The following is an 899,344-nucleotide window of genomic DNA, read 5'->3' as shown; positions in this document are numbered from 1 at the left end:
AAGCGGCGCTAGGGCGAGCAGCCACCCGGCGCGCTGATCCAGCCGCGCGGCAAGAGGCGGCGCCGCCAGCATGGCGAACGCGATCAGTCCTATGCTGGCCAGCACGGCGCACCCTCGCACGGCAGATTCATGGTCGTCCCCCCGAAAGAATGGGCGCCGACCGCTTCGCGCGTGGCGCCCGTGTTTCTATTTAGGGAAAACTGACCGCTCTGGCTGGCTCAGGTTCCTGCGTCAGTGGCCGACCTTCTCCTCGCGATGTACGCCGAAGCCCTTCTGCGAAGGCTCAGTGCACCGCCGCGCCTGCGCGCGGCTGGCCGTGGGGGCCGACTTCCGGATGGGCTTCATAGAGGCCGCTCTGGTGGGCGAAGCAGGCGGCGAGCGGGCACTCCTGCCCGGGTGGGCAGCCGTGTTCGCAAGCGCATTCCTTGCGGGTTTCGTCCAGCAGCACCATTTGATGCATGGCTTCGCAGCGGGCGATGGGGGCGTCGAACGTGCACATGATGGTCTCCTCGGTATTGCCTTGCGGTGCGGTGCCTTGTGCGCCGTACCGTGATCGATTTCACGCTGAACTTGATTTCAATCTAGTTTGTTGCATGAAAAATGCAGGGGTAGTTGAAGGAGGGTTGACCTGGGTCAACACCTTCGCGCTGTGTGCGCTTGCGACAGAGTGTCGGCATTTCGCAACGCGTGCCGGGACGCCCTGGGTTCGCGCGCACGCCAACGGACCCTGCAGTCCCTCACTCGGCCCGCAGCGCCTCCACCGCATCGAGCCGTGCCGCCCGTCGCGCCGGCAGCACGCCAGCGGCCAGGCCGACCACCAGGGCCACCCCCTCGGCGGCGAGGGCGAACTGCCAGGGCGTGGCCACCGGCATCGCCGGCACCAGCAGTCCGACCAGCTGCGCGAGCCCGGCGCCTGCGAGCAGGCCGAGCAGGCCGCCGATGCCGGCGAGCACCACTGCCTCGCCGAGGAAGAGCGCGAGGATGGTGCGCCGGCGCGCGCCGAGTGCGACCAGCAGGCCGATCTCGCCCGTGCGCTCGGTGACCGCGATGCTCATGATCGTGACGATGCCCACGCCGCCCACCACCAGCGAGATGCCGCCGAGCGCGCCGACTGCGGCAGTGAGGATGTCGAGGATGTTGGACAGCGTGGCGAGCATGTCTTCCTGCGTGAGCAGGGAGAAGTCCTCGCGGCCGTGGCGGGCGATCATCAGCTGCCTGACCGTCGCGGCAACGCGTGCGGCGGAGGCCTCCGGGTCGTAGGTCAGCGCGATCTCCATCAGACCGTCGCGCTGGTAAAGCGCCAGGCCGCGCACCACCGGGATGTAGGCGGCATCGTCGAGGTCGATGCCGAGGAACTGACCCTTCTCCTCCATGATGCCGACCACGCGGAAGCGCTCGGCGCCGATCTCGACGCGTTCGCCGAGGGCGTTGGCGCTGCCGAAGAGCTCGCGCTTGAGCTTGGGTCCGAGCACCACGAAGGCGCGTGCGCTGGCGGCCTCGTCGGGCGGCAGGAACTGGCCGACGCTCACCCGCATCGAGTACACCTCCTGCATCTGCGGGCCGACGCCTAGCACGGTGGCCCGCCGCACCCGGCCCTGGGCGCGGACCTCGGCGTTGCCGCTCACCGAGCCGCTGACGTGGCGGACATGGGGCAGGCGGGCCAGGGCCTCGGCGTCGTCCAACGTGAGGTCGCGCGCGGTCGAGGGCAGGCCGGGCGGACCGCCGCGTGCGCCCTGGCGGCCGGGGTGGATGTTGATGACGTTGGTGCCGAACTGGCTGAACTCGGCGAGCACGAAGCGGTTGAGGCCTTCGCCGATCGAAGTGAGCAGGATGACCGCGGCGATGCCTACGCCGATGCCGAGCAGGGTCAGGAAGCTGCGCAACCGGTGCGCCGTGATCGCGCGCAGGGCGAGGTGGAGGGCGTCGCGCCAGCGCATGCTCGCTACCGTCTGGACAAGGCTTGCACCGGATCGAGCCGGGCGGCGCGGCGTGCGGGCAGCACGCCGAACAGCACCCCGGTGCCGAGCGCGGTGGCGAGCGCGGCGATCACCGCCCAGTCGGGCGGCCATGCCGGCAGATCGGGAAAGGCCAGGCGCACGCCCCAGGCGCCGGCGTGGCCGAGCGCGAAACCGAAGAGCGCGCCGGCAAGCGACAGCAGCGCCGCCTCGGCCAGGAAGGCTGCGCGGATGGTGCGTGCGCGCGCGCCCAGCGCCTTGAGCAGGCCGATCTCGGCGGTACGCTGGGTGACCGCGACCAGCATCACGTTCATCACCAGGATGCCGGCGACCGCGAGGCTGATGGCGGCGATGCCCGCCACGCCCAGGGTGAGCGCGCCGAGGATGCGGTCGAAGGTGCCGAGCAGGGCGTCCTGGGTGATCACGGTGAAGTCGAGCTCGCCGTCGCGCCGCGCGCGCAGGTGTTCCTCGATCTGGCGTTGCGCGGCCGGCAGTGCTTCGCGCCCGCGGGCCTCGACGAAGATGCGGAACAGCCCGCTGGTGTCGAACATCGCCTGCGCGGTTGCCACCGGCACCAGCACCAGCTCGTCGGTGGTCATGCCCAGCCCGCGCCCGGACGGCGCGAGCACGCCGATCACGCGCAACCGGGTGTCGCCGACGCGGATCATGCGGCCGACCGCGTTCTGGCCCGGGAACAGTTCCGCGCGCAGCGCGTCACCGATCACCGCCACCGCCGAAGCGCGGTTGAAGTCCTCGCGCGGCAGGAAGCTGCCCTGGCCTAGCGCGAGGCCGCGCAGCTCGAGGAAGTCGGTGCTGGTGCCGACCACCATGACCTCGCGCAGCCGGCCGCCGACTGCGATCTCGGCGTTGCCCACCGCGAGCGGCGCCACGCGCTGTACCAGCGATAGTCGCAGCAGTGCCGCGGCGTCCGTGTTGGTGAGCTCGCGCGGGGTGCTGCTGACGAAGCTGCCGGCATTGACGCCGCCGGTCTCGGTGCGTCCGGGCAGCACGATCAGGAGGTTGGCGCCGAGCGCGGAGAATTCGTTGACCACGTAACGCCGGGCGCCATCGCCGAGCGCGGTCAGCACCACCACCGCGGCGACGCCGATCGACATCGCGAGCATCATCAGCGCGGTGCGCAGCGGCCACGCGGTGGCGGCGCGGGTGGCGAAGCGCAGGGTGTCGGCGGGGCTCATCGCGGCGGCGGGGCGGAAACAGCGCCAGGGGCTTCGGGCGCTGCCGCCGCGGCCTGCAGGTCCTGCCGGATCGCGCCGTCCTCCATCAGGATGCGGCGGTGCGCGCGCTCGCCCATCGCCGGGTCGTGGGTGACGACGATCAGCGTGGTGCCGGCGGCGTTGAGCGCCTCGAGCAGCGCGGTGACCTCGTGGCCGGTGGCGCGGTCGAGGTTGCCGGTGGGTTCGTCGGCGAGCAGCACCGCCGGCCGCATGATGGTGGCGCGCGCGATCGCGACGCGCTGGCGCTGGCCGCCGGAGAGCTCCTCCGGGCGGTGGTGGGCGCGTCCGCCGAGGCCGAAGTCCTCCACCGCCTGCGCGATACGCGGTTCGCGCTCGGCGACCGGGAGACCGGCGAGCACCAGCGGCAGGCCGATGTTCTCGGCCGCGGTGAGGCGGGGGACGAGGTGAAAGCTCTGGAACACGAAGCCGATGCGGGCGCTGCGCACGGTGGCCTGCTCGTCTGGCGAGAGCGTGGTGACGTCGCGGCCTTCGAGCCGGTAGGCGCCGGCGTTGGGGCGGTCGAGCAGGCCGAGCAGGTTGAGCAGCGTGGATTTGCCGGAACCCGATGGCCCCATGACCGAGACGTACTCGCCGGCCTCGATGCGCAGCGTGATGTCGCGCAGGGCGTGCACCGCGCTGTCGCCGAGCTTGAAGATGCGGTCGATGTGATCGAGTTCGATCTGGGCCATGGTGTGTTTCCGGGTCGGGCTCAAGGCCTTGGCGTTTCTGTTGTTACGTGGGCGGATTCAAACCTTCTTCGCTTTACGGCTCGCTGCTGCGGATGCGCACGAGGTGTCCCTTCCGGGGCTGCACCGCTGCGCGGTGCTTTGCGGAGGGTACGCAAATGAGCGCCATCGCTGCGCTCGGCTCGGACAGTCCTCGCCCCTTCAGGAATACCCCGCGCGTCCCTGGCGGATCGTCGCCCTGTTCCCGTCAGGTCCCCTTACGGTTGGACGACCACCGTCGCCCCAGGCCGCACCCCCTCCCGCTCCAGCGATGTCACCACCCGTTCCCCCTCCGCCAATCCCGATACCACCTCCGTGAATTCCCAGTTCGCGACCCCGGTCTGCAGCGTCCGCTCGACCAGCGTGTCGCCTTCCACCACCAGCACCTTGCCACCCTCGCGCAAGGCGCCGGTCGGAATCCGCAGCACGTCCGCACGCGTCGCCAGCACGATCTCCACGTCCGTGCTGTAGCCCACCAGCATGCCGCGCGCGTCGTCCTGATTCACGAAATCCACGTCTACCGCCACCGTGCGTGCCTGCTTCTCCACCGCGGTGATGTAGGGCGCCACCCGGCGCACCGTGCCCGCGAACACCTTGCCGGGGACAGCCTCGAGCGTGATGCGCACCGGCAGCCCGGGCTGGATCTTCGGTGCGTCGATCTCGTCCATCGGCGCCTTCACGTACAGGCAGGAGTCGTCGATCAGGTCGATCGCCGGCGGCATCGGCACGCCGGGCGGCGAAGGGGTGGCGTACTCGCCGAGCTCGCCGCTGATCTTGGCCACGGTGCCGGCGAAGGGGGCGACCAGCACCAGGCGCTGGCGATCCGTTTCGGTGGCCACGAGCTGGGCCTCGACGGTGGCGACGTCGGCCTGCACGGTGTCGCAGGCGGCACGGCGCGCGCGTGCGTCGGTGCGCGCCTTCTCTTCGGCGCTGGCGGAAACGAAGCCGCGTTTGACCAGTTGCGCCTGACGGGCTGCCTCGCGCTCGGCGTTGGCCGCCATCGTGCAGACCTCATGCACGCGCTGGCGCGCGGTGGCGAGCTGGGCACGGGCGACCGCCGCGCGTGCGTCGAGGTCGCCATGCCAAAGCCGCATCAGCACCTGCCCGGCCTCGACGCGATCGCCTTCCTCCACCCCCAGCCACTCGATGCGCCCGCCGGCGATGGTCGCCATCTTCGCGCGCTGGCAGGCCTCGACCTCGCCGGCGCGGGTGTTGGTCAACGTGGCCTCGACCGTGCCGCGGGCCACCTCGTGCACCACCACCTCGACCGGCTTCGGGCGGGTCATCCACCAGATTCCCGCGCCCACCAGCGCGGCGAGGAGGGCGAGCAGGAGAAGGGGGCGCAGGGTCTTCATGGAGGGGGGGCGTTTAGAGGTCGTCGAAGAAGTCGGTGTCGAGGCGCTTCAATTCGATTTTGCGCTTCACCGACACGCCGACGTTGTGTTCGACCGCGAGCCGGGCGAGCTCTTCGCCATCGATCAGGACCAGCCGAAGGTGGGGCAATTCGACCGCACGCCTTGCGTCTTGCGTAAATCGACTGGTGGTGACGAAGACGCCGCGGTTGGCTCCGTGCTTTGCGAGTGCGCCGAGGAATCCGTTGATGTCCGGGCCGCCCACGGGTGCATCCGCCCAGCGCTTCGCCTGCAGGTAGATGCGGTCGAGCTTGAGCCGGTCCTCGTAGATCACGCCGTCGATGCCTCCGTCGCCGGAGCGCCCGGTCACTTCGCCGACGCCGTACCCCATGGCGGCCAGCAGGCGGACGACGAAGCGCTCGAAGCTTGCCGGGTTGATCGACCGAAGCTGGGTGAGGACTTCCTGCTCGAGCGCGTCCTGGATCTCTGTCAGCATTTCCTCGATCCGCTCTTCCGGGGTCAGTGCCTCGTCTGCTCTCGCATCGACCGCCTCCGTCGCGTTGGGTGCAGTGGCGGCCTTCCAGCTCCCCATCCCGCGTGCTTCGAAGTATTTCCGATCGAGCTGGAGTGGGAGCTCAGGTAGCTGGTTGCGACCCTTGTCCGAGATCCTGAACAAGCCACGACCGCAGCTTTCGATGAGCCCTGTCTTGTTGAGATCGCTTTTCGCCCAACCAACCCGGTTCAGGTAGCGCGGATAGCCACTGGGGAGGGTTTCGGACAGATCTTCGTCGCTGAGCTGCAATCGTTCTGCAAGCTCTTGTGACGCTTCTCGTAGGTTGCGAGGACGTCCGTCGGCGACGAGGTCGAGCAGGGGGCGAATGAGTTCGTGGTACTTCGGGACGGTCATCGTGGGGGTGCCTCAAGCCTGCGCGAGGGATGCGTGCGTGGAGTTCCTTCCGGGGCTGCGGAACTCGCTTCGCTCGGACAGTCCTCGCCTCTCCAGGAACCCCACGCACGCATCCAGGAACCGATTTCGCCGGCCGACCCGCAGAAAAGATCCCATCAGGATCCTGTTCTGTGCCGATGGAACCCCATGGCGTGAGCCGGGGATGCGTGGGGTGTTCCTGGCGCAGGCGAGGACTGTCCGAGCCCGAAGGGCGAGTTCCGCAGCCTGCAGAAGGAATGCCCCGCGCAGCCCCGGCGGATTCCTTGCGCCGGGCGCGGTAAAGGCAGTCCGCCCGACCCGCTCGAGGGGCCCGACCCGATGTGCGAGCGAGGTGGCCATCACGTCGGTCGAACCCTTCGTCGCCATCGTCGCTCTCCTGTCAGATCAAGCCTGCTTACCGCCCTTGGCCCACGAATCCTTCAGCGTGACCGTGCGGTTGAACACCGGCGCGCCCGGCTTCGAATCGACGCGGTCGGCGACGAAGTAGCCGTGGCGTTCGAACTGGAAGCGGTCTTCCGGCTGGGCCGCCTTGAGCGCGGGCTCGAGGTAGGCCGTGATCACGCGCTTGCTGTCGGGGTTGATGTCGTCGAGGAAGTCGCGCTCGGCGTCGGGCGCGTCGCCTTCGCGGCGCTGGCCGGGGTGGGGGTGGGCGAAGAGGCGGTCATAGATGCGGACCTCGGCCTCGTAGCCGTGCGCCACCGACACCCAGTGCAGGTTGCCCTTGACCTTGTAGTTGTCCGCGCCGGGGGTGCCGGACTTGGAGTCGGGCATGTACTCGGCGAGTACCGCGGTGATGTTGCCGGCGGTGTCCTTCTCGCAGCCGGTGCACTTGACCACGAAGCCGTAGCGCAGGCGCACCATGTTGCCCGGGTAGAGGCGGTGGAAGCCCTTGACCGGCTCCTCCATGAAGTCCTCGCGCTCGATCCACAGCTCGCGCGAGAACGGCATGTCGCGCTTGCCCAGCTCGGGCTTGAGCGGATGGTTCGGCGCCTGGCACAGCTCGGAGGCGCCTTCGGCGTAGTTGGTGATGACCAGCTTCAGGGGGTCGAGCACCGCGACGCGGCGCTCGGCGGCCTCGTTGAGGTCGTCGCGCATGCATTCCTCGAGCACGCTCATGTCGATCCACGAGTCGGCCTTGGACACGCCGATGCGCTCGGCGAAGCGGCGGAAGCCGGCGGCGGTGAAGCCGCGGCGGCGGGCGCCGATCAGCGTCGGCAGGCGCGGGTCGTCCCAGCCGGCGACGTGGCCTTCATTGACGAGCTGGATCAGCTTGCGCTTGGAGAGCACGACGTAGGTCAGGTTGAGGCGGGCGAACTCGATCTGCTGCGGCAGCGGGCGCGGGAAGTGGCCTTCGGTGGCGAGCGCATCCAGCAGCCAGTCGTAGAACGGGCGCTGGTCCTCGAACTCGAGCGTGCACACCGAGTGTGTGATGTTCTCGATCGCGTCCTCGATCGGGTGGGCGAAGGTGTACATCGGGTAGATGTGCCAGGCGTCGCCGGTGCGATGGTGGGTGGCGTGGCGGATGCGGTAGATCGCCGGGTCGCGCAGGTTGATGTTGGGGCTCGCCATGTCGATCCTGGCGCGCAGCACATGCGTGCCCTCGGCGAACTCGCCGGCGCGCATGCGCGCGAAGAGCTCGAGGTTCTCGGCGACGCTGCGGTTGCGATAGGGGCTGTCCTTGCCCGGCTCGGTCAGCGTGCCGCGGCTGGCGCGCATCTCCTCGGCCGACTGCGAGTCGACGTAGGCCTTGCCGGCCTTGATCAGGCTCTCCGCGCAGGCGTACATGCGGTCGAAATAGTCCGAGGCGAAGTACAGGTGCTCGCCCCACTCGAAGCCGAGCCACTGCACCGCCTCGATGATGGCGTCGACGTACTCCTGCTCTTCCTTCTCGGGGTTGGTGTCGTCGAAGCGCATGTGGCAGACGCCGCCATAGGCTTCGGCGAGGCCGAAGTTCAGGCAGATCGACTTGGCGTGGCCGTAGTGCAGGTAGCCGTTGGGCTCGGGCGGGAAGCGCGTCTCGACGCGGCCACCCCATTTGCCGCTGCGCTGGTCCTCGTCGATGATGTTGCGGATGAAGTTGGAGACGACGGGGGCTTCGGCGGCGGGGGATTTTTCGGGTTTCATCTGGAATTCGGGCTTGGAAAGAAGCGGCCTCGGGCCGGTATGCGCAATGCCCGGATTGTAGCCCATCGACCGCCGGCCTTCGGCGCGTGGCACACCGGCTGCGGGCGGTGGCGGACGCACTGGTTAGAATGGCGCCATCGCGCGCGGGCGGTCCGCGCACGGCGCCGAGGACGGGGCATGGAGGCGTGGGGATGAGTTTCGCGGCATTTGCGGCGGTGGGCGCGGGGGCGGCCTGCGGCGCCTGGTTGCGCTGGGGGCTGGGGGTGTGGCTGAACCCGGCATTCGCGCTGGTTCCGCTCGGCACGCTGGTCGCCAACCTGCTCGGGGGGCTGCTGATGGGGCTCGCGCTCGGGGCGGTACAGGCCTGGCCGGCGCTGCCGGCGGCGGTGAAGCTGCTGATCACCACCGGCCTGCTGGGCGGGCTCACCACCTTCTCGACCTTTTCCGCCGAAGCTTTTCACCTTCTGCAACGCGGTGCGCTTGGCTGTCTCGGCTTGCACGTCACCGCGCACGTGCTCGGATCGGTGTTGATGACCTGGGCGGGCTATGCGCTCTTCAATGCGCTGCGCGCCTGAAAACCGCGCCGCGTGGGCGATTCCGTCATTTTCTGTTGCACACGAATGGGCTAGAGTGAAAGCGCAGCGCGGCCATAATCGTCCATCCCGCAACTCAACGGAGGCAAACAACATGAAGAAGATCATCGTCACCCTTTCCGCAGTGTCCCTCGCCATGGGCGGTCTGGCAGGTTGCGCCAACATGTCCGAGACGCAGCGTGACACCGGCATGGGGGCAGCCATCGGCGCGGTCGCGGGCGGCCTGATCGGCGCCGCCACGGCCGGTGGCAACAAGGGCAAGAGCGCTGCAACGGGCGCAGCGATCGGTGCCGCGCTCGGTGCGGGCGGCGGCTACCTGTGGTCGCAGAACATGCAGAAGCAGCGCGCAGAGATGGAGCAGGCGACCGCCGGCACCGGCATCGGCATCAGCCAGACGGCGGACAACCAGCTCAAGGTCGACATTCCGGCGGACGTCTCCTTCGACGTCGGCCGTTACGCGATCAAGCCCAACATGCGTCCGGTGCTCGATCGCCTGGCGTCCACGCTGAACCAGCACCCGGTCACCACCGTGACCATCATCGGCCATACCGACAGCACCGGTTCGGACGCGGTGAACGATCCGCTGTCGATCAACCGCGCCGCGGCCACCCGCGACTATCTGGTGCAGCGCGGCGTGTCGGCGCAGCGCATCGCGATCGACGGTCGCGGCTCGCGTCAGCCGGTGGCGGACAACTCGACCGCGGCGGGGCGCGCGATGAACCGCCGGGTGGAGATCTTCATCGCCGAGCCGGCGCAGCGCTGAGTCTCACGGCGAGGACAAGCCCGGTCCGGGTTCGCCCGGCCGGGCTTTTTTACGCCCATGGTTTCATGCGGAGCGGGCTTGTGGGAGCGGGCTTGGGGAGCGGGCTTGCCCGCGAAGCTGCGCGCTGCATTCGCGGGCAAGCCCCGCTCCCACGGACAGCTGTCCGGACGGGCGGCGGCGCCCGCTCAGCGCGCGGGCGCCGGCAGTGGCGCGAGCAGCGCGGCGATGTCCGACTCGCCGAACTTGGCGAGCGCGTTCCCGTCTTCCGACAGCACGCTCTCGGCGAGCGCCGCCTTCTTCTCCTGCAGGGCGAGGATCTTCTCCTCGATGCTGCCGGCGCACACCAGCTTGAACACGAACACCGGCTTGTCCTGGCCGATGCGGTGGGCGCGGTCGGTGGCCTGGTTCTCGGCCGCCGGGTTCCACCATGGGTCGTAGTGGATCACGGTGTCGGCGGCGGTCAGGTTGAGGCCCACGCCGCCGGCCTTCAGGCTGATCAGGAACACCGGCACGCGGCCCTTCTGGAAGTCCTCGACCGGCACGCGGCGGTCGCGGGTGTCGCCGGTCAGCGCCACCCAGCCGATCTTCGCCTTGTCGAGTTCGGCGGCGATCAGGCCGAGCATGGTGGTGAACTGCGAGAACACCAGGATGCGCCGGCCCTCGTCGATGAGCTCGGGCAGCATGTCCATCAGCAGGTCGAGCTTGGCGCGCTCCTTGACGCGCGCGGCCGCGGGCGACTTCAGCAGGCGCGGGTCGCAGCACACCTGGCGCAGCTTCAGGAGTGCGTCCAGGATCACGATCTGGCTGCGCGCGAAGCCCTTGCCCGCGATCTCGGCGCGCACCTTCTCGTCCATCGCCGCGCGCACCGTCTCGTAGAGGTCGCGCTGGCCACCCTCGAGGCCGACGCTGCGCACGATGATGGTCTTGGGCGGTAGCTCGGTGGCGACGTCCTCCTTGCGCCGGCGCAGGATGAAGGGGCGCAGGCGGGCGGCAAGGAGGTCGCGCCGGTCGCTGTCGCCGTGCTTCTCGATCGGCGTGCGCCAGGTCTGGGTGAACTGCTTGTGGCTGCCGAGGAAGCCCGGCAGCAGGAAGTCGAACTGCGCCCACAGCTCGCCGAGGTGGTTCTCGAGCGGCGTGCCGGTGAGCCCAAGACGGTGGCGAGCCTTCAACTGGCGGATCACCTGCGCGCCCTTGCTGGCGGCGTTCTTCACCGTTTGCGCCTCGTCGAGGATCAGCAGGCTCCATTCGCGCGCCTGCAACTGTTCGGCATCGCGCCAGAGCAGGGGGTAGGTGGTCAGCGCCACGTCGATCTTGTCGCCGCCGGCGCCGCCCGCATCGAGCTCGTCGAAGCGCGCATGACGGTCCGCGCCGTGCAGGTTCAACACCTTCAGGTCGGGGGCGAAGCGCTCGGCCTCGGTCTGCCAGTTGAACACCAGCGAGGTCGGCAGGATGACCAGCGCTGGCACGTCCAGCCGGCCGGCGTGCTTCTCGGTGAGCAGGTGGGCGAGCGTCTGCGCGGTCTTGCCGAGGCCCATGTCGTCGGCGAGGATGCCGGCGAGGTCGTGGCGCACCAGGTGCTGCAGCCAGGCCAGGCCCTCGAGCTGGTAGGGACGCAGCTCGGCGCGGAAGCCCTTCGGCGCCGCGACCGCGGCGATGCCGGCGGCGTCGCGCAGGCGGCTGGCGAGCCGGGCGACGAGCTCGTGGCCGCGGCCGGGCAGGTCGAGATCGGCGAGCCGGGTGGCGTCCAGCTTGGACAGCCGCCAGTCGTGGTCGGGGCGGTCGAATAGGTCGACCAGCGCGCGCACCAGCGGCTTCACGCGTCCGGCGCTGATGCGCAGGCGGCCGAGGGTCTCGTCCTCGAGGATCAGCGCCTCGTGGTCGTCGATGTCCTCCAGCCGGCCCGACAGCCAGCGCGGGTCGTGGGCAAAGAGGCCGGCGAGCAGCGGCGCCAGCGGCAGGGCCTTGCCGTCCACCTCGATGCCGGGCGATAGCCCCAGCCAGCCGTCCTCGTGCTCCTCGATGTCGAGCATCAGCTCGTCGATGTCGATGGCGTTGTGGCGGAAGTCGGTGGGGAAGGCGATTTCCCAGCCTTCGGCACGCAGCGTCGGCACCGTGCTCGCCATGAAGGCCGACCAGTCCGTCTCGCTCGCCAGGCCGAGCGCGTCGGTGGGCAGGGGGCCGAAGCTCGCCTGCACCGCGCCGGGCGGAATGCGGGTGAAGCCGGCGGCAGCGAGCCTTTGCGCGGCGGCGCGCTCGGTGGCCTCGTCGCGGGTGAGGCGGGCGCTGCGACCGTCGGGCAGGGGGTGGAAGAGACGGCCGTCGCTGGCGTCCACGGTCAGCGGCCCGTAGCGGAAGGCGAGCAGCGCGAGATCGAGGACGTAGGTGCCGTAGGCGGCGTAGCTGCGATAGCGCACCTGCAGCACCGGCCGCGACTCCAGGCGCAGCACCGGCACCGGCACGCCGCCGAGCTCGATCGGCGGCTCGCCGCGCAGGGTCGGCACGGGCAGGGCGGGGGCGACGTCGGCAAGCGTTTCGGCGACCAGTTCGGATTCGGTCTGGGTGAGCGGCGGCAGCCACAGCATGCGCTGCACCAGTTCGGCCGGGACCTCTAGCGTGACTGGGCCGGCGGTCGCCGTGGCGCTGTCCACGTACCAGGGCGGCAGCAGCGGCAGGACGTGATCGGCGGCGGGCTCGAGCTTGAGCACCGGCGCGCGCAGGCCGTCGGCGGTGAGCACCCAGTCCGGCGTGCCCGCGCGCGGTTCACCGGCCCCGAGCACCGGGTGGGCGAGGCCCTCGTAGTGCGTGCGGCCGCTGGCGAGCAGGGCCGCCATCAGCTCGGCGCTGTGCTTGCCTTCGAGCATCACGCCTTCGTTGAGCAGCGGGCGGCCGCGCGGGCGGTGCGCCCACAGCAGGCGCAGGATCTCGTGGTCATCGTCCTCGACGAAGGCGGGCGGGGCCTGCAGCGCGCGCTCGATGTTGCTCCAGCGCTCGTGCTGGCGGATCTGTCCGTGCTGGTCGAGGCGCACCTTGTAGCAGACGACGCGGTGGTCGCTGCTGTAGGCGTCGGGCTCGATGACGTAGTGCAGCGCGTGCAGCGTCTTGCTTGCCCTGGACTTGTCGGTCGCTCCGCTGCCGAGCGTGCGGGCGAACAGCCTGAAGCCCTCGACCCAGGCCCGTACCTGCTCGCGCGGGCGGTCGGGGCGGCCGCGCTGGTGCAGCCAGACCAGCATCATCGCAGCCACGTGCTTGCAGTCGTAGCCCATCGGGCAGGTGCACGAGCTGACCAGCGCTCGGCGATCCTCCTCCTCGATGACGTTCGCGAACACGTCGTAGGGCGTGCGCTGGCGGCCCTTGACCAGAGCCGACACCTCGCTGCCATCGGCCGCCAGTGCGCTCACCCGGCTCAGATAGCCCAGCCCCTTGGCCACGGTCTCCATGCCGAGCTGGGCGATCAGGTCATCCTGGGTGAAACGGTCGAGCGGGGTCATGGGCAAGAGACAGGCCCGAGGCGGGCGCGAGCGGAAAACCCGTCAGTTTACACGCCGGATGCGCGCGCTGGCGCCTGATGCTCGGCAAAAGCAGACGGGCCGCATGTGCGGCCCGTCGATGCTCAAGCGCTGGCGCAGGCCATCACACGTTGCGATACACCTCGGCGCCGCTCTTGACGAACTCGACCGCCTTCACCTCCATGCCCTTCTTGAGCGCCTCGGCTTCGTCCAGGCCCTGGCTCGCGGCGAAGTCGCGCACGTCCTGGGTGATCTTCATCGAGCAGAAGTGCGGGCCGCACATCGAGCAGAAGTGCGCCACCTTGGCCGAGTCCTTGGGCAGGGTTTCGTCGTGGAATTCCTTCGCCTTGTCCGGGTCGAGGCCGAGGTTGAACTGGTCTTCCCAGCGGAACTCGAAGCGCGCCTTGGAGAGCGCGTTGTCGCGGATCTGCGCGCCCGGGTGGCCCTTGGCGAGGTCGGCGGCGTGCGCGGCGAGCTTGTAGGTGATGATGCCTTCCTTGACGTCCTGCTTGTTGGGCAGGCCCAGGTGCTCCTTGGGCGTCACGTAGCACAGCATCGCGGTGCCGTACCAGCCGATGGTGGCCGCGCCGATGCCGCTGGTGATGTGGTCGTAGCCCGGGGCGATGTCGGTGGTGAGCGGGCCCAGGGTGTAGAAGGGCGCTTCCTTGCACCACTCGAGCTGCAGGTCCATGTTCTCCTTGATCAGGTGCAGCGGCACGTGGCCGGGGCCCTCGATCATGACCTGCACGTCGTGGCGCCAGGCGATGTCGGTGAGCTCGCCCAGGGTTTTCAATTCACCCAGCTGCGCCTCGTCGTTGGCGTCGTAGATCGAGCCCGGGCGCAGGCCGTCACCGAGGCTGAAGGCCACGTCGTAGGCCTTCATGATTTCGCAGATGTCCTCGAAATGGGTGTAGAGGAAGCTCTCCTTGTGGTGCGCCAGGCACCACTTGGCCATGATCGAGCCGCCGCGCGAGACGATGCCGGTCATGCGGTTGGCGGTCAGCGGCACGTAGCGCAGCAGCACGCCGGCGTGGATGGTGAAGTAGTCCACGCCCTGCTCGGCCTGCTCGATCAGGGTGTCGCGGAAGATCTCCCAGGTGAGGTCCTCGGCCTTGCCATTGACCTTTTCCAGAGCCTGGTAGATCGGCACCGTGCCGATCGGCACCGGCGAGTTGCGGATGATCCACTCGCGGGTCTCGTGGATGTTCTTGCCGGTGGACAGATCCATCACCGTGTCGCCGCCCCAGCGGATCGCCCAGGTCATCTTGTCGACTTCCTCGGCGATGCTGGAGGTGACGGCCGAGTTGCCGATGTTGGCGTTGATCTTGGTGAGGAAGTTGCGGCCGATGATCATCGGCTCGCTCTCGGGGTGGTTGATGTTGTTGGGGATGATGGCGCGGCCACGGGCGATCTCGTCACGCACGAACTCGGGCGTGATCGTCGCCGGCAGGCTGGCGCCGAAGCTCTGGCCCGGGTGCTGGCGCAGCATCATGTCGGCCATCTTCTGGCCCTTGGGGCCGGTGGCACGCAGCGATTCGATGTAGCGCTCGCGGTTCAGGTTCTCGCGGATGGCGATGTATTCCATCTCGGGGGTGATGATGCCGCGCCGGGCGTAGTGCATCTGCGTGACATTGGCGCCCGCCTTGGCGCGGCGCGGGGCGCGGTGCAGGCCGGGGAAGCGCAGCTCGTCGAGCGCCGTGTCGGCGGCGCGGGCGCGGCCGTACTCGGAGGACAGGCCGGGCAGCACCTCGGTGTCGCCGCGCGCCTCGATCCACTGCTGACGCAGCGCGGGGAGGCCCGAGCGGATGTCGATCTTCGCCGCCGGGTCGGAGTAGGGGCCCGAGCAGTCGTAGACGAAGATCGGCGGGTTGGGCTCGGCGCCGAAGGAGGCCGGGGTGTCGGACTGGGTGATCTCGCGCATCGGCACGCGGATGTCCGGGCGCGAGCCCTCGACGTAGATCTTGCGCGAGTTTGGCAGCGGGGCGATCGCGGCCGCGTCCACATGGGCCGTGGCGGCGATGAATTTTTCGTTGGCGTTCATGCTGTCTCCTGGGGAAGGGTGTGGGGTTTTGGTCTGAAGTCCGGTTCGTGCGCGAGGGCTGTCGGTGTGATCAGACGCTTGTAGGGGCGGTCCCGTCCACGAACGGTGACGCGTCCGTGGGAGCGGGCTTGCCCGCGAATACGGCGGTCGGTCGGCGCATGTTCGCGGGCAAGCCCGCTCCCACGGGGCGAGCGCGGACGGTGTTGGTACTCACCGCTTCCACAGCGCGTGGAAGTGATGCACCGGTCCGTGCCCGCTGCCGACCGCGAGCTCGCCCGCATGGGCGATCGCGCCCAGCAGCCACTGGCGGGCGTGGCGCACCGCGGCCTCGACCGGGCGAAACTGGCCTTCGGCCTGCGGCAGCAGCGCGGCGATCGCCGAGCTGAGCGTGCAGCCGGTGCCGTGGGTGTTCTTGGTCTCGATGCGCTGCGCGGGCAGTTCGACCATGCGGTCGCCGTCGAACAGCAGATCGACCAGCTCGTTGCCGGGCAGGTGGCCGCCCTTGAGCAGCACCCAGCGCTCGGAGGACAGCGGCAGCAGCTCGCGCAGGCGCTCGGTGGCGCGGTACATCTCCTTGACCGTGTCGGGCGCGCGCTGCTCGAGCAGCACGCCCGCCTCGGGCAGGTTGGGGGTGATCAGGAAGGCCTGGGGGAACAGCGCTTCACGCAGCGCGGCGATCGCACTCCTTGCCAGCAGGCTGTCGCCGCTCTTGGCGACCATGACCGGGTCGAGCACCACGTTGGCCGCCTTCCAGTGCGCGAGGCGGTCGGCGACGGTGGTGGTGACCTCGGCGCTGCCGAGCATGCCGATCTTGGTGGCGTGGATGGCGACGTCGGCGAACAGGGTGTCGATCTGCAGGCGCAGGAAGTCCGTCGGCGGTACATGCACGCCGGTGACCGCCCGGGTGTTCTGCGCGGTGAGCGCGGCGACCACGCCGCAGCCGTAGGCGCCGAGCGCGGAGAAGGCCTTGAGGTCGGCGAACACGCCGGCACCGCCGGACGGGTCGACGCCAGCGATGGAGACGACGTTCGGGATGCGGGACGAATGCGTCGAAGAAGCGGCCGACGCGCTGCCTGCGGCAGCAGCGGGTGATGCGGACAGACTCATGACTTACGTTTCCCTACGCCGGTGCGAGCCGGATCAGGTTCCAAGGGTGTTTCTCAGCCCGTGCGCGGCGGGCACCCCCAACGAGAGTCAGGGAAGATACTGGATGCCCCCGGTCGTGGCAAGGTGCTCAAGATCTGCGCGCCGAGGTCGATTAGCATGGTGGAACCTTCGATTGGCCAACGCTCATGCCGCTCCTTCGCCCGCTCCTTGTCGCCCTGCTGCTCGCCCAGACCGGCGCCGTTGCGTTCGCCGCCGACTGGCAACTGGTCCTGAGCGATCGCAACCGGCGCGTCGAGATAGACCGCAGCAGCATCCTGTCCTCGGACGCCGGCACCAAGATCTCCTGGGGGCGCGTGGTGCTGACCTCGGATGAGGCCAAGGCCTCGGGCTACGCGATGATCAAGGCCCTCAATCGCTACGACTGCCGCAACCGCAGCTTCGTCACCATCAAGCGCGTCTATGTGGATGCCGAGGACAATATCGTCCGCGAGGAGCCGGTGCCCGACCAGAGCCCGCTCACGGTGGCACGGAACTCGGTCGACGAGCGCATGTGGCGGGAGGTCTGCGATCCGCCCTCGGCCGCCGATCTGCAAAAACTCGCGAGCGAGGCGGCGCGCCTGGCCTCTGCGCCGGCGGGCGCCGCTGGCGCACCCGCCCAGCCCCCCGCGCCCGCAAGCCCCTCCGCGATCGCAGCGCCGACCCCTGCCGCCACGCCGATGCCGCCGGCGAAGGTCGCGCGCGCCGAGCCGCCGGCGTCACCGCGCGCGCAGGCGGGTACGGTGAGCGCAGCGCCGCCCCTGGCTGCGGCGCGTCCCGATCCGGCAACACCGCCCGCGCTCGTGCGCGCCGGCGAGACCTCTGCTGCTGCGCCCTCGACCGCGCCGCCGTTCGAGACCCATGTGGAGATCCCGGCCAAATTCCTGCCCGGTGGCGCGCCGGCGGGCGAGCCGACGCCGCCGCGCAAGTCGATCCTGCCGCCCCTGCCCGGACTCGCGGCCAAGGCCGATGCGCCCCCGAGTCCGCCGCCGCCCGCGCCGGCCGCCGAAGCGCCCAAACCGGTGCCTGCCGCCGCGCCGGCGGGCAAGCCCGCCGCTCCGGTGCGCACGCCGCCGCGGGCGGCGGAGCGTCCCGCGCCCGCGCCGAGCGCCGCCCCCAAGCCCGCGCAACGGCTCGCCCAGGCCGCGCCGGCCGAGGAGCCACGTCCGCGCACGACGCCGGTGCGCAGGGCGCCGGACGCCGAACGTAAACCGCCGAGGCCGACCCCGACCCCAGCCCCGACCCCAGCCCCGACTCCAAGCTCGACGCCCAGGCCGGCCCCCGCCCCGGCGGCCGCACCGGTGGCAGCGCAGATGCCCGCGGCCACGATGCCGCCGAGCGCCGCCGGCTGGAGCTACGACGGCGAAACCGGTCCGCAGAACTGGGGCAGGCTGCGTCCCGAGTGGCGCCTGTGCGGCGAAGGGACGCGGCAGTCGCCGATCGATCTGCGCGACGGCATCGCGGTGGATCTCGAGCCCGTCCGCTTCCATTACGGGCGCAGCGGTTTCCGCATCCGCGATACCGGCAACACCTTGCAGGTCGACGTGGGCGAGAGCATGGGCATCGTCGTCCGCGGCGAGCGCTATGCGCTCGAACGCTTCACCCTGCACCGCCCCTCGCAGGACCGCGTGGGCGGCATGGCGCACGACATGGCGCTCTACCTCGAGCACAGCAATGCCGAGGGCAAGCGGGTGATCCTGTCGGTGCTGCTGGCCGCGGGCGGTGAGGCGCACCCGGTGCTGCAGACCTTGTGGAACAACCTTCCGCTCGACCGCGGCCGGGCGTACACGCCCGACGCCGTGATCGACCTCGCCAGGCTGGTGCCGGCCGATCCCGGGCATTTCCTCTATACCGGTTCGCTGCCCACGCCCCCGTGCACCGAGGACGTGTTGTGGGTGGTCATGAAGCAGCCGCTGCCCATCGCCGATGACCAGCTGGCGGTGTTCGCGCGCCTCTATCCGCGCAACGGGCGGCCCATCCAGCCGAGCAACGGCCGGCTGCTGCTCGAGTCGCGCTGACCGGGGGCGCATCGGTCGGGCGCGTTCGGGCGGGGCGGCGAGGCGCTACACTAGCGCCCTTCCAGCGCGACACTGGTTGCAGTCGATGCGACCGCCCCTTGCGAGCTACCCGATGCCCATCCGTAACGTCCTTGTCATGCTGGCAAGTGCCAGCGTGCTCGTGTCCTGTTCCGCCCCCGCGCCCGAGGTGCCGCCGCCGCGTGCCGTGCTGGTGCGCACCGTGGCAGAGGCGGTGGCGCCCGCCGAGCGGGTCTACAGCGGCGAGGTCCGCTCCCGCATCGAGTCCGACCTCGGCTTTCGCATCGGCGGCAAGCTTGTCGCCCGCAAGGTGGACGTCGGCGCCGAGGTCGTCCCGGGTGCCGTGCTGGCGCTCCTCGACGCCGCCGATGCGCGCCTCGCGGCGGACGCTGCACAGGCGGCACTCGCCGCGGCCGAGGCCGACCTGGCGCTGGCGCGCACCGAATACGACCGCGCCGAGGAGCTGGCCGCGCGCAAGTTCGTGTCCTCCTCGCTCCTGGATGCCCGGCGCACGGCGCTGCAGGCGGCACAGGCACGACTGCGCCAGGCGCGCGCGCAGGCTGAGACTGCCGCCAATCAAGCCGGCTACACCCGCCTCGAGGCGCCGGCCGCCGGCGTGGTGACCGCCGTGCTCGCCGAGCCCGGACAGGTCCTCGCCGCCGGCCAGCCGGTGTTCCGGCTCGCCCGACCCGACGAGCGCGAGGTCCTGATCCATGTGCCCGAGGGCCGCGCCGCGGACCTCCAGCCCGGCATGGCGGCGCGCGTTCGCACCTGGGCGGCGCCCGAGCGCGAATACGCCGGTCGCGTTCGCGAGGTCGCGCCCGCCGCCGATCCGGTCACGCGCACCTACGCGCTGCGCGTCGCAGTGCCCGAGGCCGACGCCGGTCTGGCGCTCGGGGCCACCGCCAGCGTGGCGCTCGCCGCGCCCGCGACGGCCGAGCATGGCGTGCGGGTGCCGCTGGCCGCCGTGACCCGCGCCGCCGACAAGCCGGGGGGCGGCACGGTGTGGGTGGTCACGGCGGATGACACCGTGCGCCCGCTCGCGGTCGGCGTGCTGGCATGGCGGGAGGACGGCGCCTTGCTGCGGCCCGATCTTCCCCCCGGTACGCGCCTGGTGCTCGCGGGCGTGCATACGCTGGTCGCGGGCGAGACCGTGCGTGCGGTCGAGGAGGGCGCGCCGGTGATGCTGGACGTCGCGCGATGACGCACCCGGACGAGGCGCCGATCGGGCGAAGCCGCTTCAACCTGTCCGAGTGGGGCCTGCGCCACCGCTCGCTGGTGCTGTATTTCCTCGTCGTCAGCACGCTCATCGGCATCTTCGCCTACACCCGCCTCGGCCAGTCCGAGGATCCGCCGTTCACCTTCAAGGTCATGGTGGTGCGTGCCGAATGGCCGGGCGCCAGCGCGCGCGAGGTCGAGCAGCAGGTCACCGACAGGATCGAGAAGAAGCTGCAGGAGATCGCCCAGGCCGACGTGATCCGCAGCTACTCCAAGCCCGGCGAGGCGATGGTGTTCTTCCTCGTCAAGGACAACACGCCGTCGCGCGACATCCCCGCCATCTGGTACCAGGTGCGCAAGAAGATCGGCGACATCGCCCACACCTTCCCCACGGGCGTGCGCGGCCCCTACTTCAACGACGAGTTCGGGGACACCTACGGCAACCTGTTCGCGCTGCTTGGGGAGGGCGTGAGCCACGCCGAGCTCAAGCGCCACGCCGAGGCGGTCCGCAGCGAGCTGCTGCGGGTGAAGGACGTCGCCAAGGTCGGGTTCTTCGCCGAACAGCCGCAGCGGGTCTACATCGAACTCTCCAACACCAAGCTCGCGACCTTCGGTCTGCGCCTGGACGACATCGTCGGTGCGCTCGCCGGGCAGAACGCGGAGACCGGCGCCGGCTTCTTCGAGACCGCGGAGGACCGCATCTGGCTGCGCCCGAGCGGGCAGTTCGCGGATCTCGACGCCATCCGCGCCACCGTGATCCGCGCCGGCGGGCGCAGCTTCCGCCTCGGCGACGTGGCCGAGGTGCGCCGCGGCTACGCCGACCCGCCCGCCGAGCGCCTGCGCTACATGGGTCAGGAGGCGCTCGGCATCGGCGTGTCGATGCGCGCCGGCGGCGACATCGTCGCCCTCGGCCGCCATCTGGACGAGGCGGTGGACAAGATCGTCGCCCAGCTCCCCGCCGGCATCCGCCTGGAGCGGGTGGCCGACCAGCCACGCGCGGTCACGCGGGCGGTCGACGAGTTCGTCAAGGTGCTCGCCGAAGCGGTGCTGATCGTGATGGCGGTGAGCCTGCTGTCGCTGGGTTTTCGCACCGGCATCGTGGTGCTCGTGATCATTCCGGTGGTGCTGGCGATCACCTTCATGTTCATGCACCTGTTCGACATCGGCCTGCACAAGATCTCGCTCGGCGCGCTGATCATCGCGCTCGGCCTGCTGGTGGACGACGCGATCATCGCGGTCGAGATGATGGCGAGCAAGATGGAGCAGGGCTGGGGCCGGGTGCGCGCGGCGAGCTACGCGTGGACATCGACCGCGATGCCGATGCTGTCCGGCACCCTGGTCACCGCGGCGGGCTTCCTGCCGGTGGCGCTGGCGGCGTCCTCGGTGGGCGAATTCACGCGCTCGATCTTCCAGGTCACGGTGACCGCGCTGCTGGTGTCGTGGGTGGCGGCGGTGATCTTCGTACCCTATCTCGGCTACTACCTGCTGCCCGACTTCAGCAGGCGTGCCGGCGAGCCGTCGGTGCTGGCGCGGCTGGTCGGCCGCGTCTGGCCGGCGCTCGGGCGGCGCATGGCGGAGCGCGACATCCATGCCCGCGAGCAGCATGACGAGTTCGCCATCTATCACACGCCCTTCTACAACCGCCTGCGCGCGCTGGTCGATGCCTGCGTGCGCTTCCGGTGGACGGTGATCGTGCTCACGGTGGCGATCTTCGCCGGCTCGCTGTTCGTGTTCGTGCGCTTCGTCCCGCAGCAGTTCTTCCCCGATTCGACGCGGCCCGAGCTGCTGGTCGACCTGCGCCTGGCCGAGGGCGTGTCGCACCAGGCCACGGAGGCGGCGGTGAAGCGGGTCGAGGCCTTCCTGCGCGACCAGGAGGGCATCGACAACTACGTCGCCTGGGTGGGCAGCGGCAGCCCGCGCTTCTACCTGCCGCTCGACCAGCAGCTGCCGCAGACCAACTTCGCGCAGCTCGTGATCCTCACCACCGGGCTGGCCGAGCGCGAGGCGCTGCGCGCGAAGCTGATCGAGCTCTTTCGCGCCGAGCCGTGGCCGCTGCATGGCATCGTCAACCGCCTCGAGAACGGACCACCGGTGGGTTTCCCGGTGCAGTACCGGGTGAGCGGGCCGGACTTCGACGAGCTGCGCCGCCACGCGCATGCGGTCGCCGCGGCCTTGCGCGGCAATCCGCACCTGTCCAACGTCCACCTGGACTGGGAGGAGCCGTCGAAGGTCGTGCGTCTGGCGATCGACCAGGACAAGGCGCGCCTGCTCGGCGTGTCGTCCCAGGACATCTCCAACCTGCTCGCGACTTCCTTGCAGGGCATGACGGTGACCCAGTTCCGCGAGGGCACCGAGACCATCGGCGTGGTGTTGCGCGGCGCCGGGTCGGAGCGTGCGCACCTGTCGCTGCTCGCCGATCTGGCCCTGCCGGTGGCGGGCGGGCGCAGCGTGCCGCTGGGGCAGGTGGCGCGCCTGGAGCACGATTTCGAGCCGGGCGTGATCTGGCGGCGCAACCGCATCCCGACGGTGACCGTGCGCGCCACGCTCTACGACGGCACGCAGCCGGCGGTGGTGGTCGGGCAGCTCGCCGGCGAGATGGCGCGCATCGGTGCCGGGCTGCCGCTCGGCTATCGTCTCGATGTCGGCGGCGCGGTGGAGGAGAGCGCCAAGGGCAGCACCTCCGTGGGGGCCGGCATGCCGGTGTTCATCCTCACCGTGCTCACCGTGCTGATGCTGCAGCTGAAGAGCTTCTCGCGCACGGTGATGGTGGTGCTCACCGCGCCGCTCGGCATGATCGGCGTCACCGCCTTCCTGCTCGCCTTCGGCAAGCCCTTCGGCTTCGTCGCCATGCTCGGCACGATCGCGCTGTCGGGGATGATCATGCGCAACGCGGTGATCCTGGTGGACCAGATCCGCCAGGACGTCGAGGCCGGGCGCACGCAGTGGGAGGCGATCGTCGAGTCCGCGGTGCGCCGCTTCCGCCCGATCATGCTCACCGCGGCCGCGGCGATCCTGGCCATGGTGCCGCTGTCGCGCAGCACCTTCTTCGGACCGATGGCGGTGGCGATCATGGGCGGGCTGACGGTGGCCACCGTGCTCACCATGCTCTTCCTGCCCGCGCTGTACGCCGCCTGGTACCGGGTGAAACCTGGCGCCCGATGATCGCCCGGGCGAGCGGACGCGATTCGCCGCTTTGGTGTAGCCTTCGCCCTTTTTTGCCCACGGGGCGGCGGAATCGGGGATGACGCAGGCTGTGCCGCGAACGCGTTTCAACAGTGCCGGGCTGGTGCGGCTGCTCGCCGAACTCGCCGTGGCCGAGGTCGCGGACCCGAAGCAGGATCTCGCCGCGCGGCTGGGCGAGTGGGTGGACCTGAAGGATGCGCTGGCCCTGTATTCGGCGCTGCATGCAATCCCGCCCGAACCCGCCTCGCGCGCGATGCCGGTGCCCTTTCTGCGCGCGGAGCTTGCGCGCGTGCGGGCGGCGCTCGCCGCCGCGATCACCGCCGATCCCGCGCAGCCTGGCGCTTCCGCGCTGGCCCTGCCCACGCCGCTGCCTCACGACACGCCCGAGACCGCGGCGGATTTTGCGCCGTTCCAGCGCTACTACCAGGCCCATCAGCGCGCGATGGGCGCCGGCATCGCCCCGCTGCGGGCTGCGGTGCGCACCGCGCTGGGCCGGGAATCGAGCGCGCTGCGCCAGCTCGCCGGGCTCGATGCGGTGATGGAGCAGGCACTCGCGGCGCGCGAGGCGAGCCTGCTGGCGACGGTGCCGGCGCTGCTCGGCAGGCGCTTCGACCACCTCCTGGAGGCCCATCGGCGCACGCGTGACGCGGCGCAGGAGGACGATCCCGCGCGCTGGATGGAGGCGGGGGGCTGGCTTGCGCGCTTCTGCGCCGAGATGCGGCGCGTGCTGCTGGCCGAGCTGGAGCTGCGCTTGATGCCGGTGGTCGGGATGCTCGCCGCCCTGGAAACGAAATCGACGGAACTGCAATGAACAGAAGCTTGAGCGTGGCCGCCTTCGTGCTGGGCGCGGCCGTGGTGGGATGGGTGGGGGGCGGCTATGTCGGACTCAGCCCGCTGGCCCTGGGCATGACCGTGCTGATCGGCGTGGTGTATCTGAGCGGAGCGCTCGAGCTGCTGCGCTTCGATCGCGCCACGGCGGCGCTGCAGCGTGCGCTCGATACCATCCCGCCCGACATGGCGGACGCCGGCGCCTGGCTGCGCAGCCTGCCGCCGTCGCTGCAGAACGCGGTGCGCCTGCGTCTCGAGGGCGAGCGCGTCGGCCTGCCCGGCCCCGCGCTGACCCCCTACCTGGTCGGCCTTCTCGTGCTGCTGGGCATGCTCGGTACCTTCCTCGGCATGGTGATGACGCTCGACGGCGCGGTCATCGCGCTCGAGACCACCACCGACCTGCGGACCATCCGCTCCGCGCTGGCTGCGCCGGTGAAGGGTCTGGGCGTCGCGTTCGGTACCTCGGTGGCGGGCGTGGCGGCCTCGGCGATGCTCGGGCTGATCTCGGCACTGGTGCGCCGTGCGCGCGTGCAGGCCTCGCAGGTGCTCGACAGCCGCATCGCGCGCGAGCTGCGCGGCTTCTCGCTCGCGCAGCAGCGCCTCGATGCCTTCCAGGCGGTGCAGGAACAGGCGCGCACGCTGCCGGTGCTGGTCGAAACCCTGCAGGCGATGATGGTGCAGATGGAGCGCCAGCAGCTTGCATCGCACGAGCGCATGGCGAACGAGCAGCAGCGCTTCCACGACGAGGCGCGCGGCAGCTACACGGCGCTCGCCGCCGCGGTCGATGCCTCCCTGAAGGCGAGCCTGGTCGAGAGCGCGCGCCTCGCCGGCCGGAGCATCGAGCCCCTGGTGGCCGATGCCATGGCCGGCATCGCGCGCGAGACGAGCGCGCTGCAGCAGTGCGTGGCCGATGGCGTGCAGGCGCAGCTCGATGGCGCCTCGCAGCGCCTGGACGCAGCGGTGGCGAACGTGTCCGCGCACTGGGCGGCCGCGCTCGCCGACCACGCGCAGCGCAGCACGGCGCTGTCCGACAGGCTGGATGCGTCCTTCGCGGCCTGGAACGGCGGCTTCGAGCAGCGTGCCACCGCCCTCCTGGCCTCCGTCGAGCGCGCCCATGGCGAGCTGCGCGCGTCGCTTGCCGACACCGCGGGCGCGCTCGCCGCGCAGACCGCCGCGATGCACGGCCGGGTCGCCGATTCGGTGCAGGTCCAGCTCGATGCGTTGATCCAGCGCCTCGATGCCACCGCCGGCAGCCTCGCCGAGCGCTGGACGCAGGCGCTCGCCAGCCAGGAACGCAGCGGCCAGGCGGTTGCCGGCGCCTTGCAGGACAGCCTGCAGGGCTTCGCCGACACCTTCGACCAACGCTCCGCCGCCCTCGTCGATCAGGTCTGCGCCACGGTGAGCGCGCTGCAGGCGGAGCTCGCCGCCAGCATGCAGGCGCAGGCCAGCCGCAGCATCGAGCAGGCCGGCGCGCTGATGCAGACCGCTGCCGAGGCGCCACGCGTGGCGGCCGAGGTCATCGGCGAGCTGCGCGCGGAGCGCTCCGCCAGCATCGCCCGCGACAACGCTGCGCTCGACGAGCGCACGCGGATCATGGAGACCCTGCGCGAGCTGCTCGATGCGATCAACCACGCCTCGTCCGAGCAACGCCAGGCGATCGACGCCCTGGTGGCGTCCTCGGCTGCGGTATTGCAGCACGCTGCGGCGGGCTTCGAGCAGCGCATGGAGACCGAGGCCACGCGCCTCGCCGACACGGCCGGGGAGCTTGCCGGCGGGGCGGTCGAGGTCGCCAGCCTGGCCGAAGGCTTCGGCCTTGCCGTGCAGCTGTTCAGCGACGCGAACGCCAGGCTGACGGCGAGCCTGGAGCGCATCGAGGGTGCGCTGGAGAAGGCGATGACGCGCAGCGACGAGCAGCTCGCCTACTACGTGGCCCAGGCGCGCGAGCTCATCGACCTCAGCCTGATGTCGCAGCAGCGGATCGTCGACGACCTGCAGCACAGGCCCGGGCGCGCGGCCGCCGGCGCCACCGAGGCCTGACGATGGACGAGCTTCATGGCAGCGATGGCGCGATCGAGCAGGCGGCGCCGGCCTGGGGGGTGTTCGGCGACCTGATGTCGGGTCTGCTCGGCGCCTTCGTGCTCATCCTCGTCGGGGTGCTCGGCGTGCAGCTCGAGCTGGCGACCACGCTCGAGGCCGAGGTGCACAAGCGCCGCATCGAGGAACAGCGCCGCGAGGCGCTGGAGAGGGCGCTCGCCGTACCGCTGGCGAGCGGGCGGGTGACGCTCAACGATGGGCGGATCGGCATCAGCGGCAGCGTGCTGTTCGCGCTCAATTCGGCCGAACTCCAGCCCGAGGGCAGGCAGGTGCTGCAGAGCCTGGCGCCGCCTCTGGCCGCCTATCTCGCCACCCGCGACGAGCTGCTGATGGTGAGCGGCTTCACCGACGACCGTCCCGTGCTCGACACCAACCGGCGCTTCGCCGACAACTGGGATCTCTCGGCGCAACGCGCGCTGACCGTGACACGGGCGCTGATCGAGGAGGGCGTGCCGTCGACGGCAGTGTTCGCCGCGGCCTTCGGGTCCGAGCAGCCGGTGGCCTCCAACGACGACGCAGAAGGTCGCGCGCGCAACCGGCGGGTGGAGATGGCGCCGGTGCCGAGGTCGGCGCAGACGGTCGCGAGGCAGGATGGCTGAGGTCCAGGCGCCCACCGCGTCCCCGCCCGGCGGGAGGGCCGCCGAGGCACTGCGCGCGCACCTGGAGGCGCGCGTCGAGGACATGCGCGTGCGCGGTGCGGCGCGCTTCGACCCCGTGGGCTGGCGGGTGATCGAGGCCATGATGCGGCGGCTGGATGTCTTCGCCGGGCCTGCGCGCGTGGCCCTGGTGCGCAGGATCGAGCGCCGCCTGGCGGGTCTGCGCGTGGACGTCGAGCATGCGGGGGGCACGAACCCGTTGCCGGCGCGGCGCCGGCCGCTTGCCGAGCTGCTCGAACATGTGGCGCGCCAGGCCGGCGTCGCCGACCCGGACGGCGGCCTCGCGGGGACGGAGGCGCAAGCCGCGGCCGAGCTCAAGTCGGTGCGCCAGTTCCGCAGCACCTGGTCGCGGCTGAGCCTCGAGCAGCAGCTGGCGCGCGCGCGCGCCGCGGCGCCGGACAACGCGGGCCCGCTCAACTCGCACCACCTCGCCCTGCAGGCGCTGATCCGCATGGGCGACATTGCGCCGCAGTACCTCGAGGGCTTCATCGCCCAGGTCGATGCGCTCCTTTGGCTCCAGCAGGCCGACGCCACGCGCGGGGCGGCCCAGCGGACCGCGGTGCGAAAAGGCGAGGCCCGGACATCGGGTGGTCGCGGCGGCCGCGCGCGCAAACCGTCGGCCCCGGGCGGGGGCTGAAGCCGCGCGGCGGGCGAGGCCTTGCAAGGGCGGAAATCCAGCCCACCGCGCGCGGATCGCGGTGCAGCAACTGCGCTAGAATGACGCGGTTTTGCCTTTTTGGATAACGCTATCCATTAGCGTGTGCTAATATTTCGCCGGGAGTCCCTGATGAATTTCGAGAAAGCGCGCTTCAACATGGTCGAGCAGCAGATCCGCCCCTGGGAGGTGCTGGATCAGGACGTGCTCGACCTCCTGATGACGGTCAAGCGCGAGGAATTCGTGCCCGCCGCATATCGCGATCTGGCCTTTACCGAGGTGGAGATCCCGATCGGCTGCGGTCAGGTCATGCTCAAGCCGGTGATCGAGGGCAAGGTGCTGCAGGCGCTGCGCCTGGCGAAGTCCGATTCGGTGCTCGAGATCGGCACCGGGTCCGGCTACTTCGCCGCGCTGCTGGCTGCGCGCACCGAGTGGGTGCGCACGCTCGAGATCGAGCCCGAGCTGGTGAAGCTGGCGAGCGCCAACCTCGCCCGCAACGGCGTCGAGAACGTGGTCGTGGTGCAGGGCGACGGCGTCGGTGGCTGGGCCGAGCGTGCGCCCTACGACGTCATCGTCGTGTCGGGTGCGCTGCCCTTCGTGCCGCAGGCGCTGCTCGAGCAGCTCAAGGTCGGTGGCCGCCTGTTCGCCTTCGTCGGCGAGGCGCCGGTCATGAAGGCGCGGCTGATCACCTGCGAGAGCGAAGGCCGCTTCCGCACCGAGGACATCTTCGAGACCGTGGTGCCGATGCTCAAGAACGCGCCGCAGCGCGACAGCTTCAGCTTCTGAGACGGCCATGCATCAGATCAGTCCGACTCAGCTCGCCCGCCGCCTCGAAGACGCGCAGCAGCCAGCGCCGCTGCTGCTCGACGTGCGCGAACCCTGGGAGCTGGAGATCTGCCGCATCGAAGGTTCGGTGGCGATGCCGATGGGCAGCGTGCCGGCGCGCTTCGCCGAACTCGACCGTGACCGCGAGACCGTGGTGATCTGCCATCACGGCGGGCGCAGCGCGCAAGTGTGCATGTTCCTCGAACGCCAGGGTTTCTCCAACGTCATCAACCTGGCGGGCGGCGTCGCCGGCTGGGCGGCGCAGGTCGACCCGGGGATGGCGCAGTACTGAGCCGGCGGCGTCCCTCAACAGCGGAGAACACGATGAAGCGAATCCTGGCAGTTTGTATCGCGGGCCTGTTTTCGGGCGGGGCGCTGGCCGCCGACCTGATGGCGGTCTACCAGGAGGCGCTTGCCAACGACGCGAAGTTCTCCGCGGCGCGGGCGCAGTTCGAGGCGGGCCAGGAGAAGGTCGTGCAGGGCCGCGCCGGGTTGCTGCCGCAGATCGGACTGGCGGCGGACACGACCTACACCGATGCGGACTTCCGGACGCGGGTTCCGCCCGGCTCGTCGTCGCCGTCCTACAACAGCAATGGCTACGGGGTGCAGCTCACCCAGCCGCTGTTCCGCTGGCAGAACTGGGTGCAGTTCAAGCAGGGCGAGCTGCAGACCGCACTCGCCGAGACCCAGTTCGGGCTTGCCCGCCAGGACCTCGTGCTGCGCGTGGCCGAGGCCTATTTCAACGTGCTCAACGCCCAGGATGCGCTGGCCGCGGTGACCCAGTTGCGCACTGCCGCCAGCGAGCAGCTCGAGCTGGCGAAGACCAGCTTCGAGGTCGGCACGGTGACGATCACCGACGTGCATGAGGCGCAGTCGCGCTTCGACCTCGCCTCGGCGCAGGAGATCGCCGCACAGAACCAGCTCGAGGTCGCACGCCAGAGCCTGGCACAGATCATCGGCAGGCAGCCCGAGCCGCTCGCCGGGCTGCGCGAGGGCGTGGCGCTGCAGCGTCCGCAGCCGGAGAACGTCGCCGACTGGGTGGCCGCGGCCGAGTCCGGCAGCTTTGGCGTGCAGGCCCAGCAGCTGGCGCGCGAGATCGCCGCGCGCGAGGTCGAGCGCGCGCGCGCCGGCCATCTGCCTACGGTCGACCTCGTCGCCAGCCACGGCGTCAACAACCGTCCGCAGCCGAGCACCGACCGCTCCGAGGCCACCGCGATCGGCCTGCAGCTGAACGTGCCGCTCTATGCCGGCGGGCGCGTGTCCTCGGTGTCGCGCGAGGCGGCGGCGCTGCGCATGAAGGCCGACGCCGACCTCGAGGATGCGCGCCGCAGCGCTGCGCTCGCTGCGCGCCAGTCCTGGCTCGGCGTCACCAGCGGCATGGCGCAGGTCAAGGCGCTGGAGGCGGCGCGCGTGTCGTCGACGTCCGCGCTCGAGGCCAACAAGCTCGGTTATGAAGTCGGGGTGCGCATCAACATCGACGTCCTCAACGCCCAGACCCAGCTTGCCGATACGCTGCAGCAGCTCTCCCGTGCGCGCTACGACACCCTGCTCGCCCAGCTGCGCCTGAAGGCGGCGGCGGGGACGCTCGGCGAGGAAGACGTGCACGCGATCAACACGCTGCTCGCACCCTGAGGGTCTAGAACTCGCCGGCGTCCTTGTTGCGCTGCGTTCAGCGCGCCGTCGCGCGGGCGCTTCCCTGCAGGCTTTCGAGGATCGCCACGCTGCGTGCGGTCGCGCCCTGATGGGTGGTGGCGAAGGCGCGGCCGGCGGCAGCGAGCGCGCTGCGGCGGGCCTCGTCGCCGAGCAGGGCCACCGCATCGCGCATGGCGGTGTCCGGGTCCGCGGCCCGCAGCGCCGCGCCCGCGCGCACGGCGTCGTCCGCCACCGCCTGGAAATTGAAGGTGTGCGGGCCCACCAGCACAGGGGTGCCGACCGCGCACGACTCGATCAGGTTCTGCCCGCCGAAGGGCAGCCAGCTGCCGCCGATCAGCGCGACGTCGGCAGCGGCGTAGTAGGCGAACATCTCCCCCATCGAATCGCCCAGCAGCACGCGGGTGCTACCGGCGACCGTCTCCTCTGCGCTGCGCCGCTGCAGCGTCAGTCCGCAGCGGCCGACCTCGTTGGCGACCGCATCGAAGCGCTGCGGGTGCCTTGGCACCAGCAGCAGCAGCGCGGTGGCCGGGGCGTGGCGCGCGAAGGCTTCGAGCAGCAGGCTCTCCTCGCCCTCGCGGGTGCTGGCGGCGAGCACCACCGGGCGCACACCGATGCGCGCGCGCAAGGCTTGGCCGAGGGCAAGCATGGACGGCGGCGGGCTGATGTCGAACTTGATGTTGCCGGTCACCGTCACCCGCCGCGCGCCGAGCTGGGCGAGGCGCGCGGCGTCGGCAGCGGTCTGGGCGCCGATTGCGGCGAGCGCCTTCATGGTGAGCGCGGTGAGCGCCGGCAGGCGCGCGTAGCGGCGCGCCGAGCGCTCGGACAGGCGCGCATTGGCCAGCATCACCGGGATGCCGCGGCGGCGGCAGGCGGCGAGCAGGTTGGGCCACAGCTCGGTCTCCATGATCACGCCGAACAGCGGCCGGAAGTGGCGCAGGAAGGCGTGCGCGAAGCAGCCGACGTCGTAGGGCAGGTAGGCGCGCAGCACGCGTGGCTCGTCCTTGAACAGGGCGCGCGCGGTATCGCGCCCGGTCGGCGTCATCTGGGTGAGCAGCACGCTGTGCTCCGGCCAGCGCGCGAGCAGGGCGCGCACCAGCGGCTCGGCGGCCCGCGTCTCGCCCACCGAGACGGCATGCACCCAGATCACGGCGAGCGGCGCGCGCACCCGATAGCGACCGAAGCGCTCGCCCACGTGCCGCAGGTAGGCGGGCTGGCGGCGCGCCCGCCACAGCAGGCGCAGCACCACCAGAGGCAGGGCGAGGATCCACAGCAGGGTGTAGGGCAGGCGGGTCAGCATCGAGTCAGGGTGGATCGCGACCGCGCAAGTATAAGCAAGCTTGCCCTGCGACCGCTGCGCGCTCGGCGCATGCGCTGCAAGAAACCCGTCACATCTGCGCACCGTTCCCGCATGCGATAATCCCGGCGCATTTCGATTTTTCGCCCGCTCTCCACTCGGCTCGTCCCCTCCATGAAAATTCTCGTCACCGGTGCCGCCGGCTTCATCGGCATGCACACGTCCCTGCGCCTGCTCGCCCGCGGCGATGAAGTCGTCGGTCTCGACAACCTCAACGACTACTACGACCCCACCTTGAAGGAGGCGCGGCTGGCCCGCCTCACGCCGCACGCGGGCTTCCGCTTCGTGAAGATGGACGTGGCCGACCGCGCCGGCATGGAGGCGCTGTTCGCCGCCGAGAAGTTCGACCGCGTGATCCACCTCGCCGCCCAGGCCGGGGTGCGCTACTCGCTGCAGAACCCGCACGCCTACATCGACAGCAACGTCGTCGGCTTCATGAACATCCTCGAGGGCTGCCGCCATGCCAGGGTGCAGCACCTCGTCTATGCATCCAGCTCGAGCGTGTATGGCGGCAACACCAAGATGCCGTTCTCCGAGGCCGACAGCGTCGACCATCCGGTGAGCATCTACGCGGCGACCAAGAAGGCCAACGAGCTGATGGCGCACACCTACAGCCATCTCTACGGCCTGCCGACCACCGGCCTGCGCTTCTTCACCGTGTATGGGCCGTGGGGGCGGCCGGACATGGCCCTGTTCCTGTTCACGAAGGCGATCCTGGAGGGGCGGCCGATCGACGTCTTCAACCATGGGCGCATGAAGCGCGACTTCACCTATGTCGACGACATCGTCGAGGGCGTGATCCGCACGCTGGACCACGTCGCGGCGCCGGACCCCGTCTTCGACGCGCTGCAGCCCAACCCGGGCACGAGCGATGCGCCCTTCCGCGTGTTCAACATCGGCAACCACGACCCGGTCGAGTTGATGGACTTCGTCGCCGCGATCGAGGACGCGCTCGGCGTCACCGCGCAGAAGAATTTCCTGCCGCTGCAGGATGGCGACGTGCCTGCGACCTATGCCGACACCGCTGCGCTCAACGCCTGGACCGGCTTTGCGCCGGCCACCAGCGTGCGCGACGGGGTGGGGCGCTTCGTCGCCTGGTACCGCGAGTACTACAAGGTATAGGACCCGAAAGGGGCGGAGCGGCCGCCGCTCCGCTCTCACCGCAAACGCTCGAGGCGGGCCGGCTCGTCGCCGGCGACTACAGGAAGCGATGGCTACATACGCAATCGGAGACATTCAGGGCTGCTACGCGGCGCTCGACCGGATGCTCGACAGGCTCGCCTTCGATCCCGCGCGAGACCGGCTATGGATCGTTGGCGATCTCGTCAATCGTGGGCCGGAGTCGCTGCGCGTGCTGCGCTTCCTGCGTGACCTCGGCGATGTGGCCCGCATCGTGCTCGGCAACCATGATCTGTACCTGCTGATGGTGGCTGCGGGACTCAAGCGCAGAGACAGCGACGACACCCTTTACCAGGTGCTCGAGGCGCCCGACCGCGACGAGCTGCTCGACTGGCTGTCCTGCCTGCCGCTGCTGGAAGTGCATGGCGAGCACGTGCTCGTGCATGCAGGTCTGTTGCCGGGGTGGACGGTGACGCGTGCGCAGGCGCTCGCGGGCGAGGTCAGCACCGCCCTGCGCGGCACGCGGGCGCGCAGTTTCCTCCTGCACCTGGCAGGCAACCAGCCGGAGCGCTGGTCGGACGGGCTCAAGGGCTGGGACCGCCTGCGGGTCATCGTCAACGCGCTCACCCGCCTGCGGTTCTGCAGCGCCGACGGGCGCATGGACTTGCGCGCCAAGGGTGCGCCGCACAAGGCGCCGCCCGGGATGATGCCGTGGTTCCGCGTGCCCGACCGCTTCAGCCGCACGCACACCGTCGTGTGCGGCCACTGGTCGGCGCTGGGGTTCTATCGTGAGCCGGGCCTGATCGCGCTGGATTCGGGCTGCGTATGGGGGGGCAAGCTCACCGCGCTGCGCATCGAGGACGATGCCGTGTTCCAGGTACAGGGCTGAGCGGGCGTTCGCAGCACGAAGGCGAGGCGTTCCGGCCGGGGCCGGCTGGTGTCGCTCAGTGGGCGCGAGACGACGCGTCACCCGGAAGCGCTGGCGCAGCGTCCGCCACTCCGATCACCCGGGCGATCTGCGCACGCGTGCGGCTGGCGAGGCTGCGGCGGTCGCCGCCGTCGGCGGTCGCGATCGGGGCGGCCACGGTGACGCGTGCCACCGTGCGGCGTGCAGCGAGGATGTTCGCCACGCACTGGCCGAGGCTGAGCTCACCATCGTAGGCCGGCGCCCGCGTGAAGTGGCCGGCGGGCGTCAGATACTGCAGGGCGAGCGGCTGCACCGGATGCGCGCAGGCGATCGCCGGTTGAATCAGCGCGGCATGGAAGTGCAGCAGGCGGCTACCGTCGGTCGTGGTGCCCTCCGGGAAGATCGCGACGTTGCAGCCTGCGTCGAGCAGCGCGGCCGTCTCCGCGTTGATGATGCGGGCGTGGCCGCGGCTGCCGCGGCGCAGGAAGATGGTGTCGTTCTTCGCCGCGAGCCAGCCGATCAACGGCCACGCGCGCACCTCGGCCTTCGACACGAAGGCCGCCGGCGCGAGCGCGTTGATGACGAAGATGTCCACCCAGGAGATGTGGTTGGCGACCAGCATGCAGCCGGGGGCGACCGCCTCGCCACGCGTGTCCAGCTCGATACCGAGCACCTTCAGCAGCGCGCGCGACCAGCGCCGGCGCAGGGCCTGGTGGGTGGGGCGGCGGGTGAAGGGGTAGACCAGCGCGATCGTCAGCGCGCCCAGCACGAGGTGGAGGACGAGCCGCAGACAGCGCCACCCGCGAAGCAGGGCCGGGGCGGGGCGGTCGAGCGTGCAGGCCGGCGCTTCGACGGCGTGGCCGGCGTCGCGACGTGCCGCTGCGGCAGGCGTGTCTGACATGGGCTGCGGGCGCGGGGTGCGGGCGTCTTGGTTCAGTCCTGGCGTCCCATGAAATGGCGGGCGTAGCGTGCATCCACCTTGTTGATCGGCATCAGGATGGGCAGGTCCGCGGTGTTGAAATCGGGATCCCAGGCGGGTGCGCCGCAGATCCAGGCGCCGGCGCGCAGGTAGCCCTTGATGAGCGGCGGTGCCTCGGCGTCGAGGTCGCCGCGCAGGCTGGCCAGCGGCAGGGGGTAGCGCGGGAACACGTGGTATTCCAGCGGCGCGAGGTGTCGTTCGCGCAGGCGATTATACAGGCTGGCCGCGGTGTGCCCGCCGTCGGCCATGCTGATGGAGGCGCAGCCGATCAGGTAGTCGTGGCCGTTCTCCTGCATGTAGCGCGCCAGGCCCGACCACAGCAGCGCGATCACCGCTCCGCTGCGGTAGTCGGGGTCGATGCAGGAGCGTCCGATCTCGACCAGCCGGCTGCGCAGGTGCTGCAGACGGGTGAGGTCGAACTCGTTCTCGGAGTAGTAGCCTCCGACCCGGCGCGCAGCCGTGGGTGACAGGATGCGGTAGGTGCCGACGATGCGGCCGGCCGCTTCGTCGCGCACGATCAGGTGAGAGCAGAACGGGTCGTAGATGTCGCGATCGACGCCCGGCGTGCGCGTGGGCAGGCGGGCACCCATCTCCTCGGCGAAGACGCGGTAGCGAAGCTTCTGAGCTTCGAGGATCTCGGTCTCGCAGGTGGCGAGGCCGACGTGGAGTGCGCGTGATGCGTGCGCGCGGCCGTCCTGGCGGGGCTGGAGGTGCTGGAGCATGGCGTTCTTCCGTCCTGTTCGGGTGGCGCCATTCTCGAAAGCCCGCGTTGCGACGCGGTGACGTGCTGGTTACGATGCGATGACGATCCAGCCCGGGAGCCCTCGCGGATGAGCACGCCCACCCAAGCCGACAACTGTGTCTTCTGCCGCATCGTGAGCGGCGAGCTGCCCGCCTCGCGCGTCCATGAGGACGAGCACACGCTGGTGATCATGGACATCCAGTCGGTGAACCCCGGCCACATGCTCGTGCTCGTCAAGCCGCATCGCGCCAATGTCTATGCGCTCGACGACGAACTCGCCGGGGCGGCGTTCCGTACCGCGGCGCGCATGGCACGCGCGGCCAAGGCGGCCTTCGGCTGCGAAGGGGTGACGCTCTTCCAGGCCAACGAGAAGGCCGGGGCGCAGACCGTCTTCCACTTCCACATCCATGTGCTGCCGCGCTGGGAAGGCGATGGCATGGAGCTGGCCTGGCCGGTGAAGAACCCGCCGCGCGCGGCGCTGGAGGACATGGCGGTCAAGCTGCGCGCGGCGCTGCAGTCGGCGGCCTGAGGCCGCCTGAGGCGCCGCGTATAATCGGCGCTCAGCCAACAGCCCGCCTGCGTGCCGCCCATGTCCATCCTCGTCTGCGGATCGGTCGCCTACGACTCGATCATGGTCTTCAACGACCGCTTCAAGAACCACATCCTCCCCGAGCAGATCCACATCCTCAACGTCTCCTTCCTGGTGCCCGACATGCGCCGGGAGTTCGGCGGCTGCGCGGGCAACATCGCCTACAGTCTCAAGCTGCTCGGCAGCGATCCAGTGATCGTCGCCACCGTGGGCGAGGACGCGGGCCCCTATCGCGCGCGCCTGCGGGCACTCGGGCTGCGCGAGGATTTCGTGCGCGAGGTGGCGGGCACCTACACCGCCCAGGCCTTCATCACCACCGACCTCGACGACAACCAGATCACCGCCTTCCACCCGGGGGCGATGTTCCACTCTCACCTCAATGACGTGCGCAGCGCGAAGGGTGCCGAACTGGGCATCGTGTCGCCGGATGGCGCCGACGGCATGCTGCGCCACGCCGATGGTTTTTCCGCGGCGGGCGTGCCTTTCGTGTTCGATCCGGGCCAGGCCCTGCCGATCCTCGGTAGCGAAGCGTTACTGAAATGTCTGCAACAGGCGCGTTACTGTACGGTCAATGACTACGAGGCACGCCTGATGTGCGACAAGACCGGGCGCAGCGAGGAGGCGCTCGCGCGCGAGGTCGAAGCCCTGGTCGTGACGCTCGGTGCCGAGGGATCGCGCGTGCATTGGCGGGGTGAGGTGTTCACGGTGCCGGCGGTGAAGGCAGATGCGATCGTGGATCCGACCGGTTGCGGGGACGCGTATCGGTCAGGGCTGCTGCACGGTTTGGCGAACGGCTGGGACATGCGCCGGAGCGCGCGTCTGGCGGCCGTGATGGGCGCGATCAAGATCGCGCATCGCGGCGGGCAGAATCATCAACCGACGCGGGCGGACGTTGGACGCCGTTACCGCGAGGCTTTCGGGGAGGAACTCTGGTGAATCGGACGACGATGAAATTGCGCGCGATGGCTGCCGCGGCGGTTGCGGTGCTGGTGTTGGGCGGGTGCGCACAGGGTCTGGGAGGCGGGACGTATTCCCGCACCGAGGCGCGGCGTGCGATGACCGTGCAGTTCGGCACGATCGAGTCGGTGCGCGGTGTGCTGCTCGAGGGCACCAAGACGCCGATCGGCTCGGTGGCGGGTGCTGCCGTGGGCGGCATCGCCGGCAGCACGATCGGCGGCGGGCGTGGCCAGGCGGTGGCGACCGTGATCGGCGCGGTGGCGGGCGGCCTGGCAGGCGCCGCGGTCGAGGAGGGCGCGACCCGCACTCAGGGGGTGGAGCTCACCGTGCGCCTGGACAACGGCCAGTTCCTCGCGGTGGTGCAGGCCGACGAAGGCGAGGGCTTCCGGGCCGGAGATCGCGTGAGGGTGCTGCGCGACGGCGGTACGACGCGCGTCTCGCGCTGAACGGTCGAGGTGCCCGCTCGGCATGCAGGGCCCGCTGGGTCCTGCATGCGTTCACGGGTAGAAGGCGTAGATGCGATAGCCGGTCGGCGCCTGCCCTTCGACCTGGAAGGGCAGGCGGACCTCGATCGCCGTGCGTGCGGGAAAGGCTTCGCCGGTCTCGCCGGCGGGCAGCCAGTCGGCGGGTGGCAGCACCCGGCGCGACATCGGATTGTCGCCCGCGTCGGTGAGGGTGAGCTCGAGTTGCGGCCACTGCTGCGGGTACTCGGCGCGGTTGTTGAGCGTGGTGTGCAGCAGGTAGTGACCGGGGCGGCCCGGCTCGGCCTGGAGGTCCGAAGCCTCGATCGAGATTCGTTCGGCATCCTGAGGATAGGGCACCGTGCAGCCGGCCTGCATGCAGGCTTCGGTGAGAAGAGGGCGCAGGCCGGGGAGCTCGCGTGCGATCTCCATACGGTAAAGGTAGAGGGTCTGTGCGCCGAGCAGGGTGGTCAGCACGACGACGAGCAGGCTGCCGAGTGCGCCGAGTGCCGGATGCACGCGCTTCGGCGGGCGGCCGTAGGTGGCGTCGAGGCGAGCGAGGTCGGGCTCGGGGCCGGCGGTCTCGGCTGTGGCCGGATCGGGTGCCGGCGCGGTCTCATCTAGGCTCCCGACACTGGCGGGTACGGTGGGTGTCGAGGCCGGCTCCAGCGCGGCATCGGGGCGCGGCGGCTCGGTCCTGGCCGCGAGCGGCTCAGCCGACGGTGGCGGACGGCGTCCGCTGCGCAGCACGCCGGGAAACGCGCGTGCGGGCGAGGCATCGGTGTCTTCGGCCAGTGTTTCGCCATGACCGGACAGTGGCGCTGCGAACGTTGCGGGCGCGTACGTGGCCGGTCTGGCTGCGGGCCCGATTCCAGCGCCTGTGGCGTCGGCCTCGCGAGGAGCGGGGGGCGGTGCCGGTTCGGCCTGGGCCGCGGCGCCGTCAGCGGCATCGGTATCGGCGCTCGATTCGAGTTCGGGTATGCCGAACTCGAGCATCGCCGCGGTCGATGAGCGCATTGGGCCCGTAGCCGGCCTGTCCTCCAGGATGAGGAAATCCGTCGTGGTGGCGGCGGGCGGTGGCGCGGTCGGCGGCGCGGCGAACTCCGGGGCGCCGGACTGCTTGAAGCTGTCGGCAGGAGCGGCGGGGGGCGTGCCGCGGGCGCGCTGCGACAGCGCATCCGGAGGGGGCGGTGGGGCCGGCGGCATCCCGTCAGGTAACTCGAGTGCATGCTCGAGCGCATTGAAGGGGTGGAAGCAGTGGCCGCAGCGCACCTCGCCCCGCCGCGCGTGCAGTTGCTCCGGGCGTAGCCGGAACACCGTCTGGCAGGCGGGGCAGCGGGTGAGCATCATGGCCCGGGGCGACGGCCTTCCAGGCGGATCCAGCCGTCGAGCGTGGCGCCGACCTGCAGTGCGATGAGCGGCGCCCACGCCTCGATCACCTGCCCGGCCTGGGTTTCCAGTACGCCGGACAGTGCCACCCGGCCGCCGGGCGCCACGCGCGCCGCGATCGCGGGCGCCAGCACGCAGAGCGGGTTGGTGAGGATGTTGGCGACCACGATGTCGAAGGTGTCGCCGAGCGGCACCGCCGAGTGTTGCAGGCGCAGCGTCGCTTCGTTGCGCGCGGCATTGTCGCGTGCGGCTTCGACCGCCTTCTCGTCGATGTCGATGCCGAGCACGTCGCCGGCTCCGAGCTTTGCGGCGGCGATGCCGAGGATGCCCGAGCCGCAGCCATAGTCGAGCACGCTGCAGCCGGGCTGCACGGCGTCGCACAGCCACTCCAGGCACAGCCGCGTGGTCGGGTGCGAGCCGGTGCCGAATGCCATGCCGGGGTCGAGCTCGATGTTGATCGCTTGCGGGTTCGGTGCCTCGTGCCAGGACGGCACGATCCACAGCCGGTCGGTGATGCGGATCGGGTCGAACTGGCTCTGGGTGAGCTGCACCCAGTTCTGTTCGGCGATCTGCTCAGTGGTGAACGGCGGCACGGCCGGGAGTCCGGCGGTCCGACTGGCGTCGGCGAGCGCGGCTTCGAGCGCTTGCCGATCGGTGTCGCCGTCGAACAGCGCGATCACCCGGCTGTGGTCCCAGAGACCGGTGGGCAGGTGGCCGGGTTCGCCGAACTGGGGCTTCTCGGCCTCGGTGCCGGCGTCGGCGTCCTCGATCGAGACTGACAGCGCACCCGCCTCCATCAACGCGTCGGACAGCGCCTCGGCCTTTTCGGCGTCGGCCTGAAGGGTCACCGAGATCCACATGGCGCGCTCAGTCGTGGACTTCGTTGCGATCCGCGAGCTTGTGCTCGAGGTAGTGGATGCTGGTGCCGCCTTCGTTGAAGCGCGGATCGAGCATCAGCGTCTGGTGCAGCGGGATGTTGGTCTTGATGCCCTCGACCATCATCTCGGACAGCGCGATGCGCATGCGCCGGATCGCCTGGTCACGCGTGTCGCCGTAGGTGATCAGCTTGCCGATCATCGAGTCGTAGTGCGGCGGCACGGTGTAGCCGTTGTAGACGTGCGAGTCCACGCGCACGCCGGGGCCGCCCGGTGTGTGCCAGTTGGTGATGCGTCCCGGCGAGGGGGTGAACTTGAACGGGTCCTCGGCGTTGACCCGGCATTCGATCGCGTGGCCGCGGAACGCGATGTCGCGCTGGCGGAACCACAGTTTCTCGCCGGCGGCGATGCGGATCTGCGCCTGCACGATGTCGATGCCGGTGATGAGCTCCGTCACCGGGTGTTCGACCTGAACCCGCGTGTTCATCTCGATGAAGTAGAACTCGCCGTTCTCGTAGAGGAACTCGAAAGTGCCCGCGCCGCGGTAGCCGATCTTGCGGCAGGCCTCGGCGCAGCGCTCGCCGACCTTGGCAATGAGCTTGCGGTCGATGCCGGGGGCGGGCGCCTCCTCGATCACCTTCTGGTGGCGGCGCTGCATCGAGCAGTCGCGCTCGCCCAGATAGACGGCGTTGCCGTGCTGATCGGCCAGCACCTGGATCTCGACGTGGCGCGGGTTCTCGAGGAACTTCTCCATGTACACCACGGGGTTGCCGAAAGCGGCCTGCGCCTCGGCCCGGGTGGTGGTCACGGCGTTGAGCAGCGCCGCCTCGGTGTGCACCACGCGCATGCCGCGCCCGCCGCCACCGCCGGCGGCCTTGATGATCACCGGGTAGCCGACGGCGCGTGCGATCTTGACGATTTCCTTCGGGTCCTCGGGCAAGGCGCCGTCCGAGCCGGGCACGCAGGGCACGCCCGCCGCCTTCATCGCGTCCTTGGCCGAGACCTTGTCGCCCATCAGGCGGATGGTGTCGGGGCGGGGGCCGATGAAGACGAAACCGGACTGCTCGACGCGTTCGCCGAAGTCAGCGTTCTCGGACAGGAAGCCGTAGCCGGGGTGGATGGCCTCGGCGTCGGTCACCTCGGCCGCGGAGATGATCGCCGGGACGTTGAGGTAGCTCTGCGCGGAGGGCGGCGGGCCGATGCAGACCGATTCGTCCGCCAGGCGCACGTACTTGGCCTCGGTGTCGGCGGTCGAGTGCACGGCAACGGTCTTGATGCCGAGCTCCCTGCAGGCCCGCAGGATGCGCAGGGCGATCTCCCCGCGGTTCGCGATCAGGATCTTTTCGAACATGGGCGCGCTCAGTCGATGACGAAGAGGGGTTGGCCGTATTCCACCGGCTCGCCGTTCTCGACCAGGATCGCCTTGATGACGCCGCCGGCGTCGGCCTCGATCTCGTTCATCAGCTTCATCGCCTCGATGATGCACAGGCGGTCGCCCTCTGCGACACTCTGGCCGAGCTCCACCAGCGGCTTCGCGCCCGGCGCGCTCGCGCGGTAAAAGGTGCCGACCATCGGCGACTTGACGACGTGACCGTCGGGCAGGCCGCTGCCCTCGGCGGCGGCGGGGGCAGCCGCTGCGGCAGGCGTCGGTGCGGCGGTGGGCGCCGAGGGGATCTGCGCGTAGTAGGTGGCGGGTGCAGCGGCCGCGTGCTTGGCGATGCGGACCTTCTCCTCGCCTTCGGTGACCTCCAGTTCGGAGATGCCCGATTCCTGGACGAGGTCGATGAGTTTCTTCAGCTTGCGCAGATCCATGTTTTTCTCCAGACGTGATCGCGTCACCGAATGCGGTGGCGATCGTGGGTGATCAGAATGCGTGGGACGTATCGCCTTGCGTGGAGGCGACGGCTGACGTGCGGGGGCGGACGGTCGAGCTCGGCGCGGGGCGAGCAGAGGCGCGCCGGCGCTGAGCGGTTCGACAGCGAGCGCAACGGTCGTGGTCAACCACCGCGCTTGTGCAAAGCGTGAGGTCATCGCCGGTGGCGAAAGCGTGCCTTAAATGCCTTCCACGCGTGCGTCGGTGCGCCGCGGGTCGGGTTTGAAACAGGCGTGTTGAACGCTTCATGGCGGCGAGTTTGCCGCAAATCGCTGCATCTTGTCCACATCGGGCGCGAGCGGCGGCAGGCGGATCCGGCGTCCACGAGGGCTGCGTTTCGCGGATTCTGCGCCCGAGTCGGGTGCGCCGCAAGCATCGCCCATCCGTGCCGTGCGTCCGCGTGCGGCATCCTCGGCACGATTCCGTGGGGCGCTCCGCCGTCCGGCGAGGGTGCCCGCACGGAGGCGGTCGTCCGTGCGCTCAGCGCGGTCCTTCGGTGGGTGCGTCCGGTGCGGCGAGCAGGGCCTCGACCTGGGCCAGGCGCGCGCGCTCCTGGCCGCGGCGCACGTTTCGCTCGGCTGCCGATGGATACACCGAGAGCTTCACCGGCACGTCTTCCCAGTCGAAGCTGAGAATGGCTTCGGGCGTGTAGGGGGCCGGTCGGCGCGGTTCGCGATGCTCGTACGGGAAATTCTGGTTGAGGAAGAAGATCTCGATGTCCTTGGTGCTCTCCGGGAAGACCTCGATCTCGAGCTCGGAGTAGCGCCCGGCCGTGCCGTCGAGCGCTCCGCCGGTCAGGTAGGGGCGGAAGTCTTCGAGCAGGCGCATCACCTGTACCGCCGCACTGCGCATCTCGCGCAAGCGCTCGGGCTGTTCCTCGTCCTGGTAGAGCGCCTGCCAGGCGCGCAGCTCGGCCTCGATCTCGGTGTTGTTGGGCAACGCGTCGGCGTCGGTGGCGCCGAGCTGGCGGGCCGCCTTGCGCTTGGCGAATCCGAAATCGCTGATGCCGTCCTCGGCCATCATGCGCGCGGCGAGGGCGGCGATCTCGCGTCGCAGGCTGGTGCTGCGGGGAACGTGGGCGTGTGAGGGCATGATGAGGCTCGGGTAGAATGCCGGGCCATTCTACACGGGCCGGTTTCACGCAGATGAAGGCCCTCCGGAGCTTCTGAACCTCATGCACATCCACATCCTCGGCATCTGCGGCACCTTCATGGGCGGCGTCGCGCTGCTGGCGCGCGCGGCGGGTCACCGCGTCACCGGATGCGACGCCAATGTCTATCCGCCGATGAGCACCCAGCTCGAGGAGCAGGGCATCGGCCTCATCGAGGGTTATGACGCCGGCCAGGTGGATCTCGCGCCCGACCTGTTCGTCGTCGGCAACGCGGTGTCGCGCGGCAATCCGCTGCTGGAGGCCGTCCTCGACCGCGGCCTGCCCTACGTGTCCGGTCCGCAGTGGCTGGCCGAGCATGTGCTCGCCGGGCGCTGGGTGCTTGCGGTCGCCGGCACTCATGGCAAGACGACGACGACCTCGCTGCTGGCCTGGATGCTGGAGGATGCCGGCCTCAACCCGGGTTTTCTCGTCGGCGGCGTGCCGGAGAATTTCGGTCTGTCGGCGCGTCTCACCGAGTCACCGTTCTTCGTGATCGAGGCCGACGAATACGACACCGCATTCTGCGACAAGCGCTCGAAGTTCGTGCATTACCGGCCGCGTACCGCGATCCTCAACAATCTGGAGTTCGACCACGCCGACATCTTTGCCGACCTCGCGTCGATCGAGACCCAGTTCCACCATCTCGTGCGGACCATTCCCGCGACCGGACGCATCCTCGCCAATGCCCGCGAGGACAGTCTGAAGCGGGTGATCGCGCGTGGTTGCTGGTCCGAGCTCGAATGGTTCAACGACGATGCGAAGTGGACCGTGACGACGGGTGCGTCGGAGGCGGAAGCGGTGTTCAGCCTCGGCGGTGTCGAGCTCGGGCGGGCGGAGATGCCGCTCGCCGGCAGTCACAACCGCGAGAACGCTCTGGCTGCGATCGCGGCGGCGCGCCACGTCGGTGTCGCGCCGGCGCAGGCGATTGCCAGCCTGGCGCGGTTCCGCGGCATCAAGCGCAGGCTCGAGCTGCGCGGGACGGTCAATGGCGTGCGCGTGTATGACGATTTCGCCCATCATCCGACCGCGATCGCGCTCACCGTCGGCGGACTGCGTCGGCGCGAGCCGCAGGGACGCATCCTGGCCGTGCTCGAGCCGCGCTCGAACACGATGAAGCTCGGGGTCATGAAGGCGCAGCTTCCGGGCAGTCTCGTCGAGGCCGACGCCGTCTTCTGCTACGTGGGGGGGCTGGGCTGGGATGCCGCGCAGGCACTGGCGCCCCTGGGCGCGCGTGCGCGCTGCCACGACGCACTCGACGCGCTCGTGGCTGACGTGGCCGCCTTTGCACGTCCCGGCGACCACGTGCTGGTGATGAGCAACGGCGGCTTCGGTGGCGTGCACCAGAAGCTGCTCGACGCCCTCGCCACCGGCTGAGGGCGGTGGTTTTTCGCCCGCCGCCCTGCCTCCGCCTTATTGCTGGCGACGCGCGCCGGTCGGGTTGTCCAGCCTGCGCGCCTCTTCGTCGCTGATGTATTCGAATACCCGCACCACCTTGCGCACGCCCTGGCTGGTGCGTGCCACCTCGGCTGCGGCATCAGCCTCCGCACGGGTCACGATCCCGAGCAGGAACACCACATTGGCCTCCGTGACCACCTTGACGTTGTGCGCGGAGAAGCGCTGGGCATCGACGAAGCGCGCCTTCACGTTCGAGGTGATCAGCGCGTCGTTGCCGCGCGCCGTGAGCGAGGAGTTGGGGCCGACCACGACCTCGTTGATGACGCCACGCACGTGTTCGACGCCGGCCACGATGCGATCGAGTTCGGTGCGCACGGAGTCGCTGGGCGCCTCGCCGGTGAGCAGCACGTTGCGGTTGTAGGAGGTCACGTTGACGTGGGCGCTGTTCCCGAAACGCTCACGGATGCGGCTCGAGACCTTCCACTCGATGCCTTCGTCCTCGACGTAGGTGCCGCTGGTGCGCCGGTCCGAGACCATCGCTGCGCCTGCGCTGACACCGGTGGCGACCACCGGGAAGCAGCCCTGCAGCATGGGCAGCAGCGCCGCGGCGCCGAGTCCGAGGAGCAGCATGCGGCGGGGCTGGCGCGGGCGTTCGGCGGCATTCGCGGGGAGCTGGTGGGGGTGAGGCGTATTCATCAGTCTTCCACTCCGAGTAACAGACAGTCGATACCGTCGCACAGGCAATGCAGGATGAGCAAGTGCAACTCCTGGATGCGGGCGGTGCGCTCGGCGGGTGCGCAGAGGAGGATGTCGCCCGGTCCGAGGGCCTCGCCGGTGCGGCCGCCATGCGCCCCGGTAAGTGCGATCACGCGCATGTCGCGCTCATGTGCGGCGCGGATGGCGCCGAGCACGCGTGCCGAGTCCGGGTTTGCGGACAGGGTGAGGAGGATGTCGCCCGGATGGCCGAAGGCGGCGATCTGCCGGGCGAACAGGGCTTGCGGATCGAGCTCGGCGGCGACCGGGGCCAGCGTCGAGGTGTCGGCGCTGAGCGCCATCGCGGCGAGCGCAGGGCGCTCGAGTTCGAACCCGTTGACGAGTTGTGCCGCGAAGCGGCGCGCATCGCCGGCCGACCCGCTGCCGCTGCATACCAGAACCTTGCCGCTGTCGAGCAGGCTCGCGGTGATGAGCTCGACCGCGCCGGCGATCGGCGCCGCGAGCAGCTCGAGCGCCTCGAGCGTGCCGCGCATGTTGTCTTCGAACTGGTGTGAAATGCGGTCGATGAGGTTCATGCGGCGTGGATCATGTGCTGGGCCGGCGAGTCTAGCACGCAGCTTCAGCCCGCATCGAAGGCGCCCGGGAGCCAGGTGAGGCGGTTGGCGTCGAGGGCGTCGAGGAGCACGGCGTCGAATCGGCAGGCGGCGCCCCTGAACCGCCGCCCGGCGCCATTGAGCCACCATTGCGCCGCGAGTTGCACGCGCCGGCGCTTCGCCGCGGTGATGCTCTCGGCCGCGCCGCCGAAGCGCGCGCTGCTGCGCAGACGCACCTCGACGAAGACGAGGTGGCTGCGATCGAGGCAGATCAGGTCGACCTCGCCGCCGCGGCAGCGCACGTTGCGCTCGATCACGCGCAGGCCATGCGCTTCGAGATGCGCGGCAGCCAGGGCCTCGGCCGCCGCGCCGCGCGCTTGCGCCGGCGTGCGGCGAGCGCCGATACTGTCCGCCTCAACGCCCGGGGTCGGGTCGCAGCCGTCGCGCGCGGATGGTGCGCGCCGTCTGCCGCGGCTCCGTGCCGGAAAATCGAAATCATCCATGTCTGCCACTGCCTCCCTTCCCGAACGGTCTCTTTCAAGTACGGCGTCATTGTATGTGGTGGCGACGCCGCTCGGTAATCTGCATGACATCACGCTGCGTGCGCTCGCCGTGCTGGGCGCGGTCGACGTGGTGGCTGCGGAGGACACCCGTCACAGCCAGCGCCTGCTCGATGCCTTCGGGCTGAGACCGCGCATGGCTGCGGTCCATCAGCACAATGAACAGGCCGCGGCTGCGCAGCTGATCGCTCATCTCGAGGCAGGGCGTCACGTTGCGCTGATCACAGATGCCGGCACGCCGGCGGTCTCGGATCCGGGCGCGCGGCTGGTTGCGCGCGTGCGCGCGGCGGGATTCCCGGTGGTGCCGCTGCCTGGTCCGTGCGCGGCAGTCGCGGCGCTGTCGGTGGCGGGCTTTGCCGAGGGCGGGTTTCGCTTCGTCGGTTTTCTGCCCGCCCGTGCTGCCGCGCGGCTGGAGGTGCTGTCGGGGCTGGGCGACGAGCGTGAGGCCATGGTGTTCTACGAGGCGCCCCACCGCGTCGTCGAATGCGTCGCCGACCTTGCGAAGGTGTTCGGTGCGGCAAGGGAGATCCTGATCGCGCGCGAGATGACCAAGCTCCACGAGCAGATCGTGCGCATGCCGCTGGGGGAGGCTGCGGACTGGTTCGCAGGCGACGTGAACCGCGTGCGCGGCGAATTCGTGCTCGTGGTGGCGGGGGCGCCGGCAGGCGAAGGGCTGGACGCAGAGGCGGTGCGCGTGCTCGATCTGCTGCTCGGCGAACTGCCTGTGAAGTCCGCTGCGCGGCTGGCTGCCGAGATCACCGGCGCTCCGCGCAAGGCGCTGTACGCGCTTGCCCTCGAGCGCCGGCGCGAGGATTGAGCGGTGGCGTGACGGATGCACGGCGAACGCGGGCCGCGGATGGGAGAAGCACCTATAATCGGCGGCTCAAGAGAGGATGTTCCATGCAATCGATAACCCTTGTCCGCCCCGACGACTGGCACCTGCACGTGCGCGACGATGCCGCGCTCGAGGCGGTCGTGCCGCATACCGCGGCCCGCTTCGGGCGCGCGCTGATCATGCCCAACCTCAAGCCGCCGGTAACCACGACCGCGCAGGCCCTGGCCTATCGCGACCGCATCCTGGCTGCGGCGAGAGGGACCGGCTTCCAGCCGCTGATGAGCCTGTACCTTACCGACAACCTGCCGGCGGACGAGATCGATCGGGCCTTGGAGAGCGGTCACATCGTCGCCTGCAAGTTGTATCCGGCGGGCGCCACCACCAACTCCGACGCCGGCGTCACCGCGATCGAGAAGGTTTATCCGGTCCTCGAGCGCATGGAGAAGCTCGGGATGGTGCTCTGCGTCCACGGCGAGGCCACCGGGCATGACGTCGACGTGTTCGATCGCGAGCGCGTGTTCATCGAACGCACCCTGTCGCCGCTGGTGCGGCGTTTTCCGGGGCTGAAGGTCGTGTTCGAGCACATCACGACGGCCGACGCGGCGCAGTTCGTGCGCGCCGCGGGGGCCAACGTCGGTGCGACCGTCACCGCGCACCACTTGCTGCTCAATCGCAACGCGATCTTTGCCGGCGGCATCCGTCCGCATCATTATTGCCTGCCGGTGCTCAAGCGCGAGACCCACCGCGAGGCGCTGGTGGCGGCGGTGACCTCGGGCAATCCGCGCTTCTTCCTCGGCACCGATTCGGCGCCCCATGCGCAGAGTGCCAAGGAGAACGCCTGCGGCTGCGCTGGCTGCTACACCGCGCATGCGGGCATCGAGCTCTACGCCGAGGTGTTCGAGGCGGCGGGTGCGCTCGATCGCCTCGAGGCGTTCGCCAGCCTCAATGGTCCGGCCTTCTACGGTCTCGCGCCCAACGCCGATACGATCACGCTGCAGCGCGAATCGTGGTCGGTGCCGGCCAGCTATCCCTACCTGGCCGACGATCCCCTGGTGCCCCTGCGTGCTGGTGAGCAGGTGGGCTGGAAGCTCGCCGTGCGTGGAGCCCAGCCATGAAACCGGGGGCGCGCATGCTGCGCATGCTGGCGGCAGCCGGCCTGGTAGGCGTGCTGGCGGGCTGCGAGAACAGCGCGACCCCGTTCATGATCGAAGGCAGCCAGCACGCACTCATTCTGGTGCGCGAGCAGAAGTTCTTCTGGGAAGATGAGCTCCGGCAGGCGGTGGTCGTTTCGCGCCTGCCTGCGTGCCAGAAACGCGTCCGCATCCACCCCGGCTCCACCGAGCTCGTCGAGATGCGCGTCTATGCCGCCGGCGACGGCCTGTGGGCGCTTCATCAGGGCAATCGCTGGTACCTCGCCGGTACCGAGACCTGTCAGTTGCAGGACTGGGACAACCCTTCGGGCCAGCCCCCCGGCGCCCTCGTCGGCAGTTTCGTGCTCAAGGACGGCGCGCCCGCCTTCGTGCCGGTGCCGGCGGCGAACTGAATCGGACGGGCGGTCCCGGCGGGCGTATAATCCGTGGCGGGAAGTTCGCCAGGCAGTCGCTGCGCACCTCGTCGTGCGTGGAGGAAAGTCCGGGCCCCGCAGAGCAGGATGCCGGCTAACGGCCGGGCGCCGTGAGGCGACGGAAAGTGCAACAGAGAGCAGACCGCCGATGGCCCGTGCAGACGGGATCAGGTAAGGGTGAAACGGTGAGGTAAGAGCTCACCGCAGGACTGGTGACAGGACTGGCACGGCAAACCCCATCCGGGGCAAGGCCAAATAGGGGAGCATCGGCGTGGCTCGCGTCGCTCCCGGGTAGGCTGCTAGAGCTTCACGGCAACGTGTCGCCCAGAGGAATGACTGCCCGATGTCGCCGGCTCGCGCCGGTGGCATTCGACAGAACCCGGCTTATCGGCGGACTTCCCCACCATCCTCTCGTTTTTCGCGCCCAACGGCGTGTCCGCGTGCCCCGCATCGTCCGTGTGGCACCAGGGAAGCGGCCGTTCGCGCGCTTGTCCGGCCTTTGTCGGACGTTTTCCCCCACGCTCTCCCACTTTGGACTCAGATCGCGCCGTGTTCGCGCGGTGCGTGAGCCAGTCCCGCATTCTCCTTGATTTTTCAGGCTTTCTTGCGCTGATTCGAGTGTGACATAAGTCATTGTGTCACAACGGGAATCCGCGCTCGTCGCCTTGACCGGGGATAGCCTTTCCACTAAAGTGGGTTCAAGTGGAAAAAAGTGGGGGAAAGTGTCATTCCGGCGCTTTTCCGATGCCGTCAGGGGGGACGATGTTCCAGGGAGCCACCGCGCTCAATCTCGATGCCAAGGGTCGTCTCGCGATCCCTGCGCGGCATCGTGACGCCCTGGCCATCGACAACGGTCAGTTGGTGCTGACTGCCCATCCGCACGGCTGCTGTCTCGTTTATCCCGTTCCGGCCTGGATTCCGATTCGCGATCAAGTGCTTGCGAAACCGAGCCTCGATCCGCAGTCGGCGATGCTCAAGCGTCTGCTCGTCGGCTTCGCGCAGGACGAGGCGCTCGACGCCGCCGGCCGCGTGCTGGTGGCGTCGTCCTTGCGCAAGTTCGCCGGGCTCGACAAGCAGGTCTGGCTGGTCGGGCAGGGAACGCATTTCGAACTGTGGTCCGACGAACGCTGGGAGAAGCAGCAGGAGGCAATGCTCAACCTGGTCAATACCGGGTTGCCGCCCGGGTTCGAGAGCCTGGCCCTGTGAGCGCGGCGCAGCCACACGTCAGCGTCCTGCTCGCCGAGGCAGTCGACGCGCTCGCGATCCGTGCCGACGGCGTCTATGTCGACGGCACCTTCGGGCGCGGCGGCCATAGCCGGGCAATCCTCGAGCGCCTCGGGCCGGCCGGCAAGTTGATTGCGTTCGACCGCGATCCGGCGGCGATCGCATCGGGGCAGGGGATCGGCGACGCCCGGCTGACGCTGGTGCATTCGGCGTTCAGTGCGCTCGACGAGGCGCTCGGGCAGCTCGGTGTGGATGTAGTGGATGGCGTACTGCTGGATTTGGGGGTGTCGTCACCCCAGCTCGACGATGCCGCGCGTGGCATGAGCTTTCGCTTCGATGCGCCGCTCGACATGCGCATGGATACCAGCCGCGGGCAGACCGCGGCGGATTGGCTGGCGGACGCGACCGTCGGTCAGATCACGGAGGTCATCAGGGATTATGGAGAGGAACGGTTTGCTCATGCGATTGCAAAGGCGATTGCAGCTGCTCGGGCAGGGGGGGCTGTCGCAACCACTGGACAACTTGCCGCGCTCGTGGAAAAGGCGGTCCGCACACGCGAGCCGGGGCAGCACCCGGCGACACGTACCTTCCAGGCTCTTCGGATTTTCATCAATCAGGAGCTCGAGGAGCTGACGCGCGTGTTGCCCGACTGCGTGAGCCGCCTGCGACCGGGCGGGCGCCTGGCGGTGATCAGCTTTCATTCGCTCGAGGATCGCATCGTGAAGCGCTTCATGCGTGATGCGTCGCGTCCGCCGGTGTTGCCGCGCCGCCTGCCCGTGCGGGCGGCGGACCTCCCCGCACCGCGTTTGCGCCTGGTCGGCAAGGCCGTGCGTCCGGGCGAGGTCGAGGTGGCTGCCAATCCGCGTGCCCGCAGTGCGGTGATGCGGGTGGCCGAGCGCACGGAGGCGCCGGCATGATCCGCGCCGATGCGGTGCTTGTGGCGCTCGTCGTCGCCAGCGCGCTCGGCGTGGTGGCGGCGCAGCATCAGTCGCGTCGACTGTACGCCGCATACGAGCGGGAGCAGTCGCGCGCGCAGGCGCTCGAGGTGGAGTGGGGTCGGCTCCAGCTCGAGCAGAGTACCTGGGCCACTCATGGCCGGGTCGAGAAGCTGGCGCGCGAGAAGTTGGGCATGCGCCAGCCCCCTCAGGGCCAGGTGCTCGTGGTGGAGCCGCAATCATGAAGAAACAGCGTACCGTCACGTTCAATCACAACCCCTTGCTCAAGCGTGAGCTGCCCGCGTGGCGTTCGCGCGTGGTCATGCTCGCGCTCATGGGCTGCTCGCTCGCGCTCACCGGGCGTGCGCTGTATCTGCAGGGCGTGAACGACGATTTCCTCCAGGCCAAGGGTGAGTCGCGCTACGCCCGTACCCTCGAGGTGCCGGCCACCCGGGGGCGCATCACCGACCGCCATGGCGACATCCTCGCGGTGAGCACGCCCGTGCGATCGGTGTGGGCGATTCCACCGGATGCCCAGCTCGAGCCCGCGCAGGCGCGGGAGCTCGCCCGTCTGCTCGAGATGGATGTCAAGGAGCTCAACAACCGGCTCGCGACCGGGCGCGACTTCGCCTACCTCAAGCGGCAGGTGCCGCCCGAGATTGCCCAGGAGGTCGCCGCCCTGCGCCTGCCCGGGATCCATCAGCAGCAGGAGTACCGTCGCTACTATCCCGGCGGCGAGGTGATGGCCCACATCCTCGGTTTCACCGATGTCGAGGACAAGGGCCAGGAGGGTATCGAGCTCGCCTTCGACAAGCGTCTCTCGGGCCGGCCCGGCGTGCGTCGCGTGATCAAGGACCGGCGTGGCCAGATCGTCGAGGACGTCGAGGCCATCCGCCCGCCGCGCGACGGCGAGGACGTCGCGCTGTCGATCGACGGCAAGATTCAATACCTGGCGTGGTCCGCCTTGCGTGACGCGATGCATCAGCACAAGGCGCAGGCCGGCGCGGTGGTCGTGCTCGACGCGCGCAGCGGCGAGATCCTCGCCCTCGCCAACGCGCCCACCTTCAACCCCAACAACCGCTCCAACCTCAGCGGTGCACAACTGCGCAACCGGGTGTTCACCGACGCCTTCGAGCCGGGGTCGGTCATGAAGCCCTTCATCGCCGCGCTTGCGCTCGAGCGCGGCAAGGTACGTGTGGATACCCCGATCGACACTGGCAACGGCCGCATGACGATCGGCACGGCGACGATCTCGGACACCAAGCGTCACGGCATGATGACCATGGCCGAGGTGGTGCAGAAGTCGTCGAACATCGGCACCGTCAAGATGGCGCAGCAGTTCAGTCCCGACGAGATGTGGCATCTGTTCGATCAGCTCGGCTTCGGTACGCAGCTCAATCTGGGCTTCCCGGGCGAGACCTCCGGTCGCCTGCGTCCTGCGAAGAGCTGGCGTCCGATCGAGCAGGCGACCATGTCCTACGGCCATGGCATCTCCACCAGCCTGATCCAGATGGCCCGTGCCTACATGGTGTTCGCACGCGATGGCGAGCTCGTCCCCCTTTCGCTCACCCGCGTCGACGGCGTGCCGTCCTCGGGCCGCCGGGTGTTCTCCGCCGAGACCGCGCGCCAGATGCGCACCGTGCTGGCGATGGCGGCGGGTCCCGGCGGCACGGCACCGCGCGCCCAGGTGCCGGGTTATACCGTGGCGGGCAAGACCGGGACCGCGCACAAGCTCGAGGCTGGTCGCTATGCACGCAAGTACGTGTCGTCCTTCGTCGGCTTTGCGCCCGCGACCAATCCGCGCATCGTGGTCGCGGTGATGATCGACGAGCCGTCCGCAGGCCAGTATTTCGGCGGCACGGTGGCGGCGCCGGTGTTCTCGCGCATCACCGAGGGATCGCTGCGCGCGCTCGGCGTCGCGCCCGACGTGCCGCTCACGCCGCTGCAGCTCGCCCGCCGCACCGCCGACGAGGCTGCTGCCGCCACCAGTCGGGAGAACATGTGAGCGCAGCACAGGCCTTGTCGCTCCTCGAGCACCTGCGCTCGCAGGGCGCCGTCGCGCACGACATCACCGCCGATTCGCGCAAGGTGGGGCCCGGCTGTGTCTTTGCCGCCTGGCCCGGCCAGCGCACCGACGGTCGGCGCTACCTCGGCGATGCGGTCGCGCGCGGCGCGGCGGCCGTGCTCTGGGAGGACGGCGACGGCTTCGCTCCCGAGCCCCCGGCGATACCGGGCTGTGGCGTCACCGGACTGCGTGAGCTCGCCGGCCATCTGGCGCACGAGATCCATGGGCGGCCCTCGGAGTCCCTCTGGCTCGCCGGCGTGACGGGTACCAACGGCAAGACCACGGTCACCCAGATGCTGGCGCGCGCGTTCGGCGAAAGCGGCGAGCGCTGCGGCATCGTCGGTACGCTCGGCTGCGGCTTCCCGGATGCGCTCGAGGAGGGTGTCAACACCACGCCCGATGCGCTCGAGCTTCATCGCTGGCTTGCACGGTTCCGGGCAGCGGGCGCAAGCGCTGCGGCCATGGAGGTTTCATCCATCGGTCTCGACCAGGGCAGGGTGAACGGCGCGCAGTTCGACGTCGCCGTGTTCACCAACCTCAGTCGCGACCACCTCGACTACCACGGAACCATGGAGGCCTACGGCGGGGCGAAGGCGCGCCTGTTCGCCCGGCCCGAGCTACGCACCAGCGTCATCAACATCGACGACCCCTTCGGCCTGATGCTGGCCCGCCGTCTGGTCGGAGAGGGGCGCGAGGTGATCGCGTGCACGCTGCACGGCGCGAATGTGGACGCCGTCCCCGGTGCCCGCGTGCTGCACGCCGATCGCCTGCAGGCGGCGCCCGCCGGGCTGCGTTTCGCACTGAGCTGGCAAGGTGGCGAGGCGGACGTCAACGTGCGCATGGTGGCACCGTTCAACGTGTCCAATCTCGTCGCGGTGGCAGGCGCGCTGCTCGCCCGCGGTGCCGACTTCGACAGCCTGGCTTCCGTGCTCTCGCGCCTGGTCCCTCCGCTCGGACGCATGCAGCTCGTCGGTGGCGTGTGCGAGCCGCTCGTCGTCATCGACTACGCGCATTCGCCCGATGCGCTCGCGAAGGTGCTCGAAGCCCTGCGCGCCACCGTGCGCACGCGCGGCGGCCGTCTGGTGTGCGTGTTCGGCTGCGGGGGCGATCGCGACCCGGGCAAGCGCCCGATGATGGGCGAGATTGCACGTGGGCTCGCCGATCGCGTCGTGATCACCAGCGACAATCCGCGCTCCGAGGATCCGTCGCGCATCATCGCCGCGATCGCGGCTGGCGCCGGGCCCGCAGCCGAGCAGGTGATCGACCGCGCGCAGGCGATCGAGCGCGCAGTCCGCGAGGCGGGGGCGGACGATGTCGTACTGATCGCCGGCAAGGGGCACGAGCCCTACCAGGAGATTCTCGGCCAGCGGCTGCCGTTCTCCGATCTGGAGCAGGCGCGCGTGGCGCTGCGTGGCTGGCAGTCGGGGAGGAAAGGACAATGATGACGCTGCACGACGCGGCGCGCGCGCTTGTCGCGCATGGTGCGCAGTTCACGGCGCTGGCGCGGTTTGAGAGCGTGGGCACGGACAGCCGCGCCATCGCTCCCGGCCAGCTCTTCGTCGCCCTGCGCGGCGAGCGCTTCGACGGCCACGACTTCGTGGCTGCAGCGGCCCGCGCCGGCGCCGCTGCAGCGATGGTCGACTCGGCCTGGGCAGTCGGTCAGGGCGATGCAGGCCTGCCGCTGCTGGTCGTGGACGACACCCGTCTCGCCCTGGGGACGCTCGCGGCGGCCTGGCGCGCGCGCTTCGCGATGCCGGTTATCGGCGTCACCGGCAGCAACGGCAAGACCACCGTCAAGGAAATGTGTGCGGCCGTGCTGCGGGCGCAGTCGCGCCGCGAGGGCTTCGGCGAGGAGTCCGTGCTCGCGACCCGCGGCAATCTCAACAACGACATCGGCGTGCCGCTCACCCTGCTCGAGCTGCGCGACTTCCACCGCGCGGCGGTGATCGAGATGGGCATGAACCGCCCGGATGAGATCGCCTACCTGAGCGGGCTCGCGCAGCCCACCGTAGCCCTGGTGAACAACGCCCAGCGCGCGCACCTGCAGGGCTTGGGCACGGTCGAGGACGTCGCGCGCGAGAAAGGCGCGATCTATGGCGGCCTTGGGGCGGCGGGCATTGCGCTGATCAATGCGGACGATCCCCATGCGGCCTACTGGCATGAGCTCAACTCCGGGCGTCCGATTGTGACATTCGGTATCGATCGCGCAGCCGATGTCCATGGCCGGTGTACCCTGCGCGGCCTCGGCTCGCGGCTCGAACTCGACACCCCCCAGGGGGCGATCGCGTTCGCCCTGCAGGTGCCGGGTCTGCACAATGCGCGCAACGCGGTGGCGGCGGCGGCGGCCTGCCTCGCGGCAGGGGTGACGCCGGAGGCGGTGACCGAGGGGCTGGGCGAGTTTGCCGGTACGCGGGGTCGGTTGCAGCGACGCGCGGGACCGAACGGCGCCTTGATCCTCGACGATTCCTACAACGCCAATCCTGATTCGGTGCGCGCCGGCATCGACGTGCTCGCGTCCATGCCCGGCCACACCTGGCTGGTGCTGGGCGACATGGGCGAGGTCGGCGAGATCAGCGCCCAGGTGCACGACGAGGTCGGCGGCTACGCCAAGAGCAAGGGGGTCGACGGCCTCTTCGCCCTCGGTGAGATGACTGCCGTGGCGGTGCGCAATTTCGGCGAGGGCGGGCACCATTTCGCGTCTCCCGAGGCGCTGGTGAAAGTGCTTGCGCCGCGCCTGGATGCGGATTCGGTGGTGCTGGTGAAAGGCTCGCGTTTCATGCGTATGGAAAGGGTGGCGGACGCGCTTGCGGCAATGCACAATTCCGCCCCTTCGAACGGAACCGGCTCCTGACATGCTGTTGGAACTTGCTCTCTGGCTCGGCCAGGACATTCGTGGCTTCAACGTCTTCGGCTACATCACGCTGCGGACGGTGCTCGCCGCCCTCACCGCGCTGGCGATCTCGCTGATCGCCGGCCCCGCGGTCATCCGCTGGCTCGCCGCCAAGAAGATCGGTCAGGCGGTGCGCGACGATGGTCCCAAGTCGCACCTCACCAAGGCCGGCACGCCGACCATGGGCGGCGCGCTGATCCTGATCGCGATCGGCGTCACCATCCTGCTGTGGGGTGATCTCCGCAACGACTACGTGTGGGTGACCCTGCTCGTTACCGTGGGCTTTGGCGCGGTGGGCTGGGTCGATGACTGGCGCAAGGTCGTGCATCGCGATCCGAAGGGGCTGGCGAGTCGCTGGAAGTACCTGTGGACCTCGGCGATCGCGCTCGCGGCGGCGATCTATCTGGGTTTCACCGCGAGCACGCCGGCCGAGACCGAGCTGATCGTGCCCTTCTTCAAGGCCGTGGCCTATCCGCTGGGCATCTTCGGCTTCATCGCGCTGACCTATTTCGTCATCAACGGCACCAGCCACGCGGTGAACCTCACCGACGGCCTCGACGGCCTGGCGATCATGCCGACGGTGATGGTGGCCGGGGCACTGGCGATCTTCGCCTACGTCGCCGGTCACGTGGGCTTCTCGAAGTACCTCGGCGTGCCCTATGTCGCCGGCGCGGGCGAGCTGGCGGTGTTCTGCGGCGCGATCTGCGGCGCCGGCCTCGGTTTTCTGTGGTTCAACGCCTATCCGGCCGAGGTCTTCATGGGCGACGTCGGTGCGCTCGCGCTCGGCGCCGCGCTCGGCACGATCGCCGTCATCGTGCGCCAGGAGATCGTGCTCTTCATCATGGGCGGCCTGTTCGTCGCCGAGACCCTGTCGGTGATGGTTCAGGTGCTGTACTTCAAGGCCACCGGCGGCAAACGCATCTTCCGCATGGCGCCGCTGCACCATCACTACGAACTCGGCGGCTGGAAGGAGACGCAGGTCGTGGTCCGTTTCTGGATCATCACCATCATGCTGGTGCTGTTCGGGCTGTCGACGCTGAAACTGCGATGAGCGCACTGACCGGAAAACACGTCCTCGTTCTCGGGCTCGGCGAGTCGGGCCTGGCCATGGCGCGCTGGTGCGCATTGCGCGGTGCGCGCGTGCGCGTCGCCGACAGCCGCTCCAACCCACCCGGGCTGGATGCGCTGCGTGCGGACGCGCCGCTCGCCGAGCTCGTCGCCGGCAGCTTCGGTGCCGAGGTGCTCGAGGGCGTCGAGCTGGTGGCGCTCAGCCCCGGGCTCGATCCGCGCGTCGGCATCGCCGCCGAGGCGCGCCGGCGCGGCCTGCAGATCACGGGCGAGATGAGCCTGCTCGCCCAGGCGCTCGACGAGCTTGGCGTACGCGCGAACACGCGCATCCTGGCCATCACCGGCACCAACGGCAAGACCACCACCACCGCGCTCACCGCCGCGCTCGCGCAGTCGGCCGGCGTGGATGCGGTCGCCGCCGGCAACATCAGCCCTGCGGCCCTCGACGTGCTCATGGAGCGTCTCGAGATTGGCGCCGAGCTGCCCGCTTGCTGGGTGCTCGAGCTCTCCAGTTTCCAGATCGAGACCATGCGCGGGCTCGATGCCGCGGCAGCGACCGTGCTCAACGTGACCGACGACCATCTCGATCGCTACGCAGACCTCGCCGAGTACGCCGCCACCAAGGCGGCGATCTTCCAGGGCGACGGTGTGCAGGTGCTGAACCGCGACGATCCGCGCGTGGCGGCGATGGCGCTGCCGGGTCGGTCCATCATCCGTTTCGGTACCTCTCAGCCCGCCGGCCCGCACGACTACGGCCTCGTCGACGCCGAGGGCGGGACCTGGCTGATGCGCGGCGACGAGCGCCTGCTCGCGCTTGCCGAGCTGCCGCTTGCCGGCCGCCACAACGCCGCCAACGCGCTGGCGGCGCTGGCGCTGTGCGAGGGCGGCCTGGGGATCCAGCCGCGTCGTCTGATCAATGGGCTGCTCGCCTTCCGCGGTCTGCCGCACCGTGTCGAACTGGTCGCCGAGCGCGTGGATGGCGTCCGCTTTTACGACGACTCGAAGGGCACCAACGTCGGCGCGACGGTGGCGGCGCTCGACGGCATGGATTGCCCGGTGGTCCTGATCGCCGGTGGCGACGGCAAGGGCCAGGATTTCTCGCCGCTCGCCGAGGCGTTCGCGCGCAAGGCACGCGCCGTCGTGCTCATCGGGCGCGACGCCCAGCGCATCGAGGCGGTGGCTGCCGGTCGTGGCGTCGTGCTCGAGCATGCCGCCGATCTCGACGCCGCGGTCCTGCGCGCGAATGCCCTCGCCCGGCCGGGCGATGCGGTGCTGCTGTCGCCCGCCTGCGCCAGCCTCGACATGTTCCGCAACTACGCCCATCGCGCCGAAGTCTTCGTCGCCGCCGTGTGCAGGCTGGCGGAGGTGACGCCGCGATGAAGCTTGCCAGCACGCTGTCCGGCCTGTTCCATCGCGCCGAGCGCAAGGCCGACCCCGCACGCGCCGCCGCCGACCGGCTCGCGCGCCAGTCCGCGCCGGCGCGAGAGCTCGACCTGGTGCTGATCTGGTCGGCGGTCGGCCTGCTGCTGCTCGGCCTGGTGATGGTGTACTCGGCCTCCATCGCGATCGCCGAGGGCAGCCGCTTCACCGGCTACCAGTCGCACTACTTCCTGATGCGGCACGCGATCTTCCTCGCGATCGGCATCGGTCTCGGCCTGGTGTGCTTCCAATTCCCGATGGCACGCTGGCAGCAGCTGGCACCTGCGCTGTTCGTCGCCGGCGTGGTCCTGCTTGTCGTCGTGCTGATCCCCGGCGTGGGCCGCGAGGTCAATGGCGCGCAGCGCTGGTTGTCGCTCGGCCCGGTCAACCTGCAGCCCTCCGAGCTGATGAAGATCTTCGCCGCCCTCTACGCCGCCGATTACACCGTGCGCAAGCTCGACGTCATGGGCAGCTTCGTGAAGGGTTTCGTGCCGATGATGGCGGTGATCCTGCTCGTCGGCTTCCTGCTGCTGCGCGAGCCCGACTTCGGCGCCTTCGTCGTGATCACCACGATCGCCTTCGGCGTGCTCTTCCTCGGCGGCGTGAACGTGCGCGTGTTCGTCCTGCTGGCGGTGGTGGCCGTGATCGGCTTCGTGATCCTGATCTGGACCTCGCCCTACCGCCGCGATCGCATCTTCGGCTTCATGGACCCGTGGCAGGACGCCTTCGGCAAGGGCTACCAGCTCTCGCATTCGCTGATCGCGTTCGGGCGCGGGGAGTGGTTCGGCGTCGGCCTTGGCGGCAGCGTGGAAAAACTCTTCTACCTGCCCGAGGCGCACACCGACTTCCTGCTCGCGGTGATCGCCGAGGAACTCGGCTTCGTCGGCGTGATGACGGTGGTGATCCTGTTCGCGCTCGTGGTACAGCGCGCCTTCCTCATCGGGCGCGAGGCGATCAAGCTCGAGCGCTATTTCTCCGGCCTGGTCGCCCAGGGCATCGGGCTGTGGATCGGCATCCAGTCCTTCATCAACATGGGCGTCAACATGGGCCTGCTGCCCACCAAGGGCCTGACCTTGCCGCTGATGAGCTTCGGCGGCTCGGGGATCGTCGCCAACTGCATCGCGCTCGGCATCCTGCTTCGTGTGGACTGGGAGAACCGCCAGCTCATGCGGGGAGGGCGGACATGAAGACGCTGATGGTGATGGCCGGCGGCACAGGCGGCCACATCTTCCCCGGCATCGCGGTGGCCGAGGAACTGCGCGCCAAGGGCTGGCGCATCGTGTGGATGGGCAACCCCGAGGGCATGGAGGCGCGCATCGTCCCGCAGCGTGGCTACGAGACCGCCTGGGTGCGTTTCGGCGCGTTGCGCGGAAAGGGCCTGCTGCGCAAGCTGCTGCTCCCGGCGAGCCTGATTTCGGGTTTCTGGCAGGCGCTGCGCGCACTGCGCCGGATTCGTCCCGACGTGGTGCTCGGGATGGGCGGCTACATCACCTTCCCCGGCGGCATGATGGCGGCGCTGCTCGGCCGACCGCTCGTGCTGCACGAACAGAATTCGGTGGCCGGGCTCGCCAACCGCGTGCTCGCCAAAGTGGCCGACCGCGTGCTGAGCGGATTCCCCGATGTGCTCGAAGAGGCCGAGTGGATGGGCAACCCGGTGCGCGCAGACATCGCGGCGGTCCCGCCCCCCGCCGAGCGCTACGCCGGCCGCAGCGGTCCGTTGCGCGTGCTGGTGGTCGGCGGCAGCCTGGGTGCCGCGGCCCTGAACGAGACCGTGCCGCAGGCGCTCGCGCGCCTGGGGGCAGACGAACGCCCGCTCGTGGTGCATCAGGCCGGCGAGCGCCAGATCGAGGCGCTGCGCGCGGCGTATGCGCGCGTGCAGGTCGAGGGCGAGCTGCGGCCCTTCATCGACGACATGGCGAGCGCGTACGCCGATGCCGATCTGGTGATCTGTCGCGCCGGTGCGCTGACGGTTGCCGAGCTCGCGGCGGTGGGCGTGGCCAGCCTGCTGGTGCCTTTCCCGCACGCGGTGGATGACCACCAGACCGGCAACGCGCGCTTCCTCGCCGACCGTGGCGGCGCCTACCTGCTGCCCCAGACCGAACTCTCGCCCGCGCGCCTTGCGGGCATCATTTCCAGCCTGGACCGCGGCCGGCTGCTGCAGATGGCCGACAACGCACGGGCGCTCGCCAAGCCGCTGGCCGCGGTGGCGGTCGCCCACGCGTGCGCCGAACTGGCCGGTGGAGACGCGACATGAAGCACAAGGTCAGGAACATTCATTTCGTCGGCATCGGTGGCTCGGGCATGAGCGGCATCGCCGAGGTGCTGGTCAACCAGGGCTATCGCGTGAGCGGCTCCGATCTCGGCGAGAATGCCGCCACCCGCCGCCTGCAGAAGATGGGCGCGCGCGTGATCTGTGGCCACGACGCGACCAACGTTGCCGACGCCGACGTGGTCGTGGTGTCGACGGCGGTAAGGGCCGACAACCCCGAGGTCCTGGCCGCGCGCGAGCGCCATGTCCCGGTGGTGCCGCGCGCGCAGATGCTCGCCGAGCTGATGCGTTTCAAGCATGGCATCGCGATCGCCGGAACCCATGGCAAGACCACTACCACCTCGCTGGTGGCGAGCATCCTCGCCGAGGGCGGCATCGACCCCACCTTCGTCATCGGCGGCCGCCTCAACGCCGCCGGCGCCAATGCGCGTCTGGGCACCGGCGACTACCTGGTCGCCGAGGCGGACGAGTCCGACGCCTCCTTCCTGCTCCTCAATCCGGTCATCTCGGTGGTCACGAACATCGACGCGGACCACATGGACACCTACGGGCACGACTTTGGCCGCGTCAAGCAGGCCTTCGTGGACTTCCTCCAGCGCCTGCCCTTCTACGGCGTCGCGGTGCTGTGCGAGGACGACGCCAACGTGCGCGAGATCATCCCGCAGGTGTCCAAGCAGATCGTGCGTTACGGCCTGTCCGGGAGCGCGAACATCCGCGCCGAGAACGTCCGCGCCGACGGCGGGCGCATGCTGTTCGACTGCGTTCGGGTGAACGGCACGACCTCCAGGCTGTCGGTTACGCTCAACCTGCCCGGCATGCACAACGTGCTCAACGCACTGGCCGCGATCGCGGTCGCCACCGAGGTGCAGGTGCCGGACGCGGCGATCGTCAAGGCGCTCGCCGAATTCAACGGCGTCGGCCGGCGCTTCCAGCGCTACGGCGAGGTGGCGCTGCTCGACCAGGACGGTGACGAGGCCGGCAGCTTCACGCTGGTGGACGACTACGGCCATCACCCGGTGGAGATGGCGGCGACCATCGCCGCCGCGCGCGGCGCCTTCCCCGGTCGCCGTCTCGTGCTCGCGTTCCAGCCCCATCGCTACACGCGCACCCGCGACTGCTTCGAGGACTTCGTGAAGGTGCTGTCGACCGTCGATGCACTGCTGCTGGCCGAGGTTTATGCCGCCGGAGAGACGCCGATCGTCGCCGCCGACGGCCGTTCGCTGGCGCGAGCGATCCGCGTCGTGGGCAAGGTCGAGCCGGTGTTCGTCGAGGACATCGCGGACATGCCGCAGACGATTCTTTCAGCCGCCCGCGAGGGCGACGTGGTGATCACCATGGGGGCGGGCAGCATCGGCGCGGTGCCGGGCAAGCTCGCACGTATCGAGGAAGCAGTGTGAAGACGCGATTTGGCAAGGTTGCGGTGCTCTTCGGCGGTTCGTCTGCCGAGCGCGAAGTGTCGCTGATGTCTGGCAACGCCGTGCTGGCGGCGCTGCAGGCGGCCGGCGTGGACGCTCATGCCTTCGATCCGGCCGAGCGCGACCTGCACATCCTCAAGGAAGACGGCTTCGAGCGCGTGTTCATCGCCCTGCACGGACGGGGTGGCGAGGACGGGACGGTGCAGGGCGCGCTCGAGCTGATGGGCATCCCCTACACCGGGAGCGGGGTGATGGCTTCCGCGCTGTCGATGGACAAGTGGCGCACCAAGATGGTGTGGCTGGCCGCCGGCCTGCCCACGCCGCGCTACGCGATCCTGGAGCAGGGCACGGACTGGAAAGCGGTGGTGGCCGAGCTCGGGCTGCCGATCTTCGTCAAGCCCGCGCACGAGGGCTCGAGCATGGGCGCGACCAAGGTCGTCGAGGCCGCGCAGCTGCAGGCGGCCTGGGAACTGGCCGCGCGCTACGACACGCTGGTGATCGCCGAGGAGTTCATCGCCGGCGCCGAGCTCACCGCGCCCTTCCTCGAGGACCAGGCCTTGCCGCTCGTGCGCATCGTCGCACCCGACGGCAACTACGACTACCAGCACAAGTATTTCACCGACGACACCCGCTACGACTGCCCCTGCGGCCTGCCCGCGCAGCAGGAGGCGGAGCTGCAGGCGATGGTGATGAAGTCGGCGCGCGTGCTCGGCTGCCGCGGCTGGGGGCGTGCCGACCTCATCCTCACCGCGGATGGTCGCCCCTATCTCCTCGAGATGAACACCTCGCCGGGCATGACCGGCCACTCGCTGGTACCGATGTCGGCGCGCGTCGCCGGGATGGACTTCACCGCGCTGTGCTTGACGATCCTCGAAGGAGCCCGCCTTGGCTGACGTGCCTGCGCGCCCCGCCTCCATCCGTTCCGCGCGCCCCGCGGCCGCGGCGGGGCGGGCGCGCAACGGCACCGAGCGCGGCCTGTGGCATCGCCCGGCCTTGTTGAACCTGATCTCCGATCTGCTCACCCTGGCCGCCGCGATGGCGCTGGGCTGGGCGTTGGTGCTGTGGTTCCTGTCGCGTCCGCTGTTCCCGTTGCGCGAGCTCGTGGTGCTCACCAATCCGGCGCAGGTGACCGAGGAGCAGCTCGACTACGCCGCGCGCCTCGCCGTGCGCGGCAACTTCTTCACGGTCGACCTGGAGGCGGTCAAGGCCACCTTCGAGAAGCTGCCCTGGGTGCGCAAGGCCGAGGTGCGGCGGCGCTGGCCCGATGCCCTCGAGCTGCGCCTCGAGGAGCACGATGCGGTCGCGTACTGGACGGTCTCGGAGAGCGGCGACGCGCGCCTGGTGAACCGCCAGGGCGAGGTCTTCATCGCCGCGTCGAATGCCGACATGCCGCAGTTCGACGGACCGCAGGGATCCTCGGGCTGGCTGCTCGCGCGCTACGCCGAATTCTCCGGTCTGTTGCAGCCGCTCGGGGTGCGCTTGGTCGGGCTTGCCCTGTCGGCTCGCGAGGCCTGGCAGCTGCAGCTCGACAACGGCATGACCATCGTGCTCGGACGGGAACAGGAAAAGTCGCCGCTCGTCGAGCGGCTGCAGCGCTTCGTGGCCGTCTGGCCGCGGGTGCAAAGCGAGATCGACATCGAAATCAAGGTCGCGGACCTGCGCTACCCGGGCGGGTTCGCGCTGACGCCGACCGACGCCTCGGTGCTGCAGCAGCCCGTGGCGCCCGCAGGCAGGAAAGGCAAGCAATGAGCAAGGAATACAAGGAATTGATCGTCGGTCTCGACATCGGCACGGCCAAGGTCACCTGCATGGTGGCCGAGGTTCGCCCCGACGGCCGGCTCAACGTCGTCGGTCTCGGCACGCAGCCCACCAACGGGCTCAAGCGCGGCGTGGTGGTGAACATCGAGGCCACGGTCGATGCGATCTCGCGCGTGGTGCAGGAGGTCGAGGTGATGGCCGACTGCAAGATCCACGAGGTGTACACCGGCCTCGCCGGCAGCCACATCAAGAGCTTCAACTCCAGCGGCACGGTCGCGATCAAGGAGAAGGAGGTCTCGCCGATGGACGTCGAGCGCGTGATCGAGGTCGCGCGCGCGATGCCGATCCCCGCAGAACAGCAGATCCTGCACATCCTCACCCAGGAATTCATCATCGATGGCCAGGGTGGCGTGCGCGAGCCGATCGGCATGAGCGGCGTGCGCCTCGAGGTCAAGGTGCACATCGTCACCGGCGCCGTGTCAGCGGCCCAGAACGTGATCAAGTGCGTGCGCCGATGCGGGCTGGAGGTCATGGACCTCAGCCTGCAGCCGCTCGCTTCCAGCCATGCGGTGCTGACCGAGGACGAGAAGGAACTCGGCGTGTGCATGGTCGACATCGGCGGCGGCACCACCGACATCGCGGTGTTCACCCAGGGCGCGATCCGCCACACCGCGGTGATCCCGGTCGCCGGCGACCAGATCACCAACGACATCGCGATGGCCTTGCGCACGCCGACCTCCGAGGCGGAGGAGATCAAGATCCGCCATGGCGTGGCGATGCACCAGATGGCCGATGCGGAGGAGATGATCGAGGTGCCCGGCGTGGGCGACCGGCCGCCGCGCAAGCTGTCGCGCCAGGCGCTGGCCGACGTGATCGAGCCGCGGGTGTCCGAGCTGTTCGAGCTCGTGCAGGCCGAGCTGCGCCGCAGCGGCTATGAGGAGCTGCTGTCCTCGGGCATCGTGCTCACCGGCGGTTCGGCGGTGATGCGCGGCATGGCCGAGCTCGCTGAGGACGTATTCCACATGCCCGCGCGGGTGGGCGCGCCGCAGTACGACGGCGGGCTTGCCGACGTCGTCTGCCAGCCGCGCTACGCGACCGCGATGGGCTTGGTCATGGAGGGCGCCGCGCAGCGGCGCAGGGGGCTTCAGGCGCGCGAGACGCGCAGCGTGAAGCAGGTTTTCGGGCGCATGAAGGCGTGGTTCGAGCGCAATTTCTGAACCCGTCCTCGGGGCGCAATCAATTTGGATGATTGCCGGTTTACCGCAGGCTATTTAGTAGTAGACTGCTGGACTGATACTAGATGCAGGCTGACCGGCGTTCGGTGTTGAGCAGGGCCGTCAAATCAGGAGGCGAGGCAAATGTTTGAAATCGTTGAGAAGGAACCGACCGGGACGGTGATCAAGGTCGTCGGTGTCGGCGGGGCAGGGGGGAACGCGGTCGACCACATGATCCGCGAGGGCGTGAAGGGCGTGCATTTCATCTCGGCCAACACCGATGCCCAGGCGCTCAAGCGCTGCCTGGCGCCGACCAAGGTCCAGCTCGGCAAGACCGGGCTCGGCGCGGGCTCGAAGCCCGAAGCGGGCCGCGCGGCCGCGCAGGAGTCGCGCGATGACATCGCCGCCGCGCTCGAGGGCGCGCACATGGTGTTCATCACCGGCGGCATGGGGGGCGGTACCGGAACGGGCGCGGCCCCCGTGGTCGCCGAGATTGCCAAGGAGATGGGCTTGCTGACCGTTGCCGTGGTGACCAAGCCCTTCGACTTCGAGAACCGCATCCGCGTCGCCGAGAGCGGCATCGAGGAACTCACCCGCCACGTCGACTCCCTGATCGTCGTGCTCAACGACAAACTGCTCGAGGTCTTCGGCGACGACGCCGGCTTCGAGGAGTGCTTCCGCTCGGCCGACAACGTGCTGCGCTCGGCCGTGGGCGGCATCGCCGAGATCATCAACGTGCCCGGTCTGGTCAACGTCGACTTCCAGGACGTGCGTACCGCGATGGCCGAGATGGGCCGCGCGATGATGGGCTCTGCCGAAGCCGCCGGCCTCGACCGCGCACGCATCGCCGCCGAGCAGGCCGCGGTGTCGCCGCTGCTCGAGGGCACCGAACTGTCCGGCGCGCGCTGCGTGCTGATCAACATCACCGCCAGCAAGTCGCTGAAGATGTCGGAAGTGCGCGACGCCGTGAAGACCGTACAGGCCTTCGCCGCGCCGGAAGCCTTCGTCAAGTACGGCACCGTGTTCGACGACACGATGGAAGACCGCATCCGCATCACCGTGGTCGCGACCGGTCTCGGCGCGCCGCGCGCCGCGCGCCAGCCGGTGATGCAGGTGGTCCAGGGCACCGGCACCTACGGCCCGTCGATGGGCGGCGGCAGCGTCGACATGAACAGCCTCGACGTTCCCGCCGTGATGCGCAGCGGGCGTCGGTCGACGGTGGAAGCGATGAGCACGAGCGGCGTCGGCACCTACGACATTCCCGCCTTCCTGCGCCGCCAGGCCGACTGATCGCACTGCTCCGGACCCGCCGGCAGACTGTCGCCTCCAGTCTGCCGGCGGGTTTTTCTTTGCGGTTGCTGCTTTGCAACATTCGCTTGCGCAACAGTCGGCCTGCATTGGCGCGATAGCCTGGGGGTTCGTGGGCTGCGTGCTAAAATGACTGATCTGAAAAGGAAAAGATCATGATCAGGCAGCGCACCCTCAAGTCCATCGTCACGGCCACCGGTGTCGGTCTGCACGGCGGCCGCAAGGTGACCCTGACCCTGCGCCCGGCCGCTCCCGATGCCGGCATCGTTTTCCATCGTGTCGACCTCGATCCGCCGCTCACCCTGGCGGCGGACCCTTACGCCGTGTGCGATACGCGCATGTGCTCCGGTCTCGAGAAGGGGGGACACAAGGTCGGTACCGTCGAGCATCTGATGTCGGCGCTTGCCGGCCTGGGAATCGACAACCTGCATGTCGACGTCGATGCTCCGGAGATCCCGATTCTCGACGGCAGCTCGGCGCCCTTCGTGTTCCTGCTGCAGTCCGCCGGAATCGAGGAGCAGAAGGCGGCAAAGAAATTCCTGCGCGTAAAGAAGCCGGTCGAATATGTCGAAGGCGACAAGTGGGTCAGGCTCGAGCCCCATGACGGCTTCCGCCTGACGTTCTCGATCGTCTTCAACCACCCCGCGATCGACAGCACCTCGACCCAGGTCACGGTCGATTTCGCCGAGCAGTCCTATGTGCGCGACGTCGCGCGTGCGCGCACCTTCGGCTTCATGCAGGACGTCGAGTTCATGCGTGCGAACGGGCTTGCGCTCGGTGGCAGCCTGGAGAACGCGATCGTGATGGACGAGTACCGCGTCCTCAACGCCGAGGGCCTCCGCTACGCCGACGAGTTCGTCAAGCACAAGGTGCTCGATGCGATCGGCGACCTCTACCTGTGCGGACATCCGCTGCTTGCCGCCTATTCGGCGCACAAGGCCGGTCATGCCCTCAACAACCAGATCCTGCGCGTGCTGCTGGAGGACGAAGAGGCGTGGGAGATCGTCACCTTCGACAAGGAGGCGGCCACGCCCGCTGCGGTCTCCCGCCAGTTCGCGCCGCTGGTGTCGGCTTTCGCCTGAGCGCCGCGATGCGTGCCGTTCGCCCATTGCCCGCGAGGCGTGAAGACGCATGCTGATCATGCGCCTGCTCCTGCTGCTTGCGGTCCTGGGCATCGGCGGCTCGGTCATCCTGTATTCGCTGACCGGCAACCCGCGCTACAAGGCCTGGGCCTGGAAGGCCTTCCGCGCCACCGTGGTCGTCCTGTTCGTGTTCCTCGCGGTGTTCGCAATCGAGCGCGTACTGGCGCCGGTCGCCTGACCGGGCGCCTGCGCGCCTAATCCTTGCCGCGTCGGACCAGGCGTTCGAGTGCGGCACGCAAGGGGGCGTCCGCCGGCAGGGTGTCTGCGAAGGCGCGCAGCGTGGCCTTGGCGTCGGCCGAAATATGGCGCTCGGTCGGTGGGCGCCGCCATTCCACCTGCTCCGGAGTTCCGACTTTCACCTTGATCGAGTGAACGGCATGGCCGGCGCGTGCGAGATGCTCGATCACGCTCGGCAGCATCTGGCGCAATCGGACTGCCGCCGCGCCGCCGCGTGCACTGACCACCAGCACGCCGTCCTTGAGGTTGGCGACCTGGCATTGATCCCTCAGCTGCGGCGGCAGGGCGATGTCGAGCGCACGCTGAAGTCGCCGCAGGCGGGCGGCGTGGTCCTGCAGGCGGGCGAGGGCGTCGCCACTGCCGAGAAAGCGCTGAAGCAGCCGGGTCATTTGAGGGTGTGCGAAGCGTCATGGGGTGGTCGGGTGCGCCATGATAAACTCCCGCCTTTGCCGAATCGACGTCGAACCCAAAACATGATCTCCGGCCTGCTCAAGAAAATCTTCGGAAGTCGCAACGACCGCCTCGTCCGTCAGTACATGAATGCCGTGCGCAAGATCAACGCCCTCGAGGGCGAGGTCTCCGCACTGTCCGACGAGGCGTTGCGCGGCAAGACCGTCGAGTTCAAGCAGCGCCTGGCCGCCGGCGAGACGCTCGACGGCATCCTGCCCGAAGCCTTCGCCGTGGTGCGCGAGGCCGGCAAGCGCGTGCATGGCATGCGCCACTTCGACGTTCAGCTCGTCGGCGGCATGGTGCTGCACAACGGCAAGATCGCCGAGATGCGCACCGGCGAGGGCAAGACCCTGGTCGCCACGCTGCCCGCCTATCTCAACGCGCTGTCCGGCAAGGGCGTGCACGTGATCACGGTGAACGACTACCTCGCCAGCCGCGACGCCGAATGGATGGGGCGCATCTACGGCTTCCTCGGTCTCACCACCGGCTGCAACCTGTCGCGCATGACGCACGAGCAGAAGCAGGCAGCCTACGCCGCCGATATCACCTACGGCACCAACAACGAGTTCGGCTTCGACTACCTGCGCGACAATATGGTGTATGCGGTGCATGAGCGCGTGCAGCGCGCGCTCAATTTCGCGATCGTGGACGAGGTGGACTCCATCCTCATCGACGAGGCGCGTACGCCGCTGATCATCTCGGGCCAGGCCGAGGACCACACCGACCTCTACCTGAAGATGAACCAGGTCGCACCCCTGCTCAAGAAGCAGGAAGGCGGCCCCGACGACAAGGAGCTGGTCGGCGAGCCGGGCGACTACACCGTCGACCTCAAGGCGCACCAGGTGCTGCTGACCGAGCAAGGTCACGAGACGGCCGAGCAGCTGCTGGTGCGCATGGGCCTGCTCGCCGAAGGTGCGGGCCTCTACGACCCGGCCAACATCCTGCTGGTGCACCATCTCTATGCAGCGTTGCGCGCACACGCGCTGTATCACAAGGACCAGCAGTACGTGGTGCAGAACGGCGAGGTCGTCATCGTCGACGAATTCACCGGTCGCCTGATGCCCGGGCGGCGCTGGTCGGACGGTCTGCATCAGGCGGTCGAGGCCAAGGAGGGCGTGCGCATCCAGGCCGAGAACCAGACCCTGGCCTCGATCACCTTCCAGAACTACTTCCGCATGTACGGCAAGCTTGCCGGCATGACCGGTACCGCCGACACCGAGGCCTTCGAGTTCAATTCGATCTACGGGCTCGAGACGGTCGTGATCCCGACCAACCGCCCGATGCAGCGCAAGGACGAGAACGACAAGGTCTATCGCACCGCCAAGGAGAAGTGGGACGCGGTCATCGAGGACATCCGCGGCTGCGTCGAGCGCGGCCAGCCGGTGCTGGTGGGCACGACTTCGATCGAGACCAACGAGTTCCTGTCCTCGGTGCTGAAGAAGGCGAAGATCGAGCATCAGGTCCTCAACGCCAAGCAGCACGAGAGCGAGGCGCAGATCGTCGCCCAGGCCGGCCGTCCCGGCATGGTCACCATCGCCACCAACATGGCCGGTCGCGGCACCGACATCGTGCTCGGCGGCAACATCGAGAAGCCGGTCGCGGCCGTGCGCGAGGACGCGAGCCTGTCCGACGCCGACAGGGAAGCGAAGATCACCACGCTGCGCGCCGAATGGCAAAAGGTGCACGATCAGGTGATCGCCAACGGCGGCCTGCACATCATCGGCACCGAACGCCACGAGTCGCGCCGCATCGACAACCAGCTGCGCGGTCGCTCCGGCCGTCAGGGCGATCCGGGCTCGAGCCGCTTCTACCTGTCGCTGGAAGATCCGCTGATGAAGATCTTCGCCGGCGAGCGCCTGAACGCGATCATGGTGCGCCTGAAGATGCCCGAGGGCGAGGCGATCGAGCATGCGATGGTCACCCGCTCGCTCGAGTCGGCGCAGCGCAAGGTCGAGCAGCGCAACTTCGACATCCGCAAGCAGCTCCTCGAGTACGACGACGTCGCCAACGACCAGCGCAAGGTCATCTACCAGCAGCGCAACGAACTGCTCGAGACCGAGGACATCTCCGAGACCATCCGCGCCATGCGCCAGGGCGTACTGCACGACATCTTCCGCCGCTACGTACCGGTCGAGAGCGTCGAGGAGCAGTGGGAGATTCCCGCGCTCGAGCAGGCCTTGCTGTCCGAATGCCAGCTCAGGGTGCCGGTGGGCGAGTGGATCAAGTCCGAACCCAGTCTCGATGACGATGCGATCCTCGAGCGTGTCATCCAGGCAGGCGAGGAAACCTACGCGGCCAAGACCGCCATCGTCGATCCGGCCGCCTGGCACCAGTTCGAGCGCAATGTGATGCTGCAGAGCCTCGACACCCACTGGCGCGAACACCTCGCCGCGCTCGACCACCTGCGCCAGGGCATCCACCTGCGCGGCTATGCGCAGAAGAACCCGAAGCAGGAATACAAGCGCGAGGCCTTCGAGCTTTTCGAGCGCCTGCTCGACACCGTTCGCGCCGACGTCACCAAGGTCCTGATGACCGTGCAGATCCGCACCGAATCTCAGCTCGAGGAGGCGGAGAAGCCGCAGCAGGTCGAGAACGTGCAGTACCAGCACGCCGACTATGACGAGGCGCTGGGCGCGGGCGATGGCGCTGCCGAAGGCGGTGCGCGGCCGCAGGCCAACGCGGGTCCCAAGGTCGGCCGCAACGACCCCTGCCCCTGCGGTTCGGGCAAGAAGTACAAGCACTGCCACGGCAAGTTGAGCTGAGACCACCGCGCACGGAGATTCGCATGGCCGTCAATCTGAACACCCCAAACCCCGCCGATCTGTTGTCCGTCGGGGGCGTCCGCCTCGGCGTCGCCGAGGCGGGCATCCGCAAGGCCAATCGCCGCGACCTGACGGTGATCGAGCTGGCCGAGGGCAGTCGCGCCGCCGGCGTGTTCACCCGCAACCGCTTCTGCGCGGCGCCGGTTCAGGTCTGCAAGGAGCATCTGGCCGCAGGCGGCATCCGCGCGCTGGTGATCAACACCGGCGTCGCCAACGCGGGTACCGGCGAACCGGGGCTGGCCAATGCGCGCGCCACGTGCGCCGCGCTCGCCCAGGAGATGGGCCTGAAGGCCGCCCAGGTGCTGCCGTTCTCCACCGGCGTGATTCTCGAGCCGCTGCCGGTGGATCGCCTCGTCACCGGCTTGCCGAAGGCGGTGGCGAACCTGCGGGCGGATGGCTGGTTCGACGCGGCGCACGCGATCATGACCACCGACACGCTGGCCAAGGCGGTGTCCAGGCAGGTGGAGATCGGCGGTACGACCGTGACGCTGACCGGCATCAGCAAGGGCGCCGGCATGATCAGGCCGAACATGGCGACCATGCTCGGCTTCCTTGCCTGCGATGCGGCGGTTGCCCAGGCATTGCTGGACGGCCTGGTCAAGGAGGCGGCGGACCTGTCCTTCAACAGCATCACGGTAGACGGCGACACCTCCACCAACGACTCCTTCATCCTCATCGCCACCGGCGCGGCCGGCAACGCCGAGATCACCGACGCCGCCAGCGCCGACTATAAGGCGCTGCGCGATGCCGTGGTCGAGGTGTCGATCGCGCTCGCCCAGGCCATCGTGCGCGACGGCGAGGGCGCGACCAAGTTCATGGCCATCGCGGTGGAAGGTGGGCAGGATCGCGACGAATGCCGCAAGGTCGCCTATGCGGTTGCGCATTCGCCGCTGGTGAAGACCGCGTTCTTCGCATCCGACCCGAACCTCGGCCGCATCCTCGCCGCGATCGGCTATGCGGGAATCGACGATCTCGACGTCTCGAGGCTGCGCGTGTGGCTGGGCAATCCGGACGAGTCGGTGCTGGTCGCCGAGCATGGCGGACGCGCAGCGAGCTACCGCGAGGAGGCGGGCTCGCGGATCATGAAGCACGCCGAGCTGACGGTTCGCATCGATCTCGCGCGCGGCGCGGCGGCGGCCACCGTGTGGACCTGCGACTTCTCCTACGACTACGTGAAGATCAACGCCGACTACCGCTCCTGAGGTCCTCGCGCTGCGTCGCGATGCGCAGCAATCGCCCCGACATAACCGGCGCCCGCCCCGCAAGGCCGCGCCGGTTTGCTTTATGCGGGAAGGCGATCAGTGCAGCACACGCGGTGCGGCAAGCATGAACGGCGCGATGCTGGCCTCGAAGCGATGGTCGTCGGCTGCCACCATCTGGTAGCTGCCATGCATGGTGCCGACCGGCGTCGCAAGCACGCAGCCGCTGGTATAGCGGAACGTCTCTCCCGGCGCGAGCAGGGGCTTCTCGCCGATCACGCCCTGTCCATGCACCTCCTGGGTCTTGTCGTTCCCGTCGGTGATGATCCAGTGCCGCGCAAGCAGCTGCGCGGGTACCGTGCCGGTGTTGCGGATGGTGATGTGGTAGGCGAACACGTAGTGGTCGTCTTCGGGGCGGGACTGCTCGGCGACGTACTCGGCGATCGCCGTGACTTCGATCTGGTAGCGCTCGGAGGAGGACACGGTCTTTTGTTCTCGGTCTCGGAAGGGGGAGGCGTTAAAATAGCAGCTTTTTCCGGAAGCCCAAGCCATGTCGAACGCCGCACCGTCCCCGCTCACTGCCCTGTCTCCGCTCGATGGTCGCTACCACGGCAAGGTTGCCGGCCTGCGCGCGCATTTCTCGGAGCATGGCCTGATCCGCAATCGGGTCCGCGTCGAAGTCGAATGGCTCAAGGCGCTCGCCGCCGAGCCCGCGCTCGCCGAGATCGCGCCCTTCTCGGCCGCCACCGTGGCCGAGCTCGACGCGGTAGTGACGAGCTTCTCGACCGATGATGGTGAGGCGGTGAAGGCGATCGAGGCCACCACCAACCACGACGTCAAGGCCATGGAGTACTGGCTAAAGAAGCGCCTCGGCCACAACGCCGAGGTGATGAAGGTGTCCGAGTTCATCCACTTCGCCTGCACCTCCGAGGACATCAACAACACCTCGCACGCGCTGATGCTGCAGGAGGGCCGCGACCAGGTTCTGCTGCCCGCGCTCGACGCGGTGATCGCACGCTTCCGCGAGCTCGCGCATGCGCTCGCCGATCTGCCGATGCTGTCGCGCACCCACGGCCAGCCCGCCAGCCCGACCACGCTCGGCAAGGAGATGGCCAACATCGCCGCGCGCCTGATGCGCGCCCGCGCCGCCATCGCCGGTGTCGCCATGTGTGCCAAGTTCAACGGCGCGGTGGGCAACTACAATGCCCACCTGTCCGCCTGGCCCGCGTTCGACTGGGAGGGTTTCAACCGCCGCTTCATCGAATCGCTGGGGCTGAGCTTCAACGCATACACCATCCAGATCGAGCCGCATGACGCCATGGCCGAGCTGTTCGACGCCGTCGCCCGCGGCAACACCATGCTGATCGACGCCTGCCGCGACATCTGGATGTACATCTCGCTCGGCTACTTCAAGCAGAAGCTCAAGGAAGGCGAGGTCGGCTCGTCGACGATGCCGCACAAGGTCAATCCGATCGACTTCGAGAACGCCGAAGGCAACTTCGGCCTCGCCAACGCGGTGCTCAAGCACTTCTCCGAGAAGCTGCCGATCTCGCGCATGCAGCGCGATCTCACCGACTCCACCGTGCTGCGCAACATGGGTGTGGGCTTCGGCTACACCGTGCTCGCGCTCGACAGCTGCCTGCGCGGCCTGGGCAAGCTCGAAGCCGATCCGGCGCGCCTTGCAGCTGACCTCGACGAGTGCTGGGAAGTGCTCGCCGAGCCGGTGCAGACCGTGATGCGCCGCTACGCCATCGCCAACCCCTACGAGCAGCTGAAGGCGATGACGCGCGGCAAGGGCATCACCCGCGAGGCGCTGCAGGACTTCATCCGCAGCCTGGAGATCCCTGCCGAGGCGCGCGAGCACCTGCTGGCGATGACGCCGGCGAGCTACGTCGGCAAGGCGGCCGAGCTGGCGCGCCGCATCTGAGCGCGGACCGTGCGGGGCCAAAAGGCGTCCCGCAGGACTCTCCACGCGTGGGAGCGGGCTTGCCCGCGAACGGTGTCGGCCAAGCGCACACCTTCGCGGGCAGGCCCGCTCCCACGGCGACCGTTTCCCATTCCTGACGCCCGAATGTCGGGCCACTTCCTGGGGCATTGATCATGGCCTTTGCTGACAATCTCAAGACCCTGCCCGGCGTATCCCACCTCGCCGCGCTCAACCTGATCGACGCCGCCGATGCGGTCGTCGCTACCATCGAGAACAAGCCCGGCCAGGCTGGTTCGCTGGCGGTCTACAACCACCTCGCCCAGCTGTATGGCGCGATCAGCCCGGAAGCCGCAAAGAAGGGTCTGGATCTCTACGCCGAGCACACCGACGACGCCCGCGCCAACCCCGGCAAGCATCCCAACATCGACCGCCTGATCGGCCTCATCGAGCGCGGCGAGACGCTCAAGGTGAAGCAGGTTTTTGCGGTTTGAACGTCCGTCAAGCGAGGTTGTGGGGCCGGGGTAGGCGGCGCCAACTTCAAGAGCGCCGAGGAGGACGACCACTCGGGGGAAACAAGGCGACGCATGTTTGAGGCGCGCAGCGCCGAGTTTGCGTCGCCGCCCCCGAGCGGTTGTCCTCCGAGGGAAGCCGAAGGCCGCGAATGCAGGCGACGACGACTGCCCCGGCACCACAACCGGACCGCAGCCGCTCTAAGCCTTCGGCAGCCTAAAGAATGGGCTGCCCGGGCTTCTCCCGACACGGGCTTGCAGCCTCTGCGCGTCTGCCTGGCTTGAAAAGACAAAGGCGCCCGCAGGCGCCTTTGTCGTATCCGGAAGACCGCAGCCTCAGACCACCGCCTCTTCCTTCTCCTTCTTCGGCTTGATGAACTGCTCGCGCGATACGCCGAGCCACATCACCAGCGGGCTCGCCACCAGCACAGAGGAATAGATGCCGAAGCAGATGCCGATCGTGAGCGCGAGCGCGAAGTAGTACAGCGTCTCGCCGCCGAAGATCAGCATCGACAGCACCATCACCTGCGTGCTGCCGTGGGTGATCACGGTACGCGAGATCGTCTGCGTGATCGCATGGTCCAGCACCTGCGGCGTGGTCATGTTGCGCTTCTTCTTGAAGGTCTCGCGCACGCGGTCGAAGACCACCACCGACTCGTTCACGGAGTAGCCGAGCACCGCCAGCACCGCTGCCAGCACGGGCAGCGAGAACTCCCACTGGAAGAATGCGAAGAAGCCCAGGATGATGATCACGTCGTGGAGGTTGGCGATGATCGCAGAGATGGCGAAACGCCATTCGAAGCGCAGCGCGAGGTAGATCATGATGCCCACGATCACCAGCAGCAGCGCCATGGCGCCATCGGTGGCGAGCTCCTTGCCCACCTGCGGGCCGACGAATTCCACCCGGCGCAGCTCGGGGGCAGGGCCGCCGACCTGCTGCAGCGTCTTCATCACCGTCTCGGAGATGCGCGAGGTCTCGAGGTCCTCGCGGTTGGGCAGGCGGATCAGCAGGTCGCGGGCGCTGCCGAAGTTCTGCACCTGGGCGTCCGGATAGCCGCTGCTGGCCAGCGCGCCGCGGATCGGCTCGAGTTGCGGGGCCTCGGCGTAGCTGACCTCGACCAGCGTGCCGCCGGTGAACTCCACCGACAGATGCAGGCCGCGGGTGGCGAGGAAGAACACCGCCAGCACGAAGGTGAGCAACGAGATGACGTTGAACACCAGCGCGTGGCGCATGAACGGGATGTCTTTCTTGATGCGGAAGAATTCCATGGTCGTGTTTCCTGTTCGTTCGTCCGCTTACTTCGACTGCGGCTTCCACACCTGGCCGATCGACAGGCTGTCGACCTTGCGGCGGCGGCCGTAGATGAAGTTGACCAGCATCCGCGACACCAGGATCGCGCTGAACATCGAGGTGAGGATGCCCAGGCAGTGCACCACCGCGAAGCCGCGCACCGGGCCGGAGCCGAACACCAGCAGCGCGATGCCGGCGATCAGGGTGGTGATGTTCGAGTCGAGGATGGTGTCCCAGGCGCGGTCGTAGCCGGCCGCGATCGCCGCCTGCGGGCTGGCGCCGTTGCGCAGTTCCTCGCGGATGCGCTCGTTGATCAGCACGTTGGCGTCGATCGCCATGCCGAGCGTGAGCGCCATCGCGGCGATGCCGGGCAGGGTCAGCGTGGCCTGCAGCAACGACAGCAGCGCCACCAGCAGCAGCAGGTTGGCGGCGAGCGCGATCGACGACACCAGGCCGAACAGCAGGTAGTAGGCGCACATGAACGCGACGATGGCGAGGAAGCCCCACAGCGTCGAGTCGAAGCCCTTCTGGATGTTCTCGGCGCCCAGGCTCGGGCCGACGGTGCGCTCCTCGATGATCTCCATCGGCGCCGCCAGCGATCCGGCGCGCAGCAGCAGCGCGACGTCGTTGGCTTCGACCGTGCTCATGCGACCCGAGATCTGCACGCGTCCGCCACCGATCTCGCTGCGGATGACCGGCGCGGTCACGACCTCGCCCTTGCCCTTCTCGAAGAGCAGGATGGCCATGCGCTTGCCGACGTTCTCGCGCGTGACGTCGCGGAAGATGCGCGCGCCGGCGGCGTCGAGCGTGAGGTGCACCGCGGGCTCGTTGGTCTGGCCGTCGAAGCCGGGCTGGGCGTCGGTGAGGCGGTCGCCGGTGAGCACGACCTGTTTCTTGACCAGCAGGGGCGAGCCGCCGCGCTCGTTGTAGAGCTCGGTGCCGAAGGGCACGTTGCCGGCGAGCGCCTGCTCGATCGCGCCCGGGGTGTCGTCCACCATGCGCACTTCCAGGGTCGCGGTGCGGCCGAGGATGTCCTTGGCCTTGGCCACGTCCTGCACGCCCGGCAGCTGCACGACGATGCGCTCGGCGCCCTGCTGCTGGATCACCGGCTCGGCGACGCCGAGTTCGTTGATGCGGTTGTGGAGGGTGGTGATGTTCTGCTTGATGGCGAAGTCGCGCATGGTCTGCTGCGCCTGCGGCGTCAGCGTGGCGATCAACTTGAGGTCGTCGGCGGCGTCATCGCGGTCGGCGAGCTGCAGGTCGCTGGTCGAGTCCTGGATTGCGCGGCGGCCAGCCTCGCGCTGCTCGGCGTCGCGGAAGCGGATGACGACCGTGTTGCCCTCGCGCGTAATGCCGGCGTGACGGACGCTCTTGTCGCGCATCAGGGTGCGCAGGTCGCCGGTCGTCGAATCGAGGCGCTTGGTCAGCGCGCCCGGCATGTCGACCTCGAGCAGGAAGTGCACCCCGCCGCGCAGGTCGAGGCCGAGGTACATCGGCAGGGCCTGGATCGAGGTCAGCCAGCTCGGCGAAGCCGAAAGCAGGTTGAGCGCGACGACATGGGACGGGTCGGTCGGATCGGGGTTGAAAGCCTGCTCGATGACGTCCTTGGCGCGCAGCTGCGTATCGGTGTCGGCGAAGCGCGCGCGTACGCTGTTGGCGTCCGAGAAGATCCCGGTGTTGTCGATGCCGGCGGCCTTGAGGGCATTGGCGATACGGTCGGTGGTGGCCGCGGGGTCGAGCTTGAGCGTGGCCTTGGCGCTGGACACCTGCACCGCCGGCACCTCGCCGTAGAAATTGGGCAGGGTGTAGATCAGACCCCAGAGCAGCACGAGGCCGATCAGGATGTTCTTCCAGAGAGGGTAGCGATTCATCGTCGGCGGGAGAGTGGGTGGGGCAATGCCCGTTGCGCGCTGTGCCGGCCGGGCCGGCACCGGCATGCCCGTCCGCGGGGGACGGCGCCGATGACACGCAGCGGGCCTGCGGCCTTCCGGGCGCCGGAAGGCCGCGCAGGAGAATCAGAGCGCCTTCAGCGTGCCCTTGGGCAGGACGGTGGCGACGGCCTGCTTCTGCACGGCGACCACGGTGTTGGCGGCGACTTCGACCTGCACGAAGCTGTCGCCGACCTCGGTGACGCGACCGGCGATGCCACCGCCGGTGACGACCTCGTCACCCTTGGCGAGCGCCTCGACCATGGCCTTGTGTTCCTTCGCGCGCTTCATCTGCGGGCGAATCATCAGGAACCACAGCACCACGAACATCAGGATCAGCGGCAGCAGGCCCATCAGGCCTCCGGTGGGGTCGGCGGCGCCAGCGGCCTGGGCGTAGGCATTGGAAATCAGCACGTTGAAACTCCGGTTGGATGAAAAAAGCGATGAAGTATAGCAGCAGCCGGGACAGCGCCCCGGGGCGGGTGAGACGGCGGGCGCGGCGGATGGTTCAGCTCGTACCGGTCGCTCGCTCGCTGCGGAAGCGCTCGATATAGCGGACCAGGTCGCCCGCCGTGATCGCCGCGCGCAGCTCGGCGGTCAGGGTCTGGTAGTAGCGCAGGTTATGCACGGTGTTGAGCATGCTGCCGAGAATCTCTCCGGTGCGATGCAGATGATGCAGGTAGGCGCGGCTGAAGTTGCGGCAGGTGTAGCAGTCGCAGGACGGGTCGAGCGGCCGGGTGTCGGCCTTGTGCACCGCGTTCTTGATCTTGATGTCGCCATAGCGGGTGAACAGCCAGCCGTTGCGCGCGTTGCGGGTCGGCATCACGCAGTCGAACATGTCGATGCCGGCGGCGACGCCCTCCACGATGTCCTCGGGCGTCCCCACCCCCATCAGGTAGCGCGGCTTGTCCTGCGGCAGGCGCGGCGCGGTGTGGGCGAGGATGCGCGCCATGTCTTCCTTGGGCTCGCCCACCGACAGGCCGCCGATGGCGAAACCGTGGAAGCCGATGTCTTCCAGCACGCCCTGCGATTCGTCGCGCAGGTCCTCGTACATGCCGCCCTGCACGATGCCGAACAGCGCATTGGTGTTGCCCAGGCGGTCGAACGCGTCGCGCGAGCGTTTCGCCCAGCGCTGCGACAGTCGCATCGACTTGGCCGCTTCGTCGCGGGTGGCGGGGTAGGGCGTGCATTCGTCGAAGATCATCACGATGTCCGAGTTGAGCACCGTCTGGATCTGCATCGAGATCTCGGGCGTCAGGAAAAGCTTCGCACCGTCGATTGGACTGGCGAATTTCACGCCTTCCTCGCTGATCTTGCGCAGCGCGCCCAGGCTGAACACCTGGAAGCCGCCCGAGTCGGTAAGGATGGGCTTGTCCCAGGCCATGAAGCGGTGCAGGCCTTCGTGCGCGGCGATGATGTCCAGCCCCGGGCGCAACCACAGGTGGAAGGTGTTGCCCAGGCAGATCTGCGCGCCGATGTCGGCGAGCATGGCCGGCGTCATCGCCTTTACGGTGCCGTAGGTGCCGACCGGCATGAAGACCGGGGTCTCGACCACGCCGTGGGCGAGGGTGAGGCGGCCGCGACGGGCGCCGCCGTCGGTGGTGAGGAGTTCAAATTGCATCGTTGAGCTTGTCGTTCTCGGCTTCGTTGCGGCGGGTGATGAACATCGCGTCGCCATAGCTGAAGAAGCGGTAGCGCCGTGCGACCGCATGCGCGTAGGTGCGCCGGATGCTGTCCATGCCGGCGAAGGCCGACACCAGCATCATCAGGGTGGACTTGGGCAGGTGGAAGTTGGTGATCAGCGCGTCGACCACCTGAAAACGGAAGCCGGGCAGGATGAAGATCTCGGTCTCGCCGCTGCCGGCTTCGAGCGGACCTTCCTGTGCCGCCGCTTCGAGCGCGCGCATGCTGGTGGTGCCGACTGCGATCACGCGGCCACCTGCGGCGCGGGTGGCGGCGATGGCGTCCACCGTTTCCTGAGGGATCACGTAGCGCTCGCGGTGCATGCGGTGCTCGCCGAGGTCGTCGACGCGCACCGGCTGGAAGGTGCCGGCGCCGACGTGCAGGGTCAGCCACGCGCATTTCGCACCGCGCTCGGCGATGCGCGCGAGCAGCGCCTCGTCGAAGTGCAGGCCGGCGGTGGGCGCAGCCACCGAACCGGGCTCGCGCGCATACACCGTCTGATAGCGGTTCTCGTCCGCTTCCTCCGCTGCGCGCTGGATGTAGGGGGGCAGCGGCAGCTTGCCGTGACGCTCGAGCAGCGCGAGCAGGTCTTCGCCGGCGGGAAAGCGGAGGTGGAAGAACTCGCCGACGCGCCCGAGCACCTCGACCTCGAAGGCGTCGGCCAGGCGCAGCAGGCTCCCGGTCCTGGGCGACTTGCTCGCGCGTACCTGGGCGAGCGCCTCGTGGGGGCCGACCGCGCGCTCGATGAGCACCTCGATCTGGCCGCCGCTGTCCTTGACGCCGTGCAGGCGGGCGTGGATGACGCGGGTGTCGTTGAACACGAGCAGGTCGCCGGGACCGATGAGGCCAGGCAGGTCGGTGAAGCTGGCGTCAGTGAGGACGGGCGGGCGATCCGCGCAGGGCGTGGTCACCAGCAGCCGGCTGGCCGTGCGCTCGGGCAGGGGGGCCTGGGCGATCAGTTCGCCCGGCAGCGTGTAGTCGAAATCGTCTAGGGTGAGGGACATCTGGGTGTGGCGAGGCGCTGTCTGAATTGGGATGGGGCGTGGGGCGCGCAGTTGCGCCAGCTCGCTTGCCGCGCCGTGGCGTGTTCGTGGATAATGCGCGTCCCGTGCCGGGATGGCGGAATCGGTAGACGCAGCGGACTCAAAATCCGCCGCCGCAAGGTGTGTGGGTTCGAGTCCCACTCCCGGCACCAGCAGTTCGTCCTGAACTGTTCGGCCGCAGGTTTCGTGCGCCGCGTCGGTCTGTCCCGCGCTGGCCCGCGATTCTGGATTGCCCGCGGCCGAAAATCAAATCACACCCGGGTCACACCAGCTTCTGCTTCGCGGTCGCCGCTTCGCTGATTGCGCGTACGGCCGGGTGCGTCAGCCTGCGTTCGACCGAGATCGCGTAATAGGTCTCCGTGACGCCGGCCGCATCGCCCAGATGCACCATTCCCGATTGCCGGCAGAGCTGCTCGCCCACCAGCGACGCGCTTGGAAAGATGCCCGCGCCAGCCTCCGCGAAGGCGCGCATCAGGGCGCTGTCGTCGAACTCGCCGACGATGCGCGGGCGCAGCCCGGCCGCCTCGATCCAGCGCAGCAAGGGGCCGCGTACGCTGGCCTCCACGCCCGGCAGGAGCAAGGGTGCGCCGTCGAGCGTGGCGGGAAACGTGCCGGAGAGCCGTGCCGCGAGCGCAGGCGTGGCGTAGAAGCCGATCGTCGATTCGCCGAGTGCGTGGCTGAAGCCGCGTACGTCCATGTTGGGCGGCAGCGGACTGTCGGCGAGCACCACGTCGAGCTTGTGGATGGCGAGTTCGCCGAGCAGGGCGTCGAACTTGCCTTCGCGGCAGACGAGCCGCATCGGCTGCGGCAGGTCCATCGACGGCGCGAGCAGCAGCCACGCGATCGCCTTGGGCACCACGTCGGCGATGCCCACGCGGAAGGGCACCGCCCGTCCGGTGGCGCGGCTCTGCAAGGCCTCTTCGAGCTCGCTGCCGATGCGGAAGATCTCCTCGGCGTAGTCCAGCACCATGCGCCCCGTCTCCGTCAGCACCAGCCCGCGTCCCTGGCGCTTGAACAGGCTCACGCCGAGCTCGGTCTCCAGCGTTGCGATCTGGCCCGACAAGGTCTGCGGCGCCAGCCCGGAACGTTCTGCCGCGCGCACGATCCCACCGGCGCGGGCTACGGTCCAGAAGTGGTGTAGCTGCTTGTAGTTGAGCATGTAGGTATCCCCGTTGGCCGTGCGCTTCGATACTTCGAAAAAAACGGATAGAAATTCTGTTGAACTGAGATTTTATCGAACAGTCTGAGCTGTAGTATCCGTCGAGGCACAGGGCCCGACGGTCACTGTGCGACAACAAAAGGAGACTGGACATGCGTATCGACCTGCATTGCGATGGTGTGGAAGCGCCCCCGGGACTGCGTGACTACGTGGCCCGCCGGATGCGATTCGCGATCGGTCGCTTCCGCGACCACATCCAGTGGGCGCGTGTGAAGGTGGCGGACGTCAATGGGCCGAAGGGCGGCGCGGACAAGCGCTGCGTGGTGCAGCTGCGACTGCGCAACCTGCCCGACGTCGTATTCGCGATCACCCAGCTCGAAGTGCGGGCAGCGGTGGATGAAGCGGCCGACCGCGTGGCGCGGGTCCTGGCGCAGCGCGTACGCCGTCACCAGCGCCCCGCGCGCCAGGCTGGCGCTCCGGTCGCCGCGCTGCCGGCCTGACCCCGGCGGTCTCGTCGATCGAAGGCCAGCAGGATTTCTCGGTTAATGGGCGCCACGCCGGCTGGCGTGGCAGGCCCCCAAAACAACTCATCGATTCCCAACAGGAGGACACCTGACCATGGAAAACCGTCTCAGCACAATGACCCGCGCCGAAGCGTCGGTCCTGTCGACCAACAAGGTCATCCGCAACACTTACATGCTGCTGTCGTTGACGCTGGCGTTCTCGGCGCTGACCGCCGGCCTGTCGATGGCGATGGGGGCGCCGCGCCTGGGCATCATCGTCACGCTGCTCGGCTACTTCGGCCTGCTGTTCGCCACCACCAAGTTCCGCAACAGCAGCCTCGGCATCGTGTTCGTGTTTGCGCTGACCGGCTTCATGGGCTTCACGCTCGGCCCGATCATCTCCTCCTACCTGGCGCTCCCCAACGGTAGTTCGATCGTGATGCAGGCGATGGCCGGCACCGCGGCGATCTTCCTCGGCCTGTCCGCCTACGCGGTGACCACCAAGAAGGACTTCTCCTTCATGGGCGGTTTCCTGATGGTCGGCATCCTGGTGGCCTTCCTCGCCGGCCTGGGGGCGATCTTCTTCGAGATTCCTGCGCTCTCGCTGACCGTCTCCGCCGCCTTCGTGCTGCTGATGTCGGGCCTCATCCTCTACGAAACCAGCAACATCATCCATGGTGGCGAGACCAACTACATCATGGCCACGGTGTCGCTGTTCGTATCGATCTTCAACCTCTTCACCAGCCTGCTTCACCTGCTGGGCTTCGCCAGCAACGAGTGATGTCCGCGCCCGCCGTGCGGGTCCAGCGGTCGATCGGGGCGGTTGCCGCAAGGCGCCGCCCCGTTGTCATTGGGTGAGGCCGTCGCTGCGGCGGCGCAGCACGCGCAGCGCGCGCCGGCGGCGCGCTGGCGTTACAATGGCGCACATTTTTGACAGGGAACGGCTGGATGAAAACCTCCTTTCTGGATTTCGAGACGGCGATTGCCGAGCTCGAGGAGAAGATCGACCAACTGCGTTTCGTACAGGACGATCCCGCTGTCGACATCTCCGACGAGATCAAGCGGCTCGAGGCCAAGAGCCAGTCGCTCACCAAGGACCTCTACGCCAAGCTCTCGCCCTGGCAGATCGCCCAGGTCGCGCGCCACCCGCAGCGTCCCTACACGCTCGACTACGCCCAGCTGATCTTCACCGACTTCCAGGAACTGCACGGTGATCGCAACTACGCCGACGACAAGGCGATCGTCGGTGGCCTTGCGCGCTTCAACGGCCAGGCCTGCGTCGTCATCGGCCACCAGAAGGGGCGCGACACCAAGGAGAAGATCGCGCGCAACTTCGGCATGCCCCGCCCCGAGGGCTATCGCAAGGCGATGCGGCTGATGAAGCTGGCCGAGAAGTTCGCGCTGCCGGTGTTCACCTTCGTCGATACGCCGGGCGCCTATCCCGGCATTGGTGCCGAGGAGCGCGGGCAGTCCGAGGCGATCGGCCACAGCATCTACCTGATGTCCGAATTGAAGACGCCGATCATCAGCACCATCATCGGCGAGGGCGGCTCCGGGGGCGCGCTGGCGATCGCGGTCGCCGACCAGGTGTTGATGCTGCAATACTCGACCTACTCGGTGATCTCTCCCGAAGGCTGCGCCTCGATCCTGTGGAAGAGCGCAGAGAAGGCCGCCGATGCGGCCGAGACCATGGGCATCACCGCGGCGCGCCTTAAGTCGCTCAATCTCATCGACCGGGTCGTCGAGGAGCCGATCGGCGGCGCGCATCGCGATCATCGTGCGATGGCGGCCTCGCTCAAGCGCGCGCTTGCCGACGCCTTGCGCGAACTCGAGGTGCTCACCCCCTCGGAGCTCGTCGCGCAGCGCTACGAGAAGCTGATGAGCTACGGTCGCTTCAAGGAAAAGGCGGCCTGACCCGCGTTCGTGCGGCGATGACGGAGGGACGTGTCCGTCCGCGTCGCGCAGGGCGGGGCCGATCGGCAAGCCTTGTGCGTGTGCACGATGGCGCTTGACGAACTCGTCGCGGCGATCGCCGGCGTGCTGCGCGATGCTGGCGTGGGCGCGGAAACGCGCCTGTGCTGCGCTCTTTCCGGCGGAGTCGATTCGGTCGTCCTTTTCGAGGCGCTGCGGCGCTTGCAGCCCGCCCTCGGGTTCGCGCTCTCGGCGGCACATGTTCACCACGGCTTGAGCCCTCACGCGGATGCCTGGGCGCAGGCCTGCGCGCGGCGCTGCGCCGAGGCGGGCGTCGTCCTCACGCGCCTCGATGTCGCCGTCGAGCGCAACCATCCGCAGGGCCTCGAGGCCGCGGCGCGAGCGGCGCGCCATCGCGCCCTGGAGACAGTGGATTGCGACTGGCTGGTGTTCGCCCACCATCAGGACGACCAGGCCGAGACCCTGCTTTTCCGGCTTCTGCGCGGAAGCGGGGTGCGCGGTGCGGCCGCGATGCGCGCGGTGGTGGCTGGCGGCGACGGTCGGCCGGGGCGGCTGCGGCCGCTGCTCGGCGTGCGCCGCGCACGGATCGAGGCCTGGGCCCGGCACCGGGGCCTCGACTGGGTCGAGGACGAGAGCAACGCCGAACTCCACTTCGCCCGCAATGCCATTCGTCATCGCCTGTTGCCGGTGGCGAGCGAGCTTTTCCCCGGCGCGGTGCCCGCGCTGGCACGCGCTGCGGCGCATTTCGCCGAGGCCGAGGACCTGCTCGGCGAGCTTGCGGCGATCGATGTTGCCGCCTGCGGCGGCCCCATGCTGGATCGCCGCAGTTTCCTTGCCCTTGCGCCAGCGCGCCAGGCCAACCTGCTGCGCTGGCTGCTGCAGCGCCGTGGCCAGCCGGCGCCAGCGCAGGCGGTGCTCGACGAAGCGCTGCGCCAGTTGCGCGCGTGCGCGCTCGAGCATGCCCTGCAGCTGCCGCTCGGGGCCTTGGCCTGCTGCGCTTATCGCAACGCGATGTGGCTGGAGCCGCAGGCCGCGCCGCTGCCAGCCCGCCAACGCTGGCAAGGCGAACCGCTGATCGTCTGGGGCAACGCGGCGGTGCGCTTCGAGTCGGCGGTGGGCCAGGGGCTCGACCGCGCGCGGCTCGAGTGCGCCGCCGAGCTGTGGCTGGGAGCGCGGAAGGATGGCATGCGACTGCAGGTCGCGCCCGGGCGGCCGCGGCGGCCCTTGCGCAAGCTCTGTCAGGAGGCCGCCATTCCGGAGTGGCTGCGCGACCGCCTGCCGGTACTGTGGGTCGATGACGAGCCGGCCTGGGTCGGCTGCATCGGCATCGATGCGGCCTTCGCTTGCCCTGCCGGCGAGGCGGGCATCCTGCCGCGCTGGCAGCCGGCATCCGCGGCCTGAGCGTTCCGTCGTTGCGTCGAAGGCTTCGCAACGCTGCGGGCGGACTCAGCTGCGAAGGTTGGTCAGCAACTGGGCGAGCTCCACCGCCGAGCGCACGTCCATCTTGTCGAAGATGCGCGAGCGATGCGCCTCCACGGTGCGCATCGAAATCGACAGGTCGTCCGCGATCACCTTGTTGTATTTGCCCTCGAGGATCAGCTCCATCACCTCGCGCTCGCGCTGGGTGAGGGTGGCGAGCCGCGCCTCGATGGTCTCGCGGCTGGCGGCGGCGCGCTGGCGGTCGCGGTCGGCCGCGAGGGCCTTCTCGACCAGGTCGACGAGGTCGTGATCGTTGAAGGGCTTCTCGATGAAATGGAAGGCCCCCTTCTTGAGCGCCGACACCGCCATCGGCACGTCGCCGTGGCCGGTGATGAAGATGACCGGCAATTCGCAGCCGCGCGCGAGCAGGGCGTCGAAGCACTCCAGGCCGCTCATGCCCTGCATGCGGATGTCGAGCACGATGCAGCCGCGCCAGTCGGGCAGCCAGGCCGCGAGGAAGTTCTCGCCCGACGGCCACGCCCGGCAGGGCACGCCACGCGTCTTGAACAGCCACTCCAGCGCGTCGCGGATGGCTTCGTCGTCATCGATGATGTGAGTGCAGGGGGCGTTCATGCGGTCGGGTCGTCCAGCGGCAGCGACAGGGTGAAGATGGTACCGCCCCCCGCCCGAACTTCGAAGCCCAGGCGGCCATGGTGGAGTTCGGCGATCGAGCGGCAGATGTTGAGGCCCATGCCCATGCCCTCCTGCTTGGTGGTGAAGAACGGCTCGAACAGGCGGGCGGCGATCTCGGCCGGGATGCCTGCGCCGCGGTCGGCGACGGTGACCAGCGCGAAGCGCCCGTCGCGGACGGTGCGGACCTCGACCACGCGGTTGGCGGGCGGGGTGTCGCGCATCGCATCCATGGCGTTGCGCACGAGGTTGATGACGATCTGCTCGATCATCACGGCGTCGGCCTGCACCCGCGGCAGATGCGCCGTGAGGTCGGTGTGCAGCTGCATGCGGCGCTTGCGCGCATCGGCCTCGATGAGGGCGATGGCATCGCGGATGACGGCGTTGAGGTCGAGTGGTTCGCGCTTGGGCTCGGAGCGGCGCACGAAGTCGTGGACCCTGCGGATGATGTCGCCCGCGCGGCGGGCCTGGCGGGCGATGCGCGCGTGGACGTCGAGCAGTTCGCCGCGGTCGATCGGCCGCTCGTCCTGCAGGCGGTTGATGCAGCCCGAGTTGTAGCTGGCGATCGCGGCCAGCGGCTGGTTCAGCTCGTGCGCCAGCGTCGAGGCCATCTCGCCCATGGTGATCAGGCGCGAGCTCTGCTGCAGGCGCTCTTCCTGCTGGCGAGCCTGCTCGCGCGCGCGTTTCTGCTCGGTGATGTCGAGCACCGAGCCCATCCAGCCGGCATGGTGGCCGCTGGCGTCGATGAGCGGGGCCTCGAACACCAGCACGTCCAGGATCTCGCCGTTCTTGCGCCGCAGCCGCACCTCCGTACCCTCGGCGGCGCTGCCGCCGGACATGATCTCGCGGTGCAGCTCGAAGGTCTGCTCCATGCGCTCGGGGTCCCAGTAGGGCATCGGCGGCTTGAGGCCGATGAGCTCGTCCGGCGCGAAGCCGGTCATGCGGCAGAAGGCCGAGTTCACATAGTTGAGCCGCCCGTCGAGATCGCGGGCACGCATGCCGGTGAGCATCGAGTCTTCCATCGCCTTGCGGAAGGCCGACTCGGCGCGCAGTGCGATCTCCGCCTGCTGGCGGCGGGCGAGCTGGCGGCGCAGCTGCATCACGCTCCACACGATGATGCAGGCCAGCAGCACGATCGAGGCGCCGAGCAGCAGCGGGATCCAGCGCGTGTCCGATTTGTAGGCGGTGATCTGCAGCGTGAGACCGTGGCCGGGCGGGTCGAAGGGCATCGAGTACGCGAGCTGCGGGGACAGGGGTGCGACCTTGGACTTCGCGGCGACCTCGCGACCGTCGCCGTCGAGCACGGCGAGCCGGTAGCGCTCGGAAAACCACCACGGCAGCTCGCGCACGACCAGGTCGGTCAGCGAGTAGACCCCGACGATCACGACGGGGAGCGCGTCCTCCGACCAGATCGGCACATGCACCTCGAAATGATGGACATTGCCCATCACCGGGTAGGCGGGTCCGTAGACCGGCCGGCCGACACTTCGCGCAAGGCGGAAGGTGGATTCGCGCAGCGCCGCCAGCGACGAGGCGATGGCGCTGTCCGCGGTGCCCTCTGGCGGCGGGGCCGGAGCGGGGGCGTCGGACTGGGGTGGCATGGCGCCGATCACCCGGCCGTCCGCTGCGAGCCAGAGGATCTGCACCAGGCCGCGCTCCTGGTTGAGCAGGCTGCCCAGGCGGGCTTCGGTCTCGGGCGAGAGCGGTGTGCCCGCGACCAGTTCGCGGCCGATCTCCTGCAGGTGGATCTCGTTGCGATCGAGATGGAAGCGCAGGTTCTGCTCCATCCACAGCACGTCGTTGATCAGCGTGGTGCGTTGTTCGTCGGCGTCGTATTCGCGCGTCAGCCAGACGAGGGCGGCGATGGCGGCGAGGAAGAGCGCCAGGCTCAGATAGGGAAGCTGCTGCAGCCAGCGCTTGCGGGCGGCTGGAGGCGAGGAGGCGTGCGTTTCGGGTCGGCTGGTCATGGCTGCGGAGACCTGCGGGTGGCCGCGGTGGGCGGCGGGTTTGCGGTTGTCACGAATGCGGACATCCACAATAGCAGCCGTACGGGCCCCAAACGATACTGATCCCAGACACAGCGAAACTTATCGCGGTGCCGATAATCCGCCCGGCATTCTCCGGGCGGCAAGAAAACGCCTGGATGCTTTTCTCTCGGAGGAGATATTTTCATGAAGATTCGTGCGCTTCTGATGGGCCTGGTTGCCATGGGGCTGTCCGCTACCGCGGTTGCAGCCGACCCGATCGTGATCAAGTTCAGCCACGTCGTGGCCCAGGACACGCCCAAGGGCAAGGCCGCCGAAAAGTTCAAGGAACTCGCGGAGAAATACACCAGCGGCGCGGTCAAGGTCGAGGTCTACGCCAACAGCACGCTCTACAAGGACAAGGAGGAGATGGAGGCGCTGCAGCTCGGCGCGGTCCAGCTGCTCGCGCCCTCGCTGGCCAAGTTCGGCCCGCTCGGCGTGCGTGAGTTCGAGGTCTTCGACCTGCCCTACATCTTCGATGGCTACGAGGCCCTGAACAAGGTCACCCAGGGTCCGGTCGGCCAGCAGCTGCTCGCCAAGCTCGAGCCCAAGGGCATCAGGGGCCTGGCGTTCTGGGACAACGGCTTCAAGTCCTTCTCGGCCAACACGCCGATCACGAAGCCCGAGGACCTGCGCGGCAAGAAGATGCGCATCCAGTCGTCCAAGGTGCTGGAAGAGCAGATGCGCGAGGTCAAGGCGCTGCCGCAGGTGATGGCCTTCTCGGAGGTCTACCAGGCGCTGCAGACCGGCGTCGTCGATGGCACCGAGAACCCCCACTCCAACCTCTTCACGCAGAAGATGCATGAAGTGCAGAAGCACATGACGCTGACCGACCATGGTTACCTCGGCTACGCCGTGATCACCAACAAGAAGTTCTGGGACGGCCTGCCCGCCGAGATTCGCAGCCAGCTCGACAAGGCGATGGCCGAGTCGACCGTCTATGCCAACCAGATCGCCAAGGAAGAGAACGACAAGGCGCTCGAGGGCGTGCGCGCTTCCGGCAAGACCGAGATCCATACCCCGACCGCCGAGGAGAAGGCTGCCTTCAAGAAGGCCTTCGTGCCGGTGCACAAGAAGATGGAGTCGCGCATCGGTGCGGACCTGATCCAGTCCATCTACAAGGAAACCGGCTTCGATCCGGCCAAGCTCTGATCCAAGCCTCTTCACACCCAGCAGCGCCCGTCTGGCTCGTCATGAGCGACGGGCGTTTTTTCGGGGGAAAACAATCATGAACAAGCTTCTTGACCGCCTCGAGGAGTTCATCATCGGCGCCCTGATGGCGGTGGCGACGGTGGTGATCTTCATCTCGGTTGTACACCGCTACCTGTCCGGCTACGAGATTCCGGTCCTGCAGGACTGGCTGCTCGACATGAACGTCGGCTGGGCACAGGAGTTCTGCATCATCCTGTTCGTGTGGATGGCCAAGTTCGGCGCGGCCTATGGGGTGCGCACCGGCATCCACGTCGGCGTCGACATCCTGGTGAACAAGCTCACCGGCACCTCGCGCGCAGCGCTCATCCAGACGGGCCTGGTGTGCGGCGTGATCTTCACCGGTCTGATCGGCCTCTTCGGCGCGCTCTTCGTGTGGGAGAACGGCATGGCCTACGAGACGCTGAGCCTGTTCGGCCGCGATACCGGCGATTTCTTCGAAGGCCCGACCACGCCCGACCTCGAATGGCCGACCTGGATCGTCTATTCCGCGGTGCCGCTCGGTTCCTTCCTGATGTGCTACCGCTTCCTGCAGGTCATGGTGAGCTTCTCGCGCACCGGCGAACTGCCGACCCACGACCACGGCCACGTCGAAGGCCTGGACGAGGGCGACGACGAGAACGTGCTGCTCGAGGGCGAAGCGATCTCGATCGCCGAGGACATCGAACACACTCGCCGTGGGGCCGACGCCAAGCGTCCTGGCACGGACAACTGAGAGGGGATGACATCATGACCAACACGATTGCAATCTTCGGTCTGCTCGTCGTCCTCATGGCGATCGGCATGCCGGTGGGCGTGGCGCTCGGCCTCACGGTGCTGAGCTTCATGTTCATCTTCACCGACGTGCCGCTGGAGTCGGTGGCGCTCAAGATGTTCACCGGCATCGAGAAGTTCGAGATCATGGCGATCCCGTTCTTCATCCTCGCCGGCAACTTCCTGACCCACGGCGGCGTGGCGCGGCGGATGATCAACTTCGCGACCTCCATGGTCGGCCACCTGCGCGGCGGCCTGGGCATGTCGGCGGTGCTGGCGTGCGCGCTGTTCGCGGCGGTGTCGGGCTCGAGCCCGGCCACCGTGGTGGCGATCGGCTCGATCCTGATCCCGGCGATGATCAAGCAGGGCTACCCGGTGCGCTTCGGCGCGGGCGTGGTCGCTTCGGCCGGCGGTCTGGGCATCCTGATCCCGCCGTCCATCGTCATGGTGATGTACTCGGTGACGACCAACTCATCGGTCGGCGCGCTGTTCATGGCGGGGGTGATCCCGGGCCTGCTGCTGGCCTTCATGCTCGGCCTCACCACCTGGTACGTGGCGCGCAAGAACAACTACCCGGTGATGCCCTCGGTGAGCTGGGGCGAGCGCTTCGCGGCCTTCCGCAAGGCCTTCTGGGGGCTGATGCTGATCGTGGTGGTGATGGGCGGCATCTACTCGGGCATGTTCACCCCGACCGAGGCTGCGGCGATGAGCGCGGTGTACGCCTTCTTCATCGCGGTGTTCGTGTACAAGGACCTGACCTTCAAGCAGATCCCGCGCGTGCTGCTCGATTCGGCGAACATGAGCGCGATGCTGCTGTTCATCATCGCCAGCGCGGTGCTGTTCTCGTTCATCCTGACCAGCGAGCAGATCCCGCAGCGCATGGCCGACGCCATCGTCGCCAGCGGCATGGGTCCGGTCGGCTTCCTGATCGTGGTGAACATCCTGCTGCTGGTGGCCGGTGCGCTGATGGAGCCGTCGTCGATCATTCTGATTCTCGCCCCGATCCTGTTCCCGGTGGCGGTGGCGCTGGGCATCGATCCGATCCACTTCGGCGTGATGATCGTGGTGAACATGGAGATCGGCATGATCACGCCGCCGGTCGGGCTGAACCTGTTCGTCGCCAGCGGCGTCACCAAGGCAGGTCTCACCGAGATGAGCAAGGCGGTGATGCCGTGGCTGTACACGATGCTCGTGTTCCTGATGATGATCACCTACATCCCGAGCATCTCCACCTTCCTGCCCAAGGCGCTGGGCATGATGTAAGCGCTTGGTGGCGTGGCGCAGTATTGCGCTGTGGGAGCGGGCTTGCCCGCGAACGGGGTCGGCGGCCCTGTTCGCGGGCAAGCCCGCTCCCACAGTCGCTTGCAGACGACGCGCATCGGTGTCGCGCGAAACCTGCTAAAATTTCGCGCTTTTTTCTCAACCTCTCGCTTTTTTCAAGCGCAGTCCCGGAGTTTTTCATGGCAATCGAACGCACCCTGTCCATCATCAAGCCCGACGCCGTCGCCAAGAACGTGATCGGCCAGATCTACGCCCGCTTCGAAGCCGCAGGCCTCAAGGTCATCGCCGCCAAGATGGCCCACCTGTCCGAGCGCGAGGCCGGCGAGTTCTACGCCGTGCACAAGGAGCGCCCCTTCTTCAAGGACCTGGTGTCGTTCATGACCTCCGGCCCGGTGATGATCCAGTGCCTGGAAGGCGAGAACGCCATCGCCAAGAACCGCGAGCTGATGGGCGCCACCGACCCGAAGAAGGCCGACAAGGGCACCATCCGCGCCGACTTCGCCGAGTCGATCGACGCCAACGCGGTGCACGGCTCCGACGCCCCCGAGACCGCCGCCGTGGAAGTGGCTTTCTTCTTCCCGGGCATGAACGTTTACTCGCGCTGAGCGGTCCGTTCCAACGGCCCGTCGCGCACGCTTCGCGGTGCCTCCCGCACCGCGCGCGGCGTGTGCGGGCCGTTTGCATTACGGTCAGGCCGTTTTTCGCGGCCTCCGCCTTGAATGAGTGAAGTTTCAGGCATGAGCACTTCAGAGAAGGTCAATCTGCTCGACTTCGACGTCGATGGCCTCGTCGCCTGGTTCGCCGGGTTGGGCGAGAAGCCGTTCCGCGCCCGCCAGGTGATGCGCTGGATGCATCACGAGGGCTGTGACGACTTCGACGCGATGACCGACGTCGCCAAGTCGCTGCGCGCGAAGCTGAAGGACATCGCGGTGATCCGCCCGCCGGTGCCGGTACGCGATTCGATCTCGGCCGACGGCACGCGCAAGTGGCTGCTCGACGTGGGCAACGCCAACGCCGTCGAGACCGTGTTCATCCCCGAAACCCACCGCGGCACGCTGTGCGTGTCCTCGCAGGCCGGCTGCGCGCTCGACTGCGCGTTCTGTTCGACCGGCAAGCAGGGCTTCAACCGTAACCTGAGCGCGGCCGAGATCATTGGCCAGCTGTGGCTGGCCAACAAGCTGCTGGGCGCCGCGCGCGATGCGGCGACCGATCTGGAGGCCGGCGAGAAGGACAACGGCCGCATCATCAGCAACGTGGTGATGATGGGCATGGGCGAGCCGCTGGCCAACTTCGACAACGTCGTCACCGCGCTGCGCCTGATGCTCGACGATCACGCCTACGGCCTGTCGCGCCGCCGCGTCACCGTGTCCACCTCGGGCATCGTGCCGGCGATGGACCGCCTGCGCGAAGAGTGCCCGGTGGCGCTGGCGGTGTCGCTGCACGCCTCCAACGACACGCTGCGCGACCGCCTGGTGCCGATCAACCAGAAATACCCGCTGCGCGAGCTGATGGCGGCCTGCCAGCGCTACCTCGAGCGCGCGCCGCGCGACTTCGTCACCTTCGAATACGTGATGCTCGACGGGGTGAACGACAGCGACGCGCACGCCCGCGAGCTCGTCGCGCTGGTGCGCGACACGCCGTGCAAGTTCAACCTGATCCCGTTCAATCCCTTCCCGAATTCGGGCTTCCTGCGCTCCCCGGCGGAACGCATCCGCCGTTTTGCCGGTATCCTGATTGACGCCGGCATCGTCACCACCACGCGCAAGACGCGCGGCGACGATGTCGACGCGGCCTGCGGTCAGCTCGCGGGCCAGGTCCAGGACAAGACCCGACGTACGGTCCGCCTGAAACAGGTCACGGAGGAATGAGGATGATGCATCGCCCGCTACTGTTGTCGATGACACTTGCAGCCGCCCTGCTCGCGGGCTGCGCGACCGTGCCCGGTGGCGAGCCGGGCGCCGCATCGACGGTCAGCCGGCCGATGTCGGACATCACGCCCGCGACGCCCGCCGATGCGCGCGCGCGCGTCCATGTCGATCTCGGCATGGCCTATTTCGAAATCGGTCGCTATGACGTCGCCCTCGACGAGGCGCGCATCGCGCTCAACGACAGCGCCAGCTACGCGCCGGCCTTTCATCTGCTCGGCCTTGCCTACATGCTGATCGAGGAGAGTGCCGCCGCGCGCGAGAACTTCGAGCGTGCGTTGCGCGAGGCACCGGGCGACCCCGACTTCAACAACAGTTACGGCTGGTTCCTGTGCACCCAGGGGCAGGAGCAGCAGGGGCTGGAGCGGCTCGCGATCGCGGCGCGCAATCCCTACTACCGCCACCCGGGGCGCCCGTTGACCAACGCCGGCCTGTGCTATCTGCGGCTCAAGGATGACGCTGCCGCCGAAGTGCAGTTCGCACGCGCGGTGGCGGCCGATCCTGCCAACGCCCTGGCGCTGTACCAGCTTGCCGACATCGCCTACCGCGGTGGCCGCTACGATCAGGCGCGCACTCATCTGATCCGCCTTCACCAGCAGCTCAACCCTTCGGCCGCCTCCGTCTGGCTGGGGCTGCGTACCGAGCGCCGGCTCGGCAACCAGGACGCGGAGGCAAGCTACGCCTCGCAGCTGCGGTCCCGGTTCGCCGAGTCGGAGGAATATCAATTGTTGAATCAAGGGAAGTTCGAGTGAGCAGCACGCAGTCCGAGAATTTCGCTGCCGTGGCCGATGCGCCGCCCTCGCCGGGTGTGCAACTGCGTCGGGCGCGCGAGGCACGCGGGGAGTCGATCCACGAGGTCGCCTTCGCCCTCAAGCTCGCCCCGCGCCAGGTCGAGGCGCTCGAGCAGGACGACTTCGCGGCACTGCCCGGCATGGCCTTCGTCCGCGGCTTCCTGCGCAACTACGCGCGCTACCTCGGGCTCGATGCCGGGCCGCTGCTCGCCGCGGTCCAGCGCATGGGTGGAGAGGGTTCGCCCGACCTGTCGCCGATCCGCAATGCCGATGGCGATCTGCCCTCGGGCGGCGGTGGGCGCAGTGGCAGTTTTCCTGCCGGGGCGGTCGTCCTCGTGCTGCTGGTGCTGCTGGGCACGGGGTGGTACTTCGACTGGTTCCGTACCGAGCCTGCCGCGAGCGTCGAGACCGCGCTCGAGCCGGCGCCGAACTTCGCGCCCGCGCCGGTGCAGCCGGTCGAGCCGCCCGCCCTCATGGTCCCGATCACGACGCCCGAATCCGCCCCGGCTGTGGCGGGCGAGGGCGCCGAACCCGGTGTGGCCGCCGAGGCCGGCGCGCCGTCACCGGCGAGCCCGCCGCCGGATGGTGCAACGCCCGCACAGCCGGCCGCGCCCGCAAGCGCCGCTGCGGTCGACGCCGCGGCGGTTTCCGCGCAACCCGAGCCGGTCGAACCGGCCGCCACGCCGGCGGTCTCGGCCGCCGGCCAGCTCAGCTTCCGCTTTGGCGGCGATTCCTGGGTCGAGGTGCGCGACGCCGCCGGTGCCATCCTGTATTCGGGCACCAACCGCGCCGGCAGCACGCGCACCGTGCAGGGCACGGCGCCGTTCGCACTGGTGGTCGGCAACTCGGCCAACGTCACGCTCGAGCATGACGGCAAGCCGGTGGATCTGGCTGCGCACACCCGCGGCTCCGTCGCTCGATTCACGCTCCGCTGATGACCGAACCCATGACCCTGCAACACGAACCCGCCCCGATCGAGGCCCGTCCGCTCGCGCGCCATCGCACCCATGAAGTCCGCGTCGGCAAGGTGCGCATTGGCGGCGAAGCCCCGGTGGTGGTGCAGTCGATGACCAACACCGACACCGCCGACGTGCTCGCCACCGCGATGCAGGTCGCCGAGCTTGCCCGCGCCGGCTCCGAGATCGTGCGCATCACGGTCAACAACGAGGCCGCCGCGGCCGCGGTGCCGAAGATCCGCGACCGCCTGCTCGCGCTCAACATGGACGTGCCGCTGGTCGGCGACTTCCACTACAACGGCCACAAGCTGCTCACCGACTTCCCGGCCTGCGCCGAGGCGCTCGCCAAGTTGCGCATCAACCCGGGCAACGTCGGCGCCGGCCGCAAGCGCGACCCGCAGTTTGCCGCCATCGTCGAGCTCGCCTGCCGCTACGACAAGCCGGTGCGCATCGGCGTGAACTGGGGCAGTCTCGACCAGTCGGTGCTCGCCCGCATCATGGACGCCAACGCCAAGCGTGCCGAGCCGCGCGACGCCGGTGCGGTGATGCGCGAGGCGCTCGTCGTGTCCGCGCTCGAATCCGCGGCCAAGGCCGAGGAGTACGGTCTGGGCCGTGACCGCATCATCCTGTCGGCCAAGGTTTCCAGCGTGCAGGACCTGATCGCGGTGTACCGCGACCTCGCCCGCCGCAGCGACTACGCACTTCACCTGGGGCTCACCGAGGCCGGGATGGGCAGCAAGGGCATCGTCGGTTCCACCGCCGCGCTCGCCGTGCTGCTGCAGGAGGGCATCGGCGACACCATCCGCATCTCGCTCACGCCGGAGCCCGGCGGCAGCCGCACCCAGGAGGTCGTGGTCGCGCAGGAGATCCTGCAGACCATGGGCCTGCGCGCCTTCACCCCGATGGTCACCGCCTGCCCGGGCTGCGGCCGCACCACCAGCACCTTCTTCCAGGAACTCGCCTCCGGCATCCAGGACTACGTGCGCGCGCAGATGCCCGTATGGCGCGAGCAGTACGACGGCGTCGAGAACATGACGCTGGCGGTGATGGGCTGCGTGGTCAATGGGCCGGGCGAGAGCAAGCACGCGAACATCGGCATCTCGCTGCCGGGTACCGGCGAGACCCCGGCCGCGCCGGTGTTCGTCGACGGCGAGAAGGTCGTGACCCTGCGCGGCGACAACATCGCCGCCGAGTTCAAGGCGATCGTCGACAACTACGTCGCCACCAAGTACGTGAAGAAGGGCGCCTGAGCGCCGCAACGAACAACGACCACCGCGCGTGAGCGCGACACAGAAGAACAGAAACACATGAGCCAGACCTTGCAGGCCGTGCGCGGGATGAACGACATCCTGCCGGCCGACGCCGAAACCTGGGAATACTTCGAAGACATCGTGCGCGACTGGCTGCAGAGCTACGGCTACCGCCCGATCCGCATGCCGCTCGTCGAGCCGACGCCGCTGTTCAAGCGCGCCATCGGCGAAGTCACCGACATCGTCGAGAAGGAGATGTACTCGTTCGAGGACGCGCTCAATGGCGAACACCTGACGCTGCGCCCGGAAGGTACGGCCTCCTGCGTGCGCGCCGCCATCCAGCACAACCTGATCCCCGCCGGTGGTCCGCAGCGCCTGTACTACTACGGGCCGATGTTCCGCCACGAGCGCCCGCAGAAGGGCCGCTACCGGCAGTTCCACCAGATCGGCGTCGAGGCGCTCGGTTTCGCCGGCGCCGACACCGATGCCGAGCTCATCCTGATGTGCGCGCGGCTGTGGGAGGACCTCGGCCTCGAGGACGTGGCGCTCGAGATCAACTCGCTCGGCGCCCCCGAGGAGCGCGCTCGTCACCGCGCGGCGCTGATCGCCTATCTCGAGCAGCACCAGGACAAGCTCGACGAGGACGGCAGGCGCCGGCTGTACACCAATCCGCTGCGCATCCTCGACACCAAGAATCCCGAGCTGCACGCGATCGTCGAGGGGGCTCCGAGGCTCGCCGACTACCTCGGCGAGGAGTCGAGGGCGCATTTCGAGGCGGTGCAGGTCTTCCTCAAGGACGCCGGCATCCCGTATCGCATCAACCACCGCCTGGTGCGCGGCCTGGATTACTACAACCGCACCGTGTTCGAGTGGGTCACCACGCGCCTGGGCGCGCAGGGCACGATCTGCGCCGGCGGGCGCTACGACGGCCTGTTCGAGCAGCTCGGCGGCAAGCCGCAGCCGGCGGCCGGTTTCGCGATCGGCATCGAGCGCCTGCTGCTGCTGTGGAAGGAGTGCGGGGGTGAGGCCGAGCGCTCGGTGCCCGACGCCTACGTGGTCAGCGTCGGCGACACCGCCCAGCGTCTGGCCATGCGCGCCGCCGAGGCGCTGCGCGAGCATGGCTTCGCGGTGCTGATGCACTGCGGCGGTGGCAGCTTCAAGTCGCAGATGAAGAAGGCCGACGCCAGCGAGGCGCCGGTGGCGATCGTGATCGGCGAGGACGAGGCGCTGGCGGGCGAGGTCGGCCTCAAGCCGCTGCGCGGCGGCGGCGCCCAGCAGCGCGTCACGCTCGAGGCCCTGCCCGAGGCGATGGCGGCCTTGCTGTACAGCGAACAATCCGAACAGGACGAACAAGGGGCTTGACGATGGCGGTCTACGATCTCGAAGAACAGGAACAGATTTCCGAACTCAAGGCGTGGTGGGCGCAGTACGGCAACATCGTCGTCACCATCGCGGCCGTTGCCGCCCTCGCCTCGGTGGGCTGGCAGGGCTGGAACTGGTACCAGAACCGCAATGCCGGCGAGGCCGCGGTGCTCTATTACGGCGTGCAGCAGGCCGCCGAGCAGCAGGACGTGCAGAAGGCCCGCGAGGCAGCCGGCCGGCTGATCGGCGAGCATGGCGGCAGCGTCAGTGCCCAGCTCGGCGCGCTGCTGTCGGCGGCGCTGCAGTTCGAGTCCGGCGATCTCGCCAACGCACGCGCGCAGCTCGAATGGGCGGCCGACAAAGGCAAGGATGCCGCGCTGCGCGACCTCGCGCGTCTGCGCCTGGCCGCGGTGCTGCTGCAGCAGGGAGAACTCGACGCCGCACTCGCCCGCCTGCAGGCCGCACCGACCGCGGCCTACAAGGCGCGTTTCGACGATCTGCGCGGCGACATCCTGGCTGCCCAGGGCAAGTCCGCCGAGGCGCGTGCCGCCTGGCAGGCCGCCATCGACAGCCTCGCCAGCGAAGGCGAGGAAGCCGTCACCCTGCGCGAAGTCGTGCGCGTGAAACTCGAATCCCTCGGAGCCTGATCGATGAAAGCCTCGTCGCTGCGTATCGTCCCGATTCTCGCTGCCGTGCTGCTGAGCGCGGGGTGCGCGTCGCTGAATCCTTTCGCCAGCTCGGCGGCGAAGCCCGCACCGCTGGTCGACTTCACGCCTTCAGCCGAACTCGCAAGCGTGTGGCGCGCCAACATCGGGGAAGCGGGGCCCTACCGCTTCCAGCCCGCGGTGTGGAGCGATGCGGTGTTTGCCGCGAGCCATGATGGCGACGTCGCCCGCTTCGAGGGCGGCGGCCAGGTGTGGCGCATCGATACCGACACCCGGCTCTCGGCGGGTGTGGGCACCGATGGCCGTCTCGCCGTGGTGGCAGCAACCAGTGGCGCGGTGATTGCGCTCGATGCGGCCACCGGCAGCGAGCGCTGGCGCGCCGAGGTCGGGGCGGAAGTGCTCGCCCCTCCGGCGGTCAGCCTCGACCTCGTGGTCGTGCGCGCCTCCGACAACCGCCTGATCGCGCTCGATGCCCGCGATGGCAGCCGGCGTTGGGTGTATCAGCGCAACAATCCGCCGCTTGCCCTGCGCAGCTTCGCCGCGGTCGTCATCGAGGGGCCGGTGGTGCTCGCCGGCTTCCCGGGCGGCAAGCTGGCGGTGATCAACCTCGCCAACGGCGGCGCGATCACCGAGCTCAATGTCGCGGTGCCGCGCGGTTCGACCGAACTCGAGCGCGTCGCCGACGTCGCCGGCACGCCGGTGGTCGGACGTCGCGAGGTGTGCGCGGTCGCCTTCCAGGGGCGCGCTGCCTGCTTCGACACCTCGAACGGCAACGCGATCTGGGCGCGCGATTTCTCCAGCAGCGTCGGCATGGACCGCGATGCCCGCTTCGCCATGATCACCGACGAGCGCGATGCGGTGCAGGCGCTCGACGCCTACAGCGGTGCCAGCGTATGGAAGCAGGACGCGCTCGCCCGGCGCAAGGTGTCACGGCCGTTGATCGTCGGCGATCATGTCGCGGTCGGCGACGTCGAGGGCTATGTCCATCTGTTGAACCGCGAGACCGGCGCCTTCGAGGCGCGCGACCGTGCCGGCAGCGATGCGATCGCCGCCGACCCGGTGCCGCTCGGTCGCGGCTTCGTCGTCCAGGACCAGGACGGCGACATCACTGCGTACGAAGTGCGCTGAGGCACCCGAGCAAGTGAAACCCACCATCGTTCTGGTCGGCCGGCCCAATGTCGGCAAATCGACCCTGTTCAACCGCCTCACGCGCACGCGTGACGCCCTCGTCGCCGATCAGCCCGGTCTCACCCGCGACCGCCACTACGGCATCGGCCGCGTCGGCGACCGCGACTATCTGGTCGTCGATACCGCGGGTTTCGATCCCGTGGCCAAGGACGGCATCATGCACGAGATGGCGCGCCAGGCGGAGCAGGCGATCGCCGAGGCGGACGTCCTGCTGTTCCTCGTCGACGGCCGCGCCGGGCGCACGCCCCACGACGAGAACATCGCCGCCCGCCTGCGTCGCGCCGGACGTCCGGTGCATCTGGTCGTCAACAAGGCCGAGGGCCTCGACCGCGCGATCGTCGCCGCCGACTTCCATGCGCTCGGCCTCGGCGATCCGCTGCCGGTGTCGGCCGCGCATGGCGACGGCGTCAAGCAACTGGTCGAGCTCGTTCTGGCGCCGTTCCCGGCCGACGACGAGAAGCCATCGTCGGAAGACGAGGGGCCCAGGGTGGCGATCGTCGGCCGCCCCAACGTCGGCAAGTCGACCCTGGTCAATACCCTGCTCGGCGAGGAGCGCGTGATCGCCTTCGACATGCCGGGCACGACCCGCGATGCGATCGCGATCCCCTTCGAGCGTGGTGGCAAGCGCTACACGCTGATCGACACCGCCGGCCTGCGCCGACGTGGCAAGGTGTTCGAGGCGGTCGAGAAGTTCTCCGTCATCAAGACCCTGCAGGCGGTGCAGGAGTCCAACGTGGTCGTGCTCGTGCTCGACGCCGCGCAGGACATCTCCGACCAGGACGCGCACATCGCGGGTTTCGCGCTCGAGGCCGGTCGTGCGCTGGTGGTGGCGATCAACAAGTGGGACGCGGTGGACGACTATCGGCGGGAGCGCCTGAAGCTCGATCTCGGACGCAAGCTCGCCTTCCTGTCTTTCGCGCGTTTCCACCAGATTTCGGCGCTCAAGTCGGAGGGCATCGGGGGGCTGCTCAAATCGGTGGATGCGGCCTATGCGGCGGCGACTGCCGACCTGTCCACGCCGCGCCTCACGCGCGCGCTGCAGCAGGCTGTCGCCCGCCAGGCGCCGCCGCGCCACGGCATGGCGCGCCCGAAGATGCGCTACGCCCACCAGGGCGGCATGAATCCGCCGGTGATCGTGATCCACGGCAACGCGCTCGACGACATCCCTCAGTCCTATGTGCGCTACCTGGAGCGCTGCTTCATGGAGGCGTTCAAACTGCAGGGCACGCCCTTGCGCATCCAGTTCCGCACCACGCACAATCCCTACGCTTCAAGGGCCTGATCACTTTTTCCGGCAAGAACCCGTTTCCACACCCGGATTTCGTTGCATACTGCGATGCGGCAGTGCAGCAATGGCATCCATAACATTCTTATAAACACAAGATAAAGAGGTTCAGCAATGAGCAATAAAGGGCAACTTCTACAAGACCCCTTCCTCAACACCCTGCGTCGCGAACACATTCCGGTGTCCATCTACCTCGTGAACGGCATCAAGCTGCAGGGCCAGGTCGAGTCCTTCGACCAGTACGTCGTTCTGCTCAAGAACACCGTGACGCAGATGGTCTACAAGCACGCCATCTCGACCGTGGTGCCGGCCCGTCCGGTCGTCATCCAGCAGGAAGAGGGCAGCAACTGAGGCCGCTCATGACGCGGCGCGGCCGGCGCGATCCGGTCGCGGGAGGCACGCATGTTTGAGCGTCCCGCCTCCGGTGAGCGTGCGGTTCTCGTCCAGCTCGACCTCGGTCAGGGCGCGATCGACGAGCGCCTCTCCGAACTCAAGCTGCTCGTCCTCAGTGCGGGAGCGAGCGTCGAGGCCGTGGTGCAGGGCAAGCGCGCCGCGCCCGATCCGAAGCTCTTCGCCGGCAGCGGCAAGGTCCAGGAGATCGGCGAGGCCCTGCGCGCGCACGGCGCCGATATCGTGATCTTCAATCACGCGCTGTCGCCGGCGCAGCAGCGCAACCTCGAGCGCGAGTTGCAGTGCATGGTCATCGATCGCACCGCGCTGATCCTCGACATCTTCGCCCAGCGCGCGCGCAGCCACGAAGGCAAGCTGCAGGTCGAACTCGCCCAGCTCGAGCATCTGGCCACGCGGCTGGTGCGCGGCTGGACTCACCTCGAGCGCCAGAAGGGTGGCATCGGCCTGCGCGGACCGGGCGAGAAGCAGCTCGAGACCGACCGCCGCCTGCTCGGCAACCGGGTCAAGATGCTCAAGTCCCGCCTCGCGCAGATCGAGAAGCAGCGCAAGGTTCGCCGCCGCGCAAGGGAACGCCGCGACGTTCTGTCGGTCTCTCTCGTCGGTTACACCAATGCGGGCAAGTCGACGCTGTTCAATGCGATGACGAAGGCGGGGGCCTATGCGGCCGACCAGCTCTTCGCGACGCTCGACACCACGTCCCGTCGTCTGTATGTCGGCGGCGAGCAGGGTGGCGTCAATGTCGTGCTGTCGGACACCGTCGGCTTCATCCGCGACCTTCCGCATGCGCTGGTCGCGGCGTTCCAGGCGACACTCGAGGAAACCGCGCACGCCGACCTGCTGCTTCATGTGGTGGATTCGGCGAGCGAGGATCGTGACGCCCAGATCGAGGCGGTGAACCAGGTCCTTGCCGAGATCGGGGCGGCCGACGTGCCGCAGATCCTGGTGTGGAACAAGATCGACCTTACTCGGGCCGCGCCGGCGGTCGAGCGGGGCGACTGTGATAAGATCAGGCGCATTTTTTTGAGCGCCCGAACGGGGGAAGGTCTCGGCCTGCTTCGCGACGCGCTTGCCGAAGTGGCTCAGCAGACCTTTGGTGACAACGCCGTCCGGCTCGCCGGACTGGCCGACGAGCGACCAGAACAAACGTGATAACAGGCATTCTCATGTCACTCAATGATCCACGCTGGGGTGGCCAGGGCGGCGGCGATGGCGACCGCAACGACGGCAATCGCGGCGACGACAACCGCAACGACGACCAGCGCGGCGACCGCAATCGTGGCCCCAACCAGGGCCCGCCCGACCTCGAGGAGGTGTGGCGCGACTTCAACCAGCGCCTGACCGGCATGTTCGGCGGCAAGCGCGGCGGTCGCGGCGGTGGCGCCGGCGGCGGAGGTGGTGGCGGCGCGCCGCAACTGCCGAGCTTCTCCTTCAAGCAGTTCGGCGGCGGCATCGGCGTGCTGCTGGTGCTCGTGCTGGTCGTGTGGCTGGCGAGCGGCTTCTACACGGTCGATGCCAACCAGCGTGGCGTCGTCCTGCGCCTCGGCAAGTACGTCGCCACCACCGAGCCCGGCCTGCGCTGGCGCTTGCCGGCGCCCTTCGAAACCCATGAGATCGTCGATCTCACCGGGGTGCGCACCGTCGAGGTGGGCTATCGCGGTTCCGAGCGCAACAAGGTCCTGCGCGAGTCGCTGATGCTCACCGACGACGAGAACATCATCAACATCCAGTTCGCGGTGCAGTACGTCCTGAACAGCCCCGAGAACTACGTCTTCAACAACCGCTTCCCCGACGAGGCGGTGGCGCAGGCCGCCGAGACCGGCATGCGCGAGATCGTCGGCAAGAGCCGCATGGACTTCGTGCTCTACGAGGGGCGCGAGGAGATCGCGACCACCGCGCACGAGCTCATGCAGCGCATCCTCGACCGCTACGAGACCGGCATCCAGATCAGCCGCGTGACCATGCAGAACGCCCAGCCGCCCGAGCAGGTGCAGGCCGCGTTCGATGATGCGGTCAAGGCCGGCCAGGACCGCGAGCGCCAGAAGAACGAGGGCGAGGCCTACGCCAACGACGTCGTGCCGCGTGCGCGTGGTACCGCGTCCCGCCTCGTCGAGGAAGCCAATGCCTACCGCGAGCGCGTCGTCGCCAACGCAGAAGGTGAGGCGAGCCGCTTCAGACAGGTGTTCGCCGAATACAGCCGCGCGCCGGAAGTTACCCGCGAACGCCTGTACCTCGACACGATGCAGCAGGTCATGGCCAGCACCTCCAAGGTCATGATCGACGCGCAGGGCAACGGCAACCTGCTGATGCTGCCGCTCGACAAGCTCATGCAGCAGGCGGGCGCCAAGCCTGCCGCCGCGCAGCCGCAGCCCGACTCGCAGTCGGCCGCCGGCCTCGCGGCCAACGCGCCGGTGCCGGGCTTCGATCCGCGCAACCGGGAAGGAATGTTCAGTCGTGAGCGGGGAGTGCGCTGATGCGTGACAAGATGTCCCTGATCGGCGGCACGCTGCTGCTGATCGTCGTGATCGCTTCGATGTCGCTGTTCACCGTAGACCAGCGCCAGTACGCGATCGTGTTCCAGCTTGGCGAGGTCAAGGAGGTCATCTCCGAGCCCGGCCTCAACGTCAAGCTGCCCTTCATCCAGAACGTGCGCTACTTCGACAAGCGCATCCTGACGATGGACACGCCCGAGCCCGAGCGTTTCATCACCTCCGAGAAGAAGAACGTGCTGGTCGACCACTTCGTGAAGTGGCGCATCGTCGACCCGCAGCTCTACTACGAGTCGGTGGCGGGTGACGAGGCGCGCGCGCGGACCCGGCTCACGCAGACCGTCAATGCCGGCCTGCGCGAGGAGTTCGGACGGCGGACGGTGCACGACGTGGTCTCCGGAGAGCGGGATACGATCATGGAGCAGATGCGCGAGCGCGCCGACCGCGATGCCCGCACCATCGGCGTGCAGATCGTGGACGTCCGCCTGAAGCGGGTCGACCTGCCCAACGAGGTGTCCGAGTCGGTCTATCGCCGCATGGAGGCCGAGCGCAAGCGGGTGGCCAACGAGCTGCGCTCGCTGGGTGCCGCGGAGGCCGAGCGCATCCGCGCCGACGCCGACCGCCAGCGCGAGGTCATCATCGCCGAAGCCTATCGCTCCTCGCAGGAGATCATGGGTGAGGGCGACGCGCGCGCCACGGCGATCTACGCCGACGCCTTCGGCAAGGATCGCGAGTTCTACTCCTTCTACCGCAGCCTCGAGGCCTACCGTTCGAGCTTCTCGGGCAAGGACGACGTGCTGGTGCTCGATCCGAGCTCGGACTTCTTCCGCTTCATGAAGGACGCCGGAGGCGCGCCGCGCAACTGACGTCCTCATGGGAAGCTCGCTCCTCACGGCCTTCGCGCTGATGCTGATCATCGAAGGCCTGTTGCCCTTCATCGCGCCAGCCGCCTGGCGCGAAACTTTTTTGCGTCTCGCCAGCATGGCTGACGGTCAGATCCGTTTCATCGGCCTGACCTCCATGCTGGTCGGGACGATCCTGCTCTTTCTTTTCCTCTGACACGCTCATGCGCTGGGTACTGCCCGACCACATCCAGGACGCCCTGCCGTCCGATGCCCACCAGATCGAGGCGCTGCGCCGCCGGTTGCTCGACGCCTTCCGGGTGCGCGGCTACCAGCTCGTGATCCCGCCGCTGCTCGAGTATCTCGACTCGCTGACCACCGGCGCCGGGGAGGATCTCAAGCTACGCACCTACAAGCTGGTCGACCAGTTGTCGGGGCGCAGCATGGGTGTGCGTGCCGACATGACGCCGCAAGTCACCCGTATCGATGCGCACCTGCTCAACCGCAGGGGTGTTTCACGGCTGTGCTATTGCGGCAGCGTGCTCCACACCCTGCCGTCTTCGCTGACCGCCACGCGCGAGCCGCTGCAGCTCGGCGCCGAGCTCTACGGCCATGCCGGGATCGAGGCGGATGTCGAGATCCTGCGTCTGCTCGCCGAGGTGCTGCGCCTGGCCGAAGTGCCGGCGTCGCGCATCGACATCGGTCACGTCGGCATCTTCCATGCGCTGGCCGCGCGTGCCGGGCTGGTGCCCGGGCGCGAGCGGGAGCTGTTCGATCTGCTGCAGGCGAAGGACGTGCCCGAGCTCAAGCGCATGCTCGCCGACGTCGCCGAGCCGGCGCGCAGCGCGCTGCTTGCGCTGCCCGAGCTCTATGGCGGACCGGATGTGCTCGACGAGGCTGCGGCGCGTCTGCCGCAGGACGCGGAGATCGGGCGCCTGCTCGGCGAACTCCGCCAGCTGGCGGCGGCGCTCGCGGACCTGCCGGTGAGTTTCGATCTCGCCGACCTGCGCGGCTACAACTATCACAGCGGAGTCGTGTTCGCGGCCTATGGCGCGGAGTCGCCGGCCGCGCTCGCGCTCGGCGGCCGTTACGACCGTGTCGGGGAGGCCTTTGGTCGCGCCCGTCCGGCGGTGGGTTTCAGCCTCGACCTGCGCGAGCTCGTGTGGCGCCTGCCGAGCACGAGCACGATGGCCGGTGCCGTGCTCGCCCCGCTGGACGGCGATGGCGCACTCGCTGCCGAAGTGGCGGCCTTGCGCGCCCGTGGCGAGATCGTGCTCAACGCACTGCCCGGACATGATGGAACTTGGAACGAAGCCGGCTGCGACCGGCAACTGGTGAAGCGGGGCGATCGCTGGGCGGTCGTGCCGTTACAGGGAGAGTAAGAAAATGGCAAAGAACGTCGTCGTTGTCGGTACCCAATGGGGCGATGAGGGCAAAGGCAAGATCGTCGACTGGCTGACCGACCACGCGAAAGGGGTCGTGCGCTTCCAGGGCGGTCACAACGCCGGTCACACGCTGGTGATCGGTCAGAACGAGTACAAGCTCAACCTCGTGCCCTCGGGCATCGTGCGTGAAGGCGTGGCCTGTTTCATCGGCAATGGGGTGGTGCTCGATGCGCATCACCTGCTGTCCGAGATCCGCACCCTCGAGGCTGGCGGCATCAAGGTGCGCGAGCGCCTGCGCATCAGCCCGGGTTGCCCGCTGATCCTCGGCTACCATGCCGCGCTCGATCGCGCGCGCGAGGCCGCGAAGTCGGCCGGCGACAAGATCGGCACCACCGGCAAGGGCATCGGCCCGACCTACGAGGACAAGGTCGCGCGCCGCGCGCTGCGCGTCTATGACCTCTTCGACCGCGAGCGTTTCGCTGCCAAGCTCAAGGCCAACCTCGAGTACCACAACTTCGTGCTCACCCAGCACCTGGGCGCCGAGGCGGTGGACTTCCAGCCGGTGTTCGACCAGGCCATGGCGGACGCCGAGGAACTGCTGCCGATGGTGGCCGACGTCTCGGCCGAGCTGTACGCGATCAACAAGTCCGGTGGCTCGCTGCTGTTCGAGGGCGCGCAGGGCACGCTGCTCGACATCGACCACGGCACCTATCCGTTCGTGACCTCGAGCAACTGCGTCGCCGGTCAGGCTGCGGCGGGTTCGGGCGTGGGTCCGAGCCGCCTGCACTATGTTCTCGGCATCACCAAGGCCTACTGCACGCGTGTCGGGGGCGGACCGTTCCCGACCGAGCTCGACATCGAGACCAAAGGCGCGCCCGGCGAACAGATGTCGACCAAGGGGCGCGAGTTCGGCACCGTCACCGGCCGCAAGCGCCGCTGCGGCTGGCTGGATCTGGCCGCGCTCAAGCGCTCGATCATCATCAACGGCGTCACCGGCCTGTGCATCACCAAGCTCGACGTGCTCGACGGGTTGCCGGAGCTCAAGCTGTGCACCGGCTACATGCTCGACGGCAAGCGCATCGACCTGCTGCCGATGGGCTCGGAGGAGGTCACGCGCTGCGAGCCCATCTACGAGACCATGAAGGGCTGGAGCGGCACCACCTTCGGCGCGCAGAGCTGGGACGCGCTGCCGCAGGAGGCGCGTGCTTACCTGCACCGCATCGAGGAGATCTGCGAGATCCCGATCGACGTGATTTCCACTGGCCCCGAGCGCGACGAAACCATCCTGCGTCGCCATCCGTTTGGCGCCTGACCGGGCTTTGCCGGCCGAACGGTGCGCCGCGGTGGGCATGGGCACCGTGGGAGCGGGCTTGCCCGCGAATGTCACCTGCACCGCAGGTGTTCGCGGGCAAGCCCGCCCCCACGGCGCTCGCGGCACGCGCCTCGCGAGCTGGGCGGTGAACGAAAAAAGCCGGCTGTCAGCCGGCTTTTCCCTGCGTATGGTGCCCAGAAGAGGACTCGAACCTCCACGCCTCGCGGCGCTAGTACCTGAAACTAGTGCGTCTACCAATTCCGCCATCTGGGCAGGGACGCGCATAATAGCAAAGGCTTTGGCGTCGGGAAAGGATTTTGTTCCGTTCCGCGCCGTGAACAAACAAAAAAGCCGCTCTGAAGAGCGGCTTTCCCGTGAAACTGGTGCCCAGAAGAGGACTCGAACCTCCACGCCTCGCGGCGCTAGTACCTGAAACTAGTGCGTCTACCAATTCCGCCATCTGGGCAAGAAGACGCGAATTATAAGTACGAAAAGAAGATTGTCAATGACTCGCAAAACGAAAAAAACCGAAAAGAAGCACGGCGCCCGGACCCCCAGCCACAAGGCGGCCACCTCGTCCACAAGGCACTCGCCGCGCCGCGAACAGCCAGGCCGCGGGGGAGAGGACCTCGCGAGGTCCGCCGTCGAGCCTGCGCAGCACGCGGGCGCCACTGCGGTGCGCGGCCCCGGCCGCAGCCGCGCGGCGCGCAAGGCGGCAGCGGCGCAGGCGAGCGCCATCCGCCTCGCCGATCCCTTCCACGCCCGCGAGACCCTGCAGTACGAGAACCCGCTGCCCAGCCGTGAATACGTGCTGCAGATCCTCGCCGAGCGCGGCGTGCCGATGCCCTTCGCCGAGCTTGCCGCCGCACTCGACATCGCGCCGCACGAGCTCGACTTCTTCGACCGCCGCCTGCGCGCGATGGAGCGTGACGGCCAACTCGTCCGCAACCGCCGCGACGCCTACCTGCTGCCGGCCAAGGCCGACCTGATCAAGGGCCGCGTCGAGGGCCACCCCGACGGCTTCGGCTTCGTGCGCCGCGACGACGGCGAGCCCGACATCTTCCTCGGCCCCAAGGAGATGCGCGAGGTGCTGCACGGCGACCGCGTGATCGTGCGCATCGCCGGCCAGGACCGCCGCGGTCGCCCCGAGGGCAAGCTGGTCGAGATCCTCGAGCGCGCCAACTCGCGCGTCGTAGGGCGCGTGATCAACGAGCACGGCGTGATGATCGTCGTGCCCGAGAACCGCCGCCTGGCGCAGGACATCCTGGTCGCCCCGGGCGGGCGCAAGAAGCCCGAGCCGGGCCAGATCGTCACCGTGGAGCTGGTCGAGCAGCCCACCAAGTTCGCCCAGCCGATCGGGCGCATCGTCGAGGTGCTCGGCAACTACGCCGACCCCGGCATGGAGATCGAAATCGCGCTGCGCAAGCACGACCTGCCCTTCGACTTTTCGTCCGAGGCCAAGGCGCAGACGCGCAAGCTGCCCGACACCGTGCGCAAGAAGGACTGGGCCGGCCGCGAGGACCTCACCAAGTTGCCGCTGGTCACCATCGACGGCGAGACCGCGAAGGACTTCGACGACGCGGTGTACTGCGAGCGGCAGGGCAAGGGCTACCGCCTGATCGTCGCCATCGCCGACGTCTCGCACTACGTCGACGCCGCCAGCGCGCTCGACAAGGACGCCTTCGACCGCGGCAACTCGGTCTACTTCCCGCGCCGCGTCATCCCGATGCTGCCCGAGAAGCTCTCCAACGGCCTGTGTTCGCTCAATCCGCAGGTCGAGCGCCTGGCGATGGTGGCCGACATGGCCATCTCGGCCAACGGCGAAATCAAGAACTACCGCTTCTACCCCGCGGTGATCTGGTCGCATGCGCGCCTGACCTACACCAGGGTCGCCGCCGCGCTCTACGACAAGGACCCGGCGGTGCGCGCCGAACTCGGCGCGCTGCTGCCCCACCTTGAGAACCTCGACGCGCTGTTCCGCGTGCTGCTGAAGGCGCGCGCCAAGCGCGGCGCGATCGACTTCGAGACCACCGAGACGCGGATGATCTTCGATGACAACGGCAAGATCGCGCAGATCGTGCCCGAGGTGCGCAACGACGCCCACCGCCTGATCGAGGAGTGCATGCTCGCCGCCAACGTGTGCGCCTCCGACTTCCTCGCCAGCCGCGAGCATCCGGCGCTGTATCGCATCCACGACTCCCCCTCCGAGGACAAGCTCGCCAAGCTGCGCGAGTTCCTCAAGGAGTTCGGCCTCGGCCTGGGCGGGGGCGACGAGCCGCGTGCGAGCGACTTCGCAAAGCTGCTCGAGCAGGTCAAGGACCGCCCCGATGCGCAGCTGCTGCAGACCGTGATGCTGCGCTCGTTGAAGCAGGCGATGTACAGCCCGGACAACGTCGGCCACTTCGGTCTCGCCTACGAGTCCTACACCCACTTCACCTCGCCGATCCGGCGCTATCCCGACCTGCTGATCCACCGCGGCATCAAGGCCGCGCTCGGCGGTGAGCAATACCGCCCCGGCGACTGGGAGCAGATCGGCCTGCACTGCTCGATGACCGAGCGCCGCGCCGACGAGGCCACCCGCGAAGTGGTCGCCTTCCTCAAGTGCTACTTCATGCAGGACCGCGTTGGCGAGGAGTTCACCGGCAGCGTGTCGGCGGTCGTGCCCTTCGGCCTCTTCGTCGCGCTCGACGACATCTTCATCGAGGGCCTGCTGCACATCTCCGACCTCGGCAGCGACTACTTCCACTACGACGAGACGCGCCACGCCCTCATGGGCGAGCGCACCGGCAAGCAGTTCCGCCTGTCGGACCGGGTGAAGGTGCAACTGGTGCGCGTCGACATGGCGACCAACAAGATCGACTTCCGCCTGATCGAAGGGCCGCTGCCGGTCGCGCCGAAGGCGCCCGCGCAGCCCGCCGAGCCGGTGGCTGCGGCCGCCCTCCCGGAAGCCGGGAAGAAGGCGCGCAAGCCGCGCGCGAAGAAGGGCGCGGCCGAGCCGGTGGTCGACGCTGCGCCTGCGCAGCCCATCGAGGCCCCGACCGTGCAGTCGCCGGTCCCCGCTGCAGAGCCCGCCACGGCGAAGTCCCGCAGCAAGGGTGGGAAGAAGTCGGCCGCCGAGCCGGTGGCGGAACTCGCGACTGCGCCCGCCGCTGATGTCCCGGCCCGTGTCGCCGCGGCGGCCGAGCCCAAGGCGCGCAGCAAACGTGCGAAGAAAGCCGCCGCGAACCAGGCCGCCGAGGCGGCACCTGCGCCGGTCGAGGACGGCCTCGCTGCCGTTCCCGAGCCCGTTGCGGCCCAGAGCCGCAGCAAGCGTGCGAAGAAGGCCGCGGCGGAACCTGTCGGCGAGGTGGCGCCGGCGCCGATTGTGGCGCCTGCGGCCGTCGCCACGGCGTCCGCCACGCCCCCGGCGTCCAAGCCGCGTGCCGCGCGCGCGAAAAAGACGGCCGTCAACCCGGCCGTCGAAGTGCCCGTCGCCGTGCCGGAGGTGGCCGAACCGAAGCCCCGCAAGTCACGGGCGAGGAGGGCCGCCGTCGCGCCGGTCGTCGAGACGCTCGCCGCGGCGCAGGAGCCCGCTCAGGCGAAACCGCGCAAGGCAGGCGCAAAGAAGGCAGCAGCCGAAACGGCTGCCGCTCCGGTAGCCCCGGCTGCGCGCCCGGAGCCCTCCGAGCCCAAACCCCGCAAGGTGCGTGCAAAGAAGGCCGCCGCCGCACCGGTCGCCGCAGCCGCAGCCGAGGCGCTAGAATCCGCGCCCCCGACTCCGACTGCAGCCCCGGCCCGCCGAGCCGGCCGCAAGACCACCCCCAAGGGCTCCGACCGTGGCTAAGACACCCGACAATACCTCCACCAAGCTGATCTACGGCTTCCACGCCGTCTCCGCCAAGCTGCGCCACGCGCCCGATGCGGTGCTGGAGGTCTTCCTCTCCGCCGACCGCAAGGACGCGCGGGTGAAGAAGTTCCTCGCCCAGGCCGAGGCCGCCGGCGTGCGCATCAGCCAGGCCGAGGGCGACAAGCTCGATGGCCTAGTCGGCACCCGCCGTCACCAGGGCGTGGTGGCCAAGGTCGACGCCACCCGGCGCGACATCAAGCTCGCCGACGTGCTCGACAGCCTGGACGAGAACGCGCTCATCCTCGTCCTCGACGGCGTGCAGGACCCGCACAACCTCGGCGCCTGCCTGCGCGTGGCCGACGCCGCCGGGGCACACGCCGTGGTCGCGCCCAAGGACCGCGCGGTGGGGCTCAATGCCACCGCGGTCAAGGTCGCCAGCGGCGCCGCCGACACCGTGCCCTACATCACCGTCACGAACCTCGCCCGTGCGCTGCGCGAGATGCAGGAGGCCGGCGTGTGGGTGGTCGGCGCTGCCGGCGAGGCCGACAAGTCCCTCTACGACATCGACCAGAAGGTGCCGGTGGCCTGGGTGCTCGGCGCCGAAGGCGACGGCTTGCGTCGCCTCACCCGTGAGACCTGCGACGAGCTCGCCCGCATCCCGATGCACGGCAGCGTCGAGAGCCTGAACGTCTCGGTCGCCAGCGGCATCTGCCTCTTCGAAGCCCGCCGCCAGCGCGGCTGACGATCAATGGGGTCTGACCCCATTGATCTTGATCTTGCTAAGATTCGCGCTCGTTTGCTTCGGGGTGCCCGCGCCTGGCGCGGGAGAATCGGGAAGGCGGTGCCAGTCCGCCGCGCGCCCAGCGCCGTGAAGGGGATTGTCCGGGCGAGGTTCGCCCAGCCACTGGTCCGCGAGGACCGGGAAGGCGTCCGGACGAGATGATCCGCAGCCGGAAGACCGGCCTCGAAGCCTTGTCCGCAGCCGTCTGGTCGGCGGCTGCCCACTGCTCGTAGCCAAGGGGAATACTTCATGAGCAGCCCGACGCAGGCGCAGGCCGCGCCCTCGCGCGCCCACGCGCACGCCGACGCCGGCCCGGACGCGGCCGCGCCTCATTCATCCGGGGCGTCCGCTGGCCTTGCCGCGAACGCGCAACCGCGCTTCCAGACCGACCCGCGTTTCAGCACCGCCGAGCGCGACGCCGTCTACCGTGCCATCCACACCCGCCGCGACGTGCGCGGCGAGTTCCTGCCCGATGCCATCCCGGACGAGGTGCTCGCGCGCGTGCTCACCGCCGCCCACCATGCGCCTTCGGTCGGCTTCATGCAGCCCTGGGACTTCATCGTCGTGCGCTCGCGCGCGGTGCGGCAGAAGATCCACGCCGACTTCCTCGCCGCCCACGCCGAGGCCGAGCAGATGTTCGACGAGGCCAAGCGCGCCACCTACCGCAACCTCAAGCTCGAGGGCATCCTCGAGTCGCCGGTCAACCTCTGCATCACCTGCGACCGCAGCCGCCATGGCCCGGTGGTGATCGGGCGCACGCACATCGGCGCGATGGACGTCTACAGCGCAGTGTGTGCGGTGCAGAACCTGTGGCTGGCGGCGCGCGCCGAGAACCTCGGTGTCGGCTGGGTCAGCATCCTGCACCCGCAGGCCTTGCGCGAGGCGCTCGGCATCCCGGGGGAGATCATCCCGATCGCCTACCTGTGCATCGGCTACGTCCGCGACTTCCATGCCCAGCCGGAGCTCGAGGCGGCAGGCTGGCTGAAGCGCATGCCGCTGCCCGAGCTCCTGCATTTCGACGGCTGGCAGGGGCCGGCCGACGCCGGCAACGCGGGCCTGGTCGAGGAGATCCGCCAGCTTCGGCCGGGCGCGCGTTGACCCAGGTCAACGCGATTGCGCGCGGCGACAGAATCATGATTTTCGCCAGCGCGCGCTCGTGATCGCCCTCATGGCACGCCCCCGATTACGCGGATCCCGGGCGCTGCCGCCGCGGGGATGATGTGGGTGAGCCGGCCGCCGCGCCGGTTCGCCCACCATCATTCACGAGGAGACACATCATGCAATGGACCGACCCCGCGTACTGCGACATCCGGCTCGGCTTCGAAGTCACCGCCTACGTCTACGTGCGCTGAGCGCGCGCGGCCCGGCCGTCCACGGACGGCTGCGGGCCGCGGTCTCGCCCCGCGCATCGGCTTCCGCCACCGGGCTCATCACGCGCAGACGCCGCCGCGCCGCGCTCGACCTGCCCGCCCCCGCACCGGATGCACGCATGAACGACACCGCCCTCAGCCCGCCCGCCGCGGGCGAGCGCTACGCGCTCAACCCGATGTACCTCTTCCGCTGGGAGCCGACGCAGGATTCGCACGTCCTCCTCTACCCGGAAGGCATCGTCAAGCTCAACCAGACCGCCGGCGACATCATCGAGCGCTGCGACGGCCAACGCACCGTCGCCGAACTCGTCGCCGAGCTGCAACTGCGCTACCCGGGCGACGACGCGCGCGTGGCCGAAGGCGTCTACAAATTCCTGGAGGTGTTCCGTGCCAAAGGATGGATCCGTCGTCAGGCTTGACGGGCAGGGCAAGCCCTTGTGGCTGGTGCTCGAGCTCACCTACCGCTGCCCGCTGAAGTGCCCGTGGTGCAGCAACCCGGTCGATTACACCCGCGACGCCCAGGCCGAACTGAGCACCGCCGAGTGGAAGCGCGTGCTGCGCGAGGGCCGCGAGCTCGGCGCGCTGCAACTCGGCTTCACCGGCGGCGAGCCGCTGCTGCGCGAGGACCTCGAGGAACTCGTCGCCGAGGCGAGCGCGCTCGGCTACTACACCAATCTCATCACCTCGGGCGTCGGCCTGAGCGAGGAAAGGCTGCTCGCCCTCAAGGCCGCCGGACTCAAGCAGATCCAGCTCTCGCTGCAGTCGAGCGAGCGTGCGCTCACCGACGCCCTGGTCGGCGCGCGCGCCCACGAGCTCAAGCTCAAGGTCGCGCACATGATCAAGGCCCACGGTTTCCCGATGGTGCTCAACGTGCCGGTGTTCCGCCACAACATCGGCCAGGTCGAGGAGATCCTCGCGCTGGCCGAGGACATCGGCGTCGATTACCTCGAGTTCGCCAACATCCAGTACTACAACTGGGCGATGGTCAATCGCGACGAACTGCTGCCCTCGCTCGAGCAGCTGCAGACGGCCGAGCGCGCGGTGCAGGCGGCGCGCGAGCGCCTCGGCCAGCGCATGACGATCTACTTCGTGATCCCCGACTACTACGAGGGCCGGCCCAAGGCCTGCATGAACGGCTGGGGCGCGATCCACCTCACCATCGCCCCCGACGGTGTCGCCATGCCCTGCCAGGAGGCGCGCATCATCGAGGGTCTGGACTTCCCCAGCATCCGCGACAAGAGCCTGGCCTGGCTGTGGAACGAGTCGCCGACCTTCCGGAAATTCCGCGGCGACGAATGGATGAGCCCCACCTGCCGCAGCTGCGACGAGAAGGAGAAGGACTTCGGCGGCTGCCGCTGCCAGGCCTTCCTGCTCACCGGCGACGCGTCGAACACCGACCCCGCCTGCGCGCGCTCGCCGCATCACCACCTGATCACCGCGGCGATCGCCAGGGCGCATGCCCCCGGGCGCAGGGCCCAGCCGCTGGTGCTGCGCAACGATCGCAACGCGCGCCTGCTCGGCGCCAATGGCGGTTGCGCGACGGGTGGCTGCGCCGGCGGTGCCGCCGCGGGCAGTGACGCGGCCCTCGCCGTGGTGGAGGTCGATCATGTCTGATCTGCTGCTGCGCGTGTTCGACTCCTCGGTGGTGACGGTGGCGCTCGGCGTTGCCCTCACCGTGGCGCTGGCGCTCTTGCTGCGCCAGCTGATGTAGGGCGCACGACGATGGAGACCCTGTTCGAAGTGGCGGCGCGCTGGCTGCATGTCGTCGGCGCGCTGGTGTGGGTGGGGCACAACTACGCCACCGCGGTCACCCGCGCGCGCTACGCGCCCCTGAGCGCAGCCGACCTGTCCGACCCCGACAGCCCGCGCCAGCGCGCGCTCATGCAGCGCGAGCACGGCACCTTCCGCCATGCCTCGCTGCTGGTGCTCGGTAGCGGCGTGGCGATCCTGTGGCAGCGCGGCTGGCTCGCCGAGGCGCTCAGCCTGCAGGGCAGTCTCGCGCCGCTCGGGCTGGGCATCTGGCTGGCGGTGATCATGGTATGCAACCTGTGGTTCGTGCTGTGGCCGCACCAGAAGCGCGTGCTCGGCTTCGTCGCCGCGCCGGTGGACGAGCGCCTGCGCTGCGCGCGCATCACCTTCCTGTCGGCGCGGGTGAATACCATGCTGTCGATCCCGGTGCTGTTCTTCATGGCGGCGGGTGCGCATGGGATCGCACTGTTCTCCTGAGGCGAACGCTGCTGCGTCCGCGAGCTTCGCGGTCTGGCGCGCGCAGCGGGGATTCAGCTTCTCGGCCGCAGCGGGGCCGTTGCCGGCCGCGGTCGCGCATGAGGTCGCCGACGCCTGCCGGCCCGGGCCGGGCTCGATCCTGAGCCTGCCCTTCACCACGCCCGCCTACCGCACGCTGCAGGCGGAGACCGAGGCCTGCCTGCGCCGTCTGCTGGCGATCCCGGACGCGTTCGCCGTGCTGTTCCTGCCCGGCGGCGCGAGCGCACAGTTCGCCGCAGTGCCGATGAATCTGCTCGGGCGCGAGGGGGGCGCAGGGGCGGGTGCCCGGGCGAAGCGGGCGATCGGCGCGGACGCATGCGGTGGCGCCCGTGCGCGGGGCACGGCGACGCCTGCGGCCGCGCTCTACATCGACAGCGGATACTGGTCGCGACGGGCGATCGCGGAGGCGCAGCGCTTCGGGCCGGTGGACGTTCGCGAGCTCGCCGCCCTGAACCTGCCCGTGCTGGATGGGGACCCGGCGCAGGCATTCGCCTACGTGCATGTGACGCCGAACGAAACGGCCGACGGCCTGCAGTTTCCGCAGCTGCCGCTGACGCGGGCGCCGCTGGTGGCCGACCTGAGCTCCGAGTTCCTTACCCGTACGCTCGACTGGCAGCGCCTGAGCCTGGCCTATGCCGGCACGCAGAAGACGATCGGCACGCCCGGACTCACCCTGGTGGTGATCCGCCGCGCGCTCCTCGATCGCGCGCGCACCGACGTCCCGCGCGTGATGGACTACGCTGCCCAGGCCGCGGCCGATTCGCGCCTGTGCACGCCGCCGGTGCTCCCGGTCTTCGTCGCTCACCGCATGCTGCACTGGATCGAGGCCGCGGGCGGGGTGGCGGCGATGGCTGTCCGGCTGCAGCGCCGTCATGCGCTGATCGCGGCCGCGATGGCCGCGGGCGAGGCGGCCGGGCTCTACCGCTCGATGGTGCCTGCAGGTTGGCGCTCGCGGGTCAATCCGTGCTTCCAGCTGCCCGATGGCCGCGCCACCGGGCGCTTCCTGGCCGCTGCGGACGCCGCCGGACTGCGCGACCTGTGCGGCCATCCGGAGCGCGGCGGCGTCCGCCTCAGCCTGTACAACGGCCTTGCCGATGCGGCCGTGGAGGCGCTCGCCGGCTTCCTGGCCCGGTTCGCGCGCGGTGTCGGGGCGGACGCGGGCATGGCCAGTCGCGGCGGCGAGGCATGATCGCCGGCCCGACGCCGCGAGCGCTGCGCAGCCGCTGGTCCGTGCAGCGGCTTGCCCGGCGCGCCGCGCACGCCCCCTGTGCGCGCACTCGCGCCTGCACAGGCGATGCATCGGGCGCGGGCGTCCGCGGCGCGTCGTCGTCGTCGCCGTCGCCGCCTGCGGTCGAGGCGATGGGGCTGCGTTTCGCGACGCCGCTGCTGCTCGCGGCCGGCTTCGATCGCACGGGGCGCTTGCTGGCGGTTGCTGCGGCACTGGGTGTCGGCGGGGTGGAGACCGGCAGCCACCGTCCGTCAGCGCAGGGTCAGCTGCCACTGCTGCGGATCGCAGCGCTGCGCCATCCTGGTCGGGGCGCGGTCGCACGTCCGTGCCACGGCCTCAGCCTGCTCGTGCCCCGTGTGGAGGACGCCGGGGCGGCGGCGTGCCGCGGACGGCTGCGCGCTGCGCTCGCCGCGTGGCAGGCGTCTGCCGACTACGCGGTGCTCAACCCCGGGCGCAGCGGCGCCTCGCCGGCGCACTGCGTCGATCTGCTCGCGAGCCTTGCCGAAGTTCGCGACCGCCTGCCGCGCGTCCGGCGCCTGGCGCTGGTGGCCAAGCTGCCCGCCGCATGGATGGAGCGCGCGGACGCCGCGGTCTGGGCCCGGCACCTGGTCGAGGCGGGCGCCGACGGACTGCTGGTGTCGGCCGAGGGCGCGCCGCAACGCGCAGGCGAGCGACTGGCCGCGCTCGCCGATGCGCTCGGCGCCGAGGTCTGCCTGATCAGCGTGGGGGGCATCGATTCGGTGCGGGTGGCGGCGGCGCGCCTGGCTGCCGGCGCACGCCTGGTGCAGATCCATCGCGCGCTGCTGGCCACGCCGGAGCGCGTGCTGCCGCTGCTTGCCGGCATCGCGGCGCTCGGCCGCGGCGGGCGCTGAATCCGCGCCGGCTTCGCCGTGTCCCGCCCACGCCCGTCGTGCCTTGCATGGGTCTTGCTTGGGTCTCCCCTGTGGCTTGCCCGGTTGCCCACCTGGCGGCCCCCGCACCCCCCACGCTGGAGCCCCAATGGATTCGATGCTCGCCTTCCTCGTCGCCGCCCGCCGATGTGAAATCCACGACCTCGAGCAACTCGCGCGCAGTTGCGAACTCGTTCATGCGGTGAGCGAACTGGTGCATCGGCTGCAGGCCGAGCGCGGCGCATCCAACCTCCACCTCGCGTCCGGCGGCGCCAGCTTTGGCGCCGAACGCGCTGCGCGGGTCGAGGCCAGCGCTGCCGCGGAGGCTGCGGTGCGCGCCTGGCTGGCTCAGCCGGAGGTGTGCCAGGCGGAACCTGCCCAGGCGATGCCAGGCGGCGCACGCCTGTTCACCCGGGTCGCGTTCGCGCTTCATGCCCTCGATGGGCTGACCGGCACGCGCGCGGCGGTCGACGCGCTGCGCTGCACCGCGGGCGAGGCCACGCAGCACTTCAGCCGCGTGATCGCGGCCCTGCTCGCGCTGGTGTTCGAGGCCGCCGACGTGGCTGCGGAGCCGGCGGTGTCGCGGCTGCTGGTGGCGCTGTTCAACCTCATGCAGGGCAAGGAGCTCGCCGGCCAGGAGCGCGCCAGCGGTGCCGCGGCCTTCGCCGCAGGGGGTGCGGCGAGCGCGGGTGCGGGCGGCGAGCAGGCGCTGCTGCACCTGATCGAGGCGCAGGAGGCCTGCTTCGAGCGCTTCGAGGCCTTTTGCCCGCCGGCGGTGCGCTCGTCGTGGGAGCAGGCGCGCGCGCGCATGCCGATGGCCGAACTCGAGCGCCTGCGCCGCAAGCTGATCGCCGCCGGTCAGGGCGCGGCGCTCGAGCCGGCGCTGGCCGAACCCTGGTTCGCCTGCTGCTCGCAGCGCCTGGAGATCATGCGCGAGACCGAGGCTGCGCTCGCCGACGGCCTGCGCGCCGCGTGTGCCCAGCGCATCGCCGCGTTGCGGGCCGATCCGGACGATCCCCAGAGCCTGCTGCGGGCGCTCGCCGGGCTCCCCGCTGCACCCGCAGCGCTGGGCGCGCTGGTGGGTCCCTCGGCGGGCGAAGCCGGTGCTGGCGTGCCAAACCGCCCGGCCGGTGATGAGCCGGCCGGCGGCGAGCCGATCGGCCCGCGGCTGACGCGCTCGATCGTCGATGTGCTGCAGGCGCAGTCGCTGCGGCTGCAGGCAATGAGCGACGAGCTTGCAGCGGTGCGTGCCACCCTTGACGAGCGCAAGCTGGTCGAGCGCGCCAAGGGCGTGCTGATGCGCCACCAGGGGCTGGCCGAGGACGAGGCCTATCGCCTGCTGCGGCAGACGGCCATGAACCAGGGCCGGCGCCTGGTGGACGTGGCGCAGGCCGTGCTCGCGATGGCCGAGTTGCTGCCCCGCCGGGCCTGAGCGCCGGCTGCCCCCGTCACCACCGACGCCGCACCCGCGGACGGGCGGGCAGGTCGTGGACGGCGCCCGTGCGATCGCCGGCGGCATCGTTCTCCCGACGCTCACCGGCGCACCGGGCTTGTGCGCCAAGACGATCTGCTGCACTGCAGCAGTGCATGGCCGAAGCCGGTCCGCCCTCGTCGATCGTGCGCGAAACCCAGCTGGCGCAAGGAAAAAGGAGGTCCTGAAAGACCTGGCACGAGTCGTGCGTAAGCTGAATCGAGGCGGAACCAAAGGCGGTTCGAGACTCAGTGTGGCGCCCGGCGCGCCACATCCCGGACAAAGGCGTCCATCCATTGCCAGTCTTAGCGCGGGCAGGGATGGGCGCCTTATTGCTTTCAGCGGTTCACATTCAGGAGTCGATCATGGGCAACAAGGCAATCAAGCAGTCGGACTTCAGCCGTCGTGACTTCATGCGCAGCGCCGCCGCGCTGACCGGGGCGGCGATGGTGGGTGGGTTGTGGTCGAGCCGGGCGCGGGCCGCCGGTGGCGCGCTCGAGACGACGAAGGCCAAGCTCGGCTTCATCGCCCTCACCGACGCCGCGCCGCTCTTCGTCGCCGACGAGAAGGGCTTTTTCGCCAGGCACGGCATGACCGAGGTCGAGGTGCTCAAGCAGTCGTCCTGGGGCACCACCCGCGACAACCTGGTGCTGGGCTCGGCGCGCAACGGCATCGACGGTGCCCACATCCTCACCCCCATGCCCTACCTGATCGCCAGCGGGGCGATGACGGCCAACAACGTGCCGGTGCCGATGTACATCCTCGCCCGCCTGAACCTGGCCGGGCAGTGCATCTCGGTGGGCAACGAGTACAAGGACCTCAAGGTCGGCACCGACACGACCGCGTTCAAGGCGGCGCTCGCCGCCAAGCGCGCCAGCGGCAAGCCGGTCAACGCGGCGATGACCTTCCCCGGCGGCACCCACGACATGTGGATCCGCTACTGGCTGGCCGCGGGGGGCATCGACCCCACGCGCGACATCTCCACGATCGTGGTGCCGCCGGCGCAGATGGTGGCCAACATGAAGGTGGGCAGCATGGACACCTTCTGCGTGTGCGAGCCGTGGAACCGCCAGCTCATCAACCAGGGCATCGGCTACACCGCCAACACCACCGGCGAGCTGTGGCACAACCACCCCGAGAAGGCCTTCGGTATGCGCGCCGACTACGTGGATGCGAACCCGAACGCGACCAAGGCCCTGCTCAAGGCGGTGATGGAGGCGCAGATGTTCTGCGAGGACCCCGCCAACCGCGAGGAGGTGGCGCGGATCTGTGCCAAGCGGCGCTGGATCAACGCGCCCTTCGAGGACATCGTCGATCGCATGCGCGGCGACTTCGACTACGGCACCGGCCGCGTGGTCGAGAACAGCCCGCAGCAGATGCGCTACTGGAAGGACCAGGCGTCCTACCCCTTCCAGAGCCACGACCTGTGGTTCCTCACCGAGAACATCCGCTGGGGCTACCTGCCGCGCGACTTCGACATGAAGGGCTGGGTGGCCAAGGTCAACCGCGAGGATCTGTGGCGCCAGGCCGCCAAGGAGCTCGGCGTGGCGGCAGCCGACATCCCGGCCTCGACCTCGCGTGGCGTCGAGACCTTCTTCGACGGCAAGGTCTTCGACCCGGCCAATCCCATGGCTTATCTCGACAGCCTCGCCATCAAGAGCGTGCGTGGCTGACGCCCGCGACCACACGCATCCCGCATTCGCAAGGAGTCCGCCATGAGCGACACGACCTCGATCGCCGGCCTTGCGCCGGCCCCCGCTGCGCCTCCGGCGTGGCGCATGCACGCCCTCGCGCTCTACCGGCGTTTCGCCCAGCATGTGCTGCCGCCGCTGGTGGTGCTGATGCTGCTGGTCACGATCTGGGAGCTGCTCTGTACCCGTCCCGGCGCAGCGCTGCCCCCGCCGAGCCAGGTGCTCTCCGACACCTGGGAGCTGATCATCGACCCCTTCTTCGACAACGGGGGCAACGACGTCGGCCTGGCCTGGCAGATCCTCGCCAGCCTCGAGCGCGTGGCCTACGGCTACCTGCTCGCGGTGATCGCCGGGGTGAGCCTGGGTGTGCTGGTCGGGCAATCGACCTGGGCGCTGCGCGGGCTCGACCCGATCTTCCAGGTGCTGCGCACGGTGCCGCCGCTGGCCTGGCTGCCGATCTCGCTGGCCGGCTTCCAGGACAGCAATCCGTCGGCGATCTTCGTGATCTTCATCACCGCGATCTGGCCGATCATCATCAACACCTCGGTGGGCATCCGGAACATCCCCGAGGACTACCGCAACGTCGCCCGCGTGATCCGGCTCAATGGCATCGAGTACTTCTGGAAGATCATGCTGCCGGCTGCCTCGCCCTACATCTTCTCGGGCCTGCGCATCGGCGTCGGCCTGTCGTGGCTGGCGATCGTCGCCGCCGAGATGCTGATCGGCGGCGTGGGCATCGGCTTCTTCATCTGGGACGCATGGAATTCGTCGCGCATCAGCGACATCATCCTCGCCCTCGTCTATGTCGGCGTCGTCGGCTTCCTGCTCGACCGTATCGTCGCCTGGGCCGGCCGGCGCGTCACCCGTGGCACCACCCCCGCCTGAGGAGCACCCGATCATGAGCCAAGCCTATCTCAGCATCTCCCGCGTCGACATGGCGTTCTCCCGCGGCGGCGTCACCAACCCGGTGCTCGCCGACGTCAATCTCGACATCCAGCGCGGTGAGTACATCTCGCTCATCGGCCACTCCGGCTGCGGCAAATCCACCGTGCTCAACATCGTCGCCGGCCTGCTGCGCGCGACCTCGGGCGGCGTCATCGTCGATGGGCGCGAGGTCAACGCGCCCGGACCCGACCGCGCGCTGGTGTTCCAGAACCACTCGCTGCTGCCCTGGCTGACCGTCTACCAGAACGTCGAGATCGCGGTGCAGAAGATCTTCCAGGGCAAGCGCAGCGCCGCCGAGCAGCGCGACTGGATCCTGCACAACCTCGAGATGGTCAGCATGAGCCACGCCCTCGACCGCCTGCCGGCGGAGATCTCGGGTGGCATGAAGCAGCGCGTCGGCATCGCCCGCGCGCTGGCGATGGAGCCCAAGGTGCTGCTGCTCGACGAGCCCTTCGGCGCGCTCGACGCGCTCACCCGCGCCCACCTCCAGGACGAGGTCATGCGCATCCAGTCCGAGCTGCACAACACGGTGATGATGATCACGCACGATGTGGACGAGGCGGTGCTGCTGTCCGACCGCATCGTGATGATGACCAATGGCCCCTCGGCCACCATCGGCCAGGTGCTCGACATCGACCTGCCACGCCCGCGCGACCGCCTCGAGCTCGCCGACGATGCGCGCTACACGCACTACCGTCACGAGGTGCTGAGCTTCCTGTACGAGAAGCAGCGCAAGGTCGAGCCGATCGGCAGCGCCCGTGCGCGCAGCGCGGCTACAGCCAAGCGTGAGTCTGCCGCAATGCGCGCCTGAGCCGCCTGCGCCTGGCCCCATAGGCAGTTTTTGTGATCGAAGCCCCGGAGGGAGCAGACGCATGAGCACATGCGCGATGGAGACAGCACGTGTTGGAGACAGGGTGGCCGACGCCGAGCTGGCGGGCCCGCTGCTGATTGTTGACGAGATGGCCCAGGCCGACTGGTCGTCACTGGTCAGCAGCAAGGCCACGCTGGTTTTTCGCGGCGGGATCACGCAGCTGCTGCAGATCGTTGCCCGCCTGATTGCGGCAGGGATGGCGCGCAACACCCCCGCGGCCGTGGTGGGGGCGGACGGTGCGGGCTGCGTGCCCGCGCTGCGTGCCAGCCTCGCCGAGTTGCCTGTTCGTGTTGCCGGCGAGCCGCTGTCCGCCTCGGCGTTGATCGTGGTGGGAGGCCTTGCCGATTCTTCCGAACAGCTATGGCCCGTCCTGACGGCGGCGGAGGTCCCGGTTCCGGGGCCCTCGATCCCGGTGTGTCGAATGCTTGCCTACTGAATCCGAAATCGCATCGTTGCGGAGAAGCGTTATGAAGAAGATGAAACTCGTGTTGGTCGGCAATGGCATGGCCGGCGTGCGCACGATCGAGGAGCTGCTGAAGCTCGCCCCCGACCTGTACGACATCACCGTGTTCGGCGCCGAGCCGCACGGCAACTACAACCGCATCCTGCTCTCGCCGGTGCTGGCCGGCGAGATGACGCTGCCCGAGATCATGCTCAACGATCTCGACTGGTACCGCGACAACGGCATCACGCTGCACGCCGGCAGGCAGGCGACGAAGATCGACCGCATCCGGCGCAAGGTGATCGCCGAGTCGAAGGACGGCAGCGTCACCGAGGCGGACTACGACCGCCTGCTGCTGGCGACCGGCTCCACCCCCTTCATCCCGCCCATACCCGGCAACGACCTGCCCGGCGTGCTCGGCTATCGCGACATCGCAGACACCGAGGCGATGATCGAGGCCGCGGGCAAGTACCGCCATGCGGTGGTGATCGGCGCCGGCCTGCTTGGCCTGGAGGCCGCCAACGGCCTGATGCTGCGCGGCATGGACGTCACCGTGGTGCACATCGGCGAGTGGATCATGGAGCGCCAGCTCGACAAGGCCGCCGCCGACATGCTGCAGGCCTCGCTCGAGGCCAAGGGCATGAAGTTCCTGCTCGCGCGCCAGACCGAGGCGCTGCTGCCGGCGCGCAACGCGGCGGGCGGCATGCGGGGCGAGGACGGTGCCGAGCGCGTCGGCGCGGTGCGCTTCAAGGACGGCATGGAGATCCCCGCCGACCTCGTGGTGGTCGCCGCCGGTATCCGGCCGAACTGCACGCTCGCCGAATCCGCCGGCCTCTACTGCGGCAGCGGCCGGGTGCGCGGCATCCATGTCTCGGACACGCTGCAGACGGTCACCGACCCACGCATCTACGCGGTGGGCGAGTGCGTGGCGCACCGCGGCGTCGCCTATGGCCTGGTGGCGCCGCTGTTCGAGCAGGGCAAGGTGTGCGCCAACCACCTCGCCAACTTCGGCATCGGTCGCTATGAGGGTTCGGTGACCTCGACCAAGCTCAAGGTCACCGGCATCGACGTGTTCTCGGCGGGCGATTTCAGCGGCGGCCCGGGCACCGAGGAGATCGTGCTCCACGACAAGCAGGGCGGTGTGTACAAGCGCGTCGTGCTCAAGGACGACCGCATCGTCGGCTCGGTGCTCTACGGCGACACCGCCGACGGCGCCTGGTACTTCCAGCTGATGAAGGACCGCCAGGACATCCACGAGATCCGCGACCACCTGATGTTCGGCCAGAACAAGCTCGGCGATGCCGGCCACAAGGGCGAGAACCGCGCCGCCAGCATGCCCGACACCGCCGAGGTGTGCGGCTGCAACGGCGTGTGCAAGGGCACCATCGTCAAGGCGATCAAGGAGCAGGGGCTGTTCACCCTCGACGAGGTCAAGAAGCACACCAAGGCGGCGTCCTCCTGCGGCTCCTGCACCGGCCTGGTCGAGCAGATCCTCGCCTCCACCGTGGGCGGCGCCTACCAGGCGGTCAGCGCCAGCGACAAGCCGGTGTGCGCCTGCACCGAGCATTCGCACAAGGTGGTGCGCGAGGCGATCTTCAAGCACCACCTCACCAGCAAGGAGGCGGTGTTCGAGACGCTCGGCTGGCGCACGCCCAACGGCTGCGACAAGTGCCGGCCGGCGGTCAATTACTACCTGATCTCGTCGTGGCCGCACGAGGCCAGGGACGATCCGCAGTCGCGCTTCATCAACGAGCGCGCGCACGCCAACATCCAGAAGGACGGCACCTACTCGGTTGTACCGCGGATGTGGGGCGGGCTCACCACGCCTGCCGAGCTGCGCGCCATTGCCGACGCCGCCGAGAAGTACAAGGTGCCCACGGTCAAGGTCACCGGCGGCCAGCGCATCGACCTGCTCGGCATCCGGAAGGAAGACCTGCCCTACATCTGGGCCGACCTCAACGCCGCCGGCATGGTCTCGGGCCACGCCTACGGCAAGTCGATCCGCACCGTGAAGACCTGCGTCGGCGCCGAGCACTGCCGCTTCGGCACCCAGCTGGCGATGGACATGGGGGTCAAGCTCGAGAAGATGCTGTTCGACATGTATGCGCCGCACAAGGTCAAGCTCGCGGTCTCCGGCTGCCCGCGCAACTGCGCCGAGGCCGGCATCAAGGACGTCGGCGTGATCGGCGTCGATTCCGGCTACGAGCTCTACGTCGGCGGCAACGGCGGCATCAAGACCGAGGTCGCGCAGTTCCTGTGCAAGGTCGGCAGCGACGAGGAGGTCATGGAGTATTCCGGCGCCTTCCTGCAGCTCTACCGCGAGGAGGGCTGGTACCTCGAGCGCACCGTGCATTGGCTCGAGCGTGTCGGCCTCGACTACGTCAAGTCGCAGGTGGTCGAGGATGGCGAGAACCGCCGCCGCCTGCACGCCCGCCTGCTCGACGCGCTGAAGGACGCCCGCGACCCCTGGGAGACCAGCCGCGAAGCCCAGGCCGTCAAGCAGTTCATCCCGATCAAGGTCGAGGCCTGAACGGCCCGCACATACGAGGACACGCCATGAGCAACTGGAAACGCATCTGCCTGCTGGACGACATCCCGCGCCTGGGCGCGCGCGTCGTGCAGCGCGCCAGCGGCGGCGACATCGCCGTCTTCCGCAACGCCGAGGACGAGGTCTTCGCGCTCCACGACAAGTGTGCCCACAAGGGCGGCCCGCTGTCGCAGGGCATCGTCCACGGGCGCAAGGTCACCTGCCCGCTGCACGGCTGGAACTTCAACCTTCAGGATGGGCAGGCGCTGGCGCCGGACGTGGGGGTGTGCGCGAGCTTCGAGGTCAAGGTCGAGGGTGGGGAGGTCTGGCTGGCGGTGTGAGGGCGCGCGGCCGAAGCGTTGAGCGATTGCGTGTGCGCCAGTCCGGCGTGCTGGCGCCCACTCGTGCGGCCTCGGCGAGGCTTACCCCGCCGCCCCCAGCCGCACCCGCTGCACCGGCACCCAGGCGATGAACGCCACCGCGGCGCTGCACAAGGCGACGCCGACGATCATCGGTAGCGCGCTGCCGTCCATGTTGGCGCCCACCCAGTACGCGGCGCCGAAGGCCACCACCATCATCAGGAAACCGGTGATCGCCGACGCGGCGCCGGCGGCCTTCGGAAACGGTGCGACCGCGCCACTCTGGCCGCAGGGCTGGTGTACCCCATGTCCGAGCATGAAGATGAAGGCCGGCACCATGATCGTCCATACCGTGCTCGCCCCGGCCAGCGCGAAGGCCAGCATCAGACCGCCGCCGCTCAAGGACAAGGCGCCGCCGATCATCACGCTGCGCTGCACGCCGATACGCAGGATCAAGCGCCGGCACAGGATCGTGCCGACGATGTAGAACGCGGAAAGCATGAGCAGCAGCATGCCGTAGAAGCTTGGCGAGGTGCCGAGCAGATTGATGAACACGAAGGACGACGCCGACAGGATGCAGAACAGTCCGCCGAAGGAGGCGGTGCAGAGCGAGGCATATGTCCAGAAGCTGCGGTTGCCCAGGATGCCGCGCGCGGTGCGCAGCAGAACGGCGGGCTGAAGTGCCTCGGGATTGCGTTCGTGCAGGGTCTCCCTGAAGGTCCGGAGCACGACGAGCAGCGTGATTGCGCCCATCACGGTCAGCGCGAGCAAGGTCGCGCGCCAGCCGAACCATTCCGCCAGCAGGCCGCCAATCCATGGGCTCAGGCAGGCTGCGACGCCCAGCCCGGAGAGGCCCTTGCTCATCGCCCGCGCGCCCTCCTGCGGTGCATAGAGATCGCGCACGATTGCCCGCGCGCACACCGTTCCTGCGCCCATGAAGGCGCCCTGCAGGGTGCGCCAGACCACCATCATCTCGATCGAGCCGGCAAGCGCGCTGCCGATCGCCGCCAGCGTGTACCCCGCCAGCCCGATCAGCAGCACCCTGCGCCGCCCGATCCGGTCGGATAGCGGCCCCCAGAACAATTGCGACGCGCCGAAGGCGAGCAGCAGCGCGGTCAGCGTGAGTTGCGCGTGGGGCGGGGCCACGCCGAGGCCGGCGCTGAGCGCGGGCAGGGCGGGGAGGTAGAGATCGGTGGTGATCGGCTGCAGGCCGAGCAGCAGCGAAAGGATGAGGATGACGAGGGGCGAGGACATTGAGCGCAAGAAATCGATAATCTGGGAAATATCGAGAAAATAGCACGTCTTGTGGCCTGCGGTGCCGTTCAACTTGCGTGAGCCGCGTGTCGCGGGCCGTGCTGCCTGCAAGCGCGCCGCCTGCTCTGCGGTGGCGTGCCCGCGCACCGATATTGTGCACTGCACACCAGGCTGGTGCATCGCCGCCCTCGAATCCAGAGCTCAAGCGACTGATTCAGAGGGGTTTCACAAGTGGCACGCACTTTGCTTTGTGCTTGTCGGAACAGCGTCAGTCCCGCCAATGGCGGCGGGGCGTCGGGCAACGGAGTCATGCGCTGGAAGTTCCCGCACCCCTGGTGCGCACGACGCATGACTCTGGAGCCCGACATGGACAAGAAATCCTTCCTGCAGGCCGGCCACACGCCCACGCTGATCGCCGCCTTCCTGTATTTCGACCTCGCCTTCATGGTGTGGGTCTTGCTCGGCCCGCTGGCGGTCGGCATCGCCGCCGACCTCGGCCTGTCGCACGCCGAGAAGGGCCTGATGGTGGCCACGCCGGTGCTCGCCGGGGCGCTGCTGCGCCTGGTGATGGGGGTACTGGTCGACCGCCTGTCGCCGAAGAAGGCGGCGATCATCGGCCAGGTGATCGTGATCGGCGCGCTCGCCTACGCCTGGGGGGCCGGCGTGCATTCCTTCGAGGCGCTGCTGGTGCTGGGTGTCTTCCTCGGCGTGGCCGGAGCGTCCTTCGCCGCGGCCTTGCCGCTCGCCTCGCGCTGGTATCCGCCCGAGCACCAGGGCACGGCGATGGGCATCGCCGGCGCCGGCAACTCGGGCACCGCGTTCGCGGCGCTGTTCGCGCCCGGGCTGGCGCTGGCCTTCGGCTGGCACAACGTGTTCGGGCTGGCGCTGATCCCGCTGGTGATCGTGCTGGTGGCCTTCTGCTTCATGGCCAAGGACGCGCCCGACGCGCCGCCGCCCAAGCGCTTCGCCGAATACCTGGCGGTGCTCAAGGACAAGGACGCGTGGTGGTTCATGTTCTTCTACGCGGTGACCTTCGGCGGTTTCGTCGGCCTGGCCTCGTCGCTGGTGATCTACTTCAATACCCAGTACGGGCTGGATCCGAAGATGGCGGGCTACTTCACCGCCGCCTGCGTGTTCGCCGGCTCGCTGGTACGCCCGATCGGCGGCAACGTCGCCGACCGCGTCGGCGGGGTGAAGTCGCTGACGGTGATGTACATCCTGGCGGCGATCTTCCTGGCGATCGTCAGCTTCGGTCTGCCGCAGGCGTGGATGGCGCTGGCGATGTTCGTGTGCGCGATGCTCGCGCTGGGCATGGGTAACGGTGCGGTGTTCCAGCTCGTGCCGCAGCGCTTCCGTCGCGAGATCGGGGTGATGACCGGGCTGGTCGGCATGGCGGGCGGCGTCGGCGGCTTCTACCTGGCCTCCTCGCTCGGCTACTCGCGCCAGCTCACCGGCAGCTACCAGGCCGGCTTCCTGATCTTCGCCGCGCTCGCCGTGTTCGCGCTGGTCGGCCTCACCGCGGTGAAGACGCGCTGGCGTACCACCTGGGGCGCGGCGCACCTGAGCTCGGCGAAGATCTGAGCCATGCACGCGCTGCAGGTCAGCCTCGGTCACGCCAGCCAGCAGGGGCCGCGGCCGCGCAACGAGGATTTCGTCGGCGCGGCCACCCCCGAGGGCGAGGAGCTCGCTGCCAAGGGCGTGCTGCTGGCGGTGGCCGACGGCGTGGGCGGCCATGCCCACGGCCGCGAGGCGGCCGAGCAGACCGTGCGCAGCCTGCTCGCCGACTACTACGCCACGCCGCAGACCTGGAGCGTGGACAAGTCGATCGACAGCGTGCTCGGTGCGGTCAATCGCTGGCTGCTCGGCCAGTCGGCCAAGTCGCGCGACTATGCCGGCATGGCCACCACGCTCACCGCGGTGGTGCTGCGCGGGCGGCGCCATCACGTCGCCCACGTCGGCGACTCGCGCGCCTACCGCTGGCGCGACGGCGCGCTGCTGCGCCTGACCGAGGACCACACCTGGGCCCACCCCGAATTCGACAACGTGCTGCGGCGCGCGATCGGGCTCGAGGCCCGGCTGCTGGTGGATCACGACGACGGCGAGCTGGCGCTGGGCGACTGCTTCGTGCTGGCGACCGACGGCGTGTGGGCCACGCTGGGCGACGCCGGCATCGCCGCGGTGATGGAGGCCCATGCCGACGCGCAGGCCGCTGCCGACGCCCAGGCCGCCGCCGACGCCCTCGTCCTCGGCGCGATCCGCCGCGGTACGGCCGACAACGCCACTGCGCTGGTCGCTCGCATCGACGCGCTGCCCCCCGACAACCTGCGTGACCGCCTCGCCGACAGCCGCCGCCTGCCGCTGCCGCCGCGGCTCAAGCCGGGGCAGGTGCTCGACGGCCTGCGCATCGACGAGCTGCTGCACGAATCGCGGGTGACGCTGCTTTACCGCGTGACCCGGCTCGCCGACGGTCTGGCGCTGGTGCTCAAGACCCTGCTTCCGGACGCCGACGACGAGGCGGCGAGCGCGCTGGTGCGCGAGGAATGGCTGGCGCGCCGGGTGCCGGGCAAGGGTTTTCCGCGCGTGTGCGAGCATGCGCAGCGCGACCACCTGTACTACCTGATGAGCTGGCACGAAGGCGAGACGCTGAAGGCCGCGCTTGGCCGCGGCCACCGCTACGCGCCGCACGAGCTGGTCGGCATCGGCCGCGCGCTGCTCGGCCGCGTCGCCGCGCTGCACCGGCTCGGCATCGTCCATCGCGACATCAAGCCGGACAACGTGCACATCGACCGCGCGGGCGAGCTGCGCCTGCTCGACCTCGGCATCGCGGCCTCCGACGCCGAGGACCTGGCCGAGATCAACAACCCCGGCACCCCGTCCTACATGGCGCCCGAGCTCTTCGCCGGCAGCCCCGCCACCCCCGCCAGCGAGTCGTCAGACCTCTATGCCTGCGGCGTGACGCTCTATGAGCTGCTCACCCGCAAATACCCCTACGGCGAGATCGAACCCTTCCAGCGCCCGCATTTCGGCGCGCCGGTTTCGCCCACGCGCTACCGCCCCGACACCCCCGCGTGGCTGGAGGCGGTGCTGCTGAAAGCCTGCGCGCGCGAGCCCAGGGAGCGCTTCGAGACCGCCGAGGAGTTCCTGCTCGCGCTCGAACGCGGCGCCAGCCGGCCGCTCGCCACCCGCCGTCACCTGCCGCTGGTCGAGCGCAACCCGCGCCTGGCATTGAAGGTGGTGGCTGGCGCGTCCCTGCTGCTCAACCTGGTGCTGCTTTTCCTGCTCAGCCGGCACTGAGCCCGGCGCGCACCCCGAGATCCAGACTGCGGAGACCCTGATGGAAACCAAGGCCACCTGTCCCTACTGCGGCGTCGGCTGCGGCGTGCTGATCGAGCACGACGGCGCGCGCATCACCGGCGTGCGCGGCGATCCCGCGCACCCGGCCAACTTCGGCCGCCTGTGCACCAAGGGCGCCACGCTGCACCTGAGCGCGCGGCCCGAGACCCGGCTACTCCATCCCGAACTGCGCGCGGCGCGTGGCGAGCCGCGCCAGCGCGTGGGCTGGGACGCGGCGATCGACGTCGCCGCGCAGCGCTTCGCCGAGGCCATCCGCACGCACGGGCCGGACTCGGTGGCCTTCTACATCTCGGGCCAACTGCTGACCGAGGACTACTACGTCTTCAACAAGGCCATGAAGGGCCTCATCGGCAGCAACAACGTCGACACCAACTCGCGCCTGTGCATGTCGAGCGCGGTCGCCGCCTACAAGCAGACCCTGGGCGCGGACGCGCCACCCTGCGCCTACGAGGATTTCGACCACACCGACTGCCTGCTCATCGCCGGCGCCAACCCGGCCTATGCGCACCCGGTGGCCTTCCGCCGCATCGAGGAGGCGAGGAAGGCGCGGCCGGACATGAAGCTGATCGTGGTCGACCCGCGACGCACCGACACCGCCGCTGCGGCCGACCTGCACCTGGCGCTGCGGCCCGGCACCGACATCTGGCTGTACAACGCGATCCTGCACGTGCTGCTGCGCGAAGGCCTGGTCGATACCGCCTTCGTCGCCGCCCACACCGAGGGCTTCGACGCCCTGCGCGCGCATGTGGACGCGGTGACGCCGACCGTGGCCGCCGAGAAGTGCGGCCTCGACGCGGCGGCCATCGTCACCGCCGCGCGCTGGTGGGGACGGGCGCCGGCGGCGATGTCGCTGTGGTGCCAGGGCCTCAACCAGTCGACCCACGGCACCCACAACGGCGCCGCGCTGATCGCGCTTTCGCTCGCCACCGGCAAGATCGGCCGCGCCGGCTGCGGCCCGTTCTCGATGACCGGCCAGCCCAACGCCATGGGCGGGCGCGAGGTCGGCGGGCTGGCCAACCTGCTGTCCGCCCACCGCGACCTCGCCAACCCCGCGCACCGCGCCGAGGTGGCGCGCCTGTGGGGCGTGGACAGCGTGCCCGACAAGCCCGGCCTGACCGCGGTCGAGCTGTTCCGCGCCGCGGCCGAGGGGAAGATCAAGGCCCTGTGGATCGCATGCACCAACCCCGCGCAGTCGCTGCCCGAGCAGGCGCTGGTGCGCGAGGCGCTGCAGCGCTGCGACTTCGTCGTGCTGCAGGAAGCCTTCCGCAGCACCGAGACCGCGCCCTTCGCCGACCTGATGCTGCCGGCCGCGACCTGGGGCGAGAAGGAGGGCACGGTCACCAACTCCGAGCGCCGTATCACCCGCGTGCATCGCGCGCTGCCGCCGGCGGGCGAGGCGCGCGCGGACTGGCGCATCGTGTGCGACTTCGCGCAGGCCCTCAGCGCCCTGATCGGCAAGCCGCAGGCGGCGGAACGCTTCGCCTACGACGGGGTGGAGGACATCTTCGCCGAGCACGTGGCCACCACTGCCGGGCGCGATCTCGACATCACCGGACTCGACTACGCCGTGCTGGAATCGGCCGGGCCGCAGCAGTGGCCCTTTCCGGCGGGGATGGCGGTGGCCGATGCAGCGCGCCGCACGCGCCTCTATGCCGATGGCCGCTTCCCGACGGCCACTGGCCGCGCCCGCTTCGTGGTGCCGGCGGGCGCGTCCACCGCGGAACAGGCCGATGCGGAGTATCCGATCGCGCTCACCAGCGGGCGCTTGCGCGACCAGTGGCATGGCATGAGCCGCACCGGCAAGGTCGCGCGCCTGTACAGCCATGTGGACGAGGCGCGCATCGAGCTGCATCCGGCCGACCTGCGCATGTTCGAGGTGGCGAGCGGCGAGCTGGTGAAGGTGTCGAGCCGGCGCGGCGAGATCGTGCTGCGCGCGCTTGCTTCGCAGGAGGTGCGCCGCGGGCAGGCCTTCGTCGCCATGCACTGGGGGCGCAACGTGCTCAGTTCGGCTGGCGTCAACGCGCTGATGGCGGGCGACTTCGATCCGTTCTCGAAGCAGCCCGAGCTCAAGCACGCGGCGGTGCGCATCGGCAAGGCGGCGCTGCCCTTCCAGTTGATGCTGATGCGGGTCGAGACCGCGGACCGTGCGGCCACCGAACTCGCCGAGGCGCTGGAGCCCTGGCTGGCGCGCTTTGGCTACGCCTCGCTCGCGCTCGCTGGCCGTGACGAGGCGGCGGTGGTGATGCGGGTCGCACATGAGCAGCCGATTCCAGGCGCGTGGCTGGACGAACTCGACGCGCTGGCCGGGCTGGACGTGGACGCGGCGCTGACCTACCGCGATGCGCGGCGCGGCGTCAGCAAGCGTGCGCTGATCGAGAACGAGCGCCTGGTCGGCCTGCGCCTGTGCGGCGAGACGGTCGCCGGGGGGTGGCTGCGCGACGTGATGGTCGAGCGCCAGTCGACCACTGAGCTGCGACGCTGGCTGCTCGCGCCGCTGGCCGCGCCGCCCGAGGGCGCGGGCGGACGGGGACGGATCGTGTGCAATTGTCTCGACGTGGCCGAGTCGGACATCCGCGCCGCGATCTCGGGTGGCGAGGATTTTGGTGCCATGCAGCAAAGGTTGAAATGCGGGACGTCCTGCGGCTCATGCGTACCGGAGATCCGCCGCATGATCATCGCGGGGAGCGCCTGACAAGGTACGAAATCACGGCGATGCGCAGATCGGGCGCTGAAAAGAAAAAAGCCCGGAGGTCTTTCGACTTCCGGGCCAAATCCACACCAAAGGAGGAGGGTGGAGGAGACGGTTCGAATACTAGCGGTGATTTTTGTGCGGCGCAACAAAAAATAATGCTTCAACTATAAATGCGCTTGATCCTTCGCCCGGTGTTCTTCGCAGCGTAAGCGTCGCCGTGATGGCTTGGCTGTGCTTGCTGTTCCGTGGGAGCAACTGTCTGTGGAAGCGGGCTTGCCCGCGAATGTCGCAAGATCAAGCGCCGCTTTCGCGGCCAAGGCCGCTCCCACGGGCGCCGAGGCCGTCGCAGGCCCTCGTGGGAGCGGGCTTGCCCGCGAACGCAGCGGTCCGGCCAGCGCAATTCGCGGGCAAGCCCGCTCCCACGGGCCGGCGGCGCTGATCCTCTCGCTATTTCTCGTGCACGTAGCGCCCGGGCGCCTCCTCCAGCGCGGGATAGCCGCGTTCGGGGGCGCCGAGGGCGGGCGGCGCGGACGGGGCGCCAGAATGCGCGCCCAGCCAGGCGGCCCAGGCCGGCCACCACGAGCCCTCGTGCTGCGGGCTGCGGCGCACCCAGTCGTCGGGCGGCACGTAGTTGTCGCCTGCGGGCCGGGTCAGGAGCTGGTAGGCGCGCCGTGGATGGCCGGGTTCGCTGACGATGCCGGCGTTGTGACCGCCGCTGGTGAGCACGAAGGTGATCTCGGTCGGCGTCAGGTAGTGCAGCTTGTACACCGAGCGCCACGGCGCGACGTGGTCGGTCTGGGTGGCCACGCAGAACACCGGCACGTCGACGTCGGACAGCGACACCGGCTTGCCGCCCACCGGGTAGCGGCCCTCGCTGAGGTCGTCGTTGAGGAACAGCCGGCGCAGGTACTGGCCGTGCATGCGCGCCGGCATGCGCGTGGCGTCGGCGTTCCAGGCCATCAGGTCGCTCATCGGCGCACGCTCGCCCATCAGATATTCGCCGACGATGCGCGACCACAGCAGGTCGTTCGAGCGCAGGATCTGGAACGCGCCCGCCATCTGGCCGGCGGTCAGGTAGCCGGTCTCGGCCATCTGCGCCTCGAGCAGGCTGACCTCGCTCTCGTCGATGAACAGCGCGAGCTCCCCGGGCTCGGTGAAGTCGGTCTGCGCGGTGAACAGCGTCATCGTCGCCAGCCGCTCGTCGCCGTCGCGCGCCATCGCCGCGGCGGCGATCGCGAGCAGGGTGCCGCCGAGGCAGTAGCCGGTGGCATGCACCTTGTACCCGGGCACGATCGCGTTGATCGCAGCGAGCGCGGCGTGGAAGCCGAGCTCGAGGTAGTCGTCCATGTCGAGCTCGCGCTCGGCAACGCCGGGGTTCTTCCACGAGATGCAGAACACGGTGTGGCCCTGGTCCACCAGGTATTTCAACAGCGAGTTGCGGGGCGACAGGTCGAGGATGTAGTACTTCATGATCCACGCCGGCACGATCAGCACCGGCTCGGGGTGCACCGTGGCGGTGCTCGGGGCGTACTGGATCAGCTCGATCAGGCCGTTGCGGAACACGACCCGACCGGGCGTGACCGCGACATCGCGGCCGACGACGAAGTCCTCGGCACCCGCAGGCGGCGCGCCGGCGAGCGCGCGCCCGAGGTCCTCGATCGCATGGACCGCGCCGCGGGCGAGATTGGTGCCGCCGCGGGCGAGCGTCTGGCGCAGCACGACCGGGTTGGTGGGCAGGAAGTTGCCCGGCGAGAGCATGTCGAGCAACTGGCGCGCGGCGAAGGCGACGACCTGCTCGTGATGGCGCGAGACCCCGGCCACGCCATGGGTGGCGGCGTCCCACCACTCCTGTGTGAGCAGGAACGACTGGTGCAGCAGGTTGAACGGCCAGGTGTGCCATTCCGGTGCCGTGAAGCGGCGGTCCTGCGCGGGCGGCGCGATGCAGTCGTGCGCGGGCGAGCCCGGGGGCGAGAAGGCGAGTGCCTGCGCGTAGCGCGCCAGGCGGCGCCCTTGCTCGAGCCCCAGGTCGGCGAGCTCCATGCGCTTGCCGGGCGACACGGCGAGGTGGCCGACCCAGTCCACGGTGGCGAGCAGCAGCGCGATCGGTGACACCGAGGCGGTGGCGCGGGCGATTGCGGCATGCACGCGGCGGTCGAGCGGATTGCGTTCGGGCGGTGGGGCGAAGGGCATCGCCGGGCTGCGCCAGATGCGAGGCGTGCGGTCGGGCGCCCCCGGGGCCGAGGCTGCAGATGCGGTGCCGGTGGGGGCCTGGCGTGTCCGCCCGGGACGGGGGTTTGCGGCTTCAGGTCGCGGCGCTCTGGGCTTCCGCTTCGATTCCGGTGTGCTCATCGGCTTCTCCATGTTCCGGGCGGGCCGGACTCAGTTCTGCATCGTCCCGATCGTATGGCGCAGGCGGTGGTGGGCGAGCGTGAGGAACAGCGCGCCGATCGCCGTCACCATCGCGAACGCTGGCCACACCATCTCGAGCCCCGCGCCGCGGAACAGGATGGACTGCGCGAGCGACACGTAGTGCGTGGTCGGTGTCAGCGCCATGACGGTCTGGATGGCCTCGGGCATGCTTTCGCGCGGGGTGACGCCGCCGGAGAGGATCTGCAGCGGCAGCAGCACGAGGATGGACATCAGCCCGAACTGCGGCATGCTGCGCGCGATCGTGCCCATGTAGATGCCGATCGAGGCTGCGGCGAAGAGGTAGAGCAGAGTGCCGGCGCCGAACAGCACGGCCGAGCCGGCCACCGTGATGCCGAGCACGCCCTTCACCATCACCTGCAGCGAAAACGAGGACGCCACCAGCACCACCACGCCCATCGACCAGATCTTGGACAGCATGATCTCGAGCGGCGTCACCGGCATCACCAGCAGGTGCTCGATGGTGCCGTGCTCGCGCTCGCGGATCAGGGCCGCGCCGGTGAGCAGGATGCCGAGCATGGTGACGTTGTTGATGATCGCGTTGATCGCCGCGAACCAGCTCGCCTGCAGGTTGGGGTTGAACATCGCGCGCGGGACGAGCTCGACCGGCTGCGGGGCCGGGGCGCGCACGCGCTGCACGAAGGCGCGCACCTCGTCGTTGATGATGCTCTGGATATAGCCGGCGCCGGTCTGCGCCTGGCTCTGGCGGGTGGCGTCGATGTTGAGCTGCAGCGCCGGGCTGCGGCCGGCGAGGACGTCGCGCTGGAAGTCGGGCGGGATGTCGAGCACGAAGGTGTGGCGGCCGGCGTCCAGCCCGCGGTCCATGTCGGCCAGGTCGACGTATTCGGGGGGCAGGAACTGCGGCGGCTGCAGGGCCGCGATGATGCGCCCGGAGAGCTGCGAGCGGTCCTCGTCCACCACCGCGATCGAGGCGCGCGAGAGACTCTCGGGCTTGGCGCGGGCGTCGGCATAGATCGAGGCGCTGAACATGAACACGATCAGGAAGACCATGGCGAGGTCGCGCGAGAGGCTGCGGAACTCCTTGATGCCGAGGTTCCAGATGTTGCGCAGGGGGCGCGCGCGGCTGCGATCGTCTGTCCGGGGCGGATGGGAGGCCATGGCGGGGCTCACTTGGCCTGCTTCTTCAGCAGCAGCGCCGACAGCAGGGTGAGGGTGGGGATGGCGAGCGCGAGCGGCACGAAGGAGCCGGCGAGCTCGGCGAAGCCGAGCGCCTTGGAGAAGGTGCCGCTGGCGATGGTGAGGAAGTGCGTGGTCGGGTAGACCGCGCCGATCCAGTAGCCGCCGCCTTCCAGCGCGCTCACCGGGTCCATCAGCCCGGAAAACTGGATCGCCGGCAGCAGGGTGCCGATCGAGGTGCCGGCCAGCGCTGCGACCTGGCTGCCGGTGAGCGTGGAGGCGAGCAGGCCGAGGCCGGTGGTGGCCGTGACGTAGAGCAGGGCGCCGGCGGCGAGGGCGAGGAAGCTGCCCTTGAACGGCACCTGGAACAAGGTGATCGCGAGCGCGAACAACAGCGCGAAGTTGAACATCGACAGCGCGACATAGGGCAGCTGCTTGCCGAGGAGGAATTCGAGCCGGGTCACCGGCGTGGTGTAGACGTTGAGGATGGAGCCGAGCTCCTTCTCGCGCACCACGCCCAGCGCCGTGAGCATGGCGGGGATGAACACCAGCAGCAGCGGGATCACCTTGGGCACCATCGCGACCAGGCTCAGCAGCTCGGGGTTGTAGCGGTAGCGCGGCTCGACGGTGGCGAGCGCGCGCACCGGGCCGGCGCCGGATTCGGCGATCACGTCGGCGAGCGTCTGTGCATGCACGCCACCGACGTAGGCGCGCGCGAGTTCGGCGCGCAGGGGCATCGAACCGTCCAGCCAGACGGCGATCTGCGGTGCCTTGCCGCGCGCGAGGTCGCGGCCGAAGCCGGGCGGGATCTCGATCGCCATCGCCAGCTTGCCCGCGCGCATGCGCGCGTCGAGGTCGGCGTGGCCTTCGAGCGGGGCCTGCTCGAGGAAGTAGCGCGAGCCGGCGATGCGCAGGGTGTAGCTCTGGCTGGCGACGCTGCGGTCGTGGTCGAGCACCGCGTAGTGCAGGTCTTCCACGTCCATGGTGATGCCATAGCCCATCACCAGCATCAGCACCAGGCTGCCGAGCAGCGCCAGCGTCAGCCTTACCGGATCGCGCCGCAGCTCGGTGGCCTCGCGTGCCGAGAAACTCAGCAGGCGGGCGAGGCTGAAGCGTGCGAGGCGCTCGGCCCGACGGGCCGAGGGGGCATCGGGCGCGCGCGGGTGCGTGCCGGCGCCGGCGCGGGGGCCTGTGGAGGCGCGAGCCCGGTCGTCATCGACTGCCGGGCCGGACGCGAGGCCGCTCGCTTCCTCCAGATAGGTGATGAACGCGTCCTCCAGGCGTGCGCACCCGCGTGCCGCGGCGAGCGCGGCCGGCGTGTCGCTGGCGAGGATGCGACCGGCGTGCATCAGCGAGATGCGGTCGCAGCGCTGGGCCTCGTTCATGAAGTGGGTGGTGATGAAGATGGTCACGCCGTCCTTGCGCGACAGGTCGACGATCAGTTCCCAGAAGTGGTCGCGCGCCACCGGATCGACGCCCGAGGTGGGCTCGTCGAGGATGAGAACGTCGGGGCGGTGCAGCACCGCCACCGCGAGCTGCAGGCGCTGGCGGATGCCCAACGGCAGGGCGTCGGGCTGGACGTCCATCACCGGGGCGAGATCGAAGCGGCGCGCGAGCTCGGCGATGCGCGCCTCGGCTACGTCGGTGGGCAGGTCGAACAGGCGCGCGTGCAGGTCGAGGTTCTGCCGCACCGAGAGCTCGCCGTAGAGCGAGAAGGACTGCGACATGTAGCCTACGCGGCGACGGGTCTCGATGTTGGTCGCGTCCAGCCGGCGCCCGAGCAGCAGGGCCTCGCCGGCGCTGGGCTCGAGCAGGCCGGTGAGCATCTTCATGGTGGTCGATTTGCCGCAGCCGTTGGAGCCGAGGAAGCCGAAGATCTCGCCGCGACGCACGGCGAGGTTGACGTCATCCACCGCGACGAAATCGCCGAACCGCATCTGCAGCCCGCGCGCCTCGATGACCACCTCTCCGCGCGCGATCGGCGGGATCTCCAGCCGGCGATGGTCGCGGCGGCGGGCTTCGGGCAGCAGGGCGATGAAGGCCTCCTCGAGCGTGTCGGCGCCGCCGGCCGCGCGCAGCGCGTCGGGTGTGCCGGTGGCGAGCACGCGGCCCGCATCGACCGCCACCAGCCAGTCGTAGCCCTCGGCCTCTTCCATGTAGGCGGTGGCGATCAGCACGCTCATGTGCGGACGGTCGGCACGGATGCGGTCGATCAGTTGCCAGAACTGCCGGCGCGAGAGCGGATCGACGCCGGTGGTGGGCTCGTCCAGGATCAGCAGGTCGGGGTCGTGGATCAGCGCGCAGCACAGTCCGAGCTTCTGCTTCATGCCGCCCGAGAGCTTGTTGGCCGGACGGTCGGCGAAGGCGGCCATGCCGGTGGCGGCGAGCAGCGCGTCGATGCGCTGCCGACGTTCGGCCGCGGGCTGGCCGAACAGGCGGCCGAAGAAGTCGATGTTCTCGAACACCGACAGCGTGGGATAGAGGTTCCTGCCCAGGCCCTGCGGCATGTAGGCGATGCGCGGGCAGACGCGGGCGCGGTGGCGGACGTCCGCCATGTCGCCACCGAGCACTTCCACCCTGCCGCGCTGGATCCTGCGCGCACCGGCGATGATGCCGAGCCAGGTGGATTTGCCGACGCCGTCGGGGCCGATGAAGCCGACCATGCGGCCGGCCGGGATGTCCAGCGTGAGCGCGTCGGCGGCGCGCGTGTCGCCATAGCGGTGATCGACGTCGACGAGGCGGGCGACCGGTGGCGCGGCATGCGTGCTCCGTGCGCCCGTGTCCCCGGCCTCGCACGGCGGCGCGTCGTCGCGTCCGGCGCTCACGGCAGCCTCACCTCGAGCTCGGGCGGCCACGCGCGCTGCGCGTTCAGACGCAGGTGGGCCACGCCGGGCAGGCCGGTCTTGACCTGCTCCGCGTGCCTCGCCAGCAACTCGGGGTCGATGCGCGCCTTGACGCGAAACACCATCTTCTGACGCTCGCTCTGGGTCTCCACGGTCTTGGGCGTGAACTGGGCGACGCTGGCGACGTAGGACACCTTGGCGGGGATCACGAGATGCTGGGCGGCGTCCAGCACGATGCGCACCTCGCTGCCGAGCGCCACCCTGCCGGCGGCCCTCTCGGGCAGGAAGAAGGTCATGTAGACGTCGCCGACGTCGACCAGGCTCACCACCTTGCCGCCGCCGGCCACCACCTCGCCCGGCTGCACCACGCGGTACTGCACGCGGCCGCTGCGCGGCGCACGCAGTTCGCTGTCGGCGATCTCGGTCTGCAGGCGGGCGACCACGGCCTCGGCGGCGCCGATCGCCGCTGCGGCCTGCTGCACCTGCGCCTCGGCCGCGCGCACGCCGGCGCGGGCGGCGGCGATCTGGGCCTGGGCCACACTGATGTTGGCCTCGGCGCTGCGCGCGCGGGCGGCATCGTCCTCCACCTTCTGCGCCGAGGTGGCGCGATCGGCGAGCAGCGCCCGCGAGCGCGCCGCGGTGCTGCGCGCAAGGTCGAGCTCGGCGCGGCGCTGCACCAGCACCGCCTCTGCCATCGCGACGTCGGCTTCGCGCTGGGCGACCAGCGCGCGCGCGGTCTCGCGGGCGCTGCTGGCGTTGGCGACCTCCGCCCGGGCCTGGGCGAGCTGCGCCTGCAGGGCCTTCACGTCCATGCGCGCGATCACGTCGTCGCGGGAGACGAAGTCGCCCTCGTTGACCAGGATCGCGTCCACGCGGCCGGGCGCCTTGGCGGCGACGTCCACCTCGGTCGCCTCGATGCGGCCGTTGCCGCGCACGAAGCTGCCATCGTCGGGTGGGGGGCGGAGGAGCTGCCAGGCAGCGGCCGCGACGAGGACGAGAACGCCGGCGCCCAACCAGGCGAGCCGGCTGCGTTGTGTCGTGTTCATGAAGGTCACCTCGGGATGACGCCGCTCGGGACGCCGTCGGCATGTTGCCGTGCATCGCCGCTGGCAACTTGCGGGCCTTCGGCGCCGCAGCTGAATGGCCGATTCCGTCAGGATGAATTGTGCGCCCTTTGGCTGCAGTGCATCAAACGCTAGCGAGCGCTGTTGTACCATCCTCGTCTCGCCGACCGAGCCGCAATGCATGCCAAGGGATTCCGAACACGCCGATTCTCGCGCGCCCCGTCCGGGTGACGCCGAACTCGTCATCGCCGACGACGGTGCGCTGTTGCGCGTGTCGGGCGACTGGACGCTGGCGCACCACGCGGCGCTGCGGGCGCGCGGCGCGGGCCTGCACACCCGCCTCGATGCCGCAACGCGACTCGACCTCAGCCAGCTCGGTGCGCTCGACACGGCGGGCGCGGGGCTGCTGCATGCGTTGCTCGGGGCCGAGCGGGTGGCGGCGCTGCTTGCCGACCCCGGCGCACTGCCGTCCGAGCGTCGCGCGCTGCTGAAGGCGGTGGCAGAGGCGATCGAGGGCCGCGAGCGCGTTCCGGCAGCCGGCGGCGGCAGCGCGCTCGGCGACCTGCTTGCCCAGATCGGCCACGCCATGCTGGTGTTCTGGCGCCATGTCACCGGACTGACCGGCTTCATCGGCCTGATCCTCGAGACCGCGCTGCGGGTGGCGGTGCAGCCGAGGCGCTGGCGTGTCACCGCGCTCGTCGCCAGCCTCGAGCGCACCGGTCTCGACGCGGTGCCGATCATCGCCCTGCTCACCTTCCTGGTCGGCGCGGTGGTGGCGTTTCTCGGCGCCACCGTGCTCGCAAGCTTCGGCGCCAGCATCTTCACCGTCGAGCTGGTGGCCTACTCCTTCCTGCGCGAGTTCGGCGTCATGCTGGCGGCGATCATCGTTGCCGGCCGCACCGCGAGCTCGTTCACCGCGCAGATCGGCTCGATGCGGGCCAACGAGGAGATCGACGCCATCCGCGTGCTCGGCCTCGACCCGGTCGAGCTGCTCGTGCTGCCGCGCGTGTATGCGCTGCTGATCGCGCTGCCGATCCTGAGCTTCGTCGCGATGCTGTCGGGGCTGGTCGGCGGAATGCTGGTCTCGGCGGTGAAGCTCGACATCTCGCCGGTGCTGTTCCTGTCGCGCATCCAGGACAACGTCGGTCTCATCCACTTCTGGGTCGGCATGGCCAAGGCGCCGATCTTCGCCTTCCTGATCGCGGTGATCGGCTGCCTGGAGGGTTTCCGTGTCGAGGGCAGCGCGCAGTCGGTGGGTGAGCACACGACCTCGGCGGTGGTGCAGTCGATCTTCGTGGTGATCGTCGTCGATGCGATCGCTGCGCTGTTCTGCATGGAGATGGGGTGGTGAGCGCGGTGAGGGATGCGGCCGCCAGGCCCGCAGACAACATCGTCGAGGTACGCGGCGTACGCAACCAGTTCGGCGCCCAGGTCGTGCATGACGAACTCGATCTCGACGTGCGTCGCGGCGAGATCCTCAGCGTGGTGGGCGGCTCGGGCACCGGCAAGTCGGTGCTGCTGCGCACCATCGTCGGCCTGAACAGGCCGCGTGCGGGCAGCGTGCGGGTGTTCGGCGAGGACCTGCTGGGCCTGCCCGACGCCCGCCGCAAGGCGGTCGAGCGCCGCTTCGGCGTGCTGTTCCAGAAGGGCGCGCTGTTCTCGTCGCTGACCGTGACCGAGAACGTGGCGCTGCCGCTGATCGAGCATGCCGGCCTGTCGCGGCGCGAGGCGGCGGAGCTGGCCGCGCTCAAGATTGCGCTGGCCGGGCTGCCGGCGATCGCCGGTGACAAGTTCCCCTCCGACCTGTCGGGCGGCATGGTCAAGCGCGCGGCGCTGGCACGCGCGCTCGCGCTCGATCCCGACATCCTCTTCCTCGACGAACCCACCGCCGGCCTCGACCCGATCGGCGCCGCGGCCTTCGACCAGCTCGTCCTGACCCTGCGCGATGCGCTCGGGCTCACGGTGTTCATCGTCACCCACGATCTCGACACCATCTACACCATCACCGACCGCGTCGCCGTGCTGGCGCAGAAGAAGGTGCTGGTCAATGCCGGCCTGGACGAAGTCGCCGCCACCGACGACGCCTGGATCCGCGAATACTTCCACGGCCCGCGCGGCCGCGCCGCCGCCGCTGCGGTGGCCGGCGCGCGGGCCGCGACCGCAGCAAGGGAGGAAACCTGACATGGAAACCCGCGCCCATCACGTGCTGATCGGCTTGTTCACCGTCGTCGTCGTCGGCGCCGCCTTGCTGTTTACGCTGTGGCTCGGCAAGAGCGACGCCGACCGCCAGTTCGAGGTCTATGACATCGTGTTCCGCGAGGCGGTATCCGGGCTCTCCCAGGGCGGCACGGTGGAGTTCAACGGCATCAAGATCGGCGACGTCGTCAGCCTGCGTCTCGATCCGGACGATGCCCACCGCGTGATCGCCCGCGTGCGCGTCGACAGCTCGGCGCCGGTGCGCAGCGACACGCGCGCGCGCCTGGTGCCGGCCGGCATCACCGGGCTGACGATGATCCGTCTCACCAGCGGTGACGACCCGAACAGCACCAAGCTGGTGGCCGAGGACGGCAGCGTGCCGCAGATCATCGCCGCGCCCTCGCCGTTCAGCCGCCTGCTCGCCGATGGCGAGGACGCCGTAACCAACGTCAACGAGCTGATGGTGCAGGCGCGTGCGCTGTTCTCGCCCGAGAACGTCGCCACCATCGGCCGTACGCTGGAGAACCTGGAGCAGACCACCGCCGCGCTCGCGTCGCAGCGCGACGACGTGAGCGCGGCGCTGCGCGAGATCACCCAGGCGAGCCGGACCGCCAACACCGCGCTGGCCGAGGCCACCCGCATGCTCGGCTCGGCCAGCCGCCTGGTCGAGGCGCAGGGTGCGCAGACGCTCGACAGCGCGCGCACCTCGATGCAGGCCTTCGAGCGCGCGATGGTGAGCGTCGAGCGCCTGGTGGCGGACAATCGCGAGCACCTCGACGGCGGCATGCGCGGGCTGGCGGAGATCGGTCCGGCGGTGGCCGAGCTGCGCACCACGCTCGCCTCGCTGCGCGCGATCACCCGCCAGCTCGAAGACCGACCCGCCGACTACCTGCTCGGCCTCGAACCGACCAAGGAGTTCACGCCATGAATCCCTCCAATCGCCCAGCCAGCCGGGCTGCGCTCGGGGCCGCGTTCGGCGCCGCCCTGCTGCTGCAGGCGTGCACGATCCTGCCCACGGGCGAGCCGGTCGACGTCTATCTGTTGCCGGCGGCGGTGACGCCCGGCGCCCACGCGCAAGCGGCGCTGGGTTCGCTGCGCATCGCACGTCCGGCGGCCGGTGTGCACCTTTCGGGCCAGCGCATCGTCGTCGTGCCCGAGCACAACCGGGTGAGCGTGTACAAGGGTGCGGGCTGGAGCGACCCCGCGCCGGTGCTGGTGCGCAACCGCCTGCTCGACGCCTTCCGCGCCGACGGCCGGGTGGCCGCCTTGAGCAGCGACGACCGCCAGCTGCAGGCCGACTTCGAGCTCGACAGCGACCTGCGCGCCTTCCAGAGCGAGTACCGCGACGGCCGCCCCGAGGCGGTGGTCCGCCTGGACGCGCGCCTGGTGCATACGGCCTCGCGGCGCATCGTCGCCAGCCGCAGCTTCGAGGCGCGCGCGCCGGCGAGCGATGTCGCCCTACCCGCCGTGGTGCAGTCCTTTGGCGTGGCCAGCGACCGCCTGGCGGCCGAGGTGGTGGAGTGGACGGTGCGCGAGGGCGCCGCTCACACCTCGCCGGCCGCGAGCTGACGGCGGATCTCGAGCAGCTTCGCGCGGCGCTCGGTGCTGGTCGGCGGGTAGCGCAGGTCGAGCGTCTCCAGGGTGTCGACCAGGATCTGCGACACGATCAGGCGGGCGTTCTTCTTGTCGTCGGCCGGCACCACGTACCACGGGCTGTCGGGCGTGCCGGTGGCGCCCAGGCAGTCGGCGTAGGCGGCCATGTACGCGTCCCAGTGCTGGCGCTGCTCGATGTCGCCTTCGTCGAATTTCCAGTTCTTCTCGGTATCGTCGATGCGCGCGATCAGGCGGTCGCGCTGCTCATCCTTGGACAGGTGCAGGAAGATCTTGACGATGCGGGTCCCGTTGCGGTGCAGATGGGCTTCGGCATCGGCGATCGAGCGCAGCCGGCCATCCCAGAAATCCGCTGCGGCCAGGGTGTCCGCGGGCAGCTTCTGCCCCTGCAGGATCTCGGGTAGCACGCGCACGATCAGCACCTCCTCGTAGTACGAGCGGTTGAAGATGCCGATGCGGCCGCGCTCGGGCAGCGCGAGGTGGGTGCGCCACAGGAAGTCGTGATCGAGCTCGGTGGCGCTCGGATGCTTGAAACTGAACACCTGGCAGCCCTGCGGATTGACCCCCGACATGACGTGGCGGATGGCACCGTCCTTGCCGGCGGCGTCCATGGCCTGGAAGATCACCAGCAGGGAATAGCGGTCGTGGGCGTAGAGCCGCTCCTGGAGCTCGCTCAGGCGCGCGGTGCCGGCTTCGAGGCGGTCCTTGTAGTCGGTCTTGCCGGCGTAGAACGGCGCCACCTTCGTCGGCCAGTCGGCGAGGTCCAGCTTTCTGCCGCCGGTGACGCGAAAGGCGGCGATGTCGATCGGTTCTTGCTTGCTCATTGGGGGCTCCGCTTGGGTGTCGGGTTGAAGCCTGGGCAGGCCGGAAGGGCGGGCGCGTCGCGCGCTCACAGCAGCAGCACGGTCGCCAGCCCGAGGAAGGCGAAGAAGCCGACCACGTCGGTCACGGTGGTGAGGATCACGCTGCCGGCGAGCGCGGGGTCGATGCCCATGCGCTCGAGGATGAGCGGGATGGCCAGCCCGGCGAGCGCGGCGCACAGCAGGTTCAGCAGGATCGCCGCCGCGATCACGCCGCCGATGCCCCAGTCGCCGAACCAAGCCACCGCCAGCGCAGCCACCACCGCGGCCCACAGCAGGCCGTTGAGGATCGAGACGCCGATCTCGCGGTTGAGCAGCACGCGCACGTTGCCCTTCTGCACCTGGCCGAGGGCGAGGCCGCGGATGACCAGGGTGAGCGTCTGGCTGCCGGCGATGCCGCCCATGCTGGCGACGATCGGCATCAGCACCGCGAGCGCGACGAGCTGCTCGAGGGTGCCCTGGAACTGGCCGATCACCCAGGCGGCGAGAAAGGCGGTGAGCAGGTTGATGCCCAGCCAGACCGCGCGCCGGCGCGAGCTCACCAGCACCGGGGCGAACATGTCGGCCTCGTCGTCCAGGCCCGCCATCTGCATCACCGTGCGATCGGAGTCCTCGCGGATAAGGTCGACCACGTCGTCGACGGTGATGCGGCCGATCAGCCGCCCCGCATCATCGACCACCGGCGCCGACATCAGGTCGAGATCCTGGAACAGGCGGGCGACCTCGCGGCTGTCGGTGCCGACCGCGATGCCGGCGATGTCGGTCTGCATCAGCGCCGCGACCCGGGTGTCGAGGCTGGCGGTGACCAGCGCGGACAGGCGCAGCGCGCCCTGGTAGTGCCCCCCGCGGTCGACCACCATGAGCATGTCGGTCTGCGGCGGCAGGGTCTCGAGCAGACGCAGGTAGCGCAGCACGGTGCCGGCCTTGACGTCGGCGCGCACCTCGATGGCGTCGGCGTTCATCAGGCCGCCGGCGGACTCCTCCGGGTAGGACAGCATCGACTCGAGCTGTTCCCGGCGCGCGCCGGTCGTGGCGAGCACCAGCCGGCTGCCGAGCGCCTGCGGCAGGGTCTGGATGAGATCGACGAGGTCGTCGAGCTCGAGGTGCTGGACGGCGGCGATGAGGTCGTCGAGGTCGAGTTCCTGCGCCAGCGCGGTGCTGATCTCGTCGTGCAGGAAGCTGAGCACGCGGCCGGCGCGTTCGGTCTCCACCATGCTCCAGGCCTGGCTGCGTTCGGCCGGCGGCAGCGCCTCGAGCAGGCCGGCGACCTTGGCCGGGTGCATGCGATGAAGCAGCTTGCCGACGCGCTTGAGCTTGCCGGCCTCGAGCGCCTCCATCAGCGCCTGCAGCTCGCTCCTGGCGTCGGCCTGCTCTGCCGGCGGGCGGCCGCTGGCGTCGGCGTCGATCGCATGCTCGGCGTCCTCGCGCGACTCGCGCATCAGGGTCGGACGCAGTTCGGCACTCAGATGGCCGAGCACGCGCTGCTCGAGCGGGTCGCCGACCTGCTGCCAGAGCGCGAGGCGCTGGGCCGGCGACAGGCGCTCGAGCAGCGCGGCGATCTTGGCCGGGTGCATGCGCTGCGCGAGCTTGCGCACGCGTTTGTTGCGGCCTTCCGCGAGCGCCTTGACGATCTGCTCGCTGAGCGAGCGCGGACGGTTGTCCGCGCCGGCGTCGGGACTCTTCGTGGCGTCGTTCATGCGCGCAAGGATACCTGCGGCAGCAGCGGCCGGGCGCCGACGCGGGACAGTGCCTCGCGTCCGCGCACCGTGAGATCGGAAACGAAGCGGAACTGCTGGCGCGGATCGACCGGGTAGGCGCGGATCATGTATTGGGTGCCCCAGGTCTGCTCCTGCACGACGACCGTGACCGGGGCGTCGAAGTACAGGTAGGGGCTGGTCATCGCCACGTCCTCGAGCGCCGCGCGCGCGCGGCGTGCGTCGTGCTCCGGGTGTACATGGAAGAGCGCCGCGCATTGCAGCACCGGGCTGCCGTTGTTGGCGTTGCGCACTGCCGAGGACCACAGCTTGAGGTGGGGGACGGTGATGGTGTCGTCGTCGGCGGTGACCAGCGCCACGGTGCGCATGCCCACATGCACGACCTCGCCATAATGACCGTCGAGCTCGATCCAGTCGCCGGGTCGGTAGGGCTGCTCGAAGGCCGAGACCACGCCGGCGATGAGGCTGCTGACGTAGTCCTTGAGGGCGAAGCCGATCGCCAGGCCGGCGGCGCCGAGCAGCGCCACCATGTTCTGCATCGAGGGCTCGATCAGGATCGGCAGCATCAGCACCAGGGCGATGCCGATCAGCAGCAGGCGCAGCAGGGGCACCGAGGCCAGCAGGTAATGGCGCGGGCGCCCGTGCAGGCGGTTGGCGATCCAGGGCAGGGTGCGCTGCACGACGCGGATCAGCACCATCGCTGCGGCGAGGATCAGCGCGAGCTCGAGCCAGTCGCCGCGATCGAGTTCGTTGAACAGGCGGGCAAGCCGGGGGTCGTCATCGGTCATGGTCGGAAACCGTCCGTGAGGTAGCTGCGGCTGCGCAGGAATTCGCGCACCGTCGGATAGGCGAGCGGTGCCACCTGCCAGCGCACGCCGTCGCGTACCAGCAGGTCGAGCGCCTGCAGCCGGAGCAGGTGAGACTGCAGCCGCCCTTCCGGGATGGGCTGCAGCGCGGCGAGCACGCCGTCCTCCAGTCCGCGGTGCAGGAGCAGGGCGTGGAGCAGGAAGGCCACGTCCTCGCCTGACTCGGCCGGCAGCGTGGGGGTCCGGATGCCGGGAGCGACCCAGACCACGTCGTCGGCTGCGGCAAGGCGCTGGCCGTCCTCGGCGGCCGGCGTGTCGCGGTGGCCGTCCGCCGCATGCGACTGCTGTCCGCGTTCGGGCGCCGCGCGCAGGCGCGCACGCCAGTAGTGCCAGGCCAGGCCCGGGTTGCCGCGGCAGTGGGCGGCGAGCTGGCGCAGTTCCGCGCAGGCGGTTTCTGCGCCCTGACGGTCATCGCCGTCGCCGGCGTCCTCGGGCATCAGGGGTTCGCCGCTGCGCGCGCTCAGGAAGCGAACGTGCCCGCGATCGGGGCGCATCAGATAGCGGGTGAGGGCGAGGCCGTCGAAGGCCTGCAGGGTCAGCGTGGGCGTGCCGGGCAAGGGCGAGATGCGCTCGATGAAGGCCAGCGCCCAGCTGTCGCAGCCGATCAGGCCGGGGCCGAGCGCCCCCGACAGGGCGCGCGCGAGGAAGCCGCGGACCAGATCCAGTCCGCTGGCATGACGCAGGAAGCAGCGCTCGAGCTCGGGCAGGACCCAGGGGCGGTCCGCGCAGGGCCCCAGTTCGTCGAGCCAGCGTCGATCGCCGGCGAGAATCTGCCCGGTGGTGGGCGGCTGGATCACGACGGCGCCGTGCTCCTGCGCCCAGTGCGCGAGGATCGCCGCATGCTCGCAGTACGGCTGGCCGATGAAGAGCCGCACCGGGGATGCCCGATCGCGGTCCGGCGTCTCCAGCGCATCCAGGGCGCGTGCGGCCGGTGCCCAGTCGATCGGCGGCGCGAGATTGGCGAGGCGGAGCTGGGGCAGCGCGCGCAGGTCGGCCTCGGCCCGGGCAGGCTGGGCGTCGTCATCGGCCTCGCCGAACAGCAGATGGACGAGCGCGTGCCAGCGGCGCTGCAGCGTGGCCGGCTGCGAGTCGGCGGGGACCTCGTAGTCCGCGGTCGGAACGATCCGCCACAGTGGGGGGGGCGGAGGCGGGGCGTCGGCGGTGGCGTGCTTGCTCATGGCGATGGCGTGTTCCTCAGAGCGGCCAGACGAGGACGAGCAGCGGGATCGAGACCGCTGCCACGAGCACTTCGAGCGGCAGGCCGAGCCGCCAGTAGTCCCCGAAGCCGAAGCCGCCGGGGCCGAGGATCAGGGTGTTGTTCTGGTGGCCGATGGGGGTGAGGAAGGCGCACGAGGCGCCGATCGCGACCGCCATCAGGAAGGCGTCCGCGTTGACGCCGAGCGCCGCGGCGGTGCCGATCGCGATCGGGCACATGACGGCCGCAGTGGCGGCGTTGTTCATCAGGTCGGACAGGAACATGGTGACGATGAGCACCAGGGTGAGGGCGAAGATGGCGTTGCCCTGCGCCACGCCGTCGAGCAGCGCATGCGCGATCAGGTCGGCGGTGCCGCTCGATTCCATCGCCCCCGCGACCGGGATCAGCGCGGCGAGCAGCACGATGACCGGCCAGTCGATGCTCTCGTAGACCGAGCGCAGCGGGATGGTGCGCAGGGCCATCGAGGCGAGCACGCCGAGCGCGAAGGAGATGGCCGCCGGCAGCAGGCCCAGCGCGGCGCCGCCGACCGCGAACAGCATGATCGCGCCGGCCGTCCACGCCTTGCGCCGGTCGGGGATGCGCAACTCGCGCTCGGCCAGGGGCACGCAGCCCGAATCCGCGGCGAACTCCGTGAGCGCCTCGAGCGGGCCCTGCATCAGCAGCAGGTCGCCAGCCTGGATCTTGAGCGTCCTCAGGCGCGACTTCGATCGGTTGCCGTTGCGCGACACGGCAAGCAGGTTCAGTCCGTAGCGGGTGCGCAGCGACAGATCGCGGGCCGAGCGACCGATCAGCACGGCCTCGGGGCGAACGACCAGCTCCATCAGCGTCACCTCGGCGTCGGCGCGGGCTGCGCCCTTTTCGTCCTCCTGCGTCCCCTCGTCAAGCACGGTTTCCCCCTTGTCACGCGGGTCTCGCGGCCCCTTGCCCTTCTCCTTGTGCTGGCCGTCCTGCTCCGCGTCTTCCCCGTCCTGCTGCGCCGCGTCCGCGCGCGATGAGCCGGCCTCCTCAAGCTGGAGACCAAGCGTGGACAGCACTTCGGGCAGGGCCTCGACATCGGCCTCGATGACCAGGATGTCGCCCGCCAGCACCTTGCGGCTCGACTGCGGGGCGGTCATGCGCACCTCGTTGCGCACCAGGCCGATGATCTGCGCGCCGGCCTCGTCGAGGCGGGCCTCGATCTCGCGCAGGAACAGCCCCGCCGCCTTGCTGTCGGGCACGACGCGGACCTCGGTGACGTAGGCGCCGGTCTCGAAGCCCTCGGTGCTCGCCTTCTCGCGCGCGGGCACCAGGCGCCAGCCGAGCAGCACGATGAACAGCGTGCCGACCACCGCGACGGCGAGGCCGATCGGCGTGAAGTCGAACATGGCGAAGCTGCCCGCCCCCGTCTGCGCGCGAAATCCGGACACGATCAGGTTGGGCGGGGTGCCGATCATGGTCGTCATGCCGCCGAGGATGGTGCCGAAGGCGAGCGGCATCAGCACCCTGCCGGGGGGGAGCTCGAGGCGCGTGGCCAGTTGCATCGCCACCGGCATGAGCAGGGCCATCGCGCCGACGTTGTTCATGAAGCCCGAGAGCAGCGCACCCAGACCGACGAGCGCGGCGAGGCTGAGCAGGATGCCGGCCCTGGCCGGCAGCAGTCTGGCGGCGAGCGCGTCGACCGTGCCCGAGACCTGCAGGCCGCGCGAGAGCACGAGCACGCAGGCCACGGTGACCACCGCCGGGTGGGCAAAGCCGGAGAAGGCTTCCTGGGGCGGGATCAGGCCGGCGAGCACGCAGGCGAGCAGGGCGCCGGTCGCCACCATGTCGTGCCGCCAGCGCCCATGGAGGAACATCGCCACGGCGATGGACAGGATGAGGAGAATCAGCAGTTGGTCCTGGGTCATCTGAGCCTTGCGCGAAGTGCGTGGGCAGGGTGCCTGCGGACGGGCCCCGGAACGGGGTTGGGGCCGGCTGAGCTGCCAGTTTAAGATGATCCGGCGGCCGCGTGGCCGCGGTGTGCATGATCAGGGAATGCCGTTGCGTGCGCCGCCGCGCGGCGCCGCGAGTGCAGGAGATTGCCGATGCCGCGACATCCCGAATGGATGGAAAGCCTTTACGAGCGCCTCGCCGAGGACGACGAGGGACGCGTGTGCGCGGCGATCAGCGAGGCGGCGTGCCGGGAGTCGCCCGGCAACTTCTTCCGCACGCTGCTCGCCAATACGCTCTCCAGCCTCGCCGACCGCCTCGCCAGCGCGAAGACGACGCTGCCCTGGTTGCTGCTGCAACTCGGTGCGCCGGGCTGGATGCTGAGCCTGCTCGTGCCGATCCGGGAGTCGGGCTCGATGCTGCCGCAGATGCTGATCGGTGCGGTGGTGCGCCGCCAGCCGGTGCGCAAGTGGGTGTGGGTCTGGGGGGGCGTGCTGCAGGGCCTGTGCCTGCTCGCCATGGGCTGGGCGGCGCTGGCGCTGCAGGGCGCGCCGGCGGGCGCGGCGGTGGTGGGGCTGCTGGTGCTGTTCAGCCTCGCGCGCGGGGCGTGCTCGGTGGCCTACAAGGACGTTCAGGGCAAGACCATTCCGAAGACGCGGCGCGGGCGCTTGTCGGGCTGGATCAGTGCGCTGTCCGGGCTCGCGGCGCTCGGCGTCGGCCTGGCGCTGGGTGGCCTGCAGGGGGAGGGCTCGCCTGTCCTGTTCGCCGGGCTGCTGGTGGGCGGCGCACTGCTGTGGCTGGCTGCGGCTGCGGTGTTCGGCCGCATCGTCGAGCAGCCGGGTGCCACCGAGGGGGGGGCGAACGGCATCGTGGAGGCCGTGTCCCGCCTCGCCCTGCTGCGCGACGATCGCCCCTTTCGCGCATTCGTCCTTGCGCGCGCGCTCGCCATGGGCTCTGGCCTCGCGGCGCCCTTCTACGTGGCGCTAGCGCGGGCGGAGCTGGGTGATGCGCTCGCCCTGCTCGGCGTGTTCATCGCCGTCGAGGGACTGGCCGGGCTGCTGAGCTCGCCGGTCTGGGGGCGCTGGGCCGACCGTTCCAGCCGCAAGGTGTTCGCGGCAGCGTGCGCGCTGGCGGGGGCGCTGACCCTGGCCGTGGCGCTGTGGTCGTGGCTGCCGATGCCGGCCTGGGCCGCGCTCTGGTTCTATCCGCTCGCCTTCTTCGGGCTGGGCATCGCGCACGCCGGCGTCCGACTCGGCCGCAAGACCTATCTGGTGGACATGGCCGAGGGCAACCGCCGCACCGACTACGTTGCCGTGAGCAATTCGGTGATCGGCCTGCTGCTCTTGCTCTCCGGCGTGATCGGCGGCGTGGCCGCCACCGTGTCGGTTGAGGCCACGCTCGCGCTGCTGGGTGGCGCGGGCCTGCTCGGCGCCTGGCTCAGCCTGGGGTGGCGGGAAGTGTCGGGCCGGAGCGGATGAGCCGCGGCGGGCCGGCCGGGTGTCAGCGCCGCGGCCTGCGCAGCGCGGCCTTCTCGCCCTCGATGACGAGAAACACCAGCACCCCGGTCACCAGCGGCGCGCCCCAATGATCGAGCGGTAGCGGGGTGGTGCCGAACCAGGCGTTCATCACCGGCAGGTAGACGAAGCCGAGCTGGAGCAGGCCGAGCGTTGCGACCGAGACGATCGCGCCGGGGTTGGTCAGCATGCGCGCGGGCGCCAGGCTGGACGCGGTGAGGAAGCGGCTGTTGAACAGGTAACAGGCCTGCGCCACCACCAGCGTATTGACCGCGAGGGTGCGCGCGGCGGCCAGTTCCATCCCCTGTGCGAGCGCGTACTCGAAGGACAGGATGGTGGCGCCGCCGATGAGCAGCGAAACGGAACCCACCCGCCAGAGCATCCTCGCGTCCATGATCGGGGTGCCCGGCTTGCGCGGTGGGCGTTCCATGACGCCCGGTTCTGCCGGCTCGAAGGCGAGCGCGAGCGCCAGCGTCACCGCGACCACCATGTTCACCCACAGGATCTGCACCGGCGTCAGTGGCAGGGTGAGGCCGAGAACCACCGCGGCGAGCATGACGAGGCCCTGAGCGCCGTTGGTCGGCAGGATGAAGAGGATGGCCTTCCTCAGGTTGTCGTAGATCGTGCGGCCTTCCTCGATCGCGCGCTCGATGGTGGAGAAGTTGTCGTCGGCGAGCACGATCTCGGCGGCTTCCTTGGTGGCCTCGGTGCCCTTGATGCCCATCGCCACGCCGACGTCGGCGCGCTTGAGCGCAGGCGCGTCATTGACGCCGTCGCCGGTCATCGCCACTACCTCGCCACGCGCCTGCAGGGCCTTGACCAGGCGCAGCTTGTGCTCGGGGCTGGTGCGGGCAAAGATGTCGCAGTGCTGGACGATCCGCTGCAGGTCCTCGTCGCTGGCGGCCTCGATCTCGGCGCCGGTGATCACCTTCAGCGACCCCGCCGTACCGAGGCCCATCTCGATGCCGATTGCGCGCGCGGTGCCGGCGTGGTCGCCGGTGATCATCTTCACGCGGATGCCGGCCGCGTGGCAGGAGCGGATGGCGTCGATCGCCTCCGGCCGCGGCGGGTCGATGATGCCGATGAGGCCGAGGAAGACCATGTCCTCCTCGAGGTCCTCGAGCGCCAGCGCGTCCTTGTCGTGCCCCACCTCGCGGGTGGCGGCGGCGAGCACGCGCAGGCCCTCGGCGCTCAGCGCCTCGATCTGCGCCTCCCAGAAGGCGCGGTCGAGCGCCTCGAATCCGCCCGTTGCGCCGAGCTCGAGGTGGCAGCGGTCGAGCAGGCGGTCGGGCGCGCCCTTGAGCAGGATGCGGCGCACCCCGCCGGGCGCGGTGTTGAGCGTGGCCATGAACTTGTTGGCCGACTCGAAGGGAATGCTGGCGTGGCGTTCGTGGGTGCCGGCGTCGAAGCCGGCCTTGTGGGCGAGGGTGCGCAGCGCGCCCTCGGTGGGCTCGCCGGTGACCTTCCACTGGCCGTCTTCCTCGGCGAGGTGGGTGTCGTTGGCGACCGCGATCACCTCGATCAGCGCGTGCAGGTGACCGTGGTCCGCGAGGCCGGCGACCTTGCCCTCCAGGGTGATCTCGCCTTCGGGACGGTAGCCGGTGCCGCTGACTTCGTAGAAGCCGCCGCGGGTGACGACGTGGCGCGCGGTCATCTCGTTCCGGGTCAGCGTCCCGGTCTTGTCCGAGCAGATCACGGTCACCGAGCCGAGCGTCTCGACCGCGGTCAGCTTGCGCGTGATCGCGTTGCGCTGCGCCATGCGCTGCACGCCGAGCGCCAGCGTGATGGTGAGGATCGCGGGCAGGCCCTCGGGGATCGCCGCCACCGCGAAGCCGATCGCGGCGAGGAAGACTTCGGCGAGCGGCTGCCGGTGCACCCCGGCGCCGATCGCCAGCATCAGCAGCGCGAGCGCGACGATGACGATCGACAGCAGCTTGCTGAAGCGCCCCATCTGGCGGGTGAGTGGGGTCTGCAGGGTCTCGACCTCGGCGATCAGGCGGTTGATGCGGCCGAGCTCGGTATCGCCGCCGGTGGCCACCACCACGCCGCTGCCGCGGCCGGCGGCGACAAGGGTGCCGGAGAAGGCCATGCCCAGGCGGTCGCCCACGCCGGCATCGGCATCGACCGCGTCGGTGCCCTTGTCGGCCGGCACCGATTCGCCGGTGAGCGCGGATTCCTCGATGCGCAGGTTGGTGGCCTCGAACAGGCGCAGGTCGGCGGGGACGCGGTCGCCCGAGCGCAGGCGGACGACGTCGCCGGGGACGAGCTGGTCGGCGTCGATCGCGCGCCAGCGCCCGTCGCGGCGAACGTGGGCGTGCACCGACAGCATCTTGCGGATGCCCTCGAGCGCCGCCTCGGCCTTGCCTTCCTGGACGAAGCCGATGATCGCGTTGATGACCACCACGCCGAGAATGACGCCGGTGTCGATCCAGTGGCCGAGCGCGGCCGTGATTGCCGCGGCCGCCAGCAGCACGTAGATCAGCACGTCGTTGAAGTGCTTGAGGAAGCGCCGGAGGAGACCCTCCTTCGCGGGCGCCGGGAGACGGTTGGGTCCGAAGATCTCCAGCCGACGCGCGGCCTCTTCCCCGGCGAGGCCCTGCGCGCTGCTGGCGAGCGCCGCGAGGACGCGTCCGGCGTCTGCGGCGTGGGGCGCGGCGGCCGTCGTGTTTCGATTCGGCGTCTGGCTCACGGGCGGAGCGGGCGGCGCGTTGGCGGGCGGACCCCGCGGCGGCGCGTCACTCGGTGTCGTAGCCGAGCAGGCGGCTCTCGATGATGCGCCCGGCGACCGCTTCGGGCACCTCGGCCTCCCAGTCGCCGCGCCCGCGCCGCAGGCGGGCGAGCACGTCGGCGATGTCGATGTGCAGATGGCTTTCGTCGTGCGGCTGCACGGCGACGAGCTTGTCGTTTTCCTTCAGGAAGGCGAGCAGGTGGCGCAGGTTGTCGGGTACCTGCACGTTGTCGAGGGTGACGGTGGCGGAAGCGTCGGTGCCGCGCGGACGCGAGGGATAGACGTAAACGTGGGTGTTGTCCGGGAACAGCTTGCCGAAGGCTTCCAGGATGCCGCCCTCGAGGCCCTCGTAGTACTTCTCGTCGAACAGGAAGGCGAAGTCGCGCACCGACAGCACGATGCCGATCGGCTTCTGGGTGTAGCGGCGCAGGTAGGCGCGCAGGCGGAAGAAGCGCACGTAGTCCGAGATCATCACCGTGTAGCCCTGCGAGGAGAGCAGGTCGATGCGGGCGAGGAAGTCGGCGCCATCGACGTTGTCGCCGCTGATCAGCGAGTTCATGGTGATCTCGGCGAGCGAGACGATCTCGTTGTCGTCCACCGCGGCGAGCTGGCTGAACTGTTTCAGGCCGGCGGCCATCATGTCCACATTGACCAGGGTGACCGGCTTGAAGCTGCCGCGCATCACCATCACCGGCTTGCGGTACAAGAGCTCGCCCGGCACCACCACCTCGCCCTTCGGGTTGAAGACCACCGCGCGCGTCAGCCAGCTGCGGATCAGGTGCAGGTTCATCAGCCGGTTCTCCACCTCCTCGAAGTAGGGGCCGGAGAAGTGGATCAGATCGACCTCGATGCGCTCGGAGCCGAGCCCGTCGGCGAGGCCCTCGACCACCCACTCCGGATTCTGGTGGTGGAAGAAGGCGCCGTAGATGAGATTGACGCCGAGGATGCCGAGGGCCTCCGACTGCAGTGCGTTGTCGTTGTCCAGCATGCGCACGTGCATGACGATGTCGCTCGGCTCGGCGCCCGGATGCAGCTGCAGGCGGATGCCGACCCAGCCGTGGCATTCGTTCTTCTGCTTGAAGCTGCGCGCGGTGACGGTGGCGGCGTAGGCGAAGAAGGTGGTGTTCTTCGGCCGCAGGTGGGCCAGCCGGGCGACGACCTGGGTGAACTCCTTGTCGAGCATCTGCAGCAGGCGGGCGCGGCTCACGTAGCGGTCCACATGGCCGTAGATGTCGTCGCTGACCGCCATGTCGTAGGCCGACATGGTCTTGGCGATGGTGCCGGCGGCGGCGCCGACCTGGAAGAAGCGGCGCGCCACCTCCTGGCCGGCGCCGATCTCGACGATCGCCCCGTACTTGTATTTGTCGAGGTTGACCGCGAGTGCCTTCTGATCGGTGTTGAGCGTGTTGTCGCGCTTGCGCATGGTGGGTCCTCGGTGGGGCGGCGAATGGGGCGGGTGTGCGGTACCGGCTACCTGAGCTTGAAGCCGAGCGTATGCAGGGCATCGACGAGGCGGTCGCGCCCCGACAGGCTCTCCGGGCCGGCGATGCGCTTGGCCGAATGCACGGCCCAGGTGCCATGCACGTTCATCTTCTGTTCCGTGTAGAAGTGCGCCATGGCCCGGTTGTAGGCCTCGATGCCCTCGTCCTGGCTGTCGAGCGCGTAACGTTCGTGGTGCAGCACCACGCGCTGCGGCGGGCGCGGCTTGACCGCGGCGGGCTTGGCCGGGTCGGGCGCGCCGACGCACATGCCGAACACGGCGAACACCTCGGGCGGCAGCGCGAGCAGGCGCGCGACTTCCTCGGGACGGTTACGCATGCCGCCGATATAGACCGTGCCGAGTCCGAGCGACTCCGCTGCGGCAGCGGCGTTCTGCGCGGCGAGCGCAGCGTCGATCACGGCAGTGAGGAACAGCTCGGTGTAGTCCAGTCCGGCCGATGGTCGCTCGAGCTGGGCAGCGACGCGGCGCAAGCGCGCGAGATCGGCCAGCCACACGAGCTGCAGCGGGGCGTCGCGCACGTGGGCCTGGCCACCCGCGCATTCGGCCAGCTGAGCGCGGGTGTCGGGGTCGCGCACGGCGACGACGCTCCACAGGTTGAGGTTCGACGAACTGGCGGCCGATTGTGCGGCGGCGACCATGGCGGCGAGTTGTGCCTCGGAGACCGGATCGGGCAGGAATGCGCGCACCGATCGGTGCGCGAGCAACTGCTCGATGAAGGGATTCAGCGCGTCTGCGGCAGGCAGGGCGGCATGGCCGTAGCGTGCGAGCAGGCCTGGATGAGAGCCGGACGGGGTGGGCATGAGCGCTCCGGACAAAGAGGATTGAGCCACGAAGTATACCGACTCGCTCGCAGCAGCCCTACACGTCGGCCACAGCGCAGGGCGCGGCCGGGAGCATGTTTGCTGCGTGTCCGGGTGGAATTTGATCTTCGTCGTTGAATTACGTTAACGTCAACGTAAAATGCCGTCCCTGAAGATGGCCGGCGCGTGCATCGCAGTCGCGCCGCCGAGCACGGCGGGGCATCATCGCCCCGGTCACGCGAATCCGATTTCAATGACGATCTGGAGAGGAGAGCACATGAGCGCTGTTACCGAGTTCCTGGCTGCACGCGACTTCCTGCTGCAGCACCGCAGCGACTACGCGACCGCATACGCCGGCTTCAAGTGGCCCAAGCTGAAGGAGTTCAACTGGGCCCTGGACTACTTCGACACCCTGGCCAGGGGCAACGAAAACCCGGCCTTGTGGATCATCGAGGAAGACGGTCGCGAGTCGAAGCTCTCCTTTGCCGAGATGTCGGCGCGCTCGAACCGCGTCGCCAACTGGCTGCGCAAGCAGGGCGTCAAGCGCGGCGAGCGCATCCTGATCATGCTCGGCAACGAAGTGCCGCTGTGGGAGACCATGCTCGCCGCGATCAAGCTCGGCGCGGTGGTGATCCCGGCGACCACGCTGCTCACCCCCGACGACCTCGTCGACCGCGTCGAGCGCGGCCAGGTCAAGCACGTGGTGATCGGCAAGGCCCACACCGAGAAGTTCGAGAACCTGCCCGGCAGCTTCGGCCGCATCGCCGTGGGCGGCGCGCCCGCGGGCTGGAAGGCCTTCGAGGAGGCCGCGGCCGAGTCCGACCAGTTCACCCCGGACGGCGTGACCCGCGTCGACGACCCGCTGCTGCTCTACTTCACCTCGGGCACCACCTCCAAGCCCAAGCTGGTGCTGCACACCCACCAGTCCTACCCGGTCGGCCACCTGTCGACCATGTACTGGATCGGCTTGAAGCCCAACGACCGCCACATGAACATCTCCTCGCCGGGCTGGGCCAAGCATGCATGGAGCTGCTTCTTTGCGCCCTGGAACGCCGGCGCCTGCGTGTTCCTGTACAACTACAACCGCTTCAACGCCAAGGCCCTGCTCGACGTGCTGGTCAAGTACGAGGTCACCACCATGTGCGCGCCGCCGACCGTGTGGCGCATGCTGATCCAGCAGGACCTGGCTTCGGTGAAGACCAAGCTGCGCGAGCTGATCGGTGCCGGCGAGCCGCTCAACCCGGAAGTGATCGACCAGGTGAAGAAGGCCTGGGGCATCACCATCCGCGACGGCTTCGGCCAGACCGAGACCACCGCGCAGATCGGCAACACGCCCGACCAGCCCTTGAAGCCCGGCTCCATGGGCCGCCCGCTGCCGGGCTACAAGATCGCGCTGCTCGACGCCGACAGCAAGCCCTCGGTCGAAGGCGAGGTGGCGCTGGTGATGGGCGAGCATCGTCCGGTCGGCCTGATGGTCGGTTACGCCGGTGACGCCGCCAAGACTGCCGAAGTGATGCGCGACGGCCATTACCGCACCGGTGACGTCGCCAGCATCGACGATGAGGGCTACATCACCTACGTCGGCCGTGCCGACGACGTGTTCAAGGCTTCCGACTACCGCATCAGCCCCTTCGAGCTCGAGAGCGTGCTCATCGAGCACCCGGCGGTGGCCGAAGCCGCGGTGGTGCCGAGCCCGGATCCGGTGCGCCTGGCGGTGCCCAAGGCCTTCGTGATCCTGGTCGCCGGCCAGGAGCCGAGCAAGGAACTCGCCAAGGACATCTTCGCCTTCACCCGCGAACGCCTGGCCCCGTACAAGCGCATCCGCCGCCTGTCTTTCGCCGATCTGCCCAAGACCATCTCGGGCAAGATCCGCCGCGTCGAGCTGCGCAAGGCCGAGGAGGCGCGCGGCGAGGCGGCCCGTGGCGAGCTGGAGTTCTTCGAGGAGGACTTCCCCGAGCTCAAGGGCTGAACGAGGGCGTGATCGCGGCTGCGGTGCGCGGTGTCCTTGCCGCACCGCAGCGGCCGGCATGCTGCTACAATGCCGGCCGTGGCGGGTCTCCCCGCATTGCAGCGCGGTGAACCTGGTCAGGGCCGGAAGGCAGCAGCCACAGCCGCTTCCTGCAAGTGCCGGGGGTCAGGCTCGCCACCCCGAACACGACAGGACGAAGGGCGCTCGATTCGAGCGCCCTTCGTCCTTTCCGACCTCCGCATCGCCCGCTCCGGGAAGTGCCGTGGACCAGACTCATGCGAGCATCGTGTCCATGAGCATCATCGTCACGAAGCCGACAATCAGGCCCGCGGTCGCGAGCGTCTCATGACCACGCCGATGCGACTCGGGGATGATCTCGTGGCTGACCACGAACAGCATCGCCCCTGCTGCGCCGGCCAGGCCCCAGGGCAGGACCAGCGCCGAGACGGACACCATCATCGAGCCCGCGATGGCGGCGACCGGCTCGATCAGACCCGAAACCGTGGCGACGCCGAACGCCAGCCAGCGACCGTAGCCGGCGGCGACCAGCGCGATGGCGACGATCAGTCCTTCGGGCACGTTCTGCAGCGAGATCCCCGCCGCGACCGCGTCGCCCGAACCGCCGCTGCCGTTGAGGCCGGCGGCAACGCCGATCGCGAGGCCTTCGGGCACGTTGTGGACCGCGATCGCAAACACGAATAGCCATACCGCCGCGCCGCTGCGCCGCCCCTCGGGGACGTGGGTGTGCGGCAACGCGCGGTCGAGGGCGAGCAGGCCGCCGGCCCCGAGCAGCACGGCGAGCCCCACCAGCACACCTGCGCCGGTCCGGGAGGCGGTCTGCGCCAGCGCCGCGTCGAAGCCGGGCAGCAGCAGCGAGAACACGCTCGCCGCGAGCATCACGCCCGCACCGAAGCCGAGCAGCATGCCCTGCACGCTTGCGCCGATCCGGCGCACGACGAGCAGCGGAAGCGCCCCCAGGGCCGTGGCTGCGGCGGCCATGGCGCCGCCGGAAACCGCACCCGCGACCGGCAGGTCGAAGCCTTCCGCGCTGCGCAGCAACTGCGCGGCCAGCAGGGCGAGCCCGGTGATCGCGATGAGCCAGCCGCTGAGGGCGCGCAAGGCACCTGCGGGGCTGGCGGGCTGGAAATGCAGGCGGGCAACTCTGTCGACCATGGCGGGACTCCTCGTGAAGCGTGGCAAGAAGGGTGTGCCCCGTTCTTGCGGATGGCTTCAGTTTCGGTTCAGGAGTGCGATAGATCAAATTGAAGATCGTAAGCTATGCGATAGCTGGTGCGTATGGATGCGCCGATCGCGACGCGGTTTGCTGCAGTGCGCTTCCGGTTCCGCAGGCAGGCCACTAGAATCTCCGGGTTCGTTCAAGGAGCTCTCCGATGACCCAGTCCGCCCCCCAGCAAGCCGTGAGCCCCGCACGCAAGGCCGAGATCCTTGCCGAGGCGCTGCCCTACATCAAGCGTTTCTTCGACAAGACCATCGTCATCAAGTATGGCGGCAACGCGATGACCGATCCGCACCTCAAGGACTGCTTCGCGCGCGACGTCGTGCTGTTGAAGCTCGTCGGCCTCAATCCCGTGGTCGTGCATGGCGGCGGGCCGCAGATCGAGACCCTGCTGGCGCGCGTCGGCAAGAAGGGCGAGTTCATCCAGGGCATGCGCGTCACCGACGCCGAGACCATGGAAGTGGTCGAGATGGTCCTCGGCGGCCAGGTGAACAAGGAGATTGTCAACCTGATCAACCAGGCCGGCGGCAAGGCCGTGGGCCTGACCGGCAAGGACGCCAGCTTCATCCGCGCCAAGAAGCTGCTGATGCAGAAGCTCGACGCCCCTGCCGGCGACCTGATCGACGTCGGCCAGGTGGGCGAGATCACCAGCATCGATCCCAGCCTGATCGCCTTCCTCGACCAGGGCGACTTCATTCCGGTGATCGCGCCGATCGGCGTCGGGGAAGAAGGCGAGACCTACAACATCAACGCCGACGTGGTCGCCGGCAAGCTGGCCGAGATCCTCAAGGCCGAGAAGCTGGTGCTGCTCACGAACACGCCGGGCGTGCTCGACAAGGCGGGCAATCTGCTCACCGGGCTCACGCCGCGCCAGATCGACGATCTGGTCGCCGACGGCACGCTGTCGGGCGGCATGCTGCCCAAGATCGGCTCGGCACTCGACGCCGCGCGCAACGGCGTGAAGTCGGTGCACATCATCGACGGCCGCGTCGAGCACTGCCTGCTGCTCGAGATCCTGACCGACCACGGTGTCGGCACGATGATCAAGAGCAAGTAAGCCGCGCCTGCCGGCATCCGCGCCTTGCGCGCGGGTCGTGAAAACACGAAGCCCGTCTCCGCTGCTGTGGAGACGGGCTTCTCGCTGACCGCGCGCTGAAGGGCGATCAGTCGATGTTCAGGCGCCTGGCCTGCGCTTCTGCCTTGCGCGGCAGGACCAGTTCGAGCACGCCGTCGCTGAACTTTGCCGAAGCCTTGGCCTCGTCGATCTCCTGGCCGAGCTGGAAGCTGCGCGACACCTTGCCGAAGTAGCGCTCGGTGCGCAGCACCTTCTCGCCTTCCTTGACTTCCTTTTCCTGCTTGCGTTCGGCGCTGATCGACACCACCGGGCCGTCGATGTGCACGTGGATGTCTTCCTTCTTCATGCCGGGCAGTTCGGCATGGACCTCGTAGCCCGCTGCCGTCTCCTTGACGTCGACGCGCATCTGCGGCGCTTCGGCGCCGACGTTGGCCACGGTGCCGCCGCCGAAGTCGACCGGGCGGACGAAGAAGCCACGGAAGAAATCTTCCAGCGGATCGGTACGACGGGTGATATTGCTGCTCATGTCGGTTGTCCTCCTCTAGCTCGAAGCTCGCCGGCGCAGTCCGGCCTCACAGCCAATATAGGACCGTGGGGCGTGTTTTCAAGACGCCGAGGCCGCGCGCAGGGAGCGCTCCGCCGGGAGTCGGTGCGAAGGGGAGATCGACTATGATCCGCGCGCCTGCAGTGCAGCCCGCGAAGGCGCGCGCGGATGCGGGCTGCCAGGCGATGGAGGACAAAAGATGCCGATGAGCGAACCAACCAACACCTGTCCGCGCTGCGGCGCGGCCTTCACTTGCGGCATGCAGGCCGGCGAACCGGCGTGCTGGTGTGCCGCCTATCCGGCCGCGTTCGCCGTCCCGGAGGCGGGTGCACTGCCGGCGGATGCCGGCTGCTACTGCCCGCGCTGCCTGTCTGCACTCATCGAGGAGCGGCGGGCGCGCCTGGCCCAGGAGGGCGGTCAGCCGCCGGCGCTTCGCTGAGTACGAATTCGAACGCGACCCCGGAGTGAGCCCAGAACTCGGCCGCCTCGGCGAGGATCTCCAGCGCGGTGTCCAGCGTTTCGGGCGCGGCTGCACGCAGCGCCTGGGGTTCGCAGAGCACGAGGCGGTAGTGTGGCGCCGGTAGCCAGCTGAGGTCGGTCAGGCAGTCGGACAGTGCATCCCAGTTGTGCCCGAACCAGTGCGGAAAGTGCAGCGCGCGCGCGAAGCGCGCGAGCAGTTCCGCCTTGTCGGTGCAGCCGGCGAGCTCGATGCGGATCTCCGCGCATGCGGACGCGGGGCGGGAGGGGGCTTGGCTCATGGCAGCGGCTCGATCTGGCGGAAGCTGCGGTAGTGGTCGGCGGTGTAGTAGAAGACCTCGGGCGGGTTGCCGCCGGCGACGATCCGGCGCGCGCCACGGTCGCGCGAGCCGGGCGTGGGCACGGTGTACTCGCGATAGTAGCCGCGCGGCTTGGCCGGCAGCAGGCGCTCGCGGTTCTGGAACGTGGTGCCGTCCTTGCGGTAGGGGAAGGGACCGCCGCGCTGGATGAGGCCGAGGGTCTCGATCGCCTCCGGTGGCAGGCCGGCGTGGGAGGGCAGGCCGCTGCCGGAACCGGCGGGCGGCGAACAGGCAGCGAGGCTGCCGACGAAGACGAGCAGGAGCGCGAGGCGCGCGAGGAACAGGCGAAGCATGGGCCTAGACCTGGCGCGCCTTGGGTGCGCTGCGGTTGGGGCCGATGCCGAAGCGTTTCATCAGGTCGTGCATGAACTCGGTGATTGCGGCGAGGCGGGGGTTGGCAGGCGCCATGCGCTGGGCGCGGTCGATGAGTGTGCGGGCCTGGGTGGCGAAGGCTTCGTTCCAGCCGCGATTCTCGATGTGGCGCAACAGCGCCAGGGCGGCATTGAACAGGACGTGCGGGTTGCCGGGCATCTTGCGCGCGGCATTCATCATCTCGGCCACCGCGCCGTCGAAGTCGCCGGCGTGGGCCTTCTGCGCGCCGGTGGTGACGAGCGCCTTCACCTCGGCCTGCACCTTCGCCTCGACCTCGCGCGACAGGTGGTCGAGTCCGCGCGCGCGCAGTGCGGCGCGTGTCGATTCGAGCGTGCGGTCGTCGCCGGCGGTGCGCAGCAGGTCGGCGAGCAGCTCCGTGCCCTCGTCGCTCATCTGCTGGTCATAGCAGGCCTTGAGCAGATCCTGGCGCAGGCCTACCGAGAGGTCTCGCAGCCGGGCCGGGTTGCGCAGCGCCGCCAGCATCGACTGGCGGGCGCCTGCCTGGTCGTGCTGATGGGCCTGGATCAAGGCGCCGCCGATCGCCGCGCACAGCTCGCCCTTGGGGTGGCGTGCCAGGCTGCGTTCGAGGTCGCCCAGGGTATCGCGCGCCTCGTCGAGCTTGTGCAGGGCGAGCTGCGCCTGGAGCAGGCGGACGTGATCTTCGGGGTCGCGGAACTCCGAGTACTTGCCGCGCTCGACGGCGTCGGCGAGGCTGCGTGCGGCGGTGCCTGCGTCCCCCGCGTCGAGCGCAAGCTCGCCGAGCCGGCGCAGGCGGGTGATGCGGTAGGGCGAGAGCTCCGCCGCACGCTGCAGGGCGGCGCAGGCCTCCTGTTGGCGGCCGGTGGCCTCGCGCAGGCTGGCGAGCAGTTCGTAGGCCTCGATGAAGCGGTCGTGGCGCGCGAGCAGCTCGGTGAGGATGTGCTCGGCCTCGACCCAGGACTTCTTCAGAACCAGCATGCGCGCGAGTCCGAGCGAGGCCCAGGGGATGGGGCGGGCGGAGAGGATCTCGCGGTACAGGGTCTCGGCCTCGGCGATCTGGCCGATCCCCGCGTGCAGTTCGGCCTGCAGGCGCATGAAGTCGACCAGATGCTGGGGGTGCTCGTCGCGGGCGATGCGGCAATACGCGATCGCGCCCACCGGGTCGCCGATCCTCATCAGCTGCCAGGCGGGCAGGAACGCATCGCGCTTTTCGAACGCGCGCAGCAGCCGCACGCGGAGGGTCTCCGCGGTCAGCGGCTTGAGGATGTAGTCGTTGGGAACGAGCTCGCAGGCACTGGTCACGCGCTCGAAGTTACGCTCGGCGGTGATCATCACGAACAGGGTGTCGAGCGGGATGATCTGGTGAAGGCGCAGGTCCTCGAGCAGGTGCTGGCCATCCTGGCCTTCGCCGAGGTTGTATTCGCACAGCACGAGGTCGTAGCGCTGCGCGCGCAGGCGGCGCATCGCCATCGTTGCCGACACGGCGAACTGCGGTGCCTCGATGCCGATCGAGGTGAGCATATTGCGCAACTGCGCACGCATGGTCGCCTGGCTCTCGACGACGAGGACATCGATTTCGTGGGAAAGCAGCATCGGACGGGGCACCGGACGCACGCGGCAGGCGTGCCATGACCGAAGATTACGGCAGGTGGCGAAAAGCCTGAAGCCCCTGCGACGAAGAAAGCGTGTTCTTCGTCGCAGGGGCTTCAGGCATGGGCGCCCGGAGCGGGCGCGGCGATGTGGGAGCGGGCTTGTCCGCGCATGCAGCGGCGCTGCGCAGGCTACGGGCGAGCAGGCCCGCTCCGACAGACTCGGGCCGGGCGCGTGATCAGCCGCGCTCGACCTCGACCTGGGTCTCGACCTTCTGGCGCAGGCGGATGTGCAGCTCGCGCAGCTGCTTCTCGTCCACCCCGCTCGGCGCGTCGGTGAGCAGGCACTGGGCGCGCTGGGTCTTGGGGAAGGCGATCACGTCGCGGATGGACTCGGCGCCGGTCATCATGGTGACGATGCGATCGAGGCCGAAGGCCAGGCCGCCGTGCGGCGGCGCGCCGTACTTGAGCGCGTCGAGCAGGAAACCGAACTTGGCCTGCTGCTCCTCGGGGCCGATGTGGAGCGCCTCGAACACGCGCGCCTGCACGTCGGCGCGGTGGATACGCACCGAGCCGCCGCCGATCTCCCAGCCGTTCAAGGCGAGGTCGTAGGCCTTGGCCAGGCACTCGCCCGGGTTGGTCTCGAGCAGGTCGATGTGCTCGTCCTTCGGGCTGGTGAAGGGGTGGTGGCAGGCGGTCCAGCGCTTGTCGTCCTCGTCGTACTCGAACATCGGGAAGTCGACCACCCACAGCGGGCGCCAGGCCTCGCCGGTCACATACCCCTTCTCATGGCCGAGCTTGATGCGCAGCGCGCCCATGGCGTCGTTGACCACCTTGGTCTTGTCGGCGCCGAAGAAGATCAGGTCGCCCGACTGGGCACCGGTGCGCTCGAGGATGGTACGCAGCGCGGTCTCGTGCAGGTTCTTGACGATCGGCGACTGCAGGCCCTGCTCGTTGGGCTGGCTGGCGTCATTGACCTTGATGTAGGCGAGGCCCTTGGCGCCGTAGATGCCGACGAACTTGGTGTATTCGTCGATCTCGCCGCGGGTGAGGCTGTTGCCGCCCGGCACGCGCATCGCGGCGACGCGACCGCCCGAGGTGGCGGGGCCGCTGAAGACCTTGAAGGCGACGTCCTGCACCGCGTCGGTGACGTCGGTGAGCTCGAGCGTCACGCGCAGGTCCGGCTTGTCCGAGCCGTAGCGGCGCATCGCCTCGGCGTAGGTCATGCGCGGGAAGGGAGCGGGCAGCTCGACGTCCATCGCCTCCTTGAACACGAAGCGGATCATCTCCTCGACCAGCGCGGTGATCTGGTGTTCGTCCATGAAGGACGTCTCCAGATCGACCTGGGTGAATTCGGGCTGGCGGTCGGCGCGCAGATCCTCGTCGCGGAAGCACTTGACGATCTGGTAGTAGCGATCGTAGCCGGCCACCATCAGCAGCTGCTTGAAGAGCTGGGGCGACTGCGGCAGGGCGAAGAACTGGCCCGGGTGCACGCGCGAGGGCACCAGGTAGTCGCGTGCGCCCTCCGGGGTGCTCTTGGTGAGCATCGGCGTCTCGACGTCGATGAAGCCGGCGCCGTCGAGGAAGCGGCGGAAGGCCATCGTGGTCTTGTAGCGCAGCATCAGGTTCTTCTGCATCTGCGGGCGACGCAGGTCGATGACGCGGTTGGTCAGGCGCACCGTCTCGGACAGGTTCTCGTCGTCGAGCTGGAAGGGCGGCGTGGCGGCGGCGTTGAGCACCTCGATGTCGTGACAGAGGATCTCGATCTCGCCCGAGGTCAGGTTGGCGTTCTCGGTGCCGGCAGGACGGCGGCGCACCTTGCCGCTCATCTTGAGCACGAACTCGCTGCGCACCGACTCGGCGGTCTTGAACATCTCGGCGCGGTCGGGATCGCACACCACCTGCACCAGGCCCTCGCGGTCGCGCAGGTCGATGAAGATCACCCCGCCGTGGTCGCGGCGACGGTGCACCCAGCCGCAAATGGTGACGATCTGGTCGAGGTCGGTGGCGGTGACTTTTCCGCAGTAGTGAGTTCGCATGGATGGATTCCGGCAGTTCTGGGTCGTGGCGCGCGGGCGTCGCACGGCGGTCTGAGAGAGGTGTGGGTTCTTACTCGTTGAGCAGCGCAGGCCGCTCGACACGGCGTGTCGGCGGGGCGACGACGCCCATCGAGATGATGTACTTGAGCGCCTCATCGACGCTCATGTCGAGCTCGACCACGTCTTCCCGCGGCATCATCAGGAAGAAGCCCGAGGTCGGGTTCGGCGTGGTCGGCACGTAGATGCTGACGTAGTCGCCCCGGAGGTGGTTGGCGGCATCCCCGCCGGGCTTGCCCGTGAGGAAGGCGATCGTCCACGAGCCCTGGCGCGGGTACTGCACGAGCAGCGCCTTGCGGAAGGCCTGGCCGCTGCTCGAGAACAGGGTGTCCGAGACCTGCTTGACGCTGTAGTAGATCGACTTCACCACCGGGATGCGGGCGAGCAGGGCCTCCCACAGCTTCACCAGCTTCTGGCCGAGCACGTTGGCGGCGATGAGGCCGGTAAAGAACACGATCAGCAGACTCGCCACCAGGCCGACGCCGGGTATGTCGAAGCCGATGTAGCGGCTGGGCTGGTATTCGGTGGGAAGCCAGAGCAGGATGGCGTCGAGCGTGCCGACGATCCAGGCGAGCACCATGAAGGTGATCGCCAGCGGGATCCAGATCAGCAGGCCGGTGATGAAGTATTTTTTCAAGTCAGTGGCACGCGCAGCCGCCGCCGCAGCTGGCTGCAGGCGCGGTGTCGGAAGAGGAGGACGAGGTGGCGGCCGCGGGCGCGGCAGACGAGCCGCCGCCCTTGAAGTCGGTGGCGTACCAGCCCGAGCCCTTGAGCTGGAAGCCGGCGGCCGACAGCAGCTTGGCGTAGCCGGTGGCGCCGCAGGACGGGCAGGCGGTCAGCGGGGCATCGCTCATTTTCTGCAGGTGTTCCTTCTGGAAACCGCAGCTCGGGCAACGATATTCGTAGATGGGCATGAGAAGCTCCCTGAAACAGGTGCGCAAGTCTAACGCAATGCAGCATAAGGAAAAAGCGCACCCCGATCGCCGGGGCGCGCTCGACAGATGAGGGCTGTGCGGGCCCGCTTCAAGCCCCTGCAGGGCAGCGGTCAGAGCAGGCCGAGATAGCGCGTGGTCAGCGCCTCGCCCCAGAACAGGGCGAGCACCCCGGCGGCCGCAAGATAGGGGCCGAAGGGAATCGGCACGTTGCGGCCGTGGCGTGCGAAGACGATGAGGGCGATGCCGACCACAGCGCCGACCAGCGAGGACAGCAGGATGGTCAGCGGCAACACCTGCCACCCCAGCCACGCCCCGATCGCGCCGAGCAGCTTGAAGTCGCCGTAGCCCATGCCTTCCTTGCCGGTGGCGAGCTTGAACAGCCAGAACACCGACCACAGCGCGAGGTAACCGGCCATCGCGCCGATGACCGCGGCCGGCAGCTCGGTGTAGGTGCCGGCGAGGTTGAAGGCCAGCCCCAGCCACAGCAGCGGCAGCGTGATGTCGTCGGGCAGCAACTGGGTGTCGAGGTCGATGAAGGCCAGCGCCACCATCGCCCAGATGAAGAGCAGGGCGCCGAGCGCGGCGAGGCCGAAGCCGAAGTGCCAGGCAGCATAGCCCGACAACGCTGCGGTGAAGGCCTCGACGATCGGGTAGCGCTTGCTGATGCCCGCGCCGCAATGACGGCAGCGCCCGCGCAGCAGCACGTAGCTGACCACCGGGATGTTCTCGAGCGCGCCGATCGCGTGGCCGCAGTGGGGGCAGCGCGAGCGCGGGGTGGCGAGGTTGAAGCGCTCGGTCGCCGGCGCCTCCTCGCCGCGCAGCTCGGCGGCCTGGGCGTGCCAGTCGCGCGTCATCATCTGCGGCAGGCGGTGGATGACGACGTTGAGGAAGCTGCCGACGAAGAGGCCGAGCAGGCTGGCGAGGGCCGCGAAGGCCGCCGGATCGTTCAGGAGCTCGCGCATTCAGCCGACGACCGCGCCAAGCTTGAAGATCGGCAGATACATCGCGACCACGAGGCCGCCGATGACGGTGCCGAGGAAGACCATGATCAGCGGCTCCAGCAGCTGCGACAGGCCGGCGACGGCGTCATCCACTTCCTGCTCGAAGAAGTCGGCGACCTTGCTGAGCATGCTGTCGAGCTGGCCGGACTCCTCGCCGATGGACACCATCTGCACCACCATGGTCGGGAACACGTCGGCGTTCTGCATCGCGATGGTGAGGCTGGTGCCGGTGCTGACTTCGCTCTGGATCTGCCGAGTGGCCACCAGATAGACGTAGTTGCCCGCGGCGCCGCCGACCGAGTCCAGCGCCTCCACCAGCGGTACGCCGGCGGCGAACATCGTCGATAGCGTGCGTGTCCAGCGTGCGACCGTGGCCTTGCGGATGATCGGGCCGATGACCGGGAAGCGCAGCAGCGTGCGGTCGAGCGCGATCTGCATGGCGGTGGAGCGCTTGTAGCTCCAGGCGATGAAGACGATCGCCCCGATCAGGGCGCCGAACACCAGGTACCAGGACTCGACGAAGAAGTCCGACATCGCGATCACCAGCATCGTGGGTGCCGGCAGGTCGGCGCCGAAGCTGGCGAAAACGCTCTTGAACTCGGGGATCACGAACAGCATCATCACCGAGACCACCAGGCCGGCGACCACGACCACGGCCGCGGGATAGAAGAGCGCAGACTTGATCTTGCTCTTGATCGCGAGGATCTTTTCCTTGTAGGTCGCGATGCGGTCGAGCAGGCTGTCGAGGATGCCGGCCTGTTCGCCGGCGGCGACCAGGTTGCAGAACAGCTTGTCGAAGTGCTGCGGGTGCTTCGCGAAGGCCTGAGAAAGGTTGAGGCCGGTCTCGACGTCGGTACGGATGTCGTTGAGCAGGCGCGACAGCGCAGCGTTGCCCGAACCCTTCATGGCGATGTCGAAGGCCTGCAGCAGCGGCACGCCGGACTTCATCATGGTCGCGAGCTGGCGGGTGAAGAGCGCGATGTCCTTGTCGCTGATGCGCCCGCCGCGGGCCATCTTGTGCTTCCTGACCTTGCTGACCTGGACGCCCTGGCGGCGCAGCATGGCCTGAACCATGGCCTCGCCGGCGGCGCGGATCTCGCCGCGCACGACCTTGCCCGTCTTGTCCTTGCCTTCCCAGGTGTACAGGTCTTCCTTCGGACCTGTGGCGCGCACCGCCCGGCTTGCTGTCGCCATGAGATCGAACGTCCTTTATTCGTTGGTCGTCGCCAGCACTTCTTCCAGCGAGGTGACGCCCTGTTTTACCTTGCGCAGACCCGACTGGCGCAGGTCGCGCACGCCGTCGCGCTGGGCTTGGGCCGCGATGTCCATCGAGTTGCCTCCGGTCATGATGATGTGGGCGATCTCCTCGGTGATCGGCATCACCTGATAGATGCCCACGCGACCCTTGTAGCCGCTGCCCTTGCAGCGGTCACAGCCGACCGGACCCATGGGTTGCCAGCTTCCGTCCAAGTCCTCGGCGCCGAATCCGGCTTCCAGCAGCGCCTCGACCGGGATGTCCACCGGCTTCTTGCAGGAGCATAGCCGGCGGGCAAGGCGCTGGGCCGTGATAAGAATCACCGAGGATGCGATATTGAACGGCGCCACGCCCATATTCTTGAGGCGCTCGAGCGTCGAAGGTGCGTCGTTGGTATGCAGGGTGGAGAGCACGAGGTGGCCGGTCTGCGCCGCCTTGATCGCGATCTCCGCAGTTTCGAGGTCGCGGATCTCGCCGACCATGATGATGTCCGGGTCCTGGCGCAGGAATGCACGCAGCGCAGCCGAGAAGGTGAGGCCGGCCTTTTCGTTGACGTTCACCTGGTTGATGCCGGGCAGGTTGATTTCGGCCGGATCTTCCGCCGTGGAGATGTTCACCCCCGGCTGGTTGAGGATGTTGAGGCAGGTGTAGAGCGAAACCGTCTTGCCCGAGCCGGTCGGCCCGGTGACCAGGATCATGCCGTAGGGGCGCTGGACGGCGCCGAGCAGCGCTTCCTTCTGGTCCGGGTCGTAGCCGAGCGCGTCGATGCCGAGCATGGCCGAGCTCGGGTCGAGGATACGCATGACGATCTTCTCGCCATGCAGCGTCGGCAGCGTCGACACGCGGAAATCGATCGCCTTGTTCTTGGACAGCACCAGCTTCATGCGTCCGTCCTGCGGCACGCGCTTCTCGGAGATGTCCAGCCGGGAGATCACCTTGATGCGTGCGGCGATCTTGTCCTTGAGCACCAGCGGCGGCTGCGCGATGTCACGCAGGATGCCGTCGGTGCGCACGCGGATGCGGTAGTACTTCTCGTAGGGCTCGAAGTGGATGTCGGAGGCGCCCTCGTTGATCGCGTCCACCAGCACTTTCTGGATGAACTTGACGACCGGCGCGTCATCGACCTCGTTGGCCTCCTCCTCGTCACGCTGCTGCGTCGGGCTGTCCTGCTGCAGCATGTCCATGTCGAAGGCTTCGCCGGTAAGCTCCTTCAGGGTGTCGGCGGCCGATTCGGTCAGGGCGTCGACCGTGCGCTTGAGCTTGTCCGCCTCGGCGATCACGAGGTCGAGCTGCATGCCGGTCTGGAAGCGGATCTCGTCAAGCGCGCGCAGGTTGGATGGGTCGGCGACGGCGAGCGTGATCCTGTTCTGGCGCTTGAGCAGCGGCGCGACCTGATGCTTGGAGAGCAGCTTGCGGTCTACCGCATCGCGCGCGAACATCGCCGGGTCGAAGGCCGCGATGTCGAGCAGCGGGTAGCCGAAGGTCTCGGCGGCGAAGCGCGCCATCGCGGCGCAACTCATCAGGCCGCGGTTGGCCACCTCAAGCATGAAGGCGTTGGTCGCCTCGCCCGCGTGAGCGGAGCACGCCGCGGCATCTGCTTCCTGCAGATGCTCGTGCTGGATCAACGCCCTGGCGAAACCGCTCAGGGCCGGTTTGGTGCTTGCGGCCATGCCTTGCCCGTGTTCGAGGTGCGGCCGATGTTGCACGCCGGGTGCAGGCTTGTAAAGCCTTGCGCGGCCAGGGGCGTGACCGGGTGCTTCATTGCTCTTCGGGGCGCGGCACCGGGCGGAACAGCCGCGCCGTGCGGACCATGCGGTCCTGGGTCTGCACGACTTCGATCGGCGTGTCGGCGATCTTCATCGAGACGCCGGTTTCGGGAATGTCCTGCAGGTGCTCGAGGATCAGGCCGTTGAGGGTCTTCGGGCCGTCTGTCGGCAGTTCGAGTTCGAGCTTGCGGTTGAGCTCGCGCAGGTTCGCCGAGCCGTCCACCAGCACGCTGCCTTCGTCGTTCCAAGCCATGCGGTCGCCGGCGTCCGGGGTGCTGGTCGTGAACTTTCCGATCAGCTCCTCGATGATGTCTTCCAGCGTGATGAGTCCGAGCAGCTCGCCATACTCGTCGACCACGAAGGCGAGTCGCTGCTGGTTCTCCTGGAAGAACTGGAGCTGCGAATACAACGGCGTGTCGGCGGGCACGAAGTAAGGGCGGGCGAGCAGTTCGCGGATGCGTTCGGCGCTGAAGGATTCGTCGAGCAGGTTGCTCAGCAGCCGGCGCTGGTGGAGCACGCCGACCACGTGTTCGCGGTCGCCGTCGAATACGGCAAGCCGGGTATGGAAGCTCGTGCCGATCTGGCGACGGATGTCGTCCTCGGGATCGGACAGGTCCACGCCTTCGATCGCGCCACGCGGCGTCATCACGTCCTCGACGGTGATGCTCTCGAGATCGAACAGGTTCATCAGGATGCTGCGGTGCTTGTGCGGGATGTACTGTCCCGACTCGATCACCATCGCGCGCAGCTCCTCGACCGAGAGCGCGCCGCTGTTGTCCTCCCTCGGCTTGAGTCGCAGCAGCGCCAGCAGCCCGCGCGAGAACAGGTTCACGAACCAGACCGCGAAGTAGAAGCTGCGCAGCAGCGCCGACAGCGGATAGGCCACGATCGGCGCCAGGCGATCGGCGTTGTTGGCGCCGATGACCTTGGGCGTGATCTCCGCGAACACCAGGATCGCGAACGTCACCAGCAGGGTGGCGATCCCGAGCGCCCAGCGCTCGTCGCCGAACAGCTCGAGCGTGATCACGCTCACCAGGGTGGCGGCGGCGGTGTTGACGAGGTTGTTGAACAGCAGGATGACGCCGAGCAGGCGGTCGGTGCGGGCGAGCAGGTCGATGGCGAGGCCTGCGCCGCGGTTGCCTTGCGCGGCCAGCGAGCGCAGTCGATAACGGTTGGCCGCCATCATCACCGTCTCCGACATCGAGAAGCAGGCCGACAGCACCAGCAACACGACGAGGGCGGCGATCTGAAACGTCAGGTGTATGTCCGACACGAGTGGCGCGGGAAGTCCATGGGGGGGCGAGTATTGGTGGGGGACGGAGTCGTGTCAATGACGCCGGCGCGCGTCCCTCAGCCCGTACGGTGGAGCACGACCTCGACCACGAAGCGGCTGCCCACGTAGGCGAGCATCAGCGCCACGAAGCCTGCCAGCGTCCACCGCAGGGCCACGCGGCCACGCCAGCCCCACAGCCAGCGCCCGACCAGCAGGCCGCCGAACAGTAGCCAGGAGATCACCGCAAACACGGTCTTGTGGTCAGCGCGCAGGGCCTGGCCGAACAGCGTTTCGGAGAACAGCAGGCCGGTGACCAAGGTCAGCGTGAGCAGCACGAAGGCGATGCTGATCAGCCGGAACAGCAGCGCCTCCATCGTCAGCAGTGGCGGCAATCCGGCGAGCAGCCGGCTGAAGCGCGCATTGTGCAACTGGCGGCTGGCAACCGACATCAGCATCGCGTGCAGCGCGGCGAGCGTGAACAGACTGTACGCCAGCATGGCGATGACGAAATGTACGCGGAAGGCCGGCGACGCCGCGTTGGTGAGCACGTGACCGCCTGGAAAGAACAGTGGTACGAGGCTCGCCAACGCGCCCGCGGGCATCACGACGGCATGAAGGCCGTCGAGCCGCGTGTAGAGGGTCTCGACCCAGTAGAAGCACACGGCCAGCCAAACCATCAGCGAAACCGCCACACCGAAGCCGAAGCGCATGTCGGTACCGGGGAAGATCGCGACATGGAGGCTTGCGCCGTGGGCGACGATCGCCGCGAGCAGCAACAGGCGCTCGCGCCTGCTCATGCATTCGCGCTGGCGCGAATGCCCCGCGCCGCCCATCACGCAAGTACGCCAGAAGATCAGCCCCACGGCGGCGTAAAGCGAGGCGGGAACCAGATGAAGTAGAATCGTGCCCATAGTTAGCCCGCAGTTTACTCCAAGTCACGCGACCAAGGCCTGTACGAACATGCTCGACAATCTGACCCAACGCCTGTCCAAAGTCGTCAAGACCCTGCGCGGGCAGGCCCGCCTCACCGACGAGAACATCCAGGACGCGATGCGCGAGGTGCGCATGGCCTTGCTCGAGGCAGACGTCGCGCTGCCGGTGGTCAAGGACTTCGTTGCCAAGGTCAAGGAGAAGGCCGTCGGCCAGGAGGTGATCGGCTCGCTGACGCCGGGGCAGGCCCTGGTGGGCGTCGTGCATGACGAGCTCAAGGCGCTCATGGGCGGAGCGCACGAAGGGCTGGACCTGTCCACCCAGCCGCCAGCGGTGGTGCTGATGGCCGGCCTGCAGGGCGCCGGCAAGACCACGACCACCGGCAAGCTCGCCAAGCTGCTGCATGAGCAGCAGAAGAAGAAGGTGCTGGTCGTGTCGACCGACGTCTATCGTCCGGCCGCGATCGAGCAGTTGAAGACGGTGGCTGCGCAGGCCGGGGTCGGCTTCTTCCCGTCCGAGACCGTGCAGAAGCCGGTCGACATCGCGCTCGCCGCGCTCGACTACGCACGCAAGCACCATGTCGACGTGTTGCTGGTCGACACCGCCGGCCGGCTCGCGGTGGACGAGGCCATGATGGCCGAGATCAAGGATCTGCACGCCGCGGTCAAGCCGATCGAGACCTTGTTCGTGGTCGACGCGATGCTCGGTCAGGACGCGGTCAATACCGCGCGCGCCTTCAACGAGGCCTTGCCGCTCACCGGTGTGGTACTGACCAAGCTCGACGGTGACTCGCGCGGCGGTGCGGCGCTGTCGGTGCGCCACGTCACCGGCAAGCCGCTGAAGTTCGCCGGCATCGGCGAGAAGCTCTCCGGCCTCGAGCCCTTCCACCCCGATCGCATGGCCAGTCGCATCCTCGGCATGGGCGACATCCTCGGCCTGGTCGAGGAGGCGCGCCGCGGTGTCGACGAGGAGAAGGCCAAGGCCTTCGCGCAGAAGCTCAAGACGGGCAAGGGCTTCGATCTCAACGACTTCAAGGAGCAGATCGCCCAGATGCGCAAGATGGGTGGTCTGGCCTCGATGATGGACAAGCTGCCGGCGCAGTTCGCCCAGGCCGCGGGCAAGCTGCAGGGCGGGGCGGAGGAGAAGGCGATCGGTCGCATCGAAGGCATCATCAACTCGATGACGCCGCTCGAACGCGCCAAGCCCGAACTCCTCAAGGCCAGCCGCAAGCGGCGGATTGCCGCCGGAGCCGGCGTCACGGTGCAGGAGGTCAATCGCCTGCTGAACCAGTTCGAACAGACGCAGAAAGTCATGAAGCAATTCTCCAAGGGCGGCATGAACAAGATGATGCGGGCGATGAAGGGCATGATGCCGGGCGGCCTCCCGGGCATGCCGCGTTGAGGATGCGTTGCCGATGAAGGACATCGTCGTCGCCTTCGGGCGGGCGGGCCGCAGCCTGACGCGGCGTGACATCTTCTGGCACCTGCTCTGGCCGGGGCTGCTTGCGCTTGTGATCTGGGCGGTGGTCGCGGTGATGCTGTGGACGCCCGTCACGGAGGGGCTGTACGGCTGGGTGAGCGGCTGGACATTCATCAACGGCTGGCTCACGGCCAGCGAGACCACGGCGGCGATCGTGCTGGTCCTGATCCAGATCGCGGTTGCGCTGCTCATCGTGCCGCTGGTGTATGTCACGGCGGCGATGCTGGTCGCCACCATCGCGCTGCCGCTGATGCTCGAGAAAGTCGCGCGCCGCGACTATGCGGATCTCGAGCAGCGGCATGGGGGGTCCAACCTCGGCAGCGCGTGGAACTCGATCCTCGCCGGCGTGCTGTTCCTGGTCGCCCTCGTCGTGTCCTTGCCGTTCTGGCTGATTCCGGGCGCTGGCCTGCTGATCTCGGTCGCGCTCACCGGCTGGCTCAACCAGCGCGCCTTCGGCTACGACGCGCTCATGTTTCATGCCGACAAGGCCGAACTGCAGCGTCTGCGCGAGGACTGGCGGCCGCAGATGCTGCTGCTCGGTGGTGGCAGCGCGCTGCTCGCATACGTGCCGGTGATCAACCTGGTGGCGCCGGCCTTCGCCGGCCTCGCCTTCGTCCATTACATGCTGGAAACCCTGCGCCGGCATCGGCTCAAGTACGGTGTGACCGTGCTCGATGCCGATGCCGGCGCCTCGACGCGGAAGCTGCCATGAACTTCGGTGCCCTCATCATCGGCGACGAGATCCTGTCCGGCCGCCGCAGCGACAAGCACCTCGCCAAGCTCATCGACCTGCTCGCCGCGCGCGGGCTCAAGCTGTCGTGGGCGCGCTACGTCGGCGACGACTTCGGGCGCCTGACCGAGACCCTGCGCCAGACCTTCGCCAGCGGCGACGTGGTGTTCAGCTTCGGCGGCATCGGGGCCACCCCGGACGATCGCACCCGCGAGGCAGCCGGTGCCGCGCTCGGCCTCGAGCTGGCGCTGCACCCCGAAGCCGAGGCCGAGATCCGCGCCCGCTTCGGCGACGAGATCACGCCCGAGCGCCTGCAGATGGGCGTCTATCCGGTCGGCAGCGCGATCATTCCAAACGCTTTCAACCGCATTCCCGGCTTCTCGATCCGCGAGCATTACTTCACGCCCGGCTTTCCGGTGATGGCCTGGCCGATGGTCGAGTGGGTGCTCGACACCCACTACGCCCATCTGCACCACGCCGAGGACTACGTCGAGCAGGCGGTCACGGTATGGGATGTCTATGAGGGTCAGCTCATCGGCCTGATGCGACAGGTCACCGCGGACTTTCCCGACACCACGCTGTTCAGCCTGCCGACCATCGCCGCCGAAGGTCAGCGTCGCTCGCTGGAACTCGGCATGAAGGGGGCGAGTGCACGCGTCGCGGAGGCCATGGCGTGCATCACGGCCGACCTGAGCGCCCGCGGCCTCAGCTGGGAAGACAAGGTTTGATCCTGGGCCGACGGCCGGCTGCGCAGGAGCGGGCGCACAGCCTCGTCATCGACGGCACGCGGGTCGACCTCGTCGTGCGGCGCTCGGCACGGCGCTCGTTCGCGCTGCAGGTCGATCATCGTGGCGCGCGGGTCGCCGCGCCGCTGCGCGCGCCGCTGGGCGAGATCGAGCGCTTCGTGTTCAGCCATGGGCGCTGGTTGCTCGATCGCCTGCAGGCGCGCGCGGCGGTCACGGCGACGCCTCCGGTCGAGATCGTGGATGGCGCGTCCCTGCCGCTGTTCGGGGAGGCGTTCGTGCTTCGCCTCCACGATGGGCGCAGCACGCGCTGGCGGCTGCGGCCCGAGGGCGGCGAGGAACTCCTGCTGCCGACCGCCGTCGATCCCCTGCGTGCGCTGTTGCGCGCCCTGCAGCTGCGCGCGCTGACCTGGTATCGCGGACGGGTCGAGGAGTATTGTCATCGCCTCGGCCTTGCCGTGCCTGCGGTACGGCTTTCCAATGCGCGTACGCGCTGGGGAAGCTGCAGCAGCCGCTCGGGCATCCGCCTGCACTGGCGGCTGATCCATCTGCCGCCAGACCTGATCGACTACGTCGTCGCGCACGAGGTGGCGCACCTGCTCGAGATGAACCATTCGCCGCGTTTCTGGGCGGTGGTCGAGCGGCTCTACCCCGACTGGCGCGATGCGCGCGCTGCCCTGCGCAGGGCGGCCGCAAGCCTGCCGGTGCTCGCCGCGGCGCCGGCCGCCGACAGCGGCCGCTTCGACGGCGAAGACTGAGATCCACACTCCAAGAGGAACCTCAACATGCGAATCCTTCACACCATGCTCCGCGTCGGCGACCTCGACCGCTCGCTCGCGTTCTACACCGAGGTGCTCGGCATGCGCCTGCTGCGGCGCCAGGACTACCCGGACGGCCAGTTCACGCTCGCCTTCGTCGGCTATGAGGACGAGGCCGATGCCGCGGTGCTCGAGCTGACCTACAACTGGGGCGTCGATCGCTACGAGCTGGGCACGGCCTACGGGCACATCGCACTCGAGGTCGAGGATGCGAGGAAGGCCTGCGACGACATCCGTGTGCGCGGCGGGAAAGTGGTGCGCGAGGCGGGTCCGATGAAGCACGGGACCACCGTGATCGCGTTCGTCGAGGATCCGGACGGCTACAAGGTCGAGCTCATCGAGCGCCGGCGCTGAGCGGGTTCATTGCTGCGGAACAGGGGCGAAGGCGGACTCGCCTTCGTCGCGGAAGCGCAGCCGGATGTCTTGCACCGCGTCCCAGCCCTGCAGCAGCGCATCGACGCAATCTGCATCGAAGTGCGAGCCGCGACCCTCGCGCAGCAGCGCGATCGCGCGCGAGAGCGGCCACGCCGGTTTGTAGGGCCGCGCAGAGGTGAGGGCGTCGAAGACGTCGGCGACGGCGACGATGCGTCCCTCGATCGGGATGGCTGCGCCGGCGAGCTGCTGCGGGTAACCCGTGCCGTCAAACTTCTCGTGGTGGGTGAGGGCGATCGAGGCGCCCAGGCGCAGGATGCTCGATGACGAGTCCTTGAGGATGTCGTAACCGATTGCCGGGTGCTGCTTCATCACCGCGAACTCTTCTGGGGTGAGCCGCCCGGCCTTGAGCAGGATGGTGTCGGGGATGCCGAGCTTGCCGACATCGTGCATCGGCGCGGCCATCATCAAGGCGTCGATGAAGTCTGGGGCGTGCCCGAGCTGCTGGGCGATCAGCGCCGAGTAGTGGGCCATGCGCTGGATGTGGGCGCCGGTTTCCGGGTCGCGGAATTCGGCCGCGCGCGCCAGCCGGGTAATGGTCTCGCGCTCGCGGTCGACGATGGCGGCCGTGGCCTTGCGCACCTCCTCGGCGAGCAGTTCGGCGCGTTGCCGGCTTGCCAGGTGCGCCTCGCGCAGCTTGAGCATGTTGCGGACGCGGACTTCGAATTCGCGGCCGTCGATCGGTTTGGTGAGGAAGTCGCTGGCACCGCAGTCGAGTGCCTCGTAGCGGACGGGGCGCTCGTGGCTCGCGGTGACCATGAGGATGGGCAGGTCGTCGCGGTTGCGTACGCTGCGCAGGCGGCGGATGAATTCGAGCCCGTCCATGTCCGGCATCATGTAGTCGACGATGACCAGGTCGGGCTCGTGCCGAATGCACCATGAGAGCGCCTCCGCCGGCCGCTCGAAGGCTTGGGCGCGGGTCTGGCCGAGGCGATCGACCAGCTTGCTCATCAGGATGAGATTGAGCGGGGTGTCGTCGACGACGGCGACCAGCATCGGACGGTCGGATGAGGAATTCATGCGCGGAGTATCCCGGCACGCGAACGGGCTGCCGAGGAACTATTCCGCATCCGCGCGCGTGCCGCTGAGCCGCGCGCGCGGTGTCTTCACTCGGGCAGGGCGATCTTGCCGTCGGTGCTGAACTGGTAGTCCCGGAATACGTGCTCGGCCGACAGAATCCGGTAGTCGCCGTTGTCCTCGCGCAAGGTGGTGTCCTTGAGGCGGTAGGTGTAGTGGCCGCAGGTCCAGCAGTCGAAGTTGCGCATGTGGGTGCACAGACAGGTCTTGTCGAACACCTTGACCTTCTTCGCGTCGGGGTGGGCCGCCACCTCGCGGTTGTAGGCCTCGATGTACTGGCAGTTGCCGGTGGAGTCGAGCAGGTATCCGTAGGCCTCGCAGTTGGGGCGGATGCCCGAGCCGATCGCCGGGCTGCTCTTCAGCATGCGCATCGGGTAGCCCGTGGGTGAAATCTGGTTGACCTCGATCTCGTCCTCCTCGGCCTTGAAATAGTCCTGCTTGACCTCGTCGGGCAAGCCGCATTCCTTCGTCACCGTGAATCGCGTCGCGACCTGCACGCCGGCGGCTCCGGCCTCGAGGAAATTCACCGCATCGGTGCCGGTGAAGATGCCGCCCGCGGGAATGAGCGGGATCTCGAGTTGCTGCTCGCGCATCCAGTCGCGGATCTCGGCGACGATGGTGGCGAGGTCGTATTCCGCCCAGTCCATGCCAAAGCCGAGGTGACCGCCAGCAAGCGGACCTTCGACCACGACGTAGTCGGGCATGCGCCCGGTGCGCGCGCTCTTCTTGAGGAAGAGCTGCAGCGCGCGCAGCGAACTGACGATGATGCCGAGCTGCACGTCGCGGAAGCGCGGGTGGTCCTCGATCAGCGCGAACGAGCCCAGGTGCAGGCCGGCGGCCAGCGTGATGCCGTCGATGCCGTGATCCATCGCGGTGCGAAGGCGAACGCGAAGGGTCTCCTTGGGCGCGTTCATCGTCAGCTTTTCCATGCAGTTGATGAACACCATGCCCGGCCCGCGCTTGCGCTCCATGGTGCGGCTGACGTGGGTCGCGGTCGCCTCGGCGATGAGGCCGAGGTCGAACTGCACCACGGACTTGTCGGCATTGGCAACGTTGAACTTGTACTGCTGCAGCTTGTTCTTGACGTACTTGGTGTTGTAGCGCCGGTCGGACACGGTCGGCAGCATGGCGTCGGAGATGTGCCCGATGCCTCCCAGGCGGGCGGCCTCGAGGGCGAGATCGGCGGTGGAAATATCCACCCCCATGCCGCCCACCATGATCGGCACGAGCTCGCTGGAACCCAGTTTCAGGCGGAAGTCATCAACACGCTTCATTGCTTCGAGTCCGTTAATTCGGCAGTCCGACATTATCACCCGACAGGCCGTTTCAGCCCAGTGCTGCAGCACGGTCCGGCGCTTCGGTTACCATGCGCCTTCGACTGGAAATAGGGCGAAGGGCGCGTCCAGTGGGAGCGTCGATGTGCAAGGCGATGCCGATCGAGAAGGACGACACACGCTCCCACCCTGGCGTCGCAAAGGGCGTCACGGTTCGCACACCGCTTGCGGGCAGGGGTGACCGCCGATCGCTGTCCAGAACTGCCCACGAACACTTCAGGAGAGTCCTGCATGACCGAACGCATCAGCCGCTTCAAAGTCCCCGAGCTTGCCGACATCCCCGAAGACGTCCGCGACCGCATCCTCGCCGTGCAGGAGAAGGCGGGTTTCGTGCCCAACGTGTTCCTGATGCTGGCCCACCGGCCGGCTGAGTTTCGCGCTTTCTTCGACTACCACGACGCCCTGATGGAGAAGGATGTCGGCCTCACCAAGGCCGAGCGCGAGATGATCGTCGTCGCAACCTCGGCGGCGGGCCAGTGCCTCTACTGCGTGGTCGCCCACGGCGCCGTGTTGCGCATCCGGGCGAAGAATCCGCGCGTCGCCGATCAACTCGCCACCAACTATCGCAAGGCCGAGATCACGCCTCGCCAGCGCGCGATGCTCGACTTCGCGCTCAAGCTCAGCACCCGTGGCGGAGAGGTCGAGGACGCCGACGTCGAGCTCTTGCGCGCGCATGGCTTCGACGACGAGGCGATCTGGGACATCGGCGCGATCACCGCCTTCTTCAGCATGAGCAACCGCCTCGTGCATCTCACCGGCACGCCGCCCAACGAGCCCTTCTACCTGATGGGACGGGTGCCCAAGGCTTAGCGTGGTGCGCCCGTGCGCCGCGGCGGTCGGAATTCCGTGTGCGCCTGCGGCGCGTTCCCTTGCGGATCGGGGGCTTGGCGTCGGTCGAGGCCCGCATTTGCTTACAAACGTGCTGGGCGTAAGCCATTGAATGCGGAGTGCGATCTGCGTAAGATCACGGCCATGGTTGTAATCCCGGCAATCTGGAGGCGTTCTGGACAGGGGTTCGATTCCCCTCACCTCCACCCAAGCGCATTCGGGAATGTGTTTGGGTGGGGGTGTACCGGTTTCGACAGGGCGGGCAAAGGTGAGCAGGCAACCCGAGAGGCGACGGACGTAATCCGCGCAAATCCATAAACGCCAACGATGAGCGTTTCGCACTGGCCGCTTAAGGCCTATGCCGAGGCTGCTTGAGCCTTGTTACCAAAGAAAAGCCGGTGGGGACTTCGGTCCCCATCGTCACGTCTACGGCGCGGCTTTTCGCTTCGACGCCGACCGATGTGTCGACGACTTCGACACCACAGCCCTTCGTGTCGATTGCCTCCCGATTTGACGACAGGCGAGCACGGCTGTACCGCGCATGACGAGATGGTGCTCCTGAAAGCACAACGCCAACCCCGAAGGGCTGGCGTTGTGCTTGATGCAGTTGGTGGGCCCCCTGGGAGTCGAACCCAGCACCAACGGATTATGAGTCCGCTGCTCTAACCAGGCATGAGCTAGAGGCCCGGTGCTACTGGAACCTCTATGCGTCGCTGTCGAGGAAGCTGCGCAGCTTCTCCGAGCGGCTCGGGTGGCGCAGCTTGCGCAGTGCCTTGGCTTCGATCTGGCGGATGCGCTCGCGGGTCACGTCGAACTGCTTGCCGACCTCTTCCAGCGTGTGGTCGGTGTTCATCTCGATGCCGAAGCGCATGCGCAGCACCTTCGCCTCGCGCTGGGTCAACGAGTCGAGCACCTCGCAGGTGGCGTCGCGCAGCCCGGAATACATCGCCGCCTCGGCCGGGGCCAGGGTGGCGGTGTCCTCGATGAAGTCGCCCAGGTGCGAGTCGTCGTCGTCGCCGATCGGCGTCTCCATGGAGATCGGTTCCTTGGAGATCTTCATGATCTTGCGGATCTTCTCCTCGGGCATCTCCATCTTCTCGGCCAGCGTCGCGGGGTCCGGCTCCTGGCCGGTTTCCTGCAGAATCTGGCGGCTGATGCGGTTCATCTTGTTGATCGTCTCGATCATGTGCACCGGGATGCGGATGGTGCGCGCCTGGTCGGCGATCGAGCGCGTGATCGCCTGGCGGATCCACCAGGTGGCATAGGTCGAGAACTTGTAGCCGCGCCGGTATTCGAACTTGTCCACCGCCTTCATCAGGCCGATGTTGCCTTCCTGGATCAGGTCGAGGAACTGCAGGCCGCGATTGGTGTACTTCTTGGCGATCGAGATCACCAGGCGCAGGTTGGCCTCGGTCATCTCGCGCTTGGCGCGGCGCATCTTGGCTTCGCCGGTGGACATCTGGCGGTTGATGTCCTTGAGTTCCTTGAGCGGAATGCCGATCCGGTCCTGCAGGTCGATGAGCTTCTGCTGCTCCTCGAGCACCGCGGGGTGGATCCGCATCAGGCCTTCGGCGTAGTTCTTGCCTGAGGCGATCTCGTCCTTGAGCCAGTCGAGGTTCACCTCCTGGCCGGGGAAGACCTTGATGAAGTGCTGGCGCGGCATGCCGGCGCGATCCACGCAGAGCTGCAGGATCTGACGCTCGTGGCTGCGCACCTGTTCGACCATGTGGCGCACCGAGTCGCACAGCTTCTCGATGGCCTTGGCGGTGAAACGGATGTTGAGCAGCTCGTCCGAGATCTGCTGCTTGAGATCGAGATAGGCCTTGTCCTGCGAATCCTTCTTGTCGAGGATCGCCATCTTCTTCGCGTACAGCGCGCGAATGACTTCGAAGCGGGCGAGCGCATCGTTCTTCAGCTGGAGCAGCGAAGCAGCATTGGCGCGTTCGGCGCTGTCGGCGTCGTCCTCGTCTTCGTCGCTGTCGTCGCTGCTGTCGTCGCCGCTCTCCTCGTCCTCGCCGTCCTCGTCCTCGGTGCCCGCGGCCGCTGCTTCGTCGTCGGCGCCTTCTTCGCTGCTGGCGTTGGGGTCGATCAGGCCGTCGACGAGTTCATCGATCTTGGCTTCGTCGCGGGAGATGCGGTCGACGATCTCGAGCATCTCGGCGATCGTGGTCGGGCAGGCGGAGATGGCCTGCACCATGTGCTTGAGGCCGTCTTCGATGCGCTTGGCGATCTCGATTTCGCCCTCGCGGGTGAGCAGCTCGACCGTGCCCATCTCGCGCATGTACATGCGCACGGGGTCGGTGGTGCGACCGAACTCGGAGTCGACCGAGGACAGCGCCTGCTCGGCCTCCTCCTCGGCGACGTCCTCGTCGACGTTGGTCGCGACGCTGTCCGACATGAGCAGGTCTTCTGCGGCCGGAGCCTCGTCATAGACCTGAATCCCCATGTTGTTGAACGTCGCGATGATGCCTTCGATCTGTTCGGCATCGGCAACGTCGTCGGGCAGGTGGTCGCTGATCTCCGCGTAAGTGAGATAGCCGCGCTCCTTGCCGAGGGTGATCAGGGTCTTCAGCCGCGTGCGCCGCACCTCCGCATCGAGCGGCGTTGCAGTGGGGCTTTCGACGAGGGGCGTTGCCTTGTCCTTGGCCTTCGAAGGGCGGCCCTTTGCAGGCGCGTCCTTGCGCGGGTCCTTGGCTTTTTCGCGTGCCATAGCACTCCTCAGGTGAGGGTGTAAGAAAATGGGAAACCCGAAATTGTACTATAAATCTGAGACTTTGCCGCCGGCGACCAGGTTCCGCTTCTCCAGCAGCAGTTCGCTCAGGCGGTGGCGTGCGCTTGCATCGAGGCCTTGCTCACGATCCCGTTGTAGCAGTGCGGCGATCTCGTTGCCCACACTGTCTGCATGGAGCTTGCGCAAGGCATCGTCGAACAGGGTCTCGACCACGGCTTCGTCGAATTCCGCGTCCACGAGTTCCGCGGCGACGCGCGAGAGCGTCTCTCCGTGCGGCGTGTCGCGAAAGCGCTCGATGAGTGCGCCAAGGCCGCCAGCCGGCACGGGCTCGCCGAGGCTGATCAGGTCGATGATCGCGATCAGGGCGAGGCCTTCCGGGCTGTCGCCGGGGATCAGGTCGACCGGCAATCGCGCCGCCCAGGTCGGATGCTGCAGGACCAAGCGCAACAGGGTGCCGGCCGTCGATGGCGGTTTGCGCCGGCCTCCGGGGCGAGGGCGGGGGGTGAAGCTCTGGGGGCCGGGTCGTGCCCTGGCGCCACGCCTGTCCTCCCCGGGGGCAGGGGAAAGGGCGGCGCTCGTCTCCGTGGGCGCGCGCGCGGCGGGCTGGGCGTCGGCGCCACGCCGGCGCGGCGCGCTGGCGGCGAGTTGCTCGAGGGCATATTCGACCTCGCCCTGGGTCATGCCTGCGGTCTCAGCGACCGACTTGACGACCTGCAGCTTGAGCAGCGGCGCGGCGATGCGCGTGACCAGCGGCGCCGCCTCATGCACGAAGGCGGCGCGCCCCTCGGCGCTGTCGAGTGCATGGCGGCCGGAAAGCTCCTGGATCAGGAAGCGCGCCAGCGGGGTGGCGGCGAGGGCTGCCTTGCGGAAGGCTTCGGCGCCCTCGGCGCGGACGAAGGAGTCCGGGTCGTGCTCGGCAGGCAGGAACAGGAAGGCAAGGGTGGCATCATCGCGCAGCGACTCCAGCGCGTTCTCGAGCGCGCGCCATGCCGCGCGGCGGCCGGCGGCGTCGCCGTCGAAACAGAATACGATGCGGTCGGTCTGGCGCAGCAGGGTGTGAACATGCTGTGGCGTGGTCGCCGTGCCGAGTGTCGCCACCGCGTTTTCGATGCCGAACTGGGCGAGCGCCACCACGTCCATGTAGCCTTCGACCACCACTGCGAAGCCGGCGTCACGGATCGCCTTCTGGGCGAGGAAGAGTCCGTAGAGTTCGCGCCCCTTCTCGAACAGGGGGGTCTCGGGCGAGTTGAGGTACTTGGGTTCGCCCTTGTCGAGCACGCGCCCGCCGAAAGCGATGATGCGGCCCCGGCGATCGTGGATCGGAAAGATGATGCGGTTGCGGAAGCGGTCGTAGCGCCGGCCCTGGTCGTTGTCGATCACCAGTCCGGCGTCGGCGAGCGACTTTGCCTGGTAGTCGGGGAAGACCTTTTCCAGCGCCTGCCATTCGTCGGGGGCGTAGCCCAGGTCGAAGCGGGCGGCCACCTGGCCGGACAGTCCGCGACGCTTGAGGTAGTCGATGGCCTGGCGTGCCGGCTTCAACTGGTCGCGGTAGAAGCGGGCGGCCACGGCCATGGCTTCGTACAGGCGCTCGCTGGCGTCGTCCTGCGCCGGGCCAGTCGCGCGGCCGTCGTCGGGTACCTGCAAGCCGACCTGGCTGGCGAGCTCCTTCACCGCGTCGACGAAGCCCAGCCCGCTGTATTCCATCAGGAAGCCGACCGCGCTGCCGTGCACGCCGCAGCCAAAGCAGTGATAGAACTGCTTCGACGGGCTCACCGAGAAGGATGCGGACTTTTCGCCGTGGAACGGGCAGCAGGCGAAGTAGTTTGCGCCGCTCTTCTTCAGCGGCACGTAGCGTTCGATGACGTCGACGATGTCGACGCGGGACAGCAGTTCCTGGACGAAGGACTGTGGAATCATCGCGCGCGCGAACATGTCGGGCGTGGTCGCGAAGCACGTTCAGACGTGCCGCGAGCGCCCGAGCGGTCGTGAAAAAGCATCACGCCGGGCGAGGGTCGAGTGACCTCCGGCCGGCGTGCAGGCAGCCCCGCGAGGCGGGGTGCGAGGAGAATCAGTACAGCTTCGGCGGCAGCGTCTGGCTGCGCAGGCGCTTGTGGTTGCGCTTCACTGCGGCGGCCAGCTTGCGCTTGCGCTCGGCGGTGGGCTTCTCGTAGAACTCGCGCGAGCGCAGTTCGGTCAGCACACCGGTCTTCTCGATGGTGCGCTTGAAGCGGCGGATCGCAACTTCAAACGGCTCGTTTTCCTTGACGCGGATACCGGGCATTGCGGACTTCCTTGGGTGTCTGGTGGGCAGAAAGACCGCGAATATAAACCACAAGCCTGCAGAAGACAAGGCCCGCGACCGTCGGAAAGTGGTCGCCGCGCGCTAAAATGCAACACCGAATCAAGCAAATGCACCCTTACCCCATGAAAGTCCTCGGCATCGAAACCTCCTGCGACGAGACCGGCGTGGCGCTCTACGACACCGACGCCGGCCTGCTCGCGCATCGCCTGCATTCGCAGATCGACCTGCACGCAGCCTATGGTGGCGTGGTGCCGGAGCTCGCCTCGCGCGACCACATCCGGCGCCTGCCCGTGCTGCTGAGACAGACACTGGCCGATGCCGGCCTCGATGCCGACGGGGTCGATGCGGTTGCCTACACCTCCGGTCCGGGCTTGGCGGGGGCGCTGCTGGTCGGGGCCAGCGTGGCGGAGGCCTTCGCGCTCGCGCGTGGCATTCCGGCGCTGCCCGTGCATCATCTCGAGGGACATCTGCTGTCGCCCCTGCTGTCGGCAGACCCGCCAGGCTTTCCCTTCGTCGCCTTGCTGGTGTCGGGCGGGCACACGCAACTGATGCGGGTGCGGGGCGTCGGCGATTACGCCCTTCTGGGCGAGTCGGTGGACGATGCCGCAGGCGAGGCCTTCGACAAGACCGCCAAGCTCCTCGGTCTCGGCTATCCGGGTGGCCCACAGCTGGCGAAGCTCGCCGAGCAGGGCGTACCCGGCCGTTTCCGGTTGCCGCGGCCGATGCTGCACTCGGGCGATCTCGACTTCAGCTTCAGCGGGCTCAAAACCGCCGTGCTCAATCAGGTCTCGGCGCCCGCCTGGAATGCCGAAGGCATCGCCGATCTCGCGGCGGAGTTCCAGCAGGCGGTGGTCGAGGTGTTGTGCGCGAAGGCGCTCGCCGCGCTGAAGAAGGTCGGCCTGAAGACGCTCGTGGTAGCCGGTGGCGTGGGGGCGAACCGCCGCCTGCGTGAGACCCTCGACGCGGCCCTCGCCAAGCGGGGCGGGCGGGTGCATTACCCGGAGCCCGCGCTGTGCACCGACAACGGTGCGATGATCGCCTTCGCCGGTGCGCTGCGACTCGCGGCGGGTGATCGTGGGTCGCGGGCGGGGGCGGTGCGCATCCGGCCACGTTGGCCGCTGATCGAACTTCGGCCGCCGCGGCCGGCGGATTGACGGTAGGGGAGGCCGCCGCCGACCCGGAGTCTTCCTGGTCAGGCCTCGGGCGGGTTGTCCTTCTTCTTGCCGCCGATCCTGCCCTCGGTTCCGGCGCGCAGGCGCGCAATGTTCTCCTTGTGGCGCCAGATCAGCACCGCCGACATGACGGCGAGCACGCCGACCGCGAGCTTTGGGCCGAGAAACATGAATGCGGCGACCGGGGCTGCGGCTGCCGCCGAGAGCGCCGCCGCCGAGGAGTAGCGCGAGGTGTAGGCGACCATCAGCCAGATGACCGCGCAGAAGATCGCGATCCGTGCGTCGACGCCGGCGAGCACGCCGAGCGCGGTGGCGACCCCCTTGCCGCCGTTGAAGCGCAGGAACATCGAGAATACATGGCCGAGGAAGGCTGCAAGCCCCGCGAGCGCCGCCTGGCCGAGGTCGAAGCCGAGTTGCGTTGCCGCCCATACGGCGAACCAGCCCTTGAGGCTGTCGCCGAGCAGGGTCAGCGCGGCCGCGCCCTTGTTGCCGCTGCGCAGGACGTTGGTTGCGCCCGGGTTGCCGGAACCGTACTTGCGCGGATCTTCCAGGCCGAAAAGCCTGCTGGTGACGATGGCGAAGGGGATCGAGCCGACGAGATAGGCGGCGATGAGCAGCAGCAGAAGTGACATCATGGCTCCACCGCCGGGTCGTCCCGAGCGGCTTGTCGATTAGGTGGTGCTTGGTTGTGGGCCGGCTGGGCTCCGCAGACCCCGCTGTGCTGCCGGGTCGAGGACGAAGCGGGCTTCGCTGCATCGTTATCCGACCGGCAGCTTTTCCGGGCGCGTGCGCGCTGGCGCGCTAGAATCTGCCGGATTCTAAACGGGAAGCAGCATGGATTTCATCTTCATCGAGGAATTGCGCGTCAAGGCGTGGGTCGGCATCTACGAGCGTGAGAAGACCGGGCCGCAGACCGTCGAACTCAATCTGACATTCGGCGTCCCCGAGGCTGCCGCCGAGCATGACGACATCGCCGACACCATCGACTATGCGGTGGTCACCGCACGCATTCGGCGCGAATTGGGGGAGCGTCATTTCAACCTGATCGAAAGCCTCGGCGAATTCGTGGTGCAACTCCTTTTCGAGGAGTTCGGTGCGCCTTGGGTGAAGCTGAAGGTTGCAAAGATTGGCGTGATGAAAGACGTGCGCCGGGTGGGCGTGCATATTCAGCGAAGTCGCGCGGGAGTCACGATTCCGCCTGCAGCATGAATAAAAGCCGCCGTTGCGGTGTTGATCCGCAACGGCGGCCTGTTGTCACGATGCAGACGACGCACGTGTCGCCGCCGGTTCCTTGAATCAGGCGGCGAGTTCGTCCAGCGACTTGCCTTGCGCGATCCAGTCGAGCGCCCACTGCGGTTTGCGCCCACGGCCGCTCCAGCCCTGTTCGGGATTGGCGGGGTTGCGGTACTTGATCACTGGCGCCGGCTTGGCCGCCTTTGCGGCCGCGCGTCGGCCGCGCTTTGCGACGGGCTTGGATTCGGTTGCAGCCACCGCACCGCCTTCGAGCAGGTCGTCGAGCGACAGGCCCTCATCGGCGGCCATCTTCTGCATGCGCTTGATCAGGTTGCGGCGGGTGACGTCGCTGCGACGACGAATTTCGCTTTCCACCTTGGCCTGAAGGCGGCGAAGTTCGGGAAGCGTATAGGTGGAAAGATCCATGGTGACTCCGGGTCAGAAGAGCGTGCATTTCGCCCGGGCGGGAGAAATGGATGAACGCGATGGCGGTTCAATGCCTTATTTGAATTGCCCGCAATTGTGCCACCTTTCAAAACCGGAATGAAAGTCCTTTCAATCCGGCAATCGAATTCGCAATCGCTCCCGCTGGGCCCCCCGAGTTCGACAGTTACGCTCGCAAGTGCTTGTTTTTGCTAGATCGCACTTTCAAAAATGCCACTACAACAGCGCCAACTGCTCCGGCGCCGCTGGTTTTTCTATCCCCAATGCATGAAGCACCTCGTTCTGTTCCGTGCTGAGCGTCGACACCCCCGCCACCGGCTCGCCGCCGTTCAGGCGCACGCGGTGATGCTGGATGCGCTGCAGTTGCTCGAGCGCCCGCTCGGGCGTGTAGCCCGCATTGGCCGCCTTCAGGCGACTGCGCATCACCCGGTGAAGGATCAGCGCCATGAAGCAGATCGACGCGTGCGCGCGGATCCGCTCGGGCAGGCGGTGATACACCGGGCCGATCTCGATCTCGGACTTGAGCACCTTGAAACCGCGCTCGATATCGGCGAGCGACTTGTAACGCTGAATCACGCTCTGCGCGGCGAGGCCCTCGGCGTTGGTGACCAGCAGCAGCTTGCCGTCCATCATTTCGGCAAGACGCTTCGCCTTGTCGTCGATGTGGTAGCTGAAGAGCTCCTCGCTCAGATCCACCTTGATGATGCGCGACAGGTGCGCTTCGCTGACCGCGTGGTAGAAGCGCGCCTTGGCGCCGCTGTCCGAGAGCTTGCGCCCTCGGTGCTTCACGCCTTCATCCTGCTCGGTGAGCTTGCCCGACCATTGGTCCGCCTGGCGGATCAGCGCGTCGACACGCTCATTGCGCTGCTCGGTCTTGGTTGCGGCCGTCGCGGGATCGTGCGCGACCACCAACCGAAGGTCGTTCCAGGTGTGCTCCGAGATGACCTCCTGCGTGGCGCCAGCGCACTGCGCTTCGTGGAAGGGTTCGAGCAGCTCGATGAACTCGTTGTAGCGCCGACCGGGCACGGCGACGATGAATTCGAGCGGCTTGCCGCTGGCCAAGCGCACGGCCTTCAGCGCTTCGAGATTGTCCAGGCTGAGCAGCCCCCGGTCGGCCACCAGCACCAGGCGCTGCACCGACGGGAAGCGCTCGAGCACCTGGGTGAGCGTGGGCAGCAGGGTGCGCGTCTCGGCCGTGTTGCCGTCGAACACCTCGTGGTAGATCGGCAGCCCTTCGGCGGTCTGCACCACACCCAGCATGAACTGGCGGGCAATCAGCCCCTCCTTGGCCATGCCGTACTGGCGCACGTCGCCGGCCTGCTGGCTGAGTCCTTCGCTTCGGATCGTCGTGAGGTCGTAGAAGACCACCGAGAGATCCTGATCGATCAGCGGGCGAAGCAGCCCGGCGACCACCGCATCGACCTCGTCCTGATGATCCATCAGCGCATCGAGGCTGCGCAGCAACTGCTGGTGCGTGACCGCCTTCGGCCCGAAGTCGGGCAGCGCCACCGTCTGCACCCAGCGCAGCACGCCGAGTTTGGATTCAGGGTCGCACAGGCGGTTGAGCACCATCAGCCGGATCAGCGCTTCCACGTCCGTGGTGCGGCGCGTACGGCGAAATACCCGCCGCAGCTCCGAGAAGCCCAGCGACTTCCACAGCTCGGTCAGCGCCCACACGTTACCGAGTGCCCGCGCGGACTCGAACGACACCGTGGGCGCCGGCGGCTTGGCGCCCATCGGTTCGCGACCGGTGATCTTCAGCAGGCCGTTGATGACCGCGTCGAGCGACCCATCGACCTGTTCGGCGCGGCCGAGCGTGGCGACGGTGCGCTTCTTCACTCGTCCCGCCTCGTCGCGATAGGACTCGACGAGTTGGACGTAGCGGCGGCCTCCGGAGGTGGTGAGCTTGACGTGCATGCCGCCACTTTAGCGACCTACAAAGTGCCGTCAAGTTTGGCGGTGGCTGTTACAAACGTGCCACCACAGCACTTTTGCGATCATGGCCTTCAAACCCGCGCCGGAACTGGAGTCACTTTCCGAAAAGGCGCGAAAATCGGGGTTAAGTGTCGAACCCTGGGGGCCCGTTCCCGTCAGCGATTCAATGACGAGATCAGTTGGCGACTTGAACCAGCTTGGGCTGCAGCACGCGCATCAGGTCGTGGGGATGAATGCCGACGAGGAAGCCGCGTCTGCCGCCATTGATATAGATGAGCGGAAGATCGAGGATGGTGCGCTCGATATAGACCGGCATTTTCTTGCGCGTGCCGAACGGCGACGTTCCGCCGACAAGATAACCGCTGTGGCGATTGGCGGTTTCGGGTTTGCAGGTTTCGACGTGCTTGCATGGAATCTGGCGTGCGAGTTCTTTCGTCGATACCTTGTGATCGCCGTGCATGAGCACGATCAGCGGCTGCGCGTTTTCGTTCTCCATGACCAGCGTCTTGATCACCGCGTGCTCGCTGACATTGAGTTCGCGGGCCGATACGCTCGTGCCGCCGTGTTCCTCGTACGCGTAAAGATGACTGGAAAATGCAATTCCGTGCTGGCGGAGAAATCGCGTGGCCGGGGTTTCCGGGGCGTGAATATCTTGTCTGCTCATCATTTATCCCGATTGGGAGGGGGCCTTGCGGCCGCGGCTCAGGTCAATTTCTTTCATTGCGCGCATCGTGGGCGGGCTCGGGCCCATGCGCCGCACTCGGCTCATGCGCGCGGATGGTGTCTTGCATGCAATTGCTTGAGGCGCTCGCGTGCCACGTGGGTATAGATCTGCGTCGTGGAAATGTCGGCATGGCCAAGCAGCAATTGAACCACGCGCAAATCCGCGCCGTGATTGAGCAAGTGCGTGGCGAACGCATGCCGCAGGGTGTGCGGCGAGATTCGCTCGCGGGCGATGCCGGCCTCGATTGCGTGCTGTTTGATGATGCGCCAGAACATCTGTCTTGTCATGCCGGCGCCCAATCGGGTGACGAAAACCTCGTCGCAGACCCTGCCAGCGAGCAGGGCGGGGCGTGCCTCGCGCAGATAGCGCTGCAGCCAGTCCACGGCGATCTCGCCGAGCGGGACGAGGCGCTCCTTGCTGCCCTTGCCCATGACGCGGAGCACGCCTTCACCGAGTCCGACGGCGAACACCTTGAGGCCAACCAGTTCCGACACCCGCAGCCCGGCCGCATAAAGCACCTCGAGCATGCAGCGGTCGCGCAGGCCCTGCGGCGTGGACGGGTCCGGCGCGGCGAGCAGCGCTTCGACCTGGGCCTCGCTGAGCGTCTTCGGGAAGCGTTCCGCGGGCATGGGCGAATCGAGCAGGAGGGTAGGATCCTCGGTGATCTCGCGATTGGCCAGCAGCAGGCGGTAATAGCGCCGCCATGCGGCGAGCAGGCGGCGCTGGCTGGCCGGTTTGGCGCTGCAGCTGAATTCGGCCAGATAGGCGGCGAGCTCGGCCGCGGTGGCAGCGGCAAGGCTGCGCCCGCGCGACTCGAGCCAGGCGGCGAAGCGCGCGAGGTCGCTGCGATAGCCTGCCAGTGTGTTGCGCGCGAGTCCGTGCTCGAGCCACAGGGCGTCGGTGAAATGATCCAGCGCGCGCCGATGGTGCGCCTGCAGTCCGGCTTCGACAGCCGGCGGACGCGCGCTCACAGCGCGCCTTCGAAGGCAAGCAGCCAGCGCTTGACCTCGAGCAACCAGCCCTCGCGTGCGTTGGCGAAGCCGCCCAGCCCGTGCGCCGCGGTCACGCGGTGGCAGGGTACGACGAGCGGGAAAGGATTGGCGCCGCAGGCCTGGCCGACCGCGCGCGGCGCGCTGCCGAGCCGGACGGCGAGTTCGCCGTAGCTTGCGGTCCGGCCGCGCGGGATGGCGCGGATGGCTGCCCATACGCGCTCGCGGAAAGGCGTTCCACGGACCGCCAGCGGCACAGGAAAGGGCTCATCGGGGTCCTCGATCCATGCGCGCAGGGCATGCGCAGCCGCACCTGCGGTGGCGTTGCGCGGGTCGAGCAGCGCCGTGCCCGGCGGCAGGAAGGTGAGCTCCTGGAGAACGCCGTCACGGGCGTGTATGCCGAAGGGGCCGAAGGGCAAGGCGATGACCGCATCGAAGCCGGCGCGCACGTCGCAGCCCGCTTCGTTCGTCGCCGGTTCGCGTTCGGCCGGCGCTGGCGTCGTTTTCATTGCGGCCGCTTGATGAGGGCGTTGCGCAGCTCGGGGTCGGCGGGGCGCTCGCCCAGCCAGATGCGCAACAGCGCCGGATACAGGCCCTTGTCCTCGATGTCCTCGCCTTGTTGCTGGCCATCAACGGAAAGTCGGGTGGCGCCGTTCCCGAGCTGGTCGATGTGGATCTCGGTCCCGGCCTTGACGGCGCCCACCGCGTTGAGGGCGGCAAGCAGCGCATCCGACGCGGGCTTGAGTGCGGTGAGCGCCGCAGCGTCATGGTTCTTTTCGAGTCCGGCGACGAGGGCGTCGCCGAACTGGCGGGCCTCGAGGTCATGAATCGGCACGATCCGGATACGCTTCTCGCCGCGATCGCGGATGATCGCCTCGGCGTCGGTGCGAGGGGCGCGCAGGTAGAGGCCCATCACATACACCTTGAAGCCGAGACGGGTGCGCACACCGGCGCCATTGAGCTGCAGCGCTTGCTGCTGAACGGTCTCGCGGGGCTTGAATTCGACATTGCCGAGCACGGTGGCAGCCTGGGCGAGGCCGGTCGAGAGCAGGGCCGCCGCGAGCAGGGGGCGGATGAGGCGAAGCATCGGATGTCCTGAACCTGAGTATCGTCGAAGCGTCCCGGGATCAGCGGCGCACTTCGCCGTTACCGAAGACGATCCATTTCTGGCTGGTCAGCCCCTCGAGACCCACCGGGCCGCGGGCGTGGATCTTGTCGGTCGAAATGCCGATCTCCGCGCCGAGGCCGTACTCGAAGCCGTCGGCGAAGCGGGTCGAGGCATTGACCATCACCGAGGAGGAATCTACCTCGCGCAGGAAGCGCATGGCGTGGGAATAGTTCTCGGTGACGATCGCTTCGGTGTGGCCGGAGCTGTAGGTGTTGATGTGGGCGATCGCCTCGTCGACCCCCTCCACCAGCTTCACCGCGATGATCGGCGCCAGGTATTCCTCGCGCCAGTCCGACTCGGTTGCCGCGACCAACCGGGCGGCGTCGACGCCGGCCGCGCCGAGCAGGGCGAGCGACTCCGCGCAGCAGCGCATCTCGACGCCCTTGGCTGCCAACATGCGGCCGATCTCGGGCAGGTAGATGTCGGCGACATCGCGCGCCACCAGCAGCGACTCGGCGGTGTTGCAGGTGCCGTAGCGCTGGGTCTTGGCGTTCTCGACGATGGGCACGACCTTGACGGGATCGGCCTCGTCATCGATATACACATGGCAGTTGCCGTCGAGGTGCTTGATGACCGGCACGCGCGCGTCCTTGGAGATGCGCTCGATCAGGCCCTTGCCGCCGCGCGGCACGATCACGTCCACGTACTCGGGCATCGTGATCATGGCGCCCACGGCCTCGCGGTCGGTGGTCTCGACCACCTGCACCGCGTGCTCGGGCAGGCCTGCAGCCAGCAGGCCTGCACGCACGCAGGCGGCGATCGCGCGGTTGGCGTTGATTGCCTCCTTGCCGCCGCGCAGGATCGCGGCATTGCCCGACTTCAGGCACAGCGCCGCGGCGTCCGCGGTGACGTTCGGGCGGGCCTCGTAGATGATGCCGATCACGCCCAGCGGCACCCGCATCTTGCCGAGCTGGATGCCGGACGGGCGGCGCTTGATGTCGGTCATCTCGCCCACAGGGTCGGGCAGGGCGGCGACCTGCTCGAGGCCCTGGGCCATGGCCTCGACACCTTTTTCGTTGAGCGTCAGGCGGTCGATCAGCGCCGGCTCGAGGCCGGCTGCGCGTGCTTCTTCAAGGTCGTGGGCGTTGGCGGCGAGCAGTTCGGCGCGGCGGGCGCGGATCTCGGCAGCCATTGCGATCAGCGCGGCGTTCTTGGCTTCGGTCGACGCCGCGGCGAGCACGCGCGAGGCGGCGCGGGCCTGGCGGCCGAGGGTCTGCATGTAATGCTGGATGTCCATTCGGGGGCGATTCCGGGCGATGTTCGGCGCAGCCTTGCTGCGCTGCGGATAGACCGGCATTAAAGCATCGAACACGGCGCGGATGGAACCGGTTCGGGCAGCGGCGGGCGTGTCGTCCGCTGTTCGAGCGTCTGCCGCCTCAGCATATCTGCGGGCAAGCCTGCTCCCACAGGATCCGCTGCTACGGTCTCTGGTGGCGCGCCGCAAGCCGCAGCGCGAGCTGGAGGAACTCGTCCCACACGTCCCCGGAGGCGAGGCCCTTGATGACGCGGTCGATGCGTGCGGCGTGCATCAGTGCGGCGCGCAGGCCGCCTTGGGTGAGTCGACTCAGGGCGCGGCCGATGAGCTGCTGGCGGCGCGGATCGAAGATGCGTTCGGCCTTGAACAGCGCGGGCAGCGGCTGGCCGGCGTCGCGGCCGGCGCACAGGCTGGCCAGGGTGCGCGTCTCGTTGGCGAGCGCCCAGAGTACCAGCGGCGGCGCCGCGCCTTCGCCCCTGAGACCGTCGAGCAGGCGGGCGCAGCGCGCCGGGTCGCCCTCGAGCACGGCCAGACGCAGCTTGTCGATGTCGTAGCGGGCGACGTTGAGCACGGCGTCCTGCACCTGCTCGAGCGTCAGCGCGCCCTCTCCGTGCAGCAGGCCGAGCTTGAGGATCTCCTGGTGGGCGGCGAGCAGGTTGCCTTCGACATGGTCGGCGATGAAGGCGAGCGCCTCCGGTGGCGCGGACTGCTTCTGCGTGGCGAGCCGGCGGCCGACCCACTCGGGAAGGCGCTCGCGCTCCGGGGCGTTGAGCTCGAGCGTGGCCGCAGCCTCGGCGAGCGCCTTGAACCAGCCCGTCTTGCGCGTCTGCCAATCCACTTCGGGGAGGGTGATCAGGGTCAGCGTCTGTGCCGGCAGGGCGGCGATGTAGCGCTGCAGGGCGTCGCCGCCATCGCGTCCTGGCTTGCCGGTGGGGATGCGCAGATCGATCAGCTTGGCGCCGCCGAACAGCGACATGTTGCCCGCCGCCAGCGTCAACGCGTCCCACTTGAAGCCCTGGCCCACGACCAGGGTCTCGCGCTCCTCGAAGCCTTGACGGCGGGCGGCGGCGCGGATCGCGTCGGCGGCCTCGAGCACCAGCAAGGGTTCGTTGCCGTGCAACAGCCACAGCGGCGCAAGCGGTCGCTCGAGCTGGACGGCGAACTGGTCTGGGCGCAGGTTCATGGCCTTGCGATCACGAGTGGGCCGTGCAGGCTTCACCCCGCGGCTGCCGCCGTGGGCCGCCGCGCATGCGCATCCCGCACTGCCCCGGCACGCTCACCTGCGCTCAGCGGGCACGCCTGGCGGCAGCGAGGCGGCGCATCATCTGCTGCACGAGGTCGTTCTGCATGTCACGGTAGAGCAGGGCCTCCTCCTGCTCCTTGCCCAGCACCTGACTGTCGTCGAAGGTGTATTCGCGTCGCGCCGACAGACTGGTGGGGGCGATCAGCGGGGTGCCCGACCTGTCGAGGAGCTGGAAGCGCAGGCTCTGCACGAGCTGGTATTCGCGCACCTTGCCTGCGCCGGTGAGGCTCAGGATCTCGCGCCCGCGGCTGTTGCCGAGGATCTGCAGGCGGGCCTCGGCGTGCTCGGCCTCCTCGATCACACGCGTGGTGCCACTGGTCGCGACCAGGCGACGCAGTTGCGCCCCGAGCTCGGTCTCCGGGGGGGTGTTGATGTGCAGGGTGGCGAAATCGAGCGCTTGCGGGCCGCGCAGGCGGAAGCCGCAGCCAGCCAGCGACAGCGCCGCGAGTGCGCCGCCGGCAAGCAGCACGCGGCGCCTGCACGTCGGTTGCGGTACGGACGAGGCCACCTCGTCGCGGGCGGCGGTGCGCATGCCGGCCTCGCCGGCATCGAGCAGGGGACGGCGGACGGACATGCGCGACTTCCTCAGACGACGATGTTGACCAGGCGGCCGGGCACGACCACGACCTTCTTCGGTGGCTTGCCTTCCATGAACTTCTGCGCGGCTTCGGATGCCAGGGCGAGCGCCTCGATGTCGGCCTTCGCGGCGTCGGCGGCGACCTTGATGCTGCCGCGCAGCTTGCCGTTGACCTGCACCACGAGTTCGATCTCGTCCTGCTTGAGCGCGTCCGCGGCGACCTCCGGCCACTGCGCGGCGAGGATGTCGCTGCCGAAGCCGCAGTCCTGCCACAGCGCGTGGCAGATGTGCGGGGTGATCGGCGACAGCAGGCGCAGCAGGATCGAGAAGCCTTCCTCGGCGACCTCGGCGTGCGCCGCCGGTTCGGTGTCGGCCAGATCCTTGTGCGCCTTCTCGAGCGCATTGAGGATCTTCATCGCCGCCGACACCACGGTGTTGAACTGGTGCTTGCCGAAGTCGTAGCTCGCCTGCTTGAGGTGGGTGTGGATCTCGCGGCGCACGTCGGCCGCCGCGGCGGGCAGCGTGCCGGCGGCGAGCGCGCGCGCGGCGGGCAGCGCGGCGCGCGTCCCGGTGGCGAAGGCGTGGCCATAGTTCCACACCCGGCGCAGGAAGCGCGAGGCGCCCTCGACGCCGGAGTCGGACCACTCGAGCTGCTGATCGGGCGGCGCGGCGAACATCATGAACAGGCGCGCGGTGTCGGCGCCGTACTGGTCCACCAGCGACTGCGGGTCGACGCCGTTGTTCTTCGACTTCGACATCTTCTCGGTACCGCCAATGACGACCGGCAGGCCGTCGGACTCGAGCTTGGCGGCGACGATGCGGCCGCGCTCGTCACGCTCGACCACCACGTCGGCCGGGTTGATCCACTGCTTCTTGCCGCCGTCGAGCTCGCGGTAGTAGGTCTCGGCCACCACCATGCCCTGGGTGAGCAGGGCGCTGAAGGGCTCGGACACATCGACCAGGCCGCAGTCGCGCATCGCGCGGGTGAAGAAACGCGAGTAGAGCAGGTGCAGGATGGCGTGCTCGATGCCGCCGATGTACTGGTCGACCGGCGCCCAGTAGTTCACACGCTCGTCCACCATCGCCGTCGTGCTGTCGGCGCAGGCGTAGCGCAGGAAATACCAGGACGACTCGACGAAGGTGTCCATGGTGTCGGTCTCGCGCCTGGCCGGCTTGCCGCACTTGGGGCAGCTGCATTCGTAGAACGAAGCCATCTTGGCCAGCGGCGAGCCGCGGCCGGTGATCTCGACGTTCTCGGGCAGCACCACCGGCAGTTGCTCGTCGGGCACCGGCACGTCGCCGCAGTCGGCGCAGTGGATCATCGGGATCGGGCAGCCCCAGTAGCGCTGGCGCGAGATGCCCCAGTCGCGCAGGCGGTACTGCACGCGCTTGGCGCCCAGGCCCCGGGCGGCGAGGTCGGCGGCGATCGCATCGACCGCGCCCTGGAAGTCCAGCCCGTCGTACTTGCCGGAATTCACCAGGCGGCCATGGTCGGCGTAGGCGTCCTGCCAGGGGGCGACGGTATCGGCGTAGGCGTCCGAGCCGACCACCATGCGGATCGGCAGCGCGTACTTGGTGGCGAAGGCGAAGTCGCGCTCGTCATGCGCCGGCACCGCCATCACGGCGCCTTCGCCGTAGCCCATCAGCACGTAGTTGGCGACCCAGACCTCGAGCGGCTCGTCGGAGAGCGGGTGGCGCACCTTGAGGCCGGTGGCCATGCCCTTCTTCTCCATCGTGGCGATGTCGGCCTCGGCGACGCCGCCGCGCTTGCATTCCTCGATGAACTCGGCGAGCGCCGGGTTGCTGGCGGCGGCCTGGGTGGCGAGCGGGTGCTCGGCGGCCACCGCGACATAGGTCGCGCCCATCAGGGTGTCGGCGCGGGTGGTGAAGACCTTCAGCGCGCCCTCGTGGCCGATGCTGGAGACATCAAAGGGGAAGCTGATCTCCACGCCTTCCGAGCGGCCGATCCAGTTCTTCTGCATCAGCTTGACCTGCTCGGGCCAGTCCGGCAGATCGTCGAGCGCGGACAGCAGCTCGTCGGCGTAGGCGGTGATCTTCATGTAGTACATGGGGATCTCGCGCTTCTCGACCAGCGCACCCGAGCGCCAGCCGCGGCCGTCGATGACCTGCTCGTTGGCGAGCACGGTCTCATCGACCGGGTCCCAGTTGACCGTGCCGAGGCGCTTGTAGATCAGGCCCTTCTCGAACAGGCGGGTGAACAGCCACTGCTCCCAGCGGTAGTACTCGGGAGTGCAGGTGGCGAGCTCGCGCGACCAGTCGATGGCGAAGCCGAGGCGCTTGAGCTGCGCCTTCATGTAGTCGATGTTGGCGTAGGTCCACTTCGCCGGCGGCACGTTGTTCTGGATCGCGGCGTTCTCGGCCGGCATGCCGAAGGCGTCCCAGCCCATCGGCTGCAGCACGTTGAAGCCCTTCATGCGGTGAAAGCGCGCGAGCACGTCGCCGATCGTGTAGTTGCGCACGTGCCCCATGTGCAGCTTGCCCGAGGGGTAGGGGAACATCGACAGGCAGTAGTACTTGGGCTTGCTCGTGTCCTCGGTGACGCGGAAGGCGTCGGTGGAGTCCCAGTGCTGCTGGGCGGCCGTTTCGACGGCGGCGGGCTGGTATTTGTCCTGCATGATGTCCTGCATGGCGGGCGTGCGGGCTGGATGGCGTTGAAAACACGCCAGTATACCCGGAACCGGATGCGCCCGCCGCAGGCGGTGGGCGCTCAGGGCTGACCGCGGTGGGCCGCAGGCAGGCAAAAAAATGGCACTCCGCCGCGAGGGGGAGTGCCGAATCTCCAATCAAGGAGGGAGGGAGACAACAAAACGTCTGGGCGCCGCCAGGCAGCGCCGGTGATCAGGCGACGCGACGCGTGGAGGCGGTCTGGCGCTGCCAGTTGGCGTGGACGGCCGCGAACACGTCTTCCATCGCGAGCAGCGGCAGGCGCCACATGCGGTTCTGTGCGCGCACGTAGGGCACGACGCGAGGTGCGCACAAGGTGGAGCGCTCTTCCTCGAGGAGTCGGGTGAAGTGATCCATCGCCGACCCCCAGTATTCGGCGTTGCCGACCCAGCCCGTATCGAGCGTGGCCTGGCGCACGGCCTTGCGCCAGAGGGTCTCGGCGCGTTCGATTGAGACACCCGCCTTGCGGGCATACCAAGGCAACAGCTTGGGCGTTTTCATGATGCGTTCTCCATTCGGTCCGGGGTACGGCGCCGTTTGTGGTCGGCCGCTTCCTGGGCGACCGATCCCTCATTGATGTTGTGGTGCAATGTAGGTAACGCACCACCAGTCTTCCTTGATTTTCCACAAATCCGACCAGGGGTGCCGTGAAAAGGTTCCGCTTTTCGGTCTGATTTTGTGCGGCGCACAATTGCAATTTAGCGCAATCTCGGCGGGCTGCAAGCACGCTGTTGCTGCCGTGCAACACTGTGGGTCCGAGGCACGGGTGCGGCGGTTTGCGGTGCTGCCGATACAATGGCCCGTCGAAAAGGAAAACCGATGTCCACGCTGCTAGCCAACCTGAATACCGAACAACTGCAGGCCGTGACCCTGCCACCGCAACACGCGCTGATCCTGGCTGGCGCCGGTTCGGGCAAGACCCGCGTTCTGACCACCCGCATCGCCTGGCTGGTCCAGTCCGGCCAGGTCGATGCAGCCGGCATCCTGGCGGTTACATTCACGAACAAAGCGGCCAAGGAGATGCTCGCCCGCCTGTCTTCCATGCTGCCGGTGAGCACGCGCGGCATGTGGATCGGCACCTTCCACGGTCTCGCCAACCGCCTGCTGCGCGCCCACCATCGCGACGCCGGGCTGCCGCAGCTGTTCCAGATTCTCGATTCGGGCGACCAGCTCGCTGCCATCAAGCGCCTGCTGAAGACGCTCAACGTCGACGACGAAAAATTCCCGCCGCGCGAGCTGCAGCACTTCATCAATGGCCAGAAGGAAGCCGGCAACCGGCCGCACGCGGTCGAGGCCTGGGACGACTACACCCGCCAGCGCGTCCAGCTGTATCAGGAGTATGAGGCGCAGTGCCAGCGCGAGTCTGTTGTGGATTTTGCGGAGTTGCTGCTGCGCAGCTACGAGCTGCTCGAGCGCAACGAGCCGCTGCGCCGCCACTACCAGCGCCGCTTCCGCCACATCCTGGTCGACGAGTTCCAGGACACCAACCGCCTGCAGTACCGCTGGCTCAAGCTCTTCGCCGACGAGGGCCGCGAGGGCGGTGCGGCGATGTTCTGCGTCGGCGACGACGACCAGAGCATCTATCGCTTCCGCGGCGCCGAGGTCGGCAACATGCGCGACTTCGAGCGCGAGTTCCGGGTGCACAACGTCATCCGCCTCGAGCAGAACTACCGCTCGCACAGCAACATCCTCGACGCCGCCAACGCGATCATCCGCCACAACGCCAACCGCCTGGGCAAGAACCTGTGGACCGACCAGGGCGCGGGCGAGCCGATCCGCGTGTTCGAGGCCTACGCGGACGGCGACGAGGCGCGCTGGATCGTCGAGGAGATCCAGTCGCTGGTGCGCGACGGCGCGCTACGCAGCGAGATTGCCCTGCTGTATCGCTCCAACGCCCAGTCGCGGGTGCTCGAGCACCAGCTGTTCTCGGCCGGCATCCCGTATCGGGTCTATGGTGGGCTGCGCTTCTTCGAACGCCAGGAGATCAAGCACGCGCTCGCCTACCTTCGCCTGATCGCCAACCCGGACGACGACACCTCGTTCGCGCGCGTGGTGAATTTCCCCACCCGCGGTATCGGCGCGCGCTCGCTCGAGGCGCTGACCGACGCCGCCCGCGTCTACAACACCAGCCTGTACGCCACCGTGCCCCACCTCACCGGCAAGCCGGGCACCTCGCTGGGGCAGTTCGTGCGCCTGGTCGAGGACCTGCGCCGGGACACGTCCGGCCTGCCGCTGCCGGAACTGGTCGATCACGTGCTCGAGCTCAGCGGTCTGCGCGCGCACTACAAGGCCGACAAGGAAGGCCGCGAACGGCTGGAGAACCTGGACGAGCTGATCAACGCAGCGGCCAACTTCCTCGCCGAGTCGCAGGCCGAGGCGGAAGCGCTGGCGCAGCCGCACGCGCTGCTGGCCGACTTCCTCGCCCACGCCTCGCTCGAGGCCGGCGACCACCAGGCCGACCAGGGCGCCGACGCGGTGCAGCTGATGACGGTGCATTCGGCCAAGGGGCTGGAGTTCAACGTGGTGTTCCTGTCCGGTCTGGAGGAGGGCCTGTTCCCGCACGAGAACAGCATCCTGGAAACCGACGGCCTGGAGGAGGAGCGCCGGCTGATGTACGTGGCGGTCACGCGGGCGCGCGAGCGGCTCTACCTGTCCTTCGCGCAGAGCCGCATGCTGCACGGCCAGACGCGCTACAACCTGCGCTCGCGCTTCCTGGAGGAAATTCCCGCGGAGCTGACGAAGTGGCTGACACCGCCGAATCCGCGCTCGGCCGCGGGCGGGGCGATGGGCGGCATGGGCGGCGGCTACTTCAAGCCGTCGGCGAACGGCGCGCAGGTGCAGCGCGCCCCGCGCCCGGGCTTCGCCACGCTGCCCAACGGCCTGCGCATCGGCCAGACGGTGGCGCATGCGAAATTCGGCCAAGGCGTGATCGTCGCGGCGGAGGGCAGCGGGAGCGACGCCAAGGTGCAGATCAACTTCGGGCCGGCAGGGGTGAAATGGTTGCTGCTTGCGGTCGCCAAGCTCGAGCCGGCGTGACGCAGGTGCGCCGCCCGTAGCGCGCGAGCGTGCCGGCGCTCAGGCCGGCTCCTCGCTGCCCTGGCGGTCGAAGCGGTAGACGAGGTCGTCGGCGAGGTCGTCCAGTTCAGTCGCCGAATAGCCGAGGAAACGGGCCGCCGCAGCACGTCCCTTGTCCCATTCGGCGTCGCGCCGGGTGCGCAGATGGGTGCCGGCGACGTATTCGCCGATCAGGTTGAGCGCGATCAGCGCGCGCGATTCGGTTTCCAGGCCCGCACCGTCTTCCAGCACCGAATAGTCGTGGTGGCACTGGATGCCGTCGCACACCGTGTCGGTGAGCCCCCATGAGCGCGCCAGCAGGTAGCCGATGGTGGCGTGATTGGTGTTGAAGGCTTCGTCCTCGATCTCGGTGAACCAGCGCTCGGTGGCCTGGTTGGCGAGGCCGAGCACCTGCTTGTAGTTGGCGAAGCGCTTGACCAGCAGCGGAATGCCGCAGTCGTGGAAGAGCCCGAAAGTGTAGGCGGTCTCGGGGCGTGCGGCCCCGGTCTTGCGCGCGGCCAGCGCACTTGCGGCGGCGGTGTAGCGCGAGTTGTCCCAGAAGCGCTCGAGCGCCGCGCCGGGGTCGGCGATCGCGCTGCGCAGCAGGGCCTCCTGGACGAGGTTGGCGAGCGTGCCGAAGCCGAGCAGGCGGATCGCCTCGTCCACCGAGCCGATCCGCCGGCCCGATCCGAACACTGGAGAGTTTGCCGACTTGACGACCACGGCGGCCAGGCCCACGTCCTTGCCGATCAATGCAGCGATCCGCTTGCCGCTCACCTGCGGCTGGCGCAGTTCGTCCATCATCTGCGCGAGCACGCCCGGGCAGGATGGAATGGGTACGGCCTTGAGGGCGTGCTCGAGATTGCGGTCGCTGCGCGCGGGTGTTTCCATCCTGCTCCTCTCCCTTTGGATCATGTCCAGAACGCCACGCTAGCACGCGTGTGCGCCTTCGACCGGTGGATTCGCGCGCCGTCCGTGCGGAATTGCGCGTCCCGCCACTTTTGCCGGCGCGCTTCCGTCAAAAGGGCAGCGCCAGGCCCGGCCAGACGCCGTCGAGGGCACGTCGGAAGGCCTGCTGGATCGCTGCCAGCGCATCGGCGTCGTCAGCCTCGAAACGCAGCACGACCACCGGCGTGGTGTTCGACGGCCGCGCGAGGCCAAAGCCCCGGGCGAACTCGACGCGCACGCCGTCGAGCGTGATCACCTCGCGTGCGTCAGGGAAGCATGACGGCGCAGCGAGCGCGGCCTCGCGCAGCCGGCGCACGAGCTCGAAGGGTTCGCCCTCGGCCATCTTCAGGTTGAGCTCCGGTGTGCTCACCGCATCAGGCAGCGCCTTCAGCGCCGCGTTGGCATCGGCACGCGCGGACAGGATCTCGAGCAGGCGGGCGCCGGCGTACAGCCCGTCGTCGAAGCCGAACCAGCGCTCCTTGAAGAACATGTGGCCGCTCATCTCGCCGGCAAGCGGCGCACCGGTTTCCCTGAGCTTGGCCTTGACCAGCGCGTGCCCGGTGTTCCACATCGTCGGCTTGCCGCCACGGGCGCGGATCCACGGCGCGAGGTTCCGCGTGCATTTGACGTCGTAGATGATCTCGCCGCCCGGCACGCGTGCGAGCACGTCCTCGGCGAACAGCATCAGCTGGCGGTCGGGGAAGATGATCTCGCCGTCCTTGGTCACCACGCCGAGGCGGTCGCCGTCGCCGTCGAAGGCGAGGCCCAGCTCGGCGTCCGTGTCGCGCAGCGCACGGATCACGTCCTGCAGGTTCTCCGGTTTCGACGGGTCGGGGTGGTGGTTGGGGAAATTGCCGTCGACCGCGCAGAAGAGCTCGACCACCTCGCAGCCGAGGCGGCGGAAGAGCTCGGGAGCGACGCCGCCGGCGACGCCGTTGCCACAGTCGACGACGATCTTCATCGGGCGCGCGAGCTTCACGTCGGCGGCGATGCGCTCGATGTAGGCCGCGCGCACGTCGGCCGTGCGCAGCGCGCCGGCGCCATGGGCGAGCTCGTCCTCGGCGATGCGCCGGCGCAGCCCCTGGATCATGTCGCCGTGCAGGGTCTGCCCGCCGAGCACCATCTTGAGGCCGTTGTAGTCGGGCGGGTTGTGGCTGCCGGTGACCGACACGCAGGAGTCGCAGCCGAGCTGATAGGCGGCGAAGTAGGTGAGCGGGGTGGGGACGCAGCCGATGTCGATGACGTCCACCCCGGCGGCGCGGATGCCCTCGGCGAGCGCGCCGGCGAGCGCCGGGCCGGACAGGCGTCCGTCGCGGCCCACGGCGATCGCACGCTGACCGCGGGCCACGGCTTCAGAGCCGAGCGCATGGCCGATGGCGCGCACGGCATCGGGTGTGAGGACGGTATCGACGATGCCGCGGATGTCGTAGGCCTTGAAGATCTCGGGAGCGGGCAGGGTGTAGCGCATGGCGTTCGGGGGCGGGTGAGGGGACGGTATGGGTCTGGGCCGGCGGAGCGCAGGGGCGCGCGATCACGGCCGACGCCGGATTCTAAGCTGCGCCACTCCCGTCGTACATGCGCCCGGAGGGTCGCGGGCGGTGGGGCGCAGGGGACGGGCGCGACTGCGCTGCGGTCGCGCTCGTTTACAATCGCCGCCATACGCGGGCCGAGCCGGCCCTTTCCTCGTTCGCGGAGCACGCTCGTCCATGAGTCAACGCAAGGGCATCATCCTCGCCGGAGGTTCCGGCACCCGCCTGCATCCGGCCACGCTCGCCGTATCCAAGCAGCTGCTGCCGGTCTATGACAAGCCTATGGTCTATTACCCGCTCGCCACGCTCATGCTGGCCGGGATCCGGGACATCCTGCTGATCTCGACACCGCAGGACACGCCGCGCTTCGAGCAGCTGCTCGGCGATGGCAGTCGCTGGGGCCTGCGCCTGCGCTATGCCGTGCAGCCCAGCCCCGATGGCCTCGCCCAGGCCCTGGTGATCGGCGAGGAATTCCTCGCTGGCGGACCCTCTGCCCTCGTGCTCGGCGACAACCTGTTCTACGGCCACGATTTCGCCGCCGAGCTGCGTGCGGCGAGCGCACGCGAGCGCGGTGCGACCGTATTCGCCTACCCGGTGCAGGATCCCGAGCGCTATGGCGTCGTTGAGTTCGATGCGTCCGGCCGTGCGGTGAGCCTCGAGGAGAAGCCTGCCCGCCCGAAGAGCCGCTACGCGGTGACCGGTCTCTATTTCTATGACGGAGGCGCATCCGCTCTCGCGCGCGGCTTGAGCCCGAGCGCGCGCGGCGAGCTCGAGATCACCGATCTCAATCGCCTGTATCTCGAGGCTGGCGCGCTCGACGTCCAGGTCATGGGGCGTGGTCACGCCTGGCTCGACACCGGCACCCACGAGAGCCTGCTCGAGGCGGGGATGTTCATCCAGACCATCGAGAAGCGCCAGGGCCTGAAGATCGCCTGTCCGGAGGAGATCGCCTGGCGTGCAGGCTGGATCGACGCCGGGCAACTGCGTGCCCTGGCGCAGCCGCTCGCCAAGAGCGGCTACGGCCAGTACCTGCTGCGCCTGCTCGAAGACCGGGTGTTCTGAGGAGGCCGCGGCGATGAAAGCGACTCCGACCGCACTGCCCGAGGTGCTGGTGCTCGAACCCAAGGTGTTCGGCGACACGCGCGGCTTCTTCCTCGAGAGCTGGAACGCGCGCAGCTTCCGCGAACTGACCGGCCTCGACGTCGATTTCGTGCAGGACAATCATTCGCGCTCGGCGTGCGGGGTGTTGCGCGGCCTGCACTACCAGCTCCAGCAGCCACAGGGCAAGCTGGTGCGGGTGGTGCGCGGACGGGTGTACGACGTGGCGGTGGATGTGCGTCGTTCCTCGCCGCGTTTCGGGCAGTGGGTGGGGGTCGAGCTGGGCGAGGACGATCACCGCCAGCTGTGGATTCCGCCCGGTTTCGCGCATGGTTTCCTGGTGCTCAGCGAGTCGGCGGACTTCCTCTACAAGACCACCGACTACTACGCGCCGCAGCATGAGCGCTGCATCGCCTGGGACGATCCGCAAATCGACATCGACTGGCCGCTGCACGGTGCCGTCCCGCTGCTGTCGGGCAAGGACGCGCAGGGCGTGCCCCTGGCCGCGGCCGAAGTCTACGGCGACTGAGTCAGGGCCCCACCGAGGTAGGGGTTAAGGCTGAATGCGCGTGCTCGAAATGCGCGAGCACGCGCGCGCACAGCCAGTCCTGGCTGCCGGGCCAGGGGCCGCCGAGGAAGCCGACGTGGCCGCCCGCCCGGGGGCATTCGAAGCGCACCGCTGGCGGCAGGTTCCGCGGGTCGGGCAGGGCGGTCGCGGGCACGAAGGGATCGTTGCGCGCGTTGAGGACCAGCGTGGGGACGCGGATGCCTGCCAGCCACGGCCGCGCCGAGGCGCGCCGCCAGTAGTCCGCGACGCCGTCGAAGCCGTGCGCGGGCGCGGTGTAGGCATCGTCGAATTCGGCCAGCGTGCGCGCCGCGGCGATGCGTCCGTCGTCGAAGCGGCCCGGGTGCGCGGCGCACTTGCCGAGCGCCTTGGCGCGCAGGGTGGCGAGGAAGTGGCGGGTGTAGATGCGATTGAAACCCTCGCCGAGCGCCGTGCCCGAGATCGTGAGGTCGAGCGGGGCGCAGATCGCCGCTGCGGCGTCCGCCACGCCGACCGCTTCGCCCTCACGCTCGCCGAGCCATTTGAGCAGGGCATTGCCGCCCAGCGACACGCCGGCAGCGAACAAGGGCGCGCCCCCGGCGCGCACGCGCAGGCGGCGCAGGATCCAGTCGATCTCGGCGCTGTCCCCAGAGTGGTAGGCGCGGGCAAGGCGATTGGGCGTCCCGCCGCAGCCGCGGAAATGCGGAACCACGCCCTGCCATCCGCGCGCCGCTGCCGCCTGCATCAGGCTGCGCGCATAGTGCGACCGGCTGCTGCCCTCCAGGCCATGGAACAGCACGAGCAGGGGCGCGTGTTCCCTGCGCGCGCCGGATTGGGGGGCGCGGGCGGGTGCGACCCAGTCGAGTTCGATGAAGTCGCCGTCGGGCGTCTCCCAGCGTTCGCGGCGATAGGCGGGCAGGGCGCGCTTGCGGGCAAGCGGAAAGATGGTCTGGGCATGGCCGCCGGGCAGCCACCAGGGGGCGCGGTAGGCGGGCAGGTTCAATGCACCACGCGCGGCGAGAGCTCGCCGAAGTCGGCGTGTTCGGGGACCGGCGAGGCGTGGTGCAGCACCATCCGCCAGCCGTTCGGGCCGCGCACATACACGTTGGTCGCGGCAAGGGTCGGTCCGCGCTGCAGCTGGCCCTCGGCGGCCACGCGCTCGAAGACGCAGTGCATGGCCATCATTGCGCTCGCGCTGACCACGGCCTGACTGACGTCGATCTTGATGCGGTTGCCTTCGGCGAGGAGCTGCCGCCAGGTCTCGCGCACGGCGGCGAGGCCGACGATGCGCGGTCCGCCGGGATGAACGCAGACGACCTCCTCCTCTTCCGACCAGACGGCCATCAGTGCGTCGAAATTGCCGTCGGCCAGCGCCTGGTAGAACGCCGCCTCGGCCTCTAGTGCGGTGGTGAAGTTTGCTTTGCTCACGGGCTTTCGTCGGGTTGGGGCCACAAAAGGCACGGGGGCCGAAGCCCCCGTGTTGAAGACTGCGCGACCGGCGCAGGGTTCAGTGGTGGCCCTTCGGGCGCTCACCTGCAAACACGTAGTGCGCGCTGCAGTACGGGCACACCGCTTCGCCGGTCTTCAGGATGTCGAGGAAGACGCGGGGGTGACGTGCCCACAGCGGCGCACCCGGTGGCGGACAGTGCAGCGGGAGGTCCTTGGCGGCGATGACGACGGCCTGGGTCTTGTCGGTGTTCTCAACCATGGCGGATTCCTGGGAGCGAGTGAAGATCAGACGTGGGCGAGCCAGTGGGCGTATTCCGGCGCGCGTCCGTTGACCACGTCGAAGAAGCGGGCCTGGATCTTCTCGGTGATCGGACCGCGCTTGCCCTCGCCGATCTGGCGGTCGTCGAGCTCGCGGATCGGGGTGACTTCCGCCGCGGTGCCGGTGAAGAAGGCCTCGTCGGCGAGGTAGATGTCGTCGCGGGTCAGGCGCTTGGTGCCGATCTCGTAGCCGAGCTCGCGGGCGATGACGTGGATCGAGTCGCGGGTGATGCCGGTCAGGGCGGAGGCGATCTCGGGCTCGTAGATGCGGCCGTCCTTGATGATGAAGAGGTTCTCGCCCGCACCCTCGGCCACGAAGCCCTGGTTGTCGAGCAGCAGCGCCTCGTCGTAGCCCATGCGGGTGACTTCGAGGTTGGCGAGGATCGAGTTCGGGTAGGTCGCGGCCAGCTTGGCGCGCGGCATCGTCGAGTTGACGTGGTGACGGGTGTAGGACGAGGTCTTCACGCGGATGCCCTTCTGCAGGCCTTCCTCGCCGAGATAGGCGCCCCACGGCCAGGCCGCGATCGCCACATGCACGGTGGCGCCGACGGTGGAGATGCCCATCTTTTCCGAACCGTAGAAGGCGATCGGGCGCAGGTAGCAGGACTCCAGCTTGTTCGCGCGCACGACCTCCTTCTGCGCCTCCATGAGTTCATCCTTGGAGTACGGGATGTCCATCATGTAGATCTTGCCGGAGTTGAGCAGGCGCTGGGTGTGCTCGGCGAGGCGGAAGATCGCGGTGCCGCTGACGGTGTTGTAGGCCCTGACGCCCTCGAACACGGCAAGGCCGTAGTGCAGCGAGTGGGTGAGGACGTGCGTGGTCGCCTCGCGCCACGGGACGAGCTTGCCGTCCTGCCAGATGAAGCCGTCGCGGTCAGCCATGGACATGATCAGAATCTCCGCCTGAATGAGTGTTCGCAGAATGGGTGTCAATTGCGCGCGCAGCCTGATCGCCGGCGCAAAGTGCGTGAATTCTAGCGTAAAGGCGCGACGATCACGCGCCTGGCGTGCGTGGAGCATGCGTGCGGCCGTCGAGCCCGATCGCCCGCCGCAGGGGGCGCCTGGGTGCGCGTCGGTGCGGCGGGTTAGAATGCGGGCCTTCGCGCATCCGGAGTCCGTCAATTGAAGGATCGCCCCTGGAAACCCAACGTTACCGTCGCGGCCGTGATCGAGCGCGACGGGCGCTTCCTGCTCGTCGAGGAGGAGACCCCCGAAGGCCTGCGCTTCAACCAGCCGGCCGGTCACCTCGAGGAAGGCGAGTCCCTGCTCGAGGCCACCGCGCGCGAGGTGCTCGAGGAGACGGCGCACCGCTTCGTCCCCGAATACCTCGTCGGCGTGTACCAGTGGACGCGGCCGCAGGGCGACATCACCTACCTGCGCTTCGCCTACGGCGGTCGGGTGGAGGCCGAGGAGACCGGGCGGGCGCTGGACGAGGGCATCGTCCGCGCGGTGTGGATGACACCGGACGAGATCCGCGCCACCGCCGACCGCCACCGCAGTCCGCTGATCCTGCAATGCGTCGAGGACTGGCTGGGCGGAGCGCGCCATCCCTTGGCGCTGGTGCACCACCATTGAGGTGAGGGTGCGCCAGCGAGGATGGAGGGCGCTGCTGCCGCTGGTGCTGGCGCTGGCGCTGAATGCGCTCATTGCCCAGGCGGCGATCCAGCCGGCCCACGCCGCGGTGGAGGTGCGCATCTGCTACAACTACGGCTGCATGCGCGAGGCGCGCGTGAGCATCCACGCGGCGACGCTGGCGCGCATGAGTGCGCGACTGGCGGGTGCGCGCGACGCGGCGGAGGAGCGCGCGCGCCTCGCGGAGGAAGTCGGCCGGCTCTACCGGCTGGCAGCCACGCAGACGCCGGTGGGTGCGGACCGCAGCGGGAATTTCCTCGACCAGGGTGTGGATGGGCGGATGGATTGCATCGACCACTCGACCTCGACCACGCGCCTGCTGGAACTGCTGGAGGCGCGCGGCGCGCTACGCTTTCACCGCGTGGTCGAGCCGGCGCGCCGCACGCGGCTGATCCTGCAGCATTTCAGTGCGGTGATCGAGGTGCTGTCGGCCGGTGAACGCATCGCCCGCCTGCCGCCCGGGCAGGCGCTGGCGAGCTGCAACTGCACCGAGGACGGGCTGGTGATCGGGGAAACCGGGAAGGTGGACGGCGAGGACCGTCCGGGACAACGTTACGTGGTCGACAGCTGGTTCGTCGACAATGGCGAGCCGGCCGTGGTGCTGCCGCTCGCGGAATGGCTCAATGGAGGTGGACCGAATGTCCAGTAGGCAGGATGGAGTGCAGGACGGGGCGGGGATGAAGGTGGTGGTCGGCATGTCCGGCGGCGTGGACTCGTCGGTGACCGCGCTGCTGTTGAAGCGCCAGGGCTACCAGGTGACCGGGCTGTTCATGAAGAACTGGGAGGACGACGACGATTCCGAGTACTGCTCGACCCGGCAGGACCTGGTCGACGTGGCCTCGGTGTGCGACGTGATCGGCATCGACCTCGAGGTGGTGAACTTCAGCGCCGAATACAAGGATCGCGTGTTCGCCGACTTCCTGCGCGAGTACGAGGCCGGCCGCACACCCAACCCGGACGTGCTGTGCAACTCCGAGATCAAGTTCCGCTGCTTCCTGGATCACGCCATGCAGCTGGGTGCCGAGCGCATCGCCACCGGCCACTATGCCCAGGTGCGCCCGTGGGCCAATGACGGCCGCACCGAGTACCAGCTGCTCAAGGCCGAGGACGGCACCAAGGACCAGAGCTACTTCCTCTATCGCCTCAATCAGGCGCAGCTCGCCAAGACCCTGTTCCCGCTCGGCGCGCTGTACAAGCGCGAAGTGCGCAGGATCGCCGCCGAGGCCGGCCTGCACGTGGCCGAGAAGAAGGACTCGACCGGGATCTGCTTCATCGGCGAGCGCCCCTTCCGCGAGTTCCTGATGCGCTACCTGCCGACCCAGCCGGGCGAGATCCGCGCCCTCGACGACGACCGCGTGCTCGGTGAGCACCAGGGCCTGATGTACCACACCATCGGCCAGCGCAAGGGCCTGCACATCGGCGGCATCAAGGGCAACCAGGACGAGGCGGGCGAGCACGAGGCCTGGTATGTCGCCGCCAAGGACGTCAAGGCCAACGTGCTCTATGCGGTCCAGGGCCATGCCCATCCGGCGCTGCTCAAGGACCGCCTGGTGGCGACCGACCTCAACTGGATCGCCGGCCGCGATCCGCACACCAACTGGGTGTACACCGCCAAGCCGCGTTACCGCACGCCCGACCAGCCGTGCGAGATCGACCGCATCGCCGACGGTCGCGCCGAGATCGCCTTCGCCCAGCCGCAGTGGGCAGTCACCCCTGGACAGAGCGTGGTGGTGTACGAGTCGAAGGTCTGTCTGGGCGGCGGCATCATCGTCTGAGCCTGCGGCCCGCGGGGCCGTGACGGGGCCGGCGGCCCCGTTCAGCGCGCGAGCGGCCCGCCGGCAACGGCGAGCGGCGGACGCGCTGCGGCCTGCACGCGGGCGGCGTAGGTTTCGCAGCGCTCGATGTACTCGAGCGCGCTCTTGGGCATGGTGACGCGCGCGCGGGTGATGTCGGTGACCAGGTTGCGTCCCTGCAGGATCAGGCGCAGGCCGTCGGTGGCGAGCTGGCGCTCGAGCTCGGTGGCCATCGGCGCCAGCGCCGGCACCACGGCGCCGAGGTGCTCGGAAGCGACGACGAAGTCCGCCCACACATCGAAGATGTCCGGATCCGTACGCAAGGTCTCGGCCTTGATCTTGGCGATGCGGCCGAACTCCTGGACCAGCGGCGCCACGCCCCGGAACAGCTGGTTGCCCGAGAAGGTGGCCGCGATGACCGCGGTGAGCCGGTCGATCTCGCGCAGGGCCTGGGCGATCTTGATGTAACGGCTCTCGTAGAAGGCTTCGACCGGAATCGAGAAGGCCCGGAACGGTTCGCCCCAGAGTTCGTCGATGCCCTCTTCGCCGCTGCGGTGGAGCACGAGGCGCCCGAGCTTGAGTGCCTCCTGCAGGCAGCCGCCGCATTCGCGCATCAGCGGGTTGTCGGTCTCGATCTCGATGCCGAGTTCCTGCAACTCCACCAGCTTGGTGAAGATGTCGGTGGCGCGGTTGAACATCGCGCCGGCGTACATCGCGCCCTTGACCCGCTGGCGCTCGGGGTCCTGCTCGGCCTCGTAGGCGCGGCGCGCATCCTCGAGCCGTCGGCCGGGGATGTTGATGCCGTGTTCGACGTGGTTGAACAGCCGCCGGGTCAGCGCCTGGATGAGCTTCTTCTTGGCGTCGAGCGAGTCGGCTGGCGGATCGTAGACCTTCAGCCAGTAACCGTCGTAGTAGATGCGCCGGATGCCGTCGATGAGTGCGACGGTGCCGTCCTCGATGGGCTCGTCCATGGCGATGGGGCGTCTGCGTTGAAGGTGGAGGGGGAAAAAGGATACGCCCGGCTTCAGGCGCTTCCAATAGCCCGCTGCCGCGCCTCGGCGGCGCGCAGCCGGCGCTCGCGCCGCAGTCGCCGCCACTTCGCGCTGACGCGCAGCCGCCAGAACAGCTGGGCACCCCAGTAGGCGATGATCGAGCCGGTTACCGCCATCATCAGCATGCCCAGCAGCAGGGGCTGGCCAATGCCGGTGAGCCAGGCCCATGCCTGGCCGAAGGAGTCCAGCATGCGCATCGGCTGCTCGACGTCGGCGGGGGTGAGATCGGCAGGCGTGTGCTTGCCGATGACGCCTGCCCCGAGGCGGTAGGCGAAGTAGTACAGGGGGCCGTAGGTGAGGGGATTGCTCACCAGCGTGGAGACCGCGGCGATCCAGAGGTTGCCGCGCAAGAGCAGGGAGGCGATCGCCGCCGCGGGGATCTGCGCGATCGGGATCATGAGGCCGAAGAACACGCCCATCGCGATGCCGCGCGCGACTGAACGCCGGTTTACATGCCACAGCAGGGGATCATGGATACGCGGCCCGAGCCAGCGCAGCATGCGGCTCTGCGTGATGGCGTCGCGGGTGGGCAAGAAGCGTTCGAGCATGGTCCGGTCCGGGGCGAAGACGGCATCTTACGCAATGCGCGACAAAGCACAAGCAGGCGCATCGCCGGCGTCTGGCGCGTGTCGCAACAACGCCGCAAGAGCATGATTCTCCGGGGTTCAGACCACGACCGCCGTGATGAATTCACTGCTCGGACGCCAGCCGGCCGTGCTCGCGCGCAGGCGCGCCGGGCTGCCTGCGCGTCCGGCGCGGATCAGGCGAAATCGCTCGGGATCACCGCGCGCAAGACGGTCTGTGTCTCGCCTTCGCGCACGCGGTTGGTAAACCACCAAAGCGCGCCCTTCTTGATCGTCCAGTCGGCCTCGGCGCCCGCCAGCAGCAGCGCGCACAAGCGGCCCAGCGCGGGCTGGTGGCCTACCACCAGGGCGGCGCCGCTGGCATCGGGCCAGCCGGTGGCGGCGAGGATGTCGGGCACGTTGCCGTCGGGCCCGAGGCTGCTGACGATCTCGAAGTCGTCCGCGAACGCTGCCGCCGTCTGGCGGGTGCGCATGGTCGGGCTCACCAGCACCCTCAGCTGCTTCGGCCGGTTGGTGTCGAGCCAGCGCGCCATGCGGCGTGCCTGCTTGAGTCCGCGCGGGGTGAGTTCTCGGGTGTGGTCGGGAGTGCCGTCCACCGCTTCGGCATGACGCCACAGCAGCAGGTCCATGTCCTTCATCCTGGGTTCGGGGGCGGGCATCATCGGCGATGGGTGTTTCATCATGATGACGCCGGCAACAGCGCGGCCGCATCCATTCCGCTCACCACGGCTTGCGGCCGCGGAGCAGCGGCGCGCATTCGGCGAGCACACGGCGGCGCAGGCGGGCGTAGCGCGGCGCGTGCCAGCCGAGCACGAAGGCCGCGGCAGGCGCGAGCGCGGGGTTGGCGCGCGACCACTCGCTCAGGCGCTGATGGGCGATGTCGACGTCCTGCAGGAAGCCGAGCGCGGTCTGCGCCTGCACCACGCGTTCGAGGTAGCGCGCGGTGGCGCGTTCGGGAAACAGCGGCGCGAAGAACTCGACGCCGTAGCGCAACTGCTTGAAGGCGATGCGCAGCGCGTGCAGGCGGCTGGGTTCGAGATTGGCCGCCGCCTCGGCGCTGCGGCGTGCCCGTCTGCGCAGACGGCTCAGGCGCAGGCGGGCGAATGAGCGCAGGTCGGCCGCTTCCGCGAGACTGCTGACCTGCAGGCGGTGGAGCGCGGCGGTGAAGTCGAGCAGCAGCCGGCCCTGGGTCGCCATGTCGAGCTGGTCTCCCGCGAAGTTGCGCGCTGCGGTGCGTGCCTGCTGCACGGCATCGAGCAGCGCCGCCATCGCCGCGCCGTCGGCGAGGCCTTCGGGCCGCACCGGCGCGAGCAGTTCGGTGTGAAAGACGTCGAGGTCGCGCGCGGCGCCGAAGCGGTTGGCGTTTTCGCGCAGCGTCGTGTTCCACTCGCCGGCGAAGCGTTCCGGCAAGGCCGGCGCGAACAGCTTGAGCAGCGCGCGCAGCCGACGCTGCGAGACGCGCAGCTGGTGGATGAAGTCAGGGTGGATGCCGTGCGGGTCGCCATGGGCGAGCGCGGCAGCGGCATTGCCCTGCCACTGGCGTACGCAGGCCAGCGCCAGGCCGCGGAAGGCCGCGATCACGTTCTGCCCGGGTTCGATCGCGGAGGCTTCGGCGCGCACCGGGGCGAGCGGGGTGTCGAGGAAGAGGCGATAGCCACGCTCCGCCTTGGAGACATCGGCCGGCATCAACGGCAGGTCCCGTGCGAGCGTGCAGGCCAGGTCGAGCAGGTCCTGGGCGCGCCCGCGCTCGAGCTCGAGCTCGAGTTCGCAGATCTCCGTCTCGCGCTCGATGCCCTCGGCCGTGCGCACATGCACGGCGCCGGTGTCGATCATCAGGAGGATGGACGCGCCCTCGTGCGTAACGATGCGCCGCGTCTCGCGACGGAAACGGGTGGTGAACACCGGCACCAGTTCGTCGCGATGGCGCTCGAGCAGGCGTGCGGTCGCGGGGTCGTCGACGGCGCTGAAGTCGAAGCCGCCGGTCCACGGCGTCTCCCATTCCGGCCGCTGCGACAGGCCGCCGCTGGACACCGCCGCGCACTTCACCGTCTGCAGCATCTGGCGGCCCTGGCGGCGTGTGCGCACCGCCACCTTGCGCGCCTTCAGCTGCAGCCTGGGGGTGTCGTAGTAGGTGTTGTCGAGGGTTACGGCGTTGCCGCATTTCTCGGCAGCCGCCACCAGCGGATGGCGGCGCAGCGCGGCGAGCGTCCGCCGCGGCAGGGCGAGCTTGAGTTCGATTTCGTGGTTCATGCATGTCGCCCCGAAACGGGCGCCCGGACAGGAGGCTGCTGAATTCTAGTCGGCGGCCCGCTGGGCGTCATGCGCGCTTTTGCGGCGTGAAATATTTCAGCCGCGAGCCGCGGTGGTGGCGGCTCACTCCCCGAACACCTGGCGCCACAGCGCGCGTACCGGCGCGCGCGCGGCTTCGGCCTCGTCCGGGTCTACCCGCGACGGCCGCTCGTTGAGGCGCTGGCGGTGCTGCAGCCGGCGCAGCTCGCGGTAGCTGTCGGCGCAGGCTGCAGCGAGCTCGCCAGGGATCAGGCCGAGCTCGCCGGCGATGCGCAGCAAGGCGATGTTGCCGAGGTTGCCCGTGAGCCGCGGATGGTCGTGGCTGTGGCCGAGCACGAGATACTGGATCAGGAACTCGACGTCGATCAGTCCGCCGGCGTCATGCTTGAGGTCGAACAGCTCCCCCTTGTTGCCGTGGGCGTCGCGCATCTTGTGCCGCATTGCCAGCACCTCGGCGCGCAGCGTGTCGAGATCGCGCTTCATGCTCAGCACCTCGCAGCGGATGCGCTCGAAGGCCTGTCCGATCGCGCGGTCGCCCGCTGAGAAGCGGGCGCGGGTGAGCGCCTGGTGCTCCCAGACCCAGGCCGACTTGAGCTGGTATTCGCGGAACGCCTCCAGCGCGCTCACGAGCAGGCCCGATTCGCCGTTCGGTCGCAGACGCAGGTCGGTCTCGAAAAGCTGGCCGGCGGCGGTCTGGCTCGAGAGCCAGGTGTTGGTGCGCTGGGCGAGGCGGTTGTATGCCTCCGGGGCCTCGAGCGCGTCGTCGTCATAGAGGAAGACGATGTCGAGGTCGGAGGCGTAGCCGAGCTCCTTGCCGCCGAGCTTGCCGTAGCTGATGACCGCGAAGCGCGGGTCGTCGCGATGGCGGATCTTGATCCTCCGCCAGCACAGCGGGAGGGTGAGGTCGAGCATGATGTCGGCGAGCTCGGAGAGGTGGTCGGCGAGCTTTTCCACCGTGAGCAGGCCGGCGATGTCCTGGGTGAGCAGGCGGAAGACCTGGGCGTGGTGGCGCTCGCGCATGACGTCCATCTGGCGTTCCATGTCCGGCTCGAGGGCCTCGAGCTCGGCGGCGAGGCCGATGCGGAAGGCGGGCCAGTCCGGCGCGCTGTCGAGGTTGCGTGCGTCGAGCATCTCGTCGAGCAGGATGGGGTGGCGGGTGAGGAAGGCCGCGCCCCAGCGCGAGGCGCTCATCAGGTCCGCCACCCGGCGCAGCGCCTGCGGGTACTGCTGGAGCAGGGCGAGGTAGGCACCGCGGCGGCCGATCGCCTCGATCAGGTCGAGCATGCGGGCGAGCGTCTCGTCGGCCTCGGGCGTGGCCACCGCGGCTTCGATCAGGCGCGGCATCAGCGCGTCGAAGCGGCTCTTGATGTTGTTCGGGAGCTGGCGGTAGCGCGGGCTGGCGTGGATCGCGGCAAGGCGCTCGGCACCGGCCTGCGGGCGGCGGTAGCCGAGCTCGCCGAGCGCCGCGGTGGTGGACTCGGTGTCCTCGGCGGTGGTCCATGTGGCGTCGAGGCTGTGGTCCTCCTCCGAGGGGTCGCCGAACACCGCGTCGAAGTGTCGGCTCACCACCTTGCGGTGGGCGTCGAGCCTCTCCAGCAGGGCGTCGTAGCTGGCGAAGCCCATCGCCTCCGCGATCAGCGCCTGGTCGGTTTCCCGGCCGGGCAGGTCGTGGGTCTGTGCGTCGTCGAGGTACTGCAGGCGGTGCTCGAGCCGGCGCAGGAAGTCGTAGGCGGCGGCGAGCTCCTCGACCGCCTGCTCGGAGAGGATGCCGCGCTCGGACAGCAGCGAAAGCACCTTCAGCGTCGGGCGCACCTGCAGCGGGATGTCGCGACCGCCGCGGATGAGCTGGAAGACCTGGGCGATGAACTCGATCTCGCGGATGCCGCCCGGGCCGAGCTTGACGTTGTTGGCGCGGTCGCGGCGCGCGACCTCGCGGCGGATCTGCGCATGCAGCTCGCGCATGGCGTTGATCGCGCCGAAGTCGAGGTACTTGCGGAACACGAAGGGGCGGGCGATGTTGCGCAGCTCCTGCCAGCGCTCGCCGAGCAGCACGCGGCCCTTGATCCAGGCGTAGCGCTCCCATTCGCGGCCCTGGGTCACGAAGTAGTTCTCCAGCATGTCGAAGCAGCACACCAGCGGGCCCGAGTCGCCGTTCGGGCGCAGGCGCATGTCGACACGGAACACCTGGCCATGCTCGGTGACCTCGTTGAGGGCCTGGATGAGCTGCTTGCCGAGGCGCTCGAAGAACTCGAAGTTGCTGATGACCTTTTTGCCGCCGGTATCGCCATCCTCGGGGTAGATGAAGATCAGGTCGATGTCGGACGATACGTTGAGCTCGCGCCCGCCGAGCTTGCCCATCCCGACCACCAGCAGTTCCTGTTCCCAGCCGGTGGGCGACAGCGGCTGGCCGTAACGCTCGACGAGGGCGGCGCGCAGCACCTCGTGGGCATGACGAAGCGCGACCTCGGCGAGCACCGTCATGGTCTCGGTGACCTCGGCGAGCGGAGCCTCGAGCGTGAGGTCGCGCACGATCAGGTGGCACAGCACCCACATGCGCAGCTGGCGCAGCGCCGGTCGCAGCGCGGCCTCTCCGCCGCCATGAGCCGCCTCGCGTGCGGCGATGAAGCGCTGCATGTCCGCTTCGCCGATCGCCTGCTCGACACTCGCGGCCAGGGCACTGCCCAGCCACGGCTGGCTGTCGAGCATGCGGGACAGATAGCGCGACAGGCGGCGTGCCGACTGCACGGACTGGGGCAGGGCTGCGGTGGGCGAGGACATGGCGTGGCTCCAGTGCGGGCGCGGATCGTTGGTAGAATGACGGCCGAGCCGGTATTCCACAGCAAGCGGGCGGTCAGCGTGCATTTTATCCGTCCCGGCAGGCACCCGGCATGTGTACATCCCCGCGTCAACGCATCGTCTCCGAGCAACGTCACTGAGCACGCCCGCGTCCCCCTTCCCCAACGGAGACCCCTCGCCGCCGGCCGCTGGCCGCAGGTCGTCCGGTGCAGCGCGCAGCGCCCGCGCCTGGGCGCTGCGCGCGCTCGTGCTGGCATGGTTCGTCGCCGCCGGCTGCGTGCTCGTGCTGCGCCACGTGCTGATGCCGGCGATGGGCGAATTCCGCGCGCCGGTCGCGGCGCTGCTCGGCGAGCAACTCGGGCTGCCGGTCTCGATCGCGCGCATCGAGGGTGGCTGGGCGGGATGGCGGCCGCGGCTGCGCATCGAGGGCCTGCGCATCGCCGACGGCGAGGGCCGCGAGGCGCTGACGCTGGAGGCGGTGGACGCGACCCTGGCGTGGTCCTCGCTCCTCCGGGGCGCAGCGCATTTCGACCGCCTCGATCTCCACGCTCCCGAGCTCATGCTTCGCCGCGCTCCCGGGGGCGTGCTCCATGTGGCGGGCATCGCCCTGCCCGCTGGCGGCGGCGAGGGGGACGGGGGCTTGGCGTGGCTGCTCGCCCAGCGTCAGATCCTCATCCACGGCGCCCGCGTCGTGTGGCAGGACGATGCGCGCGCGGCCCCTGCGCTCGTGCTCGAGCAGGTGGCCTTCCGCCTCGACCAGCGCGGCGGTCGCGTGCGCTTCGCGATCGACGCGCTGCCGCCGCCGGCGCTCGCCTCGGCCCTGGTCGTGCGTGGCGAAGTGCAGCACGCCGATCGCGCCCGCCCGGCGACCTCCGCTGGCCGCGCGTACGTCACCCTCGAGCGTGCCGATCTGGGGGCCTGGCAGGCGTGGGTCGACTACCCCGTGCCGCTTGCCGGCCGCGGCAGCGTGCGTGCCTGGCTCGATGCCGATGGCGAGGGGGGCTTCGCCCTGACCGCGGACGTGGCGCTCGACGGACTGAGGACGCGGCTCGGAGAGGATCTGCCCGAGCTCGCGCTCGATCGCGTCGACGGCCGCCTTGCGGTGCAACACGCACCGCGCATGACCCGTTTCTCCAGCGCCGGGCTGACGCTGGCGTCGGCCGGCGGCGCGACGCTCCGGCCCACGGATTTCGAACTCGGCCTCGAGCGCACGGCCGATGGCGCGCTCGCTGGCGGTTCGGTGCGCGCGAACCGGCTCGACTTCGCGGCGCTCGCCGCACTCGCCGCGCACTTTCCGCTTGGCGAGGGCGTGCGTGCGCGCCTGGCCCGCTTCGAGCCCGCAGGTCGTGTGGAGGATCTGCGTCTCGACTGGCAGGGCACGCCCGACGCGCCGCGCCGCTGGTCGCTGGCGACCCGCTTCGACGGCGTCGGCGTGCAGGCGCGCGAAGGCTTTCCCGGCCTGGGCGGGCTGTCCGGCGAAATCGAGGGCGACAGCGAGGGCGGACGCTTCCGTCTCGCGGGCGCGGCCATGCACCTCGACCTGCCGATGGTGTTCGATCCCGGCCGGCTCGATTTCGAGCGTCTGCGCGCGGCGGGCGGCTGGAAGCGGCGCGACGGCCGCCTGGAGATCGCGCTCGACGAGGCGGCGTTCGAGAACGCCGATGCCGCCGGCAGTGCGTCCGGACGCTACTGGCCGAGTGCCGGGGGCGCCGGCGAGATCGACATGCAGGCGCGCCTGAGCCGCGCCGAGGCCACCGCGGTGTGGCGTTATCTGCCCCGCGTGGTCAATGCGCATACACGCGACTGGGTGCAGCAGTCCATCCGCGCCGCGGGCGTGCCGGAGGCGCGCCTGCGCCTGCAGGGCAGGCTCGACGACTTCCCGTTCCGCAATGGCGAGGGGCGCTTTCTGGTCACCATTCGGGTCGAGGATGCGGTGCTCGACTATGCGCCCGGCTGGCCGGGAATCGACCGCATTCACGGCGAGGTGCGCTTCGAGGGCCCCGGGATGCGCATCAGCGCCGAGCGCGGACGCATCCTCGGTGTGGACCTGACCGGGGTGGTGGCGGACGTGCCCGACCTCGACGCGCCGGCGGGCGAGGTCATGACCATCACCGGACGCGCGCTTGGCCCGACCGCTGAGTTCCTGCGCTTCATCGCCGCCAGTCCGGTGTCGGAGCGGATTGGCGGCTTCACCGAGGGCATCCGTGCCGAGGGTCGCGGCGAACTCGCGCTCGAGCTCGAGATGCCGCTGCGCAAGGTGGTCGACACCCGGGTCGAGGGCGACTTCCGCTTCAGCGCCAATCGGATCGAGTTGCTGGCGGGACTGCCGGCGCTCGAGCGCGCGGCCGGCAGCGTGCGATTCACTGCCGACTCGCTCGCCATTCCGGAGGCGCGCGCGCAGATCTTCGGCCACCCCGTGCAGGTGGTCGCGCGCACCGGCGGCGATGGTGGGGTGCGCTTCGAGGCCCGCGGCCGTGCGGCCGCGGCGTCGGTGCGTGCGCACTATGACCAACCCCTGCTCGACGGCCTGGCCGGGGACACCGAATGGACCGCGGCGGTCGTCGTCGGCCGCGGCGGCACCCGTGTCGAGGTGGCGTCCGATCTCGTCGGGCTTGCGTCGAGTCTGCCGGCGCCGCTCAACAAGTCCGCGGGCACGCCGTGGCCGCTGCGATTCATGTTCGATCATCCCGCAGGGCGCGAGCGCGACGAGATCGCGCTCGAGCTGGGCGATGTGCTGCGTGCTGCGCTGCTGCGCTCGCGCACCGAGCCGGCCACGTTGCGCGGCGGGCTCGCGCTCGGGCGCGCAACGGCGGATCCGCCGCCGGCCGCGGAGCAGGGGGTGCGGGTGGCGGCGGTGCTCGACCAGCTCGACGTGGACGCCTGGCGTGACGTGCTCGAGGGCGCGCTCGAGGACGAAGCCGAGACGTCGGCCGGCGGTGGCCCTGCTTCCGCTGCCTGGGGACTGGCCGACCTCGCGCTCGCGGCAGACGAGCTGCGCGCCCTTGGCCACACCCTGAAGGCGGTCGACCTGCGCGCCACCGCCGACGCCGGCGGCTGGAAGGCGCGCCTCGAGAGCGACATCGCCGACGGCGAATTCGACTGGCGGCACGCCGGCAACGGCGCGCTGCTTGCCCGCTTCCGGCATCTGCACGTCGGCCAGGATGGCTCCGAGGTGCGCGAGGGAGGGGGCGCGGAGCGCGCGCCCGCGGCAGGGGACGGCGCCGCCGGCGAGGTGGACGAGGCCCCCCCGCGGCGGCTGCCCGCGCTCGACGTCGTCGCCGAAGACTTTCGTCTGCGCGGCATCGCCCTCGGCCGGCTCGAGCTGTTCGCGCGCAACCGCGGGGGGCTGTGGCAGCTGGAGCGCTTCGGGCTCGACAATACGGACGGCCGGCTCGCCGGCAGCGGTCAGTGGCAGGCGGCCGGACGCCAGCGCACCCGGCTCGATTTCCGCCTCGACACGCCGGACGTCGGCGGCCTGTCTCGCCGCCTCGGCTATCCCGACGTGGTGCGTGGTGGGCAGGCCAGCCTGTCCGGCCGCCTTGACTGGCAGGGCGCGCCCACCCGCATCGACTATCCATCGCTCAGCGGAAACATGACGCTCGAGGCGGGCGCGGGCCAGTTCAACAAGCTCGAGCCGGGGGTTGGGCGCCTGCTCGGCATCCTCAGCCTGCAGGCCTTGCCGCGGCGCATCACGCTCGACTTTCGCGACGTGTTTTCGGAAGGATTCGCCTTCGATCGTATTTCCGGTAGCATCGAAGTCGCTGACGGCGTGATGCGTACCGAGGATCTTGAGATTCGGGGCCCGTCGGCCCGTGTGAGGATGAGCGGCACGGCCAATGTCGTTGCCGAGACCCAGGACCTGCGCGTGCTGGTGCAACCCACGCTGTCGGAGTCGGTCGCCATTGGTGCCGCGGCGGGCCTGCTGAACCCCGCGGTCGGGGTGGTCACCTACCTGGCGCAGAAGATGCTGAGCGACCCGATCGAGAAACTGTTCGCCTTCGAGTACGCGGTCACCGGCGCTTGGTCGGATCCGCAGGTCGCCAAGCGCGCACAGCTGCCGGTGCCTGCTGCGCAGTGAGGGGCGGCGCCGTCACGCGCATCGCGGAGGACGCGGTGATCGCCTGCATCGCGGCAGGTCGCCGGCCCGACCCATCAACCAACGGAACTCGCTCCTTGCCGGAAGGCGGATCCCGGCACCCACCAGTACGATGACAGACCACACCCCATCGACCGCGCCCGTGCGCATCGCCGCCATCCAGACCGTCTCCGGCCCCGAGGTGCAGGACAATCTCGACCGTGTCGCCGAGCTCATCGCCGAGGCCGCCGCAGCCGGCGCGAAGCTGGTCGCGCTGCCCGAGTACTTCGTGCTCATCGGCCCCGACGAGACCGCCAAGGTGCGCATCCGTGAGGGTGATGGCGGCGGGCCGCTGCAGGATTTCCTCGCTGCGGTGGCGCGGCGCCATGGCGTGTGGCTGATCGGCGGCACCGTCCCGCTCGTCGCCGAGGCCGACGACAAGGTGCGCAACACCACGCTGGTCTATGACGACCAGGGGCGACGCGTCGCGCGCTACGACAAGATCCACCTGTTCGGCTTCCAGCGCGGCGAGGAGCGTTACGACGAGTCGGCGACCATCGAGCCCGGACACGCCGTCACGTGCTTCGATTCGCCGGCAGGGCGAGTCGGGCTTTCGGTGTGCTACGACCTGCGCTTTCCGGAGCTTTTCCGCGCCATGGGGGTCGTGGACCTGATCGTGCTGCCGGCCGCGTTCACCTACACCACCGGGCGCGCGCACTGGGAAGTCCTTCTGCGCGCGCGCGCGATCGAGAACCAGTGCTACGTGATGGCGCCGGCTCAGGGCGGGCGCCACCCCAGCGGACGGGTGACCTGGGGGCACAGCATGATCATCGACCCCTGGGGCGAGATCCTGTCCTGCCGCGAGGAAGGCTGGGGCGTCGTCGTTGCCGACGTGGATCCGGCCCGCATCGCGGCGGTGCGCGAGAGCCTGCCCGCGCTTCGCCACCGCTGCCTGCGCTGATGGCGACGCGCCCGGCCGGGCATCGCCTCGCGTGCTGCGTCACGCGGCGCCGATCGTTTTTGTCCGTTGCCGGTCGAACCGGCACGTGTTCCAAGGAATCCTGATGAGCAAGAGCCAGAACCCGATCAAGGTCGCCGACCGTTACCTGCTGTCGCCCTACGGCCTGGGCGAGGCGGAACTCGAGAAGACCTTCCGCAAGCTGATGCGTCACGACATCGACTTCGCCGACCTCTACTTCCAGTACCAGCGCTCCGAGGCCTGGAGTCTGGAGGAAGGCATCGTCAAGTCGGGCAGCTTCGACATCGAGCAGGGTGTGGGCGTGCGCGCGATCAGTGGAGAGAAGACCGCCTTCGCCTACTCCGACGATATCTCGCTCGACGCCCTCGTCGGCGCCGCCACCGCCACGCGCGCGATCGCTGCCGCCGGTGAGCGCCGCCGCGTCGCCATCCGTCCGCACAAGCTGAGGACGCGACTGTATCGTGCGGACGATCCGCTCGATTCGCTCGACGATACCGCCAAGGTGAAGCTGCTCGAGCGCCTCGAGAGCTTCGCGCGTGCGGAGGATGCGCGCGTGACCCAGGTCATGGCCCACATCGCCGGCTCCTGGGAGGTGGTGATGGTGGCGCGCAGCGACGGCCATATGGCGGCCGACGTGCGTCCGCTGGTGCGGGTGTCGATCACCGTGATCATGGAGGAGGACGGCCGCCGCGAGCAGGGCAGCGCCGGCGGCGGCGGACGCTACGACTACGGCTGGTTCTGCGACGATCGCCTGCACGACTACGCGCGCGCCGCGGTGCACCAGGCGCGCGTCAATCTCGGTGCCGACCCTGCACCGGCGGGCACCATGCCGGTGGTGCTCGGGCCGGGCTGGCCGGGCATCCTGCTGCACGAGGCGATCGGCCACGGCCTCGAGGGCGATTTCAACCGCAAGGGTAGCTCCGCGTTTTCCGGGCGCATGGGCCAGCAGGTGGCGGCCCGGGGCGTCACCGTCGTGGACGACGGCACGCTGCCCGACCGCCGCGGCTCGCTGTCCATCGACGACGAGGGCAACCCGACCGAGCGCACGGTGCTGATCGAGGACGGCATCCTCACCGGCTACATGCAGGACATGATGAACGCGCGCCTGATGGGCATGCCGCTGACCGGCAACGGCCGCCGCGAGTCCTTCGCCCATCTGCCGCTGCCGCGCATGACCAACACGTACATGCTCAACGGCGACAAGGACCCGGAGGAGATCATCAGGTCGGTGAAGAAGGGCCTCTACGCGGTGAACTTCGGCGGCGGCCAGGTGGACATCACCTCGGGCAAATTCGTCTTCTCCACCGCCGAGGCCTACCTGATCGAGGATGGCAAGGTCACCCGCCCGGTCAAGGGCGCGACCCTCATCGGCAACGGCCCGGATGCGCTCACCAAGGTGAAGATGATCGGCAACGACATGCGTCTCGATCCTGGCGTCGGAACCTGCGGCAAGGACGGCCAGAGCGTGCCGGTGGGGGTCGGCCAGCCGACCCTGCGTATCGACGGACTGACCGTCGGCGGCACGGCCTGAGGGGTGGGCCCGCCGCAGCCTCCGCGCCTGCCGGAAGGCGATGCGGCGCCACGTCGTTCAGAACAGCGCGAGCTGCGGCCCGGCCGCAGCCGGAGGGCGGAAGCGCGTGGTATTGAGGCTGGGGCGCATGCGGCCCATGCCCAGCCTGGCCTGCAAGCGGCGCAGGCGCTGGCTGTAGAGCTCGGCGAACACGCCCTCGCCGCGCATGCGGTGGCCGAAACGCGCGTCGTTGGCGCGCCCGCCTCGCACTTGGGCGATGCGGCTCATCACATGGGCCGCTCTGTCGGGGGCATGCGTCGCCAGCCAGTCCTCGAAGAGTGGCCTCACCTCCATCGGCAGGCGTAGCACCACGTAAGCTGCGCTGCGCGCGCCGGCCGCGTGTGCGGCCTCGACGACGGCCTCGAGTTCGTGATCGTTTAGCGCCGGGATCAGAGGTGCGCACAGCACACCGACCGGTATGCCGGCTTCGTGCAGGCGGCGCAGGGTTTGCAGCCGCCGTGCCGGGCGTGCCGCGCGCGGCTCGAGGCGGCGCGCCAGCGCATCATCAAGGGTGGTGATGGAGACCGTGACCTCGACCAGGCCGTCGCGCGCGAGCGCGGCGAGCAGGTCGATGTCGCGCTCGATCAGCGCCGACTTGGTGATCACGCTCACGGGATGCCTGCTCTCGAGCAGGACCTCGAGGATCTGGCGGGTGAGGCGGGTGTGGCGCTCGACGGGCTGCCAGGCGTCGGTATTCATGCCGAGCGCGATCGGCGCGCAGCGATAGGACGCCGCCGCGAGCTCGGTGCGCAGGACCGTCGGCGCGTCCGGTTTCCAGAACAGGCGGGTCTCGAAATCCAGCCCCGGCGAGAGGTCCAGCCAGGCGTGGCTGGGACGGGCGAAGCAGTAGATGCAGCCATGCTCGCAGCCGCGATAGGGGTTGATCGAGCGGTCGAAGGGGACGTCGGGCGAGGCGTTGTAGCTGATCACGCTGCGCGCGCGATCGACGAGGAGCTGCGTCTCCGGCCGCGGCCCATCCTCATCTCCCGCGTCGTTCCAGCCGTCGTCGAAGGTTTCGCGTCGATGGGCGAGATAGCGGCCGTCCGGTCGGCTTGCAGTGCCGCGTCCGCGCGCGAGAAATGCCACCTTTACGGCGGCCTCGGGTGGGTTGGGTGTTGAGCTGTTTTTATATACAGTCATGAGGCCGGAGTCTCCGCCTCATGACCGCATCCGTCAAGCTCGTCGGGGCGTTGCGCCGCTCAGGTCTGGGCAGGCTTGTCCTTGCGCTCGTCCGGCGTGGTGGTGGCCGGTTTGTCGCTGCTGCAGCCGGTGGCGACATTGAGGCGGGGGGCGTCGAGCAGGCGGGCTGCCTGTGCCGGGGTGGCGATCGAGTAGGCCATTGCGGTGGTGGTGAGGATGGCGGCGATGGTCTGGCGTTTGATCATGTCTGGCTCCTTGGGTGTTCTCGTTCATTGTTCGACATCGGGTCCGTCGCCGCGAAACAGGTCGGGCGTGAGGCCGTGTCGCTGCAGCAGGCGGTAGAACTCGGTGCGGTTGCGTTCGGCCAGCCGTGCAGCGTCGGAAACATTACCCGCAGTAAGTTTCAGCAGCTGTATCAGGTAGTTTCGCTCGAAGCGGCGCTTGGCCTCGGCGTAGCCGAGCGCCTCCATCGGCCTCACGCGCAGCGCGCGCTCGACCAGGGCGCGCGGGATCAGCGGCGTGGTGGCGAGCGCGCATACCTGCTCGACGACGTTGTGCAACTGGCGCACATTGCCCGGCCAGGGGGCGGTGGCGAGTGCCTCGAGCGCGTCGGCGGCGAAGCCGGTGAGGCGTTTGTCGTACTTCCGCGCCAGGCTGCGCAGGAAGTGTTCGGCCAGCAGCGGGATGTCCTCGCGGCGTTCGGCCAGGGTGGGCAACTCGAGGTGAACGACGTTGATGCGGTAGTACAGATCCTCGCGGAACTGGCCTTCGGCGAGGGCGGCGTCGAGATCGCGGTGGGTGGCCGAGACGATCCGCAGGTCCACCGCCTGTGCCCGGGTCGCGCCCACCGGGCGCACGGCGCGCTCCTGGAGTACGCGCAACAGCTTCACCTGCAGCGCCGCGGGCATGTCGCCGATCTCGTCGAGGAACAGGGTGCCGCCGTGTGCGGCCTGGATGAGACCGGTATGAGCGCTGGTGGCGCCGGTGAACGCGCCGCGCACATGGCCGAACAGCTCGGATTCGAGCAGGGGCTCGGGGATGGCGCCGCAGTTGATGGCGATGAAGGGCGCTGCTGCGCGAGGGCTGGCGAGGTGAATCGCGCGTGCGAGCAGTTCCTTTCCGGTGCCGCTGTCGCCACGGATCAGCACGCTGGCGTCCGAGGCGGCGACGAGGCGGGCCTCGTCGAGGAGGGCGTGCATGCGGCTGCTGTGGCTGATGATGGCTGCGCGCCAGGCGGCATTGTCGACGGTGCGGGGTGCGGCGGTTGGCGTCGAGCGCTGGAGCGCCTGGCGGATGCCCTGCAGCAGGGCCTTGCTGTCGAAGGGCTTGGTGAGGTAGCCGGCCACCCCCCGCGAGGTCGCCTCGACCGCGTCCGGGATGCTGCCGTGGGCGGTGAGCAGGATGACGGGCAGCGCCGGGTGCTGACGGCGGATGTCTTCGAACAGCGCGAGTCCATCGCCGTCAGGCAGGCGGACGTCGCTCACCACGAGATCGAAGCGCTCGACCCCGAGCCGCATGCGTGCTGCCTGTACGCAGTCTGCCGTGGCGACGCGGTAGCCGCTGGCCCGAAGGCGCATCGCGAGCAGCCGGAGTAGGTCGGCGTCGTCATCCACCAGCAGCAGGCGCGCCTCTGGCGCCCCGCCGGCGGCCTGCGGTTCGGTCCCCTGCGTCATTGCGGCGGACCGGGACGGGGGGGTGGGGCGGGCGGGGTCAGTCGGCGCTCGATCTCGGTCAGGGCATCGAGCTTGCGCCGCAGTTCGGCGTTCTGGCGCCGCAGCTCCCCGAGTTCGCCTTCTCGCTCGCCGCTATCGTGCTCGCGCTGCTCGAGCTCGCGGCTCAGGCGCTCGTTCAGGCTTGCCAGGCGCTGGCGTTCGCGCACCTGTTCGAGCAGCGCTCGCGCATAGGGATGGACGGCGCGTGCCTCGGGACGATCGTCGGCCAGCAGGCTCTCGAGGGCGCGCCGGGCCGTGGCGAGGCGGGCCTGACCGGGCTGGGCTGCCTGCACCGCGATATGAAGCTTCTGCTGAGCGGCCTCATGGGCACTGGCTTCGACGGTCGTTTCCGGTGTCGGGGCCTCTGCGGCCAGCCACTGCGGCAGCGTGCCGCAGCCGCCGAGCGCGACCGCGAACAGGGCGGCCGCGAAATGCATCGCAGCCGGCCGCGGCCACACGGGGGTACGCGGAAAGCGGGCGACGGAGGGCGAAAGGAAGGCGTGACGTTCAGGCATGCGGTAATTCGACCCGGAAGTGGGCGCCCTGTTCGCTCGGTAGCGCGCGCACCTGGCCGTGATGCGCGGTGATGAACTCGCGCACGATCGCCAGCCCGATGCCGCTGCCCTTGGTCGCACCGGGCGCGCTGCGCCGGCCCTGGAAGAACGGTTCGAAAATGCGCTCGAGCTCGTCGGGTTCGATCCCGGGGCCGTCGTCGCGGCAGTCGACGATCACGCGCTCGCCGGCGAGGCCGACCTCGACGCAAATGCGGCCGCCTGCGGGGCTGAAGGCGATCGCGTTGGCGAGCAGGTTGGAGAAGGCGATGCGCAGCTTGCCGACATCGGCATGGACGATCGGCGCCGTACCGGAGAACTCCATCGTGATGCCGCGCGCCTGGGTGATCAGCTGATGTTCGCCACCCACCTCGCGCAGCAGCGGCATCAGCGCGCTCGGCTGCAAGTGCAGCGTGCGGGCGTCGAACTGGCTCGCGTTGTACTTCAGCAACTGCTCGATGCGTTCCTGCAGTGCGCGTGCACTGTGCTCGAGGATGCCGGCGACTTCCCGCTGCTCGGCATTGAGACGGCCGAGCACGCCGTCGGCGAGCAGGGCGACGCCTTCGCGCAGGGAGGCGAGCGGGGTCTTGAGCTCGTGCGACACGTGGCGCAGCACGCGGTTGCGGTTGGCTTCCAGCTCGGCCAGGCGCAGGCGCAGCCAGTCGAGACGCTCACCGAGCTGGCGCAGGTCCGCGGGCCCGGAGATGCGGATTGGCTGCGCGAGGCGGTTCTCGCCGAGTTCGGCGATCGCGTGTTCGATGCGACCGAGCGGGCGCAGCAGCCACCAGCCGCTGATCGCCGCCAGTGCGCCGGCCAGCAGCAGGGCGGCGAGGATCTGAGCGGCGACGCCTTGGCGCTCGTCGTCGAGCGCGGCCATCAGGGCCTGGTTCCGCTGCGCGAGATGTTGCTCGACGTCGGCGACGAGTGCCGCGGCGAGGTGTGTGAGGCGATCGAAGTCGGCTTCGGGGGCAGGCGCCGCGTCGATTTCCGCGCGGCCTTGGGCGGTGGGCGAGTCGTCGGGCGGGGAGGCCTCGGCGCCGCTCGGCGTACCCGTGGTGGAGGCGGGCGCAGCCTCGGAGCCGTTTGCGGCGACGGCTGCGCTGGCGGCGAGTCGCCTCTCGATGGCCTGCGCAACCGTGCGCCATTCGGCGCTTCGCGCGGCCAGGGTGGCGTCGCCCCGTTCGACCGTGGCCAGGGCCGTGAGCGCGTCGGCGAGGATGAGCCGGAAGCGCTCGAGGAGCGCGGGCTCGCCCAGGACGAGGTACTGGCGCGCACTGCGCTCCAGATCGACCGTGCGTTCGCCGAGTTCGCGCGCTGCTGCGCTGAGGCCGAGCGCACGCCGGTTTCCATCCTGGATCGCGCGGGCGATCGCTTCCACACCGAGCCAGCCGCTGGTGGCCGCGGCCGCCAGCGTGCCGGCGATCAACAGGAAGCTCACCAGCAGGGTGCTGCGAAAGGACGGGCGAAGCATGGTGGGGGAAGCGCGTGGTGGCAGGCGGACTGCAAAGTCTAGGCCAGCATGGACGCGTATGCAGTCGGGGAAGTGCAAGCCGAAGTAAGCGAAGTGCCTTCGGCCATGTCGCCGTTCGGCGACATGGCCGAAGGCTGGCAAAACGGGGCATCCGGCGCTCGATACGGCGACGGCCGTCGGGCATGGGCGACAAGCTGCTTGCGTGCCGGCTGCTCGGGGCGGCTCCAGGGGGCGGTAACGAGCCTGCAAGTCTATGTTTGAATGGTGAAAATTTCTGTCCCTCCGCATCTGGCATGTGGCTTGCGTTCGGAAGGGCCGGACCGCAGCGCAGGGACTGCACCGCAATCAAGGAGAAAGCATGTTCAACAAGTCCAATCTGTTCCACAAACCCGCTGATTCCGCCGCTCTCCGCACTGCCCAGCGCCCGGTGGGCAGTAGCGTGAGCGCCACCAGCACGGCCGCTACGGCAGATGCGGTTGCCGCCAGCAGCGCGGCGACGGGCGCGGGCGAGCGCGTACCAAAGGGGGATGTGCAGGGCGCGCGCGAAGCCGAAAGCGTCGCCGAGACGACGGGTGTGGAAGCCACCGGCGAGAGCCGGCTGATCGTCGGTCCCGAGGTCAAGCTCAAGGGGGCCGAGATCCTCGACTGCGACACGCTGGTCGTGGAAGGCCGGGTCGAAGCCACGATGGACAGCCGGGTGCTGAGGATTGCCGAGAAGGGCGCCTACAAGGGTACCGTCGGCATCGACATCGCCGAGATCCATGGACACTTCGAGGGCGAGCTGACCGCGCGCAAGCAGCTGCTGATCCACGCCACCGGCCAGGTGAGCGGAAAGATCCGCTACGGCAAGATCCTGATCGAGGAAGGCGGGGAGTTGTCCGGCGACGTGCAGTCCCTGAGCGCGAGTGGCAAGGAGGGGTTGCGCGCCGTTGAAGCCAAGCAGCAGGACGCTCGCCCGCTCGCCGCGGTGGCGGGCTGAGGCGACACTCAGCGCGACCCGGCGATCGTGCCGGGTGCGCGCTGGGCCGCGGCTGCGAGCTGCTGCGGCGTCCAGTTCCAGTGTTTTTCCCAGGCCGCACGCACCAGGTTGGGATAGTGCGGCTTGCCCAGGCTGCCGTTGTAGCGGCCCAGGGCGCGGAAGAGATCGCCCTTCTCGATGTCGAGGTAGTGGCGCAGGATGGTGCAGCCGTAGCGCAGGTTCGTGCGCATGTGGAAGAGGTTGTCGTCCTCTCGGCCGATGACCTTGATCCAGAACGGCATCACCTGCATGTAGCCGCGCGCGCCCGCCGACGAGATCGCGTACTTGCGGAAGGCGCTCTCGACCTGGATGAGACCGAGCACCAGCTGCGGGTCGAGCCCGGCGCGGGTCGCCTCGTAATGAATGCTGGTGAGGAGTTCCTTGCGATAGGCCTCGTCGGGGATGCGCTTGGCCAGCCGGCGCGACATCTCGTCGAGCCACTGCGCGCGTTCGCCGGCATCGGGGATCGGCAGCGTCGGCGCGGCAGCGTCGCTGACCGCGGCGTGCAATGCGGCGCGCACGCTGGCGGCCATGGGCTCGTACTGCTGCGCGCCCGCCTGCACGCCCTGCGCCGCGAGCGCGAGTACGCAGGCGGCGGCGAACTGGCGGAGCGGGGCGGGCAGTCGGAGCATGGCCGATTCTTTGGAGGTCAGTCCCGTTTCAGGCGGTCGAGCACGTGGCCGAACACTTCGCCCACGGGCAGCTTGGCGGCCTCGGCATCACGCCGGCCCTGGTATTCGACCACGCCTTCCTTGAGTCCGCGGTCGCCGATGGTGACGCGGTGCGGCACGCCGATGAGCTCCCAGTCGGCGAACATCACGCCCGGACGTTCGTCGCGATCGTCGAGGATGGCGTCGACGCCGGTGGCGATGAGCGCGTCGTAGAGCTTCTGCGCCTCGTCGCGCACCGCCTGCGACTTGCCCCAGCCCACCGGGCAGATCACCACTTCGAAGGGCGCGATCGCGCGCGGCCAGATGATGCCGCGGGCGTCGTGGTTCTGCTCGATCGCGGCGCCCAGGATGCGGGTGACGCCGATGCCGTAGCAGCCCATCTCGAAGTGCTTGGGCTTGCCGTCCTCGTCGAGGAAGGTGGCGTTCATCGCCTTGGAGTACTTGGTGCCGAGGTAGAACACGTGACCGACTTCGATGCCGCGCTGGATGGCGAGCACGCCTTTGCCGTCGGGGCTGGGGTCGCCCTCGACGACGTTGCGGATGTCTGCGACCAGGTCGGGCTCGGGCAGGTCCCGGCCCCAGTTGGCGCCGGTGAAGTGGAAGTCCGCGTCATTGGCGCCGCAGATGAAGTCGGCCATGTGGGCGACAGTGCGGTCGGCGATCGCCTTGACCGGCTTCTTGAGCCCGATCGGGCCGAGATAGCCCGGTTTGCAGCCGAAGTGCGCGAGGATCTCGGCCTCGGTGGCGAAGCGGAAGCCCGCCTTGAGGCCCGGCAGCTTGCCGGCCTTGACCTCGTTGAGCGCGTGGTCGCCGCGCACCAGCAGCAGCCAGACGGTAACGCCGGCGGGATTGCCCTTGTCGTCGAGGTCGTCGGTGGCGAGCACCAGCGACTTCACCGTGGTCGCCAGCGGTACGCCGAGCAGTTCGGCGACGTCCTCGCAGGTGGCCTTGCCCGGGGTGGGCGTCTTCTCCAGCGCCTTGGCGGGCTCGGCGCGGCGGGCGAGCAGCGACACCGCCTCGGCGAGCTCGATGTTGGCGGCGTAGTCGGAGTCGGGGCAGTAGACGATGGCGTCCTCGCCGGTATCGGCGATGACCTGGAACTCGTGCGAGCGGTCGCCGCCGATGGCGCCCGTGTCGGCCGCCACCGCGCGGTACTCGAGGCCGATGCGGTCGAAGATGCGCTTGTAGGCGGCGAACATGATGTCGTAGCTGCGCCCGGCGGCTTCCTCGCTGCGATCGAAGGAGTAGGCGTCCTTCATCGTGAACTCGCGCCCGCGCATGACGCCGAAGCGCGGCCTGCGCTCGTCGCGGAACTTGGTCTGGATCTGGTAGAAGTTCTTCGGCAGCTGGCGGTAGCTCTTGAGCTCCTGGCGCGCGATGTCGGTGACGACCTCCTCGGAGGTGGGCTGCAGCGCGAAGTCGCGCGCGTGGCGGTCCTTGAAGCGCAGCAGCTCGTCGCCCATCTTGTCCCAGCGCCCGGTCTCGTTCCAGAGCTCTGCAGGCTGCACCATCGGCATGGTCAGCTCCATTGCGCCGGCACGGTCCATCTCCTCGCGGATGATGGTCTCGACCTTGCGGATGGCACGCAGGCCCATCGGCATGTAGCTGTAGATGCCGGCGGCGACCTTGCGGATCATGCCCGCGCGCAGCATGAGCTTCTGGCTGACGACTTCGGCGTCCGAAGGGGCTTCCTTGAGGGTGAAGAGATGGAACTGGCTGGCGCGCATGAGGGTCTTCGACTGAGTGACGAAAGGAACGTGGGCAAGCCCGCGATTCTAGCGCATGGCATCGGGGCGCGACGTTCTCTGCTGCCGCAGCTTAGCGGATGCACGCAGATGGTGCGCTTTCAAAGCATGCGCAAGTGTGAAAAAATCGCGACCAATCAACCGAATCTGAAGGTTACTCATGCTGGATCGTGAAGGCTTTCGCCCGAACGTCGGCATCATTCTGGTCAATGCGCGCAATGAGGTGTTCTGGGGCAAGCGCATCCGCGAACATTCCTGGCAGTTTCCCCAAGGTGGCATCAAGCACGGCGAATCGCCCGAGCAGGCCATGTACCGGGAGCTTTTCGAGGAAGTCGGGCTGCGCCCGGAGCACGTCAAGATCCTGGGCCGCACGCGCGGCTGGCTGCGCTACGAGGTGCCCAAGCACTGGATACGGCGCGAGTGGCGCAACACCTATCGCGGGCAGAAACAGATCTGGTTTCTGTTGCGCCTGGTGGGGCGGGACTCGGACGTCTGTCTGCGCGCGAGCACGCATCCGGAATTCGATGCCTGGCGCTGGAGCAATTATTGGGTGCCGCTCGATGCGGTGATCGAGTTCAAGCGCCAAGTGTACCAGCTTGCCCTGATCGAGCTCGCGCGCATCCTGTTCCGCTCGCGCAGCTTCGAGCTGCCCGAGAGTTATCGCCTCCCCGAGCCCGACGCCGGATTGGCGCCGGAGCCGGTGAGGGTGGTGATCGGGCAGCGTCCTGAACGGGGTACCGCATGAGCACCGCATGCAACCGGCCGTCCGAGTGGCCTGCGGCGGGTGCTGCCATCACGGTGAATATCGCGCGGAGAGCTGCGAACTTGAACTCGAGTCTGAATCGTTGCCTGCGCGGGGGGGTCATGGCGCTCGCCGTCGCTTCCAGCGCCGCACAGGCGGGTCTGCTCGTCGATGCCGACCCCGACTGGAAGGAGGGCGAGGTGTCGATGCCGCAGGCGCCGCAGCCCGACGGCCTGCGTGCGTTCGATGTCGGCTCGCCGTCCCCGAACGGCTTCTTCGTCGATGAGGCGAGCATCAGCGTCGGAGAGGATCGCGTCGTGCGCTACACGCTCGTGGTGCGTACGCCCGGTGGCGCGGAGAACGTGACCTTCGAGGGCATTCGCTGCGCGACCGGGGAGCGGCGGATCTACGCGAGCGGACGCAAGGACGGCAGCTGGGTGCCGATGAAGAACAGCGACTGGCAGCCTATCAGCGACAATACCTACAACCGGCCGCGCGCCGCGCTGGCTTACGACTACTTCTGCGACGGCCCGGCCGCTCCCCGCGATCGGGCTCACGCGCTGCGCTTGCTGCAGCAGCGGCGCGACCCGACTCGACCCTTCGGAGAACGATAATGCTCGACCAGGCCATCATCGAGTTCGACAAGGCGATGCGTACGGTCTTCGCGCCGGCCCGCAGCGTGCGGCCGGTTCCGGGCGAGGATGTCGCGGATGTCGAGATGAGCGCGACCGAGCGCGATCATGCGGCGGCGCTGATGCGTGTCAATCACGTCGGCGAGGTGTGCGCGCAGGCTCTGTATCAGGGGCAGTCGATCATGTCCCGCGACCCCGCGATCCGCGACACTCTTCGCCAGGCCTCGCAGGAGGAGACCGAGCACCTTGCGTGGACGGAGCGCCGCATCGCCGAGCTGGGCGGGCGGAAAAGTCTGCTCAATCCGCTCTGGTACGGCGGTGCGCTCGCGATCGGGCTGCTCGCCGGGCGATTCGGAGACCGCTGGAATCTGGGCTTCCTCGCCGAAACCGAACGCCAGGTCGAGCATCACCTGAAGGGCCACCTCGACACCCTGCCCGCCGCCGACCAGCGCTCGCGTGCGATCGTCGAGCAGATGAAGGTCGATGAGGCCGACCACGCCGAGACCGCCGTGCGTCTCGGCGCCCACGCGTTGCCGGCGCCGGCGAAGGCGGTGATGAAGCTGGCTGCTCGCGTCATGACCACGGTGTCGTACCGGCTCTGAGCGAAGCCTGCCCGCCCGGGGGAGGCTGCGCTGCGGCTCAGTCGGCGTCGATGAGCTCGACCTCATGGATCATCTCGGCTGTCTTGCCGAGCATGATCGAAGCGGAGCAGTACTTTTCTGCGGACAGGTGAACGGCGCGCTCGACCGTCTCGCGCTTGAGGTTGCGACCGCTCACGGTATAGACGAAACGGATGCGGGTGAACACCTTGGGGTCGGCGTCGGCGCGCTCTGCCTCCAGACGTACGCTGCAGCCGCGGACGTCGTGGCGTCCCCGCTTGAGAATCAGCACGACGTCGAAGGCGGTGCAGCCGCCTGCGCCCGCCAGCAGCAACTCCATCGGCCGCGGCGCGAGGTTGCGCCCGCCCGCCTCGGGTGCACCGTCCATCGCGACGATGTGTCCGGTGCCGGTCTCGGCGATGAAGCTCATGCCATCGAGCCACTTGATCGTGCATTCCATTCGCGTCTGCTCCCGGGGCGCGCCCCATGATGATGTTGATCGGACGAATCGCCGATTTTACCGCAGCGCGACATCGGCGCGCGGCCGGTCGGCGACGCGCGTGTGACGTCCGCGGGGCTGGGTGCTTGCTCAGGGTTCCCGGAGAGGGCGGTGCCATACCGAGGAGACAATACGGGCCCGTAGTGATGCAATGCACAAAATCAATGACTCACGCATTTTGTGGAGGCCTGCCGGCGGCGGCGCGGTAGCTTGATTCTGGCGAAAAATTGAGTTGAATCAAAAAGCTGCTGTTTGATAAAGCGAGCTGATGAAAAAATCAAAACTTTCATTCTGCGCCGCACAAATATCTGTTGCAGCGGGTCCGGGGTCACTGCATAATTCGTCCCAGTCGGATCGCTGACGCGTCGGCTCGGTCGTTAGGCCAGCATACATATCGCGCCGATCCAAATGGTGTCTCCTCCACCCTCCTCCTTTGGTGTGGATTCAACGCAGTCCGAAAAGGACTGCGTTTTTTTTGCCTTTAGCGCTTGATCAAGCGTGATCGCGATCCAGAGATTGACATGCTTGGGTTGTTGGTCTTAGGATTGCGAGCTTTCCGTTTGACGGCCATCTCCAACGGCCCGACAAAGATCGAGGATTCACATGAAGACGTTTTCCGCCAAGCCGCACGAAGTCAAGCGCGACTGGTTCGTTGTCGACGGCACGGACAAGGTGCTTGGCCGTCTCGCCGCCGAAGTCGCCCGCCGTCTGCGTGGCAAGCACAAGGCCATCTACACGCCGCACGTTGATACCGGCGACTTCATTGTCGTCGTGAACGTCGACAAGCTGCGCGTGACCGGCAACAAGGCGCAGGACAAGAAGTACTACCGTCACTCGGGCTACCCGGGCGGTATCTACGAAACCAACTTCACCAAGCTCCAGCAGCGCTTCCCCGAGCGCGTGCTCGAGAAGGCGGTGAAGGGCATGCTGCCGAAGGGCCCGCTGGGCTACGCCATGCTGAAGAAGCTGAAGTGCTACGCGGGTCCGTCGCATCCGCACACCGCTCAGCAGCCGCAAGTTCTCGAGATCTGAAGGAGCCGATAGATGGCTGTCACTTACAACTACGGTACCGGTCGCCGCAAGACTGCGGTCGCGCGCGTGTTCATCAAGCCGGGCACCGGCAACATCGTCGTCAACGGCAAGCCCGTGGACGAGTTCTTCTCCCGCGAGACCGGCCGCATGATCGTGCGTCAGCCGCTGGTTCTGACCGGTAACGAAGGCAAGTTCGACATCATGGTCAACGTGACCGGTGGTGGCGAGTCCGGGCAGGCGGGCGCCGTGCGTCACGGCATCACCCGTGCGCTGGTCGACTACAACGCCGAGCTCAAGGGCGAGCTGCGTGCCGCGGGCTTCGTGACCCGCGATGCCCGCGAGGTCGAGCGCAAGAAGGTCGGTCTGCGCAAGGCGCGTCGCGCGAAGCAGTTCTCGAAGCGCTGATCGCCGTTTGCTGCCGGATCTGCAGGAGCCGCCCCTTGGGGCGGCTTTTGTGCTTTGGGAGCTTGATTGACCCTGATTCATTCAGGGGTTTGGCGCGGAGGTGCTCGCACGCAGCCAGGTCGCATGCACTGCGTCGTATGGCTGACGGTGCGATAATCCGGACCTGACGTCTTTCGTTGCGAGGAGCAAGCATGATCAAGGTTGGAGTCGTAGGCGGTACCGGATACACCGGCGTCGAGCTGCTGCGCCTGCTGGCGCGGCACCCGGGGGTCGAACTCACGGCGATCACCTCGCGCGGCGAGGCAGGGATGGCCGTGTCCGACATGTTTCCCAGTCTGCGTCGGCGGGTGAATCTCAAGTTCGTCACGCCGCAGGATGCCGCCTTGGAGAAATGCGACGCAGTCTTTTTCGCGACGCCCAACGGCATCGCCATGAAGCAGGCTGCCGAACTGGTCGCGGCCGGCGTGCGCGTGATCGACTTGGCCGCCGATTTCCGCATCCGCGATGTCGCCGAGTGGCAGAAGTGGTACGGCATGGACCACGCTGCACCCGAACTCGTCGCCGAGGCGGTCTATGGCCTGCCCGAGGTCAATCGCGAGCAGATCCGTTCGGCCCGCGTGCTGGCCAACCCGGGGTGCTATCCGACCGCAGTGCAGCTCGGCTTCCTGCCCTTGATCGAAGCCGGGCTGATCGACACGGCTCAGCTGATCGCGGACGCCAAGTCGGGCGTCTCCGGTGCGGGGCGCAAGGCCGAGGTGCATACGTTGCTCCCCGAGGCGGCCGATACGTTCAAGGCCTACGGCGTGCCGGGGCATCGTCATCTGCCCGAGATTCGGCAGGGGCTCTCCCTGGCCGCAGGCGCGCCGGTCGGGCTGACCTTCGTGCCGCATCTGACGCCGATGATCCGCGGCATCCATGCCACGCTATATGGCCGCCTCAGGCCCGGAGTGGATGCGTCCGACCTGCAGGGAGTATTCGAGCGGCGCTATCAAGGGGAGGCGTTCGTGGATGTGATGCCGGCCGGCAGCCATCCGGAGACGCGCTCGGTGCGTGCCTCGAACCTGTGCCGCATTGCGGTGCATCGACCGCAGGGCGGGGACATCGTGGTCGTGCTGTCGGTCATCGACAATCTCGTCAAAGGCGCGGCCGGGCAGGCGGTGCAGAACCTCAACATCATGTTCGGCATGGACGAAGAAGCCGGGCTGGACATCGTTCCGGTCAGCCCCTGACGGGAACTTGCAACACGGACGACGATCCGATTTTGACGGTGGAGCCGCGGGCGGCGCATCATCCGCGGTACGCCCCTACAGAGGAGAAAACATGAGCGCAGAAGTCGAAACCCCCGAAATCATGGTCTTTACCGACAGCGCTGCGAACAAGGTTCGCGAGCTGATCGAAGAGGAAGGCAATCCTGAGCTCAAGCTGCGCGTCTTCGTGTCGGGCGGCGGGTGTTCGGGCTTCCAGTACGGCTTCACTTTCGACGAGGAAGTGAACGAGGACGACACCACCTTCGAGAAGAACGGCGTGATGCTGCTGGTCGACCCGATGAGCTACCAGTACCTGGTGGGCGCGGAGATCGACTACACCGAAGGCCTCGAGGGTTCGCAGTTCGTGATCCGCAATCCGAACGCGACCAGCACCTGCGGTTGCGGTTCGTCGTTCTCGGCCTGAGTCCTGCGCGGCCGGAAATGAAAACGGGGCGCTCCGGCGCCCCGTTTTATCTTCGTGCTCCGCCTGCAGATCAACGGGCGCTGGCGAGCTCGTAGTTGAGGAGCGCGAAGCGCTGGCGCAGGTGTGCGGTATCGCGCTTGAAGGCGGCGAGCTGCTTGTCGTTGAAGGAGTCGGCCATCGGCAGGGCGACCGTCATCGGGTCGGCGGGCACATCCTTGATGCGAACTTCGTAGTGCAGGTGGGGGCCGGTGCACCAGCCGGTGCAGCCCACATAGCCGATCACGTCGCCCTGGCTGACCGTCTGACCTTTGCTCAGGCCCTTCGCGAAGCCGTTGAGGTGGGCGTAGTGGGTGGTGATGTTGTTGCGATGTTTCAGCACGATCAGGTTGCCGAAACCGCGCTGGCTGCCGATGAAATCGATCGTGGCGTCCGAGCTTGCCATGATCGGCGTGCCGACCGGCGCGGCAAAGTCGGTGCCGTTGTGGTTGCGCCAGCTGCCATGGATCGGGTGCAGGCGGCGGCCGAAGTTCGAGCTTACGCGGCTGAATGCCAGCGGCGAGCGCAGGAAGCCCTGCTGCAGGCTGCGGCCGTCGTCGCTGTAGTACTGTTCCTTGCCGCTCGGTCCGCGGTAGAGCACGACCGCATGGCGCTCGCCGTTGTTGATGAACTCCGCGGCCAGGATGCGGCCGGCACGCACCGGGTTGCCCTCTTCATATACCGCCTCATAGACGACATTGAAGCGGTCGCCCTTGCGCAGGTCGGTGTGGAAGTCGATCCAGGTACCGAAGATGGTGGCGAGCTGGGTGGCGACGCTGTCGGGCAGGCCGGCATCGTCGGTGGCGCCGAACAGCGAGTGGGTGATGGTGCCCGAGCGCATCTCGACCATCCTGGTCTGGGTCGCGCTCGGCGATTCGCGCAGTGCGAGGCCGGTGTCGCCGCGTTCGATGACGACCTGCTCGGACGTGTTGCCCAGCGGCAGGCTGAACGACAGCACCTGGCCGCTGGGTGAGACCACTGCAGTGACCGAGCGACCGGCGCGCAACTGGCGGATCGCCTGCTTGCCGGCATCCGATGAGGACAGGAAGGCGAGGGCCTCGGCGTCGTCGATGCGCAGGCGGTTGAAGATCGCCTGCAGGTTGTCGCCGGCCTGGATGCGTTCATTGTGAACGAAGGGCAGGTCGCTGCCCGCGGTCGCGTCGATCGCCGCCGGCGCGGGCAGGGTTTCGACCACGCGCTCGAACAGGATGTCGGCGGGCGCGCTGCCCGGGGCGACGGCGGTTGCGGCGACCACGCCCATCAAGGACACGCCGGCGACGCCAGCGGTGATCCAGGTTCGGGGGCGGGAGAGGAGATGGGCCGGCAGATCGGCTAGAATTCGGGTTTTTCTGGCCTTCATGAGCTCGGTGGCTGGAATGCGGGAAAAAAGTTGCGGAAGTGTAGCAAAGGAAGTCCCTTGTTCGGGAAGGTATTTTTGGAGAAATTGAATGACTGATGTCCAGGCGGCGATCGACCTGATCAAGCGCGGCACGGATGCCGTGCTGATCGAGGCCGAACTGGTCGACAAGCTCAAGCGTGGCCGCCCCCTGCGGGTGAAGGCCGGCTTCGATCCGACTGCGCCCGACCTCCATCTCGGCCACACGGTGCTGATCAACAAGATGCGTCACTTCCAGGAACTCGGGCATCAGGTCCAGTTCCTGATCGGTGACTTCACCGGCATGATCGGCGACCCCAGCGGCAAGAACAGCACGCGCCCGCCCTTGTCGCGCGAGCAGATCCTGGAGAACGCGAAGACCTATCAGGACCAGGTATTCAAGATCCTCGACCCCGACAGGACCGAGATCTGCTTCAACTCGGCGTGGATGAACGATCTCGGCGCCGCTGGCATGATCCGTCTGGCCGCGCAGCAGACGGTGGCGCGCATGCTCGAGCGCGACGACTTCGCCAAGCGCTACGGCAGCAACCAACCGATCGCGATCCACGAGTTCCTCTACCCGCTGTGCCAGGGCTACGACTCGGTGGCGATGAAGTCCGACGTCGAGCTCGGCGGTACCGACCAGCGCTTCAACCTGCTGATGGGGCGCGAACTGCAGAAGCACTATGGCCAGGAGCCGCAGTGCGTGGTGATGGTGCCGCTGCTCGAGGGGCTCGACGGCGTCAACAAGATGTCGAAGTCGCTCGGCAACTACATCGGCATCGCCGAGCCGGCGAAGGAGATCTTCGGCAAGACCATGTCGGTGTCCGACACGCTGATGTGGCGCTACTACGAGCTGCTGTCCTTCCGCTCCAGTGCCGAGATTGCGCAGCTGCGTGCCGACGTCGAAGGCGGGCGCAATCCGCGCGACGTCAAGGTGATGCTGGCGCAGGAGTTCGTCGCCCGCTTCCACGGCGAGCGCGCTGCCGAAGAGGCACTCGCCGACTTCGAGGCCCGTTTCCAGCGCAATGCGATCCCCGACGACATCGCGCAGGTCAAGGTGAACGTCGGCGCCGACGGGTTGCCGCTGTTCCAGGTGCTCAAGCAGGCCGGCCTCACCGGCACGACCTCGGAGGCGATGCGGATGGTGGAGCAGGGCGGCGTGCGCATCAACGGCGAACGCGCCGAGGACAAGGGCCTGACCTTGCGCGCCGGCGAGACCGTCGTACTGCAGGTGGGCAAGCGCAAGTTCGCCTCGGTGGTGTTGCTTTGACCCTTTCCAGATCCTGCGGGAGAGGCGTGCAATGAGCGCGGCCGCTGCGTCGCGCCCGATCGGCGTCTTCGACTCCGGCGTCGGCGGGCTCACCGTGGTGCGCGCGCTGATGGAACGTCTGCCGCTGGAGAGCATCGTCTATTTTGGCGATACCGCGCGCGTGCCCTACGGCGTCAAGTCGGTCGCCACCATCGAGCATTTCACCGCGCAGATCACCGAGTTCCTGCTGCAGCGCGAGGTCAAGATGCTGATCATCGCCTGCAACACCATGGCGGCCGTGGCGGCCGAGGTGGTGCACCGGCTGGCCGCCGGCATTCCGGTGCTCGACGTGATCGAGGCCGGGGCGCGCGCCGCGGTGGCGGCCTCGTCGGGACGGCGGATCGGCGTGATCGGCACGCCGACGACGATCAACAGCAATGCCTATGCTCGCCGCATGCACGAACTCGATGCTGCGGTGCGGGTGTATTCCCAGGCCTGCCCGCTGTTCGTGCCGCTGGTCGAGGAGGGTTGGCTGGACCACCAGGTCACCCGGCTCACTGCGCAGGAGTACCTGCGACCGGTGCTCGCGGAGGAGGTCGACAGCCTTGTGCTGGGCTGTACCCACTACCCCTTGCTCAAGCCGCTGTTGCGCGACGTGGCCGGGCCGCGGGTACGGCTGATCGATTCGGCGTTGACGACGGCCGAACTGGCCGCCGAGCGGCTGCAGCAGGGGGGACTCGCGCGCACGGAAGGCGGCGTGGCGGATTACCGCTTCGTCGTGAGCGACGTGCCGCTGCGTTTCCAGACCATCGGCGAACGCTTTCTCGGTCGCTCACTCGGTCCGGTGGAGAAGGTCGACTGGTAAGCTGAGGGGGGCCTCGGCGCGGGGCGAGGCGGCCTCAGACGGGCCCGCGTGCCACCGGCCGTGCCGGATCGGCGCACCATTCGCTCCACGAGCCGCCATAGAGTCGCGATCCGGACAGCCCGGCCGCCTCCATCGCAAGCAGGTTGACGCAGGCGGTGACCCCGGAACCGCACTGATGCACCACCTGGCGCGGTGAATGCGCGCCCAGCAGGGCGGCGAACTCCTCGCGCAGCACCGAGGCTTGCTTGAAGCAGCCGCGCGCGTCGAGGTTGTCGCGAAAGAAGCGGTTGATCGCACCCGGGATATGGCCGCCGACCGGGTCGAGCACCTCGTTTTCGCCGCGGAAGCGATCGGGGCTGCGGGCATCGATGAGCACCATGTCTGGCTGGCCGAGGTGCTGGAGCACGTAGGCGGCCTCGACGTGGTCGGCGCGCAGGGCGAGGGTGTAGCTGCTCTGGCGCGGCGTCGGCGCCTCGTCGGTCAATGCCTGGCCCGCTGTCAGCCAGGCCTGAAGGCCGCCATCGAGTACGGCGACCCGGTGGTGCCCGAACCAGCGCAGCAACCACCAAAGCCGTGCGGCGAACATGCCGCCGGCGTCGTCGTAGGCCACGACCTGGGTGTGATTGCCCACGCCGCAAGCCTCGAGACGCGACACGAGCCGTGCGGGATCGGGCAGCGGGTGGCGGCCGTTGCGTCCCGACTTGGTGCCGGAGAGATCGCCGTCCAGGTCGACGAAGAACGCCCCGGGCAGATGGCCGCGCGCATACGCGCGGCTGCCGAAGGCGGGATCCGCGAGATCGAAGCGGCAGTCGAACACGACCCAGTCCGGATCGCGCAGCCGTTGGGCGAGTTCCACCGCGCCGATCAGGGTTGAATAGGATGCGCTCATGGGGACGCGTTTACGGCAGGCCTGCGCTCACTGCGCGGCTTCGGTGGCCTCGTCTGCCTCCAGCCAGGCGCGCGCCTCGTCCTCGTCGGCGAACACCCTGACTTCGGCATTGACGAAAAGCTGCGACACCCAGGCGCTCCAGGTCAGCCACTGATCCTCGGTGAGCACGGCGATGCGGCGGAAGTCACTCGCGTGCTGGCGCGAAAACTTGATCTCTTCCCAGGCCACGTCGAGTGTGAATCCCACCATCTGGCGCAGATCGAGGAGCAGGTCGAGCTGGCCGCCGAAATGGATGTGGTAATTGACCACCTCCTCGAACTCCTTGTAGTCAGCCAGGGTGAACTCGCCGAATACGGCAATGGCAACCATCCTGTCCGTGTTCTCGGTGCTGATCATGACTGCCTCCATGGGGTGGGCGCGGATGCCACCACTATAGTCCTGACGCCCGCCGGGCTCAATTGCACGCGACCGTGCCGTGGCCGGTGAGGCTTCAGGCGGCTTTGCGCGTACTCAGCGAGACCAGGATCGCGCCGGCGACGATGAGCGCAATCGCCAGCCATGCGCTCGGTGGCATGAGCTCGTCCCACAACAGCACGCCGAAAAGGCTCGCGAACACCACGGTGGCGTAGCTCAGGTTGGCCGACACGACGGTGCGCCCGTAGCGGTAGGAACGCGTCATGGCGAGCTGTGCCAGCCCGCCGAAGAGGCCGACGCCGAGCAGGGTTGCGAACTGCGCGGCATCGGGGCGGTGCAGTTCGCCCGCCAGCGTCCAGGCCAGACCGATGACCGTGGTCATCAGCGAAAACCAGAATACCGTGCGCACCTCGGGCTCTCCGGCGCGGCCGAGCTCGCGCAGGCTGATGTAGGCGAGGCTGGCGAGCGCGCCCGAGCCCAGGCCGGAGACTGCGCCGAGCCACTGCTCGGGGTGCAGGGCAGGGCGCAGCAGAACGACCACGCCGGCAAAGCCCATCATCACCGCCCCCGAGGCGAGCCAGTTCAGGCGCTCGCCGAAGAACAGCGCCAGCAAGAGGGCGACGAAGAGTGGCGAGGTGTAGTTGAGCGTGACCGCGGTGGCGAGCGGCAGCGTGCCGATTGCGAAGAAATAGCACCCCAGGGCGGTCGACCCGGACAGGCTGCGAGAGACGTGCATGCGCCAGTGTGGCGTGCGCAGCGCAATGCCCTGGGTGAGCGCGAGCGCGGCCATCATCGCCATGCTCACGACGCCGCGCCCGAGGACGATCTCCCCGGTGGAGAACGTGCTCGACGCCAGCTTCACGCACACCCCCATGCAGGCGAACAGGAAGCAGGAGGCGATCATCCAGAGGGCGGGCATGGTGTTTGTTGCGATGCAGCGAAAGGCTGTCATTGAACCACAACAGGCCGTATCGGGGGTGGCAGTGCGCAGCCGCTGGCGCTAGGCTGATGTCACTGCGGTCAGCCCCCTGTTCGGAGTCGCCATGGCCTATCTGCTCGCCCTCGACCAGGGCACCACCAGCTCGCGCGCCATCGTGTTCGATGCCGATGGGCGCGTCCGCGGGCTCGCCCAGCAGGCTTTCGCCCAGCACTTTCCGGCGTCCGACCGGGTCGAGCACGACCCCCAGGACATCCTGCGCACCCAGTTCGATTGCGCACGCGAGGCGCTCGCCAACGCCGGCGTGGCGGCGCGTGAGGTTGCGGCGATCGGCGTCGCCAACCAGCGCGAGACCACCGTGCTCTGGGAGCGTGCGAGCGGGCGCGCACTCGCCCCCGCGATCGTCTGGCAGGACCGACGTACCGCGCCCGAGTGCGCGCGTCTGCGCGCAGCGGGCTGGGCCGAGAGTGTGCGTGCGCGCACCGGGCTGGAGCTCGACCCGTACTTTTCCGCCACCAAGCTCGCCTGGCTGCTCGATCACGTCCCGGATGCGCGCGCCCGTGCCGAGCGCGGCGAGCTTGCCTTCGGCACCATCGACAGCTGGCTGATCTGGCACCTCAGCGGCGGCCGGCTGCATGTGACCGATCCGGGCAACGCCGCCCGTACTTCGCTCTTCAACCTCCATACCCTGGCGTGGGACCCCGCGCTGCTCGAGCTTTTCCGCATCCCGTCCGCACTGCTGCCGCAGGTCGTGGCGAGCAGCGGGGTGTGTGGCGAGACGGATCCCGCGCTGTTCGGTGCGGCGATCCCGATCGCGGGCATCGGGGGCGACCAGCAGGCGGCGGCCTTCGGTCAGGCCTGCCTCTCCCCGGGGATGGCGAAGAACACCTACGGCACCGGCTGCTTCCTGCTCATGAACACCGGCCATGCGGCGGTGGCCTCGACGAACCGTCTGCTGACCACGCTGGGGTGGTCCGGCGTGGAGGGGGCGTCCACCTATGCCCTCGAGGGCAGCGTGTTCATGGGCGGTGCGGTGGTGCAGTGGCTGCGCGACGGCCTCGGCCTGGTCAAGCGCGCGTCCGAGATCGAGGCGCTCGCGGCGAGCGTGCCCGACAGCGGTGGGGTGACGCTGGTGCCGGCCTTTACCGGGCTCGGTGCGCCCTACTGGGACCCGCACGCGCGCGGTACCCTGCTCGGCCTGTCGCGCGGCAGCGGGGCCGCGCACATCGCGCGCGCAGCACTGGAGGCGATCGCGATGCAGAGCGTCGATCTCGTGGAGGCGATGGCGCGCGACGGCGCCGCGCCGCTTGCCGAGCTGCGTGTCGACGGTGGGGCCGCAGCCAACGATCTGCTGATGCAGATGCAGGCCGACCTGCTCGGCGTGCCCGTACTGCGCCCGCGCCAGCTCGAGACCACCGCCTTCGGTGCGGCGTGTCTGGCGGCGCTCGGCTGCGGACTATGGACGCGGCCGCAGGAGATCGCCACCCACTGGCAGCTCGATTGCCGCTTCGAGCCGAACTGGGCGCCGGAGCGACGGGACGAAGCGCGCGCGCAGTGGGCACGAGCCGTCGAGCGCGCGCGGGCCTGGGTGCGCGACTGAGCGCCCCGCAGGTGATCGATTCCACCGTGGCCTGTGCGCATCCGCATGCCCGCAGCCGCCTGCTGGGGCGCCTCGCCGACATGCGGCAGGTCGACCTGGTCGTGGTCGGGGGCGGGGCCACCGGCCTGGGCTGCGCCCTGGACGCCGCAGCGCGCGGCCATTCGGTGCTGCTCGTCGAAGCCCGCGACTTTGCCGCCGGCACCAGTTCGCGATCGACCAAGCTGATCCATGGCGGCGTGCGCTACCTTGCGCAGGGCCGCATCGGCCTGGTGCGCGAGGCCTTGCGCGAGCGCGGGCGTCTGCTGCGCAACGCGCCTGCGCTGGTGCATCCGCTGCGCTTCGTGGTCCCTGCGCGCAATGTTGCCGAGCGGCTCATGCTGCGGGTCGGGCTCGGCGCCTACGAGGCGCTCGCGGGCGCGGATGGGCTCGGGGGGTGCAGGTTGCTCGATGCCGCCGCTCTGCAGGGGGCGCTGCCGGGGCTGCGCGATGACGGCGTGGACGGCCGGGGGCTGGGCGGCGGCGTGGCCTTCCAGGATGCCCAGTTCGACGATGCCGGGCTGGCACTCGCGCTCGCGCGTACCGCAAGTGCCCATGGCGCGTTGCTGATCAACCACTGCATGGCGCGCGAGCTGGTGCTGGAGGCCGGCAGGCTGTGCGGCGTGGTGCTGTGCGAAGCCGAGAGCGGACGCACGTACCAGGTCGGTGCGCGCGCGGTGATCAACGCCACCGGGGTGTGGGGCGATGCGCTGCGCCGGCGTGCCGACCCTGCCGCGCGCGCGCTGCTGCGTCCAAGCCAGGGCGTGCATCTGGTGGTCGACGCCGACTGCCTGCCGGGGGGCGATGCACTGCTGGTGCCGCACACCCCGGATGGCCGCGTGCTGTTCATGATCCCGTGGTGCGGGAAGGTGCTGATCGGCACCACCGATACCCCGCGCGCGGACATGCCTGCGGAGCCCGAGCCGCTCGCGGGCGAGGTGGACGCCTTGCTCGCGGCCGCGGCGCGCTGGTTGCGTCGTCCGCCGACACGCGAGGGGGTGCGCAGCGTCTTCGTCGGCTTGCGGCCCCTGCTTGGGGAGGGCGAGGGCGCGCGGGAGGGCGGTGCCACCAGCCGGCTCTCGCGCGAGCATCGGGTCGAGGTGTCGCCGCAAGGCCTCGTGAGCGTGCTCGGCGGCAAATGGACGACCTATCGCGCGATGGCCGAGGAGGCAGTCGATGCAGCCGAGGCGGTCGGTGGGCTCGCGCGGCGGCACTCACCGACCGCGACACTGGCGCTCGATTGTGGCGTGCGCAGCGGGGAGGGGCGCGACGGGGAGAAGGGCGAGAGCCAGCTGCCGGGTTCGCCGACCGGACTGCCGCCGGGCTTGCTCCCCACTGCCGCAGCGGTGCGGCGCGCGCTGCTCGAGGACTTCGCCCTCACCATCGAGGACGTACTTGCGCGCCGCAGCCGGGCACTGTTTCTCGATGCCGAGGCCGCTGCGAGGGTGGCGCCGGCGGTCGCCGCCATCCTGGCCGAGGAGCTCGGCTGGCGCGCGCAGCGGCGAGAAGCGGAGCTCGCCGCCTTCCTCGATCTCGCCGGCCGCTACCGTGCACGTAGCCGCACCACCGCCTCCAGCCCGCCCTCGGGGTGATTGCGTAGCGCGACCTCGCCGCCCTGCGCGTGCAGCAGGTTGCGGGTGATCGCCAGGCCCAGCCCGGTGCCGCCGGTTTCGCGGTTGCGCGAGGCCTCCGTCCGGTAGAAGGGCTCGAACACCTTCTCGAGCTCGTCCTCCGCCAGACCCGGGCCGTGATCGCGGATGCGGATCTCGCACGCCTCGTCCGTGCAGGCGAGCGCGATGTCGACCGCGCTGCCGAACTTCACGCCGTTCTCGACGAGGTTCCAAAGGGCTCGGCGCAGGGCTGACGGACTGCCATTGATGCGCCCTCGCGCGTCCTCCGGTACGCGCACCGCCCACCCCATGTCGCGCGCGTCTTCGCCGAGCGCGTGCAGCAGCGGGCCGAGCTCGATCGGCTGCGGCGGGCTACGCTCGTCCAGGCTGCGCGCGTAGGCCAGCCCCTCCTTCACCAGTCCCTGCATGGCGTCGAGGTCGGACTGGATGCGCCCGCGCAGACCCTCGTCCTCCACCTGTTCGGCGCGCAGGCGCAGGCGGGTGATCGGGGTCTGAAGGTCGTGAGAGATCGCCGCCAGGATGCGGGTACGCTCGGCGACGTGCTCGGCGATGCGCTGCTGCATCTGGTTGAAGGCGATGGCGGCCCGGGCCACCTCGGTGGGGCCGCGGATATCAATGGGGGGGCGCGTCGGATCCTCGCCGAGGGCGCGTGCTGCGTCGGCCATGCGCGACAGCGGCCGGGTGGCGATACGCACCGCGATCCAGGTGAGCAGTCCGACGCCGAGCGCGAGCGCGGCGAGCGCGGCCAGAAAGGGCCCTGGCCGATGCAGCATGATCGCGGGCGCCGGCGGGATCCCGGGCAGGCGCACCTGCAGCGGCGTGCCATCGGCGAGCGTAAGCACGATCAGCAGGCCGGGGTGGGGGCGGTCGTCGCGCGGATGCATGTAGAGGGCCGTTGGGCGCTGCGGCATTGCCGCGCGCAATGCCGCCTGCAGGGGATGCTCGTCGCCGAGCGGGCGCAGGTGTTCGCGCGGCGGGCGCAGGGCGAGGCGCAGCCGGCGGCGGCCGATGTCGTCGATCCAGCGCTCGCGCTCCGGTGGCGACATGTTGTCGAGCAGGTCGGCGACGCTGGCGATCTCTTGTGCCACGCCCTCGAACAGCGCGCTGCGGCCGATGCGCTCGCGCTCGCCGAGGAACAGCGCCAGGCTCACCGCCAGCACGAGCGCCATGCCGATCAGCCAGATCAGCATCAGGCGGGCGAACAGGCTGCGCGGCAGGGGAAGCTTCATCGCGGTGCGCTTCCGTCCGGTGTGACCACGCTGACCTCGGCGGCAAGCACGTAGCCTTCGTTGCGCACGGTCTTGATGATCGTCGACTCGCGCGCATTGTCGCCGAGGCGCTGGCGCAGCCGGCTCACCAGCAGGTCGATCGAGCGGTCGAAAACGTCGGCTTCGCGGCCCTGGGTGAGCTCCATCAGCTGATCGCGCGACAGCACCTTCTGCGGGTGCGACAGAAACACGCTCAGCATGCGGTACTCGGCGCCGGAGAGCGCGACTACGCTGCCGTCCTCGGCGACCAGGTGGCGATTGACGGTGTCGAGGCGCCAACGGGCGAAGTGCAGCTCGCGTGCGTTTGCCGGCGGCGCCGCCTCCAGGTTGGGTGGCAGCGCGCGCGTGCGGCGCAGCACCGCGCGGATGCGGGCGAAGAGTTCGCGCGGGACGAATGGCTTGGCTAGGTAGTCGTCCGCGCCCATCTCGAGGCCGATGATGCGGTCCATGTCCTCGCCGCGCGCGGTCAGCATCAGGATCGGCGTGTTCGCGTGGCCGCTGCCGCTCGCGCGCAGGTTGCGGCACAGGGTGAGGCCATCCTCGCCCGGCATCATGACGTCGAGCACGATGAGGTCGATGCGGAACTGCTCGAGGGCGGCCTTCATCTCGCGGCCGTCGGCGGCGGTGGTGCAACGCAGGCCCTGCTTCTCGAGGTAGTCGGCGAGCAACTGGCGGATGTCGCGGTCGTCGTCGACGATCAGGATGTGGTCGGAAGAGTGGTTCATGCGTGCTTCTCCATGGCCGGCATCTTACGGCTCACCCGGGGGGTGTTTGTATCCCAGCGTATCAATCGCCGCTGCGGAGACACGAGGCTGCAAATCGGGCCGTTGCAGACAAAGCCGGCTTACATCCCGGTGCTGTAATGGCTCCGTCGCCCGAACGGACGGGCAGGCAAAGTGCCAACCGACAGGAGAATCATCATGAAGAACTGGATCAAGACCTCGATCGCTGCCGCCCTCATCACCACCGGTGCCATCGGCAGCACGGCCGCACTGGCCTGGGGCGGGCATTGCGATGGCCCGCGCGGCGGCAAGGCCGGCTGGTCGCAGATGGAACCCGAGCGCATGAAGGCGAAGATGGCCGAGCGCGCCGAACTGCACCTGGCCCGGCTGGAGCTGGCGCTCGCGCTGGCCCCCGAGCAGAAGCCCGCCTTCGAAGCCTTCAAGGCCGACATGAAGGCTCGCGCTGAGCGCATGGCGGCCACCATGGCCGAACGCCGCGCCGCGGATGCGCCGAAGACCGCGATCGAGCGCATGCAGCGCATGGAGGAGATGAGCAAGCTGCGCCAGGTCGAGCTGGCCGACGCCCGCAAGTCGGTAGAGGCCTTCTATGGCACGTTGAGCGATGCGCAGAAGACCGTGTTCGATGCCGAGTTCCAGAAAATGGGGCCGCGCGGCGGCAAGGGCGAACGCGGCATGCGCGGTGGCATGGGTGACGGCCCGCGCGACGGCAGCGGCATGGGACCGGGTCGCGGCTGAGCGACGCGCATCGAGGTGCTCCCCGCGGCCACACGCGGTGAACGAAAAAAGGCCATCCCGCAGGATGGCCTTTCGTATCCTCCCCTGTTACCGGGGAAGCAGCCTCTTAGTGGAACTGCTCTTCTTCGGTCGAGCCGGTCAGCGCCTTGACCGAGGACGAGCCGCCCTGGATCACGGTGGTGACGTCGTCGAAGTAGCCGGCGCCCACTTCCTGCTGGTGCGACACGAAGGTGTAGCCCTGCTCGCGTGCGGCGAATTCAGGTTCCTGCACCATTTCGGTGTAGTGCTTCATGCCTTCGCCACGAGCATAGGCATGGGCGAACTTGAAGGTGTTGAACCAGTTGATGTGGATGCCGGCCAGGGTGATGAACTGGTACTTGTAGCCCAGCGCCGACAGCTCGTCCTGGAACTTGGCGATGGTCGCGTCGTCCAGGTTCTTCTTCCAGTTGAAGGACGGCGAGCAGTTGTACGACAGCAGCTTGCCCGGGCAGGCGGCATGCACGGCCTGGGCGAACTCGCGGGCGAAGCCCAGGTCGGGCGTGCCGGTCTCGCACCACACCAGGTCGGCGTAGGGCGCGTAGGCGACGCCGCGGCTGATGGCCTGCTCGAGGCCGTTCTTGACGCGGTAGAAGCCTTCCTGGGTGCGCTCACCGGTGAGGAAGGGCTTGTCGTTGGCGTCGTGGTCGGAGGTGATCAGGTTGGCGGCTTCGGCGTCGGTGCGGGCCAGGATGATGGTCGGCACGCCCATGACGTCGGCAGCAAAGCGGGCGGCGATCAGCTTCTCGCAGGCTTCCTGGGTCGGCACCAGGACCTTGCCACCCATGTGGCCGCACTTCTTCACGGCAGCCAACTGGTCTTCGAAGTGCACACCGGCGGCACCGGCGGCGATCATGTTCTTCATCAGTTCAAAGGCGTTGAGCACGCCACCGAAACCGGCCTCGGCGTCAGCGACGATCGGCAGGAAGTAGTCGACGAATTCCTTGTCGCCCGGGTTGATGCCGCGCGACCACTGGATCTCGTCGGCGCGCTTGAAGGTGTTGTTGATGCGGCGGACCATGGTCGGGACCGAGTCGTAGGCGTACAGCGACTGGTCGGGGTACATGGTCTCGGAGGTGTTGCCGTCGGCGGCGACCTGCCAGCCCGACAGATACACGGCCTCGAGGCCGGCCTTGGCCTGCTGCATCGCCTGACCGGCGGTGATCGCGCCGAAGGCGTTCACGTAGCCCTTCTTGGCGGCGCCATTGACGCGCTCCCACAGCAGCTTCGCGCCGCGCTGGGCAAGGGTGTACTCGGGCTGCAGGCTGCCACGCAGGCGGACGACGTCAGCGGCGGAGTAGCCGCGCTTGATGCCTTTCCAACGGGGGTTCTCGGCCCAGTCTTTTTCCAGAGCGGCGATTTGCTGTTCGCGGGTCATGGTCATGATGCGTCCTTATCAGTACAGAAGGGGTCAACCATCGCGGCGGGTTCAGGCACCGGTCGCGGTGTTCCGGCTGCAGCGGTTTCGAGGGAGAAAAACGCTGCAGATGGGAAGAGAGTATAGGAGGCATTCCGCGCAGCAGCAATATGTCTTATATAAGACATAAGAAAAAATCTTTATGTTTTAAAACAATGCCTTGCGCTTTTTGTTTTGTAGTGTGAAATGAAAGTGAGTCCCATGAAACGGACTTCGCCCTCCCGCCTGTTGCATTGCGATCGATTTCCGCTCGAGCGGCGTGGGGCCTTGCATGTCCTATTGCAAGCCCTCATCCATGGGCGTGGGGGGCGATTGACGTATGCCCGTCAGAGCAGGGGCGTGGCGCTCACCACGACGCCGTCCTCGTCGGCATAGACGTGGTGGCCGGGGTGAAAGGTGACGCCGCCGAAGGTGATCGGGATGTCGACCTCGCCGGTGTTGCGCTTGACGGTCTTCTTGGGGTGGGTGCCGAGGGCGAACACACCCAGGTCCATCTCGCCGATCGCCCTCGAGTCGCGGATGCAGCCATAGACGATGATGCCAGCCCAGCCGTTCTTCACTGCGAGCTCGGCGAGCTGGTCGCCGACGAGCGCGCACCGCATCGACGCGCCGCCGTCGATGACGAGCACCCGGCCGTTGCCCGGGCTTTCGACGGCCTTGCGGACGAAGGAATTGTCTTCGAAGATCTTGAGTGTCGACATCGGTCCGCCGAAGGCCGGGCGGCCGCCGTAGCTGGCAAACATGGGGGCGACGACGAGGAGCTTGTCTTCGTGGGCGTCGCAGAGGTCGGCGGTCTGGATGTTCATGCTGGCTCCTCGAAAGAAAGGGGGGGGCGGTGCGTCGGGTGGCCGACGAGGGAGCGCGCATGATAAACGACCGCGCTGCGAGCGCGGCGGTGTGGGCGCGGCCGGTGGGGGAGTGGCTGGTGTGGGAGCGGCCGGTGTGGGAGCGGGCTTGCCCGCGAACGAGGCGTCGACGAGGCGCCTCTGCGCGGGCGAGCCCGCCCCCACGGCAAATTCTGCGAACGCGTCACCGTAATGAAAAACGGCATGTTCCCCCTGGGTACATGCCGTTTCCCGTATGCGCCGGGCTTGCCCCGGCGAAGAGCGTTCAGGCCGCGGCCGTTTCCGTCTCCTCGAACACCAGCTTCACCTTGTCGTCCTCGTCGAGGTCGATGGTCACCTTGCCACCATTGACCAGGCGCCCGAACAGGAGCTCGTCGGCGAGCGCGGCGCGGATCGTGTCCTGAATCAGCCGTGCCATCGGACGCGCACCCATCAGCGGATCGAAGCCCTTCTCCGCCAGCCAGGCCTTGAGTTCGTCGCTGAAGTGGGCTTCCACCTTCTTCTCGTGCAGTTGCGCCTCGAGCTGCATCAGGAACTTGTCGACCACGCGCAGGATGATCTCGTTGTCGAGCGCCTTGAACGAGATCATCGCGTCGAGCCGGTTGCGGAACTCCGGCGTGAACAGGCGCTTGATGTCGGCCATCTCGTCGCCTGCCTCGCGCTTGGCGGAGAAGCCGATCACCGCCTTCTGCATCGACTCGGCGCCGGCGTTGGTGGTCATGATGATGATCACGTTGCGGAAGTCCGCCTGGCGACCGTTGTTGTCGGTCAGTGTGCCGTGGTCCATGACCTGCAGCAGGATGTTGTAGATGTCCGGATGCGCCTTCTCGATCTCGTCGAGCAGCAGCACGCAGTGCGGCTTCTTGGTGATCTGCTCGGTGAGCAGGCCGCCTTGGTCGAAGCCGACGTAGCCCGGCGGCGCGCCGATCAGGCGGCTGACGGCGTGGCGCTCCATGTACTCGGACATGTCGAAGCGCACCAGTTCGATGCCCAGCGTGTAGGCGAGCTGGCGCGCGACCTCGGTCTTGCCGACGCCGGTGGGGCCGGAGAACAGGAAGGAGCCGATCGGCTTCTGCGGGTTGCCGAGGCCGGAGCGCGACATCTTGATCGCCTTGGCGAGGGCCTCGATCGCGGCGTTCTGGCCGAAGACGACGTTCTTGAGGTCGCGCTCGAGCGTCTTGAGGGCGGCCTTGTCGTCGTTGGACACGGTGCGCGGCGGGATGCGGGCGATCTTGGCGACGATCTCCTCGATCTCGTTCTTGCCGATGGTCTTCTTCTGCTTCGACTTCGGCAGGATGCGCTGGGCGGCGCCGGCCTCGTCGATGACGTCGATCGCCTTGTCGGGCAGGTGGCGGTCATTGATGTACTTGGCCGACAGCTCCGCGGCGCTGGAGAGCGCAGAGTTGCTGTACTTGATGCCGTGGTGCTCCTCGAAGCGGCTCTTGAGCCCCTTGAGGATCTCGACCGTCTCGGCCACCGAAGGCTCGATCACGTCGATCTTCTGGAAGCGACGCGAGAGCGCATGGTCCTTCTCGAAGATCTGGCGGAACTCGTTGTAGGTGGTCGCGCCAATGCACTTGAGCTGTCCGGAAGACAGCGCCGGCTTGAGAAGATTCGACGCATCGAGCGTGCCCCCCGACGCCGCGCCGGCGCCGATCAGGGTGTGGATCTCGTCGATGAAGAGGATCGCGTTCGGGTTCTCGATCAGCTGCTTGAGCACCGCCTTCAGGCGTTGCTCGAAATCACCCCTGTACTTGGTGCCCGCGAGCAGGGCGCCCATGTCGAGCGCGAACACCTGGGCGTTCTCGAGGATCTCGGGCACGCGCCCTTCGACGATCCGGCGCGCGAGGCCTTCTGCGATCGCGGTCTTGCCGACGCCGGCCTCACCGACCAGCAGCGGATTGTTCTTGCGCCGCCGGCACAGGGTCTGGATCACACGCTCGACTTCCTTCTCGCGTCCGATCAGCGGATCGATCTTCCCCACCAGCGCCTGCTGGTTGAGATTCTGGGTGTAGTTCTCGAGCGCGCCGCCGGCAGACTTCTCTTCCTGCTCCTGCTCGCCCTGTTCCGACTCGCCGCGACCCTGCGGCTGGGCGCCCTGTGGCGGCGTCTTGGCGATGCCGTGGGAGATGAAGTTCACCACGTCCAGACGGGAGATGTTCTGTTTCTGGAGGAAATACACCGCGTGCGAGTCCTTCTCGCCGAAGATCGCCACCAGTACGTTCGCGCCGGTGACCTCCTTCTTGCCCGAGGACTGCACGTGCAGAATCGCACGCTGGATGACGCGCTGGAAACCGAGCGTCGGCTGCGTGTCGATCTCGTCCGTGCCTTCGATGCGCGGCGTGTGCTCGTTGATGAAGTTGGTCAACTCGCGACGCAATTCGTCGATGTTGGCGGCGCAGGCCTTGAGGACCTGGGCTGCGGACGGATTGTCCAGCAGGGCAAGCAGAAGGTGTTCCACGGTGATGAACTCGTGGCGCTTCTGACGTGCCTCTACGAAAGCCATGTGCAGGCTGACTTCAAGCTCTTGCGCGATCATTCAATTTTCCTCCATCACGCATGCCAGCGGATGTTGATGCTGACGAGCAAACGAGGTGACCTGCTCAACCTTGGTCGTGGCGATGTCCCTGGGAAAGACGCCGCATACCCCCATGCCCTCTCTGTGGACTTGGAGCATGACTCGCGTGGCACGTTCGCGATCCATGCCGAAATATTTCTGCAGGACGACGATGACGAAATCCATCGGCGTGTAATCGTCGTTAAGCAGCAGGACCTTGTACAGAGGTGGCGGACGAGTCCGTGTCCGCTTTGCTTCCAGAACGAGATCATCTTGTTTTCGGGTGCCCATAAATCCATTCTAACGATGCCGAAGCAGAGTGCAACACGCCTCGGGTCACACCTTCGTGGCGGTTCCATGCGGGGGGTGTGCTGTGGCGTCCGGCGCACAGACCGATCCGCTTTCGTGCGCTGCGTCAAAGAAGGTGTGCCGCACAAGATATGGAGTTCATTCAGAAACTCCCTTGTTGCGGCCATTCAGGCTGTTGCGCTGCGCCAAAAATGGGCGCGGAAAGACCGTTGACGCTGCATGGGCGAATGCGTAAAAGCTAGGACACGCGCCGGCTGGAGCTTGGTCCCGAGCAGTTTGCCGTTGGGTCGTCTGGTCCCCGTCAGCGCCGACACCGACCGTTCCGGTCATGCCGGGATGGCGTAACACGCAACCTTGAAGGATCCAAGCAATATGGCAACTGGTACCGTGAAGTGGTTCAACGATTCCAAGGGTTTCGGTTTCATCACGCCCGATGATGGAAGCGAGGACCTGTTCGCACATTTCTCCGCCATCAACATGAGCGGTTTCAAGAGCCTCAAAGAAGGCGAGAAAGTGTCCTTCGAGGTGACCCAGGGTCCCAAGGGCAAGCAGGCGTCGAACATCCAGCGCGCGTGATCCCGTAACGCTTGTAGTCGCATCCGCTGTCGCTCGCCGGTGGTGGATGAAAAGCGGAAGGGCCATCGGAAAATCCGATGGCCCTTCGTGTTTTCTGGAGCAGCTTCGTTTCGGCCGAGACGCGCGGAGCGTCTGCCGAGACGGATTACTTCAGCTTCACTTCCTTGTACGGGACGTGCTTGCGCGCGACCGGGTCGTACTTGTTGAACTCGAGTTTCTCAGGCGTGGTGCGCTTGTTCTTCGAGGTGGTGTAGAAGTGACCGGTACCTGCGGTCGACTCCAGCTTGATCTTTTCGCGGATGCCCTTGGCCATGGCGTTCTCCGTTCAGTTCGGTTGCTTACAGCTTCTCGCCGCGGGCGCGAAGCTCGGCAAGGACGACGTCGATGCCTTTCTTGTCGATCGTGCGCAGACCCGCGTTGGAAACGCGCAGGCGAATCCAGCGGTTCTCGCCTTCGCTCCAGAAGCGGCGGCTCTGCAGGTTGGGCAGGAAACGACGCTTGGTCTTGTTGTTTGCGTGGGAAACGTTATTTCCCACCATCGGTGCTTTACCGGTCACTTGGCAGACGCGAGCCATACGATGCTCCAGGGAATTCGGATTTCGGAAAACGTGCGAGGATAATGCAAGGGCAGCGGTCAAGGCAAGCCCCGCGCCGGAAAATGCGCGTGCGCTCGGCAGTCGGGGGTGCCGCGCCAGGTGATCGGGCAGCGACACGTCAGAGCAGCCCGCGTTCGGCGAATGATACCGGAGAACCGTGTGCCGGGACCACGAAATGGTCGAGCACGCGCACATCGACAAGGCTGAGTGCCTCCTTGAGGGCGCGGGTGAGGAGTTCGTCGGCAGTGCTCGGCTCTGCTGCGCCCGAGGGGTGGTTGTGTGCAAGGATGACTGCGGCGGCATTATGGGCGAGGGCGAGCTTCACCACCTCGCGGGGATAGACCGAGGTCTGGGTGAGCGTCCCGCGAAAGAGATCGACGGCCTCGATCAGGCAGTGACGGGCGTCGAGCAGCAGGATGCAGAAGGTTTCGTGCGGCAGGTGGCCAAGGCGCAGGCGCAGCCAGTCGCGCACGACCTGCGGCGAGTCGAAGAGCGGCCGTGCGCGCAGGGTCTCGAACAGCGCCCGTCGCGACAGTTCCATGACCGCCTGCAGTTGGGCATACTTGGCCAGTCCCATGCCGGGGACCGCCGAGAATTCCTGCGCCCCGGCGGTGCACATGCGGGTAAGGCTGCCGAAGCGCGCGAGCAGCGTGCGTGCAAGATCGACCGCGCTCTGGCCGCGGATGCCGACGCGCAGGAAGATTGCCAGCAGTTCCGCATCGGAGAGCGCAGCGGGGCCGCGTGCCAGCAGTTTCTCACGCGGGCGCTCGTCCGCGGGCCAGTCGGTGATCGCCATTGCGTTTCGGACTCCTGGGGATGCAGGGTGGGCGCCTTGACCACAAGGCATGAAATGCCGAAAGTATAAGTGAATGTCATGAGCATTTTGAAGGGTCGCAGAATCGTTCTCGGGGTCAGTGGCGGCATCGCGGCCTACAAGGCGGCAGAGTTGGTCCGCCTGCTGGTCAAGGGGGGGGGCGACGTGCACGTCGTCCTGAGCGAAGGCGGGGCGCATTTCGTCACCCCCGTCACCTTTCAGGCCTTGTCCGGCAACAGGGTGTGGACCGACCTGTGGGATGCGCGCATGCCGAACAACATGGCGCACATCGATCTCGGGCGCGAGGCCGATGCCATCGTGGTCGCGCCGGCGACGGCGGATTTCCTTGCCCGCTTGGCGCAGGGGCGTGCGGACGACCTGCTCACGACGCTGTGCCTGGCGCGCGACGTGCCGCTCGTCGTCGCGCCGGCGATGAACCGCCAGATGTGGGAGTCCCCGCCGACGCAGCGCAATCTCGCCCTCATCCGTGGCGACGGCGTGACGGTGTTCGGGCCCGGCGCAGGCGACCAGGCCTGCGGTGAGGTCGGCATGGGCCGGATGCTCGAGCCCGAGGAACTGCTCGAGCGCCTGGAGGGCTTCTTCGTGCCCAAGCTGCTCGGCGGGCGCAAGGTGGTGCTGACTGCGGGGCCGACCTTCGAGGCGATCGATCCGGTGCGCGGGATCACCAATATCAGTTCGGGGAAGATGGGGTACGCGCTGGCGCGCGCGTGTGCGCAGGCGGGCGCGGAGGTGGTGCTGGTGAGCGGCCCGGTCAGTCTGCCGGTGCCCGCCGGTGTGCGCTGCGTGCCGGTTTCGAGCGCGCTGCAGATGCGCGACGCGGTGCTCGACGCGCTGCCGGGCGCCCAGGTCTTCATCGCGGTGGCGGCGGTGGCGGACTACCGCCCGCTGGCGACGGCCGAACACAAGCTGAAAAAATCGGCGGATACGATGACCGTGTCGCTGACCCCGAATCCGGACATTCTTGCCGAGGTTGCGGCGCGCGAGGATGCGCCCTTCTGTGTCGGCTTCGCCGCCGAGAGCCGCGATCTGGACGCGTACGCCGAGGGCAAGCGGCGCAACAAGCGCCTCCCGATGTTGGTAGGCAATCTGGTCAGCGATGGCATGGGCGGGGACGACAACACCGTGATCCTCTACGACGATGCCGGGCGTCACCCTCTGCCGCGTGCGCCCAAGGCCGAGGTGGCGCGCGGAATCGTCGCCCACCTTGCCCGACTGCTGGCTGGCTGAGGCAGCCCGCCCTGGATCAGACCCGAATCGCACCTCGTCGCCTCATGCGGCTGGTGCGCAGGAGAGAGACGAGATGCACCGAATAGACGTGAAGCTGCTCGACGAGCGCCTCAAGACCCATCCGCCTGCCTACGCCACCGAAGGTGCGGCGGGTCTCGACCTGCGCGCGTGTCTCCCGGGGCCGATCACCCTCCATCCGGGCGAGACCACGCTGGTGCCGAGCGGCCTGGCGATCCATCTTGCCGACCCCGGTCTGGCCGCGATGGTGTTGCCGCGTTCGGGACTCGGTCACAAGCACGGCATCGTGCTCGGCAATCTCGTGGGGCTGATCGACTCCGACTACCAGGGGCAGATCTTCGTTTCGGTGTGGAACCGCGGTCGGGCGAGCTTCACCATCCAGCCCATGGAGCGCATTGCCCAGCTCGTGGTGGTGCCGGTGCTGCAGGTCGGCTTCAACCTGGTCGACAGCTTCGATGCGAGCGCGCGCGGTGCCGACGGTTTCGGCAGTACGGGGAAGCACTGATGCACCTTGGCATCCCAACCGGCGTGCATGTGCTCTGCGAGCGCGAGGGAAGGCTGCTGCTGATGCGTCGCGCCGGTACCGGCTTTTTCGACGGCCTGTACAGCCTGCCTGGCGGGCACGTCGAACCCGGTGAGTCGATCCGCATGGCTGCGCGGCGCGAACTGCGCGAGGAGACGGGGCTCGAGGTGGCCGAGGCCGATTTGCGGCTCATCGGTGTGGTGCACCGACTCTCGGATACCAACCGGATCGATTTCTTCGTGCGCGCGGAGCGCTTCGCGGGTGAGCCGCGCATCGTCGAGCCGGACAAGTGCGATCGCCTGGACTGGCACGATCGCCAGTGCCTGCCCGAGGCGCTGGTCGGGTACGTGCGCGCTGCGCTGGACGCCGGTGAATCGCCGTGGCTGCTCGAGCTCGGCTGGTCGAGCCGTGCCTGAGATCTTGCCGCCCCTCCGATGAGCGGCGCCCCCCGTCGAGCGCCGGGCGGGTCTGCCGGCGGGTACGACGATCGCGCGTCTGTTCAGTCTATCGTCAAAGTCTTATAAACTCGGCCGCGGGCGTCGGGTGGATGCCCGCATACACGATGACGCAAGGGAGGCGGGCATGAAGGCGTGGAGCAGGCTCTGGATTCTTGGTGCGATGGGGCTCGGCGTGCCGTGGGCGGTGGCGGCGGCGGAATTGCCGAAGGTCGACCTGGCGCGTGCCGCCGAGATCAGCGCCGGACGTTGCGCGCTCTGCCACGGCGCCGACGGCGACAGCTCCTCGCCGCTGTATCCACGCCTCGCGGGCCAGCACCACCAGTACATCGCCAAGCAGCTCGGCGACTTCCAGTCGGGCCGGCGCAAGAGCGACACCATGAACGGCATGGCGCAGGACCTTACCCCCGACGAGATGCTGGCGCTCGGCGTGTATTTCGAGCAGAAGCCGACCAAGCCGCGCGAGGCGCGAGACGCGGAGTTGGCTGCGGTCGGGCGCTTCATCTTCCATCGCGGCAACGAATACTCGGGTGTCGCTGCCTGTGCAGGCTGTCACGGCGACCAGGGGCACGGCACCGACCAGCTGCCGCGCCTGGCGGGGCAGGTGCCGCGCTACATCGAGGCGCAGCTGAAGTCCTTCAACAGCCGCGCGCGCACCAACGACAACGAGATCATGCACTCGATCGCCTCGAAGCTCTCGGAGCTCGAGGTGAAGGCGGTGGCGCTCTACATCAGCACGCTCGACTGAACAGCGGGGCCGCAGGCGCGCGGTAATAAAACGACGGGGTCCCGCGGGACCCCGTCTGCGCTTCGGCGCGCCGTCCGCCTCAGGCCAGCATGTCCGCCCAGATGTTGCGTGCCCAGGCGAGGGCGGTCTTGCCTTCGATCTCGTTGGCGGCTGCGGACAGTCCGCCGGCGCCGCTGACCGGCATCGGCTGGCGCTTGTCGGCGTCGAACTGATGCACGGAGGCGACGTGGATCACGTTCTTGCCGTCCACGAAGCTGTAGCAGGTGTTCATCACCACGGGCGCCGGGTTCGGCGGCAGGCCGGCGGCGAGGTTGAGGATGGCGGCGGCGACCACCTTGCCGTGCTGGTTCGCCATGTGGCCCGACTTCGGCATGGCCGGCGCCGGGAACAGTGCGTCGCCGATGACGTGCACGCCGGGCATGCCCTTGGCCTCGAGGGTGAGCCAGTCGACATCGACCCAGGCGTCGTTCACCAGCTGCAGGCCGGCGGTGGTGGCGATGTTGCCGGCGCGCATCGGCGGGATGACGTTGAGCACGTCCGCCTTGATCGAGTCGAACTCGAGCTCGGCGGTGAGGCTGGCGGCATCGACGCTTTGCAGCGCGCTGTTGGGGACGTACTCGATCAGCGCGCCATAGCGCTCGAAGGCCTGGGTGAAGAGGCCCTTCTTCGATTGAATCTCGCCGTTGGCATCGAGCACGAGCACCTTGGATTTCGGCTTCGCCTGGCGCAGGTAGTTGGCGACCAGGCAGGCTCGCTCGTAGGGGCCCGGGGGGCAGCGGTATGGGGCACGCGGGATGTGCATCGCGAACACGCCGCCGTCGGGCATGTCCTCGAGCTGCTTGCGCAGCAGCGTCGTCTGCGGGCCCGCTTTCCAGGCGTGGGGAATGCGTTCCTGGTTGCCTTCGAGGCCGCCGATGCGGCTGGCGACGAAATCGATGCCGGGCGACAGTACGAGGCGGTCATAGCCGATCGTGCCGTGGCGCGCGGTGGTGACGGTACGCCTGGCGACGTCGATCGCGGTCGCATCGTCGGTGATCAGCTTCACGCCCCACTTCGATTTCAGGTTGTCGTAGCTGACCGTGATGTCCTCGAGCTGCTTGAGGCCGCCGATGACGAGGTTCGACATCGGGCAGGAGACGAAGGCCGGATTGCGTTCGATCAGCGTGACCTCGACCGCGTCCTCGCCCCACATGCGCAGGTACTTCGCCGTGGTGGCGCCGCCGAAGCCGCCACCGACGATGACCACGTGCATGCGTGCCTTGGCCGTCGCCGCGGCGGCGCTGGCGATGGCGCCGGGGAGGGTGCCGCCGCTAGCCGCGGCCACTGCGGCCATCTTCAGGAAATCGCGTCTTTTCAGCATCTTGCTCGTCTCCGTCGTCATTTCTGCTCGGCAAACCAGGCGCTGATCAGCGCGAGCTGCTCGTCGCTATAGCCGGCAACGATCTGGTGCATGATCGTCGCCGGCTTGTCGCCGGAGCGGAAGTCGTTGAGTTTCTGCAGCAGTTTTTCCTTTGGTTCGCCCGCGAGCGACTCCATGCCACCCAGGCTCTTGCCATTCGTGCCATGACAGTTGGCGCAGGTGGCCGCCAGGTTGCGCGCGAGGTTGGGGTCCTGCGCATGTGCAAGGCCGGCGAGGCCGACGATGCCGAGCGCGGCGATCGCTATCTTCAGCTTCACAGTGGTGCTCCTCGGTGGGGAACTGGAACGGTTCGGGCCATGGCGGCCGGCAGCGCCGGCTCCGGCCCTGAACGGCGCGGGAGAGGCGAGTATAGCCCGCAGCCGAGACCCGGATGGCGTCCAGGCGCGTCCTGCGGCGAGTGACTGGGCTGAGGGGTGGGTCATGGTGCACGGCACAAATATAAGCGCTTGACTATATGAGTATATGGTTTTAGATTTGATTCAAGTTAAAAAAATGACCCCATCAAAGAGGCTGATATGGACGAGCTGGAGAAAGTCTTCGAAAGCGCTGCCGAGTATTTCAGCCTGCTGTCGGAACCGTCGCGGCTGAAGATCATGCATTGCCTGTGCGACGGAGAGCGTTCGGTGAACGAGGTGGTCGAGGCCTCGGGTCTGAACCAGGCCAACGCCTCGCGCCACCTCAACATGCTCTACCGCGCGGGCGTGGTCGGCCGACGACGTGATGGGGTGCAGGTGATGTACCGGCTGATCGACCCGGATTTCACCGAGCTGTGCCGGACGGTGTGCGTGCGGATTGCGTCGCGCGAGCACCTCAGCGCGCCTGAGCGCACCGGCCTGCTGAAGTTCGAGGACGACGCGGCGGACAACGACGAGTGAGTTTTCATCGTGCACAGAGACAACAAGGGGAGAGACAACGCATGGCGATGATCGATGCCCGGCCCGGCCGGGTCAGGCCTGCGCCGGAGAACTTCCTGACCGACGAGCAGATCGCGGCGGTCAAGGACGGACGGCGCGATTTTCTGCGCAAGGCATTCCTTACCGCTTCGGCGGCGATGGCGGCGCCTGCGGTGGCGCGCGCAGCGGCGGAGGGCGACCCGGCGATACTGGAGCTGCCGCAGTGGTCCACCACGCTCGGACTGCCGGTCGCCGCCAATCCCTACGGCATGCCCTCGAAGTACGAGCGCGGCCTGCAGCGGCGCGAGAGCCCGGGCCTGACCCGCGTCGGCGGCTCGTCGGTGGCATTCACGCCGCTGCAGGGGCTGTTCGGCATCATCACCCCCTCGGGCCTGCACTTCGAGCGCCACCATCAGGGCTGGCACGACGTCGACCCGTCGAAGCACCGCCTGATGATCAACGGCATGGTCAAGACCAATGCCGTGTTCACCATGGACGACATCATGCGGCTGCCCTCGGTTTCGCGCATCCACTTCATCGAGTGCGGTGCCAACACCGGCATGGAGTGGGGCAACGTCGCGGTGCCCACCGTGCAGTACTCGCACGGCATGCTGTCCTGTTCCGAGTTCACCGGCGTGCAGCTCAAGGACATCCTCGACATGTGCGGCGCCGACTACAAGAAGGGCCGTTTCGTGCTGGCCGAGGGCGCCGACGGTTCGTCGATGACCCGCACCATCCCGATGGAGATGATCGAGTCGGGCGAGGTCCTCGTCGCCTACGGCATGAACGGCGAGATGCTGCGCCCCGAGAACGGCTACCCGCTGCGCCTCGTCGTGCCGGGCGTGCAGGGCGTGAGCTGGGTGAAGTGGCTGCGCCGCATCGAGGTGGGCGACAAGCCCTGGGGGGCGAAGGACGAGGCGGTGCATTACATCGACCTCATGCCCGATGGCCTGCATCGCCAATACACCTCGGTGCAGGAGTGCAAGTCGGTCATCACCACACCCTCGGGCGGCCAGCTGTTGCTCGACAAGGGCTTCTACAACGTGTCCGGCATGGCCTGGTCGGGGCGGGGCAAGGTCGCCCGTGTCGATGTGTCCACCGACGGCGGCATCAACTGGCGCCAGGCGCGGCTCGAGACGCCGGTGCTGTCGAAGGCGGTGACCCGCTTCAACATCGACTGGGTGTGGGACGGCAAGCCCGCGATCCTGCAGTCGCGCGCGGTCGACGAGACCGGCTACGTGCAGCCGAGCTACGGCCAGCTGCGCGCAGCGCGCGGCACCAAGTCGATCTATCACAACAACGCCATCCAGTCCTGGAAGGTGGTCGAGTCCGGGGAGGTGAGCAATGTCCAGGTTCTCTAAGACGCTGATCGCGCTCCTGATCGCCGGTGCGGCCGGCTCGGCCGTGGCCTGGGACCGCTACCCCGGCATCGGTCGCGAGGCCACGCCTGCCGAGGTGAAGGCGTGGGACATCGACGTGCGTCCGGATCTCGTCGGGCTTCCGAAAGGGCGCGGCAACGTCGATGACGGCATGGCCCTGTGGGAGACGCACTGCACGAGCTGCCACGGCGTGTTCGGCGAATCGAACGAGGTGTTCACGCCCATCGTCGGCGGTACCACGCAGAAGGACATCGAGACCGGGCGCGTCGCAGCCCTCGTGACCGGTTCCTTCCCGCAGCGCACCACGATGATGAAGGTGCCGACGATCTCGACGCTGTTCGACTACATCCAGCGCGCGATGCCATGGACAGCGCCGAAGTCGCTGAATCCGGACGAGGTTTATGCGATCCTCGCCTACCTTCTGAACCTGGCGGAGGTGGTGCCGGCCGATTTCGAGCTCAGCGACGAGAACATCCGCGAGGTCCAGGAGCGCATGCCCAACCGCAACGGCATGACCACCGACCACGGCATGTGGCCGGGCGCATCGGCGGCGAAGGGCGGGATCGGCAACGGCGGTACGCCCGACGTCAAGAACGTCGCCTGCATGAAGGATTGCAAGAAGGAAGTCGTCATCGCGTCCGCCTTGCCCGAGTATGCGCAGGATGCGCACGGCAACCTCGCCGAGCAGAACCGTCCGGTCGGGCAGACGCGCGGCAAGCCGACCGCTGCGACGACCGAGAGCGGTGCGCAGGACGCTGGCCAGGGCGGCGCGGCGGCATCCGGAGCGGCCTCCGCCGAGGGCGCAGCCTCCGCAGCGGCAACGCTCGCGCTCGCCAATGCCAGGGGCTGCATGGCCTGTCATGGGGTGGCGAACAAGATCGTCGGTCCTGGGTACAATGAAATTGCACAAAAGTATCAGGGCCAGGCGGATGCCGAAGCCAAGCTCGTCGCCAAGGTGAAGAGCGGCGGCCAGGGTGTCTGGGGGGCGGTTCCGATGCCGCCGCAAGGGCACGTGAAGGACGAGGAGCTGGCGCAACTCGTCAAGTGGATTCTGGAAGGCGCGAAGGCGCAGTAACACCTAAACAAGGAGAGACGGGATGAACCATCAACGCAGGGATACCCTGAAGGCCGGCGGTGGCCTGGGCGTGCTCGGACTGCTGGCCGCGGCCGGCATGATCAAGCCTGAAATGGCGCAGGCCGCATGGAACAAGACCGCGTTCGAGGCCAAGAACATGGATGCGGCCTTCGCCGCCTTCAGCGCCGGCAAACCCGCCGAGAGCGCGGACGTGGTGATCACCGCCCCGGACATCGCGGAGAACGGCGCCGTGGTGCCGGTGGGCGTGGTCAGCAAGCTGCCCAAGACCGAGCAGATCGTGATCATGATCGAGAAGAACCCGAACATGGTCGCCGCCACCTTCACCCTGCCCGAAGGCACGGTTGCCGACGTGCAGACGCGCGTGAAGATGGGGCAGACCTCGGACGTCTATGCCATGGTCAAGGCCGACGGCAAGTTCTACATGGCCAAGAAGGAAGTCAAGGTCACCCTCGGCGGCTGCGGCGGCTGATCCGGAACACAGAGCAAGGAGAGAAAAGATATGGCAAGCCCGATGCGCATTCGCGCCGCCGCCAAGGATGGCGTCACCGAAGTCCGCGTGCTGATGTCCCACGTCATGGAAACCGGCCAGCGCAAGGATTCGTCCGGCGCCGTGATCCCGGCCCACTTCATCACCGAACTCACCGCCAAGCACAACGACAAGGTCGTGCTCAGCGCGGAGTTCGGCCCCTCGGTGTCCACCAATCCCTATCTCGCCTTCAAGTTCAACGGCGGCGCCAAGGGTGACAAGCTCAGCGTGAGCTGGGTGGACAACAAGGGCGACAGCCGCACCGACGAGGTGCAGATCGGCTGACGTCCGCCTGGCCGGCGCATGCCGGCCAGGCCGCAGTCCGTGCGGCTGGCCCGACACCCCTTGAAGGCAGGTAGCAGGGGTACGACCCTGGAGGAGAGACGATGAAAAAACAACTACTGTTCACGGCCGTCAGTGCCGCGATTGCGCTGACGAGCCCGGTGGCGAGCGCGGCGGACGACGAGCTGAACTTCGACGCCTACCGCGAGATGCTGGCCGACGGCAACCCGGCCGAGCTCTACGAGATGGAAGGCGAGGAGCTCTGGCGCACCGCGCGCGGGCCCAAGAACGCGACCCTGGAGCAATGCGACCTCGGCCTCGGCCCGGGCGTGGTCGAAGGCGCGGCTGCGCAGTTGCCGCGCTATTTCGCCGACACCGGCAAGGTGCAGGACCTCGAATCGCGTCTGATGCACTGCATGGAGACCCAGCAGGGCATCCCGTCGGCCGAGATCATCGGCGGCCGCTTCCTGCAGGGTGAGCGCGGCAAGCTCGCCGCGCTGGTCGCCTACGTGGTCACCCATTCCAAGGGCAAGCCGGTCGCGGTCGATCTCTCGCATCCCAAGATGAAGGAGATGTACGACATGGGCGAGCGCGTCTTCTACTACCGCACCGGTGTGATGGACTTTGCCTGTTCGTCCTGCCACAGCCAGGACGACAAGCGCATCCGCGCCACCCGGCTGCCCAACATCACCAAGCCCGAAGGCGCGGCCGAAGGCTGGAGTTCGTGGCCGGCCTACCGGGTATCGAACTCGCAGTTCTGGACCATGCAGCACCGCCTGTGGGATTGCTTCCGCCAGCAGCGCACCGCCGAGCCGGTGTTTGCGTCGGACGTGACCATCGCGCTGTCGGTGTTCATGGCGGGCAAGGGCAATGGCGCCGAGGCCAAGTGGCCGGGCGTGAAGCGCTGAGAGGGGGATGACCACATGAAGAAACTGTTCCTTGCCCTGCCGCTCGCGCTGGGTGTCTCCGTCGCAAGTGCCGACGAGCTGCAGACCAAGGTCGAGCAGATGATGGTGAGCTCCTTCAAGGCCAACGGCATCGCCAGCCTCGATCGCCAGAAACAGGACGCGGTGCAGAAGGCCTGCTCCAGCCCTACGCCGCCCGACGCCGAGACCATGAAGAAGCTCGAGGCCGCCGAGATGGCCACCATCAAGTGGCCGACCGACGGCAACTTCACCGGTGGCGACTGGAAGGAAGGGCAGAAGATCGCCGCCAGCGGCCGCGGTCTGACCTGGACCGACAAGACGCCCGACAACAATGGCGGCGGCTGCTACAACTGCCACGCGATGGACCCGAAGGAAGTCTCCGAAGGCACCATCGGCCCCAGTCTGGAGGGCTACGCAAAACTGCGCGGCAACTCGGAAGAGGTGGTGAAGTACACCTGGGGCAAGCTGTGGAACTCCAAGGCCTACAACGCATGCAGCGACATGCCGCGCAACGGCTTCGGGGGCATCCTCACCGAAGAGCAGATCCGCCACGTGATGGCCTACCTGTTCGATCCCGCCTCGCCGGTCAATCAATAAAGCGCGCGCAGCGCGCCGCGTGAAGCGGGCCCGCGGCCTCGGCCCCGGGCCCTTCTTTCATCCCGAGTGCGGAGGGGAGGCCTTCCCGCGTCCGCGCTCCCAGCATGCAAAGGTATCGCCATGTCGATGAACCGTCGTGAATTCATGCAGTTGCTCGCCGTCGCGGCGGCCGGCGGCATGAGCCTGCATTCGAACTTCGCGCGTGCCGAAAAGGCCGCCGAGGCACTCTACGACCTGCCGCCCTTCGGCAACGTCAGCCTGCTGCACATGACCGACTGCCATGCGCAGCTACTGCCGATCTATTTCCGCGAGCCCAACGTCAACCTCGGCGTCGGCAGCATGCGCGGCAACGCGCCGCACATCGTCGGCGAGGGTTTCCTCAAGCACTTCGGCATCAGGCCGGGCAGCATCGAGGCGCACGCCTTCACCTACCTCGACTTCGTGGAGGCGGCGAAGACCTACGGCAAGGTCGGCGGCTTCGCCCACCTGGCCACCCTGGTCAAGAAGATGAAGGCCAGTCGCCCCGGCGCGCTGCTGCTCGACGGCGGCGACACCTGGCAGGGCTCGGGCACCGCGCTGTGGACGGACGCGCAGGACATGGTCGACGCCTGCAAGCTGCTCGGCGTGGACGTCATGACCCTGCACTGGGAGTCCACCTACGGCGCCGAGCGCGTCAAGGAGATCGAGGAGAAGGACTTCGCCGGCAAGATCGACATCGTCGCCCAGAACGTGAAGACCACCGACTTCGAGGATCCGGTCTTCAAGCCCTACGTCATCAAGAACATCAACGGCGTGCCGGTGGCCATCGTCGGCCAGGCCTTCCCCTACACCCCGATCGCCAACCCGCGCTGGCAGACGCCCGACTGGAGCTTCGGCATCCGCGACGAGGACATGCAACAGGCGGTGGACGCCGCGCGCGGAGAGGGCGCCCAGGTGGTGGTCGTGCTGTCGCACAACGGCATGGACGTGGACCTCAAGATGGCGAGCCGCGTCACCGGCATCGACGCCATCTTCGGCGGCCACACCCATGACGGCATGCCGGCGCCCACCGTGGTCCAGAACGCCGGTGGCAAGACGCTGGTGACCAACGCCGGCTCCAATGGCAAGTTCCTCGGCGTGATGGACTTCGACGTCAAGGACGGCAAGGTCGCCGACTTCCGCTACAAACTGCTGCCGGTGTTCTCCAACCTGCTGCCGGCCGACCCCGAGATGGCCGCCTTCATCGACAGGACGCGCGCGCCCTTCCTCGAGAAGCTCACCGAGAAGCTCGCCGTCACCGAGGGCCTGCTCTACCGCCGCGGTAACTTCAACGGCTCGTGGGACCAGCTCATCGTCGATGCGCTGATCGCCGAGAAGGACGCCGAGATCGCCTTCTCGCCCGGTTTCCGCTGGGGCACCTCGCTGCTGCCGGGCGACACCATCACCATGGAGCACCTGCTCGACCAGACCGCGATCACCTATCCGTGGACCACGCTCACCGAGATGAGCGGCGAGATGATCAAGACCATCCTCGAGGACGTCGCCGACAACCTGTTCAACCCCGACCCCTACTACCAGCAGGGCGGCGACATGGTGCGCGTGGGCGGCCTGCAATACACCTGCGACCCCAGCGCGGCGATGGGCAAGCGCATCGACAACATGATGTTGAAGGGCAAGCCGATCGAGGCCGGCAAGACTTACAAGGTCGCCGGCTGGGCGCCGGTGTCGGAAGAGGCCAAGGACTCGGGGCCGGCGATCTGGGACGTGGTCGCCAGCTACCTGCGCGCGCAGAAAGTGGTCACCCAGCGCACCCTCAACCTGCCCACGCTCAAGGGCATGGACGGCAACCCGGGCGTGGCGATCTGATTCCGATCCGCCCCCTCCCGTCGACTTCCGCATACCTGAGTTGGACGCGCCCGCTGCCGTGAAGGATCACGGTCGCGGGCGCCGTCGCTCGTCTGTGCGACGGGGGCGGTGGCGGTCGGCAGGCGCACTTTTCAGCTTTCTGTAAGGTGCTGTAAGCGATAAGTAAGACTGATTTTTCTATAATCGCTCCACCTTTGCATGGCCGGGTTCGCCTCGTCCGCGCTCATGCGATGGCTGTGTTTCACATATATCGAGGAGACATGATGGAAAACAACAGCAAGACGTACTGGGGAACGGTACTGAGCCTGCTGACCAAGATCCTGATCATCTGGTTCGTGGTCTCGTTCGGTGCCGGGATCCTCTTCGCGCCAGCCCTCAACAGCATCTCGTTGGGTGGCTATCCGCTCGGGTTCTGGTTCGCCCACCAGGGATCGATCTACATCTTCATCGCGCTGATCTTCTATTACGCGAAGAAGATGGGCGACATCGACCGTCAGTTCGACGTTCACGAAGAATAACGAGGGGAGACTCATGGATCTTCAAACCATCACCTACCTGGTGGTCGGCGCGTCCTTCGCGCTGTACATCGGCATCGCCATCTGGGCGCGCGCCGGTAGCACCAGTGAGTTCTATGCCGCGGGCGGCAGCGTCCACCCGATCACCAACGGCATGGCCACCGCGGCCGACTGGATGTCGGCGGCGTCCTTCATCTCCATGGCCGGCCTCATCGCCAACATGGGCTACGGCGGCGGCCTGTTCCTGATGGGCTGGACCGGCGGCTACGTTCTGCTGGCGATGCTGCTGGCGCCGTACCTGCGCAAGTTCGGCAAGTTCACCGTGCCGCAGTTCATCGGCGACCGCTTCTACTCGAAGACGGCCTCGACGGTGGCGGTGATCTGCCTGCTGACCGCGTCGCTGACCTACATCATCGGCCAGATGACCGGCGTTGGCGTGGCGTTCTCGCGCTTCCTCGGCGTGTCGAGCGAAACCGGCATCTACCTCGGTATGGCGATCGTGTTCATGTACGCGGTGTTCGGCGGCATGAAGGGCATCACCTACACCCAGGTCGCGCAGTACATAGTGCTGATCTCGGCCTACCTGGTGCCGGCGATCTTCATCTCCCTGCAGCTCACCGGCAACCCGCTGCCGCAGCTCGGCCTCGGCTCGGACATCTCGGGTACCGACATGACGCTGCTGGCCAAGCTCGACCTGGTGGTCAAGGACCTCGGCTTCAACGAGTACACCACTTCGATGCCGGGCAGCATGCTCAACATGTTCATGTACACCTTGTCGCTGATGATCGGTACCGCGGGCCTGCCGCACGTCATCATGCGATTCTTCACCGTCCCGACGGTGAAGGACGCGCGTAGCTCGGCGGGTTGGGCGCTGGTCTTCATCGCCCTGCTGTACACCACCGCGCCGGCTGTTGCCGCGATGGCCAAGCTGAACCTGCACGCCACGGTGAACCAGGGCGTGGGTCTCGAGACCACTGCTGCCGGCAACCTGGTCGTGAATCCCGAGAAGGTGACGGCGAACGCCGACCTGTATGCGGCCGAGAACAGCCTGCAGTACGAGCAGCGTCCTGACTGGATGAAGCGCTGGGAAAAGACCGGCCTGCTGAAGTTCGAGGACAAGAACGGCGACGGTCGCATCCAGTACTACAACGACAAGACCGCCAACGCCGACGCCAAGGCCAAGGCCGAAGCCGCCGGCTGGAAGGGCAACGAGCTGACGGTCAACGCCGACATCCTCGTGATGGCGAACCCGGAAATCGCGCTGCTGCCCAACTGGGTGATCGCGCTCGTGGCTGCCGGTGGTCTGGCTGCGGCGCTGTCGACCGCTGCCGGCCTGCTGATGGCGATCTCGTCCGCGGTTTCGCATGACCTGATCAAGGGCGTGTTCAACCCGAACATCAGCGACAAGAACGAACTGCTCGCAGGCAAGATCTCGATGGCGGTCGCCATCGTGATCGCGGGCTGGCTCGGTCTGAACCCGCCGGGCTTCGCCGCCGGTACGGTTGCGCTGGCCTTCGGTATCGCCGCTTCCTCGCTGTTCCCGGCGATCATGATGGGCATCTTCTCCAAGAAGATGAACAAGGAAGGCGCGATCGCGGGCATGCTGGCCGGCCTGTTCATCACGCTGTTCTACGTGTTCGCTCACAAGGGCATCTTCTTCGTGAAGGGCACCGAGTACATCGACCTGATCGGTGGCGCGAACAGCTTCTTCGGCATCACGCCGGAAGCCTTCGGTGCGGTGGGCGCGATCGTGAACTTCATCGTCGCCTTCGTGGTCGATAAGGTCACCAAGGAGCCGCCGGAGCACATCCAGCACATGGTCGAAGCCGTGCGTATCCCGCGCGGTTCGAAGATGGTGGATGGCGCCCACTAAGCGCTAGCGTCAAACACGGGCAGCGTCGTCCGGCATCCAGTGCCGGACGACGCGACCGGGGCCCCGCCGGCAGCATTGGCGGGGCTTTTCTTTTTGTGGCACCTTGCCTGTCTGGCAAACATCCACCAGCACGCAGCGGAGTAGCACATGATCTTCAACGCAAGCATCGCCCTGAACTGGATCCTCTTCCTGGCCCTGTTCCCGATCGCCTTCTTCTGGTTCCGGCGGGCATGGCGCATCCTGTTCCGGCGCGACTTTTCCGAGGTGGCGCTCAAGCGTGGAATGCCGCCGGCCGATCCGGCGCGCTTTGCGCCCTACACCCTTGCGATCAACCTCATCGGTGGCGGGGTGGTGCTGTTCACCATTTTCGGCATCGTGACCGGGACGATGGACTTCGACACCTGGACGGCGACGGCCGGGGTCACGATCTGGTTCAAGTTCTTTGCCGACTACATCCTGAGCCGCCACGCGCACCCGATCGTGCCGAAGCGAAAGAAGCTCGAAGACGCGGAGCCGACCGCGCCTAAATGAAACGCACGGATCCTTGCGCCCGCCCCCAGGATCGGAACGGACGGGGCACGGCGCGGTAGCTCAGCGTCTGGCGCCGTAGCGGTACTGGCGGTCCATGCGGTTCATCACGAACACGTAGATCACGATGATGACCAGGTAGATCAGCAACGAGCCCTGGGCGAACAGATAGAAGCCGAGCGGAAAGCCCAGGAAGCTCACGGCGTTGAGCTCGGCGGCGAAATAGCCGCCGACGAAGGTCACGCCGAACCAGACGCCGAGCAGCGTCAGGGTGAGGGCGAGGTTGCGGCGCCAGTAGGCGCGCTGTCGTTCGTCGATCTTCATCGCTGTGAATGCGCGCGGTGGTGGTCCGGCCGCGCAGGGCCGGACCGGCGAGGCGTTCGTCAGTGCGCGCCGTTGCCGTTGCCACCGCTGCCGTGGATGCGGGCAAGTTCGGATTGTACGTCCTGAGGCGCCGGTTCATGGCCGCCCGCCTCGAGCACGAATTCGCTCTCGCCGGCGCAGATCGCCTTCAGCCGACTCTCGAAGCCCTCGAGCGCCGCCATCGGCACGCGCGCCGAGATCAGCGTCCAGCCCGGCGCCGGGCTGTCGGTCGCGGTGAGCCGTCCGCGCCGTCCGGCGAGCTCGGCGCTCACCTCGCCGAACAGCGCGTCCGCCACCTTCACCTGCACGTCGAGCAGCGGCTCGAGCACGATCGGTCGCGCGCCCAGCACCGCCTCGATCAGCGCATGACGACCCGCAGTGACGAAGGAGACCTCGTTCGAGTCCACCGCATGGTGCTTGCCGTCGGTGATCACCACCCGGATGTCCTGGAGCGGGAAGCCGGCGAGCGCACCCTCGGCGAGCGCCTGGCGTACGCCTTTCTCGACTGCCGGCATGAAGTTGGTGGGGATGGTGCCGCCCTTGACCTCGTCGCCCAGCTCGATGCCCGCACCGCGCGGCAGCGGCTCGACGCGCAACGCCACCTCGCCGAACTGGCCCGCGCCACCGCTCTGCTTCTTGTGGCGGTAGCGTGCCTCGGCGACGACGGTGATGGTCTCGCGGTAGGGAATGCTCGGAGTCGCGGTGTCGAGCTGGAGGTTCCAGCGTGCGGACAGCTCCTCGAGCACGATCTTCAGGTGCTGCTCGCCCAGGCCGCGCACGACGGTGCGGCGGTGGCGCGCATCGAAGCTGACTTCGAGGCAGGGATCCTCTTCCATCAGGCGGGCGAGCGCCTCCGAGAGCTTCTGCTCGTCGGCCGGCTTGCGCGTCATCAGCGCGAGGCCGAAAACCGGCTGCGGGAATCGGGTCGGCGCAAGATGGTAGAAGTCCTCGTCGTGCGAGTCGTGCAGCACCGCGTCGCGCTGGATTTCGTCCACGCGCGCCACCGCGCACAGGTCGCCGGGCACCGCGAGCGGGGTCTCGACCGCGTTCTTGCCCTGCATGCGCAGCAGGTGGGCGACCTTGAAGGGCTTGCGACCGTCGCCGACGTAGAGCTGCGAGTTGGGCGTGACCTGGCCCTGGTGCACCCGGAACAGCCCGAGCTTGCCGCGATAGGGGTCGTTGGCGATCTGGAAGACGTGGGCGACGACGTGGCGCTCGGGGTCGAGCGCGACCTCGACCGGCTCGGCCGCCGCCCCTTCGCCCTTCAGGAAGGCGGGCATGTTGGCCTCGGTGGGGTCGGGGGCGAGCTTGCCGAGGATGTCGAGCAGCTCGCGCACGCCTGCACCGGTGCGCGCGGAGACGAAGCACACCGGCACCAGATGGCCTTCGCGCAGGGCCTGCTCGAACGGGGCATGAAGCTGCTCGGGGTCGAGCGACTCGCCCTGCTCGAGGTACTTCGCCATCAGGTCCTCGTCGAGCTCGACGATCTGGTCGACGATCGCATCGTGGGCGGCCGACACGCTCGAGAACGCGGTGGCGGCGGCAGCGTCCGGGGCGAAGAAGCAGTCGATCACGCGGCCGCCATCGGGCGCCGGCAGGTTGATCGGCAGGCACTCGCGGCCGAAGGTCGCGGCGATCGCGTCCATCAGCCCGGCCAGGTCGGCCGCGGCGGCGTCGATCTTGTTCACCACGATCATGCGGCACTTGCCGCGCGCGGCGTCCATCATGCGCCGGGTGCCGCTCTCGATGCCGGCCGCGGCGTTGATCACCACGGCGGCGGTATCCGCGGCGGGCAGGGCGAGCAGGGCGCGGCCGGCGAGGTCGGGCAGGCCCGGGGTGTCGAGCAGGTTGATCCAGTGTCCCGCCCACTCCAGATGCACCAGCGCCGCGTGCAGGGAATGGCCCATCGCCTTTTCCTGCGGGTCGAAGTCGGCGACGGTGTCGCCGCGCTCGACGCTGCCTGCCGCGCCGATCTCGCCCGCAGCCGCGAGCAGGGCCTCGACGAGCGTCGTCTTGCCGCCGCCGGCGTGGCCGAGCAGGGCGAGGTTGCGGATGTCGTGTACCGAGCTGGGTGTCATGGTGATCCTCGCTGAGGGTTGAATGGCCTCAAGTGTCCGCCTGCCGTGATGCGAAGGCAATGCGTTAGGTCAATCCGCGCGGCGATCGGGGCGGGCGACTGACGAGCGGCGCGCTCATGCGCTGCGCAGCCCTGCCCGGCGGGTGAACAGGATCGCCAGCAACGGCAGCACGAGCCCGATCAGCGTCACCGTGAGCAGCAGCGTGCCCAGTTCGCTGTAGTCTGCCGGCGTGGTGATCGCCCCGGTGGCGGGGTCCTTGACCTCGCGCGCGATCGTGTGGAGCTGGTTCAGGTACTTGGTGCCCAGCTGCGAGGCCGACAGCGCGAGGTTGGTGAAGGAGGCCATCACCGCGAAGAAGGTCGCCTTGAGGTGTGCTGGCGCCGAGTTCGCGATCCACGCCAGCATCGGCACCATCGACACCTGGCCGAGCGGGGACTCGAGCGCGGTGTTGGCGATGGCGATGAAGCGCGCATCCACCACGCCGCCGGTGTGCGCCGCCGTCCATTCGTGCAGGCCGTGGAACATGCCGATGATCGGCAGCGACAGCGCGGTGGTGGCGAGGGTGAGGAAGATCACGATCTGCGCGATCGACTTCTCGGCCATGAAGCGGCGGAACAGGAACAGCCCGGCGAGCGTCAGCGTGCTGGTGATGAGGTCCAGCCGCGACAGGAAGCTCTGGTCGAAGCCGAGTTCGTCGATCATCCACCAGCTCGCCCCGGCGCCCGGGCCCGGCAGGGCGCGGAAGGCGAAGATGATGATCACGGTGCCGAGCAGGGTGCGCGCGGCCTCGGGCGAGAGCTCGCGCAGCAGGCGGCTGATCATGAAGCCGATGATCGCGAACGAGGTCGCGAAGATGATCTCCTGCCCGTACCTGAAGCCCGACAGCCCGACGCCGATGGTGAGCGCGACGAAGACCGCACTGCCGCCGAGGATCCACCAGTTGGGCGGGGTCTTCTCTTCCGGGTCGTGGAGCAGGCGGTCGATCTCGGCGCGGCTGCGTCCGAGCGCGGCCAGTCGCCTGGCCTCGCGGCGCTTGAGGAAACCACCGAGTAGCACGCCACTCACCGACAGCGCCGGAATGATCAGCGCGAGCTCGTAGATGCGCAGGTAGATCGCGACCTTGTCTGCCTCGGGCAGGGCCTCGGAGCCCTGGAACATCGCCACGTTTGCCAGCGAGACCAGCACCGTGCCGCCGATGATCGCCACCCGGCCGAGCATCTGCATGGTCGTGTGCATCAGGCGGATGGTGTCGGGCGGGATCGGCGCGCCGCGCGCATCCAGCCGCGGCACGGCCTCGACCGTCATCGCGTCGGCCACCGCGTCCTGCATCACGTAGCCGACCGGCGACAGCAGCACCGACAGCACGAACCAGGCCTCGATCGGCATCACCGCGCGCATCGCGTCCGGGCTGCCGATGAGCCCGATCATGATCAGCAGGCTGGCGGCGATCAGGCTGGCGCCCAGATAGACCAGCCCGGCCTTGTAGCGCCACATCAGGTCGACCAGGTGGCCGATCGGCATCTTCAGCGCCCACGGGATGCCGGCCCAGAAGCCGAGCGCGGCGAGGAAGGCGGCCGACAGGCCGAGGTAGTCCTTGACGAAGAAGGTACCGACGATGCCGGTGAGGCCGGACACCCCCGCCGCGCAATACACCATCAGCGGCGGCAGGTAGGAGAGCCGCATCTCGCGGCCGAGCTCGAGCAGGTTGCGGTCGATCCAGCGGTAGATGGCGTGCAGCACTTGGTCGGCCCCTCGTCGTCGGGTCTGGTCGGGTTCTGGCGGTTGCGGCAGCGCGCGCGCCCGGGGGCGGGCGTCAGCCGGCGAACAGGCGCTCCACCCAAGGCATGATCCATGGCAGGGACAGCGCGGTCAGCAGGCCGTTCAGTCCCATCGCCAGCGCGGCGAATGCGCCCGCCTGCTCGCTGACCTGGAAGGCGCGCGCGGTGCCGATGCCATGCGAGGCGAGGCCGATCGCGAAGCCGCGCACCGCGTGGTCGTCGATGCGCAGGCGATTGAGCACGGTGCGGCCGGCCACCGCGCCGATGATGCCGGCGCTGATCACCAGCACCGCGGTCAGCGAGGGCAGGCCACCCAGGCGCTCGGCCACGCCCATGGCGATCGGCGTGGTCACGCTCTTGGGGGCGAGCGACATCAGCGATTCGCGGCTGGCACCGAGCAGTGCGCCGATGCCCCAGGCCGACAGCGCCGCGGTCAGCGACCCGGCGACCAGTGCCAGCAGCAGCGGGCCCGCCATCGCCTTGAGTCGCGGCCACTGCGCATGGAGCGGAATCGCCAGCGCCACCGTGGCCGGGCCGAGCAGGAAGTGCACGAACTGCGCGCCGTCGAAATAGGTCTGGTAAGGCGTGCCGGTGACCAGGAGGAGCGTGGCGAGGATGGCCACGCTGATCAGCACCGGGTTGGCGATCGGATGGAAGCCGGCGCGCTTGTAGAGCCAGAACGCAGCCTGGTAGGCGAGCAGGGTGAGGGTCAGGCCGAGCAGCGGCGTGGTCGACAGGTAGACCCAGATTTCCTCGAGGTTCGGCGTCATCGGCCGGGCTCCTCCGTGGGGGTGTTCCGTCGCCTGCGCGTCAGCGCCGCAAGCGCGAGCGCGGTCACGGCGATGGCGAGGAAGGTGCTGAGGAAGAGCGCAACCAGCAGCGGCAGCCACTCCGCCGCGATGCGGTCGCCATAGAGCACGATGCCGGTGCCGGCAGGCACGAACAGCAGCGACAGGTGCTGCAGCAGCGACCCGGCGGTCTGGCGCAGATCCTCGCCCGGGCCGCCGCGCAGCATGAGGGCGAGGAAGAGAAGCGCCATCCCGATCACCGGTCCGGGAACGGGCAGGGCGAGGCCGCGGGCGATGACCTCGCCGACGAGCTGGAAGACGAGAAGCAGGGTGAGGGCGGCGATCATGAAGTGCTCCCTGGGAGAGTGGTCTCGCCGCTGCCGTCGTAGCGGGCGGCGCGGCGACGGTGGGGCCGATCCGCGCTCACAGCAGTCCGTGCCCGATGCTGCGTGCGGCGATGCCCACCACGGCGCCGAGCGCGGCCGGCTTCCACACCGTGGCCACGCGTCGTCCCGCGGAGATCAGCACCGCGACGCCGGCGACGTCGAAGGGATGGATCAGGAATCCGGCGCTGGCGTTGAGCGTATCCACCGTGGTCGTGCCCGCCTTCAGCATCTCGTCCATCACCCCCATCATCGCCGTGCCGCCGGCGATGTACTTGGTCAAGGTCAGCAGGATCAGCGCCGGGTCGAGGTCGAAGGCGCGCAGCGCCGGGGTGAGCAGCTGGGTGAGGGCATCGATGCCGCCGCTGGCACGCAGCGCCATCACCGCCACCAGCGCCAGCACCAGCATCGGAATCGCGCCGACGGAGATCTTGAAAGCCTCGGCGCCGGCGCGGTTGATGACGTCGAGCACGCCCTTGGCGTCGTCGGCGACGCGGTGGTGCAGGGTCTCGTCGAGCGGTGCCTCCACGGCGGAGAGCGCGCGGCCGAAGCCGTGGTAGGTCACTGCCGCCGCCACCAGGCCGCCGATCACCGACAGCAGCAGCGCGGGGCCGAAGGCCAGCCCGATCGCCGCCATCGGGAAGGTGACATTGGCTTGCGCCATCGCCATCACCATCGCCAGCGTGGCGGCGAGATGGCGGTCGGAGGCGCCGCGGCCTTCCATCATGGTCAGCGTGGCGACCGGCGCGGCGAAGCTCACGAGGTTGATCTGCAGCGCGGCGAACACGCCCAGCCCGCTGAGCCCCAGCGGTCGCAGCAGCGGGGCCAGGCGCGCGACGACCCAGTCGAGCACGCCGCGTGCCTCGAGCAGACGCATCAGAGAAAGCATCACCACCATGATCGGCAGCAGCACGAAGAGCGCCAGTTCCACGCCAGAGCGGCCGGCCTGAAGGATGATTGCGGTGAACTGGTCCATGGTTCGGCTGGGTCTCGAGAACGCGGATGTTGCTGTGCAAAACAGGCGGCATCATAGCGCGCCGGCGCAGGGCGCGGCGCGGGACGGCGGGACATTCGCCGCCACAAGGGGGGCGATTCCCGGCCGCAGCCGGCCTCAGCCGGTGGAGCGGGCGGCCTGGGGGCGGAACACGCGCACGCCGCCGATCACGCCCAGGATCAGCAGGGCGATGCCGCCGCCTTCGGCCAGCGTGGGCCAGCGGCCGTACCAGATGAACGCGTAGAGCAGGGCGGCGAGGGTCTCGAATACGATCAGCTGGCCGACGAGCGCAGCCGGCAGCAGCTGGCTGGCCTTGTTCCACAGCATCGTACCGAGCCAGGATGCGGCCAGCCCCAGCAGCAGACACATGGCTACGAAGAGCATCGGCCGCGGGCCGAGCGGCCAGGCGAAGCGCAGGCCGGCGCTCGCGAGCTGACCGTCCCACGCCCAATAGGCGAGCCCGGCGATGACGGCAACGGGCAGCGTCGCCAGGCCCTGGGCGGTTGCCCAGGCGCGGGCGAGCCCGGGGCCGCGCGCACGCAGCCAGCGGCTGTTGCGGATCGGGTACCAGGTCCAGCACGCCAGCGCGCAGAGCGCGAAGCCGAGGCCGACGAGGTAGTCGGTGCCGGCTTCGTCGCCTTGGGGAGCGGCGTTGTCCGCGTGCACGGCGAGCAGCCCGCCGAGGATGAGGGCGAGCGGCAGGGCGAGCTTTACCCAAGGTACGCTGTCCTCGCCGCTGCGACGGCGGTCGAGCAGGTTGGCGCTCACCGCGATCACCACTGGCAGCGTGCCGATGATCAGCGTGGGCACCGGCGCGCCGGCGAACTGGATCGCGCTCGCCAGCGTGGCGTAGTAGAGCAGGTTGCCGATCAGCGCGAGCTTGGCGGCCTCGATCCAGTCGGCGCGATCGAGTCGGGCGAGCGCCCGACGGTCGAGCCAGGCCAGCCCGAGCGCCAGCACGCCGAAGGCGAGATAGCGCCCGACCGCAAGCATGAAGCCCGGATAGTCATGGAGGACCAGCGGGGTCAGGAACACCAGGCCCCACAGCAACCCGGCGCCGAGCGCGGCGGACAGGCCCGCGAGCATGGCGTTCAGAGGGTCTTGCCGAAGTAGTACAGCGTGAGCAGGCCGCCGACCGCGATGATGAAGCGCCGCAGCCAGACCGCCGGCAGCTTGCGTGCCATCGCCGCACCCCAATAGCCGCCGAGGGTGGCGGTGACGAGCATGACCAGCGTATGAGGCCACGACACCGCGTTGGCGATCACGAAGGTGCCGACCGCCACGCTGTAGATCACCGCCGACAGCCAGTTCTTCAGCGCGTTGATCTCATGCACGTCCTTGAAACCCTGTATGGCGAGCGCGGCGATCATCAGGATGCCCATGCCGGCGCCGAAGAAGCCGCCGTACACGGAAACCACGAGCTGGAACAGGTAGCCGCCCGGACCGATGTGGCGCTCATCGGTGCCCGCAGGGGCGGGTTTCCAGCGCTTCACCAGCGTGGAGATCTGCGCGCTGAACGCGAACAGCACCGTGGCCACGAGCAGCAGCCAGGGAATGAGCATGGCGAATGCGGCGTTCGAGGTCGCCAGCAGCAGCAGGCCACCGGCGATACCGCCGACGAAGGCGACCACGGAGAGCATCGGCAGGCTGCGCGAAAAGCGTTTGAGTTCGCGCCGGAACGCCCACGCCCCGGCGAGGCTGCCGGGCCACAGCGAGACGGAGTTGCTGGCGTTCGCCACCACGGGCGGAACGCCGACGGCGAGCAGTGCAGGGAACGAGAAGAAGGTGCCGCCGCCCGCCACCGAATTCACCGCGCCGGCCGCGAATGCAGCGACGCCGATGAGGGCGATTTCGAAAAGGTCGAGGCCGAACATGCGAGGGGGAGGTTTCAGGGGCAAGGCGCAGGAGCGTGCGGACCGACGCTGGCGCGAGAGGCATGCGATGGCGCGGCTGCCGCGGGAGAGGGCATCTCCCGCGGCGCTGCGTTCTGTAATCGGGCTTGTCTCCTCCGCCCTGAATTGCCGCGCATTCTAATGGACTCTTCTTCGAAAAAGTAGATTGCCCTGAAAGTTTTTCTTATCCGCGGGCCGCACCCGGAAATCGCGCCCGGATGGTTGATGCGCTTCGTGCCTCTGCGGTATGATCCGCGCCCTCAGCCGGTGTAGCTCAGTTGGTAGAGCAGCGCATTCGTAATGCGAAGGTCGGGAGTTCGAGTCTCTTCTCCGGCACCAGTCGTTCAAGTCAAAAGGCCAGCCCTCACGGGCTGGCCTTTTGCAATTCCGGTGTCCGCCCGAGCGCGTTCAGGCGGGGTGGCTGTCGAAGAGATGCAGCAGTCCACTGAACGCTTCCGCACTCAGCGCGGGATCGTAGCGCGAGAAGAGCGCCTGCTGGCGTTTGCGCGTGGCACTCGACATGGCGGCCATCAGCGCCTCGCGCTCGGCGAGGATCTCGCCGCACATGCGCTCGGTCACGAACAGGAAGGGGATGGGCTGATAGAGCCCGTCGGCCTTTGCGGTATGGAAGCGGGGCAGTTTCATGGTCTCCTCCTCTGCGCCTGGATCACGGCGATCGGCTCCCTCTCTGCGGGGAGTGTGGGTTATCGTGTGCATGCCTGTTTCAATTATCGCAAGGCTTCCGTAGGCAAACCTTGATCACGCGCAGAATCCTGCGTGGATCGATGCGCGTCTGCCTGTGGTTGCGGCGCGATCAACCGGGAGTGCGTACATGAAGACATCCCTCATCCTTACCCTCGTCGGCCCCGATCGCCCCGGTCTGGTCAGCGCGGTTTCCGCGCGTGCGAGCCAGTGCGGGGCCAACTGGATGGAGAGCCGCATGGCTCACCTTGCCGGGCAGTTCGCCGGCGTGGTGAGGCTTGAGGCCGACGCCACAGCGGTCGATGCGCTCGAGGCCGCGTTACGCGGGCTTGAGGCCGAGGGCCTGCATGTGACGGTCGCACGGGGCGGGGCGCGGGCGGTGGTCGAGGCGGGACGGGCGTGCCTCGAGCTGGTCGGCCACGATCGGCCCGGGATCGTCCGCGAGATCTCGACCGTGCTTGCGCGCCACGGGGTCAGCATCGAGGCGCTCGAGACCGCCTGCGAGAGCGCCTCGATGAGCGGCGAAGCACTGTTTCGCGCGAAGGCCGAGCTCGCCCTTCCAGCCGCCGCCGATCTGGGAGCGATCCGCGCGGATCTCGAAGCGCTCGCCAACGAGCTGATGGTGGATCTGGTGTTGGGTGACACCTCCGGGGCGTCGCGCTCGACCTGACCGGGGGGATGCCGGTTGCCGCCCTGCGCCGCGCTTGCGTACGGCTAGTTGACGTTTACGTTAACGCGAACTAAGGTTCGTTCCGATTCGGCGGCTGGCGTGCTCCCATTGGCAGGCACGGGCGGCGCGTCGGCGACTTGTCATAGGAGAGAGTGCGAATGCAGATCCGGAACGGCGTTTTCGTGGTGAGTGGGGGCGGATCGGGCCTGGGGGCCGCCACCGCCCGCATGCTGGTCGAGGCGGGCGGCAGCGTGGTGCTTGCCGACGTGAACCGTGAGGCAGGCGAGGCCCTGGCGGCCGAACTCGGTGCCGCAGCGGTGTTTGCGCAGACCGACGTGACCGACGCCGAAAGCGGCAAGGCTGCGATCGATCTCGCCGTCAGCCGTTTCGGCCGCCTCAACGGCCTCGTGAACTGCGCCGGCGTGGCGCCGGCCGAGAAGGTGGTGGGGCGCGAGGCGCCGCACCGGCTCGAGAGCTTCGCGCGCACGGTGTCGATCAACCTGATCGGTACCTTCAACATGCTGCGGCTGGCGGCGGACGTCATGAGCAAGGCCGAGCCCGACGCCGGCGGTGAGCGCGGCGTGATCGTCAACACCGCCTCGGTCGCGGCCTTCGACGGTCAGATCGGCCAGGCTGGCTATGCATCCTCGAAAGCGGGCGTGGTCGGACTGACGCTGCCGGTGGCGCGCGAGCTCGCGCGTTACGGCATCCGCGTGATGGCGATCGCTCCGGGGATCATGGAAACCCCGATGCTGACCGGCATGCCGCAGGAGGTGCAGGATTCTCTCGGCAAGATGGTCCCGTTCCCCTCGCGCCTCGGCAGGCCCGCCGAGTTCGCTGCGCTGGTGCGTCACATCGTCGAGAATGCCTACCTCAACGGCGAGGTGATCCGCCTCGACGGCGCGATTCGCATGGCCGCCAAGTAATCCGGGCGGATCGCCGCGGCGCCTGCCGTCGGCGGATGCTGCGGCGCAATAGCCCGGGGGTGCGAAATGTGCTAAAACCCGGGCTTCCCCACGTTCCGCCTCGAACGGTCCGACCGTCCGGGGCGGCTCTGCGTTTGTGCCCATGACCCAAGCCGACCCGTCCGTTTCCGTGGCCGATGCCGTAGCCGATGCCGACTGCTATCACTGCGGCCTGCCGATCCCGTCGGAAACGCGGCACTACGTGAACGTCGATGGCCGCCGGCGCCGCATGTGCTGCACGGGCTGCGAGGCCGTGGCCCAGTCGATCGTCGATAACGGCCTGGTCGACTACTACCGCCACCGCGACGCCATGCCCGAGACTCGGCGCGAGGCGATGCCGGCCGAGCTGCAGGAGCTCGGACTCTTCGATCATCCCGATTTCCAGAAAAGTTTCGTCCGTCCGGTGGGCGAGCACGAACGCGAGGCAGCGCTGATCCTCGAGGGGATCACCTGCGCTGCCTGCGTCTGGCTCAACGAGAACCACGTCGCGCGCCTCCCCGGCGTGTCGGCGATCCAGATCAACTACGCCACCCGGCGTGCGCGCGTGCGCTGGGACGAGCGCAGCATCAAGCTCTCCGACATCCTGGCGGCGATCCAGGCGATCGGCTACCGCGCCTATCCCTACGATGCCGAGCGCTCCGAGCAGGTCGCCCACCGCGAGCGGCGCTCGATGCTGTGGCGCGTGTTCGTCGCCGGCTTCGGCATGATGCAGGTCATGATGTACGCCTTCCCGGCCTACGTGGCGGGCGAGGGCGACATGACCTGGGACATCGAGCTGCTGTTGCGCTGGGCCAGCCTGCTGCTCACCCTGCCGGTGGTGCTGTACTCGGCCGCGCCGTTCTTCCAGCGTGCCTGGCGCGACGTGCGCCTGCGCCGGCTCGGCATGGACGTGCCGGTCGCGGTGGGCGTGGGCAGCGCCTTCGTCGCCAGTCTGTGGGCCACGCTGACCGACGGGCCGGAGGTCTATTTCGACTCGGTGACCATGTTCGTGTTCTTCCTGCTCGGCGGGCGCTACCTCGAGATGATCGCGCGTCAGCGTGCGGTGCGCGGGGTGGAGGAACTCGGCAAGGCGCTGCCGTCCTTTGCCGAACGCATCGCAGGCTGGCCGCAACGGACGTCGGCGGATAGGGTGCCGACGTCCGAGCTGGTGCCGGGCGATGTCGTCCGCGTGCGTCCGGGCGAGGTGATCCCGGTCGATGGGACGGTCGTCGAAGGCGTTGGCGAGGCGAACGAGGCCTTGCTCACCGGCGAGAGCATGCCGGTGCCCAAGCGCGTCGGCGACCGTCTTACCGGCGGCAGCATCAACGTGTCCTCGCCCCTGCTCCTGCGTGTCGAGCAAGTGGGCGACGCCACCCGGCTGGCCGCGATCCGGCGCCTGATGGAACGCGCGGCGGGCGAGAAGCCGCGCGTTGCGACGGTGGCTGACCGGGTGGCGGTGTATTTCATCGTGACCTTGCTGGTGCTCGCGGGGTTGACCGGTATCGCCTGGTACGTCATCGATCCCGATCGCGCACTTTGGGTCTTCGTATCGGTGCTGGTGGTGGCCTGCCCCTGCGCACTTTCCCTCGCGACGCCGACTGCGCTCACCGTGGCGACCGATGCGCTGGCGCGCATGGGTGTGCTGGTTACCCGCGGGCATGCGATCGAGACCCTGGCGCGCGCGAATCACTTCGTTTTCGACAAGACCGGTACGCTCACCCACGGCCGCATGCAGCTCGAGGAGGTGCTGGCCCTCGGCGAGCGCGGCGACGACGCGCTGATCCGTCTTGCCGCCGCGATCGAGCAGGGCTCGGAGCACCCGGTGGCAACGGGCTTGCGCGCCGCTGCGGGTGAGCAGGCGTTGCCGGTGGCGATCGACCTGGTCGCACAGACCGGCGAAGGCATGAGTGGCGTGGTCGAGGGCGAGGCGATGTGGATCGGTCGCCCGGATTTCGTCGCAGCGGCGGCCGGCTTGGCCGCGCCGGCGGCGCTCGAGTCGTTCGCTGCCCAGGGTGGGACGGTGATCGCGCTGGCGAGCCGGGCGGGCTGGCTCGGATTGTTTCGACTGGGGGATCAGTTGCGTGCGGAGGCACCGGCGCTGGCTCGTCGCCTCGCAGGCGAGGGCGTGCCCATGAGCGTGCTCTCCGGAGATGCGCCGGTGGTGGTCGAGGGTATGGCAGCGATGCTCGGCATCCGTGATGCACATGGCGGACTGAGCCCGCAGGGCAAGCAGCAGGCGATCTCCGGCCTGCAGCAGGATCCTGGCGCCGTGGTGGCGATGGTCGGCGATGGCGTAAACGACGCGCCGGTGCTGGCTCAGGCGCATGTGTCGATCGCCATGGGGGGCGGCACGGACCTGGCGCGCAATCAGGCCGACATCGTGCTGCTCAACGAGAACCTGGCCAGCCTCGGGCGTGGCGTCGATCTCGCGCGCAAGACGCTGCGGATCATTCGCCAGAACCTGTGGTGGTCGTTCGCCTACAACTTCACATCGGTGCCGCTGGCGATGGCCGGGCTGGTGACGCCGTGGATGGCCGGCATCGGCATGGCGGCGAGCTCGCTGCTGGTCGTGCTCAATGCAATGCGCCTGCAGGGCGTTCCCGGAAAGCGCTGAGCGCACCGGCGGAGAAGACGATGGAGAGCCTATACCTGCTGATTCCGCTTTCGGTCGTGCTCGTGTTCGTGATCGGGCTGTTGTTCTGGTGGTCTTTGCGCAGTGGCCAGTTCGACGATCTCGAGGGGCCTGCATACCGGCTCCTGATGGACGATCGTGACGAGCCGGATGCTGCGGGCGAGCCCGAGCGCGAGATGAAGCGCAGCGGCGAAACGAAGGCGGGAGATACGGACGGACCTGCGCCTTCCTGATCGCCAATGTGACGTTGGGTTGACCTATGTCAACACGCCGGGGATGCCGGTTGGCAGAATGGACGCATGTTGATCGACCGGCATGGCATGCCGGTGGTCAGTCCGGTTTTTGTCTCTCTGTTGGGGTTGGGGGTGCGTTCATGCGCACCCTTTTTTTTGCGCCTCGAATTCGCGCCTTCCCCTCGATTGAGGCGTCTTTTTGCGAATATGGCGCATTCCGTCCGTGAATTCGCATCGAGTGTCCGGACGCGGTTTCCCGCGTCAGTGCCCGGATCGCTGTAACCCAATAACGGCGCAGGTTTGCGCGTGTTTCTGGACATCTTCCAATTTTCGCTTCCGCCCCCTGCTGTGCTGCAATACAATGTTGATCTGTGTCAAATTGCGTACTCGCGCCACCGGTATTCTCCCTGGGTTGGGCAAGATCCGTGGCGCCTCAGGGTTGCTGCGCAAGAAAGGTTTCTAAAACGAAGAGGTGACTCACATGCAATCGCAAGCGACTTATAACTATAAAGTCGTGCGGCAGTTCGCCATCATGACGGTGGTGTGGGGCATTGTGGGCATGCTGGTCGGCGTGATCGCCGCAGCACAGCTCGTATGGCCGGAACTGAACGTGCACGAATTCCTGCATTTCGGCAGGCTCCGTCCGCTGCACACCAACGCCGTGATCTTCGCGTTCGGTGGCTGCGCGCTGTTCGCGACCTCGTATTACGTCGTGCAGCGCACCTGTCACACTCGGCTGTTCGCCCCCGGCCTCGCGGCCTTCACGTTCTGGGGCTGGCAACTGGTCATCGTGCTGGCGGCGATCACGCTGCCGCTGGGCTACACCTCCTCCAAGGAGTACGCCGAGCTCGAGTGGCCGATCGACATCCTGATTGCGATCGTGTGGGTCTCCTACGCCGTCGTCTTCTTCGGCACGATCGCCAAGCGCAAGGTCTCGCACATCTACGTCGCGAACTGGTTCTTCGGCGCCTTCATCCTCACCGTGGCGCTGCTTCACATCGTCAACAGCGCAGCCATTCCGGTCTCGCTGACCTCGATGAAGTCCTACTCCGCCTATGCCGGCGTGCAGGACGCGATGATCCAGTGGTGGTACGGCCACAATGCGGTGGGCTTCTTCCTGACCGCCGGCTTCCTCGGGATGATGTACTACTTCGTGCCCAAGCAGGCCGACCGCCCGGTCTATTCCTACCGGCTGTCGGTGGTGCACTTCTGGGCGCTGATCTTCACCTACATGTGGGCGGGCCCGCACCATCTGCACTACACCGCGCTGCCCGACTGGACGCAGTCCGTCGGCATGGTGTTCTCGCTGATCCTGCTCGCGCCGTCCTGGGGTGGCATGATCAACGGCGTGCTGACCCTGTCGGGTGCGTGGCATAAGCTGCGTACCGACCCGATCCTCAAGTTCCTGATCACCTCCCTGTCCTTCTACGGCATGTCGACCTTCGAAGGTCCGATGATGTCGATCAAGACGGTCAATGCGCTGTCGCACTACACCGACTGGACGGTCGGTCACGTGCACTCGGGCGCGCTGGGCTGGGTGGCAATGATCTCGATCGGCTCGGTCTACTTCCTGCTGCCGCGCCTCTATGGCCGGACCGAGATGTACAGCGTCAAGCTGATCAACGCCCACTTCTGGATCGCCACCATCGGCATCGTGCTCTACATCGCCTCGATGTGGATTTCCGGCGTGATGCAGGGCCTGATGTGGCGCGCCACCAACCCGGACGGCACCCTGACCTACTCCTTCGTCGAGAGCGTCAAGGCCAGCTATCCGTTCTGGACCATCCGCTTCATCGGCGGCGCGCTGTTCCTGACCGGCATGTTCATCATGTTCTACAACATGCTGAAGACCATCGCCGGCCAGAAGGCCTACGACGCCCCGGTGCTCGCGCCTGCGGCTGCCCACGCCTGATCGGAGAACAAGAACATGGCTCAATCGAAACACGAAAAAGTCGAACGCAACGTATTCCTCATGATCGTGCTCACGCTGCTTACCGTGAGCGTGGGCGGTCTGGTGGAAATCGTGCCGCTGTTCTTCCAGCACTCGACCACCTCGCCGATCGACGGCAAGGGCAATACGCTCGACGTCAAGCCCTACGACCCGGTGCGTCTGGTTGGTCGTGACATCTACGTCCGCGAGGGCTGCTACAACTGCCATTCGCAGATGATCCGTCCGTTCCGTGCCGAGACCGAGCGCTACGGTCATTACTCGGTGGCGGGCGAGTTCATCTACGACCACCCCTTCCAGTGGGGCTCGAAGCGTACCGGTCCCGACCTGGCGCGTGTGGGAGGCCGCTACTCGGACGAGTGGCAGCGCGTGCACCTGCTCAATCCGCGTGACGTGGTGCCGGAGTCGAACATGCCGGCATTCCCGTGGCTCGATCGTCCGGTCAAGGCCGACGACATCCAGGACAAGATGCGTGCGCTCAACAAGGTCGGCCTGCACAAGTACAGCGAGGAAGAGATCGCTGCCGCGCCGGCCGCGCTCGAGGGCAAGACCGAGCTGGACGCCATCGTGGCCTATCTCCAGGGCCTCGGTACGGCGATTTCGAACTTCCGGTAAGGACGGGGCGCGCTGTGGATATCAACGACTTTCGGAGCCTGATCACGGTGCTCGGCCTGGTGTGCTTCCTGGCCATCTGCGCCTGGGCGTACAGCAAGCATGCGAAGGCCGGTTTCGACGAAGCGGCGCGTCTGCCTCTGAGCGATGATGACCTGCCGACCCAGGGCGGTCGGCAAGACCTTGAGGGAAAAACAAATGGCTGACTTTATCAGCGGTTTCTGGAACATGTATGTGATGGTCCTCGTGGCCCTCTCCATCCTGTTCTGTGTGTTCGTGCTGGTGTCGAACATGACCAAGCGCGAGAAGGGGCCGGTCGAGCTGCACGGCCACGTGTGGGACGAGACGCTCGCCGAGTACAACAACCCGCTGCCGCGTTGGTGGATGTATCTGTTCTGGATCACCATCTTCTTCGGCATCGCCTACCTTGCGATCTATCCCGGTTTTGGCAGCCTCAACCAGGGTCGCGGCCAATGGGCGCAGTACGAGGCCGAGATGAAGGCCGGCGAGGAGCGCTTCGGTCCGGTGTTCGCCAAGTACCGTGACATGGACGTGATGGCCGTCGCAGCGGACCCCGAGGCGGTGGCGATGGGGCAGCGCATGTTCCTCACCTACTGCCAGCAGTGCCACGGTGCGGCCGCGCAGGGTGCGAAGAGCTTCCCGAACCTCACGGACAGCGAGTGGCTGTGGGGTGGGGCTCCGGAGAACATCAAGGAAACCATCACCAACGGCCGCAATGGCATCATGCCGCCGTTCGGCCCCGCGCTCGGCGCCGACGGCGTGAAGGACGTCGCCAACTACGTCCGCTCGCTCAACGGTCTTGCACATGACTCCGTGCGTGCGCAGCGCGGCAAGGAGGGCTTCGAGTCCAACTGCGTCGCCTGCCACGGCGCCGATGCGAAGGGCAATCCGATGCTGGGCGCGCCCAATCTTACCGACAACAACTGGCTGTACGGTTCGTCGGAGGCCACCATCACCGAGACCATCACGCACGGTCGCAACAACAAGATGCCCGCGTTCGGCGAGTTCCTCGGCGAGGACAAGGTCCATATCCTTGCAGCCTATGTCCTGAGCCTGAGCAAGAAGTAAGCGTTTTGCCCGCAGTCTGAAGTCTCATCCCGGGAGGAGGGGGTCCTCCCGGGGTTTCGAAAATAACAAGAACAACAAAAAGTCATTGGTAAACAGGCCATGAACAGCCCATCCCCTTCGCCGCAGAAACCGGCGAACAAGCCCCAAGACTCCTCCACCCTGGACACGCTCTACGCCGCACGCAAGAAGCTGTACGTCCGTGCCGTGACCGGCGTATTCGCCAACTGGCGATGGATCCTGGTGTGGCTCACCCAGATCCTCTACTACGGCCTCCCCTGGCTGACCTGGAACGACCGTCAGGCGGTGCTGTTCCATCTCACTGAACGCAAGTTCTACATCTTTGGCTGGGTCTTCTGGCCACAGGACGTGTTCTTCCTCGCGCTGCTGCTGATCATCTCGGCGTACGCGTTGTTCTTCTTCACCGCGATCGCGGGTCGGCTCTGGTGCGGTTACGCCTGTCCTCAGACGGTGTATACCGAGATCTTCATGTGGATCGAGCAGAAGATCGAAGGTGACCACATGCGCCGCCAGAAGCTCGATCAGGCACCAATGAGTGCCGAGAAGGCGCTGCGTCGTGGTGGCAAGTATCTGGCGTGGATCGTGGTCGCGTTGTGGACCGGCTTCACCTTCGTTGCCTACTTCTCGCCGCTCGACGAACTGCTCGCCTCCTTCAACGGGCTCACCTTCGGGCCTTGGGAAACCTTCTGGATCCTCTTCTACGCGGGCTTCACCTACCTGTTCGCCGGCGTCCTGCGCGAGCAGGTGTGCAAGTACATGTGCCCCTACGCACGCTTTCAGGCGGTGATGTTCGATCCCGATACCCTCGTCATCACCTACGACGAGGAGCGCGGCGAACCCCGCGGTACGCGCAAGAAGGGCATCGATCCGCGTACGGTGAGCAAGGGTGACTGCATCGACTGCGGCATCTGTGTTCAGGTTTGTCCGACCGGGATCGACATTCGTGACGGTCTGCAGTACGAATGCATCGGCTGCGCCGCATGCATCGACGCTTGCGACCAGGTCATGGACAAGATGAACTACCCGCGCGGCCTGATCCGTTACTCGACCGAGAACGCGATGAAGCGGCACTGGGGCAGCAAGGAGATCCTGGGGCACGTGTTCCGTCCGCGGACGCTGGTCTATGGCGCGGTCCTGGTCCTGATCTGCGTCGGATTCGTATGGGGGCTGGCGGCGCGCGAGCCGCTGCGCGTGGATGTCATCCGCGACCGCTCCTCGCTCGGTCGCGAGGTCGAGGGCGGGCTGATCGAGAACGTCTACCAGCTTCAGGTCATGAACATGACCGAGGCGCCGCGCGCCTTCCGACTCGAGGTGTCGGGTCTGCCCGGGGTGCGCATCGGCGGCGAACAGCGAGTCGAGGTCGCCTCGGCCGCGACCCAGACGGTGACCCTGCAGGTGCTGGTGCCCTACGACTCGGGGCAGCCTGGTGCCAACAATATCGCCTTCCAGGTGACCGCCGAGGATGACGCGGCGCTCACCCTGAAGGAAGAAACCACCTTCCTGATACCACGATGAACATGCGCTCGACCCTCAGCGAGAAGTCCCGCGAGCCCTGGTACCGCCAGGGCTGGCCCTGGTTCCTGATTGCCTTCCCCGCGACCGCGGTCGTGGGTGGCATCATCACCATGGTGATTGCCATCAACACCTTCGACGGCATGGTGGTGGACGATTACTACAAGGAGGGTCGGGCGATCGTGCAGACGATCGGACGCGTCGAGCACGCGCGTGAGCTGGGTCTGCGCGCGGCGCTCAAGGTGCGCAGCGAGTCCCTGCGCATCGAGCTTTCGGCCGCCGAGGGCAAGAGCCTGCCCGAAAGCATCCGCCTGACGGTGGCCCACCCCACCCGCGGCGGGCTGGACCAGGAACTGCTCGTCGCCGGGGCTGGCGGCGTGTATGAAACCCCGCTGGCGCCCCTGAGTACCGGGCGCTGGCTGTTTGTCATAGAAGACGAGGCCCGCAGCTGGCGCATGGACGGGTCCGCATTCCTCCCCGCAGAGATGGAGATCACGATTGATCCGAATGTCTGATTTCTTTGGAGAGGAGGTAAGTCATGGCCTGGGAACTGTTGTTGACCAGTGATATCGGGCTGCTCAGCCTGTTCACGATCGTCTTCATCCTCGTTATGGCGGCGTATCTTTACCGCTTCGCGCGCCGTCATATCGCCGAGGATGAGCGGAAGGCGGGAATGAGCGGCCAGGGTTGATCCGGCCGGATTGGCAGCGAAAGAAAACGGCCCGCGATCGCGGGCCGTTTTTCGTTCTGCGCTGAGGCCGTCGCTCGTTCAGCGGTAGACCAGAACCGGCGTCTTGCTGTGCGTGAGCACCTTCTGTGTCTCGCTGCCGAGCAGAAGGCCGGCGATGCCGCGGCGGCCATGCGAAGCCATGAAGATGAGATCGCAGCCGTGACGGTCTGCGGCGTCGATGATCGCCTCGTAAGGCACCTCGTTCACCGTGGTGTCGCTGTCCGATGCGACTCCGGCCGCCTCGGCCGCGCCTCTTGCCTTGGCAAGGATTGCTTCCGCTTCGGCCGCCGCCGACTTGGAGAACTGTTCGGGCGTGGTCGGATCGATGAGCGCGCCCTCGCCATAGATCGGCATCGGAAAGTCGGGCTGGGCGTAGAAGAAAGTGATGCGTGCCCCGGCTTCCTTGGCGAAGGAAACTGCCCGTGCAACGGTGCTTTCGGACAGTGCCGACCCGTCGGTCGGAACCAGAATGTGCTTGAACATGACGGACGCTCCCTGTTGTGTGTCACGATTCGATTATAGCGATGTGAAGCGCCCGGCCATGATTGATCGTGATCAAACAGACGCCGATTCTCGGCGGGCGTGCGCAGTTTCCTCGGAGGCGTGCCATGAAGCTGACTTTTTTGGGTGCGGCGGGTGAGGTCACCGGCTCCTGTCTGCGAGTCGATCACGAGCGCGGCAGTTTCCTCGTGGACTGCGGGCTGTTCCAGGGCGGGCGGGAGGCCCACCGCAAGAATCGCGAAGCCCTGAGTTTCGAGCTACGCGACATCGCCTTCGTTCTCCTGACGCATGCGCACCTCGATCACACCGGGCTCGTGCCGAGGCTGGTGGCGCTCGGCTACAAGGGGCGGATCTTCGCCACCGCGGCGACCGTCGATCTGCTCGGCGTGATGCTGATGGATTCCGCGCACATCCAGGAGAAGGAAGCCGAGTGGGCGTTGCGTAGCCGGCGCGCGCGCAGGGCGGGCCGCGCCGGCGAGCTCGCGCCGCTGTATACGGTCGAGCAGGCACGCGCCAGCCTTGGACGGCTGCGCCACGCCGCCTTCGACGAGATGATTGCGCCTGGTGCCGGCGTACATTGCCGATTTCGCAACGCAGGCCACATCCTCGGCTCCTCGATCATCGAGATCGACGTCGAGGAGCGGGGGCATACCCGTCGCCTGGTCGTGTCCGGTGACCTTGGGCAGCCGATGCGCCCGGTCCTTCAGGATCCCGTGCCCATCCCCGAGGCCGATTATCTTTGCGTGGAATCGACCTACGGCAACCGAGCGCACCGCTCCTTCGCCGAGACCTGTGACGAGCTGGCCGAGGTGTTGCGGCGCACGCTCGAGGTGCAGGGGGGCAACGTGATCATCCCCGCGTTCGCAGTCGGGCGGACGCAGGAGCTGCTTTTCGTGCTCGCGGACCTGGTGCGGGCAGGGCGCATCGCTCGGCTCGACGTCGTGGTCGACTCGCCCATGGCGCTGGCAGTCACCGAACTCACGGTTCGCCATGACGACCTGTGGGACGACGAGACGCGCGAACTGTTTGCCTGGAGCCGGCAGCACGCCGACCGCTTCAATCTCCGCTTCGTCCAGGATGTCGAGGAGTCGATGGCGCTCAACAGCGTGCGCGGGGGACTGGTGATCATCTCGGCAAGCGGGATGTGCGATGCCGGGCGGATCAAGCACCACCTTCGCCACAACATCGGCCGGCGCGAGTGCGCGATCGTGATCGCGGGTTTCCAGGCGGCGGGCACGCTCGGTCGGCGCCTGGTGGACGGCGCCCGTCAGGTGACCCTGTTCGGCGAGCGCATTCCGGTGCGCGCGCGCATTCACACCATCGGCGGCTTGTCCGCGCATGCGGATCAGCCGGCGATCCTCAGCTGGCTGCGCGGTTTCCGCCGACCGCCCCGGCGTACCTTCGTGGTGCATGGCGAGCCGACCGCGGCCGCTGCCCTAGCCGGGTGCATCGAGCGCGATCTCGGCTGGCGCGGCGTCGAGGTCGCCGCGCCAGGCGTGTCTTCTGTCCTGTCCTGAGCGGCCGGGATGCGTTCCGGCCGGTCGGTCAAGCGTTGTAGCGCGACAACCGCGCGGGATCGCGCAAGGTGATGCGTTTGCCCGCCACGCTGATGAGGCCGGCCTCGCTGAGGTCGTGAAAGATCCGTGACAGGGTCTCGGGCGTCAGGTTGAGGCGCGAGGCGATCACCTGCTTGCTGGTGGGCAGGGCAATCTCGCACGGCGTGTCGCTGTCGGCCACCTGCAGCAGGTAGCCGATCACGCGCTGGGTGCTCGAGCGCAGGGAGTAGGTCTCGACGTCCTGGATCAGACCATGGAGGCGGATCGCCATGCCGGCGAGCAACTTATGGGCGAAGGTGGAGTCCTGATCGATGAGCTCGCTCACCACCGCCTGGCCGACGTGAACGAGGACGGTCTCGCTGAGTGCCTCGGCAAACACCGGGTAGGGATGGTTCATGAACATCACCGCCTCACCGAAGCTCTGCATCGGACCGACGATCTCGACGACCTTCTCCGTGCCCTGAGGCGAGGAGAACGCGAGCTTGACCTGTCCGGAGACGACGAAGTAAAAGCCGTGCGGCTGGTCTCCGCGCTGGAACAAGACCTCGCCGCGCGCGACGTGACGGTCGCGGGTGTAGCGGGTGACGCGCTGGATGTCGGCGTCCGAAAGCTCGCTGAAGAGCGGAATGCGCTTGAGCAGGGACGGAATGTCGAGCTGGGCGTGGGGGGGCATCGAATGGACTCTCCGTAAGGCGTCGCAATTTTAATCGAGCCGGCTCGCTGCCGGCTGCTCCCGGCTCTCGGGCCGGCTATCGAGAGGAGAACGAATGTATTACGCGATCAAGCACCTTCACGTCACCTGCGTCGCCCTCAGTGCGGCAGGCTTCCTGCTGCGCGGCTTGTGGATGATGACCGGCAGCCCGCTGCTGCAGCACCGCCTGACCCGGGTGCTGCCGCACGTCATCGACAGCCTGCTGCTGCTGTCTGCGATCACGCTCGCCGTGATGATCCAGCAGTACCCGTTTGCGGCCGGCTGGGTCACCGCAAAGGTTCTCGGTCTGCTTGCCTACATCCTGCTCGGTACCCTCGCCCTCAAGCGCGGGCGCACCATGGGCATGCGCATCACCGCCTTCACCGCGGCGCTGCTCGTCTATGCGTGGATCGTCTCGGTGGCCTTCACCAAGCAGGTCGCCGGCTTCCTGGCCTGAGGCGGCCACCGATCTCAGCGCACGCCCTGCTGGTGCTGGATCAGCCTCTTCAGTCCGGCAGGGTCGAGCAGCAGCACGTGCTTCTGCTGAACCGAGATGAGCCCGTCTTCCTGGAAGCGCGAGAACGCGCGCGACACGGTCTCGAGCTTGAGCCCGAGATAGGAGCCGATCTCCTCGCGCGTCATGCGCAGGTTGAACTCCTGCGACGAGAAGCCGCGCGCGTTGAAGCGCTGCGACATGTTGAGCAGGAAGGCGGCCAGGCGCTCCTCGGCGCGCATCGAGCCGAGCAGCATCATCACGCCGTGGTCGCGCACGATCTCGCGGCTCATGACCTTGTGGAACTGGAGCTGCAGTCCGTCGATCTCGTGCGAGAGCTGCTCGAGCTTGTCGTATGCGATCACGCACACCTCGCTGTCTTCGAGGGCGACGGCATTGCAGCTGTGGGCCTCGGTGCTGATGCCGTCGAGGCCGAGGATCTCGCCGGTCATCTGGAAGCCGGTGACCTGCTCCCGGCCGTCCTCCAGCAGCACGTCGGTCTTGAACGAGCCCGCACGGATCGCGTAGATCGCCTCGAAGGGGTCGCCTGCCCGGTAGAGGTTCTGCTGGCGCTTGACCTTGCGCCGCGCGCCCACGAGCTCGTCGAGACGGCTCAACTCGCTGTCGGACATGCCGAAGGGCAGGCAAAGCTCGACCAGGTTGCACTGCGAACAGGCAGTCTTCAACCCGTTCACGGTAATTGGCACGGTTGCCCTCATCTGCACGATAATCCTGCTTCCCCGACGAAAGACGCCGACATGGGCGCGAGCGGACTTTCAAGTCATGCCCGTTGACCCACGTCAACCAAAAAAATACGGTGTTCTGCCATTGTTCGGCACACACTGCCGCAGCAAGATCATGAAAAGCCAGAACGAACTCATCTTCGATCCGCAACTCATCCGTAGATTCGACATCAACGGACCGCGGTACACTTCCTATCCGACGGCGGATCGCTTCGTCGAGGCCTTCAATGCCGAGGCGCTGAAGTCCTGGCTCGCCAAACGAGCCGTGGGCGGCGTAAGCAAACCGCTCTCATTATACTTCCACATCCCGTTCTGCAACACGATCTGCTACTACTGCGCCTGCAACAAGATCATCACCAAGGATCATGGGCGCTCCGCCAAGTACCTGAAATATCTGGCGAAAGAGATTGCGATGCAAGCGGCTTGCCTGGAGGGAAGCCGCCAGGTCACGCAGTTGCATCTCGGCGGCGGGACGCCGACCTTCCTGTCGCACGACGAGATGCGCGAGCTGATGGCCTCGGTGCGCGAGCACTTCACGCTGGTCCCCAACGGCGAGTATTCGATCGAGGTCGATCCGCGCAAGGTCGATTTCGACACCGTCAAGCTGCTCGCCGATCTCGGCTTCAACCGCATGAGCGTGGGCGTGCAGGACTTTGCCGAGGACGTGCAGGCGGCGGTCAATCGCATCCAGAGCTACGACGAGACCAAGCTCGTCATCGATGCGGCGCGCGCGACCGGCTTCAAGTCGGTGAGCATGGACCTGATCTACGGCCTGCCCAAGCAGAACGTGATCAGCTTCAACCGCACGCTGGAGCAGGTGCTCGCGATCTCGCCCGATCGCATCTCGCTCTACAGCTACGCGCACCTGCCCGGCCTCTTCAAGCCCCAGCGCCGCATCAACAGCGGCGACATGCCCACCGCCGACACCAAGCTGCAGCTGCTGCAGCTCGGCATCCGCCGCCTCACCGAGGCCGGCTACGTCTACATCGGCATGGACCATTTCGCCAAGCCCGACGACGAGCTCACCGTCGCCCAGCGCCAGGGTCGGCTGCATCGCAACTTCCAGGGCTACTCCACCCAGGCCGAGTGCGACCTGCTCGCCTTCGGCGTGTCGGCGATCGGCAAGATCGGGCCGGTGTATGCGCAGAACGTGAAGACCCTGGACGAGTACTACGATGCGCTCGACCGCGACGAGCTGCCGGTGCTGCGCGGCATCGAGCTCACCGCCGACGACCTGTTGCGGCGCGCGATCATCCAGGCGCTGATGTGCCACTTCGAGCTGTCGATGCAGTCGATCGAGATCGCCCACCTGATCAACTTCCGCGAATACTTTGCGGAAGAGCTTGCCGACCTCGCGGAGATGGAGAAGGCGGGGCTGGTGAAGATCGAAGGCGACTGGATCAGCGTGCAGCCCGGCGGCCGCCTGCTCGTGCGCGGCATCGCGATGGTGTTCGACCGCTATCTGCGCGCCGACCGCGAGCGCCAGCGCTACTCGCGCGTGATCTGAAGACCGCGGCTCACGAGCGTAGAATGAGGCCTCGCATCTTCAGCGGGGCCTCGTTTTTCAATGCCTGAAACCGGTTATCTCGCCGTCTTCCTCATCGGCCTGCTGGGCGGGACGCATTGCGTGTCGATGTGCGGCGGCATCGTCGGTGCGCTCACCATGCAGGTGCAGACACCCGGCGGCAAGCCGCAGTGGCCGCTGCACCTCGCCTACAACCTCGGCCGCATCGGCACCTATACCGCGCTCGGCGCGGGGGTGGGCTTCCTCGGCTCGGTCGGGCTGCTCTACGACGGCATGCTGCCGGTGCAGATGACGCTCTATGTGCTTGCCAACCTGATGCTGGTCGCGCTCGGGCTCTACCTGACCGGCTTCACGCGTCTGCTGGCGCCGATCGAGCGCGTCGGTCACGTGCTTTGGCGCCGCATCCAGCCCGCGACGCGCCATTTCCTCCCCGCGCGCTCGGTCAGGCAGGCCCTGCCGCTCGGCATGCTGTGGGGCTTCATTCCCTGCGGGCTGACCTATTCGATCCTCGCTACCGCGCTCGTCACCGGTTCGGGCGCGCGCGGCGCCGGCCTGATGCTCGCCTTCGGCCTGGGCACTCTGCCCAATCTGCTGCTGGCCGGCATGCTGTTCAAGCGTTTCCGCGACTTCACCCGCAACCGCAAGGTGCGGATCGCATCGGGGCTGCTCGTGCTCGGCTTCGGGCTGTTCGGGCTCTACCACGCGCCCACGCTCGGCGGCGATCTGTGGAACGGGGTGGTGTGCGTGACCTGAGGCCCCGGCGGACCGGGGTTCGAATCATCGACGAGGAGTGGTGCATGAGCGAAGTGACGATCAAGGTCGAGGGGATGAGCTGCGGCGGCTGCGTCAGGAACGTGACCGGGGTGCTGAAGGCGCTGCCCGGTGTCGAGGACGCGCAGGTGTCGCTGGAGCAGGGCAGTGCGACCGTGCGTTTCGATCCGGCACGGATTTCGGTCGAGGCCTTGCGCGCGGCCGTGGAGGACGCCGGGTTCGACGCGCCGGCCTGACGGCGCCTGCGGGCGGGGGTGCAGTGCAAGACATTGTGGTTTCCCCCTATAATCCGCGCACAATTTTTCCACGGGAGGGATGTATGGGTTTCGATCTGGTCAGCGCCGGCAAGGACGTGCCGAACGACATCAACGTCATCATCGAGATCTCCGCTCAGGGCGATCCGATCAAGTTCGAGGTGGACAAGGACAGCGGCGCAGTCTTCGTCGATCGCTTCATGGGCACCTCGATGCGTTACCCGCTCAACTACGGCTACGTGCCGCACACGATCGCCGGCGACGGCGACCCGGTCGACGTGCTGGTGGTGACGCCCTTCCCGCTGCAGCCGGGCGTGGTCATCCGCTGCCGTCCGGTCGGCGTGCTGAAGATGGAAGACGATGGTGGCGTCGATGCCAAGGTCGTCGCCGTGCCGGTCTCCAAGCTGACCCCGCTCTACGACAAGGTGCAGACCACCGACGATCTGCCCGAACTGCTGATGAAGCAGACGGTGCACTTCTTCGAGCACTACAAGGATCTCGAGCCGGGCAAGTGGGTCAAGGTGCTCGGCTGGGGCACGGTCGAGGACGCCAAGCAGGAGATCGTCAACGGCCTCGCCGCCGGGAAGAAGTAACACGGGCGAGCGCATCGCCTGAACGCAAAAGGCCCGCTATCCGCGGGCCTTTTTTTTCGACGACATGGCTGAAGGGGGCAGCGTCGTCAGCCCGGGATGCGGGCCACGTGCAGCAGGTTGGTGCTGCCGCTCTTGCCGAAGGGCAGGCCACCGATCACGACCAGGACGTCGCCGGGACCGGCGAAGCCATGGCTGACCGCGGATCTGCCCGCGTGATCCACCATCTCGACGACATCGTGCACCTCCTCGAAGGGCACCGGATGCACGCCCCACGCCAGTGCCAGCCGGCGCGCGGTCGTGGCCTGCGGGGTCAGGGCCAGGATCGGCGCCTGCGGGCGCTCGCGGCTTGCGCGCAAGGCGCTGAACCCCGAGCTGGTGTAGGCCACCGTGGCCGCGGGCTCGAGCAGACCGGCGACGCGGCGCAGCGCGCAGCAGATGGCATCGGGTGTGTTGGCCGCGGCGGGGGTGTGGCTGGCTTCGAGACCGGCACGCCAGGCCGGGTCGCGCTCGACCTCGCAGATGATGCTGTGCATGATCGACACCGCCTCGATCGGGTACTGGCCCGAGGCCGATTCGGCCGAAAGCATCACCGCATCGGCGCCGTCGTAGATCGCGGTGGCGACGTCGGAGGCCTCGGCGCGGGTGGGCACCGGGGCGGTGATCATCGACTCCAGCATCTGCGTGGCCACCACCACCGGCTTGCCGGCGGCGCGCGCGGCGCGCACGATCCGGCGCTGCAGCACGGGCACCTGCTGCGGCGGCAGCTCCACGCCGAGGTCGCCGCGCGCCACCATGATGCCGTCGGCAAGCGCGACGATCGGCTCGAGCTCGTCGATGGCGGCGGGCTTTTCGAGCTTGGCCATGATCCAGGCGCGGTCACCGATCAGCTCGCGGGCCTCGCGCAGGTCGTCGGGACGTTGCACGAAGGACAGCGCGACCCAGTCCACACCGAGTGACAGCCCGAAGTCGAGGTCGGCGCGGTCCTTCGCGGTCAGGGGCGAGATCGGCAGCACCACGCCGGGCACGTTCACCCCCTTGCGGTCCGACAGCGGGCCGCCCACCAGCACCGTGGTGTCGGCAAAGTCGCTGCCGAAGGCGTCCACCCGCAGGCGCAGCTTGCCGTCGTCGAGCAGCAGCTCGGTGCCGGTCTCGAGCGCGGCGAAGATCTCGGGATGGGGCAGGTTGGCGCGGCTGGCGTCGCCGGCCTCAGGGTCGAGATCGAGGCGGAAGCGCGCACCGGGGGCGAGCGTCACCTTGCCTTCGGCGAAGCGGCCCACGCGCAGCTTGGGGCCCTGGAGGTCCATCAGCACGCCGATCGGTCGGCCGATCTCGACCTCGATCTCGCGGATCAGGCGGTAGCGCTCGGCGTGGTCCTCGTGGCTGCCATGGCTGAAGTTGAGGCGGAAGACATCTGCGCCGGCTTCGGCCAGCGCACGAATCTGTTCTCGGGTCGAGCTCGCCGGCCCCAGGGTGGCGAGAATGCGGGCGCTGCGTTCGCGTTTCATGTGCGGGTCTCCTCGGGTCAGGCGTTCGCGAAAGCAAGCAGCGCGGTCACGCCGGCGCGCGCCACCTGGGCGTCCTCGCCGGCCTTGACGCCGGATACGCCCACCGCGCCGATCACGCAGCCGTCGACGACGATCGGCTCGCCGCCCTCGAGCGGCACCACCGGCATCGCCAGCGCGGCGATGCGGCCGTTGTTGACCATGTCCTCGAAGGCCTTGCTCGGCTTGCCGCTGAGCACGCAGGTGCGCGCCTTCTCGGGGGCGACGGCGGCGCTCATCAGCGGCGCGCCGTCCATGCGCTGCAGCCACAGCGCGTGGCCGCCGGCGTCGCAGATCGCGATGCTGACCGCCCAGCCATTGGCGCGCGCCTCGGCTTCCGCCGCTTCGGCGGCGCGCCGTACATCGGCGAGCGTGAGTGCTTGAGTGGGTTTCATGTGCTGTCTCTCCAACGTTCTCTCAAGGCAGGACTTCGCCGCTCAGCGTTCGCCGAGGTCGGTGAAGCGGATCCATTGCGCGCCCTTCCACAGTACCGTGCGGCCCATCTCGTAGAGCTGATCGGCGCCTTCCACGACGGTCAGGAAGTGGTTGCCGGCGAGCTGGCCCATCTTGCTGGCGAAGCAGCTGCTCCCGTAGGCGAACAGGATTTCGGTCTCGGAGAAGCCGCCCGGATAGAGCAGGATGTCGCCGCGCGAGGGATGGCTGGTGTGGTTCTCGAAGCCGAGCCCGGTGTCGAACTCGCCGAGCGGCACCCACACCGCCTCGCCGCTCCAGCGCGAATGGATCACCTGGTTCGAGAACGGGAGCAGCTCGAGAAAGGCTGCACAGGTCTTGGGCGCGGCGGCCTGCTCCATGCGGGCGACAAAGCGGAACGAACCGACTTCGATGGCGAGATGACGCATCGTGAACTCCTTCGTGGGTGGGCGGCACGTCGGGGAGAACGTGCCGCCCGGGGGGTGCGCCGGTCGTTGCCGGCGCTTTCTGCTCTGGGGGTGGGGTGGCCGGCGCGCGGCCCCGGGGACGCGACGCGCCGGCCTGGACGAACGGCTCGGAACTCGATCGGGCTGGTCGCTCAGCGACCGCTCATTGCCCGATCTCGAAGTTGGCCATCTTCTCGAGCGCACGCACCATCGCCGAGTGGTCCCACTTCGAGCCGCCGTGCGCGCTGCAGGCGTTGAACAGTTCCTGCGCGGTGGCGGTGTTGGGCAGCGACACGCCGAGCTGGCGTGCGGTGGTGAGCGCGAGGTTGAGGTCCTTCTGGTGCAGCTCGATGCGGAAACCCGGGTCGAAGGTGCGCTTGACCATGCGCTCGCCGTGCACCTCGAGGATGCGCGAGTTGGCGAAGCCGCCCATCAGCGCCTGGCGCACCTTGGCCGGGTCGGCGCCGGCCTTGGCGGCGAGCAGCAGGGCCTCGCCGACGGCCTCGATGTTGAGGGCGACGATGATCTGGTTGGCGACCTTGGTGATCTGGCCGTCGCCGTTGCCGCCCACGAGCGTGATGTTCTTGCCCATCAGCTCGAAGAGCGGCTTCACCTTGTCGAAGGCGGCCTCGCTGCCGCCGACCATGATGGTCAGGCTGGCGGCCTTGGCGCCGACCTCGCCACCAGACACCGGCGCATCGAGGTACTCGCAGCCGAGCGCGTTGATGCGCTTGGCGAATTCCTTGGTGGCGACCGGCGAGATCGAGCTCATGTCCACCACGATCTTGCCCTTCGACAGGCCGGCGGCGACGCCTTCGGGGTTGAACAGCGCGTCCTCGACGTGCGGCGTGTCCGGCACCATGGTGATGATGATGTCCGCCTTGCGCGCGACCTCGGCGCCGTTGGCGCAGGGCTGGGCGCCAGCCTCGAGCAAGGTGGCCGGGGTGTCACCATGGGTGTAGGTGAACACGCTGTGTCCGCCCTTCAGCAGATGGCCCGCCATGGGGGCGCCCATGATGCCGAGGCCGATGAATCCGATGTTTGCCATGTTGCTGTCTCCTGATGTCTTCGAAATCGATGAAAGAAGATCAATGGGGTCTGACCCCATTGATCCGAAGCGCTCAGCCGGCGAGCGCCTTGATCCAGCCCAGGCCCTCGCGGGTGCCGGCGGCGGGCTTGTATTCGCAGCCGATCCAGCCGTCGTAGCCGAGCTGGTCGATGAAGCGGAACAGCCAGGCGTAGTTGATCTCGCCGGTGCCGGGCTCGTTGCGCCCCGGGTTGTCGGCGATCTGCATGTGCGCGATCTTCGGCAGGTGCTTGGCGATGGTGTTGGCGAGCTCGCCCTCCATGCGCTGCATGTGATAGATGTCGTGCTGCAGGTACAGGTTGCTTGATCCGACTTCCTCGATCAGCGCGATCGCCTGCGCCGTGCGGTTGAGGTAGAAGCCCGGGATGTCCCAGGTGTTGATCGGCTCGACGAGCAGGCGGATGCCTGCTTCCTTGAGCTTGGCGGCGGCGAAGCGCAGGTTGGCGACGAAGGTCGCGTGCACCGTGTCCGCATCGACATTGGCCGGAGCGATGCCGGCGAGGCAGTTCACCTGCTTGCAGCCGAGTGCGGTGGCGTATTCGATCGCACGCCCGACGCCGTCCTGGAACTCGCCGACGCGGTCCGGATGGCAGGCGATGCCGCGTTCGCCACCTTCCCAGTTGCCCGCCGGCAGGTTGTGCAGCACCTGCACCAGGCCGTGCTTGACCAGGCGCTCGGCGAGCGCGTCCTTGTCGAAGGCGTAGGGGAAGAGGTACTCCACGCCCTTGAAGCCGGCCTCCGCCGCCGCCTGAAAGCGGTCGAGGAAGGGGACTTCGTTGAACAGCATGGTGAGGTTGGCGTTGAACTTCGGCATGTCGGTTTCTCCGGTTTTCTGTTGCGGGCGAGGGCGGCCTGCGGGAGCGGACGTGCCGCCCCCGGGCTGCGCTCAGTCGAGCATCGAGATCGCGGTCGGGGCGTCGGCGCCCTTCTCGGCGAGTTCCTCGAACTCGTTGATGGCGTTGATCTCGGTGCCCATCGAGATGTTGGTCACGCGCTCGAGGATGATCTCGACCACCACCGGCACGCGGAACTCTTCCATCCACTGCTTCGCCTGGGCGAAGGCGGGCTGGATCTCCTCCGGCTTGCGCACGCGGATCGCCTTGCAGCCCAGGCCCTCGACCACGCTGATGTGATCGACGCCGTAGCCCTCGGTTTCCGGCGCGTTGATGTTCTCGAACGCGAGCTGCACACAATAGTCCATGTCGAAGCCGCGCTGTGACTGGCGGATCAGGCCGAGGTAGGCGTTGTTCACCAGCACGTGGATGTAGGGCAGCTTGAACTGCGCCCCCACCGCGAGCTCCTCGATCATGAACTGGAAGTCGTAGTCGCCCGAGATCGCCACCACCTTGCGCTGCGGGTCGGCGGCGCACACGCCGAGCGCGGCGGGCACCGTCCAGCCCAGGGGGCCGGCCTGGCCGCAGTTGATCCAGTGGCGCGCCTTGTACACATGCAGGAACTGCGCGGCGGCGATCTGCGACAGGCCGATCGTGCTGACGTAGCAGGTGTCCTTGCCGAAGGCGCGGTTCATCTCCTCATACACACGCTGCGGCTTCATCGGCGTGTCGTCGAAGTGCGTCTTGCGCTGCATCGTGCGCTTGCGCTGCTGGCACTCGGCGACCCAGGCGCTGCGGTCGGGGAGCTGACCGGCGGTCTTCATCTCGCGCGCCACCTCGAGCAGGCGGTCGAGCGCCGCACCGGCGTCGGAGACGATGCCGTAGTCGGGGCCGAACACGCGGCCGATCTGGGTCGGCTCGATGTCCACATGCACGAACTTGCGGCCTTCGGTGTACACCTCGACCGAGCCGGTGTGGCGGTTGGCCCAGCGGTTGCCGATGCCGAACACGAAGTCCGACGCCAGCATGGTGGCGTTGCCATAGCGGTGCGAGGTCTGCAGGCCCACCATGCCGGCCATCAGCGGGTGGTCGTCGGGGATCGTGCCCCAGCCCATCAGGGTCGGGATCACCGGCACGCCGGTGAGCTCGGCGAATTCCTGCAGACGGGCCTCGGCGTTGGCGTTGATCACGCCGCCGCCGGAGACGATCAGCGGACGCTCGGCGGCGTTCAGCATCGCCATCGCCTTCTCGGCCTGGGCGCGGGTGGCGGCGGGCTTGTACGCCGGCAGCGGCTCGTAGGTGTCGATGTCGAACTCGATCTCGGCCATCTGCACGTCGAAGGGCAGGTCGATCAGCACCGGGCCGGGACGGCCGGAGCGCATGATGTGGAAGGCCTGCTGGAACACGCGCGGCACCAGCGCCGGCTCGCGCACGGTCACCGCCCACTTGGTGACGGGCTTGGCGATCGACTCGATGTCGACGGCCTGGAAGTCTTCCTTGTACAGGCGGGCGCGCGGCGCCTGGCCGGTGATGCACAGGATGGGGATCGAGTCGGCGGAGGCCGAGTACAGGCCGGTGATCATGTCGGTGCCGGCCGGGCCCGAGGTACCGATGCACACGCCGATGTTGCCCGGGTTGGCGCGGGTGTAGCCCTCGGCCATGTGCGAGGCGCCCTCGACGTGGCGGCCGAGGACGTGGTGGAATCCGCCATTCTTCTTCATCGCCGAATACAGCGGGTTGATCGCGGCGCCGGGCACGCCGAACACCGTGCTCACACCTTCCTTGCGCATCACCGCCGCGGCGGCATCCACTGCTCTCATACGGGCCATCTTTGTCTCCAGTGCCAGGTTTGGTTGGGGGATGGCGCAAGATTAGGCGCGCAGCCGGCATACAAGAATCCCAGCATTCGTCGCTTCTATCGGTACTTCAGGTATCGAACGGGATGGTTTTGCCGCAGCTGGGCGTGATCGCGATCTGCCGGGCTGATATGCAATATCAGCGATGCGAATGGCCCGCGCCGGATCAGAGCCTAGAATCGGCGGGGCGGGCGAGCCGCCGCGGCACGCAGTCGGGGCGGCCGGCGCCCGTGTTTCGATACGGGGAGCTTGAGAATGAGCAAGATCGATCAGGACGACATTCGATATCTGCGCAGGGCGATCGAGCTGTCGCGCCAGGCGCGTGCAAAGGGCAACGGCGCCTACGGTGCGGTCCTCGTCCACGCAGATGGGCGGGTGCTGGCCGAGGCGGAGAACGATCAGGTCACCGGCCGCGACAGCACCGGCCATGCCGAGACGAACCTGGTGCGGGTCGCCAGCGAGCGATTCGATGCCGCCACGTTGGCCGGCGCCACCCTCTATGCGAGCGCCGAACCCTGCGCGATGTGCGCCGGGGCCGTGTTCTGGAGCGGCGTCCGGCGGCTCGTGTATGCACTCGGCAGCGAGCGCAACTACGCCTTGCTGCCGCCCTCGAACGATGAGTTGCGGCTGGGGTGCCGCGAGGTGCTCGCGCACGGCAAGCGCAAGGTGGAGGTCGACGGGCCGGCGCTCGAGGACGAGGCCGCGAGCGTCTTTACCGCCTAGGGGCCGGCGCGCCCGCGCGTGCCGCTCGATCGCGCGCGCCGGTGCCAGCGGCTAACATCGGGCCTACGCCGGAGGACGCGATGGACCGCTACACCGAAATCCGCAGTTTCACCCTCGTCGCCGAGAAGGGCAGCTTTGCCGCGGCCGCGCTGGTCGAAGGGGTGACGCCGGTCGTCATGGGACGCCGGCTGGACGCGCTCGAGCGTCGGCTGGGGGTCAAGCTGATGCACCGCTCGACGCGCGGCCTCACCCTCACCGAGCTGGGCGAGCAGTTCCTCGACCAGAGCCGCAGCCTGCTGCGCGAATTCGACGAGATCGAGCGTGCGGTCAGCGCCGGGCGCGACCTGGTGCGCGGCCACCTCGTCGTCTCCGCGCCGGCCGCCTTCGGCCGCCGCCACGTTGCCCCGCACGCGACTGCGTTCAGGGCCCAGCATCCCGAGCTGCGCATGTCGTTCAACTTCACCGACAGCGTGGTCGATCTGGTGCGCGAGGGCTACGACATGGCGATCCGCATCGGCGAGGTCACCGACCCCAACTACGTCGCCGTGCGCCTGTTCCCCAACCGCCGCGTGGTGTGCGGCACGCCCGACTATTTCGAGCGCCACGGCATCCCGCGCCAGCCCGAGGACCTGGTCCGCCACAACTGCCTCGCCTTCAACCTCGCCGGCGGCCAGCAGCGCGGCTGGTCCTTCCTGCGCGAGGGCAAGCTGTTCGCGGTGCGCGTCGAGGGCGACCTCGCCTGCAACGACGGCGAACTGCTCTATGGCTGGGTGAAGCAGGGCTTGGGCGTGGGCTGGCGCTCGACCTGGGAGATCCAAGCCGAGCTCAAGCGCGGCGAGCTGGTCACCGTGCTCGACGAGTTCGCGGTACCGAGCTACGACATCCAGGCGGTGTATCCGCAGCAGCGCCACCTGCCGGCCAAGGTGCGCCGCTTCATCGACCACCTGAAGGCGATCTACCAGCGCGAGGGCTACTGGGAGGGCTGAGGCTGGGCGTGCGGGGGGCGGTTCAGGGCTGTGTCGCGGCCGGTCGCCGGGCTTCGAGTTCGCGGCGGAACAGGTTGGCGAGCTTCTTCGCCGCGCTGCCGAGCGGCACCCCGCGCTGGGTCAGCAGGCCAAGCGGCATGGTGGGCGGCAGCGGCTGAAGCGGCAGCGGGCGCAGGCCGACGCCGACCTGCGGATCGGTGATCAGCACCTTTGGCCCGTAGCCGATCAGCTCGTTGCGGCGGGCGAGCTCGAGGATCAGGAAGGGCGACGAGCAGTGCAGGATGCGGCTCGGCGCCGGCAGGCCATGCTGTTCGAGCCAGCCGACCAGGTTCATGCTCTGGCTCCCGGCGCTCAGGTTCAGCACCCATTCGGCGCCGGCGACCGCCGCCCAGTCGCGCGCCTCGGCAAGGGGATGGCCGAGGTTCACGAAGGGGATGGCCTCGATGTCGGTCAGCGGTTCGAACTCGATCTCGTAGGGCAGATCCTGAGGCGAGGCGAGCGCGACCGCGAAATCGAGGGTGCCCTCGATCAGCCCGGGCAGGGCCGTCACCAGCAGCCCCTCGTGGAAGGTGAGTTCGGCTTCCGGCTGCGCCTTGCGGAACGCGGCCAGTACCCGTGGCATCACGGTTGCCGTGACCAGCGGGGTGATCGCCGCCTTGACGTGTGCGCCCGCGCCGCCGCGCATCTGGCGGATCTCGGCGCGTGCTTTCTCGATCGTCGCCAGCACGAGGCGGGCACGAATCAGCAGTGCGGTGCCTTCGGGCGTGAAGCCGATGCCCTTGTAGCTACGTTGCAGCAGCTCGGCGCCGACATCCTCCTCCAGCTCGCGCAGCGCCTTGGTCAAGGCGCTCTGGCTCAGGTTCATCGCCCGCGCCGCGGCGCGGATCGAGCCGCTATCCGCCACCTGCACGAGCGCTCGCAACTGGTGGTCCTTCATGGGCTTAATGAACTCTCCTGGTTGTCATCCACGAAAAAATATCGCCTTACGGTGTTCGCATCAAGTTCTTAATATCTGGACATGAACTAATTCTATTGGTGAGCCAGATGAGCACCCAAGCAGCTGTTGCGCCCGAGATCGATACCGAGCAGATGAAGGTGTGGCGCCATGCCATCCACCGCAACCCGGAGCTCGGCTTCGAGGAGCACGCCACCAGCGCGCTGGTGGCCGAGCGGCTGCGCGCCTGGGGCTACGAGGTGCACACCGGCATCGCCGTCACCGGTGTGGTGGGCGTGCTGCGCGTCGGCGACGGCAGCGGGCGCACCATCGGGCTGCGCGCCGACATGGACGCCATCCCGGTGCAGGAGATGACCGGCCTGCCGTGGGCGAGCGTCATCCCGGGCAAGATGCACGGCTGCGGCCACGACGGCCACACCGCGATGCTGCTCGGTGCCGCCCAGGCGTTGGCCGAGCGCGCGCGCAAGGGTCTGCTGGCGGGCAATGGCACGCTGGTGCTGATCTTCCAGCCCGCCGAGGAACTCGGCGGCGGCGGTGGCGCGCGGCGCATGATCGACGAAGGCTTGTTCGAGCGCTTCCCCTGCGACGCCATCTTCGGCATGCACAACTTCCCGGGCATCCCGGTCGGCGAGGTCCACGTTCGTCCGGGCGCCTTCATGGCCTCCTCGGACAAGGTGCTGATCCGCTTCGTCGGCCGCGGCGGCCATGGCGGCATGCCGCACATGGCGGTGGATCCGACCCTGCCGGCGGCGGCGACCGTGCTCGGGCTGCAATCCATCGTCGGTCGCAACGTCAATCCCAACCTCGCCGCGGTGATCAGCGTCGGGCGCATGCAGGCGGGCTCGGCCTACAACGTGATCGGCGAGACCGCCGAACTCGAGCTCAGCGTGCGCACCCTCGACCCCGACGTCCGCAACCTCGTCGAGCAGCGTATCCGCGAACTGGCCGAGAACCAGGCGCGCGCCTACGGCTGCACCAGCGAGATCCGCTACGAGCGCGGCTACCCGGTGCTGATCAACGCCGCCGGGCCGACCGCCTTCGCGGTCGATGTCGCACGCAGGACCTTCGGCGCCGCACATGTGTTCGCCGATGCCCAGCCGCTCACCGGCAGCGAGGATTTCGCCTTCCTGCTCGAGCGCGTGCCGGGCTGCTACGTGCTGGTCGGCAACGGCGACAACGGCCACGCCGACGGCAAGTGGGCGGGCGGCTGCATGGTTCACAACCCGCACTACGATTTCAACGATGCCTGCCTCGCGGTGGGCGCCCGGCTGTGGGTCGGCCTGGTCGAGCAGTATTTCCATAACTAAACCCTGTACGGAGGCAACATGAAACTCAGCAAACTCCTGGCTACCCTGTCCGCCGGCTTCGTCATCGCCACCGGCGCCGGCATGCCGGCCGCCCAGGCCGCCACCACCCTGACCATGTCGAGCTGGGTGTCGCCCACCCACTTCCTGACCCCCGAGGTCTTCCAGCCCTGGATCGAGGACGTCAAGCGCGTCACCGAGGGCCGCGTCGACGTCCGCATCCTGCCCAAGCCGGTCGGCGGCCCCGCCCAGCACTGGGAGCTGGCGCGCAAGGGCATCGCCGACATCACCTGGGGCAACTTCACCTACGAGCCCGATCGCTTCAAGGCGCTGTGGTTCTCGGAGATGCCCTTCATCGGCACCAACGCGGAAGCCTCCTCGGTGGCGCTGTGGGAGACCTACGAGAAGTACCTCGCCGGCAAGCCGGCCTTCGAGGGCGTGGTCATGCTCGGCGTCGGCCTCTTCGGCGGCGGCCAGATCCATCACGGCAGCAAGAACATCATCGAGCCCGACGACCTCAAGAACCAGAAGGTGCGCATGGGCGGCCCGATCCAGAAGCGCCTGCTCGAGGACCTCGGCGCGGTGCCCGTCGCCGGGCCGGGCCCGAAGGCCTACGAGCTGCTCGAAAGCGGCGTGGTCGATGCCTCGCTGCACACCATCGAGTCGGTGATCAACTTCCGCGTCGAGGAAAAGCTCAAGCATCACACCATCGTCCCCGGCGGCTTCTACGATGCGTCCTTCTTCATCGCCATCAACGAGGGCAAGTGGAACAAGCTCTCCGAGGCCGACCGCAAGGCGATCATGAGCGTGTCGGGCGAGAAGCTGTCGCGCCTGTGGGGCCAGCGCTTCGATGTGCAGAACCAGGCCGGCGAGGCCAAGCTGCGCGCCGAGGGCCACAGCTTCAACGCGCCCTCGGAGGCGTTGTTCGAGCGCATCGGCGCGGTGCGCGAGCGCATGCTCGCCGACTGGGCGGCCGAAGGCCCGAGCTACGGTGTCGACAAGCCGATGGAGATGCTCGAGTTCTTCGAGCAGCGCTACAAGTCCCACGCCGGCAACTGATCGCCCGCTGATCCCGGACGTGGCCGGCTCCGGCCGGCCACACCCACAAGGAGAATCACATGGACGCGTATCTGTCCCGCCTCCGCAAGGGCGTCGAGGCGCTGCTCATCCTCACGCTGCTGGGCATGGTCCTGCTCACCTTTGCCGACGTCATCGGTCGCCGGCTGTTCGGCACCCCCGTCTTCGGCGCCCACGACGCCACCGAGCACCTGATGGCGATCATGGTGTTCTGCGGCCTGCCGCTGCTGACCGCTGCGCGCGGACACCTGGCGGTGGACCTGTTCGACAAGTACCTGATGAAGCCCGCAATGGCGTGGTGGCACCGGCTGATCGCGCTGCTGATGACCCTGGTGCTGCTGCTGATCGCCTACGAATTCTTCAACGCCGCGATCGAGGCCAGCGAGATCCAGGAGATCAGCCAGGCGCTGTCGATCCCGCGCAGCGGCATGTACGCCTTCATCTCATTCACCTCGCTGCTGTCGGCCCTGGCCGCACTGCTGGGCTGCTTCGGCGCGCCCCCCTCGCATCCCCACGTGTCCCATTCCCACACCACCGAGGAGCGTGCCAAATGACCGTCGGTCTCCTTTCCCTGCTGGCCGTGCTGGTGCTGGCCTTCCTGCGGGTGCCGCTGGCCTTCGCGCTGCTGTCGGTGTCGCTCGCCGGCATCAGCGTCGTCATGGGCTTCGACGTTGCGCGCTCGCTGGTGCCGCTGACGATCTCCGAAGCCGTGTTCTCGTACGAACTGGCCGTGGTGCCGATGTTCATCCTGATGGGCAACATCCTCGCCCGCTCCGGCATCTCCGACGACCTGTTCCGCGCCGCCAACGCCTTCCTCGGCCCGGTGCGTGGCGGGCTGGCGCTGTCGACCATGGTCACCTGTGCCGGCTTCAGTGCGGTGTGCGGCTCGAGCCTGGCCACTGCCGCCACGATGTCCAAGGTCGCCTACCCGAGCATGAAGCGCTACGGCTACTCGGACCAGCTCGCCTCGGCCACCATCGCTGCCGGCGGCACGCTCGGCATCCTGATCCCGCCGTCCATCATCCTGATGATCTACGGCATCCTCACCCAGACCAACATCGGCGACCTGTTCGTCGCCGCGGTAATACCGGGCATCCTCGGCCTGCTGATGTACCTGGGCGTGGTCTACGCCATCGCCTGCATCAGCCCGCAGGACGCCCCGCGTGGCGAGCGCACGACCACCGCCGAGAAGCTGCGCTCCCTGCGCGGCGTGTGGCCCTTCACCCTGCTCTTCGTGGTCATCATCGGCGGCCTCTATGGCAGGCTCTTCACCGCCACCGAGGCTGCGGGCCTGGGTGCCGGCCTGGCGCTGATTCTGTCGATCGGGCAGCGTCGGATGACCTGGCAGAGCTTCCGCCAGATCTTCGTCGAGACCGCCACCACCTCGGTGATGCTCTACAGCGTGCTGTTCGGCGCGCTGCTGTTCGCCAAGCTGATCTCGTTCTCCGGTCTGGGCGAAGGCATCCTGGAGCTCGTCCAGCAGGCTGGACTCGGCCCGTACCAGACCCTGGCGGCGATCCTGCTCATCTTCCTGCTGCTGGGCTGCGTGATGGAGTCGCTGGCGATCATCCTGATCTGCGTCCCGCTCTTCCTCCCCCTCCTGATGAGTCATGGTTTCGACCTGATCTGGTTCGGCATCATCGTGGTCGTGGTGACCGAGATCGCGCTGATCACGCCGCCCATCGGCATGAACGTGTTCGTGCTCAAGGCCGCCCTGCCGCACGTCAGACTGGGCGCGATCTTCCGCGGACTGTTCCCCTTCGTCGGCATCGACCTGTTGCGCCTGCTGCTGCTGGTCGCCTTCCCGTCGATCACGCTCGGGCTGGTGGCGATGATGAAGTGAGCCCGGGCAGGCAGCGGCGGCGTGTCGACGGCCGATTGCCCAGGGCGTAAACGAAGAAAGGGGGCCGCTGGCCCCCTTTCCGCTTGCATCCCGTGTAAATGCGCGGCCGGCGTGCCGGCCGCGCTCCGGTCAGTGCGCTTCTGCAGCCTTCGCCGCTTCGATCGCGCCCGCCTTGTCCTCGCGGCCGCCATTGAAGTAGAGGTTCAGCACCACCGCCGAGATCGCCGTCAGCAGGATGCCCGACTCGAGCAGCGGGTGCAGGCCGTGGGCCATGTGCTGGGTCCAGCGCGGCGCCACCAGCGGCACCAGGCCGAAGCCGATCGACAGCGCGACGATGTACAGGTTGTTGCGGTTACCCTTGAAGTCGACGTTGGCGAGGATGCGGATGCCGGTCGCCGCCACCATGCCGAACATCACCAGGCCGGCGCCGCCGAGCACGAAAGTCGGCACCGACTCCACCAGCGCGGCCATCTTGGGCAGCATGCCGAGCACGATCATGATCGCGCCCGCCGCCACGCACACCCAGCGGCTCTTCACGCCGGTCACGCCCACCAGGCCGACGTTCTGCGAGAAGCTGGTGTAGGGGAAGGTGCTGAACATGCCACCGATCACCGTGCCCAGACCATCGGTGCGCAGGCCGGCGGCGAGCTCGGTGCGCGAGATGTGATTTCAATGGGGTCAGACCCCATTGATCCGCGAGGTCTTCCGTGGGAGCGGGCTTGCCCGCGAATACAGCGCTCGAGTCCGCGACATTCGCGGGCAGGCCCGCTCCCACAGACAGTTGCTCCCACAGGGTCCGCGAGGTTCGCGGGCCGCCTCGAAGCCTACAAGCTGATACCGCCTCGGCGGTCATGGAGACAGACATGGAAAACGAAAAGATCGACCTCAGGATCCAGCACATGGATCCCAGCCTCTATAACTCGGACCTCGCGCCGCTGCCGCCCGCGCAGCGCAAGTGGGGCTGGTTCGAGATCTTCAACGTGTGGTCCAACGACATCCAGAGCCTGTTCGGCTACACGCTGGCGGCCACGCTGTTCATCTCCTACGGCCTCAACGGCTGGACCGTGTTCGCCGGCATCATCCTCGCCGGCATCATCGTCAACGTGCTGGTCAACCTCACCGGCAAGCCGGGCGTGAAGTACGGCATTCCCTACCCGGTGATCGCGCGCGCCTCGATGGGCGTGCGCGGGGCCAACTTCCCGGCGCTGATCCGCGGCATCGTCGCCATCTTCTGGTACGGCGTGCAGACCTACTTCGCCTCGACCGCGCTCGCGCTGCTGTTCAATGCGCTGCTCGACAACCCGGGCGGCGGCACCTTCCTCGGCATGAACGCGGTCGACTGGGTGTCGTACGCGATCGTGTGCGTGTTCCAACTCGGCCTCTTCCTGCGCGGCTTCGACTGGATCACCAACTTCCTCAACTGGGCCGGCCCGCTGGTCTATCTGGTGATGATCGCGCTGCTCGGGGTGATCTGGTACAAGGCCGGCGGCGGCCTGGTCAATGAGCTCGGCAACATCTTCGACGGCCGTGGCGAGCATCCGGGTGGCCCGATCGCGGCCTTCGCCGCGGTGGTCGGCACGATGGTGGCCTACTTCGCCGCGGTGGTGATCAACTACGGCGACTTCTCGCGCTTCGTGAAGAACGAGTCGCAGATGAAGTGGGGCAACTTCCTCGGCCTGCCGGTGAGCCTGGCGTTCTTCTCCTTCCTCGCGCTCTTCATCACCGCCGGCACCGCGGTGCTGTTCGGCGAGATCGTCACCAACCCGGCCGAGATGGTGGCCAAGGTCGACAACCTGGCGCTGACCATCATCGCCGCGCTCACATTCTTCGCCGCCACCGTCGGCATCAACCTGGTCGCCAACTTCATCCCGGCGGCCTTCGGTCTCGCCAACCTCGCCCCGGCGAAGATCAGCGCGCGCACCGGCGGCATCATCACCGCGGTGATCTCGTTCTTCATCGGCGGCCTGTGGGTGGCGCTGATCAGCCACATCGGCATCGCCGGCTTCGTCGACACCCTGGGCGCGGTGCTCGCGCCGCTGTATGGCATCGTCGTCGCCGACTACTACCTGGTGCGTAAGCAGAAGCTCAACGTGCAGGACCTATTCTCCGCCGAGCCGGGCTCCACCTACTACTTCGACAACGGCTGGAACAAGCGCGCCCTGTTCGCCTTTTCGGTGGCCTCGCTGTTCTCGGTGGCCTCGGTGTGGACGCCGGCGCTGGCCGCCTGGGCGGGCTTCTCGTGGATGTTCGGCGCGCTGCTCGGCGCGGTGCTGCACCTGGCGCTGATGAGCCGCAAGGCGCCGGTCGTTGCGGCGCAGCCGATGTGAGTCCGGCCCCGGCGGGCGGGCATCGTGGCGGACGAACGCCGTTGCCCGCCGCTGCCGGGCCGATAAGCGCTATCAGCCTGGCCTTATGTCACCGCGTGCGTTGCGGTGCATAATCCGCCTCGCACTGTTACTCGCCGCCGTCTCCCCGGCGGCAGCCCTTCGGCCGCGGCCCCCCTCAGGGGCGCCGCGGCGTTTTCCTTTTGGAGGTCCGATGCCCGCATCCGGCACGCCCCGCTTGGCCCTGCTCGCGCTCGCCGCGCTGTCCCTGATCTGGGGTTACAACTGGGTGGTGATGAAGCAGGTGATCCAGTACGTGGATCCCTTCGATTTCTCCGCAATCCGCGCGGCGCTTGGCGCAGCGACCCTGTTCGTCGTGCTCGTCGCGCTGCGGCGGCCGATCAAGGTGGGTGCCATTCGCCAGGTGGTGCTGCTTGGCCTGCTGCAGACCGCCGCTTTCACCGCGCTCATCCAGTGGGCGCTGGTGGCGGGCGGCGCGGGCAAGACCGCGGTCCTGGTGTACACGATGCCGTTCTGGGTGATTCCGATGGCGTGGTGGGTGCTCGGCGAACGCGTGCGCGGGCTGCAATGGGGCGCGATCGCGGTGGCCGCGGCCGGCCTGGTGCTCGTGCTGCAGCCGTGGGCCATGGCGGGCAGTGGCTTCAGCAACTTCCTCGCGGTGGCCGCCGGCATCACCTGGGCCGCGTCGGCCGTGGTGGCCAAGCGCATGCGCCAGGATCACGACTTCGACCTGCTCGCGCTCACCGCCTGGCAGATGCTGTTCGGCGCGCTGGCCCTGTGCGTGTTCGCGGGGCTGCATCCGTCGCGACCGATCGATCCGACGCCGTATTTCTTCGGCGCGCTGGTCTTCAATTCGGTGTTCGCCACCGGGCTCGCCTGGGTGCTCTGGCTGTACGTGCTGCAGCGGCTGTCGGCGGGCATGGCCGGCCTGTCGGCGCTCGGCATCCCCCTGATCGGTGCGCTCGCCGGCTGGATAGAGCTTGGCGAGCGGCCGAACGGGGCCGAATTCACCGGTATGGCGCTGATCGTCGGCGCGCTCGCGCTGATGAGCCTGTGGTCGCTGTGGCAGTCCCGCCGGGCCGTCGGCTGAGCCAGGCGCCGCGGCCGCGCCGCGGACGCCTCACCTGACCAACCCCAGGATCGCCTCCGGCAATTGCGGCAGCGGCAGCACCCGGTCCACGCCGCCCAGCCGGATCGCCTCCTTGGGCATGCCGAACACCACGCAGGTCGATTCGTCCTCGGCCAGCGTGGCGGCGCCCGCGTCGTGCATCTCCTTGAGCCCGCGCGCGCCGTCGTCGCCCATGCCGGTCATGATCACGCCCACCGCGTTCTTGCCGGCGAACTTCGCGCAGGAGCGGAACAGCACGTCCACCGAGGGGCGGTGGCGGTTGATCAGCGGGCCGTCGACCACTTCCACCGTGTACTGTGCGCCGCTGCGCGCCAGCATCATGTGCTTGCCGCCGGGGGCGATCAGCGCGCGGCCGGGCATCACGCGGTCGCCGTGGCGCGCCTCGCGCACCTCGAGCGCGCACAGGCTGTTGAGGCGCTCGGCGAACATCGCGGTGAAACGCTCGGGCATGTGCTGGACGATGACGATGCCGGGGCACACCGCGGGCAGGCGGGTGAGCACGGCCTCCAGCGCCTGGGTGCCGCCGGTCGAGGTGCCGATGGCGACCACGCGCTCGGTGGTGCGCACCATGTTCGAGCCGCTGCCCAGGCCGGCGCCGAGGATGGCGTCGGCGCTGAGCTTGGGCGCGGGGGTGAGGGGCGCGGCCGCACGCGGCACCAGGCGGCTGGCGTTGGCGCGCGCGGCGGCCTTGACCGCCTGCACCACGTCGTTTGCGCTGTCCTCGAGGAACTGCTTCACCCCCATCTTCGGCTTGGTGATGATCGCCGCAGCGCCTGCGGACAGCGCATGCATGGTCGCGGCGGCGCCGCTTTCGGCGAGCGAGGAGCAGATCACCACCGGCGTGGGGCGCTCGGTCATGATCTTCTTCAGGAAGGTCAGCCCATCCATGCGCGGCATCTCGATGTCGAGCACGATCACGTCCGGCCATTCGCGCTGCATGTGGCTGATCGCGAACAGCGGATCCGAGGCGGCGGCGATCACCTCGATGCCGGCGTCGCGCTCGAGCGCCTGGCGCACCGTCTGGCGCACCACCGCCGAGTCGTCGACGATCATGACCTTGATGCGGGCGCTCATCGGCCGTGCTCGCTACGGGCGGGGTGGAGGGCGCGCGGCGCGGCGCGGTTCAGGCGATGGCGTTCGAGCTGCCCCTGCGCGTGCGGCCGGCAGTACAGCGTGGGGCGCAGCGCGCTCAGTTCGTCGGTGATGCCGGTCAGGGTCTCGGAGTGGCCGACGATGAAGGTGCCGTCCTCGCGCAGGTGGGGGACCATGTTGCCCACCACCTTGCGCTTGGTGTCGTTGTCGAAATAGATCATCACGTTGCGCAGGAAGATGACGTCGAACTGGCCGAGGTCGCGGGTCTCGGGGGCGATCAGGTTGATGTGGCGGAAGTCCACCCGCTCGCGCAGCCTGGGCACGACGAGGAAGTTGCCCTCCTGGCTGCGCACGCCCTTCAGGCAGTACTTCTTCATCAGCTCGGGCGGGATGCCGCGCCCGCGCTCCATCGGGTAGAGCCCGGTCTGCGCGCGCTCGAGCACGGTCAGGCTGATGTCGGAGGCGACCACCTCCCAGCTGGCACCCAGGCCGAGGGTTTCGGCGAGCACCATGGCGATGGTGTAGGGCTCCTCGCCGCTCGACGAGGCGCCGCTCCACACCCGGAACGGGCGGCCACGGCGGCTGGCGGCGAAGTCCTGCAGGAAGTCGAAGTGCGCCGCCTCGCGGAAGAAGTAGGTCTCGTTGGTGGTCAGCAGGTCGACCATCAGCTGGCGTTCCTGCGGCTGCTCGCTGCTGGTGACCATCTTGTAGTAGGCGCCGAAGCTGTCCAGGCCGTAGTGGCGCAGGCGGCGCGACAGGCGGCCGGCAACCAGCGGCTTCTTGCTGTCGGCCATGTTGATGCCCGCCAGCCGGTAGATGAGCTTCTGGAAGAGCGCGAATTCCGCGTCGGTGAGGCCGTTGTTGTCCATGTCTCGGGTGGGGCTCGCGCTCAGAAGAGTTCGACGTTCGATTTCGGCGGCGGTCGCTTCAGGGACTCGGCGTAGGCCTGCTCGGCCTTCGCCACCTCCTGCGCGCTCGCCATGGTGGTGGTCATGCGCCGGCAGTACGCGTCGCCGGTGGCAGGCACGAACAGCAGCTTGCGCGAACAGGCGCCGAGGAAGTCCGAGGCGATCAGCTCGATGCCCTCGCGCTTGAGCCACTCGCAGGCGAACTCCGCATTGCGCTTGCCGATCGCCGAGGCGGCGATGCCGCTGATGATGGTGCCGCCGCCGAAGGCCTTGGCCTTGATGCGGTGGCGGGCGCCGCCGCGACCGAGGATGCCGTTCAACAGCACCTCCATCGCATAGTCGCCCGAGAGCAGGGAGTCGACGTCGACCCCGCCCTCGCGCTTGCGCATGTTGGGCAGCATGAAGTGGTTCATGCCGCCCACGCCCACCGCGGGGTCGTACATGCAGACCGCCACGCAGCTGCCGAGCAGGGTGGAGATCGGGCGCTGCATGTCGACCGCCCACTCGCCGGGCGAGATGCTCTGCGCCCGGCGCTCGATCTCCTGCGGCGACAGGGTGTGCCAGTTGATCATGGCGTGCGTCCGCGCATCGGGTTCTACGCGACCCGCAGGCGGCGCGCGGCGCTGGCGTCGTCGATGGTGAAGAACTCCATCAGCTCCTGCAGCTGCCCGGCCTGTCCGCCGAGCTCCTCGGCGGTAGCGGCGAGCTCCTCGGAGGCCGAGGCGTTCTGCTGGGTGGCCTTGTTCAGCTGCCCCATGGCGTTGTTGATCTGTCCGACGCCTGCGGTCTGCTCCTGGCTGGCCGAGGCGATCTCCTGCACGAGGTCGGAGGTCTTGTTGATCGAGGGCACGATCTCGTCGAGCAGGGTGCCGGCGCGCTCGGCCAGATGCACCGAGTTGCCGGCGAGCTCGCCGATCTCCTGGGCGGCGACCTGGCTGCGCTCGGCGAGCTTGCGCACCTCCGCCGCCACCACCGCGAAGCCCTTGCCGTGTTCGCCGGCGCGTGCCGCCTCGATGGCGGCGTTGAGCGCGAGCAGGTTGGTCTGGTAGGCGATGTCGTCGATGATGCCGATCTTGCCGGCGATGTTCTTCATCGCCTCGACGGTGGATTTCACCGCCTGTCCGCCTTCGCCGGCCTCGGAGGCGGCCTTGGTGGCCATCGAGTCGGTGATCTTGGCGTTTTCGGAGTTCTGGTTGATCGAGGCGCTCATCTGCTCGATCGAGGCCGAGGTCTCCTCCACGCTGGCGGCCTGCTCCGAGGACGACTGGGAGAGGCTCTGCGCGGTGGCCGAGACCTGGCCGGCGGCGTTGGTGAGCGCATCGGCCGCGCCGCGGACCTGCTCGATGATCTCGGCGAGCTTGTCCATCGAGTCATTGACCGCGTTCTGCAGCACCTGGAAGTCGCCGGCGTAGTCGTCGGTGATCTTCTGGGTGAGGTCGCCGCCCGAGAGCGCGACCATCACGCGCTTGACCTCGTCGATCGGGGCGATCACCGCGTCGAGCGTGGCGTTGACGCCCTCGACGATGCGGCGATAGTCGCCCTGGTGCTTGGCGGCGTCGGCGCGGGTCTCGAGCCGGCCTTCGACCGCGGCCTGGGCGAGCATGACGGCGTCGGCGACCAGGCCATTGACCGCGTCGATGGCGGTGTTGAGGTTGTTCTTGATGGTGTTGAAGTCACCGTTGTAGGTGTCGGTGATCCTGGCCGGGATGGCGCCCTTGGCGATCCGGTCCACGTAGTCGGCGGCGACGTTGAGCGGGCCGATCACCGCGTCGAGGGTGTCATTGACGCCCTGCACGATGCGCCGGTAGTCACCCTGGTGCCTCGAGGCGTCGGCGCGCGTCTCGAGCCGGCCGTCCACCGCGGCCTGGGCCAGCATGCTCGCGTCGTCGATCATGGCGTGCAGGTTGGTCTGCACCTCGGCCAGCGCGCCCTCGATCTCGCCGAGCTCGTTCTGGTGGTGCACCTCGATCTTCTCGTCGAGCCTGCCCTGCGCGATGCGATGCGCGGCCTCGGCGTTGCCGCGCAGTCCGCGCAACAGCCCGGTCACCTGCAGCCCGAACAGTGCAGCAGCGATCAGCACCGCGATCGTCATCGCGATCGAAAGCGCCAGCTGTGTGGACGAATCCGCGTTGAGCATCTGGGCGCGGTTCATCAGCGCAGCGGCGAAGCGGTCTTCCTCGACCTTCATGAGGTCGATCTTGCGCGTGATGGTGGCGAACCAGCTCGCCGGCTCCACGCCGAACTCGCCCTGTTCCATGCGATCCAGCGCGATCTGGCGCAAGCGCGCGGTTTCGCGGCCGGGCTCGCTGTCGAGCACGCGCTGCAGCGCGTCCTGCCATTCCTGTGCTGCCAGCGAGCGGAAGGTGGACAGGTAGGTGTCCTGTGCGGTGAGGATGGTGATGATGCGGCGGTGCAGGGCGAGATCGGCGGCGGCGTTGGCCGCGAACAGGCCATTGACCGAAGCGCGCTCGCGCCCGGCCTGCTCCTTGGCGAGCACGAACATCAGGTAGGCGTTCATGCCGCGGGACAGCTCGACCTCCTCGGCGGCCGATGCCGCGATGTTGATCACGGTGATCAGGCGCTCGATCGTGCCGGTGAAGTAGTTGAAGGACTCGGGGCCCGGAATGCTCAGCCCGTTGACCCGGCTACGCACGGCCTGCAGCTCGGCCATGCGCGTCTGGGCCTCGGCGAGGGCCTTCTCGATCTGTCCGCCCAGCGTCTGGCGCTCGGTTCCCGCGAGCCAGGCGTCGAGCGCGGCGCGCACCTTGTCGGAGTCCTGCTGCTGGGTGGCCAGCTCGGCCTTGAAGCGCCCGCCGCGCGAGCCGATGAAGCCGGCCGACAGGCCGCGCTCCTTCTGCAGTTCGTGCACCACCGCGTTGATCTGCACCGAAAGCTGGCTGTACTGCACACCGCGCGCCATGGCGTTGCGCGTGGTCCACTGCGTCATGACGTCCGTGATGGCATAGAACAGCACCGCTGCAATCACGATCGCGAAAAGAAGGAACAGGCGCAGGCGAATCGAGCGCCAGCCGTAGGACTGAGTGTTCATCTCGGGTATTCCGTTTTGCGTGCGGGGGGCGCCTGCCCGGCGCCCGCCCGCCTTTTCTTTCAAGCTTCTTCGGAGGTGCTGCCGTTGCTGCCCATGCTCGCCAGCATGGCGATCTCCTGGGTAGACAGCACGCGATCGACGTTGAGGATGATGACGAAGCGGCCCTCGACCTTCCCCATGCCCTGGATGAAGTCGGCCCGGATCTTGGCGCCGAAGCTCGGCGGGGGCTCGATGTCCGCCCGCGGGATCTCCAGCACTTCATTGACCGCATCGACGATCACGCCCAGGTCCTGGCGCTCCTCGCCATCGCCGAGCTCGACGATGACGATGCAGGTGCGGCGCGACACGGTGGAGGCCGCGCCGCCGAAGCGCGCGGAGAGATCGATCACCGGCACCACCGCGCCACGCAGGTTGATCACGCCGCGGATGAAGGCCGGCATCATCGGGATCTCGGTGACGTTGCCGAACTCGATGATCTCCTTGACGTTGAGGATCCCGAGCGCGAACACCTCGCCACCGAGGCTGAAGGTGAGGTACTGCTGAGGGCTGCCGTCCATGCCGGCAGCGAGGGGGCTCTTGCTGTGGGTAAGGCTCTGGCTCATGGCCTGGCTCCTGCTACTTGGCGTGTGCTCAGAATTTCTCGAAGTCGCTTTCGCTGAAGCTCACCGGCTTGCCGACCGCCAGGCGCACGGCCGAGCGCGCCGACTTTGCACGCGGCGCCGCTTCGGCTGCCGGCGCATGGCTGGGCTTGCTTGCCGCGCTGCGCTTGTGCGGGACGGGCGCGGACGAACCCACGCTGAAGAAGCCCATCAGCTCCTGCAGCTGGCCGGCCTGTCCGCCGAGCTCCTCGGCGGTGGCGGCGAGCTCCTCGGAGGCCGAGGCGTTCTGCTGGGTGGCCTTGTTCAGCTGCCCCATGGCGTTGTTGATCTGTCCGACGCCTGCGGTCTGCTCCTGGCTGGCCGAGGCGATCTCCTGCACGAGGTCGGAGGTCTTGTTGATCGAGGGCACGATCTCGTCGAGCAGGGTGCCGGCGCGCTCGGCCAGATGCACCGAGTTGCCGGCGAGCTCGCCGATCTCCTGGGCGGCGACCTGGCTGCGCTCGGCGAGCTTGCGCACCTCCGCCGCCACCACCGCGAAGCCCTTGCCGTGTTCGCCGGCGCGTGCCGCCTCGATGGCGGCGTTGAGCGCGAGCAGGTTGGTCTGGTAGGCGATGTCGTCGATGATGCCGATCTTGCCGGCGATGTTCTTCATCGCCTCGACGGTGGATTTCACCGCCTGTCCGCCTTCGCCGGCCTCGGAGGCGGCCTTGGTGGCCATCGAGTCGGTGATCTTGGCGTTTTCGGAGTTCTGGTTGATCGAGGCGCTCATCTGCTCGATCGAGGCCGAGGTCTCCTCCACGCTGGCGGCCTGCTCCGAGGACGACTGGGAGAGGCTCTGCGCGGTGGCCGAGACCTGGCCGGCGGCGTTGGTGAGCGCATCGGCCGCGCCGCGGACCTGCTCGATGATCTCGGCGAGCTTGTCCATCGAGTCATTGACCGCGTTCTGCAGCACCTGGAAGTCGCCGGCGTAGTCGTCGGTGATCTTCTGGGTGAGGTCGCCGCCCGAGAGCGCGACCATCACGCGCTTGACCTCGTCGATCGGGGCGATCACCGCGTCGAGCGTGGCATTGACGCCCTCGACGATGCGGCGGTAGTCGCCATGGTGCTTGGTGGCGTCGGCGCGCGTCTGCAGGCGGCCTTCGACCGCGGCCTGGGCGAGCATCACGGCGTCGGCGACCAGCTCGTTGACCGCGTCGATGGCGGTGTTGAGGTTGTTCTTGATGGTGTTGAAGTCACCGTTGTAGGTGTCGGTGATCCTGGCCGGGATGTCGCCCTTGGCGATCCGGTCCACGTAGTCGGCGGCGACGTTGAGCGGGCCGATCACCGCGTCCAGCGTGGCATTGACGCCCTCGACGATCTTGCGGAAGTCGCCCTCGTGCTTGCTGGCGTCGGCGCGGGTGGCGAGCTTGCCGGCCACGGCGGCATCCGACAGCATGCCGGCATCGACGATCATGCGCTTGACGCTGGCCTGGACGTCGGCCACTGCGCGCACGACCTCGCCGACCTCGTCCTTGGCGTCCGACTTGAGGTCGAAGTTGAAGTCGCCGCCGGCCATCTTCTTGGCGGCCGCGCTCACCTCGGCCACCGGACGGGTGATCGAGCGGGTGATGAAGATCGCGAAGGCGACGCCGATCAGCAGCGCGATTAGGGCCAGGCCGATCAGCAGCGTCACCGACTGTTCGCCGAGCGCCTCGGCCTGGCGGCCGGTCTCCTGCATCAGGTCGGTCTGGTAGCTGATGAACTTCTTCAGCGCATCCAGATAGGTGAGGTAGGCAGGACGGTAGGTCTCGGAGAACACGCTGGTCGCAGCCTCGAAGTTGCGCTGCTGGATCAGGTTCTCGAACTGCTGCTGGACCCCGATGAAGGACTGGCGTGCCGATTTGATGTCGCCGAGCAGTCGTTCGCCCTCGTCACCGAAGGACATCGCATCGAGCGCTTCCAGCTTCTTGAGCAGATTGGCGCGCTCGTCCGCGACGCCCTGGGCAAAACTGCGCAGATCCTCATCGCTCTTCATGATCAGCATATTCCGGTGCAGCAGGCCGATCATGTTGACCGAGTCGATCATGTCGTTCGAGGTTGCGACCTTGACGTTCTTGTCGCTCACGACGTCCGTGATTTCAGCCTGCAGGCTGCTCAGCCGCAGACTTCCGATCACCGCTATGAGCACGAGCAGGGCGAGTACGACGGCAAAGCCAATGCCGAGCCGGGTGCCGATCTTCAGGTTCTTCATGATTTACTCCAGGGGAAACTCGGTAATTCGCTTGGGGAAACGCTTCAGGGGCGGGCGGTGGCCGGCAGCGCGCGCGCGGCGGCGCCGGTGCGCTGCTCTTCAGTGCTGGCGCAGCGTTGCACGAGGGCCTGGACGTCCAGGATCAGTGCCACTTCGCCGCTGCCGAGGATGGTCGAGCCGCCAATGCCGCGGATGTTGCGGAAGATGCTGCCGAGCGGCTTGATGACGGTCTGGAACTCGCCCATCAGCTGATCGACGACGATGCCCGACTTGGTGCCGGCGTACTGGACGACGACCACGTTCTGCCGCACCGGGGCCTCGCCGTCCATGGCGAAGAGCTGGCGCAGGCGCACCAGGGGGAGCACCTCGCCGCGCAGATTCACGTAGTCGCGGCCGCTGCCTTCCTCGGCGAGCTCGACGCACTCGACCACGCTGTCGAGCGGGATCACGTAGGCCGCATCGCCCACACCGACCAGGAAGCCGTCGATGATCGCGAGCGTCAGCGGCAGCCGGATCGCGAAGCGCGAGCCCTGGCCGGGCGTCGAGCTGACATCCACGCTGCCGCGCAGGCCCTGGATGTTGCGCCGGACCACGTCCATGCCCACACCCCGGCCCGAGATGTTGGTGACCTTCTCGGCGGTCGAGAAGCCGGGTTCGAAGATCAGGTTGTACACCTCGGCGTCGGACAGCGCCTGGCCGGCTTGCGCCAGGCCGCGCTCGACCGCCTTGGCGAGGATGCGCTCGCGGTTGAGGCCGGCGCCGTCGTCGGCCACCTCGATGACGATGCTGCCCGAGTCGTGGAAGGCGTTGAGCTCGAGCCGTCCGCGCGCCGGCTTGCCATGGGCTTCGCGCACCGTGGGCTGCTCGAGACCGTGGTCCATGGCGTTGCGTACCAGGTGCATCAGCGGGTCGCCGATCTTCTCGACCATGGACTTGTCGAGCTCGGTCTCGCCACCGGTGATCACCAGCTCGATGTCCTTGCCCAGCTCGCGCGAGGTGTCGCGCACCACGCGGTTGAAGCGGTTGAAGGTCTCGCCGATCTGCACCATGCGCAGCTGCAGCGCCGCGTCGCGGATGCTCTCGACCAGCCGGCTGGTGAGCGAGGTGGCCTCGACGAGCTCGCCCAGGCCGCTGCGGCTGGCGAGCAGGCTGACGCTCGCGCCGGCGATGACGAGCTCGCCGACGAGGTCGATGAGGCGGTCGAGCTTGTCGGCCTGGATGCGGATCAGGCGGGCCTCGGCGGCCTTCTTCTCGCTGACCTGCTTCTGCTTGGCGACCGCGGCCTCCACCAGCTCGGGCTGCACCACCTTCTGCTCGACGAGGATCTCGCCGATCTGGGGCTTGGCCTCCTCAGCCGGCGCGCTGTCCTCGGCGGCGCGGCCGTCGTCGGTCTGGGCCTCGCCGGGTCCGGCCGTGTTCTGCAGCTGCAGGCCTTCGTCGAGTTCGGCCTGGGTCAGCGCACCCACCTTGACGAGGATCTCGCCCAGGCGCATCGCGTCCTCGGGCAGGCTGTTGATCAGCGCGACGTAGTCCGACAGGCGGCTGTGCGGCGGCAGGATCTGCAGCGAGCATTCGTCGCGCACGAAGTCGAAGACGCGCTCGATGGCGGCCTTGTCGGCGTCCGAGGAGAAGCTGATCTCGAAGCCGAGGTAGCACGACTCCGGGTCCATCTGCCCGGCCTCGGGCAGGGTGTCGGTCAGCGTCTCCAGGCGCTCGATGCGGCCGATGGTGCCGAGGTAGCGCAGGAAGGAGAGCGGGTCCATGCCGTTCCTGAGCACGTCGGGACCGAAGCGCAGCGAGATGTGCCAGCAGTCGGTCTCGACCGCGCCGCCGCCGCTGCTGTGGATCGGCGGCGGAACGGCGGCTGGCGGCCCGGAGCGCGAGACGCCTTTCTCGCCGGAGAGCCAGTCGCGCTGCAGGCGGGCGAGCAGGGCCTCGCCGTCGGTGGCGAGCTCGGCGTCGGGGCCGGGGGCGCCGGCCTCGAGCACGCCGAGCAGGTGGCCGATGTGGTCGGAGCAGGCCAGCAGCAGGGCGATCAGGTCCGAGTCGAGGGTGATCTCGGCGTTGCGCAGCTTGTCGAGCACGTTCTCGACCACGTGCGTGAAGGCGACGATGTAGTCGCATTCGATGACGCCCGCGCCGCCCTTGATGGTGTGCGCGCTGCGGAAGATGGCGTTCAGGGTGTCGTCGTCGCCGGGCTGGTTCTCCAGCTCGAGCAGGGCGGCTTCGAGCGCGGCGAGCTGCTCGCGGCTCTCGGTTACGAATACGGTGGTGATTTCATCCATGGTCGGGAGGGGGCCGGGTCAGGCGCTGGCAGCGGGGATCAGCAGGGGGTCGCCGAACGCAGCGGCCATGTTGTAGAAGTCGAGCAGGTCGCGCACGGCTTCGCTGTGCGCGACGATCCGGGCTTCCTTGTCGAGGCGGCGCGCCTCGCGCTTGAGCAGTACCAGCAGCTGGAAGCCGGCGGTGTCGATCTCGCTCACCGCGGACAGGTCGACCTCCAGGCGGTCGGTGGCCTGCAGGGCCTCGAGCAGGCGCTGCTTGTGCGCGGCGGCGTTGTAGATCGTCATGTCTTCGGCGATCACGAGCGGGGGGGCGGTTTTCTTCTTGCGGGTCGCCATGGCGGGACTCAGAACAGTTCGATCTTGTTGCTGGAGGCGCTCGCCGCAGCCGCCGACGCACCGCCGACTGCGGTGGCGTGCGTCTGGCGCTGCTGGTCCATCACGTAGCGGCCGTAGATCTCGTCGAGATGGTGGGCGAGCGGGGTGTAGGTGAAGCCGGGATCCTCGCTTTGCTCGAGGCGGTCGGCGAGCACGCCGAGGTGGTCGTCGAGGCGGGTCAGCGACTCGACGGTGTGTTCGATCTGCTGGCGGGTGACGTCCTGGAACTGCACGCTCGCCAGCGCATCCATGAACATCGCCGCGAGCTGCTCGCTGCTGCCGCGCACGGTCTCGATCGTGCTGGCCTGGCTGCGCAGCATCTGTTCGTAGCTCGCGCCGAGCTCGGTGAGCTGGTCGGCGAACTGCGACAGCGCGGTGCGCTCCTCGTCGGGGGCGGCGCGCTGGATGCGCTGGTGGAGCTGCGACTCGATCGTGCCGGCCACGCCCAGGATGCCCTGGTTGATCGCCGTCACCGCCTTCTCGGTCTCGGCCGACAGCTTGCGCACCTCGTCGGCCACCACCGCGAAGCCGCGCCCGCTCTCGCCGGCGCGGGCGGCCTCGATTGCGGCGTTGAGCGCGAGCAGGTTGGTCTGCGAGGCGATGTCCTTGATCAGCCCGGTGAGCGAGCCGAGCGAGCGCGCCTCATTCACCACCTGGCTCACCCGGGCCTCGTCCTCGTGCGCCTGCTGGATGCGGAAGTCGATGTACTCCTGCATGCGCGTGATCAGCTGCTGGTTGTTGGCGATGCGCGCCTCCGAGTCGTGGGCGAGCTCGGCCGACTCGCTCGACACCTGGGCGACGAAGGCGTTGAGCTCGCCGACCACGCCGTCGATGGTCTGCAGGCGGCTGGTGATGTCGTAGGCCGCCTGCTCGGTCTGCTGCACCACGCTGTCGAGCTGGCCGCGCAGCACGCCGCTGTAGGCCGGCACCCCGCGCAGCTCGGTGGCCACCTCGCGGCAGGTCGCCACCGCCTGCTCGCGGGCATGGCTGCCCTGCTTGAGTGCGGTGTCGCGGCCCATGGTCATGTCGCGGAAGAAGGCCAGCGAGACGAGCCGGATGGCGACCGACACGGTGGCGACGATGAGCATCGAGCCGAGCGCATCGCCGAGCGGCTGCGCAATGCCGAGGGCGGTGAGGAAGTCCTGGTGGAACCAGTCGTTGAGGACGTACACCGTGACCCCGACCGCGAGTGCGATCGAGACCTGGATGTACAGCGTCCGGCGCAGGAAGGTCGTGGAGTTCATGATCAGCGCATGACCAGCTTGATGGTGTTGAGCAGCTCGTCGGCCGAGGCCGGCTTGACGATCCAGCCCGAGGCGCCCGCCGCCTTGGCTTCTGCCTTCTTCGCCTGCTGCGACTCGGTGGTGAGGAACAGGATCGGCATGAAGCGGTAGGCGGGCAGCTTGCGCACCTCCTTGATGAAGTCGATCCCGTTCATGCCCGGCATGTTGAGGTCGGTGATGAGCAGGTCGACCTTCACGCCGGCCTGGAACTTCTTGAGGGCGTCGAGGGCACTGGGTGCCTTCTCGACGGCATAGCCCGCCTTGCTCAGGATGCCCGAGATGGACAGCAGGATCGTGGCGGAGTCATCGACGAGAAAGATTGTCTTCATTGCGTTTCAACCGTTTTTTCTGTTGCGGTGGGGGCGGACCAAGCCTGCGCAGGTAGGCATTGAATCAAGGGAGCTGTGGTGCGCGCTTGATCAGGATCTAATGTTCTTGCGGTCCGGAAGGTGAGATGAGCGCGAGCGTGATCGGCATCACGCTGCTATGAGCCCTTGTTATTGGCTATCGGCTGCATGGCGTCGAACTTGATGGTGCGAGTGGAGAGAAAGACGGCTGCCCGAGAGCGTGCTACCCGGAATGGGGTGCGTGGCTGGGCGTGAGGCCGCTCCCGGGACGTCTTCGGCACGCCGGTGTTTCCGCACACGGTTTGCTAGCGCGGGCTCGGCCAGTTCTCGATCGGTGTCGGCCTGCCGAAAAGATAGCCCTGGAACATCTCGCAGCCGCGCGTCAGCAGCAGGTCGTGCTGCTCCTGCGTCTCCACGCCCTCGGCGACCACTTCGAGCTCGAGCGAGCGGCTGATGGCGAGGATGGCGCGCACGATCGCCTCGCTGCTGTTGTCCGTCGCCATGTCGCGCACGAAGACCTGGTCGATCTTGAGCTGATCGAAGGGCAGCCGCTTGAGGTAGGACAGCGACGAGTAACCGGTGCCGAAGTCGTCGAGCGCGAAACGCACGCCGAGCGCCTTGATCCTGCGCATCCGCTCCACCGTGGCTTCCAGGTCGCCGAGCACGACGCTCTCGGTGAGCTCGATCTTCAGCCGGTCCGGGGGCACGTGGTGGCGCTCGATCGCGCCCCGCACCTTGTCGAGGAAGTCGGGCTGGTGGAACTGCTTGGCGCTGACGTTGACCGCCACGCTGAGGTGGCAGGTGCCGGGGTCCTGCTGCCAGCTGCCGAGCTGCGCGCAGGCGGTGTCGAGCACCCATTCGCCGATCGGCACGATGAGGCCGGTTTCCTCGGCGAGCGGGATGAAGGCGGCGGGGGAGATCATCTTGCCCCCGGCGTCGAAGCAGCGGATGAGCGCCTCGGCGCCGGTGACTCTGCCGTCGCGGTTGACCTGGGGCTGGTAGAAGAGCCGGAAGCCGCCCTCGGCCAGCGCGGTGCGCAGCTGGAGCTCCAGCCCGGCGCGCGCATCCACCACCGCCTGCATGTTCTCGTTGAAGAAGCGGATCGCGTTGCGGCCGTCTTCCTTGGCCTTGTAGAGCGCGACCTCGGCCTGCTGGAGAACGGATTGGGGGGTGCTGCTGCGTCCGTGGAAGAGGGTGATGCCGATGCTCGGCGTGCTGCGGTAGGGGCCGCTGGGCAGGCCCAGGTCGAAGGGCTGCAGCAGGGCGGCGTGCAGGTGCTCGGCGATCCCCTTGGCATGAGCGATGGCGAGCTCGGCATCCGCTCCGAGCGCCTCGACGATCACCGCGAAGTCGTCGCCGCCGAGACGGGCGGCGGTGTCGTCGGCCCGCAGGGCGCCTTGCAGGCGTCGGGCAAGCTCGCGCAGCAGCGCGTCGCCGGCGTCGTGGCCCTGGGTGTCGTTGAGGACCTTGAACTGATCGACGTCGAGCAGCAGCAACATGCCATGGGTTTCGCTGCGCTCGCTGGCGAGGATGGCCTGCTTGAGGCGGTCCTGCATCAGGCTGCGGTTGGGCAGCCCGGTGAGGGTGTCGTAGTAGGCCAGCTGCTGGATGCGCGCCTCGGTTTCGCGCCGTTCGGTGATGTCTTCCTTGACCGCAACGTAGTGGCTCACGTGGCCGTCGGCCTGCTTGATCGGGGCGATGGTGGCAAGCTCGATGTAGGTGCTGCCGTCCTTGCGCGTGTTGTGGAACTCGCCGCGCCAGACCTCCCCCTGGGTGAGGGTGGCCCACAGTTCCTCGTAGGTTGCGCGCGGCGTGTTGCCGGCGTTGAGCACGCGCGGATTCTTCCCGACAACCTCCTCGGGGGCGAAGCCGGTGACCTGGGTGAAGGCCGCGTTGACGTATTCGATGACGGCCCGCGTGTTCGTGATGACGATCGAGTTGGGGCTCTGCTCGACGGCCTGCGCGAGCTGGCGAAGGCGCAGCGCGTCGTGCTTTTCCTGGGTGATGTCCTGGCCGATCGAGTGGATCTCGGCGCAGCGTCCGTGCTCGTCGAGAACAGGCTGGTCCACCCAGCGGATCCAGCACGAACGCCCTTCCGCGCACTCGATCTCGCGCTCGGTCGTCAAGGTGCCGGTGCCGGTCTGCAGGGCGCGAATGTCTTCGCGCGCGCGCTCCTGCTGCGCCGCCGGGATGAAATCGATCCAGCGCAGGCCGCGCGCCTGCTCGGCGTCCGTGCCGAGCAGTTCGGCATAGCGGGCGTTGCACGACAGCACGGTGGTATCGGGTAGCCAGACGCAGCTTGCATCGCGCCGGCTGTCGATGAGGGTGTCGAACTGGTACTGCTTGCGGGCGAGCTGGGCGCGGCTCCGGTCCAGCCTGTACTGCAGCGACAACAGCAGCGCGAGGGTGAACAGCGCCAGACCCGCGGCCACCATGCCGTTCTGCCGCCACGGCGCGAACTGCTCCTCGACCCCGTGGCCGACGAGCAGGAAGAAGGGGTAATCGTCGAGCGCCTGAAACGCGACGATGCGTTCGACCTGGTCCGACACGCCTGCGTAGCGCACGGTGGCCGAGCGCGCGCCCGCCTGGATCATGCCGAACGAGGGGATCTGGGGGGCGGGCTTGTCGATATGTGCCGGCGCCTCGGGCCAGCGCACCAGCAGGCGGCTGTCGTCGCTCCTGCGAATGCTCACCATGCCCTGGTTGCCCACCGCGATGCCCGAGAGCAGGGACTCGAAGCGCGCCAGGTCGAGCGCGATCGAGATCACGCCCTCGAACGCCCCGGCCGGGCTGCGCAGGGCGAGATAGCCGATCACCGCTGGCGTGGGTGCGCTCCTGGCAACGAGCGGCGACGAGAACTGCGTGAGATCGGACGGCCGCGCGCGTGCGTCCTGGAAATAAGCGCGATCGCTGACGTTCCAGTCCGGCGGCGTGGGTAGCGTGCTGGCGCGGATATTGCCGTGCGCATCGGTGACGATGATCGACAGGGCTTCGGGAAAACTGCGCGCCAGCTGCACGAGGTGGCTGCGCAGGTGCTCCGCTTCGGCGTAAGCGGCAGCCGGGTGGGCCGGATCGTGCCGGGCCGTGCTCAGGTACTGGTCGCGGATGAACGAGAGGGTCATGTCCACCCGGCGCAAGGTGTCTTCGAACTTGATGGCGAGCAGCTGGGCTTCCTTGCGCGCGCGCTCCTCGACCGCCGCGCTCGTCGCGCGGTGGGAGAACAGCAGGAAGGCCAGCAGCAGGCCGACCACGACCGTGATCACGACGACCGCATGCAGGCAGGAGGGGGCGAGGCGGCGCGGGGTCGTGGTGTTGAGCGGGGGCATCGGGTGCGTTTGGGCGGGGTGCAGCGAGTGACGCGTCTCGGGGGGCGTCGCAAGAACCTTGGTCGTCGGTGTGATGTGCCCGCAATCCGGGCCGGCGGTGTTGTCGAGCGCCCCATTATGGGGAGCGCACCGGCGCGGTCAAGCAACTGGATCACGCCGTGCCGGCGAATCAGCGCAAGCCCATGCCTGCCTGCACCGCCTCCACCGCATCGAGGATCGCCTCGGGCGTCGCCGGCGCGCGCAGCGGCGGGTTGATGCGCCCGTCGCCGGCGGCGGCGATCGCGTCGCGGATCGCGAACCAGACCGAGAAGCCGAGCAGCAGCGGCGGCTCGCCCACCGCCTTCGAGCGCAGGATGGTGTCGGCGCGGTTGGGGCGGTCGAACAGGCGCACGCGGAAGTCCGGCGGGCAGTCGTGCACCGCCGGGATCTTGTAGGTCGAGGGGGCGTGGGTCAGCAGCCGCCCGTCCGCGTCCCACACCAGCTCCTCGCAGGTGAGCCAGCCCATGCCCTGGATGAAGCCTCCTTCGACCTGACCGCGGTCGATGGCCGGGTTGATCGACCGGCCGGCGTCGTGCAGCAGGTCGGCGCGCAGCAGGCGCCACTCGCCGGTGAGGGTGTCGACCAGCACCTCGGACACCGCGGCGCCGTAGGCGTAGTAGTAGAAGGGGTGGCCGGTGAGCGTGCGCGCGTCCCAGTGCAGGCCGGGGGTGGCGTAGAAGCCATCCGACCACAGCTGCACGCGCGCCTGGTAGGCCTGCTGCACGAGCTCGGCGAAGGGCAGGCGTCGGGCGCCGACGTGCACCCCGTCGTCGGCGAAGGCGATGTCGGCCGCGGCCACGCCGTGGCGTTCCGCGGCGAAGGCGGCGAGGCGGTCGCGGATCTGGCGTGCCGCGTCCTCGGCAGCCTTGCCGTTGAGGTCGGCGCCGCTGGAGGCCGCGGTGGCCGAGGTGTTCGGCACCTTGCTGGTGTCGGTGGCGGTGGCGCGCACGCGCGTCGGCGCCACCCCCAGGGTATGCGCCACCACCTGGCAGACCTTGGTGTTGAGGCCCTGGCCCATCTCGGTGCCGCCGTGGTTCACCAGCACCGAGCCGTCGGTATAGACGTGGACCAGCGCGCCCGCCTGGTTGAGGTGCGCCAGGTTGAAGGAGATCCCGAACTTCACCGGCGTGAGCGCGAGGCCCTTCTTCAGCACCGGGCTGGCGGCGTTGTAGGCGGCGATGGCGTTGCGCCGGGCGCGGTAGTCGCAGCTCGCCTCGAGCGCATCGACCAGCTCGGGCAGCACGTTGTCGGCCACGGTCTGGCCGTAGGGCGTGGTGTCGCGTCCGGGGCCGCCGTAGAAGTTGGCGCGGCGCACGTCGAGCGGGTCGCGGCCGAGCCGGCGCGCGATGCCGTCGATCAGGTACTCGATCAGGATCGCGCCCTGCGGCCCGCCGAAGCCGCGGAAGGCGGTGTTCGACTGGGTGTGGGTGCGCGCGAGGAAGGCGCTGATGTCGGCGGCGGGCAGGTAGTAGGCGTTGTCCACATGGCAGATCGCGCGCGTGGCCACCGGACCGGAGAGGTCGGCGGAGCAGCCGGCGCGCAGGGTCATGTCGGCGCGCAGGGCGAGGATGCGGCCTTCGGCGTCGTAGCCCACCGCGTAGTCGTAATGCACGTCATGGCGCTTGCCGGTGATCAGGATGTCGTCGTCGCGGTCCGGGCGCAGCTTCACCGGGCGCCGGCACAGCCAGGCCGCCACCGCCGCCACGCAGGCGAACAGCGCCGACTGCGACTCCTTGCCGCCGAAGCCGCCGCCCATGCGCCGCACCTCCACCACCACCCGGTTCGAGGCCAGCCCCAGCGCCTGCGCCACGGTGTGCTGCATCTCGCTCGGGTGCTGGGTCGAGCACCACAGCTGCAGCCCGCCGTCCTCGCGCGGCACCGCACAGGCCACCTGGCCTTCGAGGTAGAAGTGCTCCTGGCCGCCCACCGCCCACTCGCCCTCCAGCCGGTGCGGCGCCGCGGCCAGCCCGGCGGCGGGGTCGCCGCGCACCAGATGCATCGGCGGCAGCACGCTCGACTGCTGTGCACGCGCGCTGCGGGCGTCGAGCAGCGCCGGCAGCGGCGCGTAGTCGATGCGCGCACGCCGTGCGGCGCGGCGGGCGGTGTCGTGGCTGTCGGCGATCACCGCGAACAAGGGCTGGCCGACGTAGCGCACCTCGCCATCGGCGAGGATGGGGTCGTCGTGGACCACCGGGCCGCAGTCGTTGGTGCCGGGGATGTCGGCCGCGGTGAGCACGCGGATCACCCCCGGTGTGGCGCGCACGGCATCGAGGTCCATGGCGAGCACGCGTGCATGGGCGACGGTGGCCAGGCCCAGCGCGGCGTGGGCGGTGCCGGCGAGCTCGCGCTGGTCGTCGACGTAAATCGCCTCGCCGGCGACGTGCAGATGGGCCGATTCGTGGGCGAGCCCGGCCGAGCGTGCCGCCGGGCGCGGGCTGGAGCCGGTGAGGGCGTTCGGGTCGTCGGCAGGGCGGGTCATCGGATGGCCTCGCAATCGTCGGCCACGCCGGCGAAGGCGCGCGTCTGCGCTGGCGGCAGCGGCGCCTGCGGCCGGGTCTCGAGGTGGAAGCGGCGCAGCAGGTTGGCGGCGGCGCGGCGGCGGTAGGCGGCGCTCGCGCGCAGGTCGTCGAGCGGCGTGTAGTCGGCGGCGAGCGCGGCCTGGGCGCGCGCCAGCGTGGCCGCGTCCCAGGGCTGGCCGAGCAGCGCGGCCTCGGCCTGCGGCGCGCGCCGGGGTGTCGCCGCCATGCCGCCGAAGGCCACGCGCGCGCTGGCGATCACGCCGTCCTGCAGGCGCAGGGCGAAGGCGGCGCACACCGCCGAGATGTCCGAGTCGAAGCGCTTCGACAGCTTCCAGCTGCGGAAGTGAATGGCGCCGCCCGATGCCTCGAGCGTGGCGCGCAGCGGCACCGACACGCGCTCGACGAACTCGTCGGCGGCGAGGTCCTTCTTCATGTAGTCGAGGTAGAAATCTTCCAGCGCCAGTTCGCGCGCGCCGCGCACGCTGCGCAGGGTGATGCGCGCACCGAGCGCGATCAGCGCCGGCATCGAGTCGCCGATCGGCGAGCCGTTGGCGATGTTGCCACCGAGCGTGCCGGCGTTGCGCACCGGTGGCGAGGCGAAGCGCTCCCACAGCTCGGCGAGCTCGGGCCAGGCGCGGGTGAGGGCGGCGAAGGCCTCGGTGAGCGTCGCTGCGGCGCCGATGTGCAGCCAGCCCTCGGCCGCGTCGATCGCGCGCAAGGCCTCGACGCGGCCGAGGTAGAGGATGTCGCCAAGTTCGTGCAGCTGCTTGTTCACCCACAGCCCGATGTCGGTGCAGCCGGCCAGCAGCACCGCCTGCGGGCGTGCCGCGCGCAGCGCGGCGAGTTCATCCAGGCTGCGTGGGGCGAGGAAGTGCCGGCCGGCGTGGCGGTAGTCGAGCACGTCCTCGCGCTGCAGCGCGAGCAGGGCTTGGCGGATCGCCGCGCGCTCGAGCGCCACCGCGGGCAGCTCGAACATGCGTTCGCCAGCCGCGAGGATCGGCTGGTAGCCGGTGCAGCGGCACAGGTTGCCGGTGAGCGCGCTGCGCACCGCGGCGGGGGAGGGGCGCCCGGCCCTGGGCGCGGCGGCCGGCGCGGGCACGAAGTCGTTGTAGAGGTCCCACAGCGACATCACGAAGCCCGGCGTGCAGAAGCCGCACTGCGAGCCGTGGCAATCGACCATCGCCTGCTGCACCGGGTGCAGCGCGCCGCCTGCCTGGGCGCGCAGGTATTCGACGGTGAACACCGCCTTGCCGTCGAGCGCGGGCAGGAACTGGATGCAGGCGTTGACGCTGGCCAGGTGCAGGGCCTGCGCCGCGCCGCGCAGCTCGCCCACCACCACCGTGCACGCGCCGCAATCGCCCTCGGCGCAGCCTTCCTTGCTGCCGGTGAGGCCGCGCTGCGTGCGCAGCCAGGCGAGCAGGCTGGTGGTGGGCGGCAGGCCCGCGGCCTCCACGGCCTCGCCGTTGAGCAGGATGCGGATCGTGTGGCTGTCCATCGCAGGTGTCCTTGCAGTGCAGGGGGCGGCGTGGCGCTTGGTTGACGCGTGCGCCAGCCGTGTTCATTCGTATCTTAGGCCGTGTCGGTGCCGGGTGTGGCAGTGAGGCCAGCGCAAGGCACGACCGAGGCCCGCGCGCTGGCCAGCCCGTCGGCGGCGTGCTTGAATGCAGCAGGACTTCACCGCCGCGCCTGCCCATGCCCAAGCTGTTCATCTCCTATCGTCGCGAAGACAGCGCCGGCTTCGCCGGCCGGCTCACCGACGCGCTCGAGCAGCGCCTCGGCGCCGGCAGCGTGTTCCGCGACGTGGACGACATCCGCCCGGGCGAGGACTTCGAGGCCGTCATCGAGCGCGGCCTGCGGCAGGTGCAGGCGGTGCTCGTGGTGATCGGCCCGGGCTGGCTCGAGGCCGCGGCCGACGGCCGCCGCCGCCTCGACCAAGCGGACGACTTCGTGCGCCGCGAGGTGGAAAGCGCGCTCGCCAGCGGCAAGCCGGTCGTCCCCATCCTGGTGGGCGGCGCGTCCATGCCGGACGCGGCGGCGCTGCCGCCCGCGCTGCGCGGCCTCGCCAACCGCCAGGCGCTGGTCATGGGCGATGCCTCGTGGGCGGCGGATCTGGCGCGTCTGCAGGCGGTGCTCGCGCAGTGGCTGGAGGCGCCCGCCGCTTCGCCCGCGCCCCGCCGGAAGCTGCTTGCCGGGGCGGCGGTGGTGCTGGCGGCGCTCGGCCTGGGCGGCTGGTGGCTGTGGCAGGGCCGCGGTCCCGGGCCGGAGGCGGTCGTCGGTGCCTGGAAGGCCGAGGTGGCCTACCCCTGGAACCTGAGCCTGGAGGAGACCTTCGACTTCGCCCTGCGCGACGGCCGCATCGAAGGCCAGGCGAGCTTTCTCGGCGTCGCGCGCGCGCTCGAGGCGGTGGCTTGGCGCGACGGCCGGCTGCACTTCCTCACCCGCAGCGAGACGGTTTCGGGCGACGAGCCCGCGCGCGAGATGGTGCAGCGCTACGAGCTCACCCCGGTGGATGACACCCTGCGCGTGCGCCTGCAGATCCACCGCAGCCACAGCGTGGATGCGCCGCTCGAGTTCGTCGCGCAGCGGCGCTGACGCGGACGATGAGCGTGCTGCGTCCCCATCTGCGCTGGATCGCCGCGGCGCTCGTCCTCAGCCTGGCGTCCGCGGTGTGGCTCGCCCAGGCCGAGCTGCAGCGCACGCGCCGCGCCTTCGAGACCCAGGCCGGCATCGTCCACCGCGTGCTCAGCCTGCGCGCGGTGGAGCACGAGGCCATCCTCGCCACCCTCGCTCTGCTCGATACGCCGGCGACGGCGGAGGCGGCCGGTCGCCTGCCGGCGATCTATCCGCGCATCGTCACCGTGCTGCGCCGCGACGGCGAGGGCGCGTGGGCGGCGGGGGCGCTGGCGGCGGAACTCGCCGCGGCCGAGGCAGCGTCGCGCCGTGCGGGCCGCGCCTGGGGCCTGGTGTCGGGCATGGAGCACGGGCGGCTGTGGCTGGTGCTCGCCGGCGAGGGCGCAAGCCACGCCCTCGAGATCGATCTGGCCGGCATGGTCACCGGTGCCGAGTGGCCCTTCGCCGGTGACGAGCCGGTGCGGGTCGAGCTCGCCCACGCCGGACACCGCTGGCGCATTCAGGCGGGCACGGATGCGGCGGGCGGCTGGCACTTCGCCTTCGAGCGGCCGCTCGCGGTGCGCAGCCAGCCCTTCGCTGTTGATCGGGACGGTCGGGCTGCGGGTGCAGACCTGGCCGGCACCGGAGGACTTCCTCGCCGGCTTCGACCCCGACAGCGTCGGCGCCGTCGTGCTCGACGTGCGCATGCCCGGCACCAGCGCGCTGACGGTGCTCGAGACCCTGGTCGCGCGCGGGGTCGATCAGCCGGTGATCATGCTCACCGGCCATGGCACGGTGGATCTGTGCCGGCGCGCATTCAAGGCCGGCGCGGCGTATTTCCTCGAGAAGCCGGTCGACGACGAGCTGCTGCTCGAGGTGCTGCAGAAGGCGGTGCGTCGGCACGTCGGCGCGCGCGCGTACGTGCCCGGATGGGCGGCGGGGACGGTGCTTCCTAGACTGTGTTCACCGATCGGATGCGCCGATCCCTCACCGGAGAACCTCATGAACAAGCTGTCCATCCTCGCCGCCACCCTCGTCCTCGGCACCGCGGCCGGCGCCGCCCAGGCCCAGGTCATCAGCCAGCGCAGCATCGGCCTCGAGCTCGCCAACCGCCTCGCCGCCGGCGCGGTGCAGGCCTGCGCCGACAAGGGCTATGCGGTCAGCGCCACGGTGGTCGACCGCGCCGGCCTGGTGCGTGCCGTACAGCGCGCCGACAACGCCGGCCCGCACACCCTGGCCGCCAGCCAGCACAAGGCCTTCACCTCGGCCTCGGCGCGCAACACCACGCTGGCGATGATGGACGCCGCGCAGAAGAACCCCGGCGCCGCCAATCTCACCGACATCCCCGGCTTCCTGCTGCTCGGCGGTGGCGTGCCGGTGAAGGCGGGCGATGAGGTGATCGGCGCGATCGGCATCGGCGGCGCGCCCGGCGGCCATCTGGACGAACAGTGCGCGCTGGCGGCGATCGAGGGCGCGGCCGAACTGCTGAAGTAAGACGGCTCGCGTGCCGGCCTGCGCCCTGCAGGGCGCGCGCCTTCCGGCTGAAGAGGGCGGCGCAAGCGGCGCGCGCACTGGAAGGCGCGATGCGGCGAGGCCACAATACGGGTCCGTCTTCCAATCGTCCGGATTCCGCCCGATGTTCTACGGCATCACCGACCTCACCACCTTCATCCTCGGCACCATCTTCATCGTGCTGCTACCGGGGCCCAATTCGCTGTACGTGATGGCGGCGGCCTCGCGCTGGGGCGTGCGCGCCGGCTACCAGGGCGCGGCCGGCATCTTCGTCGGCGACACCATCCTGATGCTGCTCGCCGTCACCGGCATGGCCTCGGTGCTGCGCGCCACGCCCGAGCTGTTCATGGTGATCAAGTACGCCGGCGCGGCTTATCTCGCCTGGGTGGGCCTCAGTCTGCTGCGCGGCGCGCTCGCCACCTGGCGGCGCGGCGACGAGACCGCCGAGGCCGTCGGCGACGGCAAGCCCGACTACCCGCCGGTGCGCAGCACGCCGCACCCTTTCCGCACGGCACTCGTCATCAGCCTGATGAACCCGAAGGCGATCCTGTTCTTCGTGTCCTTCTTCATCCAGTTCGTCGATCCGGCCTACGACCACCCGGCGCTGTCCTTCGTGATCCTCGGCGTGATCGTGCAGATCTGCAGCGTGCTCTACCTGTCGGTGCTGATCTTCGCCGGCGCCCGCCTCGCCGCCGAGTTCCGCCGCCACCGCCGCGTTGCCGCCGGGGCGACGGCAGGGGTGGGCGGCGTGTTCATCGGCTTCGGCGCCAAGCTGGCGACGGCGACGCTGGGTTGAGCCCGGGACGTGGCGCGGCGTTTTCGTGTGCGGGGCGGACCATGCGCTGGCGGTCATGCGCGCTGGCGCGAGCGGGCGGATGGTCTTACTGATCGAGTGCCGGGCTGCGGTAGCCCGCTTCGCTCTGGCTGCGGATGGCCAGGATGATGACCGTGTCGAGCGCTTCGATGTAGCGGTAGAGGGCGATGTAGCCGTGTCCGCGCCGGCCGATGATCAACTCGCGCTTGCCAGCGCGCACCGCGCGTCCGATGCGTGGATTGCGCTCGAGCACATCAAAGGCCTGGATGATGTCGCGGATATGCCCGTCGGGGTCATGTGCTTCATGCAGGGCCAGGTGGTCGAGGATGCGCTCGAAGTCGCCGGCTACCTCCGGCACCAGCTCTATCGCCGCCATGCTCAGCGCGCGAGCTTGCGTGCGACGGGTGGCCGCGCGTTGTCGCCCTGCGCGCGTGCTTCGAGGTAGCGTCGCATGTCGGCCCAGGGAATCGATTCGCCCGTCCTGACCAGCGCCGCGTAGCGTTCTTCTGCCTGCGCATCGAATTCGGCCTGGCGCTCGACCTGGGCTGCTTTCTCGGCAATTGCCTCGAGGATGAAGCCGTGGGCGGTTGTGCCCTCGCTTCTGGCGGCAGCAGCCACCCGGGCCTTGAGCTCTTCGGGCAAACGGATCGTCGTGGTAGACATGGCGCTTCCAATGGGTCTGGGTGTCTTGAATGTAGCACATGAGTGCTACATTGCACACGCAATGACGGAACCGCCTTGAAGGGTCCGGCTACAATCCCTGTTCTCAATCAAAACGCATGGCCGCCCCGTGACCTCGTCATCCGCCACCGCCTCGCCTGTCGCCACCGATCCCGCCACCGCCGACCCCGCCGCCCTCGACACCTTCATCGCCCGCTGGCAGCGCGCGGGCGGCAGCGAGCGCGCCAACTACCAGCTCTTCCTCACCGAGCTGTGCGAATTGCTCGGCCTGCCGCGCCCCGACCCGGCGGGGGACGACACCCGCGACAACGCCTACGTGTTCGAGCGCCGGGTGGTGATGCGCCAGCCCGACGGCAGCGCCAACAACGGCTTCATCGACCTCTACCGCCGCGGCGCGTTTGTCTGCGAGGCCAAGCAGTCCGGCAAGACGCTCGACACCTCCGGCTGGGACAAGGCCATGCTGCGCGCCCACAACCAGGCCGACCAATACGCCCGCGCCCTGCCTGCCGACGAAGGCCGGCCGCCCTTCATCCTCGTCACCGACGTCGGCCGCAACATCGAGCTGTATGCCGAATTCAGCCGCTCGGGCGCCACCTACACGCCTTATCCCGACCCGCGCAGCCACCGCATCCGCCTCGAAGACCTGCGCCGCGACGACATCCGCCAGCGCCTGCGCGACGTCTGGCTCGATCCGCTCGCGCTCGACCCCGCCCGCCGCTCGGCGCGCGTCACGCGCGAGATCGCCGACCGCCTCGCCTCGCTCGCCAAGTCGCTCGAGGCCGCCGGCCACCCGCCGCAGCAGGTCGCCGGCTTCCTGATGCGCGCGCTGTTCACCATGTTTGCCGAAGACGTCGGCCTGCTGCCGCCGCGCGCCTTCACCGAGCTGCTCGAAAGCCTCAAGGGCGAGCCGCACGCCTTCGCGCCCATGCTCGAGCACCTGTGGCAGAACATGAACACCGGCGGCTTTTCGCCCATCCTGCGCAACAAGGTGCTGCGCTTCAACGGCGGTCTGTTTGCCGAAGCCAGCGCCATCCCGCTCGACCGCGACCAGCTCGAACTGTTGCTCAAGGCCTCCGAGGCCGACTGGCGCTACGTCGAACCCGCCATCTTCGGCACCCTGCTCGAACGCGCGCTCGACCCTCGCGAGCGCCACAAGCTCGGCGCCCACTACACCCCGCGTGCCTACGTCGAGCGCCTGGTGCTGCCCACCGTCATCGAACCGCTGCGCGCCGAGTGGAAGGAAGTACAGGCCGCCGCGCTCACCTACGAGCAGCAGGGCAAGCACAAGGACGCCGTCGCCGAGATCCGCGCCTTCCACCGCCACCTGTGCGAAGTGCGCGTGCTCGACCCGGCCTGCGGCAGCGGCAACTTCTTGTACGTGACGCTGGAACACCTCAAGCGCCTCGAAGGCGAGGTGCTCAACCTGCTGCACGACCTCGGCGAATCCCAGGGCCTGCTCGAACTCGAGGGCGTCACCGTCGACCCGCACCAGTTTCTCGGCCTCGAGATCAACCCGCGCGCCGCGCGCATCGCCGAGATGGTGCTGTGGATCGGCTACCTGCAATGGCACTTCCGCACCCACGGCTCGGTGAACCCGCCCGAGCCCGTGCTGCGCGACTTCCGCAACATCGCGCACCGCGACGCGCTGATCGACTATGAGCGCGAGGAACCGGTCGTCGACGAAGCCGGCCGCCCCGTCACGCGCTGGGACGGCGTCACCTGCAGGAAGAGCCCGATCACCGGCGAGGACATCCCGGACGAAGCCGCGCAGGTGGTGCAGATGCGCTACGTCAATCCGCGCAAGGCCGAATGGCCGCAGGCGGATTACATCGTGGGGAATCCGCCCTTCATCGGGAACAAGCGGATGCGCGCGGTTCTCGGGAATGGTTATGTCACGGCCGTTCGAGAAACGTGGGTCGAGGTCCCGGAGTCTGCAGATTTCGTAATGTATTGGTGGCACATCGCTGCCCAGGCACTGCGCGGTGGAGCCACTCGGCGCTTCGGCTTTATCACTACGAACTCCATCTCGCAGACGTTCAACCGTTCAGTGATACAGCGCGAGTTGGATCAAGAGCTTCGTCTGCGATTCGCGATACCGGATCACCCTTGGGTCGATAGCTCCGATGGAGCTCAGGTGCGGGTCGCAATGAGCGTCGCTGACGCTTCGCACGAGCCGGGTAGGCTTTGGCTGACACAAAGTGAGCGCGCATCAGACGAAGATGCGGTCGAAGTGCGCTTCGACGCCGTTGAGGGCGTGATCTCTGCGGACCTGACTGTCGGTGTTGATACTTCCGAACTGGCTTCCTTGAGCGCGAACATCGGTCTGGCATGCCCCGGCGTCCAGCTTTCCGGACAAGGTTTTCTTGTTGAGGCCAGTGGACTTGAAGCATTCCAGCAATCGACGATTGCTGCGCTGATCAAGCGTTACATTACTGGCCGCGACTTGGCCCAGACAATGCGGGTTCAGTACGTGATCGACACCTTTGGGCTCACGCAGAATGATTTAAGACAGACGTATCCAGATGCGTTTCAGTGGCTTCACGACCGGGTCAAACCTGAGCGGGACAAGAACCCGCGCGAGAAATACCGGCGCGACTGGTGGATTCATGCCGAACCGAGGGGTAGGTTCAGAGCGGCTCTCGCAGGGCTTGAGCGAATCACCGTTACTTCCCGTACTTCAAGGCACCGGGTCTTTCAGTTCATTGGGTCCTCGTTCTTGCCGGAGACGAAGGTTCTTGTTTTCGGATTCGATGACGCGCTTCAGCTTGGCGTGTTGTCATCCCGGTTGCACGTTTGCTTTGCCAATCGGGTTGGCGGGTGGCTGGGAGTGGGCAATGACTCGACCTATAACCACTCGGACTGCCTTGAGAAATTCCCCTTCCCCGACCCCACCCCCACCCAGGCCGCCCGCATCCGAGAGCTCGCCGAGCAGCTCGACGCCCACCGCAAGCGCCAGCAGGCGCAGCACCCCGAGCTGACCCTCACCGGCATGTACAACGTGCTCGAAAAGCTGCGCGCCGGCGACACGCTCACGCCCAAGGAGCGCACGATCCACGAGCAGGGCCTGGTGTCGGTGCTGCGCGAACTGCACGACGCGCTCGACAGCGCGGTGTTCGAGGCCTACGGCTGGGGCGACCTCGGAGCCGAACTCGTCGGCAAGCCTGGCGCCACCACCCCGCTGCCCGACAAACCCGAAGCCCAGGCCGCCGCCGAGGAAGAACTGCTGCGCCGCCTGGTCGAACTCAACGCCGCCCGCGCCGCCGAAGAAGCCCGCGGCCTGGTGCGCTGGCTGCGCCCCGACTACCAGAACCCCGGCGCCGCGCAAACCGGGCCGGGTGGCGCCGCCCCCGAGCAGCTCGAAGCCGAACTCGAAGGCGGGGCCGCCGCCGCTGAAGTCGATGCCGACGCCTTGCCGGGCGCAGCTCCTGCCGCCGGCAAGGCCGCGTGGCCCAAGAACATGCGCGAACAGGTCGCCGCCGTGCGCAGCGCGCTCGCCCACCAGCCCCTGCCCGCCGAGGCCATCGCCGCCCGCTTCAAGCGCACGCCCCGCGCCGGCGTGCAGGCCGTGCTCGAAGCGCTGGAGGAACTGGGCATGGTGGTGCGCGAGGACGGCGCGTATCGGCTGCAGGGGTGAATGAATGAGCCGTCTTGTCCGGGAATCTGACAGCACCTATGCAGGTGTTGGCGGCGCTTGCGCAACGACGGCGATGGGTTTCGGTCTACTTCGGCTGGCGCCCGAACCTTCCTGACGAGGGCGACAACCATCTTTTCGAACTGGCGCTTGCCGCGTGGGATACGGAGAATCACTTTCGTGCCCTCGCGGCCACGGGCGATGTTCAAGCCGCGCTCGCGGTTCTGGACCGGCTCGATGCTGCGGATCGTGAGTAGATAACATTCGCATCGCGGCGTCCAACACCGCCGGCGACCTTGGCGATCAGGCCGCCGCCTTCCTTGCCCGGCGTCGAGATTTCTTACAGTGCGCGGGCGCCGCGCCAGACGAACAAGGGCAAGCTGCTGTTCTCAAAGGGCGGGTTCTTTGTGGCATGGAATTTGCTAAAAGCTGCTCCTGCGTTCAGTTGCATCTCAAAGGAAACACAATATAAAAAGGCTCGTGCTTGCCGCAGCCCTGTCGCTTGCGACGCTCCAGGCGAGCGCTGCGGTGATTGATTTCAATGGCCTCGCGCACGATGGGGTTCTCATCGAGGTCAATCCCCTCGCATATGGCGGGTTCCTGTTCTCGAACAGTGTCGATAAGCAGGAAGCCCTGGGGGTCTGGGGCCGGAACGAAGTCCAGCAGGCCGATCCCGGCAAGGCCGCGGTCTACGTCAATTTCGCGGGCGCGACGACAACGATGACGCGCGCCGGAGGGGGCGTGTTCGATTTCTTCGCGATCGACCTCGCCGATGTCTATAACGAGGGGACCTCGTCCACGATTCGGTTCACCTTCACCCAGCAGGGCGGGGGCACCCAGATGGAGAACGTAACCCTCGACCAGCTGGTCGGTCTGCAGACCTTCGTCTTCAATAAGACGGCGCTCACGAGCGTTGCCTGGGGCTCGGCGGATGGCACTGGCGGCTGGAATCAGTTCGACAACATCGTGGTCGATCCCGCCACGGTCCCCGAGCCCGCCACGCTTGCTCTGCTTGGACTCGCCCTGACGGGCCTCGGCTTCCTTCGCCGCAAGGCCTGAGCCAGGGAGCCTCGAAGCGGTCCGACCGGGCAGGTGTCGCCCGCTGCCGCGGGCGCACAACGCGGCGCTGTGCGGCCGGGATGATCCGTGCGATGGCGTGCGCGCGTTTGGGCTCCGGGGCGAGGTGGGGAAGGCGATCTGTTATCTTCGGCCCCATGGACCCCATCATCTCGATCTCCGGTCTCTCCAAGACCTACGCCTCCGGCTTCGCTGCGCTGAAGGGTGTCGACCTCGACATCCGCCGCGGCGAGATCTTCGCCCTGCTCGGGCCCAACGGCGCCGGCAAGACCACGCTGATCAGCATCGTGTGCGGGCTGGTCAATGCCAGCGCCGGCAGCGTGCAGGTCGATGGCCACGACATCGTGCGCGACTACCGCGCCGCGCGCGAACGCATTGGCCTGGTGCCGCAGGAACTGACCACCGATGCCTTCGAGACGGTGTGGAACACGGTGAGCTTCTCGCGCGGCCTGTTCGGCAAGCCGCCCAATCCGGCCTATCTCGAGCAGCTGCTCAAGGACCTGTCGCTGTGGGCGAAGAAGGACGCCAGGCTGATGATGCTCTCGGGCGGCATGAAGCGCCGTGTGCTGATCGCCAAGGCCTTGTCGCACGAGCCGCGCATCCTGTTCCTGGATGAACCCACCGCCGGCGTGGACGTCGAGTTGCGCCGCGACATGTGGCAGCTCGTGCGCCGGCTGCGCGACAGCGGCGTCACCGTCATCCTGACCACGCACTACATCGAGGAGGCCGAGGAGATGGCCGACCGCATCGGCGTGATCGCCCGGGGCGAGCTGATCCTGGTCGAGGACAAGGCCGCGCTGATGAAGAAGCTCGGCGGCAAGCAGCTCACCCTGCACCTCGCCACGCCGCTCGCCGAGGTGCCCGCGGGGCTTGCGCGCTATGGGCTGGCGCTCGGCAAGGGCGGCGGTACGCTGGTCTATCGCTACGAGATGGGGCAGGGCGGCGAAACCGAGGACAACGCGATCGCCGACCTGCTGCAGGACCTCGCCGCCGCCGGCATCGCCTTCGCCGACCTGCACACCACCCAGCGCTCGCTGGAGGAGATCTTCGTCAGCCTGGTGAGCGAGCGCGAACCGGCCGGGGAGGGGGCACGATGAACTGGCACGCGGTCCGCGCGATTTACTTCTTCGAGATGGCGCGCACCAAGCGCACGCTGCTGCAGAGCGTGCTGGCGCCGGTGATCACCACGTCGCTGTACTTCGTCGTGTTCGGCGCGGCGATCGGCGCGCGCATCCCCGAGGTGGAAGGGGTGAGCTACGGCGCCTTCATCGTGCCCGGGCTGATCATGCTCAACCTGCTCACGCAGAGCGTGTCGAACGCGTCCTTCGGCATTTTCTTCCCCAAGTTCTCGCGCACGATCTACGAGCTGCTGTCGGCGCCGGTGTCGCACTTCGAGATCGTGCTCTCCTACGTGGGCGCGGCCGCGACCAAGGCGGTGATCCTGAGCGTGATCATCCTCGCCACCGCCACCTTCTTCGTGCCGCTGCGCATCGAGCATCCTCTGTGGATGGTGGGCTTCCTGCTGCTCACCGCAGTGAGCTTCAGCCTGCTCGGCTTCATCCTCGGCATCTGGGCGGACAACTTCGAGAAGCTGCAGCTGGTGCCGCTCCTGATCATCACTCCGCTCACCTTCCTCGGCGGCAGCTTCTACTCGATCGACATGCTGCCGGCGGCGTGGCGCACGGTGTCGCTGTTCAACCCGGTCGTGTATCTGGTGAGCGGCTTTCGCTGGAGCTTCTACGGCACGGCGGACGTGGGGGTGGAGGTGAGCCTGGCGATGACGCTGCTCTTCCTCGCGGTGTTCGTGGCGATCGCGACCTGGATGCTGCGCACGGGGTATCGCTTGAAGCCCTGATGGTGCCGGCGCTGCGGGCGCTCCTCACCCCGCTGGATGGGTGAGGAGCGCCGGTCTGGTGCGATCAGGGATACAGCCCGCGCTCGGCGCGCGCCTCGAGCACGCGGTGGCAGGCGATGATGAAGGCGGCGGTGCGCAGCGACACCGCCTTGTCCTGGGCGATCTTCCAGATCGCCGCGAAGGCGCCGACCATGATGCGCTCGAGGCGGTCGTTGATCTCCTCCTCGGTCCAGAAGAAGCTCGAGAAGTCCTGCACCCACTCGAAGTAGGACACGGTCACGCCGCCGGCGTTGGCGAGCACGTCGGGTACGACCAGGATGCCGCGCTCGCGCAGGATGTCGTCGGCTGCCGGGGTAGTGGGGCCGTTGGCGCCTTCGACGACGATCTTCGCGCGCAGCTCGGCGGCGCGCTCGACGGTGAGCTGGCCCTCGAGCGCGGCAGGGACGAGGAACTCGCACTCCAGGCGCCAGAAATCCTCGATGTCGATCGGCGCGGCGCCGGCAAAGCCCTTCAGGCCGCCGTGCGCGGCGGCGTGCGCCAGTGCCGCCGGGATGTCGATGCCGGCCTCGTTCACCAGCGTGGCGGTGTGGTCGGCGATCGCGATCACGCGCGCACCGGCCTCGTGGAACAGGCGCGCGCCGATGCCGCCGACGTTGCCGAAGCCCTGCACGACGACGCGCGCGCCCTCGATCGGAATGTGCTGGTGGCGGCCGGCCTCGCGCGCGGTGATGAACACGCCGCGGCCGGTGGCTTCCTGGCGGCCCAGGCTGCCGCCGAGCGCGATCGGCTTGCCGGTGACGACGCCGGTGGCGGTGCCGCCGCGGTTCATCGAGAAGGTGTCCATCATCACCGCCATCGTCATCGCATTGGTGCCGACGTCGGGCGCGGGGATGTCGCGGTCGGGGCCGATGATGACGCCGATCTCGGAGGTGTAGCGGCGGGTGATGCGCTGCAGCTCGCCCTTGCTGACGCTCGCCGGGTCGACGCGGATGCCGCCCTTGGCGCCGCCGAAGGGCAGGCCCACCGCGGCGTTCTTGATCGTCATCCAGCCGGCGAGTGCCATCACCTCGTTGAGGGTGACGTCAGGGTGGAAGCGCACGCCGCCCTTGCCGGGGCCGCGCGACAGGCTGTGCTGCACGCGGTAGCCCTCGTAGTGGGCCACGGTGCCATCGTCGCGCTCGATCGGCACGTCGACGATCAGGGTGCGCTTGGGGTGCTTCAAGGTCTCGATCCAGCGCTCGAGCGATCCGAGGTAGGGGCGCACGCGCTCGATCTGCTCGACGAAGCTCGCCCACGGCTCGGGGGCGGCGGGGTTCAGGTAGGACAGGCCGGCAAGGCGGTCGAAGTGCTGGGTGTCCTGGGGGGCTGCGCTCATCTGTCTGCCTCGTGTGGCGTGGAAGGTGGGCGCATTCTGGGTGCTGGGGGGCTGCGACTGCATGCCGTTGCTTCATCGGGTCATGCGTTGCGCGCATAACCTCGGATGCCGGCCGCGCGGGCGGGCGGCTGGGTCAGCGCGCGCCGCCCGTGTCCTGCTGGCCCTGGGCCGCGAGGTGCTGCCACAGCCGCAGCAGCTCGGGCCGGGTGTTGGCGCGGTCGCGGTACAGGCGCACCTCCATGTCCAGGCTCCACTCCGAGCTGCCCGCGGCGACCACCTCGCCGCGCTCCACCTCGCGCGCCACTGCGCTCGCCGGCAGGAAGGCGAGGCCGTGGCCGGCGAGCAGCATCGCCTTGAGGCTCTCGGCCATGTCGGTCTCGTACTGCAGCGCGAGGTGGGCGGGCCGCGGGGCGCGGTCGAGGATGGTGTCGACCATGCGCCGCAGATAGGTGTTGGGCCCGTAGCGCAGGAAGGGGATGGGCGCCGCGGCGCTGCCCGGCAACTGCCAGCGCGCGAGGCCGGCGAGCCGGCGCGGCAGGTAGGGGCGGACGTGCTCGACCGCGAGCCTGAGGCCTTCGAAGCGCGCCGGATCGAGCCACACCGGGTGCGCCGGGTGGTGGTAGCACAGCAGCAGGTCGCAGCCACCCTCGGCCAGCATCATCACCACGTCATGGACGTTGCCGGCGACCAGCCTCGTCGGCACCTCGCCGAAGGTGGTCTTCAGGCGCGCGAGCCAGCCGGGGAAGAAGGCGAAGGCGAGCGTGTGCGGCACCGCGACCACGAGCGCATCGCTGGCGATCGCCTGGTGGCCGCGCACCAGCGCGCGCGCCGCATGCAGGCGGTTGAGCAGGTCGACCGCCGGGCCCTTGAAGGCCTCGCCGGCCTCGGTGAGCCGGGTCGGGAAAGTGCTGCGATCGACCAGTGCCACGCCCAGCCAGGCCTCGAGCGCGCGGATCCGGCGCGAGAAGGCCGGCTGCGACACGTGGCGCTGCTCGGCCGAGCGCGAGAAGCTGCCGCTGTCGGCGAGACTCAGGAAGTCCTCGAGCCACTTCAGTTCCATGCGCTCGCGCTCCTCTGCCAGGCCGCCTCGCCGAGCACGTGCGTTGCCGCCACCGCGCGGTCGTCGCCGAGCATCATCAGCACGAACAGCCGTTCTTCGAGCGTGGCGCACGCCCCGCTGCGGCGCGCGAGCAGCGGCGTCGCCCGCGGATCGAGGACGACGAAGTCCGCCTCCTTGCCCGGGGCGAAGTTGCCGATGCGGTCGTCCAGGTACAGGCTGTGCGCGCCGCCCAGGGTGGCGAGGTGGAAGGCGCTCGCCGCCGACAGCGACTGGCCGCCGAGCTGCAGCACCTTGTAGGCCTCGTTCAGGGTCTGCAGCATCGAGAAGCTGGTGCCAGCGCCGACGTCGGTGCCCAGCCCCACGCGCACGCCGAGCGCGCGCGCGCGCTGCAGGTCGAAGAGGCCGGAGCCGAGGAAGAGGTTGGAGGTGGGGCAGAAGCTCATCGCCGCACCGGTCTCGGCCATGCGCCGGCGGTCGGCGTCGTCGAGCCAGATGCAGTGGGCGAACACCGCGCGCATGCCGAGCTGGCCGAAGTGGTCGTAGATGCCGAGGTAGCTCGCTGCCTCGGGGTAGAGCGCCGCCGCCCAGGCGACCTCGGCGCGATTCTCGGCGACGTGCGACTGCAGGAACACGCCCGGGTGCTCGGCGAACAGCCGGCCGGCGAGCGCCATCTGATCGGGCGTGGAGGTGGGCGCGAAGCGCGGCGTGACAGCGTAGAGCAGGCGGTCGCGGCCGTGCCAGCGTTCGATCAGCGCCTTCGAGTCGGCATAGCCCGACTCGGCGCTGTCGCGCAGGAAGTCGGGGCAGTTGCGGTCCATCAGCACCTTGCCGGTGATCAGCCGCATGCGGCGTTCGAGCGCGGCGGCGAACAGCGCATCCACCGAGCTCGCATGCACGGTGGCGAAGGCCACCGCGGTGGTGGTGCCGTTCTTCAGCAGCTCGTCGCAGAAGAAGCCGGCAACCTCGGCGGCGTGGGTCGGGTCGGCGAAGCGGCGCTCGGCGGGGAAGGTGTATGTCTCCAGCCATTCGAGCAGCTGTTCGCCGTGGCTGGCGATGATGTCGGTCTGCGGGTAGTGGACGTGGGTGTCGACGAAGCCGGGCAGGATCAGCTTGCCGCGGTAGTCGGTCACGGCGGCGTCGGCGGGCAGCCTGGGCAGCAGCGCGTCGGCCGGGCCGCATTCGGCGACGCGGCCGTCGCGCACGATCAGCAGGCCATCGGCGAAGTGCTCGAGCGCGCGCGCGTCGTGCGCGGGGTCGGCGACGAAGTGCAGGATCTCGCCGCGGACGGCGTGCGGGGAAGGCGGGTTCATGGCGACAGTCGATGCAGTACGGAGGCGCCGCGCAACTGCAGGAGTTCGGCTGCGACGGCGATGGCGATTATCTCGGGCTCCTTGCCGACGACCTCGGGCACCCCGATCGGGCAGTGCAGGCGGGCGATCGCGCCCTCGGGGACGCCGCGCACGCGCAGCTGGTGCTCGAAGCGGGCGCGCTTGCCCTGCGAGCCGAGCAGGCCGCACAGGCGGAAATCGGCGCGCGCGAGGATGGCCTTCACCAGCTCGAAGTCGAGCGCATGGCTGTGGGTGAGCACGAGGAAGACCGCGTCGGCGGGGGCGCTGCGCACTTCGCTCTCCGGTACGTCGGTGCAGATCACCTCGATGTTGGGCGCGACCGTGGCGGGAAACTGGTCGGCGCGTGAATCGACCCAGCGCACCCGCATCGGCAGGCGCCCGAAGACCTCGGCGAGCGCACGGCCGACGTGGCCGGCGCCGAACAGCACCACCTCGAGCTCGGGCGGCAGGCAGACGTCGATCAGGCAGGCGTTGGCGAGCGGGTCGCCGTCCGGGCTGCCGGCGCGGGCCAGGGTCGCAGAGCTCGCGGCGCCTGCGAGCAGGCTGCGGGCGCGCTCGGTCTGGGCGGGCAGGTCGAAGGCTGAGGTGACCGAGTCGGCGTCGAAGACCCGGGTGGGGCCGCCATCGAGCGGCACATGCCGCCCCCACGGCCGACCGCTGGCGGCCAGGATGCGCGCGCGCGCGATCCAGTCCTCGGCGGCCGGGCCGACGGGCTCGAAGACCAGCTCCATCACGCCGCCGCAGCACTGGCCCGCGCTCGCGCCGAGCGGAAAGCGGACCCGCTCGGCGCCACGGCCGCGATCGGCGAGCAGCGTGCGTGCATGGGCGATCGCCCTTTGCTCGAGTTGCCCGCCGCCGATGCTGCCGTGGCAGCCATCGGCGGCAACGATCAGGTGTGCCCCCGGCGCGCGGGGCGTCGAGCCCTGCGTGCGCGCGACGGTGACCAGCACGGCGGGGGCGTCCGCAGCGCAGATCGATGCGAGTTCGTCGATCCAGGTGCTCACGGTGGCCGCGATGGCACTCGTGTTGCGTCGATGAGAGGGTCGGGACAATGCAGGTGCTTCCTTGCCACCGCCCGACCGAGGGCGCGAACTGCGGGAGATCTGGCTGTCCATCTTCGGGTCCCGGTCAATTGGCCCGAAGATGGTAGCGCGTTCCGTGTCGAACCGCCTCAGTGCGCCAGCGCCGGCTCGATCGCATCGGCGGTGGCGCTGCGGCGGCCGCCGTTGAGGAACAGGTTGAGCGTCACCGCGGTGATCGCCGACAGCAGGATGCCGCTGTGCAGCAGGGGCTCGAGCGCGTGCGGCATCTGCTGGAAGAACTTCGGCGCCACCATCGGGATCATGCCCGCGCCCATCGACAGCGCGACGATGTAGAGGTTGAAGCGGTTGTTGCGCAGGTCGGCGGCGAGCAGGATCTTGATGCCGGTGGCGGCGACCATGCCGAACATCACCAGGCCGGCGCCGCCGAGCACGTACTGCGGCACCGAGGCGATGATCAGCGCCATCTTCGGGAACAGGCCGAAGGCCATCAGGATCGCGCCGCCGGCGACGCACACCCAGCGGCTCTTGACGCCGGTGACGCCGACCAGGCCCACGTTCTGCGAGAAGCTGGTGTGCGGGAAGGTGTTGAGGAAGCCGCCGATCAGGGTGCCGAGGCCGTCGGTGCGCAGCCCGCGGGTGAGGTCGTCGCGGGTGAGCTGGCGGCCGGTGAGCTCGCCGAGCGCGAGGAACATGCCGAGCGACTCGACCATCACCATTACCAGGCACATGGTGGCGATCGAGATCGGATCGAAGATCGGCATGCCGAAGTGCAGCGGCGTCACCACCGACACCCAGGGCACGTCGGCCAGGCCGTCGAAGCTCACCTTGCCGAGCGCGGGGTTGGTCGCCATCGCCACCATCGGCCCGACCGCAGCGAAGGTCACCCCCATCATGATCGGCAGGCGGATGCCGAAGCGGCCGACGCCGAGCGCCTGGATGATGGTGACCAGGCCGCAGCACAGCAGGTCGGCGTTGATCAGGAAGGCGATCTGGTCCTTCGGCAGCCCGAGCGCGCCGCCGACGATCAGCGGCACCGCGATCGCGCCGGCATACATCACCAGCACGTGCTGCAGGGCGAGGGTGAACAGGCGCCCGCCGGGCGGGCACTGGTCTACCGGGTCGAGTTCGAGCGGGCGGCTCGTGCGGGTGTGATCGGACATCGGGGCGTCTCCTTGTCGTTATGAACTGGCCTGGCTTCCAGTTTAGGAGGGCGCCCGCGTCGGGGGATCCTTATGGGCGGATAGAACACATAAGGAATTTTGTATTGCTGGAATTCATCGTGCCGCCATGCATCGGCCTCAGTGGCGGAAACGTGCCACCAGCTCGCCGAGTTCGCGCGCGATCACATCGAGCTCGTGCGCCGAGTCCGCCGTGTGCCGGGTGGACGCGCTGGTTTCCTCGACCATCTGCGCGATGCTCTCGACCTGCTGGGCGATCGAGGTGCTGGCGGCGCTCTGTTCCTGGGTGGCGAGCGCCACGTCGCGGATGCGCTCGAGGGTCGTGCCGGCGCCGTCGCGTATCTCGCGCAGCGCGTGTTCGGCCTGGCGGGCCAGATCGAGGCCGCGCTCGACCTGCGGCAGGGCCTTGTCCATCGTGTCGACCGCGGTCGCGGTGTCGGTCTGGATCGCGCCGATCATGCTGGTGATCTCCTCGGTGGCGGACGAGGTGCGCTCGGCGAGCTTGCGTACTTCGTCGGCCACCACCGCGAAGCCGCGACCCTGCTCGCCGGCGCGCGCGGCCTCGATCGCGGCGTTGAGCGCGAGCAGGTTGGTCTGGGCGGCGATCTCCTTGATCACGTTGGCGATCGTCGAGATCTCGTTGGCGCGGGACTCCAGCGAGCGGATGGCCTCGGCCGCCGACGAGGTCTGCTGCGCGATCAGGGCCATCTCGTTGGCGGCTTGGGCCACCCGCGTTTCGCCGCTGGCGGCGAGCGTGGCTGCCGACGAGGAGTATTGCTCGGTGTCGTGGGCCGACTCGGAGATCTGGTTGATCGACACCGTCAGCTGCTCCACCGCGGCGGCCATCGCCGAGGCGGAATCGGCCTGGCGGTGAGAGGCCGTGGCGACCTCGCCGGAGGCCACGGAGATGCCCTCCGCGGTGCGGCGCACGATGTCGGACTTGGTGGAGATGTCGCCGACCATCTGGCGGATCCCGCGCAGCATCTGGGCAAGCTCGCCGAGCAGGCTGCCGGCGGCGGATTGCGGGATGTCGACGGTGAGGTCCCCGGCCGCGGCACGCTTCATCACCCGCACCGCGTCGGCGGGCTCGCCGCCGACCTGGCGCAGCACCGAGCGCGCGATGAGCACGCCGAGCGCGACGATCGCCAGCATGATCGCGAGGTTGATCGACAGCCGGGTGCCGATGCTCGACCAGTAGGCCTGGTCGACGTCATCGACATACACGCCGGTGCCGATCACCCAGTTCCACGGCCCGAAGCTGGCCACGTACTGCAGCTTGTCGACCGGCTCGGTGGTTCCGGGGCGCGGAAATGCGGTATCGACGAAGCCGGCGCCGCTGGCGCTGGCGAGGGCGAGGATGTCCTTGAGCGTGTAGCGACCCTTGCCGTCGCGCACCTGGTCGACCACGTTGCGTCCGTTCCATTCGCTGCGGATCGGATGCATCACCGTGGTGCCGTCGGCCTGGTAGATGTAGAGGTATTCCGACTTGCCGTCGCTGCCGCCGTAGCGCATGTCCCGAATCGCCTGCGCGGCGCGCGCGCGGGCATCTTCGTCGCTGAGTCCGCCCGCCTGCACCCGGCCATGCAGCGCGGCGGCAACCTGCACCGCGGATTCGACGATCGAGCGCACCTGCAGCTTGCGGGCGTCCATCAGATCCTGCCTGAGGCTGGCGGCGTCGGTGATTGCGCCGATTGCCAGGCCGATGAAGGTGGCGGTGACGAGCAGGATGATCTTGGATTTGAACTTGAGCGTGTCGAGCACGGCCGCGCTCCCATTTTCATGACGAAACGGGATAACGGCAGCGATCTGCCCAACTTGAGGCGCCTGCGTGGACAGGCGCGGCGTGCCGCCGCGAGCGGCGCCTCGGCGTCAGGTACGCTCGGACCAGAGCACGCCGCCGGTCGCCCAGTGCTCGCGCTTGACCTCGACCAGAATGATGTCGACCGAGCCGGCATCGCAGTCGAGCACGCGGCAGGTCTCCCGCGTCAGGGCTTCGACGAGCTCGCGTTTCTTCTCCGGGCTGCGGCCTTCGAAGAGTTGGATGTGGAAGGTGGGCATGGTGGGCTCCAGGCGATGGGCGTCGAGGGGGTGGGCTGCGGCACGCCGCAGGGCGGGTTCAGCGCGCGAAGTCGGGTTCGCTGCGCATCAGGCCGCGCAGCAGCGCGGGCCATTCGAGGGCGCCTTCCGGTTCGGGGTCGGCGGTGAGCTCGGCGTGGGTGCGGGCGAGCACCTCCTCGGACGGCATCGTCACCGCCCCGGCTGCCATCGCCGCGAGCTGGATGCGGCAGGCCTTGTCCAGCGTGTCCATCAGCACGAAGGCCTCGGCCACGCTGCGGCCGCAGGTCAGCGTGCCGTGGTTGCGCAGGATCATCGCGCGGTGCGCGCCGAGTCCGGCGACCAGCCGCGCCTGCTCCTCGGGGCCGAAGGCGAGCCCCTGGTAGTCGTGGTAGCCGATGTCGCGCCAGAAGCGCATCGCGTGCTGCGACAGCGGCAGCAGGCCGTCGTGCAGGGCCGAGACCGCGATGCCGGCGTCGGTGTGGAGGTGGATCACGCAGTGCGCGTCGGCGCGTGCCCGGTGCACCGCGCCATGGATGGCGAAGCCGCTCGGGTTGGCGACGCGGTCGCTGCCGTCGATGACGCGGCCCGCGAAGTCGATCGTGAGCAGGCTCGAGGCGGTGATCTCGTCGAAGGTCTGGCCGAAGGCGTTGATCAGGAAGGCGTCGTCGCGTCCGGGCAGGCGCAGCGAGAGGTGGGTGTAGATGAGGTCGCCCCAGCCGCGGCGTGCAGCCAGGCGGTAGGCGGCGGCGAGGTCGACGCGGGCGCGCCATTCCTCGGCGCCGATGGTGTCAGGGCGCGCGGCGTAAGGGTCGAAGGGCAGCATGGTCGCAGGCTTCGTGGGTCACGTCGGCATCGTACCGCCGCTGCGCCTCAGCTGCGCAGGGCGGGGATCAGCCCCGGCGTGTCGAGCTGCACCTCGTCGCAGTTGTGCCCCGGGCCGCTGCGATCGACGACGAGGAAGTCGCACACGGCCTCGAGGGCGAGCAGCGGGTGGTGCCAGACGCCGGTGGCGTAGTTGACGCCCTGGTCGCCGCGGGCGAGGAAGACCTTGAGGTCCTCGACCTTGGGCGGTTCGCCGGCGGGGGCGACCACGACCAGGTAGGGCTTGCCCGACATCGGGATGAAGGCCTGCGAGGCCTTGGGGTGGCGCTCCATCATCTGCACGGTGAAGGGCAGGGTGCGGGGCTGGCCGCGGAAGATGGAGACGATGACACGCCCGTCGGCGCCCGGCTCGATGCGGGCGAGGTCGTGGTAGCGCTCGGTGTTGCCGGCGTTGATCGTGAAGTGCTGGGCGGCGTCGCTCGCCTCGATGACCTCGCCGAAGGGGGCGAAGGCCTCGCGGGTCAGGGTTTCGACCTTGAGGGTGAGGGGCGTCTGGGCGGACATGGCAAGTCTCGGTAAGGCGATCGCTGCGCCGTGGGGGGCAGTTGTCCGTGGGGCCAACTGGCTGTGGATGCGACTGCCCGTGGGAGCGGGCTTGCCCGCGAATGTCGCGGGATCAAGCGCCACTTTCGCGGGCAAGCCCGCTCCCACGGGCGCTGAGCTCGCTCCCACGGGGGCGAGCACGGCTGGGTGGAGGTTTAGCGGGGCTCGACCTTGCCCCACAGGCGCAGGCGCGAGACGCCGCCGTCGGGGAAGATGTTGAAGCGCACGTGGGTGATCGGCCCGAGCTTGGCGACCTGCTCGGTGAAGCTGTGGATCGCGTCCATCTCCAGCTTCTGCTCGGGCAGCAGGGTCTGCCAGAACATCGACTGGGTGGTGATCGAGCGGTCGGTGCCCCCGGTCACATAGGCCGCCTGCACCGAGCAGCGATCCGGGTAGTTGCCCTTGAAGAAGGCGGTGTCGACTTCGATCTTCTCGACCGTACCCGGGGCGCCGAGCTCGAGCACGCACCAGTCGTTGCCCGGCTCGCGGCGGCGGCGGGTCTCCCAGCCGTCGCCCATGTTCATGCCCCGGCCCGGCAGCAGCAGGGCGGCGGCCGACGAGCCGAAGCTGGCGTCGTTCCACGACACCGCGCGACCGCCGTTCTCCATCGCCACCAGATCGACCAGCTCGCCCGAAGCGGCCTTGGCCGCGAGCGTGCCGACCGGGCGGCCATAGACGCGCAGACGGGCAATGCCGCCGTCCGGATACATGTTCACGCGCAGGTGGGTCCAGGCCGCGGTGCTCGCGCACTCGAGGATGTGGTGGCTGTTGGGGCCCATCGGCGTGGCCGGGAGGATCTCGGTCCAGGCCGCGGCCTGGAGCGCGGCCACGTCGTCGGACTCGGACACGCAGGCCTCGATCGAGACCGCCGGCGGGTAGTTGCCGGTGAAGTGGCTGGTGTCGACGTCGAAGCCGCGGATCACGCCCTTGACGCCGAGCTTGACCAGCGCCCAGTCATGGCCGGCGACGCGCTTGCGACGCGACTCCCAGCCGTCCATCCACTTGCCGTTGGTGTCGAACTTGCCGGGGACGAACTGCGCCGGCTCCGGGTTGAGCATGCGCGCGACCTCGGCGAAGAAGTCGTCCGAGGCGGCGAGCGCGCGAGCGCCCAGGCGCGGGTTGGCGAGATCGACCGAACGCAGCGCCCAGTCGGGCAGCTCGGCAGCAGGGGCGAAGACGGGGGCGCCGGGAGTATGGCTGGCCATGAGGGTTCTCCTTGTCAGAGTTGGATCAATGGGATCAATGGGGTCTGACCCCATTGAAATCATTTCGGGTTGTAGGGGTGGTGTTCGATCCAGTGGCGGGCGACGTCGACGCGGCGGCAGACCCAGACGCGGTCGTGCTTCTCGATGTGGTCGAGGAAGCGCTGCAGGGCCTTGAAACGGCCCGGGCGGCCGAGCAGGCGGCAGTGCATGCCGATCGACATCATCGCCGGGCGCTCCTCGCCCTCGGCGTACATGACGTCGAAGGCGTCACGCAGGTACTCGAAGAACTCGTCGCCGTGCGAGAAGCCCTGCGGCAGCGCGAAGCGCATGTCGTTGGTGTCGAGCGTGTAGGGCACGATGAGGTGCGGCACGGTCTCGCCGCTGGTCTTCTGCACCTCGGTCCAGAACGGCAGGTCGTCGCCGTAGTAGTCCGAGTCGTACAGGAAGCCGCCGTGGTCGGCGACCAGGCGCCGGGTGTTGGGCGAATCGCGGCCGGTGTACCAGCCCAGCGCACGCTCGCCGGTCAGGCGCTCGATGATCTCCATGCCGATCCGCATGTGCTCGCGCTCGATCTCTTCGGGCACGTTCTGGTAATGGATCCAGCGCCAGCCGTGGCAGGCGATCTCGTGACCGAGTTCCCTGAACGCGGCGGTCAGGTCCGGGTGGCGCTCGAGCGCCATCGACACGCCGAAGATCGTCATCGGCAGGCCGCGGCGTTCGAACTCGCGCAGGAAGCGCCACACGCCCACGCGCGAGCCGTACTCGTAGATGCCTTCCATCGACAGGTGGCGCTCGGGGTAGCTGGCGGCATTGAACAGCTCGGACAGGAACTGCTCGCTGCCGGCGTCGCCGTGCAGCACGCAGTTCTCGCCGCCTTCCTCGTAGTTGAGGACGAACTGCACGGCGACGCGGGCGCGGCCGGGCCAGTTGGCGTGCGGCGGGTTGCGTCCGTAGCCGACGAGGTCGCGGGGGTAGGCGTTGGTCGAAGTCATGTTCGGGCTCCTGTGGATCAGGCGGCGGGGCTCAACAGCGCATCCAGCCGGAAGCGGGCGATCTTGCCGATCTCCGCGAGGCAGGTGCGGAACTCGGTGTCGCGATCGTTGGCGAGGCGCGCCTCGACGCGGTCCATGATCTGGTGGCGGCTGAGGCCCTTGACCGCGACCACGAAGGGGAAGCCGAAGCGCGCGCGGTAGTCCTTGTTGAGCTGACGCAGGCGCTGGAGTTCGTCCTTGGTGCACTGGTCGAGGCCGGCGCCGCGCTGCTCGCCGGTGGAGGCGGTGGTCAGCGTGCCGGCTTCGGCTTCCTTGCCGGCGAGCTCCGGGTGGGCGCAGATGAGGCCGAGCTGCTCGGTGGGGTCGGCGGTGTCGACCACGAGGCACATCGCGGCGTGGAGCGCGTCGATGCTGGTGAAGGGGCCGGCGCTCCAGGCGCGCTCGGCGACCCAGGGCGAGTGCTCGAAGATGCCTTCGAGGCGGGCGACGAAGGCGTCCTGCGGCAGCTTCGAGAGCGCGGCGAGGGCGGCGCTCGTGCACGCCTCGGCGGTGACGGCCGTGGCGCTGGCGGGGGCGGTGACGGTGGGGGTGCTCATGGTGTCTCTTCCTTTCCTGTCTTGTTCTGTGTGCTCGGTGCGCGCGTTCAGTCCGCCGTACGGGCGCCCTGGGCGAACCAGATCGCGATCTTCTCGCGCTCCTCGTCGGTGATGCCGGTGAGGTTGCCGAGCGGCATGTAGCCGCTGGCCACGGTCTGCGCGCTCATCACCGCGTTGGCGGCGATCTGCTCGGGCGTCTGCAGCATCACGCCCTTGGGCGGCTGGGCGAAGCCCTCATGGGTGGGCTTCTCGGCATGGCAGGTGACGCAGCGCTGCGCCATGATCGACTGCACGGTGCTGAAACTGACCTTGTCGCCGCTGGCGTCGACCTGCTTGGGCGCCATCAGCACCATCAGCAGCGCGATCAGCGCCACGCCGGCCGCCGGCAGCCACCACTTGACCTGGCCGCGATGGCGCAGCACGAAGAACTGGCGGATCAGCACACCGGCCACCATCAGCACGCCGAGCACCAGCCAGCCGTTGGCATTGGCGTAGGTCATCGGGTAGTGGTTGCTGATCATGATGAACAGCACCGGCAGCGTGAAGTAGGTGTTGTGCACCGAGCGCTGCTTGCCGACGATGCCGGGCATGGTGTCGACCGGGTCGCCGCGGCGGATCTGCTCGACCATCTTCTTCTGGCCGGGAATGATGTGGAAGAACACGTTCGCCGCCATCATCGTGCCGAGCATGGCGCCGACGTGGATGTAGGCGCCGCGGGCCGAGAACACCTGGTGCAGCACGTAGTTCGCCACCATCACGAACACGAACACGATCGCCGCGAGCAGGCCGTCCTTGCCGATCATGTTGCGGCACAGGAGGTCGTAGAACACCCAGCCCACCACCAGGAAGGCGATCGAGATGCCCACCGCGGCGGCCGGCGACAGCGCCATCACGTTGCTGTCGATCAGGTAGCTCGAGGCGCCGATCCAGTACACGATGGCGAGCATGCCCATGCCCGACAGCCAGGTGGTGTAGGCCTCCCACTTCGACCAGTGCAGGTCCTGGGTGAGGGGCTCGCCCTTGGGGCCGGTGAGGTATTTCTGGCTCTGGTAGAAGCCGCCGCCGTGCACCGCCCACAGTTCGCCGAACACGCCACGCTTGGCGTCCTCCGGCTTCTTGGGCGGCTTCAGCGAGTTGTCGAGCATCACGAAGTAGAAGGAGGCGCCGATCCAGGCGATGCCTGCGATCAGGTGCAGCCAGCGGACCAGCAGATTGGCCCAGTCGAGCAGATAGGCTTCCATGATCTGTTCTCTTTGTCGGGGTCGGGGTGGGCGCGCGCGGTTCAGCTGCCGCGGTAGGTGGAGTAGCTCCACGGCGAGACCAGCAGCGGCACGTGGTAGTGCTGGTCCACATTGGCGATGCCGAAGCGCAGCGCAACCTCATCGACGAAGAGCGGCTCGGGCAGGCTCAGGCCCAGGGCGCGGAAGTAGTCGCCGGCGGCGAAGACGATCTCGTACTTGCCGGCCTCGAGCGCGGCGCCCTCGAGCAGCGGCTTGTCGCAGCGGCCGTCGTGGTTGGTAACGGTGCGCGCGACCTCGCGGCGCTCGCCGTCGAGGCGATAGACGGTGACCGCGATGCCCACGCCGGGCTTGCCGTGGGCGGTGTCGAGTACGTGAGTGGTGAGGCGTCCCATGGTGCTGTCTCCTGGTCTTGTTCGGGTATGCGGGGATCGTGTGAGACGCAGTGTAAGCCGCGACCGTATTAACGGATCGCATATGTTCTTATAAGTGATATATGCTCCCGCGTATCTCTTGCCGCCATATCCGTCCGGGCTGGCGCAAGCGCCCGACAACACGAAGAAATGGAGACCCGCCATGACCCTGCGGCGCAGCGACGACCCGCTCGATACCTATCTGTTGCGCATCTTCGTGCTGCTGATCACCGAGCGCAGCGTATCGCGCACCGCGCTGCGCATGAACCAGTCCCAGCCCGCGGTCAGTGCGGCCCTGAAGCGCCTGCGCGAGATCCTCGGCGATCCGCTGCTGGTGCGCGAGAAGGGCGGCATGGTGCCCACCGAGCGCGCGCTGGCGCTGATGTCGCACGCCAAGGGCGCGCTCGCGGAGATCGACCGCATGGTCGATGCCCCGGAGTCGTTCGAGCCGCACACCACACGGCACGAATTCCGCATCGGCTCGCCCGACTACCTGGCGCCGGTGTTCGTCGCCAGCGTGGCCGAGCGCTTCCGCCGCGAGGCGCCGCAGGCGCGCCTGACGCTGCATGCGCTGGGGCCCAACTTCGACTTCGAGCGCTCGCTCGCGGAAGGGGATCTGGACGTGGTGATCGGCAACTGGCCCGAGCCGCCGCACCGCATGCACCTGTCGATGCTGCTCGAGGACGAGATCGTGTGCCTGGTCGCGGCGAGCCATCCGTGCGCCAAGAAGGGGATGACGACCGAGGACTACATGCGCGCCGCGCACGTGGTGCCGATGCCTTACTCGATCAGCCAGCGCGGGGTCATCGACAGCGTGCTGGCGTCGATGCGGATCAACCGCGACGAGCGCGTGGTGGTGCAGTCCTTCACCGCCGCGCCCTACCTGCTGCAGGGCACCGACCTGGTGTTCACCACCACGCGTCATTTCGCGCAGTTCTACGCCAACCTGTTGCCGCTGGCGATCATCCCCTCACCGATCGCGTTCCCGCCGATGCGCTTCTACCAGCTCTGGCACGAGCGCAACCACCACTCGGCAGGACACCGCTGGCTGCGCCGGCTGTTGTCGGACTGCGGCCGGCGTATCGTTCCGCCGGCCGCCTAGGCGGGCCGGGGGAAATGAGGCTCAGCGGTCGATCGGCACCAGCATCACCGGGATGTCGGCCTTCATCGTGACCTTGTGCGCCACCGAGCCGAGCAGCAGCTCGCCGATGGTGCTGTGGCCGCGCGAGCCCATGACGATGACGTCGGCCAGCACGTGCTTGGCAACATCGAGGATGCGGCGCGAGGCGTCGCCCTCGAGCGCGCGCACGCTGGCGAGCACGCTCTTGACGTCGAGCTCGGGGTTGGCTTCGGCGAAGACCTCGATGCGGTGGCGCAGCAGGGCCTCGGCCTTCTTGTGGCCGGCGAGCTTGACCTCTTCCATCTTTTCTTCGCTGAGGAATTCCTCGTAGGGCAGGCTGCTCGAAGGCAGGGTCACGGTGACCGCGTGCAGCTTGGCGTTGAACTTCATCGCCAGGCCGACGGCGTGGCGAAACACCGCCGGCGAGCGCGGCGTGAGGTCGGAGGCGTAGAGAATGGAGCGGATTTCGTAGCTCATGGGAATCTCCCGGTGTCGATGGTGTGGTCCGCACGTGCGCGCTGCGGCGGCCGGCGGTGTGTCGTTATTGCTGTTCGAGCCGGCGACGAGCGCGCCGGCATCGGATCCCAAGTTTAGTGGCGTGGTCGGACCCTGCGCGGCGCTGCGCTTGATAGGCCTTATACGAAAAGCCTGATGTGCGCCACGGCCCCGCGCGCGCTTGCCTTGCCGCCCGCATGGCCGGATCATGGCCCGTGCCTGCGCGACCGCCGCCCATCCCCGTCAAGGAGCCAACTGATGATCGACCTCTACACCGCCGCCACGCCCAACGGACACAAGGTGTCGATTGCCCTCGAAGAGCTCGGCCTGCCGTACTCGCTGCGCGTGCTCGACCTGTCCGCCAACGAGCAGAAGGAGCCCTGGTTCCTCGCCATCAACCCCAACGGCCGCATCCCGGCGATCGTCGACCACGACGAGGACGACTTCGCGGTGTTCGAGTCGGGTGCGATCCTGATCTATCTCGCCGAGAAGACCGGCCGGCTCATGCCGCGGGACGCCAAGGGGCGCTCGCGCGTGCTGCAGTGGCTGATGTTCCAGATGGGCGGCATCGGCCCGATGATGGGCCAGGCCAATGTCTTCTACCGCTACTTCCCGGAGAAGATCCAGCCCGCGATCGACCGTTACCAGGGCGAGGTCAGGCGCCTGTTCCGCGTGCTCGATGGCCATCTGGCGAGGAACGAGTACCTCGCCGGCGACTACTCGATCGGCGACATCGCCAACTGGGCCTGGGTGCGTACCCACAACTGGTCGGGGGTGGCGATCGACGACCTCCCCAACCTCGCGCGCTGGCGCGATCAGATCCGTGCCCGCCCGGCGGTGCAACGCGGCATCGAGATGCCGCCGTCGAGCTTCGACCGCGACGGCGATACCGAGGAGCAGGCGAAGGCCTTCTCGGAGAAGGCGCGCAACATGGTCGAGATGGGGCAGTCGCGCAGCGGCGGGGTTTGAGATCCGTGGGCGTAGCGGTCTGCGGGATCGACCGCCTGCGGCAGCAACATTCTGTGGGAGCGGGCTTGCCCGCGAAGCCAAGGCCTGATGAACCACCTTGTTCGCGGGCAAGCCCGCTCCCACGGACCGGTGCCCACAAGGCCTGGTCAATACATGACAACTGAGGAGACTTCATGAAGCTCTACGTTTCACCGCGCGCGCCCAATCCGCGCCGGGTGCAGATGTTCATCGCCGAGAAGGGCATCACCGGCATCCAGGAAGTGGTGGTCGAGATCGGCAAGGACGAACACCGCAGCTCCAACTACCGCGCCAAGAGCCCGCTCGCCAAGGTGCCGGTGCTCGAGCTCGACGACGGCCGCTACCTCGGCGAGACGCGGGCGATCTGCAGCTACCTCGAAGGCCTCCATCCCGAGCCCAACCTGATGGGCGAGCGCTTCGAGGAGCGCGCCTTCATCGAGATGGCCGACCGCCGCATGGAGCTGTACCTCTTCGGCACCATCGCCAACTGCATCCGCCACACCCACCCGGGGCTGGCGCCGCTCGAGCAGCCGCAGTTCCCGGAGTTCGGCCACTCGCAGGGGCAGAAGATGCGCGAGGTGGCGCGCTGGCTGGACGGCGAGCTGGCGAGCAAGCCCTTCGTCGCCGGCGAGCGCTTCACGATCGCCGACATCACCGCCTTCTGCGCGATCGAGTTCGCGCGCGGGCTGATGAAGTTCCGCCCCGGCGCCGAGGGCATGGCCCACCTGCAGGCCTGGCGCGACCGCATCGCCGAGCGGCCGAGCGCGAAGGCCTAGGGCGGCAGGCAGCCTTATTGCGCGGCGCTCGCCGACGGCGTCGCGCTGGCCATGGGCGGCGCGCAGGCGGCCGTGTCACCGCCGATCCCGGGCAGCGCCTCGAAGGCGTCGATCGCGAGGGGGCGGTGGAACATGTAGCCCTGGAAGCTGGTGCAGCCGTTGTGCAGCAGCGTATCCATCTGGCGCGGCGCCTCCACCCCTTCGGCGATCACCCGCAGCCCGAGCGTGCGCGCGAGGGCGACGATGGTCTTCACGATCGCCAGGCTGTTCGGATTGTCGGGCAGGTCGCAGACGAAGGAGCGGTCGATCTTCAGCTCGTCCAGCGGCAGCTGATGCAGGTAGGCGAGCGAGGAGTAGCCGGTGCCGAAGTCGTCGATCGAGAAGCGGATGCCCAGCCCGCGCAGGGCCTCCATGGTCTGGATCGCGCCCCGCATGTCGCTGATCAGCATCGATTCGGTGAGCTCGAAGACCAGCCGGTCGGCCGGGCAGCCGGTGCGCTCGAGCAGGGCGCAGGTCTCGGCGACGAAGTCCGGTGCGTAGAGCTGCGCCGCGCTCACGTTGACCGACAGCCGCAGGGCGGCAAAGCGCGCATCGCCCGCCCAGCGCCCGAGCTGGACGCAGGCCATCTCGAGCAGCTTTCGCCCCAGCGCCGGCATGGTGCCGCAGCGCTCGGCGGCGGCGATGAAGAGCCCCGGCGGCACCAGGCCGCGGGTCGGGTGGCGCCAGCGGGCGAGGGCCTCGACACCGTCGATCCGGCCCTCGGCGTCGCACTGCGCCTGATAGTGCAGCTCGAACTGGTCGCCGGACAAGGCATCGCGCAGGTCGGTCTCGAGCCGCAGGCGTTCGGCGACGGTCTGCTGCATCAGCGGATCGAAGAAGCGGATCCGGTTCTTGCCCTGGCGCTTGGCCTCGTACATCGACAGGTCGGCGCCCTGCATCAGCTCGTCCACCGTCTGCCGGTGGCCTTGGAACATGGCGATGCCGATGCTGGCCGTGCAGTGCCGGTCCTGGCCCTCGATCGCATACGGGGTGCTCAGGCGCTCGAGCAGCTTGTCGGCGAGGCGCTGCGCGGTGGCCGCGGCCGCGAGCTCGTCGGCCGGCAGCTGCTCGACCAGGATCACGAACTCGTCGCCGCCGAAACGGGCGACGGTGTCGGTTTCGCGCACCGTGCCGCGCAGGCGCGCGGCGGCCTGGGTGAGGAGCGCGTCGCCGGCCTGGTGGCCGTGCAGGTCGTTGATGTCCTTGAAGTCGTCGAGGTCGATGAACATCAGCGCGCCGCGCCAGCCGTCCCGGCTGCCGTGGCCGAGCGCCTGCTGCAGGCGGTCGGTGAGCAGGCGGCGGTTGGCGAGGCCGGTCAGGTGGTCGTAGTAGGCGAGGGCGTGGATCTCCTCCTCGCTGGCCTTGCTCTGCGTGATGTCGGTGAAGCAGCCGACGTAGTGCGTGACGACGCCCTTGTGGTCGCGGACGGTACTGATCGACAGGCGCTCGGGATACACCTCGCCGTTGCGCCGGCGGTTCCAGATCTCGCCTTCCCACAGGTCGTGCGCCTGCAGCTGCTGCCACATCTCGCGATAGAAGGCGTCGCCATGGCGGCCGGAGGACAGGACGCGCGCGGGCTGGCCGATGACGTCCTCGCTCGCGTAGCCGGTGACCGCGCTGAAGGTCTTGTTCACGCGCAGGATGCGGGTGCGCGCGTCGGTGATCATCATGCCCTGCTGCGACTCGAAGGCGATCGCCGCGATCCGGCGCTCCTCCTCGAGCGCGATGCGGTCGGTGACGTCCTGAACGATGAGCACCACGGTCCGCGGGGCGGTCTCGCCTTCGATGGCCTGCAGGCGGCCTTCGAAGAAGCGGTGGCCTTTCGGGGTGTCGAGCGCGTATTCGGTGGTGGCCGGAGTGCCCGAGTCGATGGCCTGACGAATCGCGCTCATCAGTAGCGCGCCCACCGGCTCGGGGAGGATGTCCTGCAGCCGGCGCCCGAGCACGCTCGCCGGTTCGCGGTAGAGCAGGCGCTGGTCGTGGGTCATGACCTCGAGGCAGCAGCCGTCCTCGTCGAGCACGAACAGGATGTCGGGCACTGCGCCGGCAATCGCGCGCAGCCGCGCCGTGCGCTCGCGCAGGATGCGCTCGTTCTGCTGGCGCTTCTCCAGGTCCTGCAGCAGCAGGCCGAGGAGCATGGTCGCCGTGCCCATGATCAGCAGGTAGGGCAGGCCGAGCGCCTCATACACCTTCGTCATGCTCTGCGCCGGGATCTGGGCGATCAGCACCATCGACAGGGCGTGCACCACGACCCCGAATGCGAACAGCGCGATCGGCGCCCGCGCCCTGGGGCTGCGCCCCCACGCCGCCCGATAGGCCAGGCCGAGCGCTACCGCGAGGGCGATCACCGTGGTGCCGACGACCATGCCGTCGCCGCCCAGCCACAGGCGGTAGGCGCCGGCGATGGCGCCCGCAACCAGGCCGGCGACCGGGCCGCCGAACAGCCCGGCCATCGACAGCAGCACCGAGCGACCGTCCACGATCACCCCGGGCGCGAGCGTGATCGGAACCATCATGCCGACCGCGCACACCGTGCCGAACACCACGCCCGATGCCACCCGCGCGAGCCGTGGTCGCGTGGGGAGGCAGCGCATGGTGAAGCCATGCAGCAGGCTGAGTGCCAGCATCAGGGCAACGGTCTGAACGAGTTCGAGGATCATCGACGGGGGGCGGCTCTGGGTGGGGGCCATGAATCGGCTGGCGAGCGAGCTTATAGCATCCCGCTCGACGCCCCAAGCTGAGTAATTCACGCCACGCGCAACATGCTGCGACCAGCCCGCGCCGACAGCGCGCGTTCACGCGTCCGGTCGATACGGCTTGCCCAGCGACACCGGCGAGTTGAGCCGGATCGTGCCGGCGTTGCGCGAGATCGCCACCAGCACCATGATGGTCGCCCAGTAGGGCAGGGAGGACAGCAGCTGCGAAGGAAAGTCGATCTGCAGCCCCGAGCCCTGGATGAAGAGCTGCGTGATCATCACGCCGCCGAACAGATACGCCCCGACCATCACCCGCAGCGGCCGCCAGGTGGCGAACACCACCAGCGCGAGCGCGATCCAGCCGCGGCCGGCGACCATGCCCTCGGCCCACATCGGGGTGTAGAACACCGACAGGAAGGCGCCGCCGATGCCGGCCATGGCGCCGCCGAACAGCACCGCCAGGTAGCGGATGCGGATCACCGGGTAGCCGATCGCATGCGCGGACGCGGGCGACTCGCCCACCGCGCGCAGGACCAGCCCGGCCCGGCTGCGGTAAAGGAACCACAGCAGACCCCAGAACAGCGCCCACGAGAAATACACCAGCGCCTGCTGGTTGTAGAGCGCCTCGCCGATCAGCGGCAGGTCGGCGATGAAGGGGATGCGGATCGGCGGCACCGCCTGCAGCGCCACCGCCTCGTAGGGCTTGCCGACGAAGGCTGCCAGGCCGACGCCGAAGATCGCCAGCGCCAGGCCCGAGGCCACCTGGTTGGCCATCAGGGTGAGCGTGAGCACGCCGAACAGCAGCGCCATCGCCATGCCCGCGCCCATGCCGGCGGCCACGCCCAGCCAGGGGTTGCCGCTCTCGTGGGTGACCGCGAAGGCGGCGACCGCGCCCATCGCCATCATGCCCTCGGCCCCCAGGTTGAGCACCCCGGCCTTCTCATTCACCAGCAGGCCCAGCGCGACGATGATCAGCGGCGTGCCCGCCACCACGGTGGCGAACAGCATCGAGCTGAAGAGGCTGGCATCCATGTCGGCGGCCTCCTCAGCGGCCCGGGGCCGCGCGGCGGCGCAGGCGCAGGCGGTAGTGGATGAACACGTCCGAGCCGAGCAGGAAGAACAGCAACATGCCCTGGAACACCATCGAGATCGAACTGGGCAGGTTGAGGTACTGCTGCGCCTGCTCGCCGCCGATGTACAGCAGCGCCATCAGCAGGCTGGCGAGCAGGATGCCGAAGGCGTTGAGCCGGCCGACGAAGGCGACGATGATCGCCGCGAAGCCGTAGCCGCTGCCCACCTTGTCGGTGAGCTGGCCCATCGGCCCGGCGACCTCGCCCATGCCCGCCAGCCCGGCGGCGGCGCCGCCCAGCAGCAGGCCGACCCAGATCATGCGATTGGCCGAGAAACCGGCGTAGCGCGCGGCGTCCGCCGCCTCGCCCGCCACCCGCATGCGAAAGCCCGCATGGCTGCGGTTCATGAAGGCATAGCCCGCCACCAGCGTGGCGAGCGCGATCACGAAGCCCAGATGCAACCGCGTGCCCTCGAGCACCGTCGGCATCAGCGCGGCCTCGCCGAACATCTTGGTCTGCGGGAAGTTGAAGCCGTCCGGATCCTTCCACGGCCCGAACACCAGCCAGGACACGAAGAGCTGCGCCACATACACCAGCATCAGCGACACCAGGATCTCGTTGGCGTTGAAGCGGGTGCGCAGCAGCGCCGGGATCGCCGCCCAGGCCGCGCCGCCCGCCGCGCCGGCGACGATCATCGCCGGCAGCAGCAATGCGCTTTCCGATCCGTCGAAATACAGCGCCACCCCGGTCGCCGCCACCGCGCCGAGCATGAACTGGCCTTCGGCGCCGATGTTCCACACGTTGGCGCGAAAGCCGATCGCCAGCCCGATCGCGCACAGCATCAGCGGCGTGGCCTTGAGCAGCAGCTCGGAGACGGCGTAGAGGTCCTTGACCGGATTGATGAAGAAGACCCGAAAGCCCTCGATCGGATCCTTGCCGAGCGCCGAGAACACCAGCACGCCGCCGGCCAGCATCAGCGCCACCGCCAGCAGCGGCGAGGCCCAGGACATCAGCCGCGAGGGTTCGGCGCGGGCTTCGAGTTCAAGCATTCAGGGGCTCCGCGCGCGTCGTCGGCTGCTGGGGTTCGGAAGCTTCGGCGCCCGGCCACATCCCGCTCATCCACACGCCGATGTCTTCCACCGTGGTTTCGGCGGCGGGGCGGGTGGGCGACAGCCGGCCCTTGGCGATCGCCGCGATGCGGTCGCAGATCTCGAACAGCTCGTCGAGCTCCTCCGAGATCACCAGCACCGCGCAGCCGCGGTCGCGCAGGTCGATCAGCGCCTGGCGGATGAAGGCGGCCGCGCCCACGTCGACGCCCCAGGTGGGCTGGGCGCACACCAGCAGCTGCGGCGCCTGCAGGATCTCGCGGCCGACGATGAACTTCTGCAGGTTGCCGCCCGACAGCGACTTGGCCGCCGCGCCCGGGCCGCCGCACTTGACGTTGAAGGCCTCGATGCAGCGCTGGGCGAAGTCGCGCGCGCGCCCGAAGCGCAGGAAGCCACCGGCCACCATGTGCTGGTTGTGCGCGGCGGTGAGCAGCGCATTGTCGGCGAGCGACATGCCCGGCACCGCGCCGCGGCCCAGGCGCTCCTCGGGCACGAAGGCGAGCCCCAGCCTGCGGCGCTGCCCGGGGCTGAGCCGGCCGGCCTCGACCCCGCAGATCTGCACCGGGAATCGCTCGCTCAACGGCTCCTCGCCGGAAATCGCGCGCAGCAGTTCCTGCTGGCCGTTGCCCGACACGCCGGCGATGCCGACGATCTCGCCGGCGCGCACGTCGAGGTGGATGTCCTTGAGGTCGGTGCCGAAGGGGTCGTCCGACGCATGCGACAGGCCCGCCAGGCGCAGCCGCAGCTCGCCGTCGGCCTTGGCCGCGCCATGCTCGCAGTGCGGCAGGTCCTTGCCGATCATCAGCCGCGCCATCGACGCCGGGGTCTCCTGCGCCGGGATGCATTCGCCGGTGACCTTGCCGCCGCGCAGCACGGTGGCGGTGTGGCAGAGCGCCTGGATCTCGTCGAGCTTGTGGCTGATGTAGAGGATCGAGCAGCCCTCGGCGGCGAGCTGGCGCAGGGTCTCGAACAGCGTGCGCACCGCCTGCGGGGTGAGCACCGAGGTCGGCTCGTCCATGATCAGGAGGCGCGGGTTCTGCAGCAGGCAGCGGATGATCTCGACGCGCTGGCGCTCGCCCACCGACAGCGCGTGGATGTGGCGGCGCGGATCGACCGGCAGGCCGTAGCGCTCGGAGACCTCGGTGATGCGCTGCGCCAGTTCGTCCAGCGCCGGCGTGCCGGGCAGGGCGAGCGCGACGTTTTCCACCACCGTGAGCGTCTCGAACAGCGAGAAGTGCTGGAACACCATGCCGATGCCCAGGCTGCGCGCGTGCGCCGGATTCTCGACCTCGAGCTGCTCGCCTTCCCAGAAGAGCTGTCCCGCGCTCGGGCGGGTGACGCCGTAGATGATCTTCATCAGCGTCGACTTGCCGGCGCCGTTCTCGCCCAGGATGGCGCGGATCTCGCCCGGCTGCACCGCCAGGTCGACCTGGTCGTTGGCGACCACGGTCGGATAGACCTTACTGACCCCCTTCAGCACGAGGCGGGGCGTGCCGGCGGGCGTTGGGCCGGGGGCGGGGCGTCCGGTCATGGTGAAGGCGGGTGTGTGGGCAATCGGTGTGGGATTTGGGGGGGCGGCGGGGGGCGGGCGGCTGCGGGCTTCCCGGGTGCCCCCGGCGCCCGCTTCAGGGCCGGAAGATACGCGCCGCAGCGGTGTCCAGGCAAGCCGGAATCACCGCAGTCGGCCCGGCCCGGCGGGCGCCTCGCGATTAGTGTGGCTTATGTGCGTGATCCGAATGTTCGAATGGACGTTCTACGTTCGCCTGATACAATGCTGCGGTCTATGTTGCGGTGCAGCACGATCGTGTCCTTGCGATGGGTGCGTCGCGCTTGCCCACGCGCCGCACGCCCTTGAAAGGAATTCATCATGAACTCGCTTCGTTCCAGTCCGATCCGTCCCGCTTTCCTGAGCGCACTCGCCGCGCTGTCCTTCGCCTTTGCGCCGGTTGCGGTCGCGCAGCCCGATGGCCCTGTCCAGCTTGCGCTCGCGTCCGCTGTCGGGGCCCCCGCAGCGCCTGCGGCCGCCCCGCTCGCGGTGATGCTCGACCAGCCCACGGGCGGCCGCTTCGTCTATCTGCCCGAGCAGGGCTGGACCTTCGCCGGTCGCCAGGCCGATGCGCAGGTGGCGACGGTGGCCGAGGCCGGCGAGCCCGTCAGCCTGTTCATCGACGAGCCCACCGGCTTCGTCTTCAACTATGTGGTCGAGCAGGGCTGGGTGTTCGCCGGCACGCTGGACGCCGCACGGCGCTGAGCCCGCCGGGCGCGCGCCGCGCGTCTCAGCTGCCGTCTCCGGCCTGCGCGGGCGGGACCACCAGCCTGGCCTTGGTCGTCGTACCGTCCTCGCCTGGCGCGTCTTCCAGCAGTGACATCGCCTGCGCGCGCTTCAGTTCGTCGGGGCTGAGCTTGATCGCGATGCTGTCGCGCTCCTGCACGCCCTCCATGTGCATGTGTGCGGCGGCGCGGTTGAACCACACGTAGGCCGCCACGCTGTCCTGCTCCACGCCGATGCCGCCGCGGTGCAGGCGACCGAACTCGACCATGCCCTCCGCGTCGCCCGCGCGCGCGGCCTCGCCCAGCCAGCGCGCGGCGAGCTCGAAGTTCTGCGGCGTGCCGATGCCGCTCTTGTAGAGCTTGCCGAGATGGATCATCGCGCCGGTGTGGCCGCCATCGGCCGCCCGTCGCAGCCACTCCACCGCCTCGCGGGTCGCCTCCTTGCTGCGCTCGGGCGAGAGCAGGGTGGCGCGCGCGATCCGGAACTGGGCGTCGAGATCACCCTCGCGAGCGGCGTCGAGGCTCGGGGCGGTGAGCGCTGCGGATGCGGCCGTGTCGGCCGGATGATCGTCTCCGATCAGCGCGAACACGATCGCTCCGACGATCGCGATCACGAGCAGCGCGGCCGCCCCGGCAACCACGATCGGCCACGTGCGCCGCGCCGCGCGTCCGGCCGCCGGCGCCAGAAAGCGTTCCCCGCAGGCACCGCAGCGGAACGGATGCATGGCCGGATTGCGCACTCGCTCGTCGTGGGAGCGCCAGCGCGAGAGCCGGGTCTCGGTCGATCCGCAGACGGGGCAGACGGCTTTGATGGGTATGTTCATGCGGGCTCGCGTTCAGCTCTTCCAGACCCACAGGATGACCAGCACCGCGATCGTCAGGACCAGCGTCGAGCCCCCGATCGCCGCGACGAGCGGGTTGTCGAAGAGGACGTTGCGCGGCGCCGGAGCATGGAAACGGTGCACGCAGGACATGCAGCGATACACCCGCTCGCCCTTGTGGGCGCGCCTCTCTTCTTCCGAGCGCCAGGGCGATTCACGGCAGTCGGCGCCGTCGCAGCGGGGGCAGGTGGGCATCTGGGCAGCTCAGGAACGAGAAGGTCGGATGGCGCTTGCGGGCGCATGTGCCGCGCTCGGCCCGCCGAATTATAGGTACAAAATGTCGTGGTACCAACGTAACGCCTGCTTCCAGCCTGGACAGAACCTTCTCGGACGTTGGGCCGTGAGAGGGCTGACGCGCGCGCTTCTCGGCTCCAGGGGAGCGGGCTGACCAAGGCACTTGCCGGTACGGTGCGCGACGGCTTTGTTTGCCTAAAGTCAATAGCAAGGATCGAATATGCGCATAAGCTGATCTTGAGGCTGAACACAGGCATCGCGACATACGCGCCGACCCATGAGGGGGGAACACCGTGGACTCGAGGCTCAATTCATTGGCGCTTTCGTTGCTGGTTGCTTTCGGCGGCGTCGAGGTGGCACAGGCACAGGCTCCGCTTGGCGTCGACCGCACCGCACCGCCGCGCATCCGGGCAGGTGACCAAGCGGAGTTTCCGGGCCTTGACTGGGCCGGCTTCAGGCTCTTCCCGGAGCTCGTGTTCTCGACGACGCGCGACGACAACATCTATGCGCGCCGCCGTGGCGAGGTGGAGGACACCGTTTTCACCCTGTCACCGTCGCTGGTCCTTCGGTCCGATTGGAAGGCGCATGAGTTCACGCTCGATATGGGCGCAGACATCGATCGGTATGCGGGTCGCTCAGCGGAGAATGTCGCCGACTTCTGGATCGGCGCCGAGGGCAAGCTCGAGCTCGGGGAGACCTTGGAACTGTTCGGCGGCATCCAGCACACCCGCGATCACGAGGATCGATTCGCGGGCGGGGCACTGAGCCCGCAGGAGCAGCGCAGGCCGACCCGCTACGACCACGACGAGGCCCACATCGGGATAGCCACTGCGCTCGGACCGTTCCAGCTGCGCGCAGGCGCGACCTTCGATCGCTTCGACTATCTCGACGCGCAAAGTACGAGCGGCGGCACGATCAACAATGATGACCGGCGGTACGACCAGACCTCGGTCGGTGCGCGCCTCGCCTATCCGCTGAGCCCGGCGTATGCCTTGTTCGTGCAGTACGCCAGCGACCGCCGCCGCTATGACGAAACGATCGATGGCGCTGCCTTCAACCGGGACTCCGATGGCTATCGCGTGGCGGCCGGAGTGCAATTCGCACGACCCGCCGAGCGCCTGGCTGGCGAGGTGTTCGCGGGGCGGATGAAACAGTCCTTCGATCACGCCGGATTTGGCGATATCGACAAGCCTTACTTCGGCGCTCTGCTGTCATGGCGTCCGATGCCGCAGGTGAAGATAACCGCCTTCGTTGATCGCACCTTGGAAGAGACGACGGTGGCCGAGGATGGACGCTTCAGCTCCGCCTCCGTCGATACGAGCTATGGCGTCGAGATCGAGCGCGAATTGAGCAACCGGCTGTCGGTGTTCGCGGACGTCTCCACCACACGCACCGACTACCAGGACTTCGCGCGCCGCGACCGCGTGATCGATGCGGGCGCGGGCCTGCGCTATTACCTGGTGCCGACCGTCTTCGTCGGGGCCGATCTGCGGGTGATCGACCGCAACGCCAACGTCCTCGATGCACAGTACAGCCGCAGCCAGCTGACCCTGAGCCTGGGCTATACCCCCGGTCGTTCCGACCGCTATGCCGGCCGAGGTGTCGCGGTGAGCGAAGCGCCGTGGACGGCAAGCGTCCCGGCGGCGAGCCGCTTTGCAGGGCCCTATGTGGGCGTGGGCGTCGGGCACGGCCTGCTGGTGACCGAGGCTGCCGGCCCGAGACCGGGGGGTGGCAGCGACTTCAGCCCGTTTGCGGGTGCTGGTGCCGGGCAGAACCTGTTCGCAGGCTATGGGCTGCTGTTCGGGCGCTGGTACCTGGGGTTCGAAGCCGGGCTCGAGGCGAGCCAGGCCGACTGGTCCTTCAGCAACGAAAGAGAGGGTGCGCGGACGGCCTCCGTGAGCCAGGGGCGCGGCGGCGGGCTGAGCCTGCGTGGCGGTCACCTCCTCGATGGCGGTGCCTTGCTCTACGCCCGCCTCGGCAGGGTGCGCACCCGTTTCGACACCTACTACACGGTCAACGCCTATCCCGAGGGGGCGTTCGACCAGATGGTCACGCGCAGCGGCACACGGGGCGGCGTGGGGGCGGACATTCCGGCCGGTGAGCGCGTTTTCGTGCGCATCGAGTACGCCTACACGGATTACGACGACTATGCGGTCCCGAACCTGAACGACGAGGGCGCGACCGCGGAGCGCTTCGACAGCCGCGACGGTCGTTTCAACCTCGCTCTCGGCTGGCGCTTCGGGGAGGGCGCGGCTGCGCTGCGTGCCGTGCGGCGCGCGGCGGTACGCGGCGCCTATGCCGGGGCGCAGGTCGGCCACGGCGGTATCGACTCCAGCCTGACCGGATCGCTCTCTGGTGACGCTGGCGCGCTCACGGACGCCTATTCAGGTGCGTTCGGCGCCCTTGGCGGTACCTATGGCTTCTTTACCGGCTACGGCGTCGATCTCGGCCGCTGGTATGCGGGCATCGAGATCGAGATCGACGAATCGCGCATCGGCTGGCAGCACCTGCGCGAGACCCGTGGCTCGGGCGGACGGGATTTCTCGGTCGACAAGAAGGGCGACTACGGCCTTGCGCTGCGGCTCGGGTACACGCTCGGCGATGGCGCGCTGCTCTATGCGCGGGCGGGCGCGGTACGCGGTCGTTTCGACACCACCTGGGTGCGCGGCAGCAACCTCGCCAACCATGTCGATCGCAGCGACACGCTGAGCGGCGTGCGCGTGGGCCTCGGTGCCGAGATCCCGCTCGGGCGCGAGGCCTTCGTCAGACTCGACTACACCCGTACCCGCTATGCGGACTATGGCTTCGTGACGACCCACGCGGCGCCCGATCAGATCCGCTTCGAGAACCGGGAAAGTCTGTTCAGGCTGGGGTGGGGGGTTCGGTTTTGACCTTCGTCAAAAGTCGCTTCGCTCAGGCTTGATCTCGGCGCATCATGATCTAGTTTAAAAATAAAGCACATACTTATGTAGTGATCACTGTGAAGCGGTTCCCTTGTCGGAGGAGTGAATCATGTCAACGAGCGGTTTGAAGAAATCGACCATGATCCTGGCGGGCGGTGCGATATTCGTTGCGCTGGCCATGCCTTTCACGCAACTGGGCGGGACGATTGGTCCATCCTTGTTGGTCTCCAGTGCGCAGGCGGCCGAGCATGGCCAGGGCAAGGGCGGGGCGGATGCGCAGCGTGGCAAGGGCGGTGCGGGCGAGAAGGCCGGCGGCGCCCAGAAGGGGGGGCATGGCAGCGGCATCGACAAGCGAGTGTTCCGGACTTCGGTGTCCGAAGACAGCGATCGTCCGCCCTGGGCGGGCGTCAAGGGGGGCAAGGCTGGCGGAGGCGGGAAGCCGCCGGGTGCGGGCACCAAGAAGGGTGATCTGTTTGGCGACATGGTCATCCTCCTGCGCGACGAGAACGGCGAGCCCGTCCTGATCGATGGCCTCGTTCAGGTGGCGGCGTTCATCTATGAAGGCACCCAGCTGGTGCCCCTGCTGGTGGACGGAAAGCCGGTCGCGATCCCCTACGATGCAGAGGGCGAACTCGCAACGACGATGACGATCGGTGAGGTGACGTACGACGTCTTCGCCGCCGAGGTGGATCTCGGGCGGTTGAGCGTTTCGCGCTCGCCGTCAAAGGTGCTGCAGCACGCGCTCGACGAGGCGCTGGCGAAGCTGACCTCCGGGACGGTCACGCTCGACGCGACAGGTCGCCTCGTCGTCGATGGCGTGACGATCGACTCGCCGCTCGAGAACCTGGCCCTTTACGACCAGTACATGACGACCGGCACTTTGCCGAACGTCACCTTGCCCGAGGGTTTCGACCCCGCCTCGCTGCTCGCGGCGGGTGCAGACAAGACCGGCATCATCAATGTCGACACGGTCGTCTATATCAACTCGATCCTCGGCATCAATACCTCCGGCACCTACTACGATTTTTCGTCCTACGACTACGATCGCGCGGAGACCTGGTCCGACGTGACCGTCACGGTACTGGTGCTGCAACCGGATGGGGTCACCTACAAGGCAGAGCCGGTCAACGTGTATGAAACCCTGTTCGATGGCACGGATTGGGTTGATGCCACCGCTGGCGGCGCGGACGATTTCGCTGCGGCTGCGAACGATTATCTGCAGGTCATCGAGTTCGTGCACGACAACGCGGTCCGTTGATCGAGCCGTGTGGCGGCGGACGCGGGCCGCCGCCACGTTCGAGCGTAGGCCGCAGGAGGCTGATCATGATCGATCGTTTCAGACGGGCGCTGGTTCTGGTGTCCGTGTTTGCGCTTGCTTCTTTCGTCATGCCGTCGGCGGTCGCGGCCGAGAGCCACGACAGCCATGTTGGCGCACACGAGTCGGGCAAAGGAAAGGGGAAGGGTGGGAAATCTTCAGGCCACAAGGATGCCGGCAGCTCGCACAGCAAGGAAACCCATGAGGGGGGCAGTCACACCGGAGGCTCCGGTGCCGGTGGAAGCAAGGCGCTCGAGAACAAGGTCCTGCGAGGCGACCGGGGACGCGGAAAGGGGCCCGCCTACAAGGTTGGCCGTGACGCCGACGCCGATACTACCCACCACGAATCGGATGAGGCTCACGCGCATTGACGCCAGGCGTGGCAATCGCATGAGGCCGGCTTCGGCGCCCGGGGGTGCGGCAGCAGGAAAGGCGGATGCGAGTTCGCGAGGGCAAGGTCTGTGAAACAACTTCAACCGTGAGGAGATTCAGCATGAAATCGAAGCAAGGCTTGACGTTTGCATTGATTGCATCGGCGTTCATCGCTCTCGGGGCGCAGGCCGCCGGAGGTGGTGGCGGCGGCGGTGGCGGTGGCGGCGGTGGTGCAGGCGGTGCGGGTGGAAACGGCAGCGGGGCCGCCGCCGGCGGCCCCGGAGCCGCTCAGGGGCAGGCGCAGCAGAGCGGGGTCAGTACGCAGACGCAGGAGCGGGCGCAGGTCCGCAGCGAAACGCGTGAGCAGACGCGTACGCAGACGCGCGAGCAGGAACTGCAGGAAGAACAGACCCGCGACCAGACCCGCGACCAGACCCGCGACCAGACCCGCGACCAGACCCGAGACCAGACCCGAGACCAGACCCGGGATCGTGACGGAACGAATTGAGCATCAACCCGTCGCCGCTGGCACCAGGGAGCTGACGATGCAAGCGAAACGGGCAGCCATCGAGGCTGCCCGTTTCGCTTGTGTGAGTGAGGCCTCCGGCCAGTCCCAATTCTGGGATGTCACTCCTCAGCCGCAGGTCCCCACTGCGCCGCAGGCGGTGCAGAAGTCGCAGCCGTCCTTGCGGATCACCGTGTGGTTGCCGCACTCGTTGCACAGCGCGCCCTGCATCAGCTTGGGCTCGTTGTCGTCGCGCGGCGACTCGAGGATGCCCATCTCGCGCGTCGGGTAGCCGCGCTCGTCGAGCACGCCGAGCATGGCGTAGCGGTGGATGATGAGCTGGGCGAGGTAGGCCACCGTGCTCGGCCAGTTCTGCTGGCGGCGGGTGCCGGGCACGAAGGCCATGAAGTCGCCCAGCGGCTCGGGGTAGTCGAGCAGCTTGCGCAGCTTCATGCCGATCCAGGCCGGATCCATGACGCGCATGTCGAGCGACAGGATGCGGGTCAGGCCGTCCAGGGCGCGCGGGTAGTTGCCCGACAGCCACACCGAGTAGGGGCGGGTGACGCCGTCCGGCAGGGTGATCTCCTTGAGGCCGAGCACGAAGTCCTCGCCGGTGGCCGGGTTGTAGATGTCCACCGTCCACGACAGCGTGCCATCGGTGCCGGTCTTGGGCTCTTCCAGACTGAACAGGGTGTCGAGCACGCCGTTGGTTTCGTCTTCCTTGTCGAACACGCCGAGCTTTTCGCAGCGGTAGTTCACCACCTGGGCGAAGGCCGACACCACGCCGGGCACCAGCTTCTTCTCGCCGTGCGGCGGGAAGGGCATCTCGAAGGAGCGCTCGCCCACGGTGCGGGCCAGGGTGTCGAGCTTCAACTTGAGCCAGCCGCGGTCGTTGGCGCGCATGTCCATCGACAGGGTCTTGGCCACCGCACCCAGGCCGCGCGGCTGGTCGGCGCCGTTCACCCACACCTCGAACGGGAAGCTGCCGCCGTTATTGCCCACCTGGCCGACGAAGAGCGCGAAGCCGCCGGTCGGGGTGTTGAGCATGTAGGTCCACGCCAGGTTGCCATCGGGCAGGTCCGGACGGCCCGGCCAACGCAGGCTGGACAGCACCGGCGCGGGCAGGTTCTTGATCGACAGGCGCTTGTTGGCGTCGGCGATCTCGACGTCGTGCGGCTGCTTCTGCTCGGTGGTCGGGGTGACCGACAGCACGGAGCCGAGCACGTTGTTGGGGCGATAGGTGGCAAGACCCTTGAGGCCGGCCTTCCAGGCGGTGAGGTAGAGGTCCTCGAACTCGGCGTAGGGGTAGTCCTCGGGCACGTTCACCGTCTTGGAGATGGACGTGTCGATGTACGGGGCGACCGCGGCGACCATGTCCTTGTGCGCCTGCGCGGAGATCTCCAGCGCGGTGACGAAGGATTCGGGCAGCTTGTCGACGTTGCCGCCGAGGTGCTTGTACAGGCGCCAGGCGTAGTCCTCGACCGCGTACTCCTTGAAGGTGCCGTCGGCCATGCGCTTGCGGCGGGTGTAGGTGTAGGAGAAGGGCGGCTCGATGCCGTTGGAGGCGTTGTCGGCGAAGGCGAGGCTGATGGTGCCGGTGGGCGCGATCGACAGCAGGTGCGAGTTGCGGATGCCGTTCTTGCGGATCTTGTCCTTCACTTCGGCCGGCAGGCGCGAGGCGAAGTTGCCGCCCGACAGGTAAAGGTCGGCGTTGAACAGCGGGAAGGCGCCGCGCTCGCGGGCGAGCTCGCTTGAAGCCAGGTAGGCGCGGTTGCGCATGAACTCGGAGATCTTGCGCGCTTCCTCGCGTGCCTCGGTGGTGTCGTAGCGCTTGCCGAGCATGATCAGCGCGTCACCCAGGCCGGTGAAGCCCAGGCCCACGCGGCGCTTGGACTGCGCTTCGGCGTGCTGCTGCTCGAGCGGCCAGTGGGTGGCTTCGAGCACGTTGTCGAGCATGCGGATGGAGACGTCGACCACCTTGCCGAAGCCGGCGTAGTCGAACTCGGCCTTGTCGGTGAACGGGTTCTTGACGAAGGGCGTCAGGTTGATCGAGCCCAGGCAGCAGCAGCCGTAGGGCGGCAGCGGCTGTTCGGCGCAGGGGTTGGTGGCCTCGATGGTCTCGCAGTAATACAGGTTGTTGTCCTGGTTCATGCGGTCGAGGAACAGGATGCCCGGCTCGGCGTGGTCGTAGGTCGAGCGCATGACCTGGTCCCAAAGCTCGCGTGCGCGCACCTTGCGGTACACCCACAGGCCATCGTCGCGCTGGTAGGCGCCGGCTTCCTTCAATTCTTCGGTGGGCTCGGCCTTGTGCACCAGCTCGACGTCGCCGTCGGCCTCGACCGCCTGCATGAAGGGGTCGGTGACCCCGACCGAGATGTTGAAGTTGGTGAGGTCGCCTTCATCCTTGGCGTGGATGAATTCCTCGATGTCGGGGTGGTCGCAGCGCAGCACGCCCATCTGTGCGCCGCGGCGGGCACCGGCGGATTCCACCGTCTCGCACGAGCGGTCGAACACGCGCATGTAGGACACCGGGCCGGAGGCGTTCGACGCCGTGCCCTTGACCAGCGCGCCCTTGGGGCGGATGGACGAGAAGTCGTAGCCGACGCCGCCGCCGCGGCGCATGGTCTCGGCGGCCTGGGCGAGCGCGGTGTAGATGCCGGGGCGGCCGTCAACGGCCTCGGTGACCGAGTCGCCGACCGGCTGCACGAAGCAGTTGATCAGCGTGGCGGCCAGCGTGGTGCCTGCGGCGCTGTTGATGCGGCCGGCGGGCACGAAACCTTTTTCCTGCGCCTCGAGGAACTTGGCTTCCCAGTGGCTGCGCTTGTCTTCGTTCTCGACGGCGGCGAGCGCACGCGCGACGCGGCGGCGCACTTCGGCGACGGTCTGCTCGTCGCCCTTGGCGTATTTCTCGACGAGAACCTCGCCGGAGATCTCCTGCATCGGCAGGTTGGCGGCGGAGGCTTTGGCGGTGTTCAGGGTGGACGCGCTGGTGGTCTCGCTCATCTTTTTCTTCATCCGTGGTGGGTCGTGGAACGGACTGAAGGATAGCGCGGAACCTGCGGATTCGCAAAAAAATTAAAACGTTTAAAAACAGTAGCTTAAAAATTTAGATTGTGTTGCGTCGTTTTTGCATGCACTACATCTAGTAGCTGAAATCTGCCGCTCCGGGCGCCCGGATCCCAGTGTTCATGCGGGTTTTCGCCTGCGTTGGGGGGTGATCAGCGCGGGAAGAAGAGGGCGAGATAGGCGGCCAGGTTGAGTTCGGCTTCTTCGCGGATCGCGGGCAGCTGCTCGGGCGCGAGGCCGACCAGGGACCACGCCTCCGGCGCCACCGATGCCGCCGTGTCCGCGCTCGCCTCGGCCTTCGCGTCGGCTTCCGCGATCCTGCGCGCGATGTGGAGCGCAGCGGCGTCGGCCGCGAAGGCACCCCCGAGGCGCGGCATCATCTGGGTGCCGATCGCCGCCGCGAAGCGGTCGGGCAGCTGCCAGCGGTCCATCAGCGCGGCACCGATTTCGGCAAAGTCGCAGCCGATGACGCGGCGCTCGGCCGCGTCCAGTGCCTCCTCCGCGGCCGCGGCTTCGCGCGCAGCGCCGGCCGCAAGCTCGGGCACGGTCTGGTAGAGGACCAGATGGCCGATGTCGGCGAGCACGCCGACCACGAACAGGCGCTCGCTCATCGGCAGCCCGGCGGTCTGTGCCGCGGCGCGCGCTGCCAGGCCACCGAGCAGGCTGCTGTGCCAGAACCGGCGCATGTCGAGCCGGGCAGGCCGGATGCCGGCGAAGGTGGCCTGCAGCGACATCGCCAGCACCATGTCATGGACCTGGTGAAGGCCGAGCAGGGTGACCGCGCGCAGTACGTCGTCGATGCGGCCGCGCGGGCCGAACAGCGCGCTGTTGACCAGGCGCAGCAGGCGCGCGCTGAGTGCGGGGTCGGCCGCGACCAGGCGGGCGACTTCGGCGATCGAGCCGTCGGGCGAATCCACCTGGTCGCGCACCCGCGCATAGACGTCGGGCAGGGAGGTAAGGGCTTCGATCTGGCTGACGAGTTCCTGGGCGGAGTGCATGGTGTGTCCTGTCGCGGAGCAGTTACGGTCTGCCCGCGCCGCGCGGGGTGAACACGAGCGGCTGGGCGGGCGGGAGTTCGGGCTGCAGGGTGGCGTGCTCGATGCCGAACCGGGTCTGCAGCAGCTTGCGCTCGGCCTCGAGCACCGCGGGCCAGCGCGCCGCCTCGCCCAGCACCACATGGGCCGAGAGCGCGGTGCGGTGCGAATCGAGGCTCCAGATGTGGAGGTCATGCACCGAGCGCACGCCATGGACCGCGGCCATCGCACGGCCCACTTCGGGCAGGGAGATGCCGTCGGGCACCGCCTCGAGCAGCGTGTTCACCACCCGGCGCAGAAGCGACAGGGTGGAAAACAGGATCAGCCCGCAGATCAGCATGGTCAGCATCGGGTCGATCGGCGTCCAGCCGGTGTAGAGGATCACCACCCCGGAGGCGAGCGCGGCCACCGAGCCGAGCAGGTCACCGATCACATGGAGCAGCGCGCCGCGGGTGTTGAGGTCGGCTTCGCCGCGGGTGAGCAGCCAGGCGACGACGACGTTGAGCACCAGCCCGCCGAGCGCGACCAGGATCACCGCCTCGCCGGCGACCTCGCGCGGATTCATCAGGCGTTCGATTGCGTGCCACACCAGGCCGCCGACCACCGCCAGCATGAAAACGGAGTTGGCGAGCGCGGCCAGCGCCTCGATCCGGCGCAGGCCATAGGAATGGCGATGGCTCGGCGCGCGCCGGGCGACGCGCGCGGCGATCGCGGCGAGCCCGAGCGACATCGCGTCGGTGAGCATGTGGCCAGCGTCGCCGAGCAGCGCGAGCGAGCCCGACCACCAGCCGGCGAAGGCCTCGACCGCGGCGAAGCCGAGCGTGAGTGCGAGCGCCAGCGGCAGGTAGCGGCTGGCGGAGTGGTCGTGGTGGTGGTCGTGGTGAGCGCGGGCGTGCCCATGGCCGTGATCGTGCGGCCGCGCGTGCTCGTGGTCGTGACCGTGCCCGGCCGCGTGGGTGTGGGAGGGGTGCGCGTGCTCGTGCGCCTTTGCCATCGGATGCGTCCTGTCGATCGGGAGGCCTCGATTATGCCCCCGGTGCGGCACAGCCGCGCGGCTGCGGGAATAGGTAAAACCATCTAGAGGCCTGCCTCATCTCCCCAATTTTTGTAGGGGTATCGAAAGCCTAGAGTGGCATCCACGCCAATGGCCCGTGGAGTACCGCAATGAACAAGGCTTTCCAGACCCCCGATCCCGCTGCCCGTGCCGCATCGGCGGCGCCCGCGCCGGCCTCGCCCTCGCGCCGCAACTTCCTGCGCGGCGTGCCGGTGCTGACCGCCGCCGCTGCGATCGCGCCCACGCCGGCGATCGCCAGCACCGGCAGGCAGCAGTGGGCGATGCTGATCGACGTGCGCAAGTGCATCGGCTGCCAGGCCTGCACGGTGTCCTGCATCCAGGAGAACGCCGTGCCGGAAGGCAGCTTCCGCACCGTGGTGTCGACCTACAGCGTCAAGCTCACCGACAGCGCCCAGCCGGCCGGCACCTACGTGCTGCCGCGCCTGTGCAACCACTGCGACAACCCGCCCTGCATCCCGGTGTGCCCGGTGAGCGCCACCTACAAGCGCGAGGACGGCATCGTCGCCGTCGACGGCGACCGCTGCGTGGGCTGCGCCTACTGCGTGCAGGCCTGCCCCTACGACGCGCGCTTCATCAACCACGAGACCAACAAGGCCGACAAATGCACCTTCTGCGCCCACCGCGTGGATGCCGGCCTGCTGCCCGCCTGCGTCGAGACCTGCGTCGGCGGCGCGCGCATCTTCGGCGACATCAACGATCCCGAGGGCGAGCTCGCTCGCCGCCTGAAGGAAGCGCAGCCGCAGTTGAAGGTGCTCAAGCCCGAGCTCGAGACCGCGCCGCGGGTGTTCTACATCGGCCTCGACGAGCGCTTCACCGGCAAGGTCGAGGGCCAGGGCACGCTGTGGAAGCCCCGCAGCCTGCCGCACGCCTGAACCGCACGCGAGGAGATCCAGCATGAACCCGAACATCGTCGAAACCCTCAACGTCGCGCGCGAAGTCGCGTGGCTGCCGTGGGCGGTGCAGTACTTCTTCCTGATCGGCCTGTCCTACGGCGCCTGGCTGCTGTCGCTGCCCGGCATCGTCTTCCGCCGTCCGGGCTGGGCGGGCATCTCGCGCCTGGCCCTGCTGGGCGCGCTGGTGTGCGGCCTGGCCGCGCCGGTGGCGCTGCTCGCCGACCTCCACCAGCCGGGCCGCTTCTGGCACTTCTATGCGTACTTCACGCCGAGCTCCTGGATGTCGTGGGGCGCCTTCTTCATCCCGCTGTATCTGGGCGGCCTGCTGATCTACGCCTGGCTGGCCTTCCGCCCGGAGCTGGCGCGCCATGCCGCGAGCGGCGGCAAGCTGGCCGGCCTGGCCGGGGTGCTCGCCTACGGCGGCCACGACAGCCGGGGCGCCCTGAAGGCCGCGGCGCTGCTCACCTTCGTCGGCGCGGCGCTGGTGGCGCTCTACACCGGGGCCGAGGTCGCCGTGGTGCAGGCCCGTCCGCTGTGGAACACGCCGCTGCTGCCGCTGCAGTTCTTCGTCACCGCCTTTGCCGGCGCGGTCGGCCTGGCGCTGCTGTTCAACCGCTTCGGGCCCAAGGACGCGGCCGCGAGCCGCCGCATGGCCGGCGTGCTGGCCGCGAGCCAGGTGGCGGCGCTGGCGGTGGGCGCGCTGTGGCTGGCGCTCGGCGTCTCCGGCATCGCGCCGGTGCATGCCCAGGCCCTGGCCGAAGTCGGCCCCTCGGCCAACTGGCAGCTCTCGGCCGTGTGGGCGGTGGCCGCCACGGTGCTGACCCTGGTGCTGGCCTGGAAAGCGCCCGGCTCCGGCCTCTTGATCGGCCTGCTCGCGCTGCACTCGGCATGGATGATGCGCTGGTCCATCTTCATCGGCGGCCAGGAGGTGCCCAAGACCGGTGCCGGCTACTACAGCTATGCGCTGCCGCTCGGCCCCGAGGGCCTGCTCGGCATCGTCGGCACCGCCGGGCTGTGGATCTTCCTCTTCGTCCTCATCACCACCTTGCTGCCGCTCGACCGCCTCGCGGCCGGCACCCCCGACAAGGCTACCGCCTGAGCGCGGGCGACCAAGGAGAAACATCATGAAAATCGAACGTCGTGAAATCATCGCCGCCGGTGGCCTCGCCGCCTTTGCCGCCGGCTTCTCGCAGACCCTGGGCCGCATGGTGGCCAACTTCACCGGCCCCGAAGAGCAGAAGATCGCCGAGGGCCGCCACATCCACGGCCGCTCGGCGGAGCCGGAATTCACCGTCGATCCGGTCACGGGCGAATTCACCCCCAACCCGAACCAGCAGGTCAGCTACACGGCGTGCCTCGGCTGCACCACCCAGTGCGGCGTGCGCGTACGCATCGACAAGGCGAGCGGCCAGGTCATCCGCGTGGTCGGCAACCCCTACAGCCCGCTGTCGACCGAGCCCCACCTGCCGATGAAGGCGTCGGTGAAGGAGAGCCTGGTTGCGATGTCGCGCTTCCAGGACAAGGGCCTCGCCGGGCGTTCGACCGCCTGCGGTCGCGGCAACGCGGCCATGGACCAGATGAACTCCCCCTTCCGCGTGCTCACCCCGCTGAAGCGCGTCGGTCCGCGTAACTCCGGCCAGTGGCAGCCGATCTCCTTCGAGCAGCTGGTGAAGGAAGTGGTGGAGGGCGGCGACCTCTTCGGCGAGGGCCATGTCGAGGGCCTCGCCGCGCTGCGCGACCTCGAGCAGCCGATCGACCCCGCGGCGCCCGAGCTCGGCAAGCGGGTGAACCAGGTCGCGGTGCTGACCAGCGTCAATGACGGCCGCGAGGCCTTCAGCCGCCGCTTCTGGAACCAGGCCTACGGCACGCTCAACCACGTCGGCCACGGCTCCTACTGCGGCGGCGCCTACCGCTCCGGTTCCGGCGCGCTGTTCGGCGACCTGAAGAAGATGCCGCACGCCAAGCCCGACCTGGCCAACGCCGAGTTCGTGCTCTTCATCGGCACCGCCCCGGGCAACGCCGGCAACCCCTTCAAGCGCACCGGCGGCATGCTCGCCAAGGGCCGCGCCGACGGCCGGCTGGACTACGTGGTGGTCGATCCGGTGCTCAACAACTCGCACAACCTCGCCGCCGCCGAGCACGGGCGCTGGGTGCCGATCCGCCCGGGCACCGATGGGGCGTTGGTGATGGGCATGATGCGCTGGATGTTCGACAACGCGCGCGTGAACACCGCCTACCTCGCCTGGCCCAACCTCAAGGCCGCCCAGGCCGCCGGCGAGCCGTCCTTCACCAATGCCGGCTGGCTGGTGATCGCGGAGGAAGGTCATGCGCGCCAGGGCCGCTTCCTGCGCGGCTCGGACATCGGCATGGCCGTCGCCGCCGAGGACAAATATAAGGACGCCGACCCCTATGTGATCGCCACCGCCGACGGCGCGCTGGTCGCGGCCGAGACCGCGACCGTGCCGGCGGTGCTGGAAGCCACGCGGGTCATCGAATTCGGCGGCAAGCCGGTCACGGTGAAGACCTCCTTCGAGCTGCTGCGCGAATCGGCGCGCGCGCTGTCGATCGCCGACTACTCGGCCGCGTGCGGCATCCCGGAGGAAGTGATCGTCGGCCTGGCCGACGAGTTCACCCGCCACGGCCGCAAGGCGAGCGCGGTGGCGCATGGCGGCATGATGGCCGGCAACGGTTTCTACAACGCCTACTCGGTGGTCACCCTCAACGCCCTGATCGGCAACCTCAACTGCAAGGGCGGCTTCGTGATGAACGGCGGCGGCTTCAAGGACAACGGCGCCGGTCCGCGCTACGACCTCGAGACCTTCCCCGGCATGCTCAAGCCGGCCGGCACGCCGCTCGGGCGCAACGTGGCCTACGAGCGCTCGGCCGAATTCAAGCGCCGCCAGGCCGAGGGCAAGGCCTATCCGGCCAGCGACGCCTGGTTCCCCAATGCGCCGGGCCTGGGCACAGAATGGTTCCCGGGCGCGCTGCGCGGCTATCCCTACGGCCTCAAGGCGCTGGTGCTGTGGAGCTGCAACCCGCTGTACGGCATCACCGGCGTGCGCCCGCTGATCGAGAAGGACCTCGCCGACCCGAAGAAGCTGCCGCTGATCATCTCGGTCGACCCGCTGATCAACGAGAGCAACGCCTTCGCCGACTACATCGTGCCCGACTCGCTGATGTACGAGAGCTGGGGCTGGGCGGCGCCCTGGAACGGCGTGCCGACCAAGGCCACGACCGCGCGCTGGCCGGTGGTCGAGCCCAAGGCGGCGAAGACGCCCGCGGGCGCGCCGATCGGCATGGAGACCTTCTACATCGCGCTCGCCCGCGCGATGAAGCTGCCCGGCTTCGGCGCCGACGCGATCGCCGACATGGACGGCAGGCGCTACCCGCTCGACACCCCCGAGGACTGGTACCTGCGCGGCGGCGCCAACATCGCCTTCGCCGGCAAGGCGCCGGTGGGCGATGCGAGCGACGAGGACCTGCAGCTCTCCGGTGTCGAGCGCATCCGCCCGCAGCTCGAGGGCGTGCTCAAGCCCGATGAATGGCGCAAGGTCGCCTTCCTGTTCACCCGCGGCGGGCGCTACCAGCCCGCCACCGAGGCGCAGGATGCCGAGCAGCCCGAATGGCAGGCCCACCGCTTCACCAAGCCGCTGTGGCTGTGGAACGAGATGGTCGGCAGCGCGCGCAACACGCTCACTGGCGCGCGCTTTGCCGGTTGCGCGCAATGGACGGCGCCGGCCTTCTACGACGGCACGCCGATGCGCGCGGTGCACACCGAGGCCGACTGGCCGCTGCAGATCATCAGCTACAAGTCGGCGCTGCAGAACTCGTACAGCATCGCCACCCGCATCACCGGCCTGCACCCGGACAACCCGGTGGCCGTGCATCCGGCCGACGCCGCACAGCTCGGCCTGAGAAGCGGCGACACGGCGCGCATCCGCACGCCGGGCGGTGCGGCCGAGTGCACGGTGATCGTACATGAGGGCGTGACAGCGGGCGTGATGGCGATCGAGCACGGCTATGGCCACCGTGAGCTGGGCGCGCGTGCGCACCGCATCGGCGACCAGGCGCAGCCGGACCGGCCCGACCTGCGCGCGGGCATCAACCTCAACGAGCTCGGCCTCGCCGACCCGACCCGCGGCGGCAGGGTGATCTGGGTGGATGCCGTGTCGGGCACCGCGGTGCGGCAGGGCTTGCCGGCGCGCCTCGAGCGGGTGTGAAGCAGTGTGGCGGAGCGGGGCCGCAAGTCAGCCGCTCCGCCCATTCGCGGGCAAGCCCGCTCCCACAGCGTGGCGTACCATCGTGGGAGCGGGCTTGCCCGCGAAAGCAGCGCTCGCAGAGTCGCCGCGCGTTTCAGTCCAGCGCCGCCGGATCCGCGCGCAACATCAGGCGCGCGAGCTCGGCGGCGCTGCCGACCCCGGTCTTTTCCATGACGTGATGACGGTGCACGTGCACCGTCTTCTCGCTGATGTCGAGCTCGCGCCCGACCAGCTTGTTGGGCAGCCCGAGCGCCACCAGGCGGGCGACCTCGCGCTCACGTGGAGACAGGCGCTCGAGCAGGGCCCGGGCCTCGTCGCAGCGCGCGTTGCGTGCCCGCGTCTCGCAGCCCAGCTTCACCGCGCGGCCCACGGCGTCGATCAGGGCCTGGTCCTTGAACGGCTTCTCCAGGAAATCGCAGGCGCCGTGCTTCATCGCCTGCACCGCGAGCTCGACGTCGCCATGGCCGGTGATGAACACGATCGGCACGCTGCAGCCGCGCTGGTGCAGTTGCTGCTGCAGCTCCAGCCCGCTCATCATCGGCATGCGGATGTCGAGCACCAGACAGGCCGCGGCGGACGGCTCGGGGGTGGCGACGAGGAAGTCCTCGGCCGAGGCGTGGCTGGCGACCCGCCACCCCATGGATTCGAGCAGGAATACCAGTGAGCGGCGAAACGCGGCGTCGTCATCGACGACGTGGATCAGGATGTCTTCTGCGGTCGGGGTCATGACTGTGCTTGTTCGCCGCGCGTGGCGGTCGGGCTGGGCGCCTGCATGGGCAGGCTGAGTACGAAGAGCGCGCCGACGCCGGCGGGGGCGGGGGTTTCGGCGCTCAGCCTGCCGCCGTGGGCCTCGGCGATGCTGCGACAGATCGACAGCCCCAGGCCGAGGCCGTCTGCCTTGGTGGTGAAGAAGGGTTCGAACAGGTGCTCGTGCGCCCCGGGGGCCAGCCCGCTGCCGTAGTCGCGCACCGCGATGCGCAGGCTGCCGGCTGCGCTGGCGAGGCCGATGTCGATGCGCTGGCGTTCCGGCGCTTGGGTGCGGCTGGCGTCCCATGCATTCTTGAGCAGGTTGAGCAGCACCTGCTGGATCTGCAGGCGGTCGACTTCGATCAGGGCTGTGGCGGGCAGGGCGTCGCTGATCGCGATCGGCGGCGCATGGGCGAGCATGCCGCGGAAGAGGGCGATCGCCTCGTCCACCAGTTCGCGTGGCGCGACCGCTTCGCGGCTGGCGGTGCGCTTGCGCGCGAAGGCGCGGATGCGGCCGAGGATGCCGGCGGCGCGCTCGGCCTGGCCGGTGATCTCGCCCGCGGCTTCGCGCACCGCGGCCTCGGTCAGGCGCTGGTTGTCGGCGCGGCGCACCAGGCTGTTGGCGTAGTTGGCGATCGCGGCCAGCGGCTGGTTGAGCTCGTGCGCGAGCGTGCCGGAGAGCTCGCCCAGCACCGACAGCCGCGACAGGTGCTCGGCCTGCTCGAGCGCGCCGCGCATGCGCGCCTCCATGGCCTCGCGTGCAGCAAGCGCGTCGCGCAGGGCCGCGGTGCGGACCTGCACAAGATGCTCGACGCGTACGGTATAGAAGATCCAGCCCGCGATCAGCAGCGCGAAGCCCGCCACCCAGGGCCAGTAGCGCTCGGCCAGCACCATCAGCGTGGGCGCGCGCAGGTAGGCATAGGGACCGATCTCGAGGCGGCGGAAGAGCTCGTGCACCGGCTGGTAGTCGGCTGCGACCGACCACGCCAGGCCGTCGTCGTCGTGGCGCATGCCGAGCAGGGCGATCGCCACCATGCGTGCGAGCTCGGGCGAGGTGTCGCGCAGTGCGGCGAGCGGCCAGTCGGGATAGAGCGGGGTCGAGGTGGCGCAAGGAAAGCTGCTCTCGGCGCGGGGCGCCAGCACGCGAAAGCGCGCCTGCCACTCGGGATGGGCTTCGAGCAGGCAGCTGCGCAGCACGCCGGCGTCGGCCGCGCCGGCGTCGAGCGCATCGACCACGCCGCCCATCGGAAAACCGACCTCGTGCAATCCGGCCAGGTCGGTCTCGGGGTCGATGCCGCGAGCGGCGAGCTCGCCCCACACCAGCTGGAAGCCGCCGAAGCCGCCTCGGCCGACGATGGCGAGTCGGCGTCCGCGCAGATCGTCCAGTGTCTGCAGCGCGCTGGTGCGGGGGACGATGACCGCCGAGCCGAGCGCGCGCTCCGGGGCGCGGCGGCCGCCGGCGTCCAGGGTGAGGATGCGGCTCGCCCCGAGGCTGGCCTCGAGCTCGATGTAGTGCCCGGGGTTGGTGATGATGAAGTCGAGCTCGCCACGCTGCGCCGCATCGCGCAGGCCATCGTGGTCGAGATGGTGAAGGGTCGGCGTGTAGTCGGGGAGCGCGGTACGCAAGCGCGCGATCACCGGCGACCATTCCTCGACCGCGGCGTCCGACCCGAGGAAGGCGAGCACGCCGATGCGCAGCGGCTGCCCGGGCGCCGCTGCGGCATGCGGGAGGAGTGCGCACAGCGGCAGCGCGAGCACGACGAGGGCCAGGACGTGGCGGAGGGTGAGGGGCATGGCCGCAAAATGGCGCCTCGCGCTGCGGGCGTCAAGCACGGCCCCGGCGGGTGGCCATGGCCCGGGCGGTGTCTGCCGATATATCTTTGTGGTCGTGGAGACACGCTTTCGAGGACGGCAGGGGAGGGCGCGATGAGAGTGCTGACGTGGAACATCCAGTGGGGCCGGGGCGCTGACGGCCGGGTCGACCTCGCCCGCAGCGTGGCGGCCATCCGCGCCGCGGGCGATTTCGATCTCGTGTGCCTGCAGGAGGTGGCATGCAACTTCCCCGGGTTGGCCGGGGGGGCGCGCGAGGACGAGCCCGCGCATTTCGCCGCGGCCTTTCCGGGGTTCGAGGCGGTCTTCGGGGCCGGCATGGATGTGCCGGACGGTGGCGGCGGGCGGGCGCGCTTCGGCAATCTGCTGCTGTCGCGGCTGCCGGTGGGGCAGGTGTTCCGGCACCTGCTTCCGGCACCGGCCGACGCCGATTTTCCGTCCATGCAGCGGGTGTGCGTCGAGGCGGTGGTGAGCACGGCGTGCGGCCCCCTGCGGGTGATGACCACGCATCTCGAGTACTACTCGGCGCGCCAGCGCCGGGCACAGGTCGAAGCGTTGCGCGCGCTGCAGGCCGAGGCAGCGGCGCAGGCGGCGGCACCGGCGCGCGGCAAGGAGGCGAACCCGGCGTTCGCCGCACGTCCCCGCCCGGCGTCGGCGATCGTGTGCGGTGATTTCAACTGCGAGCCGGGTTCGCCCGAGCATGCGCGGATGCAGGCGCCGATCGGCGCCGGTGTGCCGGCGTGGTGCGACGCGTGGCAGCTGCTGCGGCCGGGGACGCCGCATGCGCCCACGGTCGGGCTGCATGGCGCGGAGTGGCCCGACCGCGCCTATTGCTGCGACTTCTTCTTCGTCACCGCAGACCTCGCGCCGCGCGTGCTCGATCTGCAGGTGCTTGCGGACACCGCCGCGTCCGATCATCAGCCGGTGGTGCTGGCGCTGGCGGACTGAGCGGCCTCGCCAGCGCGCCGAGCGGTCGGCGGCGTTCAGGGGGGCGGCAGCGGCTCGATCAGGTCGCGGTAGGCGTGCCAGCTGGCGTGGCCGAGAATCGGCATCAGGACCACGAAACCGATGTTGAAGGTGGCAAAGCCGATTGCCGTCAGCAGGACGATCAGCACGGCCCACACCAGCATCGGCCCTGGGTTGCGCAGCAGGGCGCCGAAGCTGCCGAGCATCGCGCTCACGGCGTCCTGGTTGCGGTCGAGCATCAGCGGCACCGACACCACGCTGGCGGCGAAGGCGATCGTCGCGAAGATCAGCCCGACGCCGAAGTAGGTGCCCAGGAACTCGAGATTGCGCAGGGCGAGGATCTGCTCGGCAAGGCTCTCGAGGCTGGGCAGCGTCTCGGTGTAGAAGAGCGCGAACACCACCATCGAGGCGCGCGCCCAGACCAGCAGGACCACGCCGAGCACCACCGCGAACACGCCGATGTTGCCGAGGTTGCGCCGCCACACGGTGAGGGTGGGGGCGAGCGCGCAGGCCTCGCCGCGCTCGCGGCGGCGGCTGATCTCGTAGAGCCCCATCGCGAACAGCGGTCCGACGAGCAGGAAGCCGGAGGCGAGCGCGGCGGCGTACTCGTAGGCATGGACGAGGGTGATCACGGTCAGCAGGCCCATCGCCGCGAAGCAGACCCCGTAGAACAGGCTCGAGCCGGGGCAGGCGCGCAGGTCGGCGAAGCCGCGGGCGAGCCAGCGCAGCGGCGCCGCGGGCGAAACGTCGCGCGCGGCCGGGAAGGGCAGGCCGGGGTCGTCCGCGTTCCGCGGCTGATCCTGGGGTGAAGGTTCGTGCGCCATCGTGTCATCCTCCGCAAGGTGTTCGACTGCCGGTGTCGCCCGCAGCCGGTTCTCAGGTCGCCGGCCGCATGGCGTCGACCACCTGCTGGGGGGCCTCGAGCATCAGTGTGTGTCCGACCCCCTGCAGCACGACCTGGCGCGCGTCGCAGCCGGTGAAGGCGTCGCGCAGCGGCGTGGCCGCCGTGACCGGGGTCATGCGATCGCAGTCTCCGCTCAGCAGCAGCACCGGGCAACGCACCTGCGCCGCGGCCTGCAGTCCATCCTGCCAGCGATCGCAGGCGGCGAGATCGCTTGCGAGCACGGGCGCCCCCTGGCGCTGCATGCGCTCGAGGTTGGCGTCCTCGAGTGCGCGCCGGCGCGATTCGCCGAGCACCTCGGCCGGCGCGTAGGAGAACTTGTTGATCAGCGCCCACGCCTGCGGCGGGTCGGTGCGCACCGCGTCGAGCATGAACGGGGCGACCGGCATCGGGGCCAGGCTGCCGAGCAGGTGGAGCGCCTGCACGCGCGTGGGCGCACGTGCCGCTGCCGCGAGCGCCACCAGCGAGCCCATGCTGTGGCCGGCGAGGGCGAAGCGATCGAGATCGAGCGCATCGGCGAGCGCGATCACCCAGGCCGCCATCGTCTCGATGTCGGGCAGGGGGGCGCCGCCGGAGGCGCCGTGAGCGGGCAGGTCAGGGGCGATGACGCGGTAGCCGGCGTCCGCCAGGCCGGGCGCGACGGCGTCCCAGACGCCGTGGTCATGTCCGGCGCCGTGGATCAGCAGCAGCGGGGTCGCGGTCGTTTCGCCGCGGACGGCAACGGCGACCGACTGACCGCCTATCTGGATGTCTTTCATGGGCTGGATGGATGGCCTGAGATGGTGAAGGAAAGGAGGGGCGTGCGTCCCGCGCCTGCGGTGTTCGCGCTCGGTCCGTGCTCGTGCGCGTCCGTGAGGAGGGCGGGTTCAGGCGCGCTCGTCGGGGCTCAGCATGTGCTCGATGGCGATGATGCGATCCTTGAGCGCGAGCTTGCGCTTCTTGAGCCGGCGCAGCATCAGCTCGTCACCGGTCGGATTGGTCGCCAGGCCCGCGATCGCATCGTCGAGGTCGCGATGCTCGAGCCGCAGTTCCTGGAGACGCAGGCGCAAGCTGGTCACCTCGTCGAATACCTTGTTGATCATGCTTGCGTCCCCCTTCGCGCCGATGTTCGCCGGGCGTAGGCACCCGGAATGTTTTGCCGGGCATGTTATGCGCGGCGACGGTGGATGACAACTTGGCGGCCGCCTGCCCGGCGGGCGTGACGCGACCGGTGGGGATTCCTTACCATTCGACTTTCTCGAACCCAGGACATCCGGCAGTGAACAAGGCCTTCGTGAAGGAAAACGACGGCGACGAGGACGACGAGCTCGCTCCCGCGCTGCGCCTGCCTGCAGGCAGCAAGAACTACATGACGCGGCGCGGCTACGACGCGCTGCGCGTCGAGCTCGACCAGCTCGTGCGCATCGAGCGCCCGAAGCTGGTCGAGACCGTGGCCTGGGCGGCGGGCAACGGCGACCGTTCGGAGAACGGCGACTACATCTACGGCAAGAAGCGGCTGCGCGAGATCGACCGCCGCATCCGCTTCCTGATCAAGCGCATCGAGAGCGCCGAGGTGGTCGACCCCGAGCGCCAGCAGGGCCTCGAGCAGGTCTTCTTCGGCGCCACGGTGAGCTTCTGCGACCTCGAGACCGGGGACGAGCAGACCTGGCAGATCGTCGGCGTGGATGAGGCGGACGCCTCGCAGGGCCGCATCAGCTGGATCTCGCCGCTGGCGCGCGCGGTGCTGAAGGCGCGTGCGGGCGACGTGGTGCGCTTCCAGAGCCCGGCGGGGATGCGCGAGATCGAGGTCACCGAGGTGCAGTATCGGTAGCGGGGCTTGAAAGCCGGACGGGTGGCCCCATCTTCGGACGCACTGATCCGTAACCCAAGCTGGAGTCGTATCCATGTCCGAAACCGCAGCCGCCCAGACGATGAACTTCCAGGCCGAGGTGAAGCAACTGCTTCACCTGATGATCCACTCGCTGTACTCCAACCGCGAGATCTTCCTGCGCGAGCTCGTCTCCAACGCATCTGACGCCTGCGACAAGCTGCGCTTCGAGGCGCTCGACAATGGCAGCCTGTACGAGAACGACAGCGAACTGAAGATCCGCATCGGCTTCGACACCGACGCGAAGACCGTCACCGTCGCCGACAACGGCATCGGCATGAGCCGTGAGGAGGCGATCGCCCACCTCGGCACCATCGCCAAGTCGGGCACCAAGGAATTCTTCGGCAAGCTCACCGGCGACCAGAAGAAGGACGCCCACCTGATCGGCCAGTTCGGCGTCGGCTTCTACTCCGCCTTCATCGTCGCCGACAAGGTCACCGTGGTGTCGCGCCGCGCCGGCCTGCCTGCTGACCAGGCGGTGAGGTGGGAGTGCTCGATGACCGGCGACGAGGCCGGCGCCTACACCGTGGAGCAGGTCGAGAAACCCGGCCGCGGCACCGAGATCACCCTGCACCTGCGCGAGGGCCAGGAAGACCTGCTGTCGTCGTGGAAGCTCAAGAGCCTGATCCGTAAGTACTCCGATCACATCGTGCAGCCGATCGTGATGAAGAAGGAGGAGTGGAACGAGGAGCAGAAGAAGCAGGTCGTCACCGACGAGGACGAGACGGTCAACCAGGCCAACGCGCTGTGGACACGCGCGAAGAACGACATCACGGACGACGAGTACACCGCCTTCTACAAGCACGTCGCCCACGACTTCGAGGACCCGCTGGCGTGGACCCACTCGCGCGTCGAGGGCCGCCACGAATACACCAACCTGCTCTACATCCCGAAGAACGCGCCCTTCGATCTGTGGGACCGCAACGCCAAGCACGGCATCAAGCTGTATGTGAAGCGCGTCTTCATCATGGACGACGCCGAGAAGCTGATGCCGACCTACCTGCGCTTCGTGCGCGGGGTGGTGGATTCGGCCGACCTGCCGCTCAACGTGTCGCGCGAGATCCTGCAGGAATCGAAGGACATCGACACCATCCGCGCCGGCTGCACCAAGAAGGTGCTGACGCTCATCGAGAGCCTCGCCAACAGCGACGAGGCCGCGGACAAGGAGAAGTACGCCGAGTTCTGGAAGGCCTTCGGCAAGGTGCTGAAGGAAGGCGTGGGCGAGGACTTCGCCAACAAGGACAAGATCGCCGGCCTGCTGCGCTTCGCCTCGACCAAGCTGGACAACCAGGACGAGGTGGTGTCGCTCGCCGACTACATCGGCCGCATGAAGGAAGGCCAGGACAAGATCTACTTCGTCACCGCCGAGACCTTCAACGCCGCCAAGAACAGCCCGCATCTCGAGGTCTTCCGCAAGAAGGGCATCGAGGTGCTGCTGCTCACCGACCGCGTTGACGAGTGGGTGGTGGGTAACCTCACCGAGTTCGACGGCAAGCCGCTGGTGTCGGTCGCCAAGGGCGGGCTGGACCTGGGCGCGCTCGAGGACGAGGCCGAGAAGCAGGAGGCCGAGAAGGCCGCCGACGAGTACAAGGAGCTGCTCGACAAGATGAAGGCGAGCCTGGGCGAGCGCGTCAAGGAGGTGAAGGTGACGCTGCGCCTGACCGACTCGCCTGCCTGCCTGGTGGCCGACGAGCACGACCTGGGCATGAACCTCGCGCGCATCCTCAAGGCCGCCGGCCAGAGCGCGCCGGTGTCGAAGCCCATCCTCGAGATCAACCCCAGCCATCCGGCGGTGCTGCGCCTGAAGTACGAGGACAAGCACTTCGACGACTGGGCCGCGGTGCTGTTCGATCAGGCGCTGCTCGCCGAGGGCGGCACGCTCGACGACCCGGCCACCTTCGTCAAGCGCATCAACCAGCTGATGATGGCGATGAGCGGCAACTGATCCTGCTCCGGTCTGCGGTACGACAGCAACGGGCGGCGCGCCGAAGGGCGACCGCCCGTTGCTTCTTTCGCCCGCCGCGCCTGCCCGCGCGCGATCCGCGCTGCGCTGCACATTGGGGCAAACCATAGGTTGACGCCTCCCGCTCCGGCCGGAACACTGCCTGCATAAAAACGAACCCCCGGGCAGGAGACACCCTTGAGCGAGTTCATTCTCGAAACCCGTGGACTCACCAAGGAGTTCAAGGGCTTCGTCGCTGTATCCGACGTCAACCTGAAGGTGCAGAAAGGGCATATCCACGCCCTCATCGGCCCCAACGGCGCAGGAAAGACCACGGTCTTCAACCTGCTGACCAAGTTCCTGCCGCCGACCTCGGGGGCGATCCTCTTCGAGGGCAAGGACATCACCCGCGAGGCGCCGGCGGTGACCGCGCGCCGCGGCATGGTGCGCTCCTTCCAGATCTCGGCGACCTTCCCCAATCTCACCGTGCTCGAGAACGTGCGCATCGGGCTGCAGCGCCGGCTCGGGACGGAGTTCCATTTCTGGCGCTCGGCGAAGTCGCTGGAGATCCTCAACGACGAGGCGATGGCGCTGCTCGAGGCGGTCGATCTGACCTCCTTCGCCGACACCTTCACCGCCGAGATGCCCTACGGGCGCAAGCGTGCGCTGGAGATCGCAACCACGCTCGCGCTCGAGCCGCGCATGATGCTGCTCGACGAACCCACCCAGGGCATGGGCAGCGAGGACATCGCGCGCGTGGTCGAGCTCATCCGCAAGGTGTCGGCCAATCGCACCATCCTGATGGTCGAGCACAACCTGTCGGTGGTCGCCAACCTGTGCGACCGCATCACCGTGCTCACCCGCGGCAGCGTCCTCGCCGAGGGTAGCTACGCCGAAGTGTCGAAGAACCCCAAGGTGCTCGAGGCCTATGTCGGTTCGGACGACATGAGCGACGCCCACCACTGATTCACGCGACGCGAGAGCCATGACCAGTGCCTTCACCCCCCATCCGGAGATGCTCCGGATCCACGACCTGCACGCCTTCTACGGCGAGTCGCACATCCTGCACGGCATCGACATCAAGGTCGCGCGCGGCGAGTGCGTGACGCTGCTCGGGCGCAATGGCTCGGGGCGTTCGACCACGCTCAAATCGGTGCTTGGCCTGGTTGGCAAGCGCACCGGCTCGATCATGGTCAATGGTCGCGAGGTCATTGCCGAGCCGACCCACCGCATGGCGCGCTATGGCATCGGCTACGTGCCCGAGGAGCGCGCGATCTTCGCCTCGCTCAGTACCGAGGAGAACCTGATGCTGCCGCCGCAGGTGGCGAGCGGGGCGCTGTCGGTGGACGAGATCTACGAGATGTTCCCCAACCTTTACGAGCGCCGTAGCAGCCCCGGTTCCAAGCTCTCGGGCGGCGAGCAGCAGATGCTGGCGATGGCGCGGGTGCTGCGCACCGGGGCCAAGCTGCTGCTGCTCGACGAGATCACCGAGGGGCTGGCACCGGTCATCGTCAAGAAGCTCGGCGAGGTGATCGTCGAGCTGAAATCGCGCGGCTTCACAATCGTGCTGGTGGAGCAGAACTTCCGCTTCGCCGCGCCGCTCGCCGACCGTCACTACGTGCTCGAGCACGGCGAGATCATCGCCACCATCTCCGCGGAAGAACTCCCGGGGAAGATGGACTGGCTGCACCAGACGCTGGGGGTCTGAGCGGCACCGCCGCGCAGTCCTCGCGTAACAACCACACGAACGAGACGGAGACACACGATGCAGATGAAGAAACTCACCACGCTGGCCTGCGCGGCCGCTTTCGCGACGCTGTCGGGCGCGGCGAGCGCGCAGATCTCGGGCAATACCGTCAAGATCGGCGTGCTCACCGACATGTCGGGCACCTACTCCGATCTCGCCGGCGCCGGCGCGGTGCTCGCCACCCAGATGGCGATCGAGGACTTCATCGCCGAGGCCAAACCCGAGTTCAAGGTGGAGATGGTCTCCGCGGACCACCAGAACAAGGCCGACATCGCCTCCAACAAGGCACGCGAGTGGTTCGAGCGCGAGGCCGTGGATGCCGCCACCGAGCTGGTGACGACCTCGACCGCGCTGGCGGTGATGAAGGTCGCCAAGGAGATGAACCGCATCACGCTTATGAGCGGCCCGGGTTCGACGCCGATCACCAACGAGCAATGCACCGATCTTGCGGTGCACTACACCTACGACACCTACGCCCTCGCCAACGGCACCGCCAAGGCCGTGACCCAGCAGGGCGGCGACACCTGGTACTTCCTCACCGCCGACTACGCCTTCGGCCAGGCGCTGGAGCGGGATTCGTCAGCGGTCGTCACCGCCAACGGCGGCAAGGTGCTCGGCTCCGTGCGCCATCCCTTCCCGGCCTCCGACTTCTCGTCCTTCCTGCTCCAGGCCCAGGCCTCGGGCGCCAAGATCATCGGCCTGGCCAACGCCGGCGCCGACACCACCAACGCGATCAAGCAGGCGGCCGAGTTCGGCGTCACGCCCAAGCAGTCGCTCGCCGGCCTGCTGATGTTCATCTCCGACGTGCACTCGCTCGGTCTGCAGAGCACCCAGGGCATGTACCTGACCACCGGCTTCTACTGGGATCTCAACGACGAGACCCGCGCCTGGTCCAAGCGCTTCTTCGACAAGCACAAGCGCATGCCGACCATGGTGCAGGCCGGCCAGTACTCTTCGGTGATGCACTACCTGCGCGCGGTCAAGGCCGCCGGCACCGACGAGGCGGGCAAGGTCATGGCGCAGATGAAGTCCACGCCGATCAACGACTTCTTCGCCAAGAACGGCCGCATACGCGACGACGGCCGCATGATCCACGACATGTACCTCGCCCAGGTCAAGAAGCCGGACGAGTCCAAGTACCCGTGGGACTACTACCACATCCGCCAGACCATCCCGGCGGACGAGGCCTTCCTGCCGCTGGCGCAGTCGAAGTGCCCGCTGGTCAAGAAGTAAGCTGATCGCGGGGCTCTCCCGCACTTCACGACGCACCGGGGTGGCGCAGCCGCTCCGGTGCGGGAGTCGCACATGGAAATCTTCGGTGTCCCGAGCGCGCTGCTCGGCAGCCAGCTGCTGGTCGGCCTCATCAACGGTTCGTTCTACGCGATCCTGAGCCTGGGCCTGGCGATCATCTTCGGGCTGCTCAACATCATCAACTTCACCCACGGCGCCCAGTACATGATGGGTGCGTTCGTGGCGTGGATCGCGCTCAACAAGCTCGGCATCAACTACTGGGTGGCGCTGCTGTTCGCGCCCATCGTCATCGGCGCCCTCGGCGTGGTCATCGAGCGCACGATGCTGCGCAAGCTCTACAAGCTCGACCACCTCTACGGCTTGCTCCTCACCTTCGGCCTGGCGCTGATCTTCGAGGGCATCTTCCGCGACCAGTACGGCATCTCGGGTCAGTCCTACCCCGTGCCCGAACTGCTGCAGGGCGGGGTGAACCTCGGCTTCATGTTCCTGCCGATCTATCGCGGCTGGGTGGTGGTCGCGGCGCTGACGGTGTGCTTCGCCACCTGGTTCATCATCGAGAAGACCAAGCTCGGCGCCTACCTGCGCGCCGGCACCGAGAATCCGCAGATCGTCCAGGCGCTCGGCATCAACGTGCCCTTGCTGATCACCTTCACCTACGGCTTCGGCGTGGCGCTCGCGGCCTTCGCCGGCGTCCTGGCCGCGCCGATCTATCAGGTCAGCCCGCTGATGGGTTCGAACCTGATCATCGTGGTGTTCGCGGTGGTGGTGATCGGCGGCATGGGGTCGATCATGGGCTCCATCCTCACCGGCATCGGCCTCGGGCTGATCGAGGGTCTGACCCGGGTCTTCTACCCGGAAGCCTCGGCGGTGGTGGTGTTCGTGATCATGGTGATCGTGCTGCTGGTGCGGCCGGCCGGTCTGTTCGGCAAGGCCTGAACGAGGCGACAGGAAACAAGCTGATGAACGATACGAATTCGATGTTCGCGCGCGCCACCCCGATCCTCTTCGGCGTGCTGTTCCTGATCGGGCTGGTGGCCCCGTTCGCGGTGTATCCCACCTTCCTGATGAAGATCCTGTGCTTCGGGTTGTTCGCCTGCGCGTTCAATCTGCTGCTCGGTTTCGCCGGCCTGCTCTCCTTCGGTCACGCCGCCTTCCTCGGTAGCGCGGGCTACGTCTGCGGCATGCTGGTGCGCGATGTCGGCGTCACGCCCGAGCTCGGCATCATCGGCGGCACGCTCGCTGCCGGCGTGCTCGGCTGGGTGTTCGGCGTGCTGGCGATCCGCCGCACCGGGATCTACTTCGCGATGATCACGCTGGCGCTGTCGCAGATGGTGTATTTCATCGTCCTGCAGTGGAAGGCGACCGGCGGCGAGGACGGCCTGCAGGGCGTGCCGCGCGGCCACCTGTTCGGCGTCATCGACCTGTCGAACAACATCGCGATGTATTACCTCGTGTTCGCGATCTTCTGCATCGGCTTCTTCATCATCTATCGCACGATCAATTCGCCCTTCGGCCAGATCCTCAAGGCGATTCGCGAGAACGAGCCGCGCGCGGTGTCCCTAGGCTACGACGTGGCGAAGTTCAAGCTCCTCGCGTTCGTGCTCTCCGCCTCGCTCGCCGGCATGGCGGGGGCGACCAAGACCCTGGTGTTCCAGCTTGCCTCGCTGACCGACGTGCATTGGCACATGTCGGGCGAGGTGGTGCTGATGACGCTGCTGGGCGGCCTCGGTACCGTGCTCGGGCCGCTGGTCGGCGCGGCGACGATCGTCTCGCTGCAGACGGAGCTGGCCGACAGCGTGGGCTCCTGGGTCACGGTGATCATGGGGGTGATCTTCGTGGTCTGCGTGCTGCTGTTCCGTCGTGGGATCGTCGGCGAGCTACAGGCGCTGATCCGGCGCGCCGGCATTCGCTGAGCCGGTTTGCGTGGCGCCGTCAGCGGCAGGGGCCTCGGGCGCTACAACTGACGGCGTCGATGGTCGTGGCGGGGGGCCGGCGCGGTGCAGCCGGCCTTCTGCGCGTCGCAGCCAGGCGTGGGAGAGCGCGTGGTAGAGCGGAATCGGTGCCACCGAGCGAGATACCCCATGGGCGACCACCGCGGTGGCCATCAACGGCAGCAGCATCTCGTGGTTCGCGGTCATCTCCATGACGATCACGAAGGAGGTGATCGGCGTCTGCGTCATCGCGGCGAGAAAGGCCACCATCCCCAGAACCAGCACGGCCGGGTCGGGTTCGCCTGGAAGCAGCAGGGCGATGTCCGAACCCAGTCCGGCGCCCACGGCGAGCGCCGGGGCGAAGATGCCGCCCGGGATGCGTGACACGAAGGCGAGCCAGATCACGGCCATCTTCATCAGCATGAAGGCCGTCGGCAGCGCTGCACTGCCCTCGAGCGCCGCCTTCGATTCGGCATAGCCGGTACCGTAGGTCAGCCCGCCGCTGGCCCAGCCGATGATCCCGGTCGCCAGTCCGCACAAGGCCGCGAAGGCGACCGGCCGGCTGAGCGCGAACACGCCCAGCTGCCCGGGCAGGCCGCGTGCGGATGCGATCAGCAGGCGTGAGAAACCACCCCCCAGCAGGCCACCGATGCCCCCGCAGGCGAGCACCAGCCAGATCCCGTCGGGCCAGCCGACGCTCGCCAGCGTGCGGCCGAAGTAGGTGTAGTTGCCCAGCACGGCGAGCGACATCAGGCCGGCGAAGATCACTGCGGTCAGCGTCGTGCTGTTGGCGCGGAAGGCGCGGTGGCGACACATCTCCTCGATCGCGAACATGATCCCGCCCAGCGGGGTGTTGAACGCTGCAGCAATGCCTGCGCCGCTGCCGGCAACGATGAGGTCGCGGCTCGACGCGATACGCCGCCGCTTGCGCCCGGCCAGCAGGTGCATGACCGAGGCGCCGATCTGCACGGATGGGCCCTCGCGGCCGATCGAGGCGCCCGACAGCAGCCCGCCCAGGGTGAGGAAGACCTTGGCAACGGCGATGCGGAACGACAGCAGCTGCCGCCGCACGCGGCCGTCGTCCGACATCGATGCCGCGATCGCCTGCGGGATGCCGCTGCCCTCGGTGGCGGGGAAAAGGCGTCGCGAGATCCACGCGAGCGCGGCGAAGCCCGCCGGTGCGATGAGCAGGCTGAGCCAGGGGCGCTCGCGGACCACCCCGGCGTGGGCACTGATCGCGAGCTCGGCGCCGATCGCGAATGCGATCGCGATCAGGCCGGCCAGCAGTGCGGCGCCGACCAGCAGCAGGCGTACGTGCCAGCGCTGCCATGACAACCAGGGAAGGGCATAACGACGTCCGCCGCGCAGGAGGCGGTCGAGGCGCCAGCGCGAGCGTTGGCGGGGCGTTTCATCGGCGTTCGGATGCGGGCTCATTGCGTTCTCTGGTGCGGCGCAGCAAACATGATTGGCCGGTGTCTGGCGGGCTCCGGCGCAGCGCTTTTTTTGCCGTGTTGCGCATGCGAAAGGTGAACGATACCGCTACCATACGCCCTGTGGCAGGGCGTGATGTTTTTTTGACAATGATGCTTTGAGCAAATATAGTTCCGGCGAGATTCCGATGGCAGAAACGCAACAGAAAGTGAAGAAACCGGCGCCGCCGCCGAGTCCCTTGTCGGTGCTGCAGCGTTTCCGGATCCTCATCCGGACGGCCCAGCGCCACTCGCAGTGGATCGAACGGCAGAGCGGCGTGACCGGTGCTCAGCTGTGGGCTTTGCAGGAGTTGCGCGAATCGAACGGTCTGCGCGTGGGCGAACTCGCCAACCGCATGGCCCTGCATCAGTCGACCACTTCGAACATGGTCGACCGGCTCGAGAGCGCCGGACTGGTGCGCAAGGAGCGGACCAGCGCGGACCAGCGCGTCGTCAGGCTCTACCTCACCGAGGAAGGCGGCGCCTTGCTCGATCGGGCGCCGTCGCCTGCACGTGGTGTGCTGCCCGAGGCCTTGCGGCTGATGGACGACGAGGGGCTCGCGAGCCTGCAGAGCGAGCTCGACAAGTTGCTCCGCCAGATCAAGCATCTCGACGAAGGCTTCGGCATGCAGCCCCTGCCCTTCACCGAATGAAGCACGGCCGGCCCCAGAGGCGGGCCGGCTCGAAAGTGTTTCACACAGTGTTTGACACTTGTGCGGACAGCAGCTTGAGCGGCCGATTGGCCGCTTTTTTTTTGCGCCCGGCCCGGGCGCATTCCTCCGTGGCGGCGGGGCGCCCCTAGTGCTTGCGTGAAAGCGACTGCATCGCGCGCGCCAGCCCATCGAGCGTGAGCGGGAACATCCGTCCGCCGACGATCTGCTGGATCAGCTCGATCGACTTGCGGTACGGCCACAGGCGCTCGGGTTCCGGATTGAGCCATGCCGCCGCCGGGTAGGCGTCGAGCAGGCGGCGCAGCCAGGTGGCCCCGGCCTCCGCATTCATGTGCTCGACCGAGCCGTGCGGATGGAGGATTTCGTACGGGCTCATGGTCGCGTCACCGACGAAGATCAGCTTGTAGTCGGGGCCGTACTTGTGGATGACGTCGAGCAGCGGCAAACGCTCGCTGTGGCGGCGGTGGTTGTCCCGCCACACGCCCTCGTACACGCAGTTGTGGAAATAGAAGTGCTCGAGGTGCTTGAACTCCAGCCGGCAGGCGGAGAACAGTTCCTCGCACACCTTGATGTGGTCGTCCATCGAGCCGCCGACGTCGAGGAACAGCAGCACCTTGACCGCGTTGTGGCGCTCCGGGCGCATGTGGAGGTCGAGCCAGCCGGCGTTGCGCGCGGTGGCGGCAATGGTGCCGTCGAGATCGAGTTCCTCGGCCGCCCCCTCGCGGGCGAAGCGGCGCAACCGGCGCAGCGCGACCTTGATGTTGCGCGTGCCGAGCTCGACCGAGTCGTCGAGGTTGCGGAACTCGCGCTTGTCCCACACCTTCACCGCCGTGCGGTTGCCCGCGGATTCGCCGCCGACGCGGATGCCTTCCGGGTGGGTGCCGTTGTTGCCGAAGGGCGAGCTGCCGCCGGTGCCGATCCACTTGTTGCCGCCCTGGTGGCGACCCTTCTGCTCGTCGAGGCGCTTGCGGAATTCGTCCATCAGCTTGTCCCAGCCGAGCTTCTCGAGGCGGGCGATCTCCTCCGCCGAGAGGTGCTTGCGCGCCATCGCGCGCAGCCACTCCTCGGGCAGGTCGAGTTCCAGCCCGGGCAGGGCGGTGACGCCCTTGAAGTACTCTCCGAAGGCCTGGTCGAAGCGGTCGTAGAGCGATTCGTCCTTGACCAGGCAGGTGCGCGCGAAAAAGTAGAAGTCGTCGAGCGACGGGCCGCACACATGATCGCGCAGCCCCTCGAGCACGGTGAGGAACTCGCGCGTCGAGACCGGCAGCTTGCGCGCCTTCAGGTGCAGGAAGAAGTCGATCAGCATGATGGCCGGCGTCCGTCTAGTCCTGGATCTGTATTGCCCACGACAGTGCCCGCATGTGGCAGGCTGAGGCGTCGCCCGGACTGATGCCGCATGCGTCGGCGGCGGCGCGCAGGTCCTGTCCGTCGCTGCGCTCGCAGGCAATAGCCAGCGCAAGCAGCGGGTGGAACGGGCCGCTGCCCGCGCGCAGCGCGGACTCGATGTCGGTGCTCAGCGCCAGCGGCGCAAGCGCCTTCTCGAGCGGCACCTCGAGGATCACGTCGACCAGGGACAGCAGGCCGACGAGGAACAGTGCCTCGCGTTCGGCGGACGGGCGCTCGGCTCCCAGCAGTTCCATCATGCGCCCGCGCACCAGCGCGGTCTCGAGCGCCGCGCCGGCGCGCTCGCTGTTCGAACCGTTGCTGCACACGAGCAGGATCAGCCAGCGGTGCAGCTTGTCGCGGCCGAGCAGGGTGAGAGCGTGCTCGATCGAGGACACGCGCTGGGGCAGGGCGTTGGCCGCCGAGTTGATGTAGCGCAGCAGGCGCAGCGACAGCGCGGCGTCCTGCTTGAGCAGGTCGGCGAGCTCGTGGTTGCTCGCATCGGCACGCAGGCGCGCGATCAGCGCCCCGATGCGGGCCGTGTTGGGAGGCAGTTCGCGCTCGGCCCAGTTCTCCCGGCTGGTGACGAAGGGGCCCTGGAACAGCGTGGCGCCGAGCTTGAAGCAGAAGCGGAATTCCTCGATCGAGGGCAGGTCGCGGATCAGCAGGCGCGCATCGGCGGCGATCTCGAGCGCGATGTTGCTGAGCTTGAGTCCGCGGCGGGCGTCCAGCCCCTGGGCATGCACGACGATGTAGTCGGACAGCGGCAGGAGGTGGGCGAACTCGGTCACCACCGTCGGGTCGGGCAGACCGATCCGGAAGCCCCGTTGACGCAGGCCCTCCACGGTGCGCCGCAGCGCGTCCGCCTCCGGGGCGCCGGGCTCGTCGAGGGTGGTCGGCACGAGCACCACGCTGCGCGCCGGGAGCGCGGCCAGGCTGGGGTCGGCGAGGAAGGAGTCGGGGAGGTCGATGAAGGCGAGGCGGTGGCCGAGCAGCTCGCCGATGTCGGCACCGGCGAGGCTGCGTACCAGCACCTCGGCGTACAGGTGGTGCACCCGCCGCGAGCTGTGGCGGATGCGCGCGCGCGTTCCCTCCTGCAGCATGAACTGGTAGCCGGCGATGCGCTGGTTGCGTCCGAGGATGGCCTCGCGGCAAAGAAAGGTTGCGGGCTGGCCCTCGGTGCTACCGCCGCCTGCCTCGGCACGCAGCGGCGCTTCGCGGTTGAGCTTGCGGAAACCCGCGTCCTCCTGCGCCCTGGCCGGCGTTGCCGCGGCGGTTGCGCCCTTGCCGAACAGCCAGCCGAAGAGAGCCTTGAACATGGAGTGCGGCCGTCAGCGATTGTGACGCGCCATGAACACCAGGCGCTCGAACAGGTGCACGTCCTGCTCGTTCTTGAGCAGCGCGCCATGCAGGGGCGGAATCACCACCTTGCCGTCCTGGCTGTGCAGCGCCGCGGGTGGAATGTCCTCCGCCACCAGCAGCTTGAGCCAGTCGATCAGCTCGGACGTGGAGGGCTTCTTCTTGAGGCCGGGAATGTCGCGCAGGCCGAAGAAGACCTCGAGCGCCTGCGTCAGCAGGTCCTTGCGCAGGCCGGGAAAGTGCACGTCCACGATGCGCTGCATGGTGTCGCGGTCGGGGAAGCGGATGTAGTGGAAGAAGCACCGGCGCAGGAAGGCGTCGGGCAGCTCCTTCTCGTTGTTCGAGGTGATGAAGACGATCGGCCGGTGGCGCGCCTGGATGGTCTGGCGCGTCTCGTACACATGGAACTCCATGCGGTCGAGCTCGCGCAGCAGATCGTTGGGAAACTCGATGTCGGCCTTGTCGATCTCGTCGATCAGCACCACGGTCGGCTGCTCGGCCTCGAAGGCCTGCCACAGCACGCCCTTGACGATGTAGTTGCCGATGTCCTTGACGCGATCGTCACCGAGCTGCGAGTCGCGCAGGCGCGACACCGCGTCGTACTCGTAGAGGCCCTGTTGCGCCTTGGTGGTCGATTTGATGTGCCATTGCAGCAGCGGCAAGCCGAGCGCGGCGGCGACCTGCTCGGCGAGCATGGTCTTGCCGGTGCCCGGTTCGCCCTTGATCAGCAGTGGGCGCTGCAGGCGGATGGCGGCGTTCACCGCGAGCATCAGGTCGGGGGTGGCGACGTATTCTTGCGAGCCTTCGAAGCGCAGGGCGGACATGCGGGATTCCTCGATACGAATGGCCCTGATTATAGGGCCCCTGAGGTGCTAGCATCGCGCGCCATGAACATCGACGCCATCCGCCAGCGTCTGCGCGCGCTCGGCGCCCGCCCCAGCCACGAAGCTCGCCTGCTGCGCGCCTGGCTGCAGGGCCGCGCCCTCGACGCCGGGCCTCACACCGAATCGAACCGCCTGCCCAAGGCGCTGCACGCCGCGCTGCCCGCCCTCGAGGCCGAGCTGCTCGCGCTCGCGCGCGTGCGCTCCGAACACCCGGGCGAGGACGGCACCCGCTTGCTGGTGGCGCTCGCCGACGGCCAGACGGTGGAGAGCGTGCTGCTGCCGCGCGATGGCCTGTGCGTGTCCACCCAGCTCGGCTGCGCGGTGGGCTGCGTGTTCTGCATGACCGGCAGGGATGGCCTGCTGCGCCAGCTCGGCAGCGCCGAGATCGTCGCCCAGGTGGCGCTGGCGCGGCGCATGCGCCGCGTGCACAAGGTGGTGTTCATGGGCATGGGCGAGCCGGCGCACAACCTCGACGCGGTGGTCGAGGCGATCGAGCTGCTCGGCACCGAGGGCGCCATCCCGCACAAGAACCTGGTGCTGTCCACCGTGGGCGACGTGCGTGTCTTCGAGCGTCTGCCGCAGATGCGGGTGAGGCCGGCGCTGGCGCTGTCGCTGCACACCACCAAGGCCGGGCTGCGCGCGCAGCTGCTGCCGCGCGCACCGCGCATCGACCCGGCCGAGCTGGTTGCCCTCGGCGAGGCCTGGGCGCGCGCTTCCGGCTATCCGATCCAGTACCAGTGGACGCTGATCGAGGGCGTGAACGACGGTGACGACGAGCTCGACGGCATCGTGCGCCTGCTCGCCGGCAAGTACGCGGTGATGAACATGATCCCCTTCAACACCGTCGATGGCCTCGCTTTCCGCCGACCGCGCGCCGAGCGTGCCGCCGAGATCGCGCGCACGCTGCACCGGCGCGGCATCCTCACCAAGCTGAGGCAGTCGGCGGGGCAGGACGTGGATGCCGGCTGCGGCCAACTGCGCGCCCGCGAGGCCAGGCTGGAATTCGTGCGCCGCGAGGACAAGCGTGCGGCGCGCGCGGCCGACGTGTCCGCCGTCGATCGTTGAGCGCCTCGCCGCCAGGGCAGCGCGGCAGCCGTCGCGCGCGACGCCGGTCAATGGCGGGCGAACACCGCCGTCCTGCCCCCGGCGTCGAAGCTGACGACCTCGTAGCGGTCGGCCGGGTAGGGGCCTTCCATGCCCGGCGAGCCCATCGGCATGCCGGGCGCGGAGATGCCCGAGATGGCTGGCTTCTCGCCGAGCATGCGGCGGACGTCGGCCGCCGGCACATGGCCTTCGACGACGTAGCCGCCGACCTTCGCCGTGTGGCAGGAACCGAGCGCCTGCGGCACGCGCGCTTCGCGCTTGACCACATCCATCTGCGTGGTGGCGACTTCCTTGACCTTGAAGCCGTGCTCGCGCATGTGCTCGGCCCACTTGCCGCAGCAGCCGCAGTTGGGGTCCTTGTACATGACGACCTCTTCGCCCGCGGCGTGGGCGGGGGCGAGGCCGGCCAGGCCGAGCAGTGCGGTGGCGAGCAGGGCGCGCAGGGCGCGGCGCTTCGGTTGCGCGGGGATGTTCATGATGCGGTGACTCCGGAGCGGAACTTCATGCCCGGCATTGTGCCTTTGCCCCAAGGGGCGTGGGCCAAGCTGACAGGAATGTAATCGCGTCGTCAGCCCGATGACGGGTTCGGCGCGGCCGCGCACGGGATTGACGAGATTGCGCGCAAAGCGCTTGACCTTCCCATCTTGGCAAGGTCTACAGTGCAAGCATCTCCCTTTCCAACGGCAGGACGGACCATGAACAGCAACACGCAAAGCGCAACCGCAGAGGCGGTGCGCACGCTCAGGGTCGCCGGCATGACCTGCGCCTCGTGCGTGGCGCACGTCGAACGCGCCCTGATGAAGGTCGAGGGCGTGCAGGCGGCGAGCGTCAACCTGGCGAACGAGACCGCCACCGTGACCGCGCCCGCCTCGGTGCCGCTGGCGGCGCTGGTCGAGGCGGTGGCGAAGGCGGGCTACACGGTGCGGCGCGACAGCCTGGAGCTCGACATCGAGGGCATGAGCTGCGCGGCCTGCGTGGGCCGCGTCGAGAAGGTGCTGCAACGCGTGCCCGGCGTGCTGACGGCGAACGTCAACCTCGCCGCCCGCCGCGCTCATGTCGAGATCGCCGGCGAGGTGCCGACTGCGGCCCTGGTCGCGGCGGTGAAGAAGGCGGGGTTTGGCGCCACGCCAGCGGCCGAGGTCGCCGAGGGCGCGCGCGAGGCCGACGCCGCCGCCGAGGAGGCGGCGCTGCGGCGCGCGGTGTGGATCGCGGCGGCGCTCACCCTGCCGGTGTTCGTGCTCGAGATGGGCGCGCACCTGGTCCCGGGCATGCACGACTGGGTCATGGCGACGATCGGCCACCGCGAGAGCTGGCTGCTGCAGTTCGTGCTCACCAGCGCGGTGATGTTCGGACCGGGGCTGCGCTTCTTCCGAAAGGGCGTGCCGGCGCTGCTGCGTGGCGCGCCCGACATGAACGCGCTGGTGGCGGTGGGCACCGCGGCGGCCTGGGGTTATTCCGTGGTGGCGCTGTTTGCGCCCGCGCTGTTGCCGGAAGGCACGGTCAATGTGTATTTCGAGGCGGCGGCGGTAATCATCACCCTGATCCTGGTCGGGCGTCTGCTCGAGGCGCGCGCGCGCGGCCGCACCAGCGACGCGATCCGTCGCCTGATGCGTATCCAGCCGCGCACTGCGCGCGTGCGGCGCGGCGCCGAGGTGGTGGAGCTGTCGATCGCCGAGGTCGCGGTGGGCGACGTGGTCGAGGTGCGTCCGGGCGAGAAGGTGGCCGTCGATGGCGAGGTGGTGGCGGGCGCGTCCTTCGTTGACGAGTCGATGATCACCGGCGAGCCGGTGCCGGTGGAGAAGACCGCCGGCGCAACCGTGGTCGGCGGCACCCTCAACACCCGCGGAGCCTTCGCCTTCCGCGCCACGCGGGTGGGGGCGGATACCGTGCTGGCGCAGATCATCCGCATGGTCGAGACGGCGCAGGGCGCCAAGCTGCCGATCCAGGGGATGGTCGACAAGGTCACCATGGTCTTCGTGCCGGTGGTGATGGGTCTGGCGGCGCTCGCCTTTCTCGCCTGGCTGCTGCTCGGCGCAGCCTGGCTGCCGGCGGAGGTGCCGGCGCTCAGCTTCGCGCTGGTCAATGCGGTGGCGGTGCTGATCGTCGCCTGCCCATGCGCGATGGGCTTGGCAACGCCGACTTCGATCATGGTCGCCACCGGGCGTGCAGCGCAGATGGGCGTGCTGTTCCGCAAGGGGGATGCGCTGCAGTTGCTGCGCGACGCGGCCGTGGTGGCGGTGGACAAGACGGGCACGCTCACCGTGGGCAAGCCGCAGCTCACCGACCTGGTGGTGGCGGAAGGATTCGAGCGTGCGGACGTGCTGGCGCGGGTGGCAGCGGTCGAGCGCACCTCCGAGCATCCGATCGCCGAGGCCATCGTTGCCGCAGCGCGTGCGGATGGCCTGGAGCGTGCCGCCGCCGAGGGCTTCGAAGCCGAGGCCGGCTACGGCGTGCGCGCGCAGGTGGGCGGGCAGCGCGTCGAGGTCGGCGCCGACCGCCTGATGCGCCGCCTGGGGCTGGACGTCGGTGTGTTCGCCGACGCTGCGGCGCGCCTGGCCAACGAGGGCAAGTCGCCGCTGTACGCGGCGATCGACGGCCGGCTCGCGGCCATCCTGGCGGTGGCCGACCCGCTCAAGCCGAGCTCGGTGGCGGCGGTGAAGGCACTGCACGCGCTCGGCCTGAAGGTGGCGATGATCACCGGCGACAACGAGCGCACTGCGCGCGCGATCGCGCGCCAGGCGGGGATCGACGAGGTCATCGCCGAGGTGCTGCCCGACGGCAAGGTGGCGGCGCTGCGCACGCTGGCGGGCCGCGATGGCGAGGGGGAGGCGGCCGGCCGCCGCGTCGCCTTCGTCGGCGACGGCATCAACGATGCGCCCGCGCTCGCCGAGGCCGACGTGGGCATCGCGATCGGCACCGGCACCGACGTCGCCATCGAGAGCGCCGACGTGGTGCTGATGTCGGGCGACCTGATGGGCGTGCCACGCGCGATCGCGCTGTCGCGCGCGACGATGCGCAACATCGGCCAGAACCTGTTCTGGGCCTTCGCCTACAACGCGGCGCTGATTCCACTCGCCGCGGGCGTCTTCTACCCCGCCTTCGGTCTGCTGCTTTCGCCGGTGTTCGCGGCGGCGGCGATGTCGATGTCGAGCGTGTTCGTGCTCGGCAACGCGCTGCGCCTGCGCCGCTTCGGCGCCGACCTGCCGGTGGCGGCTGAGGGAGGCACGCCATGATGAACATCGGCAAGGCCGCCGCCGCATCGGGCGTGTCGGCGAAGATGATCCGCTACTACGAGTCGATCGGCCTGCTGCCGGCGGCGCGGCGCACGGATGCCGGTTACCGCTTCTACACCGACGAGGACGTGCATGTGCTGCGCTTCATCCGCCGTGCGCGCGACCTCGGTTTCGCGGTGGCGGACATCGGCGAGCTGCTCGCGCTGTGGCGCGATCAGGGGCGCGCGAGCGCGGATGTGAAGCGCATCGCGCTCGGTCACGTCGCCGCGCTCGAGCGCAAGATCGCCGAACTGCAAGGGATGGTCGATACGCTGCACGCACTGGCCGAGCATTGCCATGGCGACGCGCGACCCGACTGCCCGATCCTGGCGGACCTCGACGCCCGCGGCGTCCCGGCAAGCTGCGGGAGCGGGCCTGCCCGCGAAGTGGGCGAATGAATCGTGGGAGCGGGCTTGCCCGCGAACGGCGAGGCTGAATCGCCGAAGTTCGCGGGCAGGCCCGCTCCCGCCGTTTGCCTGGCGGCGCGGTTCTTTCCCGCTCCGTCGCCGGTCTCAGGCGAGGTGGTCGAGCGCCTTCTCGAGCGTGGCGACGCTGCGCGCGATGTTGTGCAGCTTGTCCAGGCCGAAGAGACCGATGCGGAAGCTCTTGTAGTCCGCGCGCTCATCGCAGGCGAGCGGCACGCCGGCGGCGATCTGCAGGCCTTCGGCGGCGAACTTGGTGCCGGTCTTGATGGCGTCGTCCGTGGTGTAGCTCACCACCACGCCCGGAGCCTGGAAGCCGGCCGCCGCCACGCTCGCAAAGCCGCGCGCCTCGAGCAGCGCGCGCACGCGGCGGCCGAGCTCGAGCTGCTCTTCCTTGACCTTGTCGAAGCCGTAGGCCTCGGTCTCGCGCATCACGTCACGCAGCGTCACCAGGCCGTCGGTGGGCATGGTGGCGTGGTAGGCGTGGGCGCCGCCCTCGTAGGTCTCCATGATCTGCAGCCACTTCTTGAGGTCGCAGGCGAAGCTGGTGCTGGCGGTGCCCTCGATGCGCTCGCGCGCGGTCGCGCTCATCATGACCATCGCGCAGCAGGGCGAGGCGGTCCAGCCCTTCTGCGGCGCGCTCACCAGCACGTCGACGCCGAGCGCGTCCATGTCCACCCAGATCGTGCCCGAGGCGATGCAGTCGAGCACGAACAGGCCACCGACCTCGTGCGTGGCGTCGGCCACCGCGCGCAGGTAGTCGTCGGGCAGGATCATGCCGGCCGAGGTCTCGACGTGCGGTGCGAACACCACGTCGGGACGGTGCTGGCGGATGGCGGCGACGACCTCGTCGATCGGCGCCGGGATGAACGGCGCCTGCGCCTCGTCGCGCACCTGGCGGGCCTTGAGCACAACGGATTCGGCGGGGATGTTCCCCATCTCGAAGATCTGCGTCCACCGGTAGCTGAACCAGCCGTTGCGGATCACCAGGGTCTTCCTGCCGGTGGCGAACTGGCGCGCCACCGCTTCCATGCCGAAGGTGCCGCTGCCGGGCACGATCGCCACCGCGTGGGCGTGGTAGACCTTCTTCAGCGTGGCGGACAGTTCGCGCATGACGCCCTGGAAGGCCTTCGACATGTGGTTGAGCGAGCGGTCGGTGTAGACCACCGAGTATTCGAGCAGGCCATCGGGATCGACGTTGGGCAGCAGACCGGGCATGGAGACCTCCTGGGAATCGGGAATGCTTGGGAGAGGGTGATCGGGGGGATCGGCGAGCGGGCCGGTGCGCCCTGGGTCGGGCGGTCCATTGGCCCGAAAGCGTTCATTCTAGCGCCTCATGCGCAGGGCGGGAGCGGCGCAGGGCCGCTTCAGAGCGCCAGCCCGGCGCGCTTGCGCAGCGCCCCGACATAGGCCGCGCCGTCGGGTGGGGTGCCCTTGCGCTGGGCGTCGAACAGCATCTCGCCGAGGCACTCGAGCGCGTCGTGCATCGCCTCGTGGCGGTCGCCGCGGCGCGTGCAGGCGGCCTCGAAGGCGGCGCGGATGCCTGGCGGCTGATCGATCGAGAGTTGCTCCTCGATGGCCAGGTGCAGCGACAGGTGCAGGAAGGGGTTGATCTGTCCGGCCTCTGGCGGGAAGTCGCGGTGCACCGCGTCCGGGTCCTCGACCACGGCGTGGTACTCGGGATGGAGGCCGATGATGTCGGCGGCGATGGTCTCCATCGGCGTCAGCACCTCCTTGGCCAGGTACTTGCGCCAGGTTTCGATGAAGAAGCTGCGCACCTGGTCGCGGCTGGGGTTGAACATTGCGGATCGTCTCCGTTCGGGCGGGTCAGTCGGTCTTGTCACGGAAGCCGCACAGGTCGCGCACGCTGCACTCGCCGCACTTGGGCTTGCGTGCGGTGCAGACGTAGCGACCGTGCAGGATCAGCCAGTGGTGGGCGTCGAGCAGGTAGTCCCTGGGTACCCGGCGCAGCAGCGCCTTCTCGACTTCCACCACGTCCTTGCCGGGCGCCAGGCCGGTGCGGTTGGCGAGGCGGAAGATGTGGGTGTCCACCGCCATCGCCGGCTGGCGGAAAACGGTGTTGAGCACCACGTTGGCCGTCTTGCGGCCGACGCCGGGCAGGGCCTCGAGCGCCTCGCGCACCGGCGGCACCTCGCCGCCGTGGCGCTCGAGCAGCAGACGCGAGAGCGCCAGTGTGTTCTTTGCCTTGTTGCGGAACAGGCCGATGGTCTTGATGCAGTCGGCGATGCCGGCCTCGCCGAGCGTCACCATGGCCTCGGGCGTGGGCGCGAGCGCGAACAGCTTGCGCGTGGCGAGATTGACGCTGCGGTCGGTGGCCTGCGCCGACAGCACCACGGCAACCAGCAGCTGGTAGGGCGAGGCGTACTCGAGCTCGGTCTGCGGGTTCGGGTTAGCGTCGTGCAGGCGGCGGAAGAACTCGCGGATCGCCTCGCGCTTCATCGCAGCCACGCGTCCGGTCAGCTCGCCGCGGCCGGCTCGCTGCCGTCGGCGGACTTCGCTGCCGGCGCGGCTACCGGTGCCGGGGGCGGGCGGCGGCGCGCACGCGCGGCGAGGTGGGCGTTGATCGCATTGAAGGCGGCGATCAGCATGCCGAGCGCGAAGAACGCGCCCGGAGGCAGGATGGCGATCAGGAAGCCGGGATAGTCATCGCCGAAGACGCTGATCGCCGAGGCGCCGGGGATGATCATCTCGATGCCGGAGAGCAGCGTTCCGGCACCGATCAGCTCGCGGATGGCGCCGAGCACGCCGAGCACCCAGACCAGGCCGATGCCCATCATGACACCGTCGATCGTCGACGTGAGCGGGTCGTTCTTGGCCGCGAAGGCCTCGACGCGCGCGAGCACGATGCAGTTGGTGACGATGAGCGGGATGAAGATGCCGAGCACCAGGTAGAGGTCGTGGAAGAAGGCGTTGAACGACAGATCGACCACGGTGACCAGCGCGGCGATGATGAGGATGAAGACCGGAATGCGGATCTCGTAGGGGATGAAGTTGCGCAGCGCCGACACCGCGAGGTTGGCGACCGCCATCACCAGGATGGTGGCGAGGCCGAGGCTCACCGCGTTGACCATGCTGGTGCTGATGGCCAGGATCGGGCACAGGCCGAGCAACTGGGCGAGGCCGGGGTTCTGCTTCCACAGGCCGTTCCAGGAAATCTCGCGGAATTGTTGCGGGCTCATGATTCGTCTCCCAGCAGGCTGCCGGCGGGCGCGGCGAAGAGCGCGTCCAGCCGTGCGGTGGCCGCGGCGGTGATGCGGCCGACGGCGCGGGTCACCGCGCGCGCGCTGATGGTGGCGCCGGCGCGATAGTCGAAACTGCCGCCGTCCTTGCGCACGCTCCACTCGGCGGTGTTGACGTCGGTCCACGTGGCGCAGGCGAACTGGCCGATCCAGGGCGCGTCCTTGCGGCGGTCCTTCTTGGGGTCGATGTAGTCGCCCAGGCCCGGCGTCTCCTTGTGGGCGGTGACGCGCACGCCGCTGAGGCGGCCGTCGCGGCCGATCGCGACCACGAGCTCGATGCGGCCCGCGTAGCCGTCGCTCGCCGCGCCTTCGACGATGAGCGCCACCGGCTCCGTACCCTTGCGCGCGCGCCACACGCGCGCACCGGCGTCCATGCCTGGCGCGGCGGCGGGGGCGAGGCGGACCACGTCGGCGAGCAGGTCGTTGTCGTAGCTCGCGGGCGGCAGCACCTCGTTGATCAGGCGCTGCTGGGCTTCCTGCATCGAGGCCTCGATCGCGGGTCGGGTGACACGGTAGGTCGAGGCCATCAGCGCGGTGAACACCAGGGTGAACAGCAGCATGATGGCGCCGGTGCGCAGCGAGGTGCGGGTGGCGGAGTAGCGCGCGCTCACTTGTCGCCCCCTGCCGCTTCGCGATGGCCGAACACGCGCGGCTGGGTCTTCATGTCGAGCAGCGGCACGCAGATGTTCATCAGCAAGACGCCGAAGGCAATCCCGTCGGGATAGGCGCCGAAGTTGCGGATGAGCCAGACGATGATGCCGACGCCGGCGGCGAACAGCAGCTTGCCGCGCGGCGTGGTGGCGCCCGATACCGGGTCGGTGACGATGAAGAAGGCCGCCAGCATCGCTCCGCCGCTGGCCAGATGGAACAGCGGCGAGGCGTAGTGCGCCGGGTCGATGAGCCAGAACACGCCGGCCAGGCCGCCGAGCGCGGCGATGAAGGCCACCGGCATGTGCCAGGTGATGATGCCCTTGGCGAGCAGGAACAGGCCACCGAGCGCATAGCCGGCAGCGACCCACTCCCAGCCCTGGCTGCCGAACACGCCGAAGGCCGGCCCCCGGGCGACCGACTCGACCGTGGCGCCCGCCGCACGCAGGCCGGTGCGCAGGCTGTCGAGCGCGGTCGCGCCGGTGATGGCGTCGAGCTCGCGCGCGCCGCCCAGGATCAGCGCCAGCTGGTCGTCGAAGCCCAGGCCGCCCAGGGCCGGCCACTGCGACATCAGCGCCGGAAAGGCGACGATCATCGTGCAGTAGGCGACCATCGCCGGGTTGAAGGGGTTCTGGCCGAGGCCGCCGTAGAGCTGCTTGACGGCGAGGACCGCCACCAGCACGGCGATCACGGTGAGCCACCATGGCACGATCGCCGGCAGGCTGAGCACGACCAGCCAGGCGGTGAGCACCGCCGACAGGTCGCCGACCGCGACCGCGATCGAGCGCTTGCGCAGGTGCATCGCGAGGGCTTCGGCAAGCACCGCGGTGAGGGTGGCGATCAGCAGGTTGACCAGGATGCCGGTGCCCGCCTGCCAGACGTAGGCGGCGATGCCGGGCAGCAGTGCGACCAGCACGAGGCCCATCGTGCGCTGCACGCTGACCGGTTTGCGGACGTAGGGAGAGTGGATCATGGCGTGCTCAGGGGCGGGGCTCGGCGCCGGCCGCGCTCGCGGCTTCGCCCACGGCGGCCGGCGCAGCCGCCGCCGCCGGGTTCGCCGAGGCGTCGAGGGCCTTGCGGCGGGCCTCGATGTCGGCGATCTCGGCCTGTTTCTCGGCGCTCAGGTTGTCGGTGTTCTGCGGCTGCACCTCGGCCTTCTGCGCCTTGGCGCGGGCGAGTGCAGCGGCGATCAGCGCCTTCTTGGGGTCTTCGGTCGCGGTGTCCGCCGCTGCGGCCGGGGGCGGCGCGCTGGCGCCGCTCTCGGCCAGCTTGGCGCGCGTCTCGGCGGCCTTGGCGGCGAGCTTGGCCGCTTTCTCGGCCTTCTCGCGCTCCTGGCGGAAGTTGCGGAACTCGAAGCGCTCGCGGGCCTGGTCGGCCGCGGCCTTCTCGCGCTCGCGCGCCCAGATCTCGCTCTTGGCGAAGCGGAAGTAATCGACCAGCGGGATGTGGGCCGGGCACACGTAGCTGCAGCAGCCGCACTCGATGCAGTCGAAGAGGTGGTATTCCTGCGCCTTGCCGAAGTTCTTCGAGCGGCTGAACCAGTACAGCTCGAAGGGCTGGAGGTCGGCCGGACAGGCCTTGCTGCACTCGGTACAGCGGATGCAGGGCTGCTCGGGCGGCGCCGGCGGGAACAGCCTGGGCGAGGCCGAGATCAGGCAGTTGCTGCCCTTGACGATCGGCACGTCCAGGCGCGGCAGCGCGTAGCCCATCATCGGCCCACCCATCAGGGTGCGGTCGGTGTCGGCGCGCGGGCGGGCGAGCGGCAGCAGGTCCTGCACCGGGGTGCCGATGAGCACCTCCCAGTTGCCGGAGTCCTCGACGTTGCCGGTGAGGGTGACGATGCGGCTGATCAGCGGCTCGCCGAGCGCGATGGCGCGATAGACGGCGTAGGCGGTACCGACGTTGAAGCATTGCACGCCGTAGTCGGCGCCGAGCTTGCCGTAGGGAATCTCGATGCCCGTCAGTACGCGGATGAGCTGCTTCTCGCCGCCGGCCGGATACAGCGTCGGCACGGCGACGATGGCGACACCGTGGGGCGAGGCTGCAGCCGCGGCCTTCATCGCGGCGATCGCCTCGGGCTTGTTGTCCTCGACGCCGACCACCAGCTCGCGCGCGCCGATCAGCTCGCGCAGCATGGTGGCGCCGGCGAGGATCTCGGCTGCGCGCTCGCGCATCAGGCGGTCGTCGCAGGTGATCCAGGGTTCGCACTCGGCGCCGTTGAGGATCAGCGTCTCGATGCCGCTGCCCTTGCCGAGCTTGACGTGGCTGGGGAAGGTCGCCCCACCCAGGCCGACGATGCCGCAGTCGCGCAGCCAGGCGAGCGCTTCCTCGCGGCTGGCAGCGTGGAAGTCGAAGGGGGCGTGCTCGACCCAGCGCTCCTCGCCGTCGGGTTCGATGACCACGCATTCGGTGTCGAGCCCGGAGGCATGGGCCATCGGATAGCGTGCGATGTCGATCACCGTGCCCGAGGTCGGCGCATGCACCGCGGTGCCGAGGAAACCCTCGGGCTCGCCGATGCGCTCGCCCTTGAGCACGCGCTGGCCGACCTCGACGATGCAGCTTGCCGTGGCGCGCGCGCTCTGGCGCAGCGGCACGGTCAGGCGCGCGGGCAGGGGCGCGCGGCGGATCGCCGGTGTGCAGGATTCGTTCTTGTGCGCGTCGGGCTTGACGCCGCCGTGGAACCTGAACAGTCGCCCGATCATGCTGCCTTCCTGATTTCGACCACCGGGTACTTCCATTTCCAGGTCTGCACCGTCTCGGCGACCGGCACCATCGCGATGCAATCGACCGGACACGGCGCCACGCACAGCTCGCAGCCGGTGCACAGCGGCTCGACCACCGTGTGCATCTGCTTGGCGGCGCCGACGATGGCGTCGACCGGACAGGCCTGGATGCACAGCGTGCAGCCGATGCAGGTCTGCTCGTCGATGACGGCGACCGACTTGGGTTTCTCGATGCCGTGCTCTTCCGACAGCGGCTTGAACTCGCGCCCGAGCAGGTCAGCGAGCTTACGGATGCCTTCCTCGCCGCCCGGCGGGCACTGGTTGATCTCCGCCTCGCCGTTGGCGATCGCCTCGGCGTAGGGCTTGCAGCCCGGATAGCCGCACTGGCCGCACTGGGTCTGGGGCAGGATGGCGTCGATCTTCTCGACCAGGGGGTCGCCTTCGACCTTGAAGCGGATCGCGGCATAGCCGAGCGTGAGGCCGAGGACGACGGCAAGGCCTGCCATCACGAGAATTGCGGTGAGCATGCTGGCGGCGGCCTCAGTGGAAACGGTCGAGGCCGGCGAAGCCCATGAACGCAAGGCTCATGAAGCCGGCGGTGATCATGGCGATCGCCGTGCCGCGGAAGGGCAGGGGCACGTCGGCGCCATCGAGGCGCTCGCGGATGCCGGCGAACAGCACCAGCGCGAGCGTGAAGCCGACCGAGGAGCCGAAGCCGAACAGCAGCGATTCGAGCAGGTTGTGCTTCATGCCCACGTTGAGCAGCGGTACGCCGAGCACCGCGCAGTTGGTGGTGATCAGCGGCAGGTAGATGCCCAGCACCTGGTGCAGCAGCGGGCTGGTCTTCTGGATGATGAGCTCGGTGAGCTGGACGATCGCGGCGATGACGACGATGAAGGACAGCGTGCGCAGGTAGCCGAGGTCGAGCGGCTGCAGCAGGTAGTGATCGATCAGGTAGCTGGTGCCGGAGCCGACGGTGAGCACGAAGGTCGTCGCCGCACCCATGCCGATTGCGGTCTCGAGCTTCTTCGACACACCCATGAACGGGCACAGCCCGAGGATGCGGACGAGAACGACGTTATTCACCAGGACGGCGCCGATGACGACGAAGATGTAGCTGGTCATGATCCGCGCGCGGAAAGGAATGGCGGCGATTATCCCCCGCCGCGAAGGGGGGCTCAACCCTGACGCGCTAATAGTCTTATTGACGCAGCCGGGCGCCGTTGCGGCGCGCGTCGATCACCGCCACTCGGGGGGCGGCGGGGTGAGGCTCGCGGTGTGGACGCCCCACTGCCCGCTGCGGCGGTCCTCGAAGAAATGACGCAGGCTGATGGCGATGGAGCGGAAGGCGATGCGCTCCCAGGGGATGTCGTCCTCCGTGAACAGCGCGACATCGAGCGACTCTTCGCCGGGCCTGAAATCGAGGTCGAGCAGGCGGGCGCGATAGATGATGTGCACCTGGCTGATGTGCGGCACGTCGATCAGCGTATATAGCTCGCCGACCTCGATGCGCGCGCAGGCCTCTTCGAGCGTCTCGCGCGCGGCGGCCTGCGCGGTGGTCTCCTCGTTCTCCATGAAGCCGGCGGGCAGCGTCCACATGCCGTGTCGGGGTTCGATCGCGCGTCGACAGAGCAGGACCTTGTCCTCCCACACGGGCAGCGCGCCGACGACGACCTTGGGGTTCTGGTAATGGATGGTGCCGCAGTGCTCGCACACGTGGCGGGGCAGCGAGTCACCGGGTGGAATGCGGAAGGCGACGGTGGCGCCGCAGCTCGAACAGAATTTCATGATGGCCGGCGTGAGATTTTCGGCGATTCTAGCCCGCTTTCGCTTGCCTGCCGCCGGGCGCGGCTAAAGAATCCAGCGTCCGTGCCGTGATGCGACGGCAGGAGCCGGCCGTGCCGGCCAGGCAACGACTCAGGGGAAGGCATGCCGCAACCGATCGACATGAGGCGCTACACGCAGCTCAAGGCAGCCGGCGAACTGCCGTCTCCGCGCGGCGTCGCGCTCGCGATCATCCGCCTGACCCAGTCGAGCGAAGTGTCGCTGCCCGAGCTTGGCCGGGTGATCAAGGGCGACCCCGCCTTCGTCGGGCGGCTGATCAAGGCCGCCAACGGCCTCGTGGCCGAGAACCGCCGTGCCGTGGTGTCGGTGCAGGAGGCCCTGATGGTGCTCGGCCTGCCTGCGGTGCGGACGCTTGCGCTCGGTTTCTCGCTGCTGTCGACCTACCGCAAGGGCGCGTGCGCCGGCTTCGACTACCAGCGCTTCTGGTCGTCCTCGCTGTTGATGGCGCTGTCGATGCAGGGCCTGGCGCAGCGCGTGCGCGTGGTCCCGGCCGACGAGGCGTTCAGTCTCGGGCTGCTCGCCCGCGTCGGCGAGCTCGCCCTCGCCACGCTGTACCCTGACGCGTTCTCGCGCTTGCTCGCCGATCTCCATCGCAGTCCGCAACAGCAGCAGCTCTCGCTGGAAGACGGGGCGTTCGCGATGAACCACTGCGAGCTTGGCGCGGCCATGCTGATCGAGTGGGGCGTACCCGACGCGCTCGTGCAGCCGGTACGCTTCTACGAACAACCCGAGCTCGCCGGCTACGACGAGGGGTCGCGCGGCGCAAGCCTGATGCAGTGCCTGATGCTGGCGCGTGCGATCGCCCAGCTCTGCCTTGCGCCGGACAGCGAGCATGCACGCCTGATGCAGCCGATGCTGCGCGTGTCGAGCCGGCTCGGGCTCGAGCGTGCCGAGTTCGTCGCGCTGTGCGAGCGGGTCGGGCGCGACTGGGTCGATTGGGGCAAGCTGCTCCAGATGCGTACCGAGTCTGCGCCGCGTTTCGGCGAGTTGAGTGGCGCCGCCGCGCTCGACGAGGGACGCGGCCTCGCTTCGGAAGATGCAGACGCGGGTGGCGAGGCGGCGGAGGAGACGCCCTTGCGCGCCCTGCTCGTGGTGCGCGAACGTGCCGCGACGGCGAGCATGCGCGGGGCCCTTGAAGCGGCCGAGGTCAGCGTGTTCGAGGCCGTGGTGGCGGGGGGCGATGCCGCCCTCGAGGTCGCCATCGATGTCCAGCCCCACCTGCTCGTGGTCGAGTGGGGTGCCGAGGGCGAGCGCCTGGTGCGCAGCTTGCGCGACACCCGGCTTGGGCGCGGGATCTACGTCATCGCGCTGGTTCCCGCGGAGGATGACGCGCTGTTGCTCGCCGCCTCTGCAGCCGGCGTGGACGATTTCATCGTGCAACCGGTGCGACGTGCCGCGCTCACGCTGCGTCTGCGTGCCTGCTTGCGCACGCTCGTCCTCCAGGGCGAGATCGAACGCGAGCGCGAGGAGCTGCGCAATTTCACCGCGGAACTGTCGATCGCCAATCGCCGCCTGCACGAGGCCGCGCTCACCGATGCACTGACCGGCCTGCCCAATCGGCGCCAGGCGATGGAGTCGATACACATGGAATGGGCGGCGTCGATCCGCCACAACCGCCCGCTCGCCCTGATGGTCGTCGACGTCGATGGCTTCAAGACGATCAACGACGCCCATGGTCACGATGTCGGCGACATCGCCCTGCGCCACGCCGCCGAGGCGCTGCGCAGGGCGGTGCGCACCCAGGACCTCGTCTGTCGCACCGGCGGCGACGAGTTCATCGTGCTCTGCCCCGATACCGAGCTCGCGCAGGCGCGGGTCGTGGCGGAACGCCTGCGCGCGGGGATCGAGGCGGTGCCGGTCGAGACCGGCGGCCCGCGCCTGTTCCTCACCGCCAGCGTCGGCGTATGCATGCGCACGCCGGACATGGACGGCGTCGAGGCCCTGATCAAGGGGGCGGATGAGGGTCTCTACCTCGCCAAGCAGCGGGGGCGCAACCGCGTGGTGGCGATCCAGGCCGGCGCGGACGGGGCGTGATCGGGCTCGGCGCCCCTGCTCCGGCCGCATGCGGGCGCAGTCGGGTGTTGTCGCCACGCCACAGGAAGAGTGGGGGGCAGGCGGCAAAGCGTGACTTTGTAACTTGATGCTGCTGAGAAACTACTTTAAGTTGAAGGCCGTTTGTCCCTGATCGGGATTGGAAACCATGGATCGACCAGACTTTCAGGCCGAAATCCGCGAACTGAACCTCGCCTACCTGATGCTCGCCCAGCAGATGCTGCGCAGCGATCGGGCGACGGCGCTGTTCCGTCTCGGTATCGGCGACGAGCTGGCCGACGTGATCGAGTCGATGTCCGCGGCGAAGCTGGTGCGCATGGCGGCCAGCCAGATGCTGGTGCCGTGTTTCCGCTTCGACGATGCGCAACTCGCCCGGCTGATGGCCGGCGAAGGGCGCGATGCAGCAAGCGCCGGCCTGCATGCTGCGATTCTCGCGGCGGGCAAGGCGGCCAGCGAGGCGGCCTGAGGAGTCTCAAATGAAGAACAAGAGTGTCATCGAGGAAGCAGAAGACGTCCGTCGCGCGGTCGAGATGGTCCAGCTCGGCGCGCGCATGCAGATGCTCGAGGTGGAGACCCGCCTCAGCCGCGAGAAGCTGCTGAAGATCTACAAGGAGGTGCGCGGCGTGTCGCCTCCCAAGGGCATGCTGCCGTTCTCCACCGACTGGTTCATGACCTGGCAGCCCAACGTGCATTCGTCGCTGTTCATGGGCTTTCACCGCTTCTTCACCGGCCGCGCCGGGATCAAGGGGCTGGACGCGATCCTCAAGTCCTACCACCTCTATCTCGACCACATCGAGAGCAGCGCGATGGAGCCGGTGCTGAGCCTGACGCGGGCGTGGACCCTGGTCCGCTTCTTCGACGCCGATCTCCTCCAGCTCGCGCCCTGCACCTGCTGCGGCGGACAGTTCGTCGCCCACGCGCACGACCCGGTCAGCGCCTACGTGTGCGGCCTGTGCAACATGCCCTCGCGTGCGGGTTCCTCGCGCAAGAAGCCGGCCACCCGGCGCGCCGTGTCGCGCACCCGGCAGACGGCGACCGCCTGAGATCGCGGCCGCGCGCGGCGCGGGCTGCATGCTTCATCCGGGCCGCCGTGGCGAACAGGCGGCCCTTTTCATTCCGGGCTGCCGCCGGCGCCCGGTCCCGCGATCGTGCATTTCGCACGCGACGGCTGCGACTGATGTTCAAGTTCTGTTTCCCGCGGTCGTTAGAAGCGACAGATGCCGAGCCCTCCACCCTGGGGCGCCACGGCCGATTCCTGTGGAGTGAGCGGTGTTCCTGATCATTGGCTACGTCATCATCCTTGCTGCGTCGATCGGCACCTACGCGGTGCACGGCAGCCTGCTCGCGCTCTGGGTGCCGCTCGAGTACATCGCGATCTTCGGCCTCATGATCGGTGGCTTCATCGCCGGCAACGGCCCGAAGGCGATCAAGGCCACGCTCGGCTCGCTGTCGCTCGCGGTCAAGGGCTCCAAGTACAACAAGGCGCTCTACGTCGACCTGCTCGCGCTGTTGTTCGAGATCCTCGCCAAGGTGCGCAAGGAAGGCCTGATGTCGATCGAGAACGACATCGAGAACCCCGACTCCAGCCCGATCTTCTCCAAGTATCCGAGCGTCGCCGCCGACCACCATGCGGTCGAGTTCATGACCGACTACCTGCGCATGATGGTGGGCGGCAACCTCAACGCCTTCGAAATCGAGAACCTGATGGACATGGAGATCGAGACCCACCACCAGGAAGCGCACACCGCCCCGCACGTGGTCTCGAAGGTCGCCGATGCGGTGCCCGCCTTCGGCATCGTGGTCGCGGTGATGGGCGTGGTGAACGTGATGGGCTCGGTGGGCCAGCCGCCGGCGGTGCTCGGCAAGATGATCGGCGGCGCGCTCGTCGGTACCTTCCTCGGCATCCTGGTCTCGTACGGCTTCGTCGCCCCCGTCGCCAGCCAGCTCGAGCAGAAGGTCGAGGAGAGCGGCAAGATCTACCAAGTGATCAAGGTCGTGCTGCTGGCGAGCATGAACGGCTATGCGCCGCAGGTCGCGGTGGAGTTCGGCCGCAAGGTGCTCTACTCGACCGACCGCCCGGGCTTCGCCGAGCTCGAGCAGGAAATCAAGAATCGCAAGGGCTGAGCGGCATGGCGTTCTCGAGTCCCGATCTGAGTGACATCCCGCCAGCGCCTGCGCGCCGGCGCGCGGGGAGCGCGCGATGAGCGACGACACCCAGCAGCCAATCGTCGTCAAGCGCATCAAGAAGGGCGGCGGCGGCCACCACGGCGGCGCGTGGAAGATCGCCTATGCGGACTTCGTGACCGCGATGATGGCCTTCTTCCTGCTCATGTGGCTGCTCGGCTCGACCGCCCAGGGCGACCTCGAGGGCATCGCCGACTACTTCCAGAACCCGCTCAAGGTGTCGATGCAGGGGGGGGAGGGTACCGGCGACAGCTCGAGCATCATCAAGGGTGGCGGCGAGGACCTGTCGCGCAAGGTGGGCCAGGTCAAGCGCGGCGACACCCCGAGCACGCGCGCGATCAACCTCGACGCCGCGCCCGCGCGCCGCACGAGCGAGGAGCAGGCTGCGCTGGAGGCCGCCGAGCGCCGCGAGCGCAGCAAGCTGATCGATCTCAAGGGCAAGCTGGAGGCGATCATCGAGGCCAATCCCTCGTTGCGCCAGTTCAAGAACCAGCTCCTGCTCGACATCATCAGCGAAGGCTTGCGCATCCAGCTGATCGACGCCCAGAACCGGCCGATGTTCACCTCGTCGAGCGCCGAGCTGCGGCCCTACACGCGCGAGCTGCTGCGCGAGATCGCACGCGCGCTCAACGATGTGGACAACCGCGTCAGCATGTCGGGCCACACGGATTCGTCCCAGTACGCCGGTGGCGAGCGCGGCTTCTCGAACTGGGAGCTGTCCTCGAACCGTGCCAACGCCGCGCGCCGCGAACTCGTCCTGGGCGGGCTCGAGCCGGGCAAGATGGTGCGCGTGGTCGGCCTCGCCGATACGGTGCACCTCAATCCGGACGATCCGCTCGATCCTTCCAATCGCCGCATCAGCATCATCGTCCTCAACAAGACCGCCGAGAGCGCGATGCGCGGCCAGGCCCCACCGGGCAGTCCGCCCGCGCCGGACCGCATTGCGCCAGCGGGGGCGAACGGCGGGGCCGTCGATCCGTTCGTCGCGCCCGGGGCGCCGCCCGTGGTGGCGCGATGAGCCTCAAGTCGGGGCCGATGGCGCCGATATCCCATTGAAGGCGCACCGCTCCCTCCGTGCGCACAAACCACCGCAAGGCGGTAACCCATGTCCGAACTGCTCAAGAACATTGACGCCCGCACCCGGCTTGCGGGCACGAACAAGCTGGAGATCCTGCTGTTCACGCTGGGCGTGGACGCGCGTACCGGCCGTCGCGAAACCTTCGGCATCAACGTCTTCAAGGTGCGCGAGGTGATGCGCACGCCGGCGATCACGGCGGCGCCCGAGATGCCGGACGCCGTCCAGGGGATGGTGAGCCTGCGCGGCGCCCTCGTGCCGGTGGTTGACCTGGGCGCCTACGTCGGCGTCGGTTCCGAGGCGGCGCGCGAGATCATGATCGTCACCGAATACAACGGGCACACCCAGGGCTTCCTGGTCGAGGGCGTCGACACCATCCTGCGGCTGGACTGGTCGCAGATGCGCGTGCCGCCCGAGATGCTCACCGCCCGCCTCGGGGGCCTGGTCACGGCGGTCACCGAGCTCGCCGACGGCCGCCTGGTGATGATGCTCGACGTCGAGCGCGTGCTCTCCGAGACTTCGCGCTACGACGACGAATTCCTCTTCCGCGACATCGAGCCGGTCCCTGGCGGCGACGCCCACGTGGTGTATTTCGCCGACGACTCCTCGGTGGCGCGCAAGCAGATCAAGCAGACCCTGGATGCGATGAACGTGCGCCATGTGGGCGCAGTCAATGGCCGCCAGGCCTGGGACGAACTGCGCCGCGTCGCCGCCCACGCCGAGGCCTGCGGACGCAAGGTGAGCGACTTCGTCAGTCTGGTGCTGACCGATGTCGAGATGCCGGAGATGGACGGCTACATGCTTACGCGTCAGATCAAGGCCGACCGCCGCTTCGCCGGCGTGCCGGTGATCATGCATTCATCGTTGTCGGGCATGTCCAACCAGCAGCTCGGCCTGTCCGTCGGTGTCGACGAATACGTGCCCAAGTTCGAGCCTCAGCGTCTGTCGCAGACCCTGGCGCGCCTGCTGGGTGGTGGCGATACCGCAGGCATGCGTTGAGGGTGGATCATGCATAACGATCATCACGAGCAAAGCGCGCTGTTCGACGAGGTCGACGGGCGCGCCACGCTGGCCGGCTCGAACCGCATGGAGATCCTGCTGTTCTCGCTCGGCACCAGCGAGCATTTCGGCATCAATGTGTTCAAGGTGCGCGAGGTGTCGAAGACACCCTTCATCACCCGCACGCCCAACATGCCCGCCGGCGTCGAGGGCCTGATCTCGCTGCGCGGCAACGTCATCCCGGTGCTGTCGCTCGGCAGCATCCTCGGCCTGACCCGGCCGGACGCGCCGCTCGGCGGTGCGATGATGGTCACCGAGTACAGCAAGCGCACGCTCGGCTTCCTGGTGTCTTCGGTGGACCGCATCGTCCGTGTCGAGTGGGATCGCGTGCGCGCGCCCGAGAACGTGTCCTCCGGAACGCAGAGCTTCATCACCGCGATCACCGAGCTGTCCGACGGCCGCCTGGTCTCGATCCTCGACGTCGAGACCGTGCTCGCCAACACCTTCGGCGACACCGTGGTCGGCAACATCGCGCCGATCGGCAACGGCCACGAGGTGAACGTCTTCTTCGTGGATGATTCCGCGGTGGCCCGGCGCAAGATCAGCGAGGTGCTCGACCGTCTCGGCGTGCGTCACAAGAACGCGCAGAACGGCCTCGAGGCCTGGAACCGCCTCGAGAGTCTGGCCAGCCATGCGGAGCAGACCGGACGGCAGCTGCTCGACGAGATCGACCTCATCCTGGTCGATGCCGAGATGCCCGAGATGGATGGCTACGTGCTCACCCGCAACATCAAGGCCGACCCGCGCTTCAGCGGCATCCCCGTGGTCATGCATTCGTCGCTGTCCTCAGAGGCCAATCGCGCCATGGGCAAGCGCGTCGGCGTCGATGCCTACGTGGCAAAATTCGACGCCGAAGTCCTCGCGGACACCATTCGTCCGATGTTGCAGCGCGGCCGCCGCGGCGCCTGAGCGCCGAGGCAGTGAAACCCCGGAGAAAACAAGATGGCCGACCCCAAGACCCGATTCCTCGTCGTCGATGACTTTTCGACCATGCGCCGCATCGTGCGCAACCTCCTCAAGGAACTCGGCTTCAGCAACGTCGACGAGGCCGAGGATGGCGCGGTCGCGCTGCAGAAGCTCAACACCGCACCCTACGACTTCGTCGTCACCGACTGGAACATGCCGAACATGGACGGCCTCGCGCTGCTGCAGGCCATCCGCCGCAGCCCCCAGCTCAAACACCTGCCGGTGCTGATGATCACCGCCGAGGCGAAGAAGGAGAACATCATCGCCGCCGCCCAGGCCGGCGCCAGCGGTTACGTGGTCAAGCCCTTCACCGCGGCCACCCTCGCCGAGAAGCTGGAGAAGATTTTCGAGAAGATGGGTCGCGCGCCGTCCTGAGCGGCAGCCGAACACGGAGCAGGAACATGAGCAAGAAGTCTAGATTGGACGAATCGGGCGACTCGGACGAGCTGCAGGCCCTCTTCGACAGCATCGCCGCCGATCCGGCGGGGGGGCGCAGCACGGTGCCCGCATCGATGGCCGCCGTCTCCCCGCTCACGATCGACGATTCGGGCGACTCCGACGAGCTGCAGGCGCTCTTCGATGCGGTCGCGGAGCAGGCCCATGTCGTCGCCGCGCCTCAGGCAACGGGCGAGGCGCACGTGCCGTCGCCGGCTGCGGGCGAGTCGGACGCGGTCTTTCATCGCCTCGGACAGCTCACCCGCCAGGTGCATGACAGCCTGCGCGAGCTCGGCCTGGAGGGGGCGCTGAAGGAGGCCGCAGAGGCGATTCCGGATGCGCGCCAGCGCCTCGGCTACATCGCGCAGACCACCGAGCAGGCTGCCAGCCGGGTGCTCAACGCCACCGATGTCGCGCGCCCGATCCAGGACGAGCTCGCCAGTGGCGCCGACGAGCTGAAAGCGCGCTGGGACGCGCTCTACGCCGGCAAGCTGTCGCCCGAGGCCTTCCGCGAACTGAGCGCGGACACGCACGGCTTCCTCTCTGCGGTCGGCCAGGGCACGCGGACGACGAGCGCGCAGCTGCACGAGATCATGATGGCGCAGGATTTCCAGGACCTCACCGGGCAGGTGATCAAGCGCGTCGTCGATCTCGCGCAGATGCTGGAGACGCAGCTGCTGCAGGTGCTGCTCGAAGCCGCACCGCCGCAGGTTCGCCAGGAACGCCACTCCGGCCTGCTCAATGGACCGGTGATCGACGCCACCGGCCGCACCGACGTGCTCACCAGCCAGGCGCAGGTCGACGACCTGCTCGAGAGCCTGGGATTTTGACGTGCGCCCGTGCGCGGGCGTGACCCGCGCCAGTATGTCGCCGCGCGGCGGCGGCAGATTAGCCGGGGCAATCTGGAGCAATCTGAGTCATGAGTGATTTTGCGGGCATGGAGGACCTCCTTCAGGACTTCCTCGTCGAGGCGGGGGACCTGCTGTCAGGGGTCGACAACAAGCTGGTCGATCTCGAGCGTTCGCCCGAGGATCGCGGTCTGCTCAACGACATCTTCCGTGGCTTCCACACCATCAAGGGTGGCGCGGGCTTCCTCAACGCGACCGAACTGGTCACCCTGTGTCACCTCACCGAGAGCCTGTTCGACAAGCTGCGCAACGGCGAGCTCGGGGTGACGCCCGAACGCATGGACGTGATCCTTGCCGCCACCGCTGCGGTGCGCGACATGTTCGGTGAGCTCGAGCGCGGCGTGCAGCCACCGCCGGCGGAACCGGCGCTGCTGAACAGCCTGCGGGTCGCGGTGAGCGGCGGCGCAGCAGCGCCCACCGACGCCGCTCCGATGGCGAAGCCCGCAGCGGCGAGCGTACCGCGACCGGGCGAGCCCGACTGGGATGCGCTCTATGCCGCGGTCACCGGCAGCACCGTGGTCAGCGGCGGGGCAGCGCCTCCATCGCCGGCCGCAGCGCCGCCCGCCGCCCGCCCGCCGGTGCCTGCCGCCGAGCCGCCGGTCAACAGCGATCCGATCGTGCGCGCGGCCTTCGGGCGCCGGGAGTCCGACCTGCCGGTCGCCAGTGCCCCCACCGGTCGGCGCGACAGCGAGCGCCAGCGTGACAACTCGATCCGCGTCGATACCGCGCGCCTCGACCAGGTGCTGAATCTCTCGGGCGAGATCGGTCTGACCAAGAACCGCCTCAACGCCCTGCGCAGCGACATCCTGAGCGGACGCACCGACGCCGAGACCCTGCATGCCCTCGACATCGCGGTGAGCCAGCTCGACCTGCTGGTGTCCGACCTGCAGAACGCGGTCATGAAGACGCGCATGCAGCCGATCGGCCGCCTGTTCCAGAAGTACCCCCGCATCGCCCGCGACCTCGCGCGCAGCCTCGGCAAGGACGTCGAGCTGCAGCTCGTCGGCGAGGACACCGAGATCGACAAGACGATGATCGAGGATCTGTCCGATCCGATCATCCACCTCATCCGCAACGCCGTTGACCACGGCGTGGAGGACGCCGCCGGCCGTGCCGCCGCAGGCAAGCCGGCGAAGTCGGTGCTGCGCCTGGAGGCGCGCCAGGAGGGCGACCACATCGTGATCCTGGTCGCCGACGATGGCCGCGGCATGGACGCCGAACGCCTGCGTGCCAAGGCGCTCGCCAAGGGCCTCATCAGCGATGAGGAGGCGAGCACGATGGACGATCGCCAGAGCTACAACCTGATCTTCCTGCCTGGTTTCTCGATGGCCGAGAAGGTGTCGGACGTGTCCGGCCGCGGCGTCGGCATGGATGTGGTCCGCACCAACATCCAGAAGCTCAACGGCACGATCGAGATCCGCTCGCAGCTCGGCAAGGGCACCACGCTGGTGATCAACCTGCCGCTGACGCTGGCGATCCTGCCGGTGCTGCTGGTGCGCCTGGGCGAACAGCCCTTCGCCGTGCCGCTGTCGATGGTGCGCGAGATCCTGCCGATCGACCCCGGGAGCATCCAGGACGTCGGCGGCAAGGCGACCATGGTGGTGCGCGGCGAGGTGCTGCCGATCGCGCCGCTGTCCACCCTGCTCGGCTGGCCGCGTGAGCGCGTGCCCCAGTACGGCGTGCTGATGCAGGCGGCCGAGTGGTCCTTCATCCTCGCCATCGACAGCTTTGCCGGCCGCGAGGACGCGGTGATCAAGTCGCTCGACGACTTCCGGCCCAAGGGCGTGGCGGGGGTGACCACGCTGTCCAACGGCCAGATCGTGCTGATTCTCGACATGAAGGAGCTGCTGGAGGGTGCCGGCGACCGCCGCGGCGTGTCGCGCGAGGCCCTGCTCGCACCCGCCTGAACGGCGCGCGCCCACCATTCCGGAATACGGGGACGCGCCCGCGCCCGTCCGTCGTCGTTCCGTGTCGCTTGTTCAGGCGGTGAGCTCGAGCAGGCCGGCAAAGGCCTGTTCGAACTGTGCCAGGCCCTCCTGCTGCAGGCGCTCGCCGACCGCCACCATGTCGATCCCCGCCGCGGCCAGCGCGACGAAGTGTTGCGCCGCCTGCTCGACGTCCTCCTCCAGGGTCGAGGCCACCGTGCCATGGTCGCGCAGCGCGTCGAGCGTGGCGTCGGGCAGGGTATTCACCGTTTCCGCGCCGATGAGGGGTTCGACGTACAGCAGGTCGCTGTAGGCCGGGTTCTTGGTCCCGGTGCTCGCCCACAGCATGTACTGGGGGCGCGCGCCCGCCGCGGCAAGGTCCTCGAAGCCGGCGCCGTGGAAGCGTTCCTGGTAGGCCTCGTAGGCCAGCCGTGCCATCGCCACCGCCGTGCGTCCGCGCAGCGCGAGCAGGTCGCCGCCGCGTTCTTCGAGCAGCTTGTCGACCAGGGTATCCACCCGCGACAGGAACAGGCTCGCCACCGACATCACCGGCGCCACCTCGCCACCCGCAGCCTGCAGGCGGCGCAGCCCGCGCAGGTAGGCCTCGGCCACCGCCTCGCAGTGGGCGAGCGAGAACATCAGGGTCACGTTCACGCTGACACCGGCGCCGATCAGGCGCTCGATCGCGTCCAGGCCGGCGGTCGTGGCGGGGACCTTGATCAGCAGGTTGGGACGATCGACCGCCGCCTTGAGACGCAGGCCGGCGGCGAACGTGCCGTCGGCATCGTGGGCGAGGGCGGGCGAGACCTCGAGGCTCACGTAGCCGGCGTTGCCGCCGCTGTCCTGGTGCAGCGGCGCGAGCAGATCGCAGGCGCGCTGCACGTCGGGCACGACCAGCGCCTCGTAGCGCGCTTCGGCGCTCAGGTCGCGCTGCTTGAGCGCGGCGAGATCGTCCTCGTAGTAGCGCCCGCCCGAGATCGCCTTGTGGAAGATCGCCGGGTTGGTGGTCACCCCGGCGACGCCGTCCTCGCCGATGAAGCGCGCGAGGTGGCCGTCGTTGAGCAGGGTGCGGGAGAGGTTGTCGAGCCAGATCTGCTGGCCGTGCTGGCGTACCTGGAGCAGCGGGTTCATCGTCTTACCTGGAGTGTCATTGAAACGGGGCCCTGGCAGGGGGGTGTCTGTGCGGGCGGCGGGAAGCCAGGATTTTGCCTTGAAAGTGTTGCGATGTGCCGGCTTGCGTCGATGGATGTTCTGAATTGGGGTGCAACCGTCTTTGCTCGCAGGCCTGGCGCGAGGGACGCGCACGGGGTGTTCCTTCCGGGGCTGCGGAACTCGCTTCGCTCGGACAGTCCTCGCCCCTTCAGGAATACCCCGCACGCATCCGGGAATCGAGGGTTCAGCTCAACGCAAAGGCAGAAAGAACGTGAAGACAGCAAGGTGTGCGAGAGCCCTTGCAGCAGAACCCACATAGCTTTGAGACACGATGGTGTCAGGACAGTCGAGCGGCGACCACGGTAGCCGGGGATGTGTGGGGTATTCGTGAAGGGGCGAGGACTGTCCGAGCCCGAAGGGCGAGTTCCGCAGCCCCGGAAGGAATACCCCGCGCGTCCCCGGCGGGGCGCAGAGGGCGGGTCGCAGAGGGTGGTTGCCTGCGCCCCAACATGCTACGAGCCGGGCTGCTTGGTCCAGCCAAGCGCAGCAGCGACGCTCCCAAAATCCTCCGCCACCGGCGCCACGATCTCCAGCGGCGCCTTTGTCACCGGATGCGCCAGCGCCAGCCGGGTGCAGGCCAGCAGCAGACGGTGGCTGCCGAAGAGGTCCTGGAACAGGCGGTTGTGGCGGCCCTTGCCGTAGGTGGCGTCGCCGATGATCGGGTGGGCGATGTGCTTCAGGTGGCGGCGCAACTGGTGGCGACGGCCGGTCTCGGGGAAGAGTTCGACGAGTGCGTAGCGGCTGGTCGGATAGCGGTCGACCGCATGCGGCAGTTCCACCGTCGCGAGGCGGCGGAAGCGGGTGCGCGCGGGCTGGGCGACCGGCTCCATGACCGGGTCCGCAGCGTCCATCGCATCGCCCTCGTCGAGGTCCTCCGGGAGCGCATCGCGTGCGCCGGCGCCTTTGCCGCGGCGCACTTCCACCGGGTCGAGCCGGCGCACCAGTGCGTGATCGATCACGCCGTTCTCGGCAGGATGGCCGCGCACGATCGCCAGATAGCGCTTGTCCACCGCCTGCGACTCGAAGCGCTGCGCCAGCGTGCGCGCGACCTCGCGCTGGAGCGCGAACAGCAGCACGCCCGAGGTGCCCCGATCGAGGCGGTGGGCGGGATAGACGCGCTGGCCGATCTGGTCGCGCAGCAGCTGCACCGCGAAGCGTTCCTCGTGTGCCGCGATCGGGCTGCGGTGCACGAGCAGGCCGGAAGGCTTGTGGATCGCGATCAGCCAGTCGTCGCGGTAGAGGATGTCGAGCATGCGGCGAGTCGTCGGTGGCGCGGCCAGCGCGTGGCCAAGGGCGCGCCAGCAAGCCTGTCGACGACAGGCTGCGTTGGAACGGCGACGCCAGAAAACACGAAAGCGACCACGCGGGTCGCTTTCGCAATGCTGCCGCCGGTCTCACGACCGGCGCCGGGAATCAGGCGAAGTTCTTCGCCGCGAAGTCCCAGTTGGCCAGCTTGTCGAGGAAGGTGGCGACGAAGTCCGGGCGACGGTTGCGGTAGTCGATGTAGTAGGCGTGCTCCCACACGTCGATACAGAGCAGCGCGGTGTCGCCGGTCGTCAACGGGGTGCCGGCGGCGCCCATGTTGACGATGTCAACCGACCCGTCGGCCTTCTTGACCAGCCAGGTCCAGCCGGAACCGAAGTTGCCGACCGCGGACGCCTGGAAGGCCTTCTTGAAGTCGTCGAACGAGCCCCACTTGGCCTTGATCGCGTCGGCCAGCGCGCCGCTGGGCTCGCCGCCGCCGTTGGGCGACATGCTGTTCCAGAAGAAGGTGTGGTTCCAGACCTGCGCGGAGTTGTTATACACGCCGCCGGCGGGCGCCTTCTTGACGATGGCTTCGAGGTCGAGGTTCTCGTACTCGGTGCCCTTGATCAGGTTGTTCAGGTTGGTGACGTAGGCCTGATGGTGCTTGCCGTAGTGGAACTCCAGGGTCTCGGCCGAGATGTGCGGGGCGAGAGCGTCCTTGGCATAGGGCAGGGCGGGCAGGGTGTGTTCCATGCGGTTTCTCCTGAGTTGTTCGATTTGTCTGTCTGAGGGTTGGGGAAAGCCGGACTATTTTAGTCTGGATTGAAACCCGAAGACAATGTTGCGCCCCGCATGTTAAGCCCAGAGGGCCGCTTTGCGGAACCGGGGCGACGGGTGCCCGCTGCGTCTGCTGCGCACACCGCGCGTGCTGGAAGGGCGGTGAGGCGGGACAGGGCCTGGCGGACGCGATCAACGAACCGTGTCAGTCGGAACGGTGCCCGACCACCCGCGTGTCGAGTCGGCCGTCAGCGAGCTCGACGCTGACGGCGGCGCCTGTGGCCACCCCGGCGGTGCTGCGCAGTACGCGGCCATGCTCGTCACGCGCGATCGCGTAGCCGCGTGCCAGGACGGCCTGCGGGGCAAGGTGCTCAAGGTGGGCGGCGAGGGCCGATAGCCGTGTCTGCTGGCGTGCGAGCAGGCTCGCGGTCGCGAGCTGCAACCGATGGCCGAGGGCGTCCACGTTGCCGCGTGAGGCGGCCGGCTGCGGGGCGCGTGTCGCAAGACGCAGCTGCGCGCGCAGCAGGCGTTGGGCGCCGTGCTCCATGCGTCGGGCCATCGCCGAGGCCAGGCGCTCGCCGAGTCGCTCGAGCGTGGTCCGCTCGCGACGCAGGCGCTCACGCGGGTGGAGCAGGCGCAGACTGGCGCGGTCGACGCGCTGGGCGAGACCTTCGAGGCGGCGTTCGAGCGCCCGCTGCAGCCGCGGCTGGAGCACGGCGAGCTCGCCGCGCGCGGCGTGCCAGCCGGCGCTGGCAAGCTCGGCAGCCCCGGTCGGCGTCGGCGCACGCAGGTCGGCGGCGAAGTCCGCGATGGTGACGTCGGTCTCGTGACCGACCCCGCACACGACCGGCAGCGGGCAGGCGCGCAGCGCGCGGGCGAGGCCTTCGTCATTGAAGGGCCACAGGTCCTCGATGCTGCCCCCTCCGCGCACGAGCACGAGCAGGTCGACGCCGTCGATCATGGCCCGCCGCCCGGCCTCACGGATCGCGGCCACCAGGCGTCCCGCGGCATCGCTGCCCTGCACCGGCGCGGGGTAGAGCACGACGGGCAGGTGCGGCGCGCGCCGGCCCAGGGTCACCAGCACGTCGCGCAGCGCCGCCGCCTGGGGCGAAGTGATGACGCCCACGGCGCGGGGAAAGCGCGGCAGCGGGCGGCGTCGGGCAGGGTCGAAAAGACCTTCGGCGGCGAGTTTCGTCTTCAGTTGGTTGAAGGCTTCGAACAGGTCGCCGATACCCGCCGGGCGCAGCGTTTCGATGTTGAGCTGGTAGTCGCCGCGCGCCTCGTAAAGCGTCGCCAGCGCCCGCGCGTCGACGCGCATGCCATTCTCGGGCCGGAAGGCGAGCAGCTGCGCACGGTTGCGCCACATCGCGCAACGTACCTGGGCATTCGCGTCCTTGAGGGTGAAATAAAGGTGCCCCGAGGCTGCGCGGGTGAGATTGGAGATCTCGCCGCCCACCCAGAGCAGTGGCAGGGCCGCTTCGAGCGCCTCGCGCGCCATGCGGTTGAGTGCGGAGACGCTGAGTACCGGAGGCGGTGCGCAGAACGTGCTGTCGGTGGCGGCGGCGCCAGGCGCGAATGGGGTGGCAGGCATGGGCGGATTGTAGCGGAATCCACAGACGGTCGAGCCTGTCAAGAGGATTTGCGCAAGTCCTTGACGAATAAGGGGTTGTTTTGCAAGTTCATGATTTTAAAGGATTTAAAATGTTGCACAATTTTTCATCGGAGTGTCCGAAGGCGCGCCGCAGCAAGGATTGCGGGCCACATCCCGAAACTGCCCACAAACTTATCCACAGCTTCTGTGGATTGCTGGCTGGATCCCTTGCGGGGCGGGGGCGGCAGGTGCGAAGAGGCGGAGGCGAATGCGCCGGCTTGCCGGCGCCCCGGTCGCGGCGCTAGAGTCTCGCCTTTATCCGCAAGAGGTTGCCGCGCGTGTTCGCGATCATTCAGGCCGTTGGCTGGCCGATCTGGCCCCTGATTCTGGCATCGGTCATTGCGGTGGCGCTGATCATCGAGCGCTCGATCAGTCTGCGGCGCGTCCGCGTGGCCCCGACCGGGCTGCTCGACAACGTGCTCCGCGACCTGCGCGAGGGCGGAGCCTCGCCCGAGATGATCGAGCGCGTCGCGCATCATTCGCCGCTCGGGCGGGTGCTCGCCGCAGGCTTGCGCAATGTGAACAGCACGCGCGAGGTGATGAAGGAGGCGATCGAGGAGACCGGGCGCGCCGTCGTCCATGAGCTCGAGCGCTTCCTGACCACGCTCGGCACCATCGCGGCGATCAGCCCGCTGATGGGGCTGCTCGGCACCATCATCGGCATGATCGACATCTTCGCCTCGCAGGGCGTGAGCGGCGCCAATCCCGCCCAGCTCGCGCAGGGCATCTCGATCGCGCTGTACACCACCGGGCTGGGCCTGATCATCGCGATTCCGGCGATGATCTTCTGGCGCCACTTCCGTGCGCTCATCGACAGCTTCGTGATCGACATGGAGCAGCAGGCGATCAAGCTCGTCGAGGTTGCCCACGGCGAGCGCCGGGCCTGAGGGACTGAGCGATGAACTTCCGCCGCGGCAGCCGCAACGAGGAGCCGGAGATCAACATGATCCCGCTCATCGACGTGGTGCTGGTGATCATCATCTTCCTGATGCTGACGACCACCTTCTCCAAGGTCTCCGGACTGGAGATCAACCTGCCGACCGCCGAGTCCGAGGGCAGCGAGTCGGTCTCCGAGGAGATCGTCGTCGCCGTGACCGCTGCCGGCGAGGTGCTGGTCAACCGGCAGCCGGTGGGCGAGCGCAACATCGACGCGATTGCCGCTGCGCTCGGCAAGGCCGTCCCGGCGCAGGCCGGCGAGCCGCCGGTGATCGTCATCAACGCCGACGCCCGGGCCGCACACCAGAGTGTTGTGGACGTGATGCAGGCGGCACAGCGCGCCGGCCTGCCGCACATCACCTTCGCCACCCAGGCGCCCGCACAGTGATGCGCTGAGCATGGCGGCCCGCGCGCCCGCGTTCTGGCAGCGCCGCGGCGCGCTCGCCCAACTGCTGCGCCCCCTCTCCTGGCTGTTCGGCGCGCTCGCTGCCCGCCGGCGCGCTCGTCTTCAACGGCAGCGGCTGCCGGTTCCTGTGATCGTGGTCGGCAACATCGCGGTGGGCGGCAGCGGCAAGACGCCGGTGGTCGACTGGCTGGCCGGCGTGCTGCGCGAGGCAGGCCATCGGCCCGGCATCGTCAGCCGCGGCCATGGCGGCCGGCTCAGCGCGCAGGGCGCGGTGGCCATGGTGCCCGCCGACGGCGATCCCGCGCAGTACGGCGACGAGCCGGTATTGCTCGCCCGGCTGACCGCATGCCCGCTCGTCATCGGCCGCGACCGGCCGGCGGCGGCGCGCGAGCTGCTGCGTCACCATCCCGGGTGCGATGTGCTCATTGCCGACGACGGCATGCAGCATTACCGGCTGGCGCGGGACATCGAGATCGCGGTGGTGGATGAGGCGACGCTGGGAAACGGACTGCTGTTGCCTGCGGGGCCGCTGCGCGAGCCGCTGGCACGCTTGGGCGAGGTCGATCTGGTGATCGCCCACGGGCCGCTGTCGGCGCGCTTGCAAGCGCTGCTCGGCACCGTCCCGGCGTACGCGATGCAGTTGCAGGGCGGGGCGCTGCGCGCGCTCGTCGACCCGGCGCGGCAGCGTCCGGCAGGCGAACTGCGCGGGCAGCGGGCGCATGCGGTGGCCGGGATCGGACGGCCGCAGCGCTTCTTCGATCAGCTCGCCGCCGAGGGCATCGAGGTGATTCCGCACCCCTTCCCCGACCATCATCGCTTCAAGGCTGCGGATCTCGCCTTCGAAGACGCGCTGCCGATCCTGATGACCGCCAAGGATGCGGTAAAATGCGCGCCTTTCGCGCCTGCTGATTGCTGGGAATACCCGGTGCGGGCGCAGATCGGCCCCGGCGCCGCCGAACGCATCCTGGAGAAACTCGAAGATGGACGCACGTCTGCTTGAAATCCTCGTCTGCCCGCTGTGCAAGGGGCCGCTCGACTACCTGAAGGACGAGCAGGAGCTGGTGTGCAAGGCCGACCGCCTGGCCTATCCGATCCGCGACGGCATCCCGGTCATGCTGGACGAGGAGGCGCGCAGCCTGAGCGCCGAGGAAGTCGACGCGCTGCGCAAGTGAGCCGCGCCATGGCTGCCGCCTTCCGCATCGTCATCCCGGCGCGCTACGCCTCGACCCGCCTGCCGGCCAAGCCTCTGGCCGATATCGGCGGCAAGCCGATGATCGTGCGCGTGCTCGAGCGCGTGCAGTCGGCCGGCGCGGGCGAGATCTGGGTCGCCACCGACCACGAGGCCGTGCGCGATGCCGTGCAGGCCGCCGGTGCCGCGGTCGTGATGACCCGCCCCGACCATCCGAGCGGTACCGATCGCCTGGCCGAGGTCGCCGCGGCGCGCGGCTGGGCGGACGAGGACATCGTGGTGAACGTGCAGGGCGACGAACCGCTGATCGACCCGGCGATCGTCGCCGCGGTGGCGCAGGCGCTCGCCGAGGACGGCGAGGCCGCGATCGCCACCGCCGCCCACGCCATCCATGACCCGGCCGAGGTCTTCAACCCGAACGTGGTCAAGGTGGTGTGCGACGCCGACGGGCGTGCCCTGTACTTTTCCCGCGCGCCCATTCCGTGGGCGCGCGACGCGTGGGGCGGCGGCGAACGCACGCTCCCGGTGGGGCTGCCGATGCTGCGCCACGTGGGCCTGTACGCCTATCGCGTCGGCTTTCTGCGGCGCTACGCCGGGCTTGCACCGTCGCCGCTCGAGCACTGGGAGGCGCTCGAGCAGTTGCGTGCGCTCTGGCACGGTTACCGCATCCGCGTACTCGAGCTCGCCCAGGCGCCTGCCACCGGTGTCGATACGCAGGAGGATCTCGAGCGCGTGCGGGCGATTTTTGCCGCTGCAGGGGTTTGACCACCTGCTGCGCGTCGGTTAAGTTTCGGCTGTTTATTCAATAAGGAAACGGCCATGCTAGATGGCCGGCCATTCACGGGAGGGAGTATGCGACTGATTCTGTTGGGACCGCCGGGCGCCGGCAAGGGGACGCAAGCCAACTTCATCAAGGAGAAGTTCGGCATTCCGCAAATCTCCACGGGCGACATGCTGCGTGCCGCGGTGAAGGCGGGCACCCCGCTGGGCCTGGAGGCGAAGAAGGTCATGGATGCCGGCGGCCTCGTGTCCGACGACATCATCATCGGCCTCGTCAAGGACCGCCTGCAGCAGGACGACTGCAAGGCCGGCTACATGTTCGACGGCTTCCCGCGCACCATTCCGCAGGCCGACGCGATGAAGGATGCCGGCGTGCCGATCGACTTCGTACTCGAGATCGACGTGCCCGATGGCGAGATCATCGAGCGCATGAGCGGCCGCCGCGCCCACCTGGCCTCGGGCCGAACCTATCACGTCAAGTACAATCCGCCCAAGGTCGAGGGCAAGGACGACGTCACCGGCGAGGATCTGGTGCAGCGCGACGACGACAAGGAAGAGACCGTCAAGAAGCGCCTCGACGTCTACCACTCGCAGACCAAGCCGCTGGTCGAGTACTACAGCAAGTGGGCCGCTTCGGGCGACGCCAGGGCGCCCAAGGTGCGCAAGATTTCCGGCCTCGGCGCGGTGGATGCGATCACCGCGAACGCGTTCGCAGCGCTGAAGTAAGCATCACAAGGCGGTGCCCGGCGGTCTCAGCACACGCCGGGCCCCATCCGGCGCGGCCGTATCCCCCTTCGGGAACGGCCGCGTTTGTTTTTGTTGCACTGCATGAGCTGGCGCGGTCCGCTGCGCTCCATGCCTCCAGTCGTCCCGTCAGGAGCCCGCCGATGTCCTTCGATACCTTGCTCTACGCGCATTCGGGCGGCGTCACCGCGGTCATCAACGCCACCGCTGCGGCGGTGATCGACGCCGCACGTGCGCACCCGGGACGCATCGGGCGCGTGCTCGCGGCGCACCGCGGCATTGCCGGCATCCTGCGCGAGGACCTCATCGATACCGGCACGCTCGATGCAGAAGCGCTGGCGCGACTCGCGCGTACGCCGGGCGGCGCGTTCGGTTCCTGCCGCTTCGACCTGCCGCGCGAGGAGGGCGGGGCGGTGATGGACCGCCTGTTCGCCGTGTTCGAGGCCCATCGCATCGGCTGGCTGCTCTACAACGGCGGCAACGGCTCGATGGATGCCGTGGCGCGGCTGCAGGCCGAGGCGCGCCGGCGCGGCCATCCCCTGCAGTGCATCGGCGTGCCCAAGACGGTGGACAACGACATCGAGGGTACCGACTGCTGTCCGGGCTTCGGCTCGGCGGCGAAGTATCTCGCCACCTCGATGCTCGAGGCCGGGCTGGACATCGCGTCGATGGTCGGCGCCCGCGGCAGCGTGTTCGTGATGGAGGTCATGGGCCGCAACACCGGCTGGCTGGCTGCGGCAACCGCGCTGGCGGCCGGCGGCGATCCCGAGCGCCCGCCGCACATCGTCCTGGTGCCAGAGGTCGCCTTCGACGAGGAGGCCTTCCTCGCCCGCGTGCAGGCGGTCACCGAGCGTCTCGGCTACTGCGCGATCACCGTATCCGAGGGCATCCGCAGGGCCGATGGCGGGCTGATCATGGAGAAGTCGCGTGATCCGCGCGGCTACGTGCAGCTGGGCGGCGCGGGCTCCGCGATCGCACGCATCATCCACGAGCGTCTCGGCTACAAGCACCACTGGGCGATCCCCGACTACATGCAGCGCGCGGGCGGTCACTGGCTGTCGGCGGTCGATCGCGAGCAGGCGATTGCGGTCGGGCGCGCGGCGGTCGAACTGGCCCTGCAGGGGCGTGGCGGCACGATGGCCGCGATCCGCCGCCTGCAGGACGCGCCGTATCGCTGGGACCTGAGGCCGATCGAGACGGCGCCGATCGCCAATCTGGAGCGCGCGCTGCCCGCAGGCTTCGTCGCGCCGGACGGGCTGCACGTGACTGCGGCGGCCTGCGACTACATCCGCCCGCTGATCGAGGGCGAGTTTGTCCAGCCCACGCTTGGTGGCCTGCCCGACTACCGGCCCTTCGCGCTGCCACGGGTTGCGCGCTGCCTTCCTGAGTGGGTGGGGTGAGGCGCGGTCGCCGGGGACGCGGCGTGCCCCCGCTCATGTGCCACGAGGGCAGGGATGCGCTTGCCCCGTTGCGGGCGTGAGCGGGGGAGGGGGTAGATCTTGCGCACGCTCAACCTGATCATCGCCGCCGCGCTGTTCCTTGGCCTCGCGCACGGACTGGAGGCAGCGTTCGGCGAGACGTTCGGGCGCACTGCCGCCGCACTGGCGCTCATGGCCACCATCGCCTGGCTCTGGGTCACCGAGGCGCTGCACGTCAGCGTCACCGCGCTGCTGGTGCCGCTGCTGGCGGCGCTGGGCGGCGTGCTGGATTTCGACGAGGCCCTGCTGCAGTTCGCCGACCCGGTGATCTTCCTGTTTCTGGGCGGTTTCGCCCTCGCCGCCGGACTGCAGCGCCAGGGGCTCGACCGCTGGCTGGCCGCGTGGGTGATGCGCCAGGCGGGCGCGGACTTCGGGCGTGCGGTGCGCTGGCTGTTCTGGCTGACCGCATTCCTGTCGATGTGGATCAGCAACACCGCAACGGCGGCGATGATGCTGCCGCTCGCGCTCGGCCTGCTGGCGCCGCTCAAGCTCGAAGACGACCGCCGCACGGCGATGTACGTCCTGCTCGGCGTGGCTTTTTCGGCCAACATCGGGGGCGTCGGCACTCTGGTCGGCAGCCCGCCGAATGCGATCGCCGCGGCGCAGGTGGGCTTGAACTTCGCGGGCTGGCTGCTCTGGGGGTTGCCGCTCGTGCTGGTCCTGATGCCCTTGATGGACGCCGGACTGCGCTGGTGCCTGAAGCCGCGGCTCGATCTCGAGTTCGTCGCGCCGGTCGCGCCCGCGGGATGGACCGCAGCGCAGAAGCGGATGCTCGCGCTGTTCGGATTCACCGTGATGTTGTGGATCCTCGGTGGCGTGCTTGCCGACCGCCTGGGGTTGACGCGGGGCTACGATGCGGCGGTGGCGATGCTGGCACTGGTGCTCCTGCACGCGCTCCGGCTGACGAGCTGGCAGGATGTCGAGCGCAACACGGAGTGGGGCGTGCTGCTGTTGTTCGGCGGCGGCCTCACGCTCAGCAAGGCGCTCGCCGACAGCGGCGCCGCGGCCTGGCTGGCGGCGCAGCTCGGTGGCCCGCTCGCACAGCTGCCGGTGCTCGCCTGTGTCGCGCTCATGGTGCTGTTCGCGCTGCTGCTGACCGAGCTCACCAGCAATACGGCAAGCGCCGCCTTGCTGATTCCGCTGTTCCTCGGTCTTGCGCCGCATGTGGACAGCGTGCCGCTGGCCGTGCTGGTGGCAGTGGGTGCCTCGTGCGCCTTCATGCTGCCGGTGGCGACGCCGCCCAACGCGATCGTGTTCGGCAGCGGCCAGGTGCCGCAACGCGTGATGATCGTCGCCGGCCTGCGCGTGACGGTGTTGATCTACCCGGCGCTGATCGCCGCGGCGGCGATCGCGCTGGCCCTTCATTGAGCGCCGGGTTCGCCTCGGCGCAGCGTCGCGCCTTTTCGCTCAGGCGCCGGCCTGGACCGGCCCGGCGCTTGCGGTGGTCTTGCGTTCCGGCATGTAGGCGGCCACCTGGCACAGGACTGCCGCGACGTAGGGAATGCACTGCAGGCACAGGATGCCGACCCAGAGCTGTGTCTCGAGGTTGTCGGCGCCACGCTGGGCGACGAGCGTCGCGGCCCCCATCAGCAGGGCGACAAGCAGGCCGATCTCCTCGCGGATCGGGTTGAAGAAGGCGAGCGCCCCGCCGCCACGCCAGCCCTTGGGCGTCACCACGAACACGCCCTTCTTCTTCACCAGACCGGCGAACACCCCGCGCGCGATCGCATGCGCCAGGCCCACGGACAGGATCGAGGCGCCGAGGATGTCCTTCCATGGGCAGTCCATGGTGCGCCGGTAGAGGATCGGACCGAGTGCTGCCTTGAAGATCATGAAACCGAAGATCGGCAGCGCGAGCGAGATCACCGGCAGGCCGAAGGCCTTCGGGAACAGCAGGATGCCGAGCGTCCACAACAGGCTGCCGAAGGCGAACACGAGCTGCAGCGCGTCGCCCAGCCAGGCGAACCAGCCGGTGAGGAAGTGGTAGCGCTGGGCGAGGTTGAGGTTGCTGCGGCCGATCATCTGCGGCAGGTGGGCCTTGAGGATCTGCATCGCGCCGAAGGCCCAGCGGAAGCGCTGGCTCTTGATCGCCGAGAAGCCGGAGGGGGTGAGGCCGCGGCCGAGGATGTGGTCGACGTAGCGCGTGTCGTAGCCCTTCTCGATCAGGCGCAGGCCGAGCTCGGTGTCTTCGCAGATGCACCATTCCGACCAGCCGCCGACCTCTTCCAGCGCCAGCCGGCGCACCAGGGTCATGGTGCCGTGCTGGATCAGCGCGTTACGCTCGTTGCGGTGGTGCATGCCGATGCGGAAGAAACCGTCGAATTCCCAGTTGCACATGCGCTTGAAGGGCTGGGTCTCCCAGTCGCGGTGGGCCTGTGGCGCCTGCACCACGGCGACGTCGGGCTGGTCGAAGTGCGGGATCAGGCAGGCCAACCAGTCGGGATCGACCACGTAGTCGGCGTCTACCACGCCCACCACCTCGGCGCGCGGATCGGTGACCTTGAGGCCGTAGTTGAGCGCACCGGCCTTGAAGCCGGGCCAGTTGGCGAGGTGGAAGAAGCGGAAACGCGGGCCGAGCTCGGCGCAGCGGCGCTCGAGCGGCTTCCACAAGGCCTCGTCGCGGGTGTTGTTGTCGAGCACCAGCACTTCGAAGTTCTCGTAATTCATCTGCGCCAGGCTGTCGATGGTGGCGATCACCATCTCGGGCGGCTCGTTGTAGCAGGCGAGGTGAATCGACACGAAGGGCTGCTGGTCAGGCGCGTGCGGCGGCAGCGGCATGAAGCGGCGCGACCATTTCTTCTTGAACAGGACCTCGCCGAATTCGAAGCCGTGCGACAGCAGCACCGCCGCAGTCATGCAGGTGGCGCCGATCAGCAGCACCAGGCCGATGAGGTCGCGCTGGGTGAGGTAGTACTCGACCGGCACGTTGATGCCGATGATCAGTGTCGACACGCACGCCTGGATCAGCGCGGCGAGGAAGAACCGGCCGAAGACGCTCCAGCCAGGCAGGAAGAAGGCGACCAGCATCATCGGGATGAAGGCCAGCGCGGCGGCGTTGCTCGCCTTCTGCGACCAGTAGGGATCGCGCTCGACGACGCCCTCGAGCGCGTACTTCTGCTCGCGATCGGCGTTGAACATGCCCCAGTAGGGACCGGCCCAGCCTTCGACGTCCACCTTCCACGGCTGGTCGATCGCCTCCATCAGGAAGTAGTCGATGCGCGCGGTGCGCGGGTGGGCGAGGAACTCGCGCACGAAGCGCGCCTGATTGTCGAGCGAGGGTATCGCGGCGTCGATGGTTGGGCCGCGGCTGGGCCAGCCGACTTCGCCGACCACGATCTTCTTGCGCGGGTGGGCGCGCGCGACCTCGTCATAGCGCTGGAAGGCATACTCGACGGCCTTGTCCACCGGCAGTCCCTCGTGATAGGGCAGCAGGTGGACGGTGATGTAGTCGACGTGCTTGGCGAGCTCGGGGTAGCGCAGCCAGACGTGCCAGGGCTCGGCGGTCGATACCGGCTTGCGGATCGCCTTTCGCACGCGGTCGAGGTAGCCGATCATCTCCTCGACGCTCAGGTCGCCGCGCAGGATGGCCTCGTTGCCGACCATCACGCGTTCGACGTGGCGCATGCGGCGGGCAACGTCGATCAGGGCCTCGATCTCGCGTTCGTTGGCGTCGGGACGGGTGTCAAGCCAGGCGCCGGCGGTCACCAGCATGTCGCGCTCGCCGGCAAGCTCGAGAAGGTCGGGCATGTCGGTGACGCCGTAGGTGCGCAGCCCGTCCGAGAGCCGTCCGAGCAGATCGAGGTCGGCGGCAAGCTCCGCGCGCGTGGGGTAGGTCCCCTTGAGCGGGCTCTGTTCGCGCTGGAAGCCGTTGTAGGCGAAGCCCTTGATGCTCTGGTTGGTGCCGATGAACTCCGCGCTGCGGTTGAGCTGCTGCCAGATCCAGTATTGCGCGAACGCCACCGCGGCGGCGATGGCGATGGCGATGGCGACGCGTGCGGCAAAGGAGGCGGCTTTCTTCATTACGTTTCCAGTGCGCTGTGCCGGTCGGACAGCGCGAGCATTGCGGGTGCCTCGTGGGCAGGAGTGCCGGGTGGCTTCGGGAAAAGGGGGCGGGCGGACGTCGACGGGCCCCCGGGTGGGAGTCGCCGCAGTGATGCTGGCATGCCCTCGAGCGTCGAGCTGTGCCAGAATGCGCGCGGTTCACGGGCACCGTCCCCGATCTCGAACCCGGCGCATTTTATGCACGATTTCAGCCGCTTACGAGCGCAAGGTCGTGCCAATTTGCAACAGTCTTGCGAGTCTGCACTGTCTCGCTGATTTTGAAGGAGAAGCCGCCTGGCATGCGAACTAATTTGTCGAAACATGATACTGCGGCTCCCGTCATCGCCGGCCTCGTCGTCGCTGCCGTGACGCTGTGGCTGCGACACGGCTTGCTCGAGGCCGGACTGTTGCCGCGCGACTGTAGCCTGGCTGGCGCGCCGGCAGCCGCCTGCGCGTTCAAGACCGTGCTCGTGCAGTCCTTTCTCGATCAGCGCCTGGGGTGGGCGAGCCTGATCGCGGGTGTGCTCGGCTTCGTCCTGTCATGTCGCAGGCTCGCGTGGGCAGGCTGGCTCGCCGGGGTTGCGGGCCTTGTGCTGTACAGCTACGACCCGGCCGCGATTGGTGCGCTACTGGCGCTTCTCGTCCTCGTGGGTACGCACGGCGAGCACGGGCAGGGCGAGCGCGAGCCCGGCGAGCAGCCAGCCGATGGCCTGCGGGTTGGCCGGCTCGGATGACCAGCGCGCGACGACGCCGACGACGATCACCAGCGCCAGCGTGCGTTCCTGAAGCGTGGTGCCGGTGCGCCACCACCCGATGACGCCGAACACGACGGCGGGCGTCAGGTAGAGCAGGGTCGGGAAGTCGCGGTAGCGCGGGTCGACCCAGAGCAGTAGCGCGGCCACTGCGGCGGCAAACAGCAGCAGGCCGCGCAGCATGCCGATCGACGCCGCCTTGGAGCGCAAGCGGTCGGTCCGCCACAGTATCCGTCCGGCCGCGTGGGTGGCCGGCACCGGCTCGCCATACCAGCGCGCGAGCACCAGCGGCAACAGTCCGGCCAGAGCGCCGACGCCACCGAGCACGCTCCATTCGAGCGCGTTGCGATAGGCAATGTGGGCGTGCTCCCAGTGCAGCACCGCCACCACGCCGCCGAGCGCACCGGCGGCCGTGATCGCGCTCACCCGCAGGCAGTGGGTACGTCGGCCGGTCGTGGCGAGGAGCAGGGCGAGCAGCCCTCCGAGCGCTGCGCCACCGATGGGGCCGAACAGGCTGTCGCGCTCGGCGACCGGTCCGGAAAGAGGGAACTTGGGTGTCAGACTGTCTGCATCGAGCATGCCCCAATAGCCGCCGACCGTGCCCTCGAGCTTGCGTTTCCAGGGTTGGTCGATTGCTTCGATGAGGTTGTAGTCCCAGCCCTCGGCGTGGGCGCGATGGACGAACTCGCGCACATAGCGGGCCTGGTTGACGCGCGAGGGCTTGGATTCCTCGCGCTGGCGACCGGCGCTGGGCCAGCCCGTCTCGCCGATCAGGACGTGCTTGCCGGCGAAGTGCTGGCCAACGTGCTTGCGGGTGTCGGCGACGTGCTCGAGGGCGAGCGCGATGTCGACCGGCTCGTCCTCCCAGAAGGGCAGGATATGCACGGTCACGAAATCCACCTCGGCGGCGAGGCTGTCGTGGCGGGTCCAGAACTCCCACACATCGGCGTAGGTGACCGGGACCTTCGCGTTCGCCTTGGCATGACGGATGAGCACTCGCATCTCGTCTTCGGTGCGCTCGCGGCGCAGCAGCACCTCGTTACCCACGATCAGTGCGTGCACGACGTCGGTGTTGGCGTTGGCCAGTGCGATTGCATGCTCGAGTTCGCGCGCGTTGCGCGCCTTTTCATAGCCGATCCAGGCGCCAAGCAAGACCTTCATGCCGAGCGGGCGCGCGAGCTCGGGCACCTGGTCCAGGCCCTGCGCGACCGAGTACAGGCGGACGCATTCGGTGATCTTCGCCAGCGCGGCGAGATCGGCGGCGATCTGTTCGCGCCCGATGTGGGCGTCGATGTCGAGCGGCGTCTGTCCAGGGCGGTGGAAGGGCGCGTAGGACACGCACTTCAGTTTCTCGCCCTCGGCCAGATGCAGGTCGTGCATCTCGATCGGGCGGGTGCGCGACCACAGGATCGCGGACAGCAGCAGGAGTGCGCCGAGGCTGGTGAGCAGCAGCGTGAGCCAGAGGGCCTTGCGGTCGGTGCGAGGGGAAATGATCACCTTGGTCGGTTCCGTCGGAGCGGGGGTCGGGGCGTGCGGTCAGCGGCTCGGGCTGGGTTCGGGGCGGAATGCCCGGCCGCGCGTGCGCCGGCCGGGTGCGAAAAAAAGCCACGCCCGAGGGCGTGGCTCTCTACCGGGCGGCCGGATTCTACCAGCGCGCAGACCCTGCGGTCGCCTTACTCCGCGTAGTCGCTCATCGGCACGCAGGCGCAGAACAGGTTGCGATCGCCATAGACGTCGTCGATGCGATTGACGCTCGGCCAGAACTTGTTCTCGGCGACCCAGGGCAACGGAAAGACTGCCTGCTCGCGCGAGTAGGGGCGGCTCCATTCGCCGAGGAAGTCGGCCTGGGTGTGCGGCGCGTGCTTGAGCGGGTTGTCATCGGCGGGCCAGCTCCCGGCCTCGACTTGGCGGATCTCCTCGCGGATCGCGATCATCGCGTCTGCGAAGCGCTCCAGCTCGCCGAGATCCTCCGACTCGGTCGGCTCGACCATGATCGTGCCGGCTACCGGGAAGGACATGGTCGGCGCGTGGAAACCGTAGTCCATCAGGCGCTTGGCGATGTCGACCTCGGAGATGCCGGTCGCCGCCTTGAGCGGGCGGATGTCGAGGATGCACTCGTGCGCGACCCGGCCCTTGCTGCCGGTGTAGAGCACCGGGTAGTGGTCCTCGAGGCGCTCGGCGAGGTAGTTGGCGTTGAGGATCGCCACCTTGGTCGCCTGCTCGAGGCCTTCGCCGCCCATCATCGTGATGTACATCCACGAGATCGGCAGGATGCTCGCCGAGCCGAAGGGCGCCGCCGAGACCGCACCCTGACCGAGGTTCGGGCGCTCCGCCCCTCCGGTCGGCTGCACCACATGGTCCGCCATGAAGGGCGCGAGATGAGCCGCCAGACCGATCGGGCCCATGCCGGGACCGCCGCCGCCGTGGGGGATGCAGAAGGTCTTATGCAGGTTCATGTGCGATACGTCTGCGCCGATCGCCGCGGGCGAGGTAAGACCGACCTGGGCGTTGAGGTTGGCGCCGTCCATGTACACCTGGCCCCCATGCTGATGGACGATCGCGCAGATCTCGCGGATCGATTCCTCGAACACACCGTGGGTCGATGGGTAGGTGATCATCAGCGCGGCGAGCTCGGCGGCGTGCCGCTCGGCCTTGGCCTTCAGGTCGGCGACGTCGACGTTGCCGTTGTCGTCGCACTCGACCACCACCACCTGCATGCCGCACATCTGCGCGGTGGCAGGGTTGGTGCCATGGGCGGACTTCGGGATCAGGCAGACCTTGCGGTTGGCCTCGCCACGGCTGGCGTGGTAGCGGGCGATCGCCACCAGGCCGGCGTACTCGCCCTGGGCCCCCGAGTTCGGCTGCATGCTGATCGCCGGGAAGCCGGTGACCGCGCGCAAGTAGTCGGCCAGGCCCTCGATCATCTCGAGATAGCCGGCGGCCTGCTCGCGCGGCGCGAACGGGTGGAGGTTTGCGAACGCCGGCCAGGTGATGGGGATCATCTCGCTGGTGGCGTTCAGCTTCATCGTGCACGAGCCGAGCGAGATCATCGAGTGGTCGAGCGCAAGGTCGCGGTTCTGCAGCTTCTTGAGATAGCGCAGCATCTCGTGCTCGGTGTGGTGCGTGTTGAACACCGGGTGCGTGAGCACGGCGTCTGTGCGCAGCAGCTCAGCGGGCAGGGCGCCGCCCGTGGCCGCGACGCGGGCGTCGAGCGCGCCTACGTCCGCGTCGGCGCCGAAGCAGCCGAGCACCGCGCCGATGTCCGTGCGGGTGGTGGTTTCATCCACCGACACGCCGAGCGTGGTGCCGGTGACGCTGCGCAGGTTGTAGCCCGCCTCCTCGGCTGCGCGCAGGATGGCGGGGGCGCGGGCGCCCACCTCGACTTCGATGGTGTCGAAGAAGGGGCGCTCATGCACGCCGAACCCGGCCTCGCGCAGCCCGGCGGCGAGCACCGCGGCGAGGCGGTGAATGCGCGCTGCGATCGTGCGCAGGCCCTGCGGCCCGTGGTACACGGCATAGAAGCCGGAGAGGTTGGCGAGCAACACCTGGGAGGTGCAGATGTTCGAGTTCGCCTTCTCGCGGCGGATGTGCTGCTCGCGGGTCTGCAGCGTCATGCGCAGCGCGGTCTTGCCGCGGGCGTCCTTGGACACGCCGATGATGCGGCCGGGCATCGAGCGGACGTAGCTTTCGCGCGTGGCGAAGAAGGCAGCGTGCGGGCCCCCGAAGCCCATCGGCACGCCGAAGCGCTGCGCCGAACCGAGGGCGATGTCGGCACCCATCGAGCCGGGGCTCTTGAGCAGCATCAGGGCCATCAGATCGCTTGCCACGGCGATCACGGCACCCTTGGCCTTGAGCTCGGCGATCGGGGTCGTGAGATCAACCACTTCGCCGCGCGCGTTCGGGTATTGCAGCAGCGCGCCGAAGCAGTCGTGGTTACCCGCCTCGGCGGCCTGGCCGTAGACGAGCTCGTAGCCGAAGTACTGCGCGCGCGTGCGGACCACGTCGATGGTCTGCGGGAAGCAGGCCTCGTCGATGAAGAACACGTTCGACTTCGATTTCGAGACCCGACGTGCCATCGTCATCGCTTCGGCGGCGGCGGTGGCTTCGTCGAGCAGCGAGGCGTTGGCGAGCTCCAGGCCGGTGAGGTCGATCACCATCTGCTGATAGTTCAGCAGGGCCTCCAGGCGGCCCTGGGCGATCTCGGCCTGGTAGGGCGTGTAGGCGGTGTACCAGCCCGGGTTCTCGAGCACGTTGCGGAGTACGACCGCGGGGACGTGGGTGCCGTAGTAGCCCTGGCCGATGAGAGACTTCTTGACCACATTGCGGTCGGCGATCGTCTTCAAGCGAGCGAGCGCCTCGTGCTCGGGCATCGCGCCGGCGAGCGGCAGCGGCGACTCGAGGCGGATGCCGGCGGGCACGGTCTGCTCGATCAGGGCGTCCACGTCGGCGACTCCCAGGGTCGCGCACATGCGCGTGATCTCGCTGGCGTCGGGGCCGAGGTGGCGGTGGACGAAGGCATCGCGCTGCTCGAGGCAGGCGAGCGGTGCGGAAAGCAGGGTGTCGGTCATGGTCAGGCCTGGGCGATTTCCGCTTCGTAGGCCGCGGCATCCATCAAGGCAGCGACGTCGGCGGCGTTGGCCGGCTTGAGCTTGAACAGCCAGTTGGCGTAGGCGTCGGCGTTGATGCTCTCGGGCGCGTCGATCGCATCCTGGTTGTTGCCGAGCACTTCACCGGCCACCGGCGCGTAGATGTCGGAGGCCGCCTTGACCGACTCGATCACTGCGCAGGCTTCGCCGGCGGACAGCGCGCGGCCGGCTTCCGGCAACTCGAGGAAGACGATGTCACCCAGGGCCTCCTGGGCGTGATCGGTGACGCCGATGGTCAGCGTGCCGTCGTCCTCGACGCGGATCCATTCGTGCGACTTGGTGTACTTGAGAGTGCTGGGGACCTTGCTCATGGTGTTCTCCGGTCGGGAAAGGGGACTTCTGCGTTGCGAATATGGGTACTTGTTGATTAAAGCTTCATGCCGTCCAGCGCGGGTGGCGCGCAGGCAGGGGTTTCGTCGCCCCGGTGGTTCCGGTCAGACCAGCGCCTTGCCGTTGCGCACGAACGGCAATTTCACGGTGCGCGCCCGCAGGCGTTTGCCGCGAACGTCGACCTCGACCGCTTCGCCAGGTTGAGTGGCCAGCGGGACGCGGGCAAAGGCGATCGATTTCTCGAGCGACGGCGAGAAACTGCCGCTGGTCGTCTCGCCCTCGCCGCCGGCCGTGAACACTTTCATGTGCGAGCGCAGCACGCCCTTGTCGTCGAGGATCAGGCCGAGCAGGCGTTGGCTGGCAGGCTTGGCCTGCAGTGCCGTGCGGCCGACAAAGTCGCGGGCCGCGTCCTTCATGTCTACCGTCCAGGACAGGCCGGCGTCGAGCGGCGATACATCTTCATCCATGTCCTGGCCGTAGAGATTCATTCCCGCCTCCAGGCGCAAGGTGTCGCGCGCACCGAGACCGCATGGCCGCACGCCCGCGGCAAGGAGCGCGTTCCACATCGCTTCGGCGCGGCTGGCTGGAACGGCGATCTCGAGCCCGTCCTCGCCGGTGTAGCCGGTGCGCGCGATCAGCAGGTCACCCACGCGCTTGCCGACGAAGGGGGCGGGGACGCCGTTGGCGGTGGAGAGTTCGGGAAGCGCAGCAGCGGCGCGCTCGATTGCCAGTGGCCCTTGGATGGCGATCATTGCCAGATCGCGGCGCGCCTGCAGTGTCACGTTTGCACCGGTGGCGGCGATGCGCTGACGCATCCAGGCCACGTCCTTGTCGGCGGTGCCGGCGTTGACGACGATGCGGTAGTCGGCATCGCTGAAGCGGTAGACGATCAAGTCGTCAATTACACCGCCGCGCTCGTTGAGCATGCAGGAGTAGAGCGCCTTGCCGCTCTCCTTGAGTTTTGCGACGTCGTTGGCCAGCAGGCCACGCAGCCAAGAGGTGGCGTCGGGTCCAGCGAGGTCGAGGCCGAGCATGTGCGAGACATCGAACATGCCGGCGTCGCGTCGCACCGCGTGATGCTCCTCGATCTGCGATCCGTAGTTGACCGGCATATCCCAGCCGGCAAAGTCGACCATTCGTGCGCCGGCGGCGACGTGGGCGGCGTGGAGGGGGGTCTGCTTGGCAGCGATAGTCATCGCGAAGGCGCTCCGTCAGGGTGGACAAAAAAGGGGCGGCACGACTCGTCGTCGCACTCGCCCCATCTGTCCTTTTACCTGAGAGATTTTTTCGCCTTCACCCGCCGCCCATATATATAGGAGCTATGGATGATTGCGAGGTGCCCCTTCGGTGGGTACGCCGGCGCCTTGCGCCCGTACCGCTCTCCAGACTCTTGCTGCGCACGCGGTCCTTTTGCCTGAGCGGTTCCGGGGGTTGCGCCTTCGGCGACTCCGAGTGGAGTTCTCTCCCGCGTGTCGCGCGGACGATAACATCGCGGTCCTGTCCATCGCAACCGCCGAAATGACCACCGTGGATGATTCGGGTGGCTTCGAGAGAGGGGTGTGATAGAGCGTTCGGTGCTTCGGCCTTGCTTTCATGGGCGAATGTCTGCATAAGTATCTTTGTTGTTTTTTGTTGTTGACGTTGTTTTTTGGGTGTCTATAATGCGCACCTCTTCAGCGCTGCAGCGGTTCTTCGGAAGGCGAGGCGGCGGTGGAGGGAGAAGCGAGGCGGGTGTTGTGCGGGTCAGCGTTTCGGGTTTGTTCCGGGGCGGCGGTAAAAAAAGATTCGCAAGATGCTTGACAGTGGTTGGATAGCTGATCATAATCTCGCTTCTCTGCTGCAGCGAATGCAGCGGTTCTTTAAAAAATTGAACAACCGATAAGTGTGGGTGCTTGGTTGTTGTGGTCGAGTCGCTTTGGCGACTGGTTTCACAATGATTGGTGCTCATGCTGATTAAAGTCAGTATTTTGAGTACTTTGCTGGATTGAACTTAAGAGTTTGATCCTGGCTCAGATTGAACGCTGGCGGCATGCTTTACACATGCAAGTCGAACGGCAGCGGGGGCTTCGGCCTGCCGGCGAGTGGCGAACGGGTGAGTAATGCATCGGAACGTGCCCATGTCGTGGGGGATAACGTAGCGAAAGCTACGCTAATACCGCATACGTCCTGAGGGAGAAAGCGGGGGATCTTCGGACCTCGCGCGATTGGAGCGGCCGATGTCGGATTAGCTAGTAGGTGGGGTAAAGGCCCACCTAGGCGACGATCCGTAGCGGGTCTGAGAGGATGATCCGCCACACTGGGACTGAGACACGGCCCAGACTCCTACGGGAGGCAGCAGTGGGGAATTTTGGACAATGGGCGCAAGCCTGATCCAGCCATGCCGCGTGAGTGAAGAAGGCCTTCGGGTTGTAAAGCTCTTTCGGCCGGGAAGAAATCGCACGCTCTAACATAGCGTGTGGATGACGGTACCGGACTAAGAAGCACCGGCTAACTACGTGCCAGCAGCCGCGGTAATACGTAGGGTGCGAGCGTTAATCGGAATTACTGGGCGTAAAGCGTGCGCAGGCGGTTTTGTAAGACAGATGTGAAATCCCCGGGCTTAACCTGGGAACTGCGTTTGTGACTGCAAGGCTAGAGTACGGCAGAGGGGGGTGGAATTCCTGGTGTAGCAGTGAAATGCGTAGATATCAGGAGGAACACCGATGGCGAAGGCAGCCCCCTGGGCCTGTACTGACGCTCATGCACGAAAGCGTGGGGAGCAAACAGGATTAGATACCCTGGTAGTCCACGCCCTAAACGATGTCGACTAGTCGTTCGGAGCAGCAATGCACTGAGTGACGCAGCTAACGCGTGAAGTCGACCGCCTGGGGAGTACGGCCGCAAGGTTAAAACTCAAAGGAATTGACGGGGACCCGCACAAGCGGTGGATGATGTGGATTAATTCGATGCAACGCGAAAAACCTTACCTACCCTTGACATGTCTGGAACCTTGCTGAGAGGCGAGGGTGCCTTCGGGAGCCAGAACACAGGTGCTGCATGGCTGTCGTCAGCTCGTGTCGTGAGATGTTGGGTTAAGTCCCGCAACGAGCGCAACCCTTGTCACTAGTTGCCATCATTTGGTTGGGCACTCTAGTGAGACTGCCGGTGACAAACCGGAGGAAGGTGGGGATGACGTCAAGTCCTCATGGCCCTTATGGGTAGGGCTTCACACGTCATACAATGGTCGGTACAGAGGGTTGCCAAGCCGCGAGGTGGAGCCAATCCCTTAAAGCCGATCGTAGTCCGGATCGTAGTCTGCAACTCGACTACGTGAAGTCGGAATCGCTAGTAATCGCAGATCAGCATGCTGCGGTGAATACGTTCCCGGGTCTTGTACACACCGCCCGTCACACCATGGGAGTGGGTTTCACCAGAAGTAGGTAGCTTAACCTTCGGGAGGGCGCTTACCACGGTGAGATTCATGACTGGGGTGAAGTCGTAACAAGGTAGCCGTATCGGAAGGTGCGGCTGGATCACCTCCTTTCAAGAGAACAGGCCATCGACGGCCAAGTATCCACAACTTATCGGTTGTTCAGGCGAAGAGCCTCGGATGAGAGGGTCTGTAGCTCAGCTGGTTAGAGCACCGTCTTGATAAGGCGGGGGTCGTTGGTTCGAACCCAACCAGACCCACCAATCAATTGGTTGCTCGAAGCAGTATGGGGCTGTAGCTCAGCTGGGAGAGCGGCGGCTTTGCAAGCCGTAGGTCGTCGGTTCGATCCCGACCAGCTCCACCAGTACTGTCCAGGGAACAGGTTCGAGAAGTAAGAGATGGCGGGCATCGGTTGCGATGGCGGTATCTCTTACTTCTTGGTCGGCAGCTTCGGTTGCCGGGTGTAGAGGTTCGCTCTTTAACAAAGTGGAAGAAGTGTAGTACGTACCGAGCCGGTGCGTACTGCAAGTTGTGTGATTGCATTGATCAAGGCTGCGTAGTCAGCACAGTCTTGATCGCACAAACGAGTTCGTTCCTGTACGCGGGCCTTCGAGATGGCAACATCGGAGAGGGTCCAAGGTTATAGGATCAAGCGACTAAGTGCATGTGGTGGATGCCTTGGCGATCACAGGCGATGAAGGACGTGTAAGCCTGCGAAAAGCGTGGGGGAGCTGGCAATAGAGCTTTGATCCCACGATGTCCGAATGGGGAAACCCACCCCGCAAGGGGTATCCCAGACTGAATACATAGGTCTGAGGAGGCGAACCGAGCGAACTGAAACATCTAAGTAGCTCGAGGAACAGAAATCAACCGAGATTCCGCAAGTAGTGGCGAGCGAACGCGGAGCAGCCTGCACGACTAAACCATCAGCTTAGCAAAACGGTCTGGAAAGTCCGACGATACAGGGTGATAGTCCCGTATGCGAAAAGCCGGTGGCGGGTCTGAGCGTGCGACAAGTAGGGCGGGACACGAGAAATCCTGTCTGAAGATGGGGGGACCATCCTCCAAGGCTAAATACTCGTGATCGACCGATAGTGAACCAGTACCGTGAGGGAAAGGCGAAAAGAACCCCGGGAGGGGAGTGAAATAGATCCTGAAACCGCATGCATACAAACAGTGGGAGCCTCGTAAGGGGTGACTGCGTACCTTTTGTATAATGGGTCAGCGACTTACGTTCAGTAGCGAGCTTAACCGAGTAGGGGAGGCGTAGCGAAAGCGAGTCTGATAAGGGCGTCAGAGTTGCTGGGCGTAGACCCGAAACCGGATGATCTATCCATGGCCAGGATGAAGGTGCCGTAACAGGTACTGGAGGTCCGAACCCACTAACGTTGAAAAGTTAGGGGATGAGCTGTGGATAGGGGTGAAAGGCTAAACAAATCCGGAAATAGCTGGTTCTCCCCGAAAACTATTTAGGTAGTGCGTCGTACGGACACTTGCGGGGGTAGAGCACTGTAATCGTTGGGGGGGTCATTGCGATCTACCCCGCGATAGCAAACTCCGAATACCGCAAAGTGATATACGGCAGACAGACATCGGGTGCTAACGTCCGGTGTCAAGAGGGAAACAACCCAGACCGCCAGCTAAGGTCCCAAATGCATGGCTAAGTGGCAAACGAGGTGGGAAGGCATAGACAGCTAGGAGGTTGGCTTAGAAGCAGCCACCCTTTAAAGAAAGCGTAATAGCTCACTAGTCGAGTCGTCCTGCGCGGAAGATGTAACGGGGCTCAAGCCATGAACCGAAGCTGCGGATGTGTCTTTGACACGTGGTAGGGGAGCGTTCCGTAAGCCTGCGAAGGTGTCTCGTAAGGGATGCTGGAGGTATCGGAAGTGCGAATGCTGACATGAGTAGCGATAAAGGGTGTGAAAAGCACCCTCGCCGTAAGCCCAAGGTTTCCTGCGCAACGTTCATCGGCGCAGGGTGAGTCGGCCCCTAAGGCGAGGCAGAAATGCGTAGTCGATGGGAAACAGGTCAATATTCCTGTACCGCTCTATGATGCGATGGGGGGACGGAGAAGGTTAGCTCGGCCATCTGTTGGAATAGGTGGTTTAAGCGTGTAGTCGTGCTGCGTAGGCAAATCCGCGTGGCTTAGATGAGGCGTGATGACGAGGATCCTCGGATCCGAAGTGAGTGATACCCAGCTTCCAGGAAAAGCCTCTAAGCTTCAGTCATAGAGTGACCGTACCGCAAACCGACACAGGTGGGCTGGTAGAGAATACCAAGGCGCTTGAGAGAACTCAGGAGAAGGAACTCGGCAAATTGATACCGTAACTTCGGGAGAAGGTATGCCCCTGGTACGTGAAGGCCCTCGCGGCCGGAGCGGAACGGGGTCGCAGAGAATCGGTGGCTGCGACTGTTTATTAAAAACACAGCACTCTGCAAACACGAAAGTGGACGTATAGGGTGTGACGCCTGCCCGGTGCCGGAAGGTTAAGTGATGGGGTGCAAGCTCTTGATCGAAGCCCCGGTAAACGGCGGCCGTAACTATAACGGTCCTAAGGTAGCGAAATTCCTTGTCGGGTAAGTTCCGACCTGCACGAATGGCGTAACGATGGCCACACTGTCTCCTCCTGAGACTCAGCGAAGTTGAAATGTTTGTGAAGATGCAATCTCCCCGCGGCTAGACGGAAAGACCCCATGAACCTTTACTGTAGCTTTGCATTGGACTTTGACGGGACTTGTGTAGGATAGGTGGGAGGCTATGAAGCCAGGACGCTAGTTCTGGTGGAGCCATCCTTGAAATACCACCCTGGTGTCGTCGAGGTTCTAACCCAGGCCTGTGAATCCAGGTCGGGGACCGTGCATGGTGGGCAGTTTGACTGGGGCGGTCTCCTCCCAAAAGGTAACGGAGGAGTACGAAGGTCACCTAGGTACGGTCGGACATCGTACTGATAGTGCAATGGCAAAAGGTGGCTTGACTGCGAGACCCACACGTCGAGCAGGTGCGAAAGCAGGTCATAGTGATCCGGTGGTTCTGTATGGAAGGGCCATCGCTCAACGGATAAAAGGTACTCTGGGGATAACAGGCTGATTCCGCCCAAGAGTTCACATCGACGGCGGAGTTTGGCACCTCGATGTCGGCTCATCACATCCTGGGGCTGTAGCCGGTCCCAAGGGTATGGCTGTTCGCCATTTAAAGTGGTACGTGAGCTGGGTTTAAAACGTCGTGAGACAGTTTGGTCCCTATCTGCCGTGGGCGCTGGAAGTTTGAGAGGGCCTGCTCCTAGTACGAGAGGACCGGAGTGGACGCACCCCTGGTGTACCGGTTGTGACGCCAGTCGCATCGCCGGGTAGCTATGTGCGGAAGAGATAACCGCTGAAAGCATCTAAGCGGGAAACTCGCCTCAAGATGAGACTTCCCCGGGGCCTCGAGCCCCCTGAAGGGTCGTTGAAGACCACAACGTTGATAGGCCGGGTGTGTAAGCGTGGCAACACGTTCAGCTAACCGGTACTAATTGCCCGTGTGGCTTGATCCTATAACCTTCAAAACAAAACGAACTCGACTCTCTGGTTGCCAAAACACGCAATCCAGACAATCACACAACTCACTTCTTCCAATCTTTGCTCTGCAAATCAACGCAGAGAACAAGTCAAAGTCTGACGACCATAGCCGTGTGGAACCACCCCTTCCCTTCCCGAACAGGACCGTGAAACGCACATGCGCCGATGATAGTGAGGTCCGCCCTCGTGAAAGTAGGTCATCGTCAGACTAACCCCATACAACGCCCCGTACATGTCCAATGTGCGGGGCGTTCGCTTTTGCACAATCGGAACAAAAAAGCGGGAATGCGCGAGCACTCAATAGCCCATTGAAGATGGTGTCCATCAATCTTGATGGTGGACACGATGGATGTCGGTAAGCACCCGGCCAACCCATCTTGCGGTTTCGCTCAAGCGCAGACGAAGGATGTGCTCCAACAGTTTTAGTTCAGCCTTGCAGCGAGATCGGCGAGTCCTTGCGCTATCGCTGGCCCCAGCCCGCTGCGCCTGAGCGAAGGGGCAAGACGCATGCTGCGGGCGCTTACAGTGCTCCCACGCTGTCGTCAGACTCGCGCCGATGCGAGCCAAGTCGTCGTTCAAGCGGCTGCACCGTGCGGTATTGCTGCTCATCGCACGGCGCAGGGGTGCAGCGTGGCCTGGGCGCGGGGCTAGCCTTCGCTGCGAGCGCGACGTTTAGCTTCGCGCGGGGATAAGCAACTCGGCTTCACCGTCAAGGACCATGTTGCCGCCTACCGAGCATACGGTGGTGAAAACCGCGCGGCGCTTCTCGGTCTTGAGTTCCTTGACTGTCACGCGAGCGACGACCGTATCGCCGATCTTGACCGGTGCCTTGAACTTCAGGGATTGGGACAGGTAGATGCTTCCGGGACCAGGCAGGCGGGTGCCGAACACCGCGGAGATCAGGCCGGCCGATAGCATCCCGTGGGCGATGCGGCCGCCGAACATCGTGCTGGCGGCAAATTCCTGGTCCAGGTGAACCGGATTGGTGTCGCCTGAAACTCCAGCGAACATGAGAATGTCCGCCTCGCTCACCGTGCGCGACACGGAGGCGGTCATGCCCACTTCCAAGTCTTCGAAGCGATGACTGTAGACTTCGCTGAAATCGCGCTGTGTGCTGCTCATGGTTTCTCCTTATAGCTAGGGGGGAAGGGTGCTGCCGACGCTACAGGGTCCGCATGCTAAAATCAACTCCGCTCATGCTCCGTGCAAGCATGCGTAGCCTGCAACCGTGCCGTCGGGTCGCGTAGCCTACTGAGGATGGAAGCGTTGTACCAGGCTGGGCGTGCGTGAAGTAGATCACGTCAACGTTTCTGGTCTTGAGCTAGGCTTAAAAAGAGACCATTCGTTCATTTGAGCCGAGCTCTTCTGCTCGTTGGCGGCCACGTCTCGGCTGTTGCAAGGATTTTTCCTATCAGAGGCGCCCTATGCTGAAGGTGTTCAGCCACTATCTTCCGACGCACACCCTGCAGCAGGTTCTCTTCGATGCACTGACCCTGTTTGCGATCGTAGTGGCAGCCATTGCCCTGCAATCCTCGCCATCAGCGCCCGACTGGGCGGTCTGTCTGCCTTCTGCGTTGGCCTTCGCTGCGATCATGATCACGCTGAACGCAGCCATGGGCTTGTATCGGCCCGTTTATCAGCGCTCTCACCGGCAGGCGTTCGCACGTGTGGCGCTCTCGCTGGTGGTGAGTTTGCCTGTCGCCTATATCATCTTCGGGCTTCTGCCCTGGGCGGAGATTGCGCCGCACTCCCTACAGATCAGCGTCCTGATCCTGCTCTGTTCATTGTTGTTGATCCGGGGGCTCGTCAATCAGCGCCAGGCTGCTGGCCTGTTCGTTCCGCGGGTGCTCATCGTCGGCACCGGTCGCGATGCGCAGATGGTTCATCACGACCTTACACGTCCGCTGCAGCGCAGCGTCGAGATCGTCGGCTTCCTCCCGGTCAGTGGAGGCGAGCGAATCGAAGTCGACCCGGTCGGGGTATTGCCTCCCGGCAGCCTGGTGGACGTCGTCCGCAACCTGCGCGTGGACGAAGTGATCGTGGCTGTGCGCGAGCGACGGGGCGGGGTCCTTTCGCTGCGCGAGCTGCTCGACTGCAAGCTGGCCGGCATCAGGATCCTCGATCTGTCGTCGTTTTTCGAGCGCGTTCAAGGGCAGGTTCGACTCGACTCCCTGCGGGCGAGCTGGTTGATCTACGGTGACGGTTTTCGCCAGGGGTGGGCGCGTACGTTCGTGAAGCGCTGCTTCGACCTTATCGTCGGAACCACGTTGCTCATCCTGGCGTCGCCAGTAATGCTGCTGACGGCACTGTTGATCCTGATCGAGGACGGCGCGCCGATCTTCTACGCTCAGGAGCGCGTGGGGCGGGGCGGCAGGACTTTCCGCGTGGTCAAGTTCCGCAGCATGCGGCGCGATGCAGAGAAGGACGGCAAGCCGCGGTGGGCCACCACCAATGACGACCGTGTGACACGTATCGGCAGGATCATCCGCAAGTTGCGTATCGACGAACTGCCGCAACTCTTCAACGTCCTTGCAGGGGAGATGAGCCTCGTGGGGCCGCGGCCCGAGCGCCCCTACTTCGTGGATCAGCTGACACAGCAGATCCCGTTCTACGCGGTGCGCCACTGTGTCAAGCCAGGTGTGACGGGTTGGGCTCAGGTTCGCTACCAGTATGGCGCGTCGGTCGATGATGCCGCGGAGAAATTGCAGTACGACCTGTATTACGTCAAGAACCACTCGCTGATCCTCGACACGCTCGTGCTTTTCGAGACGGTGCGCGTGGTGCTGACCGGCGAAGGGGCGCACTGAGTTGCTCGCATCCAGTAGGCGAGCGCGCGCGCACCGAGGCGTGTCCGGGATACATCCTTGAGCGCTGGGGAGTTCTTGCGTGGCTGAGGTCGCGACCTGGGGCTACGGCCTGGCGGCGTTGGCCTATTCGTTTTTCGGGCTCTATATCTTCTTCGCGTGGCGCGGCGCGCTGCCGGGCGGCGTGCTGTTCGTCGCGGTCGTGGCGTCCTGCCTCTGGGCTGCGTTCTCGGCGGCCACGGCTGTGCAGTCGGGCGTGTTGCTGGCGCTCGGTGCCATGGTGCTCGACGTGCTGCGCGGCGGCGCATGGTACGCCTTCCTCATCGTTCTCTCCCGCCCCTTGTGGGCGGGGCGTCTGCGCTGGCCGGCGCTGCTTGCCGCGGCCGTCGTGGTGTTCCAGTTCGCCGCCTTGGCGTTCGAGGCCTCGTATGGCAGCGAGCGGTTGCCGCTGAGACCTGTTCTGGCGGCCTGGCTGGCGCATGCGATCGTCGGCCTGATGCTGGTCGAGCAGCTCTACCGGGGGGTGCCGGGCAATTCGCGCTGGGGCATCAAGCCAGTGTGTCTGGCGCTGGCTGCGGGTTACACCTTCGAGCTGTACCTGTTCGCCGATGCCTTCCTGTTCGCACGCATCGACGAGGATGTGTGGGCGGTGCGTGGTCTCGCGCATGCGCTGCTGATCCCGCTCGTTGCGCTGTCGGGAACGCGCAGCCCGTCCTGGACCTTGCGCATGTCGGTGTCGCGGGAGGTGGTGTTTCATTCGACCGCGCTTGCCGGCGCCGGGCTCTATCTGCTGGTGATCGCCGGCGCCGCGTACTACGTGCGCTATTTTGGCGGAGACTGGGGGCGGGCGTTGCAGATGACGCTGCTTTTCGCCGGCCTCGTGCTACTGGGCGCACTGCTCTTTTCCGGGGCGCTGCGCGCCAGGCTGCGCGTGCTGATCAGCAAGCATCTGTTTTCCTATCGCTACGACTACCGCAACGAGTGGCTGCGCTTCACGCAGGCCCTGTCAGCCGCGGATAGCGGCCTGGATCTGGGACAGTCCGTGATTCGCGCCCTGTCCGACCTGGTCGAGAGTCCCGGGGGGGCCTTATGGCTGGCTGATCCTTACGGCAATTTCGCCATGCACTCGCGGCTCAACCACCCCGAAATGCGGATCGTCGAGCCCAAGGGGGCGCCGTTCTGCGGTTTCCTGGACGAACGCGAGTGGATCATCAATCTCGAGGAGTTGCGCGCCCAGCCCTCGCGCTACGAGGGATTGCTGTTGCCGGAATGGTTGTCGCGGCTCGAGGACGCATGGCTCGTCATTCCGCTCAAGACGGCGGAGCGCCTCATCGGCTTCGTGGTGCTCAGCTCGCCGCGCACGCCGTTCGACATCGACTGGGAGGTGCTGGACCTGCTCAAGACGGCGCAGCGCCAGGCTGCAGGCTATCTCGACCGCATGCTCGCGGCCGAGGCGCTGCTCGAGGCCCGCAAGTTCGACTCGTTCAATCGCATGTCGGCCTTCGTCGTGCACGACCTGAAGAATCTCGTGGCGCAGCTCTCGCTCATGCTCAAGAACGCCGAGCGCCATCGCGACAACCCGGAGTTTCAACAGGACATGCTGGAGACGGTGGCACACGTCGAGTCGCGCATGCGCGGGCTGATGTCCCAGTTGCAGGAGAAACGCTCGATCGACCCGCCGCGTGCGGTCGACCTCGTCGCGCTGGTCCGCGCGGTGTGCGAGCACAAGCGCAACCAGCGCCCGCTGGTCGATCTGCAACTCGGAACCGCTGCCGCCTGCGAGGTCACCGCCCATCCCGAGCGGCTCGAGCGCATCATCGGGCATGTCGTGCAAAATGCCCTCGACGCGACCGATGAGGCTGGTAAGGTGTCCCTGACACTCGAGATGGCCGATGCCGCACGGGTACGCCTCGTCGTAGAGGACAACGGTTGCGGGATGACGCCCGATTTCATCCGCGAGCGCCTGTCGCGTCCCTTCCAGACCACCAAGTCGAGCGGAATGGGTATCGGCGTGTTCGAGACACGCCAGTATCTCGAGGAGATCGGCGGCACCCTGCGCTATGACAGCGAGGTGGGCGTGGGGACCCGGGTCACGATCGCGCTTCCGATCAGCCGTCGTGATCATTGATGAACGGAACATGAGCAGCGAAACAGTGAACTCGACGCCCGATAAGCGCCGTACCCTATTGATCGTGGAGGACGACCCCGCGCTGCAGAAGCAGATGCGATGGGCCTTCGATGCCTGCGACGCCGTGGTCGCCGACGACCGCGAAAGCGCCATCACCCAGCTGCGCAAGCACGAGCCGGCGGTGGTCACCATGGATCTCGGCTTGCCGCCGGCCCCGGACGACGTCAGCGAAGGCTTCAGGCTGCTGCGCGAGATCCTCGCCCTGGCGCCCGACACCAAGGTCATCGTGCTTACCGGACAGCACGACCGCGAGAACGCGGTGAAGGCGGTGGGTCTGGGCGCCTACGACTTCTTCGCCAAGCCCTTCGAGCCGGAGCTGCTCAACCTGACCATCGACCGCGCCTTCCGCATGCATGACCTGCAGAAGGAAAACGCCCGCCTGGCCGCGCTCGAGGGCAGTCCGCTCTCCGGGCTGCTCACGCGCGATCCGGGCATGCTCAAGATCTGCCGCACGATCGAGAAGCTCGCCTCGGCGTCGGTGACCGTGGCGCTGCTGGGCGAGAGCGGGACCGGCAAGGAGATCCTCGCGCGCGGGCTGCATGCCCTGTCGCCGCGCGCCCGCGAACGCTTCGTCGCCATCAACTGCGCGGCGATTCCCGACGCGCTGCTCGAAAGCGAGCTGTTCGGTTACGAGAAGGGCGCCTTCACCGGTGCGGTCAAGCAGACGCTGGGCAAGATCGAGACCGCCCACGGCGGCACGCTCTTCCTCGACGAGATCGGCGACCTTCCCATGGCTCTCCAGGCCAAGCTGCTGCGCTTCCTGCAGGAGCGCCGGATCGAGCGTGTCGGCGGGCGCGAGGAGATCCCCGTCGACGTCCGCATCGTCTGCGCCACCCACCGCGACCTCAAGGCCCAGATCCAGGCGGGCAACTTCCGCGAGGATCTGTACTACAGGCTCGCCGAGATCGTCATCGAGATTCCGCCACTGCGCGACCGCGAGGGCGATGCGACCCTGCTTGCGCACGCATTCGCGCAACGATTTGCACGCGACAATGGTCGCCGTACGCCGATGCTGGCCGACGACGCCCTGTCCGCGATCGAGGCGCATGCGTGGCCGGGCAACGTGCGCGAACTCGAGAACTGCATGAAGCGCGCGGTGATCATGGCCGATGGCGACTGCATCACCGCCGCCGACCTCGGCCTGGAGGCCCCCGACGAAGATCTCGAGCACCTCAACCTGCGCGCGGTGCGCGACCAGGCCGAGCGCAACGCCGTCCTCAAGGTCATCGCACGCACCAACGGCAACATCGCCCGCGCAGCCGAGATCCTCGGCATCAGCCGGCCGTCCCTATATGATCTGCTCGGCCGTTTCGGCCTGAAGAAGGAGAATGGATCGTGAGACAGAAGCAGAATGCGACTCCCCCCGCGACGTGGTCGGCGCGCGCCCGGGGCGTGGCGGTCGCCGCGCTTTCGGCCGCCTTGGTCGTTGGCTGCGGGCAGAGTCCGGAGGAGATGCTGGCCTCGGCGAAGTCCTACCTCGACAAGCGGGACCTGAGCGCAGCGAGCATCCAGCTCAAGAATGCGCTGCAGGAGAATGGCAACCTCGCCGAAGCCCGCTTTCTGCTCGGTGGCATCCACCTCGAGCAGGGCGACGTCGCCGGTGCCGTCAAGGAACTGCAGCGCGCGCGCGAGCTCGGCTATCCCGCGGAGCCGATCGCGCCCCTGCTGGCGCGCGCGCTGCTTGGTGCGGGCGAGTTCGACAAGCTGCTGCAGGATTTCGCCGAGACCCGTGTGTCCGAACCGGGCGCACAGGCCACGATACTCGCCGCCCTTGGTGACGCCAATTTTTCCAAGGGCGAGGCCGACAAGGCGCGTGCGCGCTACATCGAAGCGCTTGAGGTCAGCCCCGACCAGACCGCAGCCCGCATCGGACTGGCGCGCGTCCACATGCTCAAGGGTGACCTGCAGGCCGCGGAGGACGAGGCGCGCGAGGCCGTGAAGCGTGACGCCGCCGCGGCCGAGGCACACGCCACGCTGTCCGACGTACTCACCCTGCGCAACCAGCCCGAGCAGGCCCTCGTTGCGCTGCGCGAGGCCATCCGGCTGGCGCCGCGGGCGGTCAACTACCACTTCGCACTGGTTTCGCAGCTGCTGCGCCAGAACGACATGCCCGAGGCCGAGAAGGCCCTGCAGGCGATGCAGCAGGCGGCGCCGTCCCATCCGTCGACGCGCTACCTCAAGGCCCTGATGGATTACCAGAACAACCGCCTGGTCGAGGCCCGCGACGCCCTCCTGCAGGTGCTCAAGGACGCCCCCCAATACCTGCCTGCAGAGCTTCTGGCCGGCACCGTGCTGGTGCGCCTGAACGAACACGTCATCGGCCGCAGCCACCTCGCACGCGTGCTCGAGCGCGCACCGCGCGAAGCGATGGCGCGCCGCATCATGGTCGTTTCCCATCTCGCCACCGGCGAAGCTCCGCGCGCGCTCGAGTACCTGCAGCCGCTGCTGCAGGCGCCGGAGCTCGACGCGCGGCTGCTCGGCCTCGCTGGCCAGGTGTTCCTCGCCAACGGCGATTTCGAGCGTGCGGAGGAGTATTTCGAGCGCGCGGCGCGTGCCGCCCCGGAGGACGCGCAGGCGCGCATGCGCCTCGGCGTCGCGCGCATGGCCGGAGGCGACACCTCTGCCGCGTTTGCGGACCTGGAGAGCGCGGCGCAGATGGACGATTCCGCGATCCAGGCCGACCTCGCGCTCGTCATGGCGCACCTGCGCCGCGGGGAGACCGACAAGGCGCTCGAGGCCCACGCCCAGCTCGAGCGCAAGCAGCCGGACAATCCGCTCGTGCACAACCTGCGCGGCGGGCTGATGCTCGCCAAGCGCGACGTGCCGGCCGCGCGCGCGGCGTTCGAGAAGGCGCTGTCGATCCGTCCCGAGTACCTCGCAGCGGCCGTCAATCTGGCTCGCATCGATCTGTCCGAGCGCCGGCCCGAGGATGCGCTCGGGCGGATCAGGGCGGTGGTCGAGCGCAACCCGAAGAACGTCGAGGCACTGCTGACGCTGGCCGAGTTGCAGCGCACTACCGGCGCCGCCCCTGCCGACGTGCTCGCTTCGCTGGTGCGCGCGGAGGCCGCCTCGCCGGGCGCAGTGGCGCCCAATCTCGCGATCGTCCAGCACCACCTGCGCCAGCGCGAGTTCCCGCAGGCGCTGCAGGTGGCGCAGAAGGTGGCTGCGGCGAATCCAGAGGATGCACGCGTGGTCGAGATGCTGGCCCGTGCGCAGCTGGCCGCGGGAGACAGCCAGCAGGCGATCTCGGCCCTCAACAAGCTCGCCAGTCTGCAGCCGCGCTCGCCGCAGCCGCACGTGATGCTGGCCGACGTGCAGCGCAGCCTGAAGAACAATGCTGCCGCCGAGCAGGCCCTGCGGCGTGCGCTGAGCATCGCACCCGACGCGGTCGAAGCGCAGCAGCGCCTGATCGCGCTGCTGATCGAGGGCGGCAATCGCGACGGCGCCCTCAGGGTGGCGCGGGACGCGCAGGCCCGCCAGCCGCAGCGGCCGACGGGCTACCTGCTCGAAGGCGAGGTCCTCGCCAACGGCGGCAAGTGGGCCGAGGCCGCGGCCGCCTACCGCAAGGCGCTCGACAACGGCGGCGGCGGGCAGGCGGCCACGCGCCTGCACGCCGCGCTGATGCGCTCCGAACGCAAGGCCGACGCCGACCGGATGTCGGCTGACTGGCTCGCGAAGAATCCGACCGACCTCGTGATGCGCGGCTACCTGGCCGAGCGCGCCCTCGCCGAGAAGCGCTTCGCCGACGCGAAGACGCTGTTTACCCGCATGCACGAGATGGCGCCGCAGAACGCACTGATCCTCAACAACCTGGCGTGGACTGCGAAGGAGTTGAAGGACCCGAAGGCCCTGGAATATGGCGAGCAGGCGCTGCGCATCGCGCCGGAGAACCCCGCCATCATCGACACCGTGGGCATGATCCAGGTCGAGCGCGGCGACTTCGAGGCGGGCATCGCCAACCTCAAGCGCGCGGTGGCGCTGGGGCCCGATCTGCTGCCGCTGCAGCTCAACCTCGCCAAGGCGCTCGCCAGGGCCGGTCGCGGCGCGGAGGCGCGCAGCCAGCTCGAAGCCCTGCTGCCCCGTCTCAAGGAAGGCACGCCGCTGCATGGCGAGGCGGTCGCGCTGCAGAAGACCCTCTGATTTTCGAAACGATCAAACGCAACAAGGAACAGCATCATGACCACCATCGCCGTCATCGGCCTGGGCTACGTCGGCCTGCCACTCGCCGTGGAGTTCGGCAAGAAATACCGGACCATCGGCTTCGACCTCTCCGCCGAGAAGGTCGCTGCGTATCGCGAGTTCCACGACCCGACCGGCGAGGTGTCGTCCGATGACCTGCGCGCCGCCACCCGGCTCAGCTGCCACACCGATCCCGCCGCCCTGAGCGAAGCCGATTTCGTCGTCGTCGCCGTGCCCACGCCGGTCGACGAAGCCCACCAGCCGGACTTCACCCCGTTGGTGAAGTCGTCCGAGACAGTGGGGCGCCACCTCAAGCGGGGCGCGATCGTCGTCTACGAATCGACTGTGTACCCGGGCGCGACCGAGGAGGTCTGCATCCCCATCCTCGAGCGTGAATCGGGCATGAAGTGGAAGCAGGACTTCTTCGTCGGCTATTCGCCCGAGCGCATCAACCCCGGCGACAAGGAGCGCACCGTCACCAAGATCCTGAAGGTGGTCTCCGGCGACACGCCCACGACTCTGTCCAAGGTGCAGGAGATCTACGGTTCGGTCATCACCGCGGGCGTCTATCCGGCCAGCTCGATCAAGGTCGCCGAGGCCGCCAAGGTGATCGAGAACACCCAGCGCGACCTCAACATCGCGCTCATGAACGAGCTTGCCGTGATTTTCCACAAGATCGGCATCGACACGCTGGAGGTGCTCAAGGCCGCCGGCACCAAGTGGAACTTCCTGCCCTTCCGTCCCGGCCTGGTCGGCGGACACTGCATCGGCGTCGACCCGTACTACCTCACGCACAAGGCCGACATGCTCGGTTACCACCCGCAGGTGATCCTCGCCGGGCGGCGCATCAACGACGGCATGGGCAAGTACGTGGCCGAGCAGACGGTCAAGGAGATGATCGCGGCCGGCTCCAGCATCAAGGGTGCGCGCGTGATCGTGCTGGGGCTCACGTTCAAGGAGAACTGTCCCGATCTGCGCAACAGCAAGGTCATCGATGTCATCCACGAGCTTCAGAGCTATGGCTGCGACGTGCATGTGCACGATGCGGTCGCGGCTCCGGCCGAGGCGGAGCATGAGTACGGCGTGCGGCTCGAGGCCTGGGACGCGCTGCCGGTGGCCGATGCGATCGTCGCCGCAGTGGCGCACCAGGAGTACCTCGAGATGGCGCTGCCGACCTTGCTCGGGAAGCTCGCTCCGGGAGGCGTGTTCGCGGACGTCAAGTCCAGCTACGATCCCGCGGCGCTGCGGGAAGCCGGAGCGCGCGTCTGGCGTCTGTGATCCGTATCTGCCATAAAGAAGCATGGCGAACGATAAAGCGATCCCCCGCGCCCGGACGGCGGGGTCCGTGCAGGGCCCCGCTCTTGCGCTCCGTCTGCGCGGCGCGGTCGGATTGTCGGCGGCGCTCGCGTGCGCGGCACCGGTCGCCGCAGCCGACGCCGGGCTGATCGCGCAGGCCTTCGCCGAGCAGGCGCGCTACCTTGCGCGCGAGGCGCTCAGCTATGAGCACGGGGAGGGCGTGCCGCGCGACCAGCCCTATGCGGCCCGCCTGTACTGCGAGTCGGCGCGCCTGGGTGATGCAGAGGGCATGTATGCGCTGGCCTGGATGTACGCCAACGGCCGGGGCGTCGAGCGCAACGACGAGTACGCCGGAACGCTGTTCGCGATGGCGGCGATGCAGGGCAACGCGCACGCTGCGCGCATGCAGCGCTATGTGGGCGAATACACCGGCGCGGTGCCCGAGTGTCTGCACACGCCTTCCACGCTGATCGAGCAGCGCTGGCCCGTGGAGACGCTGATCTCCCGCCTGCCTGCCGCCCGGCAGGAGGTGGCGCGCCTGCTCGCCGAGCTGGCGCCCAAGTATGGCGTGCAGCCCCAGCTCGCCCTCGCCATCGGTCTAACCGAGTCCGCGCTCAACCCGCAGGCCCTGTCGCCCAAGAACGCGATGGGTGTCATGCAGCTCATCCCGGAGACGGCGCAGCGCTTCAATGTCAGCAAACCCTACGACCCGGAGCAGAACATCCGCGGCGGGCTTGCCTACCTGCGCTGGCTGCTGGCCTATTTCGAGGGTGACATCGCGCTGGCCGCAGCCGGATACAACGCCGGCGAAGGCGCAGTCGATCGCCACCGGGGGGTGCCGCCCTATCGCGAGACCCGCGCCTACGTCGAGCGCATCCTGCGCCACGTCGGTCAGCAGCGGCATCCCTACGACAGCAGCGTGGTCGCGCCGAGTCCGATGTTGCGCACCCTGCGCCTCGCCAGCCAGGAGGAGCACGAGACATGAGTGCGCCGCGGCCCTTGCGGCCTGTGCCGTCATCCGGGCGGCGACGGCTCGTGCAGGCCATGCTGGCGCTGCCGCTGCTTGCGGGCGGGGCTCGGGAGGCGATGGCGAACCTGGTCGCCACCATTCCGCGCGTCAAGCCGTCGATCGTTGCCGTGGGCACCTACCAGCGCACGCGCAGCCCGGCCTTCCAGTTTCGCGGCACGGGGTTCGTGGTCGGCAACGGGCTGCTCGTCGCCACCAACGCCCATGTCCTGCCCGAGCGCCTCGACAGCGACAAGATGGAGGCGCTGGTGATCGTCGTGCCCGGCGAAGGCGAGACCGGCACGGTCAGGTCGGCACGCGTCGTCGCCAGCGAACGCAGCCGCGATCTTGCCGTGCTCCGGCTTGACGCGGGGCCGGCTCTGCCCGCGTTGCGGCTGAGTGCCGGCACGCGCGTGCTCGAGGGCCGGGAGATCGCATTCACCGGATTCCCGATCGGTAACGTCCTCGGCATGACGCCGGTCACCCATCGCGGCATCGTCGCGGCGGTCACCCCGATCGGCATTCCGCAAGCCAACGCCCGCAGCCTCGACCCTGCGCTGATCCGCCGACTCGCCAACGACGTCTTCCGCGTCTATCAGCTCGATGCCACGGCATACCCGGGCAACAGCGGCAGCCCGCTCTACGACCCGGAGACCGGGGAGGTGCTGGGCGTCATGAACATGGTGTTCGTGAAGTCGACGAAGGAGAACGTGCTCTCGGATCCCTCGGGGATCAGCTACGCGATTCCCGTCGAGTACCTGCAGCGCCTGCTGGCCGACCTGAAATAGGGCAGCGCGCGCGATCCAGCGCACGCAGCAAGGCGCTCAGCCGCGCGCGTCGTTCAGGATGGCGTCGGTCAGCGCAACCGGGGTTGCAACCGCCTGCCAGTGCGCTGCCATCTCGGCCGCGATCAGGCTGCCGTAGCCCCAGGTTGCCGCGATGAAGGGCAGGCCGTTTGCGTCCGCCGACTCACCGTCCTCGCTGCGATCGCCGACATAGACCGCCTGCTCGGGCGAGATCCTGCGGTCCCGCATCAGGCGCGCGATCATGGCTGCCTTGTGGGGTAGCCGGGGCTCGAACATGTCGAGCGCGTATACCGCTGCGAAGTGATCGCTCCAGCCGAGGTGCTCGAGGATCAGCCGGGTGGGCAGCAGGCGCTTGTTGGTGGCGATCGACAGGCTGCAGCCGGCGCCTGCGAGCCGCTGCAGCATGTCGCCCACGCCCTCGTAGGCCGCCGTCTGGCGGTAGCCGATGGCGTCGTAGCTGGCCTTGAAGCCCGCTGCCAGCGGCTCGATCACCTTGGCATCGGTAGTGCCCGCCAGCATCTGCAGGGTCTCGAGCAGCGGCGGACCGACGATCGAGGCGTCGATCGGCACCACCGCGTCGCGCCCCGCGGCAGCGAAGGCGTCGCGATAGCTGGCGAGGATGGCGGGGGCGGAGTCGATCAGGGTGCCGTCGAGATCGAACAGCACGTGGGCGTAGCGGGGCATGCGGGAGACCACCGGCTGGGCGGTCAGACAGTTGCGGACCGCAGGAGTGAAGGTGGTCCCGTCACCAGGAATCGAACCTGGATCTGGCGCTTAGGAGGCGCCCGTTCTATCCATTGAACTATGACGAGACTCAGGGCGCGCATTCTAGCCGTTCGGGGGCGTCGGACCAAGTGCCGGTTCGTCGCTTCGCGGTGGGAACAGGAATGCGCCGGGGGCGCGCAGCAGGCGCTTCGCCAGCAGCCCGCCGAGGCTGCGGCCCTGGGCGAAGCTGATGCGGCGCGCGCGCATGGCGACGCTCAGGGTGAGCATGAAGCTGACCAGCAGGTTGGTGATGCCGATCAGCAGGACCCCGCTCAAGGCGATTGCCACCGTGGTCGCGGGGATCGAGAAATCGAGTGCCGCCGAGGCATAGCCGAGGTAGGCCGAGGAAAAGGCGATGTGGCGGATGTCGATCGGCAGCCCGAACAGCACGCCGATCGCGGTGGCGCCGCCGAGCAGGAAGCCGAAGAAGAAGTTGCCGACGAGAGCGCCGATGTTCTGCTCGACATAGGCGGCGAAGCGGTCGGCGCGCGCCTCGCCGAGCAGCCGGCGCAGGCCGCGCAGCTGGCGCAGACGCTGCGGTACGCGGTTGTAGGCGGAGAGATTGTCGTAGTAGGCGGCGATCAGGCCCGACATGAACAGGCACACGCCTGCGATCGCAGCGTACAGCAGGGCGCCGCCGCGCGGGTCGATCTCGTCGAGCAATTCGTGCGCCTTCTCCGGGCTGACGAAGTGCTCGCCGGTCCCGAGCTTGATCAGCAGGCCCACGAGGAGCGCGACCGGGATGGCCACGCCGATGTTGCCGAGGATGGCGCCGGCCTGGCTGCGTATGGTGCGCACCACGAGGTCGGCCAGCGCCTCGAGATCGCGCGTCTTGCCCTTCGCCTCGCCGATCGAGGCGGCGATCGCGTTCGCGGTCATCGCCGGCTGCTTGGTGGCGACCGTGCCCCCGAGCATGTGGATGAGCATGAAGCCGAGGCCGTAGTTGAGGCAGTACGACAGCAGCTCGTTGAGCGGCGCCATGCCCTGGCTGCCGAGCACGATCTTGTTGGCGGCCATGAAGGCGATGATCAGGCCGCCGAGCGCGGCCGAGGCGATAAGCCCGAAATACTCGCCGCGCGAGCTGGTGATGTACTTTTCGCCGGTCTTGCTGGCGCTCTCCGTCATGCGCAGTGACAGCAGCTCGACGTTCTGCCCCCAGTAGTCGGACAGGATGTTCTTGCGGCACTCCGCCCGCACCAGGGTCTTGAACAGGCGCACGATGCGCGGCGCGGCGTCCTCGACGACGCGGCGCGCGCGCAGCTCGCTCAACAGCGAATTGAGCTCGTGGATGCGCTCGAGGTGCTGGCGCAGGCGCTCGAGCTTGAAGGTGAGCGTGAGGCTGGTGCCGATGCGCATCGCGCGCTTTCTCACGCGCTGCAGCACCTCGTCGCACTGGTGCAGCATCACGCTCAGATGCTTGTCGTCGGCGATCAGCGCGCCGGGGGTGGTCCACCAGTCGCTGTAGTGCTGGATGTAGGTCAGCAGTTCGGCGTTCTGCGCCAGGAAGGGGGATTCGTGCTCTTCCAGGTTGGGGTCGATGCGCACGAGCTCGCGGTCGAGCCCGATCGCCGACACGTGGAAGGACAGCACGCGCAGCGATTCCAGGATCTCGCTGACCGCGTTCGGCAGCGGGCTGGCGTCCTCCTCGAACATCGGCGACTGGTGGCCGACCAGCAGGCGCAGCAGCTCGAGCCAGTCCTCGTCGGCGATCGCGTTCACCCACACCTCGTCGTCGACGCGGTGGAACACGACCGAGAGCAGGTCCTTGAGATAGGTGGTGTCGACGACCTCCGGCAGCAGGCGTCCGCCGATCCGGCGCGAGGTCTCGGAGAAGAAGCCGGTGGACGGCAGCAGGCCGGAGGACACGTACATCGTCACCTGCTTGTGCTCGTCGAACAGCCGCAGCATGGCCCCGCGCAGGTTGTTCAGCAGCTCAGGACGGCGCGCCAGCAGGTGGTTCAGAGTGCGCAGGTTCTCGGTGGCCTTGTCGGTCTGCGTCGGGCGTGGCGGGCGCAGCTTGTCGACGAGGTCGACCCACAGGGCAACCTGCTGCTGTTCGGGCTGGCCGAAGCGTTCGAGAAGTCTTTCCATGTCGTGCAAGTACCTGTGTGCTGCGGATCGATGGCCCGCGAAGGGCGACGCAGGGGCCCCGGACGAGACCGCGCGAGCGGCCTGGGGCAGGAATTGTGCACTGCATTATGCGGTATTCCGCCGCCACCGCCAGTGCGGGGCTAAAATCCACGACCCCTTCCAGTCCTGAAACCCTGCGCCGATGCCCCTGCTTTCCGTCGATAACGCCTGTCTCGCCTTCGGTCACGTCGATCTGCTCGACCACGTGAGTCTTCAGCTCGATGCCGGCGAGCGTGTCGCCCTCATCGGGCGCAACGGCTCGGGCAAGTCCAGCCTGCTGCGTGCGCTCGCCGGGCAGGCGGCGCTCGATGATGGCACAGTGTGGCGGCAGGCCGAAATGGTCACCGCCTACGTCCCGCAGGAGCCGGATTTCGAGCTCGAGGGCGACGTGTTCGAGACCATCGCCGACGGCCTGGGCGCCGCTGCCCGCCTGCTGGTCGATTACCACGCCGCCATGGTCGCGGTGTCCGAGCATGCGAGCCCGGAGGCCTTGGCAAGGCTCGATGCCTTGCAGCATGCGGTCGAGGCGGCCGGCGCGTGGCGACTCAACCAGCGCGTCGAGCAGGTGGTCGCGCGTCTCGGACTCGACCCGGGGGCAAAGGTTTCCAGCCTCTCGGGTGGCGGGGTCAAGCGCGTTGCGCTCGCGCGCGCGCTAGTGGCCGAGCCCGACCTGCTGCTGCTCGACGAGCCCACCAACCACCTCGACCTCGACGGCATCCTGTGGCTGGAGGGCCTGATCCGCGACTTCCGCGGCGCGGTCATCGTCATCACCCACGACCGCGTGTTCCTCGACAGCGTCGCCACCCGCATCATCGAGCTCGACCGCGGCAAGCTCGCGAGCTACCCGGGGCGGTTCTCCGACTACCAGCGGCGCAAGGCCGAGGAGCTCGAGGCCGAGGAGAAGGCCGCCGCGCGCTTCGACAAGTTCCTCGCCCAGGAGGAGGTGTGGATCCGCAAGGGCGTCGAGGCTCGCCGTACCCGCAACGAGGGCCGCGTGCGCCGCCTCGAGGCGCTGCGCAACGCGCGCGCCGCGCGCCGCGACCGCCTCGGCGACGTCAGCCTGGCGGTGGACACCGGCGACAAGAGCGGCCAGATGGTGGCCGAGCTCACCCATGTCTCCAAGCGCTACGGCGACAAGATGGTGGTGCGCGACTTCTCCACCCGCATCCTGCGCGGCGACCGCATCGGCTTCATCGGCCCCAACGGCGCCGGCAAGACCACGCTGCTCAAGCTCATCCTCGGCGAGGTCGAGCCCGACGAGGGCACGGTACGCCGCGGCACCCGGCAGACGGTGGCCTACTTCGACCAGCTGCGCGCCCAGCTCGACCCCGAGCTGCCGCTCACCGAGGTGATCAGCCCGGGTTCGGACTACGTCGAGATCGGGGGCGACAAGAAGCACGTCATCGGCTACCTCGGCGACTTCCTGTTCGCGCCCCAGCGCGCGCGCTCGCCGGTCAAGTCGCTCTCCGGCGGCGAGCGCAACCGCCTGCTGCTGGCGCGCCTGTTCGCCCGTCCGGCCAACGTGCTGGTGCTCGACGAGCCCACCAACGACCTCGACATCGAGACCCTGGACCTGCTCGAGGAGTTGCTCGCCGGCTACGACGGCACCTTGTTCCTGGTCAGCCACGACCGCGCCTTCCTCGACAACGTCGTCACCCAGGTGATCGCCGCCGAGGGCGACGGGCGCTGGGGCGAGTACGCCGGCGGCTACGGGGACTGGCAGCGCGTGCAGGCCAGACGTGCGGAGGAGGCGGCCGCGCGCGAGCCGGCCAGGCGCGGTTCTGCGCCCGCCGACAAGCCGCGGGCGGCCGAGCCGAAACCGGCTGCGAATCGATCGAACAAGCTCTCCTTCAACGAGAAGCGCGAGCTCGAGGCGCTGCCGGACCGCATCGCCGCACTGGAAGACGAACAGACCGCGCTGCATGCGCGCATGGCCGACCCGGCGCTGTACCAGAGCGCCCCGCAGGAGATCGCGCAGATCAAGGCGCGGATGGAGGCGCTCGAAGGCGAGATCGAGGCCGCGATGCTGCGCTGGGAAGCGCTGGAGTCGCGCGCCGCGGGCTGAGCGGGGCCGGGTACCTTGCCCGTCCGCATAGGCGAGCCGTCCGTGGGGGCAACTGTCTGTGGGGGCGGGCTTGCCCGCGAATGGCGCAAGATCAAGCGCAACGTTCGCGGGCAAGCCCGCGCCCACGGCCAGGCGCCCCGCGAAGCTTCAAGCCTCAGATCACCCCGATCTGAACGAACCACGCCCCCGCCGCCGCCGCGGCCAGAAACACGCAGGCGTGGAAAGCCGCCAGCCAGCGGTAGTTGCGCCCGATCTGCCCGGGATCGCGGTCCGAGATCAGGAACAGCCGCTTGTCCGCCGGCCGCCGGATCACGTGCAGCTCGGGTGCGGCGAGCGCCTCGGCCTGCAGCCGGCGCACTTCGCGCCGCGCCTGGGAACGTGCCAGCTCCCATTCGCGGATGTCGATCTCGCCATTGCCGTCGAGGTCGAAGCGCGCCAGCAGGCCGGGTTGGTCGGCCTTCCAGCTTGCCAGCAGCTCGCGCACCTGCGCCGAGAGGTCGAAGTCGGTGCTGACGCTGCCCAGGGTGGCGAAGTCGCCCAGCACATACAGGCGGTCGTGGCGGATCAGTGACCATTGTGTGTAGCGCATGTTGTCGCGGTGCACGATGTCGCAGCGCCTGATCATCAAGTCCGCACCCTCTGGGTCGACCACGCACTGGCCGCTTGCGTCCTCGAGCAGGAACGAAGCGTGGCTCTCGTCCAGGCTTTCCCGCTTCCACTTGCCGTCGCGCTGGCGCGCCTCGACCAGTACGCGATACCACAGCACCGGCAACCCGTTGACCGGTGACAGGACGGGGGTGCCGCCGATCGGCTGGCCCCGGCCGCGCAGCTCGGTGTAGCCCTGGGCGGCCGACGCAATGCGCGAGGTGGGCGTATCCGCGATCAGGCGCGCATGGCGCAGCGCGCGCTTCCAGCCGAGCAGACCGGTGACCAGCAGCACGCCCAGGCCAGCGGCCGCCCCCGGTCCCTCGCCGGTGCTGAGTGCGAGCACGACGGCACCGAACTGCACGAAGGGCAGGACGATGTCCGTAGGGGTATGACGAAGCTGAACCAGCATCGGGTGATGGTCCGGCGGGTGCGCGCCGGGCGGCTAGCGGACGCCGCGCATCTGCCGCTTGTCAGGCACTGAACAGCGCCTTGAGGTCGACATCCGCCTTTTCGGCGACGCTGAACTGCAGCAGCGGTTGCGCGGTGTAGCTGAACAGGCGCGCGACGATGAGGTCGGGGAACTGCTCGATGCGCACGTTGTGCAGGTTGACCGACTCGTTGTACCACTCGCGGCGGTCGGCGATGCTGTTCTCGAGCGCGGTGATGCGCGTCTGCAGCTGCATGAAGTGCTCGTTGGCCTTGAGCTCCGGGTAGGCCTCGGCCACCGCGAAGATCTGCCCCAGGCCGGCGCGCAGCAGGTTCTCGGCCGCGCCCAGGGCGGGCACGTCGTGCGCTTCACGCGCCTTGGCCACGCGCGCACGCGCTTCGGTCACGCGCGCCAGCGTCGCCTGCTCGAACTGCTTGTACTGGCGGCACACCTCGACCAGCTTGGGCAGCTCGTCATGGCGCTGCTTGAGCAGCACGTCGATGTTGGCCCAGGCCTTGGCGATGTTGTGCTTGAGCTGCACCAGGCCGTTATAGACCACCACGCCGTACACCAGCGCGAGGACGATGAGGGCGAGGAAGACTGCGGTGCCGATGCTCATTTAAGGACTCCAGTTGGTTCAGCGTCATCTTATACTCGCGCCCTCGTCGCAACCGTTACGCATGCCACAGCGGCCCGCAATCAGGGCCGCACGAAGCGGAAGTTCCCGTCTTGCCATTCCAGAGTCCCTCCTTCCTGCGCCGTCCGGCCGTCGTCATGGTCTGCGGCGCGCTCATCCTCACGCTCGCCATGGGCGTGCGCCACACCGGCGGCCTGTTCCTGCAGCCGATGACGCTCGACCAGGGCTGGTCGCGCGAGCTGTTTTCCTTCTCGATCGCCTTGCAGAACCTGCTCTGGGGGCTGTTCCAGCCCTTCGCCGGCGCCTTCGCCGACCGCCACGGCGCCGGGCGCACGCTGGTCGGCGGCGCGCTGCTCTACATCGCCGGCCTGGTGATCATGGCGCACGCCGACACCGCGCTCGGTCTCAACGTCGGCGCCGGGCTGCTGATCGGCATGGGCCTGTCGGGCACCACCTTCAGCGTGGTGCTGGGGGTGATCGGGCGCATGGCGGCACCGGAGAAGCGCAGCATGGCGCTGGGGTTGGCCTCGGCGGGCGGCAGCTTCGGGCAGTTCGCGGTGCTGCCGGTGGGGCAGGGGCTGATCAGCATGGTGGGCTGGCAGGATGCGCTGCTGTGGCTGGCGCTCGGGATCGCGTTGATCATCCCGCTGGCGGCGGCGGTCACCGGCACCAGCGATCGTGCCAGCGGCGTGCAGCAGTCGTTGCGCGAAGCGCTCGCCGAGGCGGTGCGCACGCCGAGCTTCCATTACCTGTTCTGGAGCTTCTTCGTCTGCGGCTTCCAGACCGCCTTCATCATGCTCCACCTGCCCGCCTTCGTCGTCGATGGCGGCATGTCGGCCAACATCGGCATGACCGCGGTGGCGCTGATCGGGCTGTTCAACATCTTCGGCTCCTTCCTGTCGGGCTGGCTGGGCGGGCTGTACAGCAAGAAGTGGCTGCTGGCGTGGATCTACGCGCTGCGCATCGTCGCCATCCTGGCGCTGCTGCTGTTCCCGCTGTCGCAGCTCACGCTCTACCTCTTTGCCGCGGTGATGGGCCTGCTGTGGCTGGGCACGGTGCCGCTCACCAGCGGCCTGGTCGGGCACATCTTCGGGCTGCGCTATGTGGGCATGCTGTACGGCATCGTCTTCCTCGGTCACCAGATCGGCGGCTTCCTCGGCGCCTGGCTGGGGGGGCGGATCTTCGACCTCAGCGGCTCGTACCTGATGGCGTGGTGGCTGTCGATCGCACTGTCGGTGATGGCGGCGGCGCTGTCGCTGCCGGTGCGCGAGGCGCCGCTGGTGCGCGCGGAGGCCCGCTGATGCGTGGCTGGATGCGCCTGGCCCTGATCGTGCTCGCGGCGGCGGTGCTCGGGCTGATCTTCGCCGCCTATCAGCATCCGGCCTTGCTTCTGGACTTCGGCAATCTGCTGCTGATGTGCGGCTGAGCGCCTCTGCGCCTGCGCTGCGCCTTCAGGCGGCGGGTGGCGGGGCGGGGGGCAGGAAGCGGGCGCGCATGTCCTCGGGCACGCCGAGGCGGTGCAGCAGCGGCTCGCGCGCCATGTGCAGCAGGCCCTCGAGGGCGGCGATGTCGTCGGGCAGGGCGGCGTCGCCCCAGCCGTTGCCGAGGTGGCGGGCGAAGTCGGCGGCGAGCTGGATGGTGCGCACGCGCGGATTGTCCTGCTGGCTGTCGTCGAGCAGCGTCACCAGCAGCTCGGGCAGGTGCCAGGCGCGGATCAGCGCAAGCTGGAGCTCCGCTGCGCTCACGCCGAACACTGCGCGCTGGGCCGTGGCGCTGCGCAGGCCGGGCGCCCGCCTCTGATGCTCATGGACCTGCAGGGTGAGGCCCGGCGCATGGATCCAGCACACGATCTCGGTGGCCTCGTGCAGGAGGGTGGCGACGACGATTTCCTGCACGTCGAGGTCGCGGCGGATGACCGCGAAGTCGCGCGCATAGTCGGCCGCGCGGCGCGCGCGCGTGATCACCTTGAGCACGCCGATGAGCGCGCGCGGCTGGGCGGCAAGCGCGTCCTCCACCGTGGGCAGGTCGGAGAAGGCGGCGAAGAAGGGCTCCACGCCCATCATCATCACCGCGCGCTCGATGGTCGTGATGTCGTGGTTCTGCGACTGGCGGCGATGGCGCTCGAGGTGGGTGAGCAGGCGCATCGTCATCAGCGGATCGGCGAGCACGATGCCGGCGAGATGGCGGGCACCGACGTTCTCGCCGCTCTCGCGCAGGGCAGCGAATGCACGCACCGTGTGGCGCAGCACCGGCAGGTCGGCGTTCGAGAAGGCCTCGACGTAGGCCTGTACCGAGGGCAGGGGATGTTCGAGCAGGGGCATGCGTGGTGTCGCTCAGGAGGTCCAGCAGTTTAACGGCGCCGGGGCCCCGCGACTTGAGCGGCTTTCGTCTCTCGAAAGCTGCTGCCCGGGCCAGCGTCGGTTGCGGCTATAATTATGGATCACGACACGCGCGGGGCGGCCCGGGCGTTCGACAGGAGACTCGGGAATGAATCCTTTCAAGGCTTTCTTGATCGACCAGGACGAGAACCGCAAGGTGGTGAGCCGCATGGGCACGCTCACCGCCGAGCAGCTCGATGCCGGCGAAGTCACGATCCGGGTGCACTACTCGAGCATCAACTACAAGGATGCGCTTGCCGCCACCGGCGCGGGCAAGATCATCCGCCGCTTTCCCTGCGTGGGCGGCATCGACCTGTGTGGCGAAGTGGTCGACAGCGCCGATGTGCGCTTCAAGGCGGGCGACAAGGTCATCGCCACCAGCTTCGACATCGGCGTGGCCCACCACGGCGGCTATGCCGAGTACGCACGCGTGCCGGCGGGCTGGGTGGTGCCGCTGCCGGCCGGGCTGGATCTGTTCGAGGCGATGGCGCTCGGCACCGCGGGCTTCACCGCGGCGCTCGGGATCGTGCGCATGGAAGACAACGGCCTGGCGCCCACCAACGGCCCGGTGATCGTCACCGGCGCCACCGGCGGCGTGGGCGCGCTGGCGATCGACATGCTGTCGCAGCTCGGCTACCACGTGGTCGCGCTCACCGGCAAGGAAACCGAGGCCGACTACCTGAAGATGCTCGGCGCCGCCGAGATCCTGCTGCGCTCGACGATCGACTTCGACAAGGTGCGCCCGCTCGAGGCTGCGAAATGGGCCGGCGCGGTCGACAACGTCGGCGGCCAGATCCTGCACTGGGTGCTGGCGACCATGAAGCAGGCCGGCACGGTGGCGAGCATCGGCAACGCGGCGAGCTTCAACATCGACACCACGGTGTTCCCCTTCATCCTGCGCGGCGTGAGCCTGCTCGGGGTGGATTCGGGCTACATGGGCTTCCCGACCCGCCAGCGCGTGTGGGATCGCCTGGCCACGGACCTCAAGCCGCGCCACCTCGCCGCGATCACGCGCACGATCGATTTCGACGCGCTGCCGGGGGCCTTCGACGACTTCATCCACGGCCGCGTCAAGGGCCGCACCGTCGTACGCATCGGCGCCTGAGACGGGCCGGGGACCGCAGGAAAACGGTACGGGGGATAGGGCGATGAGCGACGACGGCAAGCTCCCCCGCATCCTCGTGGTCGACGACTCGCGCATGGTGCGCGCGTCGATCGTCAAGCACATCCGCGGCCGCTTCGAGGTGCGCGAGGAGCCGGACGGCGAGGCGGGCTGGGAGGCCTTGCTGGTCGATCCGGGCATCGAGCTGGTCCTCACCGACATCGGCATGCCGCGGCTCGACGGCTACGGGCTGCTCGAGCGCATCCGCGCCTCGAAGGTCTCGCGCGTGCGCGAGCTGCCGGTGGTGATCATCTCCGGCGACGAGGACGAATCCGCGCGCGAGCGCGCGCTGGCGCTCGGCGCGAACGGCTTCATCCCCAAGGGCTCGGGCAGCGTCGAGCTGCTCGCCACGCTGAGCTCACTGGTGCGCCTGGCGAAGACGCAGAGCGAGCTCGAGCGCAGCCGGGCGGCGCTCGCGCAGCAGAGCGCGGTGGACCCCGACTCCGGCCTCGTCACCCCGGCCTACCTCGAGCACCGCGGCACCCAGGCGGTGGCCGAGGCGCGCCGCCGGCAGTCCGACATCGGTGCGATGGTGATCGGGGTCGACCAGTACGACGAGCTCGTCGGCCGCTATGGCGACCACGTCGCGCAACTGGTCCTGCGCAAGCTCGGCAAGCTGATCACCGGCCGCATCCGCGCCGAGGACACGCTGTCGCAGCATGCCACCGCGCAGTTCGCGCTGCTGTCGCCGGGCATCGACCGCGTGTCGAGCTGCGCCTTCGCGCTGCGCGTGCGCAGCAGCGTCGAAAAGCTGGTGATGGCGTATCGCGACGAGCGCATCCGCGTCACCCTCAGCATCGGCGTCGCCAACGCCGTGGCCGACGGGCGTCAGGCGGTGAGCGAGCTGCTCGCGCTCGCTGCCGAGCGCGCGGCACATGCGAGCGCAGCAGGGGGCAATCGGGTGCTCGGTGCGGCCGGTGAGGTCGATGCGGCCGAGATCGAGCGCGAACTCGCCCGCCAGCCCGGGCTCGACGCCGTGCTGCGCCAGGTGCGCGCCGGCGCGCGTGACGAGGTTGCACGCCAGCTGCCGGGCGTGATCGCGGCGCTGATGCCGCTGCTCGAATTGATAGAATCGCAGTACCAGGTCGGACTACCGCTCGCCAGACTACAGGCGATCCAGGATAAGGGCGGGGACGACCACGACGACGGGGAGGCCACCCGGACCTCCGTCTGAATCGGTGCGCTGCCGCGATCGTCGCGCTGTCCCGGCGTGGCGAGGCGGAGGGCGTGCCATCCAGGACCAGGGATCATCGAAGGGAGAGAGGAAGCAATGAGCGATTACCAACAGTTCCACCGCCGTTCCATCGAAGACCGTGACGGGTTCTGGGCCGAACAGGCCCAGCTCGTGCATTGGAACAAGCCCGCAGAGCAGATCTGCGACTTTTCCAAGCCGCCGTTCGTCAAGTGGTTCAAGGGCGGCGAGACCAACCTGTGCTTCAACGCCGTCGATCGCCACGCCGCCGCGCGCCCGAACGACCGCGCGCTGGTGTACATCTCGACCGAGACCAACGAGGAGAAGGTCTACTCCTTCGCCGAGCTGCAGCGCGAGGTCGAGCGCATGGCGGCGATCTACCAGGAGCTCGGCGTCAAGCGCGGCGACCGCGTGCTGATCTACATGCCGATGATCGCCGAGGCGGCGTTCGCGATGCTGGCCTGCGCGCGCATCGGCGCCATCCACTCAGTGGTGTTCGGCGGCTTCGCGGCCGGCTCGCTCGCCACCCGCATCGACGACGCCAAGCCGGTGCTGATGGTCAGCTCGGACGCCGGCATGCGCAACGGCAAGCCGGTGCCCTACAAGCATCTGGTGGATGAAGCCTGCAAGCTCGCCGAGTTCCCGCCCGCCAAGGTGCTGATCATCGACCGCGGCCTGGACAAGGGTTTCCCCAAGGTCGACGGGCGCGACGTCGATTACGGCGAGCTGCGCGCCAAGCACATGGACGCCCAGGTGCCGGTGACGTGGCTGGAATCCTCCGAGCCGAGCTACATCCTCTACACCTCTGGCACCACCGGCAAGCCCAAGGGCGTGCAGCGCGACACCGGCGGCTACACGGTGGCGCTGGCCGCGTCGATGAAGCACATCTTCACCGGAGAGCCGGGCGAGACCATGTTCTCGACCTCGGACATCGGCTGGGTCGTGGGCCACAGCTACATCATCTACGGCCCGCTGCTCGCCGGCATGGCCACGATCATGTACGAAGGCACGCCGCTGCGCCCGGACGCCGGCATCTGGTGGCAGATCGTCGAGAAGTACAAGGTCAGCGTGATGTTCTCCGCGCCCACCGCGGTGCGCGTGTTGAAGAAGCAGGATCCGGCCTTCCTCAAGAAGTACGACCTGTCCTCGCTCAAGCACCTGTTCCTGGCCGGCGAGCCGCTGGACGAAACCAGCCACCAGTGGATCATGGAAGAGCTCGGCATCCCGGTCATCGACAACTACTGGCAGACCGAAACCGGCTGGCCGATGCTCGCCATCTGCCGCGGCGTCGAGGACAGCCCGATCAAGCTCGGCTCGCCCGCCTTCCCGGTCTATGGCTACGACCTGCGCATCTTCCGCGAGGACGGCACCGAGTGCGGCGCCAACGAGAAGGGCATCGTCGGCATCGTCCCGCCGCTGCCGCCGGGCTGCCTGTCGACCGTCTGGGGTCAGGACGAACGCTTCGTCAGCACCTACTTCAGCCTGTTCAAGGATCCGGTGGTGTATTCCTCGTCCGACTGGGGCATCAAGGACGACAAGGGCTACCACACCATCCTCGGCCGCATGGACGACGTCATCAACGTCGCCGGCCACCGCCTGGGCACGCGCGAGATCGAGGAGGCGGTGCAGACGCATCCGGCGATCGCCGAGGTGGCGGTGGTGGGCGTGCATGACGAGCTCAAGGGCCAGATGCCGATGGCCTTCGCGGTGGTCAAGAACGCCGCCGACGTCGACACCGCCGAGAAGCGCGCCGCGCTCGAGAAGGAGGTGATGAAGAAGGTGGACGAGAGCCTCGGCGCGATCGCGCGTCCGGCGCGCGTGCACTTCATCGGCGGCCTGCCGAAGACGCGTTCGGGCAAGATGCTGCGGCGCTCGATCCAGGCGCTGGCCGAAGGGCGTGACGCGGGGGATCTGACGACGATCGACGATCCGAGCACGCTGGAGCAGATCAAGGAGGCGCTGAAGGGCTGAGGCCGGGTGTCAGCTTCAGAAACGGGGCCCGCGTGGCCCCGTTATTGCGTCTATTGCTCCGAGCGTGGAAGCTCAGGAGCCACTGGTCTCTTCGGGCCGGTGAGCACGCCGAGCGCCATCTCTGCATGAATGTGTTCCCATAGTGGCCTCAGAGATGGCTTCAAGTCGGAGATGATCTCCGGAACCTTGAGCATCGAGGGGATCCGTGCCCCGCGGTGCATCACGGGGCCGCCGATCTGCCGAATCTTGACCCCGAGTCGCGCGAAATGTACCGCTAGCCGAGGTTCGGTCAGTACGAAGAGTGTGTCGATTCCATTGTGGGCAGCCAATGCGACCGCGCCGAGGTAAAGGCTGATTGGGACATAGGGAAAGCGGGGTTGGTCGATGGCGCCGTAGTCGCCATGGTCGAGGCCGAAGACCTGCCGTGCTTCGCCCCGCCTCCGCCGATAGGCAGCCACTACGGCGAGGCGTGACACTTCGCCGATCCGGTGACGATCCAAGCGTGCGGGGTCGATCACGTTGCGATCCAGCGTATGGGCACAGGTGATCTCGAACGGAAGCAAGTAATCCGGAGCGTCGGGGCGGGCGAAGACCAGGCGAGTGCAGCCAACTGGCTGCGCAGTTTGATCTGCTGACTGTAGCAAGCAGTGCAAGCTGTTGCTGTCGTGGGCGTCGACTTCTCGGCGGTCGGTCCGCTCGGGCTCGAATTTCAAGTCCTCGCAGTACACTTGGTGGCGTATATTGAAGACGATGTCCCTCTGAATTGGAGTTACTGCTGCGCTGATGCGGAAGTATTTCCTGAAACCATTGACTAGATTGACGTTGCCGGTCGGGAGCATATTTGGATTCCATGCTGATGCGTGGCTGGTGACTGAGGTGGGCCGATCCGTGCAACTGAAAAGTTGTGCTGACGAGTCACTCAGCCTCCCTTTGCGCGAGCCCTCAAGAGCCCTCAATCGTTTTGGGTGTTGGCATTGTCATTATGCTGCGGCAACCTCAGAACGTGATTCACATGTTGATTCAAGTCTCCCCGCCGCCCTCCGTAAACCTTGCCATCTACGGCCTTGCCTTTTGGTGCATCGCGCACTTGGACGTGGACGACGTGCCGCCGTCGGCACAATCGATCGAGTGATCCTCAAGTCATGACTACTGGCTCGTACAATTTCGAAAGCTTGGGCGACGCGTCGTTTCAGACCGAGCGTCTCTATCAGCAATCGCAGGCCATTCGCGGCATGGAGGCAGGCATCTTGCGAGCCGCAGGGCTTGCGCCCGATCACGACGTGCTCGAGGTTGGCAGTGGCCCGGGCTTCGTGTCCGACCTCCTCGCCGAGCTTGCGCCGGAGGGTAGCCTGCATGCCGTCGAACCCAGCCCGACCCTGTCTGCACAAATAGAGACCAACGTCCGAAACCGGCCTGCGCGAGGGCTGTTCGTTCACCAGGCCTTCGGTAATGCCTTGCCGCTCGACGACGCACAGGTCGATTTTTCTTATGCGCGCTTCGTCCTGCAGCACATTCCGCAGTCACTCGACGTGGTGCGGGAAGTCCATCGCGTCACGCGTAGCGGCGGGCGCTTCTGCGCAGTCGATTCCGACGATGGGCTGGTGATCTTCCATCCCGCAGAGCAGCGGGTGAGCGACTTGCTGCACGATGCGCAGACGGTCCAGGCCGCACAGGGCGGAGACCGCTTCATCGGCCGCAAGCTGCAGGCCCTGTTGACCGAGGCAGGGTTCGTCAATGCCAAAAGCCGTGTCCTGGCGCTCACCAGCAGCGAGCTGCCTTTTCAGGTGTTGTTCAATATCCTGCTCGGCTACAAGGCCTCGCTGCTCGGCGGTGCGGTGGACGTTCGTGCGCTTTACGAGGAGCTCGCCGACAAGGTGGCGTCAGGGCGGCTGATGGTGGCCGCAGGCGTCTTCATCGTATCCGGTGAGAAGGCATGAGTAACACGCTTGGTTTGGGATGGGACATGGAAACCACTTATTTTCGAGTCGAGGAAGTGAAGCCGGGTTCGCCCGCCTACGAGCGCTATCTGGAGGCGCGCTACGAGGTTTTTTGTGCCGAACTGGGGCGTGTCGAGCCCACCGATTCATGCTCCAGCAACGGCCGGCCGATCGAAACCGACAGCTACGACGCGTGCAGCCGGCATTTCGTCGCCTTCTACAAGCCCGACGATTCGGTGGCGGGTTTCGTACGTGTGATTCTGCCCAATGAGCAAGGGCTCAACGTGACCCCGCGCTACGTCATCGACGATCCGCTGCCTTATCCCGATGCGACGGACGATCGTATCGGCGAGATTTCGCGTATGGCGATCGCGCAGCATTTTCGGCGGCGCCACTCCGACCAGGGCAAGCCCATCCAGGGCGACCCCGGCAGTGAGATGTCCATGCGCCCCGAAGGGCTGCGCCGGCACCAGCCTGAGCTCGTCCTGGGCCTCTACCGGGAGATCTATCAGCTTTGCAAGGCGATCGGTGTCGGCTACTGCGTGGCCGCGATGGACAGCCACTTCAGCCGCATGCTCATCGCCCTCGGCTTTCCGTTCGTGCCGGTGGGGCCCGTCAACGAGGCTGTAAAGCCGCCGCGCCGTGTTTTCCTGGTCAGCGCGGCCGAGATGGAGCGTAGCCTCGCCGCCCGCGAGGAGGCTGTGCTGCGCTTCATGCAGGCGCAGCAGGCGGAGTCGGTCAAGACTTGAGCGTGTATTGACCTCACCATTCCAGTGATTCAGCTTCTGAGTGTGAGCTTTGTCACGAATAGATTTACAATTCCCTTGACGGTCCTTTCGCGAGCCTGGGTTATCTTCCTCGGCAACATACGCGTGCGAATGCTTGGATGCATCGCGCTGCTACACACGCGTGATCCTTAAGGTGTGGATGGTGCTGGAAAAATACGAATACTCTGTGGTCGAGCCCGGCACGGGCGCTTACGCGGAATACCTGGCCTTGCGCCACGAGGTGTTCTGCGAGGAATTGTGCCGGATCGTGCCCGATGGGCGCAGCGCAGGTGGCGTCGCCATCGAAAGTGACGACTATGACGTGCATAGCGTGCATGTGCTGTGCCGCTTGAAGGACACGGGCGTTGCGGTTGGCTGCACGCGGCTGATCCTGCCTGGGCCGAAAGGCCTTAATGTCAATGCACGCTACAAGCTGTCGGGCTTGCCGGAGAGCCCGAGCGGGCAGGTTGGCGAAATCGGCCGTCTGGCGCTTGCGTCAAGCTTGCGCAGACACCGTGCCGAAGCCTCGAGCATCGGCGGGCGCCGCCGTGCGTTGAGCGCGGCGGGCGATTCGGTGCACTCCATGCTCAAGCGCGAAGGGCCAGTCGTTGCGCTGGGCTTGTACCGCGAAATCATCAACCTCGCCAACCGCTATGGCATCACGCACTGCTACGCGGCAATGGAGCCCGCGCTTGCGCGCTTACTGAACCGGCTGGGTTTTCCCTTTCATGAGGCGGGCCCGCTGAACACCGCAGTCAGCCCGGCGCGTCAGCCCTATCTGATCGGGGCGCATGCTGCCAAGGCGGGGCTGGCGGCGCGTAATTCGTGCTTGTATCGGTTCATGTTCGGTGGGGGCGATGTGGAGCCGCAGGTGCAGAGAACGGACGGAATGTGGCCGATTGCGTCGGAGGTCAAGAGCTACCGTGACGTTGGCTTGCACATCTGATCGGCAGCCTCGCCGGCCAGTGGTCGCGCGGAATTGTTCCGGGCCTCTCCGGCCGGCACCAAAACAAAAAAGCCGCGCAGTCAATGCGCGGCTTTTTACTGATTCTGCTGACAGGATCAGGCTGCTTTCTTCATGCGACGCGTAGCGCCGAGGCCGATCAGGCCGAGGCCGAGGAGGGCAAGGGCGCTCGGTTCCGGGACGGTGGTGGTCCGCCCGCGAATATCAGCGGTACCACTATGCGTGACAAGACCCCCTGTGGCGTTGCTCAGTTGTTCGTCAAGGCCAAAGCTTGAGTTGAAGAAGATGTCCGGGCAGTAAGTCCCACCTGAAACGTCGCATTGGAGGTTTGCGTTATTTGTATCAAGGTACGGGTTTGCAACGCCTTGGTTGCCGAGAGCTGTTTGAGGGTTGCGCGTGTCACCGGCGTAGACGATGTTCAGATAGGCGTTGCCCGAGCCGGCCAGAGTTGCCAAGTCCGTGTTCGTCAGATCGCCAATGAGCGTTGCAGTCGCAGGAATGTTGGGGTCGGAACCGCCAGCTTGACGCTGCGGGATCGCGGCAAGGCTCAACCATAGAGATCCATCGCTGGCAGATGCACCACTCGTTTCAAGGAAGTTCTGTGCATTGTCAACATAGACGTTGATCCATCCGCCGCTGAAAGCGAACTCTGTGCCGTTAAAACCCAGAAAACCCGTATCGTCGAATGCTGTTCCAACTCCGTCGCTATCCTCCGGATTGATGTCAAGGAGAGTAAAGCCACCAAACGTAAAGGTAATCTCGCACCCGGGGCAGAACGTCGTAACGTTGCTGTTCCCGTTGATCGAGTTGATTTTTCCGTATCCGCTGATCGTGTCACCCGCAAGGGAAGCAACGTTCTCGAAAACCTCACCAGCCGATCTGAAATCGAGAACGAAATTCTCATTCCAAGTGACGCCGCCGACCGTGATGGCGCTAGCGGAGCCGGAAGTAAGCGCAAGGCCGGCGGCAGAAATGAGCGATGCTGCAATCTTGTTCAGTTTCATGATGGAACTCCAGATTAACGTTGATCATGAGCCGAAGCCCTCGACTCCGCTCTTTGTTAAGCAGGTTTTGTGCCTATTCGTTATCACCATCAAAAACAATGGCTTGTAGGGCTGAGCACCAGCACGACGCACTTTAGTGTAAAAAAAACCGACACCTCGTTGGTGGTCGATACGTACTACTCCACGCAAGTGTCGATCGTGGATTCCGCCCTTGTAATCCCGCCGGCTCTGCGAAAATATGACGCCAACCCCGCCATCGCCGGAGACCTGTCTTGACCGCCTTCAACTACAACGAAGCCTTCAGCCGCAACCTCGGCGTCGTCAGCACCGCCGAGCACGAACGCCTGCGTAACGCCACCGTCGCCATCGCCGGCATGGGCGGGGTCGGCGGCGACTACCTGATCAGCCTGGTGCGCGCGGGCGTCGGCGGCTTTCACCTTGCCGAGTTTGACGAGTTCGAGCTGGCGAACTTCAACCGCCAGTACGGCGCCAGTGTGCCGACGTTGGGGCGGCGCAAGCTCGAGGTGATGGTGGAGCACGCGCGGGCGATCAACCCCGAGCTGCGCATCACCACCTTCGAGGACGGCATCCAGCCCGGCAACATCGACGCCTTCCTCGATGGGGTCGACCTGGCGGTGGATGCGGTCGATGCGTTTGCAGTGGACAAGCACCCGCTGCTGGTCAACGCGGCCACCAAGCGCGGGCTGGCGACCATCGCCGCCGTGCCGCTGGGGCTGGGGGCAGGCGTGCTGGCCTTCGGGCCCAAGGGCATGGCCTACGACGACTACTTTGCGATCACGCCCGACATGAGCGAGGACGAGAAGATCGTGCAGTTCCTGCTCGGCTTCGCGCCCGAGCTCTATCACTTGCGCTATCTAGACCCGAACTCCATCAACCTCAAGGCGCGCAAGGGGCCGAGTTCGGTGGCGGGCTGCAAGCTGTGCGCGGGCTTCATCACCACGCAGGCGCTGGTGGCGTTGCTGCATCCCGAGGCGCTGCGCTGCGTCCCCTGGTATACATATCTGGATGCGCGCGTCGGCCGCTTTCATCACCGCCGGCTGTGGATGGGCAACCGAAACCCACTGCAGCGCCTGAAGAGTTACATCGCCAAGCGCCGGCTGGCCAAGCTCGACGTCCAGCGCTGAGGTAGGTGCGCCCACGCCGATACGTTGTGCGACTGGGCTAGAATGCCCCAGTAATTCGCGCTTGCGGCGGGGGGAGTGATGAAGGAATTTCAGGTGCCGGCGCGCCGACAGTTCATGATGCGCGTGTCGCGTGCGCTCGCGGGGCTGGGCGCGGGATTGCTGATTGGGTCCGTCGCGCTGGCGGATGACGCCGGGCTGGCGCTGGCGCAGCGCGTGTACGACCGCGCGGACGGCCAGGACGCCACCTCCGTGGTCACGATGGCGCTGACCGAAGAAGGGCGCAGTCCACGGGTGCGCAGCATGGTGCTGTACCGGCTGAGCGGCGAGGGGGGCGAGGTGTCGACGCTCATCCGCTTCACCGAGCCTGCCGATATTGCAGGTACCGGCCTGCTGACGCTCGATTCGGCCGACGGTGCATCGAACCAGTGGATCTATCTGCCCGCGATGCAGCGCGTGCGCCGCGTAGACTCGAACCGCAAGGGCGGACGGTTCGTCAATTCCGACTACTATTTCGAGGATTTGCGCGACCGCAAGCCGACGATGGACACGCACCGCGTGATCGGTCGGGAGACCGTCGATGGGGTCGCCTGCGAGGTGCTGGAGAGCGTGCCGGTGGAGGCGAGCAATTCGGTGTATCTGCGGCGGGTGAGCTGGATCGATCCGGCGAGCCTGTTGCCGCTGCGAGTGGACTTTTACGAGAAGAACGCCGAGCAGCCGGCCAAGCGCCTCGAGGTGGTCAAGCGCGAACAGGTTCAGGGCTACTGGACCGTAATCGATAGCACGATGACGGACCTGCGTAGCGGGCATCGAACGCAACTGGTGGTGGAGCGCATCGTCTACGACCGCGGCCTGCCGATGCGGCTGTTCAGCGCAAAGGCGCTCGAGGACGAGCGAGGCGAGAAGGAATTCCGGCCCTGAGGGGCGGCCGTTGCCGCAGCGACTGTGGCGTGGCTACCCCGGGGATAAACAACGAAGGGATAAGGGCATGCAGTGTGAACAACAGGGTAGCCGGCTTCTGCGCGGCATTGTTGCGGTTGCGTGCGGGCTGCTGGTCTCGGTGGCTGCAGCCGCTGAGGGCGAGGGGCTCGGGCTCAAGGTGGATGGCCTGCGCTTCGAGTTCGGCGCATTTGCAGATCACCCCGGCGCGTCGGGCGATGGCTTTGCGCAGATGGCGATCAGCGCTGGGGGCGGTGAGGGTGACTGGAGCTATGCGATTGGGGCGCGTGTTGATGCCTTGTCGCAGTTCGGTAGCCAGGACTTCAGTCGCGCGCGGGCGGACTACACCGAGAACTACCTGCGCTGGCGCGGCGAGGATGCGCGCCTGACCTTCGGCACCCAGAACGTGATGTGGGGGCGGGTTGATGAGATCTCGCCAATCGACCGCATGAGCCGCGCCGACCTGTCGCGTGCGATGCTCGACAGGCTGCCCGACCGTCGCCGTGCGGTACCGGCGGTGCGCGCGGAATACTTCGGCGAGGACTTCAAGCTCGACGCGGTGTGGCTGCCGCTGTTCGATGAGGCGGTGATGCCGCATCGAGACAGTGTGTGGCATCCGGTGGATACGGTGAACGGCCGCCTGCTCGGTTTTGGCACGCTGCCCGGCCTGGTGGGCGTAAAGGTGCGCGCGTCCGACGAGGAGGGTAGCGGCGGGGGCGGGCTGCGCCTGACTGCCGGCGGCGACGGGCTGGACTACGGCTTCAGCGTGCAGCGCGTGCGCCAGTCGCAGCCCTACTACCGCGTGTCGCCCGGTGTGCTGACGGCGATTCACCCCTACGATACGGTGGTCGGCGCTGAGCTTGAGGCCGAGCACCTCGGCGCGACCTGGCGCATGGAGCTGGCCTGGCGCAGCGACGTACCGCTGACTACGCCCGCTTTCCAGTACCGCACCGACCCCGGCATCGATCTGGTGGTGGGCGCGGAGTTCTTCCCTGGTGACGGCGAGACGCGCGTGACCCTGCAACTCGCCGGCCACCGCACGCTTACCGACGTGTCGGTGCTCGACCGCACGGAGTTCTACCTCATGACCGGCGAGATAGAGCATCCCTTCGCCAATGGGCGCTGGCGGGCGGATCTGCGGTTCATGCTCGGCCTGGGCGAGCGTGACGTCTATGTCAATCCGCGCCTGACCTACACCGGCATCGACCAGCACGAACTCTTCGTCGCTGCGCATCTGTTCAGTGGTTCCGCGGAGACCCTGGGCGGGTACTACAACGACAACGACGCGGTGATGGTGGGCTGGCAGGCAAAGTTCTGAATGAAGGTGACCCGGTACCTGCAGCGTGTGAGCATGGCGAACAGGTTGCGGCTTGATCTTGCAGAGGGCGACTCGTACGCGCGCGCTGGCCCATGGGCGGTGATGCGATGCTGAAAGACGGGCTGAACGCCCTGCTGCTGCGTCTGATGCAGCCGCGCCTGATGCGCTGGCGCCAGGCGCTGGCGATCATCGTCGTGGTGCAGGTGATCGGCGCCGCGTTGGTGCTGCTGCGGCTGGACCTCAACAACGCGCCCGAGCTTTACTTCCCCAAGGATGCGCCGGCGACGGTGCTCGAGCGCGAGCTGCGCACCGAATTTCCCAATGACGAGATTTTGATCGGCCTGTTTGCGGGCGACGGGCTCTACAGCGCTGCTACGCTCGCGGCGCTTGACCGCGTGAGCGCGCATATGGAGCGCCATCCGGACGTCGACCGGGTGTTTGCGCTGACCCGCGTCGATCATATTTCCGGCACCGCCGATGGTTTCGTGGTCGAGCCGCTGATCGATGCGGAGTCGCTGGGCGAGGGCAGCAAGGTCGGAGCCGAGGGCGAGGCCGAGCGCGTCGCTCGCGTGCTAGGCGACCGCTTCATGCCGGGCTGGCTGGCGTCCACCGACGGCAAGGCGGTGGCGCTGGTCGTGCGCACCCACAAGCTCGCCGAGAGCCGCCAGCGTCAGTCAATCGAAACGGCGTTCGAGGACGCGGTGGAGGCCGAGCAGCTGAGCGCGCAGCTGGTCGCCGTCGCTGGCACGGTGGCGCTCGATGCTGCAGAGCTGCGCTCGATGCTGCGTGACACCTTGGTGTTCACCCCGCTCGTGATGGGGCTGGGGCTGGTGTTGCTGTATTGGGTGGTGGGCCGGCTGGTGCCGGTGGTGCTCGGTGCGGTGGCGATGAGTACCGCGGTGGTAGCCTGCGTGGGGCTGATCGCAGCCATCGGCCAACCTTACACATTGGTGACGGCGATGGTGCCCACCTTGCTGTCCGCCTACACCGTGTCGAACCTGTTGCACTTGTATGCGGCACTCAAGCGTACGCGTGACGCGGGTTTCCGGCGCCCCAAACGGGTCGTGTTCGCGCTGCAGATGGTGCATACACCGGCGCTCTTCAATGTGCTGACCACCGCGGCAGGCATGATCAGCCTGGTGCTGGTGCCGATTCCGCCGATCCAGGTTTTTGGCCTGGTCGCGGCGGTTGGTGTGGTGGTGATCTACTTTGTCGTGTTCTATCTGGTGCCGCCCTTCCTGGTGAAGTTCGACCGCGGGCCATGGCCGAGCCAGGAAGGCGGTTTTGCCTGGACGCGGCGCCTGTCCTGCGGGTTGGCCAATTTCGCGATCCGGCGCGCGGGCTGGGTGGTGGGGACGGTGGTGGTGGTGGTCGTGGCGACTGCGCCCTTGTTGCTGAAGGTGCAGGCCGAGTCGGATCTGCTCAAGTTCTTCAATGCCGATCATCCGCTGACGCAATCCACTGCGAAGGTGGAGGCCGCGCTGGTGGGGGTGACGGCGCTCGAGATCGTGGTCGACGGCCCGGGGCGGGATGCCTTCAAGGACGCCGCGCGCCTGCAACGCATCAAGGCCCTGCAGACGCAAGTCGAGGCGCTGCCCGAGGTCGATCGAACGCTGTCGATGATGGATATCGTCGAGGAGATGAACTGGGCCTTCAACGAGGAGGACGACGCCTTTCGCACGCTTCCTGACGATGACCGCCTGCTGAGCCAGTTGCTGCTGATCTACGACGGGCGCGACCTGCAGGAACTGGTCAATGGCGAGTTCCAGCGCATGCGCATCCTGCTCAATGTGAACGTGCATGGCGCCAACGCGATCCAGGCTGTGATCGACAAGATCGACGCCTTGGTCGCAGAGGTCGACGACCCCGGGCTCACCTGGCAGACAGCGGGCTACGGGCGCCTGTTCGCCGATCAGGAAGATCTGCTTGTCGTCGGCCAGTTGCACAGCTTCCTGGGGGCGTTCGGGCAGATCTTCCTGATCATGTTCCTGCTTTGGCGCTCCTTCCCGTCGGCTGTGATCAGCATGCTGCCGAACCTGGCGCCGCTGTTCTTCGTGTTCGCCCTGATGGGGGCAGCGGGGATCTACCTCGACATGGCAACAGTGCTGATCGCGGGCGTGGTGCTCGGCATCACCGTCGACGACACCATCCATATCTTCCACAACTACCAGGAGCGCCGGAAGAAGGGCTACGGCGCGGTATTCGCGGTGGCGCGCAGCTTCGAGGCCTCTGGGCGCGCGGTACTGGCCACCTCCTTGCTGCTGGTGTCGCAGTTCCTGCTGCTGGCGACTTCAAGCTTCGTGCCGACCGCGCACTTCGGGGTGCTCACGGCCGTGGGGCTGCTTGCCGGTCAGCTGATGGAGCTGATCCTGCTGCCGGCGCTGCTGGTGCTGTGGAGCCGGGTGGAAGCGCGCTTCAGCAGGGATTAACGCCCGACCATGTTGTTGCGGTGGATGAGTTCTGGCTCGTCGATGTACCCAAGTAGCTTCTCGATATCCGCTGTCGGCTTGCGTGCGATCCGCCGACACTCCGAAGCCGAGTAATTCACCAGCCCGCGCGCCACTTCCTCCCCGGTCAGGCTTCTGCATGCCACTGCCGCGCCACGCTTGAACTCGCCGCGCACCTCGATCACCCCCACCGGCAGCAGGCTGCGGCCGCTGCGTAGTGCGGCGACCGCGCCGTCGTCGATGATCAGATCCCCGGCGAGCTGCAGGTGGTCGGCGATCCACTGCTTTCTCGCCTGCAGCGGCGTGCTGCTGGCGTAGAGCAGCGTCCCGAGCGCCTCGCCCGCCGCCAGGCGCAAAATCGGATCGGCCTCCCGTCCGCTGGCAATGCAGGTGTGCGCCCCGCTGCGCGCGGCACGCTGGGCTGCACGGATCTTGGTGACCATGCCGCCCTTGCTGATCGCGCTGCCCGAGCCGCCGGCCATGGTTTCGTACTGGCGGTCCTCGGCGCGGCCTTCGGCAATCAGCGTAGCGGCCGGATCCTTGCGCGGGTCGGCGGTGTACAGCCCCTGCTGGTCGGTGAGGATGATCAGCGCCTCGGCCTCGATCAGGTTGGCGACCAGCGCGCCCAGCGTGTCGTTGTCGCCGAACTTGATCTCGTCGGTGACCACGGTGTCGTTCTCGTTGATGATCGGCACCACGCCGATCTGCAGAAGGGTGGTGAGCGTGCTGCGGGCGTTGAGGTAGCGGGTGCGGTCGGACAGATCCTCGTGGGTGAGCAGGATCTGCGCCGTCTGCAGGCCGTGGCGCGAGAAGGCCTTTTCGTAGGCTTCGACCAGGCCCATCTGGCCCACCGCGGCGGCCGCCTGCAGCTTGTTCATCTCGTGCGGGCGCCTGGCCCAGCCCAGGCGCTGCATGCCGGCGGCGATGGCGCCGGAGGATACCAGGGCCACCTCGCGGCCTTCGGCGCGCAGCGCGGCGATCTGGCGCGCCCAGGCGTCGAGCGCGTCCTTGTCCAGGCCGGCGCCGTTGTTGGTGACGAGGGCGGAGCCGACCTTGACGACGAGGCGGCGGGCGTTACGGATCTTGGTTCTCATCTTTGCAGGGGGCCTGGGGGCAAAGGCGATGGCGGTTGAGTGGCTTGCGGGGCGGCGCTTGCGTGGGAGCGGGCGCTGTGGGAGCGGGCTTGCCCGCGAATGCTGCCTTGTTCGCGGGCAAGCCCGCTCCCACGGCGCTGAATCAGCTTTTGCTCGGGCGGTCTTCCGGGAGGGCGTCTTCGTCGTCGCTGTCGTCGTCTGTGCCTTCGGCTTCGTCCTCGGCGTAGGCCTCTTCCTCGTACGCCGCCTCCGCGGCGGCGCGCGCGGCCTCGGCGGCGGCCAGGCGGGCGGCTTCGGCGGCGAGGCGTTCGGCGCGCTCGGCCTCGATGCGGGCGCGCTCGGCGTCGAGCAGGTCCTGGATCGCGAAGATCAGCGCCTGCGTGCCTTCGCCTTTCATGGCGGAGATCTCGAAGTGGCGCTCGACCGGGCCGTAGGCGTCGAGGAAGGCCTCGACGCGCTCGGTGCGCTCTTCCTCGGGGATGAGGTCGAGCTTGTTCAGCACCAGCCAGCGCGGCTTGTTGTAGAGCGCCTCGTCGTACTTGCGCAGCTCCTCGGCGATCGCCCTGGCGTCGGCGACCGGATCGGCCTCGGGGTCGAAGGGGGCGAGGTCGACCAGGTGCAGCAGCAGGTGGGTGCGCTGCAGGTGGCGCAGGAACTGGTGGCCGAGGCCGGCACCTTCGGCCGCGCCTTCGATCAGGCCAGGGATGTCGGCGATCACGAAGCTGCGCGACTCGCTGGTGCGCACCACGCCGAGGTTGGGTGCGAGCGTGGTGAAGGGGTAGTCGGCGACCTTGGGCTTGGCGGCGGAGACGCTGCGGATGAAGGTGGACTTGCCGGCGTTGGGCAGGCCGAGCAGGCCGACGTCGGCCAGCACCTTCAGTTCCAGGTGCAGGTTGCGGTACTCGCCTTCCTGGCCCATGGTCTTCTTGCGTGGCGCGCGGTTGGTGCTGGACTTGAAGTGGATGTTGCCCAGGCCGCCGCGGCCGCCGCGGGCGATGAGCACGCGCTTGCCGTCCTCGTCGAGGTCGGCGATGAGCTCGCCGCTCTCGTAGTCCTTGATCACCGTGCCCACCGGGAAGCGCAGCGTGATGTCGTCGCCGCCCTTGCCGTAGCAGTCGCGGCTGCCGCCGTTCTCGCCGCGTTCGGCGCGGAAGCTGCGCGTGTAGCGGTAGTCGATCAGGGTGTTGAGGTTGCGGTCGGCCACGGCATACACGCTGCCGCCGCGCCCGCCGTCGCCGCCGCTCGGGCCGCCCTTGGGGATGAACTTCTCGCGGCGGAAGGTGGCTGCGCCGTTGCCGCCGTCGCCGGCGTACACCTCGATGCGGGCTTCGTCAAAAAACTTCATGCCTGATCAACCTCTTAGCAGAACACGCAGCAGTGCGCGCCCCGGAAACAAAAAAGCCCTACCACGCGGATAGGGCTTTTGTACTGCAACGCGAGCGAACGCGCGATCAGGCCGCTTCCGGCACGATGATCACGGTGCGACGACGCGACGGGCCCTTGACCGCGAACTGCACGGTGCCGTTGGTCAGCGCGAACAGGGTGTGGTCCTTGCCGATGCCGACGTTGTCGCCCGGGTGGTACTCGGTGCCGCGCTGGCGAACGATGATGTTGCCGGCGAGCACGAACTGGCCACCGTAGCGCTTGACGCCGAGGCGTTTCGATTCCGAGTCGCGGCCGTTACGCGAACTACCGCCAGCTTTTTTGTGTGCCATGTCGGATTACCCCCTGACCTTAGGCCGAGATCGCTTCGATGCGAAGCTCGGTGTAGTTCTGACGATGCCCCTGGTGCTTCTGGTAGTGCTTGCGGCGGCGCATCTTGAAAATCTTGATCTTGTCGTGACGGCCGTGGGAAACCACGGTCGCCTTGACGGAAGCTCCGGCCACAACGGGCGTGCCGATCTTGACGGCGTCGCCTTCACCGACCATGAAGACCTGGTCGATGGTGATTTCGGAACCCACGTCGGCCGGTATCTGTTCTACCTTGATCTTTTCGCCAGCGGCAACGCGATACTGCTTGCCACCGGTTTTTATCACCGCGTACATGGTGTTACTCCAGTTGATGGGTCTGCAAAGAATCGCGCACTATAAGAGGGTGTCGGGGAAAAGTCAATGAAAACAAGCATGGGCGGAGCGCGTGGCACCTCGTGGATGAGTGTAAAGAAATCCGACACCTATCCGGAGGCCGCCTGAAACGGGCCGATCAGCCCTTTGCCAGCGCTGCCAGCAGGGCATCCAGCGCCTGGTGCTCGGTCCGGTAGCTCGCCTGCGCCTTCACTCGCGCCCACACGCCGTCGCGCTCCATGGCGTCGATCACCTGTTTCTTGAGCCCGCAGAAGGCGATCGACTGGCCCTGGGCATTGAAGCGCTCGATGAGTCCGGCCAGGGTATGCAGTCCGGTGGCGTCGATGTCGTTGATGCCCGCGCCCGACACCAGCACGATCTTCACGCCCTCCTGCGCACGCGCGGCGTCGAGCATGGCGTCCTCGAAGGTGGCGGCGGTGACGAAGCTGAGCGGGCTGTCGAAGCGCAGGATCACGAGCTGCGGGTGTGGATGCGGCAGGCCGAAGCGCTCGCGGTCGCGGTAGGTGCCGTCCTCGTGCAGGCCGAGCAGCGCCGCGCGCGGACGCATGCCGCGATACACCATCAGCGCCAGCGACAGGATGAGGCCGGTGAAGATGCCGTTCTGGATGTTGGGCGCGAAGGCCAGCGTGGCGAGGAAGGTGACCGCCGCGCCGGCGCCGTCGTCGCGGCTCGCGCGCCAGGCGCGCACCAGCACCTTGAAGTCCATGAGGCCAGCCACCGCCTGCAGGATGATCGCCGCCAGCACCGGCTTGGGCAGGTGCCACAGCAGCGGCGTGAGGTAGAGCAGGGCGAGCAGCACGAAGGCGGCGGTGACGATGGACGACAGGCCGGTGCGTGCGTCGCTCGCGTAATTGAGCGCCGAGCGCGAGAACGAGGCGCTGACCGGCATGCCGCTGGTGAAGGCGGCGGCGATCTTGGCGAGGCCCTGGCCGATCAGCTCCTGGTCCTGCCGCCAGGGTTCGCGCGTGCGGCCGGAGATGAGCTTGGCGCTGGAGGCCGCCTCCATGAAGCTGACCATCGCGACGACGAAGGCGGCCGGCAGCAGCGCGGCGATCAGCTCCAGGCGCAGCGGCGGCAGGCCGAGTTCCGGCAACCCGCCCGGCACGTCGCCCACCACCGCGCCGCCGCCGGCGGCGAAGCCCGTCCACGCCGAAATCGCGGTGGCCGCTGCGACCACCAGCGGTACGCCGGGCAGGCGCGGCCACAGGCGCTTGAGTGCCACCAGGGCCGCCAGGCTGCCGAGACCGAAACCCACCGCGGCCGGGTGAAGGTCGGCTACCCCGCCGAGCGCCTGGGCGAAGTCGAGCATCAGGTGCTGGGAGTGAGGCATGGTCAGCCCGAGCAGGGGCGGGATCTGGGTCAGGCAGATGATCAGCGCCGCCGCATTCACGAAGCCCATCAGCACCGGCACCGAAAGCAGGTTGAGCAGCCAGCCCAGGCGCAGCACGCCGAGTGCGAGCTGGATGAGTCCGGACAGGAGTGCGAGCAACAAGGCAAGTCCGATGACGTCGCCGCCGGCGAGGCCGCCGAGCGGCGCGATGCTGGCGGCGACCAGCAGGCTGGTGAGCGCCACCGGCCCGGTAGACAGCTGGCTGCAGGAGCCGAACAGCGCCGCCACCACCGCCGGCACCAGCGCGGCGTAAAGCCCGACGTGCGGCGGCAGGCCGGCGAGCTTGGCGTAGGCCAGCGCCTGCGGAATCATCACCAGCGCCACGGTGATGCCGGCAGCGATGTCGCCGCGCACGCCGGCGACGCGCCATTGCGCCGGCCATGACAGGAAGGGGAACACGCGCTGGAGGGTCGACATTGGAGGTGGCCGCCGTGTGCCATGCGTCGGCAATGCGCCCGGAGCCTTGGATGTGATTCGAAGGGCCCCATGTTAACGATTAAACGTGCATGCCTCCATGGACGGAGATGGGCCACCGCGGCGATCACCCGCAGCCAGGGGCGCTGCGCGAGCGGGCCCGCCGGTTCCTGCGGTCACCCCGGATGGGGCGCGGGGGCTGGCGCGCGCATAATGCGGCGACCCCCAGATGGCCCGGAGTGCAGTCCCGATGGCGACCAGCCGCATCCCCCCGATCCAGTGCCTGCAGACCTTCGAGGCGGTCGCGCGTCTGCGCAGCGCCAGCCGGGCGGCAGAGGAGCTGTGCGTCACAGTGAGCGCCGTCAGCCATCGCCTGCGTCAGCTCGAGTCCCATCTCGGTATCCGGCTGTTCTGTCGCGGCGACTTCACCCTCACCGCCGAGGGCGCCACCTACCTGCAGCAGGTGTGCACCGCGCTCGCCGCGCTGCAGAACGTGCCCGGCGAGCGCGCCGCGGCCAGCGCGCCGCGGCTGCGGGTGGCGATCACGCCCTCGTTCTGCCGGCAGTTCGTGATGCCCAAGCTCGAGCTGTTCCGGCGCAGCTACCCCGACATCGAGCTCACCCTGCAGGTGTCGATCCCGCTGCGCGACGTCACCGCCGAGGAGGCCGACCTCGAGATCCGCTACGGCCTGGGCGGCTACACCGACCTCGAGCACCGGCTGATCCTGCGCGACGTGGCAACGCCGGCCTGCAGCCCGGGCTTTCTCGACGAGTTCGGCCCCTTCGACGGCTTCGCGGGCGAGGCCGAGCTCACCGCGGCGCAACTCATCCGCAGCCCGCTCGAGCCCTGGGCGAACTGGTTCGCGCACTGCGGGCGCAGCCTCGCCGAGCCGGCGCGCGGCGCGCAGTTCAACGATCTCGGCCTGGTGTACGACGCCGCGGCGAGCGGCTTCGGGGTCGCGCTGGTGCGGCACAAGCTCGGCGCCGCCTGGTTCGACAGCGGGCGCCTGCTGTCGCTGTCGGACCGTCCCATGGTGTCGCCCTATGGTCATTACATCTGCTGGGCACCCGGTGCGCTCGAGCGCTGGGAGTGCGCCGCCTTCGTCGACTGGTTGCAGGGCGTGCTGCCCTGAGCGACCGCCGCCGCGGCGGGCGCCATGGGCCGACGGGACCGGTGAGATGTCTCGCGGCGGCCCTGCGCGCTGTGAAAGTTCTTCAAGGCCACCGCAAAAATGCGTCAACCTCCGCCCGGTGCGGGGCCCCTATACTCTTCCGGCACGGCGGGCGAGGGCGTCCGTGGCGGTCCCTTGGTGAGGACACGAAGATGAATGCTGAAGTCGAGGCGTTGCCATTCGGCGAGACCGAGCGCGACTTTTCCGCGATCGACAAGGTGCGTGTGGTCGAGGCGCTCAGCCGCGTGCTGCCCGCCGGCACGCTGATGTACGAGACCGAGGACCTGCGCCCCTACGAGTGCGACGGCCTCGCCGCCTACCGCGCGCTGCCGCTGGTGGTGGCGCTGCCGACCACCGAGGCGCAGGTGGTGGACGTGTTGCGCATCTGCCACGAGCTTGGCGTGCCGGTGGTGGCGCGCGGCGCGGGCACCGGGCTGTCGGGCGGCGCGCTGCCGCACACGCGCGGCGTGCTGCTGTCGCTGGCGCGCTTCAACCGCATACTCGAGCTCGACCCGCTCGCGCGCACCGCGGTCGTCCAGCCGGGCGTGCGCAACCTCGCGATCTCCGAGGCTGCCGCGCCGCATGGTCTTTATTACGCGCCCGACCCGTCCTCGCAGATCGCGTGCTCGATCGGCGGCAACGTGGCCGAGAACGCCGGTGGCGTGCATTGCCTCAAGTATGGGCTGACCGTGCACAACCTGCTGCGCGTGCGCGGGGTGACCATCGAGGGCGAGATCGTCGAGATCGGCTCCGGCGCGCTCGACTCGCCGGGCTACGACCTGCTGGCGCTGGTCACCGGCTCCGAGGGCATGCTGGTGGTGGTGACCGAGGTCACCGTCAAGCTGGTGCCCAAGCCGCAGCTTGCGCAGTGCGTGCTCGCCGCCTTCGACGACGTGGTCCGCGCTGGCGACGCGGTGGCGCGGATCATCGCCGCCGGCATCATCCCCGCCGGCCTCGAGATGATGGACCAGCCCGCCACCGCCGCGGTCGAGGAGTTCGTGCGCGCCGGCTACCCGCTCGACGCCAAGGCCATCCTGCTGTGCGAGGCCGACGGCACGCCGGAGGAGGTGGCCGAGGAGATCGCGCGCGTGCGCGCGGTGCTCGAGGACAGCGGCGCCACCGAGATCCGCGTGTCGCGCGACGAGGCCGAGCGGCTCAGGTTCTGGGCCGGGCGCAAGGCCGCCTTCCCGGCCGCGGGGCGACTCTCGCCCGACTACTACTGCATGGACGGCACCATCCCGCGCAAACGCCTCGGCGAGATGCTGACCGCGATCCAGGCCATGGAAGCCACGTACGGTCTGCGCTGCATGAACGTCTTCCATGCCGGCGACGGCAACCTGCATCCCTTGATCCTGTTCGACGCCAACCAGCCCGACGAGCTCGAGCGCGCCGAGGCGTTCGGCGCCGAGATCCTCGAGCTGTCGGTTGCGCTCGGCGGCACCATCACCGGCGAGCACGGCGTCGGGCTGGAAAAGATCAACCAGATGTGCGCGCAGTTCACCACGGCCGAGGTGCGCCAGTTCTTCCGCGTCAAGGCGGCCTTCGACCCCCCCGGGCTGCTCAACCCCGGCAAGGCGATTCCCACCCTCAACCGCTGCGCCGAGTACGGGCGCATGAAGGTGAGCAAGGGCCACGTGCCCTACCCGGACATTCCGCGCTTCTGAACCGAAGCGATGAGATTCCCGTGGGAGCGGGCTTGCTTCTGAACCGAAGGGGAGAGATTCCCGTGGGAGCGGGCTTGCCCGCGAATGATCCCCGCAAGTCGGCCCCCTTTCGCGGGCAAGCCCGCTCCCACAGGGCTTCACGCGAAAGGGATCTCCGAACGAAAGCAGGACGAGACAGATGACGATGATCGAGAAGGAGTGGGCCGAGCGCGTGCGCGCGGCGGCCGCGGCGAAGACGCCGCTGTGCCTGCGTGGCGGCGGGACCAAGGATTTTCATGGTCGCGCACCGGCGGGCGAGGTGTTCGACCTGTGCGCCAACAGCGGCGTGGTGGCCCATGAGCCGACCGAGCTGGTGGTGACGGTGCGCGGCGGCACGCCGCTCGCCGAACTCGAGGCCGTGCTCGCCGACAAGGGCCAGTACCTGGCTTTCGAGCCGCCGCACTTCGGCTCCGGTGCCACCGTCGCCGGCTGCGTGGCCGCAGGCCTGTCCGGGCCGCGGCGGGCGAGCATGGGCGCGGTGCGCGACTTCATGCTCGGCGTGAAGCTGCTCGACGGTCGCGGCGATGTCCTGAAGTTCGGTGGCCAGGTCATGAAGAACGTCGCCGGCTACGATGTCTCGCGCCTGGTGGCGGGCAGCCTGGGCACGCTCGGGATCATGCTCGAGGTGTCGCTCAAGGTGCTGCCGCGCCCGGTTGCCGAGGCCACGCTGCGCTTCGAACTGGATGAGGCGACTGCGCTGCGGCGCCTGAACGAGTGGGGCGGCCAGCCGCTGCCGGTGTCCGCAAGCCTGTGGACCGAGGGCGTGCTCCACGTGCGCCTGTCGGGTGCCGAGGCCGCGGTCGGGGCAGCAACCGAAAGGCTCGGGGGCGAGCGCCTCGACGGGGCGGAGGCCAGTGCGCTGTGGGCCGCCGTGCGCGAGCAGACCGCGGCGCCGTTTGCCTGCGGCGCCGACGAGGTGCTGTGGCGGGTGGCGCTGCCGAGCACGGCGCCCGCGCTCGCGCTGGGCGGCCGCCAGGTGGTGGAGTGGGGCGGCGCGCTGCGCTGGGTGGTCGCGCCGGCGGGCGACGGACACGTGCGCGCCCGCGCCGCCGAGCTCGGCGGGCACGCTTGCGCCTTTCGTGGCGGCGACCGCGGCGGCGACGTGTTCCAGCCGCTGTCGGCGCCGTTGGCGACCATCCACCGCCGGCTCAAGCAGGCTTTCGATCCGGCGGGCATCTTCAATCCCGGCCGCCTCTACGCGGAGTTCTGACCCATGCAGACCCAGCTCGCCGATTTCATCCGCGACACGCCCGAAGGCCGCGAGGCCGAGGAGATCCTGCGCAAGTGCGTGCATTGCGGCTTCTGCACCGCCACCTGTCCGACCTACCAGCTGCTCGGCGACGAGCTCGACGGGCCGCGCGGGCGCATCTACCTGATCAAGCAGGTGCTCGAGGGGGCCGAGCCGACGGAGAAGACCCGTTTGCATCTGGACCGCTGCCTCACCTGCCGCTCCTGCGAGTCGACCTGCCCGTCCGGCGTGCACTACAGCCGGCTGCTCGACATCGGCCGCCATGTGGTCGACGAGCGGGTGCCGCGCCACGGCAGCGACGCGCTGACCCGGCGCGTGCTGCGCGAGTTCGTGCCGCGGCCGACGCTGTTCGGCGCGGCGATGAAGGCCGGGCAGGCGGTGCGCGGGCTGTTGCCGAAGGCGCTGAAGGCCAAGGTGCCCGAGGCGCGTCCGGCCGGCGCGTGGCCGACCGCACGCCATGCGCGCCGGGTGATCGCGCTCGCGGGTTGCGTGCAGCCGGCGATGGCGCCGTCGATCAACGCCGCCGCGGCGCGGGTGCTCGACGCGATCGGCATCTCCATGGTGGAGGCGGCGGGCGCGGGCTGCTGCGGCGCCGTGCGCTTCCACCTCAACGACCAGGACGGCGGGCGCGACGATGCGCGGCGCAACATCGACGCCTGGTGGCCGGCGATCGCCGCGGGCGAGGTCGAGGCCATCGTGATGACCGCGTCGGGTTGCGGGGTGCAGGTCAAGGACTACGGCCACATGCTCAAGGACGACCCCGACTACGCCGACAAGGCACGCCGGGTGGCGGAGCTGACACGCGACATCGGCGAGGTGGTGGCCGCGGAAGCCGACGCGCTCGCGGCAGCGCTCGCCGCGCGCGCGCAGCCGGCGCAGAAGCTGGCCTGGCATGCACCCTGCACCCTGCAGCATGGTCAGCGCATCCGCGGTACCGTGGAGAAACTGCTCGCCGCAGCCGGCTACGCGCTCACGCCGGTGCGCGACAGCCACCTGTGCTGTGGTTCGGCCGGCACCTACTCCATCCTGCAGCCCGAGCTCTCCGAACGCCTGCGCGGCAACAAGCTCGACTGCCTGCTCGAGGGCGGGGCGGGGATGATCGCGTCGGCCAACATCGGCTGCATCACCCATCTCCAGGCCGGTACCGGGACGCCGGTGCGGCACTGGATCGAGCTCATCGACGCCCGCCTCGCCGGCCAGCCGGCGTGAGCGGGATCGCGCGCGGGGCGTGAGATAAGTCACATCCCGCGCGCTTTGCCGCGCGGGGCGTGGATTTCCGCCGCGCGGCGCCGACGGCTGCTTGATATCATCGCCGCACTCTTCCTGCCGCACGGCTCCTCATCGCAATCCATGTCCTTCACCGCCGAAACCTGTGTCGCCATGCATCTGGGCGATCGCAAGGAACAACAGGATCGCGTGGCGCTGTTCGGGCATCCGACCCGGCCCGGGATGATGATGGCGGTGCTTGCCGATGGCATGGGCGGGCACAGTGGCGGCGCGATGGCGGCCGAGCAGGTGCTGATCCGCGCACGCCAGAATTTCGAGACCTACGCGCCCCTGCACGAGACGCCCGAGCATCTGCTCGGGAGCGTGATCGGCGAGGCGCACACGGTCATCAAGCTCACCCGCTTCACCAGCGAGCAGGATCCGCACAGCACCGCGGTGGCGTTCCTGCTCCAGCAGGGCAGGGCCTACTGGGCGCACTGCGGCGATTCGCGCCTGTATCACTTCCGCGGCACGCGCACCGTTGCGCGCACCGGCGATCATTCCCTGGTCGGCGAACTGCAGCGCAAGGGCCGCCTGGACGAGAACGGCGCGTTGCATCATCCGCAGCGCAACGTGCTGCTGTCCTGCCTCGGCAGCGAACGCGAGCCGCGCATCGACTACGGCCGCGAGGAGGCGCCGCTCGCCGGCGACTGCTTCCTGCTGTGCTCCGACGGCCTGTGGGCCTACTTCAGCGACTTCGAGCTCGCCACCACGCTGCAGGAGCTCGCGCCACGCGCGGCAGCGCAGCGTCTCATCGCCCTCGGTCGCGAGCGCGCGAGCGGCAGCGGCGACAACATCTCGCTCGCGATCATCAAGCTGGTTCCGATCCCCGCGCGCACCTGAGCGGGCGTGCCCGCGACGCGCACGATCGTCGCAGCGGAGCCCCCCTCGCCGTCGCCAGGCCACGCCTGCACCGAAGCGGTGCATGCTTGCACGGGCACCGATTGACGGTAATATCCCCGGTGTGTCGGCTCTGAGCGCTTCGAGCGCGGGGCAGGGAGAGAGAAAACCATTCATTGGTGCTGCCGACGCGCCTTCAACTTTCGTTTTTTTTATCCCTAGGAAGGAGTGCGTCCATGCCTCTGGTCATCGGAGTGCTTTTGGAGACGCATCCTGGCGAGCGACGGCTGTCCGTCGTGCCGGATGTAGTCAAGAAATATCAGGGCCTTGGGGCCCAGATCGTCATGCAGAAGGGGGCGGGCAAGGCCGCGCACTTCGCTGACGAGGACTTTGCCGAAGTCCGCTTCGTCGATACCGCGGAGGACGTGGCTGCGGCCGCCGACGTGGTGTTCTGCGTGCAGGCGCCGGCGGCGTCGACGGTCGCGGCGATGAAGCCGGGCAGCGTGCTGTGCGGCATGCTGCAGCCATGGGCGAGCGCCGAGCGCGCGAAGCAGCTCGTCGATGCCCAGGTCACCGCGTTCGCCCTCGAGCTGCTGCCGCGCATCTCGCGTGCCCAGAGCATGGACATCCTGTCCAGCCAGGGCGCGGTCGCCGGCTACGAGTGCGCGCTGATCGCAGCCGATCACTCGCCGAAGTTCTTCCCCATGCTCACCTATGCCGCCGGTTCCATCCGCCCGGCCAAGGTGCTGGTGATCGGCGCCGGCGTGGCCGGCCTGCAGGCGATCGCGACCGCGCGCCGCATCGGCGCCATGGTCGAAGCCTACGACGTGCGCCCCGAGACGCGCGAGCAGATCGAGTCGCTCGGCGCCAAGTTCGTCGACACCGGTGTGTCCGCGGCGGGCAGCGGCGGCTATGCGCGCGAGCTCACCGAGGAAGAGAAGGCGAAGCAGGCCGAGCGCCTGGCCAAGGCGGTGGCGCAGTGCGACGCGCTGATCACCACCGCGGCCATCCCGGGCCGGCCGGCGCCCAAGATCATCACCGCCGACATGGTCGCGCGCATGAAGCGCGGCGCCGTGGTCGTCGACATGGCGGCCGAGACCGGCGGCAACGTCGAGGGCACGGTCGCGGGCGAGAAGGTATGGATCAACGATGTGCTCGTGATCGGTCCCACCAACATCCCCAGCCGCATGCCGGTGCATGCGTCCGAGATGATCGCCAAGAACCTGTTCAATTTCATCTCGCCCTTCATCAAGGACGGCGCGCTCGCGCTCGACTGGGAGGACGAGGTCATGTCCGGCAGCTGCCTGACCCACGCGGGCGAAGTTCGCCACGCGGGCGTCAAGCAGGCGCTCGGACTGTAAGGAGGATTCCGTCATGGATGGCTTTACCGCGCTGTACATCTTCGCGCTGGCCGCGTTCACCGGGTACGAGGTGATCTCGCGTGTGCCGGTGATTCTTCACACCCCGCTGATGTCGGGTTCGAACTTCGTGCACGGCGTCGTGCTGATCGGCGCCATGGTGGCGCTCGGCCACGCCGATCCCGAGGATCCGGTGCAACTGGTGATCGGCTTCTTCGCCGTCTTCCTGGGTGCGGCCAACGCGGCCGGTGGCTACATCGTCACCGAACGCATGCTCGGCATGTTCAAGGCCGGTGGCCGCAAGGAAGGGGGTGCAAAATGACGTCCAACTGGTTCGTGAGCATGGCGTACTTCATCGTCGCCATCGTCTTCATCCTCGGCCTCAAGGCGATGTCCTCGCCGGTGACGGCGAAGAAGGGCATCGTCTGGGCCGGCTTCGCCATGGTCGGCGCCACGGTGGTGACCTTCTTCATCCCCGACCTGCACAACGTCGGCCTGATGATCCTCGCCATCGTGCTCGGCGGCGGCGTGGCCTGGTACAGCGGCAAGATCGTCAAGATGACCGACATGCCGCAGATGGTCGCCATCTACAACGGCATGGGCGGCGGCGCGGCGGCCGGGATCGCGGCGATCGAGCTGGTGCGCGGCGTGCCGCATGACGCGGTCACCTCGACGCTGCTTGCGCTGGGCGCGATCATCGGCGCGGTGGCGTTCTCGGGTTCGTGCGTGGCATTTGCCAAGCTGCAGGGCCTGATGAACAAGGCGATCCGCCTGCCGCAGCAGAACAACGTGAACTTCTTCCTGAGTCTGCTGACCTTCGGCGTGGGCCTCACCGTGGCCTACTCGGACGCGCCCGGCGGCTTCGAGATCTTCGTGTTCTTCCTGCTCGCGCTCGCGCTCGGCGTCGTCCTGGTGATGCCGATCGGCGGTGCCGACATGCCGGTGGTGATCTCGCTGCTGAACGCCTTCACCGGCCTTGCGGTGGGCTTCAAGGGTTTCGTGATCGGCAACCCGGCGCTCATCGTCGCCGGTATCGTGGTCGGCGCCTCGGGCATGCTGCTCACCCAGCTCATGGCCAAGGCGATGAACCGCCCGATCAAGAACATCATCTTCGCGCCCATCACCGGCGCTGCGGCCGAAGGCGGCGAGGCGGTCGAAGGCACGATGCGCGAGTTGTCGCCGATGGATGCGGCAGCGCTGATGCGCTACGGCCAGAAGGTCATCATCGTGCCCGGCTACGGCATGGCGGTGGCCGGCGCCCAGCACAAGGTGTGGGAGATGGCGCAGCTGCTGGAGGAGGGCGGCGTCGAGGTGGTGTTCGCGATCCATCCGGTCGCGGGTCGCATGCCGGGCCACATGAACGTGCTGCTCGCCGAGGCCGGCGTGCCCTACGACAAGATCTTCGACCTCGACGAGATCAACAACGATTTCGCCCAGGCCGACGTGGCGCTGGTCATCGGCGCCAACGACGTGGTGAACCCGGTCGCGCGCACCGACAAGTCGAGCCCGATCTACGGCATGCCGATCCTCAACGCCGACATGGCGCAGAACGTCATCGTGGTCAAGCGCGGCAAGGGTGCGGGCTACTCGGGCATCGAGAACGCGCTGTTCTACAAGGACAACTGCCGCATGCTCTACGGCAGCGCGCAGGAAGCGATCGGCGAGGTCATCCAGCACGTGAAGGCGATGGAAGCATGATGTTTGCCCCGCTGGCCCCCGGGCTGGCGGGGGATGTGCGTCCGATCCGCAGACCGGGTCGTGACCGCGGGCGCAATGCCGGCGGTCACGACCCGGTCTTTTTGTCGGCTCTGCTCGTGGCTTGCGCGTGCGGCCTCGGTCTGCCGCTCGTCGCGGCGGCGCAGCAGCAGGCTCCCCAGCAGCCGCGCGCGCCGCAACAGGCGCCATCCGCTGGTCAGCGGGCCGGGGGCGGGCAGGGTGCAGCCGCGCCATCGGCGGCTCGGACACCCGACTGGCGCCGCACGGACGCCTATGTCTTCGGTGCGATCGGCGACGTCACGCGGCGGATGCAGTTCGTCGCCCAGGCCATGCAGTTGCGCGACTACTGCGCGGATCGCCGTGTCCCGGACGAATTCGTGCAGGGGCGCCTGCAGCAGTTCGGGCGCATGACCGGCCGCGAGGAGACCTGCACCACCCTGCTCGATTACTGAGCGCGGCCGCGCGGGTAGGTGCCGAATTGGGCGGCCGGCACGGGCTGGCCGAACAGCGGACCCTGCTGCAGGTGGCAGCCGAGCGCACACAGGAAAGCCTGCTGGCCCCTGCTTTCCACGCCGCGCGCATAGACCTTGAGGCCAAGGGGCGCGGCGAGGCAGCTGATCGCCTCGACGATCGCCTCGCTGTCCTCGTCGCGCCCGACGCCGGCTACCAGCGCGGGGTCGAGCTTGAGCGCGGTCACCGGGTAGCGGCGCAGGCGGGGAATGGATGACAGCCCGCGGCCGAAATCGTCGATCGCCAGCCGCAGCCCCTGGGCGGCGAGGCTGTCCAGCGTGGCCGGAAGGCCGGCGCTGTCCACCTCGAGCACGCGCTCGTCCAGATCGAGCTCGAGGCGCTCGGCGGGCAGCCCGCTGTCACGCAGGATCGCGGCGACACGCTCGGCGAAGTCGCCGCGAAGCAGCTGTTCCAGGGCCACATTGACCGTCAGGCGGGGCGCTTCGCCACCCGCCGCCTGTGGCCACTCACGCGCGACGCGACAGGCCGACTGCAGCACCCAGTCGCCGAGTTCGGAGATCAGGTGGCGGTCGTTGACCGCGCCGATGAAGCTGCGGAAGGGCAGCAGGCCGAGCTCGGGATGACGCCAGCGCAACAGGGCCTCGCCCGCGCAGATGCGGCCATCGCGCGCATCGACGAGGGGCTGGAAATGCAGGGTGAGCTCGTCGCCATGGAGCGCGCGGTAGAGGCCGCGTTCGAGGTAGTCGCCGCCGAAGCCGGGCGTGCGTGCCAGGGTCTGGAAGTAGGGTGTCCGCAGCGCGTGGGCGGGGTGCTTGCCGTGTTCGGCGCGGGGCTGCGGATGCTCGCCGGCGTGGGTTTCGTCGGGCGCGATGCGTCCGGCGGCGTTGTCCTCGGTCGCGCCGGTCGGCGCGCTGAGCAGGATGGCATGCATGCCGGGGCGCAAGCGGGGGGCCGAGATGAACGACAGGGTGCGGACCTGGCAGCCCGGAAGGGCGAACTCGAGCTGGCCGCGGCGCTCACCCTCGATGAAAAGGCGCGCCCGCGCAGCGAGGAAATCTTCCTCGCTGGGAAAGAGCTCGGACAGCGGCCGCCCGGCGACCTCGCGGTAATCCCGCCCGAGCAGCTGGCAGGCGGCGCTGTTGGCGTCCAGGATGAGCTCGTCGCCGGTGATGATCAGGCCCTCGTCGAGGAGCTCGAGCAGGGCGAGATAGACCCCGGTTTCCGCGCCCTCGGAGAGGTCGGGGACGAAGGGATCGGCGGGCTGTGCGCCGCCCGGGTCGGGCGGCAGGCCTGGAGGGCGTCCTGCAGTGTTCACGGCTGGGGGCATCGGCGAGCGGTTCGGGCTTTACGGCATGTGGGGCAGGATACTTGAATGCCCGCTGCCGCCGACCCCCGAAAAGGCGTGTTCCTTGGGCCTTATTTACGCCCCAGACCACCCAGCAGCACCGCGATCGGGCGCTGGCCGCGACGCAGCGGGTCGGGCTTGGCAGCCGCGGCGGCGGTGGGCTGGGTGTCGGCGGTGGCGACGACCACAGGGGTTACCGGCTCGTAAGGCTTGCTGAAGTCGAAGCCGTCGGCTGCGATCGTCGACCGCGTACGGCGATTCGCACTGCGTCCGGCATCGCGCGCGGCGCCGCGGCCGGCGTCCCGGCTGGACTCGCGGGCAGCGTCTCGTCCCGCGTCGCGACGGCCCTCGCCACTGCGCTCGCGCCCGCCGCTCCCGGTCGGCACGAGGCTGTCGGCGCTGGCCGCGGGGCGGCGACCGCGGTGTCCGCGCGTGCCGGCCTCGTGGAAATCCGGATCGGGATCGAAGCCGGGCACCAGCTCCTGCGGGATCTGGAACTTGATCAGCTTCTCGATTTCGGCCAGCCAGTGCTTCTCTTCCGAACTCACCAGCGAGATCGCGTAGCCGTGGTGACCGGCGCGGCCGGTGCGGCCGATGCGGTGCACGTAGTCCTCGGCGGTGTGCGGCAGCTCGAAGTTGATGACGAAGGGCAGCTCGTCGATGTCGATGCCGCGCGCGGCAACGTCGGTGGCGACCAGCACGCGCAGCTTGCCGGCCTTGAAGGCCTCGAGCGTCTCGGTGCGCTGCTGCTGGCCCTTGTCGCCGTGGATGGCGTCGGCGGAGATGCCGGCACGCTCCAGGTAATGGGCCAGGCGCCCGCACACCAGCTTGGTGTCGACGAAGACCAGGGCCTGGGTGTCGGGCTTGTGGCGCAGCAGGTGGGCGAGCAGGTTGCGCTTCATGCCCGAGGACACCGGGTGCACCACGTGGGTGATGGTCTCGGACACCATGTTGCGGCGCGCGACCTCGATCAGCTGCGGGTTCTTCAGCATCTGGTCGGCGAGCTTCTTGATCTCGTCCGAGAAGGTGGCCGAGAACAGCAGGCTCTGGCGCTGCTTGGGCAGCAGCGCGAGGATGCGCTTGATGTCGGGGATGAAGCCCATGTCGAGCATGCGGTCGGCCTCGTCCAGCACCAGCACCTCGACCTGGGACAGGTTGATCGACTTCTGCTCGACGTGGTCGAGCAGTCGGCCCGGGGTGGCGATGACCACCTCGATGCCGCGACGCAGCTCCATCTGCTGCGGCTTGATGTCGACGCCGCCATAGACGCACACGGAGCGCAGCGGCAGGTGCTTGCTGTAGGTCTTGACCGACTCGTACACCTGCATCGCCAGTTCGCGCGTCGGCGCGAGGATCAGCGCGCGCGTCTGGTGGCGGGCGGGCGAGGTGCTGGTGTTGGCGTGGCGGGCGATGCGGTGCAGCAGCGGCAGGGTGAAGCCGGCGGTCTTGCCGGTGCCGGTCTGGGCGCCGCCCATGACGTCGTTGCCGGCGATGATCGTGGGGATGGCCTGGCGCTGGATCGGCGTGGGTTCGGTATAGCCGGCGTCGGTGACGGCCTGCAGCAGTTCGGGAATGAGGCCGAGATCGGCAAAGCTCATGGGTGCCTTCGGGTTGGAGGTGGTCGACAGGACGCCACCGGATTACGGAAAACCCGGATTATACACGGCGCAAAAACCTTTCCCCGCCAAGGGCTTCGCCCCCGCTGCGAGGAATGCCGGCCGAGGCGGCGTCAGCGCTTGAGCGTGAGGAAGGCGGTGACTTCCTCGCGGTCGTGGTACAGGTGCTTGATGCGCAGGTCGAAGGGGCCGACGCTGGCGAGCCGCTTGCGGATGAGCTCGCGGCATTGCTCGACCGCCTCGACGCGGCGCTTCATCGGCAGCTTGAGGTTGAAGATGGTGTAGCGGCAGCGCCCGGTGGCGACCCATTCGGCCATCAGCGAGGCGATGCGCGAGGGCTGTTCGACCATGTCGCACACCATCCAGTCCACCGGCCGCGGCGGCCGCCAGGTGAAGCCGTCGGCCTTCAGGTGCTCGACCATCTCGGTGGCCATGACGCTGTCGCGCAGCGGGCCGTTGTCGATCGCGGTGACGCGAAGGCCGCGGTGCACCAGCTGCCAGGTCCACCCGCCCGGCGCGGCGCCCAGGTCCACCGCGCGCTGGCCGGCGCGCACGATGCTGTCGCGCTCGTTGTCCTCGAGCAGGGTCATGAAGGCTTCGGCGAGCTTCGCAGTGGAGCGGCTGGGGGCGTTCGAGGGCATGCGCAGGCGCGGGATGCCCATCGGCCAGGTCGAGCACTGGCCGGGTTGACCGGCGGCGAGCCAGGCGCTGGTCGCGCTCGTGAAGAGGACGTGCAGCACGGGCAGACCGGCGCGGCTGGTGCGCAGGCAGCCGGCTTTCTCGAGCGCCCTGGCGAGCGGCTCGGTGAAGCGCTTGCAGAAGCCCGAGCGCTGCTTGGCCTCGTCGGTGTCGGGGGTCTCCAGCACCACGCCCGAGAAGCGCTGGCCGCTTGCCTTGACCGCGTCGACGATCGGTGTGGCGCGGTCGCGCTCGGGCAGATCGTCGACGCGCGCGAACCACGGCAGCAGCTGGCGCGCGAACACCGGGCGGCGCCAGTCGGTGGCTTCGCCGAAGCTGCCGAGCGGGGTGGGTTCGAAGGTCTCGTAGATGACGTAGCCCGAGTCGGGCTCGGCGCGCACGTAGCCGATCAGCCCGGCCTCCGCGGCGATGTCGTCGAGTTCGGCGGCGAGTTCCTTCTCGAAGCCGGCGCGGCAATAGCCGAGCAGGCCGGCGCAGGCGAGCGCGGCGGCGGGGGTGTGCTGATTCATCGGATGGGGGGCGCAGGCGCTGAAGTATGATTGGGCCGGTGGTCGCGAGCGCGAGGCACAGCGACATGGCAAGGCCCGGATGATAAGCCGCGACGGCGCGACCGGGGGAGTTTCCATCGCCTCGGGGCCGCCGCTCGCGGAGACCTGCGGCGAGATCGAGCGCACCGTGGGCAACTGGCTCGCGCGTCAGGCGCGCGAGAAGCTCGTGATCGCCACCAAGGTGGCGGGCCGGGCGCATCAACGAAGTCGCCAGCTTCGGTGTGCGTTATGCCAAGCCCGGCGTCAGCCAGGCCGGCGCCCTGAGTCACCGACGGCGGCGGGCTCACTTCGGCGGCGCGGCCGCCCCGTGCGACTCCGGTCCCTTCGCATGCTCGCCGGGCTTCCCTGGCTCGGGCGTGAGGCGGGAAGGCACGACGTCGAGCTTGTGCTCCATCATGTAGTCGTTCATGTCGCGCCAGCCGGCGAACACCGAGGCCTTCTCGGCGCCGGCGTTGAGCGTGTAGCAGTCTTCGAGCGAGCGCCCGGCATGGCGGCAGGCGCCGCCGATGGCGCGTCCTTCGGCCTCGAGCCGGGCGGCCTCGCGCGCGGGGTTCGGCAGCTCGAGCAGATCCATGACCTGCTCGCAGCCGGTAGCCAGAGGCGCGAGGGCGAGGAGCAGGGCGGCGGTGCGCAGGGAGGACGGATTCGAGCGGCGCATGGCGAACCTGTGGTGGAGAGACTTGACTCGTATAACGGCAGCGTTGCGGCAATCCTGAGGCGGAATCTCGGCCGCCGCCGTCGCGCGCTGCCCAAGTCTGCGCGGCCGTGGCTGCGGCGGCGGATGTTACATCGCGGACCTGCGCGCGCGGGGCGTGGCGCACTATAATTCGCGCGGCCTGCGGACCGCCGGTCCGGGTCATCCGTCGCGTGTGACAAGTTCATGAATAGAAAGTGTTTCAAGGGTTTTGTGGCCGTTGCGTTCACCGCAGCGGCAATGGTGTCGCCATGGGCGCTCGCCCAGGCTGCGGCACAGCAGCAGATCGAGCTCTTCCATCGCCTGCCCGAGAGCAAGGCGGCGGCGCTCAAGGACCTCGTCGAGCGCTTCAACGCGCAGTCGAAGGATGTGCGGGTCGTGCTGTCCTCGGCGGACTGGCGCACGGCGGCGCCGCACATGCTGATCCTCGAGGGCGACGACGAGGACGATTTCGTCGCCGGCAAGCCGCGCTTCAAGCCCTTGCATGCGCTCATGAAGGAGAGCGGCACGCCGCTGCAGACGCTGCGTCCGCCGGCGATGATGACGCGCACCCCGGTCGACGCCAAGGGCAACCTGCTGGCGCTGCCGGTCGGTCTGTCGACGCCGGTGCTCTTCCTCAACCGCGAAGCGCTGCGTCGCGCGGGCGTGAATCCCGAGACCACGCGCATCGACACCTGGTTCGATCTCCAGGAGACGCTCGGTCGCCTTGCCGACACCGGCCACACCTGCCCTTACACGGTCTCCGAGCCGGGCCGCGTGATGGTCGAGAATCTCAGCGCCTGGCACAACGCGCCGGTCGCCAGGCAGGAGGGCAAGGCGACGGTGCCGAGCTTCAACGGCATGTTCCAGGTCAAGCACGTGGCGATGATGGCGAGCTGGACGCGCGCGCGCTATCTGCACGTCTTCCCGCAGCAGACCGAGGCCGAGCAGCGCTTCGCCAGCGGAGAGTGCGCGGTGATCGCGGCCCCTTCGGCGAGCTGGACCGACTTCCGTCGCACCGGCAAGGTCGATGTCGCGGTGTCGCGGCTGCCGTACTACGATGACTTCCCCGGTGCGCCGCAGAACACCGTGGCCGACGGTCCCGCGCTGTGGACGGCCGCGGGCAAGAAGCCGGTCGAATACAAGGCGGTCGCGCGTTTCGTCGGTTTCTGGCTGCAGCCCGACAACCAGGTCGCTTGGCAGCGCGAGACCGGCTATCTGCCGCTCAACCGCGCAGGCCTGCTGGCCTCGCGCAGCGAGCTGCTCGGCCAGGATCTCGAGAACGTCCGGGTCGCGGTCGATCAGCTGAGCAACAAGCCCGCCACGGCGCAGTCCTCGGCACAGCCGGTGGTCGAGCGGCAGAAGGTGCGCCGCATTCTCGACGAGGAGCTCGCCGGCGTGTGGGCGGACGAGAAGGCTGCAAAGGAAGCGCTCGACAACGCCGTCATGCGTGCCCAGACCGGGAAATGATCGGCGCGCGTCACCGCGCGGACCGGCGCCCGCGCGCGGCTTGACGCCGCGCGCGGGCGCCGCCTAACATCGCCGCTTTTGTCGCGAGCGTGTCCGTCTTGTCCGTCAAGCAGCTCTTTGCGCCGATCGCCGCCGACATGCAGGCGGTGGATGCGGTCATCCGCAGTCGCCTGCACTCGGACGTGGACCTGATTCGCCGGGTCGCCGAATACATCGTCCAGAGTGGCGGCAAGCGTCTGCGCCCGGCGCTGGTGCTGTTTACCGCCGGGGCGATGGGCTATCGCGGCACGCACCATCACGAGCTCGCCGCCGTGGTCGAGTTCATCCACACCGCCACCCTGCTGCACGACGACGTGGTCGACGAATCCGACCTGCGTCGCGGCAACAAGACCGCCAACGCGATGTACGGCAACGCGAGCGCAGTCTTCGTCGGCGACTTCCTCTATTCGCGCGCCTTCCAGATGATGGTGGGCGTCGACAGCATGCGCGTCATGCAGGTCCTCGCCGATGCGACCAACGTCATCGCCGAGGGCGAGGTGCTGCAGCTGCTCAACTGCCATAACGCAGACGTGGTCATCGACGACTACCTGCGCGTGATTCGCTACAAGACCGCGAAGCTGTTCGAGGCCGCCGCGCGCCTGGGCGGCATCGTGGGTGGTGCGGATGCCGCGCTCGAGGCCCGTCTGGCCGCCTTCGGCATGCACCTGGGCACTGCCTTCCAGCTCATCGACGACGTGCTCGACTACTCCGCCGACGAGGCCGACACCGGCAAGCATCTGGGCGACGACCTCGCCGAGGGCAAACCGACGCTGCCCCTGATCCACGTCATGCAGCACGGCACGGCCGAGCAGGCGGCCTTGGTCCGGGCCGCGATCGAGAATGGCGGTCGCGAGGATTTCGCCGCCGTGCTCGCGGCGATCCAGCACACCGGCGCGCTCGAGGAGACGCGCCGCTACGCGCAAGCCGAGGCGGCACTCGCCATCGACGCGATTTCCGTGCTGCCCCCTTCCAATTTCAAGGAAGCGTTGCTACAATTATCGGACTTTGCAGTTCGGCGAAAACACTGATATAGTTTCTGGCTTCGCAGAGCAGCAAGACCTGCAAGAAAGTGTCGGGGAATAGCTCAGCCTGGTAGAGCACTGCGTTCGGGACGCAGGGGCCGGAGGTTCGAATCCTCTTTCCCCGACCATAAATTCCCGCAAAAAACCGCCTTCGTGGCGGTTTTTTGCGTTTACCGCGCGCGGGTCCGTCGTGCGGCGGACATTGCGCCGGATGCCGGCAGGCCAGATGCCCGGCCCACGCGTTACCATCTTCGTTTTGGTGGCCGCGCAGCGCGTCATCCGCCGCTGCCCTCGCGGCCATGAATGCACCACAGGGAGACACGACCATGCAACTCAGGGATGCGGCGCTGTTGCGCACCGAGGCCTATATCGACGGGCAATGGATTCAAGCCGACGCGGGCATGCGTTTCGCGGTGAGCAATCCGGCCGATGGCGCCGTGATCGCCAGCGTGCCCGACCTGGGCGCGGCTGAAACGCGGCGCGCCATCGCCGCCGCAGAGGCGGCGCTGCCGGCGTGGCGGGCGCGCACCGCCAAGGAGCGCGCGGCGGTGCTGCGGCGCTGGTTCGAGCTCATCATGGCGCATCAGGAAGACCTCGCCGTGCTGATGACGGCCGAGCAGGGCAAGCCACTGGCGGAGGCGCGCGGCGAGGTGGCCTACGGCGCCTCCTTCATCGAGTGGTTCGCCGAGGAGGGCAAGCGCGTCTATGGCGACGTGATTCCCGGCCATGCGGCCGACAAGCGCATCGTCGTTGTCAAGCAGGCGATCGGCGTGGTGGCGGCGATCACGCCGTGGAACTTCCCGATCGCGATGATCACCCGCAAGGCCGGGCCGGCGCTGGCGGCGGGCTGCACGATCGTGATCAAGCCGGCCGAGGACACGCCGCTGTGTGCGCTCGCGCTGGCCGAACTGGCCGAGCGCGCCGGCGTGCCGCGCGGCGTGCTCAATGTCGTCACCAGCAATCGCGCTGCCGAAGTCGGTGGCGAGCTCACCGCCAACCCGGCCGTGCGCAAGCTCTCCTTCACCGGCTCGACCGAGGTCGGCAAGCTGCTGATGGCGCAGTGTGCCGGCACGGTGAAGAAGGTCGCGCTCGAACTGGGTGGCAATGCGCCCTTCATCGTCTTCGACGACGCCGACCTCGACGCCGCGGTGGCCGGCGCGATGGCCTCCAAGTACCGCAACGCCGGCCAGACCTGCGTGTGCGCCAACCGCCTGCTGGTGCAGGACGGCGTCCATGACGCCTTCGCCGCGAAGCTTTCGGAGGCGGTGGCGAAGCTCAAGGTCGGCCCCGGCCTCTCGGGCGAGGTGCAGCAGGGCCCGCTGATCAACCAGGACGCGGTGGCCAAGGTCGAGGAACTGCTCGGGGATGCGGTGGAGAAGGGCGCGAAGATCGTCTGCGGCGGCAAGCGCCATGCGCTCGGCGGCAACTTCTTCGAGCCCACCATCCTCACCGGGGTGACGCCGGCAATGCGGGTGGCGCGCGAGGAGATCTTCGGCCCGGTGGCGCCGCTGTTCCGCTTCCACACCGAAGAGGAGGCGATCCGCATGGCCAACGATACCGAGTTCGGCCTCGCCGCCTACTTCTACGCGCGCGACATCGCCCGCGTATGGCGCGTCGCCGAGGGCCTCGAATACGGCATCGTCGGCATCAACGAGGGCATCATCTCGACCGAGGTGGCGCCCTTCGGGGGCGTCAAGGAATCCGGCATCGGCCGCGAGGGCTCGAAGTACGGCATCGACGACTTCGTCGAGATCAAGTACCTGTGCATGGGCGGGATCCGCTGAACGGCGGCTGAGCGCAGCGCGCAGGCTGCCGGGCGGGTGGGGCGCGCGCCGCACGCGCCCCCACCCGCATCCGCTCACTCCCAGCTGAGCGCGCCGCCGGTCTGATACTCGGTGACCCGCGTCTCGAAGAAGTTCTTCTCCTTGCGCAGGTTGGCCTGCTCGTCCAGCCAGGGCAGCACGTTCTCCGCGCCGGGGAAGGGTTCGGCCAGCCCGAGCTGGCGGGCCCGGCGGTTGGCGATGTAGCGGAACTGGCCCATGTGCTGCGCGGCCGAGTAGCCGAGGATGGGCTCGCGCAGCAGGTAGCCGGCATAGGCGGCCTCGGCGGCCTCGGCTTCGTCCCAGAGGCGGGCAAGCGCCGCCGGGTCGAGCTGCAGGTTCTCCTCGGCGATCAGCGTGCGCACGGTGCGGATGCCGAAGGCGCAGTGCAGCACCTCGTCGCGCATGATGTACTGCAGCTGCTCCGCCGTGCCCTTCATCAGCCCGCGCCGCTGCAGCGCGAAGATGGGGGTGAAGCCGTTGTAGAACCAGCACCCCTCGAAGATGGCAGCGAAGAAGAGGTAGGAGAGCGCGAATTCGTGCAGCTTGTCGCGCTCGCCGAGGTCGAAGTCGGCCCGCATCACGCGCTCGAGCCGACGGTTGGCGAGGGCGATCTTGCCGTGGATCGCGGGCACGACGCGGTAGCGGTTGTAGATCTCCTGCTGGTCCAGGCCCAGGCTCTCGATGCAGTGCTGGTAGGTCCAGGTATGCAGGGCCTCCTCATACACCTGACGCGCCTGGTAGATCTGCAGCTCGGGCGCGCTCATCTTCTCCATCACCGCCAGGCCGATGTTGCGCATGGCGAGGATGTCCGAGGTGGTGAGGTAGGACAGCACGTTCTCGAACACATGGCGCTCGGCCGGGGTCAGGCGATGGTGGTAGTCGTGCACGTCCTGCGCCATGGAGATCTCCAGCGGCGTCCAGTGGTTCCTGTTGGCGTTGAGGAAGAACTCCCAGGCCCAGGGGTACTTGAAGGGCGCGAGCTGGTTGATGTCGCCCTGGCCGTTGACGATGCGCTTGTCGGCGGCGCGCACCGGCGCCCGCGCGGTGCTCGCGGACCCGGTCGCGGCAGGGGGGGCGGGGGTGTCCCAGTCGTCGAAGAAGGCGGTCATTGGCAGGCCTCGCAGTCGGGATCGAGGATGGAGCATGCCCTGGGCGCCGGGTCCGCGTGGGCGACGGTTGCCGCGGCGGTGCCGGCCTTCTCCATGGCGGTGGCGCCCAGCGTGCGCAGGTAGTAGGTGGTCTTCAGTCCGCGCAGCCAGGCCAGGCGGTAGAGCTCGTCGAGCTTGCGGCCCGAGGCGCCGGCGACGTAGAGGTTCAGCGACTGGGCCTGGTCGATCCACTTCTGGCGGCGCGAGGCGGCCTCGATCAACCACTGAGGCGCGATCTCGAACGCGGTGGCGTAGCGCGCCTTGAGCTCGGCCGGGATGCGCTCGATCGGGGCGAGCGAGCCGTCGAAGTACTTGAGGTCGGCCACCATCACTTCGTCCCACAGGCCGAGCGCCTTCAGCTCGCGCACGAGATGCGCATTGACCACGGTGAATTCGCCCGACAGGTTGGATTTGACGTACAGGTTCTGGTAGTCGGGCTCGATCGACGCCGACACGCCGACGATGTTGGAGATGGTCGCGGTCGGCGCGATGGCGACGCAGTTCGCGTTGCGCATGCCGTGGCGGGCGATGCGCTCGCGCAACGGACCCCAGTCGAGCGCCGAGGAGCGGTCGACCTCGAGCAGGGCGCCGCCGCCGGCGTCGGCACCGGTGTTGCCGAGGTGGCCACGACCCTCGGCCAGCAGCGCGAGGCTGTCCTGCGGCAGGATGCCGCGATCCCACAGGCTGCCGCGGAAGCTGGAGTACGGCCCGCGCGCCTCGGCGAGTTCGGTCGAGGTCCAGTAGGCGGCGTGGCAGACGGCTTCCATCGAGCGGTCGGCGAACTCGACCGCGGCGTCCGAAGCGTAGGCCAGGCCCATCATGTGCAAGGCGTCGGCAAAGCCCATGATGCCCAGGCCCACCGGGCGGTGGCGCAGGTTGGCGGCGCGCGCCTTGGGCGTGGCGTAGTAGTTGAGGTCGATGACGTTGTCGAGCAGGCGCATCGCGACGCGCACGGTGCGCTGCAGCTTGTCGGGGTTGAGCGTCCAGCGCCCGTCGCCGTCGCGCACCAGATGGGCGGGCAGGTTCACCGAGCCGAGGTTGCACACCGCGGTCTCGTCGGCCGAGGTGTTGAGCGTGATCTCGGTGCACAGGTTCGAGCCATGCACCACGCCCACGTGCTGCTGCGGCGAGCGCAGGTTGCAGGCGTCCTTGAAGGTGATCCACGGATGCCCGGTCTCGAACAGCATGGTCAGCATCTTGCGCCACAGCTGGAGCGCCGGCAGGCGCTTGAAGAGGCGGATCTCGCCGCGCTCGGCCTTCTCCTCATACGCGCAGTAGGCCGCCTCGAAGTCCTGGCCGTAGCGCTCGTGCAGGTCGGGCACGTCGGCCGGCGAGAACAGCGTCCATTCGGCGTTCTCCAGCACGCGCTTCATGAACAGGTCGGGAATCCAGTTCGCGGTGTTCATGTCGTGCGTGCGGCGGCGCTCGTCGCCGGTGTTCTTTCGCAGTTCGAGAAACTCCTCGATGTCGAGGTGCCAGGTCTCGAGGTAAGCGCACACCGCGCCCTTGCGCTTGCCGCCCTGGTTCACCGCCACCGCGGTGTCGTTGACTACCTTCAGGAAGGGGATCACGCCCTGACTGTGGCCATTGGTGCCCTTGATGCGGCTGCCGAGCGCGCGCACCGGGGTCCAGTCGTTGCCCAGGCCGCCGGCGAACTTCTGCAGCAGGGCGTTTTCCTTGATCGACTGGTAGATGTCCTCGAGGCTGTCGGCCACCGTCGTCAGGTAGCAGGACGACAGTTGCGCATGGCGGGTGCCGCTGTTGAACAGCGTCGGCGTGCTGCTCATGAAATCGAAGCTCGACAGCAGCTCGTAGAACGCGATCGCCTGTGCCTCGCGGTCGATCTCGTTGATCGCCAGGCCCATCGCCACGCGCATGAAGAAGGTCTGCGGCAGCTCGATGCGGCGGCAGTCGACATGCAGGAAGTAGCGGTCGTACAGGGTCTGCAGGCCGAGGTAGTCGAACTGCAGGTCGCGCTCGGGCTGGATCGCCGCTGCCAGGCGGGCGAGGTCGAAGTCGGCCAGCCGTGGGTCGAGCAGCTCGGCCGCGATGCCCGCGCGGATGAAGGCGGGCAGGCAGGCGGCATAGCCTCGATCGGGGTCGGCCATGTCGGCCTGCGAGGTCTCGCGCCCGAGCACCTCGACGCGGATCGCCGACAGCAGCAGGCGGGCGGCGACGCGGCCGTAGTCCGGCTCGCGCTCGATCAGCGTGCGCGCCGCCAGCACCAGGGCCTGGCGCACGGCGGCGATGGGCACGCCGTCGTAGAGGTTGCGCACGGCGTGCTCGAGCACGGTGTCGGCGCATACCCCGTCCAGCCCCGCGCACGCTTCGCGGCACATGGCGAGCAGGGCGGCGCGGTCGAGCGGGCGGCGCGCTTCGCCGTCGACGACCTGCAGCACCGGGTCGGCGGCGCCCGCCTGTGCCGCCGTGCCCTGCTGCGCGGCGCGCTCGGCGGCGCGGCGTTCGCGGTAGAGCACGTAGGCGCGGGCGACGTCGTGCTCGCCCGAGCGCATCAGGGCCAGCTCGACCTGGTCCTGGATGTCCTCGATGTGCAGCAGGCCACCGTCGGGCAGGCGGCGGGTGAGGGCGCCGACCACGGTGTCGGTGAGGCGGGCCACGAGTTCGCGCACGCGCGAGGAGGCCGCGCCCTGGCTGCCTTCGACGGCGAGGAAGGCCTTGTTCATGGCGACGGCGATCTTGGCCGGGTCGAAGGCGACCGCCGCGCCGTTGCGACGGATGACCTGGAAGGCGTCGTACTGGAGGGTGTCGGGGCGTTTCTGGGCAGGGAGTCGGTCCACAGGTGGTCCTCGTTCGTGAATGTGGGCGGGGCGATGCTGTCGGGAAGGCTGCCGTTCAGGCAGCAGTGCGCGGGGCGGCCTGGGCGTCCGGCGCAGGATGAGGCGCGTGCCGGTGAGCGGGTATGGCGTCTCGCGCGCTCTGCAACTCCAGCACGAGCGGCGCGGTGAGCCGGCCACCGGGGCGGCGGAAGCCGCTCGCGGCGGCCATGTGCAGCACTGCAGGGCTGACGCTGTGACAGACGATGCGGGCGGCGTCGAGGGCGCGCGCCAGCGCGATCACGTGTACGAACAGCGCACGGCCCAGGCCGCGCTGGCGCAGCGCAGGGCTGACGCTCAGTCCGAAGTCGACCTCGCCTTCGCGCACGCCGACATGGGCGAGCGCGACGATCTCGCCCTGCGTGTTGCATAGCCCATGGACGTGATCGCGCGCGAAATCGAGTGCGTCGACATAGGCGGCGATGCCTTCGTCGCGGATGCCATGGCTGAAACGCAGCAGTCGGTCGTCGGCATCGAGGCCGAGCAGGTGGGCACGGATGCGCGCTGCGTCGGCAGCGCCGAAGCGCAGCAGCGGGCGTGCGGCGACATGCCGGGAGGCTGCGGCGGGCGCGGGTGGATTCGGCGCCGCGGCGAGCGCGACGGGGGCGAGGCGGGCAGATGCGTGCATGGTGGAGATCCGGTGCAGGCGGGGCGGATCTCCGACGAGCGGGCGCAATGCCTCAGGCGCATGAACATGTCATGCGACGTGGCCGAGCCGTCAGGAAAGCGTGCAAGTGAAATGGTGTGAGCCATGCCTCTTGTCAGGGACACCCCGCCCCAAACTGTTGAAGGTGATGTGCATGGCAGGTCTCCTGGCTCACGGGTCGTCGCCTTGCGTCGGCCTTCCCGGAGGATCTCCAGTGGCAGAGAGGGCGCAAGACTCGCCGATTACAGTTGCGGGGGCAGCTCCGGGATTCGCGCTGGGCGCGGCACCGGATTCCCTTTTCATGCCTGCCGGTATCGGCAGGCAACCATGAACAGGGCGCGAGGTTAGCCGCGCCCCTCGGGGCTGTCAAACGCAGCGTGCTCGATTCTGCGCACGAGGGCATGCATGGCCCGGTGGGCAGGGACCTCGAAACCGCCCGCTTCCGCCATGCGCAGCAGGGCGCCGGTGATCGCGTCGATTTCGGTGCGACGACCGGCGAGCACGTCCTGCAGCATGCTGGCGCGGTTGGCGGCGGTTGCCGCGGCGACCGCGTGCACGCGGGCGAGCGCCGCGTCGAGATCGAGTGCAAGGCCTTCGGTGCGCAGCACCGGCCAGGCTTCGCGCACAAGCTCGTCCAGCGCGGCGCGGTAGGGCGGCTCGAGAAGGGCGCCGTTGGGCACGCGGTGAATCGCCGCCAGCGGGTTGATGGCCACGTTAACCAGCAGCTTTGCCAGCCGCGCGCGCGCGATGTCGGGTTCGACCCGGGCGCGCAGGCCGGCACGTACCAGCATCTCCGCTACCGCTTCGAACCCGGGCGGCAGCAGGGTCTCGCCTGCGCCCGAGGGCTGCACCCGCTCGCCCGCGGCCGTGCGCTCGCGGTAGGCGCCCTCGGTGGTGATGCCCTGGTCGACGAGCGCCGCCCGGCAGTGCGCGCGCAGGAGATCGCCGGTAAGCCCGTTCTGCAGTGACAGCACGCCGACTGGCTGCATGCGCTCGGCAATCGCCGCGGCAGCGGCGGTGTCGCCAGCTTTCACCAGCACGATCAGCCAGTCGGCAAGCGGAGGCCGCGTTGCGGCGAAGGCATCTGCTCGGAAGGGCTGGCCGCCGACCTCGACACCGGCGCGCAGATGCGCCGCACGCTCGGCATCGCGCGCGACCACCGCCACCGGGACCGCGCCCGCCAGGCGCGCGGCGAAGTGCAGGCCGAGGGCGCCGGCGCCGATGATCGCGAGGGGGTAGCGTGCGGGAGAGGCGTGGGCGGGCGAGGTCATGTGTGCAGCGTTAGGGTTCATCGGGTTGTCGGGAGCGCTCGCCGAGGCAGCGTGCGGTGAGGGCGGCCAGGGCCATGTCCGGGCCGAGGGAAAGGCTGTCGAGGGCGTCCGATGCGGCGGAGCGACCGCATGCGCTGTTCCACGACGCACCGTTCCGGATCATCGCGGGCAGGTGGCTATTGGAGCATGTTGAACACCCTGGATGGGGTAAATGCGGCGGAAAGCCGCATTTTGCGGTGTTTTGCCGCGAGTGGCACAGGGTTTGCGCAAGGCGCTTCCAGCCTGGCCGCCGCGCGGCCGGGTCGGAGGAGTCAAGAGAAAACGACCATTCGAGGAGCCATCCATGCATTCCAACACCACCGCCATCGCTCGCCCCCTGCGTACCGCGCGCCGTCTGCTGCCCGCCAGCATCGCTGCCGCGCTGCTCGGCTTCGGCGCCGGCTCGGCGCAGGCGATCAGTTTTTCCCAGGGCGACGCCACGCTCGACATCAACGGCACCGTCAACGGCTTCTACTCGCACCGCACCGCCGAGGCCAACGGCGTCAAGACGACCAATTCCGCGCTCACCAACGGCCTGCTGCCGGGCTGGATCAACTTCGTGTTCACCACCAAGGTCGACGGCCTGGACATCAAGGCCCACGTCGGCTTCGCCCCTGGCATCAACGACAAGTCGGACGTGGTCGGCCTGCCGAGCGACCCGGGCTGCGGCGGGGCCACCGGCTGCGACAGCCCCTTCACCCAGATCGACACGCGCAACCTGTACTTCCAGTTCGGCAACCAGGAGTGGGGGACGGTGAAGCTCGGTCGCGACATCGGCCTGTTCGGGCAGAAGATCATCCTGTCCGACATGACCCTGCTTGGCCTGGGCGGCAACAGCTACGCCTCCACGCCCTTCAACACCACCTTCGGCATGATCGGCCACGGCTACATGTACACCGGCTTCCAGCCGCAGATCACCTACACCACGCCGGCGATGGGCGGGCTGTCGGCTTCGTTCGGGATCTTCGATCCGAACAAGTTCGCCGGCGACGAGACCAAGGATCCCGGTTTCCAGGCGATGGCCAACTACGACTGGGAGGCGGGCGCCGCGAAAGGTTCGCTGTGGGCGGGCGCGATCCACCAGCGCACGAGCGGGGCGGGCAGCTTCAATGCCAGCGGCTTTGAGCTCGGCGCCAAGGTCGGCCTCGGTGCGTTCGAGTTCGTGGCCTACGGTTTCGATGCCAGCGGCCTGGGCCTGTCCACCGTCGGGGCGCTCTACCTGTCGCCCTTCGCCAAGACCGACGGCAAGGGCTACTTCCTGCAGGGCACCTACACCGTCGGCAAGACCAAGTTCGGCCTCAACTTCGGCGAGAACCGCGACCGCGGCGGCCTGCTCACCGACACCAACACCTTCCGCTCGGCCACCGTAGGCGTGTACCACAGCCTGAACAAGTACATCACCCTGGTCGGCGAATACAACCAGGAGAAGGGCGAGGGTGCGGACCTGTTCCCCGGCGACCTCAAGACGCGGACGATTTCGCTCGGCGGCATCCTGTTCTTCTGAGCCCTTCTCCGGGCTGCTCCATTAATCCCGGATTTATGGAGCATATGGAGCAGTCCGGGCAATCCGATTCATATTTCATGAGCACCACAGGCGCCCGAAACAGGGCGCAAGTCACGGAAAAACAAGGACCTCCATGACTGGCACGGGTCCTGCTGAGTAAAAACCGTGGCGACCTGCCCGCACACCTTAGAGATCGAGGAGACGACACCATGCTGTATGCACTGCCCGGCCACGCCGACGCCAAGCTCCAGTACAAGACCCGCTACGACAACTTCATCGGTGGCCAGTGGGTGGCCCCGGTCAAGGGCCAGTATTTCGACGTGATCACGCCGATCACCGGCTGCAAGTACACCCAGGCCGCGCGCTCCACCGCCGAGGACATCGAGCTCGCGCTGGACGCCGCGCACGCCGCCTTCCCGACGTGGGGCAAGACCGACGCCACCACGCGCTCGAACGTCCTGCTCAAGATCGCCGACCGCCTCGAGGCCAACCTCGAGTTGCTCGCCTACGCCGAGACCGTCGACAACGGCAAGCCGATCCGCGAGACGCTCAACGCCGACATCCCGCTCGCGGTCGACCACTTCCGCTACTTCGCCGGCTGCCTGCGCTCGCAGGAAGGCGGCATCTCGGAGATCGACGAGAACACCATGGCCTACCACATCCACGAGCCGCTGGGCGTGGTCGGCCAGATCATCCCGTGGAACTTCCCCATCCTGATGGCGGCGTGGAAACTGGCGCCGGCGCTGGGTGCGGGCAACTGCGTGGTGCTCAAGCCCGCCGAGTCGACCCCGATCTCGATCCTGGTGCTGATGGAGCTGATCGCCGACCTGCTGCCGCCGGGCGTGCTCAACATCGTCAACGGCTATGGACGCGAGGCCGGCATGCCGCTCGCCACCAGCAAGCGCATCGCCAAGATCGCCTTCACCGGCTCCACCTCCACCGGCCGCGTGATCGCCCAGGCCGCCGCCAACAACCTGATCCCGGCCACGCTCGAGCTGGGCGGCAAGTCGCCCAACATCTTCTTCGCCGACGTCATGGACAAGGACGACGCCTTCCTCGACAAGGCGATCGAGGGCCTGGTGCTGTTCGCCTTCAACCAGGGCGAGGTGTGCACCTGCCCGAGCCGCGCGCTGATCCAGGAATCGATCTACGACCGCTTCATGGAGCGCGCGCTGAAGCGCGTCGCCGCGATCAAGCAGGGCAGCCCGCTCGATACCGACACCATGATGGGCGCGCAGGCCTCTTCTGAACAGATGAGCAAGATCCAGTCGTATCTGAAGCTCGGCAAGGAAGAGGGCGCCCAGGTGCTGATCGGCGGCGCGCGCGCACAGCTCGGCGGCGAACTGGCCGACGGCTACTACATCCAGCCGACGCTGTTCAAGGGCCACAACAAGATGCGCATCTTCCAGGAGGAGATCTTCGGGCCGGTGCTCGCGGTGACCACCTTCAAGGACGAGGCCGAGGCGCTCGAGATCGCCAACGACACCCTGTACGGCCTGGGCGCCGGCGTATGGAGCCGCAACGGCAACGTCGCCTACCGCATGGGCCGCGCCATCCAGGCCGGCCGCGTGTGGACCAACTGCTACCACGCCTACCCGGCGCACGCGGCCTTCGGTGGCTACAAGGAGTCGGGCATCGGCCGCGAGACGCACAAGGTCATGCTCGACCACTACCAGCAGACCAAGAACCTGCTCGTGAGCTACAGCGAGAACAAGCTCGGCTTCTTCTGATCGACAAGTCTCTCCCCAAGCCCGGCTCATCGGGTTTTGCCTGGCGGGGGCGGGAAACCGCCCCCGTTTTTTTCCTGCCTGGAGGCGCAAGACATGGTCGAACGCGTCACTGCCACCCCCGCGGCGCTCGCGCTCATCGAGCAGCTCAAGGCCGAGTACGGCCCGGACCTGATGTTCCACCAGTCCGGTGGTTGCTGCGACAACAGCGCTGCCAACTGCTACCTGCCCACCGACCTGACGATCGGCCCCTACGATGTGCACCTCGGGCACATCGGCGGCGTGCCCTTCTACATCAGCGCCTCGCAGTACGAATACTGGAAGCACACCCAGCTCATCATCGACGTGGTCGACGGCCACGGCGGCACCTTCTCTCTCGAGGGCAACACCGGCAAGGCCTTCCACACCCGCTCGCGGCTGTTCACCGACGCCGAATTCGCCGCGATCGAAGCCGAGGACCGCCAGCGCCGGGCTTGAGCGCGGGTCTTCGCGCACGCCGGCCCGGGTGCGCAGGCCGCGAGGGGCCGTGCTGCCGGCACCCCTCGCGAGCCTCGTGCAGGGCTCAGGTGAACATGTCCTCGTAGATCAGCCGCGCCCAGTTGAAATCCTCCGGGACCGTGGCCGCCGTGCGCTCGTTGAAGTCCATCTGCGACTGCTCGATGATGCCCTCGGCGTTCACCTTGTAGTCGAACTGCACCGAGATGCCCTCTTGCGGCGCGGTATTCACCATCATGTAGCACAGGTTGTCCGGCAGGATGTAGCTCGGTTCGCGCCCGGCCTCGCGTTCGGCGATGTAGCGCGCGACGATGCGTGCATGGCGGTTGGCGACGTGGCCGGCCTTCGGATAGAAGGCGAAATGCGGCGACACGAAGCCCACCGCATCACCAATGACATACACGTCCTTGTCGTTGCGGTCGTGCAGGAACAGCGGGTCCACGTCGGCCCAGCCGCCGGGGCGCCCCGAGCCGGGCGCGGGCACCACGCCCGCCTTCCAGGCGAGGTCGCCGGCCTGGTGCGGCGCCATCAGGATGGCGTGATCGAAGCGGAAGTCGCCGGCTTCGGTCCGGATCTCCTTCCTGAACGGGTCGACCTCCTCGATGCGTGCGTTGGGCACGTAGGTGATGATGTCCTTGTACAACTCCTCGAAGGCTGCGCGGAATCCGGGGCCGATCGGGCGCACGCCGTCCTTGTGGTCGAGGATGATGATGCGGCCCGGGACCTTCTTCTGCTTGAACATCGAGGCGATCAGGCAGGCGCGCTCGTAGGGGCTGGGCGGGCAGCGCTGCGGCGGCGGGGGCAGGGTCATCACCAGGTCGCCGCCCTTGAAGGCGTGCAGCGCGTTCTTGAGATGAAAGTGCTCGGCGTTGGGGATGTAGGCCGCGGGGAAGCGCGCGCGCGTGGCCTCGGCCATGCGGCGGTCGTTGGGGAACCAGGCTTCGTAGTTGTAGCGGATGCCGGGGGCGAGGATCAGGTAGTCGTAGGGCACGCCGCCGGCCGCGGTGACCACCGTCTTGCGGTCGCGCTCGATCTCGAGGATCTCGGTCTGGATGAAGCGGTAGTCGTACTTCTCGGAGACGGCGAGGTAGTCGTGGGTGAGGAACTGCATGTCCACCTGATCGACGAGCCACTTGTTGCTCATCGGGCAGGAGAAGAACACCGGGTTGCGCTCGAGCAGCACGACCTCGAGCTCGGGGGCGTACTGGCGCAGGTATTTGGCGGCGGTGACGCCGCCCCAGCCGCCGCCGCAGATGACGACGCGGCGGTTCTTGCCGCGCGCGAGCAGGGTGTCGCCGCTGCGGCCGATGAGGAAGGGCAGGGTGCGGGCAGGCGCCGGATCGGCCGCGGGTGCTTGCGCGAGCGCCGGGCCGGCCGCGGTCGCGGCTGCGAGTCCGCCCGCGGCCCGGATGAAGCGCCGGCGCGAGCGGTCGGTGGGTGGCGCTGCGTGTTGATTGTCGTGTTGCGTCATGAGCTCTCCCGATTTTCGAGCCGCCCCGGTGCGGGATGCCGCCGGGGCTTGATGGGCCGGGCGCATGCGCCCGACGATGGGTTGGCGACGCGCGTCGCCATGCCGGACGGCCGATATTCAGATCGGCCGGGTGTACCGGCGTGCCTTGCGCGGCCGTGGGCCGCGCGGCGGCATTTTCCCAGATTGCCTGTGCGCGCAGGCGGTCATCGGTCCGATCGCAGGCGGGAAAATCCTCGATCGGTGGCGCGGTTCTTGCATGAGTTCGAGCCTGCATGAGCGCCGAGGCGCGCGTGCGTCAGGATGCGGGCAGACCGGGTCAATGCCCGGAAACGATCAACGAGACGGCCGGGCGGCGGCAGCGAAAGGGCGCGCCGCACCGGCCGCGGGTGGAGACGGGACGATGACGGACAGGTCAAGCGGAGCCGGCGAGCCGCTGGCGATCGAGTCGCTGCGGCGGCGTTATCTGGAGCGTGGCGAGCTGCCCGAGCGTGGCGTCGCCACGCCGGTGCTGCGCTCGTGGGAGCGCTGCCTGCGTCTCGGCCTCGAACTCGGCGAGCGTGCGCGGCCGTCCAACACCACGCGCGGCGACCTCATGGTGGCGCGTGAGCGCAACGCCGAGCTGCTCAACCACGCGGGCGGCGTGATGGAACATCTCTACGAGCAGATCCGCGCATCGGGCAGCATGGTCCTGCTCGCCGACGCCAGTGGCCTGATCCTGCATGGCATCGGCGACCCGGCCTTCGTCGACCGCGCCAGCCGGGTGGCCCTGCAGCCGGGGGCGAGCTGGAGCGAGTGTCAGCGCGGCACCAACGCGATCGGCGCCACCCTGATCGAGCGCGCGCCGGTGGAGGTGTTCGGCGCGGAGCATTACCTTGAATGCAATGGCGTGCTCACCTGCAGCGCCGCGCCGATCCTCGACTGCCGGGGCGAGCTGCTCGGCGCCCTCGACATCTCGGGCGACCAGCGCAATCACCAGCCGCACACGCTCGGGCTCGCGCGCATGGGCGTGCGCCTGGTCGAGCGGCGCATGTTCGAGAGCGAACATGCCCGCCATGCCATCTTTGCCTTCCACGCGCGGCCCGAGGGCGTGGGCGGGCTGCAGGAGGGCCTGCTCGCGGTGGATGCCGACGGCGAGATCGTCGCCGCCGACCGCCAGGCGCGCATGCTGCTCGGGGTGGAGCGCACGCACGCCTTGCGCCTGGGCGCGTTCGGCAACCTCTTTCGCAGCAGCTTCGGCACCGTCATCGGCCGGGCCGCCCGCGATCCGGGGGCGCTGATCGAGCTCGAGCTGCGCTCGGGGGCGCGGGTGTATGCGCGCGTGCGGGTGAGCCCGGCCTGGCATGTCGGCCTGCAGGCCGCGCAGCCGGCGAGCCGGATGGCGCGTGCGGCGCCCGATCCCTCGCGCTCGGCGCGCGCACGGGTCACGCTGGAGACGCTCGCCACCGGCGACGCCGGGCTGCAGTTCGCGCTCGACCGCTGCGCCAGGATCATCGGGCGCAACATCCCGGTGCTGATCCAGGGTGAGTCCGGCTCGGGCAAGGAACTGCTCGCGCGCGCCTGCCACAACAGCGGGCCGCGTGCCGACGGCCCCTTCGTCGCGGTCAACTGCGCGGCGATCCCCGAGACCCTGATCGAATCCGAACTCTTCGGCTACGTCGGCGGCGCCTTCACCGGCGCGCGCAAGGAGGGCGCCAGCGGGCGCATCCAGCAGGCGCATGGCGGCACGCTCTTCCTCGACGAGATCGGCGACATGCCGCTGGCGATGCAGGCCCGCCTGCTGCGCGTGCTCCAGGAGCGCTGCGTGCAGCCGGTCGGCGCCAGCGAGCCGGTGGCGGTGGACGTCACGCTGCTGTGCGCCACCCACCGCGTCCTGAGCGAGAGCGTCAAGGCCGGGCGCTTCCGCGAAGACCTCTACTACCGCGTCAACGGTCTCACCGTGCAGCTGCCGCCGCTGCGTGCGCGCTCGGACCTGAGGGTGCTCGTACGCCGACTCATCGACGGCAGCGCCAACCACCCGGAGCCGGCCCGCGTCGAGGTCGATGCGGCGGCGATGGCGATCCTCGAGGCCTATGCCTGGCCGGGCAACATCCGCCAGCTGCAGAACGTGCTCGAGGTTGCGCTGGCGTTGCTCGACGAGGACGAGGCGCGCATCCTGCCGATCCATCTGCCGGACGAGGTCGTGCACGGGGCGGACAGCGCGCCCGTCGAGCGTCGTGCAGCCAGCCTGCAGCCGGCACCCGCCGGCGCCGTGCCGGCAGCGCCCGTGCGTGGCCGCCGGCCCAAGGACCTCGACGACGCCACCATCCGCGCCACCCTGGAGCGCTTCGACGGCAACCTCTCCGCCGCCGCCCGCCATCTCGGCGTCGCGCGCAACACCCTGTATCGACGCATGGGCTGCGACTTCTAGCGCGCACCGCGCCTGCACGCGACGAGGCGTTAATCGCGTTAACGCGCGGGCAGGCGCCATTAACAAAACTCCGCTTGACGTTAACACCCCATGCCTATGATCCGGGTGTGGTTATTCATGCTGTAGCGCGCCTGCCGCACTGCGCCCGCGCCTCGCGGGCGGGCAAGGCCCGACGCTTGCAGCGGGTGCATTCCTGAACGCGGAGATTCGAACGTGAACAATCCAACAAGCGGGCATTCCGTCCCGGCGGCGTCCGGGGCCAGCGGCCGCGAGTGGCGCAAGTTCCTGCTGCTCGCCTTCGTCGGCCTGCCCGTCGCCATGACGCTGGCGATCGCCGCCTATGGTTTCGTGGTCTGGTTCCTGCAAATCCTGTTCTTCGGCCCGCCGTCCTGATCCTTCCATGCAGGACGCAAAGCTGCGCGGCGCACACCGCCAGCCAGGACATCGAACACATCGCAGGAGCAACACCATGAAAAAGTTACTTCGGTCCCTCCGGGACCTCTTCCTTAAGCCATCGGTACGGATCGGCCTCGGCGTGCTGGTCACCGGCGGCTTCATCGCCGGCGTGCTGGCCTGGCAGGGCTTCAACACCGCCATGGAAGCCACCAACAAGGAAGCCTTCTGCCTCAGCTGCCACACCATGCACGACAACCTGCTGCCCGAGCTGCAGAAGACCGTGCACTGGAACAACCGCACCGGCGTGCGTGCGCGCTGCCCGGACTGCCACGTGCCGCACGACTTCACCGATAAGGTGGCGCGCAAGATGCAGGCCAGCCGCGAGGTGCTGGGCCAGTTGCTGGGCACCATCGACACCCGCGAGAAGTTCAAGGAGCACCGCATCGTGCTCGCGCAGCGCGAGTGGAAGCGCTTCGCGGCCAACGGCTCGAAGGAATGCCGCGCCTGCCATGACTACAAGGACATGGACTTCGACAAGATGCGCCCGGCCTCGCAGGTCGCGATGCGCAAGGCCGCCGAGCGCGACCAGAGCTGCGTCGACTGCCACAAGGGCATCGCCCACCAGCTGCCCGAGATGAAGGGCGCGCGCAACCCGGCCTTCGACACCCTGGTGTCCTCCGCCGCCGGGCAGAGCGTGGATGCGGGCAAGGACTACTTCCTGGTGGTGCCGCAGGAGCTCTACGCCGACCAAGGCATGACCCAGCGCATCGGCGCGATCGAGGTCGCCACCCAGGTCAAGGTGCTCGAGACCAAGGGCGACGCGCAGCGCGTCGAACTCGCCCTGTGGCGCAAGAACAAGGGCTATGGCCGCGTCTGGTACAGCCACTTCGGGCTCAACATCACCAGCGCCGTGCTCGACAAGGAAGTCGCGCAGGATGCCAACTTCGTGAAGGTGCGCGACACCAGGGAAGACCCGATGACCGGCCTCGAATGGCAGCAGGTCACCGCCACCGCGTGGATGCGCAAGGGCAGCGTGCTCGACAGCGTCGAACCGGTGTGGTCGATCGCCCGCGCCAGCTACAGCAGCAGCTGCAGCGTGTGCCACCGCCAGCCCGAGGAAGCGCACTTCGACGCCAACACCTGGCCGGGCCTCTTCGGCGGCATGGTCGGCTTCACCAGCATGGACGACGACACCGCCCGCGTGGTGCTCAAGTACCTCCAGACCCATTCGTCCGATTTCAGCAAGTCGCATGGCGCCGGTTCGCCGGATGCCGCCCTGCAGACCGCGCGTCCCTGATCAGGAGTTGAACACCATGAACTACTCTCGGCGAGGTTTCCTCAAGGCCATGGCGGCCATGTCGGGCAGCGCGCTGGTCGCGCCCGGCCTGCTCACCAGCCGGTCCGCCCTGGCGGCCGGCGAGGCCGCCGCGGTCAGCGACGACATCACCACCTGGAAGATCTCCGGCTCGCACTTCGGCGCCATCCGCGCCAAAGTGGTCGGCGACCGCGTGGTCGATATCCGCCCCTTCGAGCACGACAAGCACCCGACGGAGATGATCAAGGGCCTGCTCGGCCTGATCTACAGCCCGTCCCGCGTCCGCTACCCGATGGTGCGCCTGGACTGGTACCGCAAGCGCCACCTCAGCGACACCAGCCAGCGCGGCGACAACCGCTTCGTGCGCGTGAGCTGGGACGAGGCGCTCGACCTGTTCTACGAAGAACTCGAGCGCGTGCAGAAGGACTACGGCCCGTGGGCGCTGCACACTGCCGGCGTGGGCTGGCGCTCGGTCGGCCAGGTGCATAGCTGCGGCAACCACATGGTGCGCGGCATCGGCATGCACGGCCGCAGCGTCGGCACCATCGGCGACTACTCGACCGGCGCCGGGCAGATGATCCTGCCCTACGTGCTGGGTTCGACCGAGGTGTACTCGCAAGGCACCTCGTGGGACGTGATCCTCAAGGAGAGCAAGCTCGTCGTGTTCTGGGCCAACGACCCGGTCAAGAACCTGCAGGTGGGCTGGAACACCGAGACCCACGAGTCCTATGCCTACTTCGAACAACTCAAGCAGAAGGTCGCCGACAAGGCGATCCAGGTGATCTGCATCGACCCGGTCAAGAGCAAGACGCTGAACTACCTCGGCGCCGCCGAGCACCAGTACATCAACCCGATGACCGACGTGCCGCTGATGCTCGCCATCGCGCACACGCTGGTCAAGGAAGGCCTGCACGACCAGAAGTTCCTCGACACCTACACGCTGGGCTTCGACCAGTTCCTGCCCTACCTCGAGGGCAAGACCGAGGACCAGGTCGAGAAGACGCCCGAGTGGGCGGAGAAGATCTGCGGCGTGCCCGCCGCGCGCATCCGCGAGCTCGCCCGCCTGATGGCGAAGCACCGCACCCAGCTCGTCTTCGGCTGGGCGGTGCAGCGCCAGCAGCACGGCGAGCAGCCTTACTGGATGGGCGCGGTGCTCGCCGCCATGCTCGGCCAGATCGGCCTGCCCGGCGGCGGCATCAGCTACGCGCACCACTACAGCTCGGTGGGCGTGTCCTCGTCGGGCGCGGCCATGCCCGGCGCCTTCCCGCTCAACCTCGACCCCGGCCGCAAGCCCAAGCACGACAACACCGACTACAAGGGCTACAGCGCGGTGGTGCCGATCGCGCGCGTCATCGACGCCCTGCTCGAGCCGGGCAAGGAGATCGACTTCAACGGCGGCAAGGTCAAGCTGCCGCCCTACAAGATGGCGATCTTCAGCGGCTGCAACCAGTGGCACCGTCAGCCCCAGCGCAACCGCATGAAGGAAGCCTGGCGCAAGCTCGAGACCGTGGTCGCCATCGACTACAACTGGACCGCCACCTGCCGCTTCGCCGACATCGTGCTGCCGGCGTGCACCCCCTTCGAGCGCAACGACCTCGACGGCTACGGCTCGTACAGCAACCGCGGCATCATCGCGATGCAAAAGCTCATCGACCCGCTGTTCCACTCGCGCCCCGACTTCGAGATCTTCCGCGGCCTCACCCGCCGCTTCAACCGCGACGCCGAATACACCCGCGGCATGGACGAGATGCAGTGGGTGGAAAAGATCTACGAGGACTGCCGCAAGGAAAACGGCCTCAAGGACATCGCCATGCCGCCCTTCGCCGAGTTCTGGAAGAAGGGCTACGTAATGTTCCCCGAGGGCAAGCCCTGGGTGCGCCATGCCGACTTCCGCGACGACGCCGAAGTCAACGCGCTCGGCACGCCATCGGGCTTCATCGAGATCTTCAGCCGCAAGATCGACCGCTACGGCTACGCCGACTGCAAGGGCCACCCGGTGTGGATGGAGAAGACCGAGCGCTCGCACGGCGGCCCCGGCTCCGACCGCTTCCCGCTGTGGCTGCAGTCGGTGCACCCGGACAAGCGCCTGCACTCGCAGCTGTGCGAATCCGAACCGCTGCGCGAGACCTACGCCATCGGCGGGCGTGAGCCGGTGTTCATCGGCCCCGAGGACGCCGCGGCGCGCGGCATCAAGCATGGTGACCTGGTGCGGGTGTTCAACGACCGCGGCCAGCTGCTGGCCGGCGCCCACGTGTCGGACAACTTCCCGCGCGGCGTGGTGCGCATCCAGGAAGGCGCCTGGTACGGCCCGACCGGGCCGGAGATCGGCGCCCTCGACACCTACGGCGACCCCAACACGCTGACCATCGACATCGGCACCTCCAGCCTGGCGCAAGCCACCAGCGCCAACACCTGCCTGGTGCAGATCGAGAAGTTCGTCGGCACGCCGCCGCGGGTGACGTCCTTCGGCGGGCCGATCGAGGTCGATCCCGAAGGCCGGGAGGTGAAGCTGTCATGAGTGCCGACCCGCAAGCCGACTTCGGTCGCGACGATTGGACGCTCGCGAGCGCTCAGCGCAGCCGGCTGTACGGCTGGTTCTCCAGGCTGTACGCGCTGGAGCTGTCCGACGAGCTGTTCCGCGCCCACTTCGCGGAGGGGCGTTTCGCCCCCTTCGCGGGGCTGGCCGAACTCGGCCTTGCTGCCGAGGTGCGAGGCCTCGACACGGCCATCGCCGCCCTGTGCGCGGAGCCGCTGCCGCGTCTGGAGCTCGCCGCCGACTTCGCCCAGCTCTTCCTGCTCGACGCCAAGGCCGGCGCGCTGCCCTATGCGTCGGCTTACGAGGGCGGTGAGGCAGCCTCGCCGCTTTATGGCGCGGCAGAGGCGCGCATGCGCGAATTCCTCGCCGCACGCGCGCTCGCGATCGACCCGGGCTTCCGCGAGCCGGCGGATCATCTCGCCGTGCCGCTGGCGCTGATGGCGGACCTGGCGGAGAGGGCGGCGCGCGCCGACGACTTCGCGGCGGCGGCGCGCGAGCAGGCGAGCTTCCTGCGCGTGGCCCTGGTCGATTGGCTGCCGCGCTTTGCCGAGCGCTGCAGGCAGGCGGCGCCGCGCTTCGACTTCTATCCGGCGCTCGCCGACTTGCTGCTCGGCTTCGTCCGCGCGGACCTGGCCTTCGTCGATGACGTCGCCGGCGGCGCGGTCGCGGCGCAGTAGCGGGTCAGAAGGCGGGGGGCGGGCCGCCGCCGTCCCGGATCAGAACCTGTAGCGCGCGCTGACGCCGGCGTAGAGGCTGCGCTCGGGGCCGGGCTCGTAGTAGCGGCCGTTGCTGTCGCCGACGACCACCGAGCCGACGTGCGTGCGGTCGAAGATGTTGTCCACCCGCAGCATCTGGCCGAAGGTCCAGGGTCCTTGCTGCTGCTCGGCCGACACGCGCAGGTTCACGAGCGCGTGCGAAGGTGCGGCGGGCTTGTCATTGAGGTCATTCACATAGACCTTGCCGCGGTAGAGCGCCTCGCCCGCCACTTCGATACCGGCCACCGGTTTCCACGCCAGCTCGGCATAGGCGGTGAGCTTGGGGATGCCGGGAATCGACTTTCCGGCCGGGATGAGCGTCGTCACGCCCCGGCTGCGCGTCTCGAAGGCCTTGTCGTATTCCGCTTCCAGCCAGGTCAGCGAGGCGCGTGCGGTCCAGTTGCGCGCCAGTTCCGATTCGATCGCGAGCTCGACGCCTTCGCGGCTGGTCTCGGTGGCGTTCTGGTAGCTCGTGCGTCCGCCGAGCGAGTCGGCCACCACGATCTCGTTCGTGCTGCGGATGGCGAACACCGCGAGGTTCAGGCGCGTGTTGTCGGCCACGAAGGTCTTCACGCCGACCTCGGCCTGCTTGCTTCGCGACGGGCTGAGGCCGAAGTTGAAGCCGGTCTGCGGGGTCTGGTAGGCAATCTCGCCCAGGGTCGGCGTCTCGAACCCGGTGCCCAGGCTGGCGTAGAGCCTGGTCGCTTCGCTCAGCGCATAGGTGACACCCACGGTGGGGGTGCTGCGGCTGTACTTCAGGCTGCCGCTGTCGTCGGGATTGCCCGGCACGATGTACTTGTCCTTCACCTTGAACTTCACCTCCGAGTGACGCACGCCCGCCGACCACTCCCAGGGACCGTGGGCAAAACGCAACTGCAGGTAGGGGGCGAGGCTGGTGACGGTGTTGATCTCGTCGCGGCGCTGCATTCCCTTCACCCCCAGCAGCTGGCCGCCCGAGGGCAGGCTGATGAAGTTCTGGAAGCCACGGCGGTCGTCCTCCGACTGGTCGTAGTCCACGCCGGCGGTGAAGGTGAGCGCGCCCTCGCCGAGTGCGTGATGGCCGATCCAGCGCGCGCCGAGGCCATGGAAGTCGCGATCGAAATCGATGACGCCACCGGCGTGGCGGGGGCCGCCCTGGATGTCGAAGGGGATCGACTGGTACTGGGTGACGCGACGGCGCCCGGTGTAGGCGGTGAGCTCGAGGCGGTCGTCACCGAAGCGGCGCGCGTAGGTGGCGCCGCCCTGCAGGTGATGGATGCTCTTGCGCGTGTCGTACAGGAGCGCCTCGGGCTCGACGCTGCGCGGATCGCGCTGGTAACGCTCCCAGGTCAGCCCCAGCGGATCCTCGGTGTCGGGCTGGCGCAGCCCGTTCGCCACCAGGGTCAGCGTGCTGTCCTCGTCCGGATTGAGCGTCAGCTTGGCGAAGCCCTGGTCGCGGCGAGTCTTGCTGTGGTCGCGGTAGCCGTCGGTGTCGAAGCGCGAGGCGTCGAGCACGAAACCGACGCCATTCGTCTCGCCTTCGGCACCGACGCCGAGCTTGGTCGTGCCCCAGCTGCCGCCGAGCACGCTGGCGCGCACCCTCGGGTCGCCCTCGCCCTTGCGCGAGAAGAGCTGGATCACGCCGCCGGCGTGGTTGCCGTACACGGTGGCGAAGGGGCCGCGCAGGACCTCGATGCGCTCGGCGGTGTCGAGGTTGAAGGTGGCCGCCTGGCCCTGTCCGTCCGGGTTGGTGGCCGGGATGCCGTCGGCGATCAGCTTGACCCCGCGCACGCCGAAGGCCGCGCGCGCGCCGAAGCCGCGGATCGAGATCTGCAGGTCCTGGGCGTAGTTCTGGCGGTTCTGGATCACCAGGCCCGGCACCCCGGCGAGTGCCTCCGAGGCATTGACGCCGAGGTTGCCGGCCTGGCTGGCGCGCATGTCCACCGAATCCACCGAGTAGGGCAGCTCGAAGCTCTCGGTCGCCACCGGACTGCCGGTCACCACGACTGGATTGAGCGCCACCGCGGCCTGGCCGTCGGTCGCCGCGTCCTGCGCGCCGGCGACGCAGGCGAAGCCGGCCAGCGCGCCCGGAACGCCGAAGCGCAGCAACTGCGCGAGCGCGCCGGCGCGCGGGGTGTCAGGGGGGGCGAGGGGGACGGTGCGTTGCTTGGCTCTCACGGACGTGCTCCTGTGCGATGCGTGGTGTGCCCGGCATTTTCGCCGACCACCCGGGGTGCCCGCCTCAACGCAAACCCGAGCGCAGGCTCGAGAAAATCATGAGTCCGGGGTCCGCGACCGCATGCGGCGCGGATGAGCGGCGGCAGGCGTTCAGCCCGCCGGCCAGCGCCTGAAGTCGCCCTGGAGGGCGAAGTGTTCCAGGGCCCCCATCAGCGCGCGCGCCATTTCCGGCTCGAAGGGGTTGTGGCCGGCGCCGTCGATCAGGCGCAGCCGGCTCCCGGGCAGCGCCTGGTGCAGGCGCTGGGCATTGCGGGCGCGGCACACGAGGTCGAGCCGGCCGTGGAGGAGGGCGGTGGGAATGCCGGCCATGCGGCGCGCGGCCTCGAGCACGGCGTCCTCGCCGAGGAAGCAGCGATGGGCGAGGTAGTGTGCCTGTACGCGATATTTGTCGATCAGCGCCCCCAGCGCCTCGGTGTCACGGGCGGGCGGGGGCGGCGCCGGTCGCGCGGGGGCGATCACTGCCTCCTCCCAAGCCGCCCAGGCCTGCGCGGCACGGGCGGCCGCGCGCGCATCGGTGCCGGCGAGCGCGGCGCACAGCGCGGCGAGCGCCCGGCCCTCGGCCGCTTCCGGTACCGCAGCGCACAGCGTGGACCAGGCCTCGGTGCAGATCGCGCCCGCGCCCTCGGGGCCGAAGAACCAGTCGAGGTCGGCCTGCCCGGTGAGGAAGCTGCCGCGCAGGATTGCGCCCAGGCAGCGGTCGGGGTTGGCGCCGCACCAGGCCACCGCGAGCGCCGCCCCCCACGAACCGCCGAACACCAGCCAGCGCTCGATCCCAAGGTGCAGGCGCAGGCGCTCGATGTCCTCGACCAGCTCGCGGGTGGTGTTGGCGTGGCAGCCGCCACGTGGCGTGCTGCGTCCGCAGCCGCGCTGGTCGAAGAGGACGACGTGAAAGCGGGCGGGGTCGAAGAACTGGCGATGGCGCGGGCTGCAGCAGCTGCCCGGCCCACCATGAAGAAACAGCACGGGCAGACCGTCGGGATTGCCGCAGCGCTCGAAGTGGAGGCGGTGGCCGTCGCCGACGTCGAGCAGGCCGTGCGCGAGCGGTGGCTTTGGCGGGAAGAGGGGGACGTTGGGTGCCATGGCGTCGGGAGCAGTTCCGGGAACGTTGCGGGGTAAGAGGGTGTCGAGACGCTGCCCGCCGATGGTACCCGGCGGTGGCGCGTACGTGCGGGTGCGGCAGGCCGACCTGGCGCGCGTTGCGGAAGGTATCCTGATGCAAAAGGCTTGAACGAAGAGAGGCTCATGATCGATCGCAGTGGAGAGAACCCCGCCTCGGGAGCGATCCCGGGTGATCCGTCCGAACCCTGGCACGCTCGCCCTGCCGACATCGTCTGCCGTGAGCTCGAGGTCGAGCCTGCGACCGGACTGCGGCAGGAGGAGGTCGCCGCGCGTCTGCAGCGCCACGGGCCGAACCGCCTCGCGGAAACACCGCCTCGCTCCCTGTGGCTGAAGTTCCTCGACCAGTTCAGGAGCGTCCTGGTCGGCATCCTGATCGGCGCCGCGCTGCTCGCGGGACTGATCGGCGACATCAAGGACGCCGCAGTGATCGCCGTCGTCGTGCTGCTCAACGCCACGCTGGGCTTCCTCCAGGAGCGTCGGGCGGAGAACGCCCTCGCCGCCCTGCGCGGCATGCTGGCGCCGAGCGCGCGGGTGCGACGCGAGGGCGAGCCCCGGATCGTGCCTGCCGACGAGCTCGTGCCCGGTGACGTCTTGCTCCTCGAAGCGGGCGATCGTGTGCCGGCCGATGCCCGGGTGCTGCAGGCGCATGGTGCCGAGGTCGCCGAGGCGGCGCTGACCGGCGAGAGCCAGGCGGTGGGCAAGACCGCCGAGGCGAGCGATGCAGCGGCCCCGCTCGCCGACCGTGTCGGCATGGTGTTCATGAACACGGTGCTCACCCGCGGTCGCATCGAAGCCGTGGTGACCGCTACCGGCATGCACACCGAGATGGGCCGGCTGGCCGGCTTGCTCGCGCAGACGGCCGAATCGGCGACGCCCCTGCAGCTGCAGCTCGACGCCCTCGGCAAGCGGCTCGCGTTCATCGCCGCCGTCGTCGTCGGGCTGATGTTCGTGGCCGGCCTGATGCGCGGCGATGACCTCGTCACCACCGCGATGACCGCGATCGCCCTTGCCGTGGCGGCGATTCCCGAGGGCCTGCCTGCCGTGGTCACGGTGACGCTTGCGCTCGGCATGCATCGCATGGCGCGGCGCCACGTCATCGTGAAGAAACTCGCGGCGGTCGAGACGCTCGGGTGCACCACGGTGATCTGTTCGGACAAGACCGGCACCCTGACGCTGAACGAGATGACGGCCCGCGCGCTGCGCGTCGCTGGGCGCAGCTACGTCATCGAGGGCGAAGGCTACGTGGCTTCCGGCCGCATCCTCGACGAGGAAGCTCGTGCCGCGGGCCCCGAGCTTCGCGCATTCCTGCTCCCGGCGGCCCTGTGCGCCGACGCCCGCCTGCAGGACGGCCAGCTCATCGGCGACCCCACCGAGGGGGCCTTGCTGGCGCTCGCCGTCAAGGCGGGCGTCGATCCCGCAGCGCAGAGCGAGCGCACGCCCCGGATCGCCGAGTTGCCCTTCGACTCCGCATACAAGTTCATGGCGACCTTCCATCGGGACGGCGACGCGGTACAGGTGTGGGTGAAGGGCGCCCCCGACGTGCTGCTCGCGCGCGCTGCGCACGTACAGGGCGCCCAGGGCGAGCTTGCGCTCGATGCCGACGCACGGGCCGCGCTGCTGAAGTCCAACCAGGAACTCGCCGAGGGGGCGATGCGGGTGCTTGCGCTTGCCGGGCGGCGCATCCCGGCGCACGCCTTCGACCCCGCCGGCGACCTGATGGGCTGGGTGAGCGAGCTCAGCCTGTACGGCCTCGTCGGCATCATCGATCCGCCGCGCCCCGAGGCGCGCGAGTCGATCGCGCAGTGCCACGCCGCGGGCATCCGGGTGAAGATGATCACCGGCGACCATCCGCTCACCGCCGCCGCCATCGCGCGCGAGCTCGGCCTGGTCGGCGAGGTGCATGAGGGGCGCGAGCTCGAGGGCCTGGGCGAGGACGCCACCGCCGCCCTGGTCGAGCGCAGCGCGGTGTTCGCCCGCGTGGCGCCGGAGCACAAGATGCGCATCGTGGAGTCGCTGCAGCGGCGCGGCGACGTCGTCGCGATGACTGGTGACGGCGTCAATGACGCCCCGGCGCTCAAGCGTGCCGACATCGGCGTGGCGATGGGCATCACCGGCACCGAAGTCACCAAGGAAGCCGCCACCCTGGTGCTCACCGACGACAACTTCGCCTCCATCGTGCGTGCCGTGCGCGAAGGACGGACGATCTACGAGAACATCGTCAAGTTCGTCCGCTTCCAGCTGTCGACCAACATCGGTGCCATCCTGACCGTGCTCGGGGCGCCCTTCATGGGGCTTGCGACGCCGTTTACCGCGGTCCAGATCCTGTGGGTGAACATCATCATGGACGGCCCGCCGGCGATGACGCTCGGCGTGGAGCCCGCCCGCCCGGGGATCATGGACCAGCCACCGCGCTCGGACGATGCCGCCATCCTGTCGCCGCAACGCATGTGGCGCATCGCGCTGTACGGCCTGACCATGGCCGTGGGTACGCTCGGCGTCTATGCGTGGGCGATGGCCGCGGGCGACACCGCCCGTGCGATGACGCTGGCCTTCACCACCTTCGTGCTCTTCCAGTTCTTCAACATCTTCAACGCGCGCACCGAGCACGGCAGCGCGTTCAACCGCCAGTTCTTCAGCAACGGGAAGCTATGGCTCGCGCTGCTCGGCGTGGTGCTGCTGCAGATCGTCGTGGTGCATTGGGCGCCGGCGCAGGCCGTGTTCGATACCGTCGACCTGGGCGCGAACGACTGGCTGGTCGCCACTGCCGTCGCGTCCACGACCCTGCTGCTCGAAGAGGCGCGCAAACTGCTGTGGCGGCTGCTGCGCTGAGCCGGCCCAGGGTGCGCACCGGCGATGGAACCCGGCCTCAAGATTTTCATGAGGCCAGGTTCCGCACTTTCGCGATGCGAATTATTCCGCGTCCAGTCACTCTTACACACACGGCCGGCGAACCGGTCGGCGGTGCCTGCAAGCGGCGCCGAGCCCACCCAGAGACCAGACAGGAGACGACCATGAAATGGGAAACCCCGACCGCCAGCGACATGCGCTTCGGCTTTGAAATCACCATGTACATCGCCAACCGCTGAGGCGTGATCCGGGGCGGCGCGGCGCGCGTCCCCGCGCCACGTCGCCCTTTTTGCGTGCGCCTCGCATGCGTGCCGCCACGTGCGTCCGCGTGTCGCGCATGCCCCAGGAGAACCGATGAAGATCCGCGTGCTCGGTTCCGCCGCCGGTGGCGGCTTTCCGCAGTGGAACTGCAACTGCCCCAACTGCGACGGCCTGCGCAAGGGACGCATCCGCGCCCAGGCCCGCACCCAGTCGTCGATCGCCGCCAGCGGTGACGACGAGAACTGGGTGCTGTTCAACGCCTCGCCTGACGTGCTGCAGCAGATCCGCAGCTTCCCCGCGCTGCAGCCGGCGCGTGCGCTGCGCGACACCGGCATCGCCGCGATCGTGCTGATCGACGCCCAGATCGACCACACCACCGGCCTCTACATGCTGCGCGAGCACCGCCAGCCTTGGCCGGTGTGGTGCACCGCGTGCGTGCGCGAGGACCTGTCGGTGGGCAACCCGGTGTTCCGCGTGCTCGGCCACTACAGCGGCATCAATTGGCGCGAGCTGCCGCTCCAGGCGCGCTTCGCCATCGAGGGCGTGCCCGGCCTCGGCTTCGAGGCGCTGGCGCTGACCAGCAATGCGCCGCCGTACTCGCCGCACCGCGACCGCCCGCAGCCGGGAGACAACATCGGCGTCACGCTCATCGATGCGGCCAGCGGCAAGCGCCTGTTCTACGCGCCCGGCCTGGGCGAGATGGAACCCCACGTCTGGGAAGCCATGCAGGCCGCCGACTGCGTGCTGGTCGATGGCACCTTGTGGACCGACGACGAGATGATCCGCCTCGGCGCCTCGCAGAAGACCTCGCGCGCCATGGGCCACCTGCCGCAATCCGGCCCCGGCGGCATGCTGGAGTGGCTGGACAAGCTGCCAGCGACCACGCGCAAGGTGCTGATCCACATCAACAACACCAACCCGATCCTCGACGAGGACAGCCGCGAGCGTGCCGAACTGGCAGTGCACGGCATCGAGGTCGCCTACGACGGCATGGAGATCGCGCTGTGAGCTACATCGAGCAAACGAGCATCGAGCACACCGCGGCGCTCGCCGCCCGCGCCGACGACCTGCCGCCATGGAGCCCAGCCGAGTTCGAGGCCCTGCTGCGCGAGAAGGGCACGAGCTACCACATCTACCACCCCTTCCACGTGATGATGGCCGAGGGCAAGCTCACCCGCGAACAACTCCAGGGCTGGGTGGCGAACCGCTTCTACTACCAGATCTCGATCCCGGTGAAGGACGCCGCCATCCTGTCCAACTGCCCGGAGCGCGCGATCCGCCGCGAATGGATCCAGCGCATCCTCGACCATGATGGCTTCGAGATCGGCGACGTGAAGGACCCCGGCGGCATCGAGGCCTGGATCCGGCTGGGCGAGGCGACCGGGCTCTCCCGCGACGACGTCACCTCGCTGCGCTTCGTCGCGCCGGCAACGCGCTTCGCGGTCGACGCCTACATCAACTTCGCCCGCCAGCGCCCTTGGCAGGAGGCGGTGGCCTCGAGCCTCACCGAGCTCTTCGCGCCGCACATCCACCAGCAGCGCCTGGACACCTGGCCCACGCATTACCCCTGGGTGGATACCACCGGCCTGCAGTACTTCCGCAACCGCCTCACCCAGGCGCGGCGCGACGTCGAGCACGGCCTGCGCTTCACGCTCGACTACTTCAGCCAGAGCCGGGCGATGCAGCAGCGCGCGCTCGACATCCTGCAGTTCAAGCTCGACGTGCTGTGGGCGATGGCCGACGCGATCATGCTGAGCCAGTGCGAGGTTGCGATCGTCGGCCCGCGCAAGGGGACGGCGCCATGAGCGACGCCGCCACGACCATCGACGCGGCCGCCACCCCGCGCGTGTCCAGGCGCTTCCGCCTGCAGTGGGAGGAGGCGCAGCAGGCCTGGGTGCTGCTCTACCCGGAAGGCATGGTCAAGCTCAACCAGAGCGCGGGCGAGATCCTGCGCCGCTGCGACGGCGCGCGCAGCGTGACCGAGGTGGTCGCCGACCTGGAGCAGGCCTTCGCCACCACCGGACTGGAAGCCGACGTGGTCGCCTTCCTCGAGCTGGCGCGCAAGCAGCAGTGGATCGACGTGTGAGGTGAGGCCATGAATGCGCCCCAGACTGCTCCTGCCCAGCCCGGCCCGCCGCTGTGGCTGCTCGCAGAACTGACCTACCGCTGCCCGCTGCACTGCGTGTTCTGCTACAACCCGGTCGATTTCGCCCACACCCCGGACGAGCTCGCCACCGAGGACTGGCTGCGCGTGCTGCGCGAGGCGCGCGCGGCGGGCAGCGTGCAGTGCGGCTTCTCCGGCGGCGAGCCGCTACTGCGCGATGACCTCGAGGTGCTGGTGGCCGAGGCGCACAAGCTCGGCTTCTACACCAACCTGCTGACCTCGGGTGTGGGCCTGACGGACGCGCGGGCGCGGGCGCTGAAGGACGCCGGCCTCGACCACATCCAGCTCTCGTTCCAGGATTCCACCAGGGAACTCAACGACTTCCTGTCGCACACCCGCACCTTCGAGCTCAAGCAGAAGGTGGCGGCGATCATCAAGGACCATGGCTGGCCGATGGTGATGAACTGCGTGATCCATCGCCTGAACATCGACTACATCGACCGCATCATCGACATGGCGGTGGAGCTCGGCGCCGAATACCTGGAGCTCGCCAACAGCCAGTACTACTCGTGGGCGATGTTGAACCGCGACCAGCTGCTGCCCTCGCGCGAACAGATCGAGCGCGCCGAGCGTGTCACCAATGAGCGCCGCGAGCGCTATGGCGACCGCATCCGCATCTTCTTCGTCGTGCCCGACTATCACGAGACGCGGCCGAAGAAGTGCATGAACGGCTGGGGCAACGTCTTCCTCACCGTCACCCCCGACGGCACCGCCTTGCCCTGCCACACCGCGCGCATGCTGCCCGGGCTGGCCTTCCCCAACGTGCGCGACATGGACGTGCGCCGCATCTGGTACGAGTCCGAGGGCTTCAACCGCTATCGGGGCAAGGGCTGGATGAAGGAACCCTGCCGCAGTTGCCCGGAGAAGGAGAAGGACCTCGGCGGCTGCCGCTGCCAGGCCTTCATGCTCACCGGCGACCCGGCTGCGGCCGACCCGGTGTGCGACAAGTCACCCGCACATCACAAGGTAGTCGAGGCGGTCGAGCGTGCCGAGCGTGGCGAAGTGGCGGTGGTGGAGCGTCCGCTGGTGTTCCGCGGGCCGGAGGAGTCGCGCCGGCGCAAGGCCGGGTTGCTGCAGCCGGACGGCTGACGCGCGTCCTCGCGTCTGCGATCCGCCCGCTGGACAATCGGTCACACACGGCCCCACTGGCGCGCCGGCGCGGTCCGCCCACGCGTGGCTCTGGGCCTCTGCGTCAGGCCGTACCGCGCAGCTTCTGCACGATCATCACCGCGGCGAGCACGATCGCGCCGGCGACGATTCCGACGCCAGCCCCCGCGCCGGTGTTGATCAGTGCGCCGCCGATGCTGCCGAAGCCTGCGGCGAAATGCTCCACCGCATGCGCCGCGCTCGGCCAGCCGTGCAGCAGGATGCCGCCGCCGACCATGAACATCGCCGCGGTGCCGACCACCGACAGCGTCTTCATCAGCCACGGCGCAAAGCCCAGGATCGCACCGCCGAGGCTGCGGGTGGCGGCCGAGGCGCTGCGCTGCAGGTGCAGGCCGAGGTCGTCGAGCTTGACGATGCCGGCCACCAGCCCATACACGCCCACCGTCATCAGCAGCGAGATACCCACCAGGACCGCCACGCGCTGGCCGAGCGAGGCCGCGGCCACGGTGCCGAGGGTGATCACCACGATCTCGGCCGACAGGATGAAGTCGGTGCGCACCGCGCCCTTCATCTTGTCCTTCTCGAAGGCGACCAGGTCCACGTTGGGGTCGGCCAGCGCCTCGAGCGTCTCGCGATGCTCGGCTTCCACCTCATGCTTCGGGTGCAGGAACTTGTGGGCGAGCTTCTCGAAGCCCTCGAAGCACAGGAAGGCGCCGCCCAGCATCAGCAGCGGGGTGATCAGCCACGGCGCCAGCCAGCTGATCAGCAGCGCGGCCGGCACAAGGATGGCCTTGTTCACCAGCGAGCCCTTGGCCACCGCCCACACCACCGGCAGCTCGCGGCTGGCCTGCACGCCGGTGACCTGCTGGGCGTTGAGCGCGAGGTCGTCGCCGAGCACGCCGGCGGTCTTCTTGGCCGCGACCTTGGTCATGGTGGCGACGTCGTCCATGATGGTGGCGATGTCGTCGATCAGTGCGAGCAGGGTGGTTCCGGCCATGATGAGCGGGTGGTGAGTGCAGGAGGCGCGATGGTGACAGAAATCCATGAGCGCCTGTGGCGCATGTCGCTTCGTGCGTCCCCGGCAACCCGCGGGTCGGGCGGGACGGACCGCGGACCGGGCGTGTGCCTCAGTCCCAGCGCGCCGCGTCCTCGTCGCGCTCGAAGGCGATCGTGCGGCCGTCGGCGAGGAGCTCGCGAATGCGCCAGGGCACGCCCTCGGCGTCCAGCTCCACGAGGCCGATGCCGGCGCCGTTGAGCAGGCGCCGGCCCTGCGCGGCGCCCTCGTAGCGGCGCGGGGTGACGCGCATGTGGCGGCGGCGGGTGAGCCAGTTCAGCGGCGAGCGCGGCGAATAAAGCCACCGGTTCACGCGGTCGAGCACCGCGAGCAGGCGCGGCGGAAACGCGTTGCGCACGCCGCTGCTGCAGATCTGCCAGATGTCCGGTCCGCGCACCCGGCCGCGCAGCTCCACGTCGTAGACGAAGGAGTAATGCACGTCGCCCGACAGCACCACGAAATGCTGCGGCGTCCTGCGGTGGCGGAAGATGTTGAGGATGGCCTGCGCCGAGCCCGGGTGCGCCATCCAGTTCTCGGCGTCCACCATCAGCGGGCGGCCGAACCAGGTGAAGACGCGCTGGATGGCCTCGATCAGCTTGACGCCGAAGATCGGCGCCGGCGACACCAGCAGCACCGCGGGCAGATCGCGCAAGGTGTGCTGGAGGTCGGTCAGTGACTCCCAGTCCATCAGCCCCGAGGGGCTGCGCGCGGCATGTTCCGAACGCCAGCGCTGGGTGCGGGTGTCGATCACCACCAGCGGCGGCGTGGTCGGCCAGATGTAGTGCCAGCCCTCGAAGTGCAGCAGGCCCTTGATGCACTGCTCGTGGACCTCGCCGCCGGGCTCGGTCAGCGCGCGCTGGAGCAGGGCGCAGCGTTCGTCGTCGAGCGTCTCCGGGCGGTTGCCCCAGGCCTGGTTGAGCGCATAGGCGAGCAGCGCGTTGCCGATGATGCGGCGCGAGAAGGGGTGGCCGTAGGCGATCTCCTCCCATTCGCGGCTCAGGTTCCAGTCGTCGGTGACGTCGTGGTCGTCGAAGATCATCGCCACCGGAATGTGCGCGAGCACCCGGCGCACCGCCGGCAGCTCGGCGGTGAAGGCTGCCAGCGCGCGGCGCTCGTCGGCGTAGCGCTCGGCGTCCTCGGGGGCGAGTCCGGGCGGCGGTTCGAGGTCGAGTCCGCGCCAGGGTTCGGGCGACCACACCAGCAGGTACATCGCCAGCACTTCGGCGAGCGTGATCAGGTGGTTGTGTGCGCTCGCCGAGGTGAACACCGGCTTCTCGACGCCGCCGAAGAGGACCTCGATCAGCGCGTAGTTGCGCTTGTGCTGGGGCAGCAGCTCGTCGCGGCGGTAGTAGCCGTAGCGGTGGCGGTAGAGCGCGTCGGCGTCGGCAATGCCGGCCTCCTCGATGCCCTCGAGGCGCTCGACCGGCAGGCCGAGGTGCCTGATCAGGCCGTGGATGGCGCGCAGCATCGGGCCGGCGACGTCGTCGGCGTAGATCTGGTCGCCGGTCATCACCAGCGCCGAAGGCCAGGCCGGCAGACCATCGGTTTGCGCTGCGGGTTCGGCGTCGAGGGCATTGCGGGCGACCAGTTCGGCGAGCAGGGCGTCGGCGCGCACGAGGCCGTCGCCGCCGTGGTGATGCGGCTTGCGGCAGGAGCCGTGCAGCAGCGACGCCACCTGCGGCGCGAACACGAAGCCCGGGGTGTCCCGCCCCGGATAGCACAGATCCGGCGCCCAGGCTTGCGTGTCGAACCACTGCAGGGCGTTCGCGCTGCCGCAATCGTCCCCGCTGCACGCCTCATCGGTCCGGTCCACGGCGAGGGCGACCCGGTAGCCGATCCAGCGCCCGGCCGGCAGCTCGGTATCGAGCCGGAGGTCGAGCAGCAGGTAGTGCAGGCGCGTGCCTGCCGTGAGCACGCGGCAGGCGGGCGTGCCGGGCGCAGGCTCGAGGCGCAGCGGCTGCGCGCCGCCGAGCTCCAGCTCGACGCGGGCGCGCACCGCCGCGCGGGTGGCGAGCCACAGCACGACGCGTTGCTTTTCGACACGGCGCAGCATGGGGCCGGCGAGCACCAGCGGGAGGTCTTCGGTCGGGTAGGTCGCGGGATCGGGCATGAAATCCGGATGGCGGGGACGGACGTCGATGCCTCGGTTATATCAAAGCGGCCGTCACTGCGGGAGCGGGGGGGCAGAACCGCCGGAGCCGCGCGGCACAGGGTCGTGGGCGCAACGCGCGGCGGGAGGGGGCTTGCCCGCGAATGCGCCGTGTCCGAGCGCCGATTCGCGGGCAAGCCCGCTCACACCGGAGTCTGCTCGCGCGCCGTCTGCGTTCAGGCCTCGATCAGCCCGCTGCGAATGGCGATTAGCGCCAGCTCGGCGGCGTTGGAGACGTTGAGCTTTTGCTTGATGTGATAGAGGTGGGTGCCGACCGTGCTCGGGCTCAGGCGGTGGCTCTCGGCGATCTCGGCCACGCTGCGGCCCTGGGCGAGCTGCAGGAAGATGGCGAATTCCTTCTCGGTGAGTGCGGAGACCGGGTCCTGGCCACCGGAAAACTGCGCCAGCGCGAGCGCGGGGGCGATCTCGGGGTCGATGTAGCGCTGGCCACGGGCCACGCTCGCGAGCGCACGCAGCAGTTCGTCGGGGTGGGCGCGCTTGGAGAGGTAGCCGGTGGCGCCCGCACGCAGCGCGCGCGCGGGAATCTGCGCGTCGTCATGCGCGGACAGGATCAGCACGCGGGCATCCGGGTGGTGGGCGCGTACCCGCTCGAGGGCGCCCAGGCCGCCGATGCCGGGCATGGAGACGTCCATCATCAGCACGTCCGGGGCGTTGCGGTCGAATGCGCTCACCGCCGCCTCGCCGGAGTCGGCTTCGCCGACGACGGTGGCGCCGGCACCTTCGAGCAGCAGGCGGAAGCCCATGCGCACGGTGGCATGGTCGTCCGCGAGCAGGACGCGGATTCCTTCGAGCGACGGCACGGTCATCCTTTCGAGCTCATCGAGATGCGGGCGAGCGGGGTTGCGGGAGGGGCAGGCGCGCGCGTACGTTGAGGCCGCCACCGGGCGGGCTGCACAGCTCGAGCTCGCCATGGAGCTCGACGATGCGCTCGCGCATGCCGAGCAGGCCGTGGCGGCCGGGCGCCGGATTCTCGCCGAGGCCACGGCCGTTGTCGATGACCTCGACCTCGATGCCGCCGTCGCGCATGCCGAGCCGCACCTCGACGCGGGTGGCGTGGGCATGGCGGGCGACGTTGGTGAGGCTCTCCTGCACCATGCGCAGGATGGTGAGGCCGAGCGCGTCGGTCACCGCGGCGTCGAGCGGCGCGATCGTGCAGCGGATGTCGATGTCGCCGTGGTGGCTCGCCCACAGCGCGCAGTAACTCTCGAGCGCCTCCTCGATGCGCACCTCGCTGTCGGAGGCGCGGCTGCGCAGGCGCTGCAGGATGGCATGCACGCCGTCCTGCATCTGCGTGGTCATCGCCAGGATGGCCTGCGCGCTGCCGTTGAGCCCGGGCTGTTCGGTGGTGCGCTGGATGATCGCGCCGGCGATCGCGCGCACGGCGGTGATGCCCTGGCCGAGCTCGTCATGGAGTTCGCGTGCGACCGCGCGCCGCTCCTGCTCGAGGCGCAGCTGCAGCGCGCGCGCCAGCGCCTGATCCTGCTCGAGGCGGGCGTTGGCGGCCAGGCTCTCGTCGAGGCTGTCGGCGAGGCGGTTGTAGCTGCGCGCGACGAGGGCGAGCTCGCGCGTGGCGTATTCGGGCAGGCGCTGGTCGAAGCGGCCGCTCGCACCGCGTTCGAGTGCGCCGCGGATCTCGTCGATCGGCGCCAGCGCGCGGCCGATCGCGAAGCGGGTGGCGAGCCCGATGCCGAGCAGCAGCGCGATCGCCCAGCCGAGCGCGGCGCCCAGGTGGTCCCAGGCGTCGAGCACCGCACGCGAGGTGTCGGGGGTGAGCACCACGCTCAGTCCGTCGGCCTCCAGCCGGCGCGGCGCGACCTCGGGCGCGATCCAGCGCGCGAACCACTCGGGCGCGTGGCGCCCGGCCTTGTAGGGCGACTCGGGCGAGACATGAAGCCGCCGACCGTCTGCCGCAAACACCTCGAGCCGGTTGGCGCGGATGCGGCCGACGGCGGCGAGGTGGTTCAGCAGGCGCTCGCGTGCGGCCGGGCCCTGGTCGGCGAGCGTCTCGGGGATCAGCACCTTCAGCCACTGCTCGGCCACGCGGGTCGCGGCTTCGACTTCCTCATGGATGGCCTGGCGCGTCTCGCGCATCCAGACGCCGGCGCCGATCGTCATCATCACCGCGATCAACACCGTCAGCACCAGGCTCAGGCGGCCGTAAAGGCTGGGAGGGCGGCGGGCGCTCATGCGGCGGCCCTCGTCAGGCTGGCGCAGGCGGAATAGCCGCTGCCGCGGCGGTCGCGCAGGGTGAAGGGCTGGCGCAGGCCGAGCGCCGCGTAGCCGACGATGCCGCACCACTGGGTGGCGAAGCAGTTCGCCGCCGCGACGCCGCAGCCGAAGGGGCAGGGCGCCAGCAACTCGATGGCGACGCGATTGGCGAGCAGCACGCTGCCCTCGGGGTCGAACAGCGCGAGCGCCTCGAGCGGCGTGCCGAGCACCGCCGGGTAGCGGTGGAAACGCAGCAGCAGGAAGCCGCGTGGCGCGCTCTCGATCAGCCGATGTTCGATGAGGCGCGCAGCGGTCTGCACCAGGGCGTTGGCGTGACCGAGCCAGTCGAGCGGCGAGGCGTCAGCGTCCACGAAGCCGAGCAGGCCGCCGCCGGGCGGGAGGATGGGCGCGGCGATGCCGATGCGGCGCGGCGGCACGCGCGGCCGCGCTGGCAGGGCGGCGCGCGAGGCCGGCGGCTGCCGTCCCGCAGGCGCGGCCCCGCGGCCCGCGCACGCTGCGCCCTCGGCGGCGCCGTCCGCGCCACTGCCGATCGCGCGCAGCACGCTCCCCCGGCTGTCGGCAAGGAGCACGGTGATGCTCGGGCTGTCGAGCTGGCGATAGAGCTCTTCCATTGCGGGCGCGGCGAGGGCGACCAGGCGTTCGATCTCCGCGCTCGACGCCGTCGGCGTGCCGGTGACAGGCGTCTGCCCGTCGCTTGCGCTGGCCCCGCGTGGCGAAGCGGGGAAGCCGGGGAAGGTGAGGGTGTTCATGATCCGATGCAGGTAATGGCGCGGTTGACTGCGACTCCCAATGCACGATTCATGCCGGACCCCGCCCCTCACCCGCGCCGGCGCGCCGCGGCGCACCAGGGGCCTGCGGAGGGACCGGTCCCGGGGGGCGGGCGTTGTTTCGTCATTGAGCAGCAGGTGTTCCCATTCGGAACAACGGCGCATCCGCTCCGGGCGCACGGCGTCGCCGCGTCCCGGGGCGGCCTGCGCGATGACAGGGGGTCTTCATGTGGCATGGATCCTGCATTCCCGCAGCGGACAGGCATGCCGGGACAGCGCATCGGCATGCATCGATACGAGGAGACGAGACATGCCGGGCCTGATCCGACGCCTGCTGGGCTGTGTGGTGCTGAGTGCCGTGGTGATGTCCTCCGCGGTCGCCGCCGAGCGCGCGCTCCTGCGGGTCGGCATCCTGCAGTTCGGGACGGTGAGCTGGGAGCTCGAGGTCATGCAGCGTCATGGGCTGGCCGCGCGCGAGGGCGTCGAGTTGCGCATCGTGCCGCTGGCGCTCAAGGACGCCGCGAACGTGGCGATCCAGGGGGGCGAGGTGGACCTCATCGCCAACGACTGGATCTGGGTGTCGCGCATGCGCTCCGAAGGCAGCGACTACGTGTTCGCGCCGTATTCGCAGGCGGTGGGCGGCATCAGCGTGCGGCCCGATGCCGGCGTCGCGCAGTTCGCCGATCTCAGGGGCAAGCGCCTGGGCGTCGCGGGCGGGGCGCTCGACAAGAGCTGGCTGCTGCTGCGCGCCTACGCCCGGCGCACCGTCGGCGAAGATGCGGCGAGCTTCCTGCAGCCGCAGTTCGCGGCGCCGCCCTTGCTCAACGAGCTGGTGATGCGCGGCGAGCTGCCCGCGGCGATGAACTTCTGGCACTACACCGCGCGGCTGTCGGCCGCGGGCATGCAGGAACTCATCACCATGCCGCAGATCCTCGCCGGCCTCGGCATCGAGGACGCGCTGCCGCTGGTGGGCTGGGTGTTCCGCGAGCGCTGGGCCAAGGACAACGCCGCGGCGATCGAGGGCTTTCTGCGCGCATCGGACGCGGCCAAGGCGCTGATGCTCGAATCCGATGCGGTGTGGGAGGACCTGCGCCCGCTGATGCGCGCCGAGGACGAGGCGACCTTCGTCGCGCTGCGCGAGGGGTTTCGCGCCGGCATCCCGCGCACCCCCCCCGCGGAGGCCGAGGCTGTGGCCGGGCGGGTCTTCGACATCCTGGCTGCGGAAGGCGGCGAGGCGCTGGTCGGCAAGGCGCGTGCGCTCGCCCCCGGCACCTTCTGGCGCGGAGGCGGGGCCGAGTGACTGGCAAGCGATCGGCAGCGGTCGAGCCCCCGGTGTCGATGATGGCTCGCGAACGCCATGCGGCCGGCGAAGGTGCAAGATCGCCGGAGGGTGAGCGTGATGATTCGCCGGCCGGCGCGCGCGCCTCGCGCCGGCGCGACCGCTGGCTGCGGCTCGCATCGCTCGGCGCCTTCGTGCTGCTGTGGCAGGTGGGCGCGATGTTCGCCGACAGCCGCACGTTGCCCGACCCGCTCACCGTGCTTGCGCGCATCGTCGACGAGACCGTGTCGCTGAGCCTGCCCGGTCACCTCGCGGTGACGCTCGGCCGGGTCGCGGTGGCCTTCGCCGCGGCGATGCTGATCGGCGCGCTGCTGGGCATGGCGATGGGACGCTGGCGCAGCCTCGATGCCTTCTTCGACGCCTGGCTGGTGCTCGGGCTCAACATCCCGGCGCTGGTCACCATCATCCTGTGCTACGTGTGGTTCGGCCTCAACGACTGGGCGGCGATCCTGGCGGTGGCGATCAACAAGATCCCCACCGTCATCGTCACCGTGCGCGAGGGCGCGCGCGCGGTCGATCCCAGGCTGCTCGACGTCGCCCGTGCCTACCGCCTGTCGCGGCGCACCACCTTCCTGCGCGTGTATCTGCCGCAGCTCGTGCCCTACCTGATGGCGGCGGCGCGTTCCGGGCTGTCGCTGATCTGGAAGATCGTGCTGGTGGTCGAACTGCTCGGGCGCAGCGAGGGCGTGGGCTTCCAGTTGAACGTGTTCTTCCAGTTCTTCGACATCACCGGCATCCTCGCCTACACCCTGGCTTTTGCCGCGGTGGTGCTGATCGTCGAGGCCTGGGTGCTGCGCCCCCTCGAGCGCCGCCTCACCGGCTGGAGGGCCTGAGCGATGCTCGAGATCCGCATCGATCGCAAGTGCTATCCCGACCGCGGCGGCCGTCCGCACGTGGCGCTGTCCGGGCTGAATCTGGCGGTGCAGCGCGGCGAGTTCGTGTGCGTGGTGGGGCCGTCGGGCTGCGGCAAGAGCACGCTGCTCAACATCGTCGGCGGACTCGACCGCGACATGGAGGGGTGGGTGGCGATGAACGGCGCCTTCCCGGAGGATGTCGGCTTCATGTTCCAGGAGCCGCGGCTGATGCCTTGGATGAGCGTGCTCGACAACGTGCTGCTGGTGGCGCGCGCCGACGGTGATGCGGCGCGCCAGCGCGAGCGCGCGATCGCGCTGCTGCGGGCGATGGAGCTCGGCGACGTGCTCGACGCCTGGCCGGCGCGGCTGTCGGGCGGCATGATGCGGCGGGTGGCGCTGGCGCGCGCCTTCATGAACGAGCCCGAGCTGCTGCTGATGGACGAGCCCTTCGTGTCGCTCGACACGCCCACCGCGAACCGGTTGCGCGAGATGCTGGTCGAGCAGTGGCAGCGCTGCGGCGCGAGCGTGCTGTTCGTGACCCACGATCTGCGCGAGGCGCTCGCGCTCGCCGATCGGGTGTGCTTCCTGTCGGCGGCGCCGGGGCGGGTGGTACTGGATCTGCCGGTGGAGCTGCCGCGTCCGCGCGATGCGGCCGCGCCGGCGGTCGATCGGCTGTATCAGACGCTGCTGGCGCGTCATCCCGAGCTGCTGGGCGGGTTGGCGAGCGCGGGGAGCGGAGCGGGTGGTCCCGGCGGACGCAATGTGCCGGCCGGTGACGCGCTGACGACGGGTTCCGGGGCGAGGGCGTCCGCGACAGGCGGACGGGCAACGAGGGGCGTGGCGCAATGAGCAGCGTGAGCACGGCGACCGTCAAGGAGGCACAGGACCTGGTGCGCGAGTCGGCAGCGGGCGCGGTCTTGCTGTCGGTGCGCGGCGTGAGCAAGTCCTACGGGACGCGCCCGGCGTTGAAGAACGTGGACCTCGAGGTGCGCGCCGGCGAGTTCGTCGCCCTGCTCGGCCCCAACGGCGCCGGCAAGAGCACGCTGTTCCAGTTGCTCACCGGGCTCTTCAACGCCGACGCCGGCGAGGTGCAGGTGTGCGGGCAGAACATGCGCGTGGCGCCGGTGCGCGCGCTCGGGCGTATCGGCGTGGTGTTCCAGCAGATGACGCTGGACATGGACCTGAGCGTCGAGGCCAACCTCGTCTTCCACGCCCGCCTGCACGGCATCGGCGGCGCGCAGGCGAAGGCTCGCATCGCCGATGCGCTCGCCCGCCTCGGCCTGGCCGAGCGCCGCGGCGATCGCGTGCGCGAGCTCTCGGGCGGCAACCGGCGCAAGGTGGAGCTTGCGCGCGCGCTGGTGCACCAGCCGTCGGTGCTGCTGATGGACGAGGCCACGGTCGGCCTCGATCCGGCCTCGCGCCGGCACCTGCTCGACGAGGTGCTGGCCCTGCGCGCCAGCGGCGTCGGCGTGCTGTGGGCCTCGCATCTGGTGGACGAGGCCGAGGGCGCCGACCGCGTGCTGGTGCTGCACAAGGGCGAACTGCTTGCCCAGGGCACGCCGGCCGAGCTGGTGGCGGCCTCCGGGTGCGCCACCCTGGCCGAGGCCTTCCTCGGGATGACGCGCAGCGGGCAGGCGGTGGAGCCGGCCTGATGCCATCTGAACACGCCGGAACGTATCGGTCTGGCATGGATTTTTCTTGCGGGAGCATGCCCGCGCTCGAGGCAGTGAGAGCAGCTGCATCACCAAGACCAACAAGGAGACGACAACGATGACCCCACTGAAGACCCTGGGCTGCGCCGTGGCCACCACCCTGATGCTCGCCCTGCCGGCGGGCGCCGCGCTGGCCAAGGACACCGGCTACATCTTCGTCAGCAGCGAGAACGACAACGCCGTCACCGTGCTCGACGGCAAGAGCTTCCAGGTCGTCAAGGCCATCCCCACCGGCGAGCGTCCGCGCGACATGAAGCTCTCCGCCGACCGCGCGCAGATCTTCGTCATCGCCAGCAACAGCGAGCGGGTGGACGTGATCGACATCGCCAGGCTCGAGGTCGTGCGCAGCATCGACGTCGGCGAAGACCCGGAGATGTTCGATTTCAGCCATGACGGCAGCAAGATTTTCGTCTCCAACGAGGAGGACGCCGCGGTGTCGGTGGTCGATGTCGCCGGGAACAAGGTCGTCGCCCAGATCGAGGTCGGCGAGGAGCCCGAAGGCGTGCTGGTGAGCAAGGATGGCAGCCGGCTCTACGTGACCTCGGAAGTGGCCAACATGGTCCATGTGATCGACACCGCCACCAACGCGATCCTCGCCAACGTCGTGGTCGGCAACCGACCGCGCCGCTTCGCCGACACGCCCGACGGCAGCGAGGTGTGGGTCACCAACGAGCTGGGCGCCTCGGTGACCGTGCTCGACGCCAAGAACAACACCATCAAGGACACCATCAGCTTCGAACCCAAGGGTTTCCGCAGCGACGACGTGACCCCGGTCGGCATCACCATGACGCGCGACGGCAAGACCGCCTACGTGACGCTGGGCCGCGCCAACCACTTCGCGGTGGTCGATGTAGCCAGCCGCAAGGTCAAGGACTATGTGCTGGTCGGCAGCCGCGCCTGGGGCGTGACGCTCAATCGCGACGAGTCGATGCTGGTGGTGGTCAATGGCCTGTCGGACGACATCTCGATCGTCGATACCAGGACCAACAAGGTGCTGCGCTCGGTGCCGGTCGGGCGCGTGCCGCACACCGCGGTGATCGACGACTGAGGCGGCGTCGCCGTGGGAGCGGGCTTGCCCGCGAAAGCAGCGGATCAGAACGTAGGATTCGCGGGCGAGCCCGCTCCCACAGGCAGTTGCTCCCACCGAATCTGCTGATCGCGTTCTGGAACGCTCCCTGGAGACATCTACATGAGCTTGCGTGCGCTGATGCACTTCGCCCTGGCGACATCCCTGCTGCTGCTCGCGCTGGCGGCCGGGGCGGCCGAAGTGATCCGCTTCGGCTACCTCGAGCTGAACAAGGATGCGCGCTACGACGAGAGGAAGACCTTCTACCGCACCCTGTCGCGGCCCTTCGGCCCGCCCTTCGCGGGTGCCGAGGTGGCGCTGCGCGAGGCGCGTTTCGTCGGCCAGGCGCTGGGGGTGAGCTTCGAACTCGTGCGCGCGCGCGGCGCCGACGCTGCGGCGCTGGTGGCCGAGCTCGACAAGCTGCACGCCCAGGGCGTGCGCTACTTCCTGATCGACGCCCCGGGCAAGGTGGTGGCCGAGGTCGCCGCCGCCACCCGCGGGCGCGAGCTGTTGCTGTTCAACGTCTCGGCGGCGGACGACGCGCTGCGCCAGGCGCAGTGCCAGGCCCACCTCTATCACACCCTGCCCAACCACGGCATGCAGACCGACGCGCTCGCCCAGTTCCTGGTGGCGAAGAAGTGGCGCAACGTGCTGCTGCTGCAGGGCCCGCTGGATGACGACAAGCTGATCGCCGCCGCCTTCGAGAACTCCGCGCGCCGCCTGGGCCTGAAGATCGTCGCCAAGAAGGACTTCCTGCTCAGCAACGATCCGCGCCAGCGCGAGCTCGGCAACGTCGGCCTGCTGACCGCGGGCGCCGACTACGACGTGGTGTTCGTCGCCGACAGCGACGGCGAGTTCGCGCGCAGCGTGCCCTACGACACCGTGCGCCCGCGCCCGGTGGTGGGTGCCGAGGGCCTGGTCGCCGAGGCCTGGCACTGGGCGTGGCCGCGCCACGGCGCGCCGCAGCTCACCAGCCGCTTCGAGAAGCAGGCCAAGCGCCACATGGGCAGCGCCGACTGGGCGGCGTGGATCGCGGTGAAGGCGGTGGTGGAGGCGGTGGTGCGCACCGGGAACGCGCCCTTCGACAAGCTGGTCGCCTACCTCGGCAGCGAGGAGATCACCATCGACGGCTTCAAGGGCAACCGCCTGTACTTCCGCGACTGGGACCGCCAGCTGCGCCAGCCGATCCTGATCGCCACCCACAACGCGGTGATCGAGCGCGCGCCGATCGCGGGTTTCCTGCACCAGACCAACAACATGGACACGCTCGGCTTCGACCGGCGCGACAGCCAGTGCAAGCCGTGAGGACGCGATGAGGCCCGCCCACGCCTGGCTTGCGCTGCAGGCCGTCACCAGCCGCGAGGTCGCCAAGTTCGTCCGTCAGGGCGGGCGGCTGGCCTCGGCGCTGGTGCGTCCGCTGCTGTGGCTGGTGGTGTTCGCCGCCGGCTTCCAGAACGTGTTCGGGGTGTCGATCATCCCGCCCTACGACACCTACATCCCGTACCAGACCTACATCGTGCCCGGGCTGCTGGGCATGGTGCTGCTCTTCAACGGCATGCAGTCCTCGCTCGCCATGGTGTACGACCGCGAGATGGGCGTGATGCGGCTGCTGCTCACCGCGCCGCTGCCGCGCTGGTATCTGCTGTTCTGCAAGCTGCTCGCCGGCACCCTGCTGTCGGTGCTGCAGGCCTATGTGTTCCTGATCATCGCCGCGCTGTTCGAGGTCGAGGTGCCGCTCATCGGCTGGCTGTACGCGCTGCCGGTGCTGGTGCTGTCGGGGATGATGCTGGGCGCGCTCGGGCTGCTGCTGTCGGTCAACATCCGCCAGCTCGAGAACTTCGCCGGCACGATGAATTTCGTCATCTTCCCGATGTTCTTCATCTCGCCCGCGCTCTATCCGCTGTGGAAGCTGGAGGAGTCCGGTGCGCGCGTGATCCACTTCCTCGCCACCTGGAACCCCTTCACCCACGCAGTGGAGGCGACGCGCTTCGCCTTGCACGGCCAGGTGGCGGTGCAGTCGCTGGCGATCGTCGCCGGCTGCCTGGCGGCCTTCTTCCTGCTTGCCGCCTGGGGCTACGACCCGCAGCGCGGCATGCTCAAGCGCACCGGGAAGCCCGGCTGAACCCCGGCCGGCGACGCTCCGCGTGGGTGCCGCCGGTCTTCCCGCCCTTCATGACAGCAACGACAGTGGAGACGACATGAAAGTGACTCGCAGAGACGTACTGGTGGTGGCCATGGCGGCGGTCGTCGCCGGCGGCGCCTGGGCGCACGGGCCGAGCCGGCAGAAGGTCGAGCTGACGGTGGACATCGCCGCGCCGGCCGACAAGGTGTGGGCGCGGGTGGCGAGCTTCCACGACATGTCCTGGCACCCGGCGGTGGCGCGCACCGAAGGCCAGGGCGGCAACGAGGTGGGCGCCAGCCGCGTGCTGACCCTCAAGGGCGAGGGCGACCCGACGATCGCCGAGCAGCTCACCCGCTACAGCGCCGAGGGCATGAGCTACTCGTACAAGATCACCCAGGTCGACGTGAAGGTGTTGCCGGTCACCAACTACGTCTCGCACCTCACTGTCACAGCGGACGGCGAGGGCAAGTCGAAGGTGCAGTGGCGCGGCGCCTTCTACCGCGGCTTCCCGAACAACGACCCGCCGCCGGAGTTGAACGACCAGGCCGCGGTCACCGCGGTCACCGGGGTGTACAAGGGCGGGCTCGACGCGCTCAAGGCGGAGATGGAAAAGTGACGGAAACCTGAGGCGGGCGGGTTCGGGATGGCGATCGAGGCCCGAGAACGGTCCGGGCGGCGCGGCGAGGCCCGACGGGCCTCACTCGACGAGGGTGGCGCGCTCGAGGGCGAGGTAGCGCTGCTGGACGTTGCGGCCATGCACGGGCTGGTACAGCGCCCAGCCCGCGTAGCGCGGCAGCTGCGCCGCCTGCACCAGCGCCGACAGCGGCGTCCCGGCATCGAACAGGCTGTGCACCCGGGCTTCGGTGTCGACGATGTAGTCGCGCACCGCGTCGAGCGCAGCGGCGGATACCGGCGGGCCGTAGCCGGGCACGATGCGCGCGCCCGCCGGCATGTCGACGGCGTTTGCGTGCCCCGCCTCGCCGCGTGTCAGCGCCTGCAGGGCGTCGAGCGCCGCCAGCCAGCCCCGGGGGTCGCTGTCGCGCAGCTCGGGCACGCGGTCGACGCTGACCAGCGCACCGGCGAACACCACGCCGCTGCGCACATCGCGCACCATCAGGTCGCCGGGCGAACTGCCCCAGCCGGGGTGGATCAGCGCCAGGCGGCGTCCGCCGGCCTCCAGGGTCGTGCTGGCCTCGATCTGGCGCTCGGGCCGGTGGACGCGGCTGCCCGCCATCTCGTCCTCGCCCAGCACCTGGCGCAGCCTGTGCAGGCAGTCCTCGCAGCGGCTGGCGATCAGCGCCGCGCTGGCGCGGTGCGCCAGCACCGGGATGCCCTGGTCGGCGAAGGCCGCCGCGCCCATGACGAATTCCTGCACCGGCTGGGTGATCACCACCAGCACCACCGGCTTGCCCCCGATGCGCTCGGCCGCGGCGAGCAGGGCGCGGCCGTGACGGTAGGAGGCGCCGGCATTGATCACCACCGTGCCGCTGTCGCCGACCACGAAGCCGACGTTGCCGATGCGGCCGCGGTTGGCCGGCGAAGGCTCGCCGGTGTCGCCGACGAAGACATGCACGCCCTCGGCCAGCGTCAGCGCCTCCTGCGCCCGCGCGCCGAACGTGACGGCCAGGAGCACGAGCAGGACGGCCAGCGACGCCATCCATCGCCCCGGCCGCCCGGCCGCGCCGGCCGCGCGCGCGTCGATTCCGCGACCACCCCGCGCGCAGCACGCGCCGCTAGTCCGTTTCATGCGCCTGTCCCGTCGCCATTCCGAGGAGAGCTTCCATGATCGCCCGCACCCTTCGCATTCCATCCGGCGGCCGCCGTCTGGTCCTTTTCCTGCTTCTGTCGCTGATCCTCGCCGTCGTCAGCGGCAGGGCCCGCGCGGCGGATGCGGCCCCGCCCACGCTCGCCATGATCGGCTTCGAGCTGCTCGAGGACCACCCCGACCCCACCCGCCACGACGCCCAGCAGGCGCGGCTGAAGATGATCGACGCCGAGTTTCGCGCCCAGATCGCCCAGCGCGGCCTCTACAGCCTGATCGACAACGCGCCCCACCAGGCAGTGATCGACCGCGTGGGCAGCGGTGTCGAGTTCGTCTACCGCTGCCCGCACTGCCTCGCCGAGATCGGCGCCGCCGTCGGCACCCGCTACGTTGCCGCGGGCTGGGTGCAGAAGGTCAGCAATCTCATCCTCAACGTCAACATCGAGATTCGCGAGGTCGCAACCCAGCGTGTGGCGCTGGTGAAGTCGGTGGACATGCGCGGCAACAATGACGAGAGCTGGCTGCGCGCCGTCCGCTTCCTGGTGCGTGACATGGACGAGAAACGCCAGGCGAACCCGCGCTATGGGCTGTGAGCACCGGGCCCGCGCGGGCCAGGGCTCCCTGCCCGGGCATGTTCGCGCGGAGCCGCCCATCGTGCCGTCGGCGAGCGCGCAGTTCAGCCCCCGGCATCCACCTTCACCACGGTCTCGAAGCGCAGGTCGTTGGTGTCGATGACCTCGGCCTTCAGCTCGCCTTCGCCGCTGGGGACGAAGTAGAAGCGGAAGTTCGGGTTCTCGCTGATCGAGAAATCCACGTCGGCGCTCAGTACCGGCTGGCCGGCATAGCTCACCTGGATGCGGCGCACGAAGTAGGCCGGGGTGTACATGCGGGTGAGCTGGTCCATGACCAGGCCGGAGTTGTTCGGATGGCTGATCATGAGCTGCGCCTGCGCCGGCTTGCCGGGCTCGAGCTCGCCCTCGACGCGAAAACGCATCTTGCCGAGGTTGGCCATCGCGGACTGCATGTCCTTGCCCGGAGGCGCGGAGCAGCCACCCGAGGCCTTGACGAAGCGGGTGGCCATGAACAGCTCGCCGGTGTTCATCTCGGCGATCGCGCGCACATGGGTGTAGGCGTCCACGCGCACCCGCGTCTCGATGTCGGCACGTCCGCTTGCCGGGGTGAAGTGGAACACCGCGCCGACTGGCGAAGGGTTGTTGTCGATCATGAGGTAGACGCGCTCGATGTAGCGCTCGGGGCGCTGCTCGACGTGGGTGCGGATCGAGATCGGGACGATCGCGGCGTCCTGCGCACGCTCCGGTGCGTCGAGGCTGAGCACGGCTTCTGCCGGCGTGGTGATCTCCCGGTCCTTGAACATCGCCGCACGCACCTGCTGCCAGGTGGCGTTGGCCTCCGGATTGTCCGGGTCGGATTTCTGCTGCGCCCCGGCCGGGCCGGCGAGACTTGCGGCGAGCATGGCGGCGAGCAGCAGGGATGTGAGCGTGTTCATGCGTCCTCCACGGGCCCGGTCGGGCCCTAGTCCTCCCACTCCAGCTCGGCGTAGGCGGCGGTAAGGTTGCGGCGGTGGTAGTCCTCGACCAGAAGCCAGCCATCGGTGCCGGTGTCGGCCAGGCCCTCGACCGCGGTCGCAATCGTGCGGCCGTCGGCAATGGCGGCGCGGATGCCGTCGCGCACGCCTTCCAGGTAGGCGCGCTGCGTCGCCAGCGCCGCTTCCCAGTCCGCGGTCGGGGCGCCATGGCCGGGCACGATGCGGGTCGGCCGCAGGGCGGCGAGCCCGTCCATCACCCCGAGCCATCCGAGCAGCCGGCCGTCGATCACCGGCAGGTGGCCGATGAAGAGCAGGTCGCCGGCGAACAAGGTCGCGCTGGACTCGTCGAGCACGCTGAGGTCGTTGTCGGTGTGCGCGGTGGGCCAGGCGTGCAGCACGAGGCGGCGGCCGCCGAGCTCGAGCGTGCTGCGACCAGTGACGGCGAGATCGGGAAAGACGATGTCGGACGCGCCGACCGCCACGCCGAGCTCGCGTGCCAGCGCCTCGCGATAGAAGGGCGCGCGTGCGGCGAGCGAGGCCGCGAGGTGGGCGTGGCCGACGAAGCGCGGTCGCGGCTCGAGCGCGGCGAAGGCCGCATTGCCGAGCGTGTGGTCGGGGTGGACGTGGGTGTTGATGACGTAGCACACCGGCAGCGCCGTGACCCGGCGCAGCGCCGCGAGCAGGCGGGCGCCGAGCGCGGGGCTGCCGCCGGTGTCGATGACGGCGACGCAGCGCGCGCCGACGATGAAGCCGGTGTTGGCGACGTCGCTGGCGTGCCCGTCTGCGCGCGTACCCGGCCAGGTGGCGGTGTGCCCGCCATGGACATGGACGCCGGGCGCGATCTCCGCGACCGGCAGTGGCGCGATGTCCGCGGCGGCCGTGGCCGCGCTCGCCCACGCCAGCAGGCAGGCGACGATCGTGCAGCGCAGGGGGCGGGCGAGGAGGGGCATGTCGGTCGGGCGTGGCGCCTGGCTGCTCCCGGTGGGGCTGCGCTCAGGGTGCCTGCGCGCAAGGCATGGGGCAGTCGATGCACCGCGGCGCCGCGGTCAGCGGCGTACCGCCGAGGTGTCGATGAAGCAGCCCTTCTTGGCCTTGGCGAGCAGTTCGTCGTACTTGCGCACCTCGCCGCGCCAGTGCTTGCCGCGGTAGTAGCCGCCGCGCTCGCCGCTGATCGCGTTGGCGAGCGCTGCCGTGTGCATGCTGCGGTATTCGTCGAAGCTGATCTCGCGTGCGATGGCGTCGAGTGCGCACGAGCACTTGGAGGACATCTCGAACTCCGGGCCGGGGTGGGCATGCATGCACTCGAGCACGAAGCTCACCCGCTCGGTGGTCGGGAAATCGTTGGCCATCGCGGGCAGGCTCACGACAGCGGCCAGTGCCAGGCCGGCGAGGGGTTTGATCAGGCTCTTCATGGCGGGGCTCTCCTGGTTCAGCGCGCGAGCGCCGTCAGATCGGGCGGCGTGGCGCCTTCGAGGTACATCTCCTCGACCATCAGCGGCTCGGCGCCGGCATCGCGCGCGTTCATGCGGCTGGCGACGCCGAACACACCGCCGGGGACCTCGTTCGACAGCCAGAACACGTAATGCTTGTCGGCGTACTGCTCGAAGCGGCCGCGGTTCGGGTCATCCTCGTAGGGCGAGATCACCACCTGCTGCGCGCTGATCGGACGGCCGAGGTATTCGAGTGCGCGCTGCTCGACGCGCGCGCCCTGATAGATCGCCATGCGGATGCGCTTGCGAAAGTGGTTCTGCTGGCCCTTGGTGAGTCGGTTCATGTCGCGCACGTCGTGCTCGAGGAAGTACAGGATCACCGGATTCGCGCGCGCATCCTCGACCGCGGGCAGCCTGAGCCGGCGCGCATCGGACAGGAAGTCCGCCTCGCCGTTGCAGCAGGCGCCGGACGCCGTGGGCGACAGGCGCAGCGTGACCCGGTCCTCGAAGTCCTCCTCCAGCGAGCCGTGCTTGCGGAAGCGGTAGGCGAGCGTCTGCGGCGGCTGCAGGGCGCCGAGGTGCTCGGTCATGAAGATGATCCGTTCGGCGTCGGAGTAGTCCTGGGGGGGGCTGGCCGGGCCGTCGGCCGCCTCGGCGCCGAGCGGCATCAGCAGGCAGGCGGCGAGCACGCCGAGACCGGCGCGGAGGGGCGGATGTGTGCGCATGCGTGTCCTGGTTGCGGCAGCGGGGTGCGGGCCGCGGCCGCGACACCCCGCGGGCTCATGATCCGTTGCTGACGACCTTGGGCGGTTCGTCGATCAGCGGTACGTGGTAGCGCTCGAGTATCTCGGCGATCTCGGCCTGGTGGGTGTCGAGGAAGCCCTCGAGCTGCGCCTTCCATTCCGGCTCGCCGCGGCGGATGCCCATGCCGAAGGCGAAGTCGAACTGGATGCCGGGCTCGGACTTCATCGGCACGACCTTGAGCGGCGGGTCGACCTTGTTCGCGTAGTAGCCGGCGACCGGTCCCCACACGATGGCGACGTCGATCTTCCCGCCCACCAGGTCCTTGTCGATGATGTCGCCGACGTAATGGTCCATGGCGACGTTGATGGTCTGGTAGGGCACGCCCTGGTCGACCAGGGCGTGGCGGTCCATCCACTTCGAGGCCGGGGACTTGTCGTAGAGACCGATCCTCAGTGCGGACAGACGCTCGCGACCCAGGGCGAGGAAGTCCTCGACGCTGTTCACGCCGTCCAGACCCTTGCCTTGCGGGAAGACCATGGCGTAGGTCGAGCGATAGTAGGGCTTGGTGATCGCGACCTGGTCGAAGCCGACCGGCAGGCCGATGATCACGTCGCAGGGGTAGTCCTCGCCGGGCAGCTTGTAGCGCAGGGTGTTGCGGATGAATACGAAGCGCTGCGGGTAGTTGAAATAGGTGACCGGCACGCCGAGGTGCTTGCCGAGCAGCTCGGCGATGCGGTTCTCGAAGCCCTCCTGCCTGTCGTTGGCGAAGGGCAGGTTGTTGGGGTCCTGGCAGACGCGCAAGCTGTCGCGCCCGTTTGCCTTGCCCTCGGCAGCGCCGGCGGCCGGCGCGGGGGCGAGCAGCGCGGCGGCAGCGCAGGCGCCGACGAGCGCGACCGCGCGCTGTCGCGTCGTCCAGTGCGCAGGCGATGCAGGTGCGCCAGGGTGCCGTGCAACGGGGCTGCGCGGGTCGGCGCCGCGGGTGCGGGGGTTGGCCTCGGTCATCGGAACTCCTTGGCTGCGTTCGGCCGTCATTCGATCGCGCTCACGCGGGCGCGCGTGATCGCACCGTCCGAGCGCCCCTTGAGGTAGGCATAGAGCTTGTCGATGTTGTCCATCACGCGCGGGTCGTTGCCGAAGCTCTGCATGCCCTTTTCCAGGCGGCCGTCACGCACGACGGTGACGAACTCCTCCTTGCTCAGCACCTTGAGGCGCTCGATCAGCGAGGGGCCGACCATGCCTTCCTGGTTGGCGCCATGGCAGCGATCGCATGCCGCCGCACGCCAGGTACGGAAGCCCTGGAGCGTGTCGGCGTCGACCTTGTAGCCGTCCACCACGGTGTAGAGCGGCTTGTCCGACTCGCTGGACTTGGCCGCGGCCTGAGCGTCCTGGGCCTGGGTCGCACTGCCGAAGCAGAGAAAGGCGAATGCGAGGGCGAACTGCCTGTGTTTCATGAGGGACTCCTCCTCGGTGCGGGCTCCGTGCGGCCCGCTGGTCTCGGTCTGCGCCTTGCAGGCGCGGGCGTGTTGCTGGTTCGGGCCTCTCGAGCTTCGATCGCCGTGGCCGGCGCGGGTTCGTCCGTGCCGGCCACGGGACGCTCAGCGGCTGGGGACCGCGAAGATGGTCAGCGAACCGCCAAGCTGGGTGTAGTTCTGCAGCTCGCGATAGCCGCCCACCGCGCCCAGGCCGTCGGTGTCGTTCTCCAGACCGGCCGCCATGCCGATGCCGGCCCAGCCGCCGATGCCCGAGAACACGCCGATGTACTGCTTGCCCTTGTGCAGATAGGTGAATACGTTGCCGATGATCCCGGACGGCGTCTTGAAGCTGTACAGCTCCTTGTTGATGTCGTTCGCATCGACGCACTTCAGGTAGCCCTCCAGCGTGCCGAAGCAGGAGATGCCGCCCGCGGTATTGAGCGAGCCGCTCCACACCGAGAACTTCTCGGGCTTGGACTGGACGATCTTGCCTTCACCCGCGTCCCAGGCGATGAAGTTGCCCATCCCGCCATGGCTGTTCGGAGTCGGGAACATCGACACGGTGGCGCCGACATAGGGCTGGCCGGCAACGTAGTCCACCTCGAACGGCTCGTAGTCCATGCACACGTGGTTGGTGGGCACATAGAACAGGCCGGTCTTCGGATCGAAGGAGGCCGGCTGCTGGTCCTTGGTGCCGAGCGCCGCCGGGCAGATGCCCTTCACGTTGACGTCCGGGCCGTGCTTGGGATTGGTGTGCTTCGAGGTCGAGAAATCGGCGACCACCTGCGGGCGGCCGGTCTTCATGTCGACATGCGAGGCCCAGTTCACCGTCGGGTCGTACTTCTCGGCCACCAGCAGCGCGCCGTTGGTGCGATCCATCGTGTAGGCGAAGCCGTTGCGGTCGAAGTGCACCAGCGCCTTGGTGTCCTTGCCCTTGACCTTGATGTCGGCAAGGATCATTTCATTGACGCCGTCGAAGTCCCATTCGTCGTGCGGCGTCATCTGATACACCCACTTGGCGACGCCGGTGTTGAGGTCGCGGGCGAAGATCGTCATTGACCACTTGTTGTCGCCGGGGCGCTGCGAGGGGTTCCAGGTCGAGGGGTTGCCGGTGCCGTAGTAGACCAGGTTGAGCGCCGGGTCGTAGCTGAACCAGCCCCAGGTCGTGCCGCCGCCGATCTTCCACTGGTCGCCCTGCCAGGTCTTCAGCGAGGAGTCCTTGCCCACCGGCTTCAACTCGCCGTCGGTCCAGGTCATGGTCTTCTCGGGGTCCATCAGCATCTCGGCGTCGGGGCCGGTGCTGTAGCCCTTCCATGCCAGCTTGCCGGTGTTGATGTCGTAGGCGGCGAGGAAGCCGCGCACGCCCCATTCGCCACCGGAGATGCCGGTGATGACCTTGTCGCCGAATACGTGCGGGGCGTTGGTGTTGACCGCGCCGAGCTTGGGATCGCCGTTCACCACGCTCCACAGTACCTTGCCGTCCTTGGCGTCGAGCGCGACCAGCGTGCTGTCGGCCTGCTGCAGGAAGATCTTGCCTTCGGCATAGGCGAGGCCGCGATACACGGTGTCACAGCACATCTGCGCGATCACCGAAGGATCCTGGCGCGGCTCGTAGCGCCAGACGATCTTCTGCGTGTCGAGGTCGACCGCGAACACCTTGTTCGGGAACGGGGTGTGGATGTACATCATGCCGTCGATGACGAGCGGAGAACCTTCATGACCGCGCAGCACGCCGGTGGAGAAGGTCCACGCGACCTGCATGTTGCCGACGTTGTCCTTGTTGATCTGGTCGAGCTTGCTGTAGCGCTGGTTGAAGAAGTCGCCCGCCTGCGCGGCCCAGTTGCCCGGGTTGTCGATCTTGCTCTTGAGGTCCGCGTTTGCGAGTGCGAGTCCGGGCAGGGCCAGCAGGACTGCGGCCAGCAACTGGGGGCTGCGACGGGCGGGTTTCCCTGGTTGTTTCATTGTCGTCTCCTCACTGAAAACACTCTGGTGTCTTGCCGCGCCAACCGAGCTTCCCCGCCGCGGCACACGAGGACTGCAGCTGCAAAACGCCCGCCGTCGCCGGCAGGTCTCGGGTGCTCCGAAACTGTCAAAGGCAATGCAAAGCTTGTGCCAGGCGCCTGAGGAAGCGGTGGCGCCGGGCGGGCTGCCATACGCTGCTTAAATCTGGGGCAGGTGCTACTTTTTGGGACAGCGAACGAGCCGCGACGTGGGCGGCCGAGCGCCGTGCGGGGCCGGGGTGGCAGAATGCCGCGATGAGCCTGTCCTGCCGTCCCGACCCATCGCCGGCGATCGCCTTCGTCGCCACCTCGGCGCGCAGCCTCGTCGAGTGCGCACGCCGCAGCGCCTGCCGGCCGATCGCGATCGACGCCTTCGCCGACCTCGATACCGTCCGCATGGCCGAGCACTGCACGAGGGTGGGGGGCGCGGACCTGCGCCTCGACCGTGGCCGCCTGCTCGCCGCGCTTGCCGCGCTGCGCAGGCGTGGCGACGTCGCGGGCTGGGTCGCCGGCAGCGGTTTCGAGGCTCTGCTCGACCTGCTCGCCGAGGCGGCGGGCGTGCTGCCGCTACTCGGCAACACGCCGCAGACGGTGCGCCGGGTGCGCACGCCGGTGGCCTTCAACGCGGTGCTCGATGCGTGCGCGATCGCGCATCCTGAGATCCGCCTCGACGCCCCCGCGGACCCGCGCGGCTGGCTGGTTAAGGATGCCCACGCCTGCGGGGGCTGGCACGTGCGGCGCGCGCCAGGGGCGATGGCCGGCGGCGACAGCCGGTGGCCGTCGCCGGGGCGTCATTTCCAGCGCGAGCTCGCGGGTGCGGCGCTGTCCTGCCTGTTCCTCGCCGCGCGCGGCACCGCCACCGTGGTGGGGCATTCGCGCCAGATCGTGCGCGCGTTCGGTGGCCGGCCCTTCGTCTATCGCGGCGGCATCGGCCCGGTGGCGGTGTCGCCTGCGGTGGCGGCGGAACTGTCCCGGGTCGCTGCGTGCCTCGCCGACGCCTTCGGCCTCGTCGGCCTCAATGGCATCGACTACCTGCTCGACGATACGGGCCAGCCCTGGGTGCTTGAGCTCAATCCGCGTCCGACGGCGGCGATCCAGCTCTTCGCCGATGCCGTCGCCGGCGGGCTGATGCGTGCCCATCTCGACGCCTGTGCGGGCCATGCACCCCCGCAATGCCTGCCGCCACCGGCAGGTCTGCGCGGCTTCGAGACCGTGTTCGCGCGCAGGCGCGGGTGTATCGACGAAGCGGTGGCGGCATGGCTGCTCGCGCACGACGGCTGCCGCGACATCCCGCGGCCTGGCACGCGGCATGCGTGGGGCGATCCGCTGTGCACCGTGTTCGCGACCGCGGCGACCGAGGCGGACGTACGTGCCGCGCTGGCCGCGCGGCGGCGCGCGGTGCGTGGCGTCATCGAATCCGCCGTGGTCCCTGCCTGCCCATGACGATCAAGGATTGCCGCCCGCCGCAGCCCCGCCCTTGCCAGCCGGACCCGGCCCTGGCCTTCCTGTGGGCGTGCACGCTGGACGTGGCGGTGCGCAAGCCGGGCAACGTGAGCCTTGCCGCGCCCGGCCACGACATGCAGGCGGAGCAGTTCCTCGCCAGCGCCTGCGTGTCGGCGCCGCCGCTGTTCGATGCGGCGTCCGCCGTGGGGGATCGGCTCGAGGCCGCCGTGCGCGCGACGCGGGCAGCGGCCGGGTGCAACACCAACCTGGGGATCCTGCTGCTGTGCGCGCCTGTGGTGCGCGCTCACGAAACCCTGTGTGCGCCGCCGGGCCTGTCGCCGGCCGGACTGCAGGCAGCGCTCGGCCGCGTGCTCGCGGCGCTCGACGTCGCCGATGCGCGCGCCGCCTATCGTGCGATCGCCATCGCCAACCCGGGCGGACTCGGTACGGTTTCCGCGCAGGACGTGAGCGCCGAGCCCGAGGTCGGCCTCGTCGCGGCGATGCGGCTGGCGGCCGATCGCGACCTCATCGCCCGCCAGTACGCCAGCGGCTATGCGGACGTCTTCGCGCTCGGACTCGCCGCCTTCGCCGGGCCATCGTGCGCGGCGCCCGGCACCCCGGCCGAGCCGCTCGCGCAGCGCGTGCAGCGCGTCTATCTCGCCTGGCTCGCCACCCATCCGGACACGCACATCATGCGCAAGCACGGCGAGGCGACCGCCCGGGCGGTGTCGGCCGAGGCGGCGGCCTGGCGCACACGCCTGGCGGCGGAGCCGACCGCAGCCGCGGGTGAGGCGTTCGCTGCCTGGGACGATGCGCTCAAGGCGCGCGGGCTCAATCCCGGGACCAGCGCCGACCTGACGGTGTGCACCCTGTTCATCGCGGCGCTGCTCGAGCCTGCGCTCGCCTCCGTGGCAGCGGACGAGACGCACCGCAAGGTATTGGAACGATGCTTGCTAACGAGCAGGGTATCGCCGTGCCCGGACCCATCCGCGGCGCACGCCCGCAGCCTGCCGTTTCCGACCCCGCCATGATCCTCGACGCCCGCCATTCCGCCGACTCACTTGCCCTTGCCGCCGACGACGAGACCTGGGTGCACGTCGACGCGCCGGCGCGGCTGCATCTCGGCTTCCTCGATCCCAACGCAAGCATCGGCCGCCGCTTCGCCAGCCTCGGGCTGGTGATCGACGCCTTCCCCACCGCGCTGGAGATTGCATTCGCGCGCGAGACCCGGGTGTGGTCGGACGATCCCGGACAGCACGACGCGGTGCGCCGGCTGGCGCGCCATGTGGACACCCTGCAGCGCGAGACCGGGCGGCACCAGCCGCTGCGGGTGCGCTTGCGCAGCGCGCCGCCCGCGCACTCGGGCTTCGGCTCGGGCACCCAGCTCGCGCTTGCGCTCGGGCGCGCGTTCTGTCGCCTGCACGGGCTAGACCTGCCCACCCGCCGTCTGGCAGCGATGCTGGGGCGTGGCGAACGCTCGGGCGTCGGCATCGCCGGCTTCGACCAGGGCGGCCTGCTGCTCGACGCGGGGCCCGGCCCCGGCGGCACGCCGGCGCCTGTGCTGGCGCGGCTGGACTTCCCCGCCGCGTGGCGGGTGTTGCTCGTGCTCGACGAGCGCATCGACGGCCTCAGCGGCGCCGCCGAGCGCGCGGCGATGGACCAGCTCGCGCCCTTTCCGCGCGAGCTCGCGGCGGACCTCTGTCACCAGGTGCTGCTCAAGGTGCTGCCGGCGGTGATCGAGCAGCGCTTCGAACCCTTCGCCGAGGGCGTCAGCCGCATCCAGGGCCAGATCGGCGATTACTTTGCGCCCGCGCAGGGGGGCTCGATGTACACCAGCGCGGCAGTCGCGGCCTGCATGGACTGGCTGCGTGCGCAAGGGCCCGCGGGCGTGGGGCAGAGTTCCTGGGGCCCGACCGGCTTCGCCATCCTGCCTTCGGCCGAGGTGGCGCAGGGCCTGGTGGCGCGCGCGCGCGCGGAGGCTGCGATCGACCCCGCGCTGCGGCTGCTCGTGTGTGGTGGCGACAACCGCGGCGCACGCATCGGCACCCGCAGCCACAAGGATCGGTCGGCGCAGGCCTGAAGGCCGGCGCGCACGGCGGGTTTTCCGCAAGGGGAGGAGGCGCTCATGGAGCGAAGCTACATTCTTCACATGTTCACGCCGGGCAAGCAGATGAGCCCGTTCGACATCAACATGGCGGTCGACGCCGGCTACCAGGTGGTGGTGCCCTACTGCGGCGTGAGCCTGGACGAGATCGGCGGCCTCACCCAGGACGCGATCTTCTCGCGCGGCCCCAAGGGCGTGAAGGCCACCGGCATCTTCATCGGCGGCCGCGACGTGATGCTCGCCGCCGACATGCTGGAGGCCGCGCGCAAGGCCATGGTGCCGCCCTTCGAGGTGTCGGTGATCGCCGACCCGAGCGGCTCGTACACCACCGCCGCGGCGCTCGTGGCCTGTGTCGAGCAGCTGCTGCGCAGCGCGCACGGCACCGGTCTGGCCGGCAAGCAGGTGCTGATCCTGGGCGGCACCGGCACCGTCGGACGCATCGCCGGCGTGCTCGCCGCCGGCTTGGGCGCGCAGGTGACGCTGGCCAGCCATCGCGACCAGGCCAACGCCGAGAAGGCCGCTGCCGAGACCGCGGCGCGCTTCGGCTGCGCGCTGCGCGGCGCCGGTACCGGCAGCGCCGAGGCCCGGCGCGCGGCGCTGGCCACGGCTGACGTGGTGCTCGCCACGGCGGCGGCCGGCGTGCAGGTGGCCAGCGCGGACGAGGTGGCGGGCGCCGCCCGGCTGCTGGTCGCCGCCGACGTCAACGCGGTGCCGCCGGAGGGCATCGCCGGCGTCGGCGTGATGGACAAGGGCAAGCCGATCGCCGGCACGCGCGCGGTGGGCATCGGCGCGCTTGCGGTCGGCAACGTCAAGTACCAGGTCGAGAACGGCCTGCTGGTGGCGATGCGCGAGGCCGACAAGCCGCTCTATCTGGGCTTTCGCGAGGCCTTCGCCAAGGCGCGCGAGCTGCTCGCGGAGAAGTCATGAGCGCGGCCGGGGCAGGCAGGAACAACGCGCCGGCGGGGGCCACACGCGCACTGAGCGTGAATCGGCTGGCCGCGCCCATGGTTGCGCGGCTGCTGGCCTCGTCCGATGCGCTCGGCATCGCGGTCGAGCGCCTCGACAACGGCGTGACCCTGGTCGATGCCGGCATCGACGTGCGCGGCAGCGTCGCCGCCGGGGTGCTGATCGGCGAGATCTGCATGGGCGGCCTGGGCAGCGTGCGCCTGGCCACGCGGGTGGAGGCGGGCTGGCCGGACTGGCTCGAGGTGAGCAGCGCGCAGCCGGTGCTGGCCTGCCTGGCCAGCCAGTACGCCGGCTGGAGCCTGGCGGCGAGCAAGGAGGAGGCCGGCGGCAAGAAGTTCTTCTCGCTCGGCTCCGGGCCGGCGCGTGCGCTGGCCTGTCGCGAGGACCTGTTCGCCGAGCTCGGCTACCGCGACGCCGCCGATGCCGGCGTGCTGGTGCTCGAGGTGGACCGCCGTCCGCCGCAGGTCGTCATCGACAAGGTGCTGCGCGACTGCGGCCTCGCCCCCGAGGGCCTGACCCTGGTGCTGACGCCCACCACCAGCCTCGCCGGCACCACCCAGGTGGTGGCGCGGGTGCTGGAGGTGGCGCTGCACAAGGCCCACGAGCTCGGCTTCGCGCTCGCCGACATCGTCGATGGGCATGCCGCGGCGGCGCTGCCGGCGCCCAGCCCGGACGGCGGTGTGGCGATGGGCCGCACCAACGACGCCATCCTCTACGGCGGCCGGGTGCACCTGAAGGTGCGTGGCAGCGACGAGGCCGCGCGCGACCTGGCGCAGCGCCTGCCTTCGTCGAATTCGCGCGACTACGGGCGCTCTTTCGCCGACATCTTCCGCGACTACGAGTACGACTTCTACAAGATCGACCCGGCCCTGTTCGCGCCCGCCGAGGTGTGGGTCAGCAACCTCGACAGCGGCCGTAGCTGGCATGCGGGCGGGCTGGACATGGCGCTGCTGCGCCGGCTGTGGCTGGAGGCCTGAGCCGATGCAGGACGGCGGACTGCGTGCGCCGGCTGGCTTCGCCCGCGTCGCGATCTTCACCGACGAGACCGGCTGGCACACCCGGCGCCTGCGCCAGGCGCTGGCGCGGCGCGGCTTCGAGGGGCGTTGCGTCGATCTGGCCGACTGCCGCTTCGACACCGCCGCATCGCCGCACGGGCTGGTGATCCCGGGCTTCGGCCGCGGCCTGCCGTGCGCCGCGCTGGTGCGCGGCATCGCCGGCGGCAGCCTGGAGCAGATCACCAAGCGCCTGGGCATCCTGCATGCGCTGCGCGCGCTCGGCGTGCCGGTGTACAACGACGCGCGCGCCATCGAGCGCAGCGTCGACAAGGCGATGACCAGCTTCCTGCTGCAGCGCGCCGGCGTGCCCACGCCGCCGGCCTGGGCGCTGGAGGACGAGGCCCAGGCGCGGCGCATCGTCATGCGCGAGGCCGCGGCGGGCCACAGCCTGGTACTCAAGCCGATGTTCGGCTCGCAGGGCAAGGGCCTGCGACGGCTGGGGCCGGTCGATGGCGACTTCGTGGCCCTGCCGTCGCTGTCGTCGGTGAGCGGCCTCGCCTACCTGCAGCGCTTCGTGCCCCAGCCCGAGTCGCCGGCCTCACCCGGCTTCGACTGGCGGGTGCTGGTGGTGGGTGGACGGGCGCGAGCGGCGATGAAGCGCGTCAGCGCGCATTGGGTCCGCAATGTGGCGCGCGGTGCGCGCTGCACGCCGTGCGCGCTCGCGCCCGGGCTGGCCGCGCTCGCCGAGGCCGCGGCCGCAGCCCTGGGCATGGACTACGCCGGGGTGGATCTGGTGCCCGACGCCCGCCAGCCCGCCGGCGCACAGGTGATCGAGGTCAACGGCGTGGCGGCCTGGCGCGGCCTGCAGCGCGTGACCGGCTTCGACATCGCCCAGGCCCTGGTCGATGACCTGCTCGCCCGGCGCCTCGGCGTGACCGCCGATGCGCTGGCACAGGTGTGTCATTTTTGATCAGGTGTATCGGCTTTTGGCATCGGCCTGAACACCCGGCGACGCCCGCCAGTCGAGGGTTTGACCCGCATGCGCAGCGACGGGTCGGGTGCAGGGGGGCCTCCGCCGCGGAGCGGGTGCGCTGGCACGGTTCATGTATCAGTACACGCGTTGCCGGAGTTCGTTCCCGCTCCTCCGGCACCTGGTCTGCTTCCGGGCGGCCCACCCACAACATCGAATGGAGACACAAGAATGGCAAAGATCGATCGCATGCTCGTAGGGGAATCCCTGGTCGGAGACGGTAACGAGGTTGCGCACATCGACCTCATCCTCGGTCCGCGGGGCAGTGCTGCCGAGACGGCTTTCGCCACCGCGCTGACGAACAACAAGGACGGTTTCACGTCCCTGCTTGCGGTCGTCGCGCCCAACCTGCTGTGCAAGCCGGCCACGGTGATGTTCAACAAGGTGACCATCAAGGGCGCCAAGCAGGCGGTCCAGATGTTCGGCCCGGCCCAGCGCGCGGTCGCCATGGCGGTCGCCGACAGCGTCGAGGACGGCACCATCCCGGCCGCCGAGGCCGACAACGTCTTCATCTGCGTCGGCGTGTTCATCCACTGGCTCGCGGAGGATGACAAGAAGATCCAGGACTACAACTACCAGGCCACCCGCGAGGCCATCAAGCGCGCCGTCAACGGCGAGCCGACCGCGGCCGAGGTGGTGGCCAAGAAGGCGACGGCTGCGCACCCGTTCGCCGCCAACTGAGGAGCCCCGGCGCGGTACCCGCAGGAAGGCCGAAGCGCCCGCTTCGGCCTTTTCGTTATCCAGCGCGTTATCCAGCGCCCGTCGGCCGGGCGAGCGGCGCAGCAGGCTCAGCGCCGCTCGCCCGGTACCATGCCGGCGCCGAGCAGGCTGAGCACCTCGGCGCTGTGGCGCGCGCCGGCCGGCGGCGCAGGACGGCGCCGGCGCTCGATCATCACGCCCACGCCATCGACGTCGTGGAACTTGCCCGGCTTGGTCACGCGCACCCGCACCCAGTGCGCGCCGAAGCGGCCGAGCAGCAGGGTGGCGATGCCCTCGGCGAAGGCTTCCAGCAGGCGGTAGGAGTGGTCTGTCAGCATCTCGTGCAGGGCGCTGCGCACCACGCTGTAGTCGATGGTGTCGCCGATGTGGTCGGTGTCGCAGGCGAGGCTGCGTGGCAGGCCGGCGGCGAGGTCGATGCGCAGCGGCTGGGTATCGTGGAGCTCGTCGTGGTGGATGCCGATCACCGTCTCGCCGACGAAGCCGTCGATGAAGATGATGTCGAGCGCCTGGGCGTCGTGGGGCTGGGTGGAGGCGGTGTCGGGCATCGGCGAGTTGGGGTCGAGCAGGGGGATCGGCTGGGGGATCAAGTCGGCGTCTCCATCGAGGGTGTGCGGGTCCGGCCTCGGGTGGCCGTCGTCGGTTCCGAGCAAGCGAAAAGCGCGCCAGTGCTGAAGGGGCGGGCGGTTGGCAAGGCCAGGGGCGTGCCTATAATCCTTGCCGGCAGGCCGTCGTCGGCATGCTAGTTGCTGTGACAATCGCGCGTGCCCATGAGGAACGCGCGCAACTGTACTCGGGATTGAAGAGGTCGATCTATTTTGCACAGCAAGCAATGGCAGGCGCCGGGCGCGGCCGGTGGCGGTGAAGCCCCCAGCGCCTTCGAGGAAGATGCGGTGTTCCCGACCGGCGGCACCGCTGGCGACATGAGCCGGCGCAGCCGTTTTGCGTGGGCGCTCACCGGCTCGGGCCACTATCTGGTCGAGTGCATCGAGCTGGCCTTGCGCCTGCCCGCGATCGACCTCTTCCTGTCCGCTGCCGCCGAAGAAGTGCTGCCGCTCTACGACTACCGCATTGCCGAGCTGCGCACGCGCTGTCGGGTGTTCCGCGACAAGACGGCGAGCTCGGTGCCGGTGGGCATGCTCTACGACGACGTCTATCACACAGTGATCGTGGCGCCCGCGACCAGCAACACCGTCGCCAAGTGCGCCTTCGGCATCTCCGACACGCTGCCGACCAACATTTTCGCGCAGGCCGGCAAGCTCGAGATTCCCGGCATCGTGCTCGCCTGCGACATGAAGCCGGTGGTCGTCACCAGGAGCCCGCGCGAGTGGGTGGAGCTGAAGCCGCGCAACATCGAGCTCGAGAACGTCGAGCGCCTGCGCCGTGTCGATTTCTGCGCGGTCGTCGAGTCGCCGGAAGAACTCGAGGCGCAGCTGCAGCGCCGTCTGGACCAGCTTGGGCTGACATGGAACGCATCCTCTTCCTGACCGGCCGCCTGGCGCAGCACAACCTCGAGAAGGTGCTCGCCGGCATGGAGCCGCCGCCCTTCGAGTGGACGGTGCGCGAGCTCGGCCTGCAGGTGGCCGGGCTGATGACCGCCGACATGATCCACCGCCGGCTCGAGCCCGCGGCGGTGCAGAGCTTCGACCGCGTGATGGTGCCCGGGCGCTGCCGCGGCGACCTCGATGCGCTCACCGCCCACTATGGCGTGCCGGTCGAGCGCGGCCCGGAAGAACTGAAGGACCTGCCGCGCCACTTCAACCGTGCGGCCCGGGCGGTCGACCTGTCGCGCTACGAGACGCGGATCTTCTCCGAGATCGTCGATGCGCCGCGCATGGACGTCGCCGGCGTGGTCGCGCGCGCCCGCGAGCTGCGCGCCTGCGGTGCCGACGTCATCGACATCGGCTGCCTGCCGGCGACGCCCTTCCCGCACCTGGAAGACTGCGTCGATGCGCTCAAGGCCGAGGGCTTCGCGGTGTCGGTGGATTCGCTCGACCCGCAGGAACTGCTGCGCGGCGGCCGCGCCGGCGCCGACTACCTGCTGAGCCTGACCGCCGACAGCCTGTGGATCGCCGACGAGGTCGCCGCCACCCCGGTGCTGATCCCGCGCGAGCCGACCGACGAGGCCTCGCTCGACGTCGCGATCGCGCACATGCAGCGCCTCGGCCGGCCCTTCCTCGCCGACGCCATCCTCGACCCCATCCCCTTCGGCCTGCTCGCTTCGCTGTGCCGCTACCAGCGCCTGCGCGAGCGCCACCCCGAGGTGGCGATCATGATGGGGGTGGGCAACGTCACCGAACTCACCGAGGCCGACACCTCCGGCATCAACGCCGTGCTGTTCGGTATCGCCGCCGAGCTGCGGGTGGCGGCGGTGCTCACCACCGAGGTCAGCGGCCACGCCCGGCGCGCGGTGCGCGAGGCCGATGTCGCGCGCCGCATCATGTTCGCCGCGCGCGAATCGGCCACGCTGCCCAAGGGCCTGAGCGACGCGCTGATGACGGTGCATGACAAGCAGCCCTTCCCGGACACGCCCGCCGAGATCGCCGAGATCGCCGCCGCGGTGCGCGACCCCAACTTCCGCGTGCAGATCTCGCCCCAGGGCCTGCACGTCTACAACCGCGACGGGCACCATGTCGGCGCCGACCCCTTCGCGCTGTGGCCGCGCCTCGGGCTGGAGCAGGACGGCGGCCACGCCTTCTACATGGGCGTCGAGCTCGCCCGCGCCGAGATCGCCTGGTCGCTCGGCAAGCGCTACGCGCAGGACCAGCCGCTGGCCTGGGGCTGCGCTACCGAACGCGCGGCGCAGGACATGCTCGTTTATTGCGCCCCCGCCGCCACCAAGAAGAAGCGGCCGCCCGCCGAGCGGCCCGAACCCCTCCCGCAGAGGTCCGCAGAATGATCTTCGAAACCGTCGTCAGCACCCTGTCGCCCACCGGCACGCTGCACCTCGCGCCGATGGGCGTGCGCTACGAGGGCGAGGGCGAGGATGCCCGCGTCGTCCTGATGCCCTTCAAACCCTCCAAGACGCTCGACAACATCCTCGCCACCCGCTGCGCCGTGCTCAACCTGACCGACGACGTGCGCGTGTTCGCCGGCTGCGTCACCGGCCGCCGCGAGTGGCCGACGCTGGCGCTCGAGGGCTTCAATGGCCGCCGCCTGCAGGATGCGCTCGCCCACGTTGAGCTGACCCTGAGCGGCGACCAGGACGACGCCCTGCGCCCGACCCTGCACATGCGCCGCGGCCGCGAGGGCGTGCATCGCGCCTTCCCCGGCTTCAACCGCGCGCAGGCGGCGGTGATCGAGGGCGCGGTGCTGGTGAGCCGCCTCGGCATGCTGCCGCGCGACAAGGTCGAGACCGAGATGGACTACCTGCAGATCGCCATCGACAAGACCGCCGGCGTGCGCGAGCTCGAGGCCTGGGACTGGCTGTACGCGGCGAAGGAGGACTTCTACGCCCGCGCCCCGGAGGCCGGCTGACATGCGCATGCTGGTGAGCGTTCGCGATGTCGCCGAGGCGTGCGAGGCGCTGCGCGTCGGGGTGGACTTCATCGATCTCAAGGAGCCGGCGGCGGGCGCGCTCGGCGGCCTGGCGCTGCCGGTGATCCGCGCGGTGGTCGCGGCGCTGCGGGCGGGCGAGGGCGCGGAGAACGCGCCGTGCGCTGACGTCGGACGCAGCGGCGACGGTTACGCAGACGGCGTCTGCGACACCGGGGCGGCGACGCAAGCCCACGCCCGCCGGCGTATGCCGATGATCAGCGCCACGATCGGGGACCTGCCGCCCGACGCGCTCGACGCCATCCTCGCGCGGGCCACGGCGGTGGGGGCGTGTGGCGTCGACCTGGTCAAGGTCGGCGTGCCCGGGCGCGGCGCGGCTTCGTGCGCGCTGCTGGCGGCGCTGGCTGCGCTGCCGCTGGCGATCGTGCCGGTGCTGATCGCCGACGACGGCCTGGACGCCGCGGTGATCGACGCCGCCTGCGCGCCGGCCTTCGCCGCAGTGATGGCCGACACCCAGGCCAAGCGCGCCGGCAGCCTGCTCGAGCTGCTCGGCGAGGATGCGCTCGCGGCCTTCATCGATCGTGCCCACGCCGCCGGGCGCATGGTGGGGCTGGCGGGCGCGCTGCGCCTGGCCGACCTGCCGCAACTGGCGCGGCTGGGGCCGGACTTTGCCGGTTTTCGCAGCGCGGTGTGCGACGGCAGCCGCGAGGGCCGGCTCGACCCGGACCGGCTGGAGGCGCTGCACGCGGCGATTGCGATGCGGGCAAGCCCGCGCCCACTGGGCCCTGCGACGGCCTCGGCGCCCGTGGGAGCGGCCTTGGCCGCGAAAGGACCTGTGAAGCGCGCATTCGCGGGCAAGCCCGCTCCCACAGACAGTTGCTCCCAGGGGCCGGGCGCAACGGACCGGCTGGAAGCGCTGGGTGCGGCGGTTGCGATGACGCCGACGGCAGCCCAGGCGCAAATACGGGCGGCGGCCGCGCTCGCCACCTGAGCTTACGATGGCCGCGCCGCGCAATCCCGGCTCATCGGTCGCGCGCGCGTGCCGCGTGCTCGGGCTGCTGCTGGCGCTGAGCCTGGCCGGCGACGCGGCCGCCAACGTCTTCGTCGCCGACCGCCGTGAATACCGCCCCGCCGACCAGCCGCTGCTGCGCTCGGTCGGCATCGTGGTCAATGCCCGCCGCCAGGTCGGCAGCGCCTTCCTGGTCGGCGAATGCCATGTGATGACGGCCTTCCACTCGGCCTTCTTCCGCGACGCGCAGGCGATCGCCAGCGACGAGCTCGCCGGCGGGCCGCGCCCCGGTCATGCGCTCGCCTTCTACATCGGCCCCGATCCCGAGCGGCCGGGGCTGTTCCGCCACCGCAGCGTGGCGCGCGTGGTCGACTACGGCAACTACCACCCCGCCGCGCCGCGCGGCATGACCGGCGACTGGGCCATCCTCCGGCTCGAGGATTGCCTCGGCCGCGAGTACGGCTTCCTGCCCACCCTGCGGCCGACCTCCGCCGACGACCTGCCGCGCGGCCCGCTGATGACGATCAGCTTCCCGTATGCGGGCTGGAACCGGCCTGGGGTGGCGGTCGAGGAGGGCTGCCGCGCACGCGAGGCCGGACCGGTCACCGGGCTGATCGCGGTCGACTGCGCCTTCGAGGGCGGCATGTCGGGCGGGCCGGTGCTCGAGCGTCAGCCCGACGGCCAGTGGCAGGTGGTGGGCATCATGCAGCTGCGCTTCAGTCCGGTGGAGCGGGTGCTGCCCACCTTCGAGCACCGCCACCGCAACCAGATGGTGCATGCGGTGGCCTTCTTCCGGTCGCTCGAGCGCGTGCTCGCCGGTGCGCCGGTGCGCGAGCCGCTGCCCGACGTGCGCGCCGAGGCGGCGCTCGCCTTCGAGCGCGCGGCGGTCGATCTCGTGTTGCGCGCGCAGCCGGGCGGGGCGGGCGAGGCCCGGCTGTCGTCCTGGCGCGGCGACCTCAACGCCGACGCGGCGGACGAGCTGGTGCTGCGCCTGTGCCGGCGCCAGGGCGAGCGCGGCCAGCGCTGTGCGATCCATGTGCTGACCCCAGACCGCGGCGGGCGGCCGCGCGTCGCCGGCGTGCTCGCCGATGCCGAGGGACCGGTGCGCCTGAGCCTTGCCCGGCTCGGCGGCGTACGCGCGCTGATCGTCGGTCCGCGCGGCGCGCGTCGCAGCCTGGTGCTCGACGGCGGGCCGGGGCGCGAGCCGAGGCTGGCGGAGCGCATCGAGACCGAAGGTGCCGCCCGGCTCGGCGATGGCGCCCGCGGCGAGGACATCCTGCGCGTCGAGACGCTCGTTTCCGCACCGGGCGTGGACCAGGCGGACAGGGGCCAGCCGGGCAGGGGCCAGGCGGAGGCGGGTCGGGCAGAGTAGGACCGGTGGATGGGAGCCGGCGCATGGGAGCCGGCTGGTGGCGAGGCCGCGCTGAAGTCCGGGTGCCGCTCAGCCGAGGACGATGTCGAATCCGCTGCGATCGACCACCCGGCAGGTGATGCCCGCATGCGCGCACTGCGCGGCGTAACCGGGAAAGGCGCGGTCGACGATGCCGGCGGCGGCGAGCTCGGCCGGTGTGGCGGCGGCCGGCACCGCGCACGACTTCACCAGCACGAGTTCGTTGGCGCCCAGGCGCAGCGCGAGCCAGGCCGCCAGGCTGTCGCTGGTGACGTCCCAGCGGGTGAGCACATCGGCCGCCTCGCGCTGCAGTTCCAGCGGCAGCCAGATCGCGGCGCGCCCCGCGGCGAGCTGCGCGCGCAGGCCGTCCGTTGAATCGGCGAGCGCCAGTCGCGGCGCGAGGCCGTGCAGCAGGTGGGCGAACTGCGCCATGCCGAGCACCGCCATGTTGTGCGCGGCGACATCGTCCACCCGCCAGTGCGCCTGCGCCGCGCGCGCGGCATCGGCAAAGGCGCCGCCACCGGGTACGACGGCGCAGCGCCCGGCGCGGGCGATGCGATCCAGCCAGGCCGGCAGCAGCGGGTCGCGCAGCAGGCTGCCGCCGAGCTTCACGACGCGCATGGGGGCTCCGGTGCAAGCTGCGCGACCGCCACGCTCGGCGCGCACACCCGCGCCCACGCGCGGCACGCGGGTGCGACCGCGGCGAGCGTGTCGAAGCCGACCCAGGGGTGGCCGAGCGCCTCGCCCAGTTCGTCCACCAGGAAGGCGCCGCAGCCGGCGCCGACCAGCGGCACATCGGCGGTCAGGTCGGCGGCGCGGATCACGCGCTCGAGGTTGCGGCGGATCTCGGCCAGCATCAGCGCGCGCCAGCGGCGGGCGAAGTCGGCCCAGTCGTCCACGCTGGCGTCGCGCGCGTCGTGGCCGATCATGCGCGCCAGCCGCAGCCGGCTGCCCGCGGCGTCGCGCGCGCCCTCGTCGGCGGGCGGGTAGTGGTCGTGCGCGGGGTCGAGCTCGCCGGTGAGGTGGAAGACGTCGGCCGTGGTGGCGAAGAACTCGTTCATCACGTTGTAGGCCTGGCCGCGAAAGCGGATGCGGCGCGCGAGCGCGCACAGCGGGCTGCGCACCACGCCGAGATAGACCAGCTCGCCGCTCGCCAGCCGCGCCGCGTCGCTGCGGCCGCAGGGGACGGGGCGGCCGGCGCGGATCGGGATCAGGTCGGTGGTGGTGCTGCCGATGTCGATCAGCAGGGCGTCGGGCAGCGTGCGCGCGATCAGGCTGGCGGTGGCGAGCCAGTTGGCGGAGGCGACCGCCGGCCACTGCGCGGCCGCCGCGTCCGCGTCCAGCCAGCCGGCCTCGCCGGCGTAGAAGCGGGTCGCCGCGCCGAGGCGGTCGGCGAGGTGCGCGCACAGCGCGCGCACGCCGGCCTCGCGGTCGGGGAAGAGGTCCGTCATCTCGGCGGTCATCGTCACCGCGTGGCGAGCGTGGGCGAAGGCGGGCCAGCGCGCGCGGGCGGCCTGCAGCGCTTCGTCCAGATGCGCGAGCCCCTTCCACAGCGGCGTGGCCCACTGGCCGATGGCGGTGACGGTGCCGGCCTCGAGCAGGCTGGCCTTGACGTGGGCGCCGCCGATGTCCCAGCCGATCAGCGGCGCGCATCGGGCCCCGGCATCCGGGGTCGAAGATGCGACCGCCGCGGCCTCGCGGGCGGAGGCGGCTGCGGTGTCGGGGGCCGGCGTCTCAGGCGTGTGTGCGGGGTGCATCGGCGGTTCCGGTGGCTTGGCTGGAAAATGCGGCGTCGTGGGCGGCAATGATGTCGGCAGCGAGCGTGCGCGGGCGCGCGCAGGGGCTGGGCGGCCTGGCGCTCTCCGGCGGCGCGGCGAGGCCGGCGTAGGCGCAGGTCAGGCGCGGGTTGATCTCGATCACGCACAGCCGGCCGTCGGGCTGGCGGACGAGGTCGAGGCCGACGAAGCCGGCCAGCCCGGGCACCGCCGCGGCGCAGCGCTCGGCGAGGTCGCGCAGCGCTTGCGTGACCGGCTCGACCCCGGTGTCGACGCCGGCATAGCCGAGCTGGCCGTCTGCTTCCAGGATGAGGCGCTGGCGGTTGACGCTCAGCACCTCGACGCCCTCGGCGGCGCACAGCAGCGACAGGCTCAGCGCCTCGCCCTCGACCCAGGCCTCGAGCGTCCATCGGGGAGGGAGGCCGGCGTCGGCCTGCGCCGCATCAAGGCCACTGGTCGCGATGGCCGCGGCCAGCGCCGCGCGCGCGGCGGCGAAGTCGGCGAACACGCGGGTGTGCTCGCTGCCGGCGCCGTCGTCGGGCTTCAGCACCCAGCGCCCCGGCTGCGCGGGCGGGGGCAGGCCCGGCGCCCACGCCTGCGGCGTCGGAATGCCCTGCGCGGCGAGGCGCTCGCGGGTGCGGGTCTTGCTGGCCGCCACCCGGATCGCGTCGGCGCTGCAGCCGATCCAGCGTGCCGGGGCCACCGCCGCGCACAGCGTGAGCAGGCAATCGTCCGTCTCGGGTGCGATCACCCACACCAGGTCGAAGGCCGCCTGCCGCGCGCCCAGCCAGGCGGCCAGATCGGCGACGGCGGCGGTGGACAGGCGCTGCACGGCCGCAGCGGGCATGGGCGGGTGCGCGGGCAGCGGCGCCAGGCCCGCGTCGGCGACGCTGATCTCCAGGCCGGGCAGGGCGCTCAGCTCGCCCAGCAGCGCGTCGCGCATGCGCACGCCCTGGGCGAGCAGCGGCTCGCCGGCGACGCCTGCCGGCTCGGCCGACGCGGCTTCTCCCAGCCCCCCCGCGCTGATAAATTCGAGCACCAGAATCCGTCGAGTCCTTGTCATGCAGCTCATTCCCGTCATCGACCTGATGGCCGGCCAGGTCGTCCGCGGCGTGCGTGGCGAGCGCAGCGCCTACCGACCGATCCGGTCGTCCCTGTGTCCATCGAGCGCGCCGCTCGAACTCGCGCCGCGCCTGCTCGAGCGCGCGGCGAGCGACACCCTCTATCTTGCCGACCTCGACGCCCTGATGGGCGGCGCCCTGCAGTTCGACATGCTGGCCGCGCTGCTCGACGGCTTGCCCGCGGTGCAGCTCTGGGTCGACGGCGGCTTTCGCGACGCCGAATCGATCGACGCCTTCCGGCAGCGCCTCGGCGCGCACGCCGCCCGCGTCACCCCGATCGTCGCCAGCGAGTCGCTTGCGGATGCCGACCGCGCGCGCCGCTGCCTCGCGGCGCATCGTGCGCACTGCATTCTGTCACTCGATCGCCGCCAGGGCAGCCTGCTCGATCCCGGCGGCTGCCACGCCCACCCCGAGTGGTGGCCCGCACGCGTGATCGTGATGACGCTCGACCGTGTCGGTGCCGACGCCGGTCCGGACCTCGAAACCCTGCGCGGCGTTCAGGCCCTGCGCCCGGACGTGGAGCTGGTCGGGGCGGGCGGAATCCGTGACGAGGCCGACCTCCGCCACGCTGCCGCCTCGGGCGCGAGTGCCTGGCTGGTGGCCTCGGCGCTGCACGATGGGCGCATCGGCGCGCAGCGCGGCGTCATGTGAGAGACCCGTCGCGCCCGCTCGCAGCGCGCTCGTCCGCGCGTCGTTCGACGGCGCGCCGCCTTCGCCGGGTCAGGGTGCCGCAGGCGCGCGGTGCCGAGGCAGGGTGATCGTGAAGCAGGTGACGCCTTCGGCCGATTGCGCGCTGATCTGCCCGCCGTGGGCGTGGACGATCGAGCGTGTGATCGCGAGCCCGAGCCCTGCGCCTTCGCCGCGGGACTCGCGCTGGGCGCTGCCGCGATGGAAACGCTCGAAGATCCGCTCGATCTGCTCGCCGGGGATGGGATCGCCGACGTTGCAGACCGCGACACGGACACCGGCAGCGTCGGCATCGATCCTGATCGTGATCTGCCCGCCTTCGGGCGTGTGGCGGAGTGCGTTCGAGATCAGGTTGGAAAGGGCCCGCCGCAGCATCAGGCGATCGCCCTGAACGCTCGCCTGCCCCTGGCGCGCGATGCCGACCTGGCGCTCGTCGGCGAGGGCCTCGTAGAAATCGACCAGGGCATCTGCCTCGAGGGCCAGGTCGACCGGCTCGCTGGCGTGCGCGAGCGTGTTCCCCTCGGCCTTGGCGAGGAAGAGCATGTCGCTGACCATGCGCGCGATGCGCTCGTACTCCTCGAGGTTCGAGGCCAGGATGTCCTGATACGCCTCGGTCGTGCGGGGCCGCGAAAGCGCGACCTGGGTCTGCGTCATCAGGTTCGAGATCGGCGTGCGCAGCTCGTGGGCGATGTCCGCGGAGTAGTCGCCGAGGCGCTGGAAGGCGGCCTCGAGCCGCGCCAGCATGCCGTTGAAGGCCTCGACGTGGTCGCGCACCTCGAGCGGGGCGTCATCGATGGCCAGACGCTCGGCGAGCTGCCGGGCTGACAGCTTGCGGGCGGTCTCGGTGACCTGGCGCAGCGGGGCGAGGCCCCGGTACGCGGCGATCCAGCCGAACAGCGCCGCCGCCAGCGCGGCCGCGACGACGCCCGCCCAGGTCGCGTGGCGCACCGAGGCGAGGAAATGGACGTGATGCGACAGATCGAGCGCGACCAGGGCCGCGATCGTCTCGTGGTTTGCGCCGGCGCTCGGCAGCGCGATGCTGACCTCGACTCCCCGATGGGGGCGCGCGTCGACCGTCCAGCCGCTCAGCCCGGCCGCGAGGGCTTCGCCTGCGCGCTGGGCGGCGGTGAAGTGCTCGGGATGGATGACGTGCAGCACGCGCCCCTCGGCATCGCGAAGGAGGACGCCGACACTCTCGTGCCCGACGAAGGAACGGTCGAGCGCCTCGAAGCGATCCGGCTGCCCCACCTGCGCGGCCTCGGTCTGCAGCGCGTTGCGGATCAGGGTGAGCTTGCCCTGCAGCTCATGCGTGTCGAGTTCCTCGAAGTGCGCGTCCAGCATGCGGCCGAGGAACACCGCCGCCAGCACGAGCAGGCTTGCCGTGAGCACCGCAAAGAGCGTTGCCAGCCGTGCCGTCAGCGAGTGAATGCGGATCATCGTCAGCTCGGCTCCATCGCCTCGAGCACGTAGCCCATGCCGCGCACGGTGCGGATCAGCTTGGGCTCGAAGGGGTCGTCGACCTTCACCCGCAACCGGCGCACCGCCACCTCGATCACGTTCGTGTCGCTGTCGAAGTTCATGTCCCAGACCTGTGACGCGATCAAGGATCGCGGCAGCACCTCGCCCTTGCGGCGCAGGAGCAACTCGAGCAGGGCGAACTCCTTGGCGGTGAGGTCGATGCGCTGGCCGCAGCGGCTGACGCGGCGGCGAAGCAGATCGAGCTCCAGGTTTGCCGAGCGCAGGATCTCCGGTTCGTGGCTTCGTCCCCGGCGCAGCAGGGTGCGCACCCGCGCGAGAAACTCGGAGAAGGCGAAGGGCTTGACCAGGTAATCGTCGGCGCCGAGCTCGAGGCCACGGACCCGGTCCTCGATCTGGTCGCGGGCCGTCAGGAACAGCACCGGGGCCTCGCGGCCGCTGCGACGCAGTGTCTTGAGGATGCTCCAGCCGTCCAGTGACGGCAGCATCACGTCCAGCACGATGAGGTCGTAGTCGCCCGCGAGCGCGAGGTGGAGCCCGTCGAGGCCGTCTCTCGCGAGGTCGACGACGAATCCGGCCTCGGTCAGCCCCTGGCGCAGGTAGTCGCCGGTCTTCACCTCGTCTTCGACGATCAGGATCTTCATGCGCGTGCTCCCACCGATGGATTGCCGTGTCCGGCGAATTCTGCCGCGCGCCGCGCGGCCGGGCACCGGATTACGGAAATGTAACCTCCGGGTCAGGCCGGGGACAGGTGCGCGCGCGCAAGATGGACCGTATGGCACGACATTGCACGGGGCAATGCACTCGCACCGCAACCGATGGGAGATCGATCATGAAACACAGTCCGTATCGTCTCGCCGGGCTCATGCCCGTGTTTGCGCTGGCCGCAGCCCTGCAGGCCGGCCCGGCGCTGGCGCAGACCACCGAACAGGCGCAGGCCTGGCCGCTGGCCGCGAGCGTGCCGGCGCTGCAGGCGCGCATGAAGGCGATCCGCGAGGCCACCGACCCCGAGCGCCGCATGGCCCTGATGGAAGAGCAGATCAAGGCGCTGGAGGCCGCGTCGCAGGCCGGGACCGCCGGTTGTCCGATGCTGGGCGGGCAGCCGCCGGGTGCCCCGATGATGGGCGGTCAGGTGGGCCCCGGGCCGATGATGAGGGGGCGTGGGCCGGGTGCCGCGCCGATGCCGGGGGCCGCGCCCGGAGCCGGCCCGATGGGGCCGACGGGCGGCATGATGATGGATCCGAAGCTCGTGCAGGAGCACATGCAGATGATGCAGCAGCACATGGGCATGATGCAGCGCATGATGGGCCTGCCGTCGGCGACGCTGCCCGCGGCGCCCAGGTGATTGCCCTGCGCGCGTAGGCAGGGTGTGCGAGCAGACCAGGCGCTTGGCCAGTATCCTGCCGCATGGCGGGGCGGGCACGATGATCCCTCAGGATCACGTTCCCCCCTGATGGCAACGAGTACGCCTCGCCCGAAAGAAGGTTTCCGATGAAGAACCGTCGTCGTTTTCTCGCCACCGGCCTTGCCGCCGGGGTGCTCGCCCTGCAGCGCGGCGCCTTCGCCCATGGCGGGCCCGCGCATGCCGACAAGGCGACCACCGCGCCTGCCGGCGAGTCCGCCACCGGGTCTGCCACCGGGTCTGCCACCGCGCCGCCGAAGGCGCAGCAGCCCTGGGGCATCGCCGGCGACGTCGCGGCGGTGGTGCGCACCATCCCCATCGTCATGAGCGACAGCATGCGCTTCGTGCCCGACCGCATCGAGGTGCGGCTGGGCGAGACGATCCGCTTCACCCACGAGAACCGCGGCGCGGTGATGCACGAGATGGTGATCGGCACGCCCGCTGCGCTCGCCGAGCACGCGGAGCTGATGGAGCGCTTTCCCGAGATGGAGCACGACGAGCCGTGGATGGCCCACGTGCCGCCGGGTGGGCGCGGGGAGATGGTCTGGCAGTTCAACCGCGCCGGCGAGTTCCAGTTTGCCTGCCTGATCCCCGGCCATTTCCAGGCGGGGATGATCGGCAGTATCACGGTCCGCGGCTGACAGAAATGTAATCCGCGCGTCAGCCTCCCGTCGGCGAGCGCTGGGCATAATCGCGCCGAGCTTCGAGTCCGGTCTCCAGCCGACGGATTCACCCGGCAACCCCTCCCAGCCATCCCCGGAGAACCCCATCATGAACAAGACCCTGATCACCTCCGCGCTGCTCCTCGCGCTCGGCGGCGGCGCGCCGCTGGCGTTCGCGCAGGCCGACCACGACGCCCACCACGGCGGCGCCAGCGCCCCGGCCGCGGCCGAGGCGCCGCTGGCCGAAGGCACGGTCAAGAAGATCGACAAGCCGGCCGGCAAGCTCACCATCGCGCATGGTCCGCTCGAGGCGCTCAACATGCCGCCGATGACGATGGTGTTCCGCGCTGCCGAGCCGGGCCTGCTCGACCAGGTCAAGGTCGGCGACAAGATCCGCTTCGCGGTCACGCGCGTCGGCGGCGCGCTGACGGTCACGGTGATCGAGCCGGCGCAGTGAGGGTTCGGGCGCGGGCGTACCCTGTCCCGCGCCATCATCGATCCGACGCCCGCCTGGCTGAAGGGCGGGCGTCGAGCTGTCCGACCCCGCCCCCGACCGCAAGCCGGAACCCCTGTCCATGAAATCCCCGTTCGCAGTGGCGGCCCTCCGTCTGCCACGACCCGCGGCGCTGGTGCTGGCGCTCGCGCTGACAGGCGGCAGTGCCTGGAGTCAGGCCATGCCCGAAGCGCCCGCGCTCGGCGCCAGCGCCCAGGCGCTGATCGAGCATGCGCGCCAGGGCAACCCCGGTTTCGCCGCCGCCCGCGCCGAGGCCTCGGCCGCGCGTGAGCGCGTCAGCCCGGCCGGCGCGCTGCCCGACCCGCGCTTCGAGCTCGAGCTGATGGACGCCACCAACACCATGAGCGGGCGCTCGGCCTCGCTGCTGCCCGGCCAGGTGGGCGAGACGCGCTATCGCATCACCCAGCCGCTGCCCGGCTGGGGCAAGCGCGAGCTGGCGGTGAAGGCCGCCGAGGCCCAGGCCACCCGGGCCGACGCCATGCGCGACGCCGCGTGGACCGAGCTGGCGGCCAGGATCGAGGCGCTGTGGCTGCGCTACTACGCCGCCGATCGCGAGCGCGTCCTCAACCGCGAGGCCCTGAGCCTGCTGCAGGGGCTGGAGGAACTGAGCCTCGCCCGCTACGAGCTCGGCCTGCTGCCGCAGCAGGCGGTGCTGCGCATGCAGCGCGAGATCACCGCGCAGCGCCTGGCGCTGGTCGAGGTCGAGCAGCGCCGCACGGGGCTGGCCGCCGGCCTCAACGGCCTCCTGGGCCGCGCCCATGATGCGCCGCTCGCCGCGCCCGCCGATCCGCCGCCCTTGCCCGAGGGGCTGGGGCCGGGCGCCCTGTTCGAGGCCGCGGCCAGCGCCAACCCGGAGGTCCAGGTCGCCGCCAACGGCATCGACGTCGCCCGCGCCGAGCGCGCGCGCACCTACCAGGACCGCCTGCCGGACTTCGCCGTCGGCGTGACCAACAACCGCCCGGATGAAGGCAAGGCGTCCTGGGACGTGATGTTCGAGGTCATGATCCCGCTGCAGCAGGCCAGCCGCCGTGCCCGGGAGCGCGAGGCCGAGTACATGCTGCTGGCGGCCGAGGCCCGGCGCGAGGACGCCCGCGCGCGCGCCTCCGGCGAGCTCGGCAGCGCGTGGTCGATGTACGCCCAGGGCCGCGAGACTCTGCGCCTGCTCGGGCACACGCTGCTGCCGCAGGCCCAGGCCACGCGCGACGCCAGCCGCGCGGCGCTCGCCAGCGGCACGGTCGATTTCGACAGCGTCATCGAGGCCGAGCGCCAGCTCATCGACATCCGCATGCGCCAGCTCCAGACGGAGCTCGAGACCCGGCTGGCGCTGACCGAAATCAGGAAATTGACAGGGGAATTCAAGTGAGCGTTGCGCTGCGGGTGACGACGGTCGCGGTCGCGGTGGCGATCGCGGCGGGTGCGGGCTACTGGTTCGCGCGCATGCAGCATGGGGCGGCGTCTGCCGCGCCGGCAGCCGTGGGGGCCGCGGTCGCGACCGCGACGCAGGCTGAGGGCGAGGGCGAACGCAAGATCCTCTATTACCGTAACCCGATGGGCCTGCCCGACACCTCGCCGGTGCCGAAGAAGGACTCGATGGGCATGGACTACATCCCGGTCTATGCCGACGACCGGCCCGACGACAGCGGCGCGGTGGCGGTCAGCCCGGCGCGCATGCAGACCCTGGGCGTGAAGACGGCCCTGGTCGAACTGGGCACGGTGGACGCAACGGTGCGCGCCAGCGGCCGCATCGAGATCGACGAGCGCCGCCAGGTGGTGGTGGCGCCGCGCTTCGAGGGCTGGATCGAGCGCCTGCATGTGAACGCCGTGGGCGATGCGGTGAAGAAAGGCCAGCCGCTGTTCACCGCCTACAGCCCCGAGCTGCAATCGACCGGCGAGGAGTTGCGCATCGCCGAGCGCCTGGCGCACGCGAGCGCGAGCCACGACCCGGTGGCGAGCGAATCCGCCCGTCGGCTGGCGGAGGCGACACGCGCGCGCCTGCGCAACCTGCAGGTCGCCGGCCAGGCCGGTGCGCGCCAGGTCTTCCACGCCCCGGCAAGCGGCGTCGTGCTGGAGAAGATGGCGATCGAAGGCGGGCGCTTCATGCCCGGCGAGGCGCTGTTCCGTATTGCTGATCTGTCGAAGGTGTGGATCATCGCCGACGTCTTCGAGCAGGACCTTGCCCGCGTGCAGGTCGGCCAGGGTGCGCAGGTGACGCTCGAGGCCTGGCCGGGGCGCAGCTTCCCGGCGCGGGTCGACTACCTGTATCCCACGCTCGATCCCGCCACCCGCAGCACCCGGGTGCGCCTGGAACTGGACAACGCGCAAGGGCTGCTGCGCCCCGGGATGTTCGCCCAGGTCGAGCTCGCGGCGGGCGACGCCAGCCCGAAGACGGTGGTGCCGAGCTCGGCGATCATCGACGACGGCGAGCGCAGGGTGGTGCTGGTCGCCCTCGACGAGGGGCGCTTCAAGCCGCAGCCGGTGAAGCTCGGCGAGCGCGGCCGCGAGGTGGTGGAGGTGCTCGAAGGCGTGGAGGCGGGCGATCGGGTGGTGGTGTCCGCCAACTTCCTGATCGACTCGGAGAGTCAGTTGAAGGCCGCGCTGTCGAACCTGATGGAGGCCGATGCCAGCGAACAGATGGCCGCGCCGAGCTACGAGACCGAGGGCACGCTCGACGCCATCGACGCCGAAGCCGGCAGCCTCACGCTGACCCACGGCGAGATCCCCGCGCTGAAGTGGCCGGCGATGACCATGGATTTCGTCATCGCCGACCCCGGCCTGGTGAAGGACATCGCGCCCGGCACGCCGGTGCGCTTCGTGTTCGAGGCGGGCGAACCGGGCGAGTACATCGTCACCGGCATCGAGCCGCTGCCGGGCGCTGCTGCCGCCGACGGCAGTGACGCCCATCGGGGGCACTGAGATGCACGCTCCGCTCAGCCCCCCGGCCGCCGATGCCGCGCCGCCTGCGGGCGCCTCCGTCGGCGTCCTCGACCGCGTCATCGACTGGTCCGCTCGCAACGTCTTCCTGGTGCTGCTCGCCACGCTGTTCCTGATCGGCGGCGGCCTCTACGCGGTCAAGCACACCCCGCTCGACGCGCTGCCCGACCTCTCGGACGTGCAGGTGATCGTCTACACCGACTACCCCGGCCAGGCGCCGCAGGTGGTCGAGGATCAGGTCACCTATCCGCTCACCACCTCGATGCTGGCGGTGCCGCGTGCGAAGGTGGTGCGCGGCTTCTCGATGTTCGGCGCGTCCTACGTGTATGTGATCTTCGAGGACGGCACCGACATCTACTGGGCGCGCTCGCGCGTGCTCGAGTACCTGAGCACCGCCGCCAGCCGCCTGCCGCAGGGCGTGGCGCCGCAGATCGGGCCGGACGCCACCGGCGTGGGCTGGGTCTACCAATACGCGGTGCTGGGCCGGGACATGAGCCTCGCCGACACCCGCAGCCTGCAGGACTGGTACGTGCGCTATCAGCTCACCAAGGCGCAGGGCGTGTCCGAGGTCGCCAGCATCGGCGGCTTCGTGCGCGAGTACCAGGTCACCATCGATCCGCTGCGCCTCGCGGGCTACGGCATCACCCTTGAGCAGGTGACGCAGGCGATCCGCGCCTCCAACCGCGACGTCGGCGGCCGCGTGGTGGAACTGGCCGAGAAGGAATACATGGTGCGCGGCCGGGGCTACCTGCAAAGCGTGGAGGACATCGCCGGCATCGTGCTCAAGGCCGAGCGCGGCACGCCGGTGCGGGTGGCCGACGTCGCCCGCGTCGAGCTGGTGCCAGCCGAGCGGCGCGGCATCGCCGAGCTGAACGGCGAGGGCGAGGTGGCCTCCGGCATCGTCATGGCGCGCTTCGGCCAGAACGCGCTCGACGTGATCGCCAACGTCAAGGCCAAGATCGCCGAGATCGCCCCCGGCCTGCCGGCGGGCGCCGAGATCGTGCCGGTCTACGACCGCTCCGAGCTGATCGAGCGTGCGATCGGCAACCTGCAATGGACGCTGCTCGAGGAGAGCCTGATCGTCGCTGCCGTGTGCGTGATCTTCCTGCTCCATGTGAGGAGCGCGCTGGTGGCGATCATCACGCTGCCGCTCGGCATCCTGTTCGCCTTCATCGCCATGCGCTCGCTCGACCTGGGCTCGAACATCATGAGCCTGGGCGGCATCGCGATCGCGATCGGGGCGATGGTGGACGCGGCGATCGTGATGATCGAGAACGCGCACAAGCACATCGAGCGCCTGCCCGCAGGGGCGGACCAGAAGGCGCGCGGCGCCGCGATCGTGCTCGCCTGCAAGGAGGTCGGGCCGGCGCTGTTCTTCTCGCTGCTGATCATCACCGTGTCCTTCCTGCCGGTGTTCGCGCTCGAAGGCCAGGAGGGCCGGCTGTTCTCGCCGCTCGCCTTCACCAAGACCTTCGCCATGGCCGGTGCCGCGCTGCTGTCGGTGACCCTGGTGCCGGTGCTGATGCTGTTCTTCGTGCGCGGGCGCATCCTGCCCGAGGCGAAGAACCCGGTGAATCGGCTGCTGATCTGGCTGTACCGGCCGATCATCCAGGGCGTGCTGCGCTTCAAGGTCCTCACGCTCGTGCTCGCCGTGCTGGCGATGGCGGCCACCATCGTGCCGGCGCGCCAGATCGGCTCGGAGTTCATGCCCACGCTCAACGAAGGCACGCTGTTCTACATGCCTGCGGCGCTGCCGGGCATGTCGGTGACCGAGGCCGGGCGCCTGCTTGCGACGACGAACCGCATCATCAAGACCTTCCCAGAGGTCGAATCGGTCTATGGCAAGGCCGGCCGCGCCAACACCGCGACCGACCCGGCGCCGCTCGAGATGTTCGAGACCGTCATCAACCTCAAGCCACAGGACCAGTGGCGCCCGGGGATGAGCACCGACAAGCTGATCGCCGAGATGGACGCCGCGCTCAAGTTCCCCGGCCTGGCCAACTCGTGGACCATGCCGATCAAGGCCCGCATCGACATGCTCAGCACCGGCATCCGCACCCCGGTGGGGGTCAAGGTGTTCGGCACGGACCTGGAGACGCTGGAGAAGGTGGCGCAGGCGGTGGAGGCCGCCGTGCGCAAGGTGCCGGGCGCGAGCAGCGCCTACGCCGAGCGGGTGGCGGGCGGCTACTACGTGGACATCGTGCCGCGTCGCGATCAGCTCGCGCGCTACGGGCTCACCATCGACATGGTGCAGGACGTGATCGCCACCGCGCTCGGCGGCGAGATGGTGACGACCACGGTCGAAGGCCTGGAGCGCTACGGCGTGTCGGTGCGTTACGCGCGCGGCCTGCGCGACGATCCGGCGCGGCTCGCGTCCGACGTCTATGTGCCGACCATGAACGGCCCGATCCCGCTCGGCCAGGTGGCCGAGGTGAAGCTGACGCGCGGTGCGCCCGCCATCCGTACCGAGAACGCGCTGCTTGCGGCCTATGTGTATGTCGACACCCGGGAGTCCGACCTCGGCGCCTTCGTCAAGCGCGCGCAGCAGGCGGTGGCCGAAGAGGTCGAATTCCCGCAGGGCTACTACGCCACCTGGAGCGGCCAGTTCGAGAACATGGAGCGCGCCAAGGAGAAGATGAAGATCGTCGTGCCGGTGACCCTCGCACTCATCTTCGTGCTGCTCTACCTCAACTTCCGCCGCCTGACCGAGACGCTGATCGTGATGCTGTCGGTGCCCTTTGCGCTGGTCGGCGGGGTATGGCTGATGTGGTGGCTGGGCTACCAGATGAGCGTGGCGGTGGCGGTGGGCTTCATCGCGCTCGCCGGGGTGGCGGCGGAGACCGGCGTGATCATGCTGATCTACCTCGATCATGCATGGAAGGAGGTTCGCGAGCGCAGGGAGGCGGAGGGTCGCGAGGCCGGCGTCGCCGATCTGTACGCGGCGATCATGGAGGGCGCGGTCGAGCGCGTGCGACCGAAGATGATGACCGTGGTGGCGATCATGGCCGGCCTCTTGCCGATCATGTGGAGCACCGGCACCGGCAGCGAGGTGATGAGCCGCATCGCCGCGCCGATGGTGGGCGGCATGGTGTCCTCGACCGTGCTGACGCTGGCGGTGATTCCGGCGCTCTACGCGCTGGTCAAGCAGTGGGAGCTGCGCCGTGGTGCGCGGGCGGAGCCGGCGGTCGCGACGGTGTCGAATTCGTAGTCCATCGCTCAGCGGCGCCACGACGCCGTGGGCGCAGGCTGTTGCCGGGGCTCGGTCCCCGGGGGGGCGCCGAACATGAGGAGGCAAGCCTTCGTCTTCATCGCTCGGGCAGGGACATGAACAACATCCACGTCATCCACGCACTGCTCGCCGCGGCCCTGTTCGGTGCGAGCACCCCCTTCGCCAAGCTGCTGGTCGGCGAGATGTCGCCGTGGTTGTTGGCAGGCCTGCTGTACCTGGGGAGCGGCCTGGGGCTCACCGCCGTGCGCCTGGTACGCGATCGGGGCTGGACGCAATCCGGCCTCGCCAGCGTCGACTGGCCCTGGCTGCTCGGAGCGATTCTCTTCGGGGGGGTGGCCGGGCCGCTCGCGCTGATGTTCGGACTGACGCGCACGACCGGCGCGACCGCGTCGCTGCTGCTGAACCTCGAAGCGGTGCTGACCGCCGTAATCGCGTGGGGCGTCTTCAGGGAGAACGCGGACCGGCGCATCGTGCTCGGCATGCTTGCGATCGTTGCGGGCGGGGTGGTGCTGTCCTGGTCGGGCATCGGCGCGGGGACGGACGACTGGCTCGGGGCACTCGCCATCGTCGGCGCCTGCCTGTGCTGGGCCATCGACAACAACCTGACCCGGCGCGTCTCGGCCTCGGATGCGCTGTTCGTTGCCGCTGCGAAAGGCGTCGCGGCGGGCTCGGTCAATGTCGGGCTGGCCTTCGTCCTCGGCGCGAGTCTGCCCGCGGGTCCGGTCCTGCTCGGCACCCTGGCCGTCGGCCTGCTGGGCTACGGCATCAGCCTGGTGCTCTTCGTGCTTGCGCTACGCGGCCTCGGCACGGCGCGCACCGGCGCCTACTTCTCGACCGCGCCCTTCATCGGCGCAGCGGTGTCACTGTTGCTGCTGGGCGAGTCGACCTCGACGGCGTTCTGGATCGCGGCTGCGCTCATGGCTTTTGGTGTGTGGCTGCATCTCACCGAGCACCACGAACATGCGCATGTGCACGAGCCGATGGAGCACAGCCACCGCCATGTTCACGACGCGCACCACCAGCACGTGCACCCGTTTCCGTGGGCCGGCGACGAGCCGCACGCACATTGGCATCGGCACGAGCGCCTGGTCCACAAGCACCCGCACTTTCCCGACATCCACCACCGCCATTCGCATTGAGCGCCGGCGATGCCTGTCCTCCGCGCATCCTGCCAACCGGCGCGAAGCGGATCGTGCGCCGGCAGCTGGCGCGCGCGTCCCGGGCCACGAGGCGCGTGCCCACGAGGGGAGGGTACTTTCCCGGCTGCTCAGTTGTGACACACTCGGCCGCCACATGGCCGCGGCCTTGTGCCAGAGTTGAACGCCGCCGTGTCGCCGGGGGCGGGCCACGGGGCGGCGAACGACCGCGCGGCGGACATGGGGCCGCCGGCGCGGTCTGGCATATCGCTTGCATGGGGCGTGCGCATGAGTACGACGACTGAAACGACTCCCTCTGCAGCGGCGTTCGGGGCGGGCGCGCGTCCGGGGGACTGGACCTGCCCGTTCTGCAGCCTGCTGTGCGACCGCCTCGCGCTCGAGCCGGGTACGGTGTTGCGCCTGCGCGGCGCGGAATGCCCGCGTGCGCGGACCGCGCTGGCCGCCTTCGACGGTCCGGCGAGGGCGGCGCCCAGCGTCGATGGCAGGTCCCTGGGCCTGAATGCCGCGCTCGATGCCGCGGCCGCGCGACTGGCAGCGTCGCGCCTGGCGCTGTTCGGCGGGCTGGCCACCGATGTGCAGGGCATGCGTTCGCTCTACCGGCTGGCCAACGTGGGCGGTGCGATTCTCGATCACGCCCATGGCGAGGCGATGATGCCGGCCCTGCGCATGCTGCAGGACCGCGGGCAGATGTTTGCCACGATTGCCGAGATCCGGAACCGCGCCGATCTGATCGTCTGCGTCGGCACGGATGCGGTGTCGAGCCATCCCGAATTCTTTCGCCGCTGCGCGCCGGCCGATGGACGCGGCGACGGAGGCCGCGTGGTGTTCCTCGCCGCCCGCGATGGCGCGCCGGGCGCCGCCGAGATCCCGTGGGCGAGCGCGGTCGATACGCTCTGCCGCGATGGCGACATCTTCGAGTCCGTGGCGATGCTGGCAGCGCTGGTCGACGGCCGCCGCCTCGACGGTGCGGGCGCAAGAGCGGGTGATTCGACCGGCGGGCCGGTGAGCGCGGGGTCGGGCGTAGCCGGCTGCGACTCGGATGGGTCCGCACTCGCTGCGCTCACCGGACTCGCCGGCGCAATGCGCGCCGCCCGCTATTGCGTGATCGTCTGGGAGCCCGCCCGCCTGCCACCGCAGGGCGCGCTGGTCGGCGAAGTCCTGCTGCGCCTGATGATGAGCCTCAACCGCAAGACCCGCGCCGGCGCCTTCACGCTCGGCGGCAACGACGGCGCCCAGACCGCCAACGGCGCGATGAGCTGGCTCTCCGGCCTGCCGCTGCGCTCGCGCGTGGGGCCCCAGGGCGTGGAGCACGACCCGCTGCAGTACGCGACCGGCCGCCTGCTCGACGAGCATGCGGTGGATCTGCTGCTGTGGGTGGCGAGCTTTACGCCCGAGCTGGCCCCGCCCGCGACCGCGCTGCCGCGCATCGTGCTCGGCCATCCGGGGCTCGCGGCGGGCTGCGCGCAGGCGGGCACCGTGTTCATCCCGGTGGCGACGCCGGGCATCAACGCCGACGGCCACCTGCTGCGCTCGGACAACGTGGTGTCGCTGCCGCTGCACGCGGTGCGCGATGACGGCCTGCCGACTGTGGCCGAGGTGGCGCGCGCGCTGGTCGCCCGCCTGACGACCGGCGCCACGGCGAAGGAGGGCGCGCAATGACGACGATCCGGCTCAAGGGCGGGCGCATCTTTGACCCCGCCAACGGCGTCGACGGCGAGATCCGCGACCTCGGCATCCGCGACGGCCGCATCGTCGCGCTGCATCCGCAGGACACCGTCGACACCGAATACGACCTGACGGGCTGCGTGGTGATGGCCGGCGGCATCGACCTCCACACCCACATCGGCGGCGGCAAGGTGAACCTGGCGCGCATGATGCTGCCCGAGGACCACCGGCTGAACCGCCCGCGCGATTCGCTGCTGGAGCTCGCCTCCAACGGCTGCTGCACCCCGGGCACGCTCGAGACCGGCTACCGCTACGCGCAGATGGGCTACACCGCCGCCTTCGAGCCGGCGATGCTGGCCAGCAACGCGCGCCAGGCGCACATGGAGATGGGCGACACGCCGATCCTCGACCACGGCGCCTACGTGATGCTGGGCAACGAGGAGCTCTTCCTCGAGATGCTGGCGCGCGGCGAGGACCCGCAGCGCATCCGTGACTACGTCGGCTGGGCGATCGGCGCGAGCAAGGCGATGGGGGTCAAGGTGGTGAACCCGGGCGGCATCTCGGCCTTCAAGTTCAACCAACGCAAGCTCGACGTCGACGAGGACCACGTGCATTGGCAGGTCACCCCGCGCCAGGTGGTGCATAGCCTGGCGCGCGCGCTGTCCGAGCTCGGCGTGCCGCATCCGCTGCACATCCACGCCAGCAACCTGGGCGTGGCGGGCAACATCGACTCCACGCTCGCCACCATCGACGCGCTCGAGGGCCTGCCCGGGCACCTGACCCACATCCAGTTCCACAGCTACGGCCGGGAAGGGCCTAAGAAGTTTTCCTCGGCGGCGCGCCAGCTGGTCGAGCGGGTGAACGCCGCGCCCAATGTCAGCATCGATGTGGGCCAGATCATCTTCGGCCAGACCGTCACCGCCTCGGGCGACACCATGCGTCAGTTCGCCAACGCCGACCTGGGCAACCCGCGCAAGTACGTTGGCGGCGACATCGAGTGCGATGCCGGCTGCGGCGTGGTGCCTTTCCGCTACCGCGAGCAGAGCTATGTGAACGCGCTGCAGTGGGCGATCGGGCTGGAGATCTTCCTGCTGATGGACGACCCCTGGCGGGTGGTCCTGACCACCGACCACCCCAACGGCGGCCCCTTCACCAGCTACCCGCACCTGATCAAGCTGCTGATGGACAAGAGTTTCCGCGACGAGCAGCTCGCCCGCCTGCATCCCGACGTGGCGGCGATGGCCGAGCTGCGCGAGATCCGCCGCGAACTCTCGCTGTACGAGATCGCGATCATGACGCGCGCCGCGCCGGCCCGCCTGCTGGGGCTGACCGACCGCGGCCAGCTCGGCGTCGGCGCTGCCGCCGACATCGCGGTGTATCGCGAGGAGGCCGACCGCGAGGCGATGTTCGCCACCCCGGAATACGTGTTCAAGGACGGCCGCCTGGTGGCGCGCAAGGGCCGCATCGAGGCGGTGCCGGTGGGTGGCACCCACTTCGTCGAGGCCGACTACGACCCGGCAATCGAGAAGACGGTCGAGGCCTGGGCCGATCGCCACGCCAGCATCAGCTACCGCCACATGAAGATCGGCACCGACGAGCTGTGCTCGTGCAGCAACGGCGGCGCGCTGCTGGCGTGCAAGGTGCACGGACGCGGGAGGGCGCTGTGAGCAAGCCGCAGGAGACGACGAGCGCGATGAACACGGCGCCAGGCAGCGCGACGGTGAACGGCGTGAGGATCGACGACACCTTCGCCGAGGCCTTCCCGATGAAGGCCACGCGGGTGCTGATCACCGCCCACAACGAGACCTGGGCGCGCCATGCCGCGGTTTCCATGACGGGCTTCGCGACCTCGGTGATCGCCTGCGGTTGCGAGGCCGGCATCGAGCGCATGCTGGGCGCGGATGAAACACCGGACGGCCGGCCGGGCGTGTCGGTGCTGCTGTTCGCCATGTCGGGCAAGGAGCTCGCCAAGCAGCTCGAGCGCCGCGTCGGCCAGTGCGTGCTGACCTGCCCGACCACCGCGATCTACGCCGGCCTCGATGAAGGCGAGGCGATCGCGCTCGGCAGGAATCTGCGCTTCTTCGGTGACGGCTGGCAGATCTCGAAGATGATCGACGGCAAGCGCTACTGGCGGGTGCCGGTGATGGACGGCGAGTTCGTCGCCGAGGAGACCACCGCGCTGGTGAAGGCGGTGGGCGGCGGCAACCTGCTGCTGCTGGCGCGAGACACCGATGCCGCGCTGGCCGGCGCCGAGGCCGCGGTGGAGGCGATGCGCGCGGTGCGCGGCACGATCATGCCCTTCCCGGGCGGCGTGGTGCGCTCCGGCTCGAAGGTAGGCAGCAAGTACCCCGCGCTGATGGCTTCGACCAACGACGCCTTCTGCCCGGCGCTGACGCCGCTGGCAAAGCATAGCGAGCTGGATGCCGACACCCGCTGCGTGATGGAGATCGTCATCGACGGCCTGACCGAGGCGGACGTGTCCGCCGCCATGCGCGCCGGCATCGCCGCCATCGTCGCGCGTGGCGCTGCGGCCGGGGTCACGCGCATCTCGGCCGGCAACTACGGCGGCAAGCTCGGGCCTTTCCACTTCCATCTGCACCAGCTGATCGGTGGGGAGGGCGCGGCATGAGCGCGACACTCGGCTGGTGCCTGCGCCTGAAGGCGCAACCGGATTTCCGCGTCGATTTCGGCGGCGTGCTGCCGGCGAGGCTGGCGGCGATGACGGCCGCCGAGGTGGCGCGCGTCGAGATCCGCCATGGCAACGAGATGCTGGCGCTGGGCGAGCTGTTCAACGTCGCGGCGCTCGGTGGCGGTACGGCCGAGCTCAGCCCGGAACTGCGCCTGGAGGGTGATCTGTCGCGCTTCGACGCCATCGGCCAGGGCCTGGACGGCGGCGTGCTGCGCATCGACGGGGCGGTGGGCGACCGCCTCGGCCTGTCCATGCGGGGCGGCGAGATCCGTGTGCAGGGCAGCGCCGGACAGCTTGCCGGCTGCGAGATGGCGGGCGGGCTGATCGAGGTCGAGGGCGATGTCGGAGCGTTCGCGGCAGGCGCCTTGCCGGGCAGCATGGATGGCATGCGCGGCGGCACGCTGATCGTGCGCGGCAAGGCCGGCGCGCGCTGCGGCGACCGCATGCGCCGCGGCACCGTGGTGCTGCATGGCGACGCCGGCGACTTCCTCGCCTCGCGCATGGTCGCCGGCACGATCGCGGTCGCCGGTCGGGTGGGCGCGCACTGCGGCTATGGCATGCGGCGCGGCACGCTGGTGTTCGCCGGCCCACCGCCCGCAGTTCCATCCACCTTCGTTGCGACGCATCAAGACATCGTCGTTTTCTGGACATTGTTGCGCCGCAGCCTCGCTTATCATGGCGGCCCGTTCGCAGCCCTGCCAGCAAGCGCGCCGCGCCGCCTGGTGGGTGATCTGGCGGTGGACGGAAAGGGCGAATGGCTGTTTTGAGTTCATCGACCCCAAGCGGAGAAACCGAATGAGCAGGAACTACGTCTTCCACGCAGGTGAGGCCACCGTGCTGGCCGCCGAAGGCCAATTCACCGACGCCATGCCCGAGATCCTGATCGGGCGCACCGACGGCCCGGTCGGCCAGGCCTTCGCCAACATGATGGCGCAGAGCAAGGGCCACACCGCGATGTTCGCGATCCGCGCCTGCAACCAGATGGTGCGCCCGGCGACGATCACGGTGCCCAAGGTCACCTTGAAGGACAGCGCCAACATCGTGCTCTTCGGCGGCGTGGTGCAGTCGGCCACTGCCGATGCGGTGCTCGACTGCGTGATCGAGGGCATCATCCCGCGCGACGTGGCCGACGAGCTGTGCATCATCAGCCTGGTGTGGATCGACCCGCGCTGTGCCACCGACCCGAAGCTCGACAAGAAGGACATGTACCGCACCAACTACGAGGCGACCAAGCTCGCGATCAGGCGCGCGCTCAACAATGAGCCGAGCTTCGACGAACTGATCGCCAACCGCCACACCATCAAGCACGACATGGATGACTGGAGCTGAGCTGCTCGCGATGACCTGTTTCGCCCTGCTCGACGACTGCCATTCCACGGCCGCCGCACCCACCAGCCGGCTGTACACCGGCTTCGTGCGCGAGCACCGCTGCGATGACCCCGCCACGCTCGATGCGGTGTGGGCGGCGGCCGACCGCGACCTGCGCGCCGGCTTGCACGCGGTGGTGCTGGCCGACTACGAGTGGGGCGCGCGCCTGCTGTGCGCCGGCCACGAGCGCCTCGCGCCTGCGGATGGCGGCAGCCTGCGCGTGCTGATGTTCGAAGAGATCGCGCTGCTCGCTGCCGACGAGGTCGAGGCCTGGCTCATCGCGCGCGAACGCGCGGACACCGGCGGCGGGCAGGGCGGCGATGGCCTCGACCCGGCGCCGGCGGGCGCGCTCGACATCCGCCCGACCGTGGACCACGACGCCTTCTGCGCTGCGATCGACTGCATTCACGCGGCGATCGGCGAGGGCGAGACCTACCAGGTCAACTACACCTATCGGCTGGACTTCCGTACCTTCGGTTCGCCGGTGAGCCTTTACCGTCGCCTGCGCGCCCGCCAGCCGGTGGCCTACGGCGCACTGATCGGGCTGCCGCCGGGCACGTCCGGGCCGGACTGGGTGCTGTCGTGCTCGCCCGAGCTCTTCATGCGCAACAGCGGCGGACGGCTCTCGGCCAAGCCGATGAAGGGCACGGCGCCGCGCGCCCGCGAGGCCGAGGGCGACAGCGAGATCGCGCGATTGCTCGCCGGCGACACCAAGAACCGCGCCGAAAACCTGATGATCGTCGACCTGCTGCGCAACGATCTTGGCCGCATCGCCCGCACCGGCAGCGTGCGCGTGCCGGCGCTGTTTACGGTCGAGTCCTATCCGACCGTGTTCCAGATGACCTCGACCATCGAGGCCGCGTTGCCCGACGACACCGGCTTTGCCACGCTGCTGCGCGCGCTCTTTCCCTGCGGCTCGATCACCGGCGCGCCCAAGCACCGCACCATGCAGCTCATCGCCGAACTGGAGAACACCCCGCGCGGCCTGTACACCGGCAGCATCGGCTGGATCGAGGCGCCGCAGCGCCCGGAGCAGGCGTGTGGCGACTTCTGCCTGTCGGTGACGATCCGCACGCTGACCTTGCAGCAACGCGCCGACGGTGCCGGCTGCGACGGGCGCATGGGCGTGGGCGCCGGCATCGTCATCGATAGCCGCCCCGAAGAGGAGTTCGAGGAGTGCGCGCTCAAGGCACGCTTTCTCACCGGGCTGGATCCCGGGTTCAGCCTGTTCGAGACGATGTACGCCACGCGCGATGAAGGCATCCGGCACATCGAGCGCCATCTCGGCCGCCTTGCCGCGAGCGCTGCGGCGCTGCATTTCGCCTGTCCGCGCGCGGAGATCGTCGCCGCGCTGCGTCTGCAGGTGGCGGGCCTCGCGCCCGGGCAGCCGAGTCGCATGCGTCTGGCGTTGCACAAGGACGGCCGCTTCGAGATCGTCGTGGCGCCGCTCGAGCCGCTGCCACCCGGGCCGGTCGAGCTGCTGATCGCCTCCGGGCCGATCGACGACCCGCACGGACTGTTTGCCCACAAGACCACGCTGCGCAGCCGCTACGACGCCGGCATCCGCGCGGCGCAGGCGCGCGGCGCCTTCGACACCCTGTTCTTCGACGGCGACGGCTGGCTCACCGAAGGCGGGCGCAGCAATGTTTTCCTGCGCATCGAGGGCGAGTGGCTGACCCCGCCCGTCGGTCGCGGCGTGCTGCCGGGCACCATGCGCGCCGCATTGCTCGACGACCCGGAGTGGGCAGCGCGCGAACGACCGCTGCGCCTGGAAGACCTGCTGCGCGCCGAACGCATCGTGCTCACCAACGCGCTGCGCGGGGTGCTCGATGCGCGCCTGGCAGCGGGCGAAGCCGCACGCTGCTCGCGGCCGGTCGAAGCGATGCGGACCGGACGTGGCTGACATGCGCGGGGAGGCCGGGGCTGGTGCGCTCAACTGCCTTGCATCGCCGGATCGCGCCCCGGCTGATGGTGCATCGTCGGCGCTCGCGCTGTTCGACCTCGACTTCACCCTCATCCCGTCCGACAGCGGCCTGCGCTGGGCGCGCTTCCTGGTGGGCGAGGGCGTGTTGCCGTCGGGGACAGACGAGGCCTATCTGGATACCTGCCATGACTATGTCGCCGGCCGCATCGACATCGAGGTGCTGCACCGCTTCGCCGCCGAGCGCCTGCTGGCGGTCGCCGCAGGCGATGTCCCGGAACTCCAGCACCGCTTCGAGGCGGTGATCCGCAGCGAACTTCCCACCGCCAGCCGAGAACTGGTTGCGCACCATCGCCAGGCCGGCGACCTGTGCTGCATCGTGACCACGACCAACGAGGTGGTCGCGAGGCCGTTTGCGCGCGCCTTCGGCATCCCGAACCTGCTCGGCAGCCGCCCGCGCATCGAGAACGGCCGCTTCACGGGCGAGTACATCGGGCCCTTGTGCCACGGCGCCGGCAAGGTCGAGCGTGTCATGGCCTGGCTGGGCGAGCGTGCCGCGACGGTCCCCGGGGTGCGCGCCGCAGAATCGCCTGCGGCGCTGACCGGCTTTCGCGAGCGCGTCTTCTATTCGGATTCCCGCAGCGATCTGCCCTTGCTCGAATGGGTTGACCAGCCCATTGCAGTGCGCCCCGACGCAATGTTGCGCGCCCACGCGGAGGCGCGCGGCTGGCGGATCATCGAGCAACTGGCTTGAAGCCGGCCGTCCACACGCTACGTCTTCGAGGCCGCGTGCACCGGGCCAGGTGAAAATAAAGCTGTCCTTAGCGTTGAAACTCGCCCATACTGCGCCGCAGCGATATTCAAGTCGTGCAGTTTGTTTGTTGGCATATCCGATTCTTCGGTCGTATTCCCCCAAGTCATACCTCGCTGTCTTGATGCTCGCCCCACTCAGGGGGCTTTCCCCATTTTTTTTCGGAGATTCAAGACATGGCAGCAGGTACCGTCAAGTGGTTCAACGATTCCAAGGGTTTTGGGTTCATCACGCCGGAAGCCGGCGGTGAAGACCTTTTCGCCCATTTTTCCGCCATCCAGGGCTCGGGTTTCAAGACCCTCGCCGAAGGCCAGCGCGTCACCTTCGACGTGACCAACGGCCCCAAGGGCCTGCAGGCGTCGAACATCCGCGCCGCTGACTGAAGCCGTACCCCGATCTCGCGCTTCCAGCGCAGATCGTCGCAAGGCCCGACGCGAGTCGGGCCTTTTGCTTTTTGGCGCCACAACGATGCGCAGTGCTCTCGAGGGCTGTGCGGCGCCCGAACGTCCTTATCGAAAAAGGAAACTCAATGCCCCAGTTCATCCAGCGCACCGAGCTCAAGACCTTCTACTACACGCCCGTCCATTGCCCGTTTTGCGGCGTACGCGTGATGGGCGCCGATCCGGACGACGAGACCCGCATCACCGCCTGCCCGCACACGCTGTTCATCGCACACGACACCGCGTTCGAGTATCGCTCCGAGCGCTTCGACGACACCGTCGGATTGTGCGGGATGTCCGAGGACGAGGTCGAGACCAAGTGGCGCGCGGACGAGCGTGGCATCGATGGGTTCACCGACGCCGTTCGTCTGGCCGACGCGATCAAGGTCGCGGCCTACGCGCCTGAACCTTCTGCATATGGCTCGTACTACGGTTTTGCGCCGATCGCATAGAGAGCAGCTTGTCGATGGCCCGGGTGAGCGCGCTCGGGACCGATCCGGAGCGGGCGGGGGCGCGCCTAGAGTTCGTACTCCAGCTTGAGGCGCAGCGTGTAGTCGGGGGTCGCATCGGTGACGCCGAACAGCAGGCCGGCGGTGTAGTTCAGGCGCTGTCCGCCGGCATGCTTGATGCGGCCGAAGAGGGCTGGGCCGATCCTGTGCTCCTGCTCGTCGCGCTCGGCCCAGTCGTCCCACTGGCCCATCTCGCCCATGCCCTGCACGCCGTAGTAGATGCGGTGCGAATGGCGGTAGAGCACCTGCCACTGGTAGCCGAGCGTGGTGCGGGCTTCGGCGTCGTCATCGGCGCGGTCGGCAGCGCCGGGATCGTGGTCCTCGTCCTCTTCCTCGCCCTCGTCGCCTTCATCCTCCGCATCGACGTCCCAGTTACGCTCCACCAGCAGGTTGGCGTTGACCAGGAAGCGACCGACGGTGGTCTCGGACAGCAGGCCCAGCGTCGACGACCAGCCTTCCGCGCGCTCGCGCGGACGCTCGAAACCGACCAGCAGGCTCAGCGCGACCGGCGCGTCCTCGTCGATGATCAGGCCGAGGCGGTTCTCCCACTCGATCCCGCCGTACTTCATGTGCTCGCCGCGCGCGCGCTCGAACTCGACGCCGAGCTCGGTCGCCCAGCGCTCGCTGATGCCGGCGCCGAAACTGAGCGCCAGCGCGCTTTCGTATTTGCCCGCATCGCTGCGGTCCGTGCCATAGGCGACCTCGAACTCGCGCTCGCCCTTCTCGATGTCGGGCGCCATCACGTCGTCCGCGGGTGACGCGAAGGCGGCGCTTCCGGCGAACGCCCATGCGATGGTGGCGAGAAGGTGTTTCTTCTTCATTTGTGCTCCCTTGTCCCGATGGCGGTGCAGCGCGCCGGGTTGGCTACAGACTTGTTACAGGCCATCGCGCACAGCAAGAACCGTGCGCGATCCAGCGGGATGAGGCGGGCGTCCCCTTGCGTCGCCGGGTCGGTGGCAGCAGCCTTCATGACGGAGGGCCTGGCGGCACATGGACCGAGTTGCCGGCCTCATCGATCAACCACTGCTTGACCGTCGCCACGGCCGGGCGCAGCGGCAGCCTGCCGTGGTGCGCCAGGTAGTAGCCCTGCGTCAGCGCCAGCGCGTGCGCGAACGCTTCCACCAGCGAGCCTTCGGCCAGTTCCGCTTCCACCAGGTGCGGGCTGGTCAGGATCAGGCCCTGTCCCAGGCGCGCGGCCTCGATCGCCATCAGGCTCTGGTCGAAGTGGATGCGCGGGATGGCAGCGATCCGCGCCGCCGACAGCCGGCTGTAGCGCTCCAGCCAGGTCGGCCAGTGCGGTTGCAGCGTCGTCACCAGCAGCGTCGCGCGCGCCACGTCGTCCGGTTCGCGCAGGTCGAGCGGGGCGAGGTAGCGCGGGTTGGCGTAGACGCGGCTCTCGTCCTGGAGCAGCAGCGTCACGTCGAGTTCGGGGGCCTGGCCGTCGAAATACCGGATGGCGAGGTCGATGGATTCGCGCTCGAGGTCGATCACCTGGGGCGTGGCATTGAGGTGCAGTTCGATCTCGGGATGCTGGCGTAGCAGGCTGGCCATGCGGCTGGCGAACCACTTGGTGGCAAAGCCCGGCGGCATGGACAGCACCACTGCGCTGTTGCGGCGGTCGCGGAGCCTGTGGCTGGCGTCGGCGATCTGCGCCAACGCGGGCTGGATGCGCTTCCAGTAGCCGAGCGCGTCCTCGGTCGGCTGCACCTGGCGGACCTGGCGCACGAACAGTGCGACGCCCAGCCATTCCTCCAGCTTCTGGATCTGCTGGCCGACGGCACCAGGGGTGACGAAGAGTTCCGCCGCAGCAAGAGAAAAACTGCCGGTGCGCATCGCGGCGTCGAAGGCAACAAGCGCTTTCAGGGGCGGGTAAGGATTCATGGCGTAGAAAAACTATTGCATGGCGCAGTATAGATCGTTTGTCGGCGAGTTCCCGGGCGGACACAATCGCGCTCGTCTGAAAGCGGAAGTTCGAGCCATGTTCCAAACCCTGCGCCGCGCCGACGTGCTGGTCGTCACCCTGGCCGCCGCCGGCATCCTGATGGTCACGATGGGCGTGCGGCAGTCGTTCGGACTGTTCGTCAGCCCGCTCAACAGCGCGACCGGCATGGGCGTGGCCACCGTCAGCCTGGCGCTGGCGATCGGTCAGCTCAGCTGGGGGGCGATCCAGCCCGTTGCCGGCGCGCTCGCCGACCGCTACGGAGCGCGGGTGGTGCTGGTGGCGGGCCTGGTGGTGCTCGCAGTGGGTTGCGCGCTGACGCCCTTCGTCGACGACGGCTTCGGCCTCGCGGTGAGCCTGGGCCTGCTGGCCTCGATGGGCTCGGGGATCGGCAGCTTCTCGGTGCTGATCGGTGCCGCGGCGCAGCGACTGCCGGCCGATGCGCGCGGTGCGGCGTCGGGGGTGATCAACGCCGGCGGCTCGTTCGGCCAGTTCGTGTTCGCGCCGCTGTTGCAGAAGCTGATCCAGTCGATCGGCTGGATGGGCGCGATGTGGGCGATGGCGCTGGCGGCGCTGGCTGCGCTGCCGCTGGTCGGCCGGCTCGCGGCGCCCGGTGCCGCGACCGCAGCGGCGCATGCGGCGGGGAGCGAACAGCGCCTTGGCCCGGCCGTGCGCGCGGCGCTGAAGGACCGGAGCTACCTGCTGCTGCACGCGGGCTTCTTCACCTGCGGCTTTCACATCGCCTTCCTGGTCACGCATCTGCCCGGCGAGGTCGACCTGTGCGGCCTTCCGGCCGGCGTGGCCAGCACCTCGCTGGCCATCATCGGGCTGGCCAACGTGTTCGGCAGCCTGTTCGCCGGCGCCTGGGTGGGGCGCTACCGCAGCAAGCACGTGCTGTCCTTGATGTATGGCTCGCGCGCGCTGCTGATCGCCTGGTACCTGCTGATGCCGCCCACCGCATGGACCTTCTACCTGTTCGCCGCCGGCCTGGGCTTCACGTGGCTGGCCACGGTGCCGCCGACGGCGGCGATCGTCGGCAAGCTGTTCGGCACGCGCTATCTGGCGACGCTGTTCGGGCTGACCCTGCTGTCGCACCAGATCGGCGGCTTTCTCGGTGCCTGGCTGGGCGGACTTGCATTGAGCGAGTTCGGCGACTTCACTTGGATGTGGTACGCGGACATGGCGCTCGCGCTCGCCGCCGCACTGGTCAATCTCCCCATACGCGAGGCGCGGGTGCAGCCGCTGCAGGCGCGCGCCGCCTGACCCGCCTGCGCGCGGCGATCGCGTCGTCCGCGGCTTCAATCAAGATCAACACGATCACCTGGCAAAGGAGCCTGGACGATGACACCGCCTCACTATCTCGACGACCTGACCGTGGGCCAGAAATTCGGCTCGGGCCGCCGCACGCTCGGACTCGACGCGATCCGGTCCTTTGCGGCCGAATTCGACCCGCAGCCCTTCCACCTCGATGAGGCGGCGGCGCAGGAAACGCTCTTCCGCGGGCTCGCGGCCAGCGGCTGGCACACGGCGGCGGTCACCATGCGGCTGCTGGTAGACAGCGAGTTCCGCCCGGCCGGCGGCGTGGTCGGCGCCGGCCTGGAGGAACTGCGCTGGCCGCGGCCGGCGCGGCCAGGGGATGAGTTGCGTCTCGAGATCGAGGTGCTCGATGTCCGCCCGTCGAAGTCACGGCCGGAGCAGGGCATCGTCAAGGTGCGCGTCACGACGCTGAACCAGGACGACGAGGCGCTGCAGGTCTATGTAGCGAATGTGGTGGTGAAACGGCGGGTTTGATGGCAGGCCGGTCGTGCCGAGGGGCGGCCGACCGGCCTTGGACTATGCCGCGGGAGCGCCCGCCCCCAGTCTGCATGCCGCGTACTTGAACTCGGGAATCTTGCCGTACGGGTCGAGCGCCGGATTGGTCAGCATGTTGGCCGCCGCTTCCACGTAGCAGAAGGGCACGAAGACCATGCCTTCGGGCATCAGCGGGTCGGTGCGGGCGGCGAGCGTGATCCTGCCGCGGCGGGTCTCGATGGACAGTGCAGCGCCGGGTTCGAGTCCCAGGCGGGCGAGTTCGCCGGGCGCGAGGGTGGCCACCGCGGCCGGTTCCAGCGCGTCGAGCACGCTGGCGCGGCGGGTCATCGAGCCGGTGTGCCAGTGTTCGAGCTGGCGGCCGGTGATGAGCACGGTGGGGAAGGCGTCGTCGATCGGCTCGTCGGGCGGTAGCGGCACCGTGGGGCGGAAGCGGGCGCGGCCGCTGGCGGTGGGGAAGCGGTCGCCGAAGACCACGTCCAGGCCGGGGGCGTCGTCGGCGGGGCAGGGGTAGGTGACCGACGCTTCGGCCTGCAGGCGTTCCCAGCTGATGTGGTCGAGCGAGTGCATGCCGCGCTTCATCTCGGCGAACACGTCGCGCGGGTGGGTGTAGTGCCAGTCGAGCCCGAGCCGTCGGGCGATCTCCTGGATGATCCACCAGTCGGGGCGGGCGTCGCCGGGCAGGGGTACGGCGGCGCGGCCCATCTGCACCTGGCGGTTGGTGTTGGTGACGGTGCCGTCCTTCTCGGCCCAGGCCGAGGCGGGCAGGATGACGTCGGCGAACTGCGCGGTCTCGGTGACGAAGAGGTCCTGCACGACCAGGTGTTCAAGCCTGGCGAGCGCGCCGCGGGCGTGGTCGAGGTCGGGGTCGGACATGGCCGGGTTCTCGCCCTGGATGTACATGCCGCGGATGGTGCCGGCGTGGATGGCGTGCACGATCTCGACCACGGTGAGGCCGGGCTTGTCGGCCAGCGGTTGGTCGGGTGGCGTGTTCCACAGCTCCTCGAAGGCGGCGCGGATCTGCGCGTCGCCCACCGGCTGGTAGTCGGGGAAGACCATCGGGATGAGGCCGGCGTCCGATGCACCCTGCACATTGTTCTGCCCGCGCAGCGGATGCAGGCCGGTGCCGGGGCGGCCGATCTGGCCAGTGGCGAGCGCGAGCGAGATCAGGCAGCGCGCGTTGTCGGTGCCATGCGTGTGCTGCGAGATGCCCATGCCCCAGAAGATCATCGCGCGATCGGCCTTGGCGTACAGGCGGGCGATGTCGCGGATCTCGTCGGGGGCGACGCCGCAGGCGGGCGCCATGGCCTCGGGCGTCATCGGCGCGACATGGGCCTTGAGCGCCTCGAAGCCTTCGGTGTGGGCGGCGATGTAGGCCTCGTCGTAGAGGTGTTCGGTGACGATGACGTTGAGCATGGCGTTCAACAGCGACACGTCGCTGCCCGGGGTGAAGCGCACCATGCGGTGGGCGTAGGCGCCCATGGTGATGCCGCGCGGGTCGAGCACGATGAGCTTGGTGCCGCGCTTGGCCGCCTGCTTGAAGTAGGTGGCGGCGACCGGGTGGTTCACGGTCGGGTTGCAGCCGGTGAGGATGACGACGTCGGCTTGCTGGGCCTGCATGAAGGATGCGGTGACCGCGCCCGAGCCGATGCATTCGATCAGCGCCGCCACCGAGCTGGCATGGCACAGGCGGGTGCAGTGGTCGACATGATTCGAATGGAAGCCGGTGCGCACCAGTTTCTGGAACAGCCAGGCTTCCTCGTTCGAACACTTGGCGCTGCCAAAGCCGGCGAGCGCGTCGGGGCCGTGCGCGTCGCGCAGGCGGCGCAGGCCGGCGGCGGCGAGGTCGAGCGCCTCGTCCCAGCTGGCGACGCGGAAATGGGTGAGCGGCTTGGCGGGGTCGAAATCCGGGTCGAGGCCTTTCGGCACGCCTTCGCGGCGGATCAGCGGCACGGTGAGGCGCGACGGGTGGTTGGGGTAGTCGAAGCCGAAGCGGCCCTTGACGCACAGGCGGTTCTCGTTCGACGGCCCGTTGCGGCCTTCGACGAAGACGATCTTCTCGTCCTTGACGTGGTAGGTGAGCTGGCAACCCACGCCACAGTAGGGACAGACCGAATCCACCTTGCGGTCGGCGCAGGCCGAGTCGCCGCGGCCGTGTGCGTCGACGATGCGGGCGGGCATCAGCGCGCCGGTCGGGCAGGCCTGCACGCATTCGCCGCAGGCCACGCAGGTGCTGTCGCCCATCGGATCGTCGAAGTCGAAAACGATCTTCGAGCCTGCGCCGCGGTAGGCGAGGCCGATGACGTCGTTGACCTGCACCTCGCGGCAGGCGCGCACGCACAGGTTGCACGCGATGCAGGCGTCGAGGTTGACGTGCATCGCGGTGTGCGAGGTGTCGGGCGGGTTCGGGGCTGCGCGGCGCGGCGGCAGTCGGGCGTGCGGTGCGTCGGGCGCGTCGATGTCGAGCGCCATCAGATCGACCATCTCCCAGAAGTGGCTGGAGCGGTCGGGGCTGTCGGCGCGCGCCGGCTGGTCGGCGAGCAGCAGCGTCATGACGCCCTCGCGCGCGTTGCGCACGCGCTCGGACGAGGCGCTCTTCACCACCATGTCGGGCATCGCCGGGCGGATGCAGCTTGCGGCGAGCGTGCGCTCACCCTCGATCTCGACCATGCAGGCGCGGCAGTTGCCGTCGGCGCGGTAACCCGGCGCGTCCTTGAAGCACAGGTGCGGGATGCGTTCGCCTGCACGCCTGGCGACCTGCCACAGGGTCTCGCCCGGAAAAGCCTGCACGCGGACGCCGTCGAGGGTGAGCTCGAAGGCGCCCGACGGTGCAGTCAAGGAGGGAGCCGGGGAGTGGGTGGGCGCGGAGGTGGGCGTGCTCATGAGGCGGATTCCGTGTTCGCCGCAGCCGGGCGCAGGGTCACGCCCTGTTTCGCCAGTTCGGCCGGGAAGAAGCGCAGCAGGCTGGTCACCGGGTTGGGCGCGGCCTGGCCGAGGCCGCAGATCGAGGCGTCCTGCATGACCCGGGCGAGGCGGTCGAGTTGGTCGGCGTCCCATTCGTCGCACGCGAGCAGACCGAGCATCTTCTCGGTGCCGACGCGACACGGCGTGCACTGGCCGCAGGACTCGTCGGCAAAGAAGGCCATCAGGTTCTTCGCCACCGCGCGCAGGTCGTCCTGGTCGGAGATCACGATGACGGCGGCCGAGCCGATGAAGCAGCCATGGGGCTGCAGGGTGTCGAAGTCGAGCGGGATATCGGCCCTGTTCGCGGGCAGGATGCCGCCCGAGGCGCCACCGGGCAGGTAGGCGAGCAGGCGGTGGCCCTCCATCATGCCGCCGCAGTATTCGTCGACCAGTTCCTGCAAGGTGATGCCGGCCGGCGCCAGATGCACGCCTGGTCGCGCGACGCGGCCCGATACCGAGAAGCTGCGCAGGCCCTTGCGTCCGTGGCGGCCCTGGCTGGCGAACCAGTCGGCGCCGTGCTGCCACAGCAGCGGAATCCAGTACACCGTCTCGACGTTGTTCACCAGCGTCGGGCGATCGAAGAGCCCCTTCTGCGCGACGAAGGGCGGGCGATGGCGCGGCTTGCCGGGCTTGCCCTCGAGCGACTCGATGAGCGCCGATTCCTCGCCGCAGATGTACGCGCCAGCACCGCGGCGCAGGTGGATGAAGCCGGGGGCGGCGAGGCCGGCGGCCTCGGCTTCGGCGATGGCTTCGCGCAGCACCGCGTGCAGGCCGGGGTATTCGTCGCGCAGGTAGATGTAGAGCGCCGCGGCGTCGACCCCGAGGGCGCTGACGAGCGCGCCTTCGAGGAAGCGGTGCGGGGCCTGCTCGAGGTAATGGCGGTCCTTGAAGGTGCCCGGCTCGCCCTCGTCGGCGTTGATCACCATGTAGCGCGGGGCCGGCTCGGCGCGCACGAAGGCCCACTTCCTGAAGGTGGGAAAGCCGGCGCCGCCGAGGCCGCGCAGGCCGGCGTCCTGCAGTACGGCGCTGATCTGCTCGATGGTGATGCTGCCGCCGCGCAGGTCCCGCAGCAGGCGATAGCCGCCCCCCGCCTCGTAGTCGGGCAGGTGCTGCCAGCCAATCGGATCGGGATGCAGGTCGCCCGCGCGCAGCAAGGCACGCACGGCAGCCGGCGTGGCGTGGCCGAGGTGGCGATGGCCTGCCTCTATCACGGGCGCGACGTCGCAGCGGCCCATGCAGGGTGCGCGCAGCACGCGGATCTCCGCAGGATCGACCTCGGCTGCGAGTGCGGAATGCAGGGTGCGCGCCCCCGCGAGTTCGCACGACAGGGAGTCGCAGACCCGGATGGTCACCGCGGGCGGTGGAATCTCTCCGTCGGGCACGATGTCGAAATGGGCGTAGAAGGTGGCGGTCTCGTAAACCGCGGCCATCGGCAGGTTCATCCAGTGCGCGAGCGCGCGCAGGTGGCGCAGCGCCAGGTGACCATGCCGGTCCTGAAGGGCGTGCAGGTGCTCGATGAGCATGTCGCGCGCGCGCGAGCGGCCCGCGAGCAGGTCTTCCACCTCGCGCAAGGCGGCGGGGTCGAGCTGGCGGCCGCGCGGGGTGCCGCGGGTCTTGCGGCGGGCGGCGACGGGGTCTGTGGCGGGGTGCTGATCGGCCATCTTTGGGGCGGTTCCGGTGGAGACGTGTCCGGTGAGTGCGTGGGTGGCGAGATACGTGTGGCAGCGTGCGCCGAGCGGGTCCTCAGTTGCCGAAGAGCCGCGCCATCAGGCGGCCGAACCAGCCCGTCGACGCCGGCGGGGCGGCATGCTGGGGCGCGCGTGGCGCCGCCTCGCCGTGTGGGCTGGGCGCCGTCGCGGCTTCGCGGGAGGCGGCTGTCGGGCGTGCCGGGGCCGGTTCGGCGACGACGGAAGCCGCCGCGGAGGGCTCGGCGCCCTGTTTTGGTGCGCTTGCACGCGCGATGGGTGCAGATGTCGCGGCATCCGCGCCGTGTCCGCCCCGAGCCGTGCTGCCGGCGGCGAGCCGTGCGTCGAGCAACTGCATGTAGTGGCGCAGCAGCACCGATTCCTCGGGCGGCGGCGGCAGGCCGGCGGTGGAGGCGAGCTGCTCGAAATGACGCCGGAGGATGGAGTCGGTCGGAACAGGGCAGGCAAGCATGATGAATGCCTCCTCTCGAGAGTTGAGCGCCATGGCGCTGGGGTACGACAAGACGGGGCGCGGTCTGCCCGAGTGTCTCAGCACGCAAGCCCTGTGCCAAGCGCGTGCGCACGCCGGCCGGGGAGGAACGCGCAGCGTCGCGGCCAGCCGCGCCGAATGATGTTGTCCCTGATTTGCTTCAATGTAGGGCAGGTGCTACTTTTTTGAACATAACGATAAGGACGCAGCCGCGGACGACGTTTCCGCGGCGCAGACGAGGAGGGTGACATGACGGGTGTGCCGCAACTGAGCAAGGCGCGGGAGGATCGCGTCGCGCTCGCGCGCAAGGCGTTCTTCAGCCGGGGCGTGTTGCCCGATGACGAGGTGTCGCCGCTGATCCTGCGTTCGTGGGCGCGCTGCCGCGATTCCGGTCTCGACCCCGGCAGCACCCGCGCGGTAGAGGTCGCCGGGCGCGGTCAGCTCGAGGAGTCGCGCAACCAGAGCGGCCGCCTGCTCGGCCTTGCCAGCGGCGTGATGGAGCACGTGTTCGACCAGATCCGCGCCTCGGGCAGCATGGTCATCCTCGCCGACCTCGATGGCATGATCATCCACAGCCTCGGCGACCCTGCCTTCGTCGATCGCGCGCAGCGCGTCGCCTTGCAGCCCGGTGCGCGCTGGGACGAGGCCAGCCTGGGGACCAACGGCATCGGTACCGCGCTCCTCGAGCGCGCACCGGTGGAGGTCTTCGGATCCGAGCACTACCTGGACCGCAACGTCTTCCTCACCTGCTGCGCGTCGCCGATCTACGACGCCCACGGCAACATGGCGGGCGTGTTCGACATCTCGGGCGATTACCGCAACCCGCAGCGGCACACGATGGGCTTGGTGCGGCTGTCGGTGCAGCTGCTCGAGAAGCGTCTGTTCGAGGACGAATTCGCCAAGCACATCGTGTTCGCCTTCCACTCCCGGCCCGAGTACGTCGGCAGCCTGCAGGAGGGCCTGATCGCGCTCGGCCCCGATGGCGCCATCCTCGGCGCCAACCGCGCGGCGCGCGAATGGCTGGTGCGTCAGGTGGGCGAAGCCGGTACCGCCAGCTTCGGCGATCTGTTCAAGCTCGGCTTCGGCACCATCCTCGACCGCGCGCAGGGCAGCGCCGGCGAGCTCGTGCGCCTGGGCATGAAGAACGGCGGCGAGATCTGGGTCCAGGTGCGCGGCATGCGCCCGCTGGCCATGGCCGGGGCGGCGATGCCGGAGTCCGAGGAGTCGCGGCCGCGCGCGGTGGCCGCCGCCGGCGCACGCGGCACGGAACCCAGGGCAGGCGATCCGCTCACGCTCGACCAGCTGGCGACCGGCGACGAGCGCATGCGGCGCGCGATCGAGCGCGCGCGGCGCATCGGTGGCAAGGACATCCCGCTGCTCATCCAGGGCGAGTCCGGTTCGGGCAAGGAACTCTTTGCGCGCGCCTTCCACAATGCGTCGCGGCGTGCCGATGGCCCTTTCGTGGCGCTCAACTGCGCGGCGATTCCCGAGAACCTGATCGAATCCGAGCTCTTCGGCTATGTCGGCGGCGCCTTCACCGGCGCGCGCCGCGAGGGCGCGATCGGCAAGGTGCAGCAGGCCCACGGCGGCACATTGTTCCTCGACGAGATCGGCGACATGCCGCTGGCGATGCAGACCCGGCTGCTGCGCGTGCTGCAGGAGCGCAGCGTGACGCCGGTGGGGGGCATGCGCGCGATCCCGGTGGACATCCAGCTCGTTTGCGCCACGCACCGCGTGCTACGCGATGCGGTGGCGAACGCCGATTTCCGCGAGGACCTCTATTACCGCATCAACGGCCTCACGGTGACGCTGCCGCCGCTGCGCGAGCGCAGCGACGTGTCCACCCTGGTCGATCGCCTGCTGCAGGCCGAGGCGCGCGAATCCGGGCGCGACGAGATCCGCATCAGCGCCGAGGTGCGGCAGTTCTTCCTGCGCTACGCCTGGCCGGGAAACATCCGCCAGCTGCACAGCGTGATCCGGGTGTCGGCCGCGCTGCTCGACGACGACGAGGACGAGATCGGCTCGCTGCATCTGCCCGAGGAGCTGTTCGGTCCCGATCCGCTGTGCGAGCGCAATGGCCAGATCGCCATGGCGATGAGTCCGCCTGCCGCGGCGCCCGCCGTGTCGCCCGAGGCGACCGAGCCTGCGGTGGCGCGCAGCCTGGACGAGCTCGAGCTCGAGGCGATCGCCGCGGTGATGCGCGAGGTCAAGGGCAACGTCTCGGCAGCCGCGCGCCGGTTGGGCGTGAGCCGCAACACCCTTTACCGCAAGCTCGGGCGCATGAGCTGAGCGCTCAGGGCCGGCCGACCAGGTTCGCCGCGCGCGCCACGATGCGCGCCAGCAACGCGCGCGCCGCATCGCCCCCTGCGCTGTCGAGCGCCGGCGGGCGGTAGGCCAGCGTGACGGTGCGCGGTGCCCCCGGCAGTGCATACACCGCTACCGAGAGCGGGCAGAGCGCGATGTTTTCCGCGGCCTCGGTCGCCAGGCGCGCGGCGACGCCCACGCTGCAGAAGGTCAGGATCTCGGCGTGCGCGTACAGGTTCGCGCGATGCCCGAGGTCGTCCGCGGTGCGGGCGAGCATGTCGGCGAAGTGGCTGACGACCGGGGCGGCGATGCCTTCCTCGGCGATCGCCTCGGCGAGCGCCTCGCGCACGTCCGCGTAATCGATGTCCTCCAGGCTGCGGGCGACGATGCCCGCCGCGCGGTCGCTGGCCTGTGCGGCCGGCCCGAGTCCGGGAAACAGCACACTGGCGGCGAGCAGCAGGCCGAGCGCCATGCTGCGCAGTGCGCGCCGCGCGCGCCCGGCTGTGCAGGCGCTGCACCGGGCCGGCTGTTCGGCGATGGCGCGTGCGGCGTGCTTCATCGCATGCCCCCGGGTGCATTTGTTGCTACGGGACGGCCATGTCCCCATTCCGGAGCATTGCGCGCATGAACATCCGCAGCTGTCTCGCCGCCCTGGCGATGGTCCAGGCCTGCATGGCATCGGCCCAGACCCTCGACGAGAGCGAGCTCGCCGACCTGGCGGCACGGCCGAGCATCGGCCTCTACAAGGCCTATGCCGAATTCAAGATGGCGCGCTACGACAGCGCGCGCAGCATCTGGCAGGCGCTGGCGGAGAAGGGAGTCGCCGAAGCCTGGTTCCATCTCGGCATCCTCGCCGAGGATGGACTGGGCGAGCCGCGCGATCCGGGTGCCGCGCTGGCGCGCTACCGGCGTGCGGCCGAGGCGGGCTCGGCGAAGGCGCAGTACCGGCTCGGCTTGCTCCATCTCGAGGGCAGGTTGGTGGCGCAGGATCGAGCGCAGGCGCGCTACTGGCTGGCGGTGGCTGCAGCCAACGGCGACGACGAGGCGGCGCGGCGGCTCGATGCGCTGCGCCGTGAGGAGGGGCCCGAGGGGCGTGTTGCTGCGCAGTGATGAAGCGCGCGGGGGCGGGCTGAGCGGACGCATGCTGGTGAGCCTGCCACGCTAGCGCGTGCGCGCGGCGAGTGCGGCCTGCTCCGCCGCCGGAAACAGGTGGGTGACCGAGCGCCGGAACTCCTGCTCGGCGAGGGCGAGGCCGGCGAAGCGCGGCGGGATCGGGATCGCGAACACCTCGTTCATGTCCAGGCCCTGTTCGGCGGCGCTGCGGATGGTGTCGGCGAGCCAGCGCAGCCAGTCGCGCGTCTCGTGCAGCGGCGCGGTGTCGGTGGCGACCTCGCCATGTCCGGGCACCCAGCGCCTGGCCGGCAGGCGCTCGAGCGCGTCGAGCGCCGCGAGCCAGCGCGCGACGTCGGCATGTGGCGTGGTGGCGGCGCGGCCGTTGAACACGAGGTCGGCGGCGAAGACGGTGCCGCTGTCATGGTCCACCACCACCAGGTCGGCCACCGTATGTCCGCCGAGGGCGACGAGCTCCACGTCGCGCCCGCCGATGCGCTGGCGTCCGGGGGCGAGGGCGCGGCCGGGCACGACCACCTCGGTGTCGCGCATCCAGTCGCCGTTGAGGCGGTACATGTTGGCGTTGAAGGCCTCGCCCTCGCCGCGCAGGGCGGCGAGGGTGTCCGGCAGCGCGGCGAGCGTGGCGGGCGGGAAGGCCTGGTTGCCGAGGAAGTGGTCGGGATGGTGATGGGTGTTGAGGGTGAGCACCACCGGCAGCGGGGTGACGCGGCGGATCGCCGCCAGCATCTGTTCGCCGTATCGCCGGGAGGGGCCGGTATCGATGACGATCACGCCCTCGGTGCCGACCAGGAAGCCGGTGTTCACGATGTTGCCGCCGTTGGTGAAGCTGAAATCCTCCTTCAGGCCGACGATGACATAGGCGCCCGGCGCGAGCTCGCGCGGCGCGAGCCGGTAGTCGAACGCGTCGGAGTGGGTGTCCGAGCGGGTGTCGGAGGGGGCGTTGGCAAAGGCCGGCGTGGCCATCATGGCAAGGACGAGCAGCATCAGCGCGGCGCCGACCCGGCGCAGGGCCGGGACGGCCACCGTGTGGTGGGCCAGCACGGTGGTGGGCAGGGGCTGGGCGGGGCGCATCATCGTGTCACCCAGGCGTCGATGCGGTTGCCGTTGTTGTCGCGGCCGCCGACATGGATACGGGTGCCGGGTGCGGCTGCGGCGAAGTCGAGCGTGAAGCTCGGGTTCTCCGCGACCGGCTCGAGCGGCTGGATGCGGCTCAGCACCTGACCGGCCTCGTCGGTGATCACGATGTCCTCGATGTGAAAGGCGGGGATGCCGGCCGCCAGGCCGGTGTCCATCGGATGGATGACGCGCATGCGCAGGCGCTCGCCGCCGCCGATCCGCGGCCACAGGCGTCCGTTGACCTCGTTGAGGCGCTCCTGCCATTCGGGCGAGCCCGAGCCGAGCGAGGGCAGGGTGCAGCCGCCGCCGGTGGTCGTCACCCAGGTGCCGCCCACGCGCCAGACACCATCGACCGTGCGCGCCGCGACGCGGATCGGCGAGGACTGCTGGAGCTTGATGCGGAAGCCCAGGCTCGCGCGCGCCGCACCGGGCTCGAAGCGCAGCACCTTCAGGATGGGGTTGAAGTCGGCGAACACGATCATCTCCTCGACGCCGGGCACGGCGCTGGCGTCGGCGGTGATCGGCACGTTGAGCGCATCCTCGGCCACGGCCGGACCGGTGACGGAGATGCGCTCGTCGAACACCACTGCCTGGCCGTCGAAGAAGGCCTTCTTCATGTCCTCCCAGCGCGGCGAGTCGAGCGGATCGGCTTGTGCGCCGGCGGTGGTGCCGGGTGCAGCGACGGATGCAGCGGCAGGGGCGGCCGCGCGCGCCGACAGCGGCGCGGCCAGCCCCGCCAGTGCGAGGCAGAGGGCGCACAGCAGTCCGCTGGCGGCGATCGATACGTGAGTCATTGGCTCTCCCGGGCAAGCTCATGGTGACGCGCTGCCGAACGCGCCCTCGCGCGCAGCCCAACACCTTGCGGTTGCGCGATGCAAGCCACATGCCAGCGCCAGCCAGGCGGCTGCGTCTGCCCGTGCGCGGCAAGACGCTGTCCGCGCCTGTTCCGATCCGCAACAGATGTGCTCCACCGCTACAGGGCGGGCAGGAGCGTTTCGACGACGCTGGAGCAGCGTTGCCGCCCGCGGAGGGCTTGAGGCCTGCGCCCCGGTACATGGCATGGCGATTGCAGTCTGTTGATCGTCCGGCTCAGCCAAGGCGCCGGAAGGCATGCGAAAGACACCATTCGCAAGAGAGACAAGAGGAGGAGTGGAACATGAAGAAGCACAACCCGCGGCAGTCCCTGACCGTCGCCCTGAGTTCGCTCGCCATCGCGCTGGCGGGCATCGGTGCCGCGCAGGCGGCTGGCGTGACCGACGAGGACATCCTCAAGGACGCCGAGACCACGCACCAGGTCGTCACCCACGGCCTGGGCACCAAGGGGCAGCGCTACAGCCCGCTCGCCAAGGTCAACGTCGACACCGTCAAGGACCTGGTGCCGGTGTGGGCGTTCTCCTTCGGTGGCGAGAAGCAGCGCGGCCAGCAGTCGCAACCGCTGATCTACGACGGCAAGATGTACGTGACCGGCTCCTACAGCCGCATCTACGCGCTCGACGTGAAGACCGGCGCCAAGCTGTGGAAGTACGAGCACCGCCTGCCCGAGGGCATCATGCCGTGCTGCGACGTGATCAACCGCGGCGCCGCGATCTATGGCGACCTGGTGATCTTCGGCACGCTCGACGCCCAGCTCGTCGCGCTCAACAAGGACACCGGCAAGGTGGTGTGGCGCGAGAAGGTCGACGACTACAAGGCCGGCTACTCGCTGACCGCGGCGCCGCAGATCGTCAAGGGCAAGATCATCACCGGCGTGTCGGGTGGCGAGTTCGGCGTCATGGGCCGGGTCGAGGCGCGCGACGCGAGGACCGGCAAGATGGTGTGGATGCGGCCGGTGGTCGAGGGCCACATGGGCTACACCTACGACAAGGACGGCAACAAGGTCGAGAACGGCATCTCCGGCACGACCAACGCCACCTGGCCGGGCGACCTGTGGAAGACCGGCGGCGCCGCGACCTGGCAGGCCGCCTACTACGACCCCGATGTCGACCTGATCTTCATGGGTACCGGCAACCCGGCGCCGTGGAACTCCTGGCTGCGCCCGGGCGACAACCTGTACTCCTCGGCTACCGTCGCCATCGACCCCGACACCGGCAAGATCGCCTGGCACTACCAGAGCACCCCGCACGACGGCTGGGACTACGACGGCGTGAACGAATTCGTGTCCTTCGAGTACAAGGACCCGAAGACCGGCCAGGTGGTGAAGGCCGGCGGCAAGGCCGACCGCAACGGCTTCTTCTTCGTCAATGACCGCAGCAACGGCAAGCTGTTGAACGCCTTCCCCTTCGTGACCCGCATCGACTGGGCCAAGGGCATCGACCTGCAGACCGGGCGGCCGCTGTTCGATGAGTCGAAGCGCCCGGGCAACCCCTTCACCGAGGGGGGCGGCGCGGTCGAGGGCGGCAAGGGCAAGGTGGTGTTCAACGCCCCGTCCTTCCTCGGCGGCAAGAACCAGATGCCGATGGCCTTCAGCCCCGACACCGGCCTGTTCTACGTGCCCGCCAACGAGTGGGGCATGGACATCTGGAACGAGCCGGTGAGCTACAAGCGCGGCGCCGCCTACCTGGGCGCGGGCTTCACCATCAAGCCGCTGTACGAGGACTACATCGGCGCCATGCGCGCGGTCGACCCGGTGAGCGGCAAGATCGTGTGGGAGGTCAAGAACAACGCACCGCTGTGGGGTGGTGTGCTGACCACCGGCGGCAACCTGGTGTTCTACGGTACCCCCGAGGGCTACCTGAAGGCCGTCAATGCCAAGACCGGCGACGAAGTGTGGCAGTACCAGACCGGCTCGGGCGTGATCGCGCCGCCGGTGACCTGGGAGATGGACGGTGAGCAGTACGTGGCCGTGGTGTCCGGCTGGGGCGGCGCGGTGCCGTTGTGGGGCGGTGACGTCGCCAAGCGCGTGAACTACCTCGAGCAGGGCGGCATGGTGTGGGTGTTCAAGCTGCACAAGAGCTGATCCCGAACGCCGCCCGCGGGCGGCGCCAAGGCCCTTCGTTGCGGCCCGGACGCGGCAGCGCCCGGGCCGCAACGCGTTGTGCGCCGCGCGCGAGGCGGCGTGCGCAGATGTTTCAAGACAAGGAGTCCAGACGATGAAGCAAACCTCGATGACCAGGACGGTGGCCGCCGTCGCGATCGCGGCCCTGACCAGCCTCGGCGCCCACGCCGCCGAGCGCGCCACCGCGCGCGAGGCCCAGGCGCTGTTCGAGCGCGCGGTCGACTACATGAACCAGAACGGCCCCGAGCGCGCCTTCGCGGCCTTCAACGACCGCCAGGGCGCGTTCGTGCGCAAGGACCTGTATGTGTTCGTGATCGACGACCAGGGCGTCTATCACGCCAGCGGCGCCGCCCCCGAGGCCCTGGTCGGCCTCACCGTGCTCAACACCACCGACGCCGCGGGCAACCCGCTGTTCCGCGAGATGATCGAGCGCACACGGGTGAGTCCGGAGGCGACCGTGCGCTACATGTGGCTCAACCGCGTCACCAACAAGGTCGAGCCCAAGGTGAGCTACGTGCGCAAGGTGGGCGGCTACGTGCTGGGCGTGGGCTATTCGGCGCCGCGGGCGACGGCGGACGATGCGCGGGCGATGCTCGATCGCGCGGTGGCGCTGGCGCGTACCGAGGGCCATGCCGCGGCAGCCGCGCGCTTCAACGATCGTCGCGGCGATTTCGTCAAGGACGACCTCTACGTGTTCATGGTGAACATGGACAGCGGCCGCTTCGAGGCGATGGGCATGAACCCGGCGCTGTCGGACACCGATGCGCTCGGCCTGCACGACGCGGCCGGTCATGCGCTGGTGGCCGAGATGATCGCCAAGCTGCAGGCGGCGGACGAAGCCACGGTGGACTACGTCTGGCGCAATCCGGTGACCAACAGGGTGGAGAACAAGCGTTCCTACGTGCGCCGCGACGGACGTTCGCTGATCGGGGTCGGGCACTACGTGGAATAAGGAGCAGAAGGTGTTCCGAAGCGCAACAAGTTCGCTGCGCTTCGGAACGCTCCATTGCTCAGGGCACGCGGTGGCGCACGCCGTTTGCTTCGAAGATGCGGCTGAGCTCGCCGGAACGCTGGAGATCCGCGAGGGCGCCGGAGAGCGCCTCGGCGAGCTGGCTGCTGTCGGCCTTGACCGCCATTCCGAGCGGCCAGCCGGTGAGGCGCAGTTCCGGCATCGCCAGCGTGTCGATGGCGACGCCGGCATGCGCGCCCAGCGCGGCCTCGAGTTCGCTGCGGGTGCCCATGACCGCGGCGACCTCGCCGCCCTTGAGGGCGCTGGCCGCCTCGGCCAGGTTGCGGTAATGCACGACGTTCGGCCGCAGGGCGCCCTCCCGCAGGTTGAGGAGGAAGTCGCTGGCGTGGGTGTCGAGCTCCACGCCGATGCGCTCGGTCTCGAACACCGCGAAGCTCTCCGTCGCCGAGCCCGTGGGCGCCGGCACGCGCTCGGCGATCCGCGCCAGCGCGAGGGTCTCGAGGTGGTAGGGGGCGAAGATCTTCACCTGGCGGTTGCTCGCCGCGAAATGCACGTCGACAGGCTCGTGCAGCATCACGTCGGCGGGCTTGGTGCCGAGGTAGTGGCCGCGCCAGACCATGTTGCGCAGATCGTCGTTCATGTTCTCGTCGGCGGGGAACTCGGCGATCTGCGGCTGCAGGCCGAGGCGCTCGGCGAGTGCGCGGGCAAGGGCGACGTCGATGCCCTTGCCGGCTGCCGACCAGGGCGCGAAGTTGGCGTAGACCGCTACCCGCAGGGTGCCCGGCTGCTGGAGCTCCAGCTCGGCCGCGGCCGCCCGCACCGGGCTGGCCGCGAGCAGCGCGAGGGCGCCTGCGCCGAGCAGGAAGCGGCGGCGGTCATTGCGCTTCATGGACCGTCTCCAGCCATGCGCGGATTGCCCACATGGCTTCCTGGGTGAGCGTGCCCTCGAATGGCGGCATGTATACCGCGCCGTTGCGGGTGACGCCGTTGCGCACCTTGCCGATGAAGAACTCGTCCATGTCGTCGCCCGGCTCGAGGAAGCGCAGGTCGGGAGCGATGCCGCCCGAGACCGCGCCTAGGCCGTGGCAGCGCGCGCAGTTCTGGTTGAAGGCCGAGTCGCCGATGCGGATGGCGTCGGTGTTGCCGCGATAGGGGTTGGCGATGCGCCAGTCCTCGCCGAGCTGGGTCAGGCTGGAGGTGTCCACCGCCTGCGGCGTGACGTCGCCGTGGGCGATCGCGAGGCTGGCCGAGGCCGTGATCGCGAGCGTGGCGGTACCGAGTGTGAGCCGGCGGAACAGTGTCTCCTTCAAGGTTGCTGTCTTCACCTTGTTGATCCTCATGGGTGTGGTTCGGTTCGGGTCTTGATCCGGCAGTCCCGGATGACACTCCAACTGCAATCCGCGTGCCATGCGTTGCCGATTGCCTTCGATCGGCGACCGCGAAGGCCTTCGGGTGGTGTGCGCTCGTACGAACTGGCAGGATTCCTGCTCTGGGATACGGCGGACGGAGCACGGCATTTGTTTCGATACGGATCAAGTGCTACGTTCCGAACCGTGGGACCCACAGATTTGAGGCGACCATTCGCGTGGAACGCGACCAGGCCGCCCGGAGGAGACATGAGCACGATGGGACGGCTTTCGACTGTCGAGGCTGGTCGCGACCAGCGTTTCAGGCTTGCACGCCGGCAGTTCTTCGAGGAGGGGCGTTGTCCGGAGGACGGCGTGCCTTCCGTGATCCTCAATTCCTGGTTGCGATGCCGCGAGTCCGGCCTGCAGCGCGACTGCCGTGAGGCGCGCGAGCATGGAGATCGTGCGCGCCTCGCCGAGGTGCGCGAGCGCAGCGCACGGCTGGTGGAGCACGCCAGCGGGGTCATGGAGCACGTGTTCGAGCAGATCCGCGCCTCGGGCAGCATGGTGCTGCTCTCCGACCCCAGCGGCATGATCGTGCATAGCCTGGGCGATGCCGACTTCGTCGACCGCGCCCATCGTGTCGCGCTGCAGCCCGGCGCGTGCTGGAGCGAGGCGGCGCGCGGCACCAACGCAATCGGGACCGCGATCGCCGCGCAGGCGCCCGCGGTGGTGCTCGGTGCCGAGCACTACCTCGACCACAACGGCTTCCTGTCCTGCACCGCGTCGCCCATCTTCGACCCGCGCGGCGCGATCGCGGGCGTGCTCGACGTGTCCTGCGACGAGCGCATGCACCAGCGCCACTCGCTCGGGCTGGTGCGCTTGTCGGTGCAGCTGATCGAGAAGCGCTTGTTCGAGACCGAGTTCGCCAACGAGATCCTGGTCGCCTTCCACGAACGTCCCGAATACGTCGGCAGCCTGCAGGAAGGCCTGATCGCGGTGAATGCGGACGGCGTGATGGTGGGCGCCAACTCGATCGCGCGCGACTGGCTGGCGCAGCGCGTGGCGGCTTGCGGCGGCAGCAGTGCGTTCGCCGAGCTGTTCCGCCACGGCCTGGGGCGGATCGCCGACCGCGCGCGCAACTCGAACGACGCGCTGATCCGGCTGCCGCTGCAGGACGGCGCCCAGCTCTACGTGCAGCTGCGCTCGCTGCGGCCGCAGATCCGCGCCTTCGAGGGGAACGCCCAGCCGGTCGCGACGAGTGCACGCAGCGCACGAGCCGCGGCCCCCGCCGGCGAGGCCTGCACGCTCGCCTCGCTGGCGACCGGCGACGCCGGCATCGGCCGCGCCCTCGATCGCGCGCGCCGCATCCTCGGCAAGGACATTCCGCTGCTGATCCAGGGCGAGTCGGGCGTGGGCAAGGAGCTCTTCGCCCAGGCCTTCCACAACAGCGGGCCGCGTGCCGACAAGCCCTTCGTCGCCCTGAACTGCGCCGCGGTGCCGGAGACGCTGATCGAGTCCGAGCTCTTCGGCTACGTCGGCGGCGCCTTCACCGGCGCGCGCAAGGAAGGCGCGATCGGCAAGATCCAGCAGGCCCACGGCGGCACGCTCTTCCTCGACGAGATCGGCGACATGCCGCTGGGCATGCAGGCGCGGCTGCTGCGCGTGCTGCAGGAGCGCTGCGTGACGCCGGTCGGCTCGGTGAAGTCGATCCCGGTCGACATCTCGCTGGTGTGCGCCACCCACCGCGTGCTGCGCGATGCGGTGGCGCGCGGCGAGTTCCGCGAGGACCTCTACTACCGCGTCAACAGCCTCACCGTGTGCCTGCCGCCGCTGCGCGAGCGCAGCGACATCGGCTGCATCGTCGAGCGCATCCTGGCCAGCGAGGCGCGCGATGCCGGGCTGGAGGGCGTGCGCATCGGCGAGGAAGTGATGCGCTTCATCGAGCGCCACGCCTGGCCGGGCAACGTGCGCCAACTGCAGAACGTGATCCGGGTCGCGGTCGCGCTGCTCGACCCGGACGAGCGCGAGATCCTGCCGGTGCATCTGCCCGAGGAGCTGTTCATGGCCGAGTGCACCGAAGAGAGCGAGCAGGCGCCCGCGCCGCGCTGCAACGATGCGCAAGCCGATGTGGCGTTCGCGCTGCCGGCGGGCGGGGCGGGTGGGCGCCGGCTCGATCAGCTCGAGGTCGAGCTCATCGAGCGCGTGATGCGCGAGGTGGGGGGGAACCTCTCCGCCGCTGCGCGCATGCTCGGCGTGAGCCGCAACCGCCTGTACCGCAAGCTCGGCCGCAGCGCGTCGGGAGGTGGGTAATCCCGGGTTGACCTATGTCCGGCACGACATATGCTTCAAAGTGCATAGGCGTTCCGCTCGGCGGGGCGCTTGTGGGGCCTTGGCAGTGCGCCGTGGCGCGCTGGCAGTGGCCGCGAACAACAACGATTCAGGAGACGATCGATGTGGAAAGCACTGCACATTGATCCCGCGAAGTGCACCGGCTGTCTGCAATGCGAGATGGCCTGTTCCTACGAGCACACCGGGGTCATCAATCCGAGCAAGTCGCGCATCAAGGTGTTCAACTTCGAGCACGAGGGCCGCAAGGTGCCCTACACCTGCACGCAGTGCACCGAGGCCTGGTGCCTGAATGCCTGTCCGGTGGACGCAATCCGCATCGATCTCACGACCGGCGCCAAGATGGTGTTCGAGGACACCTGCGTCGGCTGCAAGGTGTGCACGATCGCCTGTCCCTTCGGCACCATCAACTACAACCAGGACTCCGGCAAGGTGCAGAAGTGCGACCTGTGCGAGGGCAACCCCGCCTGCGCGAGCGCCTGTCCGACCGGCGCCATCACCTATGTCGACGCCGACTGGACCGGCATCGACAAGATGCGCGCCTGGGCCGCCAAGGCCAACACCCCGGCTTCGGCCGCCGCCTGAGGAGGACGGATCATGGGATGGAATCGCAAGCTCCTGCGGGTGAACCTCACGGCCGGCACCTGTACGGAAGAACCGCTGAACATGCAGTGGGCCGACGACTACCTCGGCTCGCGCGGGCTGGCCACCAAGTACCTGGTGTCCGAGATCGACCCCAAGGTCGATCCGCTGTCGCCCGACAACAAGATGATCATGGCCACCGGGCCGCTCACCGGCACCATGGCCTCGACCGGCGGCCGCTACACCGTGGTCACCAAGGGCCCGCTCACCGGCGCCATCGCCTGTTCGAACTCGGGCGGCTTCTTCGGCGCCGAGATGAAGTTCGCCGGCTGGGACATGGTGATCTTCGAAGGGCGCGCGGCGAAGCCGGTGTGGCTCTACATCGAGAACGACAAGGCCGAGCTGCGCGACGCGTCCGGCCTGTGGGGCAAGAGCTGCTGGGAGACCGAGGAGCAGATCAAGGAGGAGCTTCACGATCCGCTCGTGCGCATCTCCTCGATCGGCAAGGCGGGCGAGAACCAGGTGCTCTACGCCTGCGTGGTCAATGACCTGCACCGCGCGGCCGGCCGTTCCGGCGTGGGCGCGGTGATGGGCGCGAAGAACCTCAAGGCGGTCGCCATCCGTGGCACCAAGGGCGTGTCGGGCATCAAGGACTTCGGCGCCTTCCTCAAGGCCACCAATGACGCCAAGAAGGTGCTCGCCGACAACGCCGTGACCGGCCAGGGCCTGCCCAAGTACGGCACCCAGGTGCTGATGAACGTCATCAACGAGATCGGCGCGCTGCCCACCCGCAACCACCGCGACGTGCAGTTCGAGGACGCGTCCAAGATCTCCGCCGAGGCCATGCACGAGAAGCGCGAATCGGACGGCAAGACGCACCTGGTCACCAATGCCGCCTGCTTCGGCTGCACCATCGCCTGCGGGCGCATCTCGGAGATCGACAAGGGCCACTTCACGGTCAAGAACAGCCCGAAGTACTGGGGCGCCTCCGGTGGCCTCGAGTACGAAGCCGCCTGGGCGCTCGGTGCGGCCAACGGCGTGGGCGATCTCGAGGCGCTGCAGTACGCCAACCTGATCTGCAACGAGCAGGGCATGGACCCGATCTCCTTCGGCGCCACCGTCGGTTCGGCGATGGAGCTTTACGAGCTGGGCATCCTCAACGACGAGATCATCGGGATGGCGGCGCCCTTCGGCTCGGCCGAGGCACTGGCGAAGATGGTCGAGATGACCGCGCTCGGCGAGGGCTTCGGCAAGGAGCTCGGCCTGGGCAGCAAGCGCCTGTGCGAGAAGTACGGCCGCCCCGAGCTGTCGATGAGCGTGAAGGGGCAGGAATTCCCCGCCTACGACTCGCGCGGCATCCAGGGCATGGGCCTGGCCTATGCCACCTCCAACCGTGGCGCCTGCCACTTGCGCGGTTACACCGTGGCCTCCGAAGTGCTCGGCATCCCGGTCAAGACCGACCCGCTCACCACCGACGGCAAGCCCGAGCTGGTGAAGGCCTTCCAGGACGCCACCGCGGTGTTCGATTCGGCCGGCATCTGCGTGTTCACCAGCTTCGCGTGGACGCTTGCCGACGTGCAGCCGCAGGTGGCCGCGGCGTGCGAGGGCGACTGGAGCATGGAAAAGCTGAACGAGGTGGGCGAGCGCATCTGGAACATGGAGCGCATGTTCAACAATGCCGCCGGCTTCACCGCCGCCGACGACAACCTGCCGCCGCGCCTGACCACCGAGCCGGCCAAGACGGGTCCCGCCAAGGGCCTGGTCAATGGCCTGGCGAAGATGCTGCCCGAGTACTACCAGGTGCGTGGGTGGACGCCTGGGGGCGAGCCGACCGCCGAGACGCGGGCGCGTCTGGGATTGTGATCGTGTAAGCGCACGCGGGCGCCTATCGGGGCGCCCGCGCTTCGTTCGAGGGTCTTCTGATGAAACACCTGATTCTCGGCAACGGCCCTGCAGGGGTCGTCGCCGCCGAAACCCTGCGCAAGGCCGCGCCGGGCGACGACATCCTCATGGTCGGCCACGAGGACGCGCCGCCGTATTCGCGCATGGCCATCCCCTACCTGCTCGAGGGCAACATCGACGAGTCGGGCACCTGGCTGCGCAAGGGTGCCGACCACTTCGAGCGCCTGCGCATCCGCCAGCTGCGCGGCCGTGCGGTCGCGCTCAACACCGACAAGCGCACCGTGCTGTTCGACGATGGCCACTTCGAGGACTACGACCGCCTGCTGATCGCCACCGGCTCGCATCCGGTGCGCCCGCCGATTCCCGGCGTCGATCTGCCCGAGGTCCAGACCTGCTGGACTTTGGCGGACGCGCGTGCGATCGCCGCGCACGCCAAGCCCGGCGCGCGCGTGCTGCAGCTGGGCGCCGGCTTCATCGGCTGCATCATCATGGAAGCGCTCGCCAAGCGCGGCGTGCAGCTCACCGTGGTGGAGATGGGCGACCGCATGGTGCCGCGCATGATGACGCCCAAGGCGGGCGGCATGATCAAGCGCTGGGTGGAGGACAAGGGGGTCCGCGTCGTCACCTCGGCGGGCGTGCAGCGCATCGACCGCGGCAGCGAGAGCGGGCGTGAGGCGCCGCTGGTGGTGACGCTGTCGACCGGCGACCGCCTCGACTGCGACCTGGTCATCGTCGCCGCCGGTGTCGCGCCCAATGTCGGCTTCCTGGAGGAAACCGCGGTGCATGTCGCCAAGGGCGTGCTGGTGGACGACCGCATGGAGACCTCGGTGCCGGGCATCTTCGCTGCAGGCGATGTGGCCGAGGCGCCCGACCTCTTCACCGGCGCGCACCTCGTTGCCGCCATCCAGCCCAATGCCGCCGACCAGGCCCGCATCGCGGCGATGAACATGGCGCGCGGCACGACCACGGGGGAGGCGAAGCTGAACGGCGTGCTCGCCATCAACGTGCTCGACACGCTCGGCCTGATCTCGTCCTCGTTCGGCCAATGGTGGGGCGAGAAGCCCGAGGCCGGGGGCAGCGGCGTGGAACTCGTGGATGAGGCGCGCTACCGGTATCTGAGCCTGCAGTTCAAGGACGACGTGCTGATCGGCGCCACCTCGATCGGGCTGACCCAGCACGTGGGCGCGCTGCGCGGGCTGATCCACGGGCAGGTGAAGCTCGGCGACTGGAAGGGGCGCCTGCTCGCCAACCCGCTCGGCTTCGTCGACGCCTACGTCGCCCGCAGCCAGCAACCGATGGCGCTGGCGCGCTGAGGAGGCACGATTTGGAGACCCGCGTGACGATCCGCATCGCCTTCAAGCTCTTCGCTTCGCTGTCGGATTTCCTGCCGGCGGGCCATCGTGGCAACCGCCTGGAGCTCGAGGTCGACGAGGGGACGACGGTGGCGGAGATGATCCGCCGCTACAAGGTCCCCGAGCGCAGCGCGCACCTGGTGCTGGTGAACGGCCACTTCGTGCCCCCGGGCGAGCGCCCCAGGCGGCGGCTGCAGGACGGTGACGAGCTTGCGATCTGGCCGCCGATCGCCGGCGGTTGAACGGTGGCCTTCATCAACGGTCCGGTGCCCGAGTCCTTCGAGCGCCGGGTCACCGCCACCGCGCGCGAGTTCGAGCGCGACCTGCGCCAGGCGTGGGGCGAGGTGCTCGGCAGCGCAGATGCGCTGCGCTTTACGCTCGCGGACGGCGCGCAGTCGCTCGTCATCGACGTCGAGCCCGCCGGCGTGCGTCGGCTCGGCTTGTTCGCGCTGCCGCAGCTGATCGTGCGCTACCGTTTCGGTCCGGGCGAAGAGACCACGCGCCGCGCGCTGCTGTCACGGCTCGATCGCGCGATGCAGAAGGGGGGTGGTTAAGCTGCAACGCAATCAATTCAGGGAGCGCCATGCATGAGTGACGCATACGTCGTCGGCCACATCACGGTGAAGAACGCGGACAAGTGGGCGGAGTATCGGAGCAAGGTTCCGCAGACATTGGCCCCCTGGGGTGCGGAGCTGGTGTTTCGTGGCCAGCAGGTGGCCGCGCTCGCGGGCGAGAGCCCGTACGCGGACATCGTCGTGATCCGCTTTCCCGGCATTGCGGCGGTGAACGACTGGTTCTCGTCGCCGGCCTATCAGGCCCTGATCCCGCTCCGGGAGCAGGCCGCAGAGGTGCTCCTGCTGTCCTACACGAGCTGAGCCCGGGACGCCTGTCGCGTCAGGTCTCAGGCAGCGTGTGCGCCGCACCGGCGCCGGGCTGAAGCCGCTGCCTGCATTCCGGCCGGCAGCGGCTTTCGGTTATGCTCCCGGCCGATGTCCGCCTTCGCCGCCACCTTCTCCGACGCCATGTCCCTGCTCGCCAGCTTCGACCACACCGTGGCCGAGATCGTGGTGCTGTCGCTGCAGGTAAGCGGTGGCGCGGTGGTGCTGGGCACGCTGATCGGACTGCCGCTGGGCGCCTGCATCGCGGTGGGGCGCTTTCCGGGAAAGAGCGCGCTGTCGGTGCTGATCAACGGCCTCATGGGCCTGCCCTCGGTGGTGGTCGGCGTCGTCGTGTACCTGCTGCTTTCGCGCTCCGGGCCGTTTGGCGGTCTCGGCCTGCTTTACTCGGCGCCGGCGATGATCATCGCCCAGACCCTGCTCGTCGTGCCGCTGATGGCGGCGATAAGCCGTCAGGTGGTCGAGGACGTGTGGGCGCGCTACGCCGAGGAACTGCACGTGATGCGCTTTTCGTGGTGGGACAGCGTGACGACGCTGCTCCACGACTGCCGCCACTCGCTGGTGGTCGCGGTGCTCGCCGGCCTCGGGCGGGCGATGAGCGAGGTGGGCGCGGTGATGATCGTCGGCGGCAACATCGATGGCGCAACGCGGGTGATGACCACCGCGATCGCCCTCGAGACCAGCAAGGGCGATCTGCCGCTCGCGATCGCGCTCGGCATCGTCCTCATCGTGATCATCCTGACGCTGAACGCCTTCGCCTACCTGCTGCGGCACTGGGCGATGCGCCGCTTCGGCTGAGCGCGGACAGGACGACGCGCATGGCGATCTTCCCGCTGCGGATCTCCGGCCTGCGCTACGCGCCCCAGGGACGCGAGGTGCTCGCGGGCGTCGATCTCGAGCTCGGCGACGACGGCATCACGCTCGTGCTGGGCCCGAACGGAGCGGGCAAGAGCGTGCTGCTGCGCACGATCTGCGGCCTCATCGAGCCAACCGCCGGCACGCTGGCGTGGGGGAACGCGCGCGGCCCACGGCCCGCGCAGGGCGTGATGATGGTGTTCCAGCACCCGATGATGCTGCGCATGTCGGTGCTGCAGAACGTGATCCTGGGGCTCAAGCCGCTCGACCTGTCGACGCGCGCGCGCATCCGCCTGGGCGCGGAGATGCTCGAGCGCGTCGGCCTGGCCGATCGCGCCGGCGAGAGCGCACGCCGGCTCTCCGGCGGCGAGCAGCAGCGCCTCGCGCTCGCGCGCGCCTGGCTGACCAGACCGCGCCTGTTGCTGCTCGACGAGCCCACGGCCAGCCTCGACCCCTCGGCGAGCGCGGCGGTCGAGCGCATCATCCGCGAGATCCGCACCGACGGTACGCGCATCCTGATGGTCACCCACAACCTCGGTCAGGCCACCCGGCTCGCCGATGACATCGTCTTCATGGCGGGCGGACGGGTGTGCGAGCACACCTCGGTGCGCGCCTTCTTCAGCCGGCCGCACTCGGACGAGGCGCGGCTTTTCATCCAGGGAGAGCTGCCATGGCGGATGCGTTTCCAGGGCGTCTGAGGCGCACGCTGATCGCGACCGCAGCGGTCGTGCTGCTGGGCAGTGCAGGGGCCACCTGCGGTCTGATCGTGCGCTCGGTGCCGGGCGGGGCGGTGGCCGCAACGGCGACCGAGACGAGGCCTGATGCAGCGGGGGACGCCCGGACCGCGCAGACGCCGGTGGGCGCGACGGGCACCACCGCGGAGGGCGGACGATGAGCGCCGCGCCGCGCCGGGTGCCGCGCTCGGCGCTCGTCCTCTTCATCCTCGCCGCGCTGTGCCTGCTGCCGGCGCTGGTGTGCTTTGCCGGGGAGGGCGCGCGCCTGCATCCTGCCCTGTCCGACCCGATGGCCGGGCTGGCCTTCCTGGTGTCGGCAATTGCGCTCGCGGGCTCGGGTGCGTTTCCGTTGGTGCTCGCGCGCCTGGCGCGGCGCGACGGGGAGTAGACGGAGCTCGCGAGCGGGGCCTCAGGCCTTCCAGTGCCCCGACTTGCCGCCGAGCTTTTCCATCAGCTGGATGCCTTCCATGCGCATGCCGCGATCGACCGCCTTGCACATGTCGTAGATGGTGAGCAGGCCGACGTTCACTGCGGTGAGTGCTTCCATCTCCACCCCGGTGCGGCCGACCGTTTCGGCGGTGACGGTGCAGCGGATCGCGCATTCGGCCGCGTCGAGTTCGAACGCCACCGCGACGCGGGTGAGCGGGATCGGATGGCAGAGCGGGATCAGCTCGCTGGTGCGCTTCGAGGCCTGGATGGCGGCGATGCGGGCGATGCCGAGGACGTCGCCCTTCTTTGCGGTGCCGGACCTCACCATCTCGAACGTGTCCGGAAGCATCACGATCCGGCCGGTGGCGACCGCGACGCGGCGGGTCTCGGCCTTGGCGCCGACGTCGACCATGTGGGCCTGGCCGTCGGCATCGAAGTGGGTCAGCGGGTTGGGTGCGGAGGTCGTCATGACGGGCTTGCGGGGCAGGGGCGGCGCCCGGTGCAGGGGCGCCGGACGGTGCATGCGGATCGGCGAACACGCCGATACATCGGGCAGGGGAACGGGTCGGGATCGGCGGGTATCATAGCACCCGATGATGCGCCGACCTCTCGCCCTGCTGCTCAGCCTCGCGCTGGCCCTGCCCGCCCCGTTGACCGCCCAGTCCTACGATCTTCCGGACCTGGGCGACGTGGCGGCGTCCGAGCTCTCTCCCGCCGCCGAGCGCCGCATCGGCGAGCAGATCATCGCCCAGATCCGCTGGCGCGATGCGGCCTACCTGGACGACCCCGAGGTCGAGGAGTACATCAACCGTCTTGGTCACCGCCTCGCCGCGGCAAGCAACAACCCTGCACAGGATTTCGACTTTTTCGTCGTCCGCGACGCCACATTGAACGCGTTTGCGCTCCCCGGGGGCTACATCGGCGTGCACACCGGCCTGCTGCTGGCAGCGCAGACCGAGTCAGAGTTCGCCTCGGTGCTCGGTCACGAGATCGCCCACGTCACCCAGCGCCACATCGCACAGATCGTCGGCAAGCAGAGCCAGTCGGCGATGCTGATGGTGGCCTCGCTGCTGGTTGCGGTGCTGGCGGCGCGCAGCAACTCGGACGTGAGCCAGGCGGCCATCGCCGCCGGCCAGGCAGGCGCGATCCAGTCACAGCTCGGCTACACCCGCAGCTTCGAGCGCGAGGCCGACCGCGTGGGTCTGGAGACACTGGCGAGCGCCGGGCTGGATGTGCGCGGCATGCCCAGCTTCTTCGAGCGCCTGCAACGCAACACGCGGGTCTACGAGAACAATGCGCCGGCCTACCTGCGCACCCACCCGCTCACCACCGAGCGCATCGCCGACATGGAGAACCGCGTCGCGGCGATGCCCTATCGGCAGGTGCCGGACTCGGCCGATTTCCGCTACGCGCGCGCCAAGCTGCGCGCGATGGCCGGACAGCCTGCAGAGGCGGTCGAGGCGCTTCAGGACCTGCTCGAGCGAAGCCCCGGTGACGAGGCGCTGAGCTACGGGCTGGCGCGCGCGTTGCTGCGCGCCGGCCGTGCCGACGAGGCCGAGCGCCGGCTGGAGGCTGTGCGCAAGGCTGCGGAGGCTTCGCCCTGGGTGGAGACGCTCGCCGCCGAGATCCGTCTTGCGCGTCGCGATGCGGTCGGTGCGGTGCGCGTGCTGGAGGCTGCGCGCACCCAGTTTCCGGGGGGGCGCAGCCTTGCCTACGCCCTCGCCGACGCGCGCATCCATGCCGGCCAGGCCCGCGAGGCGGCGGCCGCGGTACGGCGCATGATCGACACCCGCAGTGCCGATCCGCGCCTGTGGCAGCTGCTGTCGCGGGCGCATGCCGAACTCGGCGAGCGCAGCGCGCAGCATCGCGCCCAGGCCGAGGTCTATGTACTGCGTGGCAGCCTGCCGGCAGCGATCGAGCAACTCGAGATCGCGCGCAAGGCAGGGGATGGGGACTTCTACACGCTTTCGGCGATCGATGCGCGCATGCGCGAACTCAAGCAGCGGCTGCTCGAGGAGAAGCGCGAGCGCTGAGGGTGCGCCATGCGTTGCAGGTGCGCTTTTCGCCTTCCGCCGGCATCCTTTAGAATCGCCGGCTCAAGCCCACGGAACATGGAAGAGGACAGAGGATGAATTTCGACAAGGAAGTGGATGCCCGCGGTCTGAATTGCCCGCTGCCGATTCTGCGCGCCAAGAAAATGCTCGCGGAAATGGAGTCGGGCCAGGTCGTGCGCGTGGTGGCCACCGACCCGGGTTCGGTGAAGGACTTCCAGGCCTTCGCGCGCCAGACCGGCAATGAGCTGCTGCAACAGGGCGAGACGACCGACAAGGCGTTCGAGTTCTTCCTCAAGCGCAAGTAAGCGCCCCGCGGCCGCGTTGCGGCCGTTGAGCTACACACGAGGGCGGGCGAAAGCCCGCTTTTTTCGCGGGCTTGCCCGCGAAAAAAGCGGCGCAATGCTCCGCCTCAGCCGCCCAGCTTGGCCAACTGCGGCTTGAGCTTGTCCACCGTGGCCTTGAAGCCGGCGAGGCGGTCGCGTTCCTGCTGCACCACCGCCGCGGGCGCGCGATCGACGAAGCTGGCATTGCCGAGCTTGCCCTCGGCCTTGGCGATCTCGCCTTCGAGGCGAGCGATCTCCTTTTTCAGGCGCTCGCGCTCGGCGGCGACGTCGATCTCCACCTTCAGCATCAGGCGGGTCTCGCCGGCCACTGCGACCGGGGCGAGTTCGTCGGCACCGATCTCGTCCACGATCTGCACTTCGGCCAGTTTCGCCAGTCCGGCGAGGTAGGGCGCGTAGAGCGCGAGCGCCGCCTTGTCACCCGCGGCCACCAGCGGCAGGCGCTGGGCGGGCGAGATGTTCATCTCGCCGCGCAGGTTGCGGCAGGCGTAGGTCATGGCCTTGAGCTCGGCGACCCTGGACTCTGCGGCCTCGTCGACGCGGCTCAGGTCGGCCTGCGGGTAGCGTACGCGCATGATGCTGTCGCCGTCCTTGCGCCCGGCGAGTGGCGCCACGGTCTGCCACAGCTCCTCGGTGATGAAGGGGATCAGCGGGTGGGCAAGGCGCAGCACGGTCTCGAGCACGCGCAGCAGGGTGCGGCGGGTGGCGCGCTGCTGTTCGGGCGTACCGCTCTGGATCTGGACCTTGGCGAGCTCCAGATACCAGTCGCAGTACTCGTCCCAGACGAATTCGTACACCGCGCGCGCGACCAGGTCGAAGCGATAGGCCTCGAACTGCTGGGCGACCTCGGCCTCGGTGCGCTGCAGTCGGGAGACGATCCAGCGGTCGGCGAAGGAGAAGTCGAGGTAGCCGCCGGGCACGCACTGGTCGGCGCCGTGCTCGCCCAGGCCGCAGTCCTGGCCTTCGCAGTTCATCAGCACGAAGCGGGTGGCGTTCCACAGCTTGTTGCAGAAGTTGCGGTAGCCCTCGCAGCGGGCGAGGTCGAACTTGATGTCGCGGCCCGGGCTGGCGAGGCTGGCGAAGGTGAAGCGCAGCGCGTCGGTGCCGAAGGCGGGGATGCCGTCGGGGAATTCCTTGCGCGTCTTCTTCTCGATGCTCTGCGCCTGCTTCGGGTTCATCAGGCCATAGGTGCGCTTCTTGACCAGCTCGTCGAGGGCGATGCCGTCTATGAGGTCGATCGGGTCGAGCACGTTGCCCTTGGATTTGCTCATCTTCTGGCCCTCCGCATCGCGGATCAGGCCATGCACATACACGTGCTTGAACGGGATCTTGCCGGTGATGTGCCTGGTCATCATGACCATGCGCGCCACCCAGAAGAAGATGATGTCGAAGCCGGTCACCAGCACGGTGGACGGCAGGTAGAGGTCGAGTGCGTCGTTGCTCCTGGCGGGCCATTCGGCGGTCCAGTCCAGCGTCGAGAACGGCCACAGCGCGGACGAGTACCAGGTGTCGAGCACGTCGTCCTCCTGGCGCAGCTTGCCTTCCTCGTAGCGGGCGTGGAGCACCGCCAGGCGTTCGGCCAGTTCCGGATAGTCGGGCGCGGTCTGGCCCTGGCTCTGGCGCGCCGCGACCTCGCCCTGCAGGCCGGCGATCTCCGCTTCGAGGTCGGCCTTCCAGGCCGCGATCGCCTTCTCCTCGCAGGCGGCGACGTAGATGCGGCCTTCCTCGTCGTACCAGGCCGGGATGCGGTGGCCCCACCACAGCTGGCGCGAGATGCACCAGTCCTGGATGTTGTTGAGCCACTGGTTGTAGGTGTTGACCCAGTTCTCGGGGTAGAACCTGATCTCGCCCGAGGCCACGACCTCGAGCGCCTTCTCGGTGATGCTCTTGCCGTCCGCGCCGGGCTTGGACATGGCGACGAACCACTGGTCGGTCAGCATCGGCTCGATGACCACGCCGGTGCGGTCGCCGCGCGGCACCTGCAGCTTGTGCGCCTTGACCTCGACCAGGAGGCCGAGCTGTTCCAGTTCGGCGACGGCGGCATCGCGTGCCGGCACGCGGTCGAGGCCGGCGATGCTTGCGGGCATGGGCACGCCTTCGAGCGTGATGCCGTCGGAGGTGTAGCGCTCGGCGACCGCGGGCACGCTGCCGTCGAGCTTGAGCACGACGATCATGTCGAGCGCGTGGCGCTGGCCGACGGCGTAGTCGTTGAAGTCGTGTGCCGGGGTGACCTTGACGCAGCCGGTGCCGAACGCCCGATCGACGTAGTCGTCGGCGATGATCGGGATGTGGCGGCCGGTGAGCGGCAGCGCGACGGTCTTGCCGATGAGGTGGGCGTAGCGCTCGTCTTCCGGATGCACCATCACCGCGACGTCGCCGAGCAGGGTCTCGGGGCGGGTGGTGGCCACCGTCAGGCCGCGCAACTCACCGATGGGACCGTCGGAGAACGGGTAGAGGATGTGATACAGCTTGCCGTCCTCTTCCTCGGATACCACCTCGAGGTCGGACACCGCGGTGCCGAGCTTCGGGTCCCAGTTCACCAGGCGCTTGCCGCGGTAGATCAGGCCCTCGTTGTAGAGGCGCACGAAGGTCTCGGTGACCGCTTTCGACAGGCCCTCGTCCATCGTGAAGCGCTCGCGCTTCCAGTCCGGGCTGGTACCGAGCCGGCGCATCTGGCGGGTGATGGTGCCGCCGGAGTATTCCTTCCACTCCCACACCTTCTCCAGGAACTTCTCGCGGCCGAGGTCGTGGCGGCTGATGCCCTGGGCATCCAGCTGGCGTTCGACGACGATCTGTGTGGCGATGCCGGCGTGGTCGGTGCCCGGCTGCCACAGCGTGTTGTCGCCGCGCATGCGGTGGTAGCGCGTGAGCGCGTCCATGATCGTCTGGTTGAAGCCGTGCCCCATGTGCAGCGTGCCGGTGACATTGGGCGGCGGCAGCAGGATGCAGAAGGCGTTGGGGTTCGACTTGTCGAGTCCGGCGTCGAAATGGCCGCGGGATTCCCATTCCGGGTACCAGCGACGTTCGATGTCTGCGGGCTCGAAGCTCTTGGCCAGTTCCATGGTGTCTTTAGCGCGTGAAGGCAAAGCGCGGATTATAGCGGATGCGCCCGTCCGGCCCGCCTGGCCGCAGTGCAAGTGGCCACGCGAGTGGCGTGTGCGCGTGCCTGGCCGAACCGCAAGGCGTCAGCACGGCCCGGCATGGGCCCAGTCGCGCGCTGGCCAATGCGCATCGGCGAACTGCGTCTGCATGAATTCGATCCAGGCCAGCACCTTGGTCGGCACCAGCCGTGGCGAGGGGTAGACCGCGTGGATCGGCTGGGCAGGCAGGGTGAACTCGGGGAGCAGGGGCACGAGCGCCTCGCGCAGGATTGCCGGGCGGGCCAGATATGTGGGCAGGATGGCGATGCCCATCCCCGCCAGCGTCGCCGCCAGGATCGAGTCGATGTCGTTGGTGCGCAGCGGGCCACGCACGGAGACGGTGAGCGGCGCGCCCTGGGCACCCTGGAACTGCCAGCGCTGATCGCCCGGGACGCTGCTGTACACGAGGCAGTCGTGGGTGGCGAGTGCCTCGGGTGCTGCGGGCAGGCCGTGGCGCTCGAGATAGTCCGCGCTCGCCACCGTGACCCAGGGGTTCAGTCCGAGCTGCCGGCTGCCCAGCGCAGAGTCGGCCAGCCGCCCCATGCGCACGGCGACATCGATGCCGTGCTCGAGCAGGTTGAGGGTGTGGTCGTCGAGCTGCAGATCGAAGCGCACCCCGGGATTGCGGGCGATGAACGCCCGCGCCAGCGGCAGGATCACGTGGCGACCGAGACCTGCCGGGCAGGCCACGCGCAGGGAGCCGGAGATGTCCGCGCCCAGGTTCGTGACCAGCCGATCGGCGGCTTCGAGCTCGCGCTCGATGATCTTGCAGCGCTCGTAATAGAGCGCGCCGGCCTCCGTCAGCCGCATGCCACGGGTGTTGCGGTTGAGCAGACGCACGCCGAGGCGCGCTTCGAGTGCAGCGATGTGCTTGGTCACCGTGGGTTGGGACAGCTTCATGTCGTGCGCCGTACGCGAGAAGCTGCCGCTTTCCACGAGGCGGACGAACAATTGCAGTCCGGTCAGTTTGTCCATGGCATGGCTGCTCAGAGGTGGTTTATTAATTCCACTAAAGAATAATCGATATTCCTTATGTAGGGTTCTCGCACTCCTGGAATGGGGGCAAGATGCGTCCGCAGTAGTGCTTGTCCGCACCGGCTAACCGTGCGGGTTTTCCCGAATACAAGGCTGTCGAGCGCTGCACTGCGTTGCGCCCTGAGGGTCGGCGAGGCTGCGTCCGCGGAAGGGCGTGAGTTTGTCGGTGTAAGGCGTTTCATGCGATTGCTGCGCTGCAGGAATAAGTCGGGGCTGAGCGACATCCACCAGAGAAAGGGAAGGAGACACCATGAGCAAGACATTCACGCGACGCGACCTGCTCAAGACCACCGCCGCCGGCGCGCTGGTGAGCGCACCCTTCATCGGTAACGCCCAGGCACAGGCCGGAACGACCTGGAAGGTCCAGTCGGTGTGGGATGCGGGCACCACCGGCTACCGGCTGTTCGAGGCGTGGTGCAACGGCTTCAAGGAGAAATCGGGGGGCGAGCTGACCATCCAGCCCTTCCCGGCGAAAGCCGTCGCGGCCGACAACAACTCGCTGTTCGACGCGGTGCGCAGCGGCGTGCTGCAGGGCATGAACCCCTTCACCCTGTACTGGGCGGGCAAGATCCCGGCCACCGTGTTCCTGTCCTCGTATCCGATGGGTCCGGACCAGCCCGCCCAATGGGACACGATGTACTACGGCCTCGGCATGCTCGAGATGGCGCGCGAGATCTACGCCAAGCAGGGCCTGTACTTCGTCGGTCCCATCCACCACGACGCCAACATCATCCACTCCAAGGTGCCGATCCGCTCGGTCGATGACCTCAAGGGCAAGAAGATCCGCCTGCCCGGGGGCATGGTCGCGGAGGTCTTCCAGGCCTTCGGCTGCTCGACGGTGGCGTTGCCCGGTTCGGACATCTTCCCGGCGCTGGAGAAGGGCACGATCGACGCCGCCGACTACGTGGGGCCTGCGGTGAACTACGATCTCGGTTTCCATCAGGTGACCAAGTACATCCTGTTCGGGCCGCCGGGGACCATGAGCGTGTACCAGCCGGTGGATGTGATGGATCTCACCATCAACATGGGCGCCTGGCGGCGCCTCAGCCCGAAGATGCAGCAGTTCGTCGAGGATCAGGTCAGGACGTACTCGGTGCGGCATTTCGTCGAGATCCAGAAGGCGAACATGGCGGCGATGACCAAGTTCCGCGAGGCCGGCTGCGAGGTCTCGCGCATGGGGCCTGACGACATCGCCAAGTTCCGCAAGGCGGCGATTCCGATCTGGTTCAACTGGGCGAAGAAGGACGCCGATGCCGCACGCGTGTTCAAGCTGCAGCTCGAGTACATGAAGAACGATCTGCTCGGCTACGTCACCGACGAGGATCTCAAGGGGCATTCCATCTGAGGCGCGGTCTGACGCGGTGAAGCATGGGGCGGGTCGGCATCGACCGACCCGCTCGATCTGCGGAGCGGGAGAGGATGGAAGAACTCAAGGGTTTCGGTTTCGTCATGCCCCACTGGGCTTACTGGGGCTGGCTGGCGGTGATGCCGTTGCTGTTGATTGCGGCTGCGCGTGCGAAGGGCGTGCTGCCGAAGGTCAAGCACGAGGCGGACGCCACTGCGTTCGAGCGTGCGGTCGACTGGCTGAGCGACCGCAGCGGCATGTTCGTGGCGCTGTGGAGCGTCAACGCGGTGCTGGCCTACACCTACGAGGTGGTGATGCGCTATGCGTTCAACCAGCCCACGATCTGGGTCCATGAGAGCAGCTACCTGCTGTTCGGCATGCAGTACGTGATCGCCGGCGCCTACGGCCTGCTGCATGGCGCCCATGTTCGCGTGGACGTGATCTACACCAAGCTCTCGAAGCGCGCGCGCGGCGCGGTCGACGTCATCACCTCGGTGTTCTTCTTCGCCTTCGTGCTGGTGATGATCTCCACCGGTTGGCGCTTCTTCAGCGACAGCTACGGCATGGGCGAGCGCTCGCTGGAGACCTGGCAGGTCCAGTACTGGCCGGTCAAGGCGACGCTGCTGCTGGGCGCGGTGCTCATCCTGCTCGCCGGAGTCTCGCAGTTGATCAAGGACATCCGCCGCTTCGAGCTGGCCTGTCAGGAGCACCGCTGAGATGCACGGAACCCTAGCGCAACCGGCGAAGGGCAGCAGCCCCGCCTATCGTTACGCCGTATATGGGGCCGCGCAGCTGCTTGCCCTGGTGATGGCGGTGGAGGCGATCAACATCGCCTTCTACGACCCCTGGGGCGAGGACTACTTCCTGTTCCGGCTGCAAGGCGTGCTCGGCGCGGTGGAGATGGGGCCGCTCACCTGGATCATGTTCGGGTCGCTGTTCGTGCTGCTCATGGCGGGCCTGCCGCTGGCCTTCGTGGCTGGCGGCCTGGGCGTGGTGTTCCTGTATCTGGTGGGTGACTCGGCCATGCTCAACATGGTGCCGAGCCGCATTTTCCCGATGATGACGAACCCCGACCTGGCAGCGATTCCGCTGTTCATCTTCATGGCGACCATGCTCGAGCGCGCAGGCCTGATCGAGGAGATGTTCGACGCCGTGTACCAGTGGATGGGCGGCCTGCGCGGCGGGCTGGCGGTGGCGACGATCGTCGCGTCGACCATCCTTGCCGCGATGGTCGGCGTCGTCGGCGCGGCGATCGTCACCATGGGCATCATCGCGCTCCCGGCGATGCTCAAGCGGCGCTACGACGAGCAGATCGCGCTCGGCTCGATCATGGCGGGCGGTGCGCTCGGGGTACTGATTCCCCCTTCCATCCTCGCCATCCTGTATGCGGTGGTGGCACAGCAGTCGGTGGGCGAGCTCTACGCCGGCAGCGTGTTGCCCGGACTGATGCTGTCGGGCCTGTACATCGCCTACGTCCTGCTGCGCGCCTACGCCAATCCCAAGGTGGGTCCGGCGGTGCCGGTGGCCGAGCGCATCGACCTGGCCGCCAAGCTCAAGCTGCTGCGGGGCCTGATCGCGCCGATCGCGCTCGTCGTCGTCGTCCTCGGCTTGCTGTTCACCGGTATTGCCACGCCGGTCGAGGCTGCGGGCCTGGGCTCCTTTGGCGCCATGATCGTGGCGCTGCTGCATCGGCGGCTTACGCTGGCGGGGCTGTTCGGTGCCAGTCTGTCGACCGTCAAGGCCACCGCAATGGTGCTGTGGATCATCTTCGGCGCGTCGATCTTCGTCGGTCTCTACATCCTCAAGGGTGGCCAGACCTTCATCACCGAGACCCTGCTCGGCACCGGACTGTCGCCCTACGGCATCCTGCTGCTGATGATGGTGCTGCTGGTGATCCTGGGCATGTTCCTCGACTGGGTGGGGATTCTGCTGCTCGCCGTGCCGATCTTCGTGCCGATCATCAAGCAGCTCACTTTCGACGGGCTGTTCGGCCTGCCCGGGCCGAGCTCGGACCAGGTGCTGGTTTGGTTCGGCGTGCTGTACCTGGTGAACATGCAGATGAGTTTCCTCAGCCCGCCCTTCGGCTACGCGCTGTTCTACATCCGCGGGGTGGCGCCGGCGTCGATCAGCATGGCGACAATATTCCGCTCATCGCTGGTATTCCTGGCGATCCAGGTCCTCGCGCTGGTGCTCGTGGTGGTGTTCCCGGCGATCGCAACCTGGCTGCCGGGCCTGATGTACGGGAAGTAGCGCGCGGTCTCAGGGGAGGGGCGGACGGTTGGGTGTCGATGCCGGATCGGCCGTCTGGTCGAGAAGCTTTCCAACGCGGGCGGACAGCTCGGGCAGCAAGGTGGCGCGCAGGTGGGCCTGGAGTTCCGCCTGCACGCGGCTGGCGAGCTGGTCGAGCTCGCGCGCGAGGATCTGCGGCATTTCTGCAGCGACCCAGTTGCCGATCTCGCGGGCGATCTCGGTGTCGAGTTCGATCAAGCGTTCGGCGAGACGTGACGATATCGCCTCCGATGCGGGCGGCGTTGTCCGGGCGGGAGCGGATGGCGCGTGCGGGGTAGCCGCGTCGAATCCCTCGAACGGGCCCCCTGCATAGGACGGGCCGTGGGCGTATGCATCGCCAGGGGCGCGTGGGCCCGGGGCCGTTCCGGACGGGAACGCGAAGTCGTCGACGACCTCGGTGAGGATGGGCAGGTCGTCGTCGTCGAGCCCCGCGGCGGGCGCCCAGGCGTCCGCTGCGTCGGTCTTGGCTTCGTTGCGCGCGTGGTGGCGACGCAGCAGCGCATCGGCCTGGTCGAGAAGGTCGTCGGCGCGCTCGAGCTCGCGATCTCGAGGCAGCTCGGGCCATTCCTTCATCGTGGCGTCCTCATAGCGCCACCCTCAGCTCGGCGTCGAAGGCCTTGAGTTCGTAGCCGTGCTGGCGGTAGCTTGCCCAGCGCTGGCGGGCGGCGTGCTTCTCGGCCTCGTCCTTGCCGACGATCTCGATCAGCATGCGGAAATGCTCGTGGCCGGGAGGAAGCCCGTCCGCAAGGTTGAAGAGGAGGTCGGTATGCGGCCACCGCGAGTCCTCGCCGGGCGCGGCGAGGATGACCGGCGTCTCGGTGGCCAGAGGCGAATCGATCGCCACGTGCGGGATGAAACTCAGCGGCTCGGCCGTCCATAAAGACTGGTCTAGCCGCTTGAGCTGCGCCGTGTCGGCGCAGCGGATCGCGAGCTTGCGCCCGCGCTGCCAGGCGCCGGCGACCAGCTCGCGGACGAGCGCGAGCCGGTCGGGCGTGTTGTGATAGAACTGCACGCGGGGCGCCATCACGCGTTTCGCGGCTCGCCGTGCTTCAGGCCGCAGCGCCGAGTGCGCGTCCGATCAGGAAGGACGACAGCAGCGGTACCGGCCGGCCGGTCGCGCCCTTGGCGTCGCCCGACACCCAGGCGGTGCCGGCGATGTCCAGATGCGCCCACTTGTAGGCCTTGGTGAAGCGCGCCAGGAAGCAGGCCGCGGTGATGGTGCCGGCGTAGCGGCCACCGATGTTGCCCATGTCGGCGAAATTGCTCTTGAGCAGTTCCTGGTACTCGTCCCAAAGCGGCAGCTGCCACGCGCGGTCGCCGGATTCGGTGCCGCGGCCGAGGATCTCGGCGGCGAGTTCGTCGTCGTTGGCGAGCAGCCCGCTCGGGATCTTGCCCAGGGCGACCACGCAGGCACCGGTGAGGGTGGCGATGTCGATCACGCATTCGGGCTTGAAGCGCTCGGCGTAGGTGAGCGCGTCGCACAGGATCAGGCGGCCTTCGGCGTCGGTGTTGAGCACCTCGATGGTCTGGCCCGACATCGAGGTGACGACGTCGCCGGGCTTGGTGGCGCCGCCGCCGGGCATGTTCTCGGTGGTGGGAATCAGTCCGACGAGATTGATCGGCAGCCCCATCTGCGCCACAGCCTTGAAGGTGCCGAGCACGCTCGCGGCGCCGCACATGTCGTACTTCATCTCGTCCATCTCGGCCGCCGGCTTGAGCGAGATGCCGCCGGTGTCGAAGGTGATGCCCTTGCCGACGAGCACGACCGGCTTCGCCTTCGCCTTGCCACCCTTGTAGTGCATGACGATGAACTTGGGCGGCTGGTGCGAGCCGCGCGCCACCGACAGGAAGGAGCCCATGCCGAGCTTTTCCATGTCGTCGCGCTCGAGAACCTCGACGTCGAACTTGTACTGCTTGCCGAGCGTCTCGGCGGTCTCGGCCAGATGTGTCGGCGTGCAGATGTTGCCCGGCAGGTTGCCGAGATCCTTGGCGAGCGCCATGCCGGTGGCGATCGCGTGGCCCTGCCGCACGGCGGTGTCGAGTTCGGCGGTGAGCTCGCTGCTCACCAGCAGCACGAGCTTCTTCGCGCCGCGATGCTTCTTGTCCTTTCGGTCCTTGTCCGACTTGAGGGCGTCGAAGCGATAGGCGCCGTCGGCAAGGATGCGGGCCGCCTGCTGCAGTCGCCAGGGCAGGCCGCGCGCAGCCAGGTCGGTATCGGCCAGGGCGACGATGGCGTCGCGTGCAGGACCGTTGGCGAGCGCCTTGGCCGCGGCCGCGAGCGCGTCGCGATAGGCCTTGTCGCCGTACTCGTCTTCCTTGCCCAGGCTGACCAGCAGCACGCGCTCGGCATGGGTGCCCGGCAGGTCGGGCAGCGCGAGGGTCGCGCCTGCCTTGTCTTCCAGGTCGCCACGCTTGACGATGGCGGCGATACGCCCTTCGGCTGCGCCGTCGACCGCGACGCTGAGCGCAGGAAGCTTGCCGCCGGCGAACACGCCGAGCACCAGGGTGCCGGTCTTCAGCTTCGCCGGGCTGCCAGTCTTTATGGTAAATTCCATCCGCTTTTTCCTTGTAAAGACGCTCTGTTCGGACCGTCGAAGATTATGGACCGTTCGCAACCGGGGCGTCAAAAACGCCTCCTCCCGGCCGCGCCTGCGCACATGCCAGGGACGGCTCCTCCCGTTTTTCCTGGTTTTCCCCGATTCGACCGATGATCTTCCGGCGTGCGCTGCAAAGGGAATTCGCGCAGACGGCGGCGGCGGTCTTCATCGCGCTGTTCGCGATCCTGATCTCCACCGTGCTGATCCGCCTGCTTGGCCAGGCGGCGGGCGGTCGCGTCCCGGCCGAGGCGGTCGCCGCGCTGATCGGTTTCGGCGCGCTCGCGCAGCTGCCGACGGTGCTCACGCTCACCCTGTTCATCGCCGTCCTGGTGTCGCTGTCGCGCAGCTACCGCGACTCGGAGATGGTGGTGTGGTTCGCCTCGGGCGTGCCGCTCACCGCGTGGATCACGCCGGTGCTGCTGTTCGCGGTGCCGATGGTGGTGGTGATCGGCGCCGGATCGCTCTATCTGTCGCCCTGGGCGCAGCTCAAGAGCGCGGAGTATCGCGAGCGCCTCGACAGCCGCGATGATACCCACCGCGTGGCGCCCGGCGTGTTTCGCGAGTCGTCCGGCGCGCAGCGGGTGTTCTTCGTGGAGATCGGCGCCGGCGAGGACGGTCGCGTGCGCAACGTGTTCGTCAGCGAACAGACGCGCGCGGGCGAACTGGTGGTCATCGTCTCGTCCGAGGGCTTCCTGCGCAGCGACGACGAGGGCCGTCGCTACGTCGTGCTGGAGAAGGGGCGTCGCTACGACGGCAAGCCGGGCACGCCCGAGTACCGCGTGATGGAGTTCGAGCGCTACGAGGTGCTGGTCGAGCAGAAGCAGGTGCTGACCCAGCAAGCGCGCGTCCGCGCCTTGCCGACCGCCGTCCTGCTCGCCAACCCCGACAAGCGCAGCCTCGGCGAACTCGTCGGTCGCGCCGGTGCGCCGCTGGTCGCGCTGCTGCTCGCGTTGATGGCGATCCCGCTGTCGTTCGTGAATCCGCGCGCCGGGCGGGCCAACAACATGCTGGTGGCGCTGCTGGTGTACCTGCTCTACAGCAACGCGATCTCCGTGTTCCAGTCCTGGGTCGCGCAGGGCAAGCTCGGTTTTGCGCTCGGCCTGGTCCTGCCGCATCTCGTGGTGCTCGCTGCGCTCGGCCTGATGTTTCACAAGCGCCTGGCGGTTTCGCCGTTCTGGCGGAGGCGAGCATGAGCCCCGTGTTGCTGCGCTATCTCGCGCGCGAGATCTTCGGTGCCACTGCGCTCGTGCTGGTGGCATTCCTCGGCCTGTTCGCGTTCTTCGATTTCATCAACGAGCTCGAGGACATCGGCAAGGGCGGATACACGCTCTACCAGGCCGTGGTGTATGTCGCCCTCACGCTGCCGGCGCGGGTCTATGAGCTGATGCCGGTCGCGGTGCTGATCGGCACCCTGTATGCGCTGGCGACGCTGGCAAAGAATTCGGAGATCACGGTGATGCGGGCCTCGGGCCTGTCCAATGCCGCCCTGATGCGCACGCTCGGGCTCATCGGCGGGGTGTTCGTGGCGTTGATCTTCGTGATCGGAGAGTACGTCGCGCCGCCGGCGGAGACGGCTGCGGAGGAATGGAAGCTCACTGCGACCAAGGCCACGGTGTCGCAGCAGCTGCGCTCGGGGCTCTGGGTCAAGGACGGCAGGCTGGTGCTCAACGTGCGCACGCTGATGCCCGACCGTACGATGCGCAATGCGCGCATGTATGCCTTCGACGAGAACTACGCGCTGGTGTCGATCAGCGAGGCCAAGCGCGGCGTCTTCGATGGCGAGGGCGAATGGAAGCTGCTCGACGTGACGCGCACGAACTTCCGCGCCGACCGCACCGAGATCGAGCGCCTGAAGGAGATTCGCTGGCGCTCCGAGCTGACCCCGGAAGTGCTTGGCGTGCTGATGGTGTCGCCCGAGCACATGCCGTTCGCCAAGCTGTGGACATACATCAACCACTTGCGCGAGAACAACCAGAACGCCGACCGTTTCGAGATCGCGCTGTGGAAGAAGGTGATCTACCCCTTCGCCGCGCTCGTCATGATGGCGCTGGCCATGCCCTTCGGCTTCATCCACGATCGCATGGGCGGCGCGAGCGCGCGCATCTTCATGGGGGTAATGCTGGGCGTCGCCTTCCATCTGCTCAACGGCCTGTTCTCCAACCTCGGCATGATCAACGCCTGGCCGCCGGTCATGGCCGCGCTCACGCCGAGCCTGATCTTCCTTGCGGCCGCCTTCGGGTTGATGCGCTGGGTCGAGCGGCGCTGAGCGGGGCGGGCGCCGGCGACGCTGCGAACTCGGTGAAGCGCCGGCAGTGAAAAAAAAACGGGCCCGCAGGCCCGTTTCCATGAGGCGACCGCGTGACGCGATCAGCCTTCCTGTTGCTGCTGGGCAGCGCGCTTGGCAGCGGCGGCCTTGTAGTCCAGCTTTTCCTTGATGCGCGCCGACTTGCCCGAGCGCTGGCGCAGGTAGTACAGCTTTGCGCGACGCACGTCACCACGACGCTTGACCTCGACACCGGCAACCAGCGGCGAGTAGGTCTGGAACGTACGCTCGACGCCTTCGCCCGAGGAGATCTTGCGGACGATGAAGGAGGAGTTCAGACCACGATTGCGCTTGGCGATGACCACGCCCTCGTAGGCCTGCAGACGCTCGCGGTTGCCTTCCTTGACCTTCACCTGGACGATCACGGTGTCGCCGGGACCGAATTCGGGGATGGTCTTGCCGGCGGAAACGCGGGCCATCTCTTCCTGTTCGAGTTGCTGAAGCAGGTTCATTGCAGATACTCCATCGATGTTATCGGCCTCTGCCTGTTGCATCGGCCTGGCCGCAGAGCAGGTCGCAACCTGATGCGCGCCGTTTGTAGAAGGGCATTCAGCCGCGCTGGGGTTCCAGCACGTCGTCCGCCCCGGCTTGCTCCTGCCTGAACTCCTCAAGCAGTTTCAATTCGGTCTTGCTGAGCTGGCGCGCCGCCAGCAACTCGGGCCGGCGCAACCAGGTGCGGCCGAGAGATTGCTTCAGCCGCCACCGGCGTATCGCCGCATGATTGCCCGATAGCAGGACTTCGGGCACCCGTTCGTTCTCGTACAGCTCCGGCCGCGTGTAGTGCGGACAGTCCAGCAGCCCGTCGGCGAAGGAGTCCTCCAGCGCCGAACCGGCAGTATTCAATGCGCCCGGCAACTGGCGCACGATCGCGTCGAGCAGCACCATCGCCGGCAGTTCGCCGCCCGACAGCACGAAGTCACCGAGCGATAGTTCCTCGTCGACCTCGCGGTCGATCAGGCGCTGATCGACGCCCTCGTACCGCCCGCAGAGCAGCACCAGACCGGGTTCTGCGGCCAGTTCCAAGACCGCCGCCTGGTCAAGCCTGCGCCCCTGGGGCGACAGGTAGATCACCCGCCCGCTCCGCCCCAGCGCGTCTTGCTGTGCGATGCGTGCCGCATCGATTGCGCGCATCAGCGGTTCCGCCAGCATCACCATTCCGGGACCGCCGCCATAAGGACGGTCGTCCACGGTTCGATGCGGGTCGCTGGTGAAGTCGCGCGGATTGTGGAACCCGAGCGCATACAAGCCGCGATCGACCGCACGCCGCGTGATACCGCTGCCGGTCAGCGCAGCGAACATCTCGGGGAAGAGGGTGACGACGTCGTATCGACGCAGTCCGCCCTGAAGTCCCGCAGCTGCCTGCTGCGCCGTGTCGCTTTCCGGGGTGTGCGAACTCACCGGCCTTTCACAGTCCCGTATTACCAATCTTTCTGCCAGGCAACCCGGATGCGCCGGGCAGCCAGGTCGACGTCGAGCACGTAGGCGGCGACGAACGGAATCAGGCGTTCCACCTGCTTCTCGCCTTCGCCATCCTTGAGCTGCAGCACGTCGTGTGCGCCGGTCGAAAGCAATCCGGTCACCGTGCCGAGCGTTTCACCCGCTTCGTTCTTCACTTCCAGGCCGACGAGGTCGCCCCAGTAGTATTCATCCTCGGCGGGCTTCGGCAGCGCCTCGCGCGGCGCGGCAATGAAGCAGCCGTCGATGGCTTCAGCCGCGTTGCGGTCGGGAACCTCGGCCAGCGCGGCTACCAGTCCCTTGCCGTGCGCGCGACAGGCGGTCAGGGTGTACTGTATCCACGCCTCGTCCGGTGCAGCGTCATCACGGCTGAGCCACCAGTGCGACATCTTCCGCCACGAGGCCGGGTCGTCGCCGAAGGGGTGGATCTTGACCCAGCCCTGAACGCCAAAAGGGGCGACGATGCGCCCCAGTACGATCATGCGCCGTGCTGCCGCTGATCGAACGCGGTCAGGCCGCGGCCTTGCTGGCCTGCTTGACCAGGCGGGCTACGGTCGGCGACAGCTGGGCGCCGTTTTCCTGCCAGTAGGCCAGGCGCTCGGTGTTGACGACGAGACCCTTCTCGGCGCCCGAGGCGATCGGGTTGTAGTAGCCGACGCGCTCGATGAAGCGACCGTCGCGGCGGTTGCGCGAATCGGCGACGACCATGTTGAAGAACGGGCGCTTTTTGGCGCCACCACGGGCAAGGCGAATGACGACCATCTGATTTTCCTGATCGGTAGATGCGAAAAACCGTGGAGTATAGGTGAAGCCTCGGCGTCGAGCAAGGTGAATTCTGGGCTTCGCACGGAGTTGAGCCGTGGCTCCCTGCGCGGCCCCGAGCCGCGCGATGAAGGGGCTAGAATGCTCGGCACGCTCCGGCGCCCACATAGCCTGGGATCCAATCCTCGTTCCACAGCCACTGCCTGACCATGGAAGCTTCCTCTGCGACCACCGACGATGAGCGCGAACTGCTCGCCTGGCTGGATGGCGAGCCGGCCGCGACCGTCGCCGACGATCTCGCCGCCTTCCGCGCCCGCCTGAAGCCCTCGATGGCCGGGAGTCGGGCAGGTGGCGACGTCCGTGTGCTCGAGGCGGCCGCCGAGCGGGTGCTGGACATGGCCGAGCGTCTGCGACCGCAGCTCATCGCGGTGCAGCTTCCGGTCCCGTCCGAGCTCTACGAGACCGCGGAGCGCGTGTGCGGAGCCTTGCTCGACGTCGCCGGCTGGTTTGCCGAGCGCGCCGAGCGCGAGCGCCGCGCGGGAGGCGAGCGCAGTGCGCTCTGCATGGGCGGCCTGGGGCTGCTGTCCGGCGTGTTCGTCCTCTCGGGCCTGGCTGCCGCGCCGGTGCCTGCGGGCGTATGGCGGCAGGCGCACCGGCTGGCCCGTGCTGCCGAGCTGATGCGTACGGCCGTGGACGATCCGGTCCGCTGCGCCTACCTGCGCCTGATTGCGGTCGCGGTCTCGCAGCCGGAGGGCTTGACGGGGCGTGAGCTGGCCTGGATCTTCGAGTTCATCGACGCGCGCGTGCTCGCCGTGGCGGGATTCGAGACCGGCACCGCTGCGGGCAATGCGGCGTCGTGGTGGATCGACGCCGACACGGACATCGGCCCGCAGGCCGTGGCGCGACGGCCGGTGCCCGAGGGAGCGGCGCACGGGGCGCCGCTGTGGTTCTTCAATCCGCGCCCGATGGCGCAGAAGCTGGGCGAGTGCGTGGAGTGGATCACCGCTCACATGACCGCCGCGGAACTGGCGGGGATGAACTGCGAGGTCGAGCCGCTCAGCGCGGAGGACGGGGGGTTTCCTGCTGGCCTGTCGTCGCTCGAGGCGCTCGCGCTGCTCAGGCGGGTGCGCAATCACTGGATGGCGACCCCGGTGCGGGAGCAGCCACGGCGTCAGAACCAGTATGTGGTGCAGGTGTGCATGGGCCTTGCTGCGGTGTGGGAGCTCGGGTGCAGTGGTCGCGTGGAGGCCGGGCGGACGCACGAGTGGGTGGTCCTGAACGAGAGTCCTGCGGGCCTGGCGATCATGAGCGTGGCGGGCGCGGAGGCGAACGTCGAAGCCGGTGTCGCGCTGGCGCTGCGGCGGGATCCGCAGCAGCCCTGGTCGGTGTGCGTGGTGCGCTGGATCAGGAGCGAGATGCCGGGGCAGATCGAGCTGGGCCTGCAAGTGATCGGACCGTCCTTCCAGTCGGTGAAGGTCGGATTCCGGGGGCGGGCATTGCAGCAGCTCGCCCCCGCGCTCGCGCTCCCGGTGATGGAGCCGATGCGCCGCCACCCCGCGATGCTGGCGCCCGCGGGTACCTACGCGTCGCGCCGCTTCGTGTTCGTGCGTGATGGGGTCGGGGTGTACATCGCGCAGGCACGTGCGCTCGGTCTCGACATGCAGACGCAGGGCGTCGAACTTTTTCAGTACGAGATCGATCCCTATCCGATCTGAGCAGCGTCGGGAGCGGCCTGCAGCGGCCCTTCGGCCGCGCGCGGGTATAATTCGCGGCCCTCGAACGGAAGCAGTCCATGCGCGAAATTCTCGTCCTCTATTACAGCCACCGCGGCTCGGTGCGTGCGTTGGCCGAGCAGATTGCCGCCGGCATCCATCAGGTGCCCGGAGCGCTCGCGCGCGTGCGCACCGTGCCGAAGGTGTCCACGGTGTGCGAGGCGGTCGAGGACGACATCCCTGCCGATGGTCCGCCCTACGTCGAGATGGCGGACCTCGAGGCCTGCGTCGGTCTCGCGCTCGGCAGCCCGACCCGCTTCGGCAACATGGCGGCGCCGATGAAGTACTTTCTGGACGGGCTGACCGCGGCCTGGGTGAATGGCGTACTCGAGGGCAAGCCCGCCTGTCTGTTCACCTCTTCCGCGAGCCAGCACGGCGGGCAGGAGAGCACGCTGCTCAGCATGATGCTGCCGCTGTTCCATCATGGCATGGTCGTGCTCGGCCTGCCTTTCAGCGAAAGCGCGCTCAGTCACACCCGCTCGGGTGGTACGCCTTACGGTGCGAGTCATGTCGCGGGCGCGGACGGTGGCGCGCAGCTGACGGACGAAGAAATCCGTCTCGCCCAGGCCCAGGGCAGTCGGCTGGCGCGGGTCGCGCTCAAACTGGCGGAGGCAAAGTGAGTCCCTTGGTCCTGTCGCGAATCTCCAGCGCCGCGTTGCTCGCGCTGATCGTCCTCTGCGTGCTGTGGGAGGGCTGGCTGGCGCCGCTGCGCCCGGGGGGCTCCTGGCTGATCCTGAAGGCCGTCCCTCTGTTACCGGCGGTATTCGGCGTGCTGCGCGGCCGGCGCTATACCTCGCAATGGCTGTCGATGCTGTCGCTGCTGTATTTCACCGAGGGTGTGCTGCGCGCCAGCGACCCGGGCCTGATCGGCGTCTTCGCCCTGGTCGAGGTCGCCCTGTCGGTCATCCTCTTCTTCAGCACCATGTTGCATGCCCGTGCCACGGCGCCCTCGCGCCAGGGCGACGCCTGAGCGCGCCGCGGGCATGAAAATGCGGGCGGGCCGGCGTCGCCGGAACCGCCCGCATCCCGTCGTTCCGTTCGGGGTCAGACCTGGGGATTGAGGCGCTCGGCGCCCACGTGCAGCTTGTTCAGCGCGTTCAGGTAGGCCTTGGCCGAGGCGACGATGATGTCGGTGTCGGCCCCCTGGCCGTCCATCACACGACCGTCGCGCGACAGGCGAACGGTGACCTCGCCCTGGGCGTCGGTGCCGCTGGTGATCGCATTGACCGAGTAGAGCAGCAATTCGCTGCCCGTCGTGGCGACCGTCTCGATTGCCTTGAAGGCGGCGTCCACCGGACCCGAGCCGTTGGCTCGCGCGTGCTTCTCGGCACCGCCGATCGACAGCGTGATTTCGGCAACGGGCGTCTCGCCGGTTTCGGAGTGGAAGCGGGTCGACACGAGACGGTACTGCTCGGGGGCCGGCGTCACCGCCTCGTCGCGCATCAGCGCGGTGAGGTCTTCGTCGAAGATCTCCGATTTGCGGTCAGCGAGCTCCTTGAAGCGGGCAAAGGCCTGGTTGAGATGCTCCTCGCTCTCGATCTCGATGCCGAGCTCCAGCAGGCGGGCACGGAATGCGTTGCGTCCCGAGAGCTTGCCCAGTACCAGCTTGTTGGCGCCCCAGCCGACGTCTTCGGCGCGCATGATCTCGTAGGTCTCGCGGTGCTTGAGCACGCCATCCTGGTGAATGCCGGACTCGTGGGCGAAGGCGTTGGCGCCGACGATGGCCTTGTTAGGCTGCACGGGATAACCGGTGATCTGCGACACCAGCTTGGAGGCGGGCACGATCTGGGTGGTCTCGATGCCGGTCTCGACCGGGAAGATGTCGGCGCGGGTGCGCACCGCCATGACGATTTCCTCGAGCGAGGCGTTGCCGGCGCGCTCGCCGAGGCCGTTGATCGTGCACTCGACCTGGCGGGCGCCCGCACGCACTGCGGCGAGCGAGTTGGCCACGGCGAGGCCGAGGTCGTTGTGGCAGTGGACTGACCACACCACCTTGTCGGCGTTGGGCACGCGCTCGATCAGGGTGCGCACGGTGGCGGCGAACTGCTCGGGCACGTTGTAGCCGACGGTGTCGGGGACGTTGATCGTCTTCGCGCCGGCGTCGATCACCGCCTCGAAGATGCGCACCAGGAAGTCGATCTCGGAGCGGCCTGCGTCCTCGGCGGAGAACTCGACATCGTCGGTGTATTCGCGCGCCCAGCCGATCGCCTTCACCGCCTGCTCGACGACCTGGTCGGGTGTCATGCGCAGCTTCTTCTCCATGTGGATCGGGCTGGTGGCGATGAAGGTGTGGATGCGCCCGCGCGCCGCCGGGCGGATGGCCTCGCCGGCGCGGCGGATGTCGTGCTCGTTGGCGCGTGCCAGCGAGCAGACGGTGGATTCCTTGATCGCCTCGGCGATCGAGCGCACTGCCTCGAAATCGCCATTGGAGGCGGCGGCAAAGCCGGCCTCGATGACGTCCACCCGCATGCGCTCGAGCTGGCGCGCGATGCGCAGCTTCTCGTCGCGGGTCATCGACGCGCCCGGGCTCTGTTCGCCGTCGCGCAAGGTGGTGTCGAAAATGATCAGCTTGTCTTTCATGGCTTGCTCCCGGGGTCGGATGAAGTGCCCTGTGCGGGCGCGGCGGGGATGTCGGCCTCGTCCTCCGATGCAGCGGCCGACGAGGCGGCTGCGTGCTGATCGGGTCGTCCGAGCTTGCGCTTGCGCCAGCGCAGCGCGGCGACCACGTAGCCCGACGCCGCGTAGACCAGGAAGAGGCCGAACAGGATCCCCGGCGGGTAACTGGAAATGAGCGCGAATGCCAGCACCAGCGCGATCAGCACGATGAAGGGCACGCTCTTCCTGAGGTTGATGCTCTTGCCGCTCCAGAACAGCACGTTGCTGACCATCGATACGCCGGCGAAGATCGTCAGCGCCGCGGCGTACCAGCGCAGCTCATCGCCGCTGAAGCCGTTGTCGATGCCGACCCACACCATGCCGGCCACGAGTGCGGCGGCGGCCGGGCTGGGCAGGCCCTGGAAGTAGCGCTTGTCGACGACGTCGATGTTGGTGTTGAAGCGGGCGAGGCGCAGCGCCGCTCCGGCGCAGTAGATGAAGGCCGCGATCCAGCCGAACTTGCCCAGGTCCTGCAGCGCCCACTCGTACATGACCAGTGCGGGTGCGGCGCCGAAGGACACCATGTCGGAGAGCGAGTCGTACTCGGCTCCGAACTCGCTCTGGGTGTGGGTGAGGCGGGCGATGCGGCCGTCGAGGCCGTCGAGCACCATGGCGACGAAGATGGCCACCGCAGCGTATTCGAAGCGGTCGTTCATCGCCTGCACGATGGCGTAGAAACCGGCGAACAGCGCGGCGGTGGTGAACAGGTTCGGCAGGATGTAGATGCCGCGGCGCCGCTTGTCGGTCAGGGGCGGCGGGGTGTATTCGTTTTGGGGCACGTTGACGAACGCCTCCATCGGTTGCGAGCGCCCATTCTAGCGCACCGGAAGGGCGGCGATCCGCGTGCCCGAGGGCGCGCCGAAATGAAAAGGCCGGCGCCGCGGGTGCGGGGCCGGCCTTGCGGCGGGAGCCAGTGTCGATCAGTTCTTCGACTTGTCGACCAGGGCCTTGGCCTTGATCCACGGCATCATGTCGCGCAGCTGCGAACCGACCTTCTCGATCTGGTGGTCGGCGTTCAGGCGGCGGTAGGCGGTCATGCTCGGGTAGTTGGTCTTGCCCTCGAGGATGAACATCTTGGCGTACTCGCCGGTCTGGATGCGCTTGAGCGCGTTGCGCATGGCGGCGCGCGACTGCTCGTTGATGACCTCGGGGCCGGTCACGTACTCGCCGTACTCGGCGTTGTTCGAGATCGAGTAGTTCATGTTGGCGATGCCGCCCTCGTACATCAGGTCGACGATCAGCTTGAGCTCGTGCAGGCACTCGAAGTAGGCCATCTCGGGCGCGTAACCGGCTTCCACCAGGGTCTCGAAGCCCATCTTGACCAGCTCGACGGCGCCGCCGCACAGCACGGCCTGCTCGCCGAAGAGGTCGGTCTCGGTCTCTTCGCGGAAGTTGGTCTCGATCACGCCGCCCTTGGTGCCGCCGTTGGCCGCCGAGTACGACAGGGCGATGTCCTTGGCCTTGCCCGAGCGGTCCTGGTAGATCGCGATCAGGGTGGGCACGCCGCCCCCGCGCAGGTACTCGGAACGCACGGTGTGGCCGGGGCCCTTGGGCGCGACCATGATCACGTCGAGGTCCTCGCGCGGCACGATCTGGTTGTAGTGCACGTTGAAGCCATGGGCGAACGCGAGCACGGCACCCTTCTTGATGTTCGGCTCGATGTCCTCGCGGTAGACCTGGGGCGCGGTCTCGTCCGGCAGCAGGATCATGACCACGTCGGCGCCCTTCACGGCTTCGCCGATTTCCTTCACGGTGAGGCCGGCGGCCTCGGCCTTGGACCAGGAGCTGCCGCCCTTGCGCAGGCCGACGGTGACATTCACGCCGGAGTCGCGCAGGTTCTGGGCGTGGGCGTGGCCCTGGGAGCCGTAGCCGACGATGGTGACCTGCTTGCCCTTGATCAGCGAGAGGTCGGCGTCCTTGTCGTAGTAAACCTTCATGTTCTTCCTTTGGATCGGGATGTGGAGCGGGGAGGGTGGCTGAGAGCCTGGAGGTTCAGACCTTGAGCACGCGGTCGCCGCGGCCGATGCCGCAGACGCCCGAGCGCACGGTCTCGAGGATCAGCGCCGGGTCGATGGCGCCGATGAAGGCGTCGAGCTTGGTCTGGTTGCCGGTCAGCTCGACGACGTAGGAGGCATCGGTGACGTCGATGATGCGGGCGCGGAAGATGTCGGCGGTGCGCTTGACCTCCTCGCGGTCCTTGCCGGTGGCGCGCAGCTTGACGAGCATGAGCTCGCGCTCGATGTGGGCGGCCTCGGAGATGTCGACGACCTTGACGACCTCGACCAGCTTGTTCAGCTGTTTGGTGATCTGCTCGATGATCTCGTCCGAGCCGGTGGTGACGATGGTCATCCGCGACATCGACAAGTCTTCGGTCGGCGCGACGGTCAGCGACTCGATGTTGTAGCCGCGGGCCGAGAACAGGCCGGAGACGCGCGACAGCGCGCCGGATTCGTTTTCGATCAGGAGGGAAATGACGTGACGCATGGTGATGTGTTCCGCAATCGGTGGGTGGCGATCAGAGGTCTTCGGCCGACAGGATCATCTCGGTGAGACCCTTGCCGCCCTGCACCATCGGATAGACGTTCTCGGTGGCATCGATCTGGAAGTCGAGGAACACGAGCTCGTTCTTGTAGGTGGTGAAGGCCTCGCGCAGCGCACCTTCGACGTCGGCCGGCCTGTCAACACGGATGCCGACGTGGCCATAGGACTCGGCCAGCTTGGCGAAGTCGGGCAGGGAGTCCATGTAGGACTCGGAGTAACGCCCGCCGTGGAAGAGCTCCTGCCACTGGCGCACCATGCCCAGGTAGCGGTTGTTGAGATTGCAGATCTTGATCGGGAGGCGGAACTGCCTGCAGGTGGACAGCTCCTGGATGTTCATCTGGATCGAGGCCTCGCCGGTCACGCAGGCGACCTGCATGTCGGGGTTGGCGAGCTTGGCGCCCATCGCGTAGGGCAGGCCCACGCCCATCGTTCCCAGGCCGCCGGAGTTGAGCCAGCGCCGCGGCTTGTCGAAGCCGTAGTACTGCGCGGCCCACATCTGGTGCTGGCCCACGTCCGAGGTGACGATGGCGTCGCCGCCGGTCACCTCCCACAGCTTCTGCACCACGAACTGCGGCTTGATGATCTCGTCCGAGTTCTTGTACACCATGCAGCGGCGGCTGCGCCATTCGTCGACCTGCTTCCACCACGCGGCAAGCGCGTCCGGGTTGGGGCGCGCCTCTCCGGCCTCGAGCTGGCGGATCATCTCGTCGAGCACTTCCTTGACGTCGCCGACGATCGGCACGTCGACGCGCACGCGCTTGGAGATCGACGAAGGGTCGATGTCCACATGGATGATCTTGCGCGGCTCTTCTGCGAAGTGCGCCGGGTTGCCGATCACGCGGTCGTCGAAGCGCGCGCCGACGGCGAGCAGCACGTCGGAGTAGTGCATCGCCATGTTCGCCTCGAAGGTGCCGTGCATGCCCGGCATGCCGAGGAACTGGCGGTCGGTCGACGGGTAGCCGCCCAGGCCCATCAGGGTGTTGGTGATCGGGTAGCCGAGCAGGCGGGTGAGCTTGGTGAGCTGGGCCGCCGCGTTGGCGAGCACCACGCCGCCGCCGGTGTAGATCATCGGGCGCTTGGCCTCGAGCAGCAGCTGCACCGCCTTCTTGATCTGGCCCGAGTGGCCCTTGACCACCGGGTTGTACGAGCGCATCGAGATCTCTTTCGGATACTCGAACTCGCAGCGCTGCATCGACACGTCCTTGGGAATGTCGACCAGCACCGGGCCGGGGCGGCCGGTGCGTGCGAGGTAGAAGGCCTTCTTCATCGTCGACGCGATGTCACGCACGTCCTTGACCAGGAAGTTGTGCTTCACGCACGGCCGGGTGATGCCGACCGTATCCACTTCCTGGAAGGCGTCCTGGCCGATCGCCGCGGTGGGCACCTGACCCGAGATGATCACCATCGGGATCGAATCGCAGTAGGCGGTGGCGATGCCGGTGACGGCGTTGGTCGCGCCCGGGCCGGAAGTCACCAGCGCGACGCCGACCTTCTCGGTGCTGCGCGCGAAGCCGTCCGCGGCATGCACCGCGGCCTGTTCATGACGCACCAGCACGTGGCGAACCTGGTCCTGCTGGAAGAGTGCGTCGTACAGGAAAAGGACCGCGCCACCCGGATAACCGAAGACATACTCGACCTTTTCTTCCTGAAGGCACCTGATTACAATTTCGGCTCCGGACAGCACCATCGCGAACTCGCTCGTCAATAGGGGTTTGAATAAACGCAGAACGTTACCGGCGGGCGGTGTTTTGGTCAAGGCTGAGGCCGGTGGCGCGCACCGCGGTCGCTGCGCGATCGCTCGCCGCCGGCGTGCTCGGCGCCAGGGAGGTGTTGTCTTGTCCCGGGCCTTCTTGCGGGCCCTCTGCGCGCAGATCGTGCTCACCCGGTCGCACTCCATGCGCTCGAAACACGCGCGCGAATTTTTCCGGAATAACTCATGACCCGCAGGACGAGCAGGGCCGGCACGGCTCCGCAGGCGCAGGCCGAATCCCCCTCATCGCCGGCGCTGGGCGCAGCCGATGCTTCGCGGCCGGTCGCCGAACTCGCCGGCCTGCGCCGTCGGCTCGCGTCGATGCTCTACGAGTCGATGCTTCTGCTGGGCGTGCTCGCGCTGACCTTTCTCGTCCCCTACCTGATCCTCGGGGCGGCGGCCGGACTGACTCCACCCGGCTGGGTGCTGTGGATCCACGTCTTCGTGGTGGTCGGCGCTTATTTCATCTGGTACTGGCGGCGGGGTGGCCAGACGCTGGCGATGCAGACCTGGCGCCTGAAGATCGTGGACGCGACCGATGGCCGTGCTGCCAGCCTTCGCCGCAGCCTGCTGCGCTACGTGCTCGCCTGGCCGTCGGTGCTGCTATGCGGTTTCGGCTTGCTATGGGCGCTGGTTGATCGCGACCGCCAGTTCCTGCACGATCGCCTGGCGGGCACCTGCATCGTGCTGCTGCCTGCGCCCCGGAAGAGCTGACACGACCGCGCTGGCGGGTCTCGGCCCGCTGGCAGGGGCGGGGCGGCCTCGCGGCGCCCGCGTCGGCTCACGGCCGGTGGCGGCGCCCGCTGAACCAGCGCGTCGTGGAGCTTGTCCGAACCGCCTTTAATCCTGTGATCTGGAGGCGCTGATGGCCGACAGTCTGGCCCATGGGCCATACGCCGAGTTCGCCGTGCTGCTGATCATCTCGGCGGTGGCCGGGGCGGTGGCGGTGCGCCTTCGCCAGCCCGTGCTGATCGCCTACATCCTCGTCGGCATCCTCGTCGGCCCGGCGGTATTCGGCATCGTCAAGGCCCACGACCAGGTCGCCCTCCTTGCCGAGATCGGCGTCACCGTGCTGTTGTTCGTCGTCGGCCTCAAGCTCGACCTGCATCACATCCGCCACATCGGCCCGGTGGCGCTGGCGACCGGCCTGGGCCAGCTCGGCTTCACCATCGTGTTCGGCTTCCTCCTGATCCTGGTGATGGGCAAGGACGTCATGGAGGCGCTCTACGTGGCCGTGGCGCTCACCTTCTCCAGCACGATCATCATCGTCAAGCTGCTGTCGGACAAGCGCGAGCTCGATTCCCTGCACGGGCGCATCGCGGTGGGTTTCCTGATCGTGCAGGACGTCGCCGTGGTGCTGGCGATGATGGCGATGAGCGCGTTGCGCGGTGCGGGCGATGCGGCCGTGATCGAGGTCGCCGGCTCGCTGGTGATGCGCTTGCTGGCGGCGGGCGCGCTGATGTACCTGCTGATGCGCTTCGTCCTGCCGCGCGTGGTCGAGGCGATGGCGCGCTCGCAGGAGCTGCTGCTGATCTTCGCCATCGCCTGGGGAACCGGCCTCGCTGCGCTCGGCGAATGGGCGGGCTTCAGCAAGGAGGCCGGCGCCTTCATGGCGGGTTTCTCGCTCGCCTCGACGAGCTACCGCGAGGCGATGAACGCGCGCCTCACCGGCATCCGCGACTTCATGCTCCTGTTTTTCTTCGTCGATCTCGGCGCCAAGCTCGATTTCTCCACGCTGGGCGGCGAGCTCTGGCCGGCGATGGTGCTGTCCCTGTTCGTGCTGGTCGGCAACCCGCTGATCGTGATGGCGATCATGGGTTACATGGGCTACCGGAAGAGGACGGGTTTTCTCGCCGGGCTCACGGTGGCGCAGATCAGCGAGTTCTCGATCGTATTCGTCGCCATGGGCATATCGCTCGGCCACGTCGGCGTCGGCGCGCTCGGGCTCACCACGCTGGTCGGCCTGGTGACGATCATGGTGTCGACCTACATGATCCTGTTCTCGCATCCTCTCTACGAGCGCCTCGCGCCGCTGCTGGAGGTGTTCGAGCGCAAGCGGCCGTTCCGCGAGCTCGCGGTCGAGGGCCAGGGGCGGCCAGCCGGTCAGCCCGACATCATCATCTTCGGTCTCGGTCGCTACGGCGCGCGGCTGATGCGCCAGTTGCGTGGTGCCGGCATCGAGGTGCTGGGCGTGGACTTCGACCCCGAGACGGTCCGCGACCTGCACAAGCTGCGCCAGCCGGTGCGCTTCGGCGACGGAGAGGATCCGAGCTTCCTCGAGTCGCTGCCGCTCGCGCACGCACGCTGGGCGATCACCACCTTCCCGCAATGGGAGTCCAACCGCGCCTTCCTCAGCGCGCTCAAGGAGGCCGGCTTCAAGGGCCGGATTGCCGGTGTGGTGCGCGACGATCTGCACGCCGAGGCGCTGTGCGCCGCGGGCGTCGAGCGTGTGCTCAACCCCTTCAACGATGCGGCCGACTACGCCGCGCGCAGCTTTGCCGCGGAGATCGCCTTCGAGGACGTGCACCGGGACGATCCCGACGCGTCCACCCAATCCGCGCCCTCAGTCAAGGAGAGTGAACGATGACCCCCGTCCGCACCATTCTGGCTCCGACCGACCTGTCGCCGATTGCGCGCCATGCCGTGGTGCGTGCCGCGATGGTCGCCCGCGAGCTGGGCGCCCGGCTTGCGCTTCAGCACGTGGTCAATGTCGGTGCGCTCGACGTCTTGCGCCACCTGATCGATGCGGGTGCGGGCGAGCTGCAGCAGAAGCTGCTCGACGAGGTGCGCGAGGAGGTCGCTGCGCTCGCACTGGAGATCGAGGAGCGCCAGGGCGTGAGGTCCGAACTGCACCTGGTCGTGGGCAACGTGCTGAACGAGATCGCCAGCCATGCGGACGCGATCGACGCCGACTTGCTGGTCATGGGTGCGCGGGGCGCCGGTTTCGTGCGCGAGCTGCTGATCGGCTCGACCACCGAGCGCGTGCTGCGCAAATGCACGCGTCCGCTGCTGGTCGTCAAGCAGATGGCGCATGAGCCCTACCGCCGCGTGCTCGTGCCGGTGGATTTCTCGCCGCGCTCGCTCGACGCGCTGCGTCTTGCCCAACGCGTGGCGCCGCAGGCCGAATACGTGCTCGTGCACGCCTTCGAGGTGCCGTTCGAAGGCAAGCTCCGCTACGCCGGGGTCGAGGAGAGCGCGCTGTCCGGACTGCGGGTCAGCGCGCGTCGCGAAGCCACGGCGAAGATGAACGACCTGGTCGCCGAAGCCGGGGGCGATCAGACCCGCGTGCGCCGAATCGTGGTCCATGGCGAGGCGAGCATGCAGCTGCTCGAGCACGAGCAGGCACAGGACTGCGACCTGATCGTGATCGGCAAGCGCGGCCAGGGCTTGATCGGCGAGATGCTGCTCGGTAGCGTCACCAAGCACATCCTCGCCCAATCCGTCGCCGACGTTCTGGTGGCCGATCGCGTAGGCGCCTGACGAGGCACTGGAGCGCCGCCTCGCGCCCCACGGAGTGAACTGGGCGCCGCAGGCCGCGCCGGCGTACACTCGCGGACTTGTCGCGCCGTCGCGGCGCGGATGGAGAACCAATGAAAACCGAACATGCCCCAACGATCCAGCGTGCCGACTACCAACCCCTGCCGTGGACGGTGGAGACCGTCGACCTGCATTTCCGCCTCGATGCGGAGGCCACGCTCGTCACCAACCGCATGCGTTGCGTGCGCAACCCGGGCGCAGGCGAAGGGCCGCTCCGGCTGTGGAGCGAGGCGCTCGAGCGCGTCGCGCTGACCGTGGACGGCGAGGCGCCCGGCGTGATTCGGGAGACGGCGGGCGTGCTCGAGATCGACGTCGACGGTGACGCGGCGACGGTCGAGGTCGTCACCCGCATCAACCCGCGCGCCAACACTACGCTGTCGGGCCTCTACCTGTCCAACGGCGGCTTCTTCACCCAGTGCGAGGCCGAGGGGTTCCGCCGCATCACCTGCTTCCCCGACCGCCCCGACGTGATGGCGCGCTACACCGTCACGCTGGAAGCCGACCGCGAGGCCTGCCCGGTGCTGCTCTCCAACGGCAACCTGATCGACCAGGGCGTACTGCCCGAGGGTCGCCACTACGCGAAGTGGGAGGATCCCTTCCCCAAGCCCTCTTACCTGTTCGCGCTGGTCGCGGCGAAGCTGGTCGCGCTCGAGCGCACCGTGAAGACGATGTCCGGCCGCGAGGTGCTGCTGCAGGTGTGGGTGGAGGCGGGCAATCTCGATCGCGTCGAGCATGCGATGGACTCGCTGGTGCATTCGATGCGCTGGGACGAAGAGGCCTTCGGCCTCGAGCTCGATCTCGACCGCTTCATGATCGTCGCCGTGGCCGACTTCAACATGGGCGCGATGGAGAACAAGGGGCTGAACATCTTCAACACCAAGTTCATCCTCGCCAAGCCCGACACCGCCACCGATGTCGACTACGAGAACGTCGAGAGCGTGGTCGCGCACGAGTACTTCCACAACTGGACGGGCAACCGGGTCACCTGCCGCGACTGGTTCCAGCTCACGCTCAAGGAAGGCCTCACGGTCTTCCGCGATCAGCAGTTCTCCGCCGACATGCTGGCGCGCGCCGCCGGCCCCGAGGGCGCGGCTTCGGCGCGCGCGGTCAAGCGCATCGACGACGTGCGCGTGCTGCGCGCCGCACAGTTCCCCGAGGACGGCGGGCCGATGGCGCATCCGATCCGCCCCGACAGCTACCAGGAGATCAACAACTTCTACACCGCGACGGTGTACGAGAAGGGGGCCGAGGTCATCCGCATGCTGCATACCCTGCTCGGGCAGGAAGGCTTTCGCAACGGCATGGATCTCTACTTCAGCTATTTCGACGGCCAGGCGGTGACCTGCGACGACTTCGTCGAGGCGATGTCCGAGGCCAACAACGGCTTCGACCTCGATCAGTTCATGCGCTGGTACAGCCAGGCCGGAACGCCGCGCGTGAAGGCCGACGGGCAATGGAATGGCGCCGACGGCAGTTTCACCCTGACTCTGGCCCAGCACACGCCGGCCACCCCGGGCCAGCACGTGAAGTTGCCGCTGGTGATCCCGGTCGCGGTCGGTCTGATCGGCCCCGACGGTCGCGACCAGCCGCTGCAGCTCGAGGGCGAGGCTCAGCCCGGCGCCAGCACCCGCGTGCTCAAGCTCACCGAGGACGTGCAGGTGTTCCGCTTCGTCGGTCTCGCGGGCGAGCCGGTGCCGTCCCTGCTGCGGGGTTTCTCGGCACCGGTGATCCTGGAAGTCGACGAGGATGACGCCCGCCTTGCCTTTCGCATGGCGCACGATGCCGATCCCTTCAACCGCTGGGATGCCGCACAGCGCTACGCCGAGCGCGTGGCGCTCGCGCTCGCGGCCGAGCCCGCGGCGACGGTGCCCGCGGCCTTCGTCGACGCCTTCCGTGCGCTGCTCAACGATGACGCGCTCGACCCGGCCTTCCGCGCCCAGGCACTCGCGCTGCCCGGTGAGGCTTACCTGCTCGAACGCATGTCGCCGGCCGACCCCCTGGCTCTGCGCGACGCCCTCGTGCGCATGATGCGCGCGCTCGGACTCACGCTCGCTGCCGACTGGATGCGCGTGGCCGACACCTTGCACGTGCCCGGCCCTTACCGCTACCACCCGGGCGATGCCGGGCGCCGCGCGCTGGTCAATCTTGCGCTACGCTACCTTGCCGCCGCCGACGTGGGCGAGGGATTGGCGCGGGCCGAGGCGCGCTTTGCCGCCGCCACCAACATGACCGAGCGCTTCGGTGCGCTCGCCGCGCTGGTGCAGAGCGCGAGCCCGGCGCGCACCGCCGCGCTGCTCGCGTTTCACGACCGCCACCGCGACGACGCCCTGGTGCTCGACAAGTGGTTCGCCCTGCAGGCCGGCGCCTGGCGCTGGAGCGACGACGGCGAGCCCACGCTTGCGCGCGTGCAGGTGCTGCTCAGCGATCCGGCATTCAGCCTGTCGAACCCGAACAAGGTCTATGCGCTGCTCGGCACCTTCTTCCGCGCCAACCCGGGCGAGTTCCACGCCGCCGACGGGAGCGGCCACGCCTTCTGGGCCGACCAGGTGATCGCGCTCGACGCGAAGAATCCGCAGGTGGCCGCCCGCATGGCGCGCGCGCTGGAGAACTGGCGGCGCTTCACCCCGGCGCTGCAGGCGAGCATCCGGCCCCAGCTCGAACGCGTGCTCGCGGCGCCGGGGCTCTCCGCGGACGTCGCCGAGGTCGTCGGCAAGGCGCTCTAGCCTGAGTCCGAATGCAAGGGCGCCGGGCCGACTTTCGTCGTGACCCGGCGCCGTGCGCTTTCCTGTCTTCCGATACCCGCCTCAGGGGCGGGTACGCGATCACTCGGCGGCGAGATCGCCGGCGATGTAGCTCTCGAGCTGCTTGATCGTCTTTTCCTGCTGGCTGACGATGGACTTGACCATGTCGCCGATGGTCACGATGCCGAGCACCTTGCCATCCTCGACCACCGGGATGTGGCGAAAACGCTTCGCGGTCATCGTCGCCATCAGGTCGTCGGCCGTGCCCGAGAGTCCCACCGTGTAGGGCGCATGCGTCATCAGGTCGCCCACCTTGACGTCGCGCGACACCAGGCCCTTGAGTACCACCTTCCGCGCGTAGTCGCGTTCGGTGAAGATGCCGACCAGCTTGTCGTTCTCGGTGACCAGCACGCAGCCGATGTCGAACTGCGCCATCAGCGACAGCGCGTCGAACACCGAGTCGGTCGGCCGTACCGCATGGAAAGCGGAGCCTTTCTGCTCCAGGATCTGCTTCACGGTCGTCATCATCGTCCTTCTCCCCCTTCGTCGTTGAGCTGCGCGCCACGGAGTGTGGCGGTCTTTATTCTTGAGTTGTCTGGTTTTTAACCAGAACCGCGTGCCGATGCAAGGGCGGGCGAACCCTGACCCAGGGCGGCGTTCAGATCTCCAGATTGTCGATCAGGCGCGTTCGGCCCAGTTTGGCCGCCGCGAGCACCACCAGCGGGTCGTCCATCTGCATGGGCGGCTGCAGGTCGGCACGGCGGCGCACGGCCACGTAGTCGGGCTCCCAGCCGGCTGCGCGCAGCTCGGCCACGGCGTCGGTCTCGAGTTTCAGCAGGTCGTGATCGCCCGCCCGCACCGCGGCGGCGATCCGGTTCAGCAAGCGGTGGAGCAGCGGTGCGCGGGCGCGTTCGTCGGCGCTCAGGTAGCCGTTGCGCGAGGACAGCGCCAGGCCGTCTCCGGCGCGCACGGTCTCGCCCGGGATGACCTCGACCGGCACCGCCATCTCGCGCACCATGTTCGACAGCACCATGAGCTGCTGGTAGTCCTTCTTGCCGAACAGCGCGAAGTCGGGCTGCACGATGTTGAGCAGCTTCAAGACAACGGTGGCGACGCCGCGGAAATGACCGGGGCGGAACTCGCCCTCGAGGATCGAAACCTGCGCGGGGGCGGGCTCGACGTGGTAGCGCTGCGGCTGCGGATACATCACGCTCTCGTCGGGCGCGAACACATGTGCGACGCCGGCGGCCTGCAGCTTCTCGCAGTCGGCGGCGAAGGTGCGCGGGTAGCGGTCGAAGTCCTCGCCGGCGCCGAATTGCAGGCGGTTGACGAAGATGCTGGCGATCACGCAGTCGGCATGTTCGCCGGCCTGACGCATGAGGGCGATGTGGCCCTCGTGCAGGTTGCCCATGGTGGGAACGAAGGCGACCTTGCCGGCACGGGCGCGCGCGGCGCGCAGGCTTTCGATGGTGTCGTGGATCTGCATGGTGGCGGTCGGGGTTGTCGGGACGGCAGGGAAGGGCTGCTGGCGCGTTTCCGTGTCTCAGTAGCAGTGCTCGGCGGCAGGGAAGCTGCCGTCCTTGACCGCGGCTGCATAGCGGGTCACGGCTTCCTCGATGCTCGCCGCGCCGTCCATGAAGTTGCGTACGAAGCGCGCGGTCTTGCCCGGGAAGATGCCGAGCATGTCGTGCAGCACGAGCACCTGGCCGTCGCAGTCCGCGCCGGCGCCGATGCCGATGGTGGCCATCGTCTTCAGGCTGGCGGTGATCTCGCCGGCGAGCGCGGCCGGCACCATTTCCATCACCATGAGCGCGGCGCCGGCCTGCTCCAGCGCGAGCGCGTCGGCCTTGAGACGGGCGGCGCCTTCGTCGCTGCGGCCCTGCACCCGATAGCCACCGAGCTGGTGCACCGCCTGCGGCGTCAGGCCGATGTGGGCGCACACCGGCACCCCACGCTCGACGAGGAAATGAACGGTATCGGCCATGAATGCGCCGCCTTCGAGCTTCACCATCTGCGCACCGGCCGCCATCAGGCGGGTGGCGTTGCGCATCGCCTGCTCGCGGTTCTCGTGGTAGCTGCCGAAGGGCATGTCGGTGAGGATGAGCGGCCGCGCACCGGCGCGCGCCACGCACTCGGTGTGGTAGGCCATCTGCTCGAGCGTCACGGGCAGGGTGGATTTCTGTCCCTGCAGCACGTTGCCGAGCGAGTCGCCGATGAGGATGGCATCGACGCCGGCGCGCCCGAGGAGGGCGGCGAAGCTGGCGTCGTAGGCGGTCAGCATCGCGATCTTGCGGCCCTCGGCGCGCATCTTGCCGAGTTCGAAGAGGGTGACGGGCTTCTGGTCCTGGAGATAGCTCATTCGACGCTCCTGAAGGGAGGGCGCAGTGTTCACCAAACTGGTGCATTGCACAAGTGTGTTGCCCCCAATCGGCATGGGGAGATCGCTAGGGGTTTACCCCGAGTAGCCGAAGAACTCCCGGTAGCTGCGCATTTCTCTCAGGCGCTCGAGCAGAAGCTCGAAGTCCTCGTCGCGATCGACCGGATTGAGCTGGCCGGAATCGACGATGAACAGCGGCGCGGCCTCGTACTGGTAAAAGTAGCGCGTGTAGCGGTCGGCCACCTGCTGGAGGTAGGACTCGGTGATGCGGCGCTCCGCGTCCAGGCCGCGCTTGCGGATGCGCTCCATCAACGCCTCGGGGCGCGCCTGCAGGTAGATCACCAGATCCGGGCGCGGTGGCGCGGCGGGACGCAGGCCCTCGTGGATGCGGCGGTAGAGCACGAGCTCGTCCGGCGACAGGTTCTGCTCGGCGAACAGGCTGTCCTTGTCCATCAGGAAGTCCGCCACCACCCGGCGTTCCGGGCCGACCGGCCCCAGACTGGCGAGCTGGTCGATGCGCTGGAACAGGAAGGACAGCTGGGTGGCCATCGCCCAGCGTTCGGGCTGCTGGTAGAAACGGTTGAGGAAGGGGTTGCTCTCGGCCTGTTCGAACAGGGGCTCGGCCTGCAGGCGCTCGGCGAGTCGCCGCGCCAGCGAAGTCTTGCCGGCGCCGATCGGACCTTCCACGACGATGTAGTGAGCCTTGTCCAGCATCCGTGGCTGCTCCCGATGACTGCTCCGCGCTAGCTGCGGAAGATGAAATAGACCGCGCCGAGCATACACAAGGCCGCCCACAGATAGTCAAGCTTGATCGGCTGCTTCATGTAGAGCACGACGAAGGGGATGAACACCAGCAGGGTGATGACCTCCTGCATGATCTTCAGCTGGGCGAGGCTGAGCGCGGTGGCGCCGATACGGTTGGCCGGAACCTGCAGCAGATACTCGAAGAGCGCGATCCCCCAGCTCACCAGTGCCGCCATGTACCACGCCTTGCCCTGCATGTTCTTCAGATGCCCGTACCAGGCGAAGGTCATGAAGACGTTGGAGGCGGTGAGCAGCAGCGCGGTCTGCAGCCAGACCGGGCTGGCGGTGAAGGTGCTGGTGGCGGGCTGGAGCCAGGCGGGCATGGCGGGCGGAGCGCGTGGGGGGCGGGGGCGTACGGTGTCGATTGTCCGCGGCCGTCAGCGGCGGCGGGCATCGGGCCCCGCAGGGGCGATGCGTTCGATCGCCTGGTCCGCGACCGTGGGCAGCAGGCTGGCCGCATTGCCCTTGCCAGGTATGACCGTGTCCGGCGCGATCTCGGCCAGCGGCCGGAGGGTGAAGGCGCGCACATGCATGCGGGGGTGCGGCACCTGCAAGCCGGGTTCGTCGATCACCTCTTCGCCGAAGAGCAGCAGGTCGAGGTCCATCGTGCGCGGCGCCATGTGGAAGTCCCGCCGCCGTCCCCCCTCGCGTTCGATGGCGAGCAGGGCGTCGAGCAGCGAGCGCGCGCCGAGCGCGGTGTCGAGCCCGATCACCGCGTTGATGTAGTCGGGCTGCCCGTCGACCCCGATCGGCGCCGTGCGGTACAGCGACGACTGCGCGACAACGCGCGTATCCGGCAGCGCGGCAAGGCGCTCCAGCGCCAGTGCGAAAGCGGCGGCGGGGTCGCCGAGATTGGCGCCGAAGGCGACGAAGGCACGCACGGTGCTTGGCATGGGCAGGTCTGGCCGGACGCGTCGAACGCAGCGTTCAGGCGTGGTCTGGCGCCGGCACGGCGTCGCCCGCCACGCCCGCGGGCTTGCGCTTGCGGCGGCGGCGTTTCTTGGCCGCCGGTGCGGTTTCGGCCGGCGCCTGGCGGATCAGCGCCTCGCGCTCGTCGTGGCCGGCGTGGGCGAAGCGGTCCCACCAGTCGACGATCTCCATCGGGATCTCGCCCGCCTGCGCACGCAGGCGCAGGAAGTCCCAGCCGGCCCGATAGCGGGGCTGCTCGATCAGGCGGTAGGGGGTCTTGCCGACGCGCTTGTCGAAGCGCGGCTGCAAGGCCCAGATGTCCTTGATGTCGCCGGCGATGCGGCGGGTGATCGCGAGCTTGCCCGCCTGCGCGTCGAGCACCTCGTCCATCGCCTCGAACAGCGCCGGCTGGCTGTGCTCGCCGGCGGCCGTCTTCTGCTCCCAGGTCTTGAGCACCTCATGCCACAGCAGCGTGGAGAACAGGAAGCCGGGCGACACCGACTTGTCCTGGCGCACGCGTTCGTCGGTGTTTTCCAGTGCCAGGGTGACGAAGCGCTCGCCCATCGGCTGCTCGAGGATCACGTCGAGCAGCGGCAGCAGGCCGTGGTGCAGGCCTTCGGCGCGCAACTGCTGCAGGCACTTCATCGAGTGGCCGGAGAACAGCAGCTTCAGCATCTCGTCGAACAGCCGCGCCGCGGGCACGTTCTCGAGCAGCGGTCCCATCTCGCGGATCGGCTGGCGCGCCGCGGGGTCGATGGTCAGCCCCAGCTTGGCGGCCAGGCGCACCGCGCGCAGCATGCGCACCGGGTCCTCGCGGTAGCGCGTGCGCGGATCGCCGATCATGCGCAGCGTTTTCTGCTGGATGTCGGCGACGCCGTGGTGGTAGTCCACGATGGTCTCGGTGCCGGGGTCGTAGTACAGGGCGTTGACCGTGAAGTCGCGCCGGGTGGCGTCTTCTTCCTGGTTGCCGAAAACGTTGTCGCGCAGCACGCGGCCGTGCTCGTCGGTCTCCGCGCTCTCCGCATCCTGGCTGGCGCGGAAGGTGGAGACCTCGATCGTCTCCGGCCCGCTCATGACGTGAACGATCTTGAAGCGACGGCCGATGATGCGCGACCGGCGGAAGGCGGCACGCACTTCCTCGGGTGTGGCGCTGGTGGCGACGTCATAGTCCTTGGGCGGCTGACCGATCAGCAGGTCGCGTACCGCGCCGCCGACGACGAAGGCCTTGAAGCCCTTTTCCTGCAGCACCGCGCACACCTTGCGCGCCGCGGGCGAGAGTTGGTCGCGGCGCACGCCGTGGCGTTCGACGGGAATGAGGGCGGGTTCGTGGCGTGCGGAGGTGGCCGGGCGCTTGAAGACCTTGCGCAGCAGCTTGCGGATCATCGGGAGAGGAGTCGTGCTTGCATAAGTGCGCAATGATAACCGATGCGTTCGCCCGGGCGCGGTGCGGGGACGGCTTTCACGCGGGCGATCGAGCACGGCGCAAGGCTCGAGCGCGCGCGCCCGAGCACCGCCTGCCGGGGTCAGCGCAGCGAGATGACCGGCCAGCCCTCTGCCTGGGCGTGGGCGCGAAGGGTGTCGTCCGGGTCGACCGCGATCGGGTCGGTGACGCGGCCCATCAGCGGCAGGTCGTTGTGCGAGTCGCTGTAGAACCAGCTGCGCGCGAAGCTGCCCAGGTGCAGGCCGAGTGATTCCAGCCAGTTGTCCACGCGCTCGATCTTGCCCGCCTTGAAGGCCGGCATGCCGCGCGGCTTGCCGGTGAAGGCGCCGCCTTCCTGCGCCGGGATGGTGGCGACCAGGTGCGGGATGCCGAACTCGCGCACGATCGGGCCGGTCACGAAGGCGTTGGTGGCGGTGACCACGGCGACCAGCGCGCCGCTGTCGAGGTGCTGCTGCACCAGCGCCCGGGACTTGGCGGTGATCATCGGCCGCACCGACAGGTCCATGAACTCCTCGTGCCAGGCGTCGAGCTGCGCGCGCGGGTGGCGGGCGAGCGGGGCGAGCTGGAAGTCGAGGAACTCGAAGATGTCGAGCGTGCCCGCCTTGTACTGCTCGTAGAACTGGACGTTCTTCGATTCCTGCACCTCGCGGTCGAGCACGCCCTTGCCGATGAGGAATTGTGCCCAGGCGAAGTCGGAGTCACCGGCGAGGAGGGTGTTGTCGAGGTCGAAGAGGACGAGGTTCACGGTTGTGGCTCCGGGTTGAGTCGGGATATCGGGACGGGGCCGGCACGCGCCGGCGCCCGCTCCGGCAGTTCAGATTTCCAGCCCGCGCTGGATCATCTCGCGCAGCAGCGGCAGGGTGATCGGGCGCTTGTGTTCGAGCGAGGCGGCGTCGAGCGCGTCGAGCACGGCGAGCAGGCTGGAGAGCTCGCGGCGGCCATGGCGCAGGAGGAAATCGACCACCTCATCGGCCAGGCGCAGCCCGCGACGCTCGGCCAGGGTGGCGAGGATGGCGGCGCGCGAGGCGTCGTCGAGCGCCTGCACCTCGTAGATCAGGCTCTGGCCGATGCGCGTGCGCAGGTCCTCGCGCAGCTGCAGCGCGAGCGGCGCGGCAGGCCCCGACAGCAGCAGCGACTGGCCGTTGATGCGGGAACGGTTGAAGGCATTGAAGAGCGCGATCTGGGCCTCGGCGCCGAGCTGGTCGACGTCGTCGATTGCGAGCAGGGCGTCGGCGGTCTCGGGCAGGCCGTCGTCGATGTCCGCGGCGGCGAGCAGGTGCGCAGGCCGTCCGGCGGCGCGCGCCATGGTGGCGGCCGCGCGCAGCAGGTGGCTGCGGCCGCTGCCGGCGCCGCCCCACAGGTAGAGGTGGCGGGTGGGCAGCTGCGCGGCCGTGGCCGGCGCGGCGAGCAGCGACACGATGGCGACGAGCTCGGCGTTGGCGCCGGCGACGAAGTTCTCCAGCGTCGGCGGTGCGTCGGGGCGGATGTCGAGGACGAGCTGCTTCATTGCTTCACGTCATCCGCGGCGGCGTGCCCGTCCTTGCCGAGATACACCGGGCTGGCGAGCCAGGCACCGCGCATTTCGCGCAGGCCGACGAGCAGGGCGGCGCTCACCGGCAGCGCCACCAGCACGCCGACGAAGCCGAACAACTGGCCGAAGGCCATCAGCGCGAAGATCACCGCGAGCGGATGGAGGCCGATGCGCTCGCCGACCAGGTAGGGGGTGAGCAGGAAGCTCTCGACCAGCTGGCCGAGCCCATACACCACCGCCACGCCCACCAGCGGCGGCCAGCCCTCCGCCTGCAGCAGCGCGGCGAGGATGGCGAGGATCAGTCCGCCACCGAAGCCGACGTAGGGGATGAATACGAGCAGGCCGGTAAGCACGCCCACCGGCAGCGCGAAGTTCAGCCCGGCGAACCACAGCCCGAGGCTGTAGAACACCGCCAGGATCAGCATCACCGAGAGCTGGCCGCGCAGGAACTCGGACATCACCGAGTCGATGTCGCCGATGATGCGCATGGTCCGCTCCAGCCACGGGCGCGGCACGATGCGCTGGAGTTCGTCGAGGATGCGTGGCCACTCCTGCAGCAGGTAGAACATCACCAGCGGAATCAGGAACAGGTTGGCGACGAGACCGAGCAACGCCATGCCCCCGGCCTTGAGGTGGCCGAGCACGATCGGCACGATGTCCTGCGCGCTGGTCCAGTTCTCCGCGATGAGCTGGCGGAACTGCGCGGCGTCCAGTTGCAGGTCGATGCCCAGTCGCGCCATCAGCAGCGGCGACACCTGTGCGTTGAACATCTCGACCAGGTCGGGCAGTCGGCGCACCAGCAGCACGCCCTCGCGATACACCATCGGTACCAGGATCAGCGCCAGCGCGACCAGGGCGAGGCCGAGTGCGATGATCACCAGCAGCACGGCGAGCGGGCGTGGTACCCGCCGCGCCACCATCCAGTTGACCGCCGGGTCGCAGATGTAGGCGAACACCGCGGCGATCACGAAGGGGGTGAGGATCGGCCCGAGCAGCCAGAACAGCACCGCAAAGGCGAGGCCGGCCGTGGTCCAGGCGACGGTTTGCAGGCGGTGGGCGCGGGGAGCGGTCATTTCAAGTAAAATCGCGGACTTGGCGCGGGGCTTGGCGCCCGCGAAACCCGTAAATGTAGCCACTTGGCGTTGCGGCCTCAAGCGCGTTCGGTCGCGCGGCGGCCGCCGTCGAGTGCAGCGTCCAGCATCCAACGCAGTACTCAGTCCTGTATCCAGCGAGCCCAGAGGAACGATCTTGAGCGACCATCATCCCGCCCCCCTTGACCCCCAGACCCCGCTCTCCTACCGCGACGCAGGCGTCGACATCGACGCCGGCGACGCCCTGGTCGACCGCATCAAGCCGCTCGCCAAGCGCACCATGCGCCCCGAGGTGCTGGGTGGCATCGGCGGCTTCGGCGCGCTGTTCGAGCTGTCGAAAAAGTACAAGGAGCCGGTGCTGGTGTCCGGCACCGACGGCGTCGGCACCAAGCTCAAGCTCGCCTTCCAGCTCAACAAGCACGACACCGTCGGCCAGGACCTGGTGGCGATGAGCGTCAACGACATCCTGGTGCAGGGTGCCGAGCCGCTGTTCTTCCTCGATTACTTCGCCTGCGGCAAGCTCGAGGTGGATGCGGCGGCCGACGTGGTCAGCGGCATTGCGCGCGGCTGCGAGCTCGCCGGCTGCGCGCTGATCGGCGGCGAGACAGCCGAGATGCCCGGCATGTACCCGGCGGGCGAATACGACCTCGCCGGCTTTGCCGTCGGTGCGGTGGAGAAGGCCGACATCATCGACGGCAGCAAGATCGTCCCCGGCGACGTGGTGCTCGGCCTGGCCTCGAGCGGCGCGCACTCCAACGGCTACTCGCTGATCCGCAAGATCATCGAGCGCGCCGGCGCCGACATGGACGCGCCCTTCCACGGCCGTCCGTTCCGCGACGTGGTCATGGAGCCCACCCGCATCTACGTCAAGCCCTTGCTGGCGGTGATGCAGGCGATGCCGGGCGTGGTGAAGGGCATGGCCCACATCACCGGTGGCGGCATCACCGAGAACGTGCCGCGCATCCTGCGCGACGAACTCACCGCGCGCATCGATGCCGCGAGCTGGACGCTGCCGCCGCTGTTCCAGTGGCTGCAGCAGGAAGGCAAGGTCGACATGCAGGAGATGTACCGCGTGTTCAACTGCGGGATCGGCATGGCGGTGGTGGTGGCCGCGGCCGACGCGGAGGCGGTGGTGGCGAAGCTCGAAGCCGCGGGCGAGACGGTGTATCGCATCGGCCGCATCGACAGCCGTCGCGAGGGCGAGGCGCAGACCATCGTCGGCTGAGCCTGCTGCGCGGGTGCGCCGCGCGCGCCGGGATGAGCGCCGTCCTGCACCCGCTCTCGCACCCCGACCCGGCCGCGCGCCGGGTTTTTCGTTCATGGAGGCGCGCACATGCTCCATCGCATCGCCGCCGACGCCGTGCTGCTGCTGCATCTGGCCTTCATCGTGTTCGTGCTGCTCGGCGGCCTGCTCGCGCTGCGCTGGCGGCGGGCGCCCTGGCTGCATCTGCCGGCCGCCGCCTGGGGCGTGTACATCGAGCTCAGCGGCGGTCTGTGCCCGCTGACGCCGCTGGAGAACAGCCTGCGCCGCGCAGCCGGGGAGGCGGGATACGATGGCGGCTTCATCGAGCATTACCTGCTGCCGGTGATCTACCCCGCCGGCCTGACGCAGGAGATCCAGTATGTGCTTGCCGGGATCGTGCTCGTGGTGAACGTGCTCGCCTACGGGTGGGTGTGGAGGCGGCGCCGGCGACCCTGAGCCGCGGGAAGCCGTGCTTCCGACCGGGCCGATGGCATCGGGAGTAGCATGAATGCCGGGCGCCATTCGTCTCGCCGCGGTCAGGAATGTGCCTGCGGCTGGCGGCGCAGGAATCGGGAGGACGAGGGATGCGGGCGGTGTGGCCGGTTTGGGTGAGCGGCGTGCTGGCGGCGGCCTTGTTCGTCGGCGTGTCCATCTATCTCTGGCCGCTGCGCCCGGGGGTGGTTGCGCTGCAGTTCGCCTGGCACCCGCAAACCTTCGGCGGGATCATCCACCTGTGGTCGGAGGCCGACCTGGCGCGTTACCGTGGCCACTTGCCGGTCGATATGGTGACCTTGCTCGCCTATGGCGCGTTTGGCTGGCTGCTTGCGACGCGCACCGCCGCGTTCGCCGTGCTTGCTCCCTGGACGCAGGCGTGCGCGCGCCTGTGCCTGCCGCTGGCGGCCGCGTTCGACGCCGCCGAGAATGGCTTCCACTGGTGGCTGACCGCGGTGCCGCGCTTCGACACGCCGGCCACCTACCTCGCATCGACGACCTGCTCGGCGCTCAAGTGGGGCTTGCTGATCGGCTTCGGCGTGCTCGTACTGCGGGCGCTGTCGCGGGCACTGGCGCGGGCGGAGGCGTGAGCGGAGTGGCCGGCGGGGCTGCGGCTGGCATTGGCCTGCGCCACGTGGCCCCTCAGTCGCGTGGCGATGCATGCGCCAACAGCCGGTCCGCCACGCTGCGCATCCGTCGCCAGTGCGAACCCTCCCAGAACACGCGCCCGCAATGGTCGCAGGTGGCGAACCGGGTGTGCCGCGCGCGTACGTCCGGCGGCAGGCGACTGCTGACCGCCGCCTTGTCGATGGCGTGCAGCGGTGCGTTGCACGCAAGGCACAGGTAGAACGGTTTCGCGCTGCGCGCAAGGTCGAGGCGGGTGAGCACTTCTGCAGCCTGATGCTCGGGGCGGGGGGCATGGACGAAGCAGCCGTGGGTGAGTTCGCGGCGCTTGAGCAGTTCGCGGTCGCGGGTGAGCACGATGCGGCCCTCGCGCTCGGCGATGGCCACGACTTCGGCGTCCTCGTAGTGATTGTCGTACAGCGTATCGAAACCGGTCAGGCGCAGCAGGCGGGCGAGGCCGCCGAGGTGGGCATCGGCGATGAAGCGGGTGACGCGCAGCGGCGCGTCGCGCACGCGCAGCAGCGGCGTGACGTCGAAGGTCTCGAAACGCGGATAGACCGACACCCGGTCGCCGTTGCACAGGAGGCGCCCGAAGCCGACCGACTCGCCATTCACCAGCACAAGCTCGACCTCGGTGTGCGGCACGCCGAGGGCCTCGACCATGTGCTTGACGGTAGCAACGCGTGCGCAGCGCGCTTCGAAGGCATGCCCGCGCCGCTGCGGCGAGAGGAAGTCGTTGAGCTCCTCGTAGAAGCGGAAGCTTGCGACCACCGGGCCGTCGTCGGGCGCGGTGTGCGGGCCGCGGCGGGAGTCGGGCTCCGGGGCGGATTCCAGGGTGCGGTCGGACATCGGGAGGCCTGCGTGCGGCAATCCATCACGCTCCAAGCATAGTGCGTGCTGCCTGTGGCGGCGCTGCCGGCGGTCTTGCTGATACCCTGCACAACCTCTCTGGCATTTCCAGATGCGCGCATGAACTTGACTTCCGAGCAGCGTGGGCTGCTGCTGCAACGGGCAGAGTCGGGCCGGCTGACTGCCGGCGAACTTGCGCGCGCGCGTGACGCCGGTGCGCTGCAGCCTACGGTGTCCGAGTGGCGCGACCTGCTCGAGCGCGTGCTCGCGTTTGGCGGCGCGCTGCTGCTCACCGCCGCCCTGGTGTTCTTCCTCGCCTACAACTGGGATGCGCTGCATCGCTTCGCGCGGCTTGGCCTGGCGCTGGGTGCGCTCGCCGCCTGTTGCGCGGCGGCGATGTGGGCGGCGGCTGGGCGCGGCGCAGGCTGGCGGGCGGCGTTGTTCGGAGCCAGCGTGGCGACCGGCGCGGTGCTGGCGCTGGTCGGGCAGACCTACCAGACCGGCGCCGACATGTGGCAGCTGTTTGCCGCCTGGGCGGCGCTGATGACGCCGTTCGCGCTCGCGGCGCGGTCGGCGGCGAGCTGGGCGCTGTGGCTGGTGCTCGCAAACCTGGCGCTGGTGAGGGCGTTCTCGCAGTCGGTGTGGTGGGGGTTCTTCGACGCGCTCGGCGATGCGCAGGCGCTGCTCGCGATCGCGGCGTTCAACCTGATCGTGCTGGTCGTTTTCGAGGGTCTCGGCCTCCGGTTACTGGCGAATCCGCGCCGCTGGCTGCAGCGCCTGGCTGCGCTCGGAGTGCTGGCGCCGCTGTGCGCAGGGGGTGTGCTCGGCTGGTGGGAGCACGAATTCCGCGTCGTGGCGGCGAGCTTTTCGGTTGTGGCGGGCGCGATGGCGTTCGCCTACCACCGCTGGCGACGCGACCTGCCGATCCTTGCGCTGACTGTGTATGGCGGCATTGCCGTGCTCACCGGCGGGGTCATCAAGGCGCTGCGGGTGGAGAGCTTCTTCAGCCTCAACCTGGTCGGGCTGTTCGTCATCGCGACCTCGGCAGGCGCGGGGGTCTGGCTGGCGCGCCTGCATCGGCAGGCGGCGAGCACGGAGGCCACCGCGGGGCGCGACCAGATCGAGGACGCCCTTGGCGCGCCATCCCCATGGTGGCTGAGCGCGCTGCAGACGCTCGCGGCCTGGGTCGCCTCGCTGCTCATCCTGGCGTCGTTCATGCTGCCGCTCGCCCTCGTGGGCGAGCGGGCACTGCTGCGGGCGATCGCCGGTGCGGTGCTGTGTGGCGTGGCCATCGCACTGTTCCGGCGCGAGCGCCTGTTTACAACGCAGATGGCGCTCGCCTTTTCGCTCGCGGGACAGGCGCTGCTGGTGTCGGCGACCGGGGCCGGATGGAGCGCCTTCTTCGACGCCGGGCGGCAGTGGGCGGCCGCCGGGCTGTTGGCGGCGGCGGCGATGGCCTGGCCGCGGACGAGTCCGCTCCATCGCAGCCTGTGTGCGCTGCTCATGGCCCTCCATGGCGCTGCGCTGATCGGTGTGGGTGTGGGGCTGGAGGTGCTCGCCGCTGCGCTGGCCGCGTTGGTGGCCGCACTGTGGATGACGCGCTCGCGCTGGGCGGATACGGGGCAGGGGGCGCTGATCGCGGCGCTGGTGCGTGGTGGCACGCTCGCCGCGCTCGCCTTGCCGGGCTTCATCGGCGCGGCGCGCGGCCTGCAGGGCAGCGATGCATGGCGTATCGTGCTGTGGAGTGGCGGCATCGGCGAGGCGGACGGGGTGTTCGTGCTGCGCGTCGGCGTGCTGTCGATCGCTGCCGGAGTGCTCTTCGCCCTGTTGGTGGCCCGGCTGACGGCGGCGGCCGGGTCGCGCCGGCGGGCGCTGGCGGTTGCAGCGGCGGTGGCGCTCGCCGTGCTGTCGCAGCCGGCGCCGGGGCTGCTGGTGGCAGCCAGTCTCTTCCTCGCCTGCTTTCGCGGTGGCCACCGCGGCTTCGCCGCGCTCGCGCTCATCGCCGCCGTAGCCTATGTCGGCGATCACTACTACCGCCTCGACACCAGCCTGCTGATGAAGTCCGGGCTGATGGCGGCCAGCGGCCTCGTGCTGCTCGCGCTGCGGCGCTTGTGGCCCGCAGCGGCGGGCGTGGGCGTCGGAACGGCGCTCGAGGGCGCGCCGGACCGTGGCGCGGCGCAGGCGTCCCGGGCACCGATGCCGTCCTGGCTGCGGGCCTCGCCGGCGGCTGCCTTCCTGCTGGTGGTGGGTGTGACCGCGCATGCGGTGGTCGATTTCGAGCGCGTGTTGGCCGCGGGGCGCATCGTCCTGATCGAGCTTGCGCCGGTCGATCCGCGCTCGCTGATGCAGGGCGACTACATGGCGCTGCGGTTCGCGCCCGACGACGGCTTGCCACGTCGCACGGAAGGCGGCGCGGCGCCGCCGCCACGCTTCGCGTATCTGGAGGTGGATGAAGAGGGGCGGGCGCGCCTGGCAGGTGTCGGCGAGAGCCTGCCGGCGCCGGCGGGCGCCATCGGATTGCGCATCCGCATGCGCGATGGGGCACCGAGCGTGGGACCGAACGCATTCTTCTTCCAGGAGGGCCAGGCCGCCGGCCTGGCCGGCGCGCGCTGGGGGGAGTTCCGCGTGGCGGCCGACGGCATGGCCTTGCTCACCCACCTGCGCGATGCCGATCTGCAACGGCTCGGGGAGACAGTGCGCTGAGGCGTGCTATGAATTGAAACGTGTGTGGTCTCGTGCGCGCGCTGATCGTGCATGGGGTCTGCGGGCTTGCATGCGCATCGGTCGGCGGGCGGATGCGGCTCCTTTCCTGATCGACGCCGCTCCTGGAGGCTTCCATGAAGATCCGTTCCCTGCTGGCGACGCTGGCTGGCCTGGCCACGATTGCTGCGGGCGCTGCGCTGCTGACCGCCGGTCCGGCCGCGTCGCCGGCCGTCGCCCAGACCCTCACCCGCGTCACCCCCGAGGCCTGCGTGTGTTCGCAGGGGCTCGACCTCGGCGCCCAGCGTGGCCTTGCATCGGTGCTGTACAACTGCCAGTGCGGCGGGCTGCAGTGCGTGGTCCATGTGCAGTCGGGCCAGCTGCAGTGCCGATGAGCCCGATCGGTCGATGCGTGCCTCCGGGGGGAGCCGTGCGCCACGGCGCGCGGTCGGTCAGCGGCGTCGCCCGTGGGTGTGAGCGCTGTGGGCCGACCCCTGCGGCTCCGCACGGCCCTTCATCCACTCGACCGCAGCCAGGAATGTCCCCATGAAGTCTCGCATCAGCTGCATCACCCTCGGCGTCGATAGTCTCGAGCGCGCGCTCGTCTTCTACCGCGACGGTCTCGGCTGGCCGACGAAGGGCATCGTCGGCGCCGAGTTCGAGCATGGCGCCGTCGTCTTCTTCGATCTGCAGCCGGGCTTGAAGCTCGCGCTGTTCCCGCGCCGCAGCCTTGCCCACGATGCGGGCGTGACGCTCGGTCCGGCGAGCTCGACCGAGTGCCTGCTCAGCCACAACGTTGCCAGTCGCGAGGCGGTCGAGACCGTGCTGGCGCAGGCGCGCGTGGCGGGGGCGGAGATCCCGCAGCCGGCGCGCGACACCTTCTGGGGGGGATATGCCGGCTACTTCAGGGATCCCGACGGCCACCTGTGGGAGGTGGCCTGGAATCCGAAGTGGCCGCTGCCGGACGACTGACTTCGAGTCGTGGCGCGTGATGCGGCGCGCGGCGAAAAAGGCTTCGGGCAATCCGCTGCGGTCTTGAACTCGGGGCGCGGCTGCATTGTCAGCCTTGGGCGTCGTCGTGCCGCGGTGTGTGACAATCACGTGCGCCACTTCCCCACTACTCTCTTTCCCGGATCCTCATGTCTTCGCGTCGTCCTCTCATCATCGCCGTGTGCATCGCGGGTCTTGCTGGCCTGGCGGGGTATGCCTGGCATGCCAATCAGCCGCATGCGGGCGGTGCGGGGGCGCCTCGGGTCGGGGCGCCCCCGCAGGCGGCGGGAGGCGGGGGGCCGGGGGCTCCGGTCGCGGTCGAGGTGGCGGTGGTGCAGGCGCGCACGCTCGCCGACGACGTCAGTGCGGTGGGCACGCTGGTGTCGAACGAGTCGGTGGTATTGCGCCCGGAGGTGTCCGGCCGCATCGAGGCGATCCGGTTCCGCGACGGCGAGGCGGTGCGGCGTGGCGCCATACTGGTGGAGCTCGATGCCGCGGTGCAGCGCGCCGAATTGCAGCAGGCGCGCGCCAACCTGACCCTGGCCGAATCGAACTTCCGCCGCACCCAGGATCTGTTCGGGCGCAAGTTCGTCAGCCAGAGCAGCCTCGACGATGCGCGCGCGAAGCTCGAGGTGGCGCGCGCCAGCCTCGCGCTGGCGCAAGCCCATCTGGCGCGCATGCAGATCCGCGCGCCCTTCGATGGCGTGGTCGGCATCCGCAGCGTGAGCCCGGGCGACTTCGTCAAGGACGGCGACGCGCTGATCAACCTCGAGGACATCGCCACGCTGAAGGTCGATTTCCGCCTGCCCGAGCTCTATCTCGACCGCGTGCGAGCCGGCCAGGCGCTCGAGCTGTCGAGCGACGTGCTGCCGGGGGCGCGCGTCGCCGCCACCGTCGAGGCGATCGATCCGCTCGTGGATGCGCAGGGTCGGGCGGTACGCCTGCGGGCCAGCCTGGCGAACCCGGCGCTGCGCCTGCGCCCCGGTGTCTTCGTGCGCGTGCGCCTGATCCTTGGCGAGCGCGCCGCGGTGCCGGTGGTGCCCGAGGCGGCACTGGTGCCCGCACCCGGCAACACGCAGTTCGTGTATCGGGTCGATGACGGCAAGGTGAAGCGGGTCGAGGTCAGGACCGGCCAGCGCCGCCAGGCGGTGGTCGAGGTGGTCGAGGGGCTGGAGGCGGGTGCGGTGGTGGTGACCGCCGGCCAGCTCAAGCTGCGCGACGGCGCGGCGGTGAACGTGGCCGGTGCGCCTGCCGGCGTGGCGCGGGCGGACTGAACGATGCTCATCTCCGACCTCTGCATCCGCCGTCCGGTGTTCGCAACCGTGCTGTCGCTGCTCGTGCTGCTGGTGGGTCTGATGTCCTGGTCGCGGCTCACCGTGCGCGAATACCCCAACATCGACGAGCCGGTGGTCACCGTCGATACCCGCTACCGCGGCGCCAGTGCCGAGATCGTCGAGTCGCAGGTCACCAAGCCGCTGGAGGATTCGCTCGCCGGCATCGAGGGCGTGGACGTGCTGTCCTCGATCAGCCGGCAGGAGCGCAGCCAGATCACCGTCCGCTTCCGCGTCGAGCGCGACGCGGATTCTGCCGCGGCGGACGTGCGCGACCGCGTCTCGCGCGTGCGCCAGCGCCTGCCCGACGACATCGACGAGCCGGTGATCGCCAAGGTCGAGGCCGACGCCAGCCCGATCATCTGGCTGGCGTTCTCCTCCGACCGGCATTCACCGATGGAGATCAGCGACTTCGCCAACCGCGTCATCAAGCCGCGCATGCAGACCCTGCCCGGTGCGGCCGACGCCCGTCTGTTCGGCGATCGGCGCTCGGCGATGCGGGTGTGGCTCGACCGTGACCGCCTGGCCGCCTTCGGGCTGACCGTACAGGACGTGGAGGACGCGATTCGCGGCCAGAACGTGGAGCTGCCCGCCGGCCGCATCGAGAGCCGCGAGCGCGAGTTCGCGGTGGTGGCGCAGACCGACCTCACCGAGCCCGAGCAGTTCGGCGCCATCGTGCTGCGCCTGGGCGACGCCGCCGACGCCTACCCGGTGCGCATCCGCGATGTCGGCCGGGTGGAGGTGGCGCCCGAGAGCGAGCGCAGCTCGGTGCGCTTCATGGGGCGGCCGGCGGTGTCGATCGGCCTCATCAAGCAGTCGGTGGCCAATCCGCTCGACCTCAAGCGCGGTCTCGACGAGATGATGCCGCGACTGCAGGCAGAGCTGCCCGAAGGCATGTCGATGATGATCGCCAACGACACCACGGTGTTCATCGAGCGGTCGATCGATGCAGTGTTCGCGACCATCTGGGAGGCGGTGCTGCTGGTGGCCGCGGTGTGCCTGTTCTTCCTGCGCAACTGGCGGGCGATGCTGGTGCCGCTGGTCACCATCCCGGTTTCACTGGTCGGTGCGTTCGCGCTGATGCTGATGTTCGGCTTCTCGATCAACACCCTCACGCTGCTCGCGCTGGTGCTGGCCATCGGCCTGGTGGTGGATGACGCGATCGTGGTGCTGGAGAACATCTACCGCCACATCGAGGAGGGCATGGCGCCGCTGGCGGCCGCCTTCAAGGGCGCGAAGGAGATCGGCTTCGCCGTCGTGGCGATGACGATCACGCTCGCCGCGGTGTATGCGCCGGTGGCCTTCATGACCGGGCGCACCGGGAAGCTGTTCACCGAGTTCGCGCTCACGCTCGCGGGCGCGGTGATCGTCTCCGGCTTCGTCGCGCTGACGCTGTCGCCCATGATGTGTTCGAAGCTGTTGCGCCACGAGCCCAGGCACGGCCCGATCTACAACGGCATCGAGCGTTTCCTGTCGGCGCTCACCGCCGGCTACCGCAGCGTGCTGCAGGCGGCGCTGAACGCGCGCTGGCTGGTGATGCTGGTGTTCGCCGCCGTGGCGGGCAGCGCGGTGTGGCTGATGGGCCAGCTCAAGACCGAGCTTGCGCCGCTGGAAGACCGCGGTCGCGTGGTCGGCATGTTCACCGGCCCCGAGGGCGCCACGCTCGACTACATGTCCCGCTACGCCGAGGAGATCGAGCGCATCTACGCCGGCCTGCCGGAGGTCGATCGCTATCTGGTGATCGCCGGCAACCCGACGGTGTCGCAGGGCATCTCCTTCGTGGGCTTCAACGACTGGGCGGCGCGCGAGCGCAAGGCGAGCGAGATCGCGGCCGAACTGCAGCCCAAGCTGCGCGCCGTACCCGGCGTCAACGCCTTCCCGATCCTGCCCGCTTCGCTCGGGCAGAGCGTGCGCTCGCGGCCGGTCAGCTTCGTCGTGTCGAGCTCGGAGAGCTACGACGCGCTCGCCCGCGTCGCGGACAGCTTCCTCGACGCGATGCGCGAGAATCCCGGCTTCGTGTCGCCCGATACGGACCTCAAGCTGACCATGCCCGAGCTCGCCGTGGAAGTGGATCGCGACCGCGCCGCCGACCTCGGCGTGGCGGTCGATGTGATCGCGCGCACCCTCGAGAGCATGCTCGGCGGCCGCCAGGTCACGCGCTACAAGCAGGATGCCGAGCAGTACGACGTGATCGTGCAGGTGGCCGCCGACGAACGCCGCGATCCGCGCGACATCCGCGATATCTTCGTGCGCGCGCGCAGTGGCGAGATGGTGCCGCTGACCAGCGTGGTGAAGGTGAGCGAACGGGTCGCGCCGCGGGAACTCAACCACTTCGGCCAGCGCCGCTCGGTGACGATCTCGGCCAGCCTGGCCCCGAATTACGCCCTGGGCGAGGCGCTGCAGTGGATGGACGACACCGCCGCGCGCATCCTGCCGCCGGGCTACAGCACCGACTACGACGGCCAGTCGCGCGAGTTCAAGACCAGCTCCGCGAGTCTCGCACTGGTCTTCCTGCTCGCGCTCGCCTTCATCTACCTGGTGCTGGCGGCGCAGTTCGAGAGTTTCCGCGACCCCTTCATCATCATGCTCACGGTGCCGTTGTCGATGGCGGGCGCGCTGGGCGCGCTCTGGCTGACCGGCGGCACGCTCAACGTCTACAGCCAGATCGGCCTGGTCACGCTGGTGGGCCTGATCACCAAGCACGGCATCCTGATCGTGGAATTCGCGAACCAGCTGCGCGAGCAGGGGCGCGCCTTGCGCGAGGCCGTGGCGGAGGCGTCGGTGCTGCGTCTGCGGCCGATCCTGATGACGACCGGGGCGATGGTGCTGGGTTCGGTGCCGCTGGCGCTGGCGACCGGCGCGGGCGCGGAGAGTCGTCAGCAGATCGGCTGGGTGATCGTGGGCGGGCTGCTGATCGGCACCTTCTTCACCCTGTTCGTGGTGCCGACCGTGTACACCCTGCTCGCGCGACGCGAGCGTGCGGAGGGACTTGCGCAGGCCGGTGTTCAAGCCGCAGGTTGAACCCGCGGCAGGTGGACTCAGGTAGCGCCGGCCTTGCGCAACTCGGCGTAGACCTTGTCCTTGACGAGCAGCTTTTCCTTCTTCAGCACCTCGAGATGCTCGTAGGTGTCGACCTTGGTGTGAGCCTCGATCTCGTGGATCTCCTGGTCGAGCGCATCGTGCCTGGCGCAGAGTTCGGCGAAGTGCGGATCGGTGGTCTTGAGACGGGTGATCAACTCTTTGTATTCGGAAAACATGGGAGCCTCCTGAGGATCTGAGCTGTGGAAAAACCGTCCGTGTCGAGCACCAGTCTACTCCCGGCGCGGATGCCTTGCCAGCGCCGGGGTCTTACGCAGGGCGAATACCGCGGCGCCGTTCCGCCGGTGCGGGCACGGCAGAAAACGCCTGATTCCAATAAGAAGTTTTACTGATCGAGACCAGGCGGCCGAGCGCTGCGATCAGCCGAACAGGTACGGGAACAGGCGCCTGCGCTCGTCCGGTCCCAATGCCTTCATGCGTGCGATGTTGCGCTCGGGGATGCCATCGACGTCCGGGTAGTGCGCGATGGCCTGCTCGAGGCTGTCCTCGCGGATGATGTGGAGCAGTGGCCACGGCGAGCGGTTGGTGAGGTTGCCGGCGTCGTCGGCCTCGGTGTCGGCGAACTGGTACTGGGGGTGGAAGCTCGCCACCTGCAGCTCGCCCTCCCAGCCGAACTGCTCGACCCAGAGGTCGACCGCATCGAGGAAGTCGTTGTAGTCGGCGAAGTCCTCGAGCATGTCGGGGATGGCGAGCAGCGTGGTCTCGAGCTCGGTCGCCGGGGTGTCGGACAGGCGCTCGAGTTCGGCCTGCAGGTCGTTGAGCAGGCTCTCCTCGTCGGTGGCGTGGCTGACCGCGATGCGCACGCGCTTCTCGCGCCGCGGGCGGGCGGCGAAGGGGCAGAGGTCGAGGCCGATGACGACTTCGTCGAGCCATTGTTCGACGTCGGCAATGATCTGTTCGTCCATGGTTCAGGGGATTCCGTTCAGGGGGTGGAGCGGGGCCCGGGCGTACCCAGGAGCCGCAGTGCGGCCTGCAGCACGGCCTCGGGAAGGTCGGGGCGCAGGCAGTCGAGCTCGACGAAGCCCGGCCAGGTCTCGCGGAACTGGCGCTGCCAGGTGAGCTGGCGCTTGGCGAGCTGTCGGGTGGCGGCGATGCCGGTAAAGCGCAGTTCGTCGTAGCCGATGTCGCCATCGAGGTAGGACCACGCCTGGCGGTAGCCGACGCAGCGCATCGATGGCATGGCGGGGTCGAGCCGGTAGCGTGCGCGCAGCTGGCGCAGCTCGTCGACGAAGCCGCCATGGAGCATCGCGTCGAAGCGCTCGGCGATGCGTGCGTGCAGCACGCTGCGCTCGGAGGGCGCGAGCGCGATCGGCAGCAGGCGGCAGGGCAGGGCGTCATCCTCCTTCTTCGCATAGCTCTCGGCGAGCGGCCGACCGGTGAGGCGGACGATCTCGAGCGCGCGCTGGATGCGCTGCGCGTCGCCCGGCTCGAGACGGGCGGCGGCATCCGGGTCGAGGCGGGCGAGCTCGGCGTGGAGCGCCGGCCAGCCGCGCGCGGCGGCTTCCTCGTCGATCGCGCGACGCAGTGCGGGTGCTGCCGCTGGAAGGTCGGAAAGCCCGTCGCGCAGGGCCTTGAAGTACAGCATGGTGCCACCGGCCAGCAGCGGGACGTTGCCGCGCGCGACGATCTCGCCCATCAGGCGGACGGCATCGGCGCGAAAGCGCGCGGCGGAGTAGCTCTCCTCGGGCGATACGATGTCGATCAGGTGGTGCGGGCAGACCGCGCGTTCCACCCGCGTCGGCTTGGCCGTGCCGATGTCCATGTCGCGGTACACCAGCGCCGAGTCGACGCTGATGATCTCGATCGGCAGGGCCTGCGCGAGCGCAAGCGCACTGGCAGTCTTGCCACTGGCGGTGGGACCGAGCAGGAGCAGGGCGGGCGGGAGCGGATGGGCGGCGGCGGTCAAGCGTGAGTCGGGTCCGGGAGACGGGCGTGAGGAGGGCGAACGCCGGCGATTATCGCCCAAGCGGGCGTCGTCGATGAAACCGTCAGTCGTCGGCCTCGTTACCGACCGGGAAAAGAAAAGGCGATGACCACGGCCGATCATCGCCTTGGGGCGGACAATTGCACTCAGCGGGTGGTGCGCAGCATCGAGCGCGTCATGTTGTCGAGCGGCAGGGCGTAGTCATGCACCGCGAGCGCGACGTTGGTGTCGGGTTGGATCACCTTGAGATTGACGAACACCATGTCGCTGCTCTGCGCGTAGGTGCCCACTATCACCGCCTGGGCATTATGGCTGCTGGCGATGTCGCGGATCTCGCGCGTCAGCATCAGTTCGCCCTGGTCGCGCGCCATGTAAACGTTGTTGCGGAACTTCATCTCGATCATGCGATGGCCGGCAAGCGTGAAGCGTGCCGAGACCTGCTCGGAGATGAGGCGACCAAGGGTCGAGGAGCGGTCGAGCGCGTCGATGTTGACCACGGTGGCCACGATCAGCGGCTGGCCCTCGCCGAGTTGGCCCTGCAGACGACCGAGCAGGCTGCTGGCCGCTGCGTAGTTGGCCGGAATCAGCGGGTTGGCCGCGGCCTGCTCGTAGGTCGGATCCTTGCGGCCAGTGCCGTTCTCGGTGGCGCAGCCGGCGACGCCGAGCGCAAGCGTGCCGGCGGCGGCAGCGAGCAGCATCTTCCTCTTCAGCATCATTCGCCCCCCACGACCTGGAAGGCCTTCGCGTGAGACTGCACCGGTGTCTTGTAAAGACGCTGGTCGGCGTCATCCACGTAGTAGACGCTGGTGTTGCGAGCGACGTAGCGGCTTGCGTCGGTCACGCTCGTGGTGACGATGATCTCCATTGCAGGCGTGCCGCCACCAGCGAATTCGGAGTCGAACCAGGCGTAGGCGTCCGCTGCGCCGAGCGCGAGCAGGGCCGCCTTTGCCGGGCCGTTGGAAGCGTACTCGACGATGTCGTAGAGCACCCAGATCCCGGCACCCAGCGCTGTCGCCTTGCCGGCGTGGCGGTATTGAGGGCGGTCGGCGGCAAAGGGCACCGCCTGGGTGTCCACGCCGACGCGCAGCGCACCTTCGGGGCTGCGCATCACCGGATGACCCGCCTCGATCAGCGCCGTGACGAGCTGGCTGGTGAAGGCGCGTTCGAACGTGGATGCATTGGCCTGCTGGTTGACGAACAGCGGGGTGTTCGCCGGGATTGCGGCGGACAGCTTTGCCGCCACGTCGCCGGCGATGGTGTGCCAGTGTGCTGCAGCCTGCAGCTTGGGCTGCTTGCCCGACTGGAAGTTGGTGGCGAGCGGTGCGGGCGCGAACGGTGTGGCGCAGCCGGTCGCCAGCAGGGCGGCGGCGGTGGCCGCGATGAGGCTTTTCTTCATGAGGCAGGATCTCCGCAACGGTTTGCCTTTGTCATCGAAGACGATGACGAAAGTGTGGCAAGCCATGTTATTGGCTTAGGACAAGCCGCTCCGGAAACTATCAGATGCCCCGCGGAGCCTCAATCGCAGCGAATCGGCGAGCGAGACATAGTTCCGTATCTGCGCACTGCACAAAAAACAGGCAGACGACGACAAGCCTTTGCGGACAAGCGCTTGCGGTGCTTATCCACAGCTTGTCCCGCAGCCTGTTCACGGGCGCTGGGGAAAACGTACCACGACGTCCGCGGCGGCCGCGGCGCTGCCCTGCTTGCGTGCGTACATCGCGTGGTCGGCGTGACGGATCAGGCTCTCGGGGGCGTCGCCGTCCTCGGGGAAGAGCGCCCCGCCGATGGCGCCGCCCGCGGTGAGCTCGATGGCGTCGCCGGCGTCGATCGAGACCGGTGCGGCGAGCGCGCGCTCGATGTGCGCGCGGACCTGGTCGAGTGCGTCGCGGTCGGCGATCGGATCCACCACGATCACGAATTCGTCGCCCGCATAGCGCGCGACGAAGTCCTCGCTGCGCACGCTCTGCCGCAGCCGTTGGGCGATCTCCTGCAGCACGCGGTCGCCGGCCTCGTGGCCCAGCGAGTCGTTGATGTGCTTGAAGCGGTTGAGATCGATGAACAGCACGCCCAGCCGCGGCTGGCGGCGGTCGGCGCGGGCGCGCGCGATGCGGCGCGCGAGCTGCTGGGCGAGGGCCTCGCGATTGGCCAGTCCGGTGAGACGATCGGTGCGCAGACGCTCCTGCATGCGCTCGAAGCTGCGCGCAAGTTCGCCGATCTCGTCGCGCCGGCTGAGGCCGACCGGGGTCTCCAGATCGCCGTCGCCGATGCGCCCGGCCACGGCGGCCAGCCGACGCAGGTCGCGGGCGACCCAGCCGATGATGACGAGGCCGATGGCGATCGCCACCACGACCGCCAGCGCGGCGAGCAGGGTGGTGCGCCGCACGTTCTCGATCACGCCGCCGAGGTAGTCGCTCGCCGGCATGGCGACGACGGTGATCCAGTCCAGCCCGGCCGCGTCGCGGATGCGGTCGAATGCGGCGTGGATCAGGTTGCCGTCGTCGTCCTCGAACTCGAACACCCGCGGGAGGCGCTCGTCTGCGCGGCTGGCGATGCGGTCGCGCACACGCTGGTAGGTGGTCTTGAGCAGCACGTGATCGCTCGCCTCCGCCGAGATGCGTCCGTGGCGGCCGTCGGGCAGGGTGACTACGTTGGCGCTCGCCGAGGAGGCGATGAGGTTGCCATCGGGTTCGAGGATGAAGGCGACGCCGTTGGGCGACACCTTCAGCCCGCCGACGAAGTCGTTGAGCGCTTCCAGCGACAGGTCCGTGGCGACCACGCCGGCAAAGTCGCCGCCGGGTGCGTGCACCCGGCGCGCGCGCGTGGCGACCAGCTGCAGGGTGCCGAAGTCGATGTACACCGAAGTCCACGTGTGACCGGCAGCATTGCGGCCCTCGGCATACCACGGCCGCTTGCGGGGATCGAACAGGCTGGTCTCGCGGCGGACGAACTGCAGCGGGCCGTCGATCCCGGAGGCGCGGTAGATCGCGCGGTGCTCGTCGGCCGTGAGCTTCATGCGCAGCTCGACGTCCTCGTTCGTGAGACGCAGCAGGCCCAGCCCCTGGCCCGCCTCGTTGCCGTAATAGACGTAGTTGTTGGGATCGGTGTGGATCGAGGTCGCCACCCAGAAGCGGTTGCGGATCTCGTAGAAATCGTCCTGGATGTTCTGCGGCGCCGGCATGCCCTCCGGAAAGGCCGTCTCCAGCACCGCGCTCGAGCCGACGACATGGCGGTCAACAGCCTGTGCGATGCGCCCCACCACCTCGAGCAGCAGTTGCGAGGACACGGTCGATACCGCGTTGCTGCCCGCGGTGTAGGACAGCATGCCGATCGCCACGGCCAGGCCCACGACGAGGATGACGTAGGGAACGATCAGCACGAGTCGCAGCGGGAGAGGGCGGGAAGGGGGCGTGCTCATGGCTGGCGAGTATCCCGGTGGTGTGCCCGGAAGCGGGGTGAGGCGAGATTCTCCGTCCTTGTTCGCCGCGCTGCAACACTGGCGTTCCGAGCTGGCGGGCAGCGGTTATGATGGCGGCCTCGTCGTCCGTGCCCGGGGCCGGAATCCACCGCAGAGGCTTGTCTTGAAGATCTTTTCGCCGCTCTACGAGCGCGCCATGGCGTGGTCGCGGCATCCGCGCGCGCCCTGGTTCCTCGGTTGCCTGAGCTTTGCCGAGTCGTCGTTCTTTCCGATTCCGCCGGACGTGATGCTGGCGCCGATGAGCCTCGCGAGTCCGCGCCGGGCGTGGTGGTTCGCGCTGCTGACGACGCTCACCTCGGTTGCGGGCGGCCTGTTCGGCTACCTGATCGGTTACTTCGCCTTCGATCTCATCGAGCCCTGGTTGCGCGAAAGCCGCTACTGGGGCGCCTACGAGCAGGCGGTCGCCTGGTTCGAGGCCTGGGGCTTCTGGGCGATCTTCATCGCCGGCTTCTCGCCGATTCCATACAAGGTGTTCACGATTGCCGCCGGGGTGGCGAGCATGGCGCTGCTGCCCTTCACCCTGGCCTCGATCGTGGGCCGGGGGGCGCGCTTCTTCCTCGTCGCCGGCCTGATGGCCTGGGGCGGGCCGCGCATGGAGGCGGTGCTGCGCCGATACGTGGACGGCCTGGGTTGGGCAACCGTGGCCGTGGTGGTGATCGGCGTGCTGATCTACCGCGCCTGACTGCGCCGCGCGGCCGCGCGCGGCGCCGCTACTGGCCGCGCATGAAGAAGCGGTCGAGCTCGGCCATGGTGAACTGCGTCCACGTCGGGCGGCCGTGGTTGCACTGGTCGGCGCGCTCGGTGGCTTCCATGTCGCGCAGCAGGGCGTTCATCTCGGGCAGGGTGAGCTGGCGATTTGCGCGCACCGCGCCATGGCAGGCCATGGTGGCGAGCAGCGCGTTGCGGCGCGCGGTCACCACCTCGGTGGCGGGATAGTCGCGCAGCTCCTGCAGCAGCTGGCGCATGAGCTCGGCGACCGGTGCGCTCGCGAGCAGGGCGGGCACGCTGCGCACCGCCAGCTCCTGCGGACCCGCCGCACCCACCTCGAAGCCCATTCCGGCGAGTACCTCGGTGCATTCGGCGGCGGCGGCCATGTCCTTCGCGCTCACCGAGAACACTGCCGGGATCAGCAGGCGCTGAACCGCAGGCCTGCCGTCGAGCACGGTCTTGAGCTTCTCGTAGAGGATGCGCTCATGCGCCGCGTGCATGTCCACCAGCACGAGGCCGCTTGCGTTCTGGGCGAGGATGTACACGCCGTGCAGCTGCGCGAGCGCAAAGCCGAGCGGGGGCGGAGCGCCGTCGCCCGTCGCGCCGGTGGCGGGCCATGCGCCGGGCACCCGGGTCGATCCGGTGGTCACGGTGGCGAGCGCGGCGCTGCCGCCCGCGTCGGCGCGCGTGGCGCTGGCAGCGAATTCCAGGTAAGCCCGGCTCGCCGGCTCCATCGCCAGCCGGGCCTGCTGAGGCGGGGCGCCGTGCCAGGCGCCCGCGGACGGCCGCGTGTGCTGGGCAGCGGAGGCTGCCTCCGCCCAGGCAGGGGGCGGAGGCGGCGGGCTGGCGCTGTCGGTGGCGTGCGCCGCCGGCGCCGCGGTGTCCGGGCGGCCAGCGCCGCTTTCGGCCAGCGTGCGCCTGAGCGCGTGAAACACGAACTGGTGCACGGCGCGCGCCTCGCGGAAGCGCACCTCGATCTTGGCCGGATGCACGTTCACATCGACGCCGGCGGGGTCGAGCTCGAGGAACAGCACGTAGGCCGGGTGGCGGCTACCGTGCAGGATGTCCGCATAGGCCTCGCGCACCGCGTGGGTGAGCAGCTTGTCGCGTACGAAGCGTCCGTTGACGAAGAAATACTGCGCGTCGCGGCTGGCGCGCGAGTAGGCGGGGAGCGACGCGAAGCCCGCCAGGCGAAGCACGCCGGCGTCGGCCTGCACCTCGCGCGCATGCTGCAGGAAATCGTCGCCCATCAGCGCTGCCACCCGCGCCGCCGGAGCGGAGGGCGGCAGGCGATGGATCACGCGGCCGTTGTGGGCGAGCTGCAGGCCGATGTCCGGGCGCGCGAGCGCGACGCGACGGAACATGTCGTCGCAGTGGGCGTATTCGGTGCCTTCGGTCTTGAGGAATTTGCGCCGTGCCGGTGTGTTGTAGTAGAGGTCTGCAACGTCGACCACGGTGCCCTGGTTGAGCGCTGCAGGACTCGGTTCGCCGCCGGCTTCGATCCGCCAGGCGTGGCTGGCGCCTTGCGCGCGGCTGGTGATGCTGGTGCGTGCGACGGCCGCGATCGCCGCCAGCGCCTCGCCGCGAAACCCCATCGTGCCGACCTGCTCGAGGTCGTCGAGGGTGGCGATCTTGCTGGTGGCGTGGCGCTCGAGGGCGAGCGCGAGTTCGTCGCGGGCGATGCCGCAGCCGTCGTCGGCGACGCGGATGCGGCGCACGCCGCCCTGCTCGAGCTGAACCTCGATCGCGCGCGCGCCCGCATCGACCGCGTTCTCCAGCACCTCCTTGAGCACCGAGGCCGGGCGTTCGACCACCTCGCCGGCGGCGATCTGGTTGACCAGCAGGTCGGAGAGGCGGTGGATATGGGGCATGGGCAGATGTGCGGCTCGGCAAAGGCGCGATTATACAGGGGGCTGTCCGGCGCCCCGGGGCGTCGAGGCGCCGGCCGCGTGCGGCGGCTCGGTTATGATCGGGCCCCGGGCAGAACGGTTTGGGAGGGGGCGATGAGTGAGACCGGCAGCATCCGGCGTGGCGGAGGCCGTCGCCGCGTCCTCGTGCTCGTCGTCGCGGGCGTGCTGGCGACGGGCTGCTCCGCGCCCGGCACCGCGCCCGCGCTGCGCGCCAAGAGCGGCTTCGACCTGCGCCAGCTGGTCAAGACCGACATCAACCGTGTCGCCGAGACGCATCAGCTCCACGTGTTCGCGAGCCTGCGCCGGCTGGCCGACAAGCTCTACAAGCGCAACCCGGCGGAGTGGCGAAAGGGCGGAGCGGCGAGTGCGGAGGCGGCCATCTCCCGCATCTTCGACGTCAAGCACCGCTGGCGTTTCGCCGCCCTCGGCGATCGCCGCGACCTCGACGCCATGCACATCGCGCTGCACCCGGAGTTCCGCGGCGATCGCGTGCAGGCGCTGATCGTCGGGCTGGCGAGCATGGTGCAGTCCGCGCTCGGCGATCGGGAAGTTTTTTACTTGCTGGATGATCTGGAGCCTCAGCACCTCTACAATGCGGCCCGCAACGTCGAGATCGTGGCGTGGAAGCTGGCCAGCACCCGTGACGCCGCGGGCAGCCTGCTGCTGCTGTCCAACGAGATGGGCGAGGTCACCAACCTGAGCTTCGAACGCGAGTTCGGGCGCATCATCGGGCTGCTCGATGCGCTCGCCGACGTCGTCGAGGAAGAGACCGACCGCACCATCTCGCGGGTGGTGCAGAACCTCACCACGGCGGTCTTCCTCCCGGTGTACTGATCGTCCGGCGGGCTGCGGCGGCAGTCCGTCCCCTTTGAATCCTGCGGTTCCTTCATGAAGTCCATCGTCATCCTCATTTCCGGTCGGGGCAGCAACATGGAAGCCATCGTCCGCGCGCGTATCCCGGGCGTGCGCATCGCTGCCGTGATCGCCAACCGCCCGGGCGCGAGCGGGCTTGTCTTTGCGCAGGCGAACGGCATCGACACCCGCGTGGTCGATCACACCGCCTACGCCGACCGCGTCAGTTTCGACGATGCGCTCGCCGAATGCATCGACGCGCACGCGCCCGACCTGGTCGTGCTCGCGGGTTTCATGCGCGTGCTCACCGACGGCTTCGTGCGCCGCTACGAGGGGCGCCTGCTCAACATCCACCCCTCGCTGCTGCCGGCGTTTCCTGGACTGCATACGCATCGGCGCGCGATCGAGGCCGGGGTGAAGGTGCACGGTGCCACGGTGCATTTCGTCACTGCGGAGCTCGATGACGGCCCGATCGTGGTCCAGGCGGCGGTGCCGGTGCGTGCCGACGATGACGAAGCCACGCTGGCCGCGCGCGTGCTCGCGCGCGAGCACCTGATCTATCCGCAGGCGGTGCGCTGGTTCGCCGAGGACCGCCTGGTCATCGACGGCAAGGGGCGGGTGAGCGTGCGTGGCGGGTGCAGCGACGAGGTCTCCGCGTGGATCGTGCCGGCGCTGGATGCGCCGACCGGCGAGGCTTCGTGATGGCCGGCGCCGCGTTCCGGCGGCTGGCGGTGGCGGTCGCCGCCGTGGTCATCGCGCTGCCCGCTGCGATGGCGGCGACGGTCCCGGATGGCAGCATCTTCTTCGATGTGCACTACGGCTCGCAGGGCTTCAAGATCGGCGAGGCGCGCCACGACTGGCACTTTGCCGACAAGCGCTACGAGATGCGGCTCAACCTCGAGGCCAAGGGCCTCGCCGGCCTGTTCGGGCTGCAGTACGAGCAACGCAGCACGGGCGCGGTGGACGCCGCCGGCATGCGGCCGGCGCGCTTCGTCGTCGAGCAGCGCGGGCGCAAGCTCGAGACCGCCGAGTTCGACTGGGCGGCGGCGCGCGTGAGCATTCGCCGCGACGGTGTCGAGCGTCGCAGCGGGGAGATCCGTCCCGGCGACCAGGATCTGCTCAGTCTCTGGCATCAGGCGCGCCGCGTCGCCGAGGGCGACAAGCCGCTGCAGCTGACCGTCGTCACCAACAAGAGCGTCAAGCGTGCCACGCTCCAGCCCGAGGGGCGCGACACGCTGCAGCTCGCCATCGGCGCGGTCGACACGCTGCGCGTGCGCGCCTGGGCCGAGGAGGGCGAGCTCGACATCGACATCTGGCTGTCCCTGCAGCACGACCTGCTGCCGGTACGCATCCGCATCACCGACGAGAAGGGGGGCGTGCTCGACCAGCGCGCTGCGCGCATCGAACTCGGCGCGCCGGCAGCGGCCACCCAAACCACACAGAAGTGACATGAACAAGACAAGCAAGCCCCGCGCGCCCGAAGGCGCCGTCTCCCGCCCGCTCTTCATCCAGGCCACCCAGGCGCTGGGCGCGGTGCTGGCCTTCGATCATCCCGCCGATGCCGTGCTGTCGCGGCACTTCCGCGACAACCGCGAGCTCGGTCACCGCGATCGCGGCTTCATCGCCGAGGCGGTCTACGGCGTGCTGCGCCGCCTGCGCTGGCTGCGTCGGCTGGCAGGCGACGAGGCCACGCCGCGCATGCTGCTCCTGGCCTGGTTCGCGCGTGGAGAGGGCTGGCCGATGCGCAACTTCGAGGGCCTGGTGAGCGCGACCGAGCGCGACTGGGTGGCCGGGATCAAGGCCGCCGAGCTGGGCGAGCTGACCGTGGCCGAGCGCGCCGACCTGCCTGACTGGCTGGCCGAGCGCCTGCTCGCGCAGATGGACGAGCCTGCCCTGCTGGCGCTCGCGCACGGGCTGAACCGGCCGGCGCCGCTCGACCTGCGGGTGAACCTGCTCAAGACCGACCGCGACGCGGTACTCGCCCGCCTGCGGGCCGACGGCGTCGCGGCCGAGGCCGGCCGGCTGTCGCCGCAGGCCATCCGCCTGGGCGGCAAGCCCGCGCTGCAGAAGCATCCGCTGTTCCTCGATGGCAGCTTCGAGGTGCAGGACGAGGGCAGCCAGTTGCTCGGACTGCTGGTGCAGCCGCGTCGCGGCGAACTGGTGGTGGATTTCTGCGCCGGCGCCGGCGGCAAGACGCTGCAACTGGGCGCGATGATGCGCTCCACCGGCCGGCTCTATGCCTTCGACGTGGCCGAGAAGCGGCTGGCCAAGCTCAAGCCGCGCATGGCGCGCGCCGGGCTGTCGAACGTGCATCCGGTGCTGATCGCCCACGAGGCCGACGCCAAGGTCAAGCGCCTGGCGGGCAAGGCCGATCGCGTGCTCGTCGATGCGCCGTGCACCGGGCTGGGCACCCTGCGCCGCAACCCCGATCTCAAGTGGCGCCAGTCGCCGGCGGCGGTGGCGGAGATGGTCGCCAAGCAAGGCGCGATCCTCGCCGCGGCGGCCAGGCTGGTGCGCCCGGGCGGGCGCCTGGTGTATGCCACCTGCAGCCTGCTCGCCGAGGAGAACGACGCCATCGTCGATGCCTTCCTGGCCGCGCATCCGGAGTTTCGGCCGCTGTCGGCGCAGGACATCCTCGCCCGCCAGGACGTCGCGCTCGAGACCGGCGAGCGCCTGCGCCTGCTCCCGCATGTGCATGACACCGACGGCTTCTTCGCCGCGGTGCTGGAGCGTGCCGAACGTGCCTGAGCGCGGGCAGGGCAGGCCGGCGCCGGCAGTGCGCAGGGTCGCGTTGGTAGCGTCGCTGGCAGCGCTCTTCGTCGGGGCGACGCTCGCGCCGGCGCAGGCCAGCCAGCGCTTTGCCGGCGAGGGCGAGATCGAGGTCGCGTTCTCGCCGCGTGACGACACCGAGCAGGTGCTGATCCGGCTCATCGCCGGCGCGCGCAGGAGCCTGAAGGTCCAGGCCTACGTCTTCACCAGCCGCAAGATCGCCGACGCCATGGTGGCGGCGCACCGCCGCGGGGTGAAGGTTGAGGTGCTCGCCGATGCGCAGATGAACGCGCGCGAGAAGGGCAACGCCATCCCGCGCCTGCTCGCCGGCGGCGTGCCGGTGGCCTTCGAGACGAAGTACCGTGCCGCCCACAACAAGGTCCTCATCGTCGATGCCGAGGGGCCGTCCTGCGCGGTGCTTACCGGTTCGTACAACTTCACCTGGTCCGCAAACAACCGCAACGCCGAGAATGTGCTCATCGTGCGCGGGCAGTGCGCGCTCGCGCGCGCCTACCGGGACAACTGGCTGCGCCATCGCGCCGAGGCAACGCCGGTCGCGGCATTGCCCTGGCGGCCTTGAAATCCTTCGCACGGTGTTGAACGTCATCCCGTGCGAGGCGTCTCACCACAGCCTGCCGTCGGGCTCGGGGCGCAGGCTGGCGTAGAATCACCGGGCCCTCTTTCTGAAGGATGTCCATTCGCATGTACACCGGGTTGTTCGATCTCCCCTGGTGGGGCTACGTCGTCGTGGCCCTCGTTCTCACCCACATCACGATCGCCGCAGTCACGATCTTCCTGCACCGCCACCAGGCGCACCGGGCGCTCGACCTGCATCCGCTTCCGAGCCACTTCTTCCGCCTCTGGCTGTGGCTCACCACCGGCATGGTCACCAAGGAATGGGCGGCGATCCACCGCAAGCACCACGCCAAGTGCGAGACCGAAGACGATCCGCACAGCCCGCAGACGCGCGGCATCCGCAAGGTGCTCTGGCAAGGGGCGGAGCTCTACCGTGCCGAGGCGAAGAATCAGGAGACCCTGGACCGCTACGGCCACGGCACGCCCGATGACTGGCTCGAGCGCAACGTGTATCGGCATTCCGTGCTCGGCGTCTCGATCATGCTCGTCATCGACGTGATCGCCTTCGGTGCCCTCGGCCTCACCATCTGGGCCGTGCAGATGGTGTGGATCCCGTTCTGGGCTGCCGGGGTGATCAACGGCATCGGCCACTTCTGGGGCTATCGCAACTACGACTGCGTCGATGCCTCGCGCAACATCTCGCCCTGGGGCATCCTGATCGGCGGCGAGGAACTGCACAACAACCACCACAGCTTCGCCACCTCGGCCAAGCTGTCGTCGAAGTGGTACGAGTTCGACATCGGCTGGATGTACATCCGCACCCTCGAGATCCTTGGCCTGGCCAAGGTCAAGAAGACCATCCCGCAGCCCAGGTTCGTCGAGGCCAAGGCGGTGCCCGACTTCGACACCCTGCAGGCCATCGTCACCCACCGCTACGACGTGATGACGCGCTACGTGCGCTCGCTCAGGCAGGTGTGCGCCGAGGAGGCGCGGCGGCTGAAGGCGGCGCATGGCCCGGCGCTGGACGTGCGGGCGCTGCGGCGCTGGGTGCTGTCGGGCGACGTCGGCGGCCTGCAGGCCGAGCAGAAGCAGCAGCTCGAGGTGGTGGTGAAGCAGAGCCCGGCGCTCGCCACCGTGCTGTCGATGCGCGAGGAGCTCGCCGCCATCTGGGCGCGTTCCAACGCCAGCCGCGAGCAGTTGCTCGCCCAGTTGCAGGACTGGATCGCGCGTGCCGAGCAGAGCGGCATCCGGCAGTTGCAGGAGTTCTCGCTGCGCCTGCGCCGCTACGCAGTCTGAAGTCTCTCCGGCAGCGGAAAGGGCGGGCAGGGCGGCTCGATCGGTGCCGCCCTGCGACCGTCCCGGTTCAGCCCCGGCGCGGCGCGTGATGTCCGCCGCGGCCGCCCTCAGCTCGACAGGTAGCGCGCGAACAGCGTCGCCATCGGCTTCGCTGCCACCGAAAGCGGCACGCCGCGCAGACGCAGGATGCCGAAGTCCATCGGCGGCGGCAGCGGCGCCACCTTGAGGCACTGGATGCCGTGGCCGACCAGCCTGTCCCTGAACAGGCGCTCGGGGCCGATGCCGATGCAGTCCGTGCGCTGCATCAATTCGAGCATCAGCATGGTCGACGCACAGCGGATCATGTGTTGCGGCGGCGGCAGACCCTGCTCGCCCAGCCAGGCGAGCAGGGTGCCGCCCAGGCTGCCGGGGCTCAGGTTCATCACCCACTTCGCGTCCTTCAGCTCGGCCCAGGTCGTCGCCCCGGCGAGCGGGTGGCCCTCACGCACGGCGAGCACGGCGTCTGCCGGTCCGAGGGGCTCGAACACGATCTCGTAGGGCAGGTCGGCGGCGTCGGCGACCGCGATCGCGAAGTCCAGGCGGCCTTCGATCAGGTCGGGCAGCACCTGGGTGAGAAGTCCCTCGGTGAGATGGACCTCGGTCTCGGGTTGCAGCGCCTCGTACTCGCGCAACACCCGCGGCAGCACCGTTGCGCCCACCATGGGCGTCACCGCGATCACCACCCGCGAGCCAGGGCCGCCGTGCAGCAGGCGCACTTCCTCGACCGCCTTGTCCAGGATCGACAGCGCCAGCCGCGCATGGCTGAGCAGCAGCGCGCCCGCGGCGGTGAATTCGATGCCCTTGTAGCTGCGGGTCAGCAGCTGCGCGCCCACGTCGTCCTCGAGTTCGCGCAGCGCCTTGGTCAGGGCGCTCTGGCTCAGGTTCATGGCGCGTGCGGCGGCACGGATCGAGCTGCTCTCGGCGACGTGTACGAGTGCTCGGAGTTGGTGGTCTTTCATCGGGTCGCTCGGGGTTCGCCTCGGGGCGTGGCCCGCGCAAGGTAGCGCCTTCCGCGAGCGGGTTCAATCGCCTCCATAAACGATCCGGTGGGGCTCGATAAGTGATTCGGGGCGATTCCGGGCGGTGGTCATCGCGGAAAACGGAATGCCTTATGTTTTGTAGGGGAATCCCTAGGATGGCGGGGCAGATATCGATCAACCCGCTGCCTTTAGGAGATCACCATGACAGCGATTGCGGGTACACCTACGACGTATCAAGGTAACGACAAGCTACTGTACGGAATCATCCTCGGCGTCATCACGTTCTGGCTCTTCGCGCAGACCACCCTGAACATCGCGCCGGCGATGCAGAAGGACCTCGGCCTGGATGCCAGCATGATGAACATCGCGGTGGCCATCACGGCGCTGTTCTCGGGCATCTTCATCGTGGTCATCGGTGGTCTCGCCGACCGCGTCGGCCGCGTCAAGACCGTGCAGATCGGCTTCTATCTCAGCATCATCGGTTCGCTGCTGATCGCCATCGCCCCCACCGGCAGCATGGCCACGGCCTTCCTGCTGGTCGGTCGTGCGCTGCAGGGCGTGTCGGCGGCCTGCATCATGCCCGCCAGCCTGGCGCTCGTTAAGACCTACTGGGACGGCCCGGCGCGCCAGCGCGCGGTCAGCCTGTGGTCGATCGGTTCCTGGGGCGGTTCGGGCGTGTGCTCGCTGTTCGGCGGCCTGGTCACGCAGAACTTCGGCTGGCGCTACATCTTCTTCGCCTCGATCGTCGTCGCCATCATCGGCCTGCTGATGATGAAGGGCACGCCGGAAAGCAAGGCGGAGACCAAGGGTGCGTACAAGTTCGACCTTGCCGGCGTTCTGACCTTCATGATCACCATGGTCGCGCTGCAGATCGTCGTCACCCAGGGCAACAAGATGGGCTGGACCAGTCCGCTGATCCTGAGCCTGATCGCGGTCGTGATCGTGTTCGGTTCGCTCTTCTTCCGCATCGAGCACACCTCCGGCCAGCCTTTCGTCGATTTCAAGCTGTTCCAGAACCCGACCTACACCGGCGCCACCATCTCGAACTTCCTCCTCAACGGCGTCGCCGGCACCCTGCTCGTGTCGCTGCAACTGGTCCAGCTCGGTGGCGACATGACGGCCCAGCAGGCTGGCGCGCTGACCCTGGGGTACGCGGTGGCGATCATCGCCTTCATCCGCGTCGGCGAGAAGCTGCTGCAACGCTTCGGTGCGCGCAAGCCGATGATCTGGGGCTGCCTGATCACCGGCCTGTCCATCATCCTGCTGTCGCCGGCCAACCTGCTGCTCGCCGACTACAAGGTCCTCGCGATGATCGGCTACACGCTGTTCGGTGTCGGCCTCGCGTTCTATGCCACCCCCTCGACCGATGCCGCGCTCTCCAGCCTGCCCGCTGCCCAGGCCGGTTCCGGTGCCGGCATCTACAAGATGGCCTCCTCGCTCGGTGCGGCCTTCGGCGTGGCGATCTCGGCGGCGATCTTCACCGCGCTCAGCGCGAACCCCGAGAGCGTCTCCTGGCTCGCCGGCGTGATCACCTTCGTCGGTCGCCAGGACAACCTGGCCGTGCGCGAGGCCGCGATCATCGCCCTGATGTTCAACGTCTTCATGGTGGCCGTGGCGATCCTCTCGATCATGCTCACCGTCCCGAAGGTGGCGCCGAAGAAGGCTGGCTGACGCCGCGGCGCCCAAACGCGCCACACCAGGTCGAGCGCCCGCAGCGATTGCGCAGGCGCTCGACCGAGACAAGCCCGGGCCGGGCGTGCTCTTACCGCGCGGCCGGGTTTCCCGAAACACGCCATCAGATTTCTAGGAGTCATCATGGACACGCTTTTGAATGCACTGTCGTCCGACCAGGAGCAGATGAAGGCCTGGCGGCATCACATGCACCGCCACCCTGAGCTTGCCTTCGACGAGCACGGCACGGCGCACTACATCGCCGAGCTGCTGCGCGGCTGGGGCTACGAGGTCAGCGAAGGCATCGGCAGGACGGGCGTGGTCGCCCGCATGCGTTGCGGCGACGGGACGAAGTCGATCGGCCTGCGCGCGGACACGGATGCGCTCGCGGTGCAGGAGATGATCGACAGCGATCACAAGAGCACCGTCGAAGGCAGGTCGCACACGTGCGGCCACGATGGGCACAGCGCGATGCTGCTCGGCGCGGCCCGGTACCTGGCCCGCACCCGCGCGTTCAACGGCACGGTCAACCTGATCTTCCAGCCTGCGGAGGAGATCATGGGCGGCGCGGTCGCCATGATCGAGGATGGCCTGTTCGAGCGCTTTCCGATGGATGCGGTGTTCGGCATGCACAACATGCCCGGGCTCGAGCGCGGCAAGCTGTACTTCACCGCGGGTCCGATCATGGCGGCGGTCGATAACTGGGAAATCGTGCTCACCGGCAAAGGCAGCCACGGATCGATGCCCGAGAAGAGCATCGATCCCGTTGTTGCCGGCGCATCGCTGGTGATGGCGCTGCAGACCATCGTGTCGCGCAATGTCGGTGCCAAGGATTCCGCGGTGGTGTCGGTGGGCGCGTTCCTGGCCGGCGATGCGGGCAATGTGATCCCGCAGACCGCAACCCTACGCCTGAGCATCCGCAGCAGTGCCCCGGAAACGCGCAAGCTGGTGCTGGACAAGGTCAAGTCGATCACGGCGGCCCAGGCCCTGTCCTTCGGGGTGAGCTACGAGATTCGCGAAGGCGCCCCCGGGGCCGTGTTGGTGAATGAACCCGACCAGACCGTCGAATGCGCGGAGGTCGCGCGTGCGCGACTCGGCGAAGACCAGGTGGTGATGCCCGGGCCCACCTTCATGGGCAGCGAGGACTTCGCCTACTACGCGCAGCGGAAGCCGGGCACCTACTGCTTCATCGGCAACGGCGACACGCCGATGGTGCATCACCCGATGTACGACTTCGACGATCGCAACCTGCCGATCGGGGCAGCCTACTGGGTTGCAGTGACCGAGCACTTCCTCGAGTAAGTCCTGTATAAGGTCCGGCGGCATGCCTCGCGGCGCGAGGCGTGCCGCTTTTTCGCTTGTCAGCCACATGCGGTGTCCGTGAGGCCGTGCGCTGACCCTGCCGTCTCTGTCGCAGCGCCTGGGTGCGCGCTTGATCTTTCGGTGCTGAAAAAATGAAGTTTCAAACAATCCTGCTGGTCATCGAGGTCGGAGGAACGCTCGCATTCGCGATGTCCGGGCTGCTCGAGGCGATCCGCAAGCGGATGGACATCGTCGGGGTGTTCTCGGTCGCCTTCGTCAGCGCATTCGGGGGCGGTACCGTGCGCGACGTACTGCTGGATCGGCGGCCGCTGTTTTGGGTCCAGAACCAGGAGTATGTCTGGCTCGTCATCGCACTCGTGGTGACCGCGCCGCTTTGGGTCAAGACGTTTCGCCATCGCCTGACGGAGAATGCGATGGAGTTTGCCGATGCATGCGGCCTGGGCCTGTTCGCCATCTCGGGCGCCTCGATCGCGAGCGCGGCGGGCATGCCGCCACTGGTGGCGGTCCTGATGGGCGCGATCACCGCGGTGTTCGGTGGCGTTTCGCGCGACGTGCTATGCAACCAGATCCCGAAGGTCTACTACGACCACCGGCCCTACACGCTGTGCGCGGTCGTCGGTTGCGCCGTGTTCCTCGGCGCGAACGCGATCGGCGTGGCGCAGCAGCTGTCCATGGTGGTGGGAATCTGCACGGCCACGGGCCTGCGGGTGCTGGCGGTGATCTTCGGCTGGAAACTTCCGGCCTGGCCCTTGCGCAAGGGGTGAGCGCTACGGGCCGGCTCGGGGCCCTGGCCTCAGGCGCGGACCGCGTCCGCCCAGCAGTTCGGCGTCTCGTAGAGCCGCACGCGCTCGAGGCGGAGGTGGTTGCCGTAGGTGTCGCGGTAGGCCGGGTCGAGGATGCGGAAGGCCTCGGCCGCGAGGTTTTCCGCCGTGGGCACGACGTCGAGCACAACGGTCTTGTGTCCGGGCACCGAGGCGAGAAAATCGGCGACGAGGGTGTCGCCGCGATACACGAGGAAGGCGTGGTCCCACTGGCCGACCACGAGCTCGTTGGCGATGCGCTTGACGTCGGCGAAATCCATCACCATTCCATTGACCGGGAGACCGTCGGCCTTGATGATCTCGCCGGAGAGCGTCACCTCGAGCGCATAACGGTGGCCGTGCAGGTGGCGGCACTGGCTGGCGTGATCAGGAATCCGGTGACCGGCGTCGAATTCGAGGCGGCGGGTGATGCGCATGATGGGTCTCTCTGGAGCGGTCGCGGATTATAGCACCGCCCAGTCCGCCAGCCACGTCGTGCTTTTTGCAAGTATCTGAGCTGAAAATGAATTCTTCCAGTTCGTCGGCTTCCGGCAGTGCAGTTGGGCTGACCACGCGCAACCACGATCGTGATCTCGCGGGCCTCACGTACGTCTATCCGGTGCTGTCGCGACGCGCAGGAGGGGTGTCGGTCGGCATCAACCTCAATCCCAACAACGCCTGCAACTGGCATTGCGCGTATTGCCAGGTGCCCAACCTCGTGCGCGGCAAGGCGCCGGAGATCGATCTGGCCAGGCTGGAGGACGAGTTGCGCGGCTTCCTCGGTGACCTGATCCATGGCGGGTGGATGGCGCGTTACGTGCCCGAAGGTCTTCGCGTGATCCGCGACATTGCGTTCTCAGGCAACGGCGAGCCCACCAGCGCTGCCGTCTTCCCTGAAGCGGTGGCCCTCGCGGTGCGCCTGCGGGCGGAGTTCGGATTGTCGTCCGTCGACGTGCCGCTGCGCCTGATCACCAATGGCAGCCTGATGGCGCAGGACCGCGTGCAGGAGGGGGTGCGCCTGCTGGGCGAGGCTGGGGGAGAGGTGTGGTTCAAGGTCGATGGCGGTACGGCCGATGCGGTCGAACGCATCAACGGTGTGCGCCTCGAACCCGCACAGATTGCGCGTAACCTCGCACGCTGTGCGCAGCGCTGTCCAACCTGGGTGCAGACCTGCATGTTCCGCTGGGACGGTGAGGTGCCGACAGCGGCCGAGATCGATGCCTACCTGGCGCTTTTGGAGGCGGCCGGTATCGCTGCACTCAAAGGCGTGCTGTTGTACGGGATTGCCCGCCAGTCGATGCAACCCGAGGCGCTGCGGCTGGCGCCCTTGAGCCTGGATGAACTCGAGGCCATCGCCGAGCGCATCCGAAAAAAAGGGCTGACGGTACGCGTCAGCCCTTGATGCTGCCCGGCATCCGCTCAGCGCTCCTTGCGCTTTGCGCGTGCCTCCTTCTTGAGGGTCTTGTAGAGCTCGGGATTGGTCGCCTTGAGGTATTCGGCGACGTCGACGTCCTCGCGCTTGACCTTGTTGATGTCGATCTGCTCGACATGCACCAGGCGCAACAGGGCCTGAACGGGACGCGGGATATTGCGCCCGCTCTCGTAGCGGGAACCACCGCTCTGGGTCACGCCGATTTTCGACCAGAACTGCGACTGGTTCAGGCCAAGCTTGCGGCGAATTTCACGAACATCAAGTTTCTCGGTTGCTTTCATATCGATATCCTCATTGGGTTCTGGAACCAGCCTCAACGTCGCGCATCATCGCCTCGTCATCCAGTTCCACCTATGACCTAAGTCATAGGACGAGCGAAGTATAGGTTACTATTCCTTCAACATAAAGTATTGAATTTGATGAATCGGGCAAATTAGGTAAATATAGCTCCGCGAGCGTTTTGCATCCGAGAGGTAGTCTCGGTAGGTCGAGTGAAGGGAACCCGCGTTTCCCATGCCGGCTTTGATAGGACAACGGCACGGATAGTTCAGGGCCTGGGAAGCGCCTGGAGCGGCCCTCTATCCTCCTTGCACCGAGGGATATCCTGTTTGACCGGTGGCTGGGAACTCGCTATGATCGCGGTTTCCTGAAGGAGACGTGGCCGAGAGGTCGAAGGCACTCCCCTGCTAAGGGAGCATGCGGGCTAAAACTCGCATCGAGGGTTCGAATCCCTCCGTCTCCGCCAGAGCATGAAGCCCCTGTCAAAAAGGGGCTTTTTTGCGTTTACGTTCGGCTCGGGCTCGATACCTCGGCGTTCCGCTCTGGCGTCGGGGCGAGGTCATGGCCTCGGGCCGCAACAACTGAAAGAGCTGCGTGTGCTAGATCAACCACCCGGCGGACACGATGTGCGTTCCGAATCCGCGCGACGAGCCCGCAGCGCTCGCGAGCGTTTGAGCGACGCCGGCGCGGCACAATACGCCGGATGAGCACGCCCGATCGTCCTCCACCTACCTCGCTGCGCGCCGACCTGCGCGCAGCGCTCCGTGGCACCGACGCCGACTACACGCGCATTCCATTGAAGCGCGCGGTGTTCCTGCTTGCCGTGCCGATGATGCTGGAGTTGGTGCTCGAGTCCACCTTCGCGGTGGTCGACATCTTCTTCGTGGCCAAGCTCGGATCCTCCGCGGTGGCCACGGTCGGGCTGACCGAAACCTATCTCTTCCTGCTGTATTCGATCGCGATGGGCCTGGCGATGGCGGTCACCGCGGTCGTCGCCCGCCGCATCGGCGAGCATCGGGGCGAGGAGGCTGCGCTGTCGGCGGTGCAGGCCATCGTGGTGGCGGTGCTCGTCTCGCTGCCCTTCGCCGTGGCCGGCATCGTGTGGGCGCAGGAGCTGCTGCGCCTGATGGGCGCGGACGCCTGGGCCATCGAGCACGGCTACCGCTACACGCAGTGGATGCTCGGCGGCAACGCGGTGATCCTGCTCCTCTTCGTCATCAACGCCATCTTCCGCGGCGCGGGCGACGCAGCGGCGGCAATGCGCGTGCTGTGGGCCGCCAATGCGCTCAACATCGCGCTCGACCCGATCCTGATCTTCGGCCTCGGACCGATCCCGGCGCTCGGCATCGAGGGGGCGGCGATCGCGACCAACATCGGGCGCGGTGCCGGTGTGCTGATGCAGCTGTGGATCCTCATCCGCGGCAGCGAACACCTGCGCATCCGCCGCGCGAGCCTGCGCTGGCATGGCGCGACGCTGTGGCAGATCGTGCGCACCTCGCTCGGCGGCATCGGTCAGATGATCGTGTCGATGACCGCCTGGATCTTCCTGATGCGCATCCTCGCCAGCGTATCGACCGAGGCCGTTGCCGGGGCGACGATCACGATCCGCATCATGATGTTCACGCTGATGCCGGCCTGGGGCATGTCCAACGCCGCCGCCACGCTCGTCGGGCAGAACCTCGGCGCCGGCCAGCCCGCGCGCGCCGAGGCCGCAGTGTGGCGCATCGGCTGGATGAACATGGTCTTCACGCTCGCCGTGTCGGTGTTCTTCTTCTTCCTGCACGACGGGCTCGTCGCACTCTTCACCGACGACGCACAGGTCATCGCCATCGGCGGCGAATGGCTCGCCATCCTGTCGTATTCGTACTTCGTCTACGGCTGGTGGATGGTGTCGGTGCAGGCCTTCAACGGCGCTGGCGACACGATGACGCCGACCTGGATCAACCTGGTGTTCTTCTGGGCGATCCAGATCCCGCTCGCCTGGGCGCTCGCGTTGCCCATGGGCTGGGCGCACTCGGGGGTGTTCTGGGGCGTGTTCATCTCGGAGACTGCGGTGGGCCTGTTCACGCTGTGGCTGTTCAGCCGCGGGCGCTGGAAGGCGACGCGGCTTTGAAGGCTTGTAAGGACCTTCGGAAGCAGCTCATTTGTTTCTGATCTTTCCGGACGCGCCCTACATCGCCCGTCCGGGGCAGATCAACGCCTGGGACAACGCGGACTTCGTCCAGGCGGTGAAGGCCACCGGCAAGAAACAGCTGATCATCGCCGGCGTCGTCACCGAGGTCTGCGTGGCCTTCCCGGCGTTGTCCGCGCTCGAGGCGGGCTTCGAGGTCTTCGTGGTCACCGACGCCTCGGGCACCTTCAACGCGCTCACCCGCGACTCGGCCCGGCGAGGGCCGGCCGCTCGCGCTCCGCGTATCGCCGCGCCAGCACCGCACACACCATCAACTGGATCTGGTGGAACACCATCAGCGGCAGGATGGCCAGGCCCGCCGCGCCGCCACTGAAAATGATCTGCGCCATCGGCAGCCCGGTCGCCATGCTCTTCTTCGAGCCGCAGAACACGATCGTGATCTCGTCCTCCACATCGAAGCCGAACGCGCGCGCCAGCCAGGTGGTGGCCACCAGCACCAGCGCAAGCAGCACCACGCAGCACAGCACCAGCTGAGCGAGCGCCGATGCGGGCACGACGTGCCAGAGTCCGTCGAGCACCGCCGCACCGAAGGCCGTGTAGACCACGAGCAGGATCGACCCCTGGTCGACCACGCGCAGCCAGCGCTGCCGGCGCGCCACCCACTCGCCGATCCACGGCCGCAGCGCATGGCCGGCGGCGAAGGGCAGCAGCAACTGCACCCCGATCTTCACCACGGCCTCCCCGAGCGGCACGCCGGCGCCGGTGCTGCCCAGAATCAGGCCAGCCAGCAGCGGCGTGAGCACGATGCCGACCAGGCTCGACGCCGATGCCGCACAGACCGCCGCCGGAACGTTGCCGCGCGCGATCGAGGTGAAGGCGATGGCCGATTGCACGGTGCCCGGCAGCAGGCACAGGTAGAGCATGCCGAGCCAGAGCCCCTCGCCAAGCAGCGGGCGCAGCACCGGCCCGAGTGCCAGGCCGAGCAGCGGAAACAGCGTGAAGGTGCACCCGAAGATGAGCAGGTGGAGACGCCAGTGCATCGCACCGTCGATGATCGCGCGGCGCGACAGCCGGGCGCCGTGCAGAAAGAACAGCAGCGCGATGCCCGCGTGGGTGAGTCCGTCGAAGAGCCCGGCGAACGCGCCCTGCGCGGGCAGGACGGTGGCGAGCACCACGACGGCGGTGAGCAAGATCGTGAAGCGATCGAATAGGAGGGTCAGTAGGTTCATGGCGATGCGGGGCAGGGCGGAAAGTGAGCGGAAAGGCGTGGAAATGGGCGACGGTCGGGATGGTCAGGCCGTGAAGCCTGCGCACTTGTGAGAAAGCCTACCGAAGCGCGATACTTCCAGCTAACGCCAAACGGCTACTCGATGTCGCTGACAGGACATGCTGGAGTCGCTTCCCGAAGAACTTGCCGGGCTTGCCGCCCTGCCGCGCCCGGTTTTCGGGCACGCCGAGTCGGTGACCAATCGCGCACTCGGCTACCGTCATGCCCATCCATGGGTTCAGTTCGCTCATGCGGTGGCGGGCGTGCTCGACGTGCGCACCGACACCGGACGCTTCATCGCACCGCCGCAGCGCGCGGTATGGATCCCCGCCGGGGTCGCGCATCAGGTGCGCTGCTCGGCCGATACCGAGATCCGCAGCCTCTACATCGAGCCCTCGGCCGTGCCGGATGTGCGAGGCGGTTGCCGCGTGCTCGCCGTGAGTCCGTTGCTGCGTGAGCTGATCCGCGCCTTCGGCGACCTGCCGGCGGCGTATGACGAGCACGGCCCGGGCGGCCGGCTCGCCGCGGTGCTGCTTGACCAGGTCGCCGCCGCACCTGCGCTCGGTCTCGTGCTGCCGCTGCCGCGGGAGCCGCGTCTGCGTCGGGTGTGCGAGGCGCTCGAGGCCGAGCCCGACACGCGGGACGGGCTGGCGGCCTGGAGCGTCCGCCTGGGGTGTTCGGAGCGCACGCTGGCGCGGCTCTTCCGGGCACACACCGGCCTCAACTTCCGCCTCTGGCGCCAGCGCCTGCGCCTGATCAGCGCCTTGCCCCGGCTCGAGGCCGGCGAGCGCGTCACCGATGTCGCCATCGCCTGCGGCTACGACTCGGTGTCCGCCTTCATTGCCAGCTTTCGCGAGCATCTGGGGGTGACGCCCGGGGAGTTTGCGGGTGGCCGTGGGTCGGAGTGAGAGGGGGCAAGAGGCGGTTGGCGATCCTGTCGCGGTGTTCAGCGAAGCTCGCCTTTCAGGATGTGGCTCGACCGATTATCTCCATGATTCGATCGGAGAGCCGATCGCAGAACGCATCCGTCAACAACGAGGAGGGCTTGTGGGCGGGGCGCAGGATCGCGAATGAGAACGCCACTTCAGGCTCGAATGACCGAAACACCAGCATCCCTGCACCTTCTCGATACAACCTGTAGCTGGCTGCACTGATTGGGTCACATATGCAGTAGGCCAGGCCCTGCTCGACAAAATCGAAGCCCGAGATGAAGGCCCGAAGCTCGAAGCGTTGATTGAAATGCGCACCGCACTGCGCGAATGCGGCACGCGTCTTGATTGCGGTGAAATGATCGGCGAAGAGCATGGCCATTGGCTTTCCGTCGAGATCTTCCGGCGTGATCGTCCCTTTTTTCGCGAGCGGGTCGTCGGCGCGCAATGCGCAGACACAGGCCGATTGAAGTTTCTGAACAGTGAGTGATGAACGGTCGCTGGGCTGCTCTGCAATTCCCACATCGAACTGCTGTGATGCCACCCATTCATGCACTGCGGTCGAACTGTTGCTCATGAGGGTCACGTTCACATCCGGGCGGTCCCGCACGAACTCCGAGATCAGCCGCGGCACCAGAAAGTGCGAAGCCGCAGGCATGCATGCGACTCGAAGCTGTCCGGCTTGCAGTCGGGCAACCTCACCCATCATGTGGGTGGCGCGATCGAAATCGTTAAGGAGCCTGTCGATCTCCTCAACGAAAAAATGCGCTTCGGGCTTGGCGACGAGTCGGTTACCACGACGCTCGAACAATTCGAAACCGAGCTCGGCCTCCATGTTGGCCAACATCGCGCTCAGTGCGGGCTGAGACCGATGGAGCGACTTTGCGGCGCCTGACACCGAGCCGCAGCGCATCACCTCCCGGAAGACCATCAACTGACGCAAAGACAAATTGAGAGACATCGGGACCTCCGTCATGACTTGCGCAAGAGTATAGGTCAAACCGATGCTGCAATCGATTTTTAAAGTTTGACTCGATTGCTCTGCGAAACCAATATGCCAATAAGGCAGTTCAATAACTTGGGGGGGGTGAGATGGAACGAGGAGCGAGGTACCTGCTGACGGGGCTGATTGCAGTCGTTGCAATCGCTCAGTTCGTGCAGGTCGTTACCCGCTACATCCTGGAGATACCGGTCATGGGGCTTGAGGAAGCGACGATCTTCCCCAGTCTATGGCTCTATCTGATGGGTGCAGCAAACGCGTCGCGGGAGGACTCCCAGATCCGAGCCAATGTGCTCGAGATCTTCATCGAGACGCCAGTGGGCCATGCGCGCCTGGGTGTTCTGACGGAGGCCGTGAGTCTCGTCGTCTGCGGCTGGCTGACGTGGTGGGCTTGGGATTTCACCCGCTACTCGTGGCGAACCTGGCGCGAAAGCGCAACCCTCTACTGGCCGACCTTCTACGCCGATGTGGCGCTCATCGTCGGGCTTGCGCTGGTGATGGTGTTCACGTTCCGTACGCTGCTCGGCCATGTGCGCGTCCTGCTTCGCAATAACGAGGTGTCCCATGGTTGAAGTGGCAATGCTTTCGCTGCTGATCCTGGTGCTTACCCTGAGCATCGGCGTTCCGCTGCCATTCTGTTTCGGTGCCGCCCTCATGGTCATGAGCGTGATCGGGGGCGTCACGATGAAGGGAACGATGCTCTGGGGGCTCGGGCAACTCGCCAACCCGATCCTGCTCGCGATTCCGCTGTTCATCCTGGCGGGCACCCTGATGAGCGTGAGCGGGCTGGCCGCCTCCCTTCTAAGGCTCGTGAATATATTCATTGGGCATGTACGTGGCGGGCTTGGCGTGGTGGCCACCTTCAGCTGTGCGCTGATCGGGGCGATCTCGGGCAGTGGTCTCACGGGTGTTGCGGCGATCGGTCCCCTGCTGATCCCGGAAATGGTCCGTCAAGGCTATCCGCGAGGGTATGCCTCGGCCCTCGTCTCGTGCTCGTCGGTGCTCGGTCTGCTGATTCCGCCCAGCGTGACGATGATCGTGTATGGCTGGGTCACCGATACGTCGATTCTGGCCGCTTTCCTGGCCACCCTCGGGCCGGGCCTGCTGATCACCTTGAACCTCGCTGTAGTCAATCTGGTTCTGGCGCGCAGATTCGACCTGAAGCTCGATGCAAAACCGGACTTCACCACGCTTGTCGTCGAGACGCGCAAGCGCACGGTGCATGCGCTGCCAGCCCTCCTCATGCCCTTCATCATCCTGGGCGGTATCTATGGCGGGATCCTCACGCCCACTGAAGCTGCGGCCGTTGCGGTGATCTATGCGATCCCCGTGGGCTTCTGGATCTACAAGGGGCTGACCTGGCAGACCTTGCTGGAATCCGGCAAGGAGTCCGCTACCGCGGTCGGCGCAATCATGCTGATGATCCTGTTCAGCCTGATCCTGAGCCAGATGTTCGTGCTCGAGTCCATCCCGCAGAAGCTCGTGAAGGTCATCTTCGATTTCACCCAGAACGAGTTGCTGATCCTGCTCCTGGTCAACGTGCTGCTGTTCGTCGTCGGCATGATCGTCAACGACGTCACAGCGATCATCCTGATCGCTCCGCTGCTGCTGCCTCTGATGAAGGCGATCGGCGTGGATCCGGTCCATTTCGCCGCAATCATCGGCGTCAATACCGCGCTCGGCGGCATCACGCCCCCCTATGCCTCGATTCTTTACATGGGAGCCCGGGTGGGCGGCGCCAAGGTCGTCGAGGTAATTCGTCCCGCCATGACGTTCCTGATTTTCGCGTTCCTTCCTACCGTTCTCGTCACCACCTTCTGGCCCGAATTGTCGCTGTTCTTCCCCCGCCTGTTCGGCTACTAACCCCAAGGAGACATCAATGACCCGCAACCGCTTCGTCATGGCGACGCTCGCCGCAAGCCTTCTGAGCCTGAGCACCTGGGCCAGCGCACAGGACCTCAAGCTCAGCCATGTCCGCCCACAGGGCAGCACGGCCGATAACGACGTACGTGCGCTGGTTACCGACATCGGCAAGAACAGCGCCTTGAAGGTCGAGATCTTTCCCGCGAATGCCCTCGGCGATTACACGGTCGTGCAGGAGCGGATCGCCGTCGGTGCAATCGACATGGCGCTTCAGCCAGCGGCTGCCGCGGGCAACCGACGCATGCAGCTCGGCGTTTTTCCCTATCTTGCCAATGACTGGGAGGAGGCCCGGAAGATCTTCGGCAAGGGTTCCGCACTGCGGGATGCAATGGAGCAGATGTTCGAGCAGCAGGGCATCAGGGTTCTGGCGGCCTATCCGGTTTACTTCGGTGGAATCGCGCTCAACAAGTCGCCTGTTGCCCCGGAGGACCCGCAAGCGGCCAAGGGACTGAAGCTCCGCGTTCCTCCCATCAAGAGTTTTCAGCTGACCGGTAATGCGCTCGGATACATCAGTACGCCGCTTCCCTTCTCGGAGGCATTCACCGCCGTCCAGACCGGTGTCGTCGACGGTGTACTGGGCTCTGGTGCCGAGGGCTATTACGCATCGTTCCGCGACGTGACCAAGTATTACCTCGCAGCCAATACGCACTTCGAGATCTGGTACCTGCTGATGAACGCAGAGAAGTACGCCAGTCTCGATGCGCCGACGAGGGGCGCGCTCGATCAGGCAGCCGCCAGATTCGAAACCGAGCGCTGGACCAAGGCGGAGGCCGATCAGGCGGAGAACGAGAAGAAACTCGAGGAAGCGGGCGCGAAGATCATTCGCCCGTCGAAGGAGGCCCTGGCCGCCCATGCGCAGAAGATCCGTGCCGAGGTGTGGCCGGAGATCGTCAAGGACGTGGGTGAAGGCTTTGCCAAGCCCATCCTGGACAAGCTCGCCCGCTGAATCAGAGGGTCGGACCATGCACTTGCAGACATCCGTTGATACGCTCGTCGTCGGTGGCGGGGTGGTTGGAACCTCGATTGCCTATGGCTTGGCGCGAGCAGGTGAGCGCGTCGTGCTGCTCGACGAGGGCGATGATGCGTATCGCGCTGCGCGCGGCAATTTCGGTTTGGTGTGGGTGCAGGGTAAAGGTCTGGGCAATCCGGATTACGCGCGCTGGACACGCCGTGCGGCTACTGCCTGGGATCGATTCGCCGGACTCCTGATGGAGGACACAGGGGTTGATGTCGAACTGCGCCAGATTGGGGGCATGACGATGGCGCTCGACGAGGACGAACTCGTCCGGAAGGCTGCGGATCTGGGCGCTCTCCGCGCCAGCCTCGGCGGCGACTATCCGTTCGAGATCCTCGACGGTAGCGCAGTCCGGCGCCTGATTCCGCAGGCGGGCCCGGAGGTCCTCGGTGCAGTTTTCTGCCCCGAGGACGGACACGTGAGCCCGCTCCGTCTGTTGCGTGCCCTCCTGGAAGGCTTCCGACGCAATGGTGGAGCGCTCGCCGCAGGTAGTCGGGTTCGCCATATCGAGCCCAGCGGTGGTGGTTTCCTGGCGCACCTCGTCGGCGGAGGTACCCACGCCGCGGCGCGGATCGTGCTCGCAGCGGGGCTGGGCAACCGGGAACTTGCGCCCATGGTCGGCCTGAGTGCGCCGGTCGTGCCGAATCGCGGACAGATCCTCGTCAGCGAGCGCCTGCGGCCCTTCCTGAGTCATCCGACCCTGTATGTCAGGCAGACCGGGGAGGGTGTGGTCCAGATCGGTGACTCGAAGGAGGACGTCGGCTTCGATGACACCACGAGCATCGATCAACTGTCGCGGATTGCCGACCGGGCTGTGCGCTGCTTTCCGCTCCTGTCCCAGGTCAATGTGGTGCGCAGTTGGGGGGCGCTGCGCGTAATGACGCCGGACGGATTTCCGATCTACCAGGCGTCGACCGCCTTTCCCGGCGCTTTTGTCGTGACCTGTCACAGCGGCATCACGCTTGCCCCGGTCCACGCGCATGCCCTCACATCGTGGATGCGTGGCGGACCGGAGCCGGACGAGATCCGGCCCTTCAAGGCGGAGAGATTCAATGCTTAAGACTGCTTTTCCCGAACATTGCGATGCAACCTCGGGAGTCGAGATCTTGCTTGACGGGGATCCCCTGCGCGTCGAGGCCGGTCAGCCCCTGGCTGCGGCCTTGATGAAGGCGGGCTTGTCCGTCTTTCGACGCACCCCGGTCAGCGGTGCGCCTCGAGCGCCCTTCTGCATGATGGGTGTCTGCTTCGAGTGCCTCGTCGAGATCGATGGCGTGCCCAACCAGCAGTCGTGCATGGTCGAGGTCCGCGAAGGGATGCGGGTCCGTGTGCAGGATGGCGCACGCAATCTGGAGGCCACACGATGAACATCAGTACAGACCCGGGCTCCGGCTTCACGCATGACGTGATCGTGATCGGAGGCGGTCCGGCTGGCATGTCGGCTGCAATGACAGCCGCTGAATACGGCTGCAAGGTTGCTCTGCTTGACGAGCAGCCCAGGCCGGGGGGGCAGATCTACAGGAACGTGACGCGTGCCCCGGCAGCGCTGCGCGAGCTTCTCGGGCCCGACTACCAGCGGGGCAGCGGCTTGGCGGAGCGCTTGCAACGGAGCGGCGTGGAATGCCACTTCGACACGACCGTCTGGGACGTGGGACAGGATCTGACCGTGACCGCACAGTGCCATGGCAGATCCACTCAGCTTCGGCCCCGGCAGTTGATTGCGGCCACCGGGGCAATGGAACGCCCCTCACCGATTCCCGGCTGGACCTTGCCAGGCGTGCTCAATGCAGGCGCTGCGCAGATCCTGCTCAAGAGCAGCGGCACCGTGCCGAGTGGCGCGACCGTCCTCGTGGGCGGAGGTCCCCTGCTGTTGCTCGTCGCCTGCCAACTGCTCGATGCCGGCGCACGGGTAGCCGCATTGGTTCAGACGACGCCGACGTCGAATCTCCTTCGTGCGCTGCCTCATCTGGGTCGTGCATCCCTCACGCCGTCTTATCTGGCGAAGGGAGCAGGACTGCTGCAGAAGCTCAAGCGCGCAGGCGTCCCCTTCTATCGTGACGCGAGGGAGATCCGGATAGAGGGGGAATCCGGCGTGTCCGCGCTCACCTTCCGCGCAGGAGGGACCTGCGTCTCTATCGCTGCGGACGCCGTCCTGCTCCACCATGGCGTGGTGCCGAACACGCAACTTGCGCGCCTGTTGCGGCTCGAGCACAGATGGGACGATACCCAACTGGCCTGGCAGCCGTGTGTCGACGCGTGGTTCGAAACCTCGCTGCCGGGCCTGCGGATTCCCGGGGATGGGGCTTCGATTGCTGGTGCGCTTGCTGCCGAGGCCAGCGGTGCCCTGGCGGCCTTGGGCGCGGCAGCAGCAATCGGACGCGTGGACTGCTCGACACAGGAACGCGAGGCGCGGGCTTGGCGGAAACTTCTACGCAAGCATTCGCGGGTGCGCCGATTCCTCGACGAGCTCTACCGGCCTCCCGAGTGGCTCGTTGCGCCGCCTGACGAGACCATCGTCTGCCGTTGCGAGGAAGTTGACGCGGGCACGATCCGCCACATGGCGATTCTCGGGTGCCAGGGGCCGAACCAGACAAAGTTCTTCAGCCGCTGTGGAATGGGTCCCTGTCAGGGTCGCCAGTGCGCAATCACCGTTTCCCAGATGCTGGCACGCGCCCATTTCAAATCCGTTCAGGAGGTTGGCTCCTACCGAATCAGGCCGCCGCTGAAGCCCATCCCCTTGGGGTCAATTGCCGCACTGGCAAGTCCCTCCGTATCCAGGTCAGCTTGTAAGGAAGAATTCGAATGAACGCTATTGAACGCACTCAGACGACAAAGCGAATGAGCAAGATCGTCAGACACAACGGTGTCATCTACCTTTGTGGACAGACTTCGAGCGGAAAGAGTCTTGACGACGTCAGCGGGCAGATGAGGGAAGTCCTTGCTCGGATCGATGCGCTTCTCGAGCAAGTGGGGAGCGACCGCAGCAAGTTGCTCGCGACCACGATTCACCTCAAGAACATGGGTGACTTTCAGGCGATGAACGATGTCTGGGAGGCCTGGATTCCCGAGGGCTGCGCGCCCGCCCGGACAACGGTAGAAGCCAGGCTGGCGAGTGATGACCTGCTGGTCGAACTGACCGTGATTGCCGCTTGCTGAGGGCCGTCCGCTGCGAGTGAAGCCGAAAGCATGCGAATCACGCCGGCGGTGCATCAACGAAGGATAGCCATCACCATCCATGGCGGCATGGCGATGTCCTGACTGCGGCGTGCGCCGAATTTCGCGCGCGTGGTCGCGATCCTCCTTTCTGCGCGGGCGAAGCGCGGCTGCCAGCCGGTCGTCCGAGCCCGCCGCGCATGCTTGTTACGCATCGAACTTCCGGGCAAGGGCAAGGAGTGATCGGACGGCTCGGCTCGTTCACCGGCTTGTAGGCCAACCGTTCCGAGATTTTCCGTAGTCGCGGGGTCAGGTGCTCGCGCAGCCACGCGTCAGCCCTTCGCCGGCTTGAATCGTTCGGATTCCCGAACATCGGCTATCCCTGCCTTGTCGGGGCTCCGCGTCTTCTGGCCGCATGCGCGAAGGCGGTCATCAGTCTTTGCTGGACCATCAGCGCGATGAGCGCAGTGGCTCCCAGGCCGAGCGATGCGCTGATCAGCAAGGGATCGGGCAGTGCGAAGCCGAACAGGCTGCGGACGGGTTCGAACGCCAGAATCACGGAGAGGAGGGCGAGCACCGACACGATCATGCCCCACAGCGCGCGGTTGCGCCCGTCGAGCACCGCCCTGAAATCGCCGCGGAGCGATCTGTTCGCCAGGATCAAGGCGATGTTCGAGGCGATCAAGGCGACGAAGGTCGAGGCCCGAGCCACGTCCTCTGACCTGCCCGCGTGCAGCAGCCAAGCGTAGAAGCCGCCGACCAGCAGCAGGATGACGCATCCCTGGAGCAGGCTCTGGGCGATCATGGATACCGAGAACAGCGGCGCCGAGGGCTCGCGCGGAGAGCGTGCCATCAGGTCGGGCTCGTCGTCCTCCGCCTCGAAGACGATCGAGCAGACCGGGTCGATGACGATCTCGAGGAAGGCGATGTGCATCGGCGTGAACAGCAGCGGCCAGCCCAGCAGCATCGGGAGCAGCGTCAGCCCGGCGATCGGGACATGCACCGCGAACACGAAGCGCATCGCCTTCAGCAGGTTGTCGTAGATCCGGCGCCCCAGGCGCACCGCCTCGACCAGTGTGCCGAAGTCGTCGTCGAGCAGCACCAGCGCCGAGGCCTCGCGCGCCACGTCGGTGCCACGGCCGCCCATGGCGATGCCGATGTGCGCGGCCTTGAGCGAGGGCGCGTCATTGACGCCGTCGCCGGTCATGGCGACGACCTCGCCGTTGGCCTTCAAGGCCTCGACGATGCGCAGCTTCTGCTGCGGGGGGACGCGGGCGAACACCGCCGTCGTACGCACGGCGCGCCGCAGGGCGGCGGCGTCGAGGGCGGCGACCTCGTCGCCCAGCAGCAGACCCGCCTCGCCGTCGAGCCCCGCCTGGCGCGCGATCGCGCGCGCGGTGCCGGGGTGGTCGCCGGTGATCATCAGCACGCGGATGCCGGCGCGGCGGCAGTCCTCGACTGCGCGCGGAACCGTGTCGCGCAGCGGGTCGGCGAGGGCGACGAGGCCGAGCAGGCGGAAGTCGAAGCCGTGCGGGGTGGCCGGCCAGGCGCCGCCCGCGAAGCCGGCCGAGGCCACCGCCAGCACGCGCATGCCCTGGGCGGCGAGATCCGCGGCGGCCGCCAGCACCTGCGCGCGCAGGGCCGCGGGCAGCCTGCACAGGCCGATGACGCTCTCGGGCGCGCCCTTGGCGGCGACGACCTGCTCCGGGCCCGGGTCCAGTTGCCAGACGTGGGTCATGACCGGCAGCGCCGGGCTCAGGCCGTACTCGTGCACCAGGCGGGCTTGCGGCGCGCGGTCGGCCAGGGTCGCCGCCAGGGCGTGGAAGGCGCGCTCCATGGGGTCGAAGGCGTCCTGTTCGCAGGCCAGCACGCCGTGCCGCAGCAGGGTCGCGAAGGGCGCGTCGAGCGCGCCGTCGGCGGCGTGCCAGCTCACCGGGCCGGCTGCGCCGAAGCACGCCAGGGTCTCGATCCGCATCTGGTTGCGGGTGAGCGTGCCGGTCTTGTCGGTGCAGAGCACGGTCGCCGCGCCCAGCGCCTCGATCGTCGCCGCGCGGCGGGTGAGTACCCGATGCTGCGACAGCCGCCAGGCGCCCATCGCCATGAACACGGTCAGGATCAGCAGGAACTCCTGCGGCAGCATCGACATCGCCATCGTGATGCCGGCCAGCGTGGCGCCCAGCCAGTCGCCCTGGCTCCAGGCGAAGAGCACGCCGACGATGAGGCTCACCACCAGGCCGAGCACCGAGAACCAGCGCACGAGCTGGCGCGTCTGCCGGTGGAGCGGCGTCGATTCGGCCTCGATCGCGCCGAGCACTGCGCCGATGCGTCCGATCTCGCTGTGTGCGCCGGTCGCGCTCACCTCGGCGAGCGCCCGCCCGGCGACCACCATGGTGCCGGCGAACACCTGGCGCGATGGCGCCGGCTCGCCACCTGCCGGCCCGCCTGCAGCCGCCGCGGCCTTGGCCACCGGCAGGGATTCGCCGCTCAGCAGCGACTCGTCGACGGCGAGGTCGTTGGCCGAGATCAGCCGCGCGTCGGCGGGCACGCGGTCGCCTTCGGCGAGCTCGATGAGGTCGCCGCGCACCAGCTCGACGCCGGCCACCCGCCGCGGCGCGCCGTCCCGCCACACCAGCGCGCGCGGGCTGGTCATGTCGCGCAAGGCGTCGAGCACGCGCTCGGTGCGGCGCTCCTGCACCAGCGTGATGGTGACGATGACGCCAAGGAAGGCGAGCAGCACGCTGGCCTCGGCGCGGTCGCCGAGCACGAAGTAGATCGCCACCGCTGCCGTAAGCAGCTGGTGCATCGGCTCGCGCGCGAGCTCGCGCAGGATGCGGCCGGCCGTCCGCCGCGGTGGCCGCGGCAGCTCGTTGGGGCCGTCGCGCGCCAGCAGGCGCGCGGCCTGCTCCGTGCTCAGTCCGCGCGGGGAATCACGACCGTCAGGGTTCATCGCCGCCGCCCGGCTGTTCAGCTCGCCTTAATGTGGACCGGATTAGATTGCAGTTGCGCTCCGCACCGGGGCGCGCCCCGCAAACACACTGGAGCGTCATCATGAACCGCATTCTCGCACTCGCCGCCGCCGCGCTGGTTTCCACTTCGGCCCTCGCCGGCCCGACCTGTACCGCCCCCAAGGAAAAGTGGATGAAGGAAGCCGACTTCAAGGCCAAGGTCGAAGCCCAGGGCTACAAGATCAAGACCTTCAAGGTCACCAAGAACGACTGCTACGAGATCTACGGCTTCGACAAGGACGGCAAGAAGGTCGAGATCTACTTCAACCCCGAGACCGGCGCCGAGCTCGAGCGCAAGTAAGCAAGCATCGGGGGGCGGCCGGGCATGCCCGATTGCGGGCCGCCAAGCGTCCGCGATCCGCCCTCCGAGCACACCGCCCTAGGAGCCTGCGCCATGCACTCGACCCATTCCGAAACTTCCGTGCGGGTCTGGGACCCGTTCGTGCGCGTCTTCCACTGGAGCCTGGTGAGCTGCGTCGTCCTCAACTACTTCGTGGTCGAGGAGGGCGAGACGGTGCATCAGGTGATCGGCTACATCGCCGCCGGCCTCGTCCTCGCCCGCGTGGCGTGGGGCTTCGTCGGCAGCCGGCACGCCCGCTTCACCGACTTCTTTCCGACGCTGGCACGGCTGCGCGCCCAGCTGGCGTCGCTGCGGGCCGGGCAGCACCCCTTCCATCCCGGCCACAGCCCGCTCGGGGCGTTGATGATGCTCGCGCTGATGGCGCTGGTGCTGGCGCTCGGCCTCACCGGCTTCCTGCAGACCACGGACGCCTTCTGGGGCGACGAGCAGATGCAGGAGATCCACGAGGCGATCGCGTCGGCCCTGATGGCGCTCGCCGGCGTCCATGGCTTGGCGGCCATCGTCCTGAGCCGGGTGGAGCGGGTGAACCTGGTCGGCGCGATGTTCACCGGCATCAAGCACAGGCCGGGCGACCAGCCGGGTCTGCGTTGAGCAGAGGCGGCGTCAGCCGCCGACCCTCAAGCGGTGCTTCGCTCGCCTGCGGCGAGCTCGGCGCGTACCGCCACCGCCAGGCTCACGCTCGCCGCCCACGCCAGCCACAGCGTCCACAGCGTGTGCGACAGGAAGTGCGCGCCCTGCAGCATGCGCGCCGTGCCGAGGATGGCACCGGCGAGCAGGCCGGCGAGCAGGGCGCCGCGCGCCGCACGCAGCCCGGCCGGTCGCAGCGCCACCGCCCACACGATCCACAGGAAGCCGGTCGAAGCGTGCCCGGCCGGGAAGCACTGCCCGGCCTTGATCCCCGCCGGCGCCGCCTCGAACAGGCCGAGATAGGGCGCATAGCCGCCGAAGTCGACGATGTCCCAGGGACAGTAGCGCGCCGTCAGCAGCTTGACGGTGGAGGTCGCGAGCGGGATCGCCACCATGCCGAGCGCAGCGAGCAGCGCGTTGCGCGGCGGCAGCCAGCGCAGCCGGCCCTTCCAGCCCTGCCAGCAGACGTAAAGGCTGGCCGCTACCAGCACGTAGGTCACCTGCTTGGCGGCCTTGTGCATCACGGCTTCGAGGAACCAGGTGTTCCGCAGCGGGAAGATCCCGCGCTCGGGGTCGAAGAGCATGTGCGCCAGCTGGCGGTCGAGATCGGTGCCCTCGAAGGCCCAGTACAGCAGCAGCGCGCTCAGCGTCAGCAGCGCGACCTGTGCCAGCAGCCAGCTGCGCGAGGCATCGAGCGTGCGTGTGGGCAGCGGGGCGGCGAGTTCCGTTGTCGGCATGGTTTCAGCTCCGGCAGGCGGCGGTGAGGTCGAGCGCGTCGTCACGCACCGCGGTGCGCACGTCGAGCAGGCCGAGCACGGTGTGGAACAGGTTGTCGTGCGCCGCCGGCTTGTCGGCCCGGGTGCGCAGACAGGCGGGATCGAGCCCGGTGCGCGCGGCGAAACCGCTCGAGATCCACATCACCATCGGCACCCGGGTTTGCTCGGCAGGCGCGATCGAGTAGGGCAGGCCGTGCAGGTAGAGGCCGTTCTCGCCGAGCGATTCGCCGTGGTCGGAGACGTAGAGCAGCGCGGTGTCGTAGCGCGGCTCCAGCTCCTGCAGCAGGTCGATGCTGCGCGCGAGCACGTGGTCGGTGTAGAGCAGGGCGTTGTCGTAGCTGTTGGCGACCTGCTCGCGGCTGCACTTGGACAGGTCCTCGTCGTCGCAGGTCGGCGTGAAGCGGCGGAAGGCGTCGGGGTAGCGGCGGAAGTAAGCCGGGCCGTGGTTGCCGAGCTGGTGCAGCACGAGCACCAGGTTGCCCGCGGCGTCGCGCAGCAGGCTGCGGCTGCTCTCGAGCAGGGCCTCGTCGAGGCAGCGCTCGCCGTCGCACAGTGTGGGCAGGGCCGCGGGATCGGGGCGCATGCTTTCCACGCCGGCACACACGCCCTTGCAGCCCGACTGGTTGTCGTTCCACACGACGCGCAGGCCGGCATGGCGCAGCGTGTCGAGCAGGGACTCGCTGCCGCGGATGGCGTCCTCGTCGTAGTGGCGCCGCCCCTGCAGCGAGAACATGCACGGCACCGATACCTCGGTGTTGGTGCCGCAGCTCGTCACCTCCGGGAAGTTGATGACCGCGCGGCGGGCGAGCTCGGGCGTGGTGTCGCGGGCGGCTTGCTGCCCGGCTGGGTGGTTCAGCCCCCAGTCGGCGGCGCGCGCGGTCTCGCCGACCACGATCACGAACAGCGCCGGCTTCTTCGCCGCCGCCCAGCTCGGCCCCAGATTGGCATCGGCGCCGACGGGCTGGCGCGGCAGATTGGCCGCCTGCGCGTCGCGGCCGAGCACGCGCACGAGCGACCACAGCGGCGCGGCCGGGGTAACCAGGTAGCGCAGCTCCTTGTGGTTGCGCATCTGTCCGGAGAAGTCCTTGAACACGCTGCCGAGCGCGCCGGCGGCCACGACCAGCGCGAGCACGATGGTCGCGGCGCGGATCGCCAGGGCGCGCTTGAGCGGGCGCTGGCGCAGGCGGGCGCGCTGCAGCACGAAGAGCGGCGGCAGGGCCAGCGCGGCCACCTGCAGGAAGAAGCCGGGGGTCAGCAGCTCGCGCGCCTCGGCGACGTCGGTGCGCAGCACGTTGCGCAGCATGCTCGGGTCGAAATACACGCCGAAGTGGCCGGCGTAGTAGCTCGACGCCGCGGCGACCAGGATCAGCCCGCCCAGCAGCGGCTTGGTCGTCCACCGGTTGAGCAGGGGCGCGAGCAGCAGGACGTTGAGCGCGCTGAGGGCGACGCCGATCGCAAGCACGTAGAGGAGGGCGCCGCCCGCGCCGCCGCGGCTGGCGAGCAGGGCGCGCCAGAAAGGGGTGTTGCAAGCGAGCGTGAAGTAGAGGCCGAGGCCGAGCAGCAGGGCCTCGGTGGATAGCGCCGGGCGCCAGCGCCGCGCGACAGCCCAGGCGCGTGTGAGCGTCGAGGCGGAGCCGAGCGGCAAGGCACGCCGAAGGCTGCCGCCGACGGATATCGGTTCGGCGGTCGGGCTTGCCAGGGGTGGGACGAGGGACAGACGCGGATCGGACATGGTTGCGCAGAGCCTGGGAAGGATCGGCGCAATCTACGCAGGCGCGCGTGAGGAAAGCGTGATGCGGGTGTGAGGAAAGTGTGAGCGCGATCTGCCCGCGCTGCGCCCGGTGGGCCTCAAGCGGCGGCGGGTTCGAAGTCGATCGTCAGGCAGGCGCCGCCGTCGGGACGGTTGGCGGCGTGCACCGTCCATCCGCAGGCGGTGCAGATGTGCTGCACCAGTGCCAGGCCGAGGCCGTGCCCCGGCTTGCCGCCGCCGCGGCGGAAGCGCTCGAAGCTGCGCATCGGGTCCTCGCTGCCGAAGCCGGGGCCGCGGTCGCACACGGCAAGTTGCCGCCCTTCCAGCACCACCTCGATCGCACGCCCTTCGCCGTGGCGCAGCGCGTTCTCCAGCAGGTTGTGCAGCACCAGCGCCAGCAGGCTGGGGTCGGCGACGACCTCGGCCGCAGGGTCGATGCGGATGTCCACCGCCTCGGCCTCCTTGCCGGCCGCCTGCAGTCGCGCCCAGGCGTCGCGCACCGCGGCGCCCAGGTTGACCGGCTCGGCCCCCTGCGGCCGGGCCTCGCGGGCGAGCAACAGCAGGCTGTGGGCGAGCGTGGCGGTGCGGTCGGTGGTGGCGACGATGCGTTCGGCGCGGCGGCGGGCCTTGGTCGACAGCGCGGGGTCGGTCAGCAGCATCTCGGCGTCGCTGCGGATGCCGGCGAGCGGGGTGCGCAGTTCGTGCGACAGGTTGGCGTTGAAGTCGCGCTCGCGCGCGAGCAGGGCCGCTTGGCGCGCTTCGGCGCGGTCGAGCGCGCGCGCCACGGCGAGGAGCTCGGCGTCGAGTCCGGGCTGGGCGAAGGGCGTGCCGTCGCGCTCCCCCTCGACGCGCTCGGCGAGCGTCTCCAGAGCGCGCGTGAGCCGGGCGGCGATGGCATAGACGAGGAGGAAGGACAGGGCGGTCAGGGCCAGCCCGCCGATCACCACCGTGGTGACGACGGCGGTCTCGCGCGCGCGGTGCTCGGATTCGTCGTAGATCAGTACGTAGCGCTGGCCGTCGGCCTCGCGCACCGCGACGTGCAGCTCGCGCCCGGCGGACCAGTCCTCGTGATTGCCGACCGCGAGCGCAGCCAGCGCCGGGCTCAGGCCCGGCGGCAGCGGCTCGCCCGGCGCGAAACGGTAGAGCGTCATGTTCGGCGTCTGCGGCCCGATCAGGGTGCCGAGCCGGCGGCTGTGCTCGATGCTGTAGTGCAGCTGCTCGTCGAGCGTGCCGTCGATGAACTCCTCTTCCATCTCCTCGTTGAGCCGCACCAGGGCGAGCGACTGCGCCACGATGAGCACGACCAGCATCGCGGTGACCGAGACCGCGATGCGCACGCGCATGCCGCCGGGCAGCCAGCGCCGCCAGCCATGGCGCGCACCGCCCTCAGCGGCTGACGAGCTTGTAGCCGAGGCCATGGACATTCACCACCTGAACGGGCGCGTCGTCGCCGAGGGCGCGACGCAGGGTGTGCAGCACGCTGCGCAGGTTGTCGCTGCTGTCCTGCTCATGGCCCCACACCGCGATCTCGAGCTCGCGGCGCGAGAACACGCGCTCGGGCTGGGCGAGCAGTTCGGCGACCAGGCGCAGGGGCTTCGGCGGCAGCGTGAGTGGCCTGCCGTCGAGGTGCAGCGCCTGGGTCGCGGCGCGGAACTCCAGCGCGCCGTAGCGCAACACCGGATCGGCCGCGCGCGCGGCATTGCGCCGCGCCAGCGCCAGCAGGCGCACCTCGAGCTCCTGCAGCGCGAAGGGCTTGACCAGGTAGTCGTCGCCGCCGGCCTCGAAGCCGAGCAGCTTGTCTTCCAGCGTGTCGCGCGCGGTCAGCACCAGGATCGGCGTGGCGCAGCCCTCGGCGCGCAGCCGGCGCGCGAGCGCGAGGCCGTCGCCGTCGGGCAGGTTGCGGTCGAGCACCACGGCGTCGAACGCGCTGCGCGCGAGCAGGGCCGAGGCCGCCGCGATCGAGCCGGCGTAGTCGCACTGGTGGCCGCGCGCCTCGAGGTAGTCGTAGAGGTTCTCGGCGATCGTGCGGTCGTCTTCGACGATGAGCAGGTGCATCGGGCGGCGCTCAGGTCAGGTCGGTCTCGGCGCCCGATGGCGCGGCGGGCGGGATCGGTTCGAGGTGGGTCGAAAGGCGGGTGCCGGTGCGCTCGAGGACGATGCGTTCGAGCGCGTCGGCCACGGCGTGGGCCTCGGCCACCGTCCAGTCGCCGGGCACGCACAGCTCGACGTGGGCGAAGTGCAGCGCGCCCGCCGCCCGGGTCCGGAGCTTGCTGTGGAAGCATCCGGGTGGCGAGGCCTCGGCCAGCGTGCGCTCGATCGCGGCCACCTCGGCGTCGGACAGCGCGCGGTCCATCAGGCCGTCGATCGAGCGGCGCATCAGCTCCCAGCCCTCGCGCAGGATGTTGAGCGCGACCGCGCCGGCGACCACCGGGTCGAGCCAGCTCCAGCCGGTGACGACCGCCAGGCCGACGCCGCACACCACGCCGGCGGTGGTCCACACGTCGGCCATCAGGTGGCGGGCGTCGGCTTCGAGCGCGAGCGAGCGGTGCGCGCGGCTGACCTGCAGCAGCACGCGCGCGACCAGGAAGTTGATCAGGCTCGCGCCGACCGACAGCAGGGTGCCGAGCCCCAGCGCGCCGATCGGCTGCGGATTGAGCAGGCGCTCGCCGGCGGTGAGCAGGATGATCAGCGCGGCGATGAAGATCAGCCCGCCCTCGAACGCGGCCGAGAAGTATTCGGCCTTGCCATGGCCGTACGGGTGGTCATCGTCCGCGGGCCGCTGCGCGTAGGACACCATCCACAGCGCGAAGCCGGCGCCGGCCAGGTTGACCACCGACTCGAGCGCGTCGGACAGGTAGCCGATCGAGCCGGTCAGCCACCAGGCGCCGGTCTTCATCGCGATGGTGACCAGTGCTGCGGCGAGCGAAAGCAGCAGGGCCTGGCGTGGCGTGATGGAGGTCATGGAAGCAAGGGGCGGTGGATCGGGTGGAAGTGGATGGAGCGGCGGACCCCGCAGGTGCTCCAGCCCGCGATTGTAGGAGCGTTGGCGTGATGAGGACGGGAGAATGATGAGGCTGCGATCCTGAACCGGACATGAACCACCCGCCTCGTGGTGGCGGCTGCGTTCCCTGATCGCGATGCGGGCAACCGGCTTGCACAAACCACGGATGCGTCTAAGATAGTAAGTAAATGATTACTTACTAAGGGGTGGGTCTTGTCTTCCAAGCATCTTCCGGCTGAAACGCGTCGCGAGGTGACCGTCGAAGCCGTGGTGGCTTTGGCCGCCGAACGGAACCCCAGCGACATCACCACTGCGGCGATCGCCAGCCACATGAAGCTGACCCAGGGCGCGCTGTTCCGTCACTTCCCGACCAAGGACGCGATCTGGGAGGCGGTCATGGACTGGGTCGCCGATCGGCTGCTCGCCCGCGTCGACCATGCGGCCAGCGCGGGCGCTTCACCGATTGCAGCCTTGCAGGCGATCTTCGAGGCGCATGTGGATTTCGTCATCGAACACCCCGGTGTTCCCCGCATGCTGTTCGGCGAGCTCCAGCGCGCGGAGGCGACGCCGGCCAAACGAGCCGCCCAGGCCTTGCTCGGGCGCTACGGGCAGCGCATCCGGACCCATCTCGAGGCCGGCAAGGCGGCGGGCGAGGTCGCGCTTGAATGCGACGTCGACGCGGCCGCAACGCTCTTCGTCGGCACCATCCAGGGCCTGGTGATGCAGTCCCTGATCGCAGGCGACATGGGGCTGATGCGGGCGAGCGCGCCACGGGTGTTCGCCATCTATCTCGCCGGCATCCGGAGCTCGCCATGCGGGCGCTGAAACTGCATGGGCGCAGCATCGCCCTGATCGCGATCATCGTGCCGCTGCTGGCCGTGTTCGCGTATGTCGCGATGCGCTCCGGGCCGCTGGCGCCGGTCAAGGTGACGGTGGTGCGCGTGCAGGAGGGCACGGTGTCGCCCACCCTGTTCGGCATCGGCACGGTGGAGGCGCGCCACACCTATCGCATCGGTCCGACGCTGGCCGGACGGGTCAGCCGCGTCGAGGTGCAGGTGGGCGACCGGGTGAGCGCGGGCCAGGTGCTGGGCGAGATGGATGCGGTCGATCTGTCCGATCGCATCCGTGCGCAGGACGCGGCGCTCAAGCGCGCCCGTGCGGGTGTTCGCGAAGCCGAGGCACGCCAGGCCTTCGCGCAGGCGCAGTCGCGGCGCTACGACAAGCTCAGTGCGCTGCAGGCCGCGAGCGAGGAGGTCGCGATCACCCGCCGCCAGGAGCGCGAGATCGCCGAAGCCGGCCTCGTCGCGGCGCGCGAGGAGCTTGCGCGCGTGCAGTCGGAGCGCGCCGCGCTCGTGGCCCAGTTGGACAACCTGAAACTCGTCGCGCCCGTCGATGGCGTGGTCACGCTGCGCGAGGCCGAGCCGGGCACCACGGTGGTGGCCGGGCAGGCGGTCGTGGAGCTGATCGATCCTTCCAGCCTCTGGATAAACCTGCGGCTGGATCAGGTCGGTGCAGGCGAGCTCGCACGCGACCTGGAGGCCGCCATCGTCCTGCGCTCGCGCAGCGAGGCGCCGCTGCCGGGGCGTGTGCTGCGGGTGGAGCCGAGGGCCGACGCCGTCACCGAGGAGCTCCTCGCCAAGGTCGTGTTCGACAGCAGGCCCGAGCCCATGCCGCCGCTTGGCGAACTCGCCGAGGTGACGGTCGCCTTGCCCCCGGCGCCGGCTGCCGTGGTGGTTCCCAACGCCGCCCTCAGGCGCGAGGCGGGCGAGGTGGGGGTGTGGCGGGTGAAGGAAGGACGCCTGCACTTCGCGCCGATCAAGCTGGGGGCGGCCGACCTCGACGGACGGGTTCAGGTTCGCGCGGGACTGACGGCGGGTGAGGAGATCGTGCTCTACAGCGAGCGCGCCCTGAGCCGCGACAGCCGCATCGATGTGGTTTCCACCCTCCCGGGAGCGCATAGGTGATCAGCCTCGCCGGCCGCGACATCCTGCATGGGTGGGGCAAGTTCGTCTTCACCGGGATGGGCCTGGGGTTGCTGATCGGCGTCACGCTGGTGATGGCGGGCGTGTACCGGGGCATGGTCGATGACGGCAAGGCGCTGCTCGACAACAGCGGCGCCGACCTCTGGGTGGTGCAGCGCGACACGCTCGGGCCTTATGCCGAATCCTCCAGCGTGCATGACGACGTCTACCGCGGCCTGCTCGGCGTGCGCGGCGTCGCGCGCGCGGCAAACATCACCTACCTGACCATGCAGGTGCGCAAGGGCACGCAGGACGTGCGCGCGATGGTGGTCGGCATCGCCGCCGGGCAGCCGGGACAGGTACCCGGCTGGCCGCCCTATCTGGTCGCGGGACGGCAGATCACGCGCGCTCATTACGAGGCGGTGGCCGACATCGCGGCCGGCTTCCGGATCGGCGACCGGCTCGGCATCCGGCGCAATCAATACACCGTCGTCGGCCTCACGAGACGGATGGTTTCGTCCTCCGGCGACCCGATGGTGTTCATTCCGCTCAAGGATGCGCAGGAGGCCCAGTTCCTGAAGGACAACGACGCCATCTGGCAGGGCCGGCGCCGCACCGAGGCCAACCCGGCGCTGAACCGTCCCGGCGTGCCGGGCCTGCTCGATGCGGTGCTGGCCTCGCAGAGCACGAACCCCTACGTCAATGCCGTGCTCGTGACCCTCGCGCCGGGCTACGCGCCGGACGAAGTGGCCGAATCCATCCGGCGCTGGCAGCGGCTGACGGTCTATACCCGCGCCCAGATGGAAGGCATCCTGGTCGGCAAGCTGATCGCCACCTCGGCGCGCCAGATCGGGATGTTTCTCGTCATCCTCGCAGTCGTGAGCGCAGCCATCGTCGCCTTCATCATCTACACGCTGACGATGGACAAGATCCGCGAGATCGCGGTGCTCAAGCTCATCGGCACGCGCAACCGCACGATCGCGGCGATGATCCTGCAGCAGGCGGTGGCGCTCGGGCTGATCGGCTTCGTGGTCGGCAAGATCACCGCCACCTTCTCGGCGCCGTTCTTTCCGAAGTACGTCCTGCTCGTGCCCGCCGACACGATTGCCGGCTTTGCGGCAGTCATGATCATCTGCGTGCTCGCCAGCCTGGTGTCGATCCGACTCGCATTGCGTGTCGATCCCGCCGAAGCGATCGGGGGTTGAGATGAGCCTCCAGACAGGCCGCGGCATCCTCATCGAAGGGCTGACCAAGCGCTACGGGCATGGCGACACGGCGGTCGATGCCCTGAAGGGCGTGAACATGCGGGTCGCCCCCGGCGAGGTGGTCGGCCTGATCGGTCCGTCCGGCTCGGGCAAGAGCACGCTGCTGAAGTGCCTCGGTGCGGTCATCGACCCCAGCGCCGGACGCATGACGCTGGGTGAGGAGCTGATCTTCGACAAGGGCTGGAAGGTGCGCGACCTGCGCGCGCTGCGCCGGGACAGGATCGGCTTCGTGTTCCAGGCGCCGTATCTGATTCCCTTCCTGAACGTGACCGACAACGTTGCCTTGCTGCCGATGCTGGCGGGGGTCGCCAACGCCGCGGCGCGCGCCCAGGCGCTTGCGCTGCTGAGCGCGCTCGACATCCGGCATCGCGCCGAGGCGATGCCTTCCCAGTTGTCGGGCGGCGAGCAGCAGCGGGTTGCGATCGCGCGCGGCCTGGTCAATCGGCCGCCGGTGATCCTTGCCGACGAGCCCACGGCCCCGCTCGACAGCACACGGGCGATGGCGGTGGTGCGCATCCTGAACGAGATGGCCACCCAGTGCCAGACCGCCATCATCGTCGTGACCCATGACGAGAAGATCATCCCGACCTTCAAGCGCATCTATCACATTCGCGACGGCGTGACGCACGAGGAGGCGGGCGAGGGGCGCAGCGTGGGCGGCTGAGACGGATCGTCGCACCTCGATTGCTCACGCGCGGCTTGCCTGCATGGAGCGCGCGGTGCGTTGCGCTTTCCGTCTGGCAGCCGGTCGATCGCCTGCCGCCATGCTCCGTTCGTTTACAGGTAGTCGAGCAGCGGCCCTGCCGGCACGATCGCGTTCGGGTTGAGTGCCCTGATGGAGTAATACCCGGTCTTGATGTGATCTGGCCGTACGCTGCCGGCGAAGGCCGGGATGGCCAGCAGGCGGCGCAGATAGGCCATCACGTTCGCGTAGGCCGAGAGCGGGCGCAGGTTGCATTTGAAGAGTCCGTGGTACGCGAGGTCGAAACGGATCAGCGTGACGAAAGCGCGGATGTCGGTCTCGGTGAGCCGGTCGCCGACCAGCCAGCGAGCGTCCGCGAGTCGCCCGTCCAGCCACGCAAGGCAGTCGAATACCCGTTCGACCGCCTCGTCGTATGCCGACTGCGTGGTGGCGAATCCGGCCTGATAGACGCCATTGTTGAAGTCCGCGTAGAGGCGCGCGTTGGCGGTCTCGATCGCGTCGACATACGCGGCCGGCCTCAGCGCGATCGGGTTGCGCGCGAGCGTACCGAAATCGCCGTCGAGGATCTGCAGGATGTCCGCCGATTCGTTATTGACGATGGTGCGGCATGAGCGGTCCCAAAGGACGGGCACGGTCGCCCGTCCCGTGTAGCTCGGATCGGCGCGGGTGTACAGCTCGTGCATGTGGCGCGCGCCGTTGATGTCGTCGAGGTCGGTGTCGAGTTCGCCGGTGAAGGCCCAGCCCTGGTCGGTGAGGCGCGGGTCGGCGACGCGGATGGCGATCGCGTCCTCCAGCCCCTTGAGGCGCAGGGCGATCAGGGTTCGGCACGCCCACGGGCAGATGTAAGCCACGTACAGCACGTAACGGCCAGCCTCCGGGGTGAAGCCGTCGGGGCTGTGCGCACCGATGCGATGCCGAAAGCCCGAATCCTGGCGGATGAACCGGCCCTCGTCATCGCTCGCCTGCACTGGCTGCCACTTTTCCATCCATTTCCCGTTGACCAGCATGTATCGCTTCTCCAGTTTCTTGATGGGTCCTTACCTGGGCCATACGGTATCGGTGCTCGCGACCGGGAAAAACCCCCGTCGCGGGGACGGACTGTTCCTGCCGCCGCAACGGAGAGCTCCGGGTGCGGGCCTGCTACCAGCCCGGTGGCGGTGCCGCGAAGCGCTCGGTGAGGAAATCGACCAATGCGTGAACCTTGGGCGGAACGAACTTGCGCGTGGGGTAGAGGGCATAGATGCCGAGCTCGACCGATCGATACGCCGGCATCAGCTCAACCAGCGCACCGGTGGCCAGGTCATCGGCGACCAGGAATCCGGGCTGCAGGATCACCCCTTGGCCGGCGAGCGCCATCGCGCGGCAGGTGTCGCCGCTGTTCGTATGAACGCTGGGCCTGGTGCGCACGCTCTCGCGCCCGTGCGGGCCCTCGAACTGCCACTCGTCGCCGCCCGACCAGTAGCTGTAGGCGATCACCCTGTGCTGGGCCAGGTCGGCTGGCTGCAATGGCGTGCCATGGGCCGCCAGGTAGCCGGGCGAGGCGCACGCCAGGATGCGTGTGCGTGCGAGCTGCCGGCAGATCAGGGTCGAGCTGGGCAGCGCGGCGATCCGGATCGCGACATCGAAGCCTTCCTCCACCAGATCGACGATCCGATCGGATAGCGTGACCTCGAGCCGGACCTGGGGGTGAAGCTCGCGAAAGGGACCCCAGAGATGGGCGAGATGGCGAATGCCGAAGGTGACCGGGGCATTGATGCGCAGCAACCCGCGTGCGGCGCCGCTGCGCGAATGCAGCTCGGCCTCTGCCTCCTCCAATCCGGCGAGCAGTTCCCGGCTGCGTGCGTAGAAGCGCTCGCCATCCTCGGTCAAGGACAGGCGTCGGGTCGTGCGGTGCAACAGACGGACACCGAGACGCGTTTCCAGCTCGCCCACATAGCGGGAGGTGGCGGCCTTGGAGATCCCGAGCGCATCGGCCGCGCCCACGAAGCTGCCCGCATCGACCACGGCACAGAAGGTCTGCATTTCGACGAAGCGGTCCATTGTCTCTATAAGTGGAATAGTTTCTCGTTGTACTGGCTGTTTATCTCATTTATAGCGCCCCGTAAAGTGCGGTCCATGGCCGGAGCGGCACGACATGATGCGGTCCCGCCTGATCAATGACGACCCCAAGGAGAATCACCATGACCCATCCCCTCATCCAGCGCTTCCTCTCCACCAACGCCGGCTGGAGCGCACTCGCCCTGCGCATCCCGGTAGGCATCATTTTCGCCGCGCACGGCGCACAGAAGCTCTTCGGCTGGTTCGGCGGTTACGGCCTCGAAGGCACCGGCCAGTGGATGGCCTCGATCGGTCTGGCGCCCGGCTACTTGATGGCCTTGCTTGCCGGCAGCGCCGAGTTCTTCGGCGGGCTGGCCTTGATCGCCGGCCTGCTGGTGCGCCCGGCGGCAGCGATGCTCGGGTTCGCGATGCTGGTGGCGATCTTCAGCGTGCATATCGGCAACGGTCTGTTCATGAGCAACAACGGCTACGAATTCGGCCTCGTGCTGTTGGCCGCGTCGGTGTCGCTGATGGTGAGCGGTGCGGGGCGGGCTTCGGTCGACGCAATGCTGAGTGGCGGTCGCACGAAGCACTGAAGCCGACCGTGGAGCCGTCGCGGATGAAGCATTACGCCGACGACGTGTTCGGCAGGCCGACAGAAACCGGCAGGCTGATGCAAGGGCGTTGGCGGCCCCTGCGGGCAGGGGGCCAGCCGAGCCTTGTCCGTGTTGACGACAGGTCTTGCAGACGGAGTCTAAAAGATTTACTGTAAATGTATCTTTAAGATGGTGTCCGGGCGAATTTCCTGCGCTGGCAGGCGTGGGTCGGTGCGTGCTGCCGATCGTCTTCCGAACCGATGCCACGCCGCGCGCGGCCCCGGACCCATGCTTTACAGGCGAATCTTCCATGAACACCCTCTCGATCCTGATGTCGGCCTTCGTGCTCTCGCTCGTCGGCCTCGGTTTCTTCATCTGGTCGCAGCGCAGCCGCTTGCTGAATCGCGCGTCCGAAGGCAGCGAGGTGATCTTCGCCCGCGGCGAGATTGGCCACCCGGAAACATTGACGCCGCATCGCGCTTTGGAGGGTGGCGCCGGCACGGTCGATAGCCAGGAACTGCTCGATCGCGCCGCGGCGGATGCCTCGACCGCTCCGGTGGTGTTCTTCTTCTACTGTTGTGCCTTCGTCTGGCTGCTCGTGGCCTCGGCGGCGGGACTCACCGCCTCGATCAAGCTCCATGCGCCCGACTGGCTGGTGTCGGAGGCCTGGCTCAGCTTCGGCCGCATCCGCACCGTGCATCTCAACGCGGTGGCCTATGGCTGGGCGCCGATGGCCGGCCTCGGCACGGCGCTGTTCATCATTCCGCGCCTGCTCAAGACCGAACTCGTCGGCGGCCGCTATGCGGTGCTCGGCGGGGCGCTGTGGAACGCGGCGCTGGTCGCCGGGCTGGGCAGCCTCGCCTATGGCGTCAGCGACGGCATGGAGTGGCTCGAGATCCCCTGGCAGATCGACATCCTGTTCGTCGCCGGCGGCGCCCTCGTGGGCCTGCCGCTGATCCTCACGCTGCTCAGGCGCAAGGTCGCCCACCTCTACGTATCGGTCTGGTACATGGGGTGCGCGCTGTTCTGGTTTCCGGTGCTGTTCTTCGTCGCCAACATCCCCGGCCTTCACCGCGGCGTGGAGGCGGCGACGATGAACTGGTGGTTCGGCCACAACGTGCTCGGCCTGTTCTACACGCCGCTGGCGCTGGCCTCGATCTACTACTTCCTGCCCAAGCTGATCGGCCGGCCGATCCAGTCCTACAACCTGTCGCTGGTGGGCTTCTGGGGGCTCGCCTTCTTCTACGGCCAGGTCGGCGGGCACCATCTCGTCGGCGGTCCGGTTCCCGCCTGGCTGGTCACCCTGTCGATCGTGCAGGGCATGATGATGATCCTGCCGGTGGTCGCCTTCACGGTGAACCAGCACCTCACGCTCAAGGGCCATCTCGCCGCGCTGCGCCATTCGCCAACGCTGCAGTTCATCTGCCTCGGCGGACTGATGTACACCGCGAGTTCGGTGCAGGGCTCGTTCGAGGCGCTGCGAAGCGTCAACGTCATCACCCACTTCACCCACTACACGGTGGCCCACGCCCATCTCGGCCTCTATGGCTTCGTCACGATGGTCTTCTTCGGCGCCATCTATTTCGTCGTGCCACGCGTCACCGGCCGCGACTGGCCGTGGCCGCGGCTCATCAGCCTGCACTTCTGGCTGGCCGCGACCGGCATCGCGATCTATTTCGTGTCGCTGACCATCGGCGGCTGGCTGCAGGGCAGCGCGATGCTCGACGAGAGCCGCGGATTCATGGAATCGGTGCAGATCACGCTGCCCTACCTGCAGGGCCGCAGCGTGGGCGGTGCGCTGATGGCGCTCAGCCATGTGGTGTTTGCCGCGCACTTCGTCCGCCTGCTGATAGGCGGCGAGCGCCGCACGGAGCAATCGTCCGCCTACCTTTCGGCACCGGGAGCGATCTGATGCACAGCGAAACGCGCTTGATCCTCGGCGGCCTGACCACGCTGGCGGTCGCCACCGCCGCCCTGGTCGTGCTGCCCTACGTGACGGTCCGCGACACGCCGCCGGTCGAAGGCCTCAAGCCTTACACCTCGGCCGAGCTGCGCGGGCGCACGCAATACATTCAACACGGATGCATGTATTGCCACTCGCAGCAGCCGCGCGCGAGGGCGTTCGCGCCCGATGCCAAGCGCGCCTGGGGGCGGGCCACGGTGGCGGGCGACTACGCCTATGACGATCCGCCCTTGCTCGGCACCATGCGCACCGGCCCGGACCTGATGAACATCGGCGTTCGCCAGCCGAGCGACCAGTGGCACCTGGGGCATCTCTACCAGCCGCGCGCCTACGCGCCGGGCAGCATCATGCCGGCCTATCCCTTCCTGTTCGAGCTGCGCGACCAGGCCGAGGCGGGCGAGACGGTGGTCACCCTGCCGCCCGACTTCGCCCCGGCGGGCAAGGTCGTCGTCGCCCGCCCGGAGGCGCTCGATCTGGTGAGCTACCTGAAGTCGCTCGACCGCAGTTATCCGGTCGCCGATGCGGCAAACGTGAACTGAGCGGCCGAGGACGCCCATGAACAAGCCCGAAATCCTGTCGCAGCAGCGCCGCGAGAATCCCGACCCGGAGGAGGGCCGCACGCCCATCCCCTGGCTCGTCCTCGCGCTCGCGCTGGCGCTTGCCGCCTTCGGTGTCGATTACATCTCCCATTCGAACCTGAATGCGCCGGCGACCTGGGGCGACGGCCGCAGCGCAGCCGAGCTGGCCGGCGACAAGCCGGCGGCGGGCGCCAAGGTCGATGGCGGCGCCATCTTCAATTCGATGTGCGCCGCCTGCCACCAGGCCACCGGGCTGGGGCTGCCGGGCGTGTTCCCGCCCCTGGCCGGTTCGGAATGGGTGCTCGGCAAACCCGACACGCTCGCCGCCATCCTGCTGCACGGCGTGAGTGGCCCGCTCGAGGTCAAGGGCACGGTCTACCAGGGCGCGATGCCCGCGTTCGGCAGCTCGCTGGGCGATGCCGAGATCGCCGCCGTGCTCACCCACATCCGCAGCAGCTGGGGCAACGCCGCCGCGCCGATCGACGCCGAGGCCGTGGCCGCGGCGCGGGCCCGGCTCACGGACCGCAAGCAACCCTTCTCCGGCGGCGATGAACTCGCCGCGCTTCCCTGAACTGAGATGAGCGCCAACAGCCCGCCCACCCCCTCCGCCACGATCGCGTCCAACGCACTGACGCGTGACGATCTTCACCGCCTGGTGCATGCCTTCTACGCCGACGTGCGCCGCGACCCCTTGCTCGCCCCGGTGTTCGACGCGGCGATCGGCGAGCACTGGGACACCCACCTCGGACGCATGGTCGAGTTCTGGTCGACCATGATGCTCGACACGCGCACCTTCTCCGGCAGCGTCTTTACCACCCACATGCAGCTCAAGGGCGTCGAGCCTGAGCACTTCGCGCGCTGGATGACGCTGTGGCACCGCCACACCGCGGCCGGCTTCGAGACCGCCGCGCGCGAGCGGCTGCGCGAGGTCGCCGGGATGATCGGGCGCAGCCTCTTCCTCGGCTTCTTCAGCCGCCCGGCGAAGTTCGTCGCCGATGAAGAGGGGCGCGTGAACGTGGAGCGGGGATAGTGCCAGCCGCCCGCGGCAGCGCTGCCGCAGCGCGCCCCCGCGCGCTGGTGACAACCCTGCTCGCAGCCCTCGCGCTGCTGGTGGGCTTCATCGCCCTGGTTGGGCAGCTCACCCGCGGCTTCGAATACTGGACCTTCGAGGCCTTGCGTCGCGACGACGCGGCGGGCGCCCGCCTGCTTGCCCCTCCGGTCGCGCTGTCAGGTCCGTACCGAGCGGCGTCGACGCCCTGGCCGGGACAGCCGGGCGAGGTCTTCCTGGTCGATTTCATCTATACCCGCTGCCCGACCGTGTGCAGCGCCCTCGGCGCCGAATACACCCGCATGCAGCGCGCACTGCGCGAGCGCTTCGGCGCCGACAGCCCGATCCGTCTGGTGTCGATCGCTTTCGACCGCGCGCACGACACACCCGCCGCCTTGCGGGACTACGGCATCACCCACCGGCAGGCGCCCGAGCTGTGGCAGATCGGCACGCCGGTCGACGCGGCGGCGCAGGAGACCCTGCTGCGCTCGCTCGGCGTGGTCGCGGTGCCGGACGGGATGGGGGGCTTCGTGCATAACGGGGCCATCCACCTCATCGACGCCGGCGGCACCGTGAGGGGCATCTACGACCTCGAGCGCTGGCCGCAGGCGCTCGAACGCGCACTGGCGCTCGCCGCCGCGGGACGCTCATGAACACCGCAAGCCGACGGGTACCGACAGGGTTGCTCGCGGCGCTGCCGCTCCTGCTGCTGTGGGCGCCCCTGCGCCAGCTGCTCGAAGGCAGCATGGCGCTGCACATGCTGGTGGAGCTGCCGCTGCTGCTGGCCAGCGGCTGGGCCGCCGGCGCCGTGCTCGCGCACCACCGCCTGCCCGCCGGACTGCCTTGCCGCGTCGACGCCCACGGCGTGCTCGGGCTCGCGTTCGCGAGCTGCGTGGGCGCGCTGTGGATGATCCCCTCGATGCTCGACCTCAGTCTTCTCGATGCCGGCGTGCAGTGGGCCAAATACGGTGCGTGGTGGCTCTCCGGCGTGGTGCTGCGCGCGAGCTGGCGCCGAAGCGAACCCGAGATCGCCGCCTTCTTCGTCGGCAACATGGCCTGGATGCTGGCCACTGCCGGGCTGTTGTACCAGGACGAAGAACAGCGCCTGTGCGTGAGCTACCTCGTCGATGAACAGGCGGTCGCCGGCAAGGGGCTGATCGTGCTGGCGCTCGTGCTCGCCGGCCTTGCGCTGCACCGCGCCGTCGCCGCGCCGCGCCCGGCGGCGATTCAGCCTGGTGAGCGCTTGACGCCCGACGCGGGCGAACGCACGAGCGGGATGATCCGCCGCTGATCGCCGTCGATCCCGAGCAGCGACGCCGCCACGCTCGGCGCCGCGACCGCGTCGCGCAGCGTCATCCGATCGAGCTCGAGCATGAAGGCATCCAGCGCGCGGCGCAGCCCGCGGGTGAGGTTGCAGGCCGGCGCGATCGCGCAGCAATCCTCCTTGCCGGCCTCGAAGCACTCGACCAGCGCGAAATCGCCTTCGGCGATCCGCACCACCATGCCGATCGAGATCGCCGCGGGGTCGCGCGCCAGGCGCACGCCGCCACTGCGCCCGCGCACCGTCTCGAGCAGGCCAGCCGCGCCCATCTGATGCACGATCTTCATCAGGTGGCTGCGCGAGATGTCGTACGCGGCCGCGATCTCGTCGATCGTGGTGAGCGCGCCGCTCTCATGGCGCAAGCTCAAGTACATCAGCACGCGCAGCGTGTAATCGGTATAGACCGTGAGTTTCATCGATCCTGCGGGTCGGGGGAGAAGTCGAGGTCGAGGATAAGCCCCCGCCCCCAGGCTGGCAATCGACTCGCCCGGGTCGGGCAAGGCCTTGCGCGATGGTGGGGCGCCGATCGCGGCGGGCCTCGGGAGCGGCCTTGCGCTGACCGAGGTCCTGCGACGGGCCGTGAGGACGGGCGTGGGCCTGCGGGCGTCAGTGCGTACCGGACGTGGGCGAGTCGGGTGCGCGCCGCTCGGCGAGGACCAAGAGGTTGCGTGGCGTCAGTGCGCGCGCGCAGAAGCGTCCCACGGTCACGTCGAAGCCGCGCTCTTCCAGGCCGAGCGCAAGGTCGAGCACCAGCCAGTGCTCGAGGGCGCGGCGAAACGCGTGGCGCACCAGCTCCAGCCGTCGAACCTCGTCACGGCGATGCTCGCCTGCCTTCTCCCAGTGCCCCCAATCTACGGCGAGCGGCAGGCGCAGCTGCTCGCGCGTGGCGAGCCTGCGGCAGAAGCCTTCGAAGTCCTGCGCAAGCCAGGCTGACGGCACCGGGCGGAAGTTGTGCGGGCGCTGCGGTGCGTCGGCGTCGTCTTCCATCTCCCTTTTTGCTGCGTCGCCAGCACGCTCCACTGCGTCTCGCAGCGCCACGAAGCCGAGCTTCCACGCCTGGTCCCGGGCCAGGCGGTTGCGGTCATGGCGGGGCGCGGTCACGGTCTCGGTGACCGCGAGGCGCAGCGTCGCGGCGTCGAGCGCGAGGCGGGCGTCGCGGCTGAGCGGGCGGTAAGCCCCGTCGGTGCCGAGGTGGTAGCAGCAGGGGGCGATGCGGTAGGCGTGCGCGCCGTCGCGCGCGGCATTGCGGACGAGGTGGCGGTGCAGTTCGCCACACGCATGCAGCGCGCACACCGTGCGGCCGCGCACATGGGTCCGTGCCTCGGGTACAAACGCGTCGCCGCACACGATTTCCTGCGCCACCCGCGCGCGGCGGGCGAGACGCTCGGCCTCGGCGCACAGCACGGGGTCGATCTCCATGGAGGCGACCGGCTGACACTCGATCTGCGCCAGTCGTCTGCCGAGGTGACCCTTGCCGGCGCACCACTCGAGCAGCGGCCCCCGGGCGGGCGGCGCGTGCGCCGCGAAGGCCTCGATCTGCGCGAGCTTGCGCCCGGGAATGCCGTCCGCAAGGCGGGCGTCGCCCGCCGGGAGGGCGCGCGCAGGGAGCTCGGGCAGGGCGCAGCTCGCGGCCAGGTGGGCGACCACCGGCAACTGCGGACGGAGCCAGGCGGCGCACGCCTCCGGGTCCGCGCCGAGGTGCTCGACGCTGGCTTCGTCCAGTCCCAGCACCGCGGTGGCGAGCGCCGGCCAGCGCTCGCACCAGGCTGGACGCCGCACATGGAAGGGCGCAGGCCGCCACACCGACTCATGCTCGGCCAGCAGCGCCTGCAGTTCGAGAAAACGTGCGCGCAGATTCATCGACGGGATTGGTAGCACAGCGCGCGCGGCTTGTCGCCTGGCCCGAAGCGTCGTCGCTCCGCAGGGCCGGTCCTGCTGCGCCCTGCAAGCCCTGTGTTGTCGAAGCCATGCTGGGGTTGGGGCGGCGGGCACGGGATCTGCGAGGGCGTCAGCTGGTCTCCGGTGCCCACGAAACCTCGGACTCCGTCCTCCGCATGATCGGGCGGCCATGCCGGATCGAAACCAGCGCGTGCCCCTGCGTGCGTAGCACCTCATCGTCGCTCGCCGCAGACAGCAGAACCAGATTCGCCGGTCGTCCGACCTCGAGGCCGTAGCGTTCGCCCAGCGCCAGCGCGCGGGCGCCGTGGTCGGTGACGAAATCAAGCGCGCGCTGCAGGTCCTCGTAGCCAAGCATGTGGCAGATGTGCAGGCCGGCGTCGAGGATGCGCAGGAGGTTGCCGTTGCCGAGCGGATACCATGGGTCGACGATCGAGTCCTGCGCGAAGCAGACGTTGAGGCCGGCGCGATCGAGTTCGGGTACGCGGGTGAGGCCGCGCCGCTTTGGATAGCTGTCGAAGCGACCTTGCAGGTGGATGCTCTCGGTCGGGCAGCTGATGAAGCTCAGTCCGGCCTGCTTGAGCAGGCGGAAAAGCTTGAAGCAGTAGGCGTTGTCATAGGAGCCCATCGCCGTGGTGTGGCTCGCGGTCACGTGCGCACCCATGCCCTTGACGCGCGTCAGCTCGGCCAGCACCTCGAGGAAGCGCGACTGCGGGTCGTCGGTCTCGTCGCAGTGCACGTCAACGAGGCGCTCGTGGCGCTCGGCGAGATCCATCAGGAAGTGGAGCGATGAGACACCCTGATCGCGGGTGTTCTCGAAGTGCGGAATGCCACCGACTACGTCGGCACCCATCTCCACCGCTTGCTCCATCAAGGCTCGGCCGTTGGCGAAGGATTCGATACCTTCCTGCGGAAAGGCGACGATCTGCAGGTCGACCAGGGCACGGGCCTCGTCTCTTACCTCGAGCATCGCCTTCAGGGTGGCGAGCCCGGGCTCGGTCACGTCAACGTGTGTGCGCACGTGCTGGATGCCGTGCGCGGCGAGCATGCGAATGGTGCGGTGGGCGCGCGACTTGGTGTCCTCGGATGTGACCAGGGCCTTGCGCTCTGCCCAGCGCTCGATGCCCTCGAACAGCGTGCCGCTCAGATTCCAGCGCGGCTCGCCGGCGGTGAGGGCGGCGTCGAGGTGGATGTGGGGTTCGACCAGTGGCGGGATGACCAGCCGTCCGGCGGCGTCGAGCCCGTCACTGCCTGCGACTTCAGGCCTCAGGGTGGTCGACTGCGGCTCGATCGCGCTGATGCAGCCGTCGGCCCAGCGCAGGGTGTACAGGCCTTCACGGCCGCGCAGGCGGGCATTGTAGAAATGGTTCATGCGGAGTTCCTCGTGTTCTTGGCGGGCGAGTGGGGTGAGAGTCGTCGGATCATCAGCGCGATGGCAATGTTCAGGCGCTGTTGTGCTTGGGCAAGATCGAGTCCGCCCAGGGTCTCGATCTGGTGCATTCGATGGTTCAGGGTGTTGCGATGCACGCCGAGGCTGCTCGCCGCGGCGACGAGGTTGCCGTTGCTCTGGATCCAGGCCTCCAGGGTCTCGATGAGGGCCCTGTTGTGCGCCTTGTCATGCTGCATCAACGCGCCGAGCGTGTTGGTGACGAAGCGCTCGAGCAGGCTGCGGTCGCGGATTGCAGTCAGCAGTTCAATTACCCCGAGCTCCTCGAAGCAGCACAGGCCCGGGCGCTCTGGCAATGCCAGGGCCACGGCCAGCGCGTGGCGGGCCTCGCCCAATCCGCGCGGAAGCTCGCCCGGGTGTGGGCAGGGTGCGCCCAGTCCGCCGTACAGGCGAAGCGGAGCGGCTTCGGCGGTCAGGTTCGCGATCAGGGTCTCAAGGGTCGTGCGCATGCGTCCGACCCCCGTCAAGGAGGCCGTGTCGATGGGCAGCAGGGCGATCCACTGCTCGCCCTGGCTGAGCACCGGTAGCGAGGCGCCCAGCGTTTCGAGACAGCGCTCGAGCACAGTCGAGACGCTGGCACGCAAGGTCTGCAGCCGGCGCTCTGCCTGTTCCGCGCCGAGGCTGTCCTTCAGCGCCGCACTGCCGGTTGCTTGCAGTACCAGCACACGATGCATGCCGCCGAATTCGAGCCCGAGCGCCTGCGCGCGCTGCTCGAGCACGGTGGCGTCTGCGATGTCACCCTCGAGCAGGTGCTTGACGAGCTGCTGGCGCGACTGTCCGAGCATCTGCGCCTGGACCAGCGCCGAACCGATGGCCTCCGTGACCTCCACCAGCGGCAGTGCGTAGGGCTGCTCGATCAGGGGCAGGCCGAGGCGGTCGGCCTCGGCAAGGACGCGGTCGGGGATGCGTTGGATGTAGAGGGGGCCGGTCAGGATGACCAGTCCGGCGCAATCGCTTGCGTGCGCTTCGCGAACCCTGCGCAGCAGGTCGCCCTCGTCATGTGGCGTGTTGATCCCGGTGACGAACACCAGCTCGCCGCCCCGCACCCATTCGGCGATCGATGCATCCTGCGCGAGGTAGGGCCAGCGCACGCTGCGCTGCACACCCGCTCCCCCGGCGCGCAGGCGCAGGGCCTGGAGCCGGGGGAGCTGCAGGATCTCGCGCACGCTCAGGCTCATGCCTCGGCTGCGCTCAGTCGCTGACGGGTGTGGCGGGCGCGCTGCAGTTCGAACAGCAACACGTAGCTCGAGGCCGCCACCGCGATGCCGACCAGCGGTGCGACCCACGGCGATAAGTAGGCCGACAGCGCGCCCAGCGCGTATGCGCCAAGGCCGACCCGGTTGAACCGCGGCAGCGCGGTCTCCGCGAGGCGCGGGTAGGCACCGCGATGCGCGTAGAAGAAGTCGGCCATGATCACGCCACCGATCGGGGGAATGATCGAGCCGAGCAGGATCAGAAAGGGAATGAGCATGTCGTACATCCCGCCGATGGCAAGCAGCGTGCCGACGCCGGCGCGATGGTCGCCGTGCCCCAGGCATACCAGCCGATCTGGGTGAAGCCGAGCAGGAAGTCGGAGAGCTTGCTGCCGTGCTCGCCGAAGCAGAAGCGTCCCATCAGGACCGAGTTGAGACCACTGCGGCAGGCAATCAGCCCGAGCACTGCGGCGTAAAGCCCGAGCAGCAGGTTGCCGGCGATCGCGGCCCAGATCAGGGTCTTGAAGTCGAAGGCCATGCCCATCTTTCCTCCCGCGAACATGGTCGCGGTGAAGAAGGTAAAGCCGAACAGCAGGATGGAGGTGGACAGCAGCCCCTTGCGGGCGCCGGGCGGCACCTCGCTGAGGGGGTAGTCATGATCGAGGTCGGGTGCGTGGGACATGAGGGTGACTCCGGAAAGTGGCAGGTGTCTCCTTACTGCAAACCTCATGCCATCCCGGCAAACCGCGTTCTGGCCGTGTTGGCGTTTCAGAGCGAACGATCACGGGTGTGCACGGTGAACAATGCGCGGGCTGCGTGCGCCAGGCTTGCGCACCACCGCGATGCACAGCGCTGGCGCGCTGCATCATCGCGGTGCCCGCCGCGGATCCTCCGCTCCCGCCGCGCGCCGCGTTCGGTCCTGCGCTCTTATACTTGTGCCTCCCGCGTTCGATACCGAGCCCTGTCGATGAAATCCACCGCCCTGGTATTGCTCAGCCTGTCGCTCACCGGTGCCGTGCAGGCGGCCGAGCTCAGCGTGGCCGTGGCTGCGAACTTCGCTGCACCGATGCAGAAGATCGCCGCGGCCTTCGAGCACGAGACCGGCCACAAGCTCGCGCTGTCCTTTGGCGGGACGGGCAAGTTCTATGCGCAGATCAGGAATGGCGCGCCCTTCGAGGTGCTGCTCGCGGCCGACGACGAGACCCCGGCGCGCCTGGAACGCGAAGGCCTGGGTGTGGCGGGGACGCGCTTCACCTACGCCATCGGCAAGCTCGTGCTGTGGAGCAGGCAGGCGGACCTGGTCGACGACCGGGGCGAGGTCTTGCGCGCGGCCTCCTTCGAGCGCATCGCGCTTGCCGACCCCAAGCTCGCGCCCTATGGCGCTGCCGCCATGCAGGTCCTGCGCGAGCTCGGGCTGGCGGAAGCGCTGCGCGGCAAGTTCGTCCAGGGGGAAAGCATCGGCCAGGCGTACCAGTTCGTCGCCACCCGGAATGCGCCGCTTGGCTTCGTGGCGCTGTCCCAGGTGTTCGTGGATGGGCGCGTCACCGAGGGCTCGGCCTGGGTGGTTCCGGAGGATCTCTACGCGCCGATCCGCCAGGACGCGCTCATCCTCGCCAGGGGCAAGGACAATCCGGCCGCGTCCGAGCTGATGCGCTATCTGCAGGGTGAGGCGGCGAAGGCCGTCATCCGCGCCTACGGCTACGGCCTGTGAGCGTGGCGATGCTCGATGAATTCGCCTGGCAAGCCATCCGGCTCACCCTCGAGCTGGCGACGCTGACCACCGTGCTGCTGTTGCTGATCGCGACGCCGCTGGCGTGGTGGTTGTCGCAGACGCGTTCGCGCTGGCGGGCGCCGGTCAGCGCGGTGGTGACCTTGCCCCTGGTGCTGCCGCCGACCGTGCTCGGCTTCTACCTGCTCGTGCTGATGGGGCCCGAGGGGGCGCTCGGGCAGCTCACCCAGTCCCTGGGCTGGGGCACCCTGTCCTTCACCTTCACCGGCTTGCTGATCGGCTCGATCATCTTCTCGCTGCCCTTCGCGGTGCAGCCGATCCAGCACGCCTTCGAGTCGATCGGGGCGCGGCCGCTCGAGGCTGCCGCCACCTTGCGCGCGAGCCCGCTCGACGCCTTCTTCAGCGTCGCCCTGCCGCTGGCGCGCCCCGGGCTGCTCACCGCCGCCATCCTCAGCTTTGCGCACACGGTCGGGGAGTTCGGCGTCGTGCTGATGATCGGCGGCAACATCCCGGGCAAGACCCGCGTGGTGTCCACCCAGATCTACGGCCACGTCGAGGCAATGGAGTATGCGCAGGCGCACTGGCTGGCGGGCGGCATGGTGGTGTTCTCGTTCGTCGTCCTGCTGTGCCTGTCGCTGCTCAGACGCCATGGCGCGAGCGTGATGCGTTGAAGGCGGACGAGGGCGGCGCCGGACCGGAGTGCTTTGGGCGCCGGCGCGCCAGCGCTCCGCATACGAAGGGAATGAATACATGCGCACGACCAGCCTTGCCTCCATCCTGATCATCGTTGCGCTCGGCATTCCGCTCGCCGGGTGCAGCGAGCCGCCGGCGCCCGTTGCAACGGTGGAGGCAGTGCGTCCGGCGCTGATCGTCACCGTGGGCGAGGCTGCCGCGCGCGAGGCCTTGCGCCTGCCCGGGCGGGTGCGTGCCGCCAGGCGTGCCGAGCTATCGTTCGACGTGCCTGGCTTCGTCGATACCTTCAGCCTGGAGGAGGGGCGCGGGGTGAGGGCCGGGGAGGTCGTCGCGCGCCTGGACGACCGCATCTATCGCTCGCGCCTGGAGGCCTCGCGCGCCGAGTTCGAGCGTGCGCGGAACGACCTCGCGCGCTACCAGCGCCTGTGGGATATGGAGCAGGCCGTCGCCCGCGCCGAGGTCGACGACCGCCGCGCCCGCCTGGAGCTCGCCCGCACGAATCTCGCCGCTGCCGAGCGCGACCTCGCCGACACCGTGATCAAGGCACCCTTCGCGGGCGTGATCACCCGCCGCCGCATCGAGCCCTTCACCAACGTGCAGGCCAAGCAGCCGATCGCCGAACTGCAGGACCTGCGCGCGCTCGAGGTGGTGGTGAACGTGCCCGAGCGCCTGGTGCGCAGCATGCGGCCGCAGCAGGGCGCGGTCGCGTATCTGGAAGGCGACCGCGTCGCGCCTGGGCAGGCGCTGGCGCTGGCGCTCAGGTCCTTCTCCGCCGAGGCCGATCCGCTGACGCAGACCTATGTGGTGGTGCTCGCGGTGCGCGCGGTGCCGGTGGGCGTGAACCTGCTGCCGGGAATGGCGGTCAGCGTCGAGCCGGCCAATACCGGCACGGACGGTGGAGCGGCCGCGGCGAACGCGGAGATCACCATCCCGCTCACTGCCGTCGCCGCCGATGCGCAGGGCCAGCCGGGCGTGTGGGTGGTCAGCGAGGCGGGAAGGGTCGCGCGTCGGCCGGTCCGCACCGGTGCCATCCTGGGTGCCGAAATCGTCGTGGCGTCCGGCCTGGTGGCGGGCGAGCGCATCGTCGGCGCAGGGGCCGGCGCGCTGCGCGAGGGCATGCTGGTCCGCCCGCTCGAGCCCCGCTGAGCCGGGGGCGCCGATGAACATCGCCGAATACACGATCCGCAAGTCCGTCGTTGCCTGGGTGGCCACGCTGCTGGTGCTGGCGGGGGGCTGGCTGGCCTACGAGCGCCTTGGCCGCTTCGAGGACCCCGAGTTCGTCATCCGCCAGGCGGTGGTCGTCACCGCCTATCCGGGCGCCTCGCCGGCGCAGGTCGCCGAGGAGATCACCGACCGCATCGAGGGCGCGGTGCAGCAGATGCAGGAGGTCGAGGAGATCACCTCGGTGTCGCGTGCCGGCGAGTCGCTGGTGAAGATCGAGGCCAAGCTCGCCTTCTCGCGCAGCCAGGCCGAGCTCGACCAGGTCTGGAACAAGCTGCGCAGCAAGATCGCCGACGCGGCGCGCGCGCTGCCGCCGGGCGCCGCCGAGCCGGTGGTGAAGAGCGATTTCGGCGACGTCTTCGCGCTCTTCTACGCCGTCACCGGCGAGGGCTACAGCCCGCGCCAGATGTACGACTACGTCGACTTCCTGCGCCGCGAGCTGGTGCTGGTGCCTGGCGTGGCGCGGGTGGCGCTGCTGGGCGAGCGCAAGGAGGCGATCTACGTCGAGGTGTCGAGCGCGCGCGCCGCCCAGCTCGGCGTGCCGCTCGAGCGCATCTACGCCTCGCTGCGCGCGCAGAACCTGCTCGCGCCCGCCGGCGCCGTCGACGCCGGCCCGCTGCGGCTGCAGATCCAGCCCGCGGACGGCGTCGTTTCGGTCGAGGCGCTCGGCGAGCTGGTGGTGGCGGGCGACGCCGCGAGCGGCCTGCTGCGCCTGCGCGACGTCGCCGACATCCGTCGCGAGTACGTCGATCCGCCTGCGGTGCTGATGCGCCACGACGGCGAGGCGGCGATCGGGCTGGGCATCTCCAACGTGCTCGGCGGCAACGTGGTGGAGATGGGCGATGCGGTCAAGCGTCGCCTCGCCGAGCTCGAAGGCCAGCGTCCAGTAGGCATGGAGCTGAACGTGGTGTCCTTCCAGTCGGATTCGGTGCGCGCGGCCGTGGCGAGCTTCGTCGACAACCTGGTCGCCGCGGTGGCGATCGTGGTCGTGGTCCTGCTGCTCTTCATGGGCCTGCGCAGCGGGCTGATCATCGGTGCGGTGCTGGTGCTGACCGTGGCCGGCACGCTGATCGCCATGTGGATGGACGGCATCGCGATGCAGCGCATCTCGCTCGGCGCGCTGATCATCGCGCTCGGCATGCTGGTCGACAACGCGATCGTGGTCACCGACGGCATCCTGGTGCGGCTGCGCAAGGGCGAGGCGGTGGCGCCGGCTGCGGGGGCGGTGGTGCGCGCGACGGTGTGGCCGCTGCTCGGCGGCACCGTGGTCGGCATCCTCGCCTTCAGCGCGATCGGCCTGTCGCCCACCGACATGGGGGAATACGCCGGCTCGCTGTTCTGGGTGATCCTGTATTCGATGCTGCTGTCGTGGCTGTTCGCGATCACGCTGACGCCGCTGCTGTGCGCCGCCTTCCTGAAGGTGAAGGTGGAGGCGGACGTGCAGGAAGGCCGAGTGCTGCGCGCCTATCGCCGCCTGCTGCAGGGCGTGCTGGGCCACCGCAGGCTCAGCGGCGCGGTGCTGGTCGGGCTGCTTGCCGCTGGCGTGGTCGCTTTCGGTCATGTGCCGCCCGGCTTCATGCCCGATTCGGCGCGGCCGCAGTTCGTGGTCGACCTGGCGCTGCCGCAAGGGACCGACATCCGCGCCACCGCCGCCGTGGTCGCCGAGGCCGAGGCCACGGTGCGTGCGGCGCCCGGCGTGCGCCATGTGACCAGCTTCATCGGCCAGGGCGGGCTGCGCTTCATGCTGACCTACAGCCCGGAAGACCCGAACCCGGCCTACGGCCAGCTGCTCGTCGATGTCGCGCGCTTCGAGGACATCGTCGGCCTCATCGAACGCCTGCAGCCCGCGCTCGAGGCCGCCTTCCCGCAGGCCAGCGTCAAGGTGTGGAAGTTCATGCTCGGCCGCGGCGGCGGCAAGAAGATCGAAGCCGCCTTCCGCGGCCCCGACCCAGCGGTGCTGCGCCGGCTGGCGGAGGAGGCCAAGGCGATCATGGCCTCCGACCCCGAGGCGGTGGCGATCCAGGATGACTGGCGCCAGGCGGTGGCGGTGGTGCGCCCGCGCTTCTCGGTCGAGGCCGCACAGCGCGCCGGCGTGCTGCCCTCGGACATCGCCGCCGCGCTCGAGCGCACCTACGTCGGCCAGCAGATCGGCGTGTATCGCGAGCATGATCGCCTGCTCCCCATCCTCGCGCGTGCGCCGGAGGACGAGCGCGGCGGCGTCGAGGAGCTTGGCAACGCCCAGGTCTTCAGCGCGACGGCGGGCAAGTACGTGCCGGTGAGCCAGTTCGTCGAGCGCGTCGACACGGTGTGGGAAGACGCGCTGATCCGGCGCGAGAACCGCTTCCCGACCATCAAGGCGCAGTGCGACCCGCCCGCCGGGCAGCTGTCGGCGCCCCTGTTCGAGCGCCTGCGCCCGCAGATCGAGGCCATCGCGCTGCCGCCGGGCTACGTGCTCGAGTGGCACGGCGAGCACAAGGCCGCGGCCGAGGCCAACGCCGGCCTGGCCGCGGCGGCGCCCTTCGGCTTTGCGGCCATGGTGGTGGCGGTGATCGTGATGTTCAACGGCCTGCGCCAGACCGCGGTGATCTGGCTCACCGTGCCGCTGGCGGTGGTTGGCGTGGCGGTCGGGCTGCTGCTGTTCCAGGCGCCCTTCGAGTTCATGGCGATCCTCGGCTTCCTGAGCCTGACCGGCATGCTGATCAAGAACGCGATCGTGCTGGTGGACCAGATCGACGTCGAGATCCGCGAAGGCAAGCCCCGCATCCTCGCGGTGCTGGATGCCTCGGCGAGCCGGGCGCGGCCGGTGTTTCTCGGCGCCGCGACGACGGTGCTGGGGGTGGCGCCGCTGCTGATCGATCCCTTCTTCCGCAGCATGGCGGTGACGATCATGTTCGGCCTCATCTTCGCCACCGGGCTGACCCTTGTCGTGGTGCCGCTGCTGTATGCGAGCTTCTTCCGCATCCGCGGCGACGAGACGGAGGCGGGGCGATGAGACGGGGACGCTGACCCCGGGGGCATGATGCCGTGGCGGGCGGGCCCGCCCCCATTCGGCCGCCCGGCGCGCGGGATGGGGCGTATGATCTGCGCCCGGGCGGCGGCTTCGGTCACGCCGCATCCTTGCACCGCAGGCGCGCCTGGCTCCGCGCCGCTACCTCATGAGCGCCCGCACATGCACATCTGGGTCGATGCCGACGCCTGCCCCGGCGTCATCAAGGACATCCTGTTCCGCGCGGCGGAGCGTACCGGGGGACCGCTCACGCTGGTCGCGAACCAGTACCTGCGCGTGCCCGCGTCCCCCCATGTCCGCATGATCCAGGTGCCCGGCGGCTTCGATGAGGCGGACAAGTACATCGCGGCCCATGTGCAGGCAGGCGACCTGGTCGTCACGGCCGACATTCCGCTCGCCGCGGACGTCGTCGCGCGCGATGCCCACGCGCTGTCGCCCAAGGGGGAGCTCTTCGGCAAGGAGAACATCCGCGAGCTGCTCGACATGCGCAACTTCATGGACACCCTGCGCAGCACCGGCGTCGACACCGGCGGACCGCCACCCTTCAGCGCCGCGGACCGCCAGGCCTTCGCGAACCGGCTCGACCGGCTGCTGCGCTCGGCAGGCAAGGGCGCAGCGAACAAGACCGCTGGCGGTCGATGAATGGCGTTGGGCGATGCATGCGGCGGGCGTGTGCTCGGCCGCGCTGCAGGCCACGTCGCAGTAGCGTGTTCCGATCAGCGTGCAGACGCCTGGACGGGCTCGCGACGGGGATGTTCAGCGCTTCGGTGGACGAGCGTCCGTTGCGCATACACGGCAGCGCGCGAGGCGTGCAAGAAACGAAAAACCCACCGCTCGGGGTGGGTTCGTCTGCTTACTATACGCTTACTGTGACTTTTTGCGCCGTGCTGAATATGCGCTAAGTCATTGATTTTTTGGGGCGACATACCGGTTTCGAACCGGTGACCTTTGGAGCCACAATCCAACGCTCTACCAACTGAGCTAATGCCGCCACTGCTGAGTCCCGGCAACACCGAAACCCTGAAAACTGTCCTGGCCTGCCCGGCAGGGATCGAACCTGCAACCCCCGGCTTAGAAGGCCGGTGCTCTATCCAATTGAGCTACGGGCAGATTCCTACGGGCATCCGGGGGGTGAGCTGGTCGGGGTGGAGGGATTCGAACCCCCGACATCTTGCTCCCAAAGCAAGCGCGCTACCGGACTGCGCTACACCCCGAGAGCCGCGAACTATACAGAGTCCTTTTTGCCGCGTCAAACGGATTTGACGGGTTTTTCACGCCTGCGCCGCCTGATGCCATGCGCGTACGGCGCGGAGCAGGTTCGCGAGCAGCCAGGCGAATTCGGCAGCGACGAGAAGGCCTGCGAGCGGGGCGGCGGCCGGCGCTGCGACGGCGGCGACGAGTGCGGCCAGCGCGGCGGCGTGCAGGCGCAGCTGATTGCGGATGGGCGGGTCGGGAAGGAGCTTCTTCATGTTGGGTGCGCGAATCCTGGACTGGGTGAGGTTGAGCCAGGTCAGGAACGGAACGATCTTGTAGAGCATGGCGCTGATGGAGCCGGCGAAGGTCCCGTGAAACACGAGCACGCCCGCGAGCACGGGCCACTGCGGTGCGTCGTGGACCATCGAGACGAGGAGCGCGGCGAGGCTGCCGAGCATCGCCAGCATCGACAGGCGGAAGGCGCGGAAGGGGGCGTCCGGGGTGGTGCGGCGCGAGTTGCGTTGCAGCTTGAGCGTCTGCAGGGCATAGCCTGCGGCGGCCGCGAGCAGCAGCGCCGAGAGGACGAGGGTGAGCGCGTTCAGCCCGGCGATCAGGCTCAGTGACCACGCCAAGAGCACGGCGAGCGTGCCCGGGGCCCAGAAGCGGGTGAAGCGTGCGGGATAGGCCGGTGTGATCTGGAACATCGGGACTACCACCCAGCTGGTCGCGGCCAGAAGCAGTCCGCCCCAGCCCAGCCACGCCCAGATCGCATGGAGGTCGACGAGCGTGGGCAGCGCCACGGGCAGGGCGACTCCGCCGCCGAGCGCGACCGCAAGCACGATGCCGAGCACGGTGGTGAGGCCGAGCGCGGCAAGCGCCAGGCGCAGGTCGCGCGGGGTTCGGCTTGCGCCCTGTGCGGGGGCGGCCCGGGTGAGGCCGATCAGGCTTGCGACCAGGAAGATGACGAGGCCGCAGGCGAGCAGCGCCCCACCACCGACAATGGCGCCGGGAGCACCGACCCCGAGCCCGAAGGCCAGGCTCGCCGCGCCCGCGCCGAGCAGCACGTGGGTGATCCCGGCGATGCGCAGCGGCGCGGGAAAGGCGGCACCGGCGACCACCGGCAGGATCTGCAGAAGGGCTCCGAGCATCACCTGCAGCATGAAGCCGGCGGCGAACAGGTGCACCACGGCGAGGGCGCCCGGCGTCCACCGCGAGACCAGCAGTTCACCGTCGAACAGCAGCACCAGCCCCGCGACCAGCCCGAACAGCGGGGCGGTCAGGAAGAAGCGCAGCGGGGCGGAGAGAGGCGGAGTGTCTTCGTAGGCCAGGCCGGGATTCGCGCTGCTCATGGACGAGAGATGCGGATCTCGACCGCGCCGTCGTCGCGGATGCCGGTCTCGTGACGGTAGCCGTCGCGCTCGAGGATGCGCAGCAGCGGATGCGGCATGCGGTCGAGCAGCAGCGTGAAGGCGCCGCCCGGCGCAAGGTCGGCGAGGGCCTCCATGGCGCGCTCGAAGGGTTCGGGCGGCTCCAGGCCGCGGGCGTCGACAGTCGGGTTGGTCATGCTGCGTGCTCCGGTGCAAGGCGATGGGCGAGGGTGTCGACCAGCGTGGCGCGCTGGTCGCCGAGGTGCATGTCGCACATCGGGTACAGGATGTTCTCTTCCTTCATGTTGTGCTGCTGCATGAGGATGAGCAGGGTCTCGGCTTCGCCGGCGAACTCGTCGAGATCGCGACTGGCGAGTGCCGCGCGCATCTGTTCGATGGACGCGCGCATCTCGGCATGTTCGCCGCGCATGACCTGGGTGGGCCCGTGGGTCATGCCGGTGGCGGCTTCGAAGCGCGGGAAAAGGTCTTCCTCCTCGGCCTGGAAGTGGGCCTCGAGCCCGGCGGCGAAGGCTTCCAGCGCCGCGCTCGCCGCGCTCCAGTCCCTCTTGTTGGCGAGGGTTTCCGCCCGAGCGAAATCGTGGTCGCAGCTGCGGTGGTCGTGCGTCATCAGTTCGGCGATCGAGGTCATGCTGCGCTCCGGGCAAGTCGTCCGACGCATTTTCCGCGTGCGCGTCCCAGCGGCATTGATAAGAGTCAAGTCGACCGTTCTGCATGACAACTGCGCAGCCGCCTGCGCGACGCTGTGGCTGGCCCGCGCGGCGAAAGCGCAGGCACAATGCGGTTTTGGTCGCGATGGATACATCCCGCATGCAAGCGAGCGCGATGCCCAGCCGCTGGGGGCGGATCTTTCTGCCGTTCGCGCTCGGCTACTTCCTGTCCTACCTGCTGCGCACGGTCAATGCCGTGATCTCGCCCGCGCTCACCGCCGAACTCGGCCTGTCGGCGGCGAGCCTGGGGCTGCTCACCAGCACCTACTTCCTCGCCTTCGGGCTCGCGCAGATTCCGGTCGGGATCGCACTCGACCGTTTCGGGCCACGGCGCGTCGAGTCCCTGCTGCTGCTGGTGACCGCGGTCGGGGCGGTCATGTTCGCCCTCGGTGACAGCCTGCAGATGCTCGGCGCCGGGCGGGCCCTCATCGGCCTCGGCGTGTCGGCCTGCCTGATGGCGGCGCTGAAGGGCTTTGCGCTCTGGTTTCCGCGCGACCGCCAGAGCTCGATGACCGGCTTCATCATGGCGGCGGGGGCACTTGGCGCCCTGACGGCGAGCGCCCCGCTCGAGGCCGCCTTGCCGGTGCTCGGTTGGCGGGGGGCGTTCTGGATCATCGCCGGGGTGGCGCTTGCGGCTTCCGTGACGCTCTGGCGCAGCCTGCCCGAGGTGGTGTCCACCGGGCCGCGCGGCAGGTTCGGCGATGCGCTGAGGGTGCTCGGCGGGATCTATGCCTCGCCCGCCTTCCTCCGCTTCGCCGCGTCGTCGGCCACCTTCGTCGGCGGCTTCATGGCCTTGCAGAGCCTGTGGGCGGTGCCGTGGCTGATGAACGTGAACGGCCTGGACCTGGGGCAGGCCGCAGGCATGCTCGTCGTGCTCAACCTCGGCAGCCTTGCCGGGCAGCTGTCGATCGGTCTGCTCGGGGTGAGGCTGGCTCGCCGCGGCATCGAGCCGCTGAGCCTGCTGCGCGGCGGTTACGTCGCGCTGCTGCTGGTGCAGACCGCGATCCTGCTGTCGCAGGGGCCGCTGCTGCTGCTGTGGTTCCTGTTCGGCATGTTCTCCGCGGTCAACTCGCAGAGCTACCTCGCCGCTTCGCGATCCTTCGCGCCGGCGCTGTTCGGCCGCGTCAGCACGGCGATCAACCTGATGGCCTTCGCCGGGGCCTTCGTCGTGCAGTGGGGGATGGGGCACGCGCTCGACGTGCTGCGCGCGCATGGCCACGAGATGGCGACTGCCCTGCAGCTGAGCTTCGCAGGCCTGATCGTGCTGCAGCTGCTCGGCTTGCTGCCCCTGCTGCACGGTGCGCGGGCGCGCCCTCCCCAGGGGTGAGCGAGCGCGAGGGGCGCGCGCCGCTGTTCAGACCGCAAGTCCACAGGCCACGCCCGAGGACCACGCCCACTGGAAGTTGTAGCCGCCCAGATGGCCGGTGACGTCCATCACCTCGCCGATGAAATGCAGCCCCGGCACCGTGCGCGCTTCCATCGTCTTCGACGACAGGGCGTGGGTGTCGACGCCGCCCAGGGTGACCTCGGCCTTGGCGTAGCCCTGCGTGCCCGCAGGCACGAGGCGCCAGTCGGCGAGGCTGGCGGCGATCGCGCGCAGCTCGGCATGGCGGAACTGGTTGATCGGCTTCGTCCATCCGTGCAGCTCGCACCACGCCTGGGCAAAGCGCCGCGGCAGGCGCTCGGCGAGCAGGTTGGCGAGCAGGCTGCGGTCGTGCGCATGCTCCAGCAGCCAGGCTTCGGCATCGACGCCCGGCAGCAGGTCCAGGCTCACCGGCTCCCAGTCCTCGTCGCGGTAGGCCTGGGCCTGCCAGTAGCTCGATACCTGCAGGATCGAGGGACCGGAGAGGCCGCGATGGGTGACCAGAGCCGCCTCGCGGAATGCCGGGCCGCGGCAGTGTGCTTCGACCTCGAGTGATATCCCCGCCAGCGGTGCCAGGCGCGCCAGCGTCTCGGGGGGCAGCGTGAGCGGCACCAGTGCGGGGCGGGGCGGCACGACCGGGATGCCGAACTGCTCGGCGATGCGGTAACCGAAGGGCGTGGCGCCGATCTTGGGGATCGCCAGGCCGCCGGTGGCGACCACCAGGCTGGAGGCTCCGAAATGCCCGCGGTCGGTCTCGACGGCGAAGCGCTCGTGGGTGTCGGCGGGGGCGCCCGCGGTGGGGCGGCGACGGATCTGCTGCACGCTGGCCGGCATCGCCCATTCGACGCCACCCTCCGCGCATTCGGCGCGCAGCATGTCGATGATCCGTTGCGCCGAGTCGTCGCAAAAGAGCTGGCCCCAATCCCTTTCGTGGAAATCGATGCCGTGGCGCTGCACGAGATCTATAAAATCGCGCGCCGTGTAGCGCGACAGTGCCGAGCGCACGAAGTGCGGGTTGAGGCTGAGGTAGTGCTCGGGGCCGACGCGCCGGTTGGTGAAGTTGCAGCGCCCGCCGCCGGAGATGCGGATCTTCTCCGCGAGCTTGGTGGCGTGGTCGATCAGCAGCACGCTGCGCCCGCGCTGACCGGCGGTGGCGGCGCACATCATGCCGGCTGCGCCGGCGCCGATGATGACGACATCGAAATGGCGGCCGTTCGGCGGCGCGGCGGGCGTGGAGGCAGGCATCGCGTGCTTACCTGTGCGTGGAAAGCGGCGCAGAATACGCCCTATGCCGCAATGCGACAATCCAAGGCTTCATGCGCCGGGCCGATGCGCATGAGCTGATCGGAACAACAAGAATGAATCATCTCGCTGGAGTGTCTTATGACTGATACCACGACCGACTCGACCACGCTGCCGCCGCGGCGCAAGGGGGTCCGTCGGGCACTGTGGACCGCGGGGACGCTGCTGGCGCTGTCGGCCGTGGCGTATCTCGCCACGCCGCCGGTGGCGCGGCACTACGCGCAGCTTCACCTGAGCGAACTGCTCGGTCGCCAAGTCAGCATCGAGCGCGTGCTGATCAATCCCTTCCGGCTCACCGCGGAGGTGGGTGGTCTGCGGGTGATGGAGGCGGGCGGCAGCGGCGAGGCGCTCGCCTTCGACGCCCTGCGCGCAAACCTGGAACTCGAATCGATCGTGCGCAAGGGTGTGGTGCTGCACGAGCTCGCCCTCGAGCGGCCGCGGGTGAAGCTGGCGCTCGAGGCCGATGGTCGCCACAACTGGAGCGATGTTGTCGACCGCCTCCAGGCCATGGGTGGCGACACGCCCGCGGACGATGCGGCGCCGCTGCCGTTCTCGGTGGGCAACATCCGCATCAGCGACGGCGAGGTCGTCGTCGAGGACAAGCCGCGCGGCCTCACCCACACGCTCAGCGAGATCGGGCTTGGCGTGCCCTTCATCTCCAATCTTCCGGTGCGGGTCGATGTCTTCGTCCAGCCGGCGCTGAGCGCGAAGCTCAATGGCGATCCGCTGTTGCTCAGCGCCCGCACCAAGCCCTTTGCCGAGACGCACGAGACCATCCTCGACGTCGCGCTCAAGCAGTTCGACCTCGCGCCCTGGATGGCCTACCTGCCGGTCGAGCCGCGCTTCAAGCTGCCGTCGGCACTGCTCACCACCAACCTGGAGCTGTCCTTCAGCCAGCCGGTCGACGGGCCTCCGATGGTGGCGCTGCGCGGTCCGTTGCAGATAGACCAGCTCGTGGTGCAGGACCGCGGCGGTGCGCCGGTGGCGTCGGTCGCCGAGCTCGAGCTCGAGTTCGCCGACGTCCAGCCGCTGGTCGGGCGCTGGCACTTCACCCGTCTGCGCCTCGCCCAGCCCGAGGTCGACCTGGTGATGGGCAAGGACGGGCGGTTGAACGTGCTCGACCTGTTGCCTCCGCCCGCGGCAAAGGCTGCCGCGAAGGGCGACGCCGGGAAGGGCGACGCCGGGAAGGCGCCTGCGGCCACCGCAGCGGCGCCGCAGGCCGCGGACGGCGGGGCCGCCACGCCCGCGCCCGCAGCCCCCGACTTCCTGCTCGCGCTCACGCGCATCCGCGACGGCGTTGTCCGCTTCGAGGACCGCTCGCTCGCCGAACCCTTCCGTGCGCGGATCGAGGCGATCAATCTCGACATGCGCGACCTTGCCAGTGTCGGTGAACTCCCCGCCGAGATCCGGCTCGACTATGTGAGCGACGCCGGCGAGAAATTCGTCCATGAGGACGTGCTGCGCCTGTCGCCATTCCAGTTCGCGGGCAACCTGCAGTTCGAGACCATCCAGCTCGCGCGCTATGCGCCCTACCTGGCGCAGGCGCTGCCGGGTGGCACGATCAGCGACGGTGCGCTCAGTGGGGGCGTGCAGTACCGCGTCACCCTCGGCGAGAAGGGCGAGCCGAAGATCGAGCTCGGAGCCGAGACGCTCACGCTGCGCAACTTCGCCCTGAAGCTCAAGGGTGCGAAGGCGCCGGCGATCAAGGTCCCCGAGCTCGACGTCAGCGTCGCGGTGGTGGACCTCGCCGGGCGCAGCGTGCGCTTGCGCGGGCTGGACCTGAAGGGTGCCGCGGTGTCGGCGGTGCGCCTCAAGGACGGCAGCTTCGACCTGGTGAATGCCCTGGTGCCGCCCGCGTCGCCCGCGGCCCGATCCGGGGCGGCTCAGGACGGGGCCGGTCGGGCCTGGGAGGTCGCGGTCGACAAGCTGGCGCTGAAGACGGCGTCGGTACGTCTGGAGGACCGCAGCGTGGGCCGGCCGGTGGTGACGACGGTCGATGCCATCGACTTCGAGGTCGATGGGTTCTCCACCGCCAAGGGCAGCACGCTGCAGTTCAAGCTCGACTCGCGTTTCAACCAGCGCGGCAAGGTCTCCGCCTCGGGCCCGCTCACGCTCGAGCCGCTGAAGGCCGACCTGCGGCTGGACCTGCGCAACGTCGACCTGCTGCCGCTGCAGCCCTACGTGCTCGAGCAGACCAAGATCGCGATCTCGCGCGGCAACCTCACCACCCAGGGCCGGCTCAACCTGCAGGCCGGGCGGAGCGGGCGAGTGCTGGCACGCTTCAATGGTGACGTGGCGGTGGGCAACTTCGCCTCGGTCGATCGTCTCAACGCCACCGACTTCCTGCGTTGGCGCAGTCTGCGGGTGGGGGGCATCGATGCGCGCCTCGAGCCGTTCTCGCTCGGCATCAAGCGGGTGGCGCTGGACGACTTCTATACGCGGCTGATCCTGGATGACCAGGGGCGTCTCAACATCCGCGAGATCGGCGGTGTCAGCGGCGACGAGAAGCCGCCCGCAGCGCGGGCTGCAGCGGCTTCCACGCCTCTGGCCGGCGACGACCCGGTACAGGCTGCGCCGCGCGCCGAGGGGCAGCGCACGGCCGAGCTCGCTCCGCCGAGTGCGCCTCCGCCGCCGATCCGCATCGACCGGGTGGAGATCAAGCGCGGCAATGTCGCCTTCAGCGACCGTTTCATCCGTCCCAACTACGACGCCAACCTCACCGACCTCGCGGGCACGCTCACGGGCTTTTCCACGGCGCCGGACACCATCGCCAGGCTCGAGGTCGAGGGCAAGGTGGACAAGACCGCGCCGCTCGGCATCACCGGCGAGCTCAACCCCTTCCGCCAGGATGCGCACCTCGACATCCTGGCCAAGGTGAAGGACTTCGAGCTCACCGGGTTGTCGAGCTACTCGGGCAAATACGTCGGCTACGGCATCGCCAAGGGGAAGCTGTCGGCCGAGCTCAACTACAAGATCGAGGACCGCAAGCTCACCGCGACCAACCAGATCTTCCTCGACCAGCTGACCTTCGGCGACAAGGTCGACAGCCCGGACGCGGTGAACCTGCCGGTGCAGCTCGCGGTGTCGCTGCTCAAGAACAGTCGTGGCGAGATCGACCTGCACCTGCCGGTCACCGGCACGCTCGACGACCCCGAGTTCAGCGTTTTCGGGCTGGTGGTGAAGATGCTGTTCAACCTCATCGGCAAGGCGATCACCTCGCCCTTCGCGTTGCTCGGATCGGCGCTCGGCGGTGGCGAGGAGCTCTCCCAACTCGCGCTCGCGCCCGGTGTGGCGCGGCCCGGCGAAGCCCAGCAGGAAAAGCTCGAGACCCTTGCCAAGGCGCTCATCGACCGCCCCGCGCTCAAGCTCGACGTCATCGGCCGCGCCGACCCGGCGACCGATGTCGATGGCCTGCGCCAGACCGGCCTCGACAACGCGGTGCGCGCGCAGAAGCTCAAGGCGATGATCGCTCGTGGCCAGGAGGCGCCTTCGCTCGAGGACGTCGAAGTGAGCGCGGAGGAGTATTCCGTGCTCCTCGAGAAGGCCTACAAGGCGGCCGACTTCAAGAAGCCGCGCAACCTGATCGGTCTCACCAAGGACCTCCCCGTGCCCGAGATGGAGGCGCTGATGCGCGCCAACGTCGTCGTCGGCGAGGCCGAGCTGCGCGCGCTCGCCCAGCAGCGTGCGCAGGCGGTGCGCGAATGGCTGGTTGGCGAAGGCGCTGTCCCTGGCGAGCGTGTGTTCGTGCTCGAGCCCAAGGTGGAGCCGCTCGGCGAGGGCGGGCAGGTGCAGTTCTCGCTGCGCTGAGCGGGGCCGGACGCTGCGTCATCCACGGGGGCTGCGGCCCCCGTCGTGTTTTCGGCGACTATGATTGAACCGTGCAGGCCATCACCACCGTGCGCGGGGAGGACGCAGCCATGGGCAATGTTTTCATCAGCTACCGGCGTGACGACGCGGCGGGCTATGCGCGCGCGATCTACGAGGAGCTGACCGAGCGCTTCTCCCCCGAGCGCGTGTTCATGGACGTGGACGCGATCGAGCCCGGCCTGCCCTTCGACGAGGTGATCCGCGACGCGGTGGGCCAGTGCGAGGTGCTGCTGGTGCTCATCGGCGCGCGCTGGCTGGCGCCGCGCCCGGAGGGCGGAACGCGGCTCGACGAAGAGCGCGACTTCGTGCGCATTGAGATCGCGGCCGCGCTCGTACGCAAGATCCGCGTCATCCCGGTGCTGCTCGACGGCACGCCGATGCCTGAAGAGGCCGAACTGCCCGAGCCGCTGCGCGGGCTGGCGTGGCGCAACGCGATCGAGCTCAGCAACACGCGCTTCAATGCCGACGTCAACCGGCTCGTCGAGGTGCTGGCCAAGGTGCTGGGCGAAGCGGCGCGGCCGGCGCCTGTCGCGGGCGCGCCGGCTGCCGCTTCGTCCGCATCCGCGGCGCGCGCGTCGCCCGTGCCGCCGCCCGCCGCCGCACAGGCCGAGCCACCTTCGCGCACGGCGGAGCACCCGGCCGGCAGCCGGACGCGGCTCGCCGTCATCGGTGGCGCGGTGGTGCTTGTCCTTGCGGCCGCGCTCGTGGCGCTGTGGCCCGCGCCGCCGGGGCCCGACCCCTCCCTGGTCGCGAACGCGACCGTCCCCGATGTGCCGAGCGCGAAGACGCCCAAGCTCACGAGCGGGAACATGGCGCCGTCCGCACCGGCGCTGCCGGCCTACGGCGTGGTGTTCGGCAGCGACCGGACGCTCGCGGCCGCGCGCGACGAGATCGACCGTGCGGCCGCGCAGGGCGTGAAGGATGCGGGGGTGTATTTCCGCAACGGCTATTTCGCCAGCATCGCCGCCGCGGCATCGCAGGCGGAGGCGGACCGCATCCTCCGCATCGTGCGCGCCTTCGGCACCGACCCCTACGCCGCGCGCATGCAGACCTGGTGCCGGCAGCCGCAGGCGCGCGACGGCTACGTCGAATGCGCCGCCACGGCGACCAAGCAATGACGCCGGGGCCGGGGCGGTGATCGCCCCCGGCCCCGGCGCGCAGCCTCAGGGTACGGGCTCAGCGTGCGGGCTGGCGGATCGGCTCGCCGAGGTTCAGGTTGCCGACCCCCTCCTGGCCCTTCACCAGGAACTTGCCCTCGGGTGTTTCGGCGCGGCAGGGCGACAGCCGGCGGCCGTCGATCTCGCGCTTCGCCACGGTCTGGCCTTCGAGCGCGGGCGAGTAGGTCGTGGTGACCTCGCCGTGGAAGTTGTACTGGAAGTCGCCGGCGAAGCGCGCTTCGACCTGTGCGTTGCTGCCGCGCGCATCGCACACCGCGCGGTAGTAGGTGTAGTGGGCGTCCTTGCTCCACTGCTGCTCGCGGCAGTTGGCGAGCGGGCTGCCCGGGTAGGCGAGCACGTCGTCGGTGCCCTGCTTGCCGACGCAGAGGTGGAAGCTGGAGACCTTGGCCGCCTCGCCCGCCGGCCCGGTGTTCATGAGCCACAGGCCGTGCAGGCGGACCGGCGGGCTCGCCGGGGTGGGGGCAGCATGGGCGGTGAGGGCCGCGGTGGCGAGCAGGAGCGGGAGCAGGCGGAGCATGGTCGGGTCCGGGAGGGGTGGATGCGAGCGATGGGCCAGAGTCGAAACGTCGCGTGCGGCGGGACTGCTCGCGAGATTAGCGGGTGCGCCCGACGCCGCACTTGAGCGAGGACAAGAAAACGTCGGCGCTGCGGCGGGCGCTTACAGCATGCCCATCTCGAGGCGGGCCGCCTCGCTCATCAGCTCGCGGCTCCAGGGCGGATCCCACACCAGCTTCACCTCGGCTTCGGCGACGCCGGGGATGCCGAGCAGCTTCTCGCGCGCCTCGTCGGCGATCAGCGTGCCCATGCCGCAGCCGGGGGCGGTCAGGGTCATGTTCACCGCCAGCCGGAAGCGGCCGTCGGTGGCGGGTTCGGCGGTGCAGGCATAGACCAGGCCGAGATTGACGATGTCGATCGGGATCTCGGGGTCGTAGCAGGTGGCGAGCTGGTCCCAGGCTGCGCGCTCGACGCCCTCGGCCGTGGGCGCGCCGTCCTCGGCCGCGGGCGGCGGCGGGAGCGGCTGCGGCTCGAGGCCGAGCGCGTCGGCGTTGCGTTCGTCGATGCGGTACAGGTTGCCGCCGCTCATCACGGTGATCGAGCCGCCCAGGCGCTGGGTGACGAGCGCGTAGCTGCCTTCTTCCAGCGTCTCCGGCCGGCCCCAGGGCACGCTCACCGCCGCGCAGTCGCGCTGCAGCACGCGGGATTCGGTTTCGCCGTAGCGGTCGCCCATGGTGGTTTCTCCTCGGTGGCGGGGTGTCGGGGGGGCTATTCGGTGTGCGCGGTCTCGTGCGCGCCGGTGAGCGCGTTGTGCAGGGTGTGCCAGGCGAGCGTGGCGCACTTCACCCGCACCGGGAATTCCTTCACCCCGGCCAACACCTGCAGCTTGCCGAAGTCGCGCGCCGGCGCGGCCTCGTCGCGCGTGCCGGTCAGCAGCGCGTGCACGTCGCGGAACAGCGCCTCGACCTCCGCGACCGGCCTGCCCTTGACCGCCTCGGTCATCAGCGAGGCCGAGGCGGTGGAGATCGCGCAGCCGTGGCCGACGAAGCTCGCCTCGCGCACGATGCCGTCCTCGACCTGCAGATAGACCGTGAGCTGGTCGCCGCAGAGCGGGTTGTGGCCGTCGGCGTGGTGGCTCGCGGCCGGCAGCGGGCGGTAGTTACGCGGGTTGCGGTTGTGATCGAAGATCACCTCCTGGTACAGCTCGCGCAGCGAATCCTGCATGTCGCTCATGGGCGCCTCCCTGCGCTGCGGCGGGTGCCGAACAGCGCCTGTGCCTTGTGGATGGCCGCGACCAGCGCGTCGAGGTCGGCGCAGCCGTTGTACAGCGCGAGTGAGGCGCGCGCGGTGCCGGGGATGCCGAAGCGCGTCATCAGCGGCATCGCGCAGTGATGGCCGGCGCGGATCGCCACGCCTTCGGCATCGAGAATGGTGCCGAGGTCGTGCGGGTGGATGCCCTCGACCAGGAAGGACAGGATGCCGGCTTTCTCGCGTGCGGTGCCGACCAGGCGCACGCCGGGGATGTCCTGCAGCGCACGGGTGCCGTACTCGAGCAGGGCCTGCTCGTGGGCGTGGATGCGGTCCATGCCGACGCCGCTCACGTAGTCGATCGCCGCCGCCAGCCCGATCGCGCCGGCGATGTTGGGCGTGCCGGCCTCGAAGCGCTGCGGCGGCGGGGCGAAGGTGGTCTTGTCGAAGGCCACGGTGCGGATCATGTCGCCGCCGCCCTGCCAGGGCGGCATGTGGCGCAACAGCTCGGCACGGCCGTAGAGCGCGCCGATGCCGGTGGGGCCGTAGAGCTTGTGGCCGGAGAAGGCGTAGAAGTCGCAGCCGATCGCCTGCACGTCCACGGCCTGATGGGCGACCGCCTGGGCGCCGTCGACCAGCACCAGCGCGCCGACCTCGTGTGCGCGCCGCGTCATCTCGGTCACCGGGTTGACCGTGCCGAGCGCGTTCGACACATGGGTGATCGCCAGCAGCCGGGTGCGCTCGCCGAGCAGGCCCTCGAAGGCCGCCATGTCGAGCTCGCCGTCGTCCTGCACCGGGATCACCTTGAGCACCGCGCCGGTCTGCTCGCACATGAGCTGCCAGGGCACGATGTTGGAGTGGTGCTCCATCGTGCTCAGCAGAATCTCGTCGCCGGCGGTGAGCCGTGGCCGGCCCCAGCTCTGCGCCACCAGGTTGATCGCCTCGGTGGTGCCGCGGGTGAACACGATCTCGTCGGCGCTGGCGGCGTTGATGAAGCGCTGCACGGTGGCGCGCGCGTCGTCGTAGAGCTCGGTGGCATGCTGCGACAGCCAGTGCACGCCGCGGTGGATGTTGGCGTTGGACTCGCGGTAGAAGCGCGCCTCGGCCTCGATCACCGCCGCCGGCTTCTGCGTGGTGGCGCCGTTGTCGAGGTAGGCCAGGCGCCGGCCATGCACCGGGCGCGACAGGATCGGGAAGTCGGTGGCGAGGTCGAGGATGGGCGTCTCCACCCCGGTGTCGCGAGGCGCGTTCACAGCAATTCCTCCATCCGGTTGCCGCCCGGCAGGCGTTCGAGCAGCGCGGCGCGGCCGAGCGCGCGCAGTGGGGCGTGGGCGATGCGCTCGAGGACCTCGGCGGCGAAGGCGTAGGTCAGCAGCTGGCGCGCATGCGCCGTATCGATCCCGCGACTGCGCAGGTAGAAGAGGGCGTCCTCGTCGAGCTGGCCGACGGTGGCGCCGTGGGCGCACTTGACGTCGTCGGCGTAGATCTCGAGCTCGGGGCGGGCGTCGGCCTCGGCCAGCCGGGACAGCAGCAGGTTGTCGCAGCGCTGCATGGCGTCGGTGCGCTGCGCGTCCTGGGCGACCAGGATGCGGCCGGTGAACACGCCGCGTGCGTTGCCGTCGAGCAGGCCGCGGTAGAACTCGCGGCTGGTGCCCTGCGGGCGGGCGTGGTCGATGCGGGTGTGGTGGTCGACGTGGCGGCGGCCGTCGGCGTGGTAGAGACCGTTGAGCAGCGTCTCGGCCCCTTCGCCGTCGAGCCGGGTGCGGATGTCGTTGCGCGCCAGGCGGGCGCCGAAGGACAGCGAGTGCGAGGCGAACACCGCGCCGCGCGCCTGCTCGGCCGCGATCGTCGCCAGGTGGATGGCTTCGGGCGCCTCCTGCTGCAGCTTGAGGTGCGTCACGTGGCTGTCCTGCGCGGCGAGCACGCGGGTGACGGCGGTGGTGAGCGTGCTGCCGGCGGCGCCGGCGGGGTAATGCTCGACGATGGTCGCCTGCGCGCCGGCCTCGGCGACGACGAGGTTGCGCAGGTGGCGGTCCGCGGCGGTGGCGCCGATGAAGACGAGGTGGATCGGCTGCTCCACGGCAACGCCGCGGCTGAGGTGGATCCACGCGCCGTCGGTGGCCACGGCGGCGTTGAGGGCCTGCGGCGTCTCGCCGTCGGTGGCGGAGCCGAACGCGGCCTCCACCGCATCCGGGGTCTGCTTCAGCGCATCGGCCAGGCTACCGATCTTCGCGCCGCCCGGCAGTCCGCCGATCGCGGACAGCGCGGGGGCGAACCTGCCATCGACGAAGACCAGCCAGCGGTCGAGGTCCTGCGGGGCGAAGGCCGCAGCATTCGCGGGCAAGCCCGCTCCCACAGCGCCCTCCGCCCCGTGGGAGCCGGGCCCGCCGCCAAGGGTGCTGCCCGCCCCGTGGGAGCTGGCTTGCCCGCGAATGGCCGCGCGATAATTTTTGCGCAGCCGCGCCAGCACCGCCTCGGGCTTGTCGCCCGCCTCGGCCGCCAGCGACTGCTGCGCCATGAAGGCGAGCGAGGTGTGGCGCCAGTTCTCGCGCCGCGTCGTCGGCCAGCCTTCGTCGGCGAAGCGGGCGATCGCCTCCGCGCGCAGGCGGGCGAGCCAGGGCAGCTGCGCGCCCGGCAGGCCGGCCGCGTCCTCACGCTGGCGGGCGACCCAGAAGTCGATCGCGCTCATGGCCGTGCTCCCGCGGCGGCGGCGGCCTTGCCGCCTTGCGCCGCATCGATCCAGCCGTAGCCGTGCTCCTCCAGCTCGAGCGCGAGCTCGCGCCCGCCCGAGCGCACGATGCGGCCCTGCGACAGCACGTGCACCTTGTCCGGCACGATGTAGTCGAGCAGGCGCTGGTAGTGGGTGATCACGATCATCGAGCGCTCGGGCGAGCGCAGGCGATTGACCCCCTCGGCGACGATCTTCAATGCGTCGATGTCCAGGCCCGAGTCGGTCTCGTCGAGCACCGCGAGCTTCGGTTCGAGCAGCGCCATCTGCAGCACCTCGTTGCGCTTCTTCTCGCCGCCCGAGAAGCCTTCGTTCACCGGGCGGTAGAGGAACTCCTCCTTCATGCCGACCGCCTTCATCTCGGTCTTCACCTTGGCGAGGAAGTCCATGGCGTCGTATTCCGACAGGCCGCGGTGGCGGCGCACGGCGTTGACCGCGGCCTTCAGGAAGTAGGCGTTGGACACGCCCGGGATCTCGACCGGGTACTGGAAGGCGAGGAACAGCCCGGCGCGGGCGCGCTCCTCGGCGGGCAGGGCGAGCAGGTCGGCGCCGTCCCAGTCCACGCTGCCGTCTGTGACGGTGAAGGTGTCACGCCCGGCCAGCACCTGGGCGAGCGTGCTCTTGCCCGAGCCATTGGGGCCCATGATCGCGTGCACCTCGCCGCTGCCCACGTCCAGGTTCAGACCCTTGAGGATTTCCTTGCCATCGACGGAGGCGTGCAGGTTGTTGATTTTCAGCATCTTGATTCTCCTGTAGGTCCTTAGCCGACGCTGCCTTCGAGGCTCACGCCCAGCAATTTCTGTGCTTCTACCGCGAACTCCATCGGCAGTTCCTTGAACACCTCGCGGCAGAAGCCATTGACGATCATCGACACCGCGTCCTCGGCGCTGATGCCGCGCTGCATCGCGTAGAACAACTGGTCCTCGCCGATGCGCGAGGTGGTGGCCTCGTGCTCGACATGCGCCGTGGGGTGGCGCACCTCGATGGTGGGGAAGGTGTGCGCCGCGCAGCGGTCGCCGATCAGGAGCGAGTCGCACTGGGTGTAGTTGCGCGCGCCTTCGGCCTTGGGCGTGACCTTGACCAGGCCGCGGAAGGTGTTGCTGCCGCGCCCGGCCGAGATGCCCTTGCTGAGGATGGTGCTGCGGGTGTTGCGCCCCATGTGGATCATCTTGGTGCCGGTGTCGGCCTGCTGCAGGTTGTTGGTGAGCGCCACCGAGTGGAAGTCGCCCACCGAATCGTCGCCGCGCAGGATCACGCTCGGGTACTTCCAGGTGATCGCCGAGCCGGTCTCGACCTGCGTCCACGAGATGTGCGAGCGCGCGCCGCGGCAGTCGCCGCGCTTGGTGACGAAGTTGTAGATGCCGCCCTTGCCGTCCTTGTCGCCCGGGTACCAGTTCTGCACGGTGGAATACTTGATCTTGGCGTCGTCGAGCGCGATCAGCTCCACCACCGCGGCGTGGAGCTGGTTCTCGTCGCGCATCGGCGCGGTACAGCCTTCGAGGTAGCTCACCGACGCGCCTTCCTCGGCGATGATCAGCGTGCGCTCGAACTGGCCGGTGTCGCGGGCATTGATGCGGAAGTAGGTCGACAGCTCCATCGGGCACTTCACGCCCTTGGGGATGAAGACGAAGGAGCCGTCGGAAAACACCGCCGAGTTGAGCGCGGCGTAGAAGTTGTCGCCCGGCGGCACCACCGTGCCGAGGTATTGGCGCACCAGCTCCGGGTGCTCCTTCACCGCCTCGGAGAAGGAGCAGAACACGATGCCGTGCTCGCCCAGCTCCTTCCGGAAGGTGGTGGCGACGCTCACCGAGTCGAACACCGCATCCACCGCCACGCCGGCCAGGCGCGCGCGCTCGTGCAGTGGCACGCCGAGCTTCTCGAAGGTGCGCAGCAGCTCGGGGTCGACCTCGTCCAGGCTCTTGGGGCCGTCCTTCTTCGACTTCGGCGCCGAGTAATAGACGATGTCCTGGAAGTCGACCGGCGGAAACTGCACCGCGGCCCAGGTCGGCGGGCTCATCGTCAGCCAGTGGCGGTAGGCCTCGAGGCGCCACGCGAGCAGCCAGTCGGGCTCGCCCTTGCGCGCGGAGATCATGCGGATGGTGTCTTCGGACAGGCCCTTGGGCACCGCATCGGTCTCGAGCGTGGTCTCGAAGCCGGCGGCGTATTCCTGTTCCAGGAAGGTGCCGAGTGCGTCGCCGCGAGTGGGCGAGCGGGTCGGGGAGGGGGCGGTGATGGGGGTGTTCATCGTCAGATCTCCTGGTCGTCTGCGCGGGGCGTCGGGATGCAGGCAGCGAGTGAGGCTGCGGCTGCGCGGCTGCCCAGGCGGGCGGGGCCGTGCATGCGATGGGAAGCGGGTTCATTCGACACGAGCCCGCGCGCGAGGGGTGAGGGCTCGTCCGGGTGCACCATGTCGGCAACCGTGACGGACTGCAGCGCCTGGCGGACCACGGTGTTGATGCGCAGCCAGTTGTCGCGGATTCGGCAGTCGCTTTCCATGCTGCACACGCCAGCGCTTGCGCTGCACTCGGTGAGGCCGAAGGGCTGGTCTTCGAGCGCGTCGATGATGTCGGCGACGGTGATCTGCTCGGCCGCGCGGGTGAGCACGTAGCCGCCGTGCGCGCCGCGCTGGCTGCTCACCAGTGCATGGCGGCCGAGGGTCTTGAGCACCTTGCTGACCGTCGGCAGCCCCAGCCCGAGCGCCTCGGCCAGTTCTGCCGCGCTGTGCAGCCGGCCCGGCAGCCCGGCCATGTGGGCCAGGATCAGGGTGCCATAGTCGGTGAGTTTGCTTATGCGCAGCATGATCGCCTGTCTGCTGTCCGGTTGAAGTGCATTAAAAGTACTAAATCGGTACTGTATAGTCAAGGCATGCCGGAGAAGGTTCCGGTTGGCTGCGTGCCAGCCCTGCTGGCGATGGGTGCCGGCCAGGTGCGCGTCAGCGACTATGATGAAAGCGTTGCATCGCGGGCGGCCGCGCGGTCGACCGACGGAGGTGGGGCAATGACGGAAAGCGTGGACGAACTGCGGGTGGGTGGGCGTTACAGGATTCGCTTGTGCAGCGGCGAACTGCGCTGCTGGCGCTTCGAGGGCCGTGAGCCGCATGGCCTGGGGTGGTGGCGGGACGAGGAGACCGGGCTGAGCTTCTCGGAGTCCGGTCTCATGTATGCCTGGCAGGTCGAGGGCTGCTTGGAGATGGGCACGCCCGGCGCTGGCGCAGCGGATGGCCGCGGGCGCGCGCCGAATGAGGCGGAGGCGGGCACGCCGCGAGAGCGAACCGAGCTGGGGGCCGATCCGACCCGTGGAGCGCGCCGTGGCTGAAGCGCGCTCTGGTGCCTGGGCGCTGGCGTTTCCGGCCTCCTTGCTGGTGTCCGCGGTGGGCGGCGCGCTCGCGCTCGCGGTGCTGGCGGAAACCGGTCTGCCGGCGTGGCTCGCGGTCGTGATGATGGTGGCGGGCCTGACGGCGTGGACCCTGCTCGAATACCTGCTTCACCGCTTCCTGCTGCACGGTGTGGAGCCATTCCGCGCCTGGCATGCCGAGCACCACCTGATGCCGGATCAACCGATCCGGATCCCGCTCGCGTTCAGCGTCCCGCTCGCGCTCGCCATGCTCGTGCTGCCGAGCCTGCTGCTGCGCAACCTGGCGCTCGGCGCTGCGGTCTCGATCGGCCTGCTCGCGGGCGAGATCGCCCAGCAGGCGGTGCACCGGCGCCTGCATGGCGAGGGCGGCGGGCACTGGATCCGGCGCTTGCGCAGCCTGCACGGCTTTCACCATGACCGCGACGCACGCCTCGGGTTCGGCACCTTGAGCCGCTTCTGGGATCGCTTCTTCGGCACCGCGCCGCGGGCCTGATGACGGGCGGCGACGCGGTGCGGGCCCGGGTCAGCCCAGGCGCTCGGCCTTCAACACCGCCTGCACGGCCGGGCGGGCGGAGACCCGCTGGACGAAGGCGGAGATCCTGGCCCACTTGGACAGGTCGATCTTGATGAAGGGCATCCAGCTCAGCACGGTGTAGAGGTAGGCGTCGGCGACGCTGAAGTCCTCGCCGAGCAGATGGGATCTGCCGGCGAGCTGTTCATCGACGTAAGCCAGACGGCGTTCGAGGTTGGCGCCGGCGCTCTTCTTCAGATCGTCGCCCGATGCGGGGTTGAAGAAGGGGCTGCACGACTTGTGGAGCTCGGTGGCGATGAAGTTGAGCCAGGCCTGCAGCTGGTAGCGTTCGATGGTGCCGTTGGCAGGGGCGAGTTTCTTCGCCGGTACCCGGTCGGCGATGTACTGCACGATCGCGGGTCCCTCGGTCAGCAGCGCGCCGCTGTCGAGCAGCAAGGCGGGCACATAGCCCTTTGCATTGATCTGGTTGAAGTCCTCGCCGCTCGTGGTGCGCTTGGTCTTGAGATCGACGGTCTCGGTCTCGTAGTCGAGTCCGGACTCCTCGAGCACGATGTGGGGCGACAGCGAGCAGGCGCCGGGCTTGATGTAGAGCTTCATCGCAGGGGTCTCCTGGTGGGGGGAGCGGAGATTATGTATGCATTGCCGCACCGGTTGGGCAGGGTGCCGCGCATGGGGCGTTCAGATCGCGGGTGCGACGCGAAGCGGCAAGGTGACCGGGCCGTCGTTGATGAGCTGCACCTTCATGTCGGCGGCGAAGCGGCCGGTCTGCACCACGGGGTGTGCTGCGCGCGCGCGCTCGACCAGATGCTCGTAAAGCATCTTTCCGCTTTGCGGGTCGGCGGCGTTGGTGAAGCTCGGACGATTGCCGCCCGTGGTGTCGGCGGCCAGGGTGAACTGACTGACGATCAGCAGGCCGCCGCCAAGGTCCTGCACCGAGCGGTTCATCTTCCCGGCTTCGTCGCCAAAGATGCGCAGCTTGAGGATCTTGGCGAGCAGCTTGTCGGCTTCGGCGGGCGTGTCGCCGCGCTCGGCGCACACGAGCGCAAGCAGACCGCGGCCGATCTCGCCGATGGTCTCGCCGTCGACAATCACGCGTGCTTCGGAGACGCGCTGCAGTACTGCGAGCATCGGAGATCCTTACAAGAGGGGGCGAGGCGCGTTGCGAGTCCTTCAATGCGCCCAGGGGTCGATGACTGCCAGGCCAGCCGCCTTGAACGGGCTCGTATCGCGCGTGGCGACCATCAGCCCGCGCGCGGCGGCGGTGGCCGCGATATAGCCGTCCGCGTTGCCGATCGCAAGACCTGCGGCCCGTGCCCGTGCCATCAGCTCACCGTAGGCTTTCGAGGCGTCCAGGTCGAAGGGTAGAACGCGCCCGGCGAATGCCGGCAGCACTTCGCGTTCCAGGCGCTCCTGGTAGATCATGCGGCGTTTGCCCTGGGGCATCGCTGCCAGCCCAAAGCGCAACTCGGCGACGGTAATGGCGGACAGAAAGAGGGTTTCCACGACCTGGGCGTCCATCCAGGCTAAGACTTTGCGATTGGGCGCGACCCGCCACAGCTCCGACAGGACGTTCGTGTCGACGATGATCATTCAAAGCGCATCGGCTGGGCCGGGGTCTTGTCACGCGCGCTGTCGAAGAGGGCGATTTCCTCGTCGCTCAGCCCCCCCGCTTCGCGGGCGATCGACGCCAGCAGCGTGCCGAGCTTCACGCGTCCCTCGGGCTTGGCCGCTTGTTCGAGAATGTCGCGTACCTCAGCTTCGGCGCTGCGGCCGTGCATCGCAGCACGGATGCGGATGGCGCGATGCACCTCGTCAGGAATGTTTCGTACGGTGATGGACGGCATGTTGCAAAGCCTCGAGCCGATGGGAATGATTGCACTTTAATTTAGTGCAATCATTGGCGCAATGCCGGGGTTCCTGCGGGTGCGGATAATCGTGGTCTGTCTCCTGTCCCGTTCCCACATTCCGTTCGCCACACCCTTATTCTGATTTCAGTTTTTCTGACAGCTGAAAATAAAATTTGCTTATATTCTCTTTGTTCTTGCCCCAGTCATATTGCTGTGCCGATGCTGAAGTTACTTCAACGCGGGTTTGGCTATCGGATTCTTGAAAGACATGGACGGTAACGAGGTCGCCTGCAGTCCATATGGTCATAGGGGTCCGCGCTTGAATAAGTCCCTCTTTCTTATCTGAGTGCGATACCTGCCACTTCAAATCCATCAGAGTGCTTATCGAGCGGCTATAGACTTTGTTGTAAGGATGTTCAAAAACTTGATCTTGAGCGGGCACAACATTGCTTGCTGTCTCGACGGTTGCGCAACTTGCCACAAAGGTGGCGCAAAAGAGCGAGACAATGCAGTTACGAACTTTCATCAGTAATCCCATTGCGAAGTGCCTTCAGGGGGCGGATTGGCAAGGCAGATGGACTTGCGGGGGACAGACTACGAGTCCCCCGCGAAGTCCCAATCTGCCCCGTTCAGCTGCCCGGTCTACCTGATCAAACCGCAGCCAGGGCCTGCTCCAGGTCGGCGATGATGTCGTCGATGTGCTCGATGCCGATCGACAGCCGCACCATGTCGGGCGACACGCCGGCCTTGGCGAGTTCGGCCGGCGACAGCTGGCGGTGGGTGGTCGAGGCCGGGTGGCAGGCGAGCGACTTGGCGTCACCGATATTCACCAGGCGGGTGATCAGCTTCAGCGCGTCCTGGAAGCGGCCGCCGGCTTCGAGGCCGCCCCCGCTTCCATTCCCTTTCACCCCGAACGACAGGATGCCCGAGGCGCGCCCACCCATGTACTTCTGCACCAGGCCATGGTCGGCGTGGTCGGGCAGGCCGGCGTAGTTCACCCACTCGACCTTGGCGTGCTGCTTCAGGTACTCGGCGACCTTGATCGTGTTGGTGCAGATGCGGTCCATGCGCAGCGCCAGGGTCTCGATGCCCTGCAGGATCAGGAAGCTGTTGAAGGGCGAGATCGCCGCGCCGGTGTTGCGCAGCGGCACCACGCGCGCGCGACCGATGAAGGCCGCGGCGCCGAGCGCTTCGGTATAGACCACGCCGTGGTAGGACACGTCGGGCTCGTTCAGGCGCTTGAAGCGCGCCTTGTGCTCGGCCCAGGGGAACTTGCCCGAATCGACGATCACGCCGCCGATCGAGTTGCCGTGGCCGCCGAGGTACTTGGTGAGCGCGTGCACCACGATGTCGGCGCCGTGCTCGAAGGGACGGCACAGATAGGGCGAGGGCACGGTGTTGTCCACGATCAGCGGCACGCCGGCCTTGTGCGCGATCTCGGCGAGGCGACCGATGTCGGTGACGTTGCCCAGCGGGTTGCCGACCGATTCGCAGAAGATCGCCTTGGTGCGCGCGTCGATCAACGCGGCGAAGCTGTCCGGGTCGCGGTAGTCGGCGAAGCGCACCTCGATGCCGAACTGCGGCAGGGTGTGGGCGAACAGGTTGTAGGTGCCGCCGTACAGCGTGGAGGCCGAGACGATGTTGTCGCCGGCTTCGGCGATGGTCTGGATCGCGTAGGTGATCGCCGACATGCCCGAGGCCACGGCGAGCGCACCGATGCCGCCTTCCAGTTCGGCCACGCGCTGCTCGAGCACCGCGGTGGTCGGGTTCATGATGCGGGTGTAGATGTTGCCCTGCACCTTGAGGTCGAAGAGGTCCGCGCCGTGCTGGGTGTCGTCGAAGGCGTACGAGGTGGTCTGGTAGATCGGCACCGCGACCGCCTTGGTGGTCGGATCGGGCGAGTAGCCGCCGTGCACGGCGATGGTTTCGAGCTTCATGGGTCAGGTCTCCCCTGCGGTGAAAGTGCGGGGGAGTATAGCCAGCGCGGGCGCGATGGCGAAATGGCGGACGGGCCTGCCACCGCGCGCGCGACCGCGCTTCATCGCGGTGGAGGGGCAAAGCGGGTCGGCGGCACCTCGGCGAGCACGCTGTCGGCTTCCGTGAGCGGCTCGCCCTGCACCGTACGCAGCGGGATCACACCCGCCCACACCGGCCAGCCCAGGTCCTCCGCGTCGTCCTTCACGCCCCAGTCGCGCACCTTGGCCGAGGCCTCGTCGAGCGCGATCCGCAGCAGGGCGGTGGCGTTGAGTTCCTTGTCGCTGATCGGGCGCAGCCTGTCCCAGCGGCCGGGGTAGAGGCCCTCTATGAAGGCGCGCAGGCTGCCGAGCTTGTGCGCGGGTTCGGTCACCGGCTCGAAGCGGCCATAGATCACCACCGAGCGGTAGTTCATCGAGTGATGCATCGCCGAGCGCGCCAGCACGAGACCATCGGCGAGCGCGATCGTCACGCAGGCCTCGCCGGCGGTCAGCGCCGTCAGCATGCGCGAGGCCTTGGCGCCATGGATGTAGAGGTGCTCGCCCTCGCGCCAGTGGAGGGTGGGGATGGCATGGACCACGCCGTCGATCTGGAAGGCGACGGTGCAGATCATCGCGGCATCCACGATTGCGGCGACGGTGTCGGCGTCGTACTGCGCGCGCTCGGGCAGTCGGCGGACGCGGGTGCGCGCGGATGGGGCGGTGGAGGAGGGCATGGTGCAGTGGCTCCGGAGGTTGCGATGGAGCGATCCTAGACCGGTGATGGTACCTTTCGTAGCACCACGAAAACCTGCCTCTATGGAGCCACGATGGCGCTCGACTGGCTGCTTGCCCCGCCCCTGCCCGATGCCATGCCGCGCCAGCGCCTGCTCTACTTGCGTCTGCGCGAGGCGATCCTGTCCGGCCGGCTGCCGGGCGACATGCGCCTGCCCGCGAGCCGCAGCCTCGCGGCGACGCTGGGCATTGCACGCAATACGGTGCTGTTCGCCTACGCGCAGCTCGTCGCGGAGGGCTGCCTGGTCGCCGACCGCCAGGGCACGCGCGTGGCGCGACTGCCCGCGGCACGGGCTGCCTCGCCGCGGCCTTCCGCGGTACCGGAAGCGCCGCCGGGCTTGTCCGTGCGCGCTGCCGCAGCGCTGCAGCGCGAGCCGGCGCGCGATGCCGAGGCCCTGCCGTTCTCGCCCGGCGTGCCGGATTTCGGTGCCTTCCCATTCCGCAGCTGGCGCGCCTGCATCGAGCGTGCGTGGCGGGACGCCGGCTGGCGACAGCTTGGCTACGCCGCCCACGGCGGCGACCCGTCGCTGCGCACGGCGCTCGCAGCCCATCTGACGGGCGTGCGCGGCCTGGCGGTGGACGCCGGGCAGATCCTGATCACCGGCGGCACGCAGGCGGCGCTCGACCTGTGCGCTCGTCTGCTCGCCGACCACGGTGACACGGTGTGGGTCGAGAACCCGGGCTATCTGGCCGCCCGCGTGGCCTTCGGCCTCGCCGGCCTGCAGGTGCGCGACGTGGCGGTGGATGTTCAGGGGCTGGCGCCCTCCGCCGAGGACTGGCGTTGCGCCCCGCCGCGCCTGATCATGGCCACGCCCTCGCACCAGTACCCCACCGGGCGGGTGATGTCGCTGCCGCGCCGGCTCGCATTGCTCGAGCGCGCGCGCGAGTCGGGCGCCTGGATCGTCGAGGACGACTACGACAGCGAGTTCCGCCGCGCCGGGGCGGCGCCGCCCGCGTTGTTCGGACTGCAGCCGGACGCCCCGGTGGTCTATGTCGGCACCTTCAGCAAGACCCTCTACCCGGGCCTGCGGCTGGGCTACCTGGTCCTGCCGCGCGCGATCGCAGGACCCTTCATCCACGCCGCGGCGCTCGCCACACGCGCCGGCCAGGGTATCGAGCAGCGCGCACTGGCCGATTTCATCGAGCGCGGTCACTACACGACGCACATGCGGCGCATGCGTGCGCGCTACAGCACCCGCCAGGCGCGCCTGCGCTCCGCTTTGGAAGAGGCCTTCGGAGAGCGCGTGGCGCTCTCGGGCGGCGAAGCCGGGCTCCATCTGGTGATGTGGCTGCCCGCCGAGATCGACGACAGGGCGGTGGCGGAGCGCGCGGCGCGGCTCGGGCTGGGTGCGCGCGCCCTGTCCGCATACGCGCGGCCGCCGGCGCGCTGCAATGGGCTCGTGCTTGGCTACGGGAATCTGGACGAGAACGCCGTCGCGGGCGCGGTCGCGAGGCTGAAGCAGGCGGTCGGAGCGTGAGCGGCTCGCGCGCGTACCTCACGGGTGGCCCGCAGGAGGCTGCGGGGGGACGGTCGCGTGCGCCGGCCGCCCGGCCCCGCATTCTTGGGCTCCTTGAGCTTCAGCCGTTACACTCCGCGGCCTGACTCACCACGCTGAAGCCCGGAACCCCATGGCCCAACTCGTCCTTCACCCCGGCAAGGAACGCTCGCTGTTCCGCCGCCACCCCTGGATCTTCGCCGGCTCGGTCGAGCGGCTGGAGGGGCGCGCGCGACCCGGCGACACGGTCACGGTGCTGAGCGCCGACGGCAAGGCGCTGGCGCGGGCGGCGTGGTCGCCGCAATCGCAGATCCGCGCGCGGGTGTGGTGCTTCGATGCCGAGGCAGCGATCGACCATGCCTTCTTCAAGCGCGCGGTGGCGGCGTCGGTGGCGCGGAGGGCGGCGATCCCGGCGCTGCGCGGGCAGGAGGGCGTGCGCCTGATCCATGGCGAATCCGACGGCCTGCCGGGCGTGATCGCCGACCGCTACGGTGACGTGGTGGTGCTGCAACTCACCAGCGCGGGCGCGGACAAGTGGCGCGAGGCCATCGTCGCCGGCCTGGTGCAGGCCACCGGCTGCACGGCGGTGTACGAACGCTCGGATTCGGAGGTGCGCGCGCTCGAAGGTCTGGAGTCGCGCACCGGCTGCGTGCATGGCGAACTGCCCGCGGGCGGGCTCGCCATCGTCGAGAACGGCGTGCGCATGGAGGTGGACGTCGAGGGCGGACACAAGACCGGCTTCTACCTCGACCAGCGCGACAATCGCCTGCTGACCGGCCAGCTTGCGGCCGGGCGTGCAGTGCTCAACTGCTTCTGCTACACCGGCGGCTTCTCGCTGCAGGCGCTCGCAGGCGGCGCGGCGTCGGTCCTGTCGATCGACTCCTCCGGCCCGGCGCTGGCATCGGCGCGGCGCAATCTGGCGCTCAACCCGCAGCTCGACGCCGGCCGCGCCGACTGGCAGGAGGCGGACGTGTTCAAGGCGCTGCGCGCGCTGAAGGACGAAGGCCGCAAGTTCGACCTCATCGTGCTCGACCCGCCCAAGTTCGCGCCCTCGGCCGCGCATGCGGATCGCGCCGCGCGCGCCTACAAGGACATCAATCTCTTCGGCTTCCGTCTGCTCAACCCGGGCGGCATCCTGATGACCTACTCGTGCTCGGGCGGCATCGGCCAGGAGCTCTTCCAGAAGATCGTCGCCGGCGCGGCGATCGACGCCGGCGACGATGCACGCATCCTCTACCGGCTGTCCGCGGCGCCCGATCACCCGATCGGGCTCGCAGTGCCGGAAGGCGAATACCTCAAGGGCCTGGCCTGCCAGGTCGGCTGATCCGGGCCGCAGCGCCCCGGGCTGCCATTGCGGCGGCCATCACGGGATGCTCGCGCGCGGGCCGGCGCCGCGCCCGAAAACTTCGTGGGTTGTGCGGCTCCGGCTAGAATCCGCGCACGCGACTGCATTCGGCGCCGCTGCAAGGCGCGCGAATGCCCCACCGAATATCTCTCATCCTTCCCGGTAACGACATGAACACCACCCATGCGCTGACCCAACTCCCCCAATCCAGCCTCTTTCGCAAGGGCGACGTCTTCGTGCTCTTCGGCGAGCTCTTCGGCCGCGGCTACGCCAGCGGCCTGGTCGACCAGGCGCGCAAGGCGGGCATGGACATCGTCGGCATCACGGTCGGGCGCCGTGACGACAACAACGCCCTGCGCCCGCTCGACGCGGACGAACTGGCGGCGGCCGAGGCCAACCTCGGCGGCAGGATCATCAACGTGCCGCTGATGGCGGGCTTCGACCTCGACGCCCCGGCCGGCGAGCCCACGCCGACCGACCTGCTCAACGAACTCACGCTCAAGACCTGGGAGTCGGGCACGCTCGACTGGGCCCACATCGACACGTGCCGCGCCATCGGCACCGAGCGCTTCCGCACGGGCGTGGCCGAGGTCATGGCGCAGCTCGAGGGCATGATCGGCGCCGGGCGCAACGTGTTCTTCGCCCACACCATGGCGGGTGGCATCCCCAAGGCCAAGGTGTTCATGGTGATCGCCAACCGCATCTACAAGGGCCGCGGCGACCGCTTCATGTCCTCGCAGACCCTGCTCGACAGCGACCTCGGCAAGCTCATCCTGCAGAACTTCGACGAGGTGTCGGCCAACACCTTCGGCCACCTGATCGAGGGCAGTGCCGCGCTGCGCGCGCGCATCGAGGCCGGCGGCGGTCAGGTGCGCTACACCGCCTACGGCTACCACGGCACCGAGATCCTGATCGACGGCCGCTACCAGTGGCAGACCTATACCAACTACACCCAGGGCTACGCCAAGATGCGGCTCGAGCGCATCGCCCAGGCAGCCTGGGAGCAGGGCGTCAAGGCCACGGTGTACAACTGCCCCGAGATCCGCACCAACTCCACCGACGTGTTCGCCGGCGTCGAGCTGCCGCTGATCTCGCTGCTCGAGGCGCTGAGGAAGGAAGGCGGCGGGGCCTGGGCCGAGTCGCAGTGGCAGGCCTGCCAGGCGCTGCTCGCCGATGGTTTCACGTTGCAGGACGTGCTGGACAAGCTCGCCGCCTTCCACGGCAGCGCGGTCATGCAGCGCTACCGCGACTTCGCCGCCTGGCCGATGCCCAACAGCCCGGAGCAGGCCGACATCCAGATCGGCACCTCGGAGGACATCGTGGGCATGCACAAGGATCGCAAGGCGCTGATCACCGACCTGCTCAGCACCCTGGTGCTCGAGGCCAGCGGGGCGCTGATCTTCAACGGCTCCGCGGCGCCTGCCGGCCCGGTGCTGTGGCTCAACCACGACATCATCGCCCGCCAGCTCAACGCGCTGCACGCGTGAGCCCTGGCGGGCGGGTCCGCCGATGCGCGCGGGACGCGCGCCGCGTTTCGGAGTAGATTCCGGCCTCGTTCCCGCAAAAGCGTTTGCTTATGAAGAAGAACCTCTGGCTGCTCGCCATCGCCCAGGGCCTGTTCCTGACCAACAACGTGGTCTTCATCGCCATCAACGGCCTGGTGGGCTTGAGCCTTGCGCCCGCCGGCTGGATGGCGACCCTGCCGGTGATGGGCTACGTGGTGGGCGGTGCGCTGTCGACCGGCCTGGTGGCGCGCACCCAGCAGCGCTGGGGGCGTCAGGTGTCGTTCCAGCTCGGCCTGGTGGTGGCGCTGCTCACCGCGCTGCTGTGCGCCTTCGCGCTGTCGATTGGCAGCTTCTGGCTGCTGGTGGCGGGCACGGTGATCGCCGGCTACTACAGCGCCAACGGCCAGCTCTACCGCTTTGCCGCCGGCGAGCTGGCGCCGACATCGTTTCGTGAGAAGGCCGTGTCGCTGGTGCTGGCGGGCGGCCTGATCGGCGCGGTGATCGGCCCCAACCTGGCCAACCACACCCGCGAGGTGCTCGGCACGCCTTTCCTCGGCTCCTACCTCGCGCTCGCGGTGGTGGCGCTGGCGTCGATGGCGGTGATGGCGGGCATCCGCTTTCCTGCCGCGCCGGCGAAGGCCGCAGGGGTGGACGCCGGCCGGCCGCTGGCCGAGATCATGCGCCAGCCGGTGTTCATCGTGTCCACGCTGGGTGCAGCGATGGGCTATGGCGTGATGAATCTGCTGATGGCGGCAACGCCGCTCGCCATGGACGTGTGCGGCATGCCGTTCTCGGACGCCGCGCTGGTCCTCGAGTGGCACGTGATCGGCATGTTCGCGCCGGGCTTCTTTACCGGGCACCTCATCAAGCGCTTCGGCGTGCTGCAGATCATGGGGATGGGCGTGGTGCTCAACCTGGCCTGCATCGCGGTGGCGCTTTCGGGACAGGACCTGCACCAGTTCCTGATCGGCCTCTTCCTGCTCGGCGTGGGCTGGAACTTCCTGTTCACCGGCGCCACCACGCTCGCCATGCAGGCCTACCGGCCGGAAGAAAAGGACAAGGCGCAGGCGGCGATCAACTTCGTCGTGTTCGCGGTGATGGCGCTGACCTCGTTCGCCTCCGGCGCGCTGGTGACGACCCAGGGCTGGACGCTGCTCAACGTCGGCTCGCTGCTGCCGGTCGGCCTCACTGGTGCGGCGCTCGTCTGGCTGGTGCTGCGCCAGCGCCGTGACGCGGGGCAGGCCGGGTGAACTTCCTCGCCCACGCGCTGCTCGCGGGTGACGCCCCCGCGCTCGTCGTCGGCGGGGTGGTGGGGGACTGGATCAAGGGGCCGCTGCCCGCTGGTTTGCCGCAAGACCTGGCGCGCGGCGTGGCCCTGCATCGCGCGATCGATGTCTTCGCCGAGACGCATCCGGCGTTCTGCGCCAGCCGGTCGCGGATCTCGCCCGCGCGCAGGCGCTACGCCGGGGTGCTGGTCGACATCTTCTACGACCACCTCCTCGCGCGTGACTGGGCGCGCTATCACGCGGATGAGCTTGGGGGCTACTGCGCACGCGTCTATCGGCAGATCGCGGAGCGACGCCATCACCTGCCGGACTCGGCGCACCTCGCGCTCGACCTGATGGCGACCGAGGACTGGCTGCAGTCCTATGGCCGGCTCGAGGGCATCGCCGACGTCCTCGCACGCATGGCGCGCCGCGCGCGCAAGCCCAATCCGCTGGCGGGTGGCGAGGCGGATCTTGTCGCTGCGGCGGAAGGTTTCGAGGGTGATTTTCGCGCCTGGCTGCCGGACGCGCAGCGCTTCGTGGCCGACTGGCTGGCCACGCGATGAGCGCTATCGACGCGCCTGCGCCCGGCGCACGAACACGGGATTGAAGACGTATGAACCGAGGATTGCTTCTGATCGGCGCCCTGTCCGCCGCGATTGCGGTGGCACTGGGGGCCTTCGGCGCGCACAGCCTGCGTGCCGTGCTGAGCGCGGAGATGCTGGCGGTGTTCGAGACCGGGGTGCGCTATCAGATGTATCACGCGCTCGCGCTGGTTGCGCTCGGGCTGGCGGGATCCGGCCGGCTGGGGCGGCTGGCGACGGTGGCGGGCGGGCTGTTCGTCGCGGGTTCGGTGTGCTTTTCCGGCAGCCTGTACCTGCTCACGCTCGCGGGTACCAAGGGCATCGGCCTGGTGACGCCGCTCGGTGGGGTGATGCTGCTGGTGGGCTGGCTGGTGCTGGCGGTCGCCGCGCTGAAGGCTGCGCCGGGCAGGGGTTGAGAGCCGGCGACCAGGGCCGCGAACCAGGGCAGATGAACAGGGGCGATGGTCGGGGAATGTGCTGAGCGCGGGCGCCTAGCAGACCCCCGTCGCGCTTCAGGTCAGGTGCACCTTGCGTGCGGCGAAGGCCTCGGCGAGCGTGGCGAATTCCCGGCTGCGATCGGCGCTGAGGCGGAAGAAGACCCGGTTGTCCTGGATGCGGCCGCAGTAGCTGCGGATGATCACGCGCTCGATGCCGGGAATGCCGGGGTTCGATTCGATGGTCTTGATCGCGCCGGTGCCGGTGTCGTACACACCGGGCCGTTCCTTGAGGCCGAAGGGGTCGTCGATGCAGCGGTCGTTCATGGGGGCTTACTCCTCGAACAGGTGATGCACGCAGCAAAGATAGCACCGACCCGCAGGGGGTGTTGATGGGTGCTGCTCAGGCACGTCGTTCAGTGAAAGTCCCGGCTGCGAGCGGCCAGTTCGCCCAGCAGCGCGGAATGGTCCACCACGCGGTTCGCCACCAGATGCACGACGCGGCCCTGGCGGCTGATCTGGCCGAACACGCCCATCAGCCGCGCGCCGAGCAGGATGCGGCGCTGCTGCTCGAAGAGCTCGGGGCGGACGATGACGTTGGTGAGGCCGGTCTCGTCCTCCAGGGTCACGAACAGCGTGCCCTTGGCGGTGCCCGGGCGCTGGCGGCAGGTGACCAGGCCGGCGCCGCGGGCGAGCATGCGGTCGGGGGCGAGGGCGATGTCGGCGGCGGTGAGAAAGCGCAGTCGGGCGAGCTGGACGCGCACGAAGGACAGCGGGTGGCGGCCGAGGGTGAAGCCGAGGCGGGCGTAGTCGGCGAGCAGGTCTTCGGTCTCGGCGGGCGCTTCGAGTGCGGCGGCGACGTCGCCGCCGGGGGCGTCGGCGAGCAGACCGGGCAGGGGCGTGGCGCCGCTCGCCTGCCACAGCGCCTGGCGGCGATGGCCGGCGAGCGTGGCGAGCGCGCCGCCGGCGGCCAGCGTGCGCAGGTCGCCGGCGTCGAGCCGGGCGCGTGCGGCGAGGTCCTGCACGTCGCTGAAGGCGCGTGCGCGGCGGGCCTCGGCGATGCGTACGGCGGCGTCATGGGCGAGGCCGCGGATCATGCGCAGGCCGAGGCGCACCGCGGGCTGCGGGCGTACAGGCGACGCGTTCGCGTCCGGCGCGCCGGGGCTGCTCGCCGGATGGGTGTGTGCTGCCAGTGGTGGACAGGGCGCTGGCTGTGCTGATGGCGTGCCCGGGGGCGCGGGGGGCGGATCGGTCGTATGTTGGGCGGTCGGCTCCAGCGTGCAATCCCATTCGCTCACGGTCACATCCGCCGCCCGCACCTCCACCCCATGCCGGCGTGCGTCCTGGATCAGTTGCGAAGGCGAATAGAAGCCCATCGGCTGGCTGTTGAGCAGGGCGGCGAGGAAGGCGGCGGGCTCGAAGCACTTCAGCCAGGCCGAGGCATACACCAGCAGCGCGAAGCTGGCGGCGTGGGATTCGGGAAAGCCGTAGCTGCCGAAGCCCTCGATCTGCTGGCACAGGCGCTGGGCGAAGTCGGGGTCGTAGCGGTTCTTCGCCAGCCCGTCGAGCAGCTTCTGGCGGTAGCGCTCGAGCTCGCCCTTGCGCCGCCAGGCGCCCATCGCGCGGCGCAGCTGGTCGGCCTCGCCGCCGGTGAAGCCCGCAGCCACCACCGCGAGCTGCATCACCTGCTCCTGGAAGATCGGCACCCCGAGCGTGCGCGCGAGCACGCCGCGGATCTCCTCGCGCAGCCCTTCCATCGGGTCTTCGCCGCGCGCCACGCGCTCGCGCGCCTGCAGGTAGGGATGGACCATGCCGCCCTGGATCGGGCCGGGGCGCACGATGGCGACTTCCACCACCAGGTCGTAGAAGCGGCGCGGCTTCAAGCGCGGCAGCATGGTCATCTGCGCGCGCGATTCGACCTGGAACACGCCGATCGAATCCGCGCGTGACAGCATCGCGTACACCTGCGGTCGCTCGCGCGGGATCGTCGCCAGCGTCAGCGCCCGCCCGCGCCAGGCCGACACCAGGGCGAGGCCGCGGCGCAGCGCCGACAGCATGCCGAGCGCGAGCACGTCGATCTTCATCAGACCGACCGCGTCGAGGTCGTCCTTGTCCCACTGGATCACGGTGCGCTCGGGCATGGCGGCGTTCTCGACCGGCACCAGCTCGTCGAGCCGGCCGCGCGCGATGACGAAACCGCCGACGTGCTGCGACAGATGGCGCGGAAAGCCGATCAGCTCTTCGGTGAGCGCGACCAGGCGCTGGGTGACCGGGCTGGCGGGGTCGAGCCCGGCCTCGGCGAGGCGTTCGGGCAGGATGCGGCGGCCGTCGAACCAGTGGTGCTCGCGGGTGAGGCGCTCGATCTGCGCCTCGTCCAGGCCGAGCGCGCGGCCGACGTCGCGCAGCGCGCTGCGCGCGCGGTAGCTGATCACCGTGGCGGCGAGCGCGGCGCGCTCGCGGCCGTACTTGCGGTAGATGTACTGGATGACCTCCTCGCGGCGGTCGTGCTCGAAGTCGACGTCGATGTCGGGCGGTTCGTTGCGCTCGCGCGAGATGAAGCGCTCGACCAGCATGATGCCGAGCCGTGGATCGACCTCGGTGATGCCGAGCGCCCAGCACACCACCGAGTTCGCCGCCGAGCCGCGGCCCTGGCACAGGATGCCGGCCTCGCGGGCGAAGCGGACGATGTCGTGCACGGTGAGGAAGTAGGGCTCGTAGCCGAGCTCGGCGATCAGCGCGAGCTCGTGCTCGATCTGCGCGCGCACCGTGGGCGGCGCGGGGTCGTCGGCCGCGCGGGGCGGGGTCGTGCTGCGGGCGGGGGCGGCAATGCGTGGCGGTGGGGTGTCGCCGCTTCCGGCGTGGCTCGGCTCCGCCTGGCCGTAACGCCACGCCAGCCCGCCCTCGACCAGCCGGCGCAGCCAGCGCGCCGGGGTTTCGCCCTCGGGGACGAGCTCGGCGGGGTACTCGTAGCGCAGCTCGTCCAGCGAAAAGCTGCAGCGTTGGGCGACGACCAGGGTCTCGGCGAGCAGGGCGGGCGGGTAGCGGCGGGCGAGGGTGTCGCGCGCGTGCAGGCGCTGCTCGGCATTGGCGGCGAGCGCCAGCCCGGCCTCGGCCACGCTGCAGTGCAGGCGCAGCGCGCTCATCACGTCGGCGAGCGGGCGGCGTTCGGCGGCGTGCATCAGCGCGCCGCTGGCGGCCACGGCCGGTATGCCCGCGGCGCGGGCGACGCGGCGCAGCCAGGTGATGCGGGCGCGGTCGCGGCCGTCGAGCCGCACCGTCACCGCCATCCAGGCGCGGCCCGGGAAACGCTGCGCGAGCCATTCGGCCTCGACCTGCAGGGCCGCCGCCGCGGTCTCGAGTCCGGCACGGGGCGGGAAGCTCGCGGGCGGAATCAGCAGGGCCAGGCAGCCGTCCAGGCCGTCGGCAGCCTCGCCGGGGGCGGCGGACGGCAGCGGCAGGTCGCAGGCGTCGTCGATCATCGCCCGGGTGAGGCGGTAGCTGCCCTTGTCGGCGGCGCGGCGGGCCCGGGTGATCAGCCGCGACAGCTGGCCGTAGCCGCAGCGGTCGGTGGCGAGCAGCACGATGCGAGGACCATCCTCGAGCGCGAGTTCGCTGCCGATGATCAGCTGCGGGCGGTCGGCCGGCAGGGCCTGCAGGGCGCGATGGGCGCGCACCACGCCGGCAAGCGAGCATTCGTCGGTGAGCGCGATCGCGCTGTAGCCGAACGCGGCCGCCTGCGTGACGAGCTCCTCGGGGTGGGAGGCGCCGCGCTGGAAGCTGAAGTTGCTGAGGCAGTGGAGTTCGGCATAGGGGATGGTCATGCGGTAACTGTAAAAAAATACAGTCTTGCAGGCAATATGGGCGCTCGTCCTTTCCTGCTTCGGGTCCACCGCAATCGCATGAGCCGGGCGCGCTGTTAAACTCTCGGTCTTCCTGCTTTTCCGATCCGCGCGGTCGTCGATCGTGCGCGTAAAAAACTGTCCGGCCCGCATGGCCGATAGGAGACCTTCATGTCCTTCAGCAAGTCCCGCAAGGTGCTGTTCGGTGCGCTCGCCCTGGCTTTCGCGATGGCCAGCCCGGTGCATGCGGAGCAGAAATCGGTGGCGATCACCGCGATCGTCGAACATCCGGCGCTCGACGCGGTCCGGGATGGCGTCAAGGAGGCGCTCGCCGCCGCCGGCTACGAGGACGGCAAGAACCTGAAGTGGCAGTACCAGAGCGCCCAGGGCAACACTGGCACCGCGGCGCAGATCGCGCGCAAGTTCGTCGGCGACAGGTCCGACGTGATCGTCGCCATCGCCACCCCCTCGGCGCAGGCGGTTGCCGCGGCGACCAAGGACATCCCGCTGGTTTTCTCGGCGGTGACCGACCCGGTCGCGGCCAAGCTGGTGCCTTCGATGGCGCCCTCGGGCACCAACGTCACCGGCGTCTCCGATGCGCTCGAACTCGACAAGCAGATCGAGCTGATCAAGCGCGTCGCGCCCAACGCCAAGCGCGTCGGCATGGTCTTCAACCCCGGCGAGGCGAACTCGGTGGTGGTGCTCGAGCAGATGCGCACGCTGCTCCCCAAGCACGGCATGACCCTGGTCGACGCCGCCGCGCCGCGCTCGGTTGACGTGGGCTCGGCCGCGCGCAGCCTGATCGACAAGGTCGACGTGTTCTACACCAGCACCGACAACAACGTGGTGTCGGCCTACGAGGCCCTGGTCAAGGTCGGCATGGACGCCAAGATCCCGCTCGTGGCTGCCGATACCGACAGCGTGGCGCGTGGCGCGGTCGCCGCCTATGGCATGGACTACAAGGCGATCGGCGTGCAGACCGGGCAGATGGTCGTGCGCATCCTCAAGGGCGAGAAGCCGGGCGACATCGCCTCCGAGACCAGCAACAACCTGTCCCTGCACGTGAACCCGGGTGCAGCGCAGAAGCAGGGCGTCACCCTGTCCGAAGCGCTCATCAAGGACGCCTCCAAGGTCGTCCAGTAAGCGCGGCCCGGCCGGGCCCATCGCCGGCCGGTTCGCTCCGATCGCCGCGGGTGCTCCTTTCGGAGCGCCCGCGTCGTTTTCTCCGCAACGGTATTTCCCATGTCCCTCTACACCCTGCTCGGGGCGCTCGAGATCGGGCTGATCTTCAGCCTCGTCGCCCTCGGCGTGTACATCTCCTTCCGCCTGCTGCGCTTTCCCGACCTCACCGTGGACGGCAGCTTCCCGCTCGGCGGTGCGGTCGCCGCGACCATGATCGCCGCCGGCTACGATCCCTTCACCGCGACCGTCGTGGCGACGCTCGCCGGCGCGGTCGCCGGCCTGATCACCGGCTGGCTCAACGTCAGCCTCAAGATCATGGATCTGCTCGCGAGCATCCTGATGATGATCGCGCTCTACTCGATCAACCTGCGCATCATGGGCAAGCCCAACGTGCCGCTGATCACCGAGCCGACGGTCTTCAACCTGCTGCAGCCCGAGGCGCTCGCCGACTACGTGTTCCGCCCGTTGCTGCTGATCTTCGTGGTGCTGGCGGTCAAGCTCGCGCTCGATGCCTATTTCTCCACCCAGAGCGGGCTGGCGATCCGCGCCACCGGCTCGAACGCGCGCATGGCGCGGGCGCAGGGCGTCAACACCGGGCTGGCGGTGCTGGCCGGCATGGCGCTGTCGAACGCGCTGGTCGGCCTGGCGGGCGCGCTGTTCGCGCAGACCCAGGGCGGGGCGGACATCTCGATGGGCGTGGGCACCATCGTCATCGGCCTTGCGGCGGTGATCGTCGGCGAGAGCCTGCTGCCCTCGCGCAAGCTCTACCTGGCGACGATCGCGGTCATCGTCGGTGCCATCGTCTATCGCTTCTTCATCGCGCTCGCGCTCAACTCGGACTTCATCGGCCTGCAGGCGCAGGACCTCAACCTCGTCACCGCGGTGCTGGTGACGGTCGCCCTGGTGGTGCCCAAACTGCGCGCCCACTGGTCCGGAAAGAAGGGGAACTGAGATGTTGAAAGCCAATGAGCTGCGCCTGACCTTCAACCCCGGCACGCCGATCGAGACCCAGGCCCTGCGCGGCATGTCGCTCGAGATCCCGAGCGGGCAGTTCGTCACCGTGATCGGCTCCAACGGCGCCGGCAAGTCGACCTTCCTGAACGCCGTCTCCGGCGAGCAGCGGGTCGACAGCGGCACGATCGAGATCGACGGCATCGACATGACGCGCCAGCCGGTGTGGGTGCGCGCGCGCCACGTCGCCCGCGTGTTCCAGGACCCGCTCGCCGGGACCTGCGAGGACCTCACCATCGAGGAGAACATGGCGCTGGCCAAGATGCGCGGCGAGCGGCGCGGCTTCTCCTTCGCGGTCAAGCCCGCGCTGCGCGAGGAGTTCCGCGCCCAGCTATCGACGCTGGGCCTGGGCCTGGAGAACCGCCTGTCCGATCGCATTGGCCTGCTCTCGGGCGGCCAGCGCCAGGCGGTGAGCCTGCTGATGGCGGCGCTGCAGCCCTCGCGCCTGCTGCTGCTCGACGAGCACACCGCCGCGCTCGACCCGCGCACCGCGGCCTTCGTGCTCGAGCTCACCGTGCGCATCGTCGCCGAGCACAAGCTCACCACGATGATGGTCACCCACTCGATGCGCCAGGCGCTCGACGTCGGCCAGCGCACCGTGATGCTGCACCAGGGCCGCGTCGTGCTGGACGTGTCCGGCAAGGAGCGCGAGGGGCTGGACGTGCATCACCTGCTCGACATGTTCGAGAAGGTCCGCGGCGAAGAGATCGACGACGACGCGCTGCTGCTGGGCTGAGTCGCCCTCCGCGCCCGCCCCCGTGCCACCCCGTATCCAAACGAACGAAACACCACTGAATGCAACGATGACTTCCGCTCCCCGTCCCGTCCGCACCCGCTTCGCTCCCAGCCCGACCGGCTATCTCCACATCGGTGGCGCGCGCACCGCGCTGTTCTCGTGGGCCTTCGCCCGCCGCCACGGCGGCAGCTTCATCCTGCGCATCGAGGACACCGACGTCGCCCGTTCCACGCCCGAAGCGGTGCAGGCCATCCTCGACGGCATGCACTGGCTGGGCCTCGAGCACGACGAGGGGCCGTTCTACCAGATGCAGCGCATGGACCGGTACAAGGCGGTCATCGGCCAGATGCTGGCCGCGGGCACCGCCTACCACTGCTACATGTCGCCCGAAGAGCTCGACGCTATCCGCGAGGCGCAGCGCGCCCGCGGCGAGAAGCCGCGCTACGACGGACGCTGGCGCCCCGAGGCCGGCAAGACCCTGCCGCCGCCGCCCGCGGGCGTGCAGCCGGTGGTGCGCTTTCGCAATCCGGCCGAGGGCGTGGTGGCCTGGGACGACCTGGTGAAGGGCCGCATCGAGATCGCCAACGCCGAGATGGACGACTTCATCATCGCCCGCGCCGACGGCACGCCGACCTACAACTTCTGCGTGGTGGTGGACGACTGGGACATGGGCATCACCCACGTCATCCGCGGGGACGACCATGTGAACAACACCCCGCGCCAGATCAACGTGCTGCAGGCGCTCGGCGCCGAGGTGCCGCTGTACGCCCACCTGTCGATGATCCTCGGCGACGACGGCACCAAGCTCTCCAAGCGCCACGGCGCGGTGAGCGTGATGCAGTACGACGAGGATGGCTACCTGCCGGATGCGGTCATCAACTACCTCGCGCGCCTGGGCTGGAGCCACGGCGACGACGAAGTCTTCGGCCGCCAGCAGTTCGTCGAGTGGTTCGACCTCGACCACATCACGCCCTCGGCGGCGCAGTTCAACACCGAAAAGCTCAACTGGCTCAATGCCCAGTACATCAAGAAGGCCGACGATGCCTTCCTGGCGTCGCAGGTTGCCAGCCGGCTCGCCCGCCGCGAGGTCAACCCCGAGACCGGCGTCACGCTCGAGGCGGTGGTGGCGCTCTACAAGGACCGCGTCGCCAACCTCAACGAACTCGCCGACTCGGCCGAGCTGTTCGTCGCCGACGTGCATCCGGCCCCCGAGGTGATCGGTCAGCACCTCACCGACGTCGCCAGGGCCGCGCTCGCGAGCCTGCGCGCCCGACTTGCGGTGGTCGACTGGAACAAGGCTGCGCTCAGCCAGGCGATCAAGGAAACCATGGCCGAACATGGCCTGAAGATGCCGCAGGTGGCGATCCCGCTGCGGGTCGCGGTGCTCGGCGTGCCGCAGACGCCGGCGATCGACGCGGTGCTCGAGGTGCTCGGACGCGAGCGGGTGCTCGCACGGCTCGATCGGCACCTTTGAACCGTGGAGTCGCGACTTTCGAGCCGCGCGCTCCGATGAAGCAATAAGCCCCGGGCGAGGCCGGGGCTTATTGCTTTGGGGCGCCGTGCGGCGTCAGGCAGCCTTGCGTGTTGCGCGGCCGCGCGCCGCGGGCTCGGCGTTCAACTCGAGCGTGGCCGCGGGGGCGAGCTTGCGGGCTTCCTCCAGCAACGCGTTCATCGAGGTCTGGACCTGCTCGAGATGGCGGTTGCCATGTTCGACCATGTCGCTCTGCGCTTCGGCGCAGACCTCGGTGATGCGGCGCAGGTAGTCGCCGAGCTCCTCGAGACCGCGGCTCTGGGCGGCGACCTGCTTCGCAAGGGTTTCGTGCAGGTCGGTACCGGCAAACCCGGTCGGTGCGGACACGACCGAATCGCACAACGCACGCGCTGCGCCGAAGTTGAGGGCGAGCAGCTTTTCCGAGGCGTCGAGCCCGATCAGGGCGTAGGCCTGCAGCTGCTCGATGTTGCTATGGGCGGTCTCGGCGAGCTTCAGGTAGGCAGGATGTGTCGTCATGGCAGGGTCTCCGCAAAGGATGCCGTGGGAATGTCTCGAACTCGGAATGTTAAGCGACGGCCCGGAACGGGCACATACCGTGTTCGCCGTGTTTTGCCTACCGGTTTACCGGTAGGCGGCAGCGCGCGCGGAGGATTCAGGCGCCGCCCGGATCACCGGGCAGGGTGGTCGGGCTGATCCCCTGCGTGATCGCGTAGCGGGTGAGTTCGGCCACATTGTGCAGGTCGAGCTTGCGCATCAGGTTGCGGCGGTGCACCTCCACCGTCGAGGCCGCGATGTGCAGGCGGTCGCCGATCTGCGCCGAGGTCAGGCCCTCGGCGATGAGCTGCAGCACCTGGCGCTCGCGTGTGGTCAGGCGCGGCGCGGCGGCGTAGAGCGGGCCGCGGTCGCGCAGGGCGTTGGCTACGGTGGCGGCGACGTCCGGGCACAGGTAGGTGCGCCCCTCGCGCACCGTATGGATGGCGCGCAGCAGTTCCTCACCGGCCTCCGCCTTGGTGATGTAGCCGCGCGCGCCGGCATCGAGCAGGTCGATGACGAACTGACGGTCGGCGAAGGCTGACAGCCCGATCACGCGCACGCCCGGGTGGCGGGCGAGCAGCCGGCGGGTGGCCTCGATGCCGTCCATGCCCGGCATGGCGATATCCATGCAGACGAGGTCGACCGCCTGTGCGGCGGCGATCGCCAGCACTTCGTCGCCGGTCGAGGCCTCGGCGACCACCTCGAGATCGGGTTCGCGCGCGAGCAGGGCGCGCAGGGCATGGCGGAACATCTGGTGGTCGTCTGCAAGCACGATCCGCAGGCTCATCCCGGGCCCTCCTGCGTACCGCGGCGGTGCAGGCCGCGGTGCGCGCGCTCGGCGGCAGGAGGCGGGCTGGCCGGCGCCTCGCCGGGAGGGGGCGCCTCCGCTGCGGGGATGGGCAGCGTCGCCTCGATCTCGGTGCCGTCGCCCGGATGGGTGCGTAGCACGAAGCGGCCGCCGGCGAGCTCGACGCGCTCGCGCATGGTGATCAGGCCGAGCCCGGGTACGCTGCCCGCCTCACCCAGGCGCGACAGTTCGAAGCCCACGCCATCGTCGGCGATGCACAGGTGGATGGATTCCGCGTCACGCGCGACCCGGATGCGTACGCCACCCGCGCACGCGTGCTTGGCGCAGTTGGTGAGCGCCTCCTTCACCAGCCGGAAGCACAGTGTCTGCAGTGCGAGGGGCAGCGTACGCGCATCGGCGCCGGGGGCGACTTCGATCGCCACCTCGAGGCCGGTGCGTGCGCGGAACTGCTCGGCGTACTCGCGCAGCGCGGGCTCGAGGCCGGCGTAGTCGAGGGTGGCGGGACGCAGGTTGGTACAGATCTCGCGGATGCCCGCGGTGGTGTCGGCGAGCAGGGCCGAGGCGTCGTCGAGCATCGGCTCGACCTCGACGCGCACGTCCGCAGGCAGCGCCTCGACCAGGTTCGCGAACAGGATCCGCAGTGCGGCGAGGTTCGGGCTTGCGCGGTCGTGCAGGGCGCTGGCGAGTTCGCGACGCTCGCGCTCCTCGATCGCGACCAGGTGGGCGGAAAGCTTTTCCAGGCGGGCAAGGTGCTCGAGGCGCTCGGCTTCCAGTTCCCGCCGCTCGCTGATGTCCTGCACGGTGCCATAGAGCTTGTACACCTCACCCTGGCCGTTGCTGACCGGAACGATCACGGTGACATGGCGACGGCGCTGGCCCGAGGGCAGTACGACCTCCTGTTCGAGCGCGCAGCGCTTGCCGGTGTCGATCGCCTGCCAGAAGAGGTCGCGCGTGCGCTCGAGCGATTCGGGGCTGTAGTAGCTCAGCGCCTCGTTGATGTCGGGCACGCCGAGCGCGTCCGGGCGCTCGAACAGGCGGAACAGCTGGCGCGACCAGTGCATGCGGCCGCTGTGGCGTTCGAGCTCCCAGTCGCCGACGCGGGCGAGATCCTGGGTGGCTTCGAGGCGGAACTTCGCACTGTCGAGTGCGGCGCGCAGGGCGTCGATCTGGCGTTGCTTCATTCTTCTATGCGTCCGCCGGGCGGTGGGCGCAGCAGGAAACGCGCCGGGTCGATGGCCTCGCCGAGGTCGCGGGTCAGCGGCAGCGGCTCGCCCTCGAGCCGGCTGGCGAGCCACTCGGCGGCGAGCGCCGCCCACACCAGCCCGCGCGCGCCATAGCCGGAGAGCGCGTACAGGCCAGGCGCGCGCGGCAGCGTGGCGAGGCGGGCGCCGATGTCGCCCTTGGCGGTGAGGGCGCCGGTGGCGGCCGCAGCGGGCAGCGCGCCCACCATCGGCAGGCGGTCGGGCGAGGCCGGGCGAAAACCCACCCGGCCATCCAGGCAGTTGGCGTCGAGGTGGGCGGCGAAGCCCGGCAGCATCGCCTCCAGCTTGGCGAGGTTGTCCAGGTGGTCGGCCATGCGCAGGCCGTTGTCGTCGTCATCGACCGCGAAGGTGGCGCCCGCACAGCGCAGGCCGTCGACCGCCGGGCTGACGTAGCCGCCGCGACAGACCACGACACGCGGCGCGCTGCCGGCGGCCGCGGGCAGGTGGGTGACCTGGCCGCGCGCGCTGAGCACCGGAAGCGCATGCGCCAAGGCAAGATCGCGCACGCCGGTGCCAGCGGCGAGGATGGCGACGGGCGCTTCGGCGATCTGCCTGCCGTCCGCGTCGAGCGCGCGCCATGCGTCGACGCCGGGCTCGAGGCGGGCCACGCGGCGGCCGAAGTGGACGCGCAATCGCGCGCCGGCCGCGGCCAGGCTGGCGGCGCACAGGCTGGGCGGCTGCACCCAGCCGCTGTCCGCAAACCACCAGCCGCCGCTGGCGACGGCGCAGCCGGCGATCGCAGCTGCGGTGTCCGCATCGACGTAGGCGAGGTGCGCTGCGGGAAGCGCCAGCCGCTCGACCACCGCGCGCATCTTCTCTTCCTGTCGGGCGTCGCGGCCGAGATGCAGCACCCCGCAGGCCTCGGCCCGTAGCTCGAGACCGCGCCTGCGCAGGCGCGCGATGTTGCGCCAGCCATGGAGGCTGCCCGCGCGCGTGAGCCTGCTCATGCGGTTGTCGTCGAGACTGGGCAGCGGACGCATCACGCCGGCAAGGTTCCCCGACGCGCCCTGGGCGCAGACCGGCGCTTCGTCGACCAGATCCACGCTCCAGCCGCGCTCCGTCAGGCGCTCTGCGAGCGTGCACCCGGCAATGCCCGCGCCGATGATCAGCGCATGACGTGCCCCGGCGTGCGCCGGCGCGGTGGTGCCGGCGGAGGGCGCGCGCTCGAGGCCGCCGCGCAGCATCTGCCATTTGCCGGCGAAGCCCGGGGCCTTCTCGACCGCGAAGCCGGCGTGGCGCAGGCCCTCGCGCACGCTGCCCGCCACCGACCAGGTTGCCAGCGTCGCGCCCGGGGCCGCGAGGCGGGCGAGCAGGTGAAAGACACGCGCCGACCACAGGTCGGCGTTCTTCGCGGGTGCGAAGCCGTCGAGATAGAAGGCGTCGGCGCGCGTGACCAGCTGCGCGAGGCCCTCGGCCGCTTCGCCGAGGTAGAGCGTCAGCGTGACGCGGCCATGATCGAGGTTGAGGCGATGCAGTCCGGGAGTGAGTACCGGCCACTGTGCGTGCAACTCGTCGGCGAGCGCGGCGAATTGCGGCCAGCGCGCGTGGATGCTGACAAGGTCCGCGACCGTGAAGGGGTGCAGTTCGACCGAGACGAAGTGCAGCCGCGCGCTGCGCTGCGGGTCGGCGCGCCACGCGGCCCAGGTGGTGAGGAAGTTGAGGCCGGCGCCGAAGCCGGTCTCGACGATGGTGAAGTGCTCGCGCGCCTGCCAGCGACCGGGCAGTCCGTTTCCGCCCAGGAAGACGTGGTGGGGCTGGCCGAGGGCGTCGTCACGCGCGTGATAGAAATCCCCGAACGCGCTCGAATAAAGCACGCCGTCGGCGTCGTGTTCGAGGCGTGCGGGGACGAGTGGCATGGCCTGAGAGGTCCGCCCGACCGCCGGCAGCGACGGCTTCCAGCCACCGCCGGGCGGCAGGTCCGATCAGAGCGCGTTGTCCTGCAGCGAGGCCGCGGCGACGTACTCCGGGCGCATCTGCGGGAACAGGATCACGTCGCGGATCGCCGGCGCGTCGGTGAGCAGCATCACCAGACGGTCGATGCCGATGCCGCAGCCGCCGGTCGGGGGCAGGCCGTACTCGAGCGCGCGGATGTAGTCGGCATCGAAATACATGGCTTCCTCGTCACCGGCCTCCTTGGCCTCGACCTGGGCGCGGAAGCGCGCGGCCTGGTCCTCGGGGTCGTTGAGCTCGGAAAAGCCGTTGGCGATCTCGCGGCCGACGATGAAGAGTTCGAAGCGCTCGGTGATCTCGGGGTCGGTGTCCGAGGCGCGCGCAAGCGGCGACACTTCGACCGGGTAGTCGATGATGAAGGTCGGCTCCCACAGCTCGGCTTCGGCGCAGGCCTCGAACAGCTGCAGCTGCAGGCTGCCCAGACCGCCCGGCTTCACCTTCTCGCCGAAGGCGACGATCTTGGCCTTCAGCCAGTCGGCATCGGCCAGTTGTTCCTCGGTGAAGCCCGGGTGGTACTTGCGGATCGCCTGCACGATGGTGAGGCGGTGGAAGGGCTTCGACAGGTCGAGCTCGCGGCCCTGGTACACGAAGGACTCGGTGCCCAGCGCCTCGCGCGCGGCGTGGCGGATCAGGCCCTCGGTGAAGTCCATCAGCGTCTTGTAGTTCGCGTACGCCTCGTAGAACTCCATCATGGTGAATTCGGGGTTGTGGCGCGGGCTGAGGCCTTCGTTGCGGAAGTTGCGGTTGACCTCGAACACCTTCTCGAAGCCGCCCACCACCAGGCGCTTGAGGTAGAGCTCGGGCGCGATGCGCAGGAAGAGCTCCATGTCGAGCGCGTTGTGGTGGGTGGTGAAGGGCTTGGCCGCGGCGCCGCCCGGGATCGGGTGCATCATCGGCGTCTCGACCTCGAGGAAGCCGTGGCCGGTCATGTAGTTGCGGATCGACTGCACCATGCGGCTGCGCGCGACGAAGGTGAAGCGTGTCTGCTCGTTCATGATCATGTCGACATAGCGCTGGCGGTACTTCTGCTCGACGTCGGTGAGGCCGTGGAACTTGTCCGGCAGCGGGCGCAGGCTCTTGGTGAGCAGGCGGATCTCCGCGGCCTTGACCGAGAGCTCGCCGGTCTTGGTCTTGAACACGGTGCCCACGCAACCGACGATGTCGCCGATGTCCCAGGTCTTGAACTGGGCATAGACGTCCTCGCCCACGCCGTCGCGTTGCACGTAGAGCTGGATGCGGCCCGAGAGGTCCTGGATGGTGACGAAGCTCGCCTTGCCCATCACGCGCTTCAACATGATGCGGCCGGCCACCTTGACCTCGACCGGGGTGGCCTCTAGCTCGTCCGCTTCTTTTTCGCCGTAGAGCTCGTCGAGCTTGCCCGCGGTGTTCTCGCGCGAGAAGTCGTTGGGGAAGGCGCGGCCGCTGGCGCGCCAGGCGGCGAGCTTCTCGCGGCGCTCGGCGATCAGGTGGTTTTCGTCCTGGGGCTGGGTGTTGGTCTGGTCGGCCATGGCTCGATGTTCGATGCGAAGGAAAGGGGAGCGCGGCAGCGTGGCGCCGGCGCGAAAGGCGTAATTGTGGCAGGGCCGGCAGGGCGGGGCAATTGCCGCCGCACTGGCGACCGGTGCGCTGCAGGTGCACTCGCGGGTCAGGCGCGGACAGGTGCCGCCGCGCCGAAATCCTAAAGTCCCCAGTGTGGGGACCGATAGAATCATCGAGCTTATCGTCAAATTGGAATATCCCATGAGCACCGCAGGGACTCTCTACGAGTACATCGAGCGCACCTTCTGGAACTCGCTCACCAGGAAACTCTTCAGCTTCCTGCTGCTATTCGTGGTCAATCTGGGCTATCTGGGCATCGGCTACAGCCAGCGCGCGGAGATCGAATCCGCGTTGAGGGCGGGCACGGTCGCACCCGAGACCCTCGTTGCGGTGGCGGCGGCCTTCGACGCGGGGCTGTACGCAATGCTCGCACTGTCCGCGCTCGCGCTCGCGATGATGCTCGGGCACATCCTTTACCTGCGCCACCTGATCGTGCGACCGATCCGCGTCATCACCGGGATCTTCGACGAGATCGCCCGCGGCGAGGGCGACTTCTCGCGCGACCTCCCGCTCACCACCCATGACGAACTACGCGAGCTCGCGGCGGGTTACAACCGCTTTGCAGCGAAGATGCGCGAGATCATCGGCAAGGTGCGTACGATGAGCGTGAGCATCGCGCGCGAGGCGGTTCAGGTGAAGCTCGGGGTGGAGCGCTCGGCCCAGGATGCCCGCCAGCAGGGCGAGATGACCGAGACCGTGTTCGAGGCCAGCACCCGGTCAACGGCGGCGATTGGCGAGGTTTCGTCCAATGCGCGCGAGATCGACGCCTCGACGCTGCGTAACCTCGACATCGCGCGCGAATCGCTCGCCGAGGTGCAGCACATTGCGGCCAAGATCAACGCGGTGAGCGAGAAGCTGCAGCGCTTCAATCACACGGTGGACGACCTGTCGCAGCGCTCGGAGAGCGTCAAGCAGATCGCCGCGCTGATCCGCGAGATCGCCGACCAGACCAATCTGCTCGCGCTCAACGCCGCCATCGAGGCCGCGCGCGCGGGCGAGGCGGGGCGCGGCTTCGCGGTCGTGGCCGACGAGGTGCGCAAGCTCGCCGAGCGCGTCAACCAGGCCACGCAGGAGATCGTCGGCAACATCAACGGCATGCTCGAGCTGGTCGGCGAGACCCGCGCCGAGAACGAGGTCATCAACGGCGACGTCGAGCAGACGCGCGATGTGGTGACGCGCTCGGCCAGCCAGTTCGAGCACATGGTCGGCGAGTTCGAGCGCACCGGCGGCCAGCTCACCCAGATCGCGGTCGGCATGGACTCGCTGACCGAGACCAACGCCCACGTGCACGCGAATGTCAGCGAGATCCATGAGCTCTCGGCCTCGGTCGCGCAGCAGATGGACGACTGCGAGCGGCGCACGCTCGACCTCACCAAATCCACCGAGGCGGTGCAGGAGCTGGTGTCGCGCTTCAAGATCGGCACGGGCGCCTTCGACCGTCTGGTGAACGAGACCCGCGTCTTCCGTGATCGCGTCCAGGCCGAGCTGTGCGCGATGGCCGAGGGGCGCGTCGACGTGTTCGACCGCAATTACCGGCCGGTCGGCGGCACCAATCCGCCCAAGTTCAAGGTCGCCTGGGGTGATGAATTCACCCGGCGCTGCCAGCGCATCCTCGACGAGAGCCTGGAGCGCGCCGGGGGCGCGGTGTTCGCGGTCGCGGTGAATGCGGACAGCTATCTGTCGGCGCACAACACCCGATTCTCGAAGCCGCTCACCGGCCACCCCGAAAAGGATCTGGTCGGCAACCGCACCTGCCGCAAGTTCGAGCGTCCGCCCGAGTTGCGCGCCGCGCGCAACACCGAGCCGATGCTGCTGCAGACCTACCTGCGCGACACCGGCGAGGTGCTGTGCGACATCGCCATGCCGATCATGGTCAACGGCCGCCATTGGGGCAACGTGCGCGTTGGCGCCCCGGCAGAGGCGTTGCTGGAGCGCTGAGGGCGCGGCATTGCGGACGCCCTCAGCGCCGTCTTAGTCCACCGCCCGCTGCAGCACCCCGATCGGCGGTGCCCAGTCGCTGCCCGGCTGCTTCTTGCGTGTCACCAGCGTCAGCTGCGCCGGCGCGAAGACATTGGCGTTGTGGGTGACCGGGGTGGTGATCAGGTACTGCGCGCGGGTGGCGCGCAGGAAGGTGCCGACGCGGTCGATGTTGGCGACGTCCAGGTGGGCGAAGGGCTCGTCGATGAACACGAAGCCGCCCGGGCGGGACTCGTCCATCAGCAGGCCGATGAGCAGGATCAGCGACTTCATGACCTGCTGGCCGCCGGAGGCCTCGCCGTCGTTCAAGCCCACCGCGCCCTTGCGGTCGAAGTCGAAGCGCACCTCGAGCCCGGCCTGGGCGAGCGCGAGGTCGTCGTTGTCCAGGTGCGGGGTGGGGCAGTCCACGCTGACGTTGGCGAGCTCGCCGAGCGCCTTCAGGTTCTTCGCGTACTGGCGCACGGTGGCGCGCAGCTTGGCGATGTAGGCGGCGCGCGCGTTGTCGGTGTGCAGGCGCGCGGTGGTGCAGTAGCCCTGACGGTTGAGATAGTCGCGCTCGCGCAGCGCGACCTCGGCGGCGAGCCGGTCGCGCACGACCAGCACCGCGGGGTCGGTGATCCAGTCGCCCTCGTCGAGATGGCGGCGCAGGCGCTCGAGCTGCAGGCGGGCGCCGCGGGCGTCGCCGTACTTGTCGGCGAGCAGGGCGAGCTCGCCGGTGTCCAGCCAGTGCGGCGGCATGCCGCGCCGGCGGCGGCGCAGCTTCATGATGCGTTCGGCCTGGGCGTGGCGGCGCGGGCCGTGTTCGCGCGCGATGTCGGCCAGGCGCAGCTCGATGGCCTTGAGCTCGCGGTTGCGGCGGTCGAGCTCGATCTGGATGCCGTTGAGCTTTTCGGCGAGGCGGTCCATCTCGCCGCGCGTCTCGCTGCGCTCGGCGATCGCCTCGGTGAGCGCCTTGCGCGCGGCGGGCAGCTCGGTCTCGGCGCTGGCGTAGGTCTCGGCCTTGGCGGCGAGCAGCTGCGCCGACTGCAGGCCGAGCAGGCGCTGGCGGATCAGGGTGAGCCGGGCAGCGGCCGCATCCAGCTTGGGGCGCAGGGCCTGGAGCTGCTTGTCGAGGCCGACGATCTCCTCCTGCAGCGCGGCGATGCGCGACTGGCGGGCGAGCTCGCCGAAGTGAAATTCCTGCGGCCGGCCGAGGTGGCGGGCACCGCGGCGCTCGCGGTGGTAGCCGTCGCGGGTGATCCACTCCTGCTCGCGCGGCAGCTCGCGCGCGGCCTCGGCATTGTCGACGCGGCGGATGCGGTTGAGCAGATCGGAGAGCCAGCGCGGCACCGGGGCGCTGAACTCCACCACCTCGGCCAGGCTCATCGGTCGCGGCGGCGGGGCGCTCTCGCGCTCGGGCACGATGAAGTGGCGGAAGCGCTCGCGCTCGCCGAGCGCCCATGCGGCGTGGCGGTCGGCTTCGCGCTCGAGCAGGATCAGGTGGCGGTAGGGACGCAGGATGGCCTCGAGCGCGGCCTGCCAGGCGGGGTCGGTGACCTCGACCACCTCGGCGAGGCTCTTGTGTGCGATCCCGTCTGCAGTGAGCTTGACGCGGAAGCGCGCCACTTCGCCATCGCCCGGCGGGCCGGCGCGGTTGCGCTCGCCGCGCAGCGTTTCGGTCTTCTCCTCGAAGGCGGCGAGCAGCTCGCGTTCCCTGCGGCGCAGGCTGGCCAGCGCCGCGTCGGCCTCCTCGTGCTCCTTTTCCAGTGCGAGCGCATCGGCGCCATGCTCGCTGGCGAGCTGGGCGCGCAGCATGTCGCGTTCCTCGAGCAGCTTGTCGAGGTCGCGCACGCGATCGTGGGCGGCGAGGTAGTGCTGCTCGGTGGCGGCATCGGCGTCCTTCAGGCGCTTGCGCTCGGCCTGTGCGCGCGCCTGCTCGGCGCGCACCGCGTCCAGGCGCTGGCGCGACTCGCGCTGCTCGACGAGCTTCTCGGCGCGCTCGCTACCGACGCGCTGCAGCGCCTCGCGCTCGCCGGCGATCTCGCGCTCGAGTTCGGCGATCTCCAGCCGCGGCACGATCTCGGCTTCCAGTGCCTGGGCCTCGTCGGCGAGCTGCTTCCACTCGAGGAAGCGATTGGCCTCGGCCTTCTTCTCCTCGGCCTGCGTCTTCAGGCGGTCGAGGTCGATGCCGAGCTCGCCGAGCTCACGCTCGGCCGACTTCTGCTCCTCGCGCGCAGCCTGGTAGTTGTCCAGCACCTCCTTGTCGCCGAAGACGTCGAACACCAGCTCGAGCAGCGCCTTGGGCGAGTATTCGCACAGCTTGTCGGTGTCGCCCTGTTCCAGCGCCAGCACCTTGGTGATCGCCGGCGTCAGCCCGCCCCAGGCCAGGCGGTTCTGGTAGTCGCGCAGGCCGATCCAGTCGCTGGTCTGTTCGAGCGCCTCGATCGGCAGGTTGCCGTCGACGATGGTGTAGTCGCGGATCCAGTCGCCGCCGGCCTTGCGGATGCGGCAGGCGAGGGTGACCTCGTCGGCGAGGCAGGGAAAGAACGGCCGCTTGCCGCTGTGCCCGGGCTGGTTGGCGACCACCGCGCGGATCCACGCGAAGCTGCGCTCGGCGCGGCGCACGTAGCGGCGGAAGTCGCGCTTGCCCGAGCAGCGCAGCGCAAAGAGGGTGCGCAGGGCGTCGAGCAGCGTGGTCTTGCCCGAGCCGTTGGGGCCGACGATGGTGATGATCTGCGCGTCCAGCGGCAGCGAGAAGCGTCGCCAGAAGTCCCAATGGACGAGCTCGAGGGTCTTGATGTGGAACATGGGGTATCAGTCTTGACGGGTGGCACCCGATGGCGATGTCCTGCTGCTGTGGGCGCTGGTGCAGAAGCTGGCGTGAGAACGGCTCTGTGAGTGCAGGTAGGCGATGGTGCTTGAGTAGCCGTGGGAGCGGGCTTGCCCGCGAATACAGCGGCCAAGCAGGCAAAGTTCGCGGGCAAGCCCGCTCCCACGGGAGGTTTTCATCGTCATCGCTTCTGTAGCAGCAGCCCGCACTCGAGGTGGTGGGTGTAGGGGAACTGGTCGAAGGCCGCCGCGGCCGCGATGCGGTGCGTCTCCGCCAGCGCGGCGACGTTGGCGCGCAGGGTCTCGGGGTTGCAGGAGATGTAGAGGATGTTGTCGAAGCCCTTCGCCAGCGCGATCGTGCCCTCGTCGAGGCCGGCGCGCGGCGGGTCGACGAAGAGCGTGGTGAAGCGATAGCCGGCCAGGTCGACGCCCGCCATGCGGCGGTACTCGCGGCCGCCGGCGAGCGCGTCGCTGATCTCCTCGCTCGCCATGCGCACCATGGTGACGTTGCCCACGCCGTTGTCGGCGAGGTTGGTGTGGGCGGCGCGCACCGAGGTCTTGCTCATCTCGGTGGCGAGCACGCGGCCGAACAGCGGCGCCAGCGCCACGGTGAAGTTGCCGTTGCCGCAGTACAGCTCGAGCAGGTCGCCCGCGCCTTGCGGGCCGGCGCCGACCGCCTTCGCCTGCGCGCGCGCCCAGCTGAGCATGTGCTGGTTCACGCCGCCGTTGGGCTGGGTGAAGCTGCCTTCGAACTGCTGGTAGCGCAGGCGCTGGCCATCGACCTCGAGCGCCTCCTGCACCCAGTCGCGCTCGAACACGATCTTCTGCTTGCGGCTGCGGCCGATGACCTGGATGTCGAGCGCGGCGGCGAGCGCGCGCGCGGCGGCTTCCCAGGCCTCGTCGAGCGGGCGGTGGTAGACCAGGCTGACCAGGCACTCGCCGCTCAGGGTGGCGAGGAACTCGACCTGGAAGATCTTGCGCCGCAGCGGCTCGCTCGCCTGGAGCGCGTCGCGCAGGCGCGGCATCAGGGTGGCGATCGGTTCGGCGGCGGCGGGGAAGGTGTCGAGCAGGATCGGCTGCTTCGGGTCCGCGCTGTCGAACATCGCATAGTCGATGCGGCCGTCCTGGTGCCACAGGCGGAACTCGGCGCGCAGGCGATAGTGCAGCGGCGCCGAGCGGAAGAGCGCGGGCTCGGGCAGCTCGAATTCAGCGAAGTCGGCGCGGTAACGTGCGAGCTTGGCGGCGAGCTGGTCCTCGTAGCGGGCGGGGTCGATGATGGGCAGGGGCATGAATTAGCGGGATCTTGTGACGGAAATGCTGAGTGGCCCTTCAGAGGCAAGGGCCGCTGCGGGAGCCGGTGCTGCGGGAGCCGAAGTTGAGGGAGCCGACTTTGCGGGAGCCGATGCTGTGGGAGCGGTGCGGTCACGCGTCCTCCGCGGGAGGGTCCTCGTCGGGGAGCACGTCTGCAAGGTCGAAGGCATTGCCCTCGGGCAGCGCGTGACCGGCGGCGGCGAGCACCTCGCCGAGCGTGCCGTGGATGATGCGGTCGGCCATCACGCGGTAGTCGAGCGCGAGGTCGAGCAGCGGGCCTTCGCTGATCAGGCCGTTGCGGCGCTCGATGAAGCCGAGGCGGGCGAGCTTGCCGAGCATGAAGTTGCGGACTTTCGTGCGCCCGCCCAGGCGCGGGCCGAAGTCGGCGATCAGGGAGGCCTCGGTGAGCGCGCCCGACACCGACTCGCCGTGGCCGACCGGCTTGTCGGCGCCGCCGAAGAGGTCGCTCTGGCCGTCGTCGGCGAGCTCGCGGCGGGTGACCTGGCGTTCGCGCTTGGGCAGCACGATCAGCGCCCAGAGGATCACCAGCAAGGCGATCTCGTCGCGGGTGAGGCCCAGGTTGCTGGCGGCGTATTCGCGGCCGGCACCGAACACGGGCTCGGCGAGCTCGGCTTCGAGTGCGACGCCGACATGGGCGGCGTAGGGATTGTCGAGCAGACGCAGGCCGACATCGGCCAGCCGCCGGTCGAGTTCGAAGCGGAAGGTCTCGTCCACCAGCGCGCGTCGCACCAGCTTGTCGTTGCGCGGCAGCCAGCGCTGCGCGAGCAGGCGGGCGGTGAGGGTCTTGAGTTCGTGTTCCATGAAGGGGTCCGGGTGGCAGGCTCAGGCCCGCGCAGCCGCGCGCGGGCGGACTTCGCCGAGCGTGATCGCGGCGATCTCGTCTTCGCCGACCGGTGTCAGGGTGTCGCCGAACGTGACGTCCATCGGCAGGCGCATCAGGCTGCCGACCGGGCCGTCCTCGGGGCCGGCCTCGGCGCCGTCGGCCAGCAGGGCGAGCAGCGACAGGCGGTAGCTCGCCGGCGCGAATCCGCCGCCGGCCACCACGTTCTGCAGCGGCTGTGGCGCGGGCAGGGCTTCGAGGCGGTGGATGAGGTGCTCGAGCAGGCGCAGGTCCTCCGCCTGCAGCGTGACGTCCGCCCCGGCGGCGTCGGGGGGCGGCAGGCTCGCGTCCACCGCGGCGGCCGCGGCTTCGCCCTCGAGCTGGCTTTCGGCGCGATCGAGCAGCTCGTGGCCGCCCGCCAGCAGCGCGAGTTCGGGCACGGCGGCGAAGGCATCGACGGCGAGTCCGGCCAGCGTTGGTGCATCGAGGCTGCGCAGCCAGGCGGAGACGTCCGAGGACGAGATCCCGGAGGCGCCCAGCGTCACCCGCTGCGACTCGATCTTGTTCAGCGCGCGCTGGAAGGCGGCGTCCACCCGTGCCAGGCGCGATTGCGCCAGGCCGATGCGCTGCGCGATGCGGGCGATGTCGAAGTCGACCTCGGGATCGGCGAGCAGCGTGTTGAGGATGTCGGTGCCGCGCTCGAGCCAGCGTCCGTTGGCCGACAGCCGGCGGCGGGCGTCGAGGATGCGGAACTCGGAGCCCGAGGCGATCGCCTCCTCGAAGTGCCAGGTCAGGTCGTTGAGCTTGGACAGCAGGTGGCCGAGGGCTTCCGGCGTGATGCTGCCCACCGCCTGCAGGCCGGCGAGCTGGGCGGTGAGAAAGCCGAGCTCGGCGTCCTCTTCCTCGCCGAAGCGCAGCAGCATCGCGATCGCCGCCACCGCGTTGCGGCCGATGTCGGAGAGCGCATAGTGGCCGTCCTCGCCGATCGCCAGCAGCGCGTTGTCGCGCAGGCGCTTCAGCACCGTCTCGAGCTTGACCGGGTCGAGATAGGTGAAGCGCGCGCGCAGGGCCTCGGGCGACCAGCGCGGCGAGTCGGCCTCGCGGCCGATCTCGCGCAGCACCAGCAGGCGCATCAGCACCTCGGCCTCGGTGCCGCGGAACAGCGTGATGAAGGCGTCGAGCAGCGGGCGCGCCGAGGCGAGCGCCGCGAGCTCGGGCACCTCATCGGCATCGACGCCCGCGGCGAGGAAGTCGGAGAGGAAGGGGTCAGTCATCGATCATCGGATCTCGCGGTCGCCGAACCGCAGTTTCGCGGGCGAGCCCGCTCCCACAGATAGTCGCGCCCACGAGCTTGGAGAGGGCGTTGGCGGGCAAGTCCGATCCCACAGGACCTTGCTCCCAAGAACTTGGCGCGAGCATTCGCGGGCAAACCCCCACAAAGCCGCGGCGATTTCCGTGGGAGCGGGCTTGCCCGCGAATGATGGCTCGAGGCGGGCCGGTGGCGAGCTCAGACGCCCTGCTTCAGGCTCGCCGCGATGAAGTCGTCCAGGTCCCCGTCGAGCACGGCCTGGGTGTTGCCGACCTCGTAGCTGGTACGCAGATCCTTGATGCGCGACTGGTCGAGCACGTAGCTGCGGATCTGGTGGCCCCAGCCGATGTCGCTCTTGGAGTCTTCCAGCTTCTGCTGCTCGGACTGGCGCTTGCGCAGCTCCGCCTCGTACAGGCGCGCCTTCAGCATCGACATGGCCTCGGCCTTGTTCTTGTGCTGCGAGCGGTCGTTCTGGCACTGCACGACGATGCCGGTGGGCTCGTGCGTGATCCGCACCGCCGAGTCGGTCTTGTTGATGTGCTGGCCGCCGGCGCCCGAGGCGCGGTAGGTGTCGATGCGCAGGTCGGCGGGGTTGATCTCGATCTCGATCGAGTCATCGACCTCCGGATACACGAACACCGAGGTGAAGCTGGTGTGGCGGCGGGCGTTGGAGTCGAACGGCGACTTGCGCACCAGGCGGTGGATGCCGGTCTCGGTGCGCAGGTAGCCGTAGGCGTACTCGCCGGAGAGCTTGATCGTGCAGTTCTTGATGCCGGCGACTTCGCCCTCGGTCTCTTCCATCAGCTCGACGCTGAAGCCTTTCTTCTCGCCGTAGCGCAGGTACATGCGCTCGAGCATGCCCGCCCAGTCCTGGGCCTCGGTGCCGCCGGCGCCGGCCTGGATCTCGATGAAGCAGTTGTTGGGGTCCATCGGGTTGCTGAACATGCGGCGGAACTCGAGCTTCTCGACTTCGGCCTGCAGGTCGCCGAGGTCGGCCTCGACCGCCTCGAAGGTGTCGTCGTCGTCCTCGGCTTCGGCGAGCTCGAACAGATCCTTGAGGTCGCGCGACTGCGCGTCGATCTGCTGCAGCGTCAGCACCACGTCCTCGAGCTGGCGCTTCTCCTTGCCGAGCTCCTGCGCGCGTTCGGCGTTGTTCCAGACCGCCGGGTCTTCGAGCGCGCGATTGACTTCTTCGAGCTTCGATGCTTTCACATCGTAGTCAAAGATACCTCCGTAGTTCGCGACCGCGGGCGGCGAGGTCGGCGAGTTTTTCGGCGATGGCGTTCTGGCGTTCGGCTTCCATGGGTGCGGCTCCGGCTGAATCTGGGAAACCGCGCATTATAGCGGCAGGCGGCTCCGGTCGCTCGTACCGCGCGCCGCTGGCGCGACGCCTCCCGGCGGGGAGGCGTCGCGCGCTCGCGTCACTGCGCGGCGATCGCTTCGAGCGCGATGCTGATCGTCACTTCGTCGCCCACGTTGGGCGCGTACTTGCCGGCGTTGAACTCGCTGCGCTTGATCACCGTGGTGGCGTCGGCGCCGATGGCGTCCTTCTTCAGCATGGGGTGCGGCATGTTCTTGAAGTTGGTCACCTTCAGCGTCACCGGCTTGGTCACGCCCTTGATGGTCAGGTTGCCATCGATCTCGACCGGCTTGTCGCCCTCGAAGCGGACCTGGGTCGACTTGAACGTGGCCGTCGGGTACTTGGCGGTGTCGAGGAAGTCCTCGCCCTGAATGTGCTCGTTGAAGGTGGCATAGCCGGTGTTCACCGAGCTCATGTCGATGGTGATGTCGGCCGCGCCGCTGCGGGCAGCCTTGTCCAGGGTGACGGTGCCCGTCGTCTTGTCGAACTTGGACAGCTGGGTGGACAGGCCGAAATGGCTGTAGGAGAAGCGCGGGAAGGTGTGGGTGCCATCGACCGTGTAGGTTTCGGGTGCGGCCAGGGCAGGGCTGGCTGCGGCGGCGGAGACCAGGAGGCTGGCGGCGAGGGCGTGGAGACGATTCATGCTGAGGATCCTCTTTCGATTGGGAGTGAGTTGGGGTTGGGGTTGGGTTATGCAGTGCCTTGCGGGGAGTCAGGGAGGATTGCGCGCGGAGCGGGGAGTGCCTCAGCGCGGCGCGGCCGCGATGCGGAACCTGATCACGACCTCGTTGGCGACGACGTCGAAGGCACGCCAGGCGCCTTCGCCGATCGAGAAGTCGCCACGCCTGATGCCCAGTTCGCCTTCGAATACGCCGACGTCGCCCTCGGTGGTGAAGCGCGCCGGGACGACGACGTCCCGTGTCGTGCCCTTGATCGTCAGTTTTCCAGCGACCTCGTAGCGCTCGTCGCCGAGGGCCTTGACCGCGCTCGACTCGAAGCGCGCGACCGGGAAATCGCTGGTGTTGAACCAGGTCTTGCGCGCGACTTCCTCGTCGCCCTCGACGCTGCCGGTGTCGACGCTGGCGAGCTCGACCTCGATCGTGGCGTGCGCGTCTGCGGGCGCCGCGGGGTCGAACTTGAGCTGGCTCGCGAAGCGACGGAAGCTGCCCTCCATCGCCACGCCCATCTGCTGGAAGCCGAAGCCGATCCGGCTGCGCTCGGGAATGACCTGCTCGTAGGTCGCGGCATGGCTGGCAGTGACGAGGGCGAGCGTGGCGAGCACGCCGGTGAGGGTCCTGGAAAACGTGGCAGCGAGGGTGGCGGGCAGGGTGCGTTTCATGACGGTCAATCCTTGATGGTCGATTGCGGGCGGCGCGGCAGCATGCGGGTCAGCACGTCGTCGCGGTCGATGAGGTGGTGCTTGAAGGCGGCGCCGATGTGGGCCAGCAGGATGGCGACGAGCAGCAGGTTCAGACTCATGTGCACCGTCTGCAGCAGATCGCCGAGCGCCTTGTCCTTGGCGAGCAGGTCGGGCAAGGGCAGCACGCCGAACCAGACGGTCTGGATGCCCTTCGCCGAACTCATCAGCCAGCCGGAAAGCGGGATCGCGAACATCAGCACGTAGAGCAGGTGGTGACCCGCGTGGGCGGCCATCCGTTCCAGCGCGCTCATGTGCGCGGGCAGCGCCGGCGGGCGGTGGGTGATCCGCCAGGCGAGACGTATGACGACGAGCGCGAACACCGTCACCCCCGCCCATTTGTGCCAGGAATAGAGCTGCAGCTTGGTCGGCGAGAGGGGCAGGCCTTCCATGTAGAAGCCCAGCCCGAGCATGGCGAAGATGAGCACGGCCATGAGCCAGTGGATCGCCTTGGCCGTTGCGGTGTAGTGCGTGGTCATCGTGAGTCCGTCCTCGCGTGGCTTCGCACGCGTTGTGTCATTGGACACACTCTAGACGGACAGACGGCGAAGAAATACCGCTTGTACGCAAATCATTGTTGCGGCTTACGCAACAATGAGGCGATGAACGGCGCCGAGGCGTCTTGCCAGCCCTCCCGGGCCGGCGCGTGCCCGGCCCGCAGCGGGGTCAGGCGGCCTCGAAGTGCTCCAGCATCAGCTGCACGCTTGCAACGCCGTTGTACTCGTTCACCCCGAGGCGGAAGGCGGCGTGGATCTGGCCGGCCGCGCCCTCTGCATGGTTGAAGCGGATCGCCTCATAGCGTGCGCCGCCGCGCGAGAGCTCGAGCTTGAGATGCTTGTCCTTGAGCAGGCGCTGGCGCTCGACGCGGAACACGTCGTCGAACAGCGGCGCGGGAAAGCCCTGGCCCCAGATCTCGTTGTCGAGCATGCGCGCGGCGTCGAGCGCGAAATAGCCGGATTCCAGGCTGCCGTCGGTCTCCAGGCGGCGCTCGAGCTGGGCGGGTTCGAGCAGCTCGCTGACCACCTCCTCGAAGGCCGCATCGAAGCGCGCGAGTTCGGACTCGCGGATGGTCAGCCCGGCCGCCATCGCGTGGCCGCCGAAGCGCACGATCAGATCCGGCTGGCGCTTGGTGACGAGGTCGAGCGCGTCGCGCAGGTGGAGGCCGGGGATCGAGCGGCCGGAGCCTTTCAGCTCGCCGTCGTTGGCGCGCGCGAAGGCGATGGTGGGGCGGTGCAGGCGCTCCTTGATGCGGCCGGCGACGATGCCGATCACGCCCTGGTGCCAGTCGGGCTCGAACAGCGCCACCGTGGCGCGGTTGCCGGCCTCGAATCCGGCGAGCCGTGCGAGCGCCTCCTCCTGCATGCCGGCCTCGATGCTGCGCCGTTCGCGGTTGAGCTTTTCGAGCTCCTGGGCGATGTTCATCGCGCGCCCGGCGTCGTCGGTGATCAGGCATTCGATGCCCAGGCTCATGTCGGACAGCCGCCCGGCGGCGTTCAGGCGCGGGCCGATCATGAAGCCGAGGTCCATCGTGCTGGCGCGCGCCGGGTCGCGCCCGGCGAGTCCGAACAGTGCGCGGATGCCCGGCTGCATGCGCCCGGCGCGCATGCGGGCAAGCCCCTGGGCGACCAGGATGCGGTTGTTGCGGTCGAGCTTGACCACGTCGGCGACGGTGCCGAGCGCCACCAGGTCGAGCAGCTCGGCGAGGTTGGGCTCCTTGCTGCCGGCGAAGGCGCCGCGTTCGCGCAGCTCGGCGCGCAGCGCGAGCATGGTGTAGAACATCGCGCCCACGCCGGCCAGGGCCTTGCTCGGGAAGTCGCAGCCGGGCTGGTTCGGGTTCACGATCACGTCGGCCTCGGGCAGCACGTCGCCGGGCAGGTGGTGGTCGGTGATCACGGTGGCCATGCCGTGGGCGCGCGCCGCGGCGATGCCCTCGACGCTGGCGATGCCGTTGTCGACCGTGATCAGCACCTCGGGCTCGAGCCGCGCGGCGATCTCCACCATGGCCGGGGTGAGGCCGTAGCCCAGGGTCACGCGGTCGGGTACGAGGTAGTGCACGTCGGCGCCGAAGGCCCGCAGCGCGCGCACGCCCACCGCGCAGGCGGTGGCGCCGTCGCAGTCGTAGTCGGCGACGATGACCATGCGCGCACCGGCCTCGATGGCGTCGGCGAGCAGGATCGCGGCCTCGGCGGTGCCGGTGAGCGCCTCGGGCGGCAGCAGGTTCTTCAGGCTGGTGTCGAGCTCGTCCGCGCGATGGATGCCGCGCGCGGCGTAGAGACGGGCGAGCAGCGGATGGAGGCCGGCGTCGGCGAGGCGGGCGAAGGCTTGCTGCGGGACGGCGCGGGGCTGGATGCGGGTCATCGGGTGTCGTGCGGGTTCGTGGGCGGTGCGGCGTCGGGCATCTGCATTGGCGCAGGGGCCACGGACTTGAGCAGCGCGTCGAAGGCGTAGGGCTTGCGCCAGAACGCCCAGCGTGCGCTGCGGCGCAGATCCAGATGCAGCGTGCCGCGGTCGCTCGGGGCAATCAGGCGCAGGGCGTGGAGTTCGCCGCGCCGGACGGCCGCGGCGAGGGGGGCGAACCAGTCGCGCTCGAGCGCCTCGAGGCCGCGGCGCCAGGCGTCGAGGTCGAGCTGCTGGGCGGGCTTGCGCAGGGCGTCGAGGACGACCAGGGTGTCCTGGGCGAGGGCGCTGCGCAGGTCCGGCGCACTCACCGGAGCGCCGGCGGCGCGCGCGAGGCCGATGCTGATCGGGTCGGTGGCCTGGACCAGGCGGGCCGGCGCCTGCGGCGGCGTGTCGAGCGCGCCCGCACCCCACAGCCAGAGGCTGTTGACCGCGCGCTCGCCGGCCGCTTCGCGGGCGCGGCTACGGGCGTGGTTGTGCAGCACGATCTGCGCCTCGTTCATCGTGCGCTGCCACAACCTGGCGTCCTCGCCCTCGGGGAGGAAGTGTTTGACCGGGCGTCCGGTCACGTCGTCGAGCGGGTAGAGCGTCACCGCAGTCGGCCGGTGCAGGCGCAGGTACCAGCGTGTGGACGTGCAGGCCTCGAAGTGGCCGAGGTCGGCAAACAGGCCGTTGAGCTCGGCGACCAGCTCGGCGCTCTCGGCGGCGTCCAGCTCGTCGTCCGGAAACGCCTGCAGCAGCAGGTGTTCGCGTGCGAACGACAGGTTCACCGGGTCGGCGCACAGCCACTGGCTGCCGGGCTCGGGCGCCGGCGCATCGGCTTCGCCGAGGCGGCGCAGCAGGGCCATCGGCAGCGTGTCGCCGTGGAGTCCGAACAGGCGCGCGAGCTGGCGATCGTAGGGCTCGAAGGCCGTGACCTGCCGCCGGCCGCGGCCGAGCAGGTCCGCAAGCCCGTCGAGCGCGAGCCCGGAGGCCGGCCCGAGCAGGGTGGCGACAGGCCACAACAGGCCGGGAATCAGAAGCTGGATCTGCATCGGGAATGCGTCGTTGGAAGCGCGCGAGTCTAGCACGCCCGAGCGCAGGGGCCCGCCGCGCACAACCCCGCCAAGGCACACACGACCGCTTGACAGACCGAGTTGCAAGGGCTTCAATTGATTCAGCTACTACACTCAGGTGATTACAATGTCAGCCGTCAAGCCAAGCCCTTCCACGCGTGGGCCCGCTGTCGCCTACGCCGCGCGCGGCGTGCCGGGCGGGGCCAGCATCGAGCACTATCTTCACGCCGCGTCCGCGCTCGAGCGCGATCACATGGTGCGCGCCGGTTTCGAGCCCGGGTCTCTGGATGCGTTCGCCCACCGTTTCGGCCGCAGCGGGCGCAGCCTCGCGCTATTGCTGGGGGTGGCGCCCGCCACTTACGACCGCCGCGTGCGCGAGGGCAAGCCCTTGTCGCAGGATGACTCCGACCGCGTCGCCCGCCTGATCGATGTCGAGCGTGCCGCCACGCGCGTGTTCGGCGACGAGGCCGCCGCCCGCGAATGGCTGGGTGCCCCGATCCCGGCGCTGGGGGGCGCGATCCCGATCGAGCTGGTCGCCACCACCCCGGGCCATCAGGCGGTGATGAACGCCCTGCGCCGCATCATGGCCGGCATAGCAGCCTGATGGCGGCGCGCACGGCCACCTTGTGGCGGCTGGCGCAGGACTGGATCGACCTCGACACCGGTGCGCTGCTGTGTGCCGCCGAGGATTTCGCCTGTGCGGGCAATGGCGCGGCGGCGGTTGGCGGGCGGTGGAACAGCGTCGGCCGGCCGGTGATCTATCTCTCCGACAGCCTCGCGCTGGCGCAGCTCGAGAAGCGCGTGCACACGCCGCTGCGTCCGCCACGCGGCATGGTCGCGGTCGAGGTGACGCTCCCCGCTGCCGTGCTCGCCGCGGCCGCGACGCTCGGCCCGCCCGAGGGCTGGGATGCGGACAACGTCGACTGGTCGGTGGGCAGCACCGATTCGCAGCGCGCCGGGGACGACTGGCTCGCGGGCGGCGAGACCTTGCTGCTGCGCGTGCCGTCGGTGGTGGTGCCGGTGGGGTGGAACTACCTCCTGAATCCGGCCCATGCCGATGCGCGACGGGTGGCGACCCGTCGCATCGCGCACCGCCCCGACCCGCGCCTGTGGTGAGTGCCCGCGAGTGCTCGCGCCGACGGGCAAGCTTCAGCGCTGGATTGGGCGACGACGCGACACCATCAGCGCGACCGCGCCGATCGACAACAATGCGGGCAGGGCGGGCTCCGGAACCGCGGCGTAGAAGCGGCTGGCGAGGAGCTGGTGCGCCGCGGTCGTGGGGTGTACGGCATCGAAGAACAGATAGCCCTCGCATCCGCTCGGGAGGAGGACGCAGCTCGCCGTGACGTTCGTGAAGCCGTAGCCCGCCGGATCGCGGATGACCTCGTCGAGGAAGCCAGCGGTGTCGAACTCGAACAGCTCGAGTCCCGCCGGGATACCCGGGATCAGGCCGGTCCGTGCGAGGTCGATCGCCTGCGCCAGCCCAGCGTTGAAGCCCCGCGAGAGGCTGTCCAGTCCGGCGCGGCTGATGTCGTCCAGCCCGAGCCCGAAGGGCGTCTGCGCCAGGTTGGGCATGTTGGGGATGAGGAAGTCGGTGGCGCCGATGCCCGCCAGCAGGCCGACGGTGCTGATGAGGTTGCTTACCGCGGTTGCGGCCGCGCTGGCGAGGTCGCCGCCTGTGCTCAATGCGTAGAAGAAATCGTTCGGTGCTGCCCACAACATGAAGAGGGAGCGCGCGGGGTCGAAGCCTGGCGCGCTCGTCGCGAACGCCGTCGCCTGTGAGAGCACGCCGGTGTATTGCAGTGCAGGGGGCAGCGCGAAGGGGGACGCGACTTCGTAGTTGTAGTTGAGCGGACCGGTCATGGCGCCGCCCACCGCGTAGTTGGTGCCGCCTGCGATCGAGGGCGCAAGACCGACCCCGAGCTGGCCGGCGAGGTACTCGGCCGCGGTCGGGCCGTCGGAGAACTGGCCGGCGTAAGGCGGCGAGGGCGGCCAAGCACCGCCGCTCAGGGCGTAGGCGTTGCCGTTGTCCGACAGGCTGTCGCCGAAGACGTAGAGAGCGCTGTATGCCGCCTGGACGGGCTGGGCTAGCAGCAAGGAGAGTAAGAGGATCAGAGACGGTTTGCGCAGCATGGTGCCTCCTTGATGAAGTGCCTTGCTCGGTAGGTGCGCCGACACGCGCGCGAAGCGACCCCGGTGCGACGACTCGCCGATTACAGGCCGTAACGATGCCTTGGACAAGGGCGGGAATTCCCTGATCGCTGAGCGAAAGCCATCGTGGTTGCTGGGATCAATGGGGTCTGACCCCATTGATCCCAGCAACCGGCGCCGATCTCGTTTCGCTTTTGCAGAAGAAAGAAAAATAGGCAATAATTGCTGCAGAAAGGAGGTGCGCCATGACTGCCGCTGCGACCACCAACACGGCCACTGCGACCGTTCAGACGGCCAATGCAGCTGCCGTGCTCTCGAAGGCGGTTGCCCGCGCTGCCGAACGGCTCGGCGTTTCGCGCGCGCTGCTCGCCAGGGTGCTGGGCGTGAGCCCGGCGACGATCACGCGGCTCTATGCCGGTGACTACCAGCTCGAGCAACACCGCAAGGAGTGGGAGTTCGCGCTGCTGTTCGTGCGCCTGTTCCGCTCGCTCGACTCCATCGTGGGCGAGGAGGGGACCGCGCGCGCATGGCTCAACAGTGACAACAAGGGGCTCAACGGTCGTCCGATCGAGCTCATCGGCCAAACCGAAGGACTCGTCCGTGTCGTCCACTACCTGGACGCCTCTCGCGGTCTCGTCTGAGGCGCGCGCATGGGCGGCGCCGGCCTGGCGCATCGTCGAGGCTCAGCACGTCGCCTCGACCATGAAGATCGTCGATGACCCGGCCGAACAGGACGTGCTGGAACTGCTGCTCGACACCAGCAAGCCTCCGCGGCCCTCGGCTGTCTCCAGGCTGGATTACCTGCTCGCCTCGCCGTTTCGGTATGACCCGAGGCGGGGTGGTTCGCGGTTCAGGAGCGCGACGGATCCCGGCGTGTTCTACGGTGCGCAGGGTGTGCGCACGGCCTGCGCCGAGTTGGGGTACTGGCGCTGGAAGTTTCTTCAGGACGCGGTCGATCTGGAGCGGATCGAGCCGGTGGCGCACACCGCATTCCGGGTCCGGCTCGCTACCGAGGTCGTCGATCTGCGCGCGCGGCCTTTCTCCGCCGACCTCGGCGCGTGGACGCATCCTGCCGACTACGGCGCGACCCAGGCCTTTGCGCGCGTCGCGCGCGAGGCACCGATCGGCGCAATCATTTACCCGTCGGTGCGCGACCCGGAAGCGGCCTGGTGTGTCGCGGTCCTCGATCCGGCGGCGTTCGCCTCGCCCAGGCCCGATCCGGCCAAGCAGACCTGGTGGCTCGCCGTGCAGCAGGACGGGGTGGTGTGGCGACGCGACAGCGAGCGACTGGTGTTCTCGGCGAGCCGCTGGCGCACCTGAGCCCGGAAATGGCGGGGGCGCCTCCCGGCACCTGCGGGCGGGCGCGTAACGATGGGGCGCCGGCCCTCGTCGCCCGATACAATGGCGCCCATGATGCGCTCGAACCCTGCCTCCACTGCCGTGCTTTCCGGCGGCGAATCAACGACCTCCAGCATCCTCGACGGTGCCGTCGGGGGCCGTCGCCCCGCCCCCTTCCTACCGATGTCGCGCAAGGAGATGGACGCGCTCGGGTGGGACGAATGCGACGTCATCCTCGTCACCGGCGACGCCTACATCGACCACCCGAGCTTCGGCATGGCGTTGGTCGGGCGCCTGCTCGAGGCGCACGGCTTCCGGGTCGGCATCCTCAGCCAGCCCGACTGGCAGTCCGCCGAACCCTTCCGCGCGCTCGGTCGCCCCCGGCTGTACTTCGGCATCACCGCCGGCAACATGGACTCGCTGGTCAACCGCTATACCTCGGACCGCAAGATCCGCTCCGACGACGCCTACACGCCCAACGCCGAGGCCGGCAAGCGGCCCGACCGCGCGGTGACGGTCTATGCGCAACGGGCGCGGGAGGCGTATCCGGGTACGCCGATCGTTATCGGCAGCATCGAGGCCAGCCTGCGCCGGATCGCGCACTACGACTACTGGTCGGACAAGGTGCGGCGCTCCGTATTGCCCGACGCCAAGGCCGACATCCTGCTCTTCGGCAACGCCGAGCGCGCGCTGGTGGCGCTGACGCATCGCCTGGCGGCGGGCGAGCCGATCGAGGCGATCCGCGACCTGCGCGGCACCGCCTTCATGGTCAAGCCGGGCTGGCGGCCATCCGACGACTGGCACGAAGTCGATTCGCTCGCGCTCGACAAGCCCGGCCGCATCGACGCCCATCCCGACCCCTACGCCATGGAGCCGGCCTCCGCTGCGCCGAAACCCGCGGCCGACGGTGCCCAGCCGGTGCGCATCGTGCCCGCCGCCGAGCGTGTGGCCGCGCGCCGCGCCGACCGCGCGCGCACCGTCGTTCGCCTGCCGTCCTACGAGCAGGTCAAGGACGACCCGGTGCTGTACGCCCACGCCTCGCGCGTATTCCATCTCGAATCCAACCCGGGCAATGCGCGCGCGCTGGTGCAGTGCCACGGCGAGGGGCCGGGCGCGCGCGACGTGTGGATCAACCCGCCGCCGGTGCCGCTGACCACGCCCGAGATGGATTTCGTGTACGACCGTCCGTATGCCCGCGCGCCGCATCCGAGCTACGGCGGGGCGCGCATTCCGGCCTGGGACATGATCAAGTTCTCGATCAACATCATGCGTGGCTGCTTCGGCGGCTGCACCTTCTGCTCGATCACCGAGCACGAGGGCCGCATCATCCAGAGCCGCTCGCACGAGTCGATCATTCACGAGATCGAGGAGATCCGCGACAAGTCGCCCGATTTCAAGGGCCACATCACCGACCTCGGCGGGCCCACCGCCAACATGTACCGCATGGCGTGCAAGAGCAAGGCGATCGAGGAGAACTGTCGGCGCCTCTCATGCGTGTATCCGGGCATCTGCGAGAACCTCGACACCGACCACTCCTCGCTGGTCGAGCTCTACCGCAAGGCGCGCGCGGTGCCGGGCATCAAGCGCATCACCATCGGCTCGGGCCTGCGCTACGACCTCGCGGTGCGCTCGCCGGAGTACGTGAAGGAACTGGTCACGCATCACGTCAGCGGCCTGCTCAAGATCGCACCCGAGCACACCGAGGAGAACACGCTCTCCAAGATGATGAAGCCGGGCATCGGCGCCTACGAGGAATTCCGCCAGATGTTCGAGAAGTTCTCGGCGCAGGCGGGCAAGAAGCAGCACCTGGTGCCGTACTTCATCGCCGCGCATCCGGGGACGACCGACGAGGACATGCTCAACCTGGCGCTGTGGCTGAAGAAGCACGACTTCCGCCTCGACCAGGTGCAAACCTTCCTGCCGACGCCGATGGCGCTGGCGACCACGATGTACCACACGCGCAAGAATCCGCTGAAGAAGGTGTCGGCGGAGTCGGAGACGGTCGAGACCGCGCGCGCGGGCAAGATCCGCAAGCTGCACAAGGCCTTCCTGCGCTGGCACGACCCCGAAAACTGGCCGATCCTGCGCGAAGGCCTGATGCGCATGGGACGCGCGGATCTGATCGGCAACGGGCCCAGCTGCCTGGTGCCGCGCCATCAGCCCGCTATCGCTCACCCCCCCAAGGGGACAAGACCGCCTGCCGGGAAGAAGCCGGCCGTCGGGGCGAGGCCGGCGGTCGGCTCGAAGCCGGCGAGCCGTGGCGGCGCGCTCGGTCGGCCGCCGCGCGGCCGCGCCTAAGCCTCCGTGCCGTCGATGGCGACCAGGCGGTTGCGTCCGGCCGCCTTGGCGCGGTACATCGCCTCGTCGGCCCGTCGCAGGAGGTCCTCGGCACGCTCGTCCTCGCCGCTGAAGCAGGCCACGCCGATGCTCGGGGTGTTCTGGTGGTGGACGCCGTCGAGTTCGAAGGGCGCGTTGAGCGCCGCGAGGATCTTCTCCGCGATCGCCTTGCCTTTCTCGAGGGCCTCCGTGCGCTGATCGCCGAGTTCCTCCAGCATCACCACGAATTCGTCGCCGCCCAGGCGCGCCACCGTGTCGCCTTCGCGAACGCTCTGGCGCAGGCGCTGGGCCACTTCCCACAGCAGCCGGTCGCCGGCTTCATGACCGTAGGTGTCGTTCACGGACTTGAAATGGTCCAGGTCGATGAACAGCAGCGCACCGTGGCGTCCGTGGCGGCGGCTGTTGGCCAGACCCTGGCGCAGACGGTCGAGCAGGAAGCGGCGGTTGGGCAGGTGGGTGAGGGTGTCGATGAAGGCGAGATTGCGGATCGCCTCCTCCGCCTGCTTGCGCTCGGTGACGTCGATGATCACGCCGTCCAGCCACAGCGGCTGGCCCGTGCGGCTCAGGAAGACGTGGCCGCGCTCGCTGACCCAGTGCGTCTCCCCGTTGCGGTTGCTCATGCGGTATTCCACCTCGTAGCTCGTGCCTTGGCGCAGGGCCTCGTCGATCGCCGCCTGGATGGAGGCGAAGTCCTCGGCCACGATGAAATCGCCGAAGGACACCCTGCGGGCGGTGAACTCCTCGGGCGTCGCACCGGTCAGGGCCTCGATGTTCCGGCTGATGTGGATTACCGCCCAGGGCGCGGTGACCTGGCAGCGGAAGACCACGCCGGGCACGTTCTCGACGAGGGTGCGGAACTCGTCGCGACTTTGCGCCAGCCGGTTCGCTGCCGCCTGCATCCGCCGGCGGTGGCTGGCGTTGGTGTTCAGGAGCGCGAACAGCATCAGGCTGAGAGTGGAGCCGCCGAACAGGATCAGCCCCGCCTCGGCGCTTGCATTGTCGCGCTCGAACGCGGAGGTGCTGGTGAAGCGCGCCACCCAGGTGCGGCCGCCGATCTGGAGCGGATGCTCGACGACGAATCGCGCACCGCGCGTGTCCACCGCCGAGGCGAACAGCAGCGCCTCGGCGGATGGGGTGCCGTCGAAGAGGGCGATGTCGGCTTCGCGCAGGCTGTCGGCGAAGATGCTGTGCATGATGTCCTGCGCCCGGAAGGGGCTGTACACGAAGCCGACGAGGGCGGCGCGACGCTCCTCGACCGTGCTGGGCACGGCGCCGCCGGCATAGATGGGCAGGTAGATGAGAAAACCGGGCTGGATCTCGGAGCCGTACTCCTGCACCAGCGTGACCCTGCCCGACAGCGCCGGCAGACCGGTGTCCCGCGCGCGCTCCATCGCTTCGCGGCGCACCGGCTCGGCGTACATGTCGTAGCCGAACGCGCGCAGGTTGCGGTCGGCGAAGGGCTCGAGATAGATGATGCTCGTGTAAGGATCGCGCTCGCCGGCAGGGTGGATCGCGTAGTCCGGGAAGCCCTCGGCGCGCACCGCGGCAAGGTGTTCGTCGCGCTTTGTGGCGGGCACCATGACGGCGAAGCCGGTCCCCTGGATGCCGGGCAGCGAGTGCTCGAGCGCGAGTGCGTCCACGTAGGCTCGCCATTCCGCACGGCTCACCGTGTCGCTCGCCGCGAACAGGGCGGCTCCGCCGCGCAGGACCTGGGCGTGCGCCTGCATGCGCGAGCGCAGCAGGCTCTTCGCGGCTTCGACGCGATGCGCAAAACGGTCCTTCGCACGCCCGGAAAACTGCGCGTCCGAGTAATGCCACAGCCCGACGGTCAGCACCAGCCCGATAACCAGGATGAGCCAGGCGGCGGTGCTGCGGTCGAGCAGGGCATGGATGTGACCGGGCGTCGTCTTGTCCTTTGGCGGCATGAATCGCGTGTGCGGCTCGGTGGTCGTAAGCGCGGTCCTTCACGAATCGCAGTCTGCGGCCAACGGGTCCGGTCCTCGCCCCGACCCGTTGCAGAACGCATGCTTGGCCGCCAGCTTACATTCACATGCGCTTTGCTGTCGCGTGCGCGCGCAATGGCGGGCAAAATGCCGGGCTTGCCGTCAAAGGGATCCTGAAGCTTCCGTGTCGATGCCATACGAAGTTCTCGTCGGTCTGCGCTATACGCGCTCGCGCAAGCGGGCGCAGGGCCGCAACCGCTTCATATCGTTCATCTCCTTCGTGTCGATGTTCGGCATCGCGCTGGGCGTGGCCGCGCTCATCGTCGTGCTGTCGGTCATGAACGGGTTCCAGGAGGAGCTGCGCACCCGCATCCTCGGCGTCGCCTCCCATGTCCAGGTGCAGAGCCCGGAGGGCGGGCTCCTCAGCTGGCAGCAGGTGGCCGAGGAGGCCATGACCCATCCGTCGGTGCGCGCCGCCGCACCCTATGTGCAGGAGCAGGGGATGCTGTCCTTCGACGAGGGTGTGCGCGGCACGATCGTGCGCGGGGTGATCCCCGAGGCCGAGGACAAGGTGGCCGATTTCGGCAGCTACATGAAGGCCGGCGACTTCGGCGCGCTGCAGGCCGGGCGTTTCGGCATCGTCCTTGGGCGCGACCTTGCCCATGCCTTGCGGGTGCAGCTTGGTGACAAGCTCACCTTGATCGCGCCCCAGGGATTGGTGACGCCGGCGGCGGTGCTGCCGCGGGTCAAGCAATTCGAGGTCGTCGGCATCTTCGAGGCCGGCATGTACGAGTACGACTCCGGGCTGGCGCTGGTGCACATTGCCGACGCTCAGGCGCTCTACCGGCTGGGCGACGCAGTGAGCGGGGTGCGGCTCAAGCTCGACGACCTGTTCGCCGCCCCCCGGGTGGCGCGCGAGCTGGCGATGACGATCAGCGAACCCGGCCTGGTGGTGGCCGACTGGACGCGCAGCCACGCCAACTTCTTCCGCGCGGTGGCGCTCGAGAAGACGATGATGACCCTGATCCTGTTCCTGATCGTGGCGGTGGCGGCCTTCAACATCGTGTCCACGCTGGTCATGGCGGTGCAGGAGAAATATGCCGACATCGCCATCCTGCGCACGCTCGGCGCCAGTCCTGCGTCGATCATGGGCATCTTCGTGCTGCAGGGCTCGATCATCGGCCTCGTCGGGCTGGCCGCGGGGGTGATCGGCGGGCTGGCGATCGCCAACAACCTCGATGTGGTCATCCCCGCGCTCGAGACCCTCACCGGCGCGACCCTGTGGAACAAGGAAATCTATTACATCAACGAGCTGCCCTCGAAGGTGCTGTCGTCCGACGTCACCACGATCGTGACCGTCTCCTTCGTGCTGACGCTGCTTGCCGCGCTGTACCCGAGCTGGCGCGCGTCGCGGGTGAATCCGGCGGAGGCCCTGCGCTATGAATGACCATCAACCCGTCACCGGTGCGGGTGGCGCGCAGCCGGTGGTGGCCTGCGAGGGCCTCGGCAAGCATTTCCGCGAGGGGCCGGAGGCGGTGCGGGTGCTCGATGGCGTGACGCTCAGCGTCGCGCGCGGCGAGCGTATCGCCATCGTCGGCGCCTCGGGTTCGGGCAAGAGCACGCTCATGCATCTCCTGGGCGGACTCGACGTGCCGAGCGCCGGCAGCGTGCGCCTGATGGGGCAGGACTTCTCCGGCCTCTCGGGGACCGCGCGCGGGCGTCTGCGCAACGAGGCGCTCGGCTTCGTCTACCAGTTCCATCACCTGCTGCCGGAGTTCTCGGCGCTCGAGAACGTCGCCATGCCGCTCTACATCCGTCGCGTGCCGCGCGCCGAGGCCGATGCGCGGGCGGAAAGGATGCTCGCCGAGGTCGGCCTGGCGCACCGGCTCGATCACGCGCCCGGCGAACTCTCCGGCGGCGAGCGCCAGCGCGCGGCGATCGCCCGTGCACTGGTGACGCAGCCGGCGTGCGTGCTCGCGGACGAGCCCACCGGAAACCTCGATCGCCGCACCGCGAGCGCCGTATTCGATCTGATGCTGTCGCTCAACGAGCGCTTCGCGACCAGCTTCGTCATCGTGACCCACGACGAGACGCTGGCCGCGCGTGCGCAACGCACCCTGCGGCTGTGCGACGGCCGTCTGGCCTGAGCGGAGGGGCGCCCGCACGACCCGCTTCGGGCGCGCGGGACAAGGGCGCGCAAAGCCGGTAAAGATTCGCGTCAGGGGGCCGATAGAGCTCGAGTCAGAGGCACATCTCCGGCCACGGGCCGGTTACCGATCATGAAACTGCTCTTCCAGCCCGCCGTCAGCCTGCTCGACCGACTCAGCTATCCGCTCAAGTTCGGTCTCATCATCCTCGTCTGCGCTGCCGCCTCGGCGGTGCTGCTGACGCAGATCTTCGTCAATCTGCGCGGCGAGATCCGCAACACGCAGCGCGAAATCGCCGGTCTCGCGCTCTTCGACGCCGGCTTCGCGGTCATCCTCAACACGCAGCAGCACCGTGGCCTGTCGGCAGGCGTGCTGGGCGGCAGCGCCGACCTGGTGCCCAAGCGCGAGCAGAAGGCGCGCGAACTCGTCGCCGCGATGGGCAGGCTGGACAGCGCTCTCGCCCAGGGCTCCGACTGGGCTTCCCTGCAGCCCGGCTGGCAGACCGTGCGCAGCACGCTCGGCCGACTTGCCGACGATGGGCTCGAGCTCGACGGCGGGACGAACTTCCGTACCCATACCGAGGCGATCGCCGCCCTGCTTGCCTGGCTGGGCGAGTTGGGCGACGTTTCCGGTCTCGCCCTCGACCCCGACCCGGCGAGTGCGAATCTGATCGCGCCGCTGCTCAACGCCCTGCCCGAGCTCAGCGAGCGCCTGGGCCAGTTGCGCGCGCGTGGTACCAATCTCAGCGCGCGCCGCGAGCTGTCGCAGAGCGACGAGCACGCGGTGGTCTCGCTGCTGGCCGAGATCGGTCGCGCCGAGGCGGCCCTGATCCAGCGTCTCGAGCGGACCGCGCGCAACAATGCGGCGCTCGCGCCGCGTCTGGACGTGGTGGGCAAGGAGGTCTCGGCTGCGGTCGAGCAGGTGCGCGCGGCCACCCGGCAGGAGATCCTGGACCAGCGCTTCTCGATGCCATCGGCGGCGTTCTTCGAGCTCGTTACCCGGGCCATCGACACTGCGGTACGAAACTTCAACGAGGTGCTGCGTCCCGAGACGGGCCGCCTCCTCGACGCCCGTCTCGCGGACCTGCAGCGCAAGCTCAACGCCCAGATCACCGTATCGGTCCTGGCGATGGTGCTGGCCGCCTATCTCTTCATCGCGGTGTATCTCGCGATCCTGCGCTCGGTGCGCGAGCTGTCGGCGGGGGCGCAGCAGTTCGCCGCCGGCGACTACCGCGCGCGGGTGAGCTTCTCGGCCCACGACGAGCTCGCCGAGGTGGCCCGCCAGTTCAACGGCATGGCCGATCAGGTGGCCGGGCTGATTCGCGAGATCCAGCTCGGCGCCGAGCATGTCGGTGGCGCCGCGACCGAGCTGTCGGCGTCCGCACGCCGCGTGCTGCAGGGATCGGAGGCCCAGAGCGACGCTGCCTCCGGTGTGGCGGCGGCGGTCGAGGAGATGTCGCGCGGCGTCGACGGCATCGCCCACCACGCCCAGGTGGCCCAGAAGCTGGCAGAGGACTCCGGCCGCCTGTCCGACGACGGTCGGCAGGTGATGCAGCAGTCGGTGTGCGAGATGGAGCGCATCGCCGAGGCGGTCGATCTGTCGAGCGAGGCGATCCGCGAGCTCGGCGAGAAATCGCGCCAGATCAACGCGATCGTGGACTCGATCCGTGACATCGCCGACCAGACCAACCTGCTCGCGCTCAACGCCGCGATCGAGGCCGCACGGGCTGGCGAGAGCGGTCGCGGCTTCGCCGTGGTGGCCGACGAAGTGCGCAAGCTCGCCGAGCGCACCTCGCTCGCGACTCACGAGATCGGCGAAATGGTGAAGGCGATCCAGCAGGGCACCGGGCGCGCGGTCGACACCATGCAGCAAGGGGTGCAGCGCGTGCGCGACGGGGTCGAGATGAGCAACCGCGCCGGCGAGTCCATGGCGCAGATCAGCAGCGGTGCCGAAGAGGTGCTCACTGCGGTGCGCGAGATCTCCACCGCACTGCGCGAACAGAGCCTGGCGAGCAACGAGATCGCCCGCAACATCGAGCGCATCGCCGACATGGCGGAGCACAACAGCGGCTCGGTGCGCGAGACGGCCGGCACTGCCGAAACCCTCGAGCAGCTTGCCGCCACCTTGCGCCAGCAGGCGAGTCGTTTCGCCGTGTGATGGCCGCTCAGGGGCGGCCTTGGCTGCGTGACCGCGCCTGCCTGCGCCGCCACTGGCGCAACAGCCAGAGCCGCCAGCCCCAGCGCACGGCCAGGTAGGACAGCATCGACAGGCTGGCGGCGAGCACGATCAGGCCCAGGAAAAGCGGCTCGCCGAGCGACCCCGCCCAGTCGGCGAGCGACCGCAGCCACACCGCCGGGTTCATTCCCGACAGCTCCGGCGGCGGCGTGAAGCTGAACTCGCCGTTGCCCAGGATCAGGCTGCCGATCCCGAAGGCGAGCACGTAGAGCGGCACGATGGTCAGCGGGTTGCTGTACAGGGTGGTGATCAGCGCCAGCGGGAGGTTCACCCGGAAGAGCACGCAGCAGATCGCTGCCCCCAGCATCTGCAGCGGCCCGGGGATGAGGCCGCAGAACATCCCCACCGCCACTGCGCCCGCCGCCGAATGGCGGTTGAGGTGCCACAGCCTGGGGTGGAGCAGGGTGGATGAGAACGGCCGCAGCCAGCGGTTGGTGCTGACGGTCTCGTGATCAGGAAGGATTCGCTTGAGTTTCTTGCGCATGGTCTGGGTCGGCCGGGCAGCAGTCTAGCAGGTGTCGCCGCGTGCGCCGCCTGCGTGGGAGCGGGGCGGGCGTCGACAGGTTCGCCGCGCGCGTGTTGCGGATTGTTTCGATGCCCGGATCCGCGCGCGGGGTGGTCGCGCACCCGTGCAATTGGCATCATTGCATGCCATGCGAATTTTCTCGATCGCCTTCCTGTCCGGCGTCTGCCTCGTGCAGACGCGCGCTGGCGTGGATGGGCTGGCCTTGTCCGGCATGCTGTCCATGCTCGCGGCGGCGTTGCTGGGGCTGGCTGCGGGTCACGCCCGGCCGCGCAGCCTGGCGCGCGGCACCCTGCTGCGGGGAGCGTTGCTCGTCGTCATTGCCGCCGCAGCCGGGGTGTCGTGGTCGGCCTGGCGTGCCGAACTGCGCTTGAACGATGCGCTGCGCGGCGAGCTCGAGGGCGTCGACCTCGTCGTGCGCGGCCATGTCGCGAGCCTGCCGCAGGCGGTCGACCAGGGCTGGCGCTTCGTGCTCGAAACCGATGGCCACACCGCAGGCGTGCCACATCGGCTGCTGCTGTCGTGGCGGCAGGAACATGGGACGCCCGCAGACGGGGCGTCGCAGCCGCCACAGGCGGGCGAGTACTGGTCTTTCGTGGTGCGCCTGCGCCGGCCGCACGGCTTCGTCAATTCCGGCGGCTTCGACTACGAGGCCTGGCTGCTCGCGCGCGGCATCCGTGCAACCGGCTACGTGCGCCATGGCGCAACCCGGCTCGACGGGCCGCCGGCAAGCGTGATGCAGCGTGTGCACCGCCTGCGCACGCTGTTGCGCGATCGTATGCTCGCCGAGCTCGGCGACGCGGACCAGGGCGGATTGCTCGTTGCCCTCGCGGTGGGGGACCAGGACGGCATCTCGGCGTCGACCTGGGAGGTGTTCCGGCGCACCGGCGTGGGCCACCTGGTGTCGATCTCGGGCCTGCACGTGGCCCTGGTCGGACTGTTCTGCGGTGCGGTGGCGTCGCTCCTCTGGCGCCGGCTGCCGGCCTTGACGTTGCGGCTGCCTGCGCAGAAGGCGGCGGCGGTTGCCGCGCTCGCTGGCGCGACCGTCTATGCCCTCCTCGCCGGGCTGGGGATTCCGGTCCTGCGCGCGTGGCTGATGCTTGCGGTGGCGGCAGCGGTGCTGTTCAGCGGGCGGGCGGTGGCGCCGTCGCGCACGCTTGCGGTGGCCCTGCTCGTAGTGCTGGTGATCGATCCATGGGCGGTGCTCGCTCCCGGGTTCTGGCTGTCCTTCGGCGCGGTTGCGATCATCCTGGCCACCCTCGGCGGGCGCGTTCGCGCGCGCTCGGGCTGGCGCGGGGCGCTGCGGGTCCAGCTTGCGATCAGCGTGGCGCTCATTCCGTTGCTTCTGGCGCAGTTCCAGTCATTCCCGCTGCTGTCGCCGCTTGCCAACCTCGTGGCGATCCCGATCGTCAGCTTCGTGGTCACGCCGCTCGTGTTGCTGTCGCTGCCGTGGCCGAACGCTTGGCTGCTGCTGCCGGCCGATGTCGCCGCGCAGCTGATGATGACCGTGCTGGCGTGGCTGGCGGCCGTCGACGGGGCGTTGTGGGAGCAGGCCGCGCCGCCGCCCTGGCTGCTCGGCGCGGGGCTCGCCGCCGTGGCGGCGCTGCTGCTGCCGCGCGCGACGCCGGGCCGGCTGGCCGCACCTGCGGTGCTGGCGGGCCTCCTCGCCTGGCAGCCTGCCCGGCCGCCCGAGGGCGGTTTCCACGCCGAGGTGCTCGATGTGGGGCAGGGTCTCGCGGTCCATGTGCAGACGCGTCGTCACGACCTGCTGTTCGATGCCGGTCCGCCCTACGGGAGCGAGGCCGATGCCGGGAGCAGGGTGGTCCTGCCCTACCTGCGAGCGGTGGGGGTGGCGCGCCTGGACGGCCTCGTGTTGTCCCATGACGACGCCGATCACGCCGGGGGGGCGCAAAGCGTGGTGGCTGGTGTGGCGGTCGCCCGCATCCTGGCGGGTCAGCCCGCGGCGACGCAGCGGCGGATCGCGAGCGCGGGCGGGACGGCCGGCGAGGCTGCCGGAACGGATCCCGACGATCGCGCCTACCGTCCAGTGCCGCGGCAGTGCGCGGCAGGAGAGGCCTGGGAGTGGGATGGCGTGCGCTTCGAGGTGTTGCACCCACAGCGCGCGGTCGAGGTCGCGGCCGGGAATGCGGAGCCTGTGGATGCCCATGCAGATGCCGATGCGGCTGGCGCGAGCATGGATGCACCGGCGGGCGGCGGGCGGCGGGCGACGGGACGGCCTGGCCGCGGCCATGACAACGAGGCCTCGTGCGTGCTCCGTGTCTCGGCGGCAGCGGGGGCCTTGTTGCTCACCGGTGACATCGGGGTGCAGACCGAGCGTGCGCTGCTCGCCCGCGTGCCTGCCGGTGCGCTCGCGAGCACGGTCGTGGTTAGCGCGCATCACGGCAGCCGTTCCTCCTCCTCGGCTGCCTTCGTCGATGCGACGCGCGCGCTTCACGTGGTGCACGCGGCCGGCTACCGCAATGCCTTCGGACATCCCCACCCGCAGGTCTGGGCGCGCTGGGTCGACGCCGGTGCGCGCAACTGGCGCACCGACGTCCAGGGTGCGATCGGCATCGATTTCCCCGCTGCTGGAAGCGGCGAGGTGGAGGTGACCGCAGCGCGCGAGCGCAGGCCGCGCTACTGGCACGGGCGCTGATCGGCAGCTGCCGTGGACACGGCGTTCCGGGCTAGACTTGGCGCCAGATCCCGCCATCCACCGATCATTCACGCCATGTCCTTCTTTTCCACGCTGCAGCGTCTGTTCAGGCGCGCACCCCCGGTCGCGTCCACTCCGACATCGCCCACTCCGGCCCCGCCCACTGCGGCGCCAGCCGCTGCGCCGGCGTCGCCCCCGCGGCATGCACCGCGCGAACGTAGCGTGCAGTGCATGGGGCAGCATGGGCTGCACCGCATGGCTTATACGGAGTGGGGGGATCCGCACAACCCGCGCGTGGTGGTCTGTGTCCATGGTCTCACCCGCAACGGCCGCGACTTCGACGAACTCGCGCGCGCCCTGGCCGACGACTACCGCGTGGTGTGCCCGGACGTCGTCGGCCGTGGCCGCAGCGACTGGCTGGGCGACAAGGCCGATTACGGCTTTCCGACCTACGTCAATGACATGGTCACGCTGATTGCCCGTCTCGACGTCGACGCCGTGCACTGGGTCGGCACCTCGATGGGCGGCATCATCGGCATGCTCCTCGCGAGCCAGCCGAACACCCCGATCACCCGCCTGGTGTTGAACGACGTCGGCCCGGTCATCACCGCCACCTCGCTTCGGCGCATTGCGCAGTACGTCGGCAATGCGCCGCGGTTCGCCTCACTGGCGGCGGCGGAAAGCTACATCCGCGAGGTCAGCGCCCCCTTCGGGCCGCTCACCGACGCTCAGTGGCAGCACCTCACCAGCTTCTCCGTGCGCCCCGTCACGGACGGGCAGGACGGCTTCGAGATGGTCTACGACCCGGGGCTGGGGGAGATCTTCCGCGCCGCGCCCATCCTGAACGACATCGACCTCTGGCCGGTGTACGAGGGGGTGCGCTGTCCCACGCTGGCCCTGCGCGGCGCTGAGTCCGACCTGCTCGAGCCCGCGACGCTGGCCGCGATGGCGGTGCGTGGCCCGCGCGCGCAGACCGTGGAGTTCGCCGGCGTCGGGCATGCGCCGATGTTGATGGACGCCCTGCAGATCGGCGTCGTGAGGGATTTCCTGCGCGCCGCTTGAGCGCGGCCGTTCACCAGCCCGGATTGAGCCGGCGCGCCTCGGCGATCTCGTTTCGAATGGCGCGGAAGTGCTCCCAGCGCCGGGCGTTGATCCGTCCCGATGCCACCGCCGCAAGCAGGGCGCAGCCGGGCTCGCTGTCATGGCGACAGTCGCGGAAGCGGCACTGGCCGAGGAAGGGGCGGAGATCGACGAAGGCCTCGGCGAGATCGTCTGCCGACAGGTGTGCGAGGCCGAAGACCTGCAGTCCGGGGCTGTCGATCAGCCAGCCCGGCAGGCGATGGCCCGCGCCGTCGCCGAGCGGATAGAGGCGGGCGAAGGTGGTTGTGTGCTTGCCCGAATCGAGTGCGTCGGAGATCTCGCGCGTGGCGGCGTTGGCCTCGGGGACGAGTGCGTTGGTGAGCGTCGACTTGCCCATGCCAGACTGGCCGACGAAGATCGCGTGCAGTCCGCCCAGGCGTGCCCGCAGGCCCTCTGCGCCTTCCAGCGCGGAGACCTCGATCACCTCGTAACCCAGCGCGCGGAACGGGGCGAGCTGGACGCGGGCGGCCGGCAGCCGAGCGGCGAGATCGGCCTTGTTGAGCACGATCAGCGGGGTGATGCCCTGGCTCTCGGCGGCAGCGATGCAGCGCGACACGAGCAGGTCGGAGAAGCCCGGCTCGGTGGCGACCACGATCACGATGTGGCTCAGGTTGGCGGCGATGAGCTTCTCGCGGAAGGCGTCCGAGCGCCAGAGCAGATTGCGCCGCGGGTGCAGGGACTCGATCACGCCCTGGCCGTCACCGCCGCGCAGGATCTCGACTTCGTCGCCGCAGGCGTAGCTGCTTTTCTTTCCGCGCGGATAGCACTGCAGGCGTCCTGCGGCGGTATCGACCTCGTAGTGGCGGCCGAAGGCGGCGACGATGGTGCCCGGTGTCCGCGCCTCGGTCGAGGCGGCCTGGGGGGTGCGTTTTCTCACTCGAACCTGTAGTAGAGCTTGTTCAGGTAGCCCGCGAGGTGATGCTCATCCTCGGGGAAGAGGTCGAGATTGAGCATCGTGGTGCAGGCGGTCAGTTGTTGCGAAAGGGCGCTCGGCGTGGTCACGCGGCGGTCCGGTCGCAGATAGATCGCCGATCCGTCCTCGCCGCTGAAGTTGCGTTCGTGGCATTCGACGCACAGGCGCGTGTGCATGTCCTTGCCGGCCGCGTGATCTGCGCCCGGGAAGGGATCGGCCAGGGCGCTCGCGGGCAGCGCGAGCACCAGCGCGAAGGGGGCGGCGGCCAGCATGTTGAGGTTCATGGCAGTCTCCTCTGTTCCGGTCGGGGTCAGTGCTGCAGGGTCTGCAGCCGCGCGACGCGCAAGGCAGCGGGCGGATGCGAGTCGAAGAAGCGCGAGTACAGCGGGTCAGGCGTGAGCGTGGAGGCATTGTCGCGGTAGAGCTTGACGAGCGCAGCGACGAGGTCCTTGGCGCGAGTCTGGCGCGCAGCGTAGGCGTCGGCCTCGTACTCGTGCACGCGAGACCAGTAGCTGAAGAGTGGTGCCAGCGGAAAGGTGAATACGGGCAGGGTCAGGAAGAACAGCGCAAGTGCGCTCGCGGTGTCGGTCGCCTGCATGCCCAGGCCGTTGAAGAACCAGGCTTGCTGCATGAGCCAGCCGAGCAGGGCGAGCATGCCCAGGCTCGCCGGGGCGAGAACGGCCAGGCGCTTGAAGATGTGGCGGTGACGGAAGTGTCCGAGCTCGTGCGCGAGCACCGCCTCCACCTCGTCGGCGTTGAGCTTGTCGAGCAGGGTGTCGAAGAAGACGATGCGCTTGGAGGCGCCGAAGCCGGTGAAGTAGGCGTTGCCGTGCGCCGAGCGGCGCGAGCCGTCCATCACGAACAGCCCCTTCGACTGGAAGCCGCAGCGTGCCAGCAGGGCCTCGACGCGGGCCTTCAGCGCGGCGTCGGCGAGCGGGGTGAACGTGTTGAACAGCGGCGCGATGAAGGTCGGCCATACCAGCATCACCAGCACGTTGAAGCCGAGCCAGAAGGCCCACACCCACAGCCACCAGCGTTCGCCCATCGAATTGGTGAGCCACAGCACGACGCCCAGGAGCGGCAGGCCGATCACTGCCGCGAGCGCAGCTTCGCGCAGCGTGTCGGCGATGAAGAGGCGCGGCGTCATGCGGTTGAAGCCGAAGCGCCTCTCGATGACGAAGGTGCGCGACAGCACGAAGGGTAGCTCGAGCAGCCAGCCAAGCACGGCCAGGCTCGCGAGCAGCGCAACCCCATGCCCCAGACTGCCCGGTGCGAGCAGCGCAGCCCAGGCGTCGTGCACCGCCTGCAGGCCGCCGCCGAGCGTCATCACCACCAGGAAGAGCGCGCTGGCCACGGTCTGGCGTGCGGACAGCCCGGCGCGCGCGGTGGTGTAGTCGGCAGCGCGCTGGTGCGAGGCGAGCGGGATGGACGCGGCGAAGGCAGCGGGGACGATGTCGCGGTGGGCCTGGACATGGCGCACCTGGCGTCGCATCAGGGCGAGCTTGGCGGCCATGCCCGCGAGCAGCAGGCCTACGAACAGGAGGGCAAAGGTGTTCATCGCGGTTCCGGTGGCGAGGATGGGAAAGGCCGGCGAGTCCCGAGGCAGGCTCTTCACACGGTCGTCTGCCGTCCGACTGGGGCGCCTGTGGCCGGCGGAGTCCGCCGCAGGCGCGCCGCCATACCGGCGACGGGCAGGAACTGTGACACAATCGCGCCCTTGATTGTTTCGCACCAAGGTGCCCGAAAAAAGGCCGGACGATTATGGCACAGGACCCGAAGACGCTGATATGGCTGGACATGGAGATGACCGGCCTCGAACCCGACCGCGATCGCATCATCGAGATCGCCATCGTGCTGACCAATGAGGCGCTGGAGACCATCGCCGAAGCGCCGGTGATCACCGTGCATCAGCCCGATGGCGTGCTCGACGCGATGGACGAGTGGAACCGCAACACGCATGGCAAGTCTGGCCTCATCGACCGCGTGCGGGCCTCGAACGTGTCCGAGGCCCAGGCCGAAGCGCAGGCGCTCGCCTTCCTGCAGGAGTGGGTGCCGGCGCGCAGTTCGCCGATGTGCGGCAACTCCGTGTGCCAGGACCGCCGCTTCCTTGCGCGCTGGATGCCGACGCTGGAGAACTGGTTCCACTACCGAAACCTCGACGTCTCCACCGTCAAGGAACTCGCGCGGCGCTGGCGTCCGGAGATCTACGAAGGCGTCAAGAAGGCCGGCAGCCACACTGCGCTCGCCGACATCCACGAATCGATCGCCGAGCTTCGTCATTACCGCGACCATTTCCTGCGCCTGGAGTAAGGCGCTCGGCCTCAGGGCTGGGCGCGGCGCAGCAGGCTGAAGCTTTCCTGGTGCCGGCCGGCGCCGCGCCGGTATTCCCACACCGTCTCCCATTCCGGCGCGAGCGCCGCTTGCGAGCGCCGACGGTCGGCATGCACGAGCAGCAGCGGGCAAGGTGTGGCGTCGGCACTGACGCGTTCCACGCGCAGGCCGGCGAAGTAATCCATCGAGCTGCGCATGGCATCGGGGATGCCGGTGGTCGCGATGCACGCCGTCGGTCGCAGGGTGCGCTCGCCCTGCACCGCGATGTCCAGCGACGCCACCACGCTGCGATAGCTGCGGCCGTGGTCGAACCATGGCATCAGCAACACCACGGCAAGGCACCACAGCATGACCAGGCCGATGGCCCAGTTGGCCGGCGCCCGCGAGGGCGAGCGCGGCAGGCGGGCGACGAGCAGGATCCACAGGGCGCTGATCGCCACCCCAATGGCAAGCTGGAAAGGCTCGCCGGGGAGGACGAAGTCGGGCGCGTTGCGCGCCGCGTGGCGGGCGAGGCCGGGCGGCCAGCCTACCGACTGCGCCGTCCATGCCAGCCACACCAGGACCCCGAAGACCGCCAGGCTCATCAGGGCGAACCAGTCGAAGGCGCTCGCCGCGCCCCGCCGCAGCGTGGGCACCCCCGCAGCGGCGAGCAGCGCCGTCGCCGGGATGAGCAGGATGAACTGCGCCTGCGAGACATCCCCGCTCACGGCCACCCGAAGCAGCACGAGCAGTGAGCTGACCAGCGGCAGCAGGACCGGCAGCGTGCCGAGCGTGCGCCGTCCGCGCCATAGCGCCCACAGGGTGAGCGGCCACAGTGGCCAAAGGAACCAGCCGGCCAGTTCGACCAGGGTGGGAAGGTCGTGCATGCCGAGACCGGGGCCGCCGAGGCGCAGCCACTCGGCGCGCAGCCACAGCTTCAGAAGTTCGGGCTGCTGCAACTGAAGCGCCAGCGGCCAGGCGGCGGCGAGGGTGAATGCCACGCAAAGACCGAGCAGCAGCGCGCCGCTGGCCCGCGGTGTGCGGCAATCGCGGCTGAGCAGCATCACCAGCGGCAGCAAGGGCGCGGTGAGCAGGAAGCCGCCGAAGCCGCCGGCAAGAAAGGCGAGCGCGCTGCCCACGCCGGCCTTGATGCTGCCGCAGAGCGGCCGCTGCGGCACCTCGGCCAGGCCCGCGAGGGTGAGCGCCTGCATCGCGAACACGGCGAGCAGCGGCTGGGTCTCGTGGGCGTGGAGGACGAGACCGAGCGCACCCAGGGTGAGCAGCGCGCCGGGCGTGCGCGTCGGCCGCCCATGAAGGGCCTCGGCCGCGCGCGCGATGAAGAACACCGCAAGCGCAACGAAGAAGGCGCTCGCCAGGCGCGCACCACCGTGCAGCGGCAGCAAGGCATCGCCCAGCCAGGCGAAACCAGCGGCAGTCCAGAAATACAGCGGCGGGTAGTCGGTCAGCGGCTCGCCGGCGAGCATCGGGAACAGCCAGGACTCGCCGCGCAGCATCGACAGCACAGGGCCGAAGTAGCGTGCGTCATCGCCCCGCCAGGGGTCGTGGCCGGTCAGTCCGACGAGCAGGTACAGCCCGACCAGCAGGGTGAGGCCGAACGTGCCGTAGATGCGGCGCTGGAACAGGGTGGGCGTGGCGGGCTCGCGGATCATGGGGGGCATTTTGCGGCTGAGCGCCACCGCAGGCCAAGTCCGATGCAGGGCAGGGCGGCGGCGGGCAACAAAAAAGGCAGCCGAGGCTGCCTTTCTGGCGGACGATCGTGGCTCGCCCGTGCGGACTTCAGGACCCGGCCCGCAGGCCGGTGTCCGATCAGCTGGCGCGCTGGACGTTGCCGTACTTCTGGCGGAAGCGCTCGACACGACCGGCGGTGTCGACGATCTTCTGCTTGCCGGTGTAGAAGGGGTGGCAGGCGGAGCACACTTCGACGTGGTACTGGGGCTTGCCCAGCGTGGAGCGGGTGGTGAAAGTGTTGCCGCAGGAGCAGGTCACGTTCACTTCGTTGTACTTCGGATGGATGTCCGCTTTCATGATGGCTTCCTGGAATCTGGCGGGCGGCGGATGTGACCGCCCTGTGTAGTAAAGCCCACGATTATCCTGGAGTAGGCCTTCGCTTGCAAGGAAAACCGAGCGCGCCCGCGGCATGGCGGTCATGCGTCCGGTACAATCGCGCCCCTGTTCGATATCGTGCCGCCCACGGCGGGGAGGATGGGGTGCGCCTGCTGCTTGCTCCGATGGAAGGTCTGCTCGACGACGTTCTGCGCGCGACGATCACGCGCACGGGCGGCTACGACTATGCGGTGAGCGAGTTCGCGCGCGTCTCCGGCACGCTGCTGCCCGACCGTTTCTTCCGTCGCATCGCACCCGAACTCGACCATGCCAGCCGGACTCCGGGCGGAACCGAGGTGCGCGTCCAGCTTCTCGGCTCCGACCCGCAGTGCATGGCGGCCAACGCGGTGCGCCTCGCACGTCTGCGGCCGGCGGGCATCGATCTCAACTTCGGCTGCCCGGCGCCCACCGTCAATCGCCACCGTGGCGGCGCGGTGCTGCTGGACGAGCCCGAGCTGCTGTTTCGCATCGCCCAGGCGGTCTCCGCCGCGCTGCCCCGCGCAGTGCCCCTGAGCGCGAAGATGCGCCTCGGCGTACGCGATCCGGGTCGCGCCGCCGAATGTGCGCAGGCCCTGGCCGACGGCGGTGCCCGCTTGCTCGTGGTGCATGCGCGTACCAAGCAGGACGGCTACCGTCCGCCCGCGCACTGGGAATGGGTGGCACGGGTGGACGAAGCGGTCGATGTTCCGGTGGTGGCCAACGGGGAGGTGTGGACCGCCGCCGACTGGCTGCGCTGTCGTTCCGTGTCCGGTGTCGACGACGTCATGCTGGGCCGTGGCGCTGTCGCCGACCCGTTCCTCGCCTGCCGGATCCGCGCCGGGCGGCTCGATGCGCCCGATGGCGCGGAGCGCGCGCACGAGTGGCAGGTGCTGCTGCCGCTGCTCGGCGAATTTCGCGACCGCGTGCGGGCCAAGGTCGAGGCCCGCCATGCTCCCGGCCGCATCAAGCAGTGGCTGCACCTGCTCGCCCGTCATTACGCCGGCGCACGCGCGCTGTTTGCCGAAATCCGTCCCCTGCGCGCGCTGGCCGAGGTCGACGGGGTCCTCGCGCGCCACGGTGTGCCGCTGTGCCGGCAGCCTGTGGATGCAGCGCCGGGTCACGCCCTTGCCGCTGCAGCGCTGCCGTGCGCGGAACCTGCCGTGGGCTGCGCGGCGTAATCGTCATCGCACCCGCATTGCCGAGAAACCGATGAGTTACGCCAATTCCCGTATCCCGCAGAGCGCGCAGCAGGGTGTCCATGAAGGCCTGCTTGAACGCGTGCGCAAGCATCTCTCCGAGCCCTTTCGCAAGCCCTTCGCCGAGTACAACCGGGCAGCGCTTGCGGCCAGCCTGGCGGGCTGGGACGGCAAGGCGCCGCTGATCCTCGACGCCGGCTGCGGCGTTGGCCACAGCACGATCCAGATCGCCCGCCAGCATCCCGATCACTGGGTGATCGGTGTCGATCAGTCCGAGGATCGCCTGAACCGCCGCAAGCCCTATCCCGAGGCCCTGTTGCCGCGCAACATGGTGTTCGTGCGCGCGGACCTGGTCGACTTCTGGCGCCTGCTCGACGAACGCGGGCTGCGCCTCGCGCGCCACTACATCCTGTACCCGAATCCGTGGCCGAAGATCGGCCATCTCGGCCGGCGCTGGCATGCGCATCCGGTGTTCCCCTGGATCGCGCGCCTCGGCGGGGTGCTGGAATGTCGCAGCAACTGGGGTGTCTATATCGACGAGTTCGCGCTTGCGCTCGCCGAGCTCACCGGGCGGCCGGCGAGCGGCGTGCCCTTCGTCGCCGACGTGCCGTTGACGCCCTTCGAGCGCAAGTACCGCGATTCCGGACAGACGCTGTACCGCCTCGAGATGGACCTCGGCGCCGGCGCGCCGACCGCCGCGCGGCGCTGAGCACCCATGCGGGCGCTTGCGCCCGCACAATTGACTTGCCCGCCGCGGTCGCTTGGGCCACCCTTGCCGCCGATCACAGGAGATTGCCATGAACCAAAGCACCGATACCGCCGCCGACCGCCGGCCTGCCCCGCCCCAGTTGATGAGCGACGAGGACTTCGAGGCCCTCGAGGAGATCCTCACCTCCGACGTGGTGCCCGAGGATTGCATGGACCTGGAGATGCTCGACGGCTATCTCGCCGGCGTGCTGATCTCGCCGCGGCCCATCCCGCCCGAGCGCTGGCTGCCGGGAGTCTGGTCGGCCCACGGCGAGGACGCCGGCTTCGGTTCCGGCAGCGGGCTGCAGCGCGCCATCCGCCTGGTGAAGGCCTACCACAACGAGCTGCTCGCCACGCTCGGTCTGGATGACGAGGACGAGGCATGCTGGGAGCCGTTCTGCTTCGCCGTCGGCGATGGCGACGGGCTCAAGCTCGGCGAGGCCTGGATCGACGGCTTCGCGCAGGGCCTGGACCTGTGGCCCGAGGGCTGGGAGGAGGGGCTCGACGAGGAAGCGGTCGAGGCCGTGCGCGAGTCGCTGGACGAGGTGCTCATGCCCTGGGGCGAGGACGACGCCGCCAAGGCCGACGACGAGACCCGGCTCGGCTGGCTGGCTGCGGTCGGGGAGACGGTCAACGACGTGTTCGCGCATTGGCGCGACATGGGGCTGGCCGCGGCCGAGCCGCTGTCCACCGAGGCCCCGCGCAAGCCGGGCGCCGCCACCCCGGGGCGCAACGACCCGTGCCCCTGCGGCAGCGGCAAGAAGTACAAGAAGTGCTGCGGCGCCGAGGGTACGTCCAGCGAGGACTGAGGCCGGGAGTCGCCACTGCCGCAGAGTGGCCGGCGAGCGCGCAGAGGGCGTCACGAATGCGCTGGCGCAGCGCCTGAATGTTTGGCCAAAAAAGTTTGCAGGCTATTGATTAAAAAAGGGATTGCGGGGTATTGAACGGCGCGCGGGAACGGATAGAATCCGCGCGCCCATTCACCCATCGCGCGCGCTTCTCCCTCATGGAAAGCTTCAATCCCTGCCTCGATTGCGGCATCTGCTGCACACACTTTCGCATCTCCTTCTACTGGGCCGAGGCGGACGACGCCCCCGGGGGGTTCGTTCCCGCGCACATGACCGAGAAGCTCAACCACACGATGCGTTGCATGAAGGGCAGCAACGAGGTGCCGCGGCGCTGTTCGGCGCTCTCCGGCGAAGTCGGCAAGCAGGTGGCGTGCACGATCTACGAGAACCGGCCAACGCCCTGCCGCGAATTTCCGGTGTATTTCGAGGACGGCACGCCCAACCCGAAGTGCGACGAGCTGCGCGCCACCATCGGCCTGCCGCCGCTGCCGCAGGCGCCCTTGCCGCGCGCGGCCTGACCGACCGAAAACCCCGCGCAGCGCCGGGCCCCGTGACTCAGTGTGTCGGCCGCCCCACCGCGGCGAGCACCGCGAGCGGGCCGCAGGCGCGCAGGCGGTCGATCTGCTCGGGATCCCGCACGAAAAGCGAGCCGGCGTAGGCGAGCGAATTCACCGACACGTCCTGCCACTTCTCCTCTCGGCGTGGCACCAGCAGCAGCGCCCTGCGGCTGACGAGGAGGTTGTAGGGCGGCATCGGGTCCGCGTCGACAGGCAGCTCGAGTGCGCGGCAGGCCTGGTGGAAAGCGGCCTCCAGGCGTGCGCCGGCCGCCGCGCCCGGCAGCGTCGCGAGCGCCCCGCCGCCGTCATCCAGACGTACGAAGGCGTGCGCCCAGGGCAGCAGCGCATTCGTGAATAACCCGTGGGCATCGGCCGCCGGCGTTTCGGGCAGGAAGTCGTCGAGGCTGGCGGCGCTTTCGGGTACCCACTGCAGATGCTTGTGCGACTGGCTCGCACCCGCGATCCGTCCGCCGTTGTAGAAGCCGAGTCCTCCGTGGCGGGCGATGAGCGCACCGAGCGCCTCGAAGTCGGAGCGTCTCAGCGGCGCACACTGGTCCTCGAAGTGCCGGGTAACGATCAGAAGGTGGCGTTCGATCACCGGGAACTTGTTCAGCACCACGAGATGTCGGGGGCCGAGCTCCCCCACGGTGAGGCTCGGCTCCGGAGGCAGGAAGGGATTGAAGTCGGGGCGGCGGCGGATCACGGTGTCGACGCGGGCACGGTCCTTGAGCGCGAGCGAGGACACCCAGCGCACCGAGAAGCGCAGGCCCGCATCCTCCAGCCAGGTCTGTTCGGTGCGAATCGGCTGCAGGGCGCCGCGCTCGCGCGCCCGCGCGCTGACCGCGTCGGCACGTTCGAGGAGTGAGGCGAGCGGATCTGTCACGGGCGGTCGGGCGGGGCGTACGGGTGCGCTGGTCATGCGGGAACGGGCGGGCGAGAATGCCGCCATTTTGACATGAGCGCGCCGGCGTCGAAGCTCCGGTGCGCGGGAGAAGGCGATGGCCATCGAATTCGCGGTGCGCGGGGACTACATCCAGCTCGATCAGTTGCTCAAGGCAACCGGGATGGTCGATTCCGGGGGGGCGGCGCATGCCGCGGTGGAGGAGGGGCGCGTGCGCGTCGACGGCGCGCTCGAGAGCCGCAAGCGGGCCAAGCTGCGCCCCGGACAGCGCGTGCGTTTCGGTGCCGAGGAGATCGTGCTGGTGGCGCCCTGAGCTGAACCCCGCGGCGCCCCGGGCCGAGGGCAGCGGACTCAGGGCAGCTGGGGATTCGTGCGTGGCCGGTTGCGGCGCGCGAGCTTCTCCCAGACCCAGCCGCCCGGCAGGTCTTCGCCGGTGAGGATGTAGGCCAGCGTGTGCTCGTTGGCGATGATCAGGCCGATGTCGTTGAGCGCCGCGCGGCTGCCTGCGAGCAGCAGCTCGTCTCCGGCGCGGATTGTCGCGTCCGGCGCGGGCATCAGCACGTGGTCGTCGTCGTCGCGATCGAGGAACAGCACCTCGCAGTCGAGGCGGCGGGCGCGGTCGGAGGGCGAGCGCAGCAGCATGTCGAGGGTGACCGTCTGTCCCTTCATCAGGCGTCGATACAGCGCCGGCGCGCGGCTCAGGTTGATCCGCTCGCTGCGGATCTCGGGCACGGTCCAGCCCAGGCGGTCGGTCAGGCGGTCGAGCTGCGTACCGCACCAGTCCTCGTCGCGCGCCCGCACTTCGTCCAGGAAAGGCACCAGCAGGGGGGTGCTCAGGATGGCGATGCACTCGTGGCCGATGACCCGGCTGGGCACCACCGTGATGTCGGCGTCGAAGGCGTCGAACAGCGCGCGGTTGGACTCGTGGTTCTGGCGCAGGATCACGAACAGCTCGCGATTCAGGTCGCGCGCCGTGACCGCGATCGAGAGGTTGTCGGTGTCGGAGCTGGTGCCGCAGACGATGCCGGTCGCGGTCTCGACGCCCGCCCTGCGCAGCGACTCGGCGCCGGTTCCGTCACCCTGCACCCAGCGGTGGACGCCGTCGGGTTTGGGGTCGAGGTCGATGATGGTCACCGGCACGGCCTCTGAATCCATCGCGCTCACCATCTGCCGCCCGAAGCGGCCATGGCCGCACACGATCCACTGTCCGCGCGGCGGGTCGCGGCGCTGTTCGACCTCGCTGCCCGGTACGCCGGTCAGCCAGCCGAGCAGTTGCGAGGCCTTGGGGGCGTGCAGCGACAGCGCGAGCGTCTCGCTGAAGCGCTCGAAGGGGTTGATGATGTGGCGGGTGCCGAACGAGGCCATGTTGTCCGCGGTGGCGACATGCTCGGCGCGGCACAGCGCGGGCAGGCGCGGAGCGAGCAGGCGCGCGCTGATCGCGATCGAGAGGTTGGTGGCGTCGTCGTTGGTGAGCGCGATCACGCCGATGCAGCTCGGGTGCGTGAGCCCGGCGAACTTGAGCGTCTCGGGGTTGCTGGCGTCGGCGCACAGCGCGGGCACGTCGGCAGCATAGGCGTGGAGGTCGAGTTCGCCGATCTTGTTCTCGTCCACCTCGATCACAACGGCGCGCACGCCCATGCGGTCGAGCGCCTGGCAGATCAGGCGCCCGGTCTCGCCATAGCCGCACACCAGGTAGAAGGGTTCGCGCAGCCGGCGCACCGCGCGCACGAAGCCCTGCATGGCGATCGCCTGGCGCAGGCTGCGGTCGGCGAGCAGGTTGAACACCGAGCCGAGCGTGTAGGCCCAGCCGATCACCGAAAGGTAGATGCTGATCACCACCCACAGGCGTTGCTGGTCCGAGAACGTGTAGGGGATCTCGCCGAAACCGATCGTGGTGGCCGTGTAGCTGATGAAATAGAAGGCGTGGAAAAAGCTCAGGTAGCTGGGCTTGCCATCGACGACGGGCCCGGGTGCGAGCGTCAGGCCGAGCACGGCGACGGCGAACAGCACGATGAGCAGGATCAGCGGCGCCCGCAGGCGGCGCATGATCAGGAAGAAGATGCTGTGGTGGCGGGCCAGGGCCTGCACGGTCGGCGCCTCGTGCGGCGGGTCAGCGGCGCTGCATGATCGTTTCGGCGATCAGGATGATCACCGAAACCACGTTGGCGAACAGCGCGCCGCCCGACAGCGAGACCACGCGCGCGGTCATCTCCGGAGTGAGCCCACCGGGATGGACGTGCGCCGCGTAGCCCCACACCAGCGCTGCGGCAACCAGCTGCAGGTCGGCTACCAGGCTGGTCGAGAGATGCACGGCGCCAATCTGCGTGCGGTCGCCGAACTTGAGCACGGTGGCGATCAGGCTCACCACCAGCGCTGCGAACAGCTCGTAGATGTCATGGTGGGCAGGGTTCTCGATGTCGCCGACGAAGAAACCGAAGTTCAGCGTGGCGGCGAGCACGATGAAGAAACCGAAAATCACTTTCTCGAGGTTCATGATCTTCCCTGCGGCGCGCGCGGCGCCGATGCTTTGGGGGATGCGGCGGATGGCCGGACGAGGCGATGCGGATGGCGAAATTATGCGCCCGTGCCGGCTGGCTGTCTTGGGGGCGCTGGAGCGGGTTCAGTCGCGCACGTCGCCATCGAGGTAGTACCAGCGCCCGTCTTCGCGGACGAAGCGGCTGGTCTCGTGCAGGCGCTGCGCCCGGCCGCCGACACGGCAGCGCGCGACGAACTCGACCTCGGCATGGTCCGCGTCCAGCGGGCGGTGGCGGCGGACTTGCAGGCCGATCCATTTCGGCGGCGGATCTTCGTCGAGCGCGAGCGTGGCAGGCCGGGTGCTCGGGTGCCAGCTCGCCAGCAGATAGGCGGCGTCGCGCAGCACGAATGCGGTGTAGCGCGAGCGCATCAGTTCCTCGGCGCTGGCGGCGGGGCGTTCGCCCGACAGGGCAGGGGCGCAGCATGCCGCAAAGCGGTGCGAGGAGCCGCAGGGGCAGGGGTCGGCGGGTTTCATGGCGGCGAAGTATAGCGAGCGCGGCGCGTCGAAGGCGGGTGCGTGCGTTGCCCGGCGGCGGCTCGTCTGCAGTGGTGGCCACTCGCCCATGCGCATTACGAAGGCGTAGAATCGCGAGAGTTTTTCTCGGGTCTTCGTACCCCGCTGTTGCACTGCACCGCAAGTCTTATAAAAGACATATAATAACGACCGTTCCGTCCGGGTGCTGCCCGTCCGGATTCCCGATCACCGCCACTACGTTAGTGAGGAAGTCGCCGTGCTTGAAGCCTACCGTGCCCATGTCGCCGAACGTGCCGCCCTCGGTATCCCGCCGCTGCCGCTGTCCAAGCAGCAGGTCACCGAGCTGGTCGAACTGCTGAAGAACCCCCCCGCCGGCGAGGAGGCCTTCCTCGTCGAGCTGCTCACCTATCGCGTGCCGGCCGGTGTGGACGACGCCGCCAAGGTCAAGGCCGAGTTCCTGGCCAAGGTCGCCAAGGGTGAGGAGACCTGTGGCCTGGTGTCGCGCGCCAAGGCCACCGAGCTGCTCGGCACCATGTTGGGTGGCTTCAACATCAAGCCGATGATCGACCTGCTGGCCGATGCCGAAGTGGGCGCGGTCGCGGCCGAGGGTCTGAAGAAAACCCTGCTGATGTTCGACTACTTCCACGACGTCAAGGAACTGGCCGCCGCCGGCAACGCCAATGCCAAGGCCGTCATGCAGTCGTGGGCCGACGCCGAATGGTTCACCAGCCGCCCCGAAGTCCCCGCCTCGCAAAAGCTCACCGTGTTCAAGGTCACCGGCGAGACCAACACCGACGACCTGTCGCCCGCGCCCGACGCCTGGTCGCGCCCCGACATCCCGCTGCACGCGCTGGCCATGCTCAAGAACCCGCGTCTGGGGATCGAGCCGGAAGAAGCCGGTGTGCGTGGCCCGGTCAAGTTCCTCGAAGAGCTGCGTGCCAAGGGCAACCTGGTCGCCTACGTCGGGGACGTGGTCGGTACCGGTTCCTCGCGCAAGTCCGCCACCAACTCGGTGCTGTGGTTCACCGGCGAGGACATCCCCTTCGTCCCGAACAAGCGCTTCGGCGGCGTGTGCCTGGGCTCCAAGATCGCCCCGATCTTCTTCAACACCATGGAAGACGCCGGCGCGCTGCCGATCGAGATCGACGCCGGCCAGATGGACATGGGCGACGAGATCGAGCTCAAGGTCGACCACGCCACCGGCAAGGTCACCGCGCTCAAGAACGGCGTCGTGATCGCCGAGTCGCAGCTGAAGACCCTGGTGATCCTCGACGAAGTGCGCGCCGGTGGCCGCATCCCGCTGATCATCGGCCGTGGCCTCACCACCAAGGCGCGCGAGGCCCTCGGCCTGCCGCCTTCGACGCTGTTCCGCCTGCCGCAGGCGCCCGCCGATTCCGGCAAGGGCTTCTCGCTGGCGCAGAAGATGGTCGGCCGCGCCTGCGGCATGCCGGAAGGCCAGGGCATCCGCCCGGGTACCTATTGCGAGCCCAAGATGACCACCGTCGGCAGCCAGGACACCACCGGCCCGATGACCCGCGACGAGCTCAAGGACCTCGCCTGCCTCGGCTTCTCCGCCGACCTGGTGATGCAGTCCTTCTGCCACACCGCCGCCTACCCGAAGCTGGTCGACGTCAAGATGCACCGCGAGTTGCCGAGCTTCATCAGCACCCGCGGCGGCGTGTCGCTGCGCCCGGGCGACGGCGTCATCCACTCCTGGCTCAACCGCCTGCTGCTGCCCGACACCGTCGGCACCGGCGGCGACAGCCACACCCGCTTCCCGATCGGCATCTCCTTCCCGGCCGGCTCCGGCCTCGTCGCCTTCGCCGCGGCGACCGGCGTCATGCCGCTCGACATGCCGGAATCGGTGCTGGTGCGCTTCAAGGGCACGATGCAGCCGGGCGTCACCCTGCGTGACCTGGTCAACGCCATTCCGCTGTACGCGATCAAGGCCGGTCTGCTGACGGTCGAGAAGAAGGGCAAGAAGAACATCTTCTCCGGTCGCATCCTCGAGATCGAAGGCCTGCCGGATCTCAAGGTCGAGCAGGCCTTCGAGCTCACCGACGCCTCGGCCGAGCGCTCCGCCGCCGGCTGCACGGTCCACCTCAACAAGGAACCGATCGTCGAGTACATGAACTCGAACATCACCCTGATGAAGTGGATGATCGCCAACGGCTATCAGGATGCCCGCACCCTCAAGCGCCGCATCAAGGCGATGGAAGACTGGATTGCCAACGGCACCCTGCTGGCGGGCGACGCCGACGCCGAGTACGCCGCCGTGATCGAGATCGATCTGGCCGACATCAAGGAGCCGATCGTCGCCTGCCCGAACGACCCGGACGACGTCAAGCTGCTGTCCGAAGTCGCCGGCGACAAGATCGACGAAGTCTTCATCGGCTCGTGCATGACCAACATCGGCCACTTCCGCGCCGCCGGCAAGGTGCTCGACGGCAAGTCCGACATCCCGACGCGCCTGTGGATCGCCCCGCCCACCAAGATGGACGCGATGATCCTCAACGAGGAAGGCTACTACGGCGTGCTCGGCAAGTCCGGCGCCCGCATGGAGATGCCGGGCTGCTCGCTGTGCATGGGCAACCAGGCGCAGATCCGCAAGGGCAGCACCGCGATGTCGACCTCGACGCGCAACTTCCCCAACCGCCTCGGCATCGACACCCGCGTCTATCTTGGTTCGGCCGAGCTGGCCGCGGTGTGCGCGCTGATGGGCAAGATCCCGACCGTGCAGGAGTACCTGGCGCAGGTGGAGGTGGTGAACAAGAAGGCCGCCGACATCTACCGCTACATGAACTTCGACCAGATCGAGGAATTCCGCTCGGTCGCGGATACGGTGGAAGTTTGAGTCGGTAAATAGCTGGAAGGCTGGGACGGCTGGGAGGTCGTCTTACAGGGAACCCCTCGTCAGACATGGCGGGGGGTTTTGCTTTATGTGGGCGTGAATGCGCACGAAATTCCGCATCTATAATGCAGGCACATGTTTCACGAGGCGACTCCATCATGATGCACACGACTGTTCCCGGCGCTGCCCGCAAACCGACGAACGTGACGCTCGATGAAGCCTTGCTTGTAGAGGCGAAGGCCCTGCGCATCAACATCTCACAGGCGGCCGAGGCCGGTTTGGCACTTGCCGTGGCGGAGCGTCGCGCAGCGCAATGGCTCGAAGAGAATCGTCGCGCGCTCGACAGCTCGAACGCATACGTTGAGCAGCACGGCTTGCCGCTCGCGCAGTTTCGGAACTTCTGATGGCACGCTTCGACGTCTACCGAAACAGCGCGGGCGAGGGCTTGCTGCTCGACGTTCAAGCCGACCTGCTGAGCCACCTGAACACCCGGGTCGTCGTGCCGCTGCTGCCGAGCGGTGGTGAACTCCAGCCAGCCAGAGGGCTCAATCCCGTCTTTGAGATCGAAGACGGCCGTTTCGTGATGGCTACCCAGTTCATGGCGGCGGTACCGGCCAGCCTGCTCAAGGCGCCGGTGGCGCGACTTGGCGCTTTCAGGGCCGAAATTACGACAGCGCTGGATATGTTGTTTCAGGGGTTCTGAAGTCTCAGGGACCATTCGCCAAGGCGGAGGAGCAGCGGGAATCGTATGACACTCCCTGATGGTCTCTACGACCAACTCCTCACCGAGGCCCTTCGCGACGCCGTCACCCGGACGACGGACGCGCACGCGCACAGCCTCAAACCCCTCACCGCGGAAGACGCCCCCGAGCGCCTGGCCGACGCGCTCGCCTCCCAACTCGCCCGCATCCTAGACGACCTGCACGGCGAGGGCGCCGATAAGCTCCGCCAGCAGCTCGAGCTCGTCAATTTCCTGCTCGTCAGCCTGAAGCAGCGTCTCGGCAAGCGCGCGGGCGAGGCCGAGACGCTGTCCGCGCCGCCACAGATTCTGCAGGCCATCCACCAGCGGTTGCCCAAACCGTCGATACCGGAGACCGGCCTGGCTTTCCCCTGGCTCTTCACCGCGGGCAAGGGCTCGCCGTCGTTGCTGACCGAGCTGCGCCGCGAGCTGGCTGCCTGTGATCAGGTGGACATCCTGGTGAGCTTCATCACCCATTCCGGCGTGCGCAAGCTGCTCGATATCCTGCAATCGATTACCGCGGTCGGGCCGGATGGCGAGCCGCGCACGCGCCTGCGCGTGCTCACCACCACCTACACCGGCGCCACCGAGATCCGCGCGCTGGACGAACTCGCCCGGCTGCCGGGCTGCGCGATCCGCGTGTCACTGGACGGCCGGCGCACCCGTCTGCACGCCAAGGCCTGGCTGTTCCGCCGCCGCACCGGCTTCGGTTCCGCCTACGTGGGCAGCGCCAACCTGTCGGGCGCGGCCTTGATGGGCGGGCTGGAATGGACGGTGAAGTTCACCGAGCGCGGCCAGCCCGATCTGTTCGAGCGCGCCAGCGCGCACTTCGAGACGCTTTGGGAGGACAGCGAGTTCCAGGGCTACGACCCCGCCAACCCGGCGCATCGCAAGGCGCTCGGCGAGGCGCTCAAGCGCGAGTCCGGCGACGACATCATCGCTCGGCCCACCTATTTCGACCTCGAGCCCAAGGCCTACCAGCAGGAGATGCTCGACCAACTGCAGATCGAGCGCGATCACGGCCGCTGGCGCAATCTGGTCGTCGCCGCGACCGGAACGGGCAAGACGGTGGTGGCGGCCTTCGACTACAAGCGGCTCTGCCATCTGCAGGGTGGGCAGCCGCGGCTGCTGTTCGTGGCGCACCGCGAGGAGATCCTGAAGCAGGCGCTGCGCACCTATCGCGAGGTGCTGCGCGACCACTCTTTCGGCGAGGTGCTGGTCGGCGGCGCGCAGCCCGAGGGCTTCGACCATCTGTTCGCGACCATCGACAGCGTTGCCGCGCGTGAGCTGGTGTCGCGCTGCGGTGCAGATCACTGGCACACCGTGGTGGTCGACGAGTGCCATCGTCTGGCGGCAGACCGCTTCGATGCCTTTGTCAGCGCCGTGCGCCCGAGTGTGCTGCTGGGGCTGACGGCGACGCCGGAGCGCAGCGACGGCAAGCCGATCCTGGGCTACTTCGACAACCGGCCGGATGGCTCGCCGGCGGTCGAGCTGCGGCTCTGGCATGCGCTCGACCAGCAGTTGCTGTGCCCCTTCGAGTATTACGCCTGCGACGACGAGACGGATTTCTCCGCGGTGCCCTGGCAGCAGGCGGGCGAGGTGGCGGCGATCGAGAGGCTGGTCACCGGCAACGACGTCCGCGCGCGCCTGATGCTCGACGAATGGCGGCGCCTGGCGGGCGACCCGGCGCGCGGGCGCGCGCTGGTGTTCTGCGTCTCGGTGGCGCATGCGCAGGACATGACCGCGCGACTGAACCGGGCCGGCATCAAGGCGCTGTGCGTGGTGGGCGACACGCCCACCGACGAACGCCGCCGTGCGCCAGAGCTTCTGGCCCGCGGCGAAGTGGCCGCGCTGGTGACCTGCGACCTTTACAACGAGGGCGTCGACCTGCCTTTGGTCGACACGCTGATCCTGCTGCGCCCGACGCAGAGCCCGGTGCTGTTCCAGCAGCAGATCGGCCGCGGCCTGCGCCTGGCCAAGGGCAAGGAGAGCTGCCTGATCCTCGATTTCGTCGGCCGCCACCGCGAGGAGTTCCGCTTCGATCGCCTGCTGTCGACGCTCACCGGGCTGTCGCGTGCGCAGTTGATCGAGGCGGTGGACAAGGGCTTCGGCCTGCTGCCGCCGGGTTGCCACATCCACCTGCAGCGCCAGACCCGCGAGCAGGTGCTGCGCAGCCTGCGCAAGCTGGTGCAACAGAACTGGCGGCGGCTGAGGACGGAGCTTCAGGCCTACGCCGCGCTGCGCGGACGCACCGATATCCGGCTCGCCAGCTTCCTCGCCGAGCAGGCGATCGAGCTCGATGACCTCTATCGCAGCAGCGGGCGCTCGGGCTGGACCAACCTCAAGCGCGACGCGGGGCTTCTGAGCACGCCGCCGGGCAGCGAGGACGACTACTTCGGGCGCCGCTTCGGCGATCTGCTGCACATCGATGACCCGGCGCGGACCGATCTGCTGTGTGCCCTGCGCGAGCCGGACGCCGCTTATTTGCTGCGGGGCGAGCGGTCACGACGCCTGCTGCAGATGCTCGCATACCAGGTCGATGCCCAGCAGCATCAGAAGGGGCGCGGCGAGGATTTCCTGCAGCGGCTGCAGCAACACCCCGAGCACACGGCCGAACTCGCCGAGCTGGGCGGGATATTGCAGGCGCGCAGCAGCTTGCGGGCGCAGGCGGTGCCAGTACTGGAGGACGTGCCGCTCTGCCTGCACGCGGCCTACGGTATCCGCGAGATCCTCACGGCGCTGGGCTGGCTCAGCCCGAGCCGGCGCACGCCTTTCCAGGCCGGCGTCCTCGCGCTGCCCGAGCGTAAGGTCGAGTTGCTGTTCGTGACGCTGGACAAGCGTGAGGGTTATCACGAGCGCATCGCATATAGGGACTACGCGATCAGCCCCGAGTTGTTTCACTGGCAGTCACAGAACGCGGCGGGGCCGGAGACGCCGGCAGGGCGTCGGTATCTGGAGAGTCCGGGCAATGGCTGGCGCTTTCAGCTTTTCGTGCGCGCTGCAAGGGGAGCGCCGTACCGCGCCTGCGGCCCGGTGACGCTGGAGCGGGCCGAGGGCGCGAAGCCGATGAGCATCCACTGGCGGCTGGAGGTGCCCTTGCCGAGTCGCTTGTTCAGGGAATTCAGCATCTTGCGGGGCGGGTAGGGGGCATGCCCGCGGGGCGACTTGTTCCGCCGAGGGCTAGAATGAAAACGAGAGAACCCGCTACCGGAGCCATCCATGAATACGACTTTGCCCGCCACTTCTGCCCTTGCCAGCGGCGCCTTCCAGCCCGCCGAGGCCGCGCGCCAGAACAGCGCCGCGGCCTCGCGCGTACAGCGTCAGGAGCTGCCCTCCGAGGCCTCCCTGCGCAAGGATCTGAACGTCGGCATCCTGCAGGCCTCGATGGCGGTGTCGATCCGCGCGGGCGACGAGTCTCAGGCCTTGCTGCTGCGCACCGCGATCGAGGGCATCAACGAGGCGCTCGCGCCGACCCTGGGCCCGGATGCCATCCAGAACGCGATGAGCCAGGACAACTCCGCCGAGGCCACCGCCGGGCGCATCGTGTCGATGTCGACGGCGTTCTTCGATGCCTACGCCGCACGCCGTCCCGACGACGATCCCGAGACCGTGCTGCGCGACTTCATGGATGTGATCCGCGGCGGTTTCGAGAAGGGGTTCGGCGAGGCGCGCGACATTCTCGACGGGCTCGGCGTCTTCAACGGCGCGGTCGAGGCCGACGTGACGAAGACGCGCGAGCTGGTGCTGCAGGGCTACGAGCGCTTCATGCTGGAGCGGCTGCCGAGTTCTGACCAGCAGGGGTGAGGGCTGGGAGCCCCCACGCCTCGGCCACGAGCGCGAACGACTTGAGCCGCGCGGCGTGATCGAAGATCTGTGCGGTGAGGATGAGTTCGTCGGCGCCGGTCTGCGCGATCAGGCTCTCGAGTTGTCGGCGCGCTTCGTTCGGCGAGCCGACCGCCGAGCACGCCAGCGATTCGTCGGCAAAGGCCAGTTCGGCGGGCGACCAGTCGGCTTCGACAAAGGCCTCAGGCGGCTGCAACTGGCCGCGCACGCCGCGCGCCATGGCAGCGAAGCGCAGGCGCAGCGAGCCCAGCAGGTGCTGCGCCTCGGCGTCCGTGTCGGCCGCGATCACGTTGGCGGCGACCGCCACATAGGGCTTGTCGAGCTGTTCCGAAGGCTGGAAGCGGCTGCGGTAAAGCTCGATGGCCTTGAACAGGAAGCGTGGCGCGAAGTGCGAGGCGAAGGCGAAGGGCAGGCCGAGGTGGGCGGCGAACTCGGCGCTGTACAGGCTGGAGCCGAGCAGCCAGATCGGCACGTTCAACCCGGCGCCGGGCACCGCGCGGACAGCCTGATTGGGCTGCGCCGGGCGGAAGTAGGACTGCAGCTCGAGCACGTCCTGCGGGAAGCTGTCGTCACTGCCGGCGAGGTGGCGGCGCAGCGCGCGCGCGGTGTGCTGGTCGGTGCCCGGCGCGCGGCCGAGGCCGAGGTCGATGCGGCCCGGGAACAGGGACTCGAGCGTGCCGAACTGTTCGGCGATCACCAGCGGCGCGTGGTTGGGCAGCATGATGCCGCCGGCGCCGACGCGGATGCGCTCGGTGGCGCCGGCCACGTGGGCGATTACCACCGCGGTGGCGGCGCTGGCGATGCCGGTCATGTTGTGGTGCTCGGCCAGCCAGTAGCGGGTGTAGCCGCAACGGTCTGCGAGCTGGGCGAGCTCGCGCGTGTTGCGCAGTGCATCGGCGGGGGTGCTGCCGGCGGTGATCGGCGCGAGGTCGAGCACGGAGAGCGGGACGGGTGCTTCGGGGAGGGCAGGCTGGGACATGGCAGTCTTGCTAGAATCGCGGCCCCCGATTACGCCACAGGCCCGCGATGACTGCAAAGCCGACCGACGTGCTGATCCTCACCGAGGACCGCTACGTCCAGCTCGACACGAAGGACTGGTACCAGGCCCAGATCGCGCGCGAGGAAGATCTGCTGGCGTCGGCGCTCGGCGAACTGGGCCTGCGCGTTGCGCGCCGTTCGTGGGCCGACCCGGCCGTGGACTGGACGCGCTGCGGCTGCGCGCTCTTCCGCTCGACCTGGGACTACTTCGACCGCTTTGCCGAGTTCTCGCCCTGGCTCGAGCGCGCCTCGACGGCGACCCGACTGTTCAACGACGCCGGCCTGATCCGCTGGAACGTGGATAAGCACTACCTCGCCGACCTGGCGGCGCGTGGCGTGGCGATCGTGCCGACGCGCTTCGTCGAGCGCGGCGAGGCGGCCTCGCTGGCCGCGATCATGGCGGCCGAGGGCTGGGACGAGATCGTCTTCAAGCCGGCAGTCTCCGGTGCCGCGCGGCTGACCTTCCGGGTGAGCCGGGAGACGGTGGCCGCGCACGAGGCGGTGTTCGCCCGCTGCGTGGCGCAGGAGGCGATGATGGTGCAGGTGTTCGAGCCGGCGGTGCTCGACCACGGCGAGCTGTCGCTGGTCGTGATCGACGGCCGCAGCACGCACGCGATCCGCAAGACGCCACGCGCGGGCGACTTCCGCGTGCAGGACGACCATGGCGGCACCGTGCATCCCCATGACCCGGACGCCGCCGAGCGCGCCTTCGCCGAGGCGGCGGTGGCAGCTTGCCCGAGCTTGCCGCTGTATGCCCGGGTGGACTTCGTGCGGACTGGGCTGGGGGTGTTCCGCCTCATGGAGCTCGAGCTCGTCGAGCCGGAGCTCTTCTTCCGTTTCCACCCCCCCGCGGCGCAGGTGCTGGCGCAGGCATTGGCTGAAAAGCTGCGCTGAATCAATGGCTTTGCCGCAGTGCAGCATCGTCCGTTTTCGGTGAAATCCGCGAACGGCGGGCATTGCAGCGGTTAGAATGCCGCCGTTAACGTTCAATGAAGGACCACACATGATCCGACGCACGCTGATGCTGGCCGCGCTGACGCTGGCTGCCCAGGGCGCGATGGCCAAGGACTGGGACACCATCCGCTTCGCCACCGAAGGCGCCTACCCCCCGTTCAACACTGTGGACACGAGCGGTGCGGTGGCGGGGCTGGACGTGGATGTCGCCAACGCGCTGTGCGAGGAGCTCAAGGCCAAGTGCGTGTGGGTCAAGCAGGAGTGGGACGGCATGATTCCTGCGCTGCTGAGCCGCAAGTTCGACGCCATCTCGGCCTCGATGTCGATCACCGAGGAGCGCAAGAAGCGGGTCGATTTCACCGACAAGTACTACGCCACCCCGCTGGGCCTGGTGGCAAAGAAGGGTAGCGACCTGCTGCCCGAGCTGAACCTGCTCAAGGGCAAGCGAATCGGCGTGCAGCGTGGCACCGTGGCCGACAGCTTCGCCACCCGCTTCTGGGCGGAGCAGGGCGTGACCGTGGTGCGCTACGCCCGCCAGGAAGAAGCCTACCTCGACCTGTCGGCGGGTCGCATCGATGCCGCCTGGGCCGACGCGCTGGTTGCCGACGGCGGCTTCCTGAAGCAGCCGGCTGGCGCGGGTTACGAGTTTGCCGGTGGTCTCTACCACGGTCGCAATGCGGACGAGAAGGGCGTGATCGGCGAGGGCGTGGGCATCGCGCTGCGCAAGCAGGACACCGAGCTCAAGGACAAGCTGAACAAGGCGCTGGCCACCATCCGCGCCAACGGCAAGTACGACGAGATCCGCAAGAAGTACTTCGACTACGACATCTACGGCGAGTGACTGCGCAGGCGGCGTGCGGGCCCGAGGCGCCGCACGCCGCGCTGCATGACCCCGGCGGCGGCCTGATGGCCGCCTTCATGTTTCTGCTTCCGGCACGGGCCGCATGCGCGACCGGGCAGGGGCCTTACCGATGCTCCACGGTTATCTTCCTTCCATTCTCGACGGCGCCTGGGTGACCTTGCGCGTGGCGGTGTTCTCGCTGCTGCTCGCGCTCGTGCTCGGGCTGATCGGCGCCTCGTCGCGGCTGTCGCCGAATCCGCTGCTGAGACTGCCCGCCACCGTCTACACGACGGTCGTGCGCGGCATTCCCGACCTGGTGATGATGCTGCTGATCTTCTACGGCGGTCAGGTCGGCATCAACGTGATCACCGACGCGCTCGGCCTGGAGTATGTCGACGTCAACCCCTTCGTCGCCGGTGTGGTGACGCTCGGCTTCATCTTCGGGGCCTATTTCACCGAGACCTTCCGCGGCGCCTTCATGGCGGTGCCGGCGGGGCAGCTCGAGGCCGGGCGGGCCTACGGCATGAGCCGCTGGCAGGTGTTCCACCGCATCCTGTTCCCGCAGATGCTGCGCCATGCCTTGCCCGGCCTGGGCAACAACTGGCAGGTCATGCAGAAGAGCACCGCGCTGGTGTCGATCATCGGCCTCTCGGACATCACCTGGCTCGCCGATCAGGCCGGCCGCACGACGCACGAGCCCTTCCTGTTCTACGCCGTGGTGTGCGTGTTCTACCTGCTGCTGACGGCGTTGTCCGGGCTGGTCTTCGGCTGGCTCGAGCGGCGCTACTCGGTGGGCGTGCGGAGGGCGGCGGCATGATCGAGTGGAGCCTTTTCGCCGAAAGCTGGCCCGCCTACCTCGACGGGCTGTGGCTGACGGTGAAGCTCACCGTGCTGTCGCTGATCGCCGGCCTGGTGCTGGCGATCCCGCTCGCGGTGCTCCGTGTGTCGCCGAATCGCTGGCTTTCCGCACCGGTGTGGGCCTACAGCTATTTCTTCCGCGGCACGCCGATGCTGGTGCAGCTGCTGCTGATGTACTACGGCCTCGGGCAGTTCGAGTGGATCCGGGCGCAGTGGGAGGCAGGAAACGCCTTCTGGCTGGTCTTCCGCGACCCCTACGGCTGTGCGCTGGTCACCTTCGCGCTCAACACCGGCGCCTACACCACCGAGATCATCGCCGGCGCCCTGCGCGCGATGCCGCACGGCGAGATCGAAGCCGCGCGCGCCTGCGGCATGAGCCGCCTCACCATGCTGCGCCGCATCCTGCTGCCGGGTGCCCTGCGCCGCGCGCTGCCGGCCTACAGCAACGAGATCATCTTCATGCTGCATGGCACCTCGATCGCCTCGACCGTGACGCTGATCGACCTCACCGGGGCAGCGCGCAATGCCTACTCGCAGTTCTTCGCACCGTTCGAGGCCTTCATCTTTGCCGGTCTGATCTATCTCGGCATCACCTTCGCGCTGGTCGGCCTGTTCCGCGTCGCCGAGCGGCGCTGGCTCGCCCACCTGCAGCCGCGCAAGCCGCTGCGCAAGGCGGCGTGAGCCCCGCTTCAAGGATTTCTCTCCATGACCCAGCTTACCGTCGAAGACCTGCACAAGCGCTACGGCGACCACGAGGTGCTGAAGGGCGTGTCGCTGTCGGCCGAGGCGGGCGACGTGATCACCATCATCGGTTCGTCCGGCTCGGGCAAGAGCACCTTCCTGCGCTGCATCAACTTCCTCGAGCAACCCGACGCCGGGCGCATCAGCGTCGTCGGCGAGGAGATCCGCCTGGTGCCGGGCAAGGACGGCCACCTGAAGGTGGCGGACGCCAGGCAGCTGCAGCGCCTGCGTACGCGGCTGGCGATGGTGTTCCAGCACTTCAACCTGTGGGCGCACATGACGGTGCTCGAGAACGTCGTCGAGGCACCGGTGCATGTGCTGGGCATACCGAAGAAGGAAGCGCGCGAGCGTGCGATGGCCTATCTCGACAAGGTCGGCATCAGCCGCTTCAGGGACAGCTATCCGGCCCACCTGTCGGGCGGCCAGCAGCAGCGCGTGGCGATCGCGCGCGCGCTGGCGATGGAGCCGGCGGTGCTGCTGTTCGACGAGCCGACCTCGGCGCTCGACCCGGAACTGGTGGGCGAGGTGCTGAAGGTGATGCGCGGCCTGGCCGAGGAGGGGCGCACCATGGTGGTGGTGACCCACGAGATGGGCTTCGCGCGCGAGGTGTCGAGCCAGGTGATGTTCCTGCACCAGGGCCAGGCGGAAGAGAGCGGGCCGCCGGCGCAGGTTTTCGGACAGCCGAAGAGCGAGCGCCTGCGTCAGTTCCTGTCCGGCAACCTCAAGTAGGCAGGCGGCGCAGCCAGAGCGCGACCGCGCCGGTCCCGAGCACGCAGGCGCCGAGCAGCGCCGACAGCCCGCTCCAGTGTCCGGCGGTCCACGCGGTGCCGGCCAGACTGCCGATGACGCTGGCGCCGAGGTAGTAGCTCGACAAATAGAGCGCCGAGGCGAGCGCCCGCCGCTCGCCCGCCCGCCGCCCCACCCAGCCGCTGGCGAGCGCATGGGCGGCGAAGAAGCCAAAGGTGAACACGCCCACGCCAGCGATGATCAGCCACAGCGGCTGCGCCAGCGTCAGCGCCAGGCCGGCACCCATCACCGCCACCATCTTCCAGGTCGATGTCTGCCGTCCGTGGCGTTCGGCCAGCCGGCCGCTGAGCGCCGAGGCCCAGGTGCCGACCAGGTAGAGCAGGAAGATCGCCCCGATCGCGCTCTGGCCGAGCGCATACGGCTGCTCGAGCAGGCGGAAGCCGAGGAAGTTGTAGAGCCCGACGAAGGCGCCCATGGCTAGGAAGGCGATAAGGAACAGCCACGGCAGGCCGGGGTCGCGATAGATCGCCAGCGCGTCACGGAAGATGCGTGCCGGCGTGGCCGCGCGCGGCACGAAGTGGCGCGAGGCCGGCAGCCGGCGCCAGAACACCACCGCCGACGCCAGCCCGAACACGCCGATGACCGCGAGCGCGGTGCGCCACGAGCTCGCGTCGGTGATGAGGGCGCCGACGAAGCGCCCGCTCATCCCCCCGAGCGCGTTGCCGGCGATATAGAGCCCCATCGCGCGCGCCTGGGCCATGGGGGCGACCTCCTCGCCGATGTAGGCCATGGCTGCCGCGGGCAGCCCGGCGAGCACCGCGCCGAGCAGGGCACGCAGCACCAGCAATGACAGGAAGTCCGGGGCGAAGGCGGTGGCGAGCGCGAGCACGGCGGCGATGGCGAGCGCCAACTTCATCAGTTGCTGGCGGCCGAGGCGGTCGGCGAGCACGCTGCCCGGAATCAGCATCAGTGCGAGCCCGGCGGTGGTGGCCGACACGCTCAGACTGGCGCTCGCCGCGCTGACGCCGAACTCGGATGCGAGCAGCGGCAGCAGGGGCTGGGTGCAATAGACGAGCGCGAAGGTGGCGAAGCCGCCGATGAACATCGCGATGTTGGCGCGGCGGTATTCGGGGGTGCCCGCCTCGAGGTAGGCCGAAGGCGTGGCGGCATCGGAAGCGGAAGCGGCGATGGGCTGGGGCATGGTGGGATGCTATGTTGCCGCCCGCGAGTCGGTCCAATATATTCGACAGGCGTTATTGATATACGGAAGCGATCAATGGAGCTGCGACATCTGCGCTACTTCGTCGCCGTGGCCGAGGAGCTGAACTTCACCCGCGCGGCGGCGCGGCTGCACATCGGCCAGCCGCCGCTGTCGATGCAGATCCGCGACCTGGAGGGCGAGATGGGCGTGCGCCTGTTCGAGCGCACCCAGCGCCGCGTCGCCCTGACGCCAGCGGGGAAGTGCTTCCTCGACCATGCCCGCCGCATTCTCGCCGGCGTGGGCGAGGCGGTCGCCGAGGCCCAGCGCGCCGCGCGCGGGGAGTCGGGCGAGCTGCGGGTGGGCTTCACCTCGTCGCTGCCCTTCACCGACCTGCTGCCCGACGCGCTGCACGCCTACCGCCGGCGCTACCCGGCGGTGCGCCTGCAACTGCGCGAGATGTTCACGCCGGAGCAGTTCGGCGCGCTCGCGCGCGGCGAACTCGACGTCGGCTTCGTGCGTCTGCAGGCCGGGCGCGCGCCGGACGGCATCGTGCTGCGCGAGGTGGCGCGCAATCCCTTGCGGGTGGTGGTGAATGCGGGGCATCGGCTGGCGGCGGGCGGGGCGGTGTCGATTGCCGATCTGCGCGATGAGGACTTCATCAGCTTCCCCGACGATGTCGGCACCGACCTGCCGGCGGTGCTGCGTGCGCTCTGCCGGCAGGCCGGCTTCGAGCCGCGCATCGTGCAGACGGCGCGCGAGGCGACGACGCAGATCGGCCTCGTGGCGGCCGGCCTGGGCATCGCGCTGCTGCCGGCGCCGCTCGAGACCGTGCGCATGGCGCGGGTGCGTTACCTGGCGCTGAGCGATGCGGAGGCGCAGTTCCGCCTTGCGGTGGCGACCGCGGCCGGACCGGTCGGGCCCCTGCTCGGCGGCTTTCTGGACGTCATCGAGGCGCTCGCAAAGGCGGGTTGAGGGCGCCTGCGCGCGCGGACCGGCAGGGCTGCGGAGCGGGCCGCGCAGCTTGAGCGGCCGTCGGCCGCCGGCCGTGGCGCCGTTCAGGCGACCGGGTGGGGCGTGAAGAAGCGCTGCCGCGCCGCCTCCGGGAGTTCCATGCCGGTGTTGCGCGCGCGCTGCAGCAGCTCCCAGTAGTAACGATACGAGGCGCGGTCGTGCAGGCGACCCTTGTGCTGGATCGGTCCCCAGGCGGCGTCCTGGGCGGAGACGAGGATCTCGGACGCTTCCTCGACCTCGGTGAAGTCGGGCTGCATCGCGGCGATGATCGGCAGGATCTGGTTGGGGTGGATGCTCCACATGCGCAGGTAGCCGAACTCGCGGCGGGCGCGCTCGGCGTTGTGGCGGATCACCGCGACGTCCTGCAGCTCGGTGGTGACGTTGTGCGAGGGCACGACGCCGTTGGCGAGCGCCGCGGCGGCGATGTCGGCCTTGGCGCGGACGATCAGCGGGTGCTCGAACTGTCCGGGGCTCTTCATCGCGCTGCCGGGGATGGCGCCGTGGTGGCCGGAGACGAAATCCATCAGACCGAAGTCGAGCGACTCCACGCCGTCGAGCGCGGCGATCTCCCAGGCCTCGCGCAGCGCGCCGTGGGTCTCGATCAGCACGTGAACCGGCAGCGGACGCGCCAGGCTGCAGGCGGCCTCGACGCGGCGCAGTTCGCGGATCTGCTCGGCCGCGTCGGCTGCCGAGCGCACCTTGGGGATGGTCACGAAGGCGAGGCGATGTCCGGCGCCGCCGACCAGGATCTCCAGGTCGCGCTGCCAGTGCGGATGGGTGATGTCGTGGATGCGCGCGCCGACGCGGCCGAAGTGGTTCTCGGCGCCATTGACGACCTCGACCACCATCTGCGCGTGCTCGGCCTCGGCGCCGGCGCGCGCGCCGTCCTCGCAGTCGCAGGTGATGTCGAACACCGGACCGAGCTCCTGCTGCAGCTTGAGCGCCTTCATCATCAGCTTCTCGGCGCCGGCGTAGTGGTCGACGGCGGGCAGGGCAGGGAAGGGCTTTTCGCCGGCGAACAGGACCTGGGCGGGGTGAAGCGACATGTCGGGCTCCTCGGATGGGGGCTGTTTGGGGCGGTTTGGCGGCGCGCTTGCCGCTGTGGGGCGGGGCGTCGCGCCGGGCCCCGCGGGGCGACGCGGAAATGAAAAAGGCCACGGATTCTACCCCGTGGCCTCGCGCGGGGGCGGCTCGGGGCCGCCCCGGGTACGCTGATTACTTCAGCATGTCGGCCACGGCCGCGCGCTCGTCCTCGAGTTCCTTGAGCGTGATCGCGATCTTGCCCTTGGAGTACTCGTCGATCTCCAGACCCTGGATGATCTTGAACTGGCCGTCCTTGCACTCGCAGGGGAAGCCGAACACGACGCCTTCCGGGATGCCGTAGGAGCCGTCGGACGGGACGCCCATGGTGACCCAGTCGTTGGAGCCGAGCACCCAGTCACGCACGTGGTCGATGGCGGCGTTGGCGGCCGAGGCGGCCGAGGACAGGCCACGGGCCTCGATGATGGCAGCACCGCGCTTGCCGACGGTGGGCAGGAACACGTCGTTGTTCCAGGCGTGGTCGTTGATCAGCGCCTTGACGCTGTCGCCGTTCGACTCGCAGAAGCGGTAGTCGGCGTACATCGAGGGCGAGTGGTTGCCCCACACGACCATCTTCTTCAGCGACGACACTTCACGGCCGGACTTGGCGGCGAGCTGCGACAGCGCGCGGTTGTGATCCAGGCGCAGCATGCCGTGGTAGTTGTTCGGGTTGGTGCGGCCGACCTTGATGGCGGCGGCGCGGGCGATGTAGGCGTTGGTGTTGCAGGGGTTGCCCACGACCAGCACGCGCACGTCTTCCTTGGCGTTCTCGGCGATGGCCTTGCCCTGGACGGTGAAGATGGCGCCGTTGGCGGTCAGCAGGTCGGCACGCTCCATGCCGGGGCCGCGCGGGCGGGCACCGACCAGCAGGCAGACGTCAGCGTCCTTGAAGGCGACGTTGGGGTCGTCGGTGGCGATCATGCCGGCCAGCAGCGGGAAGGCGCAGTCCTCCAGCTCCATCATGACGCCCTTCACCGCCTTCTGAGCCTGGGGCAGGTCGAGCAGTTGCAGGATGACGGGCTGGTCCTTGCCCAGCATTTCACCGCTGGCGATGCGGAACAGCAGGCTGTAGCCGATCTGGCCGGCGGCGCCGGTGACAGCGACGCGCATGGGGGCTTTGCTCATGTTTTACTCCCTCGAGTGAGACGGTCGTTAATGTGCTCGAATCCTGCCCGGCAGCGCCGAACGGGAGGGTGGGGCGGTGGCCGCGGACCTGCCGGCCTGCCTTGCGTCCTGTCATCCGGCCGCGACAGAACCCTTGCTGCCCGGGTTCCGTATGGGCGCAAGGATGGTAATGACTTGATCCTGCCCTGTCAAATGGCATCTTATGTCTTATATAAGATATAAGAGGAACAATAGACGTCAATAGAATTTTGTGCTCAAATGCGCGCATGTCGCATGAATCGCCCACCTTCAGCCCGCTCTATCGCCAGATCAAGGCCTTGATTCTTCAGGCGCTTGAGTCTGGCGAATGGCGTCCCGGGCAGGCGATCCCGAGCGAGCAGGAACTCGCTTCGCGGTTCAGCGTTTCCCAGGGCACGGTGCGCAAGGCGATCGACGAGATGGCGGCCGAGAACCTGCTCGTGCGCAAGCAGGGCAAAGGCACCTACGTCGCCTCGCACAACGACCCGCGCGCGCTATTCCGCTTCCTCCGGCTGGTGCCGATCGATGGGGACCTGTCGCCGCCGCAGAGCATACCGCTCGACTGCTGGCGCGCAAAGGCCGGGCAGGAAGCCTCGCGCATGCTCGGCATCGAGCCCGGCGCGCCGATCATCATCGTGCGTCGCCTTCTCAGATTCTCGAACAGGCCGGTCGTGATCGACGAGATCTACCTGCCCGGCGAGGTCTTCCAGGGGCTGACCGCGGAGACGCTGCAAGGCTGGCACGGGTCGCTCTACAGTCTTTTCGAGAGTCGCTTCGGTGTGCGCATGATCCGCGCCCAGGAACGCATCCGTGCGGTCGCGGCGGACCGCAACGCGAGCGAGGCGCTCAAGCTCCCCGAGGGGACGCCGCTGCTGTCGGTCGAGCGCGTCACGTACACGTACGGAGACAGGCCGGTCGAATGGCGGCGGGGGTTGTACTCGACCGCCGAGCATTTTTATCTGAATGAGTTGAGTTGAGCGTCGCATCTGTAAGTTGCAGGCAAGCTGCGACGCTATAATTATGTCTTTTCGGAGTCCGCGACGGGGGTCCGTCGCACATGCAGAGGGGAGTCTTCATGTCAGAAGCGACAGTGCGTAAACAAAGGCCGAAGCACCTGGCCTTGAATCAGATCCGGCTCCCGTTGCCGGGTATCGTCTCGATCCTGCACCGGATCAGCGGCGTCGGCATCTTCTTGCTGCTGCCTTTCCTGTTGTTCCTGCTGGATCGCAGCCTGGGGTCGCCCGAGACCTTCGAGACCTTTGCTGCCGTGGTCGACAACTGGTTCGTCAAGCTCATTCTGCTCGGCCTGCTGTGGGCGTACATGCACCACTTCTGTGCCGGCATCCGCTTCCTGCTGCTCGACATGCACATGGGTGTCGATCTCGAGTCCGCCCGCAAGTCCTCCAAGATCGTTCTCGGTGTCAGCATCGCGCTGACCGTCATCATCGGGGTGAAACTATGGTGAAACGTCAACCCGTCGGCGCGCACTACGGCCTGAAGGACTGGATCGCGCAGCGAGCCACCGCCGTATACATGGCGATCTACACGCTCATCTTCGCAGTCTGTGCGCTTGCGCTGCCCGAACTGAGCTATGAGGCATGGTCCGGCCTGTTCTCGAACGGCTTGTTCAAGTTCCTCAGCTTCCTGTTCTTCCTGTCGGTGTTCTATCACGCATGGATCGGTGTGCGTGACCTGTGGATGGACTACATCAAGCCGACCGGTGTGCGCCTCGCGCTGCACCTGATCACCCTCTTCCTGCTCGTCGGCTATGCCGGCTGGGCGGCCCAGATTCTGTGGAGGCTTTAAGCGTGAACGTCGCCAAGCGTACCTTTGATGCAGTCATCGTCGGCGCGGGTGGCGCCGGCCTGCGTGCGGCCCTGCAACTCTCCGAGGCCGGCCTGAAGACCGCCGTGCTGACCAAGGTCTTCCCGACTCGCTCGCACACCGTGGCGGCGCAGGGCGGTGTGGCCGCCTCGCTCGGAAACTCCACCGAGGACAACTGGCACTGGCACATGTACGACACCGTGAAGGGTTCGGACTGGCTGGGCGACCAGGATGCCATCGAGTTCATGTGCAAGAAGGCCAACGAGGTCGTCATCGAGCTCGAGCACTACGGCATGCCCTTCGACCGCACCGACAACGGCAAGATCTACCAGCGCCCGTTCGGTGGCCATTCGATGAACTACGGCCAGGCGCCGGTGATGCGCTCCTGTGCCGCCGCCGACCGCACCGGCCACGCCATGCTGCACGCGCTCTACCAGCGCAACGTGCGCGCCAATACCCAGTTCTTCGTGGAGTGGATGGCGCTCGACCTGATCCGCGATGCCGACGGCGACGTGCTCGGCGTGACCGCGATGGAGATGGAGACCGGCGAGGTCTCGATCTTCCATGCCAAGGCCACCGTCTTCGCCACCGGCGGTGCCGGTCGCATCTACTACTCCTCGACCAACGCCTTCATCAACACCGGTGACGGCGTCGGCATGGCGGCGCGCGCCGGCATCCCGCTCGAGGACATGGAGTTCTGGCAGTTCCACCCGACCGGCGTCGCCGGCGCGGGCGTGCTCATCACCGAGGGCGTGCGCGGCGAGGGCGGCATCCTGCGCAACGCGTCGGGTGAGCGCTTCATGGAGCGCTATGCGCCGAACCTCAAGGACCTCGCCTCGCGTGACGTGGTCTCGCGTGCGATGACCACCGAGATCAACGAAGGTCGTGGTTGCGGTCCCGACAAGGATCACGTGCTGCTCGACATCACCCACCTGTCGCCCGAGACGATCATGAAGCGCCTGCCTGGCATTCGCGAGATCGCGATCCAGTTCGCCGGCGTCGATCCGATCAAGGCGCCGATCCCGGTCGTGCCGACCTGCCACTACCAGATGGGCGGTATCCCGACCAACTACAAGGGTCAGGTGGTCGTGCCCAAGGACGGCAACCCGAACAGCCCGGTGGCCGGTTTCTACGCCGCGGGCGAGTGCGCCTGCGCCTCGGTGCATGGCGCCAACCGCCTCGGCACCAACTCGCTGCTCGACCTGCTGGTGTTCGGCAAGTCGGCCGGCGAGACGGTCGTGGAGGACTTCCAGTCCGGTCAGCTCAAGCTCAAGCCGCTGCCGGCCGATGCTGCCGACGTCTCGCTCGCCCGCCTGGCCCGTCTCGATGGACAGACCAATGGCGAGAGCGTGTTCGACGTCGGTCTCGACATGCGCCGCACCATGCAGAAGCACGCGGGCGTGTTCCGCTTCGACAACCTGCTCAAGGAAGGCGTGCAGAAGATGGGCGAGATCGCGGAGCGTGCCAAGCGCACCGAGATCAAGGACAAGTCCAAGGTCTGGAACGTCGCCCGCATGGAAGCGCTCGAGCTCGACAACCTGATCGAGGTCGCGCGTGCCACCATCGTGTCGGCCGAGGCCCGCAAGGAGTCGCGTGGCGCACATGTGCGCGATGACGCGCCGGATACGGCGGAGAATCCGAACGGCCGTGACGACGCCAACTGGCTCAAGCACACCCTTTGGTACAGCGAAGGCAACCGGCTTGACTACAAGCCGGTCAACCTGAAGCCGCTGTCCGACGACGTCGAGCCGATCGCGCTCGCCAAGCGCACTTACTGAGCGCCCGGGAGATACACACATGACCAAGCGTACCGTTCAATTCAAGATCTACCGCTACGATCCGGACAAGGACGAGAAGCCCTACATGCAGGACATCTCGGTCGAGCTCGAGGCCTCCGACAAGAAGCTGCTCGACGCCCTGGTTCGCCTGCGCGCTAAGGACGATTCGATGTCCTTCCGTCGCTCGTGCCGTGAAGGCGTGTGCGGCTCCGATGCGATGAACATCAACGGCAAGAACGGCCTGGCCTGCCTGACCGACATCGACAGCCTGCAGCAGCCGATCACGCTGCGCCCGCTGCCCGGTCTGCCGGTCATCCGCGACCTGATCGTGGACATGACGCAGTTCTTCAAGCAGTACCACTCGATCAAGCCGTATCTGGTCAACAACGACCCGGCACCCGAGCGCGAGCGCCTGCAGACGCCGGAGGACCGCGAGGAACTCAACGGCCTGTACGAGTGCATCCTGTGCGCGTGCTGCTCGACCTCCTGCCCGTCGTTCTGGTGGAACCCGGACAAGTTCGTCGGCCCCGCCGGCCTGCTGGCTGCCTACCGCTTCCTGGCCGACACCCGCGACCAGGACACGAATGCGCGCCTCGACAACCTCGAGGATCCGTATCGCCTGTTCCGCTGCCACACCATCATGAACTGCGTCGACGTCTGTCCGAAGGGTCTGAATCCGACCCGTGCGATCGGCAAGATCAAGGACATGATGGTCCGGCGCGCGGTATAAGGTCGGGCCAGCACGATGAGCATCAACAGGGGGCGCGTGCGCTGGCAGTGCAGGCGGGCTTTGCTCGAGCTGGACCTCGTGTTCACGCGCTTTCTTGAGCGGCATTTCGATCGTCTCACCGACGATCAGGTGGCGGATCTGGACGACCTGCTGCGCTGCGACGACTACGACATCTGGGCGTGGGTCAACGGCAGCAAGGCATGTGAGAACGACCGCTGGAAGGAGATGATCGGACTGCTGCGTCAGGGGTGACGCAGCGGCACCGGTCCGATTACCACGACAAGCAGTTAAACCGGCAAGTAGAAGGGACGATCTATGAGCACTGAACGCACTGCAACCCTCACCGTCGATGGCAAGACCGTCGAATTCCCGGTCATGACCGGCACCCACGGCCAGGATGTCATCGACATTCGTACCCTGGGCGGCAAGACCGGCCTCTTCACCTACGACTCGGGCTTCCTGTCCACCGCCAGCTGCAAGTCGAATATCACCTTCATCGATGGTGACAAGGGCGAGCTGCTGTATCGCGGTTACCCGATCGAGCAACTTGCCGAACAGTGCAACTTCCTCGAGGTTGCCTACCTGCTCAAGAACGGCGAACTGCCCAACGCGACCCAGAAGGTCGAATTCGAGACCACGATCAAGCGCCACACCATGGTGCATGATCAGATGACCAAGTTCTATTCGGGCTTCCGCCGCGACGCGCACCCGATGGCGGTCATGGTCGGCGTGGTCGGCGCGCTGTCGGCCTTCTACCACGAGGCGATGGACTTCTCCGACGCCGAGCACCGCAACATCTCGATCAATCGCCTGATCGCCAAGCTGCCGACCATCGTTGCGATGGCCTACAAGTACAACAGCGGCCAGCCGTTCATGTACCCGCGCAACGACCTCGATTACACCGCGAACTTCATGCACATGATGTTCGGCACGCCGTGCGAGGAGTACAAGCCCAATCCGGTGCTGGTGCGCGCGCTCGACGTCATCTTCACCCTGCACGCCGATCACGAGCAGAACGCCTCGACCTCGACCGTCCGCCTGGCCGGCTCGTCGGGCGCCAACCCCTTCGCCTGCATCTCGGCCGGTATCGCCTGCCTGTGGGGGCCGGCGCACGGCGGCGCGAACGAGGCCTGCCTGAACATGCTGGAGGAGATCGGCGACGTGTCGCGCGTCGGCGAGTACATCAAGCGTGCGAAGGACAAGAACGACAGCTTCAAGCTGATGGGCTTCGGCCACCGCGTCTACAAGAACTTCGATCCGCGCGCCAAGCTCATGGGCAAGGTCTGCGCCGACGTGCTCGGCGAGCTGGGCCTCGAGAACGACCGCCTGTTCAAGCTGGCGAAGGAACTCGAGCGCATCGCACTCGAGGACGAGTACTTCGTCGAGAAGAAGCTCTACCCGAACGTCGACTTCTACTCGGGCATCGTGCAGAAGGCGCTCGGCATCCCGACCTCGATGTTCACCTGCATCTTCGCCCTGGCACGCACCGTGGGCTGGATCACGCAGTGGGAAGAGATGATCACGGATCCGGAATACAAGATCGGCCGTCCGCGCCAGCTGTACGTCGGTGCGGCGCGTCGCGACGTCCCGGGACTCGCACAGCGTCCTTAAGAGACGATGGAGAGGGGAGGGAGGCTTCGCCGACTCTGAGATGTACGGGGTGGTCGCGCCTGCGCGGCCATCCCGTTTTCACTTCGGACCCGGCGCCGGGGCAGATCCCGACCACCGCATCACCCGCACAGCGGGGCAATAGCACACAACAGGTGGCTTTCATGACGATGAAGCAACTCGAACAGACTTCGCACTTGTTCGGCTCGAATGCGCCGTTCATCGAAGAGCAGTACGAAAATTATCTGGCCGACCCGGCGTCGGTCTCCGAGGAGTGGCGCGAGTATTTCGACAAGCTCCAGGCGCAAGCCAGCGCGACCGCGCGTGACGTGGCCCACGGCCCGATCATCGCCGCCTTCGAGCAGATGGCCAAGCGCGGCCCGGTCCGCACCATCGTGTCGGGCGGTGGCGAAGACAAGCAGCAGGTCTCGGTGCTGCAGCTGATCAACGCCTATCGCTTCCTGGGCAACCGCTGGGCCAACCTCGACCCGCTCAAGCGCACCGAGCGCCCGCAGATCGCCGAGCTCGAGCCGTCCTACTACGGCTTCACCGAGGCCGATCTGTCGAAGAGCTTCAACGTCGGCTCGTTCCACGGCTTCAACACCGAGTACGCGAGCCTGCGCGAGATCCTCGAGGCCTTGCGTCAGACCTACTGCAGCTCGATCGGCGCCGAATACATGTACATGACCGACATTGGTCAGAAGCGCTGGATCCAGAGCCGCCTCGAGAGCGTGCGCGGGACGCCGAAGTTCTCCGCGGAGATGAAGAAGCGCATCCTCGAGCGCACCACCGCAGCCGAGACGCTCGAGCGTTACCTGCACACCAAGTACGTCGGTCAGAAGCGCTTCTCGCTCGAGGGTGGCGAGTCGGCGATCGTCGCCATGGACGAGATCATTCGCGTCGCCGGCAGCCTCGGCGTCGCCGAGACGGTGATCGGCATGGCCCACCGTGGCCGCCTGAACGTGCTGGTGAACACCCTGGGCAAGTCCCCCTCGATGCTGTTCTCCGAGTTCGAGGGCAAGGCCGCAGCCGACCTCACCGCGGGTGACGTCAAGTACCACATGGGCTTCTCGAGCGACGTCATGACCCCGGGCGGCCCGATGCACCTGACGCTGGCGTTCAACCCCTCGCACCTCGAGATCATCAACCCGGTGGTGGCCGGCTCGGTGTACGCACGCCAGGTTCGCCGCGGCGACACCGAGAAGGGTGAGGTGCTGTCGGTGCTGATCCACGGCGACGCCGCCGTCGCAGGCCAGGGTGTCAACCAGGAGATGCTGAACTTCTCCCAGACCCGCGGCTACGGCACGGGCGGGACGATGCACATCGTCGTCAACAACCAGATCGGCTTCACGACCTCCGATCCGCGCGACTATCGCTCCTCGCTGTACTGCACCGACATCTTCAAGATGGTCGAGGCGCCGATCTTCCACGTCAATGGCGACGACCCCGAGGCCGTGGCCTTCGTGACCGCGCTGGCGATCGAGTTCCGCCAGGAGTTCAAGAAGGACGTGGTGGTCGACATCATCTGCTTCCGCAAGCTCGGCCACAACGAGCAGGACGAGCCGATGGTCACCCAGCCGCTGATGTATCGCAGCATCCAGAAGCACCCGGGCACCCGCAAGCTCTACGCCGACCGCCTGGTCGCCGAGGGCACCATCACCGCCGACGAGCCCGAGAAGATGATCGCGGAGTACCGCGAGCACCTTGACCGCGGCGAGCTGCTCTACAACCCGGTGCTCTCCGGGCACAACCGCCAGCACGCTGTGGACTGGACCCCTTATCTCAAGCAGCCCTACACCGACGAGGCCGAGACCGCCATCCCGGTGCAGGAGGTCAAGCGCCTGGGTGAGCGCCTGAGCACGCTCCCCGAGGGCTTTGCCCTGCACTCGCGGGTCAAGAAGATCATCGACGACCGCGCGGCGATGGCGCGTGGCGAGTTGCCGCTCGACTGGGGCATGGGCGAGAACCTCGCCTATGCGAGCCTGCTCGCGCAGGGCTACGGTGTGCGGATCTCGGGTGAGGACGTCAATCGCGGAACCTTCTTCCATCGGCACGCCGCGCTCCACGACCAGAAGCGCGAGCGCTGGGACGAGGGCACCTACAAGCCGCTCGAGCACATCCAGGAAGGCCAGGCACGCTTCCAGTGCTTCGACTCGGTGCTGTCGGAAGAGGCCTTGCTGGCCTTCGAATACGGCTACTCGACCGCCGAGCCCAACGAGCTCGTGGTCTGGGAAGCCCAGTTCGGTGACTTCGTCAACGGCGCCCAGGTGGTGATCGACCAGTTCATCAGCTCGGGCGAGGCCAAGTGGGGTCGCCTGTCGGGTCTGGTGATGATGCTCCCGCATGGATACGAGGGCCAGGGCCCGGAGCATTCCTCCGCCCGCCCCGAGCGCTTCATGAACATGGCGGCCGAGAACAACTGGCAGATCTGCGTGCCCACCACGCCGGCCCAGATCTTCCATCTGCTGCGTCGCCAGATGGTGCGCCGCCTGCGCAAGCCGCTGATCATCATCACGCCGAAGTCGCTGCTGCGGCACAAGGAGGCGATCTCCTCGATCGACGAACTGGCGAACGGTCACTTCCAGACCGTGATCCCGGAGATCGAGAAGCTCGATCCCAAGAAGGTCAAGCGCGTGGTGCTGTGCCAGGGCAAGATCTACTACGAGCTGCTGGCCCACCGTCGCGAGCACAAGATCACCGACACCGCGCTGGTGCGCGTCGAGCAGCTGTATCCCTTCCCGGCGGAGGCGTTCGGCAAGGCGATCGAGCAGTTCCCGAACGCCAAGGAGGTCGTCTGGTGCCAGGAAGAGCCGCGCAACCAGGGCGCCTGGTACTGGCTCGCCTCGCGTCAGCACCTGGTGAATGTGCTCGGTACCAAGCGCAAGCTGCTGCTGGTCAGCCGTCCGGCCGCCGCATCGCCGGCTGTGGGCTACTACGCCAAGCACAACCAGCAGCAGAAGGACGTGATCGAGCACGCGTTCGGCCCGATCCAGGACACCACACCGCAGTCCCCGAACTGAAAGAACAACCAGGGAGATTAATCCATGCTGATCGAAGTCAAAGTACCGCAGCTGTCCGAGTCCGTGTCCGAGGCCACGCTGGTCACCTGGCACAAGAAGGAAGGCGAGGCCGTCTCGCGCGATGAGAACCTGATCGACATCGAGACCGACAAGGTCGTGCTCGAGACCCCGGCGCCTGCCGATGGCGTGCTGGTCAAGATCATCAAGCAAGGCGGCGACACCGTGACCTCGGGCGAGCTGATCGCCCAGATCGACACCGAAGCCAAGGCCGCGGGCGCGTCCGCCCCGGCCGCCGCGCCGGTGCAGGCGGTGACTCCGCCGGCGGCCGCCCCGGCTGCGTCCTCGGCTGCGGGCGCCGCCAGCCCGGCCGCGCGCAAGATCCTCGACGAGAAGGGCATCGCTGCCGCTGACGTCGCCGGTTCCGGTCGTGGCGGTCGCGTGACCAAGGAAGACGCCGTGGCGGCCAAGCCCAAGGCGGCTGCCGCTGCCCCGGCGGTGATCGCTGCCGTCGGCGACCGTGCCGAAGAGCGCGTGCCGATGACCCGCCTGCGCGCCCGCATCGCCGAGCGCCTGATCCAGTCGAAGAACGAGAACGCCATCCTGACCACGTTCAACGAGGTCAACATGGCGCCGGTCATGGCCCTGCGCAAGCAGTACGGCGACAAGTTCGAGAAGGCGCACGGCGTACGCCTGGGCTTCATGGGCTTCTTCGTCAAGGCCGCGGTGGCTGCGCTGAAGAAGTTCCCGATCCTGAACGCCTCGGTCGACGGCAACGACATCGTCTACCACGGCTACATCGACATCGGCATCGCGGTCGGTTCGCCGCGCGGCCTGGTCGTGCCGATCCTGCGCAACGCCGAAGCCATGTCGATCGCCGAGATCGAACTCAAGATCGCCGAGTTCGGGCAGAGGGCCAAGGACGGCAAGCTGTCGCTCGACGACCTGTCCGGTGGCACCTTCTCGATCTCCAACGGTGGGGTGTTCGGCTCGATGATGTCGACCCCGATCATCAACCCGCCGCAGTCCGCCATCCTCGGCATCCACGCCACCAAGGATCGTCCGGTGGTCGAGAACGGCCAGATCGTGATTCGTCCGATCAACTACCTGGCCATGTCCTACGACCACCGCATCATCGACGGTCGCGAGGCGGTGCTTGGCCTGGTGACGATGAAGGAAGCGCTGGAAGATCCGGCTCGCCTGATTCTCGACGTCTGATCACAACGCACAGGGGCGCGTCACGCTGCCAGGCCCGGCGCCTGCGCGGCGGGGCAGCGCCCCGTTTTCCGGTAGGGAGAGATGAATGTCCAAAGAATTTGACGTCCTCGTCATCGGCGGCGGCCCCGGCGGCTATGTCGCGGCCATCCGTGCAGCGCAACTCGGCTTCAAGACCGCGTGCTGCGAATCCAATCCGTATGCCGACCCCAAGGGCGAGCCGCGCCTCGGCGGGACCTGCCTGAACGTCGGCTGCATCCCGTCCAAGGCGCTGCTGCACACCTCGCACCTGTTCGAGGAGGCCGGCCACAGCTTCGAGAGCCAGGGTATCAACGTCGGCACGCCGAAGATCGACGTCGCGAAGATGATCGCGCGCAAGGCGGGCATCGTCGACCAGCTCACCGGTGGCATCAAGGGCCTGTTCAAGAAGAACAAGGTCACGCTGCTCAACGGCCACGGTTCGTTCGCAGGCAAGGGCGATGCGGGCTGGCACGTCAAGGTGGGTGAGGAGCTCGTCGTCGCCAAGCAGGTGATCATCGCCACCGGTTCGTCGCCGCGCCACCTGCCGGGGATTCCGGTCGACAACAAGATCGTCTGCGACAACGTCGGCGCGCTCGAGATCGACGCGGTGCCCAAGAAGCTCGCCGTGATCGGTGCCGGCGTGATCGGCCTCGAGATGGGTTCGGTCTGGCGTCGTGTGGGGGCGGACGTGACCGTTCTCGAGGCGATGCCCGACTTCCTCGCCGCGGCCGATCAGGACGTGGCCAAGGAGGCGCTCAAGGTCTTCACCAAGCAGGGCCTCAAGATCAACCTCGGTGTCACCATCGGCGAGGTCAAGATCGGCAAGAAGGGCGTCACGATCAACTACAAGGACAAGGACGGCGCCGATCAGAAGCTCGAGGCCGACCGCCTGATCGTCTCCGTCGGCCGCGTGCCCAACACCGAGGGCCTGAACTCCGAAGCTGTCGATCTCAAGATCAACGAGCGCGGCCAGATCGAGGTGGACGAGCACTGCCGCACCAACCTGCCGGGCGTTTGGGCCGTGGGCGACGTGGTGCGTGGCCCGATGCTCGCGCACAAGGCGATGGAAGAGGCGGTGATGGTCGCCGAGCTGATGGCGGGTCAGGCCGGCCACTGCAACTTCGACACCGTGCCCTGGGTCATCTACACCAGCCCCGAGATCGCCTGGGTCGGCAAGACCGAGCAGCAACTCAAGGCCGCCGGTGTCGCCTACAAGGTCGGCAAGATCCCCTTCCTCGCCAACGGCCGTGCGCTCGGCATGGGTGACCCGACCGGCTTCGTCAAGATGCTGGCCGATGCCGCCACCGACCGCATCCTCGGCGTGCACATCATCGGCGCCAATGCCTCCGAGCTGATCTCCGAAGCGGTGGTGGCGATGGAGTTCGCCGGCTGCTCCGAGGATCTGGCGCGCATCTGCCACGCCCACCCGACGCTGTCGGAAGTGGTGCATGAAGCTGCGCTGGCCTGCGACAAGCGCCCGCTGCACTTCTAAGCGCAACGTTCAGGGCCGAGGGTGAGCTGTGCGGGGCCGGGCCTCGCCACTCACCCTCTTTCCGTCTACCCTCTCGCCGTTTCCCGCTCCGTACTTCTCCAGCCATGCCGCATCGCATTCTCAACGTTCCCGAGCACGGGATGATCGACGCCTACGAGCACCAGCTCAAGTCGCGCGGATTCAAGTCCGACCCCGCTCAGCGCGCAGCGGCGCAGCGGCTGCAGGGGCTGTATACCGAGCTTGTCGGCTTCAAGGCCGCGCGCCAGGGCAGCCGCATCAAGCAACTCTTCAACAAGCCGAAGATGCCTCGCAGCGTGTATTTCTGGGGCGGGGTGGGGCGCGGCAAGAGCTTCCTGATGGACTGCTTCTTCGATGCGGTGCCCTACAAGCGCAAGCGCCGGGTGCACTTCCACGCCTTCATGCAGGAAGTGCAGAACGACCTCAAGGATCACAACCACGAGCCCGATCCGCTGCAGAAGGTGGCCGACCGCATTGCCAAGGCCACCCGACTGCTGTGCTTCGACGAGTTCCACGTCTCGGACATCGCCGACGCCATGATCCTCGGCCGGCTGCTCGAAGCCTTGTTCGCGCGCGGCGTCATCTTCGTGATGACCTCGAACTATCCGCCCGACGGGCTGTATCCGAACGGCCTGATGCGGATCAACTTCCTGCCCACGATCGCGATGATCAAGCAGCGCTTCGACGTCATCGAGGTCGACCACGGTACCGACTACCGACTGCGCACGCTCGAGAACATGGAAATGTATCTCGTCCCGCACGATGGGGCGGCCGAACGCAAGATGGCCGAGGACTTCCGCCGCCTGGCGGCGAGCGAGGGCCGCGGCGGGTCGGTCGAGGTGCTCGGCCGCAGCCTGGCGGTGGTGCGCCAGGCCCCCGGCGTGATCTGGTTCGACTTCGCTACCCTGTGCGGCGGGCCGCGTTCGCAGAACGACTATCTCGAGATCGCGCGCGAACACCACACCTTGATCCTGGCCGACGTGCCGAAGATGCTGGTGGGCAACGCCTCCGAGGCGCGCCGCTTCACCTGGCTGATCGACGTGCTCTACGACCACCGTGTGAAGCTGATCATGAGCGCCGCGGTCGAGGCCTACGATCTCTACACCGAGGGCCACAACGCCCACGAGTTCGTGCGTACCGTCAGCCGTTTGATGGAGATGCGCACGCGCGACTACCTCGCCGAGGCGCACCGCACCGAGTGAGTCGAAGGACGGGGCGTCGCGGCAACCGCCCGTCCGCGACGGCAGTGCGCGTATCGATGATATAATTGCGCAAAACTAAATCGCTGCAAGCCCCGCCGCGTGCCCCTGTCTCGCACGCAGCCGGGCGGACGACGCACTGAAGCCCGCCAGCGTCGCGCAGCCGCGGCCACCGCCCTCCGGTGCCGCCACGACAATCCCGATGACTGGAGCCATGCCATGAAGCAACCGCTCATGGCCTGCCTTGCGTTCGTGTTTGCGCTCGCGCTTGCAGGCCTCTTCCCCCCGACCACGCACGCTGCCGACCCGAAATCCGACGCCCCCGCGGCCGAGTCGGGCCACGAGCGCCTCGCCGACTTGCTCGAGGACGAAGCGGCACGCGCGGCGCTGATCGAACAGCTGCGCAAGCACGGTGAGCAGGATGCGGCGGAGGCCATCGCCGGGGCGGCCGGCGAACCCTCGCTCGCCGCCCGCGTGGCCGAACTGTCCCAGCGCGTCGCGCAGGGCGCGGTGAGCGAGACCCGCAACGCCGTTGCCGCGTTCGGCGACGCATGGCACCGCCTGCTGGCCGTGGATACCCAGGTTCTAGGTCGCATCGGTGGCGAGTTCGCTGCGCTGGTGGTGGTCACCCTGGTCGTGTTCCGCTTGCTGTGGTTGGGGGCACGGGCGGCGTTTCGCGCCCTCGATCGCCAGGCCGGACGCCGCGACGGCGCGGTGGCGTTGATCTGGTTGCGGCGCGCGTTCTCGATCGGTGGCGCAGCGATGACCGATGTCGCAGTCGTCGCGCTCGCCTGGCTTGCGGGCCACGGGCTGGCGCTGTTCGCGCTCGGCGCGCCCGGGGAGCTGCGCGCTCACGAATCCCTGTTCCTCAACGCCTTCCTCGTGGTCGAGTGCCTGCGCGCTGCCCTGCGCATCCTGCTCGCACGCCATGGCGAGCGCCTGCGGATCCTGCCGCTTGCCGAGGAGGACCAGGCGTACTGGTACGCCTGGTCCTCGCGCATGGTGTTCTTTCTCGGTTATGGCCTGATGATGGCGGTGCCGATGATCAACCACTTCGTCACCGCCGAGCTCGGGCGGGCCGTCGCCGTCCTCATCCTGCTCGCCGCGCTGCTGCGTACCGCGGTGATCGTGATGCAGAATCGCCTGCGCGCGCGCGCGGCGCTCGATGCACTCGCCGAGCGCATGGAGTCGTCCTTCGCACGGATCAGCGTCGGAATTGGCGCGCGGATCTGGCACGTGGTCGCGCTCGTCTATCTCGCTGCGATCCTCGTCACCGCCATCCTGTACCCGGAGGAGGCGCTCCCCTTCATGCTCGCCGCGACCGGTCAGACCCTGATCGCGGTGGTCGGGGGCATCGTTCTTGCGGCGCTGCTCACGCAGGTGATCCTGCGCCGCATCCACATCGGCGACGAGCTGCGCGCCAAGTTTCCCTTGCTCGAGGCGCGCCTCAATGCCTATGTGCCGACTGCGCTCAAGGTCGCCCGCTTCGCGATCCTGGCGGCGGTGCTCGCGGTCGTCGCCGACGCCTGGACGCCCTTCGATCTCGGCGCGTGGGTGGCTTCGGAGTCCGGTGCGCGCCTGCTCGGGCGCGCCCTGTCGGTCGCGCTCATCATCGTGCTGGCGCTCTTCGCGTGGCTGGTGATCGCGAGCTGGATCGAGTTCCGCCTCAATCCGCAGGCGGGCGCGGCGCCCAACCCGCGCGCGCGCACGCTGCTGACCATCTTCCGCAATGCGGTCGCGATCGCGCTGGTGGTGGTGACCTCGATGGTCGTGCTTTCCGAGATCGGCATCAACATCGCGCCGCTGCTCGCCGGTGCGGGCGTGCTCGGACTGGCGATCGGCTTCGGCGCGCAGAAGCTGGTGCAGGACGTCATCACCGGGGTCTTCATCCAGCTCGAGCGTGCGATCGACGTGGGTGACACCGTCACCGCAGGGGGCATCACCGGCACCGTCGAGCGCATGACGATCCGCTCGCTCGGCCTGCGCGACCTCTCCGGAACCTACCATCTGCTGCCGTTCTCGTCGGTGGACACGGTGGCGAACTACAACCGCGGTTTCGCTTGGCACGTCGGCGAGTACGGCATCGGCTACCGGGAAGATACCGACGACGCCATCGAGCATCTGCGCGCGGCATTCGCCGAGTTGCTGCAGGATCCCGCCCTTCGCGAGCAGATCCTCGACGATCAGCTCGAGGTGCATGGCGTGACCGCGCTCGCGGACAGCTCGGTCAACATCAGGGTGCGCATCAAGACCCGCGCGGGCTCGCAGTTTCCGGTCGGCCGTGCCTACAACCGCCTGGTCAAGCGTCACTTCGATGCGGCCGGGATCGAGATCCCGTACCCGCACCTGACGCTTTATTTCGGTGAGGACAAGCACGGCAAGGCGCCGCCGGCCCATCTGAAGCTGCTCGACTCGGGCGGAGCCGGGTGAGGCGGGGCGACCGAGGCAGGGGTAGATGAGATCGGGCCTGCCACGGCGAGGGTGCCGTGGCAGGCCCGATGCGATCGAGCCCGGCGCGTGCGCCCCGGCGAAGGGTCGGTAACGCGCGCCGGGCGCCGATGCAACTCAGCTGCCGATCACGCCGCCATCGTCCTTGGTGATGATGACGGTCGCCGAGCGCGGGCGCCCGCCCGCGGCATCCGGCCAGCGGCTGAAGGCGAGCGGGTTGGCGGCGATGAAGTCGTCCATTCCGACGCCGGCGGGCGGGGTGGGGCGGTTGGGGTGGCTGCCGACTTCACCCGGGTGCTGGACGTTGATGAACATCGTCCGGCCGTCGGGGGTGAAGGTGAGACCGGTGATCTCGCAACCCGACGGACCGACGAGGAAGCGGCGGATCTCGCCCGTCGCCGGATCGGCGCACAACATCTGGTTGTTGCCCTGACCCGCGTAGACGCCGGCGTCGCTGAAGTTGCCGTCGGTCTGGATCCACAGGCGGCCGTCCGGGTCGAAGCCGATGCCGTCCGGGCTGTTGAAGGTGTTGGTGGCGTCGATGTTCGCCGAGCCGGCGTTGAGGTCGCCCGGCGCATAGACGTTCGGGTTGCCGGCGATCACGAACAGGTCCCAGTCGAAGTGCATCGCCGCGACATCGTTGCCCGCCTCGCGCCAGCGCACGATCTGGCCGAAGCGGTTGGCGGCACGGGGGTTGGCATCGTCGGTCTGAGCCGGGCTGCGGCCGCTGTTGTTGGTGAGTGCGCAGTAGACCTCGTTGGTCCCCGGATGCACGGCGATCCATTCCGGGCGGTCCATCTTGGTCGCGCCCACGGCGTCGGCGGCGAGGCGGGTCTTGATCAGCACCTCGGCCTGATCGGCGAAACGGCCATCGGCGGCCAGTACCGGGTTTGCCTGCTTGTCGAGCAGCACCCACTCGCCCGTGCCCATGAAGTCACCGGTGGTGGCGCCATTGCCGAACCGGGCGACGTAGAGCTTGCCATGGTCGAGCAGCTGGCGGTTGGCCGCATCCTTGCCGGGAACGAATCGGCCATCCGACACGAACTTGTAGATGTAGTCGTTGGTCTGGTCGTCGCCCATGTACACCACGACGCGGCGGTCGGCGGTGAAGGCGTAGGCGCAGTTCTCGTGCTTGATGCGGCCGAGCGCGGTGCGCTTGACCGGCATCGAGGTGGGGTCGAAGGGGTCGATCTCCACCACCCAGCCGAAGCGGTTCGACTCGTTCGGCTCCTTCGCGTAGTCGAAGCGATCGTCGAACTCTTCCCAGCGGTAGCCGGTGCCGCGGGCGTTGATGCCGTAGCGCTTCATCGACTCGTCGCGGCCGTCGACGCCTGAGGTGGTGCCGAAGTAGCCGTTGAAGTTCTCCTCACAGGTGAGGTAGGTGCCCCACGGCGTGAAGCCGTTGGCGCAGTTGTTGAGCGTGCCGAGGACGCGGGTGCCGGTGGGGTCGGCCTGGGTCTTCATCAGCGCATGGCCGGCGGCCGGGCCGCTGATCCGCATCGGCGTGTTGCCGGTGATGCGGCGGTTGTACTTCGATCCGAGGACGATCTCCCACCTGTTGCGGTGCTGGCGGATGTGGATCACCGAGGCACCGTGCGCGTTCTGCGCCTTCAGCACCTTGTCGGCCGTCCACGGCGTCATGAACCCGGCGCCGAACAGGTATTCGTAGTTGCAGTACTCGTGGTTCATCACCAGCAGGCCTTCCCGGCCCGATTTGCCGTGGAGCGGGAAGAAGTGCATGCCGTCGTGGTTGTCGCCGATCTGGCGGGCCTGCTCGGCGCCGGTGTTGGTGCCGTCCGGTTTCCACATCGGCGAGTCGGCGAACAGCGCATCGCCCCAGGGCGCGAAGATCTGCGCGCTGTAGCCGGGCGGAACGACGATGGCGTCTGCACGCGAGGCGGCGACCGGCGCGAAGCCGATCTTCGGTGCGGTGCGCGGGCCGTTGTTGCCATAGCCGGCATCCATGTGCTGGTGTGCGTGCTGAGCCGCCTGAGCCGCGAGCGGGACGGCAAGGAAGGCGGCGGCGCCGAGGCCCAGGCCGCTCTTCAGGAAGCCGCGGCGCGACACCACGCGGTCCACCACGTGCTGGAAGTGCTCGTTGTCGGAATGATTGCTGGGCAGGTCGTCGAGGTCGAACTGACTCATTGGGGGCTCCACGGATCGAGGTTCTGAAGGGGAAGCCGGATTTTCCTCAGCGCAGATTTCAGTTCCGTGACCGCCACGTGACAGTATCGAACGGGCGATACGCAACTAGGACAATGGAATTGTCGCGCGGGCGCTGCTGCGGTCCCGCCGGGCGCTATACTCTCGGCTTTTCAAGCGTTCTCCGAGTCGATGTCCGACCCCACCCCGATCTTTGCCGCCGACGGCCCGCTCGCCGCCGCGATCCCCGGCTTTCGCGCCCGCCCGCAACAGATCGAGATGGCGCAGAAGATCGCCGAGGCGCTGCGCGAGAACCGCGTGCTGGTGGCCGAGGCCGGCACCGGCACCGGCAAGACCTTCGCCTACCTGGTGCCGGCGCTGCTGGCCGGCGGCAAGGTGATCCTGTCCACCGGCACCAAGACCCTGCAGGACCAGCTCTTCAACCGCGACCTGCCGACGGTGCGGGCGGCACTCAAGGTGCCGGTGAGCATCGCCCTGCTCAAGGGCCGTGCCAACTACGTCTGCCACTATCACCTCGAGCGCAACGCGCGCGACGGCCGCTTCCTCACCGCGCAGGACGCCGCCGACCTGCGCGCCATCGCGCGCTTCGCCAAGGTCACGCAGAGCGGCGACAAGGCCGAATGCACCGATGTGCGCGAGGACTCGCTGGCCTGGATCGCCGCCACCTCGACGCGCGACAACTGCCTCGGCCAGGATTGTCCGCACAAGGAGGAGTGCTTCGTGATGCAGGCGCGGCGGAACGCGATGGAGGCGGACGTAGTGGTGGTCAATCACCACCTCTTCTTCGCCGATGTGATGCTGCGGGACGAGGGCATGGGCGAACTGCTGCCGGCGTGCAACGCGGTGATCTTCGACGAGGCCCACCAGCTGCCCGAGACCGCGAGCCTGTTCTTCGGCGACAGCGTGTCCACCGCGCAGGTGCTGGAGCTGGCGCGCGACACCCGTTCGGAAACCGTGGCGGCGGCGCGCGACTGCGTGGCGATGATCGACCAGACCCGCAACCTGGAAAAGGCGGCGCGCGATCTGCGCCTCGTGTTCGGCGCCGAGAGTGCACGGATTTCCGCCGCGCAGGCCGCCGAGCGCGAGAACTTCGACGCCATGGTCGAGGCGCTGGAAAAGGCGCTCGCCGACTTCAAGGCGGTGCTCGACACCCAGGCCGAGCGCTCCGAGGGCCTGGGCAACTGCCTGCGCCGCACCGAGGAGATGGCCGAGCGCCTGGCGAGCTGGCGCAACCCGGACGAGAAGGACCTGATCCGCTGGGTCGAGGTGTTCACCCAGTCGCTGGCGCTCAACGCCACGCCGCTGCACGTCTCGGACGTGTTCAAGCGCCAGCTCGAGGGTCATCCGCGGGCGTGGATCTTCACCTCGGCGACGCTCGCGGTGGGCAAGGCCGATTTCGGCCATTACTGCCGCGAGCTAGGCCTGGCCTGGATGGATCCACCGCCGCTCACCGCGGTGTGGGGCAGCCCCTTCGACTACGCCGAGCAGGCCCTGCTGTACGCGCCCGCGGGCATGTCCGAGCCCAATTCGCCCGACTACACCGAGCGCGTGGCCAAGGTGGCGCTGCCGCTGATCCGCGCCGCGCGCGGGCGCACCTTCGTGCTGTGCACCTCGCTGCGGGCGATGCGCCGCATTCACGAACTGATTCTCGATGGCCTCGTGCAGAGCAGCGACGACCTGCCGGTGCTGCTGCAGGGCGAGGGCTCGCGCACCGAGCTGCTCGAGCGCTTCCGCCGCCTTGGCAACGCGGTGCTGGTGGCGAGCCAGAGCTTCTGGGAAGGTGTGGACGTGCCGGGGGACGCACTGTCGCTGGTGGTGATCGACAAGCTGCCCTTCGCCCCGCCCGACGATCCGGTGCTGGCCGCGCGCGTCGAGCACATGCAGAAGCAGGGCCTGAGCCCCTTCGTGCATCACCAGCTGCCCAAGACCGTGATCAACATGAAGCAGGGCGCCGGCCGGCTCATCCGCACCGAGCGCGACCGCGGCGTGCTCTGCATCTGCGACCCGCGCATGATCGACAAGTCTTACGGAAAGGTCGTGTGGCGCAGCCTGCCGCCGATGCGGCGCACGCGCGCCGAGGCCGACGCGGTCGCCTTCCTGGAGAACCTGCCGCCGCCACGGCAGGGGGGCTGAGCTCGGTAAGGGGGGTGAGGGGTGGTTGGGGAGCGCTCTGTTGTATCCTTGCGTGCTCAAGTCACCCTTCGGCCGAGTTCTCGATGAATGTGTTCGGTTTCGCCGGCTGGTCCGGTTCCGGCAAGACCACCCTGGTCGAAAAGCTGATCCCCGAGTTCACTGCGCGCGGCTTGCGCGTGTCGGTGATCAAGCACGCCCATCACGGCTTCGACCTCGACAAGCCGGGCAAGGACTCCTGGCGCCACCGCGAGGCCGGTGCCACTCAGGTGCTGATGCTGTCCAATGACCGCTGGGTGCTGATGCACGAGTTGCGCGGTGCGCCCGAGCCCTCGCTGGAGGCGCAGCTGCGCCTGCTCGAACCCTGCGATCTCGTCCTGATCGAAGGCTACAAGGCCGCTGCCGTGCCCAAGATCGAGATCCATCGCCCCGCTCACGGCAAGCCGCCGTTGTGGCCGGAGAACCCCCACGTGGTCGCTGTCGCCACCAATGGCGACATCGACTGCCCGCTACCGCGCCTGCCGCTTGACGAGCCGGCGAAGGTAGCGGACTTCATCCTGGAATACCTGAAGAGCCGATGAACGCAAACATGCTTTCCTTCGACGAGGCCTACGAAAAGCTGCTCGGCTTCGTTCGTCCGGTGCGCGAGATCGAACAGGTGGATGCCATGTTCGCCGCCGGCCGCGTGCTGGCAGCCACGCAGTACTCCACGATCAACCAGCCGCCGATGGACAACTCCGGCATGGACGGCTACGCGCTGCGCGCGGCCGACGTACCGGTGGCCGGCACCCGCCTGCCGGTGAGCCAGCGCATCCCCGCAGGCAGCGTCGGTCATGAGCTTGCGCCCGCCACCGCCGCGCGCATCTTTACCGGCGCGCCGCTGCCTCCGGGGGCGGACACCGTGGTGATGCAGGAGTGCTGCGAACACATCGGTGACGAGGTGGTGATCAACACCGTGCCGCGGCTGGGCGAAGCGGTACGCAAGATGGGCGAGGACATCGCAGCGGGTGCGCAGATCCTGCCTGCGGGTCTTCGCCTGTCGCCGCAGGCGGTGGCGCTCGCCGCCTCGGTTGGCCTGGCGCAGCTGCCGGTGTATCGCCGCGTCCGGGTCGCCATGTTCTCGACCGGCTCGGAGCTCGTGATGCCGGGCGAGCCCCTGCCACCGGGCGGCATCTACAACTCCAATCGCTTCATGTTGCGCAACCTGCTGACCGCGATCGGCTGCGAGGTCGAGGATTTCGGCATCGTCCCTGACCGCCTCGATGCGACTCGGGAGGTGCTGCGACGTGCCGCCGAGGGCCACGATCTCATCCTCACCAGCGGTGGGGTGTCGGTCGGCGAGGAGGACCACGTCAAGCCGGCGGTCGAGGCCGAAGGCAGTCTGGACATGTGGAAGATCGCGATGAAGCCGGGCAAGCCGCTCGCCTATGGCCGGGTGCACGGCGCCGCCTTCATCGGCCTGCCCGGCAACCCGGTGTCGAGCTTCGTGACCTTCCTGATGATGGTGCGCCCCTTCCTGCTCGCCACCCAGGGCGTGACCGAGGTGGCGCCGGCGTCGATGATGCTGCGCGCCGATTTCGACTGGCCGAAGCCGGACCGTCGCCGCGAGTTCCTGCGCGCGCGCATGAATGAGGCGGGCGGTGTGGAGCTGTTCTCCAACCAGGGCTCGGCGGCGCTCAATTCAACTGTTTGGGCGACCGGGCTTGTGGACATTCCGGCCTCGACCGCGATCGCGCGCGGCGAGACGGTCCGTTTCCTGCCCTACGGCGAGCTCATGCACTGAGCCCCGTGCCACCTGCAACTCTAGAACGAACGCGGACGATGACTGCAATGACGACGAAGGTGAAGCTGCTGTATTTCGCCAGCCTGCGGGAGGCGGTGGGCCGCCCGGGTGAAGAGATCGAACTTCCTGGCGACGTGACCACGGTTGGATCCTTGCGTGCCCATCTGGCCGGACGCGGCGACCGCTGGCAGGCGCTTGCGGAGGGGCGTAACGTGCGTGCCGCGCTCAATCAGCGCATGGTGAGCGAAGATGCGGCGCTGGCAGGGGGGGACGAGGTCGCCTTCTTTCCGCCGGTGACTGGAGGCTGAGCATGGACATGGGTTCCGAAGTCAGTGTGCAGGAGGCCGACTTCGACGTCGGTGCGGAAATGGCCGCGCTGAGCGCCGATCGCCGCGATATCGGCGCGGTGGCGAGTTTCGTCGGTCTGGTGCGAGATGCCAACGATGGCAGCGGTGTGTATGCGATGACCCTGGAGCACTACCCGGGCATGACCGAGCGCGCGCTCGCGGACATCGTCGTACAGGCCAGAGCGCGCTGGCCCTTGCTCGGCGTGCGGGTGATCCACCGCCATGGCCGGCTCGAGCCGGGCGATCGTATCGTCTTCGTCGGTGTGGCCAGCGCCAACCGGGGCGCGGCGTTTGCGGCCTGCGAGTTCATCATGGACTACCTGAAGACTCAGGCCCCGTTCTGGAAGCGTGAAGAAACGCCGACAGGTGCGCGCTGGGTCGATGCACGCGCGGCCGATGACGCGGCGGCCGCGCGCTGGTCGGGGGCTGGCCCTGCTGCAGAGGATGAATCGAACTGGGAAGACATCGAGCAGCGCCGCTGACGCGCGGGCCGTGCCTGCGTGGACGTCACGAAAAACGGCGCCCGCGGGCGCCGTGTTCATCTGGCCGCGACCGAGCGCCACGGGCACCCGGTCTTGCCGGCTCAGCGCCGGCCGCGCGTGCCTTGCTGCGTAAATGCCTGGAAGGCTTCGGTCGAGGCCCGCGTCATCTGCTCGAATGCCGCACGGGTGGTGTCCATCGCGGTCTGCATCGCACCCAGGGCGTTCTGATCCGAGATCGGCATGCCTTTGAACATCTTCTGCATCGCCTCGAACATGTCGGTGCTGCCGCTGGTGAGCTGCTCGCCGACCAGCTTGCCGAACTCGGCCTGCGTGCTGGCGGTGATCTCGGCGATCTGGCGGGCACATGCGAGCATCTGCTCGGTCGTGCTCTGCGCGTAGTTCGCACGCAGTTCCATCATGTTCTTCGGATCCTTGACGGACGACAGCGCCTTGGCGTTCTCGACGCCTTCCTCGAACAGGCGCTTTGCGGTCGTAACCTGGATCTCCATGATGCGCTGGGAGTTCTCGATGGACAGCTGAGCCAGCCGCATCGCGGCCTCCAGGTTCTTCTTCTGAAGTTCGTTCATCTGTTCTTGCTTGCTGGCCATAGGGTCCTCTCCACTCGCATTCATTGATTGTCTGATTGGCTTGAGACGGGGCTCTCGCCTGCGCGAAACCGCAATGCGGCAAACGTCTGCCGGATGCGGCCGTCTCCATCTCACAATAGCATAGCTGGCCGGCGCAGCCCGACCGGAGTGCGATGCAGCTGGCGTTTCCATGACGGGATGTTGCAATGCAGCGACAGTCGGGCCGTGGGCGGCGTGCCGGCGTTCAACGTATGGTCGGCCGGTCCGGCAGGCCGGGATCGTCGGCGCCGCCTGCGCGTGCTGCGGATGCAGGGAAATGTTCGGCGAGCAGCGCGTCCACGGCGTCGACCGCCGCTGCGAGGCCCTGCTCGATTCGACCGGATCGGCAATCCCCGGCCAGGCGGGCAACGAGGTCTTGCCACTCGGACTCCGCGGCGCAGCGGGCGAGGGCGCGGTCCGCGACGATCTCGATGCGATGCTCGGCCAGCAGCAGGTAGATGAGCACGCCATTGTTGTGCTCCGTGTCCCACACGCGCTGCTTGCCGAAAAGGGTGAGGGCGCGGTCGCGCACCACGTCGGCGATCGGCTGTCGGCGGCCAATCCAACGCCACAGGTAGCTGGGCGGCAGGCTGGCCTCCACGCACAGGCAGACCTCGCCAGTGTGCGCGCGCTCGCTGGCGGCGACGCGGGCCTCCAGACGGTCGATCGCGTCGTCGCCGAGCGCGCGCCGGGCGTCGTCGGCGTCGAGCCAGAGATGGTGGAGAACGCGAAGCAGGGCCTGCATCACCAGCCCCCCGAGGCGCCACCGCCACCGAAACTGCCACCGCCACCGGAGCGGAAGCCTCCACTGCCGCGCCCGCCGAAGCCGCCGCTTCCGCCGCGGATGATCGGGCCTCCGCCACGATGCGTCGGGCCGCCGCGCCCGCCGCTACCGACCCCGAGCGCCAGCACGAAGACCACCGCCAGAACCCCCGCTACGAGCGCCAGCACCAGACTGGCGGTCAGGAGATGCACGAAGAGGCCGGTGAGGCCGCCGGTGAGCAGCGATCCGGGCTTGCGACCCAGCACGCCGACGAGGACCGCGCCGAGCATGGGGACGGCCACGAAGAGCAGGGCGCCGAGATCGTCGAGCCCCATTCCCGCACCGCCCGCAGCGCGTTGCTCCGGCACCGGCAGACCCTCGCCACGAATGAGCGCGATCAGCCCCTCCACCCCGGCGTCGATCCCGCCCGCGAAGTCGCCACGGCGAAAAGCCGGCGTGATCGACCCGTCGATGATGCGCCAGGCTGCGAGATCGGGAATCGCGCCCTCGAGCGCACGTGCCACCTCGATGCGAACCTTGCGGTCTTCCTTTGCCACCAGCAGCAGCACGCCGTCGCCTACCTCGCGGCGGCCGATCTTCCAGCTGTCGGCGACGCGGAACGCGTAGGCAGCGATGTCCTCGGGCTGGGTGGTGGGGACGAGGAGCACGACGATCTGGCTCCCCTGTTGCGCTTCGAATGCCGCCAGCTTCTGCTCCAGGGCCTCGATCTGGCGGGGATCGAGCGTGCCGCTGCGGTCGATCACGCGCGCGCTGAGCGCGGGCACCGGCTGCAGCGCCTGGGCGCAGGCCGGGGAGGAGGCCAGAGCCAGGGCGAGCGCAAGCGCGAGCGCGCCGGCCGTCAGACGCAGTGCACCCATGAACGCAGCCCCAAGCACCGCGTGGAAGACCGAGGCCACCCCGAGGCGACAGACCGCGCCGGAGACCGTGCCGCGAGGACGAAGCCCGTGCGGCAAGGCGTGGAGCATGGGGCTCGCCATGCGGGCGTCAGCGTCCGCCCTGGCCGCCGAAGTCCACGCGCGGGGGCGCCGAGATCTCGGCTTCGTTGGCCACGGTGAAGCCGGCCTTGGGCTTGTAGCTGAAGACCATGGCAGTCAGGTTGGTCGGGAAGCTGCGGGCCAGCACGTTGTAGGCCTGCACCGCCTCGATGTAGCGGTTGCGTGCCACGGTGACCCGGTTCTCGGTGCCTTCGAGCTGTACGCGAAGATCCTGGAAGCCCTGGTTGGCCTTGAGGTTGGGGTAGTTCTCGGAGACCGCGAGCAGGCGTGACAGCGCGCTGCCAAGCTGGCCCTGGGCCTGCTGGAAGCGCGCCATGGCCTCTGGGTCGTCGAGCATCCCGGGCGTGACCTGGATCGCGGTCGCGCGCGAGCGCGCCTCGATCACGCGGCTGAGGGTCTCCTGTTCGAAGTTCGCCTCGCCCTTGACCGTCTCCACCAGGTTGGGGATCAGGTCGGCACGCCGCTGGTACTGGTTGAGGACCTCGGCCCAGGCCGACTTGGTCTGCTCGTCGAGACGCTGGAAGTCGTTGTAGCCGCAACCCGTCAGGGCCAGGGAGGCGGCGAGGAGCACGGTGAGCGACAGGCGGCGTGCGAGGGTGGCGCGCATGGGGGCGACTCCGATCGATGCTGTGGTGATACGGGACACTTTAGCAGTCCACAGGGCGTTTTTGTCCTTGCTCAAGGTTTTGCGCGCGGCGGATCGCTAGCATCCGCATGCTGCGATTCCGGCCGCAGAACGAGACCGGACCCCACCCGATGGAAGAGATCACGATGTTCGAGAATGCTGTTCACCCCTTCGATGCGCGCGGCGTCGCCAAGCGCTTCCGCCATGCCGCCATCTTCGGTGCGCTCGAGTCGCTCGAGGACGGAGAGGTCATGCGCTTCGTCAACGACCACGACCCGCTGCCGCTGCTCAACCAGATCCAGCAGCGCTACGGCAACCAGGTCGGCATCAGTTACGTTGCGCGCGAGCCGGGCAACATCGTTATCGACTTCACCATCCAGCTCGGCGCGCCGGCTGCGGTGGGCGCCCCCGTGGCCGCAGCGGCCGGCATGGGCGGCGGCTGCGGCGGCGGTGGCGGTCACGGCTGCTGCTCCTAAGCCTTTCCGTACTTGCGAAAGACCGCGCGGGCGTCCGCCTGCGCGCGTTCCAGCGTGCAGATCGACGGATCGTCGTCATGCCCGCTGAAGAAGTCGTCCGCTTGGGCGGCCATCACCAGCTTGATGGCCGCCTCCTCGCTCTGGTCGTAGCGCTCGTAGAGCAGGGTGGCGACCTCGTCGAGGTGCTGTTCGTAGGTCATCGGCATCGCTCGCTCCCCGTCACCGCATGGTGACGAATTCTTCCGCGCTGGTCGGGTGGATCGCGATCGTGTCGTCGAAGTCCGCCTTGCGCGCGCCCATCTTCACCGCCACCGCGAAGCCCTGCAGCATCTCGTCCGCGCCTTCGCCGATCACGTGGGCGCCGACGATGCGCTCCTCGGCGCCGGCGCACACGAGCTTCATCGCCGTCTTCGGGCGATGCTCGGTGAGGGCGTGGTACATCCCGGTGAAGCGGGTGGTGTACACCTTGACCGCCGTGAGCCGCGCGCGCGCCTCGTCTTCGGTCAGCCCCACGGTGCCGATCGGCGGGTGGCTGAAGATCACCGTCGGGATGGTGTCGTAGTCGAGCTTGCTGTCGGCCTGGTTCAGGAACAGCCGCGCCGCCAGGCGGCGGCCGGCGGCGATCGCCACCGGAGTGAGCTCGGCGCGGCCGGTGATGTCGCCGATGGCGTAGATGCCCGGCACCACGGTGTTCTGGAAGGCGTCGGTGGCGATCACGCCGTGCGCGTCGGCGGTCAGACCGGCGGCGGCGAGGTCGAGCGCGTCGGTGTTGGCGCGCCGACCGGTCGCCCATACCAGCGCATCCACCTCGAGCGCCTTGCCGCTGCTGCACGCGACGCGCAGGGTGCCGTCGGCCCCGCGGGCGACGCTGCGGACCTCGGTCGCGAAGTTGAGCCGCACGCCGTCCTCCTGCATCTGCGCCATCAGCTCCTCGCGCAGCAAGGCATCGAAGGGGCGCAGCAGATGGGGGCCGCGCACGAGCATGTTGACCTCGCTGCCGAGCGCGTTGAACACGCCGGCGAGCTCGACCGCGATGTAACCCCCGCCCACCACCGCGACCCGGCGCGGCTGCTGCTCGAGGGCGAAGAAGCCGTCCGAGTCGATGCCGAGCTCGGCGCCCGGGATGTCCGGCACCAGCGGCCGGCCGCCGGTGGCGATGACGATGTGCGGCGCGCTGAAGCGCTCGCCGTTCACCTCGATCGTGCGCGCATCGACGAAGCGCGCGAAGCCGCGCACGACATCGACGCCGGCCTTCTCAAGCATGTTGGCGTAGATGCCGTTGAGGCGCGCGATGTAGGCGTCGCGGCGCGACTTGAGCGTGTTCCAGTCGAAGCGCGTGTCGCCGACGCTGAATCCGTAGCCCGCTGCGTCGCGCATCGCCTGCGCAATCCCCGCGGCGTACCACATGACCTTTTTCGGCACGCAGCCGACGTTGACGCAGGTGCCCCCCAGGCGGTTCGCCTCCACCACCAGCGCGCGGGCGCCGTATTCGGCGGCCCGGCGCGCCGTGGCGACGCCGCCGCTGCCACCGCCGATGGCGATGTAGTCGTAGGTCTTCATTGCTCGCTCCCGTTATGTAAGGCCTGTTGACCCGACCCCGCGCGCGCGCAGGGGTTCGGCAAGGCACGCATTCTCGCCTGCCTGGCAGCGTATGGGGAACGTTCGCGGTCGGTCCCGTGTTGCGGCGCGCGGGCGCGAACGCCCACCCCGCGGCGCCGGCGGCGGGCGATGTGGCGGCCTGCGGCCTTAAAGGACCTGCTCGATCGCCTTCAGCACCTCGGGCGCGTCAGGCTTGACCCGGCTGGGGAAGGCGGCGACCACGCGCCCGCTGCGGTCGATCACGTACTTGTGGAAATTCCAGCGCGGCGCCGAGGACTGGCGCGCGATCTCGCGGAACAGCGGGTGGGCCTGGTCCCCGGTGACGGCGATCGGGGCGAACATGTCGAAGGTGACGCCAAAGTTCTCGAAGCACACCTCGGCGGTCCTGGCTTCGTCGTTGGCCTCCTGGCGGAAGTCGTCGGACGGGAAGCCCGCCACCTTCAGGCCGCGGTCCTTGTACTTCCGGTGCACGGCCTCGAGCTCGCGGAACTGGTCGGTGAAGCCACAATGGCTGGCGGTGTTGACCACGAGCACCGGCTGCCCGGCGAAGCGCTCGCCCAGCTTGACCACCTCGTCGGAGTGCAGGCGGCGCAATTCGTGGTCGAACATCGCTGCGCCGCCGGGGCCCGGGTCGGCGAGGGCGGGAGCACACAGCGCCGCGATCGCGGCCGGCAGCACAAGGTGGCGCAAGGATTGAAGAAGCATGATCGGGTCTCCGCTCTGGGGTGCCGGATAGACCACGGTCGGCGCGGCCGGTTCGCGCGCCTCAGGCGAGGCGGAAGCTGCGCACCGCCTGCGACAGCTCGCGCGCGGTGCGATCGAGGGTGTCGACCTCGCCGGCGACGACGCGCGCGGAGTGCTCGGTCTCGTCCGCGAGGCTCGCCACCGACTCGACCGCGGCCGCGATCTGGCGCGCGGCCGTGCTCTGCTCGACCAGGCTCGAGGCGATCGCCCCGAACACCTGCTCGACCCGGCACGCGTCCTCGGTGATGCGCGCGATCGAGGCGCCCGCCTCGGCGGCGAGCTCGGTGCCCTTGCCGACCCGGGCGACGGCTGACTCGATGTTCGCCAGCGCCTGCGTCTTGCTTGCCTGAATGTCGTCGATCATGCCGGAGATCTCTTCGGTCGCGGCCGAGGTGCGCTCGGCGAGCTTGCGAACCTCGTCGGCGACGACGGCGAAGCCGCGCCCCTGTTCGCCTGCGCGCGCGGCCTCGATGGCGGCGTTGAGCGCGAGCAGGTTGGTCTGGCCCGCGATGTCCTTGATCAGGCTGACGACTTCGGCGACGCGGTCGGACTGGTTGCCGAGCTCGTCGACGCTGTCTGCCGAGTGCTGGATGGTGCCGGCGATGCCGGTGATCTCGTCGATCGCCGCCTGCACGATGCGCGCGCCGGTGCGCGCCGACGCCCCCGAGTCCGCCGCGAGCGTGCGCGCCTGCTCGGCGTCGGACGCGAGGCGGGCCATCTCGCCGGTGAGCCCGTCGACCGCGGTTGCGATGTCGCTGGTTGCGGTGCGCTGCTGGCGCATGTGTTCGGCTGCGACGCCCGAATGGTGGTCGAGCGCCTGCGCGCTGGTGGCGATCGACTGCGCCTCGCGGCTGAAGCCCTGGAGGGTTGCCGCGAGCTTGGCCTGCATGTCGATCACCGAGCGCAGCAGGCCCGAGTCGTCGTCGCGCTCGTCGAGCGTGCGCAGGTCGCCCTCGCCGATGCGTGCGGCGAGCTGGCCGACCCGCGCCGACACCTGCGCCTCCTGTTCGAGGCGCAGCGCCATGTACATCAGCATGCCGGCCTGGACGACGACGTAGGCTGCATGCACCAGCACGCGCGCGAGCGAGGCGCCGTCGGAGAACACCACCACGCCCCAGTTGAGCGCCTGCAGGTAGTTGAAGGCGAGATGGTGGGCCGCGATCAGCACGGCGGCGAGCAGGATCGGTCGCCAGTCGCGGTAGTAGAGCAGGAAGGCGAGCAGGACGAAGATGCCGAAGTGGGCCTCGATCGCGCCACCGAACTGCTGGATCGTGAGCGCGGAGAACACCATGAAGGCGGCCGCGATCGCCAGGCGCGAGAGCAGCGTGCCCGCGCCGGCCGCAGCCAGGGCGCCCGGTACGAGCAGTGCCGGCAGACCGACGGCGAGGGCGATCGCCCAGGTGTCGGTGTAGGCCGCGATGCCCAGGGTGAGGACGAAATGCACGCCGAGGAAGGCGAGCATCAGGCGGTCGGCTGCGGCACGGAAATCATGCAGGGCGTCTGTGGAGGCGTGGGGCCTGGACATGTGGGATTCCTGTTTCTACGGCAGTGCTTGGGGGTCAGCGCACGATGCAGGCATCGGCGGGCGGAGCGTCGAGGGCGTGCCAGCCCAGCAGCGCGGCGCTGTAGGCGATCCAGAGCAGGAAGGCGGCCCACGCCAGGCGGCTCGAAGCAAGGCCCCGCGCCTCGTTAGAGGGGCGGGGCCGGCGTTGGGAGGCATCCTGCGTTCCAGAGCGCGTCATGCGTCGGTGAACGGCGCGCGATCCGGAAACTTTAGCGCCCGCCGCAAGGCGAGCAGCGCTGCTCACATGCGGTTGAGGTCCTCGATCGCGTCGACCACCAGGCCGGTGCCCACCGCAATCAGCAGGATGTCGGCGGCCACGCGCACATAGCGGTGACCTTCCGGCGGGAGGCCGAGTCGCAGCACGATCTCGCCTGGCGCGTCGTAGTAGATGAGATCGCGCGGCAGGGGATAGCCGATCCGCCATTGCTTGGCCAGGCCCGGCGGCATGCATCCGTTGTCCTTCCTGGCCAGGCCCGGCGGGCAGCTGCCGCTGCGGTAACGTTCGCCGTAATAGCTGCGTACGACTTCGCGGTGGCGCTCGGTGAAGTAGTTGCCCGCGCGCGGGGCGACGTCGCGCTGGTTGCGCTCACGATCTCCATTCCGGTCGCGATCGCGGCTGTCGCCACGATCGGGATCCTTGCGGTGCTCGCGCGCGTCGTTGCCCTGGGCCCCGTTGCGGTGGTCGTCGCGACGATCCGTCCTTGCGCCCGGGCCGCGTTCGTCCTGCATGCGCTCGGGCTTTCCACCGCCCGCATGCGCGGGCTTTTCGGCGAACACCGGTGTCGCGAGCAGCGAACCGGCGAGCGCGAGCGCCCTCAGGGTGGTCCCATCGAGTCTGGTCATCTCGTTCCTCCTCCCGACTGTGGTTCGGATCCCGGCCCTGACCGGGCGGGATGAGGCCACACTAGACCATCGGACGGCGCCCGTCGCACGCCCGCTTACGTCTGCTCACAGCGGCGGGTAAACTGATGCGAAAAAAGTGCCTCATGTGGCGCTGCGTTCAATTACAGCAGCGGTACCGCGTCCTTCTCGCCGCGCTCGTAGACCACGTTGGCGCGCCCGACCAGCAGCGGGTCGAGCGGGCCGATGCGCTCGATGTCCTTGTTCGTGTAGGGCAGCTTGTGCAGCACGTAGCGCAGGGCGTTGAGGCGCGCGCGCTTCTTGCAGTCGGACTTGACCACCGTCCACGGCGAGTCGGCGGTGTCGGTGTAGAAGAACATCGCCTCCTTGGCCTTGGTGTAGTCGTCCCACTTGTCGAGCGAGGCGAGGTCGATCGGCGACAGCTTCCATTGCTTGAGCGGATGCGACTCGCGTTCCTTGAAGCGGCGCCGCTGTTCCTCCCGGCTGACCGAGAACCAGAACTTGATCACGTGGATGCCGCTGCGCACCAGGTTGCGCTCGAACTCCGGAACCTGGCGCATGAACTCGTTGTACTCGTCGTTGGTGCAGAAGCCCATCACGCGTTCGACGCCTGCGCGGTTGTACCAGGAGCGGTCGAAGAGGGCGATTTCCCCCGCTGTGGGCAGGTGCTGGATGTAGCGCTGGAAGTACCACTGGCCGCGTTCGATCTCGGAGGGCTTCTCCAGCGCCACCACGCGCGCGCCGCGCGGGTTGAGGTGCTCCATGAAGCGCTTGATGGTGCCGCCCTTGCCGGCGGCATCGCGGCCCTCGAACAGGATCACCACGCGTTGCCCGGTGTCCTTGACCCAGGCCTGCAGCTTGAGCAGCTCGACCTGCAGTCGGTACTTCTGCTTCTCGTAGGCCTTGCGCGACATCAGGTTGCGGTAGGGGTAGCCGCCCTGGCGCCAGTCGGGCGACAGCTCGTCGTCCGGATTGGTCTCGGCCGCGGCCGGCGTGCTGTCGGCACGCATGAGCGCGCGGCGCAGCATGTGGATGTCGTCCGGCGAAGCGCCCGCCAGAATCGCCTCGAGCGCACGCGAGGCGCCGCGGGCGTCGCGCGCGACTTCGGTCTTGAGGATGTCGCTGATGGCGACCAGCTTGGAGTCTTCTGCGGCGGAGATCGCTTCCTCGACCTCGAACCGCTCGATACCGGCGGCGCTCAGGTCGGGAGCGGTGTCGCCCGCACGTGACGGCCGGACGGCCTTCTTCGCGGTCGCCGGCTTCCTGGCTGCAGCGGGTTTCCGGGCTGCCGGCGCTTCCGCGCGCTCGGCGGTGGCGTCGATCTTGGAGTCTTCGGTCTTGCTCATGCTCTTCCTCCTCTGTTTCGATGCATTCTAATCCTGCGCAAGGCGCTGCGCTGTGGATTGGCACACAATCGAAGGGGTTATTGCCCGTGCTGGCGCGAATGATCGGCGCACGCCGCCGCCGCGAGGACCGCTAGAATTGCGACCCGTCCAAACACATGCCGAAGGCCTTTGACGGCCCGGTTCCCGGCTCCCCGCATTCATGCCCCTGACCCCTCAAGCCCGCTCCCTGCTCGACATGGCGTACCGTGTCGGCGCGCCGCGCTTTCACCACCTGTCCGAAGCGCAGGCCCGGCATTCCTTCCACAAGCTGCAGTTCGCCTTTCGCCCGGAGCCGCCCGCGGTCGCTGCGACCGTCGAGGTGCCGATGGGGCGTCCCGACGGTTCGGCATTGCTCGCCCGTCTTTATCGACCGCTGCAAAGTCATGCCGACGAGATCCTGCCGCTGTTGATCTACTTCCATGGTGGGGGCTGGTGCGTGGGCGACGTGCCGAGCTATGACGTGCTCTGTCGCCAACTCGCCAATGCCTCGGGCTGCGCGGTCCTGTCGGTGGAGTATCGGCTTGCCCCGGAGCACCCGTTTCCCGCGGCGACCGAGGATGCGCGCTTTGCCTTCGCTTGGGCGACCGACCACGCAGACCTGCTCGCCATCGACCGGGAGCGGATCGCGCTCGGCGGGGACAGCGCAGGCGGCAACCTGTCCATCGTCACCGCGCTCGCGCTGCGGGGCGAGGAAGCGCAGCCGCGCTTCCTGATGCTGGTGTATCCGAGCACCGAGATCGTGAGTACGCGCGCATCGCGCGACCGCTACGCCGATGGCTACTTTCTCGATCGCGAGACGCTGCACTGGTTCTTCGAGCGCTATCTCCCGGAGGGCGATACCGAGGACTGGCGGGCCTCACCGATGCGGGCCGCTTCGCTCGCCGGCCTGCCGCCGATGCTCGTGATCGGCGCCGAGTTCGACCCGCTGGTCGATGACTGCGAGGCCTTCGCCGCCCGGGTCGCGGCCGAGGGCGGCGAGGTCACCTACCACGCCTTTCCCGGTGTGGTGCATGGCTTCCTGACGCTCGGCAAGGTCTTCCCGGAGGCGCAGCAGGCGGTCGAGCTGTGCGCGCGGACGCTCCGCCGGGCACTGCTCGACGTGGAGGATTGACCGACACGGGACGGACCCGGCGTGCGCGGTGCGAGGCCAGTGGCGGCGGCGATCGCCGCCGTGCGGCGACTCAGTCGCAGGCGGCTGCGATGAGTTCGTGCCGTGTGGTGCGCGCGGCGTCGAGCAGGCCCTGGAAGGCCTCGCGCTCGAGTCCGCCCAGGCTGGCCTCGAGCAGGCCGGGCCGACGCTCGACCCCGAGCAGCGAATCGAAGGGGTTCGGCGCCTCGGCGGCGAGGGTGGCGAGGAATACGATGTCACTCATCGATTCCGGGGGCCATTCGGTGCGCGCGGTGGGGTCGGCGGTGCACGCCTCGATGATGCTGTCGGGGAGGTCGAAGGTCTCGAGCACCGCGGTGCGCACGGGTTCATCCCAGAGCGCAACCAGCTCGGCAAAGCGCGGCAAGTCGCCTTCGAGCGCTGGATAGCGGGCGGCACGGGCGAGCAGGTAGAACTGGCCGATGTCGAGCATGAGGCCGGCGAGCATCGCTCCGTCCGGGTTGGGGCGGTCGAGCGCGCGCGCAAGGGCGAAAGACCAGGCCGCGACGTCGATCGCGTGCATCCACAGTCCGGTCGCGATCAGTCGCATCTGGCGCGAGCGGTGGTCGCGCGCGAGTTGCTCGGCCGCGACCGCGAAGGCGAGGCAGCGCAGCGTCGACAGGCCGATGCGGCCGATCGCGTCCTTGAGGCTGTCGATCTCGCCGCGATACGGGTTCATCGACAAGGTGTTGGCCATGCGGATGGCCTTGGCCGCAAGCAGGGGTTCGGCGCGCACGACATTGGCGATGTCGGCGAGCGAGCTGTCGGGATCGTCCGCCAGCCGCTTGATGCGCAGGGAGAGGTCGAAGACGGTCGGGAAGCTCAGCGTGCCGTCACGCAGCTCCTGTTCGACCTGCTCGGCAAAGGCCTCGGTTTGCGCCTGGAACGCTTCCATGTTCGGTACCCCCTGTTTCGAGGCGTCCAGTCTAAGCAGGCGCGCCGTCCGCTGCGCGTGCAAATCCCACGTTCGCGCGCAGGTTCAGGGCTGGGTGAGCTGCACGCGGCCGTTCTCGAGTGCCTCGACCTGGGCCAGTGTGGAGACGGGCACGCCCAAGGCCTCGATGGCGGCATGGCCCTTCTTGAAGCGCTTTTCCACGATGAAGCTGGCGCACAACACGGTCGCCCCCGCCTCGCGTGCCATTTCCACGAGTGCGACCGCGGTACGGCCGTTGGAAAGGAAATCGTCCACGATGACGACGCGGTCGGTCGGCACGATGTAGCGCTGCGACAGCACGAGCTTGGTCTCACCCCCCTTGGTCGGCGACGGAATCACCCTCGCGATCGCGGGAGACTCCACCTGCGGGGCGTATTTCTTGGCGTATACCAGCGGCACGTCGAGCGCCTGGGCGACGACGAGACCGGGGGCGATGCCGCTCGCCTCGGCGGTGAGCACGACGGTGGGATCGAACGCCGCCAGGCGGCGGGCGAGCTCCTGGCCCATCTCGGTGATGAAGCTGGGTTCGATGCGGTGGTTCAGGAAATGATCGATCTTCAGGATCTGGTCGCCGATGACCGTGGCTTCGGCTTCGATGCGTCGCACCAGCGGGGCGTAGGGGCGGATCAGGGAGGGATCGACGTTCATGCGCAAGTCCGTAAACGAAAACGCCCCCTGGGCCGGGGGCAGGTCGCGCGGATTCTAGCCCAAGCGGCGCGTCGCGCGACAGGCTGACGGGCTGCGCGCGCGCGAGTGGGTCGTGGCCTCGCCCGACGCAGAGCCGGCCGCGGCCACGGCAGCGTTCGGGCTAGAATCCTGCCCATTCCCAGGTGAACGTGACGATGAACGACGAAGATTTCATGCGCGCGGCGCTCGAACAGGCACGCGCGGCCGGTGCCTGCGACGAGGTGCCGGTGGGGGCGGTGGTGGTGCTCGAGGGCGCGATCGTGGGCCGCGGCTTCAACCAGCCGATCGGCCGCCACGACCCCACCGCACACGCCGAGGTCATGGCCTTGCGCGACGCCGCCGCGCGCCTTGGCAACTACCGCCTGCCCGGCTGCGAGCTCTACGTGACCCTGGAGCCGTGTGCGATGTGTTCGGGTGCGATCATGCACGCGCGCATCGCGCGCGTCGTCTTCGGCGCGCGCGACCCCAAGACCGGTGTCGCGGGCAGCGTGCTCGATCTGTTCGCAGAACCGCGCCTCAACCACCACGCGACCGTCGAGGGGGGGCTGCTCGCCGACGAGTGCGGAAGCATGTTGTCGCGCTTCTTTGCGGCCCGGCGCGGTCGGACGATGGTGGGTTGAATGCGCGTCGAGGTGGATATCGGCCGGCAGACCCTGGCAGTCTTCGGTGACGATGGCGCCTGCATCCGGCGCTACGCAGTGTCGACCGCCGCCAACGGCGCTGGCGAGGAGATTGGCAGCTACCGCACGCCGCGCGGGCGCCACCGCATCCGTGCCAGGATCGGCGCCGGCGCGCCCAGCGGTGCGGTGTTCCGCGCCCGGCGTGCGACCGGCGAGGTGTGGACGACGGCCTTCGCGGCCGCGCATCCCGGCCGCGACTGGGTGCTGACGCGCATCCTGTGGCTGTGCGGCGAAGAGCCGGGCCGCAATCGCGGCGGGCGGGTGGATTCGATGCGGCGCTACATCTACATCCACGGCACCGGCGACGATCAGCCGATGGGGACGCCGCGCTCGCACGGCTGCGTGCGCATGCGCAACCGCGACATCATCGAGCTGTTCGAGCTTGTGCCGGTAGGGACGCAGGTGGAGATCGTGGAATGAGCGCGAATCGGGAGTTGCGCCAGATCCGCGTCGACGTGGAGGTCGCCGACTGGACGCGCGCCCGGGCCCTGGTGCTGCCGGTGCGCACCGCGGTCTTCGTGGTCGAGCAGGGCGTGCCGGAATCGATCGAGCGCGACGCGATGGATGCGGTCAGTCGTCACGCGATCGCGCGTGACGTAAGCGGGTCCGTGGTGGCGACCGGGCGCCTGCTGCCTGACGGCCACATCGGCCGCATGGCGGTGCTCGCCGCGCTGCGTGGCGCGGGGGTCGGCGCTGCGGTGTTGCAGGCGCTGATGGCCGAGGCGGTGCGCCAGGGGCTGACCGAGGTGGTGCTCAACGCGCAGGTGCATGCACTCGATTTCTATCGCCGCCTCGGCTTCGTCGAGCGTGGCGAGGTCTTCCTGGAGGCCGGCATCGAGCATCGGACGATGCGCCGCAGCCTGTGAGGGCTCAGCCCGGCGCGCGCGCCGTGAAGCGGTGATCGACCTGGTTGAGCAGTTCGCCGTCCACGTCCCAGGTCCATTCCACGAGGCGCGTGCGAGCGCCGCGGTCGCGCAGCACCACGCTCGTGCAGCGCGTGCCGTAGCCCGGTGCGCGGATGAAGGCCGGTGAGAGCCAGCGCTCCCACTCCAGGCTCACGCCGGTGTCGGGCAGGTGCGGGTCGGGGGCGGGGACCGGGTCGCGCATGAGTCCGAGCAAGGCATCGACGAGGGTCTCCTCGCCACCCGGCGGATGCGCGATGTGTGCGGCGAGCCCGGCGCGGGCTTTCACCAGCTTCGGCCAGGGGGTGTCGAGCAGGTGGTTGGACAGGCCATAGACGCCGGGTGCGAGCGCGCGCACCTGGCCCGTCGTGCTTTCCAGTACCCCCAGGTGCGTGCCGTCCCCGACCAGCAGGTTGAACGCGGCATAGGCCTGCGAGCGCGCACCGAGCTGGCGCAGGCTCTCGTGTGCCGGCCGGTCGTCCTCGAGGGCCGCGCGCACCAGTGCGCCCCGCGAGGGCGCGCCGGGCAGGTGGCGGCTGGGGTCACGGTAGTTGGTGAGCGCGGCCAACCGGCCGCTGCGGCTCAGGCCCATCCACGTGCCGCCGGCCTCGAGGTCGCGCCCGGCGAGCAGCTCGGGCGCATCGGTCCACCAGTGCGCAGGGGCCGCCGGCCGCTTGAAGTACTCGTCGCGGTTGGCGGCGAGTACCAGGGGATAGTCGGCATGCACCTGCCACGCGAAGACGACGAGGCACATCGCCCGTGCGTCCTGGCGCTCAGGCGAGGGCGTAGGGCAGGTCGAGCACGCGCAGGCGCGGGCCGTCCGCTGCGGCGAGATGAAGCTCGCCCGCCTCGGCACTGCTCGACTGGATCACCGCCAGCGCCTCGCTGCCACCGTCGGCGGCAGGCGCGACGTTCACCAGCTTGCCCGCGGACTGCTCGCCGAAATCGGGCGCGTAGAGATCCATGCCCGGTTTCGCCTCCACGCCCGCCGGTACGGCCACGCGGTAGGTGCGCTTCTTGAGCTTGCCGAGGTATTGCGTGCGGGCAACGATCTCCTGGCCCGGGTAACAGCCCTTGTGGAAGCTGACGCCGCCGATGAGCTCGTAGTTGAGCATCTGCGCGACGAACTCCTCCTGCGTGGCCGCCGTGATCAGCGGCAGGCCGGCACGGATCATCGTCAGCTGCCAGGCCGCGGTCCCGGCACGTACCGCACCGGCGGACAACAGCGCGTCATAGACTGCCGGTGCCGAGGCGGCGGGCACGGCCAGCACGAAGCGGTTCTCGGCGAGGCGGATGCAGCGCAGTCCGCCTGCCGACACGGTCTGCTTCATGTCGGCGGACGGGAGCACCGCGCTGGCGGCCTCGAGGGCAGCGGCAGCGGCAGGACCCGTGACGCCGATGAGGGCGAGTTCCGCGCTGGCGTCGGAGAGCTTGACCTTGCTGCGCAGCACGTACATCGAGAACTTCTTCAGGAAGGCAGGCAGGATGTCGGCGGACATCATCAGCGCATGGCCCTCGGCCTCAGACCACATCAGGAAGCTCGCGATCATGCGGCCCTTGGGCGAGTTGAAGCTGTTCCACGCGGCGGCATCCGCTTCGAGCTTCTTGACGTCGTTCGACACCAGGTTGTGCAGGAAGGCAGCGGAGTCCGGGCCCACCGAGCGGATCGTACCCAGGTGCAGCAAGGGCACCGCGATGGTCGCTTCGGTGGCGGCGCGGGCCTCGGCGGCGGGCTCGGCAAAGCTCAGGGCGGCGGCGTCCAGGGTGGCGCCCAGGCGGGCAAGGTGTTCGGTCCAGGCTGTCATGATCGGCGTTCGGAATAAGGGGGCGAAGGGGCAATGCAGTATTATATGCGCCCTCCGCAGACCGGTCGCCCCTGGCGCCGGCAGGGGTTTTCCGTCATTCGCGACCCTCGATGAAGCGTCTCTTCCTCCGCCTCCTGATCGTGCTGTTCGCCGCCGCCGCGCTCGTGGCAGGCGCGGGCTGGTGGTACGCCCATCGTCCGCTTGCGCTCGCAGCCGATGCGGTCGATTTCACCGTTCCGCGCGGCGTCGCCATGCGTCAGGCAGCGAGCCTGATCGAGCGCGCCGGAGTCGACGTCGATGCACGCCTGCTCAGCCTCCTTGCCCGCATCGGCGGGCGTGCCCACCGCATCAAGGCCGGAAGCTACGAGGTGCACGCAGGCATCACGCCCTGGCAGCTGATCCTCAAGCTTTCCGATGGCGACGTCACGCAGGGCGAGCTCCTCCTCGTCGAGGGCTGGACCTTCCGCCAGGTGCGCCAGGCGCTGGAGTCGCATCCAGACCTCGAGGCGGACATCGCAGGCCTCTCCGACACGGAGATCCTCAGCCGCATCGGCGCGCGCGAGAAGCACCCGGAAGGGTTGTTCTTCCCGGACACTTATCTCTTCGACAAGCGCTCGGGCGCGCTCGCGGTGCTCAAGCGCGCCCATGGCGCAATGCAGGCGCGGCTCGAACGCGCGTGGGCCGCGCGCGATCCGGCCAGCCCGCTTGCGTCGCCCTACGAGGCGCTGATCCTGGCCTCGATCATCGAGAAGGAAACGGGCCGCCCCGAGGATCGCGGCCTGGTCGCATCGGTGTTTTCCAACCGCCTGCGCATCGGCATGCGATTGCAGACCGACCCCGCGGTCATCTACGGTCTTGGCCCGGAGTTCGACGGCCGCCTGCGGCGTGTCCATCTCGAAACCGATCACCCTTGGAATACCTACATCCGCGCGGGCCTGCCGCCCACGCCGATCGCCATGCCGGGAGAGGCCGCCCTGCGTGCCGCGGTGCAGCCGGACAAGAGCGATTTCCTGTATTTCGTCTCCCGAGGTGACGGCAGCAGCGAGTTCTCCCGCAGCCTCGCCGAGCACAACCGCGCGGTGAACAAGTTCATCCGCAATGGAGGCGGCGGATGAGCACCCTGCAGTCCGTCCCGGGGTCGATCACTCCCAATCTCGCGAATGCCGAAATGACATCCTCAAGCGCCCCGGAAGCACCCGTCACAGCTGCAGCGTTGGCACGCGCGCCGCAGCCACGGGGGCGGTTCATCACCTTCGAGGGCATCGACGGCGCGGGCAAGAGCAGCCAGATCGCCGCCGTGGTGGCGCTGCTGCGGGCGAGCGGGGTGGCCGTCGATCAGACCCGCGAACCCGGCGGCACGGCGCTCGGCGAGCGCCTGCGCGAGCTCCTGCTCCACGCGCCGATGCATCTCGAGACCGAGGCCATGCTGATGTTCGCCGCGCGCCGCGAGCACCTCGCCGCGCGCATCGAGCCGGCGCTCGCGTCCGGGCGCTGGGTGGTGTGCGACCGCTTCTCCGACGCCACCTTCGCCTATCAGGTGGGTGGCCGCGGCCTGGACCGCGCCAAGTTCGACGCGCTCGAGCGCTGGGTACATCCCGGCCTGCAGCCCGACCTCACCCTGGTGTTCGATCTCGATCCGGCGGTCGCCGCCGCGCGCGTGGCCTCCACCGGGGTCGATCCCGACCGCTTCGAGCGCGAGCAGCGCGATTTCTTCGTGCGCGTGCGCGAGGCCTACCTCGAGCGCGCCCGCCTTGCGCCGCAGCGCATCTGCGTCATCGACGCCGACCGCGCGCCAGAGCGCATCAGCGTCGACATCGAGCGCATCGTGCGCGAACGTTTCTTCTCATGATCCACGCCTGGCTGCAGCCGACCTGGACGCGCCTCGTCGAACTCGGCGAGCGGCTGCCGCATGCGCTGCTCTTCGTCGGCCCGGCAGGCCTCGGCAAGCGTGCGCTCGCCGAGGCGCTCGCCGCCCGTCTGCTTTGCGACGCCCCGCGGTCCGACGGACATGCCTGCGACCGCTGCGAACCCTGCCAGTGGCGAATCACCGGCAACCATCCCGACCTCATGCGGGTGGTGCCGGCGGCCGAGCTGGCCGCCGAGCGCGCCGAGGGCGAAGCCGACGCACCCGTGCGCGAGGCCACCGGCAAGGCCGCCTCGGAGCAGATCGTCATCGAGCAGATCCGCGACCTGCAGGCGTCGCTCAGCGTCACCGGGCATCACGGTTCGCGTCGTGTGGTGGTGCTCGATCCCGCCGAAGCGATGAACCTGTACACCGCCAATGCCTTGCTGAAGCTGCTCGAGGAGCCGCCGGCGGGGTGCGTGTTCCTGCTCGTCTCTTCCGCTCCGCGTCGCTTGCTGGCGACCATTCGCAGCCGCTGCCAGCAGTGGCACTTCACCCGGCCGGCTGAAGACGAACTGGCGCACTGGCGCGCTCGGGCCGACGCGCAGACGCAGGCATTGCTGGCGCTCGGCGGTGGCATGCCGCTCGCGGCCGAGCGCCTCGCGGCAGCGGGGGGCGGCGAACTGCTGGCGCGCTTCGTGCGCGACCTCTCGGGGCTTCAGGTGGCCGACGTGCTTCGCCTGGCTGGCCAGTGGGAGACCTGGTTGAAGTCGAAGGAGGCCGGCGCAGCCGGTTTCGGCCTCCCCGAACTCAGCGACTGGATGCAGCGCTGGGTGAGCGATCTCGCCGCGCTGCGCCTGGGCGGCCGGGTACGCTTCTTTCCGGCGCAGGAAGGCGTGCTGTCGGCGCTCGCCAGCCGCATGAGCGTGGCGGCCGCGAGCGGCTGCTACAATGAGCTCGTCCAGATACACAAGGTGTCGCGCCACCCCTTGAGCCTGCGCCTGGTTCTGGAAGATATGCTGATGCGCTACGCGCGCGCCATCGCCGGAGCCAGAGGATGACCGAAGCTGCCCGCCCCGCCGTCAGTCGACCGAGCGTGCTGTCGCTGAACATCAACTCGAAGTCGGCGCTGTATGCGGCCTACATGCCCTTCCTCAGCAACGGCGGCATCTTCGTACCCACGCCGAAGACCTACAAGCTCGGCGACGAGGTGTTCATGCTGCTGCAGTTGATGGACGATCCCACCCGCCACCCGGTCGCGGGCTCGGTGGTGTGGATCACGCCGCACGGCTCCCAGGGCGGCAAGACGCAGGGTATCGGCGTGCATTTCTCGGCCGACGAGTCGAGCAAGGTGCTGCGCAGCCGCATCGAGCAGGTGCTGGCCGGACATCTCGGCTCGAACCGGCCCACGCACACGCTCTGAGGCCGTTCCCACCGCGCATGCGGCATCTTTCCGGTGGCGCCGGGTTGCGTCCGGGTCGGCCCCCAGTTGTTCCACCATCGAGTTTCTCTGCCAGGATCCGGATGTTCGTAGACTCACACTGCCACCTCGATTTTCCCGACCTCGCCAACCGCGTCGATGAGGTGCTGGCCACGATGGCCGCCAACGATGTCGGTACGGCGCTGTGCATCAGCGTGAAGCTGGAGGATTTCCCACGCGTGCTCGGCTTGGCCGAACGTCACGCCCACCTGTGGGCGACGGTCGGCGTGCATCCCGACAATGACGGCGTGGACGAGCCCGACGTCGCCCGCCTCGTCGCGCTCGCCGATCATCCCAAGGTGGTCGCCATCGGCGAGACCGGGCTGGACTACTACTGGCAGAAGGATGCCCCGGAGTGGCAGCGCGAGCGCTTCCGCGTGCACATCCGCGCCGCGCGCGCCACCGGCAAGCCGCTGGTCATCCACACCCGCAGCGCCGCCGAGGACACCTTGCGTCTGATGCGCGAGGAGGGGGCCGACCGGGCCGGCGGCGTCATGCACTGCTTCACCGAGACCTGGGAGGTCGCCGAGGCCGCGCTCGCGCTCGGCTTCTACATATCCTTCTCCGGCATCGTCACCTTCCGCAACGCCAAGGACCTCAAGGAGGTCGCCCGGCGCGTGCCGCTCGATCGACTGCTGATCGAGACCGATTCACCCTACCTGGCTCCGGTGCCGCACCGCGGCAAGACCAATGAGCCGGGCTGGGTCGTGCATGTGGCCGAGGAGATCGCCCGCCTGCGCGACATCCCGCTGGCAAGCGTCGAGCAAGCCACCACCGACAACTTCTTCCGCCTCTTCCGCCATGTCCAAAGACCCTCGTGACACGCCCGCTGCGGGACTCCTTCCGCGCAAGCTGCTCGCTGCGACCGTGCTTGCGGCGAGCACGCTGTTCTCGTGCGCAACCATCGCCGGCAGCTACGACGATGCGCTGAGCGCCGCGACCCTGGGCGACAGCCGCCAGCTCGCCGGCCTGCTCGACCGCGGCATCGACCCCAACACCGTGGACGCCCAAGGCAACTCGCTGCTGATCCTGGCCGCGCGCGAGGGCCAGCTCGATACCGTGGAGACCCTGCTCAAGTACCGGCCGCGGATCGACTACCGCAACCAGGCGGGTGATTCCGCGCTGATGCTTGCGGCGCTGCGCGGCCACGACGACGTCGCCCGTGCGCTGCTCAAGGGTGGCGCGGCGGTCAATCACGAGGGCTGGGCGCCGCTGCACTACGCCGCGTTCGAGGGCCGCGAGGGCATCCTGGACGCGCTTGTTGCGGCGGGTGCCGATGTCAATGCGCCCGCGCCGAACAAAGCGACGGCGCTGATGCTGGCCGCGCGCAACGGCCACGCCGGCGTGGTCCGGCGCCTGCTTGCCTTGCCGCAGACCGACCTCAATGCGCTCAATGACGTCGGGCTGTCCGCCGATGCCTGGGCGCTGCAGAACAAGAACACCGACATCGCCGAGCTCATCGCCGCCGAGCGCAAGCGCCGCGGCCTGCGCCCGCCGGCGATGCGGGTCACGATCGAGTGATGCACGTGGAGGGCGGCCGCTTCAAGCGACCGCGCTCCGCAGGCGCAGCGGGCCGAAGCCGGCGCTTCAGTCCCTGAACTTCGGCGCCTGCCGCGTCATCCCGGCGCGGATCGCTGCCTGCAGGTCCTCCGACATCAGCATCGCCGCGTTCCAGGTGGCGACGCGGTCGAGGCCGTCCGCGGTGCTGTGGTCGCGGGCGTAGTTGAGCGCGTCCTTGGTGCCGCGAATGGCCAGCGGCGACTTGGCGGCGATGCTGTGGGCAATCTGCATCACGCCCTCCATCAGCGCTTCGCCAGTAGCGAAGACTCGGTTCACCAGGCCGATGCGCGCGGCCTCCGCGCCGTCCACCTTGCGTGCTGTGTAGGCGAGCTCGCGCACCATGCCGTCGCCGATCAGGCGGGGCAGGCGTTGCAGGCTGCCGACGTCGGCGACCATGCCGAGGTCGATTTCCTTGACCGAGAACTTCGCGTCCGCGGCGCAGTAGCGCATGTCGGCACAGGCGATCAGGTCCACGCCGCCGCCGACGCAGGCGCCATGGATCGCGGCGAGCACCGGCTTGCGGCAGCGTTCCAGGCTGGTGAGCGTGTCCTGCAGGTCGAGGATCAGGTTGCGCAGGTTCTCGCGCGTGCGCGCCTCGCAGGCGTCCTTCACGGTGGGCAGGATGCTCATCATCATCTGCAGGTCGATGCCGGAGCAGAAGTTGTCGCCGGCGCCGTGCAGCATCGCCACGCGCACGGCGGGCGTGCGGTCCACCCACTGCATCGCGCTGCGGATGTCGTGCCACATCTGCAGGTTCATCGCGTTGGCCTTGTCGGGGCGGTTCAGGGTGACGATGGCGACCTGGCCGTCCAGCGTGATGCGCAGGGTGTCGAACTGCGGCAGCGGGATGCCGGCGATGGTCGCCGAGGCGGGGAGTTGACCCGGGACGAGGGCCGGCGCGGTCTGCGTCATCTCGATACGCGCGGCGAGCTCGACGCCCTGCTTGATCGCACGCTTGGCATCCAGTTCGGCGGCAACGTCCGCGCCGCCGATCAGATGCACCCGCATGCCGGCCTCGAGCAGCGCAGCCTGCAACTCGCGGCGTGGCTCCTGGCCGGTGCACAGGATCACGTTGTCGACCACGAGGACCTCGTCCTTGCCGCCGATCGTCACATGCAGGCCGGCGTCGTCGATGCGATGGTAGGTGGCGCCCGCGATCATCTGCACGCCGCGGTTCTTCAGCGCGGTGCGATGGATCCAGCCAGTGGTCTTACCCAGGCCCTCGCCGACCTTGCTGGTCTTGCGTTGCAGCAGAACGATCTCGCGCGGCGCGTTCTCGCGCTGCGGACGCATCAGGCCGCCGCGGCGCACGTAGCGCGCGTCGATGCCCCATTCGGCGTAGAACTTTTCCGGCGCCAGGCTGGGGCTGATGCCCTCGTGGCTGAGGTATTCCGCGACGTCGAAGCCGATGCCGCCGGCGCCGAGGATCGCGATGCGGCGACCGACCGGCTTCCTGTCGCGCAGCACGTCGAGGTAGCCGAGCACCTTGGGGTGATCCACGCCCTCGATGTCGGGCACGCGCGGCACGATGCCGGTGGCGAGCACGACCTCGTCGAACCGGCCGGCGAGCTCGGCAGCCGTCACGCGGGTGTTGAGCTTGAGCACCACCCCGGTCTGCTCGATGCGGCGGCCGAAGTAGCGCAGGGTCTCGGCGAACTCCTCCTTGCCCGGGATCTGCATCGCGATATTGAACTGCCCACCGATGCGCTCGCCCGCTTCGAACAGCGTGACCCTGTGGCCGCGCTCCGCGGCAGTGGTGGCGAAGGCCAGACCCGCCGGGCCGGCGCCGACCACCGCGATGCTGCGCGGCGTGGTGGTCGGCTCGATCACCAGCTCGGTCTCATGGCAGGCGCGCGGGTTCACCAGGCAGGAGGTGATCTTGCCGTTGAAGGTGTGGTCCAGGCAGGCCTGGTTGCAGGCGATGCAGGTGTTGATGTCGGCACCGCGTCCTTCGGCCGCCTTGCGCACGAAGTCCGGATCGGCGAGGAAGGGCCGCGCCATCGACACCATGTCGGCCTTCTCCTCGGCGAGGATGGCCTCTGCGACCTCGGGCGTGTTGATGCGGTTGGTGGCGATCAGCGGGATGCCGACGTGGTCCTTGAGCTTCTGCGTCACCCAGGCGAAGCCGGCGCGCGGCACGCAGGTGGCGATGGTCGGGATGCGCGCCTCGTGCCAGCCGATACCGCTGTTGATCAGCGTGGCGCCGGCGGCCTCGATCGCCTGCGCGAGCTGCACCACCTCCTCGAAGGTGGAGCCGTCCTCGACC

General features: G+C 68.6%; 816 protein-coding genes, 13 tRNA genes, 3 rRNA genes, 3 other RNA genes, 1 pseudogene and 4 riboswitches (2 of these 840 running past the window's edge). Of the genes and pseudogenes, 456 read left to right on the top strand and 380 right to left on the bottom strand.

The window, feature by feature from the left end:
• The 8 genes from mbhE to AAG895_RS15700 all read right to left on the bottom strand — a co-directional run.
• On the bottom strand, positions 1-105 hold the start of the coding sequence (gene mbhE / locus AAG895_RS15735; protein WP_345792929.1) for a hydrogen gas-evolving membrane-bound hydrogenase subunit E. 2,622 nt of this gene lie to the left of the window's left edge; the window shows 105 of its 2,727 coding nt (coding positions 1-105); it begins with the start codon at positions 103-105; the stop codon falls past the left edge of the window.
• Between the two features lie 178 nt (positions 106-283).
• The gene (locus AAG895_RS15730; protein WP_345792928.1) at positions 284-499 is read right to left on the bottom strand and encodes a hypothetical protein; all 216 of its coding nucleotides are present in this window, start codon (positions 497-499) and stop codon (positions 284-286) included.
• Between the two features lie 238 nt (positions 500-737).
• The gene (locus AAG895_RS15725) at positions 738-1,937 is read right to left on the bottom strand and encodes an ABC transporter permease (protein ID WP_345792927.1); all 1,200 of its coding nucleotides are present in this window, start codon (positions 1,935-1,937) and stop codon (positions 738-740) included.
• Between the two features lie 5 nt (positions 1,938-1,942).
• Complete coding sequence (locus AAG895_RS15720) at positions 1,943-3,151, bottom strand: ABC transporter permease (RefSeq protein ID WP_345792926.1); 1,209 nt, start codon at positions 3,149-3,151, stop codon at positions 1,943-1,945.
• Entirely contained in the window at positions 3,148-3,879 is a 732-nt protein-coding gene (locus AAG895_RS15715) for an ABC transporter ATP-binding protein (RefSeq protein WP_345792925.1), read from the bottom strand. The genes AAG895_RS15720 and AAG895_RS15715 overlap by 4 nt, the downstream gene beginning before the upstream one ends.
• A 254-nt stretch (positions 3,880-4,133) precedes the next feature.
• Positions 4,134-5,270 (bottom strand): efflux RND transporter periplasmic adaptor subunit, encoded by a 1,137-nt coding sequence (locus AAG895_RS15710; protein ID WP_345792924.1) that lies wholly within the window; start codon positions 5,268-5,270, stop codon positions 4,134-4,136.
• A 13-nt stretch (positions 5,271-5,283) separates the two neighbouring features.
• Positions 5,284-6,174 carry a restriction endonuclease gene (locus AAG895_RS15705; protein ID WP_345792923.1) on the bottom strand — a complete coding sequence of 297 codons (891 nt, stop codon included), beginning with the start codon at positions 6,172-6,174 and terminating at the stop codon, positions 5,284-5,286.
• A gap of 423 nt (positions 6,175-6,597) precedes the next feature.
• Entirely contained in the window at positions 6,598-8,337 is a 1,740-nt protein-coding gene (locus AAG895_RS15700; protein WP_345792922.1) for a glutamine--tRNA ligase/YqeY domain fusion protein, read from the bottom strand.
• A 191-nt stretch (positions 8,338-8,528) separates the two neighbouring features.
• Here AAG895_RS15700 and crcB point away from each other — a divergent pair, with 191 nt between their 5' ends.
• Together crcB and AAG895_RS15690 are read left to right on the top strand one after the other, a co-directional pair.
• A complete protein-coding gene (gene crcB, locus AAG895_RS15695; protein ID WP_345792921.1) occupies positions 8,529-8,912 on the top strand; it encodes a fluoride efflux transporter CrcB in 384 nt (127 codons plus the stop codon).
• 112 nt (positions 8,913-9,024) lie between these two features.
• Entirely contained in the window at positions 9,025-9,693 is a 669-nt protein-coding gene (locus tag AAG895_RS15690; RefSeq protein WP_345792920.1) for an OmpA family protein, read from the top strand.
• A 185-nt stretch (positions 9,694-9,878) separates the two neighbouring features.
• On the opposite strand, the gene AAG895_RS15685 is transcribed toward AAG895_RS15690, so the two are convergent.
• The 3 genes from AAG895_RS15685 to thiD form a co-directional block, all read right to left on the bottom strand.
• Positions 9,879-13,181 (bottom strand): DEAD/DEAH box helicase, encoded by a 3,303-nt coding sequence (locus AAG895_RS15685; RefSeq protein WP_345792919.1) that lies wholly within the window; start codon positions 13,179-13,181, stop codon positions 9,879-9,881.
• A 142-nt stretch (positions 13,182-13,323) separates the two neighbouring features.
• Positions 13,324-15,240 (bottom strand): phosphomethylpyrimidine synthase ThiC, encoded by a 1,917-nt coding sequence (thiC, locus tag AAG895_RS15680; RefSeq protein WP_345792918.1) that lies wholly within the window; start codon positions 15,238-15,240, stop codon positions 13,324-13,326.
• A 210-nt stretch (positions 15,241-15,450) separates the two neighbouring features.
• Positions 15,451-16,347: a bifunctional hydroxymethylpyrimidine kinase/phosphomethylpyrimidine kinase gene (thiD, locus tag AAG895_RS15675; RefSeq protein WP_345792917.1), complete on the bottom strand. Its 897-nt coding sequence runs from the start codon at positions 16,345-16,347 to the stop codon at positions 15,451-15,453.
• A riboswitch (TPP riboswitch) is annotated at positions 16,341-16,436 on the bottom strand. (Overlaps the previous gene by 7 nt.)
• A gap of 96 nt (positions 16,437-16,532) precedes the next feature.
• Between thiD and AAG895_RS15670 the strand changes: the two genes are divergently transcribed.
• The 10 genes from AAG895_RS15670 (at position 16,533) to AAG895_RS15625 (ending at position 29,510) form a co-directional block, all read left to right on the top strand.
• Positions 16,533-18,401: a surface-adhesin E family protein gene (locus AAG895_RS15670; RefSeq protein ID WP_345792916.1), complete on the top strand. Its 1,869-nt coding sequence runs from the start codon at positions 16,533-16,535 to the stop codon at positions 18,399-18,401.
• A 112-nt stretch (positions 18,402-18,513) separates the two neighbouring features.
• On the top strand, positions 18,514-19,623 hold the full coding sequence (locus AAG895_RS15665) for an efflux RND transporter periplasmic adaptor subunit (RefSeq protein WP_345792915.1): 1,110 nt from the start codon (positions 18,514-18,516) through the stop codon (positions 19,621-19,623).
• Positions 19,620-22,799, top strand: coding sequence for an efflux RND transporter permease subunit (locus AAG895_RS15660; protein WP_345792914.1), 3,180 nt, complete (start codon positions 19,620-19,622; stop codon positions 22,797-22,799). Before AAG895_RS15665 ends, AAG895_RS15660 begins: the two co-directional genes overlap by 4 nt.
• A 79-nt stretch (positions 22,800-22,878) precedes the next feature.
• Positions 22,879-23,631, top strand: a complete 753-nt coding sequence (locus tag AAG895_RS15655) for a DUF3348 domain-containing protein (protein WP_345792913.1) — start codon at positions 22,879-22,881, stop codon at positions 23,629-23,631.
• Positions 23,628-25,685: a DUF802 domain-containing protein gene (locus AAG895_RS15650; protein ID WP_345792912.1), complete on the top strand. Its 2,058-nt coding sequence runs from the start codon at positions 23,628-23,630 to the stop codon at positions 25,683-25,685. Before AAG895_RS15655 ends, AAG895_RS15650 begins: the two co-directional genes overlap by 4 nt.
• Before the next feature lie 2 nt (positions 25,686-25,687).
• Complete coding sequence (locus AAG895_RS15645; RefSeq protein WP_345792911.1) at positions 25,688-26,341, top strand: OmpA family protein; 654 nt, start codon at positions 25,688-25,690, stop codon at positions 26,339-26,341.
• Positions 26,334-27,035, top strand: a complete 702-nt coding sequence (locus AAG895_RS15640) for a DUF2894 domain-containing protein (RefSeq protein ID WP_345792910.1) — start codon at positions 26,334-26,336, stop codon at positions 27,033-27,035. The genes AAG895_RS15645 and AAG895_RS15640 overlap by 8 nt, the downstream gene beginning before the upstream one ends.
• Before the next feature lie 150 nt (positions 27,036-27,185).
• A complete protein-coding gene (locus tag AAG895_RS15635) occupies positions 27,186-27,839 on the top strand; it encodes a protein-L-isoaspartate O-methyltransferase (protein WP_345792909.1) in 654 nt (217 codons plus the stop codon).
• A gap of 7 nt (positions 27,840-27,846) precedes the next feature.
• On the top strand, positions 27,847-28,170 hold the full coding sequence (locus AAG895_RS15630; RefSeq protein WP_345792908.1) for a rhodanese-like domain-containing protein: 324 nt from the start codon (positions 27,847-27,849) through the stop codon (positions 28,168-28,170).
• 32 nt (positions 28,171-28,202) lie between these two features.
• Positions 28,203-29,510: a TolC family outer membrane protein gene (locus tag AAG895_RS15625; protein ID WP_345792907.1), complete on the top strand. Its 1,308-nt coding sequence runs from the start codon at positions 28,203-28,205 to the stop codon at positions 29,508-29,510.
• 37 nt (positions 29,511-29,547) lie between these two features.
• Here AAG895_RS15625 and waaA read toward each other — a convergent pair whose 3' ends face one another.
• A complete protein-coding gene (gene waaA, locus AAG895_RS15620) occupies positions 29,548-30,828 on the bottom strand; it encodes a lipid IV(A) 3-deoxy-D-manno-octulosonic acid transferase (protein ID WP_345792906.1) in 1,281 nt (426 codons plus the stop codon).
• A gap of 171 nt (positions 30,829-30,999) precedes the next feature.
• Here waaA and AAG895_RS15615 point away from each other — a divergent pair, with 171 nt between their 5' ends.
• Together AAG895_RS15615 and AAG895_RS15610 are read left to right on the top strand one after the other, a co-directional pair.
• On the top strand, positions 31,000-32,007 hold the full coding sequence (locus AAG895_RS15615) for an NAD-dependent epimerase (RefSeq protein ID WP_345792905.1): 1,008 nt from the start codon (positions 31,000-31,002) through the stop codon (positions 32,005-32,007).
• Between the two features lie 88 nt (positions 32,008-32,095).
• Entirely contained in the window at positions 32,096-32,893 is a 798-nt protein-coding gene (locus AAG895_RS15610) for a symmetrical bis(5'-nucleosyl)-tetraphosphatase (protein ID WP_345792904.1), read from the top strand.
• Between the two features lie 55 nt (positions 32,894-32,948).
• Here AAG895_RS15610 and AAG895_RS15605 read toward each other — a convergent pair whose 3' ends face one another.
• Positions 32,949-33,812, bottom strand: coding sequence for a lysophospholipid acyltransferase family protein (locus AAG895_RS15605; RefSeq protein ID WP_345792903.1), 864 nt, complete (start codon positions 33,810-33,812; stop codon positions 32,949-32,951).
• 32 nt (positions 33,813-33,844) lie between these two features.
• The gene (locus tag AAG895_RS15600) at positions 33,845-34,612 is read right to left on the bottom strand and encodes a GNAT family N-acyltransferase (RefSeq protein WP_345792902.1); all 768 of its coding nucleotides are present in this window, start codon (positions 34,610-34,612) and stop codon (positions 33,845-33,847) included.
• 108 nt (positions 34,613-34,720) lie between these two features.
• On the opposite strand from AAG895_RS15600, the gene AAG895_RS15595 reads away from it, so the two are divergent.
• From AAG895_RS15595 to AAG895_RS15585, 3 genes are read left to right on the top strand one after another with little or no spacing between them, the layout of a single operon-like run.
• Positions 34,721-35,161 (top strand): HIT family protein, encoded by a 441-nt coding sequence (locus AAG895_RS15595; RefSeq protein WP_345792901.1) that lies wholly within the window; start codon positions 34,721-34,723, stop codon positions 35,159-35,161.
• A gap of 60 nt (positions 35,162-35,221) precedes the next feature.
• Positions 35,222-36,157 (top strand): carbohydrate kinase family protein, encoded by a 936-nt coding sequence (locus AAG895_RS15590; protein WP_345792900.1) that lies wholly within the window; start codon positions 35,222-35,224, stop codon positions 36,155-36,157.
• Between the two features lie 11 nt (positions 36,158-36,168).
• Positions 36,169-36,624 (top strand): glycine zipper 2TM domain-containing protein, encoded by a 456-nt coding sequence (locus AAG895_RS15585; protein WP_345795311.1) that lies wholly within the window; start codon positions 36,169-36,171, stop codon positions 36,622-36,624.
• A 51-nt stretch (positions 36,625-36,675) separates the two neighbouring features.
• Here the strand turns inward: AAG895_RS15585 and AAG895_RS15580 are convergent, their stop codons facing one another.
• The 5 genes from AAG895_RS15580 to AAG895_RS15560 form a co-directional block, all read right to left on the bottom strand.
• The gene (locus AAG895_RS15580; RefSeq protein WP_345792899.1) at positions 36,676-37,989 is read right to left on the bottom strand and encodes a DUF3426 domain-containing protein; all 1,314 of its coding nucleotides are present in this window, start codon (positions 37,987-37,989) and stop codon (positions 36,676-36,678) included.
• Positions 37,986-38,888, bottom strand: coding sequence for a 50S ribosomal protein L11 methyltransferase (gene prmA / locus AAG895_RS15575; RefSeq protein WP_345792898.1), 903 nt, complete (start codon positions 38,886-38,888; stop codon positions 37,986-37,988). The genes AAG895_RS15580 and prmA overlap by 4 nt, the downstream gene beginning before the upstream one ends.
• Before the next feature lie 7 nt (positions 38,889-38,895).
• Positions 38,896-40,254 carry an acetyl-CoA carboxylase biotin carboxylase subunit gene (gene accC, locus AAG895_RS15570; RefSeq protein ID WP_345792897.1) on the bottom strand — a complete coding sequence of 453 codons (1,359 nt, stop codon included), beginning with the start codon at positions 40,252-40,254 and terminating at the stop codon, positions 38,896-38,898.
• Between the two features lie 8 nt (positions 40,255-40,262).
• Positions 40,263-40,715 carry an acetyl-CoA carboxylase biotin carboxyl carrier protein gene (gene accB / locus AAG895_RS15565; protein WP_345792896.1) on the bottom strand — a complete coding sequence of 151 codons (453 nt, stop codon included), beginning with the start codon at positions 40,713-40,715 and terminating at the stop codon, positions 40,263-40,265.
• A gap of 541 nt (positions 40,716-41,256) precedes the next feature.
• A complete protein-coding gene (locus AAG895_RS15560) occupies positions 41,257-41,868 on the bottom strand; it encodes a hypothetical protein (protein ID WP_345792895.1) in 612 nt (203 codons plus the stop codon).
• Between the two features lie 82 nt (positions 41,869-41,950).
• On the opposite strand from AAG895_RS15560, the gene mpl reads away from it, so the two are divergent.
• The gene (gene mpl / locus AAG895_RS15555) at positions 41,951-43,300 is read left to right on the top strand and encodes a UDP-N-acetylmuramate:L-alanyl-gamma-D-glutamyl-meso-diaminopimelate ligase (protein ID WP_345792894.1); all 1,350 of its coding nucleotides are present in this window, start codon (positions 41,951-41,953) and stop codon (positions 43,298-43,300) included.
• A 36-nt stretch (positions 43,301-43,336) separates the two neighbouring features.
• On the opposite strand, the gene AAG895_RS15550 is transcribed toward mpl, so the two are convergent.
• From AAG895_RS15550 to AAG895_RS15540, 3 genes are read right to left on the bottom strand one after another with little or no spacing between them, the layout of a single operon-like run.
• Positions 43,337-44,017 (bottom strand): BON domain-containing protein, encoded by a 681-nt coding sequence (locus AAG895_RS15550; RefSeq protein WP_345792893.1) that lies wholly within the window; start codon positions 44,015-44,017, stop codon positions 43,337-43,339.
• Entirely contained in the window at positions 44,017-44,610 is a 594-nt protein-coding gene (locus tag AAG895_RS15545) for an SIS domain-containing protein (RefSeq protein ID WP_345792892.1), read from the bottom strand. Before AAG895_RS15545 ends, AAG895_RS15550 begins: the two co-directional genes overlap by 1 nt.
• Before the next feature lie 44 nt (positions 44,611-44,654).
• Positions 44,655-45,131, bottom strand: a complete 477-nt coding sequence (locus AAG895_RS15540) for a YraN family protein (RefSeq protein ID WP_345792891.1) — start codon at positions 45,129-45,131, stop codon at positions 44,655-44,657.
• Positions 45,132-45,180: 49 nt separating this feature from the next.
• On the opposite strand from AAG895_RS15540, the gene rsmI reads away from it, so the two are divergent.
• The 21 genes from rsmI to AAG895_RS15435 all read left to right on the top strand — a co-directional run bounded on the left by rsmI (position 45,181) and on the right by AAG895_RS15435 (position 66,472).
• Positions 45,181-46,005: a 16S rRNA (cytidine(1402)-2'-O)-methyltransferase gene (rsmI, locus tag AAG895_RS15535; protein ID WP_345795310.1), complete on the top strand. Its 825-nt coding sequence runs from the start codon at positions 45,181-45,183 to the stop codon at positions 46,003-46,005.
• Between the two features lie 83 nt (positions 46,006-46,088).
• The gene (pyrC, locus tag AAG895_RS15530) at positions 46,089-47,138 is read left to right on the top strand and encodes a dihydroorotase (protein WP_345792890.1); all 1,050 of its coding nucleotides are present in this window, start codon (positions 46,089-46,091) and stop codon (positions 47,136-47,138) included.
• A complete protein-coding gene (locus AAG895_RS15525) occupies positions 47,135-47,566 on the top strand; it encodes a hypothetical protein (RefSeq protein ID WP_345792889.1) in 432 nt (143 codons plus the stop codon). The genes pyrC and AAG895_RS15525 overlap by 4 nt, the downstream gene beginning before the upstream one ends.
• A gap of 40 nt (positions 47,567-47,606) precedes the next feature.
• An RNA gene (gene rnpB / locus AAG895_RS15520) (RNase P RNA component class A) lies at positions 47,607-47,990 on the top strand.
• 359 nt (positions 47,991-48,349) lie between these two features.
• Positions 48,350-48,793, top strand: a complete 444-nt coding sequence (gene mraZ / locus AAG895_RS15515; protein WP_345792888.1) for a division/cell wall cluster transcriptional repressor MraZ — start codon at positions 48,350-48,352, stop codon at positions 48,791-48,793.
• Positions 48,790-49,728, top strand: coding sequence for a 16S rRNA (cytosine(1402)-N(4))-methyltransferase RsmH (gene rsmH / locus AAG895_RS15510; protein ID WP_345792887.1), 939 nt, complete (start codon positions 48,790-48,792; stop codon positions 49,726-49,728). The genes mraZ and rsmH overlap by 4 nt, the downstream gene beginning before the upstream one ends.
• Complete coding sequence (ftsL, locus tag AAG895_RS15505; RefSeq protein ID WP_345792886.1) at positions 49,725-49,991, top strand: cell division protein FtsL; 267 nt, start codon at positions 49,725-49,727, stop codon at positions 49,989-49,991. Before rsmH ends, ftsL begins: the two co-directional genes overlap by 4 nt.
• Positions 49,988-51,751, top strand: coding sequence for a penicillin-binding protein 2 (locus AAG895_RS15500; RefSeq protein WP_345792885.1), 1,764 nt, complete (start codon positions 49,988-49,990; stop codon positions 51,749-51,751). Before ftsL ends, AAG895_RS15500 begins: the two co-directional genes overlap by 4 nt.
• Positions 51,748-53,253, top strand: coding sequence for a UDP-N-acetylmuramoyl-L-alanyl-D-glutamate--2,6-diaminopimelate ligase (locus tag AAG895_RS15495; protein WP_345792884.1), 1,506 nt, complete (start codon positions 51,748-51,750; stop codon positions 53,251-53,253). Before AAG895_RS15500 ends, AAG895_RS15495 begins: the two co-directional genes overlap by 4 nt.
• Positions 53,250-54,662, top strand: a complete 1,413-nt coding sequence (murF, locus tag AAG895_RS15490; RefSeq protein ID WP_345792883.1) for a UDP-N-acetylmuramoyl-tripeptide--D-alanyl-D-alanine ligase — start codon at positions 53,250-53,252, stop codon at positions 54,660-54,662. The genes AAG895_RS15495 and murF overlap by 4 nt, the downstream gene beginning before the upstream one ends.
• Before the next feature lies 1 nt (position 54,663).
• Positions 54,664-55,752, top strand: a complete 1,089-nt coding sequence (mraY, locus tag AAG895_RS15485; protein ID WP_345792882.1) for a phospho-N-acetylmuramoyl-pentapeptide-transferase — start codon at positions 54,664-54,666, stop codon at positions 55,750-55,752.
• Entirely contained in the window at positions 55,749-57,149 is a 1,401-nt protein-coding gene (murD, locus tag AAG895_RS15480) for a UDP-N-acetylmuramoyl-L-alanine--D-glutamate ligase (RefSeq protein ID WP_345792881.1), read from the top strand. The genes mraY and murD overlap by 4 nt, the downstream gene beginning before the upstream one ends.
• Positions 57,146-58,375, top strand: a complete 1,230-nt coding sequence (ftsW, locus tag AAG895_RS15475; protein WP_345792880.1) for a putative lipid II flippase FtsW — start codon at positions 57,146-57,148, stop codon at positions 58,373-58,375. The genes murD and ftsW overlap by 4 nt, the downstream gene beginning before the upstream one ends.
• Entirely contained in the window at positions 58,372-59,442 is a 1,071-nt protein-coding gene (gene murG / locus AAG895_RS15470) for an undecaprenyldiphospho-muramoylpentapeptide beta-N-acetylglucosaminyltransferase (protein ID WP_345792879.1), read from the top strand. Before ftsW ends, murG begins: the two co-directional genes overlap by 4 nt.
• Positions 59,439-60,854, top strand: a complete 1,416-nt coding sequence (murC, locus tag AAG895_RS15465) for a UDP-N-acetylmuramate--L-alanine ligase (RefSeq protein WP_345792878.1) — start codon at positions 59,439-59,441, stop codon at positions 60,852-60,854. The genes murG and murC overlap by 4 nt, the downstream gene beginning before the upstream one ends.
• Positions 60,851-61,765 (top strand): D-alanine--D-alanine ligase, encoded by a 915-nt coding sequence (locus tag AAG895_RS15460; protein ID WP_345792877.1) that lies wholly within the window; start codon positions 60,851-60,853, stop codon positions 61,763-61,765. The genes murC and AAG895_RS15460 overlap by 4 nt, the downstream gene beginning before the upstream one ends.
• Positions 61,758-62,621, top strand: coding sequence for a cell division protein FtsQ/DivIB (locus AAG895_RS15455; RefSeq protein WP_345792876.1), 864 nt, complete (start codon positions 61,758-61,760; stop codon positions 62,619-62,621). Before AAG895_RS15460 ends, AAG895_RS15455 begins: the two co-directional genes overlap by 8 nt.
• A complete protein-coding gene (gene ftsA / locus AAG895_RS15450; protein WP_345792875.1) occupies positions 62,618-63,847 on the top strand; it encodes a cell division protein FtsA in 1,230 nt (409 codons plus the stop codon). Before AAG895_RS15455 ends, ftsA begins: the two co-directional genes overlap by 4 nt.
• Before the next feature lie 141 nt (positions 63,848-63,988).
• Positions 63,989-65,134, top strand: coding sequence for a cell division protein FtsZ (gene ftsZ / locus AAG895_RS15445; RefSeq protein ID WP_345792874.1), 1,146 nt, complete (start codon positions 63,989-63,991; stop codon positions 65,132-65,134).
• A 173-nt stretch (positions 65,135-65,307) separates the two neighbouring features.
• Positions 65,308-66,234: a UDP-3-O-acyl-N-acetylglucosamine deacetylase gene (gene lpxC / locus AAG895_RS15440; protein ID WP_345792873.1), complete on the top strand. Its 927-nt coding sequence runs from the start codon at positions 65,308-65,310 to the stop codon at positions 66,232-66,234.
• A 49-nt stretch (positions 66,235-66,283) separates the two neighbouring features.
• Entirely contained in the window at positions 66,284-66,472 is a 189-nt protein-coding gene (locus AAG895_RS15435) for a hypothetical protein (RefSeq protein WP_345792872.1), read from the top strand.
• Between the two features lie 16 nt (positions 66,473-66,488).
• Here the strand turns inward: AAG895_RS15435 and AAG895_RS15430 are convergent, their stop codons facing one another.
• Positions 66,489-66,920 carry a DUF721 domain-containing protein gene (locus AAG895_RS15430; protein WP_345792871.1) on the bottom strand — a complete coding sequence of 144 codons (432 nt, stop codon included), beginning with the start codon at positions 66,918-66,920 and terminating at the stop codon, positions 66,489-66,491.
• An 84-nt stretch (positions 66,921-67,004) separates the two neighbouring features.
• Between AAG895_RS15430 and secA the strand changes: the two genes are divergently transcribed.
• Together secA and argJ are read left to right on the top strand one after the other, a co-directional pair.
• Entirely contained in the window at positions 67,005-69,743 is a 2,739-nt protein-coding gene (gene secA, locus AAG895_RS15425; protein ID WP_345792870.1) for a preprotein translocase subunit SecA, read from the top strand.
• A gap of 23 nt (positions 69,744-69,766) precedes the next feature.
• On the top strand, positions 69,767-71,005 hold the full coding sequence (gene argJ / locus AAG895_RS15420; RefSeq protein WP_345792869.1) for a bifunctional glutamate N-acetyltransferase/amino-acid acetyltransferase ArgJ: 1,239 nt from the start codon (positions 69,767-69,769) through the stop codon (positions 71,003-71,005).
• Positions 71,006-71,101: 96 nt separating this feature from the next.
• On the opposite strand, the gene apaG is transcribed toward argJ, so the two are convergent.
• Entirely contained in the window at positions 71,102-71,485 is a 384-nt protein-coding gene (apaG, locus tag AAG895_RS15415; protein ID WP_345792868.1) for a Co2+/Mg2+ efflux protein ApaG, read from the bottom strand.
• Between the two features lie 67 nt (positions 71,486-71,552).
• On the opposite strand from apaG, the gene purB reads away from it, so the two are divergent.
• Entirely contained in the window at positions 71,553-72,929 is a 1,377-nt protein-coding gene (gene purB / locus AAG895_RS15410; RefSeq protein ID WP_345792867.1) for an adenylosuccinate lyase, read from the top strand.
• 173 nt (positions 72,930-73,102) lie between these two features.
• Entirely contained in the window at positions 73,103-73,420 is a 318-nt protein-coding gene (locus AAG895_RS15405) for a DUF2322 family protein (protein ID WP_345792866.1), read from the top strand.
• Positions 73,421-73,774: 354 nt separating this feature from the next.
• On the opposite strand, the gene secF is transcribed toward AAG895_RS15405, so the two are convergent.
• From secF to queA, 5 genes are all read right to left on the bottom strand, one after another.
• The gene (gene secF / locus AAG895_RS15400; protein ID WP_345792865.1) at positions 73,775-74,707 is read right to left on the bottom strand and encodes a protein translocase subunit SecF; all 933 of its coding nucleotides are present in this window, start codon (positions 74,705-74,707) and stop codon (positions 73,775-73,777) included.
• Positions 74,708-74,734: 27 nt separating this feature from the next.
• A complete protein-coding gene (gene secD, locus AAG895_RS15395) occupies positions 74,735-76,600 on the bottom strand; it encodes a protein translocase subunit SecD (RefSeq protein WP_345792864.1) in 1,866 nt (621 codons plus the stop codon).
• A gap of 144 nt (positions 76,601-76,744) precedes the next feature.
• Entirely contained in the window at positions 76,745-77,071 is a 327-nt protein-coding gene (yajC, locus tag AAG895_RS15390) for a preprotein translocase subunit YajC (protein WP_345792863.1), read from the bottom strand.
• A gap of 94 nt (positions 77,072-77,165) precedes the next feature.
• Positions 77,166-78,278, bottom strand: a complete 1,113-nt coding sequence (tgt, locus tag AAG895_RS15385; RefSeq protein WP_345792862.1) for a tRNA guanosine(34) transglycosylase Tgt — start codon at positions 78,276-78,278, stop codon at positions 77,166-77,168.
• Complete coding sequence (queA, locus tag AAG895_RS15380) at positions 78,268-79,344, bottom strand: tRNA preQ1(34) S-adenosylmethionine ribosyltransferase-isomerase QueA (protein ID WP_345792861.1); 1,077 nt, start codon at positions 79,342-79,344, stop codon at positions 78,268-78,270. Before queA ends, tgt begins: the two co-directional genes overlap by 11 nt.
• 106 nt (positions 79,345-79,450) lie before the next feature.
• Here queA and AAG895_RS15375 point away from each other — a divergent pair.
• Positions 79,451-79,535: transfer RNA gene (locus tag AAG895_RS15375), tRNA-Leu, on the top strand.
• Positions 79,536-79,645: 110 nt separating this feature from the next.
• Here AAG895_RS15375 and nhaR read toward each other — a convergent pair.
• The gene (nhaR, locus tag AAG895_RS15370; protein ID WP_345792860.1) at positions 79,646-80,542 is read right to left on the bottom strand and encodes a transcriptional activator NhaR; all 897 of its coding nucleotides are present in this window, start codon (positions 80,540-80,542) and stop codon (positions 79,646-79,648) included.
• 152 nt (positions 80,543-80,694) lie between these two features.
• On the opposite strand from nhaR, the gene AAG895_RS15365 reads away from it, so the two are divergent.
• From AAG895_RS15365 to tilS, 4 genes are all read left to right on the top strand, one after another.
• A complete protein-coding gene (locus tag AAG895_RS15365; protein ID WP_345792859.1) occupies positions 80,695-81,042 on the top strand; it encodes an HPF/RaiA family ribosome-associated protein in 348 nt (115 codons plus the stop codon).
• 118 nt (positions 81,043-81,160) lie between these two features.
• Positions 81,161-81,826, top strand: a complete 666-nt coding sequence (locus tag AAG895_RS15360) for a Bax inhibitor-1/YccA family protein (protein ID WP_345792858.1) — start codon at positions 81,161-81,163, stop codon at positions 81,824-81,826.
• A 167-nt stretch (positions 81,827-81,993) separates the two neighbouring features.
• Positions 81,994-82,959: an acetyl-CoA carboxylase carboxyltransferase subunit alpha gene (locus AAG895_RS15355; RefSeq protein ID WP_345792857.1), complete on the top strand. Its 966-nt coding sequence runs from the start codon at positions 81,994-81,996 to the stop codon at positions 82,957-82,959.
• Between the two features lie 30 nt (positions 82,960-82,989).
• On the top strand, positions 82,990-84,378 hold the full coding sequence (gene tilS, locus AAG895_RS15350) for a tRNA lysidine(34) synthetase TilS (protein ID WP_345792856.1): 1,389 nt from the start codon (positions 82,990-82,992) through the stop codon (positions 84,376-84,378).
• A gap of 45 nt (positions 84,379-84,423) precedes the next feature.
• Here tilS and AAG895_RS15345 read toward each other — a convergent pair whose 3' ends face one another.
• Together AAG895_RS15345 and AAG895_RS15340 are read right to left on the bottom strand one after the other, a co-directional pair.
• A complete protein-coding gene (locus AAG895_RS15345; RefSeq protein ID WP_345792855.1) occupies positions 84,424-85,029 on the bottom strand; it encodes a response regulator in 606 nt (201 codons plus the stop codon).
• Complete coding sequence (locus tag AAG895_RS15340; RefSeq protein ID WP_345792854.1) at positions 85,026-87,053, bottom strand: ATP-binding protein; 2,028 nt, start codon at positions 87,051-87,053, stop codon at positions 85,026-85,028. The genes AAG895_RS15345 and AAG895_RS15340 overlap by 4 nt, the downstream gene beginning before the upstream one ends.
• Before the next feature lie 204 nt (positions 87,054-87,257).
• Between AAG895_RS15340 and AAG895_RS15335 the strand changes: the two genes are divergently transcribed.
• The 19 genes from AAG895_RS15335 to AAG895_RS15245 all read left to right on the top strand — a co-directional run bounded on the left by AAG895_RS15335 (position 87,258) and on the right by AAG895_RS15245 (position 106,211).
• Positions 87,258-88,262: a TRAP transporter substrate-binding protein gene (locus AAG895_RS15335; RefSeq protein ID WP_345792853.1), complete on the top strand. Its 1,005-nt coding sequence runs from the start codon at positions 87,258-87,260 to the stop codon at positions 88,260-88,262.
• A 76-nt stretch (positions 88,263-88,338) separates the two neighbouring features.
• Positions 88,339-89,034 carry a TRAP transporter small permease gene (locus AAG895_RS15330; RefSeq protein ID WP_345792852.1) on the top strand — a complete coding sequence of 232 codons (696 nt, stop codon included), beginning with the start codon at positions 88,339-88,341 and terminating at the stop codon, positions 89,032-89,034.
• Positions 89,035-89,048: 14 nt separating this feature from the next.
• Positions 89,049-90,335 (top strand): TRAP transporter large permease subunit, encoded by a 1,287-nt coding sequence (locus AAG895_RS15325; protein WP_345792851.1) that lies wholly within the window; start codon positions 89,049-89,051, stop codon positions 90,333-90,335.
• Between the two features lie 197 nt (positions 90,336-90,532).
• A complete protein-coding gene (ndk, locus tag AAG895_RS15320; RefSeq protein WP_345792850.1) occupies positions 90,533-90,958 on the top strand; it encodes a nucleoside-diphosphate kinase in 426 nt (141 codons plus the stop codon).
• Positions 90,959-91,090: 132 nt separating this feature from the next.
• On the top strand, positions 91,091-92,221 hold the full coding sequence (gene rlmN / locus AAG895_RS15315) for a 23S rRNA (adenine(2503)-C(2))-methyltransferase RlmN (protein WP_345792849.1): 1,131 nt from the start codon (positions 91,091-91,093) through the stop codon (positions 92,219-92,221).
• Positions 92,218-93,030 (top strand): type IV pilus biogenesis/stability protein PilW, encoded by an 813-nt coding sequence (gene pilW, locus AAG895_RS15310; protein WP_345792848.1) that lies wholly within the window; start codon positions 92,218-92,220, stop codon positions 93,028-93,030. Before rlmN ends, pilW begins: the two co-directional genes overlap by 4 nt.
• A complete protein-coding gene (locus AAG895_RS15305) occupies positions 93,027-94,004 on the top strand; it encodes a RodZ domain-containing protein (RefSeq protein WP_345792847.1) in 978 nt (325 codons plus the stop codon). Before pilW ends, AAG895_RS15305 begins: the two co-directional genes overlap by 4 nt.
• A gap of 11 nt (positions 94,005-94,015) precedes the next feature.
• On the top strand, positions 94,016-95,275 hold the full coding sequence (gene ispG / locus AAG895_RS15300) for a flavodoxin-dependent (E)-4-hydroxy-3-methylbut-2-enyl-diphosphate synthase (RefSeq protein ID WP_345792846.1): 1,260 nt from the start codon (positions 94,016-94,018) through the stop codon (positions 95,273-95,275).
• 57 nt (positions 95,276-95,332) lie between these two features.
• Positions 95,333-96,637 (top strand): histidine--tRNA ligase, encoded by a 1,305-nt coding sequence (gene hisS, locus AAG895_RS15295; RefSeq protein ID WP_345792845.1) that lies wholly within the window; start codon positions 95,333-95,335, stop codon positions 96,635-96,637.
• Between the two features lie 2 nt (positions 96,638-96,639).
• Entirely contained in the window at positions 96,640-97,284 is a 645-nt protein-coding gene (locus AAG895_RS15290) for a tetratricopeptide repeat protein (RefSeq protein ID WP_345792844.1), read from the top strand.
• Positions 97,285-97,287: 3 nt separating this feature from the next.
• Entirely contained in the window at positions 97,288-98,430 is a 1,143-nt protein-coding gene (gene bamB / locus AAG895_RS15285; RefSeq protein ID WP_345792843.1) for an outer membrane protein assembly factor BamB, read from the top strand.
• Positions 98,431-98,443: 13 nt separating this feature from the next.
• Positions 98,444-99,772, top strand: coding sequence for a ribosome biogenesis GTPase Der (gene der / locus AAG895_RS15280; protein ID WP_345792842.1), 1,329 nt, complete (start codon positions 98,444-98,446; stop codon positions 99,770-99,772).
• Between the two features lie 117 nt (positions 99,773-99,889).
• Positions 99,890-100,126 carry an RNA chaperone Hfq gene (hfq, locus tag AAG895_RS15275; protein WP_281050752.1) on the top strand — a complete coding sequence of 79 codons (237 nt, stop codon included), beginning with the start codon at positions 99,890-99,892 and terminating at the stop codon, positions 100,124-100,126.
• A gap of 51 nt (positions 100,127-100,177) precedes the next feature.
• Positions 100,178-101,335: a ribosome rescue GTPase HflX gene (hflX, locus tag AAG895_RS15270; protein WP_345792841.1), complete on the top strand. Its 1,158-nt coding sequence runs from the start codon at positions 100,178-100,180 to the stop codon at positions 101,333-101,335.
• Between the two features lie 14 nt (positions 101,336-101,349).
• Positions 101,350-102,657, top strand: coding sequence for an FtsH protease activity modulator HflK (gene hflK, locus AAG895_RS15265; protein ID WP_345792840.1), 1,308 nt, complete (start codon positions 101,350-101,352; stop codon positions 102,655-102,657).
• Positions 102,657-103,538 carry a protease modulator HflC gene (hflC, locus tag AAG895_RS15260; protein ID WP_345792839.1) on the top strand — a complete coding sequence of 294 codons (882 nt, stop codon included), beginning with the start codon at positions 102,657-102,659 and terminating at the stop codon, positions 103,536-103,538. The genes hflK and hflC overlap by 1 nt, the downstream gene beginning before the upstream one ends.
• Positions 103,539-103,545: 7 nt before the next feature.
• Positions 103,546-103,731: a DUF2065 domain-containing protein gene (locus AAG895_RS15255; protein ID WP_345792838.1), complete on the top strand. Its 186-nt coding sequence runs from the start codon at positions 103,546-103,548 to the stop codon at positions 103,729-103,731.
• 7 nt (positions 103,732-103,738) lie between these two features.
• Positions 103,739-104,896, top strand: coding sequence for an ATP phosphoribosyltransferase regulatory subunit (locus AAG895_RS15250; protein ID WP_345792837.1), 1,158 nt, complete (start codon positions 103,739-103,741; stop codon positions 104,894-104,896).
• 4 nt (positions 104,897-104,900) lie between these two features.
• Entirely contained in the window at positions 104,901-106,211 is a 1,311-nt protein-coding gene (locus AAG895_RS15245; protein WP_345792836.1) for an adenylosuccinate synthase, read from the top strand.
• Positions 106,212-106,399: 188 nt separating this feature from the next.
• Here AAG895_RS15245 and AAG895_RS15240 read toward each other — a convergent pair.
• Positions 106,400-106,484: transfer RNA gene (locus AAG895_RS15240), tRNA-Leu, on the bottom strand.
• Positions 106,485-106,592: 108 nt separating this feature from the next.
• Positions 106,593-106,677: transfer RNA gene (locus AAG895_RS15235), tRNA-Leu, on the bottom strand.
• A gap of 39 nt (positions 106,678-106,716) precedes the next feature.
• Between AAG895_RS15235 and rnr the strand changes: the two genes are divergently transcribed.
• The 15 genes from rnr to nirD all read left to right on the top strand — a co-directional run bounded on the left by rnr (position 106,717) and on the right by nirD (position 124,859).
• A complete protein-coding gene (gene rnr, locus AAG895_RS15230; RefSeq protein ID WP_345792835.1) occupies positions 106,717-110,034 on the top strand; it encodes a ribonuclease R in 3,318 nt (1,105 codons plus the stop codon).
• The gene (gene rlmB, locus AAG895_RS15225; RefSeq protein WP_345792834.1) at positions 110,027-110,779 is read left to right on the top strand and encodes a 23S rRNA (guanosine(2251)-2'-O)-methyltransferase RlmB; all 753 of its coding nucleotides are present in this window, start codon (positions 110,027-110,029) and stop codon (positions 110,777-110,779) included. The genes rnr and rlmB overlap by 8 nt, the downstream gene beginning before the upstream one ends.
• Before the next feature lie 45 nt (positions 110,780-110,824).
• Positions 110,825-111,019: riboswitch (cobalamin riboswitch) on the top strand.
• Positions 111,020-111,067: 48 nt separating this feature from the next.
• Positions 111,068-111,916, top strand: coding sequence for a 5,6-dimethylbenzimidazole synthase (gene bluB / locus AAG895_RS15220; RefSeq protein WP_345792833.1), 849 nt, complete (start codon positions 111,068-111,070; stop codon positions 111,914-111,916).
• Positions 111,917-112,307: 391 nt separating this feature from the next.
• The gene (gene pqqD / locus AAG895_RS15215; protein ID WP_345792832.1) at positions 112,308-112,607 is read left to right on the top strand and encodes a pyrroloquinoline quinone biosynthesis peptide chaperone PqqD; all 300 of its coding nucleotides are present in this window, start codon (positions 112,308-112,310) and stop codon (positions 112,605-112,607) included.
• Positions 112,576-113,802 carry a pyrroloquinoline quinone biosynthesis protein PqqE gene (gene pqqE, locus AAG895_RS15210; RefSeq protein WP_345792831.1) on the top strand — a complete coding sequence of 409 codons (1,227 nt, stop codon included), beginning with the start codon at positions 112,576-112,578 and terminating at the stop codon, positions 113,800-113,802. Before pqqD (AAG895_RS15215) ends, pqqE (AAG895_RS15210) begins: the two co-directional genes overlap by 32 nt.
• A gap of 108 nt (positions 113,803-113,910) precedes the next feature.
• The gene (locus AAG895_RS15205) at positions 113,911-114,414 is read left to right on the top strand and encodes a urate hydroxylase PuuD (RefSeq protein ID WP_345792830.1); all 504 of its coding nucleotides are present in this window, start codon (positions 113,911-113,913) and stop codon (positions 114,412-114,414) included.
• Positions 114,415-114,493: 79 nt separating this feature from the next.
• Complete coding sequence (serC, locus tag AAG895_RS15200; protein WP_345792829.1) at positions 114,494-115,642, top strand: 3-phosphoserine/phosphohydroxythreonine transaminase; 1,149 nt, start codon at positions 114,494-114,496, stop codon at positions 115,640-115,642.
• A 170-nt stretch (positions 115,643-115,812) separates the two neighbouring features.
• The gene (locus AAG895_RS15195; protein ID WP_345792828.1) at positions 115,813-116,553 is read left to right on the top strand and encodes a dihydroorotate dehydrogenase; all 741 of its coding nucleotides are present in this window, start codon (positions 115,813-115,815) and stop codon (positions 116,551-116,553) included.
• Between the two features lie 127 nt (positions 116,554-116,680).
• Positions 116,681-118,003 (top strand): nitrate- and nitrite sensing domain-containing protein, encoded by a 1,323-nt coding sequence (locus AAG895_RS15190; protein WP_345792827.1) that lies wholly within the window; start codon positions 116,681-116,683, stop codon positions 118,001-118,003.
• 404 nt (positions 118,004-118,407) lie between these two features.
• Positions 118,408-119,715: an ABC transporter substrate-binding protein gene (locus AAG895_RS15185; RefSeq protein ID WP_345792826.1), complete on the top strand. Its 1,308-nt coding sequence runs from the start codon at positions 118,408-118,410 to the stop codon at positions 119,713-119,715.
• 42 nt (positions 119,716-119,757) lie between these two features.
• Entirely contained in the window at positions 119,758-120,618 is an 861-nt protein-coding gene (gene ntrB, locus AAG895_RS15180) for a nitrate ABC transporter permease (protein ID WP_345792825.1), read from the top strand.
• 13 nt (positions 120,619-120,631) lie between these two features.
• Entirely contained in the window at positions 120,632-121,489 is an 858-nt protein-coding gene (locus tag AAG895_RS15175; protein WP_345792824.1) for an ABC transporter ATP-binding protein, read from the top strand.
• A 103-nt stretch (positions 121,490-121,592) separates the two neighbouring features.
• Complete coding sequence (locus tag AAG895_RS15170; protein ID WP_345792823.1) at positions 121,593-121,985, top strand: hypothetical protein; 393 nt, start codon at positions 121,593-121,595, stop codon at positions 121,983-121,985.
• Between the two features lie 31 nt (positions 121,986-122,016).
• Positions 122,017-124,521 carry a nitrite reductase large subunit NirB gene (gene nirB / locus AAG895_RS15165; RefSeq protein WP_345792822.1) on the top strand — a complete coding sequence of 835 codons (2,505 nt, stop codon included), beginning with the start codon at positions 122,017-122,019 and terminating at the stop codon, positions 124,519-124,521.
• 26 nt (positions 124,522-124,547) lie between these two features.
• Positions 124,548-124,859 carry a nitrite reductase small subunit NirD gene (gene nirD, locus AAG895_RS15160; RefSeq protein ID WP_345792821.1) on the top strand — a complete coding sequence of 104 codons (312 nt, stop codon included), beginning with the start codon at positions 124,548-124,550 and terminating at the stop codon, positions 124,857-124,859.
• A gap of 81 nt (positions 124,860-124,940) precedes the next feature.
• On the opposite strand, the gene AAG895_RS15155 is transcribed toward nirD, so the two are convergent.
• Positions 124,941-126,131, bottom strand: coding sequence for a multidrug effflux MFS transporter (locus AAG895_RS15155; protein WP_345792820.1), 1,191 nt, complete (start codon positions 126,129-126,131; stop codon positions 124,941-124,943).
• A 366-nt stretch (positions 126,132-126,497) separates the two neighbouring features.
• Here AAG895_RS15155 and AAG895_RS15150 point away from each other — a divergent pair, with 366 nt between their 5' ends.
• From AAG895_RS15150 to AAG895_RS15140, 3 genes are read left to right on the top strand one after another with little or no spacing between them, the layout of a single operon-like run.
• Positions 126,498-127,712: a nitrate/nitrite transporter gene (locus tag AAG895_RS15150; RefSeq protein ID WP_345792819.1), complete on the top strand. Its 1,215-nt coding sequence runs from the start codon at positions 126,498-126,500 to the stop codon at positions 127,710-127,712.
• Positions 127,713-127,715: 3 nt separating this feature from the next.
• The gene (locus AAG895_RS15145) at positions 127,716-129,425 is read left to right on the top strand and encodes a bifunctional protein-serine/threonine kinase/phosphatase (protein ID WP_345792818.1); all 1,710 of its coding nucleotides are present in this window, start codon (positions 127,716-127,718) and stop codon (positions 129,423-129,425) included.
• A 40-nt stretch (positions 129,426-129,465) separates the two neighbouring features.
• The gene (locus tag AAG895_RS15140; RefSeq protein ID WP_345792817.1) at positions 129,466-132,177 is read left to right on the top strand and encodes a molybdopterin-dependent oxidoreductase; all 2,712 of its coding nucleotides are present in this window, start codon (positions 129,466-129,468) and stop codon (positions 132,175-132,177) included.
• A 447-nt stretch (positions 132,178-132,624) separates the two neighbouring features.
• Here the strand turns inward: AAG895_RS15140 and AAG895_RS15135 are convergent, their stop codons facing one another.
• The 4 genes from AAG895_RS15135 to AAG895_RS15120 form a co-directional block, all read right to left on the bottom strand.
• Positions 132,625-134,367, bottom strand: a complete 1,743-nt coding sequence (locus tag AAG895_RS15135; protein ID WP_345792816.1) for an alpha/beta fold hydrolase — start codon at positions 134,365-134,367, stop codon at positions 132,625-132,627.
• Between the two features lie 189 nt (positions 134,368-134,556).
• Positions 134,557-135,723, bottom strand: a complete 1,167-nt coding sequence (locus tag AAG895_RS15130) for an ABC transporter permease (RefSeq protein ID WP_345792815.1) — start codon at positions 135,721-135,723, stop codon at positions 134,557-134,559.
• A gap of 8 nt (positions 135,724-135,731) precedes the next feature.
• On the bottom strand, positions 135,732-138,566 hold the full coding sequence (gene rbbA, locus AAG895_RS15125) for a ribosome-associated ATPase/putative transporter RbbA (protein WP_345792814.1): 2,835 nt from the start codon (positions 138,564-138,566) through the stop codon (positions 135,732-135,734).
• Positions 138,563-139,630 carry an HlyD family efflux transporter periplasmic adaptor subunit gene (locus AAG895_RS15120; RefSeq protein ID WP_345792813.1) on the bottom strand — a complete coding sequence of 356 codons (1,068 nt, stop codon included), beginning with the start codon at positions 139,628-139,630 and terminating at the stop codon, positions 138,563-138,565. The genes rbbA and AAG895_RS15120 overlap by 4 nt, the downstream gene beginning before the upstream one ends.
• 199 nt (positions 139,631-139,829) lie before the next feature.
• Between AAG895_RS15120 and AAG895_RS15115 the strand changes: the two genes are divergently transcribed.
• Genes AAG895_RS15115 through AAG895_RS15100 form a run of 4 tightly spaced genes read left to right on the top strand, consistent with a single transcriptional unit; the run spans position 139,830 to position 143,413 of the window.
• Entirely contained in the window at positions 139,830-140,999 is a 1,170-nt protein-coding gene (locus AAG895_RS15115; RefSeq protein ID WP_345792812.1) for an ABC transporter permease, read from the top strand.
• Positions 140,996-141,829 carry an ATP-binding cassette domain-containing protein gene (locus tag AAG895_RS15110; protein ID WP_345792811.1) on the top strand — a complete coding sequence of 278 codons (834 nt, stop codon included), beginning with the start codon at positions 140,996-140,998 and terminating at the stop codon, positions 141,827-141,829. The genes AAG895_RS15115 and AAG895_RS15110 overlap by 4 nt, the downstream gene beginning before the upstream one ends.
• A 1-nt stretch (position 141,830) precedes the next feature.
• Positions 141,831-142,772 (top strand): MlaD family protein, encoded by a 942-nt coding sequence (locus AAG895_RS15105; protein ID WP_345792810.1) that lies wholly within the window; start codon positions 141,831-141,833, stop codon positions 142,770-142,772.
• On the top strand, positions 142,769-143,413 hold the full coding sequence (locus tag AAG895_RS15100; protein ID WP_345792809.1) for an ABC-type transport auxiliary lipoprotein family protein: 645 nt from the start codon (positions 142,769-142,771) through the stop codon (positions 143,411-143,413). Before AAG895_RS15105 ends, AAG895_RS15100 begins: the two co-directional genes overlap by 4 nt.
• Here the strand turns inward: AAG895_RS15100 and AAG895_RS15095 are convergent.
• From AAG895_RS15095 to AAG895_RS15075, 5 genes are all read right to left on the bottom strand, one after another.
• Positions 143,389-144,279, bottom strand: a complete 891-nt coding sequence (locus AAG895_RS15095) for an ADP-polyphosphate phosphotransferase (protein WP_345792808.1) — start codon at positions 144,277-144,279, stop codon at positions 143,389-143,391. The two genes, AAG895_RS15100 and AAG895_RS15095, sit on opposite strands and share 25 nt — an antisense overlap.
• Before the next feature lie 65 nt (positions 144,280-144,344).
• On the bottom strand, positions 144,345-146,012 hold the full coding sequence (mgtE, locus tag AAG895_RS15090) for a magnesium transporter (RefSeq protein WP_345792807.1): 1,668 nt from the start codon (positions 146,010-146,012) through the stop codon (positions 144,345-144,347).
• A complete protein-coding gene (locus AAG895_RS15085) occupies positions 146,009-146,818 on the bottom strand; it encodes a mechanosensitive ion channel domain-containing protein (protein ID WP_345792806.1) in 810 nt (269 codons plus the stop codon). The genes mgtE and AAG895_RS15085 overlap by 4 nt, the downstream gene beginning before the upstream one ends.
• A complete protein-coding gene (locus AAG895_RS15080; protein ID WP_345792805.1) occupies positions 146,815-148,074 on the bottom strand; it encodes a hypothetical protein in 1,260 nt (419 codons plus the stop codon). The genes AAG895_RS15085 and AAG895_RS15080 overlap by 4 nt, the downstream gene beginning before the upstream one ends.
• A gap of 16 nt (positions 148,075-148,090) precedes the next feature.
• Positions 148,091-149,995: an SLC13 family permease gene (locus tag AAG895_RS15075; protein WP_345792804.1), complete on the bottom strand. Its 1,905-nt coding sequence runs from the start codon at positions 149,993-149,995 to the stop codon at positions 148,091-148,093.
• Positions 149,996-150,172: 177 nt separating this feature from the next.
• Here AAG895_RS15075 and AAG895_RS15070 point away from each other — a divergent pair, with 177 nt between their 5' ends.
• Positions 150,173-151,495 carry an MFS transporter gene (locus tag AAG895_RS15070; protein ID WP_345792803.1) on the top strand — a complete coding sequence of 441 codons (1,323 nt, stop codon included), beginning with the start codon at positions 150,173-150,175 and terminating at the stop codon, positions 151,493-151,495.
• A 22-nt stretch (positions 151,496-151,517) separates the two neighbouring features.
• Here AAG895_RS15070 and AAG895_RS15065 read toward each other — a convergent pair whose 3' ends face one another.
• The 3 genes from AAG895_RS15065 to AAG895_RS15055 are packed head-to-tail and all read right to left on the bottom strand — an operon-like array spanning position 151,518 to position 156,560.
• Entirely contained in the window at positions 151,518-154,220 is a 2,703-nt protein-coding gene (locus AAG895_RS15065; protein ID WP_345792802.1) for a cation-transporting P-type ATPase, read from the bottom strand.
• Between the two features lie 46 nt (positions 154,221-154,266).
• On the bottom strand, positions 154,267-155,682 hold the full coding sequence (locus tag AAG895_RS15060; protein WP_345792801.1) for a TonB-dependent receptor: 1,416 nt from the start codon (positions 155,680-155,682) through the stop codon (positions 154,267-154,269).
• Positions 155,683-155,729: 47 nt separating this feature from the next.
• A complete protein-coding gene (locus AAG895_RS15055; protein WP_345792800.1) occupies positions 155,730-156,560 on the bottom strand; it encodes a nitroreductase family protein in 831 nt (276 codons plus the stop codon).
• Positions 156,561-156,837: 277 nt separating this feature from the next.
• Between AAG895_RS15055 and AAG895_RS15050 the strand changes: the two genes are divergently transcribed.
• Both AAG895_RS15050 and ffs read left to right on the top strand, forming a co-directional pair.
• Positions 156,838-158,529 carry an AMP-binding protein gene (locus tag AAG895_RS15050; protein ID WP_345792799.1) on the top strand — a complete coding sequence of 564 codons (1,692 nt, stop codon included), beginning with the start codon at positions 156,838-156,840 and terminating at the stop codon, positions 158,527-158,529.
• An 80-nt stretch (positions 158,530-158,609) separates the two neighbouring features.
• Positions 158,610-158,708, top strand: an RNA gene (gene ffs, locus AAG895_RS15045) — signal recognition particle sRNA small type.
• A 94-nt stretch (positions 158,709-158,802) separates the two neighbouring features.
• Here the strand turns inward: ffs and AAG895_RS15040 are convergent.
• Positions 158,803-159,702: a ZIP family metal transporter gene (locus tag AAG895_RS15040; RefSeq protein ID WP_345792798.1), complete on the bottom strand. Its 900-nt coding sequence runs from the start codon at positions 159,700-159,702 to the stop codon at positions 158,803-158,805.
• Positions 159,703-159,920: 218 nt separating this feature from the next.
• On the opposite strand from AAG895_RS15040, the gene argB reads away from it, so the two are divergent.
• Positions 159,921-160,823: an acetylglutamate kinase gene (gene argB, locus AAG895_RS15035; RefSeq protein ID WP_345792797.1), complete on the top strand. Its 903-nt coding sequence runs from the start codon at positions 159,921-159,923 to the stop codon at positions 160,821-160,823.
• Positions 160,824-160,929: 106 nt separating this feature from the next.
• Here argB and AAG895_RS15030 read toward each other — a convergent pair whose 3' ends face one another.
• Positions 160,930-161,367 carry an Hsp20/alpha crystallin family protein gene (locus AAG895_RS15030; RefSeq protein WP_345792796.1) on the bottom strand — a complete coding sequence of 146 codons (438 nt, stop codon included), beginning with the start codon at positions 161,365-161,367 and terminating at the stop codon, positions 160,930-160,932.
• 217 nt (positions 161,368-161,584) lie between these two features.
• On the opposite strand from AAG895_RS15030, the gene AAG895_RS15025 reads away from it, so the two are divergent.
• Positions 161,585-161,824 (top strand): cysteine-rich CWC family protein, encoded by a 240-nt coding sequence (locus AAG895_RS15025; RefSeq protein ID WP_345792795.1) that lies wholly within the window; start codon positions 161,585-161,587, stop codon positions 161,822-161,824.
• Here AAG895_RS15025 and AAG895_RS15020 read toward each other — a convergent pair.
• The 11 genes from AAG895_RS15020 to ccsA all read right to left on the bottom strand — a co-directional run bounded on the left by AAG895_RS15020 (position 161,763) and on the right by ccsA (position 173,398).
• Positions 161,763-162,143, bottom strand: coding sequence for a barstar family protein (locus tag AAG895_RS15020; protein WP_345792794.1), 381 nt, complete (start codon positions 162,141-162,143; stop codon positions 161,763-161,765). The two genes, AAG895_RS15025 and AAG895_RS15020, sit on opposite strands and share 62 nt — an antisense overlap.
• A complete protein-coding gene (locus tag AAG895_RS15015) occupies positions 162,140-162,514 on the bottom strand; it encodes a ribonuclease domain-containing protein (RefSeq protein WP_345792793.1) in 375 nt (124 codons plus the stop codon). The genes AAG895_RS15020 and AAG895_RS15015 overlap by 4 nt, the downstream gene beginning before the upstream one ends.
• A 4-nt stretch (positions 162,515-162,518) precedes the next feature.
• On the bottom strand, positions 162,519-164,165 hold the full coding sequence (locus AAG895_RS15010) for a response regulator (RefSeq protein ID WP_345792792.1): 1,647 nt from the start codon (positions 164,163-164,165) through the stop codon (positions 162,519-162,521).
• A 235-nt stretch (positions 164,166-164,400) separates the two neighbouring features.
• On the bottom strand, positions 164,401-166,200 hold the full coding sequence (gene aspS, locus AAG895_RS15005) for an aspartate--tRNA ligase (protein WP_345792791.1): 1,800 nt from the start codon (positions 166,198-166,200) through the stop codon (positions 164,401-164,403).
• 70 nt (positions 166,201-166,270) lie between these two features.
• Positions 166,271-166,894 carry a DUF502 domain-containing protein gene (locus tag AAG895_RS15000; protein WP_345792790.1) on the bottom strand — a complete coding sequence of 208 codons (624 nt, stop codon included), beginning with the start codon at positions 166,892-166,894 and terminating at the stop codon, positions 166,271-166,273.
• Position 166,895: 1 nt separating this feature from the next.
• On the bottom strand, positions 166,896-167,171 hold the full coding sequence (locus AAG895_RS14995) for a zinc ribbon domain-containing protein (RefSeq protein WP_345792789.1): 276 nt from the start codon (positions 167,169-167,171) through the stop codon (positions 166,896-166,898).
• A gap of 131 nt (positions 167,172-167,302) precedes the next feature.
• Positions 167,303-168,154 carry an A24 family peptidase gene (locus AAG895_RS14990; RefSeq protein ID WP_345792788.1) on the bottom strand — a complete coding sequence of 284 codons (852 nt, stop codon included), beginning with the start codon at positions 168,152-168,154 and terminating at the stop codon, positions 167,303-167,305.
• On the bottom strand, positions 168,155-169,387 hold the full coding sequence (locus AAG895_RS14985) for a type II secretion system F family protein (protein WP_345792787.1): 1,233 nt from the start codon (positions 169,385-169,387) through the stop codon (positions 168,155-168,157). It abuts the gene before it with no gap.
• Between the two features lie 15 nt (positions 169,388-169,402).
• Positions 169,403-171,118: a type IV-A pilus assembly ATPase PilB gene (gene pilB / locus AAG895_RS14980; protein WP_345792786.1), complete on the bottom strand. Its 1,716-nt coding sequence runs from the start codon at positions 171,116-171,118 to the stop codon at positions 169,403-169,405.
• A gap of 88 nt (positions 171,119-171,206) precedes the next feature.
• A complete protein-coding gene (locus tag AAG895_RS14975; RefSeq protein ID WP_345792785.1) occupies positions 171,207-172,487 on the bottom strand; it encodes an HlyC/CorC family transporter in 1,281 nt (426 codons plus the stop codon).
• A gap of 77 nt (positions 172,488-172,564) precedes the next feature.
• Positions 172,565-173,398 (bottom strand): cytochrome c biogenesis protein CcsA, encoded by an 834-nt coding sequence (gene ccsA / locus AAG895_RS14970; protein WP_345792784.1) that lies wholly within the window; start codon positions 173,396-173,398, stop codon positions 172,565-172,567.
• Between the two features lie 49 nt (positions 173,399-173,447).
• Here ccsA and ffh point away from each other — a divergent pair, with 49 nt between their 5' ends.
• From ffh to gloA, 5 genes are read left to right on the top strand one after another with little or no spacing between them, the layout of a single operon-like run.
• Positions 173,448-174,818 (top strand): signal recognition particle protein, encoded by a 1,371-nt coding sequence (gene ffh, locus AAG895_RS14965; RefSeq protein ID WP_345792783.1) that lies wholly within the window; start codon positions 173,448-173,450, stop codon positions 174,816-174,818.
• A gap of 13 nt (positions 174,819-174,831) precedes the next feature.
• Entirely contained in the window at positions 174,832-175,608 is a 777-nt protein-coding gene (locus tag AAG895_RS14960) for an EI24 domain-containing protein (protein ID WP_345792782.1), read from the top strand.
• Positions 175,605-176,354, top strand: a complete 750-nt coding sequence (locus AAG895_RS14955; protein ID WP_345792781.1) for a molybdopterin-binding protein — start codon at positions 175,605-175,607, stop codon at positions 176,352-176,354. Before AAG895_RS14960 ends, AAG895_RS14955 begins: the two co-directional genes overlap by 4 nt.
• 2 nt (positions 176,355-176,356) lie before the next feature.
• Positions 176,357-177,127: a SprT family zinc-dependent metalloprotease gene (locus tag AAG895_RS14950; protein WP_345795309.1), complete on the top strand. Its 771-nt coding sequence runs from the start codon at positions 176,357-176,359 to the stop codon at positions 177,125-177,127.
• 27 nt (positions 177,128-177,154) lie between these two features.
• Positions 177,155-177,541 (top strand): lactoylglutathione lyase, encoded by a 387-nt coding sequence (gene gloA, locus AAG895_RS14945; protein ID WP_345792780.1) that lies wholly within the window; start codon positions 177,155-177,157, stop codon positions 177,539-177,541.
• 6 nt (positions 177,542-177,547) lie between these two features.
• Here gloA and AAG895_RS14940 read toward each other — a convergent pair whose 3' ends face one another.
• Both AAG895_RS14940 and AAG895_RS14935 read right to left on the bottom strand, forming a co-directional pair.
• Complete coding sequence (locus AAG895_RS14940) at positions 177,548-178,639, bottom strand: HD domain-containing phosphohydrolase (RefSeq protein WP_345792779.1); 1,092 nt, start codon at positions 178,637-178,639, stop codon at positions 177,548-177,550.
• 86 nt (positions 178,640-178,725) lie between these two features.
• Positions 178,726-179,970 carry a nitronate monooxygenase gene (locus AAG895_RS14935; protein WP_345792778.1) on the bottom strand — a complete coding sequence of 415 codons (1,245 nt, stop codon included), beginning with the start codon at positions 179,968-179,970 and terminating at the stop codon, positions 178,726-178,728.
• A 291-nt stretch (positions 179,971-180,261) separates the two neighbouring features.
• On the opposite strand from AAG895_RS14935, the gene AAG895_RS14930 reads away from it, so the two are divergent.
• Both AAG895_RS14930 and ssrA read left to right on the top strand, forming a co-directional pair.
• Complete coding sequence (locus tag AAG895_RS14930) at positions 180,262-180,840, top strand: peroxidase-related enzyme (RefSeq protein WP_345792777.1); 579 nt, start codon at positions 180,262-180,264, stop codon at positions 180,838-180,840.
• Between the two features lie 112 nt (positions 180,841-180,952).
• Positions 180,953-181,281: a transfer-messenger RNA gene (gene ssrA, locus AAG895_RS14925) on the top strand.
• A gap of 185 nt (positions 181,282-181,466) precedes the next feature.
• Here ssrA and AAG895_RS14920 read toward each other — a convergent pair.
• The 4 genes from AAG895_RS14920 to rpsU all read right to left on the bottom strand — a co-directional run bounded on the left by AAG895_RS14920 (position 181,467) and on the right by rpsU (position 185,870).
• Positions 181,467-181,545 (bottom strand) — tRNA-Ile (locus AAG895_RS14920).
• Between the two features lie 16 nt (positions 181,546-181,561).
• Positions 181,562-183,568, bottom strand: coding sequence for an RNA polymerase sigma factor RpoD (gene rpoD, locus AAG895_RS14915; protein ID WP_345792776.1), 2,007 nt, complete (start codon positions 183,566-183,568; stop codon positions 181,562-181,564).
• A gap of 48 nt (positions 183,569-183,616) precedes the next feature.
• A complete protein-coding gene (dnaG, locus tag AAG895_RS14910; RefSeq protein WP_345792775.1) occupies positions 183,617-185,506 on the bottom strand; it encodes a DNA primase in 1,890 nt (629 codons plus the stop codon).
• A 151-nt stretch (positions 185,507-185,657) separates the two neighbouring features.
• Positions 185,658-185,870 carry a 30S ribosomal protein S21 gene (rpsU, locus tag AAG895_RS14905; protein ID WP_002924646.1) on the bottom strand — a complete coding sequence of 71 codons (213 nt, stop codon included), beginning with the start codon at positions 185,868-185,870 and terminating at the stop codon, positions 185,658-185,660.
• A 143-nt stretch (positions 185,871-186,013) separates the two neighbouring features.
• On the opposite strand from rpsU, the gene tsaD reads away from it, so the two are divergent.
• Positions 186,014-187,045 (top strand): tRNA (adenosine(37)-N6)-threonylcarbamoyltransferase complex transferase subunit TsaD, encoded by a 1,032-nt coding sequence (gene tsaD, locus AAG895_RS14900; protein WP_345792774.1) that lies wholly within the window; start codon positions 186,014-186,016, stop codon positions 187,043-187,045.
• Positions 187,046-187,083: 38 nt separating this feature from the next.
• Here the strand turns inward: tsaD and plsY are convergent, their stop codons facing one another.
• Positions 187,084-187,695 (bottom strand): glycerol-3-phosphate 1-O-acyltransferase PlsY, encoded by a 612-nt coding sequence (gene plsY / locus AAG895_RS14895; RefSeq protein WP_345795308.1) that lies wholly within the window; start codon positions 187,693-187,695, stop codon positions 187,084-187,086.
• 202 nt (positions 187,696-187,897) lie between these two features.
• Between plsY and AAG895_RS14890 the strand changes: the two genes are divergently transcribed.
• Positions 187,898-188,272 carry a dihydroneopterin aldolase gene (locus AAG895_RS14890; protein ID WP_345792773.1) on the top strand — a complete coding sequence of 125 codons (375 nt, stop codon included), beginning with the start codon at positions 187,898-187,900 and terminating at the stop codon, positions 188,270-188,272.
• An 87-nt stretch (positions 188,273-188,359) separates the two neighbouring features.
• On the opposite strand, the gene AAG895_RS14885 is transcribed toward AAG895_RS14890, so the two are convergent.
• The 11 genes from AAG895_RS14885 to AAG895_RS14835 all read right to left on the bottom strand — a co-directional run bounded on the left by AAG895_RS14885 (position 188,360) and on the right by AAG895_RS14835 (position 199,877).
• Complete coding sequence (locus tag AAG895_RS14885; protein ID WP_345792772.1) at positions 188,360-188,722, bottom strand: H-NS histone family protein; 363 nt, start codon at positions 188,720-188,722, stop codon at positions 188,360-188,362.
• A 234-nt stretch (positions 188,723-188,956) separates the two neighbouring features.
• Positions 188,957-190,657 carry an IS1634 family transposase gene (locus AAG895_RS14880; RefSeq protein WP_345791802.1) on the bottom strand — a complete coding sequence of 567 codons (1,701 nt, stop codon included), beginning with the start codon at positions 190,655-190,657 and terminating at the stop codon, positions 188,957-188,959.
• Positions 190,658-190,850: 193 nt separating this feature from the next.
• Positions 190,851-191,339 carry a Cys-tRNA(Pro) deacylase gene (gene ybaK, locus AAG895_RS14875; protein WP_345792771.1) on the bottom strand — a complete coding sequence of 163 codons (489 nt, stop codon included), beginning with the start codon at positions 191,337-191,339 and terminating at the stop codon, positions 190,851-190,853.
• Positions 191,340-191,440: 101 nt separating this feature from the next.
• Complete coding sequence (gene xerD / locus AAG895_RS14870; protein ID WP_345792770.1) at positions 191,441-192,370, bottom strand: site-specific tyrosine recombinase XerD; 930 nt, start codon at positions 192,368-192,370, stop codon at positions 191,441-191,443.
• Positions 192,367-192,897, bottom strand: a complete 531-nt coding sequence (locus AAG895_RS14865; RefSeq protein WP_345792769.1) for a methylated-DNA--[protein]-cysteine S-methyltransferase — start codon at positions 192,895-192,897, stop codon at positions 192,367-192,369. The genes xerD and AAG895_RS14865 overlap by 4 nt, the downstream gene beginning before the upstream one ends.
• The gene (locus AAG895_RS14860) at positions 192,894-193,475 is read right to left on the bottom strand and encodes a chalcone isomerase family protein (protein WP_345792768.1); all 582 of its coding nucleotides are present in this window, start codon (positions 193,473-193,475) and stop codon (positions 192,894-192,896) included. Before AAG895_RS14860 ends, AAG895_RS14865 begins: the two co-directional genes overlap by 4 nt.
• 40 nt (positions 193,476-193,515) lie before the next feature.
• Positions 193,516-194,793, bottom strand: coding sequence for a glutamate-5-semialdehyde dehydrogenase (locus AAG895_RS14855; protein ID WP_345792767.1), 1,278 nt, complete (start codon positions 194,791-194,793; stop codon positions 193,516-193,518).
• Between the two features lie 181 nt (positions 194,794-194,974).
• A complete protein-coding gene (gene holA, locus AAG895_RS14850) occupies positions 194,975-195,994 on the bottom strand; it encodes a DNA polymerase III subunit delta (RefSeq protein WP_345792766.1) in 1,020 nt (339 codons plus the stop codon).
• Positions 195,995-196,097: 103 nt separating this feature from the next.
• The gene (gene lptE / locus AAG895_RS14845; protein WP_345795307.1) at positions 196,098-196,646 is read right to left on the bottom strand and encodes an LPS assembly lipoprotein LptE; all 549 of its coding nucleotides are present in this window, start codon (positions 196,644-196,646) and stop codon (positions 196,098-196,100) included.
• Positions 196,647-196,699: 53 nt separating this feature from the next.
• Positions 196,700-199,327, bottom strand: a complete 2,628-nt coding sequence (gene leuS / locus AAG895_RS14840) for a leucine--tRNA ligase (RefSeq protein ID WP_345795306.1) — start codon at positions 199,325-199,327, stop codon at positions 196,700-196,702.
• A gap of 223 nt (positions 199,328-199,550) precedes the next feature.
• Positions 199,551-199,877, bottom strand: a complete 327-nt coding sequence (locus tag AAG895_RS14835; RefSeq protein ID WP_345792765.1) for a hypothetical protein — start codon at positions 199,875-199,877, stop codon at positions 199,551-199,553.
• 318 nt (positions 199,878-200,195) lie between these two features.
• On the opposite strand from AAG895_RS14835, the gene AAG895_RS14830 reads away from it, so the two are divergent.
• Positions 200,196-202,412, top strand: coding sequence for a UvrD-helicase domain-containing protein (locus AAG895_RS14830; RefSeq protein WP_345792764.1), 2,217 nt, complete (start codon positions 200,196-200,198; stop codon positions 202,410-202,412).
• A gap of 39 nt (positions 202,413-202,451) precedes the next feature.
• Here AAG895_RS14830 and AAG895_RS14825 read toward each other — a convergent pair whose 3' ends face one another.
• Both AAG895_RS14825 and AAG895_RS14820 read right to left on the bottom strand, forming a co-directional pair.
• Positions 202,452-203,321, bottom strand: coding sequence for an HDOD domain-containing protein (locus tag AAG895_RS14825; RefSeq protein ID WP_345792763.1), 870 nt, complete (start codon positions 203,319-203,321; stop codon positions 202,452-202,454).
• 127 nt (positions 203,322-203,448) lie between these two features.
• Positions 203,449-204,846, bottom strand: coding sequence for a phosphomannomutase/phosphoglucomutase (locus AAG895_RS14820; protein ID WP_345792762.1), 1,398 nt, complete (start codon positions 204,844-204,846; stop codon positions 203,449-203,451).
• 238 nt (positions 204,847-205,084) lie between these two features.
• Here AAG895_RS14820 and rfbA point away from each other — a divergent pair, with 238 nt between their 5' ends.
• Positions 205,085-205,969 (top strand): glucose-1-phosphate thymidylyltransferase RfbA, encoded by an 885-nt coding sequence (rfbA, locus tag AAG895_RS14815; RefSeq protein ID WP_345792761.1) that lies wholly within the window; start codon positions 205,085-205,087, stop codon positions 205,967-205,969.
• Between the two features lie 13 nt (positions 205,970-205,982).
• Positions 205,983-206,534 (top strand): dTDP-4-dehydrorhamnose 3,5-epimerase, encoded by a 552-nt coding sequence (gene rfbC, locus AAG895_RS14810; RefSeq protein ID WP_345792760.1) that lies wholly within the window; start codon positions 205,983-205,985, stop codon positions 206,532-206,534.
• Between the two features lies 1 nt (position 206,535).
• Here rfbC and AAG895_RS14805 read toward each other — a convergent pair whose 3' ends face one another.
• From AAG895_RS14805 to AAG895_RS14790, 4 genes are all read right to left on the bottom strand, one after another.
• The gene (locus AAG895_RS14805; RefSeq protein ID WP_345795305.1) at positions 206,536-207,546 is read right to left on the bottom strand and encodes a hydrolase; all 1,011 of its coding nucleotides are present in this window, start codon (positions 207,544-207,546) and stop codon (positions 206,536-206,538) included.
• A 2-nt stretch (positions 207,547-207,548) separates the two neighbouring features.
• Positions 207,549-207,977: a nuclear transport factor 2 family protein gene (locus tag AAG895_RS14800; protein ID WP_345792759.1), complete on the bottom strand. Its 429-nt coding sequence runs from the start codon at positions 207,975-207,977 to the stop codon at positions 207,549-207,551.
• A gap of 79 nt (positions 207,978-208,056) precedes the next feature.
• On the bottom strand, positions 208,057-208,257 hold the full coding sequence (locus AAG895_RS14795; RefSeq protein WP_281049403.1) for a zinc-finger domain-containing protein: 201 nt from the start codon (positions 208,255-208,257) through the stop codon (positions 208,057-208,059).
• A 26-nt stretch (positions 208,258-208,283) separates the two neighbouring features.
• On the bottom strand, positions 208,284-209,204 hold the full coding sequence (locus AAG895_RS14790; RefSeq protein ID WP_345792758.1) for a branched-chain amino acid transaminase: 921 nt from the start codon (positions 209,202-209,204) through the stop codon (positions 208,284-208,286).
• 234 nt (positions 209,205-209,438) lie between these two features.
• Between AAG895_RS14790 and AAG895_RS14785 the strand changes: the two genes are divergently transcribed.
• The 3 genes from AAG895_RS14785 to mnmA are packed head-to-tail and all read left to right on the top strand — an operon-like array spanning position 209,439 to position 211,723.
• Positions 209,439-209,891, top strand: coding sequence for an NUDIX hydrolase (locus AAG895_RS14785; RefSeq protein WP_345792757.1), 453 nt, complete (start codon positions 209,439-209,441; stop codon positions 209,889-209,891).
• Between the two features lie 58 nt (positions 209,892-209,949).
• On the top strand, positions 209,950-210,597 hold the full coding sequence (locus AAG895_RS14780; RefSeq protein ID WP_345795304.1) for a hypothetical protein: 648 nt from the start codon (positions 209,950-209,952) through the stop codon (positions 210,595-210,597).
• Between the two features lie 28 nt (positions 210,598-210,625).
• Positions 210,626-211,723 (top strand): tRNA 2-thiouridine(34) synthase MnmA, encoded by a 1,098-nt coding sequence (gene mnmA, locus AAG895_RS14775; RefSeq protein ID WP_345795303.1) that lies wholly within the window; start codon positions 210,626-210,628, stop codon positions 211,721-211,723.
• A gap of 41 nt (positions 211,724-211,764) precedes the next feature.
• Here the strand turns inward: mnmA and AAG895_RS14770 are convergent, their stop codons facing one another.
• From AAG895_RS14770 to glnE, 5 genes are all read right to left on the bottom strand, one after another.
• Complete coding sequence (locus AAG895_RS14770; protein ID WP_345792756.1) at positions 211,765-212,712, bottom strand: hypothetical protein; 948 nt, start codon at positions 212,710-212,712, stop codon at positions 211,765-211,767.
• A gap of 53 nt (positions 212,713-212,765) precedes the next feature.
• On the bottom strand, positions 212,766-213,341 hold the full coding sequence (locus AAG895_RS14765; RefSeq protein WP_345792755.1) for a DUF2062 domain-containing protein: 576 nt from the start codon (positions 213,339-213,341) through the stop codon (positions 212,766-212,768).
• 212 nt (positions 213,342-213,553) lie between these two features.
• Positions 213,554-214,006: a histidine phosphatase family protein gene (locus AAG895_RS14760; protein WP_345795302.1), complete on the bottom strand. Its 453-nt coding sequence runs from the start codon at positions 214,004-214,006 to the stop codon at positions 213,554-213,556.
• Between the two features lie 91 nt (positions 214,007-214,097).
• Positions 214,098-215,627 (bottom strand): CHAD domain-containing protein, encoded by a 1,530-nt coding sequence (locus tag AAG895_RS14755; protein ID WP_345792754.1) that lies wholly within the window; start codon positions 215,625-215,627, stop codon positions 214,098-214,100.
• Between the two features lie 123 nt (positions 215,628-215,750).
• Positions 215,751-218,444 (bottom strand): bifunctional [glutamate--ammonia ligase]-adenylyl-L-tyrosine phosphorylase/[glutamate--ammonia-ligase] adenylyltransferase, encoded by a 2,694-nt coding sequence (gene glnE, locus AAG895_RS14750; RefSeq protein ID WP_345792753.1) that lies wholly within the window; start codon positions 218,442-218,444, stop codon positions 215,751-215,753.
• 265 nt (positions 218,445-218,709) lie between these two features.
• Here glnE and AAG895_RS14745 point away from each other — a divergent pair, with 265 nt between their 5' ends.
• From AAG895_RS14745 to tldD, 3 genes are all read left to right on the top strand, one after another.
• Entirely contained in the window at positions 218,710-222,540 is a 3,831-nt protein-coding gene (locus tag AAG895_RS14745; RefSeq protein WP_345792752.1) for a YhdP family protein, read from the top strand.
• Between the two features lie 130 nt (positions 222,541-222,670).
• Positions 222,671-223,498: a carbon-nitrogen hydrolase family protein gene (locus tag AAG895_RS14740; protein WP_345792751.1), complete on the top strand. Its 828-nt coding sequence runs from the start codon at positions 222,671-222,673 to the stop codon at positions 223,496-223,498.
• Positions 223,499-223,601: 103 nt separating this feature from the next.
• Positions 223,602-225,047 carry a metalloprotease TldD gene (gene tldD / locus AAG895_RS14735; protein WP_345792750.1) on the top strand — a complete coding sequence of 482 codons (1,446 nt, stop codon included), beginning with the start codon at positions 223,602-223,604 and terminating at the stop codon, positions 225,045-225,047.
• A gap of 57 nt (positions 225,048-225,104) precedes the next feature.
• Here the strand turns inward: tldD and AAG895_RS14730 are convergent, their stop codons facing one another.
• From AAG895_RS14730 to AAG895_RS14710, 5 genes are read right to left on the bottom strand one after another with little or no spacing between them, the layout of a single operon-like run.
• Positions 225,105-226,226: a PA0069 family radical SAM protein gene (locus AAG895_RS14730; protein ID WP_345792749.1), complete on the bottom strand. Its 1,122-nt coding sequence runs from the start codon at positions 226,224-226,226 to the stop codon at positions 225,105-225,107.
• A gap of 59 nt (positions 226,227-226,285) precedes the next feature.
• Complete coding sequence (locus tag AAG895_RS14725) at positions 226,286-226,471, bottom strand: hypothetical protein (protein ID WP_345792748.1); 186 nt, start codon at positions 226,469-226,471, stop codon at positions 226,286-226,288.
• A 24-nt stretch (positions 226,472-226,495) separates the two neighbouring features.
• Positions 226,496-227,899: a sigma 54-interacting transcriptional regulator gene (locus tag AAG895_RS14720; RefSeq protein WP_345792747.1), complete on the bottom strand. Its 1,404-nt coding sequence runs from the start codon at positions 227,897-227,899 to the stop codon at positions 226,496-226,498.
• Positions 227,896-228,453, bottom strand: coding sequence for a hypothetical protein (locus AAG895_RS14715; protein WP_345792746.1), 558 nt, complete (start codon positions 228,451-228,453; stop codon positions 227,896-227,898). Before AAG895_RS14715 ends, AAG895_RS14720 begins: the two co-directional genes overlap by 4 nt.
• A complete protein-coding gene (locus AAG895_RS14710) occupies positions 228,446-229,960 on the bottom strand; it encodes an ATP-binding protein (RefSeq protein WP_345792745.1) in 1,515 nt (504 codons plus the stop codon). Before AAG895_RS14710 ends, AAG895_RS14715 begins: the two co-directional genes overlap by 8 nt.
• 358 nt (positions 229,961-230,318) lie before the next feature.
• Here AAG895_RS14710 and AAG895_RS14705 point away from each other — a divergent pair, with 358 nt between their 5' ends.
• On the top strand, positions 230,319-230,939 hold the full coding sequence (locus tag AAG895_RS14705) for a polymer-forming cytoskeletal protein (RefSeq protein WP_345792744.1): 621 nt from the start codon (positions 230,319-230,321) through the stop codon (positions 230,937-230,939).
• Between the two features lie 8 nt (positions 230,940-230,947).
• On the opposite strand, the gene AAG895_RS14700 is transcribed toward AAG895_RS14705, so the two are convergent.
• Positions 230,948-231,610: a lytic transglycosylase domain-containing protein gene (locus AAG895_RS14700; RefSeq protein WP_345792743.1), complete on the bottom strand. Its 663-nt coding sequence runs from the start codon at positions 231,608-231,610 to the stop codon at positions 230,948-230,950.
• A gap of 17 nt (positions 231,611-231,627) precedes the next feature.
• Complete coding sequence (locus tag AAG895_RS14695; RefSeq protein WP_345792742.1) at positions 231,628-233,376, bottom strand: proline--tRNA ligase; 1,749 nt, start codon at positions 233,374-233,376, stop codon at positions 231,628-231,630.
• Between the two features lie 178 nt (positions 233,377-233,554).
• On the opposite strand from AAG895_RS14695, the gene AAG895_RS14690 reads away from it, so the two are divergent.
• The 3 genes from AAG895_RS14690 to coq7 all read left to right on the top strand — a co-directional run bounded on the left by AAG895_RS14690 (position 233,555) and on the right by coq7 (position 235,370).
• Positions 233,555-234,139 carry an RNA pyrophosphohydrolase gene (locus AAG895_RS14690; RefSeq protein WP_345792741.1) on the top strand — a complete coding sequence of 195 codons (585 nt, stop codon included), beginning with the start codon at positions 233,555-233,557 and terminating at the stop codon, positions 234,137-234,139.
• Positions 234,140-234,258: 119 nt separating this feature from the next.
• On the top strand, positions 234,259-234,750 hold the full coding sequence (locus tag AAG895_RS14685) for a CNP1-like family protein (protein WP_345792740.1): 492 nt from the start codon (positions 234,259-234,261) through the stop codon (positions 234,748-234,750).
• Positions 234,750-235,370 carry a 2-polyprenyl-3-methyl-6-methoxy-1,4-benzoquinone monooxygenase gene (coq7, locus tag AAG895_RS14680; RefSeq protein WP_345792739.1) on the top strand — a complete coding sequence of 207 codons (621 nt, stop codon included), beginning with the start codon at positions 234,750-234,752 and terminating at the stop codon, positions 235,368-235,370. The genes AAG895_RS14685 and coq7 overlap by 1 nt, the downstream gene beginning before the upstream one ends.
• 37 nt (positions 235,371-235,407) lie before the next feature.
• Here coq7 and AAG895_RS14675 read toward each other — a convergent pair whose 3' ends face one another.
• Positions 235,408-235,827, bottom strand: a complete 420-nt coding sequence (locus AAG895_RS14675) for an OsmC family protein (RefSeq protein WP_345792738.1) — start codon at positions 235,825-235,827, stop codon at positions 235,408-235,410.
• Positions 235,828-236,469: 642 nt separating this feature from the next.
• Here AAG895_RS14675 and rplM point away from each other — a divergent pair.
• From rplM to erpA, 4 genes are all read left to right on the top strand, one after another.
• Positions 236,470-236,898, top strand: coding sequence for a 50S ribosomal protein L13 (gene rplM, locus AAG895_RS14670; protein ID WP_002924531.1), 429 nt, complete (start codon positions 236,470-236,472; stop codon positions 236,896-236,898).
• Between the two features lie 12 nt (positions 236,899-236,910).
• A complete protein-coding gene (gene rpsI / locus AAG895_RS14665) occupies positions 236,911-237,303 on the top strand; it encodes a 30S ribosomal protein S9 (RefSeq protein ID WP_345792737.1) in 393 nt (130 codons plus the stop codon).
• 191 nt (positions 237,304-237,494) lie between these two features.
• On the top strand, positions 237,495-238,532 hold the full coding sequence (argC, locus tag AAG895_RS14660) for an N-acetyl-gamma-glutamyl-phosphate reductase (protein WP_345792736.1): 1,038 nt from the start codon (positions 237,495-237,497) through the stop codon (positions 238,530-238,532).
• A 91-nt stretch (positions 238,533-238,623) separates the two neighbouring features.
• Entirely contained in the window at positions 238,624-238,974 is a 351-nt protein-coding gene (erpA, locus tag AAG895_RS14655) for an iron-sulfur cluster insertion protein ErpA (protein WP_345792735.1), read from the top strand.
• Between the two features lie 70 nt (positions 238,975-239,044).
• On the opposite strand, the gene AAG895_RS14650 is transcribed toward erpA, so the two are convergent.
• Positions 239,045-240,370, bottom strand: a complete 1,326-nt coding sequence (locus tag AAG895_RS14650) for a M23 family metallopeptidase (RefSeq protein WP_345792734.1) — start codon at positions 240,368-240,370, stop codon at positions 239,045-239,047.
• A gap of 88 nt (positions 240,371-240,458) precedes the next feature.
• Between AAG895_RS14650 and tyrS the strand changes: the two genes are divergently transcribed.
• A complete protein-coding gene (gene tyrS / locus AAG895_RS14645; protein WP_345792733.1) occupies positions 240,459-241,658 on the top strand; it encodes a tyrosine--tRNA ligase in 1,200 nt (399 codons plus the stop codon).
• A 31-nt stretch (positions 241,659-241,689) separates the two neighbouring features.
• Complete coding sequence (murI, locus tag AAG895_RS14640; RefSeq protein ID WP_345792732.1) at positions 241,690-242,502, top strand: glutamate racemase; 813 nt, start codon at positions 241,690-241,692, stop codon at positions 242,500-242,502.
• A gap of 34 nt (positions 242,503-242,536) precedes the next feature.
• On the opposite strand, the gene AAG895_RS14635 is transcribed toward murI, so the two are convergent.
• From AAG895_RS14635 to AAG895_RS14625, 3 genes are all read right to left on the bottom strand, one after another.
• On the bottom strand, positions 242,537-243,391 hold the full coding sequence (locus AAG895_RS14635) for a sulfurtransferase (protein ID WP_345792731.1): 855 nt from the start codon (positions 243,389-243,391) through the stop codon (positions 242,537-242,539).
• 27 nt (positions 243,392-243,418) lie between these two features.
• Positions 243,419-243,787 carry an STAS/SEC14 domain-containing protein gene (locus tag AAG895_RS14630; RefSeq protein ID WP_345792730.1) on the bottom strand — a complete coding sequence of 123 codons (369 nt, stop codon included), beginning with the start codon at positions 243,785-243,787 and terminating at the stop codon, positions 243,419-243,421.
• A gap of 94 nt (positions 243,788-243,881) precedes the next feature.
• Positions 243,882-244,724, bottom strand: coding sequence for a DMT family transporter (locus AAG895_RS14625; RefSeq protein ID WP_345792729.1), 843 nt, complete (start codon positions 244,722-244,724; stop codon positions 243,882-243,884).
• Between the two features lie 124 nt (positions 244,725-244,848).
• Between AAG895_RS14625 and glpK the strand changes: the two genes are divergently transcribed.
• Complete coding sequence (gene glpK / locus AAG895_RS14620; RefSeq protein WP_345792728.1) at positions 244,849-246,342, top strand: glycerol kinase GlpK; 1,494 nt, start codon at positions 244,849-244,851, stop codon at positions 246,340-246,342.
• Between the two features lie 11 nt (positions 246,343-246,353).
• Positions 246,354-247,970, top strand: a complete 1,617-nt coding sequence (locus AAG895_RS14615) for a glycerol-3-phosphate dehydrogenase/oxidase (protein ID WP_345792727.1) — start codon at positions 246,354-246,356, stop codon at positions 247,968-247,970.
• Here the strand turns inward: AAG895_RS14615 and AAG895_RS14610 are convergent.
• Together AAG895_RS14610 and AAG895_RS14605 are read right to left on the bottom strand one after the other, a co-directional pair.
• Complete coding sequence (locus AAG895_RS14610; protein WP_345792726.1) at positions 247,922-249,238, bottom strand: ATP-binding protein; 1,317 nt, start codon at positions 249,236-249,238, stop codon at positions 247,922-247,924. The two genes, AAG895_RS14615 and AAG895_RS14610, sit on opposite strands and share 49 nt — an antisense overlap.
• Entirely contained in the window at positions 249,235-250,002 is a 768-nt protein-coding gene (locus tag AAG895_RS14605) for a response regulator (protein WP_345792725.1), read from the bottom strand. The genes AAG895_RS14610 and AAG895_RS14605 overlap by 4 nt, the downstream gene beginning before the upstream one ends.
• Positions 250,003-250,197: 195 nt before the next feature.
• Here AAG895_RS14605 and AAG895_RS14600 point away from each other — a divergent pair, with 195 nt between their 5' ends.
• A complete protein-coding gene (locus AAG895_RS14600; RefSeq protein ID WP_345792724.1) occupies positions 250,198-250,755 on the top strand; it encodes a Spy/CpxP family protein refolding chaperone in 558 nt (185 codons plus the stop codon).
• A gap of 106 nt (positions 250,756-250,861) precedes the next feature.
• Here AAG895_RS14600 and aceA read toward each other — a convergent pair whose 3' ends face one another.
• From aceA to clpS, 4 genes are all read right to left on the bottom strand, one after another.
• Positions 250,862-252,175 carry an isocitrate lyase gene (gene aceA / locus AAG895_RS14595; RefSeq protein ID WP_345792723.1) on the bottom strand — a complete coding sequence of 438 codons (1,314 nt, stop codon included), beginning with the start codon at positions 252,173-252,175 and terminating at the stop codon, positions 250,862-250,864.
• Positions 252,176-252,534: 359 nt separating this feature from the next.
• On the bottom strand, positions 252,535-253,014 hold the full coding sequence (gene rraA / locus AAG895_RS14590) for a ribonuclease E activity regulator RraA (RefSeq protein ID WP_345792722.1): 480 nt from the start codon (positions 253,012-253,014) through the stop codon (positions 252,535-252,537).
• A 304-nt stretch (positions 253,015-253,318) separates the two neighbouring features.
• The gene (clpA, locus tag AAG895_RS14585; protein WP_345792721.1) at positions 253,319-255,592 is read right to left on the bottom strand and encodes an ATP-dependent Clp protease ATP-binding subunit ClpA; all 2,274 of its coding nucleotides are present in this window, start codon (positions 255,590-255,592) and stop codon (positions 253,319-253,321) included.
• Positions 255,593-255,901 (bottom strand): ATP-dependent Clp protease adapter ClpS, encoded by a 309-nt coding sequence (clpS, locus tag AAG895_RS14580; RefSeq protein WP_345792720.1) that lies wholly within the window; start codon positions 255,899-255,901, stop codon positions 255,593-255,595. It lies immediately after the preceding gene.
• Positions 255,902-256,291: 390 nt separating this feature from the next.
• Between clpS and AAG895_RS14575 the strand changes: the two genes are divergently transcribed.
• Positions 256,292-256,495 carry a cold-shock protein gene (locus tag AAG895_RS14575; RefSeq protein ID WP_002924494.1) on the top strand — a complete coding sequence of 68 codons (204 nt, stop codon included), beginning with the start codon at positions 256,292-256,294 and terminating at the stop codon, positions 256,493-256,495.
• A 145-nt stretch (positions 256,496-256,640) separates the two neighbouring features.
• Here AAG895_RS14575 and rpmG read toward each other — a convergent pair whose 3' ends face one another.
• From rpmG to radC, 3 genes are all read right to left on the bottom strand, one after another.
• Positions 256,641-256,808: a 50S ribosomal protein L33 gene (gene rpmG / locus AAG895_RS14570; protein WP_004258834.1), complete on the bottom strand. Its 168-nt coding sequence runs from the start codon at positions 256,806-256,808 to the stop codon at positions 256,641-256,643.
• A gap of 25 nt (positions 256,809-256,833) precedes the next feature.
• Positions 256,834-257,070, bottom strand: coding sequence for a 50S ribosomal protein L28 (gene rpmB, locus AAG895_RS14565; RefSeq protein WP_004358811.1), 237 nt, complete (start codon positions 257,068-257,070; stop codon positions 256,834-256,836).
• A gap of 139 nt (positions 257,071-257,209) precedes the next feature.
• Complete coding sequence (gene radC / locus AAG895_RS14560; RefSeq protein ID WP_345792719.1) at positions 257,210-257,887, bottom strand: DNA repair protein RadC; 678 nt, start codon at positions 257,885-257,887, stop codon at positions 257,210-257,212.
• Between the two features lie 78 nt (positions 257,888-257,965).
• Between radC and coaBC the strand changes: the two genes are divergently transcribed.
• From coaBC to AAG895_RS14540, 4 genes are all read left to right on the top strand, one after another.
• Positions 257,966-259,153, top strand: coding sequence for a bifunctional phosphopantothenoylcysteine decarboxylase/phosphopantothenate--cysteine ligase CoaBC (gene coaBC / locus AAG895_RS14555; protein WP_345792718.1), 1,188 nt, complete (start codon positions 257,966-257,968; stop codon positions 259,151-259,153).
• Positions 259,154-259,226: 73 nt separating this feature from the next.
• Positions 259,227-259,676: a dUTP diphosphatase gene (gene dut / locus AAG895_RS14550; RefSeq protein ID WP_345792717.1), complete on the top strand. Its 450-nt coding sequence runs from the start codon at positions 259,227-259,229 to the stop codon at positions 259,674-259,676.
• Positions 259,676-260,110: an NUDIX domain-containing protein gene (locus AAG895_RS14545; protein ID WP_345792716.1), complete on the top strand. Its 435-nt coding sequence runs from the start codon at positions 259,676-259,678 to the stop codon at positions 260,108-260,110. The genes dut and AAG895_RS14545 overlap by 1 nt, the downstream gene beginning before the upstream one ends.
• Before the next feature lie 166 nt (positions 260,111-260,276).
• Entirely contained in the window at positions 260,277-260,897 is a 621-nt protein-coding gene (locus tag AAG895_RS14540; protein ID WP_345792715.1) for a c-type cytochrome, read from the top strand.
• Positions 260,898-260,976: 79 nt separating this feature from the next.
• Here the strand turns inward: AAG895_RS14540 and AAG895_RS14535 are convergent, their stop codons facing one another.
• Entirely contained in the window at positions 260,977-262,257 is a 1,281-nt protein-coding gene (locus tag AAG895_RS14535) for an NAD(P)/FAD-dependent oxidoreductase (RefSeq protein WP_345792714.1), read from the bottom strand.
• A gap of 17 nt (positions 262,258-262,274) precedes the next feature.
• Positions 262,275-262,574 carry a c-type cytochrome gene (locus tag AAG895_RS14530; RefSeq protein ID WP_345792713.1) on the bottom strand — a complete coding sequence of 100 codons (300 nt, stop codon included), beginning with the start codon at positions 262,572-262,574 and terminating at the stop codon, positions 262,275-262,277.
• A gap of 258 nt (positions 262,575-262,832) precedes the next feature.
• On the opposite strand from AAG895_RS14530, the gene AAG895_RS14525 reads away from it, so the two are divergent.
• The 11 genes from AAG895_RS14525 (at position 262,833) to AAG895_RS14475 (ending at position 272,780) form a co-directional block, all read left to right on the top strand.
• Entirely contained in the window at positions 262,833-263,192 is a 360-nt protein-coding gene (locus tag AAG895_RS14525; RefSeq protein ID WP_345792712.1) for a metalloregulator ArsR/SmtB family transcription factor, read from the top strand.
• Positions 263,193-263,233: 41 nt separating this feature from the next.
• Entirely contained in the window at positions 263,234-264,571 is a 1,338-nt protein-coding gene (gene soxC / locus AAG895_RS14520; protein ID WP_345792711.1) for a sulfite dehydrogenase, read from the top strand.
• Positions 264,555-265,664 (top strand): c-type cytochrome, encoded by a 1,110-nt coding sequence (locus AAG895_RS14515; RefSeq protein ID WP_345792710.1) that lies wholly within the window; start codon positions 264,555-264,557, stop codon positions 265,662-265,664. Before soxC ends, AAG895_RS14515 begins: the two co-directional genes overlap by 17 nt.
• A gap of 22 nt (positions 265,665-265,686) precedes the next feature.
• Entirely contained in the window at positions 265,687-266,154 is a 468-nt protein-coding gene (gene soxY, locus AAG895_RS14510) for a thiosulfate oxidation carrier protein SoxY (protein WP_345792709.1), read from the top strand.
• 30 nt (positions 266,155-266,184) lie between these two features.
• The gene (soxZ, locus tag AAG895_RS14505) at positions 266,185-266,496 is read left to right on the top strand and encodes a thiosulfate oxidation carrier complex protein SoxZ (RefSeq protein WP_345792708.1); all 312 of its coding nucleotides are present in this window, start codon (positions 266,185-266,187) and stop codon (positions 266,494-266,496) included.
• A 101-nt stretch (positions 266,497-266,597) separates the two neighbouring features.
• Entirely contained in the window at positions 266,598-267,401 is an 804-nt protein-coding gene (gene soxA / locus AAG895_RS14500) for a sulfur oxidation c-type cytochrome SoxA (protein ID WP_345792707.1), read from the top strand.
• 15 nt (positions 267,402-267,416) lie between these two features.
• Entirely contained in the window at positions 267,417-268,016 is a 600-nt protein-coding gene (gene soxX, locus AAG895_RS14495) for a sulfur oxidation c-type cytochrome SoxX (protein ID WP_345792706.1), read from the top strand.
• Between the two features lie 126 nt (positions 268,017-268,142).
• Positions 268,143-269,861 (top strand): thiosulfohydrolase SoxB, encoded by a 1,719-nt coding sequence (soxB, locus tag AAG895_RS14490; RefSeq protein ID WP_345792705.1) that lies wholly within the window; start codon positions 268,143-268,145, stop codon positions 269,859-269,861.
• Between the two features lie 263 nt (positions 269,862-270,124).
• On the top strand, positions 270,125-270,379 hold the full coding sequence (locus AAG895_RS14485; protein WP_345792704.1) for a DUF4212 domain-containing protein: 255 nt from the start codon (positions 270,125-270,127) through the stop codon (positions 270,377-270,379).
• A gap of 13 nt (positions 270,380-270,392) precedes the next feature.
• Positions 270,393-272,249: a sodium:solute symporter family protein gene (locus AAG895_RS14480; RefSeq protein ID WP_345792703.1), complete on the top strand. Its 1,857-nt coding sequence runs from the start codon at positions 270,393-270,395 to the stop codon at positions 272,247-272,249.
• A gap of 147 nt (positions 272,250-272,396) precedes the next feature.
• A complete protein-coding gene (locus tag AAG895_RS14475) occupies positions 272,397-272,780 on the top strand; it encodes a hypothetical protein (protein WP_345792702.1) in 384 nt (127 codons plus the stop codon).
• 60 nt (positions 272,781-272,840) lie between these two features.
• Here the strand turns inward: AAG895_RS14475 and AAG895_RS14470 are convergent, their stop codons facing one another.
• From AAG895_RS14470 to AAG895_RS14435, 8 genes are all read right to left on the bottom strand, one after another.
• A complete protein-coding gene (locus tag AAG895_RS14470) occupies positions 272,841-273,101 on the bottom strand; it encodes a DUF4212 domain-containing protein (RefSeq protein ID WP_345792701.1) in 261 nt (86 codons plus the stop codon).
• 59 nt (positions 273,102-273,160) lie between these two features.
• The gene (gene fusA / locus AAG895_RS14465; RefSeq protein WP_345792700.1) at positions 273,161-275,218 is read right to left on the bottom strand and encodes an elongation factor G; all 2,058 of its coding nucleotides are present in this window, start codon (positions 275,216-275,218) and stop codon (positions 273,161-273,163) included.
• 114 nt (positions 275,219-275,332) lie between these two features.
• Entirely contained in the window at positions 275,333-276,958 is a 1,626-nt protein-coding gene (locus AAG895_RS14460) for a hypothetical protein (protein ID WP_345792699.1), read from the bottom strand.
• A gap of 73 nt (positions 276,959-277,031) precedes the next feature.
• Positions 277,032-277,766: an LrgB family protein gene (locus AAG895_RS14455; protein WP_345792698.1), complete on the bottom strand. Its 735-nt coding sequence runs from the start codon at positions 277,764-277,766 to the stop codon at positions 277,032-277,034.
• Positions 277,763-278,131, bottom strand: a complete 369-nt coding sequence (locus AAG895_RS14450; protein WP_345792697.1) for a CidA/LrgA family protein — start codon at positions 278,129-278,131, stop codon at positions 277,763-277,765. The genes AAG895_RS14455 and AAG895_RS14450 overlap by 4 nt, the downstream gene beginning before the upstream one ends.
• Positions 278,132-278,207: 76 nt before the next feature.
• Entirely contained in the window at positions 278,208-279,143 is a 936-nt protein-coding gene (locus AAG895_RS14445) for a nucleoside recognition domain-containing protein (protein WP_345792696.1), read from the bottom strand.
• A gap of 135 nt (positions 279,144-279,278) precedes the next feature.
• Positions 279,279-280,247 carry a DMT family transporter gene (locus AAG895_RS14440; RefSeq protein WP_345792695.1) on the bottom strand — a complete coding sequence of 323 codons (969 nt, stop codon included), beginning with the start codon at positions 280,245-280,247 and terminating at the stop codon, positions 279,279-279,281.
• A 5-nt stretch (positions 280,248-280,252) separates the two neighbouring features.
• Entirely contained in the window at positions 280,253-281,035 is a 783-nt protein-coding gene (locus tag AAG895_RS14435) for a sulfite exporter TauE/SafE family protein (protein WP_345792694.1), read from the bottom strand.
• A gap of 281 nt (positions 281,036-281,316) precedes the next feature.
• Here AAG895_RS14435 and AAG895_RS14430 point away from each other — a divergent pair.
• Positions 281,317-281,392: transfer RNA gene (locus AAG895_RS14430), tRNA-Thr, on the top strand.
• Positions 281,393-281,461: 69 nt separating this feature from the next.
• Here AAG895_RS14430 and AAG895_RS14425 read toward each other — a convergent pair.
• The gene (locus AAG895_RS14425; RefSeq protein ID WP_345792693.1) at positions 281,462-281,698 is read right to left on the bottom strand and encodes a hypothetical protein; all 237 of its coding nucleotides are present in this window, start codon (positions 281,696-281,698) and stop codon (positions 281,462-281,464) included.
• A gap of 187 nt (positions 281,699-281,885) precedes the next feature.
• Here AAG895_RS14425 and AAG895_RS14420 point away from each other — a divergent pair, with 187 nt between their 5' ends.
• The 11 genes from AAG895_RS14420 (at position 281,886) to AAG895_RS14370 (ending at position 292,104) form a co-directional block, all read left to right on the top strand.
• The gene (locus AAG895_RS14420; protein WP_345792692.1) at positions 281,886-282,425 is read left to right on the top strand and encodes an ACT domain-containing protein; all 540 of its coding nucleotides are present in this window, start codon (positions 281,886-281,888) and stop codon (positions 282,423-282,425) included.
• A gap of 158 nt (positions 282,426-282,583) precedes the next feature.
• Positions 282,584-283,351 carry an SDR family NAD(P)-dependent oxidoreductase gene (locus AAG895_RS14415; RefSeq protein ID WP_345792691.1) on the top strand — a complete coding sequence of 256 codons (768 nt, stop codon included), beginning with the start codon at positions 282,584-282,586 and terminating at the stop codon, positions 283,349-283,351.
• A 142-nt stretch (positions 283,352-283,493) separates the two neighbouring features.
• A complete protein-coding gene (locus AAG895_RS14410; RefSeq protein WP_345792690.1) occupies positions 283,494-285,983 on the top strand; it encodes a heavy metal translocating P-type ATPase in 2,490 nt (829 codons plus the stop codon).
• 20 nt (positions 285,984-286,003) lie between these two features.
• A complete protein-coding gene (gene ccoS, locus AAG895_RS14405; RefSeq protein WP_345792689.1) occupies positions 286,004-286,234 on the top strand; it encodes a cbb3-type cytochrome oxidase assembly protein CcoS in 231 nt (76 codons plus the stop codon).
• 481 nt (positions 286,235-286,715) lie between these two features.
• Positions 286,716-288,146: a cytochrome-c oxidase, cbb3-type subunit I gene (gene ccoN / locus AAG895_RS14400; RefSeq protein WP_345792688.1), complete on the top strand. Its 1,431-nt coding sequence runs from the start codon at positions 286,716-286,718 to the stop codon at positions 288,144-288,146.
• A 15-nt stretch (positions 288,147-288,161) separates the two neighbouring features.
• Positions 288,162-288,797: a cytochrome-c oxidase, cbb3-type subunit II gene (gene ccoO / locus AAG895_RS14395; protein ID WP_345792687.1), complete on the top strand. Its 636-nt coding sequence runs from the start codon at positions 288,162-288,164 to the stop codon at positions 288,795-288,797.
• A gap of 14 nt (positions 288,798-288,811) precedes the next feature.
• Entirely contained in the window at positions 288,812-289,000 is a 189-nt protein-coding gene (locus AAG895_RS14390) for a cbb3-type cytochrome c oxidase subunit 3 (protein WP_345792686.1), read from the top strand.
• Positions 288,993-289,883: a cytochrome-c oxidase, cbb3-type subunit III gene (ccoP, locus tag AAG895_RS14385; protein ID WP_345792685.1), complete on the top strand. Its 891-nt coding sequence runs from the start codon at positions 288,993-288,995 to the stop codon at positions 289,881-289,883. Before AAG895_RS14390 ends, ccoP begins: the two co-directional genes overlap by 8 nt.
• A gap of 99 nt (positions 289,884-289,982) precedes the next feature.
• Positions 289,983-291,416, top strand: coding sequence for a cytochrome c oxidase accessory protein CcoG (gene ccoG, locus AAG895_RS14380; protein WP_345792684.1), 1,434 nt, complete (start codon positions 289,983-289,985; stop codon positions 291,414-291,416).
• A gap of 2 nt (positions 291,417-291,418) precedes the next feature.
• Positions 291,419-291,928: a FixH family protein gene (locus AAG895_RS14375; protein ID WP_345795301.1), complete on the top strand. Its 510-nt coding sequence runs from the start codon at positions 291,419-291,421 to the stop codon at positions 291,926-291,928.
• A gap of 23 nt (positions 291,929-291,951) precedes the next feature.
• Positions 291,952-292,104: a DUF3149 domain-containing protein gene (locus AAG895_RS14370; RefSeq protein ID WP_345792683.1), complete on the top strand. Its 153-nt coding sequence runs from the start codon at positions 291,952-291,954 to the stop codon at positions 292,102-292,104.
• A 78-nt stretch (positions 292,105-292,182) separates the two neighbouring features.
• Here AAG895_RS14370 and AAG895_RS14365 read toward each other — a convergent pair whose 3' ends face one another.
• Positions 292,183-292,626 carry a universal stress protein gene (locus AAG895_RS14365; RefSeq protein WP_345792682.1) on the bottom strand — a complete coding sequence of 148 codons (444 nt, stop codon included), beginning with the start codon at positions 292,624-292,626 and terminating at the stop codon, positions 292,183-292,185.
• Positions 292,627-292,751: 125 nt separating this feature from the next.
• Between AAG895_RS14365 and AAG895_RS14360 the strand changes: the two genes are divergently transcribed.
• Entirely contained in the window at positions 292,752-294,161 is a 1,410-nt protein-coding gene (locus tag AAG895_RS14360; RefSeq protein ID WP_345792681.1) for an MBL fold metallo-hydrolase, read from the top strand.
• Between the two features lie 28 nt (positions 294,162-294,189).
• Here AAG895_RS14360 and AAG895_RS14355 read toward each other — a convergent pair whose 3' ends face one another.
• A complete protein-coding gene (locus AAG895_RS14355) occupies positions 294,190-294,873 on the bottom strand; it encodes a Crp/Fnr family transcriptional regulator (protein ID WP_345792680.1) in 684 nt (227 codons plus the stop codon).
• A gap of 94 nt (positions 294,874-294,967) precedes the next feature.
• Here AAG895_RS14355 and AAG895_RS14350 point away from each other — a divergent pair, with 94 nt between their 5' ends.
• Positions 294,968-295,348 carry a SirB2 family protein gene (locus AAG895_RS14350; protein ID WP_345792679.1) on the top strand — a complete coding sequence of 127 codons (381 nt, stop codon included), beginning with the start codon at positions 294,968-294,970 and terminating at the stop codon, positions 295,346-295,348.
• A gap of 14 nt (positions 295,349-295,362) precedes the next feature.
• Here the strand turns inward: AAG895_RS14350 and fnr are convergent, their stop codons facing one another.
• The gene (fnr, locus tag AAG895_RS14345; RefSeq protein ID WP_345792678.1) at positions 295,363-296,103 is read right to left on the bottom strand and encodes a fumarate/nitrate reduction transcriptional regulator Fnr; all 741 of its coding nucleotides are present in this window, start codon (positions 296,101-296,103) and stop codon (positions 295,363-295,365) included.
• Positions 296,104-296,242: 139 nt separating this feature from the next.
• On the opposite strand from fnr, the gene hemN reads away from it, so the two are divergent.
• The 4 genes from hemN to ppa all read left to right on the top strand — a co-directional run bounded on the left by hemN (position 296,243) and on the right by ppa (position 299,270).
• A complete protein-coding gene (gene hemN / locus AAG895_RS14340; protein WP_345792677.1) occupies positions 296,243-297,634 on the top strand; it encodes an oxygen-independent coproporphyrinogen III oxidase in 1,392 nt (463 codons plus the stop codon).
• 60 nt (positions 297,635-297,694) lie between these two features.
• Positions 297,695-298,405 carry a sulfite exporter TauE/SafE family protein gene (locus tag AAG895_RS14335; protein WP_345792676.1) on the top strand — a complete coding sequence of 237 codons (711 nt, stop codon included), beginning with the start codon at positions 297,695-297,697 and terminating at the stop codon, positions 298,403-298,405.
• 44 nt (positions 298,406-298,449) lie between these two features.
• The gene (locus AAG895_RS14330; RefSeq protein ID WP_345792675.1) at positions 298,450-298,659 is read left to right on the top strand and encodes a cation transporter; all 210 of its coding nucleotides are present in this window, start codon (positions 298,450-298,452) and stop codon (positions 298,657-298,659) included.
• Between the two features lie 83 nt (positions 298,660-298,742).
• Positions 298,743-299,270, top strand: coding sequence for an inorganic diphosphatase (gene ppa / locus AAG895_RS14325; protein ID WP_345792674.1), 528 nt, complete (start codon positions 298,743-298,745; stop codon positions 299,268-299,270).
• Between the two features lie 86 nt (positions 299,271-299,356).
• On the opposite strand, the gene pyk is transcribed toward ppa, so the two are convergent.
• From pyk to gcl, 6 genes are all read right to left on the bottom strand, one after another.
• On the bottom strand, positions 299,357-300,775 hold the full coding sequence (pyk, locus tag AAG895_RS14320; RefSeq protein ID WP_345792673.1) for a pyruvate kinase: 1,419 nt from the start codon (positions 300,773-300,775) through the stop codon (positions 299,357-299,359).
• Positions 300,776-300,792: 17 nt separating this feature from the next.
• Positions 300,793-301,206: a heme-binding protein gene (locus AAG895_RS14315; RefSeq protein ID WP_345792672.1), complete on the bottom strand. Its 414-nt coding sequence runs from the start codon at positions 301,204-301,206 to the stop codon at positions 300,793-300,795.
• Between the two features lie 42 nt (positions 301,207-301,248).
• A complete protein-coding gene (locus AAG895_RS14310) occupies positions 301,249-301,671 on the bottom strand; it encodes a DUF3830 family protein (protein WP_345792671.1) in 423 nt (140 codons plus the stop codon).
• Positions 301,672-301,852: 181 nt separating this feature from the next.
• Positions 301,853-302,737 carry a 2-hydroxy-3-oxopropionate reductase gene (locus tag AAG895_RS14305; protein ID WP_345792670.1) on the bottom strand — a complete coding sequence of 295 codons (885 nt, stop codon included), beginning with the start codon at positions 302,735-302,737 and terminating at the stop codon, positions 301,853-301,855.
• A 73-nt stretch (positions 302,738-302,810) separates the two neighbouring features.
• Positions 302,811-303,590 (bottom strand): hydroxypyruvate isomerase, encoded by a 780-nt coding sequence (hyi, locus tag AAG895_RS14300; RefSeq protein WP_345792669.1) that lies wholly within the window; start codon positions 303,588-303,590, stop codon positions 302,811-302,813.
• Positions 303,591-303,662: 72 nt separating this feature from the next.
• A complete protein-coding gene (gene gcl, locus AAG895_RS14295) occupies positions 303,663-305,438 on the bottom strand; it encodes a glyoxylate carboligase (protein WP_345792668.1) in 1,776 nt (591 codons plus the stop codon).
• A gap of 282 nt (positions 305,439-305,720) precedes the next feature.
• Here gcl and AAG895_RS14290 point away from each other — a divergent pair, with 282 nt between their 5' ends.
• Together AAG895_RS14290 and AAG895_RS14285 are read left to right on the top strand one after the other, a co-directional pair.
• Entirely contained in the window at positions 305,721-306,188 is a 468-nt protein-coding gene (locus tag AAG895_RS14290; RefSeq protein WP_345792667.1) for a nucleoside deaminase, read from the top strand.
• Between the two features lie 80 nt (positions 306,189-306,268).
• Positions 306,269-307,174: a LysR family transcriptional regulator gene (locus tag AAG895_RS14285; protein ID WP_345792666.1), complete on the top strand. Its 906-nt coding sequence runs from the start codon at positions 306,269-306,271 to the stop codon at positions 307,172-307,174.
• Between the two features lie 22 nt (positions 307,175-307,196).
• On the opposite strand, the gene AAG895_RS14280 is transcribed toward AAG895_RS14285, so the two are convergent.
• On the bottom strand, positions 307,197-308,111 hold the full coding sequence (locus AAG895_RS14280; RefSeq protein WP_345792665.1) for a LysR substrate-binding domain-containing protein: 915 nt from the start codon (positions 308,109-308,111) through the stop codon (positions 307,197-307,199).
• 107 nt (positions 308,112-308,218) lie between these two features.
• Here AAG895_RS14280 and AAG895_RS14275 point away from each other — a divergent pair, with 107 nt between their 5' ends.
• From AAG895_RS14275 to AAG895_RS14260, 4 genes are read left to right on the top strand one after another with little or no spacing between them, the layout of a single operon-like run.
• Complete coding sequence (locus AAG895_RS14275) at positions 308,219-309,436, top strand: M20 aminoacylase family protein (protein ID WP_345792664.1); 1,218 nt, start codon at positions 308,219-308,221, stop codon at positions 309,434-309,436.
• Between the two features lie 18 nt (positions 309,437-309,454).
• Positions 309,455-310,492 (top strand): TRAP transporter substrate-binding protein, encoded by a 1,038-nt coding sequence (locus tag AAG895_RS14270; RefSeq protein WP_345792663.1) that lies wholly within the window; start codon positions 309,455-309,457, stop codon positions 310,490-310,492.
• Positions 310,493-310,551: 59 nt separating this feature from the next.
• A complete protein-coding gene (locus tag AAG895_RS14265; RefSeq protein ID WP_345792662.1) occupies positions 310,552-311,064 on the top strand; it encodes a TRAP transporter small permease in 513 nt (170 codons plus the stop codon).
• Positions 311,061-312,353, top strand: coding sequence for a TRAP transporter large permease (locus AAG895_RS14260; RefSeq protein ID WP_345792661.1), 1,293 nt, complete (start codon positions 311,061-311,063; stop codon positions 312,351-312,353). The genes AAG895_RS14265 and AAG895_RS14260 overlap by 4 nt, the downstream gene beginning before the upstream one ends.
• 129 nt (positions 312,354-312,482) lie before the next feature.
• Here AAG895_RS14260 and AAG895_RS14255 read toward each other — a convergent pair whose 3' ends face one another.
• Positions 312,483-312,953, bottom strand: a complete 471-nt coding sequence (locus tag AAG895_RS14255; RefSeq protein WP_345792660.1) for a solute carrier family 23 protein — start codon at positions 312,951-312,953, stop codon at positions 312,483-312,485.
• 263 nt (positions 312,954-313,216) lie between these two features.
• Between AAG895_RS14255 and AAG895_RS14250 the strand changes: the two genes are divergently transcribed.
• Both AAG895_RS14250 and AAG895_RS14245 read left to right on the top strand, forming a co-directional pair.
• Entirely contained in the window at positions 313,217-314,680 is a 1,464-nt protein-coding gene (locus AAG895_RS14250; RefSeq protein ID WP_345792659.1) for an NCS1 family nucleobase:cation symporter-1, read from the top strand.
• A 211-nt stretch (positions 314,681-314,891) separates the two neighbouring features.
• Entirely contained in the window at positions 314,892-315,788 is an 897-nt protein-coding gene (locus AAG895_RS14245; protein ID WP_345792658.1) for an EamA family transporter, read from the top strand.
• A 30-nt stretch (positions 315,789-315,818) separates the two neighbouring features.
• Here the strand turns inward: AAG895_RS14245 and AAG895_RS14240 are convergent, their stop codons facing one another.
• The 13 genes from AAG895_RS14240 to xdhA all read right to left on the bottom strand — a co-directional run bounded on the left by AAG895_RS14240 (position 315,819) and on the right by xdhA (position 335,374).
• A complete protein-coding gene (locus tag AAG895_RS14240) occupies positions 315,819-316,901 on the bottom strand; it encodes a chemotaxis response regulator protein-glutamate methylesterase (RefSeq protein ID WP_345792657.1) in 1,083 nt (360 codons plus the stop codon).
• Positions 316,898-317,788 carry a protein-glutamate O-methyltransferase CheR gene (locus AAG895_RS14235; protein ID WP_345792656.1) on the bottom strand — a complete coding sequence of 297 codons (891 nt, stop codon included), beginning with the start codon at positions 317,786-317,788 and terminating at the stop codon, positions 316,898-316,900. The genes AAG895_RS14240 and AAG895_RS14235 overlap by 4 nt, the downstream gene beginning before the upstream one ends.
• 20 nt (positions 317,789-317,808) lie before the next feature.
• Positions 317,809-318,399, bottom strand: coding sequence for a chemotaxis protein CheD (locus AAG895_RS14230; RefSeq protein ID WP_345792655.1), 591 nt, complete (start codon positions 318,397-318,399; stop codon positions 317,809-317,811).
• 23 nt (positions 318,400-318,422) lie between these two features.
• Positions 318,423-320,876, bottom strand: a complete 2,454-nt coding sequence (locus tag AAG895_RS14225; protein ID WP_345792654.1) for a nitrate- and nitrite sensing domain-containing protein — start codon at positions 320,874-320,876, stop codon at positions 318,423-318,425.
• 59 nt (positions 320,877-320,935) lie between these two features.
• Positions 320,936-321,478: a chemotaxis protein CheW gene (locus AAG895_RS14220; protein WP_345792653.1), complete on the bottom strand. Its 543-nt coding sequence runs from the start codon at positions 321,476-321,478 to the stop codon at positions 320,936-320,938.
• A gap of 28 nt (positions 321,479-321,506) precedes the next feature.
• Positions 321,507-323,705: a methyl-accepting chemotaxis protein gene (locus AAG895_RS14215; RefSeq protein ID WP_345792652.1), complete on the bottom strand. Its 2,199-nt coding sequence runs from the start codon at positions 323,703-323,705 to the stop codon at positions 321,507-321,509.
• A gap of 44 nt (positions 323,706-323,749) precedes the next feature.
• Positions 323,750-325,990, bottom strand: coding sequence for a chemotaxis protein CheA (locus AAG895_RS14210; protein ID WP_345792651.1), 2,241 nt, complete (start codon positions 325,988-325,990; stop codon positions 323,750-323,752).
• An 18-nt stretch (positions 325,991-326,008) separates the two neighbouring features.
• Entirely contained in the window at positions 326,009-326,326 is a 318-nt protein-coding gene (locus AAG895_RS14205) for an STAS domain-containing protein (protein ID WP_345792650.1), read from the bottom strand.
• A gap of 8 nt (positions 326,327-326,334) precedes the next feature.
• Positions 326,335-327,609: a methyl-accepting chemotaxis protein gene (locus AAG895_RS14200; RefSeq protein ID WP_345792649.1), complete on the bottom strand. Its 1,275-nt coding sequence runs from the start codon at positions 327,607-327,609 to the stop codon at positions 326,335-326,337.
• A 2-nt stretch (positions 327,610-327,611) separates the two neighbouring features.
• Complete coding sequence (locus AAG895_RS14195) at positions 327,612-327,977, bottom strand: response regulator (protein ID WP_345792648.1); 366 nt, start codon at positions 327,975-327,977, stop codon at positions 327,612-327,614.
• A 323-nt stretch (positions 327,978-328,300) separates the two neighbouring features.
• Positions 328,301-331,321 carry an EAL domain-containing protein gene (locus AAG895_RS14190; protein ID WP_345792647.1) on the bottom strand — a complete coding sequence of 1,007 codons (3,021 nt, stop codon included), beginning with the start codon at positions 331,319-331,321 and terminating at the stop codon, positions 328,301-328,303.
• A 169-nt stretch (positions 331,322-331,490) separates the two neighbouring features.
• A complete protein-coding gene (gene xdhB, locus AAG895_RS14185) occupies positions 331,491-333,839 on the bottom strand; it encodes a xanthine dehydrogenase molybdopterin binding subunit (RefSeq protein WP_345792646.1) in 2,349 nt (782 codons plus the stop codon).
• The gene (xdhA, locus tag AAG895_RS14180; protein ID WP_345792645.1) at positions 333,836-335,374 is read right to left on the bottom strand and encodes a xanthine dehydrogenase small subunit; all 1,539 of its coding nucleotides are present in this window, start codon (positions 335,372-335,374) and stop codon (positions 333,836-333,838) included. The genes xdhB and xdhA overlap by 4 nt, the downstream gene beginning before the upstream one ends.
• A gap of 197 nt (positions 335,375-335,571) precedes the next feature.
• Here xdhA and AAG895_RS14175 point away from each other — a divergent pair, with 197 nt between their 5' ends.
• On the top strand, positions 335,572-336,471 hold the full coding sequence (locus AAG895_RS14175) for a toll/interleukin-1 receptor domain-containing protein (protein ID WP_345792644.1): 900 nt from the start codon (positions 335,572-335,574) through the stop codon (positions 336,469-336,471).
• Here the strand turns inward: AAG895_RS14175 and AAG895_RS14170 are convergent.
• On the bottom strand, positions 336,369-337,043 hold the full coding sequence (locus AAG895_RS14170; RefSeq protein WP_345792643.1) for a hypothetical protein: 675 nt from the start codon (positions 337,041-337,043) through the stop codon (positions 336,369-336,371). The two genes, AAG895_RS14175 and AAG895_RS14170, sit on opposite strands and share 103 nt — an antisense overlap.
• Before the next feature lie 46 nt (positions 337,044-337,089).
• Here AAG895_RS14170 and AAG895_RS14165 point away from each other — a divergent pair, with 46 nt between their 5' ends.
• Both AAG895_RS14165 and leuE read left to right on the top strand, forming a co-directional pair.
• The gene (locus AAG895_RS14165; protein ID WP_345792642.1) at positions 337,090-337,983 is read left to right on the top strand and encodes a heme-binding protein; all 894 of its coding nucleotides are present in this window, start codon (positions 337,090-337,092) and stop codon (positions 337,981-337,983) included.
• A gap of 142 nt (positions 337,984-338,125) precedes the next feature.
• Complete coding sequence (gene leuE, locus AAG895_RS14160; RefSeq protein WP_345792641.1) at positions 338,126-338,797, top strand: leucine efflux protein LeuE; 672 nt, start codon at positions 338,126-338,128, stop codon at positions 338,795-338,797.
• A gap of 85 nt (positions 338,798-338,882) precedes the next feature.
• Here leuE and AAG895_RS14155 read toward each other — a convergent pair whose 3' ends face one another.
• The gene (locus tag AAG895_RS14155; protein WP_345792640.1) at positions 338,883-339,191 is read right to left on the bottom strand and encodes a type II toxin-antitoxin system RelE/ParE family toxin; all 309 of its coding nucleotides are present in this window, start codon (positions 339,189-339,191) and stop codon (positions 338,883-338,885) included.
• A gap of 2 nt (positions 339,192-339,193) precedes the next feature.
• On the bottom strand, positions 339,194-339,478 hold the full coding sequence (locus tag AAG895_RS14150) for a DUF1778 domain-containing protein (RefSeq protein WP_345792639.1): 285 nt from the start codon (positions 339,476-339,478) through the stop codon (positions 339,194-339,196).
• A gap of 127 nt (positions 339,479-339,605) precedes the next feature.
• On the opposite strand from AAG895_RS14150, the gene AAG895_RS14145 reads away from it, so the two are divergent.
• The 5 genes from AAG895_RS14145 (at position 339,606) to AAG895_RS14125 (ending at position 346,059) form a co-directional block, all read left to right on the top strand.
• Positions 339,606-343,130, top strand: coding sequence for a DNA methyltransferase (locus AAG895_RS14145; protein WP_345792638.1), 3,525 nt, complete (start codon positions 339,606-339,608; stop codon positions 343,128-343,130).
• 38 nt (positions 343,131-343,168) lie between these two features.
• Positions 343,169-343,384, top strand: coding sequence for a hypothetical protein (locus AAG895_RS14140; RefSeq protein WP_345792637.1), 216 nt, complete (start codon positions 343,169-343,171; stop codon positions 343,382-343,384).
• Between the two features lie 223 nt (positions 343,385-343,607).
• Positions 343,608-344,186: a PEP-CTERM sorting domain-containing protein gene (locus AAG895_RS14135; protein ID WP_345792636.1), complete on the top strand. Its 579-nt coding sequence runs from the start codon at positions 343,608-343,610 to the stop codon at positions 344,184-344,186.
• 155 nt (positions 344,187-344,341) lie between these two features.
• Positions 344,342-345,301, top strand: a complete 960-nt coding sequence (locus AAG895_RS14130) for an ABC transporter ATP-binding protein (protein ID WP_345792635.1) — start codon at positions 344,342-344,344, stop codon at positions 345,299-345,301.
• The gene (locus tag AAG895_RS14125; RefSeq protein WP_345792634.1) at positions 345,298-346,059 is read left to right on the top strand and encodes an ABC transporter permease; all 762 of its coding nucleotides are present in this window, start codon (positions 345,298-345,300) and stop codon (positions 346,057-346,059) included. Before AAG895_RS14130 ends, AAG895_RS14125 begins: the two co-directional genes overlap by 4 nt.
• Positions 346,060-346,123: 64 nt before the next feature.
• Here AAG895_RS14125 and AAG895_RS14120 read toward each other — a convergent pair whose 3' ends face one another.
• The 14 genes from AAG895_RS14120 to uraH all read right to left on the bottom strand — a co-directional run bounded on the left by AAG895_RS14120 (position 346,124) and on the right by uraH (position 359,973).
• Complete coding sequence (locus AAG895_RS14120; protein WP_345792633.1) at positions 346,124-347,434, bottom strand: Glu/Leu/Phe/Val dehydrogenase; 1,311 nt, start codon at positions 347,432-347,434, stop codon at positions 346,124-346,126.
• Between the two features lie 133 nt (positions 347,435-347,567).
• Positions 347,568-348,494 (bottom strand): LysR substrate-binding domain-containing protein, encoded by a 927-nt coding sequence (locus tag AAG895_RS14115; protein WP_345792632.1) that lies wholly within the window; start codon positions 348,492-348,494, stop codon positions 347,568-347,570.
• Positions 348,485-349,804, bottom strand: a complete 1,320-nt coding sequence (gene guaD / locus AAG895_RS14110; RefSeq protein WP_345792631.1) for a guanine deaminase — start codon at positions 349,802-349,804, stop codon at positions 348,485-348,487. The genes AAG895_RS14115 and guaD overlap by 10 nt, the downstream gene beginning before the upstream one ends.
• Positions 349,801-350,847, bottom strand: coding sequence for a xanthine dehydrogenase accessory protein XdhC (xdhC, locus tag AAG895_RS14105; RefSeq protein ID WP_345792630.1), 1,047 nt, complete (start codon positions 350,845-350,847; stop codon positions 349,801-349,803). The genes guaD and xdhC overlap by 4 nt, the downstream gene beginning before the upstream one ends.
• A gap of 167 nt (positions 350,848-351,014) precedes the next feature.
• Positions 351,015-352,046 (bottom strand): nucleobase:cation symporter-2 family protein, encoded by a 1,032-nt coding sequence (locus AAG895_RS14100; protein ID WP_345792629.1) that lies wholly within the window; start codon positions 352,044-352,046, stop codon positions 351,015-351,017.
• Between the two features lie 138 nt (positions 352,047-352,184).
• Positions 352,185-353,825, bottom strand: a complete 1,641-nt coding sequence (locus AAG895_RS14095) for a methyl-accepting chemotaxis protein (RefSeq protein WP_345792628.1) — start codon at positions 353,823-353,825, stop codon at positions 352,185-352,187.
• Between the two features lie 108 nt (positions 353,826-353,933).
• Positions 353,934-354,122: a 4-oxalocrotonate tautomerase gene (locus AAG895_RS14090; protein ID WP_345792627.1), complete on the bottom strand. Its 189-nt coding sequence runs from the start codon at positions 354,120-354,122 to the stop codon at positions 353,934-353,936.
• 58 nt (positions 354,123-354,180) lie between these two features.
• A complete protein-coding gene (locus AAG895_RS14085) occupies positions 354,181-354,945 on the bottom strand; it encodes a class II aldolase/adducin family protein (RefSeq protein WP_345792626.1) in 765 nt (254 codons plus the stop codon).
• A 47-nt stretch (positions 354,946-354,992) separates the two neighbouring features.
• Positions 354,993-355,508 carry an ureidoglycolate lyase gene (locus tag AAG895_RS14080; protein ID WP_345792625.1) on the bottom strand — a complete coding sequence of 172 codons (516 nt, stop codon included), beginning with the start codon at positions 355,506-355,508 and terminating at the stop codon, positions 354,993-354,995.
• A 194-nt stretch (positions 355,509-355,702) separates the two neighbouring features.
• Positions 355,703-356,752: an allantoicase gene (gene alc / locus AAG895_RS14075; RefSeq protein WP_345792624.1), complete on the bottom strand. Its 1,050-nt coding sequence runs from the start codon at positions 356,750-356,752 to the stop codon at positions 355,703-355,705.
• Positions 356,753-356,811: 59 nt separating this feature from the next.
• Positions 356,812-357,744, bottom strand: coding sequence for an allantoinase PuuE (gene puuE, locus AAG895_RS14070; RefSeq protein ID WP_345792623.1), 933 nt, complete (start codon positions 357,742-357,744; stop codon positions 356,812-356,814).
• A gap of 17 nt (positions 357,745-357,761) precedes the next feature.
• A complete protein-coding gene (gene uraD, locus AAG895_RS14065; RefSeq protein ID WP_345792622.1) occupies positions 357,762-358,340 on the bottom strand; it encodes a 2-oxo-4-hydroxy-4-carboxy-5-ureidoimidazoline decarboxylase in 579 nt (192 codons plus the stop codon).
• A gap of 47 nt (positions 358,341-358,387) precedes the next feature.
• Positions 358,388-359,581, bottom strand: a complete 1,194-nt coding sequence (locus AAG895_RS14060) for a urate hydroxylase PuuD (RefSeq protein ID WP_345792621.1) — start codon at positions 359,579-359,581, stop codon at positions 358,388-358,390.
• A 41-nt stretch (positions 359,582-359,622) separates the two neighbouring features.
• Positions 359,623-359,973 (bottom strand): hydroxyisourate hydrolase, encoded by a 351-nt coding sequence (uraH, locus tag AAG895_RS14055; protein WP_345792620.1) that lies wholly within the window; start codon positions 359,971-359,973, stop codon positions 359,623-359,625.
• 181 nt (positions 359,974-360,154) lie between these two features.
• On the opposite strand from uraH, the gene AAG895_RS14050 reads away from it, so the two are divergent.
• Positions 360,155-361,093 carry a LysR family transcriptional regulator gene (locus AAG895_RS14050; protein ID WP_345792619.1) on the top strand — a complete coding sequence of 313 codons (939 nt, stop codon included), beginning with the start codon at positions 360,155-360,157 and terminating at the stop codon, positions 361,091-361,093.
• A gap of 21 nt (positions 361,094-361,114) precedes the next feature.
• Here the strand turns inward: AAG895_RS14050 and AAG895_RS14045 are convergent, their stop codons facing one another.
• Entirely contained in the window at positions 361,115-361,588 is a 474-nt protein-coding gene (locus AAG895_RS14045) for a universal stress protein (protein ID WP_345792618.1), read from the bottom strand.
• A gap of 276 nt (positions 361,589-361,864) precedes the next feature.
• On the opposite strand from AAG895_RS14045, the gene AAG895_RS14040 reads away from it, so the two are divergent.
• A complete protein-coding gene (locus tag AAG895_RS14040; protein WP_345792617.1) occupies positions 361,865-362,575 on the top strand; it encodes a glutathione S-transferase N-terminal domain-containing protein in 711 nt (236 codons plus the stop codon).
• A gap of 173 nt (positions 362,576-362,748) precedes the next feature.
• Complete coding sequence (locus AAG895_RS14035) at positions 362,749-363,369, top strand: glutathione S-transferase family protein (RefSeq protein WP_345792616.1); 621 nt, start codon at positions 362,749-362,751, stop codon at positions 363,367-363,369.
• Between the two features lie 14 nt (positions 363,370-363,383).
• On the opposite strand, the gene AAG895_RS14030 is transcribed toward AAG895_RS14035, so the two are convergent.
• The 4 genes from AAG895_RS14030 to AAG895_RS14015 form a co-directional block, all read right to left on the bottom strand.
• The gene (locus AAG895_RS14030) at positions 363,384-366,098 is read right to left on the bottom strand and encodes an EAL domain-containing protein (protein ID WP_345792615.1); all 2,715 of its coding nucleotides are present in this window, start codon (positions 366,096-366,098) and stop codon (positions 363,384-363,386) included.
• 105 nt (positions 366,099-366,203) lie between these two features.
• Complete coding sequence (locus AAG895_RS14025) at positions 366,204-367,136, bottom strand: ABC transporter permease (protein WP_345792614.1); 933 nt, start codon at positions 367,134-367,136, stop codon at positions 366,204-366,206.
• Between the two features lie 13 nt (positions 367,137-367,149).
• Complete coding sequence (locus AAG895_RS14020; protein ID WP_345792613.1) at positions 367,150-368,223, bottom strand: ABC transporter permease; 1,074 nt, start codon at positions 368,221-368,223, stop codon at positions 367,150-367,152.
• A complete protein-coding gene (locus tag AAG895_RS14015; RefSeq protein ID WP_345792612.1) occupies positions 368,216-369,811 on the bottom strand; it encodes an ABC transporter ATP-binding protein in 1,596 nt (531 codons plus the stop codon). The genes AAG895_RS14020 and AAG895_RS14015 overlap by 8 nt, the downstream gene beginning before the upstream one ends.
• A 336-nt stretch (positions 369,812-370,147) precedes the next feature.
• Between AAG895_RS14015 and AAG895_RS14010 the strand changes: the two genes are divergently transcribed.
• On the top strand, positions 370,148-370,531 hold the full coding sequence (locus tag AAG895_RS14010; RefSeq protein WP_345792611.1) for a hypothetical protein: 384 nt from the start codon (positions 370,148-370,150) through the stop codon (positions 370,529-370,531).
• Between the two features lie 25 nt (positions 370,532-370,556).
• Here the strand turns inward: AAG895_RS14010 and AAG895_RS14005 are convergent, their stop codons facing one another.
• Positions 370,557-371,375: a tetratricopeptide repeat protein gene (locus AAG895_RS14005; protein WP_345792610.1), complete on the bottom strand. Its 819-nt coding sequence runs from the start codon at positions 371,373-371,375 to the stop codon at positions 370,557-370,559.
• A gap of 12 nt (positions 371,376-371,387) precedes the next feature.
• Positions 371,388-371,627, bottom strand: a complete 240-nt coding sequence (locus tag AAG895_RS14000) for a hypothetical protein (protein ID WP_345792609.1) — start codon at positions 371,625-371,627, stop codon at positions 371,388-371,390.
• Between the two features lie 332 nt (positions 371,628-371,959).
• On the opposite strand from AAG895_RS14000, the gene AAG895_RS13995 reads away from it, so the two are divergent.
• The 4 genes from AAG895_RS13995 to AAG895_RS13980 all read left to right on the top strand — a co-directional run bounded on the left by AAG895_RS13995 (position 371,960) and on the right by AAG895_RS13980 (position 376,764).
• Positions 371,960-374,557 carry an outer membrane beta-barrel protein gene (locus tag AAG895_RS13995; protein ID WP_345792608.1) on the top strand — a complete coding sequence of 866 codons (2,598 nt, stop codon included), beginning with the start codon at positions 371,960-371,962 and terminating at the stop codon, positions 374,555-374,557.
• Between the two features lie 121 nt (positions 374,558-374,678).
• A complete protein-coding gene (locus tag AAG895_RS13990; RefSeq protein WP_345792607.1) occupies positions 374,679-375,827 on the top strand; it encodes a hypothetical protein in 1,149 nt (382 codons plus the stop codon).
• A gap of 65 nt (positions 375,828-375,892) precedes the next feature.
• Positions 375,893-376,255: a hypothetical protein gene (locus AAG895_RS13985; protein ID WP_345792606.1), complete on the top strand. Its 363-nt coding sequence runs from the start codon at positions 375,893-375,895 to the stop codon at positions 376,253-376,255.
• A 122-nt stretch (positions 376,256-376,377) separates the two neighbouring features.
• Positions 376,378-376,764: a hypothetical protein gene (locus AAG895_RS13980; protein WP_345792605.1), complete on the top strand. Its 387-nt coding sequence runs from the start codon at positions 376,378-376,380 to the stop codon at positions 376,762-376,764.
• A 126-nt stretch (positions 376,765-376,890) separates the two neighbouring features.
• Here the strand turns inward: AAG895_RS13980 and AAG895_RS13975 are convergent, their stop codons facing one another.
• The 3 genes from AAG895_RS13975 to AAG895_RS13965 form a co-directional block, all read right to left on the bottom strand.
• A complete protein-coding gene (locus AAG895_RS13975) occupies positions 376,891-379,764 on the bottom strand; it encodes an adenosylcobalamin-dependent ribonucleoside-diphosphate reductase (RefSeq protein ID WP_345792604.1) in 2,874 nt (957 codons plus the stop codon).
• Between the two features lie 215 nt (positions 379,765-379,979).
• Positions 379,980-380,825, bottom strand: coding sequence for an HDOD domain-containing protein (locus AAG895_RS13970; RefSeq protein ID WP_345792603.1), 846 nt, complete (start codon positions 380,823-380,825; stop codon positions 379,980-379,982).
• 22 nt (positions 380,826-380,847) lie between these two features.
• The gene (locus AAG895_RS13965) at positions 380,848-381,855 is read right to left on the bottom strand and encodes a cation diffusion facilitator family transporter (RefSeq protein ID WP_345792602.1); all 1,008 of its coding nucleotides are present in this window, start codon (positions 381,853-381,855) and stop codon (positions 380,848-380,850) included.
• Between the two features lie 170 nt (positions 381,856-382,025).
• Here AAG895_RS13965 and dsrO point away from each other — a divergent pair, with 170 nt between their 5' ends.
• From dsrO to AAG895_RS13950, 3 genes are read left to right on the top strand one after another with little or no spacing between them, the layout of a single operon-like run.
• Entirely contained in the window at positions 382,026-382,808 is a 783-nt protein-coding gene (dsrO, locus tag AAG895_RS13960) for a sulfate reduction electron transfer complex DsrMKJOP subunit DsrO (RefSeq protein ID WP_345792601.1), read from the top strand.
• A 22-nt stretch (positions 382,809-382,830) separates the two neighbouring features.
• Entirely contained in the window at positions 382,831-383,928 is a 1,098-nt protein-coding gene (nrfD, locus tag AAG895_RS13955; protein ID WP_345792600.1) for an NrfD/PsrC family molybdoenzyme membrane anchor subunit, read from the top strand.
• A 25-nt stretch (positions 383,929-383,953) separates the two neighbouring features.
• Positions 383,954-387,049, top strand: coding sequence for a molybdopterin dinucleotide binding domain-containing protein (locus tag AAG895_RS13950; protein WP_345792599.1), 3,096 nt, complete (start codon positions 383,954-383,956; stop codon positions 387,047-387,049).
• A gap of 133 nt (positions 387,050-387,182) precedes the next feature.
• On the opposite strand, the gene AAG895_RS13945 is transcribed toward AAG895_RS13950, so the two are convergent.
• Both AAG895_RS13945 and AAG895_RS13940 read right to left on the bottom strand, forming a co-directional pair.
• On the bottom strand, positions 387,183-387,815 hold the full coding sequence (locus tag AAG895_RS13945) for a response regulator (RefSeq protein ID WP_345792598.1): 633 nt from the start codon (positions 387,813-387,815) through the stop codon (positions 387,183-387,185).
• A complete protein-coding gene (locus AAG895_RS13940) occupies positions 387,812-389,629 on the bottom strand; it encodes a PhnD/SsuA/transferrin family substrate-binding protein (RefSeq protein ID WP_345792597.1) in 1,818 nt (605 codons plus the stop codon). Before AAG895_RS13940 ends, AAG895_RS13945 begins: the two co-directional genes overlap by 4 nt.
• 132 nt (positions 389,630-389,761) lie before the next feature.
• Here AAG895_RS13940 and AAG895_RS13935 point away from each other — a divergent pair, with 132 nt between their 5' ends.
• Positions 389,762-390,613 carry an endonuclease/exonuclease/phosphatase family protein gene (locus tag AAG895_RS13935; RefSeq protein WP_345792596.1) on the top strand — a complete coding sequence of 284 codons (852 nt, stop codon included), beginning with the start codon at positions 389,762-389,764 and terminating at the stop codon, positions 390,611-390,613.
• A gap of 35 nt (positions 390,614-390,648) precedes the next feature.
• Here AAG895_RS13935 and AAG895_RS13930 read toward each other — a convergent pair whose 3' ends face one another.
• The 3 genes from AAG895_RS13930 to AAG895_RS13920 all read right to left on the bottom strand — a co-directional run bounded on the left by AAG895_RS13930 (position 390,649) and on the right by AAG895_RS13920 (position 392,614).
• Positions 390,649-391,455 (bottom strand): DUF2189 domain-containing protein, encoded by an 807-nt coding sequence (locus AAG895_RS13930; RefSeq protein ID WP_345792595.1) that lies wholly within the window; start codon positions 391,453-391,455, stop codon positions 390,649-390,651.
• A 52-nt stretch (positions 391,456-391,507) separates the two neighbouring features.
• Positions 391,508-392,290: an alpha/beta hydrolase gene (locus AAG895_RS13925; RefSeq protein WP_345792594.1), complete on the bottom strand. Its 783-nt coding sequence runs from the start codon at positions 392,288-392,290 to the stop codon at positions 391,508-391,510.
• A 108-nt stretch (positions 392,291-392,398) separates the two neighbouring features.
• Positions 392,399-392,614 (bottom strand): YdcH family protein, encoded by a 216-nt coding sequence (locus AAG895_RS13920; RefSeq protein WP_345792593.1) that lies wholly within the window; start codon positions 392,612-392,614, stop codon positions 392,399-392,401.
• A gap of 176 nt (positions 392,615-392,790) precedes the next feature.
• On the opposite strand from AAG895_RS13920, the gene greB reads away from it, so the two are divergent.
• The 7 genes from greB to AAG895_RS13885 all read left to right on the top strand — a co-directional run bounded on the left by greB (position 392,791) and on the right by AAG895_RS13885 (position 400,252).
• On the top strand, positions 392,791-393,342 hold the full coding sequence (greB, locus tag AAG895_RS13915; RefSeq protein ID WP_345792592.1) for a transcription elongation factor GreB: 552 nt from the start codon (positions 392,791-392,793) through the stop codon (positions 393,340-393,342).
• A gap of 73 nt (positions 393,343-393,415) precedes the next feature.
• On the top strand, positions 393,416-395,344 hold the full coding sequence (gene htpG, locus AAG895_RS13910; RefSeq protein WP_345792591.1) for a molecular chaperone HtpG: 1,929 nt from the start codon (positions 393,416-393,418) through the stop codon (positions 395,342-395,344).
• Between the two features lie 195 nt (positions 395,345-395,539).
• The gene (locus tag AAG895_RS13905) at positions 395,540-396,307 is read left to right on the top strand and encodes an ABC transporter ATP-binding protein (RefSeq protein ID WP_345792590.1); all 768 of its coding nucleotides are present in this window, start codon (positions 395,540-395,542) and stop codon (positions 396,305-396,307) included.
• Between the two features lie 19 nt (positions 396,308-396,326).
• On the top strand, positions 396,327-397,049 hold the full coding sequence (locus AAG895_RS13900; protein WP_345792589.1) for an ABC transporter ATP-binding protein: 723 nt from the start codon (positions 396,327-396,329) through the stop codon (positions 397,047-397,049).
• Positions 397,050-397,106: 57 nt separating this feature from the next.
• Positions 397,107-398,321, top strand: coding sequence for an ABC transporter substrate-binding protein (locus tag AAG895_RS13895; RefSeq protein ID WP_345792588.1), 1,215 nt, complete (start codon positions 397,107-397,109; stop codon positions 398,319-398,321).
• 72 nt (positions 398,322-398,393) lie between these two features.
• Positions 398,394-399,275, top strand: a complete 882-nt coding sequence (locus AAG895_RS13890; protein WP_345792587.1) for a branched-chain amino acid ABC transporter permease — start codon at positions 398,394-398,396, stop codon at positions 399,273-399,275.
• Positions 399,276-399,298: 23 nt separating this feature from the next.
• Complete coding sequence (locus AAG895_RS13885; RefSeq protein WP_345792586.1) at positions 399,299-400,252, top strand: branched-chain amino acid ABC transporter permease; 954 nt, start codon at positions 399,299-399,301, stop codon at positions 400,250-400,252.
• On the opposite strand, the gene AAG895_RS13880 is transcribed toward AAG895_RS13885, so the two are convergent.
• The gene (locus AAG895_RS13880; protein WP_345792585.1) at positions 400,217-401,704 is read right to left on the bottom strand and encodes a chloride channel protein; all 1,488 of its coding nucleotides are present in this window, start codon (positions 401,702-401,704) and stop codon (positions 400,217-400,219) included. The genes AAG895_RS13885 and AAG895_RS13880 overlap by 36 nt on opposite strands.
• Positions 401,705-401,888: 184 nt before the next feature.
• Between AAG895_RS13880 and AAG895_RS13875 the strand changes: the two genes are divergently transcribed.
• Entirely contained in the window at positions 401,889-402,392 is a 504-nt protein-coding gene (locus tag AAG895_RS13875; protein ID WP_345792584.1) for a MarR family transcriptional regulator, read from the top strand.
• 145 nt (positions 402,393-402,537) lie between these two features.
• Here AAG895_RS13875 and AAG895_RS13870 read toward each other — a convergent pair whose 3' ends face one another.
• From AAG895_RS13870 to AAG895_RS13860, 3 genes are read right to left on the bottom strand one after another with little or no spacing between them, the layout of a single operon-like run.
• Entirely contained in the window at positions 402,538-403,716 is a 1,179-nt protein-coding gene (locus AAG895_RS13870) for a VWA domain-containing protein (RefSeq protein ID WP_345792583.1), read from the bottom strand.
• Between the two features lie 16 nt (positions 403,717-403,732).
• Positions 403,733-405,112, bottom strand: coding sequence for an HDOD domain-containing protein (locus tag AAG895_RS13865; protein ID WP_345792582.1), 1,380 nt, complete (start codon positions 405,110-405,112; stop codon positions 403,733-403,735).
• 12 nt (positions 405,113-405,124) lie between these two features.
• On the bottom strand, positions 405,125-405,976 hold the full coding sequence (locus AAG895_RS13860; RefSeq protein ID WP_345792581.1) for a MoxR family ATPase: 852 nt from the start codon (positions 405,974-405,976) through the stop codon (positions 405,125-405,127).
• A 63-nt stretch (positions 405,977-406,039) separates the two neighbouring features.
• Here AAG895_RS13860 and AAG895_RS13855 point away from each other — a divergent pair, with 63 nt between their 5' ends.
• Entirely contained in the window at positions 406,040-407,101 is a 1,062-nt protein-coding gene (locus tag AAG895_RS13855; RefSeq protein WP_345792580.1) for an RNA methyltransferase, read from the top strand.
• 47 nt (positions 407,102-407,148) lie between these two features.
• Here AAG895_RS13855 and AAG895_RS13850 read toward each other — a convergent pair whose 3' ends face one another.
• On the bottom strand, positions 407,149-407,616 hold the full coding sequence (locus tag AAG895_RS13850; protein ID WP_345792579.1) for a DUF411 domain-containing protein: 468 nt from the start codon (positions 407,614-407,616) through the stop codon (positions 407,149-407,151).
• Positions 407,617-407,835: 219 nt separating this feature from the next.
• On the opposite strand from AAG895_RS13850, the gene AAG895_RS13845 reads away from it, so the two are divergent.
• The gene (locus AAG895_RS13845; RefSeq protein WP_345792578.1) at positions 407,836-410,373 is read left to right on the top strand and encodes a heavy metal translocating P-type ATPase; all 2,538 of its coding nucleotides are present in this window, start codon (positions 407,836-407,838) and stop codon (positions 410,371-410,373) included.
• Positions 410,373-410,810: a Cu(I)-responsive transcriptional regulator gene (gene cueR / locus AAG895_RS13840; RefSeq protein ID WP_345795300.1), complete on the top strand. Its 438-nt coding sequence runs from the start codon at positions 410,373-410,375 to the stop codon at positions 410,808-410,810. Before AAG895_RS13845 ends, cueR begins: the two co-directional genes overlap by 1 nt.
• A 114-nt stretch (positions 410,811-410,924) precedes the next feature.
• Here the strand turns inward: cueR and AAG895_RS13835 are convergent, their stop codons facing one another.
• The 10 genes from AAG895_RS13835 to AAG895_RS13790 form a co-directional block, all read right to left on the bottom strand.
• On the bottom strand, positions 410,925-412,052 hold the full coding sequence (locus AAG895_RS13835; protein WP_345792577.1) for an aminotransferase class V-fold PLP-dependent enzyme: 1,128 nt from the start codon (positions 412,050-412,052) through the stop codon (positions 410,925-410,927).
• Positions 412,053-412,201: 149 nt separating this feature from the next.
• Positions 412,202-412,636 (bottom strand): DUF1841 family protein, encoded by a 435-nt coding sequence (locus tag AAG895_RS13830; RefSeq protein ID WP_345792576.1) that lies wholly within the window; start codon positions 412,634-412,636, stop codon positions 412,202-412,204.
• 25 nt (positions 412,637-412,661) lie between these two features.
• Positions 412,662-413,294 carry an endonuclease III gene (nth, locus tag AAG895_RS13825; protein WP_345795299.1) on the bottom strand — a complete coding sequence of 211 codons (633 nt, stop codon included), beginning with the start codon at positions 413,292-413,294 and terminating at the stop codon, positions 412,662-412,664.
• Between the two features lie 17 nt (positions 413,295-413,311).
• Entirely contained in the window at positions 413,312-414,034 is a 723-nt protein-coding gene (locus tag AAG895_RS13820; RefSeq protein ID WP_345792575.1) for an electron transport complex subunit E, read from the bottom strand.
• A complete protein-coding gene (locus AAG895_RS13815; RefSeq protein WP_345792574.1) occupies positions 414,031-414,705 on the bottom strand; it encodes an RnfABCDGE type electron transport complex subunit G in 675 nt (224 codons plus the stop codon). Before AAG895_RS13815 ends, AAG895_RS13820 begins: the two co-directional genes overlap by 4 nt.
• Positions 414,702-415,715 carry an RnfABCDGE type electron transport complex subunit D gene (locus AAG895_RS13810; protein ID WP_345792573.1) on the bottom strand — a complete coding sequence of 338 codons (1,014 nt, stop codon included), beginning with the start codon at positions 415,713-415,715 and terminating at the stop codon, positions 414,702-414,704. Before AAG895_RS13810 ends, AAG895_RS13815 begins: the two co-directional genes overlap by 4 nt.
• Positions 415,716-415,722: 7 nt before the next feature.
• Entirely contained in the window at positions 415,723-417,444 is a 1,722-nt protein-coding gene (rsxC, locus tag AAG895_RS13805) for an electron transport complex subunit RsxC (protein WP_345792572.1), read from the bottom strand.
• A complete protein-coding gene (gene rsxB, locus AAG895_RS13800; RefSeq protein WP_345792571.1) occupies positions 417,441-417,992 on the bottom strand; it encodes an electron transport complex subunit RsxB in 552 nt (183 codons plus the stop codon). Before rsxB ends, rsxC begins: the two co-directional genes overlap by 4 nt.
• A gap of 13 nt (positions 417,993-418,005) precedes the next feature.
• Positions 418,006-418,590, bottom strand: coding sequence for an electron transport complex subunit RsxA (gene rsxA / locus AAG895_RS13795; RefSeq protein WP_345792570.1), 585 nt, complete (start codon positions 418,588-418,590; stop codon positions 418,006-418,008).
• A 114-nt stretch (positions 418,591-418,704) separates the two neighbouring features.
• Positions 418,705-419,253, bottom strand: coding sequence for an NUDIX hydrolase (locus AAG895_RS13790; protein WP_345792569.1), 549 nt, complete (start codon positions 419,251-419,253; stop codon positions 418,705-418,707).
• A 141-nt stretch (positions 419,254-419,394) separates the two neighbouring features.
• Between AAG895_RS13790 and AAG895_RS13785 the strand changes: the two genes are divergently transcribed.
• From AAG895_RS13785 to AAG895_RS13740, 10 genes are all read left to right on the top strand, one after another.
• The gene (locus tag AAG895_RS13785; protein ID WP_345792568.1) at positions 419,395-421,344 is read left to right on the top strand and encodes a diguanylate cyclase; all 1,950 of its coding nucleotides are present in this window, start codon (positions 419,395-419,397) and stop codon (positions 421,342-421,344) included.
• 166 nt (positions 421,345-421,510) lie between these two features.
• A complete protein-coding gene (flhD, locus tag AAG895_RS13780) occupies positions 421,511-421,828 on the top strand; it encodes a flagellar transcriptional regulator FlhD (protein WP_345792567.1) in 318 nt (105 codons plus the stop codon).
• Positions 421,829-421,838: 10 nt separating this feature from the next.
• Positions 421,839-422,405, top strand: coding sequence for a flagellar transcriptional regulator FlhC (flhC, locus tag AAG895_RS13775; protein WP_345792566.1), 567 nt, complete (start codon positions 421,839-421,841; stop codon positions 422,403-422,405).
• 226 nt (positions 422,406-422,631) lie between these two features.
• A complete protein-coding gene (motA, locus tag AAG895_RS13770; RefSeq protein ID WP_345792565.1) occupies positions 422,632-423,486 on the top strand; it encodes a flagellar motor stator protein MotA in 855 nt (284 codons plus the stop codon).
• A 76-nt stretch (positions 423,487-423,562) separates the two neighbouring features.
• A complete protein-coding gene (gene motB, locus AAG895_RS13765) occupies positions 423,563-424,564 on the top strand; it encodes a flagellar motor protein MotB (RefSeq protein WP_345792564.1) in 1,002 nt (333 codons plus the stop codon).
• Between the two features lie 87 nt (positions 424,565-424,651).
• A complete protein-coding gene (locus AAG895_RS13760) occupies positions 424,652-425,620 on the top strand; it encodes a chemotaxis protein (RefSeq protein WP_345792563.1) in 969 nt (322 codons plus the stop codon).
• Between the two features lie 9 nt (positions 425,621-425,629).
• A complete protein-coding gene (locus tag AAG895_RS13755) occupies positions 425,630-426,589 on the top strand; it encodes a chemotaxis protein (protein ID WP_345792562.1) in 960 nt (319 codons plus the stop codon).
• A gap of 33 nt (positions 426,590-426,622) precedes the next feature.
• Entirely contained in the window at positions 426,623-427,021 is a 399-nt protein-coding gene (gene cheY / locus AAG895_RS13750) for a chemotaxis response regulator CheY (RefSeq protein WP_345792561.1), read from the top strand.
• Between the two features lie 26 nt (positions 427,022-427,047).
• Positions 427,048-427,911: a protein phosphatase CheZ gene (gene cheZ, locus AAG895_RS13745; protein ID WP_345792560.1), complete on the top strand. Its 864-nt coding sequence runs from the start codon at positions 427,048-427,050 to the stop codon at positions 427,909-427,911.
• Positions 427,912-428,000: 89 nt separating this feature from the next.
• Complete coding sequence (locus AAG895_RS13740) at positions 428,001-429,896, top strand: chemotaxis protein CheA (RefSeq protein ID WP_345792559.1); 1,896 nt, start codon at positions 428,001-428,003, stop codon at positions 429,894-429,896.
• Positions 429,897-429,968: 72 nt separating this feature from the next.
• Here AAG895_RS13740 and tal read toward each other — a convergent pair whose 3' ends face one another.
• The 4 genes from tal to xseA all read right to left on the bottom strand — a co-directional run bounded on the left by tal (position 429,969) and on the right by xseA (position 434,646).
• Entirely contained in the window at positions 429,969-431,045 is a 1,077-nt protein-coding gene (tal, locus tag AAG895_RS13735; protein WP_345792558.1) for a transaldolase, read from the bottom strand.
• Positions 431,046-431,578: 533 nt separating this feature from the next.
• Entirely contained in the window at positions 431,579-432,379 is an 801-nt protein-coding gene (locus tag AAG895_RS13730; protein WP_345792557.1) for a pseudouridine synthase, read from the bottom strand.
• A 160-nt stretch (positions 432,380-432,539) separates the two neighbouring features.
• A complete protein-coding gene (locus tag AAG895_RS13725; RefSeq protein WP_345792556.1) occupies positions 432,540-433,124 on the bottom strand; it encodes a Fe-Mn family superoxide dismutase in 585 nt (194 codons plus the stop codon).
• Between the two features lie 229 nt (positions 433,125-433,353).
• A complete protein-coding gene (xseA, locus tag AAG895_RS13720) occupies positions 433,354-434,646 on the bottom strand; it encodes an exodeoxyribonuclease VII large subunit (RefSeq protein ID WP_345795298.1) in 1,293 nt (430 codons plus the stop codon).
• A gap of 431 nt (positions 434,647-435,077) precedes the next feature.
• Here xseA and AAG895_RS13715 point away from each other — a divergent pair, with 431 nt between their 5' ends.
• From AAG895_RS13715 to AAG895_RS13680, 8 genes are all read left to right on the top strand, one after another.
• Entirely contained in the window at positions 435,078-435,686 is a 609-nt protein-coding gene (locus tag AAG895_RS13715) for a MotA/TolQ/ExbB proton channel family protein (RefSeq protein WP_345792555.1), read from the top strand.
• Positions 435,687-435,697: 11 nt separating this feature from the next.
• Positions 435,698-436,123, top strand: coding sequence for a biopolymer transporter ExbD (locus tag AAG895_RS13710; protein WP_345792554.1), 426 nt, complete (start codon positions 435,698-435,700; stop codon positions 436,121-436,123).
• Positions 436,124-436,133: 10 nt separating this feature from the next.
• Entirely contained in the window at positions 436,134-437,141 is a 1,008-nt protein-coding gene (lpxK, locus tag AAG895_RS13705; RefSeq protein WP_345792553.1) for a tetraacyldisaccharide 4'-kinase, read from the top strand.
• Positions 437,122-437,313, top strand: a complete 192-nt coding sequence (locus tag AAG895_RS13700; protein ID WP_345792552.1) for a Trm112 family protein — start codon at positions 437,122-437,124, stop codon at positions 437,311-437,313. Before lpxK ends, AAG895_RS13700 begins: the two co-directional genes overlap by 20 nt.
• Before the next feature lie 8 nt (positions 437,314-437,321).
• On the top strand, positions 437,322-438,095 hold the full coding sequence (gene kdsB / locus AAG895_RS13695) for a 3-deoxy-manno-octulosonate cytidylyltransferase (protein WP_345792551.1): 774 nt from the start codon (positions 437,322-437,324) through the stop codon (positions 438,093-438,095).
• Positions 438,096-438,182: 87 nt separating this feature from the next.
• Positions 438,183-438,836 carry an adenylate kinase gene (gene adk, locus AAG895_RS13690; RefSeq protein WP_345792550.1) on the top strand — a complete coding sequence of 218 codons (654 nt, stop codon included), beginning with the start codon at positions 438,183-438,185 and terminating at the stop codon, positions 438,834-438,836.
• Positions 438,837-438,997: 161 nt separating this feature from the next.
• A complete protein-coding gene (locus AAG895_RS13685; protein ID WP_345792549.1) occupies positions 438,998-440,254 on the top strand; it encodes a 6-phosphofructokinase in 1,257 nt (418 codons plus the stop codon).
• Between the two features lie 99 nt (positions 440,255-440,353).
• Positions 440,354-441,700: a DASS family sodium-coupled anion symporter gene (locus tag AAG895_RS13680; protein WP_345792548.1), complete on the top strand. Its 1,347-nt coding sequence runs from the start codon at positions 440,354-440,356 to the stop codon at positions 441,698-441,700.
• A 39-nt stretch (positions 441,701-441,739) separates the two neighbouring features.
• Here AAG895_RS13680 and AAG895_RS13675 read toward each other — a convergent pair whose 3' ends face one another.
• Positions 441,740-444,352: a glycosyltransferase family 2 protein gene (locus AAG895_RS13675; RefSeq protein WP_345792547.1), complete on the bottom strand. Its 2,613-nt coding sequence runs from the start codon at positions 444,350-444,352 to the stop codon at positions 441,740-441,742.
• 320 nt (positions 444,353-444,672) lie between these two features.
• On the opposite strand from AAG895_RS13675, the gene AAG895_RS13670 reads away from it, so the two are divergent.
• Entirely contained in the window at positions 444,673-445,107 is a 435-nt protein-coding gene (locus AAG895_RS13670) for a hypothetical protein (protein WP_345792546.1), read from the top strand.
• Here the strand turns inward: AAG895_RS13670 and AAG895_RS13665 are convergent.
• The 5 genes from AAG895_RS13665 to AAG895_RS13645 form a co-directional block, all read right to left on the bottom strand.
• Entirely contained in the window at positions 445,000-446,619 is a 1,620-nt protein-coding gene (locus tag AAG895_RS13665; protein WP_345795297.1) for a beta-1,6-glucan synthase, read from the bottom strand. The two genes, AAG895_RS13670 and AAG895_RS13665, sit on opposite strands and share 108 nt — an antisense overlap.
• 179 nt (positions 446,620-446,798) lie before the next feature.
• Positions 446,799-449,693, bottom strand: coding sequence for an aminomethyl-transferring glycine dehydrogenase (gene gcvP / locus AAG895_RS13660; RefSeq protein WP_345792545.1), 2,895 nt, complete (start codon positions 449,691-449,693; stop codon positions 446,799-446,801).
• A 2-nt stretch (positions 449,694-449,695) separates the two neighbouring features.
• Positions 449,696-450,082 (bottom strand): glycine cleavage system protein GcvH, encoded by a 387-nt coding sequence (gene gcvH, locus AAG895_RS13655; RefSeq protein ID WP_345792544.1) that lies wholly within the window; start codon positions 450,080-450,082, stop codon positions 449,696-449,698.
• Positions 450,083-450,205: 123 nt separating this feature from the next.
• Positions 450,206-451,297 (bottom strand): glycine cleavage system aminomethyltransferase GcvT, encoded by a 1,092-nt coding sequence (gene gcvT / locus AAG895_RS13650; protein ID WP_345792543.1) that lies wholly within the window; start codon positions 451,295-451,297, stop codon positions 450,206-450,208.
• A 196-nt stretch (positions 451,298-451,493) separates the two neighbouring features.
• A riboswitch (glycine riboswitch) is annotated at positions 451,494-451,579 on the bottom strand.
• Between the two features lie 113 nt (positions 451,580-451,692).
• Complete coding sequence (locus AAG895_RS13645; protein WP_345792542.1) at positions 451,693-452,049, bottom strand: hypothetical protein; 357 nt, start codon at positions 452,047-452,049, stop codon at positions 451,693-451,695.
• 38 nt (positions 452,050-452,087) lie between these two features.
• Between AAG895_RS13645 and AAG895_RS13640 the strand changes: the two genes are divergently transcribed.
• From AAG895_RS13640 to rrf, 5 genes are all read left to right on the top strand, one after another.
• Positions 452,088-453,624: ribosomal RNA gene (locus AAG895_RS13640) — 16S ribosomal RNA — on the top strand.
• Between the two features lie 72 nt (positions 453,625-453,696).
• Positions 453,697-453,773 (top strand) — tRNA-Ile (locus AAG895_RS13635).
• A gap of 25 nt (positions 453,774-453,798) precedes the next feature.
• Positions 453,799-453,874: transfer RNA gene (locus tag AAG895_RS13630), tRNA-Ala, on the top strand.
• 282 nt (positions 453,875-454,156) lie between these two features.
• A 23S ribosomal RNA gene (locus tag AAG895_RS13625) occupies positions 454,157-457,043 on the top strand.
• Positions 457,044-457,163: 120 nt separating this feature from the next.
• Positions 457,164-457,277, top strand: a 5S ribosomal RNA gene (gene rrf / locus AAG895_RS13620).
• Together the 16S, 23S and 5S rRNA genes with 2 tRNA genes alongside form the textbook arrangement of a ribosomal RNA operon.
• Before the next feature lie 463 nt (positions 457,278-457,740).
• On the opposite strand, the gene AAG895_RS13615 is transcribed toward rrf, so the two are convergent.
• Positions 457,741-458,190, bottom strand: coding sequence for a MaoC family dehydratase (locus AAG895_RS13615; protein WP_345792541.1), 450 nt, complete (start codon positions 458,188-458,190; stop codon positions 457,741-457,743).
• Positions 458,191-458,492: 302 nt separating this feature from the next.
• Here AAG895_RS13615 and AAG895_RS13610 point away from each other — a divergent pair, with 302 nt between their 5' ends.
• From AAG895_RS13610 to AAG895_RS13580, 7 genes are all read left to right on the top strand, one after another.
• Positions 458,493-459,875, top strand: a complete 1,383-nt coding sequence (locus AAG895_RS13610) for a TIGR03013 family XrtA/PEP-CTERM system glycosyltransferase (RefSeq protein ID WP_345792540.1) — start codon at positions 458,493-458,495, stop codon at positions 459,873-459,875.
• 79 nt (positions 459,876-459,954) lie between these two features.
• Complete coding sequence (gene prsK / locus AAG895_RS13605; protein ID WP_345792539.1) at positions 459,955-462,000, top strand: XrtA/PEP-CTERM system histidine kinase PrsK; 2,046 nt, start codon at positions 459,955-459,957, stop codon at positions 461,998-462,000.
• Positions 462,001-462,010: 10 nt separating this feature from the next.
• Entirely contained in the window at positions 462,011-463,399 is a 1,389-nt protein-coding gene (gene prsR / locus AAG895_RS13600) for a PEP-CTERM-box response regulator transcription factor (protein ID WP_345792538.1), read from the top strand.
• Positions 463,396-466,200 carry an XrtA/PEP-CTERM system TPR-repeat protein PrsT gene (gene prsT, locus AAG895_RS13595; RefSeq protein ID WP_345792537.1) on the top strand — a complete coding sequence of 935 codons (2,805 nt, stop codon included), beginning with the start codon at positions 463,396-463,398 and terminating at the stop codon, positions 466,198-466,200. Before prsR ends, prsT begins: the two co-directional genes overlap by 4 nt.
• Positions 466,201-466,236: 36 nt before the next feature.
• A complete protein-coding gene (locus AAG895_RS13590) occupies positions 466,237-467,517 on the top strand; it encodes a nucleotide sugar dehydrogenase (RefSeq protein WP_345792536.1) in 1,281 nt (426 codons plus the stop codon).
• 94 nt (positions 467,518-467,611) lie between these two features.
• Positions 467,612-468,520 carry a transglycosylase SLT domain-containing protein gene (locus AAG895_RS13585; RefSeq protein ID WP_345795296.1) on the top strand — a complete coding sequence of 303 codons (909 nt, stop codon included), beginning with the start codon at positions 467,612-467,614 and terminating at the stop codon, positions 468,518-468,520.
• Positions 468,517-469,329: a serine protease gene (locus AAG895_RS13580; protein WP_345792535.1), complete on the top strand. Its 813-nt coding sequence runs from the start codon at positions 468,517-468,519 to the stop codon at positions 469,327-469,329. The genes AAG895_RS13585 and AAG895_RS13580 overlap by 4 nt, the downstream gene beginning before the upstream one ends.
• A 36-nt stretch (positions 469,330-469,365) precedes the next feature.
• Here the strand turns inward: AAG895_RS13580 and AAG895_RS13575 are convergent, their stop codons facing one another.
• The 3 genes from AAG895_RS13575 to AAG895_RS13565 form a co-directional block, all read right to left on the bottom strand.
• The gene (locus AAG895_RS13575) at positions 469,366-470,031 is read right to left on the bottom strand and encodes an HAD hydrolase-like protein (RefSeq protein WP_345792534.1); all 666 of its coding nucleotides are present in this window, start codon (positions 470,029-470,031) and stop codon (positions 469,366-469,368) included.
• Between the two features lie 53 nt (positions 470,032-470,084).
• A tRNA-Arg gene (locus AAG895_RS13570) sits at positions 470,085-470,159 on the bottom strand.
• Between the two features lie 16 nt (positions 470,160-470,175).
• Positions 470,176-472,203: a site-specific recombinase gene (locus AAG895_RS13565; protein WP_345792533.1), complete on the bottom strand. Its 2,028-nt coding sequence runs from the start codon at positions 472,201-472,203 to the stop codon at positions 470,176-470,178.
• 181 nt (positions 472,204-472,384) lie between these two features.
• Between AAG895_RS13565 and AAG895_RS13560 the strand changes: the two genes are divergently transcribed.
• On the top strand, positions 472,385-474,307 hold the full coding sequence (locus AAG895_RS13560; protein WP_345792532.1) for an ATP-binding cassette domain-containing protein: 1,923 nt from the start codon (positions 472,385-472,387) through the stop codon (positions 474,305-474,307).
• A gap of 154 nt (positions 474,308-474,461) precedes the next feature.
• On the opposite strand, the gene AAG895_RS13555 is transcribed toward AAG895_RS13560, so the two are convergent.
• On the bottom strand, positions 474,462-475,364 hold the full coding sequence (locus AAG895_RS13555; RefSeq protein WP_345792531.1) for a hypothetical protein: 903 nt from the start codon (positions 475,362-475,364) through the stop codon (positions 474,462-474,464).
• A gap of 61 nt (positions 475,365-475,425) precedes the next feature.
• Positions 475,426-476,001, bottom strand: a complete 576-nt coding sequence (locus AAG895_RS13550; RefSeq protein ID WP_345792530.1) for a LemA family protein — start codon at positions 475,999-476,001, stop codon at positions 475,426-475,428.
• A gap of 110 nt (positions 476,002-476,111) precedes the next feature.
• Here AAG895_RS13550 and AAG895_RS13545 point away from each other — a divergent pair, with 110 nt between their 5' ends.
• Together AAG895_RS13545 and AAG895_RS13540 are read left to right on the top strand one after the other, a co-directional pair.
• Positions 476,112-477,320 carry an MFS transporter gene (locus tag AAG895_RS13545; RefSeq protein WP_345792529.1) on the top strand — a complete coding sequence of 403 codons (1,209 nt, stop codon included), beginning with the start codon at positions 476,112-476,114 and terminating at the stop codon, positions 477,318-477,320.
• Positions 477,320-477,445: a hypothetical protein gene (locus AAG895_RS13540; RefSeq protein WP_345792528.1), complete on the top strand. Its 126-nt coding sequence runs from the start codon at positions 477,320-477,322 to the stop codon at positions 477,443-477,445. The genes AAG895_RS13545 and AAG895_RS13540 overlap by 1 nt, the downstream gene beginning before the upstream one ends.
• A 25-nt stretch (positions 477,446-477,470) precedes the next feature.
• Here the strand turns inward: AAG895_RS13540 and AAG895_RS13535 are convergent, their stop codons facing one another.
• The gene (locus tag AAG895_RS13535; RefSeq protein WP_345792527.1) at positions 477,471-478,340 is read right to left on the bottom strand and encodes an HDOD domain-containing protein; all 870 of its coding nucleotides are present in this window, start codon (positions 478,338-478,340) and stop codon (positions 477,471-477,473) included.
• Between the two features lie 166 nt (positions 478,341-478,506).
• Between AAG895_RS13535 and AAG895_RS13530 the strand changes: the two genes are divergently transcribed.
• From AAG895_RS13530 to AAG895_RS13520, 3 genes are all read left to right on the top strand, one after another.
• The gene (locus AAG895_RS13530) at positions 478,507-479,502 is read left to right on the top strand and encodes an oxidoreductase (RefSeq protein ID WP_345792526.1); all 996 of its coding nucleotides are present in this window, start codon (positions 478,507-478,509) and stop codon (positions 479,500-479,502) included.
• A 43-nt stretch (positions 479,503-479,545) separates the two neighbouring features.
• The gene (locus AAG895_RS13525; protein ID WP_345792525.1) at positions 479,546-480,733 is read left to right on the top strand and encodes a response regulator; all 1,188 of its coding nucleotides are present in this window, start codon (positions 479,546-479,548) and stop codon (positions 480,731-480,733) included.
• Positions 480,734-480,829: 96 nt separating this feature from the next.
• On the top strand, positions 480,830-482,722 hold the full coding sequence (locus AAG895_RS13520; RefSeq protein WP_345792524.1) for a propionate--CoA ligase: 1,893 nt from the start codon (positions 480,830-480,832) through the stop codon (positions 482,720-482,722).
• Between the two features lie 50 nt (positions 482,723-482,772).
• Here the strand turns inward: AAG895_RS13520 and AAG895_RS13515 are convergent, their stop codons facing one another.
• Positions 482,773-483,561 (bottom strand): PEP-CTERM/exosortase system-associated acyltransferase, encoded by a 789-nt coding sequence (locus AAG895_RS13515; protein WP_345792523.1) that lies wholly within the window; start codon positions 483,559-483,561, stop codon positions 482,773-482,775.
• A 303-nt stretch (positions 483,562-483,864) separates the two neighbouring features.
• Here AAG895_RS13515 and AAG895_RS13510 point away from each other — a divergent pair, with 303 nt between their 5' ends.
• The 3 genes from AAG895_RS13510 (at position 483,865) to AAG895_RS13500 (ending at position 486,372) form a co-directional block, all read left to right on the top strand.
• Positions 483,865-484,659: a methyltransferase domain-containing protein gene (locus tag AAG895_RS13510; protein WP_345792522.1), complete on the top strand. Its 795-nt coding sequence runs from the start codon at positions 483,865-483,867 to the stop codon at positions 484,657-484,659.
• Complete coding sequence (locus tag AAG895_RS13505) at positions 484,656-485,408, top strand: PEP-CTERM/exosortase system-associated acyltransferase (protein WP_345792521.1); 753 nt, start codon at positions 484,656-484,658, stop codon at positions 485,406-485,408. Before AAG895_RS13510 ends, AAG895_RS13505 begins: the two co-directional genes overlap by 4 nt.
• 178 nt (positions 485,409-485,586) lie before the next feature.
• Positions 485,587-486,372, top strand: coding sequence for a PEP-CTERM/exosortase system-associated acyltransferase (locus AAG895_RS13500; protein ID WP_345792520.1), 786 nt, complete (start codon positions 485,587-485,589; stop codon positions 486,370-486,372).
• 116 nt (positions 486,373-486,488) lie between these two features.
• On the opposite strand, the gene AAG895_RS13495 is transcribed toward AAG895_RS13500, so the two are convergent.
• Entirely contained in the window at positions 486,489-487,394 is a 906-nt protein-coding gene (locus tag AAG895_RS13495; protein WP_345792519.1) for a PEP-CTERM sorting domain-containing protein, read from the bottom strand.
• 272 nt (positions 487,395-487,666) lie between these two features.
• Here AAG895_RS13495 and AAG895_RS13490 point away from each other — a divergent pair, with 272 nt between their 5' ends.
• The 4 genes from AAG895_RS13490 to AAG895_RS13475 all read left to right on the top strand — a co-directional run bounded on the left by AAG895_RS13490 (position 487,667) and on the right by AAG895_RS13475 (position 493,222).
• Positions 487,667-488,539: a ThiF family adenylyltransferase gene (locus AAG895_RS13490; RefSeq protein ID WP_345792518.1), complete on the top strand. Its 873-nt coding sequence runs from the start codon at positions 487,667-487,669 to the stop codon at positions 488,537-488,539.
• 114 nt (positions 488,540-488,653) lie between these two features.
• Positions 488,654-489,457, top strand: coding sequence for an outer membrane lipoprotein-sorting protein (locus AAG895_RS13485; RefSeq protein WP_345792517.1), 804 nt, complete (start codon positions 488,654-488,656; stop codon positions 489,455-489,457).
• A 67-nt stretch (positions 489,458-489,524) separates the two neighbouring features.
• On the top strand, positions 489,525-490,793 hold the full coding sequence (locus tag AAG895_RS13480) for a hypothetical protein (protein ID WP_345792516.1): 1,269 nt from the start codon (positions 489,525-489,527) through the stop codon (positions 490,791-490,793).
• A 107-nt stretch (positions 490,794-490,900) separates the two neighbouring features.
• Positions 490,901-493,222, top strand: a complete 2,322-nt coding sequence (locus AAG895_RS13475) for an MMPL family transporter (RefSeq protein ID WP_345792515.1) — start codon at positions 490,901-490,903, stop codon at positions 493,220-493,222.
• On the opposite strand, the gene proB is transcribed toward AAG895_RS13475, so the two are convergent.
• From proB to AAG895_RS13450, 5 genes are all read right to left on the bottom strand, one after another.
• The gene (gene proB / locus AAG895_RS13470) at positions 493,219-494,334 is read right to left on the bottom strand and encodes a glutamate 5-kinase (protein ID WP_345792514.1); all 1,116 of its coding nucleotides are present in this window, start codon (positions 494,332-494,334) and stop codon (positions 493,219-493,221) included. The genes AAG895_RS13475 and proB overlap by 4 nt on opposite strands.
• A 142-nt stretch (positions 494,335-494,476) precedes the next feature.
• The gene (gene cgtA / locus AAG895_RS13465; protein WP_345792513.1) at positions 494,477-495,679 is read right to left on the bottom strand and encodes an Obg family GTPase CgtA; all 1,203 of its coding nucleotides are present in this window, start codon (positions 495,677-495,679) and stop codon (positions 494,477-494,479) included.
• 106 nt (positions 495,680-495,785) lie between these two features.
• The gene (gene rpmA / locus AAG895_RS13460; RefSeq protein WP_281049158.1) at positions 495,786-496,049 is read right to left on the bottom strand and encodes a 50S ribosomal protein L27; all 264 of its coding nucleotides are present in this window, start codon (positions 496,047-496,049) and stop codon (positions 495,786-495,788) included.
• Between the two features lie 19 nt (positions 496,050-496,068).
• Positions 496,069-496,380 (bottom strand): 50S ribosomal protein L21, encoded by a 312-nt coding sequence (gene rplU / locus AAG895_RS13455; RefSeq protein ID WP_004322886.1) that lies wholly within the window; start codon positions 496,378-496,380, stop codon positions 496,069-496,071.
• A 157-nt stretch (positions 496,381-496,537) separates the two neighbouring features.
• Positions 496,538-498,226 carry a SulP family inorganic anion transporter gene (locus AAG895_RS13450; protein ID WP_345792512.1) on the bottom strand — a complete coding sequence of 563 codons (1,689 nt, stop codon included), beginning with the start codon at positions 498,224-498,226 and terminating at the stop codon, positions 496,538-496,540.
• Positions 498,227-498,473: 247 nt separating this feature from the next.
• Between AAG895_RS13450 and AAG895_RS13445 the strand changes: the two genes are divergently transcribed.
• From AAG895_RS13445 to AAG895_RS13405, 9 genes are all read left to right on the top strand, one after another.
• A complete protein-coding gene (locus AAG895_RS13445; protein ID WP_345792511.1) occupies positions 498,474-499,355 on the top strand; it encodes a LysR substrate-binding domain-containing protein in 882 nt (293 codons plus the stop codon).
• 191 nt (positions 499,356-499,546) lie between these two features.
• Entirely contained in the window at positions 499,547-501,058 is a 1,512-nt protein-coding gene (locus tag AAG895_RS13440; protein ID WP_345792510.1) for an FAD-linked oxidase C-terminal domain-containing protein, read from the top strand.
• A 178-nt stretch (positions 501,059-501,236) separates the two neighbouring features.
• Positions 501,237-502,307 carry a glycolate oxidase subunit GlcE gene (gene glcE, locus AAG895_RS13435; protein ID WP_345792509.1) on the top strand — a complete coding sequence of 357 codons (1,071 nt, stop codon included), beginning with the start codon at positions 501,237-501,239 and terminating at the stop codon, positions 502,305-502,307.
• 3 nt (positions 502,308-502,310) lie between these two features.
• Positions 502,311-503,555, top strand: a complete 1,245-nt coding sequence (gene glcF / locus AAG895_RS13430; protein WP_345792508.1) for a glycolate oxidase subunit GlcF — start codon at positions 502,311-502,313, stop codon at positions 503,553-503,555.
• Positions 503,556-503,696: 141 nt separating this feature from the next.
• Entirely contained in the window at positions 503,697-504,455 is a 759-nt protein-coding gene (locus AAG895_RS13425) for a protein phosphatase 2C domain-containing protein (protein WP_345792507.1), read from the top strand.
• A 233-nt stretch (positions 504,456-504,688) separates the two neighbouring features.
• Complete coding sequence (locus AAG895_RS13420; protein WP_345792506.1) at positions 504,689-505,813, top strand: NAD(P) transhydrogenase subunit alpha; 1,125 nt, start codon at positions 504,689-504,691, stop codon at positions 505,811-505,813.
• A 13-nt stretch (positions 505,814-505,826) separates the two neighbouring features.
• Positions 505,827-506,132: an NAD(P) transhydrogenase subunit alpha gene (locus tag AAG895_RS13415; protein ID WP_002945625.1), complete on the top strand. Its 306-nt coding sequence runs from the start codon at positions 505,827-505,829 to the stop codon at positions 506,130-506,132.
• The gene (locus AAG895_RS13410; RefSeq protein ID WP_345792505.1) at positions 506,129-507,508 is read left to right on the top strand and encodes an NAD(P)(+) transhydrogenase (Re/Si-specific) subunit beta; all 1,380 of its coding nucleotides are present in this window, start codon (positions 506,129-506,131) and stop codon (positions 507,506-507,508) included. The genes AAG895_RS13415 and AAG895_RS13410 overlap by 4 nt, the downstream gene beginning before the upstream one ends.
• Positions 507,505-507,978, top strand: coding sequence for a hypothetical protein (locus tag AAG895_RS13405; RefSeq protein WP_345792504.1), 474 nt, complete (start codon positions 507,505-507,507; stop codon positions 507,976-507,978). Before AAG895_RS13410 ends, AAG895_RS13405 begins: the two co-directional genes overlap by 4 nt.
• Here the strand turns inward: AAG895_RS13405 and AAG895_RS13400 are convergent.
• From AAG895_RS13400 to AAG895_RS13385, 4 genes are all read right to left on the bottom strand, one after another.
• Entirely contained in the window at positions 507,972-509,312 is a 1,341-nt protein-coding gene (locus AAG895_RS13400) for an EAL domain-containing protein (protein ID WP_345792503.1), read from the bottom strand. The two genes, AAG895_RS13405 and AAG895_RS13400, sit on opposite strands and share 7 nt — an antisense overlap.
• Positions 509,313-509,413: 101 nt before the next feature.
• Positions 509,414-510,940 carry a DEAD/DEAH box helicase gene (locus AAG895_RS13395; RefSeq protein WP_345792502.1) on the bottom strand — a complete coding sequence of 509 codons (1,527 nt, stop codon included), beginning with the start codon at positions 510,938-510,940 and terminating at the stop codon, positions 509,414-509,416.
• Positions 510,941-511,071: 131 nt separating this feature from the next.
• The gene (rlmM, locus tag AAG895_RS13390; protein ID WP_345792501.1) at positions 511,072-512,166 is read right to left on the bottom strand and encodes a 23S rRNA (cytidine(2498)-2'-O)-methyltransferase RlmM; all 1,095 of its coding nucleotides are present in this window, start codon (positions 512,164-512,166) and stop codon (positions 511,072-511,074) included.
• Positions 512,167-512,488: 322 nt separating this feature from the next.
• A complete protein-coding gene (locus AAG895_RS13385; protein ID WP_345792500.1) occupies positions 512,489-512,863 on the bottom strand; it encodes a hypothetical protein in 375 nt (124 codons plus the stop codon).
• Positions 512,864-513,139: 276 nt separating this feature from the next.
• On the opposite strand from AAG895_RS13385, the gene AAG895_RS13380 reads away from it, so the two are divergent.
• The 4 genes from AAG895_RS13380 (at position 513,140) to gabD (ending at position 517,193) form a co-directional block, all read left to right on the top strand.
• Positions 513,140-514,348 carry an extracellular solute-binding protein gene (locus AAG895_RS13380; RefSeq protein WP_345795295.1) on the top strand — a complete coding sequence of 403 codons (1,209 nt, stop codon included), beginning with the start codon at positions 513,140-513,142 and terminating at the stop codon, positions 514,346-514,348.
• Positions 514,349-514,485: 137 nt separating this feature from the next.
• Entirely contained in the window at positions 514,486-515,415 is a 930-nt protein-coding gene (locus tag AAG895_RS13375) for a polyprenyl synthetase family protein (RefSeq protein ID WP_345795294.1), read from the top strand.
• Between the two features lie 45 nt (positions 515,416-515,460).
• A tRNA-Pro gene (locus tag AAG895_RS13370) sits at positions 515,461-515,537 on the top strand.
• Positions 515,538-515,735: 198 nt separating this feature from the next.
• Complete coding sequence (gene gabD / locus AAG895_RS13365; RefSeq protein ID WP_345792499.1) at positions 515,736-517,193, top strand: NADP-dependent succinate-semialdehyde dehydrogenase; 1,458 nt, start codon at positions 515,736-515,738, stop codon at positions 517,191-517,193.
• A 74-nt stretch (positions 517,194-517,267) separates the two neighbouring features.
• On the opposite strand, the gene AAG895_RS13360 is transcribed toward gabD, so the two are convergent.
• The 4 genes from AAG895_RS13360 to AAG895_RS13345 all read right to left on the bottom strand — a co-directional run bounded on the left by AAG895_RS13360 (position 517,268) and on the right by AAG895_RS13345 (position 523,152).
• Positions 517,268-518,341 (bottom strand): ribonucleotide-diphosphate reductase subunit beta, encoded by a 1,074-nt coding sequence (locus AAG895_RS13360; protein WP_345792498.1) that lies wholly within the window; start codon positions 518,339-518,341, stop codon positions 517,268-517,270.
• On the bottom strand, positions 518,338-521,178 hold the full coding sequence (locus tag AAG895_RS13355) for a ribonucleoside-diphosphate reductase subunit alpha (RefSeq protein ID WP_345792497.1): 2,841 nt from the start codon (positions 521,176-521,178) through the stop codon (positions 518,338-518,340). The genes AAG895_RS13360 and AAG895_RS13355 overlap by 4 nt, the downstream gene beginning before the upstream one ends.
• Before the next feature lie 55 nt (positions 521,179-521,233).
• Positions 521,234-521,842 carry a GNAT family N-acetyltransferase gene (locus tag AAG895_RS13350; protein WP_345792496.1) on the bottom strand — a complete coding sequence of 203 codons (609 nt, stop codon included), beginning with the start codon at positions 521,840-521,842 and terminating at the stop codon, positions 521,234-521,236.
• Positions 521,843-521,998: 156 nt separating this feature from the next.
• Positions 521,999-522,205: riboswitch (cobalamin riboswitch) on the bottom strand.
• A complete protein-coding gene (locus tag AAG895_RS13345; RefSeq protein WP_345792495.1) occupies positions 522,205-523,152 on the bottom strand; it encodes a 2-dehydropantoate 2-reductase in 948 nt (315 codons plus the stop codon). Its footprint overlaps the riboswitch before it by 1 nt.
• Before the next feature lie 322 nt (positions 523,153-523,474).
• Between AAG895_RS13345 and AAG895_RS13340 the strand changes: the two genes are divergently transcribed.
• The 3 genes from AAG895_RS13340 to AAG895_RS13330 all read left to right on the top strand — a co-directional run bounded on the left by AAG895_RS13340 (position 523,475) and on the right by AAG895_RS13330 (position 526,878).
• Complete coding sequence (locus tag AAG895_RS13340; RefSeq protein ID WP_345792494.1) at positions 523,475-524,674, top strand: porin; 1,200 nt, start codon at positions 523,475-523,477, stop codon at positions 524,672-524,674.
• 209 nt (positions 524,675-524,883) lie between these two features.
• Positions 524,884-526,404, top strand: a complete 1,521-nt coding sequence (gene adh / locus AAG895_RS13335) for an aldehyde dehydrogenase (RefSeq protein ID WP_345792493.1) — start codon at positions 524,884-524,886, stop codon at positions 526,402-526,404.
• Between the two features lie 93 nt (positions 526,405-526,497).
• Positions 526,498-526,878, top strand: coding sequence for a DUF779 domain-containing protein (locus AAG895_RS13330; protein ID WP_345792492.1), 381 nt, complete (start codon positions 526,498-526,500; stop codon positions 526,876-526,878).
• Positions 526,879-526,963: 85 nt separating this feature from the next.
• On the opposite strand, the gene AAG895_RS13325 is transcribed toward AAG895_RS13330, so the two are convergent.
• Positions 526,964-528,367 carry an FAD/NAD(P)-binding oxidoreductase gene (locus tag AAG895_RS13325; RefSeq protein ID WP_345792491.1) on the bottom strand — a complete coding sequence of 468 codons (1,404 nt, stop codon included), beginning with the start codon at positions 528,365-528,367 and terminating at the stop codon, positions 526,964-526,966.
• Between the two features lie 400 nt (positions 528,368-528,767).
• Between AAG895_RS13325 and AAG895_RS13320 the strand changes: the two genes are divergently transcribed.
• From AAG895_RS13320 to torD, 5 genes are all read left to right on the top strand, one after another.
• Positions 528,768-530,774, top strand: coding sequence for a sigma-54-dependent Fis family transcriptional regulator (locus AAG895_RS13320; protein WP_345792490.1), 2,007 nt, complete (start codon positions 528,768-528,770; stop codon positions 530,772-530,774).
• A 213-nt stretch (positions 530,775-530,987) separates the two neighbouring features.
• A complete protein-coding gene (locus AAG895_RS13315) occupies positions 530,988-531,167 on the top strand; it encodes a hypothetical protein (protein WP_345792489.1) in 180 nt (59 codons plus the stop codon).
• A gap of 76 nt (positions 531,168-531,243) precedes the next feature.
• Positions 531,244-532,467 (top strand): pentaheme c-type cytochrome TorC, encoded by a 1,224-nt coding sequence (torC, locus tag AAG895_RS13310; RefSeq protein WP_345792488.1) that lies wholly within the window; start codon positions 531,244-531,246, stop codon positions 532,465-532,467.
• A 16-nt stretch (positions 532,468-532,483) separates the two neighbouring features.
• The gene (gene torA, locus AAG895_RS13305; RefSeq protein ID WP_345792487.1) at positions 532,484-535,003 is read left to right on the top strand and encodes a trimethylamine-N-oxide reductase TorA; all 2,520 of its coding nucleotides are present in this window, start codon (positions 532,484-532,486) and stop codon (positions 535,001-535,003) included.
• Complete coding sequence (gene torD / locus AAG895_RS13300; protein WP_345792486.1) at positions 535,000-535,698, top strand: molecular chaperone TorD; 699 nt, start codon at positions 535,000-535,002, stop codon at positions 535,696-535,698. Before torA ends, torD begins: the two co-directional genes overlap by 4 nt.
• Positions 535,699-535,737: 39 nt before the next feature.
• Here the strand turns inward: torD and AAG895_RS13295 are convergent, their stop codons facing one another.
• Together AAG895_RS13295 and pip are read right to left on the bottom strand one after the other, a co-directional pair.
• On the bottom strand, positions 535,738-537,933 hold the full coding sequence (locus AAG895_RS13295; protein WP_345792485.1) for a TonB-dependent receptor: 2,196 nt from the start codon (positions 537,931-537,933) through the stop codon (positions 535,738-535,740).
• Positions 537,934-538,083: 150 nt separating this feature from the next.
• Positions 538,084-539,073 carry a prolyl aminopeptidase gene (gene pip, locus AAG895_RS13290; RefSeq protein WP_345792484.1) on the bottom strand — a complete coding sequence of 330 codons (990 nt, stop codon included), beginning with the start codon at positions 539,071-539,073 and terminating at the stop codon, positions 538,084-538,086.
• Positions 539,074-539,235: 162 nt separating this feature from the next.
• On the opposite strand from pip, the gene AAG895_RS13285 reads away from it, so the two are divergent.
• The 6 genes from AAG895_RS13285 to pqqE (AAG895_RS13260) all read left to right on the top strand — a co-directional run bounded on the left by AAG895_RS13285 (position 539,236) and on the right by pqqE (AAG895_RS13260) (position 545,473).
• Positions 539,236-541,941, top strand: coding sequence for an HAD-IC family P-type ATPase (locus tag AAG895_RS13285; RefSeq protein ID WP_345792483.1), 2,706 nt, complete (start codon positions 539,236-539,238; stop codon positions 541,939-541,941).
• A gap of 182 nt (positions 541,942-542,123) precedes the next feature.
• Positions 542,124-542,198: a pyrroloquinoline quinone precursor peptide PqqA gene (gene pqqA, locus AAG895_RS13280; protein ID WP_315186447.1), complete on the top strand. Its 75-nt coding sequence runs from the start codon at positions 542,124-542,126 to the stop codon at positions 542,196-542,198.
• Between the two features lie 115 nt (positions 542,199-542,313).
• Positions 542,314-543,228 carry a pyrroloquinoline quinone biosynthesis protein PqqB gene (pqqB, locus tag AAG895_RS13275; protein WP_345792482.1) on the top strand — a complete coding sequence of 305 codons (915 nt, stop codon included), beginning with the start codon at positions 542,314-542,316 and terminating at the stop codon, positions 543,226-543,228.
• Complete coding sequence (gene pqqC / locus AAG895_RS13270) at positions 543,225-544,025, top strand: pyrroloquinoline-quinone synthase PqqC (RefSeq protein WP_345792481.1); 801 nt, start codon at positions 543,225-543,227, stop codon at positions 544,023-544,025. The genes pqqB and pqqC overlap by 4 nt, the downstream gene beginning before the upstream one ends.
• A complete protein-coding gene (gene pqqD, locus AAG895_RS13265; RefSeq protein WP_345792480.1) occupies positions 544,022-544,306 on the top strand; it encodes a pyrroloquinoline quinone biosynthesis peptide chaperone PqqD in 285 nt (94 codons plus the stop codon). Before pqqC ends, pqqD (AAG895_RS13265) begins: the two co-directional genes overlap by 4 nt.
• Before the next feature lie 9 nt (positions 544,307-544,315).
• Positions 544,316-545,473, top strand: coding sequence for a pyrroloquinoline quinone biosynthesis protein PqqE (pqqE, locus tag AAG895_RS13260; protein WP_345792479.1), 1,158 nt, complete (start codon positions 544,316-544,318; stop codon positions 545,471-545,473).
• A 103-nt stretch (positions 545,474-545,576) separates the two neighbouring features.
• Here pqqE (AAG895_RS13260) and AAG895_RS13255 read toward each other — a convergent pair whose 3' ends face one another.
• The 5 genes from AAG895_RS13255 to AAG895_RS13235 form a co-directional block, all read right to left on the bottom strand.
• Positions 545,577-546,488: a DUF808 domain-containing protein gene (locus AAG895_RS13255; RefSeq protein WP_345792478.1), complete on the bottom strand. Its 912-nt coding sequence runs from the start codon at positions 546,486-546,488 to the stop codon at positions 545,577-545,579.
• A 130-nt stretch (positions 546,489-546,618) separates the two neighbouring features.
• Positions 546,619-548,655 carry an alkaline phosphatase D family protein gene (locus AAG895_RS13250; protein ID WP_345792477.1) on the bottom strand — a complete coding sequence of 679 codons (2,037 nt, stop codon included), beginning with the start codon at positions 548,653-548,655 and terminating at the stop codon, positions 546,619-546,621.
• 215 nt (positions 548,656-548,870) lie between these two features.
• Positions 548,871-549,521, bottom strand: a complete 651-nt coding sequence (locus AAG895_RS13245) for a response regulator (RefSeq protein ID WP_345792476.1) — start codon at positions 549,519-549,521, stop codon at positions 548,871-548,873.
• Positions 549,522-549,531: 10 nt separating this feature from the next.
• Positions 549,532-550,902 carry a sensor histidine kinase gene (locus tag AAG895_RS13240; protein WP_345792475.1) on the bottom strand — a complete coding sequence of 457 codons (1,371 nt, stop codon included), beginning with the start codon at positions 550,900-550,902 and terminating at the stop codon, positions 549,532-549,534.
• The gene (locus tag AAG895_RS13235; RefSeq protein WP_345792474.1) at positions 550,899-551,693 is read right to left on the bottom strand and encodes a Fis family transcriptional regulator; all 795 of its coding nucleotides are present in this window, start codon (positions 551,691-551,693) and stop codon (positions 550,899-550,901) included. The genes AAG895_RS13240 and AAG895_RS13235 overlap by 4 nt, the downstream gene beginning before the upstream one ends.
• Positions 551,694-552,021: 328 nt before the next feature.
• Between AAG895_RS13235 and AAG895_RS13230 the strand changes: the two genes are divergently transcribed.
• From AAG895_RS13230 to AAG895_RS13195, 8 genes are all read left to right on the top strand, one after another.
• A complete protein-coding gene (locus tag AAG895_RS13230) occupies positions 552,022-553,011 on the top strand; it encodes an ABC transporter substrate-binding protein (RefSeq protein ID WP_345792473.1) in 990 nt (329 codons plus the stop codon).
• Positions 553,008-553,883 carry an ABC transporter permease gene (locus tag AAG895_RS13225; RefSeq protein ID WP_345792472.1) on the top strand — a complete coding sequence of 292 codons (876 nt, stop codon included), beginning with the start codon at positions 553,008-553,010 and terminating at the stop codon, positions 553,881-553,883. The genes AAG895_RS13230 and AAG895_RS13225 overlap by 4 nt, the downstream gene beginning before the upstream one ends.
• 3 nt (positions 553,884-553,886) lie before the next feature.
• On the top strand, positions 553,887-554,753 hold the full coding sequence (locus AAG895_RS13220; protein ID WP_345792471.1) for an ABC transporter ATP-binding protein: 867 nt from the start codon (positions 553,887-553,889) through the stop codon (positions 554,751-554,753).
• On the top strand, positions 554,750-555,556 hold the full coding sequence (locus AAG895_RS13215) for an ABC transporter ATP-binding protein (RefSeq protein WP_345792470.1): 807 nt from the start codon (positions 554,750-554,752) through the stop codon (positions 555,554-555,556). Before AAG895_RS13220 ends, AAG895_RS13215 begins: the two co-directional genes overlap by 4 nt.
• Positions 555,557-555,674: 118 nt before the next feature.
• Complete coding sequence (locus AAG895_RS13210; protein ID WP_345792469.1) at positions 555,675-556,664, top strand: PQQ-dependent catabolism-associated beta-propeller protein; 990 nt, start codon at positions 555,675-555,677, stop codon at positions 556,662-556,664.
• Positions 556,665-556,805: 141 nt separating this feature from the next.
• Positions 556,806-557,987, top strand: coding sequence for an ABC transporter substrate-binding protein (locus AAG895_RS13205; protein WP_345792468.1), 1,182 nt, complete (start codon positions 556,806-556,808; stop codon positions 557,985-557,987).
• 7 nt (positions 557,988-557,994) lie between these two features.
• Positions 557,995-558,804, top strand: coding sequence for an ABC transporter permease (locus tag AAG895_RS13200; protein ID WP_345792467.1), 810 nt, complete (start codon positions 557,995-557,997; stop codon positions 558,802-558,804).
• A gap of 76 nt (positions 558,805-558,880) precedes the next feature.
• Positions 558,881-559,420 (top strand): SRPBCC family protein, encoded by a 540-nt coding sequence (locus tag AAG895_RS13195; RefSeq protein ID WP_345792466.1) that lies wholly within the window; start codon positions 558,881-558,883, stop codon positions 559,418-559,420.
• An 81-nt stretch (positions 559,421-559,501) separates the two neighbouring features.
• Here the strand turns inward: AAG895_RS13195 and AAG895_RS13190 are convergent, their stop codons facing one another.
• Positions 559,502-560,461 (bottom strand): MBL fold metallo-hydrolase, encoded by a 960-nt coding sequence (locus tag AAG895_RS13190; RefSeq protein WP_345792465.1) that lies wholly within the window; start codon positions 560,459-560,461, stop codon positions 559,502-559,504.
• A gap of 125 nt (positions 560,462-560,586) precedes the next feature.
• Between AAG895_RS13190 and AAG895_RS13185 the strand changes: the two genes are divergently transcribed.
• Positions 560,587-561,159 (top strand): DUF3280 domain-containing protein, encoded by a 573-nt coding sequence (locus AAG895_RS13185; RefSeq protein ID WP_345792464.1) that lies wholly within the window; start codon positions 560,587-560,589, stop codon positions 561,157-561,159.
• A gap of 83 nt (positions 561,160-561,242) precedes the next feature.
• Here the strand turns inward: AAG895_RS13185 and AAG895_RS13180 are convergent, their stop codons facing one another.
• The 7 genes from AAG895_RS13180 to AAG895_RS13150 form a co-directional block, all read right to left on the bottom strand.
• Complete coding sequence (locus AAG895_RS13180; protein WP_345792463.1) at positions 561,243-562,073, bottom strand: quinoprotein dehydrogenase-associated SoxYZ-like carrier; 831 nt, start codon at positions 562,071-562,073, stop codon at positions 561,243-561,245.
• Positions 562,074-562,099: 26 nt separating this feature from the next.
• On the bottom strand, positions 562,100-563,062 hold the full coding sequence (locus AAG895_RS13175) for a quinoprotein relay system zinc metallohydrolase 2 (protein ID WP_345792462.1): 963 nt from the start codon (positions 563,060-563,062) through the stop codon (positions 562,100-562,102).
• Positions 563,063-563,158: 96 nt separating this feature from the next.
• Positions 563,159-563,524 (bottom strand): hypothetical protein, encoded by a 366-nt coding sequence (locus AAG895_RS13170; protein ID WP_345792461.1) that lies wholly within the window; start codon positions 563,522-563,524, stop codon positions 563,159-563,161.
• A gap of 17 nt (positions 563,525-563,541) precedes the next feature.
• Positions 563,542-564,267: a hypothetical protein gene (locus AAG895_RS13165; RefSeq protein ID WP_345792460.1), complete on the bottom strand. Its 726-nt coding sequence runs from the start codon at positions 564,265-564,267 to the stop codon at positions 563,542-563,544.
• 55 nt (positions 564,268-564,322) lie between these two features.
• Entirely contained in the window at positions 564,323-565,288 is a 966-nt protein-coding gene (locus AAG895_RS13160; RefSeq protein WP_345792459.1) for a quinoprotein dehydrogenase-associated putative ABC transporter substrate-binding protein, read from the bottom strand.
• 26 nt (positions 565,289-565,314) lie between these two features.
• Positions 565,315-565,737 (bottom strand): cytochrome c, encoded by a 423-nt coding sequence (locus tag AAG895_RS13155; RefSeq protein ID WP_345792458.1) that lies wholly within the window; start codon positions 565,735-565,737, stop codon positions 565,315-565,317.
• 144 nt (positions 565,738-565,881) lie between these two features.
• Positions 565,882-567,720, bottom strand: coding sequence for a methanol/ethanol family PQQ-dependent dehydrogenase (locus AAG895_RS13150; RefSeq protein ID WP_345792457.1), 1,839 nt, complete (start codon positions 567,718-567,720; stop codon positions 565,882-565,884).
• 293 nt (positions 567,721-568,013) lie between these two features.
• Here AAG895_RS13150 and AAG895_RS13145 point away from each other — a divergent pair, with 293 nt between their 5' ends.
• The 7 genes from AAG895_RS13145 (at position 568,014) to fae (AAG895_RS13115) (ending at position 574,977) form a co-directional block, all read left to right on the top strand.
• Positions 568,014-569,201 carry an ATP-grasp domain-containing protein gene (locus tag AAG895_RS13145; protein WP_345792456.1) on the top strand — a complete coding sequence of 396 codons (1,188 nt, stop codon included), beginning with the start codon at positions 568,014-568,016 and terminating at the stop codon, positions 569,199-569,201.
• Entirely contained in the window at positions 569,198-570,232 is a 1,035-nt protein-coding gene (locus tag AAG895_RS13140) for a triphosphoribosyl-dephospho-CoA synthase (protein ID WP_345792455.1), read from the top strand. Before AAG895_RS13145 ends, AAG895_RS13140 begins: the two co-directional genes overlap by 4 nt.
• Positions 570,229-571,281, top strand: coding sequence for a beta-ribofuranosylaminobenzene 5'-phosphate synthase family protein (locus AAG895_RS13135; protein WP_345792454.1), 1,053 nt, complete (start codon positions 570,229-570,231; stop codon positions 571,279-571,281). Before AAG895_RS13140 ends, AAG895_RS13135 begins: the two co-directional genes overlap by 4 nt.
• A 45-nt stretch (positions 571,282-571,326) precedes the next feature.
• Positions 571,327-572,232, top strand: coding sequence for an NAD(P)-dependent methylenetetrahydromethanopterin dehydrogenase (locus tag AAG895_RS13130; RefSeq protein WP_345792453.1), 906 nt, complete (start codon positions 571,327-571,329; stop codon positions 572,230-572,232).
• Positions 572,229-573,248: a methenyltetrahydromethanopterin cyclohydrolase gene (gene mch / locus AAG895_RS13125; protein WP_345792452.1), complete on the top strand. Its 1,020-nt coding sequence runs from the start codon at positions 572,229-572,231 to the stop codon at positions 573,246-573,248. The genes AAG895_RS13130 and mch overlap by 4 nt, the downstream gene beginning before the upstream one ends.
• Positions 573,249-573,252: 4 nt before the next feature.
• The gene (locus tag AAG895_RS13120) at positions 573,253-574,236 is read left to right on the top strand and encodes a RimK family alpha-L-glutamate ligase (protein ID WP_345792451.1); all 984 of its coding nucleotides are present in this window, start codon (positions 573,253-573,255) and stop codon (positions 574,234-574,236) included.
• Positions 574,237-574,467: 231 nt separating this feature from the next.
• On the top strand, positions 574,468-574,977 hold the full coding sequence (gene fae, locus AAG895_RS13115; RefSeq protein ID WP_345792450.1) for a formaldehyde-activating enzyme: 510 nt from the start codon (positions 574,468-574,470) through the stop codon (positions 574,975-574,977).
• A 107-nt stretch (positions 574,978-575,084) separates the two neighbouring features.
• On the opposite strand, the gene AAG895_RS13110 is transcribed toward fae (AAG895_RS13115), so the two are convergent.
• Positions 575,085-575,603, bottom strand: coding sequence for a dihydroneopterin aldolase (locus tag AAG895_RS13110; protein ID WP_345792449.1), 519 nt, complete (start codon positions 575,601-575,603; stop codon positions 575,085-575,087).
• 228 nt (positions 575,604-575,831) lie between these two features.
• On the opposite strand from AAG895_RS13110, the gene AAG895_RS13105 reads away from it, so the two are divergent.
• The 5 genes from AAG895_RS13105 to AAG895_RS13085 are packed head-to-tail and all read left to right on the top strand — an operon-like array spanning position 575,832 to position 580,889.
• Positions 575,832-576,500, top strand: a complete 669-nt coding sequence (locus AAG895_RS13105) for a flavoprotein (protein WP_345792448.1) — start codon at positions 575,832-575,834, stop codon at positions 576,498-576,500.
• Positions 576,479-577,912 (top strand): DUF6513 domain-containing protein, encoded by a 1,434-nt coding sequence (locus AAG895_RS13100; RefSeq protein ID WP_345792447.1) that lies wholly within the window; start codon positions 576,479-576,481, stop codon positions 577,910-577,912. The genes AAG895_RS13105 and AAG895_RS13100 overlap by 22 nt, the downstream gene beginning before the upstream one ends.
• On the top strand, positions 577,909-578,490 hold the full coding sequence (locus AAG895_RS13095) for a DUF447 domain-containing protein (protein WP_345792446.1): 582 nt from the start codon (positions 577,909-577,911) through the stop codon (positions 578,488-578,490). Before AAG895_RS13100 ends, AAG895_RS13095 begins: the two co-directional genes overlap by 4 nt.
• Position 578,491: 1 nt before the next feature.
• On the top strand, positions 578,492-579,499 hold the full coding sequence (locus AAG895_RS13090; protein ID WP_345792445.1) for a (5-formylfuran-3-yl)methyl phosphate synthase: 1,008 nt from the start codon (positions 578,492-578,494) through the stop codon (positions 579,497-579,499).
• 7 nt (positions 579,500-579,506) lie between these two features.
• Positions 579,507-580,889 (top strand): trypsin-like peptidase domain-containing protein, encoded by a 1,383-nt coding sequence (locus AAG895_RS13085; RefSeq protein ID WP_345792444.1) that lies wholly within the window; start codon positions 579,507-579,509, stop codon positions 580,887-580,889.
• 69 nt (positions 580,890-580,958) lie between these two features.
• Here the strand turns inward: AAG895_RS13085 and AAG895_RS13080 are convergent, their stop codons facing one another.
• The 3 genes from AAG895_RS13080 to AAG895_RS13070 are packed head-to-tail and all read right to left on the bottom strand — an operon-like array spanning position 580,959 to position 583,721.
• Positions 580,959-581,528, bottom strand: coding sequence for a protein kinase (locus tag AAG895_RS13080; RefSeq protein ID WP_345792443.1), 570 nt, complete (start codon positions 581,526-581,528; stop codon positions 580,959-580,961).
• The gene (locus AAG895_RS13075) at positions 581,516-582,664 is read right to left on the bottom strand and encodes a hydantoinase/oxoprolinase family protein (protein ID WP_345792442.1); all 1,149 of its coding nucleotides are present in this window, start codon (positions 582,662-582,664) and stop codon (positions 581,516-581,518) included. The genes AAG895_RS13080 and AAG895_RS13075 overlap by 13 nt, the downstream gene beginning before the upstream one ends.
• Positions 582,642-583,721, bottom strand: a complete 1,080-nt coding sequence (locus AAG895_RS13070) for an ATP-grasp domain-containing protein (RefSeq protein ID WP_345792441.1) — start codon at positions 583,719-583,721, stop codon at positions 582,642-582,644. The genes AAG895_RS13075 and AAG895_RS13070 overlap by 23 nt, the downstream gene beginning before the upstream one ends.
• Positions 583,722-583,743: 22 nt before the next feature.
• Between AAG895_RS13070 and AAG895_RS13065 the strand changes: the two genes are divergently transcribed.
• Positions 583,744-584,454 (top strand): HisA/HisF-related TIM barrel protein, encoded by a 711-nt coding sequence (locus AAG895_RS13065; protein ID WP_345792440.1) that lies wholly within the window; start codon positions 583,744-583,746, stop codon positions 584,452-584,454.
• Positions 584,455-584,523: 69 nt separating this feature from the next.
• On the opposite strand, the gene AAG895_RS13060 is transcribed toward AAG895_RS13065, so the two are convergent.
• Positions 584,524-585,927 carry a heavy metal sensor histidine kinase gene (locus AAG895_RS13060; RefSeq protein WP_345792439.1) on the bottom strand — a complete coding sequence of 468 codons (1,404 nt, stop codon included), beginning with the start codon at positions 585,925-585,927 and terminating at the stop codon, positions 584,524-584,526.
• Positions 585,928-585,929: 2 nt separating this feature from the next.
• Entirely contained in the window at positions 585,930-586,610 is a 681-nt protein-coding gene (locus AAG895_RS13055; protein ID WP_345792438.1) for a heavy metal response regulator transcription factor, read from the bottom strand.
• A gap of 188 nt (positions 586,611-586,798) precedes the next feature.
• Between AAG895_RS13055 and AAG895_RS13050 the strand changes: the two genes are divergently transcribed.
• The 16 genes from AAG895_RS13050 (at position 586,799) to AAG895_RS12975 (ending at position 605,207) form a co-directional block, all read left to right on the top strand.
• Positions 586,799-587,311, top strand: coding sequence for a hypothetical protein (locus AAG895_RS13050; RefSeq protein WP_345792437.1), 513 nt, complete (start codon positions 586,799-586,801; stop codon positions 587,309-587,311).
• Positions 587,312-587,457: 146 nt separating this feature from the next.
• Complete coding sequence (locus tag AAG895_RS13045; RefSeq protein ID WP_345792436.1) at positions 587,458-588,009, top strand: cupredoxin family protein; 552 nt, start codon at positions 587,458-587,460, stop codon at positions 588,007-588,009.
• A gap of 130 nt (positions 588,010-588,139) precedes the next feature.
• Entirely contained in the window at positions 588,140-588,487 is a 348-nt protein-coding gene (locus AAG895_RS13040) for a copper-binding protein (RefSeq protein WP_345792435.1), read from the top strand.
• A 118-nt stretch (positions 588,488-588,605) separates the two neighbouring features.
• Positions 588,606-589,907: a TolC family protein gene (locus AAG895_RS13035; protein WP_345792434.1), complete on the top strand. Its 1,302-nt coding sequence runs from the start codon at positions 588,606-588,608 to the stop codon at positions 589,905-589,907.
• A gap of 14 nt (positions 589,908-589,921) precedes the next feature.
• A complete protein-coding gene (locus AAG895_RS13030; RefSeq protein ID WP_345795293.1) occupies positions 589,922-591,457 on the top strand; it encodes an efflux RND transporter periplasmic adaptor subunit in 1,536 nt (511 codons plus the stop codon).
• A gap of 1 nt (position 591,458) precedes the next feature.
• Complete coding sequence (locus AAG895_RS13025; RefSeq protein WP_345792433.1) at positions 591,459-594,683, top strand: efflux RND transporter permease subunit; 3,225 nt, start codon at positions 591,459-591,461, stop codon at positions 594,681-594,683.
• 116 nt (positions 594,684-594,799) lie between these two features.
• Positions 594,800-595,843 (top strand): EamA family transporter, encoded by a 1,044-nt coding sequence (locus tag AAG895_RS13020; protein ID WP_345792432.1) that lies wholly within the window; start codon positions 594,800-594,802, stop codon positions 595,841-595,843.
• A gap of 285 nt (positions 595,844-596,128) precedes the next feature.
• Complete coding sequence (locus AAG895_RS13015) at positions 596,129-597,520, top strand: formylmethanofuran dehydrogenase (RefSeq protein ID WP_345792431.1); 1,392 nt, start codon at positions 596,129-596,131, stop codon at positions 597,518-597,520.
• Positions 597,517-599,193, top strand: a complete 1,677-nt coding sequence (locus tag AAG895_RS13010; RefSeq protein ID WP_345792430.1) for a formylmethanofuran dehydrogenase subunit A — start codon at positions 597,517-597,519, stop codon at positions 599,191-599,193. The genes AAG895_RS13015 and AAG895_RS13010 overlap by 4 nt, the downstream gene beginning before the upstream one ends.
• A complete protein-coding gene (gene fhcD / locus AAG895_RS13005) occupies positions 599,190-600,155 on the top strand; it encodes a formylmethanofuran--tetrahydromethanopterin N-formyltransferase (RefSeq protein WP_345792429.1) in 966 nt (321 codons plus the stop codon). Before AAG895_RS13010 ends, fhcD begins: the two co-directional genes overlap by 4 nt.
• Entirely contained in the window at positions 600,152-600,982 is an 831-nt protein-coding gene (locus AAG895_RS13000) for a formylmethanofuran dehydrogenase subunit C (protein ID WP_345792428.1), read from the top strand. The genes fhcD and AAG895_RS13000 overlap by 4 nt, the downstream gene beginning before the upstream one ends.
• Before the next feature lie 28 nt (positions 600,983-601,010).
• On the top strand, positions 601,011-601,544 hold the full coding sequence (gene fae / locus AAG895_RS12995) for a formaldehyde-activating enzyme (protein ID WP_345792427.1): 534 nt from the start codon (positions 601,011-601,013) through the stop codon (positions 601,542-601,544).
• A complete protein-coding gene (pabB, locus tag AAG895_RS12990; protein ID WP_345792426.1) occupies positions 601,531-603,486 on the top strand; it encodes an aminodeoxychorismate synthase component I in 1,956 nt (651 codons plus the stop codon). The genes fae (AAG895_RS12995) and pabB overlap by 14 nt, the downstream gene beginning before the upstream one ends.
• 1 nt (position 603,487) lies before the next feature.
• The gene (locus AAG895_RS12985) at positions 603,488-604,258 is read left to right on the top strand and encodes an HAD-IB family hydrolase (protein ID WP_345795292.1); all 771 of its coding nucleotides are present in this window, start codon (positions 603,488-603,490) and stop codon (positions 604,256-604,258) included.
• 233 nt (positions 604,259-604,491) lie between these two features.
• Entirely contained in the window at positions 604,492-604,698 is a 207-nt protein-coding gene (locus AAG895_RS12980; RefSeq protein ID WP_345792425.1) for a cold-shock protein, read from the top strand.
• Positions 604,699-604,844: 146 nt separating this feature from the next.
• A complete protein-coding gene (locus AAG895_RS12975) occupies positions 604,845-605,207 on the top strand; it encodes a hypothetical protein (RefSeq protein WP_345792424.1) in 363 nt (120 codons plus the stop codon).
• A 65-nt stretch (positions 605,208-605,272) separates the two neighbouring features.
• On the opposite strand, the gene AAG895_RS12970 is transcribed toward AAG895_RS12975, so the two are convergent.
• Both AAG895_RS12970 and AAG895_RS12965 read right to left on the bottom strand, forming a co-directional pair.
• On the bottom strand, positions 605,273-606,085 hold the full coding sequence (locus AAG895_RS12970) for a hypothetical protein (RefSeq protein ID WP_345792423.1): 813 nt from the start codon (positions 606,083-606,085) through the stop codon (positions 605,273-605,275).
• A 145-nt stretch (positions 606,086-606,230) separates the two neighbouring features.
• A complete protein-coding gene (locus AAG895_RS12965) occupies positions 606,231-607,145 on the bottom strand; it encodes a LysR substrate-binding domain-containing protein (RefSeq protein WP_345792422.1) in 915 nt (304 codons plus the stop codon).
• A 97-nt stretch (positions 607,146-607,242) separates the two neighbouring features.
• Between AAG895_RS12965 and AAG895_RS12960 the strand changes: the two genes are divergently transcribed.
• Together AAG895_RS12960 and AAG895_RS12955 are read left to right on the top strand one after the other, a co-directional pair.
• Positions 607,243-608,466 carry an MFS transporter gene (locus tag AAG895_RS12960; protein ID WP_345792421.1) on the top strand — a complete coding sequence of 408 codons (1,224 nt, stop codon included), beginning with the start codon at positions 607,243-607,245 and terminating at the stop codon, positions 608,464-608,466.
• A 78-nt stretch (positions 608,467-608,544) separates the two neighbouring features.
• Entirely contained in the window at positions 608,545-608,994 is a 450-nt protein-coding gene (locus AAG895_RS12955) for a MaoC family dehydratase (RefSeq protein ID WP_345792420.1), read from the top strand.
• A 42-nt stretch (positions 608,995-609,036) separates the two neighbouring features.
• Here the strand turns inward: AAG895_RS12955 and fdhF are convergent, their stop codons facing one another.
• The 3 genes from fdhF to AAG895_RS12940 all read right to left on the bottom strand — a co-directional run bounded on the left by fdhF (position 609,037) and on the right by AAG895_RS12940 (position 614,133).
• A complete protein-coding gene (fdhF, locus tag AAG895_RS12950; protein WP_345792419.1) occupies positions 609,037-611,895 on the bottom strand; it encodes a formate dehydrogenase subunit alpha in 2,859 nt (952 codons plus the stop codon).
• Complete coding sequence (locus AAG895_RS12945) at positions 611,892-613,637, bottom strand: NADH-ubiquinone oxidoreductase-F iron-sulfur binding region domain-containing protein (protein ID WP_345792418.1); 1,746 nt, start codon at positions 613,635-613,637, stop codon at positions 611,892-611,894. The genes fdhF and AAG895_RS12945 overlap by 4 nt, the downstream gene beginning before the upstream one ends.
• 82 nt (positions 613,638-613,719) lie before the next feature.
• Positions 613,720-614,133: a hypothetical protein gene (locus AAG895_RS12940; protein ID WP_345792417.1), complete on the bottom strand. Its 414-nt coding sequence runs from the start codon at positions 614,131-614,133 to the stop codon at positions 613,720-613,722.
• Positions 614,134-614,400: 267 nt separating this feature from the next.
• On the opposite strand from AAG895_RS12940, the gene AAG895_RS12935 reads away from it, so the two are divergent.
• A complete protein-coding gene (locus AAG895_RS12935; RefSeq protein WP_345792416.1) occupies positions 614,401-616,440 on the top strand; it encodes a sigma-54-dependent Fis family transcriptional regulator in 2,040 nt (679 codons plus the stop codon).
• Between the two features lie 4 nt (positions 616,441-616,444).
• Here AAG895_RS12935 and AAG895_RS12930 read toward each other — a convergent pair whose 3' ends face one another.
• Positions 616,445-617,014, bottom strand: coding sequence for a DUF302 domain-containing protein (locus AAG895_RS12930; RefSeq protein WP_345792415.1), 570 nt, complete (start codon positions 617,012-617,014; stop codon positions 616,445-616,447).
• 65 nt (positions 617,015-617,079) lie between these two features.
• Between AAG895_RS12930 and AAG895_RS12925 the strand changes: the two genes are divergently transcribed.
• The gene (locus AAG895_RS12925) at positions 617,080-617,565 is read left to right on the top strand and encodes a sel1 repeat family protein (protein WP_345792414.1); all 486 of its coding nucleotides are present in this window, start codon (positions 617,080-617,082) and stop codon (positions 617,563-617,565) included.
• Between the two features lie 51 nt (positions 617,566-617,616).
• On the opposite strand, the gene AAG895_RS12920 is transcribed toward AAG895_RS12925, so the two are convergent.
• On the bottom strand, positions 617,617-618,549 hold the full coding sequence (locus tag AAG895_RS12920) for a quinoprotein relay system zinc metallohydrolase 1 (protein ID WP_345795291.1): 933 nt from the start codon (positions 618,547-618,549) through the stop codon (positions 617,617-617,619).
• Positions 618,550-618,656: 107 nt separating this feature from the next.
• Complete coding sequence (locus tag AAG895_RS12915) at positions 618,657-619,496, bottom strand: quinoprotein dehydrogenase-associated SoxYZ-like carrier (RefSeq protein ID WP_345792413.1); 840 nt, start codon at positions 619,494-619,496, stop codon at positions 618,657-618,659.
• A 362-nt stretch (positions 619,497-619,858) separates the two neighbouring features.
• Between AAG895_RS12915 and AAG895_RS12910 the strand changes: the two genes are divergently transcribed.
• Together AAG895_RS12910 and AAG895_RS12905 are read left to right on the top strand one after the other, a co-directional pair.
• Entirely contained in the window at positions 619,859-621,658 is a 1,800-nt protein-coding gene (locus AAG895_RS12910) for a methanol/ethanol family PQQ-dependent dehydrogenase (protein ID WP_345792412.1), read from the top strand.
• A 148-nt stretch (positions 621,659-621,806) separates the two neighbouring features.
• Entirely contained in the window at positions 621,807-622,649 is an 843-nt protein-coding gene (locus tag AAG895_RS12905; protein ID WP_345795290.1) for a cache domain-containing protein, read from the top strand.
• 58 nt (positions 622,650-622,707) lie between these two features.
• On the opposite strand, the gene AAG895_RS12900 is transcribed toward AAG895_RS12905, so the two are convergent.
• Positions 622,708-623,556: a transporter substrate-binding domain-containing protein gene (locus tag AAG895_RS12900; protein WP_345792411.1), complete on the bottom strand. Its 849-nt coding sequence runs from the start codon at positions 623,554-623,556 to the stop codon at positions 622,708-622,710.
• Positions 623,543-623,992: a cytochrome c-550 PedF gene (gene pedF / locus AAG895_RS12895; protein WP_345792410.1), complete on the bottom strand. Its 450-nt coding sequence runs from the start codon at positions 623,990-623,992 to the stop codon at positions 623,543-623,545. Before pedF ends, AAG895_RS12900 begins: the two co-directional genes overlap by 14 nt.
• A gap of 291 nt (positions 623,993-624,283) precedes the next feature.
• Here pedF and AAG895_RS12890 point away from each other — a divergent pair, with 291 nt between their 5' ends.
• From AAG895_RS12890 to AAG895_RS12845, 10 genes are all read left to right on the top strand, one after another.
• On the top strand, positions 624,284-626,326 hold the full coding sequence (locus tag AAG895_RS12890) for a sigma-54-dependent Fis family transcriptional regulator (RefSeq protein WP_345792409.1): 2,043 nt from the start codon (positions 624,284-624,286) through the stop codon (positions 626,324-626,326).
• A gap of 141 nt (positions 626,327-626,467) precedes the next feature.
• Positions 626,468-626,947: a 4Fe-4S dicluster domain-containing protein gene (locus tag AAG895_RS12885; RefSeq protein ID WP_345792408.1), complete on the top strand. Its 480-nt coding sequence runs from the start codon at positions 626,468-626,470 to the stop codon at positions 626,945-626,947.
• Positions 626,948-626,959: 12 nt separating this feature from the next.
• Positions 626,960-628,807, top strand: coding sequence for an aldehyde ferredoxin oxidoreductase family protein (locus tag AAG895_RS12880; protein WP_345792407.1), 1,848 nt, complete (start codon positions 626,960-626,962; stop codon positions 628,805-628,807).
• 59 nt (positions 628,808-628,866) lie between these two features.
• Entirely contained in the window at positions 628,867-630,159 is a 1,293-nt protein-coding gene (locus AAG895_RS12875) for an FAD-dependent oxidoreductase (protein WP_345792406.1), read from the top strand.
• A gap of 23 nt (positions 630,160-630,182) precedes the next feature.
• Positions 630,183-630,440 (top strand): MoaD/ThiS family protein, encoded by a 258-nt coding sequence (locus AAG895_RS12870; RefSeq protein WP_345792405.1) that lies wholly within the window; start codon positions 630,183-630,185, stop codon positions 630,438-630,440.
• Positions 630,441-630,443: 3 nt separating this feature from the next.
• Positions 630,444-630,752, top strand: a complete 309-nt coding sequence (locus AAG895_RS12865; RefSeq protein WP_345792404.1) for a hypothetical protein — start codon at positions 630,444-630,446, stop codon at positions 630,750-630,752.
• Positions 630,753-630,785: 33 nt separating this feature from the next.
• Positions 630,786-631,073 carry a DUF1330 domain-containing protein gene (locus tag AAG895_RS12860; RefSeq protein ID WP_345792403.1) on the top strand — a complete coding sequence of 96 codons (288 nt, stop codon included), beginning with the start codon at positions 630,786-630,788 and terminating at the stop codon, positions 631,071-631,073.
• Positions 631,074-631,187: 114 nt separating this feature from the next.
• Complete coding sequence (locus AAG895_RS12855) at positions 631,188-631,892, top strand: ABC transporter permease (RefSeq protein ID WP_345792402.1); 705 nt, start codon at positions 631,188-631,190, stop codon at positions 631,890-631,892.
• A gap of 20 nt (positions 631,893-631,912) precedes the next feature.
• On the top strand, positions 631,913-632,647 hold the full coding sequence (locus AAG895_RS12850; RefSeq protein WP_345792401.1) for an ATP-binding cassette domain-containing protein: 735 nt from the start codon (positions 631,913-631,915) through the stop codon (positions 632,645-632,647).
• Positions 632,648-632,840: 193 nt separating this feature from the next.
• Positions 632,841-633,071 carry a hypothetical protein gene (locus AAG895_RS12845; RefSeq protein ID WP_345792400.1) on the top strand — a complete coding sequence of 77 codons (231 nt, stop codon included), beginning with the start codon at positions 632,841-632,843 and terminating at the stop codon, positions 633,069-633,071.
• A 21-nt stretch (positions 633,072-633,092) separates the two neighbouring features.
• Here the strand turns inward: AAG895_RS12845 and moaC are convergent, their stop codons facing one another.
• Positions 633,093-633,581 (bottom strand): cyclic pyranopterin monophosphate synthase MoaC, encoded by a 489-nt coding sequence (gene moaC / locus AAG895_RS12840; RefSeq protein WP_345792399.1) that lies wholly within the window; start codon positions 633,579-633,581, stop codon positions 633,093-633,095.
• 124 nt (positions 633,582-633,705) lie between these two features.
• Here moaC and AAG895_RS12835 point away from each other — a divergent pair, with 124 nt between their 5' ends.
• Together AAG895_RS12835 and AAG895_RS12830 are read left to right on the top strand one after the other, a co-directional pair.
• Complete coding sequence (locus tag AAG895_RS12835; RefSeq protein WP_345792398.1) at positions 633,706-635,145, top strand: M48 family metalloprotease; 1,440 nt, start codon at positions 633,706-633,708, stop codon at positions 635,143-635,145.
• 95 nt (positions 635,146-635,240) lie between these two features.
• Positions 635,241-635,471 (top strand): sulfurtransferase TusA family protein, encoded by a 231-nt coding sequence (locus AAG895_RS12830; protein ID WP_345792397.1) that lies wholly within the window; start codon positions 635,241-635,243, stop codon positions 635,469-635,471.
• Positions 635,472-635,575: 104 nt separating this feature from the next.
• Here AAG895_RS12830 and AAG895_RS12825 read toward each other — a convergent pair whose 3' ends face one another.
• Both AAG895_RS12825 and AAG895_RS12820 read right to left on the bottom strand, forming a co-directional pair.
• On the bottom strand, positions 635,576-638,569 hold the full coding sequence (locus AAG895_RS12825; RefSeq protein WP_345792396.1) for a valine--tRNA ligase: 2,994 nt from the start codon (positions 638,567-638,569) through the stop codon (positions 635,576-635,578).
• Positions 638,570-638,692: 123 nt separating this feature from the next.
• Positions 638,693-639,622 (bottom strand): LysR family transcriptional regulator, encoded by a 930-nt coding sequence (locus tag AAG895_RS12820; RefSeq protein ID WP_345792395.1) that lies wholly within the window; start codon positions 639,620-639,622, stop codon positions 638,693-638,695.
• Positions 639,623-639,932: 310 nt separating this feature from the next.
• Between AAG895_RS12820 and dctP (AAG895_RS12815) the strand changes: the two genes are divergently transcribed.
• From dctP (AAG895_RS12815) to AAG895_RS12805, 3 genes are all read left to right on the top strand, one after another.
• Complete coding sequence (dctP, locus tag AAG895_RS12815) at positions 639,933-641,027, top strand: TRAP transporter substrate-binding protein DctP (protein WP_345792394.1); 1,095 nt, start codon at positions 639,933-639,935, stop codon at positions 641,025-641,027.
• 74 nt (positions 641,028-641,101) lie between these two features.
• On the top strand, positions 641,102-641,743 hold the full coding sequence (locus AAG895_RS12810; protein WP_345792393.1) for a TRAP transporter small permease subunit: 642 nt from the start codon (positions 641,102-641,104) through the stop codon (positions 641,741-641,743).
• 1 nt (position 641,744) lies between these two features.
• Positions 641,745-643,277: a TRAP transporter large permease subunit gene (locus tag AAG895_RS12805; RefSeq protein ID WP_345792392.1), complete on the top strand. Its 1,533-nt coding sequence runs from the start codon at positions 641,745-641,747 to the stop codon at positions 643,275-643,277.
• 9 nt (positions 643,278-643,286) lie between these two features.
• Here AAG895_RS12805 and AAG895_RS12800 read toward each other — a convergent pair whose 3' ends face one another.
• Genes AAG895_RS12800 through AAG895_RS12790 form a run of 3 tightly spaced genes read right to left on the bottom strand, consistent with a single transcriptional unit; the run spans position 643,287 to position 645,871 of the window.
• On the bottom strand, positions 643,287-643,889 hold the full coding sequence (locus AAG895_RS12800) for a hypothetical protein (RefSeq protein ID WP_345792391.1): 603 nt from the start codon (positions 643,887-643,889) through the stop codon (positions 643,287-643,289).
• Between the two features lie 10 nt (positions 643,890-643,899).
• Complete coding sequence (locus AAG895_RS12795) at positions 643,900-644,340, bottom strand: DNA polymerase III subunit chi (protein ID WP_345792390.1); 441 nt, start codon at positions 644,338-644,340, stop codon at positions 643,900-643,902.
• A 25-nt stretch (positions 644,341-644,365) separates the two neighbouring features.
• The gene (locus AAG895_RS12790; protein ID WP_345792389.1) at positions 644,366-645,871 is read right to left on the bottom strand and encodes a leucyl aminopeptidase; all 1,506 of its coding nucleotides are present in this window, start codon (positions 645,869-645,871) and stop codon (positions 644,366-644,368) included.
• 152 nt (positions 645,872-646,023) lie between these two features.
• Here AAG895_RS12790 and lptF point away from each other — a divergent pair, with 152 nt between their 5' ends.
• Complete coding sequence (gene lptF / locus AAG895_RS12785; RefSeq protein WP_345792388.1) at positions 646,024-647,106, top strand: LPS export ABC transporter permease LptF; 1,083 nt, start codon at positions 646,024-646,026, stop codon at positions 647,104-647,106.
• Positions 647,103-648,179, top strand: coding sequence for an LPS export ABC transporter permease LptG (gene lptG / locus AAG895_RS12780; protein ID WP_345792387.1), 1,077 nt, complete (start codon positions 647,103-647,105; stop codon positions 648,177-648,179). Before lptF ends, lptG begins: the two co-directional genes overlap by 4 nt.
• 101 nt (positions 648,180-648,280) lie before the next feature.
• Here the strand turns inward: lptG and rplS are convergent, their stop codons facing one another.
• The 4 genes from rplS to rpsP all read right to left on the bottom strand — a co-directional run bounded on the left by rplS (position 648,281) and on the right by rpsP (position 650,453).
• On the bottom strand, positions 648,281-648,688 hold the full coding sequence (gene rplS / locus AAG895_RS12775) for a 50S ribosomal protein L19 (RefSeq protein WP_345792386.1): 408 nt from the start codon (positions 648,686-648,688) through the stop codon (positions 648,281-648,283).
• Between the two features lie 97 nt (positions 648,689-648,785).
• Positions 648,786-649,634, bottom strand: a complete 849-nt coding sequence (trmD, locus tag AAG895_RS12770; RefSeq protein WP_345792385.1) for a tRNA (guanosine(37)-N1)-methyltransferase TrmD — start codon at positions 649,632-649,634, stop codon at positions 648,786-648,788.
• Positions 649,635-649,654: 20 nt separating this feature from the next.
• A complete protein-coding gene (gene rimM / locus AAG895_RS12765; protein ID WP_345792384.1) occupies positions 649,655-650,173 on the bottom strand; it encodes a ribosome maturation factor RimM in 519 nt (172 codons plus the stop codon).
• 28 nt (positions 650,174-650,201) lie between these two features.
• On the bottom strand, positions 650,202-650,453 hold the full coding sequence (gene rpsP / locus AAG895_RS12760; protein ID WP_345792383.1) for a 30S ribosomal protein S16: 252 nt from the start codon (positions 650,451-650,453) through the stop codon (positions 650,202-650,204).
• 209 nt (positions 650,454-650,662) lie between these two features.
• Between rpsP and AAG895_RS12755 the strand changes: the two genes are divergently transcribed.
• The 3 genes from AAG895_RS12755 (at position 650,663) to AAG895_RS12745 (ending at position 653,195) form a co-directional block, all read left to right on the top strand.
• Complete coding sequence (locus tag AAG895_RS12755; protein ID WP_345792382.1) at positions 650,663-652,168, top strand: hypothetical protein; 1,506 nt, start codon at positions 650,663-650,665, stop codon at positions 652,166-652,168.
• 77 nt (positions 652,169-652,245) lie between these two features.
• Positions 652,246-652,845, top strand: a complete 600-nt coding sequence (gene wrbA, locus AAG895_RS12750) for an NAD(P)H:quinone oxidoreductase (protein ID WP_345792381.1) — start codon at positions 652,246-652,248, stop codon at positions 652,843-652,845.
• Complete coding sequence (locus tag AAG895_RS12745) at positions 652,842-653,195, top strand: DUF2069 domain-containing protein (RefSeq protein ID WP_345792380.1); 354 nt, start codon at positions 652,842-652,844, stop codon at positions 653,193-653,195. The genes wrbA and AAG895_RS12745 overlap by 4 nt, the downstream gene beginning before the upstream one ends.
• A 74-nt stretch (positions 653,196-653,269) precedes the next feature.
• Here the strand turns inward: AAG895_RS12745 and AAG895_RS12740 are convergent, their stop codons facing one another.
• The 5 genes from AAG895_RS12740 to AAG895_RS12720 all read right to left on the bottom strand — a co-directional run bounded on the left by AAG895_RS12740 (position 653,270) and on the right by AAG895_RS12720 (position 659,108).
• Positions 653,270-654,805, bottom strand: a complete 1,536-nt coding sequence (locus tag AAG895_RS12740; RefSeq protein ID WP_345792379.1) for a 2-isopropylmalate synthase — start codon at positions 654,803-654,805, stop codon at positions 653,270-653,272.
• Positions 654,802-655,629 carry a CDP-diacylglycerol--serine O-phosphatidyltransferase gene (gene pssA / locus AAG895_RS12735; protein WP_345795289.1) on the bottom strand — a complete coding sequence of 276 codons (828 nt, stop codon included), beginning with the start codon at positions 655,627-655,629 and terminating at the stop codon, positions 654,802-654,804. Before pssA ends, AAG895_RS12740 begins: the two co-directional genes overlap by 4 nt.
• 171 nt (positions 655,630-655,800) lie before the next feature.
• Complete coding sequence (gene ilvC / locus AAG895_RS12730; RefSeq protein ID WP_345792378.1) at positions 655,801-656,817, bottom strand: ketol-acid reductoisomerase; 1,017 nt, start codon at positions 656,815-656,817, stop codon at positions 655,801-655,803.
• A 55-nt stretch (positions 656,818-656,872) separates the two neighbouring features.
• On the bottom strand, positions 656,873-657,364 hold the full coding sequence (gene ilvN, locus AAG895_RS12725; protein ID WP_345792377.1) for an acetolactate synthase small subunit: 492 nt from the start codon (positions 657,362-657,364) through the stop codon (positions 656,873-656,875).
• Positions 657,365-657,395: 31 nt separating this feature from the next.
• Positions 657,396-659,108, bottom strand: coding sequence for an acetolactate synthase 3 catalytic subunit (locus tag AAG895_RS12720; RefSeq protein ID WP_345792376.1), 1,713 nt, complete (start codon positions 659,106-659,108; stop codon positions 657,396-657,398).
• 249 nt (positions 659,109-659,357) lie between these two features.
• Between AAG895_RS12720 and AAG895_RS12715 the strand changes: the two genes are divergently transcribed.
• The 4 genes from AAG895_RS12715 (at position 659,358) to pepN (ending at position 665,431) form a co-directional block, all read left to right on the top strand.
• The gene (locus AAG895_RS12715; RefSeq protein WP_345792375.1) at positions 659,358-659,885 is read left to right on the top strand and encodes an RDD family protein; all 528 of its coding nucleotides are present in this window, start codon (positions 659,358-659,360) and stop codon (positions 659,883-659,885) included.
• Positions 659,886-660,036: 151 nt separating this feature from the next.
• The gene (locus AAG895_RS12710) at positions 660,037-661,758 is read left to right on the top strand and encodes a cation:proton antiporter family protein (protein ID WP_345792374.1); all 1,722 of its coding nucleotides are present in this window, start codon (positions 660,037-660,039) and stop codon (positions 661,756-661,758) included.
• Positions 661,755-662,651 carry a universal stress protein gene (locus tag AAG895_RS12705; RefSeq protein WP_345792373.1) on the top strand — a complete coding sequence of 299 codons (897 nt, stop codon included), beginning with the start codon at positions 661,755-661,757 and terminating at the stop codon, positions 662,649-662,651. The genes AAG895_RS12710 and AAG895_RS12705 overlap by 4 nt, the downstream gene beginning before the upstream one ends.
• A 110-nt stretch (positions 662,652-662,761) precedes the next feature.
• Positions 662,762-665,431 (top strand): aminopeptidase N, encoded by a 2,670-nt coding sequence (gene pepN, locus AAG895_RS12700; RefSeq protein WP_345792372.1) that lies wholly within the window; start codon positions 662,762-662,764, stop codon positions 665,429-665,431.
• A gap of 99 nt (positions 665,432-665,530) precedes the next feature.
• Here the strand turns inward: pepN and AAG895_RS12695 are convergent, their stop codons facing one another.
• The 10 genes from AAG895_RS12695 to AAG895_RS12650 form a co-directional block, all read right to left on the bottom strand.
• Entirely contained in the window at positions 665,531-665,977 is a 447-nt protein-coding gene (locus AAG895_RS12695) for a CBS domain-containing protein (RefSeq protein ID WP_345792371.1), read from the bottom strand.
• 130 nt (positions 665,978-666,107) lie between these two features.
• Positions 666,108-666,935, bottom strand: coding sequence for a pantoate--beta-alanine ligase (gene panC / locus AAG895_RS12690; protein ID WP_345792370.1), 828 nt, complete (start codon positions 666,933-666,935; stop codon positions 666,108-666,110).
• A gap of 57 nt (positions 666,936-666,992) precedes the next feature.
• Entirely contained in the window at positions 666,993-667,808 is an 816-nt protein-coding gene (gene panB / locus AAG895_RS12685) for a 3-methyl-2-oxobutanoate hydroxymethyltransferase (protein ID WP_345792369.1), read from the bottom strand.
• Positions 667,809-667,901: 93 nt separating this feature from the next.
• Positions 667,902-668,540: a deoxynucleoside kinase gene (locus tag AAG895_RS12680; protein ID WP_345792368.1), complete on the bottom strand. Its 639-nt coding sequence runs from the start codon at positions 668,538-668,540 to the stop codon at positions 667,902-667,904.
• Between the two features lie 29 nt (positions 668,541-668,569).
• Positions 668,570-668,953, bottom strand: coding sequence for a DMT family protein (locus AAG895_RS12675; protein WP_345792367.1), 384 nt, complete (start codon positions 668,951-668,953; stop codon positions 668,570-668,572).
• A gap of 54 nt (positions 668,954-669,007) precedes the next feature.
• A complete protein-coding gene (folK, locus tag AAG895_RS12670; protein WP_345792366.1) occupies positions 669,008-669,523 on the bottom strand; it encodes a 2-amino-4-hydroxy-6-hydroxymethyldihydropteridine diphosphokinase in 516 nt (171 codons plus the stop codon).
• 34 nt (positions 669,524-669,557) lie between these two features.
• Entirely contained in the window at positions 669,558-670,922 is a 1,365-nt protein-coding gene (gene pcnB / locus AAG895_RS12665; RefSeq protein ID WP_345792365.1) for a polynucleotide adenylyltransferase PcnB, read from the bottom strand.
• Between the two features lie 140 nt (positions 670,923-671,062).
• Positions 671,063-671,725: an HAD-IB family hydrolase gene (locus AAG895_RS12660; RefSeq protein ID WP_345792364.1), complete on the bottom strand. Its 663-nt coding sequence runs from the start codon at positions 671,723-671,725 to the stop codon at positions 671,063-671,065.
• A gap of 69 nt (positions 671,726-671,794) precedes the next feature.
• Positions 671,795-672,487, bottom strand: coding sequence for a DnaA regulatory inactivator Hda (gene hda / locus AAG895_RS12655; protein ID WP_345792363.1), 693 nt, complete (start codon positions 672,485-672,487; stop codon positions 671,795-671,797).
• Positions 672,484-673,584, bottom strand: coding sequence for an AI-2E family transporter (locus tag AAG895_RS12650; protein WP_345792362.1), 1,101 nt, complete (start codon positions 673,582-673,584; stop codon positions 672,484-672,486). Before AAG895_RS12650 ends, hda begins: the two co-directional genes overlap by 4 nt.
• Positions 673,585-673,759: 175 nt before the next feature.
• On the opposite strand from AAG895_RS12650, the gene purM reads away from it, so the two are divergent.
• The 3 genes from purM to AAG895_RS12635 all read left to right on the top strand — a co-directional run bounded on the left by purM (position 673,760) and on the right by AAG895_RS12635 (position 675,927).
• Positions 673,760-674,827 (top strand): phosphoribosylformylglycinamidine cyclo-ligase, encoded by a 1,068-nt coding sequence (gene purM / locus AAG895_RS12645; protein ID WP_345792361.1) that lies wholly within the window; start codon positions 673,760-673,762, stop codon positions 674,825-674,827.
• Between the two features lie 108 nt (positions 674,828-674,935).
• Positions 674,936-675,301 (top strand): DUF2784 domain-containing protein, encoded by a 366-nt coding sequence (locus AAG895_RS12640; protein ID WP_345792360.1) that lies wholly within the window; start codon positions 674,936-674,938, stop codon positions 675,299-675,301.
• A gap of 128 nt (positions 675,302-675,429) precedes the next feature.
• The gene (locus AAG895_RS12635; RefSeq protein WP_345792359.1) at positions 675,430-675,927 is read left to right on the top strand and encodes a hypothetical protein; all 498 of its coding nucleotides are present in this window, start codon (positions 675,430-675,432) and stop codon (positions 675,925-675,927) included.
• A gap of 52 nt (positions 675,928-675,979) precedes the next feature.
• Here the strand turns inward: AAG895_RS12635 and AAG895_RS12630 are convergent, their stop codons facing one another.
• A complete protein-coding gene (locus AAG895_RS12630) occupies positions 675,980-676,810 on the bottom strand; it encodes a Mut7-C RNAse domain-containing protein (protein WP_345792358.1) in 831 nt (276 codons plus the stop codon).
• 120 nt (positions 676,811-676,930) lie between these two features.
• Here AAG895_RS12630 and AAG895_RS12625 point away from each other — a divergent pair, with 120 nt between their 5' ends.
• From AAG895_RS12625 to AAG895_RS12605, 5 genes are all read left to right on the top strand, one after another.
• A complete protein-coding gene (locus tag AAG895_RS12625; protein WP_345792357.1) occupies positions 676,931-679,513 on the top strand; it encodes a GDYXXLXY domain-containing protein in 2,583 nt (860 codons plus the stop codon).
• Between the two features lie 134 nt (positions 679,514-679,647).
• A complete protein-coding gene (locus AAG895_RS12620) occupies positions 679,648-679,905 on the top strand; it encodes a hypothetical protein (RefSeq protein ID WP_345792356.1) in 258 nt (85 codons plus the stop codon).
• A 151-nt stretch (positions 679,906-680,056) separates the two neighbouring features.
• Positions 680,057-680,482 carry a VOC family protein gene (locus AAG895_RS12615; protein WP_345792355.1) on the top strand — a complete coding sequence of 142 codons (426 nt, stop codon included), beginning with the start codon at positions 680,057-680,059 and terminating at the stop codon, positions 680,480-680,482.
• A gap of 167 nt (positions 680,483-680,649) precedes the next feature.
• On the top strand, positions 680,650-681,774 hold the full coding sequence (locus tag AAG895_RS12610; RefSeq protein WP_345792354.1) for an efflux RND transporter periplasmic adaptor subunit: 1,125 nt from the start codon (positions 680,650-680,652) through the stop codon (positions 681,772-681,774).
• A gap of 3 nt (positions 681,775-681,777) precedes the next feature.
• Entirely contained in the window at positions 681,778-684,852 is a 3,075-nt protein-coding gene (locus tag AAG895_RS12605; protein WP_345792353.1) for an efflux RND transporter permease subunit, read from the top strand.
• A gap of 17 nt (positions 684,853-684,869) precedes the next feature.
• Here AAG895_RS12605 and AAG895_RS12600 read toward each other — a convergent pair whose 3' ends face one another.
• The 6 genes from AAG895_RS12600 to AAG895_RS12575 form a co-directional block, all read right to left on the bottom strand.
• On the bottom strand, positions 684,870-685,088 hold the full coding sequence (locus tag AAG895_RS12600; RefSeq protein ID WP_345792352.1) for a DUF465 domain-containing protein: 219 nt from the start codon (positions 685,086-685,088) through the stop codon (positions 684,870-684,872).
• A gap of 201 nt (positions 685,089-685,289) precedes the next feature.
• Entirely contained in the window at positions 685,290-685,835 is a 546-nt protein-coding gene (locus tag AAG895_RS12595) for a DUF1415 domain-containing protein (protein WP_345792351.1), read from the bottom strand.
• A 17-nt stretch (positions 685,836-685,852) separates the two neighbouring features.
• A complete protein-coding gene (gene miaA, locus AAG895_RS12590; RefSeq protein ID WP_345792350.1) occupies positions 685,853-686,836 on the bottom strand; it encodes a tRNA (adenosine(37)-N6)-dimethylallyltransferase MiaA in 984 nt (327 codons plus the stop codon).
• A 164-nt stretch (positions 686,837-687,000) separates the two neighbouring features.
• The gene (locus AAG895_RS12585; RefSeq protein ID WP_345792349.1) at positions 687,001-687,570 is read right to left on the bottom strand and encodes a FlgO family outer membrane protein; all 570 of its coding nucleotides are present in this window, start codon (positions 687,568-687,570) and stop codon (positions 687,001-687,003) included.
• Positions 687,567-688,250 carry a hypothetical protein gene (locus tag AAG895_RS12580; RefSeq protein ID WP_345792348.1) on the bottom strand — a complete coding sequence of 228 codons (684 nt, stop codon included), beginning with the start codon at positions 688,248-688,250 and terminating at the stop codon, positions 687,567-687,569. The genes AAG895_RS12585 and AAG895_RS12580 overlap by 4 nt, the downstream gene beginning before the upstream one ends.
• A 249-nt stretch (positions 688,251-688,499) precedes the next feature.
• A complete protein-coding gene (locus AAG895_RS12575) occupies positions 688,500-690,269 on the bottom strand; it encodes a GGDEF domain-containing protein (protein ID WP_345792347.1) in 1,770 nt (589 codons plus the stop codon).
• A gap of 163 nt (positions 690,270-690,432) precedes the next feature.
• On the opposite strand from AAG895_RS12575, the gene AAG895_RS12570 reads away from it, so the two are divergent.
• Positions 690,433-691,011, top strand: a complete 579-nt coding sequence (locus tag AAG895_RS12570) for a YqaA family protein (protein WP_345792346.1) — start codon at positions 690,433-690,435, stop codon at positions 691,009-691,011.
• Positions 691,012-691,039: 28 nt separating this feature from the next.
• Here the strand turns inward: AAG895_RS12570 and mutL are convergent, their stop codons facing one another.
• A complete protein-coding gene (mutL, locus tag AAG895_RS12565; protein WP_345792345.1) occupies positions 691,040-692,908 on the bottom strand; it encodes a DNA mismatch repair endonuclease MutL in 1,869 nt (622 codons plus the stop codon).
• Between the two features lie 132 nt (positions 692,909-693,040).
• On the opposite strand from mutL, the gene AAG895_RS12560 reads away from it, so the two are divergent.
• The 6 genes from AAG895_RS12560 to AAG895_RS12535 all read left to right on the top strand — a co-directional run bounded on the left by AAG895_RS12560 (position 693,041) and on the right by AAG895_RS12535 (position 698,440).
• Positions 693,041-693,781, top strand: coding sequence for a hypothetical protein (locus AAG895_RS12560; RefSeq protein WP_345792344.1), 741 nt, complete (start codon positions 693,041-693,043; stop codon positions 693,779-693,781).
• Between the two features lie 54 nt (positions 693,782-693,835).
• Positions 693,836-694,501, top strand: a complete 666-nt coding sequence (purN, locus tag AAG895_RS12555) for a phosphoribosylglycinamide formyltransferase (RefSeq protein ID WP_345792343.1) — start codon at positions 693,836-693,838, stop codon at positions 694,499-694,501.
• Complete coding sequence (locus tag AAG895_RS12550) at positions 694,501-695,247, top strand: DUF3108 domain-containing protein (protein ID WP_345792342.1); 747 nt, start codon at positions 694,501-694,503, stop codon at positions 695,245-695,247. The genes purN and AAG895_RS12550 overlap by 1 nt, the downstream gene beginning before the upstream one ends.
• A 1-nt stretch (position 695,248) precedes the next feature.
• A complete protein-coding gene (locus tag AAG895_RS12545) occupies positions 695,249-696,547 on the top strand; it encodes an RsmB/NOP family class I SAM-dependent RNA methyltransferase (protein ID WP_345792341.1) in 1,299 nt (432 codons plus the stop codon).
• Between the two features lie 43 nt (positions 696,548-696,590).
• On the top strand, positions 696,591-697,148 hold the full coding sequence (locus AAG895_RS12540) for a phospholipase D family protein (RefSeq protein WP_345795288.1): 558 nt from the start codon (positions 696,591-696,593) through the stop codon (positions 697,146-697,148).
• 122 nt (positions 697,149-697,270) lie between these two features.
• On the top strand, positions 697,271-698,440 hold the full coding sequence (locus tag AAG895_RS12535; RefSeq protein ID WP_345792340.1) for a fatty acid desaturase: 1,170 nt from the start codon (positions 697,271-697,273) through the stop codon (positions 698,438-698,440).
• A gap of 107 nt (positions 698,441-698,547) precedes the next feature.
• On the opposite strand, the gene AAG895_RS12530 is transcribed toward AAG895_RS12535, so the two are convergent.
• Positions 698,548-699,438, bottom strand: a complete 891-nt coding sequence (locus AAG895_RS12530) for a LysR substrate-binding domain-containing protein (protein ID WP_345792339.1) — start codon at positions 699,436-699,438, stop codon at positions 698,548-698,550.
• Positions 699,439-699,660: 222 nt separating this feature from the next.
• On the opposite strand from AAG895_RS12530, the gene AAG895_RS12525 reads away from it, so the two are divergent.
• From AAG895_RS12525 to AAG895_RS12515, 3 genes are all read left to right on the top strand, one after another.
• Positions 699,661-701,130: an MFS transporter gene (locus tag AAG895_RS12525; RefSeq protein WP_345792338.1), complete on the top strand. Its 1,470-nt coding sequence runs from the start codon at positions 699,661-699,663 to the stop codon at positions 701,128-701,130.
• Between the two features lie 144 nt (positions 701,131-701,274).
• Positions 701,275-702,432 (top strand): M20 aminoacylase family protein, encoded by a 1,158-nt coding sequence (locus AAG895_RS12520; protein ID WP_345792337.1) that lies wholly within the window; start codon positions 701,275-701,277, stop codon positions 702,430-702,432.
• 152 nt (positions 702,433-702,584) lie between these two features.
• Entirely contained in the window at positions 702,585-703,217 is a 633-nt protein-coding gene (locus AAG895_RS12515; RefSeq protein ID WP_345792336.1) for a trimeric intracellular cation channel family protein, read from the top strand.
• A 29-nt stretch (positions 703,218-703,246) separates the two neighbouring features.
• Here the strand turns inward: AAG895_RS12515 and queD are convergent, their stop codons facing one another.
• Entirely contained in the window at positions 703,247-703,690 is a 444-nt protein-coding gene (queD, locus tag AAG895_RS12510; RefSeq protein WP_345792335.1) for a 6-carboxytetrahydropterin synthase QueD, read from the bottom strand.
• Positions 703,691-703,776: 86 nt separating this feature from the next.
• On the opposite strand from queD, the gene AAG895_RS12505 reads away from it, so the two are divergent.
• Positions 703,777-704,655, top strand: a complete 879-nt coding sequence (locus AAG895_RS12505; RefSeq protein WP_345795287.1) for a radical SAM protein — start codon at positions 703,777-703,779, stop codon at positions 704,653-704,655.
• Positions 704,656-704,672: 17 nt separating this feature from the next.
• On the opposite strand, the gene AAG895_RS12500 is transcribed toward AAG895_RS12505, so the two are convergent.
• Complete coding sequence (locus AAG895_RS12500; RefSeq protein ID WP_345792334.1) at positions 704,673-704,966, bottom strand: helix-turn-helix domain-containing protein; 294 nt, start codon at positions 704,964-704,966, stop codon at positions 704,673-704,675.
• Between the two features lie 370 nt (positions 704,967-705,336).
• Between AAG895_RS12500 and AAG895_RS12495 the strand changes: the two genes are divergently transcribed.
• From AAG895_RS12495 to AAG895_RS12485, 3 genes and pseudogenes are all read left to right on the top strand, one after another.
• Positions 705,337-705,430: transfer RNA gene (locus AAG895_RS12495), tRNA-Ser, on the top strand.
• Positions 705,431-705,667: 237 nt separating this feature from the next.
• Entirely contained in the window at positions 705,668-707,077 is a 1,410-nt protein-coding gene (locus AAG895_RS12490; protein ID WP_345792333.1) for an MATE family efflux transporter, read from the top strand.
• A gap of 40 nt (positions 707,078-707,117) precedes the next feature.
• Positions 707,118-707,348, top strand: a pseudogene (locus AAG895_RS12485) (isochorismatase family protein); the annotation flags it as partial.
• Here AAG895_RS12485 and AAG895_RS12480 read toward each other — a convergent pair.
• Positions 707,332-708,324, bottom strand: a complete 993-nt coding sequence (locus tag AAG895_RS12480) for a bile acid:sodium symporter family protein (RefSeq protein WP_345792332.1) — start codon at positions 708,322-708,324, stop codon at positions 707,332-707,334. The pseudogene AAG895_RS12485 and the gene AAG895_RS12480 sit on opposite strands and share 17 nt — an antisense overlap.
• A 157-nt stretch (positions 708,325-708,481) precedes the next feature.
• Here AAG895_RS12480 and AAG895_RS12475 point away from each other — a divergent pair, with 157 nt between their 5' ends.
• On the top strand, positions 708,482-709,270 hold the full coding sequence (locus tag AAG895_RS12475; protein ID WP_345792331.1) for a helix-turn-helix transcriptional regulator: 789 nt from the start codon (positions 708,482-708,484) through the stop codon (positions 709,268-709,270).
• Positions 709,271-709,325: 55 nt separating this feature from the next.
• On the opposite strand, the gene AAG895_RS12470 is transcribed toward AAG895_RS12475, so the two are convergent.
• The gene (locus tag AAG895_RS12470; RefSeq protein ID WP_345792330.1) at positions 709,326-710,252 is read right to left on the bottom strand and encodes a LysR substrate-binding domain-containing protein; all 927 of its coding nucleotides are present in this window, start codon (positions 710,250-710,252) and stop codon (positions 709,326-709,328) included.
• A 131-nt stretch (positions 710,253-710,383) separates the two neighbouring features.
• On the opposite strand from AAG895_RS12470, the gene AAG895_RS12465 reads away from it, so the two are divergent.
• Genes AAG895_RS12465 through AAG895_RS12435 form a run of 7 tightly spaced genes read left to right on the top strand, consistent with a single transcriptional unit; the run spans position 710,384 to position 716,382 of the window.
• Positions 710,384-710,863, top strand: a complete 480-nt coding sequence (locus AAG895_RS12465; RefSeq protein WP_345792329.1) for a TRAP transporter small permease subunit — start codon at positions 710,384-710,386, stop codon at positions 710,861-710,863.
• Complete coding sequence (locus AAG895_RS12460) at positions 710,856-712,154, top strand: TRAP transporter large permease (RefSeq protein WP_345792328.1); 1,299 nt, start codon at positions 710,856-710,858, stop codon at positions 712,152-712,154. The genes AAG895_RS12465 and AAG895_RS12460 overlap by 8 nt, the downstream gene beginning before the upstream one ends.
• Positions 712,155-712,170: 16 nt before the next feature.
• Positions 712,171-713,160 carry a TRAP transporter substrate-binding protein DctP gene (gene dctP / locus AAG895_RS12455; protein WP_345792327.1) on the top strand — a complete coding sequence of 330 codons (990 nt, stop codon included), beginning with the start codon at positions 712,171-712,173 and terminating at the stop codon, positions 713,158-713,160.
• A 22-nt stretch (positions 713,161-713,182) separates the two neighbouring features.
• Entirely contained in the window at positions 713,183-714,289 is a 1,107-nt protein-coding gene (locus AAG895_RS12450; protein WP_345792326.1) for an FAD-dependent oxidoreductase, read from the top strand.
• 46 nt (positions 714,290-714,335) lie between these two features.
• A complete protein-coding gene (locus AAG895_RS12445) occupies positions 714,336-714,593 on the top strand; it encodes a (2Fe-2S)-binding protein (RefSeq protein WP_345792325.1) in 258 nt (85 codons plus the stop codon).
• Positions 714,590-716,032: an FAD-dependent oxidoreductase gene (locus AAG895_RS12440; RefSeq protein ID WP_345792324.1), complete on the top strand. Its 1,443-nt coding sequence runs from the start codon at positions 714,590-714,592 to the stop codon at positions 716,030-716,032. The genes AAG895_RS12445 and AAG895_RS12440 overlap by 4 nt, the downstream gene beginning before the upstream one ends.
• 32 nt (positions 716,033-716,064) lie before the next feature.
• Entirely contained in the window at positions 716,065-716,382 is a 318-nt protein-coding gene (locus AAG895_RS12435) for a RidA family protein (protein ID WP_345792323.1), read from the top strand.
• 373 nt (positions 716,383-716,755) lie between these two features.
• Here the strand turns inward: AAG895_RS12435 and AAG895_RS12430 are convergent, their stop codons facing one another.
• On the bottom strand, positions 716,756-719,326 hold the full coding sequence (locus AAG895_RS12430; protein WP_345792322.1) for a cation-translocating P-type ATPase: 2,571 nt from the start codon (positions 719,324-719,326) through the stop codon (positions 716,756-716,758).
• A gap of 101 nt (positions 719,327-719,427) precedes the next feature.
• Between AAG895_RS12430 and AAG895_RS12425 the strand changes: the two genes are divergently transcribed.
• On the top strand, positions 719,428-719,685 hold the full coding sequence (locus tag AAG895_RS12425; protein ID WP_043742377.1) for a PepSY domain-containing protein: 258 nt from the start codon (positions 719,428-719,430) through the stop codon (positions 719,683-719,685).
• Positions 719,686-719,778: 93 nt separating this feature from the next.
• Positions 719,779-720,336 (top strand): cytochrome b/b6 domain-containing protein, encoded by a 558-nt coding sequence (locus tag AAG895_RS12420; RefSeq protein ID WP_345792321.1) that lies wholly within the window; start codon positions 719,779-719,781, stop codon positions 720,334-720,336.
• A gap of 26 nt (positions 720,337-720,362) precedes the next feature.
• Here the strand turns inward: AAG895_RS12420 and AAG895_RS12415 are convergent, their stop codons facing one another.
• From AAG895_RS12415 to AAG895_RS12395, 5 genes are all read right to left on the bottom strand, one after another.
• Complete coding sequence (locus AAG895_RS12415) at positions 720,363-721,109, bottom strand: phosphatase PAP2 family protein (protein WP_345792320.1); 747 nt, start codon at positions 721,107-721,109, stop codon at positions 720,363-720,365.
• Between the two features lie 4 nt (positions 721,110-721,113).
• Positions 721,114-722,880 carry a phosphoethanolamine--lipid A transferase gene (locus tag AAG895_RS12410; protein ID WP_345792319.1) on the bottom strand — a complete coding sequence of 589 codons (1,767 nt, stop codon included), beginning with the start codon at positions 722,878-722,880 and terminating at the stop codon, positions 721,114-721,116.
• A gap of 116 nt (positions 722,881-722,996) precedes the next feature.
• Entirely contained in the window at positions 722,997-724,316 is a 1,320-nt protein-coding gene (locus tag AAG895_RS12405; RefSeq protein ID WP_345792318.1) for a HAMP domain-containing sensor histidine kinase, read from the bottom strand.
• Positions 724,285-724,953, bottom strand: a complete 669-nt coding sequence (locus AAG895_RS12400; protein WP_345792317.1) for a response regulator transcription factor — start codon at positions 724,951-724,953, stop codon at positions 724,285-724,287. Before AAG895_RS12400 ends, AAG895_RS12405 begins: the two co-directional genes overlap by 32 nt.
• A gap of 10 nt (positions 724,954-724,963) precedes the next feature.
• Positions 724,964-725,860, bottom strand: coding sequence for a cation diffusion facilitator family transporter (locus AAG895_RS12395; protein WP_345792316.1), 897 nt, complete (start codon positions 725,858-725,860; stop codon positions 724,964-724,966).
• Positions 725,861-726,112: 252 nt separating this feature from the next.
• On the opposite strand from AAG895_RS12395, the gene AAG895_RS12390 reads away from it, so the two are divergent.
• From AAG895_RS12390 to AAG895_RS12375, 4 genes are read left to right on the top strand one after another with little or no spacing between them, the layout of a single operon-like run.
• On the top strand, positions 726,113-726,724 hold the full coding sequence (locus tag AAG895_RS12390) for a TetR/AcrR family transcriptional regulator (RefSeq protein WP_345792315.1): 612 nt from the start codon (positions 726,113-726,115) through the stop codon (positions 726,722-726,724).
• The gene (locus tag AAG895_RS12385; RefSeq protein ID WP_345792314.1) at positions 726,712-727,863 is read left to right on the top strand and encodes an efflux RND transporter periplasmic adaptor subunit; all 1,152 of its coding nucleotides are present in this window, start codon (positions 726,712-726,714) and stop codon (positions 727,861-727,863) included. Before AAG895_RS12390 ends, AAG895_RS12385 begins: the two co-directional genes overlap by 13 nt.
• Complete coding sequence (locus AAG895_RS12380) at positions 727,860-729,065, top strand: ABC transporter permease (protein WP_345792313.1); 1,206 nt, start codon at positions 727,860-727,862, stop codon at positions 729,063-729,065. Before AAG895_RS12385 ends, AAG895_RS12380 begins: the two co-directional genes overlap by 4 nt.
• A gap of 1 nt (position 729,066) precedes the next feature.
• A complete protein-coding gene (locus tag AAG895_RS12375) occupies positions 729,067-729,789 on the top strand; it encodes an ABC transporter ATP-binding protein (protein ID WP_345792312.1) in 723 nt (240 codons plus the stop codon).
• A 113-nt stretch (positions 729,790-729,902) separates the two neighbouring features.
• Here AAG895_RS12375 and AAG895_RS12370 read toward each other — a convergent pair whose 3' ends face one another.
• Both AAG895_RS12370 and AAG895_RS12365 read right to left on the bottom strand, forming a co-directional pair.
• Positions 729,903-730,835, bottom strand: a complete 933-nt coding sequence (locus AAG895_RS12370) for a glutathione S-transferase C-terminal domain-containing protein (protein ID WP_345792311.1) — start codon at positions 730,833-730,835, stop codon at positions 729,903-729,905.
• A gap of 133 nt (positions 730,836-730,968) precedes the next feature.
• The gene (locus AAG895_RS12365; RefSeq protein WP_345792310.1) at positions 730,969-731,868 is read right to left on the bottom strand and encodes a LysR family transcriptional regulator; all 900 of its coding nucleotides are present in this window, start codon (positions 731,866-731,868) and stop codon (positions 730,969-730,971) included.
• A 140-nt stretch (positions 731,869-732,008) separates the two neighbouring features.
• On the opposite strand from AAG895_RS12365, the gene AAG895_RS12360 reads away from it, so the two are divergent.
• The 7 genes from AAG895_RS12360 to AAG895_RS12330 all read left to right on the top strand — a co-directional run bounded on the left by AAG895_RS12360 (position 732,009) and on the right by AAG895_RS12330 (position 737,341).
• On the top strand, positions 732,009-732,461 hold the full coding sequence (locus AAG895_RS12360; protein WP_345792309.1) for a DoxX family protein: 453 nt from the start codon (positions 732,009-732,011) through the stop codon (positions 732,459-732,461).
• Between the two features lie 310 nt (positions 732,462-732,771).
• On the top strand, positions 732,772-734,373 hold the full coding sequence (locus AAG895_RS12355; RefSeq protein ID WP_345792308.1) for a cbb3-type cytochrome c oxidase subunit I: 1,602 nt from the start codon (positions 732,772-732,774) through the stop codon (positions 734,371-734,373).
• Entirely contained in the window at positions 734,373-734,963 is a 591-nt protein-coding gene (locus AAG895_RS12350) for a cbb3-type cytochrome c oxidase subunit II (RefSeq protein ID WP_324525312.1), read from the top strand. The genes AAG895_RS12355 and AAG895_RS12350 overlap by 1 nt, the downstream gene beginning before the upstream one ends.
• 16 nt (positions 734,964-734,979) lie before the next feature.
• Positions 734,980-735,573: a cytochrome c gene (locus AAG895_RS12345; RefSeq protein WP_345792307.1), complete on the top strand. Its 594-nt coding sequence runs from the start codon at positions 734,980-734,982 to the stop codon at positions 735,571-735,573.
• A 6-nt stretch (positions 735,574-735,579) separates the two neighbouring features.
• Positions 735,580-736,032 (top strand): group III truncated hemoglobin, encoded by a 453-nt coding sequence (locus tag AAG895_RS12340; protein WP_345792306.1) that lies wholly within the window; start codon positions 735,580-735,582, stop codon positions 736,030-736,032.
• Positions 736,032-736,703 (top strand): SCO family protein, encoded by a 672-nt coding sequence (locus AAG895_RS12335; protein ID WP_345792305.1) that lies wholly within the window; start codon positions 736,032-736,034, stop codon positions 736,701-736,703. Before AAG895_RS12340 ends, AAG895_RS12335 begins: the two co-directional genes overlap by 1 nt.
• On the top strand, positions 736,700-737,341 hold the full coding sequence (locus AAG895_RS12330; RefSeq protein ID WP_345792304.1) for a hypothetical protein: 642 nt from the start codon (positions 736,700-736,702) through the stop codon (positions 737,339-737,341). Before AAG895_RS12335 ends, AAG895_RS12330 begins: the two co-directional genes overlap by 4 nt.
• Here AAG895_RS12330 and AAG895_RS12325 read toward each other — a convergent pair.
• The 6 genes from AAG895_RS12325 to AAG895_RS12300 all read right to left on the bottom strand — a co-directional run bounded on the left by AAG895_RS12325 (position 737,278) and on the right by AAG895_RS12300 (position 742,589).
• Complete coding sequence (locus tag AAG895_RS12325; protein ID WP_345792303.1) at positions 737,278-737,787, bottom strand: Rrf2 family transcriptional regulator; 510 nt, start codon at positions 737,785-737,787, stop codon at positions 737,278-737,280. The two genes, AAG895_RS12330 and AAG895_RS12325, sit on opposite strands and share 64 nt — an antisense overlap.
• Positions 737,788-737,977: 190 nt before the next feature.
• Complete coding sequence (locus AAG895_RS12320) at positions 737,978-739,231, bottom strand: methyltransferase (RefSeq protein ID WP_345792302.1); 1,254 nt, start codon at positions 739,229-739,231, stop codon at positions 737,978-737,980.
• Positions 739,232-739,379: 148 nt separating this feature from the next.
• Positions 739,380-740,639, bottom strand: a complete 1,260-nt coding sequence (gene codA, locus AAG895_RS12315) for a cytosine deaminase (protein ID WP_345792301.1) — start codon at positions 740,637-740,639, stop codon at positions 739,380-739,382.
• A complete protein-coding gene (locus AAG895_RS12310) occupies positions 740,636-741,892 on the bottom strand; it encodes a PucR family transcriptional regulator ligand-binding domain-containing protein (RefSeq protein ID WP_345792300.1) in 1,257 nt (418 codons plus the stop codon). Before AAG895_RS12310 ends, codA begins: the two co-directional genes overlap by 4 nt.
• On the bottom strand, positions 741,889-742,185 hold the full coding sequence (locus AAG895_RS12305) for a hypothetical protein (protein WP_345792299.1): 297 nt from the start codon (positions 742,183-742,185) through the stop codon (positions 741,889-741,891). Before AAG895_RS12305 ends, AAG895_RS12310 begins: the two co-directional genes overlap by 4 nt.
• Positions 742,167-742,589: a cytosine permease gene (locus AAG895_RS12300; protein ID WP_345792298.1), complete on the bottom strand. Its 423-nt coding sequence runs from the start codon at positions 742,587-742,589 to the stop codon at positions 742,167-742,169. The genes AAG895_RS12305 and AAG895_RS12300 overlap by 19 nt, the downstream gene beginning before the upstream one ends.
• A gap of 285 nt (positions 742,590-742,874) precedes the next feature.
• On the opposite strand from AAG895_RS12300, the gene modA reads away from it, so the two are divergent.
• The 5 genes from modA (at position 742,875) to AAG895_RS12275 (ending at position 749,199) form a co-directional block, all read left to right on the top strand.
• Entirely contained in the window at positions 742,875-743,618 is a 744-nt protein-coding gene (gene modA / locus AAG895_RS12295; protein WP_345792297.1) for a molybdate ABC transporter substrate-binding protein, read from the top strand.
• A gap of 8 nt (positions 743,619-743,626) precedes the next feature.
• On the top strand, positions 743,627-744,307 hold the full coding sequence (modB, locus tag AAG895_RS12290; RefSeq protein ID WP_345792296.1) for a molybdate ABC transporter permease subunit: 681 nt from the start codon (positions 743,627-743,629) through the stop codon (positions 744,305-744,307).
• 79 nt (positions 744,308-744,386) lie between these two features.
• Entirely contained in the window at positions 744,387-745,475 is a 1,089-nt protein-coding gene (locus AAG895_RS12285) for an efflux RND transporter periplasmic adaptor subunit (protein ID WP_345792295.1), read from the top strand.
• 13 nt (positions 745,476-745,488) lie between these two features.
• Entirely contained in the window at positions 745,489-748,542 is a 3,054-nt protein-coding gene (locus AAG895_RS12280) for an efflux RND transporter permease subunit (protein ID WP_345792294.1), read from the top strand.
• A gap of 177 nt (positions 748,543-748,719) precedes the next feature.
• Positions 748,720-749,199 carry a YaiI/YqxD family protein gene (locus tag AAG895_RS12275; protein WP_345792293.1) on the top strand — a complete coding sequence of 160 codons (480 nt, stop codon included), beginning with the start codon at positions 748,720-748,722 and terminating at the stop codon, positions 749,197-749,199.
• A gap of 273 nt (positions 749,200-749,472) precedes the next feature.
• Here AAG895_RS12275 and AAG895_RS12270 read toward each other — a convergent pair.
• The 6 genes from AAG895_RS12270 to AAG895_RS12245 all read right to left on the bottom strand — a co-directional run bounded on the left by AAG895_RS12270 (position 749,473) and on the right by AAG895_RS12245 (position 751,767).
• Positions 749,473-749,548: transfer RNA gene (locus tag AAG895_RS12270), tRNA-His, on the bottom strand.
• Between the two features lie 42 nt (positions 749,549-749,590).
• A tRNA-Arg gene (locus tag AAG895_RS12265) sits at positions 749,591-749,667 on the bottom strand.
• A 27-nt stretch (positions 749,668-749,694) separates the two neighbouring features.
• Positions 749,695-749,771: transfer RNA gene (locus AAG895_RS12260), tRNA-Pro, on the bottom strand.
• Positions 749,772-749,828: 57 nt separating this feature from the next.
• Positions 749,829-751,100, bottom strand: coding sequence for a hypothetical protein (locus tag AAG895_RS12255; protein WP_345792292.1), 1,272 nt, complete (start codon positions 751,098-751,100; stop codon positions 749,829-749,831).
• Positions 751,097-751,315 (bottom strand): DUF2249 domain-containing protein, encoded by a 219-nt coding sequence (locus AAG895_RS12250; RefSeq protein ID WP_345792291.1) that lies wholly within the window; start codon positions 751,313-751,315, stop codon positions 751,097-751,099. Before AAG895_RS12250 ends, AAG895_RS12255 begins: the two co-directional genes overlap by 4 nt.
• A complete protein-coding gene (locus tag AAG895_RS12245) occupies positions 751,312-751,767 on the bottom strand; it encodes a hemerythrin domain-containing protein (RefSeq protein WP_345792290.1) in 456 nt (151 codons plus the stop codon). The genes AAG895_RS12250 and AAG895_RS12245 overlap by 4 nt, the downstream gene beginning before the upstream one ends.
• Positions 751,768-751,946: 179 nt before the next feature.
• Here AAG895_RS12245 and AAG895_RS12240 point away from each other — a divergent pair, with 179 nt between their 5' ends.
• Positions 751,947-753,173 (top strand): MFS transporter, encoded by a 1,227-nt coding sequence (locus AAG895_RS12240; RefSeq protein WP_345792289.1) that lies wholly within the window; start codon positions 751,947-751,949, stop codon positions 753,171-753,173.
• A 27-nt stretch (positions 753,174-753,200) separates the two neighbouring features.
• On the opposite strand, the gene AAG895_RS12235 is transcribed toward AAG895_RS12240, so the two are convergent.
• A complete protein-coding gene (locus AAG895_RS12235) occupies positions 753,201-754,454 on the bottom strand; it encodes an NAD(P)/FAD-dependent oxidoreductase (RefSeq protein ID WP_345792288.1) in 1,254 nt (417 codons plus the stop codon).
• Between the two features lie 138 nt (positions 754,455-754,592).
• On the opposite strand from AAG895_RS12235, the gene AAG895_RS12230 reads away from it, so the two are divergent.
• Entirely contained in the window at positions 754,593-758,318 is a 3,726-nt protein-coding gene (locus AAG895_RS12230) for a DUF748 domain-containing protein (protein ID WP_345792287.1), read from the top strand.
• A 71-nt stretch (positions 758,319-758,389) separates the two neighbouring features.
• Entirely contained in the window at positions 758,390-759,496 is a 1,107-nt protein-coding gene (locus tag AAG895_RS12225) for a toll/interleukin-1 receptor domain-containing protein (RefSeq protein WP_345792286.1), read from the top strand.
• A gap of 58 nt (positions 759,497-759,554) precedes the next feature.
• Here AAG895_RS12225 and AAG895_RS12220 read toward each other — a convergent pair whose 3' ends face one another.
• From AAG895_RS12220 to AAG895_RS12185, 8 genes are all read right to left on the bottom strand, one after another.
• Positions 759,555-760,073, bottom strand: coding sequence for a DUF3617 family protein (locus AAG895_RS12220; RefSeq protein ID WP_345792285.1), 519 nt, complete (start codon positions 760,071-760,073; stop codon positions 759,555-759,557).
• A gap of 141 nt (positions 760,074-760,214) precedes the next feature.
• Complete coding sequence (sufT, locus tag AAG895_RS12215; protein ID WP_345792284.1) at positions 760,215-760,784, bottom strand: putative Fe-S cluster assembly protein SufT; 570 nt, start codon at positions 760,782-760,784, stop codon at positions 760,215-760,217.
• A 35-nt stretch (positions 760,785-760,819) separates the two neighbouring features.
• Positions 760,820-761,284 carry a Fe-S cluster assembly sulfur transfer protein SufU gene (sufU, locus tag AAG895_RS12210; RefSeq protein WP_345792283.1) on the bottom strand — a complete coding sequence of 155 codons (465 nt, stop codon included), beginning with the start codon at positions 761,282-761,284 and terminating at the stop codon, positions 760,820-760,822.
• Positions 761,281-762,552 (bottom strand): cysteine desulfurase, encoded by a 1,272-nt coding sequence (locus AAG895_RS12205; protein WP_345792282.1) that lies wholly within the window; start codon positions 762,550-762,552, stop codon positions 761,281-761,283. Before AAG895_RS12205 ends, sufU begins: the two co-directional genes overlap by 4 nt.
• Positions 762,549-763,988: a Fe-S cluster assembly protein SufD gene (gene sufD, locus AAG895_RS12200; RefSeq protein WP_345792281.1), complete on the bottom strand. Its 1,440-nt coding sequence runs from the start codon at positions 763,986-763,988 to the stop codon at positions 762,549-762,551. The genes AAG895_RS12205 and sufD overlap by 4 nt, the downstream gene beginning before the upstream one ends.
• Complete coding sequence (sufC, locus tag AAG895_RS12195; RefSeq protein WP_345792280.1) at positions 763,985-764,767, bottom strand: Fe-S cluster assembly ATPase SufC; 783 nt, start codon at positions 764,765-764,767, stop codon at positions 763,985-763,987. The genes sufD and sufC overlap by 4 nt, the downstream gene beginning before the upstream one ends.
• A gap of 20 nt (positions 764,768-764,787) precedes the next feature.
• The gene (gene sufB / locus AAG895_RS12190; RefSeq protein ID WP_345792279.1) at positions 764,788-766,272 is read right to left on the bottom strand and encodes a Fe-S cluster assembly protein SufB; all 1,485 of its coding nucleotides are present in this window, start codon (positions 766,270-766,272) and stop codon (positions 764,788-764,790) included.
• A 2-nt stretch (positions 766,273-766,274) separates the two neighbouring features.
• Positions 766,275-766,826, bottom strand: coding sequence for an SUF system Fe-S cluster assembly regulator (locus AAG895_RS12185; protein WP_345792278.1), 552 nt, complete (start codon positions 766,824-766,826; stop codon positions 766,275-766,277).
• A gap of 66 nt (positions 766,827-766,892) precedes the next feature.
• On the opposite strand from AAG895_RS12185, the gene AAG895_RS12180 reads away from it, so the two are divergent.
• Complete coding sequence (locus AAG895_RS12180) at positions 766,893-767,342, top strand: hypothetical protein (protein ID WP_345792277.1); 450 nt, start codon at positions 766,893-766,895, stop codon at positions 767,340-767,342.
• Positions 767,335-767,874, top strand: a complete 540-nt coding sequence (locus AAG895_RS12175) for a sterol desaturase family protein (RefSeq protein WP_345792276.1) — start codon at positions 767,335-767,337, stop codon at positions 767,872-767,874. The genes AAG895_RS12180 and AAG895_RS12175 overlap by 8 nt, the downstream gene beginning before the upstream one ends.
• Positions 767,875-767,904: 30 nt before the next feature.
• Here AAG895_RS12175 and gstA read toward each other — a convergent pair whose 3' ends face one another.
• The 7 genes from gstA to AAG895_RS12140 form a co-directional block, all read right to left on the bottom strand.
• On the bottom strand, positions 767,905-768,510 hold the full coding sequence (gstA, locus tag AAG895_RS12170) for a glutathione transferase GstA (protein WP_345792275.1): 606 nt from the start codon (positions 768,508-768,510) through the stop codon (positions 767,905-767,907).
• 81 nt (positions 768,511-768,591) lie between these two features.
• Positions 768,592-769,041 (bottom strand): D-aminoacyl-tRNA deacylase, encoded by a 450-nt coding sequence (gene dtd, locus AAG895_RS12165; protein ID WP_345792274.1) that lies wholly within the window; start codon positions 769,039-769,041, stop codon positions 768,592-768,594.
• Positions 769,042-769,083: 42 nt separating this feature from the next.
• Positions 769,084-769,503, bottom strand: coding sequence for a type II toxin-antitoxin system VapC family toxin (locus AAG895_RS12160; RefSeq protein WP_345792273.1), 420 nt, complete (start codon positions 769,501-769,503; stop codon positions 769,084-769,086).
• The gene (locus AAG895_RS12155) at positions 769,500-769,757 is read right to left on the bottom strand and encodes an Arc family DNA-binding protein (RefSeq protein WP_345792272.1); all 258 of its coding nucleotides are present in this window, start codon (positions 769,755-769,757) and stop codon (positions 769,500-769,502) included. The genes AAG895_RS12160 and AAG895_RS12155 overlap by 4 nt, the downstream gene beginning before the upstream one ends.
• A gap of 136 nt (positions 769,758-769,893) precedes the next feature.
• Positions 769,894-770,286, bottom strand: coding sequence for a hypothetical protein (locus AAG895_RS12150; protein WP_345792271.1), 393 nt, complete (start codon positions 770,284-770,286; stop codon positions 769,894-769,896).
• Positions 770,287-770,410: 124 nt separating this feature from the next.
• Positions 770,411-771,697, bottom strand: a complete 1,287-nt coding sequence (locus AAG895_RS12145) for an aminotransferase class I/II-fold pyridoxal phosphate-dependent enzyme (RefSeq protein WP_345792270.1) — start codon at positions 771,695-771,697, stop codon at positions 770,411-770,413.
• Positions 771,698-771,798: 101 nt separating this feature from the next.
• Positions 771,799-772,449, bottom strand: coding sequence for a pyridoxamine 5'-phosphate oxidase family protein (locus AAG895_RS12140; protein ID WP_345792269.1), 651 nt, complete (start codon positions 772,447-772,449; stop codon positions 771,799-771,801).
• A gap of 93 nt (positions 772,450-772,542) precedes the next feature.
• Between AAG895_RS12140 and AAG895_RS12135 the strand changes: the two genes are divergently transcribed.
• The 6 genes from AAG895_RS12135 (at position 772,543) to AAG895_RS12110 (ending at position 779,118) form a co-directional block, all read left to right on the top strand.
• Positions 772,543-773,985, top strand: a complete 1,443-nt coding sequence (locus AAG895_RS12135; protein WP_345792268.1) for a PLP-dependent aminotransferase family protein — start codon at positions 772,543-772,545, stop codon at positions 773,983-773,985.
• A gap of 151 nt (positions 773,986-774,136) precedes the next feature.
• On the top strand, positions 774,137-775,327 hold the full coding sequence (locus tag AAG895_RS12130) for a class I SAM-dependent methyltransferase (RefSeq protein ID WP_345792267.1): 1,191 nt from the start codon (positions 774,137-774,139) through the stop codon (positions 775,325-775,327).
• A 191-nt stretch (positions 775,328-775,518) separates the two neighbouring features.
• Complete coding sequence (locus AAG895_RS12125) at positions 775,519-776,835, top strand: hypothetical protein (RefSeq protein ID WP_345792266.1); 1,317 nt, start codon at positions 775,519-775,521, stop codon at positions 776,833-776,835.
• An 89-nt stretch (positions 776,836-776,924) separates the two neighbouring features.
• Positions 776,925-778,103, top strand: coding sequence for an MFS transporter (locus AAG895_RS12120; RefSeq protein WP_345792265.1), 1,179 nt, complete (start codon positions 776,925-776,927; stop codon positions 778,101-778,103).
• Positions 778,100-778,684, top strand: coding sequence for an ACP phosphodiesterase (locus tag AAG895_RS12115; RefSeq protein WP_345792264.1), 585 nt, complete (start codon positions 778,100-778,102; stop codon positions 778,682-778,684). The genes AAG895_RS12120 and AAG895_RS12115 overlap by 4 nt, the downstream gene beginning before the upstream one ends.
• A gap of 50 nt (positions 778,685-778,734) precedes the next feature.
• Positions 778,735-779,118, top strand: a complete 384-nt coding sequence (locus AAG895_RS12110) for a DUF423 domain-containing protein (RefSeq protein ID WP_345792263.1) — start codon at positions 778,735-778,737, stop codon at positions 779,116-779,118.
• 96 nt (positions 779,119-779,214) lie between these two features.
• Here the strand turns inward: AAG895_RS12110 and AAG895_RS12105 are convergent, their stop codons facing one another.
• Both AAG895_RS12105 and AAG895_RS12100 read right to left on the bottom strand, forming a co-directional pair.
• A complete protein-coding gene (locus tag AAG895_RS12105) occupies positions 779,215-779,463 on the bottom strand; it encodes a hypothetical protein (protein WP_345792262.1) in 249 nt (82 codons plus the stop codon).
• A gap of 89 nt (positions 779,464-779,552) precedes the next feature.
• On the bottom strand, positions 779,553-782,957 hold the full coding sequence (locus AAG895_RS12100) for an error-prone DNA polymerase (protein ID WP_345792261.1): 3,405 nt from the start codon (positions 782,955-782,957) through the stop codon (positions 779,553-779,555).
• Between the two features lie 189 nt (positions 782,958-783,146).
• Here AAG895_RS12100 and AAG895_RS12095 point away from each other — a divergent pair, with 189 nt between their 5' ends.
• The 4 genes from AAG895_RS12095 (at position 783,147) to gltX (ending at position 787,378) form a co-directional block, all read left to right on the top strand.
• Entirely contained in the window at positions 783,147-784,118 is a 972-nt protein-coding gene (locus tag AAG895_RS12095) for an ABC transporter substrate-binding protein (RefSeq protein ID WP_345792260.1), read from the top strand.
• A 99-nt stretch (positions 784,119-784,217) separates the two neighbouring features.
• Positions 784,218-785,108, top strand: coding sequence for an ABC transporter permease (locus tag AAG895_RS12090; RefSeq protein ID WP_345792259.1), 891 nt, complete (start codon positions 784,218-784,220; stop codon positions 785,106-785,108).
• 1 nt (position 785,109) lies between these two features.
• A complete protein-coding gene (locus tag AAG895_RS12085; protein ID WP_345792258.1) occupies positions 785,110-785,904 on the top strand; it encodes an ABC transporter ATP-binding protein in 795 nt (264 codons plus the stop codon).
• A gap of 67 nt (positions 785,905-785,971) precedes the next feature.
• Positions 785,972-787,378: a glutamate--tRNA ligase gene (gene gltX / locus AAG895_RS12080; protein ID WP_345792257.1), complete on the top strand. Its 1,407-nt coding sequence runs from the start codon at positions 785,972-785,974 to the stop codon at positions 787,376-787,378.
• Between the two features lie 93 nt (positions 787,379-787,471).
• On the opposite strand, the gene AAG895_RS12075 is transcribed toward gltX, so the two are convergent.
• The 5 genes from AAG895_RS12075 to lysS all read right to left on the bottom strand — a co-directional run bounded on the left by AAG895_RS12075 (position 787,472) and on the right by lysS (position 793,458).
• The gene (locus tag AAG895_RS12075) at positions 787,472-787,912 is read right to left on the bottom strand and encodes a phasin family protein (RefSeq protein ID WP_345792256.1); all 441 of its coding nucleotides are present in this window, start codon (positions 787,910-787,912) and stop codon (positions 787,472-787,474) included.
• 136 nt (positions 787,913-788,048) lie between these two features.
• Complete coding sequence (locus tag AAG895_RS12070) at positions 788,049-788,717, bottom strand: response regulator transcription factor (RefSeq protein WP_345792255.1); 669 nt, start codon at positions 788,715-788,717, stop codon at positions 788,049-788,051.
• Positions 788,714-789,919 carry an ATP-binding protein gene (locus tag AAG895_RS12065; RefSeq protein WP_345792254.1) on the bottom strand — a complete coding sequence of 402 codons (1,206 nt, stop codon included), beginning with the start codon at positions 789,917-789,919 and terminating at the stop codon, positions 788,714-788,716. The genes AAG895_RS12070 and AAG895_RS12065 overlap by 4 nt, the downstream gene beginning before the upstream one ends.
• Positions 789,916-791,856, bottom strand: a complete 1,941-nt coding sequence (mnmC, locus tag AAG895_RS12060; protein WP_345792253.1) for a bifunctional tRNA (5-methylaminomethyl-2-thiouridine)(34)-methyltransferase MnmD/FAD-dependent 5-carboxymethylaminomethyl-2-thiouridine(34) oxidoreductase MnmC — start codon at positions 791,854-791,856, stop codon at positions 789,916-789,918. Before mnmC ends, AAG895_RS12065 begins: the two co-directional genes overlap by 4 nt.
• Positions 791,857-791,922: 66 nt before the next feature.
• Positions 791,923-793,458 (bottom strand): lysine--tRNA ligase, encoded by a 1,536-nt coding sequence (gene lysS, locus AAG895_RS12055; protein ID WP_345792252.1) that lies wholly within the window; start codon positions 793,456-793,458, stop codon positions 791,923-791,925.
• Positions 793,459-793,690: 232 nt separating this feature from the next.
• On the opposite strand from lysS, the gene AAG895_RS12050 reads away from it, so the two are divergent.
• Positions 793,691-795,487, top strand: coding sequence for a methyl-accepting chemotaxis protein (locus AAG895_RS12050; protein WP_345792251.1), 1,797 nt, complete (start codon positions 793,691-793,693; stop codon positions 795,485-795,487).
• A 33-nt stretch (positions 795,488-795,520) separates the two neighbouring features.
• On the opposite strand, the gene AAG895_RS12045 is transcribed toward AAG895_RS12050, so the two are convergent.
• The 10 genes from AAG895_RS12045 to AAG895_RS12000 form a co-directional block, all read right to left on the bottom strand.
• Positions 795,521-798,313, bottom strand: a complete 2,793-nt coding sequence (locus AAG895_RS12045; protein WP_345792250.1) for an AAA family ATPase — start codon at positions 798,311-798,313, stop codon at positions 795,521-795,523.
• 203 nt (positions 798,314-798,516) lie between these two features.
• Positions 798,517-799,623, bottom strand: coding sequence for a tRNA (uridine(54)-C5)-methyltransferase TrmA (trmA, locus tag AAG895_RS12040; protein WP_345792249.1), 1,107 nt, complete (start codon positions 799,621-799,623; stop codon positions 798,517-798,519).
• Positions 799,624-799,756: 133 nt separating this feature from the next.
• Entirely contained in the window at positions 799,757-800,467 is a 711-nt protein-coding gene (locus AAG895_RS12035) for a hypothetical protein (RefSeq protein ID WP_345792248.1), read from the bottom strand.
• A gap of 21 nt (positions 800,468-800,488) precedes the next feature.
• Positions 800,489-801,760 (bottom strand): hypothetical protein, encoded by a 1,272-nt coding sequence (locus tag AAG895_RS12030; protein WP_345792247.1) that lies wholly within the window; start codon positions 801,758-801,760, stop codon positions 800,489-800,491.
• Between the two features lie 233 nt (positions 801,761-801,993).
• A protein-coding gene (prfB, locus tag AAG895_RS12025; protein ID WP_345792246.1) for a peptide chain release factor 2 occupies positions 801,994-803,098 on the bottom strand; the annotation gives its coding sequence in 2 pieces (ribosomal slippage) (positions 801,994-803,016 and positions 803,018-803,098; 1,104 coding nt in all).
• Between the two features lie 118 nt (positions 803,099-803,216).
• A complete protein-coding gene (locus tag AAG895_RS12020) occupies positions 803,217-803,798 on the bottom strand; it encodes a YceI family protein (protein ID WP_345792245.1) in 582 nt (193 codons plus the stop codon).
• 102 nt (positions 803,799-803,900) lie between these two features.
• The gene (locus tag AAG895_RS12015; protein ID WP_345792244.1) at positions 803,901-804,494 is read right to left on the bottom strand and encodes a YceI family protein; all 594 of its coding nucleotides are present in this window, start codon (positions 804,492-804,494) and stop codon (positions 803,901-803,903) included.
• 5 nt (positions 804,495-804,499) lie between these two features.
• Positions 804,500-805,051 (bottom strand): cytochrome b, encoded by a 552-nt coding sequence (locus AAG895_RS12010; RefSeq protein ID WP_345792243.1) that lies wholly within the window; start codon positions 805,049-805,051, stop codon positions 804,500-804,502.
• Positions 805,052-805,238: 187 nt separating this feature from the next.
• On the bottom strand, positions 805,239-806,930 hold the full coding sequence (recJ, locus tag AAG895_RS12005; protein WP_345792242.1) for a single-stranded-DNA-specific exonuclease RecJ: 1,692 nt from the start codon (positions 806,928-806,930) through the stop codon (positions 805,239-805,241).
• Complete coding sequence (locus AAG895_RS12000; protein WP_345792241.1) at positions 806,927-808,003, bottom strand: hypothetical protein; 1,077 nt, start codon at positions 808,001-808,003, stop codon at positions 806,927-806,929. The genes recJ and AAG895_RS12000 overlap by 4 nt, the downstream gene beginning before the upstream one ends.
• Positions 808,004-808,151: 148 nt before the next feature.
• Between AAG895_RS12000 and AAG895_RS11995 the strand changes: the two genes are divergently transcribed.
• Complete coding sequence (locus AAG895_RS11995; RefSeq protein WP_345792240.1) at positions 808,152-808,628, top strand: antitoxin Xre/MbcA/ParS toxin-binding domain-containing protein; 477 nt, start codon at positions 808,152-808,154, stop codon at positions 808,626-808,628.
• The gene (locus AAG895_RS11990; protein ID WP_345792239.1) at positions 808,628-809,140 is read left to right on the top strand and encodes an RES family NAD+ phosphorylase; all 513 of its coding nucleotides are present in this window, start codon (positions 808,628-808,630) and stop codon (positions 809,138-809,140) included. The genes AAG895_RS11995 and AAG895_RS11990 overlap by 1 nt, the downstream gene beginning before the upstream one ends.
• A gap of 33 nt (positions 809,141-809,173) precedes the next feature.
• On the opposite strand, the gene AAG895_RS11985 is transcribed toward AAG895_RS11990, so the two are convergent.
• The gene (locus AAG895_RS11985) at positions 809,174-810,157 is read right to left on the bottom strand and encodes an SGNH/GDSL hydrolase family protein (RefSeq protein ID WP_345792238.1); all 984 of its coding nucleotides are present in this window, start codon (positions 810,155-810,157) and stop codon (positions 809,174-809,176) included.
• A 263-nt stretch (positions 810,158-810,420) separates the two neighbouring features.
• On the opposite strand from AAG895_RS11985, the gene AAG895_RS11980 reads away from it, so the two are divergent.
• From AAG895_RS11980 to AAG895_RS11970, 3 genes are all read left to right on the top strand, one after another.
• Positions 810,421-810,816, top strand: a complete 396-nt coding sequence (locus tag AAG895_RS11980) for an antitoxin Xre-like helix-turn-helix domain-containing protein (RefSeq protein ID WP_345792237.1) — start codon at positions 810,421-810,423, stop codon at positions 810,814-810,816.
• On the top strand, positions 810,776-811,495 hold the full coding sequence (locus AAG895_RS11975) for an RES family NAD+ phosphorylase (RefSeq protein ID WP_345792236.1): 720 nt from the start codon (positions 810,776-810,778) through the stop codon (positions 811,493-811,495). Before AAG895_RS11980 ends, AAG895_RS11975 begins: the two co-directional genes overlap by 41 nt.
• Positions 811,496-811,696: 201 nt before the next feature.
• The gene (locus AAG895_RS11970) at positions 811,697-813,811 is read left to right on the top strand and encodes a YgiQ family radical SAM protein (protein WP_345795286.1); all 2,115 of its coding nucleotides are present in this window, start codon (positions 811,697-811,699) and stop codon (positions 813,809-813,811) included.
• On the opposite strand, the gene AAG895_RS11965 is transcribed toward AAG895_RS11970, so the two are convergent.
• Positions 813,808-815,775 (bottom strand): CHASE domain-containing protein, encoded by a 1,968-nt coding sequence (locus AAG895_RS11965; RefSeq protein WP_345792235.1) that lies wholly within the window; start codon positions 815,773-815,775, stop codon positions 813,808-813,810. The genes AAG895_RS11970 and AAG895_RS11965 overlap by 4 nt on opposite strands.
• A 208-nt stretch (positions 815,776-815,983) precedes the next feature.
• Here AAG895_RS11965 and AAG895_RS11960 point away from each other — a divergent pair, with 208 nt between their 5' ends.
• The 3 genes from AAG895_RS11960 (at position 815,984) to AAG895_RS11950 (ending at position 820,097) form a co-directional block, all read left to right on the top strand.
• On the top strand, positions 815,984-817,240 hold the full coding sequence (locus AAG895_RS11960; RefSeq protein ID WP_345792234.1) for a lipoprotein-releasing ABC transporter permease subunit: 1,257 nt from the start codon (positions 815,984-815,986) through the stop codon (positions 817,238-817,240).
• Positions 817,233-817,940: a lipoprotein-releasing ABC transporter ATP-binding protein LolD gene (gene lolD, locus AAG895_RS11955; protein ID WP_345792233.1), complete on the top strand. Its 708-nt coding sequence runs from the start codon at positions 817,233-817,235 to the stop codon at positions 817,938-817,940. The genes AAG895_RS11960 and lolD overlap by 8 nt, the downstream gene beginning before the upstream one ends.
• A 132-nt stretch (positions 817,941-818,072) precedes the next feature.
• A complete protein-coding gene (locus AAG895_RS11950; protein WP_345792232.1) occupies positions 818,073-820,097 on the top strand; it encodes a methyl-accepting chemotaxis protein in 2,025 nt (674 codons plus the stop codon).
• A gap of 7 nt (positions 820,098-820,104) precedes the next feature.
• On the opposite strand, the gene AAG895_RS11945 is transcribed toward AAG895_RS11950, so the two are convergent.
• The gene (locus AAG895_RS11945; protein ID WP_345792231.1) at positions 820,105-820,659 is read right to left on the bottom strand and encodes a DUF2062 domain-containing protein; all 555 of its coding nucleotides are present in this window, start codon (positions 820,657-820,659) and stop codon (positions 820,105-820,107) included.
• A 169-nt stretch (positions 820,660-820,828) separates the two neighbouring features.
• Between AAG895_RS11945 and AAG895_RS11940 the strand changes: the two genes are divergently transcribed.
• Positions 820,829-823,354 carry a DNA internalization-related competence protein ComEC/Rec2 gene (locus AAG895_RS11940; protein WP_345792230.1) on the top strand — a complete coding sequence of 842 codons (2,526 nt, stop codon included), beginning with the start codon at positions 820,829-820,831 and terminating at the stop codon, positions 823,352-823,354.
• 75 nt (positions 823,355-823,429) lie between these two features.
• Positions 823,430-824,416 (top strand): alpha/beta hydrolase, encoded by a 987-nt coding sequence (locus AAG895_RS11935; protein WP_345792229.1) that lies wholly within the window; start codon positions 823,430-823,432, stop codon positions 824,414-824,416.
• A 10-nt stretch (positions 824,417-824,426) separates the two neighbouring features.
• Here AAG895_RS11935 and rsgA read toward each other — a convergent pair whose 3' ends face one another.
• The 3 genes from rsgA to AAG895_RS11920 are packed head-to-tail and all read right to left on the bottom strand — an operon-like array spanning position 824,427 to position 826,965.
• Complete coding sequence (gene rsgA, locus AAG895_RS11930) at positions 824,427-825,371, bottom strand: ribosome small subunit-dependent GTPase A (RefSeq protein ID WP_345792228.1); 945 nt, start codon at positions 825,369-825,371, stop codon at positions 824,427-824,429.
• Positions 825,368-825,691 carry a hypothetical protein gene (locus tag AAG895_RS11925; protein WP_345792227.1) on the bottom strand — a complete coding sequence of 108 codons (324 nt, stop codon included), beginning with the start codon at positions 825,689-825,691 and terminating at the stop codon, positions 825,368-825,370. Before AAG895_RS11925 ends, rsgA begins: the two co-directional genes overlap by 4 nt.
• A 26-nt stretch (positions 825,692-825,717) precedes the next feature.
• Complete coding sequence (locus AAG895_RS11920) at positions 825,718-826,965, bottom strand: M48 family metallopeptidase (RefSeq protein ID WP_345792226.1); 1,248 nt, start codon at positions 826,963-826,965, stop codon at positions 825,718-825,720.
• A 203-nt stretch (positions 826,966-827,168) separates the two neighbouring features.
• Here AAG895_RS11920 and orn point away from each other — a divergent pair, with 203 nt between their 5' ends.
• The gene (gene orn, locus AAG895_RS11915) at positions 827,169-827,717 is read left to right on the top strand and encodes an oligoribonuclease (RefSeq protein ID WP_345792225.1); all 549 of its coding nucleotides are present in this window, start codon (positions 827,169-827,171) and stop codon (positions 827,715-827,717) included.
• Between the two features lie 11 nt (positions 827,718-827,728).
• Here the strand turns inward: orn and AAG895_RS11910 are convergent, their stop codons facing one another.
• Complete coding sequence (locus AAG895_RS11910; protein WP_345795285.1) at positions 827,729-829,387, bottom strand: hypothetical protein; 1,659 nt, start codon at positions 829,385-829,387, stop codon at positions 827,729-827,731.
• A 157-nt stretch (positions 829,388-829,544) separates the two neighbouring features.
• Entirely contained in the window at positions 829,545-829,763 is a 219-nt protein-coding gene (gene rpmE, locus AAG895_RS11905; protein WP_345792224.1) for a 50S ribosomal protein L31, read from the bottom strand.
• A gap of 182 nt (positions 829,764-829,945) precedes the next feature.
• On the opposite strand from rpmE, the gene AAG895_RS11900 reads away from it, so the two are divergent.
• The 4 genes from AAG895_RS11900 (at position 829,946) to AAG895_RS11885 (ending at position 833,129) form a co-directional block, all read left to right on the top strand.
• On the top strand, positions 829,946-830,998 hold the full coding sequence (locus AAG895_RS11900) for a tRNA-dihydrouridine synthase (RefSeq protein WP_345792223.1): 1,053 nt from the start codon (positions 829,946-829,948) through the stop codon (positions 830,996-830,998).
• A 31-nt stretch (positions 830,999-831,029) separates the two neighbouring features.
• Positions 831,030-831,725 (top strand): methyltransferase domain-containing protein, encoded by a 696-nt coding sequence (locus AAG895_RS11895; RefSeq protein ID WP_345792222.1) that lies wholly within the window; start codon positions 831,030-831,032, stop codon positions 831,723-831,725.
• Between the two features lie 88 nt (positions 831,726-831,813).
• Positions 831,814-832,572, top strand: coding sequence for a UPF0149 family protein (locus AAG895_RS11890; protein WP_345792221.1), 759 nt, complete (start codon positions 831,814-831,816; stop codon positions 832,570-832,572).
• A 197-nt stretch (positions 832,573-832,769) separates the two neighbouring features.
• On the top strand, positions 832,770-833,129 hold the full coding sequence (locus AAG895_RS11885; RefSeq protein ID WP_345792220.1) for a YkgJ family cysteine cluster protein: 360 nt from the start codon (positions 832,770-832,772) through the stop codon (positions 833,127-833,129).
• Positions 833,130-833,166: 37 nt separating this feature from the next.
• Here AAG895_RS11885 and AAG895_RS11880 read toward each other — a convergent pair whose 3' ends face one another.
• Positions 833,167-834,051, bottom strand: a complete 885-nt coding sequence (locus AAG895_RS11880) for a DUF4922 domain-containing protein (RefSeq protein WP_345792219.1) — start codon at positions 834,049-834,051, stop codon at positions 833,167-833,169.
• A gap of 115 nt (positions 834,052-834,166) precedes the next feature.
• Between AAG895_RS11880 and AAG895_RS11875 the strand changes: the two genes are divergently transcribed.
• A complete protein-coding gene (locus tag AAG895_RS11875; RefSeq protein WP_345792218.1) occupies positions 834,167-834,382 on the top strand; it encodes an RNA-binding S4 domain-containing protein in 216 nt (71 codons plus the stop codon).
• A gap of 38 nt (positions 834,383-834,420) precedes the next feature.
• Here the strand turns inward: AAG895_RS11875 and AAG895_RS11870 are convergent, their stop codons facing one another.
• The 3 genes from AAG895_RS11870 to AAG895_RS11860 all read right to left on the bottom strand — a co-directional run bounded on the left by AAG895_RS11870 (position 834,421) and on the right by AAG895_RS11860 (position 837,079).
• Positions 834,421-836,157, bottom strand: a complete 1,737-nt coding sequence (locus AAG895_RS11870) for an NAD-binding protein (RefSeq protein ID WP_345792217.1) — start codon at positions 836,155-836,157, stop codon at positions 834,421-834,423.
• Between the two features lie 22 nt (positions 836,158-836,179).
• The gene (locus tag AAG895_RS11865; RefSeq protein WP_345792216.1) at positions 836,180-836,563 is read right to left on the bottom strand and encodes a DUF6394 family protein; all 384 of its coding nucleotides are present in this window, start codon (positions 836,561-836,563) and stop codon (positions 836,180-836,182) included.
• Between the two features lie 126 nt (positions 836,564-836,689).
• Positions 836,690-837,079 (bottom strand): YchJ family metal-binding protein, encoded by a 390-nt coding sequence (locus tag AAG895_RS11860; RefSeq protein WP_345792215.1) that lies wholly within the window; start codon positions 837,077-837,079, stop codon positions 836,690-836,692.
• A gap of 256 nt (positions 837,080-837,335) precedes the next feature.
• Between AAG895_RS11860 and acnB the strand changes: the two genes are divergently transcribed.
• The 5 genes from acnB to AAG895_RS11835 all read left to right on the top strand — a co-directional run bounded on the left by acnB (position 837,336) and on the right by AAG895_RS11835 (position 844,473).
• Positions 837,336-839,933, top strand: a complete 2,598-nt coding sequence (gene acnB / locus AAG895_RS11855) for a bifunctional aconitate hydratase 2/2-methylisocitrate dehydratase (RefSeq protein WP_345792214.1) — start codon at positions 837,336-837,338, stop codon at positions 839,931-839,933.
• Positions 839,934-840,088: 155 nt separating this feature from the next.
• A complete protein-coding gene (locus AAG895_RS11850; protein ID WP_345792213.1) occupies positions 840,089-840,334 on the top strand; it encodes a type II toxin-antitoxin system CcdA family antitoxin in 246 nt (81 codons plus the stop codon).
• Positions 840,334-840,633: a CcdB family protein gene (locus AAG895_RS11845; RefSeq protein WP_345792212.1), complete on the top strand. Its 300-nt coding sequence runs from the start codon at positions 840,334-840,336 to the stop codon at positions 840,631-840,633. Before AAG895_RS11850 ends, AAG895_RS11845 begins: the two co-directional genes overlap by 1 nt.
• A 45-nt stretch (positions 840,634-840,678) precedes the next feature.
• The gene (locus AAG895_RS11840; protein WP_345792211.1) at positions 840,679-843,813 is read left to right on the top strand and encodes a DUF3427 domain-containing protein; all 3,135 of its coding nucleotides are present in this window, start codon (positions 840,679-840,681) and stop codon (positions 843,811-843,813) included.
• 75 nt (positions 843,814-843,888) lie between these two features.
• Positions 843,889-844,473: a DUF5610 domain-containing protein gene (locus AAG895_RS11835; protein ID WP_345792210.1), complete on the top strand. Its 585-nt coding sequence runs from the start codon at positions 843,889-843,891 to the stop codon at positions 844,471-844,473.
• Here the strand turns inward: AAG895_RS11835 and AAG895_RS11830 are convergent.
• Positions 844,433-845,491, bottom strand: a complete 1,059-nt coding sequence (locus AAG895_RS11830; RefSeq protein WP_345792209.1) for an LLM class flavin-dependent oxidoreductase — start codon at positions 845,489-845,491, stop codon at positions 844,433-844,435. The two genes, AAG895_RS11835 and AAG895_RS11830, sit on opposite strands and share 41 nt — an antisense overlap.
• Positions 845,492-845,538: 47 nt before the next feature.
• On the opposite strand from AAG895_RS11830, the gene AAG895_RS11825 reads away from it, so the two are divergent.
• The 5 genes from AAG895_RS11825 (at position 845,539) to AAG895_RS11805 (ending at position 849,673) form a co-directional block, all read left to right on the top strand.
• Positions 845,539-846,444 carry a hypothetical protein gene (locus AAG895_RS11825; RefSeq protein WP_345792208.1) on the top strand — a complete coding sequence of 302 codons (906 nt, stop codon included), beginning with the start codon at positions 845,539-845,541 and terminating at the stop codon, positions 846,442-846,444.
• A gap of 109 nt (positions 846,445-846,553) precedes the next feature.
• Positions 846,554-847,345, top strand: a complete 792-nt coding sequence (locus tag AAG895_RS11820) for an ABC transporter substrate-binding protein (RefSeq protein ID WP_345792207.1) — start codon at positions 846,554-846,556, stop codon at positions 847,343-847,345.
• 130 nt (positions 847,346-847,475) lie between these two features.
• Positions 847,476-848,162, top strand: coding sequence for an ABC transporter permease (locus AAG895_RS11815; RefSeq protein ID WP_345792206.1), 687 nt, complete (start codon positions 847,476-847,478; stop codon positions 848,160-848,162).
• The gene (locus tag AAG895_RS11810; RefSeq protein ID WP_345792205.1) at positions 848,159-848,884 is read left to right on the top strand and encodes an ABC transporter permease; all 726 of its coding nucleotides are present in this window, start codon (positions 848,159-848,161) and stop codon (positions 848,882-848,884) included. Before AAG895_RS11815 ends, AAG895_RS11810 begins: the two co-directional genes overlap by 4 nt.
• Positions 848,885-848,908: 24 nt before the next feature.
• Positions 848,909-849,673, top strand: a complete 765-nt coding sequence (locus AAG895_RS11805; protein WP_345792204.1) for an ABC transporter ATP-binding protein — start codon at positions 848,909-848,911, stop codon at positions 849,671-849,673.
• On the opposite strand, the gene AAG895_RS11800 is transcribed toward AAG895_RS11805, so the two are convergent.
• A complete protein-coding gene (locus tag AAG895_RS11800) occupies positions 849,666-850,796 on the bottom strand; it encodes an MFS transporter (RefSeq protein WP_345795284.1) in 1,131 nt (376 codons plus the stop codon). The genes AAG895_RS11805 and AAG895_RS11800 overlap by 8 nt on opposite strands.
• A 171-nt stretch (positions 850,797-850,967) precedes the next feature.
• On the opposite strand from AAG895_RS11800, the gene AAG895_RS11795 reads away from it, so the two are divergent.
• Positions 850,968-851,864, top strand: coding sequence for a LysR substrate-binding domain-containing protein (locus AAG895_RS11795; protein ID WP_345792203.1), 897 nt, complete (start codon positions 850,968-850,970; stop codon positions 851,862-851,864).
• Positions 851,865-851,947: 83 nt separating this feature from the next.
• Here the strand turns inward: AAG895_RS11795 and AAG895_RS11790 are convergent, their stop codons facing one another.
• Together AAG895_RS11790 and AAG895_RS11785 are read right to left on the bottom strand one after the other, a co-directional pair.
• Positions 851,948-852,949: an aldolase/citrate lyase family protein gene (locus AAG895_RS11790; RefSeq protein WP_345792202.1), complete on the bottom strand. Its 1,002-nt coding sequence runs from the start codon at positions 852,947-852,949 to the stop codon at positions 851,948-851,950.
• A gap of 169 nt (positions 852,950-853,118) precedes the next feature.
• Complete coding sequence (locus tag AAG895_RS11785) at positions 853,119-854,108, bottom strand: malate dehydrogenase (RefSeq protein ID WP_345792201.1); 990 nt, start codon at positions 854,106-854,108, stop codon at positions 853,119-853,121.
• Positions 854,109-854,374: 266 nt separating this feature from the next.
• Between AAG895_RS11785 and AAG895_RS11780 the strand changes: the two genes are divergently transcribed.
• The 12 genes from AAG895_RS11780 to AAG895_RS11725 all read left to right on the top strand — a co-directional run bounded on the left by AAG895_RS11780 (position 854,375) and on the right by AAG895_RS11725 (position 869,458).
• A complete protein-coding gene (locus AAG895_RS11780; RefSeq protein ID WP_345792200.1) occupies positions 854,375-855,103 on the top strand; it encodes a GntR family transcriptional regulator in 729 nt (242 codons plus the stop codon).
• A 98-nt stretch (positions 855,104-855,201) separates the two neighbouring features.
• Positions 855,202-855,591: a succinate dehydrogenase, cytochrome b556 subunit gene (gene sdhC, locus AAG895_RS11775; RefSeq protein ID WP_345792199.1), complete on the top strand. Its 390-nt coding sequence runs from the start codon at positions 855,202-855,204 to the stop codon at positions 855,589-855,591.
• Positions 855,585-855,932: a succinate dehydrogenase, hydrophobic membrane anchor protein gene (sdhD, locus tag AAG895_RS11770; protein WP_345792198.1), complete on the top strand. Its 348-nt coding sequence runs from the start codon at positions 855,585-855,587 to the stop codon at positions 855,930-855,932. Before sdhC ends, sdhD begins: the two co-directional genes overlap by 7 nt.
• A 2-nt stretch (positions 855,933-855,934) precedes the next feature.
• Positions 855,935-857,728, top strand: coding sequence for a succinate dehydrogenase flavoprotein subunit (gene sdhA, locus AAG895_RS11765; RefSeq protein ID WP_345792197.1), 1,794 nt, complete (start codon positions 855,935-855,937; stop codon positions 857,726-857,728).
• A gap of 19 nt (positions 857,729-857,747) precedes the next feature.
• Complete coding sequence (locus AAG895_RS11760) at positions 857,748-858,458, top strand: succinate dehydrogenase iron-sulfur subunit (RefSeq protein ID WP_345792196.1); 711 nt, start codon at positions 857,748-857,750, stop codon at positions 858,456-858,458.
• 15 nt (positions 858,459-858,473) lie between these two features.
• Entirely contained in the window at positions 858,474-858,710 is a 237-nt protein-coding gene (locus tag AAG895_RS11755) for a succinate dehydrogenase assembly factor 2 (protein WP_345792195.1), read from the top strand.
• Between the two features lie 63 nt (positions 858,711-858,773).
• The gene (gene gltA / locus AAG895_RS11750) at positions 858,774-860,069 is read left to right on the top strand and encodes a citrate synthase (protein WP_345792194.1); all 1,296 of its coding nucleotides are present in this window, start codon (positions 858,774-858,776) and stop codon (positions 860,067-860,069) included.
• A 161-nt stretch (positions 860,070-860,230) separates the two neighbouring features.
• Positions 860,231-863,086: a 2-oxoglutarate dehydrogenase E1 component gene (locus tag AAG895_RS11745; protein WP_345792193.1), complete on the top strand. Its 2,856-nt coding sequence runs from the start codon at positions 860,231-860,233 to the stop codon at positions 863,084-863,086.
• Positions 863,087-863,110: 24 nt separating this feature from the next.
• Complete coding sequence (odhB, locus tag AAG895_RS11740) at positions 863,111-864,301, top strand: 2-oxoglutarate dehydrogenase complex dihydrolipoyllysine-residue succinyltransferase (protein ID WP_345792192.1); 1,191 nt, start codon at positions 863,111-863,113, stop codon at positions 864,299-864,301.
• An 85-nt stretch (positions 864,302-864,386) separates the two neighbouring features.
• Positions 864,387-865,811, top strand: coding sequence for a dihydrolipoyl dehydrogenase (gene lpdA / locus AAG895_RS11735; protein ID WP_345792191.1), 1,425 nt, complete (start codon positions 864,387-864,389; stop codon positions 865,809-865,811).
• 104 nt (positions 865,812-865,915) lie between these two features.
• The gene (gene zapE / locus AAG895_RS11730) at positions 865,916-867,031 is read left to right on the top strand and encodes a cell division protein ZapE (RefSeq protein WP_345792190.1); all 1,116 of its coding nucleotides are present in this window, start codon (positions 865,916-865,918) and stop codon (positions 867,029-867,031) included.
• Positions 867,032-867,247: 216 nt separating this feature from the next.
• On the top strand, positions 867,248-869,458 hold the full coding sequence (locus tag AAG895_RS11725) for a mechanosensitive ion channel domain-containing protein (protein ID WP_345792189.1): 2,211 nt from the start codon (positions 867,248-867,250) through the stop codon (positions 869,456-869,458).
• A 135-nt stretch (positions 869,459-869,593) separates the two neighbouring features.
• On the opposite strand, the gene AAG895_RS11720 is transcribed toward AAG895_RS11725, so the two are convergent.
• Positions 869,594-871,621 (bottom strand): PhoX family phosphatase, encoded by a 2,028-nt coding sequence (locus AAG895_RS11720; RefSeq protein ID WP_345792188.1) that lies wholly within the window; start codon positions 871,619-871,621, stop codon positions 869,594-869,596.
• Positions 871,622-871,810: 189 nt separating this feature from the next.
• Here AAG895_RS11720 and AAG895_RS11715 point away from each other — a divergent pair, with 189 nt between their 5' ends.
• The 5 genes from AAG895_RS11715 to moaE all read left to right on the top strand — a co-directional run bounded on the left by AAG895_RS11715 (position 871,811) and on the right by moaE (position 876,381).
• Positions 871,811-873,772: an ATP-dependent DNA helicase gene (locus AAG895_RS11715; RefSeq protein ID WP_345792187.1), complete on the top strand. Its 1,962-nt coding sequence runs from the start codon at positions 871,811-871,813 to the stop codon at positions 873,770-873,772.
• Between the two features lie 83 nt (positions 873,773-873,855).
• Positions 873,856-874,350, top strand: coding sequence for a molybdopterin-guanine dinucleotide biosynthesis protein B (mobB, locus tag AAG895_RS11710; protein WP_345792186.1), 495 nt, complete (start codon positions 873,856-873,858; stop codon positions 874,348-874,350).
• Positions 874,347-875,552: a gephyrin-like molybdotransferase Glp gene (glp, locus tag AAG895_RS11705; RefSeq protein WP_345792185.1), complete on the top strand. Its 1,206-nt coding sequence runs from the start codon at positions 874,347-874,349 to the stop codon at positions 875,550-875,552. The genes mobB and glp overlap by 4 nt, the downstream gene beginning before the upstream one ends.
• Before the next feature lie 47 nt (positions 875,553-875,599).
• Positions 875,600-875,860 (top strand): molybdopterin converting factor subunit 1, encoded by a 261-nt coding sequence (gene moaD, locus AAG895_RS11700; RefSeq protein WP_345792184.1) that lies wholly within the window; start codon positions 875,600-875,602, stop codon positions 875,858-875,860.
• 8 nt (positions 875,861-875,868) lie between these two features.
• Positions 875,869-876,381 (top strand): molybdopterin synthase catalytic subunit MoaE, encoded by a 513-nt coding sequence (gene moaE / locus AAG895_RS11695; RefSeq protein ID WP_345795283.1) that lies wholly within the window; start codon positions 875,869-875,871, stop codon positions 876,379-876,381.
• A 101-nt stretch (positions 876,382-876,482) separates the two neighbouring features.
• On the opposite strand, the gene AAG895_RS11690 is transcribed toward moaE, so the two are convergent.
• The 4 genes from AAG895_RS11690 to AAG895_RS11675 form a co-directional block, all read right to left on the bottom strand.
• On the bottom strand, positions 876,483-876,989 hold the full coding sequence (locus AAG895_RS11690; RefSeq protein WP_345792183.1) for a phasin family protein: 507 nt from the start codon (positions 876,987-876,989) through the stop codon (positions 876,483-876,485).
• Positions 876,990-877,212: 223 nt separating this feature from the next.
• The gene (locus tag AAG895_RS11685; RefSeq protein WP_345792182.1) at positions 877,213-877,752 is read right to left on the bottom strand and encodes a TPM domain-containing protein; all 540 of its coding nucleotides are present in this window, start codon (positions 877,750-877,752) and stop codon (positions 877,213-877,215) included.
• A complete protein-coding gene (locus AAG895_RS11680) occupies positions 877,752-878,648 on the bottom strand; it encodes a TPM domain-containing protein (protein WP_345795282.1) in 897 nt (298 codons plus the stop codon). The genes AAG895_RS11685 and AAG895_RS11680 overlap by 1 nt, the downstream gene beginning before the upstream one ends.
• Positions 878,649-878,775: 127 nt before the next feature.
• Positions 878,776-879,393 (bottom strand): LemA family protein, encoded by a 618-nt coding sequence (locus tag AAG895_RS11675; protein WP_345792181.1) that lies wholly within the window; start codon positions 879,391-879,393, stop codon positions 878,776-878,778.
• A 149-nt stretch (positions 879,394-879,542) separates the two neighbouring features.
• On the opposite strand from AAG895_RS11675, the gene AAG895_RS11670 reads away from it, so the two are divergent.
• The gene (locus AAG895_RS11670) at positions 879,543-879,887 is read left to right on the top strand and encodes a DUF2249 domain-containing protein (RefSeq protein ID WP_345792180.1); all 345 of its coding nucleotides are present in this window, start codon (positions 879,543-879,545) and stop codon (positions 879,885-879,887) included.
• Here AAG895_RS11670 and AAG895_RS11665 read toward each other — a convergent pair.
• From AAG895_RS11665 to ppk2, 7 genes are all read right to left on the bottom strand, one after another.
• On the bottom strand, positions 879,884-880,093 hold the full coding sequence (locus AAG895_RS11665; RefSeq protein ID WP_281048330.1) for a hypothetical protein: 210 nt from the start codon (positions 880,091-880,093) through the stop codon (positions 879,884-879,886). The genes AAG895_RS11670 and AAG895_RS11665 overlap by 4 nt on opposite strands.
• 13 nt (positions 880,094-880,106) lie before the next feature.
• Positions 880,107-881,447: a glutathione-disulfide reductase gene (gorA, locus tag AAG895_RS11660; protein WP_345792179.1), complete on the bottom strand. Its 1,341-nt coding sequence runs from the start codon at positions 881,445-881,447 to the stop codon at positions 880,107-880,109.
• A 186-nt stretch (positions 881,448-881,633) separates the two neighbouring features.
• Positions 881,634-882,191: a glutathione peroxidase gene (locus AAG895_RS11655; RefSeq protein ID WP_345792178.1), complete on the bottom strand. Its 558-nt coding sequence runs from the start codon at positions 882,189-882,191 to the stop codon at positions 881,634-881,636.
• Between the two features lie 61 nt (positions 882,192-882,252).
• Positions 882,253-883,755 (bottom strand): methyl-accepting chemotaxis protein, encoded by a 1,503-nt coding sequence (locus AAG895_RS11650; RefSeq protein ID WP_345792177.1) that lies wholly within the window; start codon positions 883,753-883,755, stop codon positions 882,253-882,255.
• A 34-nt stretch (positions 883,756-883,789) separates the two neighbouring features.
• On the bottom strand, positions 883,790-883,972 hold the full coding sequence (locus AAG895_RS11645; RefSeq protein WP_345792176.1) for a hypothetical protein: 183 nt from the start codon (positions 883,970-883,972) through the stop codon (positions 883,790-883,792).
• A gap of 62 nt (positions 883,973-884,034) precedes the next feature.
• The gene (locus tag AAG895_RS11640; protein ID WP_345792175.1) at positions 884,035-884,637 is read right to left on the bottom strand and encodes an RcnB family protein; all 603 of its coding nucleotides are present in this window, start codon (positions 884,635-884,637) and stop codon (positions 884,035-884,037) included.
• Positions 884,638-884,798: 161 nt separating this feature from the next.
• Positions 884,799-886,001: a polyphosphate kinase 2 gene (ppk2, locus tag AAG895_RS11635; protein WP_345792174.1), complete on the bottom strand. Its 1,203-nt coding sequence runs from the start codon at positions 885,999-886,001 to the stop codon at positions 884,799-884,801.
• A 199-nt stretch (positions 886,002-886,200) separates the two neighbouring features.
• Between ppk2 and AAG895_RS11630 the strand changes: the two genes are divergently transcribed.
• Positions 886,201-887,151, top strand: a complete 951-nt coding sequence (locus tag AAG895_RS11630; RefSeq protein WP_345792173.1) for an alpha/beta hydrolase — start codon at positions 886,201-886,203, stop codon at positions 887,149-887,151.
• Between the two features lie 70 nt (positions 887,152-887,221).
• Here the strand turns inward: AAG895_RS11630 and AAG895_RS11625 are convergent, their stop codons facing one another.
• Both AAG895_RS11625 and xpt read right to left on the bottom strand, forming a co-directional pair.
• Entirely contained in the window at positions 887,222-888,082 is an 861-nt protein-coding gene (locus tag AAG895_RS11625; protein ID WP_345792172.1) for an HDOD domain-containing protein, read from the bottom strand.
• 84 nt (positions 888,083-888,166) lie between these two features.
• Positions 888,167-888,769, bottom strand: a complete 603-nt coding sequence (xpt, locus tag AAG895_RS11620; RefSeq protein ID WP_345792171.1) for a xanthine phosphoribosyltransferase — start codon at positions 888,767-888,769, stop codon at positions 888,167-888,169.
• Positions 888,770-888,963: 194 nt separating this feature from the next.
• On the opposite strand from xpt, the gene tadA reads away from it, so the two are divergent.
• The 3 genes from tadA to AAG895_RS11605 are packed head-to-tail and all read left to right on the top strand — an operon-like array spanning position 888,964 to position 890,354.
• The gene (gene tadA / locus AAG895_RS11615; RefSeq protein WP_345792170.1) at positions 888,964-889,428 is read left to right on the top strand and encodes a tRNA adenosine(34) deaminase TadA; all 465 of its coding nucleotides are present in this window, start codon (positions 888,964-888,966) and stop codon (positions 889,426-889,428) included.
• A complete protein-coding gene (locus AAG895_RS11610) occupies positions 889,429-889,908 on the top strand; it encodes a L,D-transpeptidase (protein ID WP_345792169.1) in 480 nt (159 codons plus the stop codon).
• Positions 889,905-890,354 carry a GNAT family N-acetyltransferase gene (locus AAG895_RS11605; protein WP_345792168.1) on the top strand — a complete coding sequence of 150 codons (450 nt, stop codon included), beginning with the start codon at positions 889,905-889,907 and terminating at the stop codon, positions 890,352-890,354. Before AAG895_RS11610 ends, AAG895_RS11605 begins: the two co-directional genes overlap by 4 nt.
• A gap of 4 nt (positions 890,355-890,358) precedes the next feature.
• On the opposite strand, the gene AAG895_RS11600 is transcribed toward AAG895_RS11605, so the two are convergent.
• Both AAG895_RS11600 and AAG895_RS11595 read right to left on the bottom strand, forming a co-directional pair.
• A complete protein-coding gene (locus AAG895_RS11600; protein ID WP_345792167.1) occupies positions 890,359-891,144 on the bottom strand; it encodes an NRDE family protein in 786 nt (261 codons plus the stop codon).
• Between the two features lie 19 nt (positions 891,145-891,163).
• Positions 891,164-892,195, bottom strand: a complete 1,032-nt coding sequence (locus AAG895_RS11595; protein ID WP_345792166.1) for a folate-binding protein — start codon at positions 892,193-892,195, stop codon at positions 891,164-891,166.
• A gap of 110 nt (positions 892,196-892,305) precedes the next feature.
• Between AAG895_RS11595 and mltG the strand changes: the two genes are divergently transcribed.
• From mltG to AAG895_RS11565, 6 genes are all read left to right on the top strand, one after another.
• Positions 892,306-893,310, top strand: a complete 1,005-nt coding sequence (gene mltG / locus AAG895_RS11590; RefSeq protein WP_345792165.1) for an endolytic transglycosylase MltG — start codon at positions 892,306-892,308, stop codon at positions 893,308-893,310.
• Between the two features lie 53 nt (positions 893,311-893,363).
• A complete protein-coding gene (gene tmk / locus AAG895_RS11585) occupies positions 893,364-894,044 on the top strand; it encodes a dTMP kinase (RefSeq protein WP_345792164.1) in 681 nt (226 codons plus the stop codon).
• Positions 894,041-895,099 carry a DNA polymerase III subunit delta' gene (gene holB / locus AAG895_RS11580; protein ID WP_345792163.1) on the top strand — a complete coding sequence of 353 codons (1,059 nt, stop codon included), beginning with the start codon at positions 894,041-894,043 and terminating at the stop codon, positions 895,097-895,099. The genes tmk and holB overlap by 4 nt, the downstream gene beginning before the upstream one ends.
• Positions 895,096-895,461 (top strand): PilZ domain-containing protein, encoded by a 366-nt coding sequence (locus tag AAG895_RS11575; RefSeq protein WP_345792162.1) that lies wholly within the window; start codon positions 895,096-895,098, stop codon positions 895,459-895,461. The genes holB and AAG895_RS11575 overlap by 4 nt, the downstream gene beginning before the upstream one ends.
• 101 nt (positions 895,462-895,562) lie before the next feature.
• Positions 895,563-896,339, top strand: a complete 777-nt coding sequence (locus AAG895_RS11570; protein WP_345792161.1) for a TatD family hydrolase — start codon at positions 895,563-895,565, stop codon at positions 896,337-896,339.
• Positions 896,320-897,039, top strand: a complete 720-nt coding sequence (locus AAG895_RS11565) for an ankyrin repeat domain-containing protein (protein WP_345792160.1) — start codon at positions 896,320-896,322, stop codon at positions 897,037-897,039. Before AAG895_RS11570 ends, AAG895_RS11565 begins: the two co-directional genes overlap by 20 nt.
• Before the next feature lie 66 nt (positions 897,040-897,105).
• On the opposite strand, the gene AAG895_RS11560 is transcribed toward AAG895_RS11565, so the two are convergent.
• Positions 897,106-899,344 carry the 3' portion of a crotonase/enoyl-CoA hydratase family protein gene (locus tag AAG895_RS11560; RefSeq protein ID WP_345792159.1) on the bottom strand. It continues 665 nt past the right edge of the window, so only the last 2,239 of its 2,904 coding nucleotides appear in the window; the start codon falls outside the window, past its right edge; its stop codon occupies positions 897,106-897,108.

It is taken from the genome of Thauera sp. JM12B12 (assembly GCF_039614725.1).
Classification (GTDB): Bacteria; Pseudomonadota; Gammaproteobacteria; order Burkholderiales; family Rhodocyclaceae; genus Thauera.
This window is presented reverse-complemented; position numbering and strand designations above follow the sequence as displayed.

Excerpts from the sequence above, each read along its gene's own strand:
- AAG895_RS15730 (WP_345792928.1), bottom strand. The coding sequence starts at position 499 with ATGTGCACGTTCGACGCCCCCATCGCCCGCTGCGAAGCCATGCATCAA.
- AAG895_RS15725 (WP_345792927.1), bottom strand. The coding sequence starts at position 1,937 with ATGCGCTGGCGCGACGCCCTCCACCTCGCCCTGCGCGCGATCACGGCG.
- AAG895_RS15720 (WP_345792926.1), bottom strand. The coding sequence starts at position 3,151 with ATGAGCCCCGCCGACACCCTGCGCTTCGCCACCCGCGCCGCCACCGCG.
- AAG895_RS15715 (WP_345792925.1), bottom strand. The coding sequence starts at position 3,879 with ATGGCCCAGATCGAACTCGATCACATCGACCGCATCTTCAAGCTCGGC.
- AAG895_RS15710 (WP_345792924.1), bottom strand. The coding sequence starts at position 5,270 with ATGAAGACCCTGCGCCCCCTTCTCCTGCTCGCCCTCCTCGCCGCGCTG.
- AAG895_RS15705 (WP_345792923.1), bottom strand. The coding sequence starts at position 6,174 with ATGACCGTCCCGAAGTACCACGAACTCATTCGCCCCCTGCTCGACCTC.
- AAG895_RS15700 (WP_345792922.1), bottom strand. The coding sequence starts at position 8,337 with ATGAAACCCGAAAAATCCCCCGCCGCCGAAGCCCCCGTCGTCTCCAAC.
- crcB (WP_345792921.1), top strand. The coding sequence starts at position 8,529 with ATGAGTTTCGCGGCATTTGCGGCGGTGGGCGCGGGGGCGGCCTGCGGC.
- AAG895_RS15690 (WP_345792920.1), top strand. The coding sequence starts at position 9,025 with ATGAAGAAGATCATCGTCACCCTTTCCGCAGTGTCCCTCGCCATGGGC.
- AAG895_RS15685 (WP_345792919.1), bottom strand. The coding sequence starts at position 13,181 with ATGACCCCGCTCGACCGTTTCACCCAGGATGACCTGATCGCCCAGCTC.
- thiC (WP_345792918.1), bottom strand. The coding sequence starts at position 15,240 with ATGAACGCCAACGAAAAATTCATCGCCGCCACGGCCCATGTGGACGCG.
- thiD (WP_345792917.1), bottom strand. The coding sequence starts at position 16,347 with ATGAGTCTGTCCGCATCACCCGCTGCTGCCGCAGGCAGCGCGTCGGCC.
- AAG895_RS15670 (WP_345792916.1), top strand. The coding sequence starts at position 16,533 with ATGCCGCTCCTTCGCCCGCTCCTTGTCGCCCTGCTGCTCGCCCAGACC.
- AAG895_RS15665 (WP_345792915.1), top strand. The coding sequence starts at position 18,514 with ATGCCCATCCGTAACGTCCTTGTCATGCTGGCAAGTGCCAGCGTGCTC.
- AAG895_RS15660 (WP_345792914.1), top strand. The coding sequence starts at position 19,620 with ATGACGCACCCGGACGAGGCGCCGATCGGGCGAAGCCGCTTCAACCTG.
- AAG895_RS15655 (WP_345792913.1), top strand. The coding sequence starts at position 22,879 with ATGACGCAGGCTGTGCCGCGAACGCGTTTCAACAGTGCCGGGCTGGTG.
- AAG895_RS15650 (WP_345792912.1), top strand. The coding sequence starts at position 23,628 with ATGAACAGAAGCTTGAGCGTGGCCGCCTTCGTGCTGGGCGCGGCCGTG.
- AAG895_RS15645 (WP_345792911.1), top strand. The coding sequence starts at position 25,688 with ATGGACGAGCTTCATGGCAGCGATGGCGCGATCGAGCAGGCGGCGCCG.
- AAG895_RS15640 (WP_345792910.1), top strand. The coding sequence starts at position 26,334 with ATGGCTGAGGTCCAGGCGCCCACCGCGTCCCCGCCCGGCGGGAGGGCC.
- AAG895_RS15635 (WP_345792909.1), top strand. The coding sequence starts at position 27,186 with ATGAATTTCGAGAAAGCGCGCTTCAACATGGTCGAGCAGCAGATCCGC.
- AAG895_RS15630 (WP_345792908.1), top strand. The coding sequence starts at position 27,847 with ATGCATCAGATCAGTCCGACTCAGCTCGCCCGCCGCCTCGAAGACGCG.
- AAG895_RS15625 (WP_345792907.1), top strand. The coding sequence starts at position 28,203 with ATGAAGCGAATCCTGGCAGTTTGTATCGCGGGCCTGTTTTCGGGCGGG.
- waaA (WP_345792906.1), bottom strand. The coding sequence starts at position 30,828 with ATGCTGACCCGCCTGCCCTACACCCTGCTGTGGATCCTCGCCCTGCCT.
- AAG895_RS15615 (WP_345792905.1), top strand. The coding sequence starts at position 31,000 with ATGAAAATTCTCGTCACCGGTGCCGCCGGCTTCATCGGCATGCACACG.
- AAG895_RS15610 (WP_345792904.1), top strand. The coding sequence starts at position 32,096 with ATGGCTACATACGCAATCGGAGACATTCAGGGCTGCTACGCGGCGCTC.
- AAG895_RS15605 (WP_345792903.1), bottom strand. The coding sequence starts at position 33,812 with ATGTCAGACACGCCTGCCGCAGCGGCACGTCGCGACGCCGGCCACGCC.
- AAG895_RS15600 (WP_345792902.1), bottom strand. The coding sequence starts at position 34,612 with ATGCTCCAGCACCTCCAGCCCCGCCAGGACGGCCGCGCGCACGCATCA.
- AAG895_RS15595 (WP_345792901.1), top strand. The coding sequence starts at position 34,721 with ATGAGCACGCCCACCCAAGCCGACAACTGTGTCTTCTGCCGCATCGTG.
- AAG895_RS15590 (WP_345792900.1), top strand. The coding sequence starts at position 35,222 with ATGTCCATCCTCGTCTGCGGATCGGTCGCCTACGACTCGATCATGGTC.
- AAG895_RS15585 (WP_345795311.1), top strand. The coding sequence starts at position 36,169 with ATGAAATTGCGCGCGATGGCTGCCGCGGCGGTTGCGGTGCTGGTGTTG.
- AAG895_RS15580 (WP_345792899.1), bottom strand. The coding sequence starts at position 37,989 with ATGATGCTCACCCGCTGCCCCGCCTGCCAGACGGTGTTCCGGCTACGC.
- prmA (WP_345792898.1), bottom strand. The coding sequence starts at position 38,888 with ATGTGGATCTCGGTGACCCTTCAGGCCGACGCCGAAAAGGCCGAGGCG.
- accC (WP_345792897.1), bottom strand. The coding sequence starts at position 40,254 with ATGTTCGAAAAGATCCTGATCGCGAACCGCGGGGAGATCGCCCTGCGC.
- accB (WP_345792896.1), bottom strand. The coding sequence starts at position 40,715 with ATGGATCTGCGCAAGCTGAAGAAACTCATCGACCTCGTCCAGGAATCG.
- AAG895_RS15560 (WP_345792895.1), bottom strand. The coding sequence starts at position 41,868 with ATGCCCTCACACGCCCACGTTCCCCGCAGCACCAGCCTGCGACGCGAG.
- mpl (WP_345792894.1), top strand. The coding sequence starts at position 41,951 with ATGCACATCCACATCCTCGGCATCTGCGGCACCTTCATGGGCGGCGTC.
- AAG895_RS15550 (WP_345792893.1), bottom strand. The coding sequence starts at position 44,017 with ATGAATACGCCTCACCCCCACCAGCTCCCCGCGAATGCCGCCGAACGC.
- AAG895_RS15545 (WP_345792892.1), bottom strand. The coding sequence starts at position 44,610 with ATGAACCTCATCGACCGCATTTCACACCAGTTCGAAGACAACATGCGC.
- AAG895_RS15540 (WP_345792891.1), bottom strand. The coding sequence starts at position 45,131 with ATGGATGATTTCGATTTTCCGGCACGGAGCCGCGGCAGACGGCGCGCA.
- pyrC (WP_345792890.1), top strand. The coding sequence starts at position 46,089 with ATGCAATCGATAACCCTTGTCCGCCCCGACGACTGGCACCTGCACGTG.
- AAG895_RS15525 (WP_345792889.1), top strand. The coding sequence starts at position 47,135 with ATGAAACCGGGGGCGCGCATGCTGCGCATGCTGGCGGCAGCCGGCCTG.
- mraZ (WP_345792888.1), top strand. The coding sequence starts at position 48,350 with ATGTTCCAGGGAGCCACCGCGCTCAATCTCGATGCCAAGGGTCGTCTC.
- ftsL (WP_345792886.1), top strand. The coding sequence starts at position 49,725 with ATGATCCGCGCCGATGCGGTGCTTGTGGCGCTCGTCGTCGCCAGCGCG.
- AAG895_RS15500 (WP_345792885.1), top strand. The coding sequence starts at position 49,988 with ATGAAGAAACAGCGTACCGTCACGTTCAATCACAACCCCTTGCTCAAG.
- murF (WP_345792883.1), top strand. The coding sequence starts at position 53,250 with ATGATGACGCTGCACGACGCGGCGCGCGCGCTTGTCGCGCATGGTGCG.
- mraY (WP_345792882.1), top strand. The coding sequence starts at position 54,664 with ATGCTGTTGGAACTTGCTCTCTGGCTCGGCCAGGACATTCGTGGCTTC.
- murD (WP_345792881.1), top strand. The coding sequence starts at position 55,749 with ATGAGCGCACTGACCGGAAAACACGTCCTCGTTCTCGGGCTCGGCGAG.
- ftsW (WP_345792880.1), top strand. The coding sequence starts at position 57,146 with ATGAAGCTTGCCAGCACGCTGTCCGGCCTGTTCCATCGCGCCGAGCGC.
- murG (WP_345792879.1), top strand. The coding sequence starts at position 58,372 with ATGAAGACGCTGATGGTGATGGCCGGCGGCACAGGCGGCCACATCTTC.
- murC (WP_345792878.1), top strand. The coding sequence starts at position 59,439 with ATGAAGCACAAGGTCAGGAACATTCATTTCGTCGGCATCGGTGGCTCG.
- ftsA (WP_345792875.1), top strand. The coding sequence starts at position 62,618 with ATGAGCAAGGAATACAAGGAATTGATCGTCGGTCTCGACATCGGCACG.
- ftsZ (WP_345792874.1), top strand. The coding sequence starts at position 63,989 with ATGTTTGAAATCGTTGAGAAGGAACCGACCGGGACGGTGATCAAGGTC.
- lpxC (WP_345792873.1), top strand. The coding sequence starts at position 65,308 with ATGATCAGGCAGCGCACCCTCAAGTCCATCGTCACGGCCACCGGTGTC.
- AAG895_RS15435 (WP_345792872.1), top strand. The coding sequence starts at position 66,284 with ATGCTGATCATGCGCCTGCTCCTGCTGCTTGCGGTCCTGGGCATCGGC.
- AAG895_RS15430 (WP_345792871.1), bottom strand. The coding sequence starts at position 66,920 with ATGACCCGGCTGCTTCAGCGCTTTCTCGGCAGTGGCGACGCCCTCGCC.
- secA (WP_345792870.1), top strand. The coding sequence starts at position 67,005 with ATGATCTCCGGCCTGCTCAAGAAAATCTTCGGAAGTCGCAACGACCGC.
- argJ (WP_345792869.1), top strand. The coding sequence starts at position 69,767 with ATGGCCGTCAATCTGAACACCCCAAACCCCGCCGATCTGTTGTCCGTC.
- purB (WP_345792867.1), top strand. The coding sequence starts at position 71,553 with ATGTCGAACGCCGCACCGTCCCCGCTCACTGCCCTGTCTCCGCTCGAT.
- AAG895_RS15405 (WP_345792866.1), top strand. The coding sequence starts at position 73,103 with ATGGCCTTTGCTGACAATCTCAAGACCCTGCCCGGCGTATCCCACCTC.
- secF (WP_345792865.1), bottom strand. The coding sequence starts at position 74,707 with ATGGAATTCTTCCGCATCAAGAAAGACATCCCGTTCATGCGCCACGCG.
- secD (WP_345792864.1), bottom strand. The coding sequence starts at position 76,600 with ATGAATCGCTACCCTCTCTGGAAGAACATCCTGATCGGCCTCGTGCTG.
- tgt (WP_345792862.1), bottom strand. The coding sequence starts at position 78,278 with ATGCAATTTGAACTCCTCACCACCGACGGCGGCGCCCGTCGCGGCCGC.
- queA (WP_345792861.1), bottom strand. The coding sequence starts at position 79,344 with ATGTCCCTCACCCTAGACGATTTCGACTACACGCTGCCGGGCGAACTG.
- nhaR (WP_345792860.1), bottom strand. The coding sequence starts at position 80,542 with ATGCTCAACTACAAGCAGCTACACCACTTCTGGACCGTAGCCCGCGCC.
- AAG895_RS15365 (WP_345792859.1), top strand. The coding sequence starts at position 80,695 with ATGCGTATCGACCTGCATTGCGATGGTGTGGAAGCGCCCCCGGGACTG.
- AAG895_RS15360 (WP_345792858.1), top strand. The coding sequence starts at position 81,161 with ATGGAAAACCGTCTCAGCACAATGACCCGCGCCGAAGCGTCGGTCCTG.
- AAG895_RS15355 (WP_345792857.1), top strand. The coding sequence starts at position 81,994 with ATGAAAACCTCCTTTCTGGATTTCGAGACGGCGATTGCCGAGCTCGAG.
- AAG895_RS15345 (WP_345792855.1), bottom strand. The coding sequence starts at position 85,029 with ATGAACGCCCCCTGCACTCACATCATCGATGACGACGAAGCCATCCGC.
- AAG895_RS15340 (WP_345792854.1), bottom strand. The coding sequence starts at position 87,053 with ATGACCAGCCGACCCGAAACGCACGCCTCCTCGCCTCCAGCCGCCCGC.
- AAG895_RS15335 (WP_345792853.1), top strand. The coding sequence starts at position 87,258 with ATGAAGATTCGTGCGCTTCTGATGGGCCTGGTTGCCATGGGGCTGTCC.
- AAG895_RS15330 (WP_345792852.1), top strand. The coding sequence starts at position 88,339 with ATGAACAAGCTTCTTGACCGCCTCGAGGAGTTCATCATCGGCGCCCTG.
- AAG895_RS15325 (WP_345792851.1), top strand. The coding sequence starts at position 89,049 with ATGACCAACACGATTGCAATCTTCGGTCTGCTCGTCGTCCTCATGGCG.
- ndk (WP_345792850.1), top strand. The coding sequence starts at position 90,533 with ATGGCAATCGAACGCACCCTGTCCATCATCAAGCCCGACGCCGTCGCC.
- rlmN (WP_345792849.1), top strand. The coding sequence starts at position 91,091 with ATGAGCACTTCAGAGAAGGTCAATCTGCTCGACTTCGACGTCGATGGC.
- pilW (WP_345792848.1), top strand. The coding sequence starts at position 92,218 with ATGAGGATGATGCATCGCCCGCTACTGTTGTCGATGACACTTGCAGCC.
- ispG (WP_345792846.1), top strand. The coding sequence starts at position 94,016 with ATGACCCTGCAACACGAACCCGCCCCGATCGAGGCCCGTCCGCTCGCG.
- hisS (WP_345792845.1), top strand. The coding sequence starts at position 95,333 with ATGAGCCAGACCTTGCAGGCCGTGCGCGGGATGAACGACATCCTGCCG.
- AAG895_RS15290 (WP_345792844.1), top strand. The coding sequence starts at position 96,640 with ATGGCGGTCTACGATCTCGAAGAACAGGAACAGATTTCCGAACTCAAG.
- bamB (WP_345792843.1), top strand. The coding sequence starts at position 97,288 with ATGAAAGCCTCGTCGCTGCGTATCGTCCCGATTCTCGCTGCCGTGCTG.
- hfq (WP_281050752.1), top strand. The coding sequence starts at position 99,890 with ATGAGCAATAAAGGGCAACTTCTACAAGACCCCTTCCTCAACACCCTG.
- hflX (WP_345792841.1), top strand. The coding sequence starts at position 100,178 with ATGTTTGAGCGTCCCGCCTCCGGTGAGCGTGCGGTTCTCGTCCAGCTC.
- hflK (WP_345792840.1), top strand. The coding sequence starts at position 101,350 with ATGTCACTCAATGATCCACGCTGGGGTGGCCAGGGCGGCGGCGATGGC.
- hflC (WP_345792839.1), top strand. The coding sequence starts at position 102,657 with ATGCGTGACAAGATGTCCCTGATCGGCGGCACGCTGCTGCTGATCGTC.
- AAG895_RS15255 (WP_345792838.1), top strand. The coding sequence starts at position 103,546 with ATGGGAAGCTCGCTCCTCACGGCCTTCGCGCTGATGCTGATCATCGAA.
- AAG895_RS15250 (WP_345792837.1), top strand. The coding sequence starts at position 103,739 with ATGCGCTGGGTACTGCCCGACCACATCCAGGACGCCCTGCCGTCCGAT.
- AAG895_RS15245 (WP_345792836.1), top strand. The coding sequence starts at position 104,901 with ATGGCAAAGAACGTCGTCGTTGTCGGTACCCAATGGGGCGATGAGGGC.
- rnr (WP_345792835.1), top strand. The coding sequence starts at position 106,717 with ATGACTCGCAAAACGAAAAAAACCGAAAAGAAGCACGGCGCCCGGACC.
- bluB (WP_345792833.1), top strand. The coding sequence starts at position 111,068 with ATGAGCAGCCCGACGCAGGCGCAGGCCGCGCCCTCGCGCGCCCACGCG.
- pqqD (WP_345792832.1), top strand. The coding sequence starts at position 112,308 with ATGAACGACACCGCCCTCAGCCCGCCCGCCGCGGGCGAGCGCTACGCG.
- AAG895_RS15205 (WP_345792830.1), top strand. The coding sequence starts at position 113,911 with ATGGAGACCCTGTTCGAAGTGGCGGCGCGCTGGCTGCATGTCGTCGGC.
- AAG895_RS15195 (WP_345792828.1), top strand. The coding sequence starts at position 115,813 with ATGGGGCTGCGTTTCGCGACGCCGCTGCTGCTCGCGGCCGGCTTCGAT.
- AAG895_RS15190 (WP_345792827.1), top strand. The coding sequence starts at position 116,681 with ATGGATTCGATGCTCGCCTTCCTCGTCGCCGCCCGCCGATGTGAAATC.
- AAG895_RS15185 (WP_345792826.1), top strand. The coding sequence starts at position 118,408 with ATGGGCAACAAGGCAATCAAGCAGTCGGACTTCAGCCGTCGTGACTTC.
- ntrB (WP_345792825.1), top strand. The coding sequence starts at position 119,758 with ATGAGCGACACGACCTCGATCGCCGGCCTTGCGCCGGCCCCCGCTGCG.
- AAG895_RS15175 (WP_345792824.1), top strand. The coding sequence starts at position 120,632 with ATGAGCCAAGCCTATCTCAGCATCTCCCGCGTCGACATGGCGTTCTCC.
- nirB (WP_345792822.1), top strand. The coding sequence starts at position 122,017 with ATGAAGAAGATGAAACTCGTGTTGGTCGGCAATGGCATGGCCGGCGTG.
- nirD (WP_345792821.1), top strand. The coding sequence starts at position 124,548 with ATGAGCAACTGGAAACGCATCTGCCTGCTGGACGACATCCCGCGCCTG.
- AAG895_RS15155 (WP_345792820.1), bottom strand. The coding sequence starts at position 126,131 with ATGTCCTCGCCCCTCGTCATCCTCATCCTTTCGCTGCTGCTCGGCCTG.
- AAG895_RS15150 (WP_345792819.1), top strand. The coding sequence starts at position 126,498 with ATGGACAAGAAATCCTTCCTGCAGGCCGGCCACACGCCCACGCTGATC.
- AAG895_RS15145 (WP_345792818.1), top strand. The coding sequence starts at position 127,716 with ATGCACGCGCTGCAGGTCAGCCTCGGTCACGCCAGCCAGCAGGGGCCG.
- AAG895_RS15140 (WP_345792817.1), top strand. The coding sequence starts at position 129,466 with ATGGAAACCAAGGCCACCTGTCCCTACTGCGGCGTCGGCTGCGGCGTG.
- AAG895_RS15135 (WP_345792816.1), bottom strand. The coding sequence starts at position 134,367 with ATGCCCTTCGCCCCACCGCCCGAACGCAATCCGCTCGACCGCCGCGTG.
- AAG895_RS15130 (WP_345792815.1), bottom strand. The coding sequence starts at position 135,723 with ATGGCCTCCCATCCGCCCCGGACAGACGATCGCAGCCGCGCGCGCCCC.
- AAG895_RS15120 (WP_345792813.1), bottom strand. The coding sequence starts at position 139,630 with ATGAACACGACACAACGCAGCCGGCTCGCCTGGTTGGGCGCCGGCGTT.
- AAG895_RS15115 (WP_345792812.1), top strand. The coding sequence starts at position 139,830 with ATGCCAAGGGATTCCGAACACGCCGATTCTCGCGCGCCCCGTCCGGGT.
- AAG895_RS15105 (WP_345792810.1), top strand. The coding sequence starts at position 141,831 with ATGGAAACCCGCGCCCATCACGTGCTGATCGGCTTGTTCACCGTCGTC.
- AAG895_RS15100 (WP_345792809.1), top strand. The coding sequence starts at position 142,769 with ATGAATCCCTCCAATCGCCCAGCCAGCCGGGCTGCGCTCGGGGCCGCG.
- AAG895_RS15095 (WP_345792808.1), bottom strand. The coding sequence starts at position 144,279 with ATGAGCAAGCAAGAACCGATCGACATCGCCGCCTTTCGCGTCACCGGC.
- mgtE (WP_345792807.1), bottom strand. The coding sequence starts at position 146,012 with ATGAACGACGCCACGAAGAGTCCCGACGCCGGCGCGGACAACCGTCCG.
- AAG895_RS15085 (WP_345792806.1), bottom strand. The coding sequence starts at position 146,818 with ATGACCGATGACGACCCCCGGCTTGCCCGCCTGTTCAACGAACTCGAT.
- AAG895_RS15080 (WP_345792805.1), bottom strand. The coding sequence starts at position 148,074 with ATGAGCAAGCACGCCACCGCCGACGCCCCGCCTCCGCCCCCCCCACTG.
- AAG895_RS15075 (WP_345792804.1), bottom strand. The coding sequence starts at position 149,995 with ATGACCCAGGACCAACTGCTGATTCTCCTCATCCTGTCCATCGCCGTG.
- AAG895_RS15070 (WP_345792803.1), top strand. The coding sequence starts at position 150,173 with ATGCCGCGACATCCCGAATGGATGGAAAGCCTTTACGAGCGCCTCGCC.
- AAG895_RS15060 (WP_345792801.1), bottom strand. The coding sequence starts at position 155,682 with ATGCGCAAGCGCGACAACACGCTCAACACCGATCAGAAGGCACTCGCG.
- AAG895_RS15055 (WP_345792800.1), bottom strand. The coding sequence starts at position 156,560 with ATGCCCACCCCGTCCGGCTCTCATCCAGGCCTGCTCGCACGCTACGGC.
- AAG895_RS15050 (WP_345792799.1), top strand. The coding sequence starts at position 156,838 with ATGAGCGCTGTTACCGAGTTCCTGGCTGCACGCGACTTCCTGCTGCAG.
- AAG895_RS15040 (WP_345792798.1), bottom strand. The coding sequence starts at position 159,702 with ATGGTCGACAGAGTTGCCCGCCTGCATTTCCAGCCCGCCAGCCCCGCA.
- argB (WP_345792797.1), top strand. The coding sequence starts at position 159,921 with ATGACCCAGTCCGCCCCCCAGCAAGCCGTGAGCCCCGCACGCAAGGCC.
- AAG895_RS15030 (WP_345792796.1), bottom strand. The coding sequence starts at position 161,367 with ATGAGCAGCAATATCACCCGTCGTACCGATCCGCTGGAAGATTTCTTC.
- AAG895_RS15025 (WP_345792795.1), top strand. The coding sequence starts at position 161,585 with ATGCCGATGAGCGAACCAACCAACACCTGTCCGCGCTGCGGCGCGGCC.
- AAG895_RS15020 (WP_345792794.1), bottom strand. The coding sequence starts at position 162,143 with ATGAGCCAAGCCCCCTCCCGCCCCGCGTCCGCATGCGCGGAGATCCGC.
- AAG895_RS15015 (WP_345792793.1), bottom strand. The coding sequence starts at position 162,514 with ATGCTTCGCCTGTTCCTCGCGCGCCTCGCGCTCCTGCTCGTCTTCGTC.
- AAG895_RS15010 (WP_345792792.1), bottom strand. The coding sequence starts at position 164,165 with ATGCTGCTTTCCCACGAAATCGATGTCCTCGTCGTCGAGAGCCAGGCG.
- aspS (WP_345792791.1), bottom strand. The coding sequence starts at position 166,200 with ATGCGAACTCACTACTGCGGAAAAGTCACCGCCACCGACCTCGACCAG.
- AAG895_RS14995 (WP_345792789.1), bottom strand. The coding sequence starts at position 167,171 with ATGCCCATCTACGAATATCGTTGCCCGAGCTGCGGTTTCCAGAAGGAA.
- AAG895_RS14990 (WP_345792788.1), bottom strand. The coding sequence starts at position 168,154 with ATGCGCGAGCTCCTGAACGATCCGGCGGCCTTCGCGGCCCTCGCCAGC.
- AAG895_RS14985 (WP_345792787.1), bottom strand. The coding sequence starts at position 169,387 with ATGGCGACAGCAAGCCGGGCGGTGCGCGCCACAGGTCCGAAGGAAGAC.
- pilB (WP_345792786.1), bottom strand. The coding sequence starts at position 171,118 with ATGGCCGCAAGCACCAAACCGGCCCTGAGCGGTTTCGCCAGGGCGTTG.
- ccsA (WP_345792784.1), bottom strand. The coding sequence starts at position 173,398 with ATGGGCACGATTCTACTTCATCTGGTTCCCGCCTCGCTTTACGCCGCC.
- ffh (WP_345792783.1), top strand. The coding sequence starts at position 173,448 with ATGCTCGACAATCTGACCCAACGCCTGTCCAAAGTCGTCAAGACCCTG.
- AAG895_RS14960 (WP_345792782.1), top strand. The coding sequence starts at position 174,832 with ATGAAGGACATCGTCGTCGCCTTCGGGCGGGCGGGCCGCAGCCTGACG.
- AAG895_RS14955 (WP_345792781.1), top strand. The coding sequence starts at position 175,605 with ATGAACTTCGGTGCCCTCATCATCGGCGACGAGATCCTGTCCGGCCGC.
- gloA (WP_345792780.1), top strand. The coding sequence starts at position 177,155 with ATGCGAATCCTTCACACCATGCTCCGCGTCGGCGACCTCGACCGCTCG.
- AAG895_RS14940 (WP_345792779.1), bottom strand. The coding sequence starts at position 178,639 with ATGAATTCCTCATCCGACCGTCCGATGCTGGTCGCCGTCGTCGACGAC.
- AAG895_RS14935 (WP_345792778.1), bottom strand. The coding sequence starts at position 179,970 with ATGAAGCGTGTTGATGACTTCCGCCTGAAACTGGGTTCCAGCGAGCTC.
- AAG895_RS14930 (WP_345792777.1), top strand. The coding sequence starts at position 180,262 with ATGACCGAACGCATCAGCCGCTTCAAAGTCCCCGAGCTTGCCGACATC.
- rpoD (WP_345792776.1), bottom strand. The coding sequence starts at position 183,568 with ATGGCACGCGAAAAAGCCAAGGACCCGCGCAAGGACGCGCCTGCAAAG.
- dnaG (WP_345792775.1), bottom strand. The coding sequence starts at position 185,506 with ATGATTCCACAGTCCTTCGTCCAGGAACTGCTGTCCCGCGTCGACATC.
- rpsU (WP_002924646.1), bottom strand. The coding sequence starts at position 185,870 with ATGCCCGGTATCCGCGTCAAGGAAAACGAGCCGTTTGAAGTTGCGATC.
- tsaD (WP_345792774.1), top strand. The coding sequence starts at position 186,014 with ATGAAAGTCCTCGGCATCGAAACCTCCTGCGACGAGACCGGCGTGGCG.
- plsY (WP_345795308.1), bottom strand. The coding sequence starts at position 187,695 with ATGTCACTTCTGCTGCTGCTCATCGCCGCCTATCTCGTCGGCTCGATC.
- AAG895_RS14890 (WP_345792773.1), top strand. The coding sequence starts at position 187,898 with ATGGATTTCATCTTCATCGAGGAATTGCGCGTCAAGGCGTGGGTCGGC.
- AAG895_RS14885 (WP_345792772.1), bottom strand. The coding sequence starts at position 188,722 with ATGGATCTTTCCACCTATACGCTTCCCGAACTTCGCCGCCTTCAGGCC.
- AAG895_RS14880 (WP_345791802.1), bottom strand. The coding sequence starts at position 190,657 with ATGCACGTCAAGCTCACCACCTCCGGAGGCCGCCGCTACGTCCAACTC.
- ybaK (WP_345792771.1), bottom strand. The coding sequence starts at position 191,339 with ATGAGCAGACAAGATATTCACGCCCCGGAAACCCCGGCCACGCGATTT.
- AAG895_RS14865 (WP_345792769.1), bottom strand. The coding sequence starts at position 192,897 with ATGAAAACGACGCCAGCGCCGGCCGAACGCGAACCGGCGACGAACGAA.
- AAG895_RS14860 (WP_345792768.1), bottom strand. The coding sequence starts at position 193,475 with ATGCTTCGCCTCATCCGCCCCCTGCTCGCGGCGGCCCTGCTCTCGACC.
- AAG895_RS14855 (WP_345792767.1), bottom strand. The coding sequence starts at position 194,793 with ATGGACATCCAGCATTACATGCAGACCCTCGGCCGCCAGGCCCGCGCC.
- holA (WP_345792766.1), bottom strand. The coding sequence starts at position 195,994 with ATGAACCTGCGCCCAGACCAGTTCGCCGTCCAGCTCGAGCGACCGCTT.
- lptE (WP_345795307.1), bottom strand. The coding sequence starts at position 196,646 with ATGCGCACCGCCGCCCGCGACGAGGTGGCCTCGTCCGTACCGCAACCG.
- leuS (WP_345795306.1), bottom strand. The coding sequence starts at position 199,327 with ATGCAGGACAAATACCAGCCCGCCGCCGTCGAAACGGCCGCCCAGCAG.
- AAG895_RS14835 (WP_345792765.1), bottom strand. The coding sequence starts at position 199,877 with ATGAAAACGCCCAAGCTGTTGCCTTGGTATGCCCGCAAGGCGGGTGTC.
- AAG895_RS14830 (WP_345792764.1), top strand. The coding sequence starts at position 200,196 with ATGTCCACGCTGCTAGCCAACCTGAATACCGAACAACTGCAGGCCGTG.
- AAG895_RS14825 (WP_345792763.1), bottom strand. The coding sequence starts at position 203,321 with ATGGAAACACCCGCGCGCAGCGACCGCAATCTCGAGCACGCCCTCAAG.
- AAG895_RS14820 (WP_345792762.1), bottom strand. The coding sequence starts at position 204,846 with ATGCGCTACACCCTGCCCGCTCCCGAGATCTTCAAGGCCTACGACATC.
- rfbA (WP_345792761.1), top strand. The coding sequence starts at position 205,085 with ATGAGTCAACGCAAGGGCATCATCCTCGCCGGAGGTTCCGGCACCCGC.
- rfbC (WP_345792760.1), top strand. The coding sequence starts at position 205,983 with ATGAAAGCGACTCCGACCGCACTGCCCGAGGTGCTGGTGCTCGAACCC.
- AAG895_RS14795 (WP_281049403.1), bottom strand. The coding sequence starts at position 208,257 with ATGGTTGAGAACACCGACAAGACCCAGGCCGTCGTCATCGCCGCCAAG.
- AAG895_RS14790 (WP_345792758.1), bottom strand. The coding sequence starts at position 209,204 with ATGTCCATGGCTGACCGCGACGGCTTCATCTGGCAGGACGGCAAGCTC.
- mnmA (WP_345795303.1), top strand. The coding sequence starts at position 210,626 with ATGAAGGTGGTGGTCGGCATGTCCGGCGGCGTGGACTCGTCGGTGACC.
- AAG895_RS14770 (WP_345792756.1), bottom strand. The coding sequence starts at position 212,712 with ATGGACGAGCCCATCGAGGACGGCACCGTCGCACTCATCGACGGCATC.
- AAG895_RS14765 (WP_345792755.1), bottom strand. The coding sequence starts at position 213,341 with ATGCTCGAACGCTTCTTGCCCACCCGCGACGCCATCACGCAGAGCCGC.
- AAG895_RS14760 (WP_345795302.1), bottom strand. The coding sequence starts at position 214,006 with ATGGACCTGCTGCTGTGGCGTCATGCCGAAGCGGTGGACGGCACTCCC.
- AAG895_RS14755 (WP_345792754.1), bottom strand. The coding sequence starts at position 215,627 with ATGAACCACGAAATCGAACTCAAGCTCGCCCTGCCGCGGCGGACGCTC.
- glnE (WP_345792753.1), bottom strand. The coding sequence starts at position 218,444 with ATGTCCTCGCCCACCGCAGCCCTGCCCCAGTCCGTGCAGTCGGCACGC.
- AAG895_RS14740 (WP_345792751.1), top strand. The coding sequence starts at position 222,671 with ATGACAGACCACACCCCATCGACCGCGCCCGTGCGCATCGCCGCCATC.
- tldD (WP_345792750.1), top strand. The coding sequence starts at position 223,602 with ATGAGCAAGAGCCAGAACCCGATCAAGGTCGCCGACCGTTACCTGCTG.
- AAG895_RS14730 (WP_345792749.1), bottom strand. The coding sequence starts at position 226,226 with ATGACTGTATATAAAAACAGCTCAACACCCAACCCACCCGAGGCCGCC.
- AAG895_RS14725 (WP_345792748.1), bottom strand. The coding sequence starts at position 226,471 with ATGATCAAACGCCAGACCATCGCCGCCATCCTCACCACCACCGCAATG.
- AAG895_RS14720 (WP_345792747.1), bottom strand. The coding sequence starts at position 227,899 with ATGACGCAGGGGACCGAACCGCAGGCCGCCGGCGGGGCGCCAGAGGCG.
- AAG895_RS14715 (WP_345792746.1), bottom strand. The coding sequence starts at position 228,453 with ATGCCTGAACGTCACGCCTTCCTTTCGCCCTCCGTCGCCCGCTTTCCG.
- AAG895_RS14710 (WP_345792745.1), bottom strand. The coding sequence starts at position 229,960 with ATGCTTCGCCCGTCCTTTCGCAGCACCCTGCTGGTGAGCTTCCTGTTG.
- AAG895_RS14705 (WP_345792744.1), top strand. The coding sequence starts at position 230,319 with ATGTTCAACAAGTCCAATCTGTTCCACAAACCCGCTGATTCCGCCGCT.
- AAG895_RS14700 (WP_345792743.1), bottom strand. The coding sequence starts at position 231,610 with ATGCTCCGACTGCCCGCCCCGCTCCGCCAGTTCGCCGCCGCCTGCGTA.
- AAG895_RS14695 (WP_345792742.1), bottom strand. The coding sequence starts at position 233,376 with ATGCGCGCCAGCCAGTTCCATCTCTTCACCCTCAAGGAAGCCCCTTCG.
- AAG895_RS14690 (WP_345792741.1), top strand. The coding sequence starts at position 233,555 with ATGCTGGATCGTGAAGGCTTTCGCCCGAACGTCGGCATCATTCTGGTC.
- AAG895_RS14685 (WP_345792740.1), top strand. The coding sequence starts at position 234,259 with ATGGCGCTCGCCGTCGCTTCCAGCGCCGCACAGGCGGGTCTGCTCGTC.
- coq7 (WP_345792739.1), top strand. The coding sequence starts at position 234,750 with ATGCTCGACCAGGCCATCATCGAGTTCGACAAGGCGATGCGTACGGTC.
- AAG895_RS14675 (WP_345792738.1), bottom strand. The coding sequence starts at position 235,827 with ATGGAATGCACGATCAAGTGGCTCGATGGCATGAGCTTCATCGCCGAG.
- rplM (WP_002924531.1), top strand. The coding sequence starts at position 236,470 with ATGAAGACGTTTTCCGCCAAGCCGCACGAAGTCAAGCGCGACTGGTTC.
- rpsI (WP_345792737.1), top strand. The coding sequence starts at position 236,911 with ATGGCTGTCACTTACAACTACGGTACCGGTCGCCGCAAGACTGCGGTC.
- argC (WP_345792736.1), top strand. The coding sequence starts at position 237,495 with ATGATCAAGGTTGGAGTCGTAGGCGGTACCGGATACACCGGCGTCGAG.
- erpA (WP_345792735.1), top strand. The coding sequence starts at position 238,624 with ATGAGCGCAGAAGTCGAAACCCCCGAAATCATGGTCTTTACCGACAGC.
- AAG895_RS14650 (WP_345792734.1), bottom strand. The coding sequence starts at position 240,370 with ATGAAGGCCAGAAAAACCCGAATTCTAGCCGATCTGCCGGCCCATCTC.
- tyrS (WP_345792733.1), top strand. The coding sequence starts at position 240,459 with ATGACTGATGTCCAGGCGGCGATCGACCTGATCAAGCGCGGCACGGAT.
- murI (WP_345792732.1), top strand. The coding sequence starts at position 241,690 with ATGAGCGCGGCCGCTGCGTCGCGCCCGATCGGCGTCTTCGACTCCGGC.
- AAG895_RS14635 (WP_345792731.1), bottom strand. The coding sequence starts at position 243,391 with ATGAGCGCATCCTATTCAACCCTGATCGGCGCGGTGGAACTCGCCCAA.
- AAG895_RS14630 (WP_345792730.1), bottom strand. The coding sequence starts at position 243,787 with ATGATCAGCACCGAGAACACGGACAGGATGGTTGCCATTGCCGTATTC.
- AAG895_RS14625 (WP_345792729.1), bottom strand. The coding sequence starts at position 244,724 with ATGCCCGCCCTCTGGATGATCGCCTCCTGCTTCCTGTTCGCCTGCATG.
- glpK (WP_345792728.1), top strand. The coding sequence starts at position 244,849 with ATGGCCTATCTGCTCGCCCTCGACCAGGGCACCACCAGCTCGCGCGCC.
- AAG895_RS14610 (WP_345792726.1), bottom strand. The coding sequence starts at position 249,238 with ATGAAGCTTCCCCTGCCGCGCAGCCTGTTCGCCCGCCTGATGCTGATC.
- AAG895_RS14605 (WP_345792725.1), bottom strand. The coding sequence starts at position 250,002 with ATGAACCACTCTTCCGACCACATCCTGATCGTCGACGACGACCGCGAC.
- AAG895_RS14600 (WP_345792724.1), top strand. The coding sequence starts at position 250,198 with ATGAAGAACTGGATCAAGACCTCGATCGCTGCCGCCCTCATCACCACC.
- aceA (WP_345792723.1), bottom strand. The coding sequence starts at position 252,175 with ATGACCATGACCCGCGAACAGCAAATCGCCGCTCTGGAAAAAGACTGG.
- rraA (WP_345792722.1), bottom strand. The coding sequence starts at position 253,014 with ATGAACATCCAGACCGCCGACCTCTGCGACGCCCACGAAGACAAGCTC.
- clpA (WP_345792721.1), bottom strand. The coding sequence starts at position 255,592 with ATGATCGCGCAAGAGCTTGAAGTCAGCCTGCACATGGCTTTCGTAGAG.
- clpS (WP_345792720.1), bottom strand. The coding sequence starts at position 255,901 with ATGGGCACCCGAAAACAAGATGATCTCGTTCTGGAAGCAAAGCGGACA.
- AAG895_RS14575 (WP_002924494.1), top strand. The coding sequence starts at position 256,292 with ATGGCAACTGGTACCGTGAAGTGGTTCAACGATTCCAAGGGTTTCGGT.
- rpmG (WP_004258834.1), bottom strand. The coding sequence starts at position 256,808 with ATGGCCAAGGGCATCCGCGAAAAGATCAAGCTGGAGTCGACCGCAGGT.
- rpmB (WP_004358811.1), bottom strand. The coding sequence starts at position 257,070 with ATGGCTCGCGTCTGCCAAGTGACCGGTAAAGCACCGATGGTGGGAAAT.
- radC (WP_345792719.1), bottom strand. The coding sequence starts at position 257,887 with ATGGCGATCACCGACTGGCCCGCGGACGAGCGCCCGCGTGAGAAACTG.
- coaBC (WP_345792718.1), top strand. The coding sequence starts at position 257,966 with ATGAGCATTTTGAAGGGTCGCAGAATCGTTCTCGGGGTCAGTGGCGGC.
- dut (WP_345792717.1), top strand. The coding sequence starts at position 259,227 with ATGCACCGAATAGACGTGAAGCTGCTCGACGAGCGCCTCAAGACCCAT.
- AAG895_RS14545 (WP_345792716.1), top strand. The coding sequence starts at position 259,676 with ATGCACCTTGGCATCCCAACCGGCGTGCATGTGCTCTGCGAGCGCGAG.
- AAG895_RS14540 (WP_345792715.1), top strand. The coding sequence starts at position 260,277 with ATGAAGGCGTGGAGCAGGCTCTGGATTCTTGGTGCGATGGGGCTCGGC.
- AAG895_RS14535 (WP_345792714.1), bottom strand. The coding sequence starts at position 262,257 with ATGCTGAAAAGACGCGATTTCCTGAAGATGGCCGCAGTGGCCGCGGCT.
- AAG895_RS14525 (WP_345792712.1), top strand. The coding sequence starts at position 262,833 with ATGGACGAGCTGGAGAAAGTCTTCGAAAGCGCTGCCGAGTATTTCAGC.
- soxC (WP_345792711.1), top strand. The coding sequence starts at position 263,234 with ATGGCGATGATCGATGCCCGGCCCGGCCGGGTCAGGCCTGCGCCGGAG.
- AAG895_RS14515 (WP_345792710.1), top strand. The coding sequence starts at position 264,555 with ATGTCCAGGTTCTCTAAGACGCTGATCGCGCTCCTGATCGCCGGTGCG.
- soxY (WP_345792709.1), top strand. The coding sequence starts at position 265,687 with ATGAACCATCAACGCAGGGATACCCTGAAGGCCGGCGGTGGCCTGGGC.
- soxZ (WP_345792708.1), top strand. The coding sequence starts at position 266,185 with ATGGCAAGCCCGATGCGCATTCGCGCCGCCGCCAAGGATGGCGTCACC.
- soxA (WP_345792707.1), top strand. The coding sequence starts at position 266,598 with ATGAAAAAACAACTACTGTTCACGGCCGTCAGTGCCGCGATTGCGCTG.
- soxX (WP_345792706.1), top strand. The coding sequence starts at position 267,417 with ATGAAGAAACTGTTCCTTGCCCTGCCGCTCGCGCTGGGTGTCTCCGTC.
- soxB (WP_345792705.1), top strand. The coding sequence starts at position 268,143 with ATGAACCGTCGTGAATTCATGCAGTTGCTCGCCGTCGCGGCGGCCGGC.
- AAG895_RS14485 (WP_345792704.1), top strand. The coding sequence starts at position 270,125 with ATGGAAAACAACAGCAAGACGTACTGGGGAACGGTACTGAGCCTGCTG.
- AAG895_RS14480 (WP_345792703.1), top strand. The coding sequence starts at position 270,393 with ATGGATCTTCAAACCATCACCTACCTGGTGGTCGGCGCGTCCTTCGCG.
- AAG895_RS14475 (WP_345792702.1), top strand. The coding sequence starts at position 272,397 with ATGATCTTCAACGCAAGCATCGCCCTGAACTGGATCCTCTTCCTGGCC.
- AAG895_RS14470 (WP_345792701.1), bottom strand. The coding sequence starts at position 273,101 with ATGAAGATCGACGAACGACAGCGCGCCTACTGGCGCCGCAACCTCGCC.
- fusA (WP_345792700.1), bottom strand. The coding sequence starts at position 275,218 with ATGACACCCAGCTCGGTACACGACATCCGCAACCTCGCCCTGCTCGGC.
- AAG895_RS14455 (WP_345792698.1), bottom strand. The coding sequence starts at position 277,766 with ATGACGCCGAACCTCGAGGAAATCTGGGTCTACCTGTCGACCACGCCG.
- AAG895_RS14450 (WP_345792697.1), bottom strand. The coding sequence starts at position 278,131 with ATGATCGCCGCCCTCACCCTGCTTCTCGTCTTCCAGCTCGTCGGCGAG.
- AAG895_RS14445 (WP_345792696.1), bottom strand. The coding sequence starts at position 279,143 with ATGGACCAGTTCACCGCAATCATCCTTCAGGCCGGCCGCTCTGGCGTG.
- AAG895_RS14440 (WP_345792695.1), bottom strand. The coding sequence starts at position 280,247 with ATGCTCGCGGGCCTGTCCGCCGCGCTCGGCGCCGGGTTGCTGTGGGGC.
- AAG895_RS14435 (WP_345792694.1), bottom strand. The coding sequence starts at position 281,035 with ATGTTCGGCCTCGACCTTTTCGAAATCGCCCTCATCGGCGTCGCTGCA.
- AAG895_RS14425 (WP_345792693.1), bottom strand. The coding sequence starts at position 281,698 with ATGAAACTGCCCCGCTTCCATACCGCAAAGGCCGACGGGCTCTATCAG.
- AAG895_RS14420 (WP_345792692.1), top strand. The coding sequence starts at position 281,886 with ATGAAGACATCCCTCATCCTTACCCTCGTCGGCCCCGATCGCCCCGGT.
- AAG895_RS14415 (WP_345792691.1), top strand. The coding sequence starts at position 282,584 with ATGCAGATCCGGAACGGCGTTTTCGTGGTGAGTGGGGGCGGATCGGGC.
- AAG895_RS14410 (WP_345792690.1), top strand. The coding sequence starts at position 283,494 with ATGACCCAAGCCGACCCGTCCGTTTCCGTGGCCGATGCCGTAGCCGAT.
- ccoS (WP_345792689.1), top strand. The coding sequence starts at position 286,004 with ATGGAGAGCCTATACCTGCTGATTCCGCTTTCGGTCGTGCTCGTGTTC.
- ccoN (WP_345792688.1), top strand. The coding sequence starts at position 286,716 with ATGCAATCGCAAGCGACTTATAACTATAAAGTCGTGCGGCAGTTCGCC.
- ccoO (WP_345792687.1), top strand. The coding sequence starts at position 288,162 with ATGGCTCAATCGAAACACGAAAAAGTCGAACGCAACGTATTCCTCATG.
- ccoP (WP_345792685.1), top strand. The coding sequence starts at position 288,993 with ATGGCTGACTTTATCAGCGGTTTCTGGAACATGTATGTGATGGTCCTC.
- ccoG (WP_345792684.1), top strand. The coding sequence starts at position 289,983 with ATGAACAGCCCATCCCCTTCGCCGCAGAAACCGGCGAACAAGCCCCAA.
- AAG895_RS14375 (WP_345795301.1), top strand. The coding sequence starts at position 291,419 with ATGCGCTCGACCCTCAGCGAGAAGTCCCGCGAGCCCTGGTACCGCCAG.
- AAG895_RS14370 (WP_345792683.1), top strand. The coding sequence starts at position 291,952 with ATGGCCTGGGAACTGTTGTTGACCAGTGATATCGGGCTGCTCAGCCTG.
- AAG895_RS14365 (WP_345792682.1), bottom strand. The coding sequence starts at position 292,626 with ATGTTCAAGCACATTCTGGTTCCGACCGACGGGTCGGCACTGTCCGAA.
- AAG895_RS14360 (WP_345792681.1), top strand. The coding sequence starts at position 292,752 with ATGAAGCTGACTTTTTTGGGTGCGGCGGGTGAGGTCACCGGCTCCTGT.
- AAG895_RS14355 (WP_345792680.1), bottom strand. The coding sequence starts at position 294,873 with ATGCCCCCCCACGCCCAGCTCGACATTCCGTCCCTGCTCAAGCGCATT.
- AAG895_RS14350 (WP_345792679.1), top strand. The coding sequence starts at position 294,968 with ATGTATTACGCGATCAAGCACCTTCACGTCACCTGCGTCGCCCTCAGT.
- fnr (WP_345792678.1), bottom strand. The coding sequence starts at position 296,103 with ATGAGGGCAACCGTGCCAATTACCGTGAACGGGTTGAAGACTGCCTGT.
- hemN (WP_345792677.1), top strand. The coding sequence starts at position 296,243 with ATGAAAAGCCAGAACGAACTCATCTTCGATCCGCAACTCATCCGTAGA.
- AAG895_RS14335 (WP_345792676.1), top strand. The coding sequence starts at position 297,695 with ATGCCTGAAACCGGTTATCTCGCCGTCTTCCTCATCGGCCTGCTGGGC.
- AAG895_RS14330 (WP_345792675.1), top strand. The coding sequence starts at position 298,450 with ATGAGCGAAGTGACGATCAAGGTCGAGGGGATGAGCTGCGGCGGCTGC.
- ppa (WP_345792674.1), top strand. The coding sequence starts at position 298,743 with ATGGGTTTCGATCTGGTCAGCGCCGGCAAGGACGTGCCGAACGACATC.
- pyk (WP_345792673.1), bottom strand. The coding sequence starts at position 300,775 with ATGAAACGCGAACGCAGCGCCCGCATTCTCGCCACCCTGGGGCCGGCG.
- AAG895_RS14315 (WP_345792672.1), bottom strand. The coding sequence starts at position 301,206 with ATGAAACCCACTCAAGCACTCACGCTCGCCGATGTACGGCGCGCCGCC.
- AAG895_RS14310 (WP_345792671.1), bottom strand. The coding sequence starts at position 301,671 with ATGCGTCATCTCGCCATCGAAGTCGGTTCGTTCCGCTTTGTCGCCCGC.
- AAG895_RS14305 (WP_345792670.1), bottom strand. The coding sequence starts at position 302,737 with ATGGCAAACATCGGATTCATCGGCCTCGGCATCATGGGCGCCCCCATG.
- hyi (WP_345792669.1), bottom strand. The coding sequence starts at position 303,590 with ATGCCGAAGTTCAACGCCAACCTCACCATGCTGTTCAACGAAGTCCCC.
- gcl (WP_345792668.1), bottom strand. The coding sequence starts at position 305,438 with ATGGCCCGTATGAGAGCAGTGGATGCCGCCGCGGCGGTGATGCGCAAG.
- AAG895_RS14290 (WP_345792667.1), top strand. The coding sequence starts at position 305,721 with ATGAGCAAGATCGATCAGGACGACATTCGATATCTGCGCAGGGCGATC.
- AAG895_RS14285 (WP_345792666.1), top strand. The coding sequence starts at position 306,269 with ATGGACCGCTACACCGAAATCCGCAGTTTCACCCTCGTCGCCGAGAAG.
- AAG895_RS14280 (WP_345792665.1), bottom strand. The coding sequence starts at position 308,111 with ATGAAGGACCACCAGTTGCGAGCGCTCGTGCAGGTGGCGGATAGCGGC.
- AAG895_RS14275 (WP_345792664.1), top strand. The coding sequence starts at position 308,219 with ATGAGCACCCAAGCAGCTGTTGCGCCCGAGATCGATACCGAGCAGATG.
- AAG895_RS14270 (WP_345792663.1), top strand. The coding sequence starts at position 309,455 with ATGAAACTCAGCAAACTCCTGGCTACCCTGTCCGCCGGCTTCGTCATC.
- AAG895_RS14265 (WP_345792662.1), top strand. The coding sequence starts at position 310,552 with ATGGACGCGTATCTGTCCCGCCTCCGCAAGGGCGTCGAGGCGCTGCTC.
- AAG895_RS14260 (WP_345792661.1), top strand. The coding sequence starts at position 311,061 with ATGACCGTCGGTCTCCTTTCCCTGCTGGCCGTGCTGGTGCTGGCCTTC.
- AAG895_RS14255 (WP_345792660.1), bottom strand. The coding sequence starts at position 312,953 with ATGTTCAGCACCTTCCCCTACACCAGCTTCTCGCAGAACGTCGGCCTG.
- AAG895_RS14250 (WP_345792659.1), top strand. The coding sequence starts at position 313,217 with ATGGAAAACGAAAAGATCGACCTCAGGATCCAGCACATGGATCCCAGC.
- AAG895_RS14245 (WP_345792658.1), top strand. The coding sequence starts at position 314,892 with ATGCCCGCATCCGGCACGCCCCGCTTGGCCCTGCTCGCGCTCGCCGCG.
- AAG895_RS14240 (WP_345792657.1), bottom strand. The coding sequence starts at position 316,901 with ATGAGCGCCCGCATCAAGGTCATGATCGTCGACGACTCGGCGGTGGTG.
- AAG895_RS14235 (WP_345792656.1), bottom strand. The coding sequence starts at position 317,788 with ATGGACAACAACGGCCTCACCGACGCGGAATTCGCGCTCTTCCAGAAG.
- AAG895_RS14230 (WP_345792655.1), bottom strand. The coding sequence starts at position 318,399 with ATGATCAACTGGCACACCCTGTCGCCGCAGGAGATCGAGCGCCGGGCG.
- AAG895_RS14225 (WP_345792654.1), bottom strand. The coding sequence starts at position 320,876 with ATGAACACTCAGTCCTACGGCTGGCGCTCGATTCGCCTGCGCCTGTTC.
- AAG895_RS14220 (WP_345792653.1), bottom strand. The coding sequence starts at position 321,478 with ATGAGCCAGAGCCTTACCCACAGCAAGAGCCCCCTCGCTGCCGGCATG.
- AAG895_RS14215 (WP_345792652.1), bottom strand. The coding sequence starts at position 323,705 with ATGAAGAACCTGAAGATCGGCACCCGGCTCGGCATTGGCTTTGCCGTC.
- AAG895_RS14210 (WP_345792651.1), bottom strand. The coding sequence starts at position 325,990 with ATGGATGAAATCACCACCGTATTCGTAACCGAGAGCCGCGAGCAGCTC.
- AAG895_RS14205 (WP_345792650.1), bottom strand. The coding sequence starts at position 326,326 with ATGGCGACCCGCAAGAAGAAAACCGCCCCCCCGCTCGTGATCGCCGAA.
- AAG895_RS14200 (WP_345792649.1), bottom strand. The coding sequence starts at position 327,609 with ATGAACTCCACGACCTTCCTGCGCCGGACGCTGTACATCCAGGTCTCG.
- AAG895_RS14195 (WP_345792648.1), bottom strand. The coding sequence starts at position 327,977 with ATGAAGACAATCTTTCTCGTCGATGACTCCGCCACGATCCTGCTGTCC.
- AAG895_RS14190 (WP_345792647.1), bottom strand. The coding sequence starts at position 331,321 with ATGCCCCCGCTCAACACCACGACCCCGCGCCGCCTCGCCCCCTCCTGC.
- xdhB (WP_345792646.1), bottom strand. The coding sequence starts at position 333,839 with ATGACCCGCCCTGCCGACGACCCGAACGCCCTCACCGGCTCCAGCCCG.
- xdhA (WP_345792645.1), bottom strand. The coding sequence starts at position 335,374 with ATGGACAGCCACACGATCCGCATCCTGCTCAACGGCGAGGCCGTGGAG.
- AAG895_RS14175 (WP_345792644.1), top strand. The coding sequence starts at position 335,572 with ATGCCCAAGCTGTTCATCTCCTATCGTCGCGAAGACAGCGCCGGCTTC.
- leuE (WP_345792641.1), top strand. The coding sequence starts at position 338,126 with ATGTTCTACGGCATCACCGACCTCACCACCTTCATCCTCGGCACCATC.
- AAG895_RS14155 (WP_345792640.1), bottom strand. The coding sequence starts at position 339,191 with ATGGCGGCGATAGAGCTGGTGCCGGAGGTAGCCGGCGACTTCGAGCGC.
- AAG895_RS14150 (WP_345792639.1), bottom strand. The coding sequence starts at position 339,478 with ATGTCTACCACGACGATCCGTTTGCCCGAAGAGCTCAAGGCCCGGGTG.
- AAG895_RS14140 (WP_345792637.1), top strand. The coding sequence starts at position 343,169 with ATGCAGGTGTTGGCGGCGCTTGCGCAACGACGGCGATGGGTTTCGGTC.
- AAG895_RS14130 (WP_345792635.1), top strand. The coding sequence starts at position 344,342 with ATGGACCCCATCATCTCGATCTCCGGTCTCTCCAAGACCTACGCCTCC.
- AAG895_RS14125 (WP_345792634.1), top strand. The coding sequence starts at position 345,298 with ATGAACTGGCACGCGGTCCGCGCGATTTACTTCTTCGAGATGGCGCGC.
- AAG895_RS14120 (WP_345792633.1), bottom strand. The coding sequence starts at position 347,434 with ATGAGCGCAGCCCCCCAGGACACCCAGCACTTCGACCGCCTTGCCGGC.
- AAG895_RS14115 (WP_345792632.1), bottom strand. The coding sequence starts at position 348,494 with ATGGAACTGAAGTGGCTCGAGGACTTCCTGAGTCTCGCCGACAGCGGC.
- guaD (WP_345792631.1), bottom strand. The coding sequence starts at position 349,804 with ATGAACCCGCCTTCCCCGCACGCCGTCCGCGGCGAGATCCTGCACTTC.
- AAG895_RS14100 (WP_345792629.1), bottom strand. The coding sequence starts at position 352,046 with ATGTCCGATCACACCCGCACGAGCCGCCCGCTCGAACTCGACCCGGTA.
- AAG895_RS14090 (WP_345792627.1), bottom strand. The coding sequence starts at position 354,122 with ATGCCCACCTTCCACATCCAACTCTTCGAAGGCCGCAGCCCGGAGAAG.
- AAG895_RS14085 (WP_345792626.1), bottom strand. The coding sequence starts at position 354,945 with ATGCTGCCCTTCGACCCTTACGCCGCGCGCCCTGACACCATCGGCGCC.
- AAG895_RS14080 (WP_345792625.1), bottom strand. The coding sequence starts at position 355,508 with ATGTCCGCCCAGACGCCCCTCACCCTCAAGGTCGAAACCCTGACCCGC.
- alc (WP_345792624.1), bottom strand. The coding sequence starts at position 356,752 with ATGGCCAGCCATACTCCCGGCGCCCCCGTCTTCGCCCCTGCTGCCGAG.
- puuE (WP_345792623.1), bottom strand. The coding sequence starts at position 357,744 with ATGACTTCGACCAACGCCTACCCCCGCGACCTCGTCGGCTACGGACGC.
- uraD (WP_345792622.1), bottom strand. The coding sequence starts at position 358,340 with ATGAGCACCCCCACCGTCACCGCCCCCGCCAGCGCCACGGCCGTCACC.
- AAG895_RS14060 (WP_345792621.1), bottom strand. The coding sequence starts at position 359,581 with ATGGAAGCCTATCTGCTCGACTGGGCCAATCTGCTGGTCCGCTGGCTG.
- uraH (WP_345792620.1), bottom strand. The coding sequence starts at position 359,973 with ATGGGACGCCTCACCACTCACGTACTCGACACCGCCCACGGCAAGCCC.
- AAG895_RS14050 (WP_345792619.1), top strand. The coding sequence starts at position 360,155 with ATGACCCTGCGGCGCAGCGACGACCCGCTCGATACCTATCTGTTGCGC.
- AAG895_RS14045 (WP_345792618.1), bottom strand. The coding sequence starts at position 361,588 with ATGAGCTACGAAATCCGCTCCATTCTCTACGCCTCCGACCTCACGCCG.
- AAG895_RS14040 (WP_345792617.1), top strand. The coding sequence starts at position 361,865 with ATGATCGACCTCTACACCGCCGCCACGCCCAACGGACACAAGGTGTCG.
- AAG895_RS14035 (WP_345792616.1), top strand. The coding sequence starts at position 362,749 with ATGAAGCTCTACGTTTCACCGCGCGCGCCCAATCCGCGCCGGGTGCAG.
- AAG895_RS14030 (WP_345792615.1), bottom strand. The coding sequence starts at position 366,098 with ATGGCCCCCACCCAGAGCCGCCCCCCGTCGATGATCCTCGAACTCGTT.
- AAG895_RS14025 (WP_345792614.1), bottom strand. The coding sequence starts at position 367,136 with ATGGATGCCAGCCTCTTCAGCTCGATGCTGTTCGCCACCGTGGTGGCG.
- AAG895_RS14020 (WP_345792613.1), bottom strand. The coding sequence starts at position 368,223 with ATGCTTGAACTCGAAGCCCGCGCCGAACCCTCGCGGCTGATGTCCTGG.
- AAG895_RS14015 (WP_345792612.1), bottom strand. The coding sequence starts at position 369,811 with ATGACCGGACGCCCCGCCCCCGGCCCAACGCCCGCCGGCACGCCCCGC.
- AAG895_RS14010 (WP_345792611.1), top strand. The coding sequence starts at position 370,148 with ATGAACTCGCTTCGTTCCAGTCCGATCCGTCCCGCTTTCCTGAGCGCA.
- AAG895_RS14005 (WP_345792610.1), bottom strand. The coding sequence starts at position 371,375 with ATGAACATACCCATCAAAGCCGTCTGCCCCGTCTGCGGATCGACCGAG.
- AAG895_RS14000 (WP_345792609.1), bottom strand. The coding sequence starts at position 371,627 with ATGCCCACCTGCCCCCGCTGCGACGGCGCCGACTGCCGTGAATCGCCC.
- AAG895_RS13990 (WP_345792607.1), top strand. The coding sequence starts at position 374,679 with ATGTCAACGAGCGGTTTGAAGAAATCGACCATGATCCTGGCGGGCGGT.
- AAG895_RS13985 (WP_345792606.1), top strand. The coding sequence starts at position 375,893 with ATGATCGATCGTTTCAGACGGGCGCTGGTTCTGGTGTCCGTGTTTGCG.
- AAG895_RS13980 (WP_345792605.1), top strand. The coding sequence starts at position 376,378 with ATGAAATCGAAGCAAGGCTTGACGTTTGCATTGATTGCATCGGCGTTC.
- AAG895_RS13975 (WP_345792604.1), bottom strand. The coding sequence starts at position 379,764 with ATGAGCGAGACCACCAGCGCGTCCACCCTGAACACCGCCAAAGCCTCC.
- AAG895_RS13970 (WP_345792603.1), bottom strand. The coding sequence starts at position 380,825 with ATGCACTCCGCCCAGGAACTCGTCAGCCAGATCGAAGCCCTTACCTCC.
- AAG895_RS13965 (WP_345792602.1), bottom strand. The coding sequence starts at position 381,855 with ATGGCAAAGGCGCACGAGCACGCGCACCCCTCCCACACCCACGCGGCC.
- dsrO (WP_345792601.1), top strand. The coding sequence starts at position 382,026 with ATGAACAAGGCTTTCCAGACCCCCGATCCCGCTGCCCGTGCCGCATCG.
- nrfD (WP_345792600.1), top strand. The coding sequence starts at position 382,831 with ATGAACCCGAACATCGTCGAAACCCTCAACGTCGCGCGCGAAGTCGCG.
- AAG895_RS13950 (WP_345792599.1), top strand. The coding sequence starts at position 383,954 with ATGAAAATCGAACGTCGTGAAATCATCGCCGCCGGTGGCCTCGCCGCC.
- AAG895_RS13945 (WP_345792598.1), bottom strand. The coding sequence starts at position 387,815 with ATGACCCCGACCGCAGAAGACATCCTGATCCACGTCGTCGATGACGAC.
- AAG895_RS13940 (WP_345792597.1), bottom strand. The coding sequence starts at position 389,629 with ATGCCCCTCACCCTCCGCCACGTCCTGGCCCTCGTCGTGCTCGCGCTG.
- AAG895_RS13935 (WP_345792596.1), top strand. The coding sequence starts at position 389,762 with ATGAGAGTGCTGACGTGGAACATCCAGTGGGGCCGGGGCGCTGACGGC.
- AAG895_RS13930 (WP_345792595.1), bottom strand. The coding sequence starts at position 391,455 with ATGGCGCACGAACCTTCACCCCAGGATCAGCCGCGGAACGCGGACGAC.
- AAG895_RS13925 (WP_345792594.1), bottom strand. The coding sequence starts at position 392,290 with ATGAAAGACATCCAGATAGGCGGTCAGTCGGTCGCCGTTGCCGTCCGC.
- AAG895_RS13920 (WP_345792593.1), bottom strand. The coding sequence starts at position 392,614 with ATGATCAACAAGGTATTCGACGAGGTGACCAGCTTGCGCCTGCGTCTC.
- htpG (WP_345792591.1), top strand. The coding sequence starts at position 393,416 with ATGTCCGAAACCGCAGCCGCCCAGACGATGAACTTCCAGGCCGAGGTG.
- AAG895_RS13900 (WP_345792589.1), top strand. The coding sequence starts at position 396,327 with ATGACCAGTGCCTTCACCCCCCATCCGGAGATGCTCCGGATCCACGAC.
- AAG895_RS13895 (WP_345792588.1), top strand. The coding sequence starts at position 397,107 with ATGCAGATGAAGAAACTCACCACGCTGGCCTGCGCGGCCGCTTTCGCG.
- AAG895_RS13890 (WP_345792587.1), top strand. The coding sequence starts at position 398,394 with ATGGAAATCTTCGGTGTCCCGAGCGCGCTGCTCGGCAGCCAGCTGCTG.
- AAG895_RS13885 (WP_345792586.1), top strand. The coding sequence starts at position 399,299 with ATGAACGATACGAATTCGATGTTCGCGCGCGCCACCCCGATCCTCTTC.
- AAG895_RS13880 (WP_345792585.1), bottom strand. The coding sequence starts at position 401,704 with ATGAGCCCGCATCCGAACGCCGATGAAACGCCCCGCCAACGCTCGCGC.
- AAG895_RS13875 (WP_345792584.1), top strand. The coding sequence starts at position 401,889 with ATGGCAGAAACGCAACAGAAAGTGAAGAAACCGGCGCCGCCGCCGAGT.
- AAG895_RS13870 (WP_345792583.1), bottom strand. The coding sequence starts at position 403,716 with ATGCTGATCGACTTCTTCCTGCACCTGAAGGCGCGCAAGCTGCCGGTC.
- AAG895_RS13865 (WP_345792582.1), bottom strand. The coding sequence starts at position 405,112 with ATGTTCAAGGCTCTCTTCGGCTGGCTGTTCGGCAAGGGCGCAACCGCC.
- AAG895_RS13860 (WP_345792581.1), bottom strand. The coding sequence starts at position 405,976 with ATGTCCGCCCTGCGCTTCGAAGGCTCGCAAGAATACGTCGCCACCCCC.
- AAG895_RS13855 (WP_345792580.1), top strand. The coding sequence starts at position 406,040 with ATGAACATCGACGCCATCCGCCAGCGTCTGCGCGCGCTCGGCGCCCGC.
- AAG895_RS13850 (WP_345792579.1), bottom strand. The coding sequence starts at position 407,616 with ATGAACATCCCCGCGCAACCGAAGCGCCGCGCCCTGCGCGCCCTGCTC.
- AAG895_RS13845 (WP_345792578.1), top strand. The coding sequence starts at position 407,836 with ATGAACAGCAACACGCAAAGCGCAACCGCAGAGGCGGTGCGCACGCTC.
- cueR (WP_345795300.1), top strand. The coding sequence starts at position 410,373 with ATGAACATCGGCAAGGCCGCCGCCGCATCGGGCGTGTCGGCGAAGATG.
- AAG895_RS13835 (WP_345792577.1), bottom strand. The coding sequence starts at position 412,052 with ATGCCCGGTCTGCTGCCCAACGTCGATCCCGATGGCCTGCTCGAATAC.
- AAG895_RS13830 (WP_345792576.1), bottom strand. The coding sequence starts at position 412,636 with ATGTTCAACCCCAGCCGCGACCAGGTGCGCAGCTTCTTCATCGAAACC.
- nth (WP_345795299.1), bottom strand. The coding sequence starts at position 413,294 with ATGAAGCGCGAGGCGATCCGCGAGTTCTTCCGCCGCCTGCACGACGCT.
- AAG895_RS13820 (WP_345792575.1), bottom strand. The coding sequence starts at position 414,034 with ATGAGCCCGCAACAATTCCGCGAGATTTCCTGGAACGGCCTGTGGAAG.
- AAG895_RS13810 (WP_345792573.1), bottom strand. The coding sequence starts at position 415,715 with ATGATCCACTCTCCCTACGTCCGCAAACCGGTCAGCGTGCAGCGCACG.
- rsxC (WP_345792572.1), bottom strand. The coding sequence starts at position 417,444 with ATGATCGGGCGACTGTTCAGGTTCCACGGCGGCGTCAAGCCCGACGCG.
- rsxB (WP_345792571.1), bottom strand. The coding sequence starts at position 417,992 with ATGCTCACCGCAATTCTCGTGATGGCAGGCCTTGCCGTCGTCCTCGGC.
- rsxA (WP_345792570.1), bottom strand. The coding sequence starts at position 418,590 with ATGACCAGCTACATCTTCGTCGTCATCGGCGCCGTCCTGGTGAATAAC.
- AAG895_RS13790 (WP_345792569.1), bottom strand. The coding sequence starts at position 419,253 with ATGAAATTCTGTTCGAGCTGCGGCGCCACCGTCGCCTTCCGCATTCCA.
- AAG895_RS13785 (WP_345792568.1), top strand. The coding sequence starts at position 419,395 with ATGCCGCAACCGATCGACATGAGGCGCTACACGCAGCTCAAGGCAGCC.
- flhD (WP_345792567.1), top strand. The coding sequence starts at position 421,511 with ATGGATCGACCAGACTTTCAGGCCGAAATCCGCGAACTGAACCTCGCC.
- flhC (WP_345792566.1), top strand. The coding sequence starts at position 421,839 with ATGAAGAACAAGAGTGTCATCGAGGAAGCAGAAGACGTCCGTCGCGCG.
- motB (WP_345792564.1), top strand. The coding sequence starts at position 423,563 with ATGAGCGACGACACCCAGCAGCCAATCGTCGTCAAGCGCATCAAGAAG.
- AAG895_RS13760 (WP_345792563.1), top strand. The coding sequence starts at position 424,652 with ATGTCCGAACTGCTCAAGAACATTGACGCCCGCACCCGGCTTGCGGGC.
- AAG895_RS13755 (WP_345792562.1), top strand. The coding sequence starts at position 425,630 with ATGCATAACGATCATCACGAGCAAAGCGCGCTGTTCGACGAGGTCGAC.
- cheY (WP_345792561.1), top strand. The coding sequence starts at position 426,623 with ATGGCCGACCCCAAGACCCGATTCCTCGTCGTCGATGACTTTTCGACC.
- cheZ (WP_345792560.1), top strand. The coding sequence starts at position 427,048 with ATGAGCAAGAAGTCTAGATTGGACGAATCGGGCGACTCGGACGAGCTG.
- AAG895_RS13740 (WP_345792559.1), top strand. The coding sequence starts at position 428,001 with ATGAGTGATTTTGCGGGCATGGAGGACCTCCTTCAGGACTTCCTCGTC.
- tal (WP_345792558.1), bottom strand. The coding sequence starts at position 431,045 with ATGAACCCGCTGCTCCAGGTACGCCAGCACGGCCAGCAGATCTGGCTC.
- AAG895_RS13730 (WP_345792557.1), bottom strand. The coding sequence starts at position 432,379 with ATGCTCGACATCCTCTACCGCGACGACTGGCTGATCGCGATCCACAAG.
- AAG895_RS13725 (WP_345792556.1), bottom strand. The coding sequence starts at position 433,124 with ATGGAACACACCCTGCCCGCCCTGCCCTATGCCAAGGACGCTCTCGCC.
- xseA (WP_345795298.1), bottom strand. The coding sequence starts at position 434,646 with ATGGCGCGCGAGGCGCTCGAAGCGGCCCTGCCACTGCTCTGGGTGGGC.
- AAG895_RS13710 (WP_345792554.1), top strand. The coding sequence starts at position 435,698 with ATGAACTTCCGCCGCGGCAGCCGCAACGAGGAGCCGGAGATCAACATG.
- lpxK (WP_345792553.1), top strand. The coding sequence starts at position 436,134 with ATGGCGGCCCGCGCGCCCGCGTTCTGGCAGCGCCGCGGCGCGCTCGCC.
- AAG895_RS13700 (WP_345792552.1), top strand. The coding sequence starts at position 437,122 with ATGGACGCACGTCTGCTTGAAATCCTCGTCTGCCCGCTGTGCAAGGGG.
- kdsB (WP_345792551.1), top strand. The coding sequence starts at position 437,322 with ATGGCTGCCGCCTTCCGCATCGTCATCCCGGCGCGCTACGCCTCGACC.
- adk (WP_345792550.1), top strand. The coding sequence starts at position 438,183 with ATGCGACTGATTCTGTTGGGACCGCCGGGCGCCGGCAAGGGGACGCAA.
- AAG895_RS13685 (WP_345792549.1), top strand. The coding sequence starts at position 438,998 with ATGTCCTTCGATACCTTGCTCTACGCGCATTCGGGCGGCGTCACCGCG.
- AAG895_RS13675 (WP_345792547.1), bottom strand. The coding sequence starts at position 444,352 with ATGAAGAAAGCCGCCTCCTTTGCCGCACGCGTCGCCATCGCCATCGCC.
- AAG895_RS13670 (WP_345792546.1), top strand. The coding sequence starts at position 444,673 with ATGCGAACTAATTTGTCGAAACATGATACTGCGGCTCCCGTCATCGCC.
- gcvP (WP_345792545.1), bottom strand. The coding sequence starts at position 449,693 with ATGACCGACACCCTGCTTTCCGCACCGCTCGCCTGCCTCGAGCAGCGC.
- gcvH (WP_345792544.1), bottom strand. The coding sequence starts at position 450,082 with ATGAGCAAGGTCCCCAGCACTCTCAAGTACACCAAGTCGCACGAATGG.
- gcvT (WP_345792543.1), bottom strand. The coding sequence starts at position 451,297 with ATGACTATCGCTGCCAAGCAGACCCCCCTCCACGCCGCCCACGTCGCC.
- AAG895_RS13645 (WP_345792542.1), bottom strand. The coding sequence starts at position 452,049 with ATGAGCACCAATCATTGTGAAACCAGTCGCCAAAGCGACTCGACCACA.
- AAG895_RS13615 (WP_345792541.1), bottom strand. The coding sequence starts at position 458,190 with ATGAGCAGCACACAGCGCGATTTCAGCGAAGTCTACAGTCATCGCTTC.
- AAG895_RS13610 (WP_345792540.1), top strand. The coding sequence starts at position 458,493 with ATGCTGAAGGTGTTCAGCCACTATCTTCCGACGCACACCCTGCAGCAG.
- prsR (WP_345792538.1), top strand. The coding sequence starts at position 462,011 with ATGAGCAGCGAAACAGTGAACTCGACGCCCGATAAGCGCCGTACCCTA.
- AAG895_RS13590 (WP_345792536.1), top strand. The coding sequence starts at position 466,237 with ATGACCACCATCGCCGTCATCGGCCTGGGCTACGTCGGCCTGCCACTC.
- AAG895_RS13580 (WP_345792535.1), top strand. The coding sequence starts at position 468,517 with ATGAGTGCGCCGCGGCCCTTGCGGCCTGTGCCGTCATCCGGGCGGCGA.
- AAG895_RS13575 (WP_345792534.1), bottom strand. The coding sequence starts at position 470,031 with ATGCCCCGCTACGCCCACGTGCTGTTCGATCTCGACGGCACCCTGATC.
- AAG895_RS13565 (WP_345792533.1), bottom strand. The coding sequence starts at position 472,203 with ATGGAAAGACTTCTCGAACGCTTCGGCCAGCCCGAACAGCAGCAGGTT.
- AAG895_RS13560 (WP_345792532.1), top strand. The coding sequence starts at position 472,385 with ATGCCCCTGCTTTCCGTCGATAACGCCTGTCTCGCCTTCGGTCACGTC.
- AAG895_RS13555 (WP_345792531.1), bottom strand. The coding sequence starts at position 475,364 with ATGCTGGTTCAGCTTCGTCATACCCCTACGGACATCGTCCTGCCCTTC.
- AAG895_RS13550 (WP_345792530.1), bottom strand. The coding sequence starts at position 476,001 with ATGAGCATCGGCACCGCAGTCTTCCTCGCCCTCATCGTCCTCGCGCTG.
- AAG895_RS13540 (WP_345792528.1), top strand. The coding sequence starts at position 477,320 with ATGCGTGGCTGGATGCGCCTGGCCCTGATCGTGCTCGCGGCGGCGGTG.
- AAG895_RS13535 (WP_345792527.1), bottom strand. The coding sequence starts at position 478,340 with ATGCCCCTGCTCGAACATCCCCTGCCCTCGGTACAGGCCTACGTCGAG.
- AAG895_RS13530 (WP_345792526.1), top strand. The coding sequence starts at position 478,507 with ATGAATCCTTTCAAGGCTTTCTTGATCGACCAGGACGAGAACCGCAAG.
- AAG895_RS13525 (WP_345792525.1), top strand. The coding sequence starts at position 479,546 with ATGAGCGACGACGGCAAGCTCCCCCGCATCCTCGTGGTCGACGACTCG.
- AAG895_RS13520 (WP_345792524.1), top strand. The coding sequence starts at position 480,830 with ATGAGCGATTACCAACAGTTCCACCGCCGTTCCATCGAAGACCGTGAC.
- AAG895_RS13515 (WP_345792523.1), bottom strand. The coding sequence starts at position 483,561 with ATGCTCCCGACCGGCAACGTCAATCTAGTCAATGGTTTCAGGAAATAC.
- AAG895_RS13510 (WP_345792522.1), top strand. The coding sequence starts at position 483,865 with ATGACTACTGGCTCGTACAATTTCGAAAGCTTGGGCGACGCGTCGTTT.
- AAG895_RS13505 (WP_345792521.1), top strand. The coding sequence starts at position 484,656 with ATGAGTAACACGCTTGGTTTGGGATGGGACATGGAAACCACTTATTTT.
- AAG895_RS13500 (WP_345792520.1), top strand. The coding sequence starts at position 485,587 with ATGGTGCTGGAAAAATACGAATACTCTGTGGTCGAGCCCGGCACGGGC.
- AAG895_RS13495 (WP_345792519.1), bottom strand. The coding sequence starts at position 487,394 with ATGAAACTGAACAAGATTGCAGCATCGCTCATTTCTGCCGCCGGCCTT.
- AAG895_RS13485 (WP_345792517.1), top strand. The coding sequence starts at position 488,654 with ATGATGCGCGTGTCGCGTGCGCTCGCGGGGCTGGGCGCGGGATTGCTG.
- AAG895_RS13480 (WP_345792516.1), top strand. The coding sequence starts at position 489,525 with ATGCAGTGTGAACAACAGGGTAGCCGGCTTCTGCGCGGCATTGTTGCG.
- AAG895_RS13475 (WP_345792515.1), top strand. The coding sequence starts at position 490,901 with ATGCTGAAAGACGGGCTGAACGCCCTGCTGCTGCGTCTGATGCAGCCG.
- proB (WP_345792514.1), bottom strand. The coding sequence starts at position 494,334 with ATGAGAACCAAGATCCGTAACGCCCGCCGCCTCGTCGTCAAGGTCGGC.
- cgtA (WP_345792513.1), bottom strand. The coding sequence starts at position 495,679 with ATGAAGTTTTTTGACGAAGCCCGCATCGAGGTGTACGCCGGCGACGGC.
- rpmA (WP_281049158.1), bottom strand. The coding sequence starts at position 496,049 with ATGGCACACAAAAAAGCTGGCGGTAGTTCGCGTAACGGCCGCGACTCG.
- rplU (WP_004322886.1), bottom strand. The coding sequence starts at position 496,380 with ATGTACGCGGTGATAAAAACCGGTGGCAAGCAGTATCGCGTTGCCGCT.
- AAG895_RS13450 (WP_345792512.1), bottom strand. The coding sequence starts at position 498,226 with ATGTCGACCCTCCAGCGCGTGTTCCCCTTCCTGTCATGGCCGGCGCAA.
- AAG895_RS13445 (WP_345792511.1), top strand. The coding sequence starts at position 498,474 with ATGGCGACCAGCCGCATCCCCCCGATCCAGTGCCTGCAGACCTTCGAG.
- AAG895_RS13440 (WP_345792510.1), top strand. The coding sequence starts at position 499,547 with ATGAATGCTGAAGTCGAGGCGTTGCCATTCGGCGAGACCGAGCGCGAC.
- glcE (WP_345792509.1), top strand. The coding sequence starts at position 501,237 with ATGACGATGATCGAGAAGGAGTGGGCCGAGCGCGTGCGCGCGGCGGCC.
- glcF (WP_345792508.1), top strand. The coding sequence starts at position 502,311 with ATGCAGACCCAGCTCGCCGATTTCATCCGCGACACGCCCGAAGGCCGC.
- AAG895_RS13425 (WP_345792507.1), top strand. The coding sequence starts at position 503,697 with ATGTCCTTCACCGCCGAAACCTGTGTCGCCATGCATCTGGGCGATCGC.
- AAG895_RS13420 (WP_345792506.1), top strand. The coding sequence starts at position 504,689 with ATGCCTCTGGTCATCGGAGTGCTTTTGGAGACGCATCCTGGCGAGCGA.
- AAG895_RS13415 (WP_002945625.1), top strand. The coding sequence starts at position 505,827 with ATGGATGGCTTTACCGCGCTGTACATCTTCGCGCTGGCCGCGTTCACC.
- AAG895_RS13410 (WP_345792505.1), top strand. The coding sequence starts at position 506,129 with ATGACGTCCAACTGGTTCGTGAGCATGGCGTACTTCATCGTCGCCATC.
- AAG895_RS13405 (WP_345792504.1), top strand. The coding sequence starts at position 507,505 with ATGATGTTTGCCCCGCTGGCCCCCGGGCTGGCGGGGGATGTGCGTCCG.
- AAG895_RS13395 (WP_345792502.1), bottom strand. The coding sequence starts at position 510,940 with ATGAGCTTTGCCGATCTCGGCCTCATTCCCGAACTGCTGCAGGCCGTC.
- rlmM (WP_345792501.1), bottom strand. The coding sequence starts at position 512,166 with ATGAATCAGCACACCCCCGCCGCCGCGCTCGCCTGCGCCGGCCTGCTC.
- AAG895_RS13385 (WP_345792500.1), bottom strand. The coding sequence starts at position 512,863 with ATGCGCCGCTCGAATCCGTCCTCCCTGCGCACCGCCGCCCTGCTCCTC.
- AAG895_RS13380 (WP_345795295.1), top strand. The coding sequence starts at position 513,140 with ATGGTGTCGCCATGGGCGCTCGCCCAGGCTGCGGCACAGCAGCAGATC.
- AAG895_RS13375 (WP_345795294.1), top strand. The coding sequence starts at position 514,486 with ATGCAGGCGGTGGATGCGGTCATCCGCAGTCGCCTGCACTCGGACGTG.
- gabD (WP_345792499.1), top strand. The coding sequence starts at position 515,736 with ATGCAACTCAGGGATGCGGCGCTGTTGCGCACCGAGGCCTATATCGAC.
- AAG895_RS13360 (WP_345792498.1), bottom strand. The coding sequence starts at position 518,341 with ATGACCGCCTTCTTCGACGACTGGGACACCCCCGCCCCCCCTGCCGCG.
- AAG895_RS13350 (WP_345792496.1), bottom strand. The coding sequence starts at position 521,842 with ATGCACGCATCTGCCCGCCTCGCCCCCGTCGCGCTCGCCGCGGCGCCG.
- AAG895_RS13345 (WP_345792495.1), bottom strand. The coding sequence starts at position 523,152 with ATGAACCCTAACGCTGCACACATGACCTCGCCCGCCCACGCCTCTCCC.
- AAG895_RS13340 (WP_345792494.1), top strand. The coding sequence starts at position 523,475 with ATGCATTCCAACACCACCGCCATCGCTCGCCCCCTGCGTACCGCGCGC.
- adh (WP_345792493.1), top strand. The coding sequence starts at position 524,884 with ATGCTGTATGCACTGCCCGGCCACGCCGACGCCAAGCTCCAGTACAAG.
- AAG895_RS13330 (WP_345792492.1), top strand. The coding sequence starts at position 526,498 with ATGGTCGAACGCGTCACTGCCACCCCCGCGGCGCTCGCGCTCATCGAG.
- AAG895_RS13325 (WP_345792491.1), bottom strand. The coding sequence starts at position 528,367 with ATGACGCAACACGACAATCAACACGCAGCGCCACCCACCGACCGCTCG.
- AAG895_RS13320 (WP_345792490.1), top strand. The coding sequence starts at position 528,768 with ATGACGGACAGGTCAAGCGGAGCCGGCGAGCCGCTGGCGATCGAGTCG.
- torC (WP_345792488.1), top strand. The coding sequence starts at position 531,244 with ATGAAAAAGTTACTTCGGTCCCTCCGGGACCTCTTCCTTAAGCCATCG.
- torA (WP_345792487.1), top strand. The coding sequence starts at position 532,484 with ATGAACTACTCTCGGCGAGGTTTCCTCAAGGCCATGGCGGCCATGTCG.
- torD (WP_345792486.1), top strand. The coding sequence starts at position 535,000 with ATGAGTGCCGACCCGCAAGCCGACTTCGGTCGCGACGATTGGACGCTC.
- pip (WP_345792484.1), bottom strand. The coding sequence starts at position 539,073 with ATGGCACCCAACGTCCCCCTCTTCCCGCCAAAGCCACCGCTCGCGCAC.
- AAG895_RS13285 (WP_345792483.1), top strand. The coding sequence starts at position 539,236 with ATGATCGATCGCAGTGGAGAGAACCCCGCCTCGGGAGCGATCCCGGGT.
- pqqB (WP_345792482.1), top strand. The coding sequence starts at position 542,314 with ATGAAGATCCGCGTGCTCGGTTCCGCCGCCGGTGGCGGCTTTCCGCAG.
- pqqD (WP_345792480.1), top strand. The coding sequence starts at position 544,022 with ATGAGCGACGCCGCCACGACCATCGACGCGGCCGCCACCCCGCGCGTG.
- pqqE (WP_345792479.1), top strand. The coding sequence starts at position 544,316 with ATGAATGCGCCCCAGACTGCTCCTGCCCAGCCCGGCCCGCCGCTGTGG.
- AAG895_RS13255 (WP_345792478.1), bottom strand. The coding sequence starts at position 546,488 with ATGGCCGGAACCACCCTGCTCGCACTGATCGACGACATCGCCACCATC.
- AAG895_RS13250 (WP_345792477.1), bottom strand. The coding sequence starts at position 548,655 with ATGCCCGATCCCGCGACCTACCCGACCGAAGACCTCCCGCTGGTGCTC.
- AAG895_RS13245 (WP_345792476.1), bottom strand. The coding sequence starts at position 549,521 with ATGACCGTGCCGTCGCTCGAAGGAATCCGCGTCCTGCTCGCGGACGAC.
- AAG895_RS13240 (WP_345792475.1), bottom strand. The coding sequence starts at position 550,902 with ATGAGCGCCCGCCGCCCTCCCAGCCTTTACGGCCGCCTGAGCCTGGTG.
- AAG895_RS13235 (WP_345792474.1), bottom strand. The coding sequence starts at position 551,693 with ATGAACACCCTCACCTTCCCCGGCTTCCCCGCTTCGCCACGCGGGGCC.
- AAG895_RS13230 (WP_345792473.1), top strand. The coding sequence starts at position 552,022 with ATGCCGGGCCTGATCCGACGCCTGCTGGGCTGTGTGGTGCTGAGTGCC.
- AAG895_RS13220 (WP_345792471.1), top strand. The coding sequence starts at position 553,887 with ATGCTCGAGATCCGCATCGATCGCAAGTGCTATCCCGACCGCGGCGGC.
- AAG895_RS13215 (WP_345792470.1), top strand. The coding sequence starts at position 554,750 with ATGAGCAGCGTGAGCACGGCGACCGTCAAGGAGGCACAGGACCTGGTG.
- AAG895_RS13210 (WP_345792469.1), top strand. The coding sequence starts at position 555,675 with ATGACCCCACTGAAGACCCTGGGCTGCGCCGTGGCCACCACCCTGATG.
- AAG895_RS13205 (WP_345792468.1), top strand. The coding sequence starts at position 556,806 with ATGAGCTTGCGTGCGCTGATGCACTTCGCCCTGGCGACATCCCTGCTG.
- AAG895_RS13200 (WP_345792467.1), top strand. The coding sequence starts at position 557,995 with ATGAGGCCCGCCCACGCCTGGCTTGCGCTGCAGGCCGTCACCAGCCGC.
- AAG895_RS13195 (WP_345792466.1), top strand. The coding sequence starts at position 558,881 with ATGAAAGTGACTCGCAGAGACGTACTGGTGGTGGCCATGGCGGCGGTC.
- AAG895_RS13190 (WP_345792465.1), bottom strand. The coding sequence starts at position 560,461 with ATGGCGTCGCTGGCCGTCCTGCTCGTGCTCCTGGCCGTCACGTTCGGC.
- AAG895_RS13185 (WP_345792464.1), top strand. The coding sequence starts at position 560,587 with ATGATCGCCCGCACCCTTCGCATTCCATCCGGCGGCCGCCGTCTGGTC.
- AAG895_RS13180 (WP_345792463.1), bottom strand. The coding sequence starts at position 562,073 with ATGAACACGCTCACATCCCTGCTGCTCGCCGCCATGCTCGCCGCAAGT.
- AAG895_RS13175 (WP_345792462.1), bottom strand. The coding sequence starts at position 563,062 with ATGCCCCTCCTCGCCCGCCCCCTGCGCTGCACGATCGTCGCCTGCCTG.
- AAG895_RS13170 (WP_345792461.1), bottom strand. The coding sequence starts at position 563,524 with ATGAAGAGCCTGATCAAACCCCTCGCCGGCCTGGCACTGGCCGCTGTC.
- AAG895_RS13165 (WP_345792460.1), bottom strand. The coding sequence starts at position 564,267 with ATGCGCACACATCCGCCCCTCCGCGCCGGTCTCGGCGTGCTCGCCGCC.
- AAG895_RS13160 (WP_345792459.1), bottom strand. The coding sequence starts at position 565,288 with ATGACCGAGGCCAACCCCCGCACCCGCGGCGCCGACCCGCGCAGCCCC.
- AAG895_RS13155 (WP_345792458.1), bottom strand. The coding sequence starts at position 565,737 with ATGAAACACAGGCAGTTCGCCCTCGCATTCGCCTTTCTCTGCTTCGGC.
- AAG895_RS13150 (WP_345792457.1), bottom strand. The coding sequence starts at position 567,720 with ATGAAACAACCAGGGAAACCCGCCCGTCGCAGCCCCCAGTTGCTGGCC.
- AAG895_RS13145 (WP_345792456.1), top strand. The coding sequence starts at position 568,014 with ATGAGCCTGTCCTGCCGTCCCGACCCATCGCCGGCGATCGCCTTCGTC.
- AAG895_RS13140 (WP_345792455.1), top strand. The coding sequence starts at position 569,198 with ATGACGATCAAGGATTGCCGCCCGCCGCAGCCCCGCCCTTGCCAGCCG.
- AAG895_RS13135 (WP_345792454.1), top strand. The coding sequence starts at position 570,229 with ATGATCCTCGACGCCCGCCATTCCGCCGACTCACTTGCCCTTGCCGCC.
- AAG895_RS13130 (WP_345792453.1), top strand. The coding sequence starts at position 571,327 with ATGGAGCGAAGCTACATTCTTCACATGTTCACGCCGGGCAAGCAGATG.
- mch (WP_345792452.1), top strand. The coding sequence starts at position 572,229 with ATGAGCGCGGCCGGGGCAGGCAGGAACAACGCGCCGGCGGGGGCCACA.
- AAG895_RS13120 (WP_345792451.1), top strand. The coding sequence starts at position 573,253 with ATGCAGGACGGCGGACTGCGTGCGCCGGCTGGCTTCGCCCGCGTCGCG.
- fae (WP_345792450.1), top strand. The coding sequence starts at position 574,468 with ATGGCAAAGATCGATCGCATGCTCGTAGGGGAATCCCTGGTCGGAGAC.
- AAG895_RS13100 (WP_345792447.1), top strand. The coding sequence starts at position 576,479 with ATGGAACGCATCCTCTTCCTGACCGGCCGCCTGGCGCAGCACAACCTC.
- AAG895_RS13095 (WP_345792446.1), top strand. The coding sequence starts at position 577,909 with ATGATCTTCGAAACCGTCGTCAGCACCCTGTCGCCCACCGGCACGCTG.
- AAG895_RS13090 (WP_345792445.1), top strand. The coding sequence starts at position 578,492 with ATGCGCATGCTGGTGAGCGTTCGCGATGTCGCCGAGGCGTGCGAGGCG.
- AAG895_RS13085 (WP_345792444.1), top strand. The coding sequence starts at position 579,507 with ATGGCCGCGCCGCGCAATCCCGGCTCATCGGTCGCGCGCGCGTGCCGC.
- AAG895_RS13080 (WP_345792443.1), bottom strand. The coding sequence starts at position 581,528 with ATGCGCGTCGTGAAGCTCGGCGGCAGCCTGCTGCGCGACCCGCTGCTG.
- AAG895_RS13075 (WP_345792442.1), bottom strand. The coding sequence starts at position 582,664 with ATGCACCCCGCACACACGCCTGAGACGCCGGCCCCCGACACCGCAGCC.
- AAG895_RS13065 (WP_345792440.1), top strand. The coding sequence starts at position 583,744 with ATGCAGCTCATTCCCGTCATCGACCTGATGGCCGGCCAGGTCGTCCGC.
- AAG895_RS13060 (WP_345792439.1), bottom strand. The coding sequence starts at position 585,927 with ATGATCCGCATTCACTCGCTGACGGCACGGCTGGCAACGCTCTTTGCG.
- AAG895_RS13055 (WP_345792438.1), bottom strand. The coding sequence starts at position 586,610 with ATGAAGATCCTGATCGTCGAAGACGAGGTGAAGACCGGCGACTACCTG.
- AAG895_RS13050 (WP_345792437.1), top strand. The coding sequence starts at position 586,799 with ATGAAACACAGTCCGTATCGTCTCGCCGGGCTCATGCCCGTGTTTGCG.
- AAG895_RS13045 (WP_345792436.1), top strand. The coding sequence starts at position 587,458 with ATGAAGAACCGTCGTCGTTTTCTCGCCACCGGCCTTGCCGCCGGGGTG.
- AAG895_RS13040 (WP_345792435.1), top strand. The coding sequence starts at position 588,140 with ATGAACAAGACCCTGATCACCTCCGCGCTGCTCCTCGCGCTCGGCGGC.
- AAG895_RS13035 (WP_345792434.1), top strand. The coding sequence starts at position 588,606 with ATGAAATCCCCGTTCGCAGTGGCGGCCCTCCGTCTGCCACGACCCGCG.
- AAG895_RS13025 (WP_345792433.1), top strand. The coding sequence starts at position 591,459 with ATGCACGCTCCGCTCAGCCCCCCGGCCGCCGATGCCGCGCCGCCTGCG.
- AAG895_RS13020 (WP_345792432.1), top strand. The coding sequence starts at position 594,800 with ATGAACAACATCCACGTCATCCACGCACTGCTCGCCGCGGCCCTGTTC.
- AAG895_RS13015 (WP_345792431.1), top strand. The coding sequence starts at position 596,129 with ATGAGTACGACGACTGAAACGACTCCCTCTGCAGCGGCGTTCGGGGCG.
- AAG895_RS13010 (WP_345792430.1), top strand. The coding sequence starts at position 597,517 with ATGACGACGATCCGGCTCAAGGGCGGGCGCATCTTTGACCCCGCCAAC.
- AAG895_RS13000 (WP_345792428.1), top strand. The coding sequence starts at position 600,152 with ATGAGCGCGACACTCGGCTGGTGCCTGCGCCTGAAGGCGCAACCGGAT.
- fae (WP_345792427.1), top strand. The coding sequence starts at position 601,011 with ATGAGCAGGAACTACGTCTTCCACGCAGGTGAGGCCACCGTGCTGGCC.
- pabB (WP_345792426.1), top strand. The coding sequence starts at position 601,531 with ATGACTGGAGCTGAGCTGCTCGCGATGACCTGTTTCGCCCTGCTCGAC.
- AAG895_RS12985 (WP_345795292.1), top strand. The coding sequence starts at position 603,488 with ATGCGCGGGGAGGCCGGGGCTGGTGCGCTCAACTGCCTTGCATCGCCG.
- AAG895_RS12980 (WP_345792425.1), top strand. The coding sequence starts at position 604,492 with ATGGCAGCAGGTACCGTCAAGTGGTTCAACGATTCCAAGGGTTTTGGG.
- AAG895_RS12975 (WP_345792424.1), top strand. The coding sequence starts at position 604,845 with ATGCCCCAGTTCATCCAGCGCACCGAGCTCAAGACCTTCTACTACACG.
- AAG895_RS12970 (WP_345792423.1), bottom strand. The coding sequence starts at position 606,085 with ATGAAGAAGAAACACCTTCTCGCCACCATCGCATGGGCGTTCGCCGGA.
- AAG895_RS12965 (WP_345792422.1), bottom strand. The coding sequence starts at position 607,145 with ATGAATCCTTACCCGCCCCTGAAAGCGCTTGTTGCCTTCGACGCCGCG.
- AAG895_RS12960 (WP_345792421.1), top strand. The coding sequence starts at position 607,243 with ATGTTCCAAACCCTGCGCCGCGCCGACGTGCTGGTCGTCACCCTGGCC.
- AAG895_RS12955 (WP_345792420.1), top strand. The coding sequence starts at position 608,545 with ATGACACCGCCTCACTATCTCGACGACCTGACCGTGGGCCAGAAATTC.
- fdhF (WP_345792419.1), bottom strand. The coding sequence starts at position 611,895 with ATGAGCACGCCCACCTCCGCGCCCACCCACTCCCCGGCTCCCTCCTTG.
- AAG895_RS12945 (WP_345792418.1), bottom strand. The coding sequence starts at position 613,637 with ATGGCCGATCAGCACCCCGCCACAGACCCCGTCGCCGCCCGCCGCAAG.
- AAG895_RS12940 (WP_345792417.1), bottom strand. The coding sequence starts at position 614,133 with ATGCTTGCCTGCCCTGTTCCGACCGACTCCATCCTCCGGCGTCATTTC.
- AAG895_RS12935 (WP_345792416.1), top strand. The coding sequence starts at position 614,401 with ATGACGGGTGTGCCGCAACTGAGCAAGGCGCGGGAGGATCGCGTCGCG.
- AAG895_RS12930 (WP_345792415.1), bottom strand. The coding sequence starts at position 617,014 with ATGAAGCACGCCGCACGCGCCATCGCCGAACAGCCGGCCCGGTGCAGC.
- AAG895_RS12925 (WP_345792414.1), top strand. The coding sequence starts at position 617,080 with ATGAACATCCGCAGCTGTCTCGCCGCCCTGGCGATGGTCCAGGCCTGC.
- AAG895_RS12920 (WP_345795291.1), bottom strand. The coding sequence starts at position 618,549 with ATGGCCACGCCGGCCTTTGCCAACGCCCCCTCCGACACCCGCTCGGAC.
- AAG895_RS12915 (WP_345792413.1), bottom strand. The coding sequence starts at position 619,496 with ATGACTCACGTATCGATCGCCGCCAGCGGACTGCTGTGCGCCCTCTGC.
- AAG895_RS12910 (WP_345792412.1), top strand. The coding sequence starts at position 619,859 with ATGAAGAAGCACAACCCGCGGCAGTCCCTGACCGTCGCCCTGAGTTCG.
- AAG895_RS12905 (WP_345795290.1), top strand. The coding sequence starts at position 621,807 with ATGACCAGGACGGTGGCCGCCGTCGCGATCGCGGCCCTGACCAGCCTC.
- AAG895_RS12900 (WP_345792411.1), bottom strand. The coding sequence starts at position 623,556 with ATGAAGCGCAATGACCGCCGCCGCTTCCTGCTCGGCGCAGGCGCCCTC.
- AAG895_RS12890 (WP_345792409.1), top strand. The coding sequence starts at position 624,284 with ATGAGCACGATGGGACGGCTTTCGACTGTCGAGGCTGGTCGCGACCAG.
- AAG895_RS12885 (WP_345792408.1), top strand. The coding sequence starts at position 626,468 with ATGTGGAAAGCACTGCACATTGATCCCGCGAAGTGCACCGGCTGTCTG.
- AAG895_RS12880 (WP_345792407.1), top strand. The coding sequence starts at position 626,960 with ATGGGATGGAATCGCAAGCTCCTGCGGGTGAACCTCACGGCCGGCACC.
- AAG895_RS12875 (WP_345792406.1), top strand. The coding sequence starts at position 628,867 with ATGAAACACCTGATTCTCGGCAACGGCCCTGCAGGGGTCGTCGCCGCC.
- AAG895_RS12860 (WP_345792403.1), top strand. The coding sequence starts at position 630,786 with ATGAGTGACGCATACGTCGTCGGCCACATCACGGTGAAGAACGCGGAC.
- AAG895_RS12855 (WP_345792402.1), top strand. The coding sequence starts at position 631,188 with ATGTCCGCCTTCGCCGCCACCTTCTCCGACGCCATGTCCCTGCTCGCC.
- AAG895_RS12850 (WP_345792401.1), top strand. The coding sequence starts at position 631,913 with ATGGCGATCTTCCCGCTGCGGATCTCCGGCCTGCGCTACGCGCCCCAG.
- AAG895_RS12845 (WP_345792400.1), top strand. The coding sequence starts at position 632,841 with ATGAGCGCCGCGCCGCGCCGGGTGCCGCGCTCGGCGCTCGTCCTCTTC.
- moaC (WP_345792399.1), bottom strand. The coding sequence starts at position 633,581 with ATGACGACCTCCGCACCCAACCCGCTGACCCACTTCGATGCCGACGGC.
- AAG895_RS12835 (WP_345792398.1), top strand. The coding sequence starts at position 633,706 with ATGATGCGCCGACCTCTCGCCCTGCTGCTCAGCCTCGCGCTGGCCCTG.
- AAG895_RS12830 (WP_345792397.1), top strand. The coding sequence starts at position 635,241 with ATGAATTTCGACAAGGAAGTGGATGCCCGCGGTCTGAATTGCCCGCTG.
- AAG895_RS12825 (WP_345792396.1), bottom strand. The coding sequence starts at position 638,569 with ATGGAACTGGCCAAGAGCTTCGAGCCCGCAGACATCGAACGTCGCTGG.
- AAG895_RS12820 (WP_345792395.1), bottom strand. The coding sequence starts at position 639,622 with ATGGACAAACTGACCGGACTGCAATTGTTCGTCCGCCTCGTGGAAAGC.
- dctP (WP_345792394.1), top strand. The coding sequence starts at position 639,933 with ATGAGCAAGACATTCACGCGACGCGACCTGCTCAAGACCACCGCCGCC.
- AAG895_RS12810 (WP_345792393.1), top strand. The coding sequence starts at position 641,102 with ATGGAAGAACTCAAGGGTTTCGGTTTCGTCATGCCCCACTGGGCTTAC.
- AAG895_RS12805 (WP_345792392.1), top strand. The coding sequence starts at position 641,745 with ATGCACGGAACCCTAGCGCAACCGGCGAAGGGCAGCAGCCCCGCCTAT.
- AAG895_RS12800 (WP_345792391.1), bottom strand. The coding sequence starts at position 643,889 with ATGAAGGAATGGCCCGAGCTGCCTCGAGATCGCGAGCTCGAGCGCGCC.
- AAG895_RS12795 (WP_345792390.1), bottom strand. The coding sequence starts at position 644,340 with ATGGCGCCCCGCGTGCAGTTCTATCACAACACGCCCGACCGGCTCGCG.
- AAG895_RS12790 (WP_345792389.1), bottom strand. The coding sequence starts at position 645,871 with ATGGAATTTACCATAAAGACTGGCAGCCCGGCGAAGCTGAAGACCGGC.
- lptF (WP_345792388.1), top strand. The coding sequence starts at position 646,024 with ATGATCTTCCGGCGTGCGCTGCAAAGGGAATTCGCGCAGACGGCGGCG.
- lptG (WP_345792387.1), top strand. The coding sequence starts at position 647,103 with ATGAGCCCCGTGTTGCTGCGCTATCTCGCGCGCGAGATCTTCGGTGCC.
- rplS (WP_345792386.1), bottom strand. The coding sequence starts at position 648,688 with ATGAACCTGCTTCAGCAACTCGAACAGGAAGAGATGGCCCGCGTTTCC.
- rimM (WP_345792384.1), bottom strand. The coding sequence starts at position 650,173 with ATGATCGTACTGGGGCGCATCGTCGCCCCTTTTGGCGTTCAGGGCTGG.
- rpsP (WP_345792383.1), bottom strand. The coding sequence starts at position 650,453 with ATGGTCGTCATTCGCCTTGCCCGTGGTGGCGCCAAAAAGCGCCCGTTC.
- AAG895_RS12755 (WP_345792382.1), top strand. The coding sequence starts at position 650,663 with ATGGAAGCTTCCTCTGCGACCACCGACGATGAGCGCGAACTGCTCGCC.
- wrbA (WP_345792381.1), top strand. The coding sequence starts at position 652,246 with ATGCGCGAAATTCTCGTCCTCTATTACAGCCACCGCGGCTCGGTGCGT.
- AAG895_RS12740 (WP_345792379.1), bottom strand. The coding sequence starts at position 654,805 with ATGAAAGACAAGCTGATCATTTTCGACACCACCTTGCGCGACGGCGAA.
- ilvC (WP_345792378.1), bottom strand. The coding sequence starts at position 656,817 with ATGAAGGTTTACTACGACAAGGACGCCGACCTCTCGCTGATCAAGGGC.
- ilvN (WP_345792377.1), bottom strand. The coding sequence starts at position 657,364 with ATGCGTCACGTCATTTCCCTCCTGATCGAAAACGAATCCGGCGCGCTG.
- AAG895_RS12720 (WP_345792376.1), bottom strand. The coding sequence starts at position 659,108 with ATGGTGCTGTCCGGAGCCGAAATTGTAATCAGGTGCCTTCAGGAAGAA.
- AAG895_RS12715 (WP_345792375.1), top strand. The coding sequence starts at position 659,358 with ATGACCCGCAGGACGAGCAGGGCCGGCACGGCTCCGCAGGCGCAGGCC.
- AAG895_RS12710 (WP_345792374.1), top strand. The coding sequence starts at position 660,037 with ATGGCCGACAGTCTGGCCCATGGGCCATACGCCGAGTTCGCCGTGCTG.
- AAG895_RS12705 (WP_345792373.1), top strand. The coding sequence starts at position 661,755 with ATGACCCCCGTCCGCACCATTCTGGCTCCGACCGACCTGTCGCCGATT.
- pepN (WP_345792372.1), top strand. The coding sequence starts at position 662,762 with ATGAAAACCGAACATGCCCCAACGATCCAGCGTGCCGACTACCAACCC.
- AAG895_RS12695 (WP_345792371.1), bottom strand. The coding sequence starts at position 665,977 with ATGATGACGACCGTGAAGCAGATCCTGGAGCAGAAAGGCTCCGCTTTC.
- panC (WP_345792370.1), bottom strand. The coding sequence starts at position 666,935 with ATGCAGATCCACGACACCATCGAAAGCCTGCGCGCCGCGCGCGCCCGT.
- panB (WP_345792369.1), bottom strand. The coding sequence starts at position 667,808 with ATGAGCTATCTCCAGGACCAGAAGCCCGTCACCCTCTTCGAACTCGGC.
- AAG895_RS12680 (WP_345792368.1), bottom strand. The coding sequence starts at position 668,540 with ATGCTGGACAAGGCTCACTACATCGTCGTGGAAGGTCCGATCGGCGCC.
- AAG895_RS12675 (WP_345792367.1), bottom strand. The coding sequence starts at position 668,953 with ATGCCCGCCTGGCTCCAGCCCGCCACCAGCACCTTCACCGCCAGCCCG.
- folK (WP_345792366.1), bottom strand. The coding sequence starts at position 669,523 with ATGCCAAGCACCGTGCGTGCCTTCGTCGCCTTCGGCGCCAATCTCGGC.
- pcnB (WP_345792365.1), bottom strand. The coding sequence starts at position 670,922 with ATGATCCGCAAGCTGCTGCGCAAGGTCTTCAAGCGCCCGGCCACCTCC.
- hda (WP_345792363.1), bottom strand. The coding sequence starts at position 672,487 with ATGAAGCAGCTCGTCCTCGACATCCGCCCCGACGCACCGCCGACGCTG.
- AAG895_RS12650 (WP_345792362.1), bottom strand. The coding sequence starts at position 673,584 with ATGACCGCTCCCCGCGCCCACCGCCTGCAAACCGTCGCCTGGACCACG.
- AAG895_RS12640 (WP_345792360.1), top strand. The coding sequence starts at position 674,936 with ATGCTCCATCGCATCGCCGCCGACGCCGTGCTGCTGCTGCATCTGGCC.
- AAG895_RS12635 (WP_345792359.1), top strand. The coding sequence starts at position 675,430 with ATGCGGGCGGTGTGGCCGGTTTGGGTGAGCGGCGTGCTGGCGGCGGCC.
- AAG895_RS12630 (WP_345792358.1), bottom strand. The coding sequence starts at position 676,810 with ATGTCCGACCGCACCCTGGAATCCGCCCCGGAGCCCGACTCCCGCCGC.
- AAG895_RS12625 (WP_345792357.1), top strand. The coding sequence starts at position 676,931 with ATGAACTTGACTTCCGAGCAGCGTGGGCTGCTGCTGCAACGGGCAGAG.
- AAG895_RS12620 (WP_345792356.1), top strand. The coding sequence starts at position 679,648 with ATGAAGATCCGTTCCCTGCTGGCGACGCTGGCTGGCCTGGCCACGATT.
- AAG895_RS12615 (WP_345792355.1), top strand. The coding sequence starts at position 680,057 with ATGAAGTCTCGCATCAGCTGCATCACCCTCGGCGTCGATAGTCTCGAG.
- AAG895_RS12610 (WP_345792354.1), top strand. The coding sequence starts at position 680,650 with ATGTCTTCGCGTCGTCCTCTCATCATCGCCGTGTGCATCGCGGGTCTT.
- AAG895_RS12605 (WP_345792353.1), top strand. The coding sequence starts at position 681,778 with ATGCTCATCTCCGACCTCTGCATCCGCCGTCCGGTGTTCGCAACCGTG.
- AAG895_RS12600 (WP_345792352.1), bottom strand. The coding sequence starts at position 685,088 with ATGTTTTCCGAATACAAAGAGTTGATCACCCGTCTCAAGACCACCGAT.
- AAG895_RS12595 (WP_345792351.1), bottom strand. The coding sequence starts at position 685,835 with ATGGACGAACAGATCATTGCCGACGTCGAACAATGGCTCGACGAAGTC.
- AAG895_RS12585 (WP_345792349.1), bottom strand. The coding sequence starts at position 687,570 with ATGATGCTGAAGAGGAAGATGCTGCTCGCTGCCGCCGCCGGCACGCTT.
- AAG895_RS12580 (WP_345792348.1), bottom strand. The coding sequence starts at position 688,250 with ATGAAGAAAAGCCTCATCGCGGCCACCGCCGCCGCCCTGCTGGCGACC.
- AAG895_RS12575 (WP_345792347.1), bottom strand. The coding sequence starts at position 690,269 with ATGAGCACGCCCCCTTCCCGCCCTCTCCCGCTGCGACTCGTGCTGATC.
- mutL (WP_345792345.1), bottom strand. The coding sequence starts at position 692,908 with ATGCCCCATATCCACCGCCTCTCCGACCTGCTGGTCAACCAGATCGCC.
- AAG895_RS12560 (WP_345792344.1), top strand. The coding sequence starts at position 693,041 with ATGAGTGAGACCGGCAGCATCCGGCGTGGCGGAGGCCGTCGCCGCGTC.
- purN (WP_345792343.1), top strand. The coding sequence starts at position 693,836 with ATGAAGTCCATCGTCATCCTCATTTCCGGTCGGGGCAGCAACATGGAA.
- AAG895_RS12550 (WP_345792342.1), top strand. The coding sequence starts at position 694,501 with ATGGCCGGCGCCGCGTTCCGGCGGCTGGCGGTGGCGGTCGCCGCCGTG.
- AAG895_RS12545 (WP_345792341.1), top strand. The coding sequence starts at position 695,249 with ATGAACAAGACAAGCAAGCCCCGCGCGCCCGAAGGCGCCGTCTCCCGC.
- AAG895_RS12535 (WP_345792340.1), top strand. The coding sequence starts at position 697,271 with ATGTACACCGGGTTGTTCGATCTCCCCTGGTGGGGCTACGTCGTCGTG.
- AAG895_RS12530 (WP_345792339.1), bottom strand. The coding sequence starts at position 699,438 with ATGAAAGACCACCAACTCCGAGCACTCGTACACGTCGCCGAGAGCAGC.
- AAG895_RS12525 (WP_345792338.1), top strand. The coding sequence starts at position 699,661 with ATGACAGCGATTGCGGGTACACCTACGACGTATCAAGGTAACGACAAG.
- AAG895_RS12520 (WP_345792337.1), top strand. The coding sequence starts at position 701,275 with ATGGACACGCTTTTGAATGCACTGTCGTCCGACCAGGAGCAGATGAAG.
- AAG895_RS12515 (WP_345792336.1), top strand. The coding sequence starts at position 702,585 with ATGAAGTTTCAAACAATCCTGCTGGTCATCGAGGTCGGAGGAACGCTC.
- queD (WP_345792335.1), bottom strand. The coding sequence starts at position 703,690 with ATGCGCATCACCCGCCGCCTCGAATTCGACGCCGGTCACCGGATTCCT.
- AAG895_RS12505 (WP_345795287.1), top strand. The coding sequence starts at position 703,777 with ATGAATTCTTCCAGTTCGTCGGCTTCCGGCAGTGCAGTTGGGCTGACC.
- AAG895_RS12500 (WP_345792334.1), bottom strand. The coding sequence starts at position 704,966 with ATGAAAGCAACCGAGAAACTTGATGTTCGTGAAATTCGCCGCAAGCTT.
- AAG895_RS12490 (WP_345792333.1), top strand. The coding sequence starts at position 705,668 with ATGAGCACGCCCGATCGTCCTCCACCTACCTCGCTGCGCGCCGACCTG.
- AAG895_RS12480 (WP_345792332.1), bottom strand. The coding sequence starts at position 708,324 with ATGAACCTACTGACCCTCCTATTCGATCGCTTCACGATCTTGCTCACC.
- AAG895_RS12475 (WP_345792331.1), top strand. The coding sequence starts at position 708,482 with ATGCTGGAGTCGCTTCCCGAAGAACTTGCCGGGCTTGCCGCCCTGCCG.
- AAG895_RS12470 (WP_345792330.1), bottom strand. The coding sequence starts at position 710,252 with ATGTCTCTCAATTTGTCTTTGCGTCAGTTGATGGTCTTCCGGGAGGTG.
- AAG895_RS12465 (WP_345792329.1), top strand. The coding sequence starts at position 710,384 with ATGGAACGAGGAGCGAGGTACCTGCTGACGGGGCTGATTGCAGTCGTT.
- AAG895_RS12460 (WP_345792328.1), top strand. The coding sequence starts at position 710,856 with ATGGTTGAAGTGGCAATGCTTTCGCTGCTGATCCTGGTGCTTACCCTG.
- dctP (WP_345792327.1), top strand. The coding sequence starts at position 712,171 with ATGACCCGCAACCGCTTCGTCATGGCGACGCTCGCCGCAAGCCTTCTG.
- AAG895_RS12440 (WP_345792324.1), top strand. The coding sequence starts at position 714,590 with ATGAACATCAGTACAGACCCGGGCTCCGGCTTCACGCATGACGTGATC.
- AAG895_RS12435 (WP_345792323.1), top strand. The coding sequence starts at position 716,065 with ATGAGCAAGATCGTCAGACACAACGGTGTCATCTACCTTTGTGGACAG.
- AAG895_RS12430 (WP_345792322.1), bottom strand. The coding sequence starts at position 719,326 with ATGAACCCTGACGGTCGTGATTCCCCGCGCGGACTGAGCACGGAGCAG.
- AAG895_RS12425 (WP_043742377.1), top strand. The coding sequence starts at position 719,428 with ATGAACCGCATTCTCGCACTCGCCGCCGCCGCGCTGGTTTCCACTTCG.
- AAG895_RS12420 (WP_345792321.1), top strand. The coding sequence starts at position 719,779 with ATGCACTCGACCCATTCCGAAACTTCCGTGCGGGTCTGGGACCCGTTC.
- AAG895_RS12415 (WP_345792320.1), bottom strand. The coding sequence starts at position 721,109 with ATGCCGACAACGGAACTCGCCGCCCCGCTGCCCACACGCACGCTCGAT.
- AAG895_RS12410 (WP_345792319.1), bottom strand. The coding sequence starts at position 722,880 with ATGTCCGATCCGCGTCTGTCCCTCGTCCCACCCCTGGCAAGCCCGACC.
- AAG895_RS12405 (WP_345792318.1), bottom strand. The coding sequence starts at position 724,316 with ATGGCCTCGGCTACAAGCTCGTCAGCCGCTGAGGGCGGTGCGCGCCAT.
- AAG895_RS12400 (WP_345792317.1), bottom strand. The coding sequence starts at position 724,953 with ATGCACCTGCTCATCGTCGAAGACGACCGCACGATCGCCGAGAACCTC.
- AAG895_RS12395 (WP_345792316.1), bottom strand. The coding sequence starts at position 725,860 with ATGACCTCCATCACGCCACGCCAGGCCCTGCTGCTTTCGCTCGCCGCA.
- AAG895_RS12385 (WP_345792314.1), top strand. The coding sequence starts at position 726,712 with ATGCGGGCGCTGAAACTGCATGGGCGCAGCATCGCCCTGATCGCGATC.
- AAG895_RS12375 (WP_345792312.1), top strand. The coding sequence starts at position 729,067 with ATGAGCCTCCAGACAGGCCGCGGCATCCTCATCGAAGGGCTGACCAAG.
- AAG895_RS12370 (WP_345792311.1), bottom strand. The coding sequence starts at position 730,835 with ATGCTGGTCAACGGGAAATGGATGGAAAAGTGGCAGCCAGTGCAGGCG.
- AAG895_RS12365 (WP_345792310.1), bottom strand. The coding sequence starts at position 731,868 with ATGGACCGCTTCGTCGAAATGCAGACCTTCTGTGCCGTGGTCGATGCG.
- AAG895_RS12360 (WP_345792309.1), top strand. The coding sequence starts at position 732,009 with ATGACCCATCCCCTCATCCAGCGCTTCCTCTCCACCAACGCCGGCTGG.
- AAG895_RS12355 (WP_345792308.1), top strand. The coding sequence starts at position 732,772 with ATGAACACCCTCTCGATCCTGATGTCGGCCTTCGTGCTCTCGCTCGTC.
- AAG895_RS12350 (WP_324525312.1), top strand. The coding sequence starts at position 734,373 with ATGCACAGCGAAACGCGCTTGATCCTCGGCGGCCTGACCACGCTGGCG.
- AAG895_RS12345 (WP_345792307.1), top strand. The coding sequence starts at position 734,980 with ATGAACAAGCCCGAAATCCTGTCGCAGCAGCGCCGCGAGAATCCCGAC.
- AAG895_RS12340 (WP_345792306.1), top strand. The coding sequence starts at position 735,580 with ATGAGCGCCAACAGCCCGCCCACCCCCTCCGCCACGATCGCGTCCAAC.
- AAG895_RS12330 (WP_345792304.1), top strand. The coding sequence starts at position 736,700 with ATGAACACCGCAAGCCGACGGGTACCGACAGGGTTGCTCGCGGCGCTG.
- AAG895_RS12325 (WP_345792303.1), bottom strand. The coding sequence starts at position 737,787 with ATGAAACTCACGGTCTATACCGATTACACGCTGCGCGTGCTGATGTAC.
- AAG895_RS12320 (WP_345792302.1), bottom strand. The coding sequence starts at position 739,231 with ATGAATCTGCGCGCACGTTTTCTCGAACTGCAGGCGCTGCTGGCCGAG.
- codA (WP_345792301.1), bottom strand. The coding sequence starts at position 740,639 with ATGAACCATTTCTACAATGCCCGCCTGCGCGGCCGTGAAGGCCTGTAC.
- AAG895_RS12310 (WP_345792300.1), bottom strand. The coding sequence starts at position 741,892 with ATGAGCCTGAGCGTGCGCGAGATCCTGCAGCTCCCCCGGCTCCAGGCC.
- AAG895_RS12305 (WP_345792299.1), bottom strand. The coding sequence starts at position 742,185 with ATGCTCATTCCCTTTCTGATCCTGCTCGGCTCGATCATTCCCCCGATC.
- AAG895_RS12300 (WP_345792298.1), bottom strand. The coding sequence starts at position 742,589 with ATGTCCCACGCACCCGACCTCGATCATGACTACCCCCTCAGCGAGGTG.
- modA (WP_345792297.1), top strand. The coding sequence starts at position 742,875 with ATGAAATCCACCGCCCTGGTATTGCTCAGCCTGTCGCTCACCGGTGCC.
- modB (WP_345792296.1), top strand. The coding sequence starts at position 743,627 with ATGCTCGATGAATTCGCCTGGCAAGCCATCCGGCTCACCCTCGAGCTG.
- AAG895_RS12285 (WP_345792295.1), top strand. The coding sequence starts at position 744,387 with ATGCGCACGACCAGCCTTGCCTCCATCCTGATCATCGTTGCGCTCGGC.
- AAG895_RS12280 (WP_345792294.1), top strand. The coding sequence starts at position 745,489 with ATGAACATCGCCGAATACACGATCCGCAAGTCCGTCGTTGCCTGGGTG.
- AAG895_RS12275 (WP_345792293.1), top strand. The coding sequence starts at position 748,720 with ATGCACATCTGGGTCGATGCCGACGCCTGCCCCGGCGTCATCAAGGAC.
- AAG895_RS12255 (WP_345792292.1), bottom strand. The coding sequence starts at position 751,100 with ATGAGCAGCGCGAATCCCGGCCTGGCCTACGAAGACACTCCGCCTCTC.
- AAG895_RS12250 (WP_345792291.1), bottom strand. The coding sequence starts at position 751,315 with ATGACCAACCCGACTGTCGACGCCCGCGGCCTGGAGCCGCCCGAACCC.
- AAG895_RS12245 (WP_345792290.1), bottom strand. The coding sequence starts at position 751,767 with ATGACCTCGATCGCCGAACTGATGACGCACGACCACCGCAGCTGCGAC.
- AAG895_RS12240 (WP_345792289.1), top strand. The coding sequence starts at position 751,947 with ATGCAAGCGAGCGCGATGCCCAGCCGCTGGGGGCGGATCTTTCTGCCG.
- AAG895_RS12235 (WP_345792288.1), bottom strand. The coding sequence starts at position 754,454 with ATGCCTGCCTCCACGCCCGCCGCGCCGCCGAACGGCCGCCATTTCGAT.
- AAG895_RS12230 (WP_345792287.1), top strand. The coding sequence starts at position 754,593 with ATGACTGATACCACGACCGACTCGACCACGCTGCCGCCGCGGCGCAAG.
- AAG895_RS12220 (WP_345792285.1), bottom strand. The coding sequence starts at position 760,073 with ATGCTCCGCCTGCTCCCGCTCCTGCTCGCCACCGCGGCCCTCACCGCC.
- sufT (WP_345792284.1), bottom strand. The coding sequence starts at position 760,784 with ATGGGCGACCGCTACGGCGAAACCGAATCCCGCGTGCTGCAGCGCGAC.
- sufU (WP_345792283.1), bottom strand. The coding sequence starts at position 761,284 with ATGAGCGACATGCAGGATTCGCTGCGCGAGCTGTACCAGGAGGTGATC.
- sufD (WP_345792281.1), bottom strand. The coding sequence starts at position 763,988 with ATGAGCGCGATCGACTTCTGGGTCGCCCGCCAGCGTGAGGACGCGGCC.
- sufC (WP_345792280.1), bottom strand. The coding sequence starts at position 764,767 with ATGCTGAAAATCAACAACCTGCACGCCTCCGTCGATGGCAAGGAAATC.
- sufB (WP_345792279.1), bottom strand. The coding sequence starts at position 766,272 with ATGAACACCCCCATCACCGCCCCCTCCCCGACCCGCTCGCCCACTCGC.
- AAG895_RS12185 (WP_345792278.1), bottom strand. The coding sequence starts at position 766,826 with ATGCTGCGCATAAGCAAACTCACCGACTATGGCACCCTGATCCTGGCC.
- AAG895_RS12180 (WP_345792277.1), top strand. The coding sequence starts at position 766,893 with ATGCCGGAGAAGGTTCCGGTTGGCTGCGTGCCAGCCCTGCTGGCGATG.
- gstA (WP_345792275.1), bottom strand. The coding sequence starts at position 768,510 with ATGAAGCTCTACATCAAGCCCGGCGCCTGCTCGCTGTCGCCCCACATC.
- dtd (WP_345792274.1), bottom strand. The coding sequence starts at position 769,041 with ATGCTCGCAGTACTGCAGCGCGTCTCCGAAGCACGCGTGATTGTCGAC.
- AAG895_RS12160 (WP_345792273.1), bottom strand. The coding sequence starts at position 769,503 with ATGATCATCGTCGACACGAACGTCCTGTCGGAGCTGTGGCGGGTCGCG.
- AAG895_RS12155 (WP_345792272.1), bottom strand. The coding sequence starts at position 769,757 with ATGCCGTCCATCACCGTACGAAACATTCCTGACGAGGTGCATCGCGCC.
- AAG895_RS12150 (WP_345792271.1), bottom strand. The coding sequence starts at position 770,286 with ATGAAAGTTCGTAACTGCATTGTCTCGCTCTTTTGCGCCACCTTTGTG.
- AAG895_RS12145 (WP_345792270.1), bottom strand. The coding sequence starts at position 771,697 with ATGAAGCTCGAAACCATCGCCGTGCACGGCGGCTACTCGCCCGATCCG.
- AAG895_RS12140 (WP_345792269.1), bottom strand. The coding sequence starts at position 772,449 with ATGCCCTCCTCCACCGCCCCATCCGCGCGCACCCGCGTCCGCCGACTG.
- AAG895_RS12135 (WP_345792268.1), top strand. The coding sequence starts at position 772,543 with ATGGCGCTCGACTGGCTGCTTGCCCCGCCCCTGCCCGATGCCATGCCG.
- AAG895_RS12130 (WP_345792267.1), top strand. The coding sequence starts at position 774,137 with ATGGCCCAACTCGTCCTTCACCCCGGCAAGGAACGCTCGCTGTTCCGC.
- AAG895_RS12125 (WP_345792266.1), top strand. The coding sequence starts at position 775,519 with ATGAACACCACCCATGCGCTGACCCAACTCCCCCAATCCAGCCTCTTT.
- AAG895_RS12120 (WP_345792265.1), top strand. The coding sequence starts at position 776,925 with ATGAAGAAGAACCTCTGGCTGCTCGCCATCGCCCAGGGCCTGTTCCTG.
- AAG895_RS12110 (WP_345792263.1), top strand. The coding sequence starts at position 778,735 with ATGAACCGAGGATTGCTTCTGATCGGCGCCCTGTCCGCCGCGATTGCG.
- AAG895_RS12105 (WP_345792262.1), bottom strand. The coding sequence starts at position 779,463 with ATGAACGACCGCTGCATCGACGACCCCTTCGGCCTCAAGGAACGGCCC.
- AAG895_RS12100 (WP_345792261.1), bottom strand. The coding sequence starts at position 782,957 with ATGACCATCCCCTATGCCGAACTCCACTGCCTCAGCAACTTCAGCTTC.
- AAG895_RS12095 (WP_345792260.1), top strand. The coding sequence starts at position 783,147 with ATGTCCTTCAGCAAGTCCCGCAAGGTGCTGTTCGGTGCGCTCGCCCTG.
- AAG895_RS12090 (WP_345792259.1), top strand. The coding sequence starts at position 784,218 with ATGTCCCTCTACACCCTGCTCGGGGCGCTCGAGATCGGGCTGATCTTC.
- AAG895_RS12085 (WP_345792258.1), top strand. The coding sequence starts at position 785,110 with ATGTTGAAAGCCAATGAGCTGCGCCTGACCTTCAACCCCGGCACGCCG.
- gltX (WP_345792257.1), top strand. The coding sequence starts at position 785,972 with ATGACTTCCGCTCCCCGTCCCGTCCGCACCCGCTTCGCTCCCAGCCCG.
- AAG895_RS12075 (WP_345792256.1), bottom strand. The coding sequence starts at position 787,912 with ATGACGACACATCCTGCCTACCTGAAGCTCGCCGAGACCGCCCATAGC.
- AAG895_RS12070 (WP_345792255.1), bottom strand. The coding sequence starts at position 788,717 with ATGAGCCTGCGGATCGTGCTTGCAGACGACCACCAGATGTTCCGCCAT.
- AAG895_RS12065 (WP_345792254.1), bottom strand. The coding sequence starts at position 789,919 with ATGAAGCAACGCCAGATCGACGCCCTGCGCGCCGCACTCGACAGTGCG.
- mnmC (WP_345792253.1), bottom strand. The coding sequence starts at position 791,856 with ATGCCACTCGTCCCCGCACGCCTCGAACACGACGCCGACGGCGTGCTT.
- lysS (WP_345792252.1), bottom strand. The coding sequence starts at position 793,458 with ATGGCCGACCAGACCAACACCCAGCCCCAGGACGAAAACCACCTGATC.
- AAG895_RS12050 (WP_345792251.1), top strand. The coding sequence starts at position 793,691 with ATGAGCACCGCAGGGACTCTCTACGAGTACATCGAGCGCACCTTCTGG.
- AAG895_RS12045 (WP_345792250.1), bottom strand. The coding sequence starts at position 798,313 with ATGTTCCACATCAAGACCCTCGAGCTCGTCCATTGGGACTTCTGGCGA.
- trmA (WP_345792249.1), bottom strand. The coding sequence starts at position 799,623 with ATGCCCCTGCCCATCATCGACCCCGCCCGCTACGAGGACCAGCTCGCC.
- AAG895_RS12035 (WP_345792248.1), bottom strand. The coding sequence starts at position 800,467 with ATGGAACACGAACTCAAGACCCTCACCGCCCGCCTGCTCGCGCAGCGC.
- AAG895_RS12030 (WP_345792247.1), bottom strand. The coding sequence starts at position 801,760 with ATGACTGACCCCTTCCTCTCCGACTTCCTCGCCGCGGGCGTCGATGCC.
- AAG895_RS12020 (WP_345792245.1), bottom strand. The coding sequence starts at position 803,798 with ATGAATCGTCTCCACGCCCTCGCCGCCAGCCTCCTGGTCTCCGCCGCC.
- AAG895_RS12015 (WP_345792244.1), bottom strand. The coding sequence starts at position 804,494 with ATGAAACGCACCCTGCCCGCCACCCTCGCTGCCACGTTTTCCAGGACC.
- AAG895_RS12010 (WP_345792243.1), bottom strand. The coding sequence starts at position 805,051 with ATGACCACGCACTACACCGCAACGGCCAAGGCGATCCACTGGCTCATG.
- recJ (WP_345792242.1), bottom strand. The coding sequence starts at position 806,930 with ATGACCCGCATCCAGCCCCGCGCCGTCCCGCAGCAAGCCTTCGCCCGC.
- AAG895_RS12000 (WP_345792241.1), bottom strand. The coding sequence starts at position 808,003 with ATGCAGATCCAGCTTCTGATTCCCGGCCTGTTGTGGCCTGTCGCCACC.
- AAG895_RS11995 (WP_345792240.1), top strand. The coding sequence starts at position 808,152 with ATGTCAGCCGTCAAGCCAAGCCCTTCCACGCGTGGGCCCGCTGTCGCC.
- AAG895_RS11990 (WP_345792239.1), top strand. The coding sequence starts at position 808,628 with ATGGCGGCGCGCACGGCCACCTTGTGGCGGCTGGCGCAGGACTGGATC.
- AAG895_RS11985 (WP_345792238.1), bottom strand. The coding sequence starts at position 810,157 with ATGCTGCGCAAACCGTCTCTGATCCTCTTACTCTCCTTGCTGCTAGCC.
- AAG895_RS11980 (WP_345792237.1), top strand. The coding sequence starts at position 810,421 with ATGACTGCCGCTGCGACCACCAACACGGCCACTGCGACCGTTCAGACG.
- AAG895_RS11970 (WP_345795286.1), top strand. The coding sequence starts at position 811,697 with ATGTCGCGCAAGGAGATGGACGCGCTCGGGTGGGACGAATGCGACGTC.
- AAG895_RS11965 (WP_345792235.1), bottom strand. The coding sequence starts at position 815,775 with ATGCCGCCAAAGGACAAGACGACGCCCGGTCACATCCATGCCCTGCTC.
- AAG895_RS11960 (WP_345792234.1), top strand. The coding sequence starts at position 815,984 with ATGCCATACGAAGTTCTCGTCGGTCTGCGCTATACGCGCTCGCGCAAG.
- lolD (WP_345792233.1), top strand. The coding sequence starts at position 817,233 with ATGAATGACCATCAACCCGTCACCGGTGCGGGTGGCGCGCAGCCGGTG.
- AAG895_RS11950 (WP_345792232.1), top strand. The coding sequence starts at position 818,073 with ATGAAACTGCTCTTCCAGCCCGCCGTCAGCCTGCTCGACCGACTCAGC.
- AAG895_RS11945 (WP_345792231.1), bottom strand. The coding sequence starts at position 820,659 with ATGCGCAAGAAACTCAAGCGAATCCTTCCTGATCACGAGACCGTCAGC.
- AAG895_RS11940 (WP_345792230.1), top strand. The coding sequence starts at position 820,829 with ATGCGAATTTTCTCGATCGCCTTCCTGTCCGGCGTCTGCCTCGTGCAG.
- AAG895_RS11935 (WP_345792229.1), top strand. The coding sequence starts at position 823,430 with ATGTCCTTCTTTTCCACGCTGCAGCGTCTGTTCAGGCGCGCACCCCCG.
- AAG895_RS11925 (WP_345792227.1), bottom strand. The coding sequence starts at position 825,691 with ATGAACCTCAACATGCTGGCCGCCGCCCCCTTCGCGCTGGTGCTCGCG.
- AAG895_RS11920 (WP_345792226.1), bottom strand. The coding sequence starts at position 826,965 with ATGAACACCTTTGCCCTCCTGTTCGTAGGCCTGCTGCTCGCGGGCATG.
- orn (WP_345792225.1), top strand. The coding sequence starts at position 827,169 with ATGGCACAGGACCCGAAGACGCTGATATGGCTGGACATGGAGATGACC.
- AAG895_RS11910 (WP_345795285.1), bottom strand. The coding sequence starts at position 829,387 with ATGATCCGCGAGCCCGCCACGCCCACCCTGTTCCAGCGCCGCATCTAC.
- rpmE (WP_345792224.1), bottom strand. The coding sequence starts at position 829,763 with ATGAAAGCGGACATCCATCCGAAGTACAACGAAGTGAACGTGACCTGC.
- AAG895_RS11895 (WP_345792222.1), top strand. The coding sequence starts at position 831,030 with ATGAGTTACGCCAATTCCCGTATCCCGCAGAGCGCGCAGCAGGGTGTC.
- AAG895_RS11890 (WP_345792221.1), top strand. The coding sequence starts at position 831,814 with ATGAACCAAAGCACCGATACCGCCGCCGACCGCCGGCCTGCCCCGCCC.
- AAG895_RS11885 (WP_345792220.1), top strand. The coding sequence starts at position 832,770 with ATGGAAAGCTTCAATCCCTGCCTCGATTGCGGCATCTGCTGCACACAC.
- AAG895_RS11875 (WP_345792218.1), top strand. The coding sequence starts at position 834,167 with ATGGCCATCGAATTCGCGGTGCGCGGGGACTACATCCAGCTCGATCAG.
- AAG895_RS11865 (WP_345792216.1), bottom strand. The coding sequence starts at position 836,563 with ATGAACCTCGAGAAAGTGATTTTCGGTTTCTTCATCGTGCTCGCCGCC.
- AAG895_RS11860 (WP_345792215.1), bottom strand. The coding sequence starts at position 837,079 with ATGAAACCCGCCGACCCCTGCCCCTGCGGCTCCTCGCACCGCTTTGCG.
- AAG895_RS11850 (WP_345792213.1), top strand. The coding sequence starts at position 840,089 with ATGATGCACACGACTGTTCCCGGCGCTGCCCGCAAACCGACGAACGTG.
- AAG895_RS11845 (WP_345792212.1), top strand. The coding sequence starts at position 840,334 with ATGGCACGCTTCGACGTCTACCGAAACAGCGCGGGCGAGGGCTTGCTG.
- AAG895_RS11840 (WP_345792211.1), top strand. The coding sequence starts at position 840,679 with ATGACACTCCCTGATGGTCTCTACGACCAACTCCTCACCGAGGCCCTT.
- AAG895_RS11835 (WP_345792210.1), top strand. The coding sequence starts at position 843,889 with ATGAATACGACTTTGCCCGCCACTTCTGCCCTTGCCAGCGGCGCCTTC.
- AAG895_RS11830 (WP_345792209.1), bottom strand. The coding sequence starts at position 845,491 with ATGTCCCAGCCTGCCCTCCCCGAAGCACCCGTCCCGCTCTCCGTGCTC.
- AAG895_RS11825 (WP_345792208.1), top strand. The coding sequence starts at position 845,539 with ATGACTGCAAAGCCGACCGACGTGCTGATCCTCACCGAGGACCGCTAC.
- AAG895_RS11820 (WP_345792207.1), top strand. The coding sequence starts at position 846,554 with ATGATCCGACGCACGCTGATGCTGGCCGCGCTGACGCTGGCTGCCCAG.
- AAG895_RS11815 (WP_345792206.1), top strand. The coding sequence starts at position 847,476 with ATGCTCCACGGTTATCTTCCTTCCATTCTCGACGGCGCCTGGGTGACC.
- AAG895_RS11810 (WP_345792205.1), top strand. The coding sequence starts at position 848,159 with ATGATCGAGTGGAGCCTTTTCGCCGAAAGCTGGCCCGCCTACCTCGAC.
- AAG895_RS11805 (WP_345792204.1), top strand. The coding sequence starts at position 848,909 with ATGACCCAGCTTACCGTCGAAGACCTGCACAAGCGCTACGGCGACCAC.
- AAG895_RS11800 (WP_345795284.1), bottom strand. The coding sequence starts at position 850,796 with ATGTTCATCGGCGGCTTCGCCACCTTCGCGCTCGTCTATTGCACCCAG.
- AAG895_RS11795 (WP_345792203.1), top strand. The coding sequence starts at position 850,968 with ATGGAGCTGCGACATCTGCGCTACTTCGTCGCCGTGGCCGAGGAGCTG.
- AAG895_RS11790 (WP_345792202.1), bottom strand. The coding sequence starts at position 852,949 with ATGTCGCTTCACCCCGCCCAGGTCCTGTTCGCCGGCGAAAAGCCCTTC.
- AAG895_RS11785 (WP_345792201.1), bottom strand. The coding sequence starts at position 854,108 with ATGAGCAAAGCCCCCATGCGCGTCGCTGTCACCGGCGCCGCCGGCCAG.
- AAG895_RS11780 (WP_345792200.1), top strand. The coding sequence starts at position 854,375 with ATGTCGCATGAATCGCCCACCTTCAGCCCGCTCTATCGCCAGATCAAG.
- sdhC (WP_345792199.1), top strand. The coding sequence starts at position 855,202 with ATGTCAGAAGCGACAGTGCGTAAACAAAGGCCGAAGCACCTGGCCTTG.
- sdhD (WP_345792198.1), top strand. The coding sequence starts at position 855,585 with ATGGTGAAACGTCAACCCGTCGGCGCGCACTACGGCCTGAAGGACTGG.
- AAG895_RS11760 (WP_345792196.1), top strand. The coding sequence starts at position 857,748 with ATGACCAAGCGTACCGTTCAATTCAAGATCTACCGCTACGATCCGGAC.
- AAG895_RS11755 (WP_345792195.1), top strand. The coding sequence starts at position 858,474 with ATGAGCATCAACAGGGGGCGCGTGCGCTGGCAGTGCAGGCGGGCTTTG.
- gltA (WP_345792194.1), top strand. The coding sequence starts at position 858,774 with ATGAGCACTGAACGCACTGCAACCCTCACCGTCGATGGCAAGACCGTC.
- AAG895_RS11745 (WP_345792193.1), top strand. The coding sequence starts at position 860,231 with ATGACGATGAAGCAACTCGAACAGACTTCGCACTTGTTCGGCTCGAAT.
- odhB (WP_345792192.1), top strand. The coding sequence starts at position 863,111 with ATGCTGATCGAAGTCAAAGTACCGCAGCTGTCCGAGTCCGTGTCCGAG.
- lpdA (WP_345792191.1), top strand. The coding sequence starts at position 864,387 with ATGTCCAAAGAATTTGACGTCCTCGTCATCGGCGGCGGCCCCGGCGGC.
- zapE (WP_345792190.1), top strand. The coding sequence starts at position 865,916 with ATGCCGCATCGCATTCTCAACGTTCCCGAGCACGGGATGATCGACGCC.
- AAG895_RS11725 (WP_345792189.1), top strand. The coding sequence starts at position 867,248 with ATGAAGCAACCGCTCATGGCCTGCCTTGCGTTCGTGTTTGCGCTCGCG.
- AAG895_RS11720 (WP_345792188.1), bottom strand. The coding sequence starts at position 871,621 with ATGAGTCAGTTCGACCTCGACGACCTGCCCAGCAATCATTCCGACAAC.
- AAG895_RS11715 (WP_345792187.1), top strand. The coding sequence starts at position 871,811 with ATGTCCGACCCCACCCCGATCTTTGCCGCCGACGGCCCGCTCGCCGCC.
- mobB (WP_345792186.1), top strand. The coding sequence starts at position 873,856 with ATGAATGTGTTCGGTTTCGCCGGCTGGTCCGGTTCCGGCAAGACCACC.
- glp (WP_345792185.1), top strand. The coding sequence starts at position 874,347 with ATGAACGCAAACATGCTTTCCTTCGACGAGGCCTACGAAAAGCTGCTC.
- moaD (WP_345792184.1), top strand. The coding sequence starts at position 875,600 with ATGACGACGAAGGTGAAGCTGCTGTATTTCGCCAGCCTGCGGGAGGCG.
- moaE (WP_345795283.1), top strand. The coding sequence starts at position 875,869 with ATGGGTTCCGAAGTCAGTGTGCAGGAGGCCGACTTCGACGTCGGTGCG.
- AAG895_RS11690 (WP_345792183.1), bottom strand. The coding sequence starts at position 876,989 with ATGGCCAGCAAGCAAGAACAGATGAACGAACTTCAGAAGAAGAACCTG.
- AAG895_RS11685 (WP_345792182.1), bottom strand. The coding sequence starts at position 877,752 with ATGCAGGCCCTGCTTCGCGTTCTCCACCATCTCTGGCTCGACGCCGAC.
- AAG895_RS11680 (WP_345795282.1), bottom strand. The coding sequence starts at position 878,648 with ATGGGTGCACTGCGTCTGACGGCCGGCGCGCTCGCGCTTGCGCTCGCC.
- AAG895_RS11675 (WP_345792181.1), bottom strand. The coding sequence starts at position 879,393 with ATGCGCGCCACCCTCGCACGCCGCCTGTCGCTCACCGTGCTCCTCGCC.
- AAG895_RS11670 (WP_345792180.1), top strand. The coding sequence starts at position 879,543 with ATGGAAGAGATCACGATGTTCGAGAATGCTGTTCACCCCTTCGATGCG.
- AAG895_RS11665 (WP_281048330.1), bottom strand. The coding sequence starts at position 880,093 with ATGCCGATGACCTACGAACAGCACCTCGACGAGGTCGCCACCCTGCTC.
- gorA (WP_345792179.1), bottom strand. The coding sequence starts at position 881,447 with ATGAAGACCTACGACTACATCGCCATCGGCGGTGGCAGCGGCGGCGTC.
- AAG895_RS11655 (WP_345792178.1), bottom strand. The coding sequence starts at position 882,191 with ATGCTTCTTCAATCCTTGCGCCACCTTGTGCTGCCGGCCGCGATCGCG.
- AAG895_RS11650 (WP_345792177.1), bottom strand. The coding sequence starts at position 883,755 with ATGTCCAGGCCCCACGCCTCCACAGACGCCCTGCATGATTTCCGTGCC.
- AAG895_RS11645 (WP_345792176.1), bottom strand. The coding sequence starts at position 883,972 with ATGACGCGCTCTGGAACGCAGGATGCCTCCCAACGCCGGCCCCGCCCC.
- AAG895_RS11640 (WP_345792175.1), bottom strand. The coding sequence starts at position 884,637 with ATGACCAGACTCGATGGGACCACCCTGAGGGCGCTCGCGCTCGCCGGT.
- ppk2 (WP_345792174.1), bottom strand. The coding sequence starts at position 886,001 with ATGAGCAAGACCGAAGACTCCAAGATCGACGCCACCGCCGAGCGCGCG.
- AAG895_RS11630 (WP_345792173.1), top strand. The coding sequence starts at position 886,201 with ATGCCCCTGACCCCTCAAGCCCGCTCCCTGCTCGACATGGCGTACCGT.
- AAG895_RS11625 (WP_345792172.1), bottom strand. The coding sequence starts at position 888,082 with ATGGAAGCGTTCCAGGCGCAAACCGAGGCCTTTGCCGAGCAGGTCGAA.
- xpt (WP_345792171.1), bottom strand. The coding sequence starts at position 888,769 with ATGAACGTCGATCCCTCCCTGATCCGCCCCTACGCCCCGCTGGTGCGA.
- tadA (WP_345792170.1), top strand. The coding sequence starts at position 888,964 with ATGAACGACGAAGATTTCATGCGCGCGGCGCTCGAACAGGCACGCGCG.
- AAG895_RS11610 (WP_345792169.1), top strand. The coding sequence starts at position 889,429 with ATGCGCGTCGAGGTGGATATCGGCCGGCAGACCCTGGCAGTCTTCGGT.
- AAG895_RS11605 (WP_345792168.1), top strand. The coding sequence starts at position 889,905 with ATGAGCGCGAATCGGGAGTTGCGCCAGATCCGCGTCGACGTGGAGGTC.
- AAG895_RS11600 (WP_345792167.1), bottom strand. The coding sequence starts at position 891,144 with ATGTGCCTCGTCGTCTTCGCGTGGCAGGTGCATGCCGACTATCCCCTG.
- AAG895_RS11595 (WP_345792166.1), bottom strand. The coding sequence starts at position 892,195 with ATGACAGCCTGGACCGAACACCTTGCCCGCCTGGGCGCCACCCTGGAC.
- mltG (WP_345792165.1), top strand. The coding sequence starts at position 892,306 with ATGAAGCGTCTCTTCCTCCGCCTCCTGATCGTGCTGTTCGCCGCCGCC.
- tmk (WP_345792164.1), top strand. The coding sequence starts at position 893,364 with ATGACATCCTCAAGCGCCCCGGAAGCACCCGTCACAGCTGCAGCGTTG.
- holB (WP_345792163.1), top strand. The coding sequence starts at position 894,041 with ATGATCCACGCCTGGCTGCAGCCGACCTGGACGCGCCTCGTCGAACTC.
- AAG895_RS11575 (WP_345792162.1), top strand. The coding sequence starts at position 895,096 with ATGACCGAAGCTGCCCGCCCCGCCGTCAGTCGACCGAGCGTGCTGTCG.
- AAG895_RS11570 (WP_345792161.1), top strand. The coding sequence starts at position 895,563 with ATGTTCGTAGACTCACACTGCCACCTCGATTTTCCCGACCTCGCCAAC.
- AAG895_RS11565 (WP_345792160.1), top strand. The coding sequence starts at position 896,320 with ATGTCCAAAGACCCTCGTGACACGCCCGCTGCGGGACTCCTTCCGCGC.